A 922,746-nucleotide genomic window follows, 5' to 3' on the forward strand; every position below is an offset into this window, starting at 1 on the left:
AGGATAGCCTGTCTTCCGGTAGTCTACCGCATGTGTGCTGTCAAAATGTTGTACTACCTGTAAAGAACCATACTGGGCCATGCCTTCAGAGAGGAGGTCTGCTCCTGCACTGCCTTTGGAGAGGATTTTATTTCCCCACCACTGGTGGCCTATTTCATGACCAAAGAGTGCATAGTTAAATTCCCGGAGCGCTCCGGTAGGCATCACTACACCGCCCAGGATACTGGCGCCGCCGATACCGGTCAGTTCAGATACTTTTTCCGGAAATTCAATGATAGAGAAATTGGGAATGGCCAGCGGTCCAAATTCGCCGGACAGATAATCCAGTACGGATGCGGCTTTACGGGAGATGTCGCTGCCGTTGATTGTTTTACTCAGACAATAAGTATAGAAGGGGAGCCGGCCCTGATATTCCTGCCGGGTATAATTTCCAATGTACAGGGAGAAGATATCGGGTTGGGCATAATGGAATTCAAAGGTTTGTGCAAGTGGCGCTGTTGTTGTTTTAAATGTGCTGGCGGCCATGACAGGCATCAGGTGCTGTGGGGTGGTTACACGGAGCGTACCGGTGCCACGGGTATAGTTATCCGTACCATCCTCTGCGCGGGACATCACCTGCGGATACCATGCGGAGCCATAACCCCCGGCCATACAGAAACTACTGTCAAGATAGAACTGAAAGGAGGGGGCATCGCCCCGGTCATAAGCATAGCTGAAATACAATGAGGTGCCTGCAGGCAGCGAATGTTTAAACCGCCAGTGATAGGCAATATCGCCGGAAGAGTTAGTGCTGGTATACATAGTGGCGGCAATACCGCGCAGTTGCAACTGTGTGGTGCCTTTTCCCTTGCTGATAACAATGGTAACGGAATCGGCAGAAGAAGCACTGGTTTCAAAGGTAAGACTCCCTTGTACGGCAAAGATCTTTTTCTCCGGATCTACCTGTAGCTGCAGCTGGTAGTCCAGCTTTTGCTGAGCAGCAAGTAATCCCGATGAAAGCAGGCATACAAGGGTGATAAGTCGGCGCATACTTTTTTTTACAAAGTAACAGCGGCGCACCTGAAAAAAATAGTATCAGATTAACTATTCATCTGCCGCCTGAATTGAAGAGGGGTGCAATGGTAATATTGCCGGAATACCCTGATCAGATGGGAAGTATCGGAGAAGCCCGCAGACATGGCAATATCCGTTACCGGCAACCGGGTACTGAAAAGCAGGGCCATCGCTTTCATGACCCTCATTTTCAGCTGATAACCACCGATAGTCATCCCTTCCTTTTCCCTGAAGGCCCGCGCCAGATAGATGGGATGTACGAATACCCTGTCTGCAATGGATTTGATAGTATGATGTGTATCGAATTCATTTTCCAGAATAGTTTTGGCCTGAGAGAACCAGGGTAAACGGGTGGGAATTTTAATCTCCATCACTTCCGACAGCCAGTTCAGGATATATTCTTCCGGTAAAGTGGTGGAGGGATCATGCAAAAAAGCATACAATAACCGATACAGATAATTAAAAGTACCGGCTTTATAAATCATCAGTGTTGGAGGAAGACTGCCTTTCAGCATCAGCTCCTGTAATCCTGGTTGCTTAAATTCCACGTTTAGGCACCGGCCGGGCTGTTCCCGGAAATAATTGGCATGGGTGTATCCGGCGGGTCTGAATAGTATCTCTCCTGGGAGGACCGCATTTTCCGTCTGTCGGCTCACTTCATTATAACCTCCATTGATCAGCAGGCTGAGGTAGGCATTTTCGTGGTAATGTGCATGGATAATCGTATTCGGCTGATAGGCCGTAATATTCATTTTGAAGAAGGCATTCTCATTATACTGCTGTTCCTTACCAAAGTAATGACCAGGTGAAAGGATGATGCTCATAAGTTTGCCGGTATATAACAACCGGGGAATAAATTTACTTTTTATAGCAGAGATGACCAATACGGAGGTTTTGTTTATGTTTTATCTTTCAACGCAGGATTATATTATCTTTATCACATGAAATCTGTTTTCCCTGTAACTTATTCTACGCTATGCCCTGTTGCGCTATCCTCACTCATCTCAGAAAAATACGAAGTAGGAAAAGTTCAATGTAAGTTCCTGGTCAGGGGTGTAGGTGATACTTACCTGGTTGAATCATCCGAATCCCGTTTTATATTAAGGGCGTATCGTTCTTCCCACCGAAATCTGCCACAAATAAAAGAAGAAGTGGATTTGCTGCTGGCATTGAAGCAAGCCAATATTTCGGTATCATATCCGATTCCTGCTATTTCAGGAGAAACAATCCTGAAGGTTGAAGCCGCTGAAGGGGAAAGATACCTGGTGCTGTTCAGCTATGCGCCGGGTCAGGTGGTCAAATCACTGAATGAAAATCAACTTCGGGCCCTTGGTCATGAAATGGCGCGCTTTCATATTGTCGGAGCAACGATCACGCCGGGAAAAGAAAGGTGGAGCTTTGATCTGGAGACAACCCTTTTAAAACCCCTGGAAAAGTTGAGGCCCGTTTTTTCGGAAGACCCTGAAGGGTACACCTGGCTGGAACAAACAGCCAGACAGGTAGAGGAAAAGTTATCGCTGTTAAACACAGCCGGATTCTCAAAAGGTTATTGCCATTTCGACTTCCTCCCCAAAAACTTTCATTTTAAAGATGATGCAGTAACCTTTTTCGACTTTGATTTCATGGGGTATGGCTGGCAGGTAAATGATATAATGACCTTTTGGCAACACCTTGCCCTGGATGTATACACCAAAAGGATGACGCAGAAAGCGGCAGATGAAGCCTATGACATTTTTTTGAATGCATATCGTGAATATCGTCCTGTCAGTGAGCCGGAATTAGCTGTAGTACCTTATCTCTCAATCGGGTTCTGGCTTTTTTATATGGGTTTCCATACCACCCATGACCAATTCTATACTTTTAGCCAACCATCATTTCTGAAATCATATACTGGTATATTAAGACATATTGTAGAAACTTATTGGGAGAAGGACGAGAATCTGGCTTAGATGACAGCCACAAAGTTTGGATGAATCCAATACCTGTTTCTGTGAAGATGCTATCTGTTTGGTCATTTCCGGAATTGTATATTAGGTATATCTAAATAACCTCTAATAAATTCCGGACATGAAAACACCTCAGGCAATTGCCACCCTCTTCTTAGCCAGTAGTGCAATGTTTACCCTCACACATTGTACAAAAAACATGAACGCCCTTCCCGGTAAAAGTACCCTCTCCACTAACCCTGCTACTACTGCGACTGTAAATGTCCAGTCACTTCTATGGGATGGTGACGCTGCGTTGGGCGCATCCAACGTATGGAAAGTGCTTAATATTGAAGGTACGGGCACTATCTCCGTAGATACAGATCCCGTTTACGGACAGGTATGGAAGTTCTACAAACCCGCCGGCAGCCACCGTACAGAAGGACACGGTGCCAAAAACTACCAGGCGGCGGAAGGAGACGATATCTATATCGGATGGCGGTCTAAACTGGACATACCAGCCACGCAGAACACCAACGCTGTATTCCAGTGGAAAGCATATGGCTCTACACTGCCCATGACACAAAACTATCCGATCGTAGTAAGTACTTCCAGCTCCGGTACCCTTCATCTTATGCATTACGCACCTGGGAAAATAGGTACCGAAGTATGGGTGACGCCACTCTCGCGCAATACATGGAATACAATGGTACTGCACCTGAAAGTATCGCGGGATGCCAGTATCGGGTTCATCGAATTTTGGTATAATGGTGTCAAACAAACACTCGTTAATGGCACACAGCGTTATCCGGCCCGCACACTGGATGCCGATTATTGTGATCCCAAATTTGGCGTGTACGGCGGCGATCCCAGCGACATCACCAACTATGTACATGCTATCAAAATAGCCTCCACCTATGCAGATGCTGCACCAACCGGTGGCGGTAGTAATCTGTTGGCAACCATGTACCAAAATTGCAGTTATACCGGATGGTCCGCTACCTTCGGTATTGGCAGCTATACTACAGCAGATATCACCGCCAAAGGCGGTATCGACAACGATGCTTCATCACTTAAAATACCTGCAGGATTAAAAGTAACCCTGTATGACGGTGACAACTTCACCGGTGACTCACTGGTACTAACAGCCGATGGCAGCTGCCTGAAGAACAATAGCTTTAATGATAAAGTCTCTTCCATGAAAGTGGAAGCAAACTGATATGATAAAAGAACAGTCGTTTCCATTTCCGGAAACGACTGTCCTTTTATCCTTTTGTTTTCCTGAAAAACCGGCCAATGCTGTATGCCAGGCTCATAGTGATACACAAAGGACATACCCCGAATCTGAAAAATACGGCAGCAACCTTTTTGTACCAAGGCAGGTTTGCCGGGATAACCGGACAGCTTACCCCATCCTTTTCAAATGATTCCATATTAATTGGTTTTGGTTATCCAAAAAAATGATAGAGGCATAAGGCTGTCAATACTACCGAGATGATGCAGAGTATAAGTTTTGTTCTTCCTGACATGATTTGTTGTTTAAAGGGTGAATTTGAATATTAATACCTGTCAGTAAAAATTATCACCCATTAAAAAGAGATGCATTTCAAAATCGCATTAACTTAGCAACATTCTGGTTTATTCAGGGAATCGGCGGCGGTATGCTGGTGTTTTCGCCAATATTCCGGTGGGTATTGTTGTGGGGGGGCTGATATTAATTTTTTGTGAGAAACGGATCGTACGAAAAGAGAAGGACAGAATTGTTGCAGCATACCCATGTACGTACAGGTCTTGTATTATCTTTCATTACAGCCTTTGGCATTGCACTGTTTTCCATCCTGGGAATTTAGAAATCAAAAAAGAAGAAAATTAATGCGGCCCACTCTTTTTTAATACCAGAGGCTGATCCCAGGCTGCTGTAGTTCCTGTCCTGGACGGTGCCATCTTTTTTGATGTAACCCATAGTACTATAGTTACGGTCTTGTATGGTCCCGTCTTTTTTTACATAACCAATAGTAGAGTAGCTGCTGTTTGCTATTTGCTCACCTCTTATATAACCGATGGTTTGGTAATTTGCATTCTGTATTGTACCATCGCTTTTGATGTAACCCACCGTACTATAGTGACTGTTTTTAATTACCCCATCACTGCTTACCGTGAATCGGGTGCTGCCACTGGTGGACTTAATAGTTTGTGCTTCTACAAATCCGCTGCAAAGTAGGAGGCCAATTGCAATGATTAACTTTTTCATGGGTATAAGTAAGAGGATTTATTATTGATACTTTTACCAAGTTAAGATGTTTTGTGAATTTTTTCCGCTTTGTCACGCAAGCTATTTGTAAACTTTTTAAATGATGGTTTCACCGCTGTTGTTATCTTATCTTTATAACCAGCGTAATTTTTAGTTACGCTGGTTATCAGATAATCGGGGTTTTTGCTACAATCACAATTCTGGGAAATTGATAGTCACCTTTTATTTCCACCAATGATAATAATTATGTAGCCCATCGTATTCGAAGCCACAACGAGGATACAGCTTGTTACCGATAGCATTTGTTTTTTCTGTTTCAAGCATCAGGCCACAAGCGCCTGTTTCTTCACACCATTGTTTGCTGCGATCAATCAGTGCTACCGACAATCCAGATCCCCTGTAGTCCGGATGAACGAACAAATCACTTAACAGCCATTGCTTTTGTAATTTGGTATAGTGGAATAATTTGTAGAGCTGTACAAAGCCAACAGCCTTCCCGTCAACAATAGCCAGGAAGATATCCGATTCGCTGTTTAAAAACCGCTCTTTCAGGAAAGATTTTCCTTTTTTTACGTCTGATTCCTGACGATAAAATACACGATAAAGATCGAATAACTCAGCTGTCTCGTCCAGGTCTTCCAGGCTTGCTTTTCTAATCTTGTAGTCCATATGCAAATATTACTTTTGTTTGTTTACGCAAAAATACCGCGGAGATGGACTACCTTTATGATCCAGATTTTAATTATTAGGTAGTCCAGAATGTTGCCGTTTGAGCATATTATTATAATTGACAAGGAAAGTAAAGTTGCTGTTTATAAGCAGATAGCTTTTTCTATTACGAATGCTATTCAGCGTGGTACATTGAAGGCTGGTACTCATCTGCCCGGCAGTCGCGAATTAGCGAAATCCCTGGGTGTCCATCGTAAAACAGTGATGGCAGCCTATGATGAATTGAGTGCACAGGATTGGATCATAATTACGCCCAGAAAGCATATTTCGGTTGCTGAACGAATTCCCTTGCTTAAACCCCGGAAGTGGAGTTCGGAACCGTCCGCGTTACCATACCAGCATGACTTTCACATCGGGTTCAGGATAATTGACAATGGAGTTCAGAAAACAAACACCACACCGAATCCGGAGATAATAATTGATGATGGTTGCCCAGATGTCAGGCTGTCACCGATCGATGCGTTGTTGAGAACCTATCGTTCCTATACTTCTTTCAAGTATGCTATTAAAGATGCCAATACCGGCACAGAACAGGGAACTGCTAAACTAAGAGAAGAACTGGCCCATTATCTTTCTGAAACAAGAGGGTTGAATATTTCTGCCAGCAATCTTTTGATAACACATGGCGCACAGATGGGTATTTTTATTGCTTCACGGCTTCTTTTGGAGCCTGGTTCCAATATCATCGTTGGTAAACCAAATTATCCTTCTGCGGGTAGGGCGTTTGAAGAAACAGGAGCTCAACTCATAGAAGTGCGCACCGATGAACATGGGATTAATGTGGACGATATTGAAGCAGTCTGTAAGAAGAAAAAGGTTACTGCCGTGTATGTAATTCCGCACCATCACTATCCGACAACTGTAACACTTAGCGCAGAAAGACGGCTGAAATTATTAGAACTTTCCATCCGGTTTTCATTTGCTATCATTGAAGATGACTATGACTATGATTATCATTATACAACGTCTCCCTATTTACCCTTGGCGAGTTGCAAACATGACGGAAGTGTAATTTATATTGGTTCTTTTTCTAAAATGCTCGATCCATCACTACGTATAGGCTTTATGGTGGCTCCCGAAAATTTTATTACGCAGTGTGTTGCATTGAGAAAAATAATTGATGTTGGGGGTGATGGCTACATGCAAAATGCGTTGGCTGCTTTGATCAAAAACGGGGAACTAAAACGCCATGTCAAAAAAGCAAAGAAATGTTATCATCAACGTAGAGATTTTTTGGATACTTTATTGAGAGAAAAGTTAGGTAAATACATCTCGTATACATTGCCGTCAGGCGGGATGGCAATTTGGGTAAAATTAAATCCGGAATTTTCAGTAACTCAACTGATGTCACATCCTAAACTAAAAGTTACCCGAATTGATATTGAACATAATGCTTTTCGCTTTGGATTTGCTTCAATGAATGAAAAAGAACTGGAACTGGCAGTAGCATTTTTGCACGCGATGCTGGACTAAAACAACATAAAAAACGTTCACGTTTCGGGACACTATCTCAAAAACTGTGTAAATCATAAAAATCGGGGTTTCGCTCGGATTTTTTAATTTTAAAGCATATACAGTTTTATGAAGACAGAAGATTTTTTATCAGACGACTTTCTGAAGCAGTTTAAAACAGCAGATCAGCTAAATAATTTCCTGGCCCAGATTCAGAAGCGGGGCATTGAAAAGATGCTGGAAGGTGAATTGGATAGCCATTTAGGCTATGATAAGCATGAGCCAAATGAAAGCGAAAATAGCCGTAATGGATACGGTAAAAAGAAGATTAAGACCAGCTATGGTGAATCTGAGATAAAAGTTCCCAGAGATCGTGATGCCAGTTTTAACCCTATGATCGTACCTAAACGCGAAGGCATGGTTCAGGGCCTTGAAGAGATAATAGTGTCTTTTTATGCCAAGGGGATGAGCGTGTCTGACATAGAAGAGCAAATAAGAGAAGCCTATAAATTTGACGTTTCGACGGCCACGATCAGCCGCATCACCAGCCGTGTGACCGAAGATATTGTCGCCTGGCAAAACCGACCGTTAGAACCAGTTTATCTCATCGTCTGGATGGATGGCATTGTGTTCAAGGTACGGGAGAACAGCAAAGTAGTGAACAAAACCATCTATATCGCTGTGGGCCTAAAGCGGGATGGCCTCAAAGAAGTCCTGGGAATGTGGCTGGGGAAGAATGAATCAGCTGCCTATTGGATGACTGTACTTACAGATCTGAAGGCCCGTGGCCTGGAAGATATTCTAATAACGGCCACGGATAATCTTAATGGCTTTACTCAGACCATCAAATCGGTGTTCCCACAGTCTGCTACTCAGGTTTGTGTCGTACACCAGATACGCAACAGCTGCCGTTATGTAGTCTGGAAAGATAAAAAGGAGTTTACTACGGACATGAAAGATGTTTATGCAGCACCAACCAGACAAGCTGCCATGGCGGCTCTTGACGCCCTGGATGCTAAATGGAGTACAAAGTATGCATACGCCATCAAAAGCTGGCGCGAAAACTGGGAAGACCTCACTATCTTTTTTGACTTCCCCATGGAGATCAGACAGATCATCTACACGACCAATCTCATCGAAAATCTGAACGGTAAAATTAGAAAATATACCAAAAACAAGCTATCCTTCCCTACTGACGAAGCTGTCCTTAAATCTGTATACCTGGCTTTACGGGAAGTGTCAAAAAAATGGACCATGCCCATTAGAAACTGGGGCATGATCCTAAATCAGTTTTTAACTATTTTTGATAAAAGGGTGAGAATCTAACCTTTAATTTGATCCCCGATTTTTAAGTTTACACACTTATTGAAATAGTCCCCGTTTCGGCGAACGTTTTTTTATGGTAGTGATTTTAATGCCTGGTATTAGTTAGAGCTGGCATCCTTGATGAGCTGCTGCTTATCTTTGTTCAGGTCTTTTTTATCCTGTTGCAGGTCTTTACGTTCGTGTTTCAGTTGTTGTCTGTCTTTACTCAAGCCGCGTTTATCGCTGTTGATGTCTTTTCGGTCGTTCTTCAGGTCTTTGAAGTCAGCATTACGGTCAGTCCTGTCTTTGTTGATATCTTTCCTTTCTGCATTAATTTCTTTTTGCTCTTTCCATGCATCTTTATAGTCGCCTTTTTTTACGTCAGCATTCTGTTCAGTGCGTTCCTGTCTGATCTCTGCTTTATCGTGGGCGATGTCTTTGTTGTCTTTGTTCAGGTCAGTCCTGTCTTTAGCTGCATCTTTACGGTCTTTGTTCAGATCGGCCTTATCTTTTACGATGTCTTTTTTCTCACCACGAATTTCTTTAACATCCTTATGGATATCATGACGATCATGTTTGATATCATGTGCATCGTGCATTAAGCGGTGAGCATTCTGTGCTTGTGCAGTAGCACCAATTGCTAAAGTGGCAGTAGCTAAAATCAAAAGTGCTTTCATGTTGCTTATGGTTTAATTAGTAAAACAGATTACATGAAAAAGTAGACTGAGTTATAAAATAAAAGTTTAATGCATGTGGAGAAAAAAATCATCCCGTGTAAATACCTTTTCAGAGGTGTTAATAAAGTATGATATATTTATATATACTAATATATATAATAGATTATACAGCAAGATATATAGGTAAAGGCAAGCGTGAATCGAAAGCAATTTTCCATCGGTCATTTTTTTATTTTAACATTTTTGTCTAACAAAAATGAATATTTAATGCCATATTTGCCTTCTTGGAATGAAGTATTAATATTTAAAATCAAAAAATCCCGTGGGCTTAATTATAAGATCATTGAATTATGTTCATCCAGATAATGAGGAGCTATTCTATGACTTGAACTTTATTTTAAATGATGGAGAAAAGGCCGCATTGGTTGGAATAAATGGCGCCGGTAAATCAACACTGCTTCGCATCGTTTCAGGAAAACTTGAATTAACATCGGGAGAAATTATCTCTTCGGAGATACCCTGGTATGTACCACAACATTTGGGAGAGTTTGACACATGGTCTGTCGCTCAGGTATTAGGAGCAGATAAGAAACTGGATGCGCTTCATGCTATTTTAGGAGGAGATACTGATGTACAGCATTTTACACAGTTGGATGATGATTGGGATATCGAAAATAAAGTTAAAAAGGTCCTTGAAAAATGGGAACTTGGTAATATAAGTGAAAATCGGTTAATAGGAAGCCTAAGCGGTGGTCAGAAGACAAAAGCTTTTCTTTCAGCAATGGATATGAATAGCCCGAATCTTATTTTGTTAGACGAGCCCTCCAATCATCTGGACATCAAAACCAGAATGAAACTTTACACGATGATCCTTCAAAGCAAATCAACCATGCTTATAGTGAGTCATGATAGAACATTATTGAATCTCATGAACAAAACGCTGGAACTTAATGAAAAGGGAATTGAAGTATTTGGAGGAAATTTTGAGTTTTATCAGCAGAAAAAAATGGAAAAAGTAAATGCATTGCGCGCCCGGTTGAACGAGCAATCCAAAGCATTGAAAGAGTCCGAGAAAAAAGCCACGGATATGGCTGGCCAAAGGGCACAGCAGGAATCCAAAGGTCGGTCGGCAGGATTGAGCAATTCAATACCACGTATTATTGCTGGTGGTCTAAAAAACAAAGCTGAACGCAGTACTGCGAGAATGCTAAATGCACATGAAGAAAAAATAGCCACTCTGCTGCATAATATTGAAGAGACCAAAGCACAAATCCAGGAATATGAAATTCTTAAAATCGATATCAAGACTCCGGAACTAAGTCCAGGGAAGTTGCTTATCGATATTGCAGATGTTAACTTTAAGTATAGTGATAGATTTTTATGGAATAATCTTAGCTTTCAGATTAAATCCGGCGAGCGAGTACAAATCGAAGGCGGGAATGGAAGCGGGAAGACCACATTGCTGAAAATTATTACACGGGAGCTAAAACCTTTTGAAGGCAGCTATAACAGTTCAGCATTCTCTTACTTTTATCTTGATCAGAACTACTCGATGATAGATCCTAAACTAAGTGTTTATGAACAAATACAAGAATATAATAAACGTGGGTTAGAGGAGCATGAATTAAAAGAATTATTAGTTTATTCCCAGTTTAAACCGGCAGCTTTTGATAAAAAATGCTCAGGGTTAAGTGGTGGAGAGAGAATGAAATTATCGTTGAGTTGTCTGTTAGTAAGTAATCAGGAGCCGGATTTACTGATTCTTGATGAACCGACAAATAATCTTGACATTCGGAGTTTGGAAGTGTTGACTTTGGCAGTAAAAAATTTCGGGGGTACGCTGTTAGTGATTTCGCATGATGATTATTTTATCAACGAAATTGGAATTGACTATAGAATAAGTTTAACTTAAAAAATATGCCACTAAAAAATACGGGGACTGAGCAGCATATAAAAGACACTGCAAAGCGGCTGCTTTTCGCAGAAGGAAAACTCCATGCTACTACGCAGGAAATAGCAGATGCCGCTGGCGTTAACAGAACGGCACTACATTATTATTTCCGTTCGAGAGATCAGTTGATTTCTGCCATATTTCAAGATGCTATGCAGGATTTGAGCCAACGCCTCAACGAATGCATGACTTCTGACCAATCTTTTAAAGCTAAGACAGAAAATATTATTGTAGTTTTTCTCAGGCATATGATTGCTTTTCCCTATCAGGAAACATTTTTGGTTACTGAGATCAACACTTTAGGTAAGAAACTGATCAGCAACATTCAATCGGACCCTGTAAAGTCCTATTTAAAAGAAGCTGCGGACGAAATGGAGAAAGGAACGATTGAGAAGATGAATCCAATTCATTTTCTGATGAACTTATTTTCTCTTTTGTCCTACCCATTAATCATGGCTCCTCTTTACAAAAAGTTGTTCCAGGTGTCTGGGAGAGATTTCAAAGAGTTGATAGACGAGCGCGGAAAACTTATTATCAGTTTGCTATTTAAAAACCAATGATACTAATAGTTAAACCTTACATCATTATATTTAAATGCAAAAGCATAAAAGTATTCCCGAAGCAGCTATCTGGGATGAAAAAAATAATCAATGGGAGTGGGGCAAAAAAAAATGCTGCGGAGTATCTGCTGATTCAAAAATAACCAGGCCCAGAGCGGACCTACAAGACCTTAAAAGCAAAAGGAGGCTGTATCAAAAGTATTGAGCAGCCTCTTTTTGTTTTTGTGCCCAGTAGCGGAGTATGCTCGAACCCAATGCTGTTGACTCTAGACCAGGCATAAGTCGCCATGGCTAATGCTATCATTTATTTGCAGGTCCTCTTAACTTTTCTGCATGATGCGGAAACCCGATACAACTTATACGCTAAACAAAAAAGCCTTCCAGGTTCTCACTTTTCCGGAGGATGCTATTTCCTAACAGTAGCCCGCAGTATCAGGGCCAGTAAAAAATATCGGGAATTTTAACCGGGGGACTTGTTTTGCTCTAGTATTTGCTGTAAACTTGCGATAAAGAAGGAAAGTGACCTTTTTTTAGAGCACTAATGTCAGAATCTGTTACACGTATATAGTTATTTATTAATGTAAGGTCTTCCCATATATTTATGGTTATCCTTATTTGATGTCCCTTTACCAAGTATTGATTTGAGTTTTTTTGTCATATATATTTATATGGCACCTCAATAATGGAGATTATGCGCCGTCACCGACGTAGTCTTCTTCCGACCCTAAAATATTAATATTGATGATTTTCTCAGGAAAAGAAATAAAAGTATCTGAAAACAGTGTTGTCCGGGAAATGGGCGCTGGCATTGTTATTTTGAATTTAAACACGGAGCGGTTTTATGAACTCAATGAGGTTGGAAAACGCTTTTGGGAATTGTTATCTGATAATCACGACTACACGTCAATCCTGAATATACTACAAGCTGAGTACGAGGTAAGTGCAGAGCAACTTCAGGATGATATCACGCGATTAATAGGGGACCTTGATGAGGCGGAACTAATTGTTGGTTACTGATGTATTCGGAGCACGATTTCATTCAAGTGAACAGATCTTTAAGAGCATATGATCGAACGCTTTTCCGTACTCGTATTCTTACTATCCTAACAGAAGCATGCCTTCGTTTTACGAACTTAAAAACAACCGACAGGCTGCTTTCTTTTTTCATAAAGAATGTTCCGCCACCGGGTGACCATGAAACAACAGTCATTCTCGACAGGTATGCAACTATCTTTAATCAGCTGAACCAGCTGTCTTCTTTAAAAGGGCGATGTTTATCGCAATCACTGGTTATGCGTTGCTTATTAAGCAGAAAAGGAATCTCTTCAGAACTCCGGATTGGTGTACACCAGCTTAATGGCACATTTGATGCACATGCCTGGTTAGAGAAAGATGGAATGCTTTTGAATGATCATCCTTCTGTTATCACTAAGTATTTTCCTTTACCGGAAGGTAAATTAAACGGTATCCTTAAATTTAAATGAGTGGATTCATTGGAATAGTATCTTCTCAGCTCCAAAAGTCCGACACAACATTACTTGATGTGTCTACAGCTGTTATTGCATCTTGTTGCGATGACTATCTGGGAGCATGGAACAGTAACCAGGCGGATTTACGGTTTGGCTGGCTTAAAACCTGCGAGGACACTGAAGAAGAACAACTTCCCTTTACGATTGATGAAAATCTCCGGATAGTGGGGGATGTACGCCTGGATAACCGTATGGAGCTGTTGAAAGAGCTGGGCGCACGTTTCAGGGGCATCAGTAATGCCACCCCTGATTCTTACCTCATCCTATATGCCTATCAGCATTGGGGCGAGGATTGCCTGCAACATATTTCCGGTGATTATGCTTTTGCTATCTGGAACGAACAAACAAGTTATCTTTTTTGTGCCCGTGACCATTTCGGGCTGATCCCTTTTTATTATACGCAATCTGATAACTGGTTTCTTTTCACAAATTTTTATCTTTCTCTTAAAGATATACCCGGTCTGATGTCTGACTTAGACGATGATGTATTGCGTGACTACCTGCGAAGTGGGGTAAACAGGAGTTTTGATCAAACGATTTATAAAAAGATAAAGAAGCTTCCGCCGGCTCATAAATTGATTTATAAAGACGGAACAATTCATATCAGTTGCTATTGGGAAATTCCTGCCAATATTACACCTATCCGTTACAAGACGACAACGGAATATGTTTATCATTTCTATCGTTTATTTGAGCAATCTATTAAAGACCGTACCCGTACTAATAAAGTAGCCTGCTCATTGAGTGGTGGAATGGATAGTTCATCCATAACGGCAACAACGAAAAAGGTGCTTGATGATACCTATGGTGACAACCATATGCTAGTCTCCTATAATATAGGATACAGGCATCTTGTAAGTGAGAATGAAGGATATTTTGGGAAGCTCACAGCCAGCCATCTTAAGATACCGCTCAAACAATACATTGGAGAGGACTATGTGAAGAATATTGCCCAACCAATGAGCTACTGGATTCCCGAACCGGCCGCGATACCAAATGCTACAGCGGAATCTCAGATAGTTGCTGATGCAGCTGCTTTCTCAAGAGTCTACCTGACAGGCTTTGGAGGAGATCCGTTGTTCGAGTTTGAACAACACTCACATGACCGGCTCATATCTCAGGGATACTTATTGCAGGCATACCGGGATAGCCTGATATTTTATAAAACATTTGGCGGTTTTTCCCGGATGGTCTGGCAAAGAATAAAGAAATTGATGAGGAAAGCACCCGTCGCAAAGATAACTATGCCTCCCTGGTTCGATCCCTCTTTCTTTCCTGAAGATTATTTACCATTTAAGCCCAATAAGGATGGAACTTCAGTACGTTCAAATTTTGCTATGTGCGGAAACGTATACTGGTCTTCACTATTTGAAACATCCCATCCCGGTTTTACCGGAACCAGAATAAAGATAAGACAACCATTTTTTTCATTAGAACTATTTCTCTTTATACTTGCACTCCCTCCGCATTTATTGTATCATAAGTCGTTGCTCCGAATGGCCATGACTCCCTATCTTCCCGGAGAAGTAGTAAAAAGACCCAAAACACCTCTTTTTGGGAATCCTCATGCTCAAAACTTAAAAGCACAGGAAATAGTCGATATACTGAGAAAAAAAGTTTCGGAATCCGGTGATTTTTTAACCGGTAAAATAAACGTCCATGGCTTGCTGACAGCTATCGGAGAGCCTGGAATTTCACCTGCATCTTATAACAGCATTTTACATATTTTACATGTTCTATCGTGGAGGAATTACCCCTCTTAATCCATTTCACTCACTTTAAAAGATTAACATTATGCAAGAAGAAGTACTTACACCAGGAGAAAAAAAAATGTATCAATCCCCTGAGTTAAAAAATCTTGGAAAAATTGGAGAGGTGACAAATACCACCAATTCCGGCCATGGAAATGACGGTGGTACTGGACCAGCTTATAACTCATAATTATTTGAACGATTGCATTCCGCTATTAACTTCACAGGTTTAAATTCCGCTGACTTTGTCGAACTGAAGGAGAAAATGATGTTTAATCCACTTAAACTCACTTCTTCTTCGGCAACCTTTGGCGAGGATGTTTATTCAGGAAACACTTCTGAGAATCAGAAGTGTTTCCTGTTTGAGTATCACAACGATCAAACAACAGTAGCAAGCTTCATTATTTTATCAGAAGGGAGAGACGTATGCTATCACTTCACATCTGCTGCCACTGAAAAAACTGTTCAATCATTAATTCGGGGGAATATTACCAAGTTTTGTTTGCAGGAACAGGGGCGTTTTTGCTTACATGCATCTGCCATGTGTGTCAATGATAAGGTAGTTTTATTTATAGGTAGAAAGGGAGCTGGTAAATCTACGTTGGCTACCTATTTTCACCTGAATGGACATGCCATCTGGTGTGATGACTATTCTATGTTACAGCAGGAGAATAATATTTTTTGGGTGGCACAGGGAGAAACTTCCCTGAAGATTAACCCTGATATTGTATCGGTGCTGAATATCCCCCAGGCAAACCTCGAACGCGTATTCGAATTGCCTGCTGACTGGAAAAGAACTGCGCTATCTGATATGATCACCCAAAAATATTATTTCCATCAACAGGAATCTGCAGTAGATGTACTTCCTCGCGAAGTGGCAGCTGTGTTTTTTATTAATCCAAGAATACCTGAACCCGAAAAACTGATCACCAACATAAAAAAAACGGATGCACTGGCTGTACTGATGGATGAAATATTACTTCCAGGCTTTAATTCGAAGCAGTATCTAAAGCTTTACTTTCAATCGGCACTGACCTTACTGGAAATTGTACCGTCTTATAATTTATATCCTCCGGATAATATCATGCGTATCGGGGAGGTGTATGATTCAATACTTGAAACTATAAGTAAGACCCGGAATGAGAACACAAGTGCCTAATGAATACTCGCTTTTAAAGGCGACCGGAATTTTTTGGGATACGATCTCTCAAAGCCTGTTGTCTCCATCCAGGTTGGAATTGCTCAAAAGGTCGGCAGATTTTTTTCCTCCGATTATCAGATTTGCGTTGGAGTGTCGTCTCAGCAACCACGAACAGGTGGACCTGCAATTCTGCATACGCAGAGACGAAGATGACCTGTCTGCAGTTTATAACTGGTTTCGAAATAAGTTGGCCGGAAATCCGGAAAACGAAAAGATTCTCCATTTTTTAAGAACCTGGGCTGATAAATCATCCTCCTGTCATAAAAACATAAGTGAAGTTTTTCTGGAATTGGATGTTCTCCCATCAGGTGTAGAGACGCCATTGCTGTTTTTTGAATTACAGCCGGGGCTGAATGATACCCAACGGAAGGATTTTTGTTTTTCTATTTTAAAAGAAACATTGGGTGAAATTCCCTCTTATTTTAGTCTCTTCGAAACGATTCTCCGTGCATGTCCTGAGCCGGCATTTGTTGCATATCTGGGAATTTTGTTTTCCAGAGATGCTGAAGTGCTGCGGGTAAATATCAAAAAACTACCCGTTACTGCGGTGACCCCTTTTTTAAGAGAAATAGGCTACGCCTGGACAGGACCGGATCTTGACCGTTGGATATCCTTTGTATACAATTATGCGGACCGGGTAACACTCTGTATTGACATTGGGAAAGATGTTTTTCCAAAAATCGGCTTTGAGTGTTTTTGGAACGAACAACCCCTCTCAGAAACCTATTGGCGCTTTTTTATAGAAGAACTCAATACACGCAACGATTATAACAAAGATAAAATAGACGCTATATTAGACTGGGATAAAGAAATATTTCCCGGACAAATCAAGGATTGGCCGGAACATTTATGGATAGCATCTTTAAGTAAACCCCGGAATGAATTTACTTTTCTAAAGAAATGGATCTCTCATCTGAAATTATCTTATTGCCCGGATAAAGACATAGAATTAAAGGCCTATCTCGGTTATGAAAGTAAATGGAAGGTGAAAAAGCCATTGGCTTTTAACAGCGATAACAAAGAGCAACCGGTGCTTACAACAACGCCTGATATAAAACAGGCCATAAGTAAAGGAGTTGATTACCTGCTCTCCAGTCAGTTACAGTCAGGATGGTGGAAGGACTTTCATTTGTCGCCAGGGAGCAGCGATGAGTGGGTAACCGCTTATGTTGCCTGCCATCTGGCCCGTTTGAAATGCCCTAAAACCAATGAAGCCATCGGGAGGGCCTGGAAAATATTAAAAACCAGGTATAGAGAAAATGAAGGATGGGGTTATAATGTTTGGACGCCAGCGGACGCTGACAGCACTATTTGGACGTGGCTCTTCGCAAATACAGCGGGTTTTTCCGATGAATTTCCGAAACCTGGCGTTGATATGATGGATACCTATATAGCTGAAAACGGTGGTATTATCACTTATTCACTGAATGGACCGCTCGGAAGAAATTCGCGGAAAACAGATGATCAATGTTTTAATGGTTGGCAAATACCACATAACTGTGTTACTGCCGCATATGCGCTGGCAGGAAGGCAACATGCTATTGATTACTTATTGGGTCAGCAAAATACTGCCGGATATTGGTACAGTTACTGGTGGGATGGCCCCGAATATGCCACTGCGCTAAGTGTAGAAGCCTTATTTAATAAAGATGCCGGTAAATATAAAAAAGCAATTGATATCTCCATAAAATGGGCACTTGATAAAGCCCGGAAAGAATTGGAGTACCTTGTACCAAATGAATTTAAGATAGCGCTTTTATTGAGAATAATATTATGTTCCCCTCTCTCAAAAGAGGATCATCACCTTGTAAAAGCAATGGTAAATAGCCTCCTACATGCGCAACAAGTTCACGGATGCTGGAATCCTTCTGCTGAATTGAGATCTCCGGATAGTGACGATACTGAGCACGAAAGCAGAGAAAATGCATTGGTGGTAAAAGACGGAAAAATGAATTTTGCTACTATCACCATATTGGATGCATTGAATAAGTATAATCAGTTTAACGTTTCCCGGTCAGAAATCTAAATATTTTTACTGGGATAATTAAAGGGATAGTCCAGGCTGGAGCATTTGTCCTGGACAGATCATTTAAATTAGGTATCAAAAAAAGTAAGCGCGTTTTTATGGTAAGTTTTATCCTTTCCTGAAATGATCGCATTGAATTAATGAGCCTGATTTTTTTATAAAAATTTTTTTTATAAAGAGCTTTGTTATCGGTCTGCATTTCTGTGGCCGTAAATAAATGATAGGGCACCTTCGGGATATTTGATACCGGGACCTGAAGTCCGATTATCTCATCAAAAGCATGCATCCCGGACCATAAGAGAGGCGAGAAGTTGTATGACTTAAAGTGTAAGTTTATTTCTTCCCAATTCAGCTGTTCGGATGAAGCGTGAACAATACAGGCTAAATCAATTAAATACTTGAATTTTAGCAGGGGTTCCCTGATTAAATGATGGGAGGCAACACATAAAAAGTCATAGGTAGGAGCTAAACCAGTATGCGAAGTCCCGTCAACGGCTGTATATCGTTGTAAATGTTGAACAAAGAAGTCATACCGGGGAAAAGGGCCCAGATATCTTTCAATCAGCTTCCATTGAAGCTCTACAGAACAAGTAATCCCCATCCTGTCTTTGGGTGACTTAAAGGAAAGTTCCCGATGGAAGCGCAATACGAATCGCAGCTGATGCGCTGAAATGTTATATTTTGACTCATAGCCGTTTTCAAGGAGGTACTTACTTATTTGAGACAGCTTATCTTTAGGTATTAGGAGATCCAGATCTGAGCTTTCCCTTAAAAGAGGCGCTTTGTAATATCGTGCAGCCAGTGTATGCCCTTTATATGAAATGGCTGTTATGCCTGACTTTTCGAAGTTATTTTTTAAATGGCTTAACAAGCCGGCCTGATAGGATCCCAGTAAAGTAATCCCCATTGCATCCTTTTTTAACGTGTCGTAGATTTGGGGGTTGATTGTTATCTGCGATACCGTAATGATGTCATAAATAAAGCCCCTGATGTTGTTAAGCGAAATAAGTTTATAAAATGAATTCCAATCAATAACTTCTTTGTCCAGAAAATCACGTGTTGCTTCAATTCCCTGTGTGCCAAAATATGCACGGGTTAATAGAATAACCAGCACCTGTTCATTTGTATAGGTGCATTTCAGTGTCTCAATGTTCAGCATGCGAAAATGTTAATAAGGAAAATTCATTGATCAGTGTTGAAGCCAACGCATATCCCAATCAATCTGGAAAGCCTTTTTAAGTTCCTCTATAGAAAATGGAGCAGTTTCCTGGCCGGATATGTCAACGAGATCTTTAAGTGTCAAAAAACTTGTCAATTTTTCGTCTTCCTGTTCCCTGTATTGCTGTATTATTTTTAATGCGTTTTGAACTGACATTTGGTTTTCTTTAAATAGTAAAAGAAATATTATTTCATAAACAGGAACATTCAACTCAGGTGCAATACTTTATCAGCGTAAGAAGTGACAGAATTCTAACATGCGATTAATTAGTGGATATAAATGTCAGGCTACAAGACTTCCGCAAGTCTCTCTTTCAGATGTATGGATGATAAAAAAAGGAAAGACCGGAGAAATTCCGATCTTTCCTTTTAAGTGCCCAGAACTGGATTCGAACCAGCACACCCTTGCAGGCGCTGCGACCTGAACACAGTGCGTCTACCAATTTCGCCATCTGGGCAACTGATATTTGTGATCAGGGGAGTGCAAAGGTAAGCATTGATTTTAATTCACCAAATTTTTTTTGAGATAATGTTTAATGTCCCCTTTTTCAAGGAGATAAAATAATCTTTTGATTACTTACTAGTAAGTAAGTATCTTGCGGCTGATTTTTAACCTATCCACATGTCAGAGACAAAAGACAAGATAGTATCCCTGGCGGATAAACTCATCCGCGTAAAAGGTTTCAACGCCTTTAGCTACAAGGATATTTCCGATCCGCTGGAAGTGAAGAATGCTGCCATCCACTACCATTTCCCGTCTAAAGCAGACCTGGGCATCGCCGTAGTGGACGACGAGATGGAACGTTTTTCCCGCAACACCACCAGCTGGAACAAACTGCCGGAAGACAGGCAGCTGGCAAATTTATTCGAAGTATTCCGTCGTCATTGCCGGGCCGGCAACGTATGCCTGATGGGCTCTCTGGCCCCGGACTACGAAACACTGACACCTGCCATGCAAACAAAAATACAGGCCATGGCAGATGCTATCGTAGAGTGGGTAAGCCACCTGCTGGAACAAGGCCGGAAAAACAAACGCTTTCATTTTAAAGGCACAGCACGTGACAGAGCTCTGCTGGTCATTTCCAATCTTCAATCTTCTTTATTGCTGTCAAGGGTCATGGGACCGGAAACATTCGACCGGATCAGCCACCAGCTGCTGGAAGACCTTTGCGCTTAAAAACTACCTACATGAAAAGAGTTGTCATTACGGGGATGGGAGCCATTACCCCGCTTGGAAATAACGTGACTTCCTTCTGGAACAATCTGGTGGCCGGCACCAGCGGAGCCGCCACCATCACCCGTTTCGATGCGGCCCGCTTCCGGACAAAATTTGCGTGTGAACTGAAAGGTTATGATCCTGCCGCAGCACTCGACAAAGCAGAGATCCGTAAAACAGATCCCTTCACTCAATACGCCCTCTCCGCCGCAGCAGAAGCCATCAGCGATGCTGGTCTGGACTTCAGCACCATGAATCCTTTTGATACCGGCGTAATCTGGGGCTCCGGACAAGGAGGCATGCAGACCTTCGAAGAACAGGTGACCGAGTATGTTACCGGTGATTATAATCCCCGCTTCAGCCCTTATTTTGTTCCCCGCCTCATCAGCAATATGGCGTCGGGCATGATCTCCATCAAGTACGGACTGATGGGCATCAACTATACAACAGTGTCTGCCTGTGCTACTTCCAACACGGCTATCATGGACGCACTTAACTACATCCGCTGGGGCAAGGCGAAGGTGATGGTCACCGGCGGCTCTGAAGCACCCATCACACCGGCATCTGTAGGCGGCTTCTGTGCGATGAAAGCCATGTCTGCCAGAAACAACGATCCTGCCGTAGCCTCCCGCCCTTTTGATACAGACCGGGATGGTTTTGTAATGGGAGAAGGGGCCGCTGCACTCATACTGGAAGAATACGAACACGCAAAAGCCAGAGGCGCCCATATCTATGCAGAAGTAGCCGGAGCAGCCATGACAGCCGATGCATACCATATGACTGCCACCCACCCGGAAGGACTGGGTGCCTACCAGGCTATGAAGGGAGCACTGGAAGATGCTGGCCTCAACCAGCAGGAGGTAGACTATCTCAATGCGCATGCTACCTCCACACCAGTAGGTGATCTGAGTGAAATCGCGGCTATCACCCGCCTGTTCGGGGCACAGCCAGACAGACTGCATATCAGCGCCACCAAATCCATGACAGGCCACCTGCTGGGAGCTGCCGGTGCCATCGAAGCAATCGCCTGTGTGAAAAGCATTACCGACAGCATCATTCCACCTACCATCAACACTACTACCCTGGACCCGCAGATACCGGCCAGCCTGCAAATAGTACTGCAGACAGCCATGGAAAAAGAAGTGAAAGTAGCCATCAGCAATACTTTCGGCTTCGGTGGACACAACGGGATCGTAGTATTCAAAAAAGTATAGACTTTCAAAGATCCAGCATGTATCTTGTGGGTTGATTATTCCAAATCATCAACCGAACAATGAAAACTATCTTTTTATCAATGCTGATTTTTGCCTGTTGCCTGCAGTTGTCAGCGCAACAGGCATGTCCGGTGATTCCTTTGCCCGCACAATATACCAGGGTACAAGGTGAGCTGGTGCTCAACGATAATATCAGGATCGAGGCAAAAGATCCTTCCCTGCAGCCTTTGGCCACCTATCTGCGAAAGGAGTTACAGCGTAGGTTCGATATCGTTAGTTCCGGCAAGGGCATTGCCAAACCTCCGGTGATCACCCTGCAACGCGTTAAGAAGAATGATAACGTAGACGCTTACACGCTGAAGATGACTCCGGCTTCTGTGGTGATTGCCGCCTCCGGTAACGAGGGTGTCTTCAACGGTATCACCACCTTCTTGCAGCTGGCAGCTACTTCCGGCACTGCAACTCCCCGCCATGTAGGCTGCTGGAACATCAGCGATGCACCCCGCTACGCCTGGCGTGGCTTCATGCTGGATGAATCCCGGTTCTTCTTCGGAAAAGAAAAAGTAAAGTCTATCCTCGACTGGATGGCCTTCTATAAACTGAACCGCTTCCACTGGCATCTGACCGACGCCCCGGGCTGGCGGCTGGAAATCAAAAAATATCCGCTGCTGACAACAGTAGGAGGCATCGGCAATCACACCGACCCTAAAGCACCAGCTACTTTCTATACGCAGGAAGATATCCGGGAAATTGTAGCCTATGCGCAGGAACGGTTTATCCAGGTGATTCCAGAGATCGATATGCCAGGACATGCCAGTGCTGCCAACAGGGCCTATCCTGCCTTTGATGGTGGTGGTACCGAAAAATATCCTTCCTTCACCTTTAATCCGGGAAAAGAAGGTACCTATCAATACCTCGCTGATATCCTGAAAGAAACGGCAACCCTGTTTCCTGCTGGTATGATCCACCTGGGTGGCGATGAAGTGTCTTTCGGCAACAAAGCCTGGGATGCAGACAGTGGTGTGGCACACCTCATGAAAACAAAAGGATTCAACAACCGCAAACAGGTAGAAGATTATTTCTTCCAGCGTATGGCCGATACCGTTTTTGATCTGCATAATAAGGTGATGGCCTGGGATGAAGTGGCCACAGCGACTTTGCCGGTCAACAAAACCATCGTTTGCTGGTGGCGACATGATAAACCTGAAAATCTGCGCCTGGCGCTGGAAAAAGGATATGCAGTGGTGATGTGTCCGCGGCTGCCGCTCTATTTCGACTTCATACAGGACAGCGCGCACAAAATAGGCCGCAGATGGAAAGTGGGAGAGTATAATACACTGAAATCGGTATACGATTTTTCAGCAGGTAATGTACCAGCTGCCAGCGGGCATGAACAGCAGATACTGGGCATACAGGCCTGCCTCTGGTCTGAAACGATCTCCAACCCTAAAAGGCTGGATTTCCTGTTGTTCCCGCGTATCTCTGCCCTGGCAGAAGCTGCCTGGACACAACCAGCCTCCAGGAATTTCGAACAATACATCGAAAGGCTGAAACCCCAGATGAAACTGTACGAACAGGATAAATTATATTTCTACGACTATTTCCAGCCTTCCCGTCACGTGGAAACAGGTAAACCTACTGATCAGAAAAATTTTATTGACTAAGCTATTTGCCTTTGTCTAACGCCATCCTCAGCGCCAGTCCGGCAAAAACGCTGCCCATAAACCATTTCTGGGCACGCACCCACTTCGGGTTGGCGCTGAACCAGCGCGTTACTTTTGCTGCAGAAAAGATGATCATACTGTTGATCGTAAAACTCATCAGTATCTGAATAAAACCCAATGTAAAACTCTGTACCAGAATAGAACCATATTCCGGTTTGATAAACTGAGGAAAGAAAGACATGTAAAACACCGCAATTTTGGGATTCAGCATACTGGTAAACAATCCCATACTGAACAGTTTCACGGGCTTATCATATTTAAGGGCACTGGCATTTTCAAAAACGGGTCTGCCGCCGGGTTTTACGGCCTGCCAGGCCAGGTACAGCAGATACATCACCCCGATAGTTTTGAGGATCGTATAGGCGTAAGGTATAGCCATCAGAATGGTCGTCAGACCAAAAGATACCAGCGTAATATGAAATAATAATCCACACGCCACTCCGCCCAACGAAATCATAGCTGCATTTCTTCCCTGTGTCACTGATCTGGAAACCAGATAAATCATATTCGGCCCTGGTGTCAATACCATGATAAGGGCGGCCAATGCGAAGAGTAATAATTGATGTGCCGGCAACTGCGATGGTTTGTGATGTTACTGATGCGCCTGATAAGCGGAGAACACAACGAAGGTAATATCTTCTGTTTTATCTTTTTTTCTCTTTTTGATTCTTTGGTTCCGTTTCTTCTTCGTTATGATCTCCACTTCAGGTCATCCCCTAATTAAACCGGCCACCTTAGTAACCCACTTTATTAATAAGCCTGGTTTCCTGATTCTACAGTTATGGAATGCGGCCATCTGCCAGCGGTCTTCTGTGTTTTTGATCCACAGGGTGGTGTTGATAGACTGACGGCTTTGTGGTGCTTTTTTCTGCCAGCGGAAACGGATGGCTCCGCGTGCGATCATGACCACCGTCCGGTCGTTCAGAAAACGCATCTGGTCTATCTCACCTTCCAGTTTGGCGCCTCTGAACATAAAATTGTTCATGAGTTGTTCGTGCGATTCGATATAAGCTGTTTTTCCTTTCAGGTGCGTTCCGTCAAAAGTAATATAGTCGCAATCCTCCGTGAGATGAACGGCGGAGCTTCTGAAATCCTGGGCTTCAAACGACCGGTAGATTTCTTCGGTGGCCTGTCTGATAGCTTTTATTTCCACTACTTTGTTCATAGTATACCTGTTTTTGGAATGATGTTACAAAACTAATAACCATCACAGGTCAGGAACAGGGCTTTTCAGTTGAATGCATATGTACCTCGGTAAAAACAGGATTTGGGTCGGTAAAAAAATTTTAAAATTTGGAAATTTCTAAATTTTTAGGGTTGGGCGCTAGTCCTGGCAGTTTCACCTTATAGCGGAACATACCATTAAAACTGTCTTCTTCCTTCAGCAATTCATGTCCGTTTTTACTGATCCAGAATGTCTGTGTGTATTTGCCACGTGGAGAAGTGCCTTCGGTATGCAGTTTCCAGCAGTCCACTTTTTTATTGTCGAGTGTGGTCAGCATTTCACTGCCGGCAACGGTGTAATTGACATAGGCCGGTGGTTCCAGGCCGGCGTCATAAAAGCGGATGGCAAATGTTTTGCCGGCGGCCAGTGGCAGCATTTCAAACGTTTCGATGTCCAGGTTCCAGTTGTAATTGGGACCGTTGAAATCAAGTGTGTACCCGGCAGCTGTATTGTTGGCCACTGTGTCCGCACCTTTGATGCCGTCGGCAGACCAGTTGTAGGCCTTCAGTTTAGGGCCGGTGGTTTCTGTATGATAGAGCGGGGAAAAGTCGGAGGCACTGTTTACGGAATACACGCTGCGGTAATGGTTGCTGTCGGCGCTGTACCAGGTTTGCCGGATCTCAAATACGGGATGGCCTCCACGGCGGGACTGGCTGATATCCCTGGTCCAGAGCGAGAAGGCCATGATTTTCGGCTGACTGGGAAACTGGTAATACACCAGGTACTGCCGCAGTCCAGGCCGCAACAGACGGGTATTCAACGGCTGATGACGCTGATCAATCGTATCGGTTTGGGCAAAGGCCGCCTGCAGAGACAACAGGAAAATAAATACAACGAATACATGGCGGAAGAAAGAGGTAATTGTCATTGCTGAATGATCTGTTTTGTTTCATAGCAAATGTTCATCTTCCGGAACAACAGATCAACTGTTTTCAATCATCTCCCCGGAATTTTAAATCAATGGCAGGTATCTCCCGGATGATCATCATCATTGAAAATGAACCGGTGATGGTTGAATAGCCAGTAATAATGGTTGAAAATACGCCGGTAAAAGCATGATGACATGGTACTTTTGACTGAACTGTTTTAAAACCTTTGTATTTTCAGCCATGCGAATTTTTAAAGAGATGTCTACTGCAGTACGGGTGCAATGGTTGATATGGCTGATGGTGCTACTATTGCTGTTTTTTACTTTGCTGCCGGAGGATAGCCTGGGGCAGTCAGCCACCTATGCTTTGCTGAATACTTCCTTCTACGCGATGGTGGTGTATGGTAATATCAGTTTTTTATATCCCCGCTTGTTCCTGAAAAACAGGAAAGTGCTGTATATCATTGCTGTCATTCCTTTTGTGGTGAGCCTGGGCATCACCAGAGGCTATCTGATGATGTGGCTGTACAACCTTTTTTTTAATCCTAAGCCCGAAGCCACTATCATGCTGAGTACCATGCAGATCCTCCGTAATGTGTCTGGTATGCTCACCATTTTTCTGCTGGGCTATGTGTTGAGAATAGCCATTGCTTATTTTATATTGAAGCGGGAAACGGAGGAGATACTGTTACAACATGCACAAACAGAACTGAACCTGTTGAAGTCGCAGGTACAGCCGCATTTTCTGTTTAATACGCTCAACAACATTTATTATGAAGCTTTCCGTGAAGCACCCCACACGGCTTTGTTGATAGAAAGGTTGTCGGAGATCATGCGTTATTTTGTAGATGAAAGCCCGAAAGACAAAGTCAAATTATCTACAGAAATAAATTTTCTTGAAAACTATATTGCCCTCGAAAAGATCAGAATCCGGCACGAAATTGGTCTGAATTTTATCAAAGATGCCAGTGATGACTGCCAGTTACCTCCTATGCTGCTGATGACTTTTGTAGAGAATATTTTTAAGCATGGGATTGATAAAACCAGTACCCGTAATAATATTGAGATATCACTGGTATGCCAACACGACCATCTTGTTTTCAGCACCTGCAATGAAATGCCCCGGCAGCCCGTTAGTAGCAGCGGGCGCGGATCGGGAATAGAAAATCTGCGTAAACGCCTGGTATTGTTGTATGGAGATAATTTTGAGCTGAAGACAGAGAAATCAAATAACCATTTTATAGCCTCCTTAACCGTCCCCTTATGAGTTTGAACTGCCTTATTGTAGATGATGAGCCCAACGCGGTTAAACTGCTGGAACTGCATATCCAGCAAACAACCAACTGGCAGCTCATAGGTAAATGTTACAACGCGCTGGAAGCACTGGAATGCCTGAAACAGCATAAAGCGGATGTGGTATTCCTGGATATCAATATGCCGCAGCTGAACGGCATGGAACTAGCGGGGCTGCTGCCCAGCAACGTGAAGATCGTATTTACAACAGCACATTCAGAATTTGCGGCGGCCAGCTATAACTATCAAACGCTGGATTATCTGTTGAAACCCATCACCCTTACCCGTTTCCTGGCAGCACGGCAGAAGATAGAAGCCAGCTTCCGCCATGGTATTACTTTGGATAAGATAGAAGAGCAACCTGAACAGGACTACTTTTTTGTGAAGTCAGGCAAAACCCTGCTGCGCATCCGTTTGTCCGAACTGCTATACTTTGAAGGAGAGAAGGAATATGTACGGGTGGTCACCATCCGTGAAGAAGTGTTGGTGTACAAACGTCTGAAAGAGATCGCCGAACAACTGGGAGCTCCCTTTATCCGCGTACATAATTCCTACATCGTGAATACCAGCCAGATAGAGAAGATACTGGACAATCATATCCATATTGCTGACAAACGGATTCCGCTGAGTGAGAAGTTTCGTCCTGATTTTATGGCTCTGATACAACAGCGTTTTCTATAACACCAGCTCCATCTGGATATTGCACCGTTCATAAGGTGTACTTCTGCCGGCCACTTTCTGAAATCCCAGTTTATGGTACAGATTGATGGCAGGTTTGAGGATGGTATTGCTTTCGAGATATATCCTGGAAGCCCCCAGTGAACGGGCTTTCTGAACACAGGCATCGCCCAGCAGCCAACCGATGTTTTTGCCCTGTACACGGGGAGAAACCGCCATCTTGGCCAGTTCGTAGTCATAGTCGGGGTCCTGCATACGGATCAGGGCACATACACCAACCGGCTCGTCGTTGTAAAGCGCTACCAGTATATGACCGCCTTTACGAAGGATATAACCTTCGGGGTCATCGAGTGCCTTGTAATCTGCAGGCTCCATTTTAAACCAGGTAGATATCCACTCTTCGTTGAGATCTCTGAAAGCCTTGCGGTATGCGGGTTTGTAAGGAACGATTTTTACCTGCCGGCTTTCCCGTTGTTTCCGTTGTTCCTGAACACGGCGCAGCAGCGATTTCTGTTCCAGCAGAAACTCCCATTCCTCAATGGCTTTCCACAAGTCATGCTGCGCCTGGGCCGACAGCTCTTCGATAGCATTGTTTACATCTGTGTACTGATCAGCGATCCGGGTATTCATGTCCATACCTTTGGTGGATAAACTGATCATAGTCCTGCGCCCGTCTGCTTTGTCTTTTTTCTCTTTTACCAGTCCTTTACCCGCCATTTCCCTGACGATTTTACTGACCGATACATGCGAATGCCCTATCTCCCTGGCAATTTCGGTGATGGTTTTTTGTTCGCCCCGGGAGAGCACATAAAATACGGGAAACCATTTAGGCTGCATGTTTACGGCATAGGTATCGTATATCTGGGCAGCGTCTTCGGTGATCTTGTCTGTCAGCAGCCGGAGCCTGCTGCCGATCGCCATTTTACCTACGGTATCAAAAAAATTCATGGTCATTAATTTTAGTAATCAATTCCGTAACTGGTTACGTAAATGTAAAAATGTTTCACAGGAATACAAAAAATATATTTTCAGGTGTTCAAAAACGGACATGGTAAGTTGTGGGGATTGGACACGATTGAGCATAGGGGCCTATCTCCGGGTTTTTACACAAATGCTTGTTAAAATTAGAAATGACCTTGAAAGCTGTTTTCTTTTTAGATATTTTTTGACATAAATCTATCCGGCATGATAAAAAATATATGGTTACTGGCAGGCTGTTTATTATCATTAGTTGCCCATGCGCAGCACCCGCAGGGAGTAAGTTTAGACAACTCCTATCTTCAGCAGCTGCAGAAAAATATCGTGTCCCGAAACGACAGTACAGACCTGTACGTTAATGACGGCACATCTAAAGACCTACTGTATTATGCCCTCGTGCCACAAGGCGTAGTTAAGGGTGTAATTGTATTGCTACCGGGTGCCTGGGAACAGGTAGAAACGGTGCTTAGTAGTAATAAAGCGCTGTGCCAGCAGGCATACAGCCGGCAGCTGGCAGTGATTGTTCCCTCAATCAACCGGCGCCTGGCACTCGACAAGGAAGTGTTGGACTTTCTGAATACGGTGCTGCTCGACTCCATAAAAAGATACCGGCTGCCTGCCGGTAAGTTTATACTGGGCGGGTTCTCTGTCGGTGGACTCTTTAGTTTACGGTATACCGAACTGGCTTACATGGATGTTACGCAAACGGCTATACGTCCGTTGGCTGTTTATAGTGTGGATGGCCCTATGGACCTGGCACACCTGTATGAGTCGGGCAGGCGGGGCACTGAAAAAAATCCGCCCTCACAGGAAGGTATTTATATCACCACGGAGTTTAAAAAAATCATGGGCGGAACACCTGCTGAAGCTCGGCAGCAATATGAATTTTATGCTGCTTATTCGAGGGAAAATGAGCAGGGTGGTAACATCCGTTATCTGACAAAAGTACCGGTACGCATCTACAACGATACAGATGTCAACTGGTGGATACAGAACAGGAGCGTAGACCTGTACGATATGAATGCACTCGACCAGTCCGCCGCCATCAACTGGTTGCGGCAGCATGGTAATACGCAGGCCGACTTTATCAATGCCTTTGGAAAAGGTTATCGCCCGGATGGTAGCCGGCATCCGCACTCCTGGTCTATTGTGGATGCTAAGGAGTGTGTAGACTGGATATGCAGTATCGTAGGGGGATAGTTGGTTTGGGGGAGAAATTTGTTTACTTTAGTGTTATCTGTCAGCACTAAACCTACATCAAATATCCCCTATATGAAGTACCTGTCACTTGCTGTTACACTTATCGGAAGTTTTCATTTTTCTCAGGCGCAGCTGACGCCTCATCAGTCAAAAGAGATTGAAGTGCATAAAGGCCGCGATCTTTCACAGGAAACAAACAAACCTGCGCCGGTTGTGAATAACAGCCCTGTTAATGCCAAAGCCCTGCAGTTTTTTATCCGTAAATGGAAAACCGGGGTGACCGATGCATTTTATGTAACCAACAATGCCGGTATTCAGACGATGGTCGTTAACGTTAATGCGCGTACAAAACCATTACTGATCAATGCAGATGGCACCTATTACTGGGAGGCCTACGGCGAACAGCGCCGGGGCCGCTGGAGCACCACCGGCAAATCCGATTACCCGATCATATTAAAGAATGCGATTGAAAACAAGGATTGGTATGTGGGTCGCCACGAAAAGGGCAAAAACGCCATCTACATCTGGGACCATAATGCTATCAGTTACACAGGTGTACCCATGTGATCACAAACAAGCCGGACCAGCAGTCCGGCTTGTTTTATGGCAGTAATGCCGGCAACAGATATTGTTCCATGATGGTGTTTACCTGCGGATGTGCATAAGGTTTGTTATAGGCTTCTGCTGTAACTACTATCACCAGTGGCACTTCTTTGAATACAAAAATGTAATTGCCGCCATTGCCTGAACAGTAGTAGGTTTCGTAATTTTTGTTGTGGATGTGAAAAGTTTTGTTCCAGAAGAGATATCCGTAGTATTCCTGATTTCTTTCCGGTATGCTGGCATACCGCGTGAATGTTTTCTGCACCCAGCTGGCAGGAAGAATGGATTGATGCTGCCAGCGGCCATTGTTTTGATATAGCTGGCCGAATTTGGCAAAATCGAGGGTATTCATCCGGATGCCGCCGGCGGTGCTGGCAACGCCCTGTGGGGTGTATTGCCACTGATAATGTGTAATGCCCAGCGGACGGAAAAGCCGACGGTCTGCATACTGTTCCAGTCCGCCGGGAATACGCTGATGCAGGATATCCCCGAGTACTACAACACCTGCAGTAAAATAATGCCATTCACCGGGCTTACGGGAACGGTTATACGGTAAGTCGAGTGTAAATTTCACCCAGTTGTCGGTAGGGTACATATTTTCTTCGTTGCCCGGTGAATCATTGTCGTTATCATCTCCATCCAATGGGCTGCTCATCGTCAAAAGTGCTTTCAGGGTAATCCGTTCTTTTTCCGGTGAATAATGAGCAAATGTCTTCAGGTCATAGAAATCATGCAGGGGCTGTTCTTCGCTTTTCAGATAACCATCCTTCAAGGCCATACCCATTATAGCAGCGGCAAAGGATTTACCAACGGAACGTACATCGTGCAGGGAATCCCGGCCTGAGCCATTGAAATATTCCTCTATCAGCAGTTGCCCGTTTTTGATCACGGCTATGCTCGTGATATTTTTAAAAACACCTTCATCGATATATCCCTTTAATAATTTGATTTTGTTATGGTCAAAGCTTTCATGGGAAAGGGGAAAGCCCTGATAGGGCGGAGGGGTGTGTAGCGTGATTGTCTGAAGGTTGATGTCAGGTCTTCTTTTTACTGTCAGCGGAAGTTCGCCGGCAGCGATGAGTACTCCTGTTTTGATGACCTCATTTTTATCCCGGATATAAGGTCGGATCTCCATACGCAGCTGATGCGGACCTTCTGTGAGTGCGTTGTCGCCGCCATTGGCCAGAAAACGCATCCAGAAGTACTGGCTCCAGAGCATGGAAGGAGTGGTATTATCTATCAGCGGTTTGCTGATGATGGTTTCAGTCTTTTTGGCTTCGGCGGATGGAGCGCCAGGATGCAGGTTGCTTTGATACACCTGTCTGTTATCTAAATAAAGTGTGAACTGGTAATTGCCACGCTGTAGTAATTCTTCAGTGCCAGCCTCCGGCTCCAGCTGGTGCAGGTAGCGGACAAGCGGACTATCTGCATAGGCAGTGAAGAACAGGTTACTTTTATGGGTCAGATGATAGGTGCTAAGAAAGGCTGTCGTTTTCAGACTGGATGGAGAAATGTTTTCTGAAGTGAAAACGATCCGGCCAGCATAGAGGAAAGGTGTATTACCGGTCTGGGCATGAACCCGTACATACTGGCATAACAGCAAACAGATAATCGTTAGCAAGAGCCGCATATAATCTGATTTTAGGTGAGTTGTAGCTTCATCTATCATAGCCCAGGACTTTAGTCCTGGGAGAGCTAACGAAAATACAATCTGTTGCCCAGTCCGGTAACAATTTTACTTACATGGAAGCTTTGTCAATAGGTGTTCCGGCGAGGTATAGTCTGAAAGGTTCCCAGTACATTTTTTTCCAGCCGGCGTCGAGGTCATCGTAGGCATTGTCCGGCACATTGGCATGAATGGCATGCAGCATGACATCGGAGCCTATTGACTCAAGGTGGATGATAAAGGTAGAATCTATATCACCGGCATCCCAGCTCTGTGCTCTCCACGACTGTACGATCAGCCGATCCGGGATCAGTTGCAGGTTTTTCCCCGTGATATAACCACTATGGGCGGAATAGCTGCTGCCCTCAGTGGGATTGATTTCGGCAGGAGCACCAGTAGCGATGCTGTGTTTTTTTCCGTCCGTGTAAATGTCATAGAGTTCCTTAGGTGTAGTATTCTTAAATAATACATCCTGAATGATTGTTTTAGACATAATAATTGGTTTTAGCTATATAATTAAATCCCCAGGACTAAAGTCCTGGGCTATAATAGATGGAGTGAAGACGGTGGTTTAGTCACATTTTTATTTCCAATTTTATCATGATTTAGATCCCAGGACTAAATTCCTGGGCTACGATAGATGGAGTGAAGACGGTGCTTTAGTTATTTTTTTCATCTCCAATTTTATCATGGTTTTTATTCCCTTTATCTTATCACAGTTCTCATTCTTTTAGTAAAGCTCCGTGCTTCATTCATCCAATTTAGCCCAGGGCTTTAGCCCTGGGAGACTTGATAAATATCAGCGCCATCAAGCTTCCCAGCCAGCCTAGTAGTCCGGAGGTGCCCATTACTCTTGTGTAGGTTTGAATAAAGTGCTGATGATAGATATGGATGATGGTAGCTTTGTTGTCGGGAGGAATATTTTCAGGGACGGTGGCATTGCCGAGGTTGGCTGTTTGCGCTATGATGGCTTGTTTTTGTGAGGTGTTGAGTGGTAGCTGGAAGAGTGAGTGTTGTACGCTGTCAGAGAAATACAGGACGGCCAGTGCTCCGAAGACGGCTATGGCAAATACGCCGGCGATTCTGGTGATGGCGTTGTTGACGCCGGAGGCGGTGCCTGAGAGGTGGTTGCTTACCGAGCCCATAACGGTGGCGGTTAATGGGGCTACTGTCAGTGACATGCCCAGACCCAGTACTACGATGCCGGGGAAAAAGGTGGTCCAGAAACTGGCCGGACCGCTGGTCTGGCCTACGGATGCCAGCAGTAGCATTCCGGTGCCGGCGGTAAAGGGGCCGGTGATGAGGAACCATCGCGGACCGTATTTATCTGCCAGGCTTCCGGCGAGGCGGGCCAGGAATACCATGAGGATGGTAAAGGGTAGAAATGAAAGTCCTGATTCCAGTTGCGTATAGCCTTGTACCTGTACCATGTTGAGTGAGAGGAAGAGCATGGCGGCGCTTAGTCCGGCATATAGAAAGAAGGTCAGCAGGTTGGTGCCACTGAAAATTTTGTTGTTGAACAGGTAGAGGGGCAGCATGGGGCAGGGGCTGCGGCGTTCTACCATGACGAAGGCTATGAGCAGTAGCAGGCCGCCGGCGATGCTGCCATATACGGGCAGGCTGCTGAATCCGGATAGCGGCATCCGTAGGAAGCCGAAGGTGAGCAGGGCCAGCCCGAGTACGATCAGTACGGCGCCGGCGAAGTCCTGTTTACCCGGACCGCCCTGTTCCTGTTGTTCAGCCACTTTCCATGCCAGCAGTAGCAGGGTGATAACGCCAATGGGTATATTGATAAAGAAGATGTAGCGCCACAGGCCGGCGTCGGCGAGGGCGCCGCCGAGGATGGGGCCGCCGATGGTTACCAGGGTAGTGGCGGATGACCAGGTACCGATGGCTTTTCCTCTTTCTGCTTCATCGATGGAAGAGGAGATGAGGGACAGGCTGCCGGGTATCATCAGGGCGCCGCCGATGCCTTGTAGCATTCTGAAGATAATTAGCCAGGTAACAGTGCCGGCCAGGCCGCAGGCGGCGGAGCCGACGATAAAGATGAAGATGCCTGTCATAAAAATTCTGCGGCGGCCCAGCCTGTCGCCCAGTGTGCCACCCAGTAATATCAGGGAGGCCAGCATCAGCATATAGGCGTTTAATACCCAGAAGAGGTCGGCTCCGGTGGCATGCAGGCTGCGCTGCAGGGCAGGCAGTGCCACATTAAGCGCGGTGCCATCTATAAAAGCCATGGCAGAAGCCAGGATAGAGGATATTACTACCCATCTGCCAGCAGCGCTCTGAAGTGATACGGTTGCCATAATTGCCCTGGTTTTGCATTGCATAACGCGGAGACCCTTTAAAATGTTTGGGAAGAGGCCCCTTAACGCTTTTTTAACAGATCCAAAATTAGGGGGATTCTTTTCGAGCTGCGTCACTATATTGTAGCATCATTTAAGCAGCCATTTTATGAGATACTCTAAAATCTATCACCGTTTCTATGCAGGCATCATCACCTGTTTGCTGATGGGCGCCCTGCCGGCATCAGCGCAGCTGCTGCCCGATCAGAATCCGCGTTACCGCGAAAGCATGAACGAATACCTGGTCAAAGAAGACTCCCTGACTATGCAGGAAGGTGTGACCGTTCAAAAAACCTACAAAGCTTACCAGTACTTTGAAGCCAGACAGGAGAGACGGGAACAACGCAGACAGGACCGCCGCGAACGCCAACGCCTGTACGCAGCTTCTTCCTGGGGATGGGGTTATCCTTCTTATTCCTACGGTTACGGCTATCCTTCCTATTCCTACGGTTACGGCTATCCCGGATATCGACACCATCGTTACAACTACGGCTGTTCATCTTCCTTTCAATGGAATGACCTGGCTACGGTAACGGCCCTCGCTATGGGAACTTATATGCTTTTCAGATAAAATATCATCTATATAAAATCAGAACAATGTCTAAAATCAATGCATTAGCATTTTCAGGGATACTTATGTCCGCTATTTTCATGCAGGGATGTGCTCCCCGCAAAGTTACCAGGGTAGATGAAAAGCAACAGATAGATATCAGCGGCCGCTGGAATAATACCGATTCACGCCTCACTGCTGAAGAAATGATCAACAGCGCATTGAGTGAAAACTGGCTCCCGGAATTTGCTCAGGAACATGCCGGCAAAAAGCCCGTTGTAATCGTGGGCATGGTGGCCAACAAAAGCCATGAACACATCGATGCCGAAACCTTTATCAAGGATATGGAAAGATCTTTTGTGACCACCCAGAAAGTAAGGCTGGTACAAGGTGGCGCTAAAAGAGAAGAGCTGCGCGGAGAACGGGCCGATCAGCAAAAAAATGCTTCCGTGTCTACCATGAAAAAATGGGGACTGGAAGTAGGAGCAGACTATATACTCCAGGGAAGCATCAACTCCATCGTCGACTCACATAAAAAACAAATGGTGGTATACTATCAGGTAGATCTGGAACTGACCGACCTGCAAAGCAACGAAGTAAAATGGATCGGAAATAAAAAGATTGCGAAATACGTTAAGAATTAATGCCTACTTCTAGTTACCACTACGTGTAACCGTGCGCCGGTTTTTCTGTGTGCCGGCGCACATTTTTTACTCTAACAACGAGCCATGTGTAATTCTGTTTGTCGATGGAGGTGGTGGCTGCCGCTATCATTGATTATGCCTTCTTTTTTTTCATGCCATACTTACAACAAAGCCATCAGCCCTTACTATGAAGCTGTCTCCCATGGCCGGTTTGATGAAGCAGCCAGTAAATTGGATAAGACAAAGTTTTTCAGATACGGCCGCAACAAGCTGCTGTTTAATATGGAGAAGGGAAAAACGGCTTTCCTGCAGGGACGTTATGAGGAAAGCAACCTGTATTTTAATGCAGCCGATTCCATACTCGTGAGCGGAGGCCGGAACAAAGCCCTGGACCAGGCCCTCGGACTGATCACCAATCCTGCCATGCAGGTATACCAGGGAGAAGATTTTGAAAGACTGCTCATTCATTATTATAAATCCATCAACTACCTGCAACTGAATAAAACAGAAGACGCTACGGTAGAAGCACGCCGCATCACACTGGGCACCTATGCCCTCAACGACCGGAAAAAAAATAACGAAAACAAATACAGCAAAGACGCTTTTTCTCTGATTGTACAGGGCATCATCTACGAAAGCGGCGGAGATGTGAACAATGCTTTTATTTCCTACCGCAATGCGGCAGACATCTTCCTGAAAAAAGAAGATAAAAGTTACTACGGCGTAGCCATGCCGGCACAACTGCAGCAAGACCTGCTGCGCACCGCCTACCAGCTGGGCTTTAACGAGGAAGTGCAATACTATGAAAAACAGTTTGGGCTTACCTACCAGCCTGCAGCCGACACTGACGGCGGCGAAGTGCTGGTGTTCTGGGAGAACGGGCTGGCACCTGTAAAAGAAGAGACCAATTTTTTCTTTACGCTGACGGAAAGAGGACCAGGTAATTTTGTTTTTACGGACCCCAAAAACACCATTTTTATTCCCTTTGATTTTGCTCTTTTTTCGCGTGATTCCTGCCACCGCCTGAGACGCAACTTTGAAGCCTTCCGGGTGGCCTTCCCCAGTTATGTGGAACAGCCCTTGTACTACACAGCGGCCAGTATACAAAGAGATAGTACCTTCTCTTCTTCACTCGAAAAAGTGGAAGATGTGAACCAGCTGGCCTTTCGCACGCTACAGGAGCGCTTTTTAAAGGAGATGGGCCTGGCCCTGACAAGACTGGCCATCAAAAAGCTGGCTGAATACCAGATCAAAAAAGAAGATCAGGTACTGGGAGAAGCGTTTAATCTGTTAAGTATACTCACAGAAAAAGCAGATACACGCAACTGGCAAAGTCTTCCGCATTCTATCTACTACTCCCGTATCCCCCTGAAAAAAGGGGATAACAGGATCACCCTCACACTCAAAGGAAAAGGGAATCCTCAGACGGTAGTGTTTAATGTGGTAGGGAATGGAAGGTTACAGACTTTACATTACGCATCGTTACAGAAATCATGAAAGTTTGCCTAAATTAGCAAGCAGATTTAATGTTGAATTTTCATGAATGTAACCCAGATATATGACCGTAAGGCGTGGAACGAACTTCCTCATACGGCCGCAGAAGCCATCCTTCAACAACTGATAAAAACGCAGTTTCCGGAGTTTACCATCAAACATTTTGAGCAGTTCGATAAATTTAATCAGCGTACTTACACAGCTGTATTGGATTACCAGGGAACGGAGTTCGTTTTTGTACCGGGTGACACCGTGCTGCTGGGGCTGGACCAATGGAACATGCCGGAAGAGAACAAGGTGAATATGGTGGACATGTTTGAAAATAATGAAGAGGGGATGGACAACTATATCAGGGAACGTTTATCTCCGGTACGTACTGTGACCATTCCTCCCATGATCGTAGAACGTCAGGTAAGAGAGACAGGTTATTTCCCGGTGGACATCGATGATGAGCACCTGGTATCGGATGATTATTTCCATAAAACCATGAAGGACCTGAAAGCTTCTCCCAGAGAGCAACATACCTGGATCGTCAACGACAGTTTCCGGCTGGAAAAGAATGGGACAGACATCCGCGCATTCCTGTATGAGTCTGCCTCTTATGATGAGCTGACAGCACAAATCGCAGATAGCGGTTTCCGGCTGCCTACCGAAGATGAATGGGAATACCTTTGTGGTGGCGGATCGCGGACGCTATACCCCTGGGGCGATGGTATCGATTACAATAAAAAATACCATCACTTTGTGGCTGAAGGCGATGATGGACAGGGCTTTTACCTCGATACGCCCAATCACTTCGGTATCGTTATTGCCAATGATCCCTATCATTACGAAGTGATGATGGACAGCGAATGGTTCCTCAAAAGCGGCGATGGTGGCTGCAACCTGTGTGGCGGCGGAGGCTGGGACATGGGATATCTGAGCATTGGTACCTACTTCAGAGACCCTTATATCTTTGATGAAGAGATGGATTATAAAGAAGAGATCACCGGAGATTATACTTTTGTGAGAAGAATTAAAAGAATAAAGTAAACTGAGTTGTCTATTGGGTATTGGTTTATTATATTTGATTTTTAATTACTTATACTTTATTTTTTGTTAGTATAACCAATTTTCCCGTTTGCGTAATTTAATTTCCGCTTTTGATTAGTTGATTTGTTCAGATGTGTTGATTTTCGTTTCACACATTTAAATTTATGCGCAAATCATTACTGTCGGGGTTGCCTTTTGTTTTGCTCCCTTTTATCGCGGCCGCACAGCGGACCGGGGATTCAACCAGAATTCATTACCTGAAGGATGTCAGGGTAAGAGGTATCCGTAGTGTTCGTGGTACTGGTCATTTGCCGGAAGAGCACGACGGGATTATTTATGCAGGCAAGAAGAATGAAGTAATTATTGTCGACAGTCTTGATGCCAATAAAGCGATCAACAATACCCGCCAGATATTGGGCCGTATTCCCGGCCTGAATATCACGGAAACGGAAACCGGTGGTTTTACAGCTAATGGTATCGCTACCCGCGGACTCAATCCAACCCAAAGCATTGAGATGAATACCCGGCAGAACGGGTATAATATTTCGGCGGATATTTATGGATATAATGAGGCTTATTATTTACCGCCGATGGAAGCAGTAAGCCGTATCGAAATGGTAAGAGGAGCTGCCTCTCTTCAGTTTGGATCACAGTTTGGCGGGTTAGTGAACTATGTATTGAATACAGCCCCTAAGGATAAACCATTTGAATTTTATACCTCTCAGACCGGCGGTAGTTTTGGTTTGTTTAATTCCTTTAACTCCTTCGCCGGTACTTTGAAGAAGTGGAGTTATTACAGTTTTATACAGTACCGTACTTTGCAGGGATACAGACCCAATAGTCAACAACAGCAGGCTACTGCTTTTGCCAGAGTACAATATAATGCATCGGATAAACTCTCCGTTGGATTGGAATATTCGCTGTTGCGCAACCGGATCAAAATGCCGGGAGGCCTCAATGACAGCATGTTCCAGGCAGATCCCAAGTCATCCTTTCGTGCACGCAACTGGCTTAAAAGCCCGTGGAATGTAGTCACTGCAGACCTTAACTATACCATTTCTCCGGCTACTACACTGAATGTAAAGTCAACTTACCTGTTCAGCAGCAGGGCGCTGGTATGGCGCAATGAAGAAGGGGGCCCGGGAGAGCTGGACACGATAGATCCTGCTACCGGCCAATATGTGCCCCGTGAAGTACAGGATGAGGTAATGCACAATACAACTACGGAAGTCAGGCTGATGCACCAATACAAACTGGGCAAGACCAGCAATACCCTGGCTGGTGGCTTGCGCTACAGCTATGCCTGGTTTAAACGGCAGGGAGGTGGCCCCGGGACTACCGGCAGCGATTTTGATTTGAGCATCAGCGGCCCTTATGAATATGCCCTGGATTTTACAACCACTAACATAGCGCCGTTTGTGGAAAATATTTTCAGGTTGGGTAAACGTTTTTCCATTACTCCGGGCATTCGGCTCGAATACCTGTACAATACCGCGAAAGGCTATATCACAGACAGCGTGAAGGTCTTCACAGATGATAACAAATCAAGGGTTTTCCCGCTGCTAGGTATCGGGGCAGAATATAAAACAGGTCAATACACCAACGTGTACGCCAATTTCAGTCAGGCTTACCGGCCGGTTGATTACGCTCAGCTAACACCCATCGGTATCACCTCCAAAATAGATCCTCATATGAAGGATGCTTCAGGATTCAATGCAGATCTGGGCTATCGTGGTACGGTAAAAAATTTCCTGAACTTTGACCTTGGAGTATTCTACCTGGCTTACAACAACAGAATCGGTACAATACTACAGACAAATGCACAGGGAGAACCTTATACGCTCCGGACCAATGTAGCTAACAGTGTACATAAAGGCGTGGAAAGTTATGTTGAGTTAAACATACTGAAATGGTTGTATCCTCTTTCCAAAAGAGGTATCAGCATATTTGATGCTTTTGGTTATACAGATGCCAGATATACTTCCGGTGAATTTAAAAATAACCGGGTAGAGGCTGCGGTCAAATACATCAACAGGGTAGGGCTTAGTTACATGGATCCTCATTTTTCAGTCACCTTCCAGCTAAATCATGTAGGTGATGCTTATGGAGATGCCACCAATGCTAAGTTCAGCGAAGATCCTGTAGCCGGTTATATCCCTGCCTATACTGTAATGGATGTCAGTGCTACCTACAGGTGGAACCGGTTTGTGCTGAAAGGTGGTATTAACAACCTGGGCAACAAAGCTTATTTTACCCGCAGGACAGATGAATATCCCGGGCCGGGAATTATCCCTTCTGATGGAAGAAGTTTTTATGCAGGAATAGCAGCGAAATTTTAGAAAGGAAGATTAATTTAGGGTTGGGTTTTCTCCCAATCCTAAATTAATGACAAAACAGGTTTGTACCACATTTCAGGGAGTCTTGGTTTCGAAGCAGATTTTACCCTGTAACTTTTGGTGAATACCTGAAAAAGAACGCTGATCTTTCAAGCCCTTATGCCAACAGGATTTATGAGAACAGTTATATTATCCCTCGAAGACCCATTAACCACCTTGCCGGGACTCCCCGTAAACTACTCGCGCTTTATGCTACATTGTCCCGTTTAAATCATATCATATTTGATCTGGCCGGGTTAGACCCTATGGGAGGGAAAGAAGTATTCGGTATTGTGAAAGAGCATGTAAAAAAGGGAGGCGCCGCTATTTTGCTGGATCATGTGGATGAATTCAGACAGGAGTGTGATCAGTATGTGGAAATAGCCCCGATTATCTAAGCAGCAGCCCTATTTTCATCGGTATATACGCATTGTCCTGTTGCGCTTGTACCAGTGAAGTAAGTATATCTAAAGAAATACCCTGTCTTTCTGCAACACGCAGCAATGCAATACAGGTGGCTACTGTTTCGGGTTCTATGGGAGTGATAGTGCCTTCCAGCTTGCGCCACCGGGCCGTATCTTTACTTAACAGGCGGGGGCGTGTATACATGCGGGTGAGTAATGATTTCCATACTTTCGGTAGTTGTGTTACCTCCTGATCTATGGTATCTGTGATGGCATCTGCGTATAGCCGGAAGGGTATTTGCAGGCGTCCTACGGGTTCCTGCCAGGCGGAGGTGTCAACAGTTGCTCCTGTAAATGTTCCGTTCAACAGCTGGTAGAACTGTATGTCCGGTGTGGCTTCTGTTGTAATAGACAAATCAGGACAACCTTGATAGGAGCAGATACCGGCGATCAGTCCGTATGGATCACTGATCTGTGTAAAGCGGGTGGCTGCCAGTGCAAACAGTGACCGGGCGTTGGACTGGTCGAGCAGCATTTCATAGGCTGCGGCCTTCATATAACAGCAGGCGATTGTATGTATATCCTCTGCATTCCCGGTATCAAGATAAGCAGCGTAACTGCTGTATGCATGAGCGAGTGTTTGTAATGCATCGCTGTCGAGACTCAGTAACAATGAAAAATCTGACATTGTCCGATTACTTTAGGGTGTAAAAATATATATTATTTCATCAGACTTGTCGCTTTGTTGATTGGTATCTGAATAAATTAAGATAATAAATATGTGTGTCAGAGGGGTGATTTCCGCCTGTACCGATAATATTTCCTTCTACGTAATCAGATACGGGAGAGGTTGCAATACAAGAAAAAAATACTTAGCTTTAGCGCAACCGGTTTAATGACCGGTTAGGAAATAGCAGCATTACAGATTGTCCAATACAGCATTATATAACGAACCTCACCTGATATTACAGGCATCGAAAGGGAGCCGGGAGGCCTTTACAGAGTTGTATTCCCATCACCTGGATGCCGTGACGCAGTATGTCCATCTTTTTACCAGATCTCAGGATGAAGCAGATGAAATTATTCAGGAAGTTTTTGTCCGTATTTGGGAACAGCGTGAAAAGCTGGCCGACATTACTGCTTTCAGGCCTTATATTGCGCGGTCGGCCAGGAACCGGCTGCTGGATCATCTCCGTCATCAGCAGGTACGCAAGGCTGCTTTTGTAGATCTGTTGCAACGCGAAGCCACCCCTGATACTCCTGAAGATATCTGGAACTACCGGGCCATTTATGAAAAGGTACAACGGCAGATAGCAGCTCTGCCTGCTCAGTGCCAGCATGTTTTCCGCCTGAGTGTGGAGCGTGGACTGAGTCTCGATGAAATTGCTGCAGAGCTGAATATCTCCAAGTCAGGTGTTAAAAATCAGCTTTATAAAGCCCAGAAGCTGATCCGTGAGTGTTTTGAGGAAAAAGACACCCTGGCATTTTTTCTGTTTATACTCTCTCTCCCGTCGTTTTACAATATTTAAAAAAAAATTTTTCTTCCGACGTGTCCTTTTGAATTCCTGAAACGTCCTTATACCAGGAAACATATTCCAGGCTATGACGAAGGAACAACTACACTCATTTTTAAAAGACTATTCAGCGGGTAAGTATTCGCAGCAGGATTATACTGCATTCCGCCAGTGGCTGGCTGCTGCCGGTCCGGAGGAACAGCTGGAGGTGCTGGATAAATACGGTGAGTTGTTGAATGGCATGCCTGATACTCCTTCCATGGACTTCCGGCGTATAGCCATGATCGAGAGAGCCCTGGATGAAGCCGGGCAGGAAAAGGAAGAGAAACCCACCCGGATTATTTCTTATCGCAGGTGGTGGGCTGCCGCGGCCATACTTGTATTATTGGGCGCTGGTACGGCTCTCATGATGAACCATCAGTCTAAACCTACGGTGGTGGCCAAACAGGCACCCATTCTCCCTGGCCGCGATGGGGCGGTGCTTACGCTGGGTGATGGCTCACAGATAGTGCTGGACAGCCTGGGTAACGGTATTGTAGCCACGCAGAGTGGTGCCAGTATTGTCCTGAACAGTGGCCGGCTCGGCTACGATCAGACAGCCAATGCCAAAGAAGGTCCGCAATACAATACCCTGTCCACGCCCGTTGGACGGCAGTTTAAGGTAACCCTGCCCGATGGAACCACTGTATGGCTTAACGCCCAAAGTTCAGTGAAGTTCCCGACCTATTTCACCGGAGATGATCGTACAGTGGAAGTGAGCGGTGAAGTATATATGGATGTGGCACAGGATGCGAAACATCCGTTTAAAGTAAATATCCTGCGTGCCGATAAAAGTATAGGAACAGTGGAAGTGCTGGGCACCCATTTTAATATCAACGCCTACCCCGATGAAAGCGCCTGTAAGGTTACACTTGTACAGGGAGCCGTCATGGTATCTGCCGGAGCGGCAGCCGGGAAAACACTGCTGAAGCCCGACCAGCAGGCAGCTATTTCCGAAAATCAACACATCAGTGTACAATATGCCAATACAGAGAGTGTAACGGCCTGGAAAAACGGATATTTCGATTTTGAAAATAATGACCTTACCATGCTGGCACGCCAACTGACCAGATGGTACGGTGTTGATACCAAAGTAATGGAGAATGCACCTGATACTGAGTTTGGTGGTAAAATAAGCCGCAACCTGGTATTACAGGAAATGATCAAAGTATTGAACCAGGCAGGTGTACATTGCCGTCTGGAAAATGATAAAAAACTAGTGTTTATTCCTTAACCTGACAATGAGAATTAATTATTTAAGGCAGGAAGCTGCCGTCAACCAAAAATGAGGGTACTGTTACCACACTATGCTATAGGAAAATAGTGGCACTTCTCTTTTTGTAAAAATTTAAAAACGGAAATAACAACAAAGGGCTGTCAACAAAAACCGGAGGTGTCATCACCACCCCCGGAAGGCGTTTGAATGATCCTGATCGAATGAAACCATTTTTTTAAACAACCAGTTAAAACCATCAAACTAATGCAATTTATGCAAAAAAATGCTAATTGTAGTTGGTATGCTATGCCCGGAAATGTAGTATCGGTCAGCCTCCACCATAGGGCCGAAACGGTATTGGAAAATCGGCAGAATCCGGTGAAGGGTATAGCTACCGGGCTAAAAAAACTGCTGATTACTATGAAACTGACAGCATTGTTAATCCTTGTGACCATTATGCAAGTGGCTGCAGGGGCCAGGGCACAGAGTATTACATTCAGTGCCCAGAAGGTCAGCCTGCAAAAGGTATTTACTGCCATTGAAAAGCAGACAGGATACCTGGTATTTTATAAAAAAGAAGTGCTGCAGCGTGCCCACGATATCTCCGTGAACGCTAAAGAGGTGCCCTTGAATGAATTTATGGACCAGGTGTTGAAAGATCAGCCCATAGAATATGAGCTGCTGTCTAAAACAATCATCCTGACCGTAAAGGATGCATCTGCCACCAAAACCGCTACGGAAGCTGAACCACAGCAACAAACACAACGTACCGGTAAAATAACCGATAAAAAGGGTAATCCCCTGATCGGTGTTTCCGTACAGATCAAAGGACAAAGCCGCGGTGTTATCACCGACCAGGATGGCCGCTTTTCCATCACTGCAAATAATAACGATGTCCTGGTATTTAACTTTCTTGGTTTTAAACCACATGAAGTTCAGGTAAATGACAAGACTGTTTTCAACATTACCATGGAAGAAAACATTGCAGGGCTGGGAGAGGTGATTGTAACAGGTTACCAGAACGTAAACAAAAAACTGTTTACTGGTTCTGCTACCAACATCAGCGGTGTAGAGGTGAAACAGGATGGTGTCATCGATGTAAGCCGTATGCTGGAAGGTAGAGTAGCTGGTGTTTCTGTGCAGAACGTTTCCGGTACCTTCGGTGCGGCCCCTAAAATCCGCGTAAGAGGTGCTACTTCCATCTCCGGTGAAAACAAACCACTGTGGGTAATCGATAACGTGGTACTGGAAGATATCGTGAACATCAGCAACGACCAGCTCTCCAGCGGAGACGCGCTAACGCTGATCGGCTCTTCTGTAGCAGGTATCAACGCAGACGATATCGAAACATTTACCATCCTGAAAGATGCTGCTGCTACCGCCCAGTATGGTGCCCGTGCGATGAACGGTGTGGTGGTGATCACCACCAAGAAAGGCCGTGTCGGTTCTACCCAGGTGAATTACAACGGTAACTTCTCCACCTTCCTCAAACCGGATTACAGCACTTTCAACATTATGAATTCTGCCGACCAGATGTCTGTGTATGCAGAGATGTACCGTAAAGGTGGACTGAGCTCTTCCATCGCCAACGAAAATAACGGTGGTGTATACTCGAAAATGTACCAGAAACTGAAAGAGTATAATCCGGCTACCGGCACATTTGGCCTGCAGAATACTCCCGAAGCCAGAGAAGCTTTCCTGCAGCGTTATGCAAAAGCCAATACAGACTGGTTTAGCATACTCTTCAGAAACTCTTTTGTACAGGAACATTCCCTGAGCATTTCTTCCGGTACAGATAAATCACAACATTACTTCTCCCTCGGTTATTATAATGATAATGGTTGGTCTGTTGCCGATCGTGTAAGCCGTTATACCGCTAACCTCCGCGGTACCTACAATCTCACCAACCGCCTTACTGCGAATGTGATTGTAAACGGATCTATCAGACAACAACGGGCTCCCGGTACTCAGGGAAGATCCAGCAACGTAGTGGAAGGGGTATATACCAGGGATTTTGATATCAACCCCTACAGCTATGCGCTGAATACCAGCCGTGCCATGACAGCCTACGACGAAAGTGGCAACCTGGAATTCTTCAACCGCAACTACGCACCATTTAACATCATCAACGAGTTAAAAAATAACTACATTAACCTGGACATGCTGGATACTAAGATTCAGGGTGAACTGGGTTATAAGATCTCCAATGACTTCAGTTTCCGGACCATTGGTGCTATCCGCTTCGTAAAAACCACCCGCGAAAATATCATCAGCGAAAACTCCAACATGGCCCTGGCATACCGGTATGCTCCCAATTCCACCCTGGCTGCTGCAAATCCGTTCCTCTACCTGGATCCAGATCATCCTGAATTAACGGTGAAACAAATCGCATTGCCGCAAGGTGGTTTCTACAATAAAAATGATGATAAGCTCACTAACTACTATGTGCGTAATCAGCTGGAGTGGAAACATGATTTCAGCAAAAAACACCTGGTAAGCGCTTTCCTCGGACAGGAAATCAAATACACTGACCGTCAGAACAGCTATGCTAATGGCTACGGTTACCAGTATGATAAAGGTGGTACACCATTTACTGACTACCGTATCATTAAAATGCTGCTCGAAGGTGGTTACAACTATTTCGGGATGAACCAGCAGTACGACAGATATGCTTCTTTCTTTGGTAATGCCAGCTATTCCTATGATGGTAAATATATCTTCAACGGAACGTTGAGATATGATGGTTCCAACAGAATGGGCGAATCCAGAAATGCGCGCTGGCTGCCTACCTGGACCCTGAGTGCCGCCTGGAACCTCGACCAGGAGGATTTCCTGAAGTATAGGGAAAATATCAGCTTCCTGAAGCTGAGGGCCTCTTACGGTCTGACCGCCAGTATCGGAAGCGCCACCAACTCCAGTGTGGTATTCCTGAACAGCTCTGCTATACGTCCGAGGTTATCAGAAGTGGAACCAAGAGTTGAACTGGACCACCTGGAAAACTCCGAACTCACCTGGGAAAAACAATACGAAGGTAACGTCGGTGTTGACGCAGGTTTCTGGGGTGATAAACTGGCCGTTACTGTTGATGCCTATAAACGCAATGGTTTTGACCTGATCAGTGGACTGCGTACTTCCGGCATTGGTGGGGAAGGTACCAAACAGGCCAACTACGCAGACATGAAATCCTATGGTGTGGAAATGACCGTTGGTGGAAAACTGATTAAAAGCAAGTCTTTCAACTGGTCTTCCAACCTGACCTTTGGCTTCAACAAAAACGAAATCACCAATCTGAAGAGCAAACCCCGTATTTATGATCTGATCGTACCAGAAGGTGGTGCGAGCGAAGGACATGCTGTACGTGGACTTTACTCAGTCAATTTCCAGGGCCTGAGCAAGGACGGAATACCTACCTACATCGACGAAAACGGTAAGTTGAACGGTGGGGTATATGTTCAGAGCAGCAACAAGGATTATCTGATATATGAAGGATCTGTAGATCCTATCGTTACAGGTGGCTGGAACAATACTTTCAACTACAAAAACTTTATGCTGAATTTCTTCATCTCCTATCAGGCTGGAAACAAGATCAGGTTAAACAATGCGTTTGCAGTGAAATACTCTGATGCCGATGCGATGCCGAAGGAATTCCTGGACAGATGGACATTACCGCTCGACGAGAAAGCTACCAATGTACCGGCTATCGCCGACTATCTCGTTCGTAGCTCCATTGGTTCAGTTTATCCCTATACCGTCTATAACTACACTTCCGGACGGGTAGCAGATGGAAGTTTTGTTCGCCTGAAACAGGTGTCACTGGCTTACAATCTGCCTGTAAGGATTGCAAGGCTGATACGTGCCAACAATATGTCTGTGAAACTGCAGGGTAACAATATCTGGCTGATATATGCAGACAAGGCGCTGAAAGGCCAGGATCCGGAGTTCTTTACTTCCGGCGGTGTGGCAATGCCTGTTCCTAAGCAATTCACATTTACCTTAAAAGTTGGATTTTAATTGTGATAATTATGAAAAAAACATATCTATATATAACGGCTGTTGCATTGCTGGGTACCACCGGCTGCAAAAAGTATCTGGAACAGGCACCCGATCAGCGGGCGGTCCTGAACACACCTGAGAAGGTGGCTGAGCTGCTGGTAACAGCTTATCCCAGTGCCAACTACTTCACTTTTGCTGAAGCAATGTCCGATAACGCCATGGATGTAAGTGTCACCGGCGTTGTTGACTCAAGAAATGCAGACGCGTATTTCTGGAGAGATATCACCTCTACTGCCCAGGATGGTCCTACCTACTACTGGAACGCCTGTTACTCCGCGATCGCATCCGCTAACCAGGCATTAGACATCTGCAACAAAGCCACTAATCCGCAGTCATACGCTGGTCAGAAAGGAGAAGCGTTGGTAGCAAGGGCTTACGCACACTTTATGTTGGTGACTCTTTTTTCAAAAGCCTATGATCCGGCTACTGCCGGCCAGGACCCAGGTATTCCATATGTGACAGAGCCTGAGAAAATAGTGTTGAAAAATTACGACCGCAAAACCGTGGCCTATGTATATGACATGATCGAGAAAGACCTGAAAGAAGGTATTCCTTTGCTGAATGACAAATACGCCATTCCTGCCTACCACTTTACCAGGAGAGCGGCACATGCTTTTGCATCCAGGTTTTACCTGTGGAAACGCAACTATGATAAAGTGATAGAAGAAGCCAACCTGGCATTCCCTACCAACGATTTTGCGACTAACGTAAGACCATGGCTGAACTATCAGGGTGCTTCTGTTACCGTCAATGACCTGCAGAATTTTTACACCAATGCCACCAATCCGGGCAATCTGTTGTTGGCCGAAACGGTATCTAACTATTGTGTTTATTATTACCGCTACCAGTATGCGATGTCTCAGCCAAGGGTTATACAACTCATCAGCCCCCTGGGCAACCGCTGGGATGCAATGAAGGTATATAGTACCAGCAGCACTTTTTACTTTGTGATGAAGTATCTCGCTTACTTCAAACGTTCCAGTATCAACGCCAACACTGGCGTATACTATACCATGGTGCCGTTGCTGACCACAGAGGAAACATTGCTCAACAGAGCTGAAGCATCTCTCAGCAAGGAAATGTATGACCAGGCGCTCAATGATATGAACACCCTGGTGAAAACGCGTGTCGCCAACTACAATACTACCCAGCACTTAATTACAGATGCCCGTGTGATGAGCTACTATGGCTCCAGAACAACCGATAAGAAAGAGGCTTACCGCCTGGCATTGCTGGATATCAAACGTGCCGAGTTTGTCAATGAAGGCATGAGGTGGCTCGACATCCTGCGTCTGAAAATGCCGGTAACACATACTACCTCCAAAGGAGAGGTGTTTGATCTGGCTGCGGATGATAAACGCAAACTGTTGCAATTACCGGAAGAAGTGACCCTGTCCGGTGTTCCTCTTAATCCTCGTTAATCTGCTGTAAGTATGAAAAAACATTTTTTCTTAATAATAGCTTTTGCGGCAGTGATGCTGTCCGCCTGTAAAAAGTCAGATGATCTGGACAAACCATTGGTGGGCCTTGGTGGCGATAAATGGGTGAAAACACCGTTGGATAACTGGCTGTTTGCCACGTTTACACAACCATACAACCTGGAAGTAAAATACAGGTTCGATGGCTCGGAACTGGACCCCACCAAAACCCTGGTTCCACCAGACAGTGCCAAAGTAAGACCATTGATGGAAACAGTGAATTCTGCCTGGATTCAGCCATATGTGATGGAGAAAAATGCCGATTTTATCAAAATGTATTCTCCCAAACAGTACATGCTGGTAGGTAGTGTGGAATATAATACCGGCGGAACCGTTAAGCTGGGTGAAGCAGAAGGGGGATACAGGGTTACACTGTATAATGTCAACAACTTCAACAAATCCAGCCGCGCTAATGTACAGCAGGTACTGAAAACCATTCATCACGAGTTTACACATATCCTGCACCAGACAGTGATTTATCCGAAGGATTTCCCGCTGTTGACAGGTGGTGGTTATACTGCCGACTGGAATAACCAGCCCCTGACAGATGCTTATACACTGGGCTTTATTAGCCAGTATGCCCGTGCCGCTCCTGAAGAGGATTTCGCGGAAATGGTTTCTATGATGCTCACGCTGGGCCGTGGTGGCTATGAAACCATCATGAAACAGACAGGTGTGAATGTGGGTATTCTCCGCAAGAAAGAAGCCATTGTAGTGGGTTATTTCAGACAAACATGGGGCATTGATTTTACCGGGCTGCAAACCAAGGTGCAGAAAGACTTTAATAGTTATTCCAATCCGCCGGTTTTCTCCCATATCGGTTTTGGCAAGGCCTTTACATCCATTGTTATTAATCCTGCGTTGGTAGGTGGACAGTCGGATAATTTCAACAATGCATGGGAAACTTCCAAAGCTGCTTTACTGAAGGTAGACGCTACTACACAGTTTACACTGGAAAGCATCAATGTGGTGTTTAATTCGGCTACTACCATGCAGCTGAAAGTTAACTACCGTTCTGCTGCAGGACCAGGTGCAGGAACACTGGCCACCGGTACATTTACCTATAGTGTAGTGGCCAACACGGCTGCGGAAACATACACCTTCGCACTCACCGGAGCAGATGCCACCGCTAATACAATCGCAGCTGCGGTGAAACCACTGACCGATTTCTTCAGCGGTGCACAGAAGACAAAATACTTCTATGGCCCCGATGCGAAAGTGGAATTCGGTGGTTTCGAGAAAGCTAATGATGCAACCTCATTCACATTCGGCACCTTAAATCTGTAATGAACATCATGAAAAAACTTACGCTATATACATTACTGGCCATCGCTGCTATATCCTGTAACAAGTCTTCCGATCCATTTATGGAAGACCCTGACGTAAGGCTCGCCAAACGCCTGGATGAGAATATGCAGCTCCTTACCAGCGCTCAGTACGGCTGGAAAGCAACGATCTATCCCATAGGAGGAAAAGGTTTCTTTTACTATTTTAAGTTTGGAAAAGATAATTCTGTGGAGATGATCAGTGACTTTAACAGTACTACGGCCATCACGCCCAAGACATCTACTTTCCGCCTGAAAGCCTTGCAATGGCCCACGCTGATATTCGATACCTACAATTATATACATCTGCCAAATGATCCGGCACCTGGTGTAAGCGGAGGTACCGCCGGTGCAGGCTTAAAATCCGATTTCCAGTTTACCATGGATAAAGTGACCGGTGATACCTTTTATGTGGTAGGTATGGACCGGGGAAATCCGATGATGATGGTGAGACTGACCAGCGCGGAACAACAGGATATCCTCAATGGTAAAATCGCCGAGCGCATGACTGACAACAACACTTATGTGGCCAGCACACCTGCTCCTTATATCAGTTTCAAGGACGGCAAAAAAATGGATGCGGCCATTAATGCCAGCACACGCAGGATCCGGTTTACTTACTTAGGGGAGAATAACAATGCCTTCAGTAAAACTAGGGCCTTTGCTTTCACGCCTAATGGTCTTATCCTGGATTCAGCATTTGTTTATAATGGCTTCGCCATCCGCGAACTGCTGTGGGATGCTGCCAATAAGGTATACTACGTGAAAAACGGTACCGACACCTACAACCTGCAGGCAGGAACAATGCCCGTAGTGCCGTTGAATCTGGTATTTGGTGCCGGAAAGGACTATACAGCTATTGAATATAGCGCTGCCACGCTGAAAGGTACGCTGAATAGCGACTTTGATCCGGTTTTTGCACAATGCCAGAACCAGTTTAATGCAACTGGCTATAACCTGAACTATGTACGTATGATGCAAAACCAGGACTTGACTTTTACGCTGAGGTTTAGTTACTCCAACGCTGTTAATGCTTTTCTGGCCAATGTAACTTATACACCTTCAAAGAACCCAGATGGTTCTATTAAGTTTGTATTTACTTCCCAGGATGGAAATGCTGGTGTCCGAGCGTCGGCCCTTGCAGAGACCAGAAATTACTTTGAAACAAATTCGTTTAACCTGGCTTGGATAGCTAATACTATTCCTGGGTCCAAACTAGTACTGGGTGGTTTGGTGAAAAGCACCAATGCAGCTCAGTTCTTCTATGGTACTGTAGGCAACTAACGCAGACTGTAGCATTAAATAAAAAGAGGCTGCTCCTGAAAAGGGGTAGCCTCTGGTTTTTGAGGAGGAGGTAAAAGATGTATTCAAATACTGTTTCACTAATCTCCGTATAATCGTTAACGTGAGCTACCGTTATCTGCGGTTTCAGAAATTGTAAATATACCTTCAACTTCTGCGGAGAATATTTCCTGTCTTCTGCAAAATGCATTGCTGCGGCCATTTTTCAGCGAACAAGCAGACTAGTAAGATATATTTGCTGATGATAATTTGATCGCGCAAAATATTAAAAGAGCTATATATTGATTTAAGAATTATAGATGAGAATTTTGTATCAGTAATGAAAAAAAATAATTTCTTTAAAGAAAGATTTGTATCATTGTCTTATAACCAAAATCTGAAATCTTTGTAGCCCGTTCTTCAAAGAAACAGTTACACATTTAATTGCGCGATCACTAACGTAGGTGTAAAGCTTACCCAGGCTTTTTTTAATCTCTCAATACCATTATTTTACCTAAATCAATTCCTCATGAAAAAGAGCATTAAATTCTTGCTCGCAGCAGCACTAATCAGTTTCATTTTTGTTTCCTGTAAAAAATCGGCTGACGCGCCGGCCCCTGTACCAGAACAAGACAATGCAAAGAAGGTATTGTCCTACATTCTCAACATGGGTTTCCCTGCTCATATGATTGTAGAAAATACAAATGAGTACATTGTTGAAGAAGATATCATCTTTCCTAAAAACATGAAGGTACCTGTTGGTTTCGACAGCAAGGTAAAACCGGAGCAGTTCTACACCGGCAGCCTTGTAGGCGCTACTAATGTTACCAATATCAGGCTTATGGTGGATACATCGATGACGGTGATGCTCCCTGAAATCAATTCTGCTATAAACCAGTGGAACACCGTTAGCGGTTGTACCATTCACTGGAGCATTGTTACATCAGGTGCCTATGATGTATTGATTACCAACTTCAACCTCGGCAACGGCGTTTGCGGCCAGGGCACTTTCCCATCCGGCGGCGTTGCCGGAAACCTGATCCGCATCAACAGGAATTTTATTGCAGCTAACAGCTTCGCACAACGTGCACGCACCATCTGCCATGAAATGGGCCATAACGTTTCATTCAGGCATACCAACTGGCAGGCTATCGGCGAACCTACCGCCACTCCGGTACCAGGAGTGCCAGGCACAGATGCCTCTTCTATCATGAACGGTGGCCAGTGCGGCAGCGGTGCCACGGTATTATCAACCAACGATAAAGCGGCGGCGGCAGCACTCTATCACTAATTAATTATACCCGTGCTGCTCTGCGCGGATTTATTTCACGCAGAGCAGCATAAGCAGCCAAGGCCCATACTTTTTATTAGTATTGTCCGACTAAGAAGTTGTTTTAAAAAGGAGTGGGTTATGTATCTGTACTGGCAGATAGTCTATGCAGTTGACAGTTTAGTACTTTAATCCTCCTTCATATTCCCCGTAGGCGCAGATCTGTACATCAGCCACAGTTTTATTTTTAACGCCAGCCATCCCAGGAAAGCATACACCAGCAGCAAAATGCCCAGGTGTTTGATGTATGGATAGGTAAGTGTTACAGCGCCTTTCTGTATCAGTAAGATCTTAAACGCCTGCAGGAAAGGTGTTAAAGGAATAATGCTGGCCAGGAACTGTACGAACACCGGCATGGCATTGAGCGGCCAGGTAAAGCCACTGACGATAAAAGCAGGGGAGGCGATGATCATTAACACCTGTGTGGCTTTTAACGCATCCGGGATCAGAATGCTGACAAACACGCCCATGAAGGAAGCGGAACCAACAAAAAAGGCGGTCAGCCATATGAAGTTGAGAATACCTTCCGGTAAGGGTACATGAAAAAGGATATGCATCAGGTAATACACGGAGACAATGAGAATGGAGAAAGTCCAGATAGGGATTACCTTGATCAGCATGATGGGAAAGGCCCAGCGGCGCATGTGTTGATATTCACTCATAAAAGACCCGCGCTGAAACTCGGTCGCAAAGCTGACAGCCATAGCCAGCAGGATCACCTGTTGCAGTACCACGGCCAGCATGGCGGGCCACATAAATATGAGGTAGTTGCTGGTAGTATTGAAAAGCGTAATGTAGTTGGTTTTAAAGGGCTCATATTGTGTAACGGCCCTGGGTGCCGGCATGCCCATTTTCTGCAGCGCTTTAATGGAAACACCGGCAGAAAAGGTACCAATGGTCAGCTGCAAGGCCTTGGAGGCAAAATTGGCCGTTAGTACATTCCCTGTGTTGACATATACATTGACTTCCGGATATTTTTTCTGAAGGATATCTGCCTCAAACCGGGACGGGATTCTTACTACGGCAGCGGCGTTGCGCCTGATAACTTCATCATTGATTTCAGCGGGATCCTGGAGGTATTTGAGTACCTTGATACTTCTGTTGTCTCCAAGCATTTCCACCAATTGATTGGATAATGGTGTGTTGTCTTTATCTATAACGATAACGGGCGTATTTTCCACTTTCCCGCTTTTGTATACAAAACCAAGCAGGGTGGCATATAAAACCGGCGCCAGAAAGAATACTGAACGCAATGTTGCATTGCCCAGGAACAGCTTGAACTCACGTTTCAGCAATCGGAAAAATTCTCTCATGTCTGATTATTTCAGAATAACATTCGCGTTTACCAGTATATCTTTTGTCTTATCCGTATCCTTTGGCCGCACTTTAATCTCGTAAACGGCCTCCTGCAGCTGATAGTCAGGATATGCGGTGGTGATATCCGCATAGCGGGTCAGTTGTTTGATGGACACAATGTTTCCATCCAGTTCTTCCTGGTTGTATACCACCTGCAGTTTTACATCCTGCCCTTTTTTATATTTTGCAATCTTGCTTTCCGGTACGGTAAAACGGAAGTAAGTGCTTCCGGGAATATATCCGTTAAACAGTGCAAAGCCGGCAGTAGCCAGTTCTCCCGGGTTGAGGCTGATGGTTTCTATGTCCATGTCATTGGTAGCGATGATGTATCGCTCTGAATAGGCAACATTGGCTTCCTGCAAAGCACCTTTCGCCTGGGATGCCTGTCCTGCGGCCATTTCCACCTTTTCGATACGGGTACCTTTTTTAACATCATCCAGCTCGGCCACTACTGCATCATATTGTGCTTTGGCACCCTGCAGCTTTGCATAAATCTCATCATAGGCCTGGGGCGACATCAGACTGTCGTTAAACATATTGGAAGCCCTGTTATACGATTTCTGTGCAAATTCATATTGTTCTTTGAGTCCTTTATACTTGGCCTGCAATTGTTTCAGCTGGTCGGCGGTAGCACCACGGCGTGCCATCTGTTCCTGCGCGGTGGCAGCGTTGACTGCTCCCTGGGCCTGTGCTATTTTGGCTGAAACTTCCGGTACATCCAGTAAAGCCAGGGTATCACCTTTCTTTACGGTCTGGCCCTCCGCTACATAAATTTTCAGTATTCTGCCAGTGACCTTCGGGGCAAAGGAGATGACATCCTTTTTTGCTTTTCCCTCGAAATTGTCTGCACCTCGTTTCCGGGGGGCACAGCTTGTGAGCGCCAGTAAACTGAATAAAAATATGCAGGTAGTTATTCTCATTGTATAGTCATTAATTTTAGTAATTGTTGTTTGGGTGTTAGCAAGGGGTAAAAGTTAATACAGCCTGCTGATATCCAGCTCCTGGGTAGACCGCATTAATTCTATAGCCGCTCTGCGCTGATTGAAAATAGCGTTCTGATAATCCAGTTCCGCCGCTTCAAGATCATTTTCTGCTTCTATCAGCTGGGTGGATTTACTCATGCCATACCTGAACTCCTTTTCTGCCTGTACCAGTGCATCACCCGCCATTTCCTTCTGTTTTCTCTTTAAGGCTATTTGTGCATTGGCTATATCGTAATTGGATTGATTGTTAGCCTGGTTTAAGGTGAGTTTACGCAACGCATCGTACTTCTGGTTTTGCAGCAGTTCTCTGTCTATACGTGCTGTTTCTATGGCATGTTTTCCTTCTCTGCCATCAAAAATCTCCCACTTAAATCCAATGCCGCCCATAAATACGGGGAAAATATTCAGGTTGGTAGGCTTCCAGTCCAGCTTACGACCGGGGTAATTAAGGGCCGGAATAGGCGGTATGATATTGTCTGACGATTTAACCCTGGCGCCGTAAAGGCCGAGGTAATAGCTGGAGGCCATGAGCTGTACTTTGGGAATCCACCAGGTTTGTTCGGCTTTTATTTTATAGCCGGTGGCATTGATGCCATGGTTCAATGCACGGACTTCCGCCCGTTCTTCAATTGTTTTTTGTGGAACAGCAGGTGTGACAGCTATGAGCACCGGCTCTATAAGACGTAGCCTTTCCTGGCTGATGCCGGTTAAGACTTCCAGCTGAGTGAGCAACAATTCCTTTTTGCCTTCATATTCTGCTACTTTGGCATCGAGGGTGGCCTGTGCCAGCTCTATTTTTTTATGATCATAAGGAGTGATCAGCCCGTATCCCAATGCTTTATCAGCTGTTTTACGGTTGGCCTCCAGTCTTCTTTTGCCTTCGTCCAGCACCTTCTTCGATTGATGTATCAGGGCCAGCTGGTCGTAGGCCCTGGAAACAACCGCCACTACCTCATCTGCTGTTTTTTCCAGTAAAATATTTTCCGATTGCTTTTTTTCTTCGAGTGCCTTGCCCAGGTATTTTACTTTCCCGCCGGAATACAGCAACATTTTAGCATTTGCTTTGGCAAGTCCTGAAAACCCGGATACATTGATGTTATTGTTGTATTTCCCTTCCGGAATATTCAGAAAAGGTTGCAGGTTTAATTCAGGGGAGATAATATGCGCGGTAGCATTCATATAACCAGCCATACCACTTACTTCCAGGGTAGGGAGATAAACATCTTTAAGTTTGTGTTGATCAAGACTGGTCAGTTTATTTTTGGTGAGCTGGGTTTTGAGATCAGCATCCCGTACCATGGCGCTATCCAGCAACTCTTTAAAGCCAGGGGCCGTTTGGGCGTTACTATAATTATAGAATATAAGTGAAAGGAGCAGGAAAGACAGCTTACTCTTCATTGAAAAAAAATATTTTAATCCTGAGATAGATACTGATTCGCGTAAATATCCTTTAATACAAAAACCTAAAACAGTATGTAGGGTGCATGACAATAGCATTCTTCCAAAGTACAGGTGGCTTGTCAGTCATCCTGATGGTACATTGTTCGTCTATCTAATTTAACACATAAAGTAAAACCAATGTTTGATTTCCAGCCAGATAGCGGAAATTTATATATCATTAAATTTATCATGCAAGGTACGTTTATTATTTGACTTTTCTGTTGGAGAGCCGGAGCCGCTGCCATCGTCTCTTTAAAGCTAATTACGTTGAGGGGGCCCCGTTATAGATCTCTGGAAAAGAATGGGAACTTTCCTTCCGGCAAGAAACCGGCTTTTACCGATAACACAGCGGCTTTGAGCACAGGTCCTGTTTTTTACAGCCTGCTGATCGTATTTTTTTGCAGGAAAAATGGAACCCATGAAGATCCCGGAATTAACAGCCATGCTGATCAATCCTTATAATCATCAACCATTACATATAACGGAGACGCATGACCTGGAAGATGTATCCGGCAATACTATTCCGGTAGTCAATGGGATTCCTGACTTTCTCGCACTCGAAAAGATAGATGGTCTGAATAAAAAATACCAGCGCCTTTACGATCGTATCAGTCCTTTCAATTATATTACAGAGCGGGTTGTTTCCTTCTTCATCGACTTGCATCGTCTTCGCAGCGAATGGATGGCAGATATAGAAGTGAGCCAGGTTACAAGGTATTGGGGAGAGATCAGGCTTAACAATATTCCTGTAGGCAGAGCGTTTTACCCTGCATACAGGGCGAGAAAGGTGTTTTTTCACCCACCAATCTCTCTACCGGCCAGCGCAAGCGCCTGGCGCTCATTGCAGCTCTGCTGGAAGAAAAGCCGGTACTCGTGATAGATGAATGGGCTGCTGATCAGGACCCTTATTTCAGGCGGAAGTTTTACACAGCGATCATCCCGTTGCTGAAACAACAGGAGATCACCATCATAGCCATCACCCATGATGACCGTTATTATCATTGTGCGGATAAGCTGTTCAGGATGGAGTATGGTAAACTGATACCGGAAAGTGTTCAGGTTTTTCAATAGTTTATGTTTTTTTAGAGATATGAAGCGACCACAGATTTTTTTATTTCATTTTGCCGGCGGTAACTGTTACTCATTCCAGTTCCTGACGCCGTTGTTATCAGGTTTTGAAGTTATCATACCAGAGTTGCCCGGAAGGGGCAGGAGGATGCATGAGCCTCTGTTGAATGAGTTTGATGATGCAGCGGTAGACCTGTACAATCAGGTGATATCAAGGCTTTCAGATGATACGCCCTTTTTGCTCTACGGGCATAGTATGGGCGCTTCCTTTGTGCTCCGGCTGGCCAATATGCTGGAAGCGGCTGGCAGATACCCTGCCGGTGTTGTGGTAAGTGGTAATGCCGGACCAGGCATAGAAAAACCAGGTCGGAGAGTCCGCTACCTGCTGAACAAGCCGGAGTTTCTGGAAGAGCTGAAAAAGCTGGGCGGCCTGCCACAGGAGCTGATTGACAACGAAGAGTTATTCGGTTTTTTCGAACCCGTCTTAAGAGCCGATTTTGAAATTACAGAAAGAAATAACCTGGCAATGGAACCGGCTATACAGGCGCCACTATATGCCGTGATGGGCAGCCTTGAAAGTGATGTGGACAAAATTGACAACTGGTCAGGGTTCGTACAGCATACTTTTCATACCGAAGTGCTGGAAGGCGATCATTTCTTTATTCGCCAGCATCCACGTCGTATGGCTGATATTATCAGTACGTTTTACCGCCGGATGCAAACTATGCCGCAACAATAATTGATTAAACAAATGAAGGGGATCAACATTGGTTTTTTGTTTCCCCTGATAGCGCTGATGATCCTGGTAGCAGATGGACTTTATCAGCAATGCTGCCGCAGGCTGGCTGTCGGATATATTCGGGAAAAAGGAATTCCTGGAATACGACCGCAGCCAGCGGAGGCTGGGCATTGTAGATGCTGCCCAACGTTCGCTGGAACTGATCCAGGCAGACCCTGAAACCAGTGCTGCACTCAACGCCTATACGAAAGGCGTGAACGCGTACATACAACAACTGCGTGACAAGGATTTGCCTGCCGCCATCCGACGAAGAGTGTAGCATTGTTAGTACAAATCCGACAATATTTTGAATAGCGTCAACACATGACAAGTAACCATATCTTTTATCTCTGAAATGAATCCCAATTATTTAAATTGGTGTATTCGTTAACCAAATTTCGCAATGATGAAAAATGTATTTATTGGTGCTTCGGCATTGGTGCTAGCCTTTGCCACTAACCTTTCTATTGCAGCCAATGGTCACAAAAGTGGTAACCCTGCTAAAAAAGCCAAACGTTTTGATTGTGCCTCCTGTACTGGAGAAAGTATGAAATGCATCAACAATGTATGCGTTCTGGGCGCTAGAATTTACACAGCATCTGACCCATTGGGAGATCGCTATAAATGTACCTATTACTATAGATGGCCTGATGGGTCAGTAAGCCAGGAATATACCGAAATAAGCTACTTTCCATGCCCGCTTTAATTCAATAGGCTATTATTACAACCAATTTCTGAAACAAATGTTTGTGGTATAACGTAGACGATCGTACGGGAATTTATTAAACTAAAGAGGCTATCTCAAATAATTTTGAGTAGCCTTTTTTAATTTATGACAGAATAAGAAACAATAATTATGTAAAAGGTGCAAACAATTGTATAACACGTAGAACACATGCCCATAGTACCTTTACATCATCAAACAAACAATAACTTTTTAAAGAAATAAATCATGGAAACAGTACAGTTTAAAACCAATATTAAATGTTCAGGTTGCATTGCTGCCGTTACACCTGCATTAAATGAAGTAGCAGGACAGGATAACTGGGAAGTGGATTTACAGAGTCCCGACAAAGTATTAACCGTTTCTACAGATAAGATAGTAAAAGAGGAAATACGACAGGCTATAGAAAAGGCTGGCTATAAAGCAGAAGCATTGGCGTAAAGAACGGAGGCCATACGATAAATAATCGTGTGGCCTTTTATTTTAATTTATGTTTATTAGCCTCAGCATTTGTCTAACCCCAATTCGTAGATGCCCATCCCCTCCTGGGTGTATTCCTTTCTATCGGCAACTGTCCGGTAATATTTCACTAAATAATTAGTAGCTTCATTTTTCATAATAATCAAATTATTACAAAGTTTGATTAAATAGTTATTTCCCGGATAAGCATTTATCGGAGGAGAATGAATAGATTTCATCTATATCATAAAAACATTACCCCATGCAACTACCAGAAAATGTAGTTTCACAACTTATTCCTGAAGGATTACCGGATGGCGACCTTTATCCTCCGGAAAAGTTTGACAATTTTCCAGGTGAATATCCTGATGAGGAAATACCATCCGCCAGACAACCAAGCGATAATTATCGATCATACAGGTGGGCCCAGGCTATCCTTAAAGAGGTATTAAGCCAAAGAGAAAGCATAAGTGGTTCGCATTTGGGATGGTCAGATGTTTCAGCCGGTTTTATTTATGAAGGTTCTTCAGATTACCCATCACGCTATAAAATCCAGGATGGATGGACATTTGGAGCCTGCATACTCATTAAAGATCATGTTATTGGAGACTGGTTAACAATTAATCACATTAATGTCTCCGGTAAAACCTTTCCGGTAATATTCAAGTTTGGCCAAATATCTCTTCACAGCATTCCTCCTAATCCAGGCTCAGGTAGCAGTGCTTGTTGGGTTAAAAATGCATCTCCACATACGAATAAAAAATGGGGCTATGGGATATTAACCTGCCGGCACGTAGTGAATGGCATTCAACTGGCACAGGTAGTTACGCTAACGCCAAGTAAAGTATATGCCAGGCCTCAATCAGGTACATTAGCTGATCAGGACCCATTATGTATAGATGCTGCAATAATAGAATTTCCCAAAAATGACTGGCCTGCCGGACTTGTTCAAATGAATATTCCTAATCCTGCAGGGAGACACCCGATTGCCCCAGGTATGCCAATTAGTTGCTACTTCAAAAATGGGACTTCAAATGGTAGCATTTTACGCATTTTTCAAAACCAGCCGTATTTCGGTAATCTGATAGCCAACCGCGTAATAATCGATGTTTATGGCGCACCGGGTGATAGTGGTAGCCTTGTTTCGCATAACAAACATAACAAAGTAGATGGCGTCGGTGTTTATATGGGCAAAATTCCAGATGGCCGTGGCGGATGGGAAGGCATCTGTCAGGATATGTGGCAGGTGATGAAATACTTTGATATCTCATTTCATATCTAAAAAAATACAAGGATTGTTATGAAAAAACCAAAGAAAATACCATTAATGGTCAACTCGGTTATCCCCGTCCCCAACTATGATCGTGGTGGGGGAGAAGCGCATAGCCTGCCTGGTGCTATTGCCAGAAATCTGGTTAAGGAAGAAATAGACCTTGAAGTTGCTAAAAAAAATCTGGAGAAATGTATTGCAAGCGTAAACGTATTATTTAGTGATATTGGTGTTGCAGCACTTAACGGTTGGGAAGTTGATGAGGTCACCTTTTCTATAGCTATCAGTGCAGAAGGGAGTATAGGGGTTGTGACAGCAGGTGTTGAAGGCAGTATTGAAGTGGTACTTAAACCCGCAAGAAATTAAATCTGAGCCACGCGAAAATCCCATGATCAATTATGAACCACCAGAATGCCTGGATTCATCATTGCTGTAAAAATGCAATGATCTTATCTCTTTCCTTATCGGTAAGCTGAGCCCTTGTTTGCATGTGCATCCCGATCATTACCCATTGTTCATGGGAGAATGTATTGGAAGCTGGTGGGTTATGGCATCTCCGGCAGTTTTCGCTCCAGAGCTGTACGCCCGTCTTGTCAGCTACTTTCCGGCTTTCCGCGCAACTATTTATAAGAACTATCAGTAAAATACCTGCCCCTGTTGCCAGGGTCCAGGTGTTTTTTTTTATTTTATATATTTTCATATACCGGTTCTTTAAAGCTGAATGGCAAATTGTAAATACAGATTGTTCGTATCCGTTATTCCTGGAATACCGCCGGCCGAAACATTTGCAGTGCTTGCAGCGTGAGTCCATGCATAGGTAAACTTTAGTACTGTCCTCCACGACAACCAGTAACTCAATCCAAGATCTTCTTCATGGTACTTTTGCCCCGAGATAGAATTTTCGGGTGTTTTGTAATAAACATGCCGGAATGCCAGTTCAAGATTCTTTACGACTTTATTGGCTGCAGATACCGGTCTGATGGATAGTTGTGCGAAAGCCGCCGTGCTTTTGTTATCGAAGGTATACAATGATGAATCGATAGGGTTGATATATTGCTGTCTGTTAGTCTTGATTCTGTTGTATTGTCCTTTTACATTTATTTGAATCTTGTTGAAAACGTTAACATAGTTCAGGTCGGCACCATACATCGTACTTTTTGCTTTGCTAAAACGGGAGTCGGCGTCCCCTGAGCCACCAAAAAGTCCGGAAATACCTATTTCCAGGGATGAATTGGAAAGAGGAAGCCACCCAATTCTACCACAAACTGTTTTTTTGGTATTGTTATCTGTAATCCCGGCATCCTGAAGTTGTCCATCGGGCAATAGTTGCAGACCATTTGTAACACTTACTGCATAGTTCCCTTTCATATTGCCCAGTGGAAGTCCGCCACTCACTTCTACTCCGAAATCAGTTCCTGGCAGATCGATTCCCTTAGGATCGGGCACCAGCTTATTAATCCAGCCTGCAGCCAATCGTCTGTTATAAATACCAAAGGGCAATACAAAAAAGCCACCCCTGATAATCAAGCCCGGAGCGGCAAAATAGCATATATCTGCCCAGTTCACCTGCAGGGCGCCTCCCGTATAGGAGGGTTCAAATTCTAAAAGCCATTTTGTGCCATGTCGCCAAAGCAGCATGGGGCTGAATTCGTAATGATCCGCATCAGGAAAGCTATTTGTTTTAGTAATTTGTTTTAGCCCTAATGGGGGTCTGTATTTTGTGGTGGTAGCAACGAAGCCGAATGTGGCTAACCCCACAACCATAAAATGGCTTTCTGCTGGTTTAATATCAGCGACCTGCTTTTCCAGCTCTGCTATGCGTTCCAGGACAGATGAATCGACTGCTGTAGTATGTTGTGCTTTTGCAATGCTTGTTGTTAATGAAGAAAGAAGTGTAAGGATCATCCATTGTATCATAGTTTTTACCGGCCTCATACAAATTCATTTTGATTATTGGTATTACTAATACGGTAAATGCTATTTCGCCGTTTTTGCCAACGAGCGGATATAAATGACAAGTGCCCATCGCTGTTCATCGGTAAATGTCTTTTTAAAGGAGGGCATGGGCGAGTGGCCTTCACCTATTTTCCAGAAAAGGGAACCATCTGTTTCGCTTTGTACAACGGCAGAGGTATGGTCGGCTGGTTTGGGGTTTAATCCGGCAGCAGAAGGACCATCACCGCGCCCTTTATTACCATGACAAGGAACACAATTTGCCATGTACAAGGATCTGCCGGTTACCAGGTTACTGCTGTTGGCCTCTAAAGGATTCTTCTTATCCCTTGCCTCTTTGGGAGCCTGCCACTTGGGTGTTTGTGCAGCAGAAATTGTATTAAACGAAAGGAAAATGAAAAGAAACAAGCTTATAGCAGGGAAAAAAAGTGTAGGGGTGTTCTCTTTAGCCATACAATTATTGTTTTTTTCAGGAATTCGTTGAGGTTAAGGCCAATATATCATTCATAGGACAAAGAGATCTCCCTCCGGTACATTATCGCTGCAAGCAAGTGCAGTTAGTTCAGCTTTGTGGTTTGTATCTGCCTTTTTGTTGCCTGGGTTTTTCTTCTTCAGCTACTACTTTTTTCAATGTCCTGCTCCTGATTCCGGGGTTTGTATCTTCCAAATGGTAGTTAAATTAACAGTAGGCCTGAATAAAAGTTCGGATAGCAAATAAATAGTTTCTTCATAATCGGGACGTTATCCATTGCATGATTATAAAAAAAGAAAGGCCGGAATTTCTTCCGACCTCCCATGTAAATTCTTCGCAGGTAATATCGCTCTTTGTATCAAAGTATCTCCCAAAGACGCCTTTTAATATACGATTTGTCCTTTGTTAATCAGAGATCTTACAGGTGAAATTCTGGATACAGCCTCTGCAGAACAGCTGGCATCTATCAGTACCACGTCTGCTGCATCGCCTGCTTTAGGCCATTGCTGCACGCCTTTGTCATCAAGCGGAAGTACATTGCCGGTGGCAAGCTTCAGGCTTCTTGACAGCAGGAACTCGGTGGAGTAGCCGTATAGCTGAGCCATTGTATTGGCTTTTTCCAATACGCTTCCTGATCCAAACGTACTCCAATGGTCGATGATACTGTCGTTTCCGGTCATCACATTTACATTGTGCTTGTAGAGTGTAGGAATAGGCATAATAAGCCCTCCGAATGGAATGGTAGAAACGATACCTATGCCTGCAGCACCCAATTGCTCAGCAATCTGCTCCTGTTTCACTTTGTCGATTCTTCCCAGCACAAAGCAGTGACTTAAGAATGTTTTGTGCTGAAGGACAGGATTTTCGTTGACCTTCTTAATCAGATATTCTACTGTTTTTAATCCGGATTCTCCTGATTCATGCAAGTGGATGTCGATTCCTTTTTTGTTGTCCAGCGCCAGTTGTACAGTGAAATCTATTGTTTTTTCAATGGCACCATCAATGGAATAGGGATCTACCCCACCAATGAAATCGATGTCCATCTTTGCTGCTTCCTTGAGATAGGGAACTGAATCAGTATAGAATACACCATGCTGAGGGAACGCTACCAGTTCCGCACCAAAGGAATTCTTTTTGTTTTCCAGTGCTTTGAAAAGGTTGTTGAGTGATTGCAGTTTTGATGTAGGTTCAATATTGACATGGCTTCTGGCGAAGTTGGTCCCTTTGGACTGTAGTAACTCGATCAGCTTTTCTGCACGGTAAGTGGAGGTTTTCAACATCTCCGGAAGAATTTTCTGTTCCAGGGCAATCATACCTTTAACACCACCCTGGCCTCTTCTGGTTGCCTGCCATGGGGCACCATAAAATGTTTTATCAAGGTGGATGTGCATATCCCTGAAGGCAGGGAGCATTAGCCAGCCTTTCGCATCAATGGCATTGGTGGCGTTCGGTTTATTGGCGGAAATGCTGTTGATTTTTCCGTCTTTGATTGCTACGCAGAACAATTCGGTTTTTGTGTGTACTACCTCCCCTTCTTCATAAACAAATCCTGTTTCAAGTCGCACGTTCTTTAACAGATAGCTTTTTCCGCCATTACTTGTTGTATCACCGGCAAACGCTTCTGCAGAGCCCAGTAAGCCGGAAGCAAAGGCCATTCCTGCCAGTCCCAATCCGGACATTCTTATAAATTCCTTGCGGGATATTTCCGTTTTCTTCATAGTCCCAATCATTTTTCACAAAATTAATCTTCATAGTCTCCTGTTCTGTGAAGGATTCATGATATGCCTTGAAAGATTTATCAATAATCCACAGGTAATTATAAATCTTTCAAGTATCCGTATAGATAACACAAAGTTCCGGAGATATTTACCGCTTACTTTGCTGTAGTAACCCAGAAAAAAATGGAACAAATGGATAAAATAGCAAACGACAGTCACTATACATTTAAGAATGTATTGCTGGAAACGGGTTTTGAGTATGATGGTGAGGAAGTCGTAAAGACGAAGACCGCGCTTTTCTGTGTTGAAATAGAAGGTGGTAAGATTAAAGCTATCACACTCAACGATCCGAATAAGGATGCAATTGATGCGAAAGGTTGGTTGATGCTTCCTGCATTTAAAGATATGCACGCCCATTTGGATAAAATGCTCTATGGCCTGCCATGGCAGGCTGTTTCGGCGAAAAGGAAAACAGTGAAGGATCAGATTGCCTATGAGCAGAAGATGATTCCCGAATGGCTGAAGACTTCCGTAGAGCGGACAGAAAAAATGATTGATTTTCTGCAGTCGAACGGTACACACTATATCCGTTCTCATTTTAATATCGATCCTACTGCTGGCTTTGATTCATTAAAGCACCTGGAAATAGCGCTGAAAAATAAGGAGAAAACGGTAGGTGCGGAGCTGGTGGCTTTTCCCCAGCATGGCGTGTTTTATACCAACACAGCTCCTCTGCTGAAAGAAGTGGTAAAAATGAACATCGATTTCATTGGAGGGGTAGATCCCTATTCCATCGACGGAAGCATAGAAAAACCGATGGACCTGATCACGCAACTGGCTATCGATAACAATAAGGGAATTGATATTCATCTGCATGAAGTAGGTGAAACCGGCGTGAAGACAATTGAATACCTGATTAACAGGGCAAATGAAAACCCGGGGCTTCGTGGTAAAACCTTTGTGAGCCACGCTTTTACGTTGGGGCATCTTTCTGCTTTGGAAACGGAGCGTTTGGCTGCACGCCTGGCTGAAGCAGGTGTGGGCATTGTTTCTTCTGTGCCTTTCGGCGATACCATTATGCCCATTCCACTGCTGAGAAAGCATGGAGTGGAAGTATTGGTGGGTAACGATAATATCCAGGATCACTGGAACACTTTCGGACCTGGCCACATGCTCCAAAAAACGAAACTCATCGCGGGCCTGTATGGCTATAGTTCCGAATGGGCACTTTCAAGAACACTGGGTTTTGCTACCAGGTATGTACTTCCATTGGATGATAAAGGAAACCAGCAATGGCCCAAAGCTGGCAATGACGCAGATCTTGTATTCCTGGAAGCATCCTGCTCTGCCGAAGTAGTGGTAAGGGTTTCACCCGTTAAATCGCTGGTGCATAAAGGAAATATTGTATTCTGATAAATGTACGTTTATCTGCCCCGTTATAAATCTTTCAAGCTTTGGGATGAAAAACGCAAAGGTAAGTTATACGGGGCAGATACCTTTGTTGTGCTTAAAAATTTCATTATATGAAGAATCTGAAAAAAGTAACCGCAGTTCTTTTGTTGGCGGTATGTAGCGCCTTTTTCTTTAGCTGTAGCAAAGATAAAGATAAAGATCCTGAACCGAAACAACTCACACCAGGTGAAACGCTTGCCAGCACCCCTTGGGAAACAACAAACGCAAAAAATAACAAAGGTGAAAACGTTGCTTTGAGCGATGCAAACGTATCTAACTTTGTAGGCTTCGCTTATTTCAAAGCAGACGGTACATTCACCATGTACAACCTGGACAATTCACCAAAAATGCACGGCGACTGGACAGTTTCTGCTGATGGAAAAACCCGTACTATCGTTGCGAAAAACGATGCCGGTGCAGTGCTGTTCACCCGTGTGGTTGATATCACGGTCCTGACAAAACAGGAGTTTACCTACCGTATTTACCCTAACAGTAACGACAAAACGGTATACTTCGATATTATCCATACACCAACAACCCACGCTGAACCTAAAAAGTAGCAGGATTACTTTATTATTAAGATGGATTGGCCTTGAGTGTTTTCAAAGCCAATCCATTTTTTTTGCCATAAATTTCCATATTTTAGAAGTTGAACTCCCAACTTAATTTGCTGATATGAAGATTTATGATGACACAGACTACATCCCTGTCTTGGGTATCCATGAATTCAGGAAAGGCCAGCTGGCTGGCAGGGAGGAATTCCTCTTCAACGAACTGCATGGTGAACGGCATATCGACAGGCCGCATAAGCATGATTTTTTTATCATCAATCTCTTTGAATCAGCAAAAGGGGTTCATAATATCGACTTCCACGACTATCCAATCGGGAATAAACAAATTCATGTACTGTTCCCCGGACAGGTGCATACCTGGAGTATCAAGCCCAATACAACGGGTTACCAGCTGATGATACAGCAGAATTTTTTCGAGCGTTTCGCATCATTCTTCCGTTTCTCGTTTTCGAACTATATGAATCATCCGGTGATTCCACTGACCAACGATAATTTCAAATTGCTGAAGTATGAATTTGATGCGATCAGAGATGAACTGAACTCGCCCAGCTCAGTGCAGGAGGTCATCAGCGCAAGGGCAGCTGTCATCGCTGCGATTGTGAGTAAGGAAGCAGAACGTGTTTTTACTGATCTGAAAGTGTTCCAATCCAATCCGAGGCTTGCGAAGTTCAATATGCTGATTGATAAATTTTACAAACAGGAAAAACTGGTTGGATTCTATGCTTCAAAGCTGCACATCTCTGCAAACTATTTGAATATTCTTTGTAAAAGCCATCTCCATGTATCAGCAACCAGGTTGATACAACAACGTGTCCTGCTGGAAGCAAAGCGGCTGCTTCAGACAACGGATCTCTCTATAAAGGAAATTGCATTTGAACTCGGCTTTGTTGATCATGCATATTTTTCCAACTTCTTTAAAGCCCAGGCAGGCATTACTCCAACGCAATTCAGAGAAGGGTAGTACGGAAATGCGATCATTGGTTTTGTGGCTATGATTCGTTCAAGCCATAGTTTCGTCAGTTATGGTATTTCAAAATGGCTGCTGACTTTGAATGCGGCGACCTTTATATATACATCATGGCCGTTCAATGTACTTTCATTAGACAGGCAGAGATTGAGTTCACGAGGTACTGACCGTACAATTGCATAGTCGGTACATATATTGTTTCCATAACGGAATGTATAGTGATTATATACACCACCTGCTGAAAACACGTTTTTGTTGGCATTATCGGTAAAGGAATAGTTGACCGTTGCCGTAGAACGAAGCATAGGCAGTTCAGAGAGCATATTCAGGCCAAAAGCAAAAAGTGGATTAATATCACCAATGTTAGCAGCTGCCGCTTTCGTAAAATTAATCCACTGATCATTGGACTGCTGATCCACTCCTAACCAGAATGTCCAGTACCTGGTATCATTGGGTAGACTTATAGGGACGATAGTCTTGTTACTGTGATCCAGGTTTGTAGTAGAGTAAACCCTGATCTTTGTATTCATAACCATTGAATAGGTAGTATCTCTTACCAGACGAGGGGTCGCACTGAAAAGACGGGGACTCTGACTACCGGGGATTCTTGTGATCCGCAAATGGGCACTGCGGTTAAAGAGATTATTGGCTGTTAACCGGAATATATAGATTCCCCTTTTCGAAATCGGGATAGTACGCTTGCAGTCTTTAAAATCACTTTGAGAAAATAATACCTGGTTACTCTTGTAATCAATAAGAGAAAAATTGAGAGAACCTTTTTTATTGTATAGAGAAAACTCCAATTCTACCTGATCATTTGCATCCAGACAATAAGTAGTATACTCCGGTCGGTTATCTTCTAACTCTCCTGCCAGGCTTAAATCACGGTCGCAGATTATGATCCTTCTAACAGTATCAGCTCCGGCGTCTGATGATGCTGTTTCATTTTCATCAAACCTTACTACCTGGCTTTTACCTTCCACAACAGCAATAGTCTTTGTCCTTGCCTTTCCGTTTGCTGTGACCTGGATAATATGATCTCCTGGAACAAGGGTGTATTTTTTAGGATGGTTTAATTCAAGTAATTCTTTTTGTTCACCGTCAATTTCTATACTGCAGGAGTAAGATGCTGAGATTATGACATATCCTACAGATTGGGCTCTTCCACTAATAGCAATAAAAAACAGAAAAACAAGAAGGTATAGGTGTTTCATGGGATTAGGCTTGTAAAATGCAAGGATAGACATTTCCGGGCAAAATCAAAAGAGATATATACTACCGGCAGGAGCAGGGATTATCGATACTAGCGTAAACAAAAAAGGCTTGCAAGTTAAACTTACAAGCCTTTAGTGCCCAGAACTGGATTCGAACCAGCACACCCTTGCGGGCGCTGCGACCTGAACACAGTGCGTCTACCAATTTCGCCATCTGGGCCGCTGTCCCTCGTAAAAGGGATTGCAAAGGTAGGCTTTTTTATATATCAGCCAAATTTATTTTAAAAAACAGCAATAAAACAGGAGAAACCCGCTGCTCTATTGCTGTTACGTATGATTATACCGCTACGTTAAACTCACGGAGGGTGTCATTCAGACTTGTCTTCAGGTCGGTAGATGGCTTACGCTGACCAATGATCAGTGCGCAGGACACCTGGTATTCGCCGGCAGGGAATTTTTTGGTGTAAGTACCTGGGATCACCACGCTGCGGGCTGGTACACGGCCTTTGTATTCAATAGGCTCGCTACCGCTCACATCAATGATTTTGGTAGACTGTGTCAGCACTACGTTTGCACCCAGTACGGCTTCTTTCTCTACGTGTACACCTTCCACTACGATGCAGCGGGAGCCTACAAAACAGCCGTCTTCGATGATCACAGGGCTGGCCTGCAGTGGTTCCAGTACGCCGCCGATACCCACGCCACCGCTCAGGTGCACGTTTTTACCGATCTGTGCGCAGGAGCCTACCGTTGCCCAGGTGTCTACCATCGTACCTTCATCTACATAAGCACCAATGTTAACATAAGAAGGCATCAGGATACAACCTTTGGCAATAAAAGCACCATAACGCGCAATCGCATGCGGAACAACACGTACACCCAGATCTTTATAGTTGGTCTTCAGCTTCATCTTATCATAAAACTCGAAAGGAGGAAGCGTCATCGTTTCCATCGGTTGGATGGTAAAATACATCAGGATAGCCTGTTTCACCCATTCGTTCACTACCCAGCCATTTTCTGTGGGCATAGCCACTCTCAGTTTCCCTTTATCTACTGCTTCAATCACTGCTTTAACAGCATCAGCGTACTGCGTTTCCTGTAAAAGGCTGCGATCAGCCCAGGCAGCCAGTATTTGTTGTTGTAAATCCATTTGTGCTTTTTTTGCAAAAGTAATATCTAATAAATGAAATAGCGAATTACGAATTTCTTTCGCGGACTTCGTATTTTCGCAACATATGAAGATTGGTTTTGATGCCAAGCGTGCCTTTCAGAATGATACAGGATTAGGAAATTACAGCCGTACCCTTATCTCTTCCCTGGCAGCTGGTTTCCCAGAGCACCAGTACTACCTGTTTGCTCCTAAAAAAACGGATATGTACAACGCACCGGGCCTTCCGGTGATCTTACCTGAAAAAACCTGGCACCGCTGGTTTAAGTCGGCATGGCGCAGCCGCTATGTCGTAAAAGATCTGCAACGTCATGGGATAGACATCTACCATGGTCTCAGCCATGAAATACCTTTTGGTATCCCCGGCAGTGGTGTGAAGTCTGTCGTTACCATGCACGACCTGATTTTTGAAAGGTATCCTGCACAGTACAACCCGATAGATGTGTTCACCTACCGGCGCAAAGCGCGCTATGCCTGCGATCAGGCCGATAAGGTGGTAGCCATCAGCGAACAGACACGACAGGACCTGATCACCTGGTATCATACAGATCCGGAAAAAATAGCGGTCGTGTACCAGAGCTGTGATCCTGCTTTCGCGGTACCTCATACCGAAACAGATATCCAGGCTTTCCGTACCCGCTGTCAGCTACCCGCACAATATTTCCTCTATGTAGGCTCCGTGATCGAGCGGAAAAACCTGCTGGGTATTGTAACGGCGATGAATACACTGAAGGGATCGGTCGATATACCCCTTGTGATACTGGGCAACGGCAGCGGCTATAAGAAAAAGGTAAAAGAATACGTGAATGCCAACGGACTCTCTCAGCAGGTAATATGGCTCAATGAGCAGGAGCGCTTGCCCAACAGTGTATTACCTTTGCTGTACCAGGGGGCGGAGGCGCTGCTATATCCTTCTCTCTTTGAAGGTTTTGGTATCCCCATCCTGGAAGCACTCTGGAGTGGCACACCGGTCATCACTTCCCATGGCTCCTGTTTCGGGGAAACCGGCGGGAATGCTGCTCTGTATGTAGACCCGCTCAGCAGTGCTGATATTGCCGCGGCCATGCGCCGGGTACTGGCAGAACCCTCGCTGGTAGAGGATATGCGCCGCAAGGGCTGGGAACATGCCCGCCTGTTTACACCGGAAAAATGTGCAGCGGATATGATGAAGGTGTACAACAGTCTGAATAAATAAATGAATACGGATGGATTTTGAACAGGATATAAATGCCGCTTTGCCCGTACTGCGCAATGGTGGCCTTATTCTCTACCCTACAGACACAATCTGGGGAATAGGTTGCGACGCTACCAATGAAGCGGCCGTAAAAAAAATCTTTGACCTGAAACAACGCAGCGAAAGCAAAAGCCTGGTCATACTGCTGCCCGATGTGCGTGATCTGCTGCATTATGTTTCCAATCCCAGACCCGATATCGCTGATGTGATCGCCGGCTTCGACCGGCCTACAACAGTAATATACGAAGGTGCCCTGGGCCTGGCCCCCAATGTTATCAGCGAAGACCAGTCTGTGGCTATCCGCATTGTGAAAGACACCTTCTGCCGCCACCTGCTCAAACGACTGCGTAAGCCCATGGTGTCTACCTCTGCCAACATCAGCGGACAGCCATCTCCTGGTTCTTTTCAGGATATTTCGCCGGAAATTGTCAACGGAGTGGATTATGTGGTAAAGTACCGCCAGGAAGAAGCCGCTTCCGGCGTGGCCTCCAGGATCATCCGCATAGGAAAAGACGGATCAATCGCGATAATCCGGGATTAAACCTCATTATTTCTTACATTTGCGCCCTGATTTCAGCGAAAGGAATAAATTTTTAATATGATCAGCAGCAAGCCATTAGACATTCCCTGCTCCCTGCAGGAACGGAAAGTGTTAGAGAAGATTGCGCTGGCAGCCCACGACCTGGGTACGCCCGCCTATCTGATCGGAGGCTTCGTACGCGATAAATTACTGGGTAGAAGAACAAAAGATATGGACATTGTGTGCGTGGGCGATGGTATCGCCCTGGCACATAAAGTGGCCGAGGCCCTCGGTGATAATATTCCGGTCAGCTTCTTTAAAACCTATGGCACCGCCCAGGTGAAATGGAATGACCTGGAAATTGAGTTTGTAGGCGCCCGAAAAGAGAGCTATCGCCAGGAGTCCCGCAACCCCGAAGTAACAGCCGGTACCCTGAAAGATGACCAGAACCGCCGCGATTTTACAATCAACGCACTGGCCATCAGCCTCAAGGAAGAAAACTACGGCTCCCTCATAGACCCCTTCCAGGGGCTGGAAGATCTGGACAAAAAAATCATCCGTACCCCCCTGGAACCGGCACAAACATTTAGCGACGATCCGCTGCGCATGATGCGGGCTGTCCGGTTTGCTTCCCAACTGCAGTTTACTATTACTGACGAGGCCTTCACGGCCATCCGGGAAAATGCAGAACGCATCCGTATCATCTCCCAGGAAAGGATCTCCGATGAATTCAATAAAATCATGCTGTCCCCCAAACCCTCTGTGGGCCTCGACCTGCTATATAAAGCAGGGTTGCTCAAAATCATTTTCCCCCAGATGGTGGACATGGTAGGGGTGGAGATGTATGAAGGCAAAGGACATAAAGACAACTTTTATCATACCTTGCAGGTGGTAGACAATATCGCGGTCAATACCCGTGATCTCTGGCTCCGCTGGGCTGCCCTCCTGCATGATATCGGCAAACCGGCCACCAAAAAATTTGAACCAGGCCACGGATGGACCTTTCACGGCCACGATGCGGTAGGCGGAAAAATGGTGACCCGTATCTTTACCCGGTTTAAATTACCCCTGCATGATAAAATGCGGCTGGTAAAAAAACTGGTAGAACTACACCTGCGTCCGATAAGCCTCACCAAAGAAAATATTACGGACTCGGCTATCCGCAGACTACTGTTCGATGCCGGAGATGATATCGAATCACTCATGATGCTGTGCGAAGCCGATATCACCTCTAAAAACAGGTCCAAAGTAAAACGCTACCTCGAAAATTTTGAACTGGTCCGCAAAAGACTCAGGGAAGTGGAGGAAAGTGATCGTATCCGTAACTGGCAGCCCCCCGTCACCGGCGAAATGATCATGGAAATATTCGCATTGAAGCCCGGCCGGATTGTAGGTGACCTGAAAAACGCCATCAGGGAAGCTATCCTCGATGGTGAAATCCCCAATACCTACGAAGCTGCCTACGCTTTTATGCTCGAAAAAGCAAAAGCCCTGGATCTTACCCCAGTTAAATAAAATTGGTATTTTTACGAAACAGGAATTAATAAACGATTAATTAACCATCAGCGCCCTTGACGATGCGTTGAAAATTAATATATTTAACTAACTTATAACCACATTGTCATGCCGGTTTTGAAATTCAGAGTATACTGGGAAGAAGATGAAAGTGTTTACAGAGACATTTCCATTAAGCCGAATCAGACGTTTTTAGCCTTACATACGGCCATTTTACAGGCTTTTGAATTTGATACCAAACATGCAGCTACCTTTTTCCGCAGCAACGACAACTGGCAACGCGGCCGGGAAATTATTCTGCAGGAAGATAAACAGCCCCGTAAAGTTGAACCGCTGCTCATGTCGGAAACGGCTATCGCTGACGCAGTAAAGGCTCCCAACCAGAAATTTATCTACCTCTATGACTTCGCCAAAAACTGGTCATTTCTGGTAGAACTGATAGGCGTGTCCAAAGATGAAAACGCCAAACTCACCTATCCCGTTTGTGTACGCAAGGAAGGCCTGGCCCCCAGCCAGTACGGCACCAAAGGCCTCGTAGGCGACAAACTCGTGGAAATGGAGGAAAAATATGACCTCAATAAAGAAGGTATGGACGAAGAAGGCTTCGGAGAAGAAGGAGAAGAAAGAGAAGAAAGTGAAGAAGCCAGCGACGGCGGCGATGAATTCGGTGCCAGTGAAGATGAAAACAACTACTAGTATTTTTTGAAGACAGTCATTATCATAGCAGGACCCACCGCTTCCGGCAAAACAGCACTGGCCATAAAACTGGCGCAGCTGTTCGGTACGTCGGTAATATCTGCTGACTCAAGGCAGTGCTATCGCGAAATCAGCATCGGTACAGCCAAACCTACACCGGAAGAGCTGTCTGCAGTGCCGCATTATTTTATCGATTCCCATTCCATCCGTGAAGAAGTGAATGCCGGTATCTATGAACAGCTGGCCCTGCAATATGCCACAGAAATCTTCCAAAAAAATGAGGTGGCCATTATGTGTGGGGGCACGGGACTGTATATACGTGCTTTCTGCGAAGGTATCGACGATATGCCCGCCATACCGCCCGGTATCCGGGAAATGCTGAACGCCCGCTACGCAGAACACGGCCTCTCCTGGCTGCAGGAAGAACTCCGCCAACGGGACCCGCAGTTTTATGCCACGGCTGAAACGCAGAATCCCCAACGCCTTATCAGGGCGCTGGAAGTGCTGGAAGCCACCGGACAGTCTATCACTACTTTCCGCACGGCCGTAAAAGCACAAAGAGACTTCCGTATCCTTAAAATAGGGCTTACACCGCCCAAAGAACAACTCCATGAAAATATCCATAAAAGGGTAGATCTCATGATGTCTGCCGGACTGGTGGAGGAAGTAAAAAGTGTATTGCCCTACCGCCAGCACAATGCTCTCCGAACAGTAGGCTATCAGGAGATATTCGACTACCTGGATGGCAAACTATCCCTCGAACAGGCCGTAGAGGATATTAAAACACATACCCGCCAGTACGCCAAAAGGCAGCTCACCTGGTTCAGAAAGGACAAGGAATACCAGTGGTTCGATCCTACAGAAACAATGATAGAGACGATAATTGCTGATATTTATGATAAACAAAGATAAAAGCGAAGAAGCCATTGATGTCACATCAATGGCTTCTTCGCTTTTATACGAATGTTACAATTCTTCAAAATCTTCACATCAATCTCCGCTCATCATACCCATCACAAAAATCAGCATTCATCAGCGGTTACGGTTAGAACTTAAGACCGATGGTCATCACCACGTTGCTACGGGTATAATCCAGCAGGGCGGCATCTGGTGTTAATTTGGGTACGTTGCTGGTGTAGAGGCGGTAACGGTCATTGCCCTGGGTGTAGCTGTAGGTAAGGTCTGCATAGAGGCCTTTGTTACGGTAGCCGAGGCCACCGCTGTACACTTTACGGGAAGCATCAGTGTTGGCATTGTAGCTGTCGTTGCTGTAAGGGTTGCCGTAGTAGGCAAAACCGGCTCTTACTGCATAGAGGGTAGCGAATTTCAGTTCGGCGCCCACTTTGATATTGGACACTGATTTATACAGGGCGCTGATATTGTCGTTCAGTGCTTTTTCATCATCAGGATATTTGTTCATTTTGAACTTACCGGACGACTGGTTGACGAATTCGTAATCAGCAGTGATAAAGCCCTGTGTATTGCTGACGTGGGTGATATCACCAAAGAAGTAGGTAACACCGGCCATTGCGCGCAATGGCGTAACGAAATTATAGTCATTTTCTACCGGGTAGCCGCCAGTCACCTGACCTGAGTTAGCCGACAGCACACCTTGATAATTTTCTGTGTTGGCGGTGATATCAGCAGTATAGCTGTCGTGGAGGCTGTAGAAGGTGGGGGTGTGGAAGGCACCACCTATTCTGAAGCGGGGAGAGGCCTTGTAGAGTATACCCAGTTTGGCACCGACACCCAGACCGGTCCTTTTCAGATACTGATGGTAATCGAAATAGGCAAAGTCGTTGTTGGGTTTGTTCTGGCCGTTGTTGGTGGCGTCATCTTCCATCACGGTGAGGTCTGCACGGTAGTTGACACTCGGAACGTTGATACTACCGCCAATGTATAAACGGTTACCGTAGTTACCAGCGACGGCGAAGGCAAATTCGTTGAGGCCACCCCGTGTCTCAAGTATACCGCGTTGCTGGATGGCGGTGAGTCCGCCGGTAGGCCGATCTGGGGAGGCATTGCTCATTGGGTCTACGATACCGTTAGAATGGCGGTAGCGGTCAATCACAGCGGAGAGATAGCCGATGCTGCCACCCAGCGGATAGCCATTAACGATACCGGCAGAATCAGCATACCACATCTGGTCTACCCAGCTGTCTGTATAAGATGATTTATCATTATAGCCGGCAATGACAGTTTTGTTGTTATAGTTGGCCAGGCGGGTATAGCCCAGTGAGAAGGTAACGTTGTTCCAGACGTTGTCGCCGGTGTGTTTGTTGGTGGCAAAGATAACACCGATGCTGGGTATCTGGAAGTTGGTTTTGTTGCCTTTGTTGTCCAGTGAGCCGTTCCCCAGGTAGGTGGAGTTGTTATTGGTAATACCCAGGCCGGCAGATATCAGAAATTCGCCTGTTTTGAACATACCAATACCGGCAGGGTTGGTGTGTGCTGAAGAGTAATCACCGCCCAGACCAACGCCTGCGCCTCCCAATGCCTGTGCTCTTGCTGTTCCGAACGGTTGGTTGGGTGAGTAGAGCAGTGCATCATTCGAGCTCTGCGCCATTGCTGTAACGGATAAAAAGATTCCTCCTAAAAGAGGGTAAAGTCTTTTAATCATAAAACTATAAACTTAAAAATTGAGATGTATTGGCAGATTGTCTGATAGATAACGAGCTGCGACTGTAATAACGTTCTGGAATGGTCAAAACTTATGTCCAATAAAAAGATAAGCGTAGTTTTTTGCTACGCTTATCTCAGAATGTCTTTTATTAACGTCCGCCTCTTGCAGGACGGCTGTAGCCGCCACCGCCACCACTGCTACCACCACCTACACGGCCACCGCCGCTGGGTGCAGAATAGCTTGGACTCGGAGCAGAAGGTGCAGGTCTGTATTCAGATCTGGAAGGACGGGAGTATCCGCCACCGCCATTATTGTTATTGTATCCGCCTCCACCGCTGTTGTTATCGTAGGAAGGACGGGAAATAACCGGTCTTTCTGAGTTGGACTGCTGGAAGATACGACGGGGTCTGTCTGTATTGGAAGGCACATAACCGCCGCTGTTGCCACCGTTGTTGATAGGAGCTACGCTGCCTCTGGCAGGACGGTAGTAACCACCACCGCCGGTATTGCCGCCATTGCCACCGCTGTTGGTATAGTTGTTGGCACGGATGACGCGTTCGTTACCGCTTCTGACAGGTCCGTAGGAGTTGGAAGGACGGCTGTAGTAGTAACCTCCTCCGTGGCCGTAATAGCCACCACCATAGTAACCGCCGGCATATACAGGGTAGTAATGACCATAGTATCCACCGCCGTAAGGCCAGTAAGAGCCGTAATAAGGGTATCCCCAGCCACCACCGTAATAGCCACCATAGCTCCATGGGTTATAGAAACCGCCGCCCCAGCCAAAACCCAGGCTGAGAGACGGACCCCACAGGCTGCTGTAACCGAAGCTGCTGTAAGGGCTGTAGCCATAGCCATAACCACCCATGTAGAGGTTGGAGGCTGCGCTATAACCATCCATGTAGCCACCGCTGTAGCTGTTGGCATTGGAGCCAAAACGATTCAGACGACGTTGGTAATCCCCCTGGTCATCGTTATAAGTCACATAAGTTCCTCCATCTTCATCGGCTGACTGGGTATAACGGGCATTCTCATCCTGCTGGGAATTGCCATTGGAGCCGTTGTTGGATGCATAGGTACGCTGTTGCTGACGCGGAGAATAATATACATCGTCCGGTGTCTGGGCCGTTTTGTAGGTACTGGAACAGGCGCCCAGAGCGAACGAACCAGCCAGTGCAATGTATAGTATAGGTCTCATTTGAAATATATTTTAAGCTTGATTTATGTAGTAAATTTACAATTTTTTAACGGATTATAGTACTACAAAGTTACAGGAAGAGCTTCCGGTTATTTTATTTTAGCCAGACTATTTGCACCTTTATGATTTTCATGTAGGTTTGTAGCATTTTCTTTTTAAATATTTGAGACAAAAACTACGCCGGTTTAACCTATTTTCGGGCACTGCCGGAAGATTATTTTTTACTGGATAAATTCATGGTTTTTCGGCTTAAAGCCAAAGATATATAAATTAGTTATTTTATTTATGAGTAAAGAGATTACAGCCCGTTCGAATGATTATTCTCAATGGTATAACGATCTGGTGCTGAAAGGCGGTCTGGCAGATTATTCTGCCGTTAGAGGTTGTATGGTGATCAAACCATACGGCTACGCGCTGTGGGAAGCCATGCGCGATGTCCTGGACAGTAAATTCAAGGAAACCGGTCACCAGAACGCCTATTTCCCCTTGTTTATCCCCAAAAGCTTCCTCAGCAAAGAAGCTGCCCACGTGGAAGGCTTCGCCAAGGAATGTGCCGTTGTGACCCACTACCGCCTCAAAAACGATCCCAACGGCGGTGGGGTAGTAGTAGACCCGGAAGCCAAACTGGAAGAAGAGCTGATCGTTCGCCCCACTTCTGAAACAATTATCTGGAATACTTATAAAGACTGGATCCAGTCTTACCGCGACCTGCCCCTGCTGGTAAACCAGTGGGCTAACGTGGTGCGCTGGGAAATGCGCACCCGCCTCTTCCTCCGCACCGCCGAATTCCTCTGGCAGGAAGGGCATACCGCCCACGCCACCGCAGAAGAAGCTATTGCGGAAACAGAACAGATGCTTGGCATATACGCTGATTTCGCGGAACATTATATGGCCGTGCCCGTTATCCGTGGGGTGAAAACCGCAAGCGAAAGGTTTGCCGGCGCTGTCAATACCTATTGTATAGAAGCCCTCATGCAGGATGGTAAAGCCCTGCAGGCAGGCACGTCCCACTTCCTCGGTCAGAACTTCGCCAAAGCTTTTGACGTACAGTTCTCCAACAAGGAAAACAAACTCGACTACGTATGGGCTACCTCCTGGGGTGTATCCACCCGCCTGATCGGTGGCCTCATCATGGTGCACAGCGACGATCAGGGCCTGGTACTGCCTCCCCGCATCGCTCCGCTCCAGGTTGTGATCGTACCTATCTATAAAGGCGCCGACCAGAAAGCTGCCCTCGACGAGAAAGTAAACACCATCATTGCCGAACTGAAAAAAGCCGGCATCCGCGTGAAATACGACGACTCCGACAATAACCGTCCAGGCTGGAAATTCGCCGAATACGAAATGAAAGGCGTACCTGTTCGTATAGCCATTGGCGCAAGAGACCTCGAAAACAATGTGGCCGAAGTAGCCCGCCGTGATACCAAGGAAAAAATGAGCCTCTCCCTCGACGGACTGGCCGGCCGTATCAACGACCTGCTCGAAGAAATACAGCAGAACCTCTTCGATAAAGCCAAAACCTACCGCGATAGCCACATCACCCGGGTAGACACCTTCGAAGAGTTTGAAAAAGTACTCGACGGAAAAGGTGGTTTCATCGCCGCCCACTGGGATGGTACGCCTGAAACGGAAGAAATCATCAAAGAACGCACTAAAGCAACAATCCGTTGTATACCGCTGGACAACCCCCAGGAAGCAGGTACCTGCATTCTGACCGGTAAACCTTCTAAAGAACGGGTGCTGTTTGCCAGAGCATACTAGTATCAATTATGAATTTGCGGACTACGAATTATAAAAAACGTAATTTGTAGTTCGCAATTCGTAATTCATAATTCGTAATTCGTAATTTTAAGTTGATGTCCATTACCCGTTTCATACTGTTATGGTGGCTGGTCATCTTTTGCACAGGTTACAACGCACTGGCCCAGGGGCTGATGATCCGCAACTATAATGTGAAAGATGGGTTAGCTAATGCTACTGTATATGCCGCCGTGCAGGATAAAGACGGATTCATCTGGTTTGCTACTCCCACCGGCGTCAGTAAATTCGACGGAAAACGCTTTCGCAATTATGCCAAAAAAGACGGCCTCACTGACAATGATGTCGTGAAACTGGCCGCAGACACACAAGGGAGATTATGGTTCTTTACTCTCAACGGTAAACCATCTTTCTACGCCAATTCCCGTATCCATAGTGAATACAACGACTCTTCGCTGGCATTCAACAGCGGTAGTCACTACATGCAGTACGCCTTCGAAGGTAAAAAGGGCGTTATCTGGTTCTTCAATACCAACAATCGTATTGTACAATACAACGGCAAAAAAACAACCTACGAAAAAGGGACCGCCTCCGGTACCAACCTCCTTTTCCTGATCCGGAACGACACCATTTTTCACCCCCTGCAAAACTCCTTTCATGTCGATGGCCTGAGAGATCCTGCTAATCCCGACCAGAAAATATTATCCCTCTGCCCTTACCCCTTTGATCCGGAACTGACCAGCCGTGTCCGGGATCACTCTATCCTGGTACTCAAAAACACCTTGTATTCCTATACCACCAAAGATCTGGTGTGCTTTTTCAATGGCGCAGACTGGGGTATCAAAGACGAAATCAGTAATATCTGCCTCGATAACGACAACCTTTGGGTAGGCACCCAGCGGACCTTATACTACATCAAGGATTTTTTTAAAGGAGAAAGAAAAATCATCAAACTGCTGGACAACCACAATATCACCTCCCTCCTGAAAGACCGGGATGGTAATATCTGGATCACCACCTTTGGTGACGGCGTATACAATATCCCCTACAAAAATTTTTATTTCAGCTATCTCGATAATACTAACGGACTCTATTCCCACTCTATCTTCAGCATCTGTAAAGACAAAAAAAATGATATGCTGCTGGTAGGACAAAATGCCGGTATCCTTAATACCATCAGCGGCAACGGGACCATCCGCCAGTTCACCATCGATACGGCCAGCGGCCGTAACAGCCTGATCTCCATCCTACCCTACAAGGAAAATCAGGTGCTGATCGGTACAGACAACGGCCTGGTGCTCTTTAATACTGCCACCTTTAAGGCTGCCCAGCTGAAAGCCGTTAAAATGCTGAAAGACGTCGAAGTATCGCCTTCCGGCAAAATCAGGATAGCCGCCAAAAACCAGATCATCGCCCTCGATGACTATACTATCGGCGACCTCGATATGATGATCACCTCCATTGCCTGTGTAAGCGATTCCACGTATTTTGTAGGTACCAGCAATGGCCTCTACTGGTGCTCCGATAACAAACGCAAACTGGAACCTTCCCGTAACGATACCTCCCGGAAACTCAGTATCAAAGACCTTAAATGGATCAATGGTTACCTGTGGATCGGTACCAGTGACCAGGGTATCTATGTCATGCACGGCGATTCGATGGTGAAACACCTGTCGTCCGCCAACAATCTCGCCAGCGATATCTGTCAGCAACTATACTACGATGGGCAGGACCGCCTGTATGTGGCCACCAACAAAGGAGTATCTGTTATTGATATCCACAAACTGGCCATCACCCGTAATATCACTTCCAACGACGGACTGATGTCTGACGATATCCGTGGTGTGTACACAGATGACGGCAAGCTGTACATCGCTACCTCCAACGGTCTCTGTTATTTTAAAGGCGATCATCTGCCTGTAGATACCGTGCCGCCCGTGATTTACCTCAGTTACATCCGGTATGGCGACAGTACCTATATGCCCGGTAATGATTTTATTCACCTGTACAAACGTAAAGCCTCATTTGAAGCGGAGTTCGGGACTATCGTGTTCGACCTGCCCGAGCTGGTGGAATACCAGTATAACTTTTCGGGAGATACTACCAACGGATGGGTGACCACCATGTCCAATATCATCCCGTTCCCCGACCTACAACCCGGTAGCTACAAACTGATGGTGAGGGCCCGCAAGTATAAAAGTGACTGGTCCAAACCACTCAACCTGAATGTCAGCATTTTGCCACAATGGTACCAGCAATGGTGGGCCAGGGGCATTCTCCTGCTGGCAGGGCTGCTGCTGATCCTGGTGGTGCTGCGCTATATCGTAAAACGTATCAAACAGGCCGAAAAACGAAAAACAGAGTACAACCGGCGTATCGCCGAGCTGGAAGCAAAGGCGTTGACCAATCAGATGAACCCGCATTTCATCTTCAACTCCCTCAACTCGGTACAACACCTGATTCTGGAAAAAGAAGAAAAGCAGGCATTGAACTTCCTGGCAGATTTTGCCACGTTGATGCGCCAGATGCTCAACAATTCCCGCAAATCCTACATTTCCCTGGAAGAGGAAATCGCTTTTCTGACCCGGTACCTGGAGCTGGAAAAAATCCGCTTTGCCCACTCCTTTACCTACCATTTTATCATGGAAGACACCTTGAAAGATTATACCATATATATCCCACCGATGATCATCCAGCCCATTGTGGAAAACGCCATCAAACACGGATTGGCGCCTAAAAACAGTAGCGGCACCCTGGAAATCCGGATAGAGATGGTAGATGATCTGCTTTACTGCTCCGTAGATGATGATGGAATAGGCTGGGACAAGTCCAATAGTATCAAGAGTTCCAGACTCATTAAACATGAATCTACCGCGCTGAGCGTGATAAAGGAAAGATTGCAGATTATAAAATCTTTTAATGGAAGTGTTGGAAAGTTAGAAATTATTGATAAATTTAAATCTGGTTTCGGCAACAAGGAAGGTACCTTGGTCGAAATCCTGATTCCCATTGTTAAGATGTTATGAGTAATATAAAAGCTGCCATTGTAGACGATGAAGTCCGCAACATTCATATTTTGCGCAATATTTTGGAAAACTACTGTAAAGATGTTACGGTAGTTGGAGAAGCGCAGAATATTAATGAGGCGGCAGAAATGATTAAAAATAACCCCATTGATGTGCTGTTCCTGGATATTGAAATGCCTCCGCACAATGGGTTTCAGTTGCTGGAAATGTTCCCTGTACTGAATTTTGAGGTCATTTTTATCACTGCGTTCCAGGAATACGCTTTACAGGCTATCAAATTTGCCGCGCTGGACTATCTGCTGAAACCTATTAAGGTGAGTGAGGTGGAAGATGCCCTGGAAAAGGTAAAGAAAAGCAAAAAGGGCCGTCTCAACGAACTGGCCTCCATTCTGAAAGATTACGTTAAAAACAACGATAACGCCTTCTCCAAGATAGTTATCCCGGTCAATGACGGGTATAATGTGATCGACCTGAAAGATATTATCTATTGCGAAGCATTTGACAGTTATACCAAAATCCAGTTGATCAACAACGTTTCCCACCTGATTTCCAAATCACTGAAGGAATATGAGGAAATGCTGTCCGACAAGGGATTCTACCGCGTACACAAGTCTTTCCTGATCAATATTCACCATATCGTTAAGATTATCAAGGGACTGGGAACAGCCGTGGTAATGAGCGATCAGAAAAATATCCCGATTTCTTCCCGTAAAAAAGACGAGTTCTTTACCCAGCTGAAAGGGGTGATCAACCTGTAATTTTACGTTTATATCCATATTTTAAGCCGGTGGCCATGCGCTTAACCGGCTTTTTTGTGCGTTCCCTGTCTGGATTACTATGTTCACGAAGTTGTGTAAAAGAACGTCATATACTTATCTTATTTTCATTATGGGTTTTCATAGATCTAGCTATTACTTGTTAGTTTGTCCAGACTTTACTTGTACATTAATGAAAAAGCCCCGCTTCGTATCAAGAAACGGGGCTTTTTTTTATTTTACAAATGTTTGTTATCAGAGATCTTCGGCTCCTTTACCACCAGTATTAATATTGTAGTAGTAGATATTACCGCCTCTTTGAGGGTAGAAACCTACCAACTGTATATTCTTTTCCTTTTCCAGAACGGCGCTCAGCGCATTCACGGAAGTAACCGGGGTATTGCCGGCTTTAAGGATCACGAAGCCGGGTACCATGCTGGTCTGTTTTTTCAGGATACCGGTATTGATATCATTTACTTTAATCCCGCCTTTTACGCCAATGCTGGCTGCTTCATCTTTGCTAAGATCAGACAGATCGGCGCCGAGTTTGTCCAGATTGGTAATTCTTACCACGTCTGTGGTGCCCTGAAGGTTTTTGAGCGTGATGTTGTTGGCCGTAAACTCCTTATCACCGCGCAGATAGGTGAGGCTGATTTTATCGCCTGGTTTGTAGCGGGCAACCTGTTCGCTCATCTGGGAAGAACCGTTGATGCCTACACCGTTGATTTTAGTAATCACATCGCCCTGGCGGAGGCCAGCTGAAGCTGCGGAGCTGTTGTCCATTACTTCGGTGATCTGTACGCCGTTCACGTCCCTTCTCACGCCGATTTCCCGTAGCTGGTCATCACTCATAGAAGCGATGGCGGAAGGGGAGGCATATTTGACGCCGAGGTAAGCCCTTTGCACACTACCATATTTCATGATATCGTTCACCACTTTTTTCACCAGGTTAACCGGGATAGCGTAGGAATAACCTGCGTAGGAACCGGTAGGGGAGGCGATGGCGGAGTTGATGCCGATCAGTTCACCCGCAGTATTTACCAGCGCACCACCACTGTTACCCTGGTTTACGGCAGCATCGGTTTGAATGAAAGATTCAATAGAGTTATTGATTCTGCCACCGCTTTTATTGATACCGATAGACCTGGATTTGGCACTTACGATACCGGCGGTAACGGTAGCATCGAGGTTAAGCGGGTATCCTACCGCCAGTACCCATTGACCGATTTCCACATTGTCGGAGTTGCCATACAGGAGATAGGGCATGTTCCGGCCGGGGATTTTGATAATGGCGAGGTCTGTGCTGGGGTCTGCACCAATCAGTTTAGCCTTGAAGGTTTTATTTTCATTGCTGAGGGAAACAGTGATCTCGTCGGCATCGGCGATCACGTGGTTGTTGGTAACGATATAACCATCATCAGAGATCAGTACACCGGAACCGGAAGCCATCTGGCCGGGAATGTAATAACGACGGCCACCTCCGCCTCCGTTAAATTCGTCGCCGAAGAAGTCGTCGCCGAAGAGGTCCTGCAGGATGCTGCGCTGACGCTGCAGTCCATTGGTAACCTGACGGGGATTGATCTTTGTTTTGATATGAACTACGCCAGGAACCGAAACCCTGGCTGAAGTAACAAAGTCGGACGGGGGAGCAGCGTTGTTTTTGGTTTCTGTGCCAGGCATGTACCTCGCGTAATTTACAGGGATGTCGTTGGAGCCGTTCTGAAAAATGCCCGGTTGCCTGCCTTCGAAGTATTTGCCATACACAAATATGGCTGCAGCGGCAGTTACAGCACTGATCAACACTGTCGTAACAATTTGCTTGAATTTCATATTATAGTGTGTTTAGCGTTGTGATACTATTTAAGTTTATATATAACGTAGAAAGTTAAGATCAATTTATGTGCCCCCGATACAAATTTAGTCGCGGCCGCAAATGAAACGCTACAGGTGGCATTTACTTTAACAGATTTTTATGCCATTCGTTAAATACGATTGAAAGTATGGCTGACAGGATAACACCGGGGCAGTGACAATATAACAAAAAGAGAGACAAAAAGTTAGGAAGTAGCTACGGTAAAGGGTAAAGGAAGGCAAAGTTTATCACGTTGCCTCCCTTTGAATTTTTTACGGGACTATAGTTCCAGGAGAAAAGCCAGCGTGTCCACACCGTCTGCATAGTCAGACAGGGAAGGTTGCTGGGCTTGCCCGAAGGGAGTAAACTGTTGTCCTACCAGGCATTGCAGATCCGGTTCGGTGGCCATGTCAGCCTTCAGCTGCTGTATATCCTTATAATATCCGTAGTGCAGGACACTGAGGGGGGAGAACAGGGAAGCTGCCTCATGGAGCAATATGCTGCCGTTGGTCAGATAATGGCTGCTGTTGAGCAGGAACAGGGCCAGGTTATAGTCGTAGTTGTTCTTGTATTTGTGATGATCGGCCAGGTAATCGTATTTGCGGAGGGCGTTGAGCAATGGCTCAAAATCATACGCTTCAGGCACCATTACTTTGGTTACGTTACGGCAGCCCAGACCAAAATACAGCATGATATCGTCTGCCAGGGCTTCCAGTTCGGCAGCGCTTTCCCGGCCGGTAAGGATAGCCGCGGAAGTGCGGTTATGCCGGATGATATGGGGGTATTTGGAGAAGTAGTAGTTGAAGTAACGGGCCGAATTGTTGCTGCCGGTGGCGATATAGGCGTCACAATTTTTCAGCATATCCATTATTTCGGTCTGCTGGGCCTGTTCAGGGTACCATTCTGCCATTTTTTCCAGGATATGGCGCATGAGCACCTCGTCTTTGGAAGATAATTTCATTTTTACGTGATGGCCGCTGACAAACCCGCAGAGCCAGTCGTGGAAGCCTACCAGGGGAATATTGCCAGCCACTACGATACCCACCTTTTGGGGCTCCCTTTCCAGGGCGGCGGCAGGGTATTGCCCAAGCCAGCGCTGCAGGGCTTCGGGATCCAGGTAGTATTGACAGATATTCCGGATGGATTGATTAATAAATGCAGGTGTAAACCAGCCATTGGCGAGATAAGCACGCTCCTTTACTGCTTCCAATTCCGGACTGTTGCCTGCCAGATACTGGCCCAGGCGTACCAACGCTGCTTCTTTTTCTGCTATATTCATGAAACTCTTATAAATATTTGACTTAATTAAACCGGGAAAATTTTATTTTTGTTGCACAAAATTAATGGCTTACTTCTAAAAAAGTTTACTCTATGGCAATTAAGATAACAGATGAATGTATAAATTGTGGCGCCTGCGAACCGGAATGTCCCAATAATGCAATCTATGAAGGCGGTGTGGAATGGGCACTTTCTGATGGTACCACAGTGAAAGGTACGTATACCCTGATGGACGGAAGCCAGATGGACGCTGACCAGCGGAATGCCCCGATCAGCGTGGACACATACTATATAGTACCGAATAAATGTACTGAATGCCAGGGTTTCCACGAAGAACCACAGTGTGCGGCTGTTTGCCCGGTTGACTGCTGCGTTCCTGACGAAATGTACCAGGAAACAGTAGATGAGCTGATGGCAAAAAAAGAAAAACTGCACCTCTAATATATACCTGGAAAATCATTAAAAGCCGTTCGGTAGCTTCCGGACGGCTTTTTTGTACCGGAGTCCCCTCCCATAAAGATCCCCCCGCCGGCCACCGGAAATTAATGAAATCGCCAACTGACCTGCTGTTGACAATTAACAAATAACATTTAACTTTACCCGCTTATTGTTAAAATATCTTATGAAGAAGAATATAGCTTTGGTTGCCGGTGGATATTCCGGAGAATATGTAATATCCGTACAGAGCGCTGTAACGATAGAAAAGAACCTGGACAGCAGCAAATATGCTGTGTATAAGATTATTGTTACCAAACAGGGATGGAGCTATACTGCCCCTGATGGTTCGGCTCATGAAATTGATAAAAATGACTTCTCCCTGAATATAGGGGGTAACAAGATAAAATTTGATGCCGTGTTTATCGGTATCCACGGTACACCCGGAGAAGACGGCCGTCTGCAGGGCTATTTCGAAATGCTGGACATCCCTTACACCAGCTGCGGTATGGTTACCTCGGCGCTGACCTTCAACAAAAGCTATTGCAATAAGGTGGTAGCGGCCCTGAATGTGGTAAATGTGGCCAAATCCGTACACGTGTTCCGCGACCAGCCTCACGATGTGAATACCATCCTGCAGCAACTGCGTTTGCCCGTTTTCGTTAAACCGGCAGAAGGTGGCAGCAGCATCGGTATGTCTAAAGTGAAAACGGCGGAAGAGCTGCCGGCAGCCATAGAAAAGGCCTTTAAGGAAGACAACCAGGTACTGATAGAAGAATTTATTAAGGGAAGGGAGCTGACCATAGGCCTGTACCGCGCCAACGGCACCCTTAATGTACTGCCTATCACAGAAGTGGTGAGCAGCAAGGAGTTCTTCGATTATGAAGCGAAATATACACCAGGAGTGTCCAACGAAATTACACCTGCTCCTGTGTCCGACGATATTACCAAACTGGTGCAGCAAACAGCGTCTTCCTTGTATGATGGGCTGAATTGCAAAGGCATCACCAGGATCGATTTTATTTATGAAGAAGCTACCGGAAAACTGTATTTCCTGGAAGTTAATACCATGCCCGGCCAGTCTGAAAACAGCCTTGTGCCGCAGCAAGTAAGGGCCGCCGGTAAAACCCTGCAGGAGTTTTACGGCGCTCTCTTAGAAGAATGCATGAAAAAGTAATTTTAACTAAATATTTTATTATCGTGTTTGACTTTATTACCAAGCGCTCCTTTGCATTTAACCTGTTGATAGTGATTGCCTTCTTTTTTGTGCTGGCGCTGTTGTTTTTTTCTATGCTGGGCATCATCACCAAACATGGGAAACATCTGACTGTACCTGACGTGCGGGGGAAAAATGTTAAAGAAGCAATTGCCATCCTGGAAAAGGAAGGATTTGAGGCAGATGTGAGAGATTCCATCTATATCGATAGTATCCCTCCGCTGTCTGTTTGGGTCCAGACTCCTGAAAAGGGCGCCGAGGTAAAAGTAGGCAGAACGATATACCTGACTGTCAACAAGGTAGTGGCCCCTATGGTGAAAATGCCTGATCTGGAAGGCCTCACTTTCCGCAGCGCGGAAATGATGCTTAAAAGCATGCGTCTCAACGTCGGCGATACCATCTACAAACCTGACTTTGCCACCAATACCGTGCTGCAGCAGCTGCTCAACGGTAAACGGATCAAACCCGGTACGCCTATCGCCGAAGGCAGCAATATCACGCTCATCATCAGCAGTGGCACCGGCAGCATCGAGAATCCTGTGCCTAACTTTGTAGGGCTTACCTTTGCAGAAGCAAAGGAAACACTGAGCGCCAGCAACCTCAGCACCGGGACTATCATCGTCGATCCCAACGTAACCGATACAGCCAATGCCTATATTATCAAGCAGGTACCTGCCCGCAAAAATGAAATAGGTGACTACAACATGGTGAGGGCCGGCGAAAGTGTGGACTTGTGGCTGTCTGCTACCAAACCCGTAAAGGACTCCTCCCAGGCACAACCCGTTGAACAACAGTAAAACAATATCTTTTAACCGACCATAATTTTATATCATGCAAAATATCACAAAGGAAGAACTGAAACAGCGGATAGATAACGGTGAGCACGTGAACATCCTGGACGTCCGTGAACCAAATGAACGTGCCGAGTTCAATATCGGTGGTTTCCATATTCCGCTGGGCCTCGTGCAGACTATGCAGATAGACGAAATTGAACACCTGAAAGACGAAGAAGTCGTTGTATACTGCCGCAGCGGCAACCGCAGCGGACAAGCCTGCATGCTGCTCGAAACCATGGGCTTTACCAACGTAAAGAACCTGGTTGGTGGTATGCTCGCCTGGAACCAATAATAACTGTGATGAATATGATAAATGCTGATGCTCCTGATCAGCGAAGATAAATGCGAAGATGGTAGTGAAATGTATTGATTTTCACTTTTATATCCGCTTATATCTCCGCTGATCAGGAGCATCAGCATTTATCACATGTATCACCGTTGTTGTGGTGCGGTTCTGAATTTTACCACCCTCCCCAGCAGGTCAAACCAGAAGGGAGCTCCCAGTGAGATGGCCAGTGAGGTGATAATCCATCCTGCCAGTACCATCCAGCCATTTTGCTGATAAGGATGTGTAAACCCGCAATGGATCTGTTTTTTACCCCCTGTACTATCAGTTACGCAGGAACGGCAGATACCCAGTATACTTTGAGCATCACCGGCGTCCTGGCGGAGGATGCCGTATATGCTGATCAGGGCCGTATCTTTAATAAGCATCTGGAAGGAGGTATCATGGCGGAAATAGGCACTGTCGCGGTGCATTACGTTTTTTCGCAGGAGCGTGTCCGTCATAGCGGCATAAGAAGGCTGCCGGCTGGTTACCAGCTGTACCATCTGTTCACGGGCGCTTTTATCTTTCATCAGGATGCGCGCAATCGCAATAGAGTCTACATTAAAGACTGCTGCAATGCCAAGCCCCAGTATCAGCAGCCATACCTGCGTTTGTCTGCGGTACCAGCCGCTGGCACGGGTCATGGTTTCATTGAACCAGGTTTCCATATTTTTACGGAATTGAGGCACATCCTGTTGGGCATCTTCAAACAGATTGCGTACATGGGCGAGGGTATCCGGCCCTAGTTGCAGGGTATTCTGAGCGAGACATTCGCTGATAGCCGCCTTTTCCGGTTGATTTTCAGTTGCCTGACCCCGCAGCAAATGGACCATCGTCTGTGAAAATATCTGCGGACTGATATAGGCAGGCCGCGCTGCTGCACTGTTTTCACCCAGGTATTTGATGGAAGGCGACTGATAAAACTTCTTCAGAAAGGGACTCTTGTGAAAAGGTGAAAAGAAGTATACCACACTCCATCCCATCTCATAAAACCAGTTAAAAAAGGTAAATCTCCCAAAAATCCCCAGCGCTCCGCTGTGGTCATTATCTTCCAGCAACCGGCGAAGCCCCTTGGTCAATATCCGCGCCCGTGCATTAAACAATCGGGCAATCATTTCCTGTACAATGGAGGCCAGCAAACTGTACAAAAGAAAAACAAAAATCAGGCCCAGCGCCACATCTATGGCAAGGTTACTAAACATAAGGATAGTTTGTTAGGTTGACATATTGTTATAAAAGTAAATATTTATTATAAAGATAGTACAGAGCAGCGCAGTGTATTTGTGTGATAAGTTTATCGCGAAATCAAACATTGATACCAGTCCGGTTATGGTTGTTTTTTATTCTATTTGCAGATGAAATGTGTAGCGTGTTAACCTGACAGCCTCCTATGTTGTAAAAAATAAACCTATACTCATATGAAAAATGTTCGATTGTTTGCCAGCTGTATTGTACTGTGCTGGTTTTTTTCGCTGAAATCGTATGCCCAGACAGAAGTGCCCTGGAAATTTCTGGGAGTAACACAGGAAATGAGTTCCCCGTATAATTTTTACTATTATAAAATTGCGGAAGTGAAAGGACTTAATGACCGGTATTCCTCCCTGATAGAAGTTTCTGTTCAGGGCGATCCAAATTATTTTGAAATACCGGGGACCTTTCTGATACGAATTGAGAAATGGGATAATTCACCCAATAGGTTTGATGGAGCGGAAATACGCTGTACATCAGGGAGTCCTGCAGCGGCGACTTTTTATGTATTCAATAATGCGCTGTGGTTTAAATCCAATTACAAATGGGGAGGTATCTATTATAAAGCCGTTCATTTTGGAAATGATCCTTTGCCAGGAGGCACTTTCGGACAGACTACTGCGGAACCGGCAGGAGCATTGACGACCACCAGTAATTTTGGTTTAAAATGTGATTTTGATAACAACCGTTTTTTTAAGTTGCCCTTTACAGACGTTACAGGCAACACTTTTAACAGTGAAGGCCTTGTATTGGGTGCACCTGTAAAACAGGGAATGGTGGCTATCAATGCAACAAATAAGCCGGGGAACGATTTTGTGTATATCACCAAGGATGTTACCTCTGCCAACACGGATTTTTATTCCAATTATAAAGGGCTAACAGATATACAAAATGGCGTATTTGCTTATGGCGTGCGCCCCACAACAAAATCCTGGGATCTCTTTGAAAAAGGATATAATGCAGATTGGACCAATCTGTTCCATGTCAATGCCGATGGTAATATCGGTATTGGTACTATCAACCCGCAAAGCAAACTGGCGGTGAAAGGCACAATCCAGGCAACCAAAGTAAGGGTTACTACTGCCGCAGATGCCTGGCCTGACTACGTTTTTAGCAAAAATTATGTATTGCCTTCCTTGCAGGAAGTAGAAAATTATATCAGTGAGCATCAGCATCTACCTGGAATGCCTTCCGCTGCAGAAGTGGCTCAAAATGGCCATGATCTGGGAGAAGTCAACCAGAAACTATTGCAAAAAGTGGAAGAGCTGACCCTCTACATTATCGATCTTCAGAAGCGGATGCAGCAACTGGAGCAGAAAAAATAATTATGCAAACTCAAAAAAGCAGCAGCTGCCGCCTACCCAGGTGTCGGTGCTGTTGAAGCCCACTCCGATCATCTTTCCCTTGCTGATCCTGGACAGATTATGTACCAGGATGGGCCGGGGAGAGCTGTCGGGCCATATATACATCATTCTGATCTCACAGATGGCAGGCCCGGTGGGTGTTTCGATGACCGGGGCGTATTTCACCTTGCGTTGCAGTATCCAGTTCTCCGGGTCTTTGATATTGTCAATATCAGTGGGAGTGACATCTATCAGCACACCCTGGCCGGCAAAGGAGAAAAGGGGTTTCAGTACATAGTTTTCGAGATCGGCAGGGATCACCGGCAGCTCATGCAGGAACCAGCTCTTAGGCACAAATTCGCTGTGAATAAAAGGCATGGTGTATTTGCTGATCCGGTAAAACCAGTTGGGATGTGTGATCCATTCTACATCCAGGTCCTGGAACAGGTTGACATGTGTGCCCAGCTCAGCAGACTGTTTTTGCAGATCATCAAAGATGATGCGGTTGTAGATACGCTGCACAGGCGTTTTGACGCCATCACGCAGATAAAACAGTTTTTTGCCTTCCTGGATAAGTTGCGTAAGGCATACAGTGCGGATGCCGATATATTTTTCTGTACTGTAAAAGTCGATACGTGTTTTCTGTTCTTCCGGTTTTACTTCCAGCAGGATCACTTCTTCCGGCGGCAGATCGCCAACGATCATCTGCCGGAGCAGTTGATAGTAGGTTGTTTCATCGATACCGTTAAAAAAATTGCTCAGCTGTCCGGGAATATCGAAGTGGTTTTTATATTGCCGGGCCATCACGTCCTGAAAGGCGTACATGGTAGGAAATCCCTGTAATTCTATCAGTTTGGGAGCAAGGTCGCCGCCTTCTTCGCGGGTAACGGCGAAGTCGATAACAATAAAGTGCGGATGTTCGTTTTCATGCGGCACTTTCAGATCGGAAGGTATGGCATCCTGGGTGACAGACTTGAAGTCGGGCCGCAATATCACGTTGATGATCTCTTCACAAGCCTGTATCAGTTTGGTGGTCAGGACGGCGGGCACAAATACCGGTGTTTCGGCCACACGGAAATCGGGTGCGATGCCTGCATCCCGGGCCATGCCTTCCAGGAAAGCCTGGTAACGGGCGTCGGTAAATTGTTGATTATAAGCCTTTCTGACTTCGGGTATCATGATGATGTAATAAACGGATTAGAAAAAGGTGTTTTCGTCGTCGTTGTGAGCGGGCACCTGCTCCAGGTGCTCGATAGCGGCCAGTCTGTCTGACAGCTCGCCATAAACGGCATAGTCGAGAAATGCAGTAATCAGGCGGTCATGGGTGAGCATGATCTTGTCCGGATCGGTGAGTTGTTCCAGCATGCTGTTGTATTTTTCCATGCCGTGATTGTCTACCACCTGTTTTTTCTTTTCTTCCTGAAGAAGATACATATGCATTCCATCTGCATCGGCTTCGGGATGGAACTGGGTGCCGATAAAATGATCATTGAAGCGGATGGCCATGGTAGCGCGTTCCAGCGGTACGTGGGGCCTTTCTTTTTCAATTGCCAGCACCTGACCACCCATAGCGGCGAGGTTTTGATGGTTCAGCTCTATCACCTGCCAGTTACGGCTGTCTACGATATAAAAGGGATCGGGGAGGGCGCTGAAAACTTTTTCGCGGAGGCCGGCATTGGTTTTATGTACCGGAAAAACCCCGAAGGCAGGGGATTTGCGCTTACAGACGTTACCGATCCTGTAATAACGGCACATGATCTGGTAGGAATGGCAGATAAAAAAGGCGGGCTTTTTCTGTTCTGCGGTACGGTTCCATGTAAGCAATGCTTCTATAAGGGAGAAATATTTTTGTTCCCAGGCGCTGCCTTCGCTGTCTACCGGGCTGCCAGGGCCGCCGGTAGAGATGTAGATATCGTAGGAGGTATCTGGTACCTGCTGCTGCAGTCTTACTTCAAACTCATCAAATTGCAGGTCCAGTGCATGCATAGCTGCATATTGCACCAGTATTTCCCGGATACAGCGCATGCCTTCGTTGGGCACACCTTCATACATATCCAGGACAGCTACTTTCCACTTGTTTTTGATTGGATGCATACTGCAAAATTACGAATTACGGCCGGGTAATCCGTCATTCCGGCTCAGAAGTTCTTCAGAAACTGGCCATGTATGTAGTCTGTAACGGCCACCAGGTCGTTGGTTTCCTCAAATATTTTCAGCTGTCTGTCGGCGCCGGTACCGTTTGCGAGGATGCGGGCAGTGGCATTGATGACGTCACGGCTACCAAGGTCATCGACTACGTCGTCAATAAAATCGAGCAATTCGTATATGAGTGACCGTGTGTTGACTTCCATTTCCTTTCCAAAGTCGATCAGGTTACCATCAATACCATAGCGGGATGCCCGCCATTTGTTTTCATTGATGAGCGCGCGGTTGTAGAGAATGAAATTCAGGTTCTGCATACGCAGCTTGTAGATCTTGGCACATACCGCCTGAAACAGTCCTGCCAGCGTGATGGTATCATCTACCGTCATCGGCACATCGCAGATGCGGAACTCCACGGTATTGAAGAACGGATGCACACGCAGATCCCACCATACTTTTTTGGCGTTGTCGATGCAATTGGTTTTTACCAGCAGCTTGATATAGTTGTCATATTCTTCTATGCTGCTGAAATAATCGGGGATGCCGGTACGGGGGAATTTATCGAAAACCTTGGTACGAAAGGATTTGAAGCCGGTATTACGGCCTTCCCAGAAAGGGGAGTTGGTACTCAGTGCAAAAATATGCGGCAGAAAATAACGAACGGAATTGGCGATATGTATTGCCATCTCCCGGTTCTCCATGCCTACATGCACATGCATTCCAAAGATCAGGTTGGACCGGGCTGCATCCTGCATTTCATTGACGATCTCAAAATAACGGGGATGGTCGGTGATCAGCTGTTTTTCCCATTTGCTGAAGGGATGGGTGCCAGAGGCACCTATGCTGAAGCCCAGGTCGCCGGCTATCTGGGTGATGGTGCGGCGTAACAGGGCCACATCTTCCCGCGCTTCCTGTACATTGGCACATATCTGTGTGCCCACTTCTACTACGGCCTGGTGAAACTCTGCTTTTACCTGGTCCCGTATTACCTTATGGGCCTGTTCCACAATTTTTTGCTCATGGGACCGGAGTTCCCGGGTACTAGGGTCCATCACCATATATTCTTCTTCTATACCCAGCGTAAAGGCCCTGAACATGATTAAAATTTTTCCCGAAATTACGAATTACACATTATGAAAAAAGTGTCATTTATTTTTCTTTTGATTTGATTTTTTTGAAGCGACACTTTTCCCGTTTATCTTTTTGCCAGCGGATTTTTCTTTCTCCGATGATGATTTCCTGGGAGCACCGGTGACTTTTTTTGTGGCTGTTGGCGCTGCAGCAGGCTTTTTCGGGGTACGGTGCCGGATGAACTGTCCCCAGGTAAGGTTGTCTTTCCCTGGTTTCTGAGCCATCGCCCGCTCAATGGCATAACGGGCGCTGGTTTCCACCACCCATTCAAAATGTTCTGCTCCGATGGAGTGTATGTCTGCATCAGGAGCGGGATTACAAAAGTCAATGGCGTAAGGCACTTCACCCCGCACTGCTATCTCTACAGTATTGAAGTCGTAGCCCAGATGCTGATTGAGTGCCAGCACCTGTTGGGTGATCTGTTCCATCAGTGCTGTGCTGCCTTTGAAGTCAGACAGGTAACGCTGATGCGGCTCGTTTTTTGGATTGTAAGGCATGATACGTACGTCTTTACCGCCGATGCAGTAGCAACGGTAGTATTGACTGTAATCAATTTCTTCCTGCAGCATCATGACCAGCTGGCCTGTTTCACTGTGTTTGCGGAAAAAATCGTCCTTGTCTTCCACCTGATACACATGTTTCCATCCGCCGCCATCATAGGGTTTCATGTATGCAGGGAAACCTATATAATTGAAGATGGTATTCCAGTCGAATGGATAGATGAGGTTGCGGAAAGACTTATCGGTAGTATTGTCCGGCAGAGAATAGGACGGCAGTAAAACGGTGCGGGGCACGTTGACGCCTATTTTCTCAGCCAGGGCATTGTTAAAGAATTTATCGTCGGCACTCCACCAGAATGGGTTGTTGATAACGGCGCAACCGGCAGTGGCGGCATTTTTCAGGAAGGCACGGTAAAAAGGAACGTCCTGGGAGATCCTGTCTACAATAACGGCATAACCACTATCGGCACCCTGTAATACTTTATCGATGGTCACAAACTCAGCAAAGATACCGGGAGGGTTGATCTGGTTTATTCTGTCTGCCAGTGCCTGTGGGAACGTGTTTTCCTGTCCGAATAAAATGCCAATTTTTTTCATGTCGCTTACTTGATGAGTGATAGATAGTGCGGCAGCATTTCCCGCCATACGGGCCAGTCATGCAGGGCGTGGGGCCTGATGTCCAGCCAGTGGGTGATGTTTTTGGCGGCTAGTATCCGGGAGAAATGTTCGTTGTGCGGGCGGGTGACATCTGTTTCGGCGGTGCCCAGTACGATGCCCATGCGCCACAGGTCTGCGTCCTGGTTGTCGGGCATAAAGTCGGCCGGGTTGTTGAAATATACCTGGTCGTCGTAATAGCCGTCCATACGGGGTTTGATATCGAAGATACCACTGAGACTGAAGAGGTATGATACGCTGGCGGGGTGCCGGAAGGCGAAGTTGGCGGCATGGTACCCACCAAAACTGCAGCCGGCAGCCACAATGCGCTGTTTGCCTGTTTCCGCTTCCATACGGGGCAGTATTTCCTCCATCAGCAGTTTATCATAACAGGTATGATTATACGCACGATAGGTGGGGGGAATGTTTTTATTGTACCAGCTGCTGGCATCGATACTGTCGGGGCAGTATACCTTTACCCGGCCTTCATCGATAAACCAGCGGATAGCGTCAATCAGGCCACGGTCCTTGCTTTCATAGTAGCGGCCCATGGAAGTAGGGAAGAGTAGTAACGGATATCCGCTGTCACCGAATACCAGCATCTCAAATTCCTTTCCCAGGTTGGGAGAATGCCATTTATAGTAGTTTTCTGTCACGGGAAAGTGTTTAGTTAAATTTAAAGAAGATTATTGGTTTATTGGTAAATTGTTGAAATGCAAATCGATCATCTGACGGTCCATGCGACTGCCTTACAGCGGGAAATATTGCTGGATGTGTATTACAAGGGACCATCCCCTCGTGTATTATTGCTGATGAATGACGGACAGGACCTGACTACCTGGCCGGCTGTTTTCCCGGAAGGCCTTTGTGCAGTGGGCATACACGCCGGCCCGATGCGGCGGCAGGAGTATGGAGTGGCTGGTATCCCGGATTACCAGGGGCTTGGTGGTATGGCGGCGGCCTATAGTGATTTTGTGGTGGAAGAACTGTTACCTTTCCTGCAAGAGCAGTATCCCGGGCTGTCGGAGGCCAGGCGGGCATTTGCCGGTTTTTCACTCGGAGGATTGTCGGCACTGGATATCGTATGGCAGCACCCGCAACTATTTTCGATGGCAGGCGTATTTTCCGGCGCACTCTGGTGGCGCGACAGGCCTTTGGGGGAGGATTACAGCGACGAGCATGACCGTATTATGCACCGCCGTATCCGGGAAAGTAACTACCGCCCTGGACTGCAATTCTTTTTTGAATGCGGCACCAGCGACGAAACCGCCGACCGAAACCACAATGGTATCATCGATAGCATCGACGATACCCGCGACCTGATACTGGAGTTGATGAAGAAAGGATACAAAGTACCGGAAGATATCCATTACCTGGAGATCCCGGGTGGGCGGCATGATATGGCCACCTGGCAGATGGCCCTGGATATTTTTCTGCGCCTGCCCTTTTTTACCGCTTCCGTTCAGGTGGATAAAAGATAACGATTTCCACCCTTCTGTTTTTTCTTCTCCCTTCTGCATACACATTATCAGACACCGGCATAGACTCGCCCATGCCAATGATCTGTGTAATATGTGCCCCCGGTTTCCTGGAGCGGATATAATCAGCCACGGTAGTAGCCCTGCGTAAAGACAGCTCCTGGTTGTATTCACTGGTGCCGGCATCATCGGTATGGCCGGTAACGGTGATGGTTACACTGTCTCCGGAGGGTATCCGGTTGACGAGGCTGTCCAGCGAAACATGCTGCCGGATATTGAGCTCACTGCTGTTGAAGCGGAAAAGCAGGTCGGGGATGAGCAGGGTGTCTGTTCGTATAACCGGCGGGGTTATTTCGGGTGCCGGCTGGCAGCTCACCATCATCACCAGTTCTGCGCTATCCCCGTCAGGGGAGTATCCATCCTTCCCGGTAATGATAAAATCATCAAAACTAAATCCTTCATTATATACAAAATATTTGGCCACCTCATTGGCTCTGTCGGTGGCGATGATTTCGTTATACTTTTTATTGGAAGAGAGATGGGCGTAGCCGGTCAGGAAAATTTTGTTGTGTACCTCGTCGCGGTCTACTTTCATAGTCTTGCGCAACTGGTCCTGGTAAGTGGAATTGATGTTCCGGGTCCGGGGAATAAAGAAGTCGTTTTTAAGCAGGAGCGTATCGCACCGGCCACTACGCTGGAAAACGGCCTGTGGTGGCAGGAAGTGCAGGATATCTCCGGGAACAGCATCAACATAAACAGAATGTCTTTTGTGAAAAGCATACAATGCTTTTCTGACAGTGTCTGCATCTGCACACATTTTCCCGTCCAGTGGCGTGATGGTGATACTGTCCAGATAAAGGTAATGTTCATCTTTTATGGGAGGAGAATGTTTGTTAAAGTTGCCGATGATGATACAGCTGGCGTCTTTGCCGGCGGTGAAGGTTTTTTCCAGGATGGTCCAGTTTTCACGGGCTCCAGCTACATCTGCCTGCCTCAGTTGCAGATCCGGCGGGATATCCAGGCAATTAGTGGAATTACGGTAGATGAGCGCGGTATCAAAACGTATATCCGTGAACGGGGGCTGGTCTTTATTGCTCATGGTAAAAAGCCGGATCTTATAGGAAGCTCCTTTTTTCAGCGGGCAGAGCAACTGTGTCTGGCAATAGGTGCGTAAGGCTGGATTGATGCGGCTTTGCATGGTGAGCATGATAAAACGCTGCCGGTTTTCATCTTTGTAAATCAGCTTGCTGATATGGGGAGCTACGGCCTGCCAGGCACTGGGAGAACAGGGAGCCTGATATTCCGTACAGATGTTTACATCCTGAAAACCGGGATTGGGAACGATGTTTTGTGCAGTAACACTGGCTGTGAGCAACAGCAGCAGGAGTAGGTGGATATAGGAAACAGGGCGCAAAGGTGACAGTTTCGCTATAAACGGGCAGGGGGAGGGGTTTATTGTAAAAGAAGCATGCTGACACTATATGATCAGCATGCTCAATAGTAGGCAAGCAGACCTATCAGTCCGCTTCATACAAAAAGTTTTATCAAGGTTGTTCAAAGTTGGGCAGGGCGGTATATCCAACACCGGGAATCAGACGCAGTGTCATACTTGAAATGTCAGAACCTCCATCAGCGTTAGGAATAGAGCGTTCTACCTCGAACTTACCAAGATAAACTGATGTGCTGTTAGGATTGACATTCGTCCATATGTAATAATTCGGATTATCGCTATAAACAGGGTTAGTGTAAAAAGGAATTGCTGCGTGAGGAATAACAGGTGTGGTGCAACCTGCGTCACTATAAAATGCCAATGTGATTTCGACAGTTGTTGTGTAGTTGTTCCATGAACCCCATTCAATTGTTCCTCTGTTTTTAAGCTCCAGTCTGGCGTAAACAGGGGCGGGGTTGTACATGAAATTGTATGTTTCTATATCTCCCTGAGATAACTCGGTATTACGTGGTATTACTGAACCATCCTTTTTGGTAATGGTTGGTAACAGTGGGAATGCTTGTCTGGTAAAATGCCAGGAGCTATATAACATCACAGATAGATAATCAAGTGCTCCTATTTTGAAGCCCCATCCATTGTCTGTTTCATTATATGTCAGGAACTGATAGTAAACGCTGGTATCGGGAATCATATTTTCCTTGTGAATAGTCACATATTGATCACGGTCGGGACGGGATTGTTCATGATAAAATCCGATAGCATGTCCGATTTCATGGACTGCGTTGGTTTGGTCGCAACCTGGTGCTATATTGATAATCTGTTTGCCTCCGATTCTTCCCAGGCTAGAGCTGCAGTTGCCATATATATTGGTGAATTCTACAAAATCGTTTTGAGTAGTCCTTGGAACGAATTTGAGATTAGTCCTTGTTTCCCACTCTGCTATTGCAGATGTTATCACACTCTGGTTGGGGAGAGAAGGATCGATAATATAATAAACAGTTTTGTTGGGCCATATTCTACTAGTAATGGAGGTACCAGTACGGAGGGTATTGATCTTTTCTCCTTTGGAGGCTTGTGATGCCGGAATTCGGATAATCCCATTTTTATCGGCTGTGGCCTGCCATTTTTCGATAGGTTGAGTTGGTGATTCAATCCTTTGTTTTAATTCATTTACCTGTTCTTCATTCAGGATGATGTCGCCATCCATGATATAGAGGTCCTTTTTTTTGACTATGGTGTAGTGCCTGCCGGTTTCTTTATTTCTGAATGTAATCAGTTCTCCGGGAATGTTGGGATAGATTTCATTGCTTTCACATTGACATTTGGTGGAAGTGACATTCGTCACTTGCTCTTTTTTGGTACAAGCTGAAAGCAGGATTACGGTTGCCATTATGAACTGCAGTTTATACCTGCGCAGCTGATAATACATTGATTTCATAGATTATGTATGTTTGGTTAAGGAAACAAAAAGAATGGGGCTATAGGTTTTATGCTACAATAATTTCGGATTAACTTAATGAGGTTTTCAAGCTTTCTAAAGATACTACTAATAGCTGAATATTCAATTTTTTTAACGTTAACGGCTAAACTATTTATAACACAAAAGGCTGTCTCAGGAGACAGCCTTTTGTGTTATAAAATGAATTTGTTGACTTATTTGAAGGTATATCTGATACCAACCTGGCTCTGCCAGCGGGCAGTTTGTAAACCGATGTCGTCGATTTGAGCAACGGTTTTGTTTTTAGTAGCAGGACCAGTATAGTTGAATTTAGGTGTAGTACCATTAGCTTCGAAACCAACTAAGTCGATCAGACCGTAGTTGTTGTAGCTCATACCAGTACGGGCGGTATAGAGTCTACCCCAGTCTTTATTGATCAGGTTACCCAGGTTGAAGATGTCGAAGGTCAGCTGCAGGGTATGTCTTACACCATTTTTTTGTTTGATGTAGAAATCCTGTGCCAGGTGCAGGTCGAAGATGTTGGAGAATGGAGCTCTTACGCCGTTTCTTTCAACATATTGTCCTCTGCGGGAAGACAGGTATTTATCGTTTTCAATGAAGCTGTTCAATCTGTTCCACTGGTCAGCAGCAGAAACGACGTTTCCTTTGTTATCAGTGTAAGATACCAGGTTGATTTCGCTGGCGTCTTTCGGAACGTACATGATACTCAGACCACCATCACCAGAACTGGGCAGGTCTTTGTTAATGTTGAGGTTATTGGCGTTATCCCTGTAACCATAAGAGAAGCGGTCACCGTTCTGGCCGGTGTAGAACAGGCTAACGGTAGTTGCCATAAAGCCGGCATATTCTTTCTTATAGGAAACAGAAGCAACGATTCTGGAACCGGCGTCATAGATAGAATATCCCATGTCGAGGTCATTTTTACCTCTTACGTTAGGCATACGCCATTGGGAAGAGTTCTGGGAAGACTGACCGTCGTTCAGGCCTTTTGCACGGCTAAAGGTGTAGGCTACGCTGGTGCTCAGACCGTTACGGAATGCTTTCTGTAACTGAGCGGTAAAGTTGTAAGTATAGCCTTTGTTGGTATTTTCAGCATAGTATACGTTAGGATACAGGCCGAGGGTATCAGCACCAAGTTTCCTATAGATTGGGCGGTTATCAGCACCGGCACCGGTGATGGTCTGATTACCGTTTTTAACGTAAGCCAGGTTGTAGTAGTTAACGTTGTTGAGGGTTTTGGTGAAGATACCTTCCAGTGTACCCACCATGCCCCAAGGCAGTTTTCTGTCAACGGCGAGGCTGGTTCTGAATACTTGCGGGAATTTGAAGTTTTTAGCAAACAGGTCGATCTGGCCGGAAGGAATAGCAGTAATAGATGGCTGTTGGTTGTATTCCGGGATAAATTTGATCGGCTGGTTGGTTGCAGATGCTGGTTTGGTAGGGTCGTATTTTACGTCCATTTCACCCAGTGTTACACCATTGTTGTTGTAGATACCACCTACCCAAACGAATGGAATGCGGCTGGTGAAGATACCGGCACCGCCACGGATCTGGGTTCTCTGGTCACCGGTAACATCCCAGTTAAAGGCGATACGGGGAGAGAGCAGGATTCTGCTATCTGGTTTTACACCGGTTTTAGCACCGTGGAGGTCCCATCCAGCAGCTTCCAGTTTAGGCAGAACGTTCTCATTGAAACCGGCATTTTCACGTGGTTTGTCCAGGAAAATCGGTAAGTCAGCACGCAGACCATAAGACAGTTTGAAGTTGTCGCTGATCTGATAGTCATCCTGTACGTATAAGCCGAGCTGCATAGCTTTTAATTTAGCGGCAGCTTTGGTATCGTCGCCGATGCCATTGTCAACAGCAGAGAAAGTACGCTGGAAACGGATAGGAGACTGATCAGTCAGAAAGTCATTCAGGTTGGCGTAAGTATAGGCGCCGTAGTTGTTCCTGATAAATACGTTGTTCAGGTTGTAATATTCGTTGTTGGTACCGATAGTAATGGTGTGTTTACCTTTATACAGTTCGAAGTTATCTGTCAGGGTAATAACGTCCTGTTGCAGGAGGTTAGCGGCGGAGAATGCTTCAGAGCCAAAACCGATCGCTTCCTTGTTGATGAAAACGTTCGGGAATGGGTTACCCATTACACTACGGTCGTCGCGTACCAGGTTCACACCAACGAGGAGAGAGTTGGATGCCTTGTTACCGAAGAGGCTTTTGAGCTCAGCAGTAGTTGCGTTGGTAGTAGAAGGGAAGTACACACCTCTGTTAGCGAAGAAAATATTACGCTGGTTTGATACCGCAGGGCTGGTACTTACACCTTTTGAATACTGGTGGCGGATAGTGAATTTATGAACATTGTTGATGTTCCAATCTAAACGAACGAAGAGCTTGGTACCATCCAGTTTGCGAATGTTGCTTTCGTAACCACCGGGATCGTAACCCATTTTCGTCAGTTTGGCGTTGAGCAGATCCAGCTGATCACGGCCGGCTGCGTTCGCTTTCATGTTGGCAGCGTAAGCGTCGTAGCCAAAGTTCTGTGGAGTTTCGTCATTCTGGAATTCAGCGTTAACGAAGTAGAACAGTTTGTTTTTGATGATTGGACCACCAATACGCAGACCATAAGTCTGAGAGGTGAAGTCCGGCAGTTTCGGACGGTCAGCAGTCGGATCGTTGGTAGGTCTTTTACCAGCGAGGTCCTGATTGCGGAAGAAGTAGTAGGCAGATCCTTCTACGCTGTTGGTACCACTACGGGTAACCGCGTTAATAGAACCACCTGCAAAACCTCCTTGCTTAACATCAAAAGGAGAAACGTTGATATTGATTTGATCAATGATATCCACACTGAAAGGAGAGATACCAATCTGACCACCGTTTGCGCCGTTATCAGAAAGACCAAATACATCGTTCTGTACAGCACCGTCTACGAAGATAGCATTGTAACGGCTGTTGGTACCAGCGATGGAGATACCATTGTTACCATTACCATCTTTCGTCAGTCTGGCCTGAGGGGTCAGCCTGGCAAAGTCTGTATAGTTACGGCCTACAGTAGGCAGGGCTTCAATCTGGGACCGGCTGATTACAGTTTGTGCGCCTTTACGGTTTGGATCAAAAGCATTATTGCGCTGGGCCACTACTTCCACTTGTTTGATTTCTCTGCTTTTGTCTGCCAGTTTAGCGTTTAACTTGAATGTCTGGCCCAGGGCGAGCATGAGGTTGTCCTGGGAAAACTCCGTAAAACCAATGAAGGTAACAGTCACTTTGTAGGGGCCTCCTACGTTCATGTTTGGCAAACGGTAAAAACCTTCCGCATCAGTAGTTGTACCGTATTTGGTACCTGAAGGAAGGTGAATTGCAACTACCGTTGCACCGGGCAAACCAACATTGTCTGTACCGGTTACCTTTCCGTTCATACCTGAAGTCGTAACCTGTGCATAGGTCAAGATCGTTGTGAGTAATAAGAATAAGGTAAAAAGTAATTTTCTAAATCCCATGATTAGAGAAGTTTGTTTCATGGCGCAAAGGTGCCAAAAAACTTTGGTTAAATTTTAACGCCATATTAACAATCGAATTAACAAATTGTTAAGAGTAAAGGATCTATAAACCTTGATAATTTTTTTAGAAATCTTATCAGACAAACCTCTGGTTGAGGTGTGTTTATTCAAGAAAAGGAGGAAAAATTATTAATCTTCAAATGGGGGATAATGCTAATGCATAACAGTGTGACTAGTTCAGACCTAAACTTTATGAAAGCCTGATTGTTACAAAGCTAAGTTATTGGCATATTTTTTTATTTGTTAAAATCTAACTGCATAATAATCAAACCTCCAGTTTATTGTCTGTATTTAGCCCAAAATACTTCCTTCTTCATTTACCGTGTATAAGTCGTAACTTTGCGCAATTCAACATTTGACCCGGAGGGATAATATATGTTAGATAAAATAGAAGCAGCAATAGAAGATATAAAAAACGGCAAACTGGTAATCGTAGTAGATGATGAAGACCGCGAAAATGAAGGCGACTTTATTACAGCAGCCCGCAACGTTACGCCGGAGATCATCAACTTTATGAGCACACACGGCCGTGGCCTTATATGTGCACCCCTTGCTGAAGAACGCTGTGAAGAGCTGGGCCTGGAACTGATGGTCCGTGATAATACCGCTCTTCACCAAACACCTTTCACCGTATCGGTAGACCTGCTCGGTCATGGCTGCACCACCGGTATCTCCGCCCACGACAGGGCCAAAACGGTACAGGCACTCATCGACCCGAACACCAAGTCGGAAGAACTGGGCAAACCCGGACATATCTTTCCGCTGAAAGCTAAAACCGGCGGCGTATTACGCCGTGCAGGCCATACAGAAGCCACTATCGACCTGGCCCGCCTCGCAGGCTTCGAACCAGCCGGCGTACTGGTGGAAATCATGAACGAAGACGGCTCCATGGCCCGCCTGCCCCAGCTGCGGGAAATTGCCAATAAATTCGACCTGAAACTTATATCCATACAGGACCTCATCGCCTACCTCCTCAGCACCGAAACACTCATCGAAGAAGGAGTAAGAGTTCAAATGCCTACCAAATACGGCAACTTCGAACTCATCGCCTTCAAACAGGTGAACTCCGGCGAAATCCATATGGCGCTCAAAAAAGGAGAATGGACCAAAGATGAACCCGTACTGGTACGTGTTCACTCCTCCTGCGTGACTGGCGACATCCTGCACTCCCTGCGCTGCGATTGTGGAGAACAACTGCACGCTGCCATGCAGATGGTAGAGAAAGAAGGAAAAGGCCTCATTCTTTATATGAACCAGGAAGGCCGTGGTATCGGTCTCATGAACAAACTGAAAGCCTATAAACTTCAGGAAGAAGGCCTCGATACCGTTGAAGCCAACATCGAACTCGGCTTTAAAATGGATGAACGTGATTACGGCGTAGGTGCACAAATCCTTCGTCATCTTAATATCACCCAACTTCGTCTCATCACCAACAACCCGCGTAAAAGAGCCGGCCTCAGCGGCTATGGCCTCGAAGTAGTGGAAAATGTGCCCATCGAAATACACCCGAACCCGCACAACGAAAACTACCTGCGCACCAAAAGAGACAAACTGGGGCACGAAATCCTTAGAACCCAGGACTAAAGTCCTGGGCTATTTTTGTTGCATTGGCTGCATTGGCCTTGGGAAACATTAGCCCTGGACTATAAATGTTTTAGCTGTATTGATTGCATTGCAGTTGAAAATAATGCTGCTAAAGGGCTGGTAAAAAAGGCCGTAGATTCTGCCTTTCTTCAAAAGAAAGTTAAAAATAACATTGTCTCAAGCTTCATCAATAGATTGAATGCCCTGAAATAAGCCAAAAACAATATTAGCCCAGGGCTTCAGCCCTGGGATTTTTATTTGATTTCAGTGGAGTCTTCTTTGGGTTTGGTAGCAGCTGCTTTACGGAGTGAGTCCAGCAGCGGCGTACGAGGGCGGCGATGACGTAAAAGCTCGCTGAACCGGTTGAACTCCCGCACGTAAGAGATACCTACACCGGATTTCGTACGGTTGTTGAGGTTATATACATCATAGTCCGATTTGCTGAAAGCGTTGATACGGAAACGGCCATCCGGTGTCAGCAGGTATTCTATCCGGAAGTCACCTGCGAAGCGGTTTGCATTGGCAGAAGTGGATGATTTACCCCAGTCATAGTCGCCGCCGGCATAAAGACGGAAACGGTTGTTGAACAGCGTACTGGTAATACCGGCACTCACCTGGTTACGGTCTACGGAAGCGTTATCAGTGGCGCCACCGGGCCCCCCCACATTGTAGGCGCGGTAGTTGACGTTCACACCAATACCACTGCCTTTCAGCAGGGCTCCGGTAATATTGTTGAGGATGGCGGAAGCCTGTGCGGAAAGAGCCTGTCCAACACTGTTTTTACCGGTGATGCCAACGTTAGCCGCCGCATTGGTAGTGGCATCATCGGGCAGGAACTGGTTAAACAGCAACAGGCCATATACCTGCAACAGCGCCTTGTTCTGGTCGTTGTTGATCTCCTTGAGTTTGGCGGCCACACCACTTTCATAGGAGAGGCTGCCTACTTCCGGCAGTTCGACGGTATAAGAGATGTCTGGCTTCATCAACGCGCCGCGGAGATTGATCAATACGTCCACCTTTTCAGTACGGGTGGCCAGCTTATCGTTGGAAACCACGGTGGCGGCCTGTCCCAGCAGGTTGTAAAGACTAACCTTCGGCAGGGAATATTTGGCGGTGATATTTACCTTGGCTTCCTGCGGATCACCATTCCAGGTGATGGAACTGTTCTTCTCTATGTCAAACTTCCAGCTGGTAAGCCTTTGGAAGGTGAAGTTATAAGACCCGTTGTTGATCTCATAGTTACCGAACATACTGAAATCTCCTTCGGTATTGGCAATGATCTGGAGGTTGCCGGTCCCGTTGGCGGAAATGATATCGCCGGTGGTGGCATCCAGGATCACATCTATCTGGGCATCCGGATTGGCCGCGATATCCAGTTTCACGGTGAGTTTAGTATTGTCTTTTTTCCTTTTGTTTTCCTTTATCTCCGTTCCGTAAGTCTTGAAAGTGATATAATCATATTTACCAATGTCTTTACTGTCGGACATCGGGAGATAAAAATGTGTGCCTTTTACTGGTCTGGCCAGGATATGCATCTGCATATCATTGATGGGGCCGGAGAAATATACTTTGCCATCAGCCAGCACATCCCCGTAAAAAAGGTCATTGTCAGCCGATGTGGTGCTGAGGAACAGGAAGTTCCTGCCGGTAACATCGAAGTCGAAGTTCAGCTTGTCAAAATGATCATGACTGATATAGCCGCTGGCGGTGCCTTTGGTGTTATACTTGTCGATAATGGTGAAGTTACCAAACTCAATCAGGTTATCATCTATATTGACGTTTAGCTTGGGTATCCGGTAGCGGGTACCCAGGTAATCAACTGTTACAGCCACCGTATCCAGTTTCAGATTTCCTTTTACTGATGGCAGATCGGTGGTGCCGGATATATTGACTTTACCGGTAACAGCGCCGGTCAGGTCTGAAACATAACCCGCCAGGTATTTGCTGACGAGGTTGATGGACATACTGTTCAGGTTGACGAAGGCATCGATTTCCTTGTTGCTTTTAGATAAACCTACTTTACCCTGGGCCAGGAAGTTTTTGCCTTCATTATCTGATTTCACCAGGAAAGTAGCGAGGCCGGTCCTGTGCAGGTAGGTGCCGTCTACATTCACCACACCGATGGAATCATTGTCAATACGCAGTTCCCGGGTACGCAGGGCTGCGCTGACGTCTAGGTCCTGTGTGGGATCGGTGATATGAATGGTGCCGTCGGTAATACCTTCTATACGGGTAGTGATCAGCTGTGACGGGATCACATCGGCCAGGTTCAGGTTTTTGAGCGTAACGATAAATCTGGATTCATCCGGATTAAATTCGTTGGTCTCTACGGTAATACTCTGGTCGTTGCGTGTAATACGGAGGTTCTTAACGGTAAGAAAGTCTTTACTCCAGTATATTTCGTTGCCGGGAGTCACATTCCATTGTCGTTCATTGACGGTGAAGGCGCTGTTGAGGAAACTGATTTTCACGCCCTGTTGTACCGTGACTACCCGGGCATAAAAGCCGTCGAGAGAGGAGGTGTCCTGCGCCTGCAGGTCTACTTTGATAAAGGAGGTATCATGTCCGGAGCTGGCCAGTATCAGCGGGTTTTGCAGCATCACATTGGTGCCGGACAATACCTTTCCAATGCTGGTGCTGATATTCACTTTGTTGAAATTACCATCACCTTTTACCTGAAGGTCCTGTATATGATAGTGCAGATAGGAGGCTTCAGGTACATTGATATTGAGGGCCAGATTCCCACCATTCATGGTATTGAGGGCACCTTGTACGGTGGAGTTATCGAAGCCGGAGAACTTGTTGGTAAAGCCTTTCAGAAGTTTATCCACCTCCCCGAACTGAAAAGAGAAGCTGAAGTCTTCCTGGATTGCCGGATTAAGGGGAGGCAGGAAGTAGCTGGGATAATATTTATAGAGCAACAACTGGAAGGCGTCGGGAAGCTCCATCAGTTTGTAGGAGCCTTTTACATATCCGCTTACCTCACTACCTTCGAGGCTGAGCACCTTCATATTATCCTGCATATGGGTGGCTATGGTAAGGGAGTCGAATTCCAGGCGTTTACCGTCTTTGAATACAGATACTTCGTGCATGCGGGCGGTGCCATCGAAGTTGTCGATGTTGCTGCCGGCGAAGTTCAGGTCCAGTTTGGCCTGCAGGGTGATGGTGTCTTCTGTGAGATGAAGTGCTTTCAGATCACCTTTACGGATATCGGAATGGAAATGGAATAAGGGCAATGCTTCATTAAAGTCGATGGTCCCGGCGAAGTCCATGTCCAGATTAGGATCGTTGGCGGTAAGTGAACCGTTGAAGAATTTGCGGCTCATCTCACCATTGGTTTTGATATTCCTATAGGTGTAGCCAAAGAGGCTGATGGCCTGTACATCTGCGTCTACGCTGGCTTTCAGTGTTTTGAAGTTAAAGCCGGCCCCGTTTACTTTGGCATTCAGGGAGATGGTAGACAGGTTATCGTTATTAATGAGGGAACCGATATTGAAATTGGTAGCGGTGAGGCTACCGGAATATACGGGCACATCGCGGCTGGTTTTGAAGTTCAGGTCGGAGCTGAGCTGGCCAAGATTGGTCTGGAACTGTCCATAGGCCACGAAGTCGTTGATAAAGCCGGTATAGCTGCCCTGGAAGCGGATGGAGCTCAAGCGGTCCATCCGGATGGTATTCACTTCTTTTACGATGGGCATGATCAGCATTACATCAGCGCCGGTGGTCACCAGTTCATCGGTATGAAAATCGATAAAGGTTTCGTAGATATCAGGAAGGCCGCGCATTTCCAGACTACCTTTGAGGCGTGTGGTGGCACCGGCTTCCAGCTCTATCTCAGAGGCTTTCAGATTGCTGACAGGGCCTCTTGCCTTTCCGGTAAGTGTAATTTCTTTTTTCCAGGAAGATAAGGGAGGCGCAAAAAAAGCGATATCGTCGGAAGACAGTTTACAGTTTTTAAAGCGGGCCTGCATATACACATCATCGATATAGTTATTCATATCGTTGATGTCTGAATACTGCATCGTATAGTAGTCGCCGATATGGCTACGGTTTGTTTGCAGGTCCAGCCGGGAGAACTCCATTTCCACGGGCGACATTTTGAAACGGCTGGTGAGTTTTTTGACTTCAAATCCGCAACGTTCTTTGGTGCTGAGGGTGAGGTCGCCGATAATACTGTCTTTTACCAGGCTGGTATTGGTGAGGGAGAGGTTGATCTCTCCGAAGCGGATATGGTTGGGTGCAAAATATCCTTCCTCTACTTTAGCGGTATCATCGGGGAGGTCTACGCCCAGCAGGCCGTTTTTGATATGGAGTTCTTTGATCAGCAGTTTCCAGTTGGCGTTATTCCAGCGCAGCTCGTGGGAGGTGGTGGTATCGGCTGGGGCTGCGGTATGTGGCCGTTTGTGCCGGAGCGGGGAGGAGGAATAGTTGCTCACAACAAAGGAGGGTTGGTCCAGCAGCAGCTCCTGTATATCGATATTATGTTTCTGAAGGTCGAGGTTTTTAGCATCGAGGAAGATGCGTTTGGCGTAGCCGCGCATATCTTCTCCCACCCAGGCATCAATCTGATTAAGACGAATATTTCGGAGATCAATTTTTTTAAGGTCGAGGGAAATGCCCTGGGAAGTTTTTTTGGGAGGAGGTGGAGTGGTAGGGCCGGAGAGCGCATCTACCAGGAACTGATAGTTCCAGACAGAGTCGTTGCGTGGCCGCAGCAGGTTGACCTGCGCATCTTCGAGTCCAATAAACTTGAGTACTGGTTTGTCCTGAAAAAAGAACCAGTCGGTGATGCGCACTTGTAATTTACCCGCGTACAGGAGAGTGTCTTTGTGCTGATCTTCGATGAGTGCTCCTTCCAGCTGCAGGCTGTTGAACAGCCGCAGCGTGACGCGGTTTATCTCGACACGTGTTTTGAGCTGATGGGACAACCGGTCGGTAACCTCATGTACAAGCATATTCTGTACAGCAGGGATATTCACCAGTACTCCCACCAAAACGATCAGGCCTAACAAACACAAAAATATAATAGTTAGTATTTTCCGAACTTTTTTCAGGCGGCAACGTTTATCCGGCAAAAATAATAACTATTTAGGGATTTCCTGATTTCTCGTTTTGCAGGAGATGAAATCCCTGTATATTAATTGACAGCTTCTACTTTATACCCCTGCTTGCGAAGCAATGATATCAACCCTTTGTTCCCCGCGAGATGGGCGGCGCCTACTGCTACAAAGAGGGAACCTTTTTTCATCAGCTGTTCTATCCGTGGCACCCAGGCCGCATTACGCTGAAAAAGCATCAGGTTCTGGTAGTCTTTCAGGTCCGGAGACTGTATCACCAGTTGGTAAAGTTTGTCGAGGTCCTGTTGTTTCCAGATGTTCGTTAGTTCATGTGCTTCTTTATCGTTTGCTTTGATATCTCTGAGAATATGCATGATCATGGCTGCTTCCGCGGTATCAGGGATACTGTCGAACAATGCCATCTGAGATTCCACTGTTTCGAGCGTAGCGATAGGCTTTTTCTGGTTTATGGCCATAGCCGCCAGTACCCGGTCCGGGGAGGCAATATCCTCGTCGTTGCAGGGAATTTGTTTGGCCAGCAGCAGGGTGGTGAGCATAAAAGGTTTGGCTTTGTCCAGGCTGGCCAGATTGAACTGCAGGGAATCCAGGAAATAGCGGTTCAGCGTTGCATAGTCAGTGGAGTCAAACAGTTGCCGAAGGGAATAATTAGCATCTGTATGCATGATCAATGCCCTCATGTTATCATGATCGTCGTTGTTCATCAGGTCTATCTCCATACACATGGACTGGGCATTCTGCAAAGCGGTGGTTACGGCGGGTGCAAATGACAGTTCGTTTTTACAGATCATGTGCACGGTGCCAAAAAGATAAGAGGGGGTAGTAAGTCCTTTGCCGGATACTTTCCAGAGTAATGATTTGCCTTGGGCATTACCGCTTATCTGGAATATAAATACCAGAAGCAGGGGGCTAATTGTTCGGATGATACGTAACATGTGGTAACCATTTTTATGTTAATAACCATATTCTTTCAGGAATTGGTAAAGGGTTATGATATCCTGCTGGGTATGCAGGGCGGATATGATTGCCCTGTTGACCGGTCTGCTATGAGGGAACGGGTAAGGGAAACTGGAAATGATAACATCTCTCTCGGCCAGATAGTTTAGTAAAGGTGGTTGGTCTTCTGGCTGAGGCAGTATGAACATAGGCAGCCCGTGTGGATTGTGGATGGTTGTATTAGCAGAGAGATGAAGGAAAAAAGCGATATTCTGTTCCAGGAGATGGCGTTGTTGTTGTATGAGCGGCGCTGTCTGCAGCCAGGTGTGGGCGCTGGCGGGCATCATGGAGGTACTGCCGGTAAAGAAACCGGTTCTTTTTAAAGCAGCGATGTCAGCGGCACTGCCGGCAATAACGCCACCTTCAATACTGTAGGCTTTGGCAAGAGAGGCAGTGATGAGATATTGGACATGGTCGGTGCCAGGGAGGAAATGAATGCTGCCCTGCCCTCTGGGGCCGAGGATGCCGATCCCATGGGAATCGTCTATCAGCACCAGCACTTTACGCTGCAGCTGCTGCAGCCAGTCGAACCGGTACCGTTCACCGGTGATCGGATTCAGTGCATCGGTCACGATCACATATTGATGGTCATGCTGACTGTTGACGGTAGCGATGGTATGTTGTTCCCATTCTTCGCGGTTCATAGGAGGCAGCTGCGGAGTGCCGTACCACAGGGCTGGATGAGCACCGGGTGCATAACATAGCTGTCCGCGGGTGGCTGCATAGTGTATGGCTGCCTGTGCGGCCATATAGCCGGAAGATAACACAACAGCGGCCTGTTGTTCCAGGTGAGTGCACAGGGCATGTTCCATTTCCTCGAAGAGCGAGAGGCGTACATTGCCAACTCTGGAGGAAGGGAAGAGTGTACCATAACGGCTGATACCTTCGGTGAGGGCTGTTTTGAAAACAGGGTGCTGATGTAATCCAAGGTAAGAGAAGCCCGAGAAGAACAGGCAACTGCGGTTGTCAACAGTGACGGTCCTTCCCGGTGTAGTATCGGTATGTATTAGCATAGGTAGTTATTCTTTTCGGGTGCATAGTATAAAGTGGTAATCACCTGACAGCACTTTCATATCAAAGTGGCTTTCGTCCAGTTTTTCCACGGTGACGAGGTTTTCCGCGGTACGGGAGCCATTGGAGGCGGTTACGGAAATAACCTTGCCGTTGCTGAGCAGGAAATACTTACCGGAATCCGGCTTGCCTGCGATGGTGGCCACAAAAACATTGTTGTCCAGGAACTGGTAATACACATCGCTATAGTAGCCATCTTTCAGGTCTTTGGCCTGGATGATCTGTGTATTGTTGTACGGGTCGCCTTTTGGTACTTTCACATCATACACCCGCCATTTCTTGTGTATCAGCAGTTCATTGGTCCTGCCGGTATTGCAGGCAAACAATATACTTGTCAGCACAATAACGGTAAGGATAGTACGTAGTTTCATATATTTACTTATTCCCGAATTTTTGCTTGTTGAATGCGTCTGACTGCCCTTTGGGGATAGACAGGCTTTGCCAGTTTTCTCCCAGGATCATTTTACCGAGGAATACCATTTGACCAACATGGTAGGCAACATGTGCCAGCTGCCTGTTTACAGCATCCAGCACTGTATGGGGCTCTGCCCGGATATATATTGTTTTGCCCAGGTCTTCTTCTTTTAACCCGTCAACCGCCTTCAGCAGGCAATCCCAGCCTTCTTTCCAGCGTTGGAGCACCGCTTCGGTGGATGCCTGGTCATCTTCAAATTCCTGGTCGCGGTCGCGGCCGGGTTTCTCTCCGTCGGTAGTCAGGAAGTCAGTCCAGCGTGAGAGCATATTGCCACGCAGGTGTTTTACGAGGAGGGCTACGCTGTTGGGCTCTCCCTGTGGTTGCCAATGTAGCTGTGTGTTATCCAGCCGTTCGATGGTTTTGGTTCCCATGTCATAATAAGTGCGGAACCGTTGTTGTATGCTGTCGAGATAGAGTGACATGTATTTAAATTTTTGATAGGGGACTTGATGATTAATATCCTGCTGCGCTGTCATCGCCGCGTTTATCGCCGGCGGCGTCGAGTCTGCGGGTGCCCGGATTTCTTTTAATGATTTCGCTCCGGCCTATAGGACTCCGTTTCACTACTTTATAACCCATGTTCTGAAGGGCGGTGATGGTACTGTCGGGAAAATCATTTTCCACCTTCACTTCATCGGGTAGCCATTGGTGGTGGAACTTGGGCATATTAACGGCATCAGCCGGAGAAAGGCCAAATTCCAGCGTATTCATGAGTGTCTGGAATACGGAGGTGATAATGGTGGAGCCGCCGGGTGTGCCGAGGGCATACAGCGCTTGTTTCTGCTGCAGTACGATGGTCGGGGTCATGCTGCTGAGCATGCGTTTGCCGGGAGCGATGGCATTGGCTTCTGTGCCTACCAGGCCGTACATATTGGGTACGCCGGGTTTTACACTGAAGTCGTCCATTTCATTGTTGAGGAGGAAGCCGGCTTTACCGACTACGGTCCTGCTGCCGTAATGCCCGTTGAGTGTGGTGGTGACAGCTACCGCATTACCTTCGGCATCGATGATGCTGAGGTGGGTGGTCTCTTCGCTTTCGGGGAATACGCCGGCCTGAGTGGTAGTGCTGTTACCGGCTTTCATGGGTATGAAGTCCTGCATCCGGGAGGCCAGGTATTTTTTATTGGTAAGTCTGGCCACCGGTACCTTTACGAAGTCGGGATCACCCAGGTACTGTGCCCGGTCGGCATAAGCTCTTCTTTCTACTTCTATCATCAGTTGTACTGCCTGAGGGGAGTGAAAGCCCCATTTGGCCACGGGATAGTTTTCTATCATGCCCATCATTTGCTGAAGGCAGACGCCACCGCTGGAGGGGAGGGGCATGGTAAGTATCGTATAGCCTTTATAGTTAAAAGATAGCGCCTGCCGCTCGCGGGCCTTATAGTTTTTAAGGTCGGCGAGGGTCATGATGCCATGGCCCCGCTGCATCTCGGCTACGATATTGGTGGCTGTTTCCCCTTCATAGAAGCCGGCGGCGCCATTTTTTCGTATAAGCATGAGCGTGTGGGCCAGGTCTTTCTGAATAAGGGTGTCACCTGCTTTCCAGGGCAGGTCTTTTACAAAGGCGGTAGGGGCGGTATTAAGCCGCTGAAAATCTGCTTTGCTGGCATTGAGGTTGACCGCTTCGCTGGCGCTGATGACGAAACCCTGGCCCGCCAGGCGGATGGCCGGGTCTATCAGTTTGGAAAACGGCAGTCTGGCATATTTCATGGCTGCAAAGAGGCCAGCTACGGTTCCGGGCACACCGGCGGCCAGGTGGCCATCGAGGCTCAGCTGAGTAATGGCATTGCCTGCACTGTCGAGATACATATCGCGGCTGGCTTTGGCAGGAGCTGTCTCCCGGTAGTCGAGCGCTATCTGTTTGCCGTTGGTCAGGTGGGCCACCATAAAACCGCCGCCACCCAGGTTGCCCGCACCGGGGTACACTACCGCCAATGCCAGCTGTGTGGCGATGGCCGCATCTACGGCATTACCGCCCTGCTGCAGTATCATTGCACCTACCTGGCTGGCCAGGGGATGGGCAGATACCACCGCACCATGCGGTACTGTAATATTCTTCTCTATCTGATAGTCATAAGGCCGGAGCTGGTTTACCGGTGACTGTGCACAGGCCGCCATGACACTGCCCACAGCCATGCCCAGCAGGATCATCAATCGCATGGTACTTGGTGTTTGCGTGTAAATTAAGAAAACAATCCCTATCTTACGTAGTAAACTATTAGTTGCTATGCGCCAACACTTACTTCTGGCATTGTTACTGCTTGGCTTTTTCTCTGTCAGCGCCCAGATACCTACCCCCGAACAGTTTCTTGGTTATCCGCTGGGGACACAGTTTACCCCGCATTACCGCGTACTGGATTATTTCAGGCAGGTAGCTGCAACCGCAAAAAATGTGAAGATAGAGCAGTACGGGACTACCTATGAAGGAAGACCACTGATCACCGCTACCGTCGCTTCCCTGGCCAATTTCAGCCGACTCGATGAAATACGTCAGCACAGCCTGGACATGTCTTACGCCAAAGGCAATGCTGGCAGCGACCAGCCCGTGATCGTGTGGCTGAGCTATAATGTACATGGTAATGAAGCCGTGTCTACAGAAGCAGCCATGAAAACACTCTATGAACTGGTTAATAACGGCAACGCACAAACGCAGCAGTGGCTCAAAAATACCGTCGTGATCATCGATCCTTGCCTGAACCCCGACGGACGTGAACGGTATGTTAACTTCTACAACACCGTACGCAGCCTGCAACCGGACGTTAACCGCTACTCCCGCGAACATAATGAACCCTGGCCGGGAGGAAGACCCAATCACTATTACTTCGATCTTAACCGTGACTGGGCCTGGCAAACACAACGTGAATCACAGCAACGGGTAGCAAAATACAATCAATGGATGCCACAGCTGCATGTCGATTTTCACGAACAGGAAATTGAAGCGCCTTATTACTTCGCGCCGGCAGCAGAACCTTTCCACGATGCCATCACTCCCTGGCAGCGGGAAGTACAGGTGATGATCGGAAAAAACAATGCAAAATATTTTGACCAGGAAGGCTGGTTGTATTTTACCAAAGAACGTTTCGACCTCTTTTATCCCAGCTATGGTGACACCTATCCCATGTATAATGGTGCCATCGGTATGACCTATGAACAAGGCGGCAGCGGCAGAGCCGGTGTGGCAGTAGTTAAACGGGATGGCGACACGCTTACCCTTACCGATCGTATCGCACATCATTTCACCACAGGAATGTCTACCATTGAAGTCGCCTCTCAACAGGCCGACCGGATTCTGAAAGAGTATGTGAAATATTTTGAAACCGCTAAAAAAGATCCGCAGGGTGGTTACAAGTCTTATGTGATCAAAGCTTCCGGCAATCCTGAAAAACTGAACCTGCTGGCAGATCTGTTACGTAAAAACAATATCGCCTTTGGTTTTGGCGCTAACATCACCTCCGGCACAGGGTTTAACTATTTCACCGGTAAAACCGAAGTTTTCCCCATCACAAAGGAAGACCTGGTGATCAATGCTTATCAGCCGCGCTCCAATATGTTGAGAGTACTTTTTGAACCTACCTCTCATCTGTCTGATTCCGTTACTTATGATATCACGGCATGGGCGTTGCCATACGCCTATGGTCTTACTTCCTATGCGGTGAAACAACCGCTTACACCTGCAGCAGACGCGCCTGTAACACCGCAAAACGCTCCGCTGGCAGCCCAACACCCTTATGCTTATCTGGCTCAGTGGAATAGTGTTCGTGATGTAAAATTCCTGGCTACTCTGCTTAAGCAAGGCCTGAAAGTACGTTTCGCAGAAACGCCCTTTATGTCCGGTGGCAAAACTTTCCCTGCCGGCACTCTCGTTATTACCCGTACCGGCAATAATAACGGTGGTCCGCTGTTCGACAGCTTTGTAACGACACAGGCAGACAAATACAAGATCACGCTCGATGCCGTAGCTACCGGCTTCGTAGACAAAGGCATGGATTTCGGCTCCGATAAAATCAGGTATATCAAACCTCCGAGGGTAATGCTGGTAACCGGCGACAATATTTCTTCCCTGGGAGCAGGAGAGATATGGCATTTCTTTGAACAACAATTGAACTATCCTATAACGGTAGTGAATGAACGAAATCTGAGTGCTGTCAGCTGGGACCAGGTGGATGTACTCATTCTCCCGGACGGCGAATACAAAATGTTTGCAGACAAACCTGCTGCCGAACGCCTGAAAGATTGGATCAGTAAAGGAGGAAAGCTGATCGCTATAGAAAGCGCTGTAGCGCAGATCGCGGAAGCTGAGTGGGGCATCAAACAAAAGAAAGAGAAGGGAGAAGAGGAAAAGGACAAAAACAAAATACCATCAGAATACACTTATGATGTGCTGAAACCATATGCTAACCGCGAAAGGGAAAGTGTGAAACAGTTTATTCCGGGTGCTATTTATAAAGTGCAACTGGATACTACCCATCCGCTGGCCTTTGGTTATACCAATACTTATTATACGTTGAAACAGGACAACTATTTGTATGAGTTCATGGACAACAACGGCTGGAATGTTGGCGTGTTAAAGAAAGACAACTATCTCAGTGGTTTTGTGGGAACAGATACCCGCAGCCGCCTGAAAGATGGTCTGCTCTTCGGTGTGAAGGAAATCGGTAACGGCTCTCTCGTTATCCTGGCTGATAATCTGCTGTTCCGCAGCTTCTGGGAAAACGGTAAGCTGATGTTTAGTAATGCGGTGTTTCTTGTCAACCAGTAACAACGACTGATTGATTTGATGGTACTACTGCTCATGATAAATTAAGAGATGAGAGTACTGGAGGTATTTTAAGTGGCGTAAAAATAAAACGGTCGCCAATTGCAATGATCCGTTGACCTCCAGGCCTCTGTATTTAACCCTCCATTGAAATTTTCCATTGAATCCGTGCTTTTGTTTGCAGTTTAAGTAATTAATTCAAATAGTCTTGTTTATTAAGTTTGAAAATATATAACGTATATTTGGCTGCATTTTTTGTTTAGACTTTTAAAAACCTATACTTACGATCCCTGATAGACAACTGTAGCCTGGTGTCAGTTATTGGATATATCCTATTTGAATAATTGTTTTCCCAGACGTTTGTTGAGATACCCGTGTTCGACTGTATTGCAATTTTTACATGAAGCTACCTGATAAGTTGATAATACCTGATACAAAAATTTGTATCAGCCTTTACTATTGGAAGACGATAAATAACTGCACGTTGAGAAGTGAACCTCTTTGAAAATTATAATTCTCAGGTTATTCGTTGAAGGTCCTGCGATCAAAAGAACTGAAAAAACAATACTTAATTAATATTATCTCAGATCCCTATGCTATTTAGAAGCAAATTAAGGAAAGTACTGGCCTTATTTTTCCTCTCCCTACTAGTATTTCAGATAGGATACCCTGTGGCAGCTTATGCGTTGACATCCGGTCCTACTGTACCGGAAGCTACCAGTTTTGAACCGGTGGATACATCTGATATGGTCAATCTCCAATCGGGTGATTTTAGCTATAACATGCCATTACTGGAAGTTCCGGGACCAGAAGGAGGTTATCCTTTATCATTATCTTACCATGCAGGTATACAAGCGGGCGAAGATGCCAGTTGGACGGGGTTAGGCTGGACGCTTAATCCAGGTGCCATCGCTCGTAACGTGAATGGATATGCGGATGATTGGTTTTCTGAAACTTCACTGAGAAGGGATTATTGGGCTGGTGGTCAGACATCTACCTATACCGTGGGGGTTAGTGTTGGTATTGCGAATACACCCGCTACTGTTGGTTTCTCTCTGGCATTTTCACAGGATACCTACCAGGGTTTTAGTGGTGCGGCATCAGTAAGTGTGGGCATGTCACAAGGCCCGGTAAGTGTTGGTATAAGTGCCGGTGTTGGTGCGGATGGAGAATTCTATGCTTCGCCCTCTGCAGGCGTTACTGCCGGAACCAGTGTATTGGGTATTTCCATGGGAACCGGAAGTAACGGTTTAGGTGCTAATATTGGTCCGATAAGCGGTTTTATCAGCAACGATAAAGCTGGCGATATTTCTACGGAAACAAAAGGATTTGGTATTGATATTCCTGTTTACGCTAATATAAACCTCCGTTTGGGATACAATTATACACGCTATTGGTCCGATGAATCAGTGAGCATTCCGGTCCACGGGAGCTTAAATATGCCAGGGTGGAATATGATCACGCAGGCACATGCATTTGATACTTATTCGCTTCTTAATTATGATCCCGTTTTTCCTGATAGTACCAATATCCTGGAGAATAGTGATCCGGATGTCTTGCAGGGAGGTACTTATCCGGACTTTGATAACTACCAGGTTACTGCACAGGGGTTGGGAGGAGTTATGCGTCCATATATGTTCCAGGGATATGTTGCGCGACAGAACCGTTCAACCAATTCCAATAATAAAACAATTATGTACGTATGCCCAGGACAGGGTGATGCTGGTCTTATGTTGGGAAATATTCCCCAGTTTAGATTCGACAATGATTTTTCCAATTCATACCGGCAGAAATTTCCGGATGTGGACATTGTAAACGTATGGGGTAATAAGTTACCTGCGCCCTTTGACCCTAATCCTACCTATGGACTCGGAGATGGTAATTATGGATATAATCCCACCACCACTGAGTTGGCTGGCTCACGTAGTATCAGAACAATAGATTGCGCTACATTATTTGGTACTTCAACGGATAAAAAAGGATTTATTTATCCCTCAGGATCCAAAGGATTAGAAAGTATTCCGGTAACTGGTAACCTTAGTAAGTCTATCGGCGGCTTTGCTATTACCAATACATCCGGTGTCACTTATCATTATACGCTTCCTGCCTATTCTTCCAACGAAAGTATTTATTCAGAAAGAATTGATGCCTCTAAGGGAGATGGTATGAGTAAGAGTTTCAACAGGCAGGTAAAGCCTGGCAAATATGCCTATACCTGGTACCTGACAGGAGTAACAGGCCCCGACTATGTAGACAGAAATAATAATAATGAACTGGATGAAGGTGACTGGGGATATTGGGTAAAGTTTGAATATGGGAAGTGGGCAGATGCCTACTACTGGAGGAACCCGGAAATAGGATTTACACCAGATATTGATAACAAGTTCCAGAATGCTTCAAAAGGCCAGAAGGAAATTTATTACCTGAACGCCGTTAAAACCAGGTCGCATACAGCTTTATTTGTAAAAAACATCAGAAGGGATGCGAGAGGAGCAGCCAGTTCCATTATGCCTACTTCCGGAGAAACAGAAAATTCAGGGGCATTTGATAACAGTTCCGGCTATACGATGAAACTCGATAGGATTTTATTGTTCGGCAATGCAGATCTGCCATCATATAGTATGAATACAGGTTCATTGGCTGCCGGACATTATTCCGAAAATGTGATGGATGTCAATGATGCAGCTAATGCCGGACTGGATAGTAAAGCTTTAAGAATAATCAACTTTAACTATGATTACAGCCTTTGTCCTAAAACACTCAATAGTTTTGATACCGATCCTTCCCAGAAAGACGGAAAGCTTACCCTGAAACAGGTAATACTGAAAGGCCGGGGAGGCAGTTGTATGCTTCCTGCTACGGACTTTACATATGAAACAGAAGATACTAACCCTGGTAAGATAACTTCGCTTACTCCTCCGGCCAGCGGTACTTTCAGCGATAAAATTACTGCTGTCAGTACTAGCGGTACGCCTTATAAACCTGGCGATATTTTGATGATAGGCGATCGTGTTTATTTTGGTGTTATCACTAAAGCGCTGGGTAATAATGTATATATTATCCGTTATTTCCCTGGTTATGTGCCTGTATTACAGCCGCTGGGACAGTTCGATTGCACCCTCACTAAAAATCCACCTTTCTTAAGAGGGGCAAGGGATATATGGGGCATGTATAAATCGGATTATGATGCAGACAAGGCCCGGTCCAACCCCAATCTGGGTGGTATGGTGAATACGGCTTCAGCACGGGGACAGGATGCATGGTCATTACGCGGTATTAACACACCCATGGGTGCTAAGATTAAAGTGGAATATGAACCGGACGTTTATAGTACGGCCGTGTTAAACCAAATGGGATCTTTCCTGATGAGCGACTTTTCTTATGACCCTAACGGTAAATTATTATGGTTTACAGTGGGTACAGGTGATGACGCCACTTTGCTGAGTGAAATATATGGTGTGGGCTCAAAAATAAAAGCTTTGCTACTGCAACCGGCAGACTATATCCGTGAGCCCGGATGGCCCCGTGAATCCAATTTTCCTATAATCACAGTTTCGGATGCCGCTAATTTACCGGACCAGACAGATTTTATAGTAAAGAATATTGATGATGCCAACAGAAAAATGGCAGTATCACTCCATTCACTGAATATCATGAATCGTTTCTTTGGTCCTGCTTCACCTGGCGGCTTTGTTGGCTGGTGGGTAAAAGGACCCGTCACAGGCAATCTGTTTTATTCGAACAATTTTAATCATTATGGCGGCGGCTTGCGTGTAAAGACTTTATCAGTGTCTTCTGCAGAAAGAACAAATGTCACCAGCTACAACTACAGCAGACCTGAGAACCCCGGGCTGAGCTCTGGTGTAACTTCATACGAACCTACTGTCTTTGACGTTGAAAATCTTTCCAGTTTCCCGGAATTGGACAGGGATAAAGGACATTTAATATACAAGAAATTGTTGTATAAGGACATCAACTACCTGTTGACCATTGCCAGGGAAGTACCCCCTCCTGCAGTCACCTATAAAAATGTCAAGGTAACCAATAAAGTGATTTCTGCTGATGGCACAGAAAGAGGTATTAGTGGTAGTACAGGTTATGAGTTTGAAGTCTTTAATCAGAATATGATTTCAAGGGATAAAGTTGGAAATGGTACAGTAACTGCCTATTATCATAACCAGCCTTCCGGTACTGTTAATATAGCCAATAATATTTCCATCAAGACATTAAAGGGCGCTGTGGGTAACCTGAGAAGAACGATCACTTATGATGACAAAGGCAACAAGCTGACTGAAACAAAATCAAAATACCTGCATGATTCTTATATAGGCAGTTCAACATTTCTCGATTCTTATTTCCTGGGCGGACTGCGCGCAGTCTCTTACCAGGGTGTGACCACAGAGCGTCAGGTAGAGGAAAAATACGTATACGATCCACCGTCCAATATCAATAAAGTAATGGTGACGATGGCCGCGAAAGAAAATTACCCCGTAGTAAAAGTAGGAGAATCGGTCTTCAATTATAAAACTGGTAAGATGACAACTTACACCAATGCAAAGTTTGATTTCTATAGCGGTGAGCCAACGCAGATAATGACAGAGGATTCGTATGGAAATACGTTCCTGACTGAATCAACACCTGCCTATCGGCTGTATCCGCAAATGGGACTTAAAACCAATGATCGGGCTAATAAAAACATGTTATCCCAGATTGGAGGTAGTGTCACCTATAAGTTAAAAGACTACCAGAAAACAGCTGTGATCAGTGCAATAGCACAGGTATGGAGTAACACCACGCCTGTTTTCAACCCTGATAACAGTGGTAATACGCTTGTACAGAACAATGCCACTAACGGAAACGTCTGGCGGTTACAAACCAAGTATGTATGGAGGCCGGAAGGCTCACTCACCGGAGGCATCATGCCATTGGACCAGTTTATCAATTTCAACTGGACTAATCCACAGGCTGCTGTTGCAGATTGGAAAAAGATGAATGAAACTACTTTGTTCAGTATTAATTCACATCCGTTGGAGTCTGTTAATTCCGAAGATCTGTACTCTGCCTCTAAGTATGGGTACAATGATAGTCGACTGGTAATAGCAGGAAACAATGCTGATTATACACAGGTTACATTTACCGGTGCGGAAGATGATCTTGTAGGTGGAGCCTTTTCTACTGGTGTGAGACCTGGAGCCGGAACTATTTTAAAGAATGCCGGATTCCCAAATGCTTCTGCACATACAGGGTATAACAGTCTGTCAACACCTGCTGGCGGAGAAGGATTCAACTATTCACTCGCCACAAAAGCTTCTCATGGAAGCAGAGCATATATTGCCAGTGTATGGGTGAAAAGCAGCGATGGGAATATCCCGAATGCTAATCTTTATTACCAGATAAACGGTAATGCACGTGTGACTGCTAACGTAATTGCAACACGTAAGGCAGGAGATTGGTACCAACTGAATATCCTGACACCATCAGTGACTGCAACAGGAGCTACCATTAAATTCGGATGTCTTAACAACAGCGGCGTAAATGTTTATTTTGATGACTTCCGCATACAGCCACAATCATCTGTTACATCTGCTTTTGTATATGATAAAACAACTGGGGAGCTTACTTATCTGCTGGATGCTAATAATTTATTCACCAGGTATGAGTACGATGGAGGCGGAAAATTAATCCGTACCTACAAGGAAAACTTCAGTAACGGAGTTATTAAAGTGATAGAGTACGAATATAATTATGGTAAAGGATGTGTAGCAACAGCTGTTAAATCATTACCTAAAATTGATTTTTACAGCAGCAACCTGGGGCTTATTTAGACCCCAGGTCAGTACATAATACGTTAATAACAATGCTTCGTGTTTTCATTAGTTTTAAATGAACCTATGAATAATAGAATAACGAAATGCCTTAAGGTGAATTATATTGTGCAGATCATTATACTGTTACTATTAAATATAGCAACAACTGCACAGGTAATTACCAGTACCGGGAAAATCATCCTGCCGGACGTCGGTAATACAAAAGTTATCAACAGCGGTGAGAATATAACCTACAGAAGCGCTACAGAAATTGAGCTTCAGCCGGAACTTACTATCGAAAACGGAGCCACGGTAATCTTTGAAATAGGAGATGTGGCTCCACCTGTGGATAAAAGTTATCTTAACTGGAGGTTGGCCAGAGTATTTGGTGCCAATGGTTCCATCACCTCTGAATCAAAGGCGTTCTACGATAACTTTGGTGCACCCACACAGGCCCTGACCAGAAATATTACGAACAGCCAGGTATTAGGCAGCCAGATCATTTATGATTATCTGGGAAGACCGGTTATTAAAACATTACAGGCTCCGATTGGCAGTACCTTGTTGGATTATAAAAAGGACTTTGTACAGGGAGCATCAGGGAACATATATAACCCGGCTAACTTCGATGACGCAAAGCTGAATAATCCGGACCCACTGGGAAATACAGTTCCTGGTACATTAGGCTGGTATTATAGTAATAATAATACGCAGGAACGGTTTGTTGCTGCCTCCGGCTACCCTTATACAAGAGTTGATTTTTATAATGACGGAACAGGAGAGGCCAAGAGAAATGCTGGTGTGGGCGAGGTTTTGATGATCAATAGCGGGCATGAATCCAGAGGTTACTCCAGCCCTGTTGCAAATGAGCTCGAACATTATCTGGGTATACGTAATAAATTTTTTACCACCGCTGAACTGGGTGAATTGCCTTCCGTAAAATTGGTAGCGCCTGCCCAATTATCCATAGTACAGAATCCCAATGGACAGGAGCAAATCAATATCTCAGACGGAGAGGGTAAAGTATTAATGAGCGCACGTCCGGGGAATGATCTGGTGGTAAAAAATACCTTTGAGTTTTCGACGTCCGGCATTTATTACTTCAAACTGTTTCAGCCAACTGCGGTTAGCTACAACGCCGATTATGTGATGACTTTGTTTGACATGAGCGGTAATGAACAAGCCATCGCATTCCCTAATGGTGGGATATTGCCAGCAGGGTACTATAAGGCAGTCAGTGGTAATAAAACAGGGGCGGGAACTTTGCCACCATCAGTTTCCTATAATATCGGTTTTACGGATATCAGTTATATCTATTATAACCAGCTGGGACAAACAGTTGCTACCATTGCCCCCGAAGGGGTAAAGAAACTGGTTGGCGCAGGTATTAATAATTATGCACAGCGTTCTCAGATTCCTTTCATGACCCAGTATGAATACAATATGAAGGGGCAGATGGTGAGTAGTACCAATTTTGAATCAGGAACGAAGGAGATCGTATATACATCCAAAGGGAAAATGCGTTTCTCCCAGAATTCACTGCAACGTAATGAAGGTAAATACAACTATTTCAATTATGATGCGCTGGGAAGAATCGTTGAATATGGAGAGTTCACTCCGGCAGCAAATGGTATTGCCTTTAGTAAAACAGGTATGCCTAACGTGGAAGACAGGACTGCAGCTGGTAACCTTGGAAATGGCACACGGAGCCAATGGGTGAAAACAACTTTTGATATGCCTGTGGCTACAGGAATAGCTGGCTATACACAAGATGATATTTACCTGAATAGAAATATTTCCTTTACTGAAAATGAAAGTGGTGCCAAAACCTGGTTCAATTATGATGAACAGGGCCTGGTAATCTGGGAAGTCCTGGAAATTCCCGGACTAGGAAAAAAGACAGTTGATTTCGTCTATAATGGCAACGGAAAAGTAAAGGAAAAAATCTACCAGAAAAATATAGCAGGGGAGACCTTTGTACACTTTTTTGAATTAGATCCGGACCAACGCCTGAGTGCTGTATACACGAATACTACCTATGATGCCGCTACTAAGAAGTTGCAGGCTAAATACCAGTATTATCCGCATGGCCCGCTGAAGAGGATCGAAATAGGTGGCAATGTTCAGGGAATTGACCTGACTTATACTATTGAAGGTGCGCTGAAAACAATCAATAACAGTAATAAAGACGGAGATCCCGGACAGGATGGCATTTCAGGGACTAATGCAGCATTTGCAAAAGATGCTTTTGGGATGAACCTGGAATACTACTCAGGTGATTATACCAGAAGTAATACAAATATTTCCGGTATTCAGGTGGATGGTACGCTGGCCCCTGACCGGTTTAACGGAGAGGCAAAAGCCATGAGTTGGTATAGCCGTAAACCGTCATCTATACTGGCAACACAGGGTGTCGCAATGGAAAACCCTGTTATGTATGCATATAAATACAACAACAGGAGTCAACTTGAAAATGCAGTGTGGGGCACACCCTCTTTTAATGGCACTCCGACGTTTACAGCGTCTTCCCTGTTTAATGAAAAGATCCTAAGCTATGATGCCAATGGTAATATCAATGGCTTACAGCGTACCAATGCAACCGGTATACTGGAGGATAACTTTACCTATAATTATATTAGCAATACAAACAGACTGCAGAATGTTGTAAATGGTGCGTCTGTCTATGATAGCTATACCTATGATGCCATTGGGCGTGTATCCAGTGAAAGCATTGCAGGTGGACCTGCACGTTATTACAAATATAATGTTGGCGGAAAAGTACTGGGTATATATACAGATGCAGGATTCCAGCAACCGAGGGTTACTTTTACCTACAACGAACGCGGACAACGTATTATTAAGAAAGATTGGGTCAACAATACCAGTACTTATTATGTCGTTGACATGAATGGTAAGCCACTGGCTACCTATATGCAAACTGGCGCAGCTACGCCTGTAGAAGAAGAATTACCGGTATATGGTGATACCAGAATCGGTTTGCTGCGCAAAAGTAGTGGTATCTATGAGTATGAACTTCAGGACCATCTGGGCAATGTACGCGCGGTTATTGACGGTAACAGAAATATTAAGAGCTATTCAGACTACTATCCGTTTGGCATGATTGCCCGTGATGGTGGAAGCAAAGATTACCGGTATGGCTATCAGGGTCAGAACAGTGAATTTGACCCGGAAACAAAGCTGAATGCCTTTGATTTAAGACTCTATGATGCAAGGATAGGTCGCTGGTTAACGATAGATCCTGAATCCCAATACTATTCTCCTTATCTTGCGATGGGAAATAATCCTGTTTGCAGGACGGATAACACAGGGGGAGCAGACAATGGCCCGGGTGATCAGTGGGTGAATCCGTGGAAAGGAAACTGGCTGAAACCAGTGGACGTTACCGCAAAAAGAGGTGATACGTATAAGGGCTTCCCTCGTACCTATTATGATAATGCACACAAAGACTACTACCGTGGTAGCTGGAGAGCATTCCAGGATGCTGTTCGTTCCCAGAAAAAATCCTTTGATTTTATCCAGGGCCCGTTTGCAACGCTGGTAACAACTGCGCCAGGGTTTATAGGTGGTGGACAGGCAGCCATTGGACAACGGATACTTATTCAAAGAGCGGAAGCCAGTACAACAACTGCACTGATTACGACTACGGCATCAGAAACAGCTGCAGCTACATTAACCGCATCTGAAGCAGCGGCAGTTACGGCAGAAGCCCCTATTATCACGGGAGCCGCAAAATACGTGTTCCCAAGTGGGGATGAATTACTGAATTTGGGAATAGCCCAGGGAAAGGAAATACTAGGCGGTTACGTGTTGTTAGGAGTGTCACGGGCGGTAGTGAATGAAACATATTACGTTGCTGTGCTCTCTCTGGGAAAAGTGGAAGGTGCTGTGTTAACAAGTACTGCTGTGGAAACTCTTCTTCCTGCTTTTGAACGAGAAGGGATCGCTTTAGGTGCAAAGAGAATAATTATTTATGGCGCTGCTGTACACAACGAGGCTATAGCTAGTCCGAGAGCCTGGAGGCTATTAACAGACTATTGGTTTATTGGAAGGATGGAGGAAGGCATTTTAGTAACAAAATCATTATAAATATGCTAAAGAGAAGTGTGTTGAAATCAGTTTTTAAACGGCATGGAGCAGAAGGTCCATTTACCCGACTGGTGAATGATCAGAAGGATGTGGTTGATGTATTGGCGTCATTTAATATATCACTTGAAGAAAATGAAGAAGCAATAATCTGGTATCAGGAGGAAGCGCGCTTTCTGCTGGTGACAGATAAACAATTGATTTTTCAAAACAGCTTTAACAACCATGAACGCATGGTGCTGGACCTGACGCAAATCAGAGAGGTAAACTATGTCATCGCAGAGCAGCCAAGGGTCAAACCCAGCATGTTTACGGTGTTGGAAATAATTGATTTCGATGGTAAAAGGGATCTGCTGGAAATGGAGCCTGCTCCTGTTTTTACTGGCATTTTCCAATTGTTATGGGCGGTGATCAGGACGAATATCGCTAGCAAGTCATAGCATAAAAAGACCTGCTTTATAGAAATGCCCCCAAAGGTTATACACTTTGGGGGCATTTTTTACGAGTTTTGGAGAGTTGGCAGAGAGATGGCTTTTTGAAATAAGTTATGTATAAATCATATTACCGGTTTCTTTTGATATTACATCCCAGGCTATTGGAAGTACTGACAGTAACCGATTTGCCGGCAACGGTTTCTGAAATGGCGTTGTGCAGTAATTGTACTTTGACCGTTTCTGCATTGCCTGGACTATCGTCGATAGCTCCTTTATAAACGAGGCGGTTTTTTTTATCAAACAGATAACATTCGGGTGTATGGTTGGCGTCGAAGGCATCGGCCAGTTCGGCGTTTTTATCCAGGATATAAAAGCATTGAAAGGATTGTGCGGAGGCATAGGTTTTCATGGAAATGAGAGACTCTTCCTCTGCACGGTTAGCTTCGTTGGAGTTGACCATTACCACGCCGATATTGTTGTTATGGGCGAAGGAACAGATGTTGCGCAGACGATCCTGATTGCGCAACATATAGGGACAGCGGTTGGCCCCAAAGATCACCAGGAGTCCATTGGCTCCTTTAGCACTGTTCAGGGAAATCTCTTTTCCGGAAATATCCATCCATTTATTTTCAGGTTTAGGTAAAGGGGCACCTGGTTCAAGCTGGCCTTCACTTATCGGATGGAAGGAGGCAAGCAGGAATGTGCAGGTCAGGTAGAGAGCGGACTTCATCATAGTTTATGGATTTCGTGTCCAGAATAAATATAAAAAATGCGACAGTAATTTACTGGCGGGGCGCACAGTAAATCAACAGAAAGATATAATAAAAAAGTATAAAATAAAAAAAACCTTAGTTCAGGAAAGGTTGTTAGTTAACCAGCTGTTTATCAGCTTTTTGTTCATGTCTGGCATCACTCAGGGCATGAATGCTGGCATTTAGTTCGAAGCCGACGAGGAGGATAAAGGAGTTAAAGAAGATCCAGAGCATGAGGATAAGGATCGTACCGATAGAGCCATAGATTTTGTTGTAGTTGCCGAAGTTGTTCACAAACCAGGAAAAGCCGATGGTGACCAGTATCATACAGGTAGTGGCCACGGTAGCGCCGGCGGTAATGAACTTCCACTTTTTGGTGGTGGCAGCGCCGATCCGGTATAATACGGCGTTGATGGAGTAAAACAGCATGATGATCAGTACCCAGCGGGCAATATCGATCAGGCGGAGCAGGGATGTATTCTGAACGCCTATCAGGTTGAAAAGCCAGCGCATGGTGGCACCTTGAGCGATGATCAGCGCTACTGTCACGAGCAGGAGCACTACCAGGATGAGGGTGAGCTGGAGGGCGATAAGGCGGTTCTGCCACCATTTCCGTTTGCGGAAGCCGGCGTTCTGGATTTTTGAAAAAGAACGTAGGATGCCCATCACACCATTGGATGAATAAAAGAAGCCCATGAGGAAAGCCACAGACAGCAGACCATTGCGATGCGTATAGAGAAAGTCGTGGATCATCTCCCGGACGATCATGTAGGTGTTGTAGTTGGGCGTCAGGTCCTGGGCCAGGTCATAGAGGGTAGGTTCTATGTTTTTTACCGGCACATAAGGCACCAGGGTAAACAGGAAGATAAAAAAAGGAGGGATGGCCAGCAGGAAGTTGAAGGAGATGGCTCTGGCCCTGTCTCCCAGTCCTCTGGCCTTGGTCTCCTGCCCGAAGTATTTGAGCACATCATACAGAGGCAGCCCTTCAAACCCTGGGAGGACGAGGGTTTTACTCCTGTTTACCAACCAGCGGTAGGGGCGTGAACGAAAGATGATGTTTTCGGGTTTGAAGGCCAATATTTCGATTTTTTGATTTTTGATTTTTTGATTTCGAAATTTTGGGAAGATGTTCACTAAACCCCAAAATCAAAAGATCAAAAATCAAAAATGATATTCCATGCTTTTAGAAGCCTCTTTTATTCAGCTCAGCCTGATATTTTCTTGCATTTACCAGGTGTTCCGCATAGGTAGCTGCAAAAGCATGGTAGCCCGAGAAGTCGGATCTGGCGCAAAAGTACAAATAATCTGTTTCCGGTGTATTTAATACTGCGTCCATTGTTTTTTTCATGGGTGTGCAGATGGGGCCGGGTGGCAGACCGTTATAACGGTAAGTGTTATACGGAGAATCGTACTGGGTATGTCCTTCGCGTATTCTTTTCAAGCCGAAGTCCTGGAGGGCGAATTTCACCGTTGGATCTGCCTGCAGGCGCATGCCTTTGCGGAAGCGGTTGAGGTATACGCTGGCAATCAGTGATTTTTCATCGGCTTTATTGGATTCTTCATCTACAATAGAGGCGAGTACGGTTACCTGTACAGGTGTCAGGCCAAGGGCGCTGGCTTTGTTTTTACGGGCTTCTGTCCAGAACTCTTCTCTTTCCTTTTCCAGTTTTTTGAAGACGGTTTCCGCATTGGTGTTCCAGTAAAACTCGTACGTGTTGGGCACAACGGCGCACATAGCACTATTAGTGTCGAGATTGAACTGGCGGAGATATACCTGGTCATTGAGCAGGGCGCGGAGCGCATTGGAATCGGCTTCCAGGTTGGTACTGACTTTTTTGATCAGATCATCCTTGGTGCGGAGTTTATTGATGACGAGTGTTATGGGGGATTGTTTACCGGAGCGGAGCATTTTCGCGATGGTAAAGTTGCTCATGCCATGGCTGATTTTATAGCGGCCTGCTTTTACGCGGGAAGGGTATCCCAGTTCTTTTGCAACCCAGTCGAAGCTGCTGCGGTTGCGTACAATTCCCTGATCTTCCAGTCCGTCGAGCACATCGCGGTAGGTGCTGCCGGTGCGTACGTAGAAATATTTGGAATCGCCGAAGGCTTTGGTATTAGGACCGAACACGCGGTAGGATATGTATACAAGGAAGCCGGCGAGCAGACAGCCAGCTATTAACAGGCTGCGTTTAAGCCATACGTTGGTAGGTTTTCGTTTTTTCGCCATTCGTGACCTGTAATTATTAAAAAAACCTCGCTTTTAACGGCGAGGTTTAATGAAATATTATTCAGCATTAAGATTATTTAGTAGGTGCCGGTGCTGGAGCCGGTGCCGGAGTGTTGTTGGACGGCGTAGTTGGCAGCGGAGCGGTTTGGGCCGGAGCGATAGGCTGGCCACCACCTGCTCTTTCAACAGCAGTAGGAGCACTGTTAGATACTTTGGAAGTTTTCCCGATAAAGAAAGGAGCTGTCAGACACAGCACCGCAATGATTGTAGCGAGAATCCAGGTACCTTTTTCCAAAACGTCAGTAGTCTGACGCACCCCGATCACCTGATTGCCAATACCGCCAAAAGAACCGGACAGACCGCCTCCTTTAGGGTTCTGGATCAGCACGAAAAAGCCCAGCAGCACACAGGCTAATATGATCAGGATACCAAAAATGATTAACATAAATATTACTGTTTACTTTTATCTATTAGAGATTTTAGTTCTTGTATCTTCTGCGCAAAATAAGCGTTTTTGTCGGGATTAAGCAAACTTAATTTTTGATAAATCCTGATGGCTTGCTGATATTGATGTTGGCGTACCCAGATTTCAGCCAGCGTTTCCGACACAATATCATTGTTGAAAGTGATGGAGTTCATCGCCATTTTCTCCACTGTTTCAGAAACTTCCGGTTCTTCGGTTTCCTCATAGAGGCGGTGCAGCTGCTGGTTGAACCAGTCTTTACTGGACCTGCCGGTGAAGTTGTCTTTTATCTGCCGCAGCCAGGAAGTGAAGCTTTTCATTTCCGCTTCGCCCTGTTCACTGAGTTCATCTGCCAGTTCCGGATCCTTCAACCGTTTATAGGCGAAGTAATCATCCGTATATAAAGGTTGGAATGTAAGAGTTGTTTCTTCTGCCGGTATCTCCAAAGGGAAGATTTTAATCGGCAGTTGACCTTCCGTAGTATCCGTATGATTGTCTGTATGGTCCGGAACGGCCGTTGTGTGATGGGCTGTTTCCGGTACTGCCAGCATGTCAGCAGTTGCCGTGGTGTCCCGTTGCAATATCGCTTCCGCTTCGGCCAGCACCTTGTCTGTATCATCATCTGCAGCAGCTGTTTCGTTGGGGAAGGTGGTCTCCGGCGCTGATCCTGCAGCAGTATTGGAACTCTCCGGCAAAGTGTCGTCCGGGATAACGGGTGCTATCCTTTCTTCCACTTCTCCCAGTTCCGGCAACGGTGCCGTGGTAATAGGTTCCTCGGGCTGGGGGAATGGTACGGTTTCGTCCGGAATAACCGGAATGGCCGCTTCTTCCTCTTCCTGGCCCTCTGGTAAAGTGTCGTCCGGGATAACAGGGGCTATCCTTTCTTCCACTTCTTCCAGTTCCGGTAATGGAGCTGTGGTAATGGGTTCTTCGGGCTGGGAGACAGGAACAACCGGTTCTTCCGCTTCCTCTTCTTGTGGCTCCGGTGGAGCTGTATCAACAATTGCTTCCGGTAAGCTGTCTTCCGGAATAACGGGTACTATCCGTTCTTCTACCTGTTCCAGTATGGGTTCGTGCGTTACGATATGATAAAAATGATGAGGCTGACCGCTGTACAACATGGCCTTTTTGACAGCTGTTTCATGGAGGTTACTGTGCTGGTGGTACACCTTTCTGGCGAGCAACAGCCTGGCTGCAGCGAAATAAGGGTATTCCGCCACCAGTTTTTCCATGGCTGCAACATCTACCTGTTTCAGACCAGGCTGCAAATAGATATGCGCGATGATGGAGTTTGCGATCATGATCCTCTAATGTAATAAAATTTGATTATTTAGAGATTTGATTATTTGAATATTTGACGATAAATTATGTTAATCCATTTCCATCGTCAAATATTCAGATAACACTCAAATCATCTTACCAGTTTGCAAATGCCCTGTTGAAGATATCGTCCACAATACCGGGGATAATGTTATTGTCCAGCAGATTGTTCTCTACAGAGGTAGGGAGCTGAGTGGCAGGGAAGTCGGCTGAACGGGTAAAGGACTGGGTAAATCCTTTTTTATCACCAATACGTTTGATAAACGTGATATTAATGGTTACGTTCAAACGGGAAGTGGCGGCCTTGTCAACATTGGTAACGGCGGCATTGGAAAAGGAATAGCCGGTGATAGCGCCTCTGAATTCGTAATCTGCACGGGGCTCGTTGTCGCCTACCTGTGTCAGCCTGGTCTGGGAGGTAACCTTATCACGCAGTTTCTGTGTGACTTTCTGGCTGAGCGTAGGGTTGGTGATAGGTGCCCTGTTTTCTATAAAGCGTACATTCACGGTACTGGCGCCCTGATCTATACTGGCGCCGGTGGTGGAATAATGTACACTGCAACCACCCAGTAGGGCGATGATGGCCAGGGTGATGAATGTTCTGATGCTAGTGGTCATGCTGCTGTTAATTCGTTTATTCGGCAATGTTATATTCTTTTAGTTTGCGGTAGAGCGTTCTTTCAGAAATACCCAGGTCGAGGGCGGCATCTTTACGTTTGCCTTTGTGTTTCTTCAGTGCTTTTACGATCAGTTCTTTTTCCTTGTCGGCAATAGAAAGGGTTTCTTCCACTTCCTCATGATGATCGATTTTGTTATCCGGCAGAATAATGGGTTGCGGGTTGTTGATACCAGGTGCCGGCATGGTCATTTCACTGCTGGCAGGGTAGCTGTGCAGCACATGATTTTCCGGATGATGGTATTCCTGCGAATGCGCCATATTTGGATTCTGGAGAATGTCGAAGAACATTTTTTTGACCTCCGTTACATCTTTTTTCATGTCGAAGAAAAGTTTGTAGAGGAGATCTCTTTCGCTGGCGAAATCGTTGGCAGCGCCAGGTGTTTGCTGCGGTGCGGCGAGCATCGGCAGGCGGTTCACTTCCGGTATTTCGGGAAGAAACCGTTTCAGATCGTTGGAAGTAACCAGCTTGTCGGATGACAGCACAGAGATCTGTTCCGCAATATTTTTCAGTTCACGCACATTACCACGCCAGGGATAGTTGACCAGCACCTGACGGGCTTCTTCATCCAGCTGTATCGACGGTGTTTTATATTTCTCTGAAAAGTCTACAGAGAATTTACGGAACAGCAGCGGGATGTCTTCTTTCCTGTCGCGCAGCGCCGGGACCCTGATAGGAACGGTATTGAGACGGTAGTACAGGTCTTCCCTGAACTTACCGTGCTGGGTACGTTCCAGCAGATCGCGGTTGGTAGCAGCGATTACGCGCACGTCTGTTTTCTGTACTTTGGAAGAGCCTACGCGGATATATTCGCCGGTTTCCAGTACGCGCAGCAGGCGTGCTTGTGTGCCTAGCGGCATTTCCCCGATCTCATCGAGGAAGATGGTGCCGCCGTTGACGGTTTCGAAATAACCTTTACGGCTGTCTACTGCGCCGGTGAAGGAGCCTTTTTCGTGTCCGAACAGTTCGGAGTCGATGGTACCTTCGGGAATAGCGCCGCAGTTGACCGCAATAAAGGGATTATGTTTACGTGCACTCAGTGCATGAATGATCTGCGAAAAAACTTCTTTACCTACGCCACTTTCCCCGTTAATGAGTACGGTGAGGTCTGTATTGGCCACCTGAGCGGCCACCTGCAGCGCGTAGTTCAATGCGGGACTGTTTCCGATAATGCCAAACCTGTTTTTGATAGCCTGTATGTCCATAAGTGGTTACCCGATTGTTTAATGGTCCAAAAATAAGCAGGCAGCAGCGGGTGGCTACTGTACTGCCTTTCCTATAAGTGTTCCGGATGTACAGCTGTCTACCTTCACCATTACATATTCGCCCTTTTTGAAGTTCTCACGTGGGAACACCACCACCTTGTTCTGGTCATTACGGCCAAAGAGGTGTTCATCAGAGCGTTTGGAGGTGCCTTCTACCAGCACTTTGAAGGTTTTGCCGACATCGTTTTTCATATTGATTTCTGCCTGCTGGCGGTGTAATTCTACTACTTCCGCGAGCCTTCTTTTTTTGACATCTTCCGGGATATCGTCCTGGTAGCGGCGTGCGGCCAGGGTACCGGGGCGTTCGGAGTAGAAGTACATGTATGCCAGATCGTAAAAGGCAAACCGCATAATGTCAAGGGTTTGCTGGTGGTCTTCTTCCGTTTCGGTGCAGAATCCGGTGATGACGTCGGTGGAGAGGCCGCAGTCGGGGAGTATTTCACGGATACGTTCCACCTTTTTCATATACCATTCGCGGGTATAGGTGCGGTTCATCAGCTGCAGTACACGGTTGCTGCCGCTTTGTACAGGCAGGTGTATATAGTTGCAGATGTTCTCATACTTCGCCATGATGAAGAGCACTTCATCCGTGATGTCTTTCGGATGGGAGGTGCTGAAACGCACCCGCAGCAGCGGGTTGATGAGGGCTACTCTTTCAAGCAGCTGGGCAAATGTAACGGTTTCGCTGTCATCAGCGCTGGTCCAGTAGTAGGAGTCTACGTTCTGGCCAAGGAGCGTTACTTCCCGGTAACCGTTGTCAAACAGCTCAGCAGCTTCTCTCACGATGGAATGCGCGTCGCGGCTGCGTTCGCGGCCACGGGTGAAAGGCACCACGCAGAAGGTGCACATATTATTACAGCCCCGCATGATAGACACAAAAGAGGTAACCCCGTTGTTGTCCAGCCTAACCGGACTGATATCACCATAGGTCTCTTCTCTGCTCAGGAGCACGTTCACCGACTTCTGGCCTGTTCCTGCTTCCGTAATCAGGGAGGGGAGGCTGCGGTAGGCGTCAGGACCTACCACCATATCTACCAGCTTCTCTTCTTCCAGCAGCTTGCTTTTCAGCCTTTCAGCCATACAGCCCAGCACACCTATCAGCAGCCCGGGCGTACTCTTTTTGAGCCGGTTGAACTCGGTCAGACGCTTACGCACTGTCAGTTCTGCTTTTTCCCGGATAGAACAAGTATTGACCAGGATGAGATTGGCCTCCTCTATATTGCGGGTGGCGCCAAAACCTTCCTGGTTGAGTATGGATGCAACGATCTCACTGTCATTGAAATTCATCGCACAACCATAGCTTTCTATATAGAATTTTTTACTATATGATTGGTTCTCAGTCGCTTCAGGAGCAAGAGCTTCTCCCTGGCGGCTTTCATCATGCACTTTGGTAACCTGATCCAGCATTCCTAACAAAATTTTGGAGAGCAAAAATAAGCATTAAAACGGAAAAAATGACAGAATGTCACGCAACCAGGTAATGCGACAAAGACGCAAAGATGTCAACATCCCTGCGTCTTTGCTGCTTTACTTTTTATCGTTGCGGAAAACGTGTTACGCAATCTTAGCGCTCAGCCAGCTTTCCTTCAGTGGGACCAGCCATTTGTTATCCAGGTCGGCCTTTGTGAGCACGGTATTGTTGAGATAAAGGGTGTTTTCGTCGATAAAACCTTTTTCGAGGGCATAAGACAACTGGGCCATCGGGAGCAGCTGTACTTTATCTTTTACAATAAATCCGAGCAGCAACCGGTCAAACATGTTCACATTATACTGCCTTTCAATGCTTTTGATGATACGTACAGAGCTGTCTGTACTGCAACCGCTGACGGTTGTATCCGTTTCGTCTGCGATCAGTATCACCACATGGTTCAGCATCACCCTGCCCCATCCTTTGACAGGGGCACCATGAGCGTTCCATTGTTCGGTGAACTGCAGCAGCTGTTCATTGATCTCCAACACCTCCTGCTCATTGAATGGCCTGTTGCTCTGATATATCCACACCCTGGAAGCCGGCGAAAATCCGGTAGGGAAGTTTAGTTCTTTCGTATTCATGTTGCAAAGTTAAATCAATTACCTGTTACGATCGGCACCCGGATGATGAGGGTTGCCAGACCGCAACGCTATTGTATCTTATTCCATATTCATAGCGATTAGTTCCGCGATGTCCAGCACTTTTACCTCGTCTTCCTTGCCGGTTTCCTTTACACCATCGGTGAGCATGGTCATACAGAAGGGGCAGTTGGCAGCGATAACAGCCGCGCCGGTATCTACGGCTTCCCGGCCTCTTTCGAAATTAATGCGGATGTTGCCTTTTTCTTCTTCCTTAAACATTTGTGCACCACCGGCACCACAACACAGCCCTTTACTGCGGCAGCGTTTCATTTCCACCAGTTCTGCATCGAGGGTTTCCAGCACTTTGCGGGGGGCCTCATAAATATTATTGCCTCTGCCCAGGTAGCAGGAGTCGTGATAGGTGATTTTTTTGCCTTTAAAGGCACCGCCTTCCTTCATCCTGATTTTTCCTTCATCGATCAGTGATTGCAGGAAAGTGGTGTGGTGGATGACTTCATAGTTGCCTCCCAGTGCTGGATATTCATTTTTAAGAATGTTAAAGCAGTGGGGGCAGGCAGTCACTATTTTTTTGACGCCGTACATATTGAGCAGCTGGATATTATTCTGCGCCATCATCTGAAAGATGAATTCATTGCCGGCTCTTCTGGCGGGGTCGCCGGTACAGCTTTCCTCTTTGCCGAGGATGGCAAACTGTACACCTGTTTTATCCAGGATGGTGGCAAATGCTTTGGTGATCTTTTGCGCGCGCTGATCGAAGCTGCCGGCACAACCTACCCAAAAGAGTATTTCCGGTGTTTCCCCATTGGCGGCATATGTTGCCATAGTCTTTATCTGCATAGCTGTTCGCTTTTAGCTTTTGTCTGTTTATTGATTCATTTCTTCGGCCCATTTGTCGCGGTCATCCATGCTGAACTTCCAGGGGGCCATATTATTTTCTATGTTGCTGAACATACCGGTCCATTCGGCGGGTGCGCTGGATTCTTCCATTACCAGGTGGCGGCGCAGCTGGAGGATGATATCGAGCGGGCTGATACTCACGGGACATTCCTGTACGCAGGCGTTGCAGGTGGTGCAGGCACGCAGCTCTTCTTCGGTGATGTAGTTGCGCAGCAATGTTTTGCCGTCGTCTGTGAAAGTGCCGTTGGTATTGATGTTACGGCCTACTTCCTCGAGACGGTCGCGGGTGTCCATCACGATTTTACGGGGAGACAGTGTTTTTCCGGTCAGGTTGGCCGGGCAGGCAGCGCTGCATCGTCCGCATTCGGTGCAGGAGTAGGCGTCCAGCAGGTTTTTCCAGGAGAGGTCAAACACATCTTTGGCGCCGAATTTAGGGATGCCTTCGGGGGCTGGTTCGCTGGCAGCCAGTTCAGGCTGCAGCATCAGCTGTACTTCCCGTTGAACGGCCGGCATATTTTCCATCTCACCCATAGGCTCCAGACTGGCAAAATAGGCATTAGGAAATGCCAGTATGATATGCAGGTGTTTGGAGTAGGGAAGATAGTTGAGGAAGGCCAACACGCCCAATATGTGCAGCCACCAGCCACCACGCTCCAGTCCCATCAGTGTGCTGTCGGACAGTCCGCTGAACAGGGGGGCAAGGCTTCCGGTGATCAGGAAAGGGCCGGTGGTAACATAGTGTGCGCTGCCTCTCAGCTGCATCTGCTGATCCGAAGTGTTCATCGTGAGAAACAGCAGCATCAGCACGATCTCTGTAATAAGGATGTAGTTGGCGTCCGAACGCGGCCATCCGTCCAGATCTTTGGCCATAAAGCGGCGGAGCTTCAGGATATTTCTGCGTATCAGGAAGATGGCACATCCCAGGATCACCAGTACGGCCAGCACTTCAAAAGCACCGATCAGTACAGGATAAAGTGCTCCCAATACGGAAACGAATAAACGATGGGTACCCAGTATCCCATCGAGGATGATCTCCAGAATCTCCAGATTGATGATAATAAAACCGGCATACACGAAAAAGTGCAGCACGGCCACCAACGGGTTACGGAACATTTTTTTCTGGCCGAAGGCCAGTAACAGGACGTTTTTCCAACGCAGATCAGGGTGGTCATTGAGGTCTTCATCGCGCCCCAGCAGGATATTCCGCCTTATCTGGCGCACCTTCGTGGAAAATAGGTATACTGCCACACTAAAGGCAATAATAAACAGCAACTCTTGTACTATTCGCATTATCTTGGATTTGACTCCCTAATTTATGTTTTTTTTAGCTCTCCGCTTTTAGCGGGGAAATTTTTATCAAAAGCATCTTCCTACAAACGAACTTCTTATTTTTGTGACTATGGAAAGCAGGAACATTATTCTTACACAGGATATCATCCAAAAGAAAATCGAGCGCATCGCTTATGAGATCTATGAGCTGAACAGCGATGGCACAGAAATCATTCTGGCCGGCATCTGGGACAGAGGCGTTATTGTGGCCAGAAAGATAGCAGCTGTGCTCGAACAGATTTCTCCGTTGAAAACACGGATCATATCCCTGCACCTGGACAAACAACATCCGGGAGAAGTAAAGGTTTCTGAAGACATTGATTTTAATGATAAGGTAGTAGTGGTGGTAGATGATGTGGCCAATTCCGGCCGTACCATGCTGTATGCGCTGAAGCCGCTGCTGGCCTATCTCCCTCAGAAAATCCAGACTGCCGTGCTGGTTGACCGCAGACACAAATCATTTCCTTTATCAGTCGATTTCGTAGGTTATTCCCTGGCTACCACCTTACAGGAAATGGTATTGGTGGAGATGAGCGGCGAACAGATCATATCTGCCTACCTGAAATAGTATCCCTTAAAAATATATTGCATGCAGCTTTACCTTGCCCAGTGAATTGATCTCCAGGGTAGGGGCAGGAAATTTCATCATATTCAATACCTGAAATAATACCCTGACACTTTTTTTACGGCTGCGTATTCGGGTGAAGTCGATATCCGGTGAGAGATAGAACTGCCGGATACGGGGGATACTGCTATAATCGTATTTTACGCCATGTGCGTCTGTCCATGTGTTGTCGCGGCCGCCGTACATTCCGTCTGCCCCATATCCTACTGCTATATTGAGCCAGCGGGGCAGCCAGGTGTTTTTATTGAAAGCGTACAGGTTGACAGAGGCCCAATAGGTTTGGGCATTATAATCCTTCAGCGCCCTGGCCGGGAAAGACCGTCCAAAAAGCTGTCTGGCTTTTTCATCCAGTATGCCTTCCGGATAAGTGGCAGGATGTGTTGAAAATTTAAGCTGGATACGCTGTTCATCCCAGGCCAGTTCCTGGCTGATGAGCAGGGCAGATCCGATGGCATTGGCGCCCATATCACTCCAGGAGAAGCCCCATTCTTCCGAAAAGCCGTCCAGTACCTCTATTACAGACTGATAGGTGAAGCCGCTAAGGCCACCGATCCATATCTGCTGTTTGCGCGGAAGTCCCGACCAGCGCCACAATTCGCGGCTGTATTTTCCTTCGAAGTAAGCACTGAATATATGTCCGGCCTTATCCATCTGGTTCCATTCGCCGGCATCGTTGAAGAAGTGAAAGGAGGAGCGGGGATAACCTTTGTACCAGGCATTGTTGAGCACGGCCAGCCCGCTGCCATAGATGGCTGCGGTAGCACCGGAGAGTATCCAGACCCTTTCCCTGATGGTGGTATCTGGCAGGGAGAAAAAGGAGGCCTTTTGCTGTGCCGGTGCATGCAGGGTGATCAGCAGGAGAAGAATGATACCCGTCGGGACCCTTCTCCTGTGCAGGAGAAGGGTTGTCAGGGCAGTATTCTTTTTTTCAGGTATGATAAAAAGGTATTTTATTATTTCAGGTGCATATCGGCGATGATACCTTCGATCTTTTTATCGAGATCGGCTGTTACGGCATCAAAGCTGGCAACGCCATTGAGCGGCGCATTAACGCTGAAGTAAAATTTGATCTTGGGTTCGGTACCGGAGGGACGGGCAGATATTTTGCTGCCGTCGGCCAGCACAAACTGCAGCACATTGGATTTGGGCAGATCCAGCGCTTTTATTTCACCTGTTTTGATGTCTTTTATCTGTTGCAGCTGGTAATCGTACAGGGTCACTACGGGAGAACCGTTGATGGTAGCAGGTGGGTTTTCGCGGTAGCCGCGCATCATCTCTGCTATTTCATCTGCTCCTTTCATCCCTTTTTTGGTGATGGAGATCAGGTGTTCCATATAGTAGCCGTACTGCATGTATATGTTGACCAGCAGTTCGAACAGGGATTTACCCTGGCTGCGTGCATAGGCCGCCATTTCACAGATCATGGCCACAGAGGAAACTGCGTCTTTATCACGGATGTTGTTACCGATCATATAGCCGTAAGACTCTTCACCGCCACATACAAAGGTTTCGTTGGGTTCTTTGCGGTGGATGAGGTCTGCGATCCATTTAAAACCGGTGAGGGTATTGTAGCAGTTGATATCGTTTTGAGCGGCAAATACATCGATCAGGTCGGAGGTTACCACGGTTTTGGCGATAAAGTCGCTGGGGCGCTGTAAGCCTTTACGACGGCGGCCTTCCACGATGTAGTTGAACAGCAGTACGCCGGTCTGGTTACCGTTGAGCAGTACCCACTGACCTTTCAGGTCTTTAACGGCAATGCCTACACGGTCAGCGTCGGGGTCGGTACCCAGGAGGATATCAGCGTCGAGTTCTTTGGCCTTTTTAAGGCCCAGGTTCATGGCTTCAGACTCTTCGGGGTTAGGATACACAACGGTGGGGAAGTTACCGTCGGGTGTAGACTGTTCTTCCACAATGTTGACATTGGTGAAGCCGAAGCGCTGCAGTATTTCCGGTACCATGGTGATACCGGTGCCATGGATAGGCGTATAAACGATTTTAAGGTCGTGCTGTTGTTTGATGATATCGGGATTGATAGACAGGCTTTGCAGTTCCCTGAGGTAGGCTTCGTCTACTTCTTTACCGATGAGGGTGATATTGGCTTCTCCGCCGCTCCATTTCACATCATCAGGAGAGGAAATGTTTTCCACTTCCCGGATTACATTTTTATCGTGGGGAGGAACCAGCTGAGCCCCATCGTTCCAGTAGGCTTTGTAGCCGTTGTATTCTTTGGGGTTGTGAGAGGCGGTGAGTACCACGCCGCCCTGGCATTGCAGATGGCGGATGGTGAAAGAGAGCTCCGGCGTTGGGCGGAGGCTTTCAAACAGAAACACCTTAATGCCGTTGGCGGCAAATACATTAGCCACCGTTTCCGCAAAAAAGCGGGAATTGTTGCGGCTGTCATGGGCGATGGCTACCTTCACTTCTCCGCTAAAGGTCTGTTTCAGGTAGTTGGCAAAGCCCTGGGTGGCCATCCCAACAGTATATTTGTTCATACGGTTGGTACCTACGCCCATAATTCCCCTTAATCCACCAGTACCAAACTCGAGATTACGATAAAAAGCATCATTGAGGTCATCGGGGTTACCTTCCTGCATCTTTTTCAGCGTGGCCACTGTTTCGGCGTCATAGTTACCGTTAAGCCATTGCGATACTCTGTTTTGAATATTTATATCCATAATCGTGTTCTTTTTCCGGGCTGGATGCCCAAATGGAGTGTAAAGTAAAAATAAAAAAACGAATGTGGGAAATTCCGGCAAGGCAAATTCATTGAAAATCGTAGGTATTGGTTAATTTTGCATTATGAGGCGGTATGAAGATACTTATAAACAAAAAGGATTACGCAAGCAGCTAGTTGATAGTATCCGTCAGAAAGGTATTACAGATGAAAATGTGTTGGCGGCTATTAACACCATCCCCCGGCACTTTTTCCTTGATACGGCTTTCGAGAGCATTGCATATGATGACAGAGCCTTCCCTATCGGAGAAGGACAAACGATTTCACAGCCTTATACGGTGGCCTATCAGACCCAGCTGCTTGAACCCAGGCCGTACGAGAAAATATTGGAAATTGGTACTGGCAGTGGCTACCAGGCCTGTGTCCTGGCAGAGCTGAAGATGAACGTGTTTACCATCGAACGCCAGAAGCGGCTGTTCGACGAGGTGAAAGCCTTTCCTTTCAAAAGTAAATATCCCAACTTGCGCCTCTTCTATGGTGATGGTTATGAAGGATTACCTTCCTATGCCCCCTTCGATAAGGTGCTGGTGACTGCCGCCGCTCCGCATATCCCCGAAAAGCTGTTACAACAGCTGAAAATCGGTGGCAAAATGGTGATCCCTGTGGGAGGCCAGGAAGTACAGCGGATGCTACGCATCACCAAAATAAGCGACACGGAAACTGAACAGGAACTGTTTGATAACTTTTCCTTTGTGCCGATGCTCGCGGGCAAACAGTAACTGTGTGCATGTGATGTCAATGATGTGCCTGATGGGCGGATATATAGCGAAAGCCCCTGTTGATCAATTGTCAGCAGGGGCTTCGCGTTTTATGTTAGTTGATTACAATCTTCCTTTTTCTTTAGGTTTTTCCTCTTCCTTCTCTTCCGGTTTCTCTTCTTCTTCGGGCTGCACTTTCTTTTTCTTAAACAGATTAGGGTCCATTTTACCAAAGCGGTACCGCACATTAATACGGATGAAACGGGTGGCACGCTTGCGCTCATAGTCCTGAATAAACACCGGTGTTTCATAATGGGAACTATACTGCTGGGTATTCAGTAGGTCTGAAATATTAAGGGCGATTACCAGCGCCTTGTTTTTCAGCACTTCCTTCCTTACACCCAGGTCTATGCCGTTCATGGCCCGGAAGGTGCCCTGCGGCTGTATCCGCGGCGAACGGTAATGACCACTCAACTCGATACTGTACCGGGAAGGCAGGCGGAACTGTGTGTTGGCGTTGAGACCATAGCTGAAGTTTTCATTGCTGACAGTAACACTGGTGAGTTTGTTATATTCCAGGTTCAGGTTGGCATTCACCTTCCACCATTTAAACAGATTAAGGCTGTATGATACATTGCCCCCGATATTTTGCTGGGTGGCGAGGTTCATGGGTTTGGTAGTAGTGATGCCGGTAACAGTGTCCAGGGTACTGATACGGTCTATATTGTCGTTGGTTTGCGCATAGTAGGTACTGGTGCTGAAATAGTTGTTGGACTTGGGATAATAGACGGAATAACTCATTTCAAACTTATGCGACAACGCCGGTTTCAGCTCCGGATTGCCAATACGGATGTTCTGGGGATCGGAGTTGTTGAAATAAGGCAGCAGCTGATCGAAGTTGGGTCGGTCTATACGGGTAGAATAGTTGAATACCAGGCTCTGGTTCTGGTTTTTAGGCATATTGTATTTGAGGAACACGCTGGGAAACAGGTTGAAGAATTTGTTGTCTACCGTTGTGTCCCGGGTAAAGGAATAACCTTTGAGATAGGACTGTTCGGCCCTGATACCTATCTGGTAACCCAGATTGCCAATGGCATTGGCAAAATTGAGGTAGCCTGCATGGATATCTTCTTCGTAATCGTACTGGTTAGACAGCTGGTTACTTTTTTTGAATGTCTGGAGGTCCCAGTTGTAGAGCATGGCCGTATAGTCGTTACTGATATGTCGCAGGGTGCTTTTGACGCCGGCTTCCAGCTTGCCTTTTTTGCCGAAGGGCATGGTATAGTCTGACTGAATGTTCCAGAAACGGTTGCCGTTTTTGCCGGTATTCTGCTGCCAGTTGGGATTGGCGAGCGTATCGATACCAGCTTTGCGGTACTGGGTGCGGTAGTCGCTGTTGCTGGCGGAGCGGTTGCCACTGTAGCTGACATAGGCGGTCAGCTCCTGGTTGGGCTTTTTGAAAGTATGTTTGTAGTTCAGGCTGGTATTGTTGTTATAGCCATCGTTGCGGCTGGTATTGTTGCGGTTGCCGTCGCGGATGCTTTCGCGGTTTTCATTGAGATAATTCAGGAAAATGTTGTCTTCATTTTTGCCGAAATTATGGTTGATGCCTTCCGCGATGGTGAAGGTATTGTGGTCGTCGAGGAAGTAGTCGAAGCCGAAGCGGCCGCCGTTGTTGCCGTTGCTGTTGTTGTTACGGCTGTCCTGGGAGAAGAAGGTGGTATGGCTGCTATCGGGAACGAGGTTTTGGCGGAAGCTGTAACCGCTGCCGCCGATGGATTCGTAGCGGCCGTTGTAGTTGCCGAAGAAGTTGAAGCGGCGCATACGCAGGCTGGCGTTGGCACTACCGTTGACCTGCCCGCGGGTGGCCACGCCGGCATTAAACATCACGTTGTAGCCGATAGCCTTATCTTTTTTCAGGACGATATTGATAATGCCTCCGCCGCCCTGGGCTTCGAATTTGGCGGAAGGGTTGTTGATCACCTCCACGCGGTCGATACTTTCTGCCGGAATCATCTGCAGGGCTGTTTTAGCATCACCAAAAGGAGAGGGTTTGCCATCTACATAGATAGTGACGCTTTTGCCGCGAAGGGTTACATTGTCGTCTATGTCTACATCTACGCTGGGTATGTTTTTGAGAATATCGGTACCGGTACCGCCTTCTGCATTGATCATGCTGCCGGCATCAAACACCTGCCGGTCTATCTGCATGGAGAAGGCTGGTTTTTCCGCTTTTATCTCTACCGCATTCAGCACTTTACCGGCTGCCTGCAGGCGCAGGGTGCCGGCAAAAGCATTTTTACCGGCTGTCACCCGGATGGCTTTCTCCAGTTTGTCATAGCCCATAAAAGTGATACGGAGCACATATATGCCCGGTGTTACACTGTTGAAGGCGAAGGTGCCGGCTGGTGTGGTGTACATACCGGTAACCATGGAGGAATCGGTTTGCTGCAGTAATACCACGGAGGCATATTCCACGGGTTTCCCGCTTACTGCATCCGCTACTTTACCGGTTACTTTCACAGGAGTGGATTCCGGCGTTTGTGCGTTCAGGTTAGACAAGGCGAGGCAAAGCAGGGCTGCCCCTGAAAGAAATCTTAGCATCCGTAATGTTAGCATCCGTTAAATCTGGCTGATCTGCTATAAAAGTAACAGACACACTTTAAAATGTTCTCTAATTGGGATGAATGGTCTATTCAAAAAGATAGCCGGCAGTGCGCATTAGCGCTTGCTGCCGGCCTGGTTTTGCATTCACCTTCTTTTATACGTTAGAAACTCTGCATAGGGTCGCCCATCTGCATGTCGTTGTTGTTTTGTGATTTTTTCTTTTTAAACAGGGCTGTGTCAAACTTACCAAAGCGGTAGCTGAAGTTGAGTTTCAGGATACGGGATTCTCTTTTACGGATATAATCCTGTGTAAAAGCCGGTGTTACCTGGTTCAACTCATACTGCCGGGTGTTGAAAACATCAGACAGGCTCAGGGTGAGCGATGCTGCTTTGTTTTTCAGGAAGTCTTTGCGGACAGCTACATCTACCGTGCTGAAACCTTTGATGGTGCCTTGTGAGGAGCTGGGTATCATCATGAAACCACCGCCTCCGCCACCACGGCCACCACCGCCGCCGCCACCGCCGGAAGAAGGCAGTGCAATGGTAGGTGCCTGATAAGTACCACTGATCTGTACAGTGAAATTGGCAGGCAGTTTTGTTTCTGAATTGATCTTCGCCAGCCAGCTGAAACCACTGTTGTTGAAGTGCTGATCTTTGGTGCTGACTTTCATATCAGTCTGGTACAGGTTCACGTTGGACGTGAGGTCCCATCCTTTTACCACCTGGTTTTTCATCGTGATCTCGGCACCATAGGAGTTGCTTCTGTTGGCGTTGATAAACTGCGTCAGCAGTGTGTCAGCACCGATAGGCGTGGTAATGGTGGAGATCATATTGTTGGTATTGCGGAAATAAACGCTGGCGAGGAGGTTGCTGTTTTTCCAGTTTTTCACGTAGGAAAACTCCATGCTGTTGGTATACTCCGGCTTCAGGTTAGGATTGCCTTCCCGCTGGTTTTGCGGATCGCTGTAGTCGCGATAGGGAATCAGCTGGAAGAAGTTGGGCCTGTTTACCCGGCGGGAATAGTTGAGCTGCAGCTCCTGATCTTTCTTCAGTTTCTGGGAGAGGTATATGCTGGGAAAGAAACCGGGAACAGCTTTGGTGGGCTTGTAATGGATGCCCTGGTTTTCTCCGGCATATACGTATTGTTCGATACGCAGACCGGCCTGGTAGCCGAAATTGCCCATGGTATTGGAGAAATTGGCATAGCCGGCGTAAATCTCTTCGTTGTATTTGTAGCTGGTAGACAGCACGGTGTTAGGCACCATCACATTGTTGAGGGTGTCTTTATCGAATACCTCATAATCGCTGGTGTAGTCGCGCAGCGTGACTTTAGCACCGGCTTCCAGTTTACCGTTTTTACCTACCGGATTGGTGTAATCAGTTTGTATGGTGATGAAAGTGGTTTTGCCGGCGGTATTGTTGGTCTGGAACATAGGCTGCCCTAATGCAATACCCTGGGGATTCAGGGCCTGGGTGAGGTAATCACCGTTACGGTTGTTGGAGCTTCTGTTGTAGTTTAAATCGGCAGACCATTCTTTGTTGGGTTTGGCATAAGTATGCTTAAAACCCAGCGCGGTAGTATAGTTGCGGAAGCCGAACTTGTTGTTGTTCTGACGGTCGCTTTTACCGGTGATGTTATGATGTGTGTCAGAAAAAGTGCTGAGCAGGTCTTCATAGTTGTTGAAGTTGCCTGCTACAATGTTTTGTGACAGGGAGATGGTATTACGATTGTCCAGGGAGTAGTCGAGACCGAAGCGGCCGAACTGGAACAGCGGTTTGCTTTTGCTGTTGCTGTTTTGCAGCAGGTAGTTGGTGTCGGCCACGGTGCCGCTTCTGAAGTTGCTGCGGGAGGTGGTGCCTTCGCCCCAGGTTTGATTGGCGTTGATGTTGTAGTTGGCGAATACATTGAATTTACCCTGGCGGATGTTGATATTGCCACCGCCGTTGTATTTGTTGCCGGTACCGATACCACCTTGTATGGAGCCGTTGAAGCCGGCTTTTTTGTTTTTCTTGAGTACAATGTTGAGGATACCGGACATGCCTTCCGCATCGTATCGTGCGGAGGGATTGGTGACGAGTTCCACACTTTCGATGGCGTCTGCGGGGATCTGGTCGAGGGTGAGGGTAGAGGGTTTGCCGTCTACAAAGATGTTGGGTGCCGCATTGCGTACGCTGACGTTGCCGTCGAGGTCCACATTGACGGAAGGAATATTTTTCAGTACGTCGGTGGCGGTGCCGCCTACGCTGGTGAGGTTACGGTCTACGTTGAACACCTTTTTGTCGATGCCCATGGTAAAGGCGCTTTTCTGACCGGTTATTTCCACACTCTGCAGTGTTTTCACGTTGGGCTGCATTTTAATGTTGCCCAGGTCCTGTTCGGTGGTCTGTGGTGTGATGGTCACTTTTTTCTGTAGTGCGGTATAGCCCATAAAATTGATGCGGACAATTAAAGGGCCGAAAGGGAGACCTTCCAGGTTAAACTCACCATTTGTTTTGGTGAGCATGCCGGTTACCACGGAGGAGTCACGTTGCCGCAGCAGGGCTACGGAAGCGTAAGGAATGGGTTTGCCACTGGAAGCATCGATGAGTTTACCGTAAAGTCTGCCTATCTGCGGCATATCAGGCCGGTTTTTCCCATTGGGCGCGTTTTGCGCTGCTGATGGTCTTCCGTTTGCGGGAGCCTGGGCAAAGGTCTGTATTTGCCACATTAAAAAGCCTGCAAGAAACAGGTAGCGTTTTTTCATCCTCGTGTTTTTTTCTCCGGACTCTGTGTCAGATTACAGCAAAAGTATCGGGGAGTGAGGGTGAATGGTCGGATATTGTGATGAGTGGATTTTTTCCCGCAGGAAATCATAAAAAAGACCCGTAGAAGGTCTTAACAGTAGTTAACAGAAACGTTGATGCATGTGATGATGCAGATGTTCCTGATGTGTTTTTAGATTGTTTTTGTGATGATAGCAGCGGTTTAGCGGCAACACATGGCAGCAACAGCCACAATGCCACTAACAAGTCCTGTAAAGGCCCCCAGGAGCTTAAACATGCGCATTTCGCGGTGAAGGAACTGCTGACTGATGGCCTGCAGTTGTTCGGAGGATATGCTGCTTATTTTGTCAGATATCATTTTTTCGAGATCGAGATCTTTTTCTACGTTATCCAGGTATTGGTTGATCATGACCGGGAAGAGGGTATCCAGTTCGGCTACCAGGTGTGATTTGATCTGGTTCACGATGCTGTCGCCGATGAACATGGAGAGTACGGGCATGGCTTTGGGCAGTTTTTCCCGGAGGAAGGTATCGAGATGTGCTTCCACCAGCGGAATAATGCTTTTGATTTTTTCGGGGTCGGTGAGTTTGGTTTTGAGTGTTTCGAAGGAAAAGAGCTGATTACCGGCGAAGGCACCCAGCTTATTGGCCAGTTCCTGTTTTTTGGCCGGCAGGATACGGCGGAAAAGAATATTAACGGCGATTGTATTAATGAGCCAGCCCAGGAAAGCAGTTACAATGGGAATAAAGATGATATACATTGATGAGGAATGTTTTATGATGGCGCTAAGATAGTTAGCCTGCTCGAATTTTAGTGTAAGGAATTGAGAATGATAAAAACGAAAAAAGGCTTCTGTTTAAGAAGCCTTTTTCATTTTCGGGTGGATGAGGGGTCTCGAACCCCCGACCCTCAGAACCACAATCTGATGCTCTAACCAACTGAGCTACAACCACCGTTTGTGTCCCTTCAGCGTGTGTTATTTCGTTGTTGGGAGTGCAAAGATAACACAAAGCTTTTTAAACTTCCAAATTCTTTTCAAAAATTTTTTTCAAAAAGTTACATATATCAAAAATCAAGCGAGTGAGATGATTCTCAGAAAGATATATTTGACGCGGCTTTTGCCTGTTTTTATACTGTAATGTGTAAGCAGTATTTTTCTTTTTTCAGACCTTCCATCGTTTGGTGCACTGTATCAAAAAACGTATCTTTGCGCACTTCCCATTATAATTCCCATTTTTATAAGTTATTGAAAATCAGTAGAATGTTTGGCTGATGGCATCACAGAATACCTGATTTCAGGCATTTCTCTGACCATAGGGGAAAGATTTGTTAGCCCGGAGAAAAAAATGACAATTCCCCCCTTAAAATGTCATCGTTTTAAAAGTGTTTAATTATTAATCATATATATATTATGGATCAGCTTAAACTGAAGTTACAGGAGTATTATCAACGTTACCGGCAAATGGACCAACGGGTAAAACCTGGCAATGAGGAGCCTGGAGGCGAGGACGTGCTGGATCTGGAAAATGATATTCTCACGCAGTTCGGTTTACCGACATCCCGCCGTTTTGTACAGATCCTGCACGATTTTGTACATCATAGCCAGGTGAATGACCAGCTGCTGGATTATGTAAGTAAAAAACTACGGTCTGCCGCCCGTAAGTATCTGCTGGCACCTGTTATGTCGGATATTGACCTGCTGGAACATGCTCGTGATCAGAAACGCAGTCCCTATGACGTACTGCCCGAACTGGGTTACCCGGTACAGGAATATGCCCTGTTCCTGGTAGGGGAACTTTATTACCGCCGTAACATGGAGGCAACCGACATCCTGGAAGAACTGAAGAAAATGCAGCACTTCCACAGCTGGAATGATCTCACCCTGCTGAGTAAAATGAACAATTACTCCGCCAATGAGTTATATACCAAGCTGAAAAAACATGAGCTGCGGTTTATTGACGACTATATCCAGCACACCCGGCGCCAGGAAACAGCCCGGCTGGTCAACAAACGGCCCACTCCGTCAGAAGAAGGATATAAGCCGGATTATAAAACAATCACCAAAGTACAGGTAGAAGATATTATCTTCGATGAAAATACTACTCCAAGCCTGTTTGGTAAAATCAAAAGCGGCAGGGGATATACCCGCATCACCATCGGCCTGGAATTTTCTGAACTGAACCAGATACTGATGAGCAGCGATGAACTGGGCGTGGAGATCAGCAATCATATCAAAAAACGCCTGGCCAACCCGTCCGCCGAAAAACCAACGGTGATAGATATACGCGCCGAATTCGGTAATGTGCTGAAACTGGACAATTGTTATCTGGAAGTATATAAACCACAGCACCGCGAAGGCAACAAATGGGTAGAGGATAAAGACAATTTCTACTTTGTAGATAAAATCCTCACCAAAAAAGAATACGAGAAACGTACCAAAGAAGCAGAAGTACAACGCAAAATACAGGAATGCCTCGAACTGATAGGTGGTTCCTATGTATATTATCAAAGGCTGCGTCGTTTGGGTATCACCGACGACGAAGCCAAGCTGAGAGCAGGCCTTCAGGATGAACTGTTGTTTAAACTATCTTTCTTCCTCAATAAGGTGAAAGAATAGTTTTATTGTTGTGATGTTTTTATATAGCGAAGACGAATTCCGTCTTCGCTTTTTTTTATGATACCTTCTGCGTAAAATGATGCGCTGAAATATAAAAGCCCTGTTCATGATACAACCGGTGGGCCGGCCACAGACCATGGCCAGAGTCCAGCTGGACAATGGAAAAACCTTCCTCCCGCGCTATCTCCCGGATATGATACAACAACAGGCTGGCGTAACCCTTCGCACGATATTCGGACAAAGTGGCCAGATCATCGATATAGATAAACCTGCCGCTATGAAGATTATGTTTGTGCCGGTAACCCGCAAAAGCCACTACCCGGTCCGGATCTTCATCTGCAGTCAGATACAGCAGCCGGTATCCTTCCTGCTGCATCTCCCTGATCTGTGTCAATAGTTGTTCCGGATCCACATGTGGCCGCAATGTCAGGATCACATCCCTGCAGGCCAGTATCGCTTCGTCTGTCAACGCTGTCTTAACTGTTCGCATCTGTTTTGTGTATTTGATGGTGTTCACCAGGTATCCGTCGGGAAGAAATGCCGATGCGGTTCCAGGCATTAATGGTGATAATGTTCATAATAAGCTGGGCGGTGACTTCCAGTCCGAAATGTGCTACTGCCTTTTCATAAGTCAGGTCTGTAAGTCCTCCCTGGTGAATCAGTGTCACCTCTTCGGTCATGGCCAGGATGATTCTTTCTGCATCCGTAAACTGTGGCGATTCCCGCCAGGTACTCAGCAGATAAAGCCGCTGTTCTGTTTCACCCAGCTTGCGGGCGTCCTGTGCATGGAGGTCGAGGCAATAGGCGCAGCCGTTGAGCTGCGAGGCCCGTACCCTGATCAGCTCTTTATGCAGCGGGTCTATATCTGTGGAAACAACATATTTTTCCATGGCCATCATAGCATTGAAAGCCGCCGGCTGCACATGTTTCATGAGGAATCTGGTTTTCATCATCATTTTTTATGTTGTAAAATTAGCATCACCTGGACTATCTTAGTAGTCCAGATTTAAACCATTAGATAGTCCAGATGTTACCTTTTAAAACGCTGATTGTCATAGACCGTAATTCCCGTCAGCCGCTATACCTGCAGATCGCTAACCGGTTTGTGGGGCTGATACGGGAAGGGGTGCTGAAACCGGGACTACTGCTGCCTTCCAGTCGCGTACTGGCGTTACAGTTAGAACTGCATCGAAAAACGATCGTTGCTGCCTATGAAGAACTGGTAAGCCAGGACTGGGTTACCACCATTCCCCGCAAAGGCATTATGGTGGCTAGCAACCTGCCCGTGATCCGGCCACGTTCCTTTCAGACACCTTCCTCTCCATATGGGCAAGGGCCCGCATTCTCCTTTGGCACCATACCAACGGTTGCTCTTTCACGGCATGAAACGGCCCCGCCGGGGCAGCTGATCATCAACGATGGTTTTCCGGATGTGCGGGAAGCCCCGCTGGAAGCCTGGGTAAAGGAAAGCCGTGCTATTATTCAGAGTCCACGTTATCATCAGCTGCTGACTTATGGTACACCTGCCGGCAGCAATGCCCTGCGACGTCAGTTGATCGGTTATCTTACGAATACAAGAGGACTTTCCATCACACCAGACAACCTGATGGTGACACGGGGCGCGCAGATGGCGATCTACCTCGCCGCTGCGATGCTGATCAAAAAAGGAGATTACGTCATTGTGGGAAGCCCCAATTATTTCTTCGCGGACCTTTGTTTTGAACAGCTGGGAGCCCGGCTGCTGCGGGTGCCGGTAGATGAAGATGGTATTGATGTGGAAGCCATAGAACAACTTTGCCGCAAACACAAGGTGCGTATGCTTTACGTGGTGCCACACCATCATCATCCTACTACGGTTACGCTGAGTGCGGAACGCAGAATGAAGCTGCTGCATATCATCCGTTCCTATCGCCTGGCCGTGCTGGAAGACGATTACGATTTTGATTTTCACTACAGCTCTGCGCCTATCTTACCATTGGCGAGCGGTGATCACGGAGGTAATGTGATTTACGTAGGTTCTTTTACCAAGTCGCTGGGATTATCGGTCCGTATTGGTTTTATGGTGGCGCCGGCGGCTTTTCTGGCTGAAACAGCCAGGCTAAGGCAGCTCATGGACCTAAGAGGAGACAACCTCTCGGAGGAAACACTGGCCGCGCTGCTGGCCGATGGCACTATTGAAAGGCATCTGAAAAAATCCGGCAGACTGTATCATGAAAGGCGTGATCAGCTCTCGCGTCTCCTGATAACGAAACTGGGCAACAGGGTACAGTTTACTGAGCCTGCAGGTGGGATGGCCATCTGGGTAACATTTGACCCGCGCTTTCCTTTGCCCGTCATATCCGAAAAAGCAGCTGCGATGGGCCTGCGCATCACCGGCGGAGAACATTACTTTTACGGCACTACGCCAGCCAATGCGTTACGGTTTGGGTTTGCGTCGCTCAATTACAAAGAGCTTAACAAAGCTGTGGGCATCCTGGAGAAGATCACAGCATCCTTTGCAGGAAACCGTGAAAACATTAAGTTTGATACAAAAAAAGACCAATGGAAGAATTAACACTCGGCATCGGCTCAAGGGTACAACATGCACACTTTGGCCCTGGCGTCATCGTTGGCGTCAAATATGCACAATACCGGGTTACCTTCATGGACCACGGGATCAAAATGATCGATAAAACAGATCCGCTGTTCGAAGTACTGGTGGCGGAAAATCAGACGGCAGAGGTGGAAACGGCTTCGGATGTCGAAACATCGCTGCTGAAGATACTCCGTTTGTGGGGTGGTATCACCGAAGTGGTGCCACTGGGAGACCGCTGGAGAAACGGCACACTGATAATGCAGCCAGGCGATACGACCCTGAAGGCAAAGGAAGTGCCCATTGAAACTTTCTTCCACAAAATTGTAATGCTGCGCGACCGCCTGCGGGTGCTGGAACAGCAGATCAACAGCCATAAGGTGATGACCGATGAAGATAAGATCAACCTTCAGCAGTATATCACCCGTATCTATGGTTCCCTCACCACCTTCAATGTGTTGTTCAGAGATAAGGAACATTGGTTTGTAGGGGAGAAGACAGGCAACGATTAAAGGTTGCCTGTCAGGTAAATATGTTCAAGCAGCCAGCGATAGGAATCGAGGGAGTGATGCAGGAAAATATTTTTACCATCAAAATGAAACTGTTCATCATAGCCTTTTACAGGATATAATATCACAGGCGTTCCTGCCGGCATATAATTGTGACTGTTGACAAAAACAGGCCTTTTATATCCCGGCAGTGTTTTTTTTACGCGGGTATATGTCATCTTCCCTAACATCCGCTGGAAGCGGCGGCTCGCTCTCCTGGCGGGCCTGTCGAGGCGGCCATACGCATACCGCAGCGCTGTGCTGGCAGGGAATTTCTGCTTTCTAAATACTTTTTTGATATTGGCAAACGGATTGACGGTGTTAAAGTCGCGTGGTGTCTGGATAGAATAGGGAACTTCCGGTACCCAGTCGGCGGCATTGACTACGCGAAGCGCCCAGCCGTTGCGGGTAATATAATCGAAGTCATAGGAATAGTACAGATTACCCGGTTTGGGAGCGGCACTGCAATAGGTTTTGAAGACGATGTTATTCGGCATCCCTTCGTAATAATGGAGGTAGGAACGTAGCAGGAAAGCGATCGCTCCGCCTTGGCTATGTCCGAAAATAATAAATTCGTGTATGCCTTCCTGATAGTAGTAGTGATTTATTTTATCGATGATGTCGGGGGCCATGGAAGCAAGGCCCAGTAACCAGCCTGCATGTACGTAGGCTTTGTTATCTTCTGCCAGTTTATAGGTGAAAGTGGTGCTGTCGTTGAGTTGCAGCGTACCTTTTGCACTAACCATACCGGCGTAGAAATTTTCCATCCACGATGAGGCGGTACCGTTGGTGCCTCTGATGGAAATTACGCCTACACCCTGGGAGCGGTTGATCCAGAAGTCCCATCGGTTGAGCAGCCCCACTTCTTCAGAACGATAGGCCAGCTCATATCCTTCGGGTACGGGGCCTTTTAAATGGGTCCATGGGGTATCCCGCTGGCGGGCACTCAACTTCAGCATATCACTATATTCATGCGCATCAAAATAAGGGCTGAGATGTTGGGCTGTCAGCGCATTTCTTCCAAAAAATAAAAATAGAAAACCAAACAGTAAAATGCGGGACATCATGAGAAATTACGAATTGCTAAATATGATTTACGAATAGATCTGCAGTGTTATTAAAAATCTTTAGATGAAACTACAACAATTATGAGTATAATGTTGTTCTAAAAGCGTTTAACTTCCGGCCCTAAATTAATTGTTATGTCAAAGAGAATCGAACACGATTTCCTGGGTGAGAAGGAGATTCCACAGGATGTTTATTACGGTATTCAGACCCTGCGTGCACTGGAAAACTTTCATATTACCGGTATTCCGTTGAAAGTGGAACCCATCTTCGTTAAGAGCCTGGGATATGTGAAAAAGGCGGCAGCTATGGCCAATCGTGATCTGGGCGTGTTAGACAAAGACATCGCAGCATACATCATCAAAGCCTGCGATCGTGTGATCAACGGAGAATTTGACAATCAGTTTCTCAGCGACCTGATACAGGGAGGTGCGGGCACTTCCGTTAACATGAATGCCAATGAAGTGATTGCCAATGTGGCGCTGGAGATGATGGGCAAACGGAAAGGGGAGTATGAATTCTGTCATCCCAACAACCATGTGAACTGTTCACAGTCTACCAACGACGCTTATCCTACTGCTTTTCGTATAGCCCTTATTCTGAAGCTGACCGATTACAAAGAAGAGCTGGGCAAACTTGCAGATGCTTTTGATGTGAAAGGACATGAATTCCAGGACGTGTTGAAAATGGGCCGCACACAGCTGCAGGATGCAGTGCCTATGAGCCTGGGCGATGAGTTCCATGCTTTTTGCATCAACCTGAAAGAAGAACTTTCCCGCGTAGAAGACAGCAAACGTCTGATCGCAGAGATCAATATGGGCGCTACTGCTATTGGTACCCGCGTGAATGCTCCTGATGGTTATGCAGAGCTGGTGACCCAATACCTCTGCGAAGTGACCGGCCTGGACCTTAAGCTGGCAGAGAATCTGATCGAAGCTACCAATGATACCGGCGCTTATGTACAACTGTCCGGTGTTTTAAAACGTACAGCCGTAAAGGTATCCAAGATATGCAATGACCTGCGTCTGTTGTCTTCCGGACCACGGGCAGGGCTGAACGAAATTAACCTGCCGCCCATGCAGCCTGGATCTTCCATTATGCCCGGCAAGGTAAACCCGGTAATTCCGGAAGTAGTGAACCAGACCGCCTACTATGTAATTGGTGCCGACCTGACTGTGACTATGGCCGCGGAAGCAGGTCAACTGCAGCTCAATGTAATGGAACCGGTTATATCTTTCGCCCTGTTTACTTCCATCACTTATATGGGCAATGCTTGCCGTACCCTGAGAGAGAAATGTGTGCTGGGTATCACTGCCAATGCAGAACATACCAAACAGATGGTGATGAACAGCATCGGTATCGTAACACAGCTGAATCCTATCCTGGGTTATGAAAAATCTGCCAGCATTGCGCGTGAAGCACTCGAAACCGGGAAGTCTGTACATGACATCACAGTGAGGGAAAAACAACTGATCTCGCAGGAAAAATGGGATGAGATCTTTACGTTTAACAACATGATTCGTCCTCAGTTTATAAAATAACTATCAAAGGCTGGCGTAGCCTGTGCTGCGCCGGCCTTTGACAACGAAGTTGCCGGTTTAGTGGAGACAGGGTAATATCAGCATAGAATTTTCGCCCGATATTGATTATCTTCAGCCTTACTCGTTTTATATGATCTGGTTAGAGTTCGCAATATTACTCGCAGCTATCCTGGTGGGCGCCCGTATGAAAGGGATCGGACTTGGTGTGATGGGCATGGTGGCACTGGCGATCTATATTTTTATATTCCGTATGCGCCCGGCAGACCCGCCGATAGACGTTATGCTGATCATCCTGGCGGTAGTGACCACCGCCGCCACGTTGCAGGCTGCAGGTGGGATGGACTACCTGGTACGGCTGGCCGAAAAAATATTGAAAAGTAAACCTTCCCTGATCGTGTTGCTGGGACCACTGGTAACCTATTGTTTTACTCTCTTTGCCGGTACGGCCCACATCACCTACTCTCTGTTACCCATTATTGCTGAGGTATCTACCAAGAAAAAAATAAGGCCGGAACGGGCGCTGAGTATCTCTGTGATATCCTCGCACCTGGCTATTACGGCAAGCCCTATCTCCGCGGCTACTGCCGCTTTGCTCACTATCCTCAGTGGTAAAACCGAACTGCTGGATATCCTGAAAGTATGTATCCCTGCTACCATTATCGGGACACTGGCCGGTGTGGCGGTATGCTGGAAAAAAGGAAAAGAGCTGGATAAAGATCCGGTATTCCTGGAAAAGATGAAAGATCCCGAGTTTGCTGAAAGTATCAATGGAGATGTGAAGGAACACAAAGCGCCACTGTTGCCCGGCGCTAAAACCTCCGTGCTGATCTTCGGACTCGCAGTACTGCTGATTGTACTGGTAGGGGCATTTCCCAATATGCTGCCTTCTTTCGGGGAAGGCAAGAGCAATATGGCTGTAGATGCCAAAGGGCATATTAAAATGGCTGCCGTGATAGAACTGGTGATGCTGGCCGCTGCTGCTGCCATTATGCTGATATGCCGCACTACCGCCGCTGCTGTGGCCAAAGCCAGCCTGTTCACCTCCGGCGCCCAGGCCGTAGTGTCCATCTTCGGAGTGGTATGGATGAGTGCCACATTTATGCAAACCAATACCGGTATCATTGAGAGCACGCTGGGTGATATGGTAAGGGCCGCTCCCTGGACCTTCGCCATCGCCTTGTTTATACTGAGCATATTACTTTTCAGCCAGGCAGCTACCACCAAAGCCCTGATGCCCCTGGGGTTAAGCCTGGGCATCATCCCGGCTCATATGGTAGCAATGTTCCCGGCTGTAAACGGAGATTTCTTTTTACCGGGTTACCCCACACTGCTGGCGGCCATTAACTTCGACCGCACCGGCAGCACCCATATCGGGAAATACCTGGTAAACCATAGCTTTATGATTCCCGGACTCGTGAGTGTAGCCGTATCCGTTGCCGCCGGTTTCTTTCTGGCTGGCATCCTGCTATAGATAGACGACCATATTTTACCAAACTCCAAAATGTAACCTTTATGCTTATCCGCAATTGGCTGGTAGCCTGTATACTGCTGTTTCCTCTTGCTGCGATGGCACAGCAGCAGGAAACCAAAGCAGATACCGCCTACAAGCCGCTGATACCCATTAGTAAAGCCCCTCTCCTCAATAACGTGGATCTTATTGCCAACATGCGTTTCGCTTTCCGGAATGAATTCGATAAAGGTACCTACACTCGCTCCCGCTTTGAAAATGAACAGTTCCGCCTTGAAATAAAAGGAAAGGTCCTCGATAAACTGTATTTCCGTTTCCGTGACCGTTATACCCGTGATCCAATCACACAATCGATCGATAATCTTAGCCGCTCTACAGACCTGGCCTTCCTGCGCTTTGATCCCAACGATCACTGGAAGATATATGCCGGTAAGTTGTGTGCCGATTGGGGCGGTGTGGAGTTTGATGATAACCCTATTCAGATCTATGAATATTCGGATATTATTGAGAACGCTGATAACTTCCTGACAGGTGCAGGTGTTGGATATGTACTCAATAAAAACCATGAGTTCACCTTTCAGTTGCTCAACAGCCGGACCAAAACTTTCAAGGAACTGTATGATTCTATTCCGGGTATTGTGGAGAGCAGATTCCCTTTTGCAGGAGTGATCAACTGGCGCGGGCATTTCTTTAATGGTAAAGTTTTTACCATCTGGTCTTACAGTCTCTTTAAAGAGGCCACCCATCAGTACATGACCTACATCGCCTTGGGCAACTCGCTGATACTGCGCAACTTTAAGCTGGACTATGACTTTAAGTACAGTATAGAAAATCTGGACCGCAAGTTTATCGTCTCCAACTGGATTCCCAATATGAAAGCTGCACAGGGTGTTGCGTATATGAGCCATTGGATCAGAGCCGATGTGAGACTGAATAAAGTGGTGCATATCACCGCCACCGGCTATGTGGACTATGCCTGGTGGAATGGCAACCCGGATCCTAACAAGGATAAGAAACTCCGTACCGCCTGGGGTTATATACCCGCACTGGAGATTTATCCCTTTGATAAATATGACCTGAAAATATTTGCCAACATGGTAGGCAGAATATATCGGTATACCAGTTACGCACAAACGAAGTTTGGTTTGGTGAATGATGATACCTACCGCTTTTCGATTGGGTTTATTACGCCATTGTTAGTGTTGTAGTCTGCATGAGGGTTACAACAAGGGTATAAAAAAACAAAGGCGCGAAGGATTTCCTTCGCGCCTTATGCTTTATAGAGATGATTTTAGAACTCCTGTTCAAATTTGCCTACAGTTCCTTCATCAGTGATACCCTGAACCACGAGGCGGAAACGTTTGGTGAAGTCGTTGTTGTAGAACTCCACTTTGGCGGTATGGGTGAGGGTATCTATCGGCACGTTGGGATTCCAGTAGAGGGTAAGCCGTTTGTCGGGCAGGGCATGTACTTCTTTTTTCACGGAGTAGTCTGGTGAATAGAAGGTTTTTACCACAGTATAACCTGCTTTTTTATACAGCTGGAATCCTTTTACAGTAGGATCGTTGGCTGGTGGGTTGTCACCGCCTTTTTTGGTGTATACGGCAATGGCGCCGTTAGCACCACCGAAGCCGCCCAGGAAAGGAGGACGGAATACTTTGATCAGCGCCACATCGTTGATGGAGAGGGTACTCAGCATGCTGACGTCGGTCTGCATCTCGTTGAGGTACAGGCCTGGTTTGCCGCCGCGCCATGACAGGCTGGGGTTGCTGAGATCACCGGTGATCTGTAAACCGGCCACTTTGGACTGGAGGTACTGGAAGATATTAAAGGCAGTAGGATTTTCCTTCGTAAGGTCAAAGGAATATCCATCGCCGCCGGAGAACATACCGGAGGCATAACGTTTTTCTGTAGTCTCTTCCGGTTTGATCTTTTTAGCGTTGACATTTACTTCCTGGAGATAAACCGTTTTGTTGTTGATAGCGCGGTTTACCTTGTTGCTTTCGGCCGCACTGGCGAGGAAAAGCTTCAGGGAAGTATTGTCTACTGCAGGAGGCACCCGCAGCGGGTAAGGTATTTTAACCTGGGTGGCGCGGTCAAAGAAGTGGATATCGAACTTCACGTTAACATCTCTGCTTTTCTTTGCATCGCTGCCCTGGTAGTAGATGTAAGCTGTATCCGGGAAAACCATGTTGGCGATATTGAACTCACCTTTTTCGTTGATAGGCGCAGAGGCGAACATGGAGGAACTGTCTATCGGCAGTTTGATGATCATGTCCAGTTTGCCGTTAACGATAGGGCGGCCATTTGGTCCGGTGGTAATACCTTTCACGAGCAGGCCCTGTTCATAAGGATATCTGATATCGGGGAATTCATTCTTAGCGATTTTTTCCCAGCTGAATCTGCGCCATCCGTTGGTCAGCATTACCAGGTCCAGTGCCTGCAGGGTAGCAGGGGCATTGTCCCGGAAGTACCAGTTGGGATTGTATACATATCCTTTAAGGTCGGAGGTCAGCAGGAGGGTAGATACGATATCGGCAGCGTTTTTATCCACCGGAACAGCGTCTGCATCGGTGATGGCCACGGAGATATTGGACTGCAGTGTGTCGGGGAGGCGCAGCACAAAGGTGCTTTTTTTGCGGGCATCCCTGGCTACGTCAGATTCCAGTACGTCCATTTCCATGCGGTCGTTGTTGCGTACAAAAGCCAGTCTTTCTGCCAGTGGCAGGCCGTTGCTGCCGAACAGCGTGATCTGCAGGATACCGCTGGGCAGTTTGTCGGCGGGGATAAAGCCGCTGATACGACCTTCAGACACGTCGAGGATGGCTTTATATACCAGCTGCTGGCCCATCTGGCCGATGGCTACCAGTTTGTTGAATGCTGTATCACCATTATTGGCTGGAACAGCCTGATAGAAGATGCGTGCACCTTTGTTGAATACTTTCAGAGAAGCGCCGGTAGACTGTGACGCAGGCAGGGTAAAGGTTTTGGTTTGGCCTTTGGCACTTTTTACGACTGCCTGGTAGGCGTCGGATGCGGCGCCGGGAGTTACTTCAAAGGTGCCCATCCCGTCGTGAACGGTTTTGATAGCAGTGTTTTTGGCATCTTTGATAGTGCCACTCACCTCGATGGGATAGCCATTGTTGTCGATAGCCTTGAAAGCCACGGTATTAGGCTGACCGGAGATCAGGTTGCCGCCTTCAGGAAAGAACTGTACAGAAAAGTCCTGGGCGGTACTGTCGGTAGCGGGTCCGCTCTTTTTAGCGGGATCAAATATCTCGATGGTACGGGAATAGGTAAAGGCCGGGTCAAAGTTGAGCATCCAGGCGGTATAGGCTCTCAGTTGGTATACGCCGGGTTTCTGAGTTTCCGGCAGGTCGAAGTTGCCCGGAGCACCGGCATTAAAGATGCCGAACAGTTTTTTCTGCACGACATTGTTATTCTTGTCCAGCAGCTCTACATACAGGTTGGTAGCCTGTGTAGAGGGAAGACCCTGAAGGGTCACATATCCTTTGAACCAGATGGTTTCACCGGCGGCGTAATAGTCTTTATCCAGGTGCAGGTAGACTTTTTCCTGTGGGTAGCGGTTGTTGTACTGTTGTAAAGCCTGAACGAGATGATCTGACCAGTCGGCAGGGGGAGGCATAACCGCCACGGCACCCATTACTCCGGCCAGCAGGGTAGCGGGAATCATCCACTTCAGGTGACGTCTCTTTTTTGTATTGTGCGCTTGCATGAACTGTATTTTGAGCCGATATAATGGGTATAATAATAGGACAAAAATATAAACTTCGGAAAGAATAAAGGCTAAGATTACGGGAGGTTTGTTATTATTGCGTGTTTAAGCATTGGTTTTAACAGGAATTTAATGAGTTCAATCCGGAAAAGATTAGTGGTGGCCGGCGGTGGCGCGGCCGGTTTTTTTTGTGCGGTGAATGCAGCGCGGTTATGTCCGGGGCTTGAAGTGCTGGTGCTGGAAAAAACAGGCAAGCTGTTATCCAAGGTGAAAGTGAGTGGTGGCGGTCGCTGTAATGTGACCCATAATGCGCCGGATATCACGTATATGACTAAACGTTATCCGAGAGGAGCCCACTTTGTCAGAAAGACCTACTCCCGTTTTTTTGTGACCGATACGATAGCCTGGTTTGAAGAGCGGGGCGTGAAACTGAAGGCAGAAGCGGACGGGCGGATGTTCCCGCTTACCGACGATTCACAAACCATCATCGACTGCCTGTTGCGGGAAGTCGATAAATACCATGTAAAAGTAGAGACCAACAAGGAAGTAACAGGTCTGGAGAAAGGCCCTGATGGCCGCTGGCTCCTGCAATTACAGAATGGCCAGGAGCTGCAGGCTGACTATATCTGCATAGCAGCGGGCGGTTATGCTCAGGCCGGTAAATTTGGCTGGCTGGAGAAAACCGGCCACAGTATTGTGCCGCCGGCACCTTCCCTGTTTACATTTAATATGCCCGGTCATCCTATCACCTCACTGATGGGTGTAGCCACTACGGCGCACGTAAAAATTGCCGGCACCAAATTACAGGAGCAGGGCCCGGTGCTGATCACCCACTGGGGGATGAGCGGCCCGGCAGTACTGCGTTTATCAGCCTGGGGTGCCCGCGATCTGCAGGCACTGCAATATACCTTCACGGCTATTGTCAACTGGCTGCCTGACTACAACGAAAACAGCCTGCGGGAAGAATGGCCTTCCCTGCGCCAGGAGCTGGGTAAACAGAAAATACATCACAAAAATCCGTTTGGCCTGCCTCAGCGGCTGTGGCAGTTTTTACTGGGCCAGGCAGGTATCGGGGAAGAACTGCGCTGGGCCGATGTTCCGGCCAAAGACCAGAACCGGCTCATGAAACTGCTGGTGTGCATGGAGTTTCCGGTGAAAGGAAAAACTACTTTTAAAGAAGAATTTGTTACCTGCGGAGGTATTACCCTCAGCGAAATAGAACCAGCTACGATGGAAAGCCGCTTAGTACCCAACCTGTTTTTTGCGGGAGAAGTAATGGACGTAGATGGCATCACCGGCGGATTTAACTTCCAGCACGCCTGGACGAGCGGGTTTATTGCAGCTTCGGCAATCGCTAACGGTGATGCATGTGATTCTCTCTGATGGACCTGATGAACGAAGATCATCTTAATGGATAAAAACGAAGGGCCTGGATATGACTTCCAGGCCCTTCGCTTTTATCAAATTCGTTATTATCAAAACTTAATCTTCTATCATCAGGTCCATCAGAAAAATCATACACATCACAGTTACAGTTTCAGGTAGTGTACTCCCGGCTCATACTCTTTCTCCAGCGCAGCCAGCAGGTTCTGAAAATCGTTGGGCTGGCGGAGGAAATCCACTTTGGTGGTATCGATCACGAGTGTGCGTACAGGATGTTGTTTGATATACTGCATGTAGGTATCGTGAACGTTGAGTAGGTATTCGTCAGGGATTTGCTGCTCATAGGAGCGGTTCCGGTGGCGGATATTTTCCTGGAGTTTGGCCACAGGAGCGTTCAGGAAAATGAGCAGTTCCGGTTGCACCAGCTGTGGATTGATGATGTCGAAGAGTTTTTGGTAGAGGGAATACTCTTCTTCGGGCAGGGTTATTTTTGCGAACAGCAGGCTTTTGATAAACAGGTAATCGGAGATTATGACTTCGCTGAACAGGTCCTGGGTTTGCAGCATGTCTTTCAGCTGTTTATATCTTTCAGCCATAAAAAAAAGTTCCAGTGGAAACGCGTACTGCTGCGGGCGTTCGTAGAAGAGCGGCAGGAAGGGATTGTCTGCAAATTCTTCCAGGATCAGTTTAGCGGAAAAGTGTTGAGACAACATATTGGCCAGTGTGGTTTTGCCGGCCCCGATATTCCCTTCTATGGTAATAAATTTATAGTGCATGCATTGGATTTTATGGCACAAGGCATTGGTGGCGGGTAAGGCCACTATGAATGGCTGCCTAGTGTTTTTGCGTATCAGTATTCAGTTTCAGCGCGCTCAGATCATCAGGGCATTCCTGTTGCAATTGCCTTACAGTTTTATGCAGTACCGGATGGAGGTAGTCGGGCACAATTTCGTTGAGGGGTACCAGCACAAACTGTCGCAGGTGCATCCGGGGATGCGGAAGTTTCAGTTCGGGCAGTGACACGATTTCGCTGTTAAAGAAGATCAGGTCTATATCGATTACCCGGGCACCCCATTTTTCCTGGCGGATGCGGCCTATGCGGCGTTCTATCCCCAGTAGTGTATGCAGTAACGTTAGTGCGTCGAGCGTAGTATGTATCTCCAGTCCCTGGTTCAGGTAGTCAGGCTGGTCTACAGAGCCCCACGGGGCTGTCTGGTATAAGGCAGAGGTTTTTATCACCTCTCCGGCTTCTGCGGCGATGTACTGTATCGCTTTTTGCAGGTTGGCGATCCGGTCGCCCAGATTGCCACCTATAAGTAATATTGCTGTATTCATGTATATTCTGAGGCCCAAAAGTAGCCATATTCCTTATTTTTGAAAAAATGTATCTTTCCACTTCCCTTTCATTTTAACTAAAACGTATGCGTTTCTTCAAAACTTTTCTAGCTGTGTTACTGGCCCTGGTGGTCTTCTTCGGCATCTGCTTTATCGTGCTGCTGGGGATCATCGGGAAGGCGATTTCTTCCGAGACGGTGACGATAGCCCCCAATGGAATCCTGGTGCTGCAGACCAGCCAGGCTTTTTCCGAACAGAAAATTGTTAATCCCCTGGCTGCCTTTTTGAAAGATGAATCATCGGAGGTGCCCGGATTATTTCAGGCGGTAAGGCTGATAGAGAATGCTGCCACCGATGATAATATCAAGGGAATATACCTCAAGGTGGATGGCAGCGGCAACGGTTTTGCCGGTAATGAAGAGCTGCGCAACGCCCTGCTGCGCTTCCGGAAGTCCGGCAAGTTTGTGTATGCCTATGGTGAAGTGATGCCTCAACAAGCCTACTACCTGGCTACCGCAGCCGACAAAGTGTACCTCAACCCCAAAGGTGGTGTCGATTTCTCCGGCTTTTCTACCCAGCTGACGTTCTTTAAGGGTACCCTGGAAAAACTGGAAATACAGCCTGAAATCTTCTACTGTGGCAAATTTAAAAGCGCTACGGAGCCGTTACGCGAAACGCAGATGACAGACGCCAACCGTATTCAGACCAACCAGTTCCTCGGAGAACTGTATAGCAACTACCTCTCCGGTATTGCTAAAGCCCGTCACCTGGATACCGCCACCCTGCATGGTTATGCCAATCAGAACCTGATACAGGAGGCGACAGATGCGCTGAAATACAAACTGGTAGATGGCCTGAAATATGACGATGAAGTTATTGCCGAGCTGAAAAACAAAACCGGCCTTAGCAGTGATGATAAAGTGAACTTTGTAAGCCTGTTGAAATACAACAGCGCCGTAAGCCTGAGCAATGGCACCGGCGAAAGCAAAATTGCCCTGATCTATGCTCAGGGTGATATTATCGGCGGTGAGTCCGACAAACGTAATGTTATCGCCAGCGAAAACTATATCCAGGATATCCGCAGAGCCCGGGAAGATAAAAACGTGAAGGCGATTGTCTTCCGTGTGAACTCCGGTGGAGGCAGTGCCCTGGCTTCCGAAGTGATCTGGCGGGAGCTGTCGCTGGCTAAAAAGGTGAAACCGGTAGTCGTGTCTATGGGCGACTATGCAGCCTCCGGCGGTTATTATATCTCCTGTATGGCCGACAGCATCTTTGCGCAACCTAATACTCTTACAGGTTCTATCGGTGTATTTGGTATCATGTTTAACCTGCAGAACTTCTTCAAAAATAAGACAGGTGTGACCTTCGATGGTGTTAAAACAGCCCCTTATGCAGACCTGGGCTCTATTTCCCGTCCGCTTACAGAAGTGGAAAAACGTTTTGTACAGACAGGTGTCGACAGCATCTATTCTTCCTTTAAATCCCGTGTGGTAGCAGGCAGAAAGCTGGACCCTGCTGTAGTGGACAGCATTGCACAAGGCCGCGTATGGAGTGGTACCGATGCCCTCAAACTGGGACTGGTAGACCGTATCGGTGGTATCAACGACGCCCTCGATTGCGCTGCGCGACTGGCTAAAGTATCCAGCTACAGAATGGTGGAATACCCTGAAATAAAGGATAAGTTCTCCCGCCTCCTGAAAAATGTAAGCGAAGAAGTGCAGGTGAGAATGGTGAAAAAGGAACTGGGCGTTAACTACGACCTGTATGAGCAGATTAAAACCATCCAGGAAATGCCTCGTGAAGTGCAGGCCAGACTGCCTTTTTCGTATAGATTCTAATCTTTTTAATGGTCCCAGGACTGAAGTCCTGGGCTAAATTCGATGCTGGCATTTTTGGGTGGCCAGAGAGATGAATTACATCGCTGGCCGCCTGATCGGCTAAATTCGGGTTAAAGTTTCGTCAGCCCTGTCTATCTATTTTAGCCCCGGACTTTAGTCCGGGGTTATTATTAAAATCTACTTAAAATCGGGTAGGTCATCTCCGCTCCATCATCTCCCCAAAAGCTTCAATAACAACCCCCAAAGGCATAAAGCAGGCAGTAATCTCCTTCATAATCCTGTTGATTGCGTAAAAAACGCGGCCGGCGTTCATTTTTTTGAGTAGTTTTACGGGATTTTTAACAAACGAGACTCAGATGAATGGAGTGAAGTACAGCCAATGGAGGGCCATGCTGGCCATAACAAAAGGAAGTTTTAGAGGTATATTCAGAAGCCCTTCAGCGGTGGTTTTCAGCCTGGGATTCCCGCTTGTGTTCATCCTGGTATTCGGATTTATCGGTAACAGCAGTGTATCTGTGAAAGTGGGTGTAGACAGGCATACCGATATCAACAGCCGGTTTTATCAGGGTTTGTCGCAGGTGAAGACCGTTAAACTGGTGGCCGATCAACCGGCAGCCGAAATGGAAGATGACCTGAAAAAAGGCCGTATCGTGGCCATCCTCAATATTATTCCCCAGCCGGGGCCCGATAGTATTCTCCACTATCAGGTAAATATTAAAACATCTACAGCTTCCGATGTTAACAAAAAAGCCATCTTGCAGTCGGTGCTGAAAGAGGTGGCTGCCCGTTTGGACGCCCACATTTATCCCCGTCCTTCTGTAGCCACTTTTGTGAGTGAGGAGGTACCGGGTCGTGTATTTAAAACAATCGACTTTATATTGCCGGGTCAGCTGGGTTTTGCGCTGATGAGCGCGGCCGTGTTTGGCACCGCCTTCCTTTTTTACAGCTTACGTCAGACGCTGGTACTGAAGCGCTTTTTCGCCACTCCGATCAAACGTACCTATATCGTGCTGGCAGAGGCACTGAGCCGTATGATCTTCCAGCTGATCAGTTCTGTGATCATCATCGGACTGGGACATTTTGCCTTTGGATTTACGCTGGTGCATGGATGGGTCACTTTCGCGGAAATGCTGGTACTGTCTGTTTTCGGGCTGCTGGTATTTATGGGCTTTGGTTTTGTGGTGAGCAGCCTGGCAAAAAATGAGAGCACTATTCCGCCGTTGGCCAATATTTTTACGCTGCCGCAGTTCCTGCTGGCAGGTACCTTTTTCCCGATAGATTCTTTCCCGGCCTGGTTGCAGCCTATATGCAAGCTGATGCCGCTGACCTATCTCATTGATGCGTTGCGGAAAGTGGCTTTTGAGGGGCTGCATCTGTGGCATGTGGGCTGGGATATAGCCATTTTAACCCTTTGGGGAGTGGTGGTGTACGCTGTGGCGGTGAAGGTATTCCGTTGGGAGTAGCTGGTTTTTTTTGATTAGCTTTGGCTTACCTAAAAACAGCTACATGCAAGCCTTTTTTGTTATTCTGGGGGCGTTGATCGTCCTGGTATTGGGGCTTTTCATTTTTAGTTTATTCCTTCCCCCTGTGGTGAAAGTGGAGCGTTCGCTCGTCATTCCTGCTACGGCAGACAGGATTTTCCCGTTGATCAATGTAGTACGTAACTGGGAGCTGTGGTCGCCCTGGAAAGAGCAGGACCCCGACATATCTATCACCTATGGGGAAAAAGACAGTGGTGCCGGTGCCAGCTACAGCTGGAAAAGCCGTAACCGTAATATTGGCACCGGGCATATGACCATTACAGAATCCCGGCCGGACCAATATATCGCTACTGATACTGATTTTATGAATATGGGCATCGCGAAAGGGGCGTTCCGGCTTGATCCGGTGGGTGAAGGCACCCTGCTCACCTGGAGCATGACCTGTAACATGGGGCAGCATCCGTTACGGAAGGTAATGGGCCTGATGATGGACAAATGGGTGGGCAATGATTTTGAGAAAGGGCTGGAAGGATTAAAACGATTGGTAGTTCGTAATTAACCTGTATTTATGCGTTTATTTAAATTGTTAGGTATCAGCATTGTTGTATTGGGCATTTTTGTGTTCCTGTTATCGCTGATGTTTCCCTCTACCGCCGTGGTAGAACGTACCGGTGTTATTCAGGCGCCGATAGATTCTGTATATGTGCAGGTGAATAACCTCAAAGCCTGGGAAAAATGGAATCCCTGGAGCCGTCCGGATACCACGGCACAGCTGGTATTTTCCAGCCAGACTTCCGGTGCCGGTGCTTCCTATTCCTGGCAGGGCCAGCTCAACAGTGGTAAGGTCCTGATTCTGGACAGTGAACCCGATAAAGGGGTGCATTACATGATGGATATTCAGAACATGCGGCCAGTAAAAGGTGGAATTGAACTGAAAAAGACTGCCGATGGAAAAGCCACTGCCATATTCTGGCATATGGAAATAAAACTGGGACTGCTGCCCTGGTGGAAACTGAGAGGATTCCTGGCAGACCGCATCTATGGCCCTGCTATGAGTGAGGGACTGAACAGACTGAATGAGCTTTGCACTCACCAGTGATCAGTTATATATAGTTATTTTGCCATTGATCCAATAAAATAAGGCAGAGCGGATTTTAAGTTTTAAATTGTTGTCTTTACCTCATTCCTCAATAAAAAACTACAGCTTAAAATGAAACACCTTTTAATGGCAGCCTTCTTCTGCGCCGCTACCACGCTCGGTTTTGCCCAGGAGAAAGCAAGAAAAAGCCCTCATGTAAACGTAGAAAATAAAGACATTAAAGTTGTGTATGGCCAGCCTTCCAAAAAAGGCCGGGTTGTATTCGGCACCCTGGAGCCATGGGGTAAAGTATGGCGTACCGGCGCTGATGAAGCTACTGAAATCACTTTCAAAAAAGATGTGGTATTTGGTGGTAAATCTGTAAAAGCAGGTACCTATACCCTGTTTTCCATTCCTGACCAAAAGAAATGGACGGTGATCCTCAACAGTAAGCTGGGTCAGTGGGGCGCTTACGACTACGAAAAAAACAAAGGCCAGGATGTAGCATCTGTACAGGTGCCACGCGAAGCCTTAAAAGCACCTGTGGAGAAACTTACCTTTACACTGCCAGGTAACGCTGTAGTGTTTGAATGGGATGATACCAAGGTGTCTGTACCGGTGAAATAAGTTTTCCGGAGATAAAGTAAAAAGCAAAGGGGGTGTCTCAAAAGACACTCCCTTCTTTTTTTTGGGGGGGGGAATCTGCGGGGTAGCTTTTTCCGTTTTTATAGTATGCCCAAAGGAAAAACACTATCAGTAGTCTTTAAAGCCAATCAGCAGCACCAGGCTATGCTTTTCCCTCCCGAGATTGGGGATCTGATAGCCGAGAATCACCCAGTTCGTGTGGTGGATGACGTAATAGAAAAGATCGATATAACTTTATTGCTGAAGCGTTATAAAGCAGGAGGAACCAGCAGTTACCATCCCAGGATGTTATTGAAAGTCCTTATTTACGCTTATATAAATAACATTTACAGTAGCCGTAAAATAGAGGAGGCACTAGGCCAGAACATCCACTTTATGTGGCTTAGTGGTATGAGTAAACCCGATCATAATACGATCAACAGGTTCCGTGGTGAACGCTTGCAAAAGGTATTACAACCTATATTCACCCAGGTGGTATTGTTGTTATGCGAAGAAGGCTTACTGAACATAAAAGAACTGTACACTGACGGGACAAAGATAGAATCGCAGGCAAATCGCTACAGTTTTGTATGGAGCAATGGCATTAAGTACAGTAAAGAAAAAATAAAACAGCAGCTTAATGACTTGTGGAAATATGCACAATCAGTGGCAGCTTCAGAATTGGGTGATGATACGGACCCATCCGGATATGACAAAATCGACAGTGAAAAAGTCAGTAAAACAATAGCGGCCATCAATGACGCCCTCAAAGAAAAACCCATAGACAAGCGGATCAGACAAAAGCTGGGATATGCTCACCGTAACTGGCCTTCAGCGTTGGATAAGTATGAGCAACAGGAACAAATAATAGGCTCTAACCGCAATAGCTATAGCAAAACAGATCCCGCCGCTACCTTTATGCGTATGAAGGAAGATCATATGAAGAATGGTCAGCTTAAACCAGCTTATAATCTCCAGATAAGTACTAATAATCAATACATCGTCAATTACAGCCTTCATCAGCAGTCCACGGATACATCAACTTTAATCAGTCATCTCCTGCAGTATATACGGTTATATAAACGAGTGCCCGCCAATATTACAGCGGATGCAGGGTATGGCAGCGAACAGAACTATCAATGGCTGGAAAACAGGAGAATTACGGCTTATGTTAAGCATGCTTCCTTCGATCGCAACCAGCACTGGTCAACTAAAACCAGGGAAATGTTCAAGGCCCAAAACCTACCCTACAATGCTGAAAAGGACCACTATATCTGCCCTGCCGGCCAGCGAATGCGTAGAAAAAGTACGTTCCCAAAAACAACTAAAAACGGTTACGGGCAAACAATAACTACTTATCAAGCCAGAACATGCGAAGGATGTACATTACGGCAGATGTGTCATGATCAACAAACAAATCGCATCATAGAAGTAAATCATAATCTAAATCGTCTTAAGGCGCTGGCTGACAAACGATTAAAAGGAAGAAAAGGAATACAGAAGCGTAAACAACGTTGCCATGACGTGGAATCTGTCTTCGCAAATATTAAGCATAATCATGGCTTTAAAAGATTTATGCTAAAAGGGATGGATAAAGTGTCAATCGAAATGGGATTAATGGCTATGGCACACAATCTTAGAAAGAAAACAGCATAAAATCAGGTTAACCCTTCACTTCTAAAAATGGAAACTGGAGAATCATTATAACAACCGGAATTTATAAAAAAGAAGCCGTCTCTTGTTTTGAGACGGCCCCTTTGCTTTTTTATTTTCAGGAAGATGTTAATGCAATTGTGATACCAGTTCACGGATACTGGCATATACCTGGTCCAGCTGCTCATTGGTAATACAGTACGGAGGCAGGATATAGAGGGTATTACCCAGCGGCCGGAGCATGATCCGTTTGGAACGGAAGAAGCGATGCAGGTGGTCGGCCAGTTGGTTGGTATAACCATCTGCTCCATCAGTCACCAGTTCGAAAGCAAGGATAGTGCCCAGCAGGCGCGGGTTTTTGACGGGTGCCATGGATGTAAGCTCGCGGAGAAAATGCTGATGTTTTTCGTGTATGCGTTGACGTTGCTGAGCGCAGGTGGGATCTGTAAAGAGATCCAGGCTGGCCAGGGCTACTGTGCATGCCAGCGGGTTGGCGGTGAAAGAGTGGCCATGGAACAGTGTTTTAAGCTTGTCTGCCGACAGGAAGGCTTCGTATATGTTGCTGGTGCAGGTGGTAATACCCAGCGCCATACTGCCGCCGGTGAGCCCTTTGGAGAGACATACTATATCGGGTGCTGTTTGCACATATTCCATCGCAAAGTTTTTACCTGTTCTGCCGAAGCCGGTCATCACTTCGTCGGCGATGAGCAGGATGTGGTTGTCTTTGCAGAAGCTCAGCAGCTGGTCAAAAGCGGGGATATCATACATGATCATGCCGCCTGAGCCCTGTAACAACGGCTCAAAAATAAAGGCAGCGATCTGATCGGGCTGTTGCGCTTTGATATCAGCTATCAGCTGATCAATATTATCGGGAGTGGGTACGTCGAGGAAGTGCACTTCAAACAGGAAATCATCGAAGACGCGGGTAAACACGCTGCGTCCGCTGACGCTCATGGCGCCAAAGGTATCGCCGTGATAGGCATTTTTAAAAGCGATGATCTTATGTCTGCGCTGGCCTTTGTTGTCCCAGTATTGTAAAGCCATTTTCAGCGCCACTTCTACCGCGGTGGAGCCATTATCGGAATAGAACACCCGGCGCTGGTTGGCAGGAAGTATCTGCAGCAGCCTTTCTGCGAGGTTTACAGCGGGAGGATGGGTATATCCGGCAAAAATACAGTGTTGCAGTTCCAGTGCCTGAGCGGCCAGCTGTTGTGCGATATGCGGATGTGCATGTCCGTGGATATTGACCCACCAGCTCGATGTAGCGTCGATGTATGCATGATTGTCTTCGTCATATAAACAGGCGCCTTCGCCACGTACGATACCGATAGGAGCAGGAGCGGTCTGCATCTGGGTATATGGATGCCAGATCACTTCTAGGTCTCTGGCAGACAGGTTTCCTTTTGTTGTTGACATGGGGCAAATGTAGGGAATTCATTTTTTATAGCTGTGCAGCAAGCGGTAGAGCTCTTCCGCCTTGTAAGGCTTGGGCAGGATATCCCGTATGCTCAGCTCCTGCAGCCGTTCAACGGCATCCGGCATAATATCGGCGGTGAGCACTATGATAAAAGCGTGGGGTTGCATTTGTTTGATATAGGGAATGGTTTCATAACCGTTCATCTCGGGCATATGAAGGTCCAGCATCACACCATCGAAGGTTTGTTCCTGCATGCGGAGGACAGCTTCTTTACCGTTGACGGCCAGTGTTACTGCAGCGCCGGTACGGTTTAGCTGCAGCTGCATAACCTTGCGGTTAATCTTATTGTCTTCCACTACCAGCATACGCATGCCCGTGAGCAGATTTTCCGGTATGATGACCGGAGCTGCTTCGGGAACAGCAGTACCAGCGGGAGTATTAAACGAAACAGAGAACCGGAAGGTCGTGCCCTGATGGAGCGTGCTGTCTACTGTAATACGGCTGTTCATCAGCTCCACCAGTTTGCGGGTGATAGACAATCCCAGTCCGGTGCCGCCATATTCGCGGGTGGTGGCGGAGTCGCCTTGTACAAAGGTTTCGAAGATCCGTTCCTGAATCTCGGGTGGTATACCGATACCAGTATCGGTGACGGTGAAACAGATGGACGCTGCGTCTGCACTGGTTTTTTCGAGCTGCAGCGTCAGACATACACAACCTTCATTGGTAAATTTGATGGCGTTGTTAAGGAGATTATTCAGGATCTGTCCGAGCCGTACGGAATCGCCGAGGACGTGAGCAGGTATGTTGTCGTCTACCTTTGTATTCAGCTGTAATCCTTTGGCGGTGGCCAGTGGCTGATAGTTGCCGGCAATGCCCTGAATGATGTCGCGGAGGTCCAGTTCAATATATTCGAGTGTGACTTTTCCGGCTTCTATCTTGCTGAGGTCCAGGATATCGTTGACCAGACCGAGGAGATGGTTGGCTGAAAACCGCAGGTTATGCAACAGTTCGGAATGGTCTGTGCAAGGTTCATCTTTCATGATGCCGGAAATACCGATGATGGCGTTGAGCGGTGTGCGTATTTCATGGCTCATGACGGAAAGAAATTCACTTCTGCTCCTGGCGGCATTTTCAGCGGTTTTTCTGGCTTGTTCGAGTTCCAGTTCTGCCTTTTTTTGTTTGTCGATGTCCATGATGATGCCGCGGAACTGGGTGAGGCGGTCATTGGTGTATACGGGTATGCCGGTGGTGCGCACCCATTTGACGGTGCCTTTGGCGGAGATGTGCCGCAGGTCTATGCAATATTGCTGATGATAACGAAGCAGCTGTTCTTTGGCTGTTTCTACCAGGTGTTTATCTTCCGGATGATAAAATTCCAGATCATGGTATACCGGCATAAAATTCTCCGGTAATTCCCTGATAGTGTATACCTGTTTGGTCCAGAATACCTGCCCAGTGACGAGGTTGAACTCCCATCCGCCGATGAGTCCCATTTGTTGAGTGATGTCCAGTATCTGAATGTTCCGGGCGTAATCAGCATTGAGCTGACGTAGTTCCAGTTCGCTGTGTTTGCGCCGGGTGATGTTCTGAATGAGCAGCAGGATGCGCCGGGGTGTGTTGTCGGTAGCCGGTATCAAACGCATTTTTACCGCATACCAGTAGGGCATGTCCTGCCGTATGTCGGCGTATTCATAATTTTGGGGATCGCCTGTCTGCAGCAGGGTGTCGGCCAGTTTGCCGAAGGCGTAGGCATGTTCGCCCAATGTATCTGCCATTGCCTTGCCTACGATTTCATCTTCCGGTATAAACAGCAGGTGCTGCTGGTTGCACCATACACGGGTAAAGACTTTGTTTTCATCTACTTCAAACACAATATCATCGAGCGACGCGGTGAGCGCATGCAGTTCCGATGAGAGTTGTTTGTTGGTGATCTCGAGTCTTTCGCGGCAGCTCTGTGTGCGGTAGTTATGTAACAGGGCGCCGTAGGTAAGTGCTATTGGTTGAAGTAGTGGAATAAGGGGGAGATCATAACCAGCGGGTTTATTAACCAGCGCTATGAGGCCGATGGTTTCTCCCTGCAGGATAATCGGAATGCCCAGGAAGGACTGGAATATAGCGGTGGTGTATGGTTCGTCGGTGGCCGGGTGGTTGCTGAACACCGGTTGCCCGGTGAGGATGACTGTTCCGAAGAGGGTGCTGAGGTTGGTGAAATGCTGGCCGCGTTCGGGACGTGCTCCGAAGTATTGTTGTACGTCGCTGTGCGATGGCATGTTGCTGATAGCTTGTACCACCAGATGAGGAAGGTTGTTATAGTCTTTTTCTATTTCTCCGATAAAGCCGCTCTGGCTTTCGGTGAGCGCTATCAGCTGTAACAGTAGTTCCTGGCAAACCTGCGAAGGTTTGTTGTCTATAAAGCTGGTATGCAGCCGCGAGACGATGTCCAGGGCATTCTGTTGCCGGCAAAGGGTTGTTTGCAGTGCATCGAAGCCATCTTCCAGTTTGAGGTTCCCGGAGTTGTTGCCAGGAAAGGGATTAGCCAGCATTTTGCAATCAGGTTTAATTTGTTTGGACCATCTTTATCAGGCATACTGGTCTGACAAGCCGGGTCATGCGGTCTGGTAGTGTGAAAAAACTGATTAAAGCAGGCTAGTGTTATGGAACAAGAGGAAGGGGCTGCCAAGGCAACCCCTTCAATAAATTTACAAAAATTAGTCAGAAAACATGTAATTATTTCCGCATACCACTGTTTTTAAACAGGGAATAGGCGGTTTGGTAGGTGGAAACACTGCGTTTGAGCAGGGCGCTGTCCATAGGGGCAGGCTGTTCTTCATTTTTATCCTGACTCCAGGAAAAGCACTGGGCTTTTTGCTGTGGGCTGAGGATGATCATTTTACCTGATTCCAGGTAAGCCAGTTTCTGGTAAGTGCTGAGCATAGCGCGGGGCTGATAAGTGCTGTCAAGCACATTTTTACCATAGAAATTGGAATGATAAGACCAGTGCAGCATTTTCAGCAGGGTAGGATAGAGGTCTATCTGGGAGCACATAACGGGTATTTCCTGTGGTGCGGTATTCGGCACATTGTATAGGATACAGGGTATGTGGTATTTGCTGATTTCTATTTCATTTTTACCTGCACTGCTGGCGCAGTGGTCGGCCACAAAAATGATCACGGTGTTTTTATACCAGGGCTTGTTGCGGATAGCCTGCAGGAACTGGCCGATGGCGTAGTCGGTATATTTCACGGCACCTTCGCGGCTGGTACCGGAAGGGATATCGATTTTACCACCTGGATAGGTATACGGACGGTGATTGGAGGTGGTCATGATGAAATCATAGAAAGGTTTGCCGGCTGCATATTTTTCGTCAGCACTTTTGATGGCGGCTTTGTAGATATCTTCATCACATACACCCCAGGCGTTTTCAAACTGTACAGCGCTGTCGGGTATGTTGGTTCGTTTGGACGCTATTTTGTCGTCTACCAGCCGGTGGCGCAGCCTGTCGGTGATATCATAACCGTTGTTGCCGAAGAATTTATTCATGTTATCGAAGTACCCATCTCCGCCGTAGAAGAAGGTGGCTTCGTATCCGTTTTTGCGGAAGATACTGGCAGCAGAGAAAAGGTTTTCGTTGTTTTTACGGCGAACGATGCTTTGTCCTGGTGTAGGCGGAACCGCGAGGGATAAGGCTTCCATGCCTCGCACCGTGCGGGTGCCGGTAGCGTACATATTGGTAAACAATATCCCCTCTTTAGCGATGCTGTCCAGTACAGGCGTAATATTTTCCTTGTTACCGAAACGGGCCATAAAATCGGCGCTGAAGCTTTCGATGGTGACCATGATCACGTTGGGCTTCACCGGTGGTATGGTGTCAGTAATGTTACGATAGATACTCTGCCCGTTTTCCAGGTACTGCGCATCGGGAGAAAGCAGTTGGTCGCGGACCTGTGAGAAGGCAGTACTTTCATCTTCCAGCAGATAATATTTATCGTAGGCCAGTTCATTGTTCAGATAGGCAGATATAAAGGAATAGACGCCTGCTTTGGACAGTTCCTGAGCATAACGGTTTTTGCTTTTATCTGCCCAGTTGTTGTTGACCAGGAAGATGTGGGCGATAGTGAGCCCTAGCAGAGAGAGGAAGATGAGCGCTCTTTTTCCGAAGCCGGTATTTGACCGGAAGCTGTTGCGGAAAATACCGCGACGGCTGCAAAGCCAGGTAAGCAGTGCTGTTGCTCCCAGTACGCCACCAATCAGTAACGGCAGCGGATACGACTGGTTAATATTACTGATCACTTCATAGGTGTAGATCAGATAGTCTACCGCGATGAAGTCGAAGCGACCGGCATATTCTCCCCAGAAAGTAAATTCAGCAAAAAAGGAAAAGATGGTGATCATCAGTGCCAGGAAAAAACCGGTATAGGTAAAGACCCGGTTAAACACCGTGTTGTTGAGCCTTTGCGGCAACAGCAACAGATAGAAGGCATAAGCGATGGTGAAAAAAAGTGCTACACCGGCATCATAGATAAAACCTTTGACATATACAGAAAGTATGGCGGTAAAAGAAAGGCCTGCCTGTGGGTAGGCCCAGATTAACAAGGTGGTACGTACTAAGAACGAAAGTACCAGGAACAGGGCGGCAAAACCGAATAGAACGGCGTACCGATTTTTGGCAGATTTCATGCTGTTTTAAATGTATGAATGTGGCCGCAAAGGTACGCCGTTCCAAATAAGAAAGTGCAGAAATATTACAGGTTGAATTTCACTGACAGGTTGATGGTGCGGCCATCGATAGGACCCCACAACTGAGCAAACTGCGGATTATTGACAGGGCCGGTAAACAGTGGCATGTGTTTACCCTGACGGGCGTCAAATACGTTTTCACAATTCGCCACCAGTGTTACATGTTCTCCCAGTTTTCTGGAGACCATAGCGGCCCAGAACCAGTAGTTGGGCGCTTTCTGATTGGTTTCCAGGTATTGATTGCCTATCCAGCTGTTTTCAATGCCGAAGCGCCATTTCTCTTCAATTTCATAAGCGAGGGTGGCGGCAAATTTATCCTGAGGTGCAAACGCTACTCTCGTAGAAGCCGGATCGGTGTATTTAGACACGGTATGATTGTAGCCGAGATAAAGCTCGAGATGGTCTAATTCGAAGCGTACATACGTGTCTGTACCGAGGCTGTTGACAGCGAAAGGTTGGTTTTGCAGCATTACTTTTTCGCTGGAGGCACTGGTGACTGGTAAGATCGGGTCTGTAATATGTGTATAGTACAGCGCCTGATTGAGGGTGACATCTACTTTGCCGAGGGTGGTGTGATAGTTGGCGTCGAAGTTGAGGCCCTGGCTTTTTTCAGATTTGAGTCCGGCGGCGAGTGGCAGCAGGTTGCGGTAGCCGATGGTTTGTGTTTGTGCGGAGAAGATGGCTGGTGATTTATAGCCGGTACCACCGCTGAGGCGGAGGCTGAGATCTTCTATTGGTTTGTACACCAATGCGAGCCTGGGCAGTACATACCATCCGAATACGTTGTGATAATCGGCGCGGATGCCTGCTTCCGCCATGAATTTATCGGTGATATGGAATCCGTCCTGAGCGAAGGCGCCCATGGTGTTGTAGGTGTAGTTGCCCAGCTGGGTGCTGTCGCCGGTAGCACGGCGATAGATCTCACCGGTATTGTTGAGGCCTATCACCCAGTCGTGGCGGCCGCTTTTTTTATTGTAGGCGGCTTCCAGGTAGGTGCTGGTTTGGCGGCCTTTCAGCGGGAAATTACCGGCGATATTTTCGAGGTGGAAGAAGCTGGCCACACCTTTTACGGTGAGGGTGCCACCACCCAGGTTTTTACGGGTAAACTGGATGTCTGCGCTATTCCGTTCGCTGTTATTGATTTCCGTATAGCTGTGCACGTTATCCGCATGATGATCGAGTACCTGCATGTCGCCACCTTCGCGTTTTTCGATGGTGCCGGTGTAGCCAGCTACCAGGGTGGTGTTGGCGTTGGGATACCAGAAGAAGCGTGGGTGGAGGAGGTATTGGCGCACGCGTGGCACATCGCTGAAGCCGTCATCGTTAACGTCTACCGGATTTTGGGAGGTGACGCCGGCGAAGAGGGTGAGGCCTGTTTTACCATATCGCTGGGAGTACCAGACGTTCACGTTATTCTCCTTGAGCGTGCTGCGATTAGCCAGGATGGTGAGTTCGGGTTTGGAACCGGGCGTTTTGGCGATGAAGTTGATCATGCCGGCGATAGCGCCTCCACCGTAGAGGGTAGAAACGGAGCCTTTGATGATCTCTATCTGTTTGAGGTCCAGCGGGGGGATGGCGAGTACGCCGAAGTTGCCGCTGAGGCCTTCATAGACGGGTAGTCCGTCACGGAGCAGCTGGGTATATTTACCGTCGAGCCCCTGCATACGGATAGCGTTGTTGCCGCTGACAGCAGAGGTGTTCTGGATATGTATCACAGAGAGGTCACCGAGGATGCTGGTTACGTTGCCTGGTTTGATACCGCTTTCTTCGATCATTTCTTCCTTGCCCAGAATTTCCACTTTCATGGGCAGGTCTGCAATACGGCTGTTGTTGCGGGTAGAAGAGATGATGACTTCATTCAGGTCAGCAACTTTGCTGATTTCAGGGTGTTGGGTGGTATCCCTGCTAAGGGTGTCTTTAACGGGAGCGGTTACACGCTGCTGTGCGGTGGCAGTGAGTATGCTGATACAGAGGACTCCTGTTGTAATAAGCGGACGCATGGAGGTATTACTTTGGTGAGTTATTCAGTTTCCATGCAAAGAAAAGAATACAATCTGGTGCAAATCTGTATCAACAGCTGGCGGTAAAAGTGTGCAGGCCGTTGCGGTACTGATAGGAGATGCGGATGTGATAGGACTCACCGATTTTTTTTACGATAGCGAGGCCCAGGCCGTTGGAGTTGGAATATCCCTGGTCGCTTTTTTTAAAGCGCTGAAATACATTGGCAGGAGGTATTTCGGGGAGGTTGCTGGTATTGGAAATGGTAAAGGTGTTTGTTGTCAGTGTGATCTGAATACGGCCTTCGGTGTAGTTGTATTTGATGGCGTTGCCGAGGAGGTTGCTGATCATAATATCGGCCAGCGCGGGATGCAGCGGCCAGGGCGCAGTGGGTACGAGGGATGTTTCGATGGTCAGTTCTTTTTCGCGGATCAGTTCTTCGAAGAGCGACAGGTATTTGGCGATGACCTGATGCAGGTCGGGACGTTCTGTAAAAGGATACTGCTGATTTTCAATTTTTGCCAGCAACAGCAGGTTGTGATTGAGACGGGAGAGTCGTTGCAGTTCTTCACTGGTTTGACCAATGTTTTTCAGCTGTTCTTCTGAGAGATTTTCATCCTGGAGCAGGAGTTCGAGTTTGCTTTGTGTGATAGCCAGCGGTGTTTGCATTTCATGGGCAGCATCTTCCGTCAGTTCTTTCATGTTGATATAGTCCTGATGGATACGGGCTGTCATCTGGGTGAGTGCTTCATTGAGCTGGTTAAATTCATGTGTAGGGGTTTGGGGGAAGTCGAGGGTCTCTATTTTGTTGAGTTGCAGCTGCCGTATTTTATCGAGTGAGCGATAAAAAGGACGCCATACGTTACGGCTGATGAGCCAGTTGGAAACGACAACAAAACAGAGCAGTCCGGCGAAAGCGATTAACATCACATGGATGATATTTTTCAACAGGTCGTCTTTTTCGATCATGGATTTACGCAATACCATCTGGTAATTTTGTCCGTGGATGCTGATGACCTGTGATAGTTCACGGAAGGGAGCTTGTGTATCTTCCGTTTCCTGATAAAGATGAACGCCTTTGAGTTTATATTTTTTCTGTACGGGTTTATCGGTGGGGATGAGTTGAAATTCCTGGGTGTTGAATCGGAAAATGGGGTTATCGACATGGGCGGTGTCGAGGTAACGGAGCCATTCCAGCTGGTCGTTGACCAGTTCTTCATCCGTTTCGTGTTTGATTTCCTTATTGAATTTATGAAATAGGTAGAAGGCGCCGGCGGTGAATACCGGGAGCATGAAGAGCAGGAAATATAAGGTGGTTTTGGTGAGCAGTTTCATGCGGCGCATTCTGTTTATCCGAAACGATAGCCAGTACCGTAAACGGTTTTGATATAATCTTCTCCGCCGGCTTCGAGCATTTTTTTGCGGAGGTTTTTGATATGGGTGTAGATAAAATCGTAGGAGCCGGCCTGGTCGTAGGCATCGCCCCAGAGGTGTCCGGCGAGGGCCGATTTGGTGACCACCCGGTGCTGATTGGCAATGAAATAAAGCAGTAGTTGATATTCCTTGCCGGTCAGGGTGATGGATTTATCATGTACCAATACTGTTTTGGAAGAAGGGATGATGGTGATTTCGAAGAAGGTGATGCTGGTATTGCCGTCGAAGTTTTTGCGTCGGAGGAGGGCATTGATACGGGCATTGAGTTCCGACAGGTGGAATGGTTTGGTGAGATAGTCGTCTGCACCGAGTTCCAGTCCGCCCAGTTTATCTTCCAGGGAGTCTTTGGCCGAGATGATAATGATACCGGCTTTGGACTTCAGTACTTTGAGTTCTCGTATGATGTCCAGTCCGCTTCCCAGTGGCAGTCCGATATCGGCCACAATACAGTCATATTCATAATCTGTTACCTTGTCCATGGCCTCTCTGAAATCGGCCGCCACCTCACAAATAAAGCCCTGGTGCTCCAGGTATTCGCGGATGCTGTTGCGCAGGGAAGGTTCATCTTCAATGATCAGCACTTTCATGGAACTGTGATGGGTATGATGAATGATGATGTGTATGATGGCATGGTTGATGCTCCCACAGCCCAAAACTGTGATGGGTATGATGAATCATGATGGGTATGATGGGGCATTGATGCTCCGGCAGGCCCTTCGTGATGCAGATGGATATTTATCATGGGGCAAAAGTAGGGATTAATTCTAAAGCAATCCTGAACTATGATGGCGGTGATGAATGATGATGAGTGTGATGGATGTTGATGGAGAAATGGGTTCATCGTGATTTTAAATGAGGTTTATTTTATTGGCTGTTAGTTATATATGTCTAATTAAATATGTCAAAAAAAGATGTTAGAACATTTTTAGGGATAACGTATAAAATTATCATTGACGTGAAATAGTACCATTACTCATCTTATATCATTCTGTATATCCGATCTCTAAACATAATCATTCAGTTATCATTCCGATCATAATTCTGATCCTAATTCTGATCCTAATTCATCACAGTTTCATCATCGTTTTAAATCCGAATGGTAATATTTATCGTTTATACTATAGCAAAACGATGATGTAATCACGCGAATTGGACTTTAGGGCTAGACTATACGGATTATGTATTAATGGGTCGTTTTGATCACAACGATAATGGAGTAACAACATTCAGACTATCCGGCGGAAAGCCCAAATGCTTCGAAGCTAATGCTTTAGACTGTTTCCTACACTTTTTTGAAGAATCACTACGGGTACTGCTGTAGCGGGATGTTTATGTCATTAAAACATTGAAAACTTGAGCAACAAAGAAACTAAAGAATTGTTTGACCTGATGGACCAGGTTCCCAATGCAAAGCGGGTAGCGGAGGAGTACCGGCGTTTGATGCGGGAAGGTAAGCTGGACCCGCAAAAAGATGTTACTGATGCAGGAGCAGGATGGTTGATGGTAGAAGATGAGTTATTGCGGGATGATCATGCTAAATCGTACAACTACAGGGTGTCTGCGGTATGTGTAACGATCATTCTGCTGGGGTTGGGCCTCAGTGTATGGTGGCAGTACCGGCATGAAAACAATCTTATCCGTCAGCTGGCGGCCAATGACCGGCGCGAAACAATGATTGCATCCAATAAGCTGGTAACGCCTATGCCGGGTGTAGAACGTAAAAATGGTATTTATACCTTTCATGAAGCCTCCCTGCGTGATATCGGCGGTATGATCGATAAACGTTTTGAAATCAAGGTGGTATTTGATGATCCTGCCATGTCAAAGCAGTGTTTTACCGGTAGTATGGACCCTTGCCAGTCACTCGATGCATTTATGAACGTGGTGAAGTACAGCACTCCTGTGGATTATTATTTCAGGGGTGGTACATTGCATATCCAGCAACGGTTATCACACCGCCGTTGAGAACGTTGGTGCTGTGGCGTTACAGTCAGTGGAAGCAGGAGACAGCGTGTAATACCGTTGACAATGGTCGGTTTTTAGAAAATGGGAGTGCTGAAGAGGCGCACTGCGGTATCGTTACAGCTGCCTTTGTTGAGGTGAACCTGTGTCGCGCTACGGCAAATCCACCGTTTCTTTTGGGATAGCCTGCAAAAATTTCTTCAACTCTTTTTCCCGTTGCCATAGCTCTCTGGATGCCAGCCAGCATACAAAAGCTTCCTGGCGGCTGCCGGCAGGAATCCGGGTGTTGTGGATTTTAAACTCGTCTGCCGGAAACTGGTGGTTCGACTTCAGTAATTCTGCCGCCATATTGGGATAGGCCTTCCTGGCTTCGAGGAACCGGGCTTTGGCCTGTTCCGGAAGATCCAGTTTGTAAAGTGCGAGGAAAGAGAAAAAAGTAGTTTCCAGCGTGCGCTGAAGAGGAGACAGCTGTTGATACCATTCGAGATATTCGGCATACCTGCCCAGATACATACAACAAACGGGCAGAAGGGCGGCGACGCCGGTGTCATCGTTTTTGTTGATCTTCAGCAGGTAGTTGATTTTATCCAGTGCCCGCTCATATTGTTTCTCCTTGATGTACTCGGTAATCACCGCATGAAATGACCTGAGCAGAGGCCTGTTTTCCAGGATGCACCAGTAAATATCATCCTGATCCGGATTAAAGTAAGGAGGCAGGGCTTCCATACAAACGAGGTGCGCTTTATGGACCAGCGCATTTCCTTCAATCTGGCGGCCCGTACGATTCAGGACCACCGCGAGCGACAGCATGGCGTCTATGTTACAGTTACCACAGGCAAGAATAATCTTCCGGAAAATCCTTTCCGCTTTCAGCAGCTGTGTATGCATGATGTCCATGGCATGCAGCAGCTCCTGATAATATGAGACCGTGATTTCGGGCTGATAGAACATCCATGAGCCGCCCTCTTTGATGAGATAAGGTTGCCGTGGCATATCTTCCGGTTTTGTCAACAATTACATGCTACAAGAATAAGTCTATTCAGTATGGCAATTGTTAACCACTTCTAAACACCGGAAGTTATTTTGAAATTTTTTTTATCAGGATTGTTCAGCTGCCACATTACCCTGTGCATCCAACGCCAGAAAAGGATTGTAGGCAATTTCCCAGAGGTTGTTTTCCACATCGGCGATATAACCGCTGTAACCGCCCCAGAAAACCTTTTCGGCCGGTTTTACCACTTTCACACCGGCAGCAGCGAGCTTCTCCATCAGGTCGTTCACTTCCTGCTCGGAGCCCAGATTGTAAGCCAGCGTAAATCCTTTATAGGCAGGAGCATTACCATTCACCTGCGCATCGGCTGCCAGGGCGTCGTGCGGATAGAGGCTCAGTATGAAGCCGTTCAACCGGAAAAAGACAATGGACTCCTCTGCTGCCATCGGTATCCAGCCAAATTTAGTCTCATAAAATTCTTTCATCTTCGGAAGGTCGTTTACACCAAGGGTAAGGTAAGTGAGTCTCTGGTCGAGCATGGTCATCATTTTTAGGCTTCAAAGATAAGGGGGCTAAGGATGACGGTGTTTGGAAAAAAACGACATTTATAAAGCCGAAGGTACACGCCCGGTATATTTGCGGATGTCGTTGGTGAGATGGGCATGATCATAATATCCGTGCTCAAAGGCAATCTGCAGCAGGCTGGTGCCAGGCTTGCTGTTCCGGATATACTGATGTACAGCCTGATAGCGGACGATGTTGGCAAAAGCTTTTGGGCTGATACCCGTATGTTTCAGAAAATTACGTTCCAGCTGCCTTGGTGTCTGGTAGTGGGTACGGGCCAGATCACCTATTCTGATAATGCCCTTATGCTGTTGTATATTGTTGATCACAGGCAGCATCTCCCTGGATGCCCGGGTATTGTGCAGCAGGAAATATTTATCCAGCACAGGCACAAAATCCTGACCGGCGCGCAGCAATAACTCCACCAGTTCCTGACCGAATTCAATACAGTTGTCTGCCAGTTCCTGTAATGGAAAACGAAAGAAAGATGCAAACGCTGCCGGCTTGAACCGGATACCGATCATCCTGGCTTCTGCCGGCGGACAGGAATCGGTATAGCGGGTCATAGTACCGATCAGATAAGCTTTTTCTGATGCCAGCATACGTGGCCCTTCCTCAGCGTTGTTGGTAACGGCCGCTCCCAGGTTACAGATGATATCTACACAACCGTCGGGTAGTATACGGCTGTGAGCCGCCACACCGGATGTATTGGTCACGGTCCAGTAGGCATCAATGTATTCACTGAGTAAAGGATGTGGTTTGAATTGCTGGTACATTCACGATAAGATGTTGCTGTAAATGTAAGAAAAAGGAAGTGTTTGCACTGTTCAAAAACGGACAACCGGTGTGCGGTTTTGAAACAGCTGTATCCATACGGATCCGGAAGAGCCTTACCAGTATAGATTGCCGGCTGTGGCAAATTTATTGCAGCAGTCTGGCACAATGATTAAGATTGTTAAATGATCCCCTGTTATGCTAAAAAACTATTTTAAGATCGCCTGGCGGAATATTACCCGCAACCAGGTTTTTTCTGCTATCAATATTATGGGGCTGGCTATCGGCATTGCCGCATCTCTGCTCATATTCCAGTATGTAGCATTTGAGCTGAGCTATGAAAATACCCAGACCAAAGCAGACCGTATCTACAGGGTACAGCAAGACCGTTATAACGATGGCAAACTCAGTACACAATGGGCTGCCGGCGCTTTTGCCGCAGGCAATAAATTTAAAGAGGCTTTTGAAGAAGTGGAAGCTTATGTGAAACTGACTAAAAGAGACCCTTCGTTGCTGGAGACTGCCGGTAAAAGTGTGAAGGTGACAGAACATTATTACGCCAGCAGCGCCTATTTTGAGGTGTTTTCCACACCACTTATCCAGGGAGATGCACGAACTGCACTGGTGGAGCCCAATACGGTGGTCTTGTCTGAAACCCTGGCGCATAAACTGTTTGGCAACGAGGACCCTGTAGGCAAAACACTGACCATGAATCAGGTAAGAGCGTTCAAAGTGACCGGTGTATATAAGGATATGCCTGCCAACACTCATCTGAAAGCAGCAGCACTGTATTCCTTCGCTACTTTTGTGGATATCGTGAAACCCAATAATCCGGAAGACGCCTGGCAATGGGACGGCTGTCTTACCTACCTGCTGCTCCGCCCCGGTACCAACGCACAACAACTGGAAGCGAAGTTCCCGGCTCTGGTGGCGGCTGCTTCGAAGGATGTGCAGGATGGATCCAAAGCTGTGTATACGCTGAAATCATTGAAGGATATTCATCTGTATTCCCATCAGATGATGGAAGCGGAGACTAACGGCAACGGCAGTACGGTATATCTGTTGATGGGCATTGCATTGTTTATTGTGGCGATTGCCTGGATCAACTATATCAACCTGGCTACAGCCAGGGCTATCAACCGCGCTGTGGAAGTGGGGGTACGCAAAGCAGTAGGTTCCCAAAGAAGCCAGCTGATAGCGCAGTTTATGGTAGAATCGCTGCTGCTGAATGCGATGGCCGTTTTGCTGGCATTGTTTCTGGTCGTTTTTGCCATCCCGCTATTTAATAGTCTTACCGGGCAACATCTCTCTTTTTCCCTGTTACGTGATAGCTTATTCTGGAGCGTATTGGCTATCCTGTTTCTAACCGGTTCTTTTCTTTCCGGGCTGTACCCGGCTTTTGTATTGTCTGGCTTTAAACCGGTAGCGGTGCTGAAGGGAAAGGTGATTTCTTCCCGCCAGGGAAGTACCTTACGGAAATCGCTGGTGGTAGTACAGTTTGCGGCTTCGTTGTTTCTGTTGGTAGGAGTGCTGGCTGTTTTCCGTCAGATACAGTTTATGCGTAGCCAGCAACTGGGTATCAGTATTGATCAAACACTGGTGCTGAATCCTCCGATCGTCTCCCGTGATTCTACTTTCTTGCGTAAGCAGGAAGCCTTCAAAAAACAATTGTTGCAGGAGACGGCTGTTCGTAGCGTGACTGTTTCCACGGTGGTACCGGGAGAACCATGCAGCTGGAATGCCGGCGCCATCCGTTTGAAAGGCGCCGATGAAAAACAAGGAAAACAATACCGGATTATCGGTGTGGATTATGATTATGTACCGGCATATAGCCTGAAACTGCTGGCTGGTCGCAACTTTTCGCCTGACTTTGGTATGGATGGAAATGATGGTGCTGTGATATTCAATAAAACCGCTGTAAAACAACTGGGCTTCGATCGTCCGGAGGAAGCAGTAGGGAAGGTTATTTTTTTCTGGGGAAACTACATGCGTATAGAAGGGGTGGTTGATGATTTTCATCAGCAATCACTGCATGAGGCTTATGAGCCACTGATTCTGCGGCTGATCCCGGATGTACAAGGGTATGTTTCCATCCGGATGTCGCCTGACAATGCCAATGCAACGATAGCAGCTGTGCAACGGAGCTGGAATACTTTTTTTCCTTCCAATCCCTTTGATTATTTTTTCCTGGACCAGCATTTTGATGAGCAGTACAGAACTGACCAGCGTTTTGGAAAAGTGTTCGGTATATTTACGGCCCTGGCTATCCTGGTGGCCTGTCTGGGCTTGTTTGGGCTGGCGTCCTTCACTATTGTACAGCGCACCAAGGAAATCAGTATCCGTAAGATACTGGGAGCCTCTGTAGCAGAGATTGTACGGCTGTTGTACCGTGAGTTTGCAGTGCTGATCGTGATTGCTTTTTTTGTGGCCACCCCACTGGCGTGGTTCAGTATAACACAATGGCTGAAAGGCTATGCTTTCCGTACGACGTTGTACTGGTGGTTGTTTGCGCTGCCGTTAGCGCTGGTGCTGGTGATTGCATTCCTGACGGTAAGCTTCCAGAGTATCAGGGCTGCGCTGGCTAATCCGGTTGATAGTTTACGATCAGAATAATTTAACAGGATCGGTAGGTTTCAAGGATAAAATCCGACATTTACCAACAGGTAAATATGTGAATGTTATTCTGTTAAAACTATCTGTATCATGGAAATCATTGTCAGGAAGGCTGTAAAGGAAGACCTGCCGTTATTGCTTACATTCGAACAGGGGATTATCACTGAGGAACGCCCTTTTGATCCTACTTTGCGGGATGGAGAAATTCATTATTACGATATTGCTAAGATGATTGAAGCAGAGCATGTAGAAGTGGCTGTGGCAGTGGCCGGCGATAAAATCGTAGGTTCCGGTTATGCCCGTATAGAGCCGGCCTCCAGACCTTATCTGAAACATGCTAAGCAGGCCTATCTGGGTTTTATGTATGTAGACCCATCCTATCGGGGCAAAGGCATCAACGGTAAGATCCTTGCTTTCCTGAAAGAATGGGCCTATCTGCAGGATGTGCTGGAGCTGCGCCTGGGCGTATACAGCGACAACGAGGGCGCTGTAAGAGCCTATGAAAAGGCCGGCTTTGAAAAACATCTGATCGAAATGCGCATGGACCTGCGTGATGATCCTACCTATCTTGCCCAATAAAAATTACTGAGTACAGGCCAGCCTGAGCGCAAGCTCCATAGGCTGGTCTTTTCCTTCTATAGCAGCTTTTGCCGTTAATGGTACCACATAGTCCGGCATAGTGCCGTGGCCCTTATTTATAGTACTGTCTACCGCTGTAACATACCGTTGTAAGGGGACAGTAAGCATCATTCGGGTAGGCCGTAGTTTTACAGCCGGCATCATGCCACTGTTGTTACCCTGATAGCCACCGCCGGTTTCTTCTCCGATAAAAACTGCTTTGCGATGAGCTGATAAAACAGCGGTTACATCTGCACAAGACGACATACAAAAGCCGTCCGTTAGCACAAAAGTCTTACCAGTATAGGCATTCGCTGCAGGTTGTTGTATTGCATAATAGTTAAATTCCCTGGTGATCTTTGATCGCTGCCACTGATATTCTCCGTTTACCAACACTGGTTTGCGGTAGAAGAGCCGGGCTATTCCTTTTATCTGTCTGGCAATGGCGGGTGTTACGATGATGCGGTCCCAATACCGGAATGGAGTATCAAAAAAGTGGCGTGTAAAGTAAACAGCGTTGCCATCAGTGCCGCCGGTGTTGCCGCGGAGGTCTACAATCAGCTGGTGGATACCCTGTTGCCGGAGTTGCAGAAAGGCACTGTCGATAAACTTGCTGAAGTGTTGTCCTGATTTTTTAATGTCGGATGCAGCAAAGGAATGGATGGTGAGTATGGCTGTGTTGCCATTGATCCGGAAATCCAGTGTTCTGGCGTAAGTGGGTTCTTTGAGAAATCCACTGCGGACGATATCCGCAAATCGTGTGCCCTTCAACGTTATTGTTTTATTATCAGCGGTGATGAGTGTAAAGGTTGTATCAGGGTTGATCATGTTTCTGTACCATAGCGGAAATTGATGATACAGGGCTTTGTATTTCATGGTGAGATTATAACCATCTGATGGGATGGCAGGAAGAATCTTATCCAGCATTGCCGGAATGCTGTTGCCGTTGATCGCCGTCAATACCGTGCCGGGTGCCGGCTCAGGCTGAGCGGAATAATTGGCTGTAACGATGGCCTGGTTGTTTTCAAACATCAGTTGTAATGGCAACAGGTTGGGCTGCTGGTCCAGGTGTGATATATAAGAGGCTGACAAACTCAAATCGGTATGCAGACAACCAATCCTGGCAATAAATGGTTTTAGTTTACGATATATCTCCGGTTCGGTGAGTGAGTCAGCTGTGATGGTGGATTTCAACGAGTCCAGGTACTGATGGGAACTACTGCCGGAATGATACCGGTCATAACCAGGATGACTTTTCTCCAGTTCTTTGGCCAGATCGTTGATCATGGAAATGACAGCTGCTGCCGGGTATTTGGGCAGGCTGTCGGATGGCGGTTGTACATGGCTTGTGAATGCTATACAGCAGAGAGGGATTAAATGGATCATTGTTTTATTTTAAAAATAATACGAAGGGGCGTTAAGGGTTTGTGAATTGGGAGAATTTTAAAAAATCGTATAGCCGTTAAGGTCATAATAAAACTATTCACAATTGGACAGCAGTTGTGCCGAAATCGGACAATTTTTACAAAGGTAAATATGTATATTGTTGAATATTAATATGCTATTCCCTGGCATTTGATTGGGTATATTCAAACCATGATCACTAATTATTTCCGGACAGCTGTCCGCAGTTTATGGAAGCATAAAGTTTACAGCTTCCTGAATATTTTCGGGTTGATGACGGGTATTGCCTGTGCAGGCATTATTTTTTTATGGGTGGAAGATGAAGTGCAGTTTGATCATGTGCATGATAAGAAGGACCGCCTATACGTCGTTATACAGCACTGGCAGTACGATGGATATAAGCGCACGTTCTGGTCTACGCCGGGATTGCTGGGACCCACTATGCAGGCCAATTTACCGGGTATTGCCCATACCTGCCGTACTACGGAGGGGACACAAACAGCGATGTTCAACAATGGTCAGACCTCTTACTATGCTGCAGGAATTTATGCTGACAGCACCTTGTTCAGCATGTTCACCTTTCCCTTTATCGAGGGGAATGCCCGAACGGCCTTTACACAGCTTAATTCGCTGGTGGTAACGGAGAAGGCTGCACGAAAATTTTTCGGCACGACTACCAATGTTACCGGTAAGATCCTGAGAATGGATAACAAGCAGGAATATATGGTGACGGGTGTTGTAAAGGATATTCCACAGAATTCCACCCTGCAGTTTGATTGGGTGGCGCCTTTTCAGGTATATTTTAATCAGAACAGATGGCTGGAATCATGGGGAGCCAATTCCATCAATAGCTTTGTGGAGCTACTGCCGGGAGCAGACGTAACAGCAGTCAACCGCCAGCTGGCGGGTTTTACCAAAGCACGTAATCCTCAGGGGGTTACTACGCCGGTTTTATTTTCGATGAACGACTGGCATCTGCGGGGAGAGTTTGAAGACGGGAAGCAGGTAGGTGGCCGTATTGGTTATGTGCGTTTGTTTGCGTTGATCGGTGGAATCATCATTCTTATTGCCTGTATCAATTTTATGAACCTGGCCACTGCGCGCAGTGAAAAACGGTCGAAGGAAGTTGGTGTACGAAAGGTGCTGGGGGCCGGTAAAGGTAAGCTGGTGGTGCAGTTTATCAGTGAGGCCATGCTAATTGCTTTGATAGCGACACTGCTGGCTGTATTATTAATTATAACGTTGTTGCCTGTGTTTAATGCGGTGGTGGGTAAAAATATTTCGCCCGGATTGGGCAACACAACGCACTGGGCCGCTTTACTGCTGATAGTGGTTATTACTGGCCTGGTTGCAGGCAGTTATCCCTCCCTTTATCTTTCTTCCTTTAATCCGGTGACTGTGCTGAAAGGGTTCAAGCTGCCTTCCGGTAATGCTGCATTTATCAGAAAAGGACTGGTGGTATTACAATTCACGATTTCCACCGTGTTGATCATTTCCACTATCATTATTTATCAGCAGATGCAGTATGTTAAGAACCGTAAGCTGGGTTATAACAAGGACAATCTGCTGGAGATGAAGGTTACCGGTAATATGAACAGGGATTTTGATGCTATCAAACAAGACCTCATCAATACTGGTGTGGTAGAGAATGCAGCACTTTCTGATCATGCCACCATTTATGGAGGAAACAATACAGATGATTTCAGATGGGAAGGATTGCCGGATAAAAGCAGCAACCTGATTTCGGTCAGAGGTGTGACGCCGGAATTTTTTGCGACTTCAGGAATGCAGCTGCAGAGTGGCCGTGATTTTCAGTTGGGGAAATCAGTAGATAGCTTTAGTGTGATCATCACTGCCTCACTGGCGAAGCTGATGGGTAAGGAAGGTCGTATCGGTGGTAATTTTCTGGTGCCGGAGAATAAAAGCAGGCGATACGTTCCTTATCGTATTGTGGGTATTGTAAAAGACTTCGTTTATGGCGATATGTATGGAAAGCCTGACCCCGTAGTGTTTTTCAAAGGTCAGCAGGATGCTGCGGTGATGTATATACGTATTGCTGCGAAGGCTCATCCGGAGCAAGCCATTGCAAAAATAGAGGCGGTAATGGCGAAGGACAATCCTGACTATCCTTTTGCTTTCCGGTTTGTAGACGAACAGTTTAATGGGATGTTCAGCAGTGAGATGCTGATCAGCAGGTTGTCCCGTTTGTTTGCCGGACTGGCTATTGTGATTTCCTGTCTGGGTTTGTTTGGGCTGGCCGCTTATACTGCAGAACGCCGGACCAGGGAGATTGGTATCCGTAAGGTGCTGGGGGCCAGTGTGACGGGTATAGCCCGGTTGTTATCTGCGGAGTTTCTGCTGCTGGTATTGGTGTCGGTAGTCATTGCATTTCCGTTGGCCTGGTGGATCATGTCGGGGTGGCTGGACGGTTATGCTTACCGTACCGCTATCCACTGGTGGGTATTCCTGCTGGCAGGAGGGGCTGCCGTGCTGATTGCGCTGGTGACGATCAGTTACCAGGCTGTCAGGACAGCCCTGATGAATCCTGTCAGGAGCTTAAGGCGGGAGTAGTTTTCATGATATGCCGGCGATGTTGCTGGCCCCAGTCCATGATGGACAAGACAATCGTTTCCAGTGATTTACCATAGGGCGTTATCTCGTATTGGACGGTGATAGGCTTGGTGTGGCATACGGTCCGTTTCACCAGCATATTCATTTCCAGGACCTGTAGCTGACGGGTCAGCATTTTAGCACCGATGCCCTGCAGGTGGCGTTGTAGCTCTGTAAAGCGTTTGGGACCGAGGCAACATAATGTGGCAATAATCAGTACGTTCCATTTGCCCTGCAGGATGTCCATAGCATCATGCAGGGCTTTTGTTTTGCCCTTATAATCGCATTGTGCGGGTTGTGTGATAAGTGTTTTCATCGTTGATGAGGATATGCTGTAAAAATAGTGCAAATAAGTGCAGTGGGATATTTAACAGATAAAATATTACTTTTATGTATTGTTATTAAAAAATACCGAAAATGACCCGTACCTATCTGTTCCTGTCTGCGTTCCTGGCCGTAATGGCTGTTTCCTGTTCCAAAGAGCCTATGGCTGGCCCTGATCCTGATCCTGAAACAACACCCACCACGCCAACATCACCTTCCGGTTCCAATAAGCTGACGGGTGTCTGGAAATATGCCGGTATGAAGATTAACGGACAGACTGTTTCCGAATCCAACATAGAGGGGCAGGCGATGAGAGGTATAATAGATATGGATTATACCACTTTCAACAATAGTGGAACTGTTACTTTTGAAGAAACTACTGTGGCATCCAATAATATCGGTTATTCACTGGATACCAAGGTGAGAGTGCGCGCTTATATTGATGGCGTGCTTTTCAGGGATATGAATGAATCCTGGCCGCTGACTATACCTCCTATGAGCAGCAATGGTAAGTATAACATGATAGGAACAGATTCTGTACGTATCGAGGGTGTTGTTAGTTCTGTGCCATCATCAACCGGTCAGTTGTCTAAGAGTATTCCTGCCACTTATAAAATTGCCTGGGCCGGAGATACGCTGGTGTTAAGGGCTCATATTATTTTCAGCAGTTCTGAGGAGCATGACGGTATCACTGCTGTATCACATAATGATCTTTACCAGGAATTAAAGCTGGCCAGAAAATAATTAAGATTATTCTGTCCGCAGACTTTTCACCGGATTTGCAATAGCGGCTTTGATAGTCTGAAAGCTGATCATCAGTAAGGCGATCATCAGTACGATCAGACCCGCTATTGCAAATATCCACCAGTGAAGGGTGGTGCTGTAGGCGTAGTTGCTGAGCCACTGATGCATCACATACCAGGCCAGCGGACAGGCAATCACCATCGAGATCAATATCAGTCCAAGATAATTGAAGGACAGTAAACGGAATATAGCACCTACACTGGCACCCAGCACTTTCCGGATACCTATTTCGCGAGTGCGTTGTTCTGTTGTAAACATCGTTAGTCCCAACAACCCCAGACAGGCAATAATGATGGCCAGTCCGGCAAAGAGGCCGGAGAGTTTTCCCACAATAGTTTCACTGACATACTGTTTGTTATAATCATCATTTATAAACCGGTAGCTGAAAGGGAAGGATGGGTTCAACTGCTTACATAATGCAGCTACTTTTTTTAACGCGACTTCGGTTTGTCCTGGCTGTATACGGACCAGGATGTTGCTATTATGTTTCAGCTCTGGTACGATGATCATGGGCTGTATCGGTTCGTGCAGTGGCTTAAAATTAAAATCCCTGATCACGCCTACTATCTGCCTTTTAATACCCCATAAAGTAATACTCTTTCCAACAGGATTGATAAAGCCTATTTTTCTGACAGCTGTCTCGTTCAGGATACAGGCTGTGGAATCCGACGGATACTCTGGTGAAAAATCTCTTCCGCCTGTTAGCCGGAGTTTCATGGTTTTTACGAAATCATAGCCTGAGTGGGAAACAAAAAAAGGAAACAGGTTGCTGGCCTGTTTTCCCGGCCATGTAACAGTGGTGGTAGACTGGTCCAGGAGGGTGGGCGTATCTGAAAGCTGTGACACTTCTGTTATAGCGGGTGTTTGCAGGGCTTGGTCTTTGAATACGTTGAAGTTGGCCAGCAGTCCGCCTTCCAGGGGAATCATCAGCAGGTTGGTTCTGTCATAACCCAGGTTGCGGGTTTGTATATAACTGATCTGTTTTGAAACCACCAAGGTGCCGATGATCAGTATCATGGACAATACAAACTGAAATACGACGAGTCCTTTCCGCAAGAGATGGGTGCGGGTACCTGGAAGGTGTGAGCCTTTTAATACCTGCAGTGGATTGAATGAAGATAACAGTATTGCCGGGTAACAGCCTGCGAGGATACCAGTGGTCAGTACAAGGGCAAACAGCTGTGTCCAGAATATCCGGTTATCATAGGGAATTTTTATCTGATAGCCGGTGAGTGCATTAAACGCTGGTAATACCATTGATACCAGTATCAGGGCCAGTAGTGCTGCGAGCAGGGTGAGCAACAGGGCTTCTCCGAGAAATTGCAGGACCAGTGCTGTTCTGCCGGCTCCATTTACTTTACGTACACCGATCTCCCGGGCTCTTTTAATAGAGCGGGCTGTTGAGAGGTTCATAAAATTGATGCAGGCGATCAGCAGTATAAAAATGGCCACCAGTGAAAACAACTGTACATACTCAATTCTACCGCCACTGATGATGCCGTTTTTAAATTTATCATGCAGGTAAACATCGCGGAAAGGCTGTAATCCATATTCTACGGTGTAACCGTTTTTATCTTTATCCGTATAATTCCTGATGAGATGTTTTAGTTTTTGCTCCAGCAAGGTGGCGCTGGCACCGGCTTTCAGCTGAATGTATGTGAACGGGCCGCTGTTGATCCATTGCGTGGCAAAAGGATGTTGCTGCAGGAAAGCCTGCCAGCTGATGAGATAGTCATAACGATGAGAGACGTTGGGTGGCAGATCGGCGTATACGCCGGTGACTATGTAATCAGCCATGTTTTCACAACGGACTGTTTGGCCCATAGCTGCTTCAGCACTGCTAAAGAGCTTTTCCGCCAGGCTGCGGCAAAGCACGATTCCTTTAGGATCAGTCAGTACCTTGTCAGAGTTACCAGCGAGCAGCGGATAACTGAACATTTTGAACCAGTCCTTTCCTGCAGCATTACCTTCTGCCTTCAGTATTTTGTTGCCGGCCTTCAGGGTATAAGTTTTATTCTGATATTGCATGGAGGCAGCATATTCCACTTCCGGGAATATTTTTTTGAGTTCTTCTGCCATGGGGCCTGGCGTTTCATAATTACCATCTACTTTGCCATCATAATATTCACGTTCATATACTTTGTAAAGCCGGTCATTGTTGACATGAAAGGCATCTACCGACTTTTCGTACTGTACCCATAACAGGATCAGCAGGCTGCTGGCTATACCGAGGGTGAGGCCGGCAATATTGATGGCTGAAAAACCTTTGTATTTCCACAGATTTCTGAATGCAATCCTACAGTAGTTGCTGAGCATGGGTAAACATTTTTAAACAATATGGCCTACTGGCTGGCACAAGCAGAATGCCATTTGTTATAGTAGTTGATTATCAATATGCTGATGTAAATGTAATCATTCCGATTGTCCGGTTTTGTACAATGCATTGTTCATTTTCAGGCAGGAGGCGTTCTAATGAATTTCTAATTTTTTTCTAAAGAACTTCTAACCATTCTCTTAACGGGGCTGTTTTAATTTTGTTGTTGTCAACAAACATGTATCATATGGACTCAGGACCCGGAAACACCGGTTACAGAAGCTGAGGTGTCCTTTTATCCAGGCCGCCTTAGCTGACCATTAAACTCTTTACGACAATGATTAAAACAGCAGCAGGCAGAATCAGGCGGCATATCCCCTTTACCACACAGGTAACAGCAGACGGATTTAATGTTATTGCAGCCAAAAAGCTCCGCCACGTGGCCAGGAGCGACAGGGCTACCAGTATGGGTATACTGGACAGCCAGGAAGGAGGGCTTACAGACAGCCAGGTACAAACCAAACGTAAGCTCTTTGGTCTTAATGAAGTGACGCATATCAAATCACCGGCCTGGTACAAGCAGCTGCTGCAGGCTTTTATCAATCCCTTTATCGGCGTACTGATCGTGATCGCTATCATATCCCTGATCATGGATGTGTTTCTGGCCGCTCCCGGCGACCGTGACTATAAGACCGTGATGGTGGTAGGGGTAATGGTAGTGCTCAGCTCTGTATTGCGTTTCTGGCAGGAATACCGCAGCAACAGGGCCGCAGAGAAACTGCAGAGCATGGTGAAAACCACCGCGCTGGTATTAAGACATGCCAACGGCAGCAAAGAGATCCCGATCCGGGAAATAGTACCAGGCGATATTTTCCAGCTGTCTGCCGGCGATATGATACCTGCAGATTGCCGGGTACTACAATCCAAAGACCTGTTTGTGAGCCAGGCAATGCTTAGTGGAGAAGCACTCCCTCTGGAAAAGCAGGAGTTCAGTATTGCAGACGCCGAAAGGCGTATGCCCTTTGAGCTGGAAAACATCTGCTACATGGGCACCAACGTAGTCAGTGGCGCAGCTACCGCTATCGCTATCAATACCGGCGACCAAACCTATTTCGGTTCTTTCAGTAAAACACTCACCGGCAAAAGGGCTGAAACCAGCTTCGATAAAGGTGTTAACAGTGTCAGCTGGCTGTTGATCCGATTTATGCTGGTGATGGTGCCGCTCATTTTTGTGATCAACGGCATGGTAAAACATGACTGGATAGAAGCATTACTTTTTGCTATAGCCGTTGCCGTTGGACTGACACCCGAAATGCTGCCCATGATCGTAACTGCTAACCTGGCCAAGGGAGCGGTGAGCATGAGCAAAAGAAAAGTGATCGTAAAAAGGCTCAACGCCATTCAGAACATCGGTGCGATGGACATTTTATGCACCGACAAAACAGGTACACTCACGATTGATAAAATTGTGCTGGAAAGACATCTTAACGTATTGGGTGAAGAAGATGAAGAAGTGTTGAAATGGGCTTATCTCAACAGTTATCATCAGACCGGGCTGAAAAATCTGCTGGACCAGGCCGTGCTGGAACATGTGGAAGTGCATGAGCATCTGCAGGCAGATGATCGTTTTACCAAAATAGATGAAATACCATTCGACTTTCAGCGCCGCCGTATGTCTGTCATCCTGCAGCAGCGCAATGGCAAACACCTGCTGATCTGCAAAGGTGCGGTGGAAGAAATGCTGGCCCTTTGTTCATATGCTTTTAACCCCGGAGAAGATAAGGAACTGCACATTGAGAATGATAAGGTGATGGTGTTGGATGAAGCGATGCGCCGGTACATTCTCAATGTTTCCCGCAAGCTGAATGAAGAAGGGCTGCGGGTGCTGCTGGTAGCCATCAAGGAGTTTGACAGCCGTGCACTGACTTACGGAGTAGCCGATGAATGCGATATGATATTGACAGGATTTATTGGTTTTCTGGACCCTGCCAAACCTTCTGCAAAGCCTTCCATTGAAGCGCTGCATCAGCTGGGCGTATCGCTGAAAGTGCTGACAGGAGACAACGAGATCGTCACCAAAAAAATATGTCGTGATGTAGGGATCCCTATCAACAATATTTTGCTGGGCCCGGAACTGGATGGTATCTCCGATGCAGAACTGACCCGCGAAATAGACCACATCAGCATTTTCGCCAAACTGAGTCCGGTACAGAAAACCCGTGTGGTGAAAGTGTTGCAGGCAAAAGGTCATACTGTTGGTTTTATGGGAGATGGTATTAACGATGCGGCGGCGCTGCGCGAAGCAGATGTGGGAATTTCCGTAGACACCGCCACAGATATAGCCAAGGAAAGTGCTGATATTATTCTGCTGGAAAAAGACCTCACCGTATTGCGCAAAGGTGTGATTTATGGCAGAAGGACTTTCGGTAATATCATCAAGTATATCAAAATGACGGCCAGCAGCAATTTCGGGAATATGTTCAGTATGCTGGGAGCGAGCGCTTTCCTGCCTTTCCTGCCGATGCTGCCTATTCAGTTGCTGGTGCAGAACCTGTTGTATGATATCTCCCAGATATCCATCCCCTGGGATCGTATGGACAAGGAATACATTGATGAGCCTAAAAAGTGGGATGCGTCTGGTATTGCGCGGTTCATGGTTTTTATAGGGCCTATCAGTTCTGTTTTTGACTATGCGACATTTGCCTTGCTGTTTTATTTTTTCAAAGCCAACACGCCGGAGCATCAGGCTTTTTTCCAGAGTGGCTGGTTTATAGAAGGATTGTTGTCACAGACATTGATCGTGCATATGATCCGTACTCGTAAAATTCCGTTTTTACAGAGCTGGGCCACCGCGCCAGTGCTGGCACTGACTACGCTGGTGATGGCCATTGGCATGCTGTTGCCGTTTTCTCCGCTGGCTGGCGCACTGCGGATGCAACCCCTGCCTATGCAATATTTTCCTTTCCTGATTGGAATACTTGTCAGCTATTGTGTGTTAACCCAGCTGGTGAAGAACTGGTTTATCAAGCGTTTTCACAGCTGGCTGTAAGGAACAGGTGTGGAGTAGGGGATTCCCCTACTTCACACCATTTGCGGGGTTCCAGGAACCTTGTTGTTTGCGAACATATAAGATCTGTCCGGTATGATAGGCGTTATGGGTAGAGATATCGGCAATGGTTGCTGCGGAGGCAGCCAGTGTTTTCTCATCTGCCTTTTCCACAAATTGCTCGAGGGCCGTGAGCACACTGTCCATCTTTTTTACTGCCAGGTCCCAGCTGTTGTTGTCCACATCAGCAAAAGTTGCATCGTTGGTGCCGGTATAAGGTTTCTCTTTTTTTCCCTGTAAATGGTTCAGCCCTTTTTCATTCCAGAAGGCCAGATGTTGTACCAGTTGCCCGATAGAATGGTTGCCGCTACTGTCTTTCCAGTTGGCCTGTTCAGCCGTAAGTCCGGCTACGGCATCATTGGCCGGCACGAACCAGTTTTTTACGTTGTGTGTACTTTTCAGTTGTGTTAATAAGACAGACTTCAGCGTTGGGGTAGGTGGGGTGGTTTGAGCATATGAATGCAGGGATGCCAGCATCAGCAGCGCAGGGATTAATTTTCTCATAAAAGCGATTGATTTTGGAGTTTGTTTGCCCGGCTAATTTAGATCATCCGCTTATATCCGTCAGAAAAAATATATGAACGGAAGATGCTGCTGGCCGGAGGAAGCAACAATTCCCTTTGCAAGGCGTTACAGTAAATGAGAACCTCTTCAAAGAATCCGATAAATGGTTTGTTATGGAACTTTTGAAATGGTCGGAGCATCGTTTTCAGTTTGGGCATACTCCTGCCTACATTCCTTTTTTTCTTGAGCGTCTGCGCGCTACAGCGCCCCGGCTGGACGAAATGACCGTACTGGTATCAGAAGACCTGATGGAGATCCGGGAGGGAGGCAAATGGTCTGCGAAGGAGCATATCGGGCATCTGTCTGATATAGAGATCCTGCATGACAGCAGGCTGGAGGATTTGCAGGCAGGGCATGAACTACGCCCGGGAGATCCTGATAACAAAGCCACCTGGGCCGCTCATCACAATCAGTATCCTATCAATGAAATGATATACCACTTCCGGCAGGTCAGAGATAATTTTATCAAAAGAGTGGAACATTTTCCGCCAGCAGTACTGGAGAAGAGATCCCTGCATCCCCGGTTGGGACAAGAGCTTTCGCTGGCCGATTTCCTGTACTTTGTTGCAGAGCATGATAACCATCACCTTACTTTTATTGCTGCATTGCTGCGTCCATATTTACCATGATCCCAGGGCTGAAGCCCTGGGCTATATTTGTTGATGATCTAAGACGGGGTGTTTGGATTTACGACTATAGCCCAGGGCTTCAGCCCTGGGGGCTGTATCATTTTGTTATTTTCTGACGCAATTTTCACTTGTTTCTATTGAGTTAGGCCATGATGGCTGTGGTTGGTGACATACCCTAAATGTGTGGGGTAAATTAGTTGTTAATTTTCCCTATTTTGTTTGCACAACCAAAACATTTCAACCGGGATTTTAATAGTGAAATATGGGGAAAATGGAGCGATATACAGATGATGAGTTGTTAGCGCTTCTCAGGGAAGAAAGTACTGCTGCTTTTGTAGAGATCTACCAGCGTTACTGGCAGGGGCTTTATACGGCTGCTTCCAGGCGGGTGAAATCCAGAGAGCTGGCAGAAGAGATGATACAGGATCTGTTCACTGGTTTGTGGATGAACCGCTCGTTATTACAGGTTAATGTATCCTTGCAGGCTTATCTGTATACTTCAATCCGTAATCAGGTACTGAATCATTTTGAAAAGGAAGACGTACGCAAAAGATACCGTGAACAATTGAAAGCCACTGCCACCGAGCAGGATCATTCCATGGAAGAGGCTATCAACAGCAACGATTTATCGGGGCTGCTGGCCAAACAGGTGGCCAGACTACCCTCCAAATGCCGGGAAGTATATGTGATGAGCCGGCAGCAACATATTCCCAACCGGGAGATCGCAGTACGGATGCAGATTTCTGAGAAAACAGTAGAAAGCCATCTCACAAAGGCTTTGAAGATACTGAAAGGGCAATTGAAAGATGCCCTGGTAAGCCTTTTTCTGTAGTAATTTCTTCTCCTGAAAAAATATTTTCATCAGCACTCAGGGTTCTTTCTTACTTACCTGTCTATCTCTATAAGAGCATGTACGACAGTACGTGTACCTGTAAACGTTATGAAAGAAATCGATATTCCACCACCTGAACTGATCCGGAAATACCTGGACGGACAATGCACTGAAGCAGAAGTCTTGCAGATACAGCAATGGTATGCCTCTTTTGAAGGAGCTGCAGATCCGTTGCAGGAGCTGTCGGCAGCAGAGCAGACCGCCCTGGGCCAGCGGATGCTGGACCGGGTTTTGCAGCAAACGGACCAGGCACCTGTATCCCGAAAACACCTGAAAGTATTGTACCGTGTACTGCAGGCAGCCGCTGTGGTGCTTGTACTATGGGGAGCCGGCTACTACTGGTTTTCCAGAGATCGCAGTACTCCTACCGGCCAACTTCCTATGCAGGCAATTTCCAACACTTCCACCAACATCCGCCAGTATCAATTGTCTGATGGTACCATTGTATGGCTGAAACCAGGCGCACGTTTGTTGTACGCTGATGATTTTGGTAGTCAACATCGTCGTGTATCCATGACCGGAGAAGTATTCTTCGACGTGGCCACCCGGCCTTCCCTGCCTTTTACAGTGGAAGCAGGAGGGCTGACAACACGTGTGCTGGGCACCAGCTTCAGCGTAAAGATGCTGGGTAATCGTACAGAGGTGACCGTTATTACCGGTAAAGTAGCGGTGGAAGAGCCGGCAACAAAAAAAACAGCAGCCGTATTGCAACCAGCACAACGTATTACCTATGATGGCAGCCGTATCGTCAGAGACAGTCTTACATTGGCCGCACCCAGTATCTGGGAAGGCAGTCACCTGAACTTTGATAACGTAAAAGTATACACGATTATCCAGGCACTCAATGAGAGATTTGCGGTAGATATCGCTGTCGGCGATACCGCTCTGGCCCATTATTTCCTGAAAGCAGATTTTACAGGTATGCACCTCGCTGCTATACTGGAGATGCTGGAGAAGTCGCTGGATGCCCACTATGAGATCAAAGGAAACAGCATCATACTGGAAAAGAACCAGACAAATTCCCGTGATATGAAAAAATAAAAAGCCTTCACATAAAAAAGCCCAGGAGTGGTACCAGCACTCCTGAGCTAACACTGAATCGCCTGTTTACAGGTGATAACAGCTTTGCTTTGTCCCATTTAAAGGAAAATGAAACAATTAAAACTATGAAATTTCATTTACAATTTCTTTTAAGACTACATCCGGTTATGAAAATAACTTTAAGCCAACTGTTTCTTTCATTTGTATTGACGGGAGTGACCTATGCCGGCAGCACGAAAGGACAATCGGTACTGGACAAAACCGTGAACCTGTCTGCCCAAAGCAGTAGCCTGGAAGATATGCTGACAGCACTCGAACATATTGTGCCGGTAAAATTTGTATACAGCCGCAATATCGTGCCCGCCAGCAAACAGGTAACTATAGAAGGGCGCCAGTGGAAACTGGCATCGTTGCTCAATAAAATGCTGACACCGGAAGGCATCGGTTATGAAATATCCAACGGGATGATCGTATTATCCAGGCTAAAGCCAGGTGAGGTGCCACCTGTAGGTATGCCGGCCACAGCACCGCCAGGACCAGAACCCTTGACAGCAGTGCCACCAGGCCATATCATAAAAGGTACCGTTACCGATGCCAAAGGAGAAGGATTACCAGGTGTAGCCGTAATCCTGAAAGGCAGCAACAAAGGCGTGCTCACCGATCCTACCGGGCATTACCAGCTGGAAGTCCCTGATAACGCCGGTATCCTGGTGTTTAAACTGATCGGTTATGTAACACAGGAAGTGCCGGTGGCCGCGGCGGGTAATGTCCGCATCAAAATGGAACTGGCAGCCACCGATATGAATGAGATCGTGGTGGTAGGTTATGGTACCCAGAAAAAAACAAGCATCACCGGTGCCGTAGCCACCATAAATACCAAAGAACTGAAGCAGGCCCCTACCTCCAATCTGAGCAATGCCCTGGTAGGCCTGATGCCTGGCTTAATTGCACAGAATACTTCCGGTAAGCCCGGTGCAGGTTCCAGCATCTCTATCCGTGGTAAAAGCACCTGGGGCAACAATGATGCGCTGATCGTAGTAGACGGTGTAGTACGGCCTTTTGATCAGCTGGACCCTAATGAAGTGGAAAGTGTGACCATCCTCAAAGATGCCGCCGCAGCCGCCGTATACGGCGCCCGCGCGGCCAACGGAGTAGTGCTGGTAACCACCCGTCGCGGACATACTGGTAAGCCGAAGTTCAACTACTCCGGCTACGCAGGCGTACAACAACCTACCCGCTATCCTAAACTGATGTCGGCCTATGAATATGCGCAAACCAACAATGCCGCCCGTATCAATGCCGGCCAGGATCCCAGCAAACCGCAGTTTGCCCCGCTGTTCTATACAGCAGATCAAATGGCCGACTTCCGGAGCGGTAAAGTAGGTACCGACTGGTATGCCGCCTCTTTCCGCAAAACATCGATGCAAACACAACACAACCTCACCATCGACGGCGGCTCTGAAAATATCAAATACTTTTTCTCCGGCGGCTACCTGAGCCAGGATGGCATGTATAACAATATTTCGTATAACCGTTACAGTTTCCGATCCAACGTAGATGCAAGAATCAACAAAACCCTTACCATTACCGTAGACATCGATGGCCGTATCGGTAAAAACCGGAGCCCTGAATTTACCGATGCCACCATCTTCGGGCATGTGATCCGTCAGAAACCTGTTTTCAACGCCTATAACCCTGACGGCACACCGAAAAATACCACCGGTGAACATCCTGTGGAAGAAATCAACAGCAAAGGTTATATGCGCAATGAACTCAGCACTTTCTTCGGTACCATCAGCTTCAAACAAGACCTGAATGTCATCACCAAAGGACTGAATATTACCGGTAGATACAACTACAACAAAAACAATAATTTCAGAAAAGAATTCGATGTGCCGTACACCATGTACGATCTCGATGCCAGCGGTAAAGTGATTTCCACTAAAACAGTAGGTAAGAATCTCACTAAAACAGAGTTGTCACAAGCCATGGAACAAAACAGTGGTTCTACTGTAAACCTGGCACTTAACTATACACGCAACTTCGGAAGACATAACCTCAGCGGTCTGTTGTTGTATGAACAATTTACTTCTGTAGCAGATACCTTCAATGCTTATCGTACCAACTATCCCAGTATCCTCGTAGACCAGCTGGGTGCCGGTGGCGCCATCGACCGCAATAACGACGGATATGCCGCCGAAACAGGCCGCAGAAGTTATGTGGGCAGGGTTAGTTACGACTATGATGCGCGTTATCTGCTCGAGACTTCTTTCCGTTATGATGGTTCCGCCAACTTCCCGAAAGGACGCCGTTATGGCTTCTTTCCCGCAGTATCCGCCGGCTGGCGCATCTCAGAAGAAAACTTCTTTAAAAATTCCAATGCATTACGTTTCGTGGATAACCTGAAGCTGCGCGCTTCGTATGGTGTGCTCGGCAACGATAGAGTGCCCAACTTCCAGTATAATGACTACTATACTTTCGATAAACCAGCTGTATTCGACGGTAAGGTAGACCAGTCGGTTATCTACGGTCCTTATCCCAATCTCAACATCACCTGGGAAAAAGCAAAAACAACAGATATTGGTCTGGAAGCTTTGTTATTCAAAGGAAAGCTTGGATTTGAAGCAGACTATTTCTACAAACGTACTTCTGATATCCTGCGTCCGCGCACCGCCTCCGTACCCGGCACCTTCGGCCGACAGCTGCCGGATGAAAACTATGCTGTAGTAGACAATACCGGTTTTGAAGTATCCGTAAACCACCGCGGTAACATCGGAAAACTCAATTACTTCATCAAAGCCAACGGCTCTTATGCACACAACACCGTGATAGTACTGGATGAAGGAGACAATACGCCATTCTATAGAAAACGCAAGGGTAAACCTATCGACTACATCTACGGCCTTCGTTCAGATGGTTTGTTCCAGTCAGCCAAAGAGGTATACAATTCCCCGGTGCAATATGCCAAAAACACCGCGCAACCAGGCGATATCAAATACCTGGATCTGAACGGCGACGGCATGGTAGATGATTACGACATGACCGTTCTTTCTTACGATGGCTCCACGCCCAAAGTTATACTGGGCCTGTATATCAGCGCCGACTGGAAAGGCTTTGACCTCGGTATGCTTTTTCAGGGCGCCTTCAAAAGCAATATGATGCTCTCCGGTACCGGCCGCAATATGTTTGACAATGGTGGCAACTCCAACAGCTTCGCTTACCTGCTGGACTACTGGACCCCTGATAATCCCGGTGCCGCCTATCCGCGTGCTTACCTCGACCGTAATTCCAACAACGACCGTGATTCAGATTTCTGGCTGAAAAAAACGGGATATGTGCGCCTGAAATCCTTTGAACTGGGTTATACCATTCCCAAGCAGCTGTTGCGTGGCATAGAACGGTTACGCATATACGCTTCCGGCCTGAATGTATTCACCATCGACCAGTTCAAACTATTTGACCCGGAATCTACTGCAGGCAAAGGAAACTACTATCCTCAGCAAAAGAACTACAACATCGGTGTAAATCTAACCTTCTAATAACAGCATGATGAAACAGACGCTTTATATAACAGGATGCCTGCTGCTGACACTGGCATTTTTCTCCTGCTCAAATGTGCTGGAAAAAGAGAACCTCAACAGTGTAGACAAGGATGCCATCTGGACCGATCCTAATCTGGTAAGGCTTTTCCTGAATAACATTTATGCTAACAGGCCGGGCTTTGATAATGCGAACCCGCCTATTGTGGATAATATTTGTGATGAAACCAGGATAGGAGCCAGCACCGGCAATCCATTTAATATCCTGGCCGGCGTATGGACGCCTTCCTCCGGCTATTTTGATTACTGGGCTTATGATGATGTGCGCAAAGCGAATGAGTTTATAGAAGGGATACAACAGAAAGCCACCATCAGTGATGATCTGAAGAAGCAGTATCTGGGAGAAGCTAAATTTCTGCGCGCCATCACTTATTTCGACATGGTAAAACGATATGGCGGTGTACCGATTATTACTGCTCCGCAGAAGTTGACCGATGATCTGGCTGTTAAAAGAAATACAGTAGATGAATGTTATCAGTTTATTGTAAAGGAGTGTGAAGAGGCTGCAGTATTGTTGCCGGAAAAAGGAAAGACCGCCAGCGGCCGTGCTACCAAAGGCGCTGCCATGGCGCTGAAGGCCCGTGCTTTGTTATTCTGTGCCAGCCAGCTTTATAATACTACCAATGATAAAACAAAATGGGAAGCTGCAGCTAAGGCAGCACAGGACGTGATAGACCTGAAAGCTTATTCGTTGTATCCTGATGTGCGCCGGATCATGCTGGACAAAAGTAACCAGGAAGTGATCTTTGAAGTACAATACAGCAAGCCCGATAAGGAACATGGCTGGGATGCGCAAGCCAAACCACTGTCTATCGCCAATGGTATTGGTCCTAAACGTTGCCCTTTACAGGAACTCGTAGATGCGTTCCCGATGGCCAATGGAAAAAATATTTTTCAGGCGGGCTCCGGCTATGATCCCAACGACCCTTATACCGGCAGAGATAGAAGATTTTATGCGACTATCGTGTACAACGGCTCCGAATATTGCGGCAGAACGCAGTATACACATATCAAAGACAGTCTGAATGGCCTGGGCTTTAGTTTCTGTACCACCACCGGTTATTATCAGCGTAAAGGAGTAGATGAAACCAACAAGGGTTACAGCTCCGGAAAAGGCAGCGACCAGAACTGGATTGAAATAAGATATGCAGAGATATTACTCAGTTATGCAGAAGCAAGGAATGAAGCTTCCGGGCCTGACAATTCCGTACTGGGTGTGCTCAACGAATTACGCGCCCGCGCCGGTATTAATGTTCCGCTGGGAACAGACATACAGCAGGACTCCATGCGTAACCTGATCCGTAATGAAAGATATGTGGAGCTGTGTTATGAAATGAAACGTTATTGGGACCTGCGCCGATGGAAGATTGCAGACAGGCCCGATGTGCTGAATGGTCGTCGTTATACCGGTATGAAGATCACGCCCGCTGGCAATGGCTGGAAATACGAACGTATTGTGGTAGATCCGAAAAACAGTGTATTTACCCCCAACATGTACTATATGCCGATACCGTTCAATGAACTGTTAAAGAATGGTAATCTCACCCAGAATCCAGGCTGGTAATTATTCGTTCCAACAAAAAGATCAAAAATGAAATACATATCATATCTCGTTATACTCAGCATATTTTTTTTGTTCAGCGCCTGTTCCAAGGCTGATGATCAGCCTATAGGTGATAAAAGTGATCAGGCCTGGATACAGGACGTAGTAGTATACGATGCCACACAAACAGAGCTGACGGTGACTAAAGTGATACCCAAAATCATTACTGATCCGGTCACTAATATTGAAACGGCAGACACTACCGGCGGTAAGGTTACGCCCATCCCTATTATGATCACCGTAAAGGCAGGCGTGGATATTAAACAGCTGAACATCCGTTTTACATTGTCTTCACAATCGAAGTATGCGAAAGTAAGTCCGGTACTGGGACATATTGAGGATTTTACAGCTCCCAGGAATTATACCGTCACCTCTCAGAGCGGAAAGAACATAAACATTTATAATCTTCAAATAAAACAATAGTCCCAGGGCTTTAGCCCTGGGCTATATTGGATATGAGTAGACGGGGGTTTAGGAAATAATCTAAGGCTAATACTATTTAGTTCCCCTTGATTATTTTCTAAACCCCCGTACCAGACTATAAACAAATTTAGCCCAGGGCTTCAGCCCTGGGACCTTTATAGGCGAGCAATCGCAGCCCATTGAATACGACGATGAGTGTAGATCCTTCGTGGGCCATTACGGCGGGGCCTATGGAGGCGATGCCGGTGATGGTGAGGGGGATGAGTACGGCTACCATGCCGAGGCTGATCCAGAGGTTTTGTTTGATGATGCTGCTGGCGGTTCTGCTGAGGCCGATGGCGAATGGCAGGAGGGAGAGTTTGTCTCCCATGAGGGCGATGTCTGCTGTTTCCAGGGCTACGTCTGAGCCGGCGGCGCCCATGGCGATGCCGACGGTGCTGTTGGCCATGGCGGGGGCATCGTTAACGCCGTCGCCTACCATGGCGACTTTATGTTCGTCTTTGGCCAGTTTTTGTATAGCGGCTACTTTCTGTTCGGGCAGAAGGCTTCCCCAGGCGTCGGTGATGCCTATTTCGCGGGCTACGGCGTCGGCTACCTGCTGGTTGTCACCGGTGAGCATGATCATGCGCCGTATTCCGGTGTTTTTAAGCGCTTTAAGCGCCTCGGCTGCTTCGGCGCGGGGTGTGTCCATTACGGCGATGATACCCGCGTAAACGTCTCCTTTGCGCACAATCATGGTAGTATTGCCTGCACGTTCCAGTTCTTGTACACGGGTACGGAGTTCCTGGGAAGGCAGCTGGGTGTCGAGGGCCTCGAAAAGGGCGAGGTTGCCGATATATACCGGCTGTTGCTGCCAGGTAGCTTTGATACCTTTACCCAGTACGGCTTCGAGCTGCTGGGCTTCGGGTATGGACTGGTTGCCGAGTCGGGTTTTACCGTCCCTTACGATGGCTTTGGCCAGCGGGTGATCGCTGAGGGCTTCTACGGCTACAGCGGCCTGCAGCAGCTCGTTTTCGGAGAGGCCGTTCATCGGTATTACCTGGGTGAGTGTAGGTCTGCCTTCGGTGAGGGTGCCTGTTTTATCGAAGGCTACGGCCGTGAGGGTACCGAGGTCTTCCAGCGGACGGCCGCCTTTGATGAGCACACCCATGCGGGCAGCGCGGGCTACACCACTCAGTACTGCGCTGGGCGTGGAGATGGCCAGTGCACAAGGACTGGCAGCCACCAGTACAGCCATGGCACGGTAGAAGCTGGCGCCAAAAGATTCGTCGATGACGAGAAAGGCGAAACACAGGACTACTACCAGTGTGAGGACGGATGGTACGAAGATGCGCTGGAATTTATCTGTAAACTGCTGTGTGGGTGACTTCTGTGATTGTGCTTCATTCACCATTTTCACCAGCCTGGAAATGGTAGAGTCGCTGGCGGCCTGGCTGACCATCACTTCCAGGGAGCCGTTGCCGTTGATGGAACCGGAATACACTTTATAGCGGGCGTCGATGTTATCGTGCTGAAGGGCGGCAGCAGGGTTGTCTACCTGCATTTTATCTACCGGCACACTTTCTCCTGTGATAGGTGCCTGGTTAACACTGCTGGTACCTGCCACTACAATACCGTCGGCAGATATTTTGGTATTGGGCCTTACCACGATGATATCACCTGCTTTGAGGACGCTGGTGTCTACTTCGGTGGTGGTGCCGTTGGTTTTGAGCAGGGCTGTTTTAGGGGCCAGGCTGGCCAGTGCAGAGATAGATTTTCTGGCTTTATCCATCGCATAATGTTCAAGAGAGTGTCCGAGACTGAAGAGGAACAGCAGTAGCGCGCCTTCTTCCCATTTGCCCAGGATGGCGGCGCCTATTGCGGCTACCAGCATCAGGAAGTCTATTTCAAAGCCTCCTTTGGCAATGGTTTGGATGGCTTCTTTGGTGGTAAAGAAACCGCCGAAGAAATAAGCGCCCAGCAGGAGGGAAAGTGAGGCTGTCTGTGAAATGGCGATGGTGTTTCCCAGTAGCCAGGCGATTCCCAGCAACGTGCCGCAGAGCAGGCTGAAATACAGTTCGGTATTTTTACCAAAAATCATCATCGTGTGGGCGTGACCGTGATCACAACTCTGACCATGATCATGGCTATGTTTATGGTCCTGTTTTTCGCCCGGCTTATGCTGATGGTCGGGATGATGGGCCGGAACAGGTTTTCTGGCAGGTGTAACTGTATTATTTTCTTTCATAATCTCTTATTTAATGGGCATAAAAATCCTGTTGCACGTAGTATACGCACATCATATTTTAATGATGGTTGTTAAAGGAAAATCATCTGGGTATGCAGGATAGTAGTCATTATCTCCGCATGTCACAAAATTAAGTATTCCTCCAAAGCCAGCCCATTCTATTTTTACACCGTGGTTGCAAAAAACAGTGCTTTATATGCTTAGCTTTGTGTTATGAAAACGTTTACTATCACCGGCTATTCTACGGCCCTGTTTTCCACCTGGTATTTTATCGATGAACTGGGTATTTTGTTTGATGCAGGTGACGGGGTTACTTCCACTTTATTACAGAAAAGCAGAAAGATCCAGCATGTATTTCTTTCCCATGCAGACAGAGACCATATTACCGGTTTGCTGCAGCTGAATCAGCTGAATGCCCGCGATGGTTTGCCGGTGATCTGTTACCCCAGGGATGGCCAGTCATATCCGGCGCTGGAAGCTTTCACCAAAAAATTTGATCCGCATATTGCCACTACCGTATGGATGCCGGTTGCACCAGGTGATGAAATATGGATAAAGGATGATATTCTGGTGGTGCCATTACGTAATGAACATGTGCGTGCAGCACCTGATACGGTGCGCAGCCTCAGTTATAAGGTGATGCAGACAAAACGCAAGCTGCGTCCTGAATTGGTCGGACTTACAGAGGATGAGATTAAAACCATCAGCCGCGAAAGAGGAAGAGACGCTACCACCATGGAGGTACGTACCAATATCCTGAGTTATTCCGGTGATACGCCGGTGGCGAATCCCGAAACCTGGCAGGATACAGAGATATTGATCCATGAGGCGACTTTCCTGGGCGGCGAGGAGGTGATAGTTTCCGGTTCCTATCAAAACCTGCATAGCCGCCTGGAAGAAGTCATAGAGATGGTGAGTGCTACCCGTGTGCAGCAGCTGATACTGGGGCATTTTTCTTCCCGTTATTCAGCGGAAGAGATCGACCGGCGCCTGCGCCAGCTGTGTGAGCGTTATGCACTGAATATCCCTGTATTCCGTTTATTACCCGGACAAACGGTCAGGGATATACTCCATAGTCAGCCGATTAACCGGTAAAACCACTCATCCTTTTTTATTTAGAAAATAATTTAAAAACTAACTTAGTTTATTAAATTATTTTTATATTGTGCTACGCACGATGAAATATGAAGGAGCTGCTTTACCGTATACAATTTCACGATGACCAGCAGGCATTTAAAGCTTTTTATCAACAGCAGATGTTTCCGCTATATCAGTTTGCCCTGGCATTCCTGAAGCAGCATCAGCCCGCGGAAGAAGTGGTGAATGATGTTTTCGTCCGCCTGTGGCAGCGCAGAAATACCCTGCATGAAATAGAGAATATAAAAGTGTATCTCTATGTGGCGGTAAAACATGCTGCACTTAATCAGCAGCGTTCAGCCACCACCTTCACGGAAGCCGACCTTGATAATTTGCAGGTGCCACAGATCCGCTTTTGTGCCGGTGCAGAACAGCTGTTGCTCACACATGAGCTGCAAAGCGCGATAGCGGCGGCAGTCCGCCAGTTGCCTCCCAAATGCCGGCTTATTTTCAAACTGGTAAAAGAAGACGGTCTTTCCTACAAAGAAGTGGCGGGCATCCTCAATATCTCTCCCAAAACCGTAGATGCGCAATTAATTATTGCACTCAAAAAACTGACTACATCCCTGCAGCATTATTTATTGCCCCAGGGCTGAAGCCCTGGGCTATATTTGTTTATTGTTTAGACGGAGCTCTGGGATATAAATTGAAGCATTGGGTTATTGTTAGCTGAAGTCTTGCTAAAGAAGCATTAGCTGTTATAGCCCAGTGCATCAAACATAGCCCAGGGCTTTAGCCCTGGGATTTTTTTTAAAGCTTTTAGGGAATCCGCTTTTTTCTTGTGTCCTTCTCACAGGTACTATCTAACATTTCAATGAAAGCAGCAAGAATACTGGAGTTGATGGCACGAAAGGCCGGCAGGGCAGCGAGCAGGGAAGAACTGGAAGAGCTGGAGCTGCTGCTGGAAGAAAACCCGGATTACCGGTTTATGGAGACCGTGATCGATACAGCAGGCAATGATACCAGCGACACCGCCGTGGTAGCAGCTGGTTGGGAAAAAGTTGCGCAGTCACTGGACACACCAGTGGTGAGCATGCCATCGAGACGGCGCTACTGGTGGGCGGCCGCAGCGGTGTTACTGGCTGCCGCAGGCGCCGGCATCTGGAAACTCACCGGAAAGCATAAAGCGCCATCGCTGGCTTTACAGCAGATCAGTGCACCACTGGGTAGTACTATTAAGGCACTGTTGCCGGATGGTACGGAAGTATGGATCAATGCCGGCAGCAAAATCAGTTATGATCCCCGTTTCGATGGTACAACCCGCGACGTGACCGTAGCCGGAGAAGTATTTTTTGATGTGGCCAAAGATGATAACAAACCTTTTATCGTTCATTCAGAAAACCTCGCGATACAGGTGCTGGGCACCTCTTTTAATGTAAGAGCCTATGGCGACGACCAGAAAGCAGAAGTGGCCGTGATCTCCGGCAAGGTGCAGGTGATGATGTGCAATAGTCCGGAGAAAAAAGTAGTATTGCTGCCCCGCGAAAAACTGGTGCTGTCACTCGATAAAGTGGCCGCTCCCAAACAAAACGATAGTATACAACATGCCACGTTTAAAGTGCAGGAACTGGCCGACAGCAAAGATCCTGCAGTGGTGATGGAAACAGCCTGGTGCGACCATAAGCTGGCCTTTATGAATGAGACCTTTGCGGAAGTGGCGCGCAAAATGGAAAGACAGTTTAATGTCAACATAGTATTTGAAGACGAAGCACTGAAGCACGAAGTACTGAGCGGCGTATTTGAAAAAGAAGATATCAACAAGGCACTGCGACTATTGCAGATGACTACCGGATTCCACTATAGAATTGTAGCGCAACAGGTTTACCTGTCCAGATAAGCATAACATCAACATTTTATCAACTCAAAAATCACCTGTAATGAAAACACTGTTATTATACGCACGCGTTACCTGATCCATTCCCGGAGATGAGATAAGCCTCATCAGGTAAAGAAAAGGGAAGAGACCAGCTCTTCCCCAAAGGCTTATGTTGTATGTACGGGAGTAAGACAGCCTGAGAAACTACACTTACACCCTTCTTTACAAACCTTTCTAAAACAAATCTATGAAAAAAAGAAGATTTGGAGGGGCTTCCTATGCGCTCAGCCAGACAGTCAAACTATTCCTCATTATGAAGTTATGTTTTGTTGTGGTGTTGTTATCCTGTTTACATGCTTCAGCAACCGTTTTTTCGCAGGAAAAATTCACCTTCTTTTTTGTGAAGGCTGACGCAGACAAGATCTTCGCAAAGATCCAGCAGGAAAGCGACTATCGTTTTTTTTATAACTATGCGGCCATCCGTCAGCTGGGTAAGGTAGACCTGCAGGTAAAGGATGCTACCCTACCGGAGGTTATGCGGCGCTTACTGGACAGCACATCACTGGCTTACCGTATCGTAGACAACAACCTGGTGGTGATTGCACCCAAGTCAGAATCCGCTGCCGGCAAGGTTTCCGGTAAGGTGACCGATGAAAAAGGTACTCCGCTGATTGGTGTATCTGTAAAAGTAAAAGGTGGCAGTCAGGGTGCTGTGACAGACCTGGCCGGTGGTTTTACGTTGCAGGCCGATGCCGGTGCAGTACTGATAGTGAGCTATATGGGTTTTATCACACAGGAAGTGACTGTTAACAGTAATGAACCACTGCGTATCATCCTGAAAGAATCCACCAGCGGCCTGAATGAAGTAGTAGTGATTGGTTATGGCACCCAGCGTAAAAAAGATGTGACTGGTGCTATCAGCTCTGTGAACAGCAAAGACCTGCGCAACGTGCCGGTACGTAATGCGGCTGAAGCCCTGCAGGGCAAGGCCAGTGGTGTAATGGTGTCGCAAAGCAGCGGCAGCCCCGGATCTGCACCTGTAGTACGTATCCGTGGTATCGGCTCTATCAGTGGCAGCAACTCTCCGCTATATATCGTAGATGGATTACCACAGACAGATATCGGCTGGCTCAACCCCAATGATATTGAATCTATGGATATCCTGAAAGATGCCTCTACTGCAGCGATCTATGGCTCCAGAGGCTCCAACGGCGTAGTGATCATCACCACGCGTAAGGGCAGTCGCGATGATTCCAAAATGCATGTGACCCTCGATAGTTACACCGGCTGGCAGTCAGCCTGGAAACGGCCACACATGCTGAATGCAGAAGATTTTATCAAATACAAGATACGCGCTTACAGCGCCGATGGTGCACCGTTGCCCACAGATCTGGATACTCCTGAAAAAGTGGCTTCTGTACTGAAGTTTGTAAACGATAACACCGGGCCTAACGGTACCGACTGGTGGAAGGAAATCATTCAGCAGAATGCACCTATCCAGAGTTATAACGTAGGCGTGAGCGGTGCCGGCAAAAACTTGGTATATGCTTCCAGCGTCGGTTATATGAACCAGAAAGGTATTGTAAAAGGTTCTGACTACGAACGTATCTCCTGGCGCACCAATGTGAGCGCAGATGTTAGCTCCCGTGTGAAACTGACTACCAATATCGGCCTGATCTATGAAAGCCGCCGTAACGTGGATGAAAACAATCCTTTCAGCGGTACCATTTTCAGTGCTATGGCAGCAGATCCTATCACGCCTGTATACCGCAACAACCTGAAGAGCGTACCGGATTTCTATAACCGTATCATGACCGGTTATGAGGCCAACAATCCCTATTCCCAATACGCCGGCATCCTCTTTACCAACAAGCCCAACCCTGTGGCACAGGTAGAGCGCATGCAGCAAAGCGTATGGGAAGGTATTGCCATCAAAGGCGGTGCTGCGCTGGACGTGAAGATCATCGATCCGCTGACTTTCCGGAGTAACTTCGGACTGGACCTGGGCCGCGGTATCTCCAAAGGATTTTCACCTTCCTATTTCCTGAACTCTTTCGATTATGCCAACTATAACAGCGTGAGCAACAGTTCCAGCTGGAACAATTATTTCGTGTGGGAGAATACGCTGAACTTCGATAAAACCTATGGCAGGCATCATATCACTGCGCTGGCGGGTATTTCCGCGGAGCTGACCAAAGGCCTGACTTATGCCGCTTCCAAACAAAACATCGTGAATAACGATAAAGACATGCGCATCATTGATGCAGCCACCATGAACCCCGGCGCTTCCGGATATACTTATTCCAGCGCGTTGCAGTCGTTCTTTGGCCGTATCAACTACGTATATGCTGACCGTTATATTCTCGCTGCCAACGTGCGCCGGGATGGTAGTTCCAACTTCGGTGACGGCTACCGCTGGGGTACCTTTCCCTCTGCTTCCGCCGCCTGGCGTTTTACAGAAGAAGACTTCCTGAAGAATGCCAACCTGAAATGGCTGAACAGTGGTAAACTGAGGGCCAGCTACGGCGCTATCGGTAATCAGTATGTAGGAGGTGGTAGTGGATTATACCTGTCTTCCTATGGCAACACTTACCAGCGTTATGTGTTTGGTAATACCAGCACCGGCTTCCTGGGCGCAGAACGCAAAACCATGGCCAATCCTGGTCTGCAATGGGAGACTTCCAGACAAACCGATATCGCAATGGACCTGGGTCTGTTTAATGGTCTGCTCGATGTGACCGTAGATTATTTCAACAAAAAAGTAAGCAACATGCTGGTGGTGATGCCTTTGCCCACCACCATGGGATATCCGTCCAATCCGTTCTGGACCAATGCCGGCAGCATGGTTAACAAAGGCTGGGAAATATCGCTCGCCCATACACATCACTTTGGTGATTTCACCTATGGCGTACGTCTCAATGTATCTACTTTCCGCAATGAAGTGCTGAGCATGGGTGGTGGAGAACCGATCTATACTACAGCGCACCTGGGTGAAACGATTACCAAAACAGAAGTGGGTAAACCGGTAGGTTATTATTTCGGCTGGCTCACAGATGGTATCTTCCAGACACAGGATGAGGTGAATAAAAGTCCGCAGCGCCTGAGCTCCCGTCCTGGTGATCTGCGTTTTAAAGATATCAACGGTGTAGATGCCAATGGCAATATTGTACCCGGACCTGATGGTAAACTGGATGCTGCCGACCGTACCATGATCGGCAACCCCTGGCCCGATTTCGTATATGGGGTGAATATTAACATGAACTATAAACGTTTTGACCTGAGCATGTTCTGGCAAGGTTCTCAGGGTAACGACGTGATGAATATCCTGCGTTATGATACAGAATCCGGCACCGGCTGGTATAATGCACCGCAGGGCTTCCTGGAAAAAGCCTGGAACGGCCCCGGCTCTACCAACAAGTACTACCGTATCTCTTCCAACTCTGCCTTAAACAGCAGTGTGTCTGACTATTTCGTGGAAGATGGTTCCTACCTGCGTCTTAAGAATATACAGTTGGGTTACAACTTCCCGGAAAAATGGCTGCAAAGAGCACGTATACCACAGTTACGGTTATACGTAGGTGCGCAGAATCTGTTCACCTTCACCAAATACAGTGGCCTTGATCCGGAGATGGGCAATGATGATCCCAGGCTGATAGGGATAGATCAGGGATATTTCCCGCAGGCCCGCACTTTTATGATCGGGGTGAACGCTAAATTCTAACCATTAACACTGTCAGAAATGAAAAAAATCGTATATTCTTTACCGTTAATAATGATGTTGCTGGGCGTTTCCTGTTCAAAGGATTATCTGAACAGGCCACCGCTGGGGTTGCAGACAGATGATAATTTCTATAATTCACCAGGGGCCGGCTTTAAGACGGTGGTGAACTGTTACCTGGGCTTTTATGATTTCTGGGGCTACCAGGCTGCCATTGCGGAGCTGGGCAATATGGCCACCGATGAAAGTGATAAAGGCGGTTCTGATGCCAACGACCGTCCTTTTGTGATAGACCTGGGTTATGGCAGGGCACTGGCCAGTAATGAAACACTGAATGGTCTGTGGGCTGCCTGCTACAAAGGCATCGGCAACTGTAACGTGGCGCTGGAACGCTTGCCTGCGGCCAAACTGCTGGACGACAAAGGCAATCCCCTGGATGATAAAACCAAAAGCCGTTACCTCGCGGAAGTACGTTTTCTGCGTGCCTACTACTACCTCGACCTGGTGCGTATCTTCGGTGGTGTACCGCTGCTGACTAAAACGCTGCAGATAGCAGATCGTAATAAAATTGTACGTGCCCAGACCAGCGAAGTATTTCAGTTTATCACCAGTGAACTGGAAGCAGTAGGAAACGATGCCGCATTGCCTGCCCGTAAAGACCTGCCGGCTGCAGAACAGGGCCGTGTTACCAAAGAAGCCGCATGGGCCGTTCAGGCAAGGGCTTATCTTTTCTTTGCTGAAGATGATAAAACATTATATGCCAAAGCAAGGGATGCTGCCAAAAAAGTAATCAGTTCCAATGCGTTTGTGCTGGAAACGGAATATCAGCAGCTGTTTCTGAAAGATGGTTATAAGAGCCAGGAATCTGTGTTTCCACTGATTTTTGGAGATGATCCCGCTGCCTTTATCTACGGTACTACCTTACCGATTTATTGTTCTCCGCGTAATGTGGGTGGCTGGGGCTTCGACTGTCCTACGCAATCACTGGTAGACGAATTTGAGCCGGGAGATCCCCGTATATTGTTCACCGTGATGGACCCCGGAGATGTGTTCCCTAAAGCCAGTGGCTCAGAAACACTGGACTTCTCTTCCTATCCCAATACAGGTCATCATAACAGAAAAGTGTTCCTTCCCGAAAACCGTCGTGGACAGGGCTGGGGTAATGATGCCTGGACTATGCACCTGGTGCGTTATGCCGATGTGTTGCTGATGTATGCAGAAGCAGTGCTGGAAAGTGGTGGCAGCAAACAGGAAGCAGCTGATTATATCAACATGGTGCGTACCCGTGCCAGCAACTCCGTTCATACGGATGTGGAAGCAGTATCCCGTAAACGTGCGGTAGCCAACACTCCGCTGGTACCGGTAACTGCAGCCGATGACCTGCGTAAAGCCCTGCGTCACGAACGTCGTGTGGAACTGGGTTGTGAATATGGCCGCGTTTTCGATCTGCTGCGCTGGAATACCTATGTGTCTACTATGAAGGACTATTCCACCAGACCTTATTCCAATGGCAAAGGTGGTGCTTTCAGAGCACCTGCTTCCGGTAACAAATATCTGTTCCCTATACCACAACAGGAGATAGACCGGACCGGTGGCGGCATCAAACAAAACCCAGGATACTAAATCAATTTTTTATTTTTTTATTTTTTCATTTAGACATTTATAAAATGCCTAAATGAAAAAATAAAAAAATAAGCAAATAATTAAATTTTAGCAATGAAAAAACTATGGTTGCCTGTTTTGCTGGTGCTGCTTTCCGCGTGTGGTGCCAAGCGCTCTGTTACCCGCATTTTATGTTATACCAAAAATGCTGAGAGTAGCTGGGTGAAGCAATTACAGGAAGCAGGACAGAAAGAAGGCTGGCAGATTGTGCTTACCGGCGACAGACAATATTTTCAGGATGATTCCCTGCGAGGGTTTAGTGCAGTGTGTCTGCCGTTTTCCCTGACAGAGAGTCTGAACTACCGGAATATTCCCGCGCTGAAACGTTATGCTGAAGCTGGTGGCGGTGGTATCCTTGCTGTAAAGGACAGTGCTGTTATCAAACAGGGATGGCCCTGGCTGAAGGAATGGGCCACGTTACCCGAAGGAAAGGAATTAACCCAGGACAATGGCCGCCTGTTTATCGTACCTGCTGCAGCTATGGCTGCCACCATACAACCAGCTATAAAATATCTGGTAGGCAGCAATGCCTGGCCTGACTATAGCAAATCGCTGACCATCGCGCCACCGGATACTAACCGTTACACCTATACGGTATTGGACCATGGTCTGGACGAGCCTATGGAGATGTGTATTCTGCCGGAAGGAAATGTGTTGTTTGTAGAACGGAAGGGTGCGGTTAAAATTTATGATGCCCGCCTGCGCCAAACCAAATCTGTTGGCCGTTTTGACGTGTTCAGCGGTATTGAAGACGGATTGCTGGGTGTGGCTCTGGACCCTCATTTTGAAAAGAACCACTGGGTATATTTTTATTATGCTCCTGCAGGAGAAAAATGGTACAATAAACTGGTACGCCTCGAACTGCACGGCGACAAACTGGATATGTCTACCGAAAAGATACTCCTGGAAGTGCCTACGCAAAGGCAATACTGTTGCCATTCTGCAGGTTATCTGTTCTTTGGTCCCAATGATCTGTTGTATCTGTCTATAGGAGACAATACCAACGCGGAAGAAACCCACGGTTATACGCCGGTAGATGAAAGACCAGGCCGCCATTTGTCTGATGACCAGGCCAGTGCGGCCAACAGCATGGACCTGAGAGGAAAAGTCCTGCGTATTAAACCCGAACCTAACGGTACTTATTCCATTCCCGATGGCAACCTGTTCCCCAAAGACGGTTCCAAAGGACGTCCTGAAATTTATGTTATGGGCTGTCGTAATCCCTATCGTATTTCAGTCGATATGAAAAACGCATTTTTATACTGGGGAGATATCGGGCCAGACACCAAAGTGCCGTCTGCTGAAGGCAGCACGCTGAGCTTCGATGAAATCAACCAGGCACGGAAACCAGGCTTTTTTGGATGGCCTTATTTTAACGGTAACAATGAAGCATATCCATTACTGGATTATGCCACTATGAAAGAACGGGCGGGCAAAGACCCGTTGCATCCGGTTAACAATTCACCGCATAATACCGGTATTAAAGAGCTGCCACCGGCGCAGCCAGCAATGATCTGGTATGGCGACGCTGCTTCACCCGTATTCCCACTGGTAGGTAAAGGCGGCGAAACAGCCATGGCCGGCCCGGTATTTTACAGCGATCAGTTTGAGGATGCCCCCTACAAACTATCGGATTATTATAACGGCAAACTCTTTATCTATGAATGGATGCGCCACTGGATCATGGCCGTAACACTGGATTCGGCCGGTAACTATGTACGCATGGAGCCTTTCCTCGAACATATAGATTTTGCTGCACCGATAGATATGAAATTTGCATCCGATGGTAGCATCTACATGCTGGAATATGGTACTAATTGGTTTGCCAAAAACTCCAACGCCAAACTGGTACGTATTACTTATGCAGAAGGTAATCGTAAGCCGGTAGCCAACATCCGCAGCAGCCAGCTGTATGGCGGCGCTCCGCTGACGGTAAAACTTTCTGCCGCCGGCTCTATGGACTACGATAAGGAAGATCAGCTTACCTATACCTGGAAAATAGCAGATAAAGAGCTGAAAGGCGAGCAGGTGGATTATACCTTCTCCAAACCCGGTATTTACAAGGTAGACCTGACGGTAACAGATAACCATGGTGCAAAGGGAACTTCCTTTGTAGATATTAAAGTAGGGAATACACCACCTGCCGTAAAAATCAATACTACGGCCAACAAAAGCTTCTACTGGGACAATGCTGCCATAGACTATCAGGTAACGGTGCAGGACCCTGAAGATGGAACGCCGGACAGCAGTAAGGTAAAGGTGTCGTTTGACTATCTGCCTATGGGCAAAGACTTTGCGCTGGTATTAGCTGGTAATAACGGTGACGGCAACACGCAGTATGCAAAAGGACATCAGCTGTTCTGGTCGCTGGATTGTAAAGCCTGCCATACCGAGAACACCGCATCTGTGGGCCCCAGCCTGGTAGAAGTAGCCAAACGTTATCAGGACAATGAAACCAATGTGAACAAGCTGGCTGCCAAGGTTATCGCTGGCGGTAGTGGCAACTGGGGCAACCGCACCATGTCTGCACATCCTGATATGTCTGCTGATGACGCTAAGGAAATTGTACACTATATTCTGTCGCTGGGCAGTGCCAAAGCATCGTTGCCGATGCAGGGCGTGCAGCCGTTTAAAGCACATGCCGGTAAGGGAAATGAAGGTGGGTATCTGCTGATGGCTACCTATACCGATAAAGGTGCCAACAGTATAGAACCACTTACAGGCAGGGATTATATCATGCTGAGAAATCCATTGATACAGGTAGAAGATTTTGATGAAGGAAATGTAAACCTGGCCACTATTACTACTGCAGCATTGTGTTATGCTTATGTGCGCAACAACAGTTATATCCGCTTCAACCATTTCTATCTGGATGGTGTGAAGAGTTTACAATACAATATTCAGGAACAGGGTATGGGCGGTGTGATAGAAGTACACCTCGACAAGCCGGATGGACCGCTGCTGAGTAAGGTCAACGTGCCGGCTGGTACAGCTGCTGCCGCAGGGCCTAAGAGCGGCTGGAAGCCGGTGAAGGCAGCTATGCAGCCAACTACTGGGGCACATGATCTGTATTTTGTATTCAAAAGTGCAGACGGTAAAGACGGATACCTGTTTAATGTAGACTGGATCTATTTCTCAAATAACAACTAATCACATGACCGCGTCCGTACGTCTGCGTTTGTCTGTCCTGATGCTGCTGGAGTATTTTACCTGGGGAGCCTGGTATGTAACCATGGGCACTTATCTCATTACTGCTTTAAAGGCGGATGCGGTGCAGGTAGGGGCAGCTTATGCCAACCTGTCTATCGCCGCCATTATCTCCCCGTTTTTTGTGGGGCTGATAGCGGACCGTTTTTTTGCTGCGCAGAAAGTGTTGGGTGTACTGCATCTGGCAGGTGCGGCCACCTTATACCTGATCAGCGGAGTACAGGACTTTAGCAGCTTCTGGTGGCTGATCCTGTTGTATACGTTATTGTATATGCCCACTATGTCGCTGGCTAATTCGATCTCCTTCCGCCAGATGCAGGATGCGGGCAGGGAGTTTCCTTCTGTACGTGTATTCGGTACCGTGGGATGGATACTGGCAGGGCTGCTTATTGGCTTCGCCGGGGTGGAAACGACTGCCGCCACTTTCCGTATCGCTGCCGCCAGTTCGCTGCTGTTGGGCATATACAGCTTTTTCCTTCCTTCTTCACAACCGGTGAAAAAGGAAGTGCGGTTGTCTGATATACTGGGGCTCGATGCGCTGGTGCTGTTGAAAGGACGCGCCTATGGGATCTTTTTTATCACCGCGGTGGCAGTATGTATACCACTGGCGTTTTATTACAGTTTTACCAATCCGTTCCTCAATCATGCCGGTATGGCCAATGCTGCCGGCAAGATGACGCTGGGACAGGTATCGGAATTTCTTTTTATGCTGCTGATGCCGTTCCTGTTTTCACGATTGGGTGTTAAGCGTATGCTGTTGCTGGGCATGTTCTGCTGGATACTGCGTTATGTGTTGTTTGCTTATGGCGACAGCGGGGCTGGTGCCTGGATGCTGTACGGAGGAATTGCGCTGCATGGTATGTGTTACGATTTCTTTTTCGTGACAGGACAGATCTATACCGACCGTAAAGCAGGCGACAACATCAGAAATGCAGCACAAGGGCTGATCACTTTTGCCACCTATGGCCTGGGCATGCTGATAGGCTCCTATGTGTCGGGGTTTGTAGCCGGACGATTCAGCTATTTACAGACAGCCGTCCTGCATTATGACTGGCGTAGTATCTGGCTGGTACCTGCTGCTATCACTGGCATTTTCCTGCTGTTATTTATTTTTTTGTTCAGAGATCATGATAACCAATAAAACATTTTTATATGGGAAGAAAAATTGCCATGCTGGGCTCGGGTTTCATCGGTCGTTTTTATGCTGATTCTATCCATAGCCAAAGAAGTAAAGACCGTATTGTCAGTATCTACTCACGCCGTGAAGAGAGCGCGAAGAAGTTTGCTGCAGACTATAACACGCCTCACTGGACAGTGGAGATGGAAGAGGCGATCAATCATCCGGAGGTAGACGTAGTATGTATTGCGTTGCCCAACAATCTGCATGAGGCAGCCGTACTGGCCTGCTGCAAGGCTAAAAAGGCAGTGATCTGTACGAAGCCGCTGGGCCGTAATGCCCAGGAAGCAAAGAGAATGCTGGAAGCGGTAGAAAAGGCAGGCATCTTCCATGGTTATATGGAAGATCTGGTGTATACGCCAAAATTCTCCAAAGCATTACAAAGCGTACAGGCGGGAGCGTTAGGCCGTATTCTTTGGGCCAAGTCCAGAGAAACACATCCTGGTCCGCACAGCGAATGGTTCTGGGACAAGGAACAGGCCGGCGGTGGCTGTATCCTCGATCTGGGTTGTCACTGTGTAGAGATAGGCCGCAGCTTTATCGGAAAAGATATCCGGCCGGTAGAAGTGATGTGCTGGGCCGATACACAGGTAAAACCAATCGATGCAGAAGATCATGCTATCGGACTGATAAGGTATGAGAACGGTGCCATCGGCCAGTTTGAGGTAAGCTGGACTTTCCGCGGGGGCCTCGACCTGCGGGATGAAGTGATGGGCACAGAAGGTACCATCTGGCTCAATAACTTCCTGCGTACGGGTTTTGATATGTTCACTACCGGCAAGGGAGCCGACTATGTAGCAGAGAAAGCGGAAAGTAATTCCGGCTGGTTGTTTCCGGTAGGAGATGAGCTGAATGACCTCGGATACAATCATATGTTTGCCGACATGTTTAATGCCATCGAACAAAACAAACAACCCCGCGAAACATTCTACGATGGTTATGTCGTGAATGCTATTCTGGACGCAGCTTATAAAAGCGCTGCCAGCAAACAATGGGAGCCGGTACAACTGGAGGTATGGAGAGGTCAGGAAGGTGTTGCCAAAGGCAATACACTGGTGGATTACGACGAACATCATTATCTCATCAAAGAAGAAAAAACACATTTCGGCAGTACCAAACTCATACTAAAGGAAAAACAAAGCGGAAAGATCGTAGAGATCACCCGTTAATTCAACATTAAACAACAGGTTATGTCATCATACGATAGAAGGAGATTTATAAGAACAGCGGCAATAACAGGTGTAGGGCTCGGTCTTGCAGGCCGGGCCAGCTCCCTGTTTGCCGGCACACCGGCAGCACCGGGAAAACGTGTAGGCATTATCGGGTTAGATACTTCGCATAGTGTGGAGTTCTCCAAAATGCTGAATGCTGCTAATGCAGATCCGGCTTACAATGGATTTAAAGTGACGGCTGCTTATGTACAGGGCAGTAAAGACATTGCTTCCAGTCTGGAAATGGTACCCGGCAACCTAGCTAAGATAAAGGAGCTGGGCATAGAGATCGTAGATTCTATCGCTGCCCTGCTGGAAAAAACAGATGTAATTTTACTAGAGTCCAATGATGGCCGTGTGCATCTGGAACAGGCGCTTCCGGTGTTTAAAGCCGGCAAACGTGTGTTTATCGACAAGCCCATTGCCGCCTCACTGGCGGATACTAAAGCTATTTTTAAGGCGGCAGAAAAATATAAGGTGCCGGTGTTTTCCTCTTCAGCGCTGCGTTTCATCGATAGCATACAACAAGTGGCACAAGGAAAAATCGGTAAGGTCACCGGTGCGGATGTATATACGCCGTCGCCCACCGAAAAAACACATCCGGACCTTTTCTGGTACGGCATCCATGGTGTGGAGATGTTGTTTGCGCTGATGGGCACCGGCTGCCGTCGTGTGACCCGCATCACTTCTGAAGATATGGACCTGGTGACCGGTGTCTGGAATGATGGCCGCATTGGAACGCTGAGAGGCGTCCGTAAAGGACCTTACGGTTTTGGTGGTCATGCTTTCGGAGAAAAGGGTATAGCGCCTATCGGTGACTTCAGCTCCTATCAACCGCTGGTATTGCAAATCACGGCCTTCTTCCAGACAGGCATTCCTCCAGTGAAGCCGGAAGAAACTATTGAAATGATGGCTTTCATGGAAGCCGCTGATGAAAGCAAAAAGAAAAAAGGCGCTACAGTAACGATGAATGTATAGCGCCCCTGCCCCGGGGTTGATGTTTTTCGGCCCTGGGGTTTATTCGTATCCAAACTCCATCACCGCTACTTCCAGTGTCTTACCGTTCTGCCATTTAACCCAGCCATAAGCCGGCTTCTTCCTGCTGTAATCCTGTCTGTCTATCAGTTCCGCCCATTCGCCTTCAACGCGGGCTACATGAAAACATTCCCTGCAGCCATCCTGTAGGGATGGAAACGGAATCGTTTTTCCATTAGGAGCATCGTAAAAAGTGGCGTTGGGTTTAGTACTTACAATATAGGCGCGTTGCAGAAAATGTTCCCATGTTTCGTAGAGATACCAGCAGGGATTGTATGGAGCCTCGGTTTGCCCGATTCTGTTATGCACTTCTTTCTGTACTAATGTTCCATACAATGCGTATTTCGGATTGATATAGATAAAGCAGGTGAGTTTTTCCTTTTCGTTGATGACCACCTGAAAATGATGTGCGGTGGCCTTTACCACTCTGAATTGCAGTACCGGCGGGAAAGAGACCAGGCCCATATTGATATGGCGACGACCTGCCTCATGGGTATCACCATACGACAGCTGGTAGGGAGCCAGTTTATTTTTCAGCACTCGTGTGAGGAAGGCGGTGCTGCCATCCGCACGGCGCTTTATTTCCAGGGTATCGAAAGGAACAGTTGCATCCGCACTGGCATACAGTGGAATTTTTTCTTCGAAGCTTACCTGTAAAATGCCCGTTCCTAGGGAATCGTAGTGGGGGAGAGCCGGAAGAGGGGAGCCGGGCTCCTGACTGAATACCTGTATACTTGTCATGATGAAAGCGATTAAAAAGGATATTCTCATCTGATTTTTATGACAGGATGCATGCAGGTGCCCGGATTCCATAAATCAGGAAATGGCCCGGCCCATGTATGGGTCGGTAATGCCTTCCTTACCGGTTTCTACACGGCCGGCATATCTTCTTTCAAACATGCTGAAGCCGTTGATAAGAATACTGAAGTCGTACCATCCGTTGCTGGCCTGCAAGGGTAGCAGGATGACGGTGGTGCCGCTGGCAGCGATGGTGCGGCTGATGTTTTTATTTTTATAGGCATTGTCGCGGATGGTAACATTGAGCGGCGTTGCAGCTGTGCCTGTGATATTGACGATCACATTGCCGGTAAGTTTGCCAGTGGTAGTATTACGTTCATACGTGCACGTTATCTGAGCTGCGGGATCTTCGTGGTTGCCTCTGAAGGCCCGGAAGAAGCCATTGGGACCATGAAGATGCAAATGGTAGGCACCCGCTTCGAATGCTGCTGCGGGCCACTGATAACGGATGGTATCACCGGCTTTTACGGCAAAAGACCAGTTGCGGGATATCTCTGCATTTCCTTTGTCATCCTTGTAAGCTACCGGTGCAAAAACAGTGAAGGGCGCGCCAGCAGATGCAGTACCAAATGCTGTGTTGCCGGCAGCAAAGCTGATTTCCACCTGTTGTTTGCCGGGAAGCCATCGGGCATCTGCATACAATTCATATGGCAATGCCGGCGAAGGCCGTACTCCTTTTTCCTGTGGTGCCATGAGATCGTTGGCCTCCGGATTGCTGATCACACGCTCCAGCTGCTGGTTTGTTATCTTTTTAAATCCGCCCGGTGCCGCTTTGAACTGTGCGTTGTAAATATTTTTCACAAACTTCTCTTTTTCGAGAAAAGGCAGTTTTTCCGTTTTAACCGTAAAAGGACTGAACACCGCGGTGAGATCGCCGCAGATGGTTCGTCTCCATTGACTGATATTATCCACATGGATCTTTTTGTTGTATTTACGGTTGACATACGTTTCCAGGAATTGCAGGGTAGACGTATGATCAAATACCTGTGAACATACTTTGCCGCCGCGGCTCCATGGAGAAGCGATGATCAAAGGGACCCTGAAACCGAGGCCTATAGGTGCTTCGCGGGCTTGTTTTTTATGGACGCCTTGTAGTAGTTCATTTTCCAGCCGTACATGTTCCACTTCAGTATCTATGCCTGCAGAGCATTTGCCTGTTTCCGGCTTGTTTTCATCAGGGATGGAGAAGGGAGGTATGTGGTCGAAGTAGCCGTCGTTTTCATCGTAGGTAACAATGAAGATGGTTTTCTTCCATACTTCGGGCTTGCTGGTGAGGATGTCCATGACCTCTGATACGTACCAGGCGCCATACCAGGGAGCGCTGGGGTGGTCGGAGAAATTTTGCGGACCTGCCAGCCAAGAGACAGCAGGCAGTTGACCATCCTGTACATCTTTTCTGAACTGGTAAAGGATATCGCCGGCGGGAACGGTCACCTTACGGTCGTTGCCATCATCGGTATACTGGAAAGAGGTAACAGTTCTGAAGTTGGGATCAGCGCTGTTGATCACAAATGCATTTTTATAGAGATTTTTTTGATGATCGGATAACTGATCGAAACTTTCCTTATTCCATTTCAGCAGCTCTTTGGTAGCATTGTCGAGCACTTCCTGTTTTTTGGCGATATCTGCACGTATCTTCCTGGCGGCTTCATCTGAGGAAGGGGTAGCTTCCATGAGTTTGTTGATTTCGTCCGGCAGGGTATCTACCTGCTTGAGCAGCGACTGAATATTACGGGAGGAAAATTTCACGTGATAAGCTTCGAAGAATTCGAGGAGGTTGCAGCCGAAGTTGGCCAGCCAGGCCCTTTCTTCCCCTTTGAAGCCACCGCCGCAGCTGAGATCGTTCTGATAAAATTTCCAGGAGATGTTGTTTTCTTCCAGCATTTCGGGAAATGTTTTCCAGGTGAGTTTGCCGTAGCTGAAGTCGTCATTGCGGATATTGACTTTAGCGCGTCCGTCTTCTTCGCTGGTAATTTTGCCGGTCCAGAAGAAGGAGCGGTTAGGTGTGGTGCTGGTCATGCCAGAACAGAAATGCTGGTCGCATATCGTGAAAGCATCTGCCATAGCGTAGTTGAAGGGAAGGTCTTCCCTTGTAAAATAACCCAGGGTGAGTGGCATGTGTGCATATTGTCTGTTGCCTGGTCTTTTGGCAATCAACCACTGGTCATGTTTTCCGGCATTATAAGCATCTACCTGGCTGGCACGGGAATGTGGCAGGGAGCCCATCCAGGTGATCTTCGTGTCTTTGATATCGAGTCGGAACGGTGCATAGGTATCGCCTTTGTCATCTGTCTGAAACCACACGGGTTTAAGGTTGGGCAAGGGGATGGCCCTGGGATCATTAAAGCCTCTTACACCTTGTAATGTTCCAAAGCAATGATCGAATGATCTGTTTTCCTGCATGAGGATGACGATATGTTCTGCGTCGAGCCAGGTGCTACCTGGAGTAGGATCTATGGCCAGCGCCTTCTGGATAGAGGCTGGCATGATGGTGGAGATGCCGGCCGCGCCGGATAAGAGCAATGATTTTTTCAGGAAGTCCCTTCTGGTGTCCATAAAGTGGCGTAGTTTGTGTCAGGGCGACAAAATAATAATTATTGAAAATTTTGTCTGTACCGTTCATCCATCCTTCATCTAAAATTCATACAGGGTGGGTATCTACCTGTAATCCTATCTGATGAGCAGCGACAGGAGGTATACACCAGACATAGCGGCAATGCCCATGATCAGTGTAGCCGTGGTATATACACGCAGCATATCTTTGATCTCCAGTCCGGAGAACCGTGATATCACCCAGAAGTAGGCGTCGTTGGTGTGGGATATCATCATGGAGCCGGCACCCATAGCCAGTACGCTCAGGATATTACCATCGGGGGTATTGAGGCCTAGTGCGGGCAACAAAGGATGTATGATGGAAGCGGCTGTGATGATGGCTACGGTAGACGAGCCTTGCGCCGTTTTGATGATGGCGGTGATCAGGAAGGGTAATAGTATACCCGTGCCCGTTATAGCCGGATTTTCTGCGATATGTCTGCCCAGGTCGGCTTTGGCCAGTATGGCTCCGAATGCGCCTCCACCGCCGATGATCACGAGTATGCCTGATGCTTTTTCTGCTCCTTCCACTAATATTTTCCGGACATTGCTGGCCTGTCCGTTGCGCAGACTGAGTAAGGTGAGGATGATACCGATCGTGATCGCTACTTCCGGAATGCCGAGTATATTGAGTGTTTGGATGACCAGCGAAGTGGCGTTTTTCTCCAATGCAAGAAAAGAGCGCAGCGCTATCAGTAGTATGGGTATGGCGATAGGTAATACAGCCATTCCTACTGAGGGCAGGCGTCCGGAAGGTATGGTGATGTCTGGTGCTTCCACAGGTGGTGCAGGAAGTTTGTGTCCGGCATATAACGACCATGCATATCCGCAGGCGGATGCCGGCAGCGCTATCAGTAGTCCGTATAACATCACTTTGCCTACATCTGCCTGAATGATGCCGGTGGCCGCCATAATACCCGGATGTGGCGGCATCATACAATGTACTGCATAGAGGCCGGTAGCCAGCGAAGAGGCCATGATCAGCATGGAGATGCCGGAACGGACAGCCATGGCTTTGTTGAGACCGCTGAGTACGATAAATCCTGAGTCACAGAAGATAGGCATGCCAACCACATACCCGATGATATTAAGTGCCAGTGAAGAGCGTCCGGTGCCTGTTTTGCGCAACACATATGCCGCCAGTACACTGGTGCTGCCGGTATGTTCGAGCATAAGGCCCAGGGTGGTGCCCAGTATAATTAGTAGTCCGAGGGAACCAACAATCTGCCCGAACCCGGTTTTAATGGTACTGAGTATATCCGTTACCGGGAGTCCGAAAATCAGTCCTGTCAGCATACTGGCCATCAGCAAGGCAAAGAAGGCGTGTATCCTGTACCTGGCTGTCAGAATAATAATCAGGACAATGCCTGCCACTAATCCAAGACTGTGATAAAGTATGATAACAGATGATGTTTATGATGTGAATATAGCCGATCGATGTTTTACAATATATCCATTATTGTTGTATTCTGCAAGTCCTGTTTTCTGCGTATATGGGTTAGCGTGATATCATCCGGCTGTCTATCGGCGGTGTCTGCGGTAATACTGCGTGTAATTCATTATATTTATGACGTTGTTCATCCCTTTAAAAATATCTGACTTATGCAGGGCAATGTAGTTTTAATCACCGGTACTTCCACCGGACTGGGTATGCATACCGCCTTACAACTGGCTGCTAACGGCTATAAGGTGTATGCCACCATGCGTGACTTCGACAAACGTTATGCTTTACTGGACGCTGCCGCTGCGCAGCAGGTTAAACTGGATGTCAGCGTACTGGACGTATCAGACATCGATACGATTAATTCCTGTGTAGACCGCGTGCTGGCCTATGAAGGAAAGATAGATGTGCTGATCAACAATGCCGGAGCCGGTTTTGTGCGCAATACGGAGCAGGCCTCCATGGAAGAGATACAAAAGGTGCTGGACACTAACTTCCTGGGTGTGGTACGATGCACTAAAATTGTGCTGCCTCATATGCGGCAGGCGCGCAGCGGGCACATCATCAATATCGGCTCTGTAGGCGGGCTGGTAGGACAGCCCTTTAATGAACTGTATTGTGCTGCCAAGTTCGCTGTGGAAGGGTATACAGAAGCTCTCGCCACCTATGTGACACCTGCTTTTAATGTGAAATTCACTATCGTTGAACCCGGCGGTATCCGGACCGAATTCAGAAATAATGTTTTCAAACAGGTCAACAGCAGTGGTGGTATCCTTGAAGATGCTTATAAACCATTGCTCGAATCCTATATTGCCAGCGGAGAATCCCGCTCTTCCTCCTATCAGTCTGCCGAAGAGGTGGCACTGCTCATAGCCGGCGTGGTGGCCGCTGAAAACCCTCCCCTCCGTATCCGTACCTCTACGTGGGCCGAAAAGTTCTGCGAATATAAAACACAGTCTGACCCTACTGGTTTGTTGCAGGTAGAGGATGTGGCGAGAAACTTCGGCCAGCAACGTCATCTACATCACAGTTAAGTGGGGAGGCAGGGGTACACCAGCGCTGCATTCTTCTGTAATGGGCGCTAGGCGCCTGGTTTCTATCGGAATGATACCGGACCATATAGGCAGGTCTTTATCTTCATCTTCACCGGGCATGCCGCTACGCATTTTGGCAGAGGCTTCATCAAGTGAAAAGGCCAGTACGGTCGTTTTCCGGCTATCGCTGTCTTTGAGTGGACGGAGATAGTCCCAGCTGTTGGGAACAAATTTTTCCGTGAGCCATTTGAAGGCTTCTGTTTTCAGGGTGGGCTCCTCAATTTTTTCGGGGGTGCCGAAAATGACCACCGAGCGGTAGTTAACGGAATGGTTGAAGGCCGACTTAGCGACTACGATGGCATCCAGCAAGGTGACAGTGATGCATACCGGTAGTCCTTTTTCTATCTCACGGATGAAATGGCTGCCTACAGAGCCGTGTATGTAAATTTTATTTTCATGACGGACAAAAGCAGTAGGGATGGAGAAAGGTTTGTTATCGACAGCAAAGCTGACAGTACAAACCAGGGCATCATCCAGTATGGAATAGATCGTCTGCTGGTCATAGACGGCCTTTTTAGGATATCTGCTGGGAACGAGGTGCGGCGGAATCGGATTCATTATCGGTTGTTTTTTAACAAAGTTGTACCTTTATTGGCTCTATATTATCATCCGATTCAGATAAAATGGGTAGTCCAATTTTTTCATTGTTATATCTAGACAAGCAGGATAAGCAGCCGGTATACCTTCAACTGGCCAATCAGCTGATGGGGCTTATCCGGACGGGGCCGTTGAATGCAGGGCAGCGCCTGCCCAGCAGCCGGGAGATGTCGGAGATGTTACAGGTACACCGTAAAACCGTGGTGAGGGCTTATGATGAGCTGCTGGCTCAGGGCTGGCTGGAAAGCCATACCGGCAGCGGTACCTTCGTGGCCAGACATCTGCCCCGTACAGAGCTGCAAACACTTACAGACAATAAATCTACTTCCGTTAACCCGCAACGGACAGCAGGCTTCAGCTTCACAGTAGCGCCGCATCTTGAGCGTCCTGTGTTGAAAGCTTCCAGCAACCTCCACCTGGATGACGGTTTCCCCGATTCCCGGCTGGCGCCGGTAGAAGAGCTGACCCGCAACTACCGCAGCCAGATGCTGCATGGCAATCCCTATGTACGGCTGGGCTATGGTGATACCACCGGCGCTTCCCGCCTGCGACAGGAGCTGTCGGCTTATCTCAACGAAACGCGGGGACTGCATACTACGGCTGAAAATATCCTGATCGTAAGAGGTACCATTATGGGGTTCTTTCTGGTAGCTACCGGCCTGGTAGCGAAAGGGGATCATGTTGTCAGCGGTAATATGTCCTGGGGTGGTGCCAGCGCCAATTTCATACAGGCCGGCGCTCAGCTGCACACCATGCCGGTAGATGAATACGGTATAGATACGGACGCCCTGGAACAACTCTGCCGGCAGAAAAAGATAAGGATGGTGTATGTTACTCCCCATCACCATTACCCTACTACAGTGGTGCTGCGGGCAGACAGACGCTTACAACTGTTACGGCTATCCGAAAAGTATGGGTTTATCATCTTTGAAGATGACTATGATTACGATTTCCACTATCTCAGCAAACCGCTGGCACCACTGGCCAGTGCAGACAGGGCCGGAATGGTGCTGTATGGCGGATCTTTTACCAAAGCTATTTCCCCTGCATTCCGGGTGGGCTACCTCGTAGGCTCCGAAAATGTGATCCATTATCTCGCCAAAGTAAGGCGTATCGTAGACCGTCAGGGTGATCTGATGCTGGAGAACGCTTTTGCGGAGCTGTTGCATACAGGGGTGATACATCGTCATCTGCGTAAGTCGCTGCGGCTTTACCGTGAACGGAGAGACCTCTTCTGTGAACTGCTGCGCACGGAGCTGGGCAACGATGTCTCTTTCCAGGTACCTGTAGGCGGCATGGCCGTATGGACCGGATTTGACCGCCGCATCGACCTGGAAAAACTAGCTGAAAAAGCACAGCTGAAAGGACTTTATATGTACGACGGGCAATCATTCAATAAAGCTGATCCAACGCTGAACCATACACGTCTGGGCTTTGCATCGTCGTCTCCATCTGAACTGGAGCAGGCAGTAGGGATAATAAAAAAAATAATCGCTGATGGATTATGATACCCGTAATCATAATCCATCAGCAGTTCTGAGTTGGGGCAAACACTCCGGATGATTTTCCCTGATATATTTCAGTAGCTGTTCACGCATATAACAACGTAAGTCGAAAGCCTGGCCGGAGGTGGCGGCGCTCATCAGGGTTCTTACTTCAACAGTGCGTTCGGTGATGTTGGTGACCTGCAGAGCGCTGGCTCGTTTATCCCAGAGGGGAGAGGCTTTGAGCAGTCTGTCAAATTCGGCCCTGATTTTATCTATGGGTGCGGTATAGTCGAGATAAAAGAAGGCGGTGCCTAGTATTTCAGATCCGGTACGTGTCCAGTTCTGGAAAGGTTTTTCGATAAAGTAGTTGATCGGGAGTATCAGTTTACGCTGGTCCCAGATGTTGAGTACCACATAGGTGAGTGTAATTTCTTCCACACGTCCCCATTCTCCTTCCACCACCAGCACATCGTCGATGCGGATAGGCTGGGTAAAAGCTATCTGGAATCCGGCCAGCAGGTTGCCGAGTGATTTTTGCGCAGCGAAGCCGATGATGATACCGCCAACGCCTACACCGGTGAGCAGGCCGGCGCCGAGTTTACGCATGCTGTCAAAACTCAGCAGGATGATACAGGCTGTGAGTACCAGTACAAGGGCTATGGCCAGCTTCCTCACAAACTGCAGCTGGGTGCGTATCTTCCGTTCTTTCAGGTTGTTGGCTTTGTTGAGATCATATACATGATATACATAATCTTCCAGCACTTTAAGTATGCCGATGACCAGTGCTGCAAATGACAGTGTGAGCGCGATTTCCGCCAGGCGTGTCAGCGATGGTTCATATTTGGGGTGAATACGCATCAATGGCATCAACATGTTGAGGATCAGCAACGGCAGAAAATAGTTGAATGCTTTGCCAAGATGGAGCAGAGCGCTATGTACCAGCGAAAAATCTCCGTTGCGTTTGCTGGTCTTCCGCAGGATAAGTGAAAGCAGGAATTTGATCAGCCATCCTGCAATTACTGAAATGCCTATCAACATCAGGTTCCATAAGATGTTGGGCAAATGGTCCGTTTTTTCTAATAATTCATTCCACATAAGGCCGGAAGGTCACAAAAAAGGTGCCGTAGAGGACTCTGATATTAGGAATCAAAGTTGTCCTGATACAGAGATGAGGTGTATAAAAAATAATATTTATGTAATTCTGTCCGTTATTCTAATCTTCACGTATGATTTATTCCACTATGAAAAAATGTTTGCTGTTACTGTTGTTTCCCTTTTTATTGATTGCGCTACCAGGCCATGTTGCTGCATTTGTCTCCATGGGTTTACAGGCTGATACCACGGATGGTGTGAGCGCGTGGTTGAGGTCACATGCCGTTTCACTTCGTACTGTTGATGCCGGCAATGGCAGTGCGGATTTACAGGGACTGAAACCGATGATAGGAGATGCCCGTGTGGTAGCACTAGGAGAATGTACACATGGCACCAGTGAAATTTTCAGGATGAAACACCGCCTGCTTGAATTCCTGGTCACTGAAATGGGCTTTACTATTTTTTCTATTGAAGCGAATTTACCGGAGACGAATGCTGTCAATGAATATGTATTGTATGGAAAAGGAGAGCCGGAGATAGTACTGGCCGGTATGTATTGCTGGACCTGGAATACCAGAGAGGTGCTGGAGATGATTAAATGGATGCGGGTTTATAATATTCAGCATCCGGATAAGATGGTGCAGTTCACTGGTTTTGATATGCAATTCCCACAAGGGGCTTATGAAAGACTGGATCAATTTGCCACACAGTATGCTCCTGACCTGAAACCAGTGGTAGATACCATTGCTGCCTATTGCGTCCGTTACAGGCGACAGAATATAAATGGCCAACTGCTGACCCGTGAAGAAAAAGCCCCTTTGCAGCAGGCGCTGGATACACTGGGAGAGAACTTCAGGAGGAAGGGCGCTGCTTATCGGCAATTGGTGGGAGATAGCATATGGGAGTGGCAGCTGCGATACCTGGAAGTATTGAATCAGTATGTGAAAAAAAATTCTGACAGAAAAGGGATTTTAAGCAACAGAGACCAGTCGATGGCAGAGAATGTGATCTGGCTGACAGAACATTTTCCCGGGCAGAAAATGGTACTCTGGGCTCACAATGCGCATATAAAAAAGAATGAATATTCCATGGGAGAATATCTGAACAGACACTTTAGAAAAGAGCTGTTGGTGCTGGGTTTTGGGGTAGCATCAGGCAAGTATACCGCTGTCAAAAGAGGTGTTGGCCTCTCTCATGATAATCTTTTATCCACGCCGGTTCCTACATCATTTGAATCGTATGCACAAGCCAGTGGCATTGGCAACTTTATCCTTGACATACGCAGGGAGCAGTTGAAAAACGATGGCGCCTCATGGCTGTTGCATCGTATGAAACTACGTTATATAGGAGCAGTAGCTCCGAAGGGGGAAAAGCAGTTTGAACAGGGGCTTTTACCAGAACTGTATGACGGTATCATCTACCTGGAAAATACTACTTCTTCTGTATCGATCTATTACAAAAAATAACATTATCGCAAGCCATAGGCCATGCGCAGGGACGGCAGCGGGTGCAATGGCAAAGCGGTGGCGTATATATTCACTTCCTCTGAAAGCGATACCGTACTACAGCTTTTTTCATAGAGGAAGTTGATGAGTATGGAACGCGTTATGTAAATTAAATGTTACAGGTATTTGGAATTAGGGTGGATGATTTTTATATTTATTGACTACCGCTAAAATTCCATGTATGAAAAAAATACTATTAGGTGCAACATTGCTGTTGTGTTGTTTTTTCTCTCTTTCTGCGCAAAAATATACGGCTGACTGGAGTTCTCTTAACAAACGAGGTATCCCTGCGTGGTTCAACGAAGCCAAGTTCGGCATCTTTATTCACTGGGGTGTATATGCAGTACCTTCCTTTGCTGTAGTGGGCCCGGGAGGGTATTCGGAGTGGTACTGGTATAACCTGAATGGTACCAAAGAAGGGAGTCATCAGCAGGTACAGGCATTTCATGACAAACAATACGGCAAGGATTTTTCCTATCAGCAGTTTGAAAAACAGTTCACGGCCTCGTTATTTGATCCGGCGCAATGGGCCGATGTTTTCAAACGTTCCGGTGCGAAGTATGTGGTGCTGACATCCAAACATCATGAGGGGTATTGTTTGTGGGATAACAAACAGGCAGATGAATCATGGGGACATGCCTGGAATGCGGTAACGGGGACGCCCAAACGAGATCTGCTGGGAGATCTGACAGCTGCAGTACGTAAGGAAGGGTTGCGTATGGGATATTATTATTCGTTGTATGAATGGTTTAATCCTTTGTACCGGAAAGACAGGCAGCGTTATGTCAGCGAAGTGATGATGCCGCAGTTTAAGGATCTGGTAACGCGTTATAAGCCTTCGGTTATTTTTTCTGATGGGGAATGGGAGATGTCTGATACTGCCTGGCGCAGCACAGAGCTGCTGGCATGGTTGTATAATGAGTCGCCGGTAAAGGATGAGGTGGCGGTAGATGACCGTTGGGGTAATAATACCAGAGGCAAAAACAACGGTGCTACTTATCTTACGTCGGAGTATGGCAGCGGGATGCAGCCGGGAGTAGTATGGGAGGAAAGTCAGGGTATTGGTCAGTCTTATGGTTATAACCGGATGGAAAAGGCAGATGATTACAAAAAGAGTAATGACCTGATTTTATTGCTGACAGATATTGTGTCACGTGGTGGTAATCTGTTGCTGGACATAGGGCCTACGGCAGATGGGCGTATACCGGTGATCATGCAGCAGCGTTTGCTGGACATCGGTGACTGGCTGAAAATTAATGGCGAGGCCATCTATGAAACCAAAGCCTGGAAGGAGACCCGGCAGTGGAGCAGCGGGAGGAGGCCTGAAATAAGGGAGGAGAGCTATATGTCGGGTTACAATATTTCGCAGATGGTTGTTCCTTCTCCGACACATGCCCACATAGAAATGTTTTTTACGACCCATCAGGATGCCTTATATTGCATAGTGCCACGTTTTGAACAACAGCTGCGTATTCGTAATTATACGGCCCCTAAAAACGCTGTCTGTAGTATTCTGGGCAGTAGCAAGCCTATCACCGGGCAGCAGCAGGGCAAGGATTTTGTGATCAATTTATCCGGACTTCGACCGGGAGATATTCCGCAGCGACTATTTGTGGTGAAGATAAAATAAATGCTCATGAACTTTGAAGGTGAATGCCTCCGGGAGGCCGGGCTGCTGGATGCGCCCTCATTGCAGTCTATGTTGGGAGAAGACTGGACCGAAGATGATATCCGTCGTATCTACCCACGGGCCCTGCCTAATGTGCTGAATGGCAGGGAACTGCAGCTGGTGAAGCAGCTGGTGGACGTGGACGGTTATTCTCATCTGTATAAGATAGGGCGGTACTATCTGTTTGAAGCTATCGACCGGTGGATGCATGAGGTCTTTGCCAGTGAGCCGTTTATGCTGGAGCTCATCGCAGAAATGAACCATCTCAAAAAAATAAAATAAAAACCCCGGCATTTCAGTGCCGGGGTTTTGTATTTTTGGCGGACAATGATAAAGCCAATGTCACAAAAGCTCAATATTCTCGCTATCTCCGGAAGTACCCGTCAGCAATCCTCTAATCATCAACTGATAAAAGCTGTTGCCAGCCTGGCCGCAGACGTCGCCCATGTGGAGGTGTTTGAGGGGCTGACGAATATCCCTCATTTTAACCCTGATATAGACCACGATAATCCACCTGCGGAGGTTGTTGCCTTCCGGCGCCGTTTGCGGGAAGCAGACGCTGTCCTGATCTGTACGCCGGAATATGCCATCGGTGTGCCGGGTACCCTGAAAAATGCGATCGACTGGACTGTTTCTTCCATGGAGTTGTCCCGGAAGCCGGTAGCGCTGATCACAGCCGGTACCTCTGGTTTCAAAGCGCATGAATCGCTGCTGGGCACCCTGCTTATCATCGAATCGAACATTGCCACCACTGCCCAGATAGTCATCTCCGGAGTAAAAACAAAGATCAATCAGGACGGTATTATCACGGACACGGCTACACTGGAAAAGGTCCAACAGCTGATAGCGTCCCTGGTGGCTGTGGTGAAAGAAGAGCCTATCCCATTGATGCCAAGGCCTTCCCTGTTCTGATTATTTTTTATACCATCTTTTCAAGCTGTCGGCTGCTGCGTCGTATTCATATACTTTTCTTGTCAGGGTATCGATATATACCCATCCATCTGTTACAAATCTTGGGTCGGAGTGGTCTGCTTCTTCCATATGGTGTCCCAGGTGGAAAATCATATAAACCGCGGAATCGGTTGTTTCTACCTGGTCCATCATCCAGCGGATGGAGCTGTCTTTCGCTGCGTATCTGATCAGCTGGTTGTCTGTTGACTTTACAAATTCAATCAGCAATGAATCCGTCCAGGATGGCGACTGGCCGTCGGTTTCCTTAGTGGCCGGCTGTTCCTGTACGGTGACTGGCTTAGTGCTGACAGTGGCAGAATCGGTCTTTACTTCGGTTTGCTGGTTATTTCGGTTTACACAGGCGATGGTTACTAATACTGGTAGGAGGTAAATAAAATGCTTCTTCATATAACGATGTGTGATGTAAAACGTCTGCAATTATACTAAAGTAGTTAAATTAATTTATAACTGCCTGTTTTGCATGGGGTGATAACTCCTGACATACTGTTGTCACCTGCCCCTGCTAGTTTTGGTGTATGACAGAAAGTGATATCGTATGCCACCGGCTGCGTAACCAGCTGCTGCACAGCAGTACCTATACATCCCCGGCAGCCGTAGTGCAATGGCTCGGATGCCTCCAGGCCACCGATTATACCGCGGCCAAACGTAGCATCATCTCCCGTATGCATGCTTCCGGCAATACGTCTGTCGATACTTTTATCAACCAGGGCATCCTACAACGCAGCTTCCTGCTCAAACCCATCCACCACCTGGTCACCGCCACCGACAATACCTGGATACAAACCCTCACCACACCACTGATCAAGGTATCCTGTAAACGACTATACCATACCCTCAGCATCGATCCCCCACTGCTAAAACGCAGCAGACATACCCTCGAAAAAATACTCCGCGACGGACAAACTTTAACACGACAACAGCTGACACCCCACCTTGGCCTATCCTCCAAAGACCTGCGCATCAACATCCTCCTCATGGACGCAGAACTGGAAGGTATCATCTGTAGCGGCCCCCTCTCCGGTAAAACGTTTACCTACCGCCTGCAACCTCCTCAGGCGGTTGCCATACCCGCCGAAGAAGCCGTGGCGGTGCTGGCACAACGCTACTTCCGCAGCCGCGGACCTGCGAGATTACAGGACTTCGTCTACTGGAGCGGTCTGCCTGTCCCCATCGCCAAAAAAGGGCTCTCAGAATGTGCTTTGTCCTGTGAAGTCGTGGATGGTGAGGCATATTGGTTCTCCTCAGATATGGATAGAGCAGTTCCTGTTATTCATGGATCGTTAATACTACCCGCGGCGGATGAGTTTTACGTGGGGTATGAGGAGGAGGGATCTGGAGGAAGAGTGGGGCAATTTCTTTGAGTTGATTAAACATAGCGTAATTCTCCCAAGATTGTTGAGAGGACAGGTTAGTAGATGTTATTAGGAACATATGCAAACAGACTTATGGCTCACAAGCAATTCCAGAGCAGAATTGGCACTGGGTTGCCTGGCCTATTGATGCACATCCTGTTGCATCACAGGAGAAATTACCGCAAGTATCTACAGTTCCTACTGTATATAGGATTGGACCACCAGTTCCTATTAATTTACTTAAATCAACAACCTTGATTTTTCCAAGGAATAATTTTTTAGTGGGTTTTTTTTCATAACATAGAGATTTGAACATTACTTAAAGTTAGATATTCTCCGGGTAGCCTGGCGGCAGACGTTATTTGTATTAATAACTGTACAGAAATTAAATAGATAATAGTTCTAATAACTTTTCGAAATGTTCTTTTTAGGGAAGTTTTTTATTTTCTCCTCTATGAAATATCTTTTCTTCCTCCCCACTACTACCTCTACAGCCCAGCAGAAACAAGTTGCCATCACCATAGATGTACCCATCATGGCTCTACCGGAGAGATATATACTTGTCCAAAATATCTTCCTGTTTTTCAATACATAATAGTTCAGTTATTCCTTTCTATGTTTATATCCTAAGGAGAATGTTATCTCCCATTTCAAGTCCTCTAAGGTTCAATTTTTACACCATGAAATGTTTCTGAGGCAGTGTTAATTTGTACCTTTCAAATCCGCTATGGTCCAATCAATACTCCCTGCCCTGGAATCGCAGGCATAACCGGTTCATTCTTTCAAATCCGCTATGGTCCAATCAATACGCGATTTCCAGGCTGAAGGTAGATATTTATACTGACTTTCAAATCCGCTATGGTCCAATCAATACCCGGTTATGGTGTTCTATTGGTTTCAACATGATCTCTTTCAAATCCGCTATGGTCCAATCAATACCAGAACTGTATTGGGGGACTTCAATAATAAACCACTTTCAAATCCGCTATGGTCCAATCAATACTTTTACTGCTGTTGGCTATCCGCGGTATTATTTTCAATTTCAAATACGCTATGGTCCAATCAATACCTTTGTCGGCCAGTTCAATTGTTTCATGTGGAGAGGATTTCAAATCCGCTATGGTCCAATCAATACAAAAACGGCTATCAGAATAAGTATGGAGGAGATCTTATTTCAAATCCGCTATGGTCCAATCAATACATCTTTTCCCCTCCTTGAACAACCGAAGGATACAATATTTCAAATCCGCTATGGTCCAATCAATACCCGGTTGATGCACTTAACTGGCTTCCTCAGTCACGATTTCAAATCCGCTATGGTCCAATCAATACCCGAATAATATACTAAGACCATCCATGACACTTTATTTCAAATCCGCTATGGTCCAATCAATACTTTGTAGCAGAACAAAAGTCTATAGGATTATCGTCATCTCAAATCCGCTATGGTCCAATCAATACCCTGCTGAATTGTAAAGTCAACCTGCATCGAGCTATATTTCAAATCCGCTATGGTCCAATCAATACGGTTGGCCATCGAGGTAGCGCTTTATTTTGCTGGTCTATTTCAAATCCGCTATGGTCCAATCAATACCGCCATTACAGTTTCGTCTTCCGAAGCTGCCCAAACCATTTCAAATCCGCTATGGTCCAATCAATACGTCGTTCGCATCGCTGGTATGCCCGTATTTTTCAAAATTTCAAATCCGCTATGGTCCAATCAATACTGTTCGCGGCTCTTTCTGTAAGCATATCATATTTAATTTCAAATCCGCTATGGTCCAATCAATACAAAAATTGCCAATGAAATGCTGCCTGGGTTTGCTACATTTCAAATCCGCTATGGTCCAATCAATACACTATTATCGGCTTCGGAGCCAATCTCGCTATATCATTTCAAATCCGCTATGGTCCAATCAATACTTCCTTCTTCGCGGCCCGCAAGACCCGCTTAAACCTCAATTTCAAATCCGCTATGGTCCAATCAATACGAAAATTTGAACAAAGCCGGCTGGATGATTAACTGATTTCAAATCCGCTATGGTCCAATCAATACCCAAAAGTTGGTACTTATGTGGTAGACCCTCGTAAGATTTCAAATCCGCTATGGTCCAATCAATACTTAGGGTTCAGCAAGGAACATCAATAAACATAGGGAGATTTCAAATCCGCTATGGTCCAATCAATACCTTCCCGAAGATAGTACGTAAACCTTTGGTGGAATGTCATTTCAAATCCGCTATGGTCCAATCAATACGCTCCTTTCCCCCACCAAAAAAAGCCTTGTAATCAAGGCGTTGTAAAATTCAAACACAAAGTTTCAGGATGCTAAAGTCGTCGATGTGTAATAGTATGATTACCCCCTGACATCGACGACTTTTTTAAACTATTGAAAATCAATAGTTTGTATTTTTTCTTTCAAAGAACTGCTATGGATGGATGATATTTTAGGTGTCTTAGACGACTAAAACATATTTTCGAGGTTGTTTTTTTCGAGTCCGACGACTTGTTTATCCAGCCATTTTTCCTGTCGGCTGCTGAAAATAATGATGCTGTCATAAGAGGGATCAATTATTTCTTTGGCCTTAAGGAGTAGTTCTTTCAGTTTTACTTCGGTGAGCTCTCCTTCGAAGACACTGTTTTGAATCCAGTTAAGATAGCGGCGGCACAGTTTGAGCATTTTACCGACTCTTTTCTGATCTATGTCATATACCAGTATGATATACATTTTTATTTTTTTTGGGTAAATATCAGCTACCACCAGGCTTTAAAGGGTTTATATTCTTCTATATTTAAAATATGTTTAACGAGTTTGTAGCATTCGAGTTTTATCAGATGTTTGTAAGTGACATTTCTGCCAAGGGATCTATGTTTGATGGTTTCATTGAGTTTGTCGTCCCATGCTTTAACAACTTTTTTTCTTCCATTTTCTTTTAACAGACAGCTATTAAGTTGATGGTCAAAATCCTGTGTTTGTATTTGCCGTTTGTTTAGTAAGGAAAAGATGAGTCGGTCTACCAGAATAGGTTTGAATATTTCGGAGAGGTCCAGGGCCAGTGAATAGCGCCGGTATCCGGGTTGATGCAGAAAGCTGATGGTGGGGTTGAGTTGTGTATGGTGTATCATGTCCAGACAAAGCGTATAACACATCATGTTTAAGAATGAAATCAGGGCATTTACCTCATTGGATGGAGGTTGTTTAGTGCGAGGTCCCATCTCAAAATCATTGATGATCAGATCAAATGTTTGGTAATAGGTGAGACGAATTTTTCCTTCTACTCCCATCAGTTCTTCAATGCTCCTTGCCGATGATATTTGTGGTGTCATTTGAGAAATCGTATCTATCTGGACGCTGGTGTCCTTGTCTCTATTGTTATAATAGCGAAGGTTTTTAAGGATGTTGAATGCTGCTCCTTCTATAAATTTACTGGCGATGGACAGCCTTTTGGATGAATTTGAATAATGCTCTGTTTGTGCTATAATAACTTTTCCACTTAAAAGAAAGTCTTTGGGCATGAAACTTCCTGTATAATGTTCGTAGTGATCAAAGAAGTGAACACTGATCTGTTCTTTCCCCAGAAAGTTGTATAGAGCACTGTTGGCATCCAGACTGCCAAAAGTATACAGGTTGTCTACTGATTCGACCGGTATATAACGCGGTGCTCCTTCTGCACCCAGATCATCAACGGGAGTGAATTTTAATGAATTGTCCCTGCGGCTTATTCTTCCAGGGTTAAAGAGGTAATAACTTTTCTTCATAGAAAAAATAATTATTCTTCGATATAACAAAGTTCATAATACGAACAACTCTTACATATTTTACTTTGGATTTTATCCGGGCATTTGTCTGATTGTTGTAAATGCTGTATTGTGCTGATGGTGTTTGTAAGATGAAGGATATCGTGACTGGTTAATTGAACAGTAGTGGAAGTCCTGAGTTTGGGGTATTCTAATATAGCCTGTACATCAGGGATATCATTTAATAGCAGGAGCCATATGTAAAATTTTGCCTGCCATTCATGGGCGACTTCTGCTTTGTCACTACGTTTGGTTTCGTGAATTATTTTTTGCTTTGCATCATAAAAATCAATTTTACCGGTTAATGGAATATTATTGAAACAGGCTGATAGTGTTATTTCAGTATATTTCTCAGGACGTTGGGAATAACTGGTTTCGTGCAGCAGTTTCCCATCATATACGGTTTCAGACGTGTGTTCCATATTAATTCCATGTGTGTGTAGCCACATTTCTCTGGGGCAGATATGGAATAATTGGATAAGTGTACCATTGACAGACATAGTTAAATGAAATTAGCGTCAGAGAATGCTTTGCTATTCAGTCCATGATCATATTCGTATATTTTCCCCTCAGCTCTCTCATCATCCCAGTGGGTTAAGTATGTGTATCCCAGTTTTTCGATCCCAAATCCGTTAAGAATATTTTTATGTTGGTTAGCGTGGTATATCAGGGAGAAAGTAAACTTGGATAATATGCTTTGTAGTATTTTAAAGTTTTTAAGGATGCTTATATCGAAATTTTTTAGTGTTTTTTTCTGTTGTACCAGTAACTCATAAACTCCCCATACAGCCGATCCATCCATCATGTTGTTATCTGGATAGACCTCAAATTGTTTCAAAAAGGAAATCTCACCGGATGAAAAAATCTCCTCTTCTTTGCCAGCTTCTTCTCCTTCAATGGATATAGGTATTTTTAAAGGAACAAAAACACTGATATTATGCTGGTCTATGATCTTGAATTTTTCATTAGCCTTTATAAAATGAAGATGAGATAAGTAGAATTTATAAGCATCCAGGTCGTCAATATAACCGTGATTGTTACTCTCATCTATAAATTCCAGGACTTCTTCATACAAATACCTGAAGTCTTTTTCTTTAAGTATTCGCTGGTAGGTGTCATGGTTGATTTTCTCTTTGGTTTGCCGGTAGCGGATATCACTGCTGTGTAACAGTCCGGCATTATCTTTGTTAAATAAATACACTTCGCAACAACCTTTCATCGCGTTTCTATTAACTCTGCCTGCCAGTTGTTCGTCTGAATCAAGTAATGAAGTATTCTTAAATCCAAGGTCCATGTCTATGTCTACACCGGCTTCTACTACCTGGGTGGTTATTAGTAGTATGTTGATCTTTGTTTTGGCAGATCGTTTAATGAAATTGATAATCTCTCTGCGACGAGGGTCCAGCACAGTTCCTGATAGGATAAGTATGATGTCGAAAGGGTGATCCATCGTGCTGATTTCCCTTAGGAAATCTGCAGCAGATTTCTTAAAAATGAATTCAATAATGGTTTTTACACTGCCATTCTGCTGAATGTATAATCCGGATTTTTCAATAACAGCAGCTGCAAGATCAGGTAAAGTGCTTACTTTGTTTAACAACTCAAAGTTGAAACGGACCCTGTCTGCAAAATTGGGATTGGTAATGTATTTCCTGGCATTGGGTAATAAATCAACAAAATCTGTTTGGGTTTCAAGCCCCACTCTGAGGCTACTTATTTTAGGAAGGGTAGCAGACATCAATACAAACCGGATATTGAAGTAAGTAGCATACTGACTGATGAAGTATAACATCTTATCCCAGATGTCTGGAGTATATGACTGTATTTCATCTATTATAACGATGGAGTTTGCCAGTCGGTGTAATAAATAATTACTCTCTTTTCGATTTGTTTTGAGGATGTCAAAAAAACTAACATGAGATAATAATGTCAGTGGATAAAGCGCAAACAGATTATTGATGTAATCCTTGTATTCATCACCGTATAATCCTTCCTTGTCATTTTGTTGAGACCCGGATTGAAATTCTGCTTTGGAGTGAATAGCTATAATTTCATGCTCTTTCAGACCCAGAGACTTTTTGAGGAATTGATGGGTTTGAGTGATCAGTGTGGTAAATGGAAATACATAGATCACTTTGTTTAACTCCGGATTCCATTCCAGCAAGGTTGTAAAGGTTATGGCAGATAAATTGGTTTTCCCACCACCAGTAGGTGCTTCAAGGTAAAAGAGCCGTTTGTCCCAATGGTCTTTTAAAGTGCTTAGAACTTCCTGTGCCATTTGTTGACGCAACTTGTTGAGGTTGTCGTTTGATTTTTCCTCCGGAAAGATGAAAGGAGGGCTCGCTTCACTACTGAAAGTTTTTGCATTGTATCCAAACTGACGGAAGTCCTTGATAATTTCTGCTAATCTGTCTCTTTCGTCGAAAACGCCAAATGCTGTTGTCGCTGCTTCTTTTCCTTCCTGGCTGCTATTCATATATTCATGTGTGGCCATGTAGTCGGAGGCAGTGAGTAAAGAGAAATTGAGCTTGACTAACGCGAATAGCCTATATGGATTTCCTGATCCTACTTTTGTGGCTGTAGACTTCCATTTCAGGAGTATTTCTTCAAGGTCCTTTTTAAATTGATGACCGTTTGTCTGCAGTGTGTATTGATCGAGATATTTTGTCAGGGAGCTAAAAATATTCCGGATCTGACGATAGCCACGCGGGTCGTCGGGCGCAGTATCTGGTAGGATGCTACTATGATGTCGGAGAATGGAAATGCCTAGTTGTAGTGCACAGTAGAAAAGGTTGTCTTTAGTTTGCTGCGGTATTTCCAGCTCTTTTATCTGATTAAATTGATAGCAGAGATAAATAAAAGTACTAAGCAAAGAATGCCCATGTGGCGGATCCATTACAGTTTCATGATTAGGAGAAAAATGCTTGTTCTTCATTCGCTTTACCTGGAAGAGTTCATTTACCTTTCCATAATCATGGAAAACAATGATATGTACGAATAGCTGTTTGAGTAAGTCTCCGGCTATTGCGCTGGATTCCCAGTCCTTTACTATATCGAGGATCAGATTATCTATTATCTTTTCCAGTCCGTGGGCAATCACCAGCTTCTTGCAATAATGATTAACCAGCAGTATATGCGTTGCTAATAACTCTTCCCTATGGGTAGGATGGATGTGCGCCCAGTATAACGGCGCGTTTTCGAGTATAGTTGCCGTATTGGGCGCACTATCCAGTATCTCTTTAATTGTTTTTGGCATCAGAATAGTTGAATTATTTGTTGTTCCGCTTCTTCACTTGTTAATTGATATAAGCCGGGAATGGGTTGGTCAGGGTTAAGCGACCAGGTGGTAAATGCGAAATTGGCGAGTTTATACTGCATTAATTCCTCATTAAAACCAATGGGCAGCTCTTCGAAGTAACAGAAAGAACCATGGGAGATATTTTCAGGAACCTGTATGGCATTTGATTTAATAAAAAGAGAGGTGATATTATAACTTTCTGCAGGTTGCACTGGTTGGTGCCGGTAGATTATAATATTGCCATCTATCCATGCCTGGTATTCATTCTTACCCATGTAGGGTATAAAGGTTGCGTTACCTGATGCCAGTTGATCATGCAGTATTTTGTGGTCGGTATTGCTCATGTTCAACAACAGGTAGCAGCGATATGCCGGCTGGATAACCATGGTTTCTTCTACCAACAGGGGACCATCCTCATTAGCATAACCCACGGTATTGCTATACCTCACAGTTGTTTTTCTAAAATAACCGTTTTCATGATTAAGTGGTTGTATGCCTACCAGCATATCCCGCAATTTGCGGTAATATGCTGGTAGTTCGCCTTTTTGTTGATATCCTTCCATACCCGCAACTGCTCCCAATATGCCCAATAGTGCCGGTTTGTGGAGCATGTTGTAGGAGAGTAGTATTCCGTCGTTATGTTCCGGTTTCTTAAAGAACCCAAAGTCTGCTCTGAGATCAAAGGAAATCAGTTTTTCATTCGTCATGATTGTTAGTTGAGCTCGTTGATGATTATATTTTCAGGCGCATTGATGACTTTGGTTACTGCCTGGTTGTAGTAGATTTCGATTTTATCTATTTCCTTTTGGGTATTTTCTCTGGAAAGAAGCGCGGATACTTTGGATAGATCAATTTCTCTTTCTTTATTAATATCAATGAGGTTTACCAGAGAAGGAAGTACCATTCTGGAGCCTTCTTTCAGCTGTACCCACATTAAGGCTTCATTTTCTACCCCGGCTTTGGCAGCTGAATCATAAAAGGTGACACCGTTTTTCATGGCTTCCTTCAGGATTGTAATATCTTTCATACTAAGACCATGGTGATTTACCTGTTTGTTCATTTCTTCCAGGTTATGGGGATTGATGGAGAAATGATGAACATAATGTCCTTCACTCAGTTTGAACTGGGTGCCCAATGTTGTTTGCATGGAATCGCTGCTGGTGTCTCCGGAGTTCCTGAAGGGGGATGATATTTGCTCGGAATAGATGTGGCTGTCTTCGAATTTATTTACGCCATGTGTAATTTGGACTGTTCCATGCAAGGACAGGTTAGCATCTTTACTGGCGAATGTTCCGCCAAAAAGCCGGACATCCAGACAACTTAACATATTTTCAAGAATGATTTTCCGGGCTTTCTGGGATTCTTTTTTATCACTTTTGGGTAATGGTCCGAAGAACCTGGTATAGGTTTCTTCCAGGCTTCTCGGCTGCATTTCTTCACTCAGGCTTTTGAAGTAAAATATTTTTTCGTCATTGTGGTGTTTAGTTAAGTAGTTTCTGATACTGTATTTAAAGGCTTTATCTGTAGCATAAACGGAGCCATCAGGTAGCGTTCTGGGTTGATGAGAGAAATCAGCATTGTAGTTTGCATTGATTGATTTGACAATGGCACAGCCAAATACACGGTTGTTAAAAGGATTGTTCATTGATTTAATGAGTTTAAATTATTTAGATGAATGTTATATGTTTACTGTTGTAGCAAGAATTTTAATTTTCATTTTTTTCCCTTGGAGTGCTAAAGAGTGCATTTTCGGAAAAGTACCCGGATACAAAAATTGGCATTAAATCCTGGATATTGGTGTTGGTATTATATGCAGTTACCGCGGCAATGGATCGGTCAAAGCTGGAGGAAAACGGCTCATGAATGTAGTGCGCCAATAATTTTACAATAGCTTTGTTGAGATTGGAAGCGCTGACATGGCGGAGGAATGGGTCTAATAGTTTATGACTTCTGTCTTCGCTTTTGCTTCTATATAATAGTTGGTATATAACCTGCCCTGCAGCAAAGGCATATTGCTCATCGGATTCGATGTATACTTCATTTTTTGCAAGTTTTTTAATGAAGTCCTGATGTTCTTTTAATTTATTCGCCATAGTTTCTTTGGATTTATTATGTGATAGATTAAATTTTTCTGAGAGACTAAACCAGATGTTCAGTTTTTCCCTTATGTTCCTGTCTTCTTTATCGTAGCCGTTTTCAATTTTATCCAGCCTGATATCTTCAAGAATACTGATTCGAAGTATGCTGTCGAACATCTGTTGTGTAACGGACGATTTTATTGATTTGTAGATATAGTTATAGAATGCATTTCGATATTCCATAACCAGCAGGAATGTTTGATCCGATTTGCAATATTGAGGGTCAATCTCTTCAAAGTAACGGTACTGATATGTTCCGGCTTTTGTTTTAGTGATCAGGGCATTGTTGAAAATGGGCTGAAGTACGGCCTGTTGAAGTTCAAATACATTGTCAATATAGTTGGAGGATCGGGTGTTAAACAAATCCTTGATGTGCCATGGGTTGTTTTCTTCATCCCGTAAGTAATATTGAAAACTATCTACTGCATCAAAATCTTTAATGGATCCACGATCAGAATATAAGAGGTGATAGTTGTGTAACTGCAAATCGTGCTTATAATAAAGCTCCTCAATAATTTCCCTGAAACCAACCCTTTCTCCGAGTTCCGCATTTTTCTTAAACAGTGCAATAGAGTCTTTCCCAAGATGACTTTGGGGGGAATCGGGTAAGTCATCCTTATGGATAAAAATAGGTAAAGGGTTGGGTAAAATGCCTCTGCTCATTATTTCCTGAAAGTCATAGAGATTCCTGGCGGTTTGTGTACTGATTCTATGTGCTATGTCAAAAGAGGCTGTCTGATGTGTGAGAAACCGTTTTTTAGTAGGATATCCGTTCTGGAAATTACTAGTACCGTGAAGAATACCTTCGTAAAGCTGGTTGTACTCATTAGTGTTAAACAACTTATCAGTTAAATACTGGTTGTTGGCCTCTTCATATTTTTCTCTTGGCACATCCAGGTAAAATATAACGTATTCGGCATCTTTCACCTGATCATATAATGGTACCAGATTTAACCATGCATCGAATTTTTCCTCTGAGTCAAGAGCCTGCGCAAATACCTTTACGTACTCCTGGTCTTCTTTTGATGGTGCCAGGGCAATGGCTTTGTCGAAATAGGCATTTATTCTTTCATATACCTGTGTTTTGGTGTTGGACTTATATTTCTCACCTCCTGTGAGGTTTTCACGCTTAATAGCAACACAGTAGGGAGAACAGGAATGAATGGCTTTTATAGGGAGGTCAAAACACTTGTTGGTGTCCACACACCAGGAAAGCCGGGATAATGCAGCGCTTTCTTTAAGAAATTTGCTCTCCTCCATGGTGGGATCTTTTTTCCTGGTAAAGGCATATTGTACCAGTGAATTGTTATCCATAAAAAGCCTTCCATCTTTTTGCTGGATTCTTAATAGGATATGAAGTCCTTCCTTGACTTTAATGCCAATGGATTTAAATACAGGATCAAGGGATTCGATGAATCCTGATAAAACGTTTATCATAAAAATGTTGTTTTATAAAGCCACAGTTGTTCAGTCCTGACTAATGAAGTGTAGCAGGGATGAATGTAATACCTTGGTGGTGCGATTAGTGGGAAACTTGGGGTAGGGGCTCGAGCATTCGTGGGTACAATCGGGGTATTTCAATATTTTACGGTTTATTGAAATGTCGGTTGTTGCATATCTCACAGAATGGATCTCCTTGAGCATTATTGCAGTTTAGATATGTTGGATTTGGTTGTTTTTGTCGTGGTTTATTTATAAGACGTTCGTATTTTTTCATTTAGGAAAATTATTTGTTAGGATTCCTAAATTAAATAAAATTCCTCATATAGATACTGACGATAGCTTTTTTATTTTATTCCTTTTTTAGAATTGGTTTAATTTGTATTATTGATAAATTGTACCTTATGGCAAATCGGTATTGAAAGTATAGTTATTGACGATGTTGGATTTTGTATCTTATATAATTGAACCATGCTTTATAAGGTCTGTTTTATGGCTACACTTCCCATACACAAACTGTTATAAATACCAACCCCACTATTAATCAACAGACTCAAAGCATCCGCATTCGCTTTTGCTTTCAACAAAAAGTTCATATAGCCTCTGATTTTAGTCTCTCCTGGTGTTCCCGCTTTAATCGTTGTCAACCTGGACTTAGGCGGATTAGACATTAGTTGCACGGATATTTTAGCATCCTCGAATACAGCCTTGGTTGCTTCTTCTCCATAAAGTGTCCGATGTTTCTCCTGCCAGTTGAACAAGATCAAATCACAAAAGGCTTCATGCTCCGGAGATAAAAAATTATAGTGGCCGTTAGCGCTTTTTTGTCCGCAAACGATAGGAGATATCGGCTCTAATGTTACTTCCTGCGAATGAGCACCATTTTCTGCAAATAAGGGTGGTAGTATTTCTACAGAGGAAATAGTAAAAGCTGCTTTGCTTTTAAAGTCAGCAATTTCAACCTGCTGATTCATAAAGAGCCCTTTTATAAATGTGGATGCAGCCTGCGGCAAGTGAAAAGACAGGATCAAAACGGCTTCATTGCTCAGTAAACACAGTCGGTCACCCTTAATCCTGAAGGGCGTGTTTAAATCCGAACAGGTGAATAATTTGAAGGCCTTCAGGGAATTGTCCCTGGTATATCCTCTGTCATGCAGGAAGGTGGCGTACTCGGCATCTCCCCTGGCCAGTATTTTATAAATGACTGCTGAAAGTGGATACTGGTAATTGATTGGGATAACTGAATTGGCCTGCTTAGCAGTGATTATAATCTTTACTTGCATAGTATAGTTTAGAGCGGTTCAGTATTGCTATCTAACGAATCTTGCAAGTTTTTTCCAGGAATTTGTGAATAGAATGTAAATCCGTACATCTACTTATTAGAAAATATTTCTATCTTATATCCCATGAAATACTTATTGATACTGATATTATCATCATCGCTGTTTTGCACTGCCCAACGGAAACAAGTCGCCATCACCATGGATGACGCGCCGATCATGGCCCTGCCGGAGAGCTACACACCTGCCCAACTCAAAGCCACCAACGAAAAGCTCCTGCAAAAGATAACGGCATTACATACGTCCTTGAGCATTTTCATCAATGCCGCCAACTGCGTAACACCAGAACATCTGCAGCTGCTGAAACAATGGGCGGACAATCCTTTGATCACTTTGGGAAGTCATACTTTAAATCACCCCAACTGCGCGGATTTGACAATTGATAGTTTCAAGATGGAAGTGATGATCAACGACTATATCGTTAAGTCTGTGGCGAAAGGCAAGCCGGTGCCTTATTTCAGGTTCCCATACAATGCTATCGGGAAGGATAGTATGGCGCAGGCGTTGCGCCTGGAGTATCTGAAAGAAAAGGATTATACAGCTGTTCCGTTTACGATCGAGAGCAGTGACTACATGTATGAAGCGTTGTATCAGGATGCGTTAAAGAGAAAAGACAAAGAGAAAGCAAAAGAAGTGGCGAGTGCTTATATAAAATATACGCTACATTGCTTCACATATTTTGAGCAGCTGGCGAAGGAAGTATGTGGAAGGGATATACCACAGATCTATCTCTGTCATGTAAATCAGCTCAATACCGATTATTATGAAGAGTTGGTAAAAGCCCTGCAGGGGAGAGGGTATCAGTTTGTTTCCCTGGAGAAAGCACTGCAGGACAAAGCTTATGCTACACCGGTCTATTACCATCAGCAGTATGGTTTTTCCTGGCTGTTTCGCTGGATACCGGAAACGGATAAACGAAAACAGTACCTGCGAAACAGCCCGGAACCGGATATTTACAACGCCTACGAAGCCCTGAATGCAAAGAAATAAGGCATCAGGCTGTTTGTAGTCTGGCTTTTATTTTTTCCAGTTGGTGGATATGCCGTTTGGTGTGGATGTTTATAAACTGTATCCATTCCAGGCGTGTAAACGGACCGAAGCCGGGGACTTCAAAATCCAGGCAGGTATCTTCCAGCGGAACGGTTTGAGCGGCATGCAACAACTTTTCCCAGGCATGGTGAAGGTCTTGCAGCAGCGCTTCCTTTTGATAACTCTCTTGTGTAGGGAGTACCATTTCGGGGGATTGCATTTGAATATCGAAGTTGAGGAAGAGCTCTTTGATAGCTGCCACTTTCTCATCCGGCTGACGCTCAGTGGGAGCTACACTGCCGTATACGATACCGCAGTTACCGGCCCTGGTGATATGTTCTGTTACCTGTCCTGCTGTCCAGCTTCCTTCGAAGGGAAGGGTATTGATCTGTTCTTCTGAAAACGAGGAGAGCACTTGCAGGAGTGAGCTGCCTGTAGTTTCTACTTCTTGCACGAGTTGTTGTCTCATATTTTACCGGATTTATGTTTGTAGCAAACTTAGGGTCATTTTCTCAGTCGGGGCATGGTGAAAAGTGACTTTTCACAGGGTGCATTGCGACAGTGCAATTTAATCTTTATCTTGTGTCTGAAATTAATTCCACGTACAAATCAACTCACCATGGATTTACAGACATTTGTTACTTCCGTAAAAGCTGCCCGTCCGCCAGACGAACTGACCGTTCACCTGCAAGCCCTGTGGCATGCAGGTAAAGGCAACTGGGACCAGGCCCATGAGCTGGTACAGGATTTACCCGACCGCGATGCAGCCCATATCCATGCCTACCTCCACCGTGTGGAAGGCGATCAGTGGAATGCGGACTACTGGTACCGCCGGGCCGGAGAGAAAAGTCCTGCCATAAGCCTGGAGGCCGAATGGGAACAACTGGTTAGTAGGTTTCTGACCACAACAACAAAATAATCATCCACCTATTTCAAGTTATATCATGAAAGGAAAAATCTTATTGACCGCTTTTTTAGTAGGCGGATTTACTATTGCCAACGCACAAGACCAGAAAGCCAAACCCGAAGATACGGAAGTGTACAGCCCCGTTCCGCCGGAAGTGAAACCCGGCAAAAAATGCGGAGAGGCTCCGTCCGATGCAATCATTTTATTTGACGGTACCAACCTGGACCAGTGGGTGATGGCGGATGACAGAAATGCACCGGCCAAATGGATCGTAGAAAAAGGAGTGCTGACGGTCAACAAAAAAGTGGGCAATATTGAAACTAAAAAAGCTTTCAACAACTACCAGCTGCATATCGAATGGCGGGTACCGGCCAACATTACCGGCACCGGCCAGGGAAGAGGCAACAGCGGTGTTTTCCTGGCCTCCATCGGTAAAGGGGATGCTGGCTACGAACTGCAGGTACTGGACTCCTACAATAACAAAACCTATACAAACGGTATGGCCGCCAGCATCTACAAACAATACGTGCCACTGGCCAATCCTACCAACAAACCCGGTGAATGGCAGACCTACGACGTGATCTGGACAGCTCCTGTCTTCGGCGGCGATGGTGCACTGGTAAGCCCTGCACGGGTAACGGTTCTATTCAACGGAGTGCTGGTACAAAACAATGTGGAACTGAAAGGGCCTACGCAATATATCGGAGCACCTGCCTATCGCCAGGCACATGGTCCAAGCCCGATTAAACTGCAGGCTCACGGCGATAAGAGTGAGCCACTGAGTTTCCGTAATATCTGGATCAGAGAATTATAATATCCCAACTGTTTTGCTGCTCATTTAAAACAGAATGGGCAGCAAAACAGGATATCCTCCAGCAGTAGTAATATATCTTCCAAAAGCCAGTCAAACAGCGGCGCTTCCTCCCGCGGGCATCCTGTACAGCCTGTCCATATGCTTCCTATCACCTTTGTAATCCCGTAGCTCATTGTTTCACCGGTTCATAGTACAACAATACATTGCCCGACCCCATAGCCCTTACCCGCAGCAGTTTTAGGGAATGTTTATCTGAAATGCCCGCAAACACAGTTTTACCACCGCCCAGGATGGTAGGACTGATAATCACCCGCAGCTCATCGAGCAGGTTGAGCTCCAGAAAGGATACGGCCAGGTTGGAGCTTCCCAGGATCATAATGGTATTGCCATCTTCCTGTTTTAACCGGCTGATCTCTTCTGTCAGATTGTTTTTTATCAGCACTGTATTGTGCCAGTCAGCTTTTTCGAGTGTACGGGAAAAAACGATCTTGGGAAGCGAATTCATTTTTTCGGCTACGACCGGCTCTTTCTCCCGGGCAATGGCCGAAGGCCAGAAATCATACATCATCTCGTAGGTAGTACGCCCGAAAACAAGCGTGCCGGCCTCTTTTAGCAGTTCTACGGAATAGTCGCTGAACTCCTGGTCGACGGTATGCCAGCCGAGCTTAGGGTCCTCGCTGGCCTCAAAATAACCGTCCAGTGAAATCATCATCTGAAATATAACTTTTCTCATAACCGGGGTAACTTTTTATTACAAACTTACTGTCGTTAACTGAGATCTCCGGGTATCATTTCCGACAAAATGGAGGTTGTTTACGACATCGGATTTTTTTATATTTGGTTCATGAAACACATATCCATCCTCGTCCCCAAAGGTGATGTAGCCCTATCTTGCATTGAAGGCTCATTTACGGTGTTCAACAAGGTTAATGACTTTCTGGCCGTATCGGGAAAACCACCTTTGTTCAAAGTGCAGCTGGTAGGGCTTGCACGGGAATCAGAAACTTACCACCGTCTTTTTTCTGTGACGCCAGACCTTACGCTGGATGAAGTCAGCAAAACAGACCTGATCATCATTCCTGCGGTGAATGGCGAAATGGATAAAGTCATCAGCATGAACCAGGGCTTCTTTCCCTGGGTGGTGGCTCAGCATCAGAGAGGTGCTGAAGTTGCCAGCCTCTGTGTGGGCGCTTTCCTGCTGGCATCTACCGGTCTGCTGAACGGCAAAAAATGCGCTACCCACTGGTTTGCGGCCAATCATTTCAGGAAGATGTTCCCGGATGTAACCCTGGTCTCCGAAAAAATCATCACTGATGAAGGTGGGATCTACTCCAGCGGAGGAGCCGCCTCCTTCTACAATCTCATCATCTACCTCGTGGAGAAATATGCCGGCAAAGAACTGGCCATTCTCTGCTCCAAAATGTTTGAGATCGAATTTGAAAGAAGTAATCAATCACCCTTCATCATCTTCGAAGGCCAGAAAAGCCACGATGATGAACCCATCCGAAAGGCACAGGAATATATCGAAAACAATTTCTCAGAAAAAATTACAGTGGATCAGCTGGCGACCATGTTCTCCCTCAGCCGCAGAAACCTGGAACGGCGCTTCAAAAAAGCTACGTCCAACACAGCAGTGGAATACATGCAGCGTGTGAAGATAGAGGCAGCTAAAAACAGCCTCGAAACCTCTTCCGAAAATGTCAGCGAAGTCATGTATAAAGTAGGATATACTGATACCAAAGCTTTCCGTACTACCTTCAAAAAAATCACGGGCCTGTCACCACAGGAATACCGTAACAAATACAACCGGCAAATGGCGGCTGCCAGCTAACACCTGCAGTGGCTGTTGTCTTCCTCCCTTTTGTTGCTTTTCTTCCTCAACTACATTCCTGCCGGATGGGTATTTGTCTGCCCATCCGGCCATATATCCGGTATTGTTTACTGCCTGAAGGGTGAGGCACAATTTTTTGTTATACAACTATAATCAAACTTATGGTTGTATGAAGGTACATCCTGATGAAAAAGACAAAGAAGCACATGCTTTCTACAAAGAAGCACTTACCTTTTTAAACGAGAGCGGAGCCGATTATATGCTGGGCGGCGCTTACGCCCTGTTCTATTACACTGGCATCTACAGGAATACCAAAGATCTCGATATCTTTTGCAAATCGACAGAATACCCAAAAATACTCCAGTGTTTTGCTAATAAAGAGGGATACCGGGTGGAACTGACCGATGTCCGCTGGCTCGCTAAAGTCTTCAAAGGCGTCTATTTTCTGGATATCATCTTCGATACTGTCAATAATATCTGCAGAGTAGATGATAGCTGGTATAAGTATACAGTCAGTATCAGCTTTGAAGGAGTGCCCGTAAAACTCATGGCACCGGAAGAACTGGTATGGTGCAAGATATATGTACAGAACAGGGAACGCTACGATGGCGCAGATATCAACCATATCCTGCTCCGTTGGAAAAACCTTGACTGGGAAAGAATCCTTGTTCATCTCAATCAGCACTGGCATCTCCTCCTGGCTCAACTGCTGATATTTCAGTTTGTATACCCCGCCGATTACCCAAATATTATTCCCCGCTGGCTCTTCGATGAACTGATGGCGCGGGCCCATCAGCAATATGAGCTGCCTGCTGCAGTAACACGCGTTTGCCGTGGCCCCTTCATCGATCAGACACAATATGAGATAGATATCAAAAAATGGAATTATAAAGCGTATACTATTAAAACCGTTTGACTATGCAGGAAGAAAAACGCACTGTGCGCATTGCAGCCCTGGCCGATCTGCATATTACCAACACCGACAAAGGTACATGGACGGATTGTTTTAAAGAGATAAATACCAGCGCCGACATATTGCTTCTATGTGGTGATCTGACCGATACCGGTGATGAATCGGAAGCGGAAATTCTGTACAATGACCTGAAATCCCTTAACATACCAGTGGTGGGGGTGTTAGGTAACCACGACTATGAAAAAGGACGTCAGAAAATTATCCGTAACATCATACAGGGGCATAACAACGTGCATATCCTGGATGGTGAAGCGGTTGTATTACATGATATTGGTTTTGCCGGCGTAAAAGGCTTTGGCGGTGGTTTTAATGGTCATATGTTGTCGATGTTCGGTGAAAATGCGATGAAAGCCTTTGTACAGGAATCTGTAGACGAAGCGCTTCACCTCGACAGGGCATTGGCCAAAATCGAAAAAGAACATCCTGGCATGAAAAAAATTGCAGTATTACACTATTCTCCGCTAGCGGAAACTATTACCGGAGAGTCAGAACAGATATATCCCTTCCTGGGGTCGTCCAGGCTGGCAGAACCACTCATCCGGCGTAAAGTGACTGCTGCCTTTCACGGGCATGCTCACCAGGGGAAGTTGCAGGGAATGCTGGAAGACGTAAAGATCTTCAATGTTGCCAGGCCCATCCTGCTGAAAGAAGGATTGCCCAAGCCCTTCTTTATCTTTGATATTTAGCTTTTCAAAAACAAAAGGGACCACCTTACGGCAGTCCCTTCAATTCATTTTTACAGATTACAGATCTTCTGACAGTGGTTCATCCCCGGCAAGTTCTTCCTCATCAATAGGTGTTTGTTCCGGAACATCTTCTGCTGCCCTTTTTTGTTCTTCTTCCTTGTGTTTGTTATGGGGACTTACATTCTTCAGCGGATCATCCTCTGTCACCTTTTTGTGTTCCTTGCTCCGGTCAGGGCCGGTGGGTCTGTCGTTTGCTGGCATACTGAATGGTTTTAGGATGAAGAAAAACCGGTACGCTATCAGCCTAATTTACGATGGTAGGCTTCTTCCCATGCATTGATAGCCTGTTCTATGGTGTCACCTGTTCCCAGGATAACCCCATCGCATCCCGCCCCAAATACGCAAAAATATTCAGGCCCGTCTTTGTATACATCGGGCATGAAATTCCTGGCGACAGGAGGGAGTGCCGGATTACTATAGTCTACCTTTACATGTTCTCCTTCCAATGAGAAATGGTTCATATTCGAGCTGTTTTCTCTCCTGATATAGGATAAAAAACCATGCCGTTGAATGCTCCCGTTTTCTTCGTTTTCTACAATAAAAGCAATGAAATGTCCAACGTCTGAGACTGCCTGCCGTCCTATCTTTGCGCTGGCAAACCGGACCTTCGGTAATAAATCACTTTTAATTCTAAAAACATGAAGCTTTATATGCATTTGTATTTCGTGCTGAGTGTGCTATTGGTTTTTGCTGCATTATTGGTATTGGCAGGAAATATTTTATGGTAAGATTATCATTTACAATAATTGTTGGTTAACAATAACCGGGGTATTCCTATCCCGGTTTTTTAATGGATTGTGTACGTTGTTCTACGACTGAAAAATACTGCCACGCTTGCTGGTAGCGGGTTATACGCCCATTGAGCTATGGGGACAGGAAGAAGGAAACAGTGGCCGCCATAAAAAATACGTAACTTCCCTGCATGATGTCTTCTCCCGAAAATATAATCCCTCAACTGGTCACCGAACTGCTGGGCCAGGAAGCGTCTATGCCATATGATCTGTTACTGCTGGCCGACCCTTCTATCGATATGATCAATACCTATATCAGCGGTTCCTATGTATATATTGCCCTGCTGGAAAAAGCACGGGTAGGGGTATACGTTTTATTGCCGCTGGACAACGAAAAGGTTGAAGTGAAAAACATTGCAGTACATGAGGCCTGGCAGGGCCGTGGCATCGGTAAATACCTGCTGCAGGATGCCGCTGTCAAAGCCAGATCACTGGGCTTTACCACATTGGTGATCGGTACCGGCAACTCCAGTGTGGCGCAGCTATATCTGTATCAGCGCAGTGGTTTTGATATTACTGCGATTCACCGTAACTTTTTTATAGAGCATTATACAACACCCATCTATGAAAACGGTATCCAGTGCAAACACATGATCATGCTCGAAAAACCGTTGTAGCAAATGACATTATTTCCAGAAGCCCTGCGCCTGTATCTGGGTACCGGTGCAGCCTCTTGCTTTCAATAGTTTACGTAAGGCCGCTACCAGATGGGAGTTGCCAACGAGGTAGTATTGCCAGGAGGCGTGTAAAGGCAGGGTTTCCAGCTGGGCTAACAATGTCTCCGGACTGGCGACTGTTTCCAGCGGTAACTCCGGGAACGCCTGTACGAAATATTTGCGGTGGGTCGTTTCCGGGAGTACTACCATGCCGGATATCCAGCTATAGGAGGATGCCAGCTGTTGCAGGGCATTGAAATGTCCAATGGCGCTCTGATCACCGAGCATTACAAGATGGGCGCCCTGTTTCACATGTTGGCGGCTACCATCAATACCGATATAATTAAAAACATCACCTGGACGAAGCTGGCTGGCCCATAAGCTGCCGGTACCCTGGTGGGCGGCATCTACAAAAAGGGTGCAGGTACTGGTGCTGGCATTCCAGCGGGCAGGGGTATAATCGCGGTAGTGATAAGGTGCCACACGGCATTTGATATGAGGAGGTGTTTGCCACTGATGCATCTTTACACCAGGGAGGTGCAGGTCTATTTCATAAAAACTGGCCGGCTCCCAATGCCGTATTTCCAGTATGGATCCTTGTTTGTTGATGGCTTTTTCAATAAAACTGATACGGTTGTTGTGAATGACAGCTGATCCCATTGTGCTCATTTTATACTGCAAAGCAACAAACGAATGAGTACCTGGAAAATAGACAATCACTGGTAATGATTGGACAAATCGCGGTACCGGGCCCGGAAGTCCAGCGGTGTCTCACCTGCCAGCTTGCGGAACACCCGTGAGAAGTAGGTATGGTCATCATAGCCGATACGGAAGGCTACTTCTTTGGTGGTAAGGTCGGTATAATACAGCAGCCTTTTGGCTTCCAGCAAGGATTCCTGTTGGATCCAGTGGCTAACGGGAAAACTGGTCTGTCCTTTCACCAGCTCGTTGAGATAGGAGAGGGAGAGGTTCATCATATCGGCGTAGGCTGCAGGGCTTTTTACCGTGAGGACATTTTTTTTCACCAGTTCCCTGAACTGATGGGTGACGTTATAGGCTCTGTCGTGCTGCCTGCCGGGCTGCGTTGCTGTCTGCAACAGGGTAGTAGCCACCATGCCGAGAAAGGCATCAACCAGTGCATGCATTACTTTTCGTTGGGGCATGCCGGTAGGATGGCTGTTGTGTTGTTGCCATATCAGTTGCAGACATTGGGCGAAAGGGCTGGCTTCCTGTAGTGGAATAAAATGTTGTTCGTTTTTTGTTTTCTCGAAGATATTTCTCCAGGTGTTCTGTACCAGCGGGATATCTACTGAGAGAAACCAGCCAGCCACCTCCGTCGTGGCCAGATAACGATGCACCTGACCGGGGCAGATGTAACCGATGGTATTGCCCACTGCATGGTGCAGCTCGAAGTCTATCATCAGTTGCATGGTGCCGCTTTCCTGCAGGAAGAAGATGTAGTAGTCGTCGCGGTGGGGATCCAGGTGTTGGTGCTGACCGGGTTGGTCACGAATATATTTTATTTCGAAGCCTTTGCCGAAGGTAGCTTTATGTACGGGTACCTGATTTTTTCTTTGCTGTTTGCTGCGCATATATTTTTTATTTAGGAAGATAACAGCGCGAAGGCTGTTTCTGCTGCTCCCAATGCGATGGAGGCATCTTCTGCGGCGCTGAGGCTCCAGGCGGCAGAGAGACCGCTGTAGGCCACGATCCATTTCAGGAGACGCTGTGGTTCTATGTTGGCGGCGGAGGCTACAACTGCCACCTGCCGGGCGAGGCGTCCGGGTGCCAGCGATGTTTCCAGGTCCGGGTTGCAGAAGATATGGGCATAGTCGAAGCCTCTGTCACCTACCAGTCTTCTGGGATCGATGGCCACCCATCCGCGGGTGCCACCATCGAGTACATTGGTATGGTGAAGATCACCATGCAGTATACATACTTCCTGCGGATAACGAAGCAACTGTTTGGCGATGAGATGTGATTCTTCGAGGATGCCGCCGTATTTATTGGCAGCAGGTTCCAGTTCTTTAAACCAGGCAGTAAGCGGCAGCAGTTGTGCTGGTGCCGGTGTGGTACGCGGTGTATGGAGTTTATCGGCCACCTGGCAGATGATACGGCTGGCAGCGGTGTCTTGTCCGTTGAGGGCCATTTCGAGGAGGGAGGTTTTGCCGTTGATGCGTTCCAGCAGGAGGGCGCTGCCTTCCATCTGTAATACGCGGGCGGCCCCTTCTCCGTCCCAGTAAGCCATCAGGATGCCTCCCAGCTGTTCTTCTGCTTCCAGCGCTATTTTAAGCATGGCAGGCTGTTGCTGGTAGATAACGGGTTGGAGCCAGCAGGCATATGTTCTGAAGGCAGGGCCATCAGGTTGCAGTTCCCATTTTTTCAGGTAATGTTTCCGTTCCTTGTCACCAGCCTGGAAGGCCGCTTCATTCCGCCATTCCTGAACGAGCGTGATATCGTTAGTGTTGGGCATGGGTAAAAAAGCATGGTGTAAAAAAAGCTGTCCCTCTTTTCCGTATAAGAGGGACAGTAGTATTAAGCGGGTATATTATCTTTTGCTATAATGGTCCAATCCTGGCTGCCCTGGCCTTTTGCGATCCAGCGGTCCATTTCTTTCGCGATGGCCGGGATAACGGCCAGGTGTGCGCCGTTTTGTTCGGCTGCGTTGAGAAACAGCTGGGTGTCTTTGCGGGCCATATTCAGTTCCCAGGAGGGCTCGCTGTAGTTGCCGCTGGTCATGCGTTTGAGCCTTGCCGGCAACATAGCGCCCGGATTCCAGGAGTCAAAGAGTGTGGTGATCTCACTCAGCTGGATGTTTAATCCTTTGGCGAGGGAGAGGGTATCAGAGAGCCCTGCTGTGAATGTCACCAGAAACAGGTTGCCGATCAGTTTGATGCCGGCAGCTTTGCCTGGCTCTGGTCCGAAGTTCATCACCTTGCCGGTTAACTTAGAAAGCTCCGGTTCCAGTTGGGCGATCACAGCCTGATCACCGGATACCAGCATGTTGCCGGTGCTTTCCAGTGCATTCTGCGGTCCCATGAACACTGGTGCGTGCTGGTAGATGAACCCGCGTTCTTTCCATGCCTGCGTTCTCTGAATGGCGCCTTCAGCGGAAGTGGTGGTATGATCTATGATAATGGCTCCCGGTTTCAGGCCGGCACTGGCGGCTGCCAGCACCTCGTCTACGGAGGCGTCATCTTTCAGGGTGATATGTACTCTGTCGGCTCCTTTTACGGCGTCAGCCACATTTTCAAATGCTTTTGCACCGTAGGCTTCCATTGCTGCTGCCCTGGAATGGGTGCGGTTCCATACCTGTACCTGCATTCCTTTGTTGATCATTGCCTTTACAAAGTTTGATCCCAGCAGGCCCATACCTAAAAATGCTACCATATGACTTAAATTTTGATAAAGGTAGGAAACTGAAAGAAATTAGCTTTTTACATGAAAAAATATAACTTGTTTGGTTAAATACTGATAACCACTTGTTAAATTCTGATCACAAGCAACTTGTCATCTTATGAAACGCGTTTGCCTCGCTGATAAGCCTGGCGGCCGCAGTATGCGCCTGGCTGGGTATTTATTTTATACGGCCATCAGCTGCATAAACGCACTGGTGCTGCTTTTTGTTTCCCTGGCGGCATGCAGGGCATCGAGATAGGGAAAGGTGCGGATGTCATACCGGAATTCCGGCAGCTTGTGACTGAATTTCTTTTCCAGATACTGATTCAGCTCTGCATCAGTTTTATGTCCTTCAATATAAGCTGTCAGAAAATAATACAGGCTTTTATATTCTTTCTCCAGCAACAAATGAAGCGCTATCACAAAAGCACCATAGGAAGTATCAGCGCTGCGCGCGATGATATTTATAGCTTGCTGGTAGAAGGTGGTGTCCATCTGCTGATAATGCAATGGTAAAAATATCAGACAGAAATATTCAATGTTCCTGTTTTCAAAAACACCGGCGGTGGTTTCTCCTCCATCCATATTATGCCAGGTGGCCCATTCCATAAACTCGTGCTGGGATTGCTCTCCGGCCAGTAATGCGGTGAGTTGATGAATGAGTCCTGCTACCACAGGAGCAGTGTCTCTTGCATATTGTTTGTAATCCAGCCATTCAAAAAAATAGTCAGGATGGTACTCTTCCAGCGCTGTTTCAAAAAGCGCTACAGGATCAGAAAAACCGGGCTCGTGTGGTTCCAGCTGCAATATACCGGCAGTGTTGGCAATCATTTCACGGGTGGTCAGTTTTCCCTGGAACCAGCTGATAATCATATCGTGAAAAAACGGGTATTGTTTTCCCGGGGAGGTCATGGCTAACAGGTTTATGGCGCTAATTTATGGATTCTTCTCAATACGGGCGCAGTCGGTTCCCGGAAGTACGGTCACGGCTGTACTCTTTTTTTCAACCGATCGGTTTATTTTCCATTGTAAAGCAGACCGTCCGGTCTAGATAATTTAATGAAATATTTTTCTGTTCTCAGGTGCTGCCCCTAATCCCGCAACGGGAAAACTACCCCTAGCGTTTTTGCCCTAATGACGTACTTTTGTGGCCTAGACGTGATATTAATCAGAACCATGATCTTTAGAAAAATCGCAACTTATTGGGATGCCGTTATTCATACAGGCATATACCAGGGCATGCCTTTTATTGAAGCCAGGAGGACGAAGTTGTTGAACATCGTGGTGTTGCCTGGTATGTTGCTAGCGTTTTATTTTGGAGTGCTGAATCTATACCAGGGTCGCCCCGGCCTGTCGGTGGTGAATTTTATTCATACCCTGGGCTATATGCTGATCCTGTACCTGAATAAAGAACAGCGCTATCTGTCGGCCCGGGTGATCGTTATGCTTTTTAGCCTCACCTTGTATGGTTTCTCCGGATTTTATTTCCAGAACGGAGCGGAGTTTTACCTGATTCCGATTCTGGTGATGGCTTTCCTGACTTATGACAATAAATGGTTGTTAGGTTGTCTGTCGGTATTGATCATTGCGGTGATTGCGCTGGCTTATTATGCACCGGTATTCTGGCATCAGAAACAGCTGGTGCCTTCCGGTCGTATACTGGCCAACCTGCTGATTTCACTGGGCATCGTGGTGGTGGCGCTCATCTATTTCAAAAGCGTACATGTGGAATATCAGCAGCAGACAGAGGCCCAGCGGAAGTCGCTGGACATACTCAACCGCGATAAGGTAAAACTGTTTTCCATTATTGCCCATGATATCCGCAGTCCGCTGGCCACCCTGGAAAGCTTACTGGGTATGTTCAGCAACGGGCAGTATGAATATACGGAGATGAAAGAGGCAGCAGCTGAGCTTCACCTGAAAGTAACGCAGGTAGGAGAAACGTTGAACAACCTCCTGCGCTGGACAGCCAGCCAGATGAAAGGCATACATACAGAACCGGTAAATGTACCGCTGGTACAGCTTATACGGGGAACCCTGCTCACCTTTGAACCTAATATCCGCCATAAAGCCCTGCGGATGGAGATAAAAGTATGCGGTAATCTTCAGGTGTATGCAGACAGCAATCAGCTGGTGATCATCTTACGTAACCTGATCAGCAATGCCATCAAATTCAGCCACCGGGAAGGATTGATCACCATCAGAGCCGGCTGGAAAAACAAGCAGGTACACCTCAGCGTTACCGATAGCGGTATCGGTATGACCAAGGAAAGACAGGAAACCCTGTTCTCTTTTACCGGTCAGCCGGCCTATGGTACTGACGGAGAAAGAGGATCCGGTATAGGGCTGATGCTGTGCTCCGAATTTGCAAAACAGAACGATGGTGAAATAGCCGTGGAAAGTATACCAGGCCAAGGCACCACCTTCCGGCTGCTGCTGCCGGGAAGCCAGGAGAAATCAGTAGAAGAGGAAATACCCGCATAAGCCCCGCCCACTAAACTTTACATGTGACTGTAGTTTGATGAAATATTTTCATAGCTTTGTTTTTACAGGCCATCACATTTTTTATCAACCAGCTAATGCCCGCTTACCACGTATACCAGGACAGTGAACTGCTTGACTTCATGAAGTCGGGCGATGAAGCGGCGTTCGATGAAATCTACCTCCGGCACTGGAATACCTTGTACAACGCAGCCTATTACCTCTTACACGACGAAGCCGCCTCCATGGACATCGTACAGGATGTATTTGTATGGTTCTGGGAACACCGCGACCACCTGGTGCTGACCACGCTGCGGGGTTATCTGTTGATGGCGGTACGTTATAAGGTGGCCAACTATCTCCGCCACCGTAAAGTGCGGGCGGCCTTTGTAGCGGAAACAACCATGCAGGCACAGGAAGAAGGCAGCCAGGACATGGTCCTGGAGCTGAAAGAGCTGCGGGCGGTGATCGCCCGCTTTACCAGCGAACTGCCCGACCGCTGCCGGGAAGTGTTTCAAATGAGCCGCCACCAGCATTTGTCAAACCGCGAAATTGCCCGACAGCTGGGTGTTTCCGAGAAAACGGTGGAAAACCAGCTGACAATTGCCCTGAAAAAATTACGGGTCAGATTGGGTAGCATGTCCTTACTGTTGTAAACAATCCGTTCACCCATCACTACTTTCTCAAAAAAATTTTTTCTCCGTTTGGGGGATCCGTTTCGTTGAAGTGCCTTGTATACAGGAGATCCGCTATGGAACAGGAACAACTACAGCAATTACTGGAAAAAATCAGCGATGGTACTGCCACGGCGCAGGAAACAGCCTTGTATCTCCGCTATTGTGAGGCCACGGAAAAAGCCGGCGCCAGCACTTTACCACTGCCTGATATAACAGGAGTGGAGCAGCGTATGAAGGCCAATATCCACCGGCGTATAGGCCGGAAAAAGCCTCGTCACAAAATGATATACTGGTATGCAGCTGCAGCAGTGCTGACAGGTATGATCGTACTGGGTTTCTATCTGCGGCCAGAAACATCCCAATCTGTGCCGGAGCTGGCAACAGCAACACAGCCGGATATTCCGGCCGGTAGCAATAAAGCCATGCTGACACTGGCCAACGGTGAAAAGATCTCCCTGAGTGATGCCACTGCCGGCGATATCGCCCGGCAGGCAGGGCTGCGCATCTATAAAAGTGATAGCGGCGAAATCGTATATGAAGCTACCGGCACCAGCACGGGCATCAATGAAATCAGCACGCCCCGCGGCGGACAATACCGCGTGATATTACAGGATGGCAGCAAGGTGTGGCTCAACGCCGCTTCTTCGCTGCGTTATCCTGCCACTTTCACGGGAGGTGCACGTACGGTGGAACTGAGTGGAGAGGCTTATTTTGAAATTGCCCGCGATGTGCACAGACCTTTTATCGTCAGCACACCCACACAAAAGATTGAAGTACTGGGCACCCATTTTAATGTCAATGCCTATACCGACAATACTGTGGCTAATACCACCCTGCTGGAAGGCAGTGTAAAAGTAAGTGCCGCCGGTAATAACGGAATGCTGTTAAAACCCGGTGAGCAGGCCAGTTTCAGCCAACAGACAGGCGCGCTCGTCAAAGGTAAGGCTGATGAAAATGCAGCGATAGCCTGGAAAAACGGATATTTTATTTTTAATGATACTTACCTCACAGAGGTAATGCTGCAACTGTCACGCTGGTATGATGTAAGTGTAGACTTAACAACAGTTCCCAGGATGCGTTATAATGGTGTGATTCCGCGAAATGAGCCACTGTCAAAAGTATTAGCTATGCTGGAATTTACTGGCAATGTAAAATTCAACGTTGAAAATCATAAGATCAGTATCAGAAAGTGAACAAAAAATAAAAAATAAGGAGGGATCTATTTAAGAAATCTAGTCAACCAAAAAATAACCGGTCATGCGCCAACACGACCGGTTCAATGACAAGGTAAAACAGTTACCAAACGCGTATTCAGTAAACTATTCTTTCACCTAATCAAGCAAATGTATGAATTTCAGAAATCCATACAAGGGAATGTTGTGTCCCACCAGCAAAATTCCCCGTTACCAGTACCTAACCAAATTTGTGAATGTTATGAAGCTGACGTTTCTGTTGATGACGGCGGCTTTCCTGCAAGTATCTGCTGCTGCATTTTCGCAGCAGGTGACGCTAAAACTGGAAAAAGCCTCCTTAAAAACAGTGTTTGCCGAAATCAAACGGCAAACCGGCTACGAAGTGCTGTTCAGTACAGAAATACTGGAGAAAGCCGCTCCGGTAAACATCCAGGTGAAAGATGCCTCCATCGCGGAAGTGATGACTACCGCGCTTTATCATCAACCTTTATCCTTTAAAATAGAAGGGAAGATCATCCTGATCGGCAGCAAAACACCGGCCTCCGAACAGCCTGGCCAGGCGAAAATGCCTGTAAAAGGAAAAGTGACCAACGACAAAGGAGAACCACTACCCGGTGTAAGCATCCTCGAAAAAGGCACCACCAATGGTGCCGTTACCGATGGACAGGGTGAGTTTACCCTGAATGTACAAAACGAATCAGCCGTGCTGATCGTGCGTTTTATCGGTTATGCCCAACAGGAAATAAAAGCCGCCCGCAGTATGAAAATTGTATTGCAGGACGATCTCTCTGCTATGTCAGAAGTAGTGGTGGTAGGTTATGGGGCGCAGAAAAAAGCCAATCTCACCGGCGCTGTCAGCTCTGTTAAAATGGACGAAGTGCTGGGCGACAGGCCGGTAAGCTCCGCCTCCCAGGCCTTGCAGGGTGCCGTTCCCGGCTTACAGATCACCTACGGTTCCGGCCAGCCCGGTACTTCCACCGCTATCAACATCCGCGGCTATACTTCCATCAACGGCGGTGAGCCGCTGGTACTGGTAGACAACGTACCGATGGATATCGATGATGTTAACCCGAAGGATATTGACAACATCACCGTGCTGAAAGATGCGGCCGCTGCTTCTATCTACGGTGCCAGAGCCGCTTTTGGCGTGATACTGGTGACCACCAAAAAAGGAAAGAAAAATCAGCCTGTCCGTTTTAGCTATTCCACTAACATGACCTGGAGTTCGCCCACTACACTGCCCAAAAAAGCTTCTCCGCTGGAGTTGGTGCGTGCACTGAAAGACTTCGGTACCAACGCCTACTGGACCGGCCAGAACGTGAACACCTGGCTTAAACTGCTGGAAGAATACCAACAAAATCCGGGGGCCTATCCCAATGGTGAGACAACCGTCAACGGCCTGAAATATCCACTGGCAGAAACGGATCTTTATGGAGAGCTCTTTAACCGCGGCTTCGAACAGATGCATAACTTCTCCTTCGGCGGCGGCTCGGAGAAAACAACCTTCCGCGTGTCGGGCGGCTATACCGGAGAAGATGGTATCCTCGTCACCAACAAAGACAAATACACCCGCTATAATTTTAATGCTTTCCTGGGTACAGAGCTTACCAAAAACCTTAATGCCAGCGTCAACCTGTTTTATAAAAACGGCAAACGCACTACACCTGCCGATTTCAACAGTTTATTCTACAACGCTATCACCTATAGTTCGTATATACCTACTGGTTATGGCACCGCTCCCAATGGTGACGTGTTGCCTTATAACACTCCTAACAACGTGGTGAGAACAGAGCCTGTCAATACCAACTTTGGCGACGACCTCCGTTTGTTCGGTAAACTGGAATATAATCCACTCAACGGACTGAAGATAACCGGTGAATACACCTACAACAAAAAGAACTCAGACGACCGCAGGATACAGGGCAAAAATGAATATATCAACGCTGCTACCTACGATCGCCAGTTTCTGAACAACAACACCCGCTACACGCGTGCCAACGACCAGACAGTGTATCAGGCGGTAAACCTCTACGCCAGCTATACCAAAGCATTAGGACAGCATCACCTGACACTGCTGGCAGGTACCAACCAGGAAATCAGCCGCCAGGAAAATTTTAACATCAACCGGCTGGACATACTAAGCCTGCAGGTGCCTTCCCTGTCTACTTCCACGGGCACCATCGCCGGTGGCGACGGTTTCGGGGAATACGCCATCTCCGGTTATTTCGGCCGTATCAACTACGACTATAAAAACAAATACCTGCTGGAACTGAATGGCCGCTTTGATGGCTCCAGCCGTTTTGCACCGGGGCATCGTTTTGGTTTCTTCCCCTCTGTATCCGCAGGCTGGAATGTGAGTGAAGAATCATTCATGAAACCACTCAGCGGATGGCTGTCTCAATGGAAGCTCAGAGGCTCCTTTGGTGAAATCGGTAATCAGGTGGTGTTTAGAAATAAAGCCGGAAACAGAGTTCCTAATTATTATCCCTACATTCCCGGCATGGATCCCTACAATGCTTCCTGGACAGATCCTGCCAGCAATATCCGTTATGTATCGCTGGCTATGCCTTCACTGGTTAGTTCCGACTTTACCTGGGAAACCGTGCGCACACTGAATGTGGGAACCGATATCAGTTTATTCCGCGACCGTCTGAACACCACCTTCGATTGGTTCCGCCGCAGCACGCTCAATATGCTGGCGCCGGGAGCGGAACTGCCGGCTGTGCTAGGCGCCCCTGCACCTTTACAGAACGTGGCCGATCTGGAGTCTAAAGGATGGGAACTACAGATGTCCTGGAAAGACAAGATCAGGGCGGTGAGTTACAGCATTGGTTTTAATCTGTCCGACAGCCGTGCTTTCATCACCCGTTACAACAATCCGGCAGGATTGCTGACGATCAACGGCAGTGGTCAGCTCGACAACTACTATACCGGTCAGGAAATTGGTGAAATATGGGGTTATGTGACGAGAGGATTTTATACAGTAGATGATTTTGTGAAAGGCTCACTGGACGCCAATCTTCAGAAAGGTACCCTGTTGCCCGGCATCCCCGGCTATAAAGGTGTGCCACAAAATCCGGGTGATATCCGCTACGAAGACCTCGACGGCGATGGCCTGATCTTCACCGGCAACAATACCCTGGCTAATCCCGGCGACCGGAAAGTGATTGGTAACACACAACGCCGTTTCCAGTTCGGTGTTTTCGGTAATGCCTCCTGGAACAACTTCGACCTTTCCTTCTTCCTGCAAGGTGTTGGCAAAAGAGACCTCTGGATCAGCAACCAGCTGTACTGGCCTTATCTCAACCAGTTTGGCACCATGTACAAACACAACCTCAACTACTGGACACCTAATAATCCGGATGGATTTTATCCGCGCGGATATCCCGATGGCGCCGGGAATTCAGATAAGAGCAGGTTTGTGCAGACCAAATATCTTTCCAACGGTGCCTACATGCGGGTGAAAAATATCACACTGGGATATACCGTGCCCAAACAGCTGCTGAAACGCATCTTCATTGACAATATTCGTGTATTCGTGACCGGTGAAAATCTCTTCACCTTTGATCACCTGCCGGATGGTATGGAAGCCGATGCTACCATCGTCAGTGATGGCGGTATCTATCCTTTCCTGAAGAAATACAGCTTCGGTGTTAATGTCAATTTCTAATCAGCAAAAACAAAGATCATGAACCGTATTCAACATATCGTTTCCATTGCGGTGGTAGCCTTGTTGCTGCACAGCTGCCAGGGCCGGCTGGACCTGCAACCCAAAGACCAGCTGACAGAAAAGACCACGTTTACACAATACGATAATATCAAGGCATATGCCTGGCAGTTTTATGAAGTGTTTCCTGCTTATTCTGCTGCTTATGTCAATAAGGAATATGATAGTGACCTTTTTATGAATGCCAATCCCAGCGGGGAATCCAACTGGATATGGCAACGTATTACTATCCCTTCTGCCGCTGATGATTACAAAGATCCTTATGCAAGGATCAGGGCGGTGAACGTGATGCTGGACAATCTGGACAAGTCACCTATCTCCGCTGCAGATAAAGATCACTGGCGCAGTGTGGGCTATTTCTTTCGGGCATTCAGTTATGCCAACCTGGTGAATAAATACGGAGATGTACAATGGGTGGAAACAGCTTTGTCTGATGGAGATGCAGACCAGTTGTATGGTAAACGGACGCCCCGCGCAGAAGTGACACAGAAAGTACTGGACCAACTGCAATGGGCGGAAGCGCATATTAAGCCGGCAGGTGATGGTCCCAATACCATCAACGTACACGTAGTACGCGCGCTGATTTCCCGCTTCGGCCTGACAGAAGGTGCCTGGCGCAAATACCATAACCTCGGTGATCCGTTGCCCTATCTGCGTGCCAGCGCCGACGCAGCCGCCAAACTGGTAAAGGATTTTCCGCTGCTTAATCCCAACTACGACCTGGACTTCAACAGCGAATCACTGGCAGGTGTACCGGGTATCCTGTTGTATAAACAATATGAACAAACGCAGGTGTCCCACTCGCTTGCATCCCTGGGCAGGAACTCCGCCGGCCGCTGGGATCTCACCAAAAAAGCAGTGGACATGTACCTGATGACAGACGGACAAACACGCTGGACCAGCGCTCTGTTTGCCGGTGATAAATCGCCGTATACAGAGTTTCGTAACCGCGATAAACGTTTATACTTCACCGTGCCTCCGCCGTTTAAGGTACTGGTCAACCATCCCAGTATGAACTGGCAGCCTACTGCCAACCCTGGCGATCAGGAATATTTCCCGGTGATGGCCGCTATCTCCGGACCTAAAAACAAAACCTTGCCCACACTCAACTGGCAGGGGCTGGTAGTACGGCAGGAGCCTCATTTTGCAGACGATAACCAGGGACAGCCTTTTAATGTAACGTATACAGGTTACCGTTTCTATAAGTTCAGCAACAAGATACAGATGATCCAGAACCTGGATGTAAACGATGCGCCTATCTTCCGCATGGGAGAGGTGTTGATCAACTATGCAGAAGCTAAATACGAGCTGGGTGAGTTTGATTAGGCTGTTGCAGATCTTACTGTCAATAAGCTGCGTGCCCGTGGTGGTGTGGCTACGCTGCAAATCGCGGCTATCCCCGACGATCCTACCCGTGATGCCACGGTAACGCCTATACTCTGGGAGATACGCCGTGAACGTGCCATAGAGCTGATGGGTGAATCTTTCCGTTTTGATGATCTGCGCCGCTGGAAAAAAATGGACTATGCCGTGCAGCAGAAACTGGGCCGGTGGATCAAAAAAGGCGTGGACGTGGGTGCCAGCGCACCTATTCCTATTCTGGGCGGAGCTGCTGAAGGTTATATCGCCTACGAGAAAGTACCGCCATCACCTTTTCCGGACTATTATTATCTTTATCCGATTCCATCCAATCAAACAGTGTTGAATCCTAACTTGGTGCAGAATCCGGGATGGAAGTAATTATTTAAAATGAACGTGATGATGAAAAAAATTGTTTTACCGGTTCTGTCGGCTTTATTGCTGACCGCTGCGTCCCTAAGGGCACAGCAACGGCCCAACATCGTATTTATCCTGGCAGATGACCTGGGATATGGTGATCTGGGTGTTTATGGCCAGCAAAAGATCAAGACGCCCAACATCGACCGTATTGCCCGGCAGGGGATGTTGTTCACCCGTTTTTATGCAGGCACTTCTGTTTGTGCACCTTCCCGTTCTTCTCTGCTCACCGGCCAGCACACCGGACATACCTACGTGCGTGGCAATAAGGAAATAAAGCCTGAAGGCCAGGAACCGCTGGCAGATACGGTACAGAGTTATGCTAAAATGTTACAACAGGCAGGTTATGTTACCGGCGCCTTCGGTAAATGGGGGCTGGGCATGGTAGGCACCAGCGGTGCTCCTGATAAAAAAGGATTCGATGTTTTTTATGGCTATAACTGTCAGCGCCAGTCGCATCGTTATTATCCCACTCATCTGTGGAGCAATAACACAAAGATAGATCTGGAAGGCAATGACCTTACACAGAAAAAAGTCTATGCGCCTGAGCTGATACAACAACAAACACTGGCCTTCATAGAAAACAACAAAAACAAACCATTTTTCCTGTTTGTACCGTCTGTTCTGCCACATGCTGAGCTGCAGGGTCCCGACGATCAGTATTACAAACAATATGAAAATGCTTTTGAAGAAAAGCCTTATAAAGGGAATGATTACGGTCCTGGTGCTCTGGTACCCGGTTATGCTTCTGTAGCCAAACCGCATGCTACGTATGCCGCTATGGTGAGCCGTCTTGATGCCTATGTAGGACAGATACTCGACAAACTGGACCAGCTGGGACTCACTCAAAACACCATCGTTATCTTCAGCAGCGACAATGGTGCTCATCGTGAAGGTGGTGCCGATCCGGTGTTCTTCAATAGCTCCGCCGGTTTACGCGGTTTTAAACGGGATCTTTATGAAGGGGGTATCAAAACGCCTTTCATCGTAAAATGGCCCGGCAAAGTAAAAGCAGGTAGCCGCAGCAACTTCATCGGTGCCTTCTGGGACCTGATGCCGACCTTCACTGAAATAGCAAATGCTCCCAAACCTCCTTACACCGATGGTGTGTCTATTGTCCCTGCCCTTACCGGAAAAGGCAAACAGGCACAACATCCTTATCTGTACTGGGAATTCCACGAAGATAACGGCACACAGGCTGTGAGGATGGGTAAATGGAAAGGCATCCGTAAAGAAGTGACGAAAGATCCGCATGCACCCATAGAGCTGTATGATCTCGATAAAGATCCTGCGGAGCAGCATAATATTGCTGCCGCACATCCTGATATCGTGAAGAAAATAGATGGTTATATGTCGGAAGCACATGTGGAGAGCCCGGCCTTCCCCTGGAAACGTTGATGTATTTTGATACAACTGATGCTCCTGATAAGCGAAGATAGAAGCAAGGGCTGACCTTTGAGGGGCAGCCCTTCCAGACTATTTACAAATCTGCGCCTTAAAATAACTTCCTACCTTCGCATGAAAACCGGGTCGAAGAATGATACTTTCGGTGCCCGACGTCACCTGAAGGTTAAAGACTGTAGTAGAATTTGCTTCCATCGTATAACTTACACCAGCAATATGGTTAAGTTGTCTATAGGCATTGATCTCAGCACTTTGGTTACTCTTGATGAGATCAGGTTTATCAATAGTAATCGCTTCCCGGAGAACAGGTCCTTTCAGCATACTATATCTTTCATTAATAACCCTTACATCATCTTCTCTGCTTGCAGTCCCTAAAGGCAGTCCCATATAGGTCAGTTTGGGAGTAGAGAAATATGGGATCGGAGCGGTTGTAACACCATTATTTGCAACCGATCCATAAGCCATAATAGTATGTACGTACTTACCTTGCTTATCCTTTAATTTTGTAAATACATAGCCATGCCCATAGGGAAAAGGATAATTGCTTGAATCCAAAGCCAATTCATGCCTGCAGCCATACAAATGCCCGATTTCATGGGCCATGGTGAATCTTGGAACAAGTAAAAGTGACTTCATTGCGCAAAAGGCCCCATCCCTGTTCACGCCTATTCCCCATCCTATACCTGCATATTGCCCGTCCATGGTAATTAATACGCAAACATCGGCATGATAGAATCTGCGCAGATCTTTAAGCTGGCCGAAAGGGCCCGTGCCGATTCTTGCACCTTCCCGGAAATCATCAAGACTTTTGCTCAAATCATTTGTTTCATTGTAATAAACCTGTATAGCCCTTACAAGTCGTGCGCTGTGATTTATGCCACTGTTTTTATAAGCGAGGTTCATGCTATCTATGCTTGGCTGTATCAAGGATTTAAGCGGATTAGGGTCCGTTACTTTATCCGTATAAGCTACCAATATTCTGGTGTCAGTTGTAAAGCTGGTATCACAGGGTTGTTGTGCATAACTCTTTCCCAGCCATAATAAAAGAATGGACAATATGATTTTCTGCTTCATAGGACTGGTTTTAGTGTTGATTTATTTTTTCTCTAAGTATGGCATTCTCTTTTTCTACTGCTTTAATGCGTTTGTCCTGATCAATTACATACAGTGTGAGTTCTTCGATTTTTTGCAGCAGCAGGGCATTCATATTGCCCAGGTTAATACCCTCTTTCTTTACGGTTTCTTCTGAAGGTATTTCGGGGAGGTGTTTGTTAGTGCTGATAAAATCTTCTACCTCCTGCAGTGTTCTTAAAGAATATTTTTTATCAAAAACAAAATCGGGCCAGGGACCGGATTTAACTTCCACCTCACGGGCACCGATTTTACCTTCTACGGCCAGTTTGTAGTCTCCGGGGTCCTTGGTCCCGATACCAACATTGCCATTCCCCTTTATACGCATTGTTTCAGTGAATGCCGCACTGGAACCATAGCCAAACGCGATGTCACTATTCTTTCCATTGGTATATATCTGCAGCAGATAATTTTGGATTCCCAGGCCAAAGTTGAGGGCTGAATCACCATAAAGTGAAATTTTAGCGCCCACATGGCTGGCAAAACTAAGTGGGGCTCCTGGCTTTTTATTGCCAATACCTATATTACCATTGTTCACGATCGTCATCAGTTCTTTGGATTGAGAAGTATCCAGGAAGTTATCCGTGCTGAACGAAAGGGTTTTACTTGCCATCAGTCTTATCGAACTGTTATCGTATAATTCCATTCCTCCAACAACGCCACTTTTAATGTAATGATCAATCGTTCCGAATTTGATGATTCCGTAGGTAAACCCGGGGCCGGAAGTAAAGAGCAAACCCGGAGTACTGCTACCTGCGATCGTTAATTTTTCGGTGGGAGTGGAAGTACCAATGCCCACATTACCATTCCCTTTAATACGCAGGTTTTCGGTGAAATACTCGCTCGAACCATAACCAAATGCAATATCACTCGTTTTTATATCTGTGTGTACCTGAAGTAATAAAGATTGAACTCCAATGCCGTAGTTGGCGCCGGAATTACCCCAAAAAGAAATTTTATCCCCTGCGGCCCTGGCAAAATTAAGTGGGAAGCCAGGGTCTTTCATACCAATACCGATATTACCATTCCCTCTTATTCGTACCTTCTCGGTGAAATTGTCGCTGGAACCATAGCCGAACGCGAAATCACTTCCGATTTTATCCGTAAATATCTGGAACAACGCAGGTCCGATTCCCAGTCCGAAATGAGTTTTGCCATAGTTCCATAATGAAATCTTATTACCCACTATGGAAGGGAAAGTTATAGGGGCTATAGGAGCGGATGTTCCAATGCCTATGTTCCGGACTTTATAACTGAAATGTTCCTTGGCTTCGGTAAAATAGATATCGTAGGAGCCATCCGGGTTTTTTGGACCCCACTTCCACTCAGGAGCCTGTCCCCAGGCAGTAATGCTTTTAAGTAGAAAAAAACAAATAAACAGGGAAATGTGCTTTATAGCCGATTGTGGCAGCTGTATAGAAGCTGTTGATGCATTTTTTCTCATAGATAGATTTGGTTTATGGGGTGATGAATAGACTATTTGAAGTATGGGGTATGATGTCAATCTTCGTTTATCAAGAGCATCTGGGGGATCTGTATGTATCAGCGGTCCCGGAAGGCGATAGGTGCCAGCGTAGTCTGTTTGCGGAAGAAGTTGGAGAAATGGGCCAGCTCTTCAAAGCCAAGGCTGTAGGCTATTTCAGAAATGCTCCAATCTGTTTGTTTCAGGAGGATTTTGGCTTCCTGCAGTATCCGGTTGCTGATTAATTCGGTAGTTGTTTTGCCGGTATGTTCCTTTAATACTTTATTGAGATGATTGACATGTACTGCCAGACGGCCAGCGAAGTCCTTAGCGGTGCGGAGTGCTATTGTCTGTTGGGATGATGCTATGGGGAACTGTCTTTCCAGTAATTCGATGAACAGGGAGGATATCCTTGCGGAGGCCGTATGGGTTGGATATAATGCGGTGGCTGGTTGCAGCTTCTGTCCGTAATGTATCAGCTCCAGCACATAGTTGCGCAGCAGATCGTATTTATATACATAGTCGGCCGACAGCTCTTTGTACATCTTCTTAAAAATACTAGTGATCTCTTCTGCTTCTTCATCCGATACCTGAAAAACAGGATATCCGCCGGGCCGGAAGATGGGCAGTTCTTCCAACACGACTCCGCTTTTATTTTTGGTGAGAAACTCATCGGTAAAAATGCAGAAATATCCGCCCTGCTGATCTTCCAGCGGTACCCAATTGTAGGGTATTCTGGGTGTGGCAAACAACAACGCGTTTTTTTCGATATCAATGACCTTGTCAGCATATTCTGCCCGGTTTTTGCCCGTGATAATGCTGATCTTATAGTAAGCACGCCTGTTGTAGGGCATTTTATATTTATCTGCTTTCAGCTCATCGGTCTTAAAAATATTAAAATGGCCGATCTCCTTATGGATACCTTCAGGTATCAGGGAAGCGGTTTCTTTATAAAACGCTTCCAGAGAAGTAATGTCCATAGTCCGTATGTTTGCGATATTCAAAGGTACAAAAAGCAGCCCACCCCGGTTTTATTTGAATTTTGCAAATAATGGATTGATGCATACAAACAGGCAGATCAGCAACAGCGGTACCTTTGTATCGTGATAAACAATTCAAAGCAAACGAATATGACAGCAAATAAAAAAATAGCGCTGGTAACCGGCGGCAGCCGCGGCCTGGGAAAAAATATGGCCATCAACATCGCCAGAAAAGGCTTCGATGTGGTGATCACCTACCATAGCAGAAAAGAAGAAGCACAGCATGTGGTTGCTGAAATAGAAAAGGAAGGCGCTAAAGCAGTAGCGCTGCAGTTAAATACAGGGGACGTAAAAAGTTTCCCGGCTTTTTTCAAACACCTGAAAACCGCACTGAAAAATACTTTTCACGCAGACCATTTCGACTTCCTGATCAACAACGCCGGTATTGGTATCCATAAACCATTTATAGAAATCACGGAAGAGGATTTTGACGAGTTGATGAACATACACCTTAAAGGTGTGTACTTCCTGACACAGCAGGCCTTACCACTGCTCAATGATGGTGGTCGTATCGTCAACCTCTCTTCCGGACTGGCACGTTTTACCACGCCTGGATACTCCGCCTATGCCGCCATGAAAGGCGGGGTGGAAACGCTGACCCGATATATGGCTAAAGAGCTGGGCACCAGAGGTATTGCCGTCAATATCGTAGCACCCGGTGCCATAGAAACAGACTTCGGTGGCGCTATTGTCCGCGATAACCCTACCGTGAACAAAATGGTGGCAGAAGCTACTGCACTGGGCCGTGCCGGCCTGCCGGATGACATCGGCGGCGTAGTGGCTTTCCTGTGTACAGAAGATGCCCGGTGGATTAATGGACAGCGGATAGAGGTGTCGGGCGGAGCCAACCTGTAACGGTGATTTATATGATGCCGCTGATGCTCCTGATGGGCGAAGATCTTAGCGGAGATATAAAGAGATATAAGATATAAAACAAAACAGAACAGCCACCGATGATACGGTGGCTGTTCTGTTTTATATTCAAGTTAATCTTTGCTTATGTCTTCGTTCATCAGGAGTATCAGCGGTTCCAGGAGATTTTTGCAGACCTGGTGTCCGCAGAGTTGGTGCCGATACGGATGATGAATTCACCGGGTTCCCATACGTACTGCAGATTGCTGTTATAGAACTTCAGGTTTTCCGGGGAGATGCTGAAGGATACTGTTTTGCTTTCGCCGGGCTGCAGGGATATTTTGCGGAAGCCGATCAGGTCTTGTACGGAGCGTGTTACGGAGGCTACCGGGTCGGTGAGGTAGAGCTGTACTACTTCGTCGCCGGCGTATTTGCCGGTGTTGGTAACGGTTACGCTGGCGGTGATAGTTTCATTGCCGGCAGGGTTTTGTTTGCTCACTTTTACATCACTGTAGGAGAAAGTGGTATAGCTGAGGCCATAGCCGAAAGGATACAGTGGTGTATTGGGAACGTCAAGGTAGTCGGATTTGAATTTCTGGAAGGTGGTGCCTTCCAGCGGGCGGCCGGTATTTTTATGGTTATAGAAAACCGGTATCTGTCCTACATTACGGGGGAAGCTGGCGGTGATTTTACCGGCAGGGTTGTAATGTCCGAAGAGCGCATCAGCGATGGCGTTGCCGGCTTCTGTGCCTGCAAACCAGGTATCGAGGATGGAAGTGACGTGGGCATCTTCCCAGGTAAGGGTAAGCGGACGGCCATTCATCAGTACCAGTACTACCGGTTTACCTGTTTTTACCAGTGCTTTCAGCAGCAGTTGCTGACTTTCGGGTATGTTAAGATCGCTGCGGCTGGCGCTTTCACCGCTCATTTCGGAGGCTTCGCCCAGAACGGCCACCACTACATCGGCTTTGCCGGCAGCGTCGAGCGCTTCCTGCAGCATGGCTTCCGGCGTGCGGCTGTCTATTTCAGCACGCGGACCAAATACATTCACATTTTTAGCCAGGGTGGTATCGTTGGTGAGGTTGGCGCCTTTAGCGTAGATCACCTGAACGTTGTTGCCGGCTACGTTTTTAATGCCTTCTCTAACAGTAATGGCCTGTTGCAGATCACCTGATACCGCCCAGGTGCCGAGCATATTGTTTTTGCTGTCGGCCAGGGGGCCTACGAGTGCGATGGTTCCTTTTTTAGCCAGGGGCAGTGTCTGGTGGTCATTTTTCAGCAGCACGAAGGAGCGGGCAGCTATTTCGCGGGCAGCGGCCCTGTTGGCAGGTGTCAGGATTTCGTTGGCAGCACGTTCTTCTTTGATATAACGATAAGGATCCTCGAAGAGGCCCATTTTGTATTTTGTTTCCAGTACGCGGCGGCAGGCGTTGTTGATATCCTGCAGTGTTACTTTACCTTCCTGAAGGGATTTTTTCAGGGTAGTGAGAAAACCTTCACCTACCATGTCCATATCCAGACCGGCTTTGAGGGCGAGGGCGGATACGGTCTGCAGATCACCCATACCGTGAGCGATCATTTCATTGACGGCGGTGTAGTCACTTACTACGAGGCCTTTAAAGCCCCACTGTTTACGCAGCAGGTCGGTGAGCAGCCATTTGTTGCCCGTAGCAGGAACAGCATCGATATCGTTGAATGATGTCATGATGCTGCCAACGCCGGCGTCGATAGCGGCTTTATAAGGAGGCAGGTAGTATTGGAACATTTTAATGCGGCTCATGTCTACGGAGTTGTAGTCACGGCCACCTTCAGCGGCGCCATAGAGGGCGAAGTGTTTTACGCAGGCCATGAGGGTATTGCCTTTACTGTAGTCTTTACCCTGATAACCTCTTACCATAGCTTCGGCGATGCGGGAGCCGAGGTAGGGATCTTCACCGGAGCCTTCTGAGATGCGGCCCCATCTGGGATCGCGGCAGATGTCTACCATGGGGGAGTAGGCCCAGGATAAGCCGTCGGCGGTGCCTTCAGCGGCAGCGATGCGGGCGCTGCGTTCTATGAGGTCCATATCCCAGGAGGCGGAGAGGCCCAGTGGGATAGGGAAGATGGTTTTGTGGCCGTGGATGATATCCAGCCCGAAGATAAGGGGGATATGTAACCGGGAATTTTTAACGGCGATGTCCTGTATTTTGCGGATCCTATCGGGGCCGGTGATGCCGAAAAGGCCGCCTACATTACCTTTGCGGATGTTGTCATCTACGCCCTGGCTCATTACCGAGCCGGTGACGGTGCCTCCACCGGGTACTACCAGGTTAAGCTGACCGATTTTCTCTTCCAGTGTCATTTTGCCCATCAGATTGTTGACATAGGCATTCATTTTGGCATCTTGCTGTGCGTGCGTTTCCGTGGCGACTACCAATAGTAGTCCAAATAGTAGCTTCTTCATCTCGTGTATTTTAAAATTCGTTGGCCAGGTGCTGTTATTGTACCCGGTAGGACACAAAAGCGAGGTGCCTGCCATCGGGTGACCACGAAGGTACATTGATTGTGCCTTGTCCTCCAAAGAAAACAGGTGTTAAATCGCGAACGGTCTGTGTAACGATGTCGAGTAAACGAAGTTGCACGTTTTTTCCAAAGGGATGGTCTTGTTGCTGATCTTCCATAAAACTAAGGAATACCACGAGTTTGCCGTTGGGAGAAGGATGGGGGAACCAGTTGGCATAATGGTCGTCGGTAAGCTGCTGTGGGTCCTGGCCATCGGCATCCATACGCCAGATCTGCATGCGGCCGGTACGGAAGGAGTTGAAGTAGATGTATTTGCCATCGGGCGAGAAATCGGGACCGTCGTCCAGCCCTTTTTCGTGGGTGAGCCTTTTTTCAGTGCCACCATCGGCCGGCACGGTATAGATATCAAAATCGCCGTTGCGCAGGCTTACAAAGGCGAGTGTTTTACCGTCGGGGCTCCAGCCGTGCCAGAAGGCGGGCGACTGCCGGATCAGCGGTTTTATAGGCCCGCCTTCGGCAGGGGCGGTGTAGAGGAAGGAACCGTCGCCGGTGGTTTGCCGGTAGCCGCTGATGACTACCTGCTGCCCGTCCGGGGAAAAACCATGGTCGTTGTTGGCCGACAGGCTGCTGTCCAGCGGTAGCTCGTCTACGATGCCGTCGTTCAGCCAGTAACGGTACAACCGGCCTTTTTTATTGAAAAGAAGATACCGGCCATCTTTCGACCAGTTGGGGGCTTCAAAGAGCGCCGGCTCGGAATACACGACCGTTCTTTTCCCGGTCTTCACATCGATCGTTTCCAGAAAACTATGTACTGTTGCCTGTGCGGCGCAGTTACTGGCATACAGTCCGCAGAGGCATGCCCATAATAAGATGCGTATAGTCATATGCGTGATATAGCCGTGTTTTCAGGTGAAATAATAAATGGGGAAAGGGGTATACTGCCGGGCTCAACATCCTGGTACTTCAGAAAGATAAAAAGTCTTTTTAATATTCGGAAGGCTAATTATTTGGATGGCTGAATGCAGGTACTGGCATTGTCCGGACTTTTTGTCCTGGTTACCCCCGGGAAATGCCGGACTCCACCCATGATGGGAACGGGGGATATAGTAAGTTTGTATAAAACAGCAGGGTTATGGAAAAATTTATCCTGGAACAAGACATCCCGGTGTTTTATGTAGAGGCATCCAGTTTCCCGGAAGGCATCCTGGCGGCTTTTAAAAAATTATATGCATTGTTGCCGGATCTCAATGGCCGGCGTTTTTTCGGCATCTCTTACCCCGACAGGAGCGGCCGGATCATTTACAAAGCAGCTGTGGCGGAGAATGCTCCGGGAGAAGCCAGCCAGTATGGCTGTCCTGTTTTTACCATCCATAAAGGAGAATATATGAGTGAACTCCTGAAAAGCCAGGAGGGCAACGGCCGGCTGATCGGAGAGATTTTTCAGCAGCTGCTGGCACATCCCGATCTGGATAAAAACGGCTACTGCCTGGAGATGTACCTGGAAGATACCACTGTGCGCTGTATGGTGCCGCTGCTACCAAAGAATTCATAAAGGCCGGAGACAGGGGCATTTTTTTTGAGCACAGTTATTAAACCGTGCTTGTATGAAAACAAAGAAAAAGGATACGCAGTCCGGGAGATGGTCTGCAGCGGTGACAAGCACCAGCAACGCCCTGGACCTGGAAGAAGGGGTATTTACTTCTGATAACCCTGCGGCGATCGCAGCCTCACTAAAACGTTCTGCCTTGCGCAGTAACCGGCGCAAGGGCACTCCTTTCCAATCTGCTATGTCTATGTTAAATTTTTATATCAATAGGGCGGGTAAAAATCTTCCCGAAAAACAGCGACAGGTGCTGGAAGCCGCGAAGGGTAAGCTAAGGGAAGCTTTCGGTAAAGCCTGAGTACAGCCTTTTGCCGGTAGGGAAAAAACGGAAAACGGATTTCCGCTTCTTCCCGTATACCGGCGGATATCAGCCAATATGGAAAAATGGTCAACGTGGTGCTGATAAAAGACAGCTTTTTGCAGACAATAGTTGATCGCATGGTAAGGCGCTTTTAATGGAGTATGAATTCAACGGGTTAGTTAGCAGCGGTCAGGCCTGGCCTGACTCTCCTCTTGTTCTTCTTCAGGTTCCCATTCTAAGAATATACAGACCAAAGACTACGCCATCTGCCATATACCGCCTGAAGCCCTGCCGTAGGACCGATAAGTGCGGAAACCCTTACTCATCCGATAATAGGAGTGAAACAGAGTGGGAGATATTTTACAGCATGTATCCGGTAAAAAGCAGCCGCAAAAGGCTGTCCCCGCAAAAATTAGTATCTTTGCACGCATTTTTAATGAGCGAAACAATGAAACTGGAAGAACAATTACAGCAAAGAAGCGACAACAAATGTGAACTCTGCGGAGCAGAGGAAACCCTGAAGATGTATGATGTGGCCCCTCGTTCCGGCGATGGTCCCGACAGTACTATCCTGATCTGTGATACCTGCCGTGCGCAGATAGACCGGAAGGCAGAGCTGGACAGTAAACACTGGAACTGCCTGACCACAGCTATGTGGAGCGAAGTACCCGGCGTACAGGTGGTAGCCTGGCGTATGCTGCACCGCCTCAAAAATGAAAGCTGGGCCATGGAAAGCCTGGACATGATGTTCCTCGACGAGGAAACACTGGCCTGGGCACAGGCTACCGGTGATCATGATAATGATGACGCCGTAGAGCTGCACAGAGACTGCAATGGCAACGTATTGCAGAACGGGGACAGCGTTACCCTCATCAAATCCCTGGACGTAAAAGGCTCCACGCTGAATGCCAAAATGGGCACCGTTGTTAAAAACATACGGCTGGTGGAAGACAATACCGAACAGATAGAAGGTAAGATAGAAGGACAGCTGATCGTGATTCTCACGAAATATGTCAGAAAGCAGAGCTAATCTATCTCGGCATATTGATCGCTTCCATGAATTGTTTCAGGTAGGCATCGCCGATGGGCACACAGTGCGGACCGGTAAAAATGCGCTGTTTCTCGATACTGTCGATTTTATCCAGTGAGATAATATAGGATTTATGTACCCGTAAAAAGCGGAAGGGCGCCAGTATCTCTTCAAAGCTGCGAAGGTTCTGTAAGGTCAGTATCTTTTGTTTGGGAGTCTGGATGGCCACGTAATTGCGGAGTGCTTCCACAAAAAGGATGTCTTTTACATCTACGCGTACGATACGTTTGTCGGTACGCACAAAAATATAATCGGTGCCGGAAGGCTGTGAAACGGTGACTGTGCTTTTGGCCAGTACCCGTTGCACAGCCCTGGCAAACCGTTCGAATGACACGGGTTTCAGCAGATAGTCGATCGCTTCCCGGTCAAATCCTTCTACGGCATATTCATCGTAGGCAGATACCAATACCACCTGCACACCCGGAGGGGCCAGCTGCATCAGCTCCAGCCCGCTCAGTTCCTGCATCTGTATATCCAGAAAAATAAGATCTGTCTTCTCCTGCTTTACAAAAGCGAGTGCTTCCATCGGATTGTGGAAAACCTTTACCAGCTGCAGGTCCGGCGTTTTATGAATAAACGATACCAGTACCTGTGCCGCGAGCGGTTCATCATCTACCACGATACACTTTACTCCCATATCCTTACCAATTGATCACTAAATTAATAAAATATTCTTCTCCTGTATCCCGGATGTCGAGCTGATGCCGGCCAGGATATAGCAGCTGCAGGCGTTTCCGGACATTGTCCAGGCCTATGCCTCCGGTTTTGTCGCGTTGTTGTCCGGAGATATAGTTATGTACGCTGAAAGAAAGTTGTTGCTCATCACAAACCATGGTGATGGTCACGGGTCTGCCCGGACGGTTGCTGACACCGTGTTTGAAGGCATTTTCCACAAAAGGTACCAGCAACAGCGGTGCGATGGCCTTGTCGGGCAGTATCGCGGGCAAACTGAAAACAATGCCTTCGTTATATCCGGTACGCAACCGTTGCAGGGTGACGAAGTCCTGCAGATAACTGATTTCTTCCCCGATAGGGGCGCGGTAGGAAATATCGGAAGGCTGATGTACCATATAAGACAGCAGGTGGGTGAGGGTTTTATTGGCCCGCACTACTTCCGGAGAGCCCATCAATGCCAGCGAATAGATGCTGTTTAAACTGTTGATCAGAAAATGGGAGTTGAGCTGCATTTTCAGAAACCCTGATTCGGCCTGTATTTGCTGTTGTTGTAACACGGCTCTTCTTTTTTCTTCCTGTAACCATAAAACAAAAAGCCGGAAGGAAAACGCGGCGATCACAATGATCACATTGCTCCAGAGCCCGCTGATAAAGTATTCCCCCAGGGAAGTATATACGTGTACTTTCTGCCGGTTGACAATCTGATGTCCTCTGTACAAAAGATCCTGTGCAAAAAAGAGTTTTACGAAACCGTATTTCAGCAGTGTAAATGCCGGGATAATGAACAATACAGACACCAGCAGCCGCGTCCGGTGACGCTTTTCAAAGAAGGGTGTGGCTATCCAGCGCAGGCAGGTGTAGAACAGCAGGAAGTTGAGCAGGCCCAGTGCGCCACTGTTGATATGTACCGTGCGTATGCTTTTTTCGTTGAAACGGGTAAGGGTCATCAGATTGCTGCTATACACCAACAGGAGCCAGCCCAGCAGCAACCAAATAAATTCCCGGATATGTTGACGGATACTATACATAGTCGGGATATAATTTTATCTGATGATTTGCATGGATGGTATAAAAAGATTGCAGCGAGAGTGTTAAAGTGTCTTGCTGTATCTGGACGTGGACGACTAAAGGTCCGCTGGTATCTTTGAGTTGTTGAAGGGCTGCTTCAGTAGCATGTTGCAGCAGTAATGCTTCGAGTGTGCCCTGCTGTGTTTCTCCGATGATAGACAATTCCAGCTGCTGGCCTGGATTACACAGGTTACGCAATTCTACGTACCGTTCAAAATTGAGCAGTTCTTTCCAGAGGCTGACCCTTTCTTTTTCCAGTGCTTTATCGTACAACATATACCGCAGGAGATCAGATAACAGGAGAATGGCTTTCACGCCTTCTTTGTCGCGTCGTTGCTCATCTTCCAGGATAGGAGTGAGTTGTTGCAGATTGTGCAGCAAGAGGCGTGAATTCTCCTGCATGCGTATATAACGTATCCGTGCGGCTTCTGCGGCGCTGGCCAGCAGACGGTCCTGTGGCCCTGTGTGTTGCCTTTGTAATAACAGCCTATAGCTATAGGCCAGGATAGCCACGCCCAGACCGGTTTTGGTGGCCAGCAGGAAGTAGTTGAAAAAACTCATGTACTGGTTTTTCTTTCCTATAAAGGAGTAAAGTTTTACCAGCACCTGGTCGGGAAAGAAAAAATAACCGATGGCATATTTAATCAGCGCAAATGCAAATATAGCTGTGAAAACCCGCACTATGGCTTGTACCGGCTGTCGCCGCCTGATTGGTTCGGGGAGTAGCACAAACGCCAGCAGGAAAAACAACTGGAAGTTGATAAAGCCATACAGGACCTGCTGTACCAGTACCAGCTTCAATCCGAAGGCAGAGCGGAAATTGAGCTTGATCATCGGGTAGGCATAGAGTAATATTAATGCCATCCAGACAGCGAGGTGAATAAAATACCGGTATGGTTTATTGTGTCGCATCGGTTAACAAGATAGTATATGCCTGTTTGTTTTCTGCATAAAATGAAAGCTATTTTTTTCGTCCCTGTAAAGTGCCGGTTGGTACTTTTAAAAAGATGGTTGATACCTTCCAAACCCTTATTCCTGGCTGAAATGATGCCATTGTCTCCGGAAGTGGTTCATCCCTGCAAAAGGCGGGAATATACATTTACGTGCCCGGTATGTCCATTATCCGGAGTGAAATATAGTGCGATCACTATTTTGGCAATATTATCAGGGGACAGTACAGTAACCATCGTAAAAATCAACCAACCAACCATTAGTATGAGAAAGTCTGTATTATTTATCCTTTTATGCATGTCCGGTTTGTCCGCCTATGCACAACAGGTGTTAAAAGGGACGGTGAAAGATGCCACCTCCCGGCAACCGGTCCCGGGAGCGACCGTTAAAGTAGTAGGAACGGCCAAAGGTGTTACCACCAACGACAAAGGAGAATTTGAAATCAATGTACCGGCCAATGCGCAGTTACAGATCTCTTCTATGGGATTTGAAAATGTAATGATCGCCGCCACGTTGATACCTGCAGGACCGGTAATGATGAAAGTCAGAATGGTGGATGTGAAGGAAGCGGTAGTGATAGGATACGGTACCCAACAAAAAGGTAATCTGACCAACTCTATTTCCACTGTAAAAAGTACTGAACTTACTGCAGAGAAAAATATTGCCAGCGACTTCGGAAAGGCGCTGCAGGGCCGTGTTCCGGGGGTATACATCGCTTCCCGTGAAGGTACTCCCGGCAACGCGGCCAGCATCATGATACGGGGGGCGCAGTCAGTGAGTGCATCAGCTACCAACCCACTGATCGTGATCGACGGACTAGTGGTAGATGGCAACACCATCTCTATCAACAGTATCAATCCCCAGGACATCGAATCCGTGGAAGTGCTGAAAGACGCTGCATCTGCTGCGATCTACGGTGCCAGAGGATCTACCGGTGTGATCATCATCACTACCAAAAAAGGAAGGGCTAACAGCAAACCCACGCTGAATGTGAATATGTACACCGGTATGAATAATGTGCCTACTTCCCGCCACATGATGAACACCGCTGAATATACCAGTGCTTTCAACGATTCGCGTAATAACCGTATCAGTGATATTGACAACAAACTGGCTAGTCCCGGTAATCTCACCATCGGACAGATCAAACAGCTGAACGATGAAAAGACCATGCTGAAAAACCAGCTGGCAGGCCTTAACATGGCCGACCGCAGCATCGACTGGCTGGACAGAATCAAACATAAAAACGCGCCAGTGAATAATCTGCAGGCTAGCATGAGCGGCGGTGGCGATAAAAACAACTATTATATATCGCTCGGCCGCTATGCGGAAACAGCTTCCATGGGCACCGGCAAATACGAACGTATCACCGGCCGCCTCGATGTAACGCAGCAGGTGAACAACTGGCTGAAGGTGAATGGTAACATCAATATTACCCAGGGTGTCAACAAAGACATGTCCAATCCTATTGCAACAGCAATGACTGCGCGCCCTGATACGCCCGAAGATCCGGTCTTCCTGCCTGATGGTACACTGGGATATTACATCGGTATACAGCAGCATCCGCTGGGCGCTATGATGGACAATAAAAACAAAAACAAAACAAGCATATACCTGGGAAGTCTTTCCGCTGATCTTCAGTTGATAAAGGAATTATCTTTCCGCTCTTCTTTTAATGCTACCAAATACAATGGACTGAGCACCAGTTTCCTGCCTCCCACCGGATATCAGGGGGCTTTTAATAACGGCATGTTTAAAACACAGGGTACCGACAACTTCTCCTATAATTTCGATAACTACTTTACCTACAATAAAAGAGTCAGCAAGCTGGGCATCAATGCCACACTGGGTTATACCTACTATAGCAATGAACTGAACTCTTTTGGTTATGAGTTGTACGGCTTTCCAAAAATTGACAATATCACCGGCGGTGGCGCCGCTGCTACTTATGGCAGTACCGCCAATATCGGCAATATGAATACCAATAACAAGGAAATATCAGACGCTTATTTTTTCCGTACAGGTTTAGATTGGGAGGGTAAATACCTGCTGAATGCTTCCATCCGCCGCGATGGCTCTTCCAAGCTGGTGAAAGATAATCGTTACAGCTGGTTTCCTTCTGTTTCTGCCGGCTGGGATATGTCCAGAGAAAATTTTCTGAGCAATGTGAAAATTGTCAATCAGCTGAAACTGCGCACCAGTTATGGTATGAGCGGTAATATGCGTCCGCTGGGATATTTCGACTCGCGTAACCTGATGAAAGCTACTTCCTATATGGGCAATCAGGCGCTGATGCTGAATACGCTGGTGGGCAATCCCAATATCCGCTGGGAGCGTACCAAACAGCTGGATGCCGGTGTAGACGTGGCTTTGCTGAATAACCGCCTCACTTTTACTGCCGACTATTATAATAAAATCACCGACGGACTGATGACCAACAACGATGTGTCCTGGATCTATGGTGCCGGCACGATGCCCGATAACATCGGCAGCATCCGCAACTACGGCATAGATCTGCAGCTGGCTGTAAGCAGCCGCCAGGGCACGACCATTGGCTGGAGAGTGAGCACCAATATGAACATCAACCGCAACAAGATCCTGTCTATGAAAGACTCCACGGCTGTTTTCGGGGCGCTGGTGTTTGGCGGCCCTCAGTCCAGATCTAAAGTAGGACAGCCTGTTGGTTCTGTGATGGTGTTTGAATCACAGGGTGTAGATCCTCAAACGGGGGATATGATTTATACTGACCGCAACAAAGACGGCAGATGGGATTCCAACGATTATATCTCTGTACCGATTGCATTGCCCACTTTTACAGGAGGTACCACCCTCACGTTGTCGTATAAACGTTTTACACTGGATGCCCTGTTTACCTATGTGGTGGGCAACAAGGTCTATGACTATTATGAGCAGACGCTGCGCAACTACAGCCTGGATTATACCAGCGTGATGCCTGATAAATTTGATAATCTGGCCAACCGCTGGAAAAAACCGGGCGATGTGTCCGAAGTCCCCAGGGCTATTACTGGTGTGCATGGAGCAGGTCAGACAGCAGACTGGAACAGTAAACCATCCACGCAGTTTATTACCGATGCTTCGTATATGCGACTGCGTAACATCTCCCTTGCCTATGTAGTGCCGGCGGCTGTGTTGCAGAAAGCAAAAATCAACCAGGTGCGCGTATATGCTTCGATGGAAAATGTGTTTACCATCACCCAATACAAGGGTTTTGATCCGGAAGCCGTGTCCAATACCGGCATCGTTTCCACCAATCTGCCCAATCCGCGCGCTGCAGTAATCGGTATCGACCTGACCTTCTAATTGAAAACATCATGAAAAAATATTCTTTATTTCATATAGCCGTTGCCGGTATAACGCTTTTTTCCTCCTGCAGTAAAAATCTGGATGAGGTGCAACCTAATACACAGGTGACTTTCGACCAGATCAACCGCGGCAACCTGCCGCTGGTGCTTAATGGAGCTAAGCTGGCGCTTACCAATAATGCCCTGTTCCAGATTTTTGGATTGCAGGATATTATGAGCGATGACTTTCAGTCGATTTCCAATGTGACCTACGAAGGGAACAATGTACCTTCCACGGATAATGCACTGACTTTCGCCTACAAGCAGCCCTACCAGTGTATTGCCAATGCCAATATGGCTATCGGCTTTGCTGCACAACAGCCTGCCGGCGACAGCCTGATTACTACCAACATGGGCGAAGCCTACCTGCTGCGTGCCTATTCCTATATGTTGCTCACCGAAATGTTCGGAGATGTGGTGATTGTAAAAGGAGGCGAGAATCCCAAAGCACATCCGGTACGGAATGCGGTGAGTGAAGTGCGGCAGCTGATAGAATCCGATCTGAAAGCCGCTGCCGGCGCTCTTCCGGATTATGCGGGGCAGTCAACGACCGGTTCTAAACAAGCCGCACAGCTGCTGCTCGCCAGGCTGTACCTCAATACCAGTCGTTATGATGAAGCCCTGGCCCTGGCCAATGCTGTTATTAGCTCCAACAAGCTGAAGCTGCAGTCCAATTTTGGTGATATTTTCAAAGCTACCGTCAACAGCCCGGAGGCATTGTATAAAGTCAATGAAATATCCACCGGCAACTCTCCGTTTTACGGCCTGCCCAGCACTTTCGGACCGGGGAAATATGGAACAGTCGTGAGAGCCGGTTCTGGTAATACCTGGGTAGACAGTATGCTGATAAAAACATATGAAGCCAGTGATATACGCAGGGCTTATTTTCTGCGCAACAAAGGCGGCGCCATCCTGGACACCATGTATTTCGTGACCAAGTTTCCGGAAGAAGTAACGCCTTCCTATCCGATCTGCCGTTACAGCGAAGCATTTCTGATTGTGGCGGAAGCCAATGCCCGTAAAGGTGTGGTGGACCTGACTACGTATAACCAGCTCCGTTCGGCACGAAAAGCCAGCATCCGCAACAACAGCGATTTTGCCGACGCAGCCGCATTTCTGACAGAGATAGAAATGGAGCGCAGAAGGGAGTTTGTTGGTGAAAGGCTGCGCTGGAGCGATATGCAACGTTTTGGTAAGATGAACAGCTGGTTACAGTCTTTCGGCCAGCCTGCGTCTCATGTGCTGCTACCTATTCCCAGCAGAGAGTTTCCTATTAATCCAAATCTGACACAAAACCCGGATTACAGCAAGTAATCAGGCGGAAATCATAACCATAAAACAAAACAACAAATGAGAAAAGTATGCAAAACAGGTGTGGCCTTAGCCCTGATGGTTGCCCCGGTAGTGCTGAAAGCACAGCAGAATAAACCGGTAAAATCCATTACTGTACAGGGAAAGGTAGAGTTCACCGATCCTAAAGCCGAAAAACAAATGGTATGGCTCTCCAAAGACAACTTTAAAGGAAAGCCTGTGGTGGTGGACTCGGCTATTGTCGGCAAAGACAACACTTTTGCCTTTAAAATAAAACAAGACCACCAGGGTGTATATATCATCAACGCTATGAACTGGGACAGGGCTACCTTCTGGAGCGATGCCGATGTGAAAGTAGAAATGAGAGGTTATGATACCGCCCGTTATAAAGTGAAAATACCACATTACAACTATGTGGATGGATCTTACGATAACAACTTCATCAATCTGTCTGTACTCAATAATGAATTGTCTTACCGTCGTCTGATAGATGAGTACAACATGGAGTATTATGCCAAAAAAGCAACAGATACTACCTGGTACGGATATATGAAAAATACAAAGCGCTATAACCCCATGCGGGAAGATGGAAAGCAGCGGGAAGAAGTACTGATACGTGCCTACAACGACCGCCCGGTAATGGTATATGCACTCCGTGGTATGGCCAGCACAGAAAATACAGCCCAGTATGAGAAAGCGATGAAGATGCTGGAAACGCTGATTGCCCGCTATCCCTGGCTCACAGAAGCACAGCAGCTGAAGCAGACCATCCTCACCAACAGGGCACAGGCCATGAAACTGAAAACCGGAGAGCCGATGCCTGCTGTTAAATACCCGAGCGCACAGGGTTCTCTGGAAGGTTTGGAAAAATACAAAGGCAAATATCTGCTAGTGGATTTCTGGGCCAGCTGGTGTGGTCCCTGCCGCCAGGCCATCCCTAAAGTAAAAGAACTGTACACCGCCTATAAAGACAAAGGTTTTGAAGTGGTGAGCATCTCGATTGATACAGATAAAAATGCCTGGAAAAAAGCTATGGCCGATGAAAAGATGCCATGGGAACAACTACTGAGTGATAACAAAGATAAAACCATGGAGCAGTTTCAGTTTTCCGGTATCCCTACCATGTATCTGGTAGATAGAGAAGGTAAGATCGTAGAACGTTTTACCGGTTACACAGAAGAGGCAGAAGCAAAAGTAAAAGCTGCGATTTCTCAGGGCACGAAAGCCGCATCCGTTAAAAGCACCACGTCTGTTCCAATGACAGGCTTCTAAAAATCAATACACCAACCATGATAAAAAAAACAATGATTGTAGCCGGCAGTTTACTGCTGGCTACAACAATGCAGACAATCGCCCAGCAGAAAATATTTAAGGTAACCGCTGAAGTGAAAGGTCAGGATACTTATAAACTGGCCATCAGCCGCCTGTCGGATGGTAAGCGGATAATGGATACGGCTGTCGCTCAGGCGGGAGACCGTTTTGTTTTTACCGGCAGCGTAACAGAGCCGGTAGTGGGCACACTGACTTCTTCTCATCCGGCTGCCAGATTTGAGGTGGTTAAAGGAGGTATGTTTATGCCTGCTCCTTCACTGGATTTTATTATCACCGGTGGAGAAATCACTATCTCCGCCAATGCAGAAGAACTTTATAAAGGCACAGTAAAAGGTGGTAAAGAAAATAAAGAGCTGGATGAGCTGCATAAGCTGGAAGTACCGCTGGTAGCCAAAGAATGGGAGTTACGGAGAAAATCGACAGGCCTGCGTAAAGACACAGTGGCACTTAAAGCGGTATTGGCAGAGAATGCCAAAGTAAAAGCGGAGCTGGTAGCTATGCGCAAACAGTTTATCGAAAAGCATCCTAAATCATTTGTCAGCATGATGCTGCTCAGCCGGATGAATGGTGATTATGAGGCCTCTGCTTATGAGCAGGCTTACAATAAACTGGCGGATACCTATAAAGAAACTTATATCGGCAAATACGTAGCTTCCCGTATCTCCGGTGCCAAAGCTACAGCCGAAGGCGCCAAAGCGATCGGTTTTACAAAAATAGACAATCACGGTCAGCCGTTCACGTTATCCTCCCTCAAAGGCAAATATGTGCTGCTGGATTTCTGGGGCAGCTGGTGCGGGCCTTGCAGGGCCAGCCATCCTCACCTGAAAGCGTTGTATGAAAAATACAAAGACAAAGGACTGGAAATAGTAAGCATCGCTGAAGAAAAATCAGATGATATCGAAACAGCCAAAAAAGACTGGTTAAGGGCGATCGCATCAGATGGCATGACCTGGATACAGGTGCTCAACAACTACGACAAAAAAGAGTCCAACATGGTGATGGCCTACGGTATCAACGGTTTCCCCACCAAGATACTACTCGACAAAGAAGGCAAAGTATTGTTCAAACACGTTGGTGACGGCGGGGATGAACTCGATCAGAAACTAAAATCGGTGTTTGGTTTGTAGAAATGAGAGCCCAGGACTGAAGTCCTGGGCTAATTATCGATTTGTTAGCTCCCGCCCCACATCCTTCCTCATAACTGCCTGTAATATGCTTTTTAAGGCCCCCGCATTATCTTTGGGTTAATTATGGCCGGTTTTGTCATTTTCCCCGGTAATTCTTTTCAATTTTGAATTTTATTACTATTTTTCATTGACAGTGAACAGCGGCCTATCGGTGTTAAAGCAGTTACATGCAGGTAAGAGAGAAAATCAGGACAGATGAACAATGCTTTGCGCTCTTGCAGCAGGGCAACAGTGATGCGTTTTATTACCTTATCCGCGTCTATTTCCCCATTTTCTGCGAAATATCCCGGAAAATGGTACAGGATGCGCATGCAGCGCAGGATATCACTCACAATATATTTATAAAGATCTGGGAATCTTCTTCCCGTTTCACCGACTTTGATGCTATTAAGAAGTTTTTGTATGTATCGGTAAAGAATGCTTCGCTCAACTATCTGCGGAGCAAGCAGCGGGAAAAAGCCCGTCACGAAACATTTATGTATCATCAGGAAGACATTGTGCTGGCCGATACCGGCGAGATCATTCATGCCGAATTGATGGCCGCCGTACGGCGTGCGATAGAGCAGCTGCCCGACAAAATGCGGCGCGTATTTATATTAAGTTATGTGGAACAATTAAGCAATGAAGAAGTGGCCGACCGGCTGCAACTCTCCAACCAAACAGTCCGGAACCAGAAAAGCCGGGCACTCCTTATTCTCAGAAGTATCCTGAAAGACTACACGGTGGCCCAGATACTGGCTGCTGCCGCCATACTGTCGGACCTCCGCTCCTGACGGTGATAACCATATCTGTCCTTACATTTCCCTGTTGAATTATTTTTTTTAAAAAAGTTTTTTAAAGGCTGGTACAAACCCATGTTGATGGTGTTTACAGTTAAAGCCGTTTTATTTTGATGATGGATGATGAACAGATAAGGGAGGCATTTGAGATAGCGAAACTGATCAGCAGTGAACAGCTCACCGCAGAAGAAGCCGCCAGGCTGGAAGCGTGGAAAAACCGCTCTGCAGCACACCGGCAGCTGGTAACGGAAAATACGGCCGCACCCGTAGTCCGGGAAGGTTTGTTGCAGCTGGAAACATACGACACGCACCGGATTGCAGCCGATCTGTTTGAAGCAGCCGGTATCGGAGCCGATAAGTTGCCAGGCCGTAAAAGCAGGCTGGTACGCCTGCGTACCTGGTGGGCTGCTGCGGCTATGTTACTGCTGATGGTCGGTGCAGGTTACTGGTGGACACAGCATCGTGCACCTTCCGCTACCATGGCCACCAACAATGTCAGCACCCTGATGCCAGGCAGCAACAAAGCCAGACTGGTATTGCCGGGAGGGGAGGAGATCGTGCTGGACAGTACCGGCAACGGTTTGCTTACACTGCAGGGTAATGTACAAGTACAAAAATCTGCCAACGGACAACTCACTTATGAAGGCAATAACGGAGAAGATATACAGTATCATACGCTTGTAACGCCCCGCGGTGGCCGTTTCCAGCTTACACTGTCTGACGGTACCAAGGTCGTGCTCAATGCCGCTTCTTCTATCCGGTTTCCGGTGGCCTTCAGCGGTAATACCCGCAGCGTAAGCATTACAGGCGAAGCATACTTTGAAGTGGCTGCCAACAAAAACAAACCTTTCATAGTGGATGCCGCTGGCTCCAGGATCAAAGTACTGGGCACACATTTTAATATTATGGCTTATGAAGATGAGCCCGTTATGAAAACTACCCTGGTGGAAGGCGCCGTGATGGTAGAAAAAAACACACAACAGGTAAAGATCGTTCCCGGTCAGCAGGCCACGCTGCGTAGCGGCAGCGACGCCATTACAGTGGACAATGCCAATCTGGATGAAGTGCTGGCATGGACCCGCGACGAATTTATTTTCAAATCACAGAACATCCGCACCATTATGCGCCAGATATCAAGATGGTATGATGCGGATATAGAATACCAGGGTGATGTAGCTGATATCAGCTTCTCCGGTGGCATGTCCCGTCATGAAGGGATACAGCACCTGCTGGAACTGCTGGAAGCAGATGGCCGGCTCCGGTTCACAGCCACCGGCAAAAGAATCATCATCTCCCGGAAAGCTAAATAACATATTTATAAATCGAGAGAACATGAAAGAAACATAAGCACCTATGTAGAAAGCGGACTATGGGTCCAATTACCAAATCGAATCGGGTCATCTAACACTTTACTAAAGATTATTACTTATGAAAAAAATTGTTGCCGGCACTCCCCGCCGCAGTGACAGCGTATTGCCGGGCAGTAAGCTGTTGTTGAAACTCTTCGCCGTACTGTTGCTATGCCTGAGCTTACAGGTGAATGCTGGTGTAGCTGCCCAGAAAGTAAGCCTTAAAGCCTCCAACATCACGCTGGAAGAGGTGTTTGGCGTAATTAAAAAACAAACAGGTTTTTATGTACTCTACAATCCTGACTTATTAAAAGGTATCGCGCCGGTAACCATCGACGCGCAGGAACAACCACTCAGCAACTTCCTCGATGTATGCCTGGCCAACAAACCACTGACCTACGAGATCAAATACAACACCGTCGTTATAAAACCCCGTCCTGCCAGGAATACCGCCCGCAACCTGCTTGACGTCGCACCTGCAACGAAAGATATCAGCGGAAGGATCACCGACGAAAAAGGGATGGGTATACCCGGTGTATCCGTTTCCGTTAAAGGCACTCAAAAAGGTATCATCACCGGCGGCGACGGACAGTTCCATCTGGCGGCCAATCCCGGTGATGTACTGGTTGTCCGCATGATGGGCTACGAAACACAGGAAGTGACGGTAGGCAGCGACGCCAGCATCAGCATCACCATCAAAGAATCTTCCACCAGTCTGCAACAGGTAGTGGTAACAGCACTCGGTATCAAAAGAGAAGAAAAATCACTGGGCTACGCCGTACAAAAAGTAAAAGGCAGCTCCCTCAATACCGTAAAACCTGTAGATGTTGCTACCTCCCTCACCGGTAAAGTAGCCGGTCTGAATGTAAAAAACAGTACTGAATTCAACGAAGCGCCCACACTGCAACTGAGAGGCAGCAATGCTCTGCTGGTAATAGACGGAGTACCTTATGGCAACATGTCGCTGCGTGATATCGCTCCCGATGATATCGAATCCATCGACGTATTGAAAGGTGCTACCGCTTCAGCACTGTATGGTTCCCGCGGTGGCAACGGTGCCATCATGGTCACTACCAAAAGAGGCAATAAGGAAGGAGGACTGGATATTGCGGTCAACAGCAGCAATATGTTCACTGCCGGCTTCCTGGCTTTCCCGAAAGTACAAAACAGTTATAGCTCCGGTACCGGCGGTAAATACGCAGTAGGTGATTATGTATGGGGAGATAAAATGGACATCGGCCGCACCGCCAGCCAGTACAACCCTTCCACCTATCAGTTTGAAGATGCACCACTGGTGTCAAAAGGAAAAAATAACCTCAACAATTTCCTTCAGCAAAGTTTTGTCCTTAATAATAATATCAGCGTATCTCAGTCCGGTAAGTTCGGTAGCTACCGCGCTTCCCTGACGCATGTGTACAACCAGGGCCAGTACCCCAATACCAAACTGAATAAAATCACCGCCAGCATCGCAGGTGATATGCATGCCGGTAATTTTAATATGAACGGTGGCATCAGCTACAACCGGCGCTTCTATCCCAACAACGTGGGAACAGGCTATGGCGGCGGCGGTTATATGTACAACCTCGTCGTGTGGACCGGTGCTGAATATGATGTGAGAGACTACAAAAACTACTGGATAGCTGGTAAAGAAAACATCCGCCAGAACTGGATGGAAAACAACTGGTACGACAACCCTTATTTCATCGCCAACGAAATACTGCATGGCAACACTTATGATATCACCAACGGTTATATCAATGCCAACTACCAGATAAAACCCTGGCTGAAAGCCACTTTGAGAAACAGCTTTGATGCCTACAGCAACACTGATACCTGGAGAAACGCCATCAGCGCCGTAGGCGGATGGAACAAAAAAGGGTATTACTCTACCAGCAAAGGCACCGGCTTCAGCACCAACCATGACCTGATCCTCTCCGGTAACGGTAAGATCGGCAACTTCGGCATAGATGCACTTGCCGGTGGAGCCCTCTACTATTATCAGACTGATGTGCTCAATGCCAACACCCAGAACGGTATCACCATTCCCGGCTTTTACTCCATTCTTGCTTCTGTTGACCCCGCCTTTGTGGGTGTGTCTTCCTCCAAAAAACAGGTGAACAGCTTGTACGCCAAGGCGACGCTGTCTTACAAAAGCCTGCTGTTCGTAGACGTGACCGGCCGTAATGACTGGTCTTCCACCTTATCCGCTGCCAACCGTTCTTATTTCTATCCTTCCGTGGCATCCAGCCTGGTGCTGTCCGAATTTATCCCTATGCCCAAATGGATGGACCTGGCCAAGGTGCGCGGCTCCTGGACCAAAACAAAAAGTGATCCGGCCGTTTTTGAAATTAACAACACCTATGGCATCAAAACCAACGTATGGAACAGCCTTAATTCCGCTGCCTTCCCTACCACCATCAGAAGCAGTGATTTGTTACCGCAAACGGTGCGTACCTACGAATTCGGTCTGGCTGCCGGTTTCCTGAAAAATCGTATACACGTAGACGTGACCCGTTACAACCAGCTCAACTACAACCGCCTCGTCAGCTCTACTGTCAGCAGTGCTTCCGGCTTTGGCTCCGTACTGGTAAACAGTCAGGAACAAATACTGCGTAAAGGCGTGGAGATCACTGTAGACGGTACCGTCATCAATAAAAAAGATTTCGGCTGGGATGTGCAGATCAACTGGGCCACCGACAGAAGATACTATGCCAAACTGGACCCCATCTATTCTTCACAGAAACCATGGGTACAGGAAGGTGCGCGCTACGACTGGATCAGCATTAACGACTGGTCCAAATCTCCTGATGGACAGATGATCATGCAGAATGGTTTCCCGATCAGGAATACGTATGAAACCGTGTTGGGTTATTCTGACCCCAACTGGATCTGGGGCATGACCAACAATTTCCGTTATAAGACTTTCTCCTTCAGCTTTTCCTTTGATGGAAGGGTAGGTGGTACTTCTTACTCCAATACTACCCAGGCCCTGTGGAACTCCGGTGCCAGCAAGGAAAGCGATAACTCCTGGCGTTATGATGAAGTAGTGAATGGTAACAAGTCTTATGTGGCTTCGGGTGTAGTAGTCACCGGCGGCGCCGTAGAAAGAGATGCCACCGGCAAGATCCTCAGTGATACCAGGACTTTTGCTCCCAATACACAGCAGGTATCTTACGAATCCTATATCAAACGTTATCACTCCAACGCCTATACGGGCGCACCGCAGAACTACTTTTTACAAACATTCTTCAAGCTGCGTGAAGTAGCGCTCAGTTATGGTCTGCCGGCTAAAGTGAGCAAACGTCTGGGTATCCGGAATGCTTCTGTTGGTTTTGTAGGACAGAATGTGCTGCTGTGGACGAAGGAATTTAAAAATGCAGATCCGGACAAAGGATCAGATAACCTGAACTCACCATCTGTGCGTTATTTGGGCTTCAACGTAAAAGTTAATATCTAAAAAATAGCGGAATGAAAGCAATATATACCACCCTGTTTGCAGCAGCAGCCTATCTGGCGGTAACACCTGCCTGCAGCAAGTTTGATGCGATCAATACCAATCCAAACGCCACCAGCAGTGTTACACCTTCGCTGCTGGCCACCAACCTGATTTTGGATATCACCGGCTCCAGCGCCAGCAAAAGTTTTGTGACACCGTATATGGTCAGCAAACATATTGCCTGGGGCGAACTGGCGCAGAGCGAACAATATAACAGTTTCGGCCGTACGTCGCTGGGCGGTATGCAGGTACTGACCAACGTGCAGAAGATGATCAGCCAGGCTGCTCCTGCAGATAAAAATGCTTACACCGGCCTGGGCCTGTTTATTAAAGCCTATAAACTATATTACCTGTCTATGTCACTGGGAGATATTCCCTATTCTGATGCATTGAGTGGAGAAACAGGTAATGTACGCCCCAAATATGATGAACAGAAAAAGGTGATGCAGCAGGTATTAGCCGACCTGGAGAATGCAGATAAACTGTTATCTTCCGCAGGTAATTTTTCCGGAGATCCTACCCAGCTGGGCGGTTCAGCCGACCTATGGCGGAGGGTGATCAACTCCTTCCGCCTGAAGGTACTCATCAGTCTTTCTAAAAAGGTAACCGATCCCGATCTCCGGATAAAAGAACAGTTTGCGCAGATTGCCACCACCAGTCCTTTGCTGCGGAGCAATGCCGACAACCTGCAGACTGTATATTCCAACAAAGCCGGACAGATCTATCCGTATAACAACACCTTGTTTAAAGGAACAGCATACGGCATGATCTCCAGCGTGATTATCGATACCCTGAAAAAATTCAATGACTACCGGCTGTTTTATTATGCCGCTCCTTCCGCCTATGCCATCAAAACAGAAGGGAAAAAAGCCGATGACTGGAATGCTTATCCTGGTACTGATCCTACACCTGAGTTTTCTGTTATTGCTAAAATTTATACTGCCGGTAAACACTGTGCGTATAACCTTCGTTATACCGATTATGTATCCGGTGAACCAGTGATCCGCATTGGTTATGCAGAGCAGAACTTCATCCTGGCAGAAGCAGCCGTGCTGGGCTGGACCAGCGGCAATGCCAAAACCTTTTATGAAGAAGGGGTAAAAGCCGCGATGAACTTTGTTGCCACCAACACGCCCGATGATGTACGTTACCATAGCGGCAGAAAGATCACTGCAGACTATATCAATAATACTTATCTTACCGGTACCGATGTTGGTTTTGCCACCACTGCTGATATGCAGCTGAAACAGATTTATGTGCAGAAGTACATCCTGTATTTTATGCAGCATCCATGGGACGCGTATTATGAATGCCGTCGTACCGGTTATCCGGCACTGCCTGTGAATCCGGCTACCAGCCTCAATCAGGACGATAAAACCCAGATGCCTGTACGCTGGATGTATCCTCAGGATGAATACGACTACAACCAGGCGAATCTGAAAGAAGCCCTGCAACGGCAATACGGTGGTACCGACAAAACCAATAATATCATGTGGATACTGAAATAACCCGCATATGTTGAACAGATGTATTTTAATAGCAGGACTGCTGCTGATGTTTATAGGCTCTGTAACGGCGAAGGATATACGTTTATCTGTTTTACAGTTAAACATCTGGCAGGAAGGCACCATGGTGCCGGGCGGCTATGAGGCCATCGCCGAACAGATCAGCGCTCTGTCGCCGGATTTTGTGACGCTGAGTGAAGTGCGCAACTACCGCAACACCCATTTCTGTGACCGCCTGACAACCACCCTCCGCGAGAAAGGTAAAACCTACTATTCCTTTTATAGTCAGGGTGCGGGCCTGTTGAGCCGTTATCCCATCATAGACAGTGCGGTGATCTTCACCGAAGGTGGCAGTATCTGCAAACTCACGGCAAAAGTAGGGGACAGGGAAGTAGCGGTATATTCTGCCCATCTGGACTATCTCAACTACGCCGTGTATCTGCCCAGAGGATATGACGGTGTTACCTGGAAAAAGTTGCCGGCCCCCTGTACCAGTCTGGATACTATCATGGCCTCTAACGTGGCTTCCAAACGGGATGAAGGCATTGCCGCCTTTCTGCAGGCTACCACACACGATCTTGCGCAGCAACGCCTGGTATTCCTAGGCGGTGATTTCAACGAGGCTAGTCATCTCGACTGGACCGCTGCCACCAAAGATCTCTTCGATCATCATGGTATGATCGTACCCTGGACCTGCTCCCGTATGTTATACGACAAAGGTTTCAGAGACAGCTACCGTACCATCTATCCACATCCGGAAAAGAACCCCGGCTTTACTTTCCCGGCAGACAATACGCCGGTCGAAGTGAAGAAGCTGGCCTGGGCACCGGATGCCGATGAACGCGAACGGATCGATTTTGTGTATTTTTATCCGGATAAACAACTCTCGCTGCAGCAAAGCTCTGTGGTAGGTCCTTCAGGCAGCATTGTGCGCAACCAACGGGAAGCGGATAAAAGTAATGATCGTTTTCTGTTGCCGGTGGGCACCTGGCCTACAGATCATAAAGGTGTATTCAGTGTTTTTAGTCTCAGAAATACGCGGTAGATGATATCATTTACTGCAAATAACAAGGCGTCTCCATTTTTTTGAGACGCCTTGTTATTTGCAGTAAATACAGATATGCTGTGATATTTCTGTCGTTACTTTATGTTTAAAAACATGGTATCAGGCTTTTCCCCCAAATAGCTTATTGTGTCCCTTACAACCATTACAAGCGTGCTGTCATTTCTTAAATGCACAGTGTCAACTGAGTTATACCGCTCGTAGTCCTGCAATACTTTTTCATCTTCTTTATTCTTATAAAACTTCCTTACTTGTATAGATGATTGAATGGTTGCATTTGAAGGTAATTGGACAATTCTGAGCCTATAGTTCTTATTTGGAACGTTTATGACTTTCACTTCTTTCTCTTTTATGTCAATAACGTTATTACAACTGCAGAGAAAAAATAAGACAAGTATGATGAGGTTCTTTTCTAATAACTTAATATATTCTTGCATAACTACATTTGTTTTTTGAGATCCCATATTTTTGCATTCCACCAACTAGTATGTTCTTTATGCTGGGTTGGAGTAAACATGATATTACTAACGTTCTTGAGACTACCGTAGGGTTTTAAAAAGCAGGGTGTACTTAAAGACCAAACCATGCTTAAGCGGTTCAATGATATCGCCTCCTTTCCGGAAGAAGGTAAACAGCACATCCTTTATACACTCGATGCGCCCTGAGTTTCAGACAGCCTCTCCATGCCTTACTTGATAGTAGTATATCTTTTAAAAATAAGCCTAAATAGTACCCAGCCTGTTAAAAGAAAAACAACAAATTGAACAAATATCATAATGATATGTTGGTTTGGATCTCCATATAGCACTCCCCAACTTATGAAGTTAATTGGTAGTGTAAATAGTAACATCCACATTACCCATTCCCCATAAAATAAGTTATCCGGATAGAGATGCAGCCCATAACCGCAGTGCGTAAAGTAATCAATCGCCATCCATCGTTCATTACTGCCGTTTGTACCGTAAAGATCATGACCCAGGTCATTGATAAAAACCTGTAGAACCCTTGACAGGTAAGCGTCCAGCAGTTCGCATAATAAACGTACCTGTTCCGGTACTTGCAGGGCGTAGCTTTCCTCGCCACGTTGCAGTGGTGTGTTTTTCATAACTATATGTTTAAAAGTTAAAGGATAAAAAAAGTTGATACAAGGTTTAATAAAACACCGTCCGGGAGGACAGATGATGTGTTACTGCTGCTGATGGTATATTCTCCCGTTGACCATAGATCCTATGTCCAGCCTATGTTCTGACGCTGATCACATCATCTGTTCTCCCGGACGGAAGCGCGACAGTACAAAAGTTTATCAGGTATGGATTTAGGTACTAAAATAGTACAACTGCGTAAAGAGAAGGATCTTAACCGGGACGAACTCGGTAAGGCTGTAGGCACCTCCGGTGCTATCATTGGCCCGTTATGAGCGTAATGAGATTACGCCATCTGTAGAAGTAGCCGCCAAGATTGCGGACGCACTGGATGTAAGCCTGGATTATCTCGTGGGTAACACGACCTTTTTAGTGAAGGATAAAAAATGCTCTATCGCTTGGAGCTGCTGGATAAAATCTCAGAAGAAGACCGTAATACGATTCTGCGCGTGGTGGATGCATTCCTTAAAGAAGCTCAACTTACAACTACCTCTAAAAAATTAAAAGCATAAAATGTAACAGCCGCAAGTGCTGACCTGCGGCTATTCTATGACATTTATACTGCCTTAATTATTGCCTACATTAAAAACCCCATATCACTTCCTCTTCATTATTAATAACAACAATTAATCTAAAACTATAGTTAATATCAATATTAATTGCATTCGGAGTAGAATATCTAACATCAATGATATTACTAACATCATCCTCGCAACTTTTATAGTCAACTATTTTTAATTTCAAACTTTGTCCAGGCTCTAATTTATAATCTGTACAAGGCGGATCTATAATAATCAACAAAGGCTCTTCCGTTGTGTTTTCAAATTTTAAAATCAAATCTGTATTTACCATAGCTTTAATACTTTATTAATCGTTTCCAAACGTGCTTGTTGAACGGAGTAATCTTTCTCTCTGGTTTTAAATTTTTCAATTGCCTCCATTAACTGGCCTTGATATTGCTTTAAGCCTTGCTTGGTAACAATTCCTTCCGATTTTAGATTCTTTACAAAACTCTTGTTAATATCTCCTGCGAATACCCTAGTCGCTTCAGCTGCTTTAGCAAAGTCTCCTCCCGATGTTTTCGCCAAACCAAGAGCATCATTATATGCTCCCAAATTTAATTTAGTCGCTTGTTCCGCTGCCTGACCTGTTGTCCTCATAACCATTCCTTCAGCAGCCCCTGATAACTTCCCTAACATTTGAAAGGCCTTACCTACAGGAATAGCGGACAAAATACTAATCGTTGCATCAGCCTTATTCATAGGTTGGCCAGTCTGAAGGTCTTTACCAGTAACCAGAGCTTGCGCACCATTTCCAGCAAAATAAACTGGATTTAAATTTTGATTTACACCTGCGACAAATTCAGTTACTGTACCTAAGACATATTGTCCTGCAAACTTAAGCGAAGATCCGAGATCTGTTGGAGCGGTCAAGGTATACTCCCTGCCTGTAACCAGTCCAACCTGTTTAATAGGATCTCCTGGCCCATCTGGCTCATCCCCTAAAAAGTCTTTATACCTAATTGGGTTATCATAGTTAGAGGCATACGGAGACCATGCCTCCATATTCCCAATCTTCGGATCTATCTGGTTCCACCTGCCTATCTGCGGATCCAGATTCCTAAATTGTGCATCATATATATCAATATCCAGATCATTAGTATACTCTATACCGTTATACTTTTTCCTATTCTCCGGATACTTCAATCCTTTGAGTGCATTATAAGATATCCCCGCCATCGTTAACCCAAACGGATAATAATGCGTCTCCTCCAGCAAGGGGCCGCTGATCTGGCTCACCAATAAATTATCAAAGAACAGTGCTTCCTGGGTTTCATTACTCGTATATACGTACAGGTACCCATTCCGTTGAATGGGTATTTTGTCTGTAGATAATGTCTGAAGCTGATCCGGGGCTGTTTTAACTTGTCGAACACCACTGTTGTCTTCTACTAATTTAAATTGTTCATCAAACATCACAAAATTTAAATAGGCTCGAGGGCGCGTGGGTTGTGTTTTGTCGGTGTTGTTATCTTTTAACTGTTGGTAATGATTGTTATAGAAGTCTTTGTCAAAAGGAGTGAACGGGCGCTCTGTAGCTGCACTATGTGTACCAGCCATCTGATCTCCCGGAGTAAAGGTATGGATAAGATCTGCCAGCATGGCCTCCGCCGGGACATCAGCTGAGGACTTCTTGCCTGGGCCGGGGGATTTATAAAGTGCCTTTACGCCTAATTGGATAGTATCTCCTGCCATCACACGGAGCACCAGGGAAGGGCCGATCTTCCGGCCACCATCTGCGGCAGTAAGCTTGGCGACTGAGGCATTGGCTCCCGCACTCTCATCTGTAGGGTAACCCGAAGGTTTGTTCACCCGCGTATTGTCGATGTTACTGAATAATGTATTTTCTTTCGCGGCAGCTCCAGCCTCCATAGTAGCTGCGTACATCGAAAAGTCTGTCTGTTCTGTCAGTACCGTACGCACATTGCCCAGGTGGTCTTTGAGAAAGTAATCATAACGGAAGGCAACAGGATTGCCTGCTGTCATTAAAGCGCGGATACGACCTTCTTCATGGGCCAGGAACTGCAGGGTGTCATTTTGATAGACCATACCTGCTATATAGTCTGTGGTGGTGGTTTTAGAGATACCACTGCTGATATCTGTCACCTCTTTTCTCAGTTTGTTACCTGAAGCGTCGTACTGATAGCTAATGTTGCCCTTACCGGGGATGGTGATGGTTTGCGGAAGATTTAAATGATTATAGGTGATTCCCGTGATGTGCTTATTGTTATCGCTAGTCAGATTACCATTCTGATCATAGGTGTAGTCTACACTTTCGTCGTTGTTGATTTCTTTAAAATCACCCAGCTGACTCTGAGGGTTGTTTTTCCGGTCGGTGACGAAAGAGAGCTTATTGCTATTAGCAACATAACCGTATTTCAGGCTGTCAATGGTTTGTATCAGATTGGCGGTCATTCCCTTTTGGATCATGTACTGAATATTTCCATTAGCATCATAGGAAAGATCTTTCACAGAGAAGTCAATCTGGTCATTGGTCCAGTTGTTACTGCCGCTGTTCTGCTGAGTGAAATCGGCTACTGTGAGACGGCTTACCGGATCATAACTATAGCCATAGGAACGGGTAATACCATCTCCCCGGCTCTTCCATTTGGCACCGGAGATGTTGCCATTCAGCTGATTAAGGGTAAAGCCCTGATCATAGTTCAACTCTTCACCAAACCAATTAGTCGTACTACCGGGAGTGTTGACATAATCCCGGTTGATGCCTTTCAGCGAGCCTTGTTGGGTATAGTCGTAGGTAAGTGTTTCCAGCTGTGTGGTACCGGTAACACCTATACGTTTGTTACGAAGACGGCCCAGCTCATCATAGGTGTTAACAGCTACCGTTTTGAATGCACTGGTATCATTAAGCTGCTTCTTTACTGAATCCAATCTTCCTGCCGCGTCATAATGCAGCATGGTGAGCACCTTGAGCTCCGGGGTAGTGCCGCTGCGCAGGTTATGATGCCGAAGATAGCTGCTTAACAGCTTACCATTGAAATCATATAAATTGGTGGTGATATCCGTTCCCCCGCTTGCGTTAGTACTTAGCTGCTGGATGGTCCGACCCTTATCATCATAATAGAGGGTAGTGACGATCCACTGGTCGATGGTGCCCAGTACTTTGACGCGTGTACCGGTCAACACACCTTTGGTATAATTACTGGCAGCACTGTTGCTTACGGGATAGGGATTGCTGCCAGCTTTTGTATAGACAGCTTCGCCGGACTGGAAAGTTTGAGCTCCCGGAAAATCATAGTTATCATAGAAGATGTAGGTAAGTGGTACCAGGTCTCCGCTGTTAATACCCGGCAAAGGATTGTTAACGTTTACACTGACGGTCGCCTGACTGGCGGTGCTATCTATTTCCATCAGTGTAGATGCTCCTATCCCTGTATCAAAACTACCTTCTGTTATGATACTCTTCGCCGCAACATACCTGGCTCTCCCATCAAAAGAAGCCACCACAAGATCTGTAACAGGGGGAACCACATGGGTAAAAGTTTGCGTTCCATTTGTAGCACTGTTTATACTGGTCTGCAGGGCGGCTCTTCCGGCGCTGGTATTGTACAAAGTCGTCATTACAGGTCTGTTCACCTCATCGTAAAAAGTGGCCAGCCACTGGTTCTGCAGGTTGCCATCTCTCGAAAATACCAATCTGTCCCGTATATCATATACCATCTCTGATGAATCTGCGTCCGGCACTTTTTTCATGATCATCCGCTTACGTTCATCATAGCGATAGAAAAAGCATAAGTCTTTTACAGAAGCCGGTGTCCAGGTGCTGACCATCAGTTCCACGGCCCTGGGCGGAATCACACTACGCAGATTTTCATTGTCATCGTACACGTAATAAGTGCATAACCATCCGATATGGCCATCAGTGACTGTTGCAGACAATGCAATACGCTTTAGTATTATATGACCCGCCTTGTCGGTAAAGGTTACTACCCGCTCTCCCTGCTCATTAATTGTTACATTTTTTAACAAAGTCCCTGGCGTGTATACGTTTGTGCTGGCAGGAAACAGATCTCCTGCTGCTATACGCCAGATACGGACTGCATCTGCGGTTGTATTCACCGATACCTGTTGTTCAACAGGTTTGTTGCCTCCTTCCAGGGCCCAGCTATTACCAGCCGTGTAAGTCTTCAATACCCGGTTAAGTGGCGAAGCCTCATAAGCCGTTCGGCTATAATAGATGCGTTCTCCAGAGCCAAGAGCATTAGCATTATTCAAATGAAATTGTGCCTGGGCATTAAACGGATCCGTTTTAAACTTACCATCTCCATTGCCCGGAGAAACATATGGCAGATAACCATATTGTACTCTGCCATAATCATCATAGATAACTGGCGTCACCAGGTCTTTGCCGGAAGAGCTGATGCCTTTTACCACTGTTTGCAGAGGGCGACCCAGCCCATCAAAATATTGGGTCTGTTGTTTCACCTGGTCAATACTGCCGGCATTAACTACTGTAGTTGGATTGGAAACCGGCATAGAGGGTTCCCTGGTGCGGATATAATTAATTTTTGCACCGGTATAGGCTCCGGGAATAGCCACTGGCACAGCGGAAGGAATAACACCGCCTCCGGGCTTATTCTGTGCAGAAAGGGAAACGACAGACAGCAGACATAAAAACAGTATCCATGAATGACGCATACAAGCTGTTTTTTAAGAGGTTAACGCTATTGTGTTACAGGCTGCTGATATTGGTAATCCAGCTGTTTCAGGATATTGCCGTCCTGGTCACGGATAAGTTTCAACCTGCCATTGCTGTCGTATTCGTAAAACGTAATCTTTCCGGAAGGGTCTGTGGCAGAGGTCATGCCCAGCTGCGGTGCATAGGTATAGGTAGTCACCAGTGCAGGAGTTCCGGCAAGCCCGGTGCGGATTTTATTTAACTCTGCACGCATAGCCGCGTCTGTGATATTCGTCTGTTGGATAACGGCATTAGTGACCAATGCGGCTACAGCGGAATAAGTACTTCCGGTTACTTTAGCTATCGGGTAACTGTTGTTATATCCCCAGAGGTAGACTTCTTTGGTATCACCGGTCTTAAATTGTTCTGTGAGATTCCCCTTCTCATCATAAGCTGAAAAATTCGTTTCTGTATAGCCCTGCGGGGTATTATACTGACGATAAATACCTGGATGGATCTTATCCACATTGAATAAACTGAAGCTGATTTTTCCGCCGCTGGTAATTGTGGTGGCTACTGAATCCACGTTTTCTAACGGCTGCAGATAATTTTTACCCAGCAGGGTGGTTTTCATATTTTGTTCAGCAGATGCGAGCCCCCAGACAAAATCTGTATTGGCCGCAAAAGGATAATGATAGGTGCTGCTTTTTATGCTCCCGTCACTCTGCGAGGTTTGTACTCTCCGAAGCAACCGCTGATCTTTATAGATATCATAATTATTGATCGTAGTAGTCACAAACGTACCTGCCGGTGTAAACAGTGAGTCTGTTTTGCTATAGAGCAGATAACTGCCTACCGTGGCATAATAGTAGTTACAGGTAGCAGTATAAGGTACTTCATTCGAATTCCGGGGCCATTCCCTGCATGTCCCGTTATTATCCATAATATCCTGGTAGTACGGCTTAAACCTTACACCTGGTGCGGCTCCCTGGTACCCAACATCGTAACTATAGGTAGTGCTTTTTAACAACGTGCCGCTCTGGCTGTAAAAACGTTCTTTCAACAACCAGCCTCTCAGATGACTATTATCCGCAGGGGGTACCAGGGGAAATGCATCGGAAAGGCCGTCCTGCACAAAGCTGAAGGTTCTGTCCACCCAACCATTGCCCTCTTCAATAGTTCTTACCTCTGGATATACCACATATGATCCGCCCTGCGATGCCAGCGGATAGGCAGAAGAAGTATGCAAAGCCAGGAAATACCCGTTCACCGCGCCTGGATTCTCCAGTGTAATCAGATGCAATGGTGTTATCAGCAACCCGCTGGTGTATGCAGAATCAGTGGAGTATAACTGATATTTGTATTTTGTGGTGCTGATTTTATTGCTTACCGGATCATAGTCCCGGATTTCCTTTATCCTTACGCCACCAACATTCAGGTTGTTTTTATTAAAGCTTCCATTGGGAGTGGTAATATTATCCTTACTTAAAGTGGATTCTACCCAGTTGCCACTGAGTGTAGCCATAGAGCAGAAATCATCGCTTTTATATACTTCCATTCGGTAATATCCATTGGGCAGGTCCCATGTCATCATGGGTGTATTATAGAGATCATATATCTGGTAACCATAGGTATCACCGGGATAACTCAGTTGAAATAACTTTACATGATAGCTATTGCAATAACCTGCACCGCTGTTAAGTGTGTAATTGAACATAGCCCCTCCATCGGTACTGTTAATGGAGAACTGATGTTGCATACAGGGAAGCGGATCATTGTAATAATTGAAGTCTGTCCGGTTAAAACTCCGTTGCTGTGTGTATTGTTCTTCCGGATAATATTCCCAGGCAGTGATTTGCAACGCCGTATTTCCTTCGTATACGAATTCCCGGTATCCGCCGGTAGGGAAAGTGATTTTGGTGAGTATATTGGCCGCTGCATAAGCCGGTACTGCAGACCGGTCTATCCCTGAACGCCGGTAAGTGACGCCACCATATTGGTACACAAACCCTGGATATGAAGTGGGATTGTATTTATTGTTGAAATATCCCCAATGGTCCACCGCATTAGATCCTCTCGCAGGGAGATTATCCATCTCATTGTATTCAAACTTATACACCGCACTATCTGATCCGGCACCACCTGATTCGGTGAAGCCATTCAATTTGAGCCTTCTGACAGAAATATCCGCCACCGCACTAAAATACCCCAGGTTAAAAGCAATCCGCTTTCTGAGTGTTCCGTTTGGATCGTATAATTCAATACTGTTTACTTTCCTCGCCCATATGTTCCCATCCTGCCGGTTGGTGTCGGTGTTTAACAGGATATAACCACTACTGCCATCAATACGGGAAAGCTGATATTCATTTACTCCGGTCTGTACTATCGCCATATCCCCGACAGTATTAAACCCCGTAAGGTCACTCAATGGTGCTACCGGCCAGAAACCGCCGGAAACAGTCGTCATAATCCCGGCAGAGGGTACGTAACTGTATTTCAGGGAACTCTCTTCATTCATGTCATACACTTCCGTCAGGTACCAGGTATAGGAAGATACCCCCGGCTTTGTATTGCCGGAATTGTTTACACTTGTATATGTGTAATTACTGGTGGTGTAATAGGTAATGGCTTTGTTTTTACTTTTACCGAAATAGTATTTTCGTCCGTTTTCATCCGTAATGATCCATTGCCGGATGCCATTATTAGGAATACTAGTGGTATCATATTCTATCTTAATACCGGCGTTATCAGAAAGTACAATGCTACCATCTTCCCGGAACAGAAACTTTCCGCTCTTACCGTTAAAGTTGTAATAGAAAGCATCCGGTTCTAGGTCCCGGGGACTGGCTGTGGCAGCCAGGACATCCAGCATATCGGTGCAACCAAAAGCAGAAGGCTTATGAATATTACTTAAACGGCCCGATGTTCTGTCATCTTCTATTCCATTCACCGTTTGTACAATTCTGCCTGCTCCATCAGACAGGCTAAACCCCTGGCCTACACAACCAGGCGCTTCTTCCACCCTGATACCTCCTGTACTGTTGTATTCCAATGATAGTGCGGCACTCAAAGATCCGCTTTGCAGACTCATTAAAGGGAAACTGATGGGGACTGTTCCGGTATAATTGCCAACAGGCCGTTCCAGCACTTTGAAAAGAGACGCAGCGTCCGGAGAAAGCGGTTTGACCTGAGGGATACTATTCTGAAATTGTGCTGTGGCGTTGAAAAACAGCATGCATAGGAACAAGCTGAGTACAGGGGATTTACAAAACATAACAACAATGATGTATAGGTCAGAAAATTTTGAGGCACAGATTTAACAACCAAATATTCGCACAGGGATAATACTAATTTTCACAAACAGTTTCTATCTGAATGTAAGTAATCTTTTTTAAATAAAAAACATTGGTATCCGGGGAACTTCATGTAATACTGGTTTTCAGAGAAAATGGGCTGGATAATCAATATCCTATGCAGGTATAACCGCCGTCGTATACGGTGAATACAACTGCCAGCCGAGTGTTTCATACAATGCTTTCCCTGCAGGAGTAGCTACCAGTATACCTTTATTTTTTCCCATGGAGATGCCTTGTGCCGTGAGAGCTGCCATTACAGCGCTGCCCAGGCCGCGGCGCTGATGGACAGGGTCGGTGGCAATACGGTCGTAAATGATGTGGTCATCTACTATCACCATACGGCCGATGGCGGCGACTGTTTCTTCAGCGCTGTATATCGTTGCTATGAGAACGGGCGTATCTATCTGGATGTCCAGTCGGTATCCATCCGGCAAATGCAGGCGGGGAGGGCTGTCTGGCAGGTGGTTGGTCATCATGAAACCTGGTGGCTGTATGACCCAACGGGGCGGTAGATGCGGTTGTATTGCAGTAGCAGGGGCACATACTTTCAGTAAAATATAAGGTTGGGTGATGGTCTGTGCGAGGTGTAGTAATCCTGCGGAAATTGTGGGAAAAACATAACGTATCTGCTGGTCGGCCCAGCCAACGTCTACGCGAAATCCGTCATGGTCGGGCACCGGAAGGCTTACTCCTTTCGCCAGGGACCAGCCTTTCAGCCATGTTTCTACCAGGGAAGGGTCGGCATGTTGGTATGATGAATGTGTTGTCATGGGTGTATTAAAGGTAGTTATTCCCTGACTGCCATGTATATCTGTTATAGTGAAATATTCATTTTCTGTATCTGTTGCAGTTGGACAATACGGGATAATTTCGTCTTATAAACGAATCAACCATGCAAACAGATCTTACCTATTTACCACCGAATCTGCCAGAGCCGGTGGATGACGGGGCTTGTGATCACCTCAGTAGAATGCAGATGCCGGATATAACACTGCGTTCTACAGCCGGAACGATGGTATCACTGAGCAATATCCCCGGCTGGCTGGTCATTTATTGTTACCCGATGACAGGACCGGCACATGTGCCATTGCCTCCCGGATGGGATGAAATCCCCGGTGCCAGAGGCTGTACACCACAGGCCTGTTCTTTTCGGGATCACTATCAGGAGCTGCAGCAATTGCAAGCCACCGTTTTCGGGATGAGCACGCAAACGGCAGCCACCCAACAGACAGAAAGGGAACGGATACATCTGCCGTTTCACCTGCTGAGTGATGAACAGCTGTTGTTCAGCAGGGCGCTGCAACTGCCCATGCATTACGTGGAAGACCTGGTGCTGATAAAACGGGTGACACTCATCTTTAAAGATGGATATCTTCAGAAATATTTTTATCCGGTATTTCCGCCAGACAAAAACATTGATGCAGTACTGGCCTACCTGAAGGAACAGCAGTAGTCATCAACCGTTTTTGATTATTTTTGCAGCATGAATTATATAGATTGTGTTGGCCTGATCGTAGTTGAAAACAGAGAATTATTACTGGCTTTCAGTAAAAACAAAGGTGCCTGGTATCTGCCGGGCGGAAAAGTGGATAACGGGGAAACGCCGCTGCTGGCCTTACAGCGGGAGATAAAAGAAGAGCTGAACATGGAGCTGGAAGCAGAGAGCCTGCAATGGTATTATCATATCACGGCACCTGCTTTTGGTGAAAAAGAGCTACTGATGCGACAGGATTGTTTCCGGCACCAGTTGAAACAAATACCGCAGCCTTCTGCAGAAATAGGAGCAGTACGTTATTTCAGCCTGGAAAGTTATCGCAAAGAACAACATCAGGTACACGGAGTACTGCTTGCCTTCGAAAAACTGCAACAGGACGGTTTGGTAGACTAACCATCAACACCTTCCGGCATGCCGGAAGGTGTTGTCGTTATTAAGGTTTGATGGCATGGGCTTCCAGCTGCGCAACTTTGGCTTCCAGCTTGTCCATCTGTTTTTGCTGTTGAATGATGTAAAGGGTCAGCTCTTCCACCTTCTCCAATAATCTGCGGTTCATCTCACCGAGGTCTATTCCTTCTTTTTCTACTACTGTGGCTGCTGGTATGTTGGGCAGATGTTTGTTTTCCAGAATGAACTTTTCGAGTGACTGAAGAGACGGTAGATGATACTGTTCCCCGAAAACATAGTCAGGCCAGTTGCTGATATTTTTTACAACTACTCTTTGTGCGAGCATAGTGCCGTTCACGGCCAGTTTAGCGCCGCCGGTCCTGTCGGTGCCGATGGAAACATTTCCCTGATTGTCAATTCGCAGGCCATCATAATTATCAGCCCATGGAGTAATTACAAAACTACCTTTGTTATCGAGGCCACCGGAGTATACAATGCCCTGGTCACCTGGGTGCATCATCTGGGAATAGTTGCCGCCGCCAAAACTGCTTCCCATTAACATAAAATGACTATTATTATTGTACAGCGCCAGGTTAGGGTCTGCTGTATAGGCGGCCTTAATGGTGAAGGCGCCCGTGCCTATTACGTCCAGTTTACGGGAGGGGGTAGTGGTGCCAATGCCTATATTACCATCGGCCGGATATGGAAATGTATTAGTCTGGGCATAGGATTGAATAGCGGCCATGGTTAACAAAGCCAGGAAAATTTTTTTCATAAGGTATACAGTACAATTTGTTGAGGTATGAAGATAGGTGTTTAGCGATAAAAATTTACTTCTTCATTAACTGTGCCGGCGTATATCCCCAGTATTTCCGGAAGGCGGCAGCAAAGTTTTTATTGTGCTCAAACCCGCAGTACATCGCTACTTCAGTGATATCCAATTTAAGATCCAGCAGCATTCGTTTTGCATCCTGCATTCTTTTCTGGTGAAGATATCCGAAAACGGTGGTGCCAAAAAGTTCCCGGAAACCTTTCTTGAGTTTGAATTCATTGATACCGGCTTTATGGGCCAGGTCTATAAGCGAACAGGGAGTGCTGATATGTTGTTCCAGTATCTCCCTGGCGTAATGGATTTTTTCGATGTCGTGTGATGGTAAACTGCCGGCAGCTTTACACAAAACAGCAGGGGAAGCCTGCTCCAGCTGCAGCATGAGCAGGTCCAGTATCCTTGATTCCAGATATATGCGCCTTAATGCTGCTTTTTTATCACAATGCAGCATATCGCGGATGGTCAGCTGCATAGCAGGTGTAATGGGCAGTTGAGAGCCGATGCTGTTAAAAATGTCGGGCAGGCCAACACTGCCAGCCAGTCTGGTGAAATAAGATCGGGTAAGCTGTATTTCCAGAACAGACAGTTTTTCATTCCCTTTCGGATAAATATATTCGATCGGGTTAGTACCAGCGTTCAGTATGGCATGGTGCCCGCTCTGCAGGGTGTTGTAATAACGCCCCATCCGGGTTTGTACACAGCCTTGCAACATGTATTGTAGTTCTATCATAGGAGATTCGAAGCCTCCTATTACTTTTACCGGGGCAGATACTTCATAGCAGCCTCTGTTGATCAGGATATGATCAAACCATTCCTGTTCGAAATGAAAACAAAAGCCGGGCTGCCGGGCTATTGTATCCCGGGTGGCAAGGCCTCCGGCTACGATATAGTTATCCGGATAGTCCAGGGCTACAATCAGCTCCTGGTCTTCTTTTTTTCTCAGCACATATTGCATGCCTTTTCCGTTTTTGTCGCATGGTAAAAGTAGCACAATGAAAAAACTGACTTTGCTCGAAAAGGGAAAAAATCCTTTTCCCAGTATGATTGATCCTTTTAGCAGTCACTTCCGCAGGCGGGAATGACCACCTTTGAAGGAAAAACATGAAGAAAGACAGAGGAAACGGCTATGCTGCCAATGCGGTACTGGTATTAAAGGAAAAAAACTATCTCACGCCACACTATATCCGTGCTACGTTTCATTGTGATGAGGCGGCGCTTTTCCGGGAATCAACGGTGGGTGTCAACAATAAAATCTTCATCCCGCCGGCAGGTGTAAAGGATATTCATTTCCCTGAATTTGATTTTGAGGCTGGCAAATGGCTGCTGCCACCGCCGGAAGTTTGTCCAGCTATACGAACGTATACCCATCGGGGTATTGATCTGGTCCGTAAAGAGCTGGTGATCGACTTTGTAGCGCATGGCGACAACGGGCCGGCCTCCGCATGGATTATGTATGCACAGCCGGGCGACAGGATAGGGGTATCTATGTGGACCACTGCCACTGAATTATATGCACCGGCCGATTGGTATCTGCTGGCGGGCGATGCTACTGCGATCCCTGTATTGAGCGTGATTCTTGAAACGCTGCCTGCAACGGCCCGGGGGCGTCTGGTGCTGGAAGTAGCTTCTCCGGAAGAGGAACAGCCGCTGTACACCCGTTCCCAGGTGCATATACAATGGATCTACAATGCACATCCTGAAAAGGGCAGCCATCTGTCGTCAGTGGTCCGTTTGCTGCCTATCCCTGAAGATGTTTCCCGCTATGCTTATGTGGCCGCTGAATTCACGGCTGTGAAAGAGATCCGGCAGTACCTGCGGAAGGAACGGCAATGGACAAACGAAGAACTCAATGCTTATGCCTACTGGAAAGCCGGGGTTTCGGAAGAGGGCTCCCAGATGGCCCGCAGGGCGGAAGCGCAGCTTTGAAAACGCTTCAGCAGCTTCGGTTAGGAAACGGGCAGGGCAGTGGACAGGAAGTCAGCATAAAAATCAGGTACCGCACTTTTTCGTATAGCCTGTACAGTTTGCATGATATCGTATTCCACGCTGCGGATGTTGGCCGTCAGTAGTTCTGCAAGCGTAGGTGCGTTGGTGTTATGAATGGTTAACTGCAGGTAGGCGGCCTTTCCGTGGGCTTCCCGGGTCCTGCCTACGGAGCCGGTGTTGATAACCAGTTGTTGATCATTGTTGATACTGCGGATATAAGGGAGATGGGTATGACCGATGATGAGCACGTTGGAACTGAAGGCATCCATCATTTCCACAAGGGCTGCTTCGGGATGTGTTTCGTAGAGATAGGTTTCGTTGCTGTGGGGGCTGCCGTGGGCGAGGAGGATATTGAGGTGGGCAAATCTGAGTTGCAGCAGTGCGGGCAGTGACTGCAGGAAATGCTTGTTTTCCGCGGTGATGGTGTTTTTGGTAAGCTGGATCGTGTCGGCGCGGGCGGCTTGTTCGGCCGGACTGTGTTTGGCCAGTGGGAATACGGGCAGGTCAAAGGCGATTCGTTCGTCGTGGTTGCCCATGATGGTAGGGATACGCAGGGAACGTATCTTTTGTATCACTTCATTAGGCCATGGAGCTGCGTCTGTGAGGTCTCCGAGGCAGTAGACCTGATCTGCTCCGAAGCGGGAAATATCTGCCAGCACAGCTTCCAGGGCTGGCAGGTTGGCATGTATGTCACTGATAATGGCCATCTTCATCGTTCTTCAATTTTATCTGACAAAAGTAAAAAGGGAGGGAAAGCAACAATGGTATAAATCGTAATAATTGTGGTAAAAACTAATATATCCCAGGGCTTCAGCGCTACGGTCACATATGGGGTGACATTATTATCCAGGGGTAAAAACTAATATAGCCCAGGGCTTCAGCCCTGGGACGCGATAATAGCGATAAAAACTAATATATCCCAGGGCTTCAGCCCTGGAGAAAAAAATCCCCCTGCGTTGCTGCAGGGGGATGATATCATGTGTAGTGATCTTATGCCCGTTTGGCCATGGTGACCTTTTTAGCGTCGGCTTTTTTATAATCTCCTCTGGAGAAGAATTTTTCTATCAGGCAGTACAGGAGAATAAAAAAGTAACGGCTGCCCATTTCCTTGATCTTCAGTTTGGACTCTCCGTGCTTGCGGTTGTGCCAGCTGTTGGGCACGATCGCATAGGAATAGCCTCTTACGATGGCCTTCAGGGGGAGTTCCAGCGTCAGGTTGAAGTGATGGGACAACAGGGGTTGCAGGCCCTGAATGGTTTCTTTCCGGTATATTTTAAAAGCGTTGGTGCAATCGTTGTATTTGAGGGCGAACGTGTATTTCACGATCGCGTTGGCCATACGGTTGATTATCTTTTTCACGAAAGGATAGTCCACCACTTTGCCTCCGTTGCTCCAGCGGGTACCAAATACGCAGTCATAGCCTTCCATCAGTTTGTGATAGAACTTCAGCAGGTCATCAGGAGAATCGGAGAGGTCGGCCATCATAATGGCTACACAGTCACCGGAAAACCGCGCCAGACCATAACGGATAGCATTACCAAAACCGCCGGGGCCGTCGTTGTTGTAATATACCAGCGTGTCCATTTCGGTGCTCATCCTGGCGAGGATGTCCTCCGTCGTATCTCTGGAATGATCGTTCACCACCACGATCTCGTGGTCGATACGGTTTTCCTTCAGTTTGGCATATAACGTACTGATTGTTTCCTCTATGCTTCCCTCTTCGTTATGCGCGGGAATGACTATACTCAGTTTCATCTATATGAACGGTATTTTTTTGTTGTTCTTTAAAAAGATTAATCAACACAGCCGTATAGGATATAACCATGGCCAGGGAGAACAGCGAGTCCATAAACTCTGCCTCTGACGGTATCATTTTGCCCATTATACGGCTTACTATTCCCAGTACGATATAAACGAGTCCGATGCGGATACCATGTAACGGATAGCGGGTGCCGATGATGGCCACCACACATAAAAAGCCGATGTTCATCCTGTCAATGGAACCGGCATTGAGCATCAGGTCTACAAACAGCATCAGGGCGCTGCAGCTGATCATCACCATGCCGATCTTCCTTTTGTACACCGCTACCAGATTGATCGCGATGAATATCACCAGCCCTGCTTTCCGGATCAGCTCCCAGTGATCAGGGGCCAGGCGGTAACTCAGTATCCATATGGCACTGTGCATTGGTACGCTGTCGATGTTATCATTCAGGCGGGTATTCATCATGGAAAACACTTCCGGCATATAAGGCAGGAACCATACGAGGCAGGCGGCTATCGACAGCACTACGTACAGTATACCTTTTCTGAGTTGCGTTTTATCATAAAACGGAACACCTCTGTCCAGTATCTCAAAGAGGCAGAGCGGCGCGATAAATGCGCCCAGTCCTTTAAAGGCAACAGCCATGCCCAGTAATACGGCGCTGAGCAGCAAACGTTTTTCCCGCGCAAAATAAAAGGCGCCCAGCATCAACAGGATCTGCAGACCTTTCTCCTCAGGAATAAGAGCACCCCATTGTAACAGAACAGGATTGAAGATACCCAGTCCGGCGATCAGTATGATCCGGTACCAGGTGTTCTCTATCTTCCAGTATTTAAGGATGATCTGTGCGATGAGCACTGCCAGGAGCGAATCAAAAAAGACAAATACCAGCCGGTATAAGAGCCCGTTGGCAGTAGAAAAGGAATCGATAGCGCCATAGAACAACAGCGACAGCGGCAGGTTGCTGCTGGCATAGTCGTCCCAGCGTTTCTGTTCTTCGTCCACATAATAGTGATAGGCCACACTGTCGGTGCGCAGCGCGTTCCGTACATCTACTTTCTCCTGATGGTTGTAGGGGTTGATGCCATGGCTCACCAGCTGTCCACCGTCCATATAAATACATATGTCAATGTTGTTTGCTTTACCCGGCGTTTTAGCAATAATGGCCACTCTCACGGCCATTGCCAGGAGAAAAACAGCCAGTAGACTGGTAGTGGCTGTATTCAGCAACCTTTTTATCGTATTATACACGTTTGGTCATTTCGGTGAATATCTGATGAAGTGTGCTTTCCAGATCGTATTTATAAGACCATTCCGGGTAGTCTGTCTGGAATTTTGATACATCGCTGATGTACCAGATATGGTCGCCGATACGGTTGGTCGGACTGTAGCTGTAGTTCATCTTTTTACCGGCGATAGTTTCGCACATTTGGATGGCTTCCAGCATGGAGCAGTTGGAGAACCGGCTGCCACCGGCATTGTAGCAGGCACCTTGTTTAGGCTGCTGATAATAATGCCAGAACATGTTCACCAGGTCGTAACTGTGGATATTGTCACGTACCTGTTTGCCGTTGTAGCCGTATATCGTATAGGCGTTGCCGGTAATGGCGCATTTCATCAGGTAGGAGAGGAAGCCGTGGAGCTGTGTTCCGGAGTGGTTAGGGCCGGTCAGGCATCCACCTCTGAAAACACCTACGTTCATCCCGAAGTAGTTGCCATACTCCTGAGCCATAATATCGGCGGCTGTTTTGGAGGCGCCGAAGAGGGAGTGTTTGGTATGGTCGATGCTCATTTTCTCATCGATGCCTTTGGCATGATAGGGGTGGGAGGCATCAATTTCCCAGCGTGTTTCCAGTTCTACCAGTGGCAGGTAGTTGGGGTTGTCGCCATATACCTTGTTGGTAGAGGTGAAGATAAACACGGCTTTAGGGCAATGCTGACGGGTGCATTCCAGGAGGTTCAGTGTGCCGTTGGCATTCACGCTGAAGTCAGTGAAAGGCTCACGGGCGGCCCAGTCGTGGCTGGGCTGAGCGGCCGCATGTATGATCAGGGCAATGTCCTGGTTATATTCTTTGAAAACTTTTTCTACTTCGTTGTAATCTCTGATATCTACAGACAGGTGTTTATAGTTGGGCAGGTTTTTCTCCAGGCGAAGGGTATTCCAGCTGGTGGCGGCATCTTCCCCGAAGAAGTATTGACGCATATTATTGTCGATACCGATGATCAGATCAAATTTATCGGAAAAGAAGGTGGCTGCTTCGCTGCCAATAAGTCCGCCGGCACCTGTGATAATGGCAATTTTCATAAATGTGATTAAAGAATGTGTTTAAGATGGTTTTCATTTGTTCTCAGCCAGTTCAGAATGTCAGTGATGAGCTGTTCTTTGGTGGCCACTGGTCTCCAGCCTGTCATTTGTTTGATCCGGGTGCTGTCGGTGATAAACGTTTTGATATCTGCCGGTCTGGTTTCGGGTACCTGTTGAATCGGTACTTTGTTGCCGGTGATCTCCTGGCAGAGTGCCGTCAGTTCAAGCAGGGAGGTGCTTGTTTCGCGGCCACCGCCTACGTTGAGGCATTCTCCGTCTACCTGGTCCATGTGATGGATCTGATAATCGATACAGTTAAAAAGATCTGCTACGTGCAGTACGTCGCGGGTTTGTTTGCCGGTGCCACCAAAACCGATATAGCTGAGTGGCTGTTTCCAGAAGTGGCGGGCTACCCAAAGGCCTACTACGCCCTGGTCGGATTTGCCCATCTGCCATGGGCCGGAAAGCAGGCCGCAACGGTTGATAACGGTGCGTATTCCGTAAAACTGCCGGTATTCCTGAATAAAGTATTCTGCCGACAGTTTGGTGCAACCATACAGGGAGCGGTAACCATCCAGCGGAAAATCTTCAGCCAGGCCTTCAGGGCCTACGCCCTGTATAATCTGTTCCTGCGATATTTCAAACCGGGTTTCGGTTTCAAAGGTCGCTATTTTTTCAATCTGGTTAATGGGGTAGATACGGCTGGTAGAAAGGAAGATAAAATCGGCTTTGTTTCTGGCTGCGAGGTTCAGACAGTTGATAGCGCCTACCAGGTTGGTGTTGATCAGATAGTCAGGGGCAGAAGTGATGCCCGCCAGTACGGAGGGTTCTGCGGAGGCTTCAATAATCAGGTCAAGTGCAGGCAGCTGGTTAAGGTCTTCTGCCGAACGGATATCTCCGTGAACAAACTCCACGCCTGCTTCTTTTAATCTCACCAGGTTCAGCTCAGAACCTCTTCGTTTCAGGTTATCCAGCACATAAAGCTTATACGCAGGATATTTTTCTTTTAACGCTATAGCCAGATAAGATCCTACGAATCCGGCCCCACCTGTAATCAGGATACTTCTCATCGATGTGTTTATAAATGATTGATTGCCGGAACCAACCGGTACTGCAGTACAGATCCGTTGCTGCAGGTATGGTAGTCCCCGCTGTATTTTTTATTATACTACTGTACTCGGATACAACAGTATATGCTTTCGTGTTAGTCGTTGGTTTGCAGATGCATTCAGGCTCATGGGACAAGGGGACATTCACAATTTTTTGTTGTTGATGATCGCCTCATATTGACTCGTCATACTCGAAAATTGATGTTATTACCGGGTTTTTAATTGAATTTTAAAAATTGGTGATAAAGATAACGAGTTGTTTGTTACAATACCTTTCCGTTTTTGTATTAGTTTTTCACACTAGATAAGTTTATTGGATAAAATCGGTAAGGTAGAACCGGAAAAACGTGTATAGGAGAGGGTTAGATGGAAGAAGACAGTAGAAGGAAACGCAAAAACAGGCAGGAACGGTTAAAAAGGCCGCCGGACATAAATTATCATGAGTCAGACGGACAGGGCTCCGACCCTGCCCGTCTGAGGAGTAATAGTTTTTATTTGGCAGGGGTGATCACCAGTTTACGGAACTCAATAGGACCGTGGTCGCCCTGGATATAGATAGGGCCTGGTTCTCCTTCACGGCTATCGAGAGCGCCACCGGTAATGCCGGGTATTTCTTGGTTGCTGATTACGGTTTTACCATTCACCACTACCGTCACCATTCTGCCGATGAGGGTGATGTCATAGGTCTGCCACCTATCGGGGCCCAGGGCTGCAATTTCACTCGGCGTCAGGAAGCCATAGATACCGCTGAACAGCACACTGGAAGGATGTGCGTCGCTGGGACTGTCTTCAATCTGCACCTCATGACGGCCTCTCAGATAGATGCCGCTGTTGCTGCCTTTCTGATATCTGAACTCAGCATGCAGCTTGAAGTCCGTAAAGGTCTGTTCGGAGATCAGGTTGGCGCCGGAATGCGGGCTGGTGAGAACACCATCTTTTACTATCCACTGGTTCTTATCGTTGCTGGGTTTCCAGCCGCTGAGGTCTTTGCCGTTAAACAGGTTAATCGGTTTGCCCCATATCGGTGCGCTGGTCCTTTTCAGATAGGGCGCTTTTACCCCTTTCCAGTTGTATTTTTTACCCTCGCTGGTGGTCATAGTACCCTGAATACCGGCATCGGTCAGTTCGCCTTCAATGACGAAGTCCTGGTTGCCGCTTTCCCACTGGGGCGGAATCGAAAAGCTGAATTTGCCGTTGTCAAAGTTCACTTTGGCTACCGGACGGGCAGAGCCGGAAGTACCTACAAAATAACCCACCAGGGTACGAAATCCTGACAGCTTTACTTCCAGCCAGGAAGGTGCGGATTTGCCGTTTTCATCAATCGTGATGTCCCAGCGCCCGATCAGGGCTTTGGGATCAGCAGTGGTCTGCGTGGTGCCGGGAAGTGTCCGGCCGGTTGAAAATACAGGGGCCGTGGTGCCCAATGTCAATAAACAACTCATTCCAAATACCAGGATGTTTCTGCGCATATGTATCATGTTTTTCTGCTACTATAAGCATGTTGAGAGAAAACAAGATAAAAGCTTATTTACTGTTATACAAATAATAAAAAAGAATAATATTTTTACTGCGATTTTTTACTATTCTGTTTTAGGGAGATGATCAAACTTTGCCCTGACAAATGTTTTTTTATGCAGCAGTGGACTGTCAGAGCGCAGGCAGCATGCTTATGCTGCTTTGCTGACGATTGCGCTGATGCATGGCCTTTTATCCTACCGCAAACACAGACGGCTGATGTGTTTCTGCTGTCCAATTAAGCCTGAAAAGCCCTATCTTTAAAAGGATACAACTATAACCACTACCTTATGGTCGTTACTTATGCGAGCCCGCCAGCGCCGCCATTACAACGTTTTATCAAACGTTATTGTCTCAGAGAGATAGATACAGCTGGGGCAGACCTGCTCAAACCTCTTTTTGCAGATGATAACTCCATCCTGGCATTGTCACTCACGGACACGCCTGTATGGTATCATACACCCGCTGCCTCAAGACTGGTGGACCTGAGAGACCGGCACCTGTTTGGGTTACAGACGGCTTTTAATGGTTATCAGGTCTTTAATGGCAAATACAAACTGTTGTGTATTGAGTTTAATGCCAATGGTTTTTTTTCGCTCTTTCATGTGCCGATGACGTATGTGAGGAATAACCTGTGGCGTTTTGATGATGTGGTAGGGCAGAATTTTTTTTACCTGAGTGAGCAGTTATATGGGATGCAGGATTTTTTGGAGATAGTATCGCTCATGGATACGTTTTTTATGCAGGCATTCACCTGTACAAAGGCACCTGGTAAATATACCGCGCAGATAGCCTGGGCTTATCGTCAGCTGGTGGGCAATTACGCAACAGAGGTTAGTTCGCTGGCCGGGATGGTGAATATGAGTCTGCGGAATTTCGAGCAACAGTTTACAGCGCAGATAGGGATGACCCCTGTATTGTTGAAGAGAATCAAAAGATTTCACGGCGCTGTGGCGTTGAAAGCACAAAACCCTGATCAGTCATGGACTTCCATCGCCTATGACTGTAATTATTTTGATCAGATGCACCTGATCAAGGATTTTAAAGTGTTCAGTAGTATGTCACCGAAAACTTTTTTCCGGCAGATGCCACCGCCACAAGAGCGGGTGGTATTGGTCGGATAATCCCTCCTTATTTACTTCACTACAAACTGCAGGCGTTTGCTGAATACACCCATGGTGGAAACGCCTTGTACTACACAAACAAATACGCCGGGGAGATCATCTGAGCGGAAGGAGAAACTGGCGTGACCTTCCTTGTCGGTGTTGATCAGATAGTTCCAGTACAAGGTGGTGTTATAGTCCGGTATGGCGGAAGTGTCTGATGCTATTCTGAATTCCGGTGGCTGGTATACCGGTTTTACTTTTTTTACATAGCCTGGTTCCTGTCCGTGAGGGGGCAGTTTTGCTTTGGCGGCAGCTGTTTTGGGGGCTGGTACCGGATGTATCTCCATTTCTTCGCGGGTAAATATTGTGCTGTCTTCCATGTCTGCAAGGGCATAGGTGTAGTTGACCTGTGCCAGCTGATGGTTGATTCTTTCTATATCATTCAGAAAATTTATTTTAAACTCAGATTGATTGCCTTTCACGATGCTGAGAATCACGTCTGGCTGTCCGGGGTTACTGATGAGTTGATAGGAGTTTAGCCCGAAAATACCGTCTTTATTGGTTTTCAGGGTGATCATCTCATTGTTTTTCATGAGCAGCAGGGGGATGGGTTTCTTTACTTTTTTGGATCCTTTGGTAACGAAACCACTGACAGGATTGAGCTCCTGCTGGGCAGTAGAGAGGTCTATCTGGCCGGGGAGTTTGTACTGATCTATGTAATAGTAGTGGCAGATGTCCCAGTGGTCTTGTCTGCGTAGTCTTCTTTCGCATACGCAGGTTACGGAGAAGAGTCCCTGTATGGCTTTGCCGGCGGTGTCGGTAAGTTCTATTTTACAGTTGATTACACTTCTTTTGTTATAGGTGGCGGAATCGGTGGTGAGGTTAATTTTAAGGCCGGCATCCGGAATTTTGGCGATGGTGGAGCGGGGGCTGTCTGTCGGTGTTTTTTTGATTTTATAGGAGGGCTGGTTGGGTTTGCGAATGGATATCCATTGCTGGAATTCCTGTTCATGGCTGTCGATGATGTAGTTGTTGGTATAGCCAACGAGGGCGTAATCGCCGGCAGGGAGGCTGTCGGGCAGTTCCAGCATGCCTTTGCAGACGGCCCTGTCGAAGGCGAAGCGTTCGTACAACACTGGTTTGTGCGTGTTTTCATTGATCAGCGTGACAAACAGCGTGTGGTAGGGCAGGGTGTCTGTAGCCTGGATATTGAGCAGGTAGCCGGTAAACCATATTTTTTCTGCCGGCATATAGATGTGTTTGTCGGTGTGTATATACAGGCCGGTAGAGTTGATCTCTCTGTTTTGTGCAAAGCTGTGCAAGCTCATGATGGCAGCGAGCAGAAGTAGTGCGTTTCTCATAATGGTTTGGTTAGAGTGGAACAATACAGATTGTCAGTTTCCGGTGAGTGAAAGAGGAACCAGCAAAGCATTGAGTTACTTCAGGCCCTCCGTTATTAATACAATACTACTGCCTAAGATGTTGTATCCTGTTATATTTTCTGTAAAAATGATGCATTAACGGACGCATAACATACGGTGGTTTTTCTGATGGGCTCACTTTTTATAAAAAATCCTGTGATTTTTCTGATTGCTCATAAAACAAGGACCGTAAATAGTTCATCAATACTAGCCCAGGGCTTCAGCCCTGGGAGCAAAAAGAGGCTGTATCAAATGGATACAGCCTCCGGGTTTTATTGAGTGAATGAAGTTTAATGTGTTAGTAGCAGTCGCTTTTACTGCCGGCGTAAATTGTATTCCGGCCCGGAAGTCATCGGGGTTTGCATACTGCGGTCATGCATCTGGATAGTATTGTCATCGATAACTGTAAAGGTGGTGCCTCTGTCTGCCAGGTTTCTGTAGGCGAGTGCAATTTCCTTTGACTGGCTGTTGTAGCTCCATTTGCCAATATTCTCCATTTCGTGTTCCGGCTTGCCTTCTTTGGAAAGATAGGCCTCTTTCAGACTGAAAGTAGAGTCGGTGTTGAAGGTGATAGAAACGTCGCGTTTGGTGGTACCACCGGGAATGGTCCCTTTGAATACGCCGGCATTAAAGGCGGCCGTTTCCATTGCAGGTGCAGGAGTGTTGGCCATAGCATTGGGTTCTTCTTTTTTTGTGGTATTGCCTCCTTTACAGGCAATCATCATAGCGGCAGCAACAATACAGAAAGCGGGAAAAAAGCTTGCTTTGTTCATACAGCTGTGTTTTAAGGAGATGAGTATTGTAATGTAAACAGCCGTACAAAGTGGTTTGTTGTCCGGATCGAACGATTTTATACTAGTGAACAGATGATTTGGAAAATACATTCACAATAATGACACCTGCAATGATAAACAGCAAACCAATAATAGCAGGAGTGTCCAGCTTCTGCTTGAACGCTACCAGGCCAATGATGGATATCAGTACAATGCCAAGGCCCGACCAGATAGCGTAGGCTATGCCTAAGGGTATCTGTTTTAAGGTAACACTTAAACAATAAAAGGCAATGCTATACCCCAGTACCACCAGCACCGAAGGCCATAAGCGGGTGAAGCCCTCAGAAGCTTTCAGTGCTGAAGTGGCAATCACTTCCGCTACAATGGCGATGGATAACAGTAAATATTTCATCAGCATTTCATTTGCAGCTAAAATACTGGTAACACTGCTGAAATAAAATTTTTTATCTGATGAAAGAGAAGGTGTGCAGGAATATTTATCTGAAAGCGTGTATGCTTCAACGTTATTAAATGTATTAAGGGTAAAATAAGAAGGGCTGACCGGGTTGAAAATGCCTGAAGGCACTATCAACTGGTGGTCAGCCCGGTTGTATCCGGTGTTAGGGTGTAATCCCGGAGATCAGGTTTATTTCATCATGACTGGTACCGGCTGTTCTATCAGCTTTTTCAGCATGATATCTGCCGTCTGCAGTGCGCCTTCTACCCAGCCCTGGGCGTCGGAGTAGGCTTCTCCGCAGATGAACATCGGACAGTCAGCGAGCGGATGAGCGATTTTATCTCTCACTTCCCAGCTCTTAACGCCGATATTCCAGCTGTTCCAGCCGCCACCATAGGGATCTTCACCCCAGTCACGATAGGCAGCGCTTTTTACCAGCGGGGTACGTTCGATGTCATGTACCTGGGCAAGCTGACGGGATAGTTCTTCCACCATCCTTCTGGGGGCAGAATACTGGGTCCAGTCCTGGTTCAGGCCAAACATGGCCAGGCCTTTGCGGACGCCCAGTTTGTCGTCTTTGCCGACATAGGGATCTGTCAGCGTTTTGGCTCTGCCGATACGCCATGCGAGTGAACGTTGTGCGCGGAGCCCATCCCAGAAACCGGTATTGTCGCCATCGTCATAACTGGCGAGCAGCATGGCTTTTCCCTGCGTTACAGGCTCCCCGTTGTCTGCCGGCCAGTAATAGGTTTGCCTTACGGGGATGTCTGTTACAGTGCGGCCTGCCACTATCGGAGGATATGGCGGGGCGCTCACAATCTCTGTCCACCAGGGACTGTCGTAGGTGCTGAAGAGTTTGAATAAGGGCCTGCCGGTAACGCTGGCGATCAGTGGCTTTATCTCCTGCAGTTTGGGGCAGTTGGGCGCCAGCAGGTCGAGCGAACGCCGGGGCATAGCCAGGATCAGCTCCTTGGCGATAACGGTCTCCTGACCGAAGTAGAGCTCAAAGTAGCCGTCTCTCCACTCAAAGCCTTCCAGCTTTTTGTTGAGGGTAATGGTGCCGCCCATCTCTTCAAACAGTCTTGCCAGTGTGATCGGCACCTGTTGGAAGCCATTGGTAAAGCCTTTGTACACAGGAGCAACACCAAAGTCTGACAGGTACCAGGGGATGGCGTCGGCAGCGTTCCAGTTGACCAGCGTAGAGTCGTAGCCGCCGGCATCCAGGTTAAACTGGTAGCCTTCACTGCTCATTACCATATACAGCAGGTTCCAGAAGCCCCATTGGTAAAGCGGTACGCCGTCATATTTGGCGGTCTTCACCATCTCGCGCCGTTCTGCATCAGTGGCTTCCACGATGCCGGGAACAGCTTTTTCGATGGCTTCCACGATAATGGCGCCAGGGGTCTTGCCGTATTCACCTTCAGGCAACACGTAAGGTACCTTCGCAGGGTCCTTGGTGAAGTCTTCCAGGCGCAGGTATTTGCCACGGAGATAGGCGATATTCTGTGGCTCGTCTACCGGGAAGGGATACAGCGTGATCTGCTCTGCTGCCGGCAGTTTGCTGTTCAGCACATCGATCAACGCTTTAATAAGGGGTTGTACATCTTCGAGTATACGCATGCCGCCCAGCTCTGCTATCATGTTGTCGATGCCGGGAGGTCTTACCGACAGCAGCCGGCCACCGATATGGTCAGAGCCTTCAAAAACGGCGATCTTTTTTTTGTCGCCATATTTCTCTTTCAGTTTCCAGGCGCTGTACACGCCGGAAACGCCGCCGCCAATGATAGCGATATCCAGTGTTTCGTTTGTCATAGGACTATTTTTATTGGTTATAAGAAGGATTTAAAAAATTGCAGGCATATTGGCCGGAACATGACCGTTGCCATTTCCCCTGCTTGCAGCTTCTTTGGCCAGCTGGGCGGTAACGCCGTCGCTGTGGAAAACGTCGAGGGTGGGCTGCATAAAATAGTGTTTGTTGATCTCTGCTTCCCGGACAATTTTGGAAGTATCCGTTGGGGTTACCGGCGTATCCTGCGCTATGCGCATATCCAGTATGTAAGAGGTCTTGTTGTTTAACACATGGTCGACCGCTTTTTCGATAGCAGCTTTCACATTATCGGGCGTCTCCACTTTTTCACCGCTTTGACCACCGAAAGCCTGTGCCAGGCTTACATAGTTGATGACAGGAGCTTCCAGCCGCAGATAGGAAGGGTCCATGGTTTTGGGATGCCATTGATAACCGGGCGCTTCTCCATAGGCAGACACCACCTGTTGAAGTCCCATCTGCAGGGTGTGGTATTCGTGGTTGTTGGTGATGATATAGAGGATGGGTAGTTGTTCGTGTGCGGCGGTCCACCATACTTGCGGGTAAAACAGTGCGGAGCCGTCGCCTACCGCATTGATGACCAGCTTAGGTGTGATGCCCTGAACAGTGGTTTGTTCCAGTTTGATACCGATGGAGGCCGGCATAGACCATCCCAGCGAACCACCAGCCACGCAGTAATAGCTGATTGGTTTGGCACCGGTGGTGCCCAGGGGCAGATAATACTGGAAAGGAGCACCGTCAGAAACAGCTTCATGCACATACACGTATTTGTCTACGAGGCCGCGTTTTTCGATAGCCTCCTTCAGGGCGCTGGCGATCACTACGCTCCATATTTTTTCTTCCTTCATGGCACTTTGCAGGTAGGCTGCCCAGTTTTTGGCGCGTTCGCCATCCATCACTTTCATCTCCTGGTTTCTTTCGGCCGCACCCTGTGGAGGTTTGGCTTTCACGTACCGGTTCAGGAGGGGCAGGGTGGTTTTGATATCGCCGAAGATGGCGGCTTCGCCGTAATAGTTTTTAGCGATGTCCCAGGTGTTGTTGGTAAGATATATCTGTTTGAGGTGTTCGGGGAAGAGGGGACCATCGGAATATTTGAAGACGGCCAGTTGTGCCTGTGCACCAAAGCCTACGAGGAAGGCCAGGTCATGTTTATTGAAGATGTCCTGTATGGCGCTCTGGCTGCCGGGCAGCTCTCCCTGCCAGTGGTAGTCGTTGTTGGGGAAATTGGCTACGCTGCTGAATGTCTGTAATACCACGGGTGCGCCGGTCAGCTCGGCAAGCTCCTGCAGTTCGGGCCATGCGTCTGCGTAACCTACGGCATCACCGGCTACAATAACCGGGCTTTGGCTGGCGGCAAACAGCTCTGCAGCCTGACGGATAGTGGCGTCGTCGCCGGTAAAATGCGGAGAGATACGGGTGACACCTTTTACCTTGTCGGTATCCCTGATGGCCACCATGGTAAAGTCCCAGGGGATGGAAATAAATACAGGACCGTTAGGAGGTGCCATCGCTTCCTTAAAAGCCCTTTGCAATACCAGTGGTATTTCGGCGGGGGTACGTACTTCATGCGCCCATTTGGTATACTCACGGGCCAGTTCTACCAGATTGGAGGCGAGCAGTGGTTCCTGGGTAACCAGTTCGTTCTGTTGCTGGCAACAAAGGATCACCAGTGGCATTTCAGAGCGGTAGGCATTGAACAGGTTGCCAATGCTATGAGCAATACCGGGGGTGACATGAACCACCAGTACGCCGGGTTTACCGGTCATACGGGCAGATCCCATCGCCGCACCGATGGCAATGTTCTCGTGCAGGCATTCGATGTATTTTACACCGTTAACCTCGTAACTGGTACCGTCGATAATAGGGATTTCATTAGTACCGGGCACACCAAAGATGTAATGTATGCCCAGGTCCTTCAGAATGTCGAACACGTAGTCCCGTGTCCAACGGGTCACGTTGGAGGAAGTTTTAGCCATAAGTAAAATGATGGTTTGGAGTTACAGAATTGACTTTTATTTCAAGCATGGAAACCTTGCTGATGTACAGATCCGGGGATAAGCTTATCCCTGTTTTAAATAACTGGAAATGGCGCCTCCTTCACCGGAAATATCATGGATCCAGGGTTTTAAAAGTTCAAAATAGAGATAGTAACTGTTGCCCGCGCTTATGGTTTGATTTTGAGAGAACACAGCAGGCGAAACGCCCGCTGCTAACAAATACTAATGCTTGTGATAGTAATGGGAAATAGTTAGTTGTCCTGATGGAATCAGTTTTACTAAGATAATTATATTTTTTCAACAGCCAATTTTTTCTTGAGGGGATTTTGACAGCAGGGCCTGTTCTGCTGTACAGGCGGATATTTGACGCTGCCGTAACTACAAAATACACAGCAGTCACTTTTTAATGGCTGTAGCTGCTGATGGCAGTTTTTACATTCATAAAAATAACGGCAGGCATTGGTCAGCATGAATTCATTTTTGCTGTGGCCGCAATGCGGACAGGTGATATTACTCACTCATTGCCGGGATGACAATTCATAAGCCTGCATCAGGTCATGTTTATAACCATGTATCCAGGTCCAGTTGTCGCCCAGCGGGCTGAAGTCAACCTCGCCGTCAAGCCCATAGGCCCGGATCTCACCATCCGGATCATCCTCTTCATCAAACATGGCCCTTGCGATAAAGGTAAACCTTCCCCATTGGAAGGCAAAGATCTGCCCATTGTCAGGGTTAATAAACATATGATGGTAGCTCAGTGTGTATTTGGTGTTTTCAGGCAGGGTGCCACCGTACCGGTCATCAAAAAGGAAGGTGATGCTGCCTTCGTCAAAAGGGCTTCCGGCTTCTCTTCCGGCGGCAAAAAAAATTTCCCGGGCTGCTATCTCCTCCGGAGACAGATTCAGGTAGGCCAGCACCTTATCATTGTCGCGGTTGCTGATGATTTTATCCAGTATATGCATAGGTGTTAGAGGTAATCAGATCCTAAAGATAAAAACATATATGATTGATGAGTTTTTATTAAATTAGTGTTCACCTATACTATCATGCCAACAATGAAAGTCACTACTGTAGACCTGATTGCGCGCTTATTTTCACTGACTGCATTCGCACAAAAGGATACAGCCGCCGGTTTAAAAGACCTGCAGCTGAAAGGGAATCTGTTGCCACCCGTAAAATTAATGTTAGGTTATGTTATCGGATAAACGTAAACGGATATACGCACTTGTCGTATTGTCAGTTGTTGTACTGGCAGCTTGTAGTACTGCCTATCCTACCACCAATAAGATGAGGGAGGACACCGGATTTTCCATCCCTACTGGTGTTAAAAAAGGCAGGAGGTTGATCCATCCTTCTATTCTGTTTAATGAAGCCATGCGTGAATACTGGATCTCCAGAAAATCATTTCCCGCCACGCTGCAACAGTTCGAGTATTCGGGCGATAAAGCCAGAAAAGCAGTGAAAGACATGCGGGAATCGGGGTTTCTCTCCCTGGATATAGGCTATTCCCTGCTCGACTCTATGGAGATATTTTTCACACACAAACCGGTGTATACCCAGCGTGTAGGCAAAACAGACCTGAGCCTCGATGCCAGAGGTGTGTTTATCTATACCGCGAAAGATTCTTCTGTGATGAATATCACCAAACTGGAAAGAGGGTTGTTTGTTCGTTGAAGGTACGTGTGTACTACACCGTATTAATATTTTTAGTTAAATTGAAGGTATAATCAACAGACAGACCATACTATGAAAATAGCCACCTATAATGTTAACGGGATCAATGCCCGCCTTCCGGTATTACTGCGCTGGTTGAAGGAAAGTGCGCCGGATGTGGCCTGCCTGCAGGAGCTGAAAGCCCCGCAGGAAAAATTTCCTGAAAACGAAATACGGGAAGCAGGATACGATGTGATCTGGCATGGCCAGAAAAGCTGGAATGGTGTTGCTATTCTGTCACGCGTAGGTACACCGCAGGAGGTGAGAAGAACATTGCCAGGAGATGAAGAAGATGTAAACAGTCGTTATATAGAAGCTAATGTCAATGGCATATTGATCGGTTGCCTGTACCTGCCTAATGGTAACCCGGCGCCAGGTCCTAAATTCGATTATAAGCTGGGCTGGTTTCAGCGGTTGATGGACCACGCAAAACAGCTGCTGGAGCAGAAAGTGCCCGTAGTGCTCACCGGTGACTACAACGTAATGCCCACCGATCTGGATGTATATAAGCCCGAGCGCTGGGTGGATGATGCGCTCTTCAGGCCGGAAGTAAAGGCCGCCTTTCACGAGCTGGTGGCACAGGGCTGGACAGACGCCGTCCGCAAGTTGCATCCGGGAGAAAAGATCTACACTTTCTGGGACTATTTCCGTAATGCCTACGGACGGGATGCCGGCCTGCGGATTGATCATTTTCTGTTGAGTCCTGAACTGGACAAACGACTGACCGCCGCCGGCGTAGACCGCCATGTGAGGGGATGGGACAAATCCAGCGACCATGCCCCGGTATGGGTGGAGCTGAAAGACAAATAATAAAAGCTGCTTACCATCAGGCGACGCTTGTGCTGCAGGTGCTGTTGATAACGCTCAGTAATTCCTGCTGCAGGCTGCGGCCTTTATCTTCATTATACCACTGCTGCAGTTCAATTTTCATTTGTTCAAAATCTGCGTTGGCAGCCTTGAGCCGGTCATACAGTACCTGACAGCCCACTGGCCTGGGTCCCCAAACGGCCATATCGTTATTGTCATTATCACGGATGATCAGTTTGGGAATGGACTTGCCGCCGTTGGTCAGGTATTGTTCGATCAGGAAAGGAGCAGTGTCACGCAGCTGAATGTCCAGCTGGATAAGTGGATTCAGCTCCGCGATCTTATACAGGAAGGGCACGATGTGTGATGCATCGCCGCACCAGGGTTCGGTGATAACGATCCACTGCTGTGGTTCCGTAATATTTTTTACGGCGGTGATCATCTCTTCGCTGAGTACACCGATTTTTAACCAGCGTTGTTGTCTCGACCAGTTGAGCTTTGTATAGTTGAGATAATCGGGATTGTTATAGGGAGCTGTCGGGTTGGCATCTTGCAGGATACTTTCAAAAACCTGCTGATAAGCTGTAAAATTCATCTGCACACTATTTTATTGTTGAAGGCCTGAAATGATTTTTCTGAAGGCGGCAGCAGCGTTATGTACCTGTACCAGCCATTCTTCGGCCGCGGTACCGTCGGCGCCGTCTGTGATATATTTCAGACACAGAAAAGGTATATTTTCCTTCATAGCCACCAGGGCGAGGGAATAGGCTTCCATATCGATTACGTTGTAATCGGAAGTGATATGGCCTGTTTCGAAGTTGTCGCCGGTGCCGCAGACACCTTCCTGAAGGCCGTGCAATTGCAGGCCGTAGTTCAGTACTGGCTCGTGGCCGGAGAACGGTGTTTCATATTTACGGTAACCCAAACCGGTAACGTCCATATCGCGCTGGATAAACCGGGTACAGCACACCACTTCGCCCCGCTTAAAGGTGTTGCTACCGGCAGAACCCAGGTTAACAATCAGTCCTGGCCTTTCTTCCTGGATCTTTTTAGTCAGACTAAAGGTGGCATTTACTTTTCCGATACCCGCGATTAGCGTGTTATCATTGTTAAATTCTTCCGCTGCTTCAGATTCCAGTGCAAAAACAAAAAGCGGTTGCTGTTTCATCAGGCCGGTGATCTTTGTTAAATCTGTGAGAGGTCCATTACTCATACGTATATTACAGTTGTCTTTGGTGGTATTAAGATGCCGCAAAATTACGTTAAAATGATGGATTGGCGCGGGTTTTTTGGTTACCTGCAAGATACCGCCCTTGTCAGCCAGTATAGTTATTTTCTATACATACTATGCCCAAAATCGATAGGGTTATGAAGTAATATGGATGGATATTGATATAAAAAAACAAGATGTCTGATACTGTCAGTAAAACCGTGGAAATACATGCTCCTGCATCAAAAGTCTGGGCCTTCCTGACACAGCCGGACAAGATAAATTTATGGATGATGGATACGCCAACGGATATTCAGTCTGCCTGGGAAGCAGGCAGTTCGCTGGTGTTTAAAGGCGACCTGCATGGTATACCCTACGAAAATAAAGGTGTTATTCTGCAGTATGAGCCGGAAGCAGTGCTGGCATATACACACTGGAGTTCGCTGTCACAGCGGCCGGATGAACCCGCGCATTATGGGGTGATTACTTTCCGGCTGACAACGCATGGTACTATCACCACCCTCGAATTTACCCAAACCAATGCCGGCGCCTATGCTACGGAGCGGCATATTAACTTCTACTGGACAACGGCACTGGGTCTGATCAAAAAACTAAATGAAGCGGACTAAAGGCGGCTTTATGTCTTTCGCCCCATTAAGAAATAGGTGCCGCTGTCGGTTTTGTTCTATTTTCCGGGAACGCAGGGAACTAATTTTGGTAAAAAGATTATTATTTATGAAACACCTGATTATACTTTTTACCCTGATGATTTTCGCTGCAGCTGTTAACGCTACTCCCCGCCCGGTGCCGGAAGAAGATAAAGAAAAAGCCCTGCTGGTGCTGCAAACCAAATGTAATGTCTGCCATACCCGCAATAACCCTTTCCGTATTTTCAATAGCAGAAACATGGAAAGAAATGCCAGTGCCATTTATACACAGGTGTTTGTAAAAGGACGCATGCCCAAAGGGGATGATATAAAACTTACGGAAGGGGAAAGAGAAACACTGAAGAAGTGGCTTGCAGGAAATATATAGGATGGGGACGGTTGTGTTAGAAATTTTCTAAAACCTGGCATAGCCAGGTTTTTTTATTTGTTATTTATTTTATGTAAATGAATTTGATTTTTAGCTAATTAATTTATTTTAACAAGATCTGTATTGATAAAAAGACAAAATTTGTTAAATTTTACCGCTTTTTATCAAACGTATTTGACTTTTTGTTGAAAAAATTTTCTCCTGTGTGGTATTTTGTTAGTGAATATTTATAGATTTGCAATAAATATTGAAATTTATCCAAAACAATCTTCATAAAAGAACAAAATGATCACGCTCACTACAAAAAACGACGTATTACATCTGGAAAAGGGCATAGCCCTGATAAAGGAGTTTTTCCCGGTACAATTGGGCCGGCTGCTTTCACTGACGAAAGTATCAGCTCCGCTGTTCGTTAAGTCTGGTACTGGATTCAACGATGACCTCAACGGTGTTGAAAAACCAGTGAAATTCAATCTGAAAGACATCCCATACCCGGTAGAGATTGTACAGTCTCTCGCCAAATGGAAAAGGATGCGTTTGCACCAACTGGGCATGGAAGCAGGGCAAGGTATTGTTACCGATATGCGCGCTATCCGTCCGGATGAAGTGGTATCACCTATTCACAGTTTTTATGTAGACCAGTGGGACTGGGAGAAGCATATCCAGGCTTCTGACAGACGCATCAGCTACCTGAAAGACACCGTAGAGAAGATTTATCAGGCTATCCTGGACACCAACGCCCTCTTACAGGAACAACACGAAAGCGTACTGGAACTGCCGGCATCCGTTTATTTCATTGACAGCGAAACCTTATTGAAACGTTATCCTGGCCTTACCCCCAAAGAAAGAGAAAACAGGATTGCGAAAGAATACGGTGCCGTATTTATCATGGGCATAGGTGGACCGCTGTCTGATCAGGCTGTTCATGATGACCGCGCCCCGGACTATGATGATTGGTCTACTGCCAATGAAGAAGGTTTCTTCGGACTCAACGGAGACCTGATTCTGTGGAACCCGGCGATGGACAGTGCACTGGAGCTGTCTTCCATGGGTATCCGGGTAGATGCTGCATCTCTGAAAGAACAGCTGTCCCTGAAAGATTGTGTACACAGAAGTGAACTTGAGTTTCACACGAATGTGTTAAACAGCGTGTATCCGTTAAGTATAGGTGGTGGTATCGGACAATCCCGTCTTTGTATGTTCCTGTTGCAAAGGAAACATATTTCAGAAGTGCAGTCAGGTATCTGGCCCGAATCAAAATAATGCATCGCATATAATATAGCCCAGGACTAACGTCCTGGGCTTTTTGATTGAATATTGAACAACGGAATAAAAATTGTTTGAAAACCCGCGAATTTACTATTGTTTCATAGCCTCATTTACAATTATCTTTAGCTTTGCTAAAAATATGTCCAACTAAATCTAAACGCTGAAATTAAAATTGTCAACCTGGTGCCACCTATCGGAGATGTAATCTGCCGCTGTAGCTGCATTGTCATAGTTGCCTTTTTCAAGCCTGTAATGTAAACATGAAATCTATATCTAAACGCTTGTATCAACCAAATTTCAAGAGTAATTAAAACGAAAAACATGAGAAAACTTCTCTGGTTATCAGCGATTTTTTTGCTGGTAACGTTGTTGTCTCCCGGGTTTGCTTATGCCCAGGGGCCTAAAACAGTTACCGGTACTGTACTGGCCGAAGACGGCACCCCTATGCCGGGAGTAACAGTCAGAATCAAAGGCACTAACCGTAACGCACAAACGGATGTAACAGGTAAGTTTCGCATCGAGGCAAAACCGGGAGAGGGCCTTGATTTCTCTTTCATCGGTTTTGAAACCCAGAGCGTAAAAGTAGGAGAGAACACTGCTTTCAACATTAGAATGCGTTCTTCTTCCAGTGCGCTGGAACAAGTGGTGGTAACGGCCATGGGCATCAAAAAAGAAAAAAAGGCCCTGGGGTATGCCGTACAGGACATCAAATCGGCCGAACTGCTCAAAAACAAAGATGCGAACCTGGTCAATTCTCTCAATGGTAAGATCGCCGGTTTGAACATCACGAATTCCGGTGGTGCGCCCGGATCTTCCGCTGCTATCATCATCCGTGGCGGTACTTCTCTGGAGCGTGATAACCAGCCGCTTTTTGTAATCGACGGAATGCCGATGGACAACTCTACCGGACAAGGTGATAACAGTGCTTTTGATGGATCTGTCAACTTAGCGACTACCAATGGTAACCGTGCCATGGATATCAACCCGGAAGATATTGAATCCATCTCTGTGCTGAAAGGGCCTGCTGCTGCGGCTTTATACGGTCTGCGTGCTGCTGCCGGCGCTATTATCATCACTACAAAAAAAGGTACAACGGGGTTGGTTACAGGCTCCGTCACCAGCCGTTATATGAACAACTGGGTGAACAGACTGCCTAAACAACAGGGTGTTTATAAACAGGGGACTTATTATAAAGGCACGCTGAACAAACAAACCAGCCTTTCCTGGGGCGATAAATTCCAGCCAGGCGAGGAAGTATTTGATAATATGGGCAATTTTTTCCAGCATGCCAACGCGTTTGATAACAGCTTCACTGTTTCGGGTGGTACCCAAAACGGTAACTTCTTTCTCTCTGGTTCCAACCTCAACCAGGGCGGTGTAGTACCTACCACCAACTACAATCGTTCCACACTCAGGTTTAACGGTGAACAGAAAATCGGCATCTTCACCTTTGGATTAAATGCTTCCTATGCTACGAGCACCACGCAGAAAACCCTTACCGGTACTGGTTTGTGGAGCTCTGGTGGTACTGGTTATATGGAAAGTATCATGGCCTGGCCCCGTAATGATGATATGCGTGTATGGCTCAATCCTGATGGTACCAAACACCGGCTGCTTCCGGATATTGACCTGGATGCCGATATTGACAACCCTTACTGGGTGATCAACCGTATGCCACAGTCAGATAAAACCAATCGTTTAATTGGTTCTGCCTACGCCAATGTAAAGCTTACCAGCTGGCTGGACGCTACTTACCGCCTGGGTGTTGATAACTATACCACTCAGTTTGAGAACCTCGTCACTCCGGGTTCCAGTGTTAAACTGGCCTGGCAGAAAGGTATGCTGTCGCAGACAGACCGGAATTACAACTATGTAAATTCCAATCTGATGCTCAACTTCCACAAGACTTTTCATAAGGATTGGGATGCAAACCTGATCCTGGGTACTACTTCGGAAGATACGTATATCAAATCCAATTCGGCCAGAGCTGAAAATTTCCTGCTGCCTGATTTCTATGCGCTGAATAATGCAGACAGGAAAAACCAGTACATCTCCCAGGCTGTTTCCCGCAAACGGCTGGCAGGCTTTTATGGAGATCTGCGTTTGTCCTACAGAAATATCTTTTACCTGAGCGTTACCGGTCGTAACGATATCTCATCCACCCTGCCGGTACAAAACAGGTCTTTCTTCTATTCTTCCTACAGCGGCAGCTTCGTGTTTACAGAACTGTTGCCTAAAAGCGATATCCTGAGCTTTGGAAAGATACGTGCTTCCAGGGCACAGGTGGGTAAAGATGCATCTCCGTATCTCACCCAAACCTATCTGGAGGCGCCTCAGCTCACCATTGGCGGCGGTTTCCGCAACGGCGTGTCCCGTGGTAATCCCAATCTGAAACCGGAAAAAACCACTTCCAGCGAGTTCGGTGCAGAACTGCAATTCCTGAGAGGCAGACTGGGACTGGATGTTGCTTATTATAAAAACGTAAGTACCAATCAGATCGTTACCCCGCGTGTAAGTAACGCTACCGGCTATATCCTGAACTCCGTTAATGCCGGTGAGATTGAAAACAAGGGTATTGAGATTAGCATTAATGCCAATCCTGTGAAGAAAAAAGACTTCAACTGGAATGTTACATTGAATATGTCCAGCAATAAGGGTACTGTAAGACAACTGCCCGGCTCTCTTTCTGTGCTGTACGTGACTGATGCACAGGTTGCAAATGCCAAGGCTGCTTCCTTTGATGGCGGTAATTTCCTGGGTATCAGCGGACAGAAATGGCTGACAGATGAAAATGGCAACGTGCTGCTGGACTGGAATACCGGCTTACCAACCGTGAGCGTGTCTACTACTACGTATATTGGTAACCGTGAGCCAAAACTGCTGGGTGGTCTGAACAACAACTTTACCTACAAGCAGTTTAACTTCTCTTTCCTGTGGGATTTCCGTGTTGGTGGAGATGTTTATAACGGTACCGACTATTTGCTGACGATGTATGGTCTGAGTGCAAGAACACTCAACAGAGGAGAAGATATTACGCTGACAGGAGTAGCTAAAAATCCTGCTACCGCTAAATATGAGCCGGTAACCAAAACAGTCAAGGCTACCGAAGCATTTTATACCGACTACTACCTGAAAAACGCACCATTCTTTATCGAAAAGGTTAACTGGCTGCGCCTGCGTTCCGTTTCTCTTTCCTATGCGCTTCCGAAATCAGCGCTGCTCCGGACTCCCTGGTTGAAAGAAGCTACTATCACAGCATCTGGCAGTAATCTGCTGCTCTTCACCAACTATTCCGGTATGGACCCTGAAACCAGTGCTGCCGGTGCAGGTTCTGCAGGTTCCGGTTCTTCAGGCATTGATTATGCCGGTGTGCCTGCCACCTCCGGATTTGCGATTGGTCTTAACCTTAAATTCTAAATGCTACGGAAATGAAAAAAGTTATTTGTCTCATAAGTTTATCACTTGCGCTCAGCTCCTGCAAAAAATGGGTGGATATCAATGATAACCCCAGTTATGGCAACTCTACAGTGCCTTCTGCTGACCAGCGTCTCCCGTCTATACTGGCCCAGTTTTCTGATACCTATGAAAGTACCGGTACACGTACTGCTTACCTCGGTCAGCAGCTGGCTACGGTGGCTGCTAATGGAGGTAACAACTACAACCTTACTGCCTGGGTAACGAATGCTTCCAATATTGGATGGCCCTGGCAGGCATGGTATGTGAATACTGCTGTGAACATAGCGCCGATGATCGCTGCTGCGGAAAAAGTACAGGCCTATCACTATATCGGTGTAGGAAAAATTATCAAAGCCTGGGGATTTGGAACGCTGGCGGATGTATATGGTATGCTGCCCTATGATGAATTTGATAATCCTGCCACTTTTGTTCCGAAGTTTGACCAGGGTGATTATATCCAGGGGAAAGTACTGGGACTGCTGGACGAGGCGATTGCAGACCTGCAGAAAACGCAGGGACCTACTGCTCCCGCACTGTCCAAAGGAGATATTCTGAATAACGGGAATGTTGATAACTGGTTAAGGCTGGCTTATGGCCTGAAAGCCCGTTTCCTGCTCCATGGTTCGCGGCTGGCCGGATTTAATGCTCAAGCTGTACTGGATGCTGCAGCCAAAGGCCCTCAAACAGAAGCCCAAAGCTCTGTGATGCAGTATGTGGATGAAGGCCCGGATGTATCGGCTGCCAACAAGGAAGCCTTACAATACACCAATACAGGTACTTCTGCCAGGATCACTAAACTGTATATCGATTACCTGACCAACAATTATACCGGTGCACCTACTGGAGCCAGTAACAGGGAAGACCCACGCATAGACCTGCTGATACCTAGTCAGGCGGATAAAGCCGGGGTAGTACTGTATCGTACACAGGGTGTAGATATGTCATCCGACTTTGTTAAAAGCGGCCCTTCTGCCTATTCCTATAACGCTACTACCAATAGCTTCAGCAGCAAGGATTCCATTTATGTGATCCTGCGTAAAACACCTTATGCGCCCGGTCTTAAAGACCGTATTCAGTCTACCGGTACCTGGTATACCCGTCGTGGAGCCAAAGGACTGCTGCTGACAAATGCCGAAATGCGTTTTATCGAAGCAGAACTATTCTTTAAACAAGGGAAGAACATAGAAGCACTGGCCGCCTATAAAGCCGGTATCCGTGCACACATGAGTCACATGAGCATACTGCCGGCCACTATCGATGCTTTCCTCAACAGCACCTCAGTAGAGCAGGATCCTGCGAAACTTACGCTGAGCAACATCATGATCCAGAAATACATTGCATTGTCCTATTCTCCGGAACTGTGGAATGACCTGCGCCGTATGAACTATTGTGCAGATGCTGGCGGTAATTATAACGAAGCCACCGGTGTATATAAAGGTTTTAAACGCCCGGCTCACGTGCCCGCGCAGTATTATCCTGCACAAACAGACTGGCCCCGCCGTTTTGCAGTGGCCAACTATGAGATCAACTACAATGTTGAACAAGTGTTGAAAGCTGATCCTGATGCCAATACGCCTGGTTATGTACTTAAGCCGGTGTGGTGGAACAAGTAAGAAACTGAAATACAGATAAACAAAACAGCCGTCTCATATTAACGAGACGGCTGTTTTGTTTTATCATGGTATCCGTTGTAAAACAAAATCGTTGTAATTATCTTTCATCGGCAATTCATACTCCGTATGTAAGGTCCTTCTTTTTACCGTGACAGGCTGTTCCAGCACAGGATTAAAACCCGTTTTTTCCACTTCGTGCCAATATACACCGATGCCTCTTTTTTGCCAGGAGGGTAGATCATTGAAGTTGCTGTTGTAGTGGAACAACAGCTCATTTTTATCAGCAGTGCTCAGTCCTTCAATTTTCTCAGTGGCCGCTGTGGCAGAAAGTCACCGGGTAAAACCACGGCCATCGATACGGGCTACTATATACATTCCTGGTAAAACGACCATGTCGTTGGCAGATTCATAGACCCGCATCTTCTTGTCCAGTTCATCAAATTTCATTGGTCCAGGGTTTTATCACAAAGTTGTTGTCATCAATGGTTACATAATACAGTTCATCAAAACCTTCATCAGGAGCAGGTAGCTCCAGTTTGTTGAAAACGCCTCTGATACCGATTTCCGGGATACAGGCTTTTCCGCTTCGCTGGCTGTTTCTTTGCAGTGCATCTTCTATGCGCGACTGGAAATAATAACCGATGGTCCTGAATTTATGTTGTTTCGCCAGTTGTATATATTTCTGGCGGTCTGCTTTTCCAGGGTTGGTATTATCTACTACAAATGGGAGCCGGCTTTTGAAGCATGCTTCGAGGAAGAGGTCTTCCCGGTGCCTGGTTTTAAAAAGGTCGAGCGAAATACGGAGATGGGAGTGAAAAAAATGTTGCTGATAAAATGTTGATTTCCCTGTTGCCTGTATCCCGCAGAAAATAATTGTCTCCATAACAGGGAAAATAGGGAAAAGAAGGGAAAGGAAAAACAGTGCATTCCTGGCCTTAGCGGGCCAGGAATGTATCTACTTGTTCAATCAACCATTTAGGCTGATCATACATGATAAAATGTTTGGAGACATCGTTCATGGCGATAACAGTCTGTGGCGCCTGCTGGTATTGCTGTTGGTAGATTCCCAGGACCGCCTCGCGGGTAACGCCGTAGTCTTTAAAACCGGCCCAGTCGGCCAGTACCAGGATGGGGCACTGGATTTTGCGGATCTCCTGGCGTAGGTCGGAGGTACATAGTTCATACATCACCTGGCCCTGGGTAGGGGAATCAGAGCTGGCGGCCATGGATATCACTTTTTGAATGTTGATACTGTCTGTGATCATGGAGGCGAGTGTCGTGATCTGTTGTTTGCGGACCTGTTCAGGTGTGAGGGTAGACATCATTTGTTTCATACCCAATGCCATCGGCCGGGCACTATCGGCTGTGGCTTTGGGTCCCATCCAAAAGACCGGCAGAAAAGGAACTCCACTGACGCTTACCAGTTTGCCGGGTAAGTTGGGGTAAAGAATACCAAACTGCAGCGCCAGCCATCCTCCCAAACTGTGACCGATGATAACTGGTTTGTCCAGTTTGTTGTCCCGTATAAAACCGGCCAGTTCATGTGCCACCGTTTGAAGAATGCTGTCAGACTGTATAGGAGGCTGGCCTGCGAAGCCTGGTAACGTCAGTTCATAACAAGTGTAGTTATTACGGTAATGAGCTATTATTTCGTCCCAGACAGCACCGGAAGAATACAATCCATGTATGAAAATAACCGGTTTACCGTGTCCTTCTTTTTTGACAGCAAAAGAATAAGGCTGGCCGGCAAAAATGTCCTGCTGGGAAATGGCCATGTAAAGGCAGACCATTATCATGATACGTATAGGAACGAATTTGAAAAACGCAGTCATATAGAAATGATTTAGTGTGATAGGATGCTGGAACAAAGAGACAAATTAACGGAGGAGATGGAAAATTATTTTGACGAGAAGCGGGTTATAGATGATGAAATAACTGTTGAGTTCATTTTGGATATAAAGTTTAATTATATTGCTGGCACAAATGCCAACAATACTGTAACCGTAGTTTTTAAGGCTGTTTGTGCCCGTAGCAAATTTTCTAAACCCGAAATATCTATGAAATATTTTTATCAAACGCTATTATGCTTGTTTTTGTTTGTTATCGTTTCACCTGCATGGGGACAGTCAAAGGGTTCTTTTACAGTTAAAGGGGATCTTGACAAGTATTACCCGGTTGCATGGAAAGACGAAGGCTGGAATAATAACACCGCCTCAGAGCTGGAAATAGGGCGTTCATCTGTACATGTAGATGGTGACTGGAGAGGTTCGGTGATTGCGAAGTTTCGTTATCATGTCACTGCCTGGGGAAACAGATCATCATTTATTGAAGCGGATATCCATCAGGATGGTTTGTCAAACCCTGATTTTATTGCAGGCTGGAGAGATGTATCCGGCGCCAATCCCAGCTATGCTATTGTTATCTGGTTGAGGGGAAATACCACTTATTTTTATACATCGCGTTATACGATAGCACCTCCCGATGTATACGATGGTGTAGCCAATAGTTTGCCTTTAGTGCTCACAGGTGAGCCTCCCCATACGTTTAAAACTACCGTGGATGATTATGTGAACAAACAGGGTAAATCGATGGGGGCATTGTATCTAAACGGAGCCACTAACTGGACCAATCAAAACTGGCAAAAGGCTCTCAGGTTTCCAAAAGGAAATGCATTGGAGATGGATGGAGGAACAACCAAATACGGTATGGGTGCGAGCACCGACAATATATTTTACTTTTTCTCTACAAATGGTGAAGATGCCAGCCCTGCTCCAATCTACAGAATGATCATAAACTACAATGGAGAGTTTGGTATAGGAACAATGCCTGTAGCCGGTTTTAAAATGGTGGTAGATGGTTCGCTGGGTGCCAGAAGAATAAAGGTGGCACAAGGTAATTGGGCCGATTTTGTTTTTCATGATGATTATAAATTGCCTTCTTTACAGGATGTAGAAACCTTTATCAAAAACAACAAACATCTGCCTGATATCCCTTCTGAAAAAGAAGTAACCGAAAAAGGGCTGGACGTAGGTGAAATGAATAAACTGCTGCTGCAGAAAATAGAAGAGATGACCCTGCATATGATCAAAATGGAAAAAAGAATTCAGGAGCTGGAAAGCAAGCAGGCAAAGTAAGCCCGTTTGATCCATTGGTGGTATGCTTTCGTCAATTAATATTGTTATTTTAAGGGGGGCATAATACCTTGCTGCTGTTTATGCGATCGTTTCTTACAAAATACAAAGGGGTACATATCCTCTTCTGGGCTGCTAACCTGGCTTTCTGGTGTTATGCCACCTGTACGACCTATCATGTGCCGATATGGGAAGGGCTCCGGAATAACGGACTATGGCTGCTTTTGCAGGCGGTGCTCGTGTATGCCATCATATACTGGCTGATGCCCCGTTATTTCTACCAGAAAAAGTACCGGAAGTTTGCATTTGCAGCCGCAGGCCTGTTGGTGGGTATCTCTCTGTTGATTGCCTGGGTGACGGTCTCCCTGGTCAAGGGAGACCATCCCGACGCGAAGATGAGTAGCATACTTTATTTCTCCCTGTATATCGGGATGACCAATCTTTACGTCGCTTTTGTATTTATTGCCGCCAAGGCGATCAAGGACAAACTGACGGCAGACCGCCGTAACCGGGAAGCGGAGAAGGAGCGTACCGAAAATGAGCTACGTTTTCTCCGCTCTCAGATGAACCCCCACTTTCTGTTTAATGCCATCAACAGTATTTATGTGCTGATCCGGAAAGACCAGGAAATGGCCGCGGGCACACTGGCTACCTTTGCGGATATGTTGCGTTACCAGTTGTACGAATGTAATACCGAAACCATCTCAATAGACAAGGAAGTGTGTTATCTCAACAGCTATGTGCAACTGGAGCAGCTGCGTAAGGGGAAGGCACTGCAGCTGGACTATCATGTGGGGCCGGAAGTTAGGAATTTCAGGATAGCACCACTGATGCTGATTCCTTTTGTGGAAAATGCTTTTAAGTACGTTTCTACCTATACCACCCGGGAAAATAGTATCCGGCTGCATTTGAATTACCAAAACGATACATTCCTGCTGGAAGTGGAAAATACCATTGAGCCGGTTAGTAAGCCGGCCACCAATGGTGCCGGCGGAATCGGACTGGAAAACGTAAAACGCCGGCTGGATCTTATCTACAAAGGTGACTATAATTTACTGATCACACCAGGACCTTCTACTTATAAGGTGATGCTGTCTATAAAAATGTTATGAATCTACAGTGTATTATTGTTGATGATGAACCACTGGCCCGCGAAGGGCTGGAACTGCTGGTCAGGGAAACCGGTTTTCTCCGGCTGATAGCTCTCTGCGGCAATGCTATGGAGGCCTCTCAGATACTATCGCAGGAGAGAGTAGACCTGATGTTCCTGGACATCGAAATGCCCAGAGTAAGAGGTATTGACTTCCTGAAGGGATTAACCGTTCGTCCGGAAGTGATCATCACCACCGCATATCCTCATTTTGCGCTGGAAGGATTTGAGCTCAACGTGCTCGATTACCTTGTAAAGCCTATCACGCCGGAACGTTTCCTGCGGTCTGTGAACCGTGCCCGTGAGCTGATGGAGAGCAGACAGGCTTCTTCCCCTGCAGTGGATTTTTTCTTCATCAAATGCAACAACAGTTACGAGAAGATCAACTACGATGATATCCTTTATATAGAAGGCTCACAGAATTATGTGACCATCAATACACGCCTGGGTAAATTTATGACGCTGGCCACCATGAAATCTGTAGAGGAGCAACTGCCTCCCGGCAGGTTTATGCGGATACAGAAATCATTTATTGTGGCCGTCAATAAAATTCAATCTCTTTCAGGTAACGAAGTCACCATCGGCACCTATAAAATTCCGGTCAGCAAAATTTATAAAGAAGAGCTGATGCAGCTGATCGACAAACATCTCATCAAAAGATAGTCATCAGAATTTATCCTTGCGGAAAACCGGTGTCCACGTGTTTTTAGGCTCAAAGTGTTTCCACAGGTAGGCTGAAACTGCTCTGATCATCTCCACTGCTTCATTATCAGCATCCCAGCGCTGGTCTTTGATGTTTTTGGTGCCTACATAAAAAACATAATCTCCATGTGGTGCATTGACCAGTACCACTTCTGATCTGGATTCATCCACAGATCCTGTTTTTGCAGCCGCCTGTACATAGGGTGGAATCTGGGTGAGGGCCTGTTCATCATAGTATCCTTTGGTCATCAGGCGGTACATTCTCTCACTGGCCGCACGGCTGATCACTTCTCCACGGAAAATTTTGGCCAGCAGGGTCGACATTTCACGGGGTGTGGTTTGGCCCCAGCCGTACATTTTACGGTTATCTTCCCTTCCGGGTGTACGGGAGTTGACACGGGTGTCTTTTAACCCATATTGTTCCAGCAGTTGATTCACTGATGCGCCACCGCCCGCCAGTTGCTGGTTCCAGAGAGAAGTGGTATTATCGCTGTAAGCCATCATCAGGGCAGCCAGTACACTCACTTCCGTAACAGCGCTGTCTTTAAAGAACTGCATCAGTCCTGAACCGCCATACCGGCTGGAGTCACGGTACACCATCGACTGATGGTATCCCAGCTCTCCCTTGTCTATTTTATTGAATAAGCCCACCAGCAGTGGAATCTTTACGATACTGGCCGTCGGGAAAATCGTATCTCCGTTGATGGAAGCCCATTTGCCTGTCTGCAGATGCTGCACGTATATACCGGCAGTACCTTTGAAATTATCTGCGATTTGTTGTAATCCTTGCTGTAACCGGGCGTCAGGCTTCTTCTTCAGCTGGGCAAAGGTCATAAAAGGTAACAACAGTAATACAAAGAGACTTGTTTTTTGCATAGGAAAAGATGATAATGTCTGGCCAAAAGATAAAAAGAAAAGCAGAGATATGCTAACGTTGTCCCTGTAATTCCTGTTTGGACCGGCCTGACTGCCAGCATGTCCCTGAAAAACTCACTACATTGTCTTCAATATACGCCCACTGATGATTATTTCATAAAATATATCCGGGACAGTAAAGCGCTGAAGTTATCAGGTGACAAATATGCGTTGGCGTTAGACGATTATTATAACACAAGTGGTGAACATGTATTTAAAGATAGCCTGACATTGAATGAAAAAAAAGACACTGATAGTGTATATTAAACTGGCAGTAAAACTGAAGGAAAGATGAAATTTTTATATACCGCACGGGCAAAATATGGTCCGCTTAATGATGAAAATTATACCTGGCAAAGATACATCCAATGGCGCAGCGCCCCCCAGCTGCAAGAGCTGGTTTCGCTGGATACTGGATTAAACGACATATTGATAGATCGAAGCAGGGATGAGGATGCATACTGGAAATATCTGTTGACAGATGATTGTCATATCATAGATTTTTTTACATCACAGGCTTATGTCATGGAATATATGGCCGGGGTTGGGGACTTTAACATGCTGGTGATAGTAATCGAGCCTTCAGAAAACTGTGCTTGGGTACAACCGGATGGCTATGATTTTCTGGGCTATGAACTGCTGGATCAATATTATGATACCAGTGCCCTGACTAATTGTGGTGGCTTTGATGAAACGTTCCTGCCCGCTGAACTGAATAGTGTTGGTTTAATTGATGACTACCATAAAGCGTACGACATCCGTCAACGGCTGCTGGAAAACAACCCGTATGAAGATCATGCAGATACCAATGTTATTGCGGTATGGCGCCATCAAACCATTGGTAGATAAGATTAATGAAATAGAAATGATCCTACAGAACAAAAGGCTCCCATGGTTTTATTTATAAGCCAGAAAAGGGAAAGGCCATCGTGGAAAAAACAGTGTTGAAATTGTTAAAATGAAATCAGCTTTAAAAACTGGTATATTAGCGTTGAATGAAAATGTATTACTTAGAAAGATAGTATTAAACCTATATCAATGAAAAAAATCTTTACTGTTGCTTTTGTTATCTTGACCTCCCTCATCGTTCCCCATTACTCTCAGGCGCAATCCAGTTTCGGCTTTGTTGTGGGAGGGGACCTGGATAAGTTTTACCCGGTTACCTTTTCAGATCCGAATTTCTGGGGGCCGGATCGTGCCACGGAATTTGAAATAGGTCGTCAGATTCATGATGACAGTCAGTGGCGTGGTAGTCTCATTGCAAGATTCCGGTATCATATCAATGGCTGGGGTGCCGGTGCTCATTTTATAGATGTAGATATGAACCAGGGTTATAACGGCATTAACGATAATAAATTTATTGCAGGATGGGAAGATGTTACCTATACCAACAATGCTGGTTGTATTGTGGTATGGCTGCGTGGTGGGAATACCAGTTATCAGTTTAAATCCGACGCTACGGTGACAGTTACAAAATATGATTCGCCTGATTTACTTCCCTACAAACCTGATAACCATACACCTATAACCTATAAAACAGCAGTGGAAGATTATACTCAAATGGCGGCCAGTATCACCAGCCGGAATCTCTATAACATGAGCCCATATACGCACTTTTTCAACAGTGCAGTGGCCATCAATACGCCTGATGCAAAAGGTTATCGTTTGGCCGTTAACGGAGATGCCATCTTCACAAAAGTGAAGGTGAAGCAGCTGGGGAACTGGCCGGACTATGTTTTTAAAACAGGGTATGCACTACCATCTTTGCAGACTTTAGCGCAGTTCATCAAAGAAAACCAGCGCCTCCCCGGAATTCCTTCTGCTGAAGAAATCAAAAAAGATGCTCAGGACCTGGGTGAGATACAACGTCTTCAGATGCAAAAAATCGAAGAACTAACGCTTTACATCATTGAGTTAAACAAAAAGCTGGAAGCCCAGGCACAGAGAATAGAACAGCTGGAATCCGGGAAAAAATAAATGTTGTTATTTTTTAAATTTGGCGATGACGGAAAATGCTTATCTCAACAAGGAGATTATATCGGTATTTGACTACACCAATAACACGGGTGCAAAAGAATTCCTGCGTGGTTTGTTTGAAAGGAAAGGGGTATCCTATGATGATATTATTTCAAGGCAGGCACTGCTGAGCACTTTTGTACAACATTGGGATATCCTTGAAGGATTCAGCTATCAGCGATATGATTTCGAAGAGGTCTACGATTTTACGACGACACTGAAAAGCAGTTACGAAGAAGATAGTGTGGATTGGGTCAGTTTGATTTTTAACAGAGATAAACATAGAATCAGGTCACGTTGTTCGCAGGCTGTTGTGTTTCTTGATAAATTGTATACATCTTATTTTCAACGGATCAATAGTGTAGTATTTCCACTACCATTTCAGTTGTACCCTGATAAAATTATTTCCTTTATTAAGGCCCTGAAAATTGAGCCGTTGGCAGACAATATTAAAAAAGGCACTGGTTTATCTTTAACCGATATCCCCGGCTTTTTGAAGCGGATGCTGAAAGCAGACAAAAGCGGGGAGCTGGCTGCCTTCTGGCAATCATTGTTTGTGTTTGAAGCTTTTTGGTCGGTAGCCAAAGGGATTAAAATCCGGAGTTTTGTTTTCCCTGTGATGACAGCAGATCGTTTGCTGCTGGAGAATTTTTATCATCCCATGATCAAGAACCCTGTTGCCAACGACTTTAGCATCTTTAATAATGTGATGTTGCTGACAGGTCCTAATATGGCAGGTAAATCCACCGTTCTTAAATCCATCAGTATTTGTGTATTGCTGGCGCATCTGGGATTTGCCGTGCCGGCAAACAGATGCGAGGTCCCGTTTTATGATGACTTCCTTATTTCCATTAACGTAACCGACGATATTAAAAGTGGATACAGCCACTTTATGCAGGAGATTGTTAACCTGAAAGAGATTCTGCAAAAAGCTGTAAATGGAAAAAAGTGTTTTGCTGTGTTTGATGAGATGTTTTGTGGTACCAATATAGATGATGCCATTGATATTACCTGTTCTACTGTCAAAGGAATGGGGCATTTAAAAGGATCGTTGTTTATTATTTCCACCCATTTATATCAGCTCAACAACCTGTTGCCGGAAGGCAGCTTTGAAGCCTGGCAGCTGGAAGCGATGGTGGAAGAGGGAATGCCCAGGCATACCTATGTACTGAAAAAAGGATGGTCTCAGCTGAAATTCGGAAAATTGTTGTTTGAGAAAGAAGGTTTGAATAAATTACTGAAGGCAGGTGAACAGGCAAACAATTAACCGGTATCTGGAAATCATCTAAATAGCAGATCATGTTAAAAGAGATCATCGTCAGGGGGGTATCACTCAAAGTAAAATACAAGGAGGAAGCAGCGAAGAGGCCAACGATCGTTTTTTTGCACGATTCGCTGGGGTGTATTGATTTGTGGCGTGATTTTCCGGAAAAACTGGGAAAAGAAATCCATTGCAACATACTGGTCTATGACCGGCAGGGATATGGACAATCAGACCCATTCACAGACCTGCCCAGAAATAATGATTACCTCGAAAAGGAAGCTGATGTTTTGCATGAGCTGATCCAACAGACCGGTATTCAGCAGGCGATTTTATTTGGTCATAGTGATGGTGCTTCCATCGCGCTGATAGCAGCTGCCAAATATCCGGCTGCTATCATAGGGGTGATTACGGAAGGTGCTCATATTTTTGTGGAGGATATTACGCTTAAAGGCATCAGGGATGCTGTAGTAGCTTATCGCACTACCAACCTGAAGGAAAAACTGTCCCGGTATCACGGTGCCAAAACGGACGTTGTATTTGCAGCCTGGGCGGATACCTGGCTCTCCAAAACATTTAAATCCTGGAATATAGAAAATTTTCTCCCGCAGATCACCTGCCCGGTATTGGTGATTCAGGGTGAACACGATGAGTTTGGAAGCATAAAACAGGTTACAGGAATTATTAATCAGGTGTTAGGAAAATCTACTCAACTAATCATGTCTTCTGTTGGACATACACCACATAAAGATGCTGTAAATGAAGTTCTGTACCATGTTACAGCGTTTGTAAAAAACGTATATACTATACCGTAGTTTTAATATCTCATCGATTTTTTCGTAAAAAAAATATATTAATTCAATTGGTTCGTATATTTTTTTTCTATTCTTTTGTTTTTGCAGAGGTGTGATCATCTGAAAATAATTTTAACCCATCTGTTAAAAAAGTGTGTTAATGTTTTTTCAGTGAGAAATTGCCCATGAAGCCTTAGTCAGCAATTAATACATTTTTGGAGTGGTCCGGAAAAACTGTCGCTGAAAGCTAACAGAGGTGTAATGAAAGCTATGACCCTGTCAGGTATCTTGTTATCCCGTTTTAGTACTATTTACCTGGTAGCATTTGTATTGTAAAATATTTTTAAAAATAAAGATCAGTTACGGCTGATCATGTTTTCCCTTGCCTATGATATACTGTAACAAACGAAGTAAGAAAACAATTGCTTTTTTTCTGCTTTCTATATTGGCCTATCAGATAGGATTCCCGGTAGCAGCATATGCATTAACGGCAGGTCCTACCTCACCGGAGACCAGTAGTTTTGAGCCTGTTGATACTACGGACATGGTAAACCTCCAGTCGGGAGATTTTACCTATAATATGCCCCTGGTAGAGGTGCCGGGACCGGAAGGCAATTTCCCGCTCTCTTTATCTTATCATGCCGGTATTACTACTAACGAAGAAGCTAGCTGGGTAGGATTAGGCTGGACATTAAATCCCGGTGCCATTAACAGAAGTGAGAACGGTTATGCCGATGATGATAATGCAAAAGATCAGTTCGGAAGAATGTACTGGAGTGGTACAGAAGGCCGGACTGTAGGATTGGGGATGAGTGTTGCATTGCGCAATGCCAATGTTTCTTTGGGATTAGGGGTGACATTCACCAATAATAATAAAGGCTTCAGTGTGGATTTTGAGGGTTTGACCGTTGGAGTGAGCCATTCATTCCAAACGATGGGTGGTAACGTTGCTTCTATCGGACTTAACACCAACCTGAAGACCTTAAAAACGAGTACCCGGCTTTCAACTACGATGGGCGGGGCGGGCTCGCTGGGAATTGATCTTAGTTCTGCAGGAGCCTCTGCATCTTTTAGTCTTCCCGGACAACAGATAACGGCCAATCTCTTTTCCGGTATGACCGGGAACGAAGGAATACAGACCCAAACGTCCTCATGGGCATTCAGTGTACCATTGTACGGAGGGCTTTTTAATATCGGGTTAAGCAGCAATTATTACAGGACCTGGCAGGATTATTCCAGTACCACCAAATCCTATGGTTCATTGTTTCTGCCCGAAGGTGCTGCTACGGGAACACTGAGCAATCAGGCATTTGATACCTATCACATGTTCGACCTGTCGAATGGTATCAGTATGTTCAGGTTACCGGATCCTTCTTTTCATTCCGGACCTGGGCTTCCGGATTATGACCTCTATATGGTAAATGCACAGGGCCTGAATGGTTCTATGCGTCCTTACCAGTTGCAGGGATATGCCATAGGAGGCAACAGGACGGCTTCCGACAATGTGACGATTAAATATGTTAGTAATACAGGAGGATTGGTAGGGCAACTGACACCGGGTATGTCGTACAAAGTGCCGGAGACCTATAAAAACAATACGTTTGTAAGGCCATCATTCCGCTTTATCAATGACTTCTCCAACTCATACACACAAACCTTAAATAATTTCGGGGCTAATTCTTTCTATGCCCCTTTTGATCAGAATCCGCTTACGGGAGATGGTATCATCTCAGGATATGATCCGACCAATTTACGGGTGGAAGGTTCCCGTCATATTGAATATTTTACGGAAGCACAGATAGTGGATGGCAGTGCCCAAGGCAAGGGGTTTATTAATGTTGCACCGGAGAACTCACTGGGAATGCAACGTTATTCCAGTTCCAGGATCGGCGGTTTCTCCATCACCAATGAGAAAGGGATCACCTACCACTACGCACTGCCTGCTTACACCAGGGACGGAGTGACCTATTCCAGAAAAGTGAAGAAAGAAGGAGATACGGAAGAAAGATGGAGCAAACAGGTAAAAAATAGTTCGTATGCATATACCTGGCTGCTGACCAGTATTACAGGGCCTGATTTTGTGGACAGGGATGGAAATGGTGTTGCGAATGAAGGCGATTATGGTTATTGGGTGAACTTAGGTTATGGGAAATGGACCAGTATCTACAACTGGCGCACTCCTGCAACAGGCTTTTCCAAAGATGTAGACGCTGAATTTGAAAGCTATTCTCAGGGAGATAAGGAGTTGTACTATCTGAATACTATCAGTACCAGAACGCATACCGCCATCTTTGAGAAAGACATCAGGCTCGATTCGAAAGGGATTGACTCCAGCTACGCCTATGCTGCTTTTAGTGACAACAGGTTTGTACATGGCTCTTTTTCTGCTGCCAAATCCAAACCAGTACTGAAGTTAAACAGAGTCCTGCTCCTGAACAACAGGGATGCCAAAACATTTAGTCCCCAAACTGGTGCAGGATTACAAAATATGGAAAATACCGACCAGGGGAAGAATGTGTTTGATAAATATGATCTCACCGGAACAGGGATTGAAAGCAAAGCATTGAGGATCGTCCAGTTTAACCATGATTATTCGCTTTGTCCTCAGACGCCTAATAGCTTTGACAATAGTACACCTACGATAAAAACCGGCAAACTGACGCTTTTATCTGTAGCCACATTAGGTAAACAAGGTGCTGCAGTATTGCCTCCCGTGACTTTTGATTATAACCTCAAGACTGAAGACAAGCTCGGAATTGGAGGTCCCCTGTCTCTCTCCGGTGATGGTAAGAGCGGAACTGTTACAACCAACAGGCCCATTACCCGTTTCAACAGAGATTTTGTTGTCGGGGACATCGTCAATGTCACAGGTGCTGATAATATGCCTTATACGGGCGTTGTTACTTATCAAAGGGAGTATCAGGGGCCCAATAATGTAATGAAGTACGAGGTATCCTTTACAATGGCAGATCCGATGCCGGTTGCTTTTAATGGTCAGACAGTATCAGTGGAGACTACCAAAAATCCGCGGTTTAATCAGGATGCCTACGATAAATGGGGATATTATAAGTGTGATTACGATTTGACCGCTATCAATCAGAACAATAATGTGGGCCGTACTCCCACGCCTGCTTCAGCGCGAAATACAGATGCCTGGTCTTTGCGTCGTATCTCTACAGCATTGGGAGCAGATATAGAAGTGAAGTATGAGTCGGATGATTATTCCACATCCGTGTTGAATAACCGCTGTTCCATGATCGCCTCCGGTTTTTCATTTGATAAGCCTAACCAGCAGATCTCCTTTAAAGTAGAAAATACCTACGGTGTGCCTTTGAGTCAGTTATTACCCTTGAATACCAAATGCGACATGACGATGGGAATTGTACCAGCAGGTGGGGCAAAGCCGGTGATAGTGGGAATTTCAACAGCTGATAAGACTGCTTACGCGAGTAAGTATAGTATGTATAACTATTACCCAGGCAACTATTTCTCAAAAACCTTTCCGCTCGTTGATAACTTCATCATCAAATCTGTCAGCGATCAGACGAACATGGTGACGATCAGTTGTACAGATCCCTTTATAATGGGTAATTCCAGTGTGGACCTGGGCTCAACGCCGATACAGCTTTCCTCCAATGTAGTGGCGGGTAACGTGTATTTCTACCGTAATAATGATCCGGGCCGTGTGATGTATGGTGGTGGTATCAGGGTGAAAGAACTGGGAATTAATAGTACTGATCGTATTACTTCAACCGTTTATGATTACCGCTCCGTTGCCCAGAATAATCTGTCTTCCGGTGTCACAACCTATGAGCCTAATGTGATCCAGAAGCATACGGAGAATTTTGCCGGATTGTTAAGTTCCGGAGACACACAAACAGATGAAGTACAGAAGTCTGTATGGAAAGCAGAGTACAGGGAATTGATAAACCGGGCCTCTACGAAAATTGTTTCTTTGTCGAGGATGTTGCCTTCTCCGGGGGTTATGTATAAAAATGTGGCAATAACTACCGGTGTTTCCAACAAACAACCTAATGGGGATCCGGTACGCTTTGATGCGCCAGGAACTACTGTATACACATTCAAAACACCGGACGAAAATGCTGTCAATCTGGTGCAGTTGAGTGACGCATCCTGGTATGAGGGCATATGGAAAAAGGAGACGCGCAACTTTGCCATTCAGGATAATACTGCCGGTATTGGTGCAGTGCTGGCTATAGACCAACTGGATAACCAAGGGAAGTATCTTTCCAGAAAAAAATATAATTATGTGAGTGAGGTGCCCACTGCCGACCGCGATGCAGCTTATGCCCAATATGGTAATCAGGGACGCATCGTAGAGCGTTTTGTTAACAGGAAAGGCGTGGACCTGATGGATGATGAACTGATTGATTGGGGGATCATGACATCAAAAACTGAAAATGCCAACTTTTTGACCAGTGAAACCAGCACTGATTACAAAACCGGTCAGACTACCACTACCAATTACCTGGGATATGATTATTACTCCGGCCAGGCTGTTAAAACAACAGCACAGGATGCCTACGGTAATACATTCATGACGGAAGTAATACCAGCCTACCGCAAGTATCCGCAGATGGGGCTGAAAGTTGGTAATATCAATAACAAACATATGCTGACCCAGCAAACAGGCAGCTATGTATACAAGGTAGACGCCAATAATAATAAGCTCGGATTAGTGAGTGCCGGCGTGTCCACCTGGGGGAATGATGCCAAAGTGAAGGGCATTGGAAATGCCGGACTATTACCGACACAAAACCAACCCGGTACTACAACAGGAAACGTATGGCGGCAAAAGGCCTCTTATGTATGGGCACCAGCGGGTGTTTCAGCGGATGGTATTACACCACTGAATCAGTTTACAGATTTCAACTGGACTAACCCATTGGCTAATACTTTAAGTTGGATAAAGACAAGAGAAACCACTTTGTATAATGTTTACTCCAATGAACTGGAGGAAGTGGATTTATACGGTAATGCTGCCGCTACACTCATGGGGTATGATGAATCGAAAGTACTGATAAGCGGAACTTTCGCTCGTCAGAAAGACCTGGCCTTTACAGGAGCGGAAGACGAATTGTCTAATGGAATGTTCCCTGGCGGAATTGGTCTTGGCGATGGGGTTGTTGAAAAAAATACTGCTTCTCCGGCCATCAATGCGCATACGGGTTATAACAGTCTGAGAGTGGATGCTAATAAAGCCGGATTCAATTGTACGATTAGTCTGGATGCTGCAGATACGAAGAAAAGTTTCCTGGCCAGTGTATGGGTAAAAGGAAATGGTTCATCTGCACCAGCTGCCGGACTTTACTATAAAGTAGGCAATGGAGCCGCTGTCAGTGCAAGTGTCAATACGTTGAAAAAAGCAGGTAACTGGTATCTCATTTCTTTTGTAGTGCCAGCCACTACGATTGCCGGTGCTTCTTCCATCTCTTTCGGCTGTACGAATAATGGCGCAGCCACTGTGTATTTCGATGACTTCCGTGTTCAGCCGGGTGAGGCTCAAACATCTGCTTATGTATATGATAAATTCAGTGGAGAGTTGATCTATGTCCTGAACAATAATAACCTTTTCACCAGGTATGAATATGATGCTGCAGGTCGTTTGAAAGCAACCTATAAGGAAACTTTCGCTAATGGCGTGATGATGACCGGAACATATGACTATAACTATGGTAAAGGTCTCTAAGCGAATGAGACGAGTCCCCGTGGATGTTGGTATTACTTTAACCAATTAAAAGAAGTTACCTTGAAAATAAAAAGTCTCTCATATTTACTGGTACTGACATTTACCTGTCATTCAGTAAATGCACAGATTATCCAAAGTCCCAATACAATTGTGTTGCCGGTACCTCCGGCTACCAATATGGTGTTCCCTATAGGCCAGCCGGTCTATTATAAAAGTGGTGCAGCAGTAGAAATCAATCCTGAAGTGGAGGTGCCGGAAGGAGCGGAGGTGACGATAGAAGCAGGCACTATTGTTGGTGCGCCTGCGGATTTGAACAGGAACTGGCTGCTTTCCATAAAGTACGACGCACAGGGTAATCCCTGGGCTGCTTCCAAAGTGTTTTATGATAACAACGGAAAGTTGTTGCAGACACAAGACAGGAATTTTACGGCAGCAAAAATTATGGCCAGCCAGGTAGTGTATGATGCTTTAGGCAGGGCTGCGGTTAATACCCTGGCAGCACCTATCCTGGCGAATGATTTCTCTTATGTGGATAATTTTATCACATCAGGAGGAAAACCCTTCCGGTATAATCTGTTTGATAACGCTGTAGATAACATTACTCCGGGAACATTAGGCTGGTACTATAGCAATAATAATACGCTGGAACCTTATGTGGCTACCACCGGATATCCTTTTACCAGAACAGAGTTCCGCAATGATGGTACAGGAGAGGCAAAAAGCACTGCGGGTGTAGGAGAAGCGTTTAAAGTGGGTGGCGGGCATGATGTCCGTCAGTATAGCATTCCCGCTCTCTTTGAACTATACCATTATTTTACGATAAGGAATAAATATTTCACCAATGCGGAAATGGGTGAGATGCCGGAAAAAATAATTAACAAGGCCTATCAGGAAATTACCAGGGGAGCTGATGGTAATGAAAGTATTGTGATCAAAGACCAGTCCGGTAAAGTATTGATGACAGCCAGGCCCGGTAATGATATGCAGGTGGCAGTCATGGCTGCTGTAGTAACCGCTCCCTGTTACTTTAAATTGTATGAAAATACACGGCTCAACTGGGGATCTATTACTTTCTTCGACATGGACCGTGGAGAAGTACCCGTTTCACCAGCAGCGGATGGCTCCTTGCCTGCTGGTTACTATAAAGCTGTCAGCACAGGACCAAACAGTGCTTTTAGTTATATCTTAAATCTGGCGGATGTCTCCTATTTTTATTACAATCAGCTGGGACAACTGATAGCCAGCATCCCACCGGAAGGCGTTAAGAAACTGGCCAACGAGGGATATAATAACTACGCCACCAAAACAGATATTCCATTTATATCCTTTTCTGAATATGATTTGAAAGGTCGGTTGCGGGCCGCTTCTTCTAAAGAAGCGGGACGTACAGAGTTCGTTTATCGTAAGGATAATAACCTGAGGTTTGCACAGAACGCAGAACAACGGGTAACAGGACGTTATAGTTATACCAACTTCGACGGCCAGGGCAGAGTGATTGAAACCGGAGAGTTTGAGCCGGCGGGTGGAGTCGCTTTTAATGTCAATGGAATGGGCATTGAAGAAAATATTACAGATGGGGGAATGGGTGCCGGAACCAAAAAATCCTGGAAGAAAGCAGTATACGATATTCCGGTAGCAACCGGATTAGCTGGCTATACGCAGGAAGAGGTGTATTTGCCCGGAATGGTGTCATATACAGAAAACTCAGACGGTGCCAAAAGCTGGCAAAATTTTAACGAAGAAGGACTCGTTACCTGGTCGGTGCAGGAGATTCCGGGTCTGGGCAAAAAAACCATTGACTATAGCTATGATTTTTCCGGGAAAATCACCAAGGTAATTTTCCAGAAAAATACACCTGCTGAAACCTTCGTTCACTATTACGAATATAATGCAGACTTGCAGTTAGCTGCGGTATATACCAATACTGCAGACAACCCGTCTACCAGAAAACCACTGGCTAACTTCAGTTATTATCTCCACGGAGCATTAAAACGGAAGGAACTGGGTGACAAAGTACAGGGTATTGATTATACCTATACTGTACAAGGCCAGCTGAAAGCTATTAATAATGCCAACCGCGACCAGGACCCCGGACAGGATGGTATTTCCGGAGCCAACGCCGGTGTGGCCAGAGACATTTTTGGGATGAATATTGAATATTTCAGCGGTGACTATTTACGGGCCAATACCAATATCGGAAGCCTGCCCATCGCTGCTGGTGACGCGGATGACCAGTTTAACGGCCTGGTTAAAGCTGCCGGCTGGCATAGCCGCAAACCCCAGAGCATCCTGGCAGTGCTCGGACCAGGTGTTGAAAATCCTGTGATGTATGCCTATAAATATGATACTAAGCAGCGTTTGAACAATGCTACCTGGGGAACTCCCAACTACGCGGTCCCTGGTTTTGCACAGAGCAGTTTGTTTAAAGAACATGGCTTGAGTTATGATGCTCATGGTAATATCTTATCACTGAAGAGAACAGATAATGCAGGCGCGCTGACAGACAACTTCACCTACCAGTATCCGGCAGGAAGCAATCAACTGCAAGCAGTACTGAATGGAGGAGCCCCTTTCAGCAATTATCAGTATGATAATATTGGCCAGCTTAAATCAGAATCTCCGGCTTCATCACCTACCCGGTACGTAAAATACACGCCTACCGGGCTGGTAGCTGGCGTATATGCTGATGCGGCCTTTACACAGCCCAAGGTCACCTATACCTATAATGGGAAAGGGGTCAGGATTATGAAAAAGGACTTTGTCAATAATACTACCACTTATTATGTAGTAAGTCTCAGTGGCAACCCAATGGCTGTATACAATCAGTCAGGCACCGGTACGATCGAACAGGCAGAAATACCCTTGTATGCAGATGCCCGTGTAGGTATATTCCGCCGCGGCTCCAATCTGGCTGATTATGAGATGACCGACCATCTTGGAAACGTACGTGCAGTAATTGATGATAATAAAGTGGTGAAACAGTATGCTGACTACTATCCCTTTGGTAGTATCGCCCGTGACGGCGGTACCGGTGATTACCGTTATGGTTTTCAGGGACAGAACAGCGAAAAGGATAAGGAAACAGGATGGAATGCTTTCAGCCTGAGGATGTATGACTCCCGTATAGGCCGCTGGCTGACTCCGGATCCTGCCGGGCAGTATGCTTCTCCTTATGTAGGTATGGGTAACAATCCGGTGAACAAAGCTGATAAAGATGGTGGACTGGACGAATGGGTATATGCTAATGGTGATTTCTTATATGACTCCCGTGTTGAGAGTCAGGCAGATGCTGAGTACCATTACGGTAAAAATGCTATCTATATGCCTAATGGTTCAAACTATATTGATTTTAATACCGGCGCACAGCTTTCTCTCCGGGGTCATGGCATATATTGGCAAAATGGAGACTATCACCGCACACTTGACTATGCGCTGATGTATGGTTTAGCAGATGCCATATTAAGACCTCCTGTTGTTGGACAAATTATTTCACAAGGCAATTATATTTATGGAATGGCGGGAACCACGGCTGGGTATAGGGCTGAGTACAATGTAGCCAAAATGATCAGCGAAGGGGTGCGCTGGAACCCTGCTACAGGGTCTAATTGGCAGATGACTGGTAGAAATGCCAATTTAATGAGTGAAACAAAATTGGTGGTTAGTGAAGGGGTAAAACCGGTTTCTAAATTGGCTGTGTTTGCACGTGGCGTCACCACAGCCTCTTTTATAGTTGCTACAGTATCCGATCTGTATGGTTATTATTTGTATAAGAGAAATCCTGACGTTGGAGTTTCAGGGGCGAAATTAGTGACAAATTTCGGATTCGGAATAGCTGCTTATACAGCTGAAGGATATGGATGGATACCTTCTGCAATTTATTTCGGGGTAGATGGTTTTTATCCTGATGGCTGGGGCGGATTTTCCCGTGATTATGAAGCCCATCAACGGGCAAATGCCGCGATAGACCCCACCTTCATCACCGCTCCATTCGGTGCCATGAAACAATAATCACCACTGCATAAGCAGTAAAATAACTGTAAGCAATTAATGTCCTTTGTTTTTATAGCAGGGACATTAATTGCTTTTTTATATTTGCACTTTCCGCTGTGTAATATGATGAATCGCCGGTTAAAAGCATTTACCATCCTGGAGCTGATCGTAGTAATGATACTGACAAGTATTATTGCCGGCATTGTATATATGGCCATAGGGATATTTAATCACCAGTACCGCTTTTTTAACGGATCGGCTACATACATGCTACAATACCATACCTGCAAACAGCAAATCACCACGGATATACGAAACTGCAGAACCATAACCCAGGCCGGAGACTCACTGGTGCTGGCCGGTGATACAGCCACCACTGTTTATTATTTCCGCGGTGACAGCCTGATTTATCGCAAAGGTTATGAAGGTACCCTGGACTCTTTTGCACTTCATTATTCCGGACTGCAATGGCAGCTCATTCGTTTCCGCAGTACAGATCGTACGCTGGTAGCGGGTTTTAATGTGTCTATCTGGCATAACAATGAGGAGTATCCCTGGTTTTTTAAAAAACATTATGATGAAGCCATTCTATTTGGAATGGATAATTGATGCTTATTATGGCAGGACTGGATATCAATAAATTAAAAACGCCGGCCCGGACAGTGGCTGCGCCGCCCGGGGAAACGAAGGAACCATCTATTCCCTGGTGGCAGAAGGATATACAATTGGGCAATGGTATGTCTGATAAGATAAAGGCCGGCTTTTTTCTGCAGCTGTATACCCTTACAGAGGCCGGAGTCGATATCCGTTCTTCCCTGGAGCTGATCGTCAATCAACAGAAAAAAAAGAAGGTCAGGTCAATATTCCAAAAAATATATGAAGATATTATCGGTGGTATGTCTATCTCTCAGTCAATGAGAGCACAGTCATGTTTCACGGATTATGAAGTGTTAAGTATCGGTATTGGTGAAGAAACAGGTAGACTGGCCGTTGTCTTTAAGGATCTGTACAGCTTCTTCGACAGAAAGATCAAACAGCGCCGGCAGATGGTAGGGGCGCTCACCTATCCGATGATCGTGGTGTTTGTGGCTATTGGAGCTATTGGGTTTATGGCGAATTTTATCGTGCCGATGTTTGCGGATGTGTTTAAACGGTTAGGTAACAGAGACCTGCCGGCTATAACCCAGCTGGTGGTATCCATTTCCGATGGCCTTAAAAAAACAGCCTGGTTATGGATGCTGGGTTTTGCTGCAACTGCTTATACTGGCTGGAAGTACCGGAAAACCATCTGGTTCAGACAGTACACCTCCCGCCTTATATTGAAAATGCCCGTGGTGGGCAGCCTCACCTTAAAAATCCATCTGGCCAGGATGTGTAATTCCATGGCATTACTGATCAGCTCCCGGGTACCTGTTTTACAGGCTATCCAGCTGGTGAGCCAGATGATACAGTTCTATCCGGTTCAGACGGCATTAAAGGAAGTAGAGACCGGTATCTTATCCGGTAAAAGCCTGCATGGCTGCATGCAGCAGTTTGATATCTTCCCGCCCAAACTGATAGCCCTGATAAAAGTGGGGGAGGAAGTGAACAAACTGGGAGATTTTTTTGAAAGGGTTAATGAGCAGTTTAATGATGAGATCATGCACGAAACAGCCCTGATCGGCAATTTTATGGAACCGCTGATTATTATCTTCCTCGGTTTAGTCGTTGGCGTTATCCTGATTGCTATGTACCTGCCTTTGTTCACAATGGGACAAACTTTCTAGTACCCGGCGAATTAAAGTTTTTTGATGGTAAAGCGTTTGCCTTTATATTCCACCGTCATGGATGCTGGTTGAATCGTCTTGATTTTAACATCGGTAATCATATCACCGGCTTGTATCATCTTTTCTTCACCACGGAAACTGGCAAAAGCTGCTTTTTTAGGTGCATCTGTATTGCTGATCATACCATGATACTGGATAAAGTCTACAGAAATGGGCGGTGGCGCAGGTGCTGCGGGAACCACTTGTTGCGTGAGGAGGAGTGTATCCGTTTGTTCCATTTCTTTTTTGAGGAACGGATCAGGGTAATCCTCCAGTAGTATATAGTTGGCGGGTTTGGTAACTGGCAGGGATACCGTCGCCGGATTTTTAAAATACGCAGCATCCTGTTTGTCTCCGGAGCGGGCATCTATTATCTTCCAGATGATAGTGCCCCAGATGGCCACAGTACCCACCAGTAACAGGTATTTGGTGTATTTGTTTTTCATGTTTATTGTAAGGTAAAGTTCCTTTTTTCACCGAGGGTGCTTTCATTACCAGCTGCGTCAACAGCTTTCACCTGCCAGTATATTCTATCCCGGCTGGCACCTTTATTAAAGGAAACACTGGTGCCGGTCAAGGCCTGAGGATAAGTATTATCGAACAAGGTAGTGCCATCATTTTTATAAACATATAACATGTATTTCACCACATCGGCGGTGCCGGACCATTCCAGTGTGATCGGCAGGGTAGCGTTCTGTAAGTTATCCTGAGGTGCTTTCAGTACGGGAGCAGCCGGCGGAGTCCTGTCGAGGATGATCGTAAACGTTGGTGAATATTGTGATACGGCGGTATCATTCTCTGCTCTCACCCGCCATTGGTAGGTGCCATCATTTTGGAACGTATAGGTGTAGGTGTTAGTAGTCACATATTGGTCCAGTACAAAACTGCCACTGCTAAAGTTTTTGTCGTCGGCCTGCAGTTTGTATTTCCTGGCACTGAAGAGGGCCTGCCATGAAAAGGCCACTTTCGGATTGTTGGTCAGGAAGTTATCACCAGGACTGATGAGCTGAACTGCTTGCCGGCTCAGCGAGGCGGTGTCAATAGCAATATTCCGGGTGACATAGGCCGACTGGCTGCTGCCGTTGACTGCTCTTACCCGCCACTGGTATTTTCCGGGAGACAGGGAATAGGTAAACTTGTTGCCTTTTATACTGCTGTCGAGTACAAATCTGACAGGCGCATCAAAATCAGGTGTTGCCAGCTGGAACTGATATTTCAGCGCAGCATCTACAGGCTCCCAGTAAAAAGTCTGCAGATAGTCGGTACTTTGTGCATGGTCAACAGGAGCCACCAGTTGCACCTGCACATTATTTAAGGATGGTTCTATCACTTCTGTACAGGCTACCATCAGTAACAACAATGGCAGTACGAAGTAGTATGCTGTTTTATGGAAGCGGTTCATCTTTTTTATCATTTATAAGTTGAAGTTGCTGGAGGTAGATATCAGCGGTTAACGCTACCGTATTATTGGTATTATCAACAGTCGTTTTATAATGCATGGCAGCAATTCTCGCTGGCAGCTGGCCTTTTTCGAAATCATTGACAAAATGAAGTAGTTGCCTGAAATTGCCTTCCAACGTGATCAGGCTGGTAGTGGCATATATCTTTTCATATTGAAACTGATTGAAAGGCCGGTAGTTCTTAAGTTTAATATGGTAAGTATTGCAGATACCGGTTACTTCTTTTAATAATAGCTGATCATTATCGGAAGACTGCCCAGGGGCCAGTGAAAGGACCATTTTGTTAATAATCTTTTCTTTGGCCAGCAATTGATGGTACTGCTCCATTTTTTGCTGCAATACATGTTCCGGCAGATAGTTTTGTTTATACTGCTGATAGATATTGATAGTATTACGAATGCCATATTGAAAGGTGGCTATCAGCAGTAATGGCACGCTGACAAGCAAAAGTTGAAGCTTTTTTTTCCCACTTAACTGATTAAATATCATTTTAGGACTAATTCGATTTGAAATTGACCTGTTTCATCTTCTTTTTTGTACCAATACGTCAAAAGCTTTGCTGACGCGATAATATCGGTTTGCTGCAAATCATTGATCCAGTCATTCAACAGCCACGGAGTATTGCAGGTCCCGCCCACCAAAACCGTATCCTTTTGAAACCTGGGCATATCTCCTCCTTTTGTCTGATCACTTAAAGGAAAAATAGTGAGTGTCTGTAAGGTGACTTCTTCGGGTACTGACATCGCTATTTTATCAGCAATCTCGCTGATGATGGTTTGTTTGGTCCAGCCTATCGTCTCCAGAAACTGCTCTTTCTTGTGTATTTGTTGTTGAAGGGTATCGAAGTTATTTAGTTTCTTCTGGTACAGTTCGTGATTATTACTGGTTTGCTGCGCTAAGGTGTAATAATGCTGAAATAGCAGGAAATTAATGAGCAGAATGAGAAAAATAACGGTAAGTGAACCTACGCCAACGAAGTTAAAAAGGCGTTGATATCGTAGCTCTTTTTTATTGCCGGAAATTGTTTCCTGGATAATCAGGCCATCCTGGAATCCATCGAGTAGTGCATGCGCTGCCACCGCAAAGGCCGGTAATAAGTTGCTTTTGACAGACTGGTCGCCGATCAGTATTTCCGGGTGTATGATGGAGGGGCCGGCTTCTTGCATAGAAGTATATCCTGTTAATTCCTGCCGGGCGAGTTGCAGGCTGAAGGTGGTCGTATTAACAGCGGCACCGCGTTCTGTTTTAATATGTGCAGACAGGCCAGCGCTATAACTCAGTCCTATACCTGCACCTACTACTTTATAGCCGTTATCGGAAAACAGGGAGATCATTTCATCCAGCTGCTGCTGGCGTACCAGCGCAACTTCCTGTTGATCCTTACAGGAGAATGGTTGAAAATAAAAATCATTTTCATTCATCCCCGGAATAATGTTGGCTTTATCGTTGCTGGCAGGACGGTGAAGGATTCCTTTGCCGGAGATATTCAGTGCCACCGGAATATCTTTGGGCAGATGCTGGAACAGCGTTTCCCGGTTGCTGATGTTAATATATTCAGTACCTTTTATCAACAGATCTCCCTGCAACCGGACAATCACTGCATTTAATAACAGCGATTTATCAGGCATCAGGCAGATCTCCACGCCTGCAATGGATTTTATCCTGATATATTTATCCAGTACGTTTTTCCACGTCATGTATTAATAAATAATAGTGGGTTTGATAAATACCAGGGAAACTGTTTTGGAGGTACTTCTGGACCTGCTGCTGAATAACCACTTTAGTACCGGGATCCTGGAAAGTACAGGGATGCCGCCACCGGACTCACTTTTTTCATTTCTTTCAATACCACCCAGCACGACCATTTCCTCATTCTTTACGCGGATAATAGACTTAAACTTGCTGTTGGAGGAGGGGGGAGGTGCGTTGTTAGGCGGATCACCAATGAAGTCCGCTATCTTTACATCAATATTTAAAGTTACCTGTTCATCGCCGGATACGATGGGCATAATGTCGATAGAGAGATTGGCTTCTACCGGAATATACTGCTGGGTGACCAGTGTTTGCGGGTTCAGCGATCCCATCACATTTTGTGTGCTGACTGTATAATAGCGTGTACTGCCAATACTCAGGTTGGCGACATGACCATTTAAGGTAGATAGTTTGGGTGTCTGCCGAAGATCAATATTACTATTGCTTTCCAATGCACTTAACTGCACATAGAAGTTGGGGGTTACCTTACCCAGATTGAAGATATTGTTAATACCGATACGGCCCAGGAAGTCATTGATGGATCTGGCCCCGAAGGTATAATCCAGTCCACGTTCTCCCAGGAATGTTCCACCTGTTCTTACGGAATCTGAAACGCCTGCCCGGATGCCCGTTTTAACGGACTTCCCTTTTTTAACGTCCATAAGGATGACCTCAATGGTTATCATAGGCACTACTTTGTCGATCTGTTTGACAAATGCCTGGATCATCTCTATATCAGGAGCACTGCCGCTGAGCAGCAGGCTGTTAAGTTCCTTGAATTCCTTGACCTCCACGCCTTTCTTGAGTTCCGGAGGAAGCAGATGTATTAATGAGTCCATGGAACGGTTCTGGAGCTGAAGGATTTTATAGGTGCGCAGTCCCTCATTCAGCCGGTTACCGATCATGTATATGTCCTTTTCTACGCGATAGGTGTATTCTGTTCCCTGAAAAATATACTGCAAAGCTTTCTCCAGCTCTATGTTTGATAAGTTGGCCGTGATATTTCCCTGGATGTCAGTATAAATAAAGTAGTTCATCCCCGTTTGATCTGCGATGTTTCTTAATACATCCCTGATGGGCATGGCATTTACATTCAGCGAAATCATTTTCCGCCCTGAATTATCATACTGTGCATCTATATTTCCGGAGGAGTTGCCATTAAATTTCCGGATGACTGTATTGCTGTTGGGAATGGGCTTGAGTTCCGGTTTAAGCAGTATTTTTTCTCCGTTGGCGAGTGGTTCAAGTACATAAACCTCATCGTTAGTTCTGGTAAACTTAAAGTTATTGGTGAGTGCCAGTTTTTCCAGTGCATTCGGGATGGGCAGGTCCTGTATATATCCGCTGACGGTTTTTCCAAAAAGATCCGGAACAACGACTACGTTTTTATTGGTTGTTACAGTAATTCTTTTGGCGACATTCATCAGGCTATCATTATGAAGGTCGAGGGTAATATTGCCGGTGGCATTGTTATAGTTAATCCGGAGTTCCTTGGGAGGAGGAGGCAGATTTTTATACGGGTCCTGGTAATGCGTGATATAGATAATGTTTCCTGTAAAGTTAAAATCCAGGTTATATTGTTTGGCCAGATATATTAATACATTGGAAACCGTTTCGCCATCAAAGTAATTGGTGACTTTTTCTGTCAGTGAGGGATCTATATTAAGATTGAGGCGGTGAGTATTGGCGATGCCACGGAGTACTTCCTGCAAGGTGCTGCCGGAAACGCTCAGGGAGGCTTTCTGACGAAGACCAGGTACATTTAAAGAGAGATCATTCAGGTTTTGTGTGAGGGTGGCAATACGGTCTTTCACCGGCACCTGCGCCATGTTCGGTGAAATATGAAGTATGAAAATGCCTAGCAGTAACAGTATTATTTTTTTCATTATCTTATTGACAGTGGTATTAATTGGTTAACAGCGAATAGATTTCATCTATGGAAGTGTACCCTTTTTCAAAGAGGCTGAATGCATTCTCAGCAAGAGTCGATATTCCTTTTTCTTTTAACAGAGATGGTATATTGGTATTGGACTGTTTAATTTGTGTGGCCAGGTCACTGTCTATGTTGATAACTTCGTAGACCGCTTTTCTCCCTTTGTAACCGGTATTGTAACAATGCTCGCATCCTGTAGGCACATAGTGGGTATGTATTTTTTTATCCGGTTGGAATTTGGGAGGATATAAGGATTCATCAAATTCCTGTTGTGTTTTACAGTGATCACAAAGTAATCTTAACAGGCGCTGGGCAACAGCTGTGTTAAGTGTATTGGCAACAAGGAAGGGAGGAATGCCCATGTCGGAGAGCCTGGATATGATACCCCATGCAGAATTGGTATGGATGGTAGAAAGCACCAGGTGGCCCGTCAAAGCAGCGCGGATAGCCATGTTCGCAGTATCCGGATCACGTATTTCCCCTACCATGATGATGTCGGGGTCTTGTCTGAGAAAGTTCCGGAGCGCTGCCCCGAAAGTTAATCCGATGTTTTCCTTTAACTGCACCTGGTTAATACCAGCGAGCGTATATTCGATGGGATCTTCGATCGTCAGGATATTTCTTGTATCCTTGTTCAGCAGTTTAAGTGTTGCATAGAGCGTAGTGGTTTTGCCGGAGCCGGTAGGGCCACTGATCAGCAAAAGCCCGTTGGGTTTTTTGATGCCTTCCAGATAACTTTGCAGTTCTTCCTGTGCAAATCCGAGTGTATCAAGATCTATATTGGTGGCATCATTGCTCAGGAGGCGAAGCACAATTTTTTCTCCGTGAAGTGTAGGGAGAACAGATACCCGGATGTCTGTTTTGACCTGCTGATATTCAAAGAAAATACGTCCATCCTGTGGCAGGCGTTTTTCCGCGATATCGAGGTTGGACATGATTTTTATCTTGTTAATCAGTGATGGGTACTGGTTTTTATCCAGTAAGTACCGCTGCACCAACATGCCGTCTATCCTGATCCTCACCCTGCAGATCTCTTCATAGATCTCGATATGTATATCACTGCTATGGAGGTTTTTGGATTCAGCAATTAAATGTTGTAGAAAATTGTCAGCATTTCCATTGTAAAACCTGTTCTGCAGCCTGCTGTCTTTTTGTTGTCTGGGATAGTGTTTTTCCAGCAATGTGCGTAGTTCCGTTTCTTCCGCTGGAATCAGGTGAATGTCTTCATTCAGCAGGAAGTTCAGCTCATGATGCAACCCTTCGTGATCAGCAGTACGGGCATAATAAAATGTTGGTTGTGCCCGGTCGGAGATGGCAGGAATGATCTTGTAATGCCAGGCTTGTTCTGCACTGATCACAGGAAGGCGGGCTACATCTATGGACAGTTTAACGGACATAATCGATGCAGTTTAATACCCAATGTTCATCAAAAAAATCGAAGGAAGGGCGTAACATCGCCTGAATAGTAAGTAACAACAGTAAAACAGACTGTATCCCTGCCAGCGGAACAGATTGTAGTGTAAATTTATTCCGGAAAACGGCGAATACAGCTGCCAGCAACAGACAGATGGCAAGGCTCACCACATGAAAAACAAAAAGGTTCAGCGGTGAAAAAGTAAAAATAAGGGCCAGATAAAGCAGCAGATCTCCCAGGCCGATGAAGCGGTCGATAATCAGATCAGTAGTCTTGTATCTGATGGAAAAATAACATTGGAGTATCAGAAACTGTATGCCAACAAGAGCCAGATTGATTCCTGCCATACACAATAACGATGCAGGAGAAGCTCCAAATCGCCAGATGCTGCAACAGATATTGGCTATGATAATAGCCGGGAAAAACACCCAGCTAACTGCCCTGTCTTTGAAATCCTGAAAGGCAATGATGGCATAAATTAAAATTGGCAATAGTGTGATACAGTAGTACATTATTTATTAATCCTTTACGGCTTCTATCAACCGTTTGTTGGCATCTATTTCCCATACATTGAAAGTGCCATCTCCATCGAAATCAACAACAGCAGTGGCTCTGGCTTTAAAGTCATTGCTGGCTGCCTGTATGATCTCAATTTTATAATTGGCCTGACCTCCTTCTGTTACCAGTTTTTGCTGTTCAAATGAGAGCTCAGTCAGATCCTTTGTATAGCGGGATTTTTCATAGAAAAAATTCTTTTCCAGCATGTGAATATGTTCCAGCTGTAACTTCGCTTCTGTGCTTTTCGCTTTGGTAATGAGCGGGAGCAGATTGGGTATGGCCAGGAGCACAAGTATCCCTACAATGATAAGTACGACCAATACTTCTGTTAGTGTAAATGCCTTTACTTTAGGTTGTGAATACTTTCTCTTTCTCAAGGTACAGGATTTTAGCAGGTAAATTTAAGGTAATTATCTGTTTAGAGGTTTGTTTATCAACATTTTTTTGTTTGAAACCAGTTGCCCTTGATAACTAACGGAGCCTGCAATGTATAATATCGCATTATTTCCCTGATAAGGAGTGACCTCGATCCGTATGTTGAAATTATCGGTTTCATAGTCAAAAGATCCGATCTCAGGCGCCCTGGCGATGGCTTCTATCTTGCTGTTAAGCAGCAGGCGTCCTTTTTCTTTTTTCAATCCCAGCGAAGGCTGGATGGTATAAGCAAAAAAGCGCATGACTATTCCGAAGGCAATCAGAATAATCAGGAGGGCGACGATACTTTCGACGATGGTGGCCGCCTTTACGCGTTTTTTTATTAATTCAGCCATTGAAGGACTTTTCGTGCAGATTGTTGTTGATCTAAAACCGCTGGCAACAGGTAATGCGAAGAAAGGGCATTCCTGTCAATACTGGTGTTGTGAAGCCTGTTATCGTATATGCTTCCCTGATGTTTTAAGATAGTATAGGCAGTCAACAAGGTACCGGTTATACTGCCATTGATCTCCAGATAACCATCACTATACACAATGCCCATCACCTTTGTTTGATTACCTAAGTGTGTATATATCCTGAACAGGTCAGAAGAATTAGATGTATAAGTAAAGATAGTTCCGTTTAAGCGGGATGCGGCTCCCAGCTGAAGGCGGGCTGTGAAATTGTTAGCCTCTGTCCTGGAGGGTTTCAGTAATACCAGAGCACTCGGATATTCAAAAAAACAATCCTGCCCGGTGATCAGACTATCGGTAGCAATGGCCTGTACGCTGCCCCTGAAGCCGGATTCAATCTTAATATAAGGAGCCATGAGGATGACGTTTTCCAGTGAGCAGCTCCCCGGGACAGTCAGCACGGAATCAGCGCAGATGATAATTTGGCCGGCGTAACTACTTTCATTCGCCAGCCTACCCTGGGTATACAGGTGTAGTACAGTATCTGAAAACGATTGCCGGATGGAAAGTGGCAGATGATCGGATGGTCCCTGTTTTATTTTTTTTTGCGGATCAGGAAGGGATTCCAGGTTAACAAAACTTTTGATTTCCCTGGTACTGGTGAATAATTGTCCATTGTACAATTGTTTCCCGGTAAAACCATCTTTATCAAGATAGGTTGGGTTTACACCGCTCTTAGGGAGGTAAACATTTCCGTTCAATACGGTATTCCCGCTTATCAGTAGTGGTTTATTGTGTTCTTCAAGATAAAGACAGGCATTAAAGACACTATCAGGAACACCGCCTGTCATCAGACTACGGACCAGTGTGTCTTTACCGACCATTGCCCTTACCGTGGCAATAGAAAAAATACCCCAGTTTCTGGATTGGATATTTGTTTCACCTGCTTCTTCTTTAAATAATTGGGACTGAGTGGTGAAGTGGGCGTTTTTATTGCCTAAAACCAATGCTACAGACGAGTTCAGCAGGTCATTGCATTTATCTCTGTTGCCCGTTTGCCGCAGGTATTCAGCATAATAAGAAAACTGTAATAGCAGCAATGCCGCCATGGTGGCAATAATGAAGCTGATAAAAATAGCAAGTAGCAAACTACCGGCATGTATTTTTTTCATTATTGTATCTTTTTCACGGAAGAATCCTTTGGAGCTTTTTCAGGGACCAGCTGTCCGTTCTTATAAATAATTGTCTTTTCGACACCCTTAGGGAAATAAGTGGTGCTGGGCCCATTAAGCTGGCCATTTGAATATGTGCTTTTACTGGTAAGGTGCCCGGTTGAATCATATTCAAAAGATTCACCGTTTTTTTCGCCACTTTTCCAGGTGGTGATCTGAGTGAATTCTCCGCTGGGATTCCAGGAGTGCCAGATCCCGGCTTTGAGCCCTTTTTTGAAATAGCCTTTGGTTCTGAGATTTTTATTGGGATAGAATTCTGTGTAATCACCATCCAGCAATTGACCACTGTAGCCACCGTGGGTACATATTATCTGTTGGGTTTTGTACCAGTAATAATATTTATCCCTCTTCGGTACTATCTTTTTACTTCTATCATATATGTAAAAGGTACAAACGGTATCATTGTGCCGGATGGTAATATGATTGGTCTTTATATCCGGCACTTGCTGAGCCAGGCTCTGGTTCAGCAGTGTACTGATAGTTATTATAACAAGAAGGAGTATCTTTTTCATGATAAATAGATTAGAAAAGACGGTACCGGAATATTACTTGGCCACTTGCTGCCTGATAATATTTTGTATGTCCAGTTCCGGAATGTTTGCTATGTCTCTGGATTTGAACTCAAACCTTTCACTTCCGGTAGCAAAGCCGCATTCTGCAATATTTACATGAAAAGAAGAAGCCGTTCTGATTTTTTCAGCAGGAAATGCAAGCAGTAACGAGTTGGCATCACTTAAGCCATAGGTTTGCTGAAATGCATAATCGGAGAGTTGAACCGTGTCATTGCTGGCAGTCGTGATATTTACATATTCATTCATTCTGAATGCAAGCGTCTGCAGCATTTTGCTATAAAGGCTGTAATCCCCAAGTTGCCGTATGGCCTCTTTACCTTCTTTGGAAAAAGACAACAGAAAGTAATACTGTGAAGCATACTTTTTTTGTAGGGTGTCTAACGCCTGATGCCCGGGGTCCTGCGTTTTAGACAGATCCTGAAGCACCAGCATGCTTTGTGGCATATATTTCAAACTGATGTCGATCCCGTTCCGGCTACTCTGCTGTGCCAGATGATGGGATGATTTATTAAGATAAGTTTCCATACCTGCTTTGTCAACAGGAGAAGGTCTGGAGCAACTGAAAAAAACTGCCAGTACACTTAATTGTGCGGTGCGGATAAGGATTTTGAACATGTAAAAGAAGTGTAAAGGGTTATTTCAGCGGAATTTTATAGTTCGAATTAAGATGATTCAGGATGTCCTCTGTAATATCCAGTGAAGGATCTGCATATCCAATATTGCCGTTGCTGGCAATTAATATCATTTTGTAGTGATGTTCTTTTCCATAAGACAGGAGATAGGCATTAACATCCGCGATTACTTTCTGAGTCAGGCGGTTTTCTTCCTGTTGTGCATTTTGTTGAACAGCCGCTTGATAATCATTTAACTGTTTTTGCTTGCCTCTGATAATTTCCTGCGCCATTTTCTTTTGTGTAGCGGAACCGGAATTCAATTCCTTCTCATATTGCAGGATCGTATGCTGAAGGTCTTTGCTGAGGGTATCAATGTTTGATTTCCATTGCTGGGTCTTTGTTTCAAGGGCTTTCCGGGCATCAGTCATGGCATGATAATTCCCCAGTAGCTTTCCTGAATCTATATAGGCCAGCTTATTGCTTTTAAAAAATGATTGATAGATAATCACTGAAAGCAAGACAAAAATAACGACGAGAACGGCCGGGAATAGTTTTTTTGACATAGGTATTTTTTATTGTAATGGGCTAAATTGCTGCAATACTTTTTACTTTGTTCTTTAAATTTCTTCCTTTCAAATAAAGCGGTTTCATATTGGTCGCTGGTCTGCGAAAGGTCCATGAAGCGGCTAAGATAGCAAAAAATGAGCATTATCTGAAAATGGTGGCATTATTTCTCTGCAATGGTTTTTAATGCAAACTTCGCTATTTCTACATCGCCGGTGGTGGTTTCACTGGAGAAGATCATATCCCCTAAAACCAATGAAAAAGTCTTTCTCTCTGGACCCACTGCAAATGCACCCTCTTTTTATCCAGGACTTTAATTATTTATTCTCTGTAATATCATTTTCATTGAATCATTTCCTAGTACTCCCGTCAGTATTAAATTCCCTGTAGCATTAACCGGAGACATTACTCCCGTAAAGACAGGTTTTTCCGCAGGAGCGTACCATTTTATTTCCAGCTGGTTGTCCCTTTTTCTATAAATCCCGTACCATCTTCTTTGTAATGTGTTAAATTCAAAAACACATCCATTTTTAATGTCAAAATATACCCGGGTAAGTATACTATCTGCACAACTGGCACGACTGAGGACCTGCTGATTTATCGTTACCTGTTTCACTTCATATTTGCCCCTGAGCTGTGGATCTTTATCTGGCTTGCCATGCATAGCAATTAACAACAGGGGTATATAGATAATAGAAAGGCGAATAGCTATTTTTAAATATTTGGAAAGATGAAGAGAGGGTAATTGATCTTTTGCGATAAAAAAGAACTCCTTCAGCCGGTTAAACTCTATGAACAGGAAATACAAGACACCGGAGATCATGATGGAAGCGTGAATGACCACACTGGTCCCAACTTGATAAAAAATATCCATCAGTAAAATGTTGGCGAGCACAGGCAGCAGTATAAAAACACCTGCCAGCCTTGTTCTGCGGAATAGTAGTAGCATCGCTCCCGTTATCTGGCATCCGGCAATAATACAGCCCAAAGGGTAAGAATGACTGAAAAAAGTCCAGAACAGGTCTTGTGATGAAAAACTACTTAAAGGCAGATCAAGCTTGTTCAACGGTACCACAAACTGAAAATGAAAGAGTTTTTCCCATCCAAATGTGGCCAGGTCAAATGCTACGCCATAGCGCAAAAGGCCTTGCCAGAATGCCAGGGTAGCCGGATTGTTAGTTTTTCTGATTGACCAGATCACAGCGTAAATAATAGTAGCAATCAGCAGAAGGAAGGGAACGATAGTCATAGTCCCGATAGGGAACCATGCTCTTATAAATGTAACACCTATACGTAACGTAGATGCACCGATTACCAATCCTGCCAATGTGCAGGTAATGAGTTTTTGGGAGAGTGGGATTTTCTGCATACAACATAAAATTGGTTGATAAGGATAATATTCAAAATCTGATGTATGAAAATAAGCAAGCGGCGGCTTATTTTCTTGCGGCAAACCCGGAGGATCTTTAAAAAATAATTGCTTACATTTGGGATGTACATTTTCTACTACTTCCCTGGCTTCCCGCAAACGCCAGAACCTGTAAAAAGCCCCGGCAACGAGCAGAGCGTAATTTTTATAAGATAAAAATTTAAAACTTAAAATTATGCCTAAGTATGTTATCGAACGTGAAATTCCAGGCGCAGGTAAATTGTCAGAAGAACAATTGAAAGCAATCTCACAAACTTCATGTAGCGTGCTAAACAATATGGGACCACAAATTCAATGGTTACATAGTTATGTGACAACCGATAAGATTTATTGTGTTTATATAGCACCTAATGAAGAAATGATCCGTGAGCACGCAAAACAAGGGGGATTCCCAGCCAACGTTATCAGTGAAGTAGCTACCGTTATTGATCCTACAACTGCGGAGTAAAACTTATAAACATCTTTAAAGCGCTACAACGTTTGGCGCTGGCCAATGGTCCGGACATTGGCGGAAGATGCTTCGTTTTAATTCTACATTCTATGCACATAAAAAAAGCTCGTATCACTACGAGCTTTTTTATATCTATGGGCTAAATTGATTATCATTCAGCCACCAGTCGCTTTTTTAGCTTTTGGCCTTACAACCACCATTATTAAAGTTCAGGATATCCGGATTATCAGTTCCATTAAGGCTCTCAAGTACATACTGGTAAACCGGCAGCTGGTGTGCGCATGGGGCGCCACTTTTTACCAGCGGGTACTTTGTTGAATCAATCTGGTAGCCCTGGGCTACCTGGGTATAGATGTTAGGTCCGTTTATGGGGAACTGCGGAACGTTTGGAACAACATCCGGCACATTATGTATCCGGTAGCTTTCAGCTATGCTGTTGTTGTACATATCGGCAAAGGCGACATTGCCTGTCATTGGAGACGCATAAGTATACACGCAAAGATCCATACCTTTACCCAGGCCGACGGAGGCAGCGGCGGCATAATAGGTTACCAGCGCGGCTCCCAGGCTATGACCTGTAACCACTGTGCGCACATTTCGGGCATCTGGCATTATAGATGTCGGATCGGCTGCAACAGTTTTTAAAGGGAAGGGCGGAATCTTCATAGGAGAATCAGGCAGTGATACGATCAGGCCTGATTCATAAAGATCGTAAAAGCCGGATGGAACTAATGCGTTGTTGTTAAACTCCTTAAAGGCGGTGGGAATAAAAAAGCTGTCTGCGATCGCTTCAAGTATGTTTTCCGTACCGCGGATGGCGATCACGTAGTCCAGAGTGCTCTTATGCTGTGCTATAAAACCGTAATAGACCAGGTCGAACTTCCCATGGACAATAATGTCATTCATCTGTACATTGTACAATATATTGTAGTTTGTCAAAAAATCCTTGTCTACCAGTGCCTGGTAGTCCTTATTGTTAAGGATATTCCTATACGCCTGTGTTGAAGGATTACGTTGTGTTAACGCATCCTGTTCCTGTACTGCCTGTTTGTAGATAATGTCTGCCAGGTTAGCCACTTTGGCGTACTGAACAGCCTCTGACAGGGAAATAGATAAAGATTTAATTTGGGTTTCCATAAAAAAAATGGGTTGAGGGTGAAAAAATGAGTTTATTATTTGGGGTACTAAAACAATTTTCTATTTAGTAGTAAGGATTCCAAATTAATCTAATTTTTTCTTTTTCCGATATTATAATTTTCCAGTGTAGTATCAAAACAACCCTTCGTTATCCGTGATGGAGGATGTCACAACTGGGGATAACAGCGTGATTTGAGTGTGTTGAGAATAGTAATTAATAAAACTAATTCAAATAAGTTTTTTTAAATATTTTAATAATACAATTTCTCAAATGAAGAGAAGTTATCCATCGGGTAACAATGGACTTATTAGCCGAAACCGTGAATTATATAATAAATATATCTACTCTTATATGTATCCTTATATAAATAACAACCATAAACGGATTGCTTGAGTGAGACTCTTCATGAAAAATATGGTGAGTATCCGCTGTAAAATGGTGGTGAAAGCAGAGTTGTCGAAAATGAATTTGAACTTCACCGTTTTGGAATTCGGAGAAGTGTAAATCGAAGAAAAAATATGTGCGACAAAGCATGATATATTAAAGGTTGCATTGGCCAGGCATGGCCTTGAATTGATGGATGAAAGGGCCGCTATGATTATTGACAAAATAAAAGGGTCATTGTTGAAATGATTCATTACAGCGAAGAACAATCAGACGTTAAAAATTCACATTACCTGAGCGAAAAATTAAACTTGAGCTACACTTATATTTCCAGTCTTTTTTCAGAAATAAAAGGAATTACTATTGAACAATATATTATTCAGACGGGTTAATTATACAACATTTCAATTTTAATTGTGTAACAATTGCTTTCTCCGGGCTTTCTAATTTTAACGATTGCTTCACTTTTAAAAAATATTAAAAATGAGAAGAAATCTACTACCTATGAGAAGAAATCTACTATCTGGCGCATTATGCGCATTGTTATTATTTTTATTGCCCTTTAAAAATTTGGCGCAGTCTCCCCCTAACTTGCGTTCAACTGCCAGTTTTGCATTGTTTACAGCGACTGGGGCGTTCAGTAATGTTGGTGCTTCAACAATTGTAACGGGTGATGTGGGGACTAATGTAGGTGCGTTTAGCGCTTTTCCACCTGGAGTGTTGGTGGGCCAACGTCATGTAGCAGATCCAGCCTCAGCACAGGCTGCTACGGATGTGAGTCTTGCCTATGGCGAGATGAGTACTATAACCTGCGGCAGTGTAATTTCAACAACGCTGGGAGGCGGGCAAACACTTCTCCCAAATGTTTATTGCCTGGGGGCAGCATCTACCGTTAATGGAGATCTTATTTTAGACGGACAGGGTAATCCCAATTCCTTGTTTATTTTTAAAATAGATGGGGCTTTGGCCACCACTGTTAACTCTAGAATTATATTGACGAATTCAGCTTCAATATGCAATGTTTACTGGCAGGTAAATGGCGAGGTTGATTTAGGTAATAACTCCCTTTTCCAGGGAACACTTCTGGTAAATGGAGCGATCAATTTACTGGAAGCTGCACAATTGAACGGCCGCGCTCTTTCAACAGCAGGAGCAATCTCTTTACATAATAATATAGTTAACGTAAGTGCTCAACCTACTGCATCGGTAATTACAGCAGGTGGGCCAACAACATTTTGCGCCGGGGGTAGTGTTGTCCTTTCAGGAAATAATGGCGGCACATGGAGTACAGGAGCAACAACTCCAACAATTACGGTCACCCAGGCCGGTGATTATTCTGTAACAAATACGAATGCATGTGGCACCGTAACCTCTAATCATATTATAGTTACCGTAAACCCATTGCCAGTATGTACGATCGCGGGTAATAGTGCTATTTGCCCGGGTACGTCAACACAACTTTGTGCACCCGCAGGCGCTGCTTCTTATTCATGGAACACAGGTGCCACCACAAATTGTATTACCGTTAACACCCCAGCAACATATATAGTTGCTGTTACAGGTGCAAACGGATGTGTAAGCACTTGCAGCAAAACTGTAACCACAAGCACGACACCAGTATGTACGATCACCGGCAGTGATACAATTTGCCAGGGTCAATCAACACAACTGTGTGTGCCAGCAGGTGCAACTTCTTATTTATGGAGCACAGGTGCCACCACAAATTGTATCACGGTTAGCACACCAGGAACATATACAGTTACTGTTAACAATGCAGGCGGATGTGTAAGCACCTGCAGCAAAACTGTAACCGCAGGAACATTGCCAGTATGTACGATTGAAGGCAATAGTGCTATTTGCCCGGGGTCGTCAACACAACTTTGTGCACCCGCAGGTGCTGCTTCTTATTTATGGAGCACAGGCGCCACCACAAATTGTATCACCGTTAACGCTGCAGGAACATATACTGTTACTGTTACCAGTGCAACCGGATGTACCAGTACATGTAGTAAAACAATCACTGTAAGTCAAACACCAGGTTGTCTGATCACCGGCAGTGGAACTATCTGCGAGGGTGGGTCAACACAATTGTGTGTGCCAGCAGGTGCAACCTCATATTTATGGAGCACAGGTGCCACCACAAATTGTATCACGGTTAGTACACCAGGAACATATACAGTTACTGTTACAGATGTAGGCGGATGTGTAAGCACCTGCAGCAAAACTGTAACCACAAGCACGACACCAGTATGTACGATCGAGGGTAATAGTGCTATTTGCCCGGGTGGGTCAACACAACTTTGTGTACCAGCAGGCGCTACCTCATATTTATGGAGCACAGGTGCCACCACAAATTGTATCACCGTTAGTACACCAGGAACATATACAGTTACTGTTACCAATGCAGGTGGATGTGTAAGCACCTGCAGCAAAACTGTAACCACCAGCACAACGCCAGTTTGTATGATCACCGGCAGTGGTACAATTTGCCAGGGTGGGTCAACACAACTGTGTGTGCCCGCAGGCGCAACCTCTTATTCATGGAACACAGGCGCCACCACAAATTGTATTACCGTTAACTCCCCAGCAACATATATAGTTGCTGTTACAGATGCAGGCGGATGTGTAAGCACTTGCAGCAAAACTGTAACCACCAGCACAACACCAGTATGTACGATCACCGGCAGTGATACAATTTGCCAGGGTCAATCAACACAACTTTGTGTACCAGCAGGCGCTACCTCATATTTATGGAGCACAGGTGCCACCACAAATTGTATCACGGTTAGTACACCAGGAACATATACAGTTACTGTTACCAATGCAGGCGGATGTGTAAGCACCTGCAGCAAAACTGTAACCACAAGCACGACACCAGTATGTACGATCACCGGCAGTGATACAATTTGCCAGGGTCAATCAACACAACTTTGTGTACCAGCAGGCGCTACCTCATATTTATGGAACACAGGTGCCACCACAAATTGTATCACGGTTAGTACACCAGGAACATATACAGTTACTGTTACCAATGCAGGCGGATGTGTAAGCACCTGCAGCAAAACTGTAACCACAAGCACAACGCCAGTATGTACGATCACCGGCAGTGGTACAATTTGCGAGGGTCAATCAACACAATTGTGTGTACCAGCAGGCGCTACCTCATATTTATGGAGTACAGGTGCCACCACAAATTGTATCACGGTTAGTACACCAGGAACATATACAGTTACGGTTACCAATGCAGGCGGATGTGTAAGCACCTGTAGCAAAACTGTAACTGTTAGTGCACCTATAGTTTGTTCCATCTACGGCGATACTTCAATTTGCCAGGGTCAAACAACTAAACTTTGTGCACCGGCAGGTTGTATAAAATATCTCTGGAATACGGGTGCAACAACAAGTTGTATTAATGTAAGCACCCCAGGAACGTATACTGTTACTACTACCAATGCAGCAGGTTGCACCAGCACCTGCAGTAAAACAGTTACAGTTGGTGCACCGATAGCATGTTCCATCACCGGCGATACTTCAATTTGCCAGGGTCAAACCACTGAGCTTTGTGTGTCAGCAGGCTGTGAAAAATATCTCTGGAGTACGGGAGCAACAACAAATTGTATTGATGTAAGTACCCCAGGCACGTATACTGTTACTACTACCAATTCAGCAGGTTGCACCAGCACCTGCAGTAAAACAGTTACAGTTGGTACACCGATAGCATGTTCCATCACCGGCGATACTTTAATTTGCCAGGGTCAAACTACTGAGCTTTGTGTGTCAGCAGGTTGTACAAAATATCTCTGGAACACGGGTGCAACAACAAGTTGTATTGATGTAAGCACCCCAGGAACGTATACTGTTACTACTACCAATTCAGCAGGTTGTACTAGTACCTGCAGCAAAACAGTTACTGTTCTTGATGTGTCTGACTGTATCATTACCGGTCCAGTCTCTTGCGACCCGGGAAAATCAATTCAGCTTTGCGCACCTTCAGGTTGTATAAAATATCTCTGGAACACGGGTGCAACAACAAGGTGTATTGATGTAAGCACCCCAGGAACGTATACTGTTACTACTACCAATTCAGCAGGTTGCACCAGCACCTGCAGTAAAACAGTTACAGTTAGTGCACCGACAGAATGTTCCATCACCGGCAATACTTCAATTTGCCAGGGTCAAACCACTGAGCTTTGTGCGCCAGAAGGTTTTGCAAAATATCTCTGGAGTACGGGAGAAACAACAAGTTGTATTACAGTAAGCACCGCAGGAATGTATACTGTTACCACAACCAATTCAGCAGGTTGTAGTAGTACCTGCAGCAAAACAGTTACTGTTCTTGGGGGGTCAGACTGTATCATTACCGGTTCAGTATCTTGCGGCCCGGGAAAATCAATTCAGCTTTGCGCACCTTCAGGTTACACAAAATATCTCTGGAACACAGGTGCAACAACAAGTTGTATTAAAGTCACACATGGCGGCACATATACCGTTACCGTTACCAATGCAGCCGGATGCGAGACAACCGCCAGTAGGTATATAACCTCACATTATATAACAACCAGGAAGGCTACGCCAGATACAACAAATCAGACTGCAAAACTGGAAACCTGGATAAGCGAGGCGCCACTATCTGTCAATTCAGATAATATGACAGCTAAAGCATATCCTAATCCATTTAACGGAAAAGCAGTAGTAGAGTTTCGAACTCCCGGTGCAAATGAACATGTTGTAGTTGAACTTTACGACATGAAGGGATTCAAAATTTTGACACTGTTTGACAAGAAAGTCAAAGGAAATGTTTGGTATAAAACTGAAGTAAATGGAACATCTCTTTCTGAAGGTGTTTACATCTACAGGATATCAAACGGTCACCAGGTCATTAATGGAAAACTGATTCTGATTAAATAGTCTTGTTATCAGAATAAAAAACGGGTCTCCAATTGCTATGCCCCCAAAAAGTATCTAACTTTTTGGGGGCTTTTTTTAAGCTGTTGTTTTAGGTTTATTCAGCAGCTTTTGTTTGGCAAAAGGTAAGATCGTTACTGCCAACTGGTCGTTTTACCATTCCTGTTTCGGCTTGTATTTAAAAATACATTTTTCATGTGTAAATTACTCGTTACAAAAAAATACCAGCAGATGTTGCCCTGAAAAAATTGGTTGGCATTACAGCTTCTGATATTATTGAATGAAGCGTCATCGATCACAAACCGGTATTTCACATCGCCCTTTTCAAGGCGTTCAAACGCTTTGTTAACGTCCTGAATATTGATGCGTTCAATTTCTGCGACAATGTTGTGTTTTGAACAGAAGTCGAGCATCTCCTGCATTTACTATTGGGACATAGCATAAACTCATCATTGGCGGGGAAGCTTCGGTAGCCGATAAATAATTATGGGGATTGCATTGGAAGTAAAGATGCCTTAGCAGGCTTCGGGAGGCGGGTTAGTGATCTAAGTAGGTTTTTTATTGTATAGATGTTCCTGGTAATACCAGGGATATGAATAAAATCATTCATTGGTTAAAATAACTTTTAAAGTCTTTTCCTTTCCAGCCGTGAAGATAAGAGGCTGCGAAGAACGATAACAGGAATAGTATTCGTTGAACACGTTTTTTACGGATTGTCATATTGTAAATTTAAATTGAGATGTAAAGTTACGTACGGCAATCTGGCTATGGGGTCCTGGCAAGATGGAGGATACCATTGAACGACCTGCCCCGTTTATTTTGTAGTCCCGTCTACAAAAGCCAGTAGGGAAATGATCAGGCCGTTGCTTAAAGTAAATATGTCTTGTCCGGTAATGGTATCCGGTTTGGAGGGCGGTCCAAACTTCCAGTAAAGAATCGCCATATTATGATGTGTTTCTATCGGCTTTACTATCTGGAACTGAAATCCGGGGTTTTCTTTTAACAGCCCACTGATAAAATCACTTACTGCTGCCGGCCCATTTAAAACTGCTCCGGGGTCAATAAAACGAATATTATCCGCATAAACTTTCTGTGCCAAAGCGAGACGCTTTCCGTCATCTGTTTCACCCCATACCTGCAGATGGGCTTCTACCAGGGATATTGCTTCTTTACGGGCGTCGTTGAAATCCCGGATCGCCAGTTTGTAGCGCATCATGGGGAGAAAAGAGTATAACTCATAAGGGTCTGTGGCATCCTTTGGAATCGACTGTTGCAAGGCATTGAAATATTTACCGGCCTCCTTATAATTGCCGCTGCCGGTATGGGCATCCAATGCAAAGAAGTTAATGGCGTTACGTTGTTGACGATTAAGATGAGGATACGCTGTGGTATAGTTATCCAGCAGTTTAATGCATACGGCGAACCGTCCGCCTTTCACATAAGCGTCTGCCAGGTTACGCACAACGATATGCTCCGATGCTTCGTCTTTATGATGTTTGGCAATTAACAGCGCCTTTTCAAAACATACAGCGGCACTGTCGAATTGATTGGTATACAACAAAGGGATGCCCAGTATATTATAGATGGTGCAAACCTGAAGGGAGGTATCTTTGACATTATGCGCAATCGCAACAGCTTTCTGCCCAAATTCAATTGCCTTTTTATAATTCCCGAGGGCGGTAAACACCTGGCAAAGCATGTAGTAGGCGCCCTGCTGATGAGGGAAATGTAGTTGATTGTAGATGTCTATGGCGTTTTGAAGTACCCGCTGTGCCTTTAGGTAGTCTTCATCAATGATACAATAATCACCAATTTGCTGGAGAATGTTTGCCTGCTCCAGCTTTTTGCCACTAAGACCATAGTATTTTACGGCTTCTTCGTAATAAGATATCCTTTGGTTTCTTTCCCCGGTATACACATCGTAAGTATCTGCCAGCTTAGCGTAGGAAGGGCCAAGGTCGGCAGTCATGTGATGACGGAAATAAATCGCAATTGCCTTTTGAAAGGCAGGTCTGGCACTGTCCTTATTGCTTTTACGAAAATAAATACTGCCGATTAGCATATTGCCGCCACCTTCACCCCCGGGGAATCCTATCTCCTGACTGCGGGCCACTATTTTTTGCGCGGATCGGAGCAAGCTATCAAGCCTGGAACTGTCTGCACCTGCCAGGAGGCTGTCGTTCTGGTAGATTTGACGATTTATAACTGCGGTATCCCTACGAAAATTTTTTTCTTTGGTATCGCATGTAGGTAATGCGAACATGCCCATTGATATCAGTATCATCACTGTAATGGCCGGCATATAATGGGGAATTACGCAGAAAATATAAATTGATTTTCTTAACATATTAGGAAAAATGACGCAGAGATAAATGCCAACATAACTTCAGCTGCAAAATCGGGGTGTTCACCATGCTGTTTTTGATCCGGAATGAGAGAACGCTACATACAAGTTATCATATATATTTGACATTACCTGACTGCGTTTATACGTCAGCGTAGTCCAGAGAGTCAGGTAGGGACTGTTTTTATTTCAGTTAAGCGCATTAAAAAACCTCAAAATCTTTACTACAAAAGAGTTTAAGGCTTTGGCAGAACATTTGAAAAATACAGTATGCCAAAAGAAGTCACTCGCAAAGGGGAACTTGGTAAGCGAGATCTAAGCATTGTTAGTCTTCTCCTCAACGCTTTCAAAGTTTTTAAGGCAACTGTTTATTAATATCTTCGTAGTAAATAATAAATTATGGAACCGCCAGAATACATTGACAGTGCGAAAGTCATCAAATGGGCTTGGTCAGGATTGCAACCTTTCGGAATCCTGAGTAATGAGGACGGCTCGGAAAAGGAGGAAATATATGGACTCGCTATCTGTAAATATGAAGGATCAAAAAATGTTTATCGATTTAGTTGTGATAAAAATTGGGAAACCGTCCAGGATGGATTTTATGAAGACATTGAAGAAGCGATCAGGCTTTTGCCAGATCAATACAAAAATGTAGAAGCAAATTGGCATTCCTGGAAATCAGGTAAATAACTTGATGAGATCCTAACCTGGACAGCCATCCATAAAAAAGAAATAGTAACAAGAGGAAATTAAAAGGTGAATTTAAATTTTATGACCCAAGGGACAAATAGGTATTACTTTATCCATTCCATCAGTGTTACAGCGCTCAGCCATCCCATAGTGAGAACCACGCACCACCCTGCCACCTGCATCCATACCGGATACTTGTAGGTACCCATCAGTTTCTTTTTTACCGTGGCTATCAATATGACCGCCAATGCTACCGGTAAGATAAGACCATTTAATGCACCGGCTGTAATTAAGAGCCGCACCGGGTTTCTAACGAAAATAAAGATGATGGTGGAGAAAACAATAAAGAAAGATATTATCCAGCGTTCATATACTGGTATCAGTGGATGAAATGTTTTGAGAAAAGATACAGAGGTATAAGCGGCGCCTACAACAGAAGTAATAGCTGCGCTCCACATAACCACCCCGAAAAACCGATAGCCTGCCATGCCGGCGACTATGCGGAATACGGAAGCCGGCGGGTTGCTGCTGTCCAGCGTAATACCTTTGGCTACTACGCCCAGTGTGGCAAGGAATAGCACGGTACGCATAATACCGGTGATAACGATACCGCTGACGGCGCTCCTGTTGACCAGATGTAATTGCCGGGTTCCATTGATGCCTGCATCCAGCAGCCGGTGTGCGCCGGCAAAACTGATGTAGCCGCCAACGGTTCCGCCTACCAACGTAACGATCGTTTTTGTATCAATAACAGAGGGCCAAACGGTTTGCCGCATGGCCTCTCCGAGCGGGGGATGGGAGCTGACGGCGATGTAGATCGTCAATAATACCATCAATAACCCCAGCCAACGGGTAAACTGATCGAGCATATATCCCATCTCCTTTATCCAGAAAACGAACAATGCAATACCACAGCTGAGTAGTGCGCCATAAGTCGTATCCATGCCTGTGATTACTTGTATACCCAGTCCGCATCCACCTATATTACCGATGTTGAACGCCAGTCCGCCAAGTACTACCAGTGCGGCCAGCAGGTAACCCAGTCCCGGCAGCAGGTCATTGGCGAGGTCCTGCGCACGACGTTCTGTGATAGCCAGCACACGCCATATATTGAGTTGTGCGCCGATATCCAGTAAGATGGATATCAGCACCACGAAGCCGAATGCAGCGCCCAGCTGCCAGGTGAAGACAGTGGTTTGTGTCAGGAAACCCGGCCCGATAGCGGAGGTGGCCATCAGGAAAGCGGCGCCCATGATGGCGGAAGATTTTTGTTTACTCACGGATGTTGGATAGTTAAATGATGATGAAGTAAGGCTGCATGTATGGCGCGGGCATATTCCAGTGCATGCGCACCATCTCCGTGTATGCAGATGGTCTCTGCTTTCAGCGGAATAATTTTCCCGGACTGCACGGTCACCTCCTGCCGGGTGACCATCTGTAATACCTGTTTAACTGCCAGCGTTTCACTTTCAATCATAGCGCCCGGTTGTGAGCGGGCCGTCAGCGAACCGTCATCCTGGTATGTTCTGTCGGCAAATACTTCGCTGACGGTCTTCAGTCCGGCTGCTGCCGCTGCACTGATCAATAAACTGTTACTCAGTCCGAAGAGACGTAAACGGTTATCGACATCCTTTACGGCTTTTGCAATGATTTGCGCCATCGCTGGTATACGGGCGGCCATATTATACAGTGCGCCATGTGGCTTTACATGATGCAGCTGCACACCATGGGCGCGGCAGATGATCTGCAGGGCATATATCTGCGTGCACACCAGGTCATAAAGCGCCGGATCTGAAAGCTGTTGTTCCCTGCGTCCGAAGTTCTCCCGGTCTGCAAATCCGGGATGCGCTCCTATGGCTACCTGATGTTCCGTTGCCAGCAGCACGGTTTTCTTCATGGTGTCTGTATTGCCGGCATGATAGCCACAGGCAATGTTGGCACTGGAGATAAAGGGCATGATAGCTGCGTCATTGTCCAGCCCTTCGCCCATGTCACAATTAAGATCAATATAATTCATATGGTAACGACCATTTTTCCAAACGTAACTGACTGGCATGCTGCAGGTAGCGTATAGCCTTTTCCTGTTGCCATAACATTTCTTCTGCAGTTTCCCTGCTGGTGATACTGAACTGCAATGACTGTCCCGGTTGATATTGGGCCAGCACAGGTATATCGGCGGTAATGACATGTGCTGCTATCGGATAACCGCCGGTAGTCTGATGGTCTGCCATCAGTATGATCAGCTGACCGTCGGGGAGGAGCTGTATGGCTCCTTTGCATATGCCGGCAGACAACTGTTCCTCTTTTTTATGGGTGTGCAGGGGCGCACCTCTCAGCCGGAATCCCATACGGTCGCTATGCGGGCCTATCCGGAAACTGCCGGTTATGAGCTGTTGTTGTGAGGGAGCGTCCAGCATATCCCAGCAGGCGCCAGGCAAGATGCGGATGGTGTCTTGTTTATTGTACAGGTGATCAGTGGCCGCTGTCCATGGGAATATTTTCGGTTGCCTGTCACTGATAGGCTGTGGTGATTTATTAAAGGGTAGTTTATCTCCCTTCCGGAGGGCCCTGCCTTTAAAGCCTCCCTGCGCTACTTTAAGATGTGTGCTGCAGCTGCCGAGCCATGGTGTCAGTGAAAAACCATGGCGGACAGCCAGGTAACAACGTGCTCCGGTGCGTAGTTTTTCAAAAGCCAGCGTAGCGCCTGCATGAACATATAGTGGTTTATGTAGTGGTACGGCCAGGCCGTCGACAGTAGCACCGAAATCGGCTCCTGCTAAGGCGATCAGGGCGGACGCTTCAAACAGGTATTTGCCTGCGGGGAAATGTAATTCCAGTAGCGCTTCATCAGCCGGATTGCCGATGAGAGCGTTAGCTACGGCCATGGCTATACGATCCATTACACCGCCGGGATTGATCCCAAGGTGTTGAAAACCATATCTGCCTTTGTCCTGTATGGTATCCATTATGCCCTGTTGTAATACTACTATGCTCATTGCTCCTGTTGTATTTGTCTGAAAACTTCCAGCGTAACTGGTATGAACTGTACGCGGTCTCCGGGCCGGCAATAACAGGGATCGGCATTGGCGGGATCAAACATTCGCAACGGTGTTTGCCCTATTATATTCCAGCCTCCGGGGGAAGCCAGCGGATAGATGCCCGTCTGTACGCCTGCAATACCTACGCTGCCGGCGGGTACCTGTAGCCGCGGTTGCTGTCTGCGTGGGGTTTGCAGCGCTGCGCATACTTCCCCCATATAAGGAAATCCCGGCAGGAAACCTGTCAGATATACCGTGTATATTGTCTGTGAATGCCAGGCGATGATATCCGCTATGGCTACATTCCGGGAGGTGGCCATCTCTGTTATATCCGGACCCAATGAAGGATCATAACATACCGGAATTCGCAGTTCCCGGGGAGCAGGGAAGGTGATGGTTTCCTGCGTTTTTGTTTTCTCCCGGATATAGGCCGTCATCCACTGCAATCCCGGTATACGCTCGTTGCACCTGAGCTGCGCCGCATCATACACGATGGTTAAGGAGGCATATGCCGGTATCAGATCAAGGATATAGGGGGATGGCCGGGAGCGGAGGCTATGAAAGGTTTTCATTACTTCCTGATGTATCGCCGTATTTATTTTCTGCTCCCATTTTAGGATAACAGCACTGTCTCCAAGTGGATGTATGACATAGTCAGGATTCATAGTAACAAGATAATGTTTTTACAGCGGGAAAAACAGCAGCGGCGATATTATTTTAGCCAACGATCCATTTATGCTATTGCGACTAATACTTAAGGGGTTCTTTTTTTGCGAGCGTAATTTCAGCTCAGGCTATTCCTTGTCTATTCCCTTATATGGCCTGATAATGTGATCTGCAGCAGGTTTGATTTGCTGATAAAAATCATAAAATAAAATAGAAGACAAATTTGTCCGTTATTTTAAAGCAACTATCTTTGTGTCATAAATCTGCAAGATGCTTTCCAAAGCGTGTAAATATGGAATCAAAGCAACACTCTTCCTTGCGCAGCAATCGAAGGATGGCAGAATGTCAAACGTGCGGGAGATCGCGGAGGCCATTGGTTCGCCGGAAGCGTTTACAGCAAAAGTGCTGCAACAACTTGTGCGCTGTGCGATCATCAGTTCCGTCAAAGGCGCCAAAGGCGGTTTCTATATCGAAGGGCACACGCTTAGCACGCTTAACCTGTTGCGGATCGTTGTAGCGATTGATGGGAGGGGCCTCATTGAAAACTGTATGCTGGGCCTGAGCGAATGCTCCGAAAACCAGCCTTGTCCGGTACATCGCCAGTTCAAATGGATCAAGGAAGACATCGTACACATGCTCTGCAAGTCGATGGTGAATGAGCTGACCATGGAAGTAGCACTGAATTTGACGGTATTAAAAAACTGATTTTTTTGATTGTAAACAGGATAAAAATGTCTTTTATTTAAGCCGGAGACTGAAATCATAGATAGTCGGTTCGGCTCCGATCCGGTTCGTCGTATTCATAACCTATAAAATCTGTTGACATGCTTACAAAGAGTAGCGCCAGGATATTCTTCCTCGGCGGCACGATTGTTACGTTCCTTTATATTCATTGGCTTGTCGTGGCATACACTCAGCAAAGATATTCCTCATAGAACGCATGAAAAAAACCTGACACCTTCTGTGATTGCAGGTAAGCGGCTGTTTGAAGCCAACAACTGCATGGGCTGCCATACTATTATGGGTGAGGGTTACGTATGATGCCCCGGAGGCAAAACCATAACATGTTATCTCTCCCTTACCGAAAAGAATTAAAACATTATAACACATGATGAACAGGATCAAACCATTGCTTGGAACATTACTCGGCCTGTGGCTGCTGAGCGGCTGCACAGGCACTGAAAAAGATGCAGACCGAAAATCCACAACACCGCCCGCAGATATCAAAGCTGTTGGGCAAAGCGTAGCAGAAACGACCGCGCCGCCACTGGTACCAAAACCCGTTGGCTCGCGGGAAGCAACCAAACTTATCGTCAACATGGAGATCATGGAAAAAGAAGGAGAGATGGCGGACGGTGTGAAATACCTTTACTGGACCTTCAACGGTACCGTACCAGGTAGCTTTATCCGTACCCGTATAGGCGACGAAGTGGAATTTCACCTGAAGAACCATCCCAACAACAAACTGCCACACAATATTGACCTGTACGCTGTGACAGGGCCGGGTGGCGGAGCTGCCTCCTCTTTCGTAGCGCCAGGCCATGAAGTTGTATTCTCCTTTAAAGTGGTCAATCCAGGCCTTTTCGTCTACCACTGCGCCACCGCACCGGTAGCCATGCACATCGCGAATGGCATGTATGGTCTTATACTGGTAGAACCTGAAGGAGGACTGCCGCCAGTAGACAAGGAGTATTACATCATGCAGGGCGACTTCTACACCAAAGGCAAAAACGGCGAACCAGGCCTGCAGCCCTTCGATATGCAGAAGGCGGTAGACGAGCATCCCGACTACGTGGTGTTCAACGGTAAAGTCGGTTCGCTGACCGGTGATAACGCTATCAAAGCGAATGTCGGTGAAACGGTACGCCTTTTCGTAGGCAACGGTGGTCCCAACATGGTGTCTTCATTCCACGTCATCGGAGAAATTTTCGATAAGGTGCACGTGGAAGGTGGAGACCTGATCAACAAGAACGTACAGACCACACTGATTCCTGCGGGAGGGGCGACCATCGTAGACTTCAAGGTAGAGGTGCCAGGTACTTTCGTGATCGTAGACCACTCTATTTCCCGCACATTCAATAAAGGTTCCTTAGGTATGCTGACCGTTGCAGGGCCTGAAAACAAAAATTTGTACTCTGGTAAACAAACAGACGGTATCTATCAGCCCGAAGGCGGTACTATTCAGTCTATGCCCGGCGAGAAGGCCCCGGCTGCACCTAAAGCTGCCAACCTCGCAGAGCGGATTGCTATGGGTAAGATGGTGTATTCCAAAACCTGCCTTGCCTGTCACCAGGAAAACGGTACGGGTATCCCGAATGCCTTTCCTCCGCTCGCCGGCTCCGATTTCCTGAACGCAGATGCAGGCCGTGTGATAGATATCGTGCTGCATGGTAAGACCGGTGAGGTCGTGGTGAACGGCGCCAAATTCAATGGCGTGATGCCAGCCCAAACGCTGACAGATGAAGAGATCGCGAATGTGTTGTCATACGTTTACTCCAGCTGGGGTAACAAGAAACAGGAAATCAAACCGGGAACGGTGGCGGCTAAACGTAAACATTAAATACTAACCATTAACCAATACTATGAACAACTTAGGGTTCTCCGCCATCTGCATGTGCGCTTCGCTGGTCGTCTCCTGTTCCAACCTGACATTGCGACCGGACACGTTACCCATCGAAGCACCGGCAACCTCTGGTACAGGCGGAGAGCCCTTATCTATCCTGGTTGCTCCAACAGATACTACAAGTATGGCGGAAGTGAAAGGTGGCAGTTATGTCCCTTTCTACGGCAAGGCTGATTCTTCGGTAATGGTTAAAGGCTTTCAAATGGATATACACCCTGTCACCAACCGGCAGTTCCTGGCCTTTGTGCGGCTCAACCCACAATGGCGGCGCTCCGCAATCAAACGTATTTATGCGGATGGCAATTATCTCGCCGGCTGGCAGAACGATAGTACACTGGGCTACGGCATGTTGGAAGATGCACCTGTCACCAATGTTTCCTGGTTTGCAGCAAAGGCCTACTGTAACGCTATCGGCAAAACGTTACCTACTGTAAATCAGTGGGAATATGCGGCTATGGCCGATGAAACAACGCGTGACGCCCGCGCCAGAACGTCTTACAACCAGCATATCCTCAGCTGGTACGAAAAGCCCAATACCTCCGGCTTGTCCGTAGGCCTTACCACGCCCAATTACTGGGGCATCATGGACCTGCACGGGCTAGTCTGGGAATGGACAGAGGATTTTAGTGAAGTGATGCTCTCCGGCGAATCGCGGAGAGATGTGTCTACCGATAACTCAATGTTTTGCGGAAGCGGTTCCGTAGGGGCCAGCGACTTGATGAACTACGCAGCGTTTATGCGCTTCGCATTTAGGGGAAGCCTCAAAGCGAATTACTGCGTACAAAACCAGGGCTTCCGTTGTGTATCGAAATAAATTCATAAAACTATGAAAACGATGCTCTATTGTTTGGCATGCCTGCTCCTGACAGCAGCCTGTCATACAAACAAACAACCACAACAGCCACCAGTACAAAAAGAACAAACCACCGTCGATAAAAACGCGGCCTCCATATTTGACCTGGCTTCTACCTGGAAGACGGAAGAAGGCAATACTATCCATTTGCGTGATCTGAAAGGAAAGACGCTGGTAGTGGTAATGATCTACACGAGTTGCAAGTCTGCCTGTCCCCGCCTGGTGGCCGATATGCTGGCCATCAGTGAAAAAGTGCCGGACCGTGCTAAAAACAATGTACAGTATGTACTCGTCAGCATAGATCCGGAACACGATACGCCTGAGAAACTGAAGGAATTTGCCATTAGTAAGAGCATGGACGGGAAAGAATGGACCTTTTTGCAAGGGAATCCGGAAACGGTGAGGGAATTCGCTAATGTACTTGCAGTAAAGTACAAAGAGATTTCACCTATAGATTTTTCTCACTCCAATATTATCAGTGTATTCGATCCCGCCGGCCGCCTCGTTCATCAACAGGAAGGGCTCGGCGTCAACAACCAGGCAACTGTAGATGCCATCATTAAAACTGCCGGCAATGAATAAGAAGACCCTACTCATTTCCCTGCTATCCATCCCATTTTTCGAAGCAGCTGCGCAACAGGTGGATGTCAGCGCAGATATGCGGTTCCGGTATGAACACCGCAACGGCTATGGCGGCCTTTTACCCGATACGGCAAAGGCAGCCGACTTTGTGGTGCAGCGCAGCCGCATCATCATCGACTATACCTCTCCCCAGCTCAAGCTCCGCATTTCTCCGCAAAGCGTGCGTATCTGGGGGGATGTGGCCACCAATGCTAAAACCGATGCCGCATTCCAGATGCATGAAGCCTGGGCGGAGGTCTCCTTCCGTCAGAAATGGGCATTGCGCGCCGGCCGCCAGGAATTCAATTACGACGATGCGCGCATCCTCGGTAACGTTGACTGGACCATGCAGGCCCGCAGTCACGATGCTGTCCTGCTGCAATACAAGCCTTCGGCTATGCATACATTTCACGCCGCCGCTGCACTCAACGCTAACCGGGAAAGTAACAGCAAAGAGCCTTATACCGTTCCGCAGTACCGTTACCTGCAATTCGGCTGGTATCACGGCCAACGGAACCATCTCGCCTGGAGCTTACTGTTCCTGAACCATGGCATTCCTTATTTGCGGGAGCAGCACGAAAAAACCGCATGGAACCAGACATTCGGTCCACGAATTACTTTTCAGCAAAATGCCTTCAGTGCGGATGCGGCATTCTACGCACAAACTGGCGGGCTCGCAGGGGAGACCCTCAATGCCTGGTACTGCTCCGGCAACCTGAGTTACAAGTTTGCAAAGGGCTGGCAAACCGGTGCAGGTTTCGAATATTTATCAGGTAAAGCAGGCGACGATGCCAGCCCCAGTTATAAGAGTTTTACGCCATGGTTTGGCACAAATCATAAGTTCAATGGCTATATGGATTACTTCTATGTAGGCAATCATCTTAATTCCGTTGGGCTGACAGATCTATACGGCAATCTATCCTATGAAAAACCCGCTTTTAAGGCGCGGCTGACACCACACTTTTTTTCATCAGCTGCGCCTTTATTTGCAGACGGACAAAAGTTAAAAAGCTATCTCGGCACTGAGCTTGATCTCACCGTCGGATTTTCTATTATCGATTTCGTTTGGTTGAATGGCGGATGTTCGCAGATGTTCGCTACGTCCACCATGGAGCGATTGAAAGGTGTTTCGAATGCCACCTCCGGCAATTGGATGTTCCTGGAATTGCAAATCAACCCGAAATTATTTACCATCAAAACTGTCAGGAAAAGTGAATAACATGAACATGGATGTTGCGGAAGCATGCGGTACGACTACTCCTTTTTATCAGTCGGGAGGGCAGGAAGAAGTAGACGATTTGATGGGCATCCAGGTCCAGGTATTGCGGCAGTGTCCACTGAATCAACTTTCCGTCTATGATGGTCCTGATGTTTGCATCGGAGTGAAAGGCCCCCCGGAGCCTTACAGTGGATAAGCTTAATCAGGGTCTGTATATATCATCATATTATTGGTCATCATCAGCAAAACAAAATCCGTAGTTATTGCTGCTGGTTTCTTTATTCGATAAAAGCATGCTAATTTTATGTGACAGGATACGACCCAGCGGGGATTGACCGGCTACTATTTCCGTACTTCGTTGTCAAATGATTTTATATTTATATTAACTATTATGATAGATTTATCTCATGCTGAGAAACACATTCATTGTGTCACAAATTTTCAAGACCTTGTTTCTACGCCATTTAGTGGAGAAATGAATGCGATTTGTTGGACTCGTAATCTGATAGGTGATTTTTCTGAGATTGTTAAAAAGGTAGCGCTAAGCGGAAATATAACGGTAATTGAACAAGAGGAACTTCGTGAACTTCAGTTGAGTGAACAAGGGCAACTTGCCCGTGAAATTCTTTTAAATGACTTGAAGGCATTGAAAGATCATGGCGCATCGCCAATCCTTAATGTGATCAACTACTATGATCGGGATGATACCTACCCGTTTTTTTCAACCGATGTTTATTCATTTCATGTAGATCGCTCTCCCATACCAACCGATACCTTTTTATGCACCTACTATGGCGAGTCGAGTGAAATATTGCCAAATTCACAAGGCACAAAGAAAGTACTTATTCCGGAAATACGTGATGAACTCAAAAAACTATATCATGGAGCAGATGAAGGTTTTGAGTCATTCTTAAGTGACCATTTCTTTGATCTGCACTATCAGGCTAAACCTGGTGTACGTCCAATAAGCTTAGGTCTTGGTAATCTATGGAAGTTGGCGGTTGATCATCCTGAAAGTCAGGTTCCTCCTTGTATTCACCGTGCACCAAAGGAAAAATCCGGACAGAGTAGGTTGTTGTTGATCTGTTGAATACAAATCCTTAAAAAAGCCTTCAAATCCAATGACTTGAAGGCTTTTTTAGTTTCAGGTGAAGAGATAAAAACATTATTTCTCCCGATTATATCCCGGCGAATGTCAGTTTCAGTTCTTATTCAACTGAAAATAAGTCGCCATATCAATGGAGGATAAATTTATAAAGCCAGTCTGGCGCAGAAGTGTCACCAATTGACCACGATGGTACGTAGAATGGTTTATGGCATGTGCTACCGTTTGCCAAAATACCATTTGACCAATACGGCCGTTCCTTGGGTATTTGAAAGTGACAGTTTGTAAATAATTATCTTCTGGATAACTGCCAACTAATGTCTTGATATCGGCAGATGACTTATTCCAGATTTCAAGTAATTCATTTTTTGTGCCTTTGAATTCCGCAGATAGAAATACCGGTTCAGAAATATGTGTCCAATGATCGACCCAATACTTTTCTGCGCTAACGATGTGAACCGCCGTTTGTCTGACACTGCTGAAACTGCTGACGATCACTTGCTCCCATTGTTCATCACTGATTTGATGTAGCCATTCCATTGCTTTACTATCCGCCCAATTATTGTAATTCGCAATCTGAATGAGATAATTCCTGTTCATAATTTCTTCTTTATTGTTTTGATAATGGATCAAAATTAGTTGTGAAGAAGCGGCAGGAACGATAGGTACTCGTTCAAAAAGTATAGCTACACGTTCAAATTGATAATTGGTACTGTTTAGGCGTTACTCCATAAATTTGTTTGAAGGACTGGATAAAACTCGACAAGTTCTCATAGCCAAGTTCAGAAAAAATCTCACTCGCCTTGCAGTCGCTCTTGCGCAACATTTCTGCCGCCCTTTCCATTCTTTTTTCCAGCAGCCATCTGTTAGGACTGTTGCCATAAAGGCGGGCAAACCGGCGCTTGAAAGTAGACAGACTCATGTTACATAAAAAGGCAAGCTCTTGAACGGTTATGTTATTAGTGATATGCGATGTCACAGCTTGACGAATCAATAGATCATCATTTTCTTCATAGTGCATATTCCTGATACGCTGGATCTGTCCTGGATATTGTACGGCAAGGTATACGAACAGTTCTTCCAGTTTAACCTTTTGCAACTTAGGATGTACAGGTTTATCGCCGATAAGTATGCTGTCAAGAGAATGGGTAAAATTGATTAGGAATTCATCCTTTTCAAAAAGCAGGAATGGATGTTGGTCTGATGTTTTTGCTGGTCTGTCGATTAATGAAGTATGTCGGTCAAAAAAACCGGACAGGAATTTGTTGTCGAAGAAAACAAGTATGCTATGATAATCAGCTTCGGGTGCCGCAAGCTTTTCGCTTATCAGGCAATTTCCGGCAGCTAACATCACAAACTGGTAAGGCTTTACGCTAACCTGTGCACCTGCAAAATGAACCGTTTTTTCACCGTCGAGCAAAAAAGTAATGAGGTTTCGTGGCAGTGTTATCATTGCTCTGGCAGCAGGTTTTCCTGAACGGTAACGAATGATGGAAATTTCGTCGTCGTCTTGATTGGATGAAGGTGAATTAACAGGTAAAGTATTTACGGCCATTAGAAAGCTGATGAAAATTATTTGAGTGACGCAAGTTAATGAGATATTTACAGTTTGTCTAACGTCTGAAAGATTCGTTTAAGTATTTTGTATAATATAACTATTAAATTTGTAATGAATTTAAAATTTGGCTGACAAATGACAAGTGAAAGGTTTTATTACTGAAAAATAGCTCCTGTCGACTGTCGCCGAAGAAAATCCTCCTATGTAGGCAAAAGTTTCCAGATTATGCAAACCTATATTTAATGATTGCCCCCTCCCATAGATAAACCTGCAATAGCGCGATGCTCACGATCACTATGTGTGGAATAATGTGAATCGATATAAGGAGTTATATCTTTCAATAAATCCTCTTCAAATAGCTTCCCATAACCCGCAAAACCATCCGCTCTCCCTGAACGGTTTGCTTTTGATGTATCGCCGAAGTTTTCCAAGAGTTTTTGAACTATATTGAACAACTGTCAACTTCCCTTTAGGTATATTGTTACGCTGAACGTCAAATCCGGCTGGAGGATCGGGGAACGCAGGCACGGTGTCCGCTTTTAAAAAAGCTGAATCTGTCTGCGCCAGGCAGATATGATTGGCAATAATAAATACTAACGAAATAAAGAAATGTTTCATTGCGACAGCCAGCAGTTAATCTCTTGATAGAATTAATGTAAACTTTCTTTTAAGCCGCAAGAATGGTTTCTCAAAAAAGTTGTATGACAACATGGCAATAATTACAGTTGCAATGAAAGCAATTATAAAACCCACGTCGTTTCGCCACTCATACGCACCAATCAATTTACTGAAAGCATCCAATTCCTTCTTAAATATTTGATAAACAAACCAGAACATCGTTATATGGAAAACATACATTCCATAAGATATACGACCGAGGTAGGCCAAAGCCCGCGGCATAAACTTTTCTTCGGCGCCATACAAAGACAAAAAGAAAAGTATTACCCCTGTAAGAATCAGCCCCCAACCACTAATTGCCTGCCAGATTGTTGAAAGATGTGGAGAGTCTGCATGGACTTCACAAACAATCGATGCAGTTAACCAGCAGGCTACCCCCGCAATGAACATTACAATTCGCGCCATGACAGGCCATTTAGGTTGCATCCCCTTCAGGTAAAGGGAGAAAAGGATACCTGCTGCAAAAAATTGAAATTGCACAAAGCTATTTGTCCATTCGCCGCTAAATTCTTTCGTGGGCCTTTGCGCATAATAAATGACAGCTGCATACGCTATGAATAATGCCAGATAGGAAAAAATGAGCAACCCTCGTTTGCCTGTAAAAAAAATAACCAGAGGAAGCAAAATGTATAGTTGTTCTTCGACAGAAACACTCCAAAGCGGATTAATAGGATAAGATCCAAGCCATCCATTAAATGTAATATACCAGTTGCCGGAAAAAAAACTAAATGCAAGCTGTGTCCCGGAAGAAATTTGTCCAAACTTATGTGAAAACTGTGTAACCATCACCATTCCAAAAAAGAAAGTGAAATACAATGGCCAAATACGTAGTATTCGTCGTATATAAAATGATTGAACACTAATTGTCCCCAATAACTCCTGCTCCTTAGTAAGCAATTCAGTAATTAAAAAAGCACTAAGAAAAAAGAAAAGCGGAACCCCGAAAACACCAACCAGGCTAAGATGATAGCCCCAATAATATTCTGCCGGATCGATAGGCGCAAGATCCAACCTATGCGTAAAAAACACAAAAAGAAATGCGCAAAAACGAAGGATATCCAGTTCTGGTTTATAATACCTTGTCATTATCATTACTTAATTAAGCCACCAAATCTACTCTGATCCTGGGATACAAAGGGTATCCATTTGTTGCAGATCAGGGGTTGAAATGTTGCAACACCAACCCGACAGATCCATTCCTACAACGCCTCATTCACTACTTCAGTTGGGCAATGATACTTTCAGCTAAACTCCCTACAATATGGGACTCCAACGAAGTGCCAGTGAAAGAGAAAGTACAAAAACTGCTGTTTCCCGAAGGGGTAAGCTATAATCACGAAAAAAGGTACATTTCTAACTACAAAAATAAATGAAGTATTTGCGCCGATTGTAAGCCTGAACAGTATTACAGGTGGGGGTAAAAAAGAACGAAGCCGTCTCAAAACAAGAGACGGCTTCTTTGTTTGATATCCAGATTTTTATAATGATTTTGTGATTTTCATTTTTAGGAGTGAAGGGTTAGTCCGATTTTATGCTGTTTTCTTTCTAAGATTGTGAGCCATGGCCAGTAATCCTATTTCGGTGGTTATTTTATCCAACCCTTTCAGCATAAATCTTTTAAAGCCATGGTTATGCTTGATATTAGCGAAGACAGGCTCCACATCGTAGCATCGTTGTTTGCGCTTCTGTATACCTTTTTTCGTTTTTAATCGCTTGTCAGCCAGAGATTTAAGGCGATTTAGATTATGATTTACTTCTATGACACGATTTGTTGGTTGTTTATGGCATTGCGTCCGTAATGTACACCCCTCGCATGTTCTAGCCTGATACGTAGTTATCGTTTGTTCATAACCGTTTTTGTTTGTTTTGGGGAATATGCTTTTTCTGCGCATTCGCTGGCCAGCAGGGCAGATGTAATAATCTTTTTCAGCATTGTAGGGTAAGTTTTCAACCTTGAACTTTTCCGCTGCTTTAGTTGACTGGCGCTGATTTCGGTCGAAGGAAGTATGCTTTACATAAGCTGTGATCCGCTTGTTTTCCAGCCACTGATAGTTCTGTTCACTACCATACCCTGCATCTGCTGTAATATTGCTGGGTACACGCTTATATTGATTTATATACTGTTGGAGGTGATTAATTAAAGTGGAAGTGTCTGTAGTCTGCTGATGGAGGCTGTAATTGACGATATATTGATTATTAGTACTTATTTGAAGATTATATGCTGGTTTGAGCTGACCATTCCCCATATGGTCTTCTTTCATTCGCATAAAGGTGGCAGAGGGATCGGTTTTGCTATAACTATTGCGGTCTGTACCTAAGATTTCTTCTTGCTTTTCATACTTCTCCAAGGCTGTAGGCCAGTTACGGCGAGCATATCCCAGCTTTTGTCTGATCTGCTTATCTACTGGTTTGTCTTTGATGGCTTCATTGATAGCGGCTATTGTTTTACTGACTTTTTCGCTGTCTATTTTGTCATAGCCAGATGGGTCTGTATCATCATCTAACTCTGAAGCTGCCACTGATTGGGCATATTTCCACAAGTCATTTAGCTGCTGTTTTATTTTTTCTTTGCTATTCTTAATACCATTGCCCCATACAAAGCTATAGCGATTGGCCTGGGCTTCTATCTTTGTCCCGTCAGTGTATAACTCTTTTATGTTTAATAAGCCTTCTTCACATAACAGCAGGACCACTTGGGTAAATATAGGCTGTAATACTTTTTGTAGGCGTTCGCCGCGGAACCTATTGATAGTATTATGATCAGGTTTACTCATTCCGCTTACCCACATAAAGTGGATGTTCTGTCCTAGTGCTTCTTCTATTTTACGACTGCTGTAAACGTTATTTATATAGGCGTAAATAAGAACTTTCAATAGCATTCGGGGATGATAACTGCTCGTCCCTCCTGCTTTATACCGCTTTAATAATAAAGTGATGTCGATCTTTTCGATCACATTATCCACAACACGGACTGGGTGATTCTCTGCTATCAGATCTCCAATTTCGGGTGGAAAAAGCATCGCCTGGTGTTGTAGGTTTGCTTTAAAGACTACTGAAAGTGTTTTTCCTTTGGGCATGCTATAAAAACCAAAAACACCTCATTTGGTTTGACCTTACATAAAAAAAGAGGGTGCCTTTTGATACACCCTCGTTCTTTTTTGTCGGGATGACTGGATTCGAACCAGCGGCCTCTTCGTCCCGAACGAAGCGCGCTACCGGGCTGCGCTACATCCCGTTTTGATGTGGGTTACAAATTAAATATGATTTTGTTAAATCACCAACTTTTAGCTGAAAAAATTATCATAGCGGATTTCTCTCTTACATTTACAGAACTATCTCAGGAATTTACAAAGGTTGTCTGGCATTATTGGCGGACCTTTGTGCGGATTGTCACTTTAAAAAAAACGATTTATGGAATACAGACAGTTAGGGGCTTCCGGCCTGCAGGTACCGGTATTAAGCTTTGGTACCGCTACTTTTGGCGGAGGGAGTGAATTTTTCAAGGCCTGGGGCAGTACGCAGGTGGCGGAGGCTACCAGGATGGTAAACCTTTGCCTGGATGCGGGCGTCAATTTTTTTGATACGGCAGATGTTTATTCCGGAGGGATGGCTGAAGAGATCCTGGGTAAAGCGATAGAAGGAAAAAGAGATCGGCTGATTATCTCTACCAAGGCTACTTTCCCTTTTGGTAAAGGTCCCAATAACCAGGGTTCGTCGCGGCATCATCTGCTGCGGCAGATAGAGGGCAGTCTTCAGCGCCTGGGCACCGATTATATCGATATCTATCATATGCACGGTTTCGATGGGGTTACACCGGTGGAGGAGACGCTACGTACACTCGATGATCTGATACAAAGTGGTAAGGTGCGTTATATCGCCTGCTCCAACTTCTCCGGCTGGCACCTCATGAAATCGCTGGCTGTTGCTGATAAGTACGGGTGGAACAAATATGTGGCCCATCAGGTATATTATTCGCTGGCCAACCGCGAGTTTGAATGGGAGCTGATGCCGCTGGGCATAGATCAGAGGGTAGGGAGTATTGTCTGGTCGCCGCTGGCAGCGGGCCGCCTGGGAGGTAAATTCCGCCGCAACCAGCCTGTCCCGCCGGAAACACGTATAGCCCAGGGCGGTAGTCCCGTTCCGGAGTTAGCATTGCGGGAAGAGATATTTTACAACACCATCGATGCACTCGACGAAGTGGCTGCCGAAACCGGAAAAACGATCGCACAGGTGGCCATCAACTGGCTGCTGCAGCGTCCTACCGTGTCCAGTGTGATTATAGGAGCTCGTAATGAAGAACAGCTCAAACAAAACCTGGAGGCTGTTGGCTGGAATCTCACTACCGATCAGGTGAAAAAACTCGATGCTGCCAGTGAGGTGCCCACTATTTACCCTTATTGGCACCAGCAACAAAATCTTACCCTCAATCCTCCTCCGGTTTTTTACTAAAACTTTAATAACGATCAAAGCCCCAATGCCAGGATGTTTAATCAGCATCCTGGCATTCGCTGTTATGTTTCCCCCTGTATAACTGTGTAAAGCATACATCATCATTATCCTCATATATCCTTCTCCGTGAGTAGTCACTTCAACGAATACTGATTATAAACTATATGATTGATATTTTTCCAAACTTATCATATTGATAATCAATTTATTAATATGAATGTTAATAAAAATATCAGAAAAGTGTGTTACCGAACGCACATCAGCACTGTTTTAACCTATGAAACCAACATCAAATGGATTTAAAAGTTAAAATTTTCTTCCATAAGTGCTGCACCCCGGTAATTGTTGAGAGATCTTCTGCCTGGCAGATACTACCAGCATACTTTATTAACCCTGTAAACGCCCTTGCATGGAGAGAAATTTTATAGCCGAATTTAAGGAACAGACACCCAGACTGATGGCATTCTTTTCAAAGAAACTGAAAGCAGCGTCTTACAAAGGAAACAGGGAGGAAGCAGTACAGCAGCTCCTGCAGCTCACCTCAGAAGCTGCCTATATAAACAGTCTTAAAGAAAGTCTGAATGACTATTCTACCAGTAAACTGATCTGGCTTAAAGCCCGCAATGTATGGTCGGATTTTATGGAAAAAATCAGTAAACAAGCTGCCCATGCACACCTTGACCTGGATAGTGTATTGCTCGATCCTTCACCAGACCCGCTGCAAAAACTGACCATACAGGAAGACATTGAAAGAATTAAAAAAGAAATCGGGGAAGAAGGCTGGGAAATACTGACAAGAAGACTAGAAAAAACACCTTACAAACAACTGGCGGAGGAATATCAGACATCCGAGGGCGCTATGAAAGTAAGAGTATACCGTCTCCGGCTGGTGGCCCAGGCCATACTTGAAAAAAGAAAATGAAAATGTTGATTTAAATCGTTGTCTATGTTTAGTTGTGTTAATATAGTTTTACTCAGGCAGGTCCTGCAACAGCTGCATGAAAACGTTGTCATAGCGGATCATGAGCTGGCTGATCTTTATCAATACCTCTTTTACCATGCCATGCCGGTACCGGTAAAGCTCTCTGCCGAACTACAGGAGTCCGCAGCATTTCTGAAAGACATTATCGAAACAGAAGGTCTGAACTCTCCAGAGGAAGTGATCACTTATTTTGAATTGCAGAAAAAAGCGATCGGTCATTATATAGAAGCCATGATAGAAAGGGTGGACAAAGAAATGGCTGCCTCCGCAAATACACCTGCCGCCGACTGCAGCGTCAGCAACTTTAACAGGCCCCTGGAGCAGTTGCAGCCCTGTTATGCTTTGGATGGAGGAGATGGAAGGATGGTCTTGCAGATGACGCTGAGGAAAAGGCATATGCTTTCAGATACTTTCCGGGCGACATCCCCGTAAATTTTTTGAAATCCTTTATCAGATGGTTCTGATCGTAATACCCTTGTTGCAACGCTATGCCCATAAAATCTACAGGCACCCCATCCTGCAGCTGTACACAGGTTTGAAGAAAACGGTACTGCTGCATATACTCTTTGGGAGAAAGACCGGTATAGCTGCGGAAGTTTCGCTCCAGCCATTTGTAATTGACACCTAGTAATCTTCCTAATTCCTGTACTGTAGACGGCTTCTCACGTTCACGGATACACGTGATGGCTTCTTCCAGCAGCCCGTTATGACTGGGCTGCCGGGGGAGCCGGTCCATGATAAAGGTTTCCAGCACTTTTATCTTATCTGTGATACTACTGGCGCCAGATACCAGCTGCAACAATAACATTCCGTCTTTGCCCGGTATATCCGGCAGGCTGCAGATGCCCGCCCTACGCAGCCGCTGTGGCAGCAACTGCCACAACTGATAAAACCATACGGGGTTAAACTGTACCACCAGCAACGGTCCACAGCTTTGTGGTACCTGCAGCCAGGCCTTTTCCAGGTATGGACCGCTCACCCAGCCACCGGTAACCGTGACCGTAGTCTGTCCCATCGAAAAGCGTAGCTGGTCATCCGCATGAGGCAGAAAAGCCATGGCAGGCATCCCATCACTGATAGCCAGACCATTCGCCGGCAGACAGCCCGCCGGCATGATATAAAAACCGGTTATCACCCGTGCCAGCGCAGCGCTGGGCGGTATCACCCTTATACTTTGCAGATATTGATATAACGCTACCGGCATGCCACAAAAATACATCAGCCTCCCAGGCCCCGGAAATAAATTAATGTCCAATATTTACTACCGCCCCTTTCGGAAACATCCCACTTTTGTAATCAAAAACATGATCCTGCCAATAGTTGCCTATGGCCATTCTCAGCTGCGCACCCGCTGTGAAACAGTGCCACCGGATTATCCTTCCCTTCAACAACTAATCACAAACATGTGGCAGACGCTCTATGGCGCCAACGGCTGCGGACTGGCAGCACCACAGGTGAACGTGCCACTGCGCCTGTTTCTGGTGGAGAGCCAGTCCACCTTCAACCTGCTAAGCCCCGAAGAACAAACAACCTTATTTCCGGAAGGCACTGGTATCCGGGAAACATTTATCAATCCGGAGATAACCGACCGCTCTGCGGAAACATGGGAAGAGGAGGAAGGCTGCCTCAGCATCCCCGGCCTCCGGGCCTCCGTCACAAGACCCTGGAGCATCACCATACGTTATGAAGATGCCGCTGGAACACAACACACCCGCAGCTTTGCCGGCCTCACTGCCAGAATGATACAACATGAATACGATCATCTGGAAGGCCGCCTGTACCTCGATTACCTGGCACCTATCAAAAGGAAATTAATGGCCCGCAAGCTGGAATACATCCGCACAGGCCGTTTCCGTGCACCCTATCCCATGAAATAACTGTAACTTTCCGGCATGAAAATGAGCCAATACCTGCGGGAAGGAAAGTCAGAAAATTACCAGGATGCAGAAGCAAAAGGCCTCCTGAAAGCCGGGGCTGCAGCTCAACTGCTGTCAAAAAAATTCAATGAAAAAATCACGGCAAAGGAACTGGAACCTTTCTCTACAGAATGGCATCACGCCGGTATATTTAAATCAGGACACTCTCTCAAAGGAAAAAGAGTACACTTTTTTTCGGCGGCCGACCTGGAAAAAATAACGCTGGAGAAAATCCTGGGCAACAGGGCTAAAGCTGCTGCCAAAGCTGCTCCGGACACCAGTAAGGTACAGGGTTGGTTCCCTCAGTATTTTCGTATGACCGATCCCGTGAGCAGACGTACCTTCAACAAACCTTTCATCGGTATTTATCAGGGACCTGCCCATAAAGCCCCCAAAGGATTCAAACCCTTGTCGGAAGATGCTTTTGCCCGTGTGGAAAAACAAAGGGGCCGCGAACTGAAACCAGGACAGGAGCCTTCCTTTTAAGCGCGTAATGATTGGCTGAGCTGCCGGTACTGAGCAGTAAATGCAGCTGCCGGCGCATATTTCTCCAGCCGCTGTAGTATCTCCAGAAAAGACTTTTTGCGGTAAAAACTCCGGGCCAGCTGCAGCTTTCGGTCGTGGTAATAAATAGTTACCTGCGGATCACTATACTTGCCTACTTTGGCCATATCGATACGGGTAATATCACCCCAGCTGAGCCGATGCGGTTTGTATCCTCCGGTGAAAACAATCGTTTGCCCATCCAGTACCAGCTTCAGGCGAGTATAGGCATACATGGACCAGCTCAGGAAAAAAAACGGCAGACTGAAAAAGATAAAACCCTGCGCTTCCTTCTCTAAAAAAATCAAAGTGACAGCCATACCCAGCATCAGGGCACTCAGGATATAACAGCCTGTTTTAAATCCGCGGGGAATTGTAAACGTTTCCTGCATCCTGCGAATATACGAAGGCTTGTACTTTCACTGCTTTGTGTCTTACGTGAAAAAGTGTATCTTAATTATAGAAAATCATCCATGATATGAAAAGCTTGCCAACCTTGCCAAACTTGCCACTGATTGCAAAATTCGCAACAGAGCAGCCCCGCTTCAGTTTACTGGACCCGGTGCGGAACCGGATAGAGTTGATTGCCTTCTGTGGCATTTTCTGCTTTCTGTTCATGTATATTTTTATGCCATTTAATATTAACATGTGGTATGAAGGACAACATCTGAGCCTGGCACCACTGTTCGGCATTTTCACGGCATGCGGGATGACTGCACTGGTCATATCCCAGTTCCTGCTGTTTAAATGGAAGTTGCGCCGCAAGCTGACAAACGCTACTTACCTGTGCTGGTTTTTGGGAGAAATTGTACTGGTAACCGCTATTGTGACTGCTGTAGATGTGTTGATCACCGATACTTTTTTCCTGACATGGGGCGAATTTGCCAATACCCTGCGTTATACTGCCCTCATCATGCCCCTGCCATACCTGATATCCCTGCTATGGTTTTTTTCCAGGGAGAAGTGTGCGCAATTGAAATCACTGGAAAAGGAAGGGCATCCGGCAGCAGTAGTGATACCATCAGCGCCTGTAGTGGAATCCGCCAGCACCCGTTCCACAACGGATACCTGCCTGCAGATCAGAGATGAACATGATAAGATAGTATTGTCTGTTCACCCGGCCCGCTTACTGATGATCAAAGCAGAAGATAATTACGTACACCTGTTTTATCGTAGTGGTCAAACCATCAGCAAGGAACTGGTCCGCACTTCCCTCAAAAAAATGGAGACCCAGCTGGCTGCGGTGGGTTTTATCAGGGCACATCGTTCTTATCTCGTCAATATGTCCAGAGTGGTACTTTTTAAGAAAAATACAAAAGGACATTATCTGCATATCGAAGGACTGGAGGAAATGCCTGTTCCCGTCTCGGTTACCTACCTGCCGTTGTTTCAATCGGCCTTTTCAAAATTTTGACATTTTAATATTTAAATATTAAAATGTCAAAATGCCAAAATGGTTTCACCCCGAATACTGACAGTTTCGCCCCAAATACGCTGTCAGCACATCTTTGCCACAGGCCTTTTTATTAATATCGCTGTTATCAACCTGTCTAAATTCCACCAGCTGATGTTAAAAAACTTGCTATCAACCATTATTTGTCTGATGGGTCTTGTCCATCTGTCGCAGGCGCAGCAGACTGTCTCGGGAAATGTGCGCAATGCCACGACCAAAGAAGTAGTGCCCGTCGTTTCGGTTACTATGAAAGAAGCTCCTAATGGAGATTATACCAACGATCAGGGAAATTTCCGTTTTTCTACCAAAAGTAATTATCCGTTCACCCTTGTTTTTTCTTCTCTGGGATTTGAAACAAAAGAACTGAAAGTAACCGGTCCGGGCGCACTGAAGATAGAACTCAGCCCCGCATCTGTATTAGGTCGTGAAGTGGTGGTGTCGGCCAGCCGGTCGATACAAAAGAAAATAGAATCACCCGTGACCATCGAAAGAATCAGCACCAAAGAAATTATCAACTCACCCCAGCCCAGTTATTTTAATATGATCCAGGGCCTCAAAGGGGTAGACGTAACCACTTCCAGCCTCACCTTCACCACCATCACCACCCGCGGCTTTAACACCAGTGGCAACACCAACTTCACCCAGATCGTGGATGGGATGGACAACCAGGCTCCCGGCCTCAATTTCCCCCTCGGCACAGCCATCGGCCTCACCGAACTGGATGTAGACAACCTGGAAGTACTATCAGGGGCTTCTTCTGCGCTGTATGGCTCCCGCGGCCTCAACGGCACCCTCGTCATGACCGGCAAAGACCCGTTTAAATACCAGGGCCTCAGCGCCCAGATCACCCAGGGCGTCAACCATGTCAGTAAAGGCAAGTCCAACGATCCTTTTGGACCATCACCGTACTACGACTGGACCGTCCGCTGGGCCAAAAAAGTAAGTGATAAGTTTGCCTTTAAAATCAATGTACAGTATATCCAGGCTAAAGAATGGATGGCTACGGATACCGCCAATACCAATGGTCCCGGTGGTCCGCTCACTGATCCTAATTACAACGGGGTGAACCTTTACGGTAGCAAAACATCTGTGGATATCAGCCCGTTCCTGCAGGCCGCCCTGGCCCAGACACCGGAACTGGCGCCCATCATCAACCCCATGCTGGAAAAAGGCAGCAACTATGTAGCCCGTACCGGTTATCCTGAATATGGTTACCTCAGCAACGATGCTAAATTATTAAAGGCCAATGCAGAGTTGCGGTATAAGATCAGGCCCCGGCTGGAAGCCATTATCTCCGGGACTTTTGGTAAAGGCAATGCAGTATACAGTAATGATACCCGTTATGCCCTCACCAACTTCCAGCTGGGCCAGTACCGTGCAGAGCTGAAAGCTGAACACTGGTTCCTCCGTGGCTATACCACCCAGGAGAATTCCGGTAACACCATCATTGCCAGTCCTACTGCGCAGCTGATCAACGAAGCCTGGAAGCCCAGTTTTAATCCTAATACCGGCGACGGCTGGTACCCGCAATATACCGGTGCCCTGCTGGGAGCCATGGCCGCAGGTAAGAGTTATCAGGATGCCAGCAATATGGCCCGCAGTTTCGCAGACCAGGGCCGCCCCGATGCGTCCAGCCCTCTTTTTCAGCATCTGAAAGACAGTATCTCTTCCCTGCCCACTTCCAAAGGTGGTACACTCTTCCTCGACAAAAGCAAGTTGTATAACGTGGAAGCCCAGTATAACTTCTCTCATCTGCTGAAGTTCGCAGACCTCATTGCCGGCCTGAACTACCGCCTCTATCGCCTCGATTCCAAAGGGACCCTCTTCCCCGATGGTGATGGCCCTATTGACGTGGCAGAGTACAGTGCCTATATCCATCTCACCAAAAAAATCATAAAAGATAAAATCAGTCTCAGCACAGCTTTCCGCTATGATAAAAATACGCTCTTTGAAAAACCGCGTATCACTACCCGTGCATCAGCGGTAGGGGAGGTCAACAAGGAAAGTTTTATCCGTTTCTCCTATCAGAATGCTTACAGCTTCCCGTCCAATATCCAGGCGCTGCAAAGTACGCCGGTAGATTACAACAGCTTTGCCTCTGGCGGCTCGTCCAGGCTGCTCAATGGTGTGTACCAGTTCGACCGCTACCCGGCCTATACCCTGGAAAGCGTCCAGAAATACCAGAAGAGCAATAATCCGGCAGATCTGCAGCAATTTGTCCTCAATGATATCAAACCACAATCCGTAGATGCGTTTGAGTTAGGTTATTCTTCCCTGATCGCTAAACGAGTACTGATAGATGTACTGGGCTATTACGCCACCTGGAAAAACTTTATCGGTTATGTCAACGTGGCCAATACACCGGGTACCAGTGATGTGACCGCCTTTAAAGACCACAGCACCTATGTGGCTTACAACATCGCTTACAATGGGGCGGAAAAGGTTAATACCTACGGCTATGCTGCGAGCGTGAGTGTAGACATGTCACATAATTTTATGGCGAAAGTGAATTTTTCGTCTGACTTCCTGCAGAACCGGAACAACAGCCAGGTGAATAACTTTAACACGCCCAATTATAAGTTTAATATAGATCTGGGCAACACCGGCTTCGGTAATAAGGAACGTTATGCCTTTAGTACCACTTTCCGTTATCGCCCGGGATATTTTTATCAGATAGGTTTTGGCAGTGGTACCGTGCCGGCTTCCGCTGTAATCGATGCCCAGATCAGTTACCGGCTGCTGAAGGCGCATAGCCGGATTAAGCTGGGTGGTACCAACATCACCAATACCTATTACCGGAACGGGTTTGGCAGTCCGGCCATCGGCGCGATGTACTACGTCACCTATGCATACAACGTCTTTTAATCACTTTATAAAAATGGAAATCACATGAAACGATATGCTTTGTATCATCTGTTAATGATAGCCCTGCTAGGCTCGCTTGCAGCCTGCAACACCAAAACACCGGAAGACAAGGAGGGGTATAAAACAAAACTCACCTTCGGTCCCGGCGATGAAACCAAAATTGCGGAAGCATTCCTGTCTATAAAAGACAGCACCAGCATCTTCCTCAAAGAAGGAAAATACCGCTTCGATAATCTCAGTATAGCACAGGCCAGTCATATCAGGATAGAAGGCGCCGGTCCTAATAAAACTATCCTGGACTTCTCCGCCCAGAGCCAGGGAGGGGAAGGTATCCGCGTCACCGATGTGAAAGGATTTACTATCCAGGGCATGACACTGCAGGACTCCAAAGGAGACCTTATCAAAATAAATAAAAGTGAAAAAGTATTTGTAAGTTATGTACACGCTGTATGGTCAGTATCAGATTCCACTACCGGTGGTTATGCCATCTACCCGGTAATGTGTAAAAATGTGCTGATAGAAAACTGTTATGCGCAGGGGGCTTCCGATGCCGGTATTTATGTAGGACAAACAGACAGCGCTATCGTGCGTAACTGCAAAGCGTATAAAAACGTGGCTGGCTGTGAAATAGAAAATACTTCTCATGCGGAGGTATACAAAAATGAATTTTATGGTAATACCGCCGGCTTCCTGATCTTCGACCTGCCAGACCTCTCACAGCGGGGTGGACATGTAAAGGCTTATAACAACGACATCCATGAAAATAACGAAAGAAATTTCGCCAAAGCCGGCAGTTTCGGCTCTACCTGGGGGGTGGGTAATGCCGCCCCCGGCAGTGGAGTGGTAGTCCTGTCTGCCTCCGATATTGAGCTGTACAACAACAACATCTTCAATAACAATTCCAGCGCCATCTCCGTGGTGTCCGGCTTTTTTATTGATCCCAATGCTGCCGCTAAAATGAATGACCACTATGACCCTATACCTAAAAACATTAGTATTCATAACAACGTAATGATCATGGCTGACACTTTCCCATCGGCGGTGTATGAACATCATACTGGTAAGATACTGGTAGCGATTGCAAAACAGCTCAAGGTCCAGGATCCTTACCGCCACAAAGCCAATCTGCCTTTCATTATCTACGATGGTATCACCAGTAATGTACTCACCCGCGGGACTTCGCCCAATCCGGACAACCTCTGTATCAAAGAGCAGGAGGAAGACCTGTTTGTGAATGCCGATGCATTACGGATGCAGACTAAAAAATGGTTTCCCTACACGGATGTGAGACCATTCCTTTGTAACTAGTTTTTGTATTTAAATTTTTTTTAGAGAGATGAGGAAGCCTTGTTTGCCGATTATCGCATTTGTTTTTTTGGTAGCCTGGCTGTATAGCTGTCAGCAACAGCCGGCCAGGCAACAACAGTCTGCCGTATTTGAGTTTAAGGAGAAGTTATCGGATTACGGATTTTTTACCGGAGCGCTGAAAACGCTTATACCACGGAAAGGGGTGTTGCATTATGAACTGTCTACTCCGCTGTTTACGGATTATGCGGCGAAAGACCGTTTTATAGTGTTGCCGCCGGGAACAGCCGCTACCTATACACCCCATGGCCCGCTTGACTTCCCGGACTCCACTTTTATCATCAAAAACTTCGCGTATAACAATCCGGAACATCAGAAAGTGATGATAGAAACCCGGCTGCTGTTTAAAGATCCGGCAGATAAAAAATGGAAGGTGATGAACTATCTGTGGAATGAGCAACAGACGGATGCCGTAAAATGGATCATGGGTAAAAAGATTCCTATCACCTTGCTGGATGATAACGGCGAAAAAGTTTCCACCGTATACCAGATGCCCAATACCAATGACTGTAAACGTTGTCATATTAATAATAGTGTGCTGACACCGATAGGCCCCAAGGCCCGTAATCTCAACTTTACGGTGGCGGGGCAGTCAACGGGTCAGTTGCAGCAATGGGCTGCCAGTGGTTTGTTACAGGGACTTCCCGCTACCGATGTGCCGCAGTTGCCCAACTGGAAAGACAGTGTACACTATACCGTTAACCAGCGTGCCCGTGCCTACCTCGATGTCAACTGTGCCCACTGCCATACCCGTGGAGGCGATGCCTTTAACACCGGCCTGTTCCTGGAATACGAACAGACAGACAGCAACCACCTGGGCTTTATGAAACAGCCTGTTTCTGCCGGTGGTGGTGCTGGCGGCCTCAATTATGATATTATCCCCGGTGATCCGGCGCATTCCATCCTCTTATATCGTATGAACAGCACCGAACCCGGTACTGCCATGCCCGAACTGGCCCGCACCCTCGTGCACAAAGAAGCCATCACGGTGATAAAGGCATGGATCTCAACAACGGTTCATAAATAACTAAGCGAAGCCGCAAAACAATAAACAATATTGTCTTATTTGTCCGCAGGTATATCATACCTGCGGACTTTTTTATAAAAAAATACCGTTGTCGGTTTTGTTCTATTTTCCGGGTCCACCGTGCGCTAGTTTTGATAAAAAAAACGACAAGATGATGAAAGCAACAACTAATCAAGCGAAAGTCCTCATATTAGGTGGTACCGGTAAAACCGGCAGAAGAATAGCGCAGCTCCTGATCGAAAAAGAATGGCCGGTACAGATTGGCTCCCGTTCTGCAGATCCGGGTTTTGACTGGGAAAATCCCCTGACCTGGGAGCCGGTGCTGAAAGGAGTAGAGGCTGTATATCTCAGCTATTATCCTGATCTGGCCGTTCCAGGTGCGGTAGATGCTATCAGCACATTCACGCGTACAGCTGTAACCTGCGGCGTGAAGAAGATCGTGTTGTTATCCGGCCGTGGTGAGAAGGAAGCAGAGGCCTGCGAAGAAATTGTGAAGAACTCAGGGATAGATTGGACTATCCTCCGTTGTGCCTGGTTCAGTCAGAACTTCAGTGAAGGATATCTGCTGGAGCCGCTGCAGGCGGGGTTTGTAGCCCTTCCGGCCGGAGCGGTAGTTGAACCGTTTATTGATGCCGATGATATTGCCGATGTAGCAGTGGCCGCACTCACCGAAGAAGGCCATGCCGGCCAGTTGTACGAGCTTACCGGCTCGCGTCTGCTGACATTTGCTGAAGCAGTAGGGGAAGTGGCCAAAGCCACCGGTAAACCTATCCAGTACCAGGAAGTAAGCCTCGATGAATATAAAGCTATGTTACAGGAATATGGCATTCCGGACGATTATATCTGGCTGGTGTCTTACCTCTTCTCCGAAGTGCTCGATGGCCGTAATGCCCACCTGTCTGATGGTGTACAGCGTGCCCTGAACAGAGCTCCCCGCGATTTCGCTGATTATGCCCGTGAAACCGCCGCTACCGGTATATGGAACCAACAATAGTCTTTATTGGAAAATGGAAACCATGCTGATGTAATGGATTACAGGAAGATCATATGGTCGAATTTGGCATATGTTTTAGGTGAGATGATGTTCCAATCCGGAAAAATCCTTCCTTTAAAATCTTCCTGTAACCATTTTCCTTTTTTGATTAATAATATTTAAAATATTGATAATCAGTTGTTTTTAAAATGTTTCGTATCTTTTTCCGTTTTGCGTAAATGCTTTTCCCGATTCGCCTCGGCCAGGAACCTATCTTGGGTTTCCTTTGCAAAAAATTTACAGAGGTGAAGCATTTATACTTGATTATTGGTTTTGTTCTGATGAGTATTGTGGCGATGGCCCAGAATGGCGTTATTAAAGGCAAAATCAAGACTGCAGATGGAGAGCCGGCGGCTTTTGTGACAGTAGGACTCAAAGACACTAAAAGAGGAACAGTAACCAATGAAGATGGTACCTTCACTGTTAAAAATATTAAACCTGGTACTTATACCATCGTAATATCCTGCACCGGTTGCCAGAAAATCGAGCAAACGATCACCGTAGAAGCTGATAAAACAGCTGAGATGAACTTCGACTTACAGACTACTTCCAGCCAGCTGAATGAAGTAGTAGTAGATGGTAACCGCACCCGCACCATCAACCGCAGACCGGTATCCATCGGTAAACTGCCGGTACCGGTGATGGACCTGCCCCAGAGCGTGGCCATCATTGGTCATGAAGTACTGGAAGACCAGCAGGCACAACGTCTGAGTGATGTGGTGAAAAACGTAAATGGTATTTACATGGCCTCTCAGCGTGCCGGTACACAGGAAACATTTAACGCCCGCGGTTATGGTTTCTCCAGCACCAATATGTTTAAAAACGGTACCCGTGTTAACTCCGGTGCCATGCCTGAAATGAGCTCCCTCGAGAGAGTGGAAATCCTCAAAGGCAGCGCGGCCATCCTGTATGGTAACGTAGCACCAGGTGCTGTAATGAACATGGTTACCAAACAACCTAAATTCAACTTCGGCGGTGAAGTGAATCTGAGAGCAGGCAGCTACGGCCTCCTGAAACCAGCATTCGACGTATATGGTCCTATCTCTTCCAAAATTGCATACCGTGTAAATGGTACCTTCGAAACAGCTGACAGCTACCGCGATCAGGTACATTCCAAAAGATATTATATTAATCCGTCCCTGTTGTTCAAACTCAGCGACCGCACCGAACTGCTGTTACAGGGTGATTACCTGAAACACGATTTTACTCCTGACTTCGGCCTGGGTTCTTATGCTGATACTATTATCAACAAAGCTCCCCGCAATACCTTCTACGGTGCACCCTGGCAGTATGCACATACTCAGCAAAGCACTGCTTCTGCCAATATCAAACATAAATTCAATGAAAACTGGTCTATCAACGGTCTGATTTCCTACTCCAAATACGCACGTGATTACTACGCTATCGAAAGAATCCAGGCGTCTGCCAATGGCGACTGGAACCGTCCGCTGGGAAGAAACGCTACTAACGAAGATTATTATGCTGCCCAGGTAGACCTGACCGGTAAATTCAAAACCGGAAGCGTAGAGCACACTGTGCTGGCTGGTGTAGATGCGGATCGTTACCTGACTGGTACTTATGCCTATGGCCTTCCTACTATTAAGCCTAAAACAGCTGGTATCTATGATAGTATCAATATTTTTGATCCTGCTAAATATGTTCGTCGTACAGACCGTCCGGTAGATACCCTGCTGACTGTAAATAATGTCCCTATCAACAGAGTGGGTGCATATATCCAGGACCTGATCAGCATCTCCGAAAAACTGAAAGTACTGGCTGGTGTAAGAGTTTCTTACCTGCAGAGTGAATCACCAGTTCTTTACGATTTCATCAAAGGTGGCAGCAAGCCAGGTGCTTCCAGATACGACAATGCCGTGTCTCCCCGTTTGGGTATCGTATACAAACCGATTCCAACCACTGCTTTGTTTGCTAGTTACTCTACTTCCTTTACACCTAACACCGGCCAGGATATCTATGGAGAAAATCTTAAACCTTCTATTATCCAGCAGTATGAAGCAGGTGTGAAAAATGATTTCTTTAAAGGACTGTTATCTGTAAACCTGACAGCTTACCGCATCCGTAACAACAACTACGCACAAACAGCACCATCTAGACTGGATGGCACCACTAACACCGATACTAACGTTAAATCGCTGATCGGTGAAACGCTCAGCCAGGGCGTGGAACTGGATATCGCCGGTCATCCCTTGCCAGGTCTGGACGTAATTGCCGGTTACAGCTACAACAGCATGACCGTCGAAAATACACCTAAATCCAGAGGTTCCGTGATCGCTGGCCAACGACTCGTGGGTAACCCTAACCATACTGCCAACGCCAGCGCATTCTATACCTTCCAGCAGTCAGCCCTGAAAGGCCTGAAAGTAGGTGCTGGTTTCTATTATATTGGTCAGCGTTATGCGGGTTGGAACAATCAGTATGAACAGTCCCAGAAGTTTGACCGTATGATTTCCGTACCCGGATATTCTACGCTCGACCTCAGCGCAGGCTACACTTTCAAACGTTTTGCTGTAATGGGTAAAGTATCCAACGTTACCAATACTTACAACTACTATATCCACGAAAACTACAGCATCAACCCAATACCACCTACCCAGTTTGTAGGTACCGTTTCATACAAATTCTAAGAGGATACAGTTTTATACAATGTGAAGGGCGTCTCCAACAGGAGACGCCCTTCGTCTTTTTGGGAACTTTTACCAGTAAAGCAAACTTTTTCAAGCAGGAACTGTTATGCTATTCTGACCGATAAATTATTTCCCCATGATGCGTTCCCTCAAATATTGTAGTATAGCCTTATTGCTGTTGGCGGGCTGTAGGGCTCATCACCACAGAGATTCCTGCGAAAGCTCCATCCCCCTGAAAGTATCAGATGCGCTTCCGGAGATAGGTAAGTGGATGTACGAAAACGGTTCCCACGATGATAAGCCTGCACAGTGGCTGGGTTTTAAACTCAACAACAAAACCCTGTATGAACCGATTAATCTGATCATCGTTGATACACTCTCCACTTCGGAAAATGCCTCCCGCACGTTGATGGAAAAAAGGTTTGGCACTGCCGGATTCAACGCCCGCCCCGGCCATACTGCGGCCTATAAAGGTAAAATGGACAACCGGGATTTTACTCAGCTGCCGGATACATCCACTAACAAGGCTTTTTCCAATTATCTCTGGACATTCACCAACGACCATGCGCGCCTGTTTGGGCCTTATCTCAAAGATGGCATCTACTTCTGGATAGGCGCCGCCAGCAGGGAGAGAGGGCTGTCTCATGAATACGTCACCTTTAAAGAGGCAGAAAAGGAATTCGAAGGTAAACTGGTGAAGTTTGCCGCTGTGAAAAGGCTAGGATGTTATAACCTCCATAACACACAAAACAATGAAACCGATACTACCGGTGACCATGACGGGTTTGCGGTGGTATTACAAATCCGGTAATATGATATACACAATAAAACGGCTACTGCTCCTTATGGGGCTGCTCGCGGGTTTTCTACCGTTGCTGGCGCAGGAGCATTCTATGTTGAAAGTAACGATTGAAGGTAAGGAACATACTTTTTACAGAGATATCGTTGCAAGGCAACTGATTGCCCAGACCTTTGTTAATCCAAATGCCACACTGGGCTTTTTTACGGACCGGAGTGAAATCATTCCTTTTTATTTTAGTTGTGTGATCACTGATATTGCTTCCGGAAAAATTACGCTGGGAGATTATCCCGTGATGCGATTGGTGAATGATATGCCGGTGGCAGACAGCAGTACAAGCAAGGCTGGTTTCCTGGCTATTAAAATCAATGATAAGGAACAGGCTAACCCTTTGGAATACACGTCAATACCTGGCGACAAAAATCTCATTACCATTCAGGAGATTACTGCCAGGGAAATAAAAGGGCTTTTTAATGCACAGATGCAATGTATCACGGATACTACCAAACAACTCTATGTAAGCGGATCATTCGTGATTAAAAGATAGGGTGCCTCAATTCATTGAGACACCCATTTTCGTATAGCGATTTATGTTATGGCTGAGGAGCCGTAACGCCAGCGGCGCTGAGTGATTCGATGGCCGCTTTGATATTGGGCAAAGGCCCGATATGGCCGCCGGTACCTTGAGGAGTGCCGGTATTGATCAGCAGGTTTCTCATAGCAAGTGGTGATAATACGGTGCCCTTGTGGGCTTTGTACCATGACTGTACCGCAATCACGGCAGAAGCAACAATCGGCGTAGCAGAGGAGGTACCTGAAAAATCACTCGCATAGGTGGCGTTGGGCCCACCGTTATAAAGAGACCCATAACCGGCGCTGACAACAGTCCAGTCGCCCCAGCCCTGCAGATGCACGGTACTGCCATAGGTGGAGAAGCTGGCTTTATTACGTGATATTTTGGTGCCGGCGCCTACAATGATGGCGCGGTTATCTCCTCTGGCCCGGTAACTGTTATAATAAGCATCATCGAGGTTTTGATTGCCATTGCCAGCTGCGGCCACTACAATGATGCCAGAGTCAGTGGCGGCTTTGGTGATATCCCATACAGCCTGATTAAAATCAGCAGGAACATAATTACCACCTGAACCGCCGGTCTGCATTTCATACAGGAACACATCGCCGCGGCGCAGTCTTGCCAGTCCGGTTGCAATACCGCCCGGTCTTCCAATCACACGTTCGGAGATAACGTAACAACTATCCGCTCCATATACCATACCGGTTACACCAAAGCCGTTATTCCTTCCTAACAGTATGCTGATTACTGCGGTGCCGTGGTCTTTATACTGATCATCCGGCGGCGGTAATACTTCCAGGGCTCTTGAGCCAACAAGGTCTTCATGATTTTTATTGTATCCCCATTCAATGTCGGCAATACGAACACCGGAGCCGGTAACACCGACAGACCAGGCATAGGTGGCGTTGATACCGCGCACATTAGGGTTGGTGGCGTCTACATCGTTTCTATAGTATTGCTGCGCGGAGAAATCGGGTGATACAGGAGGCGGGGGAGGAGTTACCGGCTCTATGGCTGCATATTCCACGATATCCAGTTTCTCAAATTCATCTGCGAGTTTTAATACATCGGCAGGCTGCATGGTGGTGGCTTCCTTTACATAAAGCAGACCTCTGAAGGCGTAGCGGTTGAACTGTCCGGGTGTTGCTGCTGCCGCCAGACGGCCTTGTTTCATGGCTGCTTTTTCTTCTGGTGCAAAAGGAATCACCTGTTCATAGGTAAATGACTGAACATTGCCAGAGGTCCTTCCCCAGGTGCTGGCAGCAGATGGAGCAAGGGTTTCCGAAAATACAGGCTGGTTTTTTTCGACGGCCAGGATAGCAGCTGCTTTAAATTTTACGAGTAACCGGTATTGATCTGTTCCGGGTAGAAGATGGTTCTGACCTTTCAGACTGCCTGGGGGGTGAAGCTGATCAACAGGGTTACTGATGGTGGGTTCCTGGATTTTTTTGGTACATGCTGCAATGCTCAGACATAAAGCAATGATGAATAATAGGTGCTTTTTCATTGTGGGTTTTTTATTGATTGATAAAGAATAGTGCTACGGATTTCCGACTGTCTGTTGGTGGCAGATCGCTTGCGTTTGTTCACTGTAAATAGTTGGGCACTTGGTTGGAAGTGCTGATAAGTATAATGCTGATGTATGATGATATCAGATCCTGCTACTGCTGGTGGTGGGTAACCGGGAAAAGATATGGAAATGACGGGTTTTAAAAAACAATCAGTAATGGGCTATAGGTACTATGCTCGACGGTTGATGGCGTGAATGTACGTAGTGACACTGCGGTGGGGCGGATGCTGAGAAAAAGAAGGGTGCCCGGAGCAGATGTATAGAGAGTTAACCCGGAATGAATTCTACTCCTTGTTATTTCGCAGTTGAATGACTTATATTAAAAAAGGCTTCCTGAAATTACACTGAAACGGAACACGACTTTTCTCGCAAAAAAACTTGTCCATTTTAGCTATATTGGAATAAACAACATAACGATATTGAATGAGGCATAATTGGAAATACCGATTGGAACCTCAGTATACATTGACTGTCTCTATCTACCACTGTTACAACAATCGATTGCTGAAATGTTGCTTCCTGGCCTGGACGTAGTCCATTCTATTACGAACTCATAGCATGGAATTCTATTCTCCTACACATTAAAAAAAACATTTATGAAAAAAGATCTATCCCTGACAGCCCAGAGAATGGGTCAGATTCAGATGCAGTACCGTGAGCTGATCACCGCAGGTACCACATTTTCAATCGCTGATTTTCTGAATTTTGACAATTTTACCCTAAAGGAATACTGTCAAACACTAAACCCTCATCCTCAAAGTGAGACTATTATTAAGATTGCTCAACAGTACTGCGAGGAGCATGGTATCTGGATTGAACAGGCAAAGCATTATATCACTTGCGAGCTTTTTCTATATCCCGATGCGGAGTTTGACAGACTGGTATCGATGGTTGAAAACAATGCCATAGATTATTATCTAAATGATATTATTGGCCGGGATCTTTTCGGTCACCTAAATGCGGACAGGCAACATGAAGCAAGGGAGTTAATGAAAAGAATGTCAAGTGTAGACTGTAACTTATTACTACCGGATAATGCAACATCGGTTGAAAAGGCCAATATTGAAATCCTCAGGTTCATGAAGAATACCTCTCCATTTCCCTGGTTTGAAAAGTTCCTGCATCTTTATTGTTATCATATTGATGTTACTCATAAGGACGGTAACTCTGATGCACAGGGTTATATCCCATCTATAAACGAGTATATTGAACTACGTTGCCATACTTCCGGCATGCACCACATTGTAATGCTCATTGAGTATGCTGATGGTAACTTCCTGAATATGGACTGGTGCTCAGATTTAGGTATTGATAACTATTTACAAAGAGTAAACTTTTTAACTGCTGCTTTTGGATGTCTTTCAAATGACCTCTTTTCTTTTGAAAAGGAGGTTATTGATAATTCGACGGATGCCAATCTCTTAACGGTAGTTGCATTAAATAATCCAATGTTTACACTAACAGAGGTGATCGTTAAATCGGCAAAAATTGTCCAGGAAGTATTAATTGAATTATTGGATTTAATTAATAAAATTAAAAAGCGGGTGCATGATTCATCTGGGATTGATGAATTGAGAACGGATTCCCTGAATAAATATCTGAAAGGTATTGAAAAGTGTTTACAGGCCAGTTGGCTGTGGCAGGTTTATACAAAAAGGTATAAACGCCCAGCTTCAATTTTTGAGGAAACCCAATTACCTGGATCAGTGGCTCAAGCTGTATAGCAAATAAATACTTTTCAGAACTCGGAACTATTTTTTAAGTTGATCGTCACAGTGGTGCTTTAAGTGCTGTGTTAATACTTTTGCAACATCCTTAACCACAATTGGTTTTGATAGAATAGCTGAAGCTCCGGCTGTTATAAAATTAACATGGTTTTCAGCGAAAGCATCTGCTGTGGCGATCACTACAGGTATATTCTTTGTTCTGTTATCTGATTTTAATTTCTTCAATGTCTCTATACCATTAAGTACCGGCATCGTACTATCGAGGATGATTAAGTCCGGTAATTTTTTTTCTATCGCATCTAAAGCCTCTTGTCCATTTGAGGTAATTCTCACTTTGCAGCCGAGGCCTTCCAGTATCTTGGAAAAAAGCATGCAATTCATATCGTCATCATCTGCCATTACTATGTTATGCGGAAACTCAAAAATGTCCATGTCATCATCCTCATTCTCATCTTCAATATTTTCCTGTTTACCTACCACCAATGGTAATATTACAGAGAATGTCGTGTGTTCAGGCATTGGATTATTTACAGCAACCCTTCCATTCATTGATTCTGCAATATTCTTCACAAGTGTGAGTCCTAATCCGGTTCCTTCTGTTTGCCTATTACCTTTAGATGTTACGAATGGATCAAATATTTGAGCGATTTTTTCATTTGGAATAATCTCTCCCTTACTGGTAACGTCAATTTGATATGTCTTCCCGTTCACAGCAACTTTCAAATATATCGTGCTGTATTTGTGTGAATATTTTATTGCATTCCCCATCAGATTATTAATTATCTCACTTATTTTTAACGGATCCCCAATGATTACTGAAGGCATATTTTCATCAACAATTAATTTTACCTGGATCCCTTTACCCCTGGCCAATAATTTATAAACAGCTATGAATTTTTCAAAAAATGAAGTTACCTGAAAATGAGAAAGAACAACGGGATCTATCTGGCCCGATTCAATCTTAGACATGCTAAGAACATTGTTCACAATATTTTTTGCTTCATTGGATGAATTTCTGATAATATCTATTAGGTTTTCGATGTTTTTCAGCTCTTCGTTTGTAAGTGTTTCCTTTTTTATTAAATGAGAAGCTAAGATGATTTGATTAAGCGCATTTCTCAGTTCATGGCTGATCTGGTAAGTAAAAACTTTTATAAACTGATTGGCTCGTTTAAGCTCCGGGTAGTAGTCATTGGAATGTACATATGGCCTGCTAATCACCAAAATTAAAAATAATACACCAGCCAAAGCCATTGATTGGATAATATAACCGGTATCTAATCCTAATGGCTGAAGCTCGATTGAGTTTAAATAGTAAATTGTTTGCAAGGCTATTAGGGTGAGAATTGCTGAAGCCAGGCAAAATCTTCTAAGGGTTTTTTCTTTAAACAGCAGGTAAAGTATTGAAATTAGAAATACTACCATACATTGTAATTGTAGCAACCCTCCCAAAATGATACCGAATGCTATTACAGCCAGGCATTGGGAAAAATAAATTACCAGACTCGCTGCCAAATGTTTTTTATAATGGTTTAAGGGAAGAACTGAAAGTGTAAGCAGGAAATCAATGCCAGCTGTAATTACCATTACTACATTTTTGGTAATTACAAAGTAGATCGGGGCAATTATCATTACCATTAAAGCCACCGATGTGCCAATGGAGTTCGTAAGTTTTATTCTCTTTACTTTATCTTGATCATCGACACCAATGGTGCCAATGTGCAAAACAGTTGAGACAAAATCGACAATCTTTTTTTTAAAACCAACAGAATTGCTTTGGGTGTTAAGTGTAACATTCATGCTTGTAGGATTTTATTAAGGGTCAAAACTTTATGCTATTTTGAGTGAAACATCTGATACAGTGACAGCGTGAAATTTCCTTGTAACCAATCTTCTTTTATGATATATTGGTTTATAATACTATGTGTTCGTTGTAGGCTTCGTTAATTTAGTATTATTTCGCGAAAGATAGTGATATTCTGTATGGCAATTGTGAATTAAATGTTAACGACTTTTGGCTCCTGAAACGTCGTTTTGCTAATATTTTACTACCAACCTAAAAAAACAACCTAGTATGAATGAAGCTATCAACCAATCTGGATTTGAGTTTGATAAAAGGCTCGATTCCTCACTTTATATAACATTTGAGAAGAACGAGTCCTATGCCATTGATATTTTCGAGTATTATGTTACTTCCATACAAATGAAATTAGCAGACCTGGAAGATGCTATTTTGAACAGGGATGTTGATAGAGTTGATCTTTTGAGTCATGCACACATTTCTACCTATAATTATGTTGGACTTTCTTTTATTGCGGAAATTATGAGAGAAATGAGACACCGTGCAAATATTGATGACTGGAGCCAGGTTGAGTATCTCATGGAACAAGCACGAATCCACACCGAAAGTGTTTCGCCCATTATTAATGAAGAGCTGGAAAGGCTGCGGCTTTATTGTAGAAAGAAGCTGCTATGATAGTTAGGCAAATGAGAAAATAATTTACGAAAAAAAACGCAGTAATAGTAGAAACTATTACTGCGTTTTTTGGATTATGTATTTGTTGATAATTGAGGTACCCCCATTTCTTTCGCATTTATCTGAAATTCCACCTTACCCCTGCACTGAGGTAAAAGTTGGTGGCAAGCCGGTGGGATGGTTCGTCGGAAAATATGGAAGACAGTTTTTTCTCACGAAACTGTACACTGTTGGCGAGAACGCTGCCTCCGGCTATATTGACATCAATTTTAGGGGTGACATGGAAGGTGTTTTCCAGTCCGATGGTGATCTCTGAATAGCCCAGTTGTCTTTTATTGTCAGGATGTTTTTCTACATCAAAGGCGGCGCCTGAAAGCCGCAGGGCAAGGGCCAGATCATCGTATTTGCTGAGTGTGCTGCTGACACTTATTTTTTCAGGGATGTTTACTTCAACTTTGAATCGGCCATTGGTTTTCCATGATACCAGAAACGCTGGCAGCACCATCGGTGCACCGAAGCTGTTGGTGAGTACTGCGCCAATACCCAGGCTGAATCTGGGGTTGTAGCGTTTGATAAAAATCACACCGCCATTGATCACCACATCTTCGTAGTCTATTTTTTCCATATCAGTGAACACACCTGCAGATACCATAGCCATGAGGCTCCATTTGCTGTTGATGGTACGGTTGTGTAGCAGGCTTATTTGTGTTCCCAGCAGTTCATCAGGGAATATCTGTTTTTCATAATCCTTATTGGTAAACTTGGTATAAGTGCCGAATGCTCCGAGGCTCCAGGTGCGTACTTTACCGGTGATAGTGTCTACATGGGAGGATAACAAAAACGCAGCGCCCAGGCTGATACGCCGTTGTGAAGTGGTGGCCGGCATTTTCAGGGAGTCTTCCGGCCGGATATAATGGCTGGCAGGCAGGTAATCGACATTAATGGCTACACCAGGGCCGGTGAGTTTGCTGGCGCCGAGTTGTGCTTTTACGGCGCCAGCCATTAACAAAAGTCCTGGCAATAGCCAGGCAGTGCGCTTGTGACGAGCGCGGGATCGGTGTATCATATCGAAACTTTTATAGGTGTTTCGATATCGACACGCTGCTGTTACTTTACCCCTATCTGACTACAGGAAATTTTTAAAAGAGGTTCCACCTCAAACTTTAAAACAGCAGTATCGTCTGTGAAAACGGGCACACCTTCGGGGTTGATACTGTCTGCTACCGCTTCATAGGCTTTATCGTCCATCAGGTGGAACACCACCGGACGGGTACTTATCGCACCTTCACTTATAAAAGTATATTGTGCATAGATAAAGTTGTTGTGGATTTTTCCGGCGATGGTGCCTGTATTTTTATCTTTCTCAAAATGATTGTAGGTAAGCTGTCCGGATATGACGGTATCCTGAATATGCAGCTGCAACTGGATGGTATCTCTGCCGATGGCTTTCTGATAACAGAGATCTCCGGTGATGACACCAGCGGTTTTTAAACTGTCGGTATTTTTATTAGCTTGGTTGCCGGATTGGCTACAGGATACGAGTGCGCCAACAGCAAGAAACGATAGGATTTGTAGTGTTTTCATATCCTGAAAGTAGTTAAAATGATGAAACTGAACAAACACCGCAAGATGAAGTATACCCTGTATTTGTTTACCGCGTTTTTATTTTTTTCTAAGGAGATGTGGGCCTTTTCCCGCGATACTACAGTGACCGGTTGTCGGCGCTGTATCGCGCTGGCAGAGCAGGAGGAGCACCGTATTGCCATTGCGGATGTAAGCGCCGGCAAAATTATCTGGGAATGGAGGCCGGCTCTATGCGGCGTAAAACCGGAACATGTGAAATGGTTCAACAACCCCAGTGAGGCAAAGCCTGTACTCAACGGCCGTTATATCCTGATGGCGGCTTCCGGCGGAGGGGTGGCACTGATCCGTATCGCTGATAAAAAAACGGTGTTTTATGCTTATGCCGGTGGTAATACGCATTCTGCGGCGCTGCTGCCGGATGGTAATATCGTCAGCGCTTCCAGCACCGGTAATTTCCTGATGATTTTCAGGGCAGATACCACCGGGTATAATGCCAACGCATATACGAAAAAGATACCGGTAGCCTTCGGACATAATGTAGTATGGGATGCTGCGGGCCAGCGCCTGTGGACAGCCGCCATGGACTCCATGAAGGTATACCATTACAATTTCAACCGGGATACCCCCGACCTGCTCGCAGATACCAGTTTCCGCCTGCCAGGTACCGAAGCCCACGACCTGTACCAGGTATATGGCGAAAACAGTTTATGGCTCACCAACCTCACCCATGTGTACCGGTTTGATGTTGGTACCAGGCAAGTATCTCCCGGTGGAACGATACAGCAGAATATTAAAAGCGTTTCTTCCGGTCCGGCTGGCTTTCCGGTGATCCTCTGCAAGCCTAAGGAGTCCTGGTGGACCGACGAAGTGATAGATGCAAAAGGGCAACGTGTGTTTATGCAGCCCGGGCTGAGGATATACAAGGCCCGCTGGGTGTTGCCGGATTCTTTCAGCGAGTCAAAAACCCGGATACCGGGCCAAATTTAATTTTCGTACTTTTGCCCGCACATGCAAAAAGGAACATATTCATTAGAAGATATTCTTTCTAATCTCAAGATCAAAACGCTCAATGACATGCAGGAAGCGTCTGTTGCGGCCAACCGTCAGCATTCCGATGTCATTCTGCTCTCTGCTACCGGCTCTGGTAAAACGCTGGCTTTCCTCCTGCCCGTCCTCGAACGGCTCGACCCTGCCAACAAAAAGACACAGGCCATGATCGTGGCGCCTTCCCGTGAACTGGCCCTTCAGATAGAAAAGGTGTTCAAACTCATGGGGACCGGTTACAAGATCACCGCCACTTATGGCGGACACCTCCGTGAAACGGAGGAGAACAACCTGGTTCAGCCGCCTGCCGTAATCGTAGGCACACCGGGCCGTATCTGTGATCATATCCGCAGAGGCAATATCACTACCGATACCATCGAAACACTGGTTCTCGACGAATTCGATAAATCGCTGGAGCTGGGTTTCCAGGAAGAAGTGTCTTTTATCATTTCCTCCCTGCCTGGTGTGAAAAAGCGTATCCTCACCTCCGCCACCGAAGCGGTAGATATCCCGGATTTTGTAAACCTGGACAATCCGCAGAAACTCGATTTCCTGCCGGAAGATGGAACACCACAGGCCCGTCTGGCTTACCAGCAGGTACTGTCGCCTGAAAATGACAAGGTAGACACCCTGTTCCGCCTGATCTGCCACCTGGGCAACCGCTCTACTATCGTGTTCTGTAACCACCGTGACGCGGTGGAACGCACCAGCACCATGCTGTCTGAGAAAGGTATCCTGAACGAGTTCTACCACGGCGCCATGGAACAGCGCGAGCGTGACAGCGCCCTCTGCAAATTCCGTAATGGCACTGTCAACGTACTGGTGACCACCGACCTGGCCGCCCGCGGATTGGATATTCCCAATATCCGCTATATCGTACACTTCCATCTGCCACATACGGAAGACAGCTGGACACACCGCAATGGCCGTACCGCCAGAATGGAAGCCAGTGGCACCGCTATCGTCATCCTCGCACCAGATGAAAAACTGATGCCGTACATTACCGAAACAGTGGACAGCATCCAGCTGCCGGAAAAAGCAGTCCTGCCGGAAAAACCAAAATGGACAACCCTGTTCATCGCCGCAGGTAAAAAGGATAAAGTCAATAAAATCGATATCGTCGGTTTCCTCACCCAAAAAGGAATGCTTAAAAAAGAAGATGTAGGGCTGATAGAAGTGAAAGATTTCTTCTCTTTCGTAGCTATCGTGAAGTCAAAGGCATCCAATACTTTGCACCTCATCAAAGATGAGCGGATAAAGAATAAAAAGGTGAAAATAGATGTAGCGAAGTAAATACAGTTATAGCAAAGGCCGGAATCACTTCCGGCCTTTTTGCTGGTATATTATTCGTATCGTTGCGTTACCTCAATCAATCCCACAATATTTTCATTGAAGGCTTCCAGCTCTTCTGCCGGTATCCATAGTTCATCATGGATGATGCCGCCCACATTCTGCACAGGATAGGCCTGCAGAAATTCTGTGTTTACTTCAAACCGGGTAACATATCCTTTCCCATAAGCCGGTACATTCCATTGGGTGGATATTTGAATGGCATATTCTTCATTCATGACAGGGTAGAAGATGGGTTGGTCGGGCAGACGGGGAGGAAATTTTTTCCAGCCGGATTGTTCGATTAATACCAGTTCAGCGGGGCCTACAGGGCGGTATAAAGTCGTTGTCATTTTTTTAAGGATTGCAGGGTTCTTGCAAAAGTTATCTTCATTTTTTCTTCACTCAGTTGGAATGGTTTTCCGGCCAGGGCTGCATTATGCAGGTGGAAGTTGACCAGTATGTAAAATGGTCCGTAGGCCAGCGCCCAGTATACTTCTTCAGGCAGGTCGGCAATTTGTTGTTTCCGGACTGCGTTGGCGACAAACTGCTGCATGGTGCTGCGGAAAACATCTTCTTTGATGTCAGGATGATGGATCAGCGGGGAGTTACGGAACTGTTCCGAAAAATGATAATACAGCGGATACTGCTGAATATAACGATAACGGTTCGTCCACTGCAGCCATAGTCCGGCTTCGAAGTCCATATTGGGGTCAAAGTTGTGCAGGGTTTCTTTGGCAAACAGCGCTGATACAGCGATATACAGCTGATTAAGCAGGTCTTCCCTGTTTTTGAAATAGACGTATATGGTGGAGACAGAGATGTTGGCTGCTTTGGCCAGCTTGTGCATACTGAGGCCATCGAAACCTTCCCTGACGATCATTTCGATGGCCTTTTCCTGTATGGTAATTAGTTTGTTCTCATCTTTTACGCGCATGGTCCAAAGATAAACGAATAACTATTCGTTTAATCAGGATTGGCGGAGAAAATTGAGACTGCTGCCGGGTTCCACTTCATAAGGTGTTTTACCGGCTTCGAAGATGCGGGCGCTTACTTTTCCTTCCAGGGTGATGGCATCACCTTTAACATGTATCCAGCCGCCTTCACGCAGGCCCAGCACAGGTGTGGTGTATTGGGTATGGAATTCGCGGATGCGTGTCTCTCTGGTTTCTCCCATATGCGGCAGGTCGGGGATAGGGTCCAGGTAGTGCGGATTCAGGTTAAAGGGCACCAGTCCCATAGTCTGAAATCCGGGAGGATAAACGATGGGCATGTCGTTGGTATTTTGCATGGAAACACCACCGATGTTGCTGCCGGCGCTGCATCCCATATAAGGACGGCCTTCTTCTACGGCTGTTTTTAATTTGTCCATCAATCCGCGCTCCAGCAGCTCCTTTACCAGCAGGAAGGTATTGCCTCCTCCGGTGAAAAAGCCCTGTGCTTCCCGGATGGCGGCTGCGGGGTCGGCAAAGGTATGCAGGCCTTTTACTTTTATCTGCAGCGGCTCAAATGCAGCAGCGGCTTTAGCAGTGTATTCATCATGGGAAATCCCACCCGGACGGGCAAACGGTACAAAAATGATCTCGCTGACGCCGGCAAACAGCGTCTTCATCACAGGCTGCAAATAAGCCAGGTAACTTTCGCCATAAAGGGTGGAAGTGCTGGCCAGTACAATATGTTTCATATATTGGTGTATTTCTCTGGCCGCCAAAATTAACCCTTCCGGAGAATAAATACTATCAAAACATATCACGGCGGGATTAACATTCGCACATTTCTTCTTTTCCCTAATTATCACGATATTTAAAAATACTATTCACTTAACCACTATATACGTTATGGAAATCAATTTCAGGGCACTCCCCGCCCTTATGATCTCAGGTGCTGCAGTCCTGGCATCCTGTAACAACACCGCTGCCCCCAAAGAAACCAAAGACGATACTGTCGATTCTACCAGTATTACCGCTACGACGGGGCATAGCTATGGCCAGACAGACGGGCAGGAAGTATTGCAGTATACACTGCACAATGGTGTGGGCACAGAGGTGAAGATCCTCAACTACGGAGGTATCATTACCGATATCATCACAGCAGATAAACAGGGCCGGAAAGGTAATGTGGTGCTGTCTTATGATTCCCTGAGCGGCTACCAGCAAAAAGGACAGCCTTATTTCGGTGCACTGATCGGCCGTTATGCCAATCGTATCGCCAACGCCAGATTTAAACTCGACGGTAAAGACTACACGCTCGCCCCTAACGATCACGGCAACACGCTCCACGGCGGTATGAAAGGATTTGATAAAGTGATATGGGCCGCCTCCCAGGTCGGCGACAGCAGCCTGCAACTGGAATATATCAGTAAAGACGGAGAAGAAGGTTATCCCGGCAATCTCAAGGCTACTGTGGTATACACCCTCACTCCCGACAATGCCCTGAAAATCAGCTATAGCGCTACCGCCGATAAACCAACGCCGGTAAATCTTACCAACCACACCTATTTCAATCTGTCGGCCGGTAAAGACAGCAACATCCTCAACCAGGAACTGGAGCTGAAAGCCAGCCGCTATACACCGGTGAATGATAAACTGATCCCATCAGGCCAGCTGCAGCCGGTGAAAGGCACCGTAATGGACTTCACCACCCCGAAAAAAGTAGGGAAAGATATTGCAGCCGTGAAAGGTGGTTATGATCACAACTACGTGTTGGATAAAACATCCAAAGATCTCGAAACAGTGGCTTCCCTCTATGATCCGGCCAGCGGCCGTTATATGGAAATGGCTACTACAGAACCAGGTGTTCAGTTCTATTCCGGCAACTTCCTCGATGGTACCCTTGCAAACACCCGCAACGGACAGAAATATGTGCAGCATGCCGGCCTTTGCCTGGAAGCACAACATTTCCCTGATTCCCCCAATCAGTCCGACTTCCCGAATGTAATACTCAAACCGGGAGAAACATATACTCAAACAACGGTCTATAGATTCTCCACCAAATAAAGCTAAAAGGGCTGACCAGTTACCGGTCAGCCCTTTTGATGTTTAGTAGTTAGGGTTCTGTATTAAAATACCCTTGCTCTTGTCTATCTCCTGTTGTGGCATCGGGAAATAATAATGCTTAGGTTTGATAAACTTCCGCGGGGCGCCGCCTCTGCTCATCACCGTACCATCATAAGCCAGTTTGGGCTGATTGTTGATTGCAACAATGTCTATCAGTTTGGCTTTGTCCCAGCGCAGCAGGTCCTGCTGCCTTTCATTTTCTCCACACAATTCCACCCTGCGTTCATGCATCAGCTCTTTCATGCCGGCATTGTTTACAGGAGGCAATGCAGCAGATGCACGGGTTCTTACGGCCTGTATCTCCGCATCGCCGGCACCGGGACCGTTTAACCTGATTTTGGCTTCGGCAACCAGCAGATAGATGTCTGCACTCCGCATCAATGGTGTTTTCAGTGAGTAGTTAAGACCTCCGGAAGGTTTCCAGCTACAGAATTTTTTGTAATGATAACCCGACCAGGACAGGTCCGGCGTAGCAATCTCAATACCCGTGCCTACATTCACCTTGTCACCGGGTGCCATGATACAGATCTCTTTGCGTGGGTCACCAGCCTCAAACTCATCCACCAGTCCTTTGGTAGGATAAAAGAAACTCCATCCGTTCCATTTGCGGGGCGCGTGATAAGTGATAAAATCAGAGTAGCCGTTTCCGTCAACGGTTTGTACTGCCAGCAGCATTTCGGAATTATTGCCGGTAGCCGGACTGAAATTATCGCTGTAACGTGGTGCCAGCGCGTAGTTGGGATTGCTGATCACTTTGCTGCCGTAGAGGATGGCCTTGTCCAGTTTGCCCCATTCCATATACAGCTTACAAAGCAGGCCCCAGGCTGTTCCTTTGCTTACGCGACCTTTGTCGGTTTCGCTATAACTTTCGGGAAGCTCATCGGCGGCCGCCAGCAGATCGGCTTCTATCTGTTGCCGCAGCTGGTCTGAACTGACCTTGGGTTTGTTGTAGTTGACTTTCTCCACATCGTCTTCTGTGATAACAGGTGCTTCTCCATAGATCAGAAGGAGCCGCCAGTAAGCGAAAGCGCGGAGAAAGCGGGCTTCTCCCAAACAACGTGCTTTGATCACCGGATCTATGTTGGTCATCTTCGGAATATTGATCAGTGCATTGTTGGCGCGGTTGATGGTTTCATATTTCCATCTCCATCCTGCCTTCACGGTAGGGGTGGAGGCATCGTAGGTGAAGGCTTCTATGGCATCGTCGTAGTCATGGTCTCCGCCACGGACCTGGTCATCTGAACTGTTGTCAAAAACAAATTCATTAAAACCGGTATAGTCTTCTTCCAGCAGTATGTTGTAAATACCGGTGATGCCGTCTACGGCCTGGTCCTGGTTACGCCAGTAGTTGCCAGTGGTAAAGTTGCCCTGCGGTTGTACGTCCAGTACATTTTTGCAGGCGCACAGGAGGGAGGTGGTGATGATGCCGATGGAGAGTATATGTTTGATAGGTTGCATAGTGGTCTGTTTTAAAAGTTGAGCGTAGCACCAAAAGTGAAACTTCTGGCTTGAGGATAGGCGGCCACATCAACACCCCGCTGGCGGTTGCCGTCTTTGGTGTTGTCGTTGTAGCCCAGCTGAGGGGTAAGGCCGGAGTAGGAGGTGAGGATAAAAAGGTTTTGTGCGGCCACATACACCCTGATGTCTGAGATGCCGCTATGACCCCATACTTTCGCCGGAATCGTATAGCCGAGGGCGATATTGCGCAGGGAGAAGTAGTCACCTTTTTCCACGAAGCGGTCCGAAGTACGGTTGTTGCTATTATCGCTGCTGAGAGACATGCGGGGCACGCTATTGCTGGTGCCGGGGCCATGCCAGCGGTTGAGAGCTTCTGCGTACATGTTGTAGGAATAGGTGGGGTCCATGCCCTGCATTTTATCGGCGTTATACAGTTTTACGCCGCCTACCCCTGCGAAGGAAAGGTTCAGGTCAAAGCCTTTGTACCGGGCGCCCGCCTGGATGCCATAAACCACTTTGGGGTTGGGATCTCCGAGGTTGGTACGGTCCTGTTCATTGATAATACCGTCACCATTGATGTCGAGGAAACGTACGTCACCGGGTTTGATACTGCCTTTGTTAGGATCTTTGCTGATGTTGGGGTCGTTGTCGATATCCTGTTGTGTTTGATAGATGCCATTGGTTTTCCAGCCATAGAAAGATGCCAGGGGCTGTCCTTCGTAGGTGCGGGAGATCTCCTGGTTCTGCCGTCCGTAGTTGGTGGAAGAGATATAGGTACCGGTTTCGTATAGCCGTGTAACCGTGTTTTTAATAAAGGAAGCGTTGGCGGAGACATTATAACGGAAACGGTCGTTGCCGCCCTGGTAGCTGACTTCCACTTCCCATCCCTTGTTGTTAAGCTGACCGATGTTCTGATCGGGTATGGAGGCCGTGCCATGCAGGTCCATAGCGGCGGCTGGCACCAGCATATCTTTGGTGTTTTTATTAAACCAGGTGATGACCGCGTTCAGTTTGTTCTGGAAGAAACCCGCTTCCAGGCTGATATTGGTCATCTCTGCCTTTTCCCAGGTGATGCTGGGGTTGGCCAGGCGGGAGTTCCAGATGCCGGTGTAGGGATTTTCGCCGAAGTTGTAACGTCTGTCTTTATCCACCGGTGCCAGGTATTGGAAATCGCGGACATTCTGATTCCCCAGCTGTCCCCAGCCACCGGTGACTTTCAGATTGCTCATAAAGGTTACATTGTCTTTGAAGAAACGTTCATCGGAAATCCTCCATCCGGCAGAGAAAGCAGGGAAATAACCCCAACGCCTACCCGGAGCAAAGCGGGAAGAACCATCCGCCCGGAAAGTGACGGTGAGCAGGTATTTGTCTTTAAATCCGTAGAAGCCTCTGATAAAGCCGGAAGCGATGGCGTTTTCGGGGTTGAAGTTTCCGCTGGCATCATGAATATCGTTGCCGTTATCAAGGACTCTTACGTCCCGGGATTCATCGGCATAACCCCAGCGTTCTCCTTTAAAGTAGTAGCCTTTGGCCACCTGCTGCGAGTAGCCACCGGTGAGGGTAAGATGATGTTGATGGAAGATTTTGTTGTAGGTGAGAAACAGTTCACTGAGCTGGGAGCTGTTGGATTCACTGCGGTTCCAGAGTTCAGCGTGGTCGCGGGTACGGGTTTGGTCCAGTACCTTGGGCACAAAATTGGACTGGTTGTAGATGCTGCCATCGAAGCCATAGTTGCCGCGCAATGTAAGGCCATCGAGGATTTCCAGCTCTCCGTATACACTGGCCAGCAGACGATAGTTTTTGGCCCACCCATCGGTTGTTTCGGCGGTGAAAACGGGATTGTTGATATCTCCCAGTTCGTTGCTGGCTTTGGAAGAACCGTAGCTGCCGTCGGGATTGCGCACCGGAATAGCGGGGTTAAAACGCAGTGCGCTGAAGATAAGGCCTGTCTGTGAAGAGTAGGTATCAAAGCCTTCGTTCTGCCGATAGGTCAGCTGCATGTTTTCACCTACTTTAAAACGTTTGCCCAGTTTATGTTCTGAGTTGATGCGGACGGTATACCGTTTGAAATAGGTGTTTTCGATGATGCCTTTTTCATCGTAGTAGCCGGCACTGAAGAGGTAGTTGGAGCTGTTGTTGCCACCACGAAGGCTCACATCGGCGTTGGTCACCTGGCCGGAGCCGAGCAGTGCCCGCTGCCAGTCGGTGCGTTGCGTTGCATAAAAGGGATCGTTCCAGATAGGGTCTATTGTTTTACCGTCATTGGTATACCTTTCTTTTTTCAGCATCACCAGGTCTGGTGCGGTGAGCAGCGGTATATACCGGATAGCGTTGGACACTCCTTTGTATAGGTTGACAGTAGTTTTCAGCTTTTCGCCGTAATTACCTTTTTTGCTGGTGATGATGATGACGCCGTTGGCTGCGCGGGTACCATAGATGGCAGAAGAGGAGGCATCTTTCAGCACTTCCATGGAGGCGATATCGTTGGGGTTGATATCACTGAGGCCGCTGGCCGGAACTCCATCGATGATGATCAGTGGTTCTGCATTGTTGATGGTACCGGTACCGCGTATACGAATACTGGGTGTGCTGCCGGGCTGTCCGTCGGAGCGGACGATATCTACCCCGGTAACACGGCCCTGCATGGCCTGTGCGGCATCACTGACGGGGAGGTTGTTGATGTCGGCACCTTTTACGGAAGAGATGGTGCCGGTCACATCGCGGCGGTTTTGTACGCCGTAACCCACCACTACCACCTCGCCCAGTCCTTTGCTGGTGGCTTGCAGGGCGATATTTATTATTTCTCTGTTGCCGATGGTGATGGTCTGTGGTTCATAACCCATAAAGGAAAATGACAGGGTTTGTGCGGTGGCAGGTGCCTGTAACCTGAAATGGCCGTTGACGTCTGTCTGAGTACCGGTGCTGGTTCCGGGCACGGTAATGGTGACGCCGGGCAAACCGGCCCCGTCGGAGGCGCCGGTCACTTTACCGGTGATGGTCTTCTGCGCGATAGCTGTGGCCGTGGCTGCGCACAGGACTATCAGCAGAAAGCATAGTTTTCTAAGAATGGAAGAACTCATAGTGAAATAAATGAACGGTGAATGAAAAAAGGGTTTGATTATAGCGTGAAGTATACAGCGTTGCACAGCAATGTGGTTTGCTGTGTGACGGGTATTACTTCCGGTGGTTTTTTAGGTGCTACTGGCAGACTATCTTTCTGTAATCAGCTATATCGATTTAGCTCACGGGCTCCGGACTTTGGCATTTTCTGCTTCATAGGACATGGGTTTTATAAACAAGGATGAAAGAACTGGGTTTTCTGTTGGCTGATGAAATTTTGGTTTTAAACAAGTTAATGAATTAAGTAAATGTAAGTGTATAGTTTTTCGTGTGAAATACCCTTTGGGTTAATTATCTATTAATAGTTTAAAAAAGAGTATCAGTTGTCGCTTTATGCATCCTGATAAGTTGATGGGTTATACTGTTTAGTAACATACACACTTTTTCGTATACCCGTCTGTGTTTTATATAAAACTCTTATCCATACTTGTTTTCAGGGGAATTATCTGTTACAATCCGCCAATTGCCACCCAACATGCTCATCGGGGTACTCTCTATTGCGCCTGCGATAGGGCAGATGCCCAACAGCACCGCCATTATGTTCAATGCCTGTGTCAGCATAACAGCTTCCCCAGGAGCAAAGCGGCATTGCTATTTATATTCAACGCAGGCATCAGTATAACAACGTCAAAAAAATAATATGCTTTGAAATACAAAGTACTTTCTATAATTTAGTGCTGTAAAAATTTAAGTATGAAACTGGGATTTCTGGATGGCTCATCCAGGCTTTATCGCTTTGGTGTATTAGTGTTGCTTGCTTATAGTATAATGTTGGTATTTGCGCAGCTGTCGCACTTGACGGATAGGATCTTCTATACAGAGGTGGTCCTTTATTTTCTGGGTGGTATCTGGATGCTGACAGTCTTATTTTCTGGGAACCTTAAAAGCAGCAATCCTTATCGTCGCAAAATGGTGGCCGTTTTGCTGGTAATGTGGATGATCACATCCCTTATTATGGACAAACACATGGGGGCTTTTGCTACGCCGTCACCCTGGTATGTTATCTCCTTGTTCCTGATAGGAGTGAACACACTGGCCCTGTCTTATTTCAGGGAATCGCCGCAATGGGCCAGGGAAATACAGGCTTTTATATTAGGATTGACAATATTGCTGCCCGTTTACTTAACGTTATATCTGGGGCCACTTTATCCCATCTGTTTGTTTGCAGGAATTGTATTCGGGGTCGCCTGGGCTGTTTTCTCACCACTGTTTCTGACCTGGTATAACTGGCGTGTGCTGAAAAATACTATCTGGCAGGAAAGAGCTGGTCGCACTGCTTTTGGGGTAGGATTAGGTATAGCCGTTACTGTTACTATTTCATTCTGCACCTATTATGCGGTTGTTAAAAACAGGCTGGATGATCGTTATCACCGGCTGGTTCATCAGGCGGATGTACAACGGTCGGGTAAAGATAAGGAAGCTAAATATTCCGTGATCACTCAAATGCTGGCTGCAGAGCTGTCTTCCGGTTTTATGGAAAAATATATATTGAAAACGAATTTCGTTTATACTACACCGTTACATAGTTCAATTGTCAGTCTCGAAGATGATAATAGCTTCTTGATGTTACAGCGGGATCGGCGTCACGATCCGCTGTTTGTGACAGCTGTATTGTTCTTTGGCTCAACGACCATACCACAGGGGGAAAGAGAAGCGGCCTTCCTGTATTTATCTCCTAAAAACAAAAATCAGTTTTCTCCTCCTCAGGTATTCATCAAGTATGATCCTTCCGAATAATCATCAGAATTATCATCATTCATTACACCCATCACAGTTACAGGGTGAGTGCATACACAATTATATTCACCCCAAACTTGGTATTATCTTCCGCCAGAAAACGTTTGTTGCGGAAATCATAGTCCCATTCGCAGCCATAGTCCTTGTTACTATACAGAACGCCTATACGACCATTTATTTCTATGGCCTTGAGATAGTCATGTATAAGATCATCACCCCAGCCGTTGAGCTCAAAGGAGGTATTAGGCGGTCCTTTTTCGAATTTGAAAAAACTATTGTAGATGGCATGGGAGGAAGGAATCTTCTTTAACGCATGTGCTCCAAACAGTTGCGTCATCTGTGTTTCAAACGAACGGGCAAAAAGACCGTCAATGTCGTGGTTGCAATCATCCACAAAAACAAATCCGCCCTTGCTGACATATTGTTTGAAATGTGCCGCTTCGGTAGCATCAAACTGTACCAGTTTGTGGCCACTTAAATAACAGAAAGGATACTGGAAGATCTCTGTACTGCTGAGGTCTACGACTTTCTCCTGCATGGCCACAGGAATAGTGGTGTACTCAATCAGTGAATTGAGCAGGTTGGAGGGCATCCGCTGGTCTGTGTCCCAGTCACCCGACCGGTATCTTAGCCTCACAAATGTAAATGTGTTCCCTTGCATGCGTTTATCATTGGTTGTTGCCGCCAGTCTAAATTTTCTTCAATTTCATATTTTTATTTCGTTATTTACTAAAATATTATTTGGCTATTTTGTGGGATACCAAACCTGCCGCCAACATAATAACCCAATGCCAAAATCAGAATAATATCAAATGGGTATACAATTGCTGGAAAAGCTGCCGCTGTTAAAACAGGAAATCAGAAAAGTTATTGTAGGCCAGGAAGCGGTGCTGGATGAGGTACTGGTAGCCATGCTGGCCGGTGGCCACTGTCTCCTGGAAGGAGTGCCCGGACTTGCCAAAACACTGATGGTGCGCACGCTCTCGCAGGCGCTGCACCTGTCTTTCCGTCGTATACAGTTTACACCCGATCTGATGCCAACAGATATTATTGGTACAGAAGTGCTGGAAGAAGATCATGTGACCGGCAAAAGATTTTTTAAATTCAACAAAGGCCCGCTGTTTGCCAATATCATCCTGGCTGATGAGATCAACCGGACCCCACCGAAAACACAATCTGCCCTGCTGGAAGCCATGCAGGAATTTGAAGTGACTTATGCCGGACAAACTTACGCACTGGACAGGCCTTTCTTTATCCTGGCTACCCAGAACCCGATAGAACAATCCGGTACCTATCCGCTGCCAGAAGCGCAGCTGGATCGTTTTCTGTTATACGTGAAAATAGGCTACCCGTCTGAGCAGGAAGAAACAGCTATCCTGGCAGGCACCACGGGCACCCGCAAAGTGCAGGTGCAGCCTGTGCTCGATGCCAATGATATTCAGCAGCTGCAGCAACTGGTCCGTGAAGTGAGTATCGATGCTGATCTGGTGACCTTTGTAAGCCGCCTGGTACGCAGTACCCGCCCGGATACTTCTACCATTGATTATGTAAAGGAATGGGTGCGCTGGGGCGCTGGTCCCAGAGCGGGGCAGGCGCTGATCCTTACAGCCAAGGCCCATGCCTTGCTGCAGGGCCGTTATGCTATTACCATGGAGGATATTGCTGCCATGGCTTATCCGGTGCTGAGACACCGTATCCTGATGAATTTCAGGGCGGAAGCGGAAGGTGTCCACCCCGACAAGGTGACGGAGAAATTGTTGCAACAGGTGGAACGTACCGCCACCCGCTTATCATGATATTATGAGTAACCTGCTTGATCCAAAGATATTACTGGCCATCAAAGACCTGCACCTGGCTGCTAAAACAGCTGTGGACGGGTTTATGGCTGGCATGCATACCAGCAGGGTAAAAGGGGCCGGCCTCGAATTCAGCCAGTATCGTAGCTATCAGCCCGGAGATGATCTCCGCTGGCTCGACTGGAAAATGTATGCCCGGTCCGACAGATATTATATCCGGGAATCGGAAATGGAAACCAGCATAGATGTAGGTTTGCTGATAGACGCCAGCAACTCCATGCTGCATACCGAAGATGGCATCTCCAAAATAGATTGTGCCCGTTATCTCGCGGCTTCCCTCGGTTATCTGGCCCACCTGCAGGGAGATGCGGCCGGCCTCGCGGTATTACATCACAACCAGCTCTTTAGCATGGCTGCCCGCAGGGAAGCACAGCATATGGCAAGACTGTATTATCAGCTGGAAAAAATACAACCCGGCGGAACCTTCACCCAGCCTGTTCATTACCGGGATCTCTTTGCCGGCCCGCATAACCGGCAACTGCTCATTTTTATCACCGATTATTATGAGCAATCCGGAGAAATCACCCATCTGTTACAAACACTGGCTGCGCTGGGACATGAAATACTGGTGTTTCACCTGCTGGGTAAGAAAGAACTGACCGGCAACTTCAAAGGATATGATGCAGTGGAAGACCTGGAAACAGGCCAGCAGATTGAACTTACCGGCATTGCCGATACCGACTATCCTTTGAAGCTGGAAGCCTATACAGCCTCCCTGCGTAAACAGTTATTACAGAAACGGATCTATTACCGCCAACATATATTGCAGGAGCCGATGGATGCTGCCCTGCGCGATTTTCTGAACCAGCGTAATAAAATGAGAAGATAGTTTTGCTGCACCTGCTACAACCCATATGGACGATACTGACCGCCGGAATAGCTGTTCCGGTGCTGATTCATTTATGGCATCGTCGTCCGGGCAGGGTGCTGAAGATAAGCAGTGTACAGTTGCTGGCGGCTTCATCGGTACGTCATGCGCGCAGCTGGCGACTATCAGAATGGTGGCTGCTGTTGCTGCGTTGCCTGCTGATCATATTGCTGGCATTGTTGCTGGCGCGTCCTGTATGGCGTAAACCCATCACGGCCCGCAATACCAAAGGATGGGTGATAGTGGAGAAAGCAGCATACCCCGCTTTTAGTCAACGCATCGATTCTTTGCTGGGTGCTGGTTTTCAGCTGCACGCGGCAGATACTTCGTTTACTTTATTACATCACCCTTCCGCTTTGCCGCCGGATACGACTGCATTGTCGTACTGGCAATTATTGCAAATGCTTCCACAAAAAATACCTGCCGATCTGCCGGTATATCTCTTCACAGGCAACCGGCTGGCGCGTTTTGAAGGTACTAAACCCGCTGTGGCACTGGCCTTACACTGGTACACCACCACGCCTGCAGATTCTGTTGATAACTGGAACGGATATACGTATTTACTTGATAGTGATAGTCTTCGTATACTGAAAGGCCACAGCACGCCCACAGGTACTACCTGGCAAATACAGGATACCCTTCAGCAGGGAGATACGGCTGCATTATATTGTACCATCTATACAGACAAATACGCGGCAGACGCCCGCTATCTGGAAGCGGCGTTACAGGCGGTGCAGCAATACACCCATCGCAAAATCAAAATACAGATCATCCGGCATCCGGATGCGCTTCCGGCAAAACAGGACTGGCTCTGGTGGTTGTCCGACAGTCCGCTGCCTGCCAATACCCGCGCTGTCCGCAGTATCCGTTATGCCAGCGGCATTGCGCAGCCACTGACGGCTTGGATAGCTGGCAGTACTATCCCGCTGTATAAACGGCTTCCCGTAAAAGATACCGCCGGTGTTTTATGGAAAGACAGTTACGGTGTTCCACTCCTGACACAACAGACTTTATACATTCATCTGGACCCGTCCTGGAGTGAACTGGTGTGGAGCAGCGAATTTCCGCAGCGCCTGCTGGACCTGATGTTCCCGGCTATTGTTGATAAAAGCCATGACCGCCGGATGATAGACGCGCAACAACTGGAACAGCCTTCCATACAACCGGCTGCGAAAGTTGCGTCTATCCCTCAGGAGGAAACATCGCTGGAAAATATAACCTGGATATTATTGTTCCTTATCTTTTGTATGGAACGTTATTTTTCATTTAAGTCAAATAAAAAAAAGTGTATAACAGTAACGGGCATACGAAACTGGTAGCGATACGTTCCGCATGGATACGTAGTCAGTTGTTGCGTTACCTGTTGCTGGCGCTGGCACTGGCAGCTCCGTTGGCCCTGCTGGGCTGGATACCGGCTGTTACAGCGGCTTTCATCTGTCTGGGGGCGCTGCTTTGGTGGTATCGGCCCTGGCGCCTTCCGCTGGAGGAAGTTGCCACCTATCTGATTCAGACATTTCCGGAGCTGGAAGACAGCACCGCACTTGTCCTGAAACCGGCCGGAGAACGAAACCTGCTGGAAACATTGCAGGTAGAGAAAATAAGTCCGGTGCTCAGCACCTTGCACTTGCCCTCCCGTTTTTACAGGCCGGTATACCGTGCTGCTGTTGTTGCTGGTTTTATGTTGCTTTTTACGCTGGGCTGGTACTGGTTGCGCGCCCATATGGTTTATCCGCTGGCAGGAAACAGTCTTGCAACAACCCAGGCTGCGGCAAAGGAAAAAATACTGCCAGGTATTAGTCATGTCCGTATCAACATTCAGCCGCCAGCATATACGCATCTGCCTTCCCGTGTCCAGCAAGGATTTAATATCACGGCCCCGGATAGTGCAGGCATACACTGGGAGATACAAACCAGTCAACCGGTACAGCATCTCTCCTTATTATTCAATGACAGTACCCGGCTGGAACTGAAGCCTGGAAAGGATAGCACTACGTGGACTGCTGCCCGTACCGTAAAAAAATCCGGCTTCTATCAGGTGCAGCTGAATGACCAGTTGTCTGAACTATACCAGCTACAGCTGTTACCCGACCAGCTGCCGGTGATCCGTATTGCCAGTCCCAAACCCTTTACTACCATAGAATTCGGGCAGTCCACCAAAGTAAACGTACAAGCTGCGTTGTCTGATGATTACGGCATCCGGGATGCCCGGATAGCCCTCACCATCGCCAGCGGCAGCGGAGAGGCGGTGCGTTTCAGCGAGAAGGAACTATCTTTTGATAACAGCTTCAGTGCACAGTCACCTGCCTACCAGGTGAATAAAGTCCTTAACCTGAGCGCCATGGGCATGAAGCCCGGTGATGAACTGTATTTTCATATACGCGTTACCGATACCCGCCAGCAGGAAACCCGCTCAGATGTGTATATCATCACGCTGCCGGATACAGCACAGCTGTTCAGCATGGAAGGAATGGTCACCGGCGTGGCTTTTAAACCGGAGTATTTCCGTAGCCAGCGTCAGATCATCCTTGACGCGGAACAGCTGATCCGGGAAAAAGACAGCCTGGGGCCTGCCCGGTTCAACAGCCGTAGTAACGAGCTGGGGACCGATCAGAAACTGCTACGCCTCCGTTATGGTAAGTTTCTCGGTGAAGAATCGGAATCCAACATCGGTGATCCCAGAGCAGCCGCAGAAGAAGGGCATGATGATCATGATCATGGACATGATCATCACGGAGAAGAACATACGAACAACGATCCAAAGGATTTTGGCAACGCAGCAAAAGTGCTTGATGAGTTTACAGATAAGCACGATAATGCAGAAGATGCCACCTTCTTTGATCCGGCTATCAAACAACAATTAAAAGCCACGCTTACCGAAATGTGGAAGTCGGAGCTGCAATTACGTTTGTACAAGCCCCAGGAGGCATTACCGTTCGCCTACAAGGCTTTAAGGCTCCTGAAGGACCTGCAGCAGCAATCCCGCGCCTATGTGGCTAAAACCGGCGTTAAAACCACGCCGCTGAAGCCGGAGAAACGGCTGACGGGAGAACAGGACAAAATTCATCCTATGGTGAAAAAAGAAACCAGCACCTACAAGGATGAGATGGAAGCGGTGCGTGCAGCCCTTTCCATACTGGATGCCAGAAGGGCAGGAGACAGCAGCGCCGCTCCGGATATATTGCAGGAAGCCCTCAAGCTACTGACTACACGGGCAGCTGCGGCACCGGCTGTATATCTGCCGGCACTCGAAGCCCTGCGCCGTATTGGTCAGCACCAGGGAACAACCAGGGATATACTGATTGCCCAGCGCGGACTACAGAAAATATTAACCGTTCCGTCACAACAGCCGCAGCCCGCAGCCGCTCCGGTGGGAACCTCGCTGCCACAGCGTTATTTCAAGAACCTTAAAACCGGTGCCATCCCATGACAAGCTGGAGTTATATCGTCCTTTTGGCTGGCCTGGTAACCATGATCGTACTGCTGATACAGGAGCTGCGCCGGGAAAACAAACGACATCTATGGTTGCGTATAACCGCTGCCGTTATAGCAGTGGCAGGTGTTGTGTTAATGGGGCTACCCTTGTACCTCACCCAAAAAATCAATACACCGGTGCCGGCGGATACTGCAATCAAACAGCCCGTGCTCACCGGTATCGTCGCCTGCCATTGGCCGCGTACCCTGACAGCAGGCCAGGAATGGCCGGTGCAGGGCACCTATAATAATACAGCTGCCAGGCCCGTAACATTACGGCTGGCCGGATTTGATACCGTCCTCGATTCTGTGGTGATACCCGCCGGGCAACAACAGGTTTTCTCCCTGAAAGCAATACCGCTGCATCAGGGCAGGGCCGTATACCGGATCACTGTTATCACGGGAACGGATACACTGGAACAACAACCGCTACCACTGGAAGTCCGGAAACAAACACCGCTGTCGGTACTGTTCCTGGCTTCATCTCCTGATTTTGAAAATCGTTTTCTGGCTGACTGGCTGGTACAGCAGGGAAATGCAGTGGCGGTGCGTACACTCGTTTCCGGTAATAAATACATCACCCGTTTTGCTAATATTCCACAGCTGCCGCTGGAACAGCTCACCCCTGCGCTGCTGGATAACTTTGACCTCGTGGTCGCTGATCCGGCAGCGATGAATAAAACCATCCGTGCCTGGCTGGAAAATGCAGGCATTGGTTTGGTGCTGAAAGCCGACAGTACAGGTATATCTCAAACGCCGCTATCCCTCTGGCTGTCTGGCGGCCGGAAGCTGCCTGCGCTGCCCGTAGATCCTGCCGCTACCTTGCCTTCCGGCAGCACGGTGTTACCACTCGTACAGGACAGCCTGCATCGTGCTTATGTAACAGTCACCATCGCCGGTGCAGGTAAACTGGTGAGGTCCCATATCAGCAATACTTTCAGCTGGCTGCTGCAAGAACAGGAAACTGCTTATCAGCAGTATTGGTCTGCAGTCCTCAACGCAGCCGCCCGGAAAAAATCCACGGAAGAAAAAATCTCTTTTTATCCGGAGATCGCTCATCAGCATCAGCCGCTGGAAATACAGCTGGAAACCACGATGGCTCCTTTCCTGAAAGCCGGTAAGGTGACTTTGTACCTGGCACAGCATCCCTGGTTGCCATACCGCTGGAGCGGCACCTGGTGGCCGGAAAAAGCAGGATGGCAGTCATTTGCTACCGCTGCCGGGGTACAGTGGAATTATATCTTTCAGCCGGGTGACTGGAAAAACAGTGCTACTGCAGCATCCCGTCCTGCAGACTTATCCCCTCAGCCGCAAACCATTCGGGAACGTGTGTCTCCCTGGTGGTTTATCATTCCATTATTGTTATCACTTACTTTCTTATGGTGGGAAAAGAAAATGTGACGAGCGGCGAAAAATAATAAGGAAAAAAAATTAGCTTAGGCTTCTGATAGGGTTACAAGGTTTTATGCTCATGAGATGATACATCACAAGTGTTATGTCAGCTTGTTTCATTATTTGTGAATGAAATTACAGATACCTGTCTTCAACTAAAATCTAAACCAAACTAAACCGGAGGACTTTTCTATTGAAACGTAAAGACTTTATCCAGCTTTCCGCGATGGGACTGGGTGCGCTCGTCCTGCCGAACTTTTCTGCTTTCGGCAAATCCGTTGATCCATCTCAGTTTCTCAATGATGGCATCGATGTAAAATTGAAGAAACAACTGGCAGATGTGGCTTTAAATGCTGCCCGTGGCAAAGGGGCTACCTATGCCGACGTGCGCATCGGCCGCTACCTCAACCAGTTTGTAGTCACCCGCGAGGCAAAAGTGCAGAACATTGCCAATGCGGAATCATTTGGTGTAGGCATCCGCGTAATCGCCAATGGCTGCTGGGGCTTCGCTGCCACCAACGTAGTCACTAAAGAGGCGATCGCCAAAGCAGCAGAAAGAGCGGTGGCCGTGGCTAAAGCCAATTCCAGAGTGAATGCGGACCCCGTAAGACTGGCACCGCAGAAAGGTTATGGTGAAGTGTCCTGGAAAACACCCATCCAGCAAAATGCCTTTACCATACCGGTAAAAGATAAGGTAGACCTGCTGCTGGGCGTCAACAACATCGCCATGAAAGGAGGAGCCAGCTTTGTCAATTCCGCTATCCTGGCCATCAACGAACAAAAGTTTTTTGCTTCCACCGATGGGTCTTATATAGATCAGGACATACATCGTCTTTTCCCGACTTTCACCGTCACTAAGATAGACCGCGCCAGCGGTAAATTTGAAACCCGCAAATCACTCAGCTCTCCGGTAGGTATGGGATATGAATATCTCACGCCTACGGCAGACAATAAGGTAGGCGGTGTGGTGACCCGTTATAAAGACCGTTACGATATGCTGGAAGACGTGAAAAACGCCACCGCAGACGTAGACCAGAAACTGAAAGCCAAATCAGTGGAACCCGGTAAATACGATCTGGTGCTGGATCCTTCCCATCTCTGGCTTACCATCCACGAATCAGTGGCGCACCCTACAGAACTGGACCGCGTACTGGGCTACGAAGCCAACTATGCCGGTACCAGCTTCCTCACACTCGACAAGTGGAAATCACGCAACTTCCAGTTTGGCAGCAAACTGGTGAATGTGGTGGCAGACAAACTGCAGCCCGGTTCTCTCGGTGCCGTAGGATATGACGATGAAGGCGTGAAATGTGGTCAGTGGGACCTGATCAAAGACGGTGTGCTGGTCAACTACCAGGCTATCCGTGACCAGGCCCATATCATCGGCCTCGATCATTCACAAGGTTGTTGCTACGCGCAAAGCTGGTCCGATGTGCAGTTCCAGCGTATGCCCAACGTATCCCTGCAGCCAGGAAAAGAAAAGCTGAGCGTAGATGATATGATCAAAAATGTAGAGAAAGGTATCTACATCATCGGTGATGGCTCTTTCTCTATCGACCAGCAACGCTATAACTTCCAGTTTGGCGGACAAACATTCTACGAAATAAAGAACGGACAGATTGTGGGCATGCTGAAAGATGTGGCCTACCAGGCTAATACACAGGAGTTCTGGAACAGCTGTACCGCTATCGCTGACAAGAGCGACTACCGCCTCGGTGGCGCCTTCAACGATGGTAAGGGCCAGCCCGGACAGTCCAACGCGGTGTCGCATGGCAGTTCCACTACCCGCTTCAATGGTGTAAACGTTATTAACACAGCAAGAAAAATCTGATCTAACGCACATGGCTATATTAAAAAAAGAAGAAGCAAAAGCATTACTGCAGAAAGTGCTCGCCTACTCCAAAGCAGATGAATGCGAAGTGTCCCTCCGCGGAGAAGAAGGCGGCAACATCCGCTATGCGCGCAATGCCGTATCTACTGCCGGAGATATCGATAATATCACCCTATCTGTCACCTCTTCCTTTGGCAAACGCTCCGGTACCGCCACCATCAACGAGTTTGATGATGCCGCCCTGGAAAGGGTGGTGAAACGCGCTGAAGAGCTGGCCCGCCTGGCTCCGGAGAATCCGGAGTATATGCCGCTCCGTGGTCCTGCCGATTTTAAGGATTCCAAAACATATGTTGAAGCTACTGCCGCCATGACGCCGGATACCCGCGCAGAGGCCGTAGCCAAAAGTATTCAGGTAGCTAAAGAAGCAAGCCTTGAAGCCGCAGGCTTCATCGAAAACACCTCCAGCTTCAGCGCTATCATGAATTCCAAAGGTCTGTTTGCTTATGATAGAGATACCAACGTAGTGTTTACCATTACTACCCGCAACAATGCCGGAACTGGTTCCGGCTTTGCTGCGCGGGGATACAACGACATCAGCAAACTGGACACGCTTGCTGCTACAAAGATCGCTGCCACCAAGGCCAGCGGATCTGCCGGTGCCAGAGCGATAGAGCCGGGTAAGTACACCGTGATACTGGAGCCGGTAGCTGCCACTTACATGCTCGAAAACATGTTCCGCGGCCTCGACGCCCGTAATGCAGATGAAGGCCGTAGCTTCATGAGCAAACCCGGTGGTGGTAACCGTATCGGTGAACAGCTCATGGACGAAAAAGTGACACTCTACTCTGATCCGTTCCATCCCGATTTGCCTGCCAATACCTGGAGCCGCGATGGTTTCCCACTCGAAAAAACAACCTGGGTAGACAAAGGAGTCGTGAAAAACCTTGTCTATTCCCAGTACTGGGCTAAAAACAAAGGTGTACAGCCTGTGCCGCAGCCCTCCAATATCATCATGGAAGGTGGCACCGCCTCACTGGAAGACCTGATCAAAAGCACAGAAAAAGGGATTCTCGTTTCCCGTCTGTGGTATATCAGGTTGGTGGATGCCCAGACACTGCTGCTGACCGGCCTTACCCGCGACGGAACTTTTTACATCGAAAACGGTGAAATCAAATATCCTGTTAAAAACTTCCGCTTCAATGAAAGCCCGGTCATCATGCTCAACAATGTGGAGGCGCTGGGTAAAACAGAAAGAAGCATCAGTATTGAATCCTACAGGAGTTATCTGATTCCGCCGATGAAGATCAGGGACTTTACTTTTACCTCTCTGTCCGACGCTATTTAGAAGGAATATTATCATGATTGAATGGATGGATGTTTTGTTCGCTGTAACTTGTTATATTTAAACAATAATAGCAGCCAACAGAGCATCCATTTTTTTTAGCCAATGCGCAGTTGTCCCCCGAAGAAGAACGAACCGCCAAAGTCCCCGTGCAGCAACCCTTTTAAGTGATTATAAAATATTTTGCCATGTTATTACCTGAACTTAATGCCATCAACTTTAGTACTGAAAAATTTATGATCAACCTTTAATCCTGCTATAATGAAAAGAAGAGACTTCCTCCATTACACAGGCCTTGGGCTGGGTGCAGGTTTGCTGTCCCAGATACCCATTATCGGAAAAGCGGTTCCTTTAGACGCTCCCTGGTATACAATCGACCCTGCCAGAAAAAAGGAACTCGCCGATGTGGCCCTTAATGCAGCCCGTAGTAAAGGTGCATCCTATACGGATGTGCGCATAGGCCGCTATCTCAACCAGTTTCTCATAACCCGTGAAGACAAGGTTGAAAATGTTGTTAACACTGAATCTTATGGAATCGGCATCCGTGTGCTCGCCAACGGTTGCTGGGGCTTTGCTTCCACCGATCAGATGGACAAGGACAGCATCGCCAGAACAGCCGCTACTGCAGTGGCTATCGCCAAAGAAAATGCCCGTCTGCTCACCACCCCTGTACAGCTCGCACCACAAAAAGGATATGGTGAAGTAAGCTGGAAAGCCCCTGTCGAAAAAAATGCTTTCGAAGTGCCGGTAAAGGAGAAGGTAGATCTGCTGCTTTCTGTCAACGATGTCGCCATGAAAAACGGCGCTGACTATGTAGGCTCTTATATGTTCCTGGTGAATGAACAGAAATACTTCGCCAGCTCCGACGGGTCCTATATAGATCAGGATGTACACCGTATCTGGCCTACTTTCCAGATCACCAAAATCGACAAGGCCACCGGCAAGTTTGAAACACGCGATGCACTCAGCGCTCCACGCGGCATGGGATATGAGTACATGATCCCCCGTGAATCGGACAAGATTAAAGGGGTGACAACGTTGTACCGTGACCGTTATGATATGGTAGAAGATGCCCGACAGGGCGCACAGCAGGTAGGGGAGAAGCTGAAAGCCAAATCTGTGGAGCCAGGAAAATATGACCTGATCCTCGATCCTTCCCATCTCTGGCTGACCATTCACGAATCGGTAGGACACCCGACTGAACTGGACCGTGTGCTGGGCTATGAAGCCAACTTTGCCGGTACCAGCTTCCTGACCCTCGACAAATGGGAGTCTAAGAAATTCCAGTTCGGTAGTCCGCTGGTAAACATCGTGGCGGATAAAACACAACCAGGCTCTCTGGGCGCTGTAGGCTATGATGACGAAGGGGTAGGTACACAGAAATGGGACCTGATTAAAGATGGTGTGCTGGTCAACTACCAGGCTATCCGTGACCAGGCACATATCATCGGATTGAACCAGTCTCAGGGCTGCTGCTATGCCCAAGGTTGGTCTGATGTGCAGTTTCAGCGTATGGCCAATGTATCCTTGCAACCCGGTACAGCTTCCCTGACGCCTGCCGAAATGATCAAAAATGTAGAGAAAGGTATCTTCATCGCAGGCAACGGCTCTTTCTCCATCGATCAGCAGCGCTACAATTTCCAGTTCGGCGGACAGGTCTATTATGAAATCAAAAACGGCCAGATCGTGGGCATGCTCAAAGATGTGGCTTACCAAAGCAATACACAGGAATTCTGGAACTCCTGTGCTGCCATCGCAGATAAAAGGGATTACCGCCTCGGAGGTTCCTTCTTCGATGGAAAAGGCCAGCCATCGCAGGTGAGCGCCGTTTCCCACGGCTCTGCCACTGCACGTTTCAACGGAGTAAATGTTATTAATACAGCTAGAAAAATTTAATATATGCCGATACTCAGTAAAGAAGCAGCGCAGGCATTATTGAAAAAAGTGCTTGCCTACTCAAAAGCAGATGAATGTGAGGTACGCCTCTTTGGTGGCGAATCCGGTAATGTGCGTTATGCGCGTAACGCCGTATCTACCAGTGGTGCCAACAGTAAAAGTACACTGGTGGTATCTTCTGCTTTCGGTAAAAAACTGGGAACAGCTACCATCAACGAATTTGATGATGCTTCCCTGGAGAAGGTGGTCAGAAGAGCAGAAGAACTGGCCCGCCTGGCACCGGAGAACCCGGAATACATGTCTGTTCTGGGCCCGCAGCAATATGCCGCCGCATCTGCTACCTTTCATAAAGATACAGCTGCCGTAGACCCGGCCTACCGCGCAGAAGCAGTAGCACAAAGCCTCTCCATCACCAAACAAAATCACCTGGTGGCGGCCGGTTATCTGGAAAACAACGTCGGCTACTCCGCCATAATGAATTCCAAGGGGCTTTTCGCCTACTACGATTCTACAGACATTAACTTCAGCATCACCGTCCGCACAGAAGACGGTACCGGCTCCGGTTATGCAGCTAAAGCATATAACGACGTCACCAAACTGGATATTAAAAAAGAATCCAGCGCAGCGGCTATGAAAGCTGCTGGTTCCAAAGGCGCTAAAGCATTGGAACCCGGCAAATACACGGTGATCCTGGAACCCGCCGCTTCCATCGTGTTACTGGAAAATCTCATCTTTGGTATGGATGCCCGCAGTGCGGAAGAAGGCAGAAGTTTCCTCAGTAAGGCTGGCGGCAAAACCAAGCTGGGAGATAAACTCATGGATGATAGTGTTACTATCTACTCCGATCCCTGGCATCCTGATATGCCTACTTCCTATTACAACGGTGATGGAAGACCCCAGGAAAAAATCACCTGGATCGAAAAAGGAGTGGTTAAAAATATGTATTATTCCCGCTACTGGGCACAGAAGGATAATGTAAGAGCCGTTCCTTCTCCGGATGCCTTTATCATGGAAGGCGGTACTGCTTCGCTGGAAGATCTGATCAAAAGCACTGAGAAGGGTATCCTCGTAACACGCTTCTGGTATATCCGTCCGGTAGACCCACAAACGCTGTTGTTTACAGGGCTTACCCGCGACGGAACTTTCTACATCGAAAACGGAGTGATCAAACATCCGGTGAAGAACTTCCGTTTCAATGAAAGTCCGGTGATCATGTTGAATAACGTGGAAGCCCTGGGTAAACCAGAAAGGGCAGTGAGTGGTGAAAGTGGCGCCAGTGCCATATTACCGCCGATGAAACTGCGGGAGTTTACCTTCACTTCTTTGTCAGATGCGATCTAAGCGTCGCATCAACGGAAATAAAAGAGGCCTGAGCAGATAACATTGCTCAGGCCTCTTTTTTAGTTTATGATCTCTTCGGATTCTTTATTTCTGGGTAGATAGTATAAATAATAGAAAGCCAGTATGAGCAGACCGGATACAAAAGGAATCAGGGCCAGGTGTTTAAAGGTGACGGGACCTGTTATCACCTGCGCATCAAAATGGAAAAACTCGCTGATCATCCAGTAAGAGTTGGCAGAGATCCATAAGGAGATGGCCACATTATGGCACAGCTCCGACATAAACTGTCTGGTACGCCAGGCTATTACCAGAGAGATGATAAGGGTGGGGAAGATCATGGCTATACCCAGTGGTTTCCAGATCATGCACCAGCTGATGTCTTTCAACAGCCAGAAAACAATATGCAGGTTTTCCATTTTCCGGTAACTTAAAGGAATAGTGTATACCGGCGCAGATTTGGCCTCTTTGATCATACTGTGCTAGAGATTAAAGTTGATAAGTTTGCAAAAATATAAAAACACCTTCACAGTGGCTGGAAAATTTGCGTGGGAATAATGTTTATATTCGCTGGCATGAACGCATTTTACTGGTCATTCCGCCATACTCGTTTTCACGGGATCAACTGGATTCCGGAAGAGTTCAGCCGTGTGATGATCATTATTCATGGTATTGGGGAAGATATCAGCCGTTATGCGCCGGTGGCGCGGTTCTTCAATCAGGAAGGATATGCGGTGGTAGGGCTCGATCATTACGGGCATGGTAAAAGTGATGGCAAAAGAGGCGCTACGCCCGGGTTTGAATATATACTCGACTATGAAGCCGCTTTCCTGGCGCATATAAAGGAACTGTACCATAAACCGGTGGTGATGTATGGCCATAGTATGGGTGGTGGCGTGCTGACCGGTTTCCTGCTCAGAAGATCCCCCGATATCCTGGCTGCTGTTATCTCCGCTCCGGCACTGATTGTGGCCAAACGCCCGGGTGCCTTGCTCCGTGGCCTGCTGAAGATGCTGAACCGCGTGGTGCCTAATATCCGACTCAACCAGGGCCTGGATATCACCAAAATTTCCCATGATTTAGAAGAAGTGGAAAAGTTCCGTCATAACCCCCTTCGCCATGATAAAATAAGTATACGGCTGGCGAATGATATGATTCAGAATGGCCTGTGGTGCCTGGAACATGCTGATACCCTGAAAACCCGCTCCCTGCTTATCCATGGTGTCGATGATGCCTTCACGGCGGTGGAAGGCTCCCGCCTCTTTGCCGACAAAGCCCCTGCTTCGATGCTGACTTACCGGGAATGGCCCGGCGACTATCATGAACTGCACAACGAATTTAACCGTAAGGAAGTGCTGAATTTTATTGCCGGCTGGCTCAGTGCGGTACGCTGACAGTGCATACTATATACCTTGCGTAGTGAGTTGCTACATTCGTATAAAACAATACATCCTATGGCCATTAGAAAACGAAAGGAGAGTGCCGATCTTACCGTTAGCCCGGGATCGGACGTAGTCCTTAACATCAGCATCGGAAACGCTCAGATAGGCGCCAGCGTTATACGCCTTGACAATGATGATAACCCCCTTGCAAAAGGTGAAATCCGTAACCTCCAGCTGGGAAAGGCAGATCAACTGAAGGGCAAAGTCCTGCATGTGATTACCAACGTACTGGATACCAACAGCCTTACCAATGGCATCGTTGTTACCTACTCCTTCAGTGGATGTACCCCTTCCGTGGTCCTCTACCAGGATGAAGTAATAACAGATGGAGACATCATGTCCTTTTTGCTGGACTTTAATTTTAAATAGACCATGAAAAAGTTACTCCTATGGACGTTGCTCCTGGCAGCAACCAGTCCCGGCTATGCCCAGTTGAAAGACTCCCTGAAGATATCCGATATGACCATGCCTACGGCACCCGGATTGATCCTGGCAGACAAGGCGCCGGCAGCCATCGACAAACCCGTCAACCCCAAAGCATTTGGTATCAGCCTGCTGAACCTGTGGCAGGGTGGCGCGGTAGAGGTCACACCATACTGGCTTACCAACAAGCCCGGTCTGACCTTCGAACGTTACCTCAATAACCGTTTCCCCATTCTGCAGACGTTTAATGTCTCCGCAGCCACCTTCAAAACAGACACCTCCACCAGTCTGTCTGCCGGCTTCCGGACACAGGTATTCCGCTTTTTCTACCGTAAAAACCGGGATGCCATGATGAAGAAGAAAAAGGAAATAGAGGACCTGTTGGCTACAGATCCTGATAAGCTCGACACCGTAGCCATCGCGCAGAAAAATGCTGAACTGCGGGCCATGTTTGATGTGCAGCGCAATCAGGGCGTCGTGATCGTAGAACTGGCAGGTGCCCTGGCCGGCGATGCGCCTAATAACAGATTCAAAAACCTGTCGACATCCCGCTCCGGTATCTGGACCAACGTACGCTGGGCTCCCGGCAACTTCCCGCTCGACTTCGTCGCCCTGGGCCGCTATACCTGGAGCAACACACCCGCCGACAGTAACCTGCTCGATTATGGGATGTCCGTCAACTACCAGAAAGGTCGCTTCGACCTATCTGCCGAATATGTCAACCGTCACGATCTGAAGAACGCCATCAACTATGACCGCCTGGCCTTTATCGCCAACTTCATGATCAGCGACAGCTTCTACGCCGTAGCTGCCTTTGGCAAAAACTTCGATAAAAAGGATAACATCCTCGCCGTATTTGGTGTTAAGTTTGCGTTGTCAAGAGAACGCCTGAAACTGTGATTAATGCTGATACTCCTGATTTTCCTGATGGGCGAAGACATAAGCGAAAATAAAAAGCGAAGAAGCCATTGAATATAATTTCAATGGCTTCTTCGCTTTTATCATCATCTGATACATCACTACTTCCTTCATCTTCGCTCACATCTCCGCTCATCAGGAGCATCAGTGGTATCATATCCATCATGGTTCCGGCTCATCAGGAAAATCAGGAGTATCAGCATTCATCACCGTTATGGGTTGGTGGACCATAACCCCGCTGATTTCAGCAGCACTCTTCTGTTCATTTTAAGCTGCGCAACGATGAACTCCGCGAGGTCTTCAGGCTGCAATACTCTCTCCGGGTTGCCATCGGTGAGGTTGAGTGCTTTGGCCATATCGGTGGCGATGGTGCTGGGGGTGAGGGCGCTGACGCGTATATTATGTTTTCTTACTTCAAGCATCAGTGATTCGGTGAGGCCCAGCAGGCCAAACTTAGAGGCGCTGTAGGCGCTGGTGAGCGGGGCGCCACGCTGGCCGGCTGTAGAAGCTATGTTGATGATGTCGCCGGTTTGACGGGCTATCATGTCTGGTAATATAGCACGGGTTACATAGTATACGCCGAGCAGGTTTACACGGATAATGTCTTCCCATTGTGCGGGAGTGAGGTCCATAAATCCGCCGAATGCGGCGATACCTGCATTGTTGATCAGAATGTCGATGCTGCCCAGCTCCTGGGTAAGAGTGGCTACGGCTGCGTTTACGGCTTCCATGGAGCCCACGTCGGCAATAGCATAGGTGGCTTTAACACCCAGCCCGCTAACAGCTTCTACCACTTCTTTCAACGGTGCTTCACTGCGGCCTATTAAAGCAATATCTGCCCCTTCCTGTGCGAGGGCCACGGCTACAGCACGTCCTATTCCTTTACCACCGCCTGTGATCAGCACCTTTTTTCCTTGTAATGATTCCATATTTACTGCTTTTAGCCCGCAAAGATAACCCCTGTCACCCGTAACAGGCGTTAATTTTTGTTTATCTTCGTTTTTTTAAGGCCATACACGTATGATAACTATTTCCAACGAATTGCTGACGATTCAACTGGCTGAGGCTGGTGCAGAACTGCAACATATTGTCCGTAACGATTCCGGGCTGGAATACCTGTGGAGCGGAGATCCTGCCATATGGGGTAAAAAAAGCCCCGTGCTGTTCCCGATTGTAGGCGGACTGAAAAATAATACCTACACCTATAATGGTCACGCATACACGCTGGGAAGACACGGTTTTGCCAGAGAACAGGTTTTTACGGTAGAAGAGCATACCGGTACACAGGTTACCTTCCTGCTGAAAGACAGCGACGCTACTTTATCCGTATATCCGTTCCGGTTTGTTTTTCGGGTACGTTATGTGCTGGAAGGTGACAGGCTGCAGGTGAGTTATCTGGTGGAAAATACAGACAGTAAGGAATTGTTCTTTTCTGTAGGCGGGCATCCGGCTTTCAGGGTCCCGCTGGTGGAGGGTTCCGGCTACGAAGATTATTACCTGGAATTCAATAAAACAGAAACGGCTGGCCGCTATCCGCTGTCTCCGGGAGGGCAGATAGAGCTGACACCGGTACCGTTATTACAACAAACACAGGAACTGCCTTTAAAGAAGTCGTTGTTCCTGGAAGATGCGCTGGTATTCAAAAACCTGACTTCCGATGCCATCAGTATCCGCAGCCATAAAACACCACATGGCCTCACGGTATCATTTGATGGTTTCCCTTATATGGGCATATGGGCCGCCAAAAACGCGGACTTTGTATGTATTGAACCCTGGTGTGGCATCGCCGACAATGTGGCTGCCACCGGTGAACTAAGTGAAAAAGAAGGCATCAACAAATTAGCGCCGGGAGAAAAATTTGAACGCACCTGGACCGCCTCGTTTTTTTAATCTATGTCATGAATTATAAAATCATCACCGATGAACAAGCCCTGAAAGCGTTCATCGACTGGCTGCCGGCTTGTAATGAGCACGAGCAGTATTACCTATGCCTGCTGTCCCGTACCAAATATCTGGAAGGAGATCACGGCCTTAAAGCCGATAAACAACAGCTGAAACGTTTCACCAGCAAAAAAGAAAATATGCTGGAAAAAATAAAGCAGCTGGAATGTGCTGTCGGGGCCTATACACAAGGTGGTATCATCATCCCGCAGGAAGCGCTGGCCCTGTATATCAGCATTAATCCCCGCGACCTGTGGAAGGCTACCTACACTTCGCTGGTGACATTCGCCCAGAACATCCAGGCAGAGGCACGCGTGAAAAATCCACATCAGGAAGTAATGAGCGCTATTCAGCAGTCATGCAGCAACAAATACTATATCGATATTGATGTGGATGCCAAAGATCCGGCCATCCTGGAGCAAATCAGGGAATACCTGAATCCTTCCTGCCTGACGGTCATGGAAACAAGAGGTGGCTATCATGTGTTGGTAGAGCTGGCAGCAGTGGACCCGGCATTTAAAAAATCATGGCATCCCAATATCATGAAGCTGCCGAATGTAGATCAGAGCGGAGATAATATCGTTCCTGTGCCGGGATGTACACAGGGTGGTTTCACACCGAAGTTTATTTAGAGATTTAGTTATTTTCTTATTTAGGGATTTAAGCCTTCATTCAATCATCAAATCCCTAAATAAGAAAATAACTAAATAACTAAATTAAAAATTATATCCTGCTTTCAGACCAAAGAACCCGTGGGTGCCGTCTTTAAACCAAGCTTCATATTTTCCTTCTACATCCAGGCCCAGTAAACGGATACCCAGACCAGGAGCTACCAGCGCACCGGTACCATTGTTGTAATCACCGGTAAAGTGGGCGGTACCGCCTTCTACTTTCACATACAGGATAGACACCAGTTGATAACGCAGACCCAGTCTTACCGGTATCACTTTGGCAGAAGCAATTTTAATATTGCCGTTGTCGAGGGTCTTGCCCTTAAAGTAATCAAACCCTACAGAGCCTACGGCGGTGAGGCCGGCAATCAGCTTAACATCTGCCCCCAAACCAACACCAAATCCGGTGTTGTGAGTAGTGCTGAAATCACCGGTGGGGAAACCTACTTCAGCATAAGGACCAATACTGAATCTTTTTAACTGTGCCTGCGAAGTTTGTGCACCCATACATAACGTCAGCATGACTGCCATAAAGGCCAGGATGTTTCTTTTCATAAGAACAAATTTTCAAAGGAAATGGTGGTAGTATTCGTAACAGGTCCAAAAATAAGGAAGAATTACGAATTGCAAGCCACCAATTAAGCCTCCGATTCCTGCAGCACCAGTTGTTTGTCTCCCCGGCCATTGGCGGAAGGTGTTACGGCATGTTCGGGCGTAATCTTCGGCGGCATCAGTTTATACACTACCGGTGTTACGATCCTCGACAGCAGGGTGGAGCTGATAAGGCCACCAATCAGTACAATAGCCAGCGGGGCAATCATTGGGTTGGTGGAGATAGCGATGGGTATCAATCCTCCTATAGCCGTCAGCGATGTCAGTACGATCGGAAGGAAGCGTATCTCGCCGGCTTCCCGTATAGCCGCTTCCAGTGATTTGCCCTGCATCCGCAGCTGATTGGTAAAATCCACCAGCAAGATGGTGTTCTTTACTTCAATACCGGCCAACGCTATCAGTCCCACAATGGCGATAAAAGAAAGGGAGTTGCCGGTAAGCCATAAGGCAACAGCCGCACCTACGATACCCAGCGGTATTACAGACAGCACGATCAGCGTACTTTTAAAGGTTTTAAATTCCAGTATCAGTACAGCAATGAACAGAAAAATCGTTACAATGATGATGCTCATAAAACCACCGAAGGAATTTTTCCGGCTCTCTACTTCACCACCCATCTCATAAGTATAGCCAGCAGGTAACTTCAGCTGGTCCATCTGTTGGATCACATCATTGATAACCCGATCCGGCAGAAAACCTTTTTTCACAAAAGCCCCGATGGTGACTAACCTGTTTTTTTCCTGATGATTGATGCTCAGCGGAGAAGTTTCCAGTTGAATGGTCGCTACCTGTGACAAAGGCACAGCGGTACCGGCCATATTGTTGACATACAGGTCGCGGAATACGTCCAGCGTGGGTTTGCCGTCTTTGTGTTTGGTTACCAGGATGTCGTAATCACTGTCGTTTTCGTCATTGTATTTACCCAGGTTGATACCGGCAATGGCTAAACGAACAGCCCTGTCGATGCCCACCGTAGGAATTCCCAGCTGCTGCGCTTTCTCCCTGTCAATGTTTACGCGTACATCTGATTTCAGGGTACTGACAGGATTATTGATGTAGATAGTGCCGGGTGTCTTTGCCAGCATTTTTTCTACCTGACCAGCCAGGATACGCAGGCCGTCGAGGTTATCGCCAAACAGCCGTACTTCTACAGGAGCGGTTACCGGAGGGCCCTGCTCAAAATTCTTTACTTCCACTTTAGCGCCCGGATAAGGTGTCCATTTATGGCGGAGTTTTTCTATAAGGGCTATTTTGTCTGCAGGGCTGGTATGCTCGTCCAGCTGGATGAACAGCTGAGCGTAGTCGCTGTGTTCATTTTCCTGTGCTTCGTTGTAATAGATACGGGGATTGCCTTTGCCGATGTTGCTGGCGATGTAACGGATGTTTTTTTCCTGCCGCAGCTCTTTTTCCAGTTGCTCCACAATATGATTGGTATAGGCGAGGTTGGACTGTGGCGGGGCCAGTACGTTGATCAGGAACTGCGGTTTTTCGGATGCAGGGAAGAGACCGAAGCCAACAGCTTTCATCAATACAATAGAACCACCAAACAACAGCAGCGATACTATCATGGTGAGAACAGGCCGGTGCAGGGCTTTGTCCAGTAACCGGGCATAACTGCCATGGATAAGCTTTTTAAGCAGCCGCATAAAAATATTACCTTCCGGATGACCACTGTGTTCTTTCAATAAACGACTGGCCAGGAAAGGAATAATTGTCAATGATACAATCATAGAGGCCAGTACGCTGAAAATTACAGCCAGCGGCATACTGCGGATAAAATCACCGCTGCCTTCCGGCAGAAACACCAGCGGCATAAAGGCAATGATCAGCGTGGCGGTACATCCTACCACAGCCATGCCTATCTGGCCGGTGGCCTTCAGCGTGGCTTCCATGCGGGTATGTCCTTCCAGCATCCACCGTTCTATGTTTTCTATGACCACAATGCTGTCATCTACCAGCAACCCCAATGCTACTACCAAACCTACTATGCTGAGCTGGTTGAGGTTGTAGCCAAACAGCTGCAACAACACAATGCCAATGGAGAGAGACAAGGGTATCGAAATCATCACGATCAGGGCCGGGCGCTGGCCCAATGGCAACAGCGTAAATGCTACCAGCAGAATGGCAATGATAAAGTCTTTGCCCAGGCCACTTAAGCGATGGTTTACCGCTTCAGCCTGATCAAAGTAATGTACCATGTCTATATTGGCAGGCAGTGTTTGTTTAAACCGCTCTATAACGGGTTTGTACAGTTGTTGTGTTTTACTGATGTTCTCTCCTGATTTCTGGGCGGCAGATACAGTAATACTACGATGCCCGTTTAATCGGGTAAAGTACTTTTCATCTTCAAACCCATAGTACACCTTGGCAATGTCTTTCAGGAAGATGTTTTTTCCGTTGGCAGCCGTAACAATCGTATTGCTGATCTCATCAATGTTTTTGTAGTTACCGCTGGTTTTTATGTTGAAGCTTTTTTCTCCTGCATCGATGCTGCCTCCGGGAATGTTGGCCATTTCGCCCTGGATAGCTGCCAACACGGTGCTGGAAGGAAGATGCAGCTGCGCCATTTTGTCTAGCTCCAGTTCCACCCGCACCTGCTGATCAGGCAGGCCGTGTATCTTCACATTTTTAAGGCTGGATATTTTCTCGAGGTCTTCCTGCAGCTTTTCTGCATAATAACGTAGTTTGTCGCGGGAAGCGTTTTCTGAAATAAGGGCCACCTGTAGCACATTCACATCCGAAGGTTCCAGCTTTCTTACCTCTATGCTGTAAATATCAGTGGGCAGGGATGCTTTTTTGTTGTTGACTTCTCTCACCAGCTCCTGATATTTCTGGTCTACGTTGGAACTGTATTTATACTCTACCCGCATAACAGCCACTCCATCGCTGATAGCGGTACGCAGCCTTTTAATATCGGCCAGGGCATAGATATCTTTCTCCAGCGGGTTCACCACCAGGTCTTCCATGTCTTTAGGGCTGGTGCCGGGATAGATGACCACCACGGTAAACTGCGGCGCTTTCATTTCCGGGTCTTCGGAGCGGGGCATATTGAGGATGGTTGTGATGCCGAGCACAATGATCATTAAGAAGATCACGAGGGTGAACTGATAGTTCTTAACGGCATAACCGGATATTTTCATGATGGTAGTTGTTATTGGATGATGCGGATAGATGACTGGTCTTTGAGATAGGCGCTGCCTGAAATGATCAGGGATCTGGCCTGTTCCATGCCATGGCTGATAAGCACCTGGTCTTTTTCCATGCCGGCGATGGTTACGGGTATGCGCCGGGCAGTTTTATTGTCGTTGGTGACAAACACATAGCCGTTGCTGCCGTTGCCATCGAGCAGGGCGGCATAAGGTATACTCCAGGCAGTACCACCGCCTGTACCGCCGGTGCTGATATAGCATCTGCCAAACATACCGGTGGCAATGGCGGCGGGCTTGCTGCCACTGAGCTGTACGTCTATCACGAAGGTGCCGCTGGCGGCATCTATGCCTTCTGATTTACGTGTAACCGTTCCCGGGAATGTTTCGCCGGGTAGGGAAGGGGTTTCAACAGTAGCTTTGTCGCCCGTTTTTACCTGGGCCCATTCCTTATCGGTAACGCCTATACGAAGTATCCAGTGAGCGTTGCGGGCACCGTTTATTTGCAGGACGGACGTACCGGCGTTAACAAACTGGCCGGGGTTGGCGAGTTTACGCAGTACATACCCGTCTTTGGTGGCACGGATGGTGGAATAGCTCCGGTTAAACTGTACCGTATTGAGCTGCTGACGGGCCAGGTCCAGGGCGGTTTTGCTGTTTTGCAGCTGCTCCAGCGTAGCTACACTGTCGTTGTGAAGATTAAGCATACGCTGATAATCCCGCTGGGCTTTTTCGAGTGCAAGCTGTGATTGTTGTACCTGTGCGTCTATTTCGGTGAGGTTGAGTGTGGCCAACACCTGGCCGCTGTGTACAGCGTCTCCTTCTTTAACCTGTATGGTATTGATGATACCATTGGTTTTGAAAGACAGGTTTACTTCGTCATCTGTGGTAAACTGTCCGGAAGCATGGATGGATAAGGCGCTACCCTGTTTCTCCAGTGATATCACTTTCACCGGTATTACATCGGTGGTGTCAGTGGTGGTGGCGACAGGTTTTTTACTGCCGCAGGAAAACAACAGCAGGGAGAGCGGGAGCAAGAGAATACTATTTTTCATGGGAGTGTTTTTATTATTGAACAGAGTCGATATTGTAAGATGCCTGTGCACGTTCCATGGCGGCGTAGGCGGTTTGTACGGCTGCCTGTGTAACGGCCATCTGCAGTTGTGCCTGCGTAAGCTGGTTCTGTGCGTCGAGCAATTCTATGTAGAGTAATTGTCCTTCCTTGTAAACCTTCAGCTGGTCGCGGTAATAACGTTGTGCAAAGGAAAGTTGGCTTTGCGCCGTAACGAAGTTGCGCAGCGCTGTATGGTAATTGTTGGTCGCCTGGTAAGATTGCAGCTGCATGGACTCGGTGGCTCTGTCTGTCGCATTGTTGATAGCTTGTATATCAAGACCGGCCTGTTTGATACGATACTTGTATTTATGTGAGCCGAAGAGCGTCCATTCGAGATTAACACCAAAGAGATAGTAGCGCGACTTATCGTCTAAACGCATGCCGGTGGCTTGTGAGCCAAGATCGAGGAAGGTGCTGAGTTTTGGGATGAGATAGGATTGCTGCAGTTTTTCGTTCAGTCGGTAGGTGGTAGCAGCACTTTTATATTCCAGTAGTTCTTCCCGTCCCTGAATGCCGCCGGAAGGGATGTCACGGATGCCGCTGAGCAGGCTGCTGTCCAGTGTGATGTTTTCTTCCAGACCACGGTTCAACAGGAAGTTGAAATAGGCTTTCGCATTTTGTTGCTCATTGACAGCTTTGCTGATAGAAGCGTCGGTTTTCTCTTTTTCAGTCTGAGAGCGGTAAAGGGCTGTGTTGTTGCGGATACCGTTGCGTACCATGCTTTCGTTGATGCGGATGTTTTCCTGGATCAGGGCGAGGGCGTTGTTGTAGATGGCTACTGCCTGCGTGGCCTGGTAGTATTGGTAGTAAGCCGTTTTGATATCCTGTACCAGCTGTCTCTTGTAAACATTGAGTGAAGCCTGTTGTCTGGTCAGCTGTTCTCTTTTGATTTTCTGGTTATAATAGATCTCAGCATTGATCAATGGCAGACTGGTCCTGAATTTGGCGTCGTAAAAGTTATCGGGACTTAACAATACGGATGCGTTTTCCACCTGTGGAAACTGGTGACTGTTGGTCAACTGGTTAAGGCTGCTATATACAGGGTTCAGCATGTCACCAATGGGAATATCGATGGTGCGGCCGCCGGCGGCTTTGGTGTAGCTGCCCAGGAAGGTGACGTTGGGGCCAAAGAGGCTTCTGGCTTCCTGCAGGGCTGCCATCGCTTTCTCCAGCTGGAAGTGCTGGTCTTTCAGTCCTTTGTTGTTGGTGAAGGCTTGTTGTATATACTGGTCCAGTATAGTGTTTTGTGGAGAAGCCAGAGCGTCCGTTTGTAGCGTGTCTTGCCGCAGTATATCGGTGACGGACAGGAGCGATGCCGCCGGGCGATGGATGCCCGATACGCTCAAACCCGCTGCCAGCAAGCTCGTTAACAATGATCCTTTTGTGATGAATGTCAACATAATGAACAGTGTTTATTTATCTCGAAAAAATAAAAGCCTGAAAGGCTTTGGTAGTCGGTGTTTATATACTAAACAGTGTTTAATGGTGTCGCTGAAAAAAGGCCCATGGCCTTTCTTAGACGGCAGTGACTGCCATTAATATTTTGCTGGTCAGGTACCAGTCCCATTCTTCACAAAAGCGTTTTCACGCACCTAACATTTGATTACTTCAAGATAAGCCCGGATAGCATCGTCGATACTGATGTTGAGTGCTTTTTCCGGAAGCTTGCATACTTTCAGCCTTGAACGCAGGTCCAGACTGATCAGCCCGTGGGCAAAGGCCCATATAGACAAGGCGGCGGTCGTTGGATCTGCAAAACGGAGACGTTTTTTCTCTATACATTCCGCTACCAGATGATATAAAGCATCATAAGCAGAATCTCCGTTCTTCCATTTTTCCTGTTCGCCTTCGGCATTCATCGGCGCTTTGATAATAAACATCAGGTCATACAACTCCGGATTGGCGCGATAGAAGCCAATATAAGCCCAGGCCAGCTGTACCAACCGCTCTATCGGGTCGGCCGCTGTCAGATTGTGTGCAAAATGGGCTGCCAGCTCAGTAAATGCTTCTTTCTGCACATCATACAACAACTCATCCTTGTCTTTGTAATACAGATAAATAGTGGCAGGGCTGTATTCTATTCTGTCTGCTATGTTCCGGATAGAAACCTTTTCATAACCCACTTCCACAAACATTGCCATCGCTGCATCCACAATTCGTCTGCGCATGTCCGCTCGCTCACGCTCTTTTCTTTCTGCTATGCCCATGTTAAATTGTTTACGATGCAAATATACTGAACGCTGTTTATTTTCCAAATTTGGCCGGAAACTTTTTAAAAGTTCCCATTCAAACTTGCGTAAAAGTGCCGTCCAATACGGCGGATGGGTTTGGCTGCATATGGGATGCAGTAATGCCTGGGGGACAATTGTGGTATACATACGAGGTTTAACATTGGGATTAGTAAATATGTGTACAGTCTTTCCTTAGCGTCTTACCTGGCGTTATGACATCTTTCCGTCTGTAAAAATTCAATTTCCTTTAAATCCGGTTGTAACGATAATGGATATACGTAATTGTTCCTGGTTCAAAAGTATCCATCTGCACTAACAAAGTAATCTGCACTTTGTTTGAATGTGTCGTTTTACAGCGTGTCAAAAAACAATCAATGGTTGCAACCGAACACAATGACGGATTGTTATGCATATATGAAAATTTCTCCGGCTAACAGATTATACCTCGGCTTAACAGCTGTCATCGTACTGGTTGTCATGGGTGGCTTCCTCTCCTGGTGGACTTCCGGAAGGGGAGGTGGTGCCACCAATGCCATCCTGTTGCTGAACACCACCATTATTCTGATAATAGGCCTGGTGCTGATGTATTTTATTTATAAAGAATTTTATTACGGTCAGTATGTGAGGAAAAAACTTAACACCAAGCTGGAGGAAGTAGTGCGGTTAAATCGTATAGCCAACGACAGGAACTGGTTGCTGGGTGGCCTCAATGATATGAAGGAAAGTCTTCTGGGCATTCATAAACCCGAAAGCCTCGGACATAAATGTCTGCTCTCACTGACGGCGCAGGCAGGTTTTACCGCTGCTGCCCTTTATTATTATGAAGAAGAGAAATTACGCTTGTGCAGCAACGTTAATCTCCCTGGTGATGCGCCGGTATCTTTTGTTGTAGGTGAAGGACTGCTTGGACATGCGGCAGCGCAAAAGGAAATACAGGTCATCACCGACCTGCCATCTGATTACTGGCATCTGGCTTCTGCTACGGGCAACCTCCCACCCCGTACACTGGTTTTTGTTCCCTTGTATATGGGAGATGAACTGATGGGTGTGATAGAACTGGTTGCATTTAAAAAGGTGACACCCCTGCAGCTGCAGTTGCTGGAGCTGCTCTCCAAAGATATTGCTGTAGCCCTGCATGCGGCCAGTGAAAGAGAAAAAGCCATGGTGTTGCTGCAACAGGTGCAGGAACAGAAGGAAGCGCTTTATTGTCAGCAGGAAGAGCTGCGCCAGTCCAACGAAGAGCTTCACCGGCAATCTGAAATATTACAGGCCTCCGAAGAAGAACTGCGGGTGCAGGAAGAAGAACTGCGTCAGGTCAATGCAGAAATGACCATGAAAAATACAGAGCTGGAAACAGCCCGGCAGGCCCTCTTCCTGAAGGCTGCAGAGCTGGAGGCCAACAGCCGTTATAAATCGGAGTTCCTGGCTAACATGTCGCATGAGTTGCGTACACCACTCAACAGTATCCTGATCCTGGCCAAGATGCTGGAAGAAAACAAAGAGTGTAATCTGTTCCCGCGTCAGGTAGAATATGCTACCATTATGCATAAATCAGGCTCTGACTTGTTGCGCCTTATTAATGATATTCTCGACCTTTCCAAAATCGAAGCCGGTAAGGTGGAGCTGGCCATGGAGCCGGTACGCATCGCCGATATCATTGATGACCTGGATAGCCTGTTTGGCGTGGTAGCCCAGGAGAAACAAATAGAATACACCACTGAAGTAGCTGCTGGTGCACCAGGTATTATCTTCACAGATAGATTACGTCTGGAACAGGTGATCCGTAATCTTCTGGCCAATGCATTTAAATTTACACCCAATGGAGGTAGCATCCGCGTGTTGTGGTACCGGCGTCCTGAGAATGCGCTCTGTATCAGCGTTGCGGATACCGGACCAGGTATCCCCGCAGAAAAACAACAATTGATTTTTGAAGCTTTCCATCAGGGAGATGGCGCTACCACGCGCCAATATGGAGGTACCGGATTAGGGCTGTCTATCAGCCGTGAACTGATGCTGCTACTGAAAGGCGAAATCCATCTGGATAACAGTAGCCCCAGAGGCAGTGTCTTTACGGTATTGCTGCCGCTGACTGCCGGCCCGCTGCGTCTCCGGAAAGAACCTGCAACCGAAGGCCCCTCCATGGCACAGCCTGTTTTTCACGATGCAACAATACAATTTCCTGTCCGGCAAAAAGATGACCGTCATCACCTTTATAAAGGAGATCAGCTGATCCTGATTGTAGAAGAGAAAATATTTTTTGCGGACCTGGTGCGGGATATTGCCCGGCGAAAAGGTTTCAAGACCATTGTGGCCTATAATGTGCAGGATGGCCTCTTTTATGCCCGCAAATACCAGCCCGTGGCGATTATCCTGGATATAGACCTACGGGCGACAGAAGGCTGCGATATCCTGGAGGGCCTCCACAGCAGCGAAGAACTGAAGAGGATCCCTATACATATGATATCTGCAGCAGAAGTACCTGCTGTAATTATTGATAACGTAAATGGTTATACGAAGAAGCCAGCCATTTCAGACGATCTGGAGCGGTTGTTTGCCTCTATCTCCACACAGATACAGGCCCGCCTGAAACAGGTGTTGCTCATCTCACACGGCCCGCTCACCAGAGATCCGCAACTCACCGCTAAAAGTGTGGAACGGCAGCTGGAAGCCCAGTATGATGCCGCTGTCGGTATCAGTGAAGCCCTGTCATTATTATCCGGTAAAAAGTATGATGGCATCATCTTCGACATCGGTCCGGAACTATCCCGAGAGCTGGCCCGCCTGGAAGAATTATCAAAAATGAACACAAGCGGCTATACGCCTGTTATAATATATATAGACCGGGACATTACACCTGCTGAAGAACAACAACTGAAAAGACACGCGGCGGCCATCGTCCGGAAATCTGCCTGCTCTGCAGACCGCCTCATGGATGAACTGGAGCTTTTGTTATATCGTATGGAACACCCCGTGTTAACCCCTGTAGCTCCACTGTATCCGGCAAAAAATATCCTGGAAGGTAAACGGGTGCTGTTGGTTGATGATGATATGCGGAATATTTTTTCTATCAGCGTACTGCTGGAAGAACAGGGTCTGAAAGTATTTACCGCATCGGATGGAAAAGAAGCCCTGTCTGTGCTGGATGGTCATCAACAGATAGATCTTGTACTGATGGATATTATGATGCCCGAAATGGATGGGATCGAAGCAATGAAACATATCAGAGGCGATAAACGATTTATACAGTTGCCCGTGATCGCCGTTACCGCTAAAGCGATGCCGGGTGACAGGCAACAATGCATCGAAGCAGGTGCTTCTGATTATATCGCTAAGCCGGTTGATAGCAGCAAACTATTGTCCCTGCTGCATGTATGGTTATCCTGATTATACCTTGACCCTAAAATACCTATGATGGAAGATCTTACCAAAGATGAACTGGATACCCTCGTTGGCATCATCCGTAAGCAGTACGGTTATGACTTTACGGATTATGCGCAGGCTTCCCTCAAACGCCGCTTTCAGCGCTTTATGGGACATTCCAGCATTGAAGAAGTAACTGAACTGACTGAAAGACTGCAGCAGGACCCGGATTTTTTTCTACGGATGGCACAGTTTATTACCGTCAACGTCACTGAAATGTTTCGTGACCCCGTTTTCTACAAAGTACTGCGTGAACAGGTGTTACCCCGGCTGGCCACCTGGCCCATCATCAAAATATGGCATGCAGGATGTGCTACCGGCGAAGAAGTTTTTTCCATGATCATTCTGTTGCATGAGGCTGGCCTGCTGGACCGCTGCCGCATTTACGCTACCGATCTGAATGCGGCCAACCTGGACAAGGCCAGCAAAGGCATGATCCCACTGAAATTTATGAAAGACTATACGCAGAATTATTTACAGACAGGCGGAACGGAAGATTTTTCAAGCTACTACACGGCAGGCCAGGATTATGCGGTGATACGGCCTTACCTGCGTCGCAACATTATTTTTTCCCAGCACAACCTTGTCACAGACCAGGTGTTTAATGAGTTTCAGCTGATCTGTTGCAGGAACGTCTTTATTTATTTTAACCGTCAGCTACAGGACCATGTGCTACGGTTGTTTTATGACAGTCTTTCCCCGCTGGGCTACCTGGCAATGGGCCTCAAGGAATCCATGATGTTCTCCGAAGAAAAGAACCGGTTTGAAGCTGTCAGTGCACTACACAAGATTTTCAGACGTAAATCATAAACAATTGCAACATTTAACCCCATATGATATGATCGCCATTGGTGGTTCTGCCGGCAGTCTGCCCGTACTGGCAGCACTATTGGAGCAGCTTCCGCACCCATTGGAATGCACTATGATCATTGTGTTGCACCGCCTCAAAAATGTACCAAGCGACCTGGACCGGTTATTATCCTTCAAGACACCTATCATCGAACCGGAAGACAAACAGCCGGTGCTGCCTAACAGGATTTATCTTGCTCCGCAGAACTACCACCTGCTGATAGAACAGGACTACACCTTTTCGCTGGACTATTCAGAGCCGTTGCATTACAGCCGTCCGTCCATTGATATCAGCTTCGACAGCGTGGCGGAAACATACGGCCCCAGAGCCCTGGGCATGCTGTTGAGCGGAGCCAGCAAAGACGGTGCTGCCGGCCTTCAGCATATTGTCTCTGCCGGAGGCACCGGGATCGCACAACATCCCGGTACTGCCCTCTTCGATACCATGCCCCAGGCAGCCATAGACCGCTGCGCGGACATACAACCCCTCACAGTACCCGAAATGGTCCAGTTTTTACAGGAACTCAAAATGAGCCCGGAACATGACCGATGAACCTCAAAATAGCTTTACCATTCTCCTGGTAGATGATAAAATGGAGAATCTGATTTCCCTGCAACATATGCTGGAAGAAGATAACCGTGTTTTTCTACAGGCCACATCCGGCAATGAAGCGCTGAAGATGGTACTGAAGAACAACCATATCGGCCTGATACTGCTCGATGTACAAATGCCGGAAATGGATGGCTTTGAAGTGGCCAGGCTCCTGCAGCTGAATCCTAAAACCCGCGATATCTCCATCATCTTCGTAACGGCTATCAACAAGGAAGAACAAAACGTGATACGGGGCTTCTCCGCCGGCGCAGTGGATTATCTCTACAAACCACTCAATGTAAATGTTACCAGAGCTAAGGTGAACGTATTCGAAAAACTGTATTTCTCCCAGCAGGACCTGAAACAGCTCATCGCTGAAAAAGAAAAAATCAACAAACAGCTGGAACGTTTTATGTACATCGTGGCACATGATCTGAAATCACCGCTGGCCGGGGCTATCAGCCTGCTCTCCATTATGAGTGAAGATGAAAACGTACAGGCGTCACCGGAGTTAAAAGACTATATGGATACCGTTATGGGTGCAGCCCGGCACCTCTCTGCCATGATCACTTCCATACTGGACTATGCCCGCCGGAGTGATACGGAAAGTATGGAGGAAACAGTGGATGTACAGCTGCTCATAACGGATGTTACCCGGTTGTTGTTCCCGCCTGCCCATATACAGATCATTACCCGGGGCACCTTGCCTACAGTGGCTGCCAACCGGCTCAAACTACAGCAGGTATTCCAGAACCTGATCTCCAATGCGATCAAATACAATGATAAAACAACGGGACTGATCACGGTGGGTGCTGCTGAAAAAGAGGAGTTCTACGAATTTTATGTGAAAGATAACGGGCCAGGTATGGAAAAAAGAGATACGGACCGGGTATTTCGCCTCTTTGAGCGATTGGATTATAACAGGGAGGAAGAGGGTACCGGTATCGGCCTCAATATCTTTAAGATGCTGGTGGAAGAACAGGGTGGTAAAGTATGGGTAGAATCTGAGCCCGGCTTAGGCAGCACTTTTTATTTTCAGTGGCGTAGAAAATAAAAGTTATTCTTCGAAGATCCACAGCCGCCCGTTGATCCGCTGGGATGTGACCGGCAGACAGGATACCCGGAAAGTCCTGGGATCAGCTCCTTCCAGCTTCCATTCCCAGTTGCTGATAGCATTCTCCGGTGAAGCAAAAAGTTCAATGGCGGTATTGTAAATCTCATCAGTATTGACAGCTCTGTTGCGCAGCTGTGTCATGGCATCGGAGAGGATAGCCGGCAACTGTTCCCCTGGCCCCGAAAGCTCCAGTATGTCCGCTGCTTTCTGATTCACCCATCCCGAAAAACCATCGTTGTTGATAAAAATGACTGCATGCGGCAAACAATGCAATATCGCGGCAAAACGCATGGCAATGCCCTGGAAATACAGCTGTTGCTGCGTATGTGTCAGTATCTCCTTCAGCCGCAGCCGTATCGTTTCTATACAGTCCTGAAAAGCGGTTTCAAATACCTGTTGGGTGGTCCAGCCCAGTATCAGCAGGCTGCTATGTGGCTCTGTATTAATAGGAATGATGATAGCAGAAGAAAGATCTCTCAACAGTTCGTGTAACGGATGATCGGGTATCGCCGCTACGGTTGGCCAGTAAATGGTTTTAAAAGCATGACGATGCAACAGCTTGCGGACAGGTTCCGGGCTGATCACTATCTCATTCAGAAAATGAGGAGAGGCATTTTTTACCTTAGCTGTATTTTCATCTTCAAACTCCAGTTGCAGCGCGATGTCTGCTTCCAGGAGATTTTTAACCAGCGAGATACTGAAAGCCAGAAAGGAAGAAATATGTTTCTCCTTATCCCAGCGACTGGTCTGGTTGATAAAATTCAACGCTTTGCTTTCCCAACTGTTCACGGTAGGTAGATTAATAAAGTTAAACAAATGACTGCAGTGCGGCGATCACTTCCCCAGGTTCGCTTCTGCGGGAAATGTCCTTCTGTATTAACTTTTATTCGTTTGCTGCCTCGGATGTTTTTTCAAGGTATTATCATAAAGCACGATACCGTAGTCATGCTCAAAAGCGGGAAGAAGGTCTGAAAAAGATTGCTGGTCAATACCGGGACCATGTCCGAAAACGAGTGCCTGGCAGGCTTGTGGGTTACCGGCAATACGGATGTTATTCTTCTTCGTAATGTCCATGTGGTCAATAGTTTTTCTGAAGAGTAGGACAGACGTCTCTGTTCTGCTTGCAACCTGGAAGGAGCAGCTTTCATAACGGTCACTATTATCCAAATATAAGTAAATAGTTCCGTGAAAGGAACTATTTACGAACTGCCAGCACACGGAAAGTTCCCGGTGCTATCGCGGGTTTGCCGTCGGGCCCGCTATGACGGTCGGCAACCGGAAGAAACACATCCTGTGTAAGCGGATCATATACCAGCGTCCTGGCGCCTTTGGCGGTAGGCACGGTACCCAGGGACGTGTATTTGTCTGCACTGTCTTCCCGGAATACAGACAGGGTCCCTTCTCCGTTGGACGTAAAGATGATTTTACCGGCAGGATCAAAAGCCACACCGTCACAGCCGTCGCCAATAGGCAGAGTAGTCACTACCTGACCGTTGACAGCATTCATCACTACCAGCAACTTGTTGTCGCAACCTGCAAACAGCCGGTGGGTTACGGTATCGATGGCCAGCCCGGTTGGCGCTTCTCCTTTGCCCAGCGGCCATTCCTTTTCCACTTTGAAAGTGGACATACTGATCACGGCGATACTGCTTTTGTCTTCAAGATTTACATACAGGTGTCCGGCTCCGTCGGAAACAGCTGTCTCAGGCCGCGCCTTCAGCGGGATAGTAGCCACCACCTTATTAGTGCCCGGATTGATTACAGAAAGATCCTTGCCGGCACCATTGCAGGTAATCACTTTGTCGGAGAACGGCTCAAATAAAATGGCATCCGGATTACCGCCGGTAGCAATTTCTGCCTGTACCTGATGAGTTTGGATATCAAACACCGTGACAGTATTGGATTTGCCATTGCTCGTAAAACCTTTGCCGAAGCGGGGCGCGAAAGCAATACCGTGTACACCCTCCGTATGAGGGATCGTACCAGCTTCCGTACCGTTGGTTTTGTCAATAATGTTTACTTCTGTACCGTGCGCAGTATACAGTTGTTGAGTAACAGGGTTGATAGCGATGTAATCCCATTTACCATCACCTTTTACAGGATAAGTAGCTGCCACATGCCATTTCGGCGATTGTGCGTTTGCCATCAGCGTACCAAACAATAACACCGGGAACAATAGTTTTTTCATGGAGAGAATGTTTTAATGTCAAAACTCCGGTTTAATTCTGGAGAGAAACTGTAGGTTGTAATATCTTTGCAGCCATGAAAGCGTTTATTTTCGATCTCAACGGAACCATGATCAACGACATGGAGTATCATCTGGATGGCTGGCACAATATGCTGAACAAACTAGGGGCCAACATGACCAGAGAAGCAGTCAGAGGACATATGTATGGAAAAAATGAGGAACTGCTGATGCGTATCTTCGGAAAAGACCGCTTCACCCTGCCCCAGATGCTGGAGATTGCACATGAAAAGGAAGTGCTGTATCAGGAAGCTTTCCGGCCTCATCTGGAGCTGATTGCGGGTCTTCCGGCTTTCCTCCGCCAGGCCACCGATACGGGTATCCCTATGGCCATCGGATCTGCAGCCAACCGTTTTAATATCAATTTCGTATTGGACAACCTGCAACTGCACGATTATTTCAATGCGGTGGTGAGCGCTGAAGATGTGGCTACCAGCAAACCCAACCCGGAAGTATTTCTGAAATGTGCTGCTGCCATTCATGCAGCGCCGGCAGACTGCATCGTGTTTGAAGATGCTCCCAAAGGAGTGGAGGCAGCCCTTAATGCCGGGATGCAGGCAGTAGTACTAACCACTATGCATACACGTGATGAGTTTGCGGCTTATCCCAATATCCTTGCATTCGTGGAGGATTACACCGATCCGGTGTTGCAACAACTGTTTGCCTGATAAAATCAAATCAGACGATAATTTTTTTAATATCATGGGGAAGCCTAAATTGCCGGGCTATTATAAATTGTATCGCTGATATGAAACATAATTCCGGGCAATCCAGGATGCTGGTGGCTGTAGATTGCGTCATCTTTGGTTTTGATGGGCAGGACCTGAAACTTTTGCTGATCAAACAGAATACGGGTCCGCAAAAAAACAAGTGGGGGCTGATGAGTGGATGGCTGCAGCCCGGGGAGGATTTCGGTGAAGCGGCCTCCCGTATGATGTATGACCTGACCGGGTTGGAAGATGCTTATCTCGAACAGGTGTCTGCCTTTGGTGCAGAACTCCGGCAGCCGAAAGAAAATACAGTGGCAGTTGCTTATCTGTCGTTGCTCAATATCAATGCGTCCCAATTGCAGCTCAACGATCAGTATCAGGCACAATGGATATCCCTGCAGGACTTACCCGGCCTGGTTGCCGGACAGACCCGGATGGTGGATGCTGCGTTGGAGCGTTTACGTTATAAGGCAGCTATTCATCCGCTGTTGTTTGAGCTGTTGCCGGCTAAGTTTACAATTCCGCAACTGCAGATCCTCTACGAAGCCATTTACGACAGTATTTTCGACAAACGTAACTTCAGCCGCAAAATCCTTTCTACCAATCTGTTAGTAAAACAAAAAGACAAGGAAAAACTCAGCTCCAAAAGAGGCGCATTTTATTATAAACTCAATAAACGCCGCTATAGCGCTACATTCAACGCTTTCCTTCATTTTGTTGCAGATCCCGGCAATCTGAAATAGCCAGGGATCTGCAACAAGTATTCATCTTCTCAAAAAAATCTCTCAAAAAATCTAAAAAATCCAATCTCCGCTTCCATCTCCGCAATCATATTCATCAGCAGCATCAGATCCATCAGCGGTTACGGTAACATTCCACTATTTTATGAAATATCTCCTTGTTCTCATACACACCGCCAAACAGTTGTGAATTAGGTCCATAGGAGAATACCATCACGGGAATACCGGTATGGTCATTGGTGGCGAAATGTCCGCGGAGGGTACCGTTGGAGATGTTGCCATCCATGAGGGCGAGGCCGCCGGTTTCATGGTCGGCTGTAACGATGATGGTGGTTTGTTTGTCTTTATCAGCAAAACGAAGTGCTTCTCCGATGGTATCATCGAAGTCCAGCATTTCGCGGACGAGGTAGTCGAGATCGTTGGCATGGCCACCATGGTCTATGCGGGAGCCTTCTACCATCAGGAAGAAACCTTTGCCGGAGGCGTCGAGCTGCTGCAGTGCTTTTTTCAGTGCTTCCTTAAGATAGTTACCTCTGCCATCACGCATGGAGGTAACGGTTTTATCAGAGAGGATCACGAGGGTACGGCCTTGTATGGCAGGATTCCAGCTGTTGAAATCTTCCTGAAAACGGATGCCTGCCTGGGAAAGGGTTTGTTGGTAGTTGGTGCCCAGCTCGCGAACAAGTTCTTCTTTGCCTCCACCAACGGCCAGCTGCAGTTTGCTGCTGATCAGCTGCTGGTAGAGCGTTTGGGTGTTATCGCGGTCGGGAGTATGGCCGTAGAAACCGGCAGGTGTGGCGCCTGTAATTTCCTCAGTGACAATGACACCGCTCTGGATGCCTTTGGGAGCCAGTATTTCGGGCAATACGGGAATGGCATGATAGGTATTGTCCATCCCGATAGCGCGGTTGTTGGTTTTAGAACCGGTGCTGAGTGCAGTGGCGCCGGCAGCGGAATCAGTGTGGTAATTGTCTGTGGAGGCGGTTTTGGACAGCCCCAGCTGACGCATCTGGAATAAATTCAGGGCGCCTTTGTTGGCGGTATAACCCGCATACATTTCTGCCAGGCCGGTGCCATCTCCGATAAACAGGATCACGTTTTTGGAGCGTATGCGGGTGGCGTCGGCGGCATAGGTAGGCGTGTATACGTTATGGTTAGGCATGTTACCGGCGGTGGTGCGTGCGGTGTTTTTCAGTACGTCATACAGCTCTTCCGGATAGTCGGTACCGATAACGTCTGCGCCGAGGTCCATCAGTTTATAGTAGCAGGATTTGGAAGAAGGAGCGCCCCAGAAGCGGAAAGGAAAGCCCTGCTGATGTACTTTGCTGATCACGCCGGTAATCTTTTCCAGTTCTGCAGGCACAAAGGTGCCTTTGCCGTTCCATTTGCTGTATTGGTGAAAGTCAGTGCTTACGAGGGCCACTCTTGATTTTACGGCAGCAGGGTAGATGCTGTCTGGACGGCCATCGAAGAAAAACAGCTTGTCGAAGTCTGACCAGGCAGCTACCGGCGGGATGTTGCCGGAAAGAATGACCTGTACAGCATTGGCATTGACAGCGGGGTCGAAGTATTGCCGGTAAGGCAGCAGCAAGGACTGTAATGCCTTTAAGGTAGGGATGCCATCGGTTTTAATGTCTACCAGCAGCCGGAGCGGCGATCCGTCAGTATAGGCTTTACCGTTATTCAGGGCAAACTGCCGGAGCACCGGCTGCAGATATAGTTCCCTGAAAGTACGTAAGGGCTGGATATCTTTACTGTCGTGGGCCACGTACAGCTCTCCATCTTTCAGGTGGATATCTGCCTCTATGTAGCCAAAGTGCAGGGCTGCAGCCTGATAGAAAGGCGTGCTGCGCTCGTAGTCGTTGTGGGAATGGGCGTTGGCAACGGTGTAATTTTTCGTTTGTGCGTAGGTGTTAACCGACAGCCATACGCTGCAGAGAAGAATCGCTTTTTTCAATTGTCTGGATTTTAACATCTTATCATCGAACCTAACAGGTCAAGGGTCAAAGGTAGTGGCTAACCAGGGTATCCTGTTGGTCATCCTGGTTTATGTTTATGTTAATTTATCCTGAATTTTCCCTTTAGAAAATCGATTTAGGCATGCTTTTAAAGGGTTGGCTGATTCTGTATCAGCTCTTTCAGTAAGTTCTGCCCATCGAGCCATGCGCCCAGATTTGAGTTAGCATTGATATGGCCTTTGGCACCGGTGTTCACAAAGCGGCTGCCCCACTGCGATGCCAGAAAGGCCGCTCTGGTAATACTGCAGTATTCATCATTGGTGCTGGCCACTACAATACTCCGGAAAGGAAAGGTTGTAAGAGGAATGGGGGAGAAACCCTTCGCTTCTATGGGAAAATTGGGGTCCTCAGCATCCGCTGGAGCTACCAGCAGGACACCGGTGACAGATAGTCGGGTCTGTTGTGCCCAGTGGGCTATTGCCATACAGGCCAGGCTGTGCGCGGCGATCACTACCTGCGGTCCTGCCGCGGCCACCGCGTTTTCTATGGCTGCCACCCAGTCAGCACATACCGGCGCATCCCAGGATTGTTGTTCAATCCGCCGGATACCGGGTATCGACTGTTCCCACAGGGTTTGCCAATGAAAAGGACCTGAACTGCCTAGTCCCGGAGCGGTCAAAATTTTAATCTCCATGACAAAATATTGTGAAAGGTTAAAGTTGGTATTGAAAGATAATGTTTTTGGAAGGATTTTGAAAGAATAGAAATGTCAGGGCTGAAGCCGCCAATCGTGAAATAATATATGGCAGATCCCGCTGCGACAGCGTATAGAGAGGCAGATTGTCCAGATAGTTAACGCCTTGCAGCCCCTTGGTTTACCATTTTGGCTAAAATAATTGTCGATTTGACAATCATTATATCCCGAAAAAATAAAGGTCGAAAGAATTCGACCTTTATTGCTAAAATTCCACGTTATGGCACTCAGGTCCATAAAAAGTTGATCAGTTATTTTCCGGCCTGACCGGTATATATAATAATTGATGTTTTCGATAATGGGGGTAGCGGTAAGGCTAGCCTGAATAAATGCAAAAGTAGGGTTTGCTAAACCTATTGTCAAGTATTTAGCATATATTATTTTGTTAAATCACAAATGTTTACTGTTAACAATATATGCATATAATTTAATACGATTCTATTATCATCTGTCAGAGATAAGCTGTACTTTATGCCCCAATTCCATGTAGTATGAAACGCTTTTTTCTGTCTGTATTAAGCTGCCTGACAGCTTTTACCGCCACCGCCCAGCAGGCACATAAAAGGATGACCGTTACCCTCGACTATCATTATAACTATGAGCATAAAAAGGATAAAGAGGGCAAAATGGTCCGCTGGCACTATATCTGGAACGAAGAAGACCCGGGCGGCCTGTCGGTCTGGGGCCATATCTTCGACTCACTCGGCATCAGCAGAGACACCCTGCATGATGAACCCACAGCGGTCAATCTGCGTAACTCGGATATCTATATGATCATTGACCCGGATACAGAGCAGGAATCGCCCAACCCGCATTATATGACACCAGCTGCCGCCCAAACAATTTACAACTGGGTGAAAGCCGGCGGAGTACTGGTATTACTGGAAAACGATTCCCTGAATGCGGAGTTTGACCATTTTAACCGGCTCAGTGAAAAATTCGGGATTCATTTTAATGGCGACAGCCGCAACCGGGTACAGGGCCGTAACTGGGAACAGGGAGCCTTTGTGTTGCCCCCGGACCATGAGATCTTCGCAGGGGTAGGCAAAGTATACATCAAGGAACTTTCAACCATGACCATAAAAGCCCCGGCCAGGGCTGTTTTCAAGGATGGCGATCATGTTATCATGGCCGTGGCTAAAGTGGGCAAGGGTACTGTTTTCGCTGTAGGAGATCCCTGGTTCTATAATGAATATGTAGATGGGAAAAGGCTTCCGGCTGAATACCACAACTATCAGGCTGCCGCAGCCCTGACGGCCTGGCTCCAAAAACAGGTGCCTGTCCGCCGTTAGGATTATGGTGTCTGCAGAAACTGAAGGTTCCGGCGTATACCGGCGTACTTGCTGCGTTTTAAAGGGGAATGCCGGAAAATTTCCCGGAAAGCTTCTTCTGTCATATCCTCCCAGTCACGGGTGCTGAAATTCAGAATGGCCGGTACCGGCGTGAAAGCAGCTTCTGAATGGGCTTTAGAAAAACGGTTCCACGGACAAACGTCCTGGCAGGTATCACAACCAAACATCCAATTATCAAACTGGCCCTTCATAGTAGGGTCGGGGATCAGCTGTTCCTTCAGCTCTATCGTAAAATAGGAAATACATCTGCTGCCGTCTACTACGCCCGGAGCTACCAGGGCACCGGTAGGACAGGCATCCAGGCAACGGGTACAAGTACCGCAGTAGTCACCTACCGGACTGTCGTAGTCCAATGGTATATCTGTGATCAGTGTGGCAATAAAAAAGAAAGACCCGGCCTGCTTATGTATCAGATTACCGTTTTTACCTATCCAGCCCAAACCGCTACGCCGTGCCCAGCTCCGTTCCAATACCGGCGCCGAATCCACAAAACCACGGCCCTGCACCGGACCAATATGCTCCTGCATCCGTAACAGCATGGTTTTAAGGCGTGCCCGTATCACCTCATGATAATCCTGACCATATGCATATTTAGACACCTTCGGTGCATCCGGCCGCTGCTGTTGGGAAGGGAAATAGTTGAACAACAGTGTGATCACCGATTGAGCGCCCTCCACCAGTTTGCGCGGATCTATCCGTTTGTCAAAATGATTCTCCATGTACTGCATGTTGCCATGCATACCCTTATTCAGCCAGCTTTCCAGTCTGCGGGCATCATCATCCAGCTGCTCTGCTCTGGCAATACCGCAGTGGTCAAATCCCAACTCCGCCGCCAGCTGCTTGATATATAAGGTATGGTTCATCCCCGCAAAATTACGGATTACAAAACGTTATCCATAATTTCCAGTATATTCGCCACTTAATCCCCCTATACCTGTATGAATTGCAAATCTGGTTTATTAACCTTTGTAATTGGTTGTCTGTGTGCCATTACAACCTGGGCCCAGGATGGTCCGAAAATCAAATATGGCAAAATCACTAAAGAAGACTTTGAACTGAAAGGAGTGACGCTCGACACCGGCGCCCACGCTATTGTCCTCTCCAGTATTGGATCCTCCAGGTTCGAATCAGACGGTAAAGAGCTCCGCCTTGTGTACAAAGTCCATACCCGTATCAAAATCATTGATAAAAACGCGTATGATCTGGCAACAGTAAAAATCCAGTTGTACAAAGGAAGCGACGATGAAGAAAAGTTGCAGAACCTGAAAGCTTCTGCCTACAACCTCGAAAACGGGGAAGTGGTGGAAACAAAAATGGAGAGCAAAAACGTCTTTACCGACAAACAAGATAAGAATTTGATCGCGAGGAAGTTTGCTGTGCCGGCGGTGAAGGAAGGTACAATCTTTGAATACACTTATACAGTCTCCTCTCCTTATTTTACCTATCTGCGCTCATGGGAATTTCAGGGAGCTTATCCTGTCCTCTACAGCGAATACAGCGTAGGTATTCCGGAATACTTCGACTATATCCAGATTCCGCAGGGATATGAAAAATTCATCTCCTCCAAAGAACAAACCCGCACCACCATGACCTTCCGCTCAGAAAGCGGAGGCGCGGCCGGTCCAACCAACCTCACAACCGTTACCCCGGCGGTGACCATTTATAAGTGGGCGCTGAAAGATGTACCGGCTATGAGGGAAGAAGATTATATCACCACCACGGATAACTATATCAACAAGGTGGAATTCCAGCTGTCGTCCATCAACTGGCCTGATCAACCTTCCAAACCAATCAGAAGCTCCTGGTCTAAACTTATGGAAGAGCTGATGAAGGATGAAAACTTCGGCTCTGCCCTGGGCAATAACAATGGTTTCCTGGGAGATGTGGTAGACGGACTCGTGAAAAATGCCAAAACAGATGAAGAGAAAGCTACAGCTATCTATCACTGGGTAAGCAGCAACTTTACCTGTACACAGCAATCCGGTGTTTGGATCACCAGAACGCTTAAAACTATCTTCAACAGTAAAAACGGTACGACTGCAGAGATCAACCTCCTGCTGGTGGCCATGCTGAAAAAGGCCCAGCTCGAAGCTTATCCCATCATCCTCAGTACCCGTAATAACGGTTACACCTATCCGTTTTATCCGCTGTTGTCCCGCTTTAACTATACGGTGGCTGGTGTCAACCTGGGAGATAAATTCGTGAACCTGGATGCTTCCGACCCGCTGCTGGGCTTCGATAAACTGTCTCCGCAGTGTTATAACGGACACGCACGTATTGTGAATGAAATGGCCACACCGCTTGATTTCCAGGCAGATTCCCTGAGAGAGCAGAAGTTTACCAGCGTGATGTTTGGTAAAATTGAAAATGGTATGCTGGAAGGCTCCTTCCAGCAAAGACCCACTTACTTTGAGTCTTACAAAGTGCGCAAAATGATCAAGTCCAAAAGTCAGGATGACTTTTTTGACGCCGTTCGTAAGAGTTTTACAGGAGAAGTAGAAATTTCCAATAAGGAAATTGAAGACCTGAAAGCACTGGAATCTCCGGTTATGCTGAAGTTCGATTTTAAAATCAAACTCGACAACGACGAGGTGATTTATATCAGCCCGCTGTTCACCGAAGCCTCCCGCAGCAATAAGTTCAGGGCTGCCGACCGTAAATTCCCGGTGGAGATGGAATCTGTGTTTGATGAAATATATTCCTTCAACATGGAAGTGCCGGAAGGTTATGTGGTGGATGAACTGCCCAAACCAGCTATCGTCAAATTCAATGAAGACGAAGGAATATTCCAGTACCTGATTCAACAACAGGATAACCATATTCAGCTGCGTTCCCGTGTAAAGCTGACCAAAGCTAACTTTGCGCCGGAAGAATATCCTTCCCTGCGGGAATTCTTTGATCACATTGTGAAAAAACAAGCCGAACAAATCGTCTTAAAAAAGAAAAAATAACCCATGTATAAATTTTTGTCATCCCTTGCTCTGTTGCTGTTCCTGTACACCGGCAGGTTGATGGCCGGTGATCCGGTATACCCTGCCGGGGCCATTCCTGATTCCATGAAAAAGAATGCCCATCTGGTAAAAAGGATGGAGGAAATTACACAGGTCATCGCTCCCGGCCTGAAAGAAGTGACGCTGACCACCCGTTGTGTGTTCACCGTGCTGGATGAAGAAGGTGCCCGTTCTTCCACGCTTGTCAAAATGTACAATAAACAGATGGATGTACGGTCCGTCAGCGGTGCATTATACGATGCTGAAGGTAAGCTGGTGCGCCGGCTGAAACAGTCTGATATAAAGGACCTGAGTGAAGATGGCGACGGAAGTCTGATGACGGACAACCGGTATAAAGTACATCGGTTTTATCATAACGTGTTCCCCTATACGATAGAATATGAAGTGGAAGAACGTGTCCGGGGTTCCTACTGGCTACAGCCCTGGATACCACAGAACTCAGAAGACTGTACGGTAGAGCAGGCCCGGTTTACCATTATGGCCCCGGCCGACTATCAGCTGCGTTATACCAATAATAAAGTGGCTCTCGTTATTACTACACAAAAAGAACAAAAGGTGTATACCTGGGAAGTGAAAAATATCCCTGTGTTCACAGATGAGCCTTTCTCCAAAGAGTTCATACAATTATCTCCCAGTGTAATGGTGGCGCCATCCGTTTTTAAAATCGATGATTACGAAGGGAATGCTTCCACCTGGGAAGGGCTTGGCAAATTTGGCTATACGCTCAACGCAGGGAGAGACGAGTTACCTGAGAATATCAAACAGAAGGTGCGGGAGCTGGTAGCCGGGAAAAATACACAGGCGGAGAAAATCAAGGCACTGTATACCTGGATGCAGCAAAATTACCGCTATATCAGTATACAGCTGGGCATAGGCGGTTTACAGACATTCGATGCCAAAACCGTGGCCACTAAAGGATATGGCGATTGTAAGGCCCTGTCCAATTATATGATGTCCTTGCTGAAGGAAACGGGTATTAAGTCCTATTGTGCCTGGGTTAGGGCGGGTGCTGGTAAAAACTACATCGATGAAGCGTTTCCGCGTGATCCTTTTAATCATGTGATACTGTGCGTGCCGGGAGAGAAGGATACTACCTGGCTGGAATGTACCAGCAACACTTCTCCAACAGGCTATTTAGGCAGCTTCACTTCCAACCGCGCTGTAATGCTGCTGACGGAAGAGGGTGGAAAACTGGTGCACACACCTGTTGCCCGTGAAGAAGATAACCAGCAAAGCCGTACCATCACCGCCGTAGTGGAAGACAATGGAAACTTAAAACTAACGGCAAAGACTATCCGTAGCGGAGAATCACAGGAAGAGCTGCATGAATTATTACACGGACTGAGCAGGGAAAAACAGCTGGAATGGTTGCGGAAAACCTTTGACCTGTCCAGTTATGATGTAGGCAAATTTGAATGTAAGGAGATCCCTGCTGTGAATCCTGTAATAGAAGAACAGCTGGAACTGAACTGTAAAGCCTATGCTACGGTAACGGGTAAACGTATTTTTATTACACCCAATATCCTGGACAGAAATGTGCCCAAGCTGGAAACCAATGATAAAAGGGTTTCAGAGCTGGTACTGAAATCCCGGTTCATCCATACGGATACGGTGAATATCACGGTGCCGGAAGGATATAAAGCAGAAGCAGTGCCAGCTCCTGTTGCTTTACAGAATAAGTATGGTAGTTACAGTGCAGTGATTGCCATGAAAGGTAATACCATCAGTTATATACGGAGGCTTGAAAGAAAAGCGGGTACATATCCTGCAGCAGAATTCAACGAATTCGCGAAATTCTATACCGCTATTCATCGGGCAGATCGCAACCGTATTGTCCTGGTGAAAGAATAACATCATCCTGTAATATCATTAATTGTAAAGAGGTCGTCTCAAACAGAGCGGCCTCTTTTGTATTAATACCCTGTCTGTCATTTGCAGTCATAAATTGTAATTTAGTCTTACAAGCCTGGAATTTGATATCCCCCGCGATGTAGCATTGATGCCCCTGATATTATTGTCCCCGAAATTCCCGTACTATGAAAATAATGTACCTGTTATTATTATTTTCCTGTAGTCTGTCAGCCTATGCACAACAATCAGCTCCGCTCCGCGTAGAAGTAGCAAGGGCTGAACTCAGATCAAGACAAATTATCTCTCCTGCGCCGGAAGCTGCTGAACTTGGAAAATATGGCAATGCGCCGGTAAGCCTTTATACAGGAGCGCCGGATATCACTATTCCGGTTTATACGCTGCAGGGTAATAACTTATCCATCGCACTGAGCCTCCATTTTGATGCGGGTGGTTTCAGACCGCAGGATGCACCTACCTGGGTGGGCCAGAACTGGTCCCTTTTTGCAGGTGGCGTTATCACGAGAGTCGTGCGTGGTAATCCGGATGATTATCGTTATACCAGGCTGAACCTGCCTCCCACTGGTAATTTTTTCTCCTTGCAAGACACGCTGCAGCAAATAAAAAAGGGCGAACTGGAAATGGAACCCGATCATTATTATTACAACTTCGATAACTATCCCGGGAAATTCATCGTGACGCCATCCGGCCAGGTAGTCACCAAAACGCGGAATATGATGGACATCAGATTTGATTCCAGCGAAATAACCGTCACAGATGATAAGGGTAACCGCTATCGCTTTGCAGATGTTGAATCCACCCGGATGGAACTGGGGAATGATCCCTATCCTGATTCGGCTACTGTTCGCACTTATCATTATATATCAAGCTGGTACCTGACCAGTATTTTTGCAGCCAATGGTCATGAGAAATTATATTTCGACTATGATTCAACCGGCGAATATCCCATCGATTTACAAAATACCAATAACGCAGCTGTTACCCGTAGTTACGCTACTATCCGGCATTATGATAGTACCGGTATGACGATCGTTAATGCTGTGGATAGTAACCTCAACGCCTATACGGGTCCTTTCACTTACAGTACGCGTAAATTTCTGAAAAAAATATCCCTGGTACGGGATGATAGCCTCATTGCCTTTATATCCCTGAAAGCTACAGCAGGCATTGATTCCAGTGGTGGCCGTAAACTGGATACCATTGCTGTATATAATGCCATCGGCGGTACCCCACGATTAGTGAAACAATTTAAACTGGGATATGGTTATTATACTAACCCGGAAAACAGTTTCACCAAACAACGATTGAGGCTGGATAGTTTACAGGAACTTGCAATAAGGCAGGATGTGGCTTCTCCTCCGCCGTATCTTTTTTTCTACAACATGAATGCCGCTATGCCGGAAAGGTTCTCCAAAAGTATTGACCATTGGGGATTTTACAATCGCGCCAATAATTTATCTTTAGTCCCGAATGTAAAAATAATCTCCCCTGTAAACCCTTCCGATAGTATAGTAGGTGGAAACGCAAACAGGGAGCCAGATCTGGCAGGATCATCCTATGCCATGATCAACAAAATTATTTACCCAACAGGAGGCTATACTACTTTGGGATATGAATTACATACCACCTTTAACCAAAATCAGACTATACGGACATTGGGTGGCGTCAGGATCAAATATATTGCTGACTATGCTTTTCCGGGCAAGCCTGCTAAGGTGAAAGCTTATACTTATCTCAACGATTTTAATTATAATCATCCAAGCGGGAGATCGGATGAATCTTTTCCTGTTTATCTGGTGAAGTCTTCCTACAACAACCGTGACCAGGACACACTGTCCGGCGATTACTTACAAAGCCGGACCAACTATACCGTGACAGCTAATGGATCATTTGGCCTGGGGGCCTTCCAGGGAAAACATGTGGGCTATATAGAGGTATCAGAATATTTGATGGATAGCAGTAACAACAGCAACTTCGGCAGAACGTTGTATGAGTATCAGCTGGGAAATATTGCTACTGCAGATGAAGACATAGCCAATGGTACATTGGTCCTCCTGCAGCTGTACAATAGAATTGGGGTATTAAGATATGAAATGGCAAATACCTACACTTACAACACAATAAGTACTTTTTCATCTACACAGGTAAAGCCGGTTTTAAGTCAGACGAATGAGGTGTTATGGTGCAAGACACTGGACTCCGCCGGAAATCCCCTGTACAAAGCCTACACGGCGTTAAACGGACTGCCGCCCGGATGTATTGATTCAAGAAATTATCCTACTGCCCTGAATGCGAATACATATGCTTTTAAATCTCAGGAAAAATACCTTTCCATGCAGGTTGAGCAACGGGCAGATGATTTTACCAACTATATGCTTAAAACCACTACCAAATATACTTATGCTAATCCGGCGCATATCTATCCTACACTTATTGACAGGTATGGTTTGACCATAGAAGTAAAAATACGTAAAAAATACGTCGCCGACTATACGGGAACGGCAGGGCCCAATGATGCCGGTATTCCGCTGATGCTGGCCAAACATTGCCTTGGAGCGGAAGTGGAGTCTTATCAGTACCGTTCATCTGTAAATGGACCTGATAAACGGGTAATTAACGGTACGATTACTTATTATGGTCCTGATCTGTTGCCGGTAAAACAACTGGGGATAGAAACAAAAAAACCAATAACCACTTTCCAGGAGTCTGCGCTTACGGCGGGAGGTTTAACCTTTGACCCTGCTTACAAACCACAGGTCTATTTTACTTACCAAAATGGCGCGCTTGCGTCCAGACAAAAACATATGGGTGCCATTACCCGATACTTACGGGGATATAACAACAGTTATACTGTGGCGGAAGTGACTAGTGGAAATTTAGTGCCGGCGTTATATTATAACTTCGAAGATAACGGACAAGCGTGGTACAGCTCACAACTAACGGGGTATAAGATAACAGATACTGTTGCATATTCCGGCAACAGGAGCGGAGTACTCTCTGCAGACAGTGCGATCCTGATCCTGATTCCCCCTTCTACCCGGCGCATGCTCATGAGACTCTCCTTTTGGTTACATAGCGGCACTATTGTGGTGATGCAGGGTTTGGGTAATACGCTAACGCCATCTTTCACGGATCCAACACCGAATGGCTGGACATACTACGAATATCAATTCAATGGAGCAAACGGGTATGTTGAACTGATAGGCAATAATACTATTATCGATGAGCTACGTTATACTTGCTACGACGCGACTGTTGCCACCTATACCTACGAACCCCTGGTAGGGGCGACGAGCAGCAGTTCACCCAATAATCGCACGGTTTTTTATGAATATGATGGATTAAACAGACTGGTAAATATCAGAGATGAAAATAAAAGCATCCTGAAGAATTTTAAATATAACTATGGCCCGGGCATCCCCGTGGATATCCCTCATTAAGTAACCGCTCAATGTGTTCGTATGAAAAACATACTGATCATCATATGTCTGACTTTATACGCAGCAACCGCTTATAGCCAGTTAAGTACCGGCAACAATTTTATAATAGAGACAACCATTAAAACAACGGGGATTACCGATCAGGCTGGCGTAGATGCCTTATCGGCAGATAAGAAGACCAGTATGGTTACTTACTTTGATGGTCTTGGACGGCCACTGCAAAAAGTGAGCATACAAGGTAGCCCTGAACTAAAAGATATGGTCACATCATTCTATTTTGATAATCAAGGAAACAATACTCAAATCTATTTACCCTATACCGACCTGAATGGCAATAATTTTGGTAGTCTCAGAACCACTGCTTTCCAGGACCAGAAAACATTTTACAACCCGTCCAATGCTTCCGTGGTGGATATTGCGAAAGACAATCTCCCGATTACTATACTACGGTTTGAAGACTCCCCGCTCAGCAATCTGCAGGCACAGGGTGGCCCAGGTGCTACCTGGAATCCTTACGGAGGTCATCCTGCTTCCACTTATTTTTCAATCATACGCGCCACACTTCAGGATGATAGTTTAATGTTCCACTGGGTGATTACCTCCGACAGCGGTGCTGTTCCCACCGCTGCTTTAGAACTTCCGATGGGAGCTCATAAGATTATCTCTGAAGATCCACAGGGAAATCAGACCATTGATGTTTTCGATATTAACTATAACCATACAATAAGAAGAAAATATGCCGACACTGTTGCGCTGGATACCCATTACGCGTATGATGATTTCAACCATCTGCGTTATATATTGACACCCAGAGCATCAAAATCGGCATACCCACACCTTGAGTGGACGGTCGACAGTATTCCTTTTGCAAAAGATGAGTTCTGCTATTATTATGAATACGATGAAAGAGGAAGGGTAATCAGGGAAAAAAAGCCAGGAGTGGGTCTTGTAGAGATGGTGTATGATGCAAGGGACAGGTTGGTTTACAGAAGAGATGGAAACCTTTTGGCAAAAGGACAATGGCAGTACTATGAATACGACAAATCAGACAAGTTGATAGGAACCGACTTCTGGTTAACGAACAATTCCCGTAATGTTATGCAGGAAAAAGTAATCGGCTATTCCCTGGATTCGGTATATGGAAATCTTTCTTTACCAATTGGGGATTTTACGCGACGTATCAATCGCACCTCAGACAGCTATGATAGTTATAACTACGATCCAAATAATTCGTTTGTACCCGGTGAAATGACAAAATTACAAAATGGTAGCAGTACTACCGCCGACATAGTAACCACCTGGTCAAAACATACTAATGGATTAAAATGCACCTGGAAGAACTGGACATTGAATAGCGACTCAAGACTTTATACTACCTACTATTATGACGATAAGGGTAGATTAATCCAGACAATTGCGGAAAACCTCTATGGAGGCAGGGATATTAAAAGTATCCGTTATGATGCCGAAGGAAAGATACTGAGTATCTATGATCACTACAATAATCCGAAAAGCTACGTCACGCCTGAACTGACAATACTTACCGTCAGATATTATGATGCCGTCGGTAACCTTATCCGGATAGATAAACAACTCAATGATTCCGGCCCACTGAAAACGATTGTTCAATATCGCTACAATACCCTTGGACAGCTCATTTGTAAAACCTTCGGCAACAACCTGGATAGTATGAAATATGCCTACCATATTCAGGGTTGGTTAAAAGGGGTAAACAGGGAATATGTGCGCACGGGTACCGGTAACTATTTTGGCTTCGACCTCGGATACGATAGTGTTGCCTCCCTGATCCCTGGTGTTAACTATTTAAATCCGCAGTACAATGGCAACGTGGCCGGCACTATATGGCGATCTGCCAATGACAACATCTTACGCAAATATGATTTTAAGTATGATAAAATAGATAATTTGTTACGTGCCGATTTTCTCCAGCAGGATGCCGGTACCACCACCTGGTCGAATAGTCAGGTTGATTATACGGTAAGCGGAATAAAATATGACTTCAATAGCAATATCCTGTCTCTCAATCAGAGAGGGCTTTCCGGTACTTCCTCCATCCTGGTAGACAGCCTGAAATATGAATACTTCTACAACAGCAATAAAATACTGTATGTAACCGATAGAGTGAACAACCCGCTAAGCACGTTGGGAGATTTTAAAGAAGCCAATACAGATCTTCAACAGGACTATGACTATGATGCCAACGGTAATCAGTACCTCAATATGAATAAGCTCACAAAGGTACTACGATACAATTATCTGAACCTGCCGGATTCCATTTATATGTGGGGGAAAGGGACTGTGGTATATACTTACGATGGAAAAGGAAATAAGTTGCAAAAAATGATTACGGACTATACCGGCGCCGGCAAATACACGATCATTGGTTATGTAGGCGACCTGGAATTCCGGAACGACACGCTGCAGTCCATTGCACATGAAGAAGGCCGTATCCGGGTAGTGGTGAAGCCGGGCGAGCCGGTTAAATATATTTACGATTATTTTGAGAAAGATCAGCTGGATAATGTCAGGGTAATACTGACGGAACAATCAGACACCACTGTTTACAGCGCCACTATGGAAACTGCCAATGCAGCCAGAGAAGAGCTTACGTTTAGTAATCTTGAGGCTACACGCAGTGCCAAACCTGCTGGTTATCCAGCCGTCAATACAAAAGAAAAAAATGAATTTGTATCCTTATTATCCGGTCAGTCGGACGGCAAGAAAACAGGTCCATCTCTGGTATTGCGCGTAATGGCCGGAGATACGGTGCAGATTGGTGCAAATGCCTTTTATAAAAGCACTGCTGTAAAGAAAAATAATCCGTTGTTGCCGTTGTCCGGTCTGTTAAATCAGACATTACAAACCGCTTCAACTACAGCTGGAAACGGTTCTGTGCACACAGCTCCCTGGACTGATCAACCGCCGCTGATCGCAAACAACCTTACCACAGACAGTTATGAACGGCTGAAGTCCACAAACGATCAAAAGGGAGATCCACTACGTCCCAAAGCCTATCTGAACTACATATATTTTGACGAGCACTTTAAAATGGTGGAAGATGGCAGTGGTGTCAAACAGGTGCAACCTGTACCGGATCAACTACAACAACTTGGCACAGACAAGATGGTTGTCTCCAAAAGTGGCTATCTGTATGTATTCCCCAGCAACGAAAGTTCGCAGCAGTTGTATTTTGATAACATCACCGTATCGCTTATCACCGGCCCGTTATTGGAAGTGACGCATTATTATCCTACAGGTCTTGTGATGGAAGGTATTAGCAGTAATGCTTTGAAAGGAACATCCTATCCGGATAACAGAAAAAAATTCAACAGTTATGAACTGCAAACCCGGGAATTTATGGATGGTGGCAGCCTGGAATGGTACGACTTCAAAACATCGCTCTACGACCAACAGATCGGCCGGTATTTACAGTTTCACGAGCCTAAAAAATTCCAGGAGTATCTGTCTCCATTTCATTACATGTTCAATAAACCAGCCGGATATGTTGCTCCTGTAAACCCGAATGCAGTACCAGCCGTAGATGTATTAAAAGGAAAGGATATAGGCGCAAACGCAGTACGAAGTGTGAGTCTCACGCCTAAAGAAAAATAAAATTATTGTCCCCGAAATTCCCGTACTATGAAAATAATGTACCTGTTATTATTATTTTCCTGTAGTCTGTCTGCCTATGCACAACAATCAGCTCCCCTACGCGTAGAAGTAGCAAGGGCTGAACTCAGATCAAGACAAATTATCTCTCCTGCACCGGAAGCTGCTGAACTTGGAAAATATGGTAATGCGCCGGTAAGCCTTTATACAGGAGCGCCGGATATCACTATTCCGGTTTATACGCTACAGGGTAATAACTTATCCATCGCACTGAGTCTCCATTTTGATGCGGGAGGTTTCAGACCGCAGGATGCACCCACCTGGGTGGGCCAGAACTGGTCTCTGTTTGCAGGTGGTGTGATTACAAGGGTCGTACGCGGTAATCCGGATGATCAGCATTATACCACGTTGAACCTGCCACCCGCTGGCAATTTTTTCTCCTTACAAGACACGCTGCAGCAAATAAAAAGGGGAGAACTGGAAATGGAACCCGACCATTATTATTACAACTTCGATAACTATACCGGGAAGTTCATCGTGACGCCATCCGGTCAGATCGTCAGCAAAACGCGGAATATGATGGACATCCGGTTTGATTCCAGCGAAATAACTGTTACAGATGATAAGGGCAACCGTTATCGCTTTGCAGATAGGGAATCCACCCGGATGGAACTGGGAAATGATCCCTATCCTGATTCGGCTACTGTTCGCACTTATCATTATATATCAAGCTGGTACCTGACCAGTATTTTTGCAGCCAATGGTCATGAGAAATTATATTTCGACTATGATTCTACCGGCGAATATCCCATCGATTTACAAAATACCAATAACGCAGCTGTTACCCGTAGTTACGCTACTATCCGGCATTATGATAGTACCGGTATGACGATCGTTAATGCTGTGGATAGTAACCTCAACGCCTATACGGGTCCTTTCACTTACAGTACGCGCAAGTTTCTGAAGAAAATATCTCTGGTACGGGATGATAGCCTCATCGCCTTTATATCCCTGAAAGCTACAGCAGGCATTGATTCCAGCGGTGGCCGTAAACTGGATACCATTGCGGTATATAATGCCATCGGCGGAAGCCCGCAATTAGTGAAACAGTATAAACTGGGATACGGTTATTATACTAATCCGGAAAACAGTTTCACCAAACAACGATTGAGGCTGGATAGTTTACAGGAACTTGCAGTAAGGCAGGATGTGGCTTCTCCTCCTCCGCATCTGTTTTTCTACAACATGAATGCCGCTATGCCGGAAAGGTTTTCCAAAAGCATTGACCATTGGGGATTTTACAACCGCGCCAACAATCTGTCATTGGTTCCTAATGTAAAAATAATCTCCCCTGTAAACCCTTCCGATAGTATAGTCGGCGGCAATGCAAACAGGGAGCCTGATCTGGCAGGATCATCCTATGCCATGATCAACAAAATCATTTACCCAACGGGGGGCTATACTACTTTGGGATATGAATTACATACCACCTTAAACCAAAATAACTCAGTACGGACATTGGGTGGCATCAGGATCAAATATATTGCTGACTATGCTTTTCCGGGCAAGCCTGCTAAGGTGAAAGTTTATACTTATCTCAACGATTTTAACTATGATTATCCAAGCGGGAGATCGGATGAATCTTTTCCCGCTTATCTGGTGAAGTCTTCCTACAACAACCGTGACCAGGATACACTGTCCGGCGATTACTTACAAAGCCAGACCAACTATACCGTGACAGCTAACGGATCATTTGGCCTGGGGGCCTTCCAGGGAAAACATGTGGGTTATATAGAGGTATCAGAATATTTGATGGATAGCAGTAACAACAGCAACTTCGGCAGAACGTTGTATGAGTATCAGCTGGGAAATATTGCTACTGCAGATGAAGACATAGCCAATGGTACATTGGTCCTCCTGCAGCTATACAATAAATATGGGGTATTAAGATATGAATTGACAAATACCTACACTTACAATACCATAAGTACTTTTTCATCTGCGCAGGTAAAGCCGGTTTTAAGTCAGACGAATGAAGTGCTATGGTGCAAGACACTGGATACCGCGGGGAATCCCCTGTACAAGACCTACACGGTCTTAAACGGACTACCATCCGGATGTACTGATACAAGAAATTATCCTACTGCCCTTAAAGTGAATACCTATGCTTTTAAGTCGCAGGAAAAATACCTTGCCAAACAGGATGAGCAGCGTGCAGATGATTTTACAGGTTTTCTGCTTAAAACCACGATCCAATATACTTATGGTAATCCGGCACATATCTATCCAACGCTTATTGACAGATATAGTAATCATATAAGGGAAGTTATCCGTAAAAAGTATGTTGCGGATTACACCGGGCCGGCAGGGCCCAATGATGCCGGCATTCCATTAATGCAGGCCAAACATTGCCTTGGAGCGGAAGTGGAGTCTTACCAATACCGCGCACTCATAGGAGGAACAGACAAACGGGTGATTAACGGTACGATTAATTATTATGGTACTGATCTGTTGCCGGTAAAAGAACTGGGTATTGAAGCAAAAACCCCGGTAACCACTTTCCAGGAATCAGTGCTTACAGCAGGAGGCTTAACCTTTGACCCGGCTTACAAACCACAGATCTATTTCACTTATCAGAATGGTGCGCTTGCCTCCAGGCAAAAAGATGGCGCCATTACCCGATACCTGCGGGGATATAACAATAGTTATACCGTGGCAGAAATGACCGGCGGAAGCGAAGTGCATGTGGCATACTACAACTTCGAAGACAACGGGCAGGCGTGGTACGGGTCACAACTAACGGGGTATACGATCATTGATACGGTTGCATATTCCGGCAAAAGAAGTGCAATGATCCCTGCAGGCGGTAAGATCCAGATTCCTGCTGCTACCCTGCGTGTGGACATGAAACTCTCCTTCTGGTTACGTACCGGCAGTATTGTAGTGAAACAGGGTGTTGTTACGATACCGCCGTCTTTAACCAGCCCAACACGGAATGGCTGGACTTACTACGAATATCAATTTGATCCGGCAGAAGGGAGTGTCCAATTGATAGGTAATAACACAATTATAGACGAGCTACGCTATATTTTTTTCGTTGCTGCCATTACTACTTATACCTACGAACCCCTGGTAGGAAGGACGAGCAACAATTCTATCAATGATCACATTATTTTTTATGAATATGATGGATTAAACAGACTGGTAAATATCAGAGATGAAAATAAAAATATCCTGAAGAATTTTAGATATAACTATGGACCGGGCATACCCGTGGATATCCCTCATTAAGTAACCGCACAATCAGTTCGTATGAAACACATACTGATCATTATATGTCTGACTTTATACACAGCAACTGCATATAGCCAGTTAAGTACAGGCAATACTTTTATAGTAGAGACAACCATTAAAACAACGGGTATTACTGATCAGGCTGGCGTAGATGCTTTACAGGCAGACAAGAAGGCCAGTACGATTACTTACTTTGATGGTCTTGGACGACCATTGCAAAAAGTGATCATACAAGGCAGCCCTGAACAAAAAGATATAGTAATACCCTACTATTTCGATAATCAGGGGAATAATAGTCAGCTCCTTCTATCCTATACTGACCTGAATAGCAGTAGTTTTGGTAGTTTCAGGACAACTGCCTATCAGGATCAGCGAGCATTTTATAGCCCGTCCAATACTGCCGTGCAGGATATAGCCAAAGATAATCTTCCGATTACGGTACTACGCTTTGAACAATCTCCGCTCAATAATCTGCAGGCACAGGGCGGCCCCGGTGCTAACTGGAATCCATACGGAGGTCATCCTGTTTCCACTAATTTTTCTTTTATTACTTCAACATATCCGAAAGATGATAGTTTACAGGTACACTGGGTGATTACCTCCGACAGTGGTGCTGTACCCACTGCTAACTTAATGATTCCGGGGGAAGCTCATAAAGTTGTCACCACAGATCCACAGGGGAATCAGACCATTGATGTTTTCGACATTGACAATAATCATAAATTAAGAAGAAAATATGCCGACACAGTAGCGCTGGATACCCATTACTCGTATGATGATTTCAACCACCTGCGTTACATCATGACACCCAGAGCATCCAATCCCTTAAGAGGAAAAGGCCCTTATTGGACGGTTGACAGTATTCCATTTGCAAAAGATGAGTTCTGCTATTATTATGAATACGATGAAAGAGGTAGGGTTATCCGGGAAAAAAAACCGGGCATAAGCCTTGTAGAGCGGGTGTATGATGCCAAGGACAGGTTGGTGTACCAAAGAGATGGTAACCAGTTGGCCAAAGGAGTATGGCAGTACTTTGGATATAATGATTCAGGCAAAATGGCAGGAACCAGCTTATGGGTATCAAACAAATCCCGTAATGATATGCAGGAAAAAGTAAATGCATATCTCAACGATTCGATAGCAGGAAATCTTTTAATACCATCACCTGTATATGACCCAATTATCGGTTTAACGGCAGACCACTATAATAATTATGGCACCTATCCCGACCCTTTGTATGCCTTTGTACCTGGTGAGATGACGAAGTTACAAAACGGTAACAGCACTACAGCAGATATTGTAACCTCCTGTACCAAACACACCGCCGGATTAAAATGTGCCGACGGGGCACAGGTTTTAGATAGCACAATATCGCTATATAACTTTTACTATTATGATGAGAGAAACAGATTAATCCAGACAGTCTCGAAAAATATGTACGGCGGTGTAGATATCAAAAGCATACGGTATGATTTTGAAGGTAAGATACTGAGTATCTATGACCATTACAGGAATCCGAAAAGCACGGTTACGCCTGAACTGAAAATCCTTACGGTCAGATATTATGATGGCGCCGGTAACCTCACCCGGATAGATAAACAACTCAACGATTCCGGCCCACTGAAAACGATTGTTCAATATCGCTACAACAGCGTTGGGCAAATGGTTTGCAAAACATTCGGTAACAACCTGGATAGTATGAAATATACCTATCATATTCAGGGTTGGTTAAAAGGGGTCAACAGGGAATACGTACGCACAGGTACGGGTAACTATTTTGGCTTCGACCTCGGATATGATAGTGCTGCCACCCTGATCCCCGGCATTAATTATTTAAACCCGCAGTACAATGGCAACGTGGCCGGTATTATCTGGCGATCCGCCAATGATAACATCTTACGCAAATATGATTTTAAGTATGATAAAATAGATAATTTGTTGCGCGCCGATTTCCTCCAGCAGGACGCCGGTACCAGCTGGTCTAATAGTCAGGTTGATTATACATTAAGCGGAATAAAGTATGATATTAACAGCAATATCCTGTCGCTGAGTCAGCGAGGGCTTTCCGGCACTTCCTCCATCCTTATAGATAGCCTGAAATATGAATACTTCTACAATAGCAATAAAATACTTTATGTAACCGACAGAGTGAATAACCCGCTAAGTACCTTGGGCGATTTTAAAGAAGCCAATACAGATTTTCAACAGGACTTTGACTATGATGTCAACGGTAATCAGTACCTCAATATGAATAAGCTCACAAAGGTACTACGATACAATAACCTGAACCTGCCGGATTCTATTTATATGTGGGGTAAAGGTTATGTGGAATATGCCTACGCTGGAAACGGTAATAAGTTACATAAAAAGGTGACGGATTATACCGGTGTCGGTAGATATACGAACATTGGTTATTTAGGCGATCTTGAATTCCGCAATGATACGCTGCAGTCCATTGCACACGAGGAAGGCCGTATCCGGGTAGTGGTGAAGCCTGGCGAGTCAGTTAAATATATCTATGATTATTTTGAGAAAGATCAGTTGGGTAACGTCAGGGTAATACTCACAGAACAGACAGACACCACTGTTTACAGTGCCACTATGGAAACTGCCAATGCGGCCAGAGAAGAGCTTACGTTTAGTAATCTTGAGGCTACACGCAGTGCCAAACCAGCTGGTTATCCTGCCACCAATACAAAAGAGAAAAATGAATTTGTATCTCTGTTATCCGGTCAGCCAGACGGAAAGAAAACCGGACCTTCTCTGGTATTACGTGTAATGGCCGGAGACACGGTGCAGATTGGTGTAAATGCCTTTTATAAAAGCACTGCTGTAAAGAAAAACAATCCGTTGTTACCATTAGCTGGTCTGTTAAATCAGACATTACAAACCGCTTCAAATACGGCTGGAAACGGTTCTGTGCACACAGCTCCCTGGGCTGATCAACCACCGCTGATCGCAAACAACCTTACTTCAGACAGTTATGAACGGCTGAAGTCCGCAAACGATCAGAAAGCTGATCCACTACGTCCCAAAGCCTATCTGAACTACATATATTTTGACGAGCACTTTAAAATGGTGGAAGATGGCAGTGGTGTCAAACAGGTGCAGCCTGTCCCGGATCAAATACAACAACTTGGCACAGACAAGATGGTTGTCTCCAAAAGTGGCTATCTGTATGTATTTCCCAGTAACGAGAGTGCACAACAGTTGTATTTCGATAACATCACCGTATCGCTGATCACCGGTCCGTTATTGGAGGTAACGCATTATTATCCTACCGGTCTTGTAATGGAAGGTATTAGCAGTAATGCTTTGAAGGGAACAGCCTATCCGGAGAACAGAAAAAAATTCAACAGTTATGAACTGCAAAGCCGGGAATTTATGGACGGTGGCAGCCTGGAGTGGTACGACTTCAAAACATCGATCTACGACCAACAGATCGGAAGATATTTACAGTTTCACGAACAGCAAAGATTCCAGGAGTATCTGTCTCCATTTCATTATATGTTCAATAAACCAGCCGGATATGTTGCTCCTGTAAACCCGAATGCAGTACCAGCCGTAGATGTATTAAAAGGAAAGGATATAGGCGCAAACGCAGTACGAAGTGTGAGTCTCACGCCTAAAGAAAAATAAAATTATTGTCCCCGAAATTCCCGTACTATGAAAATAATGTACCTGTTATTATTATTTTCCTGTAGTCTGTCAGCCTATGCACAACAATCAGCTCCGCTACGCGTAGAAGTAGCAAGGGCGGAACTCAGATCAAGGCAAATCATTTCTCCTGCGCCGGAAGCTGCTGAACTTGGGAAATATGGCAACGCGCCGGTAAGCCTTTATACAGGAGCGCCGGATATCACTATTCCGGTTTATACGCTGCAGGGTAATAACTTATCCATCGCACTGAGCCTCCATTTTGATGCGGGTGGTTTCAGACCGCAGGATGCACCTACCTGGGTGGGCCAGAACTGGTCCCTTTTTGCAGGTGGTGTGATCACCAGAGTTGTACGTGGTAATCCGGATGATGATCGTTATACCAGGCTGAACTTACCATCCGCTGGTAATTTTTTCTCCTTACAAGATACGCTGCAGCAAATAAAAAGAGGAGAACTGGAAATGGAACCCGACCATTATTATTACAACTTCGATAATTATACCGGGAAGTTCATCGTGACGCCATCCGGCCGGGTGATCACCAAAATGCGGAATATGATGGATATCCGGTTTGATTCCAGCGAAATAACCGTCACAGATGATAAGGGTAACCGCTATCGTTTTGCAGATAGGGAATCCACCCGGATGGAACTGGGAAATGATCCCTATCCTGATTCGGCTACTGTTCGCACTTATCACTATATATCCAGCTGGTATCTGACCAGTATTTTTGCAGCCAATGGTCATGAGAAATTATATTTCGACTACGATTCTACCGGCGAATATCCCATCGATTTACAAAATACCAATAACGCAGCTGTTACCCGTAGTTATACTACTATCCGGCATTACGATAGTACCGGTATGACGATTGTTAATGCTGTTGATAGTAACCTCAACGCCTATACGGGTCCTTTCACTTACAGCACGCGTAAATTTCTGAAAAAAATATCTCTGGTACGGGATGATAGCCTCATTGCCTTTATATCCCTGAAAGCTACAGCAGACATTGATTCCATCGGTGGCCGTAAACTGGATACCATTGCTGTATATAATGCCATCGGTGGAACCCCGCGATTAGTGAAACAGTATAAACTGGGATATGGTTATTATACTAACCCGGAAAACAGTTTCACCAAAAAACGATTGAGACTGGATAGTTTACAGGAACTTGCAATAAGGCAGGATGTGGCTTCTCCTCCTCCGCATCTGTTCTTCTACAACATGAATGCCGCTATGCCGGAAAGGTTCTCCCAAAGCATTGACCATTGGGGATTTTACAACCGCGCCAACAATCTGTCATTGGTCCCTAACGTAACAATAATCTCCCCCCTAAACCCTTCCGATAGTATAGTAGGTGGAAACGCCAACCGGGAGCCAGATCTGGCAGGATCATCCTATGCCATGATCAACAAAATTATTTATCCAACAGGAGGCTATACTGCTTTGGAATATGAATTACATACTACCTTAAACAAAAATGACTCAGTACGGACATTGGGAGGCGTCAGGATCAAATCTATTGCTGACTATGCATTTCCGGATATTCCGGGTATGTTTGGCCAGGTGAAAACGTATAGTTATCTCAGTGATTCTAATCTTAATAAAATAAGTGGCAAATCGGATGAGTCTTTTCCTGCTTATCTGGTGACCTCTTCTTATAATAATCGTGATCAGGACACACTATCCGGCGACTACTTTCAAAGCCAGACCAACTATACCGCGACAGCCAACGGATCATTTGGCCTGGGGGCCTTTCAGGGAAAACATGTGGGCTATTCAGTGGTGACAGAGACTTTGGTGAAAGAATCTTACCCCTATACCTACGGTAAAACCTTATATAGGTACCAGCTTGGAAATGTGAATACAGCAGATGAAGACATTGCCAATGGTACATTAATCTACCTCGACCTGCGAATCATAGATGAATTGAAAAATGCCTACACTTACAACACAATAGATACCTTTTCATGTACGCAGGTAAAGCCGGTTTTAAGTCAGACGAATGAAGTACTATGGTGCAAGACATTGGACTCCGCCGGAAATGCGCTGTACAACGCTCACACGGTGTTAAACGGACTGCCGCCCGGATGTATTGATGCAAGAAATTATCCTACTGCCCTGAAAGCGAATACCTATGTTTTTAAATCTCAGGAAAAATATCTTACCAGACAGGACGTGAAACGCCCCGATGAATTCTTTCCTTTAATCACTATTTTGTATACTTACGGAAATCCGGCACATATCTATCCCACACTTATTGACAGGATCAATCAAGCCACAAGGATAGTCACCCGCAAAAAGTATGTTGCCGATTACACAGGTCCGGCAGGGCCCTATGATGCCGGTATTCCGCTGATGAAGGCCAAACACTGCCTTGGAGCGGAAGTGGAGTCTTATCAGTTCCGCGAACCCTGGACTATACCTCAGATAAGGGTAATTAACGGTACGATTAATTATTATGGCCCTGATCTGTTGCCGGTAAAACAACTGGGTGTTGAAGCAAAAACACCAATAACCACTTTCCAGGAATCTGTGCTTACGGCAGGAGGTTTAATCTTTGACCCGGCTTACAAACCACAGGTCTATTTTACTTATCAAAATGGCGCGCTTGCCTCCAGACAAAAACATGGAGGTGCCATTACCCGGTACTTGCGGGGATATAACAATAGTTATACCGTGGCGGAAATGACTGGTGGAAATTCAGTGCATGCGGCATACTATAACTTTGAAGATGACGGACAAGCCCGGTACGGCTCACAACTAACGGGGTATACTATAATCGATACTGTTGCATATTCCGGCAACAGGAGCGGACTGCTCTCTGCAGACAGTACGATCCTGATTCCCGCTTCTACGATGCGTGTGGTCATGAAACTCTCCTTCTGGTTACATACCGGCAGTATTGCAGTGAAACAGGGTGTTGTTACGATAACGCCGTTTTTAACCGGTCCAACGCGGAATGGCTGGACATACTACGAGTATCAATTTGATCCGGCAGATGGAAATGTACAACTGATAGGCAATAATACGATAATAGATGAGCTGCGTTATATTTACGCCAATGCGACCATTACTACCTATACCTACGAACCCCTGGTAGGGAAGACGAGCAGCAATTCAGCCAATGATCACACGATTTTTTATGAATATGATGGATTAAACAGACTGATAAATATCAAAGATGAAAATAAAAATATCCTGAAGATTTTTAAATATAACTATGGCCCGGGCATCCCCGTGGACATCCCTCATTAAGTAACCGCTCAATGTGTTCGTATGAAAAACATACTGATCATCATATGGCTGACTTTATACGCAGCAACCGCTTATAGCCAGTTAAGTACCGGCAACAATTTTATAGTAGAGACAACTATTAAAACAACAGGTGTTACCAATCAGGCTGACGCGGAAGCCTTACCGGCAAATAGAAAGGCCAGTACCGTTACATACATTGATGGCTTTGGAAGGCCATTGCAAAAAGTGATCATACAAGGTAGCCCTGAACTAAAAGATATGGTAACACCATTCTATTTTGATAGTTATGGAAATAATACTCCAATCTATTTACCCTATACCGACCTGAATGGCAGTAATTTTGGTAGTCTCAGGACCACTGCTTTCCATGATCAGAGCACATTTTACAAACCGTCCAATACCTCCGTGGAGGATATAGCTAAAGATAGTCTCCCGATTACTGTACTACTTTTTAACACCCCGCTCAACGAGCTGTGGGCGCAGGGTGGCCCCGGTGCTAACTGGAATCCTTACGTAGGTCATCCTGCATTCACTATTTCGTCAATCGTGCACGAGGTGTGGGATAGTTTATTATACCGCTGGCTGATTACCTCCGACAGTGGTGCCGTACCTACCTTGAGTGAATGGCAGTTTGCGGAAGCCAATAAGATTACCTCTACAGATCCGGATGGAAATCGGACCATTGATCTTTTCGATATTGATTATAACCATACACTTAGAAGAAAATATGCCGATACAGTAGCAATAGATACCCACTACTCGTATGATGATTTCAACCGCCTGCGTTATATAATTACACCGGAAGGAACAAAACAGTTGGGACATGGTCGCTTTCCCTGGACAGCCTGGACAGTGGATAGTGTTCCCGGTATAAAAGAACCGTTCTGCTACTATTATGAATACGATGGAAGAGGAAGGGTGATCAGGGAAAAAAAGCCGGGAGTGGATCTTGTTGAGATGGTGTATGATGCAAAGGACAGGTTGGTTTATAAAAGAGATGGTAACCTTCTGGCAAAAGGACAATGGCTGTATTATCTATACGACAATTTCGACAGAATAACCGCAACATCGATCATGGTAACGAACAATTCGCGGAATGCCATGCAGGAAAAGGTAAACACCTATGTATATGATTCGATAATTGGAAATCTTATAATACCATTACCTGACTATACGCCAATTCGCCTGTTGACGATGAATGGCTATGATAATTATGGTGCCGATCCCACCCTTTCACATCCCTTTGTGCCCACTGAAATGACGAAATTACAGAGTGGTAACAGCAGCACGGCAGACATAGCAACTACCTCGTCAAAACATACCGGTGGATTAAAATGCTTTGAGCTGAAATGGGTACTGGATAGCACATTAATGCTTCATACCACCTACTATTATGATGATAAAGGCAGAATAATCCAGACAATATCCGAAAACCTGTATGGTGGCACGGATATCAAAAGCATACGGTATGATTTTGAAGGTAAGATACTGAGCACCTATGACCATTACAATAATCCGAAAAGCACGGTGACGCCTGAACTAAAAATCCTTACCGTCAGATATTATGATGCCGTCGGTAACCTCACCCGGATAGATAAACAACTCAATGATTCCGGCCCACTGAAAACGATTGTTCAATTGCGCTATAATACCCTTGGACAGCTCATTTGCAAAACCTTAGGCAACAACCTGGATAGTATGAAATATGCCTACCATATTCAGGGTTGGTTAAAAGGGATAAACAGGGACTACGTACGCACCGGTACCGGTAACTATTTTGGCTTCGACCTCGGATATGATAGTGCTGCCTCCCTGATCCCTGGTGTTACTTATTTAAACCCGCAGTACAATGGTAAGGTGGCCGGTACTATATGGCGATCTGCCAATGACAACATCTTACGCAAATATGATTTTAAGTACGATAAAACAGATAACTTGTTACGCGCCGATTTCCTCCAGCAGGATGCCGGTACCACCACCTGGTCCAAAAGTCAGGTAGATTATACGGTAAGCGGAATAAAATATGATTTAAACAGCAATATTCTGTCTCTCAATCAGAGAGGGCTTTCCGGTACTTCCTCCATCCTGATAGACAGCCTGAAATATGTATACTTCAACAGCAATAAAATATTTTATGTAACCGATAGAGTGAACAACCCGCTAAGTACGTTGGGAGATTTTAAAGAAGCGAATACAGATCTGCAACAGGACTATGATTATGATGCCAACGGTAACCAGTATCTCGATATGAATAGGCAGACAAGTGTATTACGATACAATTATCTGGACCAGCCAGATTCCATTTATATGTGGGGAAAAGGGTATGTGGTATATACCTATGATGCAAACGGAAATAAGTTACAAAAGGCGATTACAGATTATACCGGCGCAGGCAAATATACAACCATTGGTTATGTAGGCGATCTGGAATTCCGCAATGATACGCTGCAGTCTATTGCACATGAAGAAGGCCGTATTCGTGTAGTGGTGAAGACTGGTGAGCCAATTAAATATATCTACGATTATTTTGAGAAAGACCAGTTGGATAACGTCAGGGTAATACTCACAGAACAAACAGACACCAGTGTTTACAGCGCGAGCATGGAGACAGCCAACGCGGCCAGAGAGGAGCGTACTTTCAGTAATCTTGAGGCTACACGCAGCGCCAAACCAGCTGGTTATCCTGCTGCAAATACAAAAGAGAAAAATGAATTTGTATCCTTATTATCCGGTCAGCCGGATGGAAAGAAAACAGGTCCATCTTTAGTATTACGCGTAATGGCCGGAGATACGGTGCAGGTTGGTGCAAACGCCTTTTATAAAAGTACTGCTGTAAAGAAAAATAATCCGTTGTTACCGCTGGCCGGTCTGTTAAATCAGACATTACAAACCGCTTCAACTACCACAGGAAGTACTTCTGTGCATACATCTCCCTGGGCCGATCAACCACCGCTGATCGCAAACAACCTTACCACAGACAGTTATGAACGACTAAAATCGGCAAACGATCAAAAGGTCGATCCACTACGGCCCAAAGCCTATCTGAACTACATATACTTCGACGAGCACTTTAAGATGGTGGAGGAGGGTAGTGGTGTCAAACAGGTACAGCCAGTCCCGGATCAAATACAACAACTTGGCACAGACAAGATGGTTGTCTCCAAAAGTGGCTATCTCTATGTATTCCCCAGTAACGAAAGTGCACAACAGTTGTATTTTGATAACATCACCGTATCGCTTATCACCGGCCCGTTATTGGAAGTGACGCATTATTATCCTACCGGTCTCGTGATGGAAGGTATTAGCAGTAATGCTTTGAAAGGAACAGCCTATCCGGATAACAGAAAAAAATTCAACAGTTATGAACTGCAAAGCCGGGAATTTATGGATGGTAGCAGCCTGGAGTGGTACGACTTTAAAACATCGCTCTACGACCAGCAGATCGGTCGGTATTTACAGTTCCGCAAGCATGAAAAGTTCCAGGAGTATCTGTCTCCATTTCATTACATGTTCAATAAACCAGCCGGAGATGTTGCTCCTCTTAACACGAATGCATTACCAGTTGTAGAGTTGTTAAAAGACATGGATAAAGGAGCAAACGCAATACGTAGTGTGAGTCTCACGCCTAAAGAAAAATAGGGGGATGGCTGACCCAAAAGTAAAAACTGCTTTTGGGTCAGCTTTCTTTTGTTGAACTGATTATTTTCAAAATGAACAATATTTGTATACTCTTTACCAATAACTGCAAGATAAATTGATTGTTTGTAAATAGATTGTCAGAAAACAGGCCAATGCAGCCTGGGTACTGATTTAAGCCCTAATTTACTTGACAGTTTTAGTACTGGTCCACAACGAATGAAGAGCATGAATTGTCTGAAGAAAACTGAGCATTGAAAAAAAAGCGTTGTTATTCTATCCTTTGATTTGTTAGTCGCGGGCCGTGTGTAGTTAGCTTCTAAATTTTTATGTCAACCAAAATTTAAATTGATTTATCCGTTCTTCTTACTTAATGCTGATAATGTATTGTTTCAATGATCTTTTCCTTGCGGGAATTAAGCTGCATCTTTTTTCCTAAGGGGAGGGAGATATTTCGGATTCCAGTGCACAGGATTTAACCAGTGAATAAATGAAAAACAAGTTGTGCGAGCGTCCTGCATAACCTCTTCCCATCAACCAAAAATCAATAACATGTCAACACTCTTTTTCCCTGACCACATTCGTGGCAGTTAAACTGTATCTGCACGGCATGCAGATGTAACTTTTTATGAACTATAGTTTGCTGTACGCTCGCCCTGTCATCACAGGGTGTGGCTGCTTATTGCCTGCTGAGTTCATAAAATCCTCCACCTGACAGGCTTGTTATATACAAGCGAAAAGCGCTGCAGCAGCAGGGCCTGGCCGTGCTATGCCTATTGTCAACTACATCAACCAAAAATCAGTACAATGTTTAAGAAACTTTTATACGCTTTAAGCTTGTTGTGTCTTGCGCTATCCCTGCAGGCACAGGACCTGAAGGTAACGGGTATCGTCAGGGACGAAACCGGTTCGCCGCTTCCGGGTGTCACCATCATTGAGAAAGGGCTTTCATCCAATGGTACCACCTCAACAAGCAATGGTATCTTCACCATCACATTAAAGGGATCATCAAAAACACTGTTGTTCTCCTTTATTGGTTACCTGTCACGCGAAGTGAACGTAAGCGGCAGGAACAACGTGAATATCACCATGTCGGCTGACTCCAAATCACTAAAAGACGTAGTGGTGATCGGCTACCAGGAGGTATCCCGTAAAAAGAATACCGCTGCCATTGCCAGCGTAAAAGGGGATGTGATCAAAGACATCCCGGCACCTAGCTTCGATATGTTGTTGCAGGGCCGTGTAGCTGGTGTGAATGTGCAGAACTTTTCCGGTGAGCCGGGTGCACGCAACAGCTTCGTAGTAAGAGGCAATACCTCCGTGCTCAGAGGCTATGATGCCGCCAGGGCCGTCAGTTCACCACTCTTCGTGATCGATGGTATCCCTACCACCACCGATGATATCAGCCAGCTTAGCTACGGACAAGGTACCAATACAAACCTGCTGGCCGGTTTGAATCCGAACGATATCGAATCCATTGACGTACTGAAAGATGCTTCTGCCGCTGCGATCTATGGCTCCAGGGGCTCCAATGGTGTGATTATTATCAAAACAAGAAAAGCACAAGCCGGAAAAGCGCAGTTCAATTTCAGCACCTACCATGGTATGTCTGAACAGCGTAAGCTCACTGAACTTGTGACCGGTGCTGAAGAGCGCAGAATGAAACTGGATGTGCTCAACCAGTACAATCAATGGGAAGATAATTACAAATTGCCGCAGATGCTTACCGACAGCCTCAACCCGACATTCAACAATAACACTGACTGGCAGGGGCTTTTCTATCAGCGGGGGATGATCCACAACTATGACATGTCTATTTCCGGAGGTGCAGAACTGGTGAACTACCGTGTGAGCCTCGGTCACTATAACGAAGAAGGTATCCTGAAAAATACAGGTTTCAAAAGATACAGCATGATCTCCAATGTGAGCATGCAGATCACGCCGAAACTTAGTAACCGTACGATCTTCCGGCTGTACCGGACAGACCGTCCGCGCTCTGTGAACGAACGTACTGGTGGAAACTTCTCCTTTAAAAGTGATGCGCTGCCCTCTTCCTTTTACAGGCTCACCCCTGGCGGTGAAGAGTTCCTGGTGGGCAACAGCCGCAAAATGGACAAGAACATTAACAACAGCATGCAGCTAAGCACCGTGTTCAACTACGTGATCCAGCCATCACTGTTGTTTAATACCACCGTTTCATATGAGACGTCAAATTCCAACCGCGACTACTATTCACCAGCCGTCGTGAGAGACAACGGCTTTGGCTATGCTTCTTCCTTCGCAGACAAATCCGAACACCTGACCATCTATAACACCCTCGAATACACGAAAAAGCTGGGGCAACATACCCTGAACCTGATCGGTGGCCAGAATATGGAGTACAACGCTTACCGCAATACCTATGCAGATGCCGACTTCATTGCGAGCGACTATGTAAATACGGTAAACACCGCCAACAAGAACTTCAGTACTGCCAGTTCAGCCTTCCAGGAATATGGCCTCCAGAGCCTGTTCGCAAGGGTAAACTATGACTTCAAAGCAAAATACCTGCTGTCAGCCGTATTCAACGCTGATGCTTCTTCCAAGTTCGGTAAGAACAACCGCTGGGGCTATTTCCCTTCCGTATCAGCAGGCTGGATCATCAGTGATGAATCCTTCATGAAAGGAACCAGCAACTGGCTCAGTTACCTGAAGATCCGCGGCAGCTACGGTATTACAGGCAGCCAGCCACAAGAGAATTATCTCGGCTACAACACCTACACTGTAAATGCCGCCAAGTTCGGGGATAAGGACAACTCACCGGCTACCACCTATAATGGCGGCTCTGTGATCATCCCCAACTATTCAAGCGGTATTGCACAACGCAGCCTTTCGTGGGAACAATCCATACAAAGCAACCTCGGACTGGAAGCTACCTTCTTCAAAGACCGCATCCGCCTGACAGTAGACGCTTACTCCCGTGGTACCAGCCGTGGCTTCTTTGATTACAGACTACCGATATATAGTGGTTATGACCTGGCCAAGACGAATGCCATCGGTATCCGCAATGCAGGTGTGGAGCTGATGATCAACAGCAAAAACCTGTCGGAAAAAAGCGCCGTACAATGGTTCACTGATTTCAACATTTCCTATAACCAGAACGTCATCACCAGTCTGCCTAACGGCGGCAGAAGCCTGATCGTATCTTACAACGGCGGCGCCTATGGCTTCGACTATCTGCTGGATGTGGGTAAACCTGTCAACCAGATGTTCGTATTTGAAAACAGAGGCGTTTACTCCAAAGACTCCGACGTGCCTTTCAACTACATTACAGGCCAGCCGCTGAAAAATGTGGTGGGCGTGGCTTACAAAGCCGGCGACCCGATTATCGTGGACCAGGTAGGTAACTTTAATATCAAAGGACCGATGGACCAGATCGTAGGCGGCGACCCCAATCCGAAGTATACCGGTGGTATTAACAACACGATTTCTTACAAAGGGTTTTCTTTTTCATTCTTTCTCACTTTCACCATGGGGCGCCAGATACTGAATGCATACAAGATCCGTCGCTATGTGAAACTGTTCGACGGCAGCGGCGACGATGGCGAAAACAACCTGGCAAGAGGTGCACTCTTCGATCTGAGCAAAGTGAACTACTGGAAGAAACCGGGTGATGTCGCTGATATCCCTTCCCTCTCCCTGCGTTCGGCAGACCGTGATTATCATTATGCCTGGCTGGATGGCTCCACCATGTACATCGAGAATGGCTCCTATTGCCGCCTGAAGAACATCAGTCTTAACTACTCCTTTAATCCGCGGGTACTGAAAACGCTGCGCCTCAATCGCCTGCGTGTGTATGGCATTATGGATAATGTATTCACGCTGCAGAGATCCACTATCCCGGACGCAGAAGCCGTGAATGCCTATGGTATTTATGATGGCGACGGGTATCCCATCCCAACAAAATTCACACTGGGAATTGATCTGGGCTTTTAACGTTTAAAATGAAAAAGATATGAAACGAATCCATATAATTGCCTGCCTGTTATGCATGATCATACTGGGGATGTCCTGTAAAAAAGTGCTGGAGCTGAATCCCCGGGAAACGCCGTCCAGCGGTGTTTACTGGCAGAATGAAAACGATGCGCTCGCAGGCCTGCTCGGCGGTTACTCGCTGCTGCGTGATGCCCTCACCGACCAAAACCGCTACTACGTATACGGTGATGCGCCCTGTAATACGTTCCTGATCACTTATGGCAGCGACTATGATATACACCAGCTGCGTGACGGTTCCTTTGATGGTGTATATTACGGAGGTCTCGATAATCTCCAGGACTGGACACCGTTCTATAAAGCGATTGCACAGGCTAACCTGCTGATCAAAAAAATACCTGCCATTCCTGCCACCGCGTTTAAGGTACAGGAAAGGAAAAACTATTTTCTCGGTGAAGCTTATTATCTCCGCGCGTTCAACTATTTCTTTATTTCAAAGGTGTGGGGAGATGTGCCGCTTGTTACAGATGCCGTGGAAGATGTGTCAGAAGCCAGGAACTATGGCCGGGAGGCGCAGCAGAAAGTCCTGGAACAGGCTATCGCCGATCTGGAACAGGCCAAAAAACTGCTGCCGGTAACAACTGAAAATACCGGTGACCGTGGTATCAGGGCCAGCCTCGCCACTGCATTGGCGCTGGAAGCACATATATACGCCTGGATGGGCAACTATGCCAAATGTGAAGAGAACACCCGCGAGATCGTGAACAATCCCGGCAAGTTTAACCTCACGTTCATCACAGACTCCGCAGAATATGTGAAGATGACCATCGGACATTCTACTGAAAGTATTTTCGAGATCAATATCAACTACAATCAGAATGAAGGCTCCAAAAAAGGTATCGCTGAAAGAACACTATACGACCCGTTCCTGGCTACCCGCAAGCCGGTAAACACAGACGATGTCCCCTGGCTCGTGAACATGGAGACCATCGGCAAAATCTACGATCGCTTCAGCAGCGACACCACCGATCTCCGCTTCAAAGTATGGTATTATGCGCTTGATAGCAGATGGCCCATGCTCAGAAAGTATACCAGCGTCATTTATAAAGATGGCGATATCAAACGTGATCCCTGGTACTCCAATAATATCCTCATCTCCCGCTTGTCAGATATCATACTGCTCCGCGCGGAAGCGCTCTTCAAACTTGGTGATGAAGCCGGTGCACGCACACTGACGGACAAGATCCGCCAACGCGCCGGTGTGGCCCCTACCAATCCCGCTCTCTCCGGTGATGACCTCTTTACTTTCATTGTGCATGAAAGAGTGAGGGAATTATATGCCGAAGGACAGACCTACTGGGACCTCTGCCGCACTAAAAAGCTGGGAGACTTCAACGACAAATTCTCAGGCGCATTCACGCAGGGCAACGCCAACTACGGCAGAACATACTGGCCTATCAACAGGAACATCTTCAAAGACAATCCATTGATGAAACAAACGTCTTATTGGAACGGAAGACTATAACCATCTAAAAAAAAGATCATGAAAAAGATCCGTAGCTATATCCTTTTTTGCTGCATCATACTGGTGGCATTCCAGTCCTGCAAAAAGGACCATATCATCGGTGGAAGCCTGCATTCCGCTAAATTCAACGGTACCACTTACGAATACCTGCATACCAACCGGCTCTTCGATACACTCATCCTCCTGATCGATAAAACAGGATTAAAAGACGAAGTGAATGCCAATAACACCACTTTCTTTGCACCTACCAATTATTGCATCTATAATTATGTGAAGAAGGTAGTGCAGGCAAGGCTGCAATTGCAGACAGGCAATGAGAACCTGGTGTTCAACTTTGACCAGCTGGATTTCCCCAGCCTGAAAGATTCATTGCGGGCCTATATCTTCCCTGGAAATATCATCCGTGATTCATTGAATAAGAACGGGACCCTATATACCGCTAAAGATGGGGAACAACGTCTCATCACACTGGAAGAAGACCCTAGCAACACTTATGTGAATGCCGGCTTCACTGACCGCCCGAAATACATCTATATCACCAAGATCTTCGGCACCCGGGATCCGGTAGATCCCGACTCCCTGGCGGCTTTGCCGGAATCACAGAGAGATGTAAAAGACATTATCCAGTCGTCGGGCATTATCACCAACAATGGGGTAGTACACGTAATAGGCAACTCACATAATTTCACTTTTGCCAAGCAACCTAAATAAGTCAGGCTATGAAATCACTCCGTCACATATACGAAAAAGGACTGCTGGCGCTGCTCGTCATCGCGGCGTTCATGTCCTGTAAAAAGGTTATCCCAGGCTATATCAGCGACCAGATCAGATACGTGGATGATACCTTCCGCGTGCCCAAAGGTACCTACTATACAGCAGATTCCCGCTCTTTCCAGGGTGATGGCACCAGTTATCCGCTAAATGTGAAACTGGTGGATATCCGCGACCTCGCTACCGGCCAATCGGTAAAGGCCTTTACCGACTCGCAGGAAATACTGGTATTCACAAAACTGTTTGATCCCAACAAGGACACCACCGTGGAGCAATTGAATGCTATCCGCACCAAACAGCGTGTTCCCCCTTTGCAGATCGTGGAGAAATCAGGACAGCTGATCGTGAATAACGGATCTATCAATATCCCCAATGGCAATTATACTTTTGATATCAGCGTATCCAATGAAAGAGGTTCGAAGATATTCAAGAATATATCAGTGCTTCAATTATACCTGGTCGAGTTCCAGGACATCAGCAAAGGCTGCGCGTGGTTCAAGAACAATACCACCACCAGCGGTGATATCGGCTCACCGGGCGTAACATATAAGAAGCTGTCCAACGATGGGTTCCGTGTGATCCTGAAGATCACGGACAAAAATGGCACACCGTTCAACCCGAAAACAGGAGAACTTATCAAACGTGGCGACAGACCGCTGTTTGAAAGCTATTCCCGTTTCCATCCGGTACAATACACCGACACTACCATGATCTGTGATTTTGAGGTAACGCCTTTCCCACTAAAGGAAGTGCCGGGATATGGTTATCTTATGTATTACAGGATACCCAGCGACTTTGTGCAGATAGATCCCGGTGTAGCACCTACTACTGACCCTATCTACAGTGTGAACCCGAGATTTTCATTCAGACTATTGGTTCCGGGTACTTATGAAGTGACCGTCAAAGTGCCGAAAGTCACCAGAAAAAGCAGTTGATATTTAAAAAAAAACGAGGGCTGACCCAAAAGTAACTTTTACTTTTGGGTCAGCCCTTATAACTTATCCTACTCCTTCATCTCCTCATATCAATCTCCACCCATCAGGAGCATCAGCAAAATCACATTCATCGCCGTTATTTTTCGCGGACGCTAACAGAAATATGTCTGTCTTTTTTCCTTTCTTCATCGGGGGCGTCAGCAGCGGCTTTGGCAAATTGGGAACCGTAGCCTTCGGCGCCGAGCAGTTGTGCAGGGTCTGTTTTCGCGTTTTTGAGGGCTGTTTCTACTGCCATAGCGCGTTCCTGGGAGAGTTTGAGGTTTTGGGTACTGTCGCCGGTACGGTCGGTATAGCCACCGATTTTAATTTTTGTTTTCGGGAAGGCTTTGAGGATGGCGGCGATGTTACCTACCTGTTTCATACTTTCTTCGGTGATTTGTGCGCTACCGGTTTTGAAGTTGAGGTCGTCGAAGTCGAACCATACATCTTTGCTGGCGGGGCGGGTATTATCTTTCAGGAAGGTCACCAGCTGGTCTTCGATACCACCTTTATAGGCCTGGAGGACGCTACCGTCGGGCAGTGATACCTTGATGCTTTCACGATTTACGGGGCCACCTTCTGTAACATGGGAAGCGGAGGAGTCGGCCAGCTGACTGGTGGTGATGCTATCGGTGACTACGGTATTTTCGTGTTTGCCGCCACCACAGCCCTTCATCAGGTACCACAGCAATGCAATGGCTACGAGAATCAGGACGAGTGACAATAACCAGCGGCTGCCGCCGCCTTGTTTTGCGCTGCTCATGGCATGGGTTGCAGCGCCTATACCGGCACCACCTATGCCGGCAGCGATGCCACCCAGTTTCTTGCCCAGGTCGCCCAGACTGGAGAGTCCTAACAGACTGGCGATATTCAGGCCGCTCGGAACGGCATTCAGAATACTGTCTTTTTGTGTATTGAGAAAAGAAAGAAATGAGTTGGGGGTGAGGTTGTTCTGTGCAGCATATTGACCGGCAACGCCCAGTGTGGCTGGTGCAGCTGTTTGCAACAGTGTGCTGGCAGATGACTCCTTGATACCGGCAAAAGAAGATAACATACCGGTGATGGAGCCGATCTTGTCTCCGAAAAGATTACGCAGAAGGTCTGCTCCCTTGGTTAGCAGGCCAGTGCCACCACCTAGAAGCGCTCCGCTTACGGCAGATGGGTTTGCATCGCCGGCTACTCCCTTTATCATATTCAGCAGGCCGCCGGCATCAGCTCCCGAACCGGCTTTGTTCAACAGCCCTGCTAACACCATCGGTACAATCCCACTTAATGCTTTTTGTATGCCGCCCTCACTTTCTCCTAATTGTGAGGAAGCCTGACTGACAACATTACTGTTAAAAATACTTTTTGCACTTTCAAGTAAGTCAAATGACATAATTGTAGGGTTTAATGATGAAGAAAATAAGCGTGGAAAAGATTGGAACACAACAACCCTATAACATTTCCGGCTTCAAGGTTGTTTGATTTTCTACCATAAAACTTGGCAGCTCAGCCATTTTTTTGTACCTTCGCCCTGCTTAACGCAAAAAACCGACTGTTTAAACGTGCCTTCCGAGCACTCCGCATTACGCTATAACAGTCAATATTTATTGGTAATTGATCATTTGTCGGGCCATTTCGCACCCGGTTTTCCTTTCCCGCTTACTGTCGATAGTACAGTGGCATGCTCATAGGTCCCCTATGTCGCCCGGAAAAAGATCAGCTTAAACATATTAAATAATTAATGACTATGATTAAATCATTGCATTGGTTGTTGCTATGCTTACTGCTCCTCTTGCCTAGTTTGGTTATTGTTGCACAGGATAGTACGGAAACCAGAAAAACAGATAAACCCACCTTCCACGTAGGAGGCGCACTGCGCTTCAATTATAACCTGTCGTCCTGGAAAAAGGAACAGGTGAAACGGGGTGGTGACTTCGGTTTGGACATGTTCCGCATCAATGCTGATGCCGCCTGGAAAAAACTGTCTCTCCACGCAGAATACCGCTTTTATTCGAAAGATTTCGGCGGCAGCTTCCTCAAGGAAGGTTACGTGCGCTATCAATTCAACGATAGCACGCAGGTAGACATCGGCCTTACCCAGGTTCCCTTCGGCAACCTCACCTACAATTCCCACAGCTGGTTTTTTAACCTGTCCTATTATGTAGGTAAGGAAGATGATTATGATATGGGCATAAAGTTCCAGCGCCGCAGCAACCGCTGGTTATATCAACTGGCTTTCTTTAAAAATGCAGAAGAGCTCAATTTCGGGGATAAGTCTGAAACAGACCCCGGCCGCTATTCCTACGATGTGGCCGGCCGCAATAAGGAAGTCAACCAGGGAAATGCCCGCGTGGAATATTTCCTGCATAAAAACAATAGTATAGGCGCTTCTGTTATGCTGGGGGGACTCTACAACATCCCCTCCGGAAACATGGGCAGCCACTGGGCTGCTGCCATACATAGCAACCTCAACATGGATCGATGGAACCTCAAACTCCAGTCTATGTACTACCGCTACAACGTGGCCGATTCAGCACAGCTGGCTAACTATATAGACATGGCCGCCTATGGCGCTGCCTACCGCGTGGCTGCAGAAGCTTTTCTGCACACCGTATCACTTTCATACACGCAGCCTGTACACTGGGGGCCCATCAGCACACTCACTTTTTATAACGACTACTCCTATATGCAGAAGCCGGCCAGCGGATTTCAAAACTCTCAGATGAACGTACTCGGCTGTATGATTACCGCCGGCCATGTGTTCTCTTATCTCGACTGGGCCGCCGGAAAAAATCATCCCTGGCTTGGGCCGGTATGGAATGAAGCACTCGCCACCGGTACCCCGGATGCCCGCTGGCACAGCCGTCTTAACCTGAACATCGGGTACTATTTCTGATATACGCACCATGCGTCTTTCGTAAACCTAAAAACAAGATGATGCCTAAACTGAAAATAGAAAACCTCACCCTTATCTTCGGTCGTGAACAGCATGAAGCGCTGCAACTACTGGAGCAGGGGAAGTCCAAAGCAGAAATACTGGACCGCACCGGCAGCACCGTGGCGGTCAAAAACGCCTCCTTCGATATCGAAGCTGGTGAATTCTTTGTGATCATGGGCCTCTCCGGCAGTGGTAAATCCAGCCTCCTCCGCTGCCTCAACCGCCTGATTGAGCCCAGTGCCGGCAATGTCATGCTCAATGGCGTAGATATCACCGCACTGCCCGATGCTGCACTGCAGGAAGTACGCCGTAAGGAAATATCCATGGTATTCCAGAAGTTCGGACTCCTGCCACATCGAACCGTCCTGGAAAACGTAGCCTTCGGACTGGAGCTGCAAGGCATACCTGCGGCCGAACGCCTCGAAAAGGCACGTAATGTGACCAGCCTCGTAGGTTTGAAAGGCTATGAAAACATGCTGCCATCCGAATTGTCCGGTGGTATGCAACAGCGGGTGGGCCTGGCACGTGCGCTCGCCAACGACCCCGAAGTACTCCTCATGGACGAAGCCTTCTCCGCCCTCGATCCCCTCATCCGCACCCAAATGCAGGATGAACTGCTCGATCTGCAGGAGAAAATGCATAAGACGATCGTCTTCATCACCCACGACCTCGATGAAGCCATCCGCCTCGGCGACCGCATCGCCATTATGAAAGACGGAGAAGTCATTCAGATCGGTACACCGGAAGAAATACTTACGGCACCGGCCAACGATTACGTCAGCTCTTTCGTGGAAAAGGTAGACCGCAAGGCTATCATCACTGCATCCTCTCTGATGGACACCAAGCCCACTATGGCCGTATTCCGTAAAGACGGTCCTGAAGGAAGCCTCCGTAAAATGAGAGCCACTGGCCTCGACATCCTTCCGGCCGTCACCATCGATAAACATTTCCTCGGTTTTGTTTACCTGCGTGAAGTACTCGAAGTGAAAAAACGCGGTGATAAAACCATCGAAGCCGCCATCCATCGTGATGTGCCCGTGGCAAACCCCGATATGACCGTAGAACAAATGCTACCCTTTATCGCGGAAACCGATAAACCCGTGGCGGTAGTGAACCCCGACAATAACAAGCTTCTGGGGCTTATTTCCCAGACTTCCCTGATTATCGAAACTACCGGTAGTCAGGCTAACACACAAGCATAAACGAAAAATTGTATGATTAAAATCGGAAAATATATTGAACAGTTCATTAATTGGCTCACACACAATTTCGGCCCCTTCTTCAAGGTGGTGAAATCTGGTGTGGAATCAATGGTGGACGGTGTTTTATGGCTGTTCTCCTTTCTGCCCTTTTATGTGGTCATCGCCCTGCTGGCTGTACTGGCCTGGAGAAGGGCAGGGTGGGGCGTAGGAGTGGTTACCGCACTGGGACTGACGCTCATCTATTCAATGGGATACTGGGTGCCTACGATGGAAACCCTCTCCCTGATACTCGTATCTGCCTTTATTGCTCTCCTGATAGGTATTCCCTTGGGTATATGGGCCGCCAGAAGCCAAACAGCCGGTAAGGTGATGCGTCCGCTGATGGACTTTATGCAAACGATGCCGGCCTTCGTATACCTGATACCGGCGGTACTTTTCTTCGGACTGGGGAAAGTACCGGGCGTATTTGCCACTATCATCTTTGCGATGCCTCCGGCCGTAAGGCTTACCACCCTGGGTATCAGCCAGGTGCCGGAAGATATTGTGGAAGCTACCCGCTCTTTTGGGGCTACACCCCGGCAGTTGCTGTTTAAAGTAGAGCTGCCCCTGGCGCTGCCTACTATCCTGGCTGGGGTCAACCAAACCATTATGATGTCGTTGTCAATGGTGGTTATCTCCGCTATGATTGCCGCCGGCGGTCTGGGAGAAACAGTGCTCAAAGGCATCACACAGCTGAAAATCGGCCTGGGCTTTGAAGGTGGTATCGCGGTGGTGATACTGGCCATCATCCTGGATCGTATCACACAGTCATTCGGTAAAAGGAAACAGAAAGAAAAACGCTAAAAACAGACATATGAAAAAAATCTTCATCCTCGGACTGGCAGCAGTCATGCTTGTCCTGGCCGCCTGTCAGCAGAACGGGAACCAGAGCGAAAAAAGAATAACCATCGGATATGTTAACTGGGCAGAAGGCGTGGCAATGACTCAGCTGGCCAAACACCTGCTGCAGGAGAAAGGTTATACGGTTACCCTTAAAAATGCAGACGTAGCACCCATCTTCGCTGCCGTGGCTGGTGGCGATGCAGACGTGTTCCTCGATGCATGGATGCCCGTTACCCATAAAACCTACATGCAAACATTCGGCGACAAAATCACCGTGCTCAATACAAACTACGACAGTGCCAGAATAGGACTGGTAGTGCCCGACTATGTGAAAGCTCGCACTATCGAAGACCTGGCCAAAGAAAAAGCCTCCTTCGGCGGTAAAGTAGTAGGCATCGATGCCGGTGCCGGTATCATGACCAAAGCTGAAGATGCTATCCGCGAATACAACCTGGGCTACCAGTTGCAGTCATCCAGCGAAGCGGCCATGATGGCTACCCTGAAGAAAAGCATCGATGAAAAGCTGCCAATAGTGGTTACCGGATGGGAACCCCATCATATGTTTGCACGATTTAAACTTCGTTTCCTGGAAGATCCCAAAAAAGTATTTGGCGAAACAGAAAAGATTCAAACGATCGCCAACAGTGAATTTACGGTGAAGGACACCACTGCAGTCAACTTCTTCCGGAAATTCAAACTGAACAGTGAACAACTGAGCTCACTGATGAACGTGATGGCAGACGCAGACGGAAAAGAAGATGTTGCTATCAAAAAATGGATCAGCGAGCACAAAGCACTCGTGAAAGAATGGATGTAATGAATGTTTTGAAACAACATAGCCCAGGGCTTTAGCCCATTTCCGGCCTCCTTCCCAAGTAGTTTGATCCAATATAGCCCAGGGCTTTAGCCCTGGGATTTTTAAATGATCAGCTGCTGCTGATTTCTGAAGATGGTCAGATTCACTGGCCAGCTATTACCACGGGCCATGATTGCCAGCAGCGCCGCTACGTTAGGTACCGGTGTAGTACCTGCTTTTAAGATCACATCTCCTGCCTGCAAGTGATACCTGAAGCTGGCCGGTACACTTACTACATATACACCGTTGTTGTCAGGTAAACCGGCTGCAGAGCGCTCTCCCAGTGTTTCAATATTTTTGATCCGGGCACCGCTCCAGTTGGTGGTGGCTGATGACAACAGGTGTTGCTGTGCCAGCACTGGCAGCGGTGCCTTTTTCGCAAGCCGCCGAAGTTGCGGAGATACAACACCAAAACTATCCATGCGGAAATTATGAAAACCTGTCCGTAAAGCAGGAGAGGACGGTATTACGCGATAATCCCCGCCTAAAGGGTTTACAAAACCAGGGCTGCCTGCGAGAGAATGTTTGTCGGTGCCGGAAGGCATGGCAGCACTGTCAGGAAAACAGTTATAATCGATCTCATCGCCCCAATACCGGATACCAATAGGTTTATAAGCTGCCGTTACAAGGTTGTGGCGGAAAACATCATGACTGTTGGCAAACCATACATGCGGATGAAAGGAATTGTTGAGGATTACATTGTTTTCTACTGTTCTGTAAAAACCTTCCCGCAGTTTTAATCCGCCGTTAAGACATACGTTGTTGTAAATATGATAGTTGGTGGAACCATCGTCCAGGTCTATGTCCCAGCCGTGATCACAGCGGAAGCGGTTGTCGTGCAGGCGGATGGTATGAATCGCATCCAGTCTGATCAGCCAGGGATGGGCTGCCACAAGACTATCCATGATCTGGCGGTCGGGATGCCAGTAGCGGTCCCGGCCCCAGGAGTTAAAAGCACCGTGGTCGCCGGTTTCCAGTACCGTATTAAATACATCATTGTATGCAATCTCATGCCCGCCCCAGGTACCTTCACTCACGTTGATGCCTGCACGTGGTACATCATATATAGTATTGTGTGATACCGTGATGTTCATGGCCATCGACAACTGTATGCCGGCAGTCTGTTTTTCGATGGTGCCGGTACGGTAGATCAGATTATCGTATGCGATGCAGGAGTCCGGATAATGGCTTGTTTGCGGCCCGGAAACGGTGTCAATGGATGCCAGCGGTTGTGACTGGTTGTACTCAAACAGTGGTGAACGCACAGCATCGGGGTTACCTACAAAGCAGATACCGCTGCCGCCTGCATCATGAATATGGCATCCGGAGATCAGCGTATGCCGGTTGTAATTACTTACAAATACGGCGTTACCGCCATTGTGGTCAAACTCACAGGCCCGGATGCTACAGTTTTCTGTGCCGTCCAGCAAAACGGTACCGCCGCGATAGATGGTCCAGTCGCTGCGTAGCAGCGGTTCCCGTGTATCCATAAACGTGGGAGCCGTATGAGCAAAACGGAGTCCTGTTATCGCTGCATTCCTTACCGGAGCTCCGGCTGTACCTTTCAGGGCAATTACCGTAGGTAGCCGGGAAACCACCACCCTGGCGGAAGACAGCCGGGTACCGGGAGCTGGTTTATAATACAGTGTTTTATGTGGTTGGTCGTAATACCATTCGCGGACGGTATCCAGTTCTTCAAAAATATTCTCTACAAACCGGTGCTGGGGGTGCATGCCCATCTGCCGGTTATTCTGATAGCCTCCTTCCAGCTGAAGCGTGAGGTCGGGATTGACGCCCTTGATACGATAATGATAGCCGCCCCATTCTCCTTTATGTAAGGCATGTACATAACCACCTTCCGGATGCTGCCATGTTTTAACTCTTTCAGGGCTGAGAGCGTCTGCAGCGCTGCCATTATAATGACGGGCACTGCTGTCGTAGTTGGGATAGCGGGCACGTATCTGCAGCTCATCGTTGATATATAATTGATCGAAGGTATAGGGCAGGTCCAGCGTGGCCTTGTAAATACCATTCTTCCAAAGGCTCCATTTTACCTGTATGGGCTGCCCTCCGCTTAAAGTGACCTTGTCTTCGGGATGAAGTTTGCTGAATAAAATATGTCCCTCTCCGTTAGTCAACGCTGGCGTAATCACCAGGGTGGTATCAAAATAATAGTTCCCTGGTTCAATAAATACTACAGAGAGTTTTTTATCGGGATACTGGGCTCGTTTCCGGACCAGCGCTTGTTGTAAGTCGGCCGGCGTATATGCATTGCCGTGTTTTTTGGTGCTTACCCGCACCAGTATGGTGTCTTTCCTGATCTGTTCCTGCGCGCTGATAGTTTGGGTACTCCATACCGCCAGTAGCAGGGCATGGGCTAGAAATGTTTTCATCCACACAATATACAATGTTGTGGCTGCGGGGTTAATGCAATTTTAGCAGTTAATGGGCTTATCTTCTGCTAAAAATGCAGAAAGCTTCTGCGTAATATGTCATAATTTCCGGAAAACAACATTGGTTCAGGGTTTGTTAATAAGAAAGCACGTTTGTGATCACTAAAAAGGAGAAAAATAATAACATATGAATTTGAATAATTTCACTATAAAATCACAGGAAATATTACAACAGGCACAGCAGCTGGCATTCAACAACCAGAACCAGGCCATTGAAACGGGACATATACTGAAAGCGCTGCTGGAAGATAATGACAGCCCCGTAGAGTACCTGCTGAAAAAAAATGCAGTGAACACCTCGCTGCTTAATACCAAAGTAAATGAGCTGCTGCTGAAGTACCCTAAAATGGTAAGTGGTGAAGCCGGACAGGTACTAAGCCGTGATGCCAACAATGCATTGCTGCGCGCCGGTGCTGGTATCAAGGAGTTTAAAGATGAATTTGTAAGCGTGGAACACCTGCTGCTGGCTATTTTAGGAGGTAGCGATGATACAGCTAAACTGCTGAAAGATGCAGGTCTTACTGAAAAAGGCCTCAAGGCTGCCATCAAGGAATTACGTAAGGGCGAAACCGTTAGTTCACAATCCGGTGGCACCCAGTTCAATACATTACAGAAATACGCCAAAAACCTTAACGAGCTGGCCCGCGAAGGTAAGCTCGACCCGGTGATAGGACGCGATGAAGAAATACGCAGAACACTGCATATCCTCTCCCGCAGATCTAAAAACAATCCTATCCTCGTGGGTGAACCCGGTGTAGGTAAAACCGCTATCGTAGAAGGTCTGGCACATCGTATCCTCAATGGAGACGTGCCGGAAAACCTGAAATCAAAAACCATCTATGGCCTCGATATGGGCGCGCTCATGGCGGGTGCCAAATACCGCGGTGAATTTGAAGAAAGGCTGAAAGCAGTCGTGAAGGAAGTGACCGACAGCGATGGAGATATCATCCTCTTTATTGATGAGATCCACACCCTGATTGGTGCCGGTGCCATGGAAGGCGCTATGGATGCTGCCAATATTCTCAAACCGGCGCTGGCCCGCGGGGAGCTCCGTGCAATTGGTGCTACCACTCTCAACGAATATCAGAAATATTTCGAGAAAGATAAAGCCCTGGAACGCCGCTTCCAGAAGGTAATAGTAGATGAGCCCAGTGTGGAAGATGCTATCTCCATCTTGCGTGGCCTGAAAGAAAGATACGAAAGCCACCACCACGTGCTCATCAAAGACGAAGCCATCATCGCTGCGGTAGAATTATCACACCGCTATATCACTGATCGTTTCCTGCCGGACAAAGCCATCGACCTGATCGATGAAAGTGCTGCCAAACTGAGACTGGAAATGAACTCCATGCCGGAAGAACTGGATGAACTGGAAAGAAGAATCCGTCAGCTCGAAATCGAAAAAGAAGCGATCAAAAGAGAAAATGATGAAGACAAACTGCGTGAACTGAGTGAAGAAATAGCCCGCCTCAGCGAAGAAAGAAATACTTTCAAAGCCAAATGGCAGGCCGAAAAAGAAGTGGTAGACAAAATCCAGGCTGCTAAATCAGCTATCGAAAACCTGAAGCTGGAAGCCGAACAGGCCGAACGTAATGGTGATTTTGGACGCGTAGCTGAAATCCGCTATGGTAAGGTGAAAGAACAGGAAAAACTGGTACACGATCTTTCTGAAGAGCTGAGTAAAATATCCGAGCATAATAAACGTCTTCTTAAAGAAGAAGTCGATGCGGAAGACATCGCGGAAAATGTGGCCAAGGCAACCGGTATCCCGGTATCTAAAATGATGCAGAGTGAAAAAGACAAACTGCTGCATCTCGAAGAAGAGCTGCACAACCGCGTAGTAGGACAGGAAGAAGCGATCATCGCAGTGTCTGATGCGATCCGCCGCAGCCGTGCCGGTCTGCAGGACCCGCGCCGTCCGATAGGTTCCTTTATCTTCCTCGGTACTACCGGTGTGGGTAAAACAGAGCTGGCCAAAGCACTGGCAGAGTACCTCTTTGATGACGATCAGATGATGACACGCATCGATATGAGTGAATACCAGGAAAAACATTCTGTGAGCCGCCTTGTGGGCGCTCCTCCGGGATATGTAGGTTACGATGAAGGTGGTCAGCTGACAGAAGCCGTGCGCCGCAAACCCTACTCTGTAGTATTGCTCGACGAAATTGAAAAAGCGCATCCCGATACCTTTAACATCTTGTTACAGGTGCTGGATGATGGCCGTCTGACAGACAACAAAGGCCGTGTGGTGAACTTCAAAAACACCATCATCATCATGACCAGCAATATGGGAAGCCATATCATCCAGGAAAACTTTGAAAATATCAACGACTCCAACCGTGAGGAGATAGTAGACAAAACCAAAGAAGAGGTAATGGCGCTGCTGAAAACAACCATACGGCCAGAGTTCCTGAACAGGGTCGATGAAGTGATCATGTTCCAGCCATTGATGAGAGATGAGATTAAAGGAATAATTAACATTCAATTACAACAGCTCAAGGACATGGTGGCTAAAAATGGCATGATATTGGAATTTTCTAATTATGCTTTGGAATATCTTTCTGTTCAGGGTTACGATCCGCAGTTTGGTGCAAGGCCACTGAAAAGACTGATCCAGAAAGAGATCATCAACCTGCTGAGCAAAAAGATCCTGGCAGGAGATATTGATAAATCAAAGCCCGTGCTGATCGATGTGTTCGACGGCGTGGTAGTAATAAGAAACAAATAATTCAAGCAATTCTAAATACGACGATACATAGTTAACGATAAACCCCGCGATTCTTCGCGGGGTTTTTTATGCCTTCTTTTCGGTAAATTTGAATGAATCAATATTTAAATCATGATTGGTGAAAGGGAAAAAAAATTCATGCAGCATGCAATAGCATTGTCCCGCAGGGGAATGGAGCAGGGAGATGGTGGTCCGTTTGGGTCTATCGTAGTAAAGGGGGATGAAATTATCGGGGAAGGGTGGAATCAGGTACTGTGCGAAAATGATCCCACGGCACATGCAGAAGTAATGGCTATCCGGGATGCCTGTAAGAAGTTGGGCACCTTTCAGTTGACAGACTGCGAAATCTATACCTCCTGTGAGCCATGCCCCATGTGTCTGGGCGCTATTTACTGGGCCAGGCCATCCAGGGTGTATTATGCCAATACCAAAGAAGACGCGGCAGCCATCAACTTTGACGATTCATTTATCTACCGGGAAATCACAGTGCCACATGAAGAAAAAAAAATCCCGCTGATCGAACTGCAGGACGAAGAAGCATTGAAAGTATTTCAGCAATGGGTGGGGATGAATAATAGGACACTGCATTGATGGTATGATTTATTGATTTACGATATTTTGATAGGACGGAAAAATCAATAAATCATAAATCAATAAATCGTAGGTCCGTTAATGCCTGATGGCAAAATGATAAGCCCAGAACATGGCCAGGAGCAGGAATAAAATGCTGAGGATGATAACGGCCAGGGATATATAATTTTCTGTTTTTCTCCTGCTGCGGTAGCGTTTCCGTAATTTCCTCAGCACTTCCCATTTCATTTCGCGTATCCATCCCGGAATTTTCTCCTTATCTTTTATAGTAGCAAGACCTTCCAGGGCTTCACTGCAAAACGCACAATCGGTCAGGTGCATTTCCACCTCATGTTGTTCTTCAGCAGACAGCTTGCCCTGCACATAGTCCAGTAGCTGCTGTTGTGTCGGACAGCCGGTCGTTACAAATATATCGTTGAAATGCTCGTTCATATCACTATTGATGCAAATTAACGCTTGTTTGCGCGTTGTTGTTTTTCCAGTATTAATTTGAGATTACGTTTGCCGTTCTGGATATAACTTTTTACCTGTAACAGGCTAAAGCCCGTTTGGTCGGCTATTTCCTGGTAGGACTTTTTTTGCAGGTAGAAAAGGTCTACACAGATTTTCTGTTCCGGATTCAGCAGATTAAGGGCTTGCTCCATATTGTTGAGCAGGAGGTCTTTTTCCTGATACACCCCTTTTTCTTCCTGGTCGGCTGCCAGTTCGCCGGCATGTCTGTCGGTAATCTCTTCCTTGTATTTCATATGGTGTTGCCGCAACTGCATGAGGCAATAGTTTTTGGTTACCTGGTATATCCAGGCCCGGAAAAACTGTATCTCATGTTTGTTGATATCGGACAATACTTTGAGAAAGATCTGCTGCACGGCGTCTCGTGCATCTTCTTCATTTTTCAGGTATTTCATACACATACCCAGCAATAGCAGGGCATAGCGGTCAAAAAGCACACCTATCCATTCACTGTTATTATCAGCTTTGAACCGTTGTAGTAATTCCTGGTCTGTTAGTTGTTGTATATCTGGATTGTTCACAGGCTAAATTGAATGCTGCATGTAAGATGCGGGCATCGGGAAATTCCATAAAGATAAGGGAATAACAAATTATAAATATGAATTACGAATGCCCGGGCTTTCTTTATTCGTAATGCGTAATTGATATTTCGTAATTGATTTACATGCTGTCCAGAGCCTGCTGTGCATTATTTTTGAGGGAGCCTTCCATACGGATCACTTCCTTGAACATGCGGCGGGCTTTAGCCATCTGGCCTTTGCTGCGATAGCAGATAGCGAGCTGGTAGCTGGCCATTTCCACGTATTTACCGGTGCTGTTGGCAGCAATTCGCCGGTATCTGTCGATGGCTTCGCTGAGATTGCCCTGTTGTTGGTATACCATGGCAGCCCTATAGAGGTATTCGTCGCTATTGATGGGTTCCTGTTTTCTTTCGGTGTCTTTTTTAGGTTCAGTTTCTTTTGTATCGCGTTTAGGTTCTGGTTTGATTTCCGGAACCGGTACCTGCGATTTATTCTCTGTATCTTTTACATTTTCCTTTGCTTTTTTGAGGGAATCCTGCTGCTGTTTTTGGATGAGAATTGTTTTACGGATACTATCGGCCACGTGTTTTTTGTGCTGGGCCTTCAGGGCAGCAGCTTTGGCTTTGGCAACAGAGTCTGCTTTGGTGATGACGTTGGGCAGTGTGGGTATGGCAGCCGGAGCCTTAGGTGTTGCGGTGGCAGGTGTGGTGCTGGTGCCACCTCCGGTTTTATTCGTTGTAGTTGCCGGCGTATTGGGATGTCCTCCGGTCACGATAGGCTGTTCGGTTACTTCTGTAGGGGGAGTGGCCGGAGTGGTATCTTTGGCTGCCGGTTGGGTAGAAAGCATATGGGGCGGTGCCGGTGGCTGGTTGCGCAGGTGTCCGCGCAATACATATACGCTGGCCACACCGATAGCTATAAAGGCGATCAGCCAGAAATACACCAGCATGCTCTCCTTGTTTTTCTCCTTTTTGGTGTATTGTGCCACCTTATGGACATGGGAAACCGGTTGTATACTGTCCTGTATATAACGCTGGAGTTTTCCGGTAAGTTCCTGGTATTGTTCCGGAGCGCCTTCCTGTTCCAGTGCCTGCAGGGCATCAAAACAGAGATCGCAGTCGGCGAGGTGTTGTTCTACCAGGTGTTTTTCAACGTCTGTCAGCCTTCCGTCCATATAGCGTGGCAGCTGGTCTTTGTTGAGGCAACGGATACTGGAAAATACCTTTAGGATTTTTTCATTGTTTGGTTTACTACTAAACATATCCCTGATTCATATATAGCTTGGCTAGTTTCCCCTTGGCTGCTTTCAGCTGGTTTCTGAGTTTTTCACGCGTCAATCCTTTGGCAGCGGTCAGATCGGCAAAGCTTTTATTATCAATATAGAACTGTGTTATCAGATCGCGGTCATCTGCATTCATCCGTTGCAGCGCCTGTTCCAGCCTTACAGCCAGATCCTGGCGGTCGATGATGTTGGTACCTGCTTTCTCTACTTTGTTCTCAATATGCAGCAGGTCCCTGCCATCCCGTGACGGGTAGAAAGGAATATTTTTGTCTGGATTACTGAAATATCCTTTCTGTACATGCAAAATCCATTCGTTGGCCTTGTAGATAGTCTGCGTTTTAAGACTGGCGCTGAGCCGTTGTAAAAGAGAGGGGAATACTACGTTGGGGTCCGGATTCGGGGCTTTTTTCAGATAAGGCAGGGTAATGGCCACCAGCAAATGACTGTATCTGTCCATTAGTACGCCTTCTGCTTCCCGGTCTGCTTTACGGGCACGGGATATAAGGTCCTTATCTGATAAATTGGTTAACTGTTGATGCATAAACTTATTACTCTATATTTACGTATAAAAGCAGAAAAAGTTCATTCAGACGCGAGATTATTGGATTAAAAAACGGAATTATACAATTTATATGCCATACGCTATTGTTGTGGTGCCTGTGGCGCCACTGAGAGCCACGCCAGCACACAGAAGTGAAATGATCTCTCAGCTGCTCTGGGGAGAAGGAGTGGAGATCATCAACACAGCCCCGGACGGATGGGTGGAAGTGGTTAACCAATATGACGGATATTCCGGCTGGGCCTCCCTTTCCCATCTGGAAGAAGTGCCGGAAGATGTTTACCACCATCCCGCCACCCATTATTTCTCCGACTGGATCAATGAAGTACATGTCAATGGTCGCCCGATGATGGTGCCTTTTGGTTGTCTGCTGAAAGGATATACCAACCTCACCGCTAAATGGGGAAATGTGACGGTCACCTTACAGGAAAAGCCACATATATTATCACCTACGGGTAGCCCGGTTGATCCTAAACGATTGCTCGCAGATGCCATGAAATTCCTGAATACGGCTTATCTCTGGGGGGGTAGGAATGTCTTTGGGGTCGACTGTTCCGGCTTTGTGCAGAACGTATTCAAGTTGTCGGGTGTACCGCTGCTGCGGGATGCTTCCCAGCAGGCTACACAAGGTACAACGGTTGACTTTTTACAGGAAACCAGGCTGGGGGACCTTGCATTTTTCGATAATCCGGAAGGAAAAATCACCCATGTCGGACTTTTACTCAATGATCACGAAATAATGCATGCTTCCGGTAAGGTACGCATCGATCCTATCGATAACCAGGGCATCATTAATGCAGATACACAGATAAGAACGCACCAGCTGCGGATTATCAAACGGCTGTTTTAGCAGTCAAGCGAATTGCGGCTACCGCAATTCGCTTGACCATTGAAATTAGCTTTGTTTAAAGATCTTACGATAATCCTCAAAGCTCTTGATGATAATCTGCTCAGCTTTTTCCTTGTTCTGGAACTCTTCTACTGTTACAGATTTCTTTTCGAGTCTTTTGTATTCCTCAAAGAAGTGTCTCATCTCATCAATAAAGTGAGGAGGCAGTTCAGAGATATCATTGATGTGGTTTACGCTCATATCGTTGGCAGCCACAGCGATGATTTTATCATCGGCTTCTCCGCCGTCTACCATCTGCATCACACCGATTACTTTCGCTTCGATGATACACATAGGAACACATTCTACCTGAGACAGCACCAGGATGTCCAGTGGATCGTGGTCATCGCAGTAGGACTGAGGAATAAAACCATAATTGGCAGGATAATATACAGAAGAATATAATACGCGGTCCAGCTTCAGCAAACCACTTTCTTTATCCAGTTCATATTTGGCACGGCATCCCTTTGGAATCTCAATAATTGCGTTTACAATATGCGGCACCTCAGAACCAGGGCTCACACTATGCCAGGGATTTGTCATCATAATAATCTACTTTTCTACTTTATGGTTTATTGTTCAAATTGATTAATGTTTGAAAAGTGAATACAACATTCACTTCACTTTTCATGAAGAATGGTTACGGTTTCCGGTCGTTGGCTACTGGAAATCAGTTACACATGCCATCCATTAATGCACGGCAAAATTAAGGGAACTCGCGGTTAATAGCTAAAAATTATCCTTTTCTTACCTATAAAAGTGTAAAAAGAGGCAAAAATTATTTAACTGCAGGAACCGCCATACCACCGCTAGTGGTATCTGGTGTCAGCACGGTGGTGGAATCCAGCCCCTGGGTGGCTGGTGGAATATAGTTAGGTATTATACTTTCAAATGTCAGTGAAATCTTCCATTGACCGCCTTCTTTTACCAGCTGAAGTACTTCCTTCTGGTGGGCGGATGAATTGAGGATGGTAACAGAAGCCTTGTCTCCATTTTCTTCTATGCCTACTACTTCAATTTTGGCTTTCCTTATTTTTTCGCGCTCCGCATCACTGCGGCGTCCGTCAAAAATGGAATAGATCTGTATTACCTGTTGGGATTCTTTGGTGGCATAATCCCTTGCCTGGTCGAAGTTCGAATCCTGTATAGCGTGCATAAACGCCAGTGCTACCTCTTGTGGGGTGGCCCGTTTCTTACAGCTGCTCAGCAGCAGTATTCCCATCACTGCCAGTGTCAGAATTCGACGATAATTGGTCATGCGGTCGATAATTATAATATCACAACAAAAATAGGGTTAAACATTCAAATCTGCAAAGTTGCTATCACCGCAATGCTGTATCACAGGCTTCCGAACTGAATTATCCCTTTGAAAAAACAGGTGAACTTACTGCAAAGACCGTTAAAAAAGCGTTAATATTAGAAATTTTTTGATTTTTGATTTAGAGATTCAATGATCTTCTTTCAAATCAAAAAATCCCCAAATCAAAAAATCAAAAAAATCTTAATCTTTTTCCTTGTCCGCTTCGTAGGCCCGTATAATGGCTTTTACCAGCCTGTGACGCACTACGTCTTCCTCATCCAGTTGTACTGACCCGATACCATCGATATTACGCAGGATACGGGAGGCTTTTTCAAGGCCCGATTTCTGGTTCTTTGGCAGGTCAATCTGGGTAAGGTCGCCAGTGATAATGGCTTTGGCAGATGCGCCGATACGGGTGAGGAACATCTTGAGTTGCAGGTCGGTGGCATTTTGCGCTTCGTCCAGGATAATAAAGGAATTATCCAGCGTACGGCCACGCATATAAGCCAGCGGCGCTATTTCAATGATACGGTTGGTCATGTAGTAGCTCAGCTTCTCTGCAGGGATCATATCGTCGAGCGCATCGTACAATGGCCGCAGATATGGATCGATCTTCTCTTTCAGATCCCCCGGCAGGAATCCAAGGCTTTCACCTGCTTCCACCGCCGGACGGGTAAGGATGATTTTCTTAACAGCTTTGTTTTTTAATGCACGTACCGCCAGCGCTACCGCCGTATAGGTTTTACCTGTACCCGCAGGACCGATAGCAAATACAATGTCATTCTTGTCCGCCAGCGCTACCATTTTTTTCTGGTTGGCAGTGCGGGCCCGTACTGTACGGGCATTAGGACCAAAAACCAGTACCTCATTGGGATTGCGGTCACTGAAATGATCCACCCGCGTACCTTCTTCATCACCCAGGATCTGCTCAAAGTAGTTCTCCGTCAGATTCCCGTTGCGCTCCAGGTATTTTACGATTTGACTGATTTTTTCCTCCGCTGTGGCCACTTCTTCCGGTGACCCACTTAATTTTAACTGGGTACCCCTGGACAGGATCTTCAGCAGCGGGAATTTTTTCTTCAGCAAATCCAGTTTTCCGTTGTTTACTCCGAAAAACTCAATGGGATTAATACTATCTAAATTAATAATGGATTCAGTCAATGATTCAATGATTTAAAGTCCAGGAAATAGTCGGAATTTCTTACTCCGAATATATGAATTTACGCCCAACCTGGAGAGCAGTATTGTTAAGCAATTACTAAATTCTGTAACCGTTTTGTTTGAATGCTTCTACTTTAGCGGCAACGTCTTTATTGCCCAGACCCAGGATGCGTGCACACAGAACAGCAGCATTGCGTGCTCCGGCTTTACCTACGGCCAAAGTGCCTACTGGTAAGCCTGCCGGCATCTGAACAATAGAATACAGTGCATCTACTCCTCCAGGTAAACCTCCTTCCAAAGGTACGCCCAATACAGGTAATGATGTATAGGCAGATACAACGCCAGGCAACGCTGCAGCCATGCCAGCCGCGGCAATTACCACTCCAAAACCTTTCTCCTGCGCTGTGATACACAGTTCTCTTACTTTGTCAGGATTACGATGTGCAGAGGCTACAACCATTTCACTCTCAATGCCAAAGTATTGCAGATACTTCTGTGACTCTTCCATTACCGGTTTGTCACTCTCAGAACCCATGATAATCAAAACTCTCATCAATTTGTGTTTTATTTATGTGAAAATTAGTTTATTTGTAGTGGTCAGTCCCGCTGGAAACGAATGCGAAGATATTGATCAATTGACAAAAACAGAAAACTGAAAATCCACAACAGGTGGATAATTCCCTGTATAACAGGCCGTACTGGACACCCCGGCACCCTGGAAATGCGGAAAATAGGGTGAAATTGGACCTTTTATCACTGCAATACCGCTTTTTACTATAATAATGTCTATTTTGGAGCAACAAAAACACAACGGTCTTAGAATCCCGCTATTAATTAAATGATGGATGTTATGCTGGAACAGCATTACCGGCACCTGCAGCAACTCGAAGCTGCCGTCAATGCATGTGCATTGTCTGTGAATATAGATGCCGCTGAGTGCATTACTACCCTGAATACGAGGATGGCAAATGCTTTGCAACGATCGCCGGAAAATATCACCGGCCAGAACTTCAGGGAGTTTTTAACACCTGCCGATGAGGCACAATGGACTCAGATATGGCAGCAGCTCCTCGCCGGCAAACCCGTGCAGGAACAAGTCTGCTTTCTGTTGCACGGCCATACCGCCTGCTGGCTGGAAGTGGCCATCAACCCTGTTATGGACGCCGGCGGATCCATGATGGAATGCCTCCTCATTGGCCTCGATATCACCGACCGTAAACTACCCGAACTCCAGGTAATGGAGGACGAACAATACTTCCGCCAGATACTCGAAAACCTGCCCATTGGCCTGCAACAGTTCACTCCCGATGGTGTCTGTGTGGAAATGAACAGCCGCCAGCGCGAGATATGGGGTACACAGCATGCCTTCCTTACCGTCCCCGGCTATAAATGGCTGGAGGATCGTTTCTACCGACTCAACGGCCTCGCCAGAATGTTTGAAGAAGCCAGAGATACCGGCAAAACACTCAAACGCGAAATACTACTCAACTACACTGAAAAAACCTACGGCAACGTCACCCGCCTCTCTCCGCTGTATTACGAAGCCACCATCTTTGCGGTCACCGATCGGCAAAGCAGGATGTCCAACTATTTCCTCATCCTCGACGACATTACGGAAAAAAAAGTGGCCGAAATCAGCCTCCAGAAAAGCGAAAGACTACTCGACAATATCATCGAAAACCTTCCTATCGGGTATATACAATTCGATAATTTCGGTTTCATTCGCCGTATCAATCAAACCCAGCGCTTTTTCTTCAACTCGCCACATCCAGCTGCCCGCCGCAATTTCAACGTGATGAACGATGAACTGGCCACCCGCTTCGAACTGGACAAACTCTTCCTCCAGGCGCTGGAAGAAGGAAAGCCCCTGCGTGTGGAAAAACAAATCGATTTCAGCGAGGACGAACGCTGGACCACGGTCGGCCGCGAAGTATATCTCGACCTCACCGTCTTCCCGGTCATAGAACCGGTAGACAAGGAAATGATTGTAGTGGCCCTTGTGAATGATATCACCGATAAAAAAATGCAGGAGCTGGAAAATATCAAAAACCAGCAATTCCTCCTGCAAACCGGCGAAATAGGCAGAATTGGCGGTTGGGAACTCGATGTGGAAACCAGAAAAGTACGCTGGTCTTATGAGTCGTATAAGATCCACGACTGTGACCCCAATATGCCCATCACCTTCGAATCGGCCATGGACTTCTATACACCGGAAGCCCGCCATATGCTGGACGGCCTGGTGAAACAATGCCTGGAATCCGGCAAACCGTTCGATGCCCAGCTGAGCATCGTTACCGCCGGCGAACAAACCAAAAGGGTACGCTCCATCGGACAGCCAGGCTACAGCAACGGTAAACTGGTACGTATCTTCGGTGTAGTACAGGATGTTACCGAACAATCCGAGATCAAGGAGGCATTAACCCGGAATACAGAGCTGATGCGCCTTTTCTTCGATACCATCGATATGGGCTATGCGGCCATGGAAAAAGATGGCAAGCTAAACTTCCTCAATCAGAAAGCGGAAAAAATGATCGGACAGAAAGTAGAAATGGGCAGCAACATCTTTGAGGTGTTCCCCAGACTGTCTGGTACCGTGTTTTACGCCCGCTTGCAGGAATGTATACATCTTCAGCTGTCACAGTCTTTCGGCATCTACTTCCCCAAACCCGACAAGTGGTACGACTTCCTGCTCACACCTATGCAGGACGGCGGTATCTCCGTGTTTATGCGGGATATCACCGAGAGCCGGAAAATGCAGAAAGACCTGCGCAAGGCCAACGATCAGTTGTCTAACCTGAATAAGAACCTGGTCAACCAGAACAAGCAGCTGGAAGACTTCGCCCATATTACATCACACAATCTGCGTGCGCCTATTGCCAACCTGCGTGCACTGATGCAGATGCATAATGAAGCTACCTCCCAACAGGAGCGGGAACTTTATCTGGGCATGTTGCATGAGGTGATAAAAAAAATTGATGAAACACTCAACGACCTGGTGGAAGTGGTGCAGATACGGAAGGATGTGAATGTGGAAAAGGAAAGGTTGTCGTTTACCGACCGTTTACAGAAAGTAAAAGATATTCTGCTGGTAGATATTGAAACCAGCAATATCCGGATCACAGATGATTTTGATCAGGCGCCGGTAATAGAGTATCCACGGGTATATCTCGACAGTATCCTGCAGAACTTTATTACCAACGCTATCCGTTACCGTTCACCGGAACGTTCACCGGAGCTGCACATACAAACCCGGAAGGAAAATGAAAACATTGTGCTGACAGTGCAGGACAATGGTGTTGGTATCGATATGGAGCGTTTTGGCAATAAATTATTTGGCTTCAGAAAAACATTTCACCGTAACAAAGACGCCAAGGGAATCGGCCTGTTTATTACCAAAACACAGGTAGAAGCGATGGGTGGAAGTATTAAGGCAGAAAGCAGCCTGGGCCATGGAACAAAATTTATTATTACATTTAGGCCGGAATAATCCCTTTTATGAAGCTGATCAATATGATTTTTATAGTAGACGACGATCCAATTCACCAGCAAATAGCTAAAATCATGATAGAGCGGCAGGGGATAAGCACCAATATCCGGGTGTTTTCCGATGCGCAGGACGTCCTGGACCATATCCGTTTACATGCGGATAAGGTGGACGACCTGCCGGACCTTATTCTGCTTGATCTGAACATGCCTATTATGGATGGCTGGGAGTTTCTGGACGAATACAGCCTTTTCCATGAGCAGCTGCCCAAAGAAATCCGCATTTTTGTGCTGACCTCTTCCATTGATGAGAAAGACAAAGAGCGGGTACGTCATTATGCGGTGGTAAACGGTTATCTTACCAAACCCTTGTCCAAAGAGATTATAGCGCACCTCTCTTAAGGGCGGCAATTGCTTTTTCCGGGTCCGGTGAAGCAAAGATGGCACTGCCTGCCACCAGTACGTTGGCGCCTGCCGCTACCAGCTGTCCGGCATTTTCGGTGCCGATGCCGCCGTCTACTTCTATCAGGGCAGAAGCGTGGTGCTCTTTTATCAGCTGGCGTACCTGTTTTATTTTTTGATAGGTTTGTTCTATAAAGGTTTGGCCGCCAAATCCCGGGTTTACGCTCATTACCAGTACCACATCAATATCGCGGATTATGTTTTCCAGCATCACCACAGGTGTGTGCGGGTTGAGGGCTACGCCGGCTTTCATACCCAGACTTTTGATCTGCTGGATATTGCGATGAAGATGTATGCAGGCTTCTGCGTGTACAGTCAGTATATCTGCACCGGCTTTTTTGAATTCGGCGGCATATTTCTCCGGTTCCTCTATCATCAGGTGAACATCACAGGGCTTGCGGGCTAGTTTTTTGATCTGCGCGATCACTGGCAGACCGTAGCTGATGTTAGGCACAAAGCGGCCGTCCATCACGTCCAGGTGAAACCAGTCCGCCTCACTGCGGTTTACCATTTCCACTTCTTTTCCCAGTTCAAGGAAATTGGCTGCCAGTAAGGATGGCGCTACCAAAACAGGAGAGTCTTTCAATAGTACTAATTTTTATGGTATAAATGTAAATAATGCATGGGATATTATGTACCCATGTGTCTGCCCTACATTTTCATGTTTACGCGTTGCATGGCTTCTTTTGCCTCAGCGAAATCCTTTTTGAAGGAAGAGGCTTTGGCATAGTTAGTAGCAGCTTCCTGTTTGTTGCCCAGTTGTTCATGGCATCTGCCACGGTGATAGTAGGCCCAGGCGTCTGTTGGGGCTGCTTTGGCGGCCAGGGTGTAGAAGTTGAGTGCTTCCTTCCATTGTTTTTTATCGCTGTAAATTTTACCGATGGCAAGATAGGCGGCTTCAAATCCCGGGTCCGCCACAATACATTTACGGTAGGTGGCAAGAGCTGCTTCTGTGTTGCCCATTACTTCTTCCTGTACCTGGGCGATATCATATAACGGAGCTGCATTGAGGGAGTCCTGATGCCAGGCCTGGTCATAATACCGGATGGCTTCCGGTGTTTTGCGGGCACGGAGCAGGTCTGCCAGCTCCATCACTGCTTCAAACTCGGCGTTGGGGCCGGCGGCGGCGATGGCGGTTTTCAGGTGTTCTATCGCAGCGGTGGTGTCGTGGCGGTCTTCTGCCATGCGGGCTTTCAGATAAAAGGCTTTATCCTTTCCGTCGGTAGTGCCGGCCAGCATGTTGGCGAGGCTGTCTGCCTGTGAGATACGTTTATTTTCGATCATGGCGGTGGCCAGTTTGTACTGCAGGTACGTATAGGCAGGTGCGTGAGCCAGCGCTTTGTTGAAAAAAAGTTCTGCTTTATCGTAGTGGTTTTCCAGCAGGGCGGCTTCACCGGCACCGGCCCAATAGTCCGGCTGGTCCGGCTTCAGACTGGCAGCTTTTTCAAAATCTGCCTGGGCCAGGCCGGGATTGGTATTGAAAAGCAGCAGGGCACGACGGTAATAGAGTGCATCGTTGCCTGGATACTGTTGTATAGAGTCTGTCACCGGCCGGATAATATCGCTGTAAAGCACGGAGTCTGCAGCTGTCAGCTGATGGTGCTGCTGTGGATTGTTGTTGCAGGCCATGGCTGCTGCCATGGCCGCCAGGATAGGTAAATATTTCATACGCCGTCAAAGCTAAGAAATCCTCAGCGCATTAACCAGTTTTTGAGGGCTGTATAGTCTGCTGGTAACAGCGTTGCTGTTTTTTCCCTGCCATACAACGACATTACACGCGGTGGTGTATGGATCTCATCTCTTACGGCCCGGGGCGCGGTATCTTCAAACTTCACCGGATGCGCTGTTTCCAGAAACACTCCTGTCAGCTCCGGTGCGGAAGCCAGATACTGCTGCAGGCCCAGGTAGCCCACAGCGCCATGCGGATCAAGCATATAGTGGTTTTCTTTCCATACCTGCTCAATGGTGCGGGCGGTATCCTTGTCTGTAAAAGAGAGGGCGGTGAATTTTTCCCGGAGGGAAGGCAGGTTATTGCCGAATAACTGTAATATCCGTACGAAATTGCTCGGGTCTGCCACGTCCATGGCGTTAGACAGGGTGGGGACAGCTTTGCCGGGCTCATACTTACCACTATGCATAAAGCGTGGCACCGTATCATTGACATTGGTAGCGGCCACAAAATGCGATACCGGCAACCCAATAGCTGCGGCCATCATACCCGCGCAGATATTGCCGAAATTGCCGCTGGGCACGGCAAATACCAGCCGGGGATGGGCTGCTTTCATTTGTTTGTATGCAAGGAAATAGTAGAACATCTGTGGCAGCCACCGTGCTACGTTGATAGAGTTGGCGGAGGTAAGCTGACGATAACGTTGTATATCGGCATCCAGGAAAGCGGTTTTTACCATCCGCTGGCAGTCGTCGAAGGTGCCCTGTATCTCCAGGGCCCGGATGTTGCCGCCAAGGGTGGTCAGCTGCTTTTCCTGCAGGGTACTTACTTTTCCGGAAGGGTAGAGGATCACCACGTCTACGCCGGGAACATTGTAGAAGCCGCTGGCCACGGCGCCGCCGGTATCGCCGGAAGTGGCTACCAGTACGGTCACCGGCTGGCTGCTGTTACGTCTGAAGTAGCCCAGGCAGCCAGCCATAAAGCGGGCACCCACATCTTTAAAAGCTAGTGTCGGCCCATGGAAAAGCTCCAGTGCGTACAGGTGTCCCGTTACCTTCTGAACAGGAAACGGGAAATGCAGGGTATCCCGCACGATCTTCCGCAGGGCTTCTTCCGGTATCTCGTCGCCAATAAACGGCCGGATTACTTCGTAGCCTATCTCATGGTCCGTATAGGCATGCAGGTTAGTAATGAAGTCCGGGTCCAGGGAAGGTATCTGCTCCGGGAAATAAAGCCCTTTGTCTGGGGCAATTCCTTGTACAACGGCCGTTTCGAATGATGCTTTGTGTTGTGGATCCTGTAAACTGAAATACTGCATGCTGAATAAATTGGAAATTAGTCAATGATTTTAACGCCGGCGGTGTTGATACGGGACACATATATTTTGTAGTCCACGCCCAGTGGGGCATAAACGGTGTTCATGGTATCGGCTACCCTACGGGCGTTTTCTTCGCCTTTGCTAAGCATAAACACAGAAGGGCCAGAGCCGGAGATACCGCCACCAAGGGCGCCGGCTTCCTTGCATTTGAGTTTGAGCTCCTGGAAGGCGGGAATAAGGATAGAACGTACCGGCTCCACGATCACGTCTTCAAGAGAGCGGCTGATGAGGTCATAGTCTTCCTGGTAAAGTGCTGCCACCATGGCGCCTACGTTGCCCCACTGGCGGATGGCGTCTGTCATCAGTACTTTCTGTTTTAATATCTCGCGGGCATCAGAAGTTTTGACTTCTATCTGCGGGTGGATAACGGTCACCCACAACTCGCCGGGGGTATGCAGGCTGGTGATGTCGAGCGGACGATAGCTGCGTACCAGTGTGAAACCGCCCAGGATGGCAGGAGCCACGTTGTCGGCATGGGCGGAGCCACAGGCCAGCCTTTCACCTTCCATTGCAAAACGGACCAGTTGTTTTTTAGTGAAAGGCTCACCCAGCAGATGGTTGACACCTACCACGGCGCCGGCACTGCTGGCGGCGCTGGAACCAATGCCACTGCCCGGATGAATATGTTTGAAAATCTCTATCTCAATACCTACATCCGGGTTATCATATTTCTGCAGCAGGGCCTGTACGGCTACACTAGCGACATTTTTAGCCGGGTCCAGCGGCAGGTCGGCGCCATGCACGGCTTTGATCCGTATACCCGGTTCGCTGGTCCTGCGAAGGATCATTTCGTCGCCAGGAGCGTCCATGGCCAGACCTATGACATCAAAACCGCAGGCTACATTGGCTACGGTACCGGGGGCAAATACTTTTATATATTCCATATAAGGCTATTGCGTTAATTAATTTAATCATTCCTTTTGGGGCCGGCAACCTGATCACACAGATTTAACATCGTGGAGGTGGCCGTTGGTAATATTATAACCGGGCCGACCGGATAATGTCTGCAAATATGCCAGAGGCGGTGACATCTGCACCGGCACCAGCACCTTTTACGATCAGCGGTTGTTCCTGATACCGGCTGGTAGTGTACAACACGATGTTGTCTTTTCCTTCCAGCTGATAAAAAGGATGGTCGGGGGCTATGCATTGCAGCCCTACGGAGGCTTGTCCGTCTTCATAACTGGCCACAAACTTCAAACGCTTGCCGGCACTGGCTGCATGGGTATACAGTTGCTGGAAATGTTCGGCATGTTCGTCGAGCATTTCATAGAAATCCGCTACAGAAGGGGCCTGCAGACAAGCATCCGGCAGGAAGGAATGATTGGTGATGTCATCCATTTCAATGGCGGCACCACTCTCTCTGGCCAGTATCAGTATTTTACGCATCACGTCCTTACCACTCAGGTCTATGCGTGGATCTGGTTCGGTATAACCCTCATCCTGTGCGGCTTTTACCACTTTACGGAAACTGTTGCCGTTTACAAAATGATTAAATACATAATTGAGGCTGCCGGATAATACGGCCTCAATACGTTGTACCTTATCACCACTTCTGACCAGGTCGTTGAGGGTGTTGATCACTGGCAGTCCAGCACCCACATTGGTTTCGAAGAGGAAGGAAGCGTTGTATTTACGGGCCAGGTCTTTCAGTTGTTTGTAATACTGATAGTCTGATGAACAGGCTATCTTATTGCAGGTGACCACAGAGATGCCATGCTGCAGGAATTCATGGTAGATGGCCGCAACTTCACCGCTGGCGGTGTTGTCTACAAATACGCTGTTGCGCAGGTTCATGGATTTTACCTGTTCAATAAAAGCGGAGAGGTCCATGTTGTCGCCCTGTGCCAGCTGGTTTTTCCAGTCATGCAGCCCGATGCCGTATTCGCTGAACAGGGTGTTTTTGCTGTTGGCCATACCGGCTACACGGATCTGAAGGCCCAGCTCTTCCTGCAGGTAGAGTTGTTGCTGCTGCAGCTGTTCCAGCAGTTTGCTGCCTACATTGCCAACACCGGCGACGAAGAGGTTCACCTGTTTGAGTGGTGCTTCAAAGAAGGCTTCGTGGATGAGGTTGAGTGCTTTTTTCAAGTTGGCTTTGCTGATCACGGCAGAGATGTTTTTCTCTGTAGAGCCTTGTGCGATGGCCCTTACATTGACGCCGTTGCGACCAAGGGTGCCAAACAGTTTGCCGCTGGTGCCGTGATGGTTTTTCATTTGATCACCTACAACGGCTACGATGCAAAGGTCTTTCTCTACCAGCAGCGGGTCAATGCGTTTCTCCTGTATCTCCTGCGCAAACTCGCTGTCCACCGCAGTTTTGGCCTTCAGGAGGTCTGCTTCGTGTATACCTACTGTGATGGAGTGTTCCGAAGAGCTCTGGGTGATGAAAATTACGTTTATACGTTCCCGTAATAATGCTTCAAACAGTCTTTTGGAGAAGCCGGGAATGCCTACCATACCACTTCCTTCGAGGGTGAGCAGGGATATATGTTGTATGCCGGAGATGCCGGTAACCGGGAAACTGCGTTCCACGCTGTCCTCTATGAGGGTACCGTAATCTTCCGGGGCGAAAGTATTTTTGATCCAGATGGGGATACGTTTGTCCATCACGGGCTGGATGGTGGGCGGATATATTACTTTGGCGCCGAAGTGCGATAGCTCCATTGCCTCTTCATAAGAGATGTGTGCAATAGGAATAGCTTGTGATACCAGGCGTGGGTCGGCGGTCATCATGCCGCTGACGTCTGTCCAGATGTCCAGTACTTCCGCCTGTACGGCTGCCGCGATGATGGCGGCGGTATAGTCGGAGCCACCGCGGCCGAGGGTGGTGGTATCGCCATCAGGGCTGGAGGCGATAAAGCCGGGCAGTACTACGTAATCAGCAGGCTGCTGGGCAAAATATTCTATGATGTTATGGTTGGTGAGCTGGAAGTTAACAGTAGCATGGCCAAAGTTACTGTCGGTGATAATCAGTTCCCGGCTGTCTTTGCAGGTGGCGGAGAAGCCCAGTTGTTTCAGTTTTTCTGCCACGATCACGCAGGAGATCAGTTCGCCGTAGCTCATGATTTTATCGAGGGAGCGGGCGCTGAGTTCACCTACCTGGAAGATGCCGTCGCAGAGGTTTTCCAGGGAGTTGAGTTTCTTTTTAAGCTGGCTGATCATGCCGCTTTGGGCGGTGATGGGAAACAATTCACGGATAGTATCGAGGTGCCGGGTTTCTATTTCCTGTAATACGGATTTATACTGTTCCTGGCCCTGGCCGGCGAGTTGTCCGCAACGTATAAGCTTGTCCGTAGTGCCGCCGAGTGCGGATACAACGATGGCAAAACGGCCTGCCGGCTTATGTTTTTTCAGGATGTCACAAACTTGGTCTATGGCTTTGGCGCTTCCGACCGAAGTGCCGCCAAATTTTAATACTTGCATAAGGAATAAAGTTTATACGAAAAGATGTTCGGGTCCTTCCCCGTAGTTTACCACACCTGTGGTCGATGGATGATATGTATATATTAACCCCGCAGTGGGGTTGTAATGGTGGTCGTAATAATAGTGCTCATGCATTCCCCTTGGGAGGAGGGAGTGGAGAAGAGGTGATATGTGGCGATTGTTTGCACTATTTCATGACGATTGTGTAACAAAAGTCTAAAATTCTACCGGTAAATAAAAGTGCAGTGGCTATATTTTCAAATAATTCAAATTTGTGCTTGTTTGTTGGAAAATATTCTGTTTTAGTGCTGTATTAATGCGTTTTGTTGTTTTTTATCTGTTTTTTGTTCGTTTTTTTGTTTTGGTAAGATGATTGGCGTGAGATTTTTTCGTTTGTTTTTGAGACAATTTTATGACAAATAAAGCCAGGAATGTCCTTTTGTTATGGGTCTTGTTTGTCATGAAATATATGACAATATCTAAGCTTCTTCCTGGGCGGGAGTGTCTGGTTGTTCCTGCTCAACGGGCTGATGACTGTGGGTAAAGGAATAGCGTGCCCAGAGCAAAGAGAATTACCAGTATGGTCAGTTGAAATTGAACAGGCGTAAGGCCTTTTGCGGATATCAGCGCAGGATGCGCTGTGCCGCAGCTGTAGAAATACTGTACATGATAATAGATTATAGGGATTTTGGTAACCAATGGAATAAATTACTTGGAAGAAAGTAAAATATCCTTAACTTTAGCTGTCTAAAACATTTGCCTCTTGTCCGTTTCGTTGAAATATACAAGCAACAGTCAACTCAACTACTACTTTCTCATGGCTACCCTCGCCATGGATTCGGCTCTGGCATAACTCTTCCGAAACAGCCCCTTCCAGCTGCTTTTCCTGTTTATATCGCGTAACTTTGTAATAGTAGATTTCTCCATTGCTATTGCTGCATTTGCGCACATCGTTTTACCGGCAATTTGTCTTAAACATCAGCCTTTCGTGCTGCATGATAGTTTTCAATATAATTAAGTTTTAGCTTAATCATACACCAAAGCAATTTCATACACCAAAGCAATCATTTCAATACTACCCGTTATGCCACATTATCATAAACTTGGACAAATACCTCATAAACGCCATACCCAGTTTCGCAAGCCGGACGGGGGACTTTACTCGGAACAGCTGTTTTCAACGGAAGGTTTTTCTTCCCATTCCAGCCTTTTATACCACTGCCATCCGCCTACAGAAATTGTAAAGGTAGACGAGCCTTATTCCGTAGCACCAAAGGTGGCGGAAGAAAAAATGCTGAAACACCGCAGTTTCCAGGGCTTTAATATCCAGCCGGAAAATGATTTCCTGCAAAGCCGCAAAGCCGTGCTGGTCAACAGCGACCTGCATATTGTACTGGCATCACCCCGCAAAAGCATGGAAGATTACTTCTATAAAAATGCTGACGCGGATGAAATGATATTTGTACATGAAGGCAACGGCGTGCTTCGTACACAGTACGGCCAGCTGGAGTTTGGTTACGGTGATTACCTCGTGATTCCACGCGGTACCATCTATCAGATCTCTTTTGCAACAGAAAACAACCGACTCTTTATTGTAGAATCGTTTAGCCCTCTCCGTTATCCCAAAAGATACCTGAGCAAATACGGCCAGCTGCTGGAACATGCTCCCTTCTGCGAAAGAGATATCCGGCAGCCGCAAAACCTGGAAACCATCGACCAGGAAGGCGATTTCCTGATCCGTATAAAAAAGAAAGGCGTGATCTATCCGATCCACTACAAACATCATCCTTTTGATGTGGTGGGATGGGATGGCTGTGAATATCCGTTTGCTTTTTCCATCCATGACTTTGAGCCTATTACCGGGCGCGTGCACCAACCACCACCAGTACACCAGACTTTTGAAGGCAACAATTTTGTGGTTTGCTCTTTCTGTCCGCGCCTGTTCGATTACCACCCGCAGGCTATCCCGGCGCCTTATAACCACAGCAATATCGACAGCGATGAAGTATTGTATTATGTAGATGGTGATTTTATGAGCCGTAAACATGTTACCCGGGGAATGATCACCCTGCACCCCGCAGGAATCCCGCACGGGCCTCATCCGGGAGCAGTGGAAAAAAGCATTGGCGCCAAAGAAACCAAAGAGCTGGCCGTGATGGTGGATACCTTTCATCCGTTGCAGATCACAGAAGCAGCGCTGGGCATAGAAGACGGAGGTTATGTCATGAGCTGGGCAGAATAGGAAGAATATAACAGCATTAAAATACTAAAGACAAACACCAAAACAAACGACACCAAAACAACTAAACAACAAAAATCTAAAAAACTGAATTTATGGAAACCGCAGTAGCAAACGCTTCCAATGTAACCGGTCAGCAGGATTTTTTACCACTGAACGGTACTGATTATGTTGAATTTTACGTAGGAAACGCCAAACAGGCAGCACACTATTACAAGACCGCCTTCGGTTTTCAGTCTGTGGCTTACGCAGGCCCGGAAACAGGTGTTAAAGACAGGACGTCCTATGTGCTGGTGCAGAACAAACTGCGCTTTGTGTTAACTACTTCTTTAGTGCCCGATAGTGAAATCGCCCGGCACGTAGCCAAACATGGCGATGGTGTGAAAGTACTGGCACTCTGGGTAGATGATGCCCGTTCTGCTTTTGAAGAAACCGTAAAAAGAGGAGCAGAGCCTTTCCTGGAGCCGGTAGTGGAAAAAGACGAGTTCGGCGAAGTGGTGCGCAGCGGTATCCATACCTATGGTGATACCGTACACCTGTTCATTGAACGTAAAAACTACAATGGTCCTTTCCTGCCGGGTTACAAGGAGTGGAAAACAGTATACAACCCTACCGACACCGGCCTGCAGTACGTAGACCACTGCGTAGGCAACGTAGGATGGAATGAAATGAATACCTGGGTGTCTTTCTACGAGCGTACCATGGGTTTCAAAAACCTGATCTCCTTTGATGATAGCGATATTTCTACCGAATACTCGGCACTCATGAGTAAGGTAATGAGCAATGGCAACGGCCGTGTGAAATTCCCGATCAATGAGCCTGCTGAAGGTAAAAAGAAATCACAGATCGAAGAGTATCTGGACTTCTATGGTGGCCCTGGTGTACAGCACGTAGCCATCGCTACCAACAATATTATAGAAACCGTGTCTGAGCTCCAGGCCCGCGGTGTGGAATTCCTCACAGTGCCCAGCAGTTATTATGACACCGTGCTGGACAGAGTAGGTAAGATAGATGAAGATATTGAACCACTGCGTAAACTGGGCATCCTGATAGATCGTGATGATGAAGGATACCTGCTGCAGATCTTCACCAAGCCTATTCAGGACAGACCAACCGTATTTTTTGAAATTATCCAGCGCAAAGGTGCCCAGTCTTTCGGTAAAGGCAACTTTAAAGCTTTGTTTGAAGCGATCGAAAGAGAACAAGCACTGCGTGGTAACTTATAAATTATCGCCGGCCGAGGCCTTGCGACCACTGTTTGTTACAACTTCTATTGAAATCCCTCAAATTCGCCGGAAGGCTACAACAATTCAACTCGTGACCCGCACCATTTGGTGCGGGTTTTTTATCGCCCATGCTTCCCGCTGCTTTTTCTATCCGGGAGCGTCTGCTTGTCCGGAATATTTTCATAAAGGCTGTGTTTGCTTTGTTTGTATATTTAATAAATAAATATGTTTTATTACTTTTAATAAAACCTTTTCATGTTTTTTCCCGTAGATATGATTGATTAATGCCGACTTTGTTTTAGCCTGGGTCTCATTGAACCATTTCTTTAGCATTTTTTAATTAAACATATCATCCTATGCTCAACCACAATTACACCCATTGGGTTTCCCGTGCCATGTTGGTAGCCATCCTGGCATGTACTACAGCCTTCCGTACAAACAAAGACACACCCGGAGGCACTTATCTGCATAAAATTTCTTCTCCTGCAGGCCATACCACGCTGGAGTACAACGCAGACAAATCCCTCCGTAAGGTTATCCGGGTACATCAGTCAGAGGGTGCTACCTACCAGGAAGTATTACTGCCGGTGTATGAAAACGGCCGCCTTACGAGAACCTTGTCCACCGAAGACGGAACAGCCCTCACCGGCGACCTGAATACCACCCTGGAATATGCGTCGTCCGGTAACCAGGTCCGCAAAATCAGCTACTACCGCGATAATGCAGTGTACACCATCGACTCCCTGGTATTTAATGCCGACGGAAAAATCAGCACCGGCTACCATCTGGCGCTTAACCCAGCTTCCGGCGCCTGGGAAATCAGCGGCTACCAGCACTATTCCTGGGATCAGCATGGCGATGTGGCCCGTATGGACAACTTCGGTAAACAACCGGGAAGAGAAGGCTTTCAGATGACATCATCTGTCACCTATAGCTACGACAATAGGCAAAACCCGCAACAGTTGCGCCCCGAACTGGCCTATGTATTGGATGCGACCGCCGCCAACCTGTCTACTCACAATATTTTGTCTGAAAATATCAGCCTCGAAGACGCTTCCAGCGTGATCACCCATAATTATTCCTATATTTATAATGCGGACAAATACCCTGTGAGCGCCACTTTCAGAGGCAGAGCCAACGAAGAAACTGTTAAACTGGAATGGGTGAGGCTCTGAAAAAAACAATTATCGTGTAACTTTACGGTACAATATTACTGCTAACCGTTCCGTTTTTTTTATGAGCTTACAAACGCTGTTTGGAATACTGTTTTTATTAGGAGGGATTTTTCAGGCATTTACCGCGATTCTTATCTACCAGGGCCATCAACACTACATTTTGAAGATTGCTAGCAGAAAGGTAAGTATGGTAATATATTTTATTTTTGCGCTCTTATTGTTTTATCTTGCCTACATAAACCTGGTGTGAGAATCTTAAAATTTTGTGAAAATCAGATATGAAGCGACTTGTAGTTTTGGTCATGCTGCTGTTGGGTGTGGGTACCCTGTCGGCACAACAATCATTCCTGGAGAACCAGAAAATGTTCCCTAAAGTGGGGGAGGCCTACCGGGAAAAAGAAGAAATGCTGAAAAGGGAATTCGCCAAAAAAGGATTGACGTACCCCGCCAAATATATATTTGTCCGCTCTTTCAAGCTGGACAGTGAAATGGAGATCTGGGTAAAAAACAGTGCTACAGATACCTTCCGCCTGTTTAAATCTTACCGGGTGTGTACGCTCTCCGGTAAAATGGGCCCCAAAAGAAAAGAGGGAGACCGCCAGGTGCCGGAAGGCTTCTACTATATCAATGATTTCAATCCCAACAGTAGTTATCACCTGTCACTGGGTATCAACTACCCCAACTTCTCCGACCGCATTCTGAGCGATCAGAAAAAACCGGGCGGTGAAATCTATATTCACGGTAACTGCATCACAGTGGGTTGTATTCCGCTGACAGATGAGTTTATTGATGAAGTGTATATCTTGGCTGTCAACGCTAAAAATGCTGGTCAGGACTTTATCCCCGTGCATGTGTTCCCGGTGAAGTTTGGAAATCCCCGTTCCGTCGACTATCTGAGTAACTTCGCCCTGACTGATAACACTTCCACCGCATTATGGGCAGAGCTGAGAACAGCGTACGACTATTTCGAAAAACACCACCGTCTGCCGGTTGTCCTGGTAGATGATAAAGGCAAGTATATTATGTAGTTACAGGCCAATCACCTGACTGACTGCAACCAAACGAAGATCCGGGCATATAATAATTTGCCCGGATCTTCGTTTTTTTCTACGATTCGGCATCCATAGCCAGGGTTTCATCAATATTCTATTTGTTTTTTAGATTTTTTTTTTGAAACTTGTCCGAAGGTCAAATCAATTTTACTGTTTATGCACAGAAGAGACGCAATCAGGAATGTGGCGATTTTGTTGGGGACTGCCATTTCCGCTTCCACGTTATCAGCTTTAGAGAGCTGCACAGGTTCCGCTCCGAAAAACTATGATCTGAACAAGCCTGAAACCAAAGCGTTGCTGGCCGAAATCGCGGAAACCATCATACCCACCACCAGCACGCCTGGTGCCAAAGCTGCAAAAGTAGATGAATTCATTGTCGTAATGATGAATGACTGCTACAAAAAAAGTGATCAGGACATCTTCCTCGAAGGCCTGAAAAAAATTGATGCTGCCAGCCAGCAGAAGTTCAAAAAGAACTTCATGGACATCACACCGGAGCAACGTACTGAACTGCTCACCCAGATTGATAAAGAGCGTGTGGACTACAACAAGCGTAAAGACAAGAAAGAAGGAGATCCTACCCATTACTTCCAGTATCTGAAAGAGCTCACATTGCTGGGTTATTTCACCTCTAAGGAAGGTGCAACACAGGCATTGCGCTATGTACCGGTACCGGGCAAATATGAAGGCTGTATCCCTTATAAAAAAGGAGATAAAGCCTGGGCTGTTTAATCATAACATCCTCATTTGCCACTGGCCGACAACTGTCGGCCCCTGATTTCTATCTTTCAAATCAAAACGACTTCACATGAACTTAAACATAAAGGCACAGGAGCAGAATACCTACGATGCAATCGTTATTGGCTCCGGTGTAAGCGGTGGCTGGGCTGCCAAAGAACTGACCGAAAAAGGTCTGAAAGTGTTGATGCTGGATCGTGGTAAACAGCTGGAACACGTGAAAGACTACGACACGGCGACCAAAGATCCCTGGGAATTCAAACACCGCGGCCGCCTGACAGTAGACCAGCGCGAAACCCATCCCAAACTGAGCCGCGACTACCCTTATAGTGAACACAACGAAAAATTCTGGATCAACGATTCACAAAGTCCATACAACGAAGTAAAAAGATTCGACTGGTACCGCCCCGATATCGTAGGCGGTAAATCCATTATGTGGGGCCGTCAGTCTTATCGCTGGAGCGATCTGGATTTCGAAGCCAACCTGAAAGATGGTATCGCTGTAGACTGGCCTATCCGTTATAAAGAAATTGCTCCCTGGTACGACTATGTAGAGAAATTTGCTGGTATCAGCGGTACCCGTGAAGGACTGCCACAGCTGCCTGATGGCCAGTTCATGCCTGCCATGGAAATGAACTGTGTGGAGAAAGACGTGAAAAAAGCCGTAGAAGGCAAGTTTAAAGGTCGCATCATCACTATGGGCCGCGTGGCTAACATTACGCAGCCATTGCCTGGCCGAAGCAGCTGCCAGTTCCGTAACCTGTGCAGCCGCGGATGTCCGTTTGGCGCTTACTTCAGCACCCAGTCTTCTACTTTGCCGGCTGCCATGGCTACCGGTAATCTTACCCTGCGTCCGGATTCCATCGTGAACTCCGTGATCTATGACGAGAAACAGGGCAAAGCCACCGGTGTGCGTGTGATCGACAAACATACCAAGGAAATGGTGGAATACTACGCTAAAATCATCTTCATCAATGGTTCTACCCTTGGTTCTACCTTCGTTATGCTCAACTCTACCTCTTCCCGTTTCCCGAATGGTTTGGGCAACGATAGCGGTGTGCTGGGCAAATACCTGATGGATCACCACTTCCGTACCGGTGCCTCTGGTACTGCAGAAGGGTATGATGATAAATATTTCTTCGGACGCCGTGCCAACGGTATCTACGTTCCCCGCTATCAGAATATCGGTAACGATAAACGTGATTACTTACGTGGCTTCGGTTACCAGGGTGGCGCAGGCCGTGGCGGATGGAGCCGTGGCATCGCCGAAATGGGTGTGGGTAAAGACTTCAAGGAAATGCTGACGGAACCAGGCAAATGGAGCATGGGACTGGGTGGCTTCGGAGAATGCCTGCCTTATGAAGACAACATGGTAACCCTCGATAAATCTGTTAAAGACGCCTGGGGCCAGCCAGTACTGAAATTCGACTGCGAGTTCAAAGAGAATGAAAAGAAAATGCGGGTAGACATGATGAACGATGCTGCCGAAATGCTGGAAGCTGCAGGCCTTAAAAATGTGAAAACATATGATAACGGTTCCTTCCCCGGTATGGCCATTCACGAAATGGGTACTGCACGTATGGGCCGTGATCCTAAAACGTCTGTGCTCAATGGCTTTAACCAGATGCACGCCGTGAAAAATGTATTCGTAACAGATGGTTCCTGCATGACTTCTGCTGCCTGCGTAAATCCTTCTCTCACTTACATGGCGCTCACCGCCCGTGCTGCTGATTATGCCGTGAAAGAACTGAAAAAAGGAAATATTTAATTTTTGATTTTCGATTTTTTAATTTTCGGATTTTTTTGATTTAGATAAATTTAGGAAACGGAATGCAGTGGGCTACTCCACTGCATTTCAAATTTTTAAATCAAAAAAACAAAATCCGAAAAATTCATAAATCCACAAATCAGCAATCAAAAGTGAACGTATGAATCTTAATATAAAAGCTGATCAACAAAATACATACGATGCTATCGTAGTTGGCTCCGGCATTAGCGGTGGCTGGGCTGCCAAAGAGCTGACCGAAAAAGGATTAAAGACACTGGTGTTGGAAAGAGGTCGCAACGTGGAGCATATCAAAGACTATACTACTGCTACCATGGACCCCTGGGAATTTAAACATCATCTGAACACTAGCAACGAAATGCGGGAGAATCACCCGATACAGAGCCGTTGTTATGCTTTTGATGAGGCTACCCAACAGTTCTGGGTAAACGATAAAGAGAACCCTTACAACGAAGTGAAGCCGTTCAACTGGTTGCGTGGTTATCACGTAGGTGGTCGCTCGCTGATGTGGGGCCGCCAGGTGTACCGCTGGAGTGATCTGGATTTTGAAGCCAACGCCAAAGATGGACATGGTGTAGACTGGCCCATCCGCTATAGAGACATTGCTCCCTGGTATGCTTACGTAGAAAAATATATCGGTGTGAGCGGACAGGCCGAAGGTCTGCCACAGTTGCCCGACGGTGTTTTCCTGCCGCCCATGGAAATGAATTGCCTGGAAAAACACGTGGCTGCCCGCATTAAGGAAAGATATAACGATCGTATCATGACGATCGGTCGTGCTGCCCACCTGACCAAAGGACTCAACGGCCGTGGCCCCTGCCAGTATCGTAGCATGTGTGCCCGTGGTTGTCCTTTTACAGGGTATTTCAGCAGCAACGGTGTAACATTGCCTGCTGCCGCTGCTACCGGCAATCTCACCCTGCGCCCTGATTCCATCGTACTCGAAGTGCTGTATGATAAAGATAAAAGCAAAGCAACCGGTGTGAGGGTAATGGATTCCCATACCCTGCAAACAGTGGAATACTATGCCAATATCATCTTCCTGAATGCGTCCACACTGGGCACTTCCTGGATCATGCTGAATTCAGTGTCTGACAGATTCCCCAATGGCTTTGGCAACGACAGCGGCCAGCTGGGTCATAACCTGATGGACCATCACTTTGGTGTGGGTGCCGGGGGTGAATTCGACGGTTTTGAAGACCAGTACTACAGCAGCGGCCGTCGCCCGAATGGTATCTATATTCCGCGCTTCCGTAACGTCAATGACCAAACGAAACAGAAGGATTATGTGCGTGGCTTCGGTTACCAGGGGGGTGCAGGCAGAGACAGAGGTGAAAGTTTCGATGGTATCGGTGTGGCATTGAAGGAAGCACAGACCGGCCTCGGCAAATGGGGCATGGGCATTGGCTCCTGGGGCGAGCACCTGCCATACTTTGAAAACAAGGTATCGCTCAACAAAGAGAAAAAGGATAAGTACGGACTGGCTACGCTCGACATCGATTGTGAATTCAAGGAAAATGAAAAGGCGATGCGTAAGGATATGCAGGAGAGCGCGAAAGAAATGCTGGAAGCTGCCGGATTGAAAAACGTTCATGGGTATGATGCTGCTCCGCCTCCGGGACATTGTATTCATGAGATGGGTACTGCACGTATGGGTAAAGACCCCAAAACATCTGTACTCAATGGTTTCAACCAGGTGCATGCTGCCAAAAACGTGTTTATTTCCGATGGTTCCTGTATGGCTTCTTCTTCCTGTGTAAATCCGTCTATTACCTACATGGCATTAACAGCCAGAGCATGTGATCATGCGGTAAGTGAACTGAAGAAAGGAAATATTTAAGATAAATTACGAATTACAAATTGCGAATTAAAGCGAAGGTTTTAGCGGTTAAACAATACATACGCTAAGGCTTTCGCTTTAATTCGTAAATGATAAAGTGGACTATGAAAAAAATAATACTTAGCCTGGCATTGTCCTGTTGGATGGGGCATGCTGTTCAGGCACAACAAAAACATTCCTTTGCGCTCAGTCAGTCTGACTTTATGCTGGACGGTAAACCGTTTCAGATGATCAGTGGTGAGATGCACCCGGCGCGTATCCCGCATGAATAGTGGCGTCATCGCATACAGATGGCCAAAGCGATGGGTTGTAATACAATTGCTGCATACGTGTTCTGGAACTACCAGGAACCGGTGAAAGGACAGTTTGATTTCAGCAATGGTAATCACAATATTGCGGAGTTCATCAGAATTGCCCAGCAGGAAGGGATGTGGGTGATATTACGTCCGGGTCCTTATGTATGTGCTGAATGGGAGTTTGGTGGTTTACCGCCTTATCTGTTGCAGACGCCGGACATCAAAGTGAGATGTATGGACCCGCGTTATATGGAAGCGGTGACCCGTTATGTGCAGCACCTGGCTGCTGAAGTGAAATCCTTGCTGGTGACCAACGGAGGCCCGGTGGTGATGATGCAGATAGAGAATGAGTATGGAAGTTATGGTAATGATAAAAACTATCTGAATGCGGTGAAAGACCTGTGGGTAAAGAATGGTATTGATATTCCTTTTTATACGGCAGATGGTCCTACAGCGTATATGCTGGAAGCCGGCACTGTAGCAGGCGCCGCTATAGGCCTGGATTCCGGTGGTTCGGAAGCTGACTTTGCTGCAGCAAAAAAACAAAACCCGAACGTACCTGCTTTCAGTAGTGAGTCTTATCCCGGTTGGTTAACACACTGGGGAGAACAGTGGCAGCGTCCGGGTGCAGAAGGCATCGTAAAGGAAGTGAAGTTTCTGATGGACACCAAACGTTCTTTTAATTTATACGTGATTCATGGCGGTACCAACTTCGGATATACGGCAGGTGCCAACGCTGGCGGTAAAGGCTATGAACCGGATGTGACCAGTTACGATTATGATGCGCCCATCAGTGAGCAGGGCAGGGCCACCCCCAAATATCAGGCACTGCGCACACTGCTGACTTCTTATCTGCCCAAAGGGAAGAAGTTACCGCCTGTTCCTGCGCCAGCACCTGTTATCAGTTTTCCGGAAGTAACGTTAACGCCTTTCACCAGCATATGGGATCATCTGCCGAAGGCGGTGCATGATGTACAACCCAGGCCGTTTGAAGCTTACGGCCAGGACTATGGCTTTATGGTGTACAAGACAACGTTGATAGGTCATAAGAGCGGTAAGCTGGTGATAAAAGATCTGCATGACTATGCTACGGTGTTTTTAAACGGGAAATATGTTGGTAAGATAGACAGAAGGCTGGGAGAGAAGTCGGTAGACCTGCCCAAGAGTGATGTGGCTGATCCGGTACTGGAGATACTGGTGGAAGGAATGGGACGCATCAATTTCGCTGATGGCATCATTGACCGTAAAGGGATTACCGACCGTGTTACGCTGAATGGTATGACACTGATGAACTGGGATGTTTACGGAGTACCGATGGCAGAGAAGGATATTGCTGAACTGACAGCTTCCGGAGCTGCAGGTGATAAGCCAGGCCGTTTTTTTAAAGGGACCTTTACGCTTTCCAAAACCGGCGATACCTATATCGATCTGTCGGCCTGGAAAAAAGGTGTAGTGTGGGTAAACGGGCATAACCTTGGCCGTTACTGGGAGATTGGCCCGCAGCATCGTTTGTATTGTCCTGCGCCTTGGTTGAAGCAGGGAGAAAATGAAATTGTTGTATTTGATTTGCATCAGGATAAATCCGCTGCTGTAAAGGGTTTGGAGACTTTGGACTGATGATTTTATTTCCAGGGCTTCGGCCCTGGAAATGTGTATATAATACACATTCTACTGCTATTGCTTTTGCGGGGTAAAATGCTTAACTTAGGTAAGTTGGTTTTTCATATTTTCTAACTTTCTAAAACAGGCTTGCCATGGGAAAAGTACGTAACATCCTGCAGGCTAAGGGTCGTGCCGTTTACTCTATCCGCCCGGATAATACCGTTTTTGAAGCGCTGCAGATGCTGGTAGACCGCAACGTAGGGGCGCTCACAGTAGTAGATGAAAATGACAGGTTCCTTGGAATTTTTTCGGAACGAGACTATGCCCGCAGAGTAATTTTAAAAGGTCGTGCCTCCAAAGAAACGCTCATCCGTGAAATTATGACCGAAAGGCCTATTACAGTCACAGAAGATGATTCTATTGAAGACTGTATGGTGAAGATGACAGATAAACGTATCCGTCACCTGCCGGTTACAGATGAGCAGGGCAAATTGATAGGACTCATATCTATCGGTGATGTGGTGAAATATATCATAGACGATCAGCGCCATATCATCACCAGTCTTGAGTGCTATATCACCGGAACGCATACCTGATTCAGTGAAAATCATTTTTGTTTTTTTGCTGGATTGTTTGTAATTTCAGTTAGCATATAGCCTATACCGTTATGAGGTTTCTGACGTTATGATATGACTACGAAACAATATTTCTTCCTACCCCAAAACGGTTTGATCAAAGACACAATTTCTAATTAAGCAGACTCATAAGATTGGTAATAACGGACTTTAAAGTAAATCGCTCGGGAGGGCGAACACCTTGCAAAGCGCTGTTGAAAATACCATCCCCGTTTGGCCGTTTGTAGCATATGGCGGCATCGTATTGATACTGGTTGGTCTCATACTCGGACTGTCCTATGTACTTGGACAGCGTCACAAAGACAGAGCCACCGGTGAAGCTTACGAATCCGGTATCGTTTCCACCGGCTCTGCACGATTGCGATTCCCTTCCCAGTTTTATCTTATCGCCATGCTGTTCGTGATCTTCGATATCGAAACAGTCATGATCATCTCCTGGGCCATCGCCTACCAGGAAACAGGATGGCTCGGATTTGCAGGCGTATCCGTTTTTATTGTTATTCTCCTGGCCGTACTGATTTATGAGTGGCGGAATGGTGCACTGGACTTCGGTCCCGATGGTCGGAAAATATTACGGGCATACAAAAAACAACAAAAGAAAAGACTGGCTCACAACGATAACAGTACCCATCTCCAACAGCAACAGGTCGTTACCTGACAAAGTATGCTTTCTGCTCATTTTTCAGCATTTTAGATCAGCATTCATATGAAATGGTGGTTAACAAAAGCCGGGGAACCCTCAGGTAAAATAGCCGGAAATACTTCTATGGAAGATGTAATCCAGCAGAGCGTTATGCTCACCAGCGTCGAACGGCTGCTGGGATGGGGACGTAAGAACTCCATGTGGCCCTTTCACTTCGGGCTGTCCTGCTGTTTTGTAGAGATGGCCACCGCCATGACCCCCAAATACGACCTCGCCCGCTTCGGCGCGGAAGTAATCCGCGGCACCCCACGCGAAGCAGATGTAATGATCATTGCCGGTACTGTATTCATTAAAATGGCACCGGTTATCAAACGCCTCCATGATCAGATGATGGAACCCCGATGGGTGATATCCATGGGCTCCTGCGCCAATTCCGGCGGCATGTACGACATCTACAGCGTTGTACAGGGAGTAGACAAATTCCTGCCGGTAGATGTGTATGTGCCCGGCTGCCCGCCTCGCCCCGATGCCTTCATGCAGGGACTGCTCCTGCTGCAGGATAGTGTGGGAAAAGAACTGAGGCCGCTCAGCTGGGTCATCGGCGACCATGGCGTTATCCGCCCCGACAAACCTTCACAGCGGGACCTGTTGCATGACAAACGGCAACAGATGACACAATTCAAAACACCTGATGAAATATAGGAATTAACTAACAGTTACGGCTATATGAAAATGTAGACAGCAAACACATCAACATACCTTTACTCAGTCTAAACTTAATACGCTATGCCAGAGAGCATTGCAGCGGAATTAAGCTCCCGTTTTGGTGAAGATATCATCAAGCCATTGGTTACACGGGATGAGACGCCCACCTTCAGGACGCCACAGGAGAAGATTGTGGCTATACTCCAATACCTTAAGTCTGACATAAAAATGCCTTATCGTATGCTCTATGACCTCACGGCCATTGATGAGCGTGCGTACAAAAAAGAGCAGAACGGGCATAAGCCCTTCGACTTCACCCTGGTATATACCCTCTTCTCCTTCGACAGAAATCAGTTCCTGCGCCTCAAAGTAGGCCTCCACGGCGAATACCCTTCCCACGACACCATCACCCACCTATGGCCCGCTGCCAACTGGTACGAAAGGGAAGTGTTTGACATGTTCGGCATCCGGTTCAATGGTCATCCTCATCTGCAGCGTATCCTCATGCCCCCCACCTGGCAGGGACATCCCCTCCGCAAGGAACATCCTGCCCGTGCCACTGAAATGGGACCTTTTAAGCTCTTCGATGAAAAAGTAGACAGGGAGCAAGGCGCCCTGAAGTTTGAGCCCGAAGAATGGGGCTTAAAACGCCACAGCGACGATACCGATTTTATGTTCCTCAACATCGGCCCGCAACACCCCGGTACACATGGTGTGTTACGTATCATTCTTCAGCTCGATGGGGAAAATATCGTAGATGCTGTGCCCGACATCGGTTTCCACCACCGCGGCGCCGAAAAAATGGGCGAACGCCAGTCATGGCATACCTACATTCCCTACACCGACCGCATCGATTATCTTGGTGGCGTCAACAACAACCTGGCTTATCTCCTTGCTGTTGAACAACTCGCCGGGATTGATGTGCCTCTGCGGGCGCAGGTGATCCGCATCATGTTGTGCGAACTGTTCCGCATCGCCAGCCACCTGGTATGGTATGGCACTTTCGCTCAGGACCTGGGCCAGCTGTCTCCCGTGTTCTATATGTTCACCGACAGGGAAAAGGTATTCGAAATCATCGAGGCCATTTGTGGTGGCCGCATGCATCCCAACTGGTTCCGCATCGGCGGTGTGGCACAGGACCTGCCCCGCGGTTGGGATACACTGGTCAAAAACTTCGTGGATTATTTTCCGCGCAAACTGCGCGAATACGATAAAATGGTAATGAAAAATTACCTCTTTAAAATACGTACCAAAGGTATTGGTATCTATACCCTGGAAGAAGCCATCGAATGGGGTGTGACCGGCCCGGGCCTGCGCGCCTGCGGTATGGAATGGGACATGCGTAAAAAGAGACCCTACAGTGGCTACGAAAATTTTGCTTTCGAGATCCCGGTCGCCCACAATGGTGATTGTTACGACCGCGCGGTAGTGCGGGTGGAAGAAATGCGGCAGAGCCTCCGCATTGTACAGCAATGCCTGGAATACATGCCTGCCGGCGATTTTAAATCGCACCACCCGCTGGCTACCCCGCCTGTCAAACAACATACCATGCAGGACATCGAAACGCTCATACACCATTTCCTCAACGTCAGCTGGGGACCGGTAATACCCGCCGGCGAAGCAATGGTATGCACGGAAGCAACCAAAGGATGGAACAGCTACTACCTGGTGAGCGATGGCAATACTGCGTCATACCGTACCCGTATCCGCACCCCGTCATTCCCGCATATGCAGATGATCCCCTTGATCAGTAAAGGTTACACCGTGGCAGACCTGTTATCCATACTGGGAGGAATGGATTATGTGCTGGCAGACATCGACCGATAAATAATCAAATCAGACAAACATGCTTACAGCTATCGAAATAGAAAAAATCACTCATGAGCTGCAACAGGTGCCCGTTAAAAAGGCTGCTTGTATCGAAGCGCTCAAAATAGTGCAGCAGCAACGCCGCTGGATCTCCGACGAAAGCGTGGAAGATATTGCGGCCATGCTGGAAATGAGCACTGCAGAAGTCGATAGCGTGGCTACTTTTTACAACCTCATCTTCCGCCGGCCGGTAGGACGGCACATCATCCTGTTATGCGACAGCATCAGCTGTTACGTGATGGGTTTTACCGCTCTCCGGCAGCAACTACAAAGTCTCTTGCATATCAACTACGGTCAGACCACTACCGACGAACGTTTTACACTCCTGCCCAACGCCTGCCTGGGTACCTGTGATCATGCGCCCGCGCTGATGATAGATGAAGATCTGTACAGAGATGTAAAACCGGAAGACCTGGAAAAAATACTGGAAAAATACAGCTGAACCCAAATCATGAGATACTATGGAACGACCACTCACACAACATATTCCTGACTCCGGTGCTGCCCTGCACATAAGGGAGTACGAAGCCGTGGGTGGTTATACCGCCCTGAAAAAAGTTTTGCGGGAGATGGAGCCTGCGCAGGTAACCACACTGGTGAAGGATAGTAAGCTGAAAGGCCGTGGGGGTGCAGGTTTCGACACGGGTATGAAGTGGAGCTTTGTTCCGATGGACATGCCCGGCCCCAAATACCTGATCGCCAATGCCGACGAAATGGAGCCCGGCACTTTTAAAGACCGCTGGCTATTGGAAGGTAATCCGCATCAGCTGCTGGAAGGCATGATCATCGCTGCCTACGCTATACAGGCTACCGATGCTTTTGTATTCCTGCGCTGGGCCTATAAGGATGCGGCCCGTGAAATGCGTCGGGCTATCGCCGACGCCTATACGGCCGGCTACCTCGGAAAAAACATCCTGGGCAGCAGCTTCAGCCTGGAGATGCAGCTACATACCGGCGTAGGCCGTTATATGTGCGGCGAAGAAACCGCCCTGCTCAATTCTCTGGAAGGCAAACGCGCCACTCCACGGGCCAAACCACCTTTCCCCCAGGTAAGCGGACTGTTTGGAAAACCCACCATTGTCAATAATGTGGAGACATTAAGCTGGATCTCCCATATTGTCAATAACGGGGGAGCCTGGTTTAAGTCATTAAGTTATACCGCCGATGGCGGTACGAAAATATACGGCGTCAGTGGCAGGGTTAACAAACCCGGTGCGTGGGAGTTGCCGATGGGGATTACTATGCGCGAATTGCTGGAAGAACATGCCGGTGGTATGCGGAACGGCTATCGTTTCCGCGGAGCCCTGCCTGGTGGCGCTTCTACCGATTTTCTTACCGAAGTCCATCTGGACGTAAAGATGGACTTCGCAGGGGTAACTGCCGCTGGCAGCAGATTAGGCACCGGCACCATGGTCGTTTTAGACGACCACACATGCCCCGTTGGTTTTGTACACAACCTGGAACACTTTTTCGCACAGGAATCCTGTGGTTTCTGCACTCCCTGCCGCGAAGGATTGCCCTGGACTGAGAAAATATTATGGTCGCTGGAGAATGGTACAGGGGTGCCCGCAGACCTGGACTTGCTGGAGATGCATACCAAAATGCTGGGGCCAGGCAATACTTTCTGTGCCCTCGCCCCGGGAGCCATGGAACCCCTGCAGAGTGCCCTGAAATATTTCAGGGAGGATTTTGAACAACATATCAAAGAAAAAAAATGCCCTTATGCCCATCATCAACATTGATAATATTCCATATGAGGTAAAAGACGGCAAAAACCTGCTGGAGGCTTGTTTGTCGCTGGGCCTCAATCTGCCTTATTTCTGCTGGCATCCGGCCCTCGGGTCTGTTGGCGCCTGTCGCCAGTGTGCGGTGAAGATCTTTAAAGATGCAGAAGATACCCGCGGAAAACTGATGATGGCCTGCATGGAGCCCGTAAAGGATGGTATGCGTATATCCATTAACGATAGTGCAGCTGTCGCTTTCCGAAGCAATATCATTGGATTGCTGATGACTAACCATCCGCACGACTGCGCGGTATGTGATGAAGGCGGGTCCTGCCATCTGCAGGATATGACCGTCATGACAGGCCATGCCTACCGCGACTACCACTTCAGTAAAAGGACCCACCGGAATCAATACCTGGGCCCTTTTATCAACCATGAAATGAACCGCTGCATTCAGTGTTACCGCTGCGTGCGTTTTTATAAAGACTTTGCCGGCGGAAAAGACCTGGACGTATTTGCCGCCCACAGCCATGTGTACTTCGGCCGCCAGAAAGACGGCATCCTGGAAAATGAATTCAGTGGTAATCTGGTGGAAGTATGCCCTACCGGGGTGTTTACAGATAAAACCCTCAAACAGCATTATACCCGCAAATGGGACCTGACCAACGCGCCCTCTATCTGTCAGGGCTGCGGCCTTGGTTGCAATATTATCGCCGGCGAACGTTATGGTTCCCTGCGCCAGATCACCAACCGCTTCAACGGTGCTGTCAACGGTTACTTCCTCTGCGACCGCGGTCGTTACGGATACGAGTTTGTTAACAGCAAAGACCGTATCCGCGAGCCACAGGTAAGACATTCCCCCGGCGACAACGCTAATGGCCTTCCGGTATTGCAACATGTACGCAACCGTATGAAACCGGGAAAAGTAATCGGCATCGGCTCTCCCAGAGCTTCCATAGAATCCAACTATGTATTGAAAGAGTTGGTAGGGCCTGATAATTTTTATTTAGGTATAGGGGAAACAGAACATGAGCTGATCCACTTAATGTTGAAACTCCTGCAACAGGGCCCCGTAAGGGCTGCGTCTATGCAGGAGGCGGCTACAGCCGACGCAGTAATCATCCTCGGGGAAGATCTTACTAATACCGCGCCTATGCTGGCGCTCTCTGTCAGACAAGCAATACGCCGCATGCCGGTGGAAAATGTGATCAATACCATCCACATGCCCGCCTGGCAGGATGCTGCCGTCCGGGAGGCTGTACAGGAATCCAAAGGCCCGCTGTTTATCCTCAATGTACTGGAAACAAAACTCGATGAACTCGCAACAGGAGCCTATCATACAGCCCCTGACAATATTGCGCGTATAGCCTTTGCTGTTAGCCACCTGTTGGATGGTACCTTGCAGGAAGTGACCGGTATGTCGGAGGAAGGGAAACAGGCCGCTGCCACTATTGCCGCAGCACTGAAGGGCGCTAAAAAACCGCTGGTCATAGCGGGGTACGGCGGAGGCAGCGAGCAGGTGATCAGGGCTGCGGCCAACCTGGCCTGGGCCCTGAAACAACAGGGCGCTGATGCTATGCTGTCATTTACAGTGCCCGAATGCAACAGCATGGGCCTGGAGATGCTGGGTGGTCATCGCCTGGAATCCGCGGTAGACGTAGTGCTCAATGGCAGTGCCGATACAGTGCTCATCCTTGAAAATGATCTTTATCGCCGCCTCGATCAGCATACCGCTCATCAGTTTTTTGAGCATTGCAAAGATGTGATCCTCATCGATCATCTCTACAACGCTACTGCTGAAAAAGCGAGCATCCTGTTGCCTGCAGGAACTTTCGCAGAAGCTGACGGTACCCTCGTCAACAACGAAGGACGGGCCCAGCGTTTTCTGCAGGTATTCAATCCTGGCGGCAGCATTCAGGAAAGCTGGCGCTGGCTGTTGCAGCTGGCTGATATTATGGGCCATGAACTGCGCTCCCTGCTGCATTTTGATGATCTCCTCCAAACAATTGTTACCAAACATCCTGTTTTTGCCGGTATCGAAATATTAACACCACCTGCGGATTTCAGGATTGCGGGACAAAAGATTCCACGTGAATCTCACCGCTATAGCGGCCGTACGGCCATGCTCGCCAATCTTAATGTCAGCGAGCCCAAACCCGCTGAGGACCCGGATACGCCACTGTCTTTTACCATGGAAGGATACCGGGGTGAACCACCTTCTTCTGTGATCCCCTTCTTCTGGGCGCCGGGATGGAACTCCGTACAGTCGGTTAATAAATACCAGGTAGAAACAGGAGGGCCCCTGCATGATGGTAACCCTGGCAAAAGGCTGCTGGAACCAAACGTAAACGGACAAACGAAATTCTATACCAATATACCGGATCCGTTTATCCCGGTAGGTGGCCATCTCTTGCTGGTGCCTATCTACCATATTTTCGGATCGGAAGAGCTGAGCGTTTATACACCAGGCATTGCCGAACGCATGCCTGCGCCATATATCATGCTGCACAGCGAAGATGCACGCCGTTTTCAGGTGGCAGCAGGACATCTGCTTTATTTCATGGACAAAGGACATCAGTATGCGTTGCCGGTAGTCATTAATGATACCTTGCAGAAAGGAGCCGCAGGTATTCCTGTGGGGTTGCCCAGCATGCAGGTGGCAGAGGCTCCGCAACTGGTTAAAATTTAATGTTATGACAAACGCGTGGTGGATTATAGGAGGAGTACTGTTTGTGCTCTTAAATACAGCCGCCGGGCTGATATGGCTGGAACGCAGAATGCTGGCCCTCTGGCAGGACCGCTATGGACCCAACAGGGCAGGTCCCTTCGGACTGTTCATCGTTTTGGCCGATACCCTGAAACTGTTTTTTAAGGAAGACTGGATTCCTCCCTTTGCAGACAAGGTTGTGTTTGTATTTGCACCGGCCGTAGTGGTGGCCAGCGTATTGATGAGTTTTGTGATCATCCCTTTTGCACCGGGTATTGTGGTGGCAGACATGAATATCGGTATCCTGTTTTTTCTGGCGATGTCCTCGCTGGGTGTATATAGTATCGTGCTGGGAGGCTGGGCTTCCAACAATAAATATGCGCTGTTGGGAGCCATGAGAGGCGCTTCACAGATGATCAGCTATGAAGTGTTTATGGGGCTGGCCCTGATGGGGGTAGTAGTGCTGAGCGGAACTTTTAATCTGCAACAGATTGTGGAAGCACAACGGGGACTGTGGTTTTTTATTCCTCAACTATTAGGATTCATGATATTTATGGTGGCCGGTATCGCCGAAACACACCGCCTTCCATTTGATATACCGGAAGCGGAAAGCGAGCTGGTGGCCGGTTTTCACTCGGAATATTCCGGTATGAAGTTCGGCATGTTCTTCATCGGTGAATACCTGGGTATTACCCTTATCTCAGCCATGGTGGTGACCTTATATTTCGGTGGCTGGCTGGGTCCTTCCTTTCTGCCGCCAATCATATGGTTTGTGATCAAAACATTTGTTTTCATTTCGCTGTTCATCCTGCTGAGGGCATCCCTGCCAAGGCCGCGTTATGATCAGCTGATGGAATATGGCTGGAAACTGTTGTTTCCCTTGTCACTGCTGAACTTGCTGATAACAGCAGCGATCAAATTATGGTTAAATTCTTAAATGTTATATCATGCTGAGTCTATTGCGTAGTATGTGGCTGGTGTTTCTGCATATGTTCCATAAGCGGGATACTTACCAGTACCCCGAACAGAAAGCACCGCTGCCGGCACGCTGGCGGGGACGTATCGCATTAACACGCGACCCCGACGGAGAAGAACGTTGTGTGGGCTGTTATCTCTGCGCTGCAGCCTGCCCGGTAGATTGTATTTCGCTACAGGCCACGGAAGATGAACATGGCCGCCGTTATCCCGAATTTTTCCGGATCAATTTCTCCCGTTGTATCTTCTGCGGTTTTTGTGAAGAAGCTTGTCCTACCTACGCGATACAGCTGTTGCCCGATTTTGAAATGGCAGAATATAACCGCCAGAACCTGGTGTATGAAAAACAGGATCTGCTGATTCCCAGTCAGGGCAAATATCCGGGCTACAACTATTACAAAGTGGCTGGCCTGGCTATCAAAAACAAAGACAAAGGAGAAGCACAACACGAAGAACCACCGGTAGATATCAAAAGTCTGTTACCATAAATCACATCGTATGGACATCACCTTCCTCATCGCTGCGATCATCGCTGTATTAGCTACGGTAAGGGTCATCACCTGTTACAATATCATGCATGCCCTCTTATACCTGGTAGTATCGCTGCTGGCAGTGGCGGTGGTGCTGTATACCTACGGTGCTCCTTTTATGGCCATCCTGGAGATCATCATATATGCCGGTGCTATCATGGTGCTGATCATATTTTTTGTGATGATGCTCAACCTGGGGCTCGAAACGGCAGAACATGAAAAGGCGTGGCTAAGGCCCAGGATCTGGATTGTACCCGGACTGTTTTGTCTGGTACTGCTGGGCGAACTGTTGTTCCTGATCCTGCAAAACAGACAGCCCGCCGCTGGTATACAGGTAGTCAGTCCCAAACAGGTGGGCATGGCCATGTTCGGCCCCTACCTGATAGCGGTGGAACTCGTCGGTATCCTGCTGATGGCAGGTATCGTAGGTGCCTACCATCTGGGAAGACAACAGGGAAAAACATTACATCGTTTTCTTGAAAATAATCTCGACACATGAACATACATCCCACTACAGCCGGTTTGTTGCTGGCAGGAATCCTGTTTGTGCTGGGCCTCATCAGCGTATTGATCAGACGCAACATCATCTTTATGTTGCTGTCTGTGGAAATTATGCTGAACGCTGCCGGATTGGCTTTTGTGGTGGCTGCTTCCCACTGGGGACAACCCGATGGACAGGTAATGTTTATGTTTATCCTGGCAATGGCTGCCGCAGAAGTTTCGGTAGGACTGGCATTGATACTGCAGCTCTATCACCAGCTGCGTACGCTCGACAGCGACGAAGCCAGCAGGATGAGAGGATAAAATATCTGCATAACCCGATAAAAATATGATCAGATGCTGCCCGCGCTAATCCCTGCTATTCCTTTCTTCAGTGCATGTATACTCATGCTCTGGTGGAAACGCCTTAATCATATATCCGTTACCGTTATTGCCTGCGGTAGCATTGCCTTGTCATCGCTTATTGCGCTGATAGTGGCGGCTACGGTAGCCGGACAGGACCAGCTTCCCCTTGTGCAGCATGTATGGCAATGGATGCAGGTACCGGGCTTTACTGCAGGGATCGACTTCCGCATGGACGCATTGTCGGTAGTGTTCACACTGGTGATTACGATTGTAGGATTGCTGATCCATGTGTATGCTACTGGTTATATGCAGGAAGATGAAGACTATGGCCGTTTTTTCGCCTGTATGAACCTGTTTGTAGGCTCCATGCTGGTGCTGGTAATGGCCGATAATCTGTTGTTGCTATACCTGGGTTGGGAAGGCGTGGGGCTCTGCAGTTATCTGTTGATAGGCTTCTGGTATAAAGATCCGGCCAATGGTTATGCAGCACGTAAAGCCTTTATTGTGACCAGGGTAGGGGATACTGCGATGGCGGTAGCTTTGTTTATGTTGTACCAGTATACCGGTACGCTCAATATTCCTGAAATATTGCAGGAAACAGGTGGATTATGGACTCGTGGAGATGGAGTAGTAACACTGATCGCACTGCTGTTGCTGGGTGGTGCGGTGGGCAAATCTGCACAACTGCCGCTGCAAACATGGTTGCCCGATGCTATGGCCGGTCCTACGCCTGTCAGCGCGCTGATACATGCCGCCACCATGGTGACAGCTGGCGTATACCTGATTGCCCGGATGCATAGCGTGTTTGAACTGGCGCCTGCCGCACAAACGGCCACCGCTGTAATAGGTGCAGTAACACTGGTCATAGCAGGTTTCAGCGCATTGGTGCAAACAGATATTAAGAGAGTGCTGGCTTATTCTACTATCAGCCAGATAGGGTATATGTTTCTGGCGCTGGGATGTGGAGCATGGTCGGCTGCGATCTTCCATTTTGTGACGCACGCTTTTTTTAAAGCGCTGTTGTTTATGGCAGCCGGCGCTGTGATCGTTGCATTACACCATGAGCAGGATATGTTTAAAATGGGTGGGCTGAGGAAACAGTTGCCCGGCGTATTCTGGGTGTTCCTGATAGGCGCTGCTTCGCTGACGGCTATTCCGTTTGTGACAGCCGGCTTTTACAGCAAGGACCAGATCATCTGGTTGTCGTGGTCCGCTGCCGGCGGACACACCGCTTACTGGCTGGCCGGACTACTGGGAGCTTTGCTCACAGGTATGTATACTTTCCGCATGGTTTTTCTGGTTTTTTATGGAGAAGTGAAAACGAAGGTACATCGTATACCCGGCCCCGTGATGATGGTGCCGTTATATATACTCGCCTTTCTGTCTACAGTAGCTGGTTTTATAGAGCTGCCCCATACGCTGGGACATGTAACGATTTTCAGTAACTGGCTGCAGCCGGTGTTACCGGCGGTGGAAGTATTACACGAGTCGCTGGCAATGGAATGGTTGTCACAGCTGATATCAGCGGCGCTGGCACTGGGCGGTATCTGGCTGGCATGGCATTGGGTGATAAAGAAGCCCGGCGGTATGACCGAATTTCTGTCAATGCCCGGTCAGCTGTGGTTGCAGGGATTCTGGAGAAGAGGCTGGGATATGGATGCGCTGTACGATGCGCTGATGGTGAAACCCTTTGTATATTTCTCTGATATTAATAGTAAAGACCTGATCGATAAAATCTATACCGGTCTGGCGCAACTAATGGGATGGTGTCATAACATGATGGCCCGTACGCAGAGTGGTGTGCTTCGCTGGTATATCATGGGCGTGGTGTTGGGCGCAGTGGCTTTGCTGTCGGTATTGATATGGCGGCTATACGAAATTTAATAACGTTAACGGTTAAATGTTCTCACAATGATCCTGCTATTGCTGATATTAATACCCCTGGCTGGCGGGCTGTTATCCTGGATAGCAGCGTCCAGGAGCGCATTGTGGTCCCGGTGTATTGCGCTGGGATGCCTGTTGATCAATCTGGTGATTGTGTTTCAGATATGGGCCACGAAGCCCGCTGCCGGCGGAAAATGGCTGTACCACTTTAAAGCCGAATGGGTGCCGCATTTCGGGATCAGCCTGAATCTGGCGATGGATGGACTATCGTTGCTCATGCTGGTGCTGACGTTTTTCCTGGGAGCATTGTCGGTACTGATATCCTGGAAAGAGATCAACTACAGGGTTGGCTTTTTCCATTTTAACCTGTTGTTTGCGCTGACAGGTATTACCGGTGTATTCCTGACGATGGACCTTTTCCTGTTTTATTTTTTCTGGGAGATGATGCTGATACCGATGTATTTTCTGATTGGTATCTGGGGGCATGCCAACCGGGAGTATGCGGCCAATAAGTTTTTCATTTTCACGCAGGCCGGCGGACTGCTGATGTTGTTGGCCATCCTGGCGTTGTACTTTATTCATGGTGCCAATACCGGGGTATACACCTACGATTATTTTGCATTGCTGCATACACCTATGCAGCAGGAAACGGCCCGCTGGCTGATGTTGGGATTTCTCACCGCTTTTCTGGTGAAACTGCCGGCGGTGCCGTTTCATACCTGGTTGCCGGATGCGCACACAGAAGCACCTACTGCTGGTAGTGTAGTCCTGGCCGGCCTCCTTCTCAAAACAGGTGCTTATGGTATTCTCCGCCTGGTACTGCCGCTTTTCCCGGAAGCTTCGGTTCATTTTGCACCCTGGATCATGTTACTAGGCGTGCTGGGCATCATTTACGGTGGAATGCTGGCCTATGCACAAACAGATCTGAAAAGGCTGATTGCCTATACGAGTGTCAGTCATATGGGTTTTGTGCTGGTAGGGGCCTTCTCTTTTAATCCATTGGCCTATGAAGGTGTGGTGATGCAGATGATCGCACACGGCATCAGTACAGGGGCGTTGTTTATCATTGCCGGGGCGCTGTATGAACGGATTCATACCCGCAACATACAGGAGATGGGCGGCTTATGGTCTAAGGTGCCGGTGATGGGCAGCGCGGCCATGATCTTTGTGATGGGCTCTCTGGGACTGCCCGGGCTGGGCAATTTTGTGGCAGAATTTCTTATCCTGCTGGGCAGCTGGCAGGCCAACCGCTGGATCACGGTTTTTGCAGCCATAGGACTGGTGGTGGCAACGGCTTATTCACTTCGCATTATGCAAAAAGTTTTTTTTGGCCCCAGTCATGGACAGCATGTTTTACCCGATCTGAACAAGCGGGAGCTGGTGATCATTGTGGCGTTGGTGATGGCCATCCTTTTATTGGGACTTTATCCGCAACCGGTATTAAATACTACCCAAAAAACTGATTATGTCGTTCGCTGATTTTATAAGCCTCGGCCCGTTGATTACACTGTTTACAGCAGTGGTGATCTCGATGCTGCTGATTGCCATCAAACGTAATCACCGCATAACCTATGCTTTTTCCCTGCTGGCTTATCTGATGGCGCTTACTGCCATCATTCCGGCCATGCTGTATATCCCGCATACCGTGCCGCCTTTGCTGGTGGTAGACGAATTTTCGCTTTTTAATACAGGACTGGTACTTACCGCCGGCTTCATCATCTTACTGTTATCCTACAACTATTTCGAGGAAAGGGAGGAACGGAAGGAAGAATATTACCTGTTGTTACCGTTGGCTACTACGGGTGCACTGGTGCTGGTGGTGAGTCGCCATTTTATGTCCCTTTTCCTGGGACTGGAAATTCTGAGTATCAGCCTGTATGGGCTGATTGCCTACCTCAGGGCCCGGGAGCGCTCTGATGAAGCCGGTATTAAATACCTGATCCTCGCTGCGTTGTCTTCTGCCTTTTTATTGTTCGGGATGGCCCTGGTATATGCTTTTACCGGGCATATGGATTTTCCTGGTATCGGTGCCGCACTGCGTCAGGCGGGTTATATTCCGGTAACAGTGCTGGCAGGTTTTGGTATGATGCTGATCGGTATCGGTTTTAAGCTGGGCATTGTACCCTTTCATATGTGGGCGCCGGATATCTATGAAGGCGCGCCTTTACCGGTGGCAGCGTTTATAGCCACTATCTCCAAAGGAGGTATGCTGGTAGTGCTGATTCGTTTTTATCTGGATATTCACGGTAATGACTATACGATGATATGGTGGATGCTGGCCATTATTGCAGTGGCTTCCATGTTTGCGGGCAACTGGCTGGCACTCATGCAGCAGAACATCAAAAGAATACTGGCTTATTCTTCCATTGCACACATGGGTTACATTCTGGTTGCTTTTTTATCAGGTGTGCAAACGGGACTGGAGGCAATTTCCTTTTACCTGGTAGCTTATTTCATCACCAGTATCGGTGCTTTTGGGGTATTGATTGTGATGAGCAGCAGTATCCAGGACGCAGAAACGTTAAAAGATTACAGTGGTATGTTCTGGCGTTATCCCTGGGTGGCCACAGTGTTTACGGCCATGTTGCTGTCTTTGGCGGGTATTCCGCTGACGGCAGGGTTCATCGGTAAGTTCTATATTGTAATGGCCGGAGTGAACGGCCATATGTGGTTCCTGTTGTTTATGCTGGTGATCAACAGTGTGATAGGGTTGTACTATTATATACGGATTATCGCCATGATGTTTAAAGCACCGGCTACAGGGGAGGAGTTGACGTATATCAAACCCTCGCTGCCTGTAGCCGGTAATATCACACTGATGTTGCTGACATTGGTGCTGATAGGACTGGGGATATATCCTACTGCTATGATGCAACTGATACAGCAGATGATGAAAATAATTGTTTAACCCGCTCTTTTCTGTTCATCGGAAGTGCCGGTTTTTCTCTCACGGGCAGCTTTGATACTGCTGTTGCCGAAGCGATAACTGAAGTAGATGCTGGCGGTCCTGAACTGCCAGGTATTGAAGATATGCAGTGCCATATTGCTGGTTTCTGCAACGCCGCGATAGGATTCATTCCGCAGGATGTTGTTGTAATTCAGCTTGATAGTGGCAGCTTTGTTCCAGAAAGTTTTTTGTATGCCCAGATTCAGGTTGTATTCATTATAACCTCTGAAGATGGCATATACAAACGGAGAATTATAGTAACCTGCTACTTCCAGCTTAAAATCATGTGGCAACGTGATGGTATTGGTGCTGTTAAAGTTGTAGGTGAAACTGTTTGTAGTCTCCGGTTTGTTCAGTGTCGGATGGGTGAAATAATAATCGTTGTATGCGGTGTTGATGTTGTTATCGCTACTCCACCATTTGGTTACCTGGAAAGGCAGCGTGATGGCCAGACTGTACACCTGACTTCTTTTGTAGTTGATCAACGTACTGATAGATGATTTGGTATTGTCATCCTGCATAAGGAATTCATTAATGACGTCGGTGGTGCGGTTGTATCCCAGGGTGGCAATATACTTGTCTCTGAAGGTATAGGCCAGTTCCACGTTGTTGGTGTACTGCGGCTGCAGGTAAGGGTTTCCTTTGAAGTAGGTATACCTGTCCAGATAAAACATGAATGGATTCAGCTGGCCGTATTCCGGACGTTCAATGCGGCGGGAGTAAGCGAGACTAAGTTTATTTTTGTCATTGAGCTTTTGATCGATCGTCAGGTTGGGGAAGAAGTCGGTATAGGAACGTTTTACCTGGCTTTTAAGCGTAACGGAATAACCATCTGATTGGGTGTTTTCTATACGCAGGCCCATCTGGATACCTGTTTTCGGTGTAAGCTGTTTTCTATAGCTGGCATAGGCTGCGTAAACATCTTCCTGATAATTGAATTCATTGCTCTGGCTGGGGGCATAGATGTATTGATCGTTTTTCAGGGAGTCGTACTGTAGTTTATTGGTAGTTGTTACCAGGCTGGCTTTCAGACCGGCTTCTACTTTACCATTTTTACCGAGCGGCCAGGAGAAATCACCTCTCAGACTTTTAATGGTGATCTCTGTGCCGCCCATATTGCGGATACCATTCGGGTTGCGTGTTAGTTGCTTGGCAACATCAAAAAGGCTGTCGTTCAGCATCAACGTACGATCGCTCTTAAAGCGGGCATAGTCTGCGTCGATGCTGTACTCACGGCCAGCAGTGTCCAGTACGGCCTTATAGTTGACGTTGACAGCAATATTATTGAAGTGGTTGTTGTTCCTGGTGTAGGAATTGACAATAGAATCGGCGAGCTTATTAGGACTACCCATACTGGTGGTGCTATAAATCTGATTGCTGAAACGGTTTTTAAAGCCGTTGACCAGTACGCCTACCGTGTGTTTGTCATTGATGGAATAATCTAAACCGATTTTGGCAGCATTGCGCTGGAAACGGTTGCGCTGAAAAATGTCCTGTGATTGCGCGGTAATAATGTTGTTATCATGGAAAGTTCTGCTGTATTCACGGGTCACCTGGAAGGGACGGTCGGATATGCCGAGGTCACCGAAAAGGTTGAACCGGGTAGTACGCCAGTTAAAGGAACCGTTTGCATTGTAGGTGCCATAACGGGCCTGTGACAGGGTTGTATTCACTGTTCCGTTGATACCGGTGAGTTTACCTTTTTTTGTTTTTATGTTGATGATACCGCCATTGCCGGACGCATCGTATTTGGCAGACGGACTGGTAAGGATTTCTATCTGTGCGATAGATTCACCTGGTGTGTTTTTCAGGAGATTGGTAAGATCTTCCCCGCTGAGGTAGGTGAGTTTTCCATCTATCATAACAGTGACGCTCTGGCCTTTCATTTTCACGTTTTCACTGTTGTCTATCTGCACTCCGGGAGCCCTTTTCAGAATGTCGAGGGCGCTGTTGCCTACGGCTGTGACGCTGTTTTCTACGTTGAGTACGGTCTTGCCGGCACTTTTTTCAATGAAGGGTTTTACTGCGGTTACATTGACAGCCTGGAGGTTTTGAGATAACGTTTGCAAAGTCACCGCTGGGAGTGTAAGGGAGGTATGCCCGGCATCCACCGTAAAGCTGGGCACATAATGGGTCGTATAACCCATCTGGCTGGCCTGGATAAAATATTGTCCGAAAGGGATTTTCTCGAAACGGCAGTCACCGGCTTCAGTGGTCAGTTCTCCTTTTACCATAGTAGAGTCCTGCACTTTGCGTAAAAGCACGTTGGCAAAGGGTAATGGCTTGCCTGCCGCATCAGTTATTTTTAAAGAGATATTACCGGTGGGAGTAGTTTTTTGTGCGAAAGAACACATGACATAGGACATGAGTATCCCCAGCACGACGATGAATTTTTTCATACTATCGTTTAGATTTTCTCAGAAGCGTTTCCAATAATTTGATTAGGAAGACAGTGTTATTTACTGCTTATCTGGTTTTGGTATATATTGAATATAGTTTTTACTATGCCATTGAATTGTTGGGGCCGCAGTTGTGTCTCATCCGGGTTAACTGCTGTACAGGCCTGTGAAGTGGGTGGGATTCCAGGGCACGTAACATGGGTAATCACGAATAAAGGCAACACGTCCGGCGGACTGGTCTGCATCGGCGCTGTATCTTTTAATAGTCCCTTGCATGCCAGGACCAGCACGATACAGGAGGTAATTATCAGTAACAGGGCGACTTTTTTCATGGCGCTTTTTTCTTAAAGACGCTCGTCCTGAAAAAAGGTTGCATGCCCGAAAAAAAAAATTTGCAGCAATATAAAATTAAGGATGTCTTGAATTAAAAGCAGGAGATTGGTATGGTTGTCTGAATACGGGGATAAACGGTAGCGGCACGATGGTTTTGTGAAAAAATCAGGGGCGCAAACTATTGTTGCGCCCCTGATTTTTTTCACAAGATAAATATAAGCTTATTTCTTCAGCAGTCGTTGTACTGTCACTCTGGAACGCTGTTCCAGCAATACCGTATGATGGTTGCTCAGTTCTTCCAGCAGTCCGTCCTGATAATACCGTACGGTGAGCAGTTCAAGGCCTTCATTATAGGCGATTTTAAACCCGCTGTGAAGGGCTTTGATCAGCAGCTCTATCTTTTCCGGGTTGTGGTCTATACAGCAGGAAAAACTGATGGCGCCGTTCTGCATCAGATTGATTTTCACTTTTAAACGGTGAAAGGTTTCATAGATATCGCTGATCTTGTCTTCTGTGATAAAAGAATAGTCTTTGGAAGTGATAGTCAGCAGCACCTGGTTTCTTTTCAGCACAATGATGGGGGGCAACTGCCTGACATCCGCCTGTTCCTTGATGATGGTACCAGGCAGGTTTTTATCGAAGAAACATTTTACCAGCAGCGGTATCTGTTTGTTCTGTAAAGGTTTGATGGTTTTGGGGTGGATCACCTGTGCACCATAGTAGGCCATTTCGATCACTTCCCCATAACTGATCTCAGGGATATTGATGGTGTTTGGGAAAAGTTTGGGGTCGGCATTTTTGAGGCCTTCCACGTCTTTCCAGATAGTCTGGCTTTCAGCATCGAGCATATTGGCAAACACGGCGGCGGAATAGTCACTGCCTTCCCTGCCCAACGTCACGCTTTCGTTCTGGTCGGTACTGCCGATAAAGCCCTGAGCGATCACGATACTGGTTTCGTTGAAAAGCGGAGCCACTTTATCGGTTACCTGTTTCTGGGTATAGGCCCAGTCAATATTGGCATCCCTGAAGTTATCATCTGTACGGAAGATATCCCTGACATCGAGCCAGGTGTTATGAAGACCTACGGTGTTAAAGAATGCGCTCACAATAGTGGTGCTGAGGAGCTCTCCCATGCCTACCAGCTGATCGTAGTAATAATCATAGGCGCGTACGGGTTTTTCACCCAGGGTCCATTCGGCTTCTGTAAAGAACTGTTGCAGCTGCTGAAATACAGGGTGGTGGCGGGTGCCCAGCAGGGTCTCAGCCATCTGTATATGATGTTGCTCCACGTTGTACAGCAACTGGGCCGCTATTTCCCTTTTGCGCATGTAAAAGTTCTGGGCCACCTTTTCCAGTTCGTTGGTGGTTTTGCCCATCGCGGAAATAACAATCAGGAGTTTGTCGTCCGGAAACGACTGAACTATTTGTGCTACCTGCTTAATGCGTTCAACACTTTCTAAACTTGCGCCGCCAAACTTGAAAACCTTCATATGATAGTTTGTCTTCTTTTAAAAAATTATTTGGCAAAGTAAGGCAAGTTTAGAATTGTTTTAAAATCTGTTTACACATAAATGACATTTCCATTAAAATAATCCCATTTCCTGTAATTTCGTCCCGGAAAACTGCAATACGTTATGAATCACAAGCAAAAAGTAATGACTCTGGATGAATTTACTATCCAGGAGTTGCGTAATTATCCGGGGGCAACTGGTCAGTTGTCAGGGTTGCTGCGGGACATCGGGCTGGCAGCAAAGCGGGTGAACGTAGAGGTAAATAAAGCTGGTATCGCCGACATCCTGGGTGAAGCCGGTAAAACCAATGTACAGGGCGAATCCGTGAAGAAGCTGGATGAATTTGCCAATGAACAGTTTATCAACTCTTTGCGCGGTAGCATCTATTGCTGCGGAGTGGCCTCTGAAGAAGAAGAACATTTTATCGCTTTCACCGACGAATACTCCAAGAAATCAAAATACGTGGTATTGCTCGACCCTTTAGACGGCTCCAGCAATATTGATGTGAATGTGTCCATCGGAACTATTTTCTCCGTATACCGCCGCCTGTCGCCGGAAGGAGAGGAGTGTAACCTGGAAGACTTCCTGCAGCCCGGTACCCAGCAGATCGCTGCCGGATATATCATCTATGGATCTTCCACTATGATGGTATACGCCACCCGCCGCAGTGTGCAGGGCTTTACCCTGGACCCTTCCATCGGGGAGTTCTGCCTCTCACATCCCAATCTGAAATGTCCGCCGGAAAGTGATATTTTCTCCGTTAACGTTGGATACTACCACCTGTACGAAGAGAAAGTACGTCATTCCATCGATCATTTTATGGCTAAAAATGAAAATGATCGTATCTACCGCCATCGTTTTGTTGGCTGTATGGTGGCAGAAATTCACCGTACACTGATACAAGGTGGTATCTTCATGTATCCGGCCTTCGGCAAATACATTTCCGGCCGTCTCCGGCTCTGTTACGAATGTAATCCGATGTCTTTTCTCATGGAGAAAGCAGGTGGCATAGCGATGGCTAACGGCCGTCAGCGCCTGCTGGAGCTGAAACCAGTTCAACTGCATCAGCGTGTACCTATCTTTATCGGGTCAAAAAATATGATGGAAACCTGGAAAGATATCATGAATAAATAACAACGGAATCTCTTTTATTAATTGCACCATAACGAAGACCTGAACGTACAATAGCAACGCTCAGGTCTTCGTTTTTTTATTGAAGCAGAAAAAAAATTTCAGCTTTGATTTTTTGGTACAACACTTGCTAGAAGCGAAATGTACATTATTAACCATCAATTTCTATGTCGATTTTGAAAAGCCGCAGTATCCTTGTATTACTGCTTGCCCTGTTTGCCGCATTCCAGGTAAGCGCGTGTTCACGTGCAGCCAGCCGCGCAGACAGCACCACATCAGGAGGAGGAAGCCTTGAAGAAGAGATCCTCTATTACACCAACAAATTCCGCCAATCCAAAGGACTGAAGCCGCTGCAGCTCGATGAAACCATCAGCCAGCAGGCACGCCGTCATAGCCGCAACATGGCTAATGGCAGCACCGGCTTCGGTCATGAAGGCTTCGAGGAACGCGTGGCCAACGTCTCCAGAAAAATGGGCCGCGTAGGAGCTGCCGCTGAAAACGTTGCCTATGGCACCCTCGACGCGGAAGCCGTAGTAGACGGCTGGATCAAAAGCCCCGGCCACCGGCGCAACATGCTCGGCGACTATAACCTCATCGGTATAGGCACAGCCGGTAAAGGCAGAATTACCTTCTTTACCCAGGTGTTTATTAAACACTAACGAAAGCAAACTGTCAACAACGTACTTACGGAGTTGTTCGTAGAACGAAGCGAAAATCAATTCATAACATATAAATATTTAGTTTTTATGTTAATGTTCGCTCCGCTCTCCGGGCAACTCCGTAATTCGTAAGACATAATTCGTAATTCTTCTTTAATTTGGCAGCATGGAAAAGAACAAGATCATTGAGGTGAAGAACCTGGTGAAAAAATACGGGGAATTCACCGCTGTAAAGGGTATCAGCTTTGAAGTATACGAACATGAGATCTTCGGCCTGTTAGGGCCTAACGGCGCCGGAAAATCCACTACCCTTGAGATCATTGAAACACTCCGCGAGAAAACAGAAGGCAAAGTGACCGTAGGCGGATTCGACCTGGATACTGCTCCCAACAATATCAAAAAAATCATCGGCGTACAACTGCAAAGCTCCGGTTATTACCCCGGACTTAACCTGGTAGAACTGATTGAAATGTTTGGCGGCCTGTATAACCAGCCCGTAGAACCAATGGAACTGCTGCGGCTCTTTAACCTGGAAGATAAAGCCAGGTCCAAATACAAAGAGCTCTCAGGCGGACAGAAACAACGTTTCTCTATCGCCACCACCCTGATCAACAAACCCAGGATCATTTTCCTGGATGAACCTACCACCGGCCTCGACCCGCAGGCAAGACGAAACCTCTGGGACCTGATCCTGCAGGTAAGGGCTCAGGGCACCACCGTCGTTATCACCACCCACTACATGGACGAAGCTGAGTTCCTCTGCGACCGCTGCGCCATCGTAGACAGCGGTCAGGTCATTGCTATCGATTCTCCCGATGCGCTGATCGACAACCTGGTGTCCAAAGGATTTGAACGCAGTAAAGAAGTGAAGAAGGCCAACCTCGAAGATGTATTCATCCATCTTACAGGGAAAGACCTTCGAGAGTCTTAATAAAACCCCGCTTATGGAAGCATTACAATATCCTATCGGTCGATTTGAACCGCTCCCGGATTATAGCCCCGCCATGCTGCGGGAATATATCTATGATATCCGCGACCTGCCTACCCTCGTGGAAATGGCGGTGCAGAACCTGGACGAGTTTCAGCTGCAAAAGCCCTACAGACCCGGTGGATGGAATATCACACAGGTAGTGCATCACCTGGCAGACAGCCATATCAACGCTATCATCCGCATGAAAATGGCACTGACAGAAGAAAAACCTATTATTAAACCGTACGACGAAACAGCCTGGGCTGAGCTGGAAGATGTGAAAAATACACCGATCAACGTATCGATCACCCTCCTGCACGCCCTGCATACCCGTTGGGCCAACCTAATGGACAGCCTGACTCCCGAACAATGGGAACGTACTTTTATTCACCCGGAACATGGCCGGCGCTTTAACCTGAAAACACAGGCTGCCATCTATGCATGGCACGGAAAGCACCACCTGGGCCATATCCAGGGACTAAAAGAACGCATGAACTGGTAAAGTATTATTATGAATATGGATTGGACACTGTTGTCGTCTGAATATCTTTTCAGAGACAACTGGTTAACCGCGCGTAAAGACAAATGCCTGACCCCGCAGGGGAATATCGTAGAGCCTTATTACGTACTGGAATATAACGATTGGGTAAACGCCGTGGCCCTCACGGATGATAATCAGGTGATTATGATCCGTCAATATCGTCAGGGTGTTGGTCGAACATTACTCGAAATCCCCGGCGGCACCATGGATAAAACGGATCCCTCTCCGGAGTTTGCCATGGAACGTGAACTGCTGGAAGAAACCGGCTATGCCTTCAAAGAGTTAATACCAATGGGTAAAGTAGCTGCCAATACAGCTTCCAGCAACAACTACACGCACATGTTTCTCGCCACCGGCGGCCGCAAGATTAAAGAACAGGATCTGGATGATAATGAAGAAATAGAAGTGGTACTGATGTCCATTCCCGAAGTGCAGCAACTGCTCATGGATAATAAAATCATCCACAGCCTGCATGTTACCGGCCTCTGTTACGCCTTGCTGCACCTGGGAAAAATGGAAATGAAGTAACTACATCGCTTCTGCTACAATGAAGAAACTGCCGCAAACCAGTATCATGTCTTCCGGTTTGGCATGTTGCCGTGCTGCCTGAAGCGCGGCCTGCACTGATTCGTAGGCACGGCCCTGCAGTCCTTTAGCCATGGCCATCTGGGCCAGTTCCACTTCATCCATGGCCCGCGGTATCTGTGCGCGGCAGAAATAATAGGTAGCCGTGTCAGGAAACAGCGGCAATACACTTTCCACCTCTTTATCTTTCACAAAACCGGTCACAATATGCAGCCGCTGGTAGTTCACATGTTCCAGCTGCTGCACGACTTCCCGGATGCCGGCCTCGTTATGACCTACGTCCATCACAGTCAGCGGATGCTCATTCACCACTTCCCAGCGTCCACGCAGCCCTGTGAGCTTGCGTACATGGGATAATGCGGCACTGATATGATCCCAGGTGATATGCCAGCCCTGTTGTTGTAACAGTTTTACGGCAGACAGTACACCCATCACATTTTTTTCCTGATATTGCCCGCTCAGGTCCAGTCGTATATCATACATTTTTCCCTGTCGTGTATCCAGCAACGTTAGTTCCAGATGGTTGTTGACGATAGCGCTGCCGTCCACCATCCACTCCTGGTCGGCAAAGTGCAGCGGAGCGCCCATTTCAGCGGCTTTATCCCTGAACACATAAGCGATCTCGGGTTGTGTTTCGCTGATCACCACGGGCACACCGGCTTTGATAATGCCGGCTTTTTCAGCAGCAATAAGGGGCAGGGTATCGCCCAGGATATTTTTATGATCGAAACTGATATTGGTGATGACAGACAGCTCCGGCGTGATCACATTGGTGCTGTCCAGCCGGCCGCCAAGGCCTACTTCAACGATGGCAATGTCTACCTGTTCCTGAGAAAAGTAGTTGAACGCCATCGCCACGGTCAGCTCAAAAAAAGATGGAGAGATGCTCTCGATGTAGGGCCGCATCTTATTGGTGAAGTCCACTACAAAGTCTTCGGGCGCTACCTGTCCGTTGATGCGGATACGTTCCCGGAAGTCGAGCAGGTGGGGGGAGGTGTAAAGCCCCGTTTTATAGCCCGCCTGCTGCAGGATGGCCGCCAGCATATGGCTCGTAGAGCCTTTACCGTTAGTGCCGGCTACATGTATGGTTTTGAAGGTATGCTGGGGATTGTTAAGCTGATCTAATAAGGCAATGGTATTATGCAGGTCTGTTTTATACGCGCTGGCACCCACTCTGGTAAACATGGGCAGCCGGCTGTAGAGATATTCCAGTGCTTCGTTATATGCATTCATAAGGGTAAATTAAAAATTTACCGGGCAGCCCAATTCTTTTTTATCGCCATTGCGACGTCCCAGCATGCCCGGATTCAGCCGCAAAGCTACGAAAGCGTCCGCATGGTTGATGCGGCTTTGAAAAAGCGTGGTAAAAAGACTGTAAGAGCCCAGTACCAACGGACCGAAACGTACGGCAGCCCCTACATCTGCCTGTCCGTTATGATTGATTACAAACGGCATATAGGCCCCGAACCGCTCTGTTTCATACCGTGGAGTTATTAACAACTGGGTCAACGCATATGTTTTGTAAAAATTCCTGTTTCCTGCATTCAGGGCAATGACTGCATTGGCGCTGACAAAGAAACGGCTGTTAATATTGTAATCTCCCATCAGGTTCAGCGCGGCAGGCAAGGACATGTGGAAGGTGCTGTCGCTGTTTATCGGTGTGAAGTACCGATTGAGCCGGGTGGAATATTGTTTCAGGCTTTCTTTATCACGATAGGTAATCTGCCTCGGATCGAGGTTGTCTCTCACCAGGCTAAGATCTGTATTATTGGCGCTTTTTACATATTTGATCCTGCCGATATCGGTGATGGAAACACCCAGGCGGAATTTATATTCATCTGCGTCGGTGCCTTCAGGTTTACCCCAACCGCCATTATCCGGACGGTATTCATAGATAACGCCAAGATCAAGACCTATACCGTTGTTTTGAAAGAGCTGTATATTACTGAGGTCCGGCTTTTTCCAGTGGTCCAGCTCCTGGCTGTAACCGTAACGGAGCGTACCGCTGGTAATATCTGCATTGCGTTTGGTGTTAAGCACAAAGTTGGTGTTGGCTACCTGCGAGTAACCAGCTGCGACACCACTGAGCAGTTTTACGGTGATACCGGCTTTCCAGCGGCTGGTATAACCTTCTTTAATAACCCGTGCATAGCTGAAACCCAGTTCATTCCAGACATGCATGCTGGCAGCTGCTTTTTCTATGGTAAGGCTTTTGCCGCGGTATTGCAGATTGGGGAAATCACTGAAGAAGTTAGCCAGCGGAGTTGGCAGGTTGCCGGCACTGCCGCTGCTGCGCATACGCCAAACAAAGGAGACAGACTGTTTTTCATCAATAGCATATAACACGGAAGGCAATACGATTTCCGCCATCATCCAGCCGTTCTGTCTGCGCTGGGCAGTAGTGTCCAGAAAATAATCCTGGTTAGGCTTCCAGTTCTTGGGAATGTGAGAGAGTACGGACTTGGGTACACGGGCATAGGTGTTGCCCGCTTTTACATCAGCCCCGATAATATTGACATCCCATTTATAACGGTAACCTGCTGCACTGGCGGGGTTGCTGAGAACACCGTGAATGCCGGCATAAGTGCTGACGTTATAACCGGGAAAAGTTTGTGCTATCGCGGCATCAGCCAGCAATAACAAGAAGATAGCGTTTAATAGGATACGATACATGCTGACAATCAACGTTGGCTTTAAATAGACAGGTTTCTCATGACTTCAGTTTCCGTGACACACGGAAAAGTGATGAAATATGCGGTGAACAGTTGTTGGTATCATCTTCACGGCATCTCTCACGCACAAATCCGGGATCAGGGAAATCTGTTATATGGTTTCTTTATTCTGCTTTGAAATAAAAACGGATAGTTCCGAACTGCACTTCGGGTGCGTCCGGGTTTGCATTGTATTTTAACTGACCATTCAAGGCTGCTTTCCGCGCGATGTCTATCAGTTGTGGATTGCTGAGGGTAGAACCTTTCATGCTGAAAGTAGCTGCTATCACGTTCCCCCGCTGGTCTACCTTAATATTGATGGCTACATAGCCGGATTCTGTTCCGTCGTAGGTTACGCTAGGTCTGCCGATGAGGTTTCTTCCATTTAGGTGAAAATCGGAACGCCCCCCGCCAAGTCCGCCGCCCGTATATCCTTTAGCGTTAGGATCACCATTGATCTGACCACGGTCGCCGGGTTTGCCGGTATTTCCTTCGCCGGTGGAATTGTTGGAACCCTGCGCACCATTACCGCTGTTGGCATTGGTGCTGCTACCACCTGCATATACCGCTTTGGGCTTGGGTGCCGGTGGGGCAGGGGTAGGCGGATGTTCTGCCGCCGGTTTTTTTACCGGTTTGGCAGGTACTGGCTCTGGTTTTTTAGGAAGCTCTTTGGGCTTCACCACCGGCTTCTCCGGTTTTTTAATCTCCGGCGCTTCTTCATCATCCTGTGTGGCTACTTCCTGTTGTGCACTGTTATCTTTTTCAGTGGCAGCGGCTTCATTTTCTGCAGGCGCAGGGGTAGATGCTTCTGCACTGGGAGGATTAGGGTTGAGTGGTTGTACATCGCCCATCCCGTTATCAGAAGTTCCCAGATTCACTTCCATGCCCAGGTCCTGGTCGGGTAGTGGCGGCGGCGCTGAAAAACCGGCAAACATTAATGCTGCTAACAGCAGCGCATGTACGCCGATTGTTACTCCTAAAGCCTGAACATTTTTTTTGCTGTTTTTTTCCTCCATGATAGCTGGTTAAGCACCTGTAAGCGTCAAAGTTAATCTTTTGAATGAAAAAAAATATACATACTGAAAGCTGAATTTATCATCTTTGCAAAAACTATGCAGTTAATCCCTAAGTGTGCATTTTATTTTGCGTTGTTTTTATGAATCCGCTGAAACAAACGATCCGTCTATATCAGAACGCCTATACAGGGCTTTCTCCCGCTACCTGGTGGTTATCACTGGTGCTGCTGATCAATCGCAGTGGCACGATGGTGGTTCCCTTTATGACAGTATATCTTACCGTAAATCTGCATTTCACGATCGCGCAGGCTGGCCTGGTGATGGCCTGTTTTGGCACCGGTGCTATTGCAGGTGCGTTGCTGGGCGGCTGGCTGTCAGACCGTATCGGCTTTTACCAGGTACAGTTCTGGAGCCTATTCTCTAACGGAATATTGTTTATTTTATTGGGACAGGTACACACCTTTCCTCAGATATGTACCTTTGTTTTTATCATGAGTTCTGTAGGCGATGCTTTCCGGCCGGCCAACAGTATCGCGATTGCGGCTTATAGTGCGCCGGAAAACCGTACCCGTTCTTACTCGCTTAATAGGCTGGCGGTCAACCTGGGCTGGTCTGTTGGCCCGGCACTAGGTGGTATTCTGGCCAGTGTCAGCTATCAGTTATTATTTTGGGTAGATGGTTGTACCTGTATCGCAGCTGCTGTTTTAATGCGCATCTTCCTGCCGCCGGTACCGGCACCTGCCAAACCGGAAAAAGCAGCACCTGCCGGGCGGTGCGAAAAAGTATGGCAGGATGACCTGTATCTCTGGTTCCTGTTTTTCGGAATGATCAATGCAATCTGTCTGTTCCAGTTTTCCAGCATTGTGCCCTTGTATTTCAAAGAAGTGATACATATGCCGGAATGGGCTATCGGACTCAATATGTCTATCAACGGACTGCTGATCGTGGCTGTGGAAATGGTGATGGTATACCGGCTGGATGGTAAGTTGCCCAACCTGGTATATGTAGCCAGAGGTGCTGTCATGGTGTGCATGTCCTACCTGCTGCTAAGCCTCCTGCCTCCGATATGGGCGGTGGCAGCCATTTTTATGATCGTGATTACTTTCGGGGAGATGTTTTGCCTGCCGTTTATGAACAGTTTCTGGATCAGTCGTAGCCAGGAACATAACAGAGGACAATATGCGGCCCTGTATACCATTTCATATTCCCTGGCCAATGTTATATCCCCTACCAGCGGGGCTTTTGTGGTACAGCACCTGGGCTTCACTTCCTGGTGGATGATCACCGCGGGCGGCTGTATTTTGTCTGCTGCCGGGTTCCTATGGCTGCAACGTAAGAGGGCCAGAAGTAAACAATTAGTGGCAGCGTAATTGTTCAAGAATATACAGATATTGTCCTGAAAATACTAGTTTTGCCTAAAAAGGAGTAAAATTGGTAAATGAAAGTAATTCAATTTACTGTTCCGGTTGCTGAGGAAGGGTCTGTGGTGATACAGGAGGACATACTTCCTTATTTTTATAATTACCTGCACCGCCATAAAGAGGCGCAGCTGACCCTTATTATCAAAGGGGAAGGTACGCTGATTGCAGGCAGTTATACCCAGCCATTCAAAGCCGGCGACGTCTACGTGATCGGCGCCAATCAGCCCCATATGTTTAAGGGCGATGCCCGTTATTTTGAAAACCTCAAGGAAAAAAATATCCACGCTATCCATATCTTCTTCGACCATGAAAATACGTTGAAGGGGATGCTGGCCCTGCCGGAACTGGAATCCGTCCGTAAATTCCTGCAACAGACACGCTCCAGTTTACAGCTGCCACCTGCCTTTGAAGAGCGGACAGCGGCCGAAATACTACGTTTATCCAAACTTACCGGCGCAGAAAGGTTATTTGCCTTCATGTCACTGCTGACCTGGTTTTCCCGACAGGTGAAAGACTGGAAGTCTTTGTCTACCGGCTTCTCACGTCATGCCTACAGCGAGTCAGAAGGACTGCGGATGAATGATATCTACCAGTATACGCTGGAACATTATGCAGAAAATATCTCTCTGGCCAGAATTGCAGCGGTGGCACATCTTACTACCTATGCTTTCTGTAAATACTTCAAGAAACACACCCGTAAAACCTACCTCGAGTTTCTGAATGAGGTGCGTATTAATGCAGCGTGTAAAAAAATCATTAACGGCGATGCGGAGAGTATTGCCTCTGTGGCTTATGCTACGGGGTATAACAACCCCATCACATTTAACCGGGTATTCCGTAAAGTGACGGGGATGTCACCATCTGCCTATGCGCGTCAATACCGTTTCGGGCAGGAGAACGCGCAGAGGAGTGGTCTTATCAATGAGTGGGAAGAAGTAGCCCTCTGATACTAGTGGGCAAAATCAGCCATATAATCGCCCTTGATACGTTCCATCGGTGGGTTGAAATAACCAAACTTCACGTCAGGGAATTCTTCGTGTATAGCTTCCTGTAATTGTTTGATACCCATGCACGGACCAGGGTCTGTAATACCCAGTCGGCCCAGGTACCAGTCCGGATCAATGTTGAAGTTCCGCCACTGGATCATGTTTAATTTGGTTTCCGTGATCAGCTTGCGCAGGGCTTCATACTCTTCTTCAGTATCTGTCATGCCCGGAAACACAAAATAGTTGATGGAGCTCCAGCCATTAAATTCCCGCACTACTTTCAGGCTTTCCACGATGTCGTCAAAAGTATAGTTATTAGGACGGTAGTAAGGCGTATAATATTTTTCCTGGGCAGAGTTCAAACTTACACGGATGCTGTTGAGGCCGGCCTCACAGAGGGCGCGCACCGCATCCGGCTTACTGCCGTTGGTGTTGATATTGATGCTGCCTTTAGGCGTGTGTTTGCGTATTTCGATAATGGATTCGCGGATAGTCTCCCACATCAGCAGGGGCTCGCCTTCACAACCTTGTCCGAAACTTACGATCGGGAAAGGGGCTGTTTCCAGGTGTGGTACGGTATATTCCACGATCTCCGCTGCCGTAGGTTTAAAACGCAGACGGTCCTGGGTAGAAACGATGCTTTCTTCTTCCGGCTGGAAGGAGATACATCCTACACAGTTGGCGTTACAGGCCGGAGAAGAAGGGATAGGGCATTCCCATCTGCCCATAAAATAGTTACGGGCTGCCGGGCACTCGTAAGTGAGTGCACAGTTTTCGGCCAGGTGTTGTACCAGCCTGTTGTGCGGATAGGCGGCGGTCAGCTGTTTTACACCTTGTTTTACCTGTTTGGCATCAAAGCCGGCGCATTCCTGACGGATATCAGCTTCGATACGGGTAGCCGGTACATAAAACTTACCATCGAGCCAGCCAACAGCTGTATAACAGAACAGCGGCAGCGTGGGAGCGTCTGGCATGGTTTCATAGGCTGCCAGGTAAAAACCGGTATGGGCAGGCGGGATGAAAGCCGCTACGGCCCAACCTTTATCACACAATGCCATTTCACCGCTGGCAGCGTCGATACCGATACCGCGGCGTCCGGGCAGTTCATACAGATTACCTCCCTCGGGTAGTTCAATCCATTCTTCGGGATCAACAGGATATGCATCCCAGCCACTGCGGCCGGTTACGTGCATGGAGGTATCCTCAAAGATGTTGCCTTTCCCGTCAGAGTATAATATGTAAGGTGTTTGTTTTAACATGCTAAGTGCTTTTAAGGAAACATTTGAAGAAGGTGTAACGATATACCTTCTCCAAATGTCGGAATCATTTCAGTCTTTCCTGGAAAAACCGTTTCATATCTTCACGTTGTTCCTGCCCTGGCTCGTCCAGCACTTCCAGCTGGATGATCTTGTTGGATTTGAAATCCAGGGTGAACAGGTCGTTGCGTAAAATTACATTATTCAGCTCGTTCCAGCCAATGCGCCTTTCAGAGAAGGTGGTAGGCAGGATGACGCCGGTGTTATCTATCTTTATATGGGTCGGTTGGAATATTTTGTATTCCAGCCAGCCAATATAGGCGAGGCCAAGGCCTACTATAAACATCAGCAGTCCGGTGATCGGTAGCTGATGCCCGAGAAAATACAGGCTGCCGCTCAGGCAGATGAATGCCTGTATCAGCCTGGCAATACTGTTGACTTCGCTGAACTTGCGGGAGCGCTTTACCACAAAGGGAAAGGCAAGGGAGATCAGTCCCATCGCCATAAAAAAGCCTACCAGCAGCCAGTTGGGCTGAGGTCCCTTATAAATGCCGATCGCATTAAACAGGTACAGGATGCCGACCAGGCCATGCATGACCGGCAGCAAACGGAGCCTGCTGGCAGTGTTCGGATGCAGGATACGTAAGCTATACATAGGCTTATGAATTAGCGCTGATCAAAAGGTTGCAAAGTTTGAACAGAACACGGGCTCCTACGTTGGAATCCCAGTCATCATGAGAAGCGCTCACCTCGTTGAGATCGAAACCGATCAGCTTGCGGCCGCTTTCCAGTACCCGCTTGAACAGGTAATAGATCTGTTCTGCTTCGAAACCGCCGGCTACCGGTGTACCGGTGTGCGGGCATAATTTCGGGTCCAGTCCGTCAATATCGAAGCTGATATAAACCTGCTGAGGCAGGGTAGCTACGATGCTGTCACAGATGGATTTCCATGTTTCACCTTCAAACTGACGCTCTTTGATTTGTTTGTCAAAGAAGGTCACCACACGGCCATTGCTATCATTGATATAGTCTACTTCTTCTTCGCAATAATCGCGGATACCTACCTGTACAAGCTTCTGCAGCTGTGGTACTTCGGCCAGCGCATTAAACATGATAGAGGCATGGGAATATTTAAAGCCTTCGTAGCTGTCGCGGAGGTCGCAGTGAGCATCTATCTGCAGGATGCCAAAGTCACCCTTGTGCTCGCCGATAGCTTTGAAGAAGCCCAGCGGGGTACTGTGATCACCGCCCAGCAAACCTACCAGCTTGCCTTTTTCCAACAGTCCTTTGGTCTGGTTGTATACCCATTCGTTCATAGCCCTGGTACCGCTGTTGACATCCACCAGCGTTTTCTTCAGGAACTCGTTTTCTGAGATATCTCCGCCTTCGGTCAGGAATTTCAGATATAATTCCGCTTCCTTACGCAGATAATCGCTGCGCAACAGCAGATGTTTGTCTGGTTCCCGCATAAAAAAGCCCTGTTTCCAACCGTCCTTTACGTCCGCATCGTACAGGTCTACCTGGAAGGAAGCACGGAAAATATGTTCCGGCCCGCGGGCTGTACCATTACTATAAGATACGGTCACTTCCCAGGGAACAGGTAATAATACCAGTTTCGCTTCTTCTTCAGAAAAAGGTAAACCAAAAATGTTGTTGGACAACAACCCAACCGAGTTAGGGTCAAATTGAGATAAATCAGCCATGATAAAATCTTACTTTTCAAAATTCCGCGCAAAGATAGGATTATGTTTACTTACAGTCTCTCTTCCCGTAAAAAGAATTGCCTTTTATATAAATTTTGTCGGAAGAAGGTCATTTTGCGTTAATTTTGCCCCGATAATTGGAAAGAGATAAATGCAGGTGGGGTAAGGAGATGGGAGAAGCTTTGCTGGTAGTGGGTTTACAGCCTGTGTCACAACAATAGGGAAGATAATTTTCATATGAAAAAAACAAATATTATTCTGCTGGTGGTAATTGCTGTTGCAATAGGGGTGATCGTGACCATGGTGGGTGACTTCAGTACCTACGAAACTTTTGCTACTGCGCGTGAAAAGGAGGGGAAAGAGTTCCATGTGATCGGCAAACTGGATACCCTGCAGTCTATGCACTATGATCCGTTAAAGGATGCCAACTTGTTCAGCTTCTACGTACACGATAAAACAGGTGAATCCCGCAAAGTCGTTTTCTACGGCGCCAAACCTACAGATTTTGAAAAAGCGGAATCCGTGGTGCTCACTGGAAAAATGCAGGGAAATGAGTTCCACTGCAGCAAAATCCTCATGAAATGCCCGTCTAAATATAAAGATGACCAGGTAGTTGTGAGCAACAAACAGCTTTAAAAATATTTCAGGATTAGATATACAGGGTTTATAGCTATTTGATTCTCAAAAGATTGAATATTTATATCAAGATATATCTAAATTCTTCAATCTATATACCATTCTCATGAAATTTGAAGGGGAACACTTATTACCAGGCCAATTGGGCCATTTTTTTGCCATCCTGGCTTTTGTAGCATCATTGGTAGCCACCGTATCCTATTATAATGTCGTAAAGATCAAAGAGCCGCTGGCACGCGACTCATGGAAGAAGCTGGCACGCTGGGCTTTTGTAATCCAGTCAGCTGCTGTGATCGCCGTATTTAGCTGCCTCTTCTATATTCTGTTTAATCACTATTTCGAATATAAATACGCCTGGCGCAATACTTCCCGCGACCTCCCTGTACAATATCTCTTTTCCAGCCTCTGGTCCGACCAGGAAGGCAGTTTCCTGCTCTGGAGCATCTGGAACAGTATCCTGGGCATTATCCTGATTCGTACATCCAAAGACTGGGAAGCTCCGGTAATGACCGTCTTCTCCCTGGCACAGCTGATTATGGCCAGTATGCTCCTCGGTATCTATGTCCTGGGTTATAAAGTTGGCAGCAATCCGTTTTTGCTGCTCAGACAGGCTACCGAAAACCAGGGTGCGCCTATCTTCCAGCAGGCTGACTATATGCAGCATATCCATGATGGTAACGGCCTGAACGTGACCCTCCAGAACTACTGGATGGTGATCCACCCGCCGATCCTCTTCCTGGGCTTCGCTTCCATGATTATTCCGTTTGCCTTCGCTTTCGCCGGCCTCTGGACCCGCGATTATACCGGCTGGGTAAAACCCGTACTGCCCTGGACCCTCTTCGCAATTATGCTGCTGGGTACCGGTATCATGATGGGTGCCGCCTGGGCCTATGAATCACTCAACTTTGGTGGTTACTGGGCTTGGGACCCTGTGGAAAACGCGTCCCTCGTGCCCTGGCTAACGATGGTAGCCGGCCTGCACACCCTGCTGGCCTATAAGCATACCGGTCATGCACTGAAATCTACCGTTTTCTTCTTCTTTATCTCTTATGTACTGATTCTGTACTCCTCCTTCCTCACCAAGAGTGGTGTGCTCGGAGATACTTCCGTACACTCTTTCACGGATATGGGAATGACTGCCCAGCTGCTCTTTTCCATGCTGGTGTTTACCATTCCTTCTATCTACCTGCTCATTGCCCGCAGGAAAGAGATTCCGGGCAACAATAAAGAAGAAAGCACTTATTCCAGAGAATTCTGGCTGTTTGTGGGCTCGCTGATCCTGCTGATCGCGGCCATTCAGATCACCTTCACCACTTCTATCCCGGTATGGAACAAGCTGCTCGATCTCACCGGCCTGAAAGGCCTGTTCAAGATGGACGATATCGCTCCACCATCCGATGTGATGTTCCACTACAATAAAATCCAGATCTGGATTGCCATTGTACTGGGTACGCTGACGGCTGTGGTGCAGTTCCTGAAATATAAAGACACCCCCAAAGGGTTTCTGACCAAAAAAATCTGGCTACCTACCTTGCTGTCTGTGCTCTTTACTGCGCTGATTGCCTGGAAAGGGACCATTACCTACGATAACTATGGTGCCGGTTTCCTTACGGCTATCTATATTATGCTGTTTGCCAGCATCTACGCTATTGTGGCCAACTTCACCTACATCTTTGTGGGTATCAAGGGTAAACTGAAAAGCGCCGGCGCTTCCGTAGCCCACATCGGTTTTGGTATGGTGCTGCTGGGTGCGCTGATCTCTTCCGCCAAAATGGAAGTGATTTCCATCGACAGGATGAAGATGCTGAATGATGGTTTCTTCAGAAAGGAAAGCAAACAGAATCCGCGCGAAAACATCATGCTGCCCAAAGATGTGCAGGTGCAGATGGGTGATTATCACGTAACCTATGTAGGTGATTCCACTGCCAAAGGGGATCCCAAAACCTACTACGTGATGAACTATGTACGCAAGGATAAACAAACAGGAGAAGTAAAGGAAAGATTTACCCTGTACCCTGATGCATTTGTAAACAGGAAAGAAAATGCTTTGTCTTCCAACCCTGCTTCCAAGCACTATCTCACCAGAGATATCTTTACCTATGTATCTGCTGCGCCTAACAAAGCAGAAGCCGCATCAGCAGATACTACCGGTTATACAGTCCATGAGATCAAGGTTGGTGACTCCGTATTCTTCTCCAAAGGTTTCATGGTGCTTAAAGGACTGAATACACAGCCTGCCAGCAAAAACTACGTGCCGGAAAAAAATGACCTGACCGTAGGTGCTCAGCTGGAAGTACATACACAAACCGACGACAGCTTCAAACTGGAGCCTATCTATTACATCCGCGACAGCAGCTACCAGTACAGCGTAGAAGATACGCTGGCCGCGCTGAACCTGAGCGTGCGTTTTGCGAAGATCATGCCTGCAGAAAACAAGATAGAGCTGAAAGTGAAAGAGGCCGCTGGTTTCAGTGACTATGTAGTGATGAAAGCCCTGGTATTCCCTTACATCAATGTACTGTGGCTGGGTGTGATCGTGATGGTGGTAGGTACCGGTATGAGCATCGTACAACGTACCAGAAGGACTGAAAAAGCCGGAAGACAGGAAAACCAGCGGAAAGCAGTCAATATTTAAGGATTTTTTGATTTATTAATACAGGGGATCTGTATTACCTTGAAAATTATACGTAGATTTTCAGGGTAATTCAGGTCCCCTGATGATTTAATCAAACAGCAAGATCCTCACTATGAAGCGTTTGCTGCGCATATTACTGGTACTTATCGTCGTGCTGGCCATATTGTACCTGCTGGGCCCCAGGCCTGCCACCCCTGTTTATTCGGCAGTGTTGCCGGCGGTGCCTCAGGATGGCCGGGCATTGGAGCAATATATTCATCAAAAGGAATCCCGTCACCGGCTGAAGCCGGACAATGAAGCCCGGATTGTATGGGCTGATTCCCCTTTTCATAAAACGTCTTATGCGGTTGTATACCTGCATGGCTTTTCCGCCAGCCAGGAGGAGGGCGATCCCATACATCGTGATTTCGCCCGCCGTTATGGCTGCAATTTGTTTCTCAGTCGCCTCGACGGCCATGGTATCGATACATCCGATCCGTTGCTGACGACGACCGCCATCGGTCTCTGGGAAGATGCCAAAGAAGCGCTGGAGATAGGAAAAGCCCTGGGCGACAAGGTTATTCTGATGGGCACCTCCACCGGAGGTACCCTGGCACTTAAACTGGCCGCCGCCTATCCCAAAGATGTATACGCTGTGATCAATATGTCGCCTAATATAGCCATCAACGATGACCTGGCCTTCCTGGCCAACGATCCCTGGGGGTTGCAGCTGGCAAGGCTGGTAAAAGGCGGCAAATACAAGGAGTCCAACGATACCAGCCGGGAAAGGGCCCAATACTGGAACAACAAATACCGCCTGGAAGCAGTCGTACAGCTGCAAAATTTGCTGGAAACCAGTATGAAGCCCTCTACTTTTCAGCAAATACATCAGCCGGTACTGAATCTCTACTATTACAAGGATGAAAAACATCAGGACCCTACCGTACGGGTGTCTGCCATCCTGAAAATGGAGCAGGAGCTGGGCACCCCCGATAGTCTCAAGGAGGCGATTTCCATTCCGGGCGCAGGGGCACATGTGATGGGAAGCCGGCTCACCGGACATGACCTGCCCGCCGTGGCCGGTGCTATCGACCGGTTTGCCGACGCTGTACTGAAAATGAAGCCGGTACATTGACCGCTTTGTCCAGCATTTTTTTGATTGTTATTTAATCTGAAATGTTTTTTAACTTGTGGTAACATTTACCCATTAGCATCGTTAGATATTGTATGCACTGCCGCTGTAAACTCATTTTATCCGCCATCCTGATAACAGGCATTTCCCTTTGCCGGCAGGAAGCCAGCGCGCAGGAAGCACACGGTGCTGATACTATCCCGCTCCATGCTGTTGTTGTAGGTACCGACACCATTCCGGTGATCACCCTCGCCATCTTTGATGTGGTAGACAGAATGCCCAAAGCCTTACGGAAAGAAAAGGAACGCTATAACCGTTTACGGAATGCCGTATATGTCACCTATCCTTATGCGAGAACTGCTGCCCGCCTGCTGCAGGACGTGAACGGCCGTCTGGCTACGATGTCCAAAAGGGAGCGTAAAGAGTTCCTGGCATCCAAGGAAAAGGAAATGAAAGCGCAGTTCGGCGACAAACTGCAGAATCTCTCCGTATACCAGGGTAAAGTGTTGATGAAGCTGATTAACCGGGAAACAGGGCAAAACTGTTACGAAATCATCAAAGAGCTGAAAGGTGGTTTTAACGCCCGTTTATGGCAAACAGTGGCCTTCTTTTTCGGAGGAAACCTGAAAAGCGAATACGACAAACAGGAAGATCATGATATAGAAGTGATTGTGCAGGAGCTCGAAATGTACCAGCGGTACCGCGCTTATAATTAAATGGCTATCTTAGCTATATGAAAGCACGGATATTGTTATTTAGCCTGATATTAACTTCCTTCAGTGCCCTGGCACAAAACGAAGAAAACGATGTGCCGGTATATGTGGTAGACAGCGTATTGACTACACAGGCCGCCATGGAAAGCATCTCTCCCGACCAGATCGGTCTTATTACCATTGCAAGAGGACAAAAAGCAATTCTGAAATATGGCAGCCAGGCTGCCAACGGGGTGGTATATGTGGAAACGAAACCCTTTGCCCGCAAAAGGGTGCGTCATCTGCTTAGCATGGCTTCTCCGGCCTACGACAGCCTGCTGCGCCGCTACGGAAGTGACAGCAGCTTCCTCTATATCGTGAATGATAAACCGGTGACCCCGACAGACGAGACCCGTCTTATGACGGTGGACAATAAAACATTTGTTTCAGTCGAAATACTGTCGCCCAAAAAAGTAGAAGAGCTGTATCACATCAAAAACAGCCAGGCTGGCGTACGCATCATCAGTACAGAAGAATGATGCTATCAAAAATTATTTCCCATCTTTGCACCTCAATTTATTTACAGCATGAAACTGGACATACTCGCGATTGCTGTACATCCCGACGATGTGGAACTGGGATGTGCAGGAACATTGATGGTACATGCGCAGCAAGGCATGAAAGTAGGCGTAGTAGACCTTACCCGCGGAGAGCTGGGCACCCGTGGTACGCCTGAATTACGTGTTAAGGAAGCGCAGGACGCCGCCAAAATCATGGGATTGGAAGTACGGGAAAACCTGGAACTGGCAGATGGTTTTTTCAGAAATGATACCATGGAACAGATGGCCATCATCAGGGCCATCCGCAAATACCAGCCTGATATTGTGCTGGCCAATGCGATGGACGACCGACATCCTGATCATGGCCGCGCCGGCAAACTGATTGCTGACAGCTGTTTTCTGGCAGGCCTGCGTAAAGTAGAAACCACCATTGACGGCATACCGCAACAGGCCTGGCGCCCTAAGCAGGTGTTCCATTTCCTGCAGGACCGTTATCATGAACCCGATTTTGTGGTAGATATCACACCGGTGATGGAAAGGAAACTGGATGCGATCAGAAGCTTCAGTTCCCAGTTCCTGGCTCCTAAAGACAATGAGCCGCAAACCTATATCTCAGGCAGCGGTTTCTTTGATAGTGTGGTTTATCGTGCCAAAATGCTGGGTAAAATGGTAGGGGTGGACTACGCCGAAGGATACACGTCCGCTAAAATGATGGGTATCCGCAATTTCGCTGACCTGATCAACGAAGTGACCTGATCAACGAAGCGCTGATATAACGTTAACGATAATACGTAATCAGCCATCTTGTCTGAAAAATATCCGGGGCTGACCATTGGTCAGCCTTTTTTCATTGGGTAAAGCACAAGCTGTCATCGCACAACAAAAGAAAAATCATCCCCACCAATCATTCCATCCAATGTACCAGCCACAAACAATTGTCACAGAACAAAAGGTAAATATCCCCACTAATTCTTTTAAAAGGAAAAACAGCCCTTAAAGAATTAGCTACATGTTATCCATAATCCTCTGTACTAGCCACAAACAATTTAGCCCCGGGCTTTAGTCCGGGGAAAATTTATATGATGAATGATATAAACGCGAATCAATGCTGGGAGCCGGGGGATAACAAGGGCAGGGGCGCTGCGGCGTATTCGGAAGTGCTAAAAGGCAGCATTACAAACCAGACAGCAAATAAAGTCCTGACCCCGGCAGGGGCAGTTTTGATCGGCACAATGGGACCGGCTAAACACTAGATGAACAGATCCTTGGTAGCATCAAATTCATCTGGTTTGATGATGCTGTTTTTAATAAACGGAATCAAAGCTAGTCCAATCGTAATAATCACCAGAAGTGCGTATTTTTTTTTCATTTCCATGCTATTTGTCTGTTAAAAATTCTCCGCTTATATAACTAAATAGCGTGCCAAAAAGTTACAGAAATGACATAAAAATGTTAAGTCATAAAGAATTTTTTTGATTATAGGAGAATTGGGTGCAGATTGCTTTCCTGTCAGTGCGAAAATGGATATATATAGAGAAAGTCAATGTCTCATCTTAAAAATCTATTTGACTAATAATGAATGTAAAGTGATCTTTGCGCCGGCATTTAATACGAAGCCTTGACTGTAAATCAAAAATCGAAATAGAATTATGAAAAATGTTATTTTATCCGTAGGGTCTGAATTTCCTGAATTCAAAAAAACGGCAGTTGTTTCCATCGAAAAAGGTAAAGAGTTTTATGAGCTGACATCTGAGGAGCTGAAAGCTTCCGGTAAATGGATGGTAATGTTCTGGTGGCCTAAAGACTTTACATTTGTTTGCCCTACTGAAATCGCTGAGTTCAACAAACATGCACAGGATTTCGTTGACCGCGATGCAGTACTGATCGGTGCTTCTACTGATAGCGAATTTGTTCACGCTGCCTGGAGAAGAGACCACGAAGATCTGCGTGAGCTGAAATTCCCAATGCTGGCTGACACTTCCAAATCACTGGCTGGTGAACTGGGTATCCTGGAAACCAACGAAAAAGTGGCTTACCGTGCTACTTACATCGTAGATCCTCAGGGTATTGTACGTTGGGTTTCCCTGTACGACCTGTCTGTAGGCCGTAACGTGAAAGAAGTACTGCGTGTACTGGATGCTCTGCAGACAGATGAGCTGTGCCCTTGCAACTGGAATAAAGGCGAAGCTACTCTGGCCGTTTAGTGTTATTTTGAATAATTTTCGCAAAGCAGCAAAGCGTCAACTTTGCTGCTTTGTTTTAAGATAAAACGTATAACTATGTTTGCAACTACCAATCAGGATACAGCGGTACAACTGCTGGAAGCAGTAGGTTTGGCCGGTACGGCCCCTTCCGTGAGCCTGCAGGCGCTGGTAAATACCGATGCCCGTTACCTGAAAGATCTGAAGATAAATGTTACCAATGCCCTGAATGCAGGCACCCTTTCCAAAAAAGAGGCATACCTGATCGGGGTGGCTGTGGCTGTTAATGAAAAACATGCCGGCCTGCAGGCTTCCTTTGAGAAAATGGCTACTGCTGAAGGGGCTACTGAAAAGGAAATCGCGGAAGTGATCAGCTGTACTTCCCTGATGAACGCCAATAACGTGTTTTACCGTTTCCGTCATTTTGTGAATAAGGAGTTTTATACCACCACTCAGGCAGGTATCCGGATGAGCATTATGGCCAACCCGGTTTTGGGCAAGGAGTTTTTTGAACTGTTAAGTCTTGTGGTATCCGCGCTGAACGGATGCGAAATGTGCGTAACTTCGCATGAGGAAGCAGTGGTGAAACATGGAACTGAGCCACTGCGGGTTTTAGAGGCGGTGCGCCTGGGAGCTGTTCTTCGTAGCCTGGTCGTATTGTTATAAAATTAATATAAAAAAATCTACTTCGTCCGGACAGATGTAAATTCGTCCTGCAATTATTTGACTATTAATAAGTTGCACTGTGTTTATTGTTTAAGTGGACACCTGGGAATTAACGGATTTAGACGAATTGTGAATAAATTCATCTAATAATATTTGCAAAATCAATAAAATAGTTTGACTTTTGCATTCCTAAATTTTTTAAATCATGGCAAGAGTATGTCAGGTGACAGGAAAGAAGCCGATTACAGGTCACCATGTTTCCTTCTCCAACATTAAGACAAAGAGAAGGTTTCTGCCCAACCTGCAGAAAAAGCGCTTTTTCCTCGCGGAAGAAGACAAATGGATATCTTTGAAGGTGTCTGCTGACGGTTTAAGAACCATCAACAAAAAAGGTTTGTATGCAGTAGTCAAAGAATTGCGTGCAGCTGGTACGGAAATTTAATTCTAAGGACTCACTTAATTTGTATACAAAATGGCAAAAAAAGGTAACAGAGTACAGGTAATTCTGGAATGCACAGAGCATAAAACCTCTGGTCAGCCCGGGACTTCCCGTTATATCTCCAACAAGAACAAGAAGAACACTCCTGAGCGTCTGGAGTTGAAAAAGTACAATCCTATTTTAAGGAAAGTTACTGTACACAAAGAAATTAAATAATAATTGTTGATGGTGAATGGCTGTTCTGGGATAGCCATATAGCCATTAGACCACAAAAACAATAAATACAATGGCAAAAGCAGCTTCAAAGAACTCGAAAGTAAAAGATGCTAAAGCAGCAGCTGAATCAAAAGTGTGGACTAAGGTAATTAGAGCTGTACGCTCTCCCAAAACCGGTGCATACACTTTTAAAGAAGCCATCGTGCACAAGGATAAAGTTCTGGAGCACGTTAACCAAAAGTAATTCGGCTTTACTAATAATACTGAAAAGCTGTCCCGTTAAAAGGACGGCTTTTTGTGTTGGTGCCAACAATACCCTCAAATATAACCGCAACTTTACCTCTTTATACATCCGGGTGCTATTGTTAACACAAAAGCTGTATTTTAGCAGCCTGTTTGGAACAGTTCGAAACAATGCTGCCTCAGCAGCCGGATAACTCAATAAAGGGAATCAATGAATTCCTGCCCAATTAAACTAAACTATGAGCTTTTTCAATAAACTTTTTTCCAGGGAAAAAAAGGAAAGTCTGGATCAGGGCTTGCAGAAAACCAAAGAAAGCTTCCTGAGCAAAATCGGACGTGCTATTGCCGGTAAGTCAACCGTTGACACTGAAGTGCTGGACAACCTGGAAGATGCGCTGGTATCGGCCGACGTGGGTGTAGATACTACCGTAAAAATCATTGACCGCATCGAACAACGGGTAGCTAAAGATAAATATCTGGGAACCAGTGAGTTAAATAGAATATTAAAGGAGGAAATTTCATCGATACTGGTAGATGCACCCGATAGCGGTTTCCGAGATTTTGATGTGCCCGCCGATAAAAAACCTTATGTGATCATGGTAGTAGGAGTGAATGGTGTGGGTAAAACCACTACTATTGGTAAACTGGCCTACAACTTCAAAAAAGCAGGGAAATCTGTGCTGTTGGGAGCTGCCGATACCTTCCGTGCCGCAGCCGTGGATCAATTGACCATCTGGAGTGAAAGGGCAGATGTACCCATCGTAAAACAGCAAATGGGCTCTGACCCCGGTGCTGTGGCCTTTGATACGGTACAGAGTGGCGCGGCCAGGGGAGTGGACGTTATTATTGTGGACACTGCCGGTCGTTTGCACAACAAGGCCCACCTCATGGACGAGCTTGGTAAGATCAAAAGGGTGATGAAAAAAGTAATCCCGGATGCTCCTCACGAAGTGCTCCTGGTATTGGATGGCTCTACCGGACAAAATGCAGTGGAACAGGCCCGCCAGTTTACCGCAGCTACCGAAGTGACTGCCCTGGCTATTACCAAACTGGATGGTACTGCGAAAGGTGGAGTGGTACTGGCTATTGCCAACCAGTTTAAAATTCCGGTGAAATACATCGGTATTGGTGAAAAAATGGAAGATTTACAGGTTTTCAATAAAGAAGCGTTTGTAGATACGCTCTTTAGTGTAAATGATTGATTTTTATAAGTTTGTGTGTGCTGTTTTTGAAATTAAATTAAGCCCACTTACGATTTTACTTTAGGTAGATGAAATATCCGGGCTGAACATGATAGTCCCGGATATTTTTTTTGGCCGCATTTTTGGCCCTGTGCGATTGGTTCGTTTATAAGCTGCATTTGTTACATTTGAATTATAGTATTTTTTTGTAATCCTACTTAACAATTCGTAGTTATGATCATAAACAACATAGACCGAGTTGATGATATCACACCTGAGGAGTTTCGCAAAAATTATTATTTACCCCGTAAACCCGTTATTATCTCAGCAGCAGGGCTGAGCGAACAATGGCCTGCCTTCAGCAAATGGACCTGGGACTACTTCAAAAGCATCGTCGGTGACAAGCGGGTGGGCGTTTATAACAACGAACGCGCCAACGCCAGTACCCTGGTAAACGGGGCAGATGACTATATCACATTTGGAGAATATATTGACATGCTGAAAAAAGGCCCGGTATCGCTCCGGATCTTCCTGTTTAATATCTTTCAGCATGCTCCTCAGCTGGCACAGGATATTGTATGGCCCGACCAGTATGCCAAAGGGTTTCTGAAAAAGTACCCCATGCTATTTGTAGGCGGCGGCGGATCTGTAGCGCATATGCACTACGACATCGACCTGTCTCATATCTTCCATACTCAGTTTCTGGGGCGTAAACGGGTACTGCTGCTGGAAAACAATCAGTCTCCCCTGATTTACCGTATGCCCTTTACCGTGGAAAGTGCAGCATCCTTTGTTAACTGGCACGAAAGGCTGGATACCGAACATTTCCCGGCACTGGCCCATGCCAAAGGTTATACGGCCATCCTCAACCACGGTGATACCATGTTTATGCCGGGCGGCTACTGGCATCATATGGAATACATGGACAGCGGGTTTGCCATGAGCCTTCGTGCGATGGATGCTTCCCTCGCCGGTAAACTAAACGGCCTCTACCATATATTGGGTCTCCGGGGCATGAATAATCTGATGATCAAACTGGCACCCCAGTGGTGGTACCACTATAAGCGTAAAATGGCCCGTGATCGTGCTGAAAAAGCACTTCACTATATTTAATTATTTTGTTATTTGATTGTATGGGCATTTGCTTCTCTCTGACAATCAATGAACAAATAATCAAATAACAAAATCTCCAAATTTTATAATTCCCATTTCTTTTCATACCTTTGCACCTTCCTTACTCAACCCCCACTAAGGCTCAAAGTCACGTACAGTAAGTCTGCTGTTTTATTCAATTAGTGTCTGTGTGTCTTCGTGGCGGTGCCGGTCAAACAATATTGGCCGCATGCTCTAAAACATTCGCCCTTGAAGACGAAAACTTTAAAGAAAGACAAGGTTAACATTATTACGCTTGGTTGTTCGAAGAACATGGTAGACTCAGAAGTGCTGAGCGGGCAACTGCTGGCCAATGAGATCGATGTGGTGCATGAAAGCACTAAACGCGACCACAATATTGTGGTGGTAAATACCTGCGGTTTTATTGACAAAGCAAAAGAAGAATCCATCAACACCATCCTGGAACAGGTAGAACTGAAACAACGCGGTAAGCTGGACAAGGTTTATGTGACCGGCTGTCTGAGTGAACGCTACCGTGGCGACCTGGAATCAGAGATTGGCGGCGTGGATGCCTGGTTTGGTACCATGGAACTTCCTTTACTGCTCAAAAAATTTGACGCTGACTACAAATCCGAACTGATAGGAGAACGTTTGCTGAGCACACCTTCCCACTATGCTTATCTGAAGATTGCGGAAGGTTGTAACCGTACCTGTTCCTTTTGTGCCATCCCCCTGATGCGTGGTGGACATGTATCCCGCCCCATTGAGGAGCTGGTAAAGGAAGCCGAAAAGCTGGTACGCTCCGGTGTAAAGGAAATCATGCTCATCGCACAGGAACTGACCTACTATGGTCTGGACTTGTACAAACAGCGCCGCCTGGCTGACCTGCTGAGAGCACTGGCCGCCGTGGAAGGACTGGAATGGATACGCCTGCACTATGCTTATCCCACCAAGTTCCCAATGGAAGTGCTGGATGTGATGAACGAATTTCCTAACATCTGCAACTATCTGGACATGCCGCTACAGCACGCTTCCAATGCCATGCTGAAAGCCATGAAACGTCAGATTACCCGCGAAGAGATAGAAGAACTGGTTCATAACATCCGCGCCAAAGTACCTGGCATCTGCCTGCGTACCACCCTGATCGCCGGATTCCCCGGTGAAACGGAAGAGGATGTAGAAGAACTGAAAGGCTTCCTGGAAAGAATGCGCTTTGACAGGGTAGGGGTATTCACTTACAGTCATGAAGAAGGTACCAGTGCGCATGCACTGGAGGACAACATCCCTGCTGAAGAAAAAGAAAGAAGAGCGCAGGAGATCATGGAAGTGCAGCAGGAAATCTCCCTGGAAAAAAACCAGGAAAAGGAAGGTAAAGTATTTAAGGTAGTCGTAGACAAAAAAGAAGCAGGCAGATACCTTGCCCGCACAGAATTTGACTCCGTGGAAGTAGACAATGAAGTGATCATTAATACCACCAAACGCCTGAAACCGGGCGACTTCGTGGAAGTACGTATCACCAAAGCGTTTGATTACGACCTGGAAGGTGAATTAATTTAGAAAATATTTCCAACGGCCGGTCGCCAAGGTGGCGAAAGGCTTTACATGGCTCCCGACGGAGCCCGATTAATGCAAATCAATGACAACATTCGAATCACTGGGCTTACAAGAGCCTATTTTAAAGGGAATTACGGACCTGGGTTTCGTTTCCCCAACGCCCATCCAGGAACAGGCTATTCCCGTACTTTTAAGTGGTGACCGCGATTTCGTAGGACTAGCCCAGACGGGCACCGGTAAAACCGCTGCTTTTGGCTTACCATTGCTGCAGCAACTGGACCTGACGATCAACAAACCACAAGGCCTGATCCTTTGCCCTACCCGTGAACTGTGTCTGCAGATCACCAATGACCTCAAAAATTTCAGCAAATACCTCGGCGTAGTAAATATCGTGGCGGTATATGGCGGTTCCAGCATCGTGCAGCAGCTGCGCGACCTGAAAAGAGGTGTGCACATCGTAGTGGCCACCCCCGGCCGTCTGCTCGACATCATTGACCGTGGTGCCATCAACTTCGATAATGTACGCTATGCCGTACTGGACGAAGCAGACGAAATGCTGAACATGGGCTTCCAGGAAGACATTAACAGCATCCTGTCCAACACACCGGAAGCTAAAACTACCTGGCTGTTTTCTGCTACCATGCCTCAGGAAGTGCGCCGCATTGCCAAAAAATACATGGAAGATCCCTTCGAACTGACCGTAGGGACCAAAAATAGCGGTAACGCCAACATCGAACATGAATATTACGTGGTACGCCCACGCGAAAGATATGCTGCCCTGAAACGTATCGTGGACTATAACCCCGATATCTTCGGTATCATCTTTACCCGTACCAAAATTGAGTCCCAGGAGATTGCAGAATCCCTGATCAAGGACGGGTACAATGCAGATGCCCTGCACGGCGACCTTACCCAGCAACAGCGCGATAAGGTAATGAAACGTTTCCGCGAAAAAGCACTGCAGGTGCTGGTAGCTACCGACGTTGCTGCCCGTGGTATCGACGTAGATAACGTAACACACGTTATCAACTACGATCTGCCTGATGACGTGGAAAACTATACGCACCGTAGTGGTCGTACAGGAAGAGCCGGCAGATCCGGTGTCTCTATCGCTGTTATCGGCGGCCGTGACATCGGTAAAATCCGCCAGATCGAAAGAGTAATCGGTAAAAAATTCGTGAAAGCAGAAGTACCGGACGGTTTCGCCGTTTGCGAAAAACAACTGTTCGGACTGGTACATAAAGTACACAATGTAACTGTCAACGAAGAACAGATCGAACCATACCTGGAACGCATATACGAAGAGTTTGCATCCATGACCAAGGAAGAGCTGATCAAACGCTTCGCTTCCCTGGAGTTCAATCAGTTCCTTGAATACTACCAGGATGCTCCGGACCTGAACGTAAAAGACGACAAACGTGGAGAAGAAGGCCGCGATCGCAGAAGCAACGGCAAATTTACCCGCCTGTTCATCAACCTCGGTTCTGTAGACGATTTCACCCGCGGTGATATGCTCCGCTACCTGTGCGACAACACCGGTTTGCGTGGTAATAAAATCGGCCGTATCGACCTGAAAGGCGTTTATTCTTTCTTTGAAGTGGAAAATGATGAAGTGGAAAAAGTGACCCAGAGCTTCAAAAAAGTAGAGTACAACGGTCGCAGCGTGCGGATCGAAATGTCTCAGGACGGTGATAAACGTGGTGGTGGTCGCAGCTATGGCGGCGGCAACCGTGAAGGTGGTGGCAGCCCTCGTAAGAGAAGCTGGTCCCCTGGCGGTGGTGCCCGTACCGGCGAAAAACGCGAGTTTTCCGGTGGTGGCAGACCTCCGTTCAAACGTAAATACTAATTACAGGATTTAGATAATTTAGGAGATAGGGATTTGGATTTATCCAAATCCCTATCTTTTTTGTCATCTATCCGACAAGTATCCGGTCATTTCGCGAAATTTAAACTATCTTGTTTATCAAGAACACCCAATTCACACGTTACTATGACCGGAGTTATCAATCGCCCTTTACAGACAGTACAACCATTTTCCCTCTTCTCTTCCGGTGATATTGCCTTGTTTCAGGCAGGCTCTCATTACCGGCTATACGAAAAATTCGGCGCACATACCCTTGAATACGAAGGAGTGCCTGGTACCTATTTTGCGGTATGGGCACCCGATGCAGCATTTGTTGCAGTTATGGGTGATTTTAATCAATGGGACCATTACACCCATACCCTGTTGCCCCGTTGGGACAACTCAGGCATATGGGAAGGTTTTGTGCCAGGTGTGGAAGCCGGCTCGCTCTACAAATATTTTATCCGCTCCAATAGCGGAGAAGTGCTGCAGAAAGGTGATCCCTTCGCCACCCGCTGGGAAGTACGCCCCCAAACAGCTTCCATCGTTCATCCCCTTGATCATACATGGAACGATAAAAAATGGATGCAGGGCCGTAAGGCAAATAACAGCCTGAACAGCCCTATTGCTGTATATGAAGTACACCTGGGTTCCTGGCGCAGGCCAGACCCAACCAATGAGGAACTTTATTATTCCTATGGTGAAATAGCAGCCATGCTGGTGCCTTATGTGAAAGAAATGGGCTTTACCCATGTGGAGTTGATGCCTGTCATGGAACATCCGTTTGATGGTTCCTGGGGCTATCAGCAGACTGGCTATTATGCTGCCACCTCCCGGTATGGCAGCCCTCAGGAATTTATGGACATGATAGAGGCCTTTCATCAGGCAGAAATAGGGGTGATCCTGGACTGGGTACCTTCCCATTTCCCCCATGACGCCCACGGTCTGTACCGGTTTGATGGCTCGCATGTGTACGAATATGCGGATATGCGTAAGGGTTATCATCCGGACTGGAACAGCTATATCTTTAACTATGCCCGCAGTGAGGTCCGTTCCTTTTTGTTAAGTAACGCTATCTACTGGCTGGACAAATTTCATATAGATGGTCTGCGGGTGGATGCGGTAGCTTCTATGATCCATCTGGACTATTCCCGGGAGAGAGGCGGCTGGGTGCCCAATGAGCTGGGGGGTAATGAAAACCTGGAAGCGATCAGTTTTCTGAAGAAACTGAATGAGACCGTTTATGCGTTGTTTCCCGATGTGCAAACCATCGCGGAAGATTCTACCAATCATTATGGTGTGTCCAGACCTACTTTTATGGGAGGACTGGGATTTGGAATGAAGTGGATGATGGGATGGATGAATGACACGCTGGACTATTTTAAGAAAGACCCCTTACATCGTAAATGGTACCAGAACGATCTCACCTTTAGTCTGGTGTATGCATTCAGCGAGAACTTCATGCTGCCGCTGAGCCATGATGAAGTAGTACACGGTAAGTCTCCCTTATTATATAAGATGCCTGGTGATGAGTGGCAGAAATGTGCTAATCTGCGATTGTTGTATGGTTATATGTATACGCATCCCGGCACCAAATTATTGTTTATGGGCGGTGAGTTTGGGCAGACTTCCGAATGGAATTACAGAAGTGAGCTGGACTGGCATCTGTTGAAATATGCAACGCATAAAGGGATTCAGGATTTTGTAAAAGACGTCAACCAGGTGTACCGTCAGTCTACCGCTTTATATGAACTGCAGTTTGAAGCAGAAGGATTTGAATGGATGACAGTGAATGATTATGATAATTGTGTGCTGGCTTATATTCGTCGTGGTAAGGCTGCCGGGGATTTGTTGCTGATAGTGTTGAACATGACACCGGTGCCCAGGGAACATTATCCGGTGGGCATTCCACAGGGAGGAATATGGGAAGAAATATTAAACAGTGATCATCCTAAATATTATGGAAGCGGGGTGATAAATAGTGGTCCGCAGAAAGCGGCAAAACAATTTTATAACGGACGGGAATACACCCTTACCCTGCGTCTACCGCCATTGGGCATAACCATACTGAAACCTGTTACTGTATAATTGTTTGACATACACTCATTTTAAATCCTGTGACGGTTACTGCCGTCGCAGGATTTTTATTTTAACATTGTTTAAACCTTTATCTGTTTACTCTATCTATTACATGAACGTTTAGTGCAACAGCAATAAGAGGAGAGATGCTGACGTTTCTTTATAGCATTTAGCATTAGTCATTAGCTTCAATATAGGAGTACCGATGAACCTGAACCTACAGCTAAACACACATCAACAGACAGGTATACATGCTGCTACTTGCTATTTGCATCAGCCATATATTTTTTATTTGATAAAACCATCTATTTATGAAAAATGCTCTCCTGAAGCGAGGTTTGCTGGTAGTTTCTATTCCGCTATTGGCAGCCGTACTCTTGTACTCCTGTAAGAAAGACCAGTCTTCATCCAATGAGCCGATTCCCCAAAATCAGCAAAAGGTAAGCTTGTTTCTCTCTGATGATCCTGGTTTGTTTGACAAAGTATTATTGGATATCCGTAAGGTGGAAGTGTTGGTAGACACTTGCAACAACAAGGATGATGAAGGCTGGAACGACCGCGATCGTTGCTGGTGGGATGAAGACCACGATCATGATCGTCAGGGCCGGGACAGTTGCCTGGTATGGGATTCGCTGAACATTCATCCTGGTGTGTATGACCTGCTCACACTCAGAAATGGTGCCGATACCTTACTGGCCGGTGGTTTGGTCAAAAAAGGTGTGATGAAACAAATCCGCATCACTATTGGCAACAACAATTCTCTGGTGAAAAACAGTGTAACCTATCCGGTTGCTTCTGTTGCCGGACAATCCAAAATTATTGTAAGGATCAGACATGACGAATGGGACGAAGTATCTTCCAGCAATCTGCAGCTGTGGCTGGACTTCGACATTCAACGTTCCATTATTAAAACATGGAATGGCAAGTTCATCCTGCGTCCGTACATCAACGTATTCACTATCCTGAAAATGGGCAGTCTTTCTGGTCGCGTTACACCATGGAATGCCTACCCTGTGATATCTGTTTACAACAATAATAACGACACACTGTACGCTTTGCCCTGGAGAAGTGGCGAGTTTAAAGTGCGCGGTTTGAAAACAGGTACCTGGAACGTATATGTAAATACTTCCAACGGGTACAAAGACACGACTATCACGAATGTGAAAATTGAAAGGGGTAAGGATACCAAGCTGGGAGATATCAAGCTACATCAATAGTAACGCAACTAAAAATAAAAAGCCGGTGTTCTGGAGAAGGAACACCGGCTTTTTTATGTCATTATTTTAAATATATGGTTAAAATATTTAACTTGTGATAAAACAACGGTATTATGAAGCAACTGTTTATCGTGGTATTATTACAGATGTTGATCGTGACAGCCGGCCTGGGCCAGGCGCGGAATCAGAAGGATGCACAGCAGCGCAGGCAGGGGTATTGGGTGGAAGAGGTACCGGAGCTGAGAGGGGAGCCAGGGTATATCTGGGAAGGGAATTATAAGAACAGTCGTAAGGAAGGTGTCTGGAAAAAGACTTCGCTGGGAGGCAATATTATGGCTGAAGAAACCTATAAGAACAATGTACTGGATGGTTATTGCAAATACTTTTATCCCAATGGCAAACGAAGTGAAGAAGGGGCATATCTGGCTACAGAAATAGAAGGGCAGCGGGATACTGTGATGGTAGTAGATCCGGTGACGCAGCAGGAGAAACCGGTAGAGATAGTGCGGCAGGGCAATTCAGTACGGAATGGGGTGTGGAAGCTGTATGATGAAGAAACAGGAAAAATGGTAAAGGAATACTATAAAAGAGGAGAGCTGGTAACACCGGAGGATATAGGGGAAGACAGCACAAATGTCGCAACACCCCCCAAGGCTCCTGCTCCTGCGCACTTGCCTCATGAAGATGCCAACAAGCGGAAAAAGCGGGGCTAAGCGGATTGAACAAAATGAACGGGTTGCTGCCCTAAAATGACTGGCAAAAATTGTCCATTTTAGCTTTTTATTTTGTACTTTCATGAAAGAGGATGTGAGGAATAAGGCTTTGGTGGCAGAATGTGACCTATTTATTGTGAATCCTTTTTTAATTTGTTTGTATGAAAAACCTGATAATCAACCACGGAGATGGACATCATGAGTTGAATGGCCTCGAATCCACTCCAGACAGAACAGAGATTTTGTTTCGCGCAATTTTTATTTTACTTGTTTTTTGCGCACTGATATCTATTTTCTTTTTGTCGATCTTTTACTAAGATGTAGTATACAACTGCCGGATATTTTATTACGCAGTTATCACCTGATAACAATCCTTGTACAGGTATAACAGCGTTATAGAGTATCCGGTTTTTTTGTGTTTTGCTAAATTGATTTTGCCTATTGAAATACTTTATAGTAGCATATTTGGTGGGATTACTTTAGAGGGATGTTTCTTGGATTTCTTAATTCAATGTAAACGTTATTGTTCATTTTGTTCATTCTCGATGTTACTGCTCCCAGGATTTTGTACTAAGCAATGAAGCTTTTAATTTTACAATCTCTAAAGTTGGCATAGGTTAGGAACCCGGCGGCAGATCTCTATCTGAGAGCCTTTTTCTTTTAAAACCTGCTTCACTGAATATTATATCTCCTACTTCATTTTACGTTTCTCTTTTTAAAATAACAACCTGGAAATGATAAGCATTATTCATGTGCCTGTCATGCTGCTAAATCTTGTCCTGACTGGGTTACAGTTCTCTGCTGCTTTTTTGCAAAGCCGGTTATCAGCTTGTAATTGAGCACGGGTAGAATAGTGATGTTATCTCAAAGCCTTGTAAGTGTTACCTATTCCAGTATCTCATGCTGTGATTGTTTCGGTAGGAATCCAACTAAATGAAAGAGATATGCCTGGCGTTTTTGTGGCGTGAACAATGTGTGTGCCGTGCAGAAGCTGCTGGAGGGTAATCTCCGGTGGTGGCCGTTTCAGGATGTTGTTCATGATGTGAAATGTCTTCCTGAAAATAAAAACCGGTCATGTCAATCCACTAACAGATTTACATGACCGGTGTAATAAAATCAGAATCAACCTCTGTTGATCACAATTTGTTCAAACCCACGGTCTGCTATAAACGAAATAGTACCATCGGGCAGATAGTTATCATTGTTTAAAGTGATGACAGTACCGTCCACCGTTACAGTAGTTGCCTGGAACGGAAGCCCGTGCAGGAAAATACGGTGATGGGTATACGATACTTCATAGTTAACGTAATATTTCTTTTTCAGTACAAACTGATCGGCAGTGGAAACTTGTTTAAAGTTGATAACATTGTATTGCCCGTTTTTATAACCATAATGATCACCGGCGTCTTCATAGAGTGTGCTCTTCACTACTCCTTCGCCATAGTAGACATGCAGCAGCATTTCGGTGACAGGTGTTTCGTGGGTATATTGCATTTCCGGATAACGGGGCACCACTGTACCTGCTTTTACAAACAGTGGCATCTCTTCCAGTGGTGTGGGTATGGTAACATTTTGCCGACCGGTGTATACTTTATCATTCCAGAAGTAATACCATTTTCCTTCAGGCAGGTAAACGTTTTTTTCCTTCATACCTTCTTCGCTGACATGGCTGATCAGCAATGCATCGCCCAGCATAAATTCGTGGCTGCAGTTATGCGTGGCAGGATCGTGCTGGGCAACAAATGCCAGCGGGCGCAGCATGGGCGTACCGTTGGCCGAATATTGCCAGAAGGTGGTATACATATAGGGGAGCAGCTGGTAGCGTAAGGAAATGAATTTGGTGACAATTTTTTCATATTCCGGTCCAAAGCTCCAGGGCTCCTGATTAAAGCCTGTTTCGTTGCTGGCGGAGTGGGTACGCATCAGCGGGTGGAAGGCGGCCAGTTGTATCCAGCGGGTGTACAGCTCTCCGTCCGGCTCGCCAATGAATCCGCCGATGTCGCTGCCGGCGAAAGAGATACCGGACACGGAGAGACGCTGACATTGGATAGTGGCCAGCCAGAGATGTTCCCAGCTGGAAACGTTGTCACCGGTCCATACCGAAGACCAGCGCTGGGCGCCGGCGTAGCAGGAGCGGGTGATGAGGAAAGGACGGTTGGGCAGCAGGTATTTTTTCATACCGGCGGCGGTGGCTTTACTCATCAGATGGCCATAAATGTTATGTGCCTTACGGTGACTTACTTCTTCGCCGTCGTAGTCGTGGCGCACATCTTCGGGGAAGGTACCCATTTCAAAAACGGCTGGTTCGTTCATATCGTTCCATACGCCACGCACGCCTGTTTCGGCGAGGCCTTTAAACAGGCTGCTCCACCATTCCCGTACTTCGGGGTTGGTGAAATCGGGAAATACACATTTGCCTGGCCATACATCTCCTTCCATCAGCGCACCATCGGCGCGTTTGCAGAAATAGTTGTTTTTGATGCCTTCCTGATAGATCGTATAGTCCGGGTCTACCTTGATACCCGGGTCGATGATGACTACTATTTTGAAACCCTGTGCGGCGAGATCTCTGATCAGGCCGGCAGGGTCAGGGAAATATTCCTTGCTCCAGGTAAAGCAGCGAAAGCCCTCCATATAGTCGATGTCGAGATAGATGACATCACATGGGATGCGGCGGTTCCTGAATTCGGCAGCGATCTCACGGACTCTTTTGTCGGGATAGTAGCTCCAGCGACACTGGTGATATCCGAGGGTCCAGATGGGTGGAAGCTCAGGGGTACCGGTGATGCGGGTGTAGGCGGAGGCTACATCCAGCAGTTCGGGACCGTAGATGAAATAATAGTTCATTTCACCGCCCCGGGCCCAGAAGCTGCAGGCATCTTCCCTTTCTTTCCCGAAGTCGAAGATGGTACGAAAAGTATTGTCGAAGAAGATGCCGTAACCGATACCGTTGTGTAGCCCGTAATAGAACGGGATATTACGGTACAGCGGGTCGGTATCTTTCTGATAACCGTAGGCGTCGGTGCCGTAGTTTTCGAGGCGTTTACCGCGGAGATTCAGCTCGGTGGGTTTGTCGCCCAGTCCGTAAAAGCATTCATCTTCCTGTACCAGTTTACTGCAATAAACGATTTTACCGCCTTTCTGCAGGTAGTGCTGCCAGTGGAAGCCCATTTCATCCTGGTTGATTACCTTGCCGTCCTTGTCGGTGATGGTGATACGCAGGTTGTCTCTGGCAATGAATACTTTCAGTACATCAGTATATATTTCAAAAGTTTCTTCCCATTCCTTGATGCCGAAAGTGATAGGAGATTCTTCGAGTGTGTCGCTGGTGGCGTAGGAAAAGTCACGTTGAAAGGTACCATCGGCAGCATATCGGAAACGGATGATCTTGTCGGCGATCACCCTTACTTCCAGGATGGTTTCACTTGTGTAAAAGCAAAAATAGTTTCCTTCTTTTTTCCATTCCCTGATTGTGTCGGGATAGTGTTTGATACCGTATTTACTGGACGAGGTTTCAACTTGCATAATCTCTTTTTGTGAATCACGGGCAACAGATCCTTCTGTTGTCAACGGGCTTAAATTACATAAAAAATTGGGTAGTAATAGCAGTGTATCGCGTTAGAGGCTGATAATCCTGCGTTTACTGTTTAATTCTCTCGTTTGGCAAAAAAGACTGAAAATTGAGCATATTAGTTACTAACTTCATACTACTAAATGTACTTTTTGCTTTAACCTATTTTTCGGTGCGCCTTTCCAGGAGCACCTTTTTATTTTTGCCGGGATGGTGTGTTTTCAAGCCGGCCAATAGTTTTTCCTGTCAAAAATACACGCTTTCCGTTTCGGGCTTTAGCGGCGCAATTAAACCCTTCTCCAATTTTTTTCCAGTCGATTCCGCCGTTAACGGAAATATCGGTGCCGGAAGTGCCGGTGGTAATCAGTAGTTGAGGTGTAATATAAGCTACGCAGGATTTGTACCCGCCGGGCGCTGTGCGTGGGGCGGTCCAGGTACGGCCGCCATCGCTGGTAAGCAGGCAGTTGTTGGCACGAAGCGTATCGTTTTTATAATCACCTCCTACCGCGATGCCTTTGCGGGCGCTGAGAAAGGCGATAGAAAAGACGCCGGTACTGGCCTGTCCCTGGATAATGGGAATCGGGAGGCTTTCCCATTTTTTGCCGGCTTTATGAAGACGGGCCACTGTACCACCGGTAGCAAAGCAGAGGTTGTTTCCGGTGGCTATCAGGCTGGTGCCGCTGGCGGCGAAGATGGCTTCTCCGGTGATTGCCCCGGGGGATATGGAAGGGGCATCCAGCTGCCAGGTTTTGCCGCCGTCATGTGTGCGAAGCAAAGTAAAATGTTGTTGCAGCGGATCGCCGATGGCTATTCCTTCCTTTTCATTATAAAAAGTCATGGCGTCGAAGAAGATGCCGGGTGTGGCATTGAAGTATACCTGTTGCCATGACTGTCCGCCGTCTTCGGTGAGAAAAAGATGGGCGGGTTCTCCGGCGTTGAGCACCAGTGCCTTCCGGTCGTTGAATGCATACAGTGAGCGCCAGTCACAGCTATCACAGCCTTTCACCTGATGCCATTCCCAGCTGTCGCCACCGTTGATACTACGGCCTACCATGCCGCCGGTACCAGACACCCATACCACATTGTCATCAACAACACTCAGGCCGCGCATGCTTTTAATGGGAGGATTAGTAGTGATGATTTGGATATGATACCCTCCGGCAGTTTGTTGGGCTTGTAAAAGTTGAAGGCTTCCCACACACAGGAACAAGATCAGTGTAAGGCAAGTGCATTTCGCTGTAAGTATCCACAGTAAAGCTTTTGAAGCAAATGAGCGAGGTCTTTGGATAAGTATGTTCATTAATTATAATGTTTATTTCCAATCTGTTAAACGGAAGAAAATTACAAAATAGCTACAAAGTGTGGAGCAGAATTATATATTTGCAAAAACAGCCTAAACCAGCTTACTGTCAATAACATAATCAGCGTGCTTCATTCCCGCCACTTGAAAAGACTTTTTCACCTGAGCCTGTGCGTCCTGATGGGCAGCATGTTACATGCCCAAGAGAAACCGTATATTTTTGACAGCTACAGTGTAAACGACGGGCTTTCACAAAGTACAGTTTTCGATATTACCCAGGATGATCAGGGCTTTCTTTGGATTGCCACACGCGACGGGATCAATCGTTTCGATGGTTACACCTTCAATGAATACCGGTACAAGCCCAGTTCCCAGCTCCGGGCAGGAGAAGGGAAGGGGGAGTTGGTACCCCGTGGCAGCAATGGCAACAGGGCTGTCATCAACCGTTTCGATCTGAAAGGGTACAAGGGCTACTCATTTTACAGAGACAGCCATCATCAGTTATTGCTGGCACACAACAATGGCATCAGCATCTACGACAAATACCGTAACAATTTCCGTAATGTGCTGATCGACACTTCTAATGTCAATCCGCAGGAACGGGACAACAATACCAAGTTTAAAATACTCGGAGAAGATGCCGCTACCCGCTCGCTCTGGGTATGGCGTCCGATGAAGGGGCTTTATGTACTGGACGACAGCAGTTATGCTACCCGCCGTATTATTATGTATCCACCGCAGTTTCAGCGGATGGGTATCATTCCTGCGGCGTTATTGAAAGATGGCAATACCATCTGGATGAATGGTGATGAGGGAGAGCTGCTGGCGCTGGATATTAAAACATTGAGGCTGCATACCTATTGCCTGCCCGGAGTGGGTAAGAACCCGATCATGCGCAACCTCAATGCCGATTCACTGCTTATTGTGAGTGAAGGCCATATCACCCTGTTCAACAAGCGCAAAAATAAGTTCAGCGATCTCAACTATGACTATAAGAACGAATGGGGAGAAGCTTTTACACCCAATGTGATGGAGATAGATCACGAGGGTAATGCGTGGATCGGAGGAACAGATGGCATTTTAATATATAGTATTGCCAGGAATGAAATCATCCGGCATATTGTGAGCTTCAATACATTTGAGACGCGGTCGTTCAACCTGGTCAGCTATCTGTACCGGGACGGTTCCGACAACATGTGGGTAGGCACGGATGGAGATGGGATGAAAAAATATTCTCCGCATAAAAAGGTCTTTAATCTTTATCGTTCTCCTTACATCTCGCACAATATGGTGCATTCGGTGTATAAGCACGATGACGGCAAACTCTATGTGGGCCTGGTGCGTGACGGACTGAACATTTATGGGGAAGGGGGGCGTTTTCTGGAGCGTATCAGTAATGAATTGTATCCGCATAAGTTTCCGGGTAATGACCTGGGGGCTATCTGCCGGGAAAACTTTGAGCATCTGTGGCTGCATTTTTCCAGTATGCATATTGGGTTGTTTAATGTGCAGACCAAAAGTTTTTGGGACCTTACCAATAAAGTGATGGCGCTGGGGCTGCCCCCACAAAGAGATATATTTCCTTTCCTGTTCAAGCGGGCCAATGGAGAGCTGTATTTTAACTATGGCCGGTATTTGCTGCGTTTCGAGGAAAAAGGAAATGACTATGTGGTGTCTGTGGTGCATGATTTCAAGGATGAGTTGCTGACCACCTATTATGAAGACCATATGGGTAACCAGTACATCGGTACCAAGTCGGCATTATACGTGAAGCAGCTGACCGATGCCCGCTGGAAATATGTAGGGCTGCCGGAAGGTACTACCGTCAAGGCTATTAACAAGACCCCGCATAAAGAGCTGCTGGTGGCCACCAATAAGGGATTGTTTATTTATGATGCTACCGGGCGCTTGAAAATACATTATAACAGCTACGACTATCCGAAGCTGATCAATGATTATATGTACGGGGTGTTGCTGGATGACAAGGACCGTATCTGGGTGAGTCATAACAAGGGGGTAACGCAGATCAATCCGGTAACGGGTGAGATCACGACCTTTAACCATGAAGACGGGTTACAGTCCAATGAATTTAACACCGGTGCATTTTATAAATCGATAGATGGGGAGTTGTTTTTCGGTGGTATCCGTGGGGTGAATGGTTTTTATCCGAAGGATTTCCGGAAAAATCCTTTTAATTCGAAGGTTATCATTCGTCGGATGGAGGTGCTGGATAAGCCATACGAGTCGGATACGGCTATTTCGCTGCTGAAGCGGGTGGAATTGCCTTATAATCAGAATACAATTGCGATTGAGTTTGTGCCGCTGGAGTATACCAATCCCTTGAAGAACAAGGTGCAGTACAAGCTGGAGGGGGCTGATGAAGATTGGGTGGAGGCCGGAACTTTCCGGATGGCGCGTTATACCAATCTGCATCCGGGCAGTTATGTGTTTAAGGTGAAGGCTTCCAATAATGACGATAGCTGGAATACTACGCCTACCACGCTGGAGATTGTGATACGGATACCATTCTGGCAATCTTTATGGTTTAGATTTTTATTGTTATTGCTGCTGTTAGGCATTGCATATTATTTCTCTACGTTGTATCTTGATTATAAAATAAGGCACGAAAAACTGAAGCTGGAAAAAGAGCAGGCGGTAGACCAGGAGCGGGCGAGAATTTCCAGTGATATGCACGATGATCTCGGTTCTGGTTTGTCCACGATCAGACTATTAAGTGAAATAGCCAAAAGAAAGATACCGGATACTTCACAAACGAAAGAGATTGAGCGTATTAGTGAAACAGCCGGGGAAATGATCGACAAGATGAGTGAGATCATCTGGGCGATGAATTCCTCCAATGACTCCCTGGCCAACCTGATCGCGTACATGCGTAGTTTTGCAGCCGACTTTCTGGAGCACGCGCATATCTCGCATCAGTTCTTTATTCCTGAAGTAATTCCGGACATCAAACTGAGTGGGGGAACCCGCAGAAATATCTATCTTGCTGTAAAGGAATCATTACACAATGTGGTAAAACATGCAAAGGCTACGGAGGTGATGATAGAAGTGAAAATGCATAAGAACATGACGATAATGATCAAGGACAATGGTAAGGGTTTTGACCAGGAGAAGGTCCGTTTATTCGGCAATGGTTTGAAAAATATTCAGAAACGGATGATGGCAGTAGGGGGCAATGCTGACATTACTTCGAACAATGGAACAATAGTTTTTCTCGATATCCCACTAAATTAACATACATTTGTTTTAAGTAACATTTAAGTGTTATAATTCCTATAAACATGACGGTATACTCAAAGAAGAAGTCCCAGGATAACATGGACATCATTTCTATTGCAATAGTAGAAGACAACCATGATATCCGCACGGCTATGGAATTGCTGATTAATGGTTCTGACGGTTATGCCTGTGTTGGCACCTTCAATAATGCAGAAACCGCACTGGAGCAGATCCCTCAACTGCTGCCCAACGTAGTATTGATGGATTTTAATCTTCCAGGTGGCATGAATGGTATTGAATGTATTGCCCGGTTGAAAGCAGAGTACCAGGATATGCAGTTTATGATGCTCACGGTGTATGAAGATGATGACAAGATTTTCATGGCCCTGGAGGCAGGAGCCAGTGGGTACATCCTTAAAAAAACCTCTCCGGGAGAACTGCTGGAGGCGATCCGTGATCTGCATGAGGGCGGTTCACCCATGAGTTCCCAGATAGCGAGAAGGGTAGTGGCATTTTTCCAGAAACAGGCCAAACCCAATCCGGCACTGGAAGCGCTGACGACCCGTGAAAAGGAGATTCTAGACCAGTTGTCAAAAGGATTTCTGTACAAGGAAATTGCCAGCAATCTGTTTATCAGTATCGAAACGGTGAGAAGACACGTGCATAATATCTATGAAAAACTACATGTGCGCAGCCGGACTGATGCGGTTAATAAATACTACAACCGATAAACATAATATAACGAAGAAGGAGTTGCAGGTAACCTGCAACTCCTTCCCGCTTTTATAGTTCTTTACTTCATTGCGTGTTTACGCAATAAATGCACACTTAATACCACAGTGGCAATGACAATGCATGCCAGTCTGAATAATAAACCAGTTTTCATAGGATAGGGATTATATGGTTAAATAATTTTTCCCTGTGTATAAAACGATCCCTGAAGGCAATAGCCAGACTGATGATTATTTACCGGTATATTGAATGAAGACCTTTAAAAATAGAATGCTTATCTCATCATTTGCCACGAATCAAATTTCTTGATGAGGCGGAGGAATTTGTTGCCAACATTATTTTCCTGTTCTTTACGGATCAGGATAGTAGCGATCACAGCGGCCAGCAGCACAGCCAAAAAGAGAATGATAAAAAGTGTTTTCATAGGTCAGGATTTCAATAAAATGTTGTGTGTAGTAAATATAATATATTCTATAATATAAAAGACATTTTTCATAAGATTTATTTTATATAGATGTAAAAGAAGTACTACAGGCTCCCCAAAGTATCCCCTTTTTATGCTCCCTTTGAAAATTTAACACTACCAATGCATTGATAATTAATGATCTAAGCATAAAGTATAACTAATACTTGGGATGATTCAATGAATCCTTTATTTTTGCCAGCAATCGGATTTTGCTAAAAGATTTAGTATCCTTGCAGCAGCATCATAAATCCGAAGAAAATAAATATTTAGGAAACTTTAATATATTATGGCAAACACGGATAAAACGGATAACAAGGATCTATTTGCTTCCTATACGGAAGACTCCATACGGTCACTGGACTGGCGGGAGCACATCCGCCTCCGGCCTGGTATGTACATTGGTAAACTGGGAGACGGTTCCAGTATGGACGACGGTATTTATATACTGTTGAAGGAGGTTGTGGACAACTGTATCGATGAGCATACGATGGGTTTCGGGAAACAGATAGACATAAAAGTGACCGAGCACAGTGTGACCATTCGTGACTTTGGCCGGGGTATTCCGCTGGGCAAGGTGGTGGACGTAGTGAGCAAGATCAATACCGGCGCCAAATACGACAGCAAAGCCTTCCAGAAATCTGTTGGTCTCAACGGGGTGGGTACCAAAGCAGTGAACGCACTCTCCAGCTATTTCCGCGTACAGTCTGTTCGTGACGGCCGCGCCAAAGTAGCAGAGTTCGAACGCGGCGTACTGGTAAAAGAACACAAGGAGGCAGGCACCGCCGAACAGAACGGTACCCTCGTAACCTTCACACCCGACGATACTGTTTTTAAGAACTACCGCTATATTCCCGAGTTCCTGGAAAACCAGATATGGAACTACTGCTTCCTTAATGCTGGTCTGACCGTGAGCTTCAACGGAAAAAAATATCTTTCCAAAAACGGCCTGCTTGATCTGCTGCAGCGTAAAACCAATGAAGAAGACCTGCGCTACCCGATCATCCACCTTAAAGGAGAAGACATCGAAGTGGCCATCACCCACGAAAACCAATACGGAGAGGAATATTATTCTTTTGTAAACGGTCAGCATACTACCCAGGGTGGTACTCACCTGGCTGCTTTCCGTGAGGCCTTCGTTAAAACCGTGCGTGACTTCTACAAAAAGGATTACGAAGCTACCGATATCCGTACTTCTATCTGTGCAGCAGTGTCTGTAAGGGTGCAGGAACCGGTGTTCGAGTCTCAGACTAAAACCAAGCTGGGTTCCCAGGTAGTATATGAAGGCGGCCCTTCTGTAAAGGCTTTCGTACTGGAGTTCCTTTCCAAACATCTGGATGACTATCTGCACCGTAATCCGGCCATAGCCGATGCATTGAAAAAACGCATCGAACAGAGCGAACGCGAAAGAAAAGAACTGGCAGGTATTAAAAAGCTGGCCAATGAAAGGGCTAAAAAAGCTAACCTGCACAACCGTAAACTGCGTGACTGCCGTATCCACCTCAACGATGAGTTTACCGGTAAGGATAAGGCTGAGCAGGAAGCCCGCAGCAAAGAAACGATGATCTTCATCACGGAAGGTGATTCCGCCAGCGGCTCCATTACCAAATCCCGCAATGTGGAAACACAGGCGGTGTTCAGTTTGCGTGGTAAACCGCTGAACAGCTTCGGCCTTACCAAAAAGATCGTATACGAAAACGAAGAGTTTAACCTGCTTCAGCACGCCCTCAATATCGAAGAAGGGCTGGAAGCGCTGCGTTACAACCATATTGTAGTAGCTACCGATGCCGACGTGGATGGTATGCACATTCGTCTGCTGATATTGACTTTCTTCCTGCAGTTTTTCCCGGATCTGGTGAAAAACGGGCACGTATATATCCTGGAAACACCATTATTCCGGGTACGCAACAAACAGGAAACCATTTACTGCTATTCTGAGGAAGAAAAACAGAAAGCAGTGAAGAAACTGGGTAACAAACCGGAAATCACCCGCTTTAAAGGATTGGGTGAGATCTCTCCGGATGAATTCGGACGTTTTATCGGTGACGATATTCGTATTGACCCCATCATCCTCTCTAAAGACATTCATATCCAGAAGTTGCTGGAATACTATATGGGTAAAAATACCCAGACCCGTCAGGAGTTTATCATCAACAACCTGCGGTATGAAAAAGATCTGATCGAGGAAGCAATCTAAAAAAATACTATGGCGGAAGCATAGCTCTTTCCGCCATTAAAAGAATACTATGGGGCTTTTACACATTGTGTTTGGGGAGGCATCTGTTCCGGTGATGACGGAAGCCATCGGCATGGACGAAAAAATGCAGGGCGAACTGCTCTTTTTTGAAGACGACCTGTCTGTTGGGCCGCTGTTTATACTGGATACTAAAGAAGGACAGGCCAATCGCCGCCAATGGTGGCAACAATTGGCAGCCACCCCACCGCAGCTGCAGCCTCAACCTCAGCTGCTGCCGGAAGAAGAAACAAGCCAGGAAGCTGCACCTCTTGTAGAAGAGGAAGTTCCCGGCGATTCAGACCGTTTAAAAGCAGTGAAGGCACAACTGAAAGAAGAGCCTTCACTGGAAATATGGGTATGGGCCGGCCAGAATGCACGTGATGTTTGCGGCTACTACTGGCTGATCAGCCAGCTGTATGACTTTGCCGGACGTATCTATATTATTTACCTCAACAACCTGCCTTTTCTGAATGAGAAAGGGGCTGTTTTTTATCCTACTCATCTGCATCAGATCCTGCCTAAAGAATTCCTGAAGGCAAAGAAACTGGCAAGGGCTGTATCACTGGCCGAATTTGAGCTGGATGGTGAAGAGTGGCACCGCCTCATGAATGAAAACGCCGGTATCCGGATGCTGGAAGGTGGCAAAAAAATAAAAGGAGAGCCGACACCCTTTTATGATAAAGAGCTGCTGGCACAAACCGGTAAAGAATTCATAAAAGCCTGGCGTGTGGTGCAGCAGGTGACCGGCAAACTCAAATATCCTGTCATGGACCAGTTTCTGGGATGGCGTCTGAAAGAGCTTGTGAAGGAAGGTAAAGTGGAAAGTAAAGGAGAGCTGAAGACCATCCGTGATTTTGAAGTGAAATTACCAGGGGAAGACCCCGCAAACACTGCAACGGAATGATAAAAGTAACCGCTGTACAGCTCGTAGGTCAGGATGACCGGGGCACCAACTATCTATGGGATTGTACCCGCACCGGGGAGTTTATGCTTTGTTACCGTCATGCCGGCAGTAGCAGCGGTCAGCATTATCACACCGGTATCAGCGATAATAAAAACCCGGAGATCATGTTCCTGCTTACAGGTAAGGCGCTGATCCACTGGTGTCCGGTAGAAGGTGACGAAATTCAGACCACGGAAGTGGTCGCGCCTGCAAGAGTGGAGGTGCCTGTCAATATCTGGCATCAGCTGATTGCCGTTACCGATTGCTGTTTTATAGAGCTGAACTCCATGGACGATGTACAAAAAGACAGTGTGCGTGTATGGAGAACAGATTTTGAAAAAATGATTGTAGAAAAATAGTAAGTGTATTATACATGGATATGGAAAATATAACATCAGACGAATCGCTGCATAATATCACCCACGTGGGCGGTATGTATGAAAGCTGGTTTCTGGACTATGCATCCTACGTAATCCTGGAGCGGGCCGTGCCCAGCGTAGAAGACGGGTTAAAACCCGTTCAGCGCCGTATCCTTCACGCCATGAAAGAAATGGACGATGGCCGCTTCAACAAAGTGGCCAACGTGATTGGACAAACCATGCAGTACCATCCGCATGGTGATGCTTCCATCAGTGATGCTATCGTAAACTTAGGTCAGAAAGACCTGATGATTGAAACCCAGGGTAACTGGGGAGATGTGCGTACCGGTGATGATGCGGCAGCTGCCAGGTATATTGAGGCACGCCTTTCCAAATTTGCGCTGGATGTGGGCTTCAATCCCAAAACCACTGTATGGCAACAGAGCTATGATGGCCGTAAGAACGAGCCACTGGCACTGCCTATGAAGTTCCCGCTGCTGCTGGCACAGGGAGCGGAAGGTATCGCGGTAGGTTTATCCACCAAAATATTGCCTCACAATTTTATAGAGCTGATCGACGCTTCCATCAAATATCTCAAAGGCAAAAAATTTGAACTGTTTCCCGATTTTGCAACCGGAGGGATGGTCGATGTAGGCAACTACAATGATGGTAAACGCGGCGGTAAAGTAAGGGTAAGGGCGCATATTGAGGAGAAAGACAAGAAAACCCTGCTGATCAAGGATGTGCCCTATGGTGTGACTACCACACAGGTGATGGAGTCTATCGTAAAAGCCAACGATAGCGGCAAAATCAAAATCCGCAAAGTAGTAGACAATACTGCTGCTGATGTGGAAATCGAAGTGCAGCTGGCTCCCGGTATTTCCCCTGATATCACCATCGATGCATTGTATGCGTTCACCGACTGTGAAATCTCCATTTCACCCAACGCCTGTGTGATCGTTGAGGATAAACCACATTTCCTCACCGCCTCCGACCTGCTGAAAGCTTCAGCAGACTATACCAAAGACCTGCTGAAGCAGGAGCTGGAAATCAAACTGGCGGAACTGCAGGAAAAATGGCACTACACCTCTCTGGAAAAGATCTTCTTCGAAAAGCAGATCTACAAAGAGCTGGAACAGAAACACAAAGACTGGGAAACCGTACTGGCAGCCATAGACAAAGGATTCACCCCCTATAAGAAACAGCTGAAGCGTGAAATCACCCGCGAAGATATTGTGAAACTCACGGAGAAGCCTGTACGTCGTATCTACCGTTTGGATATCAACGAGCTGAATGAGCAGATCAAAGGGCTGGAAGCTGATATCAAACAGGTGAAAAACGACCTGCAAAATCTGGTAGACTACGCAGTAAACTACTATGAGGTTCTGTTGAAAAAATATGGTAAAGGCCGCGAACGCAAAACAGAAATCAAAACCTTTGATACCATTCAGGTACAACAGGTGGCCATCGCCAATGCCAAAATATATGTAAACCGTGCAGACGGCTTCATCGGTACCTCCCTGAAGAAAGATGAGTTTGTGGCGGACTGCTCCGACCTCGATAACATCATCGTATTCCGCCGGGATGGCAAGATGCTGGTGACCAAAGTAGCAGATAAAACCTTTGTTGGTAAGGATATCATCCACGTAGACGTATTCCGTAAGAACGATGAGCGTACTACCTACAATATGATTTATGTGGAAGGTAAAACAGGGGTGAGCTATGCCAAACGTTTTAATGTGACCGGTGTTACCCGTGATAAAGAATATGATCTCGCCCATAAAGGAGAGAAAAATTCGAAGGTGCATTATTTCTCTGCCAACCCCAACGGAGAAGCGGAAGTGGTGACCATCAAGCTGAGCCCCAACTGCTCTGCACGTAACAAGGAATTTGACCTCTTCTTCGAAACCATTGCCATCAAAGGACGTAACTCCATGGGCAACCAGGTGACCAAATACCCGATCCGCGGTGTCAAATTCAAGGAGAAAGGTGTGTCTACGCTCGCTGGCCAGAAGATCTGGTACGATGCAGAAACCGGCCGTCTGAATACGGAAGAAAGAGGTGTTTATATCGGCAGCTTTGAAGGGGAAGACAAGATCTTCGTGGCTTTCAAAAACGGCACTTATGAGCTGACCAACTATGAACTCACCAACCGCTACGAATCCAACGATGTAGTATACATCGAGAAGTTCAATCCGGAAAAGATCGTAACTGCCATCTACTTCGATGCCGATAAAAAACAGTTCAACGTAAAACGTTTCCGTATAGAAACCCAAACGCTGAACAATAAATTCCTTTTCATCAAGGAAGGCAATGGCAACTACCTCGAAATGGTGACCACTCATACACAGCCGATCGTATTGCTGAAGACCGGTAAAAAACGGAGCCCTGAAGAGGAAGAGATCGACCTCTCCGAGTTTGTGGAAATAACCGGTTGGAGAACAGTGGGTACCAGAATTGCAGGAGATGACCTGATCAGTGCTGAACTGCTGTCTGAAGATGAAGATCCGGACCCAAATGAAGAAGGACAGGTACAGGGAGAATTATTCTAAACACAGTAGATAAATAAAAAGCCCGAAGCGATTGCTTCGGGCTTTTTTATGGTTTCTTTTTTATGGGCTTTGTTTGTTTTTCCGGTTTGGCAGCATCTTCGGCCTGGAAGTCCTCAAGTGATTTAGGATTGGTCATGCTTTTCCTTTTCTGGTCAAGTGGTTGCGGAACCGGAGCGCCTTTTCCCAGCGGGATAGCGTCATGGAATATTTTATTGACATGTACCCATTTTCCTGCCTGCCATTTAAAGCCTTCATAGTCCATGTCTGACACATAGGTGTATTTTTTGGCTGGCTCATTGGTTTCAGACACGAGGTGATCATATACGATCATGTCCAGTTCCTTGTTGTAATTGAGCGTGGCGGTGCTTTCTTTTTTGTATTCCAGGATAAAGCGGTTCCTGGTTGGCTTGGGTATAGAATCTTCCGCGAAGCTGAAGAAAGAGCCGCCAAAAACAGGTGTACCACTTTTGAAGGTGAGCATTTCTACCAGTTTTTTCTGGCTGCGTGGATTATTGGCATCCCAGCCGAAAAGGGTATAATATTCCTGGTTGAAATAATGACGCTGTACAATATTGTAGTACAAACAGCCGTACCAGGCTTTGTTGTTAGCGATGGTGTCGGTGTTGGTGGTATAATCTGATACATCAAACAGGGGGAACAGTTTCAGCTGACCATCGGGTGTATTCATCTGAATGGCACCATAGTGGCGGTAGAAGCCTGTTTCCCTTTCCAGGGCCCAGGAGAAAATCCGAAAGCTGCTGTCTTTGGGATAGAGTATAGACACTGTACGCAGGGAATCGAATGGAAACCGGAAGGAGTAAGGGGTTTTGAGTGACCTTACGAGGGTAGGGATAAACTGTTCGACAGCTGCTTCCCTGCCGGCATCGCCTTTACCGGCGAATATGTTTTGGCTAAGCTGTTGTAGGGTATCCTGGCCTTTTAGCAGCCGGGCGTAACCGTTTGCATCCGGTTTTTGTGCCCATAAGCTACATAATGGTACCAGGAAAAACAGTGACAGTATTAAATTTTTTACCATATCTATTATACGGTTCTGACTTAAAATTATTGTATAGCCTGAGCGAACTGCAGCAGGCTTTCATATCTTTTGTCGATGAGCGGATGAGGGAAAGGAATGTCTGGCAGGGTGGAGGCAATGAAAACGGTTTGCATACCGGCGCTTTTGCCAAATTGCATATCACTGAGTGTGTTACCTACCATGACAGACTGCCGGAAGTCTGTTTCCGGAAAATCATGTCGTGCCTGAAAAGCCATACCTGTAGCTGGTTTGCGACAGGGGCTGGTACTATCAAGATCGGGGCAGAAATAGATCCTGTCTATACGTCCGCCATGTTGTATGATGGCGTCGAGCATATGATTATGTATTTCCTCCAGACCATTGATAGTAAGGAGGCCACGGCCAATGCAGCGTTGGTTGGTGACGATAAAGATCCGTTCGAAGTGCCTGGCCAGCAGTGGCATAGCTTCCAGCACGCCTTCGCTGAAATGGAACATACCTGTGTTTAAAACATACCCGTCTTTAATCTCTTCATTGATAACACCGTCCCGGTCCAGAAAGAGGTACATACTTATAGTTTAGTAAAATGATGGATCGCTTTTGAATAATCTTCGGGAATACCAATATCGATGAAATAGGTATCGCTGATATGGCCGTTGATCTGTCCTGCTGCGGCCTGCGGCTCGAGTACGGCCTGTTCGAATGAAAATTTTACAGGCAGTGATAAACTATTCAGGAAGCTGGCGCTGGTGAAGTAGATACCACCGTTAATCAGTCCCTGGTCGCAGTGCTGTTTTTCCCTGAAGGCGAGTATTTTATTTTGAGGGCCCAGTTCTATGCTGCCATATCGGTCAAACTGCTGCATGGGTTTGAGTGCAAGCGTGAGCGGACAGTGCTGTGTGGCGTTGAAGGCAGCCATAGCCTGGAGCTCCACATCAAAAAAAGTGTCGCCGTTCACGATAAATACTTTATCACCTTCCAGCAGGGGCAGCGCGTGTACGATACCGCCTCCGGTGCCTAATGGCTCCTGCTCTACGCTGAAGGATACACGTAGCGGGAGTGGTGTTTGCCGGCACCAGCTGATTACCTGTTCTGACAGGTAGCCCAGGGAAAGGACTACATGTTCTATCCCTTGCTGATGCAGATATTGTAACAGAAAATAGAGGAAAGGTTTGTCGCCGATGGGCGCCATGCATTTAGGTTTATCGGCTACGGCGCTGCGCAGGCGGGTGCCCAGGCCGCCGGCCAATACGATACACTCAGTACTCATTCGCCGAACAGATTGTTTTCCACTAGTTCACAGATGATATGACCTACCGTGATGTGGGCTTCCTGGATACGGGGAGTATCTGTTGAAGGCACATTGATCAGGTAGTCGCTGCCGTCTTTCATTTTTCCGCCGGTGGCGCCGGTCAGGCTGACGATGAGCATGCCTTTTTCTTTGGCCACTTTTATGGCTTCTAGGATGTTGGCGGAGTTGCCGGAGGTAGAGAGGGCAACGAGTACATCGCCTTCACGGCCTATGCCTCTGAGCATACGGGCATATACTTGATCATAGCCATAGTCGTTGCCTACAGCTGTGAGATAGGATGTGTTGCAGTGGAGTGCTTCGGCGTAGAGCGGTTCACGGTCCTTATAGAAGCGGCCGGAGAATTCTGCAGCCAGATGCTGGGCGTCGGCAGCGCTGCCACCATTGCCGCAGAAAAGCACTTTATTGCCTTTTTTCAGACTGAGGCCTATCAGCTCTGCAACCTGTTCTATTGTACTTAACAGCCTTTCATCCTGACAGATGGCCTCTTTCACAGCAATGCTTTCCCGGATGGTATTGGCGATTTTAGTTTTCATAATGATACTTTTTAAGGTCACATACTCCAGGTTTGAATACCATGGTGGGTGAAGGTATAACGTTTTACATCACCACCAAAGCCGCTGAGTGCGTCTACTACTGCAAAACGGGTGTTTTTGGGGCAGTAGAAGATCATAAAGCCGCCACCACCGGCACCGGAGATTTTCCCACCGCTGGCGCCTGCTTTACGGGCTGCGTTGTAGATCTCGTCCAGCTGGGGATTGGTGATACCTTTGGCCATCTGTTTTTTGTATTCAAAGCCGTAATTGAGAATTTCCCCTATTTTATCGATGGTCCCACGCAGGAGGGCTTCTTTCATCATGACGGCCTGTTCTTTCAGGTGGTGCATGGCTGCGATGGAATCATCGTTTTTGTCGGTCACATTTTTCTGTTGTTCGGAGATAATGGTGGAAGACAGGCGGCTGGTAGAGGTGTAAAACAGTACCAGGTTGTTTTCCAGCTCATGGAGATGCACTTCTTTAATACGCAATGGGTTGACGATCACTTTATCATCTCCATAAAACTCCATAAAATTAACACCGCCGAAAGTAGCAGCATATTGGTCTTGCTTGCCACCGGCCTGCTTCAGGTCTTCCCTTTCAATAGAATAGGCGAGGTGGGCCAAATCGTATTCTCCGAGCGGTAATTTGAGCCATTCTGCAAAGGCGCCCAGCACGGCCACTACCAGCGTAGAGGAGGTACCCAGGCCGGAGCCTGGAGGAGCGTCCACATAGGTGGTGAGTTTAAATCCGGAAGAAGGGAGACCGCCATAGTCCTGGTGTACCCTGTTGATCACTCCTTTGAGAATGTCCAGCTTGCCATCTAACGGTAGCGGGTATACGGCATCGTAGGACAGTTGTTCTTTTCTGTCGGCAGATTCAAAAACGATTTTTCCATCAGGCAGCGGTTCTATGGAAGCGCGTGCATAGAGGGAGATTGTGGCATTGAGGATGGCGCCGCCATAGAGATCGGAATACGGACTAACGTCTGTACCACCACCGGCAAGGCCTATACGTAATGGTGCTTTACTTCTGTAGATCAATGTTGTATATTTTTAGCTGCTGGCAGCTGTTTTTAGCTTCTTCATTGCTCCGCTAATGTATGAATTTCTTTAGCGAGGCGGGACCAGGAGTATTTTAATTTTTCCTGTTGCAGCGCTGCGGTCATGTCTGCTTCCCGGTTATCCATAAAATATTTTTCAATGGCTTCAGCAATGGAAGCGGGGTCTGGCTCGCATTGGAAGCCCACTACGCCATCGGGTACCATTTCCAGCAGGCCGCCTACACGAGTCACCACCATGGGTTTCTCAAAGTGGTAGGCTATCTGTGAAATACCGCTCTGAGTGGCGCTTTTGTAAGGCTGTACCACCAGATCGGCGGCGCAGAAATAGTTTTTTACCGCATCCGTAGGGATGAAGTCGGTATGCATAAGCACACGGTCGCCCAGTTGCAGCTCCTGCAGCAGTTGCTCGTAGGGGGCTGCATCTTCATAGTACTCTCCGGCCACGATTGCATGTACATCGAGCTTTTTCATCCGTTCGTCGGCCATAGCTTTCAGCAGGAGGTCCAGCCCCTTATACTGGCGGATAAAGCCAAAGAAAAGGATGTATCGTTTGCCTGGCTGTAGGTTAAGCCGGGTGCGGGCTTCCTCTTTGGATATGGGTGTACCGTAGTTGTCGTATATCGGATGAGGAATCAGCGAAGCTTTTTTGTGTGGCTCAAATACCCTAAGGTCGTCGAGCACAGACTGGCTCATGGCGATGAAGGCATCTACCGGCTTGAGGAAATACCTGGTGAAGGCCACGTCGCCGGGGCGTTTCTCGTGAGGTACTACGTTGTCGAGCACAGCGATTACTTTCGTATTGCCGCGTTTGCCCAGCCGCAGGATGCTTCCCAGAGAAGGACCCATTACGGGCAGCCAGTATTTGGAGATAATAATATCGGGTTTCATTTTCCGTATCCTGCGCCCTACCATGAGCCAGTTAAGCGGATTGACGGAATTGATCAGTCTGGTGATCCGCAGGTGTTTGGGAGGAGGATCAGTGGAGTACTGGCTTTTGCCGGGAAACAGGAAGCCGGGATATTGCACGGTAAAAGTGAATATTTCCACGTCATCCGTCAGCTGCAGCTCTTCTGCCAGTCGTTCATTATAAGCAGCCAGCCCACCCCGGAAAGGATAGGCTGTGCCGACTATGAGTATTTTCTTTTTGGTCTGGGCCATTTAAAAAAATTACGAATTATCAACTTGATTTATCCAATCTTGCTTCCACGAGGTAAGCATTCCTTTCTGGAGCATTGCGGGTGACCAGTTCTCCGATAAAGCCGGTGAGGAACAGTTGGGAACCGATGATCATGAACAGGAGGGCCAGGTAGAAGATAGGCCTGTCTGTCATGTTATATTGATCCTGGAAGATTTTCGCAAAGGCCAGGTAAAAGGCGATGATAAAACCAAAGAAGAAAAAGAGGGATCCCAGGGCACCGAAGAGGTGCATAGGGCGTTTCCCGAACTTGCTGATGAACATGATGGAAGCCAGGTCGAGGAATCCGTTGACGAAGCGTTCCAATCCGAATTTGCTGACACCGTATTTGCGTGACCGGTGTTCCACTACTTTCTCCCCGATATTTCGGAAACCGTTCCATTTGGCGATAACAGGGATATAGCGGTGCATTTCACCGTATACTTCTATAGACTTCACCACTTTTTTGCGATAGGATTTGAGGCCGCAGTTCATGTCGTGCAGCTTCACGCCACTCATGCGGGTAGTGGTGTAGTTGTATAGTTTGGAAGGCAGATTTTTGGTCAGCGTATTATCGTAACGTTTCTTTTTCCAGCCGCTCACCAGATCATAGCGGTCTTCCACTATCATGCGGTACAGTTCAGGAATTTCATCCGGACTGTCCTGCAGGTCGGCATCCATGGTGATGACTACATCGCCCTGGGCAGCACTGAAGCCTTCGTTGAGGGCGGCGGATTTACCATAGTTGCGCTGAAACTTGATGCCTTTGATATGGTGGTTCTTAGCGGCCAGCTGTTGTATCACCTCCCAGGAATCGTCGGTGCTACCGTCATCCACCATCCATACTTCGTAGGTGAAGCGGTGCTCCTGCATCACCCTTTCAATCCAGGCGGCCAATTCAGGAAGTGATTCTTCTTCGTTTTTTAAAGGAACGATTACGGATATGTTCATCTTAATAGAATAGTATTATATATGTTGCTGCTCTGGTGCCTTTTTACGAAGGATGAGCGATATGATCGCAGATATAGCGAAATAAAAAGTGACTGACTTGAGATAATCCATCAGGGATTTGGCAATAGTTACAGAGAAATCGGTGGCATTGATGCTGTCCAGCTGTTTATCAATTTCCTCCTGAGGAGCTTTCATGCGGGTCAGGATTCTTTCTGTCATTCCCAGTGTGTGTTCTTTCAATGTTTCGGACAGGTGCGGATCGATCAGTTTGTACAGAATAAATTGGTATACTGATACCATTAACAAACCGATCACAAAAGTGGTGAACACAGGCTTGATCAATTCCTTGAAGCCAATGTATCCTCCGATTTGTTTTTTGCGTTCTTTTCCAGCCAGTACGCCGAAGACAATAAACAGTACCAGCTGACAAACGCCGTTCCACCAGGCAAACAGCACGTCGGAGCCAGCTACCCAGGAAATAACATTCAAAAGAATAAGGACTAAACCGGATACAATCCCCCATTTAATACCGGGATTCGATGATTGTTGCATAAAGGTTATTTATTGACATGAAAAATAGGACCGTTCACAGTAGCAATTACTTTGCCCTTCAGTACGCTGCCAATATAAGCCGAATTTTTTGATCTGGAAGCGATATGCTCCCGGGTAAATGTCCATTCGACTGCCGGATCGAAGATGGTGAGGTTGGCGGCGGCGCCGTCCTGGATGGCTGGCAGCGGCTGTTTAAAGATAGCACGGGGCTTTTCAGTAAGCATGGCAATCAATTGTTCGAGTGGCAACTGGGGCAGGTATTGCCTGATAACGCCAAAGCTGCTTTCCAGGCCGATCATGCCATTTTTGGCGTATTCAAACTCCACTTGTTTGGCATCCCATTCATGTGGCATGTGGTGGCTGGCAAAGCAGTCGATAGTGCCGTGTAAAATGGCTTCCTGAATAGCTTTCACATCGTCTTCGCTGCGCAGGGGCGGATTAACTTTCAGATGGGCATCATAGTTTACCAGCAGCGCATCAGTGAGCGACAGGTGGTAAGGGGCTACAGAGCAGGTAACTTTTATGCCGGCTGCTTTGGCGGCTGCAATCAGTTCCACGGATTTGCGGGTGCTCACGCCGGTGATATGTATACGGGAATCGGCATATTTGGCCAGTTCCAGGTCTCGTTGTATGATCAATTCTTCTGCCAGGGCTGGTTTTCCGGGCATACCCAGCAGCGTGGAATAGATGCCTTCATGCATAAGGCCATGAGCTGAGATACTTTGGTCGTCGGGCAACTGGATAAGGGTGCCATCGAAGGCCTTGATATATTGTAAAGCTTTTAGCAGCAGGCCGGGAGACTGAATGGGGCGGAGTCCATCTGAAAAGGCGACTGCGCCGGTTTGCTGCATTTCATACATCTCAGCGAGGCCTGTCCCTTCAAGGTTTTTGGTGACGGCGCCAATTGGAAGCACAGTGGCGGCGGCATGGCGGGTTTTGCTCAGCACATATTCTATCTGTGGTTTGGTATGCAGTGCCGGCTGCGTATTGGGCACTACCATCACGGTGGTGTATCCTCCGGTGGCAGCAGCCTTTACACCGGTATACAGATCTTCCTTGTGTTCCAGTCCGGGATCGCAGAAATGAGCGAAAATGTCCATCCAGCCCGCAGATACATGCAGATTTTCACCTGAGATCACTGTTGCACGCGCATCTTCCAGGTTATCACCTACCTGCTGAATGATGCCGTTTTGAATGGAAATGTCTTTTTGCTGCCCGTGAAAAGGGGAGGAAGGCGCTATAACCTTTACGTTTTTGAGTAATATGTGCATGCTTTACGTTCTATGTCTGTATCAAAACCAGTCCAAAAAATACCGGGGCAAATGTAACATAAAACTGTTAATTGTTGAAGTGCCTTCTGTCGCCCTTTTCACGCTTTTTGTTCAGGTTGGTATGATAATTGAAAACAGAGGGGTAGCAGATCAAAATAACTGAAGATGAATGATTATCTCACTAACCTCGTCACACGTATATGCGACCGCTCGGACCAGTTAAATAACGCCCCAACAATCGGCTGGCAGGCCCTCCGGGAAGCTGAACAACTAGCCAACCATGCATATATTCCGATTCTGTATCAGTACATTCAGACAGAAACCGATAAAGAAAAACGCCGCGCCGCCGGTTATATCATTATCCAGCTTTCCAGAAATACCAATGATCCGGAAGTAATCCGTTTTATGCTGGACCGCCTGCGGATCGAGCAGGATGCCGATATGATCACCGCTATTCAGCAAGACATGGAACGCGGCCTGCCTATCCCGGGTTACATGAATCTGGAACCTTTACTCAACAATACTTTATCTCTCAATAATAATGTACGCCGTTCCGCTTTGCTGGCTTTAAGAGGTAGCCACAATCCTCAGGTAGAAGATTGGGCCCTGGATTTGTTGAAACGAACTGTAAATGAATATGATATATATTATATAATATTTCTGTTGCATAAAGTTGCCACCCGCAAAAGCCTGCCGGCACTGAAGCGGTTGCTGGAACATCCCCGTCAGGATGTAAAAGGACTGGCTTTTGCGACTATCGCCGACATAGAAAAGGAAAAAGAAGCCATGTTTTATGCCCGGTGCCTGCTCCGTGGACAGCTTAAATTTGAAGCGATGGAAGCTATTTATAAATATGCCGACGAAAGCGCCATCCAGGCTGTCATCGCCCGCATCACTGAACTGTTATCCAAAAGACGCAGCAGTCCCCGGCTCTCCCTGGAAACCTTCAAAAATGGTTTTACAGACCTGATGCTGGGAATGGAATTTCTCTTCCGCTTCCGTACTGCCAAGAGTGAGGTGAAAAAAACATTTTCCTGGATTACGGAAAAAAGAGCCGACTACCTGCTTCCCGAAGAAAGGGAATGGATACAGCGTAACCTTGTCAACGGATAGGTCGCTTTTATCCGGCTATTTCTCCGCATAACTCCCTTTCAGGTGGTGTTTACCCCTTAATTCTTTACATTTGGAAACTTAAAATGTAAGGATGAAAAGAGGATTGTTATTGCTTTTGACAGGTTGTATGGCAGGTGGGATACAGTTTTCCTATGCTCAGCAACAAACGTACACTATGGCGCAGGCTACCAACGGACTTCGTGCGGAGCTGGCGCCGGAAAGATTAAAACAATTTGAATGGGTGCCCGGTGAAAATGCCTACACCAGAGTAGTAGCTGTCAATGGCAGCCAGGCATGGGTAAAATACAGCGTGCTGGGAGGAAAAGCCCTGCCCGCCACAGACACGTTACTTACCCTGTCTTCCCTCAATCAGCAACTCGCTTTCACAAAGCCTATACGGACATTGCCAGCACTACACTGGCTGGATAACAACTCGGCCTGGTTCAGCATCGGCAATATCCTGTTTACCGGAAAACCGGAAAATGGCAGGATGACTTTCGAGGCATGGTGTACCTTGCCCGCCGGCGCCGAAAATATAACCGTCAACAGCCAAAGCCGCCAGATTGCGTATACGGTGAACAATAATCTTTTCCTGCGTACCGCAGATGGAAAGGAACAGGCTATCACCCGGGATGAAGATATCAATATCGTCAACGGGAAAAGTGTGCACCGCGATGAGTTTGGTATCGACAAAGGGATCTTCTTCTCCCCCAAAGGTGACCTCGTAGCCTTCTACCGCATGGACCAGCGTATGGTCAATGACTATCGGATCATGGACTGGTCAGTAACCCCGGCACATGCCAATGTTATCAAATATCCCATGGCAGGTGGTAAATCCCATGAAGTAACATTGGGCGTGTATCAGCCTTCCACCCAAAAAACTGTTTTCCTGAAAACCAGTGGAGAAGCGGATCATTATCTTACCTGCGTTACCTGGGCCCCCGACCAGCAATCGGTATATGTGGCATTGCTGAACAGGGACCAGAACCACTTATGGCTTAATCAATACAGTGCCAGCACCGGAGAACTGATCAAAACACTTTTTGAAGAAACAGACCGTAAATATGTACATCCGTCTCACCCACTGAGCTTTGTGCCTGGTAAGCCAGACCAGTTTATCTGGTGGAGTGACCGTGACGGCTATACGCACCTATACCTGTACAATACTTCCGGTAAGCTGCAAAAACAGCTGACCAAAGGAGCCTGGGTCGTGAATGAGTTGCAGGGTTATCATACGGCCTCCAATGAAGTGGTCATCACTGCAGCTAAGGAAAGCCCTATGGAAAAACATGTGTATGCTGTCAATCTCCAATCAGCTGCACAGCGCCGCCTGGACAAGGCTGCCGGCTGGCATGATACACAGGTGAGCAGCAACGGCGATTATGTACTGGATGCCTACAGCTCTAAAGATATGCCTTCAGCAGCCGTTATCACTGCGCTTAACGGCAAATATGAAGAAACCATCCTGCAGGCGGCAGATCCGTTGAAAAATTTCAAGCGTCCTGAAATCCGCCAGGTGACACTGAAAGCAGACGACGGCACTCCGCTTTATGGTAAACTGATACTGCCGGTGAGCTTTGACAGTACCCGTCAGTATCCGGTGATCGTGTATCTCTACAACGGTCCGAACGTACAACTGATCCGTAATACTTTCCCCTATAGCGGCAACCTCTGGTATGAATACATGGCCCAGCGCGGATATATCGTATTTACGATGGATGGCCGTGGCAGCGCCAATCGCGGAATGGCCTTTGAACAGGCTACCTTCCGCCAATTGGGTACTGTAGAAATGAATGACCAGCTGCAGGGTGTGGCTTATCTCAAATCACTTCCTTATGTGAACCAGCAGAAAATGGGTGTTCATGGATGGAGCTTCGGCGGTTTTATGACTACCTCACTGATGCTGCGCCACCCGGGCGTATTCCAGGCAGCTGTGGCTGGTGGTCCGGTGATAGACTGGAGTATGTATGAAGTGATGTATACCGAGCGTTATATGGATACTCCGCAACAAAATCCGGAAGGATATGCCAATTCCAATCTGCTGACCCAAACCAAAAATCTGCAGGGGCATCTGATGCTGATACATGGTACCAATGATGATGTAGTAGTATGGCAACATTCCATCGACTTCCTGAAAGCCTGTGTGGACAATGAAGTACAGGTAGATTACTTTGTGTATCCCGGTCATCTGCACAATGTGCTGGGTAAAGACAGGGTACATCTGATGCAGAAGATCACAGATTATTTTGATGCGCACCTGAAATAGGCGTATAAAGCAATAAAACGAGAAAAGACGCAAGAGACTTCAGGAAAGCCTTTTGCGTCTTTTCTCGTTTTAAGTTTTTTCGTTGGCTGTATTACATATCTCCTGTTTTCGGGTTTTTAAAGGCTCCCGGGACATATACGATTTCTGAAAAAATACTGGTGCAGGATTCGCCCAGCGGAGACTGGGAAGAAAAGCCTATGCTTACCGGTCCTTTGGGAACGAAGTTCACCAGGCGTATTGCTTCCCAGCTCTGGCCATTCGGAGAATAAAAGAGTCCGTACAAATTACCGGATTTTGCAAGCCGGAAATACACTTCATTTTTTGTAGTCACGGCATTGTTGCTGTCGTCGGTGTAGGTATTGGTAACACCAGAGCAAACAGAGAGTGTACCATACTGGCTGTTTTCGAAGAGGAATTTGATATACTGGGTAGAATCTACCATTACATAGATGGCTCCGCCGTCGTACATCTTTTTAAAATCCACCTTTATTTTGGCCGTCAGCACAAAGTCTCTATCCGGCTTGAAAACGAGGATAGGAGCGGTGGCGATGTTATAGCCGCCGCCAGGATAATTGTAAAAATCAGTGCCCTGTGTTGCAGTGATGGATAGTCCTTCGGGGGTGACTTCAAAGTCTTTCGGTTGATTGATCCAGGTGCAGGGATGTGGTATGCCTTTGATCCGCACGCTGTCTGCGGGAGCTGCTACAGCGCTGAAAAAAAAGAGGACCAGGCTGCCGAGTACAAAAAGTTTTTTTTTCACTATCGTGGGTTTAAAATAAATACTGGTGCCTAATATATAAACTAAATAATAAGGAAACGATAAAACTACAGGGAGGGTAAAAAACAATAACCTGGCAGGTGTCTGCCAGGTTATTGAGTGGAAATGATTAATACTGTTACTGTGCTACAGTATTACCATCAGCATTTACTACAATTGTCTGTACAACACCATTCTGGATAACGCGAACAGTATAACAATCGCTGCCATCCCTGCATTTCATGCTGGTGATATCGTACAGGTTTGAACCGTAGGTGTTTTTAAGATTACTCACGATGTTGGAAGGAATAAAATCTTCCATTACTGGCAGGGCTGCCTGTGGATACCACATGGTGTTGTAGTTGGTGGTAGTGGTAGTAGGCATTTCCATTGGCATTCCTGTTTTTTTAGCCATTCTTTTTTCTGCCCTTGCTTCTTTTCTTTCTGCTCTTGCTTCCCGTTTTTCTTCTTTAGTTCTGTGGCGGTGAGCTGCGAGGCTGGTCTGGAACGGAACAACTGTAAACACTCCAATTCCTGTGGCTAACAGATAAATCATCATCTTTTTCATAATCTTAAGATTTTTGTAGATGAATGGATTTTAGGTAACCTAAAGTTCGGCCATTTGTACGGAATAAAGGTCAAAATCCTTGCCCGGTAAGGATTTGACGGTAGAGTAGGGTTTGTTGCGAAAGGCATTGCAGGACTTAAGTCCCATTGGATGAGGGAGCTATAGCCGGATGGTAAATTTTAACATTCATTAAACAGGAACTGTGATGAATTATGATGATAGATGATTCTCCTGATCTTATTTTTCTTTGATCAGTTTTCGGAGGGTGGGGAGTATATGTGCAGCAAAACGTTCCATGCCTACGTCTGTAGGATGTACGCCGTCTACTGTTCCTTCGTGGTCTTCCCCGAGAAAGCCTTCTCCGCCCAGGTAGTGAAGGTTTTTGATACCGGCTTTGAGAAGTTCATCATAGGCTTTTCTGAGCTCTGCCCGCTTACGAAATACAATATCGCGGACATCTTTTTCAAAATAGCCATGTTCGTACATGTAGTTTTCTACGAGGAGTATAGGTGTTTGTGGTTTGCAGGTGCGTAGCTGCTGTACGAGTTTAACAGCTCTTTCATGTATCTGTTCGGGCACGGTATTCGGATTACAATCGATAACAATCAGTGATGGGTCTGTTTCGCAGATAGCTTCGCCCACAGCGGATTCAAACATACCGTTACCGCTGAAGCCGAGGTTGATAATCGGGCGTTGCAGTTGGCGAACAAGTATGTTGGTGTAAGCCATACCGGGTCTGGTAGCGCATCCGCCCTGTGCGATACTGCTGCCGTAGTATACTATTGGCTTTTTATCGGGCAGGAGTGTTTGTTGGGGTTTTTCGATGGAAGCGCCGGTGTTCACTCCGATAGACAGAGAATCTACTCCATCATAGAGCGGAAGGAAAAGCAGGTATTCGCGCCAGGTGGCTTCGCCGTTTTTGAGCAGAGTACGTTCGGAGCGGTTGCTGTTGTCGGGGATGGCACTGTTGACAAACTGCCATTTGTTATTGACGAGGGCGTAGAGGTCGAGGCCTCTGATACCGGTAGCAGTCATGTGGTTCATGGAGGTGTTGTTCAGCACTTTCCATCTGGCTCCAATAGTGGTGGCGTTGGAGCGGAAACGTACAGCGATGCCGGCAGCATTGCGGCTAAGTGCCCATACGGCGGGTCTGACGGTTGACTCAAATCTGGCTGGCAGCCGGTTGTAGTTATGTTCCTGATGGTATTTACCGATCAGGGGAAATTCCATGGCATCGTGATAATCAAGGGGAGCCGGTGAGGGTGATTGTGCAAACAGGCGACTGCAGCATAACAGCAGTACCATCAGGGATAGCATCGTTTTATTCATAGTACGTGTAATTAGTTAGCAGCAGACAAGATACAGGGATTTTGAGATAAATGCACTTTTTCGGGTTTTACGCAAACGCTTGCGCGGATAACGCAAGCGTTTGCGTATGCAGAATGTAAAAAGAATTCTCTAAAATAGTGGTGCAATTATAGAAAATAGATTTTAGCTCGAAAAGCAGCAATTACAGAACAGCGAACAATGAGGTCGATTAGCCTGTGCCACGGTATCCTGCTGTGGCAAGGTTATCGCCAAGGTTAACCCATATTACCGGTTATGTATAACCAGTTGTGACTCCATGATCATATTCGTATAATCATTCAGTGCATGTTCACCATTCAGTAGTGACAGCAGCATGTTGGTGGCGGCCTGTCCCTGCTCGTAGGGAAATTGTTCTACTGAGGCAGCAGGAGGGAAAGCAGTATATCCGCTTACCGGCGTGTTGGCGTAAGATACGAAAGTAATGTCTTTGTTTATTTCCAGTTTTCTTTTGAGTGCGTATTGTACTGCGTCCATGGCTACATAGTCGTTGAAGGTAACAACGGCTGTCACTTTCCGTTTGAGGGAAAGGAGGTATTCCATGGCAGTGTCGGTACCGGCGGCGGTCAGGTCGGCATTGACGATCAGTTCGGGGTCGTATTTGAGCCGATGTTTGCGGAGAGCTTTGATATAGCCGGTAGCTCTTTCTTTGCTGGCTACCAGTTGTTCGGGACCATTGATCATGCCGATAACGCGGTGGCCTTTTTTCAGAAGAAAATCCACCGCCTGGATAGTACCGGACTCCAGGTTACAGGAGACAGTATGGATATTGGGCAGGTCGGGCACGCGGTCAAAGAATACAACCGGGATGCGCGCCTGTCGCAGCATTTCAAAATGTTCGTAATTGCGGGTGTTTTTTCCGATAGATACAATGCAGCCGTCTACACGGTGTTGTTTCATGCTCTGGATGATCTGTTTCTCTCTGGCTTCGTCATCATGCGACTGGCCCAGTAAAACAGTGTAGTTGTTGCTGTAGGCGGTATCTTCAATGCCGCTGATGGCACTGGAAAAAAAGGCTTCAGACAGTTCCGGAAGTAAAATGCCTATGGTGAAGGTTTTGCCCTGCTGGAAAAAAACTGCGGTCTGGTTGCGCTCATAATTCAGTTCGGCTGCCAGGGCTTTCACTCTGGCTTTAGTTCTCAACCCGATACTATGATGATCATGCAACGCTCTAGATACAGTAGATACAGAGATGTTAAGCCTTTTTGCAATTTCCTTTATCGTTGGTTGCCCCGAAGAAACCCCCTTTCTCATACATTTTCAGCAATTAATGGAAAATAGATACAGCAATATACGCCTGGTTGCCAAGTTACTGAGTTATTGTATAATATTAACTTTTTTTTATGGGTCCGTTCAACGGGTTGAATTTACAATGGTTAAATGGATATATGAGGAATTAAACCAATGCAATTGGATTAGAATTCTTTAATATCTCTTGTCTTCGGCCTGTTATTTGTTACTTTCGTGCATCCTCCATTGTACCTCTGCCAATTTTTATATATTAAATTTGTTAGATTAGTTTTATTTAAAATTCGTTTTATGAAGATTGAACATTTAGCCTTACCTGTGGCGCTGATCACCATCATGGCTTCCTGCTCTGCTCCTAAAAAATTAAGGGAGTCTGAAGCGCGTAACGCAAGATTGGACAGTCTTTACAGGGCAAGTGAAAGCCAACGTAAAAAATGTGAGGAAGATGCCGCCAGAGCCACTGCTGCTTACAAAGACAAGATGGAATCATTCCAGGACCAGCAGACACAGTTGAAAGCCAACAATTCCCAGATGCTGGAGCATCTGAAAGAGCTGTCTGTTATCTCCAGTTCTCAGGCTGAAAGTATCAAAAAATCTCTCGACAACATCGGCGCCAAAGACGCCTATATCAAGGATCTGCAGTCTGCCATTGCGCGTAAAGACTCTCTGAACATGCAGCTGGTAATGAACCTGAAAGGGGCTGTCGGCAACATGGATGATAAAGACATCAACATCAAGGTAGAAAAAGGTGTAGTATATATTGATATCTCTGACAAACTGCTGTTTAAGAGTGGTAGTTATGAGGTAGCTGACCGGGCAAAAGATGTACTGGGTAAAGTGGCCAAAGTACTGATCAACCAGCCGGACATTGAATTTATGGTGGAAGGCCATACGGACAATGTGCCTTACCGTCCGAATGTATTGCTTGACAACTGGGATCTGAGTGTGAAAAGAGCTACTTCAGTAGTACGTATCCTGCAGAACCAGTACCAGATACCTGCTGCGCGTATGACAGCTGCGGGTAGAGGCGAAAATGTACCTGTTGCTTCCAACGAAAGCGCTGAAGGCCGCGCTGCCAACCGCAGAACAAGAATTGTTATTCTGCCGCAGCTCGACCAGTTCTTTAAATTACTGGAAAAACCAGCTAACTAAGCTGTAAGCGATAAAAGGCAAAGGAGTGAAGATATTATTATCTTCGCTCCTTTGTGTTTTTAGGATACGTTGCTAAAAATAAACCTGATACCCATGAGCGCACCTTTATTCTGTGACCCGGTAACCGGCGTCTGTGAAATCCCGGGGGCTGTTACTACATCTGTTTCAGCAGCTACTGCAGGGATGCCTGTTTCCAAACCCATAAAACTCATTTATTTTACGGATCCGATCTGCTCCACCTGCTGGGGCATTGAGCCGCAATGGCGCCGTTTAAAGCTGGAATATGGCCACTTACTGGAAATTCACTATCATATGGGAGGTTTGCTGCCCTCCTGGGAGGTGTATAATTCCGGTGGCATCAGTGGCCCTGCTGATGTAGCCCATCATTGGGAAGAAGTAAGCCACCATTATCAGATGCCCATTGATGGCAGCGTATGGCTGGAGGATCCGTTGGACTCATCCTATCCGCCATCTGTATGGTTCAAGGCGGCCCAGTTGCAGGATGAGACAAGGAGTATTATATTCCTGCGCAGACTGCGGGAGATGGTATTTATGGAAAAAAAGAATATCACCCGACAGGAACATGTGATGACTGCAGCGGCATATGCACAACTTGATCTGACAAAACTGGAACAGGATTTTAATCAGCAGGCGCAGCTGCTCTTTGAACAGGACCTTCAACTGGGCCGGCAAATGGGTGTAAGAGGATTTCCCTCCGTGTTCATGATCAATCAGGCTGGCCACAAGGAATTGGTGTATGGAGCCAAGCCATATAACGTATTTACCACTGCATTGCGTAAGCTATTGCCAGAGGCACTTCCACGTACCTATCTGAAAGAGCTGGACATCTTTTCCTATTTCCCTACATTGACAACCAAAGAATATGCGGTATTGCATGATATGACATTTGAAACCGCGTGGACACAACTTGAAAGCTTCCGGCAGCAACAACAGTTATCGGCTGTAAAAGCTGGTGGAGGGGAGCTGTGGCGGCGAAGTTATCTGGGTATCTGAGGCAATGGATTTTTGGAGCCTTTCCTGCCATAAGAGTAGGAAAGGCTGAACATAAAGTATTGCGAGAGATTGGTTGTTTGTAATGTTTCGCGGAAGGTATTGCCATAATAGGCCTGAATACTTTTGTTTTGGTGCAGGAGGTCAAATGCAAAGAATTTGGCTAATAAGGACTTGTTATGCAGAAAGCTCCTGCCAACCCAGCCATTAAAAAGTGTAAAATGTGCGCGGGCTTCGGTGTTGTTGGTGTAGTTAACATTGGTGCCTATATTAAAATCCAGGGGAAGCCATGCGTTTACATTCAGGCCCATGGTGTATTGTATGTAGTCGTTGTAGTCATTATTTTGCAGCGAATACATGTTGCCCTTATAATCCATGATCGCTTTGCCGCTTATTTCCAGCATTTTTTTCCAGGTAAAAGAGACACCTACTGATTGAAGGAAAGAAAACTTTTTGCTGACATTATCCAGATTGTTAAACTTTGTCATAGCCCTTGAGTAATCAAAGGCGTTGCTATAGTTGATAGTTAATCCGGGTTTTTTGAGCCGCCATCCAAAGATTATATTGTTGAGTGCACCCCAGTTACCTGATACATTGATAGGCATGCTTACCTGCCTGCCGATTGAATCGGTGAAAACTGTTGTGGAGAATGCGTTCCGATAATGTCTTATTTCCATGGCATCTGCAAATACTTCCCCCCTGATACTGTTGGAGAAGTAAGAGAAGAGCAGTGAATTGATGAAACTGTTGATTAAATCGGGATTACCCAGTTGCACATACAGGGGATTGCTGTTGTTGTTGATCGGCCATAGCTGTTTGGGTTCTACTGGTATGGTCATGCCACTATAACTGACGTTTAGCGTTTTGTAAGGATCTATTTTTACCACTGCTGTTAAGGCATGGTCTACGTAAGTAGTCTGGTTGGTAAATTTCTGGTGACTGGTAAAGTTGTCACTGTTCATGTTATTGAGAGATAGTCCTGCTGCACCTATCACCATTAATTTCCCCTTGTTGTAGGTGAGGGATGGTTTGACAAGGTGGTTGGTGACTTTACTGTTAAAGCAGTAAGTCAGGGAATCATTACGCAAATAACCGTGTATGATATCGCTGAAGTCTGAAGTGTTCTGGCGGTTATTGGTGTTATAATCCCTTAGTACGTAGTTGACTGATGCCATCCAGTTTTTACCTATCGGTTCACTGTAGCTGGCTCCGAGTACAAGCTGAATAATATCATTTTTGGGACTGACTTTCTGATTAAGGGAGTCGGCTGCGGTAAAAGGACTGAAAATGTTGTTGTTATTGATATTAAGCTGGTAGCTATATAACCAGCTTTGTCTGAATTCTCCATGGAAGGCAAGCACACGTCCTGTTCTCCCGAATTTATGGGAGTAGTCAACCATAGTTTCGAGTGTTTTGTTAATGGCGCTGTCGTTGTTGCTGAGTGTTCCGGCGTTTAATGTGTTCATGCGGGAGCCGGTGGTGTTGTAGCTGCGTGTATTGTGTTGTTCCTGTCTTTCCCGTTCAACAATAGCAGTTATTGTAATTTTATTGTTTACATCAGGTTGAATGTCGAGAAAAAAATTCCCGCCGGTACGTTTGAAATTTTGGTGCTTCAGGTTGTTGCTATGATAGAATGTGCTGCTGTCCTGGAAGATGTTTTCGCGTTGTTGCAGCTCATTGGCAGTGATATCCTGTTCCTGGTGTTTGAGGTTGACAGCGAGTTTAATTTTTTTGTTGACTTCCATTGTGGTAAAGGTGCCAATGTTCAGGATTTTGTTGATGCCTTGCTGGTTGTTGCCCAGGAAATTAACTGAATAGTTTGTGTTGGCATCACTGAGTGTATTGTTGTTGTTGGCCAGTATATCTCCCAATACGGTGATTTTTTTTCGGAACATGTTGAAGGTAGTGTTGGCGTTGTATCGGTCATGAGTGCCGTATCCGCCGGCAACACTGCCGCGGACACCTTTTCTCATTTCCGCCTTAACAATAATGTTCAGCACTTTTTCATTTCTACCAGGTTCTGTCATGCCTGAGAGATTTTTTTTGTCGGAGATCTGAATTTTATCTGCCAGGTCAGCTTTGAGTATTTCCATGAGGCGTTTAGCGCTGTTCATATTCTGAAGTACAGAGCGGCCGTCGATGAACAGTTCCTTGATGGGTGAGCCGAGGTAAGACAGGTTACCGTTTTCATCCATCGTGAGACCTGGAATTTTTTCAATGAGGTTGTGCATATTGGCATTGGGCAATGTGGGCAGATCACTGGCGCTGAATTCAATGGTGTCTTTGCGAATGGCCATTAGTGGCCTGTCAGCTTTTACTTCCACTCTGCTGAGGCTGATACTGGGTGAGAGCTGAATAAAGTTGAATGCCAGTGTACGTGTTCTGGTAGTGATTTCTACAGGAATCATCTCTGTTCTGTTTCCCATAAAACTCACCAGTAATCTATAGAAACCAATAGGCACATTATTGATAAGAAAATTGCCATGTTCATCTGAAATTGTCTGGGCTTTTATTCTGGCTTTTTCATCATACAATAATATGGTTGCGCCGGAAAGGGTTGTCCTGGTATCTTTCTGGTAAACTGTCCCCTTAATCGCATGTTGCGCGCTAAGAGGCAGATAGAAACAACAACAAAGTGGAAAGAAGATTAAATAGCGTATGATCTGGTTGAATTTGGTTACTGGATCGCGCATCAGTTTTTCAAGTAGGTTAATATATCTGCAAGCTGCAGATTCATTTCTTTTCTTTCACAATGCTAAGCAGATAACAGGAGGAATTTGTTAAACAGATGTAAATGTTGAAAATTTTTATATTATTTATGATTGGTTATCAATTTGATAGAAACTTTGTCAAACGTTAATCAAGTGTTAATGGCTCGGCGTTAACGCTCGTTGAATACAGGAAGGATAAGGATTTGAGGCTTTGAGCGATAATTGTTTTGTCTGTAACTTCGCGCAGATAAAGGTAAGCAACGGCAATGAAAAAACAATATACCTATTTCGAAGATGTTAGAAAGATCAGAATTAAAGATAATGATCACACTTTGCAAAAGATATGGGCTATAGGAGGACAGAACGGATGGTATTATGGCAACTGGATGTGGCAGTTACGGGGGTACCTGGACGAGCTGGCAGGTGGACCAGGACTCAGGCGGGGAAGGAGACATTCTTCTGAATTGGTGGAAGGCGACTATCTGGATGTATGGAGAGTTGCAGTAGCAGACAAAACGGGCAGAAGATTATTGTTACAGGCTGAAATGAAACTACCGGGGGAAGCCTGGCTCGAATTCACCATAAAGGAAGATATACTGGTACAGACTGCTTCCTTTCACGCATATGGTTTAGCAGGAAAATTGTATTGGTATCTGATGTTGCCCTTTCATGGATTTATATTTCCGGGCATGATCCGCAAACTGATTTAAACTGTTTTATTATGGATATCAAAAAGGAAATCGTCAAAACATTGAAGGATCTTTTACTGAAATCCAATGCACATGTCAATTTCGCTGCTGCTGTCAAAGGTATGCCTGTGGAGTTACGGGGTGTGGTGCCGGAACAGTTGCCCTACAGTGTCTGGCAGCTGGTAGAACATATCAGGCTTACTCAGGCAGACATTCTGGATTTCAGCCGTGATGCAGCCTATCAATCACCACCCTGGCCGGAAGGCTACTGGCCCAGGAAGACGGCACCTGCCAATGATGAGGCTTGGCGACAAAGCCTTGAGCAGATCAAGTCAGATACACATGCCTTTATTGCATTGCTGGAAGCGCCTGAGGCAGACCTTTTCAGGCCTTTCCCCTATGGAGACGGACAACATCTTTTCCGGGAAGCGCTACTGATCGCGGACCATACCAGTTATCATACCGGTGAAATTATTGCGGTGCGGCGTTTGCTGAATGCCTGGAAATAATTTCAGTCACACTGCCAGAGGCAATCTACAAACCATTTTTTACTATCGAAGAAGCGGGCTACCGGTTTAAAGCCTGCCTGCAACGCCAGTTGCTCTGTTTCTTCCAGAGAATATTTCTGGGATATTTCCATATACAGTGGTTCATTTTCCGCGAAGTCGATGTATACATTATCGCCGATTTTTACCTGTTGATTTTCGAGGCTTATCAGATAACTTTTACAGGCCCCGGTACCAGGATCGTAAGTGGGGTAATGTTCGAATTTTGAGAGGTCAAAATTGGCCCCTAGCTCCCGGTTGATACGGGTGAGCAGGTTAAGGTTAAATGCTTTTGTAATACCTGCGTCGTCGTTATAGGCATGCAGGATTACCTGCGGATGTTTTTTCAGATCGAAGCCGGTCAGCAGAAGGTCTCCGGGTTGCAGCAGCTCTCTCAATTCTTCGCAGAAGCTGTGGGCTGCCGCGGGATCGAAGTTGCCGATGTTGGCTCCCAGAAACAGTACTACTTTCTTTTTACGGCTATAGGTATTTGCTGCCTGCAGCATTCCAAAATATTCACCATTCAGGCCTTTTAACTGCAAGTCAGGGAGGGCTGCCGGCAGTTCCTGTTCGAGGTGGCGGATTACATTGGCAGATATATCAATCGGGAAATAGGTGAAGTCTACCTCGCTGGTCAGCAGCTGGCGCAGCAGGTGTATAGATTTGGTTGCATCTCCGGCACCCAGTTCCACCACATCGAAAGTGCCGGCCTGCCGGGTGATGGCGTCAGTGATTTCTGCTGCGCGGGTGGTGAGGATTTCCATCTCACAGCCGGTCAGGTAATATTCGTGGCACTGCATGATCTGCTGAAACAGCTGATCACCGGTAACATCATAAAAATATTTGGAGTCCAGGTATTTCTGCGGAGCAGTAAGGCCGCGGACAACTTCTTCATAAAAGGTGCCAGTCACCGGTTTGTTTTTGTAAAAGACCATGTGGCCAGGAATTACAGGGGATTGCATATACTGTCTTTTAGAAATGAATGATGCCATTGTTTATTTTGCGAGCCTGATACCGGTAAACTGCCATCGCAGGGAAGGATGGAAAAAGTTGCGGTAGCTGATGCGGCTATGATGTGGAGGTGTTACTTCCGAAGCGCCTCTGAGTACTATCTGATTGACCATAAACTTGCCATTGTACTCACCGATTGCACCCGGGGCTTTAGCGAAGCCGGGATAGGGAAGATAAGCGCTTTCTGTCCATTCCCAGCGTACTCCCCAGGAGAGTGATGGCGCAGCTGCCTCCCATTCAAATTCAGTAGGCAGGCGAAATCCTTTCCAGGAGGCGAATGCGGCTGCTTCGTAATAACTGATATGACACAAAGGTGCATCAGGTTGGAGGGATTGCAACCCCTGCCAATTGTAATGCAGCCATTGTCCATCCACATGATACCAGTACATGGGCATTCCCACCTGGTTTTTCTTCACCCAGTCCCATCCTTCTGCATGCCAGTGACGAAAGTCATGGTAGCCGCCGGCTTCTATAAAACCGAGATATTCTGCATTGGTGACCAGCGTTTCACTGATAGCGAAATCACCGAGGTATACTTTATGTTTGCCCAGCTCATTATCAAAGCAGAAACCGTTGCCGGCATAACCTATTTCATAGAGGCCGGCCTTCATCTTTAACCAGGAAGCTGTGGGTTTTGTTGCGGAGACTGCTGTTTTATTTGGGTCATAGGCCGGGAAAAGCGGATTATGGCCCAGAATGTATTTGATGTCTGTGTATAATAATTCCTGATGTTGTTCTTCATGATTTAATCCGAGGGTAATGAGAGCATTGAGCTCAGGCGTTTGTTCCTGTTCAAGGAATGCTATCATAGCTTCATCTACATACCGGCGGTAACGCATAATATCTTCCACGGAAGGCCGGCTCAGATTGCCCCGGTCGGTGCGGATAACCCGTGCACCTATAGATTCGTAGTAACTGTTGAAAACAAAATTATATTGCGGGTCAAACTCCGTATATCCTTTAGCGTTAGGTGTCAATACAAAGGTTTCAAAAAACCAGGTGGTATGCCCGAGGTGCCATTTGGGTGGGCTTACATCTACCACGGGTTGTACTACGTAGTCTTCCGTTTTAAGCGGTGCGCAGATATCTTCCGTCCTTTTGCGTACTTTGATATAATCATTTTTCAGTTGCATAAATACGTCGGTTAGTGATGGTGTATATAGTTTGTTAAACCGGATATTGTGCTGATATGTAGCCTGGATGCCTGTTCGCGACGCATCATCAGTGCGTAGGTGTTATTAAAGCCGATAGGGTTGAGCCATTTCACGTGGTATTGTTTATCAAAGCCATCCTTTACATAGTCATATACTTTTTTGCTGTCGCCGATGATACTGTCTACAATATGTTGTGGCGCCTGGAGAATCACCAGCAGGCCGGTACCGGTATATTCCGGATAGAGGTCTATCTGATCGTTGACCAGTGCGTCGAATACGATTTTAGTGCCACCGAGTCCTGTTTTGGTGGTGGCAGTGAGATCGGTATATCCTGCTATCAGTATCTGATACATGTTTGCCAGGATATAGCCGTCCCCGAATATTTTAGCGCCGATGCGGACAGTACCTTTGGTGCCGCTCCTGGCTGGTTTCCATAGTCCGGTTTTGACCAGGAAATCTTTGGCTACCTGCTGCGGGTTTTGTTTGAGATAATCCACCCGGTAGTTCAGGTCCGTCATTATGCTATCATTAATTGTACCAGCCAGGAGGTTGATTATATGCTCCAGTTCGGGATATTTATCCAGGACCTCCTGCCTTACTACAGGAGCTGCATAATAAGGTGGAAAGATGTGTTTGTCATCTTCCAGTACTACCAGGTCAAAAGCTTTTACTCTTCCATCTGTGCTGCTGCCGCTGATCACGTCGATTTTTTTTTCATAGGCGGCCTTATACATGATCATATCACTGATAACGAGGGTTCGCAGGTGCAGTCCGTATACGGTGCGCAGCCCGATGGCACCATCTTTCCTACCCATAAATTCCGGGGTGAATCCAGCTTTAAGGTGACTGCTATAACTTTCTGGCAGCAGGTAGAAAGAGGAGAGGAGCAGGAGGAGAGCGGGCAGTATGAGTATTGTTTTACGTGCTTTCCGGCTGTTGAGGCGCTGGAGCTGTGCCAGTCCCCAGTCGAACAGGATGGCCAGCAATGCGGCGGGGATGGCACCTGCCAGCATCATGTTGGTATTGTTGAGGGCGATACCGCCGAAAATAAACTCGCCGAGGCCGCCGGCAGCGATATAGGCTGCCAATGTGGCTACTCCTACGTTGATGACCGTAGCGGTACGAATGCCAGCCAGTATGACAGGCATAGCCAGTGGCAGCTGTACGCGGAGCAACAACTGGCGCCGGTTCATGCCCATACCGGTAGCAGCCTCCATGACACTGGTATCTACACCCAGTATACCAGTGTAGGTGTTACGTACCACCGGCAGTAATGCATAAAGAAACAGGGCCACGATGGCGGGTTTGGGGCCTATGCCCAGCAAGGGGATCATAAAACCCAGCAGGGCAATGCTGGGGATGGTTTGCAGTATGCCTGTAATACCGAGTACAGGGCCTGCCAGTTTTTTATGGCGGGAGATGAGGATACCGGCGGGTACACCAATGCATACCGCTATCAGCACGGAGATAAATGTAAGGCCGGTGTGGGTGAGGGTTTGTTCAAGCAGTTTACCGGATTGCTGCCGGACGAAGTCGAAGAAGGTTTCAGGCGTGTCCATTTTGGCTGACATTTTTTTTAAAGGCGGTGATGGCATTCATCAGTATGTTTCCGTCCAGGTGTTTATTTTCACCCCTGAAAGTGGCAGTGGCAGCGGAAGTGGTAAGGTTTTCCAGTGTGTCCCAACAGCTGGTTTCGCCGGGCAACAATATACCGGCTGTTTCACCCGTGCCGTTGAGATAAGGCCATATATCGAGCAGACGGAGTGACTTAAGCTCCAGCTCCAGCCGTTGTTTGTCGAGAAAATTACGCACAAAATCATTGGCAGGGTTGAACAGCAGTTCAGTGGCGCTCCCCAGCTGTTGTATGCGGCCTTCATTCATAACACAGATACGATTACCGAGTTCAAAAGCTTCTTCTATATCATGCGTAACAATGATGATGGTCTTACTGTTCAGTTCATCCAGTGCTTTAAATTCTTTTCTGACGCTGATACGGGTGAGTGGATCGAGGGCACCGAAGGGTTCGTCCATCAGCAGGATAGGCGGATCGGCGGCGAGGGCGCGGGCTAGTCCCACCCGTTGCTGTTGTCCGCCGCTGAGGTGCTGCGGATATACGTGGGCGTATTGTTCCGGTGGCAGCCGCAGCTTTTGCAGTAATGTCCAGACCCTGTCGCGGATATGTGTTTTGTTCCAGTGCAACAGCTGTGGCACCACCCCGATATTTTCCTGGACGGTATAATGCGGAAACAGCCCTGTGTTTTGCATGACATAACCGATACTTCTGCGCAGGTTTTCCGGGACCTCTTCCCTGATATTTTTTTCTCCGATGAAGATATCCCCCTGATCTGGTATGAGCAGGCGGTTGATCATACGAAGGGTTGTTGTTTTGCCGCAGCCGCTGGTACCCAGCAGTACCAGTGTTTCACCAGCCTGTACTTCAAAGGAGAGGTCGTTCACTGCATTTTTGCCGTGTCCGAAATTTTTAGAAACATGAGATAGTTTAATCATAGGAAGCTGATAGCATATATGGGGAAAAATATACTCATATTGACCTTTATTTTTCCAGTGACATGAACAGATTATTCAATGATTCAGCATAAAGGGGATGGGCAAATATCATATCCCGTATCTGCGTTGCCGTTATACCACCCAGCATAGCCATCTGCAGAACAGACATGATTTCGCCGCCGGCGGTACCAATGATAGATGCACCCAGTATCTGCCCGGTGTGTTCGTGTACAATGGCTTTCATAAAGCCGAGTGTTTCGCCGGTTTCAATAGCACGGGCCACTCTATCCATACCAATGCGTGCTACTTTTATGGGATAGCCTTCCAGCCTTGCCTGTGATTCCGACAGCCCGATACGGCCCAGCTGTGGATCTGTAAACATACAATATGGCAGCTGCCTGGTTCTGACAGTGAGTTCGGCTTTTTCGAAAAGATTTTTATAGATCAGCAGGTGATCATTATAGGACATATGGGTGAAGGCGGGTCCTGGCTTTACATCTCCCAGTGCATAAATGCCAGGGCAGGAGGTTTCGAGTTGTTCATCTACCTGGATATAACCCTTTGCATCCAGGGTCACATTGCTTTTTTCTGTCTGCAGGGTGGCGGTCTGTGGTTGCCTTCCGGTAGCTACCAGTATATGCGATCCCGTTATAGTAAGAGAGGTACTGCCGGTCTTCACCTCCACATGCAGGTGGCCATCTACGATCATTACTTTTTCAATATCGGCGGAGGTGATCACCTGTATATCTTCAGCTTCCAGCAGGTTTCTGAGTATGGCGGCCACATCGGGATCTTCCTTAGACATCAGCCGGGGGCTTCGTTCTATAATGGTAACGTTGCTGCCTAAACGCCGGTATAGCTGTGCCATTTCCAGTGCAATATAACTACCTCCCAGGATGATCAGTTCCGGTGGTGCAGCGCGCATGTCGAGCAGAGTGGTGGAAGTGAGATATGGCACGTCCCGGAGGCCGGGAATGTCCGGTATAAAAGGAGTTGCGCCTGTATTAATAAAAATGTTTGGTGCGGTAAGTTCCATGGTGCTGCCATCGTCCAGGGCCACTTTGATTGTTTTTATACCAGAGAAAGCAGCACTACCATAAATAATGCTCACGCCCGCTTTCTGAAGCGCCCTGGTGGTATTGTTCCTGAATTGCAACACCACCTCTTCTTTACGGGCCATCACTGCGGCCATATCGATGGTATACCCCTGATTGCTGATGCCCCAGTCTTCACTATGTGCTACCAGATAAGCGACCCTGGCGCTGGCAATCATGGTTTTGGTAGGTGTGCAGCCGTCATTGATACATGTGCCACCCAGCTGGCGTTGTTCTATCAGGGCTGTTCTCCATCCGTTTTCCGCCATTTTCCTCGCCAGCGGATTGCCTCCCTGTCCTGAACCGACTACAATTGCGTCGAACTTTTCCATGAGCTTATTTTTTGTCCCAGGGCTGAAGCCCTGGGCTATGTTAGTTGGGAATTGTACGATGGTGATGATCAATATTCGTTCCTGAGCAAAGCTCATTAGCACCTGGACTCTATAAAAATGAATAAATGAAATGAGCCCTCCAATATAGCCCAGGGCTTCAGCCCTGGGAAAAATATTTTATCTTTGCGCTTCTGAAAATACTGATTTTGGTTAAGATTGACAACATAACACTGCCTGATTTCCCGCTATTGCTGGCTCCTATGGAGGATGTGAGTGATCCTCCGTTCCGTGCTATCTGTAAAGATGCGGGAGCGGATCTGATGTATACTGAATTTATTTCAAGTGAAGGGTTGATCCGCGATGCGATCAAATGCCGGCGCAAGCTGGACATATTTGAGTACGAAAGGCCGGTAGGCATTCAGATTTTTGGGGGTGATGAAGACAGTCTGGCTATGGCCGCTAAAATTGTGGATGTGACCAATCCGGACCTGCTGGATATCAATTTTGGCTGTCCGGTGAAAAAAGTGGCCGGCAGAGGTGCGGGTGCCGGTGTCTTAAAAGACCTGGACCTGATGGTAAGGCTGACAGAAGCCTGTGTAAAAGCCACCAAGCTGCCCGTTACCGTCAAAACCCGCCTTGGCTGGGATGATGATACCAAAAATATAGAAGAAGTGGCCGAAAGGCTGCAGGACGTGGGTATCAAGGCCCTGGCCATTCATGGACGTACCCGTTGCCAGATGTACAAGGGGGAAGCCGACTGGACCCTGATCGGAAAAGTGAAGAATAACCCACGTATCCATATTCCCATTTTCGGAAATGGTGATATCAACAGCCCGCAGAAAGCAGTTGAATACAAAAACCGGTACGGCGTCGACGGTATTATGATCGGTAGGGCTGTGATCGGCTATCCATGGCTGTTCCGTGAGATCAAACATTATGTAAAAACCGGCGAAATAATGTCCGGGCCAACACTTGAAGAACGTATTGCCGTCAGCAAAAAACACCTGCGCCTCTCCGTGGAATGGAAAGGCCCTGTGGTAGGCATCAATGAGATGCGAGGCTGTTATGCCAACTACCTGAAGGGGCTGCCCAATATTAAAGAGTTCCGCAGCCGGCTGGTAACCCTCAAAACCGTAGAAGAGGTAGAAACCGTGCTCGACGAAATAGAAGCCTATTACAAAGGCATTGAGCTGGAACAAACACAGATAGAACTGATTGATTACCATCAGAACTGCCCGCTGTAGACCGTTTTCAGGCATATATAAATACTGTCATATACGCAAACCTTTAATGCGTGTATTTTGTTATGTCCTGAAAACCTGCATTGATGATAAGATCCTGTCTTTTTATTATTATCATTCCCCTGCTGGCTATAGCCTGTAAGCAGGTAGTCAATCCCAATCAGCATCCTTTACAACAGTCACCCGACTCTTCGTACAGGGATGTCCGTTACCGTGATCAGCAACATATAGAAAAAGTCATTTTCGCTTTCTGCGAACATTTCGATAACGGAGAGCTGGTAAGGTGCATGGAATATATGACTGACAGCATCCATGGAGAAATAGATGGTATAAAGATCCTGGGCAAACAAAACTGGGGCGATAAAATCACGAGACTATATTCCAGCGCCCAGAGCAAACATTTTCAGACCAGGCATATCCTCAGCAATATGCAATACTTCACCGGTGCAAATGATACCGTGAAAGTAAGCATGTACGCTTCCGTTTTATGGACCGACCTGGAATCAGGGCAGATACAGCTGATGTCTGTAGGTTATTATAAAGGAAAAATGGTGAAAAGAGAGAATAAATGGTTGATCGCAGAGTTGAACTCCCTGCCGGACAGCCGGTTGGTGAAGTATTACTATCATGATCAACAATGATTCGTTTGATGTAACTGATGCTCTTGATGAGGAAGATTTATTTTCTTCCTTATCAGGAGCATCAGTTTTTAGATCATTGTCATGATCATCAGTTTACATCAAACTCATCAGTGGTTCCGGTTCTGGAGTTTATACTCGCTAAACGTTACCGATGCAGTAGCCCGGCCTGAAGAGAGTGTACGCAACACCGTTATATAGCCGAATAATTCGGCCAGCGGTACAGAAGCCGTGATGTTTTGTACGCTGTTCCTTATCTCCATATGGCGGATGAGGCCATGGCGTCTGTTAAGGTCGCCGGTGATGGCGCCGGTGTATTCTTCCGGCGTGGTCACTTCTACCGACATCACCGGTTCCAGGAGGCGTGGTGCAGCCTGGGTGGCAATGTTGCGGAAGGCGATCATGGCTACCTGTTCGAAGTCCTGTGCATGGGAATCTGTTGGGTGGATCTTGCCGTCGAGCAGACGTATCTGCATGGAGTGAACAGGAAATCCTTTAAGGGCACCGTTTTTCATGGCCGATTCAAAACCTTTACTGATGGAAGGAATGAACTCTTTCGGGATGGCGCCGCCTTTGATTTCATTGATAAATTCCAGGCCCGGGTCATCATTCTGCCGGGGGGCCAGTTCAAAGGTGATGTCTGCAAAGCTACCGGAGCCACCAGTCTGTTTTTTAAACACTTCGTGGTGTGTGACCGGCCGCGTAAATATTTCCTTATACGCAATTTGCGGAGCGCCTTTGTTGACCTGCACCTGATATTCACTGGCCAGTTTTTCCAGCACCACTTCCAGATGTAGTTCGCCCATTCCTTTCAGGATGGTTTGACCGGAAGCCTTGTCTACTTCTACAGACAGGGTGGGGTCTTCATCCAGCAGGCCTGCCAGTGCTTCACTCAGCTTGTCAGTATCCTTGGACGCTTTTGCTTCTATAGCGTAACCGATCATCGGTTCGGGGAAACTGATTTTCTCAAGCAGCACGGTAAAGTCGGTATGAGTCAGCGTGTCGCCGGTTTTTACATCTCTCATTCCTACTACCGCACCGATGTCACCTGCACTGATTTCAGTCACCGGTTCGAATTTATCGGACATGATACGCATCAATCTGCTGATGCGGACTGTTTTGCCGGTACGGCTGTTCCACAACATATCACCAGTGCGTAATAGACCGGCGTATACGCGTACTAACGTTAACCTGCCTACGTAATCGTCCACCATGATCTTAAATGCCAGTGCCGCCACGTGGCCTTCTTCTATGGCCGGGAATGTTATTGGTTCGCCGGAATCTGCGTCCATAGCGTGTACTACGGGTATGTCTTCCGGTGAAGGAAGATAGGCTGTCACGGCATCCAGCAGGGGCTGTATCCCTTTGTTTTTATAGGCCGCACCAGCCAGTGCCGGCACAGCCAGCATATTGATGGTGGCAGCACGCATGGCTTCACGCAGGTTTTCTTCAGTGATGTTTTCCGGCGCGTTGCTGTATTGTTCCAGTAATGGTTCATGCAGCATAGACAGCTCTTCTATCATCCACTGGCGGGCTTTCTCAGCAGCAGGAAGCAGTTGTGCAGGTATCGGTTGTTCTTCAAAACTTTTTCCATCATCATCATGCCAGAGCAGGGCTTTCATCCTGATGAGGTCTATCACACCGGTAAAAGTATCTTCCTGACCTATAGGTATCTGCACAGGAATAACATTTGCGTGTAGCCGTTCCCGTATTTCATTCACTACGCGCTGGAAGTCGGCACCCTGGCGGTCCATTTTGTTGATCATCACAATACGGGGCACCCGGTAGTGGTCAGCCTGCCGCCAAACGGTTTCAGACTGAGGTTGTACACCGGAACGGGCACAGAAGACGGCAATGGCGCCATCGAGTACACGCAGGGAACGTTCAACTTCTGCTGTGAAGTCTACGTGTCCGGGTGTATCAATAATATTGATCTGGTATTTGTTGTCCGCAAAATTCCAGTAGGTAGTGATGGCAGCAGATGATATGGTGATGCCACGTTTCTCTTCCTGGGGATCTGTATCCATTATGGTGTTACCTTCATCCACATTGCCCATTTTATGGGTAAGGCCGGTATAATACAGCATTCTTTCGGTGAGCGTTGTTTTACCTGCGTCGATGTGGGCCATGATACCTATATTTCTGAATTGGGATAATCGTTTCATACAATCTTTGTTAAATAGAATAAAAAAGCCTTTCATGCGGTAATGAAAGGCTATGCGTGATGCAATAGAATGCCGTACATTACCGGTGTTGCCGGATGTAAATCATCATTGTTGTGATCAATAATTTCATGGTTATGATCAGTCTGTTAAAGGAAATTGTCGGGGTCAAGGGGGAGACAAAATAAAAAGGCCTCTTCGGAGGAAGAGGCCTTCAATATTATGATGCAGGTGTTATTACATGCTCATAGATGATACCTCTCGTATCCGGGATGGATTTGCCTCCCCGTCTTGAATAAAGACAATGCGGGTGCTTGCAATTACCGCTCTGATAACGGAATTGTTGTTCCTGCGTGTCTGATATGTCAAGGTATTTTTCATCTTTTGGTGCAATTAAATTTTGCGATGCAAATATAGTATTTTTTCTGATATCAACAATGTATGGGTATCTTATGTTTTTACAGAAAATTCACAGGAATATACCGGAAGTGTGATTTCATCGGTGTGTAAATTTGTATTCGGATTCAATGATTAAAACTTAAGCGAATGAATATTACAGATCTTACAGGCACAGTACAGCTGGCTAACGGCCTGCAGATGCCATATTTGGGGTTAGGTGTCTTTCTGACTAAAGAAGGACAGGAAGTGGTTGATTCAGTAACGTATGCGCTCGATGCAGGTTATCGCCATATTGATACTGCCGCGATCTATCAGAATGAAGAAGGGGTGGGCCTCGCTATCGACAATCATAAGACAGACCGGAAAGATATTTTTATTACCACGAAAGTATGGAATGCCGACCAGGGCTATGACAGCACACTGAAAGCATTTGATACTTCCCTGCGTAAGCTGAAAACGGATTATCTGGACCTTTACCTCATCCACTGGCCGGTAAAAGGAAAGTATAAAGAAACCTGGCGTGCGCTCGAACAACTTTATGCAGACGGAAGGGTGAAAGCCATCGGGGTGAGTAATTTCCTGCAACACCATCTGGAAGACCTGTTTCATTCTGCCAAAGTGCTGCCGATGGTGAATCAGGTTGAGTTTCATCCGTACCTGGTGCAGCAACCGCTGCTGGACTTCTGTCGTCAGCATCGTATCCAGTACGAAGCCTGGAGCCCGCTGATGCAGGGTAAAGTATTTGATGTGCCCTTACTGAAAACACTGGCAGAAAAATATGGTGTGACTGTAACGCAGCTGGTGTTACGCTGGGACCTGCAAAAGGATGTGGTGACTATTCCTAAAAGCGTACAGCAGCAACGGATCATTGCCAATGCGGAAGTTTTCAATTTTAATATCTCTGCGGAAGATATGGCCGATATTGATGCACTGGACCGCAGAGAGCGGATCGGCCCGGACCCCGACAATTTTAATTTTTAAATTTGCAACGGATCATGCTTGTAAGCCGTCTCTTCACAGCAGAGGCGGCTTTTTTATTGTCTAAAAAATAAAACATCAGATGTTTTGTTTAAACATCATATTTTTGTGCCGTTAATGTAAATTTATGGACCAGACATCGAAACTTTCCAACCGCGTTATCAACGCCATTCAGAAGGACATTTCACAGGGAATTTACAAACCCGGACAAAAAATACCTACAGAGCCCGAACTGATGGTACAGTATGCCGTAGGGCGTTCTACCATCCGGGAAGCCATCAAAACGCTGGCTATGTCGGGAGTGCTGCGGGTACAGCAGGGATCCGGCACTTATGTTAACGAATCGGTCCAGGCCGAATCATTGGACCAGCGGTTGCGCCGGGCTGACTTCGAAGAAATCAACCAGGTAAGGCGTATGCTGGACTATGAGATTGTGAAACTGGCGGCCCAGCATCATACCAAAGCCGGTCTTGCTGATATGAAAAAGTTCCTGGAGCAGCGTAAAAAAGCTATTCTGGAACAACAGTACAATGCCTGTATGGAAGCAGACATCGCTTTTCACCTGTCTATAGCCAAAGCCAGCGGCAATCATGTGCTGGCAGACCTGTATCGTAGTTTCACCGCAGTGATCCGTGATTTCTTTGCTAAAAGAGATACGGAAAGCATCAGCCATTTTGCGATCAGCCATCATCTGCATGAGCAGTTATATGAGGCGATCAAAAGCGGCAATGTAAAACTGTCGCGGCAGACGATGGAAGACATACTGGACAATAATTACTAGGACTATTGGCGTGTAGCCGTTATCGTTAACCATAATTTTCCGGAAGATGAACGTACTTATTTTCAGCCTGATACTGCTGGCAGGGGCTTATGTGGCGGGTTTGCTGGGCGCAATGACTGGTCTGGGCGGAGGCGTGGTGGTGATCCCACTGCTGACACTAGTTTTTCATGTAGATATCCGTTATGCCATAGGAGCCGCGTTGCTGGCTTCTATCGGGAATTCCTCCGGTGCCGCCTCTGCGTATATTAAAGAAGGTATTACCAATGTGAGGCTGGGCATGTTCCTGGAAATAGCCACCACGGCGGGTGCTGTTGGTGGCGCGCTGATAGCGGTTTTTACCCCTACCAATACCATCGCCATCTTATTTGGAGTGGTGCTGATCTTTTCGGCCCTGATGACCATCCGGAAAAAAAATGAACAGGCCGAACAAGAGGGCAGCCGCCTGTCGTATGTGCTGAAGCTCAACAGCAGTTATCCAACAAAAGAGGGCGTAGTACATTATAAACTCAAAAATATAGGTGGTGGTTTTTCCATCATGCTGCTGGCGGGCGTATTGTCGGGTCTGTTGGGCATTGGCTCCGGAGCCCTTAAAGTGCTGGCGATGGACGGTGCGATGCGTATACCCTTTAAGGTTAGTACCACTACGAGTAACTTTATGATAGGTGTTACCGCTGCGGCCAGCGCGGTAGTATACCTGCAGCGGGGTTATATAGATCCTGGCATTGCGTTCCCGGTGGTACTCGGCGTGTTGGGCGGAGCCTTTACCGGCGCACGTTTGCTGACAGTACTGAATCCCAAAACGTTGCGCTACATCTTCTGTGCGGCCATCTCCTTTGTGGCCATGGAGATGATCTACAACGGATTACATCATCAGTTTTAATGCATTCCAAATGAAGCTTATCAAAACGTTGACAGGAGACAGGGATATTGCCCTGCTGGTAGGACAGGTGCTGCGCACAGGGGTGATCACTGCCAGCATCATTGCATTTGTGGGTGGGGTATTGTATCTCGCCGCCCATGGAGCAGACAGTGTACCGGATTATAGCAACTTTACCGGTGAAGGGCAGGAGTTTACCACCTTTACTGGTATTTTCGCGGGCCTGGCCACCTTCAAACCTTCGGCTGTTATTCAGTTTGGCGCCCTCATCTTACTGGCCACGCCTATCCTGCGTGTGTTCTTTTCCCTGATTGGTTTTGTGATGGAGAAAGACAGGATGTACATTTTTATCACCCTGATCGTGCTCTGCATTATTTTTTTCAGCATGTTTGGTGGGTTGAAAGTATAAAGGGTTACATACTATTTTCTTAATTGCTGATTGAGAATAAACAAATGTGTTGCTGCAGGGGAGATACTACTTTTTTTACTGCATAAACATGATAACTTGCAATTCCTGAGGGGAAATACATCATAAAAATTTAAGGATTTCAGGATGCTGAGAAAAAGAAATCTCCTGCTGTTTGCACTGGCATTTCTGCCGGGAAAAAAGCTGCTGGCACAGGAACAACCACTGTTTAGAAAAGCGGATGCACCTGTTGAACAACGGGTGAATGATTTGTTGCACACGCTCACATTAAAGGAAAAAATTTCACTGCTGGGGTATAATAGTCCTGCTGTTGAAAGATTGCAGATACCGGCTTATAACTGGTGGAATGAGGCATTACATGGCGTTGCCCGTGGTGGCGAAGCGACCGTGTTTCCACAGGCGATCGGTTTATCCGCCACCTTTAATGCGCCACTGGCCAGGATGGTAGCTGGCAGCATTGCCACAGAAGCCCGTGCCAAATACAATATCGCTACCGCAGCAGGTCGTCATGTACAATATATGGGGCTTAACTTCTGGACGCCCAATATCAATATTTTCCGTGATCCGCGCTGGGGCAGGGGACAGGAGACTTATGGTGAAGACCCTTATCTGACAGCTACTATGGCCGGTGCTTTTGTGAAAGGCTTACAGGGTGATGAACCAGGTAAACTGAAAACAGCGGCCTGTGCCAAACATTTTGCCGTGCACAGCGGGCCGGAAGCCGACCGTCATAGTTTCAACGCTGTTGTAGATGAAAAGGACCTGCGTGAAACCTATCTCTATGCCTTCAGGAAGCTGGTAGACAACCATGTGGAGTCTATTATGTGCGCTTATAACCGTGTCAACAGTCAGCCTTGCTGCACCGGAAACACCCTGTTGCAGGACATTCTCCGGCATGAATGGAAGTTCCGTGGCCAGGTGGTGACTGATTGCTGGGCGCTGGATGATATCTGGCTGCGTCACAAGGCTATCCCTACGCGGGAGGAAGTGGCAGCTGCGGCTGTTAAAGCCGGTGTCAACCTGGATTGCGCCAACATTCTGCAGGCCGATGTACTGAAAGCGATGGACAAGGGCTGGCTCAAACCAGCAGATGTGGACAGTGCGCTGATTGCGAGCCTGCGCACGCAGATGAAGCTAGGATTGTTTGATGCAAAGGAATTAAGTCCCTACAGCCGTTACGGAGCTGATAGTGTGAACAATGACTGGCATACTACCCTCGCATTGCAGGCAGCCAGAGAAAGTATGGTGTTGCTGAAAAACGATGGCGTGCTACCATTGAATAAAGATAAATATGCTTCCATGCTGGTGGCCGGTTCTAATTCTGCCTCGCTGGAAGCCTTGATGGGTAACTATCACGGGGTATCCGGCAATATGGTGACCTTTGCCGCCGGCCTGGCTAAAGCCGCTGGTCCGGGTATGGCCCTGCAATATGATCAGGGTTGTGACTTTACAGATACCCTGCATTTCGGAGGTATCTGGGCATCTGAAAACTGTGATGTAACAGTGGCGGTGATTGGTCTGACACCTTTACTGGAAGGGGAAGAAGGAGATGCTTTCCTCTCTGCTTCAGGCGGGGATAAAAATACGCTGAGCCTTCCCCGTTCGCAGGTGTTGTTTATGCAGAAACTCCGTGCTGCACATAAAAAACCGATCATTGCGGTGGTGACTGCCGGCAGTGCCATAGACGTGGCAGCCATCGCGCCTTACGCGGATGCCGTGATAATGGCCTGGTATCCCGGAGAGCAGGGTGGTACCGCACTCGCTGATATCATCTTCGGTAAATATTCGCCCGCAGGGCGCCTGCCGGTAACTTTTTATCACGCGCTGCAGGATCTTCCCGATTATAAGGATTACAGCATGAAAAACCGCACCTACCGCTATTTTACCGGCAAGGCAGCTTACCCTTTTGGTTTCGGACTTAGCTATACTTCCTTCGATTATTCCTGGCAGCAGGCACCAGCTAATACGTACAAGTTGAATGATACTATTCGTATGACCGTTAACGTTAGTAATACCGGCAAGTTCGATGGTGATGAAGTATTACAGGCCTATATCACCTATCCCAATATGGAACGGATGCCGCTGAAAGAGCTGAAAGCATTTAAACGGGTGTCTGTGAAACAAGGCAGTACTACTGCCGTAACGCTGGAAATACCGGTAACAGAACTACAGAAATGGGACCTGCAGCAACATGCCTGGAAGCTGTATAAAGGCTCCTACGGCATCCATATTGGTGCTTCTTCGGCTGATTTTAAACTGAGCCATAAAATGACTGTGAAATAATACTGGTTGAACGTATAAAAAGAATAGCCCCCGGAGTAATTTCCGGGGGCTATTCTTTTATGTTTCAGTGGATGGATTATCGGACCATTCTGTTCACCACGCGTTTGAGGGTCAGGCCCTGAACGATGATGGAGAAGAGCACCACAAAGTAACTGCCGGAGAGGATGATTTCCTTGTAAGGGGACTCTGGCAGCGACATGGCCAGTGCTACGGAGATGCCCCCACGAAGACCGGCCCATACCAGGATGGTGATGCCTTTGTAGGTAGTTTTCAGCGAACGTTTGAGCAGCAGGGACGGAATATAAATACTCAGGGCCCTGGCCACCAGTACAAAGGCTACGGCAAACAGGCCGGTGAGCCAGTAGTTTTTCAGGAAGGGCATTACCACTATCTGCAGGCCTATCATCACAAAGAGGATGGTATTGAGCAGTTCATCGATGAGGTGCCATACGTTATGGAAGTAACGTTGCAGGTCTTCTGACTGTTTGGTACCCAGAGAGGTGTTACCCAGGATAAGACCGGCAGAAACGGCCGCCAGCGGGATGGATACGTGTAGCATGGCGCCTAATACAGAGATAACCATCACCATCGATAATGACACCATTACAATGATCTGGAAATCGTCTACCCGTTTCATGGTACGGTAGGCAACCAGGCCGGAGATCACGCCCAGCAGTATTCCGCCAAACACTTCCTGCGAAAAAAGAGATATGGTGTGGGCCAGTGATACATGCGCATCTGCCTGGCCGGCGAGTTCTTTCAGAATAACAAAAAGCAGGATGCCGGTACCGTCATTCAGCAGAGATTCGCCACCAATGATGGTTTCAAGGGAAGAAGGTACCTTTGATTTTTTCAGTACGGACAATACCGCCACCGGATCAGTGGGAGAAATCAATGCACCAAATAACAGACAATAGAGTAATGGTAAATCAATACGCAGCAGCTCAGTGGCCCAATACAGCAGGTAACCGAAAATAAACGTAGAGCCTATCACCCCCACGGTACTGAGTATCAGTACAGGATACCGCTGTTCTCTCAGTTTCTGTAAATCAAATTGAAGGGCGCTCGCAAAAAGGAGGAAGCCTAACATAATATCCAGCAGTGTTTGAGTGAAGTCGATGCTGCTGGTGAGGTCTTTGATGAAAGTGTAGGCATTGGGAAAAATTTTGCCAGTAAACAAAATCAGCAAAGACAATAGCAACGAAACCACGATCACGCCTATGGTTCCGGGTAGTTTGATAAAACGGTTATTGATATACGAAATAAGCGCACTGATGGTGATCAAAGCCGTAATAATCGTAAATGTGTTCATAAGCTATCCAGATAATGCCAGTTAAAGAATATAGATTTAAAATGATGCTAATCAATAGTGCCAGGGGGCGTTAAAGATAGAAAAACATTTGTAAATCGTTTGGCTGGCAGGCCCGGAGCACTTACTTTTTTTTAGGGGGAGGAGCGATTTTGTTATATTCTAATGCCATTTTAATCCAACGCTCCAATTGTTTTTTGGTACGCAACACTGTATTATCCACAAATACAAATCCCTTCGCTATTCTATCACCCATAATCATTGGTGTACAGCCTTCTTCTTCCAGCACAGTGTCTATATGGGCTGGATCGAGGCGGAGCATAACAGTTTCGGCTTTAACCCCGACGCACATTTTATCATTCACCATAAAACACAGACCGCCGAACATTTTTTTCTCTTCTACTTTTTTTGCTGCCGGTGCAATCATTTCTCTGACGCGGTCAGCCATTTTTTCATCGAAAGCCATAGGGAAGTTTTTTGTAGTGTGATTAAAGATACATGGTTTTTTTATTGACCATATTTTTTTTCCATGACTTTGATTACTGCTTCTACAGCGTCTTCAGTATTGTCTTGTTGTACATTGGTAAAGACGATATAGGCACGGTTCTGCTCACGTATCAGTTGCACATGGGTAACGAAGGTGCCGGGTGTACCGGTGTTCCAGGAGATATGTTCTCCTTTGTTGTTTGTTTTCCAGAACCAGCCATAGGCGAAGGTGGGAAGGCCGTAGTGCAGTTGTTCAAAGATAGTTGCGGGTAACAGGGGAGATCGGCCGGCGAGGCCACGCAGCTGGAATTGTATAAAGCGGGCATAGTCCTGCAGGCTGATATGGATATTGCCGGCGGCCTGTAGCCAGTTGAGTTTGGGATTGTTTGCCGGAGCTTCCGGCAGCAATTGCTGATTATGTCCCCAGGGTTGTGTGCTGTCGGTAGCGTTGGGGCTTCCCAGTCCAAAGTGGATACCCAGTTGTTGTCCGAGTTGTTGCAACAGCTGCAGATAACTTTTATGAGCGGCTTTTTCGAGCATCAGGCCAGCGAGGACATAGCCGCTGTTAGTGTAGTTAAGGGAGTTGGTATCTGATACAGGTGGTTGTTGCAGCAGCCAGGCAGCAAACTGCCGGCGTTGGGCCGCTTCATTACCAGTGATGTTTTCGGGGCGGGGGAGCGGATTGGTATAAGTATACCGGACCAGTTTGTTACGGAAAGTGAGCAGTTCTTTTAGGGTGAGGTTATAGTAGGCAGGATGGCTTTTTGTTTTGAGATCAGGGAACAGGGAGAAGAAAGGAGTGTCCCAGTGCAGTTTACTTTGTTGTACGAGCAAAGCGGCCATGGTACAGGTGATAGCTTTGGTATTGGAGCCGATGCGGAACTGATCTTGTAGGGTGGCGGGGGATGGTGTATTGATTTTTTTGTTGCCCAGTATTTGTATTTCGAGGATAGAGTCAGCTGATACGACTGCGTATCCCAGGGCCGGAATATGGAAGGCCGTGCGGATGCTATCTGCAAACAGGCGGAGTGACTGGGCTTTCAGTGTAAACGGCAGGAGCAGGCAACAGAGGAATGCAGGCAAAGGTGTGCGCATAGGAAAAAATTTCCGCAAAGGAAAAGAAAAGGAGAGAAGATGTCAATGAGGGATTCCGTTTTTGCCGCCTGAAATTTTCAGGCGGCAACGGATTGAGGAGGATATGGTCATTGGGCGTTCCGTATAAAAAGCGGATCGCAATGGAAATAGTTGGTGAAGGCGACGATCAATGCTTTTTCGCCGGGCAGGCCTATTCTTCTGGTAATTTCGGCCAGGGGGGTGTCTTCATACACCAGGCAGTTAAAGGCTTTCAGCATTTTCATCTGAAAGGCAAAGTCTTCCAGGGGGATGTAAAACATATTTTCGAAGGCGCCGGCGAGTACGGGGCCGGGTACGTTGAAGAGGAAGGCTACATGCATCAGTGGCTTTTCCAGGTCTACGTTTTCCCGGAGGTAGTGAAATACGCTGATCAGTGTGTCATCGTCTACCGGACGTTTTTCGCAGGCGGGCGTGGCGTCCTGGCAGAGATAGTTGCTGAAGATAGAGACGCAGCAACGGCGAAGCAGGCATTCTGCCTGGTCTTCTATGAGGCGGCAGTCATTGATAATAGTCAGCAGCAGCTGGATAGCAATATTGGTGGTACAATCGCGCTGATTGAGCGGTTCGCTCTGGTCGGTGATTTTTTTGGAGAGCAGTCCTTTCAGTTCCGGAAATTCCCGTACCAGGGCGCCCATGCAACCGGGGATGATGTTGATATGAAAACTGCTGATCTGTTTGCCGGTAACAACAGGTACGGTATGCATCTGTTCCGGCAGGTTAAACAGGCAGATCTGACTGCCTACCATGTTAAAATCCCCTCTTCCATGAATATTGGCCACTACTTCATCGGCCTGGTTAAAATGGAGCGCCAGTATATGCCGGGGAGAGTAGGGGGTGAGCAGAATGTTTTTCTTGGCCAGTATTTCGTGGTGCCAGATGGAGAAGTCCCTTACTTTAATGTTCTGGCAAAACATGTCACATTCAGTATCCTGTTTAAAGTACTGACGTGCAAAGCGGATAACAGTGTCGCTGTAATCTTCCGGAATGAGTTCTAAAGGTGTAAAATATTGGTCATCTCTTTCAATCAGAAGAATTTTGCGTTCCGGAATGGGCTTAATGGTATTTTGTTCTTCCATATAATGCGATTAAACAAAAAGAATGGTATACATAATCCTCTCTTAACAGGATAGGCACAGTACAAGTTATGGTCGTTCTTGCATGTCATATGCTATTAAAAAGTTTTCATCTGTTATTAAAACAGCATATCACATCGAAAAGTACTATATCAAAATCGGGTTTTTTTTCAAACAAAAAAGAGTGCTATTTCTCCTGCTTTTAAATATTTTGATAAAATAATATCTTTTCTTTCATCCGGAGAAATTTTTTTAAAAGGGGATGTGTTATCAATGCCTGAGGCTGGCAGAGGTTTGGGGGCAACTGATCAAGATCTGAAAAAGAAACCCGGGCCGGCCGTTTCCGGAGGCCCGGGAGTAAAGCGTTGAATGGTGTCTTCATGAACACCTTGTCTCTCATGTGATTAATGCGTTATCACGGCGCATCGGGCACCCCTATATATACAGGGGATTAATGCACCATCACGGTGCGATCCGGCATCCGCAAGCTACCTCATAGCCTACGTGTACATCTGATTAATGTGCTATCACAGTGCCTCCCTGGTCGGGTGTCGCCATAGCGGTTCCGATTTGTTTGCGGCCCACCATCAATATCGTCAGCGCCATCAGGGAAGAACCGGCGATGGTAAGAGCCAGGGGCAGGGTTGAATGACTATCAAACAGGCTAACAAAGGTAGATGCCAGTGCCCCTATGCCCATCTGCAGTGCTCCCATCAAGGCGGAAGCAGTGCCTGCATTTTTCCCAAAAGAAGCCAGGCAAAGGGCGGACGTATTCGGACTAACATATCCCATGCAACAGAGATACACAAACAGTAACAGCAACAGGCCGGTGAGACTCAGCCAGTTGTTCCAGGCGCAGATGGCCAGTACCAGTCCAATTATGGAATGAAGCGTCAGCGCTACCAACACTATCTGCTGGCTTTCAAAGCGCTTCAGCAGCAGGCTGTTGATCTGGCTGGAGCCGATAAACCCAATAGAGAGGCCGGCAAAAATCCAGCCGTAGGTTTTACCATCCAGGTGGTAAACATCCATAAATATCTGCGGAGAGCCGGACACGTATGCAAACAGACCGGAGAAGGCCGTAGCTCCGGCAAAGGCGTAGGTGTAAAACTGTGGCGTGGTGGCCACTGTCCAGAAGCTTCGGGTAATAGGGCCGGGTTTGAGCGACATGGAGGTATCAGGCTGATAACTCTCCGGCAGCCACAGGATGGTGGCTAACAGGATCAATCCCCCCATGGCCGCCAGTACAATGAATATCGTATGCCAGTTGAAAGCAGCGGTCACATAACTGCCTATGGTAGGGGCCAGCATAGGAGAAGCGCCTAATACCAATACCAGCAGGGCAAATACTTTGGCATTTTCCTTCACAGGAAACAGGTCACGCACCATTGCCACAGAAGCTACTGTGGCAGCACAGCTTCCGATGGCCTGTATAAATCTCAGGATCACCAGGCTGTTCAACGTGACCGCATATACGCAGCCCAGCGATGCGGCTATATAAACCAGCAAACCCAGTATCAACGGTGTTTTCCTGCCAAAGCGGTCGAGCAGCGGACCATACAGCAGCTGCCCTGCAGAGATGCCTATAAAAAAGCTGGAGAGCGACAAGCCTACCCTGGCCTGCTCTACGCCGAAGTCGGCGGCAATCGCCGGAAAGCCCGGCAGATACATGTCTATGGAAAAAGGCGCCAATGCGGTGAGGGTACCTAATATCAGTATCAGAAAAAAATATCGGGTTCTCGTATGTTCTTGTGTCACAGTCTGTCGGTTTTGAATGGGTCTAAGAATTTAAAAAAATCGGGTGTAAAAGTAGAATAACTGTTTTGTTTGAAGAGTCTTCCTGCCAGCGATAATATTGATGCGCCTATAGATGAAAATGATAACTCCGGGAAATGATATCAGAAAAGGGATTGATATTATTTATTATAATTATACTATATATTTGCACACGTCCTATACTTGTCGAGATGAGCACAACCTTATTGAGAACCCTGATTTTTGGGTCTGTCATATTGACCCTGCTGGCTTTACGCTCCTATGCCCAGGAAGGTATGCCATTATCTGTCCGTGCCTGCGGTACAGACAGACTATTGCAGCAATGGCGCCAAAACCCTTCGTTTGTGGCGAGGGAACAGGCCATCAATCAGGCCATCCTGCAGCAGCGTTATGTTCGGGTGCCTGGTGCTCCGGCTGTTGATGCGGCGATTATTACCCTGCCGGTAGTGGTGCACATACTCAATGAGAACCTGAGCGCCTATACGGACCTGGACGTGGCCAATGCAATACAGGCGCTTAACGAAGCCTACAGCGCTACCGGTGCCTTTACCGGTGGCCGTACCGATACAAAAATCCGATTCTGTCTTGCTAAAACAGCCCCTGATGGCGGCCGTACCACCGGGATCATCCGTTCCTATTCCTACCTGAATGATTTTGACGTAGACATGGAAGGCGGGAATGTTACCGGTATGGGAGCGTGGGATCATAGCCGTTATATCAACATATGGGTCGTGTCTGCCATCCGTTCTGACTATATGCAGGAATTCGACTGCGGTAGCTGGAGCCGTCTTACCATGGGCGGATATGCCAGCGCCGGCGGAGATATTGTGGTGGCCGGCCTCGGTGTGGACGTACTGGCACATGAGATGGGACATTACCTCAGCCTCCTGCATACCTTTGCAGCCAGAGACTGTAAAAACGATGACTGTACCACCGATGGGGACATGGTTTGTGACACCCCTCCGGAGAAGACCATCACCGGCGGTTATGCCTGCAGCGCCCCACAAAATTCCTGTGACACCGATACCTTGTCTGGTTTTACCACCGATGTGCCAGACCTGCCGGATAACTTTATGGACTATGGCCAGGGCACCGGTTGTATACTGGGCTTTACCCAAGGTCAGGCCGACAGGATGCGGAACTTTATTACCACCTCGCTGTCGCTGATGCAGCCCAGCATGGTTTGTAATGATCCCTGCGCCGCTGCTGTTACCGCCGCTTTTACCCGCGACATTGCCTATCCTGTAGTAGGACAGACTGTCACCTTTACGGCTACCGTCGCTGCCGGACAAACCTGCGTATGGCTGGTAGACGGGGTGGCCACCGGTACCGGCACTACCATGCCGTTGACGGTCACCAGTCAGAAAACCTATCTGATAGAACTACGTGTAACCGATGGTGTTAGTGGTTGCCATGCTACCACCACAGACGCCATGCCTGTTAGTTGCGGCGTGGTTGCACGTTTCTACCCCGACAAACGCAAGATCGCTTCCAAAGCGGGCATCCAGACAGACCATGTGGTGTTTACCAACCGCTCCCGCAACGCTACCGCCTGGAAATGGCTGATCAGCAATGATAAAGGTATGGCGGAGCAGGTGGTGAGCACAGATGAACAGCTGGACTATATTTTCCAGACACCCGGCAACTATAAAGTACGCCTTTATGCTACAGATGGTCACTGTGAGGACTATACGAACCCGGTCACCATTGTGGTGGACGATCCCACTGCTGACGGCGTGGTATATGTATCTGCCGTAGAATGTTACCAGCAGGATAAGCTGCGCGTGAAACTGTATTTTGAGAACAAAGGATACCAGACTATTCCTAAAAACACACCTGTATCTTTTTATGATGGTGATCCGCGGCTGGGAAAGGGGCATTTGTTAGGAACCCCATTTTTGCTGCCGGCAGACCTTCCAGGCAAATGTGTCTCTGTATTATATACTACGATTGTTCAGGCCGGCCGCGCCAATGTAGATACACTGGTGACGGTGATGAACGATAACGGCAGCACTTTTCCGCTGGCATTGCCCAACACCAGTGTGGAAGAGAGTAATTACAACAATAATGTGAGCATCAAGCGGGGATTCAAGTTTCATGTATCCCTGGCGCCGGGAGATTATACCGTATTACCGAAAGCACAGCTGGTGCTGAAACCCACCGCTACCGGTGGTACCATCAGCTCCGCCACCTGGGAAACTTCACCCTACCTGAACTGCAGCAACTGCATCAACACTACCTTTACTGCACCCTATCGTCAGGATACCGTTACAACCGTGAAAGTGCGGGGATATTCACAGTATGCCTGTTACAGTGATACGCTGGCTACCGTGCATATTCCGGTGGTAGATGACTATACCGTGAAACTGAACAGTGTGGACTGTTCCAGGGGAGACAGCCTGTATGTGGACTTCTCTCTGTGCAATGCTTATACCACCGGTAATATACCGGCTTCACTCCAGGTAGATTTTTACGACCGGCTTCCGGGCGATCCTGCGGCAGTACAGCTGGGTACCCGTTTCCTGACGCCCATGGCTTCTCCCGGTACCTGCAGCCGTTACAGCCAGTATATCCGGAATGCTCCTTCCGGCCAGATAGTGGCAGTGGTAAACAAAGACCAGCAGGCGTATCCGCCGGTTACTGGTTTGAACGAGGGTGATTATTCCAACAATACTTTTACCTGGAACTATGTTCCGCCTGTATTGACCGTCTTCCCGAAAGACACTACGGTATACCGCAAGGCACCGTTCCACTTCTATTACGACGTAAGGGGCTTCACACCCACAACTATTCTGTGGGATAACAGTGATGCCTATACGCTCAGCTGCCTTTCCTGTGCTGCTCCTTCGGTTACTATGCAGGACAGCAGTCAGATAGGTGTACAGTTGACGAACCAGTATGGTTGTGTGCTGAAAGGGCAGGAGTACGTACATCTTGTGCCACCGGATATGACGGTAGAACTGTTGTCTACACATTGTTTCGACAATGGCCATATTCTGGTGAAGTTCAAGGTATGTATGTCTAATGGTTATGATACTGTTTTTCAGAAGATACCGGTATCTTTTTACAATGGTGATCCTGGTAATGAGCGGTCGGTGATGTTGCAGCCGGTTTATTATACGCCGGTGCCCAAATTTGGCGACTGCCGTGAGTTTACCCATGTACTGAGTGCTCCGGGTACCAAAGAGGTGGTGGCCGTGGTGAATGATCGTCAGGGGCCTGTATTTAATGAGACAGATTATAGCAACAACCGGAGCGACCTGGATTATGAGCCGTTTACTATAACGGCCACGCCTGCACTGATATCGCTGCCTCGTCCTGCCAGTGTGGGATTGCGTACCAGTATCACCGGCGGGCCTGTAAGTTCTTATCTGTGGGAGCCGCAGACAGGGCTTTCCTGTACAAGTTGTCCCAATCCGTTTGCTGCTGCTACCTCGTCTATGAAATACCAGGTGACCGCCACTAACGATTATTATTGTACAGACACCGCTACCGTACACATACAGACATTTGTGAATGCTGGTATCAGCATGCCTAATGCATTTTCTCCCAATGGAGATGGGCAGAATGATTATTTCTATGTGATTGGTAGCTGGGATATCCGTCAGGTGAGGAACCTGTCGGTGTTTAACCGCTCCGGCAACAAGGTTTTTGAAGCGGTGAACACGCCGGCCAATGACCGCAGTTATGGTTGGGATGGAACTGTGAATAGTAAGCGGGCAGATCTGGGGAGTTATGTTTATTTCGCGATGGTGGAGTATCTGGACGGCACCACGCGAATGATAAAGGGAACGGTATTGCTTATACGTTAATTTTTCTTCAGATAGTTTTAACAAAAAGAAACCGGCTCCCAGTGAAGAGCCGGTTCTTTTTTTTCATTCATCACACACACTATACATGAACAGTTTTAAGCATGGTCCCGTTTTCGTTAAAGCGGCTATGCCAGCTAAGGGCCTCCTGTAGCAGGTGAGGTGTTTGGCCTCCTCTTTTGCAGGCTTCGGTAAAATAGTTGTTCAATTCGTCTTTGTAGCTGGCATGCGCGCAGTTGGATATGATCAGTCTGGCGCGCTCGCGCGGTGCAAGTCCTCTTAAGTCTGCCAGACCGTTTTCAGTTACTATAATGTCTACGTCGTGTTCTGTATTGTCTATATGAGAAGCCATTGGAACAATGTGCGAAATACCGCCGGCTTTTGATGATGACTGTGTTACAAATATGCTCAGGTAAGCATTACGGGCGAAGTCGTTGGAGCCGCCGATTCCGTTCATCATGGCGGTGCCGCCGATGTGGGTGGAGTTGACATTTCCGTAGATATCACATTCGATGGCCGTGTTGATACTGATAATGCCCAGCCGGCGAATGACTTCCGCCGCATTGCTGATGTCCTGCGGACGGAGGATGATATGTGGTTTGTATTTTTCGAAGTTGCTGAAAACCCGGTTGTAGCAGGTTTGTGAAACAGTGATCGAAGAGGCGGAAGCAAAATCCAGTTTGCCTGCATCTATCAGGTTAAAGGCGCTGTCCTGTATCACTTCAGAGTACATGGTCAGGTGATGGAAGTCGCCGTCAATAAACCCTTCGAGAACTGCGTTGGCCACTTTGCCGATGCCCGATTGTAAAGGGCGAAGGGAATGTGGTAATCTGCCTTTTCTGATTTCGTGGGAAAAGAATTCCAGGAGATGGGTAGCGATGGCGCTGGTTTTTTCATCTCTTTCATTGATAGATGCCGGGCTGTCGGTAGTATCGGTCAGTACGACGGCTACTATTTTTTCCGGATCAACCGGGATGGCCGGCAGGCCTATGCGGGAGCCGGCATCGGTAATCGGAATGATACGTTTGTGTGGCCATACTCCCGTAGCGAAGATGTCGTGAACTCCGTATACAGAGAGAGGTACAGACATATTGATCTCTACGATGATTTTGTCGGCAGCAGCTGCAAAAGCAGCAGAGTTACCTACGGAAGTGGTTGGTACGATACTGCCGTCGGCCTCAATCATCAGTGCTTCAATGATCGCGATATCTACACGGGGGATGATCTTTTCATTGATCAGTTCGGCGCTTTCGCCGAGGTGCTGGTCTACAAAAAGTACATCGCCGCTATTGATTTTTTTGCGCAATGCAGGGTCTACCTGGAAAGGCATGCGTTTGTGCAGTATGCCTGCTTCAGCGAGAGCCCCATCTGTATCATGGCCCAGAGAGGCCCCGGTGAGCAGTGTTATTTTGAGAGGGTTAGCAGGAGCTGAGGCTGCCAATGCTTTAAGTACTGCTTTGCTGTCGCCGGCTTTGGTGAATCCGCTGGAGGCTACTACCATCTGGTCTTTGAACAAGGTGGCAGCCTGGTCGGCGCTGATAATCTTCTGTTGTAATTCCGTTCTTTTAATGCGTTCTTCGTACATGGTGCAGTTATAAGACAATGGCAATTGTTGATTGCGGATTGCGGGTACAATATTAGGACGGTTTGAGTTGGCTGATTTGTGTATCTGGGACAAACTTTTGTTTGTTCCGGTCAGGGGGAAGCATCGAAATTATTGGTATATTTATAGTGTCGCACGTCCAATCCAATTTCTATCATTTTAAATCCCCATTCAGCATGAAAAAAGTGATCTTCCCGCTTTTATGTGCCTGTTATGTTTCATTAACTGTCAATGCTCAGAGTTTGCTGGATCCTCCTAAAAAAACGGCTGCTGGTTTGCAAAACCAGCTGGGTAATGCCGGAGGACTAGCAGGCAGTATCCTTGGGAAATTAACGCCAGCGCTGGGATTGACAGCCGAACAACAGCCAAAGGTATCCAATCTTCTCACCAGCTTTATTCAAAGGAAAGCAGGTATTCTACCCTTACAACAAAGCAACCCTGCGGCGTATGCATCCAAATTTGGTTTGCTGCAGAGTGGACTGTTCTCCAAACTTAAACTGGTGCTCACAGCAGCACAGTACACTAAATTCCTGGGACTTAAACCAAAGACGAATGATGCGACGAATGTATTGTCGCAATTATTCTTCTGACTATGATGATTATTGAATGCAACTTTGATGAATGTTGATAGGCATGATGGAGGATGTTTGCTAAGAAATGTTTTGGTGAAATGCAGCATGTTTGTTGTTGAGTGTTTTGAGGAAAAGAATTTTTTTATTTTTTTGACAACGCTTGTTTCTTTGAGAGACAAGCGTTGTTTTTTTGACATGATAATCTTGCTGAAGAAAAAAAATGATAAGATCCTGTGTGGGAAAAATCTTGCAACGGCAGGCATTGAAATCAGTTTAATCATAATTATCTTCGCGGCCCTATGCCAAAGAAGAAATCGACGAATAAATCAAGCAATAGTTTAGCCTTAGCTGTTATACTGATCATTGCCACTTTTATAGTTACTACCTGTTCCCGGAAAATAGCCGGGATAAAGGAAAAGGAGAAAACCCATTCTTCAAAAAAATCATCTGCTTCCAAACACGGGAAAAAGAAGTCTGCGAAATATCTGTTGCAGGAAGACTTTGAAAAGGGCAGCAAAACCAATTACAATACAGAAGAAATTTCGCTCAGCAGCGGTAGCTGGGAGTTCAAGGATGCTGTGACCGGCGGCCTGGATGAAGATCATAAGGTAGGTACAAAGGCCTTACGCATCCGGAGTAATGGTATGGCGAATATGGAATTTGATGTTGCCGTGAAGGGAACGGTGACGGTTACGCTGAAATATGCTTTGTATGGAGAGGATGAAAAAGGTGAGTGGGAGTTATGGGCATCCGTGAACCGCGGACAGCGTTATACCAAAGTAGGCAATACCGTTAGTGTTAGCTCCAATACTCTGAAGACAGCCACTTTCACGGCTACCACCAATGCCGCCATTCGTTTTTCGATCCGGAAAACAGACAAGACCAACAGCCGGTTGAACTTTGATGCCTTTACGGTAGAAGAAGGAGGCAAAGCTCCGGTCGTAACAGGACCTGCTGAAGGGTCGGTATCGGGCGATGATGATAACATGTTGCTGGGTAACCCGAGTAATGCCACGGCTTCACTGGCGATGGTCAACAATTACCTGATGGACAAGGGATATTACAAATTGTCTTACAGCCGCGATAACGGAACACCTAACTGGGTAAGCTGGCATATTTCTTCCCGTGATCTGGGGGATATGGCCCGGGGTAATGATTTCCGGCCGGATGCAGATGTACCGGACGATTGGTTCCAGGTGACGCAAACCACTTATATCGGCAGTGGTTTTGACCGTGGTCATAACTGTCCTTCGGGGGACCGGACGGCTAGCCGGGATGCCAATGAAGCCACCTTCCTGATGACCAATATGATTCCGCAGGCACCCAATCATAATCAGCATCTGTGGTCTAATCTGGAAAGTTATACCCGTTCACTGGTAAAAGAGGGGAATGAGGTGTATGTGATTATGGGAAGTTATGGTACTGGCGGAACCGGTAGTAAGGGGCTGACAAAAAAGATTGCCGGAAACAGGGTGAATGTGCCTGCCAGGATCTGGAAAGTGATTGTGGTATTGCCTGAGGGCAACAATGACCTGAAACGGATTTCCCGTTCCACCCGTGTCATTGCAGTCAATACGCCCAACAATAATAACGTCAATACAAAATGGTCTGCCTATCTCACTTCTATAGAAGAAATTGAAAAAGCTACGAATTACAAGCTACTGGGCAATGTTCCCGAGGCAGTAAGGCAGGAGCTGATCAAAAAGATTGATACCGGGGAGTAAACCTTAGCATGATAGTTGCTAAGTGATTTCCCATCTAATTGAAAACGGGATTTTGATGCAGTTGAAAAAATTATTATGTCATTGCGATAATTAATTATAAATTGCATAAAATTGCCATATTTTTAATTGAGGAAACTTTTTATATTGCCATTAAAAATAAGGGTAAAAAGTACATCCAATCGCTATTGTCATTCATGATGTTTGACTTTATTGAAAAATTTAACCTTTTGTACTGAAGGTATGTGTAACATATGAAGACCTTAATTCGTTAGCTTACAATAGAATAATTGCTAAATGATTAACTGACCAAAGACAATCAAATGATGGGCCTACAATATTCACTGCGTATATTCAACGATAGACCTGCAACGGGTGTATCTGTTTGCGCTGAAATAAACGGTGGAAAGCGGGCGTTATTCAGGATGGTGCCGGATGGTTCAGGAGTGGAAAACAGTGCGAAGCAAAAATTACAAAAAATTATATAAGATTCAGATATATGGGTGATAGCATGTCCGTGGCCTTATTGGTAACTACATACAACTGGCCAGAAGCGTTAAAACTTGTTCTGGAGAGTGTGCTTAGGCAAAGTGTTTTGCCTGACGAGGTCATCATCGCTGATGATGGATCTGCAGATGCTACAAGATATGTTATTGAAGCGTTCAAACGAAGCACCACTATTCCTGTAAAACATTTCTGGCATCCGGATGAGGGTTTCCGTAAAACGATCATCATCAACCAGGCTATTACCGGTACTGATTCTGACTACATCATCCAGATAGACGGGGATATAGTATTACACGAAGATTTTATCAAAGACCATAGAAGTGAAGCCGAACAGGGTTTTTATATCCGCGGCAGCCGGGTACTTTTGCCGGAAGACAAGACCCGTTATTTTCTGCGTTCCGGCGAATTTGACAATGTAACGGCTTTCGGCCGGGGTGTAAAGAATCGCTTTAATGCGCTCCGTATCCCGTTTCTCGCGCCTTTACTGATAAAAAAGAGTAAACGTTCCCGTAACCTGATCGGTTGTAACTGCGCTTTCTGGAAGGAGGATTTTCTGAAGGTGAACGGTTATAATAACGAGCTGAAGGGCTGGGGACATGAAGATATTGAACTGGCCGCCCGTTTTATCAACTCAGGACTGAGCCAGAAGAAGGTAAAGATGAAAGCGGTATGTTATCATCTGCACCACCCACTCAACGACCGGATACACGAAAATGTCAACTACCGCGTGTACCTGGATACCTTAAAAAGAGGAATTACCTACTGTACAAACGGCTATCACCACTAAAAAGTGTGGGAGCAGCCATTGTAAACGGGAACCGAAATGTTATATAACCAATGTTATCCCATTATCTGGTTATATAACTTCTCCTGTAATGATTGCCGATATGCCCGCGGATATAGAATTTATACATTCTTCTCAGCGATTTCCTAAGCCGGTGGATGTCCTGCAACTCATGAAAAGTACCGTTGCATCCGGCATTTTGCAGCTGTGCCGCTACTTTTTCCAGTGCCAGTATATAGGGTTTGTAGACGATCTTCAGGTTATGCTCCGTTAATCTGTAATGTCCCAGGAAACAGCCATTGGCAATACAATACTTATAATCGTGGTAGTGATAAAAGATCAGATCGAACTGCTTGCCACTGCTGGTTTCTATGCCAGTGACCATATTTTTATCTGCAGTAAATGAGTATTGCTGCACGTTCCAGGGAGCGACGCCACCGCCGGTGTGATTGAGTTCATGTATACAATCATAGCGTGTTGTCCAGCTATCCAGGTATTTCTGGTCCCCGAATTTACCATCTTCAAAACGGGCGTAGCACCATTCAAAACAGTCTTCTTTCCAGTCAGTGAGTACTTTGCGGCCCGCAGCATTGTTTTTAAAGGCAACGAATTGTACGCAGTATTTCCCGCTGGTAGCGGCCTGGTCGTACTCCGGTGTATAGCGGTGTTCGGTAATAAGCACTGACTGCTGTCCCATTTCTTCCAGCAGTACGGCGGGATTTTTATAAAACAGCAGGTCTGCATCAATATAGGTACAGGAAGGCAGTTGGTAGGTATCCAGACAGTATTCAATGGTGGCAGGTGTACATGTCCAGCAGTATTCGCCTGGTGTGCGGGTTTCCTTTATCTGTAATAATCTTTCATCTTCAAAAGAGGACAGCGGAATGATGGTGGCTTTAGATAACCGCAGTGTTTGCAGTGTCTGGCAGGCCTGATCATCAAAGGCAAAAATATACAGATGAAAGTCCGGGCAGGTGGCTTCCAGCGAATTGTACATGGCTACACCCCGTGTCAGGTATAATGAGTTGAAAAGTGTACAAAAGTTGAGCATGTTTGACTGATCTTCGTTTTACTGCTAGATGCCTTTAATCAGGTACTTTACCCAGCGTTTGAAACGCCTACGTTTCCGTTTGAAAAAAGAGTAATTATTATAGAGGCGGGTAAAGAATTCCCTGAAGGCTACATAGCCGGCCCGGCTTTGTTCTACCGGAATATCCAGGATGGGTATGGGTTCCATGCTGACAGTCTGGTCGTAGCTGTTTGTTTGTCCGCTATTGGTACCGGAATTATCCATGCCGATATTTCTTGCCATGGATTTGCCGGGATACAGTGTGTATTTGTCTTTCAGATAAGCAGATGCCAGCCAGCGAATGGCCCAGGAGTCGTTTTTGCCCTCAATCTGGTCTCTGAGCATCTGGGTATAAGGATAGGCACCATCAAAATCGAATTTGAAAGTAAGCCTGCGTTGTTCCAGTTCATGCAGCAACTTCCGTCCATCCGGTTCATACATGTCCCAGGCCCGTTTCCAGGTACCCCAGATACAGCAGTCAGCTCCTTTGAGGAAAAAGTTGGCAGGCACTTTCTTCCTTACCGGATAGAGAAACGCACATACACAAGCTACTTTATCATTGTTTTCATAATGATCCAGCGCATCATTCATAAACCGGAGGAAATAAGGGGATACCAGCAGGTCATCATCCATCTGAATGATTTTACCATGCTTGTTTACCACCATGGTAACGCCAGTGGTGATACTGGCTGCCAGTCCTATGTTCTGCTGTTGTTCTATCACTGTTACGGATGCAAAGCCGGTAACTGTATGGACATATTCCCTTACAGCCTTTACCATGTCCTTGTCTTTGTCTGCTTTGGCCCCGTCACTGAAAATGTAGAGATCTGTGCGTGGTGCTTCCGCATTTTTCAACAATGATTCTATTGTTTGTTGAGCATGGTCGGGCCGGTTATAAACAAATATGGCCACAGGAGCTAATGACATTATCCGAAATAGTTTTATGGATGCGGAGATAAAGCGCCAAATATAGCTGTAATCTGACTAAAATCCTAATCTCAATAACTAATGACCAGATATTGAATCTAACATATATTATAAAAATAATGTATTATTTCATCTTGATATGTATGTAGACGATTTTCGATATCGGGCGTATTTTCTTCTGATGACTAATGAACACGGGGGATTCCCGGGACATATTATAATTTTTATGGTATAGTTTTATCCTATAATTCTGTACCTTCGCCGTCCTATGCGAGAAACGTCTAACTGTGTAGATATTGTTATACCATCTTTCCGGCTGGGAGAGCGTTATCTGATTCCTTTAATAGAGCTGCCCAAACCTGAGGGGTGGACCTTTAATTATTTTATCATTGTAGATAATCCGGAAGTGAAACCTGGTCCGGCTATCAGCAAGCTGGCGGCGGACGGTGTTGTCAACCTGTTTATCAACTCTGAGAACCTGGGTGCCTCCGGCAGCAGGAATAAAGGTATTGATGCCGGTAAAGCTCCCTGGATATTGTTTCTGGACGATGATATTGTGGTAGAGAAAGATCTTTTGCATACCTATGTGGCGGCCATCCGCCAGCATCCTGATGCTATCGGATTTATAGGGCTGACTGATTTCCCGGCGCCTATTAATCACTTTACGGAGGCATTGGATGCATATGGCATTACAGCTGCTTTCCGTATTGCGAATGTTACCAGTGAATTTATGTGGGGAACCACAGCGAATATGATGTTTAACCGTGCTGCGATGGGTGACCTGCGTTTTTCAGACGTTTTCTCCAAGAACGGCGGGGGAGAGGATATGGACCTGCCTGCACGGATCTGTATACAGAACAACAAACGTTTCCTGACATTAAAAGAAGCCAAGGCAGTACATCCCTGGTGGAATGATGGCCGTCCGCACTATGACCGTAGTATGCGTTACGGAGCAGGCACCGGGCATTTGCTGCCTCGTTTCAAAAGCTTTACCTGGTATGGGTTTCCTAATCCCATCGAATCACTGATATTGTTTATACTCACCGCACCACTTATTATTTACTACCTGGGCTGGACCCAATGGCTGATCCTCATTGCAGCGGTATTTGTTTTTGACCTTATCCTGAACTATGCCAAATCGGTGCAGAAAGGTTTTACTTCTCCTGTGGTGGCATATTATGTAACGAGGTTGAGATGGAGCACTGAATGGGGCACACTGATAACCGGTTTACGAAAACAGGGAGTGCCGGCTTTCATGCAACGTATCAATGCTGACTTTTCAAGACCGCATCATTTCCGGCTGAACCGCTGGCGGATTACCAAGTTTGTCATGTTTGCGCTGCTGGTGGGCGTGCTTATCTGGTGCAGATAATGGCTTGTGGCTGAACCGCATGGCTGGAAGTATAAAAATGTATTAATTTAGTTCGTCCGTAAATATATCCATGCATGGCCGACAACGATATTATCATCAGTATCATTATCGCTACCTATAATGCTGAGAAGCAGCTACCTGGCTGTCTTCGTTCTATTACTGCGCAGTCTTTCAAAGGCATTGAAATAGTGGTGATAGATGGAGGTAGTACAGACAATACCTTGTCTATACTGAAAAATTATACTGGTAGTTTTCCGCTTAACTGGGTCAGTGAGCCAGATAAGGGGATATATGATGCCCTGAACAAGGGCACCAGATTGGCAAAAGGAAAGTGGTTACACTTTCTGGGTGCAGATGACCGGTTGTTACCGGGATTCAGTGAAATGGCCGCACAGGTGAAAGAGGAAAACGCAGTTTATTACGGTATCAGCAAAGAATACTATACAGGTCAGCGTCCCAACTACAATGTATTAACCGGTCATTTCTCAAAATACAGACTGGCGCAGGAATGTATGAACCATCAGGCTATTGTTTACCCGGCGCTGGTATTCAGGAAATACAGTTATAATCTGCGTTATAAAGTGTTTGCCGATTATGATGTTAATATCAGAGTGTGGGGCGACCGTCAGTTTAAGAAATGTTATTACCCTATTCCTGTTGTCAGCTACAATATGAACGGATTCTCGTCTGCTACCCGGGACGAACTGTTTAAGCAGGATAAACCCGGTATCATTAAAGAGGGTATGGGTTGGATTATTTATCTCCGTTTTCTGTACAAGCGGTATAAGAAAAGAAAGGCCGGGGTATTGGATTTTTAAGTAGCAGGCTTCAAAATCAATCCAATGGCTGATTTTGAAGCCTGGCTCATTACATTGCGTTATTTTTCAACTACTGTTTCTTCCTTGTTGGCAGCAAATGTCTGCATATCAATCAGTTTTTTATACAGTCCGTTTTGGCCCATCAGTTCCAGGTGAGAGCCTTGTTCCGCAATTTGACCATCTTCCAGTACAACGATCAGATCGGCGTTCTGGATGGTGCTGAGGCGGTGTGCGATCACGAGGGAGGTGCGGTTCTTCATCAGGTTGTTGAGAGCGTCCTGTACCATTTTTTCGGATTCTGTATCCAGTGCGGAGGTCGCTTCGTCCAGCAGCATCAGCGGCGGGTTGTTGAGTACAGCACGGGCGATACAGATACGTTGTCTTTGTCCACCGGAGAGCCTGGAGCCTTTATCGCCGATATTGGTCTGGTAGCCATCAGCGGTACTCATGATAAAATCGTGTGCATTGGCGATTCTGGCGGCAGCTTCCACATCGGCGTGGGAAACATCGGGTTTACCAAAGGCAATATTGTTGAAGATAGAATCATTAAAGAGAATGGAGTCCTGGTTGACGATGCCCATGAGTGACCGGAGAGACTCGATGGTTACGTTTTTAATGTGGTGGCCGTCGATGAGGATGTCACCGGATTTGGGCTGGATAAAGCGGGGGATCAGGTCCATGAGGGTGGACTTACCACCACCGGAAGGGCCTACCAGTGCGATCGTTTTACCTTTTGGTATTGTCAGGTTTATTTTTTTCAGTATTTCTTTTTCGCTGTAGGCAAAAGTTACATCTCTGAATTCAATATTTTTCTCAAAGTCGGTGAGGGCCACAGCGTTGGGAGCATTGACGATGTTAGGTTTCTCATCGATGAGCTCCAGTACACGTTCACCGGCCGCAATACCAGAGTGGATATTGGTAAAGGAAGCGGAGATGGCTTTAGCGGGGCGCATGATTTGTGAGAACAGCGCGATGTAGGCAATGAAAGCAGCCGCGCTGAGGTCGCCTTGGTTAGCGAGTACCAGGGTACCGCCGTATAAAACGATACCAGCCACCATAAACACACCGAGGGTTTCGGAGACGGGGGAGGCCAGCTGCTGTCTTTTAGCCATGGCGCGTGCAATCTTTGAGTAGCGGAGGTTTTCGTTGTTGAAACGGTCCGTGATAAAATTCACCGCATTAAAGGCTTTGATGATACGGATACCATGGAGTGCTTCATCCAGGTAGCTGATCATAATTCCGTAGGTACGGTGCGATTCCACCGCATGTTCCTTAAGGCGCTTTACGATTCTGGAGATGATTAAACCGGCCACCGGTATTACCAGCATGGATACCAGGGTCAGTTTATAGGAAATGATAAAGAGCATTATCAGGTACGTAAGAAAGGTAACAGGCTCTTTAAAAATCACCTGGAGGGTACCGGTAACGGAGTATTGCACGGTTTGCACGTCGGATGCTATTTTGGAGATGATATCCCCTTTTCTTTCATTGCTGAAATAGCCAAGATCGAGGCCCATGACGTTGTTGAAAACGGACTTTCTCAGGTTGAGCAGGGTGTGGATACGGAGGCTTTCCATGGTTTTGTCCGCAAAATAGCGGAAGAGGTTACCCAGCAGTACAGATACCACGATACAGCCGCATACGAACTGGAGCGTTTGTACGGCGCCGTATTTATTAAAAACGAGGGTGGTATAGTAGTTAAAAACAGCGAAAATGTCAGCCCAGTTATCCGGTTTTACTGGAGTCCCTTTTACATTAGCGAAGATGGTGGCCAGCAGTGGAGCCAGCAGCGCCAGGTTCAGCGTACTGAAGATAATGGACAACAGGGTGCAGATGATATAGGGGATGGCAAATTTGTTAATAGGTTTCGCAAAAGCTAAAAGTCGGAAATACGTCTTCATATCACTGTAAAATACTCGAAATTATAATTAATTCATCTCCATAAAAAAGCCGCATCAAAGCAAAGCTGATGCGGCTTCTCTCATAGCGGGCGAAGTTAGATCTTTTAGTGTAATTGGCAAAGTATTTAGCATAAATCGTTATGTTAAAAGAAGGTCAGGTCCTGCAGGAATTTGATCGGCTCCTGTTTTTTCTGTATGCGCAGGGGGCTTAGATCCGGGTGAACACAAACCCTGAGGTATCCACCTTGTTCTGATGTAACAGTTGATTCAGGGCTGTTACTGCATCTTTAAATGCCACTTCATTCATGCCATGTTTGACTTTACCGGTCAGGTAGAGGTAAAATGCAGGACGCAGCCTCACCTGGCTGAGCATCACATTTACCGCGGGAATGCTGTGGCGGATGGCATGGACTATATTGCCGGTATCTTTGAGCCGTACGTTCCAGCTCATGTCAAACACCGGGTAGCTGCTCAGGTTTGTTGTGTCATCGGATTTCAGGTAGCCTGGCCGGATATGTTGTGACGGATCATACGTCCGCAGAAAAAACTGGCGGGCAGCGGTGTCGGGCCGCATCCGGCGGACGGAGCTGTCACCGCTGATAATGAAGATGTCCAGCTGGGCTGAATCGGGATTGTCGAGAATGGCGGTCATGTCTTTAATGGCAGCCAGGTGTTCAAACAGATCTATATTGAGTGGATTGCCGGTGTGGATATAAGGGAACAGTTTTATCGTAGCTGCGTGGTCGTTGGTATACAGGAAAGCGCCGCCTTCCTGTACCAGTCTTTGGGCCACCAGCTGGTCTATTTGTTTTTTACGGTCGTAGAAAATTTGTTCCGATGCGGTTTTCATACTGCGGACCTGGCTGCTGTGCCGGAATTGTGGAAGGCAGGCCCGGACTAGCAGTACAAGGCCGAATATCGCTGAGATACCGATGAGCAGGCCGGTGTGGCTGCTGCGGGTATTGTTGATCTGGTGCAGTTGAGTGGCTGGCACTGCGGGTGTATCGTTTGTTTTGGGCTTTTTTTTCTCCTGTCGCTGGAGCCGTTGTTCCAGCTCCTGCAGGAAGTTTTGGAAATCGGAGACTTCTTCCGGTGTATTCTGAATCAGGGCGCGGCTGCTTCTCAGCATGGACCAGGACACTTTCCTTTTTTCGAGGTGTAGTTTGATAGCTGTATTGCCAGCCATCCATGGACTGGATATTTTCCTGATTTCCGAAAAATATATTACACCATATAAGGCTGACTCGATCTGGTCGTGATAGAGGGTGATCGTTTCTTTTCTCCACATCCATTTTATGGTCAGGATTATGGAAGCCAGAAAGATAACAAGTATTGTTATCATCAGCAGGGTGAAGTTGACTTTCAGTATAAGGCCGGTAAGTATTAAAGCAAGGGTACCCAGGGCTATCAGCACCGCGCTCCAGGCGCCTCTTTTCTGGTCTCCGATAGTAAAATGCCAGGTCAGGGGAGATTGCATCATCTGTCGAAGGTACTTTTTTTAGTGGATTTTCTCAGGAAGGGCTGTCACGTAAAGCACATCTGCTTTACGTGACAGCCGATGGTTAGCGGGATTCGAGTATTTTCAGTGCTTCCTCGTCTTTGTATTGGAGGATCAGTTTTTTCAGCGTTGCTTTCAGGTTGGCCGTAATTTGTTCAGTGCCTTTGTTGCCGTAGATATTATTCACCTGATGCGGATCTTTTTTCAGGTCGTATAGTTCCCAGGAATCACCGGCACCATAGAAACGGATAAGCGTATACTGTTCGGTACGTACACCGAAATGCGGATATACGTGATGGGGTTCGGGAAACTCGTAGTAGTGATAATAAGCAGCCTTGCGCCAGGACACTTTGTCTGTATTGGGCTGCAGGAGCGGGAGGAAAGAGGCGCCTTGTATATCTGCAGGTACCTTAACACCGGCGATCTGCAGGATGGTAGGTGCCCAGTCTATATTCAGCATCAGCTGGTTGACTGTACTGCCAGGTTTGGTGACGCCAGGATATTTAATGATAAAAGGAGTGCGAAGGGATTCTTCATACATAAAACGTTTATCAAACCAACCATGTTCTCCCATATAAAATCCCTGGTCGGAAGCATAAATAACGATTGTGTTGTCGGCCAATCCGTTTTTATCGAGGTAATCGAGCAGGGCGCCGATGTTGCGGTCCAGTGAGCGGGCGGTAGAGAGGTAGTCTTTCAGGTAGCGCTGGTACTTCCATTCCACCAATGCGTCGCCACTGAGTTTTTTCTCATCGAACTCTTTGCTGATTTTATCTTCGTAATAAGCCTGGTACACTTTTTTTTGTTCCGGTGTAAACCGGCCATAGATACCTTTTTCGTAGTTGGCATGTACTTTCAGATCTTCTTTCAGGCGCATGGTTTTGTCGATGGTCATGTCCTGGTTTTGAGCGGCTGTTCTGTTTTTATAGTCATCCCGGAAGGTAGGTGGTAGCGGGAAGGTTTTGTTGTCGTAGGCGCCGAGGTCCTGCAGATCAGGCAGCCATTCGCGGTGGGTGGCTTTTTCACCTACTACCAGGAAGAAAGGTTTGGAGGTATCGCGGTGATTGAGCCAGTCAACCGAAAACTGTGTGATGATATTGGTCACATATCCTTCTACTTTTGTAGTATCGGTTGGACTGATAAAGTCAGGATTGTAGTACTGGCCCTGATTGTTGAGGATACGCCAGAAGTCGAAGCCCTCGGGAAGATTACCCAGATGCCATTTGCCTATCCATGCTGTCTGATATCCGTTTTGTTGCAACAGTTTCGGAAAGAGCTGCTGGCCCACGTTGAATTTTTTTTCATTAAGCGTGTATCCGTTGACGTGACTATACTTTCCTGTCAGCAATGTGGCCCTACTAGGGCCGCAGATGGAATTGGTGACCAGTGCATTTTTAAATAACGTACCCTGGCGGGCAATCCGGTCGATGTTAGGTGTTTGAGCCAATGTACTGCCATAAGCGCTGATAGTCTGATAGGCATGATCATCAGAGAAGATGAAGATGATGTTGGGCTGTTTTTTCTGTCCGAAGCTGGTATTGGCGATGAGAGCCAGCAGCAGCCAGGAAAGGCGTTTCATTGTTTTCATACTGTTGTTGTAATGATGGATTAGGACGCGGTGGGAGATAAAGATATCTATTATTTGGTATGGTAGGTAATATTATGATTTATTGATATTTTGCAGGGTGGGTTTATCAAAGAGGATTGTAATGTGATGAAGGAGGGATGAATGAATATATCGTTTATGAAGATGACAGATGATATGAAAGCTATCGGCTATGATAATTCCTGATATAGTATACATAAATGAAACTGGTTACGGCATTTATTAAACCAAAAGATTAGCCCCTGGACTGTGTTGCACAGCTTCATCTTCCTGTTGAGTTAAAGGTTTCGGATACTGGTCATTTTTACATTCATACCGGATGTAAGATGAAAATGCCGGTGTTGGTTCTTTTATACGAAGAGCCAAGAGGGGACGGCTCCTGTACCCAAGAGTATCAGCGGATGGTGAATGGTGTTTGTGAAAGTGGTAAAAAGGAAGTCATAAGCCGGGTAAATTTTAAGAAAAACGGCTTGGACTATTGTCGTACTACCTATCGGTGGAAATGGAGCGATAACGCCACCAGCGGAATGATAATAGAAGAGCTTCCGGGAATGTGTACGAATCCTAATGAACCTTAGATCGAAAAAAATATGGGCTGAAGCAAAGAACGCTTCAGCCCATATTTTTTAAGGCATATACGGCCCTCCTGTCTCACCCCAACCCCATTTAGGCATGGGCTGTTCCGCGTCCATATCCAGTGTATTTTCCTGAGAATTGATCACAGCAATACGGGTGCCCCATTCGATGTATCCTACAAATGCGGAGCGGAATTCCGGATCATCGGGCAATTGTAGTTCATCTGCGGTTGCCAGCAGTAGTGCTATCCACCTTTTGCGATGTTGTTCGGTGAGATGTTTGCCAAGGTGTTTATGGACCATTTTAAAATGGGAGCCTTCCTGTTCGCTGTAGGTCTTGGGACCACCGAAGACTTCTGCGATGAAGTGGGCCACATGTTGCTGGTGTTCCGGGCTCATGTGTTTGAATACGGGTTCCAGTAAAGGATCTGCGAGTACTTTTTTATAAAAGGTGTCCGTCAGTTTTTCAAATACCGGCATGCCGCCTGCCCATTCGTATAGTGTGGGTATTTTTTTGTCGTTTGTCATGCTTCTAAATTAATGAAAAATGACTATTTTCTTATCCACTGGGTAGGAGTAAGGTCATAATGTTTCATTTCTTCAATATTGTTGTAAAATGGTTTTACGAGGTTGAAGAATGGCGGGAACTGCTGACTTTTACGGAATCCCTGCAGATGATCTGTTTGGGAAGTCCAGTGGATGACTACGATGTAATGCTGTGGTTCTTCGTTGCCGTGTAGTACCTGGTAACTTAAACAATACGGGGAGGCTTGCAGGTATTTACCGGCTTCTGCATAGGCGGTTTCAAAATGCTGGCGGTCCTGTTCCGGGATGCTGTAGCGGATGATTTCCGTTGAAAAGGTTGTGGGTGCTGACTGGTCCATAGTAGATGCGAATGGATACATAATAAAAAGTGTGATAATGGTGACGAGTGTTTTCATATTTTTATGATGGATATTGACTATTACAAAGCTAAGTGCCTTTGTGGTCGTGATCAATAACTTACCAAAAAGTAGGATACCGGTATGATAACCTTAAACGATAAAACATACACCTGTCCGGTCGATGTAACACTGGGCTTTATAGGTGGTAAATGGAAACTGCTGATACTGGCGCATTTGCATCAGTTTGGGCAACGTAGTTATGTGCAGTTGCGGGAGAACCTGCCGGGTATCTCGGAGAAAATGCTGAGCCAGCAATTAAGGGAGCTGGAGCAGGATTTTCTGATCACTAAAAATATTTTGTCGAAGAAGCCCTATCGGGTGGAATATGCGTTGTCGGAGGATGGAAAGTCTCTGGCGCCTTTGTATGAATTTGTGAGTGACTGGGGTATTCGTTATCTGAAAAAACATGGCATCGATTATATCCAGGATCAGCATCTATACAAATAAATTTAACCCGTCCCCAATTTTCGCCATTCTATTCCAATGCTTATCTCTAGCGGTTTAAGAGGTATCTGAAAATTAAATTTTTCCGTAACCATTCGGTTACTTATATTTGTAACCGAACGGTTACGGATATTAAAAAGTTATTTATGCGCAGAGACGTTTTTCAGGCGATTGCTGACCCAACGCGGCGGGACATCATTCATTTGCTGGCCGATCAGTCGTTGAGTCTGAATATGGTGGCTGATCATTTTGACATCAGCAGACCAGCTATATCCAAACATGTGAAAATACTGACAGAATGCGGCCTGGTGATCATACAGCAGCAGGGAAGGGAGCGGTATTGCAGGGCTAATCTGCGTCAGTTGAAGCAAGTGTCTGAATGGGTGGAACATTACCGGAAGTTCTGGGATCGTAAACTGGATGCCCTGGAAGCATTTCTGGAAGAGGATAATCATAAGAAGAAGAAAAAAAAGAAGTAGTTCATCATCTTTAAAAATCATTGTTATGAAAAGCGAACCACTGGTAGTAGAACGTACCCTTAATGCCCCGATGGGAAAAGTTTGGGAAGCACTGACTGTAAAAGAGAAAATGAGGAAATGGTATTTTGATGTGTCGGATTTTAGACCTGAAGTTGGTTTTTCCTTCACCTTTAATTGCGAAGACGAAGGAGTATTATACGTTCATCATTGCCAGGTGACGGAAGTAGTGCCCGGCAGGAAACTATCATATACCTGGAAATATGAAAATTATGAAGGAGAATCGCTGCTTACTTTTGAGCTGTCGCAGGAAGGGAGCCAGACAAAACTGACATTAACCCATGCCGGACTGGAAACATTTCCGCAGCACCTCAAATCTTTCACCCGCGAAAGTTTCACTGGTGGCTGGGATCATATCATCAATACTTCATTGCCTGAATATCTCGGGTCCCAGGGCTAAAGCCCTGGGCTATATTTGTGTAATATTATTTACGGAGTTTTATGCACGAATATGCCTGTTTAAGGCGTTTATAGCACTTTTTAAGTAACGGGTCTGTATAGTCAGAACACGTTGTTCTAAACAAACAATTATAGCCCAGGGCTTCAGCCCTGGGAGCTCAGCGCTAAATTATCATAGCAGTTTTGGTATAAATATCTGTATATCAGAAAGCCTTCCTTGTATACAAACAATTATAGCCCAGGGCTTCAGCCCTGGGAATTTTATTATATTAAGCTTATGAACAGATCTTATTTTTCGTTATCCAATATTTTATATGGGTTGTTGTTGGCAGGGGTGTTATCTGTAGCGTTGATCCCTGGTGGTAAGGTATGGTTTCTTCAGCAGCTGATGAAGATCGGGTTGTTTCAGCCGGGAGTGCCTGCTGGCGGGCATGGTGATATGGCGCCGGAGATGCGGTTCCTGACGGCGGAAGGTTTGCCGGTGGCTTTGTCTGAGTTGAGAGGGAAGGTGGTTGTCATTAATTTCTGGGCTACGTGGTGTCCTCCCTGCAGGGCGGAGATGCCTTCGCTGGATGGTTTGTATCGGCAGTTGAAAGACAGGCCGGATATTGTTTTCCTGATGGTGGATGCAGATAGTAATGTGGAAAAGGCGATGGGATTTATGCGGGATCATGGTTATCAGCTGCCGGTGGCGGTGTTGGCCGGTGAGGTGCCTGATAAGGTATATGCCGGTACGTTGCCTACTACGCTGGTGGTTGATAAGGCGGGGCGTATCGTTTTCCGGGAGACAGGGGCGGCAGACTATAGCAGCCGTAAGTTCCGGGAGTTTGTAGGGCAATTGCTGGACGCAAAGCAGTAGTTTTTTGTAAATTTTAGGAATGTCGACCGCTAAAACGGGATCGCTATTCCAAAATTGTTTACTTTTGAATAAATATTTAGTTTACATTATTTACTATGAAAACAGATTCGTTAGCTAATAAAGTGTATGTAGAACTTCGGCGCAAGATACTGTCCAACCAGCTGGTGCCGGGCATGCGCCTGAAGGAGGATGTGTGGGCCAAGAAGACGGAAGTAAGCCGTATGGCTGTGCGGGAGGCGCTGACGCGCCTACTGGGGGAGAATCTGGTGGTATTTGGTGAAAAAGGTGGATACTTCGTGAAATCCATGACTGCAGAAGATATTCATCAGGTGAGGGAGTTACGGGAACTGCTGGAGCTGGGTGCTATCCGTTTGGCTATCCAGAAAGCAGACAAAGAAGATATTGCCGCATTGGAAAAGATCTGTGATGACTTTACCAATATGGTAAAGAGTGGCTACCTGGGCGGCGCCTGCGAGGCGGATATGAAATTTCATGAAACACTGGTGGCCATGGCTGGCAATGCCAAGCTGATGGAGATATACCAGTCCAGTAATATCCCGCTGTTTCATATGAAGCTGGGCAAGATGCTGGTGCAGATGGATGACTATGAACAAACCGATGAAGAACACCGGGCTATCCTGCGTGCTTTGAAAAATAAAGACGTAAAAAAGGCGGAAGAAGCGCTGGTAAAGCATCTGCTGCGTGGTGAAGTAACTACCCTGGAGGTAGAATAACCCCTTTCCTGCATTACTAAAACTGTACTTTTCTTCCTTCTGATAATTTTCTTCAAATATTTTTTTGTTTACAAAATTTGAATATATTTGTAAACAGAGTAGCGAATAACTGACCATTCCTGGTTGGTGCTAAAGCTAACGTTATGTGAAACTTACGGGCAGTGCCGAAGCATCGTGTAGTCGTGCCCGTATCATCCACCTGTAATGCCGACGTGTATTCTTGCCACATAAGAACACAGTGAACGGTTTAATAAAACGCGAATTAATTTATCCAACCATCATGAAGGATGGTATGTCAACTGGTGCATTGATGTAGCAATGCGCACGGGTACGTTTATCTAACCATTTTATCTAACCAGAATTATGAAAGGAACACACCTTTACCTATTTGCAACCCTGCTGGCCATCCTCGCAGGTATTTGCAAGCCACAAAAGCTGATAGCGCAGGAGGTCAGAGAGATAAAGGGTACTGTCCTCGACAGCGCCACCCAGACAGCCCTTCCCGGTGTAAGCGTCATCATCAAAGGGACTAAAACAGGCGTTTCCACCAATGCAGAAGGCCATTTCACCATCCGCGCCAACAGTGCAGACGTACTTTCCTTCTCTTATCTGGGTTATGATAAAAAAGAAACAGCCATAGGCAACCGCAATAATGTTTACATTTCTCTGCCACAAAGTAAAACCACCCTTAATGAAACTGTGGTGATCGGTTATGGTGCTGTGAAAAAAAGCTCCGTGACCGCAGCAGTGGCGAAAGTAGAAAACAAAATACTCGATCAGGTGCCCGCCGGCAGGCCGGAAGCGGCCCTGGTAGGACGTATGGCCGGAGTTAATATTTCCCAGTCCCGGGGCCAGGCCGGTTCAGCACCTACCATCCGCATTCGCGGTATCGGCTCCATCAGCGCCGGCAACGATCCTCTCATCGTCATCGATGGTATCCCCGGCGGTAACCTGGGCATGGTTAATATGAACGATGTACAGTCTGTAGAAGTGCTGAAAGACGCGTCGTCTGCGGCTATATACGGTTCCCGTGCAGCCGGTGGCGTTATACTTGTGACGATGAAAAAAGGTGCGGCAGGCAAACCCAAATTCAACTTCAACGGATATGCCGGTCTGGGTAAAGCCATCCTGCACCACGACTGGATCACCGGTGATGAATACTATCAATACGCTACCAAATACCAGAACAGGGAATACGCCTGGGTAGGCGGCGACGTAACACTGCCTGTATGGGGCGATGGCAGAAGGCCTGCAGCCTATCAGGTCAGTGATGTGCTTAAAACAGGCCATGTAGTATGGCAGGATGCTGTGATGAAAACGGCTCCCATACAGAGTTACAACATCTCCGCCAGCGGCGGTACCGATAAAGCCACCTATTATGTGGCGGCTACCTATAAAGATGAACAAGGTGCCATGGTCAATACCTGGTTCAAAACCTACGGCCTGAGAGCCAATGTGGACGTGCAGGCCAGCAAAGCTGTCAGCGTGGGTTTTATGCTCAATCCTTCCTATTCCAAACGCCGGTATAATCCTTCTGAAATTCCTAACTATTCCAAATATCCTTCCTTTGCGGAGGTACAGCGGCCTAACGGCACCTACCCCAATGCCCGTGATTACTGGGGTGCCGTTGTAACAGGACAGGTAAATCCAATGGCTACCCTTCAGGGCTCTGAATATTATGGCAGCAGTTTCAGTAATATCGGTGAAGCCTATATGAAATTGCACCTGGCCAAAGGATTGTCCTTCCGCTCTTCTGTAGGTACGACCATGGACTTCAGCAGCCGCGACGAATTCCAGGCCTCCTGGGCTACCAGCGCCGCTAAAAACTCCGGTACTGACATCACCAGCAATAACATCAATGTGCTCAATGAAAACGTACTGAGTTACAATACCACCTTCAAAGGTGGTCACGACCTCTCCGCTATTGCCGGTGCTTCCTATCAGCGGAACGACAGCAAGGCGGTCAACCTCTACGCAGTGACAGGCAGCTACAATAACGATATCGTACATACGATGGGCAACGCCACCCTGGCACCTAACAGTAATACCGTCAAAAGCAAGTGGGGACTCATTTCCTACTTCACCAGGGTAAACTATGGTTATAAAGACAAATACCTGCTGTCAGCTTCCATCCGTACTGATGCCAGCTCCCGCTTCGGGCCAGACAACAGATGGGGTTACTTCCCGTCTGTATCTGCCGCCTGGCGCGTAAAACAGGAGAGTTTCCTGAAAGACTTCAAACCTGTCAGTGACCTGAAAGTAAGGGCCAGCTATGGTGTGACCGGTAACTTTAATATCGGCGATTTCCAGTATCTGGGTCTGATGGGCAACACGTTCTATTCTCCGGGTAATATCGTCACCAAAGGCCAAGCGCCTGTTAGTTATGGTAACAGTATGCTGGGGTGGGAAAAAACCAAAGGCATAGACCTCGGCGCGGAACTGTCTGTGCTGGATAATCGTATAAGCGTGGTGTTTGATTATTACGATAAACGTACCAACGATCTGTTGTATAGTATGCCAGTGCCGGCCACTACCGGTTTTAGTACCACCATGACCAACATCGGGCAGATACGCAACAGAGGAATAGAGTTTGAAGTGAATACCCGCAACATCGTGGGTAAGTTCAACTGGCAAACCTCTTTCAACTTCTCCCAAAATAAAAATACAGTGGAAGACCTGGGTGGTGTGAATAATGTGATCATCGCGGATCCTTCTTCCAATATGAATTGGATACTCAGAGTAGGCGAGCCGATGTTTTCTTATTATGGTTATAAGATTACAGGTGTTTATCAGGATGCTGCTGATATCGCCGCCAACCCTGGCATTGCAGGCACCAGACCCGGCAATCCTAAATTTGAAGATAAAGATGGCAATAAAAAAATCGATGCCAATGATAAACAGGTCCTGGGCAATTTCCAGCCCAAGGCTATTCTCGGAATGGTGAACAATTTCTCCTACAGCAATTTCGACCTGAGCATCGCCATGCAGGCTTCGCTGGGTGCGAAAATGTACAACTACGAAAATCAGTTCTACCAGGGTGCGTTGCTGGGCGCTATGCGTCGGTCCCTGGTAGAAAACCAGTGGTGGTCTGCTGCTGATCCGGGTAATGGCAAAGTGCCCGCCAGCGCGCTCAACACATTGGGATTCCAGACAATGTCTGACGCTTATATAGAAGATGCCTCCTTTCTTGCCATTCGTAATGTGAACCTGGGATATACCCTGCCGGAATCCCTTATCCGCAGGTTGCGGGTAACCAACTTCAGGGTTTATCTGTCTGCCAGCAACCTGTTCATCTTCACTAAAAAAGAATTCCATGGGTATAACCCGGAAGGATATACGAAAGGTGAGGTGAACGGTGTTGCCAGCATGCCTGGTGCCAACTACGGAGCAGAGCCTATCAGCCGCATTTACGCGCTGGGATTCAATTTTAACTTCTAATCAGCAAAAGCGTTTTTCATGAAAAAAAATAAAATCTATATACCGCTCCTGCTGCTGTCGCTCGCCGGCAGCAGCTGTACCAACAGCCTGCTGAACATGACACCGGATTCTTCCCTGACTACCACCAATTTCTATAAAACGGCCAACGATATGGACCAGGCGGTGATCGGCATCTACAGCAGTATGCAGGACCGCAAGCCCAAAGATTATATCCTGATGGAAATGCCCGGCGATAATCTGTATATGGGTACTGCCATGCCCGGTGTCAACGATCTGGACTACCTGACTGTAAACGCCGAAAATACAGCGGTGGCCGACTTCTGGGAGAAATCCTACTATGGTATAGGAAGAGCCAACGCTGTGCTGGAAAATATCGATAGACCTACAGATTACCCTGGCGGGAAAAAAGAACAGTTTACCGGTGAAGCAAAATTTATGCGCGCGCTCTTTTATTTTGACCTGGTAAGATTGTATGGGGGAGTACCACTGGTAACAAAAACACCTTCTATCAGCGAAGCTAAAAATATGCCCCGTGAATCAGCTGACAAGATCTATGATATGATCATCAGCGACCTGAAAGAAGCCATCGATCTGCTGCCGGCACCAGCCACGGCTATACGCGGCCGTGCCAGCAAAGGTGCTGCCACCGGCCTGCTGGGAAAAGTTTACATATATCGTAAAGACTGGGCAAACGCGAAAACTTATCTGGAGAAAACTATCCGGGATTTTAATTACCAGCTGGAACCCAACTTTGCCACGCTCTGGAGCCTGGCCACGGAAGATAACAAAGAGATCATACTGGCTATTAAATACACCGACGGTTCCAATGGACATTCGCTGGGCATCGACTTTGCGCCCATCGGCGGCCTGGCAGGCATTGTGGGCTCCGGCAACCAATACGCATTTCCTTCCTGGAGTCTCAATAAAAAATATGTGGCTGGCGATACCCGCAAAGCGTCTACTATTTCAGACTATGTGGTGAAAGCCACTTCTCCCAACGATCCGCCGGCATGGGGGCCTTACGTGAAAAAATATGCGACGAAATTTACCGGCTCCACTTCCGGACAAGACCTGCCGGTATTGCGGCTGGCAGATGTGGTACTGTTGTATGCAGAAGCATTGTACAACACCGGTGATAAAGGGAATGCTTTATTACAACTCAATGCTATCCGGGAACGCGCTTTTGGAGATGCTTCCCATGACTACACTGCCGCAGATATCGCCAGTGCTGATAGTTTCCTCGATCTCCTGTTGCAGGAAAGACAACTGGAACTGGCCTACGAAAATGAACGCTGGACCGATCTGGTACGTACCGGCAAATTCATGACGGTGATGACCAGTGAAGAAAGAGATTACAATCCGGCTACCAGTACCGCTACTAAAGTGACACTATCTCCCAAAGCTACCATGGCGGTTTTTCCGATACCGCAGCGACAGATCGATCAATATACGCCTGGAGTGCTCAAACAAAACGAAGGATACTAAATCAGAAACCAGTTATATACTTTAAGCATACGGGATGTTATACAGCATAAGCATAGTTAAACGGATTATCTTAAGTGGCCTCCTCATAGTTGGCTGTATGACATCCCATGCTCAGCACGTCACAGATGTGCGTGCCTATGGTGCCCTGGCGGACGGAAAAACAGACGACAGCAAGGCTTTTCAAAAAGCGATCAAACAGGCTGCAAAGACCGGTACACGAAAAATATTTGTTCCAAAAGGGCACTATCTGATTGCACAATCCATCAAACTACCATCCCGCTTTACGCTGGAAGCCAGTCCTGATGCATATATAGAACTGAAGCCTTCCGCCAATACCTGCCTGTTGCAAAACGAAGACCTGACTAACGGGAACGAATATATTACCGTAAAAGGTGGGAGATGGAATGGCAACGGCTGGAGTCAGACACGTAGCATTCGCAGTACAGTAGACAGTTCTGCCTTTTGTTTTGGTATGTTTTTCTACAAGGTGAAAAACCTGGAAGTGGCCGGGCTGCAGATAGACAGTACCCGCAGCTGGGGCATTGCCTACATGGAATGTGACACGGTGCATATACACGATATTCATTTTCAGCAGAACCCTTTTAAAGATGCACAACAAACCAGTGCGCTGATGCAGAATGGGGATGGTGTGACCGGTGGAGGCAATCATGTTCTGATAGAAAATATTTCTGGTTTCACCAATGACGACCTGGTAGCTTTTGCCGCTGGTGGAGCGTCTTTCCAGGGAAAGATGTCTCCGTTTCCGGCTTGTGATTATAAAGACATCACGGTTCGTAATATTACCCCGCAAAATATCTATGATTCCATTCCTACGTTGAAAGCGGTAGCCTTTTACACATTTGAAGGCAGAAAAGTGAGTGATATCAGTATTGAACGGGTGCATGGTAATACAGCCATGGCCTCTGTACTGTTTTACAGTCTTTTCGATAAAACAGGTTATTTCTCCAATGTAAAAATATCGGATGTGTCGGGGACAAATGTTTACGCCCGCTCTTCCCATCCGGGGCTGGCTTCTGTATACGGCGTTATCAGTGTGAAGTGTTCTGTGATAGACCGGCTGGATATCAGCCGGGTGCGCAGGGAGGAACGTCGTTATGCCAATCCGCAGTTTTTATTTGACGAACGTACAGTCATCGATTCGCTCAACATAAACCAGGTAGACATCCACCATCAGCACGTACAGGGCGACCTGCTGATGAAATCTTCCGGCGCCGTTATTAAAAACAGCCGCATCAATGGGGTGTCCATCAGCAATGTGGAATAGGTGAGATGGAAAGACAGGTTTTTAACTCAAAAATTTTAACAACATCGCTATGATGAACGCATGGCCCAAATCATCCTCGCTTTTAAAAAGCAATGAACAATGGATACCCGGTGGCGTGGTATCACTCAACCGGAAATCAGACCCCAATATCTGTTTCGTTAGCGGACAGGGTAGCCGTGTTCGTGACCTGGAAGGAAATGAATACATCGACTACCAGGCCGGTTTTGCCGCCGCATTTCTGGGGCATAATGACCCCGACGTTAACAAGGCGGTGCGTGCCGCGCTGGATAATGAAACGCTGTTGATGGGCGCAGGTCCTACCAACCTTGAAGGAGAGTTTGCCCGGCTGTTTTGTGAAAGTGTGCCTTCGGCAGAAAGTATAGAAATCACCACCACCGGATCAGAAGCTACCTATCATGCTATTCGTATAGCCCGTGCCGTTACTGGTAAAGAACATATTATCGTGATGCAGGGCGGTTATAACGGCTGGCATAACGATGTGGCCTGTAATGTGATCAGCAGCCTGACAGATGTGGGAGAAAGAGTGAGTCCGGGTGAATATCCGTTTGATTCCCTTTCAGCGGGTATTCCGGAAGGACATTCTTCCCTGGTACATGTGATCAACTATAATGATATTGACTCCGTAACGTATATCCTGCAACGTTATCCGGTGGCGGGCATACTGCTGGAGCCTATCCTGCAGAACATCGGTGTGGTGAAGCCTCAGCCGGGCTATCTGGAGACGCTGCGACAGCTGGCCGATGAACATGGTTTCCTGCTGATATTCGATGAAGTGAAAACAGGTTTCCGTCATGCGTTGGGTGGTTATCAGCAGTTGTGTGGTGTTACGCCTGATCTCAGCACTTTCGGTAAAGCCGTGGCCAATGGTTACCCGGTGGGTGTTATCGCCGGAAAGAAAAAATACATGGACTATTTCATCCATCCTGATAAAAACAAAAAAGTGCTCATCGCTGGTACCTTCAATGCACATCCGCTGACTACAGCGGCAGCTATTGCGACGGTGCGTAAGCTGGCTGCTCCTGGGTTTGGTGTATACGACCATGTCAACGCGCTGGGCCAGCTGCTGGAAAACGGCTTACAGGACATCTTCCGGACTACGGGCCGACCTTTTCAGATTGCGCGTCAGGGTTCCGCTTTTTGTATGTATTTTATGGACCATATGCCGGTAGATTATCACGATATATTGAAGCATCATGATTTTGCGTTTGATAAAGCATACAGGCTGAAACTGATCGAAAAAGGGATCTTTAACTTCCCCTTACCGATCAAACAAGGCAGTATCTCCTATGCGCATACGACACAAGACATCGAAGAAACACTGGAAAAAACCAAATCAATATTAGCAGCGCTATGAAGATAACGGCGATAGAAACACAGGTTTGCCACGCGCGGATGCGTAACTGGATCTTTATTAAAATTGTGACAGACCAGCCCGGACTGTGGGGATGGGGAGAAGCAACACTGGAATGGCATACCAGGGCAGTAGTAGGGGCGGTGGAAGATCTCAGCCAGCTGCTGATAGGAGAAGATCCCCGCCGTATTGAATATCTCTGGCAGATGATGTACCGTCAGCATTTCTGGCATGGCAACGGCATTGTACGGGGTACGGCTATCAGCGGTATCGACATCGCATTATGGGATATCCTCGGCAAAATACATGGTGTACCTTGTCATGAGCTGTGGGGTGGAAGAGTAAGAGATTATATCCGTTTGTACTGTCATTTGGGCGGTGGTAAGATGGAAGATTTTTACGAGACCAGACCGGATGATGCGGCCCGTTTCGGGGAGCTGGCCCAGCGTGCCGTGGAAGAAGGTTTTACAGCCTTTAAATCCATGGCGGTGCCGGAAACCATGCCACTGGAAGGTTTGCGTCCCATTCGTTATGCAGAAGCCTGTGTGAAGGCCATGCGTGACGCTGTAGGAGAAGATATTGATATCATGGTGGATTGCCATGCACGCCCCAGTCCGTTGATGGGCCTGCAGTTTGCAAAGGCATTGGAGCCATACGGACTTTATTTCTTTGAAGAACCCTGCTGGCCGGAAACGATGGATGACATTGCCCGTATACAACATGCGGTGAAAACACCGATTGCCAGTGGTGAAAGGCTGGTAGGTGTACATGCTTTCCGGGATATGCTGGAGAAGCGTGCGGTGAGTGTTATACAGCCGGATATCACCCATTGCGGTGGATTAAGTGAAGTAAGGCGCATTGCAGCGCTGGCTGAAGCTTATCGTGTGGCGGTAGCGCCGCATAATCCGCAGGGACCGGTGAGTACAGCTGCTTCTATCGAACTGGGTTTTGCCACACCATCTTACAGCATTTGTGAAAGTGTGCATAATGATGTGCCCTGGCGGGAAGAAGTAGTGAGCGAAGGGTTTACAGTAGAGAAAAAAGGAAGGATCGTGAAACCTAATGCCCGTCCGGGTTTGGGGATAGAGATCAATGAGGCAGTGGTGAAAAAACATCCTTTTCAGCAGGAAGTATTACAGCGTACATTTTATAAAGATGGTAGTGTAGGTGACTGGTAAAATAACGGGTATGAAAAAATTATTGGAAGAGAAAACAGTCCTGATCAGTGGCGCCCTGGGCGACATTGGCAGGGCTGTGGCCATTGCGTTTGCGGAGCAGGGCGCAGGTGTCGCGCTGGGCGATATTCAGCCCGCAGCGCAGGCACAGCCCCTGCTGAATGAACTCAAAGCTATCGGTGTGCCTTGCCATTATACACAGGTAGATGTGTCTGATGCAGTGGCGGTAGACAGCTGGTTACAGACTGCTGAAGCGGCTTTGGGGCTGGTGAGTATGGTGGTGGCCAATGCGGCTACTGTTACCATTGCTGGTCTTTATCAGATTACAGCGGAGCAATGGAGTAAAGAGCTGCGGGTAAACCTGGATGGTGCTTTTCATATAGCCCGCGCCGTTACCAGTCGGTTGCTGGAAAAGGCTGCCACCGGGAGTGTGGTATTTGTAGGTAGCTGGGCTGCTGAAGCGGTACACAGTCATATCCCGGCCTATTCCGTATCCAAGGCTGGGCTGCGGATGCTGTCTAAATGTATGGCACTGGAACTCGCTCCGCATGGCATTATGGTCAACGAGATCGCGCCGGGTTATGTAGATGCAGGGCTTAGCCGGACGGTATGGGAACAGGCACCGGAGCAGAAAGAACAGGCCCGTCTCAGGGCGCCGGTACGGCAACTGATCACACCGCAGCAGGTGGCCCGGGAGGTGGTACGGTTGTGTGATCCGGAAAACAGACATATCACCGGCAGTGTATTGCTGATGGATGGCGGATTGTCTTTGTTGTAACAAAATTGAAACATGACGAACTATCACGGAATAATAGGCATATCCAGGGAAGATATTACGCCGCCGGTAGGCATCTTTGCACGCAATTGGGGGGCTGCCACCCATGATGTGGCGGCAGGTGTTCATATGCCGTTGACCCTCACCTGTATCACTTTTCAGACAGGTAAGGACGTACAGCCGTTGGTGTTAGTATCCGCCGACCTGGGCTGGTGGAAAAGTGCTGCCGATGAAAAAACACTGCGGCATGGCATATTACAGGCCTTGTCCCTGACGGAAGAACGCCTGATGTTTTGTTTGACCCATACCCACGCGGGGCCCAGCACTTTCAGTGAAGATGCGGGCAAACCCGGTGGTCAATATATCATTCCATATCTGCAGCAGTTGCAGGAGAAGGCTGTCAGCTGTATCCGCCGCGCACTGGCGGCCGCACAGCCGGCTACGCTCACCTGGCAGTATGGCAGCTGCAACCTGGCGGTGAACCGCGATTTCCCGGAGCCGGGAGGTGATCGGCTGGTAGTAGGGTACAACCCCGCTGTCAGCGCAGATGATACAGTACTGGTAGGCCGCATTACAGACAGCGACTGCAAGGTGATGGGCACCATCGTAAATTATGCCTGTCACCCTACTACGCTGGCCTGGGAAAACCAGTTGTTGTCGCCCGACTACATTGGTGGAATGCGTACCGTAGTGGAAACTGCTACTGCGGCGCCCTGCCTCTTTTTGCAAGGAGCCTCCGGTGAGTTGTCGCCTGCAGAGCAATACAGTGGTGATACTTCGCTGGCCGATGGTTATGGCCGTCAGCTCGGCTATGCCGTGCTCTCTGCACTGGAAGGGATGCTGCCACCGGATACTACGCTTACTTATACCGGTGTGGTGGAATCAGGTGCTTCGCTGGGTATCTGGAAAAAAACGCCTGCCCCGGCGTCCACTACGCTGCTGGCTGAAATGACGCTGGTGGAAATGCCGCTGAAACCGATGCCTTCGCTGGCTGAGATAGAAGCCGCATGGGCTACCTGCGAAGATCACGTGCTCAAAGAGCGGCTGTGGCGTCAGCGGGGTATCCGTAAAACGGTGGGAGAAGGGGCAGTGGCAAAAATGCCGCTGTGGATATGGCGGCTGGGAAACACGATACTCGCCGGCCAGCCCAACGAAGCCTATTCCTTATTTCAGCAGGAACTACGGCAACAGCTGGCTCCGGCAGCCGTGGCTGTCATGAATATTGTAAACGGTTATGCCGGTTATCTGCCGCCTTTAACATCGTTCAGCCATAACAGTTATACTGTATGGCAAACGCCCTTTCAGCAAGGCTCACTGGAACAACTGATCTGCTCCGCCATCACTATTTCACAACGAATGATCCAAACCGCATGAACCTTAACCTGACCTTACTCGATGCCATCATCTTTGGAGCATATATATTGGGTGTAATTGGCCTGGGCATCTATGCCTCCCGCAAAGGCCAGCAAACAAAACGGGATTATTTTCTGGCCGGCGATAAACTGCCCTGGTGGATGATCGGCGGTAGTATCATCGCAGCCAACATCAGCAGCCATCATCTGGTAGGGGCTATGGGCGTAGCCTACAGTCGTGGTTTTGTGGCCATTGCCATGGAATGGGGCGCCATCCTGATGGGCTTCAATGCCTTGTTATGGATATTCCTCCCTTTTTATATTCGCAATGGTTTTTATACAGTGCCTGAATTTCTGGAGAAACGTTTTGGAACGGCTGCCCGAACTACTTACGCCAGCCTGATCCTGCTCACTTATGTGCTCGTAGAGATCAGTGCGGTATTGTATCTGGGCGCATTGTCATTACATTCCTTGTTAGGTATTTCGGTGATGACCAGTGTGGTGGTGCTGGCATTGATCACCGGTGTTTACACGATTGCAGGCGGTCTGCGGGCAGTGATCTACACAGAGATGCTGCAATTGATTGTACTGGTGATGGGTGGTATTGCCCTCACTATCGCCACCGTTAACGCTGCAGGGGGTGTATCGGCGATTACAGATACTGTAAAGGATTGGGACCTTATCCTGCCGGCCAACGATCAGGACTTTCCCTGGACCATGTACCTGGGTGGTGTATTGTGCATCAGTGTATTTTACTGTGCCACCAACCAGTTTATCGTACAACGGGTGCTCGCTGCCAAAAACGAGTGGCATGCCCGCATGGGCGTGGTCTTCGGCGACTACCTCAAATTTCTGATACCTGTTATCATTACCGTGCCGGCGCTGGTAGCGCCCAAGTTGTTCCCTCATCTCGAAAAGCCTGATCTGTTGTTTCCCACACTGGTGGAAAAACTGTTGCCCACTGGTCTGGTAGGCTTGGTGATGGCCGGTTTGATAGCCGCCGTGATGTCACATCTTTCAGGAGCGATCAACTCCTGTACAACGATTCTTACCGTAGATATTTATCTTCCCTACTTCCGTAAAAAGGCTACGGAAGCAGAAGCGGTGCGTTTCGGCAGATGGGCCGGCGCTGTCATTATTGTGATCGGTATCTTATGCACAGGGCTGTTTCTGACGCATTCCAAAAAACCGGTCTTCCTTTATCTGATGAATGCTTATGGGTTGTTTACACCTGGTATTGCAGCCATGTTTCTGTTGGGCATTCTGTGGAAACGTACTACGCACGCAGGTGCGCTGGCAGCGGGCATACTCACGATCCCATTGTCGGTCGTCATGGAAATTATCTATCCGGCTATGCCTTTCTTTAACCGTACCGGCATTGTTTTCTGGAGTTGTATGCTGGTATGTGCCGGTGTGAGTCTTCTTACCAAACCTGTGCCTGAAGCCCGTCTGGAAGGACTTATCTGGAACCGCGAAAGTTTAAAACTGCCGCCGGACCTGCTGCGTCAATCCCGTGGCTGGCGTAATCCAACACTATGGTGGGGATTTATAACGGCGCTGGTGTTGTATTTCTATATCCGTTATGCATGACCACCAAAATCCCGCATATAAAACTGATGGTTTTCTTTGGTGATGATATCGATAGGCATAAAATGTGTTTTTTCTACCGGTACTTTCAGCACAAGACTCTGATATAAAGCCATAATGCCGCGATAGCCCTGTTCCTGCGGCTGCTGACAGATGAGGAAATCGATATGCCCCTGATCGAGGCGTGACACATTTTCCTGCGTGAAATCATAGCCAATGAGCAGGGTATCCTTTTTGCCTTTTTTTTCGAGATAATGGGAAACAGCCGCTACTCTGGAATTGGTGACAAAAATGGCTTTGATACCATGATGCTGTTGCAGCACTTTCGATAATTCTTTTTCGATAGAGTGCTGGTCTGTTTGCCGGATATCGCATTTTATGACCGGCCTTTTACTGTCTTTGAAGTAAGCTCTCAGCCCTTCCTCTTTTCGCAGGAGATGGTGATGATCTTCTATTTCCCGGGAGATGTTGAGTACGAGTATGCCACTGTTGCGTGGTGTGCAGTAGTGGAAGAGCTGTCCGGCCTGATAACCGCTGCGGAAGAGATCAGGGCCTATATAACAGAGGCTTTCCTGTTGTGGAATATCCGAATTGATAAAAACGTAGGGGATGTTGAGTTTACTACAGGAACGGATAAACGAAATGGATTCTTCTATAAAGGAAGGAGCGAGTAAGATGCCGTCAGCAGGGTCTTTCAGCATTTTTTTGGTCGTCTTCACAAAAGATTTCCGGTCATTCAGGTCAAAGTAGTAAGGTTCTATTTTTACACCAAACGGTTTGATCTCTTCTTCTGCTTTCTGGATACCCGCCAGTGGCAGGGTCCAGAAGTCGGTTTCTTCGGAGGAGACTTTCGGGATAAGTGTAGCGAGACGCAGCACCTTTCGGGATGCCAGTCGTCTCGCCAGTATATTCGGTTGGTAGTTCAGTTCCTGTATGATCTGTTCTATTTTGTTTTTGGTTTTGAGGGAAACACCTGGCCGGTTATGGATAACCCTGTCCACTGTAGCGATGGCTACATTGGCTCTTCTGGCGATTTCCTTTACGCCGAGGGGTTGTTCGGCCGCTTTTTTCTTCATGATAAAATGGTTATAATTTTTGCAAATATAAGGCTACTGACGGGACGCTGTTTGTTTGGCTAAAGTGAGCGCCTGTGTGGTAGTATAGTATTTGGCCAGCATATTGGGCACTTCCCAGGCAGGCATATTATTGTTCCGTATATATTCCAGGAACTGTTGCATCACCTTGCCGAAAAGGGCTTCGTGTTTTTTGGCGAGTGCTTCCGGTATTACTACTTCCCAGCCTTTGTCGTTTGTTTTGAGAGACAGGCCCGGGTATTTCTGTGCCAATGCCGCAATGCGGGCTTCTACCGTTTTCGTATAGGTGCTATCGTGGGAGTGAATGGATTCTATGTATAACACTGGTTTGTATTGTTGTTCGGCGCCCTGCCGGATGATCAGGGAAGCCAGGCTTCCGCGGAGCAGGGAGTAATGTGTGTCGCCGGTACCTTCAGGGGCCTGGTAGTTCCAGGTAACGGATATGTTGGCATGAATTCCTTTGATGGTATAGTCAAAGGCGCCATTGGCATACACCTGCAGTATGCTGTCTTTATTGATGTTTTTATGCAGATATGCCGGGAAGCTGTTTTGTCCGGTGATGTCTGAATACTGTTGCAGTGTCATGGGAGTGGCCCAGCGTCTGGCGCTGTCTACGTGTATGTCTGTACGGTAGTGGATGGTTTGCTCCGGGAAGCAGGTCCACTGTACGAGGTCAACGAGGTGAGTGGTTACATCCACAATCCCTTCTCCCTGCTGTGTTTCATCTACATACCATGCAGGGCGTACCATGGTTTTGCCGGCTACCAGTTTTTTGAAATGATGGACGCTGTTTTTTACCACAGAGGGAGCCTGGAGGCTGCCCGGCTGCAGTGTGCCGAACACGTCGGGGAGAAGGGCCAGTTCACGCTGGAGGGTATTACGGATTTCATAACGTTCTGTCATGATATCATACAGCTGTATTTTTTTATCGGCGGCTTCCTGAAAGGCGGCCTGCAGGGAGTCGAAGCTGGCGGCATCTATAGCCATGGGCTTGTCTGCCAGCACATGTTGCCCGGCATGTACAGAACGGCGTATATACGTTGCCTTTAGCCGGTTGTTACCGGCAATCACCACAATATTGCCGGGAGGCTGTTGCAGCATTTTCTCCAGATAGTCGTGACCGGTATATACATCGGTAGCCCAGTGTACGCGCGGATCGGTTTGTTGGTTGAACCGCTCAATACTGGCCAGGTATTGTTTTACTTCCGGACCTTCCGGTGCAAACACCCGGATGGTGGAGTCTATACCGGGATACATCTGTTGTTGTACCAGAGAGGCATGGAAGTGCCCGGGATCTAAAGCGATCAGGTGCATGGCGGATTGTTTTTGATGGCTAGTGCCGCAAGACAATAATGCGATGGTTATGGTGGCAAAGATAATATTTTGCTTCATGGTGGCAGGTTTCATTTGTCAGTGCTGTTTTGTTTTGGTGACGTTGTCAGTGCTGATGCTGTCGGCGCTGTTGCCCCAGCTGCTGCGGATATAAGTGGCTACCGCTGCGATCTCTTCGTCTTTCAGGAAGTTGAAGGCGGGCATCTGTTCGCTGTATGTACTGGTTTTGCTTTTGGTATCGCCGGTGCGACCCTGCAGGATGGTTTGTATCAGCAGCTTTGCATCGCTGGTGACCAGTTTGTTACCGGCCAGGGCAGGGAAGGAGGAAGGCACGCCTTTGCCATCCGGCTTATGACAGGCTTCACAGTAATTTTTGTAGATGCCGGCACCTGTGCTGGTAATGGTGACAGTAGTGGCTTTGGCTGTTTCGCGTGTAGCCGTGGCCGGTACCTTCTCACCAGGACGGAGCGCGGTGATACGAAGAATACGATCATCGTGTGGCAACGGAAATCCTTTACCGGGATTCCAGTCACGGTTACTGGTGGCAATATAGATATCGCCTTCGGGAGAAATACAGATATCCCGCAGACGGCCGTACTTTCCGGAGAAATAAATCTCCTCACCGGTAATGGCATCCTGGGTGTTGCTGAGGTGTATCACATGGAGACTGGCAGCTTTCAAAGTACCCAGCAGGAGACTGTTTTTCCATTCCGGTATTTTATCGGAGTGATAGTAGTCTATACCTGCGGGTGCTATCGTAGGTGTCCAGGCTTTGAGTGGTGCGATGAAAGGGAAGGAGTCGGCATGGGCTTTTTCATCAGGACGATCTGCATAACCTTCTATCCTTGCCCATCCGTAGTATCCGGCTTTCTGAATGAGGTTCAGTTCATCGTCAGTGGCGTCGCCGTGTTCGGAGGCAAAGAGCCGGCCTTTATCGGTAAACACGAGGCCCTGAATATTGCGGTGTCCCCTGGACCAGAGATAGTTGCCCGGATAGGGATTATCTGCAGGCACGGTGCCGTCAATGTTAAGGCGTAACACCTTACCATTAAGGGATGCAGTGTCAGGAGCAAGCTGATCGTGGGCGGCATCACCGGTAGAGAGCAATACTTTACCGTCAGGAGAGATGGCTACACGGGAGCCGTTATGTCCGGTATTGCCTGGCAGCTCCAGCAATAGCAGTGGGTCTTTCAGGGTATCGGCGGTATAGGTATAACGCATCAGCCGCGATACGATGGAAGAGTCTTTGTTGAGATGCGTATAGTCTACAAAAACATAAGGCAGTTTTTTATCCGGATGTATGGCCATGCCCAGCAGGCCCAGTGTACGCTGACGGTATACGTCGGGGATGACGAGCAACAGTTTTTTTATACCGGTATGCGGATCTACTTTACTGATGGTGCCGCTCTGTTCGGTGTACCAGATCTGGTTGTCGGGGCCCCAGGCTATTTCCCAGGGTACATTCAGGTCGGATACGATGGTGCTGATACCGAGCGTGGTCTTGTCCAGTTGAAGAGTGGCCTCTATCGGCTGTTGAAAGCCGCGTGTGGAGGGCCTTAGCAGAAAATAGATGCCTATTGCAAATGCAAGGATCAGCAGAAGGATACGGATACGTTTCATATACGCGGTAACTTGTAAGTGTGGTTTACGAGAAGAACAGGGTGATGGCGTTGCTTATGGCCAGTAGCAACATTACGATCAGCCCGATGGCGCCGGCGATGTTGGTGAAGGTGTTGTTTTTCAGCGGTCCCATGATGGTGGTGTCATTGGCTACAAGATAGAGCGCGATGCCGATAAACGGTACGATGAAAATAGTGACAGCCTGTGCAAGCACAATTAGTTCCAGTGGGAGCTTACCAAAAGTGATGGCCACACTGGCGCCAATGATCATGATAACGGCAATGAACGTACGAACCACGCCGGAGCTGAGTTGTCCGCCATAACCGAGAGCGTCTCCCAGCAAGGTGCCGCCCAGGGCTGCATTACCGAGCAAGGAAGAAAAGGAAGCGCCAAAAAGGCCCACCAGGAACAATCCGGAAGCGGCATTGCCGAATACGGGTTCCAACGCGATGGCCATATCGGTGGCGTTGTTGATTTTGATGCCTGCGGGATGTAATACGGTAGCGGCGCAGATCATCACAGTGGCGCTCATGAAGCCGAGTATCAGCATACCGGGCAATGTCTCTTTACCAGTCAGGCTTACTTCCGGTCTTAAACGTTTGCGCTCCTGTACCAGATACGACTGATAGATAGCGCCCACGATAGAAAAGCAGGATGCCATAAAGGCGATGATAAGTTTTTGTGAGCCGGCTGGTACGGTCGGAACAAAGCCGGAGGCGATGCCCGCTACAGGAGGGCGGGAGAGGATCATCGTTACCATAAAGGCAAACAACATCATGATAATAAGTCCTATCATAATTTTCTCCAGCATCTTGTAGAAGGTGCGGAAAAACAGAATGCTGATACCAGCGATGTTGCAAAGGATGATCCAGATGGTTTTGTTGGAATGGGTAGCTTCCGCCAGCGTGATGCCGGCACCAATAGAATTACCCGCCTGAAAGGAAGCAGTCACCAGGAATACGCCCACCCCGATGGCGATGCGTGCCGGCAGTCCCCATTTGCGGCTGATCGTGCTGAGTAATGACTCGCTGGTGGCGATGCCTACCCGTGCAGCCATGGTAGTGAAGATGATCATGAAGAAGATGGCCACGGCCACAATCCATAATAAGGAGAAACCATAGCCGGCGCCCATGATGGAAGCGATGGTGACTTTGCTGGGCCCGAATACCAGCGCGGCGGTGATGAGCCCTGGCCCGAGTGATTGCAACCAGGCCTTATAGCCATGTTTTTTTTGAATGGTGCCGTTGGCAGTGGCCGGCGTTTTTTCCATTGTTGTTCCAGGTGATGACATCAGGTTGATTTTTACTTTTTTCAGATGTATGCGGATACTTGCTGATATAGGGATGATATCCCCTGTAGTATTGATTTTGGCCCCGACAATCATATAGCCCAGGACTTCAGTCCTGGGATCCGGGTACGTTACCGAAAGATAGACACATTCTTCGGGAAATAAAAGAAAGCGTTTATCATTTTTTGTAAAAAAACATTGTGCATTCTCAAAAAAAGAAGTATTTTTCGGGTACGTACCCGGAAATCGGAATTTATTACTCCGGGATGCAGTGATCAACTGAAATTTACAAGACAGGCCAACTGTGAACAGATATATAATAGGACACCAGTAAGTGTAGTCCTTACCATTATAAAAGTATCCGCAAAAATTCCAACATGAAAAACAGTCGCCGCAACTTTATCCGCAATACCGCGCTGGCAGGCATCGGAACAGGTTTATTGGGAAACCTCCGGCCTTTGTATGGCATGAATACCAGTCATTCCGACAAATTGATCCGCATCGGCATCATCGGCCTCGATACTTCCCATGCTATCGCTTTCACCAAAAATTTCAACAATCCGGTAACAGTACCCGGCCTGGAAGGCATGAAAGTAGTGGCGGCATTCCCGCAAACAAGCCCCGACATCGAGCTGAATAAAAAACGACTACCTGGATATATAGAACAGGTAAAAGCGATGGGAGTGGAGATAGTGGATTCCATGGCGGCACTGCTGGAAAAATCAGATGTGGTATTGCTGGAATCCAATGACGGTCGTCCGCATCTGGCACAGGCTATGCCGGTCATCAAAGCAGGAAAAAAAATCTTCATCGATAAACCCCTGGCGGCATCATTCGCAGATGGTATTGCCATCGTGAAAGCCACCAGAAAATACAACGTACCCATGTTTTCCTCTTCTGCCCTGCGTTTTATGGACAGCGTTAAACAAGTGCAGCAGGGAGCTATCGGTAAAGTAACTGGCGCTGATACTTTCAGTCCTGCCGCGTTGGAAAAAACACATCCCGATTTGTTCTGGTATGGCATCCACGGCGTAGAAACACTTTTCGCTGTAATGGGCAGTGGCTGCAAAACCGTTACCCGCTTCAATACCCCCGGCAATGATGTGGTAGTAGGACAATGGAACGATGATCGTATCGGCACGTTCAGAGGTACCCGCAACAGTCCCGATGATTTTGGTGGCCGCGTAGTCGGCGAAAAAGGAAATCAGCTGTTAGGTCCTTTTAAAGGCTACGATGCACTGCTACAGGAGATCGCCGCCTTTTTCCGTACCGGCGTGCCTCCTGTAAAACCGGAAGAAACACTGGAGATCCTGGCGTTTATGGAGGCAGCCGAAGAAAGCAAACGTAAAGGGGGAAAACCCGTTGCGTTGCCCGTCATCAATATTTAAATAACCTGTAATTCCAATACCCAAAAAATCTGAAAGCTTATGAAGGCGTCCCGTAGAGACTTCCTGAAAAAAACAACCAAAGGTACGGCTGCTGTTATGCTGGGTGGCATGCTACCGGGTTTCAGTGCAGCCAGTTATGCACGTATCATGGGTTCCAACGACCGTGTACGTGTAGGTATGATGGGTGTAAACTCCCGTGGTCTTGCATTGGCCAATAACTATGCCCGTCAAAAAAATTGTGAAGTGGTATCTGTTTCCGATGTGGATACCCGCGCTGCGGAAAAATGTATAGCCAGCGTCTTTAAAATCACACAGACAAAACCCCAGGCAGTACCCGATTTCCGGAAAGCCCTCGAAAATAAAAACATGGATGCGCTGGTGGTGGCGGCACCAGACCACTGGCATGCGCCGGCCGCCATCCTGGCTGCCAAGGCAGGCAAACATGTATACCTCGAAAAACCCTGCAGCCACAATCCGTATGAAGGGGAGTTGCTCGTAAAAGTGGCAGAAAAATATAAAGCAGTCATTCAGATGGGCAACCAGCGCCGTTCCTGGCCAAACGTGGAAGCCGCTATCCGCGAGGTACGCGGAGGTTCTATCGGACGGGCTTACTTCGCCAAAGGCTGGTATACCAACAACCGTGAATCTATTGGCCGCGGTAAAGAGATCGATGTGCCGGCATGGCTCAACTATGATCTGTGGCAGGGACCAGCACCCCGTCGTCCGCTCAAAGACAACCTTATCCATTACAACTGGCACTGGTTCTGGAACTGGGGCACCGGCGAAGCACTCAACAATGGCACCCATATGATTGACCTCATGCGTTGGGGCCTCGGCGTGGAATATCCCAGCCGTGTTACTTCTGCGGGGGGCCGTTACCGTTACCAGGACGATTGGGAAACGCCCGATACACAAGTGATCACACTGGAGTTCCCCAATAATACCAGCATGACCTGGGAAGGTCGCAGCTGTAACGGACGCACCGTGGAAGGCAACTCCGTAGGTGTCATCTTCTACGGAGAAAAAGGCTCCCTGGTAATTGACGGTAACGCCTATACGATTTATGACCTGGATAATAAAGTAGTGAAAGAAGTAAAAAACCAGGTCATCATCGATCCGCGCAATCTGATGAATCCCGCTGAAACACTGGACGCGCTGCATATTCAGAATTTCTTTGAAGGTATCCGCAAAGGCACGCCACTGAATGCAGACATTCTGGGTGGTTATCAAAGTACGCTGTTATGCCAGCTGGGCAATATTGCACTACGTACCGGCAATGCGCTACACATCGATACCAGCAACGGCCATATCCTGAATGATGCCGCAGCGCAACAATACTGGAAACGGGAGTACCAGCCAGGATGGGAACCAACCTTGTAACTCAATTACGAATTACGGATTATCAATTGCGGTTTCGTCATTGATAATCCGTAGTTGAAAACAGATGATTATGAAACAAACCGGCCGGATCGATCCGGGCCAGCTGAGTCGTCGGGATACGGTGATCTCCATCCTGATCATCGGAATGCTCTTCTTTATCTTTGGTTTCGTGACCTGGGTGAATGCCATTCTGATACCGTATTTTAAGATTGCCTGTGAGCTGACCAATTTTCAATCTTACCTTGTAGCCTTCGCTTTTTATATTTCCTATTTTATTATGTCCGTCCCTTCTTCTTACCTGCTGAAGGCGGTAGGATTCAAGAAGGGCATTATGATCGGATTCTGGACGATGTCGCTTGGCGCAGCTATTTTTATTCCGGCTGCAATGACCCGAACCTATGAGGTGTTTCTGTTAGGATTGTTTACCATAGGACTTGGGCTGGCGGTATTGCAAACAGCAGCCAATCCCTACATCACGATACTGGGCCCAAAGGAAAGCGCAGCGCAGCGTATCAGTATCATGGGGATCTGCAACAAGGGCGCGGGTATTATAGCGCCGCTGATCTTTGCTGCTGTGATATTAAAGCCTACTGACAGCGGTTTGTTTGCACAGCTGCAGCATATGACGGGTGCCGCTAAGGAAGCGGCCCTCGATGAACTGATCCGCAGAGTGATAGCGCCTTATACCGTAGTGGCAGCTGTCTTGTTTATACTGGGATTGCTGGTGCGTTATTCTCCCTTGCCGGATATTAATACCGAACAGGAAGATGGGGCAGTAGCGGTGGCCAACGCAGGCAAGAAAAACATTTTTGGATTCCCGCATCTGATACTCGGAGCAGTGGCCATTTTTCTGCATGTAGGCACGCAGGTGGTGGCTATTGATACGATTATCGGTTATGCCACTTCCATGCATATCCCATTGATGGAAGCTAAAACATTTCCCTCCTATACATTATTTGTCACCATCTGTGGTTATCTGCTGGGCATTATAACGATCCCGCGTATACTGAGTCAGGTCAATGCCTTGCGTATCTGTACTATATTGGGCGCTTTATTTACACTGGGTATTATTTATATGCAGGGAGAAGTAAAACTGCTGGGACATACTACAGATATCTCCATCTGGTTTGTGGTATTGCTGGGCTTTGCCAATTCGCTGGTATGGGCTGGTATCTGGCCGCTGGCGCTCGATGGCCTGGGACGTTTCACAAAATTGGGAGCTTCCCTGATGATCATGGGATTAAGTGGTAATGCCATGCTGCCTCCTTTGTATGGTTATTTCGCAGACAGGTATGATGTACGTCATGCTTATTGGGTGCTGTTTCCCTGTTATCTGTACCTCATGTTTTACGCATTTTATGGGCATCGTATCAGACAGTGGACAAGGACTGCCCTTTCTATAAATACTCAACCGGAAAAACAGTTGCATGGAACAGAGAAAGTATAAGATTGTCAATGGCCATATTATTACACCTTACCGGATCATACGTAATGGTACATTGATTACGGAAGGCAAACGTATCCTGGCGGTGAGCGAGCGGGATGTGGAAATGCCCGGCGCGACGGTGATAGACGCAGGCGGGCAGTATGTGTCTCCGGGGTTTATAGATCTGCATATTCATGGTGGTGGTGGTTTTGATTTTATGGATGGTACGGTAGCAGCTTTTCTGAAAGTGGCGGAAAAACACCTGGAATATGGTACCACCACGATGGTGCCTACTACACTGAGCAGTGACAAGGCTAGTTTACTCAAGGCCCTTGAATTATATGAAGCGGCGCATGCGCAGAATACTACCGGTGCACGTTTTGCCGGGCTCCACCTGGAAGGGCCTTATGTGGCCATGAGCCAGCGGGGAGCACAAGACCCGCGTTATATCCGTAATCCGGAGGAAGCGGAATATATGGAGGTGTTGTCTGCTTCATCGGCGGTGGTGCGCTGGAGTGCAGCCCCTGAACTGCCGGGAGCATTACCTTTTGGTCGTTATCTCCGGTCCCGGGGCATACTGGCAGCCGCCGCGCATACCGACGCTATTTATGAAGAAATGCTGGAAGCTTACGAGAACGGCTATACGCATATTACCCATTTGTATTCTGCCATGTCGAGTGTCACCCGCCGCAATGCCTTTCGTTATGCCGGTGTGGTGGAAGCAGCTTTCCTGATTGATGATATGACGGTGGAGATCATCGCTGATGGGATTCACCTGCCGGCTCCTTTGCTGAAGCTGGTATATAAGATCAAAGGGGCGGGTAAAACGGCGCTGATTACCGACGCCATGCGTGCCGCAGGAATGCCGCCAGGGGAAAGTGTTTTGGGGGGGCTGCATAATGGTATAAAGGTACTGGTGGAAGATGGGGTGGCTAAACTGCCCGATCGTACTTCATTTGCCGGCAGTGTAGCCACAGCCGATAGGCTGGTGCGGACCATGGTGCAGCTGGCAGAAGTGCCCCTGCAGGAAGCTGTACAGATGATCACGGCCACCCCTGCGTCCATTGCTGGTATAGATGACCGAAAAGGATCTCTGGTGGCTGGTAAAGATGCTGATATTGTTTTTTTTGATGAAAAGATACAGGTAAGTACCGTTTTTATAGAAGGAGAACGGATGTACAGCAAAGACACAACGTTGTAAAAGAAATTTTTTAGTCATGCGATCATTTAAGACAGATACATTAGAAGTACAGATACATCCTTCCCGTATAGTCATGGGCGTTGTTGCTGCAGACAAGGTTGCCACCAGGATCTGGCAACTGCTGAAAGAACAGCCTTTTGTCAACATCATCTTTGCTGCAGCACCTTCCCAGCAGGAGTTCCTGGAAGCGTTGGTACTGCAGCCGGGAATCGACTGGCAGAGAGTGAATGCTTTTCATATGGATGAATATGTGGGCCTGGCGGCCGATGCTCCACAGGGCTTCGGTAACTTTCTGAAGGAACGTATTTTTTCCAGACTCCCTTTCCGCGAAGTGTTTTATCTCAATGGCAATGCTGCAGATACCGCTGCAGAATGTAGCCGCTATGCTGCTTTATTGCAACAGTATCCTCCCGATATCGTGAACATGGGCATTGGCGAAAATACACACATCGCCTTCAACGATCCGCACGTAGCCGATTTCAACGATCCGGCTTTGGTAAAGGTGGTAGACCTGGACGAGGCTTGCCGCCAGCAGCAGGTCAACGACGGCTGTTTCGCCAACATCACCCTCGTACCACGTTATGCCCTCACACTTACTGTTCCTGCGTTGATGCGTGGCCGTTATATCTACTGTATGGTGCCTGGCAAAAATAAAGCTGCTGCCGTAAAACATACGGTACACGACACTGTACAAGAGCAATATCCATCTACCGCGCTGCGCAGGCATCCGGCAGCCGTGCTGTTTCTGGACAACGACAGTGCACAACAAATCAGTTTATCATCTTTCAACATAAAATAAAAACAACATGACGGAAAATATACTGGCAGCAGTGGAAGCACTGTTGCAGCCATCAGCTGCGCTGGTAGCGGAAATGGCAGCGCTGGAGGGTGATATCCTCATCCTGGGCGTGGGTGGTAAAATAGGTCCCAGCCTGGCTAAACTGGCCAAACAGGCAATTGATAAATCCGGTGTGCCCCGCAAAGTGATAGGCGTATCCAGGCTTACAGAGCCAGGTTTAAAGGAACAGCTGGAACAGGATGGTATCGAAACCATCGCCGCCGATCTGATGAATGAAGAAGATCTGGCCGCACTGCCGGACGTAAAAAACGTATTATACCTCGCCGGTACCAAATTTGGCACCACTGGCAAAGAAGCCTTCACCTGGGCGATGAACGCCTATCTGCCGGGAAGAGTGGCGGAAAAATACCGCAACTCCCGGATTGTTGTGTACTCTACCGGTAACGTATATCCGCTGACACCGGTGTTGGCTGGTGGAGCAGCCGAGTCGATGGCACCGGCTCCGGTAGGAGAGTACGGGCAGTCCTGCCTGGGAAGGGAAAGGGTGTTTCAGCATTTCTCCGGAAAATACAACACGCCGTTGCTGATATACCGTCTCAATTATGCCAACGATCTGCAATACGGGGTACTGCTCGAAATCGCTAAATCGGTACGTGATGGTAAACCCATCGATCTGCGTATGGGACATGTGAATGTTATCTGGCAGGGTGATGCCAATGAAATGGCGCTGCGGAGTTTTACACATTGTGCGGTGCCGGCCAAACTGCTGAATATCACCGGGCCTGAAACAGCGCCGGTACGCTGGATTGCCGGAGAGTTTGGCAGGATTTTCGGAAAAGCGCCGGTATTTCTGCATGAAGAAGAAACCACTGCCTTGTTAAGCAATGCTGCGGAGAGTTTCCGTTTGTTTGGCTATCCGAAAGTATCGCTGAAGGAAATGATCGGGCTTACTGCTGCCTGGATGGAACAGGGCGGCCGCACTATCTCCAAGGCTACTCATTTCCAGGAAAGGGAAGGACAGTTCTAGCATCAAATGAAAAAATGAAAAAATAAAAAAATGCAAAAGGTCCCTGATTTATTATATAGTGGCACTGTAATACCAGCGCACCCGCTGGCTTTAAACCAGCACCGGCAGCTGGACGAATACCGTCAGCGCCGCCTTACCCGTTATTATATCGCTAGTGGTGCCGGTGGTGTGGCTGTAGGCGTACATACTACCCAGTTTACTATCCGTGACCCACGGGTAGGGTTATACGAAACGGTGCTGCGGCTGGCGGCAGAAGAGATAGCGGCGGCACAGCTTACCCGTCCTTTTATCCGGGTGGCGGGCCTTTGCGGGCCTACGGCCCAGGCGGCTGATGAGGCCAGGATAGCTTTGAAATATGGGTATCACATGGGCCTGCTGAGTCTGGGTGGGCTTAATCATCTTTCGGAAGGAGAACTGATTGCACATGTTCGTACGATTTCTGAAATCATACCGGTGTTTGGGTTCTATCTGCAACCCTCTGTGGGTGGCCGTATCCTGAGTTATCGCTTCTGGGAGCAGCTGGTGGAGATTCCGGGAGTGAAAGCTATCAAAACGGCGCCTTTTAACCGTTACCAGACACTTGATGTGGTGAGGGCGGTTTGTCATTCGTCGCGCTGCGAAGACATCGCATTGTATACCGGCAATGATGATAATATTGTGGCAGACCTGCTGACGACGTATCGCTTTACTGTCAACGGCCGGGAGGTGATCAAACGATTCGCCGGCGGTTTGCTGGGGCATTGGTCAGTATGGACCAGTCAGGTATTACCGCTCTTTGAAAGGATAAAAAGGTGTATACTTGAGGATTATTCAGGAGCAGGTGAACTGTTACAGCAAGGTATCGCTGTCACAGATATGAATGCGGCCCTTTTTGATCCGTCCAATGCGTTTAAAGGCTCTATTGCGGGCATTCATGAGGTATTGCGGCGGCAGGGGCTGATGGAAGGTATCTGGTGCCTGGATGAAGCAGAAACTTTATCTCCCGGACAGCTGGAAGAAATTGATCGGGTGGTGGCTGCCTGGCCGCAGTTGACCGACGACAATTTTGTAAAGGCTTTTCTGGCAAAGGAAACAAACATTGTCACCAATGCTTAAAGAAAAAATCCGCCAACTGGCAAGCAGCATACAGGAAGAAGCAGTGGCCAACCGCCGCTATCTGCATGCACATCCCGAGCTGTCTTACAAGGAAATAAATACGGCCGCATTTATTGCCGGTAAACTGAAAGAGCTCAATATCCCCTTTGAGCCGATGGCCAATACCGGACTGGTGGCCCTGCTCAGCGGCAATAAGCCGGATGATGGGAAGGTAATAGCTTTGCGGGCAGACATTGATGCTTTGCCAATCACAGAGCTGAATGATGTGTCTTATAAGTCTATGCATGATGGTGTGATGCATGCCTGCGGTCATGATGTGCACACTTCTTCGCTGTTGGCTACCGCCAATATTCTCAGCAGAATGAAAGATGATTTCTCCGGTACGGTGAAATTTATTTTTCAACCGGCGGAGGAGCTGATTCCCGGCGGCGCCAGTATGATGATCAAAGAAGGAGTGCTGGAAAACCCGCGCCCGCAGAATATTCTGGGGCAGCATACCATGCCGGAACTGCCGGCAGGTAAGGTAGGTTTCAGAGGTGGTCGTTATATGGCGAGCAACGATGAAATATTTATCACGGTCAAAGGAAAAGGCGGACATGGTGCGATGCCTCATCTGGGCATCGACCCGGTGGTGATAGCCTGTCATATTGTGATCGGGCTGCAACAGATTGTAAGCAGAAGGGCCAACGTTATGCTGCCTTCTGTACTTTCTTTCGGGAAGATGATAGCCAACGGTGCTACCAATGTAATCCCTGACGAAGTAAGGCTGGAAGGCACTTTCCGCTCGCTCGATGAAACCTGGCGCCGGGAAGCACTTGAGAAGATTCGTAAAATGGCCATCTCCATTGCCGAAGGCATGGAAGCACATTGCCATATTGAAATACATCAGGGTTATCCGGTGCTGGTCAACAATGAAAAGCTGACCGACATTACCCGCGCCCATGCAGCAGCGTACCTGGGCGCAGATAATGTGGTAGACCTGGACATCTGGATGGCGGCAGAAGATTTTGCCTATTATACCCATGCTGCAGATGCCTGCTTTTACCGGCTCGGTGTCCGTAATGAGTCGAGAGGCATCATATCCGGCCTGCATACCGCCACTTTTGATGCGGACGAGCATGCACTTGAAACCGGGGCCGGCCTGATGGCCTACCTGGCGCTCAAAACACTGGGCAACTAATCAGACAGATGTAACGTTTCGGTTACGCCCGTTTCTTCCAGAAAGTGGGCATCATGTGATACTACGATCAGGGTGCCCTGGTACGCAGCAAATATCTGTGTCAGCATCCGGATGTTGGTCAGGTCCAGGTTGTTGGTAGGCTCGTCGAGAATAATCATATCGGGAGCATGACTGTTGAGGGTCATGCAGCATAATGCCAGCCGCAGTGTTTCTCCGCCGCTGAGGGCGCTGCAGGGCTTATCCCAGCTGTCGCGGTCAAACAGAAACCTCACCAGTACCGTGTTCAGCCTCCCTTCCTCCAGGTTTATTTCATTGTTGTCAGCTGCCTGTTGCCACACGGTTTTGTTGCGGTCGATGGTGCTGTAGTCCTGGTCCAGTATGAGGCTTCGGAATGGAGCTACGTATAGCCTTCCCTGTTGGGCGGGCAGCTGGCCGGTGATCAGCCGTATCAGGGTTGATTTGCCGCTGCCGTTGTGGCCGGCGATGGCCAGCCGGTCGCCGCTTTTGACGAGGAGATCCAGTGGCTGCGGCCATAAGGGACTGTTGTCATTATAGGCGAACTGCAGTTGTTCTGCCTGTACCAGTATTTTGCCTTTATGTCCTGGTGGTGTGGCGAAATGGCCTTTCATGATGCGGGCTACCTGCTCGCCGGCGCTGGCGGAATCCAGTGCTGCCTGGAGTCCGGCTACCTTTTCGGCGTGAACATCCTGTATCCGCGCAGTAGTGCGGGCAGCCTGGTCTCTGCGGCCGTTCATCAGAATTTTGGGTATGCCGCCGTCTTTACGGCTCTTTTGTGAGCGGGCATTTTCCCGTTGCTGCCTTTCCATGGCCTGCTGCTGTTGCTGGCGGGCTTCCCTTACGGTCTTCTCTGCATGGGCGATCTGCTGCTGCAGGGCAGCTGTCTCTTCTGCCTTTCTCTGCTCATAAAAAGTATAGTTGCCACCATATACCTGCATCCGGCTGTCAGACAGCTCCCAGATGGGATTGCAGAGCTCAAGCAGCTGCCGGTCGTGGCTCACGATCAGCAATGCTTTGTTGCTGCGTTGTACCCAGTCGTACAGCTGGGCCCTGGCAGTTTTATCGAGGTGATTGGTAGGCTCGTCGAGCAGTATGGCGGCAGGGGCGGAGAGGTCGCTGCCGGAAAGGAACACCCGGGTTTTTTCGCCACCACTCAGCTGGGAAAAAGAGGCGGTGAGCGGGATATGGGTAATGCCCCATCTGTCAAATACCTGTTCGCAGCGGGCAATGATGTCCCAGTCATCTTCCAGCGCTTCAAAATGTTGTTCCTGCGTGTCGCCTTCGAGGATGGCGTTCAGCGCATGTATTTTGGCATCGATACCCAGTACCTGTGCTACTGTACGGTCATTAAACTGCCCGAAATGTTGTGGCACATAATATAGTGGTGCATGCGCGATCACCGTGCCACGCTGAGGCAACAGCTGCCCGGCTAAAATCCGCAGCAGAGTGGATTTGCCGGCACCGTTATCTCCGGTAATGGCAGCATGATCATTTTTATCCAGTGAAAAATGCAGGTCATCAAATAAAACCCTGTTGGGGGGCAGTTGATAGTGGATATGTTGTGCAGTCAATAGCATGATAAGGTTGTTTTCTGGTCTGAGTAATGTTCAACATAGGTTGACGTTTGCGGGCGGAAGTAATGACTGCTAGTCTCATTGGTTTAAATATTAAGATGAAAAAATCGTTGCTGGCCTTGCCAGAAGACGGGTTTGATAAATAATAAATATATTGAAATGCTTGCTGGAAGCAAGGTTCCGGAGCGGAACAGGTTTAATATGTGGGTGGATTAGATCACATGATGAGGGCAAAGATACTATTTTTTGAATTTATGCCAAAGGAAACACGAGATAAAAGGAGCAACCCTGGTCAGGATTGTTTTCAAACCAGATGCGGCCATGCTGTGCAGCCGTATATTCTTTACAGAGATAAAGGCCCAGCCCAATTCCTTTTTCATTGCTGGTTCCGAAAGTAGATCGTGCTTTGAGCGAAAATATTTCATGTGCTCTTTTGGCATCAATACCGGTGCCGGTATCACGGATAGTGATGAGGCATTCCTTTCCCTGTCTGCAGGCTTCTATGAAGATATGCCCACCGGGAGCCGTGAATTTGATGGAGTTGCCTATCAGATTGCGGATGATCAGCTGCAGCATGTTAAGGTCGGCCATGGCCATCAGTGTCTGGTCTATACGTGTTTGCAGGTGTAAGCCTTTGTTGGTGATCAGCGAAGTATTAATCTCGAGGACAGGCATCACGGCATGATATACATTTACCGGGGATAGATGTACGGTAAGGCCCTGCAACTGTGTTTTAGACCATAACAACATGTTGTAGAGCATATCCTGGGTATTGTTCACCATCTGCAGTAGTTCGGCTTCCAGTTGTAATTTCTGTTCAGCCGGCAGCTGTATATCTTTCATCAGCTCAAGATAAGATTGTATGGAGGCCATCGGGCTGCGCAGGTCGTGGGAAATGATGGAGAACAATTTGTTTTTTTCGGTATTCATCACTTCCAGCACCCTGGTTTTTTCCTCTCCCTGCTGCTTTTCACGGTTGTAGGCTTTTTTCAGGTACAGGGTTCCGAAAAAGATCACCAGCACACTGGTAAGGTAGGTGGCGGAGAGGTCTACCATCTTCGACTGACGGTCGGGGTACATGTTGGGCACCAGCTCCGGGTAATAATATTCAGTCAGTACCAGCGCAGCCACCAGCAGGAGATTGAAGCCCAGCCACCAGCTATATTGCCCGCGGGGGGATATGATCATCACCAGAAAAAAGGTAAGGGTGAAAGTCATCAGGCTGGCACCGGAGATACCGGAACTGACAAAATACACCATACCAAACAACAGGTTGACCGTTATCACGGAGATGGCTATACTGAGTGATGCCCTGTTTTTGAAGCGGGAAAGAAAATACAATGCCGCTAATACCAGGAGCATCACGCCAAACAGCAGGCCGGTCATTTTAAGTCCGGTGAAATAATTAAAAGGAATCTGTACAGCACTCACCAGTATGGCTATCAGGCACATGGAGTTGAATATGCGGTTTTCGAGGGTTACTTCTTCGGGAGGGCCCACCAGGTACAGGATCCTTGCTTGCAGTCTTTTACTGTAATCACTTATCATAGAATGTGGCATGTGCAAAGCTAAATAATTGGCAGGTTAGAAACTGGTCTACCTGAATTTTCCAAACTGGACTAATCAAAACTAACAGCTTAGTGTGAAATTTACATACTAAAAAGCGTACCACATTTTTTTGAAAACCACGACGATCATTAATAGGAACAACGAAATAGGATAATGTTAGCAAAGATAGCCCAGACCTATCGGTCTTCTTTCAGTGGCCTTAGTAAGGAAACCTGGTTGCTGAGCCTTGTAATATTGATTAACCGTACCGGAACCATGGTGGTACCTTTCCTCAGCATGTACCTCACCCAAAACAAACACTGGACCATTGCGGATGCAGGCATCATCATCACGCTCTTTGGTATAGGAGCGGTAATGGGCTCCCTGGCAGGAGGTTATTTTATTGACAAGCTGGGATTCCGTTCTGTTCAGATTTTCACTTCCATTACAGGAGGGGCGCTGTTTATCGCCTTTGGTTATATTGACCATTTCGCGGTATTGTGTGTGATGACAGTGGTCCTGAGTTTTGTGGCAGAAGCTTTCCGGCCGGCCAACGGAGCTGCTATTGCGGCTTATTCCAAACCGGAGAATCTTACCCGTTCCTATTCCCTCAACCGCTTTGCCATGAACCTGGGTTGGGCGCTGGGTAGCTCTCTGGGTGGGATACTGGCAGCGATCAACTATCACCTGCTGTTTTGGGTAGAAGGCTGTGTATACATACTGGTGGGGCTATTGATCACTGTACTGTTGCCGGCTAATGGTGGTCATCCCCGTACTAAGGCGGTGGCTTCTGCTGCTCCCCGCAACCTGCCGATCTGGAAAGATACTTTCCTGTTCCGCTTCCTGGTATGGATTACCCTGTACACTACTTCTTTCAGTTTAATATTCAGACTGGTACCTATTTACTGGAAAACAGACTGGCATATCGATGAATTTGCGATTGGCCTGTTGCTGGGCATCAACGGGGTGATTATCGCCTTATTTGAAATGGTGCTGGTAAGGCGCTGGGAAAACCGGAAATCGGCCATGTATTACATCGTTGGCGGAGTGATTGTGACGGCACTGGGTTATTTGTTCCTGATACTGCCGGGTCATGTGCCCATCACGACAGCTTTGATGGCGGTTATATTTATGACCGTAGGTGAAATGATGGTATTCCCCTTTGTAAATGCGGTGATCATGGGACGTTCCAACGATACGAACAGAGGACGGTATGCAGCTGCCTATGCCCTTACCTGGTCTGTTGCCCAGGTGGTAGGTCCGGGTGGTGGCGCACTCATCATTGAACGCTGGGGCTTCGCGGCATTATGGATAGTGATGGTGGTGTTATGTTTGGGCTGTGCTTTCGCGTTATGGCGTCTTCCATTTAAAAAAACTGTGGTGGCCTGATATACCACTCTTCCCCTGGCTGAGTGTTTAAATCTGTATATTTATAGCTGATTTAAACCCTAAAACAGTTTAGATGGGAACCATGGATACCGTTACTTCTGGCAAGTATCATTTTCTGGCTGGCGGTGGTGAAACCGGTGAACTTATACGCCACTATCCCTGGGAAAATACTGTACTGGGCCCTGTGGACCAATGGCCACAGCCCTTAAAAACCTGTATCAGGATTATCCTGACATCCGGTCAACCTATGTTTGTTTGGTGGGGACCGGAACTTATTAGTTTTTATAATGATGCCAGCCGGATATTGGCTGGCAGCAAACATCCGGCTGGCATCGGACAGCCCGCCAGGACTGTCTTGAAAACACGCTGGGAGCAGATAGGCGCCTTGGCAGAATACACCCTTCACAACAATGTGGGTACCTGCAACGAAGCATTGCTGTTTTTCACAGAGCGCAATGGTTATTTACAGGAAAGCTATTACACTTTCTCGCTGAGCCCCATTCCGGGCAACAATGGTGTGCCGGAAGGAATTCTGTGTACGGTCACCGATGAAACTGACCGCATTGTGCAGGCCCGTCAGATGAAGACCCTGCAGGACCTGACAACGTTTAATCTCAACAGCCGGCGGATACAGGACGTGTACATCCATAGTTTGCTGGCCTTGCGCGAAAACCGCCATGATTTTCCTTTTGCTGTTTTTTATGAGACAGATCAAGATACTCACCTGAAGGGCTATACGGCAGATGATCTGCCGGAAGCTGCTTTCCCCCGTTCTGTAACCCTGACAGATGAAAATTTTCATTGGCCTGTTGCAGAGGTGTTGCGGTCGCATCGGATGGCACAAGTGCAACAGCTGCGGGAGAAGCCATGGCAGCTGCCGGCAGGAGCCTGGGAGCAGGCACCGGACCAGGCAGTGCTGATACCGGTGATACATCACTTTACGAATACGCTTTATGGCGTACTGATTGTAGGGCTCAACCCGTATCGTCAGCCGGATGACGCATACCTGGCTTTTCTCCGGCAGGTGGGTGATCAGCTGGCAGCTGCCATTACCAGTGCCGGGACCTATGTGGCCCATCAGTTCCGCGATTTGTTCCGGCAGGCGCCGGCAGCGATTATGTTACTAAAAGGCGTGGATGATATTGTGGAAGTGGCCAACAGCCGGTATCATCATTTGCTGCAAGGACTGCCCGCAGCCCTTTATACCTGCGACAAAGCCGGTCGTATCCTGTGGTTTAACCAGGCTGCCGCCACCTTGTGGGGACGCGAGCCGATGATAGGCCATGATATGTGGTGCGGCTCCTGGAAAATATTTGAACCAGACGGCATCACGCCGGTGCCACTGGATACCTGCCCGATGGCCCGGGCATTGCAGCAGGGAGAAGCGGTAAGAGACGTGGAGATAGTAGTGGAAAGACCGGACGGGACCAGACGGAATGTGCAGCCCTACCCGGACCCCATCTTCGACGAAGAAGGTCGTGTAGCCGGTGCCGTTAACATGCTGATAGATATCACAGAGTTAAAAATGACCCAGGCACATATGAGCAGACTGGCAGCTATCGTGGAATCCACCGACGATGCTATCATCAGCAAAACACCGGAAGGTATCATCTCCAGCTGGAACCCGGCAGCAGAAAGACTTTTCGGTTACACCAGCGAGGAAGTGACCGGAAAATCCATCCTCATACTGATACCACCCGACCGCACTGCAGAAGAAAAAGAGATCATGGACCAGCTGACCAAAGGGATCTCTGTTGATCACTTCGAAACCCAGCGGGTGGCCAAAGACGGTCGGCTCATCGATATCTCCCTGACCATCTCCCCGTTAAAAGATGCACAAGGCCGTCTTATCGGGGTGTCCAAAATAGCCAGGGACGTATCTGAACAGAAAAAGCTATTCTCCGCCCTGCAGGAAAGTGAAGCCCGTTATATGCAGGTGGCTATGGAAATGGAAGCCATCGTGGCACAACGTACCCGCGAACTCACCGAAGCCAACTTCTACCTCGAGAAGTCCAACAAAGAGCTGGAACAGTTTGCATTTGTGACGAGTCACGATCTCCAGGAACCGCTGCGTAAAATCCACACCTTCGCCGGTTTACTCTGTGAGGCCGGTGGACCGGCGCTGGACGCGACTTCCAGGGTGTATATCGAAAAGATGATGATCAGTGCCCGACGGATGTCGCAGTTGATTCATGACCTGCTGAACTTCTCCCGCCTGAACCGCACTGAGGATACATTTGTGCAGACAGATCTCAATGAGGTGATAGCACATGTACTGAATGATTTTGAAGTGACCATCAGTCAGAAAAAAGCGCTTGTCACCATTGATGCCCTGCCGGCCATACAGGCGGTCCCCCTGCAGATGAACCAGCTGTTGTACAACCTGCTGGGCAACGCCTTGAAGTTTACCGCGGAAGACAGAACACCGGAAATCCGCATCAGCTCAAGGGTGCTGCCGGAAGATGCATTAAAGAATTATCCTGAACTGGACCACAGCCGCAGTTATTACGAGATTACTGTGAGTGACAATGGTATTGGGTTTAACCAGGTGTATGAAGACAAGATCTTTCAGATTTTTCAGCGGCTCAACAACCGTACGGCCTATGAAGGCACCGGTATAGGGCTGGCGCTATGTAATAAGATTGCTACTAACCATAAGGGCTGCATCCGCGCGGTGGGCCAGCCGGGCGAAGGCGCCGTTTTTAACGTTGTTTTACCTGTCATGTAAATAATCTTCCTGTATCGGCGGATTGGTATTTTTTTTGAGTGGTGCAGTTGTATGCTATTTATCTCTTTTATTGTTGACCAAGTTTAAGCGCGTATCCATGATTATAAAAGAGCTGCAGGTGGTGATTGAAACACCAAGAGGAAGCAGTGAGAAATTTGATTTTGACCCGGTGTCCCGTTTTTTTGTATTGAGTAAGGCATTACCCGCCGGGATGGTGTTTCCTTTTGACTTCGGATTTATTCCCGGTACCAGGGGAGAAGATGGTGGGCCGCTGGACATATTGGTACTATCGGAATTTAAAACTTTCAGCGGTTGTATGCTCAAATGCCGGTTGATAGGAGCCGTCAAAGGAATACAGCGGGAGGCCGACGGCACACAGATCCGGAACGACCGTTATATCGCGGTGCCATTTGTTTCTACTGTATACAAGGAGGTTGATGTGATGCCTGATAAACTAATACGCGAACTGGAAATTTTTTTAGTGGCCTACCATCAGCTGGAGGGCAAACAATTCAGGCCCATGGGGTATCTGGATGCGGCGCCGGCTTACGAACAAATAAAATTTGTCTGATCACCGGAAACATTTCTGCCATTTTTCTTCGAGAACATCTTTCAATATTTTGCAGAGGGCATCAAAGGAATCTGGTTTGGTGAGGAATAGCCTGGCGCCCAGCGCCATGGATTCCTGTACATCTTCCACCATATCAGAGGTGCTGAGAATGATGATTTTTGTAAGTCCTCTGTGAATAACCTTTCCGAGCTCCTGCAGACATTCTTTGCCATTCATCATCGGCATGTTCATGTCCAGGAAAATATAGTCAGGACTGGCAATTTTTTTATGGGAGAGAAGGTCAATGGCTTGCATGCCACTTTCACAGTAATGAGTCTCTACTTCGGGCGAGACTTTTTTTATGGCTTCGCTGAAGAAGATCCGGTCATCCGCATCATCATCAATCAGCAGAACGGTATGTGGCTTCATATTGTTACGGTTCACTAAGGTTTACAAATGAAAAATTCTCGCTAAAAAAAATTTCTCAGTTGATGTTTTCAAGGATTTATAAATATCGGTCAATAAAAAGATAAAGTCAAATAGTAATATCAGTAATATAATTTAATGATAATAAACAAACCCGGCCAGTAACCGGGTTTGTTTATGAAGAAGAAATGCTACTTGTTACAATTGAAATATCCAAATAATAAGATATCCGAATTATATCATCTGCTTTATTCCTTCACGATCCGTTTGCTGATGATATTACCGTCCTGTGCCAGTTTGATGATATAGATGCCGGAAGCGTGGTTACCACTTCGGAAGGTGGCCTGGTAGGTACCGGCAGACAGCTGTCCGTTGACGAGTACGGCCACCGGTTGTCCGGCGAGATTATAAACAGTAAGGTTGGCCACGCCGGTTTTTTCCAATATATAAGTAATGCGCAGATCTCCACGGAAGGGGTTGGGGAAGGCGTCTATACTCAGTTTACCGGCTTTTGGCGGAGCATCGTTGACTGGCGTGAAGGCCATGGAAGCGCTGGTGCTGCCTGCGAGCGGAGCCACCGTTTTGACTTTTACTTCCGCATAACTGTTCCACGCGTTGAGGTTGTTGCCATGTCCCAGAATTCGTATGTACTTAGCCGTTACAGCGCTGAACGGGAATGATTCGAGGGCAAGGGAGCTGCCGCTGCTTTGCAGATTGGAGGCTACGGCCGTCCAGTTAAGTGCATCTGCGCTGACAAGGATATCGAATTTTGCTTTGCGGGTATCGCCTTTATAGAATGCGATGTCTACACCATTAACGGACTGGGAGCTGCCCAGACAGAACTGTATCCATTGCCCGTCGCCGCTGGCAGACCAGCGGGTGTTGAGATCGTTGTCGATGGCGTTGGAGGCTACGTTGCCATCATCACCGCTGGCTTCGGCGGGGTTGCAACCCGGGGCGGAACCGACGGTAATTGTTACAGGTGCGGAAGTAGTGCTGCCATTGCTGTTGTCGGTGACTTTGGCGGTGAGCGTGTAGGTGCCGGCTGCTACGTTGTTCCAGGTCCAGGCGTAGGGGCTGCCGGTAGCTTCTCCCAGTTTGGTACTACCATTAAAGAATTCCACTTTGGTAACGGAGCCGTCGCTGTCGGTGGCGGTAGCGTTAATGGTAACGGAAGCCGGCGACGTATAGGCGCTATTGTTAGCCGGTGAAGTGATGCTGACACTGGGCGGTACATTGGAAGGGCTGCTGTTGCCGGGTATCCACCAGTTACCAGAGATGAAGAGCTGGCATAACAGACTGTAGGAGTCGCTGTAATAGCCGCTCTTAGCGGTTTTCAGGTAGTTCCATCCGCTGTTGAGCCAGGCCTGGTTGCTACTGCTGCCTACAGAGGCGGCCACAAAAGGCCCGATGAACACGGCTTCCTGGCCGGTGCCGGAAGCGGTACCGTTCAGCTTATAACCATCTTTGATATTGGCAGGATTACCGCTGGTTTTGGTTTTGATCCAGTTCACCATTTTATTGCTGAGGGAGAGAGCAGTGGTATTGCCATACATGGCGTAGTCCATCACAATGCGAAGGGGTACGCGGCAGGCGTTGTAATTGTATTCATTGGTGGGAGGGTATTCGTCGAGGAAGTTCTGTGGCGCTGGTTCCGGCGGGTTTTTCACGACAAAGTCGGAGATAAGCCCTGTGCTGGGGGAGTAGGTGGCAGAAAACTGTGTATACACGTTATAGAGTGCGTTGATGACGTTATTCCAGGTGGCATCATTGGTTTCCTGGTAAAATGACCGCATATGGTCCATCATCCAGTCGGAGGGGCGGGTATTGAGGGCGGTCTTGGTGTCCCAGTCACCGAGGTTGAGGCGGTTGCTGTTGGTCACATAACTCGCTTTGAGCCCTTGATTGATCATGGTTTTAGCTTCATTGAGGTAGTTGATGGTACCAGCGGAGCCCCACTGGTAGTGAGCAAGAATGAGAGAGTAGGCGATGTCCATGTCGCCATCGGTAGCGGAGTCAAAGTGGCCCTGGGCCGCTGTGTTATCCGCTACTACCCAGCCCATTAGTTTGCTGTTGTTGGGGCTGTGGTAGGCTTTGAATGTTTTGTACAGTCCATCATAAATGGTTTTGGCGGCAGGGTCGTGGCCAGCCATCAGCACGGTGATCACCATGCCGTAACCGTGCCCTTCGGAAGAGCCCAGCGGTGTAAATCCGTCTGCACTGCCGGTGATGTCTCCTTTTACATAATAACCGCCCGGCAGGGAGCTGAGATTATGTTTGAGGTAGGTAGCTTTCCAGTAATCGTAATAACTGGCTACGCTGGCGTTCATGTCTGCCTGGGTAACGTTGTTGGGTTTGATACAGTTGGGATAACTGATGGCTTGCGGATAAGGCTTGTTCTGAGCCTGTACCAGAAGGCTGGCGACACTTAACAGGCCGGCCAGAAAAAACAATAAATGTCTGGTCATAGAGGGTTTGTTTTAGGGGTGAGTTATTGAGAAATAGATCTTGGATTGTTTGGGTTAATGCACTAATACTACAGGTCTCCTTTAAAACTACAGGTCTCCGGGTTATCAATCTTCAATCGATTGCATTGTAATTTCAAATTAAGTATTTTTTATCAGATTTGTTGATTGAAATTTATGCGGTGAGTGACTTTTAACATGGAGCAGATTGATAATGATGAAATTGGAGGGATAAAAAAAATTACAGTCCCCGGTAAATAGGCCGGGGACTGTATTAATAGCGCACTAGCAGCGGCATCAGGGTGTATAGGTCACACTGCTGCCATACAGGATGTTGGACACCCCGGAGAAATAGGTGGCTTTGTTGGTGCTGGTGAGATTGTACCAGAGATAGACACCATAGCCATTGTTTTTGGTTTGGGTAGCCAGGGAGTTGGCGGTACTCTGACCGGTGGCCATGATGTCTACTGCGGCAGGCCCCAGATTGGCTTTGGTAAGCCCCGCTACATTAGGCACGGAATAGGTACCATAGAAAGCATTCCAGCTGTAGTTAACGAAATCACCTGCTTTTTTGCCGCCCCAGGATAAGCGGGAGGCTGCCGGCCCGTAATAATAAAACGATATTATTTTGGTGGGCATCAGCTGCCGCAATTCATCGAGCAGCATTACAAAAGAGCTGTCGTTGGGCTGAGGCAAACCATTATTGCCATAGTCGGCATACTCGTCATCAAAATCGATACCATCGAGGCCGTAGTAGTTGGCGGTATCGGCGAGCTGCTGTGCAAAAGCCCTGGCGGCAGTACGGCTGGTGAAGTTGCAGAAGCCTGCTCCCTGGTGGTTTCCAAGGATAGATAATAATACTTTCATGCCTTTGTTTTGTAAAGGCACAATCTGTGTGGCTTTGTTGACCAGCACATTGGTAACATTCGGGTTGTTGTACAGTACTGCTTTGCCGGTACTGGTGTTGTAATTGATGTTCGCTGCAAAAATGATGGCGATGTCAAACAGTTGTTGCCCGCCGGTAGTCAGTGTATACTTGCCCGTGTTGAGCAGGCTGTTACTGTTGACTTCCACATAGCAGACAGATTTGCCGCCGGCTTTGGTAACGCTTTCTACTTTGGGTTGGGTGCCGGTGGGGGAGGCATCAATAGGGGCTTCTTCTTTTTTACAGGAGGCTGTAAAGAGCAGGGTTGTACATGCGGTCAGTACTGCGACCGACGACCATACGCGGAATTGTTTTTTCATACCGGAATTTTTAATTGGTTAAAAATGGAAGTAAAAATTCCCCGGAGTAAGGCCAGTAAATATTGGTTCAGAAATTGGTTGAAACGCTGATTTAAAAATGATTTTTCTGATCTCCTGATGAGCGAAGATTGGAGCGAAGAAGAGAGACGGAAGAGAGAGAGCATCCGGATATTATTGCGCGATATATTAACCTATACAACTATCTAAGCAATTATCTCCGCTCCGCTCTCCACTCATCAGGAGTATCAGCGACATCAGATCAATCAGGGCTTGTCCCACCATAGTCTGGTGCCGCCGTTGTCGGCCGGTTGGCTCAGCAGGCCAATGGCTTTGTTAACAGCTGCACCGTTGGTATTATATTCATTCTGGGGGAAGGGGAGTCTTCTGACTTGTATTTTGCTGTCGATGGTATTACCGCTGTTGTTATTGACAACAGGGAACAGTTTAGGATAACCGGTACGGCGGAATTCCGTCCAGGCTTCCTGTCCTTCGGGGAACATGGCCAGCCATTTCTGGGTACTGATACGTTCCTGTTTTTCCGCAAGCGGAGCACTTTCCACCCATTTCACGGTAACATGGGAAGGGGTATCGATGTTGTTTTGCGTGTTTTTCGGATCAACATAAGCATCCGGTGTATTGGTGCTGTTGTTGACATAGCTGGCATCAACCGCATGCCATTGCTCCAGAGAGGTGTTGATACCTTTTTCATACAGATCCTGTACAGTACCGCCGGCATTGTTAAAACCGTTGAGGGCTGCTTCTGCGCGCAGGAAATATACTTCTGCGGCAGTCATCAGCTGTACAGGTGTGTTGAGCTTAAACATACCACCCTGGTAGTTGATGGCGGAATAACCCACATAATCGCTTTTGCTGTTGGAGCTGGTAATGCTGCCCAGGCGAATACCTACATACTGTGAGGGGATGGCAGCATCCGTAGACCGCGACATGTATCTGGACAACCGCGGGTCTTTGTAACCGGTCAGGTAACACTGCAGGGATGCGTTGATCTGGATATCATTCCAGTTCTGCGCGATGAACACCAGCGGATTCGTATAGCCGGCACCGATAATTTTTACGTTCATGTTGCCGTCGTTGGTGGTGATCACACCGCCTTTGGCCGGGTCCAGGGCTTTTTCTGCCTCTGCCTGTGCAGTAGCTTTGTCTGCCTTGATGATATGCATGGCCAGGCGCAGGCGTAGTGAGTTACTGAACTGCAGCCATTTGGTGAAGTCTGCATCATACACCAGGTCGAAATTACTAAAGTTGAAAGGCAGTGTTTTACCGCTGCTGATAAAGTCGCGCAGGGCGGCGTTGGCAGTGTCCAGCTCTTTAAAGAAGCGGGTGTACACTTCCTGCTGACTGTCGTAGTCGATGCTGGTTTTGCTGGTGCCGGCTTTACTATAGGGGATAGGTCCATAGATGTCGGTCACGCGGCTCATAGCGGTTACCTGTACAATCTGTGCTACTGCCCATACTGCCGGAAAGTCTTTCGGAATATTGGATGCCCGCAGTTTGGCCAGTTGTCCCATCACGCTGAGATAGCCTACTTTAAAGGCTTCGCCGTTCCAGCCATTCATCATAAAATAACTCAGGTTGTTTCTGCCACCGTTAAAGGGGGTGGCAGAAGCCATATAACCTGAGAAGCAGTCGGCATTCAGATTTTGTTGTAACTGGAAAGAGTTGGGATCGCCACCGCCGGAGAAGTTGTAGATCGCCATGGTAGCTGTTTTTAAATAGCTGAGGTTGTAGAAGTCAGCTTCGAGCATATTATCAGGGATGCCGGTATTATCTGTATTGTAGCGTTCAAAGTTTTTGGTGCAGGCGGTCATGGCGAGCAGCAGTCCTGCTGCTATGGCCGGCAGGCGGTATTTACCGGAAAATATATTGGAACGTTTCATTTTTTCTTTTTTAATGGTGACAAACATCGGTTAGAAGGTAGCATTCAGCGTCAGGCCATAGTTGCGGGTAGCCGGTGGCATGAAGATGTCTACACCGGACATACTGTTGAAAGTAGACATGGTCATTTCCGGATCGTATGGCGCTTTCTTGTAGAAATAAAGCAGGTTGCGGCCGGTGAGTGACAGGCGCAGGGCTTTAAACACATTGTTTTTTACCGGGAAGGTATATCCAAGCGACAGCTCCCGTAAGCGTACCACTGTGGCGCTGTACATATATTCGCCGGATACGGCTTCACGGCCGCCGATGGTGCCATACCATTTCTGCGGGTCTACACTGGTAACTGCTTTCTGGTCCGGACCTACACCGTTAACGGCTACACCGCCTGCATCACGGGCGTCACCGGTAGCTTTGGATACACCATACTGGTCCATTACAGACTGGGTTACAGACATCACCTCTCCACCAAATTTGCCATCTATCAGGAAAGACAGTGTCAGCGCACCATAGGAGAGATTGTTATTCCAGCCCAGCTGCCATTTGGGATTGGGGTTGCCCAGGTATACAAAGTCACCGCCCTGTTTGATAGGCGCACCTTTGTCATCGATCATGATACGGCCCTGTGCATCTTTCTGCAGCACGGAACCATAGATATCACCGAAAGAACCACCTACCTTGAATTTAGACACATAGTTGGCGCCGGAAGCACCACTCAGCACAAACTCAGGATTGGTAGTGGCCAGTTCCACAATACGGTTGTCGTTTACGGAGTAGTTAATACCAGTGTTCCACTGGAATTTACCCCCACGGAAAACATCATAACGTACCACTGCTTCTATGCCTTTGTTCTGGATATTTCCGGCATTGAAATAAAAGTCACTATAAAAGGTAGCATCTGAAGCACGTACGCTCAGGGTCTGGTTATGGGTGTTGGTTTTATAGTAAGTAATGTCTGCAGTCAGCCGGTTGTCGAGGAAACGCCATTCCATACCGAACTCCATGGATTTGGTTTTTTCCGGTTTCAGATCGGTGAATGGTGCTTTGGTATTGGCGATAGGCGTTCCTACACCAAAGGTGTTCTGGGCGGGATTGCTTTTATAAGGGTCCGGAGAGTTGCCTACTTCTGCATAAGAACCTCTCACTTTGGCAAAAGAGATCACTTGTGGCAGCTGGAACATCTGGCTCAGTATCAGGTTGAGTCCTACAGAAGGATAGAAGTAGGAGCCATTGGGTGTGTAAGACAGGTTGGAAGACCAGTCATTACGGGCAGTGAGGTCGAGGAAAGCCATTTCTTTCCAGGAGAGGCTGGCACTACCGAAGGCCGACTGGAACTGGCCGTGGTTTTCCGGCAGCGCGCCGGAATTGAGTGCATTCAGCGTATTGAAGTTCTGAATATTAAAGACGTTGGCGATTTTCAGACCATCCTGGCCGGAGCCAAACTTAACGCCTTCTGTTTTGATATCACGGATACTGCCACCCAATATGCCGGTTAAACGGATATCTTTATTAACAGGCAGATTGAAGTTCAGCAACAGATCTCCATACTGTTGTGTGGTAGTGGAGTTGTTGTAGTTGTATACACCATTAGCGGGTGACAATACCTTATAGGTGCCTGCATACAGCTTTTGTTCATACACATCGTTGATGCGGTCGATACTACCGCGGCCCTGTACATTGAGCCAGGGAGTAATTTCATATTTTAAGAGCGCATTGAGCAGTAGCCTGTTACGGTTCAGGGAATTGGTGTTGCGTTTGGTGATCCACCAGGGGTTTTGCTGGATATCATCCAGATAGGCCCAGTTCTGCACCGGCAGGAAGTTGCGGGAAGGATCCGGCACTTCAAACTTGTCTTTGAAAGGTTGGATATTTTGTCCGCGGGGGAAGAGATATAAACCGGTGAGCGGATTAAAATACAGACCTGACAATGGTGTGTTGTCAATCTTCTGGGTCACATAGTTTACATCTGCTTCGGCAGTCAGTTTATTGTTCAGGAAATGTCCGGTTTCCTTAAAGTTGATGTTGTTGCGGCCCAGTTTATTGCCTGGCTCAATACCGGTGGCGGAAGTATTGGCATAGGAGAAGTAGGTCTGCATCTGTTCTGTACCGGCAGAAAGGCTGATGGCATTGGTGTAGGTCTGACCTGTCTGGAAGAAGGAAGACAGGTTGTTACCTGCAGGGCTGTTGAGTTTAGGGCCCCAGCTCTGCGGCGAAGTAGCGTTAGCCGGACCATAGTTGTTCTGGAACTCCGGTTTATATGCCGCCTGGGTGATGTTGACACCGGAGGAGAAGTTGATGGTTGTTTTACCTGCTTTACCGCTTTTGGTGGTGACGAGGATCACGCCGTTGGCGCCCTGGCTGCCATAGAGTGCTGCTGCGGAAGCACCTTTCAGTATGGAGACGTTTTCAATGTCTTCCGGGTTCATGTTGGAGATAGGGTCGCCGCCATCGTAGGCGTTGCTGCCGCCATAAGCGCTGGTAGGCTGGTTGGTGAGATTGTTGTTCATGGGTACGCCGTCTATTACGTACAGGGCCTGGTTGCTGCCGATACCGGATTTGTTACCGCGTAAAACTACTTTGGAAGAACCGCCTATACCAGAGGCGCTGGGGGAGATGGAAAGGCCGGCTACTTTACCGTTTAAGGTATTGATGAGGTTGGGGTCTTTGGCTTTGGTCAGTTCTGCACCGTTTACCTGTTGCATGGAATAGGTAATGGCTTTTTCGGAGCGTTTGATGCCGAGGGCAGTCACGAGTATGCCTGTCAGCTGGGTGTTGGAAGGCACCAGGGCTACGTTCAGCACTTCGTTATTGCCTACAGGCACTTCTTTGTTTTCATAACCCAGGTAGCTGAAAACGAGGATATCCTTTTTATCGGCCTGGATGGTGAAGGCACCTTTTTCGTTGGTGATGGTGCCTTTGGTGGTGCCTTTAATCTGGATGCTTACGTTAAACAGGGGTTGTCCGTTTTCGCCGGTCACGGTACCACGGATGGGAGCGGCCTGTACTACCGGTATTTCCGCCGGTTTGGGGCTGATCACAATGATCCGGTTGACGATAGCGTAATTGAGCGGTTTCCCTTTCAGACATTTGTCCAGCACCTCTGTGAGGGGGGCATTGTTCACGTTCATGGTAACAGGGCCGGAGCTTTGCAGGAGTTTTTCATCATATACAAACTCGTAGCCGGTCTGTTTGCTGATATTATTGAACACATCGTAAAGCGCCAGCCGTTTACCCTTGAGGGTAACAGTCTGAGAATAGGTTTTAGCGCTCAGGTGAAGGGTGATGGCCAATATGAAAGTGGCAGTTAATTTCATAACCAACAGAAATTTTCGCTGCAAAGGCCCGTGGTTGATACGGGCTTTGCCAGTAGTAAGTTGTTGCATACTTTTGTGTTCGTGGCTTTTAAATAATTCAGTTTCTAATGACAATGCGAAATTGGGTAGCCATTTAGTGCCGGGCTCTGACTGCAATCGGGGTCCGGTTTTTTCTACCCGCAAATGGTTGATGCGACTACGTATTCATAACATGAAATCTTTTAAACGTTAATAATTCTTACAGGTACAAGTGTTACTGCGACGCAACGGGCCGGGCGGTTATGGTATGGCCATCTACAGTGAATTTTACTCTTTGTGTGGTTTCCAGGGCTTTCAGCAGGGCTCCTGCATCTTCCCTGCGGGAGATGACACCGGTCAGGTCTATATCTGATACATTGCCATCATAAGCGACATCGATATCATACCACCGTGACAGCTGACGCATGATGGTTTTGATATTGGTGTTGCGGAAACGGAACTTGCCTTCTTTCCAGGCCAGTGTTTGTTCTATGTCGGCTTCGCTGATCTCAAAAGTTCCGCCGGCAGATGGTATGGAGGCCTGGTAGCCAGGTTTGAGCAGACTGCTCTCTGTGCCGCGGGCCACCTGCACCGTACCTTCCACCAGGGTAGTGCGGATAGCCTGCTCGTCCGGATAGGCCATCACGTTAAAACTTGTGCCCAGCACAGTAACGGTCATATCGTTGGCGGGTGTTTTTATTTTCACGCGGAAAGGCATTGCCGCATTTTTAGCGATTTCGAAATACACTTCTCCGGTTACTTCCACCAGCCTTTCCCTGCCAGTGAAGGCGGCCGGGAAACGTACGCTGCTGGCTGCATTCAGCCATATCCTGCTGCCATCGGCGAGGGTGAGCTGATATTGCCCGCCCCGTGGAGTGGCCACCGTATTGTATAAGGGTTGTTTGTTGCTGCTATTACCTTTGTAGGTGAGGGCACCATTGGTATTAACGATTTGCGTACTGCCCTGTGTGGCCAGCGCGCCGTTATTACTGCTGTCGAGGGTGATGGTACTGTTGTCGGCCAGTATCAGCATGGCTTTGCTGGAGCCTGGGGCCAGCGGGGCCTTTGGGTGAACAATGGCGACCGGCGCGGGTTCCTGCCTGCGCATCATCAGATAGGTGCCGCTGGTAATGATACCTGCTGCCAGTACAGCGGCTGCAGCATATATCCAACGTTTCCGCACGGTGTTGTTACGCACCGGACGCATCGGAGTGGTATGCAGTATCTGCTGCAGCAATACGGCCTTTTTTTCTTCCGGCCAGTTGGCATCCGGAGCTGCATGGGTATATAAGGTATGCAGGATGTCTGCCTTTATTTCTTCTTCAAAAGAACCTGCAACAACAGCCTCTTCCAGTTGCGACAACTCTTCCGGACTCAATGTCCCCTGCTTGTATTTTTCCAGCAGCTGTCTGATTTCTGTGACGGTCATTAATAGCGACTTTAGAATTGGTGACAGCTATAAAGACGAACGTCGGAAGCAAAAGGAGTATTCGGGGAGAAAATTTTTTTTAATGCTGATAATGAAATGATTAGGAGAGAAGGTATAATAGCAGCAGAAGCAGCAGCAGCCAGTTGCGCAGCTGCTGGTTGACAAAACTCCGTAAAAACTGTAATGCGAGTTGCATCTGTTTTTTAACGGTATGAACAGAGATATTCAGTTCACGGGAAATTTCTTCATTACTCAAACCCTGTTTACGGGCGAGATAGATCTTTCTCCGTGCAGGGGGGAGCGAAGCAATGGCGGTCTGCAGCATTTGTTCGTACTGATGTTCACGGACAGCATGGTCCGTATCATTGGCATAACCCGGATGCTGCATCTCGAGATAAGCCATGGCCTTCTGTTTCACCAGTTGGCGGCGGAAGCTGTCGTAGATATAGTTACGCGTAAGGATGAAGAGATAGTCAGCAAAGTCTTCTACGGCAACAAGCGCATCCCTTTTTAACCATACTCTCAGGAATATCTCCTGCACTACTTCACCTGCTGCGGTTTCATCTTTCAGATATAACATGGCGGCATTAAACACCTGTTGGCTATAGGTGTGAAAAATACGCGTGTAGGCGGCCTCGTTACCAGCTGCTATTGCTTTTAGGTGCTCTCTTTCATCCGGCATAGATGACCTGGACAATATCTGTTTAGATTTTTTCTTCCGCCTAAATATAGGAAACAAATCGGAATCTGTATTTCATCACCTGATTTTAGCAGTGGCCAATGGTGAAACGTAAAACTATTTAGTGCCGCCAGCTGTTCTAACAGGATACGGTTGATTATAAACGATAAAAAACATAGTATATGAAAACAGTGAAAGTATGTTTCGTCCTGTTGCTGTTATGTGCTCTCCCGGGGCTAAGGACTGTAGCCCAGGATCAGGAAACCATACTAAGAGCAGAACGTATCAATAAACAAGACCTGCCGCCGGAAGTGCTGGCTGCCTATATGCAAAAATTTCCTACAGCCAACCTCACCCAGATCATGAAGCTCCCCGCAGCAGTATTTAAAAAGGAATGGCTCATAGAAGAACAAAATGCTCCCAGCCCCAATGATCAGTTTTATACACTCAGCATGAAGGGAAAAGGGGTAGACATCGAAGCGGTATATGATGCGCAAGGCAACCTGATCAGGGCCAGTGAAAGAGCAAAGGATGTAACATTGCCGGTAAAGATCGATGAATACATTGGCAGTCATTACGAAGGGTTCCGTATTCTCAAAGACAAGGTGAGAAGGCTGATCACCCCTACTAAAGTAAAAGCAGAATGGGAAGTGCTGATTGTAAAAGGCGATGATCTCAGACGCCTCTTTTTTAATAAAGATGGAGACTTCCTCAAAGAAAGAAGATGAGTATGATAAAGCTGTTCAGGGGCGTAGCCCTGTTGTGGATTATATGCACGTGGCTGCTGCCCCTGTCTGGCCGGGCACAGGGAGATCCTTTGCCTTCCTGGAATGATGGTTATGCAAAAGAAGCTATCATCCGTTTTGTGACAGCCGTCACCACCGAACATTCAGCCCAGTATGTACCGCCGGAAGACCGGATCGCCACTTTCGATAATGATGGAACGTTGTGGGCCGAAAAACCTGTGGTGCAGGAGATGTTTGTGATGTTCCGTATCAACCAGATGGTGATGCAACATCCGGCCCTGAGGAATAAACAGCCCTTCAAGGCCGTGATCGAACGGGATAAAAAATTTCTGAAGAACATGGGCCGTAAAGAACTCCTCGAGCTGATGGACCTTACCCATACGGGCATGACGGAAGCCGACTTTCGCAGGGTAGCCCTGCAGTTTTTTGAATCAGTGCGTCATCCGGTATTAAACGTGCCCATCGCACAACTGGTGTATCAACCTCAGGTGGAATTACTCAATTATCTGCGTTACAACCAGTTCAAGACATTTATCTGTTCAGGTGGCACCGCTGAATTTATGAGGACTGTATCCTGGCAGTATTATGGTATTCCGCCGGAACAGGTGATAGGCTCTACTTTCAGATATCAATATGTAGACAGTGCAGGCGTAAACGATATTATGCGTTTGAAAGGACTCAGCACACTCAACGATAAAAAGGAGAAGCCGGTAAATATCCAGTATTATATTGGCAAGCGTCCTATTCTGGCCTGTGGTAATGTAGGCGGTGGTGGTGATATCTACATGCTCCGCTTTTGTCAGGGAAACACTTATCCCTCCCTGCAGTTGCTTGTTCACCATGATGATGATGACCGGGAATTTGCTTATGAAGAAGATGATAACCAGTCGTTGAACTGGGCCCATCAATATGGCTGGAATGTAATCAGTATGAAAAACGACTGGCAGGTTGTTTTTGTAAGATGAAACTTCTCTTAGGCTCCACTGCTCCTGATTTCTGAAAAAAATGATCTATTTTCAGGCCTTCCCATATGGGAAGGAAACAGTAACATCAGGTATGAATCATCAGTATTATCCACTCAGGACCGTACAGGTAACCAGGTACGTGACTCCACTGCGGGAAGGCGGTTCGCTGCCAGCCCTTGCAGAGGCCGACGACGGCTTCCTGTATGTGTTGAAATTCAGAGGCGCAGGACAAGGCGTAAAAGCATTGATTGCAGAACTCATTGGCGGAGAAATAGCCCGGGCACTGGGCCTGAAAGTGCCGGAAATTGTATTTGCAGGCCTGGACACCGATTTCGGCCGTACCGAAGGAGACGAGGAAATACAGGACCTCCTCAAGTCGAGCGTAGGACTTAACCTGGCCCTGCATTATCTCTCCGGCTCCGTTACCTATGATCCGGTAGTCACCACTATCGATCCGGTCCTCGCTTCAAAGATCGTATGGATGGATTGTCTGCTGACCAACGTAGACCGTACCGTGCGCAATACCAATATGCTCATGTGGCACCAGGAGCTGTGGCTGATAGATCACGGTGCGTCCCTTTATTTTCATCATTCCTGGGACAACTGGGAAGAACAGGCCATCAGGCCTTTTGCCAAGGTAAAGGACCATGTGCTGCTGCCGCAGGCTTCTGAACTGGAAGCAACAGACAGTGCTTTCCGTACTATCCTTACACCGGAGCGTATCCGCGCTATTGTAGACATGGTGCCGGAAGAATGGCTCGATGGTCCCGAAACCATTACTGCGGCGGAACGCAGGGATGTATATGCACAGTTTTTAACCACGAGGATAGCCTCCTCAGCAATTTTTGTAAAAGAAGCAGTATATGCAAGAAAATCACTTATATGAGTACGCCGTTATACGCGTAGTGCCACGGGTGGAGCGGGAGGAATTTCTCAACGTAGGTGTTATGCTCTACTGTAAAAAACAAAAATTCCTGCAGGCAAGTTATCACCTCTGTGAAACACGGTTGCGTGCATTATATCCCGATATTAATATCCCGGAAGTACAGGCTTATCTCTGTGCTATTGAAAAAATATGTGCAGGCGGCCCCCAGGGTGGCCCTATCGGTATGCTGGACCTGGCTTCCCGTTTCCGCTGGCTGACTGCTACCAGAAGCACTATTATTCAAACCTCCAAAACACATGGCGGCCTGTGCATAGACGCAGCAGCCACCTTGCAAAGGCTGCATCAGCAGCTGGTGCTCTGAGAATTAAAAATATTAAATGAGGTAATCCGTCCTGATCTGAAACAACAATAATTTCTCTGTAATGGCTGTCAGTTCACGGAGAGGAATACACGCCAGAATATAATTGTCTATACCGGGATTCAGGCGGATGATCCCCATTTCATACTGCTGCAGTTGATCGTTTACGAATTGCAGGTATTCAGTATCTATCGGTGTGCTGGCATAACTTTCCGGGTATTGAAAAGTGGTGTTCCAGTATAAGGTGCCCAGCTGGTTGAGTGCTGCGATTTCATTGGCAAGTGGCCGGTGGACGGGTATTTCGGCCAGCAGCCCTTGTGAGAGCAGGCCGTCGAACAATGCTATGGGCACACTAAAGGCAGGCGCATCGGCCAGCCCTCTTTTTTCACTGTCATCCTGATAAGTGTTGTGAATGTAGGCATAAGGATATTCCGCCGCCAGGATGACCCGGTTGAATATAGCCGTGGCCGTTAGTTTAAATGCTTCCAGGTCATCAGTGGGATTCAGCATCCATATCAAATGCCATAATTGTTCTTTATTGATAGCAGTTTTATATTGCGCATTCCATGTCTCTCTGGAACTTACTATTTCCTGTGCCCTGGAGAAATAACGGCGTAGTTCCCTTTCCTGTGGCGAATCCCGGACTATATCTTTCCATTCATTATCTCCATCATCATAAAGACAAATCATGAGATCATTTTCTTTCAGCAGAAAAAAAGACAGGTCTGTGCGATGATTCATGATAAAGATGGAGTCGTACTCCTGTTCACCCGGTAAGTGTCCGGCCCTCGTAAAACTGACCACCCATTTGTCTTCCACCATGGTGAGCTTATCCATATCCGGCGGATAGAGACTGTTTTGATGCAACCGGTAAAAATCATCCAGGGTAAGGCGGGTGTGCAGAAGCCCTTGTTTAAAAACAGGCTGGCCTTCTTTTATTTTATGGATCAGGTCTGCATTTCCGGCAAAGAGATAATCATCCTTCATCAGTTCTGTGACTGCTTCCGGTAGCAGGATATCATGCCAGTTGCTGAAGTCCGGTGTAGCTATATGCCAGCTTCTGCAAAAGGTAACAGCATTCACTTTCCCATTGACATTGGTATGGTGGTCATCTTCTATCCATAAGCCGGCATGAAGATCTCCTTCAATGTGTACCTCACCATGGTTGTAATATCCGATGAAGGTGTGGAGAACGTTTGCATTGCCTTTGACAAGTATTTCGGTACAACCCGCTACCAGATTGTCGCAGGTAAGGTTGCCCTTTACCAGCAGAAAGGCAGAATAGGTGTCCAGCTCATAATCGATAATGGCATTGTGTACATGAAGATGGCCGTTAAAAATCATTCCGGCAATATCTTCTTCTACATAAATATCATAGAGGTCTATATACTGGTCTGTTTCCACATCTGTTTCAAATACCAGTACTTTCAACTCGGGATGGTAGCTGTTGAGTAGTCGGAAGTCGTAGTGGAGTTCATTAATAAGACCCGTGTTGATGGCATCGGTTAATAATATCGGGTTACCTTGACTTAACATGTGATGAAATAGTTTATTTAAATCTGTGTTCACTGAAACAATTGAAGAATAAAAATACCGAAAAGAATTATTTTGTCTGCCATGAACTTCAGAATCCTTCTCCTGTGCTGCTATGTGGTGGCCTGTGTTTCCTGTGTCTCCCGTCCTTATACGGTGATCAATAAAGGTATTGCCGGTAATAATACCAGCGACCTGCTGGCAAGAGTTGATAAAGATGTGCTGGCGTTGCATCCCGACCTGGTAGTGATGATGGTGGGGACCAATGATATGATCAACTCCAGTAAGCTGGTGAGTGAGGAGCAGTTTGCAACGCAGTACCAGAGCCTGGTGCAGCAGTTGCGGAAGGAGGGAGCAGTAGTGGTGCTGATGAGTTCTCTGCCGGTAGACACGGGGTATCTTTTTCAGCGGCATCCGCGTGCGTTGTATCCTGTAGATCCTAACCGGAAGCTGGATGATGCCCGGACTATTGTGCAACAGATAGCGGCCACGGAACAGGTGTATTTCCTGGATCTGCGGGAGATTTTCCAGCAGCGTGGAGAGCCTGTCAGAACAGCCTCCTCTCTGATCGTGAATGCAGCCAATATGGGCAGGGAAGACGGTATTCATCCTACCGCAGAAGGGTACCGGTTTATAGCAGATCAGTTGTACCGCTATCTGAAGGTGCACCGACTGTTGCGTAAACATCATTGTATCCTTTGTTTTGGAGACAGTATTACTTACGGAGCGTTTATGGAGGGGGCAGGTACTGATAACGGGAACACCTATCCGGCGTTTCTGAAAAAGTTGTTGAATCCTTAGCTATTATAGATACTGAGGTCCTTTTTATACAGGGCCGGATATCCTGCTGCCTGCAGGATCACTTTCTACAAACCACTACCAGCCAACATTTTTTCTTTGTTTTTAAAATAATTAATTAATTATAGGTTTGTTTTTTAAAAGAATTACTATATTGAGGTCTGTAATGGCAATTATGTTATAAAGTATGCTCTTTTGGCCATTTATTTTATAAAAGCAACCAAAATTCTACACACGTTCTGATGAAACTAAAGTTATTAGTCACCAGTGTATGGCTAGTGCTGTTCTTGTCTGCCTATGCCGGAAATGGCCATCAACTGATCTTCTGCGGCAGTACACACTACGACCTGTACCACCTGCCGGAAAAGGAGTCCTATACACTCAGACAGTATCACACTGCTGCGGAAGGCGGCGGAGTTACCTGCGATACCCTGCATACACAGCTGAAACGCAGCGTGATAAGCTCCACTGCATTCGGAGCGCAGCTGAAGCCCGTGAGCATTCCAGGCATCAACGACTGCGATATTATGCCAGTGAAAGCTGAAAACCCGATGCTGGTGCTGGCTAAAGTGACCGGACTCAGCGACGTACAGGCCTCCCCGTTACCTTTTCAACAGGGTAGCCTGATGCTGGCTAACACCTAACGTTAAAGCCTATATGAATACTGTAACCAAAATAATGTTCGAAGAATAAATTAATCATCAACCTGTAATCATCCGGTACAACCATACAATGCTGGACTGTGTCAACCATTAATTTTTAAGTCAAGTTCATTTTATCAATCAAAATTCGTTTTCTATGGGAAAACTAGCACGCCGCTGGCGAACAGGCAGCATCCTGCTGCTGTTACTCGCCATCCTCCAACATCCGGAGGCCTTTGGGCAGAAAAGCTTTTTATTTAAAGGAAGAGTAAAAGATGCAGACGGAACACCGCTCATCGGTGTGAACGTAGTCATGAAAGGCACCGTTAAAGGTGGTACTACCAATGCCAATGGTGATTTCCAGTTTTCCGGAACTACGGCAACGGCTACACTGGTTTTCTCTTTTGTGGGATATAAGACAAAGGAAGTGGAAGCCAGCAGCCAGCAGGAAGTAAACATCTTCCTGGAACCGGCCAACAAACAAATTGGTGAAGTGGTAGTGGTAGGTTATGGCACCCAGAAAAAAGTAAACCTTACTGGCGCCGTATCAGTAGTAGACGGAAAAACGATGAACACCCGTTCTGTGGCTTCGGCCTCCCTGGCCTTACAGGGTGTAGCGCCGGGTGTAACGGTTACACAGCAGTCCGGTGTACCAGGTGGTGATGCGGGCACTATCCGTATCCGCGGTATCGGCTCCATCAATGCGGGTCAGAACCCGCTGGTACTGGTAGACAACATCGAGATGAGCCTCGATGCGATTGATCCTAACAACATTGCCAGCATCTCTGTATTGAAAGATGCCGCCGCTGCCGCTATCTACGGTTCCCGTGCAGCCAACGGCGTTATCCTCATCACTACCAAAAGAGGGATCAGCGGCGTGAACGTAAGTTATAATGGTTATCTCGCCAAACAATCACCTACCAATCTACCTAAAAAAGTGGATGCGCTGGACCACATGAAACTGTGGGACGTGGCGCAGGTCAATAGTGGTTTGCCTCCTGCTTTTACCCAGCAGATCGCGGATTATGAAAAACTGGGACCAGACAATTTCGCCCGCTATAATACCAACTGGAAAGACCTGATCCTTGTCAACAATGGTATCATGCATAATCACAACCTGAGCCTGTCGGCCGGTACAGATAAGATTAAAGTGTTTGGCTCCGGTGGTTACCTCGATCAGAACGGCCTCACCGCCAACACTAACTTCAAACGCCTCGACCTGCGCTTTAATACAGACATCGCACTCACCAGCAAACTGTCTGCTTCTGCGGATGTAGTGGTAAACAGGTCTGAGCGTACCTGGCCCGGCCAGTCTAATCCGCAGAGCATCATCCGCGGTATGATAGGCCTGCCGGCTATTGCACCCGGTCAGTTTAATACCGGTGAATGGGGAGAAGGATGGTCTAACATGAACCCCGCTGCACAGGCTAAAGACGGCGGCTTCGACAAACGTGTCACTGATTCCCGTATCCTCACCGGTACCCTTACCTACAAACCGATCAAAGGCATGGAACTGCTGGCCAGCTATAGCTCCAACACAGCCAATGGCCATGCAAGACAGCTGCAGGATCAGTACAAGATCTACACAGCGGATGTAGCCAACAACAAACTGCTCTTTGCCCGCAACTGGCCTGCCAACAACGCTTTGTACGACAACACTTCACAAACCACCCGCAACGTGTTCCGCTCTCAGGCCAGCTACAACTGGAATATGGGTCAACATGGTTTCGCTGTACTGGGCGGTTTCACCACAGAGTTGTTTAAAACAAGTTATATCAACACACAGCGTCAGAACCTGATTTCTCCTTCACTGCCATATCTGGATGCTGCAGATCCGCTCGGACAAACACTTTCCGGGTCACAAAGTGAATACGCCATGGCCTCTGCCTATTCCAGGATCAATTACAATTACAAAGAAAAATACCTGCTGGAACTTAATGGCCGCTTTGATGCGTCTTCCCGTTTCAGAAAAGACAACTGGTGGAAACTCTTCCCCTCTGTGTCTGCGGGCTGGAGAATTTCTGAAGAAAATTTCTGGAAGTCTATCAGCAATGTTATTAATAGTGCCAAGATCAGAGGTTCCTATGGTGCATTGGGCAACCAGGACCTGGTGGTAGATGGTGTGCCCAACTATTATCCTACTTATGCGATGTATAGCACCGGTAACGCTAACAACTATTACTTCGGTAATGTGGTGAATGCCGGTTATGCGCTCAGTACTGCTGCCAATCCTTACATCCGGTGGGAGACTTCCAAAATAATGGACGTAGGTGTGGACTTCACCACACTCAACAACCATCTGACTGTTACGGCCGACTATTTCAAACGTAACATCATAGACATGCTGCAGCTGGATGGTGTACCCGCTTATGTGGGACTGGGCGCGCCTTTTGTAAACATCGGCTCTATGCGCAACACCGGTTGGGAACTGGGTATCGGCTGGAAAGACCGTGCCGGTGAGTTCACTTATTCCGTACAGGCCAATCTTTCTGATGTAAAAAATGAAGTGGTGAGCCTGGGTGGTAAAGAATACATTAATGGTGCATTCATCATGCGGGAAGGTTATCCCTTGAATTCCTACTACGGCTATCAGGCCCAGGGCCTGTTCCAGTCGCAGGAAGAGGTGGATAAAGCGCCTTTCCACTTTGCCAATACCAAACCCGGAGATATTCGTTATGCAGACATCAGCGGTCCTAACGGCAAGCCGGATGGTAAAATCGATGCCTACGACCGCGTGGTGCTGGGCAACTCCTTCCCCCGTTATGAATACAGCCTTAACCTCAACGGCCAGTACAAAGGATTTGATCTGAATATATTTTTGCAGGGTGTAGGCAAACGTAACAACTATATGTCCGGCACCGGTGCACAGCCTTTCTATTCCGCCAGTTTCCAGGGGACGATGTTTGAGCACCAGAAAGATTACTGGACACCAGACAATCCCAATGCTGCCTATCCCAGGCTGACGGCTAACAGTATCGCCAACAACTACGTGACTTCTTCCTACTGGATGCGTTCCGGCGCTTATCTGCGACTCAAAAACGTAGTACTGGGCTATACAGTGCCCAAATCTCTGACCAGCAGGGCAAAGATTAAATCCGTAAGGGTATATGTGAGCGGACAAAACCTGTTCACCTGGGATAAGTTCTTCCCTGGTTTTGATGTAGAGCAGACGAATACTGCAGGAGAGTTTTACCCGATCATGAGAACTTACACCGTTGGCCTTAACGTAAACTTCTAAGCCATGAAAAAACTTATTTATAAAATAATTGGTTGCACTTTTTTCCTGGCCAGCATGTCGGGTTGCAACAAGTTCCTGGACAGGGCACCGCTGAGCGCTCCAGCCACCGGCACTTTTCTGAATAATGAAAATGAGATCAATGTTTCCCTGACAGCGGTGTATGCCTCCATCAAATGGGAGTTTGGCCTGGTGCCTTACCAGTCTGGTTCTGATGCATGGACCGATCTGGCCATCCTGCGTGCCAACGATCTGGGAGAAGGAACTTTTGATACCTACAACGCACATCCCAAAGCACTGTGGACGTTTGCCTATGCTACCATCCAGCGTGCCAATACCATGCTCGATGGCATGGTGAAAGCCAAAGCCAGTGTGCCGGTGGCCACCTACAACCGTATGGAGGCAGAAGCCAGAGTACTGCGTGCCTGGTCTTATTTTTACCTGGCCTTTATGTTTGGAGATGCGCCGTTGATCACCAAACCACTACAGCCTACTGATTTTTACAACCAGAAACGTGCACCCAAACAGGATATTGTAAAATTCATCTACGCTGAACTGGATGAAGCCGCCAAATCACTGGACTGGTTGCCGGCTGTAAGAGGCAGAGTGAGCAAGTCGGTAGCTATGGGCCTGAAAGCCCGTACAGCCTTGAACAATAAAGACTATCAGATAGCTGCCGATGCGGCCAAACTCGTGATAGATAATGCAGGCATCTCCCTGAATCCAAAATTCCAGGACCTGTTTACCCGCAGTGGTCAGAAACCCAATGCAGGCAATGAAATCATGCTGGAAGTACTGTATACCGATGCACTGGCCAGTTCCATCACCTACCTGCCGCTGGGTAATGCTTCCCGCGCTGCAGGCGGACAGTCAGGCCGTTTCCCTACACAGCGCCTCGTGGATATGTTTGAGTGCAACGATGGTAAAAGAATTGATGAATCATCCAAATACGACCCGCAGAACCCTTCTAAAAACAGGGACCTGCGCCTGAAATACACGGTGTCTCTGCCTGGCGATACGCTGACTATGAACAACACCACTTTTGTGTATGATATCTACAAGAATACTACTTCGTTCAAAAATGCAGATGGTACCTGGTCTGTAAAAACCAATGCAGATTACGACAATGCCTTTGGCCCTTCCAAAAGCGGTGTCGGTTATCTGTGGACCAAATACACCATGACCGATGAAAACGTGTTCCTGGCCAAAGTGAGTTTTATCCTCATGCGTTATGCAGAAGTATTGCTGACTTATGCCGAAGCAAAAATTGAACTGGGACAGCTTGATGGTACTGTGACAGCGGCTATCAACAAAGTAAGACAACGTGCCGGTCAGCCTGTGGTACCCACTGCTATCGAAACAGATCAGACGGAGCTGCGCAAACTGATACGCCGCGAACGTACCGTAGAACTGGCTGTAGAAGGTTTCCGCTGGTTTGATATCCGTCGCTGGGAGATTGCAGACCTGGTGATGCCCGGCAAAGTAGTGGGGATCGCCAAAAGCGCTGCTACCATGCCATCCATCCCTAACTTTAAAACTTCCGCAGTACACGACCTGAACAGCATTCCGGATTATACCGGCCAGCTGGACCTGCGCTACACCAGAGAAACACGTTTCTGGACACCGAAACTGATGTTGCTGCCGGTACCGCAATCGGAGCGGGATATTAATCCGGGGCTGACGCAGAACAAAGACTGGTAACTATATCATAAAAATCAGTTTAAATCATATTTATCACAGTTATATGAAGAGAAGGAATTTTTTGGGAATGCTGGCGCTGAGTGGTGGTGCTGTTGTAGCCAAACCGGTATTGGGATTGGCTGAGCAGAGCCAGGGGAAGGTAAAGGCGACGGCGAAGGGGAAACGTCGGATGGAGACGATAACGGCCGACCTGGTGATTGCTGGTGGCGGACTTGGAGGAGTGGCGGCTGCATTGGCAGCACTGCACAACAAACAAACCGTGATCCTGACAGAGGAAACAGACTGGATAGGCGGGCAGCTGACCCAGCAAGGTGTGCCGCCGGATGAACATCCGTGGATTGAAACCCATGGTGCGCCGGCACGTTACCGTGAATTGAGAAACCGTATCCGTGAATATTATGTACGCTACTATCCGCTCACGGCTGATGCCCGGCAACGACCGCAACTCAATCCGGGTGACGGTGCCGTGTCGAAGCTTTGTCATGAGCCCAGAGTGGCATTGGCCGTGATGCAGGATATGTTGGCGCCTTTTATCAGTAATGGCAGTCTGGTGCTGCTTACAGAGCATAAGGTGGTACGTGCACAGGTAGAAGGCAATAAGGTATTGTCGCTGGTGGCGCGGAATCTGCGTACCGGTGAGGAGTTGATTTTAAAAGGCAGTTATTTTTCGGATGCTACTGAAATGGGTGATCTGTTGCCCATGACAGGGACCGAATTTGTGACAGGGACAGAATCCAGGCGGGATACCGGCGAGCTGCATGCACCGGAAAAAGGCAACCCTGAAAATAATCAGGCTTTCACGGTATGTTTTGCGATCGATTATGTACCGGGCGGCAACTTCGTGATTGATAAACCCGCTGAATATGATTTCTGGCGTAACCACGTGCCGGCGCTGACACCCGCCTGGTCGGGCAAACAGCTGGACCTGCACTACTCTGATCCCCGTACGCTGAAACCCAAGCTGCTGGGCTTCCATCCGGAAGGCGTCAAAACAGGCGATGCGCTTAATCTGTGGAACTACCGGCGTATCATCAATAAAGCCAACTTCGAAGAAGGGCTGTACGCCGGTGATGTGACCATCGTCAACTGGCCGCAGAATGATTATATGCTGGGCAACCTGATCGGCGCCAGCGCGGAGAAATTCCATTATCATGTGGGAAGGGCCAAACAGCTCAACCTCTCCCTGTTGTACTGGCTGCAGACAGAGGCTCCGCGTCCGGACGGCGGCAAAGGCTGGCCTGGCATCCGGTTGCGCAAGGATATTATGGGCACCGCCGATGGTATGGCAAAATATCCCTATATCCGGGAGGCGCGTCGTATCAAGGCTAAATTCACCATCCTGGAAGAACATGTGGGGGCCGAACAACGGGCACAGAAAGCGGGGCAGACTCAGGGCCTGAAAGCCGCCACCTTCCACGACAGCGTAGGAGTGGGGTATTATCATATCGACCTGCATCCCAGTTGTGCAGGCGTGAATTATGTAGACTTCGGGTCTTTGCCTTTCCAGATTCCTTTGGGTGCCTTGTTACCCAAAAGAATGGAGAACCTGCTTCCTGCCAACAAAAACATTGGCACCACACATATTACCAATGGCTGTTTCCGCCTGCATCCGGTAGAATGGAGTATAGGAGAGGCTGTAGGGCTGCTGGTGGCTTTTGCCCGCAGCAAAAATGTGATACCCGGACAGGTGTGGGAACAGGCATCACTGCTGAAGGATTTTCAGGATTATATCCGGGCACAGGGCGTGGAAACGGCCTGGCCGGCACAATCATAGGTTGTAATCATTTTTTCACCTTTATGCGAGCAATGCCGCCTTTTTTCGAAAAGGCGGCTTTTTTTATGGCGGTCCCATATGCAAATGCCGAAAATATCCAAGTGACCAGATTATCTGATTTGTTTTATATTAGTCCCGGAATGAAAATTTAGAACGCACTGTGAACATACACGAGGACAGGATACTTTTTTCGCGGATTGCAAGTGGGGATGAAGCAGCTTTTCGTATACTGTATCATCGTTATAATGCAGTGCTGTCTGTTTCTGTACGGAAATTGCTCCGGTCAGAAGAAACTGCAGCAGAGGTGTTGCAGGAAGTTTTCCTGAAGGTATGGCTGTTGAGACATACCCTTGAAACCATCGAAAACCCCGCCGGATGGATGTATACCATGGCATCCAACTACTCCCTCTCCATACTCAGAAAAATTGCCCGCGAGAAATACCGGGTGGAAGCGATTACCCATGATGATATAGAAGACAGCCTGGATGTAACAGAAAAGTTCCGGGTGAAGGAACTGCAGGGCCATATTAAAAATGCCATTGAGCAACTGCCGCCGTCCCGGCGGGAAGTATTTGTAATGAATACACAGGATGGAAAATCCCGTAAGGAGATTGCCGAAGCTCTCGATATTTCAGAGCATACGGTTAAAAACCAGCTGGTCACCGCCCGGAAGTTTATCCGGGAATACCTGGAAAAGCATACGGGAGAAGGCTTGCCGGTATTGCTGATAGGGATGTTGTTAAGAATTTTTTAATTTTTTTTCAGATGGCATAGTACAGTTGGTTTTTTTATGCGTCTGAATCAGTAAAAGCGGGAACCGACAGTGGAAGCAAAAGAATATTACAGGTTTTTGTTGCAACGTTATTACGAAGGTTCTGCTACCGCGGCAGAAGAGGAAGAGCTGTTTGCAGAGCTGGGGAAACATGCCGATGATGAAGCGTGGGTGGCATTAATGGATGAGCTGCATGCCGTAGCTGTCGCAGATCCGCAATATAATCCCGCGGAGTATGAGCCGGTGCTGCAGGGTATTCTGCAAGCCGGTGAAAGTCCGAAAGTGCATCGTATAGCAGGTTGGCGCCGATGGGCTGCTGCAGCGGTGTTGTTGTTTTCCGCCGGCGGTTATTACTGGTGGCAGCATGGGGCGCGCAATATATTGTCTGATGCACCGGTAGCGGTGGCAGCAGATGTGCTGCCGGGTAAAAACGGGGCGGTCCTCACGCTGGCCAACGGCCAGCAGGTAGTGCTGGACAGCCACGGTGATGGCCTCATCACGAGCACCCAGGGCACACAGGTAATATTAAAAAACGGACAGGTGGAATACAAGCCTTCCGGTAACGGCACCCCTGTTAATAACACCTTGCATACACCACGCGGACGAAAGTTCAGAATGCAGCTGCCGGATGGCACGCAGGTATGGCTGAATGCCGCCAGCTCCCTCTCTTTCCCCACAGCCTTCACCGGTACGGAAAGAAAAGTGGAACTGACAGGGGAAGCCTATTTTGAAGTAGCCAAAGACCAAACGAAACCTTTTGTGGTAAGCCTCAGTAACAATACTTCGGTGAAGGTACTGGGCACCCACTTTGATATCAGCGCCTATACCGATGAACCGGGCATCAGCACTACCTTGCTGGAAGGCGCCGTACAGGTGAATGTTCCTGAGCATAGCAGCACACTGAAACCAGGCCAGCAGCTGCTGTTTAATAAAAATGCCGGCACCGTGGTGTTAAATAAAAACATTGATACGGCTGCGGTGATGGCCTGGAAAAACGGTGTCCTGAGTTTTCAGGATAAAAAACTGACTGCCGTGATAGCCATGATAGCGCGCTGGTATGATATAGAAGTCACCTATGCTACCACGCCGCCGGATATCACTTTCGTAGGAGAAATAGGCAGTGATGTAAATCTTTCCAGTGTCCTTACATTTTTGAGAGAGTCAGGGATACAATTTAATCTGGAAGGAAGGAAACTGATCATAGGAAAACAGTAATCAATAATAAACAATCAACAACAATCAGCCAACAAAGCGTATCTGTCGATACGTTATGAAAAAACAGTGAACAACCAATTCAAATATCAATTTATTGTCTGCCTGTAATAGAAAACCGAAAGTGCTTCGACCCACTTCCGGCTGGATGGTTACAGCCATGCAAAACAGTTGAGTGTTCTGGTACTCTATCATTTTTTACAAGCCAAACCGCTACAAAGTTATGCAAAAAACTGCTCTTTGTAACCAGGCGAGCTATGTCCCTAAATCAACCGGGGTGCGTAGCAGAAGCTGGTTACCAACCAAAATGCTGCTAGTCATGAAGCTGACGTTTTTCTTTCTTACTGCTGTTATGTTGAATGTAAGTGCTGCCGGATATGCACAGCTGATCACCTGGTCGGGTAAGAACGTGCCGGTAGAGAAGATTTTCAGCATTATCCGTCAACAGTCGGGCTACACGGTGGTAGCCAGCCGCGAAGTGTTGCTCAAAGCACATCCGGTGACCCTGAATGCGGAGAATATGCCGGTAACGGATTTCCTTGAGCTGGTGCTGAAAGACCAGCCATTGAAGTATGTGATTGAAAACAAATCCATCTTTATTTCTCCTAAAACAACATCCCGCGGTGGTCTTTCTATCACCATGGAAGCCGCCACTCAGCTGGATATCAGAGGAAAGGTTACCGACGAAGCCGGTAACCCCCTGCCCGGTGTGTCTGTAAGAGTAAAAGGTACAGCACAGGGTATTTCTACCGGCACGGATGGTGGCTACACGCTGCATATATCGGCTGATGGCCCGCAGGTATTACAGTTTACCTACCTGGGGATGATACCCCAGGAGGTGACCGCTACCAGCAGTACTACTATTAACATCGTGATGAAAGCAGCGGTGGAACAACAGAATGAAGTGGTGGTAGTAGGTTATGGTACTAAAAAAAGGAGTGATGTGACTGGTTCTATCTCTTCTGTTCCTACAGAAAGACTGAAGAATCAACCGGTGAGCAACGTACTGCAGGCTATCCAGGGTTCCGCTGCTGGTATCAATATCGTTAATAACACCAGCAAGCCAGGTAGTTCTCCGGCCTTTTATCTCCGTGGTATTAAATCCATCAGTGCCAGCAATGCCCCGCTGATCGTGCTGGACGGAGTACCTTTCAGTGGTGATTACAATGATATCAACCCAAATGATATCGCCTCTATTGATGTACTGAAAGATGTTTCCGCTTCTGCTATTTATGGTGCCAGAGGTGCCAATGGTGTTATCATGATCACTACCAAAAGAGGCAAATCAGGAAAACCTGTAATCGCCTATAACGGTTACGCAGGTCCGGAATTTCAATCGAATGTAATGAAGAATATGAACGGTGAGCAATACCGTACCAAGAACCACTGGTACAATATTCAGGCAGGACGTCCTACTGCACCTGACCTGCCTTATCTCACCGAACAGCAGAACTTTGCCAACGGTACGCCGGAAGTAAACTGGCAGAAGGAAATCGGCCAGCAGGGATTTATTCATAGCCATGAGCTGAGTATCTCTGGTGGAACAGACAATGTAAAATATTATGTGTCCGGCACCTATCTGAAACAAGATGGTACAATCAAAGGTTATCAGTTCAATCGTAGCAGTATCCGCGCCAACATCGACGCCAATGCTACTTCCTGGCTGAAGACCGGCCTCAATCTGTTTTTGGTGAACAATAACAGCGATGGCGGCAGGGCAACCCTGTTTGATGCCAACTCCCTCAGTCCTTATGGCTCACTCTATAATGCCAAAGGGGATTATGAAATATATCCGATTGCTCCGCAGACATTATATCAAAGCCCGCTCATCAACGTATACAATCCGGGCCTGAACCGTAGCAAAAACGTGACTGCCAGCGGTTATGCAGAAGTAGCGCCCACCTTCCTGAAAGGTTTAAAATACCGTGTGAATGGTTCCTACGCTTTCAGACCTGTAAGGCAGGCCGACTACTGGGGCCGTAAAGCCGGTGATATGCTGGGCACAGCCAAAGTATACAACGAGGAAAAAAGACAATGGATCCTGGAGAATCTGTTGAGCTACGCTACCAGCTTCGGAAAACACGGATTGGACTTCACCGCTTTATATAGTGCACAAAAGGATGAGAGGTTCACCTCACAGCTGGATGCCAACACATTTATCAACGACAACCTCGATTTCAACAATCTGAGCAGCGGCCAGGTACAGAAAACAAAATCGGAATATTCAGGTAGCAGCCTGCTGTCACAGATGTTCCGTGCCAACTACACCTATGACAGCCGTTATCTGTTGACCGCTACCATCCGCCGCGACGGCTTCTCCGGCTTCGGTGCCAGCAACAAATACGGTGTATTCCCATCCATAGCTGCCGGCTGGAATGTACATAATGAAAAGTTCATGGCTGCAGTGCCGGTGATCTCCCAACTGAAACTCCGGGCTTCTTATGGTAAATCCGGTAATCAGGCCGTAGGCGCTTATCAGACCCTGACCCGTTTAAACACCGTTCAATATATCTATGACGGAACTACTGTGATTGGTGTGGTGCCCGACAAACTGGGTAATGCAAACCTTAAATGGGAAACGACTAAAGGTCTTAACGTAGGTATTGATTTTGCCTTGTGGAATAATCGTCTGAGTGGCACCGTGGAAACCTATAGCACCAACACCTACGACCTGTTGCTCAGCAGAAGAATTCCTGCTATCACCGGCTATACCACTGTATTTGATAATATCGGTAAAACTGCCAACAGAGGATTGGAAATTCTGTTGAACAGCCGTAACATCCAGGGTAATGACTTCACCTGGCAAACTTCTTTCAACATCTCTTTCAACAAAAACAAAGTAGTGTCTTTGTACGGAGATAATAAAGATGATATTGGTAATAACCTGTTCATCGGAAAACCGCTGCTGGGCATCTATGACTACACCATGACGGGTGTATGGCAGGAAGGAGAAGATATGAAGTTGGACCCTGGTGTGAAAGCCGGTTATCTGAAATTTGCAGATCTCGATAACAATGGAAAAATAGATGCCAATGACCGTTCTTATCTGGGCACGCAACTGCCTAAATATATTGCCGGCCTGACCAATACTTTTACCTATAAAAATTTCAGCCTCAATATTTTTATTCAGGATGTACATGGTTCCCTGCGTCCCAATTATCTCCTGGACAACCGCGATCAGGGCGGCACTGTAAACCTGCCTGCTGATATTCCTTACTGGACTTCTGAAAACAAGATCAATACCAATCCTTCGCTGGTATATACCAATCCAAGGGGATACAAGTATGCGCAGGACGCTTCTTTTATCCGTATCAAGGACATTACCTTCAGCTATACGTTCGATAAAAAATTACTGGAACGCTATAAAATCGGTAACCTGATGATGTACTTCAGCGGCCGTAATCTGGGCACTTTCACCAAATGGCAGGGCTGGGACCCTGAAACAGCGCCTATCAGTGCTGTCAATTCTGCCACAAAAATAGATAATGGCCAGGGTGTTGGTTCGCAGAGTTCCGATTTTTATCCGCTGACCGCTACCATTGTGTTTGGTGTTAATATCAGTCTGTAACTTTTAAATGCTTTTGTAATGAAGAAATCATCTTATATATACGGCATGCTGTTGGCAGGAATGGTAGCCACCGGCACCACTTCCTGCAGTAAACATTTTCTGGATGAAGAGCTGAAATCCAGCTATGCGCCGGACAATACGCTGGTAGACGAACTGGGATTTGAAGCAGCCAGCACTGGTATGCTCAGCATTATGCGTAATGATTATGGTAATATTCAGGGGTTGCTGGCCACTTTTTATGTGGGAACGGATATGGCCATCACTGGTCAGCCAAATACCACGCAGGCGCCTTATGAAGACTACCGCAACCTCAACTCTCAGACCGGCTCTGTATCTACCATCTGGACCTGGAACTATAAAGTGATCAACGCTGCCAATAACATTATTGCCGGCACTGATAATCCCAAAGCAACCCTCACGCCGCAGCAGCGCGCTTTTTATAAAGCTGAAGCCAGCTTTTTCAGAGCTTATGCCTATAACCAGCTGTCCATCCTCTATGGTGGCGTGCCACTGATAAAAGCGCCGGTGACCGTGCCTCGTACAGATTATGTGCGTGGTTCGGAAGCAGAAGTGATCCAGCTGATCATTGACGACCTCACCTTTGCGGAAGCCAATCTGCCTGATCCGGCGAACGTAAAGAAACAGGGCCGTATTAATAAATTCGCCGCTTCCCAGTTGCTCGCGGAAGCGCTGCTGCGCGCCAACAAACCGGCAGAAGCAGAAGCTGCAGCAAAAAGAGTGATCGACGGTAAATTTTTTAGTCTCACTACCGCCCGTTATGGTGTAAAAGCATCCCTGCCCGGTGATCCGTTTGCAGATATGTTCACCTACGGTAATATGCGCCGCAGCCAGGGTAACAAAGAAGCGATCTGGGTGATAGAGCAGCAGTACAACATCCCCGGTGGTGGCAGTACTGAATTCGACCAGCGCAGACGTGAATGGGGTCCTTTTTATGTTAACGTGTCCGGTATGAAGGTATGTGATTCCCTCGGTGGCCGCGGTATCGGCAGGATCAGGCCTACCAACTGGTGGACTTATGAACTGTATGAGAAAAACGATATGCGTAATTCTCCCTACAACATCCGTCGTACCTATTACTACAACGACCCGGCTTCTTCCAAATATGGCCAGCAGGTGATGGTGAGCGGATTCGATACCATTCAGAACATCTACGCACACACCACCAAATGGTATGAGTTCCAGCCACAGGATATTCAGGGTGCACAATCTTACAAAGACAGGATCCAGATGCGCCTCGGCGAAACTTATCTGCTCCTCGCGGAAGCACAGCTGCAGCAGGGCCGTCCGGCGGATGCTGCTGCCAGTATCAATGTGATCCGTGCCCGTGCAAACGCAACACCGGTGCAGCCTGCCGAAGTAACCATGGACTACATCCTGGATGAAAGAGCCAGAGAACTCACTGCGGAAGAGCTGAGAAGGCTCACCCTCATCCGCACCAAAAAACTGGTAGACCGTGTACGCAAATACAATCCTAAAGTAGCACCCACCATCAGCGATTTTAACATCCACCTGCCGATTCCGCAGTCCGAAATCGATGTGAATAAAGATGCGGTGTTATTGCAGAATGATGGATATCAGAAATAATTGTTTATTTGACATTTAAATTTTTCAGACTGATTTATTTTCATCATGAAGAAATTTTCAGCAACAAGCATCCTGTGCGCATTCCTGTTTTTACAGGGATACGCACAAGATGGCAGAAAAGTGGTCCCTTTTAATGACAACTGGTCTTTCAGAAAAGGAGCGCTGACCACCGATAAAAACCAGCCGGATACCGGCTGGGTAGATGTAACGGTGCCGCATACCTGGAATAACAAGGATATGCAGGAAGGTAAAAACTTCTATGCAGGGGAAGCCTGTTACCGTAAAGTGTTTACAGTAGATTCCTCGCTGAAGGGTAAAAGATTGTTCCTGCGTTTTGAAGGAGTGGGATCGGTTGCCGGTCTGTATGTCAATAACCGTTTGATCGGTGAACATAAAGGATCTTATTCCGCCTTCTGTTTTGAGATCACACATTCTGTAAAATATGGTGCTGAAAATACCATTGTGGTGAAAGCCAACAATACTGCAAGGGAAGATGTATTACCCATCAATCACTTCCTGTTCGGCATCTTCGGAGGGATCTACCGGCCGGTAAGCCTGCTGGTTACGAATGATATCAATATCACCACTACAGATTATGCTTCTCCCGGCATCTATATCCGCCAGGGAGAAATCAGTGATAAAAAAGCAGCGATCAGTGTTACCGCTAAAATCGAGAACAAACAGCTGCATCACAAAGACGTAGTGATACAAACCATCATCAAAGACCATCAGGGCAAACAAGTGGCCATCAGCAGCAAAAAAGTGAATGTCAGCCCGCAGGGCATTAATATCATTCATCAGGACTTGCAGGTAGGCAATCCGCATCTGTGGAACGGACTCAAAGATCCTTATCTCTACTCATTGACTACCTCCGTGGTGGCTGATGGTAAAACGCTGGACGCTGTAACACAGCCGCTGGGTATCCGCCGTTTTGAAGTAGTACCAGGCAAAGGATTTTTCCTGAATGGCAAACCCTATATCATGCATGGTGTCACCCGCCACCAGGAATGGCAGGACTGCGGCAATGCGCTGACCAACGCACAACACAAGGCTGATCTGGACATGATCCGGGAAATAGGTGCCACCACCATCCGCTTTGCGCATTATCAGCAGGCCGAATATCTGTATGCCCAGTGCGACAGTATGGGCTTTGTGATATGGGCAGAAATTCCTTTCGTTAACAACGCATCCGGCAAAGAAGGGGATAATGCCAAACAGCAGATGACAGAACTGATCCGGCAGAACTTTAACCATCCTGCCATCTACGTGTGGGGGCTGCACAATGAAGTATATGCCAAAACACCGGATGAACATGTAGCGGTGCTCACCCGTCAGCTGAATGATGTGGCCAAAACAGAAGACCCCGACCGCTATACCACAGCTGTCACCGGTTATGGTGAGATGGACCGCCCCGCCAATCTGGCGGCGGATATACAGGGTATGAACCGTTACTACGGCTGGTATGAAGGAAAAATCGAAGACCTCGAAGGCTGGGTGAAAGGGCTGGAGCAAAAGTATCCCGACTATAAACTGATGCTCACCGAATACGGTGCAGATGGCAACATCAACCAGCATACGGATACGCTGTCTACCAACTTCAATCCGGTGAACGGACAGTTTTTCCCGGAGACTTATCAGACAGCGACGCATGTTAAACAATGGGCTATCATAGAAAAACATCCGTATATCGCGGCTTCCTATCTCTGGAATACGTTTGAATTTGCAGTACCCATGTGGAACAGGGGAGGCGTGAATGCCCGTAATCTCAAAGGACTGATCACCTACGACCGTAAACAAAAGAAGGATGCGTTTTTCTGGTACAAGGCCAACTGGAACCCGGAGCCGATGATTTATATCGCTGAACGCCGTAACAATATCCGTAAGCAGGCGAATGTAAAAGTGGAAGTATTCAGCAACCTGGAGAAAGTCACCCTTACCGTGAATGGCGGAGCTGCGCTGAATGCCAGAACAGGAGCCAATAACAGGGATTTCCTTTTCGATCCTATCGTCCTGAAACCCGGCGACAATACTATCACTGCTACGGGTATACGAAATGGTAAAGTATTCTCGGACACGATTACCTGGCAATTACAGGCATCGGAATAAAACATAATGATATCATGAATAAAACGATCACATATATACTCGCTGTAGCCTGCGGCTGTCTGTGGATGCAATCTCCGGCACATGCGCAGGCAGCAGTACCCCAAAAAGATACGATAGCGCTGCAGCATGGAGCTCACCGTATCGGGGTAAGAACAGATGCTGATATGGCCCGTTGGCGCTCGCTTCGCTTCGGACAGTTTATACACTGGGGCGTGTACGCCATCCCCGGTGGCGAATGGAAAGGCAAAACCTACAACGGTGCGGCCGAATGGATCCGTTCCTGGAAAGAGATGCCGCATGAAGAATATGATAATCTGTATCGTCAGTTCAATCCGGTGAACTTCAATGCGCAGCAATGGGCTTCCCAGGCAAAGGAGATGGGTGCTAAATACATGGTCATCACCACCAAACACCATGATGGTTTCTGTCTATGGCCCAGCAAATATTCCAAATACACGATCGCTGCTTCCCCCTGGAAAAAGGATTTACTGGGGCCGATGATTACCGCTTATAACAAGGCGGGTATCGATGTATATCTCTATTTTTCCATCATTGACTGGAGTCATCCCGATTACCGTGCTTCTCTGAAAACGGCTGCGGATTCTGCTGCCGGCAAACGTTTCCAGGTATTTGTAAAGAATCAGTTGGCTGAACTGTTGCAACGTTATCCGACGGTGAAAGGTTTCTGGTTTGATGGCACCTGGGATGATTCCTGGAAAAAAGATGGTGCCTTTACGGATGAACTGGAGCAGTATCTGCAGGCTATACATCCTGGTTTGGTGATGGGAAGCCGTTTACGGGCAGATGAAAAAGGTGCCCGTCATTTTGATTCCAATGGTCACCTGATGGGGGATTATGAACAGGGCTGGGAGCGCAAGCTGCCGGAGAAAATAGAAGATGTGCATGGCAATGATTGGGAGGCGGTGATGACCGTTCCTGAAAACCAGTGGGGATACAATGCCAAATGGGACGGACATATCAAAACGGCCAATGAACTGCTGGAGCTACTGGTGAAAAGTGTATCCCTCAACGGTAACTTTGTGCTCAACTTCGGACCCAGGGCTGACGGTACTTTCCGTACCGAAGAACAACAGCTGATGACACAGATCGGTCAGTGGATGAAGGTAAACGGAGAGGCTGTTTACAATGGTACCTATGCCGGTTTTGAAAAACAGGATTGGGGTTACTATATCCGTAAAGCCGGTACCGACAGCGTATACATGGTGGTATTTAATATACCCGTTTCCGGTAGTCTGCGGATAAAACTGCCTGCGCGTACGTCACTGGTAAGTGCCTCGCTGCAGCAGCAAAACCTGACACCTGAACTGATTGGCAGAAATGAATATTTTATTCATCTCAGCAGCAAACAATCAGATACCCCCGTAGTGATATTATTGAAAACAACCAACGGAGAAAATAAGGAGAAGGGAAACTTTGAGAAAGCCAAAACATAACTGTGATAAATACTGATTAGAACTGATAAATACTGATGCGCCTGATGAGGTTTGTTTAGGAATTTAAATTACTAACGAACTACATCAGGCGCATCAGTTTTAATCAGTATTTATCACCGTTACCGGGGGTGACAGTAATCGTTACGCTATGCCCGCCTCTGAGAACGTCTACCAATACTTTCCGGCCGATTTGTTTTTCGGTAAGCAGCAGGTGCATATCATCTACGGTGGCAACGGGTATGTTATCGAAGGCGATGATGATGTCTCCGATATGGAGCTGGCTGTTATCGTAGTTGCCGTCGGGGATGGTTTCAAAAACGTAGACGCCTGTTTGAATGGTGAGTTTGTTGGCAGCTATCATACGGTTGGTGAGTTTAACGGGTTGGGCGGCAATGCCGAGTTGTGCCCGTTTTACTCTACCGTGAAGGATGAGCTGGCCGGCGATCTGGGCGGCAAGGTTGGACGAGATGGCAAAGCAGAGTCCCTGTGCGGCCGGTATCATGGCGGTATTGACACCGATGATCTGACCGAGGGAATTGACCAGTGGTCCGCCGCTGTTGCCAGGGTTGAGTGCGGCATCTGTTTGTATTACGTTGTCGATGAGCCTGCCGTTGCTGGCGCGGAGCGTGCGGCCCAACGCACTCACCACGCCGGCAGTAACGGTATATTGCAGGCCCATGGGATTACCGATGGCAATAGCGATCTGTCCTACCTGCAATGCTGCGGAGTCGGCGAAAGATAAAGCTTTGAGCCCGGTTTCATCAATCTTGAGTACAGCGATATCAGTAGAGGGGTCGGTACCTTTTATTTCTGCGTTGACTTTTCTGCCGTCAACAAAAGAAACACGGATGCTTTCCGCCTGTTCTATCACGTGATTATTGGTGATGATAAAGCCGTCGGAGGAAATGATGAAGCCCGATCCGGCGCCTGTCTGCGTTTTTCTTCCGGGATTCCGCTTGTCATTGACTTTTTGTTGTACTTCAATGTGCACAACTGATTCGGCGACCGTGCCTACTACACCGGTAACCGTTTTAGAATATGCGTCCAGTAAACCGGCATCGTTTACAGGATGGTTCGTCAGAAATGTTAGTGCGTTTTCCATACCGGAAATCGCTCAAATATACTTCCAGATTCATTTTGTGCCTTTTTGACAAACTTTTTTTCTTCTTCCTGACATATTGTTCAAATCTATGCAAATCTTGCAGTGTATCACTGGTTGTTATAGTATAATAACCAGTTGAAACCATATTTATCCCTGAGAACGCCAATTTTTCCGCCGAAGAAATCATGCACGGGCCGGAGTGGTTCACCGCCAGCTGACAGTTTTTCGAAAGCCGCTACCATTTCTTCGGGTGTGTTACAGGTGAGGCTGATGCTCACGTTGTTGATCATCCCTGACGGATCAGCGCCCATATCGGAGGCCAGCAGTAATAATGACCCATTGGTAAGGCTGGAATGCAGTATGTGGTCTTGTTTGTGTGCCGGCCATTGATCGGCCATGGGAGACGCTTTTACTGTTTGCAGAAAAAGTTCCCCGCCGAGGCAGCTCTGGTAGAACTTCATAGCTTCCGCACATTTGCCGTCAAAATTGAGGTATACATTAATCTGTGACATGGTATTCCTTTTCAGCAAAGTTATCGTATTACCACTCCTTTTTGGAGGGGGCAGTACGACAATTTGAGGGGAACAATGCGACTTTATTTTCAGGAGAAGGATGTTTTCCGCTTTCAGCGGGATGGAAAAAACCATTCGTAAAAGAAGATACTTTTTTAGGAAACTTTTGCCGTTATTGCACTGGCTGCCTATGCCAAAGCCAGTGGCAGCGGGGGAGATCCCCCTGATAAAAATTACACGATGAATAAACTGAAACTACTGACAGGCCTGCTGCTTTTATGTACCAGTCTATTGTACGCGCAGATGACTACAGTACCGGTATTCACATCCGGTACGGAAGGGTACAAAAGTTTTCGTATACCAGCGATTATCAAACTGCCCTACGGGCCGCTGCTGGCCTTCGCAGAAGGACGGGTAAATGACAGCGGCGACTTCGGGGATATTAATATTGTAATGAAACGCAGCGACGACAATGGTGCTACCTGGGGACCTCTGCAAACAGTGGTGGACAATGATTCGTTGCAGGCCGGCAATCCGGCTCCGGTAGCAGATGTTACAGACAGGGTCTATCTGCATGGACGGATTTTCCTGTTTTACAATACCGGTAACAACCATGAAGGCGAAATCCGCAAAGGAAAAGGGCTGCGGGAAGTATGGTATAAAACATCCGCAGATGGCGGTGTTACCTGGTCGGAGCCGGTAAATATCACTACTCAGGTACATCGTCCGCTTCAGCCACAAATCAATCCGGCTTATAATTTCAAAGAAGACTGGAGAAGTTATGCCAATACGCCCGGACACGCTACCCAGTTCCGCTATGGGAAATACTATGGCAGGATATACGTGGCGGCCAATCATTCCGAAGGGAACCCGCAACGACATTTTAAGGACTATTTTGCGCATGGCTACTATACCGATGATCATGGTAAAACGTTTCACCTGGCGGCCACCATGCCAATGCCGGGTGGCAATGAAGCCACAGCCGCAGTATTAGATAACGACCGGCTGATGCTGAATGCCCGTAACCAGCAAGGTAATGTAAAGGCCCGTATGGTGGCTACCAGTTACGATGGTGGCACTACCTGGGATCAATACGCATTCGACCCGCAGCTACCGGACCCTGTATGTGAAGGTAGTTTGCTGGAGATCGGTTTTAAGAAGAGCAGGACTGTGCTGGCTTTCTGTAATGCGGCCGATACCCTGCAGCGAAACCATCTCACACTACGGATCAGTGAAGATGAGGGCCGTACCTGGCCTAAGTCTTATCTGATCGTCGCCAGCGACAACAACAAAGGAGATTATGCTGCGTACTCCGATATTGTAAAAATTGGCAAACAACGTATAGGCGTGTTGTTTGAGCGGAATAATTATCGAGAAATAGTATTCACCGTTGTAAATCTCTGATGTGAATAAGGGAAACAGGGTAGCCGCGATGACAGCCAGCATCTACCTTTGAGATACCCTCTAGAATAAGACGTCAGCTTGGCGCTGAATGGGGACAAATAGAATCTTATATGGACCATCCCGCATCAGATGGTCATTGTTATACGCCATTTGATAAAAAAGGCAGACTTGAAAAAAGGGAATGTTCCAACTACACTATTTTTAAGATTTTAATTTATGAAACTAATACTAGCACTACTACTTTGTACATCAAATTGGCTTTATTCCCAAACAATTGATGCGAAATATATTAAAGCATATAACTATATTGATTCTTTGGAAAAGGAAAAGATTAACGTCTCTCCTGTAATAAGATATCTCAGTATTAGCTCTTTTTCGAGGCAGGATGAGGTTAAGAATAGCCATCTTATTTCTCCCGATTTACTTAATAAAAACTCGTTTTATAACAATCATTACTTCCAACCGTACATAGATTCAAGTATCTCTCAGGTATTCAAATTTGAGAATAGAACGGATAAGTATTTAATGTTCTCGAAACCCATTGGAAATATTCTATTGTTAGAGATCAGAAGAGGTCCAATCAAACTGAGTAATTTGAACGGACCATACATGGGTATTGCCTCCGAATATTTGTTGATATTTGATAATGAGAATAATGTGATCAAATGCTTTACAGAGAAGATAATATATAATTAGAATTTTCCGCCTCTATATTTTTAATATTAAAAATATAGAGGCGGTTATAAATCCCTGCAATGTGTTGCTTATCGATGGCTCAGTGCCATAGACCACCGAGAATTTCCCTACAGCAAAGAGCTTACGACTACAGAAGCCACAAAAGGAGCTTTTCGTATATACGTACCATCTCTCAGCTGGCTGACCAGAAAAACAGCCAGATCCGTGGCACTGATCCGTGGAGCGGGGCAGTCATGCAGATTGGCCTGGTAAGCACCGGTGCTGGTGGTTTGTTCCAGTAGTGGTATCCTCACCAGGGTCCAGTCGAGCGTGCTCTGTGTCAGCAGTGCATATTCCCGTTGTTTATCTGCGATGATGTCGGGGAAGCTGTTACGCATATACGTAGAAGCCTGGCGGCACCATTCGCTTTTATCATCTCCCGGGACATCAATACTTAAACCGGTAATTACGATATAACGTTGAAGGCCATACGCCTGCATGGTATTGATAATACCGTGGGTGGCGCTGCTGAAAATTGGAGGGTGGCCGCTTCCCAGTGTACTGATGACTGCATCACAGCCGGGTATCAACTGTGATAATGCCATAGGGTCCAGTACATCACCCTTGATAAGTTGTATGGCCGGATGATGGAGATGGTATTTGTCAGGGTTTCTGAGTAGTAGTCTGAGATGAAAGCCTTGAAGTAGTAGTTGATTGACCAGGTATTGACCTGCTTTTCCGGTGCCGCCAATGACGGCTATGGCTGTCTTCATATATTGGTTGTATAAAATAATTAACAATACACAGGTGTCTGTGTTCATAACCGGCTGTGGTAGCGGGTATGCAGTGATGGTAATATTTTATGCAACAAGTTTAATGATTCAAATATAATGAAAAGAGTATAACTTCAGTTTATGGAAGTACGGGTTTATTATGCCTCTTTTGATACACCATTGTCTGCTGAGCGTTTCAGCCGTTTGCTGGAGCAGCTTCCGGAAGACAAACAACAACAGGTGTTAAGATATAAGCGTTGGCAGGATGCGCATGCGTCTCTGCTTGGAAAACATTTACTGCTGCAGGCCTGCAGTGAGTCGGGATATCCGGCAGATCTTCGTTTGTTGCAATATACAGTGGCTGGCCGGCCTTACCTGCCGGAGTACCCGGATTTTAACATTTCTCATTCCGGAAATATGGTTGTTTGTGCTTTGGCAGCCAACGGACGAATCGGTATCGATATAGAGAAAAGAGGCTCCATTGATATCATGGATTTTAAAGACCAGTTTACAATGGAGGAGTGGAAGCAGGTGATGTCTGCAGAAGATCCGGTATGGCAGTTTTATGAATTCTGGACTATTAAGGAAGCGGTGGCCAAAGCAAATGGAGTGGGTATTGTGGATTTGCCGTCTGTTCATATTCTGTCTGATAGTTTGGTAAGACTTCATGGATTTATGTGGACACTAACGCCCTTGCTGTTGCATAATGCATATGCAGGTCATATAGCCACAGAATCGATTCCTTCAGTCAGTATCAGGGAAGTTGTTTTCGACTAATATAGGAGGCGCCTTTACTTTAATGATAGCAATAGGATCGGGGGTAATCAGCCATCCCGTAAAACCGGTAAATTTCATGTTTTAACAATCGCTTTTTTTAAAATCACGGTTTTCCGTGAGCTGCTGTATCGCAGAATCTGTGTACATTTATCAAGTACCAATAATCAAAAAAAATAATCCAAAAGAAAACCTTTTTGATCACCCTCAAACTGATAACAGTCAATACTCCAATACAATAAAATTCCAACGTTTTTTTATTTTTTATTTATAACCTATAATAATTTGTTTTATGAGAAAAACTTTCGAAAAAAAGCTGGTACTGAACAAAATTAAAGTTGCTAAACTGAATGCAGCCCAGGTTGATAGCGTAGACGTAAAAGCTCCTACCTACACAGGTTGCAGCCTGATGGCAAAATGTCCTCCTCCCAGCACACTGGTTAATTGCTAAACCGCAGCTCGTTTATGAAAAAAGAAACATCCAAAAAACTCCGTTTAGGTAAGATCAAAGTATCTGACCTTACTAGTCATGTGCAGTCTGCTGGTGCTGATCAGCGTTCTGGTGCTTGCAGCGCATCTTATGTGATTGCTTGTATGAGCCAGGGAGCGCCTGTTTGCAGCAAAGACTCCTGTATTATCTAAATTAGTTCCCCGGGCTAAAGCCCGGGGCTAATAATTGATTAAAATTTATTCAATCTTCATCAATATTAGCCCCGGGCTTTAGCCCGGGGATATTTTATTTTGAACGATGAACTACAGAAAAGAAATTGAGTTGACGCTGGAGCAGATCTGCAAAGAGCTGGATCTGTTTACCGCTAACGATACAAATGCAGGCCTTTTAGGAGGGTATACCGGCTGTGCTTTGTTCTATGCCTACTATTACCAATTTACTTCCCGTGATGAGCATCTGGATAAGGTGCTGGATATTGTACAAAAAAGTATAACGGCTTTGTCTGAGCAGCCATTGAATGGATCTTTCTGTGGTGGTGTGGCCGGTGTTGCCTGGTGTATACAGCACCTGGTGGATATGGGCTTTATTGAGGAAGATGATATGATGGATGCTTTTACAGATATTGATGAGGTAGTGGGCGATTTTATGGAGGAAACCCTGCTGGCTGGTAAAAATGATTTCCTGCATGAAGGAGTTGGTACGGCATTATACTTCCTGGGGCGGCCGCCTGCAGTAGCGCAGCAGTATCTGGAAAAGCTGGTGGGACATCTGGCCGGGTCGGCGCACCGTTTACCTACAGGTATAGCCTGGAAAGACCAGTTTTCTTCTCAGAGCCACCGCAATCAGGAGGAGAACCTGTATAACCTCGGACTGTCGCATGGCGTGCCTGCTATTATCGCCATACTGTGCCGGATATACGAAAAAGGAATTGCCCGGGATGTTACCCATGGGCTGATAGAAGATGCTACCCGCTGGGTGCTGAGTAACCGGAAAGCAGCCGGAGGAAAGGGAAAGTCACTGTACCCTACTTTAACCAATGCCGCCAACGTGATCAGCGGCGATGTAAATAGCCGTTTGGGCTGGTGTTATGGCGACCTGGGTATCGCCACAATGCTGCTGGGCGCCGGAAAGCGTCTGCAGAAGCCGGCTTACAATGAAGAAGCGTTATCGGTACTGAATGATATTGCCTGTTACCGTGATCAGAAAAACGGAGCCGTATATGATGCCTGTTTATGTCATGGCAGCGCAGGCATTGCGCATATATTGCAACAGGCTGCCCTGGCCACTGGTGATCCGGTCCTGGAAAAGGCCGCGTTCAACTGGCTGGAAACAACCCTCAAAATGAATACCTGGACGGATGGGCCTGCCGGGTACAAATTTTATCTTCACCCTGATTATATTAAAGAGTATAATGTGCTGGAAGGTATTGCAGGAGTAGGACTGTCACTGCTGGGCTTCCTGGAACCGGAAATGAGTACAGGCTGGAATGAATGTCTGTTGATTTCATAAACTTTCGGGAAGTTTCATTTTGCTTTTATTTTGCTTTTTTTATATATTACAGTTAGTATTTGATCCACGAAAACTGTTCACCCGGAAATCCATGCCAAAGCATGCCAACGTTACAGCAAATATGAAATAACCATGATCCGATTATATTGTGTTGATGATCACCCATTGATACTGGAAGGTCTACGCGCATTACTCTGTTTTGAAAGAGATATTGAACTGACGGGAGAAACAAGAACGGGGGAGGCGTGCCTGAATTTTCTTGTTCACCATAGGGCTGATATTATTCTGCTGGACACCCTCTTGCCCGATATGTCCGGTGCAGCGCTCTGCCATGTCATAAAAAGAAACTATCCTGAGATAATGGTGCTCGGACTGAGCTACCATAAAGATGGACCCGGTATCCATGAGATGATGGAAAGCGGTGCCAGTGGATGCCTGATGAAGAATGCCGATAAGGAAGAGCTGTTGAAAGCCATCCGTGACGTGCATAATGGGCATACCTATCTGTCAGCCGGACTCGAAGATGTTTTGCAGACAGATGACAGAAGGACAAGAGCCAGACAGTTGAATATCACCAAAAGAGAAAAAGAAGTATTGTGGCTGATTGCCAACGGCCATACCAACCTCGAAATAGCCGAAAAACTTTTTATCAGCAGTGATACAGTGGACAGTCACCGGCGTAACCTGCTGGGCAAATTCAAAGCCCGTAATACAGCCATGCTCATTAAATGCGCCATCGATAACAAACTACTCCTGTCAGGGTACCACTGACAACTTTTTGAAGAAAAGAAATTAATCCGCTACCTTCGCTGCGCAATGGTTTACTCCTCTCCGTTGCGGATGAGGGTAATTAAAAGGGAACACGGGTGTAAATCCCGGACAGTCCCGCTGCTGTAATTCTCTCAAATGCCCGGGCATCTATCCGGCCACTGTTGATGATCAATGGGAAGGCCGCCCGGAGCAGAGATAAGTCAGAATACCTGCCATGCAATTTGTTTTTAAGCCTTCGTGGAATGAGGCTTGGAAGTAAATCATGTTGCAGGCTGACTGCCTGAAGGAATTTACCTTGATTTTACTCCTGATACGAAGGCCGTTGAAGAAATTATCAAAACGGTGAAGTATGATGCGTATCTACCAACAGGGAGGTGCTCTTGTAAAGATTTTCCTGTGTCTGTTGCCCGGAATGCCTGCTGTGCTGCAAGCACAACAAACCGATAGTACCAGAACCCGCGAACTGCGGGAGGTGTCTGTCAGCGCTCCTCGCGGTAATAAAGAAGTCGCACCGGGACAGCAGCTGAAAGGCAAGGAGCTGCAGCGGTTGGGTACCCAGTCGGTAGCAGATGCACTGCGCTACTTTTCCGGCATCCAGGTAAAGGACTACGGCGGCATCGGCGGCCTGAAAACGGTAGACGTCCGCAGTATGGGCACCAACCATACCGGCGTATTTTTCGATGGCATTGAATTAGGAAATGCACAGAACGGCCAGGTAGACCTGGGCAAGTTCTCACTGGACAACATGGAAGAGATCTCCCTGTACAATGGTCAGAAAAGCAGCATCTTCCAGCCGGCAAAAGACTATGGCTCTGCGGGGTCCATCTACCTCACTTCCATCAAACCCCGCTTCGAAGCCGGTGAACAACGTCACATAAAAGGTACTTTTAAAACCGGCTCTTTCGGCCTCATCAACCCTTCCATCCTCTGGCAGGAAAAAATAAGCCAGCGTGTGTCAGCTTCCTTCAATGCCGAATGGATCAATGCCAACGGCCGATACAAATTCCGCTATCAAAAAGAAAAAGGATATGATACCACCGCCATCCGCAAAAACAGTGATATCAACGCGCTGCGTGTGGAAGGGGGGCTGCATGGTATCCTCAACGGCGGCGAATGGAACAGCAGGATCTATTTCTATAATTCAGAAAGAGGCCTGCCGGGCTTTGTAGTCAACAATGTATTCGGTCATGTCGACCGGCAATGGGACCGCAACTTTTTTGTACAGTCTTCCTGGCGTAAAGACCTGAGCAAACGGTACAGCCTTATGCTCAACGGAAAATACGCCTACGACTATACGCATTATCTGGCACCAGATACTGTGCGTTATATCGAAAACCGCTACCGCCAGCAGGAAGTATATGTGTCTGTAGCCAATCAGTACCTGCTCACCAGCTGGTGGAACCTGGGCCTGTCCGGCGATTTTCAATGGAATAAGCTGAATGCCGACCTGACTAATTTCTCTTATCCTCAACGTTTTACCACACTGGTGGCCCTGGCCACCTCGGTGAATTTCAACCGTTTCAGTGCGCAGGCCAGTTTGCTCAACACCATCATGAATGAAGAAGTGAAGAAAAATGCTGCAGCTCCTTCACATCAGGAACTTACACCTGCTGTATTTGTCTCCTGGCAACCTTTTGCGAAACCCAATATCACCTGGAGGTCGTTTTACAAACGCATCTTCAGGATGCCTACCTTCAACGATCTCTATTACACAGATATCGGTAACTCCAACCTGGAGCCCGAGTTTGCCACGCAATACAATACCGGTCTTACCTGGAACCATACTTTCAGTGGAAAAATATTGCAGGAACTGGGTGTAGAAACAGACGCCTATTACAATGAGGTTACCAACAAAATCGTGGCTGTGCCTGCGGCCAGCCAGTTCCGCTGGACGATGATGAACCTGGGGTTTGTGAAAATAAAAGGCATAGACGTGAAAGCCAAAGCTGTCTGGCAGGTACTGAAAGACTGCCAGCTCAGCACCCGTGTCAATTATACCTTTCAGGATGCCAGGGATTTTACCAGTCGGACAGAGAATTTTTATAGTCATCAGATACCCTACATTCCCTGGCATAGCGGCTCCCTCGTGCTGGGCGGCAGCTACCGGGACTGGGACCTGAACTATAGTTTTCTCTACACCGGAGAACGGTACGACAGCAAGGAGAATATCAGGGATAACTACATGCAACCCTGGTATACCAGTGATATCACGCTTACCCGCAGCTGGAAGCTCAATAAGACTGGCTTCCGTTGTACCGCACAGGTCAACAACCTGTTTAATCAGTATTATGATGTGGTGCTCAACTACCCGATGCCCGGCAGAAATTTCAAATTCATCTTATCTGTAAACATATAAACCCATGATAAAATTATTACGTTTTACAGGTATTGCTGTGTTGATGGCCGCCGTGGCCGTCAGCAGCTGCCGTACCGGTAATGATATTGTGCCACCGGTAGTTACGCAGGTGGATACTCCAGTAAAGCATTACCAGTACAAAGGGTTCTATCTGCTGAATGAAGGAAATATGGGCAGCAATAAGTCTACCCTCGACTTTTTTGATTTTACCAGCGGATCGTACAAAAAGAATATTTATGCGGAAGCGAATCCTACGGTGGTGAAAGAACTGGGCGATGTGGGCAATGATGTGCAGATATATGGCAATAAGCTGTTTGCCGTGATTAATGTGTCCAACAAGGTGGAGGTGATGAATGCCAACACCGTGAAGCGTATCGGGCAGATAGGACTGCTGAACTGCCGCTATATCACCTTTTCTAACGGTAAAGCCTATATTAGTTCATATGCAGGCCCTGTTTTAATAGATCCCCGGTCGCCGATAGGCATTGTGGCCGAAGTAGATACCGCCACCCTGCAGATCACCCGTAAGGTGGAAGTCGGCTACCAGCCTGAGGAAATGGCCGTCGTGAATGGTAAACTGTATGTGGCCAATTCCGGTGGCTATCGCCCACCCACATACGATAGTACCGTATCAGTGATTGATCTCAGCACTTTTAAGGAAATAAAAAAGATACCTGTTGATATTAACCTGCATCGTCTGAAAGCAGACAGTGATGGCGATTTGTACGTGACCAGCAGGGGAGACTATTACAACAGACCCTCTGCATTATACCTGGTGGACACTAAGACGGATGCCGTGAAAAAGCGTTTCCCCATGGCTGCCAGCAACCTCTGTATCTCCGGCGACACAGCTTATGTGTATGGCTCTGAATACAGCTATAATACTGCCACCTGGAGAATCAACTATGGGATGATCAATGTTAAAACAGAAACCATCATTCCCGGTAGCTTTATTACAGATGGCACGGAGAAGGCTATTAAAATGCCATATGGTGTAATGGTGGATCCTGAAACAAAAGATGTATATGTAACAGATGCCCGGGATTATGTTTCTTCCGGGGTACTGTATTGTTTTAATAAACAAGGCAAAAAGAGATGGTCAGTCACCACTGGTGATATTCCGGGGCATTTTGTCTTTTTACCGGTAACCCAATAAAACCAACTGAAAAATGAAGCAACGACTTTTACCTTTTGTGATGCTGATGGCGCTGCTCGCAGGAAGCTGTTCCAAGAGTGATGATACAACACCACCCGTTATGCCACCCGCCAATGGGCCGGATGTGTCTGTCAATGTACCGGCAGGTGGTGTGAACACCGGAAATATGAAGTGGGTACGTTTAGCCGCCACCGTGAAAAATGATAAAGGGGCCTCCTATCTGTGGAAGCTGGGCAATGATACCTTATCCACTACCAAAGAGCTGCAGTATCTGTTTTCCAAAGAAGGAAGTTATACCCTCGCATTGATTGTTAAGAATAGTGAGGGAGAAAAACGTATAGACGTTCCAGTTAAAATATCAGCCGGAAAATATATCAATGGGGTTACCCGGGTATTTGATTTTCAGCCGGCCCCTGGCCAGTTTGTACATACCTTACCGGTATGGGAGAACGGAGATGATCAACAGAAAATGAATGCCAAAGCCGAAGAAGCATTGAAGAATGGGGGTGCAATACACCTGGGTGGATTTGGTGGTTATGTCGTGATGGGATTTGATCATACGATCCTGAATGTGCCGGGTGCCTATAGTTTCACCGTACTTGGTAATGCTTTTGAAAGCTGGGCGGAGCCGGGAATCATCGAGGTGGCTTATGATGCCAATGGTAACGGACTTCCGGATGATGAATGGTATGAGATCGCCGGCTCTGAATACAACAGCTCCAAAACGATCCGTAACTATCAGATCACTTATTATAAACCGGATGAGAACAAGGTGAAAACACCTAACAAAAATTATCCTGCTCTCACCGATACCACCTATATCAAATGGAAAGATAACCAGGGGAAATCAGGATACCTGTCTAAAAACATGTATCATGTTCAGCCTTATTATCCGCAGTGGAAAGGCGATAGCATCACGTTCTCCGGCTCCAGACTGACAGATGAATATGTGGTGGACCAATCCGGTGCCGGCACTTATTTTGTTAGTCCTGCTTTCCCTTTTGGCTATGCAGACAACTGGTCTAACGATAATGAAAAGGCTAACATCAAAATCAGCTGGGCAGTTGATAAAAAAGGAAATGCTGTACAACTCAAAGGTGTTGACTTTATCCGTGTATATACCAGCATGCGTGCAGAAGGAGGATGGCTGGGAGAAATCTCCACAGAAGTAGCCGGAGTAAAAGACCTCAATCTAAAATAACAACAAGTAAAATTGTTCAAAACAAAAATCCAAAATACCAACAAGTAAAATTGTTCAAAACAAAAATCCAAAGTAACAACAAGTAAAATTATTCAAAACAAAAATCCAAAGTAACAACAAGTAAAATTATTCAAAACAAAAATCTAAAGTAACAACAAGTAAAATTATTCAAAACAAAAATCTAAAGTAACAACAAGCAAAAATTATTCAAAACAAAAATCTAAAATAACAACAAATAAAATTATTCAAAACAAATTTAGCCCAGGACTTTAGTCCTGGGATTTTTTTTGTAGGTTTGCCCCGCAATTGGTTGTTTTGTTTAACGCAAAACATTAAAAGGGAATCCGGTGTAAAACCGGAGCTATCCCCGTAGCTGTAATCCTGCACACCGGCGTTTCGCCGGTAATATTTTCCCGGAGTTTACTCCATGCCACTGTCTGCTGATGCAGATGGGAAGGCCACCGGGAAAGCAGGGAAGCCAGAAGACCTGCCAGTAGCCATCAGTCATTTGTTGCTTTCGGGTGAAAGGCACCAGAATGTTGAGCTTAACGGCTTTATGTTCACGTATTATTATTTGGTTCACCCGCTGTGCTGTGTGGTTACAGGCTTATAGACCTGTATTGTTTTTTTTGTTCCCGGTTGTTGTTATCGCATCAACTGTAGCCTGCTTGTTTTTTTACATCAAAAAAAACAAAACGGAATTCCCTTGCCTGTACTGTGGTGCCGGTGTTATGTGTTCATTTATCATCAGAAAAATATATTAACAACACATATTAGTACACTATGAATTTTAAAAAGTGTTTTGCCCTGCTGGCCTTGTTGGTGGCCCTTTTTACTGCCTGTAAAAAAGAAGAAGTAATACCTGCCGTTGGACTTCAGCAAGAAGGTCGTTCAGACACCTTACATCTGGGAGAAACTATTACGCTGCGGGCACGGGTAACTAACGCCAACGGCACTACGTTCGACTGGAAGATTAATGGTGCTGCTGCCGGCACCGATTCCATCCTGAAATTTACAGCGTCTGCAAGTGGAATGTTCCGGGTGGTGGTGACAGCCCGTAATACTGTCAGCGTTGATTCTGTTGCCTACAACTTCAAGGTGTGGGGCAAGTATGAGAACGGTTTTTTTATGCTGCAGGAAGGACAGTACGGCAATGATAACGGCGATCTCTGGTACTATAGCTATGACAGCAACAAAGTAGTGAAGAACGTTTTCAGAACGGAAAACCCCGGTAAGAGCCTGGGACCTAATACTGCCACGTTGCAGTTTGCCACCGTTTACCGGGATAAAATGTATATGGCCGTAAAAGTCGGCGGGCCGTTGGTGGTAGCTGATGCCTATACGATGAAGGAAACAGGCCGGATTGATCATCTGCCGCAGGATGAAGGTTATGCTTTTGTAGGAGTGGATAACAACAGAGGACTACTCAGTGCAATAGATGGCGTGTACCGTGTTAATCTTACAGGTCCTGTGCTGGGCGCCAAAGTGGCTGGTATCAACGGCCCTGCCGGCGACATGATACTGGCGGGTGATTATGTATTTGTAATGACGAAAGACGATGGGGTAGTAGCACTCAAAGCAGCTGACTTTAGCGTGGTGAAAAAATTTGGTATTGGCGACGCCGGTTTTGCCCGCACTAAAGACGGTAGTATATGGGTAACCGGTAAGGACTCTCTCGTAAAAATCAACCCGATATCGCTGGCGGCAGACCGGGTGAAGCTGCCGTTTAAAACTACTAATCCATGGGCATTTCTAGCCTGGCGTTCCGGCTCACTAACAGCCAGTGCCTCCGGTGATGCGGTGTATATCGCTGAACGGGAAGCGGTACAGGTTATCGGTGAAATTGAAGTGGGCGGTACCCGGCTTTACCGCTATGAACCTGGTAATGCAGCTTCATTGTCTGCTCCGTTCCTCACACTTCCTGCTGGTCAGTATTTCTATGGTTCTGCTGTAAGGTATAATGAACGCCGCAAGGAACTGGTGGTCATTGCGCTCACTGACAAATTTGGTGGCAGCAATGATAACCGCTGGCTGATGTATGATGCCGTAACGGCCAATCTGAAGGAAACAGTCCGTTATACCGGTTACTATTTCCCTGCATTGCCCATATTTTATTAATGGATCCCTCAATTTGTTATTGTCCTGTTTTTTCTTCACTTAAAAAAATACACGTATGAAAAATCCCTGTTTGACAGCCATGGCCCTGGCTGCGCTCTTTATCTGGTCTTCCTGCCGTAAAGATGCGCTCAACAATGATCTGTTAACCAATGTGGAAACCCCGCGCCCGGCACTGGTCAGCAATGTGACGATCAGACCGGCTGCCCTTACCAGCAGTCCGCTTATCAGCAAGGTGTATACCTATATGCCCGCACCCGGACAGTTTATCAATGAATCCGCTTACGGCACTATCGCTGCAGCGCAGGCAGTAGTAGGCAGTACCAGCAATCTGGTATCCCTCGGCGGTTATGGCGGATACATTGTATTTGGCTTCGATCACTCGGTAGTAAATGGTGCGGGCAACGACCTGGGTATTTATGGTAATCCCCTGGGACCTCAGTACCAATGGTCCGAGCCGGGTATTGTGATGGTGAGTCAGGATGTAAACGGAAACGGTATCCCCGATGATCCCTGGTATGAACTGGCGGGCAGTGAATACAATGCTTCCGGTACAGTCAAAAATTACCGGATCACGTATTACAATCCGCATGCAGCAGGTACCAATGTGCCCTGGAAAGACAATCTGGGCAATAGTGGTATCGTGCAGGCCAACAGCTTTCACACGGCTAACAACTACTATCCTGCGATGGCGCCCAATCAGGATTCTATTACCTTCACCGGTACCAAACTGGTCAATACCCTGGTGCCTGGTAGTATCATTACCAACCTGGCTTTCGCATGGGGCTATTCCGATAGTTATTCCAGTGAATATCCAACGTATGGGTATAATACCTTCGATATTTCATGGGCCGTGAATGCCGGCGGCCAGTCGGTAAGTCTGAATGCGATTGATTTTGTAAAGGTATATACCGGCCAGAACTGTAATGCCGGCCCATTGTTGGGGGAAATCTCCACTGAATTAAAAGGTGCGAGGGACCTGCATTTATAATGCTTATTCCGGGGCTAAGCCCCGGAATTTTGACAGCTCTTCAATGAAGGCGGCCTGTTGTGCGTTGATGAGTTTTTTGGCAGTGTCGGCATCAAACCAGCCGGCTTTGTCTATTTCGGGAAAGGTTTTTTTCCGGCCGGAATGTGGAGGCCATTCTATTTCAAAAGTATTGCTCACAATTTTTTCCGGGTCTGTATCTCCTTCTGTGGCCCAACACAATACCTGCTTCCCGCTTTTCTGGACAATGGGTTGCAGGGGTATAAAGGTACCACCGGGCTGATAACCGGTTTCTTCCTCAAACTCACGTATGGCTGCTTGCAGCGGCGCTTCTCCCGGTTCTATCTCTCCTTTGGGTATACTCCACCAGCCGGCATCTTTTCTCTGAAAATAAGGCCCACCGGGATGTACCAGAAAGTACTCCGTGATATCACTTATTTTTCGGTAAAGAAGAATGCCTGCACTTTGTTTCATATGGTTGATGGCGTTGCTTTCTATATCAAAACCGTTTGCAATGATGGTTTGTTTAACAGCCTGATGTTGTGTGTTGGCATTTTGATTGATGCCTCACAAGTAATTGCTCATCACTTAAAACGGAAATTATGAAAACAGATATCACTAAAAGAGACATCAACCAGCCTGCTACTTTTGGAAGTTTTGTTGATCAGCTTTTCCAGCATAATTTAAGTCGCTTTTTTGATGATTTTCCTAAAGACCTGAGCAGTTTCCGCAACAGGGTGCCGGTCAATATCAAGGAAAATGACAAGTCCTACGAAGTACAGGTGGTGGCTCCCGGATTACAGAAAAAGGATTTTCAGATCAATATTGAAAACAACCGGCTGACAGTTTCCTTTGAACATAAAGAAGAACACAAGGAAGAAGGTAAAGAAGGCTGGATCCGGCAGGAATACAAACAGCAGTCATTCTCCCACACTTTTACCCTGGATGATAGTGTGGACCCCAATAAGGTGGTAGCACGCTACGAAGAAGGGGTACTGAAGCTGAACATTCCCAAAACGGAAAGAGCGCAGAAAGTAACCCGCCAGATAAACGTAGAGTAGGCTTCCTTATGATCTCATATTGTGGATTTTTTCCTGCATCCGTTGCAGTCTTTCTGCAATGGAGATGTCTCCTGTTATTTCCAGCACCGGTATTTTTAGGTTGCTGATCCATTGCTGGTGCTGGTTGTGGCTTCTGCCCCGGAAGTCAGGCTCATCGTACCTGGAAGCCCAGGTGATAAAAGCGGCATTTTCTTTTTTGAGCCAGGGATCGGTATCCAGCAGGGTACCGTAACGTTGTTTTTCACGGAGGATAAGCCGTTGCATCCGTATATCAGTAGGGAGCCAAAGGAATACTGCCAGCTGGAACTGATCGGGCATTACGGGAGTCCAGTTGAAAACAGAACCGGCTACCACTACTTTATCGTGGCTGTTGAGATCGGCCAGAAACTGATGGTTGCGTTCTGCCGGGGCGCGTTTGTTTTCATAAGGATGTTCCGTTTTCAGCCAGTAGTAATTATCTGCTTCCAGATGTTCATATCCGTTTTCTCTGGCGAATGCCTTGGCGAGGGTGCTGGTGCCGGCACCAGCTGCTCCGAAAATAACGATCTTCATCTTTTTAGGGTCTTTGTTGGGTTAAACAAAGATAGGTATATCTTCTTACCCATCCTCCCGAAGGATCATGATAAAAAAATGGTGGGAGCGAGTCCCACCAAAAATGCTTCACAAATTGAAACTAATGGGGATTAACAACTTGGGTAATTCAACAGTCAAAAATTTAATAACAACCTTAACACAAAATCAAATATGTATCCCGACAGTCCCTTTTTAGGACCAGTGCAGCCATGAACGTTAGGCTTGCCTGTCCATGATCTGCACTGTATCCCCGGGGACATTGCTTCAAAATGAGGAAGGGTTTTTTCTAACAAACTTTTCCCTCAGCTTTTAACACATTCTTTTAAATCAACTTGGGGGGTGTAACCAATTCCTGCTGCAACGGATGGGGTCTTGCCTTACTCCAATAGTTGGCGGCTGGGTAGATGTAGCTGGATAAAAGGCCCTTTCAGCGTGTTATTCCTACAAACTCCAATTGGATTGTTTACAGGCGCAAAAGTATTAGGTGATTCATAATCAGTCAACTGTGTAATTACGCAGGTTGTTGTATTCTTTATTATTTTTATGTCAAAAACGGATGGAGCATGATAAGTTGGGAATTTATTCCAAGGCCTTTATTACAGATGTACCAGCTGACCTGAACAGCCCGGAGGTAGAGCACTTCAGAAAAACGATCCGGCGGTTCCCGGATGAAGCCATTTATATTTATTCGTTTAAGGAGAACCGTATGTTGTATGCTGACGGTTGGGAAGAATTGCTGGGATATGCTGATAACGAGATTACCATGCTCACCATCGTAAATATTACGGCCCCTGAATACGCTCCTTTTTCAAACGAGCTGAATGACAAAGCCCTGATGTTTTTGCACAACATAACAAAAGACCTGGAGCTGTATAGTTTTACGATTGAGCTGAAAAAAATACATAAAAACGGCACACATGTACCATTAATTTGCAAAGTGGGAGTGTTTGCCGTAGAAGAGGGCCAGACGACAGCTATTATCGGGCACTCCCAGAAAAATGAAAGCATCAAACTGGGCAATGTAATGCGGTATGCTGCCTACGGCCCTGAAAAATCAGCTTTTGAAGAAGAGCTGAACAAACAACTGTTCCGTCATTATGCTATTTCAGAGAAGGAGAAAGAAGCCCTTGCCATGGTAGCAGAGGGCTTTTCCTTTAAAGAGATTGCGGCGAGGTTCGGTGTTTCCCAATCAGCGATTGAAAAGAGGATTATCCCTATGTACAAACGCTTTGAAGTGAAAAGCCTGACACACCTGATCAGCTTTGCATATGCAAATCATATTCTCCCCTGATCATCGGGGGAGCACATGACTGCAGGTTCAGGGAAATCAGTTTTTCCTTCTCTACACCTATGTTCAGCAACATATCCTGCCATCTCTCCGACAGCTGCCTGGAACGATCATCATCTCCCAGTACCCAGATAACATTGGTTTGTCTTAACACAGTGCGGTTGATATCATTGGTGGAGAAAGTGTCTACAAAGCTCAGAAACTGATCCGGCGTAATCAGGTCGTGTTTGATAGGATCGCCGGGATTGATATCATCGATCACCAGGATAGAGGCTTTGCGCCAGGTCCACAATACATCTGCAGATGCGGCATCGTCGTGTTCAAAGAACATGCAGTACAGCTTCATGGCTGAGGTGTATACGGCCGTATGATGACGTATAGACAGCTCCGTAGCGATGCCAACGCTGAGACTTGTTTTACCACTCCTTTTGGGGCCAAACAAAAACAGGTGCATGCCCTGTCCTTTGTTGTCAAGGAAACGACGTATTTCATCAATATCCTTTTGCGGCAGGCTTTCCGTATTCCACTGGCTGAGCCGGAACTGGAACGGATAGGAAGGTGTCTGCAGGTACATCTTGGTAAGATACCAGTAATAGGCAGGATACAATACCATAGCGGTGAGTATCAGCAACACACTGAGGGCTGTCGGCGTATAGCCGCAGAGGATAGAGGCCATAAAGGCGCCGGACCAGAAATACAGCAGGTCTGTAATGGTATCAAAGGCAATATTACCCCAGGCAGGCTGGAATATATAACGTTTTCTGGCTTTGCCGGACAGCAGTGGTCCCAGGAAATTGTACGTTTCAAAAGCAAGCCAGGTGATGCTGACGCCCAGCGCCGCATTCAGGGCTGCCCTCGATTCGGGCATATGCTTTTTCAAGATAAGAAACACCACAAAAGTGGGAATAAAACCCAGCGAGAAATGTCCAAACTGATTAGCCAGCCATGTATAGGTGAGGGTAACGCCACGATAGGAATCCTTTCCGATCAGGTCTGCTTTGAGCTGCCGGAAGATGTCTTTGGGAGTGATAACTTTTTTCATTCGAAGCAAAGGGTATTAGGGGGCAGAATAATAAAACCGCAAATATAATGTGTTCCACTGAAAGTGATTTTTCAGAAGAATGCTTAGCTTTGGCCCCGTATGGCAAAAAAATATAGTCAGCTGAAGGCTACCCTTGTGTTAGCCAAAGCGAGCCTCATTGCTACCCTGCGTAGCCCTACTTCCGTCGTTTTCGCCTTGCTGTTCCCTATCATCTTTGTTACGGTATTTGGCGCCATGGTAGATAATACGGCCGTGAAAATCAAGATTGCAGTTTCGCCAGGCAGCGATACCAGCAGTCCGGTATACCGTGCTGTAAAGGCAGTGGGTATTTTCAGTCTGGCTAAAGAACAGGATTCCCTCGAACAAATTGCTGCTTTAAAGAAGGGCCGGATAGCGGGCATCATTGATATCCCTGCGCCGGTATTGTCGGCGCCGGTACCGCAGTATGGAGTATCATTGCTGAGTTCCGGTGCAGTGGCTGATAAGCGGCCGCTGATACAGGCGGCCCTGCAGGAAGTGGTGGCGGGTATCAACCGCCAGGTGCTACCTAATCAACCGGTGGCCGCTACCCTGAAGGTAGTGACTGTTCCGGGCAGGGTATACCGGCAGATTGACTTTATCCTGCCGGGGCAGCTGGGCTTTTCGCTGCTGATGGCTGGCGTGTTTGGCTCTGCCTTCCTGTTGTTCAACCTCCGGCATACACTGGTACTGAAACGTATTTTTGTAACGCCTATCAGCCGTACTGCTTTGCTGGCAGGTGAAATGCTGAGCAGACTGTTGTTTCAGGTGATCTGTTTTATCATCATTACTGCATTGGGCTATTACGTGTTTGATTTTACCCTCATCAATGGTGTCTTCACTTTTATGGAGATGCTGGGCCTGTCTGTTTTCGGGCTGATCATCTTCACCGGAATCGGATTTATGATCAGCGGTGTGATACGCAATGAAAGTTCCATCGCACCAGTCGCCAATACGATTACGGTGCCACAGATATTGTTATGCGGCCTCTTTTTCCCGGTAGAAAATTATCCTGTATGGCTGCGTACCTTCTGTGATTATCTGCCATTGACTTTTTTTGTAGATGGCCTGCGGAAGATAGCCTTCGAAGGTGCCCATCTCTGGGAGGTGCCGGTGCAACTGGGCGGCCTCGCCGTATGGGCAGTGATAGTGGGCGTGCTGTCTGTGAAAATGTTTAAATGGGAATAGGCATCAATATACTTTTTTATATCGCGGCGCGTTGTTATGCCAAACGACTAAAAGAAAACTATGTACCGCTTGTCGAGAACCGTTGCCACCGGAGTATTGTTGTCCTTCATGCTGATGATAAGCGCCTGCATGCCTAAAACAAACCTTTATCGCTACTATTGGACGATGGATGTCAACACCTATCTTTCCAATCAGAGACATGTTGTCAATCAGGATTCCTGTATGGGACTTCCTTGTAAAGTACTTCACTATGTAAATGATTTCCGCTTTGGGGATCTGTTTTTTACGGGAGATAGCAGTGGATGGGGTAAAAGTATTTCGTTCCTGTTTGAAGATGAAAAATACACGCTTAAAGCGGGTTTGGAGATCACTGAGGTGAATCCGGTGAGCAGCCCGCGCAATCAGGAATTGTTATCCGTTATAACCGGTTTGCTGGGTACTAACGTTAATAAATATACGAATGGGGAAGACCTGCTATATATCTGGAATGATCTGCCTGAAAAAGGCAAAGTGGTGGCGCTATCCCTGATCCATGGCCGTAGGACAACCGGTGAAGGGCCCATCATTGAATGTATTACCACCCGTGTGCTGATGTTGAAGCGGGACCTGCCTGTATTCGACAGCATCATCGGTATGCTGAAAGCAGATAAAAAAGCAGTGTAAGTAAACCAACGGCATCAACGATGGGCAATAAATACCGGCACCTGATGCGCCTTAAGGGTGTCAGCGATGAAGCTGTGCCGGAAAAATCTCGAAATCTGCGACCTGCCATAAGCACCACTGACTACAATCGGCTTACCAACCCCACCTAACCAGGTGTTAAAATTTTTTTCCGGTATCATGTTCACTGCCTGTGCATCGAGGTTGGAGAAGTGATGCTGCACCAGTTCCAGTATACTATCGGTGTCGGGTACACTGGACTTATCGCTTTGAGCATATAGTAACATAGTTTTACGGGAACACAGCTGCGGGAAAAGCATCGCAAAACTTTTAATGGCAAATACAGAGGAAGCACTGCCGTCGTATGTCAGAATAATACTTTCGGGGAAAGCCAGGTTTTCAGGAGATACGATCAGCGGGCATTCCGACTGATGCAGGGCATTGTCCAGAAAACCCCCCGGTCTGGCTACGATGTCTGCATAAAACTTTTCGCTGCTCAGCAGCAAGAGATCGGCGAAACGGGTTTCCCTGTGTAGTACTTTCAGTGCAAATTCACTGACATCATGATGTACGAGATGATGGATATTGTAACGTTCGCAGTATTCCTTAAAAGTAACCATGCTTTCCTGAATGGAGGCAGCTCCATAATTTTCCGTTAATGGGATAAATGAAGAACCGTAGCCGATATCCACAGAGAGGTTCATCTCCGGCAGAAATACACCGCATAAAACGATTGGTTCTATTTCATTCATCTGCCTGGCAAATTCAAAGGCACCTTCCGGGAAATGTCCGTCATCGATCGCCAGCAATATCTTTTTCATAACAGATCGTTTAAATAGTTATTCAGTACAGCATATTGGACAGCTTGTTTTCATCCAGAATAATGACCATTCCATCCCTGATGTCAATCAGCTTCTCATCACGAAAATCGCTGAGTGTGCGGATCAGTGATTCGGTGGCTGTTCCGGCAATGGTAGCGAGGTTTTCACGGCTGATATTCACGGTGTATGGCGTTTCGTTATGAGGGTTATATTTCCGGAGAAGACTGATCAACGCTTCTGCTACTTTTTTGCGCAGGGAGTTGTAGGCCAGTCCCAGCAGTTGTTGTTCCTTGTCAGTGATGTTTTTGGCCAGCATACGGATCAGCTGTGTGGCTACTTCATGGTTGTTGTTGAGCAGTTCCTTAAAATCATCGGCAGGGATAAGGGCTATTTCTGCATCTTCCATGGCAATGGCTGTTTCCTTATACACCGTGCCTTCCAGCAGGGCGGTATATCCCAGGAAGTCACCGGTGGAGTAAAGGTCAAGCACCAGTTCTTTCCCCTGGTCATTGGTTTTACAGGTTTTTACTTTTCCTTTCTGAACATAATACAGGCGGGAAGGATGATTTCCTTCGGCATAGATGACTTGTTTTTTACGGTATTTATCAATGTTGCGACCTTCTGCGAGTGTCTGCAGGGAGGTTTTACCGGTGACTTCATACATCAGCTGGCTCATGCCCTGTATGTCAGCAGGAAATTGTTGTTTTTTGATGGCTGCTTTCCTCAGCCTGCTTTCTACGGTGTCCCAGAGTTCGGTGCCACTAAAGGGTTTGGTGAGGTAATCATCTGCGCCCATGCCCATGCCTTTGCGGAAATCGGCCCTGTCTGTTTTAGCGGTCAGAAAGATGAAGGGCGTATCTTTTACAGCCTCCTGTTGTTGCATCAGATGTAACACACCAAAGCCATCAAGTAATGGCATCATGATGTCACAGATCACCAGGTCGGGCTGGTGTTGAAGGAGCATTTCAATGCCTGTTTTCCCGTTTTCGGCTGTGAGTACGCGATAGCCGGCGATAGCGAGGATATCAGCGGTATTCTCTCTCAGTTCTTCGTTGTCTTCTATCAACAGGATCGTCTTCATGGTGAACGTACATTTAAGGGATCTGCCGGAAAAGTGATGGTAAAGATGGTGCCTACTCCCAGCTCGCTGGCGCAGGAGATAGCGCCGTTGAGCAGTTCACTGTATTTCTGCACAATATGCAGGCCGAGTCCTGTACCCTGAATGTTGCTGACGTTGGTGCCCCGGTAAAATCGTTCATAGAGGTGTTGCTGGTCTTCCTGCGACATACCGATACCATTGTCTTTGATAGTCAGGATAAACTGTTTGTCTTCCACGGCGGTGAACATTTCGATGGTGCCACCGGGATGTGAAAACTTAATGGCGTTGCCCAGCAGGTTCATGGAAATATGCCGCAACAGGGAAGGATCCAGCCAGGCTTCGGTTGCTCCGGTATGCTGGTAGCGGATGATCTGGTTTTCCTTTATCAGTCCCTGCATTTCCTGTATGATGGTATTGAAGTAGTCTTCGATATCGAAGTTGGTATACCGCGGTTGTAATTTCCCTTCTTCTATTTTTCCTACAGACAGAAAATCATTTAGTGTGTCGGTGAGAAAGCTGACAGAATTAACAATACGCTGGAGGTGTTTGTCGCGGACAGGTTGCTCGCTGTCTGTTGCATAGTGTTTTACCAGAAAGGCAGATGACAGGATGGTACTCAGTGGTGTACGAAATTCATGCGACGCCATGGAAACAAAGCGGGATTTGAGATCACCGAGTTCCTTTTCCCTGCTGAGTGCCTGGGTAAGCTCTTCTTTGGATGCTTCAAGATCGGCGAGTGCTTTGCGTAGTTGCAAAGTACGTTCTTCTACCATGCCTTCGAGTTCGTTGTTCAGCCTTTCGATTTTTTCTTCTGCTTTTTTCCTGGCGGTGATGTTGCTGATATAGGCGATCACAAAATGGCCTTCTTCATTGGAGTATTGGCTCAGACTGATCTCTACCGGAAATTCGGAGCCATCGCGGCGTACAGCGAAGAGGTCGAGTCCTATGCCCATGGGCCTGCTCTGTGGCGCGGCATTATATTTTTCGCGATGGTCTATATGTTTTTGCTGAAGGCGCTGGGGAATCAGTTGCTCTATGGGTTTGCCGGTCAGTTCTTCTCTTCTGTAATCAAATTGTTGAAGGGCAAAATCATTGATGAGCATAATTCTGCCATCCTGGTTAGTAACGATAATGCCTATACTGGCATAGTTGAAAAGGGCGCCAAAACGCTGCAGTTCTTTACTGAGCTGTAATTTGTAGCGTCTATCGGACTGGCTGTCGGTGATGCGGAAGAAGCAGTAGGGCTGGCCCTGATGTTGCATGATCATTTCTTCATACAGGCCGGTGAAGGTTTCTCCCTGCAGATTTTTCCATTGTATTTCATGCAGAACAGGGTCCTCTGGAGGGAAGGCATTGCCCGTGATTGTTTTTCCGTTGCCAAGCTGGTTTTGTTCCAGCAGCAGTTCCAGGGAAGGGAAATCATTTATTCCCAGCATCCGGATACCTGTTGCATTGATATATTTCAACCGTCCGCCTGTCATCTCTCGGATAGCGACCAGGCCGGGGACTCTCTCCATTAATGCCGCAAACATACTAAGCTGAAAGTCAATGTCAAGATCTCTGATGGATGTTGTCATTGCCGGTTGTTTTACAATAAAGGTAAGTTAAGGATTTTCTCCCTCAGTATCAAGAGGGACAAGCCTTTGACAGACTCGTCAGTTTGGGTGCGGAAACATGATTAGTATCAGGTTTGTACCTGATGAACCTCATAGTATGGCCGGCTGTACGGTTGTATTATTGTATGAGCATTTTAAAGCTATGGTTATGCAGATCTATATTAGTGAAGAAGCCATCATTGCTGATATACAGGACAAGTTTCACGGGTTGTACCCTCGTCTGAAACTGGAGTTTTTCCATACACCTTATATGGATGGAGTCTGTAATGCCAAAAGAAACCGGGTACCACCGGAAATGCCAATTGAAAAGATCCGGATCCTGCACAGCTTTGGATGGTTGGATATCAGCCACTACCGTACAGCGCTCGCGGTAGAACATGATTTAAGTTATCTCTTTGGCCTGAGCGCTAAGATATTACATAGATCCGGTTCGATCTGGTTGCAGACAACAGGCACCGGGCATCTCTCTCTGGAAGAGCTGAATGCCGGTGGTGGACTGAAAGAATCTGCCTTTCAGCTTCCGGAAGAACCGGAGAAAGAATAAATCCTACAATGTTTTATGGAAAAAATATTATTCGTGACGGATGCGGTGTGTATGAGTAACAGCTGTCTTGACTTTGCCTGTTTTCTTGCTAACCTCACGCAGTCAAAAATTACCGGTGTTTTTCTGGAGAACCAGTCGATGGAACTGCGTTCTGCAGCAGCGATCCATGAAATGGGCGTCACTGCGCCGATACCAGGAGTGCGGCTCGAACAGCAGAAAGAGCTGTACCGCGATGAGAATATCCGCCGGTTCCACCAGTGCTGTAGAGGCAGTGGTATCAACAGTGTGGTGCACCAGCATACGGGTATGCCATTAAAAGCCGTATTGAAAGAAAGCAGGTATGCAGACCTGATAGTGATAGATGCGGCCACTACTTTTTCCTGGCGCCCGGAAACAGCACCCACCGGCTTTGTCAGGGATATACTGGAAAAAGCGGAATGTGCTGTGATCATCGCGCCGGAAAATTTCAAAGGAGTGCAGGAAATCATACTCACCTATAACGACAGCAGTGCATCTGTATTTGCGATCAAACAGTTTACCTATCTGCTGCCTCAGCTTCATGACCGTAAGGTGACCCTGCTCAGTGTAACTCCACCAGGGAAGGCGGTGCAAGGCGACATTGAAAAACTGGAAGAATGGTTACATGCACATTATGAAGATGTTTCCCTGGAGATGGCGGAAGATGATAATGTAGAGGCCAGGTTGCTGGAATACCTCTCCGGCAGGGAAAATGTGATGATCGTCATGGGTGCTTTTGGCAGAAGTCTGCTTTCCAACCTGTTTTCGCCCAATCCTATGAAATCTGTTATCCAACTGATTACCCAGCCTATGTTTATCGCACATCCTTAATCCGGCTGTAGTGAACAGGGGACTGTTTCCGTCTGTTTATGATATATGCACCATCGCAATAACAGAAGCCTGATAGAGCTTCCGCTGGAGGATATAAAAAAAGCCATTGGTTTTGCACCCGAAGGGCTGTCTGAAGCAGCCGCTGCACAAAGGCGGGCACAATATGGGCTGAATGAGGTGAAAGAAGAAAAACCTTTATCACCCTTGCTTCGTTTGTGGAAAAGCCTGCAAAACCCCCTGGTCATATTGTTGACTGTGTTGGGTCTGATTAGCCTGTTGACAGGCGATCTGCGCTCCACGATTGTTATTTTCAGCATGGTAGTGCTGGGAGTGGCGATACGTTATACTCAGGAAATGAGGGCCGATAAGGCCGCTGAAAAGCTGAAAGCGTTGGTGAGCACACATGCTACCGTATGCAGAAATGGAGAAGATAAGGAAGTGCCTTTAAAAATGCTGGTGCCGGGAGATATTGTTAAACTGGGAGCCGGCGATATGATACCGGCTGATGTGCGTTTACTGACATCAAAAGATCTCTTCCTTAACCAGGCGGTGCTGACGGGAGAATCGCTGCCGGTGGAAAAAGTGGCCGACCCTGTGCCCGGCCAGGAAGAACCGCTGTACAATAGCAATAATTGTTTTCTGGGGACCAACGTGGAAAGTGGCACCGCCACTGCACTGGTAGTACATACCGGCGAAAAAACCGACTTCGGGGCATTGGCAGCGCATATCAGCCGTCAACAGGTGGTGACCGGTTTTGATAAGGGCATCAACAGTTTTACCTGGCTGATGATCCGCTTTATGCTGGTAATGGTACCTGCTGTATTTCTGATCAATGGCCTGAGCCGGCACAACTGGCTGGAAGCATTCCTCTTTGCGCTTTCAGTAGCAGTAGGGCTTACGCCCGAAATGCTCCCCATGATCGTAACCGTTAATCTTTCCAAAGGCGCCATCGCCATGTCCCGCAAAAAAGTGATCGTCAAAAAACTCAGTGCCATACAAAACTTCGGCGCCATGGACGTATTGTGCACAGACAAAACCGGAACACTGACAGAAGGCCGTATTGTACTGGAACAGTATCTCAATCCTGAAGGTACACCCGATCAGAAGGTGCTGGACTTCGGTTATCTGAACAGCTATTACCATACCGGCCTGAAAAACCTGATGGACGAAGCCATCCTTCATCATGAAGAAGTGGGAGCAGCCCTGCATATACGGGAGGAGTTCAGTAAGATTGATGAAATACCTTTTGACTTTGTGCGTAAACGTATGTCAGTGGTGCTGGAAAACAAAGCGGGGCTTAACATCCTTATCTGTAAAGGAGCGGTGGAAGGTATTATGGAGCGCTGTACCCAGGTAGAGATCAATGGACAAACAACACCACTCTCACAGGAACAGCAGGAGCGGTATTATCGCCAGGTGGAAGTGATGAATGCACAGGGCTTCCGGGTGGTAGCCCTGGCTTATAAATGGATGCCGGGTGCTCCTGATGCACCCGTGTATTCCGTGACAGATGAATCCGAACTGGTGTTGCTGGGATATCTTTCTTTCCTGGACCCGCCTAAAGATACGGCCAGCGCTGCTTTGCACGGTCTGTCAGCCTTAAAGGTGGATGTACGTATACTGACAGGAGATAATGAAAGTATTACCGCCTATATCTGCAGAAAAGTAGGTGTGAATGTTGATCGTATACTGTTGGGCCCGGAGATAGAACACATGACGGATGAGGAACTGGTGGCGGAAGTCGTACATCACCATGTATTTGCAAAGCTGGCACCGGTTCACAAGTTGCGCATCATCAAAGCGATCCAGCAGAACGGGCATGTTACCGGATTTATGGGTGATGGTATTAACGATGCACCCGCCTTAAAAGCAGCAGATGTGGGCATCTCCGTTAATACAGCCGTGGACATCGCCAAAGAAGCTTCGGATATTATTCTGCTGGAAAACAACCTGATGATCCTGGAACAGGGCGTGGCAGAGGGCCGCAGGGTATTTGGCAACATCATCAAATATATCCGGATGGCGGCCAGCTCCAACTTTGGCAATATGTTCAGCGTAGTAGGAGCCAGCGCGTTTTTGCCTTTTCTGCCGATGTTGCCGATACAGGTGCTGATCAATAACCTGCTGTATGATTTTTCGCAGACAGCCATCCCAACGGATAATGTAGATGCGGAGTGGCTAGTGAAACCCCGCAGATGGACGATCAGTGAACTACAGCGTTTTATCCTTGTAATAGGTCCTATCAGCTCTGTGTTTGACTACATTACCTTCTGGCTGCTGATCACTTATTTCGGAGGATGGAATAACCCTGCGCTGTTTCATACAGGATGGTTTATAGAATCCCTGTTTACACAAACACTCATCATTCATGTGATCCGTACCAATAAAATTCCTTTCATAGAAAGCCGGGCCAGCTGGGAGTTAATACTCACTTCTATCTGCATAGTGATAGCAGGGGCTTGGCTGACGGTATCTCCATTGGCTGCTACTTTCGGTTTTACAGTGCTGCCCGCGGCTTATTGGGTCTGTTTGTTTTTTATACTGATTGCCTATGTGGCCCTCACGCAGATCGTTAAAAACTGGTTTAACCGAAGGTTTGTAAAATCTGAATCATGAACCTGTCCGGGCTTCTTTTTCTTCCGGAAGGATAAACAGGAAAAAACTCACCAGCAACAAAAACAGGATGTTGACAGCAGTAGCTGTCTGATAAGCGCCCAGATATGCGGTGACGGATGTTTGGCTGCCAAGTATGCTGAAAAAGATACCACCCACCACGCCTATGCCTAATGCCACCGATGTTTGCTGGAAGGTGGAAAAAGTACCGGAGGCCGCACCCGCAAAATGAACCGGGATGCTCTTCAGTGCCATTGTGAGTAAAGATGGCAGTACCGAACCACATCCTGTTCCATAAAAGAAAAGTGTGGCCAGCAGCACCGGTCTGGGAAGCGCATCAGAACGGAAAAAGAGCACATGCATCACCAGAGAAAGCATCATCATCACTACACCTCCCTGTAAAACACGTTTACCATAACGTTTTACCAAAGGGATGGACACCAGTGAAGCCACCACATACCCAACACCCTGGAACACAAAGAGGATACCCGTTTCAGAAGAACTGAAGCCCAGCCCTGTTTGCATAAAAATCGCATTGATCAGAAAATAGGAGTCCTGTACCATGAAGTAAAACAGCACAGCACAAAGGCCGATATTAAAGTCCCGGTAAGAGAACAGGCGGATGTTGATCAAGGGGGGCGTCTGTTTGGCCAGTTTCCGCCGCTGGTCGTATGCAAAAAGAAACAGCAGTAATATCGAACCTGCCAGCGATAAGATGCTCCATAAAGGCCAGCCCAACTCACGGCCACGGATCAACGGAAATACCAGTGCAAATAGTGCAGTGGTAAGCAGCATCACACCGCTGATATCGAATCGTCCGCTTTGCTGTGGTGGCGTATCATGGAGATACCTGGCAGCCAGCAGGGCAGCTGCAAGGCCCAGTGGCAGGTTGATCAGGAACAATAGGCGCCATCCTTCTACCACCCAATGTATGTCAGGCAGCAGCCCGCCCAGGAACTGTCCTATTACAGAGGCCGAACCGGCGATGCTTCCATAGATGCCCAGTGCTTTGATCCTCTCCTTATGCTCCGGAAAGAGGATATGGATATAACTGATACCCTGTGGTATCATAAAGGCAGCACTTACGCCCTGTACGAAACGCGCCGTGTTCAGCTGGAAGGCCGTTTGGGCCAGGCCACATAATAAAGAGCTGACTGTAAACAACAACATAGCAGTGATAAATACTTTCTTCCTGCCATAATGATCACCGAGGCGACCGCCGGTAATCAGGAAAGATGCATAACCCAGCAGATAGAGGGCGATGATCAGTTGCATATCCGACTCAGTGCCGTTCACTCCTTTCCGGATAGAAGGCAGCGCCACATTGACAATAAAAATATCAATCACGGCCAGAAATACGGATGAAGACACAATCAGGAGGGATAACCATTTCACTTGCAATCTGTTCATATTAATCCTGTATAATCGTTTTAAATAACCAATTCGTTAACTTTATCGCCGCCAAAGTTGCGGCCAGCAACAGATTATAACAAGTAGTTTAAAGAATAATACCAGGTATGGAAAAAGATACTAATGATGATATACAGCCAGATACGCAAAGGGATAAAAGTCCATTGGTAGTGGAAAATAACTGTACCATGACAAAAGCCCTGAAGGTAATAGGCGGTAAATGGAAGCTGCTGTTGCTCAATGCTATCCGGAAGGAATGCCCTGTGCGCTTTGGTGTACTGCGTAATAAGATGCAGGATATTACACATGCCACACTTACGCTGCAATTGCGGGAACTGGAGCGGGACGGTATCATCGAAAGAAAAGTATATGCAGAAACACCGCCCAGGGTGGAATATAAACTAACACCCATGGGCAAAAAGCTGGTCCCTGTGATTGAGGCATTGTGTGATTGGGGAGAAGAATATTATTCCCTCTATGGAGAACCAAAAAGCTGTACGGATGGGGAACAGTTTTGAAACATATAAACCCAGGTTGTTTGCAGTCGCCTACAAAATGACTAAAAACGCGATGGATGCGGAAGATATCCTGCACGATGTATTTCTTTCTTTTGTGAAGCAGGACATAACAACGATTGCCAACACTGAGCATTATCTGGTGAAAGCAGTGATGCACCGTTGTCTGTCGTTGCTGGAGATGCGTAAAAGATTTGTTTATCCCGGTGTAGATTTACCCACTCCATTATATCAGGAACGTTTTGCTTATGTACAGGACCAGGATATTTCCTTTGCCTTGTTATTGTTGTTACAGAAACTGAATCCGCAGGAGCGTGCAGTGTTTATCCTGCGGGAAACGCTGGACTATTCCTACGAAGAGATCGCGGAAGTATTATCGCTGGGGCAGGATAACTGCCGGCAGTTGTTTCATCGTGCGAAGGAGAAGGTGGCAGGAGGGCGTGTAAAATATGTTCCGTCTGATGAGCAACGTAGCACACTTTTCAGTGCATTCGTGAAAGCCTGCACCAGTGGGGATGTTGATCAGCTGATGGCTTGTCTGAAAGAGGATATCGCCATCTACTCTGATGGTGGTGGCCGCGCAACGGCGGCACGCTGGCCTGTTTTCGGCCGCGTGGATGCGATTGCCTTCCTCACCGGACTGTATGCCAAAAGAAGTGCGGCGTTGCTTTTTGAAGCAAAGATGATCAATGGTGAATATGGCATCATCTGCTACGACAAAACCACCGGGGCAGTAGATACCCTGATGATCTGTGCTGTCGGAGCAGATGCCATAGAAACGGTTTACTTTGTACGAAACCCGGATAAACTGCGTTAACCGCCAAACGTCTGGCGGATGAACAGCTCATTGGCAGCAGGCATTTTCCTCCATTGAAAACGATCGGTAAAACCGGTGATGATCAGCAGCGTCACTATAAAACCTATGATCGCAATGCCACGTGACCAGCTACCGGAGCCTGTTTTGATATAGTGAATGGCTGCCACATGCAATGATATGGCAGTAATGGCCAACAGATAATAAGGAATAAAAAAGAAAGTGGACGGATACATGTTCAGGCCGGCAGCCGCAAAATAAAAGTTAGTATCCAATCCTGTAAAGCGGCCGTACAATACAGCGCCTACATGAAAGAGCAGAAAAAAGGAGAGGTACATGCCGGAATAAACCTGTATTTTTTCGGCAGTTGATTTTCTCTTGCTGCTAAAGAGCAGCCGGATACCAGTCACCACTTGTGATGCTACCGCTATCAGCAGGATGGTTTCCACCACCGGATGACGGTACACCGTCCGGAATGCTTTCATAACAGCCAGGTGCGCGGTTTCACTATGCAGTGACATCAGCTGGTTGAACAGGTGGAAGGCAATGAATACGGAAAGCGTAATACCGGAATAATAATGCCATGTTTTGAGGGTGAATACTTTTGTGCTTTTAGTCATAAAAATTCCATTTTACAACAAGGACGGAGGAACAGAATTTTTGTGACAATTTCAAAAAAAAAAATTTAATCATCCGGAAGAAGTACAGCAGACAAGGTATTGTTAACATAACGGGCTGGAGCTGCTGCGGTCAGAAAAGCTATCTTATCTTTAGGAAACAAACTAAAAACCGGTTGTATCATGATACATACTTCCGATATTTCCAATAGGAAAAAAGTGCCTCTGTTGTTGTGGGCCGTTTTGTTGATGGGAGCTGCGGTATGGTTATGTTATAATGTTTATAGAAGGCAGAAGCGACAGCGCCGCTTCTCTGCCATGAAAGCCAATTTTATCAACAGTATTCCGGCGGCACTGTATGTGCCGCCAGCAAATAATAGGGTAACCAACAGCCGTCTCCCTGAAGAAAACAGCCCAAAGGAAAATACGACCGCGATAATACGACGGGAAGATGCGCAGCTGCAATATCTGATCAACCGGCTGCTCGACCTGAATCGGATTGGAGATCAATGATGGGTGATAAACACAGGATGTGCCGGTGTTATTAATCCTGATAATAAATCTCCCATCACAATCATTGTTTCCTGTTTCTTCTGCAGAAAATCGGACAACGTTGCTGTGCTGTTGTCTTTCAATGTAGTGATAGTAGAACATGCAAAATGCCTGCTCAGCCAGCTGGTCAGATTTTTCTTTTCTTCTTCGGGGATGGTGGTGGTGGTGCTGATGTGTACGATAGTCGCCTTTTTTTCTCCCAGTTCCGGCAAAAGATAAATCAGTTGTTTCATGGCAAAGACAGCTGATGGGCTGCCATCATAACAGAATACAATTTCGTCAATAGCAGTACAGTTGCGGGGGGCTATAATTACCGGGCATTGAGCGGCTGATAATAGTTTTTGTAGAAATGGAAAAACGGTTCCCTGTGGGGCGTCTACGATCATAAGATCTGCAAAACGGCTTTCTGCAAGAATATTATCCAGTGCAGGTTCTTCCATATATTTGACTGAGGCCGGAATGCCTCTTGCGGCACAGGTATCTTCAAAAGTTTGCATGGAGCTGATGGGTATATTTTCAGCTATGGTTTCCGGTGAATCCCAGTCATCACCGGCATGGGCCATACTTCTTTTGGGAACGACATTGATGGCTGTTTCCTTGTTTTTGAAGAAGCAGCCTACCAGTTTTGAATGAGAGATATCTGAAAGATAACAGGCGAAATCCACTGCGCTGTTGGACGGAGCTGCACTACACATGACCAGTAATATCTTTTCCATAGTTTTTTATTTTAAAATTACTTTACCGCTACAGGGTGAACTATGACATTCATCAGCTGGAATTATGATTCATTACAGGTTTATCTTTTCAGCAGTTGTTGTTGTTTTGTCGTTTTGAATTTTTCTATCTCATCCCAGCAGCCGGTGTTGAGAATATCTGTTTTATTGCATGCGCCGCGTCTTGCGGTGGATATGCCCATTTTTACGAAATCAAAGTCGGTGAGATTTCGGGCATCACTGTTAACCACTATTTTAACGCCTTTGTCTACAGCCTGGCGTACCAGTGTATCGTTCAGGTCCAGCCGTTTGGGGCGGGCGTTGATTTCCATGGCAGTGCCGGTGGCAGCAGCCCTTGTAAATACTTCGTCCCAGTTGACAGGGTAGGGGTTGCGGATACCGATCAGTCTTCCGCTGGGATGGCCGATACAGTGTATATATGGGTTTTCACAGATCTTTATCAGCCGGGAAGTATTATCACTGGAGAAGTCGCTGTGTATGGAAGCGATCACCCAGTCAAACTGTTGCAGTATTTCATCCGGCAGTGCTGTGTTGTCATCTTTCCCGATATCTATTTCGGCTCCTTTTTTTATGTAGTCATATCCCATGGCGGCGTTGATACGATCTATTTCTGCAGCCTGCCTGAAAATATCTTCTGTATGCAGTATATGATTGTCGCGGGAAGCAGACACATGATCTGTGATCACGATGTAGTGGTAGTGCGGGTATGCATGGGACAGGTATTGTGCGATGGCTGCGATGCTTTCGGTGCCATCGCTCCAGTTGGTATGTATCTGCATATCTCCCTTTAACTGGTTGAAGGTGACCAGTAGAGGGACCTGGTGTCCCGCAGCGGCGTTAAGGATATCGTGGTTTTCTCTGAGTTCGGGTGTGATAAAGTCGATCTGTAGTTTACGATAGATGTCTTCTTCCTGTTCTCCAGCCACATATTCGCCGGTATGGCTGTCTATCAGGCCTGTGGGAGTGATTTTGAGCCCTTTGGAAGCTGCCAGCTCATCCATGTCTGTATTGTATTTTACAGAGCCGGTATAATACAACAGGCTGGCGCCAAAGTATTTATTGGTGGCCAGGCGGATGTCTACCTGCATCTGGTTGCGTAGTACCACGCAGAAATGATGTGGGCCTGCGGCGATGATGCCTTCTGTTTGCGGCATACGGGCGATTTTATAGAGTAGTTTCCGCCTGTCTGCTTCACTCAGCTGCACTAGTATATCGATGTCTCCGATGGTATCTTTTCCTCTTCGCAAACTACCGGTCAGTAATACTTTTTCTACCTGCGGAAACTGTCCGATGGCCCTTAACAGCTCTTCTCCGATAAGGTGCGCATCCCAGCGTAGGTAGCGGCTGTTGGCGTTTTTGTATAGCTTAAGTGCCTGCCGGATATTTTTAACCTGCAATGGTGTAAGACCTTCTACGGTTTCGAGCCGGCCATTGCTGATAAGCGGGATTAACTCCCGCGTACTATTGACTTTCAGCTGTTCCTGTATGGCGTTCACTTCCCGGCCCGTGATACCCCGGATATTCCCAAGACCGGCCAGCGGAGCGGGAATGGTAGGACTGTTTTTGGAATGTGTTTTCATGATGAGTCCGGATTTTGAGGTTACAGAGCACCGTGTTTTGTCAATGTAAATTTACGTTGTTGTATAGGGGGAATGTATGACAGATATTAACCGGAATCCTGATTATAATCAGGATTATAAAGAACTGATCCCTGTCATGATTTGTTATGAGTAGTGTCATTTGTTGTGTGGAAAGAAGCAGGTAGATTTAGTTTGCTATTTAAAGTACAAGGGATGAAATATTTATGGAAGTTGTTGTTGGTGACGCTGCTTGTATTGCTGGTAGTATGGATTGTTTGGAAACCTGGTCGTCATGAAATACCTCCAAAGGAGGAGATTCCGAAAAAGGAAAGTGTGGTTGTTAACAAACCCGCGCGGGTAGACAGTATAGCGAAAAGCAATACCGTGGATACACTAATGTATCAGCAGCGGATGCTGTACCTGCTGCATGACTCTCCTTCGAAGGCATGGCCGGTCAGTACCTATTACCCGCTTCCGGGGGCCTTGTTACCCTTCAACCGGATTGTGGCTTACTATGGTAATTTTTACACGCCCCGGCTGGGAGTGCTGGGGACTGTCCCGGTAGACAGCATGCTGTCCCGGTTAAAGGAAACTGTAGCATTATGGGAAGCTGCAGACAGCACCACACCGGTTATTCCGGCTTTTCATTATATCGCTGTAACGGCCCAGCGCAGCCCCGGTGCAGATGGTAAGTACCGTCAGCGTATGCCTGCCACCGCTATCAGCAAAGCGCTGGATCTGGCAACGCAGGAGCATGCCATCGTTTTCCTGGATATACAACCCGGACAGAGCAAGCTCCGTGATGAGCTGCCTCTCCTGGAAAAATTTATGTCCCGTCCGGAAGTGCATCTGGGTATAGATCCTGAATACTCCATGAAAAATGGCCGTGCTCCCTGTTCTGTAATTGGTACAATGGATGCAGATGATATTAACTACGCCAGTTCCTGGCTGGCAGGAATCGTCAAACAATATGGCCTGCCTCCCAAAATACTGGTGGTGCACCGTTTTACACAGGGGATGGTCACGAATTACAAAGATATTCACCTTCAACCGGAAGTACAGATTGTAATGGATATGGATGGATTCGGAGGAGTGGCAAAGAAGAAACATACCTACCATAGCTGGATTGCCGGGCAGCCAGTGCAGTTTACCGGTTTTAAGTTGTTTTACGAGGTAGATGTGGCCACCGGAGGCCATCTCATGGAGCCCGATGAAGTGTTGAAACTGTATCCCCGTCCGATTTATATTCAATACCAATAAACTGATGAAACACCTGATTGTTTTCTGGCTCTGCTGCTTGCCGGTGATCGTCACCGGCCAACAGCTGCCTGTCCTGTGTTATCACAACATCACCATTCCGGGAACCCATAAAAATGATCTGTTGCATGTAGACCAGGCACAATTTGAACGACAGCTCAGAACCCTTGCAGACAGTGGTTATCATACCATATCTCCGGATGCAGCCATCACTTTGCTGAAAGAAGGGCGGCCTATACCTCCCCGCACCTGTATCATCACCTTTGATGATTCGCATGCAGAACATGCAACGGTAGCTGCGCCACTGTTGCAACACTTTGGTTTGCGGGGTGTTTTTTTTGTGATGACTGTTACATTAAACAAACCCCGGTATCTGACGAAGGATCAGATCAAAACCATGGCTGATCAGGGACATGTGATTGCTTCTCATACATGGGATCATCCTCATCTTAAACTCACGGGTGTAATGGACTGGCAAAAGCAGCTGGTGGGGCCCAGGCAGCAGCTGGAAAAAATAACCGGTCGCCCCGTCTGGTACTTTGCCTATCCGTTTGGAGAATATAACGACAGTATTATTGTTGAACTGAAGAAAGCCGGGTATAAAGCTGCTTTCCAGCTGAACCGCCCTCCGGTGCCGGGGAATGAACTGTATACACTTCGGCGTATAATGGTAGACGGCAACTGGTCAGGCTCCAGACTTGTAGAAGCGATGGCTGTTTACGGAACACAATAAAACCAAAAATCTGTTTTATGAAACAACAACAGATCACTATCCCCAACACCATGCAGGCCATGGTATTGGAAAAAGGGGGCAGGCCGCTGTCGCTGCAAACGGTGCCGGTGCCGGTTCCCGCCGCAGGGCAGGTATTGATAAAGGTCATCGCCTGCGGCGTATGCCGGACCGACCTGCATATTGTTGACGGAGAACTGCCCAATCCATCACTGCCGCTGATTCCGGGGCATGAGATTGTAGGGATGGTGGTGGCCACCGGAGATGGCGTGACTGCTCTTAAGATAGGAGAAAAGGTAGGAGTGCCATGGCTGGCTTATACCTGCGGCCATTGCAAGTACTGTTTACAGGAACATGAAAATCTGTGTGAACATGGACTGTTTACGGGCTATTCCGTCAACGGGGGATATGCAGAATATACCTTGGCGCTGGCTGCCTATTGTCTGAAGCTGCCGGAAACATATGCGCATCCGGGCGGAGCACCGTTGTTATGTGCAGGATTGATCGGATACAGAGCCTGGCGTATGATACCCGGATATGCTGAAAACATTGGGTTCTACGGGTATGGAGCTGCAGCACATATACTGGTGCAGATAGCGAAGTTCCACTATAAACTGGTATATGCTTTTACCAGACCTGGTGACGGCGATAGGCAGGAGTTTGCTTTAAAAACAGGGGCTGCATGGGCAGGCAGTTCCGAGGATGAGCCTCCGATATTGATGGATGCCGCTATTATCTTTGCTCCCGACGGATCGCTGGTGCCGCGGGCATTATCACAAGTCGACAAAGGCGGGGTGGTGGTATGTGCCGGCATTCATATGAGTGATATTCCTGCTTTCCCTTACAATATGTTGTGGGAGGAAAGAGTGATACGTTCTGTAGCTAACCTTACCCGAAAAGACGGAGAGCAGCTGATGGAGCTGTTGTCCAAAATGCAGGTGATGACAGCCATACAGACTTTCGCGCTTTCACAGGCCAATGAAGCACTCACTGCCCTGCGGGAGGGGAAAATTAAAGGAGCCGCTGTGCTCGTGATGTAGGGGGTGTTTCAAGTCAACATGGTAGGAGGTTCGGGGACATAGCGTTCGGCCGGCTGTTGGCTATTGTCGGGAATTTGTTTTTTCAGTTTTTCCTTCACACGTTCTACTCTTTTTTTCAGGCCGTTAAACTCCTTTTCTACTGTGGTTTTGAAGGACTCCCATTTTTCATCTGCTACTCTCGTTTCTTCTTTTACTTTTTCCCGCAGGTTAGCTTCTTCCCGCTTGATAGCTGCCATTTCTTTTTTGAAATCTGCTTCTTCTGACTTCTTTAATTTACCAGCATCCTCTTTCAGTCTTTCCTGTTCTTTGTCCAGAGAGTCGAGCGCATTTCTGGTTTTTACCTTGAGTTGTCTGATGTCAGTAGCTGCTTTGGTTTCTTTCTGTTGGGCCAGGGACGGTCTGCTGACAGATGCCAGTGGCAGTATTAACAGTAGCAGACAGAGTTTCCGGATTGCCATGATTTCGTTTTGTTTTCGGGTGAAAGATTAATGCTGAAAGATTAATATTGATATAGTAGCAACAGCTGATACATTAACCACAGCAATTTCAGCAGCAACACTTTTAACAGAGGCAGTGTGATGGCAAAGATGACCAGGCTCACGGCCCAGGAAGAAACGGCTGTTCCTGTATGAGCCGGAAAGCTATGTCTGCCGGAGTGAAACAAATGGTATTGCATGGCTTCGTCTGATGCTTCTCTAATTAATATAAACAGCGCTAACCGTGTGAATGTTATAATTGCTGAGCCAGGCTACGCCCCATCTATGTTTCGTGGTTATAACAGTATAGTATATACGAAGAAAGGTCTTTCAATAGAAAGACCTTTTATTGTTTAATAAGTGTGTTATCAGTGATCATCCTTTTTCCACATGCTGAAAATAATTGTTGAGATACTGACTGGGAGATTTACCAGTAACGGACTTGAATACACGATTAAAATTGGTGATGCTGTTAAACCCGGTAGTATAGGCTACGGTAGCAATATTATCATAATCGCCGTCTGTCAGTTTTTTGCAGGCCTCATTAATACGTACCTCATTGAGAAAGGAGACGAAGGTGCGCCGGGTATGTTTTTTAAAGAAGCGGCAGAAGGCATGAGGGGTCATATGTACCTGTCCGGCTGCGTCTTCCAGCGTAATCGGCTGTTCATAATGATGCATGATATAATTGTAGATATTCCCGATGCGGATACCATCATGATCACTGACAGTGACTTTTTTGTTGACTGCAGCCAGCGGGGCAATATCCGTGTAGCCCGACAGCAGGCGGAGCAGTTCCACAAAATGCATCAGCTGTTCAGGTCCGTTGGCATTGGTGATGCGCAGCATACAGGCGGATATCTCGGTGGTTTGCGGTGCCGGTACTTTAAATCCGGATTGTTGTTGCTGTACAAAGTTCTTCAGCGGTTTCATTTCCGGAAGATTAAATAATGCGGAGAGTGCGCCATCGGAATTAAAGAAGAGCGTCTGTGCCATTACTTTTTTCCGGTTTCTAGGTAAAAAGTAGGAGGGATCACTTTTGAAGATATGAGGTTGATTGGCGCCCAGCCAGAAAATATCGTTGGGCCGGAAGGCATGCATGTTGTTGTCTGCCACCAGTGTACCTTCACCCTGTTGTACCCAGGTGAGCTGCACCTCCTGGTGCCGATGGAGATGCGGATAAAAATATGGCATCACGTCTTTCTGCAGAATAATAGATTTATCGACAGCCACAGGGACCGTAAACTGTAAAACTTTCATATTGTTGGCGGTTGAATCGAGGATGAGTCAATATTACGAATATTAACCGTATTTATAGCTGTTATATCTCCAAGTGGTTAAAAAACGGTTAATGGTAATCGATTTTTCTAAAACTGGTCAATATCAGGTTATAATTGATTACTATCGGGAAAGTAAACTGCGTGTTGTCGGGATATTTTTGGAAAAACTTTTTTCTTATGTCAATTGAATGGAAAGGCATATTCCCGGCCATTACAACCAAATTTACCGCAGCAGACGAACTGGACCTGCCATTGTTTGAAAAAAACCTGGAAGCACAGCTGTCGGCTGGTATTGATGGTATTATCCTGGGTGGCTCACTGGGAGAGGCCAGCACGCTGACCACCGCGGAAAAGGAAATACTGACAAAATTTACTGTTGAGAAAGTAGCGGGCCGTATACCAGTAGTATTAGGCATTGCAGAAGGTGCTACCAGAGAGGCCATTAACCAGGCCGCGCTTGCAAAGAAATGGGGTGCTGCCGGCCTGATGCTGCTGCCACCCATGCGTTACCGCTCAGACGACCGCGAAACAGCTACCTGGTATAAAACAGTGGCCGCTTCTACTGATCTGTCAATCATTGTGTACAACAATCCGGTGGACTATAAGATAGAAGTAACCCTCGATACTTTTGATCAGTTGCAGGAACTGCCTAATATACAGGCGGTAAAAGAATCTACCCGCGATGTATCCAACGTTACAAGGATGATCAGCCGTTTTGGTGACCGCTTTAAAATATTATGCGGCCTCGATACGCTGGCACTCGAAGAAATGGTACTGGGTGCTCATGGCTGGGTAGGCGGTCTGGTGGCGGCTTTCCCTGCAGAAACAGTAGCAGTGTACCGCCTGGCCAAAGCTGGTAGAATAAAAGAAGCACTGGACATCTACCGTTGGTTCCTGCCATTGCTGGAGCTGGACCTTTCTGCGAAACTGGTGCAATATATCAAGCTGGCAGAAGCCGAAGTGGGCCTGGGTAGCGAACATGTAAGAGCACCCCGTTTGACACTTACCGGCGCTGAAAGAGAAAAAGTATTACAGGTAATACGGACCTCCGTTGCCAACAGGCCTACACTGCCGGATTATCTTTCTCTGTAAAATAACTGTACCCATGCAAACAGATCAGATCATGCAACAGGCCGCTGAGGCCTTTGAACAATATCGACGGACAAAGCCCGCACAGCGGGCGGCTTTCCTGGATGCCATCGCTACAGAAATTACCGCGCGGCAGGACATCCTGGTACAGGTAGCCGGAAAAGAAACCAATCTGCCAGAGACAAGGCTGAAAGGAGAGATCGGCCGTACCGCCCATCAGCTGCGTATGTTTGCAGACCTTATCAAAGAAGGCAGCTGGGTGGAAGCGGTGATTGACACCAAGCCCGGTATCAGGCGTATGCTGATGCCTGTAGGACCGGTAATAGTCTTTGGCGCAAGTAACTTCCCGTTTGCCTTCTCCACTGCAGGCGGTGATACCGCCAGTGCCCTGGCAGCCGGCGCCACAGTAGTCATCAAAGGTCATTCTGCACATATACGTACTTCCCTGCTGGTATTTGAAGCCATACAGGCTGCCATCGCACAAAGTGCAATGCCAACGCATACCGTTCAACATGTAACAGGAAGTTACGAAATCGGAAAAGCACTGGTTATGCATCCCTTCGCCACAGGAGTCGGTTTTACCGGCTCTCTGCAGGGAGGAAAGGCACTGTGCAATTATGCTGCAGCACGGGAAACCCCTATCCCTGTGTTTGCAGAAATGAGCAGTGTAAACCCGGTAGTCTTTTTACCGGATGCCTTACAAACAAGGGCCGCTGAACTGGCACAGACATTTGCTGCTTCTATCACACTGGGGGCAGGACAGTTCTGTACCAATCCCGGTCTGCTGGTAGGCCTGGAGAGTGACGCGTTTACAGCGTTTCAGCATTTGCTGGCCGCAGCGCTGCAAAAAACATCACCGCAGAAAATGCTGCATGAAGGCATTCACCGTTCTTTCATTGATGGACGTAACCGGGTACTGAAGCATGAAGCGACAACCATACTGGAACAACCTGTCATCGCAGAAGATGATACCGTAGCTCCTTCTCTGGCCGCAACCAGCGGCGCGGCATTCCTCACTCAGCCGGAACTGAAGGAAGAAGTGTTTGGTCCGCACTCTCTGGCAATAGCCTGTAAAGACAAAACAGAACTGCTGGCTGTATTGAAAAGCCTGAAAGGACAGCTGACCACCAGCGTAATGGCCACAGAAGCCGACCTGGAAGCATGGCAGGAAGTCATCGACCTGCAGACAACACTGGCAGGAAGGATCATATTGAATGGCGCGCCTACCGGTGTGGAAGTATGTGCTGCCATGGTGCACGGCGGCCCTTATCCTGCTACCACAGATGCACGGTACACCTCCGTAGGAACCGCTGCCATCCGGCGCTGGGTAAGACCTGTGTGTTTTCAGCAGTTCCCAGATGCATTATTGCCCGATGAGTTAAAGCAGGATAATCCCGGCGGCATATGGCGCCTGGTAGACAACCAGTATACACGCTAATCCAATCACCGAAAACACACTTCTTTTGAAGCATACATTTTTTTGCATCGATGCACATACCTGCGGTAACCCGGTCAGACTGGTAGCCGGAGGTGGCCCTGCCCTGAAGGGAAACAATATGAGCGAGAAAAGGAACCATTTCCTGCAGGAATACGACTGGATCAGAAAAGGGCTGATGTTCGAACCCCGCGGCCATGATATGATGAGCGGCAGTATCCTGTATCCGCCACATGATCCGGCCAACGATGTGGCGGTGTTGTTCATCGAAACCAGCGGCTGCCTCCCCATGTGCGGTCACGGTACCATCGGGACTATTACCATCGCCATAGAAGAAGGACTGATAAATCCTAAGGTACCCGGCAAAGTGAGAATGGAAACACCTGCCGGGCTGGTGGAAGTGAGCTATCACCGCGAAGGCAATAAAGTGAAAAGCGTGAAGCTGACCAATGTGCCCGCTTACCTTGCAGCCACCGATATCTTAGTGGAATGTCCCGAACTGGGCCTGTTGAAGGTAGATGTAGCCTATGGTGGCAATTTTTATGCGATCGTAGATGTACAGGAAAATTTTCCCGGGCTGGAACACTTCACTGCCGGTCAACTGACAACCTGGGCCAGGGAACTACGGAAACGCATCAACGAAATATATACTTTCGTTCATCCGGAGAATGAACATATCAACGGCTGCTCCCACATATTATGGACCGGGGCTGTGATGGATGCCTCTTCTACTGCACGTAATGCGGTATTCTACGGCGACAAGGCCATCGACCGTTCTCCCTGCGGTACCGGAACTTCCGCCAGGATGGCACAATGGTATACACAAGGCAAACTGAACAAGGAAGATACTTTTGTACATGAAAGTATTATCGGCTCCCGTTTTACCGGCAGGATAGAAGAGGAAACCAAAGTAGGGGGTAAACCGGCCATCCGTCCCAGCATTGAAGGCTGGGCCAGGATTTATGGTTATAATACTATTTCAATTGATCCGGAAGATGATCCCTACGCTTACGGATTACAGGTAATATGAACGCACTATGAAAGTAATCATTATTGGTGGTGGTATTATAGGGCTGAGCAGCGCCTTTTATCTGCAACAGGCGGGTTACAGCGTAACGGTAGTAGATCGTACCGACATGCTGGAAGGCTGTTCGCATGGCAATGCCGGTTATATCTGCCCCAGCCACTTTGTGCCGCTCGCTACACCGGGTATTGTCCGGCAGGGCCTCCGCTGGATGATGGATGCCGGCAGCCCTTTTTATATAAAACCTTCGCTCAACAAAGACCTGATCAACTGGGGCCTGAAGTTTTTGAAAAGCGCCACCGCCGCACATGTGGAGCGCTCCGCCGTACCGCTGCGTGACATCTCGCTGTTGAGCAAACAATTGTATGAAACATGGGCCGCCATGCCGGAACTGAGTTTCTCCTACGCGCCGTTTGGTATGCTGGAACTTTTCAAGACAGAGCAAAATGCACATCACGCCGAACATACGGTGGAGGAAGCTGCAGCGCTGGGCATTGAAGCCAGAATACTGGATAAAGCGGCCGTGTCGCAGCTGGAGCCGGATGTAGCCATCGACGCGCTGGGTGCTGTTTATTTCCCGGGCGATGCACAGCTATATCCCAATCAGCTGATGCTTAGTCTGCTGACCTACCTGGAAGGGAAAGGTGTTCAGTTTATACGTCACCGTGAGGTGACAGGATTTGCCATGACGGGCAACCGGATCGTCGGTGTTGATACAACAGGCGGCGGCATTGCAGCGGATCATGTGGTACTGGCTGCCGGCGTGTGGAGTACAGCGCTGGCACGGCAGTTTGGGCTTAATATTCCGATGGTGGGTGGCAGAGGGTACTCTGTCACTTTTGAGGACGCGCCTTACAAAGTACGTCGCTCTATTATCCTCAGCGAAGCGCGGGTGGCCATCTCTCCGATGGATGGCAACAAACTGCGCTTTGGTGGCACCATGGAGATCACGCCACTGCATACGCCACCACGTATGCGCAGGGTACAGGGAATCTTTGATTCCGTGAAACGTTATTTGCCTGAATTTGATCTGCCGCTGCCAACAGCAGACAAGGTATGGTATGGTTACCGCCCCTGCAGCGCCGACGGCTTGCCTTATATCGGCAATCTCTCCCGCTATACCAATGTTACCGTGGCCACAGGACACTCTATGCTGGGCATCAGCCTGGGAGCGGCTACCGGCAAACTGGTGACGGAACTGGTAGGGAAAACACCAACATCCATGGATATCAGCCCTTTCCATCCGGAAAGATTCGGCAGGTAATTTTTAATTGTTAAAGAAACAATTATTTTTTGCGGGCAACCGTTCCCGTTATTTCTTAACAATTATTTTATATGCGATCTTTTCTATGCGAATTACTTTTGGCTGGAAATTGATCTCATGGATTTTGATAAGGAAGTGCTTCCGGATGAGTTTTTACTGATAGAGAAATTACGGCAAGGTGATGAACGAGCCTTCCGTGATATCTATGATCACTATTGGGAAAAACAGTACGATATGGCCTGGTATAAATTAGGCAATAGAGAACAGGCGGAAGAAATTACGCAAGAGACTTTTGTGGCCCTGTGGACACGCAGGGAAGACCTCGATCCGGCAAAGCCGGTAGGGGCCTGGTTATATGGGGTCACAAAGAATCTTATCCTGAACACCTATCGCAAACAATTATCTCATCAGAAATATCTGCAACAGGCTCCCCTGCGGGAGATGACCAACAATACTGCAGAACAGCTTTCCTTTAATGAGCTGAATGAAGTAGTACGACAACAGATTGACCAGCTCCCTGATAAATGCAGGGAAGTATTTACCCTGAGCCGTATACAAGGCTTTAATACCCGCCAGATCGCTGAAGCGCTGAACATCTCCCCTAAAACCGTTAACAACCACCTGGTGAAAGCACTCCGTATCATGCGGGGCAACCTGAAAGATTATATTGCCCTACTGATACTACTGTCTCTCCGCAAATAAAAATCTGTTCACATTAATTTAATATACGCCGGCGTAGGTGTTTGTTTCCCCTCGCGGTAAATAGGATTGATAAAAAGCTCACTGCAGCTTTTATACAATTTTATTTTCATGCTGGAAGAGAATCAATTAAACAGACTCATAGAAAAATACCTCGCCGGTGATGCCACCGCCGGTGAGGAAGCCTTACTGGATGAATGGTTTGAACAATGGCATACGCCGGCTCCTGAAGCAGCAGGAACGTATGATCGCGCCTTTCTGCGGGAAAAGATTTTTTCGGCCGTAGATGCCCGGATCAAAACCAGTGGCAGGGTCATTCCCATCAAACGTAACCGTATTATTAAATGGGGAATGGTGGCATCTGTTGTAACCGCTATCGTCGCCGGTGCAGGATGGTGGTATAAGTCAGGAACACAGCCGCGTAAGCAGATCAGCCGGCTGATGGAGCTGCATACCAATAGTGGGCAGCTGTTGAAAGTGGTGCTGACAGACAGTTCTGTAGTATGGCTGAATGCCAGCAGCCAGCTGCAGTATCCTGAAAGGTTTACAGACAACAGAACGGTATACCTGCAGGGCGAAGCCTGGTTTGATATTCATCAGGACCCTTTACATCCTTTTATTATTGAAAGCCATGGTTTCCGTACAAAGGTGCTGGGCACTGCTTTCAGTATCCGTTCCTATGCTGCTACCGGCACCTACAGGGTTACCGTAGCTTCCGGAAAGGTGGCCGTGTTCAAATCTGCAGACAGCTCGCATATTGCTTATCTGACGGCAGACCAGGAGCTGCGTATCAGTGGTCCTGAAGGAACGCCACAGATACGGCAGGTGCATGCACAGATAGCTGCTGCATGGAAAGATGGCAGCCTCAGCTTTGAAAAAGATCCGCTGGCAGAAGTAGTGGTATCGCTGCAAAATCGCTATGGCACTTCGTTTTTAATCAACAGCCCCCGCCTGAAAAATATCGAAATCAGTGGCCGCTTCGACCACAAAGAATCACTGGATGATATCCTGAAAATATTAAGCAAAGTATATGGCCTGCACTTTAAAAAACAGGCCAACGGTACGTTCCTTATTTCCTGATCTCTAAACCCGCAACTATGGCAGAAAGATTTACATAATACACTGTAAAAAAGAAAAAACCGGATGACGCACGCGTACCCGGTTTAAGGTGCGATGCAGATGATACCAGGCCTGAGAAACCGCATCATCCCATCGCTGTCATTAACTAACCCGAAGGATTAACTAATTAACAAGGTAAAAGTATGAATTTTTTCCTGGGGAAACCCTGTGCTTATTTAAAATGGGTTATGCGTATCTCCTTTTATGTAATGGTATTTTCTATTACGATCACCAACCTGATGGCCAGTGTCCGTACCAAAGGACAAGCTGTGGAGCGGATACGTGTGTCGGTGGATATTTCCGGACAACCGCTTCGCACAGCACTGGAACAGCTGTCTGTCCGGTCTGGCGTCAGGATTTATTTTAATGATGAAAAGGTAGACAAACAAAAGCAGGTAAGCATACATGCTGAAGATGCTCTCCTGATGGATGTTTTAGGTAAACTCCTGACACCGGCAGGTATGGTGGCGCAGGTGTATGGTGATAACAAAATTACCGTCATCCCCCTGAAAGCTTTACCACCACCGGTTTCCGGTACTGTCATTGATAAGTCCAATGGCATGCCCCTGCCGGGAGTAGGTATCCGTATCAAAGGCCACAACAACGGCGTGATCACCGATGGCAACGGACATTTCAATATCAGTATCCCGGAAGAAGGAGCGGTGCTGATCATCTCCTATATCGGTTATCAGCAACAGGAGCTGAAAGTAGGCCCTGGTACTACCACCCTGCAAATAGCCCTCAAACCCGGCCGTACCCAGCTCAACGAAGTACAGGTACAGGCCCGCCGTAAAACCAATACGGAAGCGGCTATACTCTCTGAACGTAAAGCTTCTGCTATCGTGCAGGATGCTATCTCTGCGGCCAATATTGAAAAAACGGCCAGTATCACTACTACCCAGGCATTACAACGGGTGTCTGGTGTAACCATCACAGACGATAAATACGTGGCGATCCGCGGTCTGGGAGACCGGAGTGTGATAGGACAGCTGAACGGTATCCGCCTGGCCTCTTCAGACCCCGACCGCAGCGCTATCCCGCTGGACCTGGTGCCTGCCGGGCTGCTGGACAACATCACCATCTATAAAACCTATACGCCCGACAAACCTGCTGACGCGGCCGCCGGTATCATAGAACTGAAAACGCGCTCTGTGCCTGATTCAGCTGTCTTCAACATCACTGCGCAAGCAGGATTCAACTCCAACATCGGCATCGGTGGAAAAGTGAATTCCTTCTACAACAGCGATCCCGGCTTCTTAGGGCAGAAAGTAAAACGTGCCGGCTTGCCGGAAGATTTTATCGCGCTGGGCAGACAATACCCCGGCGGCTATACGCAGTTGCAGTCCATGATCGCACACGGCGGCAACGACCCGCAGATAAAGCAGGAAACAGATCGCATCAACGGTATCATGCATCAGTTTGATCCGGTGCTCACCACCCGTTATGCGCCCGCCAAAATGAACCAGATTTATTCCGCTACCTATGGTAATAGTTTTAACGTGTTCCGCAAACATAAGCTGGGCGTGATCGCAGGTGTCAACTATTATCAGCGGGCTACCGATATTCATGGAGGCGACCTCACACAATGGAGCATCTATCAGGGTGTGCTTACGGGCAACAATCAGGTGGGCAGTTCCCGTGTGATTCCTAACTATATTACGCCTAATAACATTAACCTGGGCAAGTATATTTCCTACAAGGAAAATACCGGCACCTCCACACTCAACTATGGATTTCTGGGTGGACTCACTTACCGCTTCAATACGCGCAATGAAATCAGCGTGCAGTATATGGGCAGCCGTGGCGCGGAAGTACAGGCCTCTAACCTGTACGGTGCATACGAATACACCGGCTTACCGGGAGAGGTGTCCAACGTTGTATATTCCCTGAAGCGCAGCTATCGTACCCTGAATACCTTTAACCTGCAGGGGGAACATAAGCTCACCGCCGGGGAATATGCGCCCAGGTTGAGTTACAACATAGCCACTTCCACTTCCAGCCAGGAAGATCCTGACTACCGCTTTGTGAACCTCGCTGCTTATCGTCCTGTTAAGGGTGGCGCAGTACCGGTGAATGGCAGTCTGCCAAATGGTAGTGGCGGTTTTACCGGAACACCGATGTATTACTCCCTGGTATCAGGCTATGTAAACGGTTATGGTCCTTACGGCATTATTCAGGCCGATCCCAACGGACGCCGTTACCGCAGCCTGAGCGAAACCAATTACAACTACAAAGCTGATCTTACGGTGCCTTTCCGCCTGCTGGGCCGCCGTCAGGAAGCTAAAGGTGGTGTCAACTATCTGCACCGCGACCGGACCTTCGGTGAAAACGTATTATCACTGCCCGGTTCCAATTTCTCTTCTACCGGCAACCAGGCGCTGTATACCGTACATGGTAACCTCGACCATCTCGTGGGTTATGATCAGATCGGCATCAAAGTTCCTATGGGCGCTATCGGAGAAGGACAGCCTGCTGTAGGTGGTTTCCTGTATAACGCACAGAAATCACCCAACAACTACAAAGGCTTTTATGAAACACGTGCTTTCTACGGTATGCTCGACCTGCATCTACTCGACAACCTGCGACTCACTGGTGGCGCACGTTTTGAGCTGACTAACATACAGGCTGCTGTAGATACGGCCGGTGTATTCCTGGACCCTTCCCTGACTGCACCCAACAAAGACGGACAGGCCGTAAAGATGATACTGACAGAACCTAACTCGGTTTATAAAACAGATTACAAGCCCTATTATTCCCTGAACCTGACCTACACCCTGCAGCAGAACATGAACTTCCGTCTGGGCTACAGCACTACGCTGGCAAGGCCGGAACTGCGTGAGATCACCAACGTGTTTGAGTTTGATCCGTTCCAGTTTGCCCTGGTAGTAGGCAATCCCAAACTGAAGAACCAGTCTGTCACTAACTACGACTTCCGCTGGGAATGGTTCCCTGCTGCAGGTGAGGTGATCGCAGCTTCAGCTTTCTACAAACAGATCGATCATCAGCTTACAAAAGTTTATTCCGTTAACTCAGTAGGTCTGGATGCCCGTTTCCCTGAATTCCCGGCTATCCGCTTCGAAAACGATCCTAACCGCGGACGTGTATACGGTGTGGAACTGGAAGTGGTGAAAAACCTGGGCAGATGGTGGCGCCCGCTGCGTTATTTCTTCCTGGGCTCCAACCTGCTGCTGGCACAGAGTGAAATCAAAAAATCACCCGAACGGCTAAACGATTCGAGGATCATCGACCGGCGCTCACCTTCCAACAGTCCGCTGTTTGAACAGGCTCCCTATTCCGTCAATGTTTATCTCAACTATAGCAATCCTGTTACCCGTACAGACCTGACGCTGACTTTCAATGAAGTGGGAGAGCGGCTGATACAGATCAACCTGACCGGAGAGCCTGACCTCTACAGCAGGCCGGCACCGGTACTGGACTTCGTATTCAGCCAGTATCTCACCAAAAGATTACAGCTGAAAGGATATGCCAAAAACCTGTTTAATCCCGCCTGGCAAGAGGTATATGCTAACCCGGGAACAGGCGGCAAATACTATGGTAATACGTATATCCGCCGCAGTTACTACAGAGGCAGCGAATTTATGCTCGGCCTCAATTACAACATTTTTTAGGCACTGACCGCAAATACTTGATCATGCAAGCTGTAAAATATTGTTTAGCCATCCTGTTGCTTTCCGGGCTGTGGGCCTGCCAGAAAAGTAAACCGGACTTTTTGTTCGAAGAACAGCCACAGCTGCCGCCACTCACTTCCTCTACCGTGAGGATTATGAATATGGGTCGTAAGGCAACTGAACTGTTAATTAATGATACACTACTCACCAGCCGTATTTCGCCCAATATCGAAGGTCTTTACCTGGATGCGCAAACCCGTGCCACCCTTTACTTTCCGAGTGGGCGGCTGGGATCCTCCTATACCATCCCGCAACGTTTTATCCGCCAGGATGGAACCGCACATATCAAAATTGCCAGTATGATCTATGGGTCGAAAGACCTGGTATATCCAAAGGATTTTGATATCCGGGAAGATGTTAACAATCCTACCGATTACTATAACGTGTTGTTCGGGGCTCATAATTCCAGCGAAGTGTCGTTGGTTGATTCCGTGTTTGCTGTGCCGCGTAAGATCTCTCCCCCGGCTAATCCGGAGCATTTCCGTATCCGGCTGCTCAACCTGAGTTCTGCCCCGGACATGGCTGCCCTGGAAGGTAATATGAGCCTGGTGCTGGCGGATGGTACAAAAATAAATCCAGCCACTACGAGCGTAGCTCCCGGTAAATACTCCGATTATATTGAACTGCCTTACGGTACCTATCAGTTTAAGGTGATAACAGATGATGGCCGGATCATACCCGGAGTACCCGTGAATAGTGAGGAGCAGCTGAAAACGGTAAACGCCGCTACCGGTACTCTCGTCACCGGTTCGAATCCGGTGGTGGATAAATGGATAACGTATGCGCCTATACGTACTTTCCAGCCAGGCGGTGTCTATACCATCATGGTATGTGCCAACTACGTTTTTGATTATTATCAGGCCGGTAGTAATATGACTACCCCGATTGCACTTAACAGCTTCAGAATTGTCACTGATGTGAATGAGTCGCAGAATATCACCTATGGCCGTATACAGGCGGTGAATGCGATGCCCAATACAGGCGTTTCCGTTAGTGTGGATAATATGCCGTTAAATGAAGGCTCTCTGGCTTTCGGTAAATCATCTCCCTATAAAACACTCATCACGGGTACACATATTGTTACCATAAAAGATGCCGCCGGCAACAAACTGGCAGAACAGCAGCTTTCCATAAGTGGCAGCACCAATTACAGCGCCTGGTTATATCCTGATGCTGGTGGAAAGCCGGTATTAAAACTGATCGCCAATAATCTCAGCGGCAGCTTCTACTTTAATTCCGGTGGCAAAGGAGATGATGGCAGCAACAATCAGTATGCGGTAACCATGCCTTACTGGGTACGTTTCCTGAACCTGTCTACAGATGTGCCGGAGGTTACTTTTACAGAAGCCAACGGCGACCTGCTGAAGGGATACCTTACTTTCAATGCCACTGCCAGCCAGCATCTCCGGCAGGGACAAGTAGTTGTCGAACAACCTTATGTGCTTTTTAGTCCGGTCCTGGGGCTGAACAAACTGATGGTATATGCTTCGCAGCCAGGTGTGCTGCCGGGCGACTGGATCAGGGAGATCCCTGTTTTGAATGGCAGTGATTTTATCGCCAAACCGGATATATACAAGGGCATGCTACCAGGCTATGAAACTGGCTTTTATACCGTAGCACTCACGGGCAGCCTGCATCCCAAAAATCCGGGCGACGCACCTGCCAGACTGATTATCATCAAGCATAACCAATAATCATCATCATGAAGAGAATATACAAGTTATGGGCATGGATGGCAGCAGGATGTATGCTGATGACTGCCTGCCGTAAATCGGATTTTCCGGAAGTCAGTTCCCCTGCCTATCTCCGGGTGTTCAACTGTTTAACCTACAATGTTACCATCGGAAATAAAGATGCACCGCAGCCTTTCCTGACTATGTTGGTAGACCCGCAGCTGGACGCTGCCGGCGTGCCGGTGAATGCAGCCCTTACTTTTGACTTCCTGGATACCAGAGGCCCTCTTGCCAGGCCTTATCCGGATGCCGGTAACACTTCTCTATGGCAGAAGGAGTTTCCGGGAACAGCCAAAATACCAGTGGGGCCTATTGTGAATGGATATGATCTGTCAGGCTATGGCATGATCACTGCAGGCCAGCACCGGTTTATGTTTGTCACCCGTCCGCGCAGCACCGATCCGTTTTATTCCCTGCCGGCCAGTGCCCGTAACAAGGTGCTGGTAGATACTACTGTATCACTCACGGAAGGAGAAATATACACCATGAACATCCTGGAAAAGTCTGTATACAACAGAAAGGTAGGCGTTTACCTGCGTCAGGAACAGTTCACCAAAATGCCACTTTCCGACTCGCTGGTATACATCAATTATTACAACCTGAGCTCAGAAGGATATGCCCAGACATTTGTGTTTGATGGAACTGCTATCAACAAATGTGTAAGGGACACCATGAATGTGTTTTATACACTGTACGGCACAGACAGAATGCAGATGAAAGGCTTTGCCAATGTGTTTGCGGCTAAAATGGTTCGTTCGCAGGAAACTGGTGTACATCCTTACAGCAGTTTCCCGCTGTTTCCTGATCCGGCTTCCAGCCATATTTATGCCGGCACATCCGGCCAGTTTTTTAATATCGTGCTGCCTGGAAACCCACCTGAATATCAATTTGGTAATGGTGCCGAAAGTTATGGTACTTACACGTCTTTTGCGTGCGGACCTGAAGCGCCGGCAGCTGTCAATAATCTGGTCAGTGATCCCCGCACCGGCATGGTGATATCGGTATATTCCGGAGTATACAATCCACGCTCTTTTGCAACGGTCAATACCGTGGAATATATCAATGGTAATCTGTACATCACCACGCTGCAACGCCGTTATGATCCACCTGTTTACAAGTAAAATGACCGGTAAAAAAGAATAATTATGAAACGATATTTTCATTTGTTACTGTTATTCCTAATGGCTGTGGCCTGTAATAAAACAGACCTGGCCGTATCGGAAGAACGTATTTCAGACGTACGCGCTATCGGTGATTTTATCCGTAATAACTATGATCTGAGCCTGCTGTCGGCAGCCCTGCAACAAACCGGCCTGATTGATAGTCTCAACGCCGGCGGACCTTTAACCGTATGGGCTCCCGATAATGCCGCTTTTAAAGCATTGGGTGTTACCAAACCCGGCGACTTCAGCAAAATGAATCAGGACAGTCTACGGGCATCTCTTAGAAATCTGATACAGACAGAACGTTTATACGTTTCCGATATACCTTCTCAGATGGATAACAAGTATACGACTATGGGTGGCGGTCCGCTTTATATCTCCATCTCGGCGTTCGGTAACAATGCCGATAATTTCCGGGCTACGGTAAACGGCTGTTATGTGTATGAGGCCCCCAAACGTAATCTCTCCCTGCGAAATGGGGTATTACATCTGCTGAAAGGAGTGCCTAAATATTTCCCGCAAACAGCACAGGATTTTCTGGCCGCAGATACCAGCCTGTCTCTTTTTGTGACGCTGATGAAAAAATCCGGTCAATGGGATGCTTTAAAAAACGAAGGACCTTATACGGTATATGCACCGCAGAATAACGTTTTCCTGCAATACGGCCTTACAGCAGACAGCATCAGCCGGCTGGATGTTAAACGTTACAAACCGGTTGCTTTTTCTATATATACGCTGGGCCTGCAGCCGCATCACATCTTTGCCGGTGATATAGACATACTGGGCGCCTACAACAGTCGTATCCTGCTGGATGGATACGGTATTTCTCCCAGTGGCAGTATCAATATATGGGCTCCCAATGGTAACTCCAACTACCATAGCCCTGGTGCTATCGGTTATGCCGGAGGAATGAAAGGACAGGACAATCTCACCAGCAATGCGGTAGTGTTCCGGTTGAACAATATCATGTTGTATCCTGATTCTCTTTTAATCAAATAAAATAAACAAGATGAAATTTTTCATATATACGATGACGTTATTTATGCTGTTTTTTTCAGCCTGCCGGCTGAAAGACGCGCAGGTAACGCCGGTAGGAGAACCACTACCGTATAACGGTCCATCGCAGACGGTAAAGCAGCTACTCGACGGCTCCGGTTTTACCATCTATAAAGCCATCTGGAAAAAGGTGAATATGGACTCGGTCATCTCCGCGAACGGGTTACAGGCATATACGCTGCTCGTTCCTGCTGATGAAGCATTTACCAAAGCAGGTGTGACCCTGGCCGCTGTAAACACTATGCCGGTGGCAGACCTGGACTCCCTGCTGTTTTATCATGTGGTGGATACCTGGCTGTCGGGCGACCAACTGAAAACACTGACTGGCAGTAATGCCATGCGTAGCCTGCTCACCAGAGGTGATCTGCCCAATTATAGCGACCGGTTTCCGTATTACTATTATCAGTACCTGGGCCTGCATGATGGCAAACTGGTGATCAATGGTAAACCGCATCCCCTGAAAACCCTGGAAGGCACCAACGGCACCCTCTATGTGCTGGACGAGTTGCTGAAAAAACCGGAGCAGGACATGATCGATTACCTGAAAAATAATCCGGACTTCTCCATGCTGATGGAAGCCTGCCGTATCAACGATAGTATCTATCAGCTGAACTGGGGTAGTCAGGGTTTTACCAAATTGCTCAGTACTGATGCCAACAGCAAACAGTTCACATTTTTTGCACCTACCAACCATGCTTTTCAACAGGCAGGGTTTAATACAGTAGATGACCTGCGCCAACGAGCGCTGCGCTGGGAGGTAGGGTACCAGCATTATGATGAGAATGGGTATTATGTAACACCCTACACCTCGCTGGACTCCATGTTTCTGTCCAATCACCTGGATTACAGCGGTGCCACACAGGCGGAATATCCTATGCAGCTGTTTTCCAATGACCTGATGGACAACCCGGCGCTTGCCAACTATCTGATCAAAGCGGGTTCCCTTTACCATCCACCTTCGCAGTATATCCGTTTGGTATTTACCCACTCGGCAGCCGGTATTATGGTAAGACAGCTAAACTCCCCGTCACCGGCAGTGCCCCTGGCTACTACAGATCTGCTGTTCCGTAACGGGGTTATACATGTGATCAATGACGGAATGTTAATGCCGTAAGGTTTCACCCAAATATCCAACAACATGAAAAGAAATCTATTGCTGGCATCCCTGCTGTTGTTTTTTTCCTGTAAGAAAGACGATAACCAGCCTGCGGCAAACAACAGGAATAACAATCTTGCATATGTTATCGCTGATAATAAATTTAATTTTTCCTTTTTTAATACAGCCCTTACCGTTACGAACTTTGGTAATAATTTTTTTGAAAAAGGGCCTTATACGGTATTGATCCCTGATAACAATGCTTTTCAGCAATCAGGCTACAGCACAGAAAAAGATGTAGCCGTAGAGAAAGGAGCAGTGTTGAACAACATGGTGAAGTACCACACACTGAATGGTATCTGGCAACTGGATAAACTGCCTTTCCGCTTTAACCAGCCTATTACCACCGTTTCCGGTGGACAGCTGTTTGTAACGCACTGGGTAAAGGATCAGGACACCATCATCACTATCAACGGTACCCGTGTGACAGCCCTGAATATGCCGGCCAGCAATGGTTTGATACAGGTAATCAATACCGTATTAAATCCGCTGGTACAGGACAAACTGAGCGATGCGATCGCGGCAGAGCCAACACTGACCTATTTTAATGTGGCGTTGCAGCAGGCAGGCATGAAAGATCTGCTGAGAGGAGAGGGGCCTTATACCATCTTCGCTCCGAACAATAATGCGTTTATCGCTGCTGGTTTCCCTACGACAGATAGTGTGGCCAATACCGACCCGGCTGTACTGAAAGCGCTGCTGCAGTTTCATATCCTCGCCATCCGCCGCTTTGTATATGATTATGCATTAAGTACCGACGCCTCTGGTCAAAGCCAGCAAACCATGTTGAATAACAGTAATACCACTGTTAATCTCATTAACAACGGCGATAATGGTATAACCATTCGGGGCTCCGGCAATACGCAGCCATGCCAGCTGTTGAAATCCAATGTGCTGACCAACAACGGGGTACTGCATATTATTGATAATGTATTGATGGAAAACTTCTAAAAGATCCGATCATGAAGAAATTTTATATACTCTGTTGCCTTTTGTGTGCGCTGTTTGGCATACAACTGAAGGCACAGGAAACCAGCGGCCGTTTGGACGGTCGTGTGGTAGACAGCAAAGGGCAGCCGGTGCCAGGGGTAACGGTAGTGGCTATACATACACCTACCGGCACCCGCTATGGAACAATTGCCGGTAATGATGGCCGTTATCATCTGGCAGGTTTGCGCGTAGGTGGTCCCTATAGTGTACTGGCTTCCATGATGGGCATGGGCACGCAGAAAAAGGAAGGACTGATGGTGCGTTTGGGAGAACCACTGCAGCTGGCCATGGTGCTGGAAGATAGCAAACAACAACTGTCTGAGGTAGTGGTGAAAGGTAACAAGGGAGTACCGGCCAATACCTATGGTGCCGGCCAGAACATCAGCGGTGCACAGCTCCGTAACATGCCTACTGTCAACAGAAGCATACAGGACATGACCAGGCTGGTGCCGCAGGCTTCGAAGGATAACGCTTTCGGGGGTACGAATTTCCGCTACAACAACGTAACGCTGGATGGCGCCATCAACAACGACGCCATCGGCTTTAGCCCTTCCACCGGCGGTATCACCGGTACTTCCGGTATGCCCGGTGCCAGCACGCATACTAACCCGGTGTCCATGGATGCCATTGAAGACATGCAAGTATATCTGGCTCCCTTCGATGTGAAGATCGGTAACTTCACCGGTGGTAGTATCAACGCAGTAACCCGCAGCGGTACCAACACTTTCACCGGCTCCGTTTATGCGTTCGGCAGAAATGCCTCACTCATCGGAAAAGATAAAGCCGGTACGCTGGGCCGCATGAACAGCGACTTCTACGATTATCAGTCCGGTATCCGCCTGGGATTTCCGATCATAAAAGACAAGCTGTTTTTCTTCACCAATGAAGAAATCACCGGTCGCCGCGACCCCACGCAGCTGATGGCCGGTCAGGCAGAAACAGCTCAGATCCTGAGCGTAAAAGATGAACAGGATATCCGTAATGCCACTGCCGACCGCTATGGTAAGGCTTTTGATCCGGGCACCGGTGGTGTCTTCAACGCTACCAGCCAGTCACAGAAGTTCTTTAACCGCCTCGACTGGAATATCAATGAAAAACATCAGCTGTCTGTGCGTAACAATACCATCCTGTCCAATGCTGTCATCATGGACCGCGACCAGCAGGATTTTCGTTTCACCAGCATGGCCTACAAACAAACCAACAACCAGACCTCTACCGTGGCAGAGCTGAAAACCCGCTTCAACACAAAACTGGCCAACAGCCTGATTGTAGGTTATACCGTCGTGAACGACAAACGTGATCCGCAGTCAGATCCAAACCTGCCACAGGTGCAGATCATGGGCCGTACACCCGGTACCACCATTTACCTGGGCACCGACAGGGAAGCCGCTATCTTTAATCTGCAGCAACGTACCTGGGAGATCACCGATAACGTTACGCTGTACAAAGGAAAACATACGTTTCTCTTTGGTACGCATAATGAGTTGTATCATATCAACTACGGATTTGTAAACAGCTGGAATGGCCGTGTAGACTACCTCAGCATTGATGACTACCTGCATAACAATCCATGGAGAGTACGTGGCAGCTACAACTATACAGATAACAGCCGCGAATATATCCAGTCTCACCCGCAGTCTTTTAATGTAGATATGTTCAGTGTATATGCTCAGGATGAGATACAGCTGACAGACCGCCTGAAGATCACGCCGGGTATCCGTGCCGACTATACGTTGTTGCCCGAAAAACCACTGCTCAGCGATAAAACCCGCAACGCCTTACAGGACGGCTATTTCGGTAATACCTACTATTATACGCCATTAAACCAGATCCGGAACAACTACCTCAATCAGGTACAACTGTCACCCCGCCTGGGTTTCCGCTACGACTGGATGGGTAATCAGCGTCTTATCCTGAGAGGAGGTGTAGGTATGTTTACCGGCCGTATCCCGCTGGCATGGCTGGCCTACGCTTATTACAACAACGGCGATACCTATGGCGCATTCGACCAGAAAGCAGACCAGCAGGCATTTGTAACAGGCACCGACCCGCTGAAACCTTCTGGTAACGGTATCGGTGGTTTCATCGGCCAGAATGGCGCTATTATCAATAACCGTAATTCCGGTAAAACACAGGTGGATGTAGTTGATAACAATTTTGTGATGCCTAAGGTGTTGCGTGCCAGCCTCGCACTGGACTATACTACTAAAACAGGATATAAGTTCACCCTGGAAGGAATGTATACCAAAAGCCTGAAAGATGTGGTATTCCGCCAGGTGAACATTAAAGATGATCCCCGTTATTATGGTTATGACGAAGGGCTGCAACAGCCGGTGTACCGCGGCAATATTGATCCCCGCTTTGCCAATGCCTATGAGTTAGGCAATACCACCAAAGGCTACCGCTACAACATCAGCGGAAGTGTGAACCGTCGTTTTGATAATGGCCTGAATGCCGGTGTGTCCTATACTTTCGGAGAATCAAAGGATGTTTCCAATGGTATCCGTAACTCGATGGAAAGCAACTGGCAGCTCAATCAGTCGCTGCAGCCCAACAATCCCAACCTGGCTTACTCCAACTTCGACATCCGTCACCGCTTTGTAGTGCATGTTGACTACCGCAGGGCCTGGAGCGAAAAATGGGTCAGCAGTGCATCGCTGTTTTTCAGTGCGCAGTCCGGTTCTCCTTTTACCTATGGCATTGTTAACAACAGCATCCAGGGCCTGCCACAACAAGTAAGCCTGGTATATATTCCGCAGGCAGATGAAGCCATTCGTTATTTTCAGGATTATACAGATGCTGCCGGTGCCAACATTACCGCCGCAGCCCAGGCAGAAGCCTTCAACCGGTTTGTGGATGGCAATGCCTATCTGCGCAGCCGCAGAGGTGCTTTCACGGAACGTAATATGGGGCGCACTCCCTGGAATAACCAGGCAGATTTTCATTTTGCGCAGGAATATCATTTCTCCGGAAAACCTGGCAGCAGTTATCTCACATTTACCCTCGATATCATGAATATCACCAACCTGCTGAACAAGGAATGGGGACGTTCTTATTTTTCTCCTAACACCTTCAACTCCACAGCGAGTGTAGGTCTGACACCTTTTTATCCCGGCCGTCAGAGCAAGGAGAATTACCCGGTATATATGTTTGCCGACCCGGGAAAACCTTATGCGGTCGACTTCTTCAACTCCCGCTATCAGATGCAGCTGGGGATGAGATATTCATTTTAAGGTCAACAAGTAAAAAACAATCTGATGAAACGATTTTTATTTTTTGTGATATATGCGTTGGCGTTATCGACTGTTGCCTGCAGAAAAGAACAGAAGACAGCGATGGTGCAGCTGTCTGTTACGGACTTTCTGCCCAGCAGTGGTAATCCGGGAACTGTAGTGGCAGTACGGGGTACAGGCTTTAGCGGTAATGTGGCAGACAATAACGTATCTTTTAACGGCACAGCGGCCCGCGTAATGAGTGCCAATGATACCATGCTGATTGTGCAGGCCCCAGAAAAAGGCAGTACCGGTGCTATTTCCGTTACCATCGGAGATCGTACGGTAAAAGGTGGTACCTATACTTACCAGGCACTTAGTATCCACCGTATCTCACCCGCCAATGGGCCGGAAGGTACCAACGTTTATATTTCCGGTGCAGGTTTCACCGGTACAGATGGCCCAGCATCGGTGACGATCAACGGTCATCCTGCTATTGTATCCAACTCAAACGATACTTTGCTGGTAGCCATCATACCGGCTAATGCCGGTGGTGGCCCCATTGAAATATCCGTCAACGGGGAACACGCCAAAGGCCCCGTTTTCAACTTCCAGGCCATTTCCGCTATTAAACCTGTCAGGGGTGGTGCTGGTACCAAAGTGACCATCACCGGTACAGGTTTCAGCACAGATGTTACCGGCAACCTGGTGGCTTTCAACGGGCAACAGGCCATGGTAGAAAGCGCCACAGCTACCACCATGGTAGTAACGGTGCCGGATAATGTAAAAACAGGTCCGGTATCTCTCACCGTCAACGGACAAAAAACTGCTGGTCCGGTATTCACGCAGGTGCCTCCGCCATCTATCACTACGATCGCACCGCTGAGCGGCCCTGTGGGCAGTGTCATCACCATCACCGGTGAAAACTTCAGTGAGCTGATGGAGGAAGACACGGTTACTATCAATGGAAAAGCAGTCACTATCTTAGATGCCAGCGCAAGGCAGCTGGTACTGAATGTGCCAGCCGGTACCACTACAGGGCCGCTGAAGATAGTCGTGAATGGTCAGCAGGTTAACGGTCCCGCCTATACGGTGCAGGCATTGGGTATTATCAGACTGGTGCCGGACAACGGACTGGCAGGCTCCATTATCACCGTTAAAGGTACCGGCTTTGATCCTACACCTGCCAATAACAGGGTAACCTTAAATGGTATGAGCATTACTGTTAGCGCCGCTACGGATAGTACACTCACGGTAACCATGCCAACAGGAATCTCTACCGGCAACCTGAATGTATCTACCGGCAGTCTCGCTGCTACAGGCCCTGTTTTCCGCAGAGCAGGTGTCAGCACTTATTATGCCGGACCGGTAGCGAAAGGACAGCCCCATGGCCTGGTAATTGACAGTAAAGGCAACGTCTTCGTTGGTGAGGTCAACAAGATCAGTAAAATAGCCCCGGATGGTACTGTTACCGATTTTGCAGGTAGTGCTACCAGCGGCAACCAGGATGGCACGGGAACGGCTGCACGCTTCTTTAATATCTATGGTCTGGTAATGGACGCACAGGACAATATCTACGTGGCAGATGCCTTTAACAACAGCGTTCGTAAAGTGACACCGGATGGTAAGGTAACAACGCTCATGTCCGGATTGAATGATTCACCCCGTTATATTACCATAGATCCGGCTGGTAATCTCTACATAGGCACTGAATATAATGGTATTCACATGATCTCACAGGGAGGCGCACAGATCAAACAGGTATCCAGGGCCACGGTTTCCGCTCCTTTTGTTTATCTGAACGGTTATCTGTATTGGTCGAATGGTGATGCGAACGTAGTACAACGCGCCAACGTATCGATGGGTATGTTTTCTGTTGTGGCGGGTGCATTTTTCCAGGATGGTTATGTGGATGGCGGCCTGGGTACAGGAAGGCTGAGCGGACCAGGTACTATGATCTATGACCTGCATACAGGGCTCATTTATCTGGTAGACGGCTCTAACTACTCCATCAGGGCTGTATCACCAGTAGATGGTACTATCAGCACCATTACAGGAGCTGCCGGCAGTTATGAGTCTTACCGTTATGGTAACAAAAACGGTACCCTGCAGGAAGCGCTGATCACACCTTCGCAGAATTCGGCCATGGCTTTAGACAAAGATGGAAATATCTATGTACTTGAACAAAACCTTGGCCTAATCAGAAAAATCACATTAAAATAGTCATCTATAAACCCAACATCCAACATAGCCCAGGACTTCAGTCCTGGGTTATTTTTTGATATAATCATTCATCATTATTGGCAGCAGCCAGTCCCGGAGTTTTGCCAATTCCTCATTTTGCCGGAGATGGTTGACAATCTGCGCCACTAAAGGATCCACTATCGCATTAAATCTTCGTATATCCCTCAGCGGTGGCATCGTTATTTGCAGTGCCCTGATTTTATCCTGGGATAGATTTTCTCTTGCGGAGCCGGAACGGAGCCCGGTGAGATACGGATACATAGCTTCCAGGGCAAATTTCAGATAGTAGGTATACCGCGGGTCCTGAGGCAGAATAGCACAAACGGCCTGATTAGTACAGGCCGGAATCCGCAACAGGCTTGTTTTACCGGCGGTAGTGCCATACATGGCCACCAGCAACGTATTCTCCGGAAACATACGGGCGCTCGAATTGTCAAGACCTGCTTCCGTGATGTAGTTGGTAGTGGTGGCGATATAAGGATGATTGAGTTCCCCGCTGTTGATCCAGGGAATATCCCCGTTTTCATAATATGTTTTTTGAGAAGATCGTGGAGTGCCTCCTGACCCGGTATGAGCAATAGCGCCCAGCTGCTGTACATGCCAGTCTTCGGGTAGTAAGGAGTCGGGAAAAATATATTGACCGAACCAATAATGGTAACAGATTTTTGCAAGAGCTTCCAGTTCGGTATTGATCCTGATGTTTAATTCTATTTTATCATCCAGTGCAGATAATACAGACACAATTTGTTCCTGTTGGGCCATAGTGGGTATGGTCACAGAGAGATTGCCCAGTGTATCCTGGTTGACATTGGAGATGTTGGTTTGCAGCGCGCTGTCAGCAAGCAGTTTCCGGTACTGCGGACTTCTCAGCAGATACAACAGGTAATGTGGATGACATTTTTGAGCATGAGGCCTGAAGCGGATAATAAAACCACTAAACAAAGTATCTGCCGCTGGCTGATGCACCATGGCCACCATACCAGCGCCGGTTTTGGTAAGTGATGACCGGGTGAACAATAAATCACCCTGTTCTACCAGGTAGTTGGGGTAATGTGATGGAAGTGCTTGTGGCATCAGCTCATCCAGCATGGTAGTGGAAACATACCGGCCTTTGAACAGGTCTTTCACCGTAATGATTTTCAGACCAGGCCCATAACTCTCTTTACCGAAACTGATGCCATTTCTGAAAGTGCCTAGTGTACACAGTTTTACCTTATTCATGTTTGAGTGCTTCCAGCTGTTGATGGATTTGTTTCTCCAGGCAGGAGGCTGTGGCAAACAACTCTTCCAGCGTTTGGGCATGTTGTTGCAGTGTAGTATGGAAAAGTTCCGGTGTCATCTGCTGTTGATCTGTCTTCATCTCAAAATACTGGCCTGGGTTGAGGGAATAGTTACTGGTTTCAATATCATCATAAGACACCACTACAGATAAGCCTTCCACCGGCAGTCGTTGATTAAATGCGCTGATGATCTCTGCCTCCTCTTTGGCTGATAGTACAGTACGCAGGTTTTTTCCTTCGCGGATGATGTTACCTGATTTGGAAGCATCCATCAGTACAATATTCTTCTGATGATGGTTCTTCTCCACAAAAAGAACAGAAACATGTGTGCCGGTAGTGGCAAACAGATTGCCCGGCATTGATAATACGCCCCGCAGCAGCTTTTCTTTTATCAGCCGTTCCCGGATTTTTTTCTCCAGACCGCTTTGGCTGGAAGTAAAACCGGTAGGCACAACAATAGCAGCTTTCCCTTGTGGAGCAAGGGAGTGCAGGATATGTTGGATAAATAGCAGGTAGATGGCCATTTTGTCTTTGCTCTTGCCGGGAATTTTGGGAATACCGGCGAAGAAGCGTTCCTTGTTTTCGGATGTATCCAGCTCCTGCCGGTAATCGCTGAAGTCGAGTTTAAATGGAGGATTGGATACAATGAAGTCAAATTTTTTTTCGTGATGATACGGCTGCGTGATGGTATTACCCTGAATGATATGATGGATAAAGGGTGTGAGGTTGTTGAGGATCAGATTGAGCCTTAGCAGATTCGACGATTTCTGGGAAATATCCTGAGAGTAGAGGGTACAGCGGTCAGCTCCGATGGTATGGGACAGGCTTAGCAACAGGGAGCCGGAACCGGCGGCGGGATCATAGCAGCAGGCATGTGATACCGGCTCAGGAACCAGGATAGCCGCGATCACCCTGGACACGGCAGCCGGGGTGTAATACTCCGCATATTTACCGCCACTGTCGATATTATAATCTTTGATGAGATATTCAAAAATGGTGGCAAAAAAATCAAATGGCTGTGAAAAAAAATCACCGAATTGATAAGGAGCTATTTTGTTGATGGCAGCTTTGCAGAACTGATCTCTCAGTGCGCTGTCGGTGATGTACCGGCTCAGTGCATCAAAGAGAGGTATCTGGCTGCCGGTGAATGTTTTAACTGCAAAGGTCTGGCTGTTGAGATGGTTGATCTCCTGCAAGGTATCATCCAGTAGCTGCGCAAAGCCGCTTTCCTGTTGCCTTTCATGGAGTGTTGCAATAAAGTGGCGGGGATACAGGATGGCAGTATGTTTACCGGTTTGCGAAAGCAGGGAAGCATACCCGGTTTCGGACAGGGCGCCAAGTGCCCGTTCACAGCTTGTTTCCTCGGAGATGGCCGGTAACACCTTGCGGGCTTCCGACAGAAATTTATCATTGATGAACTTGTACAGGAACAGCTGTGAAATGATTTTAAATTCATTTCCATCATTGCCCAGACCATGATGGGCGCAGAGGCTTTTCAGTTCATCGATCAGTTGTATTGCCTTTGGGGCAAAATCGTGGGCTGTCATATATACATTTCATTTGCCTTTATTGATAATGCAGCGGGGTGGGGGATTTTCTCTTTACCGAATATAGGGAAGAAAAAGAGAAAACAGAAATCTGTTAAAGGCAACGGTCTGAGCGTATAGCCCAGACCGTTAAGAAATGGTTATTTTCAGAGAATTTCTACCTCTTCAGGCACTACGAATAACAGGGTGCAGCCGGTATGGCTGGTAACGGAATGTTTGAATCCCGGTGGCGTATACAGATAATCACCGGCATGCAGGGTGGTTTGTTCCACGATGGCCTCACCCTGCAGCACAAAAATCTCTTCTCCTGCAGGATGGTTGTGATATGGATAGTGGGCTCCCGGCTCAAACTGCAGCAGTATGGTTTTGGAACGACCGGCGGCTTCATCATAACGGAGCGATTTAACAAAAATGCCTTTGTAATGAATACCTTTCTCGATGAGTGGTTGCCATTCGGTGTGGTTGCTTTTGGTAATGTAGTGTTGGATATCTGTGTTCATGATTTGGAAGTTTATTATTTTAAATACTGGTCTAGGCTCCACCGGTGCGCAGGCAAGGTGGACAGGAGGAAGGCGCCTGCACTGAAGGCAAACACGGAATAGTCCAGTGGTTCTTTAATACCGGAAGAATAAGTCATGGCTGCGGCAAACAGCAGGGTAAGTATCATGGCGGCAAAGGCGGCTGTGATCGTCTGGTACCCCAGCAGTAATAAGAGCCCCAGCAGGGTTTCCAGGATAGTACTGGTTACCGCTATTGCGGGGATTAGGCTTTTTGGGGCAAATGTATTGACCTGTGCGGTGTACTGCAGAAAGTTACTCCAGCCGGAAGAATATTTCCCCCATAAGCTTAATCTGCTGGCTACTGCTGATAAAAAGCCTGCGCCCAGTGCCAGCCGTAGTAAGAGCGCTGCTAAGTCTTGATAGGATCTCATGTGCCGATTGTTTTATAACAGCACAAAGATGACATTTCCGGGTGGGGCAAAAAATAGAGAATCCTGCAAAAAGCATGTAATATTTACAGGGAGTACTGTTCTTTAAATTGTTTGGGAGAGAGCTGCGCTTGTTTTTTGAAGAATTTGGAGAAATAGAAAGGATCGTTGAATCCCAGTTTGAAGGCAATTTCTTTTACGGAGAGGTCTCCGTAGGTCAGCAGCCTTTTGGCTTCGGAGGTGACCAGCCCGTAGATGACGTTCTGCGCTGTTTTACCGGCATGTAACCTGGACTGCTCATTGAGTTTGGCTTCTGTTGTGCCCAGCAATGAGGCGAATTGTTTCAGGGTATAGTTTTGTTCAAAGTTGTCACGCACTGCTTCCAGGAACCGGAGGAACAAGGCTTCCGGTTTCCATATTTCATCACCCCGCTGCACCTTGGCCCTGTTGATGGCTACCAGTATCAGCGTTATCCGGCTATGTATGGAGATCAGGTGCTGATAAGGCTGTTGCTGTAACTCTTCCATAATAAGCCCCAGCTGCGTTTCTATGATCGTTTTGTCTACCGGTATCACTTCATTCATGGCAAAGTGACAAAAAAGGCCGTTGTGGAAAATCAGCTCTATGTCCCTGTCATCCTTACAAAAGAAATCGAGGGTAAACTCCAGTATAAACCCTTTTGCTTTGGGTGTTTTTCGGATATGATGTATCTGGCCGGAAGTAATGGTGATCACATCGCCTGGCCGGAGGGTAAAGGCAGTATGGTCCACAGATACGTCGATTTTGCCGGAAGAACAGTATACCAGCACGTATTTCATGATGCGCCTCGGTTGATCGGGGAGTGGCTGGTCCAGGTCTTTTATGTCAATCATGGATATGTTTTAATTGTTGTTCTTAAAAGTGCCAGGAATAGGCCAAAGTACCCTGGCTGCCTGCCTGGCGAAAGTACTTTTTTTCCACCACTTCAGCGATACGAAAAAGCAGCCTGCAGGCACGGTATGCCCACAGACTGTTAAAGTCCTCAGAAGACACAGGCTTGCTTATGGTTTTATGATCTGTCCTGTATTGGCCCCGAATACACTTTTGCGGAAACCATATTCCAGCTGTCGCATTGTTACCGGTATCTCACCCGGAAAGAAGGAAAAATACTGAGGTGAATTTTCAATCACAGAGGGACTGACGGCATTAATACGGATTCCGTTGTCCAGTTCAATGGCGGCAGCCCGTACAAAGGCTTCCACGGCACCGTTTGCGGCAGAGGCGTTGGCGAAGTTTAATTGTGGATCGCTGGTCAAAGCTCCTGAAATCAAGGTAAAGGAGCCCTTAGGTTTGATATAGTACTGACCGATAAGGACCAGGTTGATCTGTCCCATCAGTTTCCCATCGATACCTTTTCTGAATTCAGCATCCTTCATGTTTTTCCAGGGGCCAACATAGGTGGGGCCGGCCGTACAGATCAATGCGTCAAAAGGACCTGCCTTCTTGTACATGTTTTCGATGGAAGCGGTGGAAGTGATGTCTGTGGGAATATCGCCACCGGTGGTATTGACTTTTATTATTTCATGATCTTTTTCAAATGCACTGATCAGGTGTTTTCCCATGGTACCGGATGCACCAACGATAATTATTTTCATTTTATTTTTTTTGATGATGTTAAAATTCTTCTGAGATGATTTGTTTGCTGGCCATGATGCCGGCAGTGGTGCCCATTGCTACTGCATTGGCAACGGTACGCATGCGCGAGGTATTGTCGCCGCAGGCAAATACGCCACGGATGGTGGTTTCGTGAGATATATCCGTTTGTATATAGCCTTCTTCTGTAAGGGCACATCCAAGTGCCTGAGGAATAGGGCAGTGTTGCTCAAAGGCAGGACGCGCATAGAGTACCTTGAGAGGAATACTGCTACCATCGCTGAAAAGGATATGCTGAAGATAACCATCACGGTGCTCCAGTTGCACTATTGTTTTTTCTACCACTTTGATCTGGTGTTGTTCCAGTTTTTGGATTTGGTCTGCAGTCAATGTGGAGGGACCGTTGGTGAATAATGTTAAATCTTTGGTCCAGTTGTACAGCATGGCGGCCAGTTCAAAGGCGCTGTCTCCGTTGCCGTAGATGCCGGTTTTTTGATGCCTTACTTCATAACCATGGCAGTATGGGCAATGTAGTACAGAAATTCCCCAGCATGCTTCAAAACCTTGCAGGCCGGGCATGATATCATGAATGCCGGTGGCGAAAATCAATTTCTTTGTCTGAAAGGTTTCACCGGTCGTTACTGCTATTTCAAAACCTGTTTCAGTTTTTACGCCCTTTATAGCGAGCCCGTTAAAAAACTGAACGGTATCGTATTGTTGCACCTGGTTTCTGGCGAGTGTGGCAATTTCAGCAGGGGTGTTGCCATCATGGGTGAGGAAATTATGGGAATGCGGTGTCTGCTGGTTACAGGGTTTTCCACTGTCGATGATCAATACCTGTTTCAATGCTCTGCCCAGGGCCATGCCGGCGGCTAGCCCGGAGTAACTACCGCCAACGATGATGACGTCGAAATGATTATTGTTTTTCATTTTGTTGAAGTTTGGAAGATGGGTCATCGGGTTTGGATATAAAATTACGCAAAACAGTATCCACAAAAGGAAGGCCGGCAAATACCATCCAGGGGACCAGCACCAGCGTCATCACCAGGGTCCTTATATACAATGGCAATGCCGACAAAGTGTTGCCTGACAAGTATAGGAATAAGGTAATGGAAGGATAGATGACCAGCCAGACCTTGAAGGATGCAATTAACTTAGCCTTTGTTTTCATAAGTCTTAAAACTTTTATGCAAAGGTAATTTGCTGGTCGGGGCGTAGCGTAGGACAAAAATGTAGTTGAACAGGACTTATCTGAACTTGTGCCTGAATGCTTCGGGAGAATACCCTGTTTGTTTTTTAAAGAAGCGGATAAAATAAGAAAAATCTTCATAGCCCAGCTGCCAGGCGATCTGGTTGATCTGCTCGGAAGTGGCCAGTAGCAGGCGTTTGGCTTCCAGTACGATGTGACTGCTGATAACTTCCGAACTGGTTTGATTCAAAGTGGCTTTGGTAATGGCATTGAGCTGGTAGGTGGTCAGGTGCAGCGCCTTTGCGTAATACGCTACTTCCTTATGCGCAGTAACATGTTGTGTGATCAGCTCCCGAAACGTTTCCAGGCGCTCCTGCATATATTCGTTGCTGCTGGAAAGGTCTTTGGGGTTCCGGCTTTGTCGCAGCAGTTTGATGAAGAGTATTTCCAGGTTTGCCCGGATAACTTCCAGATACCTTTCTTTCTTATCACAATACTCCTTAAAAATTTCCGTCAGGGTAGCATATAAACTGTTGAATTCATCGAGGTGTACTGCACAAAAATGTTTGCTGCTGACCTTTCTTAAGATCTGGCTGGCGGGCTTTTCCATTGATGAATAAAAGTCATGACTGAATTCTATCAGATAGCCTGAGCATCCTTTTTTTAGTGCCAGCTGATGTACCTGTCCGGGTCGTATCCAATAAACGCTGTGGTCACTAACCGGATAAGGTGTGAAATCTATCACATGTTCGCCGGCGCCTTTTTCCAGTACCAGCATATAAAAAAAGCTGTGCCGGTGAAGAGGCCAGTTCCTGTCTGCTGTGGATAATAAAGGGCTGAGGTCACGTATCAGGAAACTGCCGGAAGAACCAGTCTCCTTGGTTGATTGGGCGATATGTCTTACCGGGATTTCTTTCATTTTTTGCAGGTTTCCTTTCGGAATGCAAGTTAAGGAGAACGGATTTGTTATGCGAATAAAAAAGCCCTATAACAGGGCCTCCATATAAATTAGAATGCCACCCGCAACGAGAACACCAGGCGTAAATTTCCTTTCTGGTAATGTCACACGAAAGGTTTAGCGTCACATTTTAGTGCCATTTTTTTCATCCCCTTCTGAAAGCCACAGTAAAACTTTTAACTTGCGCTTGTATTGTCAATCGAGATATTTACCTATAAACTGTAACACATTTTCAAATCCCTAAATCTATCACATTGAAAAAATTATTTTTGTTAGCCGCAGCCTGTATTGCCGGTTTTAGTTCCTATTCCCAAAGTTTTGTGCATGGTGCAGGTGTAGTTGCTTTTATACAAACAGCGGCGAACTCAGATGCTTTTGCGGTGGGCGGTCTTACTTATTCTCCCCGTTTTAACTTTATGGAGCAAGACAATATGTCTTTATCCCTGGGTGTTCCCCTGAGTATAGGATTGGGTGGCAGCTACAATAGCAGCTATGGTTCCTATAGTGGAGAGAGCAATAATCTCAGTTTTATATTTAACGCCCCACTGGTATTTAACGCCAACTTCGGCCGGGGATCCAGCCGGGATGCCGATGGCCGCTTTGGATTTTTTGTAGGCGCAGGCTACGGCTTTCATTACAGCAGCCGCAATCAAAATTACTACAACAACGTATCAGGCGATTATTCCGCCAGCGCCAAATCCAGCACTAACGGACCAATGGGCAATGCAGGCTTTCGTATAGGCGTTGGCAGAGTACATAACATTGAGGTAAAATTGAGTTACATGAAAGGTTTGAGTGACGACAAACCTAATGTATTCAGCATCGGCACGCTCTTTAATTTCTAATTGTCTCTTTTTCTAAATTTTCATTTTATCTTTTATTGTATGAAAAAATTGTTTGCCCTGATACTGTTGGCTGGGTCGTTCGTTTGAGTAATAAATCGCAATCACAGGATATCGTTAAAGGTGACCTGGCATTTCTGAAAGATGTTAAAGAAATACAGGTAGCGTATGTGTACGAGAATATAACCGTTGGTAAAGATGGTAAAGAAGCTACCTATATCAAAAGGAAAAAAAACGTCGGTATAAAGTCTGCCAAAGCAGCTGTCAATCTCGAAATTTATATCTATGATACTGCCAATAAATCCAAAGCGCTTTGCAAAATCATGTTAAATGATATGAGAGGCGGTAAAGGCCAGTTTGCTAAATGAAGTGCCCCCAAATAGTTAGACACTTTTGGGGGCACTTCATTTATGAGAAGACCTCTTTTAAATCTTACCATCCATATCGGATCCATATATCCCCATCAGGCCCAACCTGACGATCGATAAGAAACTTTTTCTTCATCCACTGTTTTTTGTTTTTGGAAACAATTTTCCAGCTGGGATGATTCCAGAATTTTAATTTTTCTGGCTTTTCAGATCTATCATCATTCATAATGAAGACATGAAAAAGGATTGTCAGAGCATGCTTTGTAGAAACTGGGATGCCATCTGCAATAAGGGCATGCGGCATACATGTTTTTTCTGACAAGGTTGTAAGTCCTGCGATGGTCGGTCGTCTTTAAGACTTTAAATTTTTTCACTTGTAAACACATTTGGTGTTACAAGCCGTCGAATTCTTTTTTCATAAGTGTCAACTGGTGAACAAGTAAAAGTGCTTACAAAGTAGAAAAAACTCAGGGTATATAAAGCTGCTGTTTTGTTCATATTTATCCAGCTATAATAAATATATTATTTATTGTCTATCTAAATATTTGTTAATTAATATTATATGTATGACATGTTCTGTACGTTTGATCTATTCAATAAAATTATTGAATAGTTGAGTATTTCCTTACCTTTGTCCTGAAGTAAATGCACTGAAAACCGTTTTGTAAAAGTCATTTTAACCTAAACCATCAAAAAACAAAGACATTGGAAATTAAACTGGGCTTAAAGGAAAACTGGCAGCAATTTTCGCTGCTGGTGCTGCTGAATATGCTGGTAGGGGGGATGGTTGGCCTTGAAAGGACAGTGGTACCCTTAGTGGGCACGGAAGAATTTAAAATAGGTTCCGATATTGTTGTCTTCTCTTTTATCATCGCATTCGGTGTTGTGAAGGCCTTTACCAACCTGGTTTCGGGCGTACTAGCCGATAAATATACCCGGAAGAAAGTACTGATATTGGGATGGCTCTTCGGTTTGCCGGTTCCTTTCCTGTTGGCCTGGGGACCAGGCTGGAACTGGATTCTGCTGGCCAATGTTCTCCTGGGTATCAGTCAGGGCCTGGCCTGGTCCATGACGGTGAATATGAAGATAGACCTGGTGGGACCGAAGAAACGCGGTTTAGCCATGGGCCTGAACGAGGCCGCAGGATACGGAGCGGTGGGCTTAACAGCCTTACTGACAGGATACCTCGCATCGGCGTATGGATTAAGGCCACAACCTTTTTATATCGGGATCGCCTATACGATAATCGGACTGTTGCTTTCTGTGCTGGTCATCAGAGATACCCGCAAATATGCACAGCTGGAATCAAAACAGGTGAATACAACAGCGGTCCCAAAACCTGGATTAGCCTGGGTTTTCAAAGAAACATCGCTGAAGAATAGAAACCTTTTTGCTGTCTCTCAGGCAGGGCTGGTCAACAATCTCAATGATGGTATGTCCTGGGGTGTGTTCCCGTTATTGTTTATTTCAGCAGGAGTAGGACTGGAAGGTGTTGGTTGGATAAAAGCCATATACCCGGTGGTATGGGGCGTGGGTCAGGTGGTGACAGGCCCGCTGACAGACCGTTTGGGACGAAAGCCTCTGATCGTTTGGGGAATGTTTGTCCAGGTACTGGGGCATGTGGTAATAGGATTTAAGTTTTTTGAACCGTTAACAGACGGCCTGGTAGGCTCTGTTTTACTGGGATTGGGGACAGCCATGGTATATCCGGCTTTACTGGCAGCTGTCAGTGATACGGCACATCCTGCCTGGAGAGCTTCTTCCCTGGGAGTATACCGGTTCTGGAGAGATATCGGTTATGCAGCAGGTGCATTGATGGCAGGTGTTGTGGCTGGTTTATTCGGGCTGATATGGGCCGTACATATTGCCGGGCTCCTGACTCTATTGTCCGGTTTGGTTGTTTTGTTCCGGATGAAAGAAACTATTCATAGCAAGTCAGAGAAGGCGGAACATAACACAACAACAGCAGAAACAATCTTGTCATAATCCGTTAGCCGGACTTCTCCTGGCTAACGATAGGATAACCTTTAGCCTGCCAGTCGGGAAAACCTTCCAGCATCCTTTGTGCCTTGTAGCCTTGCTTCTGTAGCAGTTTGACTGCTTCATCCGCATAAACGCAAAATGGTCCCCTGCAATAGGCAACAATTGTTTTTCCCTTGGGTAATTTTTTTAGATGTTCACCGAGTTGATCCACCGGCATAGACAGCGCTTTATGGATATGCCCGCGGTTGTATTCTTCTTCCGGTCTTACATCCAGTAAAATGACTTTGTTTTTTTCGAGAAGGCCCAATAGCTCATCGGCCTCCACGGCTTTCAGATCGTCATATCCGGCTCTGAAATCCTTTACGATTTTTTCTACCTCTGCGTTATAAGACATCCCCAGTTCCCTTAAATGTACCCAGGCGTCATAAACATTGCTGCCCGCAAGGGAGTATCGGATAAAATTGCCATCCCTGGCAACCGTTACCAGTTTGGCATGCTTTAACGTTTGCAGATGCTGTGAAGTGTTGGCGATGGATAAGCCGGTATAATTAGCGATCTGCTCAACCGTAAAAGGCCCCTGGGCCAACAGATCTATGATTTCCATGCGATGAGGATTGCCTAAGGCTTTTGTCACTTTGGCCAGTTCACTGTATACCTTCTGTTTAAAGTCTTGTTTATTCATCATCAGGAAATGATTATCCGGCAAAGATACGAAAGTATTCAATAATGTTATTGAATAGGCGGTGGCCCGGCTTTCTGAACAGGGACAAGCGTTTTATGAGTATACAAATGTATTTTTGCTTCGATTATAGTCTGATGATAATGCTGAAGCATGATGAACGGATTTGAACTGATTTTACAGAACGTCGAAAAATATATCGCTCTTACGGAAGCGGAAAAAGTCTTTTTTTTGTTCTCTGCTACAGGAGCGCCTGTACCATAAAAAGGAATACCTGCATCGGGAAGGCAGCACCTGCAGCCAGTTGGTTTTCATCACCAGCGGATGTGTCAAGAGTTACCTGCTAGATACAAAAGGCAATGAACATATTTTAACCATCGCGATTGCTGACTGGTGGGTGGCAGACTATAAGAGCCTCGTTTTCGATACACCTTCCGAACTGTTTATAGAAGCAGTGGAGCCAACACAGGTCCTGTTACTCTCTAAAAACAAACGGGAAGAACTGTTTAAAAAAATACCCCGCTTCGAACACTATTTCAGAATCCTTACGGAGCGTGCATTTGCAGTTAGTCAGCAGCGCATTACAGATATCTTAAGTCTTCCTGCAGTGGAGCGGTATGAAAAATTCCTCCAGCGTTACTCCCGGATTGCAGATGCCTTTTCCCAGCAACAAATTGCTTCCTTCATTGGTGTAACACCCGCCTTCTTCAGTCGCATGCTCAAATCCCGGCGTAAATAATACGGTCTCCAAAAATTTAACAAACCACTTGATCCAGGTCAAGTGACAGCCATTTTATTGTTCACACCTTTGTTGTGCGGTAGCGCGCTTTACCACTCAGTTTTTACTATTTAAACATTAGACTATGAACAAACGTCATGGCTGGTGGCCCGTGCTGGCATTATTATCATTATTGCTAAGCGGCAGCATATCGGCGAATGCTTCTCACAAAAAAATGAATATGGAAAAAAAAGCACTCATCATCATTGATGTTCAGAATGATTATTTCAAAGGCGGAAAAATGGAGTTGTTCCGCCCCGATGCTGCAGCAGACAATATCAGACGGATACTGGAGAAATGCCGCAAAGAAGGTGTTCCCGTAATTTATATTCAACATGCTGCTGATGCTGCAGGTGGGTTCCTGGTAGCCAATACTACCGGCGCGGAAATACATCCATCAGTACTTCCCCTTCCTGGTGAAAAAATCATCACTAAACATTATCCGAACAGTTTCCGCGAAACAGCACTGCTGGACTATCTGAAACAGATCGGTGTGTCCAACCTGATTATCACCGGCATGATGACGCATGTGTGCGTGGATGCCACTACCAGGGCAGCCAAAGATCTGGGCTTTCATTGTACGGTGATCGCTGATGCCTGCGCCACCAGAGCGCTGGAAGTAGACCATGAAAAAGTATCTGCAGCCGATGTACAGCGGGCGCTGATCGGTTCACTGGGGTTTTATTATGCGGATATCGTTAATACACAACAATACCTGATGCGATAAAAGTGATAACCCAGGCCTTACACTGTCTGTATAAGGCCTGGGTTTTTCTCCGCTACAGGACCCGGTTGCAGGCCGGTATTTTAGCTACACGCTCAGCAACTTCAGGCCCACTGATCATTTCCATTGAATGTTTCGCCTGCTTTATTTAGCGGCAAATGAACAAAAATGAATAACTGTTTGTCCTTATTAAGAGTTTATCTTCATTAACCTTTAATACCGGAAACATATGCGCTTATTGAGCCGTACCTGCAAGCAGCTGTTTGTTTTTTTGTTTGTTAGAAAATCTTTTTATCGCCTTCATCTCATCGTTTATAAAATAAGTATGTTAGGGTTGGGAATCAGAAATTCTGAAAATGAACGGGTATCCGGAGAGAGAGCGTTTATCCGTCATCTGAAGAAAAATGGCATGTTGTCATCCGGCGTAATTTTCGATATTGGAGCCAATGTGGGACACTACTCCGAAATGTTGCGCAGATACCAGGTACAGCTGCCGATCTATGCATTTGAGCCGCATCCGACTTCCTTCCGGAAACTGGAAGTAATGGCCGCTAAACATGATTTTATACCGGTGTGGATGGCTGCCGGGGATCAGGAGGAGGATACCGTGATATACGATTATTCCGGAGGGGGAGGATCAGAACATGCCAGTATGTACCGGGAAGTAATTGAAACCCTGCATGATGGCGTAGCGGAGGCTGTCGCCGTTACTCAAACTACGCTGGATGAATTTGTGATGTCCCGGCAGATTGATGAAATTGCCTTGCTGAAGATTGATACGGAAGGCCATGAACTGCCGGTATTAAAAGGGGCCAGCAGCTGTATCGCCAGCGGTATCGTGAAAGTGATACAGATTGAATTCAATGAGATGAATGTGATCTCCCGTACTTTTTTCAAAGATATTATTGACCAGTTGCCAGGATATGATTTTTACCGGTTGTTACCTGACGGTCTTCAGGCACTGGGTAAATACAATCCCGCGCACTATGAAATTTTTTCCTTCCAGAATATTGTTGCCATCAGGGCAACGGAGCCTGCAGCATTTCCCGTTCAAAACGTTCCATGATATGATCGATGGCTAGTTGCTCTATTGCATATTTACGGGCATTCTCTGAAATATGTGATGTCTGCTCTTTTAGTGCTTTCATGATCGTATGACTTAATGCAGTTGCATCATCTGCCTTCACCGCAATTCCTACCTGGTGATGGTTGATCAGTTCATATAACCCCGAACCTTCATTGGCGGTCACAATCGGTACACCGCCTACCGCCAGGATGGTGGTGAGTTTGGATGGCATCACCAGATCACTGGCCTGTCCTTTCTGGATGACCAGATGAAGGTCGGCCATATTCAGAAAGTGGTTAAAATGAGAGGCCGGCTGTAGCGGCAGAAAACTGAGATTCTGTAATTGCCAGGATGCGGCGATCGCTTCCAGCTGCTGACGGTAAGGCCCGTCCCCACAAATCACAAAGCGGAGAAACGGTTGGTACTGTAGTTGCCGGGCTGCTTCCAGTACCGTTTCCAGTCCCTGTTTTTCTCCAAGTGCTCCCGAATACAATATCACTTTACTGTTGGGTGGAAAGCCAAATTGTTCCTTGAGTGCAGGGCGGTCTTTCAGCGGGAAAAAGCGGTTTACGTCTACCCAGTTGGGAAATAGCTGAACATCTCTGGACGCTTTGGCGGCAATATTGCTGACCATCTGCGGGGAAATACTGGAGATAATATCAGCCTGCCGGAGGATAAAATTTTCAAGCCGGAACAGCTGTTGCAACAGCCAGGGAGAACGCAGCATGCCCAGATTACGGGCTGCTTCTATCTGCATGTCCTGAATATGATAAATGAAGCGGGTAGGACGTAGCTTTTTATAACTGGCGGCCAGCAGGCCCAGGTGAAAAGAAGGAGCAATCGTGATCACAAAATCAAACCGCCGTTGCAGCAGCAGCTGCAGCATTTTGCCGGAGGCCGCAAGGCTGAAGGAGAAGTCCTGCAATACCCGCTTCTTACCCGATGGCTGTGCCGGCACATAATGCGGACAGCGGTAAACCTTGATAGGCTTATGTTCTGCTGCTATGTTTTCCGTTGAAAAAAAATATTGATTACGACGGTATACCTGACTAATCTTCCATTCGGGATAATAAGGATAAGTGGTCAGTACTGTACAGTCATATCCTCTGGCTGCGAGCCAGTGGATCAGCTCTCCGTTATACTTGCCGATGCCATTGGGCTCCGGTGCGTAGTTGGAGGTGATCATGAGGATACGTTTGGCAGGCGTTTTCATGTCAGTAGGCATTTTTATCTCCTTTCACCATATTGACGATCGTCTGGAATACGATCTGGCAATCGAGCCAGAAGCTGTAGTTTTCAATGTACCAGTTGTCCATATAGATGCGTTTCTGCCATTGGTCTATACGGTCGCCTTCACCCCGGCAGCCATTAACCTGTGCCCAACCGGTGATACCTGGTTTTACCAGATGGCGCAGCATATAGTGCTGTATGGTTCTTTTCAGCTCCAGGTGATGCGGCGTTACATAGGGTCGGGGGCCTACAAAAGACATGTCACCTTTCAGCACATTAAAAAACTGCGGTAGCTCGTCGAGGTTCGTACGACGCAGGAATTTGCCGATAAGTGTTACCCGCGGATCATTGCGCAGGGTGGGCCTGAATATGCCATTACTGTCGTATTCACTGTTCATCTTCATAGTCCTGAACTTATATAAGGTTAGTTTTTTGTTTTTCAGTCCCCATCTTTCCTGCTTATAGATAACAGGACCGCGGGAGGTAATTTTTATCAGAATGGCAATCAGCGCAAACAGCCAGGAGAAGGTGATGAGCATAAACAGCGTGAAACAGATGTCAAACAACCGCTTGAATTGCTGATTACCTGTGTGATCCAGCGGAGAGGAGCGGATGGTGATCACGGGAAAGTGTCCAAACAGGCTCATACTCACCGTGGAAGTACAATGCTTATAACAGTTGGCAATGATCTTCACGCGTTTGGCGGCTTTTTCGCTGGTGACGATAATATTTTCTGTTTCTTCCCGGCTGCTTTCAGGGATGGCCAGTACTACATCATCTATCTCATGGTTTTCCAGAATATGCCCCAGTGCAGAAAGAGGTCCCAGGTATTTGCCGTTGAGCGTATGATTGGGTTCATTGTCTACAAAACCGATACATTGATAGCCAAAGTGGTCGTTGGCAGCAATGGTATTGTGAAAGTGTACGGCGGTTTCTCCGGCACCTATGATCAGGATATTTTTCATGTTATATCCTTTCATCCTGATCCGAAGGAAGAGCTTTTTGATCAGGATTTTGGAGAACATCATACTAATGAAGATGTAACCTGAATATATGCCGACGAATGATCTCGGAGAGTAGAACATTTTAAAGAAATAAAACAAGGTAAAAGTCAGGATACAAACATGCAGCAGCAGTGTTTTAATGAGTGCCATAAATTCATAGGAGAATGGACGGGAGCGGAAGTCCTCATACAGGTGAAGGTGAAGCCCAGTAGCTACCCAGGTGATGATGCTGATACACAGCACGGTGATGTTCACGGGGTAATGGGGCACATGCTGGAGGAGGCAAACGGTCTGGTGTGCAAGTAGATAGGCAATGGTGAGCACCAGGCAATCAATGAGTTGCCTAAGCAATAACGGCACATTAACAAGGGTTTTCATAATCACGAATGCATAATCTGTTTAAAAAATATCGGTTCATTTACTATCTGTCTCTTCGTTGGTATAACAGGTCCATTTGCAGAATCTGCAAATTGTCCGACTGAAGAAATCCTACGGGGGCTATAAAATCAAAGCCAAGCGATTTTACAAAATGGTGCATTTCATCGAAGAGCGGTTCGCCGCTGTACATCGGTATGAAGGAGGTTTCAAACAGCAGGTAGTCTATTTGCTGCAGGGTAACGGTTGCGCCACGCAGTACTTCCTGTTCAAAGCCCTGTACGTCGAGTTTTAGCAGGGTGGGGCTTTTCAGTACAAGGTCCTGAAGGTGATCTAGCTGTGTTACCGGCACTGTCATTTTATGGGTGCGGGCTGTCTGGGGTTGCAGCTGTATCTGTTCAGGAGATACTTGTAATGCTGAGCTGGCGTGGGAGTATTCGTTGCTGTAAAATTCCAGGGCACCTTCGCTGCTGCCCAGTGCAAAATTGAAGGTACGGATAGCCGGTACCTTTCTGGTGTGTTGCTGTAGCTGCCGGTAGGTGGCCGGTACCGGTTCAAAGGAATAAACATGTGCCTGTGGATAGCGGTGTGCAATAGCCAGGGCAAACTGGCCTATATTGGCTCCCACGTCCAGTACGGTATGCAACGTTCGGATATAGTGACTGCAGTTATAAACGAGCTGTGTGGAGGCCACAGAAGCTCCTCCCTGCAGAAAAGCGCCGGGGCCTCTTCCCGACCGGATCATCACTCTGGCAGCATCTGCCATTTTAAACAGGATATTCATCTTCGGAAAATTTATGGTTCCAGCAATGGTGATAAAAGCGGATCGTTTCCGCGATGGTGGTTTTCCAGGAAAAAAGACTGGCCTGCCGGTATCCTTTTTGAATCAGCTGTTGCCGGAGTGGACCAGACTCCAGCTGGCGTATGCAGGCCGCAAATGTTTCTGCATGGGGCATTTCAGCCAGCAGACCGGCATCGCCTACTACTTCGGGGACAGAAGTCCGGTTACTGCCTACTACCGGGCAACCGGCTTTCATGGCTTCTCCCGGCGGAAAACCAAAACCTTCGTATATAGATGGGTACAACAAACAGAAAGCCTGATTATACAGATAATTGAGCTCCTGATTGCTGACAACGGGCAACAGCTGATACCGGCCGGGTATGCGTTGCTGTAAAAGCTGTATTTCCGGGCGGCTGGCAGAACCACCACCAACGGCTATCAGCCGGTATTCGCGGGGAAGCAGGGCAATAGTCGCTACAGCGGTCTGAAAGTTTTTGTAGTGGTTACGTCCTCCCACGTACAACACAAATGGTTTCTGTGTCAGCAGTGCCGGCAGTCCGGGTGGGTGAGCAGGCGTATGCGGAAAAAAATCATCGCTGATGCCATGATGGATCACCCTGATTTTCCCGGGATCTGTTTGCGGGTAAAAATGCAGCAGCTCCTGCCTTGTGCTGTCAGAGATACAGATGATACCATCTGCTTTGCGGATACCATAAGCTTTCTGCCGGATATTGACAAGGCTCCTGGGAAAGGCGCTGGACAATTTCCGCTCATGTGCAAAATCATGTACAGTGAGGATGTTCAGCACATTTTTTTGCGGAGATACTCGTAAATATCCTCCATGAAAAACAGCGCGGGCGGGCAACCGGTACCGGAGCGGCAGATAACGCAGCAGACCCGCTGGTAGCATACTTTCCCGAATGTTGGGCCAGCGCTGATAAGCCATCTGTTGTTCAAATACATTGTCCGGAGCCATGCCCGCATTCAGTAAATGAACGGAAAGCCCGCTATGGCATACACCTTTCAATAACTCGTACCAGTAGGCCGAAACACCTCCGGCCCGCTGAATCGTAAAAACAATATTGTCCAGGTATACTCTCATTTTTCCTCAGGTTAATAGTGGCTGATGTACCTGTTCTTTTTCTTCTTCCTCCTCCTCCGGTACGGCCTGACCTAACAGCGCCATGATCAGAAGAAACAGGTCTATCTGGCTGAAAAAAAAGCATACGGCTACATATACCAGATAATTACGTTGGAATAGTGGTATCTCTTTCTCGACCCGTGTCAGCAGCAGAAAGAAAAATATCAGCCCGAATATGCCAAATTCTGCCAGGATGTAAAACCAACGCATATTCAGGTTGTGACCACCCACACCATCCATGGAGTTCATATACCTTATCTGCCCCGAAAAATACTGGGAGGGGATAAAAGTACTGTTACCAGGGCCATAACCTGTCAATAGGAGATATGGATGGTCTTTCAGAAAATCCACCACCGGCAGCTCCATGTCCCGCTGAAGCGGAATGCCCAGCACCTGGTTGTCTTCCTGCCAGTATTGGGTATCATATCTGCTGACCGAACGTTCCAGTAGCATACGGGAAATAGCCTGGTCGCGGTTCTCCATATAATATTGTATTAAAAAGTCTTTGGCGCTGGCAATGAGCAGAAACATACCAATGATCAGACTCAGGCTGGCGAGTATCTTGAAGCGCACACGATAAAAGGGCTTCAGCAGTACAAATACGATAAGCGCAGTGAACAAATTGATCCAAAATGTCTGAGATGAAGTTTGTACCGCCATAAGAAAAACCCAGAACGCAGATTTGTATTCACGGTCACGCAGGAAAACAGGAAGGGTCAGTGAAATGAAGGCGCAGAAAACCTTAGGTTCACCAAACAGCGCTTGTATCCTTACGCCCATGAGGCCGTTGATGTCTTCCAGCATATATCTTTGTTGCAACCCGAGTAGTTCGCCCAACATGTTGTTCTTTAATACTACCTGTACAAACAGTTGTATAGCGCCCAGGGCGGAAGAAAACAAAGCAATTTTTTTCATGGTGGCCAGCAACTGTTCAAAAGAGATCGTGTCCCTTTCCTTTATGATCCTGGCGCCGATGGCCAGCAGCGGGATATAGTTTTTCATATAGAAATAGAGCGGCCGGATATAATAACTGGTGGCGTTACCCTGAATGCCGAAGGGATCTTCATATAACTGTGTCAGCATCATCACCAGTATCTGGGAGAAAAGCGGAAACACCAGTACGAACAGGTATTCCCGCCGGATAGACTGACGGCCGGATAATACCTGATAACACTGGTCGATGGTGAAAAAGAGGGAAATAAAAAAGGATGCATTGAAGGTAGGGCCAATAGTCATCATAGTATATGCCTCGCTAGCAAAGGCATACAACAACATCTCAACGATATTGATACGCTTCCGGTAATAGGCATTAAGCAGGAACATAGCAACCGCCAGGGGCATACTTTCCCTGAAAATTTCCACAAAAAGATAGTGGCTTCGAACGTCCATGTAGATGGGTTCCATTTTCTTATTTTTTCATTTCACTTTTTAAGCATTAACTGCTGATATAACCTGAATAATGCTGGATTGCTTTTAATCACTTTCCGGACGGTAGTATACAGGCGGCTGGGCGAAAACATCACTGATGCAGCGTAGTGGTCTGCTGCTTCATCCAGTATACGTTGTTCCGGATGAGTGATATCGGGCAGCTGGCCGTATACAATTTTTTTAAACCATCCCGGTTCCCGCATGGTATGGGTAGAGGCAGTGCCGTAACCGGTATTTCGTACCAGGCTCAGGTTGGGGGTGATGGTCCAGCCTTTGTTGAACCATACGGTCAGAAACCATTGTACGTCCCAGGTGTCGAGCTGTTGCCGCAGTATCGCTTTCATATCATGCTTCAGGGTAGTGCTTAAGCCTTCAGTAGAAAGACCCTGGTAACGTTCCAGGGTAAAGTCATACTGTTGCCATGCCCTTTGCCAGGAAGCCCATCCCCATATATGGGCAAAGCGGGAGTAATAGTAGGAGGCGTGCCCCCGGTGTTTACCAAACTGGAAGTTGCTGCCATTGATGTGCATCACGGCCGGATCATGGCGGTAACGCTGTAACATCGCAGTACAGAAAGAAAAAAAAGTAGGGTCCGGAAGGCAGTCATCTTCCAGGATGATACCTTCTTCCGCCTGTTCAAAGAACCAGGAGACAGCACTGCTGACAGCTTTTCCGCAGCCAAGATTGTAGTGGCGGAAGAGTGTCTTCACTTCGCAGGGCCAGTCGATGGCTGATAGCACGGCCTGCCGGGTTTCTTCACAGAAGAGCGCTTCTGCAGGCCGGTCGGGCCGTGGCCCGTCTGCCGCCACAAACAGTCGTGCCGGCCTTTGCCGACGCAGATGGGGCATCAGCTGCCGCACCTTGTCAGGCCGGTTGAATACCAATAGTAAAACCGGTGTGTTCATCATGACCATTCATTACCTTTTAACCGGTTGTTCCGGAAGAAATAAGTGTAATAGGTTTTGGCAAAAATGCTGTACCCCATTTCCCGCATGAAGCAGAGCAATTCGCTGTCGCCTTCCTTTTCCAGCTCAAATGGCTGTGATTCCACCAGCACATAGAAAGGCCGGTATTTATTCCAGTTGTTGGAGCGGAGTACTTCCAGGTCCATTCCTTCTGCATCGATGGTGATAAAATCGATGGAAGTGCCGGGGGCCAGGTAGTGGTCGAGTATATCGGCTAACGGGCGGGTTTCCACCTTTTTCCGTTCAATCACCTGGTAGCAGGATTCCTGGGTGTATTCCAGCACCTTTTCTGCAGAAAAGGTATTCAGCGCCGGTTCGTTAAAGATCGCGTAGGTAAGCTCCTGCGGAACACCGGAAACGCCCATCTCCAGATTGACGTCTTTAGGCCGGTATTTGTTGAACAATGCCTGCGTGCCGGGAAGCGGATCAATATTGATTCCCCGCCAGTTTCTTTTGTAAAACAGGTAAGTGTTGGAAAAACGGAAGGGGTGATGGGCGCCAATATCTACATAAACACCTTTTTTCTTTTTTTCGAAAATACGTTTGAGGATAAGGTCTTCCCCTTCCGAGCTGTAGGCCCTCACACTGTAGCGGATGCGCGGAAAGAGGGAGGAGACGATTTTTCTGGTAATATTTTTCACATTATTCATTGGGGATTGATTTATGTGAATTGGTAAACAAATAGCTGTTCCATGACTTGCGCAGGGCATGGCTGAAATCTGTTATATCAGCGTATATCCTGGCAGGGTATATCATTTCGCGGGTCAGTAACCACGCCTTTCCACTGCCGTCCAATGCCACCATCATGAGGTAGACTCCGAAATAGGCCACCACTGTGGCAATGGCAGCACCCTTACCGCCCATATGAGGTATCATCAGGAGGTTGATGGTGATGTTCAGGGCCAGGCTGACCATATTGCCATACAGATACAATTTGTATTTCCCTTCTACAAAAAGGTATTGTACCATCGCCATCATCAGGAATACCGGAATAACAGACCAGATATGGATCCGGAGGATGCCGGCTGCTGTGGCGTAGGCGGAGCCATACAGCAGGTGAATGAGCATTCCGGCCGACAGGCTGATCACCGCCGCCAGCAGAAGGCTGATCAGACAGGAGGCCCGCAGCCATCTGCCCAGTGTTTGCAGATAAGCCTGTTGATCTTCCTGTTTTTTCCGGAACAACATCGGAAGCATGGCCATAGACACTACAGTAGGGAGAGCGTTCCAGAGTTCTGAAATACGCACGGCCACTACATAATTGCCCAGTTCCTCCGGAGTGCTCAATATGTTTAGCAGTACATTATCAACCTTCATAAACAGTACTACCAGCAGGTTGGCCATGATGAGTACCCAGCTTTCGCCCAACAGCCGCCGGGCCATGCGGAAGTTCACCTGTTTGAGTGATAGTGACGTAAACTGCAGACTATACCGGCCCAGTATCCAGGCGTAGGTAACAGCCAGCTCCAGCAATGAGAGCCAGAGGAAAGTGAGCAGCGACGCGCCATAAAAAATAGCCAGGCATTTGAGGGCACAAAAGAGCAGGAATACCGTCACTTTGGGTACGATCACGGTCTTCAGACTGTTGTTTACCTGATAAAAGGCATCCATCACATCAAACGACTGAAACAGCATCGTAAAGGATGAAAAGATGATGCAGAGCAGATACACCGGGTCCGGGTCCAGCAGATGAACGAGGAAGATGCAGAGGAGCATGCATGCCAGGGCAGCCATCAGCCGCATAAAAGCAATAGTACTCACAATACGGGCCTGCTCTGTTTCACTGGCCATCAGTTCCTTTATGGCCAGCTTGTCCATCCCCAATATGGCGATACTGCCCATGATAGCGCTGAAGGCAATGGTATAATTCCATATGCCGAATATGCGGGGTCCCAGGTGCCTGGCCAACAGGGCCAGCACCAGTATGCCCGGAAAGAGCTTGCTGATTTTATCCATCAGCAGCCAGCTGCTATTTTCAAATACTTTACGCAATTCTTTTCGCTGTTTTTTTGAAAATGGAGGTCCAGCTACCCTTACGGCGTTTCTTCTCGTTGTAGGCATATTTGCCGTAATAGTAGTAAGGGTAGAAGGTGTCCTGAACAATACCATTAAAAACGATCCCTTTCTTCTTGAAAATATTCTCTTTAATGTTTTCTTCCACCGCTATCAGCTTCACTTTCTGGGTGTAGTTGTAACGGATGGCAAACAGTGTACAGTCTACATATTGTGCAATGCTCTTGGCATCCGAAACAATACCTACCGGTGAAGTATCGATGATGATATAGTCGAACCTGTTTTTGAGTTCTGCGAGCAAAGCGGCCATACGCGGGCTTTCTATCAGCTCTATCGGGTTAGGTGGGATAGGGCCGGAAGAAACAAGGAACAGGTTGTTTGCGTCGGGCACCGACCGGATGATATCTTCCATTGATTTGTTGCCCACGAGATAATTGGTGATGCCGGTTTCATGGTCCAGCCCCAGGAAGTGGGACAGTTTGGGTTTGCGCAGGTCCATTTCCAGGATGACCACCTTCTTATTGTTCACTGTCAGTGAATTGGCCAGATGTGCCGACAGAAATGTTTTGCCTTCTCCGGAAATGCTGGAAGTAACCATCACAGTGGCAGTACCTTTATGATCTGCCAGCAGGAAGCGCAGGTTGGTGCGGAGGTTAAAAATCTGTTCGGTGAGCACTGAGTGGCTACTGAGGGAGAAGTCGCGTATTCCTTCTGTTTGCTGGAAGATCTCAGCACTGACAGGCAGATTGAATATCTGCTCGATTTCTTTCCGGCTGATTATCCGCGGATTGAGGAAATATTTGATGTATACATATGTGCTCACGGCAATCAGTGTTAGTACCACGACAACGATGTACACTGTTGACCTTTTGGGGTAAACCGGTTTCTCCGGTACAAAGGCCGGTGAGATTACTTTGTTGTCGATTACATTGCTGGCGTTGGTGACGGCGGTTTCTTCCTTTTTCTTCAGCAGATAGAGGTAAAGGTTTTCCTTCACGCTTTGTTGTCTTTTGATATTAATATATTCCCGGGCGTAGGAGGGAATATTGGCGATCTGGTCCTGTATGCTGTTTACTTTTTTCTGTGTGGCCTGCTGTGCTACATCGGCATTGCGGCGGTACCCGCTGATATAGCTGCGGATAGTGTTTCTGGCTGCCTTCACCTGAGCGTCCAGGTTTTCCATCAGGAAGCTGGATGGTTGCAGGGAGAGGGTCAGTTTGCGCTGTGCCTGGAGTGCTTCTTCGTAGCGGTTGATCATACCGGTAAGGGTCTGGTCTACTGTGCCGGTCACCGGGGCAAAGGGAGCTTGATTTTCGGGGTTGTTGATATATCGTTCCACTTCGTCCATCACCGACAATTGCAGATTGGCTTCACTGAGTTTGATATCTGCATCTTTTACCTGTTCCAGGGCCAGTTTGGAGCTGGCGTCAATATCGGTGATACCACGTTCCACCTTAAACCGTTCTTCCTCTTGTTCCAGCAGGCTGAGTTCATCTTTCAGGGAGTCCAGCCGGGTATTGAGGAAGTTGATGGTTTTAACGCCGGCTTTGTTTTTATCGCTGAGGGTATATTCATTGTATTCGTCCAGCAGGGCGTTGAGAAAATCCGCGCTTCGCCGGGCAACAGGGTCCTTATAGGTAATCATGATCACGGTGGCGTCCCGGTTTACCAGGGCGGTGGTGATATTGGCTACTGACTTATAGGACATTTCTATTGTGGAGTCCACCCGGATGTGGTAGGGCGTTGATGAAGCAAGCGGGATGCGTTTGTTGGTAACCAGGGCGAAGATGTCTTTTCCTGCTTTAAAGGGTCTGTTGGGCGCCACGAGGAAATGTACCGCTTGTTTGGCTTTGCCGATATATGCTGTAACATAGTAGTGTTGGTGGTAGGGGGTTATATCAAAGGTGTAGTTACCGGTGCGTGAACTGTCACTCAGTACTTTGATCATGATGGGGGCCTGGGGGTACCATTCCTTGTTCTGCAGATGCTGTTTTGTGAAATACCGGACATTAAAATGATTGCTGCTGATGACCCTTTGGAGCAGGATGGGAGAATGCAGCAGCTCCATTTCGTTTTCCATGTTTTTACCGCTGCCAAGCAGGGAGAGCGACTTGAGGATATCTGTTTCCTCTCCGCCATTTTTCTTTTCGTCCTTCAGATACAGACGTGCCGAGGACATGTAGGAGGCTGGTATATACCGGATAAAAGCAGATCCTGCACCTAAGGCCAACAGGATGGCCAGCAGGTATAAAGGCCAGTGAAAAAGCATTTTTCTGAGCAGGTCGCTGATGTCGAGAGCAGCCGGTTTGTTGTGTATTACTTTGAGCTTTGCCATGGTGTTTTATTTACTGAGTAATACAATGGTGGTGGCCAGTGAAATAACGCTGAGTATGACCGGTAGTAAAGGTAGAATGCGCGAGTTGCCAAGCTCCTTACCCGGGCCGGGTTTGATATATATCACATCGTTATTGGCCAGATAATAATAAGGTGATCTCAATGTTTTGCTGCTGTTGAGGTCCAGCGTGGTGTAATACTTCACGCCATCTATTTCACGGATGACCATTACATCTTTCCGGACAGCGCTGGGGTTCATGTCTCCGGCCATGCTGAGGGCATCCAGGATGGAGGCTCTTTCAGCGCCGATCCTGAAGGACCCGGGGTGGGCTACATCTCCCAGTACCGAGACCTTGAAGTTGACCATGCGGGTAGAGACATACACGTTTCTGAGTGTTTTGGACAGTTCAGCGGTCACCTCTTCATTAATGGCCGTGGTGGTTTTATCCCTGACATACAGTTTTCCGGCGATGGGAAGACTGATATAGCCGGTGCTGTCTACCAGATATCCCTGGTCTATGCCTGTTCCCGAGGAGTTCGGAGGACTGACGAGATTCGGGTTGAAGAGTTGGCTGACATCCCTGTCCGGCGTACTGACATTGATCTGCAATACGTCTCCCGGCTGGACCCTCAGTTGAGGGCATTTTTCAAGGGAATCAGTGCCGGTTTTGGCGGCAATGTCGTTGAAATAAGTAATTTTCCTGCTGCCGGTGCATCCTGCCAGATAAACGGACAGGACCAGCAGGATAATTCGGAATGACTGCATACACCTGATACTTTTAAATGATAACTACTGATTCAATTGTGACTTATATACAAGAGCCAGCCAGTGCTTTTCACTGTGGCATAAATATCTTTTTCAGGATGCCAGGACACTTTTCCGGGAAAGGGTGGCTTGTCTGATTTTGTCCTGGGCGGGCTGTTCAAAATAATAGAAAACGGCTATGCTCAGCAGGAATACTGTACTCACAAACAGGATCATTGCCCATGGAGAGAGCAGCAGATGCCTATCAAGATTAAATTGTTGCATGAGCAGCACCGTGGCAATCTGCATGGGGAAATGCAACAGATAGATCGCATAGCTGCAGTTGCCCAGTAAAGCCCAGCGACGGTGTAGCTGTCCTCTGACGGTTTCCAGTAATACCAATGAAAGGATAGTACAGGGGGCTACGGTAACCCTGAACAGGAGGTTCCTGACCACCTCGTAGGTGTCAACGGATTTCTCCGGGCTGATGTTGGGAAGGAACCGGGTGATTCCGTAGCTCCATATCTGCTGGGGGATAGGTTGATAGTAGGATATGATGGTAAGTGTCCAGATGATAATGGTTAGGAATCCTATTATTTTAAAATATTGTCTGGCTTTGTTTTTTTTCAGGATATAGGAGTAGGTATAGTACAGAAGAGAACCCAGGAAAAAGGAAAAGACTCCTTTTCCGATCAATAGTCCAAAGTGTTGCATTAAAGCGCCTGCGGGAATCATGAGCAGCAGGAGCATTTTGTTGGTGTGCCATTTCAGTTTACAGATGAGGAAGAAGAGCAGGTACAGGAATATCTCCACTGATACGGACCAGGTAGGCGCATTGAACGAGGGGCCTACTTCAACGCCCCAGTTTTGTATAAAGAGTAAGTTGAGGAAAAAGTGATAGGTGTCGTTGTATTGGATAAAAAAATAGTGTCCCATTCGCAGGTACATGATCGACTGCAATATAGCCACGGCTATCAGTGTTACCAGGTGAAGCGGATACAGCCTCGATATGCGGTAGATGGAAAACTTTTTAAAACTGATTTTAGTGTTGGCGATAGCATTTGAATATAACCAGAAGAAGATAAAACCCGATAGCTGGAAGAAGATATCTACTGAAAGCATACCATGTGTATAAAACAGGGATAGGTAGGAGTAGAACGGAAGTTGGGGATTCAGTTCTCCGTCGGGTACAAATGCGTCACCGGGATAGAAGAATACCTGCCAGTGAAATAATACTACAATGATAGCAGCAATGCCCCTGAAAGCATCCAGACTGTGGAAATAAGATGGGATAGTAGGGGGGCGGGTTTCCATCATAAAAATATGATTAGAGGTAAAAACAATAGTGGTTTCCAATTGTCAGGAAGTTAGCAAGAATTTGGATGTGATGATGAGCTGTTGTATAGTTGAATGGAATAATCAGTATTAAGAAGGATGAACAAAATGAATAAGCAGTGTGTGCCGTAAAGAAAGATGCAGGTATCGGGATAATGATACCTGCATCCATATTATTTATATTTTTTCGGGGATCAAATACTGGTCAGGATGCCACTACGCTTTTCCTGGGAACGGCAGTTTGTCTGATCTTGTCCTGGGCCGGCCGTTCAAAATAGTAGTAAACAGCGAGGCTCATTAGACTCAGCACACTCAGAAAAAGAAGCATTACCCACGGAGAATGAAGCAGGTTCCGGTCGAGATGGAATTGGTGCAGGATCAGTACTGCAGCAATTTGTAAGGGGAAATGCAATAGATAAAACGCATAACTGCAGTTGCCAACTACCCCCCACCAGCGGTGAAACTGTCCTCTGACAGTTTCCAGTAGTAAAACAGAGAGGATAGTACAGGGAGCTACCGTAACCCTGAATAGGAAATTTCTGACAATTTCGTATTGGGCAGCGGATTGGTCAGGGCTGATGTGAGGACGGAGCGATCCGTTAACGTAGTTCCATATCCGTTCCTGGATAGGGTAAAGGTGAGATGTAATTACCGGTATCCAAAGTATAATAGTTAGTGTTCCTAATATTTTAAGATATTTTTTGTTTTCGTTTTGTTGCAGGATATAGGTGAATATATAGTATAAAAAGCCACCGAGGAAAAATGAAAAAACTCCTTTCCCGATCAGCAGGCCGAGGTGTTGTAAAGCCGCACCTGCGAGCATTAGTAGTAACAGAAGGGATTTATTGGTATGCCATTTAAATCTGCAAATGAGGAAGAAAAGGATGTACATGAGTATTTCCACAGATGTAGACCAGGAAGGCGCATTCCAGGAAGTGCCTGCCTCGACACCCCAGTTCTGTATAAAGAGCAGATGGAGAAAAAAGTGGTAGGCGTCGTTGTATTGAATGACAAAATAGTGTCCCATACGTTGTAGCATGAGTAGCTGTAAAACCACTACTGAAACCAGTGCAACCAGATGAAGCGGATAGAGCCTTGATAAACGGTAGATGGCGAACTTTTTAAAATCAGTTTTCCCGCCTGCGATTTGGGTTGAATATAACCAGAAGAAAATAAAGCCGGAAAGCTGGAAGAAAATATCTATAGATAACGAACTATAGGTGTAAAAGAAGGATAGATAGGAATATAAGGGTAACGCGGTGTCTTTCTCTCCACCAGGGACAAATACGTCATCAGGGTAGAAAAACTTTTGCCAATGAAACAATACAACAGCAATAGCCGCAATACACCTGAGGATATTGAGACTGTGAAAATAGTGCGGGACAGTGGAGGGACGGACTTCCATCATGAAATAGGATTGTGAGGTTACGCATTATAGGCTGATATCCGGAAGTTAGCAAGAATTTGGATGTGATAACGAGCGTTATTTAACTGAATAGAATGGTCAATATTTTTAAGAGTGAATAAAATGAATAAGCCACGTGTGCCATAAAGAAAAGAATGCTTATATTAGAATAATGATACCTGTGGACGTATTGAACATTTTTGAATCCCAATATGCGAGCATGAAATACAGGATTGACTTCAGAGGCCCCCAGGAGGCGATACTCTATACCGCTGTTTGCAGCTCCATACCGGAAGTTGAAATATTACTTCAGCAAGTATTGCAATACGACTGGGCCGACGAACACGGCGATTATACGATGACCTTATACGATCTGTCATCGGAGTATGAACAGGTTGTTCATGTATATCGTTTTAAAATGGAACCTCCCTATACACAGGATGCTTTTGCAGCCCACCATGCAGCGCAGTGTGGTACCTCCCGATAAAAGCCCTGGCTGTTATTGTTACCAAATCATTAATTCATATATCCGGATAGTTAAAATCCGGGATGATTTGTTCACTTTAGATAAACTATTACTATGAAGAAAAAGACCCTTTTCCTGGCACTTGCCACCTGTGCTATCTTTGGCTGTAAAAAAGAAATGCTGGACAGCTCCGCTCCATCTATTCAAACCCTGTCCACCAGCAAACCAGGTATCGGTACCCTTGCTGTTGCGCTGAATGGCTGGATGAGCAGCCTCTCCGACAATACCAATCTGACTACGCTCTCTATCCCCGGAACACACGACAGCGGTGCTCGTTTTGAGCCTATTGGCGGTACCGCCAAATGCCAGGACCTTACCATTGCCCAGCAACTGGATGCCGGCACAAGATTCCTGGATATCAGATGCCGTCATATTGATAATGCCTTTGCCATCCATCATGGAAGCATCTATCAAAACATGAACTTCACAGATGTGCTGAACGCCTGCTACGCCTTCCTGGCCAGCAATCCCGGCGAAACCATCGTGATGAGTGTGAAGGAAGAATACAACCCCAGCAACAATACCAGATCATTCGAGCAAACATTTGACAGCTATACTCAATTACAACCATCAAAATGGTACCTGGCTGCCAGTGTTCCCAACCTCGGACAGGTAAGAGGTAAAATTGTGCTGCTCAGAAGATTTGGTGCTTCCAACACACCTAAAGGCATTGATGCGACCAACTGGGCCGATAACACCACCTTCTCCATCAATAACGCGAACGCCAGTCTCCGGGTGCAGGATCAGTACCAGGTGCCGGATAACAATGTTAAATGGACCAACATTGGCAATCTGTTTACAGAAGCCCAATCAGGTAATCCATCTACCTTGTACATCAATTTTACCAGCGGATACAAACCACTGATATTTGGTATTCCAAGTATCACCAGCGTTTCCAACACCATCAACCCGCAGGTGAACAGCTACTTCACCAGCAATACCCATGGCAGGGTTGGAATTCTCCCCATGGATTTTGCCACAGCCGATAGAAATACACTTATCATCAATACTAATTTCTAATTACAATAACTGCATAAAAAAATCCTCCATCTTCCGCCGGGAAGATGGAGGATTTTTTTATGCAGTTATTGCGATTTTATTGCAATTTTTTTTCTTGTAGCCGCTGAACTGGCTGAGCAATGGAGTAACTATGTTGATTTCTATAACGCCTACGGCCCTACGGAGGCCTCCATCTCTGCATTGATTTATCAATACACGGAAAACAGGTCATATCCAACAGGGGCGTTGCCCCGGCAGATATATTCAGATACCCTGTTTTGCAGGATCTCGCAACAGTCCTATTGGCGCGTGAGCAGGATGATCTCCCGGTATCCAGACATGTTGCGCTATTGAATTCCAGCATGGAACAAGGCGTCATGATGTTCCCGCCTGCTTATGCCCAGGGTATTGTTTATGCCGGATTATCCCGGTCGGTCACATCTCATTCCATGTATAGCTTCGGTTATATTGATGATACCGAAAGGTTTAACAAGTACGTGGAGTTGATCACCCAATTGCAGAAAAGCGGTCCGTATATCCTGATGGGGGATTCTATTGGTGGAAACCTCGCATTTGAAGTTGCCAAAGCATTAACTGCCGCCGGGCATCGTGTATCTGCTTTGATATTGATTGATTCGGTAAGGATTATACGTAAGGCTGAGGATGAAGGGATCAGCAAACAGGAACTGGAAATGATAATGATAATGATAATGATAATGACAGATGTATTGATGCAACAGTTATCAGGTGTTGAAGAAGAACTGAAAGCCGGAATGGTGGATGAAGCATATGCCTATTCGCAGTATCACAGCCGTATGGTAAATGAAGGAATAATAGATGCTGACATTTACCTGTTGAAAAGCGGGGAAAAGAGAGCGGATGCGGACTATCGCTGGGATGATGCTACAACCGGAGCCTTCCGCATTTACGAAGGTCTTGGCAAACACGAAAAGATGATTACTGAACCGGAAAACCTGGAACTCAATGCTGCTATTATCAAAGGTATACTGGAGCAACTAAGTAAATAATCCGGAAAGTTCTGACCATTCGTCTCAAATAAGGACAAGGACAAAAAGCCTTACAGCATTGAGTAGTAAGGCTTTTTTGTTTCTCCGGGAACGGATAGCGCCGGAAATAACCGTCGAAATAAATCAGGAGCGGAATTAATCACGAAAGTAGTGCCTGATGATTTTACTAATCGTATCTGCTTTATTAAAAACCATGAGATGTCCTCCACCTTTAATGCGATAATCAGGATGCACAAGTCTGCTGGCGATAACCCTGTCGGCTGTTCCATGTATCTGAATCGTTCGCTCAGGCGATTCTATATTATCCCAATGAGCAATGCTTTTTAATGCCCAGCGAAAGAAAGAGATATCTGTATTTTGTAACAATTTCTTTAATTCTTTCTTATCTTTTTGGGATCGGGCGCCAAAATAACTATTGGTGAGAAAGTTGGTACGTCTTAACAATACACCGGGAATGATTCGATATAAGCCCAGTCTCATGAAAAAAAATTGCACTTTGTTCAGGTCTTCCTTTTTTCTGACCGAAGAGATCAATACCATTTTTTCTACCGCTATTTGCTTGGATACTTCCACGGCCACTATCCCCCCAAAAGAAAGCCCGATTAAATATGGATTCGGGGCCGTGATCTGGCTTTTTATTCTTCCTGCATATTCTGTTATTGATTCATCTGGCAGTGCCGGAATCCAGGAGATGTAAACCTTATGGTAACCGGGAAGTTTCAGGTTCTTAAATACACTTGAATCTGCCCCCATACCACTAAAAAAATAAATAGTCTTTTGTTCTTTAGCCGTTTCCATTGGGGCTTGGGAAGCCCCTGATAAGCTGCTGAACATTAATAAAACAAAAAAAATCACTTTCACACTTTGCACCATAGAATTCCTTATCTTTTTTGTTAATGTTGGCATTATGCCCCCTTTTTGGTTTGCGATATTACCGAAAAAATGTTCAATCACTTCAACTTTTAAGGTTAAAGACACATAGGCAGGCGGTTTAGTCTCTTAAGAAACAAAAGACTTAAGAATTTTTACATTCATAAGTCTTTCGTTTTTAATTCAGAACGACTCGATTCGGACTAGCGCTCCTTTGCACCTGTACAGATGTAAATCCGTAAATGGCTTTGAACCATTTATAATAAAAGACGTTATTTTTAATCAGTTCTTTGGGGAATTAACCCTGAGATCAACAGTTTTACCTTAAAAAACCATAGCGTATGAAACAACCTATTGAATCAACAGTAATTAATGCAATCAGCAGTTCCATTGGTATTCCTGAAGATGCTATCAATGCTGATCAATCTTTGGAAGACCTGGGAATGACTTCTATTCTGGCAGTTCAGCTTTCATCCAGATTGCAACAGCAGTTTGGGATAGCAGACATGGACGGAATGTCCACCAGCAATACAATCGGTGAGATCGTAGATTATATTGAAAGTAAGGCTAAGTGAGCCATACCAGATACTAAGACAGGCGATCTCCTCTGTGCTGCATAAGTGATAGACAACCGGCACGGTGTTCTGCAAGAGAGATTTGCTCTCTGAATGGTAGACAGATGCCGGCAAAAAAAGTAAAAGCTCATAGATATTATATCTGTGGGCTTTTTTGCTAAGTCGGAAAGGGTGTATAATTATCTAGTCTGCTTATAAATAATCTATTAAAAATGAATGGATGGCTAACGTTTTTTAAGAACATTTACAGCATAAATATTCACTTCTTTGTTTTAAAGTAATGTAAAAGTGATTACTTTTGCCCCTATTTTTTTAAAGGGCTATTAAACTACTTTTCACAATAAATTCACGAAATCAGCCATATCTCAAATGCCTTCGAAAAAATCACAGCGATAGGAAAAGGATTTAGATAGGCGTTAATTTGATAAGAAAATAAGTACTGTATGCAAATTCCATTGAAATCAATGTTGCTGCTGCTATTGCCATTCGCCAGCTTCGCACAGAAAACTGTTTTACCCGGAAACCCAGACGTTAACACCGCTCGTTTGAAACCTGGAAAATCATTGTTCACGATCTATTATGTAAAAGGTGAAACCTGGACAAAAAAGGGAATTTTTACAAATGAAATAACAGTTTCGGGGAATGAGTTGAAATTTGTAGCCGACTACAAAGATGAAAATGAAAAATGGTTCAGAAAAAGAACTTCTATAACTGATGCAAAAACACTAAGCCCTGTTAGCTATAAGTCTGAAGGATTAAAAAACTCACTTGATCTTAATTTCGGAAATACTGTTACAGGTAAATATCATTATTTGAATGGCGATAAGGATAAGCAAATAACAATAAAGCCAACCGGAAAATTTGTTGATTTTAATGTGGCAGAAATTCTTTTTACAGCATTGCCTTTGGATGTGGGTTATAAGGCTGTAATACCGGAATTTTACTATGGTGATAGTCCTGATAGTGTATTATCAAATTACATTATAAAAGATGTAAAAAGCTACGTACAACGCTCGCCTAAAACCGGCAATCACGAAAGCTGGCTTGTGAGTGTACTGGAAGAGTCCTCGGGTGCAGTTTACACGTATATCATAGATAAAAAAGATCACAGGATTTGGCAAAGAGAGATGCCTGTGGGTGGAGGAACAACAGAAATTTGCGTGAATGAGGAATTGGATTACCAGCCAATAGAAAGCAAGTTTAACAAAGAAGAAAATTTGAAAAAATTAGAGAACGGGAATAGTGTCATTGTAGGTACCGCATTTGCAAGAGATCACGGCAGAGGTGTAACGGTAGTTAACATCAATAAAGCACAATATGCCCCCAAAGGTACTGTTGTATCCATTCTTCCCAATTCAGCGTATATCGAAGAATGGAAAGAAGTGAACAGAAAAATAAAGAAAGGCAAAAAGTTGCCCGAGGTACCAATCGATCCTAACGTTGCAGCTTGTATTAAGAAAACAACAATATATGATGACAAAGGGCATTTTGAATTTACGAACCTGATGCCTGGAGAGTATATATTATTTACATCCTTTGGGTATACACACCGGTATTCTTACCAATATTATGCAGGGACCTCGTATTTGATGCATCCGAGTGGAGCGGTTCTGTCATCTAATGCTAATTATAAATCCGCCAATGCAGCAACGGGAGTAACTGCTGAAATAGAATCGAAGGTTACCATCCGGAAAGATGGAGATAAAGTGGATGTTAATCTGAAAGATGTGCGGTGATATGTGTAGATTGGGTGGAGGATATGAACTGACGTTCAATTGATCACAACTTTTTGATCACCAATATCCTCAATGGAGGAAAGGTGCTGAAGTAATTGGGTGTGTAGGCGGTTGTTTGCAGGCCCAATGCTTCAAAATTATGCTTATATTCTTTGCCGTGCCTGAAATCAGAGATTATGCCGGTGCCACCTGGTTTCAGTACCCGGCTGATCTCTTTGCAGGCGGCGCTTCTGTCTTCTTTGTTGTAGATATTGTGCAGGCAAAGATTGGAGAGGATCACATCGAAAGAGTTGTTGGCAAAGTCCATCTTCATCACATTCTCATTCTTAATTTCGATCTTGTCGGCAACCCCTTCGATAGCGGCGTTTCTTAATGCGTTCTGTTGATTGTTGCCGGTGAGGTCTTCAGTATTCCAGATGTCGATGCCGGTGGATTTGCCGGTAGTCAGTCTTTTAGCGGCGCCGATCATCAGCAAACCTTTGCCGGTGCCTACATCCAGCACCTGTTCATCGCCTTTCCAGCTGATCTTGTTCAGCATGCGATCCCTGTGTGCAAATTTGCCATACAACGAATATACGAGCATCAGCACCGCTTCCACTATAAAGATGATGCCGGGAAAGATCATCCATGCAACATAGAAATAAGGAAAGAAAAATGGTATCGCGAAAAGGATCACGCCAATGACGAAAAGATTCCTGATCACATTAGGAGCGTCGATGCCGTAGTTTGTTTTTTGTTGAGGGACCATGATATAATAGGGTTTTAGGATGAGAGATGAAGTTACATATCTTTAGTCAAAACTGATACTCATCTATTATTCAGTGAGGTCTGAAGGAGTGATGATCTTGCCCTCATGATCATGGGAATGCTAAAGTGACTGTTTATAGCGAAGATGAATTGATAAATCTGGAATATGAAGTTTGCTCCGGATGTCATGGTGCAGGTTATTGGCCGGAATATAGCCATGTGGAGAATGGAGTGTGTTTTCAGTGTATGGGGGAAAGATATACACAGCCATTAATTAAACGATGATATTTAATCTTTGATTGGATTTTATAAATATGTCACACATTCTCGATAAGATTATTGTGCTGTGCTTTAGAGAATATTAAGGGATTTGGCTACAGTTGTTGAAGGTTTTTTGAAAAGATATATCATTTTAGTGTCTATATTTTGTATATTCCTTGGATATACCAGCTACTTTAATTCATAAGTTCAAATTGTTAAATCCTAAACTACTATCTCTATGAATTTCAAGAAAATTATTACAAGCTTTTTTCTACTACTTTCCTTGAAAGCTCTTGCACAAAATAAATATGATTATCCTATTGATTCTAAAACCAATAAAGTGCTTTATGATAGTGCAGTTAACATTGGTGATGTTTCTAAAGAACGATTATTTAAAAGAGCTAATGCTTTTATTGCTCTTCAAAAATTTGATAGACCTGCCAATATTAAAACAAAAAAGAAAGGTATTTACGATGGGGTGGTGGTTGAGAAGCCGATTCAGTTCTCAGACCTGGAGGAAGGGAAGATATTTGGAGAAGGGTTTGTGCCATTTAAATATAGAAGGTCTCACTATTTTACCTTGTCTTTCTCTTATAAAATTTATGTTGAGAATAATCAGTACAGATATGTATTCACTGATTTTGTGGTGCATGAATATATCCATGCAGGAATGGAATTAAGCAAGAAAAAAATGATGTCTTACACAGGAGCGAGAAAGAGTTTTCAAAGTGCTGCTGATATAAGAAATTACCCGCTTGAAAAATTTATGAATAGGAGCGCCTATGATAGGAGTGATGATGATTTCATTAACGCAATAACTGAACTTAAAGGGCAGTTGTATAAATCAATGAATGGAGATATTTGAACAAAAATTCATCTCTTCGTAACCTGCTACTGGTACATTTAGCGTTACTCAACCTGCACAATAGTTAATTCCTTTAATATTTATAATTATGCTAAGACTATACTGCCAAATCCAGCATTTGAAAATATTAGTTGAGGTATCTAAGAAAGATGAGAATCTGATCTAAGCCAACTACTTCCAACAAAACTGGATGACAATATACATGAAGAATTAACTCAGCTGCTTGTTGGGTTAGTTGGAGATGTTTCCAAGCATCATGTGTAATAGCTGATATTTAATCGGACAGAACTAAACCAGGGTAACACAACTTTATCGTACTTTTAAATTATAAACGTAGATCAGGCAATGACTCTCTTAGAGAAATATACTACCGGCTATGTTATGTCAAAGGATGGAACAAGAGTTGGTTATAGACAAACCGGGTCCGGGCCGGGAGTTATTCTTGTCCATGGCGGGATGATGACCTCTAAAAATTTCATGAAACTTGCCCGCTTCTTATCCAATGAATTCACTGTTTATATTCCGGACAGGCGGGGTCGCGGCTTAAGCGGTCCGTTTGGCCCGAACTATGGCATTGGATCAGAAAGCGAGGATTTGCAGGCATTAATCCATAAGACAGCAACGGATAAGATATTTGGGCTTAGTTCTGGTGCTATTTGTGTACTTCAAACGGCAATCATAGAACCAGCACTTAAAAAAGTAGTACTCTACGAACCTCCGATCCCGGTCAATGGAACTGACCCTGCGGCCTGGGGCAGTCGCTATGAATCAGCCCTCTCCCGCGGAAACTTTGGAAAAGCAATGTTCACGGCCATAAAAGGCACCGATGACCCCTCTCTGTTTACAGCCTTGCCGGGCTTTCTTATTGCACCATTGCTAAATATTGCTATAAACGCAAATGCAAAGAAACAAGCGGGCGATGACGTGCCCTTGAAATCCTTAATACCAACCATGCATTACGATCTCATATTGGTACGTGAATCATCTGGAGTTATAGATCGGTGTAAAGAAATTAAAGCTGAAATGCTACTGATGGGTGGGACCAGGAGCCAACGTTACCTTAAACTAGCACTTGATACATTAAGCACCGCTTTGCCGCAAGCAAAGCGTGTAGAATTGCGCGGTTTGGGACATACGGCCGCTGATAACGACAACAGTCCGGAAAAAATTGCAAAAGAGTTAATAGTCTTTTTTCAACCCAGCGGGATGCGATAAGTAGTAATAGCCCAATTCTCACCATTCAGTTTTGTAGCGATCATTTTTATTGGGATGCTCCCCCATTTTTCCAGCACACTTTCTAGTATAGAGGTAATCAGCAGTGAAGTGCTCCCCAATTTAGTAGCGCCCAGAACTAGAATTTCGGGGTGTTTTTTTGCTTAAAAATCTGCGTCCGGCCAGATGACTTTTTTGATGCCGTTGAGTTCTGTTTGGATGTTACAAAAGTCATCTGACTGGAGGTAGAAATAAGCGGTAGGCCTTCGTTTTGTACACCCTCTTTTTTGCATGCTTCAACAAATTCCGCTGGTGTCATGTCATTCAGAGAGCTATGTGGGCGATACTGGTTGTATTCAATCCTCCATGTCTCAATTTTTTCCATAGCATCCTCCAAAGATAAGAACCAATGGGCATTCAGGCATTCATCCCTGAAACTCCCATTGAAGGACTCCACATAAGGATTATCAGTCGGGCGACCAGGACGGGAATAATCCATTGTAACCTTATGCTGATACGCCCATCTGTCCATTTCTTTAGATATGAACTCACTGCCATTGTCGGTTTGTATGCGTTTAGGGAGAATTCCCTGACCTATTCGCAGCTGCTCCAGCACCCCTACAACATCGTATCCTTTTAATGATTTTCCTACGTGGATAGCGAGGCATTCCCGACTATAATTATCCACTACAGTTAACGATCGGAATTTTTTCCCGTCATAGAGCGCGTCTGATACAAAATCCATTGATATGCATTGATATAATTCTGTAAGCAATGGCCGCTCCAGCCGGTGAGCTGCGGATTTGTTCCGACGGGGGCGTTTACTCCTAAGGTTCAATCCCTCCTCCCTATATATCCGGTAAGTCCGTTTATGGTTGTCTGTCCAGCCCTCCCGACGCAAAAGCGTGTGAATCCGACGATAACCATATCGTATCCTCGTATCAGCGATCTCCCTAATACGTTTCCGTAAGGGGCGGTCCTCCCTCCTGTGAGATTTGTAGTAATAAACCGACGCAGGAATCATCAGTACACGACAGCACTGACGGATGGGAGTCTTATACATCTGGCTTAAGGATTGGGCCAGCTCTCGCTTTTGAGCTGGCCTTAATACTTTTTTTTGAGCACATCCTGCAGCATCTGCTTATCCAGACTTAACTCCGCTACGATCTTCTTCAGCTTGGCATTTTCATCTTCCAATTGCTTTAAACGCCGTAGCTCGGATGGATCCAGGCCTCCATACTTCTTTTTCCAGTTGTAAAATGTAGCCTGACTAATCCCTAATTTCCGGCAGATTTCCTCTACGGATATCCCTGTCTCGGATTGTTTGATCGCAAATACGATCTGAGCCTCAGTAAATTTGGTCTTTTTCATGGGCAATTTGCTCCTTTAAGTTATGAAGAATTACCCCGAAATTTCTAATTTTCAGTGCTACAGTTTTTGGGGAGGAGATCAGCAGAATTTTCAACATCAATGTTCCTGATGTTATTACCCCAATGGTTGAATTTCGCTACCAGATCATTTAGGAATACAGGTTTAGCTTCCTCAATAGCTGCTGATTTTACTATAAGTTTAGCTCTAACTGGTTGGGGTGGTTTATATTTTTCTGAAGTGGAATCAAAATACCCCCTTTCTTATGTCCAGCTTAATTTCATTAGCTTTCAGGGTGGCATAGTGCATATTTTCAGGAGAGTAGTTATAGGGCAAGTATAAAGGGTATCTGATCCCATTGTATCTCCATCTAAGCACACAATCCTTCCCTTATTATTGGCAATAATGATTTCGCCTTTTTTTGTTTCATTGGAGCATCCCATTTTGCAGCCGGGGCAGATTTGGGTTACATCAATGTGTCAGATATCACAAAGTACCAAAAACAAAAAAGCTTCAAAATCTCTACTAAAGACTTTGAAGCTTTTTCAGTTCGTCGGGACGACTAGATTCGAACTAGCGACCCCTTGCACCCCATGCAAGTGCGCTACCGGGCTGCGCTACGTCCCGAAACTTTTTTCCGGTGTTTCCCGTTTGACGGGGATGCAAAAGTAGACATTTTTTTCATTTAGAAAAATAAAATGTATGATTTTTTGAAAAAAGTTGTTTTAATGGGTTCTTTATGAGTCTTTAATCCTTCAAAACCTCTTTTATGTATAACTCACTATGAATTATATTGATTATAAAGTAATTTGGTTTTTAATCATAAATAATTGATTTATAGTTGATTGTGTTTTACGCTGTTATAGAAATGAAAAAATGAAGCAATGGAGTCTATAAAGGCTGCTGATTTACTAAAGATATATTAGCATTAAGTTATTAAGACTATAAAATCATGGATTACGAAAAGATCAATAGAATGATATTCTTAGCACTGGATAGCCTTGCCCCATAGGCACAGCAAAAGTGTCTATGTTTCCGGTTAATAATCCTTATGGGCGCCCTCCATTTTTAAGGTTCAGGTTTTAAGGATAAGTCAAAAAATGATAAAATTTATACAAGAATTAAAATCGCCATAGAAAACTTTGAGGGTAATTTGGAATGGGGTATTTACATCGGGCCTGAATCAGAAAATTATATCCTGACACCTTCATTTTTTAGCGAATTAAGGGGAGAGCAGAGTTTGTACAATGGTGATTATTTCATCAATATATTAGGAGAAAACACCTATGTCAGAAAAATAGATGAAGCAACTTGCAAATATTCAATACCTGATGGAAAAGGATAATGATATATAGTTCTGGTCTACAGATATGGTGATAGTAAAGGATGTAAAAAAGGAAACCATCAGGCTAGCCATATCAAAAATGCTCGATGATGACTGCTTTCACGCTGCTTTTGGTCTAATCCCTCCTCGATCCTCTCGATATCAAAAATATAATCAGTACAATTACCAGCGCAACAATAAATATCCCCGTCCATATGCCGGCTTTAAAGATACCACCAATGATACTGCAGCTACTCAGCAATAAAGGAATCAAAAGATAGAAGTACCGTTTCATGGATATGTTTTAAATGAAAAAGGCACATATCCCGTACCAAAAAATATTTGCATTTGTCAGAATAATTGCACAGCTTTATCCAACTCAACCAAAACTGTATGAACACGGGGAAAGCAGTACGTGCAGACCTGAAAGTGGTGCCTTCCCATTCCTCACTTTGGGGAAGATTATTGGAGGGAGATCGCCACGCCTTTGCCGAAATATATGAGACCCATATAGATCATCTCTATCATTACGGCATGCATTTCTGCCGTGATCAGGAAAGGGTAAAAGACTGCATCCAGGATTTGTTTCAGGACCTCTGGCTCAGCCGGGAACACCTGACCACCCGGATACAGCATATCCGTTATTACCTGATCAGCAGCCTGCGCAGACGCCTGCTGCGTTCCCTGCAGAAAGACCGCAGGTCGCTGCACCGTGATTCATGGGAAGCCTTCGAGTTTGAATTTACTACCCCACAGGAAAATAAACTGATCCTCGAAGAAATAGCCGCCGAACAAAAGAAACTCCTGCAACAGGCCCTGGCCCAACTTACCCGCCGTCAGCGGGAAGCCATCTACCTCCGTTTTTACCAGAACCTCAGTTACAACGAAGTGGCAGGCATTATGTCCATGCAGGTGGATTCTGTGTATAATACCATCTCTAAAGCTATTGGCATTCTGAAGAAAAATCTTCCTTTCCCTTTGTTGCTGTTGTTTTTAGGAAGATGAAAAAAAAGTTTAAAAAAAATGATGAGATTTAACCCGATACCTGCTCTTTCTTAAAAAGACGCCACTTGGCCCGTAAAAACTATTTATCATACACCGCCCGTGATTTGGCGCTGGACGAAGATTTCCAGCAATGGGTACTACAGCCGGAGACCAGAAATGTATTCTGGGAAAGATGGCTGCTGCAGTATCCTGAAAAGGAAAACGACGTCCGGGAAGCCCGGAAACTGGTACAGAGCATAGGCTTCAAGCCATACCGGCTCTCTATCAGTGAAAAGGAGCAGCTATGGGAGGCCGTGTGCGAAGGGCTGGAGGAAGATACACCGCTGCAACAGACCCGCACAAAGGCCAACTGGTGGCTGCTCTGGAAATATGCGGCTGTATTGCTGCTGGGTATGTTACTGTCCGGAGGATGGTGGTGGTGGAAGGGTAGTGGCAATACTACGATCGTCAGCTCCCATACCCGGCTCGGTGAAGTAAAACACCTGATGTTGCCCGATAGCTCGGAAGTGACGCTCAACGCGCATTCCCGCCTGCTCTATGCTGACGGCCATCCGGAAATGCGTGAGGTCTGGCTCGATGGGGAGGCTTTTTTCCACGTAAAACATACGGCTTCACGCCGGAAATTTATTGTCCATACCTACGATAATGTAAGTGTGGAAGTGCTGGGCACTCAGTTTAATGTCAACAGTGCCGGAAAGGAAGTGGTGGTAGTACTGCAGCAGGGCAGTATCCAGCTCAACATAGAAGACAGCCTCGCCGGAAAAAGTACTTCCATGCGCCTGCAGCCAGGGGAGATCCTGCGGTACAACAAACAGGACGGCGATTTCACTAAAAGCAGTGTTAACGCTGACCGATTCACCTCCTGGCATACCGGACGTCTTATCATGGAAGACTATTCACTCGCCGATGCCGCCGCTTTTATGCAGCAGGTCTTCGGTAAAACCATGATCGCCCGCGATACGCAGCTGCTCAGGTATAAAGTTTCGGGTTCTATGCCTATCATATACAATGCTGATACCATGCTGGTACAGCTGGAAAAGGTTTTCCGTATGCAATTCAACCAAAAAGGCGACGAAGTCTGGATTCAAAAAAAGTAATACCACGTAGAAAGGCAGGCCACCTTTTGTCGTAGCAAGTTTCATTATTAATCGTTAAAACCCGTTCTCATGAAAAGAGGTTTACGTGTGGCGCTGATGCCCGCATTAGCCCTGTATTTTCTGTTTCAATCGGTTGCGGCCCAGGACATGGCAGCAGGCAACCGGAGTAGGATTCCCCCCAACAACGATAACGCACAGCCCGATGAATCTTCTTTAAAAAATATACTGCACCTGATAGAAGAACGTTTCAACATTTCTATCGCCTACAAAAGCAACCTGGTAAAAAGCAGAAAGGTACAGGTGTCCATCACCGGCTGTCAATCCGCGGAAGAAGCACTCCTTAAAGTGCTCACACCCCTGAACCTCCATTTCGAAAAACTAAGGGACCATTTCTATATGGTCACTGAAAAACCAGCAGTGACAACACCGGCTGGTCCTGCCTCCCTGCTGCAGCAACGCCCGGTAAAAGGTACCGTGAAAGATGAAAAAGGGAACCCCATGGTAGGCGTAACCGTTAGAGTCCCCGGCACCAGCATCGGTACTGTTACCAACGCAGAAGGGATGTATTCTCTCGCAGTGCCCGGCAATAGCAACGACCAGCTGGAGGTGACTTTCATCGGCTATGAAACACAGCGTATAGCCGTTGGTGATAGACCACTGGTCAACTTTGTTCTCAGGGAAGGCGCCAGCGCCCTCAACGAGATTGTGGTTACCGGATATACCACCCAAAAGAAAAAAGACCTCACCGGATCAGTTGCGGTGGTCAACATAGATAACCTGATCAAACAACCCACGGCCCAGGTAACAGAACAGCTGCAGGGCCAGGCTTCAGGCGTCACCGTCATTGGTTCCGGTCAGCCCGGAGAAGCACCACAGATCAGGATCCGTGGTGTCAACACCTTTGGGGCCAACTCTCCCCTCTACGTAGTAGACGGGGTACCTACCACAGATATCGCTGATCTCAACCCCAACGATGTGGCCTCTCTCCAAGTATTAAAAGATGCCGGCGCTGCCTCTATCTACGGTGCCCGCGCCTCCAACGGCGTGATCGTTATCACCACCCGCAGAGGTACCGGTAAAATATCTGTTCACTATGATGGATACTACGGCCGCCAATACCCGAAAAAAGGAAATGTGTGGAACACGCTCGATCCTACTGAACAAGCCCAGCTCCGCTGGATGGCCTATAAAAATTCCGGGCAAGACCCTACGACTCCCCAGTATGGCGGCGGCACCACACCTGTCATACCTGATTATATCACACCGAATGGTGCCAAAGAAGGCGACCCTGCCGTAGATCCGTCCAAATACTATGTCAACCCCGGCTTCACTGACCTGGGGGACTATAAAAAATTCTATCGTATCGTTCGTGCCAACAAAGCCGGTACTGACTGGTACCACGAAATATTCCAACCCGCACCCATCACCAGCCATAACGTAGCCGTAAGCGGTGGTGGAGACCGGGGCAACTACCTCTTTTCCCTCAATTATTTTAATCAACAGGGAACGTTGATGAACACCTATCTGAAAAGATATACCGTCCGTTCCAATACCCAGTACAACATTACTGACCGTATCAGGGTAGGGGAAAATCTCGCTTTCTCGATGACGGAAAACCCTGCAGTGGAGATCAACAGCGCCGATGCGGCCATCGGACACGCTATCCGCGAACAAAGCATCATCCCGGTGTATGACATCAAAGGCAACTACGCCGGCTCCTGGGGAGATGCCCTCGGAGATGCCCAGAACCCGGTAGCCATCCAGGCCCGCACACGCAACAACAAAGGCCTTAACACCCGTTTGTTTGGTAACATCTATGGAGAAGTGGACTTCCTCAAATACCTCACCTTCCGCACCAGTTTCGGTGGAGAGGTCTATTCGGGGTGGTCCCACTCCTTCACCTACCCCCAGTATGAAAACAAGGAAAATGCTACGTCCAACTCCTATACCGAAGGATCTACCAACGGTCATAGCTGGACATGGACCAACACGCTGACCTATCACCAGCGGTTTAATAATACCCATGACCTGAAAATAATAGCCGGCACAGAAGCCTTCGATAGCCGCAGAAGAGCCGTTGGTGGCACTACCAAAGACTACTTCACCTTCGATCCCAACTTCCCGGACCTCAGCACCGGCACCGGTACACAAACCAATTACAGCAATCGCGAACAGGAAGGTTTATACTCCCTGCTGGGCCGCGTAGACTACTCCTTTCAGGATAAATACCTGCTCAGCGCCACCATCCGCCGCGATGGCTCCTCCAAATTCATTAACAACCGCTTCGGATGGTTCCCGGCTGTAACTGCCGGCTGGCGCCTGTCTCAGGAAGCATTTATGAAAAATATCATCTGGATCAGCGACCTTAAACTCCGCGGTGGATGGGGTATCATGGGCAACCAGCTCAACCTCAGCGTCAACAACGGTTACTTCCTCTATGGTGGCAACCGCAGCTCTTCCTATTACGACCTGGCCGGTACCAGCAACAGCCTCACAGCCGGTTTCTCCGGCAAACAAATCGGTAACCCCGATGCCAAATGGGAAAGTGATATCAACGCCAACTTCGGTATAGACGCTGCCTTCTTTAAAGGTCAGCTCGAACTGTCGGCAGACTACTACCGCAAAGACATCAGGGATCTGCTATACAACCCTGAGCTGCCTGGCCTTGCCGGTACTGCTCCCCAGCCTTTTGTCAACATCGCCCGGATGAAAAATCATGGCTTCGATTTCTCCCTCGGATGGCACAAAGAACTGAGCAGACAACTTAAAATAAACGTAACCGGTACCCTCACCACCTACAAGAATGAAATCCTCAAAATCGCCGACGGAGTAGACTACTTCGATGGCGACAGCCGCCGTTTTGATGGTAGCAATATTATCCGGAATGCAGTAGGACACCCGGTTTCCTCCTTCTTCGGTTATCAGATAGAAGGTTTCTGGAACAGCGCCAAAGAAGTTACAGATGCCGATGACAAAGTAAAAAAGGCCACCAACGATCCGGAGGCTTTTTATCAGGATGGTGCTGCGATGGGGCGTTTCCGTTATAAAGATGTCAACGGCGACGGACGTATCACCCCCGATGATCGTACCTTCCTCGGCAACCCTAACCCCAATTTTACCTATGGTATCAATATCGGTGTGGTGTATAAAAACTTTGACTTCAGCATCTTCATCTTCGGTACCCATGGCAATCAGATCTGGAACAATGTGCGCTGGTGGCGTGATTTCTACTCTTCTTTCGAAGGAGCTAAAAGCAAAATAGCCCTGTATGATTCCTGGAGACCAGATCACCAGAATGCCAAAGCACCTATACAGGAGGTGGACGGCTCTGTCAGCACACAAGGTGTGCCCAACTCCTACATGGTGGAAAACGGGGCTTATCTCCGCGCCAAAAACATGCAGCTGGGCTATACCTTGCCCGCAGGTGCCCTGTCACGCCTGCGTATACAGAAGTTCAGAGTATATGTACAGGCCGCCAATCTGTTCACCATCACCCGATACTCCGGCATCGATCCTGAAATCGGAGGGTCCAACATCACTGACTTCGGCGTAGATGAAGGGGCCTATCCTAATCAGCGCCAGTTCCTGATTGGTGTGAACCTGGGTTTTTAATTGTTGCTCATTTTAAAAGTTATGATCATGAAATTATTTTATCATAAACTGATCGGCGTTTCATTGACAGCCCTGCTGCTGGTTTCCTGCAGCAAGAGTTTCCTGGAACGTACCCCTCAATCTTCTTTACAGGAAGCTGACGTGACCAATAAAAAAGGCGTGAATACTCTGCTGGTCGGTGCCTACGGCGCCCTCGACGGACAGGATTTTGCCAATGGTGATATGAAGAACCTTTCGGGCGGAAGTGGTTATGCCGTTTCTCCCGATAACTGGATCTATGGCAGTGTAGCGGGTGGTGATGCCCATAAGGGCAGCGACCCCAGTGATGCTGCCACTATCCTGCAGATTGTGACATTTGCCACGAATGCCAGCAACGGCTTTTTTAATGATAAGTGGAGAGTAGATTACGAAGGCATACGCCGATGTAACTTTACACTCCATGTGCTGACCAATGTAACCGACATGACTGCCGATGAAAAGACAGCAGTCGCTGCAGAAGCACGTTTCCTGCGGGCACACTATTATTCAGACCTGAAGAAGATGTTTGACAAGGTGCCCTGGGTAGATGAAAATTCGGCCAACTACCAGAAGCTGGTAGTAAATGATTACAAAGTCCCCAATGATAAGGACATATGGCCGATGATAGAAGCGGACTTCAAATACGCTGCAGATCATCTTCCGGAAACACAGCGGGAAGTAGGCCGTGCTAACAAATGGGCTGCTGTGGCCTACCTGGCCAAAACCCTGCTGTTCCAGGGCAAATACGCAGCTGCCATGCCGCTGCTGGAAGACGTTATCAATTCCGGCGTAACCACCAAAGGCGTGAAGTTTGGACTGATGGACCACTTCCACGATAATTTCGACGCTTTCACCAAAAACAACAAGGAAGCAGTATTTTCCATTCAATACAGTGCCAATGATGGTTCCGGCGGTACCGGCAATGCCAACCAGGGAGAGATGCTCAACTATCCCTACAACAGTCCTTTTGGCTGCTGTGGCTTCTATCAGCCTTCCCAGGACCTCGTTAATTCTTTCCGTACCGACGATAATGGCCTGCCATACCTCGACGACTTTAATCAGCATCCGGTAAAAAATGATATGGGTGTTCCGGATACTATTGCCTTCACGCCTGATGATGGATACCTCGATCCGCGCCTGGACTGGACAGTAGGGCGCCGTGGCATACCATTTCTCGACTGGGGCCTTCATCCCGGTACGACCTGGGTACGCAATCAACAGTCCGGCGGCCCCTATGCCGCGCTGAAGAATGTGTATATGCAGGTGAACCAGGACAAATACTATGATGGCAACGGATGGGCACCCGGCAACGCGATTAACTATATACTTATACGTTTCGCCGACGTGCTGCTGATGGCCGCCGAATGCCAGGCCAATACCGGTGATCTCAATAAGGCAGAAGCCTATGTGAACATGGTCCGTGAACGTGCCGCCAATCCCATTGGATGGGTCAAACAATACATCGACCCCAACGAACCTATGGGTGGTTATACGAATGAACCGGCGGCTGACTACCACGTAAGTCCTTATCCGGCAGGTACCTTCGCCGTTTCCGGTAAGGATTTCGCCCTCAAGGCCATCCGCTTCGAACGTAAGCTGGAACTGGCCATGGAAGGACACCGCTTCTTTGATCTTGTTAGATGGGGCCTGGCACAAACAGAGATCACCCGTTACTTCAACTACGAAAAAACCATTACGTCTGATGTGGTCAATGGCAACTTCAGCAGCCGTAACAGATATTATCCTATTCCGCAACGCCAGATCGATCTGAGCGTGAAAGATGGAGTATCCTTGTTAAAGCAGAACCCGGGGTACTAAAACAATTACGAGCTGCAAATTAAGATTCGCACATGAAGCGAAGATGAAAGACAACAACTATTTATCTTCATCTTCGCTTCATGTGCGAATCCTAATTTGCACTTGTGATTGATGATTGTTCTGCCCAGGTAAGCCCTTCCGGCAAGCTATTGTTGGAGAACTCTATATGTACCACCCGCCGGTTATGGCCGTTGGTGCTACGGGAAGAAGCATGCATCAGCAGTGGGCGCATGATCATAACGCCACCTTTACGGACATGGCAGCTGGTGTCCGGAGTGGCTGTCAGATCAAGGGTATCAGGGCGTACGATACCCTGAAGATGGGAACCTGGAATTACTTTCAATGCTCCGTTGTGCTCATCAGTATCATCAAGGTGCAGCCGTATAGTGTATATATTTTCCAGCAGTGCAACAGGCGGTTGTACCGCATACTGGTCCTGTTTAACGGTCCAGGGACCAAAACCCGCTACCGGAATTTTATCCTTAACGGAAATGGTCAGGTCCTGATGCCAGGCTACAAACCAGTTGGATTGTCCCGGTTTGTCGAAATAGATGGATTTCACTGGCACATAATCTTCACCAAAAATCGTTTGAATAATAGTCTTCAGCGTTGGTACAAACAATGCCTGACGGATACCCGGCACCGATTGTAGCAGCCGGCGGATAGCAAAAAGGTCAGTGGTTTTCCGGAATACTGCTTGTCCTGTATCTGCCTGTTCAATCAGTTGCAACAAATGGTCTGCTTCCTCATGGGTGAATACATCTTCAATAATCGTATAGCCGTGGCTAGCCAGTCTTTGCCGGTGTATGGTTAAATCGTGCATCTTCAAATATACAGCTTACTTGTTCAAACCGACTTCATTGACCCAATGGAAGCCCCGGTTCACAAGCAGGTAATGATCCGTATCTTTTTTTCGCAGGGTAAGTTGTACAGAGTAGCCGGCAATATGTCCCTGTAATACCAGCTGATTTCCTTGTGGTATGGTATACTGCATACGGGTGGAATCGCTGTCTTTATCCATTCTCCAGTTTACCTTATGCAAAAGGGTATCTATCACAACATTTGCCCCTGCTATATCTCCGGTTGTATCCTTGATAAGCAGCATGTTCCCTTTCTCGAAATAAATGTTTTTCCATTGGGGAGAAGGTGTAGTAGGGTGTAACAGTTTGGAATCAGCAGGACCAGAAATACGGTTATACGATACCACTTCATAACTACCATAGAGTGGTCCTATGGAGGTGGATTTTTGCTGAAAGCGATGTTGGTAGAATCCCGTTGCTACCAGATAATAGAGTAGCCCGGTAATAACGCTGTATTTGGTGCCTATATGCACGTAACGTAACCATTTTTTCCTGTACATGGGACGATAAAGGTTAGCATGTTCCACTGGTTGGTGCAGAAAGAAAAAACGTCCCATTCTGCTGAGATCTGGCGTGATCAGGAACAAAGCTGATATAAACAGATGGGTGGAAAAAAGTTTTACACAGATATCATAAAAGAAATTCAGGGCCATCACATTGCCCATCACAATCATGCATAGCAGGGCACCAAACAGCCGCGTACGCCGGAACAAAAGGAAAAGCCCTGCTATGCATTCGGCTATACCGGAGAAAATAGTATAGCCGGGTGATGCGCCCATAAAAGTCCAGGCCAGCCCCATAGGGGAACTTTCTCCAAATGGCTGGTCCAGTTTATATAACAAGGGAAAAGGAAACTGGGATGGAATTACTTTCACAATGCCGTACACAAACATAACATAGACCAGCTGGTAACGAAGCAGGGTCATGATCCAGTATTGTGCTTTGTCATCGTTTTTTCTTTTATGGTCGATGGCCCACCAGATGCAGTTGATGATCAGGGTAAGGATCAACAGACAGAACAGCTGGAGATAATTGAAGGTAGTATCTCCACTGCCTGCAGGCCAGTATTCGATTTCATACGATCGCCGGATCAGTAGTTTTCCGGCCCAGGTTACTGCGGTATCCCACCAGTTTCCTGATAAAATCATCCTGGATAAATCGGAGAAATGGTACAAAAGGAGATAAGTGGCAAAAAAACGAAAGAGCAGCAGCCGGATGAGGGGCCAGGGCTTGTTGTTATCAGTGAACGCGGGCATATGGATAATTGGTATGGCAACGAATTACGCAAAAAATGTCGCAGATGCCAACGTGTTTAAGATATCTTTAACCGACCTGATAAGATAAACATTCGTATATACCAGCTGGTTATAAACAGATAATGCCTTATTTTTAAAGTACTTAAAAGTGAGCATGATGGTACATTTGTTTACTCCTTTGCAGCTGAGGACGGTAACGCTGCGCAACCGTATAGCGGTATCTCCGATGTGTGAGTATTCATCTACGGACGGATTTGCGAATGACTGGCACCTGGTGCATCTGGGGAGCCGCGCGGTAGGAGGGGCGGGGCTGGTGATGACAGAAGCAGCCGCTGTTTCGCCGGAAGGTCGTATCTCTCCTCAGGACCTGGGCATCTGGAAAGATGAACATATGGTGATGCTGCAACGCATAGCACAGTTTATTACTGGCCAGGGTGCTGTACCTGGCATGCAGCTGGCACATGCCGGCAGGAAAGCCAGTACTGTAAGACCGTGGGAGGGTAGTGGCAAAATAGCTATTGCCGATGGAGGCTGGGAGGCGTATGGGCCCAGTGCTATCCCTTTCAACGACGTATATCCTATACCGGTAGCCCTTTCCCAGGAAGGTATACTGAAGGTGCTCAACGACTTCAGAAAAGCTGCCCTGCGGGCATTACAGGCTGGTTTTAAGGTAGTGGAGATCCATGCTGCACATGGTTATCTGCTGCATAGTTTTTTATCTCCCCTAAGTAATCAACGAACAGATGAATACGGTGGTTCCTTTGAAAACAGGGTGCGCCTGCTATTACAGACAGTGGAATCAGTAAGGGCTGTATGGCCTCAGGATCTGCCACTGCTGGTACGTATATCCGCCACAGATTGGGCTGCCAATGGCTGGAATCCCGATGAATCCGTTCGGCTGGCTACGCTCCTGAAAGAAGAAGGAGTAGACCTGATAGACTGTTCTTCTGGCGGCCTGGTACCCTACCAGAAAATTGAGCTGGGTCCCCTTTATCAAACACCTTTCGCCGAAAAAGTCCGCCGGGAAGCGGGCATTGCCACCGGTGCTGTAGGACTTATCACCACCCCGGCTGAAGCAGAGTCCATCATTGCCGGCGGCCGTGCTGACCTGGTGCTGCTGGCGCGGGAACTGCTGAGAGATCCGTACTTCCCCCTGCGGGCAGCCCACCAGCTGGGAGACGATTCCGTCAAATGGCCCCTGCAATACGAAAGAGCTAAACCCCGAAAATAAAAATCCCAGGGCTGAAGCCCTGGGCTATATTGGTTTAGGATTAGTTGAATGGCTTTTTTAAAGAAAAACCTCCAATTAATCCTAAACCAATTACTATTATTCTTACGTTACTATCATGGCCCCGGGCCTTTTATTTTGGCTAAACTGAATGACTTTTTTTAAAGAAAATCTCCCATTAAATCCTAAACCCCCTAATTAATTCTAAACTAATTTAGCCCAGGGCTTCAGCCCTGGGACAAAATGGATTCGATTTTTTCGAGCTCGTCGTTGTCGAAATGCGTGTTTTTGAGCGTATCGAGATTATTGTCCAGTTGTGCAACAGAGCTGGCGCCGATCAGTACGGTAGTAATACGTTTGTCTTTCAGGATCCATGCCAGGGCCATCTGGGCGAGTGACTGTCCTCTTTGTAATGCCAGTATATGCAGCTTTCTTATTTTATCAATTTTCTCCTGTGATACTTCGTGTTCCTGCAGGAAGCCACTGGGCTTGCTGGCACGGGATCCTGCGGGGATACCGTCGAGATAGCGGTCGGTGAGCAGGCCCTGTGCCAGTGGCGAAAAAGGAATACAGCCGATGCCGTTAGTTTCCAGTACGTCCAGCAGGCCGTCTTCTACCCATCTTTCAAACATGCTGTATTTAGGCTGATGGATGAGGCAGGGTGTGCCCAGCTCTTTCAGCACGGCTACGGCCTGTTGGGTTTGTTGGGCGGTATAATTGGAGAGGCCTACGTAGAGGGCTTTACCCTGTTGTACGATGCTGTGCAATGCACCCATGGTTTCTTCTATGGGTGTTTCCGGGTCCGGGCGGTGGGAATAGAAAATGTCTACATAATCCAGCTGCATACGGCGGAGGCTTTGGTCGAGGCTGGAGATGAGATATTTACGGGAGCCTTTGTCGCCATAGGGGCCGGGCCACATGAGGTAGCCGGCTTTGGTGGAGATGATCAGCTCGTCCCGCAGGTGGCCGGTAAAGTCCTGTTTCAGGATGCGGCCGAAGTTCTCTTCTGCGCTGCCGGGCATCGGTCCGTAGTTGTTGGCCAGGTCGAAGTGGGTAATGCCTTTATCGAAGGCGCGACGGATAATACTCCGGCCGTTCTCGTAATTATCGATAGAACCGAAGTTATGCCATAACCCCAGTGATACAGCCGGGAGCTGGAGGCCGCTCCTGCCGCAGCGGTTATAGATCATGGCATCATATCTGTCTGTTGCGGGTGTGTATTGCATGGATATTTATTTTTTCAGGGGGACAAGATAATAATCAATTGTGAATTACAATAAAAAGGGAAGACCGAAGCTGTTGTTCCGCTTCGGTCTTCCCTTTTTATCGATGATTATTTTTTAGTCCTGCAATTCAGGTACTGCTACCGGCACCTGGCCTGCCTGCATATCTTTCAGCTTGTTGCTGTTTTGTACTTTGGCAGGTACAGGGCGGATGTCCCATACAATACCTAACCAGCCCAGTGTTTTGATCACATAGTAGCTGATATCAATTTCCCACCAGTAGAAACCCTGACGTGCAGCGCTCTGATAGTAGTGGTGGTTGTTGTGCCAGCCTTCGCCCAGTGTAACCAGCGCCAGGACAAGGCTATTACGGGACTGATCGCCGGTATAATAACGCTGCTTGCCGATTTTGTGCATGAGCGAGTTGATGGTAAAGGTACCGTGATACAGGAATACAGTGCTGGCGAAGAAGCCTATCAGCAGGGTAGACAATCCAGCTGTCCAGTCAAACCAACCGGTGCCATTTACTTTATTTCCTACAAAATACACTGCCACCATTAAGACGATCGCAGGTATCATGTGGTATTTGTTGAGCCAGAACAGTTCCTTGGCTTTATGATCTTTGATCAGATCAAAACGGGTAGGTTTGTATTCCGGTCCCATGATCCAGCCGATGTGCGCATACCAGATGCCATAAATATTGGCAGAGTGCGGATCTTCAGGTGTGTCGCTGTGTTTGTGGTGAATGCGGTGATTGGCTGACCACCAGAGGGCTCCTTTCTGCAAGCTGCTCTGTGCGCCGCCGGCCAGAATAAATTGAAAGAACCGCGATGTTTTAAAAGCACGATGGGAGAAATACCGGTGATAGCCGGCCGTAACAAAAAACATACGCACTACATACAGTGCTCCACATAATATCCAGTCAAATGCTGTGGTGCCAGTAAAAAATGCCAGTAAAGGAATAGCATGAATTCCCAGGAAGTCCACTTGATGCCACCAGTTAGGTGATTTTCTGTCTTGCTTGATCGCCTTATTCATTCTGCAAATATAGTTTCCGTCTTGTATTAAATTTATGATTTAAATCATTTTGACAAAGTTAGGGCATTTCACCTGCCAAACCCAGAATGCTACCCGAACTTTTTATAGACCCAGGTGTTAGGAAGATATAGATTGTCATCATTTTATAACAATAAAATAAAATCAATATATGTCACAGGTCCTGTCGGCCATCCGTAATAATGTAAAGTACTGGTGGCTCTATCTGCTCAATGGTATCATCTTTATTATTGCGGGCTTTATTGTTTTCAACAATCCTTTCAGCAGCTATTTGCTGCTGAGTATTTTTTTTAGTGTAACCTTATTCGTGACAGGAGTATTTGAAATCATTTTTGCAACGGGTAACCGTAATACCATGCATGGCTGGGGTTGGTCGCTGGCATCCGGCATTTTCGATGTGATCATCGGTTTTATACTCATGTTATATCCTACTATCAGTATGGCGGTGTTACCTATATTTCTGGCTTTCTGGTTTATGTTTAAAGGAATCAGTCTTATTGTGTTCGCCATTGCACTGAGCTCCGATAAAATCCCCAACTGGGGCTGGGTACTGGTAGGTGGTATTCTTTTGATTATGATTTCCGTGGCGATCCTTGATAATCCTGCCCTGGGGGTAGCTACTATCCTGGGGATCATGGCAGTAGCTTTCTGGATCACGGGAGTGCTGAGTATCGTTTTTGCTTTCCGGTTAAAACATATGAAGAAGCTGTTCCACTCAGCATGATAATCATTTGCCCAGTTCCTTTCTCAAAAATTTCAATGCCCTGTTCATCTGTGTTTCTATAGTGCCTGTAGTGATGTCCAGGCGGGAGGAGATCTGTCGGTAGCTGAATGCCTGTTCCTTATGCATCCGGAAGATCTGCTGTTGTTGTGCAGGTAGTTTGTTGATGGTTACTTGTAATTTCCGCTGCAGTTCCTTTTCTATTAGTTTCTCCTCCGGGGAAGGGGTGGTGCTCTCCGGTGTATATTGTGATAAAGCCTGTTCCTGGCGTGCTTTCTTGCGTAACTCGTCCAGGAAAAGGTTTCTGCCATATACTTTAAGTAATGCCATTACTTTTTCATCGTCCCTGATGTTGTCCAGGTGTTCCCATATTTTGATATAGGCCTGCTGTACAAGGTCTGCACACAGGTCATTGTCTTTGCAAAGTGCAAACAGCACTCCAAAAAGTTTGTCATAGGTCTGGTCTATTATCCGCTGCAGCCTTTCTTCCTGTTGGTTTGCCAATGACGTATTGTTTTTGTTTTGCAAAATTAAGTGTGTGATTCCGGCCCCAAGATTAACAAATTGTTAAGCCCGATATTTTTGTACAGGTATTTTCCGGAAGATACGTGTATTTATCAAACGTTGTTTCTTCAACGGCTGCTTTTTAGATAGCCTATCGTGAAACACTATACGAAACATGAACAAGGAACTGATCATAAAATATTTCCAGGGGCGTTGTACCGGTGAAGAGGCCGGACAGGTGCAGCAATGGCTGGACCAGCAGGGGACTGAGTGGATTGACCGCTTTATGGACGAGCACTGGGATACCATCAGTATTACTTCTTCCGACGAAGAGCGCCGTCGGCTGGCCAGCCAGGTGATAGCCATGGCTCCGGTGAAAAGCGGAAAGGTGCGCTGGCTGAAACTAGCCGTAGCTGCTGCTTGTATGACAGCTGTAGCAGTTACCTGCTGGTGGATGTTTGCTTCCACTGTGCCAGCGCAACTAACCTGGACGGAAGTACGTAATGACAGCGCAGCCATACAATCCGTGAAGCTGCCGGATGCTTCGGTGGTAACGCTCAACCGGCATGCGGTGGTTCGTTATTCGTCGGCTTACAACAAAAAAGACAGACAGGTACAGCTGAGTGGAGAAGCATTTTTTGAAATCAGTCCCGACGCCAACCGTCCCTTCATTGTACAGGCAGGCAGCACTACGGCCAGGGTATACGGTACTGCTTTTAATGTGAACGCATTGCCCGCAGCTGGTGAAACCAGAGTGGCCCTGCAGAGCGGAAAGATCGGCGTTACCTGCGATAGTATCTCCGGAGAAAAGATCCTCGTTCCCGGTCAATTACTTGTATTCAACAAACAAACACATCATACAACGATCACACAACTGGCTGCCGGACAGGCCGACAGCTGGCGTAAAGGACAGCTGAACTTCATCAATACACCTTTTAAAGATGTATTACTGCAACTGGAGAATACATATGGATTGCATTTTATTTATACCGGTAAACCACAACAGCAGACAGTGACTGCTGTTTTCCCGGCCAACGATCTGCCGAAAGTATTACAGCACCTGGCTTTCATCTGGGAACTGGACTTTCAGCAAAAGAAGGATAGCATCTTCATAAAATAAAAAAATTTACCCGCATCATGTGATACATCGCCTCTGGCGGTGTAAAGGGAACTATTTATTCCTGTAAAGCAAAACAAAACGTCAAAACAACAGTATGAAAAAGAATCTGCAACGGTGGTTCCAACCAGTATCAGGATGGCAATACCGCGCAAAGATGGGTTGCTGGTCATTGGCACTGGTAGCTGTAATGAGTGCACAGGCACAAGCTCAGGCCATCCAGATGGACCTGCGCGGCTCAAACCTGGCCATGGTGGTGGCCAGCCTGCAAAAGCAAGCGCCTGGGTACCATTTCTCCTATCAGCAACAAACACTGGAGAAAGTGAAAGTAGACAGGATTAACTTTCATCAGTCCAGTGTAAAAGCTGCGTTGGAGTATCTGCAAAAAAATTACGGCCTGCAGTTCCTCCTGGAAGGTAATCAGGTGTCTGTAAAGTACAGCCCCGCTGCTGTTGCCCCTGCTGCTGACAAACTGGTGCTGCAGGGTAAGGTGACCGACGATGCCAATACGCCACTTCCTGGCGTAAGCATCCTGGACAACCATGGAAAAATGCTCGGTACCACTGATGCTGCCGGTGTGTTCACCGTAAAAACAGTGCCCGGCACCATTCTCTCTTTTTCATACATGGGCTTCACTGCAGAAAAATATGAAGTGACCGGCAAAGAAGACGTGGTAAAGATCACCATGAAACAAAACAGCCGCGAACTAAACGGGGTAGTAGTTACCGCCCTGGGTATCTCCCGTGAGCAGAAGAGCCTTGGCTTTGCCACCCAGAAACTGGATGGCAGCGCCGTGAGTGCCGCACCTACCAACGGTTTCGTGAATGCGCTGTCTGGTAAGGTAGCGGGTCTTAACATCACCAAGGCTGGCGGCCCTATGGGTAGCAGCCGCGTGGTACTCCGCGGAGAAAGTATCCTCGATGGCCAGGGTGGTGAAGCCATCCTCGTGGTAGATGGTGTGATCGTGAATAAATCATTCAATGGAACCGGCCACCAGGGCTACCTCGGCAACGACAGCCCGATCGACTTCGGATCGGCCCTCACAGATATCAACCCCGATGATATCGAGTCCATCAACGTACTGAAAGGCCCCAGTGCTGCCGCCCTCTATGGTGCACGCGGTGCCGGCGGTGCCATCATCATCACCACCAAAAACGGCTCCCGCAATACAAAAGGTATGGGCGTGACCGTTAGCAGCAACGTCGCTATCGATCAGATCAACAACTGGCCCGACTACCAGTATGAATACGGTCAGGGCACCAACAACGCCAAATATTATTCCTACGGTAAAACCGCTGATGGCGCCAATACAGCTTCCACCAGCTCCTCCTGGGGACCTAAGTTCGACGGACAGTCTTACTTCCAGTTCAACTCCCCCATGGATGCCAACGGTGTAAGAACAGAACGTACGCCATGGGTACCTTATAAAAACAACCGTAAAGACTTCTTCCGTACCGGTTTCACCAATACCAATACGGTAGCCGTGTCCGGCAGCAATGATAAAGGAGATATGCGCCTCAGTTTTACCCAGATGAAGAACGAGTGGATCATGCCTAATACCGGCTACAACCGCTACTCCGTGTCTTTCTCCGGTAATACACAGGTAAGCAAAAAAATATCCCTGTCTACCAAGGTAGACTATACGAACAAAGTGGCCGACAACCTGCCCAACACCGGGTACAATAACCAGTCTGTTGCCTACTTTATCAATTTCCAGAATCCAAACGTCGACCTCAACTGGTACAAACCTTACTGGAAGCCAGGCAGGGAAGGCATAGAGCAGAACCATCCTTTCAGCTCATTGATTGATAACCCATACCTGATCGTTAATGAAATGATCAACGCTTCCAACCGTCACAACCTCACCGGCAACGTGATGGCGAAATACAAAATACTGGACAACCTGGAGCTGATGCTGCGCAGTGGCCTCGATATGGGCTATGAGTTCCGCAACCAGCGTCGTCCCAAAAACACCCAGAAGTTCCAGGATGGTATGTACCGCCAGCAAACCGTGATGAACTACGAAAACAACAACGACTTCCTGCTGCGTTACAATAAAAACATCGGTGCTGACTTTAACATCATCGCCAGCGTAGGCGGCAACGTCAGAAACCAGCGTCGTTATTATACCAACCAGCGCGCCGATAAACTGGCTGCTATAGGTGTGTACAACCTGGCCAACAGTAAAGATCCGGTAGCCTCCAGCTCTGAGCGCCCTGTTGCAAAGGTGAACAGTCTGTATGCTTTTGTAAATACTTCCTGGAAAGATAAGCTGTTCCTCGATGTCACAATCCGTAGAGATCAGTCCAGCACATTGCCTTTACAGAACAACACTTTTTATTATCCTTCCATCGCTGCCAGTGCTGTGCTGAGTGAACTTGCTCACCTGCCTGCATTCGTATCTTTCGCTAAGCTGCGCACGTCGTACGCCAGCGTAGGTTTTGACGCACCCTTCGGTACCTACTCACTGGAAAAAGATTACGAAGCCGGCTCTATCACCGGCAGCATGAGCAATCCTAATACTATCCCTAACCCTAATCTGCAGCCGCAGCGTAACAATGCCCTGGAATTCGGTACTGAATGGCGCCTCTTTAAAAACCGTGTAGGCTTTGACGTTACCTGGTACCGTCAGCGCGCTATCAACCAGATTTCCAGTGTACCCATCGACCGCTCTACCGGTTACGACTACCAGCTGGCCAACGTAGGTATCGTGGAAAACAGGGGTGTGGAAGTAATGCTCAATGTAACACCGGTGAAGCTGAAAAACTTCCAGTGGAAATCTACCATCAACTGGTCCCGCAACCGTAACGAGGTGATCAAACTGAATCCGGAAGTAGGCACCTCCCTGATCATCGCTGAAGGCCCCAGAGGTACGCTGGAAGCCAGAGAAGGCCATCCGCTCGGAGAACTGTACGGTATTGGCTTCGAACGTAGCCCGGACGGTCAGATCGTGTACAAGAATGGCCTTGCCCAGCTCGCTTCACAGGCTACCTATCGTGGCAATGCCAACCCCGACTGGAGAGGCGGCCTGAACAACCAGTTTACCTATAAAAATCTCTCCCTGTCTGTATTATTCGACATGCGCAAAGGTGGTAAGATCTATTCCCTCACCCATGCTATCCTGGCAGAACAGGGTAAAATCAAGGAAACACTGCCTGGCCGTGATAATGGTTTGATCGGTGAAGGGGTAATGCTGGATGCCAGCGGTAAATATGTGCCCAATAATGTACTGGTGACCAACATGGACCAATATTACAATGCATACTATGATCGTAGCAACGTGGAGTCCAACACCTTTGATGCATCCTATATCAAACTGCGTGAAATGGTACTGAGCTATAACATACCTGCCAGCCTGTTTGGCCGTTCCTTCATCAGAGGAGCTGCAGTGAGCCTCTATGGCCGCGAGCTCTTTGTATGGTCCAACTTCCCGGCTTTTGATCCGGAAACAGCTACACTGAACAGCTCTTCCATCGTTCCTGGTTTTGAAACTGGTCAGTTCCCTTCTACCCGTACCATGGGTGTCAACGTAAAACTTAACTTCTAATCTAACACACAGGCATATATGAAAAAGTATTTTGTTTATATGGGTGTGGCACTGGGATTGTGTACCAGCGTAGCCTGTACCAAAAAATTTGAGGACATGCAGCATAACCCGGAGACCCTGAAAGTGGTGCCTGCGGGTAACTTCCTCAATGCGATTGTTTTTGATGGTGTAAACATAGGACTGAGAGAATCCCACCGTATCAATAATGAGCTGATGCAGGTGACGGTAACTGAAATCTCTACTACAGACCTGCACCGGTATTTTATCAAAAACACAGAATCTGATTATCCCTGGGAGAATTATTACCTGACGCTCAATAACGTAAAAGATATGCGTGCCTCCGCCAAACTGGCCGGAGAGCCCAACAGCGAGGCTATTGCACTGACTCTGTGGGCATGGCAGTTCCAGCATCTGACTGATATCTATGGAGATATTCCTTACCAGGATGCCCTGCGCGGATATCCTGATAATCAGCTGCAGAACAGGTTTGATCCCCAGCAGGATGTATACCGCGACCTGATCAATAAGCTGGATACCGCCAACAGGCTCTTTGTGACCAATGGCAGCAAAGGTCTGGAACAGGGCGATGATCTGTTGTTTAACAGCTTTGCTGTTCCTGCCAACATCATCAAATGGAAAAAACTCTGTAATTCCCTCCGTCTTCGTTTGCTCATGCGTATCGCACACAAATCAGCAGATGCCCGCCAGGAACTGGGCCTGATGCTGAATGCGCCTGACAAGTATCCGGTGATGACCAGCAATGACGAGTCCGCCGTATTGAAATATACCAACGTCAAACCTTTCCAGAATCCTTTCTTCAGCTTCCGTGACTATGATTTCAACGGAGACAGGGCCTTGTCATCTTTCTTTGCTGACAAGTTGCTTTCCTGGAACGACCCACGCCTGGCCGTTTGGGGCAAAAAGGCAGAAGATGGTGTATACAGGGGGATTCCCAGCGGCTACAAACCAGAGCAGTTTGACAGCATCTCCGGCATTAAAGCAGCCACACTGAACGTTGATCTGAAAAAGTCCAACCTGATCGGTACTATCATGACTTATGCAGAAGTGGAGTTTATCCGGGCAGAAGCGATCATGAAAGGATATGCTACCGGTAACGCACAAACGGCCTATGAAAATGGGGTGAAAGCAGCTGTTTCCTACTGGGGAGTACCGGTACCGGCCGACTTCCTGACCCGTCCGGGTATCAGCTTCAACAATACGCCGGAGCAGGTGCTTACCCAGAAATATTTTGCCCTGTTCTTTACAGATATGCAGCAGTGGTTTGAATACCGCCGCACCGGCTTCCCGATATTGCCCCGTGGAGAAGGTATCATCGCCGGCATGAATATGCCTGCCCGCATGAAGTTTCCCATTATCGTACAAACGATCAATGCGGCTAATTATCAGTCGGCAGTACAGCACATGGGGGGAGATGAAATATCTACCAAAGTGTGGTGGCAACAACCATAATCATGATAAAATAGTGGAAGAACCTGAGCGGATATTAACATTATCTGCTCAGGTTTTGCATTTAAATGATTGTAAATTGATTCTGGTGTATATTTAGCGACTTCAAAATCTAATTATCGCAACCAGATGAAATCACACAGTTATGTATTAGCTTCTCTGTTGGCTTGCGGAGCAATGCAGCAGAGCACTGCACAAACAGCGCCTGTTTCCCGCTATGATCAGCATGAGGCTTTTTCTCCTTTATTTTACCCTACCAACGGAAACGAGTACCGGAGCGCAGGAGGACAGCCAGGACCCAAATACTGGCAGAATGTGGCCGACTACAAGATCGATGTTACACTCGATACCTTACAGCACCGCCTTTCGGGCACTGTGCTGATCACCTACAAAAACAACAGTCCCGATCATCTTCCTTTCCTCTGGTTGCAAATGGATCAGAACATTTACCGGGAAGATTCCCGGGGAACGGCCACAGTAGCCGCTACCGGCGATCGTTTTGCCAACCGTCATAATACTGCAGGCTTCGAATTGCAGTCTGTGACGGTGCTGAGCAATGGCAAAAGCACGGCGGCCAACTACCAGGTAAATGATACCCGTATGCAGGTAAGGCTGGCAGAAGCATTAAAAACCGGCACCAGCATTCAGCTTAAAATACAATACAGCTATACCATCCCCGAATATGGCACAGACCGTACCGGCCGGCTTAACACCCGTCATGGATGGATATACGAAATAGCCCAGTGGTACCCCCGGATGGCGGTATACGATGATGTGCTGGGTTGGAATAACATTCCCTATATGGGCGCATCAGAGTTTTACCTGGAGTATGGTAACTTTGAATATAGCATCACTGCACCAGCTAATATGCTGGTGGCCGGTTCCGGTGCCCTCATCAACGAAGCGCAGGTGCTGAATCCTACAGAAGCCGCCCGGCTGGCCAAAGCACGCAATAGTGATGCTACCGTGATGATCCGCGACACCACTGCTTTTCATGACAACACAATTAAAGGTACCCGCACCTGGCATTTTACGTGTAAGGAATCCCGTGATGTGGCCTGGGCTGCCTCGGCCGCTTTCATCTGGGATGCTGCGCGTATCAATCTCCCTGGTGGAAAAAAATCCCTTGCGCAGTCAGTATACCCTGCAGAATCAGCCGGTCCCCAGGCCTGGAGCCGGTCCACTGAATTTGTAAAAGGTGCTATCGAACATTACTCCCGGGAATGGTATCCATATACCTATCCCGTGGCCACTAATGTGGCTGGTATAGTAGGAGGGATGGAATATCCGGGCATTGTTTTCTGCGGCTGGAAGGCTATCAAAGCCGAACTGTGGGGCGTAACCAATCATGAGTTCGGACATAACTGGTTCCCGATGATCGTAGGCTCCAATGAACGTAAATACGCCTGGATGGATGAAGGGTTTAACACTTTTATTAATGGGATAGCCACCAGGGAATTTAATAAAGGAGAGTTTAAGGTTGAACAGTCAGCGCAACGGATGGCAACCACCATGTTTCAGAGTAATGCGGAAGCTATCATGAACACACCAGATGTGATCAACCTCCGCTACAATGCTGTGGCAGCCTACTACAAGCCGGCTTTGGGTCTGCAGCTGCTGAGGGATCAGATACTGGGTCATGAGCGTTTTGATTACGCCTTCCGGGAATATATCAAACGTTGGGCGTTTAAACATCCTACGCCGTGGGACTTTTTCCGTTCCATGGAAAACGCTGCGGGCGAAGATCTGTCCTGGTTCTGGAGAGGCTGGTTTTTCCATACCTGGAAACTGGACCAGGCCATTAAAAGCGTTACCTATGTACAAAATGATCCTGCCAAAGGCGCACTCATTACCTTACAGAACCTGGAGCAACTGCCAATGCCGGTGTTGCTGGCTATCAAAGATGAAAACGGCCATCGGGACACCGTAAAGCTACCTGCAGAGATATGGCAGCGTGGTGCTACCTGGGTGTACCATCATCCTTCCCTGGTGAAATTATCCAGCGTAGTAATAGACCCTGAAGGTGCCTTCCCGGATATTAACCCCGGAAACAACAGCTGGAAAGCCGATAACGGCAAGCCTGTGCCAGCCGGCGTTACTACTACCTCTGTACTGGAAAAGTATATCCAGGCTATTGGCGGCAAGGATAAACTGAAGAACGTCAAAGATCTCTATATAGAAGCAGCAAGTGATATTATGGGCACACCACAGTCGGAGATCAAAACCCGATATAAACAGCCGGGCAGTTTCTGGCAGGAAGTGTTTGCTCCAGCAATCAATAAGGTCATCAAAAAAACAGTTATCAAAGGCGACTCCGTGAAAGTATGGACGATGGGAAAAGAACTGGCTTTAACAGCCACAGACAAAGGCGGGGTGAAAGACAAAAACCTGCTGTTCGCAGAAGTTGCATACCAGGAAGTGCCGGATGGCGTGAAGATAGAACTGTCACCGCTTACAGAATCTGTCAATGACGAAGAGGCGTACGTGATCACCATTGCTACGCCTAACGGTATTCTGCTGAAAAATTACTACGATACTAAAACAGGCCTAAAGGTGCGTTCCGTAAGCCTGAGCGGGCAGGAGGGAGCGCCGGGTAACAATGCGGTAACTGATTATCTGGAATACCGCGAGGTAAGTGGTATACAGTTTCCTTTCCGTTCCAGAACTACTATCAATAGCTTTGAGTCCAATACAAAGATCCTGAAAGCTGTTATAAATGGTAATATGAGTGACGAGCTTTTTAAGCTCTAGGTAACTGTTCGCGGGTCCGGTAGCGGGTATACGAAGATAATTCCATTATATTTGTATACTTGCTATCGGATTTTTTTTGAAGTAATTTTCCCTATGCAACAAGCGTATAACTATACCCGTGGTTTCCGGATTTTTTTGCTATGCCTGTTGGCCCCGTTTGTGCTGATGGTGCCATTCACTTTTTATTTTCTTTCTAATAGGGGTATAAATGCAACTTATTATTTGCTGACTACTTTTTTATCGCCTCTCTTTCTTTCTTGGATAGTATTTGCATTGGATGACCTGTTTTCAGTTATTAGAACTGATAATGATGTTTCTGTTTTAAAAGTTTAAATAGCAGGTAGTGATTTACCAAACATTTTAAAACAGCACTACAATAGCTAAAGTAACCCCAACACCTTCTTCAGTCCGGATAATTGGTCTCCCCAGTAAAAATGCATATAACTAGCCAGTATATTGGAGGTATGAAACACGGGCGTAGGCAGCATTTCATTCCGGGCATTTAAAACACGTATATCCGTTTGCGTTATATCAGGTTGGGCGGTAAACTGGGAATAATGGAATTCATGTCCTTTGAGCACTACATCACCAATATGTACCTCCCGGTATCCGAGGGATAATTTTTTCCGCTGCATGCTGGTCTGTACGGGCAACAGGCCTACCATCGGATAGGCGATACCGTTTTCGTCTACAATACTTTCTCCCAGATACATCATGCCTCCACATTCTGCGAGGATACGGCCCTTGTATTGCCGCAGCTGTTCAAGAAGGGTATGGTTGGCAGCCAGTTGTGGCAGATGCAGCTCGGGATAGCCACCTGGTAGATAAAGCAGATCAGCCTCTGGTAATGCAGTATCTGTAAGCGGACTGAAATAGGTAACAGGACCTAGTTGTGATAAGGCATTTATGTTCTCGCGGTAGGTGAAGTTGAACGCTTCATCCTGTGCCACGGCTATACGTAATTGGGTGGAAGATGTAGTGGCGAGTGCTGTGTCGACTACTGCAGGCCGTAAGGTCCGCTGTAGCAGTTGCTCTAGGTCTATATGTGCAGTAAGATGGTCCGCAGCGGCATCAATGATGGTATTATAATCTGTTTCTGCAGAAATATGAAGCCCCAGATGACGGGAGGGTATCTTTACTTCCGGTTGTTCCGGCAGATAGCCTAGCGCCGGGATACCCACATCCGCGGCGGCTTCTTCCAGGATACGGTAATGGGAGGGGGTATTTACAAAATTAAATATCACCCCGGCAATCTGTATCTCCGGGAAAAAATGTTTGTATCCATATAACAATGCGGCGGCAGAATAGGCCATGGCTTTGGCATTCACCACCAGTATCACGGGTATGTCCAGCAGTGCGGCCAGTGAGGCGCTGCTGCCTTCCATTTTGCGGGCGCCGTCAAAAAGTCCCATTACACCTTCAATGATACTGACATCTGCCTGGCTGGTATACCAGTGGTAACGTTCCAGAAGATGTTGTTCCTGCATCATGTACTGGTCTAGGTTGATACTGGTCTGGCCGGCGGCCAGGGTATGATGTTTTGGGTCCAGGTAATCGGGGCCGCATTTAAATGGCTGTACCTTGCGGCCGCTGCGTTGCAGCGCCCTCAGCAGTGCGAGGGTGACGGTCGTTTTACCTGCACCACTATGCGGTGCCGCTATCAGAAACTGTGGTTTCATGTCCTGCAAAGATAAGCGGAGGAAATATTCTTTTGTGAAAGTTAAATATCTTCGTTGCCACTAGAAGTTATGAATACCATGAAACAACTCCGGCCGGTTATGTTTGTAGGCACTGCCTCTGATGTGGGCAAAAGCGTGATTGCTGCCGGGTTTTGCCGTATATTTAAACAGGATGGGTATATGCCGGCGCCCTTTAAGGCGCAGAATATGTCACTCAACAGCTATGCTACGCCGGAAGGGCTTGAAATAGGCCGCGCACAGGCCGTACAGGCAGAAGCGGCCGGCGTGCCCTGTCATACCGATATGAACCCGGTATTGCTGAAACCTACCAATGATAAAAGCTCTCAGCTGGTACTGCATGGGAAACCGGCAGGTAATCAAACAGCCTGGGAATACTTTATGCAGGACGACAAACGCCGGCTCTTTGAAGAGGTGAAAGGCGCTTTCGACAGACTGTCGGAGCGCTACAACCCTGTGGTGATGGAAGGTGCAGGCAGTATATCCGAACTGAACCTGCGCCATCGTGATATTACCAATATGCGGATGGCCCTGCATGCAGGTGCTGCTGTATACCTGATCTCGGATATCGACAGAGGTGGTGTCTTCGGAAGTGTATATGGTACAATTGCCCTGCTGCCACCGGAAGAAAAGGCCCTGATCAAAGGTATTATCATCAACAAATTCCGCGGCGACATACGCCTCTTTGAAGATGGCCGCAAACAACTGGAAACACTGACCGGTATACCGGTAACGGGCGTATTGCCCTATTATCAGGATATTCATATTGAAGAAGAAGATTCGGTAGCACTATCGCTGAAGCATAAACGGCAGACCACCGGAAGAATCAATATCGCTGTGGTATTGCTCCGGCATATGTCGAACTTTACGGATTTTAATGTATTGGAGAAAGATGAGCGGGTAAATATTTTTTATACAGATAATCCCGCAGATATTGTTACAGCAGATATCGTGATTATCCCGGGCAGTAAAAATACAATGTCCGATCTGGTGGCAATCAAAAATAATGGAACAGCAAGGGCTATAACGGAAGCGTTTAAACGAAATAAAGTGGTGATCGGTATCTGTGGCGGTTATCAGATGATGGGTATGTCTGTTGAAGATCCGCATGGTGTGGAAGGAGAGCCCGGCAGTATGCCCGGACTGGGGATATTACCGGTCAGCACAGTCCTCACCCGCGAGAAGATCACCCGGCAGCGCCGTTTTACTTACCGGCAGCAGGCTGCTTCCTGTGAAGGGTATGAGATCCATATGGGACATACAACAGGAGAAACATCTTCACCGCTGAATGTACTGGATGATGGACAGCCCGATGGATATTTTCTCAGCAACAGGTGCTGGGGCACCTACCTGCATGGTATCCTCGACAATACCGCCGTACTGGACGATTTGCTGGCTGCCTGCGGGAAAACAGTGACTACCGCTCAAAGCTTCGACTATCGTGCTTTCCGGTCGGCTCAATATGATAAACTGGCCGCTCATATCCGGCAACATCTCGATATGGAATCGGTGTATAAAGCTATTTGTTTATGATACAAGGACACGGAGATGATGCATACCTGTTCAACCACCCTATTGTAGCTGATTTCAGCTCAAATGTATGGTATGGCGGCACACAGGAAAAACTGGTACAGCATATTGCGGGCAAAGTCAGTGGTGTCGGCCACTACCCGGATGCAGGGGCTGTTAAACTGCAGCAGCAGATAGAACAACGGGAAGAACTGACACCCGGTATGGTGATGGTGACCAACGGAGGCACAGAAGCTATTTACCTGGTGGCACAGGCTTTCAGCGGCGCAACCACGACGGTGGTGGTACCTTCCTTCGCGGAATATGCTGACGCCTGCAAACTCCATAAGCATGAACTGAGTTACTTTTTCTGGGAGAAGCTGGCGCCTGATACCCGGTTTATTACCGATCTGGTGTTTATCTGTAATCCCAACAATCCTACGGCCCAGGTGATGAGTGAAGAGGGAATGCTGCAGCTGATACAGTTCAATAACCGCACTATATTTATCATTGACGAAGCCTATATACAATTCACCCGTAATGCCATTACGTTGTTGCCTCGCCTGCATCAACTGTCTAATGTGCTGATTGTACGGTCGCTCACCAAAACCTGCTGCATCCCCGGGCTGCGCTTAGGATACCTGGCAGGACAAAAGCCGCTGCTGGACAAGGTAAGGGCGTTCAGAATGCCCTGGTCGGTCAACAGCCTGGCTTTGGAAGCCGGTTATTATATCATGGACCATCCGGAAGAATTTGAGCTGCCGCTGGACTCCTTGCTGGCAGATACTTACCAGCTCTGGGAAGGAGTACGGAAAATGCCTGAGTTCAAAGCGTATCCTACCCATACCCACTACTTCCTGTTTGAAACTCTCACGGGTACTGCGGCTGCCCTGAAACTATGGCTGGTCAATAACTACGGGATACTGATCCGGGATGCCTCCAATTTTTATGGCCTGGAACAGGGACACTGCCGCGTAGCATGCCGCAACGAGGAAGATAATCAGTTACTCATCACTGCCCTGCATCAATGGACGCTTTCGTAAAATTCGTATTACCCTTACTGTTAGGTTATCTGCTGGACCTGTTGCTGGGAGATCCCCGCAGCTGGCCACATCCCGTGAAGTTTTTTGGTCACCTGATCGGCTATACGGAACGGCTGCTGAACCGTGGCCATGGCCGTTTGTGGAAAGGGGCGCTGATGACGCTGGGCCTTTGTGCCGCTGTGTTTATCTGTTTTTATCTGGCGCAGCACTGGCTGGAACAATGGCCCTGGGCCTGGCTGGCCTTTACCACTGTTTTTGTGTTTTTTGCGCTGGCCAATAAAAGCCTGCTGCTGGAAGGAAGGGAGGTGTTTGATACGCTGCACCAGCAGGGCCTGGAGGCTGGCCGTAAACGGTTGTCCTGGATTGTTGGCCGTGATACCACAGCTTTATCACCTAACCAGATACGGGTGGCGGTAATGGAGTCTATGTCTGAAAACCTCAGTGATGGCGTGATTGCTCCGTTGTTTTATTATGCGCTGCTGGGCCTGCCGGGTATGATGTTATATAAGATGATCAATACCCTCGATTCGATGGTGGGTTATAAAAATGATCGTTACTATTATTTTGGAAGAGTGGCTGCCCGCCTGGATGATGTGGCCAATTTTATCCCGGCCAGGATTACGGCCTTGCTGATGGTGCTGGTGTCAGGTAGCCGCCGTGCGGCACAGTACATCATCCGTTTTGGCAGGTCACATGCCAGCCCCAATTCCGGTTATCCGGAGGCGGCCCTGGCAGGTATTCTCAACTGTCGTTTCGGAGGTCCCAATACCTACCACGGCAGGGTGGTGGAGAAACCTTATATCGGCGAACAACCCCGGGATATCGCTCATCACGAATTCAGCAAGGTGATGTACGTTAATCACGCAACCACGCTGGTGATGATATTTATTATTTTATTATTTTATTATTTGATTATTTAGGTAGTGGCCAAAACACAATCTTCGCTGCATTTCAAATAACTAAATCTCTAAATAAAAAAATCCGTAAATCTTTCCTATCTTCGCCGCCGTTACCAGGTGTGTAGCCTTTTCTGAGGTACACTTAAAAGGGAATCCGGTGTAAATCCGGAGCAGTACCCGCTGCTGTAAGTTCATCTATACGTTGCTGATAATATAGCCACTGTGTCAACGGGAAGGCGTCAGACAACAGAACAAGCCAGAAGACCTGCCAGGAAACATGTTCACGGTCTGCTTCCGGGATAGAAGCCAGGACAGTTTCCTTCATACTCCCCGTATGTAAGAATCTTCCCTGATATTCCTCCCCTCAGCTCGCCGCAATTTTATTTAACAGTTAACGGGCTTATTAACTTAATCCATGGGCAAAGATCTTCAAAAAGTTAAACGCATCGCGTTTATCTGCAACGGTAATTCCTGCCTCAAAAAAGGCGCGGAAGACACCACCCTGCAGCTCAGAGCTGCTATCTCAGACAACAACCTGCATGAGGAAGTGCATACCATCCGCACACGATGCACCGGTCAATGCGAACACGGACCGATTGTTTTTATCCATCCCGACGGGACCTGGTATAAGGAAATGTATCCGGAAAATACCAGTAATCTCGTTATCAGCCACTTCCTGAACGACAAACCGGTCAGCGAAGCTATCTTTTTTGGAGAAGAAACAACTATCCGTTAAGCTAACCCATTTTCATGCGAATTTTTTATACAGCTGTATTGTCTGCACTGGCATTGCCGGCATTGGCACAACACAAAAACACAGACACCCTTTCCCTCAAAATACTCAACCTTAAAGCGATCGACATCGCTGGCAGCACCGACAAAAGTGCGCACATGCTTTCCAAACTTGACCTGCAGCTGCAACCGATAAAATCGGCTCAGGACCTGCTTCGCACCGTACCGGGTCTTTTTATCGCGCAACATGCCGGCGGCGGAAAAGCCGAACAAATATTGGTACGGGGCATCGATAACGACCATGGCACCGATTTCGGTATATTCGTAGACGGTATACCTGTCAACCTCCCCAATCATGCCCACGGACAAGGATATGCCGATATGCACTTCCTGATCCCGGAAGTGATCGGCGGAGCCGCTTATTACAAAGGACCCTACGAGGCCTCCCAGGGCGACTTTACAAATGCAGGTGCTGCCGTGTATACTTCCCTGTTCAGACCCGATAATCAGTTCGTGAAACTGGAATACGGCCAGTTTAACACAGCCCGCGTTGCTACTATGCTCCGGCTGCTGGATAAACAACAGCAACCAGGCACCAGGGACCAGAACGCTTATATCGCTGCCGACTATACGTACACTGACAGCTACTTCGACAATTCACAACGCTTTAAACGAATGAACCTGTTAGGCAGATACAACATTGCCCTTAACAGTAACAATACCATTTCCCTGATTGCTTCGGGCTTTACGAGCAACTGGAATGCTTCCGGACAGGTACCGCTGCGCGCCCTTGAAGATGGCTCTCTTCGCCGCTTTGGCTCTATTGATCCCTCAGAAGGAGGAAAGACTACCCGTATCAATGCCAACCTGCTCTGGGATACCCGGCTCAGCGAGCGCTCTTCCCTGCGGCAACAGTTGTATTATGTAAGAAACCTGTTTGACCTCTGGTCCAACTTTACTTTTTATAAAGATGATAGGGAGAATGGAGATGAAATCAGACAATGGGAGAAACGTGACCTCTTCGGATATAAAAATACCTGGCGCCATGAAGGCCGCCTGGGAAAAGCAACCCTGCAATCAGAAATAGGGCTGGGAGCGAGGATAGACCTGGTAAGCCTGGGCCGCGATCATGTAAAGGAAAGAGATCTGCTGTCTCATGAGGATTCCTCCCGGGTGGCAGTGGCCAACTACTCCCTCTACTTCAGCGAAACGCTGCGCCTGGCCGGTGGATGGAGCTTCAACGTCGGGCTGCGTAACGATGTATTTACCTTTAATCTGCGCGACCGGATGGACCCTTCCAATAATGGCAATAGTGTGGCCTACCGGCTGAGTCCGAAGATTAACATTTATTACGATTTATCTCCTTCGCTGGCATTTTTCGCCAAAACCGGCATGGGCTTTCATTCCAACTATGCCAACGTGGCTATACGCAGCGGACAGGAGAGTGCTGTTCCCCGTTCTTATGGGGCCGACCTTGGCGCTAATTTCAAGTTAAACAGTAAATTGCTGCTGACCGCTACATGGTGGTGGTTGCAGAGTGATGCAGAATTCCGTTTCATCGCAGATGATGGCAGCTATGAAAACATTGGCCGTGCTACCCGTACCGGTGTAGATATAGCCTTGCGTTATCATATCTGGAAGCCATTATGGGCCGATGTAAACCTCAACTATGCACACCCTCGTCTGATGGACGCTCCCGCAAAGGAAAACTATATTCCCTTTGCGCCCGTCTTCACCAGCACAGGCGGTGTTTCCTGGCAGGCAACAAAAGGATGGAATGCAGGTATACGTTACCGTTATATGGGTAAACGTGCAGCCATCGAAGATAATAGTGTTCAATCGGCCGCTTATTTTCTCACCGACGCTGTTGTGAAATATCAATGGCGCCGTTTTGAATTCGGACTTTCTGCTGAAAATATTTTTAATGAGAAATGGGCAGAAGCTCAGTTCTATGATGAATCACAACTGAAAGACGAAAAAGCGCCGGTCATGGACTTCCATATTACGCCAGGGACACCGTTCTGCCTCAGAGGTAGTATAACTGTTAAATTCTAATATGGATCAACATCTCCCTAAAATCAGCATTTTAAGTTGCGGCTGGCTGGGCAAGCCACTGGCTCAGCATCTGCAGCGTATCGGATACACTGTGAAAGGCGCCAGGACCACGGCCGCCGGCGTACAGGAACTACAGGAAGCAGGCATAGACGGCTATCAGGTCGTTCTGAGTGAATCACAGCTCGAAGCACCTGATACCTTCTGGGATGCTGATATACTGATTATCAATATCCCGCCCCGCAACAGGGAAAGAGGAACAGAAGCGCATGTGCAGGAAATAAAAATCCTGAGAGAGAAGCTGGAAACAACAGGTATTAAAAAAGTAATCTTCGTAAGCTCTACTTCTGTTTATGCCGATGTCAACGATATGGTAACAGAGCATAATATGGTGATGCCGGAAACGCCCAATGGCGTTGCTTTACGGGAAGTGGAACAACTGCTGTTGCAGTCACCTTCCTTTCGTACTACCGTGCTCCGCTTCGGAGGACTCATCGGTTACGACAGGATCCCGAACGCTGAAACACTGCTCACACAGCGTCGTAGCAACGATGTGCCCATGAACGTGATACACCGTGATGATTGTATCGGTATTATCAGCCTGTTACTCGAAAAAGATATCTGGGGAGAGATCTTCAATGCCTGCGCCAGCGTGCATCCTATCCGCTACCACTATTACAGGGCGGCTGCACAGGCACAGAAGCTGGAGATGCCTAAAAAATTACAACCCATAGAACAACCATATAAAATAGTGAGTTCCGCCAAACTGAAACAAAGGTTAGGATATGAATTCATTTATGATGATCCGTTATTGATTTTTAATGCACCAACAACAGGAACAAAATAATAATATCCTGCATCCGGTATGCATCGTAGGGGCTGGCCCCGGTGCTGCGGACATGCTAACGGTAAGGGCTGCACGCTGTATAGAAGCGGCTGATGTAATCCTGCACGACAATCTGGTGTCTGAAGAGATACTGGCGCTGTGCCGGCCGGACGCAGAAAGGATATATGCCGGTAAAAAATATGGCGACACCATAGATCCGGCAGCACGGCAGCAGCAGATACATGAACTGATGCGCCTGCATGCATTGAATGGTAAGAAAGTGGTAAGGCTCAAGTCCGGAGATCCGTTTATTTACGGCCGCGCCGTGGAAGAGATCCGTTATCTGCAGGAACACCACATCCCGTTTGAAGTAGTGCCGGGCATCACCGCCGGGATTGCCGCTGCAGGTCTGTGCCAGGTGCCGCTGACAGAGCGCAACCACAGCAATGCAGTGCTTTTTTGTACCGGTCATACCGCCAACTACGACCATGAACAGTTGGATGCGCTGGCCAATATGTTGCGCACCGGCACTACGCTGGTAATGTATATGGGACTGAGCAACCTATCCGTAGTGGTGGCCAAACTGTTGCAGGCAGCCGGATCAGAAACAGTGTATGTAACAGCTGTTTCGAAAGTGTCCGCCCCGCAACAACAGCAGGTGACAGCACCCCTGCAGGAAATAGAAGCCGCCATACAGCAGGCAGCACTGCCGATGCCGGTGGTGTTCATCATAGGAAAATATGCAACATCCATTAAGGTATAAAAGATGAAAAAAGGGATACTGATCTGCGGCCACGGCAGCAGAGATAAAGAAGGAGTGGAGCACTTCAAGGTATTGGTCCGCAAGTTACAGGACCGCTACCCTGATGATGTCGTTGATTACGGTTTCCTGGAATTTGCTCATCCCGTATATGCGGCGGCGGTAGAGCGGATGTATCTGCAAGGTGTACGGCACATCATAGCATTGCCGGCTATCCTCTTTGCCGGCGGGCATGCCAAAAACGATATCCCGTATGAAATGAACACCCTTCAGCAGCAGTATCCCGATCTGACCATCACCATGGCCAGGCATCTTGGTATCAGCGCTCCTTTGCTGCAGTTATCCCAACTATTAATAGAAGAAGCAGAAGCTGCTGCGAAGGCGGTAGACAGGGCAGATGCCTGTTTGTTGCTGGTAGGGCGGGGCACCAACGATCCGGATGCCAATAGCGATGTGGCCAAGCTGGCCCGCATGCTGGGAGAAGGCATGGGCTTCGGATTTACGACCACTGCTTATATAGGAGTGACTCAACCGCTGCTGGCAGACACCTTGCCCATCCTGGAATGTCTGCCCTTCAAAAGGGTGGTAGTATTGCCGGTTTTTCTCTTTACGGGTATACTGCTCAAGCGGATCTACAGCCAGGTGGCCGATTGGCAGGCTTCTTCCACCAAAGAATACCTGTGCACAGCAGCTTTCGGCAGTCATGAGCTGCTGCTGCAAGCCATCGATGAACGCATACGGGAAGCACAGGCTGGTCATGGCAATATGAACTGTCAGCTGTGTAAGTACCGTACACAGATCGTGGGTTTTGAGGAAGATATGGGCAAGGAACAAATTGGCCATCACCTCAATGTAAAAGGTATCCTCTTCGAAGAAGAGGAAAAACCAGGTGCTCGGAAAGGAATATTATCAACCGTCAAAAAAGTATTCGGCATTTGAACCATACCGGAAAAATATATGCAGTATCGTTAGGCCCGGGTGATCCGGACCTGATCACGCTCAAAGGCTGGAAAGCCCTGCAGCAGGCCGATAAGATCTATTATCCGGCCTCTCTGCAACAAGGACAGCCACGTAGTTACGCCAGGACCATCCTCGATCATTATCAGCTGGAAAATAAAACCTGGCAGCCTATGCTGCTCGAAATGTCCAACGACCGCAGCTATAACCTGCAGGTATATACGGAAACGGCTGAACAAATGAAAACGGATGTGCGGCAAGGTTTACAGGTGGCATTCGTCAGCGAAGGCGACATCTCTTTTTACAGCACCTTTATCTATCTCCTCGAACATATCCGCCGGGAAAATCTTCCCCTGGAAGTAATTGCGGGAGTACCTTCTTTTCTGCTGGCAGCGGCAGCCCACCAGCAACCGCTGGCACTGCTCCGCGAAAAAATTGCCATCATCCCGTTGCTTGAAAATGCTACGGTACTGGAAGAACACCTGTGCCGCTTTGCAACCATCGTGCTGATAAAAGTACGGGGAGCCATGGCATATATTACACCATTCCTGGAAAACGGCCAGGCTACTATGTTGTACGGGGAGAAGCTCGGCACTGCGGAGCAATATCTCGCCACTGGCATCGAAGCATTGCAGGAAAGAACGCTGCCTTATTTTTCATTGATCATTCTAAAAAGTAACATATGCAACTGAGCGTAATCGGTATCGGGCCTGGTGCGAAAGAGTATATACTGCCGGTAGCGCAACAGGTACTGGCGGACGCCGATATTGTAATTGGCTATCACTATTATTTTCAGTTTGTGGCCCATCTGCTGAAACCTGGTTGTGAATGCCTGGGCCGGGAACTCTCTGAAGAAGAGGCCCGTGCAGTATTGGCCGTTGAAAGCTGTGCCCCCGGTAAAAAGGTGGCGGTGATCAGCTCCGGTGATGCCGGTGTCTATGCTATGGCCTCCCTGGTGTATGAATATGCCGCCCGTCACAACAGAACAGATATTGATATGCAGACCATCCCCGGTATCAGCGCCTTCCAGGGTGCCGCCGCCAGGCTTGGAGCACCCATAGGACACGACTTCTGTTGCATCTCCCTCTCTGATCTGATGACGCCCTGGTCTACAATCGAACAGCGTATCACCGCTGCCGCCATGGGCGATTTCGTTACTTCTTTATACAACCCCCGCAGTAAACAGCGCAACTGGCAGCTGTCGAGATTAAAAGAAATTTATTTGCAATACCGTCATCCGGAAACACCGGTGGCCATTGTAAGACAGGTGACAAGAGAAGAGGAGAATATTCATCTTACCACATTGGCGGAACTGGACGTTACCCTTGTTGACATGTTCAGCCTCGTGATGATTGGTAATTCACAAACCTTCCGGTTCAATAATTTCCTCATCACACCAAGGGGCTATCTGGCCCGCAAACCGGTGACCGGCGAGGAAATACAGATAGAGAGCTTCCGCCAGATCATGCGGCAGCTGAAAAGAGATGAGCTGTCACCGGCAGACCAATGGGCCGTGATACGGTGTATCCACAGCACCGCCGACTTCGAATATGAACAGCTGTACTATAGCCGTGGTAATGCCATGGAAGCCTGGCATGACTATCTGCGTAGTGGCGGCACCGTTATCACCGATGTGACGATGGTACAATCCGGTATTACCAGAGCATTCACCCAACAGTACGGTGTTACTGTAAAATGTTACCTCAACGATGAAAGAGTACCGGCCCTGGCAGCAGCAGAAAACCTTACCCGCAGCCAGGCAGGTATGCGCCTGGCCATACAGGAGCACCCGGAGGCCTTGTTCGTAGTGGGCAACGCTCCTACAGCGTTGCTGGAACTGTGTGACCAATGCCAGCAGGGTACTTGCCGCCCTGTTGGTATTGTAGCGGCGCCCGTGGGTTTTGTGAACGTACTGGAGTCAAAACTGAAACTACGGCTGGGTGCTACAGTGCCCGCCGTTATCATAGAAGGCCGCAAAGGCGGCAGCAACGTGGCGGCAGCGATTGTAAACGCTGCCTTCACCCTGGATACAATCACTGTTATGCATACACGCTGATGCCGGAAGAATATATCGTCATAGGAGTTGCCAATACAACAGCGAATGTCTGTTCACCGGAAGCTATGGAACTGCTTTCGCAATACCGGCATTTTTCCGGTGGGGAACGTCATTACACGCTGGTAAAGCATTTGCTGCCGGTGTCCCATAACTGGATTACCATCAAGGGCAATATGCCGGCACTTTTTGCGCAATATGAACAGGTGGCAGAGCCGTTGGTGGTTTTTGCCAGTGGAGATCCTTTGTTTTACGGCATGGTCAACACCATCCGCAAATACGCAGTGGATGCTAACGTAAAGGTATATCCGCAGTTCAACAGTATACAGCGGCTCTGTGCTAAAGCAGGCATTCCTTATGAACAGGTGTGTAATGTATCGGTACATGGCCGTAGCTGGCAGGAGCTGGATGCCGCGCTGATCAGGGGACACAGGCAGATAGCCATACTGACGGATCATGTTCGTACCCCGCAGGCAATTGCGCAGCGGATAATGGAATACGGGTTTACACAGTATGATATGCTGGTGGGAGAAGATCTGGACGGTGTTGCAGAACAGTTGTCCCGGGATACACTGGAGACGATGGCCGGCCGCACTTTTCATCCGCTCAATTGTGTGCTGCTGCAACAGGTGTCTGCATCGCAACAGCCCGGAATGGGGATAGAAGACTGTCGTTTTGAAGGGCTCCCCGGCAGACCCAATATGATCACCAAAAGAACGGTACGCCTCGCCAGTATTGCACAGTTGCAGCTGCACCAGGCAACGGTTTGCTGGGATATCGGCTTCTGTACCGGCGCAGTGGCTATAGAGGCCAGACGCCTGCATCCGCACCTGCAGGTGGTAGCCTTCGAAAAACGACCTGAATGTGAAGGTATCATCACCCGTAATATGAAACAATTGTCTGCCCCCGGTATTGATATACACATGGGCGATTTTTATGAACAGGACCATGCTGCTTTGCCGGTACCCGATGCAGTGTTTATCGGAGGCCATGGCAACCGCCTGGATGAGTTGATGCAGATAATAGATTCGTATATGCGTCCGGGTGGGAGAATAGTGATAAACGCTGTGCTGGACACCAGCAGAGAACAGTTTGTGCATATGACGGAAAAACTTCAATGGCACCTGCTACCGGCAGAACAGATACAGGTAGGAGACCATAACCCTATCACGGTTTTAACAGCTATCAAACAAGCATGAAACAAACATCAAATATTGCTATTATTGCCAGCACAGACAGAGCTTTAGTACTGGCAGGTACCATACGCCAGTCCTTGTCTGATGTGGCCATATTCTCTACCCGCAAGGATATCCCGGCAGGTGTCATTTCCATTGATACGATCGGTAGTTTCCTGCAGGAAAATTTTAACCAATACAACGCTTTCCTCTTCATTGGTGCGCTGGGTATCTGTGTACGCAGTATCGCACCTTATATCAAAGATAAAAATACCGATCCGGCGATCCTTAATATGGATGATCATGGTTATTTCGTACAGCCGGTACTGTCAGGTCATACCGGTGGTGCCAATACACTGGCGCGGCAGGTGGCGCATATCCTGGGTGCTCAGGCAGTGATTACTACCTCCAGCGATTTACAGGATATCTGGGCATTGGATACGCTTGGTAAACAATATGCCTGGAAAACGGCTGCCACAGCGCCTTTGAATACAGTCATCTCCCTGTTTGTCAACAACCACCCTACAGCCCTGTTGCTGGATGTAAAAGCGGAAGGGACCACATGGCTGGAAAAAACGAAACCGGATTTTGTTACCGTCTTTTATAATATCAATGATATCCCACTGGAGCAGTTTGACCTGTTGATAGCTGTTACCTTCCGTAAGTATACGGTTGCCATACCGGTGCTGCACTATCATCCGGCTGCTTTGCATATCGGGATGGGCTGCAGCCGGGATATTGAGTCCGACCTGCTGGAAGTCTCTGTGCTGGAGCAATTGCAACAACAGGGTCTTGCAGCGGAAGCCGTAAAAAGTATCGCTTCCATAGATATCAAACATGATGAAAAAGCATTTATTGCTTTGGCAGATAAATGGCAGATACCTTTTTACACCTACACCGCCGCTGCACTCAACGAGTGCGAAGTACCCAATCCATCGCCGGTAGTGAAAGACAAGCTGGACGTATACAGCGTATCGGAAGCCAGTGCATACTTGTCTTCCGGCAATGACGGTTGGCTGGTAGAGAAACAGAAAATTACGGTCAGCTCCGGTAAAAAACATACGATCGCTGTTGCCCTGGATGCCGCTCTGGAAAGGCGTGCACAGGTAGCCATTGTAGGTGCCGGCCCCGGTGATCCTGCATTGGTGGCAGTAAGAGGTAAAGAACTGCTTGAAAGGGCAGACCTTATTCTCTACGCTGGCAGCCTGGTACCGGAAGAACTGACCCACTACGCCAAGGAAGGTGCCGTGGTGCGCAACTCCGCCAGCATGACATTGGAAGAGCAGATCAGTCTGATGGAAGAACATTATGCCAAAGGGCATCTGATTGTACGACTGCAATCCGGTGATCCGTCTATCTATGGTGCCATACAGGAGCAGATGACCATCTTCGACGAAAAAGGAATGGACTACTTTATCGTACCGGGCATCTCTTCTTTCCAGGCTGCCGCTGCGGTGCTCAAATCTGAGTTTACCATTCCGGAAGTGGTACAAACCATTATCCTTACCCGTGGTGAAGGTAATACCCCTCTGCCGGAGCATGAGAAACTACAGGAGATGGCGCGGCACAGAGCTACCATGTGTATCTTCCTGAGTGCCACCATCGCAAAAAACGTACAGGCGCAACTGTTGGAACATTATCCGCCGGAAACACCGGTAGCGGTATTGTACCGCGTGACCTGGAAAGATGAACGGGTGTTTACCGGGCAACTGCAGGAGCTGGCAGCTATCATACGGAGCAACAAGCTGACGCGTACCGCGCTCATCATCGTAGGGGCGGCCATCGGTGCGCGGAAAAACAGATCACATCTTTATAATCCGGAATGGAAACACATCTTCCGTAATCAGAAAACAAAATCTGGAAATTTAAAAATAAACAAATGATTCTGGTGTTTGGAGGTACAACAGAAGGTAAACTGGTACTGGCGGCCCTGGCGGCGGCCAACCAACCCTGCTGGTATTCGTCAAAAATAAAAATTGACGTATCACTTCCCGCTGGTGCGCAATATCGTTATGGTGCCTTTACACAGGAAGCACTGGAAGCTTTTTGTCTGGAGCAGCATATCACTACCATCGTTCATGCCAGCCATCCTTTTGCGGCCCTGTTGCATGAAACGATTGGTATCGTTAGTCAACGTTTATCCATTCCTGTGATACGCTTCGAAAGACACTATCCGGAAACGCCCTTACACCCGCTGGTGAGATATGCCGACAGTTATGAAGAAGTACTGTCGGCTATTCACCACGGAGGTTATGAGCCGGTATTGTCGCTCACCGGTGTACAGACCATTATCCGCTGGCGCCCTTACTGGGAGCGGAAGAAGATGTACTGCCGTATTCTGCCAAGAGATACCTCTGTGGCCATCGCAAGGGACTGTGAATTCCCGGAAGAACAGCTGTTGTTGTCTTTCCCAGGTAAAACGGTAGAAGAAGAGCTGCAGGTAGTGAAGGAGACCGGTGTACAGGCTATTATCACCAAAGAAAGCGGGGAGAGTGGTTACCTGTCTGTAAAGATCGATACGGCCATAGCGGCCGGTATCCCCTTGTATATTATCCGGAGGCCCGCATTGCCACCGCATTTTGTGAAGGTAGACACCACCACTGATATGCTGAAACATATAATTCATACTGCATCATGAGTCTGAAACCGGTACCACAGGGAGATTTGCGCTGGGGTTATAGTACCGGTGCCTGTGCTACGGCCTGTACCAAAGCTGCTTTGCTGGCATTGCTGGAACAGGATGAGGTGGCGTCGGTAACGATTGTGTTGCCCGACGGGGAAGAGGTGTTGTTTAAAATACATGCCTGCAGCTTTAATGGAACACAGGCCACTTGCGCTACTTACAAAGACAGCGGGGATGATCCTGATGTAACCAATGGTGCAGAGATAGCCGTTACCGTTAGTTTCGGCGGCCCTCAGCCGGTCAGTTTTTTACCGGGAGAGGGCGTAGGCATCGTTACATTGCCCGGCCTGTCTGTCCCGGTAGGAGAGCCGGCTATCAATCCGGTGCCCCGCAGCATGATGGCCGGAGTAGTGACCGATATCTGCGAAAGATACCTGGTGAATAGAAACATCAGCATCAGCGTGAGCGTGTCCAATGGTGCTGTGCTGGCGGAAAAAACGTTGAATGCACGTCTGGGTATCGTGGGTGGTATCTCCATTCTGGGAACCACAGGCAGAGTAAAACCTTTTTCTGCGGCGGCTTACATCGCCAGTATTGAGCAGGGAATAGATGTGGCGCTGGCCAACGGATTACAGACGGTGGTCGTCAATTCCGGCGGCCGCAGCGAAAAGATACTCCGGAACCTGTACCCGCAGTTGCCTGCCGTTGCTTTTGTGCAGTATGGCAACTGGATAGGGGAGACGCTGGCCAAGATCAACACTACGCCATTGCATTCCTTTACCATCGGTATGATGCTGGGAAAGGCGGTGAAATTGGCTGCAGGATCGCTGAATACACATAGCAACCAGTCATCCTGGGATAAGGATTTTGTGGCGCAGCTGGCAGCATCAGCGGGATATCCGCATGAAAAATGCGAAGCCATCCGCCAGCTCAATATGGCCCGTGGCCTGACGGAACTGTTCCCCTTTCAGGAATCGGAACCATTTTATCCGGCCCTGGCAGCACAGTGCCGGCGCGTATTACAGGCTGCACTGCGCCCCGTGGATTTTGAAATTGTATTGATAGATGCAACAGACAAGTATCTGTTGTATGTGAACTAAAAATAGACATCATGTATCCGTTACTGTTAGACTCATTGTTATTAGGCGTACAGCATTCTTTTGAACCCGACCATATGGCCGCCGTGTCGGTACTGGCTTCTGAGAAAAACAGGCAGCGGTCGGGCATTGGCCGGCTGGTATGGCGTTCATCACAATGGGCGCTGGGGCATTCTGTGACACTGGTGCTGTTCAGCGCTTTTGCCTTGCTGCTGAAATCGGCTATCCCCTTTAATCTGTCTGCCTGGGCAGAGATAGCAGTAGGCCCTATCATGATCTGGCTGGGATGGTCGGCGATACGCCGTAACCATCAACTCAGGGAGATGATGGCGGAGCACAAAAAATTTGAGGAACACGAACACCTGACCAATGCCTTGCATATTCACGGCAGGCAGGGAGAAGAAATAGCCATGAACCCGCTGAGCAGGTCTTTCTGGGTAGGGATGCTGCATGGACTGGCCGGCACCGGCGGCGCCTGTGCGGTAGCACTCACCCTCGCAGCCACAGATACCCGCACCGCCGTGTGGATCATCGTACTGCAAAGCCTGGGTATCATCATCGCTATGACTACCTACAGCTGTGTATTAGCCTTCTCCATGTCACGGTTTATTGAAAGAAACCAGATCGCTTTTAAAGTGATCAACGCCGTGGTCGGTGTATTCTCCATTATGATTGGCCTGTTATGGATCTATAATGCCATCACAGAATGGTGACATATCATCCATCATTCATAATGCCACTAATCCAGCCCAGGACTTTAGTTAGCCCAGGACTTTAGTCCTGGGAATTGATAATTCGTAATTGATTTCACATGCTCGTTCCTTTATTTGTAGACTCATTTCTGCTGGGAATCCAGCATTCTTTTGAGCCGGACCATGTGGCGGCGGTGTCTGTACTGGCTACAGGCGATAATCAGCAACAGCGGATGCGACAGTTGATGTGGCGTTCCTCTCAATGGGCTTTAGGGCATTCGTTGACGTTAGTCATGTTCGGTGTCTTCATCCTCATTCTGAAATCTGCATTATCCCTGCATATCGCCGGGTATGTGGAGTTTCTGATAGGCCCTGTGATGATATGGCTGGGTATTACCGCTTACCGGCGCAATTTTGCTGCCAGACAGCATACGCATGTACATGCTCCCACTGGCAGTGTATTGAGTCGCTCTTTCTGGATCGGTATGTTACACGGACTGGCAGGTACCGGTGGCGCCTGTACGCTGGCGTTTACGCTGGCTGCCAGTGATGCTTATGCCGCCGTTGGTATCCTGATACTGCAAAGCATAGGCATCATCGTGGCGATGACAGGCTACAGCTGCCTGTTTGCCTTGTCTGTACGCCGTTTCTCCGGAAGGTGGAAACCTTCGGTGAAAGGCATCAATTATGTAGTGGGCACTTTCTCTATTGTGATAGGTGTGTTTTGTTTATATGAATCTTTTAAGGAATTTCTGCCATGAAACCATATTATCCGTTTACGGCCATCTGCGGACAAGACCAGTTTAAACTGGCGCTGCTGCTCACCACCATCGATCCTTCCCTGGGCGGTGTGCTGGTGATGGGAGATAAAGGTACCGGTAAAACGACTACCGTAAGGGCATTGGCCAGTCTGTTGCATAATCCCGTACAGCCGTTCCCGTTTGTGAATCTGCCGGTAGGTGCTACAGAAGATCGTGTACTGGGTAGTGTCGACCTGGAAATACTGATCAATGAAAAAAGGGAACAGGTAAGGAAAGGCTTGCTGGCAGCCGCTCACGGAGGGATTTTGTATATCGATGAAGTGAACCTGCTCAATGATTATATCATGGATGTGCTGCTGGATGCTTCTTCCAGCGGAGGGTATTATCTGGAAAGAGATGGCCTTTCTGCCTGGCAGGACAGCCGCTTTATTCTCATCGGTACCATGAATCCGGAAGAAGGGGAGCTGCGCCCGCAGCTGCTGGACCGTTTCGGTTTATGCGTTACCGTTAGTACGCCTGCCGACAAGGTACAGCGTGCCACGATCATGCAGCGCCGCCTGGCTTTTGATGCTGGTCCGCAGCAGTTTGTACACGCTTTTGCGGAAACAGAAAGGGAGATGAACAGGGCTGTTAATCTGGCCCGCACCTTACTCGACCAGGTATATATTTCAGAAGATACTTATCTGGAAGTGGCAGACCACTGTCTGGAACACCAGGCTGAAGGCATGCGCGCAGATATCCTGATCATAAAGGCTGCGAGGGCTTATGCCGCCTTCAGTAACCGTTTGGCGGTCACCAGCGCCGATGTGCATCATGTGGCGCCGCTGGTACTGGCACATCGCAGCAAACAACGCAACCCGCCATCCCGTTCACAGCAACGTCAGCGGGAGCATGCGCCTTCACCAGACAGAGGGGAATATCACACGGAAAGCAGCAGGAATCTATAGATAAAAAGTCTCAGCCATTACAGGACTACCTTTTCCAGGCTGCATCGGCAACCGCAAAAATTCCGGTGAAAACGGCCACACAGGGCGCACGGAAAGGAACCATCGCGCGGGTGCCGCTGGCCTCACCTCAGCTGTTGTCCCGTTCCGCCGGTCATCAACAGGAAAACGACCTGCTGGCTACTGTAAAACATTATCTGGTGCATCAGACCTGTGTGATCAAAAAAAGGCCGGTACAACAAAAAACTGCCTTACGTTTATTCGTCCTGGTAGACAGCAGTGCCTCTATGGCAGCCGACCGACAGATAAGCCTGGTAAAAGGACTGATCACAGACATGTTGCACCGATACCGGCAGCAACGTCCGCAGGTGAGTATTATCGCACTGGCACAGGGGACTGCTTCCGTGATAATACCTTTTACTACACACCTGTCGCAGACCAACGAGGCGTTGGCCTCTCTGCGTACCGGTGGTAAAACCAATCTGGCAGCAGGTTTCCGGCAGATGGCCCAAATGATAAGGCCCAACGGGGACTACCAGTTATATCTGTTCACCGATGGACGGATCAACGCTGGTACCACGAGCCAGCCCTTTGAGGAGGCTGTAACTGTTTTCCGTGAACAGCTCCGCCGTCACTGTAAACATACCTGTATCATCAATACCGAAACCGGATATCCGCGTCTCAATATGGCCGTCACACTGGCGGAAAAGCTGGGCTGCAAAGTATTCGGGCCGGAAATTTATTCAGCTTAATTATTCATCGTATGAAAATTTATACTAAAAAGGGAGATCAGGGTACCACAGCACTCTTCGGTGGTAAACGAGTGTTCAAGGATGATACCCGCGTCAATTGCTATGGTACGTTCGATGAGGTCAATTCCACCATTGGCCTGCTCCGCGCCAAACTAAGCACAGATCACCCCTGGCAGCCCAATCTGCACCGCATCCAGAAAGATATGATGGACATGATGTCTCACCTGGCACGCCCATCCGATTGCAAAAAGGAAAACCCCAATCCCAAACCGGTTGATGGTGCCGCTTTCTGCGAACAGTGGATTGATGAGCTGGAAGCAGGTATCACCACGGCTTCAGATTATTTTCTGTTGCCGGGAGGTAATGAAATCTCCGCCCTCTGCCATGTGGTGCGCACCCAGATGCGTCGCGGAGAAAGGCTGCTGGTATCGCTGATGAAAGAAGATACGATAGAAGATTATATCCCTGCTTATATCAACCGCCTGTCCGATTTGTTCTTTATCCTCGCCCGCGCAGAAATGGACAAAGCCGGTGTGGCGGAAGAGAAATGGCAGTTGTTTCTCTATAAAAGAAAAAAAACAGATCCATCTATCATCAAAGAATAGCCAATCCCCCAATAAAAAATTAAAAAATTTAAAAATGAAAAAGGTTCCAGTTACCATCGTTACCGGTTTTCTCGGCTCCGGGAAAACCACGCTGATCAGCCATCTCCTGCGTAATAACCAGGGCCGTCGTCTTGCTGTGGTTGTCAATGAATTTGGCGCCATGGGCATAGACGGAGAGCTGATCAAATCATGCTGCGAAAATGAAGAAGACATCGTAGAGCTGAATAATGGCTGCCTGTGCTGCACAGTGCAGGAAGAGTTCCTGCCTGTTATGCTTGAACTGATGGAGCGTAAGGAAAACATCGATCATATCATCATCGAAACATCCGGGCTGGCCCTGCCCAAACCATTGTTGCACGCTTTCAACTGGCCCGACCTGAAACCGCAGATCACCGTTGACGCCGTAGTAACCGTAGTAGATGCTGTCGGACAGGCCACCGGCGAGATCTGCAACCGTGAGCTGGTACAGGCGCAACGACTGTCGGATGACAGCCTGGACCATGAAACCCCTATTGAGGAGCTGTTTGAAGACCAGCTGTCCTGTGCTGATCTTGTAGTGATGACCAAGTCTGATCTTCTGTCTGCAGAAGCATTTGAACAGGTGAAAGGAATTGTAAGTAACCAATTGCGTACAGGCGTTAAGGTGATCACGGCCTCCAAAGGTCAGGCTGATCCCGGCGTTTTACTGGGCATCGGTGCTGCTGCGGAAAATGATCTGGACAACCGCCATTCCCATCACGAAGAAGATCATGCCAGTGGCCACGATCACCATCATCATGATGAAGATATCCAGTCTTTTGTAGCAGATATAACGGTGCCGCATACACCGGAATCACTCACTGAAAAATGTATCACGCTGGTAGGTCAGCATGAAATCTATCGTATCAAAGGTTTCATTGATGTACCTGGAAAGCCGATGCGTATGGTGTTGCAGGGCGTGTCCCAGCGTTTTGAGCACTATTTCGATCGCCCCTGGAAAGCCGGTGAAGAGAGGAAGACCTCACTGGTAGTGATTGGTCATGATCTCGACGAAGCATCAATCATCAAATTTTTAAATTTTTAAATTTCGAAATTTTCAAATTTCAAAATTTCCCATGCACCTGATCGCAACGATTCCCGGAGGCTGGAACCCCAATAACGACGGCGTTTTTATGGTGGAACAACAGCCTGGTGACATAGTCTTTCTTTCATCCGCAGATACAGAGATCCATGCGCTGAATACGGCCTGGCATACACTATACGCAGAGGGTAATCCATTGCCCTCCCTGCGTATGGCTAATCTCGTGTTTCTGCGGCAGGAGCTGTCTATCGATCATTACGTGGAAAATGTGGTCAGGCACGCAAAACTGGTGGTGTGCCGGCTGTTGGGCGGCAAAGGATATTACAACTATCTGGTGGAAACACTCAGGCATTACTGCGGGCAGTGGAATATCCCGGTGTTGTTTCTGCCGGGATACGATGCGCCGGACCTGGAGCTGATGGAGGCTTCTACTGCACCTATAACGGTAACGGATAGGGTATGGAAGTATTTTTCTGCAGGCGGTCCCCGAAACCTGCAGTATTGCCTGCAATATCTCTGGAGTTATTTTCTGGAGATGCCGGCTGAAGTGCCATCACCTGTGTCTCTTCCGGATATTTTTATTGCCCTGCCGGGCAATGATATCATGGATAGAAATGCTTTCAGCATGCAGGCAGACGCAAGGCTTCCACTGGTGCCTATCGTCATTTACAGGACGCATTATGTGGCGGGTAATACCGCGCCGGTGGAGGTGTTGTGTGAGATGCTGCAACAGCGTGGGTTACAGCCTATGCCGGTATACGTGTCCAACCTCCGTGATGCAGCCATGCTGGAAGTATTATACCGTTTCCTGACGGATGAGGGAGCGGTATCACCGGCTGTATTGCTGAATACCACCAGTTTCTCCACCAAATCGCTGGATGACAATGAAGCGGAGGATACGTTTATCTATTCACGTTTAGGCGTTCCAGTTATACAGGCTGTTTTTGCTTCCTGCACAAAGGAACAGTGGGAAGCCGGCCTGTTTGGATTACCGCCTACAGATGTGGCGATCAATATAGCCCTTCCGGAAATGGATGGCCGTATTATCGCCACAGCTGTGTCCTTTAAGGCAGATAACGGCAAAGACCCGCTCACCGACTCCAGTACGGTATCTTATCAGGCTTATGAGCCGGGATGTGATAGGGTAGTGGAGATGGCATTACGCTGGGTGAAGCTGCAACAGCAAAACAATGCTGCTAAAAAAGTGGCGCTCATCATGCCCAACTATCCCAATAAAGACAGCAGGCTGGCCAATGGGGTAGGGTTGGACACACCAGCCAGCGTGGTGGCCATCCTGCATGCCTTAAAAGATGCCGGTTATGCAACAGGTACCTATGTGCCGGCAGACAGTGCCGCACTGATGGAACTGCTTACGCATTACATCACCAACGATACCGCCACTTTTTATACCCGCCCTTATCAGGTTTTTCTGGAAGAAACAGTGTTTTTCGACTGGTACCGGGAGCTGTCACCTGCCTTGCGTGAAAAGGTAGAACAACAGTGGGGTAACCCTGAAGAGGCGGCCAGCTACACAGAAGGGCGTTTTGCCCTGCCGGGCTGCATGCTGGGCAATGTTTTTGTGAGCATACAGCCGGCCCGTGGTTATAACAGTGATCCCAAAAGTATTTATCATAGCCCCGACCTGCCGCCTACCTTCGATTACCTGGCTTTTTACTGCTGGCTGCATCACCAGTTCAAAGCCGATGCAGTGGTACATACCGGCAAACATGGCAACCTGGAATGGCTGCCGGGAAAAAGTGTGGCATTGGGCACAGACAGCTGTTTCCCCGCGGCCCTGTTTCCTGTGTTACCTCATTTTTATCCCTTTATCATCAACGATCCCGGCGAGGGTACACAGGCCAAACGCCGCAATCATGCCGTCATCATCGATCACCTGGTGCCGCCGATGGCACGGGCTGAAAATTATGGTGCACTCATAAAACTGGAACAGCTGGTGGACGAGTATTACGAAGCTGCCAGTCTGGATGCCCGCAGGGCCACACTGATCCGCACCAGCATCCGCAACCTGGTCAAACAGGAACATCTGCTGGAAGACCTGCAGACGGATGGTCGTGATATAGACGAGCTGTTGCTGAAGCTGGACGCCTATCTCTGTGAACTGAAAGAAGCACAGATCCGCGACGGCCTGCATATCTTTGGCCGCCCTCCTGCAGGTGAACAGCTGCATAGCCTGCTGGTGGCGCTGCATCGCCTGCCTGGTTATGGCTGGCCGGGTATTACCCAGGCTATAGCCCGTGATATGCAGTTGTCATTCGATCCGCTTAATTGCGAGTATGCGGCACCGTTAGCCCTGGAAGGTACCGCCTGTCGCACTACCGGTGATGTAGTAGAACACCTGGAACAAACGGCGCTTAGTTACATGGAAAGTTTAACAGCAGGTACCCTGCCTGCCGCCGGACCAGCCACTACGGCCATACTTACACGGATACAACAGGATACACTACCCCGGGTGATGGCTACTACAGATGAAATAACCCATTTGCTGAAAGGGCTGTCTGGTGGATATGTTCCTTCGGGAGCTTCAGGTGCACCTACCCGCGGAAGGGTGGGCATACTGCCTACAGGACGCAACTTCTACTCCGTGGATGTACGCAGCATCCCTACAGAAACAGCCTGGCAGCTGGGACAAAAGAGTGCCCGCCTGCTGATAGACCGTTACTTGCAGGAACATGGAGAATATCCTCGCAGCATAGGGCTGTCGGTATGGGGCACGGCTACCATGCGTACCGGCGGAGATGATCTGGCACAGGCTTTTGCGTTGATGGGTGTAAGACCCAAATGGCAGGCCGAAAGTCGCCGGGTTACGGATTTTGAAGTGATATCCCTTATAGAACTGAGAAGACCGCGTATCGATGTTACCTTGCGTATCTCCGGCTTCTTCCGCGATGCGTTCCCGGATATGATATCTCTCTTTAATGCAGTTGTGGCAAAGATCATCACACTGGATGAATCGCCGGAAGACAACCCTATCCGCGCCCGTTATCTGCAGGAAAAAAATACCTGGGAACAAAAAGGACTCTCCGCTGAAAAAGCCGCGGAATGGGCATCTTACCGTGTATTCGGTTCCAAGCCCGGAGCCTACGGCGCCGGCCTGCAGGCTTTGATCGATGAAAAAAACTGGACCACTCGGGAGGACCTGGCGCTGGTATATATGAACTGGAGTGCCTACGCCTACCATGGCCGGCAGCAGGGCGTATCGGCCTATGAAGCATTCCGGAACCGCCTGTCGAATATACAGGTGGTGATGCACAACCAGGACAACCGTGAGCATGATATCCTCGATTCTGATGATTATTACCAGTTTCACGGAGGAATGGCCAACGCCGTGGAGCAGGTGACTGGTACACAGCCCGTCATGTATTTCGGTGATCACTCCAGACCCGAAAATCCGCGTGTTAAATCCCTTCGGGAAGAATTGCTGAAAGTATACCGCTCCCGTGTGATCAATGAGAAATGGATGGCTGGTATGCGCCGCCACGGCTATAAGGGCGCCTTCGAAATGGCCGCTACCATGGATTATCTTTTCGCATATAGTGCTACCACCGGCCTGATAGATGATTTTATGTACGAGGGAATCACCAATGCCTACCTGCTGGACGAGACCAACCGCGAGTTCCTGCAACAGTCAAACCCCCATGCACTGCAGGATATGAGCAGTCGTATGCTGGAGGCTATCCAGCGTGGCCTCTGGCAGGAGCCTTCAGCAGAAATCAAAGAACAACTCACGCAATTATTACTGGAGCAGGAATAAAATGAGTACCTTGGCGGGATGAAAAATGCCCTGTATCTGCTATTCCTATGCCTTGCCGTGCATTGTAGTACGGCTCCTGCTATTAAACAGCAGCCGTTGCCTCCCGACAGCCTTGCAGCCATACCGGTTAATGATGCTGATCAGCTGGTATATTCGCGGAACGGGGTGGTACTAACGGCCATGATGGCAGGTGAAGACAGAATACAGCTTGAATATAAAACCCGCAGGGACACCGCCAGCCAACGTTTTTCATTTCCTTATTTGTTATATACCGGTAAGGCTTTTCCACCTCAGGGCATTGCCATATTAAATGACAATGCTTATAGCACTGCATCCTGTTATATGATAGGAGACAGCATATTGTTATTGCCACTCATCAACCATATCCCCAATGGCTTGTCTTTATACGTGATCAATCTGCATACGCGGCAGATACTGGCAGATGACTACCGTACCGGGTTACCACAGGTATGGATAAACGCACAGAACAATACTTTTATGATCGCAGACAGTCGTCAGCTGTATAATGACAGCAGTTATGTTTACCCGCTGTATGCCTGTGCTGTTAAAGGAAATGTAGTGGAAAAGAACTACAGCAGCAATATCAGCTTTCCCCTGGCGGCAGATGCAGAAGTAGCCAAAACAACCAAAGTAGCCCGAAAAGTCCTGCAATAAACAATAAGATGGCATCATGGTTTAAAATGATATTCCGCTGCGGTATAATAGCGGGTTTTCCCTTGTTCACGGTAGCCGTGATGACAACTGGCTTCCAGGACCCCATACCGCTTATGGAGAACTGGTGGACCGGTGCTTCACTGATCTGGAGTGGCTTTTTTTACGGGATGATAGCGCCTTTTTGTTATCGTAAATATCCATCCGTTTTTAAGTGTTTGTTATGGGTAGGAGTCCTTAGTTTATTGTTTGGGGTGGTGTTTTTTTCTTTCGTTTATTCGTTTGAGTTAAATTTGTGATTCCTTTACCATGGCTTGATTGATAGGATTTTTATCTGTGTGATCGGATTTGTGTCAGATGATGGTTGGTGTTAAAAGATGCATTAATTTTAGCGAATAAAGTTAAATTTATGCACATAGAAACACTCAAAATTTTAGCCAGACTGGATGCCATGGATGAAAAGTTCAACAGCAGATTAACTGCGATGGACGAAAAATTCGATCACAGAATAACTGTGATGGAGGAAAAATTCGATCACAGAATAACTGTGATGGAAGAAAAGTTCGATCACAGAATAACTGTGATGGAAGAAAAGTTCGATCACAGATTAACTGCGATGGACGAAAAATTCGACCGCAGATTCAATGCGTTGGAATCAGGAATGTCCGTTGTAAAGGATTGTATTTTGCTCCTTACAACTAAAGTGGAGCATCTGGACGAAAAAGTGGATACTCTGGACGTCAAAGTAGACGCTCTAGACAAAAAAGTAGATTCCCTGGATAAAAGGGTAGGGAATCTGGAAATCTGGAAATCAAAGTAGAGTCCCTGGAAACTAAGATGATTTCTATGGATGGAAAAATAGGTACCCTCGAAACAAGAGCAGATGCCGGATTCCGGGAAATGGATGGAAAGCTCCGCTTTGTGGATCTGCACTTTGAAGCTGTAGACCGTATCCTGCTAAGATCCCAGAACGACATCGGTAGAATTGCGGAATGGGTACCTTTCCGTACACATTCAGTACAGCCGCTAAGTCGTGATTAACAAAATCGTAGCTTGACTCAATCTTCATATGGCGTTCAACAGAGCTCTGACCGTTCCTCGGCCGGGGCTTTTTTATTTTTTACCATAGCTCCTTTTTTAACAAATTTTTGTCGTGTGAAAATGTTATATTGTATAGCTGTTTGAATGCCAACGACAGCAATTCTATTGATTACCAAAAACATCTAAACCTAACGTAGCTGTGAACCTGCTATTCATAGGCGTTATCGCCTTATCCCTATGGTTGGTGTACCTTCAGTACAAGAGTTACACCCGTAAAAGAAGCCGTATGCTGATGCCGGTACGGCCTGCCAATATCCTGAAAATCAACAGTTATACCTCATTCGGTATTATGGCCACCATCAAGTTCAAAGATGAGGCTTCCCCTCAACTGGGAGAGCGTATTCAGAAAGAAGGTGACCTGTACAAGATCACCGGTGTAATTCCAGATGCTGCCAGCGAACGGGATGGCATATGGGATTGCCGCCTCGAAAAAATATAACTGTGATGGACACTGATACTGTTGATTTTCCTGATGAGCGAAGATCAATGTGACTTGTTATGTTAACTATATTTTTCCTAAAATTATCAGGAGCATCAGTCACACATACTAATCACCGTTTAGGGAGCTAAGGTATTTGTCAATATACAAATCCTTTGTTTTGGCCTTGTATTGCATCACAAACCTGGGATGTTCCAGTGGGATGATCTTTTTGAAGAACTGTTCTTTTTTGTTCAGGGCTTCAAAGAAGGCCGCATTTTTGCCGGTGCCCATCACATAACAAATATCCTTGTCTAAATTCCAGGCAAGCTGTGTGCGGATACTCTCTACGATAAAGGAGTATACGGCTTTGGTAAGGGCGGTACTGTCGTAGTAATTGTAATTGATTTCCTTACCGCCAGGTTGCTCCATGGTAAAGCCAAGGGGGCATACAGAGGTGAAGTAGAATTTTTTGTAGAATTTTTTTACGCCACCATAGGCATCAATCACATCATAGATGAACACGGAGGAGGGTTCATGGGTTTTAAACCCTTTGATGGTGATGCCACATTGGTCGTACATGCGTTTGGTATCGGTGAAGGGTACACCGGTACTACCGGAGCCCAGGCGGCCGGGATTGATACCAAAAATGGCTCTGCGCAGTGCCTTGTCATCATAGAACTTTTTATAAAACTGTTCCATTACGCCGATAATTTCCGGGTTATCCTGGAAAGGGTTCATTATCCGAATCCCTTTAGGCAGATGGCCTTTAAATACAATATTCTTATTGAATTCGATGATATGGTCTGCAAAAGTCATCTTCCAAGATACAGAATCCCTCAAAACTCCTCAAACAAAAAACAAAAATCAAAAGGCGCATCAGCACCATCATCTATATCACAGTTAAGCCGTGGGCACTGATCTTTTCAAGAATATCTTCTTCTCTGTAAGGTTTCATGATATAATCATTCAGTCCGCAGTTCATATAGAGGGATATATCTTCATCCATAACGTTACCGGTAATGGCGATGATCGTAATGGTGGCTTTTTTCTTGTCGGGGAGTTGCCGGATCTGCTGGGTAAAGGCGATGCCATCCATACCGGGCAGATCGATGTCAGTGAGGATCATGTCGAAAGATTCGCGGGCGTATATCTCCAGCGCTTCTTCTGCGGTGCCGGTGATGGAGTAGGATACCTGAAGCCTGTCCAGCAGCAATGCCAGCAGCTTTTGGTTCAGCACACTGTCTTCTACTACCAGTAGCCTGACATTGGCCTGGGATGCTGTGGTTTTGGGAGGAGTATTCACGGGCATGGTAATTTTAACGGTACCGGGTGTCTGAACAACGGCGGGGTACCTGATTTCGAAATAGAAGGTAGAACCTTTTCCGGGCGTGCTTTTTACATCTATTTTCCCATCATGAAGGTCAATGATTTTTTTTGCGATATGCAGTCCCAGTCCGCTGCCTTTGGAAATACCGTTGCGGCCCTGGGTAAAGGCATCGAATATTTTGGGCAGTTCATTCGGCGGAATACCGGTGCCGGTATCTTTTACCGATACCTGCAACAGCTCTCCGTCGCGCAGGTGGGCGGTGACTGTTACCTCGCCTTTGCTGGTATATTTGATGGCATTGGCGATAAGGTTCATCAGTACCTGTTTAAGCCGGAAAACGTCGCCATATACCTGTTGGGAAGTAGGGAAGAAGATATTGGACTGCAGCTGCAGTGACTTTATGCCGGCTTGTACCTGCAGACTGGTACAAATCTCTTCTATGGCTGTCCGCGGAGAGAATTTCTCCTGTTTTAATAAAGGTCTGCCACCTTCCATCTGCGTGTAGTCGAGGACGTTGTTAACGACAGACAGCAGCATTTCGGCGGAGTTACGGATGGCGGAAGCGGTTTCTCCGGGTTGTTCCCTTTCCAGCTGGCTGGTGTATCCCAGCACGGAGTGGATAGGGGTGCGGATTTCATGGCTCATGGTGGTCACGAACTCGCTTTTCTGCCGGGCATATTTCTCAGCTTGTTGTTTGGAGCGGAGCAGGTCCAGATCGTATTTATACAGGCGGATGATGCCATATATGATGATCGCGGAGAGCAGCAGCAACAGTGGCACTTCCCAGTAGGTATGTTTATCTATACTGTACAGAGAGTGACCGATATCCTGACTCAGCAGCCAGCGTTTTTTATCGGTTTCCGCCACCATGTTCTGCCGGAGGTTGGTCAGTACCTGCTGCAGGGCGTTAAAGAGGCGCTGATTGGCCATCACCAGTGCGTACTCCTTACGGTTCAAATTGGCATGGCTCTGGGCCGCGTCCCGCATAAACTGCTGATAGGTGCGTTGCAGTTTTTTCAGTGCTTCATCATTTAATACGCTGACTTGTTCACGGCTGCTATCATCGGCCCGTTTGATCACCTTTACCTCCTGGTTGTTTTCCCGAACGCGCGATTTGTTGGAGATGGCATCCTTTATCCTTCCGAAAAGTTTTTTCTTCGGTTGGGCGGTAGAGGTGGAGCTGATGATGGTATCTATCTGTTCACGCCGGGGCAGTTTAATTTTTTTGAGCTCCTGTATCACCGGGGGGGCGGCTGTAGTATCCCATTGCTGGGAGAGCTGCAGCAGGGAGTCTACATACAGGCGGGTATGAAGAAACAGCTGGGTTTTCTCTTCCTTGTCACTCAACAGACGATGTACCTGCTGCTGTTTGCTAACGGTGCCGATAGCAGTGTCGATATGGGCGCTGACAGCCTCCAGGGAAGCTACGTAGGAATGCAGGAATGCCGGATCGTAAGTGAGTGTGTAAAAACGGAAATCATTGTCTGCTGAATACAATAACTGTACAGCCTTGTCTATATGGCCAGCATCGGTTTTGGTGGCCACCAGGTCCCTTACACCTGCACTTAACTGATCAGCTGCTCGTTTCCGCAAAAAAATGATCATAAAGAAGGTAACCAGAATGATCACCATCAGAATGACTACCGCAAACCGGAAAAAACTTTTTCTTTCGTGGGCGTTATACATTATAGCATCGATTGGAAGTTGGCACAAAAGAGTCAATGTCACTCTTCGGCGCCGTGAAATTAAAGCATTTTCTGTATTGCAGCTAAAAGGGACTTATGATGAATATGCTTATAGATATGTGATTTTAAATAATGGATATATGTATACTAATTATATTAGTATTATTGTTTTTTTAAATTCTATTTAGATCTAAATGTAATTTAAAGGTAATTTGTACTTTGTTCCCTGATTCCAAAGAAACAACGTATTATGAAGAAACATTTGTGGGTGTGGCTTTTTATATGCTTAGGTATACAAACCACCACAGCCCAGGACCCCGGCTATCGTCTGCTAAACGAAAAAAATGTAATACAGAACAGGAACTTCTACCTGTTTACACTACTGGAACAACTCCCGGCTGTAAACAGGCTGTTGCAGCAGGATACTGCCATGCAGCGCATCAACATCATTTTCCAGCAGCGCCTGCAGTCCGCCACTGCCTTGCAGGGCCTGTTGCTCGACAAGCCCACCATAGCCCGTTTGGCAGCCTACTGGCCGCAGCTGTTGCAACAGCATCCCGCGGTAATGGAAGAGCTGTTGAAACATATGCGCGCCTCCGGTTTCTTCCAGTTGTACGCAGCTGAACCGGATACAGCCATCCTGGCCCGTGCCTGGAAAGATGCCGCCAGCGGAGTGAACTATATCATCAACGCCTATACGACCAATAAAGGATTCCGTTATCCAAAAATAGATTCAGCTGCTTTTTATGTTTCCGGTCCCGCCTATCAGCAGGCAATGGGCCAACTGCTGAAAAGCACCAGGCACAAAGACCGCCACAGCACTTTTTTCTTCCAGCCTGCATTACATGCGGCCATCGGACTGCTCCTGCTCAATAAACACGATGAATGTGCCCGTTATGAGCCATTGGAGAAAGATAACAGAGAAGCATATACGAAAGCTAAAACAACAGACTGGAACAAATATACCTACACAGCGCTGCTCATCCCAGGTGCCGGCCCCGGTAATAACGATCCTATCAGTGATGCCGGCAAAAGCCGTTGCCGCATTGGTGCCGAATTATACCGTAAGGGCAGTGCACCCTTTATTATCGTATCCGGCGGACACGTGCATCCCTATGGTACTCCATACGCCGAAGCGGTGGAAATGAAAAAATATATGGTCAATGAACTCAAAATACCGGCTGATGTTATAATGATAGATCCTTACGCCAGACATACTACTACCAACGTCCGCAATGCCGTGCGCATAGCCTGGAAGAGCGGAATGCCCCTGCAGAAAAGAATGCTTTGCGTATCGGATGCCCTCCAGACCTATTATGTGGCCAGCAGCACCTTTACCAAACGCTGTCAGGATGAACTGGGATATATGCCTGCCGCTGATCTTCAACAGGCAGATCTGTACTACCTGTCTTTCCTGCCAGACATCAAATCCCTGCAGGCAAATGCTATGGACCCTTTGGACCCGTGAAAAAGTTTTGTTATCTTAAAATATAATCAGCACCTTCTTCGTCTTTCAAACAAATCACACATAAAACAATTAACAAAATGTATACTATCCTTGGTGCCGGTGGCGTAATTGCAAACGAGCTGGCCAAAGAACTGGTTGCAAACGGGAAAAAAGTCCGCCTGGTGAGCCGCTCCCCCAAATCTACCGCCGGTATTACTGACCTGGTCTCTGCAAATATCACAGATGCAGAACAAACCCGTAAAGCCGTAGCCGGTTCTGCAGTGGTATTCCTGACTGCGGGTCTCAAATATGACCATAAACTCTGGGCCGCTACCTGGCCCGTTATCATGACCAACGTGATCAATGCCTGTAAAGCCACAGGCGCCAAACTGATCTTTTTCGACAACGTATATTCCTACGGGTTAGTCAACGGCCCCATGAAGGAAGATACCCCCTACAATCCCTCCAGCAAAAAGGGCAAGATCCGTGCTGCCATTGCCACCCAGCTGATGAACGAAGTAAAGGCCGGTAATATCACAGCCACTATCGCCAGAGCAGCCGACTTCTATGGTCCCGGTGCCGACAAAACAGGCTTCCTCAACCTGCTCATCATCGACAAGTTCAGGAAGAAAAACACCGCAATGTGGTTGGGAAAAGACGATGTCACTCACAGCTACACCTTCACACCGGACGCCGGCAAAGGCCTTTACCTGCTCTCTCAGGATGATTCCTCCTGGAACCAGGTTTGGCACCTGCCTACTACCAACCCGGCCCCCGACGGAAAAGGTTATATGCGGATGATCGCACAACAGATGGGCGTAAAACCAAAGTACCTGAAACTGGGCGGCTTCCTTATCCGTCTCTCCGGCCTCTTCGACAGCACCATCAAGGAACTGGGAGAGATGCTGTATCAAAATAATTATCCCTACATCTTTGATTCTTCCAAATTCGAAAAACACTTTAACATGAAACCTACTTCCTATGAAGAAGGAATCAAACAGACCATTCAATTTGAATAGTCTACTAAAATTGTAGGAAATAAATTTGGTGGTTTGGATTTCTGTCCTATCTTTGCACCAGTTCTTTTAATTGCTTATCAAGAAAGGAGGAGGGAAATGGCCCGATGATACCTTAGCAACCTTCATTACCACCATAATGAAAGGTGCTGCATCCATCCCGGTGACACACCAGGAAAGATAAGTCTCTTCGATTTTGAGATTTTTTTATTTAAATATTTTAATATTTAAAATGCAGCGGAGATTACCATAGATCTTCACTGCATTTTTTTTTGTTGAAATGACTAAATAACTAAATTCCCAAATGACTAAATCTTGATAGGCTCTTCTTCAGAACTTGTTTTTCATTATTTCATCAAACTAAAAAACAAACAAAGATGAGTACTATCACTGAACTGATCCATTCTATTCCCGTAGACCCGCAAACCGGCGCCATTGCTGTGCCTATCTACCAAACCTCTACCTTCGTGCAGGATGCACCAGGTGTCAATAAAGGTTATGATTACGCACGCACCAATAACCCTACCCGGGAAACAGCAGAAAAAATTATTGCAGGCCTGGAAGGGGGAGCAGCCGCCTCGGCTTTCTCCAGCGGCCTCGCCGCCATCGATGCAGTGATCAAACTATTGAAAGCCGGCGATGAAATTGTAGCCGTAGATGATATCTATGGTGGCGCTTTCCGGCTGTTTAATAAAGTATATGAGAAATTCGGTATCCGTGTAAAATATGTAGATACAGCGGATACGCAGGCGGTCTTTAACGCCATCACGCCGGCCACCCGCCTGATATGGCTGGAAACACCCACGAATCCTACGCTGAAGATCTCCGACATCGCGGCTATCGGCCGCATCGCTAAAACGCACAACTGCCTTTTCTGTGTAGACAATACCTTCGCTTCACCGGTATTGCAACAACCATTACAGCTGGGTGCCGATCTGGTGATACACAGCGCTACCAAATACCTGGGCGGCCATAGTGACCTGATTGCAGGAGTGGTGGTGTCTAAAACGCCACAGCTGGGAGAGGAGATCAAATTTTATCAAAATGCCTGTGGCGCTATCCTGTCGCCCTTCGACAGCTTTCTGCTGATACGTGGCATCGAAACACTGCACCTGCGCGTCAAACAACATTGTAGCAACGCACAGGCCATTGCGGAATACCTGGAGCAACATCCGGCGGTAGACAAAGTATTTTATCCCGGTCTGCCTTCTCATCCGGGACATGCGCTCGCAAAGCAACAGAGCAAAGGCTTTGGAGGAATCATCTCCTTTACTTTAAAAGATGATCGCGCTGCTGCTGCCACTGCTTTTGTGACTGCTACCCATTATTTTAAACTGGCAGAAAGCCTGGGTGGGATCAAAAGCCTACTTTGTCATCCTGCTGAAATGACACATAAATCCATCCCCGCAGAAAAAAGAAGGGCTGCCGGGGTAAGCGACAGCCTGATACGTTTATCTGTTGGATTGGAAGAAGCAACCGACCTGCTGGCCGACCTTGAACAGGCCTTTAAGAAGTTGCCGCAGCCCGCTTTGGAAGAAAACGCGTTACCAGCATAGCGGCCACATTGTCTCCCGTCGCATTGAGGATGGTAGCCAGCGGATCTACCAGGGTACCAATCACCATCAGCGGCGGGAGCGCCTCCGGTGGAAACTTATACACAGACATTACCAGCAGCTCTCCGATATAACCACCATTGGGGATGCCGCCTTCCACAATACTCACAATCACCGTGATGCCCAGCGCCATTACAATGGTTTCAACATTATCGAACCCTTTGCCGAACATGGAGAATACCACGGCCATCTTGATGATGGAGCTGATGCTGGAACCGTCTTTATGTAAGGTGGCACCCAGCGGTACAACTACATTACCAATAGACGGAGGTACGCCCATACGGTGCACCGCTTCCAGATTGGCCGGAATAGTAGCGATGCTGCTACCTGTGCCGACAGCCGTCAGGGTAGGGATGATATTGTTTTTCCAGAAAGTCTGAATGCCTCTGAAACCACCGGCCACAAAGGCATAGAAGCTAAAGCCCACAATAAAATAAACAGTACCGAAACCATAGTAGATGCCTAAAGAATGCGCATAGGTGCCAAAAAGCTCCGGCCCTACAGTACCCACCTGGTAAGCGAAATACGCGCCCAGGCCCACAGGAGCTACTTTCATCAGCAGTCCCAGGATGTCTTTCATGACCTCATTGCCCGAATGCAGGAAACGCCGGAAAGAGGCGCCCCTTTCTCCTGCCCGCATAGCGGCCATACCTGTCAGTACTGAAAAAATGATGAAAGGCAGCATGTTCCTCCGTGACAGCAGCTCATAAAATTCACTGACCGTCAGCAGCCTTGTCAGCTGGTCACCGAAAGTGCCGGTATTGGCAAGTTCCTCCATATGCACCAGCGTCACCTGCTGATGGATCGGAAATATCCACACGGCCACAATCGTGAAAAATGCCGCTATCAACAGCGTACTCAGAAATACCAGCGACATGACTCCCAGCACTTTGCCCAGCCGGTGCGATGCATCGATATGTGCGATCGCTGATGCGATGGCAAAAAATACCAATGGTATCACAGTCGTAAACAACAGATTCAGAAAAATATCACCTATCGGTTTGATGATCGCCACTTGTTTGCCCAGTACCAACCCTGCGATAGTACCCGCTATAATACCGCCTAACAGCCATAAAATGCCACGGTAATTTTTGATGAATTCCATAGAAGGAAATTTATTCTTCCGGAAAACTAGTATTTTTAGCTCACTTATTTTTAAATGTGAACAATGAACAGGATTTCGCTGAAACTAATGGCGATAGGGTGCCTGCTGGTAGCCCTTTTCGCCGCTTCCTCCTTTAATGCCTCCGCTCAATACCGGCTCCGGTTTAACGGTGCCAGCAATTTTGTGGAGCTCAACGGGAAAGATCTCCCACCGCCTTACACCGTGGAATGCCTGGTAAGTCGAAATAAAGTCACTACCTATTCCACACTGCTGACAGCCGGTGACTACGAGAGCGGTATCCGCCTCGAACAATATAACAATACCAACAAAATAGGACTGACCCAAAAAGGGAAGTTCGATGTGCTGTTTGATTACGAGCTGCCGGTAGGTAAACTAACGCATCTGGCGCTGGTAGCAGATAGCACAGGTACCTCCCTCTATATCGACGGGAAATTTATACAACGGATAGATAAGAGCATTCCTTTGCCCCGCAACCAGATAGGGCTGGATGCAGACGGTTTTGGTACGCTCAACGCCACGGTAGACGAGCTGCGCATGTGGGATACCACCCTCGCCCCGCAAGCCATTGCCCGCCTGGCTTTTAAAGCGGTAACAGACAAAGATCCTGCTTATAACCACCTGCTGCATTACTACACCTTCGATGAAGGCAGTGGCAACGTGGTAAAAGACCATAAGGGCACCCTCAACGGAAAAATATTTCTGGCCACCTACGAAAAAGTCTATCCGCTGGACATCGCCATCACCAATATAGTGGCGCCGCTCAACGGAAAAGACCACTTCTCTTCCAAAGAGCCGGTCATCATCCGTGTAACCAACCTCGGTACCCGGCCGGTAGCCTCACCAGTGAAAATACAGTACACGCTGGGCTACGGCAGCCCGGTTAAAACAGTGACCGTTCCTTTTAATACACAGCCACTGCCACCTTATGCCATCCGGGATATACAGCTCGAAACAGCCGACTTGTCTGCCAAAGGCATCTGGCCCCTGGAAGTGAAAGCGATACTGCCCGGCGATGAAAATACCGGCAACAATACACTGTCCACTCACCTGTTACTGAAAAAAGTGCCGCTCACCGACATCAAAAAAGTTGCGCAAAAGCCCGGTATCATTGACTTTACACTGGGTAATGCTTTTGTGCAGCTACAATGGGTGGCAGATGATATATACAGGCTGCAGGTCAACTCCAACGGGAAGTTTGAAGCCGCCACACGAAACGGTATTGTGGTATGGAACGGTGATAAACCGGTATCCTATACCTTGAAAGACCGGAAAACATTTTATGAGATCAGCACAGCCCGGGTAACGCTGCATGTCTATAAAGCACCTTTTCGTATAGCCATGTACGATAAAGCAGGCCAGTTGGTGATGGAAGAAACAGCACCGCTGAGTATGGGAGAATATGCTACGCAGACCCTGCGTCGCGGCCCGCAGGACTACTTTTACGGTGGCGGTATGCAGAACGGCAATTTCTCTCACCGCGACAGCATCGTTAATATCCGCAACAACTTCGGCAACTGGGGAGCGAACACTACCTCCAATCCGGCACCGTTTTTTGTCAGCACTGCCGGTTATGGCATCTTCAGAAATACGTTTAATAAAGGTACTTACGACTTCCGGGATACGGTTGTACTGCAGCATGAAGGCTATTCCCTGGATGCCTGGTATTTTTACGGGCCTTCGCTGAAGACAGTGCTGGAGCAGTATACACATGTTACCGGCCGTCCTTTTATGGTGCCGCGCTGGGGGCTTGAGTTTGGTGATGCAGACTGTTACAATAAAAAAGGTGTTACTGGTGATGTAATCAAAAAAGTAGCGGAAAAATACCGCGAACAAAACATACCTGGTGGCTGGATACTACCCAACGATGGTTATGGATGTGGCTACCAGGGCCTCGATACCGTGGTGCAGCGTTTGCATCAGCTGGGCTTCTATACCGGCCTGTGGACAGAAAACGGAGTAGAAAAAATCAAAGACGAAGTAGGTCGGCTGGGTACCCGTTGCATGAAGCTGGACGTGGCCTGGGTAGGTCCGGGTTATAAATGGGGCCTCGATGGCTGCCGCTCTGCATTCAATGGTATCGAGCAAAATGCGGATGCCCGTGGTTTTGTATGGTGTGTGGCCGGCTGGGCTGGTACGCAGCGTTATGCTACTGTCTGGAGTGGTGATCAGAGCGGCAACTGGGAATACATCCGTTTTCACATCCCTACTGTGATTGGTAGCGGTTTGTCGGGCTTTAACTACGCCACCGGCGATGTGGACGGTATTTTTAAAGGCAGCGCTAAAACGTATGTGCGCGATATGCAATGGAAATGTTTCACGCCGGTATATATGGCTATCAGTGGTTGGGCTAAAGCCAACAAACAACCCTGGGCTTACGGTGAACCCTATACGGCCATCAATCGCAAGTATATGCAGCTGAAGATGCGGCTGACCCCTTATATGTATTCTTACTGCAGAGAAGCCTATGAAACGGGTACGCCCGTATGCCGGGCCATGGTACTGGAGTATCCGCAGGACCCCGTTACCTGGGGCCGCGAAACCCAATACCAGTTTATGAGCGGACAATACCTGCTGGTAGCACCTGTTTACAAAGACGAAGAAAAACGCGACAGTATCTATCTGCCGGCAGGGCAGTGGACAGACTATGACAATGGTACCGCTTATCAGGGTGGCCGCTGGCTGAACGATTTTGCCGCTCCGCTGGATAAATTGCCGCTGTTTGTAAAACAAGGCGCTATCATTCCTAAATATCCAGCCATGCTGTATGATGCGGAAAAGCCAAAAGACACGCTCACCCTGGAAATTTATCCTGGTGCTGATGGCCACTTTAAACTGTATGAAGATGATGGTGCCACGCTGGCTTATAGGAAAGATAACGCCTATGCCTACACGAATATTTCATCCACTACTGCCGGTAAGGAAATACGGATAAAGGTAGCAGCTACTACCGGCACTTACCGGGGACAGCTGCCTCAGCGGAGCCTGAAGCTGGAAGTATTCTCCAATACCCGTCCAAAGGCGGTAACGTTGAACGGCAAACCGCTGCGCTGGTCATTTGACTCCACTTGTAAAAAAGGTTGCATCTTTATCGATGCAGGCGTACTGGATATCTGTCAGTCCGCTGATATCCATCTGACGATTGAATAATACTCCCGAATAAAAACGAAGAAGCCGTCCCAATAAATGAAGGGACGGCTTCTTCGTTTTTTACAAACTCAGGAGAACATAATCAGAATGGGTGATGACGTAATCCGCCATCCACTGTGGCCACAGTGCCGGTGATATATCGTGCGCGGGGCGATACCAGGAAAACGGCCATGTTGGCCATATCCTGCGGTTCACCGAAATCACCCAGCGGGATGGCCTGTGCAACGAATTTACTGCGTTCTTCTCCCGGGAAGAAGCGGCGTATATTGTTAGTATCTATGAGTCCGGGCTGCAGGCTGTTGACCCTGATACCGTGTTTGCCCAGCTGTGCGGCCAGCTGTTTGGCCCATACAACTCCGGCTGCTTTGACTACTGCAGAAGCATTTACTTCCCTTAATTCATACGAACTGGAGATGTTCAGAATAGCTCCCTGTTTGCGTTCTATCATATGAGGCAGGAGTTGCTGCGTGAGTTGACGGTGCCGGTCGAAGTCCAGTGTCATGGCTGCGGACCATTCATCATCCGGCCCAACAACATCCAGCGGACGGCTGCGGCCTGCATTATTGATGAGAATATCAACCTGTCCCAGGCTGGACAGTGCTGCTGCGGCAATTTTCTCTGGTGCATCCGGTGCAACGAAATCCTGCACTAACAGTACCGGCTCTACGCCGCCGGCGGCTATTACTTCTTCTTTAAGGCTGTTCAGTAAATCTTCGTTTCTCGCTACCGCTAAAACTTTTACACCTTCGATAGCTAATTCCTGAGTGATGGCTCTTCCGATTCCCTGGCTGGCACCGGTTACTATAGCGGTTTTTCCTTTTAAATACAAGTCCATAATTCTTCTTTTTTTTTGATTCAAAAATCCTGTTCTGAATTTTTATGCAAAGTAAATTGTTGTCATTAATTTTATAGCTTGTGTAATCATTTGTACGCTACGAACAAACATGTAAGTAATGGCAGCCAGGAAGAAAAATTCTACGTATACACTTAATGAACAATCACTTATCGAATGTGATCTCAGTTTTGCTGTGAACAAGATAGGCGGACGATGGAAGCTACAGATCATCAGTATGCTGGAAGACGGGAAACACAGATATGGTGAGATAAAGAAAGAATTCTCACATATTACGGAACGTATGCTGACCTTGCAATTACGGGCTTTGGAGGAAGATGGAATTATCAAGCGTACCGTCTACGCAGAAGTGCCGCCAAGGGTAGAGTATGAACTCACAGAAGCCGCATTGGAACTGATCCCGATTTTAAAACTACTAAGCGAATGGGGTAGCAGAAACCGGCCTCACAGTTGAACAATTGATCCTCAAAACTGTTTAGCAGCTAACGAACCAACAGGATCCGTATGAAGTGTCTGTTATTTTGTTTGTTGTTGCCATGTTTGTTTTTTCAGCATAAGCAGTATTACACGATCGGCGAGGTATTAAAAAATGCCCGTCAGCTAACCCACGACAGTGTGACTGTCAGGATCCGCGGATATATTACCGGGAAGGTCAATAGGTCAACATATCTTTTTGAAGACAGAACAGCTGAAATAAAAGTGGATATCCCGGATAAATTTCTTCCTTCCAAACCCTTTAATGACAAGGATGAAGTGATCATTGAAGCGTTGGTGCAGTACGAAATAAACAAGCCGGTCACCCTGATGGCAAACCGGCCTGTTGTCAATGATTAGTTATTGATGATTATAGTATTTTAAAGAGAAAGGCGTAGATACTCTTGACGCTGGCAGCGATTACGATCACGGCTACCGCCACCATGATAGTTTTAGCAGATATTTTATTGGATACTCTCGCCGCGATCGGAGACGCAATGGCGCTGCCGATCACCAGTCCCAGTACGGCATCCCAGTGTACATAGGATAAAGCCGCCACAAAGGTGAGGGAGCTCAGCATGGCAATGAAAAAGCGGGTAGCCTTCACCGTGCCCAGGGAAAAACGCGGGTGTCTGCCTCCGGCGATGAGGGAGGACAATACGATAGATCCCCAGCCTCCGCCGCCGATTGCATCGATGAAGCCGCCACCGAAGCCCAGAAATCCAATCCTTTTTATTTTTTTTGAGACCTGTTTTTCTTTTTGTGCCCTGATGGCTCTTTTGAAGATAACGGAGCCGAGTATCAGCGTATACAGGGAAACAACCGGTTTGGTATACATCGAATAATGCTCCAGGGAAGAAAGGAGATAGGCACCGATGACTGCACCGGTAATACCCGGTATGATCAGTATTTTAAACAGCTTTTTATTGACATTCCCCATCCTGAAGTGCATCCATCCGGCAATTCCGTTACTAAGTATTTCGGAAATATGTACTGCCGTGCTGGCTGATGCGGGCGGGATACCCATGCTCAGGGAAAAAGTGGTGGAGGTAATGCCGTACGACATACCGATGGCACCGTCAATCATGGCAAAAATAAATCCGGCAATCAGAAAGTAATAAAAGGTAGAAGGTACATCTTCAACATGCGTCCTGAATTCCGGTACCAGGTACCATACCAATGTAAGGGTGATGGCAAGGAGTATAAAGCCTGTCAACCAATATATCCATCGCTGCTTTTTCACCGCGGTACTGTCGGCAACGGTACCTCTCACAATCAGTGGTGGTAAGGCCGCTTGTTCTGCCGGCGCCGTGGTGACGAGTGTTTGTGTTTCTTTCTCCATTTTGTTCCCAACCAAATTCTTCACAAAATACATAAACTCTATGAGATTAGTAGACTATATAACATATTTTTTTGGGAGAATGTTTATGCTCATTAGCTGAAAAGAGTAAGCGAAACGGTTACCCATATATCAATATTGTCAGGGCAAGCCGGGGGAAAACAGATCCGGAAGAGGTTTATTTACCTGCTAAAATGCTTTGCTGTACTCGTTTTTGACGTTTGGGTATGATGCCTGCAGATGAGAAAAAGCAACACATCATAATTGATTTGCCTATATTTGGCTTTGCGAACCAATTACCATATACATGCTTTTGCAAGTTTTTCTGACTTTTTTTCTTGTTTTATTAAATGGGTTTTTTGTAGCGGCAGAATTTGCCATTGTCAAAGTACGATCTTCACAGATTAACAGTAAAGGAGGCCTGACAAGAGCTTCCACCGCAGCTAAACATATTTTAAGCAATCTTGATGGATACCTGGCTGCCACTCAGTTGGGTATCACCCTGGCCTCTCTGGGCCTTGGATGGGTGGGAGAATCAGTTGT

General features: G+C 47.0%; 745 protein-coding genes, 5 tRNA genes, 4 pseudogenes, 1 CRISPR repeat array and 4 riboswitches (2 of these 759 only partly in view). Of the genes and pseudogenes, 433 read left to right on the forward strand and 321 right to left on the reverse strand.

Annotation, left to right across the window (positions count from 1 at the left end):
• Both KD145_RS27535 and KD145_RS27540 read right to left on the reverse strand, forming a co-directional pair.
• Positions 1 to 1,029 carry the 5' portion of a M1 family aminopeptidase gene (locus KD145_RS27535; protein WP_212003023.1) on the reverse strand. It extends 942 nt beyond the left edge of the window, so the window shows 1,029 of its 1,971 coding nt (coding positions 1-1,029); it begins with the start codon at positions 1,027 to 1,029; the stop codon falls past the left edge of the window.
• Between the two features lie 50 nt (positions 1,030 to 1,079).
• Positions 1,080 to 1,877, reverse strand: coding sequence for a helix-turn-helix transcriptional regulator (locus KD145_RS27540; RefSeq protein ID WP_212003024.1), 798 nt, complete (start codon positions 1,875 to 1,877; stop codon positions 1,080 to 1,082).
• Positions 1,878 to 1,994: 117 nt separating this feature from the next.
• Between KD145_RS27540 and KD145_RS27545 the strand changes: the two genes are divergently transcribed.
• Positions 1,995 to 3,002, forward strand: a complete 1,008-nt coding sequence (locus KD145_RS27545) for a phosphotransferase enzyme family protein (protein ID WP_212003025.1) — start codon at positions 1,995 to 1,997, stop codon at positions 3,000 to 3,002.
• A gap of 118 nt (positions 3,003 to 3,120) precedes the next feature.
• Positions 3,121 to 4,197 (forward strand): heparin lyase I family protein, encoded by a 1,077-nt coding sequence (locus KD145_RS27550; protein WP_212003026.1) that lies wholly within the window; start codon positions 3,121 to 3,123, stop codon positions 4,195 to 4,197.
• A 627-nt stretch (positions 4,198 to 4,824) separates the two neighbouring features.
• Here the strand turns inward: KD145_RS27550 and KD145_RS27555 are convergent.
• Together KD145_RS27555 and KD145_RS27560 are read right to left on the reverse strand one after the other, a co-directional pair.
• Entirely contained in the window at positions 4,825 to 5,229 is a 405-nt protein-coding gene (locus KD145_RS27555; protein WP_212003027.1) for a 5-fold beta-flower protein, read from the reverse strand.
• 222 nt (positions 5,230 to 5,451) lie between these two features.
• A complete protein-coding gene (locus KD145_RS27560) occupies positions 5,452 to 5,898 on the reverse strand; it encodes a GNAT family N-acetyltransferase (RefSeq protein WP_212003028.1) in 447 nt (148 codons plus the stop codon).
• A gap of 90 nt (positions 5,899 to 5,988) precedes the next feature.
• Here KD145_RS27560 and KD145_RS27565 point away from each other — a divergent pair, with 90 nt between their 5' ends.
• Positions 5,989 to 7,431 (forward strand): PLP-dependent aminotransferase family protein, encoded by a 1,443-nt coding sequence (locus tag KD145_RS27565; protein WP_212003029.1) that lies wholly within the window; start codon positions 5,989 to 5,991, stop codon positions 7,429 to 7,431.
• Positions 7,432 to 7,539: 108 nt separating this feature from the next.
• Positions 7,540 to 8,736, forward strand: a complete 1,197-nt coding sequence (locus KD145_RS27570) for an IS256 family transposase (RefSeq protein ID WP_212003030.1) — start codon at positions 7,540 to 7,542, stop codon at positions 8,734 to 8,736.
• A 98-nt stretch (positions 8,737 to 8,834) separates the two neighbouring features.
• On the opposite strand, the gene KD145_RS27575 is transcribed toward KD145_RS27570, so the two are convergent.
• Positions 8,835 to 9,392, reverse strand: a complete 558-nt coding sequence (locus KD145_RS27575; protein WP_212003031.1) for a hypothetical protein — start codon at positions 9,390 to 9,392, stop codon at positions 8,835 to 8,837.
• A 343-nt stretch (positions 9,393 to 9,735) separates the two neighbouring features.
• Between KD145_RS27575 and KD145_RS27580 the strand changes: the two genes are divergently transcribed.
• The 8 genes from KD145_RS27580 to KD145_RS27615 all read left to right on the forward strand — a co-directional run bounded on the left by KD145_RS27580 (position 9,736) and on the right by KD145_RS27615 (position 18,410).
• Complete coding sequence (locus KD145_RS27580; protein ID WP_249219587.1) at positions 9,736 to 11,304, forward strand: ABC-F family ATP-binding cassette domain-containing protein; 1,569 nt, start codon at positions 9,736 to 9,738, stop codon at positions 11,302 to 11,304.
• Positions 11,305 to 11,309: 5 nt separating this feature from the next.
• Positions 11,310 to 11,903 (forward strand): TetR/AcrR family transcriptional regulator, encoded by a 594-nt coding sequence (locus tag KD145_RS27585; protein ID WP_212003033.1) that lies wholly within the window; start codon positions 11,310 to 11,312, stop codon positions 11,901 to 11,903.
• A gap of 741 nt (positions 11,904 to 12,644) precedes the next feature.
• A complete protein-coding gene (locus KD145_RS27590; protein ID WP_249219862.1) occupies positions 12,645 to 12,920 on the forward strand; it encodes a PqqD family protein in 276 nt (91 codons plus the stop codon).
• Positions 12,920 to 13,387 (forward strand): lasso peptide biosynthesis B2 protein, encoded by a 468-nt coding sequence (locus KD145_RS27595; protein WP_212003035.1) that lies wholly within the window; start codon positions 12,920 to 12,922, stop codon positions 13,385 to 13,387. The genes KD145_RS27590 and KD145_RS27595 overlap by 1 nt, the downstream gene beginning before the upstream one ends.
• Positions 13,384 to 15,195, forward strand: a complete 1,812-nt coding sequence (locus tag KD145_RS27600) for an asparagine synthetase B (protein ID WP_212003036.1) — start codon at positions 13,384 to 13,386, stop codon at positions 15,193 to 15,195. The genes KD145_RS27595 and KD145_RS27600 overlap by 4 nt, the downstream gene beginning before the upstream one ends.
• Positions 15,196 to 15,226: 31 nt before the next feature.
• Positions 15,227 to 15,373 carry a hypothetical protein gene (locus tag KD145_RS27605; protein ID WP_212003037.1) on the forward strand — a complete coding sequence of 49 codons (147 nt, stop codon included), beginning with the start codon at positions 15,227 to 15,229 and terminating at the stop codon, positions 15,371 to 15,373.
• Between the two features lie 12 nt (positions 15,374 to 15,385).
• Positions 15,386 to 16,342: a hypothetical protein gene (locus tag KD145_RS27610; RefSeq protein WP_212003038.1), complete on the forward strand. Its 957-nt coding sequence runs from the start codon at positions 15,386 to 15,388 to the stop codon at positions 16,340 to 16,342.
• Positions 16,323 to 18,410: a prenyltransferase/squalene oxidase repeat-containing protein gene (locus tag KD145_RS27615; RefSeq protein WP_212003039.1), complete on the forward strand. Its 2,088-nt coding sequence runs from the start codon at positions 16,323 to 16,325 to the stop codon at positions 18,408 to 18,410. The genes KD145_RS27610 and KD145_RS27615 overlap by 20 nt, the downstream gene beginning before the upstream one ends.
• Here the strand turns inward: KD145_RS27615 and KD145_RS27620 are convergent.
• Together KD145_RS27620 and KD145_RS27625 are read right to left on the reverse strand one after the other, a co-directional pair.
• Positions 18,385 to 19,569, reverse strand: coding sequence for a nucleotidyltransferase family protein (locus KD145_RS27620; RefSeq protein ID WP_212003040.1), 1,185 nt, complete (start codon positions 19,567 to 19,569; stop codon positions 18,385 to 18,387). The two genes, KD145_RS27615 and KD145_RS27620, sit on opposite strands and share 26 nt — an antisense overlap.
• Positions 19,570 to 20,002: 433 nt before the next feature.
• A tRNA-Leu gene (locus KD145_RS27625) sits at positions 20,003 to 20,086 on the reverse strand.
• 164 nt (positions 20,087 to 20,250) lie between these two features.
• Here KD145_RS27625 and KD145_RS27630 point away from each other — a divergent pair.
• The 3 genes from KD145_RS27630 to KD145_RS27640 are packed head-to-tail and all read left to right on the forward strand — an operon-like array spanning position 20,251 to position 23,722.
• The gene (locus KD145_RS27630) at positions 20,251 to 20,805 is read left to right on the forward strand and encodes a TetR/AcrR family transcriptional regulator (protein ID WP_212003041.1); all 555 of its coding nucleotides are present in this window, start codon (positions 20,251 to 20,253) and stop codon (positions 20,803 to 20,805) included.
• An 11-nt stretch (positions 20,806 to 20,816) separates the two neighbouring features.
• Positions 20,817 to 22,058, forward strand: coding sequence for a beta-ketoacyl-ACP synthase II (fabF, locus tag KD145_RS27635; RefSeq protein WP_212003042.1), 1,242 nt, complete (start codon positions 20,817 to 20,819; stop codon positions 22,056 to 22,058).
• A 59-nt stretch (positions 22,059 to 22,117) separates the two neighbouring features.
• Positions 22,118 to 23,722, forward strand: a complete 1,605-nt coding sequence (locus KD145_RS27640; RefSeq protein WP_212003043.1) for a beta-N-acetylhexosaminidase — start codon at positions 22,118 to 22,120, stop codon at positions 23,720 to 23,722.
• 1 nt (position 23,723) lies between these two features.
• Here the strand turns inward: KD145_RS27640 and KD145_RS27645 are convergent, their stop codons facing one another.
• The 3 genes from KD145_RS27645 to KD145_RS27655 all read right to left on the reverse strand — a co-directional run bounded on the left by KD145_RS27645 (position 23,724) and on the right by KD145_RS27655 (position 25,875).
• Complete coding sequence (locus tag KD145_RS27645; protein ID WP_249219589.1) at positions 23,724 to 24,356, reverse strand: LysE family translocator; 633 nt, start codon at positions 24,354 to 24,356, stop codon at positions 23,724 to 23,726.
• 135 nt (positions 24,357 to 24,491) lie between these two features.
• Positions 24,492 to 24,947, reverse strand: a complete 456-nt coding sequence (locus KD145_RS27650) for an SgcJ/EcaC family oxidoreductase (RefSeq protein ID WP_212003044.1) — start codon at positions 24,945 to 24,947, stop codon at positions 24,492 to 24,494.
• 121 nt (positions 24,948 to 25,068) lie between these two features.
• Positions 25,069 to 25,875: a hypothetical protein gene (locus KD145_RS27655; protein WP_212003045.1), complete on the reverse strand. Its 807-nt coding sequence runs from the start codon at positions 25,873 to 25,875 to the stop codon at positions 25,069 to 25,071.
• A 241-nt stretch (positions 25,876 to 26,116) separates the two neighbouring features.
• Between KD145_RS27655 and KD145_RS27660 the strand changes: the two genes are divergently transcribed.
• A complete protein-coding gene (locus KD145_RS27660; protein ID WP_212003046.1) occupies positions 26,117 to 27,142 on the forward strand; it encodes a sensor histidine kinase in 1,026 nt (341 codons plus the stop codon).
• Positions 27,139 to 27,849, forward strand: coding sequence for a LytTR family DNA-binding domain-containing protein (locus KD145_RS27665; protein ID WP_212003047.1), 711 nt, complete (start codon positions 27,139 to 27,141; stop codon positions 27,847 to 27,849). The genes KD145_RS27660 and KD145_RS27665 overlap by 4 nt, the downstream gene beginning before the upstream one ends.
• Here KD145_RS27665 and KD145_RS27670 read toward each other — a convergent pair.
• A complete protein-coding gene (locus KD145_RS27670; RefSeq protein WP_212003048.1) occupies positions 27,844 to 28,794 on the reverse strand; it encodes a GNAT family N-acetyltransferase in 951 nt (316 codons plus the stop codon). The genes KD145_RS27665 and KD145_RS27670 overlap by 6 nt on opposite strands.
• 237 nt (positions 28,795 to 29,031) lie before the next feature.
• Between KD145_RS27670 and KD145_RS27675 the strand changes: the two genes are divergently transcribed.
• Together KD145_RS27675 and KD145_RS27680 are read left to right on the forward strand one after the other, a co-directional pair.
• Positions 29,032 to 30,024 carry a hypothetical protein gene (locus KD145_RS27675; protein WP_212003049.1) on the forward strand — a complete coding sequence of 331 codons (993 nt, stop codon included), beginning with the start codon at positions 29,032 to 29,034 and terminating at the stop codon, positions 30,022 to 30,024.
• Positions 30,025 to 30,096: 72 nt separating this feature from the next.
• A complete protein-coding gene (locus KD145_RS27680; protein ID WP_212003050.1) occupies positions 30,097 to 30,591 on the forward strand; it encodes a hypothetical protein in 495 nt (164 codons plus the stop codon).
• 34 nt (positions 30,592 to 30,625) lie between these two features.
• Here KD145_RS27680 and KD145_RS27685 read toward each other — a convergent pair whose 3' ends face one another.
• From KD145_RS27685 to KD145_RS27695, 3 genes are all read right to left on the reverse strand, one after another.
• Complete coding sequence (locus tag KD145_RS27685) at positions 30,626 to 32,257, reverse strand: serine hydrolase (RefSeq protein ID WP_212003051.1); 1,632 nt, start codon at positions 32,255 to 32,257, stop codon at positions 30,626 to 30,628.
• Between the two features lie 109 nt (positions 32,258 to 32,366).
• Entirely contained in the window at positions 32,367 to 32,786 is a 420-nt protein-coding gene (locus KD145_RS27690; RefSeq protein ID WP_212003052.1) for an SRPBCC domain-containing protein, read from the reverse strand.
• 268 nt (positions 32,787 to 33,054) lie between these two features.
• The gene (locus KD145_RS27695) at positions 33,055 to 34,599 is read right to left on the reverse strand and encodes an MFS transporter (protein ID WP_212003053.1); all 1,545 of its coding nucleotides are present in this window, start codon (positions 34,597 to 34,599) and stop codon (positions 33,055 to 33,057) included.
• A 148-nt stretch (positions 34,600 to 34,747) separates the two neighbouring features.
• Here KD145_RS27695 and KD145_RS27700 point away from each other — a divergent pair, with 148 nt between their 5' ends.
• From KD145_RS27700 to KD145_RS27725, 6 genes are all read left to right on the forward strand, one after another.
• On the forward strand, positions 34,748 to 35,209 hold the full coding sequence (locus tag KD145_RS27700; protein ID WP_212003054.1) for a hypothetical protein: 462 nt from the start codon (positions 34,748 to 34,750) through the stop codon (positions 35,207 to 35,209).
• Positions 35,210 to 35,235: 26 nt separating this feature from the next.
• Complete coding sequence (locus KD145_RS27705; protein WP_113614556.1) at positions 35,236 to 35,832, forward strand: penicillin-binding protein activator LpoB; 597 nt, start codon at positions 35,236 to 35,238, stop codon at positions 35,830 to 35,832.
• Between the two features lie 135 nt (positions 35,833 to 35,967).
• The gene (locus KD145_RS27710) at positions 35,968 to 37,329 is read left to right on the forward strand and encodes a COG3014 family protein (protein WP_212003055.1); all 1,362 of its coding nucleotides are present in this window, start codon (positions 35,968 to 35,970) and stop codon (positions 37,327 to 37,329) included.
• A gap of 42 nt (positions 37,330 to 37,371) precedes the next feature.
• A complete protein-coding gene (locus KD145_RS27715) occupies positions 37,372 to 38,358 on the forward strand; it encodes an SUMF1/EgtB/PvdO family nonheme iron enzyme (protein WP_212003056.1) in 987 nt (328 codons plus the stop codon).
• 164 nt (positions 38,359 to 38,522) lie between these two features.
• A complete protein-coding gene (locus KD145_RS27720) occupies positions 38,523 to 40,697 on the forward strand; it encodes a TonB-dependent receptor domain-containing protein (RefSeq protein ID WP_212003057.1) in 2,175 nt (724 codons plus the stop codon).
• Between the two features lie 254 nt (positions 40,698 to 40,951).
• Complete coding sequence (locus KD145_RS27725; protein WP_212003058.1) at positions 40,952 to 41,131, forward strand: hypothetical protein; 180 nt, start codon at positions 40,952 to 40,954, stop codon at positions 41,129 to 41,131.
• Here the strand turns inward: KD145_RS27725 and KD145_RS27730 are convergent.
• Entirely contained in the window at positions 41,124 to 41,825 is a 702-nt protein-coding gene (locus KD145_RS27730) for a hypothetical protein (RefSeq protein ID WP_212003059.1), read from the reverse strand. The genes KD145_RS27725 and KD145_RS27730 overlap by 8 nt on opposite strands.
• A 238-nt stretch (positions 41,826 to 42,063) precedes the next feature.
• On the opposite strand from KD145_RS27730, the gene KD145_RS27735 reads away from it, so the two are divergent.
• The 7 genes from KD145_RS27735 (at position 42,064) to KD145_RS27765 (ending at position 53,334) form a co-directional block, all read left to right on the forward strand.
• Positions 42,064 to 42,666 carry an RNA polymerase sigma factor gene (locus KD145_RS27735; RefSeq protein ID WP_212003060.1) on the forward strand — a complete coding sequence of 201 codons (603 nt, stop codon included), beginning with the start codon at positions 42,064 to 42,066 and terminating at the stop codon, positions 42,664 to 42,666.
• Positions 42,667 to 42,739: 73 nt separating this feature from the next.
• Positions 42,740 to 43,924 (forward strand): FecR family protein, encoded by a 1,185-nt coding sequence (locus KD145_RS27740; RefSeq protein WP_212003061.1) that lies wholly within the window; start codon positions 42,740 to 42,742, stop codon positions 43,922 to 43,924.
• Between the two features lie 402 nt (positions 43,925 to 44,326).
• A complete protein-coding gene (locus KD145_RS27745) occupies positions 44,327 to 47,917 on the forward strand; it encodes a SusC/RagA family TonB-linked outer membrane protein (RefSeq protein ID WP_249219591.1) in 3,591 nt (1,196 codons plus the stop codon).
• Positions 47,918 to 47,928: 11 nt separating this feature from the next.
• Complete coding sequence (locus KD145_RS27750) at positions 47,929 to 49,380, forward strand: RagB/SusD family nutrient uptake outer membrane protein (protein WP_212003062.1); 1,452 nt, start codon at positions 47,929 to 47,931, stop codon at positions 49,378 to 49,380.
• Positions 49,381 to 49,392: 12 nt separating this feature from the next.
• A complete protein-coding gene (locus tag KD145_RS27755) occupies positions 49,393 to 50,724 on the forward strand; it encodes a putative zinc-binding metallopeptidase (protein WP_212003063.1) in 1,332 nt (443 codons plus the stop codon).
• Between the two features lie 8 nt (positions 50,725 to 50,732).
• Positions 50,733 to 52,046, forward strand: coding sequence for a DUF4302 domain-containing protein (locus KD145_RS27760; protein WP_212003064.1), 1,314 nt, complete (start codon positions 50,733 to 50,735; stop codon positions 52,044 to 52,046).
• A gap of 526 nt (positions 52,047 to 52,572) precedes the next feature.
• On the forward strand, positions 52,573 to 53,334 hold the full coding sequence (locus tag KD145_RS27765; protein WP_212003065.1) for a M57 family metalloprotease: 762 nt from the start codon (positions 52,573 to 52,575) through the stop codon (positions 53,332 to 53,334).
• Positions 53,335 to 53,501: 167 nt separating this feature from the next.
• Here KD145_RS27765 and KD145_RS27770 read toward each other — a convergent pair whose 3' ends face one another.
• Genes KD145_RS27770 through KD145_RS27780 form a run of 3 tightly spaced genes read right to left on the reverse strand, consistent with a single transcriptional unit; the run spans position 53,502 to position 57,110 of the window.
• Positions 53,502 to 54,686, reverse strand: a complete 1,185-nt coding sequence (locus tag KD145_RS27770; RefSeq protein WP_212003066.1) for an ABC transporter permease — start codon at positions 54,684 to 54,686, stop codon at positions 53,502 to 53,504.
• Between the two features lie 6 nt (positions 54,687 to 54,692).
• A complete protein-coding gene (locus KD145_RS27775; RefSeq protein WP_212003067.1) occupies positions 54,693 to 55,649 on the reverse strand; it encodes an HlyD family secretion protein in 957 nt (318 codons plus the stop codon).
• A gap of 54 nt (positions 55,650 to 55,703) precedes the next feature.
• Positions 55,704 to 57,110: a TolC family protein gene (locus KD145_RS27780; RefSeq protein ID WP_212003068.1), complete on the reverse strand. Its 1,407-nt coding sequence runs from the start codon at positions 57,108 to 57,110 to the stop codon at positions 55,704 to 55,706.
• Positions 57,111 to 57,570: 460 nt separating this feature from the next.
• On the opposite strand from KD145_RS27780, the gene KD145_RS27785 reads away from it, so the two are divergent.
• From KD145_RS27785 to KD145_RS27820, 8 genes are all read left to right on the forward strand, one after another.
• On the forward strand, positions 57,571 to 58,029 hold the full coding sequence (locus KD145_RS27785; protein ID WP_212003069.1) for a hypothetical protein: 459 nt from the start codon (positions 57,571 to 57,573) through the stop codon (positions 58,027 to 58,029).
• Positions 57,993 to 58,223: a hypothetical protein gene (locus KD145_RS27790; RefSeq protein WP_308219051.1), complete on the forward strand. Its 231-nt coding sequence runs from the start codon at positions 57,993 to 57,995 to the stop codon at positions 58,221 to 58,223. Before KD145_RS27785 ends, KD145_RS27790 begins: the two co-directional genes overlap by 37 nt.
• Before the next feature lie 19 nt (positions 58,224 to 58,242).
• Positions 58,243 to 58,959 carry a thioesterase II family protein gene (locus KD145_RS27795; RefSeq protein WP_212003070.1) on the forward strand — a complete coding sequence of 239 codons (717 nt, stop codon included), beginning with the start codon at positions 58,243 to 58,245 and terminating at the stop codon, positions 58,957 to 58,959.
• A 73-nt stretch (positions 58,960 to 59,032) separates the two neighbouring features.
• Positions 59,033 to 59,278, forward strand: coding sequence for a penicillin acylase family protein (locus tag KD145_RS27800; protein ID WP_212003071.1), 246 nt, complete (start codon positions 59,033 to 59,035; stop codon positions 59,276 to 59,278).
• Between the two features lie 123 nt (positions 59,279 to 59,401).
• Positions 59,402 to 59,704 carry a hypothetical protein gene (locus KD145_RS27805; RefSeq protein ID WP_212003072.1) on the forward strand — a complete coding sequence of 101 codons (303 nt, stop codon included), beginning with the start codon at positions 59,402 to 59,404 and terminating at the stop codon, positions 59,702 to 59,704.
• Between the two features lie 246 nt (positions 59,705 to 59,950).
• The gene (locus tag KD145_RS27810) at positions 59,951 to 60,163 is read left to right on the forward strand and encodes a heavy-metal-associated domain-containing protein (RefSeq protein ID WP_212003073.1); all 213 of its coding nucleotides are present in this window, start codon (positions 59,951 to 59,953) and stop codon (positions 60,161 to 60,163) included.
• A 280-nt stretch (positions 60,164 to 60,443) separates the two neighbouring features.
• Entirely contained in the window at positions 60,444 to 61,463 is a 1,020-nt protein-coding gene (locus tag KD145_RS27815) for a hypothetical protein (RefSeq protein WP_212003074.1), read from the forward strand.
• 18 nt (positions 61,464 to 61,481) lie between these two features.
• Positions 61,482 to 61,817 (forward strand): hypothetical protein, encoded by a 336-nt coding sequence (locus KD145_RS27820; protein WP_212003075.1) that lies wholly within the window; start codon positions 61,482 to 61,484, stop codon positions 61,815 to 61,817.
• 58 nt (positions 61,818 to 61,875) lie between these two features.
• Here the strand turns inward: KD145_RS27820 and KD145_RS27825 are convergent, their stop codons facing one another.
• From KD145_RS27825 to KD145_RS27840, 4 genes are all read right to left on the reverse strand, one after another.
• Positions 61,876 to 62,151 (reverse strand): cytochrome c, encoded by a 276-nt coding sequence (locus KD145_RS27825; protein WP_212003076.1) that lies wholly within the window; start codon positions 62,149 to 62,151, stop codon positions 61,876 to 61,878.
• An 11-nt stretch (positions 62,152 to 62,162) separates the two neighbouring features.
• A complete protein-coding gene (locus KD145_RS27830) occupies positions 62,163 to 63,386 on the reverse strand; it encodes a hypothetical protein (protein ID WP_212003077.1) in 1,224 nt (407 codons plus the stop codon).
• 42 nt (positions 63,387 to 63,428) lie between these two features.
• Positions 63,429 to 63,857: a cytochrome c gene (locus KD145_RS27835; protein WP_212003078.1), complete on the reverse strand. Its 429-nt coding sequence runs from the start codon at positions 63,855 to 63,857 to the stop codon at positions 63,429 to 63,431.
• Positions 63,858 to 64,259: 402 nt separating this feature from the next.
• Complete coding sequence (locus KD145_RS27840; protein WP_212003079.1) at positions 64,260 to 65,594, reverse strand: amidohydrolase family protein; 1,335 nt, start codon at positions 65,592 to 65,594, stop codon at positions 64,260 to 64,262.
• Between the two features lie 192 nt (positions 65,595 to 65,786).
• Between KD145_RS27840 and KD145_RS27845 the strand changes: the two genes are divergently transcribed.
• From KD145_RS27845 to KD145_RS27855, 3 genes are all read left to right on the forward strand, one after another.
• Complete coding sequence (locus KD145_RS27845) at positions 65,787 to 67,007, forward strand: amidohydrolase (RefSeq protein ID WP_249219593.1); 1,221 nt, start codon at positions 65,787 to 65,789, stop codon at positions 67,005 to 67,007.
• 110 nt (positions 67,008 to 67,117) lie between these two features.
• On the forward strand, positions 67,118 to 67,606 hold the full coding sequence (locus KD145_RS27850) for a DUF4822 domain-containing protein (protein WP_212003081.1): 489 nt from the start codon (positions 67,118 to 67,120) through the stop codon (positions 67,604 to 67,606).
• Positions 67,607 to 67,721: 115 nt separating this feature from the next.
• Positions 67,722 to 68,579, forward strand: a complete 858-nt coding sequence (locus KD145_RS27855; RefSeq protein ID WP_212003082.1) for a helix-turn-helix transcriptional regulator — start codon at positions 67,722 to 67,724, stop codon at positions 68,577 to 68,579.
• Positions 68,580 to 68,638: 59 nt separating this feature from the next.
• Here the strand turns inward: KD145_RS27855 and KD145_RS27860 are convergent, their stop codons facing one another.
• The 3 genes from KD145_RS27860 to KD145_RS27870 all read right to left on the reverse strand — a co-directional run bounded on the left by KD145_RS27860 (position 68,639) and on the right by KD145_RS27870 (position 70,949).
• Positions 68,639 to 69,799 (reverse strand): hypothetical protein, encoded by a 1,161-nt coding sequence (locus tag KD145_RS27860; RefSeq protein WP_212003083.1) that lies wholly within the window; start codon positions 69,797 to 69,799, stop codon positions 68,639 to 68,641.
• A 136-nt stretch (positions 69,800 to 69,935) separates the two neighbouring features.
• Positions 69,936 to 70,019: transfer RNA gene (locus tag KD145_RS27865), tRNA-Leu, on the reverse strand.
• A 117-nt stretch (positions 70,020 to 70,136) separates the two neighbouring features.
• On the reverse strand, positions 70,137 to 70,949 hold the full coding sequence (locus KD145_RS27870; RefSeq protein ID WP_212003084.1) for a 2,3,4,5-tetrahydropyridine-2,6-dicarboxylate N-succinyltransferase: 813 nt from the start codon (positions 70,947 to 70,949) through the stop codon (positions 70,137 to 70,139).
• A gap of 85 nt (positions 70,950 to 71,034) precedes the next feature.
• Here KD145_RS27870 and KD145_RS27875 point away from each other — a divergent pair, with 85 nt between their 5' ends.
• From KD145_RS27875 to miaA, 5 genes are all read left to right on the forward strand, one after another.
• On the forward strand, positions 71,035 to 72,162 hold the full coding sequence (locus tag KD145_RS27875) for a glycosyltransferase family 1 protein (protein WP_212003085.1): 1,128 nt from the start codon (positions 71,035 to 71,037) through the stop codon (positions 72,160 to 72,162).
• Positions 72,163 to 72,172: 10 nt separating this feature from the next.
• A complete protein-coding gene (locus KD145_RS27880) occupies positions 72,173 to 72,742 on the forward strand; it encodes an L-threonylcarbamoyladenylate synthase (protein ID WP_212003086.1) in 570 nt (189 codons plus the stop codon).
• A gap of 57 nt (positions 72,743 to 72,799) precedes the next feature.
• Positions 72,800 to 74,236 (forward strand): CCA tRNA nucleotidyltransferase, encoded by a 1,437-nt coding sequence (locus tag KD145_RS27885; protein WP_212003087.1) that lies wholly within the window; start codon positions 72,800 to 72,802, stop codon positions 74,234 to 74,236.
• Positions 74,237 to 74,344: 108 nt separating this feature from the next.
• On the forward strand, positions 74,345 to 74,932 hold the full coding sequence (locus KD145_RS27890; RefSeq protein ID WP_212003088.1) for a hypothetical protein: 588 nt from the start codon (positions 74,345 to 74,347) through the stop codon (positions 74,930 to 74,932).
• Positions 74,933 to 74,938: 6 nt separating this feature from the next.
• Complete coding sequence (miaA, locus tag KD145_RS27895) at positions 74,939 to 75,844, forward strand: tRNA (adenosine(37)-N6)-dimethylallyltransferase MiaA (protein WP_212003089.1); 906 nt, start codon at positions 74,939 to 74,941, stop codon at positions 75,842 to 75,844.
• Positions 75,845 to 75,977: 133 nt separating this feature from the next.
• Here miaA and KD145_RS27900 read toward each other — a convergent pair whose 3' ends face one another.
• Entirely contained in the window at positions 75,978 to 77,498 is a 1,521-nt protein-coding gene (locus KD145_RS27900) for an OmpP1/FadL family transporter (RefSeq protein ID WP_212003090.1), read from the reverse strand.
• 205 nt (positions 77,499 to 77,703) lie between these two features.
• Positions 77,704 to 78,753 (reverse strand): hypothetical protein, encoded by a 1,050-nt coding sequence (locus KD145_RS27905; protein WP_212003091.1) that lies wholly within the window; start codon positions 78,751 to 78,753, stop codon positions 77,704 to 77,706.
• A 285-nt stretch (positions 78,754 to 79,038) separates the two neighbouring features.
• On the opposite strand from KD145_RS27905, the gene proS reads away from it, so the two are divergent.
• The 3 genes from proS to KD145_RS27920 all read left to right on the forward strand — a co-directional run bounded on the left by proS (position 79,039) and on the right by KD145_RS27920 (position 84,295).
• Complete coding sequence (gene proS, locus KD145_RS27910; protein WP_212003092.1) at positions 79,039 to 80,514, forward strand: proline--tRNA ligase; 1,476 nt, start codon at positions 79,039 to 79,041, stop codon at positions 80,512 to 80,514.
• Positions 80,515 to 80,609: 95 nt separating this feature from the next.
• Complete coding sequence (locus KD145_RS27915) at positions 80,610 to 83,537, forward strand: two-component regulator propeller domain-containing protein (RefSeq protein ID WP_212003093.1); 2,928 nt, start codon at positions 80,610 to 80,612, stop codon at positions 83,535 to 83,537.
• Complete coding sequence (locus tag KD145_RS27920; RefSeq protein WP_078672331.1) at positions 83,534 to 84,295, forward strand: LytTR family DNA-binding domain-containing protein; 762 nt, start codon at positions 83,534 to 83,536, stop codon at positions 84,293 to 84,295. Before KD145_RS27915 ends, KD145_RS27920 begins: the two co-directional genes overlap by 4 nt.
• A 252-nt stretch (positions 84,296 to 84,547) precedes the next feature.
• Here KD145_RS27920 and KD145_RS27925 read toward each other — a convergent pair whose 3' ends face one another.
• Positions 84,548 to 86,122 (reverse strand): trypsin-like peptidase domain-containing protein, encoded by a 1,575-nt coding sequence (locus KD145_RS27925; protein WP_212003094.1) that lies wholly within the window; start codon positions 86,120 to 86,122, stop codon positions 84,548 to 84,550.
• A gap of 302 nt (positions 86,123 to 86,424) precedes the next feature.
• Complete coding sequence (locus tag KD145_RS27930; protein WP_212003095.1) at positions 86,425 to 87,423, reverse strand: acyl-CoA reductase; 999 nt, start codon at positions 87,421 to 87,423, stop codon at positions 86,425 to 86,427.
• Between the two features lie 92 nt (positions 87,424 to 87,515).
• Between KD145_RS27930 and KD145_RS27935 the strand changes: the two genes are divergently transcribed.
• From KD145_RS27935 to KD145_RS27950, 4 genes are all read left to right on the forward strand, one after another.
• Positions 87,516 to 87,863 (forward strand): 4Fe-4S dicluster domain-containing protein, encoded by a 348-nt coding sequence (locus KD145_RS27935; RefSeq protein ID WP_113614513.1) that lies wholly within the window; start codon positions 87,516 to 87,518, stop codon positions 87,861 to 87,863.
• A 181-nt stretch (positions 87,864 to 88,044) separates the two neighbouring features.
• Entirely contained in the window at positions 88,045 to 89,034 is a 990-nt protein-coding gene (locus KD145_RS27940) for a D-alanine--D-alanine ligase (protein ID WP_212003096.1), read from the forward strand.
• A gap of 23 nt (positions 89,035 to 89,057) precedes the next feature.
• A complete protein-coding gene (locus KD145_RS27945) occupies positions 89,058 to 89,870 on the forward strand; it encodes a PASTA domain-containing protein (protein WP_212003097.1) in 813 nt (270 codons plus the stop codon).
• 34 nt (positions 89,871 to 89,904) lie between these two features.
• On the forward strand, positions 89,905 to 90,201 hold the full coding sequence (locus KD145_RS27950) for a rhodanese-like domain-containing protein (RefSeq protein ID WP_212003098.1): 297 nt from the start codon (positions 89,905 to 89,907) through the stop codon (positions 90,199 to 90,201).
• 140 nt (positions 90,202 to 90,341) lie between these two features.
• On the opposite strand, the gene KD145_RS27955 is transcribed toward KD145_RS27950, so the two are convergent.
• On the reverse strand, positions 90,342 to 91,439 hold the full coding sequence (locus KD145_RS27955) for a hypothetical protein (protein ID WP_212003099.1): 1,098 nt from the start codon (positions 91,437 to 91,439) through the stop codon (positions 90,342 to 90,344).
• 216 nt (positions 91,440 to 91,655) lie between these two features.
• On the opposite strand from KD145_RS27955, the gene KD145_RS27960 reads away from it, so the two are divergent.
• Positions 91,656 to 92,810, forward strand: a complete 1,155-nt coding sequence (locus KD145_RS27960; protein ID WP_212003100.1) for a tail fiber protein — start codon at positions 91,656 to 91,658, stop codon at positions 92,808 to 92,810.
• Here the strand turns inward: KD145_RS27960 and KD145_RS27965 are convergent, their stop codons facing one another.
• The 5 genes from KD145_RS27965 to KD145_RS27985 are packed head-to-tail and all read right to left on the reverse strand — an operon-like array spanning position 92,811 to position 97,911.
• On the reverse strand, positions 92,811 to 94,007 hold the full coding sequence (locus tag KD145_RS27965; protein ID WP_212003101.1) for a hypothetical protein: 1,197 nt from the start codon (positions 94,005 to 94,007) through the stop codon (positions 92,811 to 92,813).
• Between the two features lie 18 nt (positions 94,008 to 94,025).
• A complete protein-coding gene (locus KD145_RS27970; RefSeq protein ID WP_212003102.1) occupies positions 94,026 to 94,922 on the reverse strand; it encodes a type 1 glutamine amidotransferase in 897 nt (298 codons plus the stop codon).
• 44 nt (positions 94,923 to 94,966) lie between these two features.
• Positions 94,967 to 96,067, reverse strand: a complete 1,101-nt coding sequence (locus KD145_RS27975; RefSeq protein WP_212003103.1) for a carboxylate-amine ligase — start codon at positions 96,065 to 96,067, stop codon at positions 94,967 to 94,969.
• A 48-nt stretch (positions 96,068 to 96,115) separates the two neighbouring features.
• On the reverse strand, positions 96,116 to 97,198 hold the full coding sequence (locus tag KD145_RS27980; protein WP_249219595.1) for a RimK family alpha-L-glutamate ligase: 1,083 nt from the start codon (positions 97,196 to 97,198) through the stop codon (positions 96,116 to 96,118).
• A 5-nt stretch (positions 97,199 to 97,203) separates the two neighbouring features.
• The gene (locus KD145_RS27985; protein ID WP_212003104.1) at positions 97,204 to 97,911 is read right to left on the reverse strand and encodes an esterase family protein; all 708 of its coding nucleotides are present in this window, start codon (positions 97,909 to 97,911) and stop codon (positions 97,204 to 97,206) included.
• Between the two features lie 57 nt (positions 97,912 to 97,968).
• On the opposite strand from KD145_RS27985, the gene KD145_RS27990 reads away from it, so the two are divergent.
• Positions 97,969 to 98,736: an esterase family protein gene (locus tag KD145_RS27990; RefSeq protein WP_212003105.1), complete on the forward strand. Its 768-nt coding sequence runs from the start codon at positions 97,969 to 97,971 to the stop codon at positions 98,734 to 98,736.
• On the opposite strand, the gene KD145_RS27995 is transcribed toward KD145_RS27990, so the two are convergent.
• The 3 genes from KD145_RS27995 to KD145_RS28005 form a co-directional block, all read right to left on the reverse strand.
• A complete protein-coding gene (locus tag KD145_RS27995; RefSeq protein WP_212003106.1) occupies positions 98,705 to 100,147 on the reverse strand; it encodes an OmpA family protein in 1,443 nt (480 codons plus the stop codon). The two genes, KD145_RS27990 and KD145_RS27995, sit on opposite strands and share 32 nt — an antisense overlap.
• A gap of 130 nt (positions 100,148 to 100,277) precedes the next feature.
• Positions 100,278 to 101,621, reverse strand: a complete 1,344-nt coding sequence (locus KD145_RS28000; RefSeq protein WP_212003107.1) for a M12 family metallopeptidase — start codon at positions 101,619 to 101,621, stop codon at positions 100,278 to 100,280.
• A 215-nt stretch (positions 101,622 to 101,836) separates the two neighbouring features.
• Positions 101,837 to 105,055, reverse strand: a complete 3,219-nt coding sequence (locus tag KD145_RS28005; protein ID WP_212003108.1) for a carboxypeptidase regulatory-like domain-containing protein — start codon at positions 105,053 to 105,055, stop codon at positions 101,837 to 101,839.
• A gap of 516 nt (positions 105,056 to 105,571) precedes the next feature.
• Between KD145_RS28005 and KD145_RS28010 the strand changes: the two genes are divergently transcribed.
• Positions 105,572 to 106,780 carry a bifunctional 3,4-dihydroxy-2-butanone-4-phosphate synthase/GTP cyclohydrolase II gene (locus KD145_RS28010; RefSeq protein ID WP_212003109.1) on the forward strand — a complete coding sequence of 403 codons (1,209 nt, stop codon included), beginning with the start codon at positions 105,572 to 105,574 and terminating at the stop codon, positions 106,778 to 106,780.
• 254 nt (positions 106,781 to 107,034) lie between these two features.
• Here the strand turns inward: KD145_RS28010 and KD145_RS28015 are convergent, their stop codons facing one another.
• From KD145_RS28015 to ggt, 6 genes are all read right to left on the reverse strand, one after another.
• Positions 107,035 to 111,792 carry a translocation/assembly module TamB domain-containing protein gene (locus tag KD145_RS28015; protein ID WP_212003110.1) on the reverse strand — a complete coding sequence of 1,586 codons (4,758 nt, stop codon included), beginning with the start codon at positions 111,790 to 111,792 and terminating at the stop codon, positions 107,035 to 107,037.
• A 125-nt stretch (positions 111,793 to 111,917) separates the two neighbouring features.
• A complete protein-coding gene (locus KD145_RS28020; protein ID WP_212003111.1) occupies positions 111,918 to 112,790 on the reverse strand; it encodes a TraB/GumN family protein in 873 nt (290 codons plus the stop codon).
• Between the two features lie 18 nt (positions 112,791 to 112,808).
• Complete coding sequence (locus KD145_RS28025; protein WP_212003112.1) at positions 112,809 to 113,864, reverse strand: aminotransferase class I/II-fold pyridoxal phosphate-dependent enzyme; 1,056 nt, start codon at positions 113,862 to 113,864, stop codon at positions 112,809 to 112,811.
• 6 nt (positions 113,865 to 113,870) lie between these two features.
• Positions 113,871 to 114,293: a hypothetical protein gene (locus KD145_RS28030; RefSeq protein WP_113614495.1), complete on the reverse strand. Its 423-nt coding sequence runs from the start codon at positions 114,291 to 114,293 to the stop codon at positions 113,871 to 113,873.
• Positions 114,294 to 114,297: 4 nt separating this feature from the next.
• On the reverse strand, positions 114,298 to 114,819 hold the full coding sequence (locus KD145_RS28035; RefSeq protein WP_212003113.1) for a DUF1572 family protein: 522 nt from the start codon (positions 114,817 to 114,819) through the stop codon (positions 114,298 to 114,300).
• Between the two features lie 31 nt (positions 114,820 to 114,850).
• Positions 114,851 to 116,557 (reverse strand): gamma-glutamyltransferase, encoded by a 1,707-nt coding sequence (gene ggt / locus KD145_RS28040; RefSeq protein ID WP_249219596.1) that lies wholly within the window; start codon positions 116,555 to 116,557, stop codon positions 114,851 to 114,853.
• A 67-nt stretch (positions 116,558 to 116,624) separates the two neighbouring features.
• On the opposite strand from ggt, the gene KD145_RS28045 reads away from it, so the two are divergent.
• The 4 genes from KD145_RS28045 (at position 116,625) to KD145_RS28060 (ending at position 129,504) form a co-directional block, all read left to right on the forward strand.
• Complete coding sequence (locus KD145_RS28045) at positions 116,625 to 119,156, forward strand: M14 family metallopeptidase (protein WP_212003114.1); 2,532 nt, start codon at positions 116,625 to 116,627, stop codon at positions 119,154 to 119,156.
• Between the two features lie 590 nt (positions 119,157 to 119,746).
• The gene (locus tag KD145_RS28050) at positions 119,747 to 124,978 is read left to right on the forward strand and encodes a hypothetical protein (protein ID WP_212003115.1); all 5,232 of its coding nucleotides are present in this window, start codon (positions 119,747 to 119,749) and stop codon (positions 124,976 to 124,978) included.
• 66 nt (positions 124,979 to 125,044) lie between these two features.
• A complete protein-coding gene (locus KD145_RS28055; protein WP_212003116.1) occupies positions 125,045 to 129,067 on the forward strand; it encodes an RHS repeat domain-containing protein in 4,023 nt (1,340 codons plus the stop codon).
• Positions 129,068 to 129,069: 2 nt separating this feature from the next.
• Positions 129,070 to 129,504, forward strand: coding sequence for a hypothetical protein (locus tag KD145_RS28060; protein WP_212003117.1), 435 nt, complete (start codon positions 129,070 to 129,072; stop codon positions 129,502 to 129,504).
• A gap of 121 nt (positions 129,505 to 129,625) precedes the next feature.
• Here KD145_RS28060 and KD145_RS28065 read toward each other — a convergent pair whose 3' ends face one another.
• The 11 genes from KD145_RS28065 to KD145_RS28115 all read right to left on the reverse strand — a co-directional run bounded on the left by KD145_RS28065 (position 129,626) and on the right by KD145_RS28115 (position 140,462).
• A complete protein-coding gene (locus KD145_RS28065) occupies positions 129,626 to 130,231 on the reverse strand; it encodes a redoxin family protein (RefSeq protein WP_249219597.1) in 606 nt (201 codons plus the stop codon).
• A gap of 133 nt (positions 130,232 to 130,364) precedes the next feature.
• Positions 130,365 to 131,327, reverse strand: a complete 963-nt coding sequence (locus tag KD145_RS28070; RefSeq protein ID WP_212003118.1) for a YihY/virulence factor BrkB family protein — start codon at positions 131,325 to 131,327, stop codon at positions 130,365 to 130,367.
• 106 nt (positions 131,328 to 131,433) lie between these two features.
• Positions 131,434 to 132,477 (reverse strand): endolytic transglycosylase MltG, encoded by a 1,044-nt coding sequence (gene mltG, locus KD145_RS28075; protein WP_212003119.1) that lies wholly within the window; start codon positions 132,475 to 132,477, stop codon positions 131,434 to 131,436.
• 73 nt (positions 132,478 to 132,550) lie between these two features.
• On the reverse strand, positions 132,551 to 132,922 hold the full coding sequence (gene secG, locus KD145_RS28080) for a preprotein translocase subunit SecG (RefSeq protein ID WP_212003120.1): 372 nt from the start codon (positions 132,920 to 132,922) through the stop codon (positions 132,551 to 132,553).
• A gap of 5 nt (positions 132,923 to 132,927) precedes the next feature.
• On the reverse strand, positions 132,928 to 134,241 hold the full coding sequence (locus KD145_RS28085; protein WP_212003121.1) for a hypothetical protein: 1,314 nt from the start codon (positions 134,239 to 134,241) through the stop codon (positions 132,928 to 132,930).
• A gap of 115 nt (positions 134,242 to 134,356) precedes the next feature.
• Positions 134,357 to 134,878 carry an LPS assembly lipoprotein LptE gene (lptE, locus tag KD145_RS28090; protein ID WP_212003122.1) on the reverse strand — a complete coding sequence of 174 codons (522 nt, stop codon included), beginning with the start codon at positions 134,876 to 134,878 and terminating at the stop codon, positions 134,357 to 134,359.
• A 16-nt stretch (positions 134,879 to 134,894) separates the two neighbouring features.
• A complete protein-coding gene (locus KD145_RS28095; RefSeq protein WP_212003123.1) occupies positions 134,895 to 136,142 on the reverse strand; it encodes a sigma-54-dependent Fis family transcriptional regulator in 1,248 nt (415 codons plus the stop codon).
• Between the two features lie 54 nt (positions 136,143 to 136,196).
• Complete coding sequence (miaB, locus tag KD145_RS28100) at positions 136,197 to 137,609, reverse strand: tRNA (N6-isopentenyl adenosine(37)-C2)-methylthiotransferase MiaB (protein WP_212003124.1); 1,413 nt, start codon at positions 137,607 to 137,609, stop codon at positions 136,197 to 136,199.
• A 147-nt stretch (positions 137,610 to 137,756) separates the two neighbouring features.
• Positions 137,757 to 138,254 carry a hypothetical protein gene (locus tag KD145_RS28105; RefSeq protein WP_212003125.1) on the reverse strand — a complete coding sequence of 166 codons (498 nt, stop codon included), beginning with the start codon at positions 138,252 to 138,254 and terminating at the stop codon, positions 137,757 to 137,759.
• 78 nt (positions 138,255 to 138,332) lie between these two features.
• Positions 138,333 to 139,112, reverse strand: a complete 780-nt coding sequence (locus KD145_RS28110) for a (Fe-S)-binding protein (protein WP_212003126.1) — start codon at positions 139,110 to 139,112, stop codon at positions 138,333 to 138,335.
• A gap of 27 nt (positions 139,113 to 139,139) precedes the next feature.
• The gene (locus KD145_RS28115; protein WP_212003127.1) at positions 139,140 to 140,462 is read right to left on the reverse strand and encodes a (Fe-S)-binding protein; all 1,323 of its coding nucleotides are present in this window, start codon (positions 140,460 to 140,462) and stop codon (positions 139,140 to 139,142) included.
• 109 nt (positions 140,463 to 140,571) lie between these two features.
• On the opposite strand from KD145_RS28115, the gene KD145_RS28120 reads away from it, so the two are divergent.
• Positions 140,572 to 141,069: a phosphoribosyltransferase family protein gene (locus tag KD145_RS28120; protein WP_113614481.1), complete on the forward strand. Its 498-nt coding sequence runs from the start codon at positions 140,572 to 140,574 to the stop codon at positions 141,067 to 141,069.
• 6 nt (positions 141,070 to 141,075) lie between these two features.
• Here KD145_RS28120 and KD145_RS28125 read toward each other — a convergent pair whose 3' ends face one another.
• Both KD145_RS28125 and KD145_RS28130 read right to left on the reverse strand, forming a co-directional pair.
• On the reverse strand, positions 141,076 to 141,855 hold the full coding sequence (locus KD145_RS28125) for a DUF2279 domain-containing protein (protein WP_212003128.1): 780 nt from the start codon (positions 141,853 to 141,855) through the stop codon (positions 141,076 to 141,078).
• Between the two features lie 224 nt (positions 141,856 to 142,079).
• Complete coding sequence (locus KD145_RS28130; protein WP_212003129.1) at positions 142,080 to 143,804, reverse strand: phospho-sugar mutase; 1,725 nt, start codon at positions 143,802 to 143,804, stop codon at positions 142,080 to 142,082.
• Between the two features lie 124 nt (positions 143,805 to 143,928).
• On the opposite strand from KD145_RS28130, the gene KD145_RS28135 reads away from it, so the two are divergent.
• Positions 143,929 to 144,582, forward strand: coding sequence for a protein-L-isoaspartate(D-aspartate) O-methyltransferase (locus KD145_RS28135; protein WP_212003130.1), 654 nt, complete (start codon positions 143,929 to 143,931; stop codon positions 144,580 to 144,582).
• 102 nt (positions 144,583 to 144,684) lie between these two features.
• On the opposite strand, the gene KD145_RS28140 is transcribed toward KD145_RS28135, so the two are convergent.
• The 4 genes from KD145_RS28140 to KD145_RS28155 form a co-directional block, all read right to left on the reverse strand.
• Positions 144,685 to 147,165: a TonB-dependent receptor gene (locus KD145_RS28140; RefSeq protein WP_212003131.1), complete on the reverse strand. Its 2,481-nt coding sequence runs from the start codon at positions 147,163 to 147,165 to the stop codon at positions 144,685 to 144,687.
• Between the two features lie 164 nt (positions 147,166 to 147,329).
• Positions 147,330 to 149,912: an outer membrane beta-barrel family protein gene (locus tag KD145_RS28145; protein ID WP_212003132.1), complete on the reverse strand. Its 2,583-nt coding sequence runs from the start codon at positions 149,910 to 149,912 to the stop codon at positions 147,330 to 147,332.
• Positions 149,913 to 150,133: 221 nt separating this feature from the next.
• Positions 150,134 to 150,691, reverse strand: coding sequence for a DUF445 domain-containing protein (locus KD145_RS28150; protein ID WP_212003133.1), 558 nt, complete (start codon positions 150,689 to 150,691; stop codon positions 150,134 to 150,136).
• Between the two features lie 119 nt (positions 150,692 to 150,810).
• A tRNA-His gene (locus KD145_RS28155) sits at positions 150,811 to 150,884 on the reverse strand.
• A 458-nt stretch (positions 150,885 to 151,342) separates the two neighbouring features.
• Here KD145_RS28155 and KD145_RS28160 point away from each other — a divergent pair.
• On the forward strand, positions 151,343 to 152,548 hold the full coding sequence (locus KD145_RS28160; protein WP_212003134.1) for a hypothetical protein: 1,206 nt from the start codon (positions 151,343 to 151,345) through the stop codon (positions 152,546 to 152,548).
• A gap of 55 nt (positions 152,549 to 152,603) precedes the next feature.
• On the opposite strand, the gene KD145_RS28165 is transcribed toward KD145_RS28160, so the two are convergent.
• Both KD145_RS28165 and KD145_RS28170 read right to left on the reverse strand, forming a co-directional pair.
• On the reverse strand, positions 152,604 to 153,038 hold the full coding sequence (locus tag KD145_RS28165; protein ID WP_212003135.1) for a GNAT family N-acetyltransferase: 435 nt from the start codon (positions 153,036 to 153,038) through the stop codon (positions 152,604 to 152,606).
• A complete protein-coding gene (locus KD145_RS28170; protein ID WP_249219599.1) occupies positions 153,025 to 153,480 on the reverse strand; it encodes a carboxymuconolactone decarboxylase family protein in 456 nt (151 codons plus the stop codon). Before KD145_RS28170 ends, KD145_RS28165 begins: the two co-directional genes overlap by 14 nt.
• A 95-nt stretch (positions 153,481 to 153,575) precedes the next feature.
• Between KD145_RS28170 and KD145_RS28175 the strand changes: the two genes are divergently transcribed.
• A complete protein-coding gene (locus tag KD145_RS28175) occupies positions 153,576 to 155,102 on the forward strand; it encodes a PLP-dependent aminotransferase family protein (RefSeq protein ID WP_212003137.1) in 1,527 nt (508 codons plus the stop codon).
• Complete coding sequence (locus KD145_RS28180; protein WP_212003138.1) at positions 155,090 to 155,632, forward strand: hypothetical protein; 543 nt, start codon at positions 155,090 to 155,092, stop codon at positions 155,630 to 155,632. Before KD145_RS28175 ends, KD145_RS28180 begins: the two co-directional genes overlap by 13 nt.
• Here KD145_RS28180 and KD145_RS28185 read toward each other — a convergent pair.
• Positions 155,629 to 156,735, reverse strand: coding sequence for a lipase family protein (locus KD145_RS28185; RefSeq protein WP_212003139.1), 1,107 nt, complete (start codon positions 156,733 to 156,735; stop codon positions 155,629 to 155,631). The genes KD145_RS28180 and KD145_RS28185 overlap by 4 nt on opposite strands.
• 129 nt (positions 156,736 to 156,864) lie before the next feature.
• On the opposite strand from KD145_RS28185, the gene aspA reads away from it, so the two are divergent.
• The 3 genes from aspA (at position 156,865) to KD145_RS28200 (ending at position 160,950) form a co-directional block, all read left to right on the forward strand.
• A complete protein-coding gene (gene aspA, locus KD145_RS28190; RefSeq protein WP_374223540.1) occupies positions 156,865 to 158,274 on the forward strand; it encodes an aspartate ammonia-lyase in 1,410 nt (469 codons plus the stop codon).
• Between the two features lie 130 nt (positions 158,275 to 158,404).
• Positions 158,405 to 159,745: an anaerobic C4-dicarboxylate transporter family protein gene (locus KD145_RS28195; protein WP_212003141.1), complete on the forward strand. Its 1,341-nt coding sequence runs from the start codon at positions 158,405 to 158,407 to the stop codon at positions 159,743 to 159,745.
• Between the two features lie 41 nt (positions 159,746 to 159,786).
• Positions 159,787 to 160,950 carry a porin gene (locus KD145_RS28200; protein ID WP_212003142.1) on the forward strand — a complete coding sequence of 388 codons (1,164 nt, stop codon included), beginning with the start codon at positions 159,787 to 159,789 and terminating at the stop codon, positions 160,948 to 160,950.
• A gap of 83 nt (positions 160,951 to 161,033) precedes the next feature.
• Here KD145_RS28200 and KD145_RS28205 read toward each other — a convergent pair whose 3' ends face one another.
• Positions 161,034 to 163,478, reverse strand: coding sequence for a hypothetical protein (locus KD145_RS28205; protein WP_212003143.1), 2,445 nt, complete (start codon positions 163,476 to 163,478; stop codon positions 161,034 to 161,036).
• 132 nt (positions 163,479 to 163,610) lie between these two features.
• Here KD145_RS28205 and KD145_RS28210 point away from each other — a divergent pair, with 132 nt between their 5' ends.
• The gene (locus tag KD145_RS28210) at positions 163,611 to 164,861 is read left to right on the forward strand and encodes an NAD(P)/FAD-dependent oxidoreductase (protein WP_212003144.1); all 1,251 of its coding nucleotides are present in this window, start codon (positions 163,611 to 163,613) and stop codon (positions 164,859 to 164,861) included.
• A 146-nt stretch (positions 164,862 to 165,007) separates the two neighbouring features.
• Here the strand turns inward: KD145_RS28210 and KD145_RS28215 are convergent, their stop codons facing one another.
• Both KD145_RS28215 and folK read right to left on the reverse strand, forming a co-directional pair.
• Positions 165,008 to 165,637 carry a deoxynucleoside kinase gene (locus KD145_RS28215; RefSeq protein WP_212003145.1) on the reverse strand — a complete coding sequence of 210 codons (630 nt, stop codon included), beginning with the start codon at positions 165,635 to 165,637 and terminating at the stop codon, positions 165,008 to 165,010.
• 58 nt (positions 165,638 to 165,695) lie between these two features.
• Complete coding sequence (gene folK / locus KD145_RS28220; protein ID WP_212003146.1) at positions 165,696 to 166,196, reverse strand: 2-amino-4-hydroxy-6-hydroxymethyldihydropteridine diphosphokinase; 501 nt, start codon at positions 166,194 to 166,196, stop codon at positions 165,696 to 165,698.
• Positions 166,197 to 166,282: 86 nt separating this feature from the next.
• Between folK and sppA the strand changes: the two genes are divergently transcribed.
• The 6 genes from sppA to KD145_RS28250 all read left to right on the forward strand — a co-directional run bounded on the left by sppA (position 166,283) and on the right by KD145_RS28250 (position 172,873).
• On the forward strand, positions 166,283 to 168,034 hold the full coding sequence (sppA, locus tag KD145_RS28225; RefSeq protein WP_212003147.1) for a signal peptide peptidase SppA: 1,752 nt from the start codon (positions 166,283 to 166,285) through the stop codon (positions 168,032 to 168,034).
• A gap of 356 nt (positions 168,035 to 168,390) precedes the next feature.
• Positions 168,391 to 169,497 (forward strand): ABC transporter permease, encoded by a 1,107-nt coding sequence (locus KD145_RS28230; protein WP_212003148.1) that lies wholly within the window; start codon positions 168,391 to 168,393, stop codon positions 169,495 to 169,497.
• Between the two features lie 43 nt (positions 169,498 to 169,540).
• Positions 169,541 to 170,074, forward strand: coding sequence for an SRPBCC family protein (locus KD145_RS28235; RefSeq protein WP_212003149.1), 534 nt, complete (start codon positions 169,541 to 169,543; stop codon positions 170,072 to 170,074).
• A gap of 9 nt (positions 170,075 to 170,083) precedes the next feature.
• Positions 170,084 to 170,614, forward strand: coding sequence for an SRPBCC family protein (locus KD145_RS28240; protein WP_212003150.1), 531 nt, complete (start codon positions 170,084 to 170,086; stop codon positions 170,612 to 170,614).
• Between the two features lie 111 nt (positions 170,615 to 170,725).
• Positions 170,726 to 171,220, forward strand: coding sequence for a DUF2911 domain-containing protein (locus tag KD145_RS28245; protein ID WP_212003151.1), 495 nt, complete (start codon positions 170,726 to 170,728; stop codon positions 171,218 to 171,220).
• Between the two features lie 105 nt (positions 171,221 to 171,325).
• The gene (locus KD145_RS28250; RefSeq protein WP_212001377.1) at positions 171,326 to 172,873 is read left to right on the forward strand and encodes an IS1182 family transposase; all 1,548 of its coding nucleotides are present in this window, start codon (positions 171,326 to 171,328) and stop codon (positions 172,871 to 172,873) included.
• Between the two features lie 126 nt (positions 172,874 to 172,999).
• Here the strand turns inward: KD145_RS28250 and bioA are convergent, their stop codons facing one another.
• The 6 genes from bioA to KD145_RS28280 all read right to left on the reverse strand — a co-directional run bounded on the left by bioA (position 173,000) and on the right by KD145_RS28280 (position 183,043).
• Entirely contained in the window at positions 173,000 to 174,286 is a 1,287-nt protein-coding gene (gene bioA, locus KD145_RS28255) for an adenosylmethionine--8-amino-7-oxononanoate transaminase (protein WP_212003152.1), read from the reverse strand.
• An 18-nt stretch (positions 174,287 to 174,304) separates the two neighbouring features.
• Positions 174,305 to 176,830: an ATP-binding protein gene (locus KD145_RS28260; protein WP_212003153.1), complete on the reverse strand. Its 2,526-nt coding sequence runs from the start codon at positions 176,828 to 176,830 to the stop codon at positions 174,305 to 174,307.
• Between the two features lie 184 nt (positions 176,831 to 177,014).
• A complete protein-coding gene (locus KD145_RS28265; protein WP_212003154.1) occupies positions 177,015 to 178,964 on the reverse strand; it encodes an LTA synthase family protein in 1,950 nt (649 codons plus the stop codon).
• Between the two features lie 65 nt (positions 178,965 to 179,029).
• Positions 179,030 to 181,024, reverse strand: a complete 1,995-nt coding sequence (locus KD145_RS28270; protein ID WP_212003155.1) for a TonB-dependent siderophore receptor — start codon at positions 181,022 to 181,024, stop codon at positions 179,030 to 179,032.
• 70 nt (positions 181,025 to 181,094) lie between these two features.
• A complete protein-coding gene (locus KD145_RS28275; protein WP_212003156.1) occupies positions 181,095 to 182,357 on the reverse strand; it encodes a HAMP domain-containing sensor histidine kinase in 1,263 nt (420 codons plus the stop codon).
• Positions 182,358 to 182,371: 14 nt separating this feature from the next.
• Positions 182,372 to 183,043, reverse strand: coding sequence for a response regulator transcription factor (locus KD145_RS28280; protein ID WP_113614453.1), 672 nt, complete (start codon positions 183,041 to 183,043; stop codon positions 182,372 to 182,374).
• A gap of 766 nt (positions 183,044 to 183,809) precedes the next feature.
• Between KD145_RS28280 and KD145_RS28285 the strand changes: the two genes are divergently transcribed.
• A complete protein-coding gene (locus KD145_RS28285; protein ID WP_212003157.1) occupies positions 183,810 to 184,421 on the forward strand; it encodes a DUF4974 domain-containing protein in 612 nt (203 codons plus the stop codon).
• Positions 184,422 to 184,571: 150 nt separating this feature from the next.
• On the opposite strand, the gene KD145_RS28290 is transcribed toward KD145_RS28285, so the two are convergent.
• From KD145_RS28290 to KD145_RS28300, 3 genes are all read right to left on the reverse strand, one after another.
• The gene (locus KD145_RS28290) at positions 184,572 to 185,411 is read right to left on the reverse strand and encodes a hypothetical protein (protein WP_212003158.1); all 840 of its coding nucleotides are present in this window, start codon (positions 185,409 to 185,411) and stop codon (positions 184,572 to 184,574) included.
• Positions 185,412 to 185,516: 105 nt separating this feature from the next.
• Complete coding sequence (locus tag KD145_RS28295) at positions 185,517 to 185,948, reverse strand: VOC family protein (protein WP_212003159.1); 432 nt, start codon at positions 185,946 to 185,948, stop codon at positions 185,517 to 185,519.
• Between the two features lie 66 nt (positions 185,949 to 186,014).
• Positions 186,015 to 186,749 carry a helix-turn-helix transcriptional regulator gene (locus KD145_RS28300; RefSeq protein ID WP_212003160.1) on the reverse strand — a complete coding sequence of 245 codons (735 nt, stop codon included), beginning with the start codon at positions 186,747 to 186,749 and terminating at the stop codon, positions 186,015 to 186,017.
• Positions 186,750 to 186,945: 196 nt separating this feature from the next.
• Between KD145_RS28300 and KD145_RS28305 the strand changes: the two genes are divergently transcribed.
• Entirely contained in the window at positions 186,946 to 189,360 is a 2,415-nt protein-coding gene (locus KD145_RS28305) for an ABC transporter permease (protein ID WP_212003161.1), read from the forward strand.
• Between the two features lie 90 nt (positions 189,361 to 189,450).
• The gene (locus tag KD145_RS28310; RefSeq protein WP_212003162.1) at positions 189,451 to 189,939 is read left to right on the forward strand and encodes a GNAT family N-acetyltransferase; all 489 of its coding nucleotides are present in this window, start codon (positions 189,451 to 189,453) and stop codon (positions 189,937 to 189,939) included.
• 3 nt (positions 189,940 to 189,942) lie between these two features.
• On the opposite strand, the gene KD145_RS28315 is transcribed toward KD145_RS28310, so the two are convergent.
• Positions 189,943 to 191,364, reverse strand: a complete 1,422-nt coding sequence (locus tag KD145_RS28315) for a S41 family peptidase (RefSeq protein WP_212003163.1) — start codon at positions 191,362 to 191,364, stop codon at positions 189,943 to 189,945.
• 210 nt (positions 191,365 to 191,574) lie between these two features.
• Between KD145_RS28315 and KD145_RS28320 the strand changes: the two genes are divergently transcribed.
• A complete protein-coding gene (locus KD145_RS28320) occupies positions 191,575 to 193,953 on the forward strand; it encodes an ABC transporter permease (protein WP_212003164.1) in 2,379 nt (792 codons plus the stop codon).
• On the opposite strand, the gene KD145_RS28325 is transcribed toward KD145_RS28320, so the two are convergent.
• Positions 193,931 to 194,308, reverse strand: a complete 378-nt coding sequence (locus tag KD145_RS28325; RefSeq protein WP_212003165.1) for a helix-turn-helix domain-containing protein — start codon at positions 194,306 to 194,308, stop codon at positions 193,931 to 193,933. The genes KD145_RS28320 and KD145_RS28325 overlap by 23 nt on opposite strands.
• Before the next feature lie 101 nt (positions 194,309 to 194,409).
• Between KD145_RS28325 and KD145_RS28330 the strand changes: the two genes are divergently transcribed.
• The gene (locus tag KD145_RS28330) at positions 194,410 to 195,060 is read left to right on the forward strand and encodes a hypothetical protein (protein WP_212003166.1); all 651 of its coding nucleotides are present in this window, start codon (positions 194,410 to 194,412) and stop codon (positions 195,058 to 195,060) included.
• A 6-nt stretch (positions 195,061 to 195,066) separates the two neighbouring features.
• On the opposite strand, the gene KD145_RS28335 is transcribed toward KD145_RS28330, so the two are convergent.
• A complete protein-coding gene (locus KD145_RS28335; protein ID WP_212003167.1) occupies positions 195,067 to 197,436 on the reverse strand; it encodes an ABC transporter permease in 2,370 nt (789 codons plus the stop codon).
• 335 nt (positions 197,437 to 197,771) lie between these two features.
• On the opposite strand from KD145_RS28335, the gene mgtA (KD145_RS28340) reads away from it, so the two are divergent.
• Positions 197,772 to 200,483, forward strand: a complete 2,712-nt coding sequence (gene mgtA, locus KD145_RS28340) for a magnesium-translocating P-type ATPase (protein WP_212003168.1) — start codon at positions 197,772 to 197,774, stop codon at positions 200,481 to 200,483.
• Positions 200,484 to 200,510: 27 nt separating this feature from the next.
• On the opposite strand, the gene KD145_RS28345 is transcribed toward mgtA (KD145_RS28340), so the two are convergent.
• The gene (locus KD145_RS28345; RefSeq protein WP_212003169.1) at positions 200,511 to 201,044 is read right to left on the reverse strand and encodes a DinB family protein; all 534 of its coding nucleotides are present in this window, start codon (positions 201,042 to 201,044) and stop codon (positions 200,511 to 200,513) included.
• A gap of 173 nt (positions 201,045 to 201,217) precedes the next feature.
• Between KD145_RS28345 and KD145_RS28350 the strand changes: the two genes are divergently transcribed.
• The 6 genes from KD145_RS28350 to KD145_RS28375 all read left to right on the forward strand — a co-directional run bounded on the left by KD145_RS28350 (position 201,218) and on the right by KD145_RS28375 (position 209,291).
• Positions 201,218 to 201,733 carry a DinB family protein gene (locus KD145_RS28350; RefSeq protein WP_212003170.1) on the forward strand — a complete coding sequence of 172 codons (516 nt, stop codon included), beginning with the start codon at positions 201,218 to 201,220 and terminating at the stop codon, positions 201,731 to 201,733.
• A gap of 271 nt (positions 201,734 to 202,004) precedes the next feature.
• Positions 202,005 to 202,565: an RNA polymerase sigma-70 factor gene (locus tag KD145_RS28355; protein WP_212003171.1), complete on the forward strand. Its 561-nt coding sequence runs from the start codon at positions 202,005 to 202,007 to the stop codon at positions 202,563 to 202,565.
• Positions 202,566 to 202,673: 108 nt separating this feature from the next.
• A complete protein-coding gene (locus KD145_RS28360) occupies positions 202,674 to 203,666 on the forward strand; it encodes a FecR family protein (RefSeq protein WP_212003172.1) in 993 nt (330 codons plus the stop codon).
• 167 nt (positions 203,667 to 203,833) lie between these two features.
• Positions 203,834 to 207,205 (forward strand): TonB-dependent receptor, encoded by a 3,372-nt coding sequence (locus KD145_RS28365; protein WP_212003173.1) that lies wholly within the window; start codon positions 203,834 to 203,836, stop codon positions 207,203 to 207,205.
• A 7-nt stretch (positions 207,206 to 207,212) separates the two neighbouring features.
• On the forward strand, positions 207,213 to 208,829 hold the full coding sequence (locus tag KD145_RS28370; protein ID WP_212003174.1) for a RagB/SusD family nutrient uptake outer membrane protein: 1,617 nt from the start codon (positions 207,213 to 207,215) through the stop codon (positions 208,827 to 208,829).
• Positions 208,830 to 208,856: 27 nt separating this feature from the next.
• Positions 208,857 to 209,291, forward strand: a complete 435-nt coding sequence (locus KD145_RS28375; RefSeq protein ID WP_212003175.1) for a hypothetical protein — start codon at positions 208,857 to 208,859, stop codon at positions 209,289 to 209,291.
• Between the two features lie 127 nt (positions 209,292 to 209,418).
• Here KD145_RS28375 and KD145_RS28380 read toward each other — a convergent pair whose 3' ends face one another.
• Positions 209,419 to 211,518 (reverse strand): heavy metal translocating P-type ATPase, encoded by a 2,100-nt coding sequence (locus KD145_RS28380; protein WP_212003176.1) that lies wholly within the window; start codon positions 211,516 to 211,518, stop codon positions 209,419 to 209,421.
• A gap of 213 nt (positions 211,519 to 211,731) precedes the next feature.
• On the opposite strand from KD145_RS28380, the gene KD145_RS28385 reads away from it, so the two are divergent.
• The 9 genes from KD145_RS28385 (at position 211,732) to KD145_RS28425 (ending at position 226,424) form a co-directional block, all read left to right on the forward strand.
• Positions 211,732 to 212,613, forward strand: coding sequence for an MBL fold metallo-hydrolase (locus tag KD145_RS28385; RefSeq protein ID WP_212003177.1), 882 nt, complete (start codon positions 211,732 to 211,734; stop codon positions 212,611 to 212,613).
• A gap of 89 nt (positions 212,614 to 212,702) precedes the next feature.
• Positions 212,703 to 213,251: an RNA polymerase sigma-70 factor gene (locus tag KD145_RS28390; protein WP_212003178.1), complete on the forward strand. Its 549-nt coding sequence runs from the start codon at positions 212,703 to 212,705 to the stop codon at positions 213,249 to 213,251.
• A 218-nt stretch (positions 213,252 to 213,469) separates the two neighbouring features.
• Complete coding sequence (locus tag KD145_RS28395) at positions 213,470 to 214,492, forward strand: FecR family protein (protein ID WP_212003179.1); 1,023 nt, start codon at positions 213,470 to 213,472, stop codon at positions 214,490 to 214,492.
• A 226-nt stretch (positions 214,493 to 214,718) separates the two neighbouring features.
• The gene (locus KD145_RS28400) at positions 214,719 to 218,192 is read left to right on the forward strand and encodes a TonB-dependent receptor (protein WP_212003180.1); all 3,474 of its coding nucleotides are present in this window, start codon (positions 214,719 to 214,721) and stop codon (positions 218,190 to 218,192) included.
• 18 nt (positions 218,193 to 218,210) lie between these two features.
• The gene (locus KD145_RS28405; protein WP_212003181.1) at positions 218,211 to 219,812 is read left to right on the forward strand and encodes a RagB/SusD family nutrient uptake outer membrane protein; all 1,602 of its coding nucleotides are present in this window, start codon (positions 218,211 to 218,213) and stop codon (positions 219,810 to 219,812) included.
• A 93-nt stretch (positions 219,813 to 219,905) separates the two neighbouring features.
• Positions 219,906 to 223,001: a PQQ-dependent sugar dehydrogenase gene (locus KD145_RS28410; RefSeq protein WP_212003182.1), complete on the forward strand. Its 3,096-nt coding sequence runs from the start codon at positions 219,906 to 219,908 to the stop codon at positions 222,999 to 223,001.
• A gap of 4 nt (positions 223,002 to 223,005) precedes the next feature.
• The gene (locus tag KD145_RS28415; protein WP_212003183.1) at positions 223,006 to 224,199 is read left to right on the forward strand and encodes a nucleoside permease; all 1,194 of its coding nucleotides are present in this window, start codon (positions 223,006 to 223,008) and stop codon (positions 224,197 to 224,199) included.
• Positions 224,200 to 224,210: 11 nt separating this feature from the next.
• A complete protein-coding gene (locus KD145_RS28420) occupies positions 224,211 to 225,404 on the forward strand; it encodes a Gfo/Idh/MocA family protein (protein ID WP_212003184.1) in 1,194 nt (397 codons plus the stop codon).
• Positions 225,405 to 225,425: 21 nt separating this feature from the next.
• The gene (locus tag KD145_RS28425) at positions 225,426 to 226,424 is read left to right on the forward strand and encodes a Gfo/Idh/MocA family protein (protein ID WP_212003185.1); all 999 of its coding nucleotides are present in this window, start codon (positions 225,426 to 225,428) and stop codon (positions 226,422 to 226,424) included.
• Between the two features lie 39 nt (positions 226,425 to 226,463).
• On the opposite strand, the gene KD145_RS28430 is transcribed toward KD145_RS28425, so the two are convergent.
• From KD145_RS28430 to KD145_RS28440, 3 genes are all read right to left on the reverse strand, one after another.
• Positions 226,464 to 227,222 (reverse strand): hypothetical protein, encoded by a 759-nt coding sequence (locus KD145_RS28430; protein ID WP_212003186.1) that lies wholly within the window; start codon positions 227,220 to 227,222, stop codon positions 226,464 to 226,466.
• Positions 227,223 to 227,297: 75 nt separating this feature from the next.
• Complete coding sequence (locus KD145_RS28435; protein ID WP_212003187.1) at positions 227,298 to 229,835, reverse strand: phosphocholine-specific phospholipase C; 2,538 nt, start codon at positions 229,833 to 229,835, stop codon at positions 227,298 to 227,300.
• 114 nt (positions 229,836 to 229,949) lie between these two features.
• Entirely contained in the window at positions 229,950 to 231,245 is a 1,296-nt protein-coding gene (locus tag KD145_RS28440) for a GntP family permease (RefSeq protein WP_249219601.1), read from the reverse strand.
• Positions 231,246 to 231,473: 228 nt separating this feature from the next.
• Between KD145_RS28440 and KD145_RS28445 the strand changes: the two genes are divergently transcribed.
• Positions 231,474 to 232,346, forward strand: a complete 873-nt coding sequence (locus KD145_RS28445) for an SDR family oxidoreductase (RefSeq protein ID WP_212003188.1) — start codon at positions 231,474 to 231,476, stop codon at positions 232,344 to 232,346.
• On the opposite strand, the gene KD145_RS28450 is transcribed toward KD145_RS28445, so the two are convergent.
• Positions 232,332 to 232,964, reverse strand: a complete 633-nt coding sequence (locus KD145_RS28450; RefSeq protein ID WP_212003189.1) for a pyridoxamine 5'-phosphate oxidase family protein — start codon at positions 232,962 to 232,964, stop codon at positions 232,332 to 232,334. The genes KD145_RS28445 and KD145_RS28450 overlap by 15 nt on opposite strands.
• Before the next feature lie 86 nt (positions 232,965 to 233,050).
• Between KD145_RS28450 and KD145_RS28455 the strand changes: the two genes are divergently transcribed.
• Positions 233,051 to 234,511: a PLP-dependent aminotransferase family protein gene (locus KD145_RS28455; protein ID WP_249219603.1), complete on the forward strand. Its 1,461-nt coding sequence runs from the start codon at positions 233,051 to 233,053 to the stop codon at positions 234,509 to 234,511.
• Between the two features lie 9 nt (positions 234,512 to 234,520).
• Here KD145_RS28455 and KD145_RS28460 read toward each other — a convergent pair whose 3' ends face one another.
• Entirely contained in the window at positions 234,521 to 235,552 is a 1,032-nt protein-coding gene (locus KD145_RS28460; RefSeq protein WP_249219604.1) for a mechanosensitive ion channel family protein, read from the reverse strand.
• Between the two features lie 179 nt (positions 235,553 to 235,731).
• Between KD145_RS28460 and KD145_RS28465 the strand changes: the two genes are divergently transcribed.
• The 4 genes from KD145_RS28465 to KD145_RS28480 all read left to right on the forward strand — a co-directional run bounded on the left by KD145_RS28465 (position 235,732) and on the right by KD145_RS28480 (position 239,668).
• A complete protein-coding gene (locus KD145_RS28465) occupies positions 235,732 to 237,048 on the forward strand; it encodes an erythromycin esterase family protein (protein ID WP_212003192.1) in 1,317 nt (438 codons plus the stop codon).
• A gap of 220 nt (positions 237,049 to 237,268) precedes the next feature.
• Positions 237,269 to 238,717 carry an alpha-L-fucosidase gene (locus KD145_RS28470; protein ID WP_212003193.1) on the forward strand — a complete coding sequence of 483 codons (1,449 nt, stop codon included), beginning with the start codon at positions 237,269 to 237,271 and terminating at the stop codon, positions 238,715 to 238,717.
• Between the two features lie 6 nt (positions 238,718 to 238,723).
• Positions 238,724 to 239,038 (forward strand): hypothetical protein, encoded by a 315-nt coding sequence (locus tag KD145_RS28475; RefSeq protein ID WP_212003194.1) that lies wholly within the window; start codon positions 238,724 to 238,726, stop codon positions 239,036 to 239,038.
• Positions 239,039 to 239,095: 57 nt separating this feature from the next.
• Complete coding sequence (locus KD145_RS28480) at positions 239,096 to 239,668, forward strand: NADPH-dependent FMN reductase (RefSeq protein WP_212003195.1); 573 nt, start codon at positions 239,096 to 239,098, stop codon at positions 239,666 to 239,668.
• Here KD145_RS28480 and KD145_RS28485 read toward each other — a convergent pair whose 3' ends face one another.
• Positions 239,669 to 240,115, reverse strand: a complete 447-nt coding sequence (locus KD145_RS28485) for a hypothetical protein (RefSeq protein ID WP_212003196.1) — start codon at positions 240,113 to 240,115, stop codon at positions 239,669 to 239,671.
• A 128-nt stretch (positions 240,116 to 240,243) separates the two neighbouring features.
• Here KD145_RS28485 and KD145_RS28490 point away from each other — a divergent pair, with 128 nt between their 5' ends.
• Complete coding sequence (locus KD145_RS28490) at positions 240,244 to 241,089, forward strand: DNA glycosylase AlkZ-like family protein (protein WP_212003197.1); 846 nt, start codon at positions 240,244 to 240,246, stop codon at positions 241,087 to 241,089.
• A 445-nt stretch (positions 241,090 to 241,534) separates the two neighbouring features.
• Positions 241,535 to 241,675, forward strand: a complete 141-nt coding sequence (locus KD145_RS28495) for a hypothetical protein (RefSeq protein WP_212003198.1) — start codon at positions 241,535 to 241,537, stop codon at positions 241,673 to 241,675.
• Between the two features lie 52 nt (positions 241,676 to 241,727).
• A CRISPR array of direct repeats spans positions 241,728 to 243,337; the repeat unit is 29 nt; unit sequence TTTCAAATCCGCTATGGTCCAATCAATAC.
• 207 nt (positions 243,338 to 243,544) lie between these two features.
• On the opposite strand, the gene cas2 is transcribed toward KD145_RS28495, so the two are convergent.
• The 8 genes from cas2 to KD145_RS28535 all read right to left on the reverse strand — a co-directional run bounded on the left by cas2 (position 243,545) and on the right by KD145_RS28535 (position 253,037).
• Complete coding sequence (gene cas2 / locus KD145_RS28500) at positions 243,545 to 243,808, reverse strand: CRISPR-associated endonuclease Cas2 (protein ID WP_212003199.1); 264 nt, start codon at positions 243,806 to 243,808, stop codon at positions 243,545 to 243,547.
• 26 nt (positions 243,809 to 243,834) lie between these two features.
• Positions 243,835 to 244,839: a type I-B CRISPR-associated endonuclease Cas1b gene (gene cas1b / locus KD145_RS28505; RefSeq protein WP_212003200.1), complete on the reverse strand. Its 1,005-nt coding sequence runs from the start codon at positions 244,837 to 244,839 to the stop codon at positions 243,835 to 243,837.
• Positions 244,840 to 244,850: 11 nt separating this feature from the next.
• Positions 244,851 to 245,378, reverse strand: a complete 528-nt coding sequence (gene cas4, locus KD145_RS28510) for a CRISPR-associated protein Cas4 (protein ID WP_212003201.1) — start codon at positions 245,376 to 245,378, stop codon at positions 244,851 to 244,853.
• Between the two features lie 2 nt (positions 245,379 to 245,380).
• Entirely contained in the window at positions 245,381 to 248,134 is a 2,754-nt protein-coding gene (cas3, locus tag KD145_RS28515) for a CRISPR-associated helicase Cas3' (protein WP_212003202.1), read from the reverse strand.
• The gene (cas5, locus tag KD145_RS28520; protein WP_212003203.1) at positions 248,134 to 248,883 is read right to left on the reverse strand and encodes a CRISPR-associated protein Cas5; all 750 of its coding nucleotides are present in this window, start codon (positions 248,881 to 248,883) and stop codon (positions 248,134 to 248,136) included. The genes cas3 and cas5 overlap by 1 nt, the downstream gene beginning before the upstream one ends.
• Before the next feature lie 5 nt (positions 248,884 to 248,888).
• Entirely contained in the window at positions 248,889 to 249,821 is a 933-nt protein-coding gene (locus tag KD145_RS28525; protein WP_212003204.1) for a type I CRISPR-associated protein Cas7, read from the reverse strand.
• Between the two features lie 61 nt (positions 249,822 to 249,882).
• On the reverse strand, positions 249,883 to 251,751 hold the full coding sequence (locus KD145_RS28530) for a hypothetical protein (protein WP_212003205.1): 1,869 nt from the start codon (positions 251,749 to 251,751) through the stop codon (positions 249,883 to 249,885).
• 479 nt (positions 251,752 to 252,230) lie between these two features.
• Positions 252,231 to 253,037, reverse strand: coding sequence for a CRISPR-associated endoribonuclease Cas6 (locus tag KD145_RS28535; RefSeq protein WP_212003206.1), 807 nt, complete (start codon positions 253,035 to 253,037; stop codon positions 252,231 to 252,233).
• Positions 253,038 to 253,160: 123 nt separating this feature from the next.
• Between KD145_RS28535 and KD145_RS28540 the strand changes: the two genes are divergently transcribed.
• Positions 253,161 to 254,084 (forward strand): polysaccharide deacetylase family protein, encoded by a 924-nt coding sequence (locus tag KD145_RS28540; RefSeq protein ID WP_212003207.1) that lies wholly within the window; start codon positions 253,161 to 253,163, stop codon positions 254,082 to 254,084.
• 4 nt (positions 254,085 to 254,088) lie between these two features.
• Here KD145_RS28540 and KD145_RS28545 read toward each other — a convergent pair whose 3' ends face one another.
• On the reverse strand, positions 254,089 to 254,592 hold the full coding sequence (locus KD145_RS28545) for a DinB family protein (protein ID WP_212003208.1): 504 nt from the start codon (positions 254,590 to 254,592) through the stop codon (positions 254,089 to 254,091).
• Between the two features lie 150 nt (positions 254,593 to 254,742).
• On the opposite strand from KD145_RS28545, the gene KD145_RS28550 reads away from it, so the two are divergent.
• Both KD145_RS28550 and KD145_RS28555 read left to right on the forward strand, forming a co-directional pair.
• Positions 254,743 to 255,042: a hypothetical protein gene (locus KD145_RS28550; protein ID WP_212003209.1), complete on the forward strand. Its 300-nt coding sequence runs from the start codon at positions 254,743 to 254,745 to the stop codon at positions 255,040 to 255,042.
• Between the two features lie 25 nt (positions 255,043 to 255,067).
• Positions 255,068 to 255,844 (forward strand): DUF1080 domain-containing protein, encoded by a 777-nt coding sequence (locus KD145_RS28555; protein WP_212003210.1) that lies wholly within the window; start codon positions 255,068 to 255,070, stop codon positions 255,842 to 255,844.
• 169 nt (positions 255,845 to 256,013) lie between these two features.
• Here KD145_RS28555 and KD145_RS28560 read toward each other — a convergent pair whose 3' ends face one another.
• Positions 256,014 to 256,577 carry a dihydrofolate reductase family protein gene (locus tag KD145_RS28560; protein ID WP_212003211.1) on the reverse strand — a complete coding sequence of 188 codons (564 nt, stop codon included), beginning with the start codon at positions 256,575 to 256,577 and terminating at the stop codon, positions 256,014 to 256,016.
• A gap of 111 nt (positions 256,578 to 256,688) precedes the next feature.
• Here KD145_RS28560 and KD145_RS28565 point away from each other — a divergent pair, with 111 nt between their 5' ends.
• The 3 genes and pseudogenes from KD145_RS28565 to KD145_RS28575 all read left to right on the forward strand — a co-directional run bounded on the left by KD145_RS28565 (position 256,689) and on the right by KD145_RS28575 (position 259,334).
• Positions 256,689 to 257,675 (forward strand): GlxA family transcriptional regulator, encoded by a 987-nt coding sequence (locus KD145_RS28565; protein WP_212003212.1) that lies wholly within the window; start codon positions 256,689 to 256,691, stop codon positions 257,673 to 257,675.
• A gap of 259 nt (positions 257,676 to 257,934) precedes the next feature.
• A pseudogene (locus KD145_RS32620) lies at positions 257,935 to 258,222 on the forward strand (hypothetical protein); the annotation flags it as partial.
• 371 nt (positions 258,223 to 258,593) lie between these two features.
• Positions 258,594 to 259,334: a metallophosphoesterase gene (locus tag KD145_RS28575; protein WP_212003214.1), complete on the forward strand. Its 741-nt coding sequence runs from the start codon at positions 258,594 to 258,596 to the stop codon at positions 259,332 to 259,334.
• 57 nt (positions 259,335 to 259,391) lie between these two features.
• Here KD145_RS28575 and KD145_RS28580 read toward each other — a convergent pair whose 3' ends face one another.
• Together KD145_RS28580 and KD145_RS28585 are read right to left on the reverse strand one after the other, a co-directional pair.
• Positions 259,392 to 259,595 (reverse strand): hypothetical protein, encoded by a 204-nt coding sequence (locus KD145_RS28580; RefSeq protein WP_212003215.1) that lies wholly within the window; start codon positions 259,593 to 259,595, stop codon positions 259,392 to 259,394.
• Between the two features lie 38 nt (positions 259,596 to 259,633).
• Positions 259,634 to 259,855, reverse strand: a complete 222-nt coding sequence (locus tag KD145_RS28585) for a hypothetical protein (protein ID WP_212003216.1) — start codon at positions 259,853 to 259,855, stop codon at positions 259,634 to 259,636.
• Between the two features lie 461 nt (positions 259,856 to 260,316).
• Between KD145_RS28585 and KD145_RS28590 the strand changes: the two genes are divergently transcribed.
• Positions 260,317 to 260,802: a GNAT family N-acetyltransferase gene (locus KD145_RS28590; RefSeq protein ID WP_212003217.1), complete on the forward strand. Its 486-nt coding sequence runs from the start codon at positions 260,317 to 260,319 to the stop codon at positions 260,800 to 260,802.
• 9 nt (positions 260,803 to 260,811) lie between these two features.
• On the opposite strand, the gene KD145_RS28595 is transcribed toward KD145_RS28590, so the two are convergent.
• The 5 genes from KD145_RS28595 to KD145_RS28615 form a co-directional block, all read right to left on the reverse strand.
• Positions 260,812 to 261,501, reverse strand: a complete 690-nt coding sequence (locus KD145_RS28595) for an SIP domain-containing protein (protein WP_212003218.1) — start codon at positions 261,499 to 261,501, stop codon at positions 260,812 to 260,814.
• Between the two features lie 56 nt (positions 261,502 to 261,557).
• Entirely contained in the window at positions 261,558 to 262,433 is an 876-nt protein-coding gene (locus KD145_RS28600) for an AraC family transcriptional regulator (protein WP_212003219.1), read from the reverse strand.
• 11 nt (positions 262,434 to 262,444) lie between these two features.
• A complete protein-coding gene (locus KD145_RS28605; RefSeq protein WP_212003220.1) occupies positions 262,445 to 263,314 on the reverse strand; it encodes an aminoglycoside phosphotransferase family protein in 870 nt (289 codons plus the stop codon).
• Positions 263,315 to 263,376: 62 nt separating this feature from the next.
• Complete coding sequence (locus tag KD145_RS28610) at positions 263,377 to 264,231, reverse strand: NAD(P)-dependent oxidoreductase (protein ID WP_212003221.1); 855 nt, start codon at positions 264,229 to 264,231, stop codon at positions 263,377 to 263,379.
• A gap of 192 nt (positions 264,232 to 264,423) precedes the next feature.
• Complete coding sequence (locus tag KD145_RS28615; RefSeq protein WP_212003222.1) at positions 264,424 to 265,152, reverse strand: hypothetical protein; 729 nt, start codon at positions 265,150 to 265,152, stop codon at positions 264,424 to 264,426.
• A 264-nt stretch (positions 265,153 to 265,416) separates the two neighbouring features.
• On the opposite strand from KD145_RS28615, the gene KD145_RS28620 reads away from it, so the two are divergent.
• The 6 genes and pseudogenes from KD145_RS28620 to KD145_RS28650 all read left to right on the forward strand — a co-directional run bounded on the left by KD145_RS28620 (position 265,417) and on the right by KD145_RS28650 (position 275,492).
• On the forward strand, positions 265,417 to 266,724 hold the full coding sequence (locus KD145_RS28620) for a sensor histidine kinase KdpD (RefSeq protein ID WP_212003223.1): 1,308 nt from the start codon (positions 265,417 to 265,419) through the stop codon (positions 266,722 to 266,724).
• Positions 266,725 to 266,819: 95 nt separating this feature from the next.
• Positions 266,820 to 267,377, forward strand: a complete 558-nt coding sequence (locus KD145_RS28625; protein ID WP_212003224.1) for an RNA polymerase sigma-70 factor — start codon at positions 266,820 to 266,822, stop codon at positions 267,375 to 267,377.
• Positions 267,378 to 267,472: 95 nt separating this feature from the next.
• The gene (locus KD145_RS28630) at positions 267,473 to 268,591 is read left to right on the forward strand and encodes a FecR family protein (protein ID WP_212003225.1); all 1,119 of its coding nucleotides are present in this window, start codon (positions 267,473 to 267,475) and stop codon (positions 268,589 to 268,591) included.
• 241 nt (positions 268,592 to 268,832) lie between these two features.
• Entirely contained in the window at positions 268,833 to 272,261 is a 3,429-nt protein-coding gene (locus KD145_RS28635; RefSeq protein ID WP_212003226.1) for a TonB-dependent receptor, read from the forward strand.
• An 18-nt stretch (positions 272,262 to 272,279) separates the two neighbouring features.
• Positions 272,280 to 274,058: pseudogene (locus tag KD145_RS28640) on the forward strand (RagB/SusD family nutrient uptake outer membrane protein).
• Positions 274,059 to 274,076: 18 nt separating this feature from the next.
• Positions 274,077 to 275,492 carry an arylsulfatase gene (locus KD145_RS28650; protein ID WP_249219606.1) on the forward strand — a complete coding sequence of 472 codons (1,416 nt, stop codon included), beginning with the start codon at positions 274,077 to 274,079 and terminating at the stop codon, positions 275,490 to 275,492.
• Between the two features lie 78 nt (positions 275,493 to 275,570).
• Here KD145_RS28650 and KD145_RS28655 read toward each other — a convergent pair whose 3' ends face one another.
• The 3 genes from KD145_RS28655 to KD145_RS28665 form a co-directional block, all read right to left on the reverse strand.
• On the reverse strand, positions 275,571 to 276,572 hold the full coding sequence (locus KD145_RS28655) for a M12 family metallo-peptidase (protein ID WP_212003230.1): 1,002 nt from the start codon (positions 276,570 to 276,572) through the stop codon (positions 275,571 to 275,573).
• A 10-nt stretch (positions 276,573 to 276,582) separates the two neighbouring features.
• Positions 276,583 to 278,073, reverse strand: a complete 1,491-nt coding sequence (locus KD145_RS28660; protein ID WP_212003231.1) for a hypothetical protein — start codon at positions 278,071 to 278,073, stop codon at positions 276,583 to 276,585.
• Between the two features lie 98 nt (positions 278,074 to 278,171).
• Positions 278,172 to 279,071, reverse strand: coding sequence for an AraC family transcriptional regulator (locus tag KD145_RS28665; protein ID WP_212003232.1), 900 nt, complete (start codon positions 279,069 to 279,071; stop codon positions 278,172 to 278,174).
• A 150-nt stretch (positions 279,072 to 279,221) separates the two neighbouring features.
• Here KD145_RS28665 and KD145_RS28670 point away from each other — a divergent pair, with 150 nt between their 5' ends.
• Positions 279,222 to 279,986, forward strand: a complete 765-nt coding sequence (locus tag KD145_RS28670; protein WP_212003233.1) for an SDR family oxidoreductase — start codon at positions 279,222 to 279,224, stop codon at positions 279,984 to 279,986.
• A gap of 166 nt (positions 279,987 to 280,152) precedes the next feature.
• On the opposite strand, the gene bglX is transcribed toward KD145_RS28670, so the two are convergent.
• Both bglX and KD145_RS28680 read right to left on the reverse strand, forming a co-directional pair.
• On the reverse strand, positions 280,153 to 282,426 hold the full coding sequence (gene bglX, locus KD145_RS28675; protein ID WP_212003234.1) for a beta-glucosidase BglX: 2,274 nt from the start codon (positions 282,424 to 282,426) through the stop codon (positions 280,153 to 280,155).
• Positions 282,427 to 282,460: 34 nt separating this feature from the next.
• Positions 282,461 to 283,369 (reverse strand): PD40 domain-containing protein, encoded by a 909-nt coding sequence (locus KD145_RS28680; RefSeq protein ID WP_212003235.1) that lies wholly within the window; start codon positions 283,367 to 283,369, stop codon positions 282,461 to 282,463.
• A gap of 248 nt (positions 283,370 to 283,617) precedes the next feature.
• Here KD145_RS28680 and KD145_RS28685 point away from each other — a divergent pair, with 248 nt between their 5' ends.
• From KD145_RS28685 to KD145_RS28695, 3 genes are all read left to right on the forward strand, one after another.
• Positions 283,618 to 284,037, forward strand: a complete 420-nt coding sequence (locus KD145_RS28685) for a hypothetical protein (protein ID WP_212003236.1) — start codon at positions 283,618 to 283,620, stop codon at positions 284,035 to 284,037.
• Between the two features lie 52 nt (positions 284,038 to 284,089).
• Complete coding sequence (locus KD145_RS28690; RefSeq protein ID WP_212003237.1) at positions 284,090 to 284,386, forward strand: DUF3175 domain-containing protein; 297 nt, start codon at positions 284,090 to 284,092, stop codon at positions 284,384 to 284,386.
• A 424-nt stretch (positions 284,387 to 284,810) separates the two neighbouring features.
• Positions 284,811 to 285,419 carry an alkylphosphonate utilization protein gene (locus tag KD145_RS28695; RefSeq protein WP_249219608.1) on the forward strand — a complete coding sequence of 203 codons (609 nt, stop codon included), beginning with the start codon at positions 284,811 to 284,813 and terminating at the stop codon, positions 285,417 to 285,419.
• Position 285,420: 1 nt separating this feature from the next.
• Here KD145_RS28695 and KD145_RS28700 read toward each other — a convergent pair whose 3' ends face one another.
• The 3 genes from KD145_RS28700 to KD145_RS28710 are packed head-to-tail and all read right to left on the reverse strand — an operon-like array spanning position 285,421 to position 288,134.
• A complete protein-coding gene (locus KD145_RS28700; protein ID WP_212003238.1) occupies positions 285,421 to 286,116 on the reverse strand; it encodes a LytTR family DNA-binding domain-containing protein in 696 nt (231 codons plus the stop codon).
• A gap of 4 nt (positions 286,117 to 286,120) precedes the next feature.
• Positions 286,121 to 287,182: a sensor histidine kinase gene (locus KD145_RS28705; RefSeq protein WP_212003239.1), complete on the reverse strand. Its 1,062-nt coding sequence runs from the start codon at positions 287,180 to 287,182 to the stop codon at positions 286,121 to 286,123.
• Entirely contained in the window at positions 287,175 to 288,134 is a 960-nt protein-coding gene (locus KD145_RS28710) for a histidine kinase (RefSeq protein WP_212003240.1), read from the reverse strand. Before KD145_RS28710 ends, KD145_RS28705 begins: the two co-directional genes overlap by 8 nt.
• A gap of 336 nt (positions 288,135 to 288,470) precedes the next feature.
• Between KD145_RS28710 and KD145_RS28715 the strand changes: the two genes are divergently transcribed.
• The 9 genes from KD145_RS28715 to KD145_RS28755 all read left to right on the forward strand — a co-directional run bounded on the left by KD145_RS28715 (position 288,471) and on the right by KD145_RS28755 (position 303,539).
• Positions 288,471 to 291,494, forward strand: coding sequence for a SusC/RagA family TonB-linked outer membrane protein (locus KD145_RS28715; protein WP_212003241.1), 3,024 nt, complete (start codon positions 288,471 to 288,473; stop codon positions 291,492 to 291,494).
• Positions 291,495 to 291,505: 11 nt separating this feature from the next.
• Positions 291,506 to 292,849, forward strand: a complete 1,344-nt coding sequence (locus tag KD145_RS28720) for a RagB/SusD family nutrient uptake outer membrane protein (protein ID WP_212003242.1) — start codon at positions 291,506 to 291,508, stop codon at positions 292,847 to 292,849.
• Positions 292,850 to 292,885: 36 nt separating this feature from the next.
• Positions 292,886 to 294,118 (forward strand): TlpA disulfide reductase family protein, encoded by a 1,233-nt coding sequence (locus tag KD145_RS28725; protein WP_212003243.1) that lies wholly within the window; start codon positions 292,886 to 292,888, stop codon positions 294,116 to 294,118.
• Positions 294,119 to 294,135: 17 nt separating this feature from the next.
• Positions 294,136 to 295,305 (forward strand): TlpA disulfide reductase family protein, encoded by a 1,170-nt coding sequence (locus tag KD145_RS28730; protein WP_212003244.1) that lies wholly within the window; start codon positions 294,136 to 294,138, stop codon positions 295,303 to 295,305.
• Positions 295,306 to 295,532: 227 nt separating this feature from the next.
• Positions 295,533 to 296,138 (forward strand): RNA polymerase sigma factor, encoded by a 606-nt coding sequence (locus KD145_RS28735; RefSeq protein WP_212003245.1) that lies wholly within the window; start codon positions 295,533 to 295,535, stop codon positions 296,136 to 296,138.
• A 119-nt stretch (positions 296,139 to 296,257) separates the two neighbouring features.
• The gene (locus KD145_RS28740) at positions 296,258 to 297,454 is read left to right on the forward strand and encodes a FecR family protein (protein WP_249219863.1); all 1,197 of its coding nucleotides are present in this window, start codon (positions 296,258 to 296,260) and stop codon (positions 297,452 to 297,454) included.
• Between the two features lie 118 nt (positions 297,455 to 297,572).
• Positions 297,573 to 300,950: a SusC/RagA family TonB-linked outer membrane protein gene (locus tag KD145_RS28745; protein WP_212003247.1), complete on the forward strand. Its 3,378-nt coding sequence runs from the start codon at positions 297,573 to 297,575 to the stop codon at positions 300,948 to 300,950.
• Between the two features lie 11 nt (positions 300,951 to 300,961).
• A complete protein-coding gene (locus KD145_RS28750) occupies positions 300,962 to 302,497 on the forward strand; it encodes a SusD/RagB family nutrient-binding outer membrane lipoprotein (RefSeq protein ID WP_212003248.1) in 1,536 nt (511 codons plus the stop codon).
• A gap of 7 nt (positions 302,498 to 302,504) precedes the next feature.
• Positions 302,505 to 303,539 (forward strand): endonuclease/exonuclease/phosphatase family protein, encoded by a 1,035-nt coding sequence (locus tag KD145_RS28755; RefSeq protein ID WP_212003249.1) that lies wholly within the window; start codon positions 302,505 to 302,507, stop codon positions 303,537 to 303,539.
• Positions 303,540 to 303,634: 95 nt separating this feature from the next.
• Here the strand turns inward: KD145_RS28755 and KD145_RS28760 are convergent, their stop codons facing one another.
• Positions 303,635 to 303,994, reverse strand: coding sequence for a hypothetical protein (locus KD145_RS28760; RefSeq protein WP_212003250.1), 360 nt, complete (start codon positions 303,992 to 303,994; stop codon positions 303,635 to 303,637).
• A 251-nt stretch (positions 303,995 to 304,245) separates the two neighbouring features.
• On the reverse strand, positions 304,246 to 304,662 hold the full coding sequence (locus KD145_RS28765; protein ID WP_212003251.1) for a hypothetical protein: 417 nt from the start codon (positions 304,660 to 304,662) through the stop codon (positions 304,246 to 304,248).
• 289 nt (positions 304,663 to 304,951) lie between these two features.
• Here KD145_RS28765 and KD145_RS32625 point away from each other — a divergent pair.
• Together KD145_RS32625 and KD145_RS32525 are read left to right on the forward strand one after the other, a co-directional pair.
• Positions 304,952 to 305,008 (forward strand): annotated as a pseudogene (locus KD145_RS32625) (hypothetical protein); the annotation flags it as partial.
• 77 nt (positions 305,009 to 305,085) lie between these two features.
• Positions 305,086 to 305,211 (forward strand): hypothetical protein, encoded by a 126-nt coding sequence (locus KD145_RS32525; protein ID WP_256441237.1) that lies wholly within the window; start codon positions 305,086 to 305,088, stop codon positions 305,209 to 305,211.
• 70 nt (positions 305,212 to 305,281) lie between these two features.
• On the opposite strand, the gene KD145_RS28775 is transcribed toward KD145_RS32525, so the two are convergent.
• From KD145_RS28775 to KD145_RS28790, 4 genes are all read right to left on the reverse strand, one after another.
• Entirely contained in the window at positions 305,282 to 305,551 is a 270-nt protein-coding gene (locus tag KD145_RS28775) for a hypothetical protein (RefSeq protein ID WP_212003253.1), read from the reverse strand.
• Entirely contained in the window at positions 305,545 to 309,918 is a 4,374-nt protein-coding gene (locus KD145_RS28780) for a DUF6443 domain-containing protein (RefSeq protein WP_212003254.1), read from the reverse strand. Before KD145_RS28780 ends, KD145_RS28775 begins: the two co-directional genes overlap by 7 nt.
• A gap of 26 nt (positions 309,919 to 309,944) precedes the next feature.
• Complete coding sequence (locus tag KD145_RS28785; protein ID WP_212003255.1) at positions 309,945 to 313,172, reverse strand: YD repeat-containing protein; 3,228 nt, start codon at positions 313,170 to 313,172, stop codon at positions 309,945 to 309,947.
• Positions 313,173 to 313,367: 195 nt separating this feature from the next.
• On the reverse strand, positions 313,368 to 314,024 hold the full coding sequence (locus KD145_RS28790) for a GNAT family N-acetyltransferase (protein WP_212003256.1): 657 nt from the start codon (positions 314,022 to 314,024) through the stop codon (positions 313,368 to 313,370).
• 122 nt (positions 314,025 to 314,146) lie between these two features.
• On the opposite strand from KD145_RS28790, the gene KD145_RS28795 reads away from it, so the two are divergent.
• Complete coding sequence (locus KD145_RS28795) at positions 314,147 to 314,707, forward strand: peroxiredoxin (RefSeq protein ID WP_212003257.1); 561 nt, start codon at positions 314,147 to 314,149, stop codon at positions 314,705 to 314,707.
• A gap of 30 nt (positions 314,708 to 314,737) precedes the next feature.
• Entirely contained in the window at positions 314,738 to 315,142 is a 405-nt protein-coding gene (locus KD145_RS28800; protein WP_212003258.1) for an NUDIX domain-containing protein, read from the forward strand.
• 40 nt (positions 315,143 to 315,182) lie between these two features.
• On the opposite strand, the gene KD145_RS28805 is transcribed toward KD145_RS28800, so the two are convergent.
• Both KD145_RS28805 and KD145_RS28810 read right to left on the reverse strand, forming a co-directional pair.
• A complete protein-coding gene (locus KD145_RS28805) occupies positions 315,183 to 315,911 on the reverse strand; it encodes a hypothetical protein (protein WP_212003259.1) in 729 nt (242 codons plus the stop codon).
• A gap of 55 nt (positions 315,912 to 315,966) precedes the next feature.
• On the reverse strand, positions 315,967 to 316,920 hold the full coding sequence (locus KD145_RS28810) for an AraC family transcriptional regulator (RefSeq protein ID WP_212003260.1): 954 nt from the start codon (positions 316,918 to 316,920) through the stop codon (positions 315,967 to 315,969).
• 146 nt (positions 316,921 to 317,066) lie between these two features.
• Here KD145_RS28810 and KD145_RS28815 point away from each other — a divergent pair, with 146 nt between their 5' ends.
• Positions 317,067 to 317,891 (forward strand): siderophore-interacting protein, encoded by an 825-nt coding sequence (locus KD145_RS28815; RefSeq protein ID WP_212003261.1) that lies wholly within the window; start codon positions 317,067 to 317,069, stop codon positions 317,889 to 317,891.
• Positions 317,892 to 317,911: 20 nt separating this feature from the next.
• Here KD145_RS28815 and KD145_RS28820 read toward each other — a convergent pair whose 3' ends face one another.
• From KD145_RS28820 to KD145_RS28845, 6 genes are all read right to left on the reverse strand, one after another.
• A complete protein-coding gene (locus tag KD145_RS28820; protein ID WP_212003262.1) occupies positions 317,912 to 318,664 on the reverse strand; it encodes a metallophosphoesterase in 753 nt (250 codons plus the stop codon).
• A 277-nt stretch (positions 318,665 to 318,941) separates the two neighbouring features.
• Entirely contained in the window at positions 318,942 to 319,706 is a 765-nt protein-coding gene (locus KD145_RS28825; protein WP_212003263.1) for a glycosyltransferase family 2 protein, read from the reverse strand.
• Complete coding sequence (locus tag KD145_RS28830; protein WP_212003264.1) at positions 319,675 to 320,967, reverse strand: hypothetical protein; 1,293 nt, start codon at positions 320,965 to 320,967, stop codon at positions 319,675 to 319,677. The genes KD145_RS28825 and KD145_RS28830 overlap by 32 nt, the downstream gene beginning before the upstream one ends.
• Entirely contained in the window at positions 320,960 to 322,021 is a 1,062-nt protein-coding gene (locus KD145_RS28835) for an NAD-dependent epimerase/dehydratase family protein (protein ID WP_212003265.1), read from the reverse strand. The genes KD145_RS28830 and KD145_RS28835 overlap by 8 nt, the downstream gene beginning before the upstream one ends.
• A gap of 8 nt (positions 322,022 to 322,029) precedes the next feature.
• Positions 322,030 to 323,091: an NAD-dependent epimerase/dehydratase family protein gene (locus KD145_RS28840; RefSeq protein ID WP_212003266.1), complete on the reverse strand. Its 1,062-nt coding sequence runs from the start codon at positions 323,089 to 323,091 to the stop codon at positions 322,030 to 322,032.
• Between the two features lie 530 nt (positions 323,092 to 323,621).
• Positions 323,622 to 324,599 carry a DUF1080 domain-containing protein gene (locus KD145_RS28845; RefSeq protein ID WP_212003267.1) on the reverse strand — a complete coding sequence of 326 codons (978 nt, stop codon included), beginning with the start codon at positions 324,597 to 324,599 and terminating at the stop codon, positions 323,622 to 323,624.
• A 336-nt stretch (positions 324,600 to 324,935) separates the two neighbouring features.
• Between KD145_RS28845 and KD145_RS28850 the strand changes: the two genes are divergently transcribed.
• Entirely contained in the window at positions 324,936 to 325,769 is an 834-nt protein-coding gene (locus tag KD145_RS28850; RefSeq protein WP_212003268.1) for an AraC family transcriptional regulator, read from the forward strand.
• Positions 325,770 to 325,780: 11 nt separating this feature from the next.
• Here KD145_RS28850 and KD145_RS28855 read toward each other — a convergent pair whose 3' ends face one another.
• The 7 genes from KD145_RS28855 to KD145_RS28880 all read right to left on the reverse strand — a co-directional run bounded on the left by KD145_RS28855 (position 325,781) and on the right by KD145_RS28880 (position 333,186).
• Positions 325,781 to 327,112 (reverse strand): hypothetical protein, encoded by a 1,332-nt coding sequence (locus KD145_RS28855; protein ID WP_212003269.1) that lies wholly within the window; start codon positions 327,110 to 327,112, stop codon positions 325,781 to 325,783.
• Between the two features lie 374 nt (positions 327,113 to 327,486).
• A complete protein-coding gene (locus tag KD145_RS28860) occupies positions 327,487 to 327,945 on the reverse strand; it encodes a copper resistance protein NlpE N-terminal domain-containing protein (RefSeq protein WP_212003270.1) in 459 nt (152 codons plus the stop codon).
• 82 nt (positions 327,946 to 328,027) lie between these two features.
• Entirely contained in the window at positions 328,028 to 328,360 is a 333-nt protein-coding gene (locus KD145_RS28865; RefSeq protein ID WP_212006882.1) for an SMR family transporter, read from the reverse strand.
• A 231-nt stretch (positions 328,361 to 328,591) separates the two neighbouring features.
• Positions 328,592 to 330,214, reverse strand: coding sequence for an FAD-dependent oxidoreductase (locus tag KD145_RS28870; protein ID WP_212003271.1), 1,623 nt, complete (start codon positions 330,212 to 330,214; stop codon positions 328,592 to 328,594).
• Positions 330,215 to 330,244: 30 nt separating this feature from the next.
• Complete coding sequence (locus KD145_RS28875; protein WP_212003272.1) at positions 330,245 to 332,203, reverse strand: thiamine pyrophosphate-binding protein; 1,959 nt, start codon at positions 332,201 to 332,203, stop codon at positions 330,245 to 330,247.
• Between the two features lie 308 nt (positions 332,204 to 332,511).
• Positions 332,512 to 332,742 (reverse strand): GDCCVxC domain-containing (seleno)protein, encoded by a 231-nt coding sequence (locus KD145_RS32550; RefSeq protein WP_308219037.1) that lies wholly within the window; start codon positions 332,740 to 332,742, stop codon positions 332,512 to 332,514.
• On the reverse strand, positions 332,743 to 333,186 hold the full coding sequence (locus KD145_RS28880; protein ID WP_212003273.1) for a hypothetical protein: 444 nt from the start codon (positions 333,184 to 333,186) through the stop codon (positions 332,743 to 332,745).
• 84 nt (positions 333,187 to 333,270) lie between these two features.
• On the opposite strand from KD145_RS28880, the gene KD145_RS28885 reads away from it, so the two are divergent.
• From KD145_RS28885 to xth, 3 genes are all read left to right on the forward strand, one after another.
• A complete protein-coding gene (locus KD145_RS28885; RefSeq protein ID WP_212003274.1) occupies positions 333,271 to 333,429 on the forward strand; it encodes a hypothetical protein in 159 nt (52 codons plus the stop codon).
• Positions 333,416 to 333,898: a hypothetical protein gene (locus KD145_RS28890; RefSeq protein ID WP_212003275.1), complete on the forward strand. Its 483-nt coding sequence runs from the start codon at positions 333,416 to 333,418 to the stop codon at positions 333,896 to 333,898. Before KD145_RS28885 ends, KD145_RS28890 begins: the two co-directional genes overlap by 14 nt.
• A 72-nt stretch (positions 333,899 to 333,970) precedes the next feature.
• Positions 333,971 to 334,747: an exodeoxyribonuclease III gene (gene xth, locus KD145_RS28895; RefSeq protein WP_212003276.1), complete on the forward strand. Its 777-nt coding sequence runs from the start codon at positions 333,971 to 333,973 to the stop codon at positions 334,745 to 334,747.
• Positions 334,748 to 334,763: 16 nt separating this feature from the next.
• On the opposite strand, the gene KD145_RS28900 is transcribed toward xth, so the two are convergent.
• Together KD145_RS28900 and KD145_RS28905 are read right to left on the reverse strand one after the other, a co-directional pair.
• The gene (locus tag KD145_RS28900) at positions 334,764 to 335,339 is read right to left on the reverse strand and encodes a thioredoxin family protein (protein ID WP_212003277.1); all 576 of its coding nucleotides are present in this window, start codon (positions 335,337 to 335,339) and stop codon (positions 334,764 to 334,766) included.
• A 12-nt stretch (positions 335,340 to 335,351) separates the two neighbouring features.
• Positions 335,352 to 335,957 (reverse strand): hypothetical protein, encoded by a 606-nt coding sequence (locus KD145_RS28905; protein WP_212003278.1) that lies wholly within the window; start codon positions 335,955 to 335,957, stop codon positions 335,352 to 335,354.
• Positions 335,958 to 336,151: 194 nt separating this feature from the next.
• On the opposite strand from KD145_RS28905, the gene KD145_RS28910 reads away from it, so the two are divergent.
• The 5 genes from KD145_RS28910 (at position 336,152) to KD145_RS28930 (ending at position 343,327) form a co-directional block, all read left to right on the forward strand.
• Positions 336,152 to 336,583: an SRPBCC domain-containing protein gene (locus KD145_RS28910; protein WP_212003279.1), complete on the forward strand. Its 432-nt coding sequence runs from the start codon at positions 336,152 to 336,154 to the stop codon at positions 336,581 to 336,583.
• A gap of 106 nt (positions 336,584 to 336,689) precedes the next feature.
• Positions 336,690 to 336,989, forward strand: coding sequence for a hypothetical protein (locus KD145_RS28915; RefSeq protein ID WP_212003280.1), 300 nt, complete (start codon positions 336,690 to 336,692; stop codon positions 336,987 to 336,989).
• Positions 336,990 to 337,274: 285 nt separating this feature from the next.
• Positions 337,275 to 338,252 (forward strand): aspartate--ammonia ligase, encoded by a 978-nt coding sequence (gene asnA / locus KD145_RS28920; protein WP_212003281.1) that lies wholly within the window; start codon positions 337,275 to 337,277, stop codon positions 338,250 to 338,252.
• Between the two features lie 327 nt (positions 338,253 to 338,579).
• Positions 338,580 to 341,675, forward strand: a complete 3,096-nt coding sequence (locus KD145_RS28925; RefSeq protein WP_212003282.1) for a SusC/RagA family TonB-linked outer membrane protein — start codon at positions 338,580 to 338,582, stop codon at positions 341,673 to 341,675.
• 11 nt (positions 341,676 to 341,686) lie between these two features.
• The gene (locus KD145_RS28930; protein ID WP_212003283.1) at positions 341,687 to 343,327 is read left to right on the forward strand and encodes a SusD/RagB family nutrient-binding outer membrane lipoprotein; all 1,641 of its coding nucleotides are present in this window, start codon (positions 341,687 to 341,689) and stop codon (positions 343,325 to 343,327) included.
• A 63-nt stretch (positions 343,328 to 343,390) separates the two neighbouring features.
• On the opposite strand, the gene KD145_RS32365 is transcribed toward KD145_RS28930, so the two are convergent.
• The 4 genes from KD145_RS32365 to KD145_RS28945 all read right to left on the reverse strand — a co-directional run bounded on the left by KD145_RS32365 (position 343,391) and on the right by KD145_RS28945 (position 345,159).
• Positions 343,391 to 343,594 (reverse strand): hypothetical protein, encoded by a 204-nt coding sequence (locus KD145_RS32365; protein WP_249219610.1) that lies wholly within the window; start codon positions 343,592 to 343,594, stop codon positions 343,391 to 343,393.
• 63 nt (positions 343,595 to 343,657) lie between these two features.
• Positions 343,658 to 343,774 carry a tRNA(His) guanylyltransferase Thg1 family protein gene (locus tag KD145_RS32370; RefSeq protein ID WP_249219612.1) on the reverse strand — a complete coding sequence of 39 codons (117 nt, stop codon included), beginning with the start codon at positions 343,772 to 343,774 and terminating at the stop codon, positions 343,658 to 343,660.
• Positions 343,764 to 344,210: an ATP-binding protein gene (locus tag KD145_RS28940; RefSeq protein WP_212003284.1), complete on the reverse strand. Its 447-nt coding sequence runs from the start codon at positions 344,208 to 344,210 to the stop codon at positions 343,764 to 343,766. The genes KD145_RS32370 and KD145_RS28940 overlap by 11 nt, the downstream gene beginning before the upstream one ends.
• A 52-nt stretch (positions 344,211 to 344,262) precedes the next feature.
• Complete coding sequence (locus KD145_RS28945; RefSeq protein ID WP_212003285.1) at positions 344,263 to 345,159, reverse strand: alpha/beta fold hydrolase; 897 nt, start codon at positions 345,157 to 345,159, stop codon at positions 344,263 to 344,265.
• Between the two features lie 225 nt (positions 345,160 to 345,384).
• Here KD145_RS28945 and KD145_RS28950 point away from each other — a divergent pair, with 225 nt between their 5' ends.
• From KD145_RS28950 to KD145_RS28960, 3 genes are all read left to right on the forward strand, one after another.
• Complete coding sequence (locus KD145_RS28950; protein ID WP_212003286.1) at positions 345,385 to 346,461, forward strand: hypothetical protein; 1,077 nt, start codon at positions 345,385 to 345,387, stop codon at positions 346,459 to 346,461.
• A gap of 80 nt (positions 346,462 to 346,541) precedes the next feature.
• Positions 346,542 to 347,570: a sensor histidine kinase gene (locus KD145_RS28955; RefSeq protein ID WP_212003287.1), complete on the forward strand. Its 1,029-nt coding sequence runs from the start codon at positions 346,542 to 346,544 to the stop codon at positions 347,568 to 347,570.
• Complete coding sequence (locus KD145_RS28960) at positions 347,567 to 348,271, forward strand: LytTR family DNA-binding domain-containing protein (protein ID WP_212003288.1); 705 nt, start codon at positions 347,567 to 347,569, stop codon at positions 348,269 to 348,271. The genes KD145_RS28955 and KD145_RS28960 overlap by 4 nt, the downstream gene beginning before the upstream one ends.
• A 3-nt stretch (positions 348,272 to 348,274) precedes the next feature.
• On the opposite strand, the gene KD145_RS28965 is transcribed toward KD145_RS28960, so the two are convergent.
• Positions 348,275 to 349,186 carry a serine hydrolase gene (locus KD145_RS28965; protein WP_212003289.1) on the reverse strand — a complete coding sequence of 304 codons (912 nt, stop codon included), beginning with the start codon at positions 349,184 to 349,186 and terminating at the stop codon, positions 348,275 to 348,277.
• 330 nt (positions 349,187 to 349,516) lie between these two features.
• On the opposite strand from KD145_RS28965, the gene KD145_RS28970 reads away from it, so the two are divergent.
• The 8 genes from KD145_RS28970 to KD145_RS29005 all read left to right on the forward strand — a co-directional run bounded on the left by KD145_RS28970 (position 349,517) and on the right by KD145_RS29005 (position 364,762).
• Positions 349,517 to 350,074, forward strand: coding sequence for a hypothetical protein (locus KD145_RS28970; protein ID WP_212003290.1), 558 nt, complete (start codon positions 349,517 to 349,519; stop codon positions 350,072 to 350,074).
• Between the two features lie 189 nt (positions 350,075 to 350,263).
• The gene (locus tag KD145_RS28975) at positions 350,264 to 351,202 is read left to right on the forward strand and encodes a hypothetical protein (RefSeq protein WP_212003291.1); all 939 of its coding nucleotides are present in this window, start codon (positions 350,264 to 350,266) and stop codon (positions 351,200 to 351,202) included.
• Between the two features lie 25 nt (positions 351,203 to 351,227).
• Positions 351,228 to 352,508 carry a hypothetical protein gene (locus KD145_RS28980; protein WP_212003292.1) on the forward strand — a complete coding sequence of 427 codons (1,281 nt, stop codon included), beginning with the start codon at positions 351,228 to 351,230 and terminating at the stop codon, positions 352,506 to 352,508.
• A 32-nt stretch (positions 352,509 to 352,540) separates the two neighbouring features.
• Positions 352,541 to 353,317: an alpha/beta fold hydrolase gene (locus KD145_RS28985; RefSeq protein ID WP_212003293.1), complete on the forward strand. Its 777-nt coding sequence runs from the start codon at positions 352,541 to 352,543 to the stop codon at positions 353,315 to 353,317.
• A gap of 367 nt (positions 353,318 to 353,684) precedes the next feature.
• Positions 353,685 to 359,006, forward strand: coding sequence for a hypothetical protein (locus KD145_RS28990; RefSeq protein WP_212003294.1), 5,322 nt, complete (start codon positions 353,685 to 353,687; stop codon positions 359,004 to 359,006).
• Between the two features lie 60 nt (positions 359,007 to 359,066).
• Positions 359,067 to 363,014, forward strand: coding sequence for an RHS repeat domain-containing protein (locus KD145_RS28995; RefSeq protein WP_212003295.1), 3,948 nt, complete (start codon positions 359,067 to 359,069; stop codon positions 363,012 to 363,014).
• Positions 363,015 to 363,119: 105 nt separating this feature from the next.
• Complete coding sequence (locus KD145_RS29000) at positions 363,120 to 363,605, forward strand: type II secretion system protein (RefSeq protein ID WP_212003296.1); 486 nt, start codon at positions 363,120 to 363,122, stop codon at positions 363,603 to 363,605.
• An 8-nt stretch (positions 363,606 to 363,613) separates the two neighbouring features.
• Positions 363,614 to 364,762, forward strand: coding sequence for a type II secretion system F family protein (locus KD145_RS29005; protein ID WP_212003297.1), 1,149 nt, complete (start codon positions 363,614 to 363,616; stop codon positions 364,760 to 364,762).
• 11 nt (positions 364,763 to 364,773) lie between these two features.
• Here KD145_RS29005 and KD145_RS29010 read toward each other — a convergent pair whose 3' ends face one another.
• The 14 genes from KD145_RS29010 to KD145_RS29075 form a co-directional block, all read right to left on the reverse strand.
• Positions 364,774 to 365,247: a hypothetical protein gene (locus KD145_RS29010; protein ID WP_212003298.1), complete on the reverse strand. Its 474-nt coding sequence runs from the start codon at positions 365,245 to 365,247 to the stop codon at positions 364,774 to 364,776.
• Between the two features lie 2 nt (positions 365,248 to 365,249).
• Positions 365,250 to 366,203: a hypothetical protein gene (locus KD145_RS29015; RefSeq protein ID WP_212003299.1), complete on the reverse strand. Its 954-nt coding sequence runs from the start codon at positions 366,201 to 366,203 to the stop codon at positions 365,250 to 365,252.
• Positions 366,187 to 366,708 (reverse strand): hypothetical protein, encoded by a 522-nt coding sequence (locus KD145_RS29020; RefSeq protein WP_212003300.1) that lies wholly within the window; start codon positions 366,706 to 366,708, stop codon positions 366,187 to 366,189. Before KD145_RS29020 ends, KD145_RS29015 begins: the two co-directional genes overlap by 17 nt.
• Positions 366,709 to 366,746: 38 nt before the next feature.
• Positions 366,747 to 367,958, reverse strand: a complete 1,212-nt coding sequence (locus tag KD145_RS29025) for a hypothetical protein (RefSeq protein ID WP_212003301.1) — start codon at positions 367,956 to 367,958, stop codon at positions 366,747 to 366,749.
• Positions 367,959 to 367,961: 3 nt separating this feature from the next.
• Entirely contained in the window at positions 367,962 to 369,899 is a 1,938-nt protein-coding gene (locus tag KD145_RS29030) for a secretin and TonB N-terminal domain-containing protein (protein WP_212003302.1), read from the reverse strand.
• A gap of 19 nt (positions 369,900 to 369,918) precedes the next feature.
• Entirely contained in the window at positions 369,919 to 371,343 is a 1,425-nt protein-coding gene (locus KD145_RS29035) for a GspE/PulE family protein (RefSeq protein ID WP_212003303.1), read from the reverse strand.
• Positions 371,333 to 371,872 (reverse strand): hypothetical protein, encoded by a 540-nt coding sequence (locus tag KD145_RS29040; protein WP_212003304.1) that lies wholly within the window; start codon positions 371,870 to 371,872, stop codon positions 371,333 to 371,335. The genes KD145_RS29035 and KD145_RS29040 overlap by 11 nt, the downstream gene beginning before the upstream one ends.
• 6 nt (positions 371,873 to 371,878) lie before the next feature.
• The gene (locus tag KD145_RS29045) at positions 371,879 to 372,295 is read right to left on the reverse strand and encodes a type IV pilin protein (protein WP_212003305.1); all 417 of its coding nucleotides are present in this window, start codon (positions 372,293 to 372,295) and stop codon (positions 371,879 to 371,881) included.
• Positions 372,296 to 372,328: 33 nt separating this feature from the next.
• Complete coding sequence (locus tag KD145_RS29050) at positions 372,329 to 372,688, reverse strand: hypothetical protein (protein WP_212003306.1); 360 nt, start codon at positions 372,686 to 372,688, stop codon at positions 372,329 to 372,331.
• Positions 372,676 to 373,917, reverse strand: a complete 1,242-nt coding sequence (locus KD145_RS29055; RefSeq protein ID WP_212003307.1) for a hypothetical protein — start codon at positions 373,915 to 373,917, stop codon at positions 372,676 to 372,678. The genes KD145_RS29050 and KD145_RS29055 overlap by 13 nt, the downstream gene beginning before the upstream one ends.
• Positions 373,917 to 374,489 (reverse strand): toxin-antitoxin system YwqK family antitoxin, encoded by a 573-nt coding sequence (locus KD145_RS29060; protein WP_212003308.1) that lies wholly within the window; start codon positions 374,487 to 374,489, stop codon positions 373,917 to 373,919. The genes KD145_RS29055 and KD145_RS29060 overlap by 1 nt, the downstream gene beginning before the upstream one ends.
• Before the next feature lie 33 nt (positions 374,490 to 374,522).
• Complete coding sequence (locus tag KD145_RS29065) at positions 374,523 to 375,164, reverse strand: hypothetical protein (protein WP_212003309.1); 642 nt, start codon at positions 375,162 to 375,164, stop codon at positions 374,523 to 374,525.
• 19 nt (positions 375,165 to 375,183) lie between these two features.
• The gene (locus tag KD145_RS29070) at positions 375,184 to 375,726 is read right to left on the reverse strand and encodes an OmpH family outer membrane protein (protein ID WP_212003310.1); all 543 of its coding nucleotides are present in this window, start codon (positions 375,724 to 375,726) and stop codon (positions 375,184 to 375,186) included.
• Positions 375,727 to 376,040: 314 nt separating this feature from the next.
• Entirely contained in the window at positions 376,041 to 377,255 is a 1,215-nt protein-coding gene (locus KD145_RS29075) for a hypothetical protein (RefSeq protein WP_212003311.1), read from the reverse strand.
• Positions 377,256 to 377,331: 76 nt separating this feature from the next.
• Here KD145_RS29075 and KD145_RS29080 point away from each other — a divergent pair, with 76 nt between their 5' ends.
• Entirely contained in the window at positions 377,332 to 377,604 is a 273-nt protein-coding gene (locus KD145_RS29080; RefSeq protein ID WP_212003312.1) for a DUF4242 domain-containing protein, read from the forward strand.
• Between the two features lie 177 nt (positions 377,605 to 377,781).
• On the opposite strand, the gene KD145_RS29085 is transcribed toward KD145_RS29080, so the two are convergent.
• Positions 377,782 to 378,744 (reverse strand): lipase family protein, encoded by a 963-nt coding sequence (locus tag KD145_RS29085; protein ID WP_212003313.1) that lies wholly within the window; start codon positions 378,742 to 378,744, stop codon positions 377,782 to 377,784.
• A gap of 889 nt (positions 378,745 to 379,633) precedes the next feature.
• Between KD145_RS29085 and KD145_RS29090 the strand changes: the two genes are divergently transcribed.
• Positions 379,634 to 384,037, forward strand: a complete 4,404-nt coding sequence (locus KD145_RS29090; RefSeq protein WP_212003314.1) for an ice-binding family protein — start codon at positions 379,634 to 379,636, stop codon at positions 384,035 to 384,037.
• Positions 384,038 to 384,848: 811 nt separating this feature from the next.
• Here the strand turns inward: KD145_RS29090 and KD145_RS29095 are convergent.
• A complete protein-coding gene (locus KD145_RS29095; RefSeq protein ID WP_212003315.1) occupies positions 384,849 to 386,336 on the reverse strand; it encodes a tetratricopeptide repeat protein in 1,488 nt (495 codons plus the stop codon).
• 441 nt (positions 386,337 to 386,777) lie between these two features.
• Here KD145_RS29095 and KD145_RS29100 point away from each other — a divergent pair, with 441 nt between their 5' ends.
• The gene (locus KD145_RS29100) at positions 386,778 to 387,068 is read left to right on the forward strand and encodes a hypothetical protein (protein WP_212003316.1); all 291 of its coding nucleotides are present in this window, start codon (positions 386,778 to 386,780) and stop codon (positions 387,066 to 387,068) included.
• Positions 387,069 to 387,172: 104 nt separating this feature from the next.
• Here the strand turns inward: KD145_RS29100 and KD145_RS29105 are convergent, their stop codons facing one another.
• From KD145_RS29105 to pxpB, 4 genes are read right to left on the reverse strand one after another with little or no spacing between them, the layout of a single operon-like run.
• The gene (locus tag KD145_RS29105) at positions 387,173 to 388,348 is read right to left on the reverse strand and encodes an NRAMP family divalent metal transporter (protein ID WP_249219613.1); all 1,176 of its coding nucleotides are present in this window, start codon (positions 388,346 to 388,348) and stop codon (positions 387,173 to 387,175) included.
• Positions 388,345 to 389,085, reverse strand: coding sequence for a 5-oxoprolinase subunit PxpA (locus KD145_RS29110; RefSeq protein WP_212003317.1), 741 nt, complete (start codon positions 389,083 to 389,085; stop codon positions 388,345 to 388,347). Before KD145_RS29110 ends, KD145_RS29105 begins: the two co-directional genes overlap by 4 nt.
• Positions 389,072 to 390,064: a biotin-dependent carboxyltransferase family protein gene (locus tag KD145_RS29115; RefSeq protein ID WP_212003318.1), complete on the reverse strand. Its 993-nt coding sequence runs from the start codon at positions 390,062 to 390,064 to the stop codon at positions 389,072 to 389,074. The genes KD145_RS29110 and KD145_RS29115 overlap by 14 nt, the downstream gene beginning before the upstream one ends.
• The gene (gene pxpB, locus KD145_RS29120; RefSeq protein ID WP_212003319.1) at positions 390,061 to 390,771 is read right to left on the reverse strand and encodes a 5-oxoprolinase subunit PxpB; all 711 of its coding nucleotides are present in this window, start codon (positions 390,769 to 390,771) and stop codon (positions 390,061 to 390,063) included. The genes KD145_RS29115 and pxpB overlap by 4 nt, the downstream gene beginning before the upstream one ends.
• 271 nt (positions 390,772 to 391,042) lie before the next feature.
• On the opposite strand from pxpB, the gene KD145_RS29125 reads away from it, so the two are divergent.
• From KD145_RS29125 to KD145_RS29160, 8 genes are all read left to right on the forward strand, one after another.
• Entirely contained in the window at positions 391,043 to 391,477 is a 435-nt protein-coding gene (locus KD145_RS29125; protein ID WP_212003320.1) for an Rrf2 family transcriptional regulator, read from the forward strand.
• 258 nt (positions 391,478 to 391,735) lie between these two features.
• Positions 391,736 to 391,813 carry a c-type cytochrome gene (locus KD145_RS32630; protein WP_374223541.1) on the forward strand — a complete coding sequence of 26 codons (78 nt, stop codon included), beginning with the start codon at positions 391,736 to 391,738 and terminating at the stop codon, positions 391,811 to 391,813.
• Between the two features lie 67 nt (positions 391,814 to 391,880).
• A complete protein-coding gene (gene nirK, locus KD145_RS29135) occupies positions 391,881 to 393,332 on the forward strand; it encodes a copper-containing nitrite reductase (RefSeq protein ID WP_212003322.1) in 1,452 nt (483 codons plus the stop codon).
• A 22-nt stretch (positions 393,333 to 393,354) separates the two neighbouring features.
• On the forward strand, positions 393,355 to 394,209 hold the full coding sequence (locus KD145_RS29140; RefSeq protein WP_212003323.1) for a formylglycine-generating enzyme family protein: 855 nt from the start codon (positions 393,355 to 393,357) through the stop codon (positions 394,207 to 394,209).
• Positions 394,210 to 394,221: 12 nt separating this feature from the next.
• Complete coding sequence (locus KD145_RS29145) at positions 394,222 to 394,830, forward strand: SCO family protein (protein WP_212003324.1); 609 nt, start codon at positions 394,222 to 394,224, stop codon at positions 394,828 to 394,830.
• Positions 394,823 to 396,088 (forward strand): alginate export family protein, encoded by a 1,266-nt coding sequence (locus KD145_RS29150; RefSeq protein ID WP_212003325.1) that lies wholly within the window; start codon positions 394,823 to 394,825, stop codon positions 396,086 to 396,088. Before KD145_RS29145 ends, KD145_RS29150 begins: the two co-directional genes overlap by 8 nt.
• Position 396,089: 1 nt before the next feature.
• Positions 396,090 to 396,284: a hypothetical protein gene (locus KD145_RS29155; RefSeq protein WP_212003326.1), complete on the forward strand. Its 195-nt coding sequence runs from the start codon at positions 396,090 to 396,092 to the stop codon at positions 396,282 to 396,284.
• Positions 396,285 to 396,479: 195 nt separating this feature from the next.
• Positions 396,480 to 397,178: a hypothetical protein gene (locus tag KD145_RS29160; protein WP_212003327.1), complete on the forward strand. Its 699-nt coding sequence runs from the start codon at positions 396,480 to 396,482 to the stop codon at positions 397,176 to 397,178.
• Positions 397,179 to 397,289: 111 nt separating this feature from the next.
• Here KD145_RS29160 and KD145_RS29165 read toward each other — a convergent pair whose 3' ends face one another.
• The 6 genes from KD145_RS29165 to KD145_RS29190 all read right to left on the reverse strand — a co-directional run bounded on the left by KD145_RS29165 (position 397,290) and on the right by KD145_RS29190 (position 402,664).
• Entirely contained in the window at positions 397,290 to 397,793 is a 504-nt protein-coding gene (locus tag KD145_RS29165; protein ID WP_212003328.1) for a DinB family protein, read from the reverse strand.
• Positions 397,794 to 397,887: 94 nt separating this feature from the next.
• Positions 397,888 to 398,748 carry an AraC family transcriptional regulator gene (locus KD145_RS29170; protein WP_212003329.1) on the reverse strand — a complete coding sequence of 287 codons (861 nt, stop codon included), beginning with the start codon at positions 398,746 to 398,748 and terminating at the stop codon, positions 397,888 to 397,890.
• A 242-nt stretch (positions 398,749 to 398,990) separates the two neighbouring features.
• Positions 398,991 to 399,182: an alpha/beta hydrolase-fold protein gene (locus KD145_RS32375; protein ID WP_249219615.1), complete on the reverse strand. Its 192-nt coding sequence runs from the start codon at positions 399,180 to 399,182 to the stop codon at positions 398,991 to 398,993.
• Positions 399,183 to 399,384: 202 nt separating this feature from the next.
• Positions 399,385 to 400,515 carry an acyltransferase gene (locus KD145_RS29180; protein ID WP_212003330.1) on the reverse strand — a complete coding sequence of 377 codons (1,131 nt, stop codon included), beginning with the start codon at positions 400,513 to 400,515 and terminating at the stop codon, positions 399,385 to 399,387.
• A gap of 443 nt (positions 400,516 to 400,958) precedes the next feature.
• Entirely contained in the window at positions 400,959 to 402,506 is a 1,548-nt protein-coding gene (locus KD145_RS29185; RefSeq protein WP_212003331.1) for an IS1182 family transposase, read from the reverse strand.
• Positions 402,507 to 402,590: 84 nt separating this feature from the next.
• Positions 402,591 to 402,664 (reverse strand) — tRNA-Pro (locus tag KD145_RS29190).
• Between the two features lie 176 nt (positions 402,665 to 402,840).
• Between KD145_RS29190 and KD145_RS29195 the strand changes: the two genes are divergently transcribed.
• Both KD145_RS29195 and KD145_RS29200 read left to right on the forward strand, forming a co-directional pair.
• Positions 402,841 to 403,878: an aldo/keto reductase gene (locus KD145_RS29195; RefSeq protein ID WP_212003332.1), complete on the forward strand. Its 1,038-nt coding sequence runs from the start codon at positions 402,841 to 402,843 to the stop codon at positions 403,876 to 403,878.
• Positions 403,879 to 404,287: 409 nt separating this feature from the next.
• Positions 404,288 to 404,800 (forward strand): RNA polymerase sigma factor, encoded by a 513-nt coding sequence (locus KD145_RS29200; RefSeq protein WP_212003333.1) that lies wholly within the window; start codon positions 404,288 to 404,290, stop codon positions 404,798 to 404,800.
• A gap of 364 nt (positions 404,801 to 405,164) precedes the next feature.
• Here the strand turns inward: KD145_RS29200 and KD145_RS29205 are convergent, their stop codons facing one another.
• A complete protein-coding gene (locus tag KD145_RS29205; protein ID WP_212003334.1) occupies positions 405,165 to 406,064 on the reverse strand; it encodes an AraC family transcriptional regulator in 900 nt (299 codons plus the stop codon).
• 100 nt (positions 406,065 to 406,164) lie between these two features.
• Between KD145_RS29205 and def the strand changes: the two genes are divergently transcribed.
• Together def and KD145_RS29215 are read left to right on the forward strand one after the other, a co-directional pair.
• Positions 406,165 to 406,737, forward strand: coding sequence for a peptide deformylase (def, locus tag KD145_RS29210; protein WP_212003335.1), 573 nt, complete (start codon positions 406,165 to 406,167; stop codon positions 406,735 to 406,737).
• 15 nt (positions 406,738 to 406,752) lie between these two features.
• Positions 406,753 to 407,262 (forward strand): hypothetical protein, encoded by a 510-nt coding sequence (locus KD145_RS29215; RefSeq protein WP_212003336.1) that lies wholly within the window; start codon positions 406,753 to 406,755, stop codon positions 407,260 to 407,262.
• Here the strand turns inward: KD145_RS29215 and KD145_RS29220 are convergent.
• Positions 407,259 to 407,711, reverse strand: a complete 453-nt coding sequence (locus KD145_RS29220; protein WP_212003337.1) for a hypothetical protein — start codon at positions 407,709 to 407,711, stop codon at positions 407,259 to 407,261. The genes KD145_RS29215 and KD145_RS29220 overlap by 4 nt on opposite strands.
• A gap of 86 nt (positions 407,712 to 407,797) precedes the next feature.
• Here KD145_RS29220 and KD145_RS29225 point away from each other — a divergent pair, with 86 nt between their 5' ends.
• The 8 genes from KD145_RS29225 (at position 407,798) to KD145_RS29260 (ending at position 419,053) form a co-directional block, all read left to right on the forward strand.
• Positions 407,798 to 408,733, forward strand: coding sequence for a LytTR family DNA-binding domain-containing protein (locus tag KD145_RS29225; RefSeq protein ID WP_212003338.1), 936 nt, complete (start codon positions 407,798 to 407,800; stop codon positions 408,731 to 408,733).
• A gap of 153 nt (positions 408,734 to 408,886) precedes the next feature.
• A complete protein-coding gene (locus KD145_RS29230) occupies positions 408,887 to 411,637 on the forward strand; it encodes a carboxypeptidase-like regulatory domain-containing protein (protein ID WP_212003339.1) in 2,751 nt (916 codons plus the stop codon).
• 24 nt (positions 411,638 to 411,661) lie between these two features.
• Positions 411,662 to 412,945, forward strand: coding sequence for a parallel beta-helix domain-containing protein (locus KD145_RS29235; RefSeq protein WP_212003340.1), 1,284 nt, complete (start codon positions 411,662 to 411,664; stop codon positions 412,943 to 412,945).
• 28 nt (positions 412,946 to 412,973) lie between these two features.
• Positions 412,974 to 414,029 carry an SO2930 family diheme c-type cytochrome gene (locus tag KD145_RS29240; RefSeq protein WP_212003341.1) on the forward strand — a complete coding sequence of 352 codons (1,056 nt, stop codon included), beginning with the start codon at positions 412,974 to 412,976 and terminating at the stop codon, positions 414,027 to 414,029.
• Positions 414,030 to 414,180: 151 nt separating this feature from the next.
• A complete protein-coding gene (locus tag KD145_RS29245; RefSeq protein ID WP_212003342.1) occupies positions 414,181 to 415,023 on the forward strand; it encodes an NAD(P)H-binding protein in 843 nt (280 codons plus the stop codon).
• 284 nt (positions 415,024 to 415,307) lie between these two features.
• Positions 415,308 to 417,707, forward strand: coding sequence for a TonB-dependent receptor (locus KD145_RS29250; protein WP_249219617.1), 2,400 nt, complete (start codon positions 415,308 to 415,310; stop codon positions 417,705 to 417,707).
• A 136-nt stretch (positions 417,708 to 417,843) separates the two neighbouring features.
• Complete coding sequence (locus KD145_RS29255) at positions 417,844 to 418,518, forward strand: hypothetical protein (RefSeq protein WP_212003343.1); 675 nt, start codon at positions 417,844 to 417,846, stop codon at positions 418,516 to 418,518.
• Position 418,519: 1 nt separating this feature from the next.
• The gene (locus KD145_RS29260; RefSeq protein ID WP_212003344.1) at positions 418,520 to 419,053 is read left to right on the forward strand and encodes a hypothetical protein; all 534 of its coding nucleotides are present in this window, start codon (positions 418,520 to 418,522) and stop codon (positions 419,051 to 419,053) included.
• A 46-nt stretch (positions 419,054 to 419,099) separates the two neighbouring features.
• On the opposite strand, the gene KD145_RS29265 is transcribed toward KD145_RS29260, so the two are convergent.
• Positions 419,100 to 420,587, reverse strand: a complete 1,488-nt coding sequence (locus KD145_RS29265; protein WP_212003345.1) for a S8 family serine peptidase — start codon at positions 420,585 to 420,587, stop codon at positions 419,100 to 419,102.
• Between the two features lie 659 nt (positions 420,588 to 421,246).
• Here KD145_RS29265 and KD145_RS29270 point away from each other — a divergent pair.
• Positions 421,247 to 422,374 carry a terpene synthase family protein gene (locus KD145_RS29270; RefSeq protein WP_212003346.1) on the forward strand — a complete coding sequence of 376 codons (1,128 nt, stop codon included), beginning with the start codon at positions 421,247 to 421,249 and terminating at the stop codon, positions 422,372 to 422,374.
• Positions 422,375 to 422,401: 27 nt separating this feature from the next.
• Here KD145_RS29270 and KD145_RS29275 read toward each other — a convergent pair whose 3' ends face one another.
• Positions 422,402 to 424,177 carry a hybrid sensor histidine kinase/response regulator gene (locus KD145_RS29275; RefSeq protein ID WP_212003347.1) on the reverse strand — a complete coding sequence of 592 codons (1,776 nt, stop codon included), beginning with the start codon at positions 424,175 to 424,177 and terminating at the stop codon, positions 422,402 to 422,404.
• A 274-nt stretch (positions 424,178 to 424,451) separates the two neighbouring features.
• On the opposite strand from KD145_RS29275, the gene KD145_RS29280 reads away from it, so the two are divergent.
• Positions 424,452 to 424,853, forward strand: a complete 402-nt coding sequence (locus KD145_RS29280) for a hypothetical protein (RefSeq protein WP_212003348.1) — start codon at positions 424,452 to 424,454, stop codon at positions 424,851 to 424,853.
• Positions 424,854 to 424,971: 118 nt separating this feature from the next.
• Here the strand turns inward: KD145_RS29280 and KD145_RS29285 are convergent, their stop codons facing one another.
• Both KD145_RS29285 and KD145_RS29290 read right to left on the reverse strand, forming a co-directional pair.
• Positions 424,972 to 425,919 carry a DUF6268 family outer membrane beta-barrel protein gene (locus tag KD145_RS29285; RefSeq protein WP_212003349.1) on the reverse strand — a complete coding sequence of 316 codons (948 nt, stop codon included), beginning with the start codon at positions 425,917 to 425,919 and terminating at the stop codon, positions 424,972 to 424,974.
• Positions 425,920 to 425,960: 41 nt separating this feature from the next.
• Positions 425,961 to 426,437 (reverse strand): hypothetical protein, encoded by a 477-nt coding sequence (locus tag KD145_RS29290; protein WP_212003350.1) that lies wholly within the window; start codon positions 426,435 to 426,437, stop codon positions 425,961 to 425,963.
• A gap of 18 nt (positions 426,438 to 426,455) precedes the next feature.
• On the opposite strand from KD145_RS29290, the gene KD145_RS29295 reads away from it, so the two are divergent.
• Both KD145_RS29295 and KD145_RS29300 read left to right on the forward strand, forming a co-directional pair.
• Positions 426,456 to 427,424 (forward strand): DUF6528 family protein, encoded by a 969-nt coding sequence (locus tag KD145_RS29295; protein WP_212003351.1) that lies wholly within the window; start codon positions 426,456 to 426,458, stop codon positions 427,422 to 427,424.
• Between the two features lie 21 nt (positions 427,425 to 427,445).
• Positions 427,446 to 428,774, forward strand: a complete 1,329-nt coding sequence (locus KD145_RS29300; RefSeq protein WP_212003352.1) for a DEAD/DEAH box helicase — start codon at positions 427,446 to 427,448, stop codon at positions 428,772 to 428,774.
• Between the two features lie 50 nt (positions 428,775 to 428,824).
• On the opposite strand, the gene KD145_RS29305 is transcribed toward KD145_RS29300, so the two are convergent.
• Genes KD145_RS29305 through pepE form a run of 3 tightly spaced genes read right to left on the reverse strand, consistent with a single transcriptional unit; the run spans position 428,825 to position 430,494 of the window.
• Complete coding sequence (locus KD145_RS29305; RefSeq protein WP_212003353.1) at positions 428,825 to 429,163, reverse strand: ADP-ribosylation/crystallin J1; 339 nt, start codon at positions 429,161 to 429,163, stop codon at positions 428,825 to 428,827.
• Positions 429,160 to 429,747 (reverse strand): TetR/AcrR family transcriptional regulator, encoded by a 588-nt coding sequence (locus KD145_RS29310; protein WP_212003354.1) that lies wholly within the window; start codon positions 429,745 to 429,747, stop codon positions 429,160 to 429,162. Before KD145_RS29310 ends, KD145_RS29305 begins: the two co-directional genes overlap by 4 nt.
• A 33-nt stretch (positions 429,748 to 429,780) precedes the next feature.
• Entirely contained in the window at positions 429,781 to 430,494 is a 714-nt protein-coding gene (gene pepE, locus KD145_RS29315; protein ID WP_212003355.1) for a dipeptidase PepE, read from the reverse strand.
• Between the two features lie 154 nt (positions 430,495 to 430,648).
• Here pepE and KD145_RS29320 point away from each other — a divergent pair, with 154 nt between their 5' ends.
• Positions 430,649 to 431,806, forward strand: a complete 1,158-nt coding sequence (locus KD145_RS29320; protein ID WP_212003356.1) for an aldose epimerase family protein — start codon at positions 430,649 to 430,651, stop codon at positions 431,804 to 431,806.
• 42 nt (positions 431,807 to 431,848) lie between these two features.
• On the opposite strand, the gene KD145_RS29325 is transcribed toward KD145_RS29320, so the two are convergent.
• Both KD145_RS29325 and KD145_RS29330 read right to left on the reverse strand, forming a co-directional pair.
• A complete protein-coding gene (locus KD145_RS29325; protein ID WP_212003357.1) occupies positions 431,849 to 433,324 on the reverse strand; it encodes a RagB/SusD family nutrient uptake outer membrane protein in 1,476 nt (491 codons plus the stop codon).
• A gap of 11 nt (positions 433,325 to 433,335) precedes the next feature.
• Positions 433,336 to 436,404, reverse strand: a complete 3,069-nt coding sequence (locus KD145_RS29330; RefSeq protein WP_212003358.1) for a TonB-dependent receptor — start codon at positions 436,402 to 436,404, stop codon at positions 433,336 to 433,338.
• Between the two features lie 733 nt (positions 436,405 to 437,137).
• Here KD145_RS29330 and KD145_RS29335 point away from each other — a divergent pair.
• A complete protein-coding gene (locus KD145_RS29335; RefSeq protein WP_212003359.1) occupies positions 437,138 to 438,181 on the forward strand; it encodes a hypothetical protein in 1,044 nt (347 codons plus the stop codon).
• 37 nt (positions 438,182 to 438,218) lie between these two features.
• Here KD145_RS29335 and KD145_RS29340 read toward each other — a convergent pair whose 3' ends face one another.
• Positions 438,219 to 438,818: a DUF4159 domain-containing protein gene (locus KD145_RS29340; protein WP_212003360.1), complete on the reverse strand. Its 600-nt coding sequence runs from the start codon at positions 438,816 to 438,818 to the stop codon at positions 438,219 to 438,221.
• Between the two features lie 175 nt (positions 438,819 to 438,993).
• Here KD145_RS29340 and KD145_RS29345 point away from each other — a divergent pair, with 175 nt between their 5' ends.
• From KD145_RS29345 to KD145_RS29385, 9 genes are all read left to right on the forward strand, one after another.
• Positions 438,994 to 439,977: a MoxR family ATPase gene (locus KD145_RS29345; protein ID WP_212003361.1), complete on the forward strand. Its 984-nt coding sequence runs from the start codon at positions 438,994 to 438,996 to the stop codon at positions 439,975 to 439,977.
• 4 nt (positions 439,978 to 439,981) lie between these two features.
• Positions 439,982 to 440,866, forward strand: coding sequence for a DUF58 domain-containing protein (locus KD145_RS29350; protein ID WP_212003362.1), 885 nt, complete (start codon positions 439,982 to 439,984; stop codon positions 440,864 to 440,866).
• A gap of 2 nt (positions 440,867 to 440,868) precedes the next feature.
• Complete coding sequence (locus KD145_RS29355; RefSeq protein WP_212003363.1) at positions 440,869 to 442,224, forward strand: BatA domain-containing protein; 1,356 nt, start codon at positions 440,869 to 440,871, stop codon at positions 442,222 to 442,224.
• The gene (locus tag KD145_RS29360) at positions 442,191 to 444,332 is read left to right on the forward strand and encodes a DUF4175 family protein (RefSeq protein ID WP_212003364.1); all 2,142 of its coding nucleotides are present in this window, start codon (positions 442,191 to 442,193) and stop codon (positions 444,330 to 444,332) included. Before KD145_RS29355 ends, KD145_RS29360 begins: the two co-directional genes overlap by 34 nt.
• Positions 444,329 to 445,777, forward strand: coding sequence for a hypothetical protein (locus tag KD145_RS29365; RefSeq protein WP_212003365.1), 1,449 nt, complete (start codon positions 444,329 to 444,331; stop codon positions 445,775 to 445,777). Before KD145_RS29360 ends, KD145_RS29365 begins: the two co-directional genes overlap by 4 nt.
• 184 nt (positions 445,778 to 445,961) lie before the next feature.
• Entirely contained in the window at positions 445,962 to 447,599 is a 1,638-nt protein-coding gene (locus KD145_RS29370; RefSeq protein ID WP_212003366.1) for a TldD/PmbA family protein, read from the forward strand.
• A 10-nt stretch (positions 447,600 to 447,609) separates the two neighbouring features.
• Positions 447,610 to 448,944: a TldD/PmbA family protein gene (locus tag KD145_RS29375; protein WP_212003367.1), complete on the forward strand. Its 1,335-nt coding sequence runs from the start codon at positions 447,610 to 447,612 to the stop codon at positions 448,942 to 448,944.
• 258 nt (positions 448,945 to 449,202) lie between these two features.
• The gene (locus tag KD145_RS29380) at positions 449,203 to 450,837 is read left to right on the forward strand and encodes a TldD/PmbA family protein (RefSeq protein WP_212003368.1); all 1,635 of its coding nucleotides are present in this window, start codon (positions 449,203 to 449,205) and stop codon (positions 450,835 to 450,837) included.
• A 3-nt stretch (positions 450,838 to 450,840) separates the two neighbouring features.
• A complete protein-coding gene (locus KD145_RS29385) occupies positions 450,841 to 452,178 on the forward strand; it encodes a TldD/PmbA family protein (RefSeq protein ID WP_212003369.1) in 1,338 nt (445 codons plus the stop codon).
• 59 nt (positions 452,179 to 452,237) lie between these two features.
• On the opposite strand, the gene KD145_RS29390 is transcribed toward KD145_RS29385, so the two are convergent.
• Positions 452,238 to 452,651, reverse strand: a complete 414-nt coding sequence (locus KD145_RS29390; protein WP_249219619.1) for a hypothetical protein — start codon at positions 452,649 to 452,651, stop codon at positions 452,238 to 452,240.
• 99 nt (positions 452,652 to 452,750) lie between these two features.
• On the opposite strand from KD145_RS29390, the gene KD145_RS29395 reads away from it, so the two are divergent.
• Genes KD145_RS29395 through KD145_RS29405 form a run of 3 tightly spaced genes read left to right on the forward strand, consistent with a single transcriptional unit; the run spans position 452,751 to position 454,940 of the window.
• The gene (locus KD145_RS29395; protein WP_212003370.1) at positions 452,751 to 453,569 is read left to right on the forward strand and encodes an alpha/beta hydrolase; all 819 of its coding nucleotides are present in this window, start codon (positions 452,751 to 452,753) and stop codon (positions 453,567 to 453,569) included.
• Between the two features lie 60 nt (positions 453,570 to 453,629).
• A complete protein-coding gene (locus KD145_RS29400; RefSeq protein WP_212003371.1) occupies positions 453,630 to 453,986 on the forward strand; it encodes a hypothetical protein in 357 nt (118 codons plus the stop codon).
• A 3-nt stretch (positions 453,987 to 453,989) separates the two neighbouring features.
• Positions 453,990 to 454,940 carry a hypothetical protein gene (locus tag KD145_RS29405; RefSeq protein ID WP_212003372.1) on the forward strand — a complete coding sequence of 317 codons (951 nt, stop codon included), beginning with the start codon at positions 453,990 to 453,992 and terminating at the stop codon, positions 454,938 to 454,940.
• Here KD145_RS29405 and KD145_RS29410 read toward each other — a convergent pair.
• Together KD145_RS29410 and KD145_RS29415 are read right to left on the reverse strand one after the other, a co-directional pair.
• Complete coding sequence (locus KD145_RS29410; protein ID WP_212003373.1) at positions 454,903 to 455,115, reverse strand: hypothetical protein; 213 nt, start codon at positions 455,113 to 455,115, stop codon at positions 454,903 to 454,905. The two genes, KD145_RS29405 and KD145_RS29410, sit on opposite strands and share 38 nt — an antisense overlap.
• A gap of 55 nt (positions 455,116 to 455,170) precedes the next feature.
• Entirely contained in the window at positions 455,171 to 455,887 is a 717-nt protein-coding gene (locus tag KD145_RS29415) for a 3-ketoacyl-ACP reductase (RefSeq protein ID WP_212003374.1), read from the reverse strand.
• A 91-nt stretch (positions 455,888 to 455,978) separates the two neighbouring features.
• On the opposite strand from KD145_RS29415, the gene KD145_RS29420 reads away from it, so the two are divergent.
• Positions 455,979 to 456,848, forward strand: coding sequence for an aldose 1-epimerase family protein (locus tag KD145_RS29420; RefSeq protein WP_212003375.1), 870 nt, complete (start codon positions 455,979 to 455,981; stop codon positions 456,846 to 456,848).
• Between the two features lie 8 nt (positions 456,849 to 456,856).
• Positions 456,857 to 457,531 carry a hypothetical protein gene (locus KD145_RS29425; protein WP_212003376.1) on the forward strand — a complete coding sequence of 225 codons (675 nt, stop codon included), beginning with the start codon at positions 456,857 to 456,859 and terminating at the stop codon, positions 457,529 to 457,531.
• An 84-nt stretch (positions 457,532 to 457,615) separates the two neighbouring features.
• On the opposite strand, the gene KD145_RS29430 is transcribed toward KD145_RS29425, so the two are convergent.
• From KD145_RS29430 to KD145_RS29450, 5 genes are all read right to left on the reverse strand, one after another.
• The gene (locus tag KD145_RS29430; RefSeq protein ID WP_212003377.1) at positions 457,616 to 458,125 is read right to left on the reverse strand and encodes a hypothetical protein; all 510 of its coding nucleotides are present in this window, start codon (positions 458,123 to 458,125) and stop codon (positions 457,616 to 457,618) included.
• Positions 458,126 to 458,208: 83 nt separating this feature from the next.
• Positions 458,209 to 461,322, reverse strand: coding sequence for an efflux RND transporter permease subunit (locus KD145_RS29435; RefSeq protein ID WP_212003378.1), 3,114 nt, complete (start codon positions 461,320 to 461,322; stop codon positions 458,209 to 458,211).
• Positions 461,323 to 461,333: 11 nt separating this feature from the next.
• Positions 461,334 to 462,383 (reverse strand): efflux RND transporter periplasmic adaptor subunit, encoded by a 1,050-nt coding sequence (locus tag KD145_RS29440; RefSeq protein WP_212003379.1) that lies wholly within the window; start codon positions 462,381 to 462,383, stop codon positions 461,334 to 461,336.
• A 13-nt stretch (positions 462,384 to 462,396) separates the two neighbouring features.
• A complete protein-coding gene (locus KD145_RS29445; protein WP_212003380.1) occupies positions 462,397 to 463,842 on the reverse strand; it encodes a TolC family protein in 1,446 nt (481 codons plus the stop codon).
• A gap of 192 nt (positions 463,843 to 464,034) precedes the next feature.
• A complete protein-coding gene (locus KD145_RS29450; protein ID WP_212003381.1) occupies positions 464,035 to 464,649 on the reverse strand; it encodes a TetR/AcrR family transcriptional regulator in 615 nt (204 codons plus the stop codon).
• Positions 464,650 to 465,066: 417 nt separating this feature from the next.
• Here KD145_RS29450 and KD145_RS29455 point away from each other — a divergent pair, with 417 nt between their 5' ends.
• The 4 genes from KD145_RS29455 to KD145_RS29470 are packed head-to-tail and all read left to right on the forward strand — an operon-like array spanning position 465,067 to position 470,588.
• Positions 465,067 to 468,057, forward strand: coding sequence for a response regulator (locus KD145_RS29455; protein WP_212003382.1), 2,991 nt, complete (start codon positions 465,067 to 465,069; stop codon positions 468,055 to 468,057).
• A gap of 24 nt (positions 468,058 to 468,081) precedes the next feature.
• Positions 468,082 to 468,903, forward strand: coding sequence for a protein-glutamate O-methyltransferase CheR (locus tag KD145_RS29460; protein ID WP_212003383.1), 822 nt, complete (start codon positions 468,082 to 468,084; stop codon positions 468,901 to 468,903).
• A gap of 4 nt (positions 468,904 to 468,907) precedes the next feature.
• On the forward strand, positions 468,908 to 469,495 hold the full coding sequence (locus tag KD145_RS29465; RefSeq protein ID WP_249219620.1) for a chemotaxis protein CheB: 588 nt from the start codon (positions 468,908 to 468,910) through the stop codon (positions 469,493 to 469,495).
• A complete protein-coding gene (locus tag KD145_RS29470) occupies positions 469,485 to 470,588 on the forward strand; it encodes an ATP-binding protein (protein WP_212003384.1) in 1,104 nt (367 codons plus the stop codon). The genes KD145_RS29465 and KD145_RS29470 overlap by 11 nt, the downstream gene beginning before the upstream one ends.
• Positions 470,589 to 470,591: 3 nt before the next feature.
• On the opposite strand, the gene KD145_RS29475 is transcribed toward KD145_RS29470, so the two are convergent.
• From KD145_RS29475 to KD145_RS29485, 3 genes are all read right to left on the reverse strand, one after another.
• Positions 470,592 to 471,437 (reverse strand): hypothetical protein, encoded by an 846-nt coding sequence (locus KD145_RS29475; RefSeq protein ID WP_212003385.1) that lies wholly within the window; start codon positions 471,435 to 471,437, stop codon positions 470,592 to 470,594.
• Between the two features lie 87 nt (positions 471,438 to 471,524).
• Complete coding sequence (locus KD145_RS29480; RefSeq protein WP_212003386.1) at positions 471,525 to 471,722, reverse strand: hypothetical protein; 198 nt, start codon at positions 471,720 to 471,722, stop codon at positions 471,525 to 471,527.
• Positions 471,723 to 471,843: 121 nt separating this feature from the next.
• Positions 471,844 to 472,836: a YncE family protein gene (locus KD145_RS29485; RefSeq protein ID WP_212003387.1), complete on the reverse strand. Its 993-nt coding sequence runs from the start codon at positions 472,834 to 472,836 to the stop codon at positions 471,844 to 471,846.
• Between the two features lie 74 nt (positions 472,837 to 472,910).
• On the opposite strand from KD145_RS29485, the gene KD145_RS29490 reads away from it, so the two are divergent.
• Both KD145_RS29490 and KD145_RS29495 read left to right on the forward strand, forming a co-directional pair.
• Positions 472,911 to 473,561 carry an HAD family phosphatase gene (locus KD145_RS29490; RefSeq protein ID WP_212003388.1) on the forward strand — a complete coding sequence of 217 codons (651 nt, stop codon included), beginning with the start codon at positions 472,911 to 472,913 and terminating at the stop codon, positions 473,559 to 473,561.
• Positions 473,562 to 473,641: 80 nt separating this feature from the next.
• Positions 473,642 to 474,346, forward strand: coding sequence for an NUDIX domain-containing protein (locus KD145_RS29495; RefSeq protein WP_212003389.1), 705 nt, complete (start codon positions 473,642 to 473,644; stop codon positions 474,344 to 474,346).
• 112 nt (positions 474,347 to 474,458) lie between these two features.
• Here KD145_RS29495 and KD145_RS29500 read toward each other — a convergent pair whose 3' ends face one another.
• Both KD145_RS29500 and KD145_RS29505 read right to left on the reverse strand, forming a co-directional pair.
• On the reverse strand, positions 474,459 to 476,300 hold the full coding sequence (locus tag KD145_RS29500; RefSeq protein ID WP_212003390.1) for an alkaline phosphatase: 1,842 nt from the start codon (positions 476,298 to 476,300) through the stop codon (positions 474,459 to 474,461).
• 149 nt (positions 476,301 to 476,449) lie between these two features.
• Positions 476,450 to 476,995: an alpha/beta hydrolase gene (locus KD145_RS29505; protein ID WP_212003391.1), complete on the reverse strand. Its 546-nt coding sequence runs from the start codon at positions 476,993 to 476,995 to the stop codon at positions 476,450 to 476,452.
• Positions 476,996 to 477,546: 551 nt separating this feature from the next.
• Here KD145_RS29505 and KD145_RS29510 point away from each other — a divergent pair.
• Complete coding sequence (locus KD145_RS29510; RefSeq protein ID WP_212003392.1) at positions 477,547 to 478,347, forward strand: DUF4350 domain-containing protein; 801 nt, start codon at positions 477,547 to 477,549, stop codon at positions 478,345 to 478,347.
• Between the two features lie 2 nt (positions 478,348 to 478,349).
• Here the strand turns inward: KD145_RS29510 and queG are convergent, their stop codons facing one another.
• Positions 478,350 to 479,270, reverse strand: a complete 921-nt coding sequence (gene queG, locus KD145_RS29515; RefSeq protein WP_212003393.1) for a tRNA epoxyqueuosine(34) reductase QueG — start codon at positions 479,268 to 479,270, stop codon at positions 478,350 to 478,352.
• A 75-nt stretch (positions 479,271 to 479,345) separates the two neighbouring features.
• Between queG and KD145_RS29520 the strand changes: the two genes are divergently transcribed.
• The 12 genes from KD145_RS29520 to KD145_RS29575 all read left to right on the forward strand — a co-directional run bounded on the left by KD145_RS29520 (position 479,346) and on the right by KD145_RS29575 (position 511,405).
• Positions 479,346 to 481,358 carry a transglutaminase domain-containing protein gene (locus KD145_RS29520; protein ID WP_212003394.1) on the forward strand — a complete coding sequence of 671 codons (2,013 nt, stop codon included), beginning with the start codon at positions 479,346 to 479,348 and terminating at the stop codon, positions 481,356 to 481,358.
• Between the two features lie 3 nt (positions 481,359 to 481,361).
• Positions 481,362 to 483,269: a DUF3857 domain-containing protein gene (locus KD145_RS29525; RefSeq protein WP_212003395.1), complete on the forward strand. Its 1,908-nt coding sequence runs from the start codon at positions 481,362 to 481,364 to the stop codon at positions 483,267 to 483,269.
• Between the two features lie 185 nt (positions 483,270 to 483,454).
• Positions 483,455 to 486,727, forward strand: coding sequence for a hypothetical protein (locus KD145_RS29530; RefSeq protein WP_212003396.1), 3,273 nt, complete (start codon positions 483,455 to 483,457; stop codon positions 486,725 to 486,727).
• Positions 486,728 to 486,748: 21 nt separating this feature from the next.
• Positions 486,749 to 490,360 (forward strand): DUF6443 domain-containing protein, encoded by a 3,612-nt coding sequence (locus tag KD145_RS29535; RefSeq protein WP_212003397.1) that lies wholly within the window; start codon positions 486,749 to 486,751, stop codon positions 490,358 to 490,360.
• 27 nt (positions 490,361 to 490,387) lie between these two features.
• Positions 490,388 to 493,648, forward strand: coding sequence for a hypothetical protein (locus KD145_RS29540; RefSeq protein WP_212003398.1), 3,261 nt, complete (start codon positions 490,388 to 490,390; stop codon positions 493,646 to 493,648).
• Between the two features lie 21 nt (positions 493,649 to 493,669).
• Positions 493,670 to 497,290 carry a DUF6443 domain-containing protein gene (locus KD145_RS29545; RefSeq protein WP_212003399.1) on the forward strand — a complete coding sequence of 1,207 codons (3,621 nt, stop codon included), beginning with the start codon at positions 493,670 to 493,672 and terminating at the stop codon, positions 497,288 to 497,290.
• Between the two features lie 27 nt (positions 497,291 to 497,317).
• The gene (locus KD145_RS29550) at positions 497,318 to 500,566 is read left to right on the forward strand and encodes a hypothetical protein (protein WP_212003400.1); all 3,249 of its coding nucleotides are present in this window, start codon (positions 497,318 to 497,320) and stop codon (positions 500,564 to 500,566) included.
• Between the two features lie 21 nt (positions 500,567 to 500,587).
• On the forward strand, positions 500,588 to 504,205 hold the full coding sequence (locus KD145_RS29555) for a DUF6443 domain-containing protein (RefSeq protein ID WP_212003401.1): 3,618 nt from the start codon (positions 500,588 to 500,590) through the stop codon (positions 504,203 to 504,205).
• Positions 504,206 to 505,009: 804 nt separating this feature from the next.
• Positions 505,010 to 508,177 (forward strand): SusC/RagA family TonB-linked outer membrane protein, encoded by a 3,168-nt coding sequence (locus KD145_RS29560; protein WP_212003402.1) that lies wholly within the window; start codon positions 505,010 to 505,012, stop codon positions 508,175 to 508,177.
• Positions 508,178 to 508,196: 19 nt separating this feature from the next.
• Complete coding sequence (locus KD145_RS29565; protein ID WP_212003403.1) at positions 508,197 to 509,699, forward strand: RagB/SusD family nutrient uptake outer membrane protein; 1,503 nt, start codon at positions 508,197 to 508,199, stop codon at positions 509,697 to 509,699.
• An 18-nt stretch (positions 509,700 to 509,717) separates the two neighbouring features.
• Positions 509,718 to 510,410, forward strand: coding sequence for a fasciclin domain-containing protein (locus KD145_RS29570; protein WP_212003404.1), 693 nt, complete (start codon positions 509,718 to 509,720; stop codon positions 510,408 to 510,410).
• Positions 510,411 to 510,418: 8 nt separating this feature from the next.
• Positions 510,419 to 511,405, forward strand: coding sequence for a DUF5007 domain-containing protein (locus KD145_RS29575; protein WP_212003405.1), 987 nt, complete (start codon positions 510,419 to 510,421; stop codon positions 511,403 to 511,405).
• 136 nt (positions 511,406 to 511,541) lie between these two features.
• Here KD145_RS29575 and KD145_RS29580 read toward each other — a convergent pair whose 3' ends face one another.
• Positions 511,542 to 512,822, reverse strand: a complete 1,281-nt coding sequence (locus KD145_RS29580; RefSeq protein ID WP_212003406.1) for an OmpA family protein — start codon at positions 512,820 to 512,822, stop codon at positions 511,542 to 511,544.
• Positions 512,823 to 513,221: 399 nt separating this feature from the next.
• On the opposite strand from KD145_RS29580, the gene KD145_RS29585 reads away from it, so the two are divergent.
• The 4 genes from KD145_RS29585 to KD145_RS29600 are packed head-to-tail and all read left to right on the forward strand — an operon-like array spanning position 513,222 to position 517,268.
• Positions 513,222 to 514,325: a hypothetical protein gene (locus tag KD145_RS29585; RefSeq protein WP_212003407.1), complete on the forward strand. Its 1,104-nt coding sequence runs from the start codon at positions 513,222 to 513,224 to the stop codon at positions 514,323 to 514,325.
• A gap of 38 nt (positions 514,326 to 514,363) precedes the next feature.
• Complete coding sequence (locus KD145_RS29590; protein ID WP_249219622.1) at positions 514,364 to 515,569, forward strand: glycine betaine/L-proline ABC transporter ATP-binding protein; 1,206 nt, start codon at positions 514,364 to 514,366, stop codon at positions 515,567 to 515,569.
• 12 nt (positions 515,570 to 515,581) lie between these two features.
• A complete protein-coding gene (locus KD145_RS29595; RefSeq protein WP_212003408.1) occupies positions 515,582 to 516,412 on the forward strand; it encodes a proline/glycine betaine ABC transporter permease in 831 nt (276 codons plus the stop codon).
• Between the two features lie 10 nt (positions 516,413 to 516,422).
• On the forward strand, positions 516,423 to 517,268 hold the full coding sequence (locus tag KD145_RS29600; RefSeq protein WP_212003409.1) for a glycine betaine ABC transporter substrate-binding protein: 846 nt from the start codon (positions 516,423 to 516,425) through the stop codon (positions 517,266 to 517,268).
• A 101-nt stretch (positions 517,269 to 517,369) separates the two neighbouring features.
• On the opposite strand, the gene KD145_RS29605 is transcribed toward KD145_RS29600, so the two are convergent.
• On the reverse strand, positions 517,370 to 519,700 hold the full coding sequence (locus KD145_RS29605) for a PDZ domain-containing protein (protein ID WP_212003410.1): 2,331 nt from the start codon (positions 519,698 to 519,700) through the stop codon (positions 517,370 to 517,372).
• A gap of 187 nt (positions 519,701 to 519,887) precedes the next feature.
• Here KD145_RS29605 and clpB point away from each other — a divergent pair, with 187 nt between their 5' ends.
• Together clpB and KD145_RS29615 are read left to right on the forward strand one after the other, a co-directional pair.
• Positions 519,888 to 522,488 carry an ATP-dependent chaperone ClpB gene (gene clpB / locus KD145_RS29610; protein WP_212003411.1) on the forward strand — a complete coding sequence of 867 codons (2,601 nt, stop codon included), beginning with the start codon at positions 519,888 to 519,890 and terminating at the stop codon, positions 522,486 to 522,488.
• 111 nt (positions 522,489 to 522,599) lie between these two features.
• On the forward strand, positions 522,600 to 523,079 hold the full coding sequence (locus tag KD145_RS29615) for a nucleoside deaminase (RefSeq protein WP_212003412.1): 480 nt from the start codon (positions 522,600 to 522,602) through the stop codon (positions 523,077 to 523,079).
• 78 nt (positions 523,080 to 523,157) lie between these two features.
• Here KD145_RS29615 and KD145_RS29620 read toward each other — a convergent pair whose 3' ends face one another.
• The 4 genes from KD145_RS29620 to KD145_RS29635 form a co-directional block, all read right to left on the reverse strand.
• Positions 523,158 to 523,511, reverse strand: a complete 354-nt coding sequence (locus KD145_RS29620) for an anti-sigma factor (RefSeq protein ID WP_212003413.1) — start codon at positions 523,509 to 523,511, stop codon at positions 523,158 to 523,160.
• A gap of 17 nt (positions 523,512 to 523,528) precedes the next feature.
• Entirely contained in the window at positions 523,529 to 524,110 is a 582-nt protein-coding gene (locus tag KD145_RS29625; protein ID WP_212003414.1) for an RNA polymerase sigma factor, read from the reverse strand.
• Positions 524,111 to 524,249: 139 nt separating this feature from the next.
• A complete protein-coding gene (locus tag KD145_RS29630) occupies positions 524,250 to 525,371 on the reverse strand; it encodes a tetratricopeptide repeat protein (protein ID WP_212003415.1) in 1,122 nt (373 codons plus the stop codon).
• Positions 525,364 to 525,933 (reverse strand): sigma-70 family RNA polymerase sigma factor, encoded by a 570-nt coding sequence (locus KD145_RS29635; RefSeq protein WP_212003416.1) that lies wholly within the window; start codon positions 525,931 to 525,933, stop codon positions 525,364 to 525,366. Before KD145_RS29635 ends, KD145_RS29630 begins: the two co-directional genes overlap by 8 nt.
• A 91-nt stretch (positions 525,934 to 526,024) precedes the next feature.
• Here KD145_RS29635 and KD145_RS29640 point away from each other — a divergent pair, with 91 nt between their 5' ends.
• Positions 526,025 to 526,801, forward strand: coding sequence for a C40 family peptidase (locus tag KD145_RS29640; RefSeq protein WP_212003417.1), 777 nt, complete (start codon positions 526,025 to 526,027; stop codon positions 526,799 to 526,801).
• Between the two features lie 45 nt (positions 526,802 to 526,846).
• On the opposite strand, the gene KD145_RS29645 is transcribed toward KD145_RS29640, so the two are convergent.
• From KD145_RS29645 to purE, 4 genes are all read right to left on the reverse strand, one after another.
• Positions 526,847 to 527,386, reverse strand: a complete 540-nt coding sequence (locus KD145_RS29645; RefSeq protein WP_211327035.1) for an inorganic diphosphatase — start codon at positions 527,384 to 527,386, stop codon at positions 526,847 to 526,849.
• A gap of 232 nt (positions 527,387 to 527,618) precedes the next feature.
• Positions 527,619 to 528,098 carry a DUF4878 domain-containing protein gene (locus tag KD145_RS29650; protein WP_212003418.1) on the reverse strand — a complete coding sequence of 160 codons (480 nt, stop codon included), beginning with the start codon at positions 528,096 to 528,098 and terminating at the stop codon, positions 527,619 to 527,621.
• Positions 528,099 to 528,341: 243 nt separating this feature from the next.
• On the reverse strand, positions 528,342 to 529,301 hold the full coding sequence (locus tag KD145_RS29655) for a PhoH family protein (protein ID WP_212003419.1): 960 nt from the start codon (positions 529,299 to 529,301) through the stop codon (positions 528,342 to 528,344).
• Positions 529,302 to 529,398: 97 nt separating this feature from the next.
• Positions 529,399 to 529,854 carry a 5-(carboxyamino)imidazole ribonucleotide mutase gene (purE, locus tag KD145_RS29660; protein ID WP_113614202.1) on the reverse strand — a complete coding sequence of 152 codons (456 nt, stop codon included), beginning with the start codon at positions 529,852 to 529,854 and terminating at the stop codon, positions 529,399 to 529,401.
• Between the two features lie 297 nt (positions 529,855 to 530,151).
• On the opposite strand from purE, the gene KD145_RS29665 reads away from it, so the two are divergent.
• Positions 530,152 to 532,788 (forward strand): PAS domain-containing protein, encoded by a 2,637-nt coding sequence (locus tag KD145_RS29665; RefSeq protein WP_212003420.1) that lies wholly within the window; start codon positions 530,152 to 530,154, stop codon positions 532,786 to 532,788.
• Between the two features lie 8 nt (positions 532,789 to 532,796).
• The gene (locus tag KD145_RS29670) at positions 532,797 to 533,186 is read left to right on the forward strand and encodes a response regulator (protein ID WP_212003421.1); all 390 of its coding nucleotides are present in this window, start codon (positions 532,797 to 532,799) and stop codon (positions 533,184 to 533,186) included.
• Here the strand turns inward: KD145_RS29670 and rpe are convergent.
• The 5 genes from rpe to thrA form a co-directional block, all read right to left on the reverse strand.
• Positions 533,167 to 533,832, reverse strand: coding sequence for a ribulose-phosphate 3-epimerase (gene rpe / locus KD145_RS29675; protein ID WP_249219624.1), 666 nt, complete (start codon positions 533,830 to 533,832; stop codon positions 533,167 to 533,169). The genes KD145_RS29670 and rpe overlap by 20 nt on opposite strands.
• A 65-nt stretch (positions 533,833 to 533,897) precedes the next feature.
• Positions 533,898 to 534,914, reverse strand: a complete 1,017-nt coding sequence (locus KD145_RS29680) for a tetratricopeptide repeat protein (RefSeq protein WP_212003422.1) — start codon at positions 534,912 to 534,914, stop codon at positions 533,898 to 533,900.
• Positions 534,915 to 534,937: 23 nt separating this feature from the next.
• Positions 534,938 to 536,233, reverse strand: a complete 1,296-nt coding sequence (thrC, locus tag KD145_RS29685; protein WP_212003423.1) for a threonine synthase — start codon at positions 536,231 to 536,233, stop codon at positions 534,938 to 534,940.
• Between the two features lie 17 nt (positions 536,234 to 536,250).
• Complete coding sequence (locus KD145_RS29690; RefSeq protein ID WP_212003424.1) at positions 536,251 to 537,177, reverse strand: homoserine kinase; 927 nt, start codon at positions 537,175 to 537,177, stop codon at positions 536,251 to 536,253.
• Between the two features lie 94 nt (positions 537,178 to 537,271).
• The gene (thrA, locus tag KD145_RS29695) at positions 537,272 to 539,716 is read right to left on the reverse strand and encodes a bifunctional aspartate kinase/homoserine dehydrogenase I (protein WP_212003425.1); all 2,445 of its coding nucleotides are present in this window, start codon (positions 539,714 to 539,716) and stop codon (positions 537,272 to 537,274) included.
• Between the two features lie 1,084 nt (positions 539,717 to 540,800).
• Between thrA and KD145_RS29700 the strand changes: the two genes are divergently transcribed.
• From KD145_RS29700 to KD145_RS29805, 23 genes are all read left to right on the forward strand, one after another.
• Positions 540,801 to 541,958, forward strand: coding sequence for a homogentisate 1,2-dioxygenase (locus KD145_RS29700; protein WP_212003426.1), 1,158 nt, complete (start codon positions 540,801 to 540,803; stop codon positions 541,956 to 541,958).
• Between the two features lie 92 nt (positions 541,959 to 542,050).
• Complete coding sequence (gene hppD / locus KD145_RS29705; protein WP_212003427.1) at positions 542,051 to 543,181, forward strand: 4-hydroxyphenylpyruvate dioxygenase; 1,131 nt, start codon at positions 542,051 to 542,053, stop codon at positions 543,179 to 543,181.
• Between the two features lie 356 nt (positions 543,182 to 543,537).
• Positions 543,538 to 544,356 (forward strand): hypothetical protein, encoded by an 819-nt coding sequence (locus KD145_RS29710; RefSeq protein WP_212003428.1) that lies wholly within the window; start codon positions 543,538 to 543,540, stop codon positions 544,354 to 544,356.
• A gap of 278 nt (positions 544,357 to 544,634) precedes the next feature.
• On the forward strand, positions 544,635 to 545,384 hold the full coding sequence (locus KD145_RS29715; protein WP_212003429.1) for a murein L,D-transpeptidase family protein: 750 nt from the start codon (positions 544,635 to 544,637) through the stop codon (positions 545,382 to 545,384).
• 180 nt (positions 545,385 to 545,564) lie between these two features.
• Positions 545,565 to 546,140, forward strand: a complete 576-nt coding sequence (locus tag KD145_RS29720) for a gluconate 2-dehydrogenase subunit 3 family protein (RefSeq protein WP_212003430.1) — start codon at positions 545,565 to 545,567, stop codon at positions 546,138 to 546,140.
• A gap of 76 nt (positions 546,141 to 546,216) precedes the next feature.
• Complete coding sequence (locus tag KD145_RS29725) at positions 546,217 to 547,914, forward strand: GMC oxidoreductase (RefSeq protein WP_212003431.1); 1,698 nt, start codon at positions 546,217 to 546,219, stop codon at positions 547,912 to 547,914.
• Between the two features lie 160 nt (positions 547,915 to 548,074).
• Positions 548,075 to 549,772 carry a GMC oxidoreductase gene (locus KD145_RS29730; RefSeq protein ID WP_212003432.1) on the forward strand — a complete coding sequence of 566 codons (1,698 nt, stop codon included), beginning with the start codon at positions 548,075 to 548,077 and terminating at the stop codon, positions 549,770 to 549,772.
• A 104-nt stretch (positions 549,773 to 549,876) separates the two neighbouring features.
• On the forward strand, positions 549,877 to 550,044 hold the full coding sequence (locus tag KD145_RS32380; RefSeq protein WP_249219625.1) for a beta-galactosidase: 168 nt from the start codon (positions 549,877 to 549,879) through the stop codon (positions 550,042 to 550,044).
• 12 nt (positions 550,045 to 550,056) lie between these two features.
• On the forward strand, positions 550,057 to 551,685 hold the full coding sequence (locus tag KD145_RS29735; RefSeq protein WP_308219052.1) for a beta-galactosidase: 1,629 nt from the start codon (positions 550,057 to 550,059) through the stop codon (positions 551,683 to 551,685).
• 137 nt (positions 551,686 to 551,822) lie between these two features.
• Positions 551,823 to 552,266: a CBS domain-containing protein gene (locus KD145_RS29740; protein WP_212003433.1), complete on the forward strand. Its 444-nt coding sequence runs from the start codon at positions 551,823 to 551,825 to the stop codon at positions 552,264 to 552,266.
• Between the two features lie 220 nt (positions 552,267 to 552,486).
• On the forward strand, positions 552,487 to 552,963 hold the full coding sequence (locus KD145_RS29745; RefSeq protein WP_212003434.1) for an NADH-quinone oxidoreductase subunit A: 477 nt from the start codon (positions 552,487 to 552,489) through the stop codon (positions 552,961 to 552,963).
• Between the two features lie 48 nt (positions 552,964 to 553,011).
• The gene (locus KD145_RS29750) at positions 553,012 to 553,650 is read left to right on the forward strand and encodes an NADH-quinone oxidoreductase subunit B (RefSeq protein WP_212003435.1); all 639 of its coding nucleotides are present in this window, start codon (positions 553,012 to 553,014) and stop codon (positions 553,648 to 553,650) included.
• An 84-nt stretch (positions 553,651 to 553,734) separates the two neighbouring features.
• Positions 553,735 to 555,480 carry an NADH-quinone oxidoreductase subunit C/D gene (gene nuoC / locus KD145_RS29755; RefSeq protein WP_212003436.1) on the forward strand — a complete coding sequence of 582 codons (1,746 nt, stop codon included), beginning with the start codon at positions 553,735 to 553,737 and terminating at the stop codon, positions 555,478 to 555,480.
• Positions 555,481 to 555,499: 19 nt separating this feature from the next.
• Positions 555,500 to 555,964, forward strand: a complete 465-nt coding sequence (gene nuoE, locus KD145_RS29760; protein ID WP_212003437.1) for an NADH-quinone oxidoreductase subunit NuoE — start codon at positions 555,500 to 555,502, stop codon at positions 555,962 to 555,964.
• Between the two features lie 19 nt (positions 555,965 to 555,983).
• Positions 555,984 to 557,264 (forward strand): NADH-quinone oxidoreductase subunit NuoF, encoded by a 1,281-nt coding sequence (gene nuoF, locus KD145_RS29765; RefSeq protein WP_212003438.1) that lies wholly within the window; start codon positions 555,984 to 555,986, stop codon positions 557,262 to 557,264.
• The gene (gene nuoG, locus KD145_RS29770; protein WP_212003439.1) at positions 557,245 to 559,935 is read left to right on the forward strand and encodes an NADH-quinone oxidoreductase subunit NuoG; all 2,691 of its coding nucleotides are present in this window, start codon (positions 557,245 to 557,247) and stop codon (positions 559,933 to 559,935) included. Before nuoF ends, nuoG begins: the two co-directional genes overlap by 20 nt.
• 4 nt (positions 559,936 to 559,939) lie before the next feature.
• Positions 559,940 to 560,890, forward strand: a complete 951-nt coding sequence (gene nuoH, locus KD145_RS29775; protein ID WP_249219628.1) for an NADH-quinone oxidoreductase subunit NuoH — start codon at positions 559,940 to 559,942, stop codon at positions 560,888 to 560,890.
• A gap of 10 nt (positions 560,891 to 560,900) precedes the next feature.
• Positions 560,901 to 561,416, forward strand: a complete 516-nt coding sequence (nuoI, locus tag KD145_RS29780; RefSeq protein ID WP_212003441.1) for an NADH-quinone oxidoreductase subunit NuoI — start codon at positions 560,901 to 560,903, stop codon at positions 561,414 to 561,416.
• Positions 561,417 to 561,426: 10 nt separating this feature from the next.
• On the forward strand, positions 561,427 to 561,957 hold the full coding sequence (nuoJ, locus tag KD145_RS29785) for an NADH-quinone oxidoreductase subunit J (RefSeq protein ID WP_212003442.1): 531 nt from the start codon (positions 561,427 to 561,429) through the stop codon (positions 561,955 to 561,957).
• Positions 561,954 to 562,262 (forward strand): NADH-quinone oxidoreductase subunit NuoK, encoded by a 309-nt coding sequence (gene nuoK / locus KD145_RS29790; protein WP_212003443.1) that lies wholly within the window; start codon positions 561,954 to 561,956, stop codon positions 562,260 to 562,262. Before nuoJ ends, nuoK begins: the two co-directional genes overlap by 4 nt.
• A 33-nt stretch (positions 562,263 to 562,295) precedes the next feature.
• A complete protein-coding gene (gene nuoL / locus KD145_RS29795) occupies positions 562,296 to 564,188 on the forward strand; it encodes an NADH-quinone oxidoreductase subunit L (protein ID WP_212003444.1) in 1,893 nt (630 codons plus the stop codon).
• 27 nt (positions 564,189 to 564,215) lie between these two features.
• Complete coding sequence (gene nuoM / locus KD145_RS29800) at positions 564,216 to 565,667, forward strand: NADH-quinone oxidoreductase subunit M (protein ID WP_212003445.1); 1,452 nt, start codon at positions 564,216 to 564,218, stop codon at positions 565,665 to 565,667.
• On the forward strand, positions 565,654 to 567,096 hold the full coding sequence (locus tag KD145_RS29805; protein ID WP_212003446.1) for an NADH-quinone oxidoreductase subunit N: 1,443 nt from the start codon (positions 565,654 to 565,656) through the stop codon (positions 567,094 to 567,096). Before nuoM ends, KD145_RS29805 begins: the two co-directional genes overlap by 14 nt.
• Here the strand turns inward: KD145_RS29805 and KD145_RS29810 are convergent.
• A complete protein-coding gene (locus KD145_RS29810) occupies positions 567,093 to 569,534 on the reverse strand; it encodes a TonB-dependent receptor domain-containing protein (protein WP_212003447.1) in 2,442 nt (813 codons plus the stop codon). The two genes, KD145_RS29805 and KD145_RS29810, sit on opposite strands and share 4 nt — an antisense overlap.
• 554 nt (positions 569,535 to 570,088) lie before the next feature.
• The gene (locus KD145_RS29815) at positions 570,089 to 571,357 is read right to left on the reverse strand and encodes an aspartate kinase (RefSeq protein WP_212003448.1); all 1,269 of its coding nucleotides are present in this window, start codon (positions 571,355 to 571,357) and stop codon (positions 570,089 to 570,091) included.
• Positions 571,358 to 571,501: 144 nt separating this feature from the next.
• Between KD145_RS29815 and fbp the strand changes: the two genes are divergently transcribed.
• The 5 genes from fbp (at position 571,502) to KD145_RS29840 (ending at position 575,207) form a co-directional block, all read left to right on the forward strand.
• Complete coding sequence (fbp, locus tag KD145_RS29820) at positions 571,502 to 572,512, forward strand: class 1 fructose-bisphosphatase (RefSeq protein ID WP_212003449.1); 1,011 nt, start codon at positions 571,502 to 571,504, stop codon at positions 572,510 to 572,512.
• A gap of 164 nt (positions 572,513 to 572,676) precedes the next feature.
• Complete coding sequence (locus tag KD145_RS29825; protein ID WP_212003450.1) at positions 572,677 to 573,168, forward strand: CAP domain-containing protein; 492 nt, start codon at positions 572,677 to 572,679, stop codon at positions 573,166 to 573,168.
• A gap of 166 nt (positions 573,169 to 573,334) precedes the next feature.
• Positions 573,335 to 574,099: an ABC transporter ATP-binding protein gene (locus tag KD145_RS29830; RefSeq protein ID WP_113614164.1), complete on the forward strand. Its 765-nt coding sequence runs from the start codon at positions 573,335 to 573,337 to the stop codon at positions 574,097 to 574,099.
• A gap of 13 nt (positions 574,100 to 574,112) precedes the next feature.
• Positions 574,113 to 574,640, forward strand: a complete 528-nt coding sequence (locus tag KD145_RS29835) for a YfiT family bacillithiol transferase (protein ID WP_212003451.1) — start codon at positions 574,113 to 574,115, stop codon at positions 574,638 to 574,640.
• Between the two features lie 9 nt (positions 574,641 to 574,649).
• Positions 574,650 to 575,207 (forward strand): NUDIX hydrolase, encoded by a 558-nt coding sequence (locus KD145_RS29840; RefSeq protein WP_249219630.1) that lies wholly within the window; start codon positions 574,650 to 574,652, stop codon positions 575,205 to 575,207.
• Here KD145_RS29840 and KD145_RS29845 read toward each other — a convergent pair whose 3' ends face one another.
• From KD145_RS29845 to KD145_RS29855, 3 genes are all read right to left on the reverse strand, one after another.
• On the reverse strand, positions 575,208 to 576,497 hold the full coding sequence (locus KD145_RS29845; protein WP_212003452.1) for a folylpolyglutamate synthase/dihydrofolate synthase family protein: 1,290 nt from the start codon (positions 576,495 to 576,497) through the stop codon (positions 575,208 to 575,210).
• A gap of 9 nt (positions 576,498 to 576,506) precedes the next feature.
• Positions 576,507 to 577,937, reverse strand: coding sequence for a DUF5723 family protein (locus KD145_RS29850; RefSeq protein WP_212003453.1), 1,431 nt, complete (start codon positions 577,935 to 577,937; stop codon positions 576,507 to 576,509).
• A gap of 163 nt (positions 577,938 to 578,100) precedes the next feature.
• Positions 578,101 to 578,991: a hypothetical protein gene (locus tag KD145_RS29855; protein WP_212003454.1), complete on the reverse strand. Its 891-nt coding sequence runs from the start codon at positions 578,989 to 578,991 to the stop codon at positions 578,101 to 578,103.
• Positions 578,992 to 579,131: 140 nt separating this feature from the next.
• Between KD145_RS29855 and KD145_RS29860 the strand changes: the two genes are divergently transcribed.
• Together KD145_RS29860 and KD145_RS29865 are read left to right on the forward strand one after the other, a co-directional pair.
• Entirely contained in the window at positions 579,132 to 580,361 is a 1,230-nt protein-coding gene (locus KD145_RS29860) for an MFS transporter (protein ID WP_212003455.1), read from the forward strand.
• Between the two features lie 68 nt (positions 580,362 to 580,429).
• Complete coding sequence (locus tag KD145_RS29865) at positions 580,430 to 581,359, forward strand: AraC family transcriptional regulator (RefSeq protein WP_212003456.1); 930 nt, start codon at positions 580,430 to 580,432, stop codon at positions 581,357 to 581,359.
• A gap of 2 nt (positions 581,360 to 581,361) precedes the next feature.
• Here the strand turns inward: KD145_RS29865 and KD145_RS29870 are convergent, their stop codons facing one another.
• The 3 genes from KD145_RS29870 to KD145_RS29880 form a co-directional block, all read right to left on the reverse strand.
• Positions 581,362 to 582,657 carry a radical SAM protein gene (locus KD145_RS29870; RefSeq protein WP_212003457.1) on the reverse strand — a complete coding sequence of 432 codons (1,296 nt, stop codon included), beginning with the start codon at positions 582,655 to 582,657 and terminating at the stop codon, positions 581,362 to 581,364.
• Positions 582,658 to 582,721: 64 nt separating this feature from the next.
• Positions 582,722 to 583,309: a hypothetical protein gene (locus KD145_RS29875; protein WP_212003458.1), complete on the reverse strand. Its 588-nt coding sequence runs from the start codon at positions 583,307 to 583,309 to the stop codon at positions 582,722 to 582,724.
• Between the two features lie 4 nt (positions 583,310 to 583,313).
• Entirely contained in the window at positions 583,314 to 584,357 is a 1,044-nt protein-coding gene (locus tag KD145_RS29880; RefSeq protein ID WP_212003459.1) for an agmatinase family protein, read from the reverse strand.
• A gap of 237 nt (positions 584,358 to 584,594) precedes the next feature.
• On the opposite strand from KD145_RS29880, the gene KD145_RS29885 reads away from it, so the two are divergent.
• The 18 genes from KD145_RS29885 (at position 584,595) to KD145_RS29970 (ending at position 603,456) form a co-directional block, all read left to right on the forward strand.
• On the forward strand, positions 584,595 to 584,993 hold the full coding sequence (locus KD145_RS29885) for a cytochrome c maturation protein CcmE (protein ID WP_212003460.1): 399 nt from the start codon (positions 584,595 to 584,597) through the stop codon (positions 584,991 to 584,993).
• Positions 584,994 to 585,099: 106 nt separating this feature from the next.
• Entirely contained in the window at positions 585,100 to 587,628 is a 2,529-nt protein-coding gene (gene ccsA / locus KD145_RS29890; protein WP_212003461.1) for a cytochrome c biogenesis protein CcsA, read from the forward strand.
• A gap of 112 nt (positions 587,629 to 587,740) precedes the next feature.
• Complete coding sequence (locus tag KD145_RS29895) at positions 587,741 to 588,742, forward strand: carboxylesterase (protein ID WP_212003462.1); 1,002 nt, start codon at positions 587,741 to 587,743, stop codon at positions 588,740 to 588,742.
• A gap of 92 nt (positions 588,743 to 588,834) precedes the next feature.
• Entirely contained in the window at positions 588,835 to 589,455 is a 621-nt protein-coding gene (locus KD145_RS29900; RefSeq protein WP_212003463.1) for a DUF4294 domain-containing protein, read from the forward strand.
• Positions 589,456 to 589,472: 17 nt separating this feature from the next.
• A complete protein-coding gene (locus tag KD145_RS29905) occupies positions 589,473 to 589,970 on the forward strand; it encodes a hypothetical protein (protein ID WP_212003464.1) in 498 nt (165 codons plus the stop codon).
• A gap of 48 nt (positions 589,971 to 590,018) precedes the next feature.
• On the forward strand, positions 590,019 to 590,747 hold the full coding sequence (bshB1, locus tag KD145_RS29910) for a bacillithiol biosynthesis deacetylase BshB1 (protein ID WP_212003465.1): 729 nt from the start codon (positions 590,019 to 590,021) through the stop codon (positions 590,745 to 590,747).
• A gap of 893 nt (positions 590,748 to 591,640) precedes the next feature.
• Positions 591,641 to 592,195: a peroxiredoxin gene (locus KD145_RS29915; protein WP_212003466.1), complete on the forward strand. Its 555-nt coding sequence runs from the start codon at positions 591,641 to 591,643 to the stop codon at positions 592,193 to 592,195.
• Between the two features lie 75 nt (positions 592,196 to 592,270).
• Complete coding sequence (locus KD145_RS29920) at positions 592,271 to 592,858, forward strand: carboxymuconolactone decarboxylase family protein (RefSeq protein ID WP_212003467.1); 588 nt, start codon at positions 592,271 to 592,273, stop codon at positions 592,856 to 592,858.
• A 205-nt stretch (positions 592,859 to 593,063) separates the two neighbouring features.
• Positions 593,064 to 593,300 (forward strand): 50S ribosomal protein L28, encoded by a 237-nt coding sequence (rpmB, locus tag KD145_RS29925; protein ID WP_113614145.1) that lies wholly within the window; start codon positions 593,064 to 593,066, stop codon positions 593,298 to 593,300.
• 30 nt (positions 593,301 to 593,330) lie between these two features.
• On the forward strand, positions 593,331 to 593,513 hold the full coding sequence (rpmG, locus tag KD145_RS29930; protein ID WP_089896023.1) for a 50S ribosomal protein L33: 183 nt from the start codon (positions 593,331 to 593,333) through the stop codon (positions 593,511 to 593,513).
• Between the two features lie 70 nt (positions 593,514 to 593,583).
• Positions 593,584 to 593,757, forward strand: a complete 174-nt coding sequence (locus tag KD145_RS29935; protein WP_113614144.1) for a DUF4295 family protein — start codon at positions 593,584 to 593,586, stop codon at positions 593,755 to 593,757.
• Between the two features lie 238 nt (positions 593,758 to 593,995).
• On the forward strand, positions 593,996 to 594,958 hold the full coding sequence (gene ftsY / locus KD145_RS29940; RefSeq protein WP_212003468.1) for a signal recognition particle-docking protein FtsY: 963 nt from the start codon (positions 593,996 to 593,998) through the stop codon (positions 594,956 to 594,958).
• Between the two features lie 213 nt (positions 594,959 to 595,171).
• Positions 595,172 to 596,050 (forward strand): cupin-like domain-containing protein, encoded by an 879-nt coding sequence (locus KD145_RS29945; RefSeq protein WP_212003469.1) that lies wholly within the window; start codon positions 595,172 to 595,174, stop codon positions 596,048 to 596,050.
• Between the two features lie 249 nt (positions 596,051 to 596,299).
• Positions 596,300 to 597,607: a 30S ribosomal protein S12 methylthiotransferase RimO gene (gene rimO, locus KD145_RS29950; protein ID WP_212003470.1), complete on the forward strand. Its 1,308-nt coding sequence runs from the start codon at positions 596,300 to 596,302 to the stop codon at positions 597,605 to 597,607.
• Between the two features lie 79 nt (positions 597,608 to 597,686).
• Positions 597,687 to 599,450, forward strand: a complete 1,764-nt coding sequence (locus tag KD145_RS29955) for a DEAD/DEAH box helicase (protein ID WP_212003471.1) — start codon at positions 597,687 to 597,689, stop codon at positions 599,448 to 599,450.
• A gap of 144 nt (positions 599,451 to 599,594) precedes the next feature.
• Positions 599,595 to 601,535 (forward strand): 1,4-alpha-glucan branching protein GlgB, encoded by a 1,941-nt coding sequence (glgB, locus tag KD145_RS29960; RefSeq protein WP_212003472.1) that lies wholly within the window; start codon positions 599,595 to 599,597, stop codon positions 601,533 to 601,535.
• A gap of 302 nt (positions 601,536 to 601,837) precedes the next feature.
• The gene (locus KD145_RS29965) at positions 601,838 to 602,743 is read left to right on the forward strand and encodes a DUF4382 domain-containing protein (RefSeq protein ID WP_212003473.1); all 906 of its coding nucleotides are present in this window, start codon (positions 601,838 to 601,840) and stop codon (positions 602,741 to 602,743) included.
• Between the two features lie 113 nt (positions 602,744 to 602,856).
• Entirely contained in the window at positions 602,857 to 603,456 is a 600-nt protein-coding gene (locus KD145_RS29970; protein WP_212003474.1) for a toxin-antitoxin system YwqK family antitoxin, read from the forward strand.
• A 1,122-nt stretch (positions 603,457 to 604,578) separates the two neighbouring features.
• Here the strand turns inward: KD145_RS29970 and KD145_RS29975 are convergent.
• The gene (locus tag KD145_RS29975) at positions 604,579 to 606,981 is read right to left on the reverse strand and encodes a glycoside hydrolase family 31 protein (protein ID WP_212003475.1); all 2,403 of its coding nucleotides are present in this window, start codon (positions 606,979 to 606,981) and stop codon (positions 604,579 to 604,581) included.
• 242 nt (positions 606,982 to 607,223) lie between these two features.
• On the reverse strand, positions 607,224 to 608,138 hold the full coding sequence (locus tag KD145_RS29980) for an oxidoreductase (RefSeq protein WP_212003476.1): 915 nt from the start codon (positions 608,136 to 608,138) through the stop codon (positions 607,224 to 607,226).
• Positions 608,139 to 608,471: 333 nt separating this feature from the next.
• Between KD145_RS29980 and KD145_RS29985 the strand changes: the two genes are divergently transcribed.
• Together KD145_RS29985 and KD145_RS29990 are read left to right on the forward strand one after the other, a co-directional pair.
• On the forward strand, positions 608,472 to 611,579 hold the full coding sequence (locus KD145_RS29985; RefSeq protein ID WP_212003477.1) for a triple tyrosine motif-containing protein: 3,108 nt from the start codon (positions 608,472 to 608,474) through the stop codon (positions 611,577 to 611,579).
• A gap of 47 nt (positions 611,580 to 611,626) precedes the next feature.
• On the forward strand, positions 611,627 to 612,295 hold the full coding sequence (locus KD145_RS29990) for a response regulator transcription factor (RefSeq protein WP_113614132.1): 669 nt from the start codon (positions 611,627 to 611,629) through the stop codon (positions 612,293 to 612,295).
• A gap of 275 nt (positions 612,296 to 612,570) precedes the next feature.
• Here KD145_RS29990 and KD145_RS29995 read toward each other — a convergent pair whose 3' ends face one another.
• A complete protein-coding gene (locus tag KD145_RS29995) occupies positions 612,571 to 612,720 on the reverse strand; it encodes a hypothetical protein (RefSeq protein WP_212003478.1) in 150 nt (49 codons plus the stop codon).
• Positions 612,721 to 613,048: 328 nt separating this feature from the next.
• Between KD145_RS29995 and KD145_RS30000 the strand changes: the two genes are divergently transcribed.
• Genes KD145_RS30000 through KD145_RS30015 form a run of 4 tightly spaced genes read left to right on the forward strand, consistent with a single transcriptional unit; the run spans position 613,049 to position 618,849 of the window.
• Complete coding sequence (locus KD145_RS30000) at positions 613,049 to 614,956, forward strand: DNA topoisomerase IV subunit B (RefSeq protein ID WP_212003479.1); 1,908 nt, start codon at positions 613,049 to 613,051, stop codon at positions 614,954 to 614,956.
• Positions 614,957 to 615,005: 49 nt separating this feature from the next.
• The gene (locus KD145_RS30005) at positions 615,006 to 615,899 is read left to right on the forward strand and encodes a DUF1835 domain-containing protein (protein ID WP_212003480.1); all 894 of its coding nucleotides are present in this window, start codon (positions 615,006 to 615,008) and stop codon (positions 615,897 to 615,899) included.
• Positions 615,896 to 616,297, forward strand: coding sequence for a hypothetical protein (locus KD145_RS30010; RefSeq protein ID WP_212003481.1), 402 nt, complete (start codon positions 615,896 to 615,898; stop codon positions 616,295 to 616,297). The genes KD145_RS30005 and KD145_RS30010 overlap by 4 nt, the downstream gene beginning before the upstream one ends.
• 20 nt (positions 616,298 to 616,317) lie before the next feature.
• Positions 616,318 to 618,849 carry a DNA gyrase/topoisomerase IV subunit A gene (locus KD145_RS30015; RefSeq protein ID WP_249219632.1) on the forward strand — a complete coding sequence of 844 codons (2,532 nt, stop codon included), beginning with the start codon at positions 616,318 to 616,320 and terminating at the stop codon, positions 618,847 to 618,849.
• 46 nt (positions 618,850 to 618,895) lie between these two features.
• Here KD145_RS30015 and KD145_RS30020 read toward each other — a convergent pair whose 3' ends face one another.
• The 9 genes from KD145_RS30020 to KD145_RS30060 are packed head-to-tail and all read right to left on the reverse strand — an operon-like array spanning position 618,896 to position 626,720.
• Positions 618,896 to 619,885, reverse strand: coding sequence for a hypothetical protein (locus tag KD145_RS30020; protein ID WP_212003483.1), 990 nt, complete (start codon positions 619,883 to 619,885; stop codon positions 618,896 to 618,898).
• A gap of 26 nt (positions 619,886 to 619,911) precedes the next feature.
• On the reverse strand, positions 619,912 to 620,433 hold the full coding sequence (locus KD145_RS30025; RefSeq protein ID WP_212003484.1) for an HAD-IIIA family hydrolase: 522 nt from the start codon (positions 620,431 to 620,433) through the stop codon (positions 619,912 to 619,914).
• Positions 620,434 to 620,435: 2 nt separating this feature from the next.
• Positions 620,436 to 621,134, reverse strand: a complete 699-nt coding sequence (locus KD145_RS30030; protein WP_212003485.1) for a nucleotidyltransferase family protein — start codon at positions 621,132 to 621,134, stop codon at positions 620,436 to 620,438.
• Positions 621,131 to 621,709 carry an SIS domain-containing protein gene (locus KD145_RS30035; protein WP_212003486.1) on the reverse strand — a complete coding sequence of 193 codons (579 nt, stop codon included), beginning with the start codon at positions 621,707 to 621,709 and terminating at the stop codon, positions 621,131 to 621,133. The genes KD145_RS30030 and KD145_RS30035 overlap by 4 nt, the downstream gene beginning before the upstream one ends.
• Before the next feature lie 17 nt (positions 621,710 to 621,726).
• Positions 621,727 to 622,752 (reverse strand): dehydrogenase, encoded by a 1,026-nt coding sequence (locus KD145_RS30040; RefSeq protein ID WP_212003487.1) that lies wholly within the window; start codon positions 622,750 to 622,752, stop codon positions 621,727 to 621,729.
• 41 nt (positions 622,753 to 622,793) lie between these two features.
• Positions 622,794 to 623,930, reverse strand: coding sequence for a glycosyltransferase (locus tag KD145_RS30045; RefSeq protein WP_212003488.1), 1,137 nt, complete (start codon positions 623,928 to 623,930; stop codon positions 622,794 to 622,796).
• 19 nt (positions 623,931 to 623,949) lie between these two features.
• Positions 623,950 to 624,897 (reverse strand): glycosyltransferase family 2 protein, encoded by a 948-nt coding sequence (locus KD145_RS30050; protein WP_212003489.1) that lies wholly within the window; start codon positions 624,895 to 624,897, stop codon positions 623,950 to 623,952.
• A 15-nt stretch (positions 624,898 to 624,912) separates the two neighbouring features.
• On the reverse strand, positions 624,913 to 625,449 hold the full coding sequence (locus tag KD145_RS30055; protein ID WP_212003490.1) for a DUF4199 domain-containing protein: 537 nt from the start codon (positions 625,447 to 625,449) through the stop codon (positions 624,913 to 624,915).
• Between the two features lie 5 nt (positions 625,450 to 625,454).
• Positions 625,455 to 626,720, reverse strand: a complete 1,266-nt coding sequence (locus KD145_RS30060) for a dihydroorotase (RefSeq protein ID WP_212003491.1) — start codon at positions 626,718 to 626,720, stop codon at positions 625,455 to 625,457.
• Positions 626,721 to 626,885: 165 nt separating this feature from the next.
• Here KD145_RS30060 and KD145_RS30065 point away from each other — a divergent pair, with 165 nt between their 5' ends.
• The gene (locus KD145_RS30065) at positions 626,886 to 627,833 is read left to right on the forward strand and encodes a hypothetical protein (RefSeq protein WP_212003492.1); all 948 of its coding nucleotides are present in this window, start codon (positions 626,886 to 626,888) and stop codon (positions 627,831 to 627,833) included.
• 91 nt (positions 627,834 to 627,924) lie between these two features.
• Positions 627,925 to 630,099, forward strand: coding sequence for a DPP IV N-terminal domain-containing protein (locus KD145_RS30070; RefSeq protein ID WP_212003493.1), 2,175 nt, complete (start codon positions 627,925 to 627,927; stop codon positions 630,097 to 630,099).
• A 91-nt stretch (positions 630,100 to 630,190) separates the two neighbouring features.
• Here the strand turns inward: KD145_RS30070 and KD145_RS30075 are convergent, their stop codons facing one another.
• The 4 genes from KD145_RS30075 to KD145_RS30090 form a co-directional block, all read right to left on the reverse strand.
• Positions 630,191 to 630,859 carry a DUF1349 domain-containing protein gene (locus KD145_RS30075; RefSeq protein WP_212003494.1) on the reverse strand — a complete coding sequence of 223 codons (669 nt, stop codon included), beginning with the start codon at positions 630,857 to 630,859 and terminating at the stop codon, positions 630,191 to 630,193.
• A gap of 136 nt (positions 630,860 to 630,995) precedes the next feature.
• Complete coding sequence (locus KD145_RS30080; RefSeq protein WP_212003495.1) at positions 630,996 to 631,424, reverse strand: hypothetical protein; 429 nt, start codon at positions 631,422 to 631,424, stop codon at positions 630,996 to 630,998.
• Positions 631,425 to 631,661: 237 nt separating this feature from the next.
• Positions 631,662 to 632,753 (reverse strand): SGNH/GDSL hydrolase family protein, encoded by a 1,092-nt coding sequence (locus KD145_RS30085; protein WP_212003496.1) that lies wholly within the window; start codon positions 632,751 to 632,753, stop codon positions 631,662 to 631,664.
• Positions 632,754 to 633,017: 264 nt separating this feature from the next.
• Positions 633,018 to 634,043: a LacI family DNA-binding transcriptional regulator gene (locus KD145_RS30090; protein WP_212003497.1), complete on the reverse strand. Its 1,026-nt coding sequence runs from the start codon at positions 634,041 to 634,043 to the stop codon at positions 633,018 to 633,020.
• A gap of 285 nt (positions 634,044 to 634,328) precedes the next feature.
• Between KD145_RS30090 and KD145_RS30095 the strand changes: the two genes are divergently transcribed.
• Together KD145_RS30095 and KD145_RS30100 are read left to right on the forward strand one after the other, a co-directional pair.
• Positions 634,329 to 635,189, forward strand: coding sequence for an OmpA family protein (locus KD145_RS30095; RefSeq protein ID WP_212003498.1), 861 nt, complete (start codon positions 634,329 to 634,331; stop codon positions 635,187 to 635,189).
• 93 nt (positions 635,190 to 635,282) lie between these two features.
• A complete protein-coding gene (locus KD145_RS30100; RefSeq protein WP_212003499.1) occupies positions 635,283 to 636,203 on the forward strand; it encodes a DsbA family protein in 921 nt (306 codons plus the stop codon).
• On the opposite strand, the gene KD145_RS30105 is transcribed toward KD145_RS30100, so the two are convergent.
• On the reverse strand, positions 636,188 to 638,893 hold the full coding sequence (locus tag KD145_RS30105) for a carboxypeptidase-like regulatory domain-containing protein (RefSeq protein ID WP_212003500.1): 2,706 nt from the start codon (positions 638,891 to 638,893) through the stop codon (positions 636,188 to 636,190). The genes KD145_RS30100 and KD145_RS30105 overlap by 16 nt on opposite strands.
• A 284-nt stretch (positions 638,894 to 639,177) precedes the next feature.
• Here KD145_RS30105 and KD145_RS30110 point away from each other — a divergent pair, with 284 nt between their 5' ends.
• The gene (locus KD145_RS30110; protein WP_212003501.1) at positions 639,178 to 639,621 is read left to right on the forward strand and encodes a DUF2867 domain-containing protein; all 444 of its coding nucleotides are present in this window, start codon (positions 639,178 to 639,180) and stop codon (positions 639,619 to 639,621) included.
• A gap of 11 nt (positions 639,622 to 639,632) precedes the next feature.
• On the forward strand, positions 639,633 to 640,109 hold the full coding sequence (locus KD145_RS30115; RefSeq protein WP_212003502.1) for a DinB family protein: 477 nt from the start codon (positions 639,633 to 639,635) through the stop codon (positions 640,107 to 640,109).
• 2 nt (positions 640,110 to 640,111) lie between these two features.
• Here the strand turns inward: KD145_RS30115 and KD145_RS30120 are convergent, their stop codons facing one another.
• The 5 genes from KD145_RS30120 to KD145_RS30140 are packed head-to-tail and all read right to left on the reverse strand — an operon-like array spanning position 640,112 to position 646,244.
• On the reverse strand, positions 640,112 to 641,107 hold the full coding sequence (locus KD145_RS30120) for an L-histidine N(alpha)-methyltransferase (protein ID WP_249219633.1): 996 nt from the start codon (positions 641,105 to 641,107) through the stop codon (positions 640,112 to 640,114).
• Positions 641,108 to 641,140: 33 nt separating this feature from the next.
• Entirely contained in the window at positions 641,141 to 642,289 is a 1,149-nt protein-coding gene (gene egtB / locus KD145_RS30125; RefSeq protein WP_212003503.1) for an ergothioneine biosynthesis protein EgtB, read from the reverse strand.
• An 11-nt stretch (positions 642,290 to 642,300) separates the two neighbouring features.
• The gene (locus KD145_RS30130) at positions 642,301 to 643,869 is read right to left on the reverse strand and encodes an ABC transporter permease/substrate-binding protein (protein WP_212003504.1); all 1,569 of its coding nucleotides are present in this window, start codon (positions 643,867 to 643,869) and stop codon (positions 642,301 to 642,303) included.
• A complete protein-coding gene (locus KD145_RS30135; protein WP_212003505.1) occupies positions 643,856 to 644,818 on the reverse strand; it encodes an ABC transporter ATP-binding protein in 963 nt (320 codons plus the stop codon). Before KD145_RS30135 ends, KD145_RS30130 begins: the two co-directional genes overlap by 14 nt.
• A 46-nt stretch (positions 644,819 to 644,864) precedes the next feature.
• Positions 644,865 to 646,244: a mercuric reductase gene (locus tag KD145_RS30140; protein WP_212003506.1), complete on the reverse strand. Its 1,380-nt coding sequence runs from the start codon at positions 646,242 to 646,244 to the stop codon at positions 644,865 to 644,867.
• Between the two features lie 206 nt (positions 646,245 to 646,450).
• Between KD145_RS30140 and dusB the strand changes: the two genes are divergently transcribed.
• Both dusB and KD145_RS30150 read left to right on the forward strand, forming a co-directional pair.
• A complete protein-coding gene (gene dusB, locus KD145_RS30145) occupies positions 646,451 to 647,488 on the forward strand; it encodes a tRNA dihydrouridine synthase DusB (RefSeq protein ID WP_212003507.1) in 1,038 nt (345 codons plus the stop codon).
• Positions 647,489 to 647,571: 83 nt separating this feature from the next.
• Positions 647,572 to 648,126, forward strand: coding sequence for a nuclear transport factor 2 family protein (locus KD145_RS30150; RefSeq protein ID WP_212003508.1), 555 nt, complete (start codon positions 647,572 to 647,574; stop codon positions 648,124 to 648,126).
• A gap of 107 nt (positions 648,127 to 648,233) precedes the next feature.
• Here the strand turns inward: KD145_RS30150 and fusA are convergent, their stop codons facing one another.
• Positions 648,234 to 650,288, reverse strand: coding sequence for an elongation factor G (fusA, locus tag KD145_RS30155; protein ID WP_212003509.1), 2,055 nt, complete (start codon positions 650,286 to 650,288; stop codon positions 648,234 to 648,236).
• A 543-nt stretch (positions 650,289 to 650,831) separates the two neighbouring features.
• Here fusA and KD145_RS30160 point away from each other — a divergent pair.
• From KD145_RS30160 to KD145_RS30180, 5 genes are all read left to right on the forward strand, one after another.
• Positions 650,832 to 651,665 (forward strand): aldo/keto reductase, encoded by an 834-nt coding sequence (locus KD145_RS30160; RefSeq protein ID WP_212003510.1) that lies wholly within the window; start codon positions 650,832 to 650,834, stop codon positions 651,663 to 651,665.
• A 124-nt stretch (positions 651,666 to 651,789) separates the two neighbouring features.
• Positions 651,790 to 652,443: a FadR/GntR family transcriptional regulator gene (locus KD145_RS30165; RefSeq protein ID WP_212003511.1), complete on the forward strand. Its 654-nt coding sequence runs from the start codon at positions 651,790 to 651,792 to the stop codon at positions 652,441 to 652,443.
• A gap of 46 nt (positions 652,444 to 652,489) precedes the next feature.
• The gene (locus KD145_RS30170) at positions 652,490 to 653,323 is read left to right on the forward strand and encodes a sulfite exporter TauE/SafE family protein (protein WP_212003512.1); all 834 of its coding nucleotides are present in this window, start codon (positions 652,490 to 652,492) and stop codon (positions 653,321 to 653,323) included.
• 10 nt (positions 653,324 to 653,333) lie between these two features.
• Positions 653,334 to 653,729, forward strand: a complete 396-nt coding sequence (locus KD145_RS30175; RefSeq protein ID WP_212003513.1) for a DUF1634 domain-containing protein — start codon at positions 653,334 to 653,336, stop codon at positions 653,727 to 653,729.
• Positions 653,730 to 653,873: 144 nt separating this feature from the next.
• Complete coding sequence (locus KD145_RS30180; protein WP_212003514.1) at positions 653,874 to 656,030, forward strand: glycoside hydrolase family 3 N-terminal domain-containing protein; 2,157 nt, start codon at positions 653,874 to 653,876, stop codon at positions 656,028 to 656,030.
• A gap of 76 nt (positions 656,031 to 656,106) precedes the next feature.
• On the opposite strand, the gene KD145_RS30185 is transcribed toward KD145_RS30180, so the two are convergent.
• The 5 genes from KD145_RS30185 to KD145_RS30205 all read right to left on the reverse strand — a co-directional run bounded on the left by KD145_RS30185 (position 656,107) and on the right by KD145_RS30205 (position 661,790).
• Entirely contained in the window at positions 656,107 to 657,342 is a 1,236-nt protein-coding gene (locus KD145_RS30185) for a sodium:proton antiporter (protein ID WP_212003515.1), read from the reverse strand.
• Positions 657,343 to 657,463: 121 nt separating this feature from the next.
• Positions 657,464 to 657,805, reverse strand: a complete 342-nt coding sequence (locus tag KD145_RS30190; protein WP_212003516.1) for a TfoX/Sxy family protein — start codon at positions 657,803 to 657,805, stop codon at positions 657,464 to 657,466.
• A gap of 41 nt (positions 657,806 to 657,846) precedes the next feature.
• Positions 657,847 to 658,920, reverse strand: coding sequence for a serine hydrolase (locus KD145_RS30195; protein WP_212003517.1), 1,074 nt, complete (start codon positions 658,918 to 658,920; stop codon positions 657,847 to 657,849).
• Positions 658,921 to 659,027: 107 nt separating this feature from the next.
• A complete protein-coding gene (locus KD145_RS30200) occupies positions 659,028 to 660,035 on the reverse strand; it encodes a hypothetical protein (protein WP_212003518.1) in 1,008 nt (335 codons plus the stop codon).
• A 513-nt stretch (positions 660,036 to 660,548) separates the two neighbouring features.
• Positions 660,549 to 661,790: a multidrug effflux MFS transporter gene (locus tag KD145_RS30205; protein ID WP_212003519.1), complete on the reverse strand. Its 1,242-nt coding sequence runs from the start codon at positions 661,788 to 661,790 to the stop codon at positions 660,549 to 660,551.
• Positions 661,791 to 661,999: 209 nt separating this feature from the next.
• Here KD145_RS30205 and KD145_RS30210 point away from each other — a divergent pair, with 209 nt between their 5' ends.
• On the forward strand, positions 662,000 to 665,620 hold the full coding sequence (locus KD145_RS30210) for a gliding motility-associated C-terminal domain-containing protein (protein ID WP_212003520.1): 3,621 nt from the start codon (positions 662,000 to 662,002) through the stop codon (positions 665,618 to 665,620).
• 79 nt (positions 665,621 to 665,699) lie between these two features.
• Here KD145_RS30210 and KD145_RS30215 read toward each other — a convergent pair whose 3' ends face one another.
• Positions 665,700 to 667,202, reverse strand: a complete 1,503-nt coding sequence (locus tag KD145_RS30215; protein ID WP_212003521.1) for a succinate CoA transferase — start codon at positions 667,200 to 667,202, stop codon at positions 665,700 to 665,702.
• Between the two features lie 194 nt (positions 667,203 to 667,396).
• Between KD145_RS30215 and KD145_RS30220 the strand changes: the two genes are divergently transcribed.
• The 3 genes from KD145_RS30220 to KD145_RS30230 all read left to right on the forward strand — a co-directional run bounded on the left by KD145_RS30220 (position 667,397) and on the right by KD145_RS30230 (position 670,807).
• Complete coding sequence (locus KD145_RS30220) at positions 667,397 to 667,810, forward strand: hypothetical protein (protein WP_212003522.1); 414 nt, start codon at positions 667,397 to 667,399, stop codon at positions 667,808 to 667,810.
• Positions 667,811 to 668,091: 281 nt separating this feature from the next.
• Positions 668,092 to 669,516 carry a DNA/RNA non-specific endonuclease gene (locus KD145_RS30225; RefSeq protein ID WP_212003523.1) on the forward strand — a complete coding sequence of 475 codons (1,425 nt, stop codon included), beginning with the start codon at positions 668,092 to 668,094 and terminating at the stop codon, positions 669,514 to 669,516.
• A 508-nt stretch (positions 669,517 to 670,024) separates the two neighbouring features.
• Positions 670,025 to 670,807 (forward strand): glycosyltransferase family 2 protein, encoded by a 783-nt coding sequence (locus tag KD145_RS30230; protein ID WP_256441323.1) that lies wholly within the window; start codon positions 670,025 to 670,027, stop codon positions 670,805 to 670,807.
• A 61-nt stretch (positions 670,808 to 670,868) separates the two neighbouring features.
• Here the strand turns inward: KD145_RS30230 and KD145_RS30235 are convergent, their stop codons facing one another.
• Together KD145_RS30235 and KD145_RS30240 are read right to left on the reverse strand one after the other, a co-directional pair.
• Positions 670,869 to 671,855: a hypothetical protein gene (locus tag KD145_RS30235; protein WP_212003525.1), complete on the reverse strand. Its 987-nt coding sequence runs from the start codon at positions 671,853 to 671,855 to the stop codon at positions 670,869 to 670,871.
• A 24-nt stretch (positions 671,856 to 671,879) separates the two neighbouring features.
• Positions 671,880 to 672,800 carry a glycosyltransferase family A protein gene (locus tag KD145_RS30240; RefSeq protein ID WP_212003526.1) on the reverse strand — a complete coding sequence of 307 codons (921 nt, stop codon included), beginning with the start codon at positions 672,798 to 672,800 and terminating at the stop codon, positions 671,880 to 671,882.
• 268 nt (positions 672,801 to 673,068) lie between these two features.
• On the opposite strand from KD145_RS30240, the gene KD145_RS30245 reads away from it, so the two are divergent.
• Both KD145_RS30245 and KD145_RS30250 read left to right on the forward strand, forming a co-directional pair.
• Complete coding sequence (locus KD145_RS30245; protein WP_212003527.1) at positions 673,069 to 674,172, forward strand: glycosyltransferase; 1,104 nt, start codon at positions 673,069 to 673,071, stop codon at positions 674,170 to 674,172.
• A 74-nt stretch (positions 674,173 to 674,246) separates the two neighbouring features.
• Positions 674,247 to 674,990 carry a glycosyltransferase family 2 protein gene (locus KD145_RS30250; protein ID WP_212003528.1) on the forward strand — a complete coding sequence of 248 codons (744 nt, stop codon included), beginning with the start codon at positions 674,247 to 674,249 and terminating at the stop codon, positions 674,988 to 674,990.
• A 59-nt stretch (positions 674,991 to 675,049) separates the two neighbouring features.
• On the opposite strand, the gene KD145_RS30255 is transcribed toward KD145_RS30250, so the two are convergent.
• The 5 genes from KD145_RS30255 to KD145_RS30275 form a co-directional block, all read right to left on the reverse strand.
• Complete coding sequence (locus KD145_RS30255) at positions 675,050 to 676,891, reverse strand: ABC transporter ATP-binding protein (protein ID WP_212003529.1); 1,842 nt, start codon at positions 676,889 to 676,891, stop codon at positions 675,050 to 675,052.
• A 208-nt stretch (positions 676,892 to 677,099) separates the two neighbouring features.
• Positions 677,100 to 678,371 carry a hypothetical protein gene (locus KD145_RS30260; RefSeq protein WP_212003530.1) on the reverse strand — a complete coding sequence of 424 codons (1,272 nt, stop codon included), beginning with the start codon at positions 678,369 to 678,371 and terminating at the stop codon, positions 677,100 to 677,102.
• Positions 678,372 to 678,453: 82 nt separating this feature from the next.
• Positions 678,454 to 679,977: a sulfatase gene (locus KD145_RS30265; protein ID WP_249219637.1), complete on the reverse strand. Its 1,524-nt coding sequence runs from the start codon at positions 679,975 to 679,977 to the stop codon at positions 678,454 to 678,456.
• 644 nt (positions 679,978 to 680,621) lie between these two features.
• Positions 680,622 to 681,098, reverse strand: a complete 477-nt coding sequence (locus tag KD145_RS30270; RefSeq protein ID WP_212003531.1) for a group II truncated hemoglobin — start codon at positions 681,096 to 681,098, stop codon at positions 680,622 to 680,624.
• A gap of 23 nt (positions 681,099 to 681,121) precedes the next feature.
• Positions 681,122 to 681,511: an antibiotic biosynthesis monooxygenase gene (locus KD145_RS30275; RefSeq protein ID WP_212003532.1), complete on the reverse strand. Its 390-nt coding sequence runs from the start codon at positions 681,509 to 681,511 to the stop codon at positions 681,122 to 681,124.
• 84 nt (positions 681,512 to 681,595) lie between these two features.
• Here KD145_RS30275 and KD145_RS30280 point away from each other — a divergent pair, with 84 nt between their 5' ends.
• From KD145_RS30280 to KD145_RS30340, 13 genes are all read left to right on the forward strand, one after another.
• Positions 681,596 to 681,961 carry a helix-turn-helix domain-containing protein gene (locus tag KD145_RS30280; RefSeq protein ID WP_212003533.1) on the forward strand — a complete coding sequence of 122 codons (366 nt, stop codon included), beginning with the start codon at positions 681,596 to 681,598 and terminating at the stop codon, positions 681,959 to 681,961.
• A gap of 143 nt (positions 681,962 to 682,104) precedes the next feature.
• Positions 682,105 to 682,437 carry a helix-turn-helix transcriptional regulator gene (locus KD145_RS30285; RefSeq protein WP_212003534.1) on the forward strand — a complete coding sequence of 111 codons (333 nt, stop codon included), beginning with the start codon at positions 682,105 to 682,107 and terminating at the stop codon, positions 682,435 to 682,437.
• Positions 682,438 to 682,462: 25 nt separating this feature from the next.
• Complete coding sequence (locus tag KD145_RS30290) at positions 682,463 to 682,894, forward strand: SRPBCC domain-containing protein (protein WP_212003535.1); 432 nt, start codon at positions 682,463 to 682,465, stop codon at positions 682,892 to 682,894.
• A gap of 276 nt (positions 682,895 to 683,170) precedes the next feature.
• Entirely contained in the window at positions 683,171 to 683,752 is a 582-nt protein-coding gene (locus KD145_RS30295) for a TlpA disulfide reductase family protein (protein ID WP_212003536.1), read from the forward strand.
• A 95-nt stretch (positions 683,753 to 683,847) separates the two neighbouring features.
• On the forward strand, positions 683,848 to 684,486 hold the full coding sequence (locus tag KD145_RS30300) for a GntR family transcriptional regulator (RefSeq protein ID WP_212003537.1): 639 nt from the start codon (positions 683,848 to 683,850) through the stop codon (positions 684,484 to 684,486).
• Between the two features lie 363 nt (positions 684,487 to 684,849).
• Entirely contained in the window at positions 684,850 to 687,924 is a 3,075-nt protein-coding gene (locus KD145_RS30305) for a TonB-dependent receptor (RefSeq protein WP_212003538.1), read from the forward strand.
• 18 nt (positions 687,925 to 687,942) lie between these two features.
• A complete protein-coding gene (locus KD145_RS30310; RefSeq protein WP_212003539.1) occupies positions 687,943 to 689,409 on the forward strand; it encodes a RagB/SusD family nutrient uptake outer membrane protein in 1,467 nt (488 codons plus the stop codon).
• Positions 689,410 to 689,506: 97 nt separating this feature from the next.
• Entirely contained in the window at positions 689,507 to 690,694 is a 1,188-nt protein-coding gene (locus KD145_RS30315) for a glycosyl hydrolase family 28-related protein (RefSeq protein WP_212003540.1), read from the forward strand.
• A 49-nt stretch (positions 690,695 to 690,743) separates the two neighbouring features.
• Positions 690,744 to 692,069 (forward strand): aspartate aminotransferase family protein, encoded by a 1,326-nt coding sequence (locus tag KD145_RS30320; RefSeq protein ID WP_249219639.1) that lies wholly within the window; start codon positions 690,744 to 690,746, stop codon positions 692,067 to 692,069.
• Entirely contained in the window at positions 692,066 to 693,244 is a 1,179-nt protein-coding gene (gene dgoD / locus KD145_RS30325; protein ID WP_212003541.1) for a galactonate dehydratase, read from the forward strand. The genes KD145_RS30320 and dgoD overlap by 4 nt, the downstream gene beginning before the upstream one ends.
• A gap of 10 nt (positions 693,245 to 693,254) precedes the next feature.
• Entirely contained in the window at positions 693,255 to 694,019 is a 765-nt protein-coding gene (locus KD145_RS30330; RefSeq protein WP_212003542.1) for an SDR family NAD(P)-dependent oxidoreductase, read from the forward strand.
• Positions 694,020 to 694,031: 12 nt separating this feature from the next.
• Complete coding sequence (locus KD145_RS30335; RefSeq protein ID WP_212003543.1) at positions 694,032 to 695,390, forward strand: neutral/alkaline non-lysosomal ceramidase N-terminal domain-containing protein; 1,359 nt, start codon at positions 694,032 to 694,034, stop codon at positions 695,388 to 695,390.
• Complete coding sequence (locus KD145_RS30340) at positions 695,303 to 696,958, forward strand: SLC5 family protein (RefSeq protein ID WP_249219640.1); 1,656 nt, start codon at positions 695,303 to 695,305, stop codon at positions 696,956 to 696,958. The genes KD145_RS30335 and KD145_RS30340 overlap by 88 nt, the downstream gene beginning before the upstream one ends.
• Here KD145_RS30340 and KD145_RS30345 read toward each other — a convergent pair.
• Genes KD145_RS30345 through KD145_RS30360 form a run of 4 tightly spaced genes read right to left on the reverse strand, consistent with a single transcriptional unit; the run spans position 696,949 to position 702,292 of the window.
• Positions 696,949 to 698,031: a substrate-binding domain-containing protein gene (locus KD145_RS30345; RefSeq protein WP_212003544.1), complete on the reverse strand. Its 1,083-nt coding sequence runs from the start codon at positions 698,029 to 698,031 to the stop codon at positions 696,949 to 696,951. The genes KD145_RS30340 and KD145_RS30345 overlap by 10 nt on opposite strands.
• Before the next feature lie 33 nt (positions 698,032 to 698,064).
• Positions 698,065 to 699,441 carry a putative oxidoreductase C-terminal domain-containing protein gene (locus KD145_RS30350; RefSeq protein ID WP_212003545.1) on the reverse strand — a complete coding sequence of 459 codons (1,377 nt, stop codon included), beginning with the start codon at positions 699,439 to 699,441 and terminating at the stop codon, positions 698,065 to 698,067.
• A gap of 18 nt (positions 699,442 to 699,459) precedes the next feature.
• On the reverse strand, positions 699,460 to 701,001 hold the full coding sequence (locus KD145_RS30355) for a PQQ-dependent sugar dehydrogenase (protein WP_212003546.1): 1,542 nt from the start codon (positions 700,999 to 701,001) through the stop codon (positions 699,460 to 699,462).
• Between the two features lie 25 nt (positions 701,002 to 701,026).
• On the reverse strand, positions 701,027 to 702,292 hold the full coding sequence (locus KD145_RS30360) for an Nramp family divalent metal transporter (protein ID WP_249219646.1): 1,266 nt from the start codon (positions 702,290 to 702,292) through the stop codon (positions 701,027 to 701,029).
• A 374-nt stretch (positions 702,293 to 702,666) separates the two neighbouring features.
• Between KD145_RS30360 and KD145_RS30365 the strand changes: the two genes are divergently transcribed.
• The 8 genes from KD145_RS30365 to KD145_RS30400 all read left to right on the forward strand — a co-directional run bounded on the left by KD145_RS30365 (position 702,667) and on the right by KD145_RS30400 (position 711,785).
• On the forward strand, positions 702,667 to 703,677 hold the full coding sequence (locus tag KD145_RS30365) for a Gfo/Idh/MocA family protein (protein WP_212003547.1): 1,011 nt from the start codon (positions 702,667 to 702,669) through the stop codon (positions 703,675 to 703,677).
• A gap of 39 nt (positions 703,678 to 703,716) precedes the next feature.
• Positions 703,717 to 705,057, forward strand: a complete 1,341-nt coding sequence (locus tag KD145_RS30370; RefSeq protein WP_212003548.1) for a Gfo/Idh/MocA family protein — start codon at positions 703,717 to 703,719, stop codon at positions 705,055 to 705,057.
• Between the two features lie 70 nt (positions 705,058 to 705,127).
• The gene (locus KD145_RS30375) at positions 705,128 to 706,504 is read left to right on the forward strand and encodes a sugar MFS transporter (RefSeq protein WP_212003549.1); all 1,377 of its coding nucleotides are present in this window, start codon (positions 705,128 to 705,130) and stop codon (positions 706,502 to 706,504) included.
• A complete protein-coding gene (nagA, locus tag KD145_RS30380; protein ID WP_212003550.1) occupies positions 706,485 to 707,684 on the forward strand; it encodes an N-acetylglucosamine-6-phosphate deacetylase in 1,200 nt (399 codons plus the stop codon). Before KD145_RS30375 ends, nagA begins: the two co-directional genes overlap by 20 nt.
• A 16-nt stretch (positions 707,685 to 707,700) precedes the next feature.
• Positions 707,701 to 708,483 (forward strand): glucosamine-6-phosphate deaminase, encoded by a 783-nt coding sequence (locus KD145_RS30385; RefSeq protein ID WP_212003551.1) that lies wholly within the window; start codon positions 707,701 to 707,703, stop codon positions 708,481 to 708,483.
• Positions 708,484 to 708,490: 7 nt separating this feature from the next.
• The gene (locus KD145_RS30390; RefSeq protein WP_212003552.1) at positions 708,491 to 709,510 is read left to right on the forward strand and encodes an NAD(P)-dependent oxidoreductase; all 1,020 of its coding nucleotides are present in this window, start codon (positions 708,491 to 708,493) and stop codon (positions 709,508 to 709,510) included.
• A 30-nt stretch (positions 709,511 to 709,540) separates the two neighbouring features.
• Positions 709,541 to 710,605 carry a dihydrodipicolinate synthase family protein gene (locus KD145_RS30395; RefSeq protein WP_212003553.1) on the forward strand — a complete coding sequence of 355 codons (1,065 nt, stop codon included), beginning with the start codon at positions 709,541 to 709,543 and terminating at the stop codon, positions 710,603 to 710,605.
• Positions 710,598 to 711,785: a M20 family metallopeptidase gene (locus KD145_RS30400; RefSeq protein WP_212003554.1), complete on the forward strand. Its 1,188-nt coding sequence runs from the start codon at positions 710,598 to 710,600 to the stop codon at positions 711,783 to 711,785. The genes KD145_RS30395 and KD145_RS30400 overlap by 8 nt, the downstream gene beginning before the upstream one ends.
• On the opposite strand, the gene KD145_RS30405 is transcribed toward KD145_RS30400, so the two are convergent.
• Complete coding sequence (locus KD145_RS30405) at positions 711,782 to 713,380, reverse strand: ABC-F family ATP-binding cassette domain-containing protein (RefSeq protein ID WP_212003555.1); 1,599 nt, start codon at positions 713,378 to 713,380, stop codon at positions 711,782 to 711,784. The genes KD145_RS30400 and KD145_RS30405 overlap by 4 nt on opposite strands.
• A gap of 249 nt (positions 713,381 to 713,629) precedes the next feature.
• Positions 713,630 to 714,937 (reverse strand): sensor histidine kinase KdpD, encoded by a 1,308-nt coding sequence (locus KD145_RS30410; protein ID WP_212003556.1) that lies wholly within the window; start codon positions 714,935 to 714,937, stop codon positions 713,630 to 713,632.
• Positions 714,938 to 715,099: 162 nt separating this feature from the next.
• On the opposite strand from KD145_RS30410, the gene KD145_RS30415 reads away from it, so the two are divergent.
• The 3 genes from KD145_RS30415 to KD145_RS30425 all read left to right on the forward strand — a co-directional run bounded on the left by KD145_RS30415 (position 715,100) and on the right by KD145_RS30425 (position 719,613).
• The gene (locus tag KD145_RS30415; RefSeq protein ID WP_212003557.1) at positions 715,100 to 716,314 is read left to right on the forward strand and encodes an MFS transporter; all 1,215 of its coding nucleotides are present in this window, start codon (positions 715,100 to 715,102) and stop codon (positions 716,312 to 716,314) included.
• Between the two features lie 73 nt (positions 716,315 to 716,387).
• Entirely contained in the window at positions 716,388 to 719,042 is a 2,655-nt protein-coding gene (locus KD145_RS30420) for a PAS domain S-box protein (protein WP_212003558.1), read from the forward strand.
• 97 nt (positions 719,043 to 719,139) lie between these two features.
• On the forward strand, positions 719,140 to 719,613 hold the full coding sequence (locus tag KD145_RS30425; protein WP_212003559.1) for an inorganic diphosphatase: 474 nt from the start codon (positions 719,140 to 719,142) through the stop codon (positions 719,611 to 719,613).
• Here KD145_RS30425 and KD145_RS30430 read toward each other — a convergent pair whose 3' ends face one another.
• The 7 genes from KD145_RS30430 to KD145_RS30460 form a co-directional block, all read right to left on the reverse strand.
• Positions 719,614 to 720,021, reverse strand: a complete 408-nt coding sequence (locus tag KD145_RS30430) for a response regulator (RefSeq protein ID WP_113614050.1) — start codon at positions 720,019 to 720,021, stop codon at positions 719,614 to 719,616.
• A 245-nt stretch (positions 720,022 to 720,266) separates the two neighbouring features.
• Positions 720,267 to 722,486, reverse strand: coding sequence for a glycosyl hydrolase family 8 (locus KD145_RS30435; RefSeq protein WP_212003560.1), 2,220 nt, complete (start codon positions 722,484 to 722,486; stop codon positions 720,267 to 720,269).
• A gap of 294 nt (positions 722,487 to 722,780) precedes the next feature.
• Positions 722,781 to 723,728 carry an endo-beta-N-acetylglucosaminidase H gene (locus tag KD145_RS30440; RefSeq protein WP_212003561.1) on the reverse strand — a complete coding sequence of 316 codons (948 nt, stop codon included), beginning with the start codon at positions 723,726 to 723,728 and terminating at the stop codon, positions 722,781 to 722,783.
• Positions 723,729 to 723,991: 263 nt separating this feature from the next.
• Positions 723,992 to 725,626, reverse strand: a complete 1,635-nt coding sequence (locus KD145_RS30445) for a SusD/RagB family nutrient-binding outer membrane lipoprotein (protein ID WP_212003562.1) — start codon at positions 725,624 to 725,626, stop codon at positions 723,992 to 723,994.
• A 30-nt stretch (positions 725,627 to 725,656) separates the two neighbouring features.
• Positions 725,657 to 729,004 carry a SusC/RagA family TonB-linked outer membrane protein gene (locus KD145_RS30450; protein WP_249219654.1) on the reverse strand — a complete coding sequence of 1,116 codons (3,348 nt, stop codon included), beginning with the start codon at positions 729,002 to 729,004 and terminating at the stop codon, positions 725,657 to 725,659.
• A 184-nt stretch (positions 729,005 to 729,188) separates the two neighbouring features.
• Positions 729,189 to 730,382 (reverse strand): FecR family protein, encoded by a 1,194-nt coding sequence (locus tag KD145_RS30455; RefSeq protein ID WP_212003563.1) that lies wholly within the window; start codon positions 730,380 to 730,382, stop codon positions 729,189 to 729,191.
• 100 nt (positions 730,383 to 730,482) lie between these two features.
• Positions 730,483 to 731,079 (reverse strand): RNA polymerase sigma factor, encoded by a 597-nt coding sequence (locus KD145_RS30460; RefSeq protein WP_212003564.1) that lies wholly within the window; start codon positions 731,077 to 731,079, stop codon positions 730,483 to 730,485.
• A 164-nt stretch (positions 731,080 to 731,243) separates the two neighbouring features.
• Here KD145_RS30460 and KD145_RS30465 point away from each other — a divergent pair, with 164 nt between their 5' ends.
• The 4 genes from KD145_RS30465 to KD145_RS30480 are packed head-to-tail and all read left to right on the forward strand — an operon-like array spanning position 731,244 to position 734,019.
• Positions 731,244 to 731,789, forward strand: a complete 546-nt coding sequence (locus tag KD145_RS30465; RefSeq protein WP_212003565.1) for a hypothetical protein — start codon at positions 731,244 to 731,246, stop codon at positions 731,787 to 731,789.
• Positions 731,786 to 732,772, forward strand: coding sequence for an HAD family phosphatase (locus KD145_RS30470; protein WP_212003566.1), 987 nt, complete (start codon positions 731,786 to 731,788; stop codon positions 732,770 to 732,772). Before KD145_RS30465 ends, KD145_RS30470 begins: the two co-directional genes overlap by 4 nt.
• 40 nt (positions 732,773 to 732,812) lie before the next feature.
• A complete protein-coding gene (locus tag KD145_RS30475) occupies positions 732,813 to 733,658 on the forward strand; it encodes a HipA family kinase (protein WP_249219656.1) in 846 nt (281 codons plus the stop codon).
• Positions 733,636 to 734,019: a DUF3037 domain-containing protein gene (locus KD145_RS30480; RefSeq protein ID WP_212003567.1), complete on the forward strand. Its 384-nt coding sequence runs from the start codon at positions 733,636 to 733,638 to the stop codon at positions 734,017 to 734,019. The genes KD145_RS30475 and KD145_RS30480 overlap by 23 nt, the downstream gene beginning before the upstream one ends.
• A gap of 12 nt (positions 734,020 to 734,031) precedes the next feature.
• Here KD145_RS30480 and KD145_RS30485 read toward each other — a convergent pair whose 3' ends face one another.
• Positions 734,032 to 735,552 carry a hypothetical protein gene (locus tag KD145_RS30485; RefSeq protein ID WP_212003568.1) on the reverse strand — a complete coding sequence of 507 codons (1,521 nt, stop codon included), beginning with the start codon at positions 735,550 to 735,552 and terminating at the stop codon, positions 734,032 to 734,034.
• 81 nt (positions 735,553 to 735,633) lie between these two features.
• Here KD145_RS30485 and KD145_RS30490 point away from each other — a divergent pair, with 81 nt between their 5' ends.
• From KD145_RS30490 to KD145_RS30540, 11 genes are all read left to right on the forward strand, one after another.
• Positions 735,634 to 736,350: a GDSL-type esterase/lipase family protein gene (locus KD145_RS30490; RefSeq protein WP_212003569.1), complete on the forward strand. Its 717-nt coding sequence runs from the start codon at positions 735,634 to 735,636 to the stop codon at positions 736,348 to 736,350.
• Between the two features lie 239 nt (positions 736,351 to 736,589).
• Entirely contained in the window at positions 736,590 to 736,991 is a 402-nt protein-coding gene (locus tag KD145_RS30495) for a hypothetical protein (protein WP_212003570.1), read from the forward strand.
• Between the two features lie 154 nt (positions 736,992 to 737,145).
• Positions 737,146 to 740,226, forward strand: a complete 3,081-nt coding sequence (locus KD145_RS30500) for a TonB-dependent receptor (protein WP_212003571.1) — start codon at positions 737,146 to 737,148, stop codon at positions 740,224 to 740,226.
• Between the two features lie 3 nt (positions 740,227 to 740,229).
• Positions 740,230 to 741,924, forward strand: coding sequence for a RagB/SusD family nutrient uptake outer membrane protein (locus KD145_RS30505; protein WP_212003572.1), 1,695 nt, complete (start codon positions 740,230 to 740,232; stop codon positions 741,922 to 741,924).
• Positions 741,925 to 741,967: 43 nt separating this feature from the next.
• Positions 741,968 to 743,698: an FAD-dependent oxidoreductase gene (locus tag KD145_RS30510; RefSeq protein ID WP_212003573.1), complete on the forward strand. Its 1,731-nt coding sequence runs from the start codon at positions 741,968 to 741,970 to the stop codon at positions 743,696 to 743,698.
• 160 nt (positions 743,699 to 743,858) lie between these two features.
• Positions 743,859 to 744,452, forward strand: coding sequence for an RNA polymerase sigma factor (locus tag KD145_RS30515; protein ID WP_212003574.1), 594 nt, complete (start codon positions 743,859 to 743,861; stop codon positions 744,450 to 744,452).
• Between the two features lie 69 nt (positions 744,453 to 744,521).
• Positions 744,522 to 745,685: a FecR family protein gene (locus KD145_RS30520; protein WP_212003575.1), complete on the forward strand. Its 1,164-nt coding sequence runs from the start codon at positions 744,522 to 744,524 to the stop codon at positions 745,683 to 745,685.
• Positions 745,686 to 746,001: 316 nt separating this feature from the next.
• On the forward strand, positions 746,002 to 749,250 hold the full coding sequence (locus KD145_RS30525) for a TonB-dependent receptor (protein ID WP_212003576.1): 3,249 nt from the start codon (positions 746,002 to 746,004) through the stop codon (positions 749,248 to 749,250).
• Positions 749,251 to 749,268: 18 nt separating this feature from the next.
• Positions 749,269 to 750,855, forward strand: coding sequence for a RagB/SusD family nutrient uptake outer membrane protein (locus KD145_RS30530; RefSeq protein ID WP_212003577.1), 1,587 nt, complete (start codon positions 749,269 to 749,271; stop codon positions 750,853 to 750,855).
• 45 nt (positions 750,856 to 750,900) lie between these two features.
• Positions 750,901 to 752,961, forward strand: coding sequence for a glycoside hydrolase family 2 TIM barrel-domain containing protein (locus KD145_RS30535; protein ID WP_212003578.1), 2,061 nt, complete (start codon positions 750,901 to 750,903; stop codon positions 752,959 to 752,961).
• Between the two features lie 14 nt (positions 752,962 to 752,975).
• Positions 752,976 to 754,415, forward strand: coding sequence for an alpha-L-fucosidase (locus tag KD145_RS30540; protein ID WP_212003579.1), 1,440 nt, complete (start codon positions 752,976 to 752,978; stop codon positions 754,413 to 754,415).
• 103 nt (positions 754,416 to 754,518) lie between these two features.
• On the opposite strand, the gene KD145_RS30545 is transcribed toward KD145_RS30540, so the two are convergent.
• Positions 754,519 to 755,517, reverse strand: coding sequence for a S1C family serine protease (locus tag KD145_RS30545; RefSeq protein ID WP_212003580.1), 999 nt, complete (start codon positions 755,515 to 755,517; stop codon positions 754,519 to 754,521).
• Positions 755,518 to 755,624: 107 nt separating this feature from the next.
• Positions 755,625 to 756,029, reverse strand: coding sequence for a VOC family protein (locus tag KD145_RS30550; RefSeq protein ID WP_212003581.1), 405 nt, complete (start codon positions 756,027 to 756,029; stop codon positions 755,625 to 755,627).
• A 240-nt stretch (positions 756,030 to 756,269) separates the two neighbouring features.
• On the opposite strand from KD145_RS30550, the gene KD145_RS30555 reads away from it, so the two are divergent.
• Positions 756,270 to 757,433, forward strand: a complete 1,164-nt coding sequence (locus KD145_RS30555; RefSeq protein WP_212003582.1) for an exo-alpha-sialidase — start codon at positions 756,270 to 756,272, stop codon at positions 757,431 to 757,433.
• Positions 757,434 to 758,236: 803 nt separating this feature from the next.
• Here the strand turns inward: KD145_RS30555 and KD145_RS30560 are convergent.
• Complete coding sequence (locus KD145_RS30560) at positions 758,237 to 758,881, reverse strand: NAD(P)-dependent oxidoreductase (protein WP_212003583.1); 645 nt, start codon at positions 758,879 to 758,881, stop codon at positions 758,237 to 758,239.
• A 141-nt stretch (positions 758,882 to 759,022) separates the two neighbouring features.
• On the opposite strand from KD145_RS30560, the gene KD145_RS30565 reads away from it, so the two are divergent.
• From KD145_RS30565 to KD145_RS30610, 10 genes are all read left to right on the forward strand, one after another.
• Positions 759,023 to 759,658: a 4'-phosphopantetheinyl transferase superfamily protein gene (locus tag KD145_RS30565; protein ID WP_212003584.1), complete on the forward strand. Its 636-nt coding sequence runs from the start codon at positions 759,023 to 759,025 to the stop codon at positions 759,656 to 759,658.
• A gap of 289 nt (positions 759,659 to 759,947) precedes the next feature.
• Complete coding sequence (locus KD145_RS30570) at positions 759,948 to 760,106, forward strand: class I lanthipeptide (protein ID WP_153259992.1); 159 nt, start codon at positions 759,948 to 759,950, stop codon at positions 760,104 to 760,106.
• Positions 760,107 to 760,120: 14 nt separating this feature from the next.
• On the forward strand, positions 760,121 to 760,297 hold the full coding sequence (locus KD145_RS30575; protein WP_212003585.1) for a hypothetical protein: 177 nt from the start codon (positions 760,121 to 760,123) through the stop codon (positions 760,295 to 760,297).
• 106 nt (positions 760,298 to 760,403) lie between these two features.
• Positions 760,404 to 761,615 carry a lanthionine synthetase C family protein gene (locus tag KD145_RS30580; RefSeq protein WP_212003586.1) on the forward strand — a complete coding sequence of 404 codons (1,212 nt, stop codon included), beginning with the start codon at positions 760,404 to 760,406 and terminating at the stop codon, positions 761,613 to 761,615.
• 132 nt (positions 761,616 to 761,747) lie between these two features.
• A complete protein-coding gene (locus KD145_RS30585) occupies positions 761,748 to 762,386 on the forward strand; it encodes a response regulator transcription factor (RefSeq protein ID WP_212003587.1) in 639 nt (212 codons plus the stop codon).
• Positions 762,387 to 762,415: 29 nt separating this feature from the next.
• A riboswitch (cobalamin riboswitch) is annotated at positions 762,416 to 762,618 on the forward strand.
• A gap of 117 nt (positions 762,619 to 762,735) precedes the next feature.
• Positions 762,736 to 764,742 (forward strand): TonB-dependent siderophore receptor, encoded by a 2,007-nt coding sequence (locus tag KD145_RS30590; protein ID WP_212003588.1) that lies wholly within the window; start codon positions 762,736 to 762,738, stop codon positions 764,740 to 764,742.
• Positions 764,743 to 764,746: 4 nt separating this feature from the next.
• Positions 764,747 to 765,898 carry a YncE family protein gene (locus KD145_RS30595; protein WP_212003589.1) on the forward strand — a complete coding sequence of 384 codons (1,152 nt, stop codon included), beginning with the start codon at positions 764,747 to 764,749 and terminating at the stop codon, positions 765,896 to 765,898.
• A 13-nt stretch (positions 765,899 to 765,911) separates the two neighbouring features.
• Positions 765,912 to 767,099, forward strand: coding sequence for a PKD domain-containing protein (locus tag KD145_RS30600; protein WP_212003590.1), 1,188 nt, complete (start codon positions 765,912 to 765,914; stop codon positions 767,097 to 767,099).
• A 290-nt stretch (positions 767,100 to 767,389) separates the two neighbouring features.
• Positions 767,390 to 767,609: riboswitch (cobalamin riboswitch) on the forward strand.
• Positions 767,610 to 767,882: 273 nt separating this feature from the next.
• Entirely contained in the window at positions 767,883 to 769,217 is a 1,335-nt protein-coding gene (locus KD145_RS30605) for a DUF5074 domain-containing protein (RefSeq protein WP_212003591.1), read from the forward strand.
• Positions 769,218 to 769,272: 55 nt separating this feature from the next.
• Positions 769,273 to 770,205 (forward strand): hypothetical protein, encoded by a 933-nt coding sequence (locus tag KD145_RS30610; protein WP_212003592.1) that lies wholly within the window; start codon positions 769,273 to 769,275, stop codon positions 770,203 to 770,205.
• 3 nt (positions 770,206 to 770,208) lie between these two features.
• On the opposite strand, the gene KD145_RS30615 is transcribed toward KD145_RS30610, so the two are convergent.
• On the reverse strand, positions 770,209 to 770,676 hold the full coding sequence (locus KD145_RS30615; protein ID WP_212003593.1) for an NUDIX domain-containing protein: 468 nt from the start codon (positions 770,674 to 770,676) through the stop codon (positions 770,209 to 770,211).
• A gap of 128 nt (positions 770,677 to 770,804) precedes the next feature.
• On the opposite strand from KD145_RS30615, the gene KD145_RS30620 reads away from it, so the two are divergent.
• Entirely contained in the window at positions 770,805 to 771,263 is a 459-nt protein-coding gene (locus KD145_RS30620; RefSeq protein WP_212003594.1) for an Hsp20/alpha crystallin family protein, read from the forward strand.
• Between the two features lie 6 nt (positions 771,264 to 771,269).
• Here KD145_RS30620 and KD145_RS30625 read toward each other — a convergent pair whose 3' ends face one another.
• Positions 771,270 to 771,815, reverse strand: a complete 546-nt coding sequence (locus KD145_RS30625; protein WP_212003595.1) for an AAA family ATPase — start codon at positions 771,813 to 771,815, stop codon at positions 771,270 to 771,272.
• A gap of 577 nt (positions 771,816 to 772,392) precedes the next feature.
• On the opposite strand from KD145_RS30625, the gene KD145_RS30630 reads away from it, so the two are divergent.
• Entirely contained in the window at positions 772,393 to 773,127 is a 735-nt protein-coding gene (locus KD145_RS30630; protein ID WP_212003596.1) for a LuxR C-terminal-related transcriptional regulator, read from the forward strand.
• Here the strand turns inward: KD145_RS30630 and KD145_RS30635 are convergent.
• On the reverse strand, positions 773,093 to 774,166 hold the full coding sequence (locus KD145_RS30635) for an AAA family ATPase (RefSeq protein ID WP_212003597.1): 1,074 nt from the start codon (positions 774,164 to 774,166) through the stop codon (positions 773,093 to 773,095). The genes KD145_RS30630 and KD145_RS30635 overlap by 35 nt on opposite strands.
• A 99-nt stretch (positions 774,167 to 774,265) precedes the next feature.
• Here KD145_RS30635 and KD145_RS30640 point away from each other — a divergent pair, with 99 nt between their 5' ends.
• Both KD145_RS30640 and KD145_RS30645 read left to right on the forward strand, forming a co-directional pair.
• A complete protein-coding gene (locus tag KD145_RS30640) occupies positions 774,266 to 775,372 on the forward strand; it encodes an ABC transporter permease (RefSeq protein WP_212003598.1) in 1,107 nt (368 codons plus the stop codon).
• A 69-nt stretch (positions 775,373 to 775,441) separates the two neighbouring features.
• Entirely contained in the window at positions 775,442 to 776,035 is a 594-nt protein-coding gene (locus tag KD145_RS30645; protein ID WP_212003599.1) for a hypothetical protein, read from the forward strand.
• Positions 776,036 to 776,049: 14 nt separating this feature from the next.
• On the opposite strand, the gene KD145_RS30650 is transcribed toward KD145_RS30645, so the two are convergent.
• The 3 genes from KD145_RS30650 to KD145_RS30660 are packed head-to-tail and all read right to left on the reverse strand — an operon-like array spanning position 776,050 to position 779,529.
• Complete coding sequence (locus KD145_RS30650) at positions 776,050 to 776,853, reverse strand: hypothetical protein (RefSeq protein WP_212003600.1); 804 nt, start codon at positions 776,851 to 776,853, stop codon at positions 776,050 to 776,052.
• A gap of 22 nt (positions 776,854 to 776,875) precedes the next feature.
• Positions 776,876 to 777,934, reverse strand: a complete 1,059-nt coding sequence (locus KD145_RS30655) for a response regulator (protein WP_212003601.1) — start codon at positions 777,932 to 777,934, stop codon at positions 776,876 to 776,878.
• Positions 777,931 to 779,529: a PAS domain-containing sensor histidine kinase gene (locus KD145_RS30660; RefSeq protein WP_249219658.1), complete on the reverse strand. Its 1,599-nt coding sequence runs from the start codon at positions 779,527 to 779,529 to the stop codon at positions 777,931 to 777,933. The genes KD145_RS30655 and KD145_RS30660 overlap by 4 nt, the downstream gene beginning before the upstream one ends.
• A gap of 187 nt (positions 779,530 to 779,716) precedes the next feature.
• On the opposite strand from KD145_RS30660, the gene KD145_RS30665 reads away from it, so the two are divergent.
• Genes KD145_RS30665 through mgtA (KD145_RS30675) form a run of 3 tightly spaced genes read left to right on the forward strand, consistent with a single transcriptional unit; the run spans position 779,717 to position 783,577 of the window.
• Entirely contained in the window at positions 779,717 to 780,112 is a 396-nt protein-coding gene (locus KD145_RS30665; RefSeq protein ID WP_212003602.1) for a hypothetical protein, read from the forward strand.
• A 15-nt stretch (positions 780,113 to 780,127) separates the two neighbouring features.
• Positions 780,128 to 780,961 (forward strand): universal stress protein, encoded by an 834-nt coding sequence (locus KD145_RS30670; protein WP_212003603.1) that lies wholly within the window; start codon positions 780,128 to 780,130, stop codon positions 780,959 to 780,961.
• A 45-nt stretch (positions 780,962 to 781,006) separates the two neighbouring features.
• Complete coding sequence (mgtA, locus tag KD145_RS30675; RefSeq protein WP_212003604.1) at positions 781,007 to 783,577, forward strand: magnesium-translocating P-type ATPase; 2,571 nt, start codon at positions 781,007 to 781,009, stop codon at positions 783,575 to 783,577.
• Here the strand turns inward: mgtA (KD145_RS30675) and KD145_RS30680 are convergent.
• Positions 783,572 to 784,984 carry an MFS transporter gene (locus KD145_RS30680; RefSeq protein ID WP_212003605.1) on the reverse strand — a complete coding sequence of 471 codons (1,413 nt, stop codon included), beginning with the start codon at positions 784,982 to 784,984 and terminating at the stop codon, positions 783,572 to 783,574. The genes mgtA (KD145_RS30675) and KD145_RS30680 overlap by 6 nt on opposite strands.
• 107 nt (positions 784,985 to 785,091) lie before the next feature.
• Between KD145_RS30680 and KD145_RS30685 the strand changes: the two genes are divergently transcribed.
• Positions 785,092 to 785,502: a helix-turn-helix domain-containing protein gene (locus KD145_RS30685; protein ID WP_249219660.1), complete on the forward strand. Its 411-nt coding sequence runs from the start codon at positions 785,092 to 785,094 to the stop codon at positions 785,500 to 785,502.
• Positions 785,462 to 786,316, forward strand: coding sequence for a sigma-70 family RNA polymerase sigma factor (locus KD145_RS30690; protein ID WP_212003606.1), 855 nt, complete (start codon positions 785,462 to 785,464; stop codon positions 786,314 to 786,316). Before KD145_RS30685 ends, KD145_RS30690 begins: the two co-directional genes overlap by 41 nt.
• Here KD145_RS30690 and KD145_RS30695 read toward each other — a convergent pair.
• Positions 786,313 to 786,933: a hypothetical protein gene (locus KD145_RS30695; RefSeq protein ID WP_212003607.1), complete on the reverse strand. Its 621-nt coding sequence runs from the start codon at positions 786,931 to 786,933 to the stop codon at positions 786,313 to 786,315. The genes KD145_RS30690 and KD145_RS30695 overlap by 4 nt on opposite strands.
• A gap of 180 nt (positions 786,934 to 787,113) precedes the next feature.
• Between KD145_RS30695 and KD145_RS30700 the strand changes: the two genes are divergently transcribed.
• Positions 787,114 to 787,443, forward strand: coding sequence for a hypothetical protein (locus KD145_RS30700; protein ID WP_212003608.1), 330 nt, complete (start codon positions 787,114 to 787,116; stop codon positions 787,441 to 787,443).
• On the opposite strand, the gene KD145_RS30705 is transcribed toward KD145_RS30700, so the two are convergent.
• Together KD145_RS30705 and KD145_RS30710 are read right to left on the reverse strand one after the other, a co-directional pair.
• A complete protein-coding gene (locus tag KD145_RS30705; RefSeq protein ID WP_212003609.1) occupies positions 787,437 to 788,198 on the reverse strand; it encodes a universal stress protein in 762 nt (253 codons plus the stop codon). The two genes, KD145_RS30700 and KD145_RS30705, sit on opposite strands and share 7 nt — an antisense overlap.
• 80 nt (positions 788,199 to 788,278) lie before the next feature.
• Positions 788,279 to 789,796 (reverse strand): nucleotidyltransferase domain-containing protein, encoded by a 1,518-nt coding sequence (locus KD145_RS30710; protein ID WP_212003610.1) that lies wholly within the window; start codon positions 789,794 to 789,796, stop codon positions 788,279 to 788,281.
• A 213-nt stretch (positions 789,797 to 790,009) separates the two neighbouring features.
• On the opposite strand from KD145_RS30710, the gene KD145_RS30715 reads away from it, so the two are divergent.
• The 3 genes from KD145_RS30715 to KD145_RS30725 are packed head-to-tail and all read left to right on the forward strand — an operon-like array spanning position 790,010 to position 792,823.
• A complete protein-coding gene (locus tag KD145_RS30715; protein ID WP_212003611.1) occupies positions 790,010 to 791,056 on the forward strand; it encodes a hypothetical protein in 1,047 nt (348 codons plus the stop codon).
• Positions 791,057 to 791,060: 4 nt separating this feature from the next.
• Positions 791,061 to 791,786 carry a polysaccharide deacetylase family protein gene (locus tag KD145_RS30720; RefSeq protein ID WP_212003612.1) on the forward strand — a complete coding sequence of 242 codons (726 nt, stop codon included), beginning with the start codon at positions 791,061 to 791,063 and terminating at the stop codon, positions 791,784 to 791,786.
• Between the two features lie 17 nt (positions 791,787 to 791,803).
• Entirely contained in the window at positions 791,804 to 792,823 is a 1,020-nt protein-coding gene (locus tag KD145_RS30725; RefSeq protein WP_249219662.1) for a zinc-dependent alcohol dehydrogenase family protein, read from the forward strand.
• 8 nt (positions 792,824 to 792,831) lie between these two features.
• Here the strand turns inward: KD145_RS30725 and KD145_RS30730 are convergent, their stop codons facing one another.
• The 3 genes from KD145_RS30730 to KD145_RS30740 all read right to left on the reverse strand — a co-directional run bounded on the left by KD145_RS30730 (position 792,832) and on the right by KD145_RS30740 (position 794,559).
• Entirely contained in the window at positions 792,832 to 793,281 is a 450-nt protein-coding gene (locus KD145_RS30730) for a hypothetical protein (RefSeq protein WP_212003613.1), read from the reverse strand.
• A gap of 41 nt (positions 793,282 to 793,322) precedes the next feature.
• Positions 793,323 to 793,499, reverse strand: a complete 177-nt coding sequence (locus KD145_RS30735) for a hypothetical protein (protein ID WP_212003614.1) — start codon at positions 793,497 to 793,499, stop codon at positions 793,323 to 793,325.
• Positions 793,500 to 793,674: 175 nt separating this feature from the next.
• Positions 793,675 to 794,559, reverse strand: coding sequence for an AraC family transcriptional regulator (locus KD145_RS30740; protein ID WP_212003615.1), 885 nt, complete (start codon positions 794,557 to 794,559; stop codon positions 793,675 to 793,677).
• Positions 794,560 to 794,756: 197 nt separating this feature from the next.
• Here KD145_RS30740 and KD145_RS30745 point away from each other — a divergent pair, with 197 nt between their 5' ends.
• The 14 genes from KD145_RS30745 to KD145_RS30810 all read left to right on the forward strand — a co-directional run bounded on the left by KD145_RS30745 (position 794,757) and on the right by KD145_RS30810 (position 816,431).
• A complete protein-coding gene (locus KD145_RS30745) occupies positions 794,757 to 795,671 on the forward strand; it encodes a dihydrodipicolinate synthase family protein (protein ID WP_212003616.1) in 915 nt (304 codons plus the stop codon).
• 13 nt (positions 795,672 to 795,684) lie between these two features.
• A complete protein-coding gene (locus KD145_RS30750) occupies positions 795,685 to 797,106 on the forward strand; it encodes an aldehyde dehydrogenase (NADP(+)) (RefSeq protein ID WP_212003617.1) in 1,422 nt (473 codons plus the stop codon).
• 25 nt (positions 797,107 to 797,131) lie between these two features.
• Positions 797,132 to 798,133, forward strand: a complete 1,002-nt coding sequence (locus KD145_RS30755) for a 4-hydroxyproline epimerase (RefSeq protein WP_212003618.1) — start codon at positions 797,132 to 797,134, stop codon at positions 798,131 to 798,133.
• Between the two features lie 7 nt (positions 798,134 to 798,140).
• A complete protein-coding gene (locus KD145_RS30760) occupies positions 798,141 to 799,391 on the forward strand; it encodes an FAD-binding oxidoreductase (protein WP_212003619.1) in 1,251 nt (416 codons plus the stop codon).
• A gap of 117 nt (positions 799,392 to 799,508) precedes the next feature.
• The gene (locus KD145_RS30765) at positions 799,509 to 800,093 is read left to right on the forward strand and encodes an RNA polymerase sigma factor (protein ID WP_212003620.1); all 585 of its coding nucleotides are present in this window, start codon (positions 799,509 to 799,511) and stop codon (positions 800,091 to 800,093) included.
• A 108-nt stretch (positions 800,094 to 800,201) separates the two neighbouring features.
• Positions 800,202 to 801,170, forward strand: a complete 969-nt coding sequence (locus tag KD145_RS30770; RefSeq protein ID WP_212003621.1) for a FecR family protein — start codon at positions 800,202 to 800,204, stop codon at positions 801,168 to 801,170.
• Between the two features lie 227 nt (positions 801,171 to 801,397).
• Positions 801,398 to 804,838 (forward strand): TonB-dependent receptor, encoded by a 3,441-nt coding sequence (locus KD145_RS30775; protein WP_212003622.1) that lies wholly within the window; start codon positions 801,398 to 801,400, stop codon positions 804,836 to 804,838.
• Positions 804,839 to 804,861: 23 nt separating this feature from the next.
• Positions 804,862 to 806,592 (forward strand): DUF4397 domain-containing protein, encoded by a 1,731-nt coding sequence (locus KD145_RS30780; RefSeq protein ID WP_212003623.1) that lies wholly within the window; start codon positions 804,862 to 804,864, stop codon positions 806,590 to 806,592.
• 8 nt (positions 806,593 to 806,600) lie between these two features.
• Positions 806,601 to 807,752, forward strand: coding sequence for a hypothetical protein (locus KD145_RS30785; protein ID WP_212003624.1), 1,152 nt, complete (start codon positions 806,601 to 806,603; stop codon positions 807,750 to 807,752).
• 24 nt (positions 807,753 to 807,776) lie between these two features.
• On the forward strand, positions 807,777 to 808,793 hold the full coding sequence (locus tag KD145_RS30790) for a fasciclin domain-containing protein (RefSeq protein ID WP_212003625.1): 1,017 nt from the start codon (positions 807,777 to 807,779) through the stop codon (positions 808,791 to 808,793).
• A 10-nt stretch (positions 808,794 to 808,803) separates the two neighbouring features.
• The gene (locus KD145_RS30795; RefSeq protein ID WP_212003626.1) at positions 808,804 to 809,964 is read left to right on the forward strand and encodes a fasciclin domain-containing protein; all 1,161 of its coding nucleotides are present in this window, start codon (positions 808,804 to 808,806) and stop codon (positions 809,962 to 809,964) included.
• Between the two features lie 24 nt (positions 809,965 to 809,988).
• Positions 809,989 to 810,957 carry a fasciclin domain-containing protein gene (locus tag KD145_RS30800; protein WP_212003627.1) on the forward strand — a complete coding sequence of 323 codons (969 nt, stop codon included), beginning with the start codon at positions 809,989 to 809,991 and terminating at the stop codon, positions 810,955 to 810,957.
• An 11-nt stretch (positions 810,958 to 810,968) separates the two neighbouring features.
• Entirely contained in the window at positions 810,969 to 814,229 is a 3,261-nt protein-coding gene (locus tag KD145_RS30805) for a TonB-dependent receptor (protein WP_212003628.1), read from the forward strand.
• Between the two features lie 24 nt (positions 814,230 to 814,253).
• Positions 814,254 to 816,431, forward strand: a complete 2,178-nt coding sequence (locus tag KD145_RS30810; protein ID WP_212003629.1) for an IPT/TIG domain-containing protein — start codon at positions 814,254 to 814,256, stop codon at positions 816,429 to 816,431.
• Positions 816,432 to 816,479: 48 nt separating this feature from the next.
• Here the strand turns inward: KD145_RS30810 and KD145_RS30815 are convergent, their stop codons facing one another.
• From KD145_RS30815 to KD145_RS30860, 10 genes are all read right to left on the reverse strand, one after another.
• Positions 816,480 to 817,673 carry a restriction endonuclease subunit S gene (locus KD145_RS30815; RefSeq protein ID WP_212003630.1) on the reverse strand — a complete coding sequence of 398 codons (1,194 nt, stop codon included), beginning with the start codon at positions 817,671 to 817,673 and terminating at the stop codon, positions 816,480 to 816,482.
• Positions 817,666 to 819,279 carry a class I SAM-dependent DNA methyltransferase gene (locus tag KD145_RS30820; protein WP_212003631.1) on the reverse strand — a complete coding sequence of 538 codons (1,614 nt, stop codon included), beginning with the start codon at positions 819,277 to 819,279 and terminating at the stop codon, positions 817,666 to 817,668. Before KD145_RS30820 ends, KD145_RS30815 begins: the two co-directional genes overlap by 8 nt.
• A 146-nt stretch (positions 819,280 to 819,425) precedes the next feature.
• The gene (locus KD145_RS30825; protein ID WP_249219665.1) at positions 819,426 to 819,779 is read right to left on the reverse strand and encodes a cupin domain-containing protein; all 354 of its coding nucleotides are present in this window, start codon (positions 819,777 to 819,779) and stop codon (positions 819,426 to 819,428) included.
• A 14-nt stretch (positions 819,780 to 819,793) separates the two neighbouring features.
• Entirely contained in the window at positions 819,794 to 820,210 is a 417-nt protein-coding gene (locus KD145_RS30830; RefSeq protein ID WP_212003632.1) for a DoxX family membrane protein, read from the reverse strand.
• 83 nt (positions 820,211 to 820,293) lie between these two features.
• Positions 820,294 to 821,079 carry an AraC family transcriptional regulator gene (locus KD145_RS30835; protein WP_212003633.1) on the reverse strand — a complete coding sequence of 262 codons (786 nt, stop codon included), beginning with the start codon at positions 821,077 to 821,079 and terminating at the stop codon, positions 820,294 to 820,296.
• Between the two features lie 22 nt (positions 821,080 to 821,101).
• The gene (locus KD145_RS30840; RefSeq protein ID WP_212003634.1) at positions 821,102 to 821,239 is read right to left on the reverse strand and encodes a hypothetical protein; all 138 of its coding nucleotides are present in this window, start codon (positions 821,237 to 821,239) and stop codon (positions 821,102 to 821,104) included.
• A gap of 8 nt (positions 821,240 to 821,247) precedes the next feature.
• Entirely contained in the window at positions 821,248 to 821,841 is a 594-nt protein-coding gene (locus KD145_RS30845) for a short chain dehydrogenase (RefSeq protein WP_212003635.1), read from the reverse strand.
• A gap of 19 nt (positions 821,842 to 821,860) precedes the next feature.
• On the reverse strand, positions 821,861 to 822,769 hold the full coding sequence (locus KD145_RS30850; protein WP_212003636.1) for an NAD(P)/FAD-dependent oxidoreductase: 909 nt from the start codon (positions 822,767 to 822,769) through the stop codon (positions 821,861 to 821,863).
• Positions 822,756 to 823,010 carry a hypothetical protein gene (locus KD145_RS30855; RefSeq protein WP_212003637.1) on the reverse strand — a complete coding sequence of 85 codons (255 nt, stop codon included), beginning with the start codon at positions 823,008 to 823,010 and terminating at the stop codon, positions 822,756 to 822,758. The genes KD145_RS30850 and KD145_RS30855 overlap by 14 nt, the downstream gene beginning before the upstream one ends.
• 76 nt (positions 823,011 to 823,086) lie before the next feature.
• Positions 823,087 to 823,947 (reverse strand): AraC family transcriptional regulator, encoded by an 861-nt coding sequence (locus KD145_RS30860; protein WP_212003638.1) that lies wholly within the window; start codon positions 823,945 to 823,947, stop codon positions 823,087 to 823,089.
• Positions 823,948 to 824,240: 293 nt separating this feature from the next.
• On the opposite strand from KD145_RS30860, the gene KD145_RS30865 reads away from it, so the two are divergent.
• Both KD145_RS30865 and KD145_RS30870 read left to right on the forward strand, forming a co-directional pair.
• On the forward strand, positions 824,241 to 824,831 hold the full coding sequence (locus KD145_RS30865; RefSeq protein WP_212003639.1) for a hypothetical protein: 591 nt from the start codon (positions 824,241 to 824,243) through the stop codon (positions 824,829 to 824,831).
• A gap of 35 nt (positions 824,832 to 824,866) precedes the next feature.
• Complete coding sequence (locus KD145_RS30870) at positions 824,867 to 825,196, forward strand: hypothetical protein (protein ID WP_212003640.1); 330 nt, start codon at positions 824,867 to 824,869, stop codon at positions 825,194 to 825,196.
• Positions 825,197 to 825,260: 64 nt separating this feature from the next.
• On the opposite strand, the gene KD145_RS30875 is transcribed toward KD145_RS30870, so the two are convergent.
• Entirely contained in the window at positions 825,261 to 825,500 is a 240-nt protein-coding gene (locus tag KD145_RS30875; RefSeq protein ID WP_212003641.1) for a hypothetical protein, read from the reverse strand.
• A gap of 401 nt (positions 825,501 to 825,901) precedes the next feature.
• Here KD145_RS30875 and KD145_RS30880 point away from each other — a divergent pair, with 401 nt between their 5' ends.
• Positions 825,902 to 827,182 (forward strand): MFS transporter, encoded by a 1,281-nt coding sequence (locus KD145_RS30880; RefSeq protein WP_249219667.1) that lies wholly within the window; start codon positions 825,902 to 825,904, stop codon positions 827,180 to 827,182.
• Between the two features lie 4 nt (positions 827,183 to 827,186).
• Here KD145_RS30880 and KD145_RS30885 read toward each other — a convergent pair whose 3' ends face one another.
• Positions 827,187 to 827,864 (reverse strand): metalloregulator ArsR/SmtB family transcription factor, encoded by a 678-nt coding sequence (locus KD145_RS30885; RefSeq protein ID WP_212003642.1) that lies wholly within the window; start codon positions 827,862 to 827,864, stop codon positions 827,187 to 827,189.
• Between the two features lie 247 nt (positions 827,865 to 828,111).
• On the opposite strand from KD145_RS30885, the gene KD145_RS30890 reads away from it, so the two are divergent.
• From KD145_RS30890 to KD145_RS30900, 3 genes are all read left to right on the forward strand, one after another.
• Positions 828,112 to 828,597, forward strand: a complete 486-nt coding sequence (locus KD145_RS30890) for a Crp/Fnr family transcriptional regulator (protein WP_256441325.1) — start codon at positions 828,112 to 828,114, stop codon at positions 828,595 to 828,597.
• A 124-nt stretch (positions 828,598 to 828,721) separates the two neighbouring features.
• Positions 828,722 to 829,363, forward strand: coding sequence for a cysteine hydrolase family protein (locus tag KD145_RS30895; RefSeq protein WP_212003643.1), 642 nt, complete (start codon positions 828,722 to 828,724; stop codon positions 829,361 to 829,363).
• A 322-nt stretch (positions 829,364 to 829,685) separates the two neighbouring features.
• Positions 829,686 to 830,426, forward strand: a complete 741-nt coding sequence (locus KD145_RS30900) for an FkbM family methyltransferase (protein WP_249219669.1) — start codon at positions 829,686 to 829,688, stop codon at positions 830,424 to 830,426.
• Here KD145_RS30900 and KD145_RS30905 read toward each other — a convergent pair.
• From KD145_RS30905 to KD145_RS30960, 12 genes are all read right to left on the reverse strand, one after another.
• Complete coding sequence (locus KD145_RS30905) at positions 830,380 to 831,639, reverse strand: WcaI family glycosyltransferase (protein ID WP_212003645.1); 1,260 nt, start codon at positions 831,637 to 831,639, stop codon at positions 830,380 to 830,382. The genes KD145_RS30900 and KD145_RS30905 overlap by 47 nt on opposite strands.
• A 1-nt stretch (position 831,640) precedes the next feature.
• Entirely contained in the window at positions 831,641 to 833,038 is a 1,398-nt protein-coding gene (locus KD145_RS30910) for an undecaprenyl-phosphate glucose phosphotransferase (RefSeq protein ID WP_212003646.1), read from the reverse strand.
• Positions 833,039 to 833,081: 43 nt separating this feature from the next.
• On the reverse strand, positions 833,082 to 833,819 hold the full coding sequence (locus KD145_RS30915) for an FkbM family methyltransferase (RefSeq protein WP_212003647.1): 738 nt from the start codon (positions 833,817 to 833,819) through the stop codon (positions 833,082 to 833,084).
• Positions 833,803 to 834,918, reverse strand: a complete 1,116-nt coding sequence (locus KD145_RS30920; RefSeq protein ID WP_212003648.1) for a glycosyltransferase family 1 protein — start codon at positions 834,916 to 834,918, stop codon at positions 833,803 to 833,805. The genes KD145_RS30915 and KD145_RS30920 overlap by 17 nt, the downstream gene beginning before the upstream one ends.
• A gap of 6 nt (positions 834,919 to 834,924) precedes the next feature.
• Positions 834,925 to 836,361, reverse strand: coding sequence for a hypothetical protein (locus tag KD145_RS30925; RefSeq protein ID WP_212003649.1), 1,437 nt, complete (start codon positions 836,359 to 836,361; stop codon positions 834,925 to 834,927).
• Positions 836,362 to 836,378: 17 nt separating this feature from the next.
• The gene (locus tag KD145_RS30930; protein ID WP_212003650.1) at positions 836,379 to 837,293 is read right to left on the reverse strand and encodes a glycosyltransferase family 2 protein; all 915 of its coding nucleotides are present in this window, start codon (positions 837,291 to 837,293) and stop codon (positions 836,379 to 836,381) included.
• Positions 837,290 to 838,000, reverse strand: a complete 711-nt coding sequence (locus tag KD145_RS30935; protein WP_212003651.1) for an FkbM family methyltransferase — start codon at positions 837,998 to 838,000, stop codon at positions 837,290 to 837,292. The genes KD145_RS30930 and KD145_RS30935 overlap by 4 nt, the downstream gene beginning before the upstream one ends.
• The gene (locus KD145_RS30940; protein WP_212003652.1) at positions 837,993 to 839,342 is read right to left on the reverse strand and encodes a flippase; all 1,350 of its coding nucleotides are present in this window, start codon (positions 839,340 to 839,342) and stop codon (positions 837,993 to 837,995) included. The genes KD145_RS30935 and KD145_RS30940 overlap by 8 nt, the downstream gene beginning before the upstream one ends.
• Entirely contained in the window at positions 839,335 to 841,698 is a 2,364-nt protein-coding gene (locus tag KD145_RS30945) for a polysaccharide biosynthesis tyrosine autokinase (RefSeq protein WP_212003653.1), read from the reverse strand. The genes KD145_RS30940 and KD145_RS30945 overlap by 8 nt, the downstream gene beginning before the upstream one ends.
• Positions 841,699 to 841,704: 6 nt before the next feature.
• Positions 841,705 to 842,463: a polysaccharide biosynthesis/export family protein gene (locus tag KD145_RS30950; RefSeq protein WP_212003654.1), complete on the reverse strand. Its 759-nt coding sequence runs from the start codon at positions 842,461 to 842,463 to the stop codon at positions 841,705 to 841,707.
• A 93-nt stretch (positions 842,464 to 842,556) separates the two neighbouring features.
• Complete coding sequence (locus KD145_RS30955; protein WP_212003655.1) at positions 842,557 to 843,759, reverse strand: acyltransferase; 1,203 nt, start codon at positions 843,757 to 843,759, stop codon at positions 842,557 to 842,559.
• 223 nt (positions 843,760 to 843,982) lie between these two features.
• Complete coding sequence (locus tag KD145_RS30960) at positions 843,983 to 845,185, reverse strand: acyltransferase (protein WP_212003656.1); 1,203 nt, start codon at positions 845,183 to 845,185, stop codon at positions 843,983 to 843,985.
• 217 nt (positions 845,186 to 845,402) lie between these two features.
• Here KD145_RS30960 and KD145_RS30965 point away from each other — a divergent pair, with 217 nt between their 5' ends.
• From KD145_RS30965 to KD145_RS30975, 3 genes are all read left to right on the forward strand, one after another.
• Complete coding sequence (locus KD145_RS30965) at positions 845,403 to 845,669, forward strand: hypothetical protein (protein WP_212003657.1); 267 nt, start codon at positions 845,403 to 845,405, stop codon at positions 845,667 to 845,669.
• A gap of 93 nt (positions 845,670 to 845,762) precedes the next feature.
• A complete protein-coding gene (locus KD145_RS30970) occupies positions 845,763 to 846,728 on the forward strand; it encodes a phosphatidylinositol-specific phospholipase C (protein ID WP_212003658.1) in 966 nt (321 codons plus the stop codon).
• Positions 846,729 to 847,069: 341 nt separating this feature from the next.
• Positions 847,070 to 847,735: a thioesterase domain-containing protein gene (locus tag KD145_RS30975; protein WP_212003659.1), complete on the forward strand. Its 666-nt coding sequence runs from the start codon at positions 847,070 to 847,072 to the stop codon at positions 847,733 to 847,735.
• 135 nt (positions 847,736 to 847,870) lie between these two features.
• Here the strand turns inward: KD145_RS30975 and KD145_RS30980 are convergent, their stop codons facing one another.
• A complete protein-coding gene (locus KD145_RS30980) occupies positions 847,871 to 848,713 on the reverse strand; it encodes an alpha/beta hydrolase (protein ID WP_212003660.1) in 843 nt (280 codons plus the stop codon).
• 233 nt (positions 848,714 to 848,946) lie between these two features.
• Here KD145_RS30980 and KD145_RS30985 point away from each other — a divergent pair, with 233 nt between their 5' ends.
• Both KD145_RS30985 and KD145_RS30990 read left to right on the forward strand, forming a co-directional pair.
• Entirely contained in the window at positions 848,947 to 849,180 is a 234-nt protein-coding gene (locus KD145_RS30985; protein ID WP_212003661.1) for an acyl carrier protein, read from the forward strand.
• A gap of 443 nt (positions 849,181 to 849,623) precedes the next feature.
• Positions 849,624 to 850,916 carry a hypothetical protein gene (locus KD145_RS30990; RefSeq protein WP_212003662.1) on the forward strand — a complete coding sequence of 431 codons (1,293 nt, stop codon included), beginning with the start codon at positions 849,624 to 849,626 and terminating at the stop codon, positions 850,914 to 850,916.
• 43 nt (positions 850,917 to 850,959) lie between these two features.
• Here KD145_RS30990 and KD145_RS30995 read toward each other — a convergent pair whose 3' ends face one another.
• The gene (locus tag KD145_RS30995; RefSeq protein ID WP_212003663.1) at positions 850,960 to 851,664 is read right to left on the reverse strand and encodes a class I SAM-dependent methyltransferase; all 705 of its coding nucleotides are present in this window, start codon (positions 851,662 to 851,664) and stop codon (positions 850,960 to 850,962) included.
• Between the two features lie 498 nt (positions 851,665 to 852,162).
• Here KD145_RS30995 and KD145_RS31000 point away from each other — a divergent pair, with 498 nt between their 5' ends.
• Both KD145_RS31000 and KD145_RS31005 read left to right on the forward strand, forming a co-directional pair.
• Positions 852,163 to 852,789, forward strand: a complete 627-nt coding sequence (locus KD145_RS31000) for a DUF4468 domain-containing protein (RefSeq protein WP_212003664.1) — start codon at positions 852,163 to 852,165, stop codon at positions 852,787 to 852,789.
• Between the two features lie 345 nt (positions 852,790 to 853,134).
• The gene (locus tag KD145_RS31005) at positions 853,135 to 854,004 is read left to right on the forward strand and encodes an alpha/beta fold hydrolase (RefSeq protein ID WP_212003665.1); all 870 of its coding nucleotides are present in this window, start codon (positions 853,135 to 853,137) and stop codon (positions 854,002 to 854,004) included.
• Between the two features lie 289 nt (positions 854,005 to 854,293).
• On the opposite strand, the pseudogene KD145_RS31010 reads toward KD145_RS31005, so the two are convergent.
• The 3 genes and pseudogenes from KD145_RS31010 to KD145_RS31020 all read right to left on the reverse strand — a co-directional run.
• Positions 854,294 to 855,372 (reverse strand): annotated as a pseudogene (locus KD145_RS31010) (IS3 family transposase); the annotation flags it as partial.
• Between the two features lie 243 nt (positions 855,373 to 855,615).
• Positions 855,616 to 855,747: an Arm DNA-binding domain-containing protein gene (locus tag KD145_RS32635; RefSeq protein WP_374223493.1), complete on the reverse strand. Its 132-nt coding sequence runs from the start codon at positions 855,745 to 855,747 to the stop codon at positions 855,616 to 855,618.
• A gap of 175 nt (positions 855,748 to 855,922) precedes the next feature.
• Positions 855,923 to 855,996 (reverse strand) — tRNA-Pro (locus tag KD145_RS31020).
• Between the two features lie 1,090 nt (positions 855,997 to 857,086).
• Here KD145_RS31020 and KD145_RS31025 point away from each other — a divergent pair.
• From KD145_RS31025 to KD145_RS31040, 4 genes are all read left to right on the forward strand, one after another.
• On the forward strand, positions 857,087 to 857,698 hold the full coding sequence (locus KD145_RS31025; protein WP_212003667.1) for an RNA polymerase sigma factor: 612 nt from the start codon (positions 857,087 to 857,089) through the stop codon (positions 857,696 to 857,698).
• Between the two features lie 65 nt (positions 857,699 to 857,763).
• Positions 857,764 to 858,795, forward strand: a complete 1,032-nt coding sequence (locus KD145_RS31030; protein ID WP_212003668.1) for a FecR family protein — start codon at positions 857,764 to 857,766, stop codon at positions 858,793 to 858,795.
• Between the two features lie 69 nt (positions 858,796 to 858,864).
• A complete protein-coding gene (locus tag KD145_RS31035) occupies positions 858,865 to 862,407 on the forward strand; it encodes a TonB-dependent receptor (protein ID WP_212003669.1) in 3,543 nt (1,180 codons plus the stop codon).
• Between the two features lie 27 nt (positions 862,408 to 862,434).
• The gene (locus KD145_RS31040) at positions 862,435 to 864,243 is read left to right on the forward strand and encodes a RagB/SusD family nutrient uptake outer membrane protein (RefSeq protein WP_212003670.1); all 1,809 of its coding nucleotides are present in this window, start codon (positions 862,435 to 862,437) and stop codon (positions 864,241 to 864,243) included.
• 91 nt (positions 864,244 to 864,334) lie between these two features.
• Here KD145_RS31040 and KD145_RS31045 read toward each other — a convergent pair whose 3' ends face one another.
• Positions 864,335 to 865,066 (reverse strand): phytanoyl-CoA dioxygenase family protein, encoded by a 732-nt coding sequence (locus KD145_RS31045; protein ID WP_212003671.1) that lies wholly within the window; start codon positions 865,064 to 865,066, stop codon positions 864,335 to 864,337.
• 15 nt (positions 865,067 to 865,081) lie between these two features.
• Positions 865,082 to 866,359 (reverse strand): hypothetical protein, encoded by a 1,278-nt coding sequence (locus KD145_RS31050; protein WP_212003672.1) that lies wholly within the window; start codon positions 866,357 to 866,359, stop codon positions 865,082 to 865,084.
• A gap of 154 nt (positions 866,360 to 866,513) precedes the next feature.
• Here KD145_RS31050 and KD145_RS31055 point away from each other — a divergent pair, with 154 nt between their 5' ends.
• Positions 866,514 to 867,590, forward strand: coding sequence for an NADH:flavin oxidoreductase/NADH oxidase (locus KD145_RS31055; protein ID WP_249219670.1), 1,077 nt, complete (start codon positions 866,514 to 866,516; stop codon positions 867,588 to 867,590).
• 224 nt (positions 867,591 to 867,814) lie between these two features.
• Here KD145_RS31055 and mgrA read toward each other — a convergent pair whose 3' ends face one another.
• Positions 867,815 to 868,813, reverse strand: coding sequence for an L-glyceraldehyde 3-phosphate reductase (gene mgrA / locus KD145_RS31060; protein ID WP_212003673.1), 999 nt, complete (start codon positions 868,811 to 868,813; stop codon positions 867,815 to 867,817).
• A gap of 114 nt (positions 868,814 to 868,927) precedes the next feature.
• Positions 868,928 to 869,848 carry an acyl-CoA desaturase gene (locus tag KD145_RS31065; RefSeq protein WP_212003674.1) on the reverse strand — a complete coding sequence of 307 codons (921 nt, stop codon included), beginning with the start codon at positions 869,846 to 869,848 and terminating at the stop codon, positions 868,928 to 868,930.
• Between the two features lie 169 nt (positions 869,849 to 870,017).
• Between KD145_RS31065 and KD145_RS31070 the strand changes: the two genes are divergently transcribed.
• Positions 870,018 to 870,590 carry an HdeD family acid-resistance protein gene (locus KD145_RS31070; RefSeq protein ID WP_212003675.1) on the forward strand — a complete coding sequence of 191 codons (573 nt, stop codon included), beginning with the start codon at positions 870,018 to 870,020 and terminating at the stop codon, positions 870,588 to 870,590.
• Positions 870,591 to 870,593: 3 nt separating this feature from the next.
• On the opposite strand, the gene KD145_RS31075 is transcribed toward KD145_RS31070, so the two are convergent.
• Entirely contained in the window at positions 870,594 to 871,091 is a 498-nt protein-coding gene (locus tag KD145_RS31075; protein ID WP_212003676.1) for an RNA polymerase sigma factor, read from the reverse strand.
• Between the two features lie 175 nt (positions 871,092 to 871,266).
• Here KD145_RS31075 and KD145_RS31080 point away from each other — a divergent pair, with 175 nt between their 5' ends.
• From KD145_RS31080 to KD145_RS31095, 4 genes are all read left to right on the forward strand, one after another.
• On the forward strand, positions 871,267 to 872,211 hold the full coding sequence (locus KD145_RS31080) for a FecR family protein (protein ID WP_212003677.1): 945 nt from the start codon (positions 871,267 to 871,269) through the stop codon (positions 872,209 to 872,211).
• A 94-nt stretch (positions 872,212 to 872,305) separates the two neighbouring features.
• The gene (locus KD145_RS31085) at positions 872,306 to 875,755 is read left to right on the forward strand and encodes a SusC/RagA family TonB-linked outer membrane protein (protein ID WP_212003678.1); all 3,450 of its coding nucleotides are present in this window, start codon (positions 872,306 to 872,308) and stop codon (positions 875,753 to 875,755) included.
• Between the two features lie 18 nt (positions 875,756 to 875,773).
• Entirely contained in the window at positions 875,774 to 877,225 is a 1,452-nt protein-coding gene (locus KD145_RS31090) for a SusD/RagB family nutrient-binding outer membrane lipoprotein (RefSeq protein WP_212003679.1), read from the forward strand.
• A 126-nt stretch (positions 877,226 to 877,351) separates the two neighbouring features.
• Complete coding sequence (locus KD145_RS31095) at positions 877,352 to 879,973, forward strand: M1 family metallopeptidase (RefSeq protein ID WP_249219671.1); 2,622 nt, start codon at positions 877,352 to 877,354, stop codon at positions 879,971 to 879,973.
• A gap of 380 nt (positions 879,974 to 880,353) precedes the next feature.
• On the opposite strand, the gene KD145_RS31100 is transcribed toward KD145_RS31095, so the two are convergent.
• Entirely contained in the window at positions 880,354 to 881,652 is a 1,299-nt protein-coding gene (locus tag KD145_RS31100) for a cobyrinate a,c-diamide synthase (protein WP_212003680.1), read from the reverse strand.
• Between the two features lie 78 nt (positions 881,653 to 881,730).
• On the opposite strand from KD145_RS31100, the gene KD145_RS31105 reads away from it, so the two are divergent.
• The 25 genes from KD145_RS31105 to KD145_RS31225 all read left to right on the forward strand — a co-directional run bounded on the left by KD145_RS31105 (position 881,731) and on the right by KD145_RS31225 (position 908,194).
• Positions 881,731 to 883,203 carry a cobyric acid synthase gene (locus KD145_RS31105; RefSeq protein WP_249219672.1) on the forward strand — a complete coding sequence of 491 codons (1,473 nt, stop codon included), beginning with the start codon at positions 881,731 to 881,733 and terminating at the stop codon, positions 883,201 to 883,203.
• A complete protein-coding gene (locus KD145_RS31110; RefSeq protein WP_212003681.1) occupies positions 883,200 to 884,222 on the forward strand; it encodes a histidinol-phosphate transaminase in 1,023 nt (340 codons plus the stop codon). Before KD145_RS31105 ends, KD145_RS31110 begins: the two co-directional genes overlap by 4 nt.
• Positions 884,207 to 885,142, forward strand: a complete 936-nt coding sequence (cbiB, locus tag KD145_RS31115; protein WP_212003682.1) for an adenosylcobinamide-phosphate synthase CbiB — start codon at positions 884,207 to 884,209, stop codon at positions 885,140 to 885,142. Before KD145_RS31110 ends, cbiB begins: the two co-directional genes overlap by 16 nt.
• Positions 885,143 to 885,219: 77 nt before the next feature.
• A riboswitch (cobalamin riboswitch) is annotated at positions 885,220 to 885,409 on the forward strand.
• A gap of 127 nt (positions 885,410 to 885,536) precedes the next feature.
• On the forward strand, positions 885,537 to 885,857 hold the full coding sequence (locus tag KD145_RS31120; protein WP_212003683.1) for a ferredoxin: 321 nt from the start codon (positions 885,537 to 885,539) through the stop codon (positions 885,855 to 885,857).
• Positions 885,858 to 885,871: 14 nt separating this feature from the next.
• Positions 885,872 to 887,908, forward strand: coding sequence for a TonB-dependent receptor (locus KD145_RS31125; RefSeq protein ID WP_212003684.1), 2,037 nt, complete (start codon positions 885,872 to 885,874; stop codon positions 887,906 to 887,908).
• A 1-nt stretch (position 887,909) separates the two neighbouring features.
• Positions 887,910 to 888,752: an SDR family NAD(P)-dependent oxidoreductase gene (locus KD145_RS31130; protein ID WP_212003685.1), complete on the forward strand. Its 843-nt coding sequence runs from the start codon at positions 887,910 to 887,912 to the stop codon at positions 888,750 to 888,752.
• Entirely contained in the window at positions 888,727 to 889,494 is a 768-nt protein-coding gene (gene cobA, locus KD145_RS31135) for a uroporphyrinogen-III C-methyltransferase (protein ID WP_212003686.1), read from the forward strand. Before KD145_RS31130 ends, cobA begins: the two co-directional genes overlap by 26 nt.
• 3 nt (positions 889,495 to 889,497) lie before the next feature.
• Positions 889,498 to 890,430: a sirohydrochlorin chelatase gene (locus tag KD145_RS31140; protein ID WP_212003687.1), complete on the forward strand. Its 933-nt coding sequence runs from the start codon at positions 889,498 to 889,500 to the stop codon at positions 890,428 to 890,430.
• Positions 890,427 to 891,140 (forward strand): precorrin-2 C(20)-methyltransferase, encoded by a 714-nt coding sequence (gene cobI, locus KD145_RS31145; protein WP_212003688.1) that lies wholly within the window; start codon positions 890,427 to 890,429, stop codon positions 891,138 to 891,140. The genes KD145_RS31140 and cobI overlap by 4 nt, the downstream gene beginning before the upstream one ends.
• On the forward strand, positions 891,131 to 892,504 hold the full coding sequence (gene cobJ, locus KD145_RS31150; protein WP_212003689.1) for a precorrin-3B C(17)-methyltransferase: 1,374 nt from the start codon (positions 891,131 to 891,133) through the stop codon (positions 892,502 to 892,504). Before cobI ends, cobJ begins: the two co-directional genes overlap by 10 nt.
• Positions 892,504 to 893,700: a precorrin-6y C5,15-methyltransferase (decarboxylating) subunit CbiE gene (cbiE, locus tag KD145_RS31155; RefSeq protein ID WP_212003690.1), complete on the forward strand. Its 1,197-nt coding sequence runs from the start codon at positions 892,504 to 892,506 to the stop codon at positions 893,698 to 893,700. The genes cobJ and cbiE overlap by 1 nt, the downstream gene beginning before the upstream one ends.
• Entirely contained in the window at positions 893,697 to 895,559 is a 1,863-nt protein-coding gene (gene cobM, locus KD145_RS31160) for a precorrin-4 C(11)-methyltransferase (protein WP_212003691.1), read from the forward strand. The genes cbiE and cobM overlap by 4 nt, the downstream gene beginning before the upstream one ends.
• The gene (locus KD145_RS31165) at positions 895,556 to 896,314 is read left to right on the forward strand and encodes a precorrin-6A/cobalt-precorrin-6A reductase (RefSeq protein ID WP_212003692.1); all 759 of its coding nucleotides are present in this window, start codon (positions 895,556 to 895,558) and stop codon (positions 896,312 to 896,314) included. Before cobM ends, KD145_RS31165 begins: the two co-directional genes overlap by 4 nt.
• On the forward strand, positions 896,311 to 897,399 hold the full coding sequence (locus KD145_RS31170; RefSeq protein ID WP_212003693.1) for a cobalt-precorrin-5B (C(1))-methyltransferase: 1,089 nt from the start codon (positions 896,311 to 896,313) through the stop codon (positions 897,397 to 897,399). Before KD145_RS31165 ends, KD145_RS31170 begins: the two co-directional genes overlap by 4 nt.
• 11 nt (positions 897,400 to 897,410) lie before the next feature.
• A complete protein-coding gene (locus tag KD145_RS31175; protein ID WP_212003694.1) occupies positions 897,411 to 898,109 on the forward strand; it encodes a hypothetical protein in 699 nt (232 codons plus the stop codon).
• 98 nt (positions 898,110 to 898,207) lie between these two features.
• On the forward strand, positions 898,208 to 898,849 hold the full coding sequence (locus tag KD145_RS31180; protein ID WP_212003695.1) for a hypothetical protein: 642 nt from the start codon (positions 898,208 to 898,210) through the stop codon (positions 898,847 to 898,849).
• Complete coding sequence (locus tag KD145_RS31185; protein WP_212003696.1) at positions 898,846 to 899,796, forward strand: ATP-binding protein; 951 nt, start codon at positions 898,846 to 898,848, stop codon at positions 899,794 to 899,796. The genes KD145_RS31180 and KD145_RS31185 overlap by 4 nt, the downstream gene beginning before the upstream one ends.
• Before the next feature lie 65 nt (positions 899,797 to 899,861).
• Entirely contained in the window at positions 899,862 to 900,545 is a 684-nt protein-coding gene (locus tag KD145_RS31190; RefSeq protein ID WP_212003697.1) for a VWA domain-containing protein, read from the forward strand.
• An 11-nt stretch (positions 900,546 to 900,556) separates the two neighbouring features.
• Positions 900,557 to 901,150: a cob(I)yrinic acid a,c-diamide adenosyltransferase gene (locus tag KD145_RS31195; protein WP_212003698.1), complete on the forward strand. Its 594-nt coding sequence runs from the start codon at positions 900,557 to 900,559 to the stop codon at positions 901,148 to 901,150.
• Between the two features lie 34 nt (positions 901,151 to 901,184).
• Entirely contained in the window at positions 901,185 to 902,213 is a 1,029-nt protein-coding gene (gene cobW / locus KD145_RS31200; RefSeq protein ID WP_212003699.1) for a cobalamin biosynthesis protein CobW, read from the forward strand.
• A gap of 31 nt (positions 902,214 to 902,244) precedes the next feature.
• Complete coding sequence (gene cobN, locus KD145_RS31205; protein WP_212003700.1) at positions 902,245 to 905,982, forward strand: cobaltochelatase subunit CobN; 3,738 nt, start codon at positions 902,245 to 902,247, stop codon at positions 905,980 to 905,982.
• A gap of 18 nt (positions 905,983 to 906,000) precedes the next feature.
• Complete coding sequence (locus KD145_RS31210) at positions 906,001 to 906,657, forward strand: hypothetical protein (protein WP_212003701.1); 657 nt, start codon at positions 906,001 to 906,003, stop codon at positions 906,655 to 906,657.
• Between the two features lie 406 nt (positions 906,658 to 907,063).
• Positions 907,064 to 907,474 carry a hypothetical protein gene (locus KD145_RS31215; RefSeq protein WP_212003702.1) on the forward strand — a complete coding sequence of 137 codons (411 nt, stop codon included), beginning with the start codon at positions 907,064 to 907,066 and terminating at the stop codon, positions 907,472 to 907,474.
• Positions 907,475 to 907,500: 26 nt separating this feature from the next.
• Complete coding sequence (locus KD145_RS31220; RefSeq protein WP_212003703.1) at positions 907,501 to 907,695, forward strand: hypothetical protein; 195 nt, start codon at positions 907,501 to 907,503, stop codon at positions 907,693 to 907,695.
• A 199-nt stretch (positions 907,696 to 907,894) separates the two neighbouring features.
• A complete protein-coding gene (locus KD145_RS31225) occupies positions 907,895 to 908,194 on the forward strand; it encodes a hypothetical protein (protein ID WP_212003704.1) in 300 nt (99 codons plus the stop codon).
• 108 nt (positions 908,195 to 908,302) lie between these two features.
• Here KD145_RS31225 and KD145_RS31230 read toward each other — a convergent pair whose 3' ends face one another.
• The gene (locus KD145_RS31230; RefSeq protein WP_212003705.1) at positions 908,303 to 908,992 is read right to left on the reverse strand and encodes a uracil-DNA glycosylase family protein; all 690 of its coding nucleotides are present in this window, start codon (positions 908,990 to 908,992) and stop codon (positions 908,303 to 908,305) included.
• Positions 908,993 to 909,065: 73 nt separating this feature from the next.
• On the reverse strand, positions 909,066 to 911,189 hold the full coding sequence (locus tag KD145_RS31235; RefSeq protein WP_212003706.1) for an ATP-binding protein: 2,124 nt from the start codon (positions 911,187 to 911,189) through the stop codon (positions 909,066 to 909,068).
• A 249-nt stretch (positions 911,190 to 911,438) separates the two neighbouring features.
• Here KD145_RS31235 and KD145_RS31240 point away from each other — a divergent pair, with 249 nt between their 5' ends.
• The 3 genes from KD145_RS31240 to KD145_RS31250 all read left to right on the forward strand — a co-directional run bounded on the left by KD145_RS31240 (position 911,439) and on the right by KD145_RS31250 (position 915,207).
• A complete protein-coding gene (locus tag KD145_RS31240; RefSeq protein WP_212003707.1) occupies positions 911,439 to 912,656 on the forward strand; it encodes a YdcF family protein in 1,218 nt (405 codons plus the stop codon).
• Between the two features lie 77 nt (positions 912,657 to 912,733).
• Entirely contained in the window at positions 912,734 to 913,654 is a 921-nt protein-coding gene (locus KD145_RS31245; protein WP_212003708.1) for an NAD-dependent epimerase/dehydratase family protein, read from the forward strand.
• Between the two features lie 71 nt (positions 913,655 to 913,725).
• A riboswitch (SAM riboswitch) is annotated at positions 913,726 to 913,838 on the forward strand.
• Positions 913,839 to 914,028: 190 nt separating this feature from the next.
• Positions 914,029 to 915,207 carry a PLP-dependent aspartate aminotransferase family protein gene (locus tag KD145_RS31250; protein WP_212003709.1) on the forward strand — a complete coding sequence of 393 codons (1,179 nt, stop codon included), beginning with the start codon at positions 914,029 to 914,031 and terminating at the stop codon, positions 915,205 to 915,207.
• Here the strand turns inward: KD145_RS31250 and KD145_RS31255 are convergent.
• The gene (locus KD145_RS31255) at positions 915,158 to 916,369 is read right to left on the reverse strand and encodes a dicarboxylate/amino acid:cation symporter (RefSeq protein WP_212003710.1); all 1,212 of its coding nucleotides are present in this window, start codon (positions 916,367 to 916,369) and stop codon (positions 915,158 to 915,160) included. The two genes, KD145_RS31250 and KD145_RS31255, sit on opposite strands and share 50 nt — an antisense overlap.
• Positions 916,370 to 916,432: 63 nt before the next feature.
• Here KD145_RS31255 and KD145_RS31260 point away from each other — a divergent pair, with 63 nt between their 5' ends.
• A complete protein-coding gene (locus KD145_RS31260; RefSeq protein WP_212003711.1) occupies positions 916,433 to 919,537 on the forward strand; it encodes a TIM-barrel domain-containing protein in 3,105 nt (1,034 codons plus the stop codon).
• A gap of 82 nt (positions 919,538 to 919,619) precedes the next feature.
• Here the strand turns inward: KD145_RS31260 and KD145_RS31265 are convergent, their stop codons facing one another.
• The gene (locus tag KD145_RS31265; protein WP_212003712.1) at positions 919,620 to 920,372 is read right to left on the reverse strand and encodes an SDR family NAD(P)-dependent oxidoreductase; all 753 of its coding nucleotides are present in this window, start codon (positions 920,370 to 920,372) and stop codon (positions 919,620 to 919,622) included.
• A 118-nt stretch (positions 920,373 to 920,490) separates the two neighbouring features.
• Between KD145_RS31265 and KD145_RS31270 the strand changes: the two genes are divergently transcribed.
• Together KD145_RS31270 and KD145_RS31275 are read left to right on the forward strand one after the other, a co-directional pair.
• Complete coding sequence (locus tag KD145_RS31270; RefSeq protein ID WP_212003713.1) at positions 920,491 to 920,844, forward strand: helix-turn-helix domain-containing protein; 354 nt, start codon at positions 920,491 to 920,493, stop codon at positions 920,842 to 920,844.
• Positions 920,845 to 920,894: 50 nt separating this feature from the next.
• Positions 920,895 to 921,224 carry a NirD/YgiW/YdeI family stress tolerance protein gene (locus tag KD145_RS31275; protein WP_212003714.1) on the forward strand — a complete coding sequence of 110 codons (330 nt, stop codon included), beginning with the start codon at positions 920,895 to 920,897 and terminating at the stop codon, positions 921,222 to 921,224.
• A 10-nt stretch (positions 921,225 to 921,234) separates the two neighbouring features.
• Here KD145_RS31275 and KD145_RS31280 read toward each other — a convergent pair whose 3' ends face one another.
• Complete coding sequence (locus KD145_RS31280; protein WP_212003715.1) at positions 921,235 to 922,206, reverse strand: sulfite exporter TauE/SafE family protein; 972 nt, start codon at positions 922,204 to 922,206, stop codon at positions 921,235 to 921,237.
• Positions 922,207 to 922,510: 304 nt separating this feature from the next.
• On the opposite strand from KD145_RS31280, the gene KD145_RS31285 reads away from it, so the two are divergent.
• Positions 922,511 to 922,746 carry the beginning of a hemolysin family protein gene (locus KD145_RS31285; protein WP_212003716.1) on the forward strand. 1,051 nt of this gene lie beyond the right edge of the window, so only the first 236 of its 1,287 coding nucleotides appear in the window; it begins with the start codon at positions 922,511 to 922,513; its stop codon lies beyond the right edge, outside the window.

The sequence above is a fragment of the Chitinophaga sp. HK235 genome (assembly GCF_018255755.1).
Lineage (GTDB): Bacteria > Bacteroidota > Bacteroidia > Chitinophagales > Chitinophagaceae > Chitinophaga.

Coding starts and splice junctions, on each gene's coding strand:
- KD145_RS27540 (WP_212003024.1), bottom strand. CDS start 1,877: ATGAGCATCATCCTTTCACCTGGTCATTACTTTGGTAAGGAACAGCAG.
- KD145_RS27545 (WP_212003025.1), top strand. CDS start 1,995: ATGAAATCTGTTTTCCCTGTAACTTATTCTACGCTATGCCCTGTTGCG.
- KD145_RS27550 (WP_212003026.1), top strand. CDS start 3,121: ATGAAAACACCTCAGGCAATTGCCACCCTCTTCTTAGCCAGTAGTGCA.
- KD145_RS27555 (WP_212003027.1), bottom strand. CDS start 5,229: ATGAAAAAGTTAATCATTGCAATTGGCCTCCTACTTTGCAGCGGATTT.
- KD145_RS27560 (WP_212003028.1), bottom strand. CDS start 5,898: ATGGACTACAAGATTAGAAAAGCAAGCCTGGAAGACCTGGACGAGACA.
- KD145_RS27565 (WP_212003029.1), top strand. CDS start 5,989: ATGTTGCCGTTTGAGCATATTATTATAATTGACAAGGAAAGTAAAGTT.
- KD145_RS27570 (WP_212003030.1), top strand. CDS start 7,540: ATGAAGACAGAAGATTTTTTATCAGACGACTTTCTGAAGCAGTTTAAA.
- KD145_RS27575 (WP_212003031.1), bottom strand. CDS start 9,392: ATGAAAGCACTTTTGATTTTAGCTACTGCCACTTTAGCAATTGGTGCT.
- KD145_RS27585 (WP_212003033.1), top strand. CDS start 11,310: ATGCCACTAAAAAATACGGGGACTGAGCAGCATATAAAAGACACTGCA.
- KD145_RS27590 (WP_249219862.1), top strand. CDS start 12,645: ATGATTTTCTCAGGAAAAGAAATAAAAGTATCTGAAAACAGTGTTGTC.
- KD145_RS27595 (WP_212003035.1), top strand. CDS start 12,920: ATGTATTCGGAGCACGATTTCATTCAAGTGAACAGATCTTTAAGAGCA.
- KD145_RS27600 (WP_212003036.1), top strand. CDS start 13,384: ATGAGTGGATTCATTGGAATAGTATCTTCTCAGCTCCAAAAGTCCGAC.
- KD145_RS27605 (WP_212003037.1), top strand. CDS start 15,227: ATGCAAGAAGAAGTACTTACACCAGGAGAAAAAAAAATGTATCAATCC.
- KD145_RS27615 (WP_212003039.1), top strand. CDS start 16,323: ATGAGAACACAAGTGCCTAATGAATACTCGCTTTTAAAGGCGACCGGA.
- KD145_RS27620 (WP_212003040.1), bottom strand. CDS start 19,569: ATGCTGAACATTGAGACACTGAAATGCACCTATACAAATGAACAGGTG.
- KD145_RS27630 (WP_212003041.1), top strand. CDS start 20,251: ATGTCAGAGACAAAAGACAAGATAGTATCCCTGGCGGATAAACTCATC.
- fabF (WP_212003042.1), top strand. CDS start 20,817: ATGAAAAGAGTTGTCATTACGGGGATGGGAGCCATTACCCCGCTTGGA.
- KD145_RS27640 (WP_212003043.1), top strand. CDS start 22,118: ATGAAAACTATCTTTTTATCAATGCTGATTTTTGCCTGTTGCCTGCAG.
- KD145_RS27650 (WP_212003044.1), bottom strand. CDS start 24,947: ATGAACAAAGTAGTGGAAATAAAAGCTATCAGACAGGCCACCGAAGAA.
- KD145_RS27655 (WP_212003045.1), bottom strand. CDS start 25,875: ATGACAATTACCTCTTTCTTCCGCCATGTATTCGTTGTATTTATTTTC.
- KD145_RS27660 (WP_212003046.1), top strand. CDS start 26,117: ATGCGAATTTTTAAAGAGATGTCTACTGCAGTACGGGTGCAATGGTTG.
- KD145_RS27665 (WP_212003047.1), top strand. CDS start 27,139: ATGAGTTTGAACTGCCTTATTGTAGATGATGAGCCCAACGCGGTTAAA.
- KD145_RS27670 (WP_212003048.1), bottom strand. CDS start 28,794: ATGAATTTTTTTGATACCGTAGGTAAAATGGCGATCGGCAGCAGGCTC.
- KD145_RS27675 (WP_212003049.1), top strand. CDS start 29,032: ATGATAAAAAATATATGGTTACTGGCAGGCTGTTTATTATCATTAGTT.
- KD145_RS27680 (WP_212003050.1), top strand. CDS start 30,097: ATGAAGTACCTGTCACTTGCTGTTACACTTATCGGAAGTTTTCATTTT.
- KD145_RS27685 (WP_212003051.1), bottom strand. CDS start 32,257: ATGCGGCTCTTGCTAACGATTATCTGTTTGCTGTTATGCCAGTATGTA.
- KD145_RS27690 (WP_212003052.1), bottom strand. CDS start 32,786: ATGTCTAAAACAATCATTCAGGATGTATTATTTAAGAATACTACACCT.
- KD145_RS27695 (WP_212003053.1), bottom strand. CDS start 34,599: ATGGCAACCGTATCACTTCAGAGCGCTGCTGGCAGATGGGTAGTAATA.
- KD145_RS27700 (WP_212003054.1), top strand. CDS start 34,748: ATGAGATACTCTAAAATCTATCACCGTTTCTATGCAGGCATCATCACC.
- KD145_RS27705 (WP_113614556.1), top strand. CDS start 35,236: ATGTCTAAAATCAATGCATTAGCATTTTCAGGGATACTTATGTCCGCT.
- KD145_RS27710 (WP_212003055.1), top strand. CDS start 35,968: ATGCCTTCTTTTTTTTCATGCCATACTTACAACAAAGCCATCAGCCCT.
- KD145_RS27715 (WP_212003056.1), top strand. CDS start 37,372: ATGAATGTAACCCAGATATATGACCGTAAGGCGTGGAACGAACTTCCT.
- KD145_RS27720 (WP_212003057.1), top strand. CDS start 38,523: ATGCGCAAATCATTACTGTCGGGGTTGCCTTTTGTTTTGCTCCCTTTT.
- KD145_RS27730 (WP_212003059.1), bottom strand. CDS start 41,825: ATGTCAGATTTTTCATTGTTACTGAGTCTCGACAGCGATGCATTACAA.
- KD145_RS27740 (WP_212003061.1), top strand. CDS start 42,740: ATGACGAAGGAACAACTACACTCATTTTTAAAAGACTATTCAGCGGGT.
- KD145_RS27745 (WP_249219591.1), top strand. CDS start 44,327: ATGAAACTGACAGCATTGTTAATCCTTGTGACCATTATGCAAGTGGCT.
- KD145_RS27750 (WP_212003062.1), top strand. CDS start 47,929: ATGAAAAAAACATATCTATATATAACGGCTGTTGCATTGCTGGGTACC.
- KD145_RS27755 (WP_212003063.1), top strand. CDS start 49,393: ATGAAAAAACATTTTTTCTTAATAATAGCTTTTGCGGCAGTGATGCTG.
- KD145_RS27760 (WP_212003064.1), top strand. CDS start 50,733: ATGAAAAAACTTACGCTATATACATTACTGGCCATCGCTGCTATATCC.
- KD145_RS27765 (WP_212003065.1), top strand. CDS start 52,573: ATGAAAAAGAGCATTAAATTCTTGCTCGCAGCAGCACTAATCAGTTTC.
- KD145_RS27770 (WP_212003066.1), bottom strand. CDS start 54,686: ATGAGAGAATTTTTCCGATTGCTGAAACGTGAGTTCAAGCTGTTCCTG.
- KD145_RS27775 (WP_212003067.1), bottom strand. CDS start 55,649: ATGAGAATAACTACCTGCATATTTTTATTCAGTTTACTGGCGCTCACA.
- KD145_RS27780 (WP_212003068.1), bottom strand. CDS start 57,110: ATGAAGAGTAAGCTGTCTTTCCTGCTCCTTTCACTTATATTCTATAAT.
- KD145_RS27785 (WP_212003069.1), top strand. CDS start 57,571: ATGAAGATCCCGGAATTAACAGCCATGCTGATCAATCCTTATAATCAT.
- KD145_RS27795 (WP_212003070.1), top strand. CDS start 58,243: ATGAAGCGACCACAGATTTTTTTATTTCATTTTGCCGGCGGTAACTGT.
- KD145_RS27800 (WP_212003071.1), top strand. CDS start 59,033: ATGGACTTTATCAGCAATGCTGCCGCAGGCTGGCTGTCGGATATATTC.
- KD145_RS27805 (WP_212003072.1), top strand. CDS start 59,402: ATGATGAAAAATGTATTTATTGGTGCTTCGGCATTGGTGCTAGCCTTT.
- KD145_RS27810 (WP_212003073.1), top strand. CDS start 59,951: ATGGAAACAGTACAGTTTAAAACCAATATTAAATGTTCAGGTTGCATT.
- KD145_RS27815 (WP_212003074.1), top strand. CDS start 60,444: ATGCAACTACCAGAAAATGTAGTTTCACAACTTATTCCTGAAGGATTA.
- KD145_RS27820 (WP_212003075.1), top strand. CDS start 61,482: ATGAAAAAACCAAAGAAAATACCATTAATGGTCAACTCGGTTATCCCC.
- KD145_RS27825 (WP_212003076.1), bottom strand. CDS start 62,151: ATGAAAATATATAAAATAAAAAAAAACACCTGGACCCTGGCAACAGGG.
- KD145_RS27830 (WP_212003077.1), bottom strand. CDS start 63,386: ATGAGGCCGGTAAAAACTATGATACAATGGATGATCCTTACACTTCTT.
- KD145_RS27835 (WP_212003078.1), bottom strand. CDS start 63,857: ATGGCTAAAGAGAACACCCCTACACTTTTTTTCCCTGCTATAAGCTTG.
- KD145_RS27840 (WP_212003079.1), bottom strand. CDS start 65,594: ATGAAGAAAACGGAAATATCCCGCAAGGAATTTATAAGAATGTCCGGA.
- KD145_RS27845 (WP_249219593.1), top strand. CDS start 65,787: ATGGATAAAATAGCAAACGACAGTCACTATACATTTAAGAATGTATTG.
- KD145_RS27850 (WP_212003081.1), top strand. CDS start 67,118: ATGAAGAATCTGAAAAAAGTAACCGCAGTTCTTTTGTTGGCGGTATGT.
- KD145_RS27855 (WP_212003082.1), top strand. CDS start 67,722: ATGAAGATTTATGATGACACAGACTACATCCCTGTCTTGGGTATCCAT.
- KD145_RS27860 (WP_212003083.1), bottom strand. CDS start 69,799: ATGAAACACCTATACCTTCTTGTTTTTCTGTTTTTTATTGCTATTAGT.
- KD145_RS27870 (WP_212003084.1), bottom strand. CDS start 70,949: ATGGATTTACAACAACAAATACTGGCTGCCTGGGCTGATCGCAGCCTT.
- KD145_RS27875 (WP_212003085.1), top strand. CDS start 71,035: ATGAAGATTGGTTTTGATGCCAAGCGTGCCTTTCAGAATGATACAGGA.
- KD145_RS27880 (WP_212003086.1), top strand. CDS start 72,173: ATGGATTTTGAACAGGATATAAATGCCGCTTTGCCCGTACTGCGCAAT.
- KD145_RS27885 (WP_212003087.1), top strand. CDS start 72,800: ATGATCAGCAGCAAGCCATTAGACATTCCCTGCTCCCTGCAGGAACGG.
- KD145_RS27890 (WP_212003088.1), top strand. CDS start 74,345: ATGCCGGTTTTGAAATTCAGAGTATACTGGGAAGAAGATGAAAGTGTT.
- KD145_RS27900 (WP_212003090.1), bottom strand. CDS start 77,498: ATGGCGCAGAGCTCGAATGATGCACTGCTCTACTCACCCAACCAACCG.
- KD145_RS27905 (WP_212003091.1), bottom strand. CDS start 78,753: ATGAGACCTATACTATACATTGCACTGGCTGGTTCGTTCGCTCTGGGC.
- proS (WP_212003092.1), top strand. CDS start 79,039: ATGAGTAAAGAGATTACAGCCCGTTCGAATGATTATTCTCAATGGTAT.
- KD145_RS27915 (WP_212003093.1), top strand. CDS start 80,610: ATGTCCATTACCCGTTTCATACTGTTATGGTGGCTGGTCATCTTTTGC.
- KD145_RS27920 (WP_078672331.1), top strand. CDS start 83,534: ATGAGTAATATAAAAGCTGCCATTGTAGACGATGAAGTCCGCAACATT.
- KD145_RS27925 (WP_212003094.1), bottom strand. CDS start 86,122: ATGAAATTCAAGCAAATTGTTACGACAGTGTTGATCAGTGCTGTAACT.
- KD145_RS27930 (WP_212003095.1), bottom strand. CDS start 87,423: ATGAATATAGCAGAAAAAGAAGCAGCGTTGGTACGCCTGGGCCAGTAT.
- KD145_RS27935 (WP_113614513.1), top strand. CDS start 87,516: ATGGCAATTAAGATAACAGATGAATGTATAAATTGTGGCGCCTGCGAA.
- KD145_RS27940 (WP_212003096.1), top strand. CDS start 88,045: ATGAAGAAGAATATAGCTTTGGTTGCCGGTGGATATTCCGGAGAATAT.
- KD145_RS27950 (WP_212003098.1), top strand. CDS start 89,905: ATGCAAAATATCACAAAGGAAGAACTGAAACAGCGGATAGATAACGGT.
- KD145_RS27955 (WP_212003099.1), bottom strand. CDS start 91,439: ATGTTTAGTAACCTTGCCATAGATGTGGCGCTGGGCCTGATTTTTGTT.
- KD145_RS27960 (WP_212003100.1), top strand. CDS start 91,656: ATGAAAAATGTTCGATTGTTTGCCAGCTGTATTGTACTGTGCTGGTTT.
- KD145_RS27965 (WP_212003101.1), bottom strand. CDS start 94,007: ATGATACCCGAAGTCAGAAAGGCTTATAATCAACAATTTACCGACGCC.
- KD145_RS27970 (WP_212003102.1), bottom strand. CDS start 94,922: ATGCATCCAATCAAAAACAAGTGGAAAGTAGCTGTCCTGGATATGTAT.
- KD145_RS27975 (WP_212003103.1), bottom strand. CDS start 96,067: ATGTTCAGGGCCTTTACGCTGGGTATAGAAGAAGAATATATGGTGATG.
- KD145_RS27980 (WP_249219595.1), bottom strand. CDS start 97,198: ATGAAAAAAATTGGCATTTTATTCGGACAGGAAAACACGTTCCCACAG.
- KD145_RS27990 (WP_212003105.1), top strand. CDS start 97,969: ATGCAAATCGATCATCTGACGGTCCATGCGACTGCCTTACAGCGGGAA.
- KD145_RS28000 (WP_212003107.1), bottom strand. CDS start 101,621: ATGAAATCAATGTATTATCAGCTGCGCAGGTATAAACTGCAGTTCATA.
- KD145_RS28005 (WP_212003108.1), bottom strand. CDS start 105,055: ATGAACGGAAAGGTAACCGGTACAGACAATGTTGGTTTGCCCGGTGCA.
- KD145_RS28010 (WP_212003109.1), top strand. CDS start 105,572: ATGTTAGATAAAATAGAAGCAGCAATAGAAGATATAAAAAACGGCAAA.
- KD145_RS28020 (WP_212003111.1), bottom strand. CDS start 112,790: ATGTTACGTATCATCCGAACAATTAGCCCCCTGCTTCTGGTATTTATA.
- KD145_RS28025 (WP_212003112.1), bottom strand. CDS start 113,864: ATGCTAATACATACCGATACTACACCGGGAAGGACCGTCACTGTTGAC.
- KD145_RS28030 (WP_113614495.1), bottom strand. CDS start 114,293: ATGAAACTACGTACTATCCTTACCGTTATTGTGCTGACAAGTATATTG.
- KD145_RS28035 (WP_212003113.1), bottom strand. CDS start 114,819: ATGTCACTCTATCTCGACAGCATACAACAACGGTTCCGCACTTATTAT.
- ggt (WP_249219596.1), bottom strand. CDS start 116,557: ATGCGATTGATGATCCTGCTGGGCATGGCTGTGGGCAGTGTCATGGCG.
- KD145_RS28045 (WP_212003114.1), top strand. CDS start 116,625: ATGCGCCAACACTTACTTCTGGCATTGTTACTGCTTGGCTTTTTCTCT.
- KD145_RS28050 (WP_212003115.1), top strand. CDS start 119,747: ATGCTATTTAGAAGCAAATTAAGGAAAGTACTGGCCTTATTTTTCCTC.
- KD145_RS28055 (WP_212003116.1), top strand. CDS start 125,045: ATGAATAATAGAATAACGAAATGCCTTAAGGTGAATTATATTGTGCAG.
- KD145_RS28060 (WP_212003117.1), top strand. CDS start 129,070: ATGCTAAAGAGAAGTGTGTTGAAATCAGTTTTTAAACGGCATGGAGCA.
- KD145_RS28065 (WP_249219597.1), bottom strand. CDS start 130,231: ATGATGAAGTCCGCTCTCTACCTGACCTGCACATTCCTGCTTGCCTCC.
- mltG (WP_212003119.1), bottom strand. CDS start 132,477: ATGGCGAAAAAACGAAAACCTACCAACGTATGGCTTAAACGCAGCCTG.
- secG (WP_212003120.1), bottom strand. CDS start 132,922: ATGTTAATCATTTTTGGTATCCTGATCATATTAGCCTGTGTGCTGCTG.
- KD145_RS28085 (WP_212003121.1), bottom strand. CDS start 134,241: ATGATCGCAAACTCCATCATCGCGCATATCTATTTGCAGCCTGGTCTG.
- lptE (WP_212003122.1), bottom strand. CDS start 134,878: ATGACCACTAGCATCAGAACATTCATCACCCTGGCCATCATCGCCCTA.
- KD145_RS28095 (WP_212003123.1), bottom strand. CDS start 136,142: ATGGACATACAGGCTATCAAAAACAGGTTTGGCATTATCGGAAACAGT.
- miaB (WP_212003124.1), bottom strand. CDS start 137,609: ATGCTGGATCAGGTTACCAAAGTGCATGATGAAAGCCGCCAGGGAGAA.
- KD145_RS28105 (WP_212003125.1), bottom strand. CDS start 138,254: ATGAATACGAAAGAACTAAACTTCCCTACCGGATTTTCGCCGGCTTCC.
- KD145_RS28110 (WP_212003126.1), bottom strand. CDS start 139,112: ATGCAGATAAAGACTATGGCAACATATGCCGCCAATGGGGAAACACCG.
- KD145_RS28115 (WP_212003127.1), bottom strand. CDS start 140,462: ATGCGAATAGTACAAGAGTTGCTGTTTATTATTGCCTTTAGTGTGGCA.
- KD145_RS28120 (WP_113614481.1), top strand. CDS start 140,572: ATGGAAAGCAGGAACATTATTCTTACACAGGATATCATCCAAAAGAAA.
- KD145_RS28130 (WP_212003129.1), bottom strand. CDS start 143,804: ATGGATATAAATATTCAAAACAGAGTATCGCAATGGCTTAACGGTAAC.
- KD145_RS28135 (WP_212003130.1), top strand. CDS start 143,929: ATGAGGCGGTATGAAGATACTTATAAACAAAAAGGATTACGCAAGCAG.
- KD145_RS28140 (WP_212003131.1), bottom strand. CDS start 147,165: ATGCTAAGATTTCTTTCAGGGGCAGCCCTGCTTTGCCTCGCCTTGTCT.
- KD145_RS28145 (WP_212003132.1), bottom strand. CDS start 149,912: ATGAAAAAACGCTACCTGTTTCTTGCAGGCTTTTTAATGTGGCAAATA.
- KD145_RS28150 (WP_212003133.1), bottom strand. CDS start 150,691: ATGTATATCATCTTTATTCCCATTGTAACTGCTTTCCTGGGCTGGCTC.
- KD145_RS28160 (WP_212003134.1), top strand. CDS start 151,343: ATGGATCAGCTTAAACTGAAGTTACAGGAGTATTATCAACGTTACCGG.
- KD145_RS28165 (WP_212003135.1), bottom strand. CDS start 153,038: ATGCGAACAGTTAAGACAGCGTTGACAGACGAAGCGATACTGGCCTGC.
- KD145_RS28170 (WP_249219599.1), bottom strand. CDS start 153,480: ATGAAACATGTGCAGCCGGCGGCTTTCAATGCTATGATGGCCATGGAA.
- KD145_RS28175 (WP_212003137.1), top strand. CDS start 153,576: ATGTTACCTTTTAAAACGCTGATTGTCATAGACCGTAATTCCCGTCAG.
- KD145_RS28180 (WP_212003138.1), top strand. CDS start 155,090: ATGGAAGAATTAACACTCGGCATCGGCTCAAGGGTACAACATGCACAC.
- KD145_RS28185 (WP_212003139.1), bottom strand. CDS start 156,735: ATGATGTCCCGCATTTTACTGTTTGGTTTTCTATTTTTATTTTTTGGA.
- KD145_RS28195 (WP_212003141.1), top strand. CDS start 158,405: ATGATCTGGTTAGAGTTCGCAATATTACTCGCAGCTATCCTGGTGGGC.
- KD145_RS28200 (WP_212003142.1), top strand. CDS start 159,787: ATGCTTATCCGCAATTGGCTGGTAGCCTGTATACTGCTGTTTCCTCTT.
- KD145_RS28205 (WP_212003143.1), bottom strand. CDS start 163,478: ATGCAAGCGCACAATACAAAAAAGAGACGTCACCTGAAGTGGATGATT.
- KD145_RS28210 (WP_212003144.1), top strand. CDS start 163,611: ATGAGTTCAATCCGGAAAAGATTAGTGGTGGCCGGCGGTGGCGCGGCC.
- KD145_RS28215 (WP_212003145.1), bottom strand. CDS start 165,637: ATGCACTATAAATTTATTACCATAGAAGGGAATATCGGGGCCGGCAAA.
- folK (WP_212003146.1), bottom strand. CDS start 166,196: ATGAATACAGCAATATTACTTATAGGTGGCAATCTGGGCGACCGGATC.
- sppA (WP_212003147.1), top strand. CDS start 166,283: ATGCGTTTCTTCAAAACTTTTCTAGCTGTGTTACTGGCCCTGGTGGTC.
- KD145_RS28230 (WP_212003148.1), top strand. CDS start 168,391: ATGAATGGAGTGAAGTACAGCCAATGGAGGGCCATGCTGGCCATAACA.
- KD145_RS28235 (WP_212003149.1), top strand. CDS start 169,541: ATGCAAGCCTTTTTTGTTATTCTGGGGGCGTTGATCGTCCTGGTATTG.
- KD145_RS28240 (WP_212003150.1), top strand. CDS start 170,084: ATGCGTTTATTTAAATTGTTAGGTATCAGCATTGTTGTATTGGGCATT.
- KD145_RS28245 (WP_212003151.1), top strand. CDS start 170,726: ATGAAACACCTTTTAATGGCAGCCTTCTTCTGCGCCGCTACCACGCTC.
- KD145_RS28250 (WP_212001377.1), top strand. CDS start 171,326: ATGCCCAAAGGAAAAACACTATCAGTAGTCTTTAAAGCCAATCAGCAG.
- bioA (WP_212003152.1), bottom strand. CDS start 174,286: ATGTCAACAACAAAAGGAAACCTGTCTGCCAGAGACCTAGAAGTGATC.
- KD145_RS28260 (WP_212003153.1), bottom strand. CDS start 176,830: ATGCTGGCTAATCCCTTTCCTGGCAACAACTCCGGGAACCTCAAACTG.
- KD145_RS28265 (WP_212003154.1), bottom strand. CDS start 178,964: ATGAAATCTGCCAAAAATCGGTACGCCGTTCTATTCGGTTTTGCCGCC.
- KD145_RS28270 (WP_212003155.1), bottom strand. CDS start 181,024: ATGCGTCCGCTTATTACAACAGGAGTCCTCTGTATCAGCATACTCACT.
- KD145_RS28275 (WP_212003156.1), bottom strand. CDS start 182,357: ATGAAACTGCTCACCAAAACCACCTTATATTTCCTGCTCTTCATGCTC.
- KD145_RS28280 (WP_113614453.1), bottom strand. CDS start 183,043: ATGAAAGTGCTGATCATTGAAGATGAACCTTCCCTGCGCAACAGCATC.
- KD145_RS28290 (WP_212003158.1), bottom strand. CDS start 185,411: ATGCCACGGCAACCTTATCTCATCAAAGAGGGCGGCTCATGGATGTTC.
- KD145_RS28295 (WP_212003159.1), bottom strand. CDS start 185,948: ATGCTCGACCAGAGACTCACTTACCTTACCCTTGGTGTAAACGACCTT.
- KD145_RS28300 (WP_212003160.1), bottom strand. CDS start 186,749: ATGTACCAGCAATTCAAACCACATCCTTTACTCAGTGAATACATTGAT.
- KD145_RS28305 (WP_212003161.1), top strand. CDS start 186,946: ATGCTAAAAAACTATTTTAAGATCGCCTGGCGGAATATTACCCGCAAC.
- KD145_RS28310 (WP_212003162.1), top strand. CDS start 189,451: ATGGAAATCATTGTCAGGAAGGCTGTAAAGGAAGACCTGCCGTTATTG.
- KD145_RS28315 (WP_212003163.1), bottom strand. CDS start 191,364: ATGATCCATTTAATCCCTCTCTGCTGTATAGCATTCACAAGCCATGTA.
- KD145_RS28320 (WP_212003164.1), top strand. CDS start 191,575: ATGATCACTAATTATTTCCGGACAGCTGTCCGCAGTTTATGGAAGCAT.
- KD145_RS28325 (WP_212003165.1), bottom strand. CDS start 194,308: ATGAAAACACTTATCACACAACCCGCACAATGCGATTATAAGGGCAAA.
- KD145_RS28330 (WP_212003166.1), top strand. CDS start 194,410: ATGACCCGTACCTATCTGTTCCTGTCTGCGTTCCTGGCCGTAATGGCT.
- KD145_RS28335 (WP_212003167.1), bottom strand. CDS start 197,436: ATGCTCAGCAACTACTGTAGGATTGCATTCAGAAATCTGTGGAAATAC.
- mgtA (WP_212003168.1), top strand. CDS start 197,772: ATGATTAAAACAGCAGCAGGCAGAATCAGGCGGCATATCCCCTTTACC.
- KD145_RS28345 (WP_212003169.1), bottom strand. CDS start 201,044: ATGAGAAAATTAATCCCTGCGCTGCTGATGCTGGCATCCCTGCATTCA.
- KD145_RS28350 (WP_212003170.1), top strand. CDS start 201,218: ATGGAACTTTTGAAATGGTCGGAGCATCGTTTTCAGTTTGGGCATACT.
- KD145_RS28355 (WP_212003171.1), top strand. CDS start 202,005: ATGGAGCGATATACAGATGATGAGTTGTTAGCGCTTCTCAGGGAAGAA.
- KD145_RS28360 (WP_212003172.1), top strand. CDS start 202,674: ATGAAAGAAATCGATATTCCACCACCTGAACTGATCCGGAAATACCTG.
- KD145_RS28365 (WP_212003173.1), top strand. CDS start 203,834: ATGAAAATAACTTTAAGCCAACTGTTTCTTTCATTTGTATTGACGGGA.
- KD145_RS28370 (WP_212003174.1), top strand. CDS start 207,213: ATGATGAAACAGACGCTTTATATAACAGGATGCCTGCTGCTGACACTG.
- KD145_RS28375 (WP_212003175.1), top strand. CDS start 208,857: ATGAAATACATATCATATCTCGTTATACTCAGCATATTTTTTTTGTTC.
- KD145_RS28380 (WP_212003176.1), bottom strand. CDS start 211,518: ATGAAAGAAAATAATACAGTTACACCTGCCAGAAAACCTGTTCCGGCC.
- KD145_RS28385 (WP_212003177.1), top strand. CDS start 211,732: ATGAAAACGTTTACTATCACCGGCTATTCTACGGCCCTGTTTTCCACC.
- KD145_RS28390 (WP_212003178.1), top strand. CDS start 212,703: ATGAAGGAGCTGCTTTACCGTATACAATTTCACGATGACCAGCAGGCA.
- KD145_RS28395 (WP_212003179.1), top strand. CDS start 213,470: ATGAAAGCAGCAAGAATACTGGAGTTGATGGCACGAAAGGCCGGCAGG.
- KD145_RS28400 (WP_212003180.1), top strand. CDS start 214,719: ATGAAAAAAAGAAGATTTGGAGGGGCTTCCTATGCGCTCAGCCAGACA.
- KD145_RS28405 (WP_212003181.1), top strand. CDS start 218,211: ATGAAAAAAATCGTATATTCTTTACCGTTAATAATGATGTTGCTGGGC.
- KD145_RS28410 (WP_212003182.1), top strand. CDS start 219,906: ATGAAAAAACTATGGTTGCCTGTTTTGCTGGTGCTGCTTTCCGCGTGT.
- KD145_RS28415 (WP_212003183.1), top strand. CDS start 223,006: ATGACCGCGTCCGTACGTCTGCGTTTGTCTGTCCTGATGCTGCTGGAG.
- KD145_RS28420 (WP_212003184.1), top strand. CDS start 224,211: ATGGGAAGAAAAATTGCCATGCTGGGCTCGGGTTTCATCGGTCGTTTT.
- KD145_RS28425 (WP_212003185.1), top strand. CDS start 225,426: ATGTCATCATACGATAGAAGGAGATTTATAAGAACAGCGGCAATAACA.
- KD145_RS28430 (WP_212003186.1), bottom strand. CDS start 227,222: ATGACAAGTATACAGGTATTCAGTCAGGAGCCCGGCTCCCCTCTTCCG.
- KD145_RS28435 (WP_212003187.1), bottom strand. CDS start 229,835: ATGGACACCAGAAGGGACTTCCTGAAAAAATCATTGCTCTTATCCGGC.
- KD145_RS28445 (WP_212003188.1), top strand. CDS start 231,474: ATGCAGGGCAATGTAGTTTTAATCACCGGTACTTCCACCGGACTGGGT.
- KD145_RS28450 (WP_212003189.1), bottom strand. CDS start 232,964: ATGAATCCGATTCCGCCGCACCTCGTTCCCAGCAGATATCCTAAAAAG.
- KD145_RS28465 (WP_212003192.1), top strand. CDS start 235,732: ATGAAAAAATGTTTGCTGTTACTGTTGTTTCCCTTTTTATTGATTGCG.
- KD145_RS28470 (WP_212003193.1), top strand. CDS start 237,269: ATGAAAAAAATACTATTAGGTGCAACATTGCTGTTGTGTTGTTTTTTC.
- KD145_RS28475 (WP_212003194.1), top strand. CDS start 238,724: ATGAACTTTGAAGGTGAATGCCTCCGGGAGGCCGGGCTGCTGGATGCG.
- KD145_RS28480 (WP_212003195.1), top strand. CDS start 239,096: ATGTCACAAAAGCTCAATATTCTCGCTATCTCCGGAAGTACCCGTCAG.
- KD145_RS28485 (WP_212003196.1), bottom strand. CDS start 240,115: ATGAAGAAGCATTTTATTTACCTCCTACCAGTATTAGTAACCATCGCC.
- KD145_RS28490 (WP_212003197.1), top strand. CDS start 240,244: ATGACAGAAAGTGATATCGTATGCCACCGGCTGCGTAACCAGCTGCTG.
- KD145_RS28495 (WP_212003198.1), top strand. CDS start 241,535: ATGAAATATCTTTTCTTCCTCCCCACTACTACCTCTACAGCCCAGCAG.
- cas2 (WP_212003199.1), bottom strand. CDS start 243,808: ATGTATATCATACTGGTATATGACATAGATCAGAAAAGAGTCGGTAAA.
- cas1b (WP_212003200.1), bottom strand. CDS start 244,839: ATGAAGAAAAGTTATTACCTCTTTAACCCTGGAAGAATAAGCCGCAGG.
- cas4 (WP_212003201.1), bottom strand. CDS start 245,378: ATGTCTGTCAATGGTACACTTATCCAATTATTCCATATCTGCCCCAGA.
- cas3 (WP_212003202.1), bottom strand. CDS start 248,134: ATGCCAAAAACAATTAAAGAGATACTGGATAGTGCGCCCAATACGGCA.
- cas5 (WP_212003203.1), bottom strand. CDS start 248,883: ATGACGAATGAAAAACTGATTTCCTTTGATCTCAGAGCAGACTTTGGG.
- KD145_RS28525 (WP_212003204.1), bottom strand. CDS start 249,821: ATGAACAATCCTTTTAACAACCGTGTATTTGGCTGTGCCATTGTCAAA.
- KD145_RS28530 (WP_212003205.1), bottom strand. CDS start 251,751: ATGATAAACGTTTTATCAGGATTCATCGAATCCCTTGATCCTGTATTT.
- KD145_RS28535 (WP_212003206.1), bottom strand. CDS start 253,037: ATGCAAGTAAAGATTATAATCACTGCTAAGCAGGCCAATTCAGTTATC.
- KD145_RS28540 (WP_212003207.1), top strand. CDS start 253,161: ATGAAATACTTATTGATACTGATATTATCATCATCGCTGTTTTGCACT.
- KD145_RS28545 (WP_212003208.1), bottom strand. CDS start 254,592: ATGAGACAACAACTCGTGCAAGAAGTAGAAACTACAGGCAGCTCACTC.
- KD145_RS28550 (WP_212003209.1), top strand. CDS start 254,743: ATGGATTTACAGACATTTGTTACTTCCGTAAAAGCTGCCCGTCCGCCA.
- KD145_RS28555 (WP_212003210.1), top strand. CDS start 255,068: ATGAAAGGAAAAATCTTATTGACCGCTTTTTTAGTAGGCGGATTTACT.
- KD145_RS28560 (WP_212003211.1), bottom strand. CDS start 256,577: ATGAGAAAAGTTATATTTCAGATGATGATTTCACTGGACGGTTATTTT.
- KD145_RS28565 (WP_212003212.1), top strand. CDS start 256,689: ATGAAACACATATCCATCCTCGTCCCCAAAGGTGATGTAGCCCTATCT.
- KD145_RS28575 (WP_212003214.1), top strand. CDS start 258,594: ATGCAGGAAGAAAAACGCACTGTGCGCATTGCAGCCCTGGCCGATCTG.
- KD145_RS28580 (WP_212003215.1), bottom strand. CDS start 259,595: ATGCCAGCAAACGACAGACCCACCGGCCCTGACCGGAGCAAGGAACAC.
- KD145_RS28585 (WP_212003216.1), bottom strand. CDS start 259,855: ATGAACCATTTCTCATTGGAAGGAGAACATGTAAAGGTAGACTATAGT.
- KD145_RS28590 (WP_212003217.1), top strand. CDS start 260,317: ATGATGTCTTCTCCCGAAAATATAATCCCTCAACTGGTCACCGAACTG.
- KD145_RS28595 (WP_212003218.1), bottom strand. CDS start 261,501: ATGGGATCAGCTGTCATTCACAACAACCGTATCAGTTTTATTGAAAAA.
- KD145_RS28600 (WP_212003219.1), bottom strand. CDS start 262,433: ATGCGCAGCAAACAGCAAAGAAAAAATCAGGTACCCGTACATAAAGCT.
- KD145_RS28605 (WP_212003220.1), bottom strand. CDS start 263,314: ATGCCCAACACTAACGATATCACGCTCGTTCAGGAATGGCGGAATGAA.
- KD145_RS28610 (WP_212003221.1), bottom strand. CDS start 264,231: ATGGTAGCATTTTTAGGTATGGGCCTGCTGGGATCAAACTTTGTAAAG.
- KD145_RS28615 (WP_212003222.1), bottom strand. CDS start 265,152: ATGACCTCCCCGGGAAAACAATACCCGTTTTTTCACGATATGATTATC.
- KD145_RS28620 (WP_212003223.1), top strand. CDS start 265,417: ATGATCTTTAGAAAAATCGCAACTTATTGGGATGCCGTTATTCATACA.
- KD145_RS28625 (WP_212003224.1), top strand. CDS start 266,820: ATGCCCGCTTACCACGTATACCAGGACAGTGAACTGCTTGACTTCATG.
- KD145_RS28630 (WP_212003225.1), top strand. CDS start 267,473: ATGGAACAGGAACAACTACAGCAATTACTGGAAAAAATCAGCGATGGT.
- KD145_RS28635 (WP_212003226.1), top strand. CDS start 268,833: ATGAAGCTGACGTTTCTGTTGATGACGGCGGCTTTCCTGCAAGTATCT.
- KD145_RS28650 (WP_249219606.1), top strand. CDS start 274,077: ATGATGAAAAAAATTGTTTTACCGGTTCTGTCGGCTTTATTGCTGACC.
- KD145_RS28655 (WP_212003230.1), bottom strand. CDS start 276,572: ATGAAGCAGAAAATCATATTGTCCATTCTTTTATTATGGCTGGGAAAG.
- KD145_RS28660 (WP_212003231.1), bottom strand. CDS start 278,073: ATGAGAAAAAATGCATCAACAGCTTCTATACAGCTGCCACAATCGGCT.
- KD145_RS28665 (WP_212003232.1), bottom strand. CDS start 279,071: ATGGACATTACTTCTCTGGAAGCGTTTTATAAAGAAACCGCTTCCCTG.
- KD145_RS28670 (WP_212003233.1), top strand. CDS start 279,222: ATGACAGCAAATAAAAAAATAGCGCTGGTAACCGGCGGCAGCCGCGGC.
- bglX (WP_212003234.1), bottom strand. CDS start 282,426: ATGAAGAAGCTACTATTTGGACTACTATTGGTAGTCGCCACGGAAACG.
- KD145_RS28680 (WP_212003235.1), bottom strand. CDS start 283,369: ATGACTATACGCATCTTATTATGGGCATGCCTCTGCGGACTGTATGCC.
- KD145_RS28685 (WP_212003236.1), top strand. CDS start 283,618: ATGGAAAAATTTATCCTGGAACAAGACATCCCGGTGTTTTATGTAGAG.
- KD145_RS28690 (WP_212003237.1), top strand. CDS start 284,090: ATGAAAACAAAGAAAAAGGATACGCAGTCCGGGAGATGGTCTGCAGCG.
- KD145_RS28700 (WP_212003238.1), bottom strand. CDS start 286,116: ATGGGAGTAAAGTGTATCGTGGTAGATGATGAACCGCTCGCGGCACAG.
- KD145_RS28705 (WP_212003239.1), bottom strand. CDS start 287,182: ATGTATAGTATCCGTCAACATATCCGGGAATTTATTTGGTTGCTGCTG.
- KD145_RS28710 (WP_212003240.1), bottom strand. CDS start 288,134: ATGCGACACAATAAACCATACCGGTATTTTATTCACCTCGCTGTCTGG.
- KD145_RS28715 (WP_212003241.1), top strand. CDS start 288,471: ATGTCCGGTTTGTCCGCCTATGCACAACAGGTGTTAAAAGGGACGGTG.
- KD145_RS28720 (WP_212003242.1), top strand. CDS start 291,506: ATGAAAAAATATTCTTTATTTCATATAGCCGTTGCCGGTATAACGCTT.
- KD145_RS28725 (WP_212003243.1), top strand. CDS start 292,886: ATGAGAAAAGTATGCAAAACAGGTGTGGCCTTAGCCCTGATGGTTGCC.
- KD145_RS28730 (WP_212003244.1), top strand. CDS start 294,136: ATGATAAAAAAAACAATGATTGTAGCCGGCAGTTTACTGCTGGCTACA.
- KD145_RS28735 (WP_212003245.1), top strand. CDS start 295,533: ATGCAGGTAAGAGAGAAAATCAGGACAGATGAACAATGCTTTGCGCTC.
- KD145_RS28740 (WP_249219863.1), top strand. CDS start 296,258: ATGATGGATGATGAACAGATAAGGGAGGCATTTGAGATAGCGAAACTG.
- KD145_RS28745 (WP_212003247.1), top strand. CDS start 297,573: ATGAAAAAAATTGTTGCCGGCACTCCCCGCCGCAGTGACAGCGTATTG.
- KD145_RS28750 (WP_212003248.1), top strand. CDS start 300,962: ATGAAAGCAATATATACCACCCTGTTTGCAGCAGCAGCCTATCTGGCG.
- KD145_RS28755 (WP_212003249.1), top strand. CDS start 302,505: ATGTTGAACAGATGTATTTTAATAGCAGGACTGCTGCTGATGTTTATA.
- KD145_RS28760 (WP_212003250.1), bottom strand. CDS start 303,994: ATGCAAGAATATATTAAGTTATTAGAAAAGAACCTCATCATACTTGTC.
- KD145_RS28765 (WP_212003251.1), bottom strand. CDS start 304,662: ATGAAAAACACACCACTGCAACGTGGCGAGGAAAGCTACGCCCTGCAA.
- KD145_RS32525 (WP_256441237.1), top strand. CDS start 305,086: ATGCTCTATCGCTTGGAGCTGCTGGATAAAATCTCAGAAGAAGACCGT.
- KD145_RS28775 (WP_212003253.1), bottom strand. CDS start 305,551: ATGGTAAATACAGATTTGATTTTAAAATTTGAAAACACAACGGAAGAG.
- KD145_RS28780 (WP_212003254.1), bottom strand. CDS start 309,918: ATGCGTCATTCATGGATACTGTTTTTATGTCTGCTGTCTGTCGTTTCC.
- KD145_RS28785 (WP_212003255.1), bottom strand. CDS start 313,172: ATGTTTTGTAAATCCCCTGTACTCAGCTTGTTCCTATGCATGCTGTTT.
- KD145_RS28790 (WP_212003256.1), bottom strand. CDS start 314,024: ATGACAACACATTCATCATACCAACATGCCGACCCTTCCCTGGTAGAA.
- KD145_RS28795 (WP_212003257.1), top strand. CDS start 314,147: ATGCAAACAGATCTTACCTATTTACCACCGAATCTGCCAGAGCCGGTG.
- KD145_RS28800 (WP_212003258.1), top strand. CDS start 314,738: ATGAATTATATAGATTGTGTTGGCCTGATCGTAGTTGAAAACAGAGAA.
- KD145_RS28805 (WP_212003259.1), bottom strand. CDS start 315,911: ATGAAAAAAATTTTCCTGGCTTTGTTAACCATGGCCGCTATTCAATCC.
- KD145_RS28810 (WP_212003260.1), bottom strand. CDS start 316,920: ATGCAATATGTGCTGAGAAAAAAAGAAGACCAGGAGCTGATTGTAGCC.
- KD145_RS28815 (WP_212003261.1), top strand. CDS start 317,067: ATGAAGAAAGACAGAGGAAACGGCTATGCTGCCAATGCGGTACTGGTA.
- KD145_RS28820 (WP_212003262.1), bottom strand. CDS start 318,664: ATGAAGATGGCCATTATCAGTGACATACATGCCAACCTGCCAGCCCTG.
- KD145_RS28825 (WP_212003263.1), bottom strand. CDS start 319,706: ATGAAACTGAGTATAGTCATTCCCGCGCATAACGAAGAGGGAAGCATA.
- KD145_RS28835 (WP_212003265.1), bottom strand. CDS start 322,021: ATGAAAATTGCCATTATCACAGGTGCCGGCGGACTTATTGGCAGCGAA.
- KD145_RS28840 (WP_212003266.1), bottom strand. CDS start 323,091: ATGAGAAGTATCCTGATTACAGGTGGGGCCGGATTCGTAGGATCTTAT.
- KD145_RS28845 (WP_212003267.1), bottom strand. CDS start 324,599: ATGCGCAGAAACATCCTGGTATTTGGAATGAGTTGTTTATTGACATTG.
- KD145_RS28850 (WP_212003268.1), top strand. CDS start 324,936: ATGGTCGTTACTTATGCGAGCCCGCCAGCGCCGCCATTACAACGTTTT.
- KD145_RS28855 (WP_212003269.1), bottom strand. CDS start 327,112: ATGAGAAACGCACTACTTCTGCTCGCTGCCATCATGAGCTTGCACAGC.
- KD145_RS28860 (WP_212003270.1), bottom strand. CDS start 327,945: ATGAACAAAGCAAGCTTTTTTCCCGCTTTCTGTATTGTTGCTGCCGCT.
- KD145_RS28870 (WP_212003271.1), bottom strand. CDS start 330,214: ATGACAAACGAAACACTGGATATCGCTATCATTGGCGGCGGCGTTTCC.
- KD145_RS28875 (WP_212003272.1), bottom strand. CDS start 332,203: ATGGCTAAAACTTCCTCCAACGTGACCCGTTGGACACGGGACTACGTG.
- KD145_RS28880 (WP_212003273.1), bottom strand. CDS start 333,186: ATGCATATACTGGATAAAATCATCAGCAACCGCGACAATGATAAGGTG.
- KD145_RS28885 (WP_212003274.1), top strand. CDS start 333,271: ATGCCAACAATGAAAGTCACTACTGTAGACCTGATTGCGCGCTTATTT.
- KD145_RS28890 (WP_212003275.1), top strand. CDS start 333,416: ATGTTATCGGATAAACGTAAACGGATATACGCACTTGTCGTATTGTCA.
- xth (WP_212003276.1), top strand. CDS start 333,971: ATGAAAATAGCCACCTATAATGTTAACGGGATCAATGCCCGCCTTCCG.
- KD145_RS28900 (WP_212003277.1), bottom strand. CDS start 335,339: ATGAATTTTACAGCTTATCAGCAGGTTTTTGAAAGTATCCTGCAAGAT.
- KD145_RS28905 (WP_212003278.1), bottom strand. CDS start 335,957: ATGAGTAATGGACCTCTCACAGATTTAACAAAGATCACCGGCCTGATG.
- KD145_RS28910 (WP_212003279.1), top strand. CDS start 336,152: ATGTCTGATACTGTCAGTAAAACCGTGGAAATACATGCTCCTGCATCA.
- KD145_RS28915 (WP_212003280.1), top strand. CDS start 336,690: ATGAAACACCTGATTATACTTTTTACCCTGATGATTTTCGCTGCAGCT.
- asnA (WP_212003281.1), top strand. CDS start 337,275: ATGATCACGCTCACTACAAAAAACGACGTATTACATCTGGAAAAGGGC.
- KD145_RS28925 (WP_212003282.1), top strand. CDS start 338,580: ATGAGAAAACTTCTCTGGTTATCAGCGATTTTTTTGCTGGTAACGTTG.
- KD145_RS28930 (WP_212003283.1), top strand. CDS start 341,687: ATGAAAAAAGTTATTTGTCTCATAAGTTTATCACTTGCGCTCAGCTCC.
- KD145_RS32370 (WP_249219612.1), bottom strand. CDS start 343,774: ATGAAATTTGATGAACTGGACAAGAAGATGCGGGTCTATGAATCTGCC.
- KD145_RS28940 (WP_212003284.1), bottom strand. CDS start 344,210: ATGGAGACAATTATTTTCTGCGGGATACAGGCAACAGGGAAATCAACA.
- KD145_RS28945 (WP_212003285.1), bottom strand. CDS start 345,159: ATGACTGCGTTTTTCAAATTCGTTCCTATACGTATCATGATAATGGTC.
- KD145_RS28950 (WP_212003286.1), top strand. CDS start 345,385: ATGAAATATTTTTATCAAACGCTATTATGCTTGTTTTTGTTTGTTATC.
- KD145_RS28955 (WP_212003287.1), top strand. CDS start 346,542: ATGCGATCGTTTCTTACAAAATACAAAGGGGTACATATCCTCTTCTGG.
- KD145_RS28960 (WP_212003288.1), top strand. CDS start 347,567: ATGAATCTACAGTGTATTATTGTTGATGATGAACCACTGGCCCGCGAA.
- KD145_RS28965 (WP_212003289.1), bottom strand. CDS start 349,186: ATGCAAAAAACAAGTCTCTTTGTATTACTGTTGTTACCTTTTATGACC.
- KD145_RS28970 (WP_212003290.1), top strand. CDS start 349,517: ATGAAATTTTTATATACCGCACGGGCAAAATATGGTCCGCTTAATGAT.
- KD145_RS28975 (WP_212003291.1), top strand. CDS start 350,264: ATGAAAAAAATCTTTACTGTTGCTTTTGTTATCTTGACCTCCCTCATC.
- KD145_RS28980 (WP_212003292.1), top strand. CDS start 351,228: ATGACGGAAAATGCTTATCTCAACAAGGAGATTATATCGGTATTTGAC.
- KD145_RS28985 (WP_212003293.1), top strand. CDS start 352,541: ATGTTAAAAGAGATCATCGTCAGGGGGGTATCACTCAAAGTAAAATAC.
- KD145_RS28990 (WP_212003294.1), top strand. CDS start 353,685: ATGATATACTGTAACAAACGAAGTAAGAAAACAATTGCTTTTTTTCTG.
- KD145_RS29000 (WP_212003296.1), top strand. CDS start 363,120: ATGATGAATCGCCGGTTAAAAGCATTTACCATCCTGGAGCTGATCGTA.
- KD145_RS29005 (WP_212003297.1), top strand. CDS start 363,614: ATGGCAGGACTGGATATCAATAAATTAAAAACGCCGGCCCGGACAGTG.
- KD145_RS29010 (WP_212003298.1), bottom strand. CDS start 365,247: ATGAAAAACAAATACACCAAATACCTGTTACTGGTGGGTACTGTGGCC.
- KD145_RS29015 (WP_212003299.1), bottom strand. CDS start 366,203: ATGAACCGCTTCCATAAAACAGCATACTACTTCGTACTGCCATTGTTG.
- KD145_RS29025 (WP_212003301.1), bottom strand. CDS start 367,958: ATGACGTGGAAAAACGTACTGGATAAATATATCAGGATAAAATCCATT.
- KD145_RS29030 (WP_212003302.1), bottom strand. CDS start 369,899: ATGAAAAAAATAATACTGTTACTGCTAGGCATTTTCATACTTCATATT.
- KD145_RS29035 (WP_212003303.1), bottom strand. CDS start 371,343: ATGTCCGTTAAACTGTCCATAGATGTAGCCCGCCTTCCTGTGATCAGT.
- KD145_RS29040 (WP_212003304.1), bottom strand. CDS start 371,872: ATGTACTACTGTATCACACTATTGCCAATTTTAATTTATGCCATCATT.
- KD145_RS29050 (WP_212003306.1), bottom strand. CDS start 372,688: ATGGCTGAATTAATAAAAAAACGCGTAAAGGCGGCCACCATCGTCGAA.
- KD145_RS29055 (WP_212003307.1), bottom strand. CDS start 373,917: ATGAAAAAAATACATGCCGGTAGTTTGCTACTTGCTATTTTTATCAGC.
- KD145_RS29060 (WP_212003308.1), bottom strand. CDS start 374,489: ATGAAAAAGATACTCCTTCTTGTTATAATAACTATCAGTACACTGCTG.
- KD145_RS29065 (WP_212003309.1), bottom strand. CDS start 375,164: ATGTTCAAAATCCTTATCCGCACCGCACAATTAAGTGTACTGGCAGTT.
- KD145_RS29070 (WP_212003310.1), bottom strand. CDS start 375,726: ATGTCAAAAAAACTATTCCCGGCCGTTCTCGTCGTTATTTTTGTCTTG.
- KD145_RS29080 (WP_212003312.1), top strand. CDS start 377,332: ATGCCTAAGTATGTTATCGAACGTGAAATTCCAGGCGCAGGTAAATTG.
- KD145_RS29085 (WP_212003313.1), bottom strand. CDS start 378,744: ATGGAAACCCAAATTAAATCTTTATCTATTTCCCTGTCAGAGGCTGTT.
- KD145_RS29090 (WP_212003314.1), top strand. CDS start 379,634: ATGAGAAGAAATCTACTATCTGGCGCATTATGCGCATTGTTATTATTT.
- KD145_RS29095 (WP_212003315.1), bottom strand. CDS start 386,336: ATGCCGGCCATTACAGTGATGATACTGATATCAATGGGCATGTTCGCA.
- KD145_RS29100 (WP_212003316.1), top strand. CDS start 386,778: ATGGAACCGCCAGAATACATTGACAGTGCGAAAGTCATCAAATGGGCT.
- KD145_RS29110 (WP_212003317.1), bottom strand. CDS start 389,085: ATGAATTATATTGATCTTAATTGTGACATGGGCGAAGGGCTGGACAAT.
- KD145_RS29115 (WP_212003318.1), bottom strand. CDS start 390,064: ATGAGCATAGTAGTATTACAACAGGGCATAATGGATACCATACAGGAC.
- pxpB (WP_212003319.1), bottom strand. CDS start 390,771: ATGAATCCTGACTATGTCATACATCCACTTGGAGACAGTGCTGTTATC.
- KD145_RS29125 (WP_212003320.1), top strand. CDS start 391,043: ATGCTTTCCAAAGCGTGTAAATATGGAATCAAAGCAACACTCTTCCTT.
- nirK (WP_212003322.1), top strand. CDS start 391,881: ATGATGAACAGGATCAAACCATTGCTTGGAACATTACTCGGCCTGTGG.
- KD145_RS29140 (WP_212003323.1), top strand. CDS start 393,355: ATGAACAACTTAGGGTTCTCCGCCATCTGCATGTGCGCTTCGCTGGTC.
- KD145_RS29145 (WP_212003324.1), top strand. CDS start 394,222: ATGAAAACGATGCTCTATTGTTTGGCATGCCTGCTCCTGACAGCAGCC.
- KD145_RS29150 (WP_212003325.1), top strand. CDS start 394,823: ATGAATAAGAAGACCCTACTCATTTCCCTGCTATCCATCCCATTTTTC.
- KD145_RS29155 (WP_212003326.1), top strand. CDS start 396,090: ATGAACATGGATGTTGCGGAAGCATGCGGTACGACTACTCCTTTTTAT.
- KD145_RS29160 (WP_212003327.1), top strand. CDS start 396,480: ATGATAGATTTATCTCATGCTGAGAAACACATTCATTGTGTCACAAAT.
- KD145_RS29165 (WP_212003328.1), bottom strand. CDS start 397,793: ATGAACAGGAATTATCTCATTCAGATTGCGAATTACAATAATTGGGCG.
- KD145_RS29170 (WP_212003329.1), bottom strand. CDS start 398,748: ATGGCCGTAAATACTTTACCTGTTAATTCACCTTCATCCAATCAAGAC.
- KD145_RS29180 (WP_212003330.1), bottom strand. CDS start 400,515: ATGACAAGGTATTATAAACCAGAACTGGATATCCTTCGTTTTTGCGCA.
- KD145_RS29185 (WP_212003331.1), bottom strand. CDS start 402,506: ATGCCCAAAGGAAAAACACTTTCAGTAGTCTTTAAAGCAAACCTACAA.
- KD145_RS29195 (WP_212003332.1), top strand. CDS start 402,841: ATGGAATACAGACAGTTAGGGGCTTCCGGCCTGCAGGTACCGGTATTA.
- KD145_RS29200 (WP_212003333.1), top strand. CDS start 404,288: ATGGAGAGAAATTTTATAGCCGAATTTAAGGAACAGACACCCAGACTG.
- KD145_RS29205 (WP_212003334.1), bottom strand. CDS start 406,064: ATGCCGGTAGCGTTATATCAATATCTGCAAAGTATAAGGGTGATACCG.
- def (WP_212003335.1), top strand. CDS start 406,165: ATGATCCTGCCAATAGTTGCCTATGGCCATTCTCAGCTGCGCACCCGC.
- KD145_RS29215 (WP_212003336.1), top strand. CDS start 406,753: ATGAAAATGAGCCAATACCTGCGGGAAGGAAAGTCAGAAAATTACCAG.
- KD145_RS29220 (WP_212003337.1), bottom strand. CDS start 407,711: ATGCAGGAAACGTTTACAATTCCCCGCGGATTTAAAACAGGCTGTTAT.
- KD145_RS29225 (WP_212003338.1), top strand. CDS start 407,798: ATGAAAAGCTTGCCAACCTTGCCAAACTTGCCACTGATTGCAAAATTC.
- KD145_RS29230 (WP_212003339.1), top strand. CDS start 408,887: ATGTTAAAAAACTTGCTATCAACCATTATTTGTCTGATGGGTCTTGTC.
- KD145_RS29235 (WP_212003340.1), top strand. CDS start 411,662: ATGAAACGATATGCTTTGTATCATCTGTTAATGATAGCCCTGCTAGGC.
- KD145_RS29240 (WP_212003341.1), top strand. CDS start 412,974: ATGAGGAAGCCTTGTTTGCCGATTATCGCATTTGTTTTTTTGGTAGCC.
- KD145_RS29245 (WP_212003342.1), top strand. CDS start 414,181: ATGATGAAAGCAACAACTAATCAAGCGAAAGTCCTCATATTAGGTGGT.
- KD145_RS29255 (WP_212003343.1), top strand. CDS start 417,844: ATGATGCGTTCCCTCAAATATTGTAGTATAGCCTTATTGCTGTTGGCG.
- KD145_RS29260 (WP_212003344.1), top strand. CDS start 418,520: ATGATATACACAATAAAACGGCTACTGCTCCTTATGGGGCTGCTCGCG.
- KD145_RS29265 (WP_212003345.1), bottom strand. CDS start 420,587: ATGAAAAAGCACCTATTATTCATCATTGCTTTATGTCTGAGCATTGCA.
- KD145_RS29270 (WP_212003346.1), top strand. CDS start 421,247: ATGAAAAAAGATCTATCCCTGACAGCCCAGAGAATGGGTCAGATTCAG.
- KD145_RS29275 (WP_212003347.1), bottom strand. CDS start 424,177: ATGAATGTTACACTTAACACCCAAAGCAATTCTGTTGGTTTTAAAAAA.
- KD145_RS29280 (WP_212003348.1), top strand. CDS start 424,452: ATGAATGAAGCTATCAACCAATCTGGATTTGAGTTTGATAAAAGGCTC.
- KD145_RS29285 (WP_212003349.1), bottom strand. CDS start 425,919: ATGATACACCGATCCCGCGCTCGTCACAAGCGCACTGCCTGGCTATTG.
- KD145_RS29290 (WP_212003350.1), bottom strand. CDS start 426,437: ATGAAAACACTACAAATCCTATCGTTTCTTGCTGTTGGCGCACTCGTA.
- KD145_RS29295 (WP_212003351.1), top strand. CDS start 426,456: ATGATGAAACTGAACAAACACCGCAAGATGAAGTATACCCTGTATTTG.
- KD145_RS29300 (WP_212003352.1), top strand. CDS start 427,446: ATGCAAAAAGGAACATATTCATTAGAAGATATTCTTTCTAATCTCAAG.
- KD145_RS29305 (WP_212003353.1), bottom strand. CDS start 429,163: ATGACAACGACTTTATACCGCCCTGTAGGCCCCGCTGAACTGGTATTA.
- KD145_RS29310 (WP_212003354.1), bottom strand. CDS start 429,747: ATGCGCGTAAAAGATGAGAACAAACTAATTACCATACAGGAAAAGGCC.
- pepE (WP_212003355.1), bottom strand. CDS start 430,494: ATGAAACATATTGTACTGGCCAGCACTTCCACCCTTTATGGCGAAAGT.
- KD145_RS29320 (WP_212003356.1), top strand. CDS start 430,649: ATGGAAATCAATTTCAGGGCACTCCCCGCCCTTATGATCTCAGGTGCT.
- KD145_RS29325 (WP_212003357.1), bottom strand. CDS start 433,324: ATGCAACCTATCAAACATATACTCTCCATCGGCATCATCACCACCTCC.
- KD145_RS29330 (WP_212003358.1), bottom strand. CDS start 436,404: ATGAGTTCTTCCATTCTTAGAAAACTATGCTTTCTGCTGATAGTCCTG.
- KD145_RS29335 (WP_212003359.1), top strand. CDS start 437,138: ATGAAACTGGGATTTCTGGATGGCTCATCCAGGCTTTATCGCTTTGGT.
- KD145_RS29345 (WP_212003361.1), top strand. CDS start 438,994: ATGGGTATACAATTGCTGGAAAAGCTGCCGCTGTTAAAACAGGAAATC.
- KD145_RS29350 (WP_212003362.1), top strand. CDS start 439,982: ATGAGTAACCTGCTTGATCCAAAGATATTACTGGCCATCAAAGACCTG.
- KD145_RS29365 (WP_212003365.1), top strand. CDS start 444,329: ATGACAAGCTGGAGTTATATCGTCCTTTTGGCTGGCCTGGTAACCATG.
- KD145_RS29375 (WP_212003367.1), top strand. CDS start 447,610: ATGGCTATATTAAAAAAAGAAGAAGCAAAAGCATTACTGCAGAAAGTG.
- KD145_RS29380 (WP_212003368.1), top strand. CDS start 449,203: ATGAAAAGAAGAGACTTCCTCCATTACACAGGCCTTGGGCTGGGTGCA.
- KD145_RS29385 (WP_212003369.1), top strand. CDS start 450,841: ATGCCGATACTCAGTAAAGAAGCAGCGCAGGCATTATTGAAAAAAGTG.
- KD145_RS29390 (WP_249219619.1), bottom strand. CDS start 452,651: ATGATCAAAGAGGCCAAATCTGCGCCGGTATACACTATTCCTTTAAGT.
- KD145_RS29395 (WP_212003370.1), top strand. CDS start 452,751: ATGAACGCATTTTACTGGTCATTCCGCCATACTCGTTTTCACGGGATC.
- KD145_RS29400 (WP_212003371.1), top strand. CDS start 453,630: ATGGCCATTAGAAAACGAAAGGAGAGTGCCGATCTTACCGTTAGCCCG.
- KD145_RS29405 (WP_212003372.1), top strand. CDS start 453,990: ATGAAAAAGTTACTCCTATGGACGTTGCTCCTGGCAGCAACCAGTCCC.
- KD145_RS29410 (WP_212003373.1), bottom strand. CDS start 455,115: ATGATACCACTGATGCTCCTGATGAGCGGAGATGTGAGCGAAGATGAA.
- KD145_RS29415 (WP_212003374.1), bottom strand. CDS start 455,887: ATGGAATCATTACAAGGAAAAAAGGTGCTGATCACAGGCGGTGGTAAA.
- KD145_RS29420 (WP_212003375.1), top strand. CDS start 455,979: ATGATAACTATTTCCAACGAATTGCTGACGATTCAACTGGCTGAGGCT.
- KD145_RS29425 (WP_212003376.1), top strand. CDS start 456,857: ATGAATTATAAAATCATCACCGATGAACAAGCCCTGAAAGCGTTCATC.
- KD145_RS29430 (WP_212003377.1), bottom strand. CDS start 458,125: ATGAAAAGAAACATCCTGGCCTTTATGGCAGTCATGCTGACGTTATGT.
- KD145_RS29435 (WP_212003378.1), bottom strand. CDS start 461,322: ATGAAAATATCCGGTTATGCCGTTAAGAACTATCAGTTCACCCTCGTG.
- KD145_RS29440 (WP_212003379.1), bottom strand. CDS start 462,383: ATGAAAAATAGTATTCTCTTGCTCCCGCTCTCCCTGCTGTTGTTTTCC.
- KD145_RS29445 (WP_212003380.1), bottom strand. CDS start 463,842: ATGTTGACATTCATCACAAAAGGATCATTGTTAACGAGCTTGCTGGCA.
- KD145_RS29450 (WP_212003381.1), bottom strand. CDS start 464,649: ATGGGCATAGCAGAAAGAAAAGAGCGTGAGCGAGCGGACATGCGCAGA.
- KD145_RS29455 (WP_212003382.1), top strand. CDS start 465,067: ATGACGGATTGTTATGCATATATGAAAATTTCTCCGGCTAACAGATTA.
- KD145_RS29460 (WP_212003383.1), top strand. CDS start 468,082: ATGATGGAAGATCTTACCAAAGATGAACTGGATACCCTCGTTGGCATC.
- KD145_RS29470 (WP_212003384.1), top strand. CDS start 469,485: ATGACCGATGAACCTCAAAATAGCTTTACCATTCTCCTGGTAGATGAT.
- KD145_RS29480 (WP_212003386.1), bottom strand. CDS start 471,722: ATGGACATTACGAAGAAGAATAACATCCGTATTGCCGGTAACCCACAA.
- KD145_RS29485 (WP_212003387.1), bottom strand. CDS start 472,836: ATGAAAAAACTATTGTTCCCGGTGTTATTGTTTGGTACGCTGATGGCA.
- KD145_RS29490 (WP_212003388.1), top strand. CDS start 472,911: ATGAAAGCGTTTATTTTCGATCTCAACGGAACCATGATCAACGACATG.
- KD145_RS29495 (WP_212003389.1), top strand. CDS start 473,642: ATGAAACATAATTCCGGGCAATCCAGGATGCTGGTGGCTGTAGATTGC.
- KD145_RS29505 (WP_212003391.1), bottom strand. CDS start 476,995: ATGGAGATTAAAATTTTGACCGCTCCGGGACTAGGCAGTTCAGGTCCT.
- KD145_RS29510 (WP_212003392.1), top strand. CDS start 477,547: ATGAAACGCTTTTTTCTGTCTGTATTAAGCTGCCTGACAGCTTTTACC.
- queG (WP_212003393.1), bottom strand. CDS start 479,270: ATGAACCATACCTTATATATCAAGCAGCTGGCGGCGGAGTTGGGATTT.
- KD145_RS29520 (WP_212003394.1), top strand. CDS start 479,346: ATGAATTGCAAATCTGGTTTATTAACCTTTGTAATTGGTTGTCTGTGT.
- KD145_RS29525 (WP_212003395.1), top strand. CDS start 481,362: ATGTATAAATTTTTGTCATCCCTTGCTCTGTTGCTGTTCCTGTACACC.
- KD145_RS29530 (WP_212003396.1), top strand. CDS start 483,455: ATGAAAATAATGTACCTGTTATTATTATTTTCCTGTAGTCTGTCAGCC.
- KD145_RS29535 (WP_212003397.1), top strand. CDS start 486,749: ATGAAAAACATACTGATCATCATATGTCTGACTTTATACGCAGCAACC.
- KD145_RS29540 (WP_212003398.1), top strand. CDS start 490,388: ATGAAAATAATGTACCTGTTATTATTATTTTCCTGTAGTCTGTCTGCC.
- KD145_RS29545 (WP_212003399.1), top strand. CDS start 493,670: ATGAAACACATACTGATCATTATATGTCTGACTTTATACACAGCAACT.
- KD145_RS29550 (WP_212003400.1), top strand. CDS start 497,318: ATGAAAATAATGTACCTGTTATTATTATTTTCCTGTAGTCTGTCAGCC.
- KD145_RS29555 (WP_212003401.1), top strand. CDS start 500,588: ATGAAAAACATACTGATCATCATATGGCTGACTTTATACGCAGCAACC.
- KD145_RS29560 (WP_212003402.1), top strand. CDS start 505,010: ATGTTTAAGAAACTTTTATACGCTTTAAGCTTGTTGTGTCTTGCGCTA.
- KD145_RS29565 (WP_212003403.1), top strand. CDS start 508,197: ATGAAACGAATCCATATAATTGCCTGCCTGTTATGCATGATCATACTG.
- KD145_RS29570 (WP_212003404.1), top strand. CDS start 509,718: ATGAAAAAGATCCGTAGCTATATCCTTTTTTGCTGCATCATACTGGTG.
- KD145_RS29575 (WP_212003405.1), top strand. CDS start 510,419: ATGAAATCACTCCGTCACATATACGAAAAAGGACTGCTGGCGCTGCTC.
- KD145_RS29580 (WP_212003406.1), bottom strand. CDS start 512,822: ATGTCATTTGACTTACTTGAAAGTGCAAAAAGTATTTTTAACAGTAAT.
- KD145_RS29590 (WP_249219622.1), top strand. CDS start 514,364: ATGATGCCTAAACTGAAAATAGAAAACCTCACCCTTATCTTCGGTCGT.
- KD145_RS29595 (WP_212003408.1), top strand. CDS start 515,582: ATGATTAAAATCGGAAAATATATTGAACAGTTCATTAATTGGCTCACA.
- KD145_RS29600 (WP_212003409.1), top strand. CDS start 516,423: ATGAAAAAAATCTTCATCCTCGGACTGGCAGCAGTCATGCTTGTCCTG.
- KD145_RS29605 (WP_212003410.1), bottom strand. CDS start 519,700: ATGAAAACATTTCTAGCCCATGCCCTGCTACTGGCGGTATGGAGTACC.
- clpB (WP_212003411.1), top strand. CDS start 519,888: ATGAATTTGAATAATTTCACTATAAAATCACAGGAAATATTACAACAG.
- KD145_RS29615 (WP_212003412.1), top strand. CDS start 522,600: ATGATTGGTGAAAGGGAAAAAAAATTCATGCAGCATGCAATAGCATTG.
- KD145_RS29620 (WP_212003413.1), bottom strand. CDS start 523,511: ATGAACGAGCATTTCAACGATATATTTGTAACGACCGGCTGTCCGACA.
- KD145_RS29630 (WP_212003415.1), bottom strand. CDS start 525,371: ATGTTTAGTAGTAAACCAAACAATGAAAAAATCCTAAAGGTATTTTCC.
- KD145_RS29635 (WP_212003416.1), bottom strand. CDS start 525,933: ATGCATCAACAGTTAACCAATTTATCAGATAAGGACCTTATATCCCGT.
- KD145_RS29640 (WP_212003417.1), top strand. CDS start 526,025: ATGCCATACGCTATTGTTGTGGTGCCTGTGGCGCCACTGAGAGCCACG.
- KD145_RS29645 (WP_211327035.1), bottom strand. CDS start 527,386: ATGATGACAAATCCCTGGCATAGTGTGAGCCCTGGTTCTGAGGTGCCG.
- KD145_RS29650 (WP_212003418.1), bottom strand. CDS start 528,098: ATGACCAATTATCGTCGAATTCTGACACTGGCAGTGATGGGAATACTG.
- purE (WP_113614202.1), bottom strand. CDS start 529,854: ATGAGAGTTTTGATTATCATGGGTTCTGAGAGTGACAAACCGGTAATG.
- KD145_RS29665 (WP_212003420.1), top strand. CDS start 530,152: ATGCTGGAACAGCATTACCGGCACCTGCAGCAACTCGAAGCTGCCGTC.
- KD145_RS29670 (WP_212003421.1), top strand. CDS start 532,797: ATGAAGCTGATCAATATGATTTTTATAGTAGACGACGATCCAATTCAC.
- KD145_RS29680 (WP_212003422.1), bottom strand. CDS start 534,914: ATGAAATATTTACCTATCCTGGCGGCCATGGCAGCAGCCATGGCCTGC.
- thrC (WP_212003423.1), bottom strand. CDS start 536,233: ATGCAGTATTTCAGTTTACAGGATCCACAACACAAAGCATCATTCGAA.
- KD145_RS29690 (WP_212003424.1), bottom strand. CDS start 537,177: ATGGAATATATAAAAGTATTTGCCCCCGGTACCGTAGCCAATGTAGCC.
- thrA (WP_212003425.1), bottom strand. CDS start 539,716: ATGCAAGTATTAAAATTTGGCGGCACTTCGGTCGGAAGCGCCAAAGCC.
- KD145_RS29700 (WP_212003426.1), top strand. CDS start 540,801: ATGCCACATTATCATAAACTTGGACAAATACCTCATAAACGCCATACC.
- hppD (WP_212003427.1), top strand. CDS start 542,051: ATGGAAACCGCAGTAGCAAACGCTTCCAATGTAACCGGTCAGCAGGAT.
- KD145_RS29710 (WP_212003428.1), top strand. CDS start 543,538: ATGCTCAACCACAATTACACCCATTGGGTTTCCCGTGCCATGTTGGTA.
- KD145_RS29715 (WP_212003429.1), top strand. CDS start 544,635: ATGAAGCGACTTGTAGTTTTGGTCATGCTGCTGTTGGGTGTGGGTACC.
- KD145_RS29720 (WP_212003430.1), top strand. CDS start 545,565: ATGCACAGAAGAGACGCAATCAGGAATGTGGCGATTTTGTTGGGGACT.
- KD145_RS29725 (WP_212003431.1), top strand. CDS start 546,217: ATGAACTTAAACATAAAGGCACAGGAGCAGAATACCTACGATGCAATC.
- KD145_RS29730 (WP_212003432.1), top strand. CDS start 548,075: ATGAATCTTAATATAAAAGCTGATCAACAAAATACATACGATGCTATC.
- KD145_RS32380 (WP_249219625.1), top strand. CDS start 549,877: ATGAAAAAAATAATACTTAGCCTGGCATTGTCCTGTTGGATGGGGCAT.
- KD145_RS29740 (WP_212003433.1), top strand. CDS start 551,823: ATGGGAAAAGTACGTAACATCCTGCAGGCTAAGGGTCGTGCCGTTTAC.
- KD145_RS29750 (WP_212003435.1), top strand. CDS start 553,012: ATGAAATGGTGGTTAACAAAAGCCGGGGAACCCTCAGGTAAAATAGCC.
- nuoC (WP_212003436.1), top strand. CDS start 553,735: ATGCCAGAGAGCATTGCAGCGGAATTAAGCTCCCGTTTTGGTGAAGAT.
- nuoE (WP_212003437.1), top strand. CDS start 555,500: ATGCTTACAGCTATCGAAATAGAAAAAATCACTCATGAGCTGCAACAG.
- nuoF (WP_212003438.1), top strand. CDS start 555,984: ATGGAACGACCACTCACACAACATATTCCTGACTCCGGTGCTGCCCTG.
- nuoG (WP_212003439.1), top strand. CDS start 557,245: ATGCCCATCATCAACATTGATAATATTCCATATGAGGTAAAAGACGGC.
- nuoH (WP_249219628.1), top strand. CDS start 559,940: ATGACAAACGCGTGGTGGATTATAGGAGGAGTACTGTTTGTGCTCTTA.
- nuoI (WP_212003441.1), top strand. CDS start 560,901: ATGCTGAGTCTATTGCGTAGTATGTGGCTGGTGTTTCTGCATATGTTC.
- nuoJ (WP_212003442.1), top strand. CDS start 561,427: ATGGACATCACCTTCCTCATCGCTGCGATCATCGCTGTATTAGCTACG.
- nuoK (WP_212003443.1), top strand. CDS start 561,954: ATGAACATACATCCCACTACAGCCGGTTTGTTGCTGGCAGGAATCCTG.
- nuoL (WP_212003444.1), top strand. CDS start 562,296: ATGCTGCCCGCGCTAATCCCTGCTATTCCTTTCTTCAGTGCATGTATA.
- nuoM (WP_212003445.1), top strand. CDS start 564,216: ATGATCCTGCTATTGCTGATATTAATACCCCTGGCTGGCGGGCTGTTA.
- KD145_RS29805 (WP_212003446.1), top strand. CDS start 565,654: ATGTCGTTCGCTGATTTTATAAGCCTCGGCCCGTTGATTACACTGTTT.
- KD145_RS29810 (WP_212003447.1), bottom strand. CDS start 569,534: ATGAAAAAATTCATCGTCGTGCTGGGGATACTCATGTCCTATGTCATG.
- KD145_RS29815 (WP_212003448.1), bottom strand. CDS start 571,357: ATGAAGGTTTTCAAGTTTGGCGGCGCAAGTTTAGAAAGTGTTGAACGC.
- fbp (WP_212003449.1), top strand. CDS start 571,502: ATGAATCACAAGCAAAAAGTAATGACTCTGGATGAATTTACTATCCAG.
- KD145_RS29825 (WP_212003450.1), top strand. CDS start 572,677: ATGTCGATTTTGAAAAGCCGCAGTATCCTTGTATTACTGCTTGCCCTG.
- KD145_RS29830 (WP_113614164.1), top strand. CDS start 573,335: ATGGAAAAGAACAAGATCATTGAGGTGAAGAACCTGGTGAAAAAATAC.
- KD145_RS29835 (WP_212003451.1), top strand. CDS start 574,113: ATGGAAGCATTACAATATCCTATCGGTCGATTTGAACCGCTCCCGGAT.
- KD145_RS29840 (WP_249219630.1), top strand. CDS start 574,650: ATGAATATGGATTGGACACTGTTGTCGTCTGAATATCTTTTCAGAGAC.
- KD145_RS29845 (WP_212003452.1), bottom strand. CDS start 576,497: ATGAATGCATATAACGAAGCACTGGAATATCTCTACAGCCGGCTGCCC.
- KD145_RS29850 (WP_212003453.1), bottom strand. CDS start 577,937: ATGTATCGTATCCTATTAAACGCTATCTTCTTGTTATTGCTGGCTGAT.
- KD145_RS29855 (WP_212003454.1), bottom strand. CDS start 578,991: ATGGAGGAAAAAAACAGCAAAAAAAATGTTCAGGCTTTAGGAGTAACA.
- KD145_RS29860 (WP_212003455.1), top strand. CDS start 579,132: ATGAATCCGCTGAAACAAACGATCCGTCTATATCAGAACGCCTATACA.
- KD145_RS29865 (WP_212003456.1), top strand. CDS start 580,430: ATGAAAGTAATTCAATTTACTGTTCCGGTTGCTGAGGAAGGGTCTGTG.
- KD145_RS29870 (WP_212003457.1), bottom strand. CDS start 582,657: ATGTTAAAACAAACACCTTACATATTATACTCTGACGGGAAAGGCAAC.
- KD145_RS29875 (WP_212003458.1), bottom strand. CDS start 583,309: ATGTATAGCTTACGTATCCTGCATCCGAACACTGCCAGCAGGCTCCGT.
- KD145_RS29880 (WP_212003459.1), bottom strand. CDS start 584,357: ATGGCTGATTTATCTCAATTTGACCCTAACTCGGTTGGGTTGTTGTCC.
- KD145_RS29885 (WP_212003460.1), top strand. CDS start 584,595: ATGAAAAAAACAAATATTATTCTGCTGGTGGTAATTGCTGTTGCAATA.
- ccsA (WP_212003461.1), top strand. CDS start 585,100: ATGAAATTTGAAGGGGAACACTTATTACCAGGCCAATTGGGCCATTTT.
- KD145_RS29895 (WP_212003462.1), top strand. CDS start 587,741: ATGAAGCGTTTGCTGCGCATATTACTGGTACTTATCGTCGTGCTGGCC.
- KD145_RS29900 (WP_212003463.1), top strand. CDS start 588,835: ATGCACTGCCGCTGTAAACTCATTTTATCCGCCATCCTGATAACAGGC.
- KD145_RS29905 (WP_212003464.1), top strand. CDS start 589,473: ATGAAAGCACGGATATTGTTATTTAGCCTGATATTAACTTCCTTCAGT.
- bshB1 (WP_212003465.1), top strand. CDS start 590,019: ATGAAACTGGACATACTCGCGATTGCTGTACATCCCGACGATGTGGAA.
- KD145_RS29915 (WP_212003466.1), top strand. CDS start 591,641: ATGAAAAATGTTATTTTATCCGTAGGGTCTGAATTTCCTGAATTCAAA.
- KD145_RS29920 (WP_212003467.1), top strand. CDS start 592,271: ATGTTTGCAACTACCAATCAGGATACAGCGGTACAACTGCTGGAAGCA.
- rpmB (WP_113614145.1), top strand. CDS start 593,064: ATGGCAAGAGTATGTCAGGTGACAGGAAAGAAGCCGATTACAGGTCAC.
- rpmG (WP_089896023.1), top strand. CDS start 593,331: ATGGCAAAAAAAGGTAACAGAGTACAGGTAATTCTGGAATGCACAGAG.
- KD145_RS29935 (WP_113614144.1), top strand. CDS start 593,584: ATGGCAAAAGCAGCTTCAAAGAACTCGAAAGTAAAAGATGCTAAAGCA.
- ftsY (WP_212003468.1), top strand. CDS start 593,996: ATGAGCTTTTTCAATAAACTTTTTTCCAGGGAAAAAAAGGAAAGTCTG.
- KD145_RS29945 (WP_212003469.1), top strand. CDS start 595,172: ATGATCATAAACAACATAGACCGAGTTGATGATATCACACCTGAGGAG.
- KD145_RS29955 (WP_212003471.1), top strand. CDS start 597,687: ATGACAACATTCGAATCACTGGGCTTACAAGAGCCTATTTTAAAGGGA.
- glgB (WP_212003472.1), top strand. CDS start 599,595: ATGACCGGAGTTATCAATCGCCCTTTACAGACAGTACAACCATTTTCC.
- KD145_RS29965 (WP_212003473.1), top strand. CDS start 601,838: ATGAAAAATGCTCTCCTGAAGCGAGGTTTGCTGGTAGTTTCTATTCCG.
- KD145_RS29970 (WP_212003474.1), top strand. CDS start 602,857: ATGAAGCAACTGTTTATCGTGGTATTATTACAGATGTTGATCGTGACA.
- KD145_RS29975 (WP_212003475.1), bottom strand. CDS start 606,981: ATGCAAGTTGAAACCTCGTCCAGTAAATACGGTATCAAACACTATCCC.
- KD145_RS29980 (WP_212003476.1), bottom strand. CDS start 608,138: ATGCGCGGCCTGAGTGTTGTTGATGACAATGTGGTATGGGTGTCTGGT.
- KD145_RS29990 (WP_113614132.1), top strand. CDS start 611,627: ATGACGGTATACTCAAAGAAGAAGTCCCAGGATAACATGGACATCATT.
- KD145_RS29995 (WP_212003478.1), bottom strand. CDS start 612,720: ATGAAAACACTTTTTATCATTCTCTTTTTGGCTGTGCTGCTGGCCGCT.
- KD145_RS30000 (WP_212003479.1), top strand. CDS start 613,049: ATGGCAAACACGGATAAAACGGATAACAAGGATCTATTTGCTTCCTAT.
- KD145_RS30005 (WP_212003480.1), top strand. CDS start 615,006: ATGGGGCTTTTACACATTGTGTTTGGGGAGGCATCTGTTCCGGTGATG.
- KD145_RS30010 (WP_212003481.1), top strand. CDS start 615,896: ATGATAAAAGTAACCGCTGTACAGCTCGTAGGTCAGGATGACCGGGGC.
- KD145_RS30015 (WP_249219632.1), top strand. CDS start 616,318: ATGGAAAATATAACATCAGACGAATCGCTGCATAATATCACCCACGTG.
- KD145_RS30020 (WP_212003483.1), bottom strand. CDS start 619,885: ATGGTAAAAAATTTAATACTGTCACTGTTTTTCCTGGTACCATTATGT.
- KD145_RS30025 (WP_212003484.1), bottom strand. CDS start 620,433: ATGTACCTCTTTCTGGACCGGGACGGTGTTATCAATGAAGAGATTAAA.
- KD145_RS30030 (WP_212003485.1), bottom strand. CDS start 621,134: ATGAGTACTGAGTGTATCGTATTGGCCGGCGGCCTGGGCACCCGCCTG.
- KD145_RS30035 (WP_212003486.1), bottom strand. CDS start 621,709: ATGAAAACTAAAATCGCCAATACCATCCGGGAAAGCATTGCTGTGAAA.
- KD145_RS30045 (WP_212003488.1), bottom strand. CDS start 623,930: ATGGCCCAGACCAAAAAGAAAATACTCATAGTCGGCACAGCCTATCCT.
- KD145_RS30050 (WP_212003489.1), bottom strand. CDS start 624,897: ATGAACATATCCGTAATCGTTCCTTTAAAAAACGAAGAAGAATCACTT.
- KD145_RS30055 (WP_212003490.1), bottom strand. CDS start 625,449: ATGCAACAATCATCGAATCCCGGTATTAAATGGGGGATTGTATCCGGT.
- KD145_RS30060 (WP_212003491.1), bottom strand. CDS start 626,720: ATGCACATATTACTCAAAAACGTAAAGGTTATAGCGCCTTCCTCCCCT.
- KD145_RS30065 (WP_212003492.1), top strand. CDS start 626,886: ATGAATGATTATCTCACTAACCTCGTCACACGTATATGCGACCGCTCG.
- KD145_RS30070 (WP_212003493.1), top strand. CDS start 627,925: ATGAAAAGAGGATTGTTATTGCTTTTGACAGGTTGTATGGCAGGTGGG.
- KD145_RS30080 (WP_212003495.1), bottom strand. CDS start 631,424: ATGAAAAAGATGATGATTTATCTGTTAGCCACAGGAATTGGAGTGTTT.
- KD145_RS30085 (WP_212003496.1), bottom strand. CDS start 632,753: ATGAATAAAACGATGCTATCCCTGATGGTACTGCTGTTATGCTGCAGT.
- KD145_RS30090 (WP_212003497.1), bottom strand. CDS start 634,043: ATGAGAAAGGGGGTTTCTTCGGGGCAACCAACGATAAAGGAAATTGCA.
- KD145_RS30095 (WP_212003498.1), top strand. CDS start 634,329: ATGAAGATTGAACATTTAGCCTTACCTGTGGCGCTGATCACCATCATG.
- KD145_RS30100 (WP_212003499.1), top strand. CDS start 635,283: ATGAGCGCACCTTTATTCTGTGACCCGGTAACCGGCGTCTGTGAAATC.
- KD145_RS30105 (WP_212003500.1), bottom strand. CDS start 638,893: ATGCGCGATCCAGTAACCAAATTCAACCAGATCATACGCTATTTAATC.
- KD145_RS30110 (WP_212003501.1), top strand. CDS start 639,178: ATGAAAAAACAATATACCTATTTCGAAGATGTTAGAAAGATCAGAATT.
- KD145_RS30115 (WP_212003502.1), top strand. CDS start 639,633: ATGGATATCAAAAAGGAAATCGTCAAAACATTGAAGGATCTTTTACTG.
- KD145_RS30120 (WP_249219633.1), bottom strand. CDS start 641,107: ATGCAATCCCCTGTAATTCCTGGCCACATGGTCTTTTACAAAAACAAA.
- egtB (WP_212003503.1), bottom strand. CDS start 642,289: ATGCAACTGAAAAATGATTATATCAAAGTACGCAAAAGGACGGAAGAT.
- KD145_RS30130 (WP_212003504.1), bottom strand. CDS start 643,869: ATGGACACGCCTGAAACCTTCTTCGACTTCGTCCGGCAGCAATCCGGT.
- KD145_RS30135 (WP_212003505.1), bottom strand. CDS start 644,818: ATGATTAAACTATCTCATGTTTCTAAAAATTTCGGACACGGCAAAAAT.
- KD145_RS30140 (WP_212003506.1), bottom strand. CDS start 646,244: ATGGAAAAGTTCGACGCAATTGTAGTCGGTTCAGGACAGGGAGGCAAT.
- KD145_RS30150 (WP_212003508.1), top strand. CDS start 647,572: ATGATAAGATCCTGTCTTTTTATTATTATCATTCCCCTGCTGGCTATA.
- fusA (WP_212003509.1), bottom strand. CDS start 650,288: ATGAAACGATTATCCCAATTCAGAAATATAGGTATCATGGCCCACATC.
- KD145_RS30160 (WP_212003510.1), top strand. CDS start 650,832: ATGAATATTACAGATCTTACAGGCACAGTACAGCTGGCTAACGGCCTG.
- KD145_RS30165 (WP_212003511.1), top strand. CDS start 651,790: ATGGACCAGACATCGAAACTTTCCAACCGCGTTATCAACGCCATTCAG.
- KD145_RS30170 (WP_212003512.1), top strand. CDS start 652,490: ATGAACGTACTTATTTTCAGCCTGATACTGCTGGCAGGGGCTTATGTG.
- KD145_RS30175 (WP_212003513.1), top strand. CDS start 653,334: ATGAAGCTTATCAAAACGTTGACAGGAGACAGGGATATTGCCCTGCTG.
- KD145_RS30180 (WP_212003514.1), top strand. CDS start 653,874: ATGCTGAGAAAAAGAAATCTCCTGCTGTTTGCACTGGCATTTCTGCCG.
- KD145_RS30185 (WP_212003515.1), bottom strand. CDS start 657,342: ATGAACACATTTACGATTATTACGGCTTTGATCACCATCAGTGCGCTT.
- KD145_RS30190 (WP_212003516.1), bottom strand. CDS start 657,805: ATGGCTTTCGATGAAAAAATGGCTGACCGCGTCAGAGAAATGATTGCA.
- KD145_RS30195 (WP_212003517.1), bottom strand. CDS start 658,920: ATGCGCACACCTTTGCCTGCATTCCTCTGTTGCCTGCTCCTGCCGTTT.
- KD145_RS30200 (WP_212003518.1), bottom strand. CDS start 660,035: ATGGAAGAACAAAATACCATTAAGCCCATTCCGGAACGCAAAATTCTT.
- KD145_RS30210 (WP_212003520.1), top strand. CDS start 662,000: ATGAGCACAACCTTATTGAGAACCCTGATTTTTGGGTCTGTCATATTG.
- KD145_RS30215 (WP_212003521.1), bottom strand. CDS start 667,202: ATGTACGAAGAACGCATTAAAAGAACGGAATTACAACAGAAGATTATC.
- KD145_RS30220 (WP_212003522.1), top strand. CDS start 667,397: ATGAAAAAAGTGATCTTCCCGCTTTTATGTGCCTGTTATGTTTCATTA.
- KD145_RS30225 (WP_212003523.1), top strand. CDS start 668,092: ATGCCAAAGAAGAAATCGACGAATAAATCAAGCAATAGTTTAGCCTTA.
- KD145_RS30230 (WP_256441323.1), top strand. CDS start 670,025: ATGTCCGTGGCCTTATTGGTAACTACATACAACTGGCCAGAAGCGTTA.
- KD145_RS30235 (WP_212003525.1), bottom strand. CDS start 671,855: ATGCTCAACTTTTGTACACTTTTCAACTCATTATACCTGACACGGGGT.
- KD145_RS30240 (WP_212003526.1), bottom strand. CDS start 672,800: ATGTCATTAGCTCCTGTGGCCATATTTGTTTATAACCGGCCCGACCAT.
- KD145_RS30245 (WP_212003527.1), top strand. CDS start 673,069: ATGCGAGAAACGTCTAACTGTGTAGATATTGTTATACCATCTTTCCGG.
- KD145_RS30250 (WP_212003528.1), top strand. CDS start 674,247: ATGGCCGACAACGATATTATCATCAGTATCATTATCGCTACCTATAAT.
- KD145_RS30255 (WP_212003529.1), bottom strand. CDS start 676,891: ATGAAGACGTATTTCCGACTTTTAGCTTTTGCGAAACCTATTAACAAA.
- KD145_RS30260 (WP_212003530.1), bottom strand. CDS start 678,371: ATGATGCAATCTCCCCTGACCTGGCATTTTACTATCGGAGACCAGAAA.
- KD145_RS30265 (WP_249219637.1), bottom strand. CDS start 679,977: ATGAAAACAATGAAACGCCTTTCCTGGCTGCTGCTGGCTCTCATCGCC.
- KD145_RS30270 (WP_212003531.1), bottom strand. CDS start 681,098: ATGACAAACGACAAAAAAATACCCACACTATACGAATGGGCAGGCGGC.
- KD145_RS30275 (WP_212003532.1), bottom strand. CDS start 681,511: ATGAAAACACTCGTCACCATTATCACACTTTTTATTATGTATCCATTC.
- KD145_RS30280 (WP_212003533.1), top strand. CDS start 681,596: ATGATAACCTTAAACGATAAAACATACACCTGTCCGGTCGATGTAACA.
- KD145_RS30285 (WP_212003534.1), top strand. CDS start 682,105: ATGCGCAGAGACGTTTTTCAGGCGATTGCTGACCCAACGCGGCGGGAC.
- KD145_RS30290 (WP_212003535.1), top strand. CDS start 682,463: ATGAAAAGCGAACCACTGGTAGTAGAACGTACCCTTAATGCCCCGATG.
- KD145_RS30295 (WP_212003536.1), top strand. CDS start 683,171: ATGAACAGATCTTATTTTTCGTTATCCAATATTTTATATGGGTTGTTG.
- KD145_RS30300 (WP_212003537.1), top strand. CDS start 683,848: ATGAAAACAGATTCGTTAGCTAATAAAGTGTATGTAGAACTTCGGCGC.
- KD145_RS30305 (WP_212003538.1), top strand. CDS start 684,850: ATGAAAGGAACACACCTTTACCTATTTGCAACCCTGCTGGCCATCCTC.
- KD145_RS30310 (WP_212003539.1), top strand. CDS start 687,943: ATGAAAAAAAATAAAATCTATATACCGCTCCTGCTGCTGTCGCTCGCC.
- KD145_RS30315 (WP_212003540.1), top strand. CDS start 689,507: ATGACATCCCATGCTCAGCACGTCACAGATGTGCGTGCCTATGGTGCC.
- KD145_RS30320 (WP_249219639.1), top strand. CDS start 690,744: ATGATGAACGCATGGCCCAAATCATCCTCGCTTTTAAAAAGCAATGAA.
- dgoD (WP_212003541.1), top strand. CDS start 692,066: ATGAAGATAACGGCGATAGAAACACAGGTTTGCCACGCGCGGATGCGT.
- KD145_RS30330 (WP_212003542.1), top strand. CDS start 693,255: ATGAAAAAATTATTGGAAGAGAAAACAGTCCTGATCAGTGGCGCCCTG.
- KD145_RS30335 (WP_212003543.1), top strand. CDS start 694,032: ATGACGAACTATCACGGAATAATAGGCATATCCAGGGAAGATATTACG.
- KD145_RS30340 (WP_249219640.1), top strand. CDS start 695,303: ATGGCAAACGCCCTTTCAGCAAGGCTCACTGGAACAACTGATCTGCTC.
- KD145_RS30345 (WP_212003544.1), bottom strand. CDS start 698,031: ATGAAGAAAAAAGCGGCCGAACAACCCCTCGGCGTAAAGGAAATCGCC.
- KD145_RS30350 (WP_212003545.1), bottom strand. CDS start 699,441: ATGAAGCAAAATATTATCTTTGCCACCATAACCATCGCATTATTGTCT.
- KD145_RS30355 (WP_212003546.1), bottom strand. CDS start 701,001: ATGAAACGTATCCGTATCCTTCTGCTGATCCTTGCATTTGCAATAGGC.
- KD145_RS30360 (WP_249219646.1), bottom strand. CDS start 702,292: ATGTCATCACCTGGAACAACAATGGAAAAAACGCCGGCCACTGCCAAC.
- KD145_RS30365 (WP_212003547.1), top strand. CDS start 702,667: ATGAAAAACAGTCGCCGCAACTTTATCCGCAATACCGCGCTGGCAGGC.
- KD145_RS30370 (WP_212003548.1), top strand. CDS start 703,717: ATGAAGGCGTCCCGTAGAGACTTCCTGAAAAAAACAACCAAAGGTACG.
- KD145_RS30375 (WP_212003549.1), top strand. CDS start 705,128: ATGAAACAAACCGGCCGGATCGATCCGGGCCAGCTGAGTCGTCGGGAT.
- nagA (WP_212003550.1), top strand. CDS start 706,485: ATGGAACAGAGAAAGTATAAGATTGTCAATGGCCATATTATTACACCT.
- KD145_RS30385 (WP_212003551.1), top strand. CDS start 707,701: ATGCGATCATTTAAGACAGATACATTAGAAGTACAGATACATCCTTCC.
- KD145_RS30390 (WP_212003552.1), top strand. CDS start 708,491: ATGACGGAAAATATACTGGCAGCAGTGGAAGCACTGTTGCAGCCATCA.
- KD145_RS30395 (WP_212003553.1), top strand. CDS start 709,541: ATGCAAAAGGTCCCTGATTTATTATATAGTGGCACTGTAATACCAGCG.
- KD145_RS30400 (WP_212003554.1), top strand. CDS start 710,598: ATGCTTAAAGAAAAAATCCGCCAACTGGCAAGCAGCATACAGGAAGAA.
- KD145_RS30405 (WP_212003555.1), bottom strand. CDS start 713,380: ATGCTATTGACTGCACAACATATCCACTATCAACTGCCCCCCAACAGG.
- KD145_RS30410 (WP_212003556.1), bottom strand. CDS start 714,937: ATGCCACATTCTATGATAAGTGATTACAGTAAAAGACTGCAAGCAAGG.
- KD145_RS30415 (WP_212003557.1), top strand. CDS start 715,100: ATGTTAGCAAAGATAGCCCAGACCTATCGGTCTTCTTTCAGTGGCCTT.
- KD145_RS30420 (WP_212003558.1), top strand. CDS start 716,388: ATGGGAACCATGGATACCGTTACTTCTGGCAAGTATCATTTTCTGGCT.
- KD145_RS30425 (WP_212003559.1), top strand. CDS start 719,140: ATGATTATAAAAGAGCTGCAGGTGGTGATTGAAACACCAAGAGGAAGC.
- KD145_RS30430 (WP_113614050.1), bottom strand. CDS start 720,021: ATGAAGCCACATACCGTTCTGCTGATTGATGATGATGCGGATGACCGG.
- KD145_RS30435 (WP_212003560.1), bottom strand. CDS start 722,486: ATGACCAGACATTTATTGTTTTTTCTGGCCGGCCTGTTAAGTGTCGCC.
- KD145_RS30440 (WP_212003561.1), bottom strand. CDS start 723,728: ATGAAAAAACAATTCCGCGTATGGTCGTCGGTCGCAGTACTGACCGCA.
- KD145_RS30445 (WP_212003562.1), bottom strand. CDS start 725,626: ATGAAACGTTCCAATATATTTTCCGGTAAATACCGCCTGCCGGCCATA.
- KD145_RS30450 (WP_249219654.1), bottom strand. CDS start 729,004: ATGCAACAACTTACTACTGGCAAAGCCCGTATCAACCACGGGCCTTTG.
- KD145_RS30455 (WP_212003563.1), bottom strand. CDS start 730,382: ATGACCGTCACAGAAATCAGACAGCTGCTGGAAAAATACAAGCAGGGG.
- KD145_RS30465 (WP_212003565.1), top strand. CDS start 731,244: ATGAAAACAGTGAAAGTATGTTTCGTCCTGTTGCTGTTATGTGCTCTC.
- KD145_RS30470 (WP_212003566.1), top strand. CDS start 731,786: ATGAGTATGATAAAGCTGTTCAGGGGCGTAGCCCTGTTGTGGATTATA.
- KD145_RS30475 (WP_249219656.1), top strand. CDS start 732,813: ATGATCTATTTTCAGGCCTTCCCATATGGGAAGGAAACAGTAACATCA.
- KD145_RS30480 (WP_212003567.1), top strand. CDS start 733,636: ATGCAAGAAAATCACTTATATGAGTACGCCGTTATACGCGTAGTGCCA.
- KD145_RS30485 (WP_212003568.1), bottom strand. CDS start 735,552: ATGTTAAGTCAAGGTAACCCGATATTATTAACCGATGCCATCAACACG.
- KD145_RS30490 (WP_212003569.1), top strand. CDS start 735,634: ATGAACTTCAGAATCCTTCTCCTGTGCTGCTATGTGGTGGCCTGTGTT.
- KD145_RS30495 (WP_212003570.1), top strand. CDS start 736,590: ATGAAACTAAAGTTATTAGTCACCAGTGTATGGCTAGTGCTGTTCTTG.
- KD145_RS30500 (WP_212003571.1), top strand. CDS start 737,146: ATGGGAAAACTAGCACGCCGCTGGCGAACAGGCAGCATCCTGCTGCTG.
- KD145_RS30505 (WP_212003572.1), top strand. CDS start 740,230: ATGAAAAAACTTATTTATAAAATAATTGGTTGCACTTTTTTCCTGGCC.
- KD145_RS30510 (WP_212003573.1), top strand. CDS start 741,968: ATGAAGAGAAGGAATTTTTTGGGAATGCTGGCGCTGAGTGGTGGTGCT.
- KD145_RS30525 (WP_212003576.1), top strand. CDS start 746,002: ATGAAGCTGACGTTTTTCTTTCTTACTGCTGTTATGTTGAATGTAAGT.
- KD145_RS30530 (WP_212003577.1), top strand. CDS start 749,269: ATGAAGAAATCATCTTATATATACGGCATGCTGTTGGCAGGAATGGTA.
- KD145_RS30535 (WP_212003578.1), top strand. CDS start 750,901: ATGAAGAAATTTTCAGCAACAAGCATCCTGTGCGCATTCCTGTTTTTA.
- KD145_RS30540 (WP_212003579.1), top strand. CDS start 752,976: ATGAATAAAACGATCACATATATACTCGCTGTAGCCTGCGGCTGTCTG.
- KD145_RS30545 (WP_212003580.1), bottom strand. CDS start 755,517: ATGGAAAACGCACTAACATTTCTGACGAACCATCCTGTAAACGATGCC.
- KD145_RS30550 (WP_212003581.1), bottom strand. CDS start 756,029: ATGTCACAGATTAATGTATACCTCAATTTTGACGGCAAATGTGCGGAA.
- KD145_RS30555 (WP_212003582.1), top strand. CDS start 756,270: ATGAATAAACTGAAACTACTGACAGGCCTGCTGCTTTTATGTACCAGT.
- KD145_RS30560 (WP_212003583.1), bottom strand. CDS start 758,881: ATGAAGACAGCCATAGCCGTCATTGGCGGCACCGGAAAAGCAGGTCAA.
- KD145_RS30565 (WP_212003584.1), top strand. CDS start 759,023: ATGGAAGTACGGGTTTATTATGCCTCTTTTGATACACCATTGTCTGCT.
- KD145_RS30570 (WP_153259992.1), top strand. CDS start 759,948: ATGAGAAAAACTTTCGAAAAAAAGCTGGTACTGAACAAAATTAAAGTT.
- KD145_RS30575 (WP_212003585.1), top strand. CDS start 760,121: ATGAAAAAAGAAACATCCAAAAAACTCCGTTTAGGTAAGATCAAAGTA.
- KD145_RS30580 (WP_212003586.1), top strand. CDS start 760,404: ATGAACTACAGAAAAGAAATTGAGTTGACGCTGGAGCAGATCTGCAAA.
- KD145_RS30585 (WP_212003587.1), top strand. CDS start 761,748: ATGATCCGATTATATTGTGTTGATGATCACCCATTGATACTGGAAGGT.
- KD145_RS30590 (WP_212003588.1), top strand. CDS start 762,736: ATGATGCGTATCTACCAACAGGGAGGTGCTCTTGTAAAGATTTTCCTG.
- KD145_RS30595 (WP_212003589.1), top strand. CDS start 764,747: ATGATAAAATTATTACGTTTTACAGGTATTGCTGTGTTGATGGCCGCC.
- KD145_RS30600 (WP_212003590.1), top strand. CDS start 765,912: ATGAAGCAACGACTTTTACCTTTTGTGATGCTGATGGCGCTGCTCGCA.
- KD145_RS30605 (WP_212003591.1), top strand. CDS start 767,883: ATGAATTTTAAAAAGTGTTTTGCCCTGCTGGCCTTGTTGGTGGCCCTT.
- KD145_RS30610 (WP_212003592.1), top strand. CDS start 769,273: ATGAAAAATCCCTGTTTGACAGCCATGGCCCTGGCTGCGCTCTTTATC.
- KD145_RS30615 (WP_212003593.1), bottom strand. CDS start 770,676: ATGAAACAAAGTGCAGGCATTCTTCTTTACCGAAAAATAAGTGATATC.
- KD145_RS30620 (WP_212003594.1), top strand. CDS start 770,805: ATGAAAACAGATATCACTAAAAGAGACATCAACCAGCCTGCTACTTTT.
- KD145_RS30625 (WP_212003595.1), bottom strand. CDS start 771,815: ATGAAGATCGTTATTTTCGGAGCAGCTGGTGCCGGCACCAGCACCCTC.
- KD145_RS30630 (WP_212003596.1), top strand. CDS start 772,393: ATGGAGCATGATAAGTTGGGAATTTATTCCAAGGCCTTTATTACAGAT.
- KD145_RS30635 (WP_212003597.1), bottom strand. CDS start 774,166: ATGAAAAAAGTTATCACTCCCAAAGACATCTTCCGGCAGCTCAAAGCA.
- KD145_RS30640 (WP_212003598.1), top strand. CDS start 774,266: ATGGCAAAAAAATATAGTCAGCTGAAGGCTACCCTTGTGTTAGCCAAA.
- KD145_RS30650 (WP_212003600.1), bottom strand. CDS start 776,853: ATGAAAAAGATATTGCTGGCGATCGATGACGGACATTTCCCGGAAGGT.
- KD145_RS30655 (WP_212003601.1), bottom strand. CDS start 777,934: ATGAAGACGATCCTGTTGATAGAAGACAACGAAGAACTGAGAGAGAAT.
- KD145_RS30660 (WP_249219658.1), bottom strand. CDS start 779,529: ATGACAACATCCATCAGAGATCTTGACATTGACTTTCAGCTTAGTATG.
- KD145_RS30665 (WP_212003602.1), top strand. CDS start 779,717: ATGCAGATCTATATTAGTGAAGAAGCCATCATTGCTGATATACAGGAC.
- KD145_RS30670 (WP_212003603.1), top strand. CDS start 780,128: ATGGAAAAAATATTATTCGTGACGGATGCGGTGTGTATGAGTAACAGC.
- mgtA (WP_212003604.1), top strand. CDS start 781,007: ATGCACCATCGCAATAACAGAAGCCTGATAGAGCTTCCGCTGGAGGAT.
- KD145_RS30680 (WP_212003605.1), bottom strand. CDS start 784,984: ATGAACAGATTGCAAGTGAAATGGTTATCCCTCCTGATTGTGTCTTCA.
- KD145_RS30685 (WP_249219660.1), top strand. CDS start 785,092: ATGGAAAAAGATACTAATGATGATATACAGCCAGATACGCAAAGGGAT.
- KD145_RS30690 (WP_212003606.1), top strand. CDS start 785,462: ATGGAGAACCAAAAAGCTGTACGGATGGGGAACAGTTTTGAAACATAT.
- KD145_RS30695 (WP_212003607.1), bottom strand. CDS start 786,933: ATGACTAAAAGCACAAAAGTATTCACCCTCAAAACATGGCATTATTAT.
- KD145_RS30700 (WP_212003608.1), top strand. CDS start 787,114: ATGATACATACTTCCGATATTTCCAATAGGAAAAAAGTGCCTCTGTTG.
- KD145_RS30705 (WP_212003609.1), bottom strand. CDS start 788,198: ATGGAAAAGATATTACTGGTCATGTGTAGTGCAGCTCCGTCCAACAGC.
- KD145_RS30710 (WP_212003610.1), bottom strand. CDS start 789,796: ATGAAAACACATTCCAAAAACAGTCCTACCATTCCCGCTCCGCTGGCC.
- KD145_RS30715 (WP_212003611.1), top strand. CDS start 790,010: ATGAAATATTTATGGAAGTTGTTGTTGGTGACGCTGCTTGTATTGCTG.
- KD145_RS30720 (WP_212003612.1), top strand. CDS start 791,061: ATGAAACACCTGATTGTTTTCTGGCTCTGCTGCTTGCCGGTGATCGTC.
- KD145_RS30725 (WP_249219662.1), top strand. CDS start 791,804: ATGAAACAACAACAGATCACTATCCCCAACACCATGCAGGCCATGGTA.
- KD145_RS30730 (WP_212003613.1), bottom strand. CDS start 793,281: ATGGCAATCCGGAAACTCTGTCTGCTACTGTTAATACTGCCACTGGCA.
- KD145_RS30735 (WP_212003614.1), bottom strand. CDS start 793,499: ATGCAATACCATTTGTTTCACTCCGGCAGACATAGCTTTCCGGCTCAT.
- KD145_RS30740 (WP_212003615.1), bottom strand. CDS start 794,559: ATGAAAGTTTTACAGTTTACGGTCCCTGTGGCTGTCGATAAATCTATT.
- KD145_RS30745 (WP_212003616.1), top strand. CDS start 794,757: ATGTCAATTGAATGGAAAGGCATATTCCCGGCCATTACAACCAAATTT.
- KD145_RS30750 (WP_212003617.1), top strand. CDS start 795,685: ATGCAAACAGATCAGATCATGCAACAGGCCGCTGAGGCCTTTGAACAA.
- KD145_RS30760 (WP_212003619.1), top strand. CDS start 798,141: ATGAAAGTAATCATTATTGGTGGTGGTATTATAGGGCTGAGCAGCGCC.
- KD145_RS30765 (WP_212003620.1), top strand. CDS start 799,509: ATGGATTTTGATAAGGAAGTGCTTCCGGATGAGTTTTTACTGATAGAG.
- KD145_RS30770 (WP_212003621.1), top strand. CDS start 800,202: ATGCTGGAAGAGAATCAATTAAACAGACTCATAGAAAAATACCTCGCC.
- KD145_RS30775 (WP_212003622.1), top strand. CDS start 801,398: ATGCGTATCTCCTTTTATGTAATGGTATTTTCTATTACGATCACCAAC.
- KD145_RS30780 (WP_212003623.1), top strand. CDS start 804,862: ATGCAAGCTGTAAAATATTGTTTAGCCATCCTGTTGCTTTCCGGGCTG.
- KD145_RS30785 (WP_212003624.1), top strand. CDS start 806,601: ATGAAGAGAATATACAAGTTATGGGCATGGATGGCAGCAGGATGTATG.
- KD145_RS30790 (WP_212003625.1), top strand. CDS start 807,777: ATGAAACGATATTTTCATTTGTTACTGTTATTCCTAATGGCTGTGGCC.
- KD145_RS30795 (WP_212003626.1), top strand. CDS start 808,804: ATGAAATTTTTCATATATACGATGACGTTATTTATGCTGTTTTTTTCA.
- KD145_RS30800 (WP_212003627.1), top strand. CDS start 809,989: ATGAAAAGAAATCTATTGCTGGCATCCCTGCTGTTGTTTTTTTCCTGT.
- KD145_RS30805 (WP_212003628.1), top strand. CDS start 810,969: ATGAAGAAATTTTATATACTCTGTTGCCTTTTGTGTGCGCTGTTTGGC.
- KD145_RS30810 (WP_212003629.1), top strand. CDS start 814,254: ATGAAACGATTTTTATTTTTTGTGATATATGCGTTGGCGTTATCGACT.
- KD145_RS30815 (WP_212003630.1), bottom strand. CDS start 817,673: ATGAATAAGGTAAAACTGTGTACACTAGGCACTTTCAGAAATGGCATC.
- KD145_RS30820 (WP_212003631.1), bottom strand. CDS start 819,279: ATGACAGCCCACGATTTTGCCCCAAAGGCAATACAACTGATCGATGAA.
- KD145_RS30825 (WP_249219665.1), bottom strand. CDS start 819,779: ATGAACACAGATATCCAACACTACATTACCAAAAGCAACCACACCGAA.
- KD145_RS30830 (WP_212003632.1), bottom strand. CDS start 820,210: ATGAGATCCTATCAAGACTTAGCAGCGCTCTTACTACGGCTGGCACTG.
- KD145_RS30835 (WP_212003633.1), bottom strand. CDS start 821,079: ATGATTGACATAAAAGACCTGGACCAGCCACTCCCCGATCAACCGAGG.
- KD145_RS30845 (WP_212003635.1), bottom strand. CDS start 821,841: ATGAAAATAATTATCGTTGGTGCATCCGGTACCATGGGAAAACACCTG.
- KD145_RS30850 (WP_212003636.1), bottom strand. CDS start 822,769: ATGAAAAACAATAATCATTTCGACGTCATCATCGTTGGCGGTAGTTAC.
- KD145_RS30855 (WP_212003637.1), bottom strand. CDS start 823,010: ATGAAAACAAAGGCTAAGTTAATTGCATCCTTCAAGGTCTGGCTGGTC.
- KD145_RS30860 (WP_212003638.1), bottom strand. CDS start 823,947: ATGAAAGAAATCCCGGTAAGACATATCGCCCAATCAACCAAGGAGACT.
- KD145_RS30875 (WP_212003641.1), bottom strand. CDS start 825,500: ATGCCGCATGCCCTTATTGCAGATGGCATCCCAGTTTCTACAAAGCAT.
- KD145_RS30885 (WP_212003642.1), bottom strand. CDS start 827,864: ATGATGAATAAACAAGACTTTAAACAGAAGGTATACAGTGAACTGGCC.
- KD145_RS30895 (WP_212003643.1), top strand. CDS start 828,722: ATGAACAAACGTCATGGCTGGTGGCCCGTGCTGGCATTATTATCATTA.
- KD145_RS30900 (WP_249219669.1), top strand. CDS start 829,686: ATGTTAGGGTTGGGAATCAGAAATTCTGAAAATGAACGGGTATCCGGA.
- KD145_RS30905 (WP_212003645.1), bottom strand. CDS start 831,639: ATGAAAACGCCTGCCAAACGTATCCTCATGATCACCTCCAACTACGCA.
- KD145_RS30910 (WP_212003646.1), bottom strand. CDS start 833,038: ATGAAAACCCTTGTTAATGTGCCGTTATTGCTTAGGCAACTCATTGAT.
- KD145_RS30915 (WP_212003647.1), bottom strand. CDS start 833,819: ATGAATATCCTGTTTAAAATGGCAGATGCTGCCAGAGTGATGATCCGG.
- KD145_RS30920 (WP_212003648.1), bottom strand. CDS start 834,918: ATGAGAGTATACCTGGACAATATTGTTTTTACGATTCAGCGGGCCGGA.
- KD145_RS30925 (WP_212003649.1), bottom strand. CDS start 836,361: ATGGAACCCATCTACATGGACGTTCGAAGCCACTATCTTTTTGTGGAA.
- KD145_RS30930 (WP_212003650.1), bottom strand. CDS start 837,293: ATGATGAACACACCGGTTTTACTATTGGTATTCAACCGGCCTGACAAG.
- KD145_RS30935 (WP_212003651.1), bottom strand. CDS start 838,000: ATGAATAATGTGAAAAATATTACCAGAAAAATCGTCTCCTCCCTCTTT.
- KD145_RS30945 (WP_212003653.1), bottom strand. CDS start 841,698: ATGGCAAAGCTCAAAGTAATACACAACAAACCGGCTGCTCTCGACATC.
- KD145_RS30950 (WP_212003654.1), bottom strand. CDS start 842,463: ATGCAGTCATTCCGAATTATCCTGCTGGTCCTGTCCGTTTATCTGGCA.
- KD145_RS30955 (WP_212003655.1), bottom strand. CDS start 843,759: ATGATGGAAACCCGCCCCCCTACTATCCCATCTTATTTCCACAGTCTG.
- KD145_RS30960 (WP_212003656.1), bottom strand. CDS start 845,185: ATGATGGAAGTCCGTCCCTCCACTGTCCCGCACTATTTTCACAGTCTC.
- KD145_RS30965 (WP_212003657.1), top strand. CDS start 845,403: ATGAAATACAGGATTGACTTCAGAGGCCCCCAGGAGGCGATACTCTAT.
- KD145_RS30970 (WP_212003658.1), top strand. CDS start 845,763: ATGAAGAAAAAGACCCTTTTCCTGGCACTTGCCACCTGTGCTATCTTT.
- KD145_RS30975 (WP_212003659.1), top strand. CDS start 847,070: ATGGAACAAGGCGTCATGATGTTCCCGCCTGCTTATGCCCAGGGTATT.
- KD145_RS30985 (WP_212003661.1), top strand. CDS start 848,947: ATGAAACAACCTATTGAATCAACAGTAATTAATGCAATCAGCAGTTCC.
- KD145_RS30990 (WP_212003662.1), top strand. CDS start 849,624: ATGCAAATTCCATTGAAATCAATGTTGCTGCTGCTATTGCCATTCGCC.
- KD145_RS30995 (WP_212003663.1), bottom strand. CDS start 851,664: ATGGTCCCTCAACAAAAAACAAACTACGGCATCGACGCTCCTAATGTG.
- KD145_RS31000 (WP_212003664.1), top strand. CDS start 852,163: ATGAATTTCAAGAAAATTATTACAAGCTTTTTTCTACTACTTTCCTTG.
- KD145_RS31005 (WP_212003665.1), top strand. CDS start 853,135: ATGACTCTCTTAGAGAAATATACTACCGGCTATGTTATGTCAAAGGAT.
- KD145_RS31025 (WP_212003667.1), top strand. CDS start 857,087: ATGAACACGGGGAAAGCAGTACGTGCAGACCTGAAAGTGGTGCCTTCC.
- KD145_RS31035 (WP_212003669.1), top strand. CDS start 858,865: ATGAAAAGAGGTTTACGTGTGGCGCTGATGCCCGCATTAGCCCTGTAT.
- KD145_RS31040 (WP_212003670.1), top strand. CDS start 862,435: ATGAAATTATTTTATCATAAACTGATCGGCGTTTCATTGACAGCCCTG.
- KD145_RS31045 (WP_212003671.1), bottom strand. CDS start 865,066: ATGCACGATTTAACCATACACCGGCAAAGACTGGCTAGCCACGGCTAT.
- KD145_RS31050 (WP_212003672.1), bottom strand. CDS start 866,359: ATGCCCGCGTTCACTGATAACAACAAGCCCTGGCCCCTCATCCGGCTG.
- KD145_RS31055 (WP_249219670.1), top strand. CDS start 866,514: ATGATGGTACATTTGTTTACTCCTTTGCAGCTGAGGACGGTAACGCTG.
- mgrA (WP_212003673.1), bottom strand. CDS start 868,813: ATGCAATACACACCCGCAACAGACAGATATGATGCCATGATCTATAAC.
- KD145_RS31065 (WP_212003674.1), bottom strand. CDS start 869,848: ATGAATAAGGCGATCAAGCAAGACAGAAAATCACCTAACTGGTGGCAT.
- KD145_RS31070 (WP_212003675.1), top strand. CDS start 870,018: ATGTCACAGGTCCTGTCGGCCATCCGTAATAATGTAAAGTACTGGTGG.
- KD145_RS31080 (WP_212003677.1), top strand. CDS start 871,267: ATGAACAAGGAACTGATCATAAAATATTTCCAGGGGCGTTGTACCGGT.
- KD145_RS31085 (WP_212003678.1), top strand. CDS start 872,306: ATGAAAAAGAATCTGCAACGGTGGTTCCAACCAGTATCAGGATGGCAA.
- KD145_RS31090 (WP_212003679.1), top strand. CDS start 875,774: ATGAAAAAGTATTTTGTTTATATGGGTGTGGCACTGGGATTGTGTACC.
- KD145_RS31095 (WP_249219671.1), top strand. CDS start 877,352: ATGAAATCACACAGTTATGTATTAGCTTCTCTGTTGGCTTGCGGAGCA.
- KD145_RS31100 (WP_212003680.1), bottom strand. CDS start 881,652: ATGAAACCACAGTTTCTGATAGCGGCACCGCATAGTGGTGCAGGTAAA.
- KD145_RS31105 (WP_249219672.1), top strand. CDS start 881,731: ATGAAACAACTCCGGCCGGTTATGTTTGTAGGCACTGCCTCTGATGTG.
- KD145_RS31110 (WP_212003681.1), top strand. CDS start 883,200: ATGATACAAGGACACGGAGATGATGCATACCTGTTCAACCACCCTATT.
- cbiB (WP_212003682.1), top strand. CDS start 884,207: ATGGACGCTTTCGTAAAATTCGTATTACCCTTACTGTTAGGTTATCTG.
- KD145_RS31120 (WP_212003683.1), top strand. CDS start 885,537: ATGGGCAAAGATCTTCAAAAAGTTAAACGCATCGCGTTTATCTGCAAC.
- KD145_RS31125 (WP_212003684.1), top strand. CDS start 885,872: ATGCGAATTTTTTATACAGCTGTATTGTCTGCACTGGCATTGCCGGCA.
- KD145_RS31130 (WP_212003685.1), top strand. CDS start 887,910: ATGGATCAACATCTCCCTAAAATCAGCATTTTAAGTTGCGGCTGGCTG.
- cobA (WP_212003686.1), top strand. CDS start 888,727: ATGCACCAACAACAGGAACAAAATAATAATATCCTGCATCCGGTATGC.
- KD145_RS31140 (WP_212003687.1), top strand. CDS start 889,498: ATGAAAAAAGGGATACTGATCTGCGGCCACGGCAGCAGAGATAAAGAA.
- cobJ (WP_212003689.1), top strand. CDS start 891,131: ATGCAACTGAGCGTAATCGGTATCGGGCCTGGTGCGAAAGAGTATATA.
- cbiE (WP_212003690.1), top strand. CDS start 892,504: ATGCCGGAAGAATATATCGTCATAGGAGTTGCCAATACAACAGCGAAT.
- cobM (WP_212003691.1), top strand. CDS start 893,697: ATGAAACAAACATCAAATATTGCTATTATTGCCAGCACAGACAGAGCT.
- KD145_RS31165 (WP_212003692.1), top strand. CDS start 895,556: ATGATTCTGGTGTTTGGAGGTACAACAGAAGGTAAACTGGTACTGGCG.
- KD145_RS31170 (WP_212003693.1), top strand. CDS start 896,311: ATGAGTCTGAAACCGGTACCACAGGGAGATTTGCGCTGGGGTTATAGT.
- KD145_RS31175 (WP_212003694.1), top strand. CDS start 897,411: ATGTATCCGTTACTGTTAGACTCATTGTTATTAGGCGTACAGCATTCT.
- KD145_RS31180 (WP_212003695.1), top strand. CDS start 898,208: ATGCTCGTTCCTTTATTTGTAGACTCATTTCTGCTGGGAATCCAGCAT.
- KD145_RS31185 (WP_212003696.1), top strand. CDS start 898,846: ATGAAACCATATTATCCGTTTACGGCCATCTGCGGACAAGACCAGTTT.
- KD145_RS31195 (WP_212003698.1), top strand. CDS start 900,557: ATGAAAATTTATACTAAAAAGGGAGATCAGGGTACCACAGCACTCTTC.
- cobW (WP_212003699.1), top strand. CDS start 901,185: ATGAAAAAGGTTCCAGTTACCATCGTTACCGGTTTTCTCGGCTCCGGG.
- cobN (WP_212003700.1), top strand. CDS start 902,245: ATGCACCTGATCGCAACGATTCCCGGAGGCTGGAACCCCAATAACGAC.
- KD145_RS31210 (WP_212003701.1), top strand. CDS start 906,001: ATGAAAAATGCCCTGTATCTGCTATTCCTATGCCTTGCCGTGCATTGT.
- KD145_RS31215 (WP_212003702.1), top strand. CDS start 907,064: ATGCACATAGAAACACTCAAAATTTTAGCCAGACTGGATGCCATGGAT.
- KD145_RS31220 (WP_212003703.1), top strand. CDS start 907,501: ATGGATGGAAAAATAGGTACCCTCGAAACAAGAGCAGATGCCGGATTC.
- KD145_RS31230 (WP_212003705.1), bottom strand. CDS start 908,992: ATGACTTTTGCAGACCATATCATCGAATTCAATAAGAATATTGTATTT.
- KD145_RS31235 (WP_212003706.1), bottom strand. CDS start 911,189: ATGTATAACGCCCACGAAAGAAAAAGTTTTTTCCGGTTTGCGGTAGTC.
- KD145_RS31240 (WP_212003707.1), top strand. CDS start 911,439: ATGAAGAAACATTTGTGGGTGTGGCTTTTTATATGCTTAGGTATACAA.
- KD145_RS31245 (WP_212003708.1), top strand. CDS start 912,734: ATGTATACTATCCTTGGTGCCGGTGGCGTAATTGCAAACGAGCTGGCC.
- KD145_RS31250 (WP_212003709.1), top strand. CDS start 914,029: ATGAGTACTATCACTGAACTGATCCATTCTATTCCCGTAGACCCGCAA.
- KD145_RS31255 (WP_212003710.1), bottom strand. CDS start 916,369: ATGGAATTCATCAAAAATTACCGTGGCATTTTATGGCTGTTAGGCGGT.
- KD145_RS31260 (WP_212003711.1), top strand. CDS start 916,433: ATGAACAGGATTTCGCTGAAACTAATGGCGATAGGGTGCCTGCTGGTA.
- KD145_RS31265 (WP_212003712.1), bottom strand. CDS start 920,372: ATGGACTTGTATTTAAAAGGAAAAACCGCTATAGTAACCGGTGCCAGC.
- KD145_RS31270 (WP_212003713.1), top strand. CDS start 920,491: ATGGCAGCCAGGAAGAAAAATTCTACGTATACACTTAATGAACAATCA.
- KD145_RS31275 (WP_212003714.1), top strand. CDS start 920,895: ATGAAGTGTCTGTTATTTTGTTTGTTGTTGCCATGTTTGTTTTTTCAG.
- KD145_RS31280 (WP_212003715.1), bottom strand. CDS start 922,206: ATGGAGAAAGAAACACAAACACTCGTCACCACGGCGCCGGCAGAACAA.